At 66.9% G+C, this 901332-nt stretch carries 844 protein-coding genes, 8 tRNA genes, 4 pseudogenes and 3 riboswitches (2 of these 859 cut by a window edge); of the genes and pseudogenes, 406 read left to right on the top strand and 450 right to left on the bottom strand.

Annotation, left to right across the window (positions count from 1 at the left end; translation table 11 throughout):
• From slmA to ACUTAG_RS12970, 3 genes are all read left to right on the top strand, one after another.
• A protein-coding gene (gene slmA / locus ACUTAG_RS12960) for a nucleoid occlusion factor SlmA (RefSeq protein ID WP_006389862.1) crosses the window boundary here: on the top strand, nt 1–377 show its 3' portion. 199 nt of this gene lie to the left of the window's left edge; only the last 377 of its 576 coding nucleotides appear in the window; its start codon lies off the left edge, out of view; the stop codon is at nt 375–377.
• A 286-nt stretch (nt 378–663) separates the two neighbouring features.
• Nucleotides 664–2157 (top strand): DASS family sodium-coupled anion symporter, encoded by a 1494-nt coding sequence (locus ACUTAG_RS12965; protein ID WP_148317399.1) that lies wholly within the window; start codon nt 664–666, stop codon nt 2155–2157.
• A gap of 12 nt (nt 2158–2169) precedes the next feature.
• Nucleotides 2170–3219 carry an Ldh family oxidoreductase gene (locus ACUTAG_RS12970; protein ID WP_148317401.1) on the top strand — a complete coding sequence of 350 codons (1050 nt, stop codon included), beginning with the start codon at nt 2170–2172 and terminating at the stop codon, nt 3217–3219.
• 828 nt (nt 3220–4047) lie between these two features.
• Here ACUTAG_RS12970 and rodA read toward each other — a convergent pair.
• From rodA to ACUTAG_RS12995, 5 genes are all read right to left on the bottom strand, one after another.
• Nucleotides 4048–5184 (bottom strand): rod shape-determining protein RodA, encoded by a 1137-nt coding sequence (gene rodA / locus ACUTAG_RS12975; protein WP_006389859.1) that lies wholly within the window; start codon nt 5182–5184, stop codon nt 4048–4050.
• A complete protein-coding gene (mrdA, locus tag ACUTAG_RS12980) occupies nt 5181–7109 on the bottom strand; it encodes a penicillin-binding protein 2 (protein WP_006389858.1) in 1929 nt (642 codons plus the stop codon). The genes rodA and mrdA overlap by 4 nt, the downstream gene beginning before the upstream one ends.
• A gap of 17 nt (nt 7110–7126) precedes the next feature.
• Complete coding sequence (gene mreD / locus ACUTAG_RS12985; protein ID WP_020925967.1) at nt 7127–7696, bottom strand: rod shape-determining protein MreD; 570 nt, start codon at nt 7694–7696, stop codon at nt 7127–7129.
• A complete protein-coding gene (gene mreC, locus ACUTAG_RS12990) occupies nt 7683–8567 on the bottom strand; it encodes a rod shape-determining protein MreC (protein ID WP_006389856.1) in 885 nt (294 codons plus the stop codon). The genes mreD and mreC overlap by 14 nt, the downstream gene beginning before the upstream one ends.
• An 84-nt stretch (nt 8568–8651) precedes the next feature.
• Nucleotides 8652–9695, bottom strand: a complete 1044-nt coding sequence (locus ACUTAG_RS12995; protein ID WP_006216320.1) for a rod shape-determining protein — start codon at nt 9693–9695, stop codon at nt 8652–8654.
• A gap of 228 nt (nt 9696–9923) precedes the next feature.
• On the opposite strand from ACUTAG_RS12995, the gene gatC reads away from it, so the two are divergent.
• The 5 genes from gatC to ACUTAG_RS13020 all read left to right on the top strand — a co-directional run bounded on the left by gatC (nt 9924) and on the right by ACUTAG_RS13020 (nt 14190).
• On the top strand, nt 9924–10232 hold the full coding sequence (gene gatC / locus ACUTAG_RS13000; RefSeq protein WP_006389855.1) for an Asp-tRNA(Asn)/Glu-tRNA(Gln) amidotransferase subunit GatC: 309 nt from the start codon (nt 9924–9926) through the stop codon (nt 10230–10232).
• A gap of 3 nt (nt 10233–10235) precedes the next feature.
• Nucleotides 10236–11777 carry an Asp-tRNA(Asn)/Glu-tRNA(Gln) amidotransferase subunit GatA gene (gene gatA / locus ACUTAG_RS13005; RefSeq protein WP_020925965.1) on the top strand — a complete coding sequence of 514 codons (1542 nt, stop codon included), beginning with the start codon at nt 10236–10238 and terminating at the stop codon, nt 11775–11777.
• A gap of 2 nt (nt 11778–11779) precedes the next feature.
• Nucleotides 11780–13237, top strand: coding sequence for an Asp-tRNA(Asn)/Glu-tRNA(Gln) amidotransferase subunit GatB (gene gatB / locus ACUTAG_RS13010; RefSeq protein WP_148317403.1), 1458 nt, complete (start codon nt 11780–11782; stop codon nt 13235–13237).
• A 126-nt stretch (nt 13238–13363) separates the two neighbouring features.
• A complete protein-coding gene (locus ACUTAG_RS13015) occupies nt 13364–13615 on the top strand; it encodes a hypothetical protein (protein WP_047992086.1) in 252 nt (83 codons plus the stop codon).
• Nucleotides 13612–14190, top strand: a complete 579-nt coding sequence (locus ACUTAG_RS13020; RefSeq protein WP_148317405.1) for a type II toxin-antitoxin system VapC family toxin — start codon at nt 13612–13614, stop codon at nt 14188–14190. The genes ACUTAG_RS13015 and ACUTAG_RS13020 overlap by 4 nt, the downstream gene beginning before the upstream one ends.
• Here ACUTAG_RS13020 and pyrE read toward each other — a convergent pair.
• Nucleotides 14105–14794, bottom strand: a complete 690-nt coding sequence (gene pyrE, locus ACUTAG_RS13025) for an orotate phosphoribosyltransferase (RefSeq protein WP_026382116.1) — start codon at nt 14792–14794, stop codon at nt 14105–14107. The two genes, ACUTAG_RS13020 and pyrE, sit on opposite strands and share 86 nt — an antisense overlap.
• 134 nt (nt 14795–14928) lie before the next feature.
• Here pyrE and ACUTAG_RS13030 point away from each other — a divergent pair, with 134 nt between their 5' ends.
• Nucleotides 14929–15717 carry an exodeoxyribonuclease III gene (locus ACUTAG_RS13030; protein WP_006389848.1) on the top strand — a complete coding sequence of 263 codons (789 nt, stop codon included), beginning with the start codon at nt 14929–14931 and terminating at the stop codon, nt 15715–15717.
• A 450-nt stretch (nt 15718–16167) separates the two neighbouring features.
• Nucleotides 16168–17514, top strand: coding sequence for an NADP-specific glutamate dehydrogenase (gdhA, locus tag ACUTAG_RS13035; protein WP_020925963.1), 1347 nt, complete (start codon nt 16168–16170; stop codon nt 17512–17514).
• Between the two features lie 106 nt (nt 17515–17620).
• Here gdhA and ACUTAG_RS13040 read toward each other — a convergent pair whose 3' ends face one another.
• The gene (locus tag ACUTAG_RS13040) at nt 17621–18112 is read right to left on the bottom strand and encodes a copper chaperone PCu(A)C (protein ID WP_020925962.1); all 492 of its coding nucleotides are present in this window, start codon (nt 18110–18112) and stop codon (nt 17621–17623) included.
• 19 nt (nt 18113–18131) lie between these two features.
• Complete coding sequence (locus ACUTAG_RS13045) at nt 18132–19031, bottom strand: LysR family transcriptional regulator ArgP (protein ID WP_006389845.1); 900 nt, start codon at nt 19029–19031, stop codon at nt 18132–18134.
• A 149-nt stretch (nt 19032–19180) separates the two neighbouring features.
• Here ACUTAG_RS13045 and ACUTAG_RS13050 point away from each other — a divergent pair, with 149 nt between their 5' ends.
• From ACUTAG_RS13050 to ACUTAG_RS13075, 6 genes are all read left to right on the top strand, one after another.
• Nucleotides 19181–19813, top strand: coding sequence for a LysE/ArgO family amino acid transporter (locus ACUTAG_RS13050; RefSeq protein ID WP_006389844.1), 633 nt, complete (start codon nt 19181–19183; stop codon nt 19811–19813).
• 150 nt (nt 19814–19963) lie between these two features.
• The gene (locus tag ACUTAG_RS13055) at nt 19964–20905 is read left to right on the top strand and encodes a LysR substrate-binding domain-containing protein (RefSeq protein ID WP_054485432.1); all 942 of its coding nucleotides are present in this window, start codon (nt 19964–19966) and stop codon (nt 20903–20905) included.
• Between the two features lie 330 nt (nt 20906–21235).
• Entirely contained in the window at nt 21236–22399 is a 1164-nt protein-coding gene (locus tag ACUTAG_RS13060) for an ABC transporter substrate-binding protein (RefSeq protein WP_006389842.1), read from the top strand.
• Nucleotides 22400–22541: 142 nt separating this feature from the next.
• Nucleotides 22542–23414 (top strand): branched-chain amino acid ABC transporter permease, encoded by an 873-nt coding sequence (locus tag ACUTAG_RS13065; RefSeq protein ID WP_006389841.1) that lies wholly within the window; start codon nt 22542–22544, stop codon nt 23412–23414.
• 3 nt (nt 23415–23417) lie between these two features.
• Nucleotides 23418–25340: a branched-chain amino acid ABC transporter ATP-binding protein/permease gene (locus ACUTAG_RS13070; RefSeq protein WP_006389840.1), complete on the top strand. Its 1923-nt coding sequence runs from the start codon at nt 23418–23420 to the stop codon at nt 25338–25340.
• A 16-nt stretch (nt 25341–25356) separates the two neighbouring features.
• Nucleotides 25357–26079, top strand: a complete 723-nt coding sequence (locus tag ACUTAG_RS13075; RefSeq protein ID WP_006389839.1) for an ABC transporter ATP-binding protein — start codon at nt 25357–25359, stop codon at nt 26077–26079.
• A gap of 477 nt (nt 26080–26556) precedes the next feature.
• Here ACUTAG_RS13075 and ACUTAG_RS13080 read toward each other — a convergent pair whose 3' ends face one another.
• The 3 genes from ACUTAG_RS13080 to ACUTAG_RS13090 all read right to left on the bottom strand — a co-directional run bounded on the left by ACUTAG_RS13080 (nt 26557) and on the right by ACUTAG_RS13090 (nt 28386).
• Nucleotides 26557–26985, bottom strand: a complete 429-nt coding sequence (locus ACUTAG_RS13080) for an organic hydroperoxide resistance protein (RefSeq protein ID WP_006389838.1) — start codon at nt 26983–26985, stop codon at nt 26557–26559.
• Nucleotides 26986–27137: 152 nt separating this feature from the next.
• Nucleotides 27138–27599 carry a MarR family winged helix-turn-helix transcriptional regulator gene (locus ACUTAG_RS13085; protein ID WP_006389837.1) on the bottom strand — a complete coding sequence of 154 codons (462 nt, stop codon included), beginning with the start codon at nt 27597–27599 and terminating at the stop codon, nt 27138–27140.
• A gap of 79 nt (nt 27600–27678) precedes the next feature.
• Entirely contained in the window at nt 27679–28386 is a 708-nt protein-coding gene (locus ACUTAG_RS13090; RefSeq protein WP_006389836.1) for a Crp/Fnr family transcriptional regulator, read from the bottom strand.
• A gap of 169 nt (nt 28387–28555) precedes the next feature.
• On the opposite strand from ACUTAG_RS13090, the gene ACUTAG_RS13095 reads away from it, so the two are divergent.
• The 7 genes from ACUTAG_RS13095 (at nt 28556) to ACUTAG_RS13125 (ending at nt 37185) form a co-directional block, all read left to right on the top strand.
• Nucleotides 28556–30532 carry an AMP-dependent synthetase/ligase gene (locus ACUTAG_RS13095; protein ID WP_054514327.1) on the top strand — a complete coding sequence of 659 codons (1977 nt, stop codon included), beginning with the start codon at nt 28556–28558 and terminating at the stop codon, nt 30530–30532.
• A gap of 5 nt (nt 30533–30537) precedes the next feature.
• Complete coding sequence (locus tag ACUTAG_RS13100; RefSeq protein WP_076407765.1) at nt 30538–31335, top strand: ABC transporter ATP-binding protein; 798 nt, start codon at nt 30538–30540, stop codon at nt 31333–31335.
• Between the two features lie 12 nt (nt 31336–31347).
• Nucleotides 31348–32277: a branched-chain amino acid ABC transporter permease gene (locus ACUTAG_RS13105; protein ID WP_054497936.1), complete on the top strand. Its 930-nt coding sequence runs from the start codon at nt 31348–31350 to the stop codon at nt 32275–32277.
• 24 nt (nt 32278–32301) lie between these two features.
• A complete protein-coding gene (locus tag ACUTAG_RS13110) occupies nt 32302–33366 on the top strand; it encodes a branched-chain amino acid ABC transporter permease (protein WP_006389832.1) in 1065 nt (354 codons plus the stop codon).
• Between the two features lie 226 nt (nt 33367–33592).
• Nucleotides 33593–34933 (top strand): ABC transporter substrate-binding protein, encoded by a 1341-nt coding sequence (locus tag ACUTAG_RS13115; protein ID WP_006389831.1) that lies wholly within the window; start codon nt 33593–33595, stop codon nt 34931–34933.
• Between the two features lie 58 nt (nt 34934–34991).
• Complete coding sequence (locus ACUTAG_RS13120) at nt 34992–35834, top strand: ABC transporter ATP-binding protein (RefSeq protein WP_024070679.1); 843 nt, start codon at nt 34992–34994, stop codon at nt 35832–35834.
• An 82-nt stretch (nt 35835–35916) separates the two neighbouring features.
• Nucleotides 35917–37185: a phenylacetate--CoA ligase family protein gene (locus ACUTAG_RS13125; protein ID WP_024070680.1), complete on the top strand. Its 1269-nt coding sequence runs from the start codon at nt 35917–35919 to the stop codon at nt 37183–37185.
• 82 nt (nt 37186–37267) lie between these two features.
• On the opposite strand, the gene ACUTAG_RS13130 is transcribed toward ACUTAG_RS13125, so the two are convergent.
• From ACUTAG_RS13130 to ACUTAG_RS13145, 4 genes are read right to left on the bottom strand one after another with little or no spacing between them, the layout of a single operon-like run.
• Nucleotides 37268–38506, bottom strand: a complete 1239-nt coding sequence (locus ACUTAG_RS13130) for an NAD(P)/FAD-dependent oxidoreductase (RefSeq protein ID WP_054443603.1) — start codon at nt 38504–38506, stop codon at nt 37268–37270.
• A gap of 13 nt (nt 38507–38519) precedes the next feature.
• Nucleotides 38520–38957 (bottom strand): DUF6691 family protein, encoded by a 438-nt coding sequence (locus ACUTAG_RS13135; RefSeq protein WP_006389827.1) that lies wholly within the window; start codon nt 38955–38957, stop codon nt 38520–38522.
• Nucleotide 38958: 1 nt separating this feature from the next.
• Nucleotides 38959–39387 (bottom strand): YeeE/YedE family protein, encoded by a 429-nt coding sequence (locus ACUTAG_RS13140; protein ID WP_020925950.1) that lies wholly within the window; start codon nt 39385–39387, stop codon nt 38959–38961.
• On the bottom strand, nt 39384–39722 hold the full coding sequence (locus tag ACUTAG_RS13145) for an ArsR/SmtB family transcription factor (RefSeq protein WP_024070682.1): 339 nt from the start codon (nt 39720–39722) through the stop codon (nt 39384–39386). The genes ACUTAG_RS13140 and ACUTAG_RS13145 overlap by 4 nt, the downstream gene beginning before the upstream one ends.
• A 121-nt stretch (nt 39723–39843) precedes the next feature.
• Between ACUTAG_RS13145 and ACUTAG_RS13150 the strand changes: the two genes are divergently transcribed.
• The 6 genes from ACUTAG_RS13150 to ACUTAG_RS13175 all read left to right on the top strand — a co-directional run bounded on the left by ACUTAG_RS13150 (nt 39844) and on the right by ACUTAG_RS13175 (nt 45038).
• Nucleotides 39844–40707 carry an MBL fold metallo-hydrolase gene (locus ACUTAG_RS13150; RefSeq protein WP_020925948.1) on the top strand — a complete coding sequence of 288 codons (864 nt, stop codon included), beginning with the start codon at nt 39844–39846 and terminating at the stop codon, nt 40705–40707.
• A 100-nt stretch (nt 40708–40807) separates the two neighbouring features.
• The gene (gene pap / locus ACUTAG_RS13155; RefSeq protein ID WP_006389823.1) at nt 40808–42274 is read left to right on the top strand and encodes a polyphosphate:AMP phosphotransferase; all 1467 of its coding nucleotides are present in this window, start codon (nt 40808–40810) and stop codon (nt 42272–42274) included.
• Nucleotides 42275–42294: 20 nt separating this feature from the next.
• Nucleotides 42295–42744 (top strand): GNAT family N-acetyltransferase, encoded by a 450-nt coding sequence (locus tag ACUTAG_RS13160; protein WP_024070684.1) that lies wholly within the window; start codon nt 42295–42297, stop codon nt 42742–42744.
• Nucleotides 42741–43205, top strand: a complete 465-nt coding sequence (locus tag ACUTAG_RS13165; protein WP_024070685.1) for an HIT family protein — start codon at nt 42741–42743, stop codon at nt 43203–43205. The genes ACUTAG_RS13160 and ACUTAG_RS13165 overlap by 4 nt, the downstream gene beginning before the upstream one ends.
• A gap of 158 nt (nt 43206–43363) precedes the next feature.
• A complete protein-coding gene (gene nhaA, locus ACUTAG_RS13170) occupies nt 43364–44608 on the top strand; it encodes a Na+/H+ antiporter NhaA (protein ID WP_026382099.1) in 1245 nt (414 codons plus the stop codon).
• Between the two features lie 28 nt (nt 44609–44636).
• Nucleotides 44637–45038 (top strand): DUF488 domain-containing protein, encoded by a 402-nt coding sequence (locus ACUTAG_RS13175; RefSeq protein ID WP_054499576.1) that lies wholly within the window; start codon nt 44637–44639, stop codon nt 45036–45038.
• Nucleotides 45039–45104: 66 nt separating this feature from the next.
• On the opposite strand, the gene ACUTAG_RS13180 is transcribed toward ACUTAG_RS13175, so the two are convergent.
• The 3 genes from ACUTAG_RS13180 to ACUTAG_RS13190 form a co-directional block, all read right to left on the bottom strand.
• A complete protein-coding gene (locus ACUTAG_RS13180; protein ID WP_054499577.1) occupies nt 45105–45953 on the bottom strand; it encodes a lysozyme inhibitor LprI family protein in 849 nt (282 codons plus the stop codon).
• Between the two features lie 29 nt (nt 45954–45982).
• On the bottom strand, nt 45983–47188 hold the full coding sequence (locus tag ACUTAG_RS13185) for a hypothetical protein (RefSeq protein WP_446650209.1): 1206 nt from the start codon (nt 47186–47188) through the stop codon (nt 45983–45985).
• 171 nt (nt 47189–47359) lie between these two features.
• Nucleotides 47360–48046 carry an N-acetylmuramoyl-L-alanine amidase family protein gene (locus tag ACUTAG_RS13190; RefSeq protein WP_446650210.1) on the bottom strand — a complete coding sequence of 229 codons (687 nt, stop codon included), beginning with the start codon at nt 48044–48046 and terminating at the stop codon, nt 47360–47362.
• A 383-nt stretch (nt 48047–48429) separates the two neighbouring features.
• On the opposite strand from ACUTAG_RS13190, the gene ACUTAG_RS13195 reads away from it, so the two are divergent.
• The gene (locus ACUTAG_RS13195) at nt 48430–49215 is read left to right on the top strand and encodes a 3-hydroxybutyrate dehydrogenase (protein ID WP_020925942.1); all 786 of its coding nucleotides are present in this window, start codon (nt 48430–48432) and stop codon (nt 49213–49215) included.
• A gap of 90 nt (nt 49216–49305) precedes the next feature.
• Nucleotides 49306–49968, top strand: coding sequence for a thiaminase II (gene tenA / locus ACUTAG_RS13200; protein ID WP_026382094.1), 663 nt, complete (start codon nt 49306–49308; stop codon nt 49966–49968).
• 41 nt (nt 49969–50009) lie between these two features.
• On the opposite strand, the gene ACUTAG_RS13205 is transcribed toward tenA, so the two are convergent.
• From ACUTAG_RS13205 to ACUTAG_RS13255, 11 genes and pseudogenes are all read right to left on the bottom strand, one after another.
• Nucleotides 50010–50357, bottom strand: coding sequence for a CZB domain-containing protein (locus ACUTAG_RS13205; protein ID WP_006389811.1), 348 nt, complete (start codon nt 50355–50357; stop codon nt 50010–50012).
• Between the two features lie 157 nt (nt 50358–50514).
• Nucleotides 50515–50715, bottom strand: a pseudogene (locus ACUTAG_RS13210) (Hsp70 family protein); the annotation flags it as partial.
• Nucleotides 50716–51064: 349 nt separating this feature from the next.
• Nucleotides 51065–51268, bottom strand: coding sequence for a hypothetical protein (locus ACUTAG_RS13215; protein WP_080564321.1), 204 nt, complete (start codon nt 51266–51268; stop codon nt 51065–51067).
• Nucleotides 51269–51633: 365 nt separating this feature from the next.
• Nucleotides 51634–51894, bottom strand: coding sequence for a deaminase domain-containing protein (locus ACUTAG_RS13220; RefSeq protein ID WP_108914025.1), 261 nt, complete (start codon nt 51892–51894; stop codon nt 51634–51636).
• Nucleotides 51895–51957: 63 nt separating this feature from the next.
• Nucleotides 51958–52509 carry a hypothetical protein gene (locus ACUTAG_RS13225; protein ID WP_131727064.1) on the bottom strand — a complete coding sequence of 184 codons (552 nt, stop codon included), beginning with the start codon at nt 52507–52509 and terminating at the stop codon, nt 51958–51960.
• Nucleotides 52506–53162 carry a hypothetical protein gene (locus tag ACUTAG_RS13230; RefSeq protein WP_173010588.1) on the bottom strand — a complete coding sequence of 219 codons (657 nt, stop codon included), beginning with the start codon at nt 53160–53162 and terminating at the stop codon, nt 52506–52508. The genes ACUTAG_RS13225 and ACUTAG_RS13230 overlap by 4 nt, the downstream gene beginning before the upstream one ends.
• A gap of 51 nt (nt 53163–53213) precedes the next feature.
• The gene (locus ACUTAG_RS13235) at nt 53214–54161 is read right to left on the bottom strand and encodes a hypothetical protein (protein WP_159070199.1); all 948 of its coding nucleotides are present in this window, start codon (nt 54159–54161) and stop codon (nt 53214–53216) included.
• Between the two features lie 1353 nt (nt 54162–55514).
• Nucleotides 55515–55961, bottom strand: coding sequence for a hypothetical protein (locus tag ACUTAG_RS13240; RefSeq protein ID WP_131727704.1), 447 nt, complete (start codon nt 55959–55961; stop codon nt 55515–55517).
• 554 nt (nt 55962–56515) lie between these two features.
• Nucleotides 56516–56902: a hypothetical protein gene (locus tag ACUTAG_RS13245; protein ID WP_131727705.1), complete on the bottom strand. Its 387-nt coding sequence runs from the start codon at nt 56900–56902 to the stop codon at nt 56516–56518.
• 2 nt (nt 56903–56904) lie between these two features.
• Entirely contained in the window at nt 56905–65181 is an 8277-nt protein-coding gene (locus ACUTAG_RS13250) for a hemagglutinin repeat-containing protein (RefSeq protein WP_446650211.1), read from the bottom strand.
• A 69-nt stretch (nt 65182–65250) separates the two neighbouring features.
• On the bottom strand, nt 65251–66990 hold the full coding sequence (locus ACUTAG_RS13255) for a ShlB/FhaC/HecB family hemolysin secretion/activation protein (protein ID WP_446650212.1): 1740 nt from the start codon (nt 66988–66990) through the stop codon (nt 65251–65253).
• A 273-nt stretch (nt 66991–67263) separates the two neighbouring features.
• Here ACUTAG_RS13255 and ACUTAG_RS13260 point away from each other — a divergent pair, with 273 nt between their 5' ends.
• From ACUTAG_RS13260 to ACUTAG_RS13270, 3 genes are all read left to right on the top strand, one after another.
• Nucleotides 67264–68025, top strand: a complete 762-nt coding sequence (locus tag ACUTAG_RS13260; RefSeq protein WP_049054922.1) for a uracil-DNA glycosylase — start codon at nt 67264–67266, stop codon at nt 68023–68025.
• 277 nt (nt 68026–68302) lie between these two features.
• Nucleotides 68303–70078, top strand: coding sequence for a DEAD/DEAH box helicase (locus ACUTAG_RS13265; RefSeq protein ID WP_446650213.1), 1776 nt, complete (start codon nt 68303–68305; stop codon nt 70076–70078).
• An 88-nt stretch (nt 70079–70166) separates the two neighbouring features.
• On the top strand, nt 70167–71348 hold the full coding sequence (locus ACUTAG_RS13270; RefSeq protein WP_054482024.1) for a class I SAM-dependent methyltransferase: 1182 nt from the start codon (nt 70167–70169) through the stop codon (nt 71346–71348).
• 12 nt (nt 71349–71360) lie between these two features.
• On the opposite strand, the gene ACUTAG_RS13275 is transcribed toward ACUTAG_RS13270, so the two are convergent.
• The 3 genes from ACUTAG_RS13275 to ACUTAG_RS13285 all read right to left on the bottom strand — a co-directional run bounded on the left by ACUTAG_RS13275 (nt 71361) and on the right by ACUTAG_RS13285 (nt 74778).
• Nucleotides 71361–72464: a tRNA CCA-pyrophosphorylase gene (locus tag ACUTAG_RS13275; protein ID WP_006389803.1), complete on the bottom strand. Its 1104-nt coding sequence runs from the start codon at nt 72462–72464 to the stop codon at nt 71361–71363.
• Nucleotides 72461–74551 carry a transglycosylase SLT domain-containing protein gene (locus ACUTAG_RS13280; protein ID WP_446650214.1) on the bottom strand — a complete coding sequence of 697 codons (2091 nt, stop codon included), beginning with the start codon at nt 74549–74551 and terminating at the stop codon, nt 72461–72463. Before ACUTAG_RS13280 ends, ACUTAG_RS13275 begins: the two co-directional genes overlap by 4 nt.
• Nucleotides 74552–74616: 65 nt before the next feature.
• On the bottom strand, nt 74617–74778 hold the full coding sequence (locus ACUTAG_RS13285; protein WP_153228310.1) for a hypothetical protein: 162 nt from the start codon (nt 74776–74778) through the stop codon (nt 74617–74619).
• A gap of 25 nt (nt 74779–74803) precedes the next feature.
• Here ACUTAG_RS13285 and ACUTAG_RS13290 point away from each other — a divergent pair, with 25 nt between their 5' ends.
• The 7 genes from ACUTAG_RS13290 (at nt 74804) to ACUTAG_RS13320 (ending at nt 82201) form a co-directional block, all read left to right on the top strand.
• A complete protein-coding gene (locus ACUTAG_RS13290; protein ID WP_035184374.1) occupies nt 74804–75478 on the top strand; it encodes a 5-formyltetrahydrofolate cyclo-ligase in 675 nt (224 codons plus the stop codon).
• Nucleotides 75479–75883: 405 nt separating this feature from the next.
• Entirely contained in the window at nt 75884–77314 is a 1431-nt protein-coding gene (locus tag ACUTAG_RS13295) for a circularly permuted type 2 ATP-grasp protein (RefSeq protein WP_446650215.1), read from the top strand.
• Nucleotides 77315–77316: 2 nt separating this feature from the next.
• Entirely contained in the window at nt 77317–78303 is a 987-nt protein-coding gene (locus ACUTAG_RS13300) for an alpha-E domain-containing protein (protein ID WP_049055700.1), read from the top strand.
• A 13-nt stretch (nt 78304–78316) separates the two neighbouring features.
• The gene (locus tag ACUTAG_RS13305) at nt 78317–79120 is read left to right on the top strand and encodes a transglutaminase family protein (RefSeq protein WP_024070704.1); all 804 of its coding nucleotides are present in this window, start codon (nt 78317–78319) and stop codon (nt 79118–79120) included.
• A 55-nt stretch (nt 79121–79175) separates the two neighbouring features.
• Nucleotides 79176–80039 (top strand): proteasome-type protease, encoded by an 864-nt coding sequence (locus ACUTAG_RS13310; RefSeq protein ID WP_026382086.1) that lies wholly within the window; start codon nt 79176–79178, stop codon nt 80037–80039.
• Nucleotides 80040–80277: 238 nt separating this feature from the next.
• On the top strand, nt 80278–81054 hold the full coding sequence (locus ACUTAG_RS13315) for a DUF3800 domain-containing protein (RefSeq protein WP_054485583.1): 777 nt from the start codon (nt 80278–80280) through the stop codon (nt 81052–81054).
• 148 nt (nt 81055–81202) lie between these two features.
• Nucleotides 81203–82201, top strand: coding sequence for a tripartite tricarboxylate transporter substrate-binding protein (locus ACUTAG_RS13320; RefSeq protein ID WP_148317433.1), 999 nt, complete (start codon nt 81203–81205; stop codon nt 82199–82201).
• A gap of 167 nt (nt 82202–82368) precedes the next feature.
• Here ACUTAG_RS13320 and metF read toward each other — a convergent pair whose 3' ends face one another.
• The 9 genes from metF to ACUTAG_RS13365 all read right to left on the bottom strand — a co-directional run bounded on the left by metF (nt 82369) and on the right by ACUTAG_RS13365 (nt 91011).
• A complete protein-coding gene (metF, locus tag ACUTAG_RS13325) occupies nt 82369–83211 on the bottom strand; it encodes a methylenetetrahydrofolate reductase [NAD(P)H] (protein ID WP_020925929.1) in 843 nt (280 codons plus the stop codon).
• A gap of 135 nt (nt 83212–83346) precedes the next feature.
• Entirely contained in the window at nt 83347–83682 is a 336-nt protein-coding gene (locus ACUTAG_RS13330; protein ID WP_006389784.1) for a phage holin family protein, read from the bottom strand.
• Nucleotides 83683–83802: 120 nt separating this feature from the next.
• On the bottom strand, nt 83803–85221 hold the full coding sequence (gene ahcY, locus ACUTAG_RS13335) for an adenosylhomocysteinase (RefSeq protein WP_006389783.1): 1419 nt from the start codon (nt 85219–85221) through the stop codon (nt 83803–83805).
• A 100-nt stretch (nt 85222–85321) separates the two neighbouring features.
• Nucleotides 85322–85457, bottom strand: a riboswitch (S-adenosyl-L-homocysteine riboswitch).
• A gap of 67 nt (nt 85458–85524) precedes the next feature.
• Nucleotides 85525–86565, bottom strand: a complete 1041-nt coding sequence (locus ACUTAG_RS13340) for a glycosyltransferase family 4 protein (protein ID WP_054485600.1) — start codon at nt 86563–86565, stop codon at nt 85525–85527.
• 79 nt (nt 86566–86644) lie between these two features.
• Nucleotides 86645–86881: a DUF1289 domain-containing protein gene (locus tag ACUTAG_RS13345; RefSeq protein WP_006389781.1), complete on the bottom strand. Its 237-nt coding sequence runs from the start codon at nt 86879–86881 to the stop codon at nt 86645–86647.
• Between the two features lie 106 nt (nt 86882–86987).
• Entirely contained in the window at nt 86988–87881 is an 894-nt protein-coding gene (locus tag ACUTAG_RS13350; RefSeq protein WP_006389780.1) for an alpha/beta fold hydrolase, read from the bottom strand.
• Between the two features lie 29 nt (nt 87882–87910).
• Nucleotides 87911–88549 (bottom strand): 3-isopropylmalate dehydratase small subunit, encoded by a 639-nt coding sequence (leuD, locus tag ACUTAG_RS13355; RefSeq protein ID WP_054482019.1) that lies wholly within the window; start codon nt 88547–88549, stop codon nt 87911–87913.
• On the bottom strand, nt 88546–89967 hold the full coding sequence (gene leuC / locus ACUTAG_RS13360; protein ID WP_446650216.1) for a 3-isopropylmalate dehydratase large subunit: 1422 nt from the start codon (nt 89965–89967) through the stop codon (nt 88546–88548). The genes leuD and leuC overlap by 4 nt, the downstream gene beginning before the upstream one ends.
• A gap of 60 nt (nt 89968–90027) precedes the next feature.
• A complete protein-coding gene (locus ACUTAG_RS13365) occupies nt 90028–91011 on the bottom strand; it encodes a Bug family tripartite tricarboxylate transporter substrate binding protein (RefSeq protein ID WP_446650217.1) in 984 nt (327 codons plus the stop codon).
• A 131-nt stretch (nt 91012–91142) separates the two neighbouring features.
• Here ACUTAG_RS13365 and ACUTAG_RS13370 point away from each other — a divergent pair, with 131 nt between their 5' ends.
• Entirely contained in the window at nt 91143–92066 is a 924-nt protein-coding gene (locus ACUTAG_RS13370) for a LysR family transcriptional regulator (protein ID WP_054440753.1), read from the top strand.
• Between the two features lie 12 nt (nt 92067–92078).
• On the opposite strand, the gene ACUTAG_RS13375 is transcribed toward ACUTAG_RS13370, so the two are convergent.
• On the bottom strand, nt 92079–93053 hold the full coding sequence (locus ACUTAG_RS13375) for an Lrp/AsnC family transcriptional regulator (protein WP_241071195.1): 975 nt from the start codon (nt 93051–93053) through the stop codon (nt 92079–92081).
• A 111-nt stretch (nt 93054–93164) separates the two neighbouring features.
• Between ACUTAG_RS13375 and ACUTAG_RS13380 the strand changes: the two genes are divergently transcribed.
• Nucleotides 93165–94469, top strand: a complete 1305-nt coding sequence (locus ACUTAG_RS13380) for an MFS transporter (protein ID WP_006389768.1) — start codon at nt 93165–93167, stop codon at nt 94467–94469.
• A gap of 93 nt (nt 94470–94562) precedes the next feature.
• On the top strand, nt 94563–95990 hold the full coding sequence (locus ACUTAG_RS13385; protein WP_054472660.1) for an amidase: 1428 nt from the start codon (nt 94563–94565) through the stop codon (nt 95988–95990).
• A gap of 62 nt (nt 95991–96052) precedes the next feature.
• Here ACUTAG_RS13385 and metK read toward each other — a convergent pair whose 3' ends face one another.
• Nucleotides 96053–97216, bottom strand: coding sequence for a methionine adenosyltransferase (gene metK, locus ACUTAG_RS13390; protein WP_006389765.1), 1164 nt, complete (start codon nt 97214–97216; stop codon nt 96053–96055).
• 276 nt (nt 97217–97492) lie between these two features.
• Here metK and ACUTAG_RS13395 point away from each other — a divergent pair, with 276 nt between their 5' ends.
• From ACUTAG_RS13395 to xerC, 5 genes are read left to right on the top strand one after another with little or no spacing between them, the layout of a single operon-like run.
• The gene (locus ACUTAG_RS13395) at nt 97493–98359 is read left to right on the top strand and encodes a lysophospholipid acyltransferase family protein (RefSeq protein WP_006389764.1); all 867 of its coding nucleotides are present in this window, start codon (nt 97493–97495) and stop codon (nt 98357–98359) included.
• A gap of 49 nt (nt 98360–98408) precedes the next feature.
• Nucleotides 98409–99299, top strand: coding sequence for a lysophospholipid acyltransferase family protein (locus ACUTAG_RS13400; protein WP_020925911.1), 891 nt, complete (start codon nt 98409–98411; stop codon nt 99297–99299).
• A 48-nt stretch (nt 99300–99347) separates the two neighbouring features.
• Entirely contained in the window at nt 99348–100259 is a 912-nt protein-coding gene (dapF, locus tag ACUTAG_RS13405; RefSeq protein WP_035184234.1) for a diaminopimelate epimerase, read from the top strand.
• A 4-nt stretch (nt 100260–100263) separates the two neighbouring features.
• On the top strand, nt 100264–100941 hold the full coding sequence (locus ACUTAG_RS13410) for a DUF484 family protein (RefSeq protein ID WP_024070714.1): 678 nt from the start codon (nt 100264–100266) through the stop codon (nt 100939–100941).
• A 34-nt stretch (nt 100942–100975) separates the two neighbouring features.
• Nucleotides 100976–101950 (top strand): tyrosine recombinase XerC, encoded by a 975-nt coding sequence (xerC, locus tag ACUTAG_RS13415; protein WP_070780598.1) that lies wholly within the window; start codon nt 100976–100978, stop codon nt 101948–101950.
• 13 nt (nt 101951–101963) lie between these two features.
• Here xerC and ACUTAG_RS13420 read toward each other — a convergent pair whose 3' ends face one another.
• The 5 genes from ACUTAG_RS13420 to ACUTAG_RS13440 are packed head-to-tail and all read right to left on the bottom strand — an operon-like array spanning nt 101964 to nt 106344.
• Nucleotides 101964–103094, bottom strand: a complete 1131-nt coding sequence (locus ACUTAG_RS13420; protein ID WP_070780599.1) for a nickel/cobalt transporter — start codon at nt 103092–103094, stop codon at nt 101964–101966.
• Complete coding sequence (locus ACUTAG_RS13425) at nt 103085–103678, bottom strand: DUF1007 family protein (RefSeq protein ID WP_230846565.1); 594 nt, start codon at nt 103676–103678, stop codon at nt 103085–103087. The genes ACUTAG_RS13420 and ACUTAG_RS13425 overlap by 10 nt, the downstream gene beginning before the upstream one ends.
• A 50-nt stretch (nt 103679–103728) precedes the next feature.
• Nucleotides 103729–104739: a metal ABC transporter substrate-binding protein gene (locus tag ACUTAG_RS13430; RefSeq protein ID WP_241122238.1), complete on the bottom strand. Its 1011-nt coding sequence runs from the start codon at nt 104737–104739 to the stop codon at nt 103729–103731.
• Nucleotides 104740–104758: 19 nt separating this feature from the next.
• The gene (locus ACUTAG_RS13435) at nt 104759–105625 is read right to left on the bottom strand and encodes a metal ABC transporter permease (RefSeq protein ID WP_006389756.1); all 867 of its coding nucleotides are present in this window, start codon (nt 105623–105625) and stop codon (nt 104759–104761) included.
• Complete coding sequence (locus tag ACUTAG_RS13440; protein WP_035184230.1) at nt 105622–106344, bottom strand: metal ABC transporter ATP-binding protein; 723 nt, start codon at nt 106342–106344, stop codon at nt 105622–105624. Before ACUTAG_RS13440 ends, ACUTAG_RS13435 begins: the two co-directional genes overlap by 4 nt.
• Nucleotides 106345–106658: 314 nt before the next feature.
• Between ACUTAG_RS13440 and ACUTAG_RS13445 the strand changes: the two genes are divergently transcribed.
• The 5 genes from ACUTAG_RS13445 (at nt 106659) to hslU (ending at nt 111401) form a co-directional block, all read left to right on the top strand.
• A complete protein-coding gene (locus tag ACUTAG_RS13445) occupies nt 106659–107162 on the top strand; it encodes a Fur family transcriptional regulator (protein ID WP_006389754.1) in 504 nt (167 codons plus the stop codon).
• Nucleotides 107163–107521: 359 nt separating this feature from the next.
• Entirely contained in the window at nt 107522–108652 is a 1131-nt protein-coding gene (locus tag ACUTAG_RS13450; RefSeq protein ID WP_024070720.1) for a CobW family GTP-binding protein, read from the top strand.
• A 127-nt stretch (nt 108653–108779) separates the two neighbouring features.
• Nucleotides 108780–109244 (top strand): RNA polymerase-binding protein DksA, encoded by a 465-nt coding sequence (gene dksA / locus ACUTAG_RS13455; RefSeq protein ID WP_006389752.1) that lies wholly within the window; start codon nt 108780–108782, stop codon nt 109242–109244.
• 207 nt (nt 109245–109451) lie between these two features.
• The gene (hslV, locus tag ACUTAG_RS13460; protein WP_006389751.1) at nt 109452–109991 is read left to right on the top strand and encodes an ATP-dependent protease subunit HslV; all 540 of its coding nucleotides are present in this window, start codon (nt 109452–109454) and stop codon (nt 109989–109991) included.
• A gap of 75 nt (nt 109992–110066) precedes the next feature.
• Nucleotides 110067–111401: an ATP-dependent protease ATPase subunit HslU gene (gene hslU, locus ACUTAG_RS13465; RefSeq protein ID WP_446650218.1), complete on the top strand. Its 1335-nt coding sequence runs from the start codon at nt 110067–110069 to the stop codon at nt 111399–111401.
• 154 nt (nt 111402–111555) lie between these two features.
• Here hslU and ACUTAG_RS13470 read toward each other — a convergent pair whose 3' ends face one another.
• Nucleotides 111556–111861 carry a copper-binding protein gene (locus tag ACUTAG_RS13470; RefSeq protein ID WP_006389749.1) on the bottom strand — a complete coding sequence of 102 codons (306 nt, stop codon included), beginning with the start codon at nt 111859–111861 and terminating at the stop codon, nt 111556–111558.
• Nucleotides 111862–112004: 143 nt separating this feature from the next.
• Between ACUTAG_RS13470 and ACUTAG_RS13475 the strand changes: the two genes are divergently transcribed.
• Nucleotides 112005–112568: a cob(I)yrinic acid a,c-diamide adenosyltransferase gene (locus tag ACUTAG_RS13475; RefSeq protein WP_054514314.1), complete on the top strand. Its 564-nt coding sequence runs from the start codon at nt 112005–112007 to the stop codon at nt 112566–112568.
• A gap of 52 nt (nt 112569–112620) precedes the next feature.
• Here ACUTAG_RS13475 and lipA read toward each other — a convergent pair whose 3' ends face one another.
• A complete protein-coding gene (gene lipA, locus ACUTAG_RS13480; protein ID WP_006391921.1) occupies nt 112621–113628 on the bottom strand; it encodes a lipoyl synthase in 1008 nt (335 codons plus the stop codon).
• Between the two features lie 149 nt (nt 113629–113777).
• Between lipA and ACUTAG_RS13485 the strand changes: the two genes are divergently transcribed.
• Nucleotides 113778–114590, top strand: coding sequence for a substrate-binding domain-containing protein (locus tag ACUTAG_RS13485; protein ID WP_054443615.1), 813 nt, complete (start codon nt 113778–113780; stop codon nt 114588–114590).
• 64 nt (nt 114591–114654) lie between these two features.
• On the opposite strand, the gene ACUTAG_RS13490 is transcribed toward ACUTAG_RS13485, so the two are convergent.
• From ACUTAG_RS13490 to ACUTAG_RS13535, 10 genes are all read right to left on the bottom strand, one after another.
• Entirely contained in the window at nt 114655–115383 is a 729-nt protein-coding gene (locus ACUTAG_RS13490; protein WP_049052006.1) for a tetratricopeptide repeat protein, read from the bottom strand.
• Nucleotides 115380–116024 (bottom strand): lipoyl(octanoyl) transferase LipB, encoded by a 645-nt coding sequence (gene lipB, locus ACUTAG_RS13495; protein ID WP_006389744.1) that lies wholly within the window; start codon nt 116022–116024, stop codon nt 115380–115382. Before lipB ends, ACUTAG_RS13490 begins: the two co-directional genes overlap by 4 nt.
• 11 nt (nt 116025–116035) lie before the next feature.
• The gene (locus tag ACUTAG_RS13500) at nt 116036–116308 is read right to left on the bottom strand and encodes a DUF493 family protein (RefSeq protein WP_006389743.1); all 273 of its coding nucleotides are present in this window, start codon (nt 116306–116308) and stop codon (nt 116036–116038) included.
• A 110-nt stretch (nt 116309–116418) separates the two neighbouring features.
• Nucleotides 116419–117285: a D-amino acid aminotransferase gene (locus ACUTAG_RS13505; RefSeq protein WP_006389742.1), complete on the bottom strand. Its 867-nt coding sequence runs from the start codon at nt 117283–117285 to the stop codon at nt 116419–116421.
• A 132-nt stretch (nt 117286–117417) separates the two neighbouring features.
• Nucleotides 117418–118680, bottom strand: coding sequence for a D-alanyl-D-alanine carboxypeptidase family protein (locus ACUTAG_RS13510; protein ID WP_109421475.1), 1263 nt, complete (start codon nt 118678–118680; stop codon nt 117418–117420).
• 153 nt (nt 118681–118833) lie between these two features.
• Entirely contained in the window at nt 118834–119487 is a 654-nt protein-coding gene (locus tag ACUTAG_RS13515; protein WP_070543044.1) for an alpha/beta hydrolase, read from the bottom strand.
• A gap of 32 nt (nt 119488–119519) precedes the next feature.
• Nucleotides 119520–120131, bottom strand: coding sequence for an ABC-type transport auxiliary lipoprotein family protein (locus tag ACUTAG_RS13520; RefSeq protein WP_070543041.1), 612 nt, complete (start codon nt 120129–120131; stop codon nt 119520–119522).
• Nucleotides 120128–121084 carry an MlaD family protein gene (locus tag ACUTAG_RS13525; RefSeq protein WP_026382054.1) on the bottom strand — a complete coding sequence of 319 codons (957 nt, stop codon included), beginning with the start codon at nt 121082–121084 and terminating at the stop codon, nt 120128–120130. The genes ACUTAG_RS13520 and ACUTAG_RS13525 overlap by 4 nt, the downstream gene beginning before the upstream one ends.
• Nucleotides 121071–121910: an ABC transporter ATP-binding protein gene (locus tag ACUTAG_RS13530; protein WP_006389737.1), complete on the bottom strand. Its 840-nt coding sequence runs from the start codon at nt 121908–121910 to the stop codon at nt 121071–121073. Before ACUTAG_RS13530 ends, ACUTAG_RS13525 begins: the two co-directional genes overlap by 14 nt.
• On the bottom strand, nt 121910–123043 hold the full coding sequence (locus ACUTAG_RS13535) for an MlaE family ABC transporter permease (RefSeq protein ID WP_054497986.1): 1134 nt from the start codon (nt 123041–123043) through the stop codon (nt 121910–121912). Before ACUTAG_RS13535 ends, ACUTAG_RS13530 begins: the two co-directional genes overlap by 1 nt.
• Before the next feature lie 94 nt (nt 123044–123137).
• Between ACUTAG_RS13535 and ACUTAG_RS13540 the strand changes: the two genes are divergently transcribed.
• Genes ACUTAG_RS13540 through ACUTAG_RS13550 form a run of 3 tightly spaced genes read left to right on the top strand, consistent with a single transcriptional unit; the run spans nt 123138 to nt 124975 of the window.
• Nucleotides 123138–123992, top strand: a complete 855-nt coding sequence (locus ACUTAG_RS13540) for a biotin--[acetyl-CoA-carboxylase] ligase (protein WP_148317443.1) — start codon at nt 123138–123140, stop codon at nt 123990–123992.
• On the top strand, nt 123989–124795 hold the full coding sequence (locus ACUTAG_RS13545) for a type III pantothenate kinase (RefSeq protein WP_006389734.1): 807 nt from the start codon (nt 123989–123991) through the stop codon (nt 124793–124795). Before ACUTAG_RS13540 ends, ACUTAG_RS13545 begins: the two co-directional genes overlap by 4 nt.
• Nucleotides 124796–124810: 15 nt before the next feature.
• Nucleotides 124811–124975 carry a hypothetical protein gene (locus ACUTAG_RS13550; protein ID WP_006389733.1) on the top strand — a complete coding sequence of 55 codons (165 nt, stop codon included), beginning with the start codon at nt 124811–124813 and terminating at the stop codon, nt 124973–124975.
• Between the two features lie 30 nt (nt 124976–125005).
• Here ACUTAG_RS13550 and ACUTAG_RS13555 read toward each other — a convergent pair whose 3' ends face one another.
• The gene (locus ACUTAG_RS13555; RefSeq protein WP_054440689.1) at nt 125006–126304 is read right to left on the bottom strand and encodes a 3-deoxy-D-manno-octulosonic acid transferase; all 1299 of its coding nucleotides are present in this window, start codon (nt 126302–126304) and stop codon (nt 125006–125008) included.
• Nucleotides 126304–127350: a lipopolysaccharide heptosyltransferase I gene (waaC, locus tag ACUTAG_RS13560; RefSeq protein WP_148317445.1), complete on the bottom strand. Its 1047-nt coding sequence runs from the start codon at nt 127348–127350 to the stop codon at nt 126304–126306. Before waaC ends, ACUTAG_RS13555 begins: the two co-directional genes overlap by 1 nt.
• Before the next feature lie 119 nt (nt 127351–127469).
• On the opposite strand from waaC, the gene ACUTAG_RS13565 reads away from it, so the two are divergent.
• The 16 genes from ACUTAG_RS13565 (at nt 127470) to ACUTAG_RS13640 (ending at nt 144743) form a co-directional block, all read left to right on the top strand.
• The gene (locus ACUTAG_RS13565; RefSeq protein WP_054446400.1) at nt 127470–128522 is read left to right on the top strand and encodes a Gfo/Idh/MocA family protein; all 1053 of its coding nucleotides are present in this window, start codon (nt 127470–127472) and stop codon (nt 128520–128522) included.
• Nucleotides 128523–128527: 5 nt separating this feature from the next.
• Nucleotides 128528–129097, top strand: a complete 570-nt coding sequence (locus ACUTAG_RS13570) for an acyltransferase (RefSeq protein WP_054446402.1) — start codon at nt 128528–128530, stop codon at nt 129095–129097.
• Between the two features lie 7 nt (nt 129098–129104).
• Complete coding sequence (locus ACUTAG_RS13575) at nt 129105–130208, top strand: DegT/DnrJ/EryC1/StrS family aminotransferase (RefSeq protein ID WP_054446404.1); 1104 nt, start codon at nt 129105–129107, stop codon at nt 130206–130208.
• Nucleotides 130209–130218: 10 nt separating this feature from the next.
• Nucleotides 130219–131310, top strand: a complete 1092-nt coding sequence (gene wecB / locus ACUTAG_RS13580) for a non-hydrolyzing UDP-N-acetylglucosamine 2-epimerase (protein WP_054446406.1) — start codon at nt 130219–130221, stop codon at nt 131308–131310.
• Nucleotides 131307–132542, top strand: a complete 1236-nt coding sequence (locus tag ACUTAG_RS13585) for a glycosyltransferase family 4 protein (RefSeq protein ID WP_081322448.1) — start codon at nt 131307–131309, stop codon at nt 132540–132542. The genes wecB and ACUTAG_RS13585 overlap by 4 nt, the downstream gene beginning before the upstream one ends.
• A gap of 102 nt (nt 132543–132644) precedes the next feature.
• Nucleotides 132645–133799, top strand: coding sequence for a glycosyltransferase (locus ACUTAG_RS13590; protein WP_058665549.1), 1155 nt, complete (start codon nt 132645–132647; stop codon nt 133797–133799).
• The gene (locus tag ACUTAG_RS13595; RefSeq protein WP_275253761.1) at nt 133799–134494 is read left to right on the top strand and encodes a lipid II flippase family protein; all 696 of its coding nucleotides are present in this window, start codon (nt 133799–133801) and stop codon (nt 134492–134494) included. Before ACUTAG_RS13590 ends, ACUTAG_RS13595 begins: the two co-directional genes overlap by 1 nt.
• The gene (locus ACUTAG_RS13600) at nt 134469–135677 is read left to right on the top strand and encodes a hypothetical protein (RefSeq protein ID WP_054446414.1); all 1209 of its coding nucleotides are present in this window, start codon (nt 134469–134471) and stop codon (nt 135675–135677) included. The genes ACUTAG_RS13595 and ACUTAG_RS13600 overlap by 26 nt, the downstream gene beginning before the upstream one ends.
• A 106-nt stretch (nt 135678–135783) precedes the next feature.
• Nucleotides 135784–136926, top strand: a complete 1143-nt coding sequence (locus tag ACUTAG_RS13605; protein ID WP_054446416.1) for a glycosyltransferase — start codon at nt 135784–135786, stop codon at nt 136924–136926.
• A 172-nt stretch (nt 136927–137098) separates the two neighbouring features.
• Nucleotides 137099–138247, top strand: a complete 1149-nt coding sequence (locus ACUTAG_RS13610) for an N-acetyl sugar amidotransferase (RefSeq protein WP_054446418.1) — start codon at nt 137099–137101, stop codon at nt 138245–138247.
• 18 nt (nt 138248–138265) lie between these two features.
• Nucleotides 138266–138874, top strand: coding sequence for an imidazole glycerol phosphate synthase subunit HisH (gene hisH / locus ACUTAG_RS13615; protein WP_054446420.1), 609 nt, complete (start codon nt 138266–138268; stop codon nt 138872–138874).
• 1 nt (nt 138875) lies between these two features.
• The gene (locus ACUTAG_RS13620; RefSeq protein ID WP_054446421.1) at nt 138876–139640 is read left to right on the top strand and encodes an AglZ/HisF2 family acetamidino modification protein; all 765 of its coding nucleotides are present in this window, start codon (nt 138876–138878) and stop codon (nt 139638–139640) included.
• Between the two features lie 36 nt (nt 139641–139676).
• Nucleotides 139677–140831, top strand: a complete 1155-nt coding sequence (locus ACUTAG_RS13625) for a glycosyltransferase (protein ID WP_082385386.1) — start codon at nt 139677–139679, stop codon at nt 140829–140831.
• 169 nt (nt 140832–141000) lie between these two features.
• Nucleotides 141001–142206 (top strand): DegT/DnrJ/EryC1/StrS family aminotransferase, encoded by a 1206-nt coding sequence (locus ACUTAG_RS13630; protein ID WP_148317447.1) that lies wholly within the window; start codon nt 141001–141003, stop codon nt 142204–142206.
• Nucleotides 142203–142796, top strand: a complete 594-nt coding sequence (locus ACUTAG_RS13635) for a sugar transferase (RefSeq protein ID WP_058665547.1) — start codon at nt 142203–142205, stop codon at nt 142794–142796. The genes ACUTAG_RS13630 and ACUTAG_RS13635 overlap by 4 nt, the downstream gene beginning before the upstream one ends.
• Nucleotides 142797–142853: 57 nt before the next feature.
• Complete coding sequence (locus ACUTAG_RS13640; RefSeq protein WP_081322446.1) at nt 142854–144743, top strand: polysaccharide biosynthesis protein; 1890 nt, start codon at nt 142854–142856, stop codon at nt 144741–144743.
• Between the two features lie 4 nt (nt 144744–144747).
• On the opposite strand, the gene ACUTAG_RS13645 is transcribed toward ACUTAG_RS13640, so the two are convergent.
• The 10 genes from ACUTAG_RS13645 to ACUTAG_RS13690 form a co-directional block, all read right to left on the bottom strand.
• Nucleotides 144748–146220 (bottom strand): hypothetical protein, encoded by a 1473-nt coding sequence (locus ACUTAG_RS13645; RefSeq protein WP_127481540.1) that lies wholly within the window; start codon nt 146218–146220, stop codon nt 144748–144750.
• Complete coding sequence (locus tag ACUTAG_RS13650) at nt 146199–147452, bottom strand: lipopolysaccharide biosynthesis protein (protein WP_054446433.1); 1254 nt, start codon at nt 147450–147452, stop codon at nt 146199–146201. The genes ACUTAG_RS13645 and ACUTAG_RS13650 overlap by 22 nt, the downstream gene beginning before the upstream one ends.
• Nucleotides 147449–148507, bottom strand: a complete 1059-nt coding sequence (pseI, locus tag ACUTAG_RS13655; protein ID WP_054446435.1) for a pseudaminic acid synthase — start codon at nt 148505–148507, stop codon at nt 147449–147451. Before pseI ends, ACUTAG_RS13650 begins: the two co-directional genes overlap by 4 nt.
• Nucleotides 148500–150032, bottom strand: a complete 1533-nt coding sequence (gene pseG, locus ACUTAG_RS13660; RefSeq protein ID WP_148317449.1) for a UDP-2,4-diacetamido-2,4,6-trideoxy-beta-L-altropyranose hydrolase — start codon at nt 150030–150032, stop codon at nt 148500–148502. The genes pseI and pseG overlap by 8 nt, the downstream gene beginning before the upstream one ends.
• Nucleotides 150033–150034: 2 nt before the next feature.
• Nucleotides 150035–151324 (bottom strand): aminotransferase class III-fold pyridoxal phosphate-dependent enzyme, encoded by a 1290-nt coding sequence (locus tag ACUTAG_RS13665; protein ID WP_058665546.1) that lies wholly within the window; start codon nt 151322–151324, stop codon nt 150035–150037.
• Nucleotides 151317–152102, bottom strand: a complete 786-nt coding sequence (locus tag ACUTAG_RS13670) for a cytidylyltransferase domain-containing protein (RefSeq protein ID WP_054485558.1) — start codon at nt 152100–152102, stop codon at nt 151317–151319. The genes ACUTAG_RS13665 and ACUTAG_RS13670 overlap by 8 nt, the downstream gene beginning before the upstream one ends.
• Nucleotides 152099–152995, bottom strand: a complete 897-nt coding sequence (locus ACUTAG_RS13675) for an aldo/keto reductase (RefSeq protein ID WP_148317451.1) — start codon at nt 152993–152995, stop codon at nt 152099–152101. The genes ACUTAG_RS13670 and ACUTAG_RS13675 overlap by 4 nt, the downstream gene beginning before the upstream one ends.
• Entirely contained in the window at nt 152992–154146 is a 1155-nt protein-coding gene (gene pseC, locus ACUTAG_RS13680) for a UDP-4-amino-4,6-dideoxy-N-acetyl-beta-L-altrosamine transaminase (RefSeq protein ID WP_058665545.1), read from the bottom strand. The genes ACUTAG_RS13675 and pseC overlap by 4 nt, the downstream gene beginning before the upstream one ends.
• A gap of 3 nt (nt 154147–154149) precedes the next feature.
• Complete coding sequence (pseB, locus tag ACUTAG_RS13685; RefSeq protein WP_054446448.1) at nt 154150–155145, bottom strand: UDP-N-acetylglucosamine 4,6-dehydratase (inverting); 996 nt, start codon at nt 155143–155145, stop codon at nt 154150–154152.
• 293 nt (nt 155146–155438) lie between these two features.
• Nucleotides 155439–157337 (bottom strand): hypothetical protein, encoded by a 1899-nt coding sequence (locus ACUTAG_RS13690; RefSeq protein WP_127481538.1) that lies wholly within the window; start codon nt 157335–157337, stop codon nt 155439–155441.
• 101 nt (nt 157338–157438) lie between these two features.
• Here ACUTAG_RS13690 and rfbA point away from each other — a divergent pair, with 101 nt between their 5' ends.
• The 3 genes from rfbA to rffA are packed head-to-tail and all read left to right on the top strand — an operon-like array spanning nt 157439 to nt 159825.
• Nucleotides 157439–158314: a glucose-1-phosphate thymidylyltransferase RfbA gene (gene rfbA, locus ACUTAG_RS13695; RefSeq protein WP_054485555.1), complete on the top strand. Its 876-nt coding sequence runs from the start codon at nt 157439–157441 to the stop codon at nt 158312–158314.
• Nucleotides 158311–158688, top strand: a complete 378-nt coding sequence (locus ACUTAG_RS13700) for an EamA family transporter (protein WP_054446454.1) — start codon at nt 158311–158313, stop codon at nt 158686–158688. Before rfbA ends, ACUTAG_RS13700 begins: the two co-directional genes overlap by 4 nt.
• Nucleotides 158689–158694: 6 nt before the next feature.
• Complete coding sequence (gene rffA, locus ACUTAG_RS13705; protein ID WP_054485554.1) at nt 158695–159825, top strand: dTDP-4-amino-4,6-dideoxygalactose transaminase; 1131 nt, start codon at nt 158695–158697, stop codon at nt 159823–159825.
• On the opposite strand, the gene ACUTAG_RS13710 is transcribed toward rffA, so the two are convergent.
• Nucleotides 159822–160700, bottom strand: coding sequence for a class I SAM-dependent methyltransferase (locus tag ACUTAG_RS13710; RefSeq protein ID WP_054446457.1), 879 nt, complete (start codon nt 160698–160700; stop codon nt 159822–159824). The two genes, rffA and ACUTAG_RS13710, sit on opposite strands and share 4 nt — an antisense overlap.
• A gap of 359 nt (nt 160701–161059) precedes the next feature.
• Between ACUTAG_RS13710 and ACUTAG_RS13715 the strand changes: the two genes are divergently transcribed.
• The 5 genes from ACUTAG_RS13715 to ACUTAG_RS13735 are packed head-to-tail and all read left to right on the top strand — an operon-like array spanning nt 161060 to nt 165031.
• A complete protein-coding gene (locus ACUTAG_RS13715) occupies nt 161060–161701 on the top strand; it encodes a class I SAM-dependent methyltransferase (protein ID WP_054446459.1) in 642 nt (213 codons plus the stop codon).
• Nucleotides 161698–162363, top strand: a complete 666-nt coding sequence (locus ACUTAG_RS13720; RefSeq protein WP_054446461.1) for an acetyltransferase — start codon at nt 161698–161700, stop codon at nt 162361–162363. The genes ACUTAG_RS13715 and ACUTAG_RS13720 overlap by 4 nt, the downstream gene beginning before the upstream one ends.
• A gap of 7 nt (nt 162364–162370) precedes the next feature.
• The gene (locus tag ACUTAG_RS13725; protein ID WP_054446464.1) at nt 162371–163117 is read left to right on the top strand and encodes a WbqC family protein; all 747 of its coding nucleotides are present in this window, start codon (nt 162371–162373) and stop codon (nt 163115–163117) included.
• Nucleotides 163114–164082 carry a glycosyltransferase family 2 protein gene (locus ACUTAG_RS13730; RefSeq protein ID WP_054446465.1) on the top strand — a complete coding sequence of 323 codons (969 nt, stop codon included), beginning with the start codon at nt 163114–163116 and terminating at the stop codon, nt 164080–164082. Before ACUTAG_RS13725 ends, ACUTAG_RS13730 begins: the two co-directional genes overlap by 4 nt.
• Nucleotides 164063–165031, top strand: a complete 969-nt coding sequence (locus ACUTAG_RS13735) for a hypothetical protein (protein WP_222850761.1) — start codon at nt 164063–164065, stop codon at nt 165029–165031. Before ACUTAG_RS13730 ends, ACUTAG_RS13735 begins: the two co-directional genes overlap by 20 nt.
• 13 nt (nt 165032–165044) lie before the next feature.
• On the opposite strand, the gene ACUTAG_RS13740 is transcribed toward ACUTAG_RS13735, so the two are convergent.
• From ACUTAG_RS13740 to ACUTAG_RS13755, 4 genes are all read right to left on the bottom strand, one after another.
• Nucleotides 165045–165908, bottom strand: coding sequence for a phytanoyl-CoA dioxygenase family protein (locus tag ACUTAG_RS13740; protein WP_238866077.1), 864 nt, complete (start codon nt 165906–165908; stop codon nt 165045–165047).
• Between the two features lie 46 nt (nt 165909–165954).
• Complete coding sequence (locus ACUTAG_RS13745) at nt 165955–168459, bottom strand: thiol-disulfide oxidoreductase DCC family protein (protein WP_148317455.1); 2505 nt, start codon at nt 168457–168459, stop codon at nt 165955–165957.
• 18 nt (nt 168460–168477) lie between these two features.
• Nucleotides 168478–169278, bottom strand: a complete 801-nt coding sequence (locus tag ACUTAG_RS13750) for a class I SAM-dependent methyltransferase (RefSeq protein WP_165595775.1) — start codon at nt 169276–169278, stop codon at nt 168478–168480.
• A gap of 390 nt (nt 169279–169668) precedes the next feature.
• Complete coding sequence (locus ACUTAG_RS13755; protein ID WP_131728088.1) at nt 169669–171441, bottom strand: hypothetical protein; 1773 nt, start codon at nt 171439–171441, stop codon at nt 169669–169671.
• A 275-nt stretch (nt 171442–171716) separates the two neighbouring features.
• On the opposite strand from ACUTAG_RS13755, the gene ACUTAG_RS13760 reads away from it, so the two are divergent.
• The 3 genes from ACUTAG_RS13760 to ACUTAG_RS13770 are packed head-to-tail and all read left to right on the top strand — an operon-like array spanning nt 171717 to nt 174623.
• A complete protein-coding gene (locus tag ACUTAG_RS13760) occupies nt 171717–172286 on the top strand; it encodes an SRPBCC family protein (protein ID WP_054446475.1) in 570 nt (189 codons plus the stop codon).
• 39 nt (nt 172287–172325) lie between these two features.
• Nucleotides 172326–173744: an MFS transporter gene (locus tag ACUTAG_RS13765; RefSeq protein WP_102965002.1), complete on the top strand. Its 1419-nt coding sequence runs from the start codon at nt 172326–172328 to the stop codon at nt 173742–173744.
• 12 nt (nt 173745–173756) lie between these two features.
• Nucleotides 173757–174623, top strand: a complete 867-nt coding sequence (locus ACUTAG_RS13770; protein ID WP_054446551.1) for a DMT family transporter — start codon at nt 173757–173759, stop codon at nt 174621–174623.
• On the opposite strand, the gene rfbC is transcribed toward ACUTAG_RS13770, so the two are convergent.
• From rfbC to ACUTAG_RS13840, 14 genes are all read right to left on the bottom strand, one after another.
• On the bottom strand, nt 174620–175165 hold the full coding sequence (gene rfbC, locus ACUTAG_RS13775; protein WP_054446481.1) for a dTDP-4-dehydrorhamnose 3,5-epimerase: 546 nt from the start codon (nt 175163–175165) through the stop codon (nt 174620–174622). The genes ACUTAG_RS13770 and rfbC overlap by 4 nt on opposite strands.
• Nucleotides 175166–175192: 27 nt before the next feature.
• Entirely contained in the window at nt 175193–176254 is a 1062-nt protein-coding gene (rfbB, locus tag ACUTAG_RS13780; RefSeq protein WP_054446485.1) for a dTDP-glucose 4,6-dehydratase, read from the bottom strand.
• Nucleotides 176255–176321: 67 nt separating this feature from the next.
• Complete coding sequence (clsB, locus tag ACUTAG_RS13785) at nt 176322–177533, bottom strand: cardiolipin synthase ClsB (RefSeq protein WP_026382036.1); 1212 nt, start codon at nt 177531–177533, stop codon at nt 176322–176324.
• Entirely contained in the window at nt 177530–178396 is an 867-nt protein-coding gene (locus ACUTAG_RS13790) for an endonuclease/exonuclease/phosphatase family protein (RefSeq protein ID WP_006389688.1), read from the bottom strand. The genes clsB and ACUTAG_RS13790 overlap by 4 nt, the downstream gene beginning before the upstream one ends.
• A 358-nt stretch (nt 178397–178754) precedes the next feature.
• Nucleotides 178755–180542, bottom strand: coding sequence for an aspartate--tRNA ligase (aspS, locus tag ACUTAG_RS13795; protein WP_049077151.1), 1788 nt, complete (start codon nt 180540–180542; stop codon nt 178755–178757).
• A 40-nt stretch (nt 180543–180582) separates the two neighbouring features.
• Nucleotides 180583–181245, bottom strand: a complete 663-nt coding sequence (locus ACUTAG_RS13800; protein WP_020925858.1) for a DUF502 domain-containing protein — start codon at nt 181243–181245, stop codon at nt 180583–180585.
• A 17-nt stretch (nt 181246–181262) separates the two neighbouring features.
• Complete coding sequence (locus tag ACUTAG_RS13805) at nt 181263–181577, bottom strand: FmdB family zinc ribbon protein (RefSeq protein ID WP_020925857.1); 315 nt, start codon at nt 181575–181577, stop codon at nt 181263–181265.
• Between the two features lie 247 nt (nt 181578–181824).
• Nucleotides 181825–183108: a putative Na+/H+ antiporter gene (locus ACUTAG_RS13810; protein WP_006389685.1), complete on the bottom strand. Its 1284-nt coding sequence runs from the start codon at nt 183106–183108 to the stop codon at nt 181825–181827.
• A gap of 127 nt (nt 183109–183235) precedes the next feature.
• Complete coding sequence (locus tag ACUTAG_RS13815; RefSeq protein ID WP_020925856.1) at nt 183236–184132, bottom strand: DUF6999 family protein; 897 nt, start codon at nt 184130–184132, stop codon at nt 183236–183238.
• Nucleotides 184129–186060 (bottom strand): StlD/DarB family beta-ketosynthase, encoded by a 1932-nt coding sequence (locus tag ACUTAG_RS13820; protein WP_054446488.1) that lies wholly within the window; start codon nt 186058–186060, stop codon nt 184129–184131. Before ACUTAG_RS13820 ends, ACUTAG_RS13815 begins: the two co-directional genes overlap by 4 nt.
• 35 nt (nt 186061–186095) lie before the next feature.
• Nucleotides 186096–187004: a fatty acid desaturase family protein gene (locus ACUTAG_RS13825; protein WP_148317457.1), complete on the bottom strand. Its 909-nt coding sequence runs from the start codon at nt 187002–187004 to the stop codon at nt 186096–186098.
• Entirely contained in the window at nt 186988–187764 is a 777-nt protein-coding gene (locus ACUTAG_RS13830) for a sterol desaturase family protein (RefSeq protein WP_024070755.1), read from the bottom strand. Before ACUTAG_RS13830 ends, ACUTAG_RS13825 begins: the two co-directional genes overlap by 17 nt.
• Nucleotides 187765–187886: 122 nt before the next feature.
• Nucleotides 187887–188780, bottom strand: coding sequence for a 4-hydroxy-tetrahydrodipicolinate synthase (gene dapA / locus ACUTAG_RS13835; RefSeq protein WP_020925853.1), 894 nt, complete (start codon nt 188778–188780; stop codon nt 187887–187889).
• A gap of 307 nt (nt 188781–189087) precedes the next feature.
• Complete coding sequence (locus tag ACUTAG_RS13840; RefSeq protein ID WP_148317459.1) at nt 189088–189573, bottom strand: GAF domain-containing protein; 486 nt, start codon at nt 189571–189573, stop codon at nt 189088–189090.
• A gap of 168 nt (nt 189574–189741) precedes the next feature.
• On the opposite strand from ACUTAG_RS13840, the gene ACUTAG_RS13845 reads away from it, so the two are divergent.
• From ACUTAG_RS13845 to ACUTAG_RS13865, 5 genes are all read left to right on the top strand, one after another.
• Entirely contained in the window at nt 189742–190944 is a 1203-nt protein-coding gene (locus ACUTAG_RS13845; RefSeq protein ID WP_049051967.1) for an aminotransferase-like domain-containing protein, read from the top strand.
• A gap of 100 nt (nt 190945–191044) precedes the next feature.
• A complete protein-coding gene (gene ubiA, locus ACUTAG_RS13850; RefSeq protein WP_020925851.1) occupies nt 191045–191971 on the top strand; it encodes a 4-hydroxybenzoate octaprenyltransferase in 927 nt (308 codons plus the stop codon).
• A 70-nt stretch (nt 191972–192041) separates the two neighbouring features.
• Nucleotides 192042–192452 (top strand): DUF1090 domain-containing protein, encoded by a 411-nt coding sequence (locus tag ACUTAG_RS13855; protein WP_148317461.1) that lies wholly within the window; start codon nt 192042–192044, stop codon nt 192450–192452.
• Nucleotides 192453–192833: 381 nt separating this feature from the next.
• Nucleotides 192834–193223 carry a DUF4148 domain-containing protein gene (locus ACUTAG_RS13860; protein ID WP_006389675.1) on the top strand — a complete coding sequence of 130 codons (390 nt, stop codon included), beginning with the start codon at nt 192834–192836 and terminating at the stop codon, nt 193221–193223.
• A 205-nt stretch (nt 193224–193428) separates the two neighbouring features.
• Nucleotides 193429–194547 carry a saccharopine dehydrogenase family protein gene (locus ACUTAG_RS13865; protein WP_058665530.1) on the top strand — a complete coding sequence of 373 codons (1119 nt, stop codon included), beginning with the start codon at nt 193429–193431 and terminating at the stop codon, nt 194545–194547.
• 79 nt (nt 194548–194626) lie between these two features.
• On the opposite strand, the gene glcC is transcribed toward ACUTAG_RS13865, so the two are convergent.
• Nucleotides 194627–195385, bottom strand: coding sequence for a transcriptional regulator GlcC (gene glcC / locus ACUTAG_RS13870; RefSeq protein ID WP_006389673.1), 759 nt, complete (start codon nt 195383–195385; stop codon nt 194627–194629).
• A 236-nt stretch (nt 195386–195621) separates the two neighbouring features.
• On the opposite strand from glcC, the gene ACUTAG_RS13875 reads away from it, so the two are divergent.
• From ACUTAG_RS13875 to ACUTAG_RS13885, 3 genes are all read left to right on the top strand, one after another.
• Nucleotides 195622–197796 (top strand): malate synthase G, encoded by a 2175-nt coding sequence (locus ACUTAG_RS13875; protein ID WP_047993121.1) that lies wholly within the window; start codon nt 195622–195624, stop codon nt 197794–197796.
• A 114-nt stretch (nt 197797–197910) separates the two neighbouring features.
• Complete coding sequence (locus ACUTAG_RS13880; RefSeq protein ID WP_020925847.1) at nt 197911–198528, top strand: TetR/AcrR family transcriptional regulator; 618 nt, start codon at nt 197911–197913, stop codon at nt 198526–198528.
• Nucleotides 198529–198833: 305 nt separating this feature from the next.
• The gene (locus tag ACUTAG_RS13885) at nt 198834–199691 is read left to right on the top strand and encodes a hypothetical protein (RefSeq protein WP_058665528.1); all 858 of its coding nucleotides are present in this window, start codon (nt 198834–198836) and stop codon (nt 199689–199691) included.
• 134 nt (nt 199692–199825) lie between these two features.
• Here the strand turns inward: ACUTAG_RS13885 and ACUTAG_RS13890 are convergent, their stop codons facing one another.
• The 6 genes from ACUTAG_RS13890 to ACUTAG_RS13915 all read right to left on the bottom strand — a co-directional run bounded on the left by ACUTAG_RS13890 (nt 199826) and on the right by ACUTAG_RS13915 (nt 204705).
• A complete protein-coding gene (locus tag ACUTAG_RS13890) occupies nt 199826–200416 on the bottom strand; it encodes a TetR/AcrR family transcriptional regulator (RefSeq protein ID WP_006389668.1) in 591 nt (196 codons plus the stop codon).
• 131 nt (nt 200417–200547) lie between these two features.
• A complete protein-coding gene (locus ACUTAG_RS13895; RefSeq protein WP_020925844.1) occupies nt 200548–200853 on the bottom strand; it encodes a DUF4148 domain-containing protein in 306 nt (101 codons plus the stop codon).
• 80 nt (nt 200854–200933) lie between these two features.
• Entirely contained in the window at nt 200934–201239 is a 306-nt protein-coding gene (locus ACUTAG_RS13900) for a DUF4148 domain-containing protein (protein WP_006389666.1), read from the bottom strand.
• A gap of 264 nt (nt 201240–201503) precedes the next feature.
• A complete protein-coding gene (locus ACUTAG_RS13905; protein ID WP_148317463.1) occupies nt 201504–202232 on the bottom strand; it encodes a class I SAM-dependent methyltransferase in 729 nt (242 codons plus the stop codon).
• 484 nt (nt 202233–202716) lie between these two features.
• Nucleotides 202717–203238 carry a single-stranded DNA-binding protein gene (ssb, locus tag ACUTAG_RS13910; protein ID WP_026382027.1) on the bottom strand — a complete coding sequence of 174 codons (522 nt, stop codon included), beginning with the start codon at nt 203236–203238 and terminating at the stop codon, nt 202717–202719.
• Between the two features lie 282 nt (nt 203239–203520).
• A complete protein-coding gene (locus tag ACUTAG_RS13915; protein ID WP_148317465.1) occupies nt 203521–204705 on the bottom strand; it encodes an MFS transporter in 1185 nt (394 codons plus the stop codon).
• 134 nt (nt 204706–204839) lie between these two features.
• On the opposite strand from ACUTAG_RS13915, the gene uvrA reads away from it, so the two are divergent.
• Together uvrA and ACUTAG_RS13925 are read left to right on the top strand one after the other, a co-directional pair.
• A complete protein-coding gene (gene uvrA, locus ACUTAG_RS13920; protein ID WP_020925836.1) occupies nt 204840–207695 on the top strand; it encodes an excinuclease ABC subunit UvrA in 2856 nt (951 codons plus the stop codon).
• Between the two features lie 29 nt (nt 207696–207724).
• On the top strand, nt 207725–208387 hold the full coding sequence (locus ACUTAG_RS13925; protein ID WP_148317467.1) for a glutathione S-transferase family protein: 663 nt from the start codon (nt 207725–207727) through the stop codon (nt 208385–208387).
• A gap of 86 nt (nt 208388–208473) precedes the next feature.
• Here the strand turns inward: ACUTAG_RS13925 and ACUTAG_RS13930 are convergent, their stop codons facing one another.
• Genes ACUTAG_RS13930 through ACUTAG_RS13940 form a run of 3 tightly spaced genes read right to left on the bottom strand, consistent with a single transcriptional unit; the run spans nt 208474 to nt 211342 of the window.
• On the bottom strand, nt 208474–209601 hold the full coding sequence (locus tag ACUTAG_RS13930; RefSeq protein WP_006389660.1) for a deoxyguanosinetriphosphate triphosphohydrolase: 1128 nt from the start codon (nt 209599–209601) through the stop codon (nt 208474–208476).
• 26 nt (nt 209602–209627) lie between these two features.
• Complete coding sequence (aroB, locus tag ACUTAG_RS13935; RefSeq protein ID WP_148317469.1) at nt 209628–210704, bottom strand: 3-dehydroquinate synthase; 1077 nt, start codon at nt 210702–210704, stop codon at nt 209628–209630.
• Nucleotides 210701–211342 (bottom strand): shikimate kinase, encoded by a 642-nt coding sequence (locus ACUTAG_RS13940; protein WP_006389658.1) that lies wholly within the window; start codon nt 211340–211342, stop codon nt 210701–210703. The genes aroB and ACUTAG_RS13940 overlap by 4 nt, the downstream gene beginning before the upstream one ends.
• Before the next feature lie 115 nt (nt 211343–211457).
• Between ACUTAG_RS13940 and ACUTAG_RS13945 the strand changes: the two genes are divergently transcribed.
• Entirely contained in the window at nt 211458–213905 is a 2448-nt protein-coding gene (locus ACUTAG_RS13945) for a penicillin-binding protein 1A (RefSeq protein WP_006389657.1), read from the top strand.
• Nucleotides 213906–213954: 49 nt separating this feature from the next.
• Here the strand turns inward: ACUTAG_RS13945 and cyaY are convergent, their stop codons facing one another.
• On the bottom strand, nt 213955–214284 hold the full coding sequence (gene cyaY, locus ACUTAG_RS13950; RefSeq protein WP_006389656.1) for an iron donor protein CyaY: 330 nt from the start codon (nt 214282–214284) through the stop codon (nt 213955–213957).
• Between the two features lie 55 nt (nt 214285–214339).
• Between cyaY and lptM the strand changes: the two genes are divergently transcribed.
• Nucleotides 214340–214507, top strand: a complete 168-nt coding sequence (lptM, locus tag ACUTAG_RS13955) for an LPS translocon maturation chaperone LptM (protein ID WP_076408786.1) — start codon at nt 214340–214342, stop codon at nt 214505–214507.
• The gene (lysA, locus tag ACUTAG_RS13960; protein WP_026382021.1) at nt 214504–215796 is read left to right on the top strand and encodes a diaminopimelate decarboxylase; all 1293 of its coding nucleotides are present in this window, start codon (nt 214504–214506) and stop codon (nt 215794–215796) included. The genes lptM and lysA overlap by 4 nt, the downstream gene beginning before the upstream one ends.
• A gap of 60 nt (nt 215797–215856) precedes the next feature.
• On the opposite strand, the gene ccsB is transcribed toward lysA, so the two are convergent.
• The 3 genes from ccsB to ACUTAG_RS13975 form a co-directional block, all read right to left on the bottom strand.
• A complete protein-coding gene (gene ccsB / locus ACUTAG_RS13965) occupies nt 215857–217203 on the bottom strand; it encodes a c-type cytochrome biogenesis protein CcsB (RefSeq protein ID WP_006389653.1) in 1347 nt (448 codons plus the stop codon).
• An 8-nt stretch (nt 217204–217211) separates the two neighbouring features.
• Nucleotides 217212–219290: a cytochrome c biogenesis protein ResB gene (locus tag ACUTAG_RS13970; protein ID WP_006389652.1), complete on the bottom strand. Its 2079-nt coding sequence runs from the start codon at nt 219288–219290 to the stop codon at nt 217212–217214.
• 120 nt (nt 219291–219410) lie between these two features.
• Entirely contained in the window at nt 219411–220112 is a 702-nt protein-coding gene (locus ACUTAG_RS13975; protein WP_026382019.1) for a c-type cytochrome, read from the bottom strand.
• 255 nt (nt 220113–220367) lie between these two features.
• Between ACUTAG_RS13975 and yihA the strand changes: the two genes are divergently transcribed.
• A complete protein-coding gene (gene yihA / locus ACUTAG_RS13980; protein WP_006389648.1) occupies nt 220368–220991 on the top strand; it encodes a ribosome biogenesis GTP-binding protein YihA/YsxC in 624 nt (207 codons plus the stop codon).
• The gene (hemB, locus tag ACUTAG_RS13985) at nt 220988–222004 is read left to right on the top strand and encodes a porphobilinogen synthase (protein ID WP_026382018.1); all 1017 of its coding nucleotides are present in this window, start codon (nt 220988–220990) and stop codon (nt 222002–222004) included. Before yihA ends, hemB begins: the two co-directional genes overlap by 4 nt.
• A gap of 128 nt (nt 222005–222132) precedes the next feature.
• Here the strand turns inward: hemB and ACUTAG_RS13990 are convergent, their stop codons facing one another.
• From ACUTAG_RS13990 to cutA, 3 genes are all read right to left on the bottom strand, one after another.
• Nucleotides 222133–222996: a DMT family transporter gene (locus ACUTAG_RS13990; RefSeq protein WP_045952927.1), complete on the bottom strand. Its 864-nt coding sequence runs from the start codon at nt 222994–222996 to the stop codon at nt 222133–222135.
• A gap of 131 nt (nt 222997–223127) precedes the next feature.
• Nucleotides 223128–224969 carry a protein-disulfide reductase DsbD gene (gene dsbD, locus ACUTAG_RS13995; RefSeq protein WP_392388248.1) on the bottom strand — a complete coding sequence of 614 codons (1842 nt, stop codon included), beginning with the start codon at nt 224967–224969 and terminating at the stop codon, nt 223128–223130.
• Between the two features lie 32 nt (nt 224970–225001).
• On the bottom strand, nt 225002–225349 hold the full coding sequence (cutA, locus tag ACUTAG_RS14000; RefSeq protein WP_148317472.1) for a divalent-cation tolerance protein CutA: 348 nt from the start codon (nt 225347–225349) through the stop codon (nt 225002–225004).
• A 120-nt stretch (nt 225350–225469) separates the two neighbouring features.
• On the opposite strand from cutA, the gene ACUTAG_RS14005 reads away from it, so the two are divergent.
• On the top strand, nt 225470–225907 hold the full coding sequence (locus ACUTAG_RS14005) for an HIT family protein (RefSeq protein WP_006389638.1): 438 nt from the start codon (nt 225470–225472) through the stop codon (nt 225905–225907).
• Between the two features lie 102 nt (nt 225908–226009).
• Here ACUTAG_RS14005 and rplQ read toward each other — a convergent pair whose 3' ends face one another.
• The 20 genes from rplQ to ACUTAG_RS14105 form a co-directional block, all read right to left on the bottom strand.
• Nucleotides 226010–226402 carry a 50S ribosomal protein L17 gene (gene rplQ, locus ACUTAG_RS14010; protein ID WP_006389635.1) on the bottom strand — a complete coding sequence of 131 codons (393 nt, stop codon included), beginning with the start codon at nt 226400–226402 and terminating at the stop codon, nt 226010–226012.
• Between the two features lie 187 nt (nt 226403–226589).
• Nucleotides 226590–227576: a DNA-directed RNA polymerase subunit alpha gene (locus tag ACUTAG_RS14015; RefSeq protein ID WP_006216514.1), complete on the bottom strand. Its 987-nt coding sequence runs from the start codon at nt 227574–227576 to the stop codon at nt 226590–226592.
• Between the two features lie 212 nt (nt 227577–227788).
• Nucleotides 227789–228412, bottom strand: coding sequence for a 30S ribosomal protein S4 (gene rpsD, locus ACUTAG_RS14020; protein ID WP_006389633.1), 624 nt, complete (start codon nt 228410–228412; stop codon nt 227789–227791).
• Between the two features lie 11 nt (nt 228413–228423).
• Nucleotides 228424–228825: a 30S ribosomal protein S11 gene (gene rpsK, locus ACUTAG_RS14025; protein ID WP_006216516.1), complete on the bottom strand. Its 402-nt coding sequence runs from the start codon at nt 228823–228825 to the stop codon at nt 228424–228426.
• Between the two features lie 15 nt (nt 228826–228840).
• A complete protein-coding gene (rpsM, locus tag ACUTAG_RS14030; protein ID WP_006389632.1) occupies nt 228841–229206 on the bottom strand; it encodes a 30S ribosomal protein S13 in 366 nt (121 codons plus the stop codon).
• A gap of 43 nt (nt 229207–229249) precedes the next feature.
• The gene (gene rpmJ, locus ACUTAG_RS14035) at nt 229250–229363 is read right to left on the bottom strand and encodes a 50S ribosomal protein L36 (RefSeq protein WP_003806928.1); all 114 of its coding nucleotides are present in this window, start codon (nt 229361–229363) and stop codon (nt 229250–229252) included.
• Between the two features lie 34 nt (nt 229364–229397).
• A complete protein-coding gene (gene infA, locus ACUTAG_RS14040) occupies nt 229398–229616 on the bottom strand; it encodes a translation initiation factor IF-1 (RefSeq protein ID WP_006389631.1) in 219 nt (72 codons plus the stop codon).
• 6 nt (nt 229617–229622) lie between these two features.
• On the bottom strand, nt 229623–230948 hold the full coding sequence (gene secY, locus ACUTAG_RS14045; RefSeq protein ID WP_006389630.1) for a preprotein translocase subunit SecY: 1326 nt from the start codon (nt 230946–230948) through the stop codon (nt 229623–229625).
• A gap of 14 nt (nt 230949–230962) precedes the next feature.
• Nucleotides 230963–231403, bottom strand: a complete 441-nt coding sequence (gene rplO / locus ACUTAG_RS14050) for a 50S ribosomal protein L15 (protein ID WP_020925824.1) — start codon at nt 231401–231403, stop codon at nt 230963–230965.
• 9 nt (nt 231404–231412) lie between these two features.
• Nucleotides 231413–231598, bottom strand: coding sequence for a 50S ribosomal protein L30 (gene rpmD, locus ACUTAG_RS14055; RefSeq protein WP_006216520.1), 186 nt, complete (start codon nt 231596–231598; stop codon nt 231413–231415).
• 3 nt (nt 231599–231601) lie between these two features.
• Nucleotides 231602–232123 carry a 30S ribosomal protein S5 gene (gene rpsE / locus ACUTAG_RS14060; protein ID WP_006389628.1) on the bottom strand — a complete coding sequence of 174 codons (522 nt, stop codon included), beginning with the start codon at nt 232121–232123 and terminating at the stop codon, nt 231602–231604.
• A 15-nt stretch (nt 232124–232138) separates the two neighbouring features.
• Nucleotides 232139–232504, bottom strand: a complete 366-nt coding sequence (gene rplR, locus ACUTAG_RS14065) for a 50S ribosomal protein L18 (protein ID WP_006389627.1) — start codon at nt 232502–232504, stop codon at nt 232139–232141.
• Nucleotides 232505–232525: 21 nt separating this feature from the next.
• Nucleotides 232526–233059 carry a 50S ribosomal protein L6 gene (rplF, locus tag ACUTAG_RS14070; protein ID WP_006389626.1) on the bottom strand — a complete coding sequence of 178 codons (534 nt, stop codon included), beginning with the start codon at nt 233057–233059 and terminating at the stop codon, nt 232526–232528.
• Between the two features lie 12 nt (nt 233060–233071).
• Nucleotides 233072–233467, bottom strand: a complete 396-nt coding sequence (gene rpsH, locus ACUTAG_RS14075; RefSeq protein ID WP_006216525.1) for a 30S ribosomal protein S8 — start codon at nt 233465–233467, stop codon at nt 233072–233074.
• Between the two features lie 10 nt (nt 233468–233477).
• The gene (rpsN, locus tag ACUTAG_RS14080) at nt 233478–233783 is read right to left on the bottom strand and encodes a 30S ribosomal protein S14 (RefSeq protein ID WP_006227037.1); all 306 of its coding nucleotides are present in this window, start codon (nt 233781–233783) and stop codon (nt 233478–233480) included.
• A gap of 12 nt (nt 233784–233795) precedes the next feature.
• Entirely contained in the window at nt 233796–234335 is a 540-nt protein-coding gene (gene rplE / locus ACUTAG_RS14085) for a 50S ribosomal protein L5 (protein ID WP_006389624.1), read from the bottom strand.
• 12 nt (nt 234336–234347) lie between these two features.
• The gene (gene rplX, locus ACUTAG_RS14090) at nt 234348–234668 is read right to left on the bottom strand and encodes a 50S ribosomal protein L24 (RefSeq protein ID WP_006389623.1); all 321 of its coding nucleotides are present in this window, start codon (nt 234666–234668) and stop codon (nt 234348–234350) included.
• Nucleotides 234669–234679: 11 nt separating this feature from the next.
• On the bottom strand, nt 234680–235048 hold the full coding sequence (rplN, locus tag ACUTAG_RS14095) for a 50S ribosomal protein L14 (protein WP_006216531.1): 369 nt from the start codon (nt 235046–235048) through the stop codon (nt 234680–234682).
• 352 nt (nt 235049–235400) lie between these two features.
• Nucleotides 235401–235910: an aspartyl/asparaginyl beta-hydroxylase domain-containing protein gene (locus ACUTAG_RS14100; RefSeq protein WP_446650219.1), complete on the bottom strand. Its 510-nt coding sequence runs from the start codon at nt 235908–235910 to the stop codon at nt 235401–235403.
• Nucleotides 235911–235929: 19 nt separating this feature from the next.
• Nucleotides 235930–236166 (bottom strand): hypothetical protein, encoded by a 237-nt coding sequence (locus ACUTAG_RS14105; RefSeq protein WP_446650220.1) that lies wholly within the window; start codon nt 236164–236166, stop codon nt 235930–235932.
• Between the two features lie 186 nt (nt 236167–236352).
• Here ACUTAG_RS14105 and ACUTAG_RS14110 point away from each other — a divergent pair, with 186 nt between their 5' ends.
• Entirely contained in the window at nt 236353–237780 is a 1428-nt protein-coding gene (locus ACUTAG_RS14110) for an NAD-dependent succinate-semialdehyde dehydrogenase (RefSeq protein ID WP_006389621.1), read from the top strand.
• A gap of 63 nt (nt 237781–237843) precedes the next feature.
• Here ACUTAG_RS14110 and ACUTAG_RS14115 read toward each other — a convergent pair whose 3' ends face one another.
• Nucleotides 237844–238761 carry an AraC family transcriptional regulator gene (locus tag ACUTAG_RS14115; RefSeq protein WP_197541479.1) on the bottom strand — a complete coding sequence of 306 codons (918 nt, stop codon included), beginning with the start codon at nt 238759–238761 and terminating at the stop codon, nt 237844–237846.
• Nucleotides 238762–238766: 5 nt separating this feature from the next.
• On the opposite strand from ACUTAG_RS14115, the gene ACUTAG_RS14120 reads away from it, so the two are divergent.
• Complete coding sequence (locus tag ACUTAG_RS14120) at nt 238767–239948, top strand: trans-sulfuration enzyme family protein (protein WP_047993110.1); 1182 nt, start codon at nt 238767–238769, stop codon at nt 239946–239948.
• Between the two features lie 8 nt (nt 239949–239956).
• Here the strand turns inward: ACUTAG_RS14120 and ACUTAG_RS14125 are convergent, their stop codons facing one another.
• The gene (locus tag ACUTAG_RS14125; protein ID WP_006389618.1) at nt 239957–240916 is read right to left on the bottom strand and encodes an AraC-like ligand-binding domain-containing protein; all 960 of its coding nucleotides are present in this window, start codon (nt 240914–240916) and stop codon (nt 239957–239959) included.
• Between the two features lie 163 nt (nt 240917–241079).
• Here ACUTAG_RS14125 and ACUTAG_RS14130 point away from each other — a divergent pair, with 163 nt between their 5' ends.
• The 6 genes from ACUTAG_RS14130 to ACUTAG_RS14155 are packed head-to-tail and all read left to right on the top strand — an operon-like array spanning nt 241080 to nt 246781.
• Nucleotides 241080–241976, top strand: coding sequence for an alpha/beta fold hydrolase (locus tag ACUTAG_RS14130; RefSeq protein WP_076468054.1), 897 nt, complete (start codon nt 241080–241082; stop codon nt 241974–241976).
• Nucleotides 241977–241992: 16 nt separating this feature from the next.
• Complete coding sequence (locus tag ACUTAG_RS14135; RefSeq protein ID WP_076468052.1) at nt 241993–243165, top strand: substrate-binding domain-containing protein; 1173 nt, start codon at nt 241993–241995, stop codon at nt 243163–243165.
• 11 nt (nt 243166–243176) lie between these two features.
• On the top strand, nt 243177–243947 hold the full coding sequence (locus ACUTAG_RS14140) for an ABC transporter ATP-binding protein (protein WP_148317474.1): 771 nt from the start codon (nt 243177–243179) through the stop codon (nt 243945–243947).
• The gene (locus tag ACUTAG_RS14145; RefSeq protein WP_006389614.1) at nt 243944–244696 is read left to right on the top strand and encodes an ABC transporter ATP-binding protein; all 753 of its coding nucleotides are present in this window, start codon (nt 243944–243946) and stop codon (nt 244694–244696) included. Before ACUTAG_RS14140 ends, ACUTAG_RS14145 begins: the two co-directional genes overlap by 4 nt.
• Complete coding sequence (locus tag ACUTAG_RS14150; protein ID WP_054507837.1) at nt 244693–245703, top strand: branched-chain amino acid ABC transporter permease; 1011 nt, start codon at nt 244693–244695, stop codon at nt 245701–245703. The genes ACUTAG_RS14145 and ACUTAG_RS14150 overlap by 4 nt, the downstream gene beginning before the upstream one ends.
• Nucleotides 245704–245713: 10 nt before the next feature.
• Nucleotides 245714–246781, top strand: coding sequence for a branched-chain amino acid ABC transporter permease (locus ACUTAG_RS14155; protein WP_187378282.1), 1068 nt, complete (start codon nt 245714–245716; stop codon nt 246779–246781).
• Between the two features lie 48 nt (nt 246782–246829).
• Here the strand turns inward: ACUTAG_RS14155 and ACUTAG_RS14160 are convergent, their stop codons facing one another.
• The 17 genes from ACUTAG_RS14160 to ACUTAG_RS14240 form a co-directional block, all read right to left on the bottom strand.
• The gene (locus tag ACUTAG_RS14160; RefSeq protein ID WP_238866060.1) at nt 246830–247396 is read right to left on the bottom strand and encodes a hypothetical protein; all 567 of its coding nucleotides are present in this window, start codon (nt 247394–247396) and stop codon (nt 246830–246832) included.
• Nucleotides 247397–247507: 111 nt separating this feature from the next.
• Nucleotides 247508–247789 carry a 30S ribosomal protein S17 gene (gene rpsQ / locus ACUTAG_RS14165; protein WP_006216549.1) on the bottom strand — a complete coding sequence of 94 codons (282 nt, stop codon included), beginning with the start codon at nt 247787–247789 and terminating at the stop codon, nt 247508–247510.
• Nucleotides 247790–247791: 2 nt separating this feature from the next.
• The gene (rpmC, locus tag ACUTAG_RS14170) at nt 247792–247983 is read right to left on the bottom strand and encodes a 50S ribosomal protein L29 (protein WP_003806912.1); all 192 of its coding nucleotides are present in this window, start codon (nt 247981–247983) and stop codon (nt 247792–247794) included.
• 13 nt (nt 247984–247996) lie between these two features.
• Nucleotides 247997–248413: a 50S ribosomal protein L16 gene (rplP, locus tag ACUTAG_RS14175; RefSeq protein ID WP_006389610.1), complete on the bottom strand. Its 417-nt coding sequence runs from the start codon at nt 248411–248413 to the stop codon at nt 247997–247999.
• Nucleotides 248414–248415: 2 nt separating this feature from the next.
• Nucleotides 248416–249207, bottom strand: a complete 792-nt coding sequence (rpsC, locus tag ACUTAG_RS14180) for a 30S ribosomal protein S3 (protein ID WP_006389609.1) — start codon at nt 249205–249207, stop codon at nt 248416–248418.
• Nucleotides 249208–249216: 9 nt separating this feature from the next.
• The gene (rplV, locus tag ACUTAG_RS14185) at nt 249217–249546 is read right to left on the bottom strand and encodes a 50S ribosomal protein L22 (protein WP_006389608.1); all 330 of its coding nucleotides are present in this window, start codon (nt 249544–249546) and stop codon (nt 249217–249219) included.
• 3 nt (nt 249547–249549) lie between these two features.
• Nucleotides 249550–249825: a 30S ribosomal protein S19 gene (rpsS, locus tag ACUTAG_RS14190; protein WP_006216555.1), complete on the bottom strand. Its 276-nt coding sequence runs from the start codon at nt 249823–249825 to the stop codon at nt 249550–249552.
• A 12-nt stretch (nt 249826–249837) separates the two neighbouring features.
• A complete protein-coding gene (gene rplB / locus ACUTAG_RS14195) occupies nt 249838–250665 on the bottom strand; it encodes a 50S ribosomal protein L2 (RefSeq protein WP_006389607.1) in 828 nt (275 codons plus the stop codon).
• A complete protein-coding gene (rplW, locus tag ACUTAG_RS14200; protein ID WP_006389606.1) occupies nt 250666–250962 on the bottom strand; it encodes a 50S ribosomal protein L23 in 297 nt (98 codons plus the stop codon).
• Nucleotides 250959–251576: a 50S ribosomal protein L4 gene (gene rplD / locus ACUTAG_RS14205; RefSeq protein ID WP_006389605.1), complete on the bottom strand. Its 618-nt coding sequence runs from the start codon at nt 251574–251576 to the stop codon at nt 250959–250961. The genes rplW and rplD overlap by 4 nt, the downstream gene beginning before the upstream one ends.
• 4 nt (nt 251577–251580) lie before the next feature.
• Complete coding sequence (gene rplC, locus ACUTAG_RS14210) at nt 251581–252270, bottom strand: 50S ribosomal protein L3 (protein ID WP_006389604.1); 690 nt, start codon at nt 252268–252270, stop codon at nt 251581–251583.
• 331 nt (nt 252271–252601) lie between these two features.
• On the bottom strand, nt 252602–252913 hold the full coding sequence (rpsJ, locus tag ACUTAG_RS14215; RefSeq protein WP_003806903.1) for a 30S ribosomal protein S10: 312 nt from the start codon (nt 252911–252913) through the stop codon (nt 252602–252604).
• 74 nt (nt 252914–252987) lie between these two features.
• The gene (gene tuf / locus ACUTAG_RS14220) at nt 252988–254178 is read right to left on the bottom strand and encodes an elongation factor Tu (RefSeq protein WP_020925806.1); all 1191 of its coding nucleotides are present in this window, start codon (nt 254176–254178) and stop codon (nt 252988–252990) included.
• 76 nt (nt 254179–254254) lie between these two features.
• Entirely contained in the window at nt 254255–256357 is a 2103-nt protein-coding gene (gene fusA / locus ACUTAG_RS14225; protein ID WP_020925816.1) for an elongation factor G, read from the bottom strand.
• Nucleotides 256358–256375: 18 nt separating this feature from the next.
• Nucleotides 256376–256846 (bottom strand): 30S ribosomal protein S7, encoded by a 471-nt coding sequence (rpsG, locus tag ACUTAG_RS14230; RefSeq protein WP_006389600.1) that lies wholly within the window; start codon nt 256844–256846, stop codon nt 256376–256378.
• 175 nt (nt 256847–257021) lie between these two features.
• On the bottom strand, nt 257022–257399 hold the full coding sequence (rpsL, locus tag ACUTAG_RS14235; RefSeq protein WP_005017264.1) for a 30S ribosomal protein S12: 378 nt from the start codon (nt 257397–257399) through the stop codon (nt 257022–257024).
• A gap of 661 nt (nt 257400–258060) precedes the next feature.
• On the bottom strand, nt 258061–258762 hold the full coding sequence (locus tag ACUTAG_RS14240) for a response regulator transcription factor (RefSeq protein WP_006389599.1): 702 nt from the start codon (nt 258760–258762) through the stop codon (nt 258061–258063).
• A gap of 254 nt (nt 258763–259016) precedes the next feature.
• On the opposite strand from ACUTAG_RS14240, the gene ACUTAG_RS14245 reads away from it, so the two are divergent.
• Genes ACUTAG_RS14245 through ACUTAG_RS14255 form a run of 3 tightly spaced genes read left to right on the top strand, consistent with a single transcriptional unit; the run spans nt 259017 to nt 263206 of the window.
• Entirely contained in the window at nt 259017–259733 is a 717-nt protein-coding gene (locus ACUTAG_RS14245; RefSeq protein WP_006389598.1) for a response regulator transcription factor, read from the top strand.
• A gap of 33 nt (nt 259734–259766) precedes the next feature.
• A complete protein-coding gene (locus ACUTAG_RS14250) occupies nt 259767–260876 on the top strand; it encodes a FecR domain-containing protein (RefSeq protein WP_148319528.1) in 1110 nt (369 codons plus the stop codon).
• Nucleotides 260877–260881: 5 nt separating this feature from the next.
• Nucleotides 260882–263206, top strand: coding sequence for a CHASE2 domain-containing protein (locus tag ACUTAG_RS14255; protein ID WP_020925812.1), 2325 nt, complete (start codon nt 260882–260884; stop codon nt 263204–263206).
• Nucleotides 263207–263232: 26 nt separating this feature from the next.
• Here the strand turns inward: ACUTAG_RS14255 and ACUTAG_RS14260 are convergent, their stop codons facing one another.
• A complete protein-coding gene (locus tag ACUTAG_RS14260) occupies nt 263233–264561 on the bottom strand; it encodes a serine/threonine protein kinase (RefSeq protein WP_148319526.1) in 1329 nt (442 codons plus the stop codon).
• A gap of 156 nt (nt 264562–264717) precedes the next feature.
• Between ACUTAG_RS14260 and ACUTAG_RS14265 the strand changes: the two genes are divergently transcribed.
• The gene (locus ACUTAG_RS14265) at nt 264718–265113 is read left to right on the top strand and encodes a TssQ family T6SS-associated lipoprotein (RefSeq protein WP_026385095.1); all 396 of its coding nucleotides are present in this window, start codon (nt 264718–264720) and stop codon (nt 265111–265113) included.
• A gap of 111 nt (nt 265114–265224) precedes the next feature.
• On the opposite strand, the gene rpoC is transcribed toward ACUTAG_RS14265, so the two are convergent.
• From rpoC to hisN, 17 genes are all read right to left on the bottom strand, one after another.
• On the bottom strand, nt 265225–269469 hold the full coding sequence (gene rpoC / locus ACUTAG_RS14270; RefSeq protein ID WP_006389592.1) for a DNA-directed RNA polymerase subunit beta': 4245 nt from the start codon (nt 269467–269469) through the stop codon (nt 265225–265227).
• Entirely contained in the window at nt 269469–273581 is a 4113-nt protein-coding gene (gene rpoB / locus ACUTAG_RS14275) for a DNA-directed RNA polymerase subunit beta (protein ID WP_020925808.1), read from the bottom strand. The genes rpoC and rpoB overlap by 1 nt, the downstream gene beginning before the upstream one ends.
• A gap of 163 nt (nt 273582–273744) precedes the next feature.
• Nucleotides 273745–274125 carry a 50S ribosomal protein L7/L12 gene (gene rplL, locus ACUTAG_RS14280; protein ID WP_006389590.1) on the bottom strand — a complete coding sequence of 127 codons (381 nt, stop codon included), beginning with the start codon at nt 274123–274125 and terminating at the stop codon, nt 273745–273747.
• A gap of 81 nt (nt 274126–274206) precedes the next feature.
• Nucleotides 274207–274731, bottom strand: coding sequence for a 50S ribosomal protein L10 (gene rplJ, locus ACUTAG_RS14285; protein ID WP_006389589.1), 525 nt, complete (start codon nt 274729–274731; stop codon nt 274207–274209).
• A 249-nt stretch (nt 274732–274980) separates the two neighbouring features.
• The gene (rplA, locus tag ACUTAG_RS14290) at nt 274981–275682 is read right to left on the bottom strand and encodes a 50S ribosomal protein L1 (RefSeq protein WP_024070788.1); all 702 of its coding nucleotides are present in this window, start codon (nt 275680–275682) and stop codon (nt 274981–274983) included.
• 2 nt (nt 275683–275684) lie between these two features.
• Nucleotides 275685–276116 carry a 50S ribosomal protein L11 gene (rplK, locus tag ACUTAG_RS14295; RefSeq protein WP_006389587.1) on the bottom strand — a complete coding sequence of 144 codons (432 nt, stop codon included), beginning with the start codon at nt 276114–276116 and terminating at the stop codon, nt 275685–275687.
• A 62-nt stretch (nt 276117–276178) separates the two neighbouring features.
• Nucleotides 276179–276712: a transcription termination/antitermination protein NusG gene (gene nusG / locus ACUTAG_RS14300; RefSeq protein WP_006389586.1), complete on the bottom strand. Its 534-nt coding sequence runs from the start codon at nt 276710–276712 to the stop codon at nt 276179–276181.
• A gap of 9 nt (nt 276713–276721) precedes the next feature.
• A complete protein-coding gene (gene secE, locus ACUTAG_RS14305; protein ID WP_006389585.1) occupies nt 276722–277102 on the bottom strand; it encodes a preprotein translocase subunit SecE in 381 nt (126 codons plus the stop codon).
• A 64-nt stretch (nt 277103–277166) separates the two neighbouring features.
• Nucleotides 277167–277242 (bottom strand) — tRNA-Trp (locus ACUTAG_RS14310).
• 151 nt (nt 277243–277393) lie between these two features.
• A complete protein-coding gene (tuf, locus tag ACUTAG_RS14315; protein WP_020925806.1) occupies nt 277394–278584 on the bottom strand; it encodes an elongation factor Tu in 1191 nt (396 codons plus the stop codon).
• Between the two features lie 68 nt (nt 278585–278652).
• Nucleotides 278653–278727: transfer RNA gene (locus ACUTAG_RS14320), tRNA-Thr, on the bottom strand.
• A gap of 12 nt (nt 278728–278739) precedes the next feature.
• Nucleotides 278740–278813 (bottom strand) — tRNA-Gly (locus ACUTAG_RS14325).
• A 150-nt stretch (nt 278814–278963) separates the two neighbouring features.
• A tRNA-Tyr gene (locus ACUTAG_RS14330) sits at nt 278964–279050 on the bottom strand.
• Between the two features lie 113 nt (nt 279051–279163).
• Nucleotides 279164–280327, bottom strand: a complete 1164-nt coding sequence (locus tag ACUTAG_RS14335; protein ID WP_054446137.1) for an iron-containing alcohol dehydrogenase — start codon at nt 280325–280327, stop codon at nt 279164–279166.
• Between the two features lie 20 nt (nt 280328–280347).
• Nucleotides 280348–281739 carry an aldehyde dehydrogenase family protein gene (locus ACUTAG_RS14340; protein ID WP_054485530.1) on the bottom strand — a complete coding sequence of 464 codons (1392 nt, stop codon included), beginning with the start codon at nt 281737–281739 and terminating at the stop codon, nt 280348–280350.
• 43 nt (nt 281740–281782) lie between these two features.
• Entirely contained in the window at nt 281783–283168 is a 1386-nt protein-coding gene (locus ACUTAG_RS14345; protein WP_026382446.1) for a glutamine synthetase family protein, read from the bottom strand.
• A gap of 64 nt (nt 283169–283232) precedes the next feature.
• A complete protein-coding gene (hisN, locus tag ACUTAG_RS14350; protein WP_026382445.1) occupies nt 283233–284039 on the bottom strand; it encodes a histidinol-phosphatase in 807 nt (268 codons plus the stop codon).
• A 214-nt stretch (nt 284040–284253) separates the two neighbouring features.
• Here hisN and ACUTAG_RS14355 point away from each other — a divergent pair, with 214 nt between their 5' ends.
• From ACUTAG_RS14355 to ACUTAG_RS14370, 4 genes are read left to right on the top strand one after another with little or no spacing between them, the layout of a single operon-like run.
• Nucleotides 284254–285264 carry an ABC transporter substrate-binding protein gene (locus tag ACUTAG_RS14355; protein WP_020925801.1) on the top strand — a complete coding sequence of 337 codons (1011 nt, stop codon included), beginning with the start codon at nt 284254–284256 and terminating at the stop codon, nt 285262–285264.
• A gap of 49 nt (nt 285265–285313) precedes the next feature.
• Nucleotides 285314–286321, top strand: coding sequence for an ABC transporter ATP-binding protein (locus tag ACUTAG_RS14360; protein WP_026382444.1), 1008 nt, complete (start codon nt 285314–285316; stop codon nt 286319–286321).
• 37 nt (nt 286322–286358) lie between these two features.
• A complete protein-coding gene (locus ACUTAG_RS14365; protein WP_026382443.1) occupies nt 286359–288041 on the top strand; it encodes an ABC transporter permease subunit in 1683 nt (560 codons plus the stop codon).
• 19 nt (nt 288042–288060) lie between these two features.
• A complete protein-coding gene (locus ACUTAG_RS14370; RefSeq protein WP_054485529.1) occupies nt 288061–288822 on the top strand; it encodes a DeoR/GlpR family DNA-binding transcription regulator in 762 nt (253 codons plus the stop codon).
• Between the two features lie 8 nt (nt 288823–288830).
• On the opposite strand, the gene ACUTAG_RS14375 is transcribed toward ACUTAG_RS14370, so the two are convergent.
• The 4 genes from ACUTAG_RS14375 to ACUTAG_RS14390 form a co-directional block, all read right to left on the bottom strand.
• Nucleotides 288831–289832, bottom strand: a complete 1002-nt coding sequence (locus ACUTAG_RS14375) for a Bug family tripartite tricarboxylate transporter substrate binding protein (protein WP_020925797.1) — start codon at nt 289830–289832, stop codon at nt 288831–288833.
• Nucleotides 289833–289984: 152 nt separating this feature from the next.
• Complete coding sequence (locus tag ACUTAG_RS14380; protein ID WP_148319370.1) at nt 289985–291580, bottom strand: rhodanese-like domain-containing protein; 1596 nt, start codon at nt 291578–291580, stop codon at nt 289985–289987.
• 2 nt (nt 291581–291582) lie between these two features.
• A complete protein-coding gene (gene metC, locus ACUTAG_RS14385; protein ID WP_054449008.1) occupies nt 291583–292794 on the bottom strand; it encodes a cystathionine beta-lyase in 1212 nt (403 codons plus the stop codon).
• 5 nt (nt 292795–292799) lie between these two features.
• Entirely contained in the window at nt 292800–293387 is a 588-nt protein-coding gene (locus ACUTAG_RS14390; protein ID WP_026382438.1) for a cysteine dioxygenase family protein, read from the bottom strand.
• A gap of 121 nt (nt 293388–293508) precedes the next feature.
• Here ACUTAG_RS14390 and ACUTAG_RS14395 point away from each other — a divergent pair, with 121 nt between their 5' ends.
• Nucleotides 293509–294390, top strand: a complete 882-nt coding sequence (locus tag ACUTAG_RS14395) for a LysR substrate-binding domain-containing protein (RefSeq protein WP_026382437.1) — start codon at nt 293509–293511, stop codon at nt 294388–294390.
• Between the two features lie 47 nt (nt 294391–294437).
• Here the strand turns inward: ACUTAG_RS14395 and ACUTAG_RS14400 are convergent, their stop codons facing one another.
• The 8 genes from ACUTAG_RS14400 to ACUTAG_RS14435 all read right to left on the bottom strand — a co-directional run bounded on the left by ACUTAG_RS14400 (nt 294438) and on the right by ACUTAG_RS14435 (nt 304604).
• Nucleotides 294438–295442, bottom strand: a complete 1005-nt coding sequence (locus ACUTAG_RS14400; RefSeq protein ID WP_054446132.1) for an asparaginase — start codon at nt 295440–295442, stop codon at nt 294438–294440.
• The gene (locus tag ACUTAG_RS14405) at nt 295435–296352 is read right to left on the bottom strand and encodes a ParB/RepB/Spo0J family partition protein (RefSeq protein WP_026382435.1); all 918 of its coding nucleotides are present in this window, start codon (nt 296350–296352) and stop codon (nt 295435–295437) included. Before ACUTAG_RS14405 ends, ACUTAG_RS14400 begins: the two co-directional genes overlap by 8 nt.
• A gap of 44 nt (nt 296353–296396) precedes the next feature.
• Nucleotides 296397–297209 (bottom strand): GNAT family N-acetyltransferase, encoded by an 813-nt coding sequence (locus tag ACUTAG_RS14410; protein ID WP_026382434.1) that lies wholly within the window; start codon nt 297207–297209, stop codon nt 296397–296399.
• An 8-nt stretch (nt 297210–297217) separates the two neighbouring features.
• Nucleotides 297218–298015: a ParA family protein gene (locus ACUTAG_RS14415; RefSeq protein ID WP_006389564.1), complete on the bottom strand. Its 798-nt coding sequence runs from the start codon at nt 298013–298015 to the stop codon at nt 297218–297220.
• A complete protein-coding gene (gene rsmG, locus ACUTAG_RS14420) occupies nt 298012–298701 on the bottom strand; it encodes a 16S rRNA (guanine(527)-N(7))-methyltransferase RsmG (protein WP_020925789.1) in 690 nt (229 codons plus the stop codon). Before rsmG ends, ACUTAG_RS14415 begins: the two co-directional genes overlap by 4 nt.
• Nucleotides 298698–300617, bottom strand: coding sequence for a tRNA uridine-5-carboxymethylaminomethyl(34) synthesis enzyme MnmG (mnmG, locus tag ACUTAG_RS14425; protein ID WP_148319372.1), 1920 nt, complete (start codon nt 300615–300617; stop codon nt 298698–298700). Before mnmG ends, rsmG begins: the two co-directional genes overlap by 4 nt.
• A 2514-nt stretch (nt 300618–303131) precedes the next feature.
• The gene (locus tag ACUTAG_RS14430; RefSeq protein WP_006389561.1) at nt 303132–303338 is read right to left on the bottom strand and encodes a cold-shock protein; all 207 of its coding nucleotides are present in this window, start codon (nt 303336–303338) and stop codon (nt 303132–303134) included.
• Nucleotides 303339–303569: 231 nt separating this feature from the next.
• The gene (locus ACUTAG_RS14435; RefSeq protein ID WP_035184325.1) at nt 303570–304604 is read right to left on the bottom strand and encodes an AbrB family transcriptional regulator; all 1035 of its coding nucleotides are present in this window, start codon (nt 304602–304604) and stop codon (nt 303570–303572) included.
• Between the two features lie 114 nt (nt 304605–304718).
• Between ACUTAG_RS14435 and ACUTAG_RS14440 the strand changes: the two genes are divergently transcribed.
• A complete protein-coding gene (locus ACUTAG_RS14440) occupies nt 304719–305885 on the top strand; it encodes a pyridoxal phosphate-dependent aminotransferase (protein WP_006389559.1) in 1167 nt (388 codons plus the stop codon).
• A gap of 165 nt (nt 305886–306050) precedes the next feature.
• Here ACUTAG_RS14440 and ACUTAG_RS14445 read toward each other — a convergent pair whose 3' ends face one another.
• The 5 genes from ACUTAG_RS14445 to ACUTAG_RS14465 all read right to left on the bottom strand — a co-directional run bounded on the left by ACUTAG_RS14445 (nt 306051) and on the right by ACUTAG_RS14465 (nt 311393).
• Nucleotides 306051–307577 carry a tripartite tricarboxylate transporter permease gene (locus ACUTAG_RS14445; protein ID WP_006389558.1) on the bottom strand — a complete coding sequence of 509 codons (1527 nt, stop codon included), beginning with the start codon at nt 307575–307577 and terminating at the stop codon, nt 306051–306053.
• A complete protein-coding gene (locus ACUTAG_RS14450) occupies nt 307574–308011 on the bottom strand; it encodes a tripartite tricarboxylate transporter TctB family protein (protein WP_006389557.1) in 438 nt (145 codons plus the stop codon). The genes ACUTAG_RS14445 and ACUTAG_RS14450 overlap by 4 nt, the downstream gene beginning before the upstream one ends.
• 119 nt (nt 308012–308130) lie before the next feature.
• On the bottom strand, nt 308131–309129 hold the full coding sequence (locus tag ACUTAG_RS14455) for a Bug family tripartite tricarboxylate transporter substrate binding protein (RefSeq protein WP_006389556.1): 999 nt from the start codon (nt 309127–309129) through the stop codon (nt 308131–308133).
• Between the two features lie 112 nt (nt 309130–309241).
• Nucleotides 309242–310618, bottom strand: a complete 1377-nt coding sequence (locus ACUTAG_RS14460; RefSeq protein ID WP_047992496.1) for a sensor histidine kinase — start codon at nt 310616–310618, stop codon at nt 309242–309244.
• A 97-nt stretch (nt 310619–310715) separates the two neighbouring features.
• Nucleotides 310716–311393: a response regulator gene (locus tag ACUTAG_RS14465; RefSeq protein WP_006389554.1), complete on the bottom strand. Its 678-nt coding sequence runs from the start codon at nt 311391–311393 to the stop codon at nt 310716–310718.
• 491 nt (nt 311394–311884) lie between these two features.
• Between ACUTAG_RS14465 and ACUTAG_RS14470 the strand changes: the two genes are divergently transcribed.
• Nucleotides 311885–313276, top strand: a complete 1392-nt coding sequence (locus ACUTAG_RS14470; protein WP_148319374.1) for a ClcB-like voltage-gated chloride channel protein — start codon at nt 311885–311887, stop codon at nt 313274–313276.
• A gap of 172 nt (nt 313277–313448) precedes the next feature.
• Here the strand turns inward: ACUTAG_RS14470 and ACUTAG_RS14475 are convergent, their stop codons facing one another.
• A complete protein-coding gene (locus ACUTAG_RS14475) occupies nt 313449–313919 on the bottom strand; it encodes a GNAT family N-acetyltransferase (protein WP_054446127.1) in 471 nt (156 codons plus the stop codon).
• Nucleotides 313920–313924: 5 nt separating this feature from the next.
• Nucleotides 313925–315277 carry a tRNA uridine-5-carboxymethylaminomethyl(34) synthesis GTPase MnmE gene (mnmE, locus tag ACUTAG_RS14480; RefSeq protein ID WP_148319376.1) on the bottom strand — a complete coding sequence of 451 codons (1353 nt, stop codon included), beginning with the start codon at nt 315275–315277 and terminating at the stop codon, nt 313925–313927.
• 115 nt (nt 315278–315392) lie between these two features.
• On the opposite strand from mnmE, the gene ACUTAG_RS14485 reads away from it, so the two are divergent.
• From ACUTAG_RS14485 to ACUTAG_RS14525, 9 genes are all read left to right on the top strand, one after another.
• The gene (locus tag ACUTAG_RS14485; protein ID WP_148319378.1) at nt 315393–316979 is read left to right on the top strand and encodes an ABC transporter substrate-binding protein; all 1587 of its coding nucleotides are present in this window, start codon (nt 315393–315395) and stop codon (nt 316977–316979) included.
• Between the two features lie 22 nt (nt 316980–317001).
• The gene (locus ACUTAG_RS14490; RefSeq protein WP_054442473.1) at nt 317002–317976 is read left to right on the top strand and encodes an ABC transporter permease; all 975 of its coding nucleotides are present in this window, start codon (nt 317002–317004) and stop codon (nt 317974–317976) included.
• The gene (locus tag ACUTAG_RS14495; RefSeq protein ID WP_006389547.1) at nt 317973–318890 is read left to right on the top strand and encodes an ABC transporter permease; all 918 of its coding nucleotides are present in this window, start codon (nt 317973–317975) and stop codon (nt 318888–318890) included. Before ACUTAG_RS14490 ends, ACUTAG_RS14495 begins: the two co-directional genes overlap by 4 nt.
• A gap of 11 nt (nt 318891–318901) precedes the next feature.
• Complete coding sequence (locus tag ACUTAG_RS14500) at nt 318902–319897, top strand: ABC transporter ATP-binding protein (protein WP_054485522.1); 996 nt, start codon at nt 318902–318904, stop codon at nt 319895–319897.
• Nucleotides 319894–320910, top strand: a complete 1017-nt coding sequence (locus ACUTAG_RS14505) for an ABC transporter ATP-binding protein (protein ID WP_006389545.1) — start codon at nt 319894–319896, stop codon at nt 320908–320910. The genes ACUTAG_RS14500 and ACUTAG_RS14505 overlap by 4 nt, the downstream gene beginning before the upstream one ends.
• 132 nt (nt 320911–321042) lie before the next feature.
• On the top strand, nt 321043–322245 hold the full coding sequence (locus tag ACUTAG_RS14510; protein ID WP_148319380.1) for a M20 aminoacylase family protein: 1203 nt from the start codon (nt 321043–321045) through the stop codon (nt 322243–322245).
• Between the two features lie 225 nt (nt 322246–322470).
• On the top strand, nt 322471–323385 hold the full coding sequence (locus ACUTAG_RS14515) for a TauD/TfdA dioxygenase family protein (RefSeq protein ID WP_054471459.1): 915 nt from the start codon (nt 322471–322473) through the stop codon (nt 323383–323385).
• 31 nt (nt 323386–323416) lie between these two features.
• Nucleotides 323417–323602: a hypothetical protein gene (locus ACUTAG_RS14520; RefSeq protein WP_262352309.1), complete on the top strand. Its 186-nt coding sequence runs from the start codon at nt 323417–323419 to the stop codon at nt 323600–323602.
• 112 nt (nt 323603–323714) lie between these two features.
• Nucleotides 323715–324641 (top strand): PLP-dependent cysteine synthase family protein, encoded by a 927-nt coding sequence (locus tag ACUTAG_RS14525; protein ID WP_148319384.1) that lies wholly within the window; start codon nt 323715–323717, stop codon nt 324639–324641.
• Nucleotides 324642–324934: 293 nt separating this feature from the next.
• Here the strand turns inward: ACUTAG_RS14525 and ACUTAG_RS14530 are convergent, their stop codons facing one another.
• From ACUTAG_RS14530 to rpmH, 5 genes are all read right to left on the bottom strand, one after another.
• Nucleotides 324935–326380: a catalase gene (locus ACUTAG_RS14530; protein ID WP_020925775.1), complete on the bottom strand. Its 1446-nt coding sequence runs from the start codon at nt 326378–326380 to the stop codon at nt 324935–324937.
• Nucleotides 326381–326650: 270 nt separating this feature from the next.
• Nucleotides 326651–328336, bottom strand: a complete 1686-nt coding sequence (gene yidC, locus ACUTAG_RS14535) for a membrane protein insertase YidC (RefSeq protein WP_006389539.1) — start codon at nt 328334–328336, stop codon at nt 326651–326653.
• Nucleotides 328337–328384: 48 nt separating this feature from the next.
• Nucleotides 328385–328708, bottom strand: a complete 324-nt coding sequence (gene yidD, locus ACUTAG_RS14540) for a membrane protein insertion efficiency factor YidD (RefSeq protein WP_281438831.1) — start codon at nt 328706–328708, stop codon at nt 328385–328387.
• Nucleotides 328705–329076, bottom strand: coding sequence for a ribonuclease P protein component (locus tag ACUTAG_RS14545; protein ID WP_026382422.1), 372 nt, complete (start codon nt 329074–329076; stop codon nt 328705–328707). Before ACUTAG_RS14545 ends, yidD begins: the two co-directional genes overlap by 4 nt.
• Before the next feature lie 44 nt (nt 329077–329120).
• Complete coding sequence (gene rpmH, locus ACUTAG_RS14550; RefSeq protein ID WP_003816025.1) at nt 329121–329255, bottom strand: 50S ribosomal protein L34; 135 nt, start codon at nt 329253–329255, stop codon at nt 329121–329123.
• Nucleotides 329256–329668: 413 nt separating this feature from the next.
• On the opposite strand from rpmH, the pseudogene dnaA reads away from it, so the two are divergent.
• The 3 genes and pseudogenes from dnaA (at nt 329669) to gyrB (ending at nt 334785) form a co-directional block, all read left to right on the top strand.
• A pseudogene (gene dnaA, locus ACUTAG_RS14555) lies at nt 329669–331130 on the top strand (chromosomal replication initiator protein DnaA).
• A gap of 2 nt (nt 331131–331132) precedes the next feature.
• A complete protein-coding gene (dnaN, locus tag ACUTAG_RS14560; protein WP_045953395.1) occupies nt 331133–332242 on the top strand; it encodes a DNA polymerase III subunit beta in 1110 nt (369 codons plus the stop codon).
• A gap of 95 nt (nt 332243–332337) precedes the next feature.
• Entirely contained in the window at nt 332338–334785 is a 2448-nt protein-coding gene (gene gyrB / locus ACUTAG_RS14565; protein WP_006389534.1) for a DNA topoisomerase (ATP-hydrolyzing) subunit B, read from the top strand.
• 121 nt (nt 334786–334906) lie between these two features.
• On the opposite strand, the gene ACUTAG_RS14570 is transcribed toward gyrB, so the two are convergent.
• Complete coding sequence (locus ACUTAG_RS14570) at nt 334907–335830, bottom strand: LysR family transcriptional regulator (protein WP_006389533.1); 924 nt, start codon at nt 335828–335830, stop codon at nt 334907–334909.
• Nucleotides 335831–336146: 316 nt separating this feature from the next.
• On the opposite strand from ACUTAG_RS14570, the gene ACUTAG_RS14575 reads away from it, so the two are divergent.
• The 7 genes from ACUTAG_RS14575 (at nt 336147) to ACUTAG_RS14605 (ending at nt 345297) form a co-directional block, all read left to right on the top strand.
• Nucleotides 336147–336833, top strand: a complete 687-nt coding sequence (locus ACUTAG_RS14575; protein WP_020925768.1) for a hydrolase — start codon at nt 336147–336149, stop codon at nt 336831–336833.
• A 117-nt stretch (nt 336834–336950) separates the two neighbouring features.
• Nucleotides 336951–338543 (top strand): MFS transporter, encoded by a 1593-nt coding sequence (locus ACUTAG_RS14580; RefSeq protein ID WP_148319386.1) that lies wholly within the window; start codon nt 336951–336953, stop codon nt 338541–338543.
• Nucleotides 338544–338584: 41 nt separating this feature from the next.
• Nucleotides 338585–339289, top strand: coding sequence for a pirin family protein (locus tag ACUTAG_RS14585; RefSeq protein WP_148319388.1), 705 nt, complete (start codon nt 338585–338587; stop codon nt 339287–339289).
• A gap of 26 nt (nt 339290–339315) precedes the next feature.
• The gene (locus ACUTAG_RS14590) at nt 339316–339576 is read left to right on the top strand and encodes a XapX domain-containing protein (protein ID WP_047992357.1); all 261 of its coding nucleotides are present in this window, start codon (nt 339316–339318) and stop codon (nt 339574–339576) included.
• 129 nt (nt 339577–339705) lie between these two features.
• Nucleotides 339706–341601, top strand: coding sequence for an amidohydrolase (locus ACUTAG_RS14595; protein WP_222850779.1), 1896 nt, complete (start codon nt 339706–339708; stop codon nt 341599–341601).
• 11 nt (nt 341602–341612) lie between these two features.
• Nucleotides 341613–342068, top strand: a complete 456-nt coding sequence (locus ACUTAG_RS14600; RefSeq protein ID WP_446650221.1) for a DoxX family protein — start codon at nt 341613–341615, stop codon at nt 342066–342068.
• A 61-nt stretch (nt 342069–342129) separates the two neighbouring features.
• Nucleotides 342130–345297 (top strand): autotransporter domain-containing protein, encoded by a 3168-nt coding sequence (locus tag ACUTAG_RS14605; RefSeq protein ID WP_446650222.1) that lies wholly within the window; start codon nt 342130–342132, stop codon nt 345295–345297.
• 48 nt (nt 345298–345345) lie between these two features.
• Here ACUTAG_RS14605 and ACUTAG_RS14610 read toward each other — a convergent pair whose 3' ends face one another.
• Nucleotides 345346–346278 (bottom strand): LysR substrate-binding domain-containing protein, encoded by a 933-nt coding sequence (locus ACUTAG_RS14610; protein ID WP_006389526.1) that lies wholly within the window; start codon nt 346276–346278, stop codon nt 345346–345348.
• A gap of 171 nt (nt 346279–346449) precedes the next feature.
• Here ACUTAG_RS14610 and ACUTAG_RS14615 point away from each other — a divergent pair, with 171 nt between their 5' ends.
• The 6 genes from ACUTAG_RS14615 to ACUTAG_RS14640 all read left to right on the top strand — a co-directional run bounded on the left by ACUTAG_RS14615 (nt 346450) and on the right by ACUTAG_RS14640 (nt 351709).
• A complete protein-coding gene (locus tag ACUTAG_RS14615; protein ID WP_006389525.1) occupies nt 346450–347358 on the top strand; it encodes an amino acid ABC transporter substrate-binding protein in 909 nt (302 codons plus the stop codon).
• A 104-nt stretch (nt 347359–347462) separates the two neighbouring features.
• A complete protein-coding gene (locus ACUTAG_RS14620) occupies nt 347463–348215 on the top strand; it encodes an amino acid ABC transporter permease (protein WP_024067312.1) in 753 nt (250 codons plus the stop codon).
• Nucleotides 348216–348223: 8 nt separating this feature from the next.
• On the top strand, nt 348224–348913 hold the full coding sequence (locus ACUTAG_RS14625; RefSeq protein WP_006389523.1) for an amino acid ABC transporter permease: 690 nt from the start codon (nt 348224–348226) through the stop codon (nt 348911–348913).
• Nucleotides 348914–348964: 51 nt separating this feature from the next.
• A complete protein-coding gene (locus ACUTAG_RS14630) occupies nt 348965–349699 on the top strand; it encodes an amino acid ABC transporter ATP-binding protein (protein ID WP_006389522.1) in 735 nt (244 codons plus the stop codon).
• 5 nt (nt 349700–349704) lie between these two features.
• Nucleotides 349705–350763, top strand: coding sequence for a threonine aldolase family protein (locus ACUTAG_RS14635; RefSeq protein WP_006389521.1), 1059 nt, complete (start codon nt 349705–349707; stop codon nt 350761–350763).
• Nucleotides 350764–350803: 40 nt separating this feature from the next.
• Complete coding sequence (locus ACUTAG_RS14640; RefSeq protein ID WP_006389520.1) at nt 350804–351709, top strand: EamA family transporter; 906 nt, start codon at nt 350804–350806, stop codon at nt 351707–351709.
• A gap of 96 nt (nt 351710–351805) precedes the next feature.
• Here ACUTAG_RS14640 and ACUTAG_RS14645 read toward each other — a convergent pair whose 3' ends face one another.
• The gene (locus tag ACUTAG_RS14645; RefSeq protein ID WP_006389519.1) at nt 351806–352090 is read right to left on the bottom strand and encodes an acylphosphatase; all 285 of its coding nucleotides are present in this window, start codon (nt 352088–352090) and stop codon (nt 351806–351808) included.
• A gap of 161 nt (nt 352091–352251) precedes the next feature.
• Between ACUTAG_RS14645 and ACUTAG_RS14650 the strand changes: the two genes are divergently transcribed.
• Nucleotides 352252–353148 carry a phytanoyl-CoA dioxygenase family protein gene (locus ACUTAG_RS14650; RefSeq protein WP_047992363.1) on the top strand — a complete coding sequence of 299 codons (897 nt, stop codon included), beginning with the start codon at nt 352252–352254 and terminating at the stop codon, nt 353146–353148.
• A gap of 209 nt (nt 353149–353357) precedes the next feature.
• Entirely contained in the window at nt 353358–354521 is a 1164-nt protein-coding gene (locus ACUTAG_RS14655) for an alpha-hydroxy acid oxidase (RefSeq protein ID WP_058665493.1), read from the top strand.
• Nucleotides 354522–354976: 455 nt separating this feature from the next.
• On the opposite strand, the gene ACUTAG_RS14660 is transcribed toward ACUTAG_RS14655, so the two are convergent.
• Nucleotides 354977–355819 carry an IclR family transcriptional regulator gene (locus ACUTAG_RS14660; protein ID WP_020925758.1) on the bottom strand — a complete coding sequence of 281 codons (843 nt, stop codon included), beginning with the start codon at nt 355817–355819 and terminating at the stop codon, nt 354977–354979.
• Nucleotides 355820–356017: 198 nt separating this feature from the next.
• On the opposite strand from ACUTAG_RS14660, the gene ACUTAG_RS14665 reads away from it, so the two are divergent.
• From ACUTAG_RS14665 to ACUTAG_RS14705, 9 genes are all read left to right on the top strand, one after another.
• Nucleotides 356018–357088, top strand: coding sequence for an ABC transporter ATP-binding protein (locus ACUTAG_RS14665; RefSeq protein ID WP_024067314.1), 1071 nt, complete (start codon nt 356018–356020; stop codon nt 357086–357088).
• Between the two features lies 1 nt (nt 357089).
• Complete coding sequence (locus ACUTAG_RS14670; protein ID WP_006389514.1) at nt 357090–357977, top strand: ABC transporter permease; 888 nt, start codon at nt 357090–357092, stop codon at nt 357975–357977.
• Nucleotides 357978–357992: 15 nt separating this feature from the next.
• A complete protein-coding gene (locus tag ACUTAG_RS14675; RefSeq protein WP_054448993.1) occupies nt 357993–358787 on the top strand; it encodes an ABC transporter permease in 795 nt (264 codons plus the stop codon).
• Between the two features lie 37 nt (nt 358788–358824).
• Nucleotides 358825–359154: a (2Fe-2S)-binding protein gene (locus tag ACUTAG_RS14680; protein ID WP_006389512.1), complete on the top strand. Its 330-nt coding sequence runs from the start codon at nt 358825–358827 to the stop codon at nt 359152–359154.
• Nucleotides 359151–360530 carry an FAD/NAD(P)-dependent oxidoreductase gene (locus ACUTAG_RS14685; RefSeq protein WP_148319394.1) on the top strand — a complete coding sequence of 460 codons (1380 nt, stop codon included), beginning with the start codon at nt 359151–359153 and terminating at the stop codon, nt 360528–360530. Before ACUTAG_RS14680 ends, ACUTAG_RS14685 begins: the two co-directional genes overlap by 4 nt.
• The gene (locus tag ACUTAG_RS14690) at nt 360527–361699 is read left to right on the top strand and encodes an NAD(P)/FAD-dependent oxidoreductase (RefSeq protein ID WP_148319395.1); all 1173 of its coding nucleotides are present in this window, start codon (nt 360527–360529) and stop codon (nt 361697–361699) included. Before ACUTAG_RS14685 ends, ACUTAG_RS14690 begins: the two co-directional genes overlap by 4 nt.
• Complete coding sequence (locus ACUTAG_RS14695; RefSeq protein WP_054485421.1) at nt 361696–362763, top strand: ABC transporter substrate-binding protein; 1068 nt, start codon at nt 361696–361698, stop codon at nt 362761–362763. The genes ACUTAG_RS14690 and ACUTAG_RS14695 overlap by 4 nt, the downstream gene beginning before the upstream one ends.
• Nucleotides 362764–362853: 90 nt before the next feature.
• Entirely contained in the window at nt 362854–363792 is a 939-nt protein-coding gene (locus ACUTAG_RS14700) for a 2-hydroxyacid dehydrogenase (protein ID WP_148319397.1), read from the top strand.
• 368 nt (nt 363793–364160) lie between these two features.
• On the top strand, nt 364161–364994 hold the full coding sequence (locus ACUTAG_RS14705; protein WP_148319399.1) for an AraC family transcriptional regulator: 834 nt from the start codon (nt 364161–364163) through the stop codon (nt 364992–364994).
• 73 nt (nt 364995–365067) lie between these two features.
• Here ACUTAG_RS14705 and ACUTAG_RS14710 read toward each other — a convergent pair whose 3' ends face one another.
• Nucleotides 365068–365964 carry a LysR family transcriptional regulator gene (locus ACUTAG_RS14710; RefSeq protein ID WP_006389505.1) on the bottom strand — a complete coding sequence of 299 codons (897 nt, stop codon included), beginning with the start codon at nt 365962–365964 and terminating at the stop codon, nt 365068–365070.
• 169 nt (nt 365965–366133) lie between these two features.
• Between ACUTAG_RS14710 and ACUTAG_RS14715 the strand changes: the two genes are divergently transcribed.
• The 3 genes from ACUTAG_RS14715 to ACUTAG_RS14725 are packed head-to-tail and all read left to right on the top strand — an operon-like array spanning nt 366134 to nt 370935.
• Complete coding sequence (locus ACUTAG_RS14715; protein WP_262352310.1) at nt 366134–367114, top strand: Bug family tripartite tricarboxylate transporter substrate binding protein; 981 nt, start codon at nt 366134–366136, stop codon at nt 367112–367114.
• Between the two features lie 40 nt (nt 367115–367154).
• Complete coding sequence (locus tag ACUTAG_RS14720) at nt 367155–369212, top strand: hydantoinase/oxoprolinase family protein (RefSeq protein ID WP_148319403.1); 2058 nt, start codon at nt 367155–367157, stop codon at nt 369210–369212.
• The gene (locus ACUTAG_RS14725) at nt 369205–370935 is read left to right on the top strand and encodes a hydantoinase B/oxoprolinase family protein (RefSeq protein ID WP_148319405.1); all 1731 of its coding nucleotides are present in this window, start codon (nt 369205–369207) and stop codon (nt 370933–370935) included. The genes ACUTAG_RS14720 and ACUTAG_RS14725 overlap by 8 nt, the downstream gene beginning before the upstream one ends.
• On the opposite strand, the gene ACUTAG_RS14730 is transcribed toward ACUTAG_RS14725, so the two are convergent.
• The gene (locus ACUTAG_RS14730; RefSeq protein ID WP_006389501.1) at nt 370922–371719 is read right to left on the bottom strand and encodes a GntR family transcriptional regulator; all 798 of its coding nucleotides are present in this window, start codon (nt 371717–371719) and stop codon (nt 370922–370924) included. The two genes, ACUTAG_RS14725 and ACUTAG_RS14730, sit on opposite strands and share 14 nt — an antisense overlap.
• 231 nt (nt 371720–371950) lie before the next feature.
• Between ACUTAG_RS14730 and ACUTAG_RS14735 the strand changes: the two genes are divergently transcribed.
• The 9 genes from ACUTAG_RS14735 to ACUTAG_RS14775 are packed head-to-tail and all read left to right on the top strand — an operon-like array spanning nt 371951 to nt 380206.
• Nucleotides 371951–372982, top strand: a complete 1032-nt coding sequence (locus tag ACUTAG_RS14735; RefSeq protein WP_148319407.1) for an ABC transporter substrate-binding protein — start codon at nt 371951–371953, stop codon at nt 372980–372982.
• A gap of 56 nt (nt 372983–373038) precedes the next feature.
• Complete coding sequence (locus tag ACUTAG_RS14740; protein WP_107316866.1) at nt 373039–374094, top strand: ABC transporter ATP-binding protein; 1056 nt, start codon at nt 373039–373041, stop codon at nt 374092–374094.
• Nucleotides 374091–374957, top strand: coding sequence for an ABC transporter permease (locus tag ACUTAG_RS14745; protein ID WP_006389498.1), 867 nt, complete (start codon nt 374091–374093; stop codon nt 374955–374957). Before ACUTAG_RS14740 ends, ACUTAG_RS14745 begins: the two co-directional genes overlap by 4 nt.
• Before the next feature lies 1 nt (nt 374958).
• Nucleotides 374959–375759: an ABC transporter permease gene (locus ACUTAG_RS14750; protein WP_006389497.1), complete on the top strand. Its 801-nt coding sequence runs from the start codon at nt 374959–374961 to the stop codon at nt 375757–375759.
• Complete coding sequence (locus ACUTAG_RS14755) at nt 375759–376916, top strand: NAD(P)/FAD-dependent oxidoreductase (RefSeq protein ID WP_148319409.1); 1158 nt, start codon at nt 375759–375761, stop codon at nt 376914–376916. The genes ACUTAG_RS14750 and ACUTAG_RS14755 overlap by 1 nt, the downstream gene beginning before the upstream one ends.
• Complete coding sequence (locus ACUTAG_RS14760; RefSeq protein WP_148319411.1) at nt 376900–377208, top strand: (2Fe-2S)-binding protein; 309 nt, start codon at nt 376900–376902, stop codon at nt 377206–377208. The genes ACUTAG_RS14755 and ACUTAG_RS14760 overlap by 17 nt, the downstream gene beginning before the upstream one ends.
• Nucleotides 377205–378650 carry an FAD/NAD(P)-dependent oxidoreductase gene (locus ACUTAG_RS14765; protein ID WP_026382404.1) on the top strand — a complete coding sequence of 482 codons (1446 nt, stop codon included), beginning with the start codon at nt 377205–377207 and terminating at the stop codon, nt 378648–378650. The genes ACUTAG_RS14760 and ACUTAG_RS14765 overlap by 4 nt, the downstream gene beginning before the upstream one ends.
• Nucleotides 378651–378659: 9 nt before the next feature.
• The gene (locus tag ACUTAG_RS14770) at nt 378660–379823 is read left to right on the top strand and encodes an NAD(P)/FAD-dependent oxidoreductase (protein ID WP_148319413.1); all 1164 of its coding nucleotides are present in this window, start codon (nt 378660–378662) and stop codon (nt 379821–379823) included.
• Complete coding sequence (locus ACUTAG_RS14775) at nt 379820–380206, top strand: RidA family protein (protein WP_148319415.1); 387 nt, start codon at nt 379820–379822, stop codon at nt 380204–380206. Before ACUTAG_RS14770 ends, ACUTAG_RS14775 begins: the two co-directional genes overlap by 4 nt.
• A gap of 14 nt (nt 380207–380220) precedes the next feature.
• Here ACUTAG_RS14775 and ACUTAG_RS14780 read toward each other — a convergent pair whose 3' ends face one another.
• The 5 genes from ACUTAG_RS14780 to ACUTAG_RS14800 are packed head-to-tail and all read right to left on the bottom strand — an operon-like array spanning nt 380221 to nt 386141.
• Nucleotides 380221–381501, bottom strand: a complete 1281-nt coding sequence (locus ACUTAG_RS14780; protein ID WP_446650223.1) for an amidohydrolase family protein — start codon at nt 381499–381501, stop codon at nt 380221–380223.
• A 16-nt stretch (nt 381502–381517) separates the two neighbouring features.
• Nucleotides 381518–382468, bottom strand: coding sequence for an ABC transporter permease (locus ACUTAG_RS14785; protein WP_006389489.1), 951 nt, complete (start codon nt 382466–382468; stop codon nt 381518–381520).
• Nucleotides 382469–382478: 10 nt separating this feature from the next.
• Nucleotides 382479–383552, bottom strand: coding sequence for an ABC transporter permease (locus ACUTAG_RS14790; protein ID WP_006389488.1), 1074 nt, complete (start codon nt 383550–383552; stop codon nt 382479–382481).
• A 31-nt stretch (nt 383553–383583) separates the two neighbouring features.
• A complete protein-coding gene (locus tag ACUTAG_RS14795) occupies nt 383584–385113 on the bottom strand; it encodes an ABC transporter ATP-binding protein (RefSeq protein ID WP_024067332.1) in 1530 nt (509 codons plus the stop codon).
• On the bottom strand, nt 385110–386141 hold the full coding sequence (locus ACUTAG_RS14800) for a BMP family protein (protein WP_024067333.1): 1032 nt from the start codon (nt 386139–386141) through the stop codon (nt 385110–385112). The genes ACUTAG_RS14795 and ACUTAG_RS14800 overlap by 4 nt, the downstream gene beginning before the upstream one ends.
• Nucleotides 386142–386592: 451 nt before the next feature.
• On the opposite strand from ACUTAG_RS14800, the gene ACUTAG_RS14805 reads away from it, so the two are divergent.
• The 6 genes from ACUTAG_RS14805 (at nt 386593) to ACUTAG_RS14830 (ending at nt 391031) form a co-directional block, all read left to right on the top strand.
• A complete protein-coding gene (locus ACUTAG_RS14805; protein WP_148319417.1) occupies nt 386593–387507 on the top strand; it encodes a rhodanese-like domain-containing protein in 915 nt (304 codons plus the stop codon).
• Between the two features lie 125 nt (nt 387508–387632).
• Complete coding sequence (gene panE, locus ACUTAG_RS14810) at nt 387633–388559, top strand: 2-dehydropantoate 2-reductase (RefSeq protein ID WP_148319419.1); 927 nt, start codon at nt 387633–387635, stop codon at nt 388557–388559.
• A gap of 166 nt (nt 388560–388725) precedes the next feature.
• Nucleotides 388726–389337 carry an NAD(P)-dependent oxidoreductase gene (locus tag ACUTAG_RS14815; protein WP_006389483.1) on the top strand — a complete coding sequence of 204 codons (612 nt, stop codon included), beginning with the start codon at nt 388726–388728 and terminating at the stop codon, nt 389335–389337.
• Between the two features lie 157 nt (nt 389338–389494).
• Nucleotides 389495–389947 (top strand): nuclear transport factor 2 family protein, encoded by a 453-nt coding sequence (locus ACUTAG_RS14820; RefSeq protein ID WP_020925729.1) that lies wholly within the window; start codon nt 389495–389497, stop codon nt 389945–389947.
• A gap of 12 nt (nt 389948–389959) precedes the next feature.
• Complete coding sequence (locus ACUTAG_RS14825; RefSeq protein ID WP_054499257.1) at nt 389960–390529, top strand: flavin reductase family protein; 570 nt, start codon at nt 389960–389962, stop codon at nt 390527–390529.
• Between the two features lie 4 nt (nt 390530–390533).
• Complete coding sequence (locus ACUTAG_RS14830) at nt 390534–391031, top strand: nucleoside 2-deoxyribosyltransferase (RefSeq protein ID WP_148319421.1); 498 nt, start codon at nt 390534–390536, stop codon at nt 391029–391031.
• Between the two features lie 43 nt (nt 391032–391074).
• Here the strand turns inward: ACUTAG_RS14830 and ACUTAG_RS14835 are convergent, their stop codons facing one another.
• Nucleotides 391075–391752, bottom strand: coding sequence for a TetR/AcrR family transcriptional regulator (locus tag ACUTAG_RS14835; RefSeq protein WP_148319423.1), 678 nt, complete (start codon nt 391750–391752; stop codon nt 391075–391077).
• Nucleotides 391753–391903: 151 nt separating this feature from the next.
• Between ACUTAG_RS14835 and ACUTAG_RS14840 the strand changes: the two genes are divergently transcribed.
• Complete coding sequence (locus ACUTAG_RS14840) at nt 391904–393112, top strand: MFS transporter (RefSeq protein ID WP_006389478.1); 1209 nt, start codon at nt 391904–391906, stop codon at nt 393110–393112.
• A gap of 57 nt (nt 393113–393169) precedes the next feature.
• On the opposite strand, the gene ribB is transcribed toward ACUTAG_RS14840, so the two are convergent.
• From ribB to ACUTAG_RS14855, 3 genes are all read right to left on the bottom strand, one after another.
• Nucleotides 393170–393889, bottom strand: a complete 720-nt coding sequence (gene ribB / locus ACUTAG_RS14845; RefSeq protein WP_020925723.1) for a 3,4-dihydroxy-2-butanone-4-phosphate synthase — start codon at nt 393887–393889, stop codon at nt 393170–393172.
• A 108-nt stretch (nt 393890–393997) separates the two neighbouring features.
• Nucleotides 393998–394152: riboswitch (FMN riboswitch) on the bottom strand.
• A 234-nt stretch (nt 394153–394386) separates the two neighbouring features.
• Complete coding sequence (locus ACUTAG_RS14850) at nt 394387–395742, bottom strand: IS110 family transposase (RefSeq protein WP_148316867.1); 1356 nt, start codon at nt 395740–395742, stop codon at nt 394387–394389.
• A gap of 550 nt (nt 395743–396292) precedes the next feature.
• Nucleotides 396293–396820 (bottom strand): SET domain-containing protein, encoded by a 528-nt coding sequence (locus ACUTAG_RS14855; RefSeq protein WP_006389476.1) that lies wholly within the window; start codon nt 396818–396820, stop codon nt 396293–396295.
• A gap of 109 nt (nt 396821–396929) precedes the next feature.
• Between ACUTAG_RS14855 and ACUTAG_RS14860 the strand changes: the two genes are divergently transcribed.
• On the top strand, nt 396930–397850 hold the full coding sequence (locus ACUTAG_RS14860) for a bestrophin family protein (protein WP_020925721.1): 921 nt from the start codon (nt 396930–396932) through the stop codon (nt 397848–397850).
• A 133-nt stretch (nt 397851–397983) separates the two neighbouring features.
• On the opposite strand, the gene ACUTAG_RS14865 is transcribed toward ACUTAG_RS14860, so the two are convergent.
• Nucleotides 397984–398454, bottom strand: a complete 471-nt coding sequence (locus ACUTAG_RS14865; protein WP_148317879.1) for an Lrp/AsnC family transcriptional regulator — start codon at nt 398452–398454, stop codon at nt 397984–397986.
• Between the two features lie 93 nt (nt 398455–398547).
• Between ACUTAG_RS14865 and ilvB the strand changes: the two genes are divergently transcribed.
• Nucleotides 398548–400368, top strand: coding sequence for a biosynthetic-type acetolactate synthase large subunit (gene ilvB, locus ACUTAG_RS14870; RefSeq protein ID WP_148317877.1), 1821 nt, complete (start codon nt 398548–398550; stop codon nt 400366–400368).
• A gap of 105 nt (nt 400369–400473) precedes the next feature.
• On the opposite strand, the gene ACUTAG_RS14875 is transcribed toward ilvB, so the two are convergent.
• The 5 genes from ACUTAG_RS14875 to ACUTAG_RS14895 form a co-directional block, all read right to left on the bottom strand.
• A complete protein-coding gene (locus ACUTAG_RS14875) occupies nt 400474–401256 on the bottom strand; it encodes an SDR family oxidoreductase (protein WP_083325192.1) in 783 nt (260 codons plus the stop codon).
• 14 nt (nt 401257–401270) lie between these two features.
• The gene (locus ACUTAG_RS14880; RefSeq protein WP_020925718.1) at nt 401271–402125 is read right to left on the bottom strand and encodes an ABC transporter permease; all 855 of its coding nucleotides are present in this window, start codon (nt 402123–402125) and stop codon (nt 401271–401273) included.
• A gap of 7 nt (nt 402126–402132) precedes the next feature.
• The gene (locus ACUTAG_RS14885) at nt 402133–402903 is read right to left on the bottom strand and encodes an ABC transporter ATP-binding protein (RefSeq protein ID WP_024067344.1); all 771 of its coding nucleotides are present in this window, start codon (nt 402901–402903) and stop codon (nt 402133–402135) included.
• Nucleotides 402903–403961 (bottom strand): ABC transporter substrate-binding protein, encoded by a 1059-nt coding sequence (locus ACUTAG_RS14890; protein WP_148317875.1) that lies wholly within the window; start codon nt 403959–403961, stop codon nt 402903–402905. Before ACUTAG_RS14890 ends, ACUTAG_RS14885 begins: the two co-directional genes overlap by 1 nt.
• A 133-nt stretch (nt 403962–404094) precedes the next feature.
• Nucleotides 404095–406710: a DNA topoisomerase III gene (locus tag ACUTAG_RS14895; protein WP_148317873.1), complete on the bottom strand. Its 2616-nt coding sequence runs from the start codon at nt 406708–406710 to the stop codon at nt 404095–404097.
• A gap of 62 nt (nt 406711–406772) precedes the next feature.
• Between ACUTAG_RS14895 and ACUTAG_RS14900 the strand changes: the two genes are divergently transcribed.
• Nucleotides 406773–409430, top strand: a complete 2658-nt coding sequence (locus ACUTAG_RS14900) for a GDYXXLXY domain-containing protein (RefSeq protein ID WP_024067347.1) — start codon at nt 406773–406775, stop codon at nt 409428–409430.
• A 21-nt stretch (nt 409431–409451) separates the two neighbouring features.
• Here ACUTAG_RS14900 and gluQRS read toward each other — a convergent pair whose 3' ends face one another.
• From gluQRS to ACUTAG_RS14920, 4 genes are all read right to left on the bottom strand, one after another.
• On the bottom strand, nt 409452–410333 hold the full coding sequence (gene gluQRS, locus ACUTAG_RS14905) for a tRNA glutamyl-Q(34) synthetase GluQRS (protein WP_148317907.1): 882 nt from the start codon (nt 410331–410333) through the stop codon (nt 409452–409454).
• 99 nt (nt 410334–410432) lie between these two features.
• Nucleotides 410433–410891 (bottom strand): DUF494 family protein, encoded by a 459-nt coding sequence (locus tag ACUTAG_RS14910; RefSeq protein WP_006389464.1) that lies wholly within the window; start codon nt 410889–410891, stop codon nt 410433–410435.
• 235 nt (nt 410892–411126) lie between these two features.
• Nucleotides 411127–413151 (bottom strand): TRAP transporter permease, encoded by a 2025-nt coding sequence (locus tag ACUTAG_RS14915; protein ID WP_020925712.1) that lies wholly within the window; start codon nt 413149–413151, stop codon nt 411127–411129.
• 102 nt (nt 413152–413253) lie between these two features.
• Entirely contained in the window at nt 413254–414216 is a 963-nt protein-coding gene (locus ACUTAG_RS14920; RefSeq protein WP_020925711.1) for a TAXI family TRAP transporter solute-binding subunit, read from the bottom strand.
• 198 nt (nt 414217–414414) lie between these two features.
• Here ACUTAG_RS14920 and ACUTAG_RS14925 point away from each other — a divergent pair, with 198 nt between their 5' ends.
• Together ACUTAG_RS14925 and ACUTAG_RS14930 are read left to right on the top strand one after the other, a co-directional pair.
• Nucleotides 414415–415554, top strand: coding sequence for a DSD1 family PLP-dependent enzyme (locus ACUTAG_RS14925; protein ID WP_054515645.1), 1140 nt, complete (start codon nt 414415–414417; stop codon nt 415552–415554).
• Entirely contained in the window at nt 415554–416945 is a 1392-nt protein-coding gene (locus ACUTAG_RS14930; protein WP_148317871.1) for a DUF6630 family protein, read from the top strand. The genes ACUTAG_RS14925 and ACUTAG_RS14930 overlap by 1 nt, the downstream gene beginning before the upstream one ends.
• 43 nt (nt 416946–416988) lie before the next feature.
• Here ACUTAG_RS14930 and ACUTAG_RS14935 read toward each other — a convergent pair whose 3' ends face one another.
• The 5 genes from ACUTAG_RS14935 to ACUTAG_RS14955 all read right to left on the bottom strand — a co-directional run bounded on the left by ACUTAG_RS14935 (nt 416989) and on the right by ACUTAG_RS14955 (nt 421052).
• Nucleotides 416989–417726 carry an amino acid ABC transporter ATP-binding protein gene (locus tag ACUTAG_RS14935; RefSeq protein WP_020925708.1) on the bottom strand — a complete coding sequence of 246 codons (738 nt, stop codon included), beginning with the start codon at nt 417724–417726 and terminating at the stop codon, nt 416989–416991.
• Nucleotides 417707–418363, bottom strand: coding sequence for an amino acid ABC transporter permease (locus ACUTAG_RS14940; RefSeq protein WP_446650224.1), 657 nt, complete (start codon nt 418361–418363; stop codon nt 417707–417709). The genes ACUTAG_RS14935 and ACUTAG_RS14940 overlap by 20 nt, the downstream gene beginning before the upstream one ends.
• Nucleotides 418360–419028 (bottom strand): amino acid ABC transporter permease, encoded by a 669-nt coding sequence (locus ACUTAG_RS14945; RefSeq protein WP_251200795.1) that lies wholly within the window; start codon nt 419026–419028, stop codon nt 418360–418362. The genes ACUTAG_RS14940 and ACUTAG_RS14945 overlap by 4 nt, the downstream gene beginning before the upstream one ends.
• A 28-nt stretch (nt 419029–419056) precedes the next feature.
• Nucleotides 419057–419839 carry a transporter substrate-binding domain-containing protein gene (locus ACUTAG_RS14950; RefSeq protein ID WP_269875350.1) on the bottom strand — a complete coding sequence of 261 codons (783 nt, stop codon included), beginning with the start codon at nt 419837–419839 and terminating at the stop codon, nt 419057–419059.
• A 247-nt stretch (nt 419840–420086) separates the two neighbouring features.
• The gene (locus ACUTAG_RS14955) at nt 420087–421052 is read right to left on the bottom strand and encodes a Bug family tripartite tricarboxylate transporter substrate binding protein (protein WP_446650225.1); all 966 of its coding nucleotides are present in this window, start codon (nt 421050–421052) and stop codon (nt 420087–420089) included.
• A 212-nt stretch (nt 421053–421264) separates the two neighbouring features.
• Between ACUTAG_RS14955 and ACUTAG_RS14960 the strand changes: the two genes are divergently transcribed.
• Entirely contained in the window at nt 421265–422458 is a 1194-nt protein-coding gene (locus ACUTAG_RS14960) for an acetylornithine transaminase (RefSeq protein WP_054470801.1), read from the top strand.
• A gap of 90 nt (nt 422459–422548) precedes the next feature.
• On the opposite strand, the gene ACUTAG_RS14965 is transcribed toward ACUTAG_RS14960, so the two are convergent.
• The gene (locus ACUTAG_RS14965) at nt 422549–422884 is read right to left on the bottom strand and encodes a TonB-dependent receptor domain-containing protein (protein WP_278044440.1); all 336 of its coding nucleotides are present in this window, start codon (nt 422882–422884) and stop codon (nt 422549–422551) included.
• 87 nt (nt 422885–422971) lie between these two features.
• On the bottom strand, nt 422972–424375 hold the full coding sequence (locus tag ACUTAG_RS14970) for a hypothetical protein (protein ID WP_131727033.1): 1404 nt from the start codon (nt 424373–424375) through the stop codon (nt 422972–422974).
• 580 nt (nt 424376–424955) lie between these two features.
• Here ACUTAG_RS14970 and ACUTAG_RS14975 point away from each other — a divergent pair.
• From ACUTAG_RS14975 to ACUTAG_RS14990, 4 genes are all read left to right on the top strand, one after another.
• Nucleotides 424956–426206 (top strand): hypothetical protein, encoded by a 1251-nt coding sequence (locus tag ACUTAG_RS14975; RefSeq protein ID WP_446650226.1) that lies wholly within the window; start codon nt 424956–424958, stop codon nt 426204–426206.
• Nucleotides 426203–427057, top strand: a complete 855-nt coding sequence (locus ACUTAG_RS14980; RefSeq protein WP_446650227.1) for a DNA adenine methylase — start codon at nt 426203–426205, stop codon at nt 427055–427057. The genes ACUTAG_RS14975 and ACUTAG_RS14980 overlap by 4 nt, the downstream gene beginning before the upstream one ends.
• A gap of 146 nt (nt 427058–427203) precedes the next feature.
• A complete protein-coding gene (locus ACUTAG_RS14985; RefSeq protein WP_131727034.1) occupies nt 427204–428304 on the top strand; it encodes a hypothetical protein in 1101 nt (366 codons plus the stop codon).
• A gap of 673 nt (nt 428305–428977) precedes the next feature.
• Nucleotides 428978–429310, top strand: a complete 333-nt coding sequence (locus tag ACUTAG_RS14990; RefSeq protein WP_446650228.1) for a hypothetical protein — start codon at nt 428978–428980, stop codon at nt 429308–429310.
• Between the two features lie 94 nt (nt 429311–429404).
• Here the strand turns inward: ACUTAG_RS14990 and ACUTAG_RS14995 are convergent, their stop codons facing one another.
• Nucleotides 429405–430361: a GlxA family transcriptional regulator gene (locus ACUTAG_RS14995; protein ID WP_446650229.1), complete on the bottom strand. Its 957-nt coding sequence runs from the start codon at nt 430359–430361 to the stop codon at nt 429405–429407.
• Between the two features lie 138 nt (nt 430362–430499).
• Between ACUTAG_RS14995 and ACUTAG_RS15000 the strand changes: the two genes are divergently transcribed.
• The 5 genes from ACUTAG_RS15000 to ACUTAG_RS15020 all read left to right on the top strand — a co-directional run bounded on the left by ACUTAG_RS15000 (nt 430500) and on the right by ACUTAG_RS15020 (nt 432427).
• The gene (locus tag ACUTAG_RS15000) at nt 430500–430811 is read left to right on the top strand and encodes a DUF3817 domain-containing protein (RefSeq protein WP_049070432.1); all 312 of its coding nucleotides are present in this window, start codon (nt 430500–430502) and stop codon (nt 430809–430811) included.
• Between the two features lie 3 nt (nt 430812–430814).
• Complete coding sequence (locus ACUTAG_RS15005; RefSeq protein ID WP_058665486.1) at nt 430815–431243, top strand: CopD family protein; 429 nt, start codon at nt 430815–430817, stop codon at nt 431241–431243.
• A 7-nt stretch (nt 431244–431250) separates the two neighbouring features.
• Nucleotides 431251–431550, top strand: coding sequence for a hypothetical protein (locus ACUTAG_RS15010; RefSeq protein ID WP_446650230.1), 300 nt, complete (start codon nt 431251–431253; stop codon nt 431548–431550).
• Nucleotides 431547–431864, top strand: coding sequence for a helix-turn-helix domain-containing protein (locus ACUTAG_RS15015; RefSeq protein WP_026383998.1), 318 nt, complete (start codon nt 431547–431549; stop codon nt 431862–431864). Before ACUTAG_RS15010 ends, ACUTAG_RS15015 begins: the two co-directional genes overlap by 4 nt.
• A gap of 137 nt (nt 431865–432001) precedes the next feature.
• The gene (locus ACUTAG_RS15020; protein WP_446650231.1) at nt 432002–432427 is read left to right on the top strand and encodes a toxin; all 426 of its coding nucleotides are present in this window, start codon (nt 432002–432004) and stop codon (nt 432425–432427) included.
• Between the two features lie 30 nt (nt 432428–432457).
• Here the strand turns inward: ACUTAG_RS15020 and ACUTAG_RS15025 are convergent, their stop codons facing one another.
• The gene (locus ACUTAG_RS15025; protein WP_446650232.1) at nt 432458–432886 is read right to left on the bottom strand and encodes a VOC family protein; all 429 of its coding nucleotides are present in this window, start codon (nt 432884–432886) and stop codon (nt 432458–432460) included.
• Nucleotides 432887–432916: 30 nt separating this feature from the next.
• Here ACUTAG_RS15025 and ACUTAG_RS15030 point away from each other — a divergent pair, with 30 nt between their 5' ends.
• On the top strand, nt 432917–433303 hold the full coding sequence (locus tag ACUTAG_RS15030) for a YkvA family protein (protein WP_446650233.1): 387 nt from the start codon (nt 432917–432919) through the stop codon (nt 433301–433303).
• Nucleotides 433304–433316: 13 nt separating this feature from the next.
• Here ACUTAG_RS15030 and ACUTAG_RS15035 read toward each other — a convergent pair whose 3' ends face one another.
• From ACUTAG_RS15035 to ACUTAG_RS15060, 6 genes are all read right to left on the bottom strand, one after another.
• Nucleotides 433317–434018 carry a hypothetical protein gene (locus ACUTAG_RS15035; protein ID WP_446650234.1) on the bottom strand — a complete coding sequence of 234 codons (702 nt, stop codon included), beginning with the start codon at nt 434016–434018 and terminating at the stop codon, nt 433317–433319.
• A 12-nt stretch (nt 434019–434030) separates the two neighbouring features.
• Nucleotides 434031–434663, bottom strand: coding sequence for a LysE family translocator (locus tag ACUTAG_RS15040; protein ID WP_006389443.1), 633 nt, complete (start codon nt 434661–434663; stop codon nt 434031–434033).
• Nucleotides 434664–434695: 32 nt separating this feature from the next.
• The gene (locus ACUTAG_RS15045; protein WP_006389442.1) at nt 434696–435220 is read right to left on the bottom strand and encodes a DUF4189 domain-containing protein; all 525 of its coding nucleotides are present in this window, start codon (nt 435218–435220) and stop codon (nt 434696–434698) included.
• Nucleotides 435221–435228: 8 nt separating this feature from the next.
• Complete coding sequence (locus ACUTAG_RS15050) at nt 435229–435819, bottom strand: isochorismatase family cysteine hydrolase (protein ID WP_446650235.1); 591 nt, start codon at nt 435817–435819, stop codon at nt 435229–435231.
• A 118-nt stretch (nt 435820–435937) separates the two neighbouring features.
• Entirely contained in the window at nt 435938–436852 is a 915-nt protein-coding gene (locus tag ACUTAG_RS15055; protein ID WP_172965870.1) for a hypothetical protein, read from the bottom strand.
• 130 nt (nt 436853–436982) lie between these two features.
• Nucleotides 436983–437714, bottom strand: coding sequence for a FadR/GntR family transcriptional regulator (locus ACUTAG_RS15060; RefSeq protein ID WP_446650236.1), 732 nt, complete (start codon nt 437712–437714; stop codon nt 436983–436985).
• A gap of 222 nt (nt 437715–437936) precedes the next feature.
• On the opposite strand from ACUTAG_RS15060, the gene ACUTAG_RS15065 reads away from it, so the two are divergent.
• Complete coding sequence (locus ACUTAG_RS15065) at nt 437937–439328, top strand: MFS transporter (RefSeq protein ID WP_054482369.1); 1392 nt, start codon at nt 437937–437939, stop codon at nt 439326–439328.
• Between the two features lie 191 nt (nt 439329–439519).
• Here ACUTAG_RS15065 and ACUTAG_RS15070 read toward each other — a convergent pair whose 3' ends face one another.
• The 13 genes from ACUTAG_RS15070 to ACUTAG_RS15130 form a co-directional block, all read right to left on the bottom strand.
• The gene (locus tag ACUTAG_RS15070) at nt 439520–441949 is read right to left on the bottom strand and encodes a TonB-dependent siderophore receptor (RefSeq protein WP_446650237.1); all 2430 of its coding nucleotides are present in this window, start codon (nt 441947–441949) and stop codon (nt 439520–439522) included.
• 97 nt (nt 441950–442046) lie between these two features.
• On the bottom strand, nt 442047–443072 hold the full coding sequence (locus tag ACUTAG_RS15075) for a FecR family protein (RefSeq protein WP_446650238.1): 1026 nt from the start codon (nt 443070–443072) through the stop codon (nt 442047–442049).
• Nucleotides 443069–443614 (bottom strand): RNA polymerase sigma factor, encoded by a 546-nt coding sequence (locus ACUTAG_RS15080; protein ID WP_327761137.1) that lies wholly within the window; start codon nt 443612–443614, stop codon nt 443069–443071. The genes ACUTAG_RS15075 and ACUTAG_RS15080 overlap by 4 nt, the downstream gene beginning before the upstream one ends.
• 171 nt (nt 443615–443785) lie before the next feature.
• A complete protein-coding gene (locus tag ACUTAG_RS15085) occupies nt 443786–445438 on the bottom strand; it encodes an acyl-CoA synthetase (protein WP_446650239.1) in 1653 nt (550 codons plus the stop codon).
• Between the two features lie 9 nt (nt 445439–445447).
• Complete coding sequence (locus tag ACUTAG_RS15090; protein ID WP_054506123.1) at nt 445448–446512, bottom strand: phosphotransferase family protein; 1065 nt, start codon at nt 446510–446512, stop codon at nt 445448–445450.
• Nucleotides 446509–447735 carry an acyl-CoA dehydrogenase family protein gene (locus tag ACUTAG_RS15095; protein ID WP_446650240.1) on the bottom strand — a complete coding sequence of 409 codons (1227 nt, stop codon included), beginning with the start codon at nt 447733–447735 and terminating at the stop codon, nt 446509–446511. Before ACUTAG_RS15095 ends, ACUTAG_RS15090 begins: the two co-directional genes overlap by 4 nt.
• A 28-nt stretch (nt 447736–447763) precedes the next feature.
• Nucleotides 447764–448525, bottom strand: a complete 762-nt coding sequence (locus ACUTAG_RS15100) for an SDR family NAD(P)-dependent oxidoreductase (protein ID WP_446650241.1) — start codon at nt 448523–448525, stop codon at nt 447764–447766.
• 33 nt (nt 448526–448558) lie between these two features.
• On the bottom strand, nt 448559–450706 hold the full coding sequence (locus tag ACUTAG_RS15105; protein WP_446650242.1) for an acetate--CoA ligase family protein: 2148 nt from the start codon (nt 450704–450706) through the stop codon (nt 448559–448561).
• A 36-nt stretch (nt 450707–450742) separates the two neighbouring features.
• Nucleotides 450743–451714, bottom strand: coding sequence for a tripartite tricarboxylate transporter substrate binding protein (locus ACUTAG_RS15110; RefSeq protein WP_446650243.1), 972 nt, complete (start codon nt 451712–451714; stop codon nt 450743–450745).
• A 61-nt stretch (nt 451715–451775) separates the two neighbouring features.
• On the bottom strand, nt 451776–452117 hold the full coding sequence (locus ACUTAG_RS15115) for a Zn-ribbon domain-containing OB-fold protein (RefSeq protein ID WP_006386950.1): 342 nt from the start codon (nt 452115–452117) through the stop codon (nt 451776–451778).
• A complete protein-coding gene (locus ACUTAG_RS15120) occupies nt 452114–453262 on the bottom strand; it encodes a thiolase family protein (protein ID WP_446650244.1) in 1149 nt (382 codons plus the stop codon). The genes ACUTAG_RS15115 and ACUTAG_RS15120 overlap by 4 nt, the downstream gene beginning before the upstream one ends.
• Nucleotides 453255–454025, bottom strand: a complete 771-nt coding sequence (locus ACUTAG_RS15125) for an IclR family transcriptional regulator (RefSeq protein ID WP_006386952.1) — start codon at nt 454023–454025, stop codon at nt 453255–453257. Before ACUTAG_RS15125 ends, ACUTAG_RS15120 begins: the two co-directional genes overlap by 8 nt.
• Before the next feature lie 125 nt (nt 454026–454150).
• Nucleotides 454151–455383 (bottom strand): MFS transporter, encoded by a 1233-nt coding sequence (locus ACUTAG_RS15130; RefSeq protein WP_006386953.1) that lies wholly within the window; start codon nt 455381–455383, stop codon nt 454151–454153.
• Between the two features lie 219 nt (nt 455384–455602).
• Between ACUTAG_RS15130 and capB the strand changes: the two genes are divergently transcribed.
• From capB to ACUTAG_RS15145, 3 genes are all read left to right on the top strand, one after another.
• A complete protein-coding gene (capB, locus tag ACUTAG_RS15135) occupies nt 455603–457372 on the top strand; it encodes a caprolactamase subunit beta (RefSeq protein WP_020925675.1) in 1770 nt (589 codons plus the stop codon).
• A 10-nt stretch (nt 457373–457382) separates the two neighbouring features.
• Nucleotides 457383–459467 carry a caprolactamase subunit alpha gene (gene capA / locus ACUTAG_RS15140; protein ID WP_054446066.1) on the top strand — a complete coding sequence of 695 codons (2085 nt, stop codon included), beginning with the start codon at nt 457383–457385 and terminating at the stop codon, nt 459465–459467.
• Between the two features lie 72 nt (nt 459468–459539).
• A complete protein-coding gene (locus tag ACUTAG_RS15145) occupies nt 459540–460487 on the top strand; it encodes an AraC-like ligand-binding domain-containing protein (protein WP_020925673.1) in 948 nt (315 codons plus the stop codon).
• A gap of 54 nt (nt 460488–460541) precedes the next feature.
• On the opposite strand, the gene ACUTAG_RS15150 is transcribed toward ACUTAG_RS15145, so the two are convergent.
• From ACUTAG_RS15150 to ACUTAG_RS15180, 7 genes are all read right to left on the bottom strand, one after another.
• Nucleotides 460542–460952 (bottom strand): VOC family protein, encoded by a 411-nt coding sequence (locus ACUTAG_RS15150; RefSeq protein ID WP_148317823.1) that lies wholly within the window; start codon nt 460950–460952, stop codon nt 460542–460544.
• A 70-nt stretch (nt 460953–461022) separates the two neighbouring features.
• Nucleotides 461023–461820, bottom strand: coding sequence for a helix-turn-helix domain-containing protein (locus ACUTAG_RS15155; RefSeq protein ID WP_148317821.1), 798 nt, complete (start codon nt 461818–461820; stop codon nt 461023–461025).
• A gap of 58 nt (nt 461821–461878) precedes the next feature.
• Nucleotides 461879–463894 (bottom strand): acetyl/propionyl/methylcrotonyl-CoA carboxylase subunit alpha, encoded by a 2016-nt coding sequence (locus ACUTAG_RS15160; RefSeq protein WP_148317819.1) that lies wholly within the window; start codon nt 463892–463894, stop codon nt 461879–461881.
• Between the two features lie 180 nt (nt 463895–464074).
• Complete coding sequence (locus ACUTAG_RS15165) at nt 464075–465682, bottom strand: carboxyl transferase domain-containing protein (protein ID WP_148317817.1); 1608 nt, start codon at nt 465680–465682, stop codon at nt 464075–464077.
• A 287-nt stretch (nt 465683–465969) separates the two neighbouring features.
• Nucleotides 465970–467151 carry an acetyl-CoA C-acetyltransferase gene (locus ACUTAG_RS15170; protein ID WP_049070457.1) on the bottom strand — a complete coding sequence of 394 codons (1182 nt, stop codon included), beginning with the start codon at nt 467149–467151 and terminating at the stop codon, nt 465970–465972.
• Between the two features lie 33 nt (nt 467152–467184).
• The gene (gene aceK / locus ACUTAG_RS15175) at nt 467185–469077 is read right to left on the bottom strand and encodes a bifunctional isocitrate dehydrogenase kinase/phosphatase (protein ID WP_058665467.1); all 1893 of its coding nucleotides are present in this window, start codon (nt 469075–469077) and stop codon (nt 467185–467187) included.
• 23 nt (nt 469078–469100) lie between these two features.
• Complete coding sequence (locus ACUTAG_RS15180; protein WP_058665466.1) at nt 469101–470279, bottom strand: isovaleryl-CoA dehydrogenase; 1179 nt, start codon at nt 470277–470279, stop codon at nt 469101–469103.
• A gap of 245 nt (nt 470280–470524) precedes the next feature.
• Between ACUTAG_RS15180 and ACUTAG_RS15185 the strand changes: the two genes are divergently transcribed.
• Complete coding sequence (locus ACUTAG_RS15185) at nt 470525–471703, top strand: M20 aminoacylase family protein (RefSeq protein ID WP_058665465.1); 1179 nt, start codon at nt 470525–470527, stop codon at nt 471701–471703.
• A 132-nt stretch (nt 471704–471835) separates the two neighbouring features.
• The gene (locus ACUTAG_RS15190; protein WP_148317815.1) at nt 471836–472807 is read left to right on the top strand and encodes a Bug family tripartite tricarboxylate transporter substrate binding protein; all 972 of its coding nucleotides are present in this window, start codon (nt 471836–471838) and stop codon (nt 472805–472807) included.
• Between the two features lie 169 nt (nt 472808–472976).
• Here the strand turns inward: ACUTAG_RS15190 and ACUTAG_RS15195 are convergent, their stop codons facing one another.
• Nucleotides 472977–473309: a YnfA family protein gene (locus ACUTAG_RS15195; protein ID WP_148317813.1), complete on the bottom strand. Its 333-nt coding sequence runs from the start codon at nt 473307–473309 to the stop codon at nt 472977–472979.
• Nucleotides 473310–473319: 10 nt separating this feature from the next.
• Nucleotides 473320–473703 carry a MerR family transcriptional regulator gene (locus tag ACUTAG_RS15200; protein WP_006386965.1) on the bottom strand — a complete coding sequence of 128 codons (384 nt, stop codon included), beginning with the start codon at nt 473701–473703 and terminating at the stop codon, nt 473320–473322.
• 73 nt (nt 473704–473776) lie between these two features.
• On the opposite strand from ACUTAG_RS15200, the gene ACUTAG_RS15205 reads away from it, so the two are divergent.
• A complete protein-coding gene (locus ACUTAG_RS15205) occupies nt 473777–474844 on the top strand; it encodes an MBL fold metallo-hydrolase (RefSeq protein ID WP_148317811.1) in 1068 nt (355 codons plus the stop codon).
• A gap of 102 nt (nt 474845–474946) precedes the next feature.
• Here ACUTAG_RS15205 and ACUTAG_RS15210 read toward each other — a convergent pair whose 3' ends face one another.
• Nucleotides 474947–475573, bottom strand: coding sequence for a LysE family translocator (locus ACUTAG_RS15210; RefSeq protein ID WP_020925662.1), 627 nt, complete (start codon nt 475571–475573; stop codon nt 474947–474949).
• Nucleotides 475574–475650: 77 nt separating this feature from the next.
• On the opposite strand from ACUTAG_RS15210, the gene ACUTAG_RS15215 reads away from it, so the two are divergent.
• Both ACUTAG_RS15215 and metC (ACUTAG_RS15220) read left to right on the top strand, forming a co-directional pair.
• On the top strand, nt 475651–476349 hold the full coding sequence (locus ACUTAG_RS15215) for a nitroreductase (RefSeq protein ID WP_148317809.1): 699 nt from the start codon (nt 475651–475653) through the stop codon (nt 476347–476349).
• An 83-nt stretch (nt 476350–476432) separates the two neighbouring features.
• A complete protein-coding gene (gene metC, locus ACUTAG_RS15220; RefSeq protein WP_054446142.1) occupies nt 476433–477626 on the top strand; it encodes a cystathionine beta-lyase in 1194 nt (397 codons plus the stop codon).
• A 4-nt stretch (nt 477627–477630) separates the two neighbouring features.
• Here metC (ACUTAG_RS15220) and ACUTAG_RS15225 read toward each other — a convergent pair whose 3' ends face one another.
• The 5 genes from ACUTAG_RS15225 to argS form a co-directional block, all read right to left on the bottom strand.
• The gene (locus tag ACUTAG_RS15225) at nt 477631–478590 is read right to left on the bottom strand and encodes a hypothetical protein (RefSeq protein WP_148317807.1); all 960 of its coding nucleotides are present in this window, start codon (nt 478588–478590) and stop codon (nt 477631–477633) included.
• Complete coding sequence (locus ACUTAG_RS15230) at nt 478569–479780, bottom strand: ABC transporter substrate-binding protein (protein WP_054440126.1); 1212 nt, start codon at nt 479778–479780, stop codon at nt 478569–478571. Before ACUTAG_RS15230 ends, ACUTAG_RS15225 begins: the two co-directional genes overlap by 22 nt.
• Before the next feature lie 162 nt (nt 479781–479942).
• A complete protein-coding gene (locus ACUTAG_RS15235; protein ID WP_006386972.1) occupies nt 479943–480575 on the bottom strand; it encodes a thiol:disulfide interchange protein DsbA/DsbL in 633 nt (210 codons plus the stop codon).
• 86 nt (nt 480576–480661) lie between these two features.
• On the bottom strand, nt 480662–481378 hold the full coding sequence (locus ACUTAG_RS15240) for an SPOR domain-containing protein (protein WP_148317805.1): 717 nt from the start codon (nt 481376–481378) through the stop codon (nt 480662–480664).
• A 9-nt stretch (nt 481379–481387) separates the two neighbouring features.
• Nucleotides 481388–483088 carry an arginine--tRNA ligase gene (argS, locus tag ACUTAG_RS15245; protein ID WP_148317803.1) on the bottom strand — a complete coding sequence of 567 codons (1701 nt, stop codon included), beginning with the start codon at nt 483086–483088 and terminating at the stop codon, nt 481388–481390.
• A 317-nt stretch (nt 483089–483405) separates the two neighbouring features.
• On the opposite strand from argS, the gene ACUTAG_RS15250 reads away from it, so the two are divergent.
• Together ACUTAG_RS15250 and ACUTAG_RS15255 are read left to right on the top strand one after the other, a co-directional pair.
• Nucleotides 483406–483750 (top strand): DUF1840 domain-containing protein, encoded by a 345-nt coding sequence (locus ACUTAG_RS15250; protein WP_020925654.1) that lies wholly within the window; start codon nt 483406–483408, stop codon nt 483748–483750.
• A gap of 80 nt (nt 483751–483830) precedes the next feature.
• On the top strand, nt 483831–484148 hold the full coding sequence (locus tag ACUTAG_RS15255; RefSeq protein WP_006386976.1) for a hypothetical protein: 318 nt from the start codon (nt 483831–483833) through the stop codon (nt 484146–484148).
• A gap of 64 nt (nt 484149–484212) precedes the next feature.
• Here the strand turns inward: ACUTAG_RS15255 and ACUTAG_RS15260 are convergent, their stop codons facing one another.
• The 6 genes from ACUTAG_RS15260 to ACUTAG_RS15285 all read right to left on the bottom strand — a co-directional run bounded on the left by ACUTAG_RS15260 (nt 484213) and on the right by ACUTAG_RS15285 (nt 490254).
• Complete coding sequence (locus ACUTAG_RS15260) at nt 484213–485013, bottom strand: carbohydrate ABC transporter permease (RefSeq protein ID WP_006386977.1); 801 nt, start codon at nt 485011–485013, stop codon at nt 484213–484215.
• Nucleotides 485010–485885 carry a carbohydrate ABC transporter permease gene (locus ACUTAG_RS15265; RefSeq protein ID WP_026384938.1) on the bottom strand — a complete coding sequence of 292 codons (876 nt, stop codon included), beginning with the start codon at nt 485883–485885 and terminating at the stop codon, nt 485010–485012. The genes ACUTAG_RS15260 and ACUTAG_RS15265 overlap by 4 nt, the downstream gene beginning before the upstream one ends.
• A gap of 13 nt (nt 485886–485898) precedes the next feature.
• Nucleotides 485899–487194 (bottom strand): ABC transporter substrate-binding protein, encoded by a 1296-nt coding sequence (locus ACUTAG_RS15270; protein WP_024067394.1) that lies wholly within the window; start codon nt 487192–487194, stop codon nt 485899–485901.
• A 33-nt stretch (nt 487195–487227) separates the two neighbouring features.
• Complete coding sequence (locus ACUTAG_RS15275) at nt 487228–488283, bottom strand: ABC transporter ATP-binding protein (RefSeq protein WP_006386980.1); 1056 nt, start codon at nt 488281–488283, stop codon at nt 487228–487230.
• Nucleotides 488284–488405: 122 nt separating this feature from the next.
• On the bottom strand, nt 488406–489203 hold the full coding sequence (locus tag ACUTAG_RS15280; RefSeq protein WP_054506109.1) for a phosphodiesterase: 798 nt from the start codon (nt 489201–489203) through the stop codon (nt 488406–488408).
• Nucleotides 489204–489240: 37 nt separating this feature from the next.
• The gene (locus ACUTAG_RS15285) at nt 489241–490254 is read right to left on the bottom strand and encodes a LacI family DNA-binding transcriptional regulator (protein ID WP_006386982.1); all 1014 of its coding nucleotides are present in this window, start codon (nt 490252–490254) and stop codon (nt 489241–489243) included.
• 317 nt (nt 490255–490571) lie between these two features.
• Here ACUTAG_RS15285 and ACUTAG_RS15290 point away from each other — a divergent pair, with 317 nt between their 5' ends.
• Nucleotides 490572–491900 carry an amidase gene (locus ACUTAG_RS15290; protein ID WP_026384935.1) on the top strand — a complete coding sequence of 443 codons (1329 nt, stop codon included), beginning with the start codon at nt 490572–490574 and terminating at the stop codon, nt 491898–491900.
• 164 nt (nt 491901–492064) lie between these two features.
• On the opposite strand, the gene leuA is transcribed toward ACUTAG_RS15290, so the two are convergent.
• The 3 genes from leuA to ACUTAG_RS15305 form a co-directional block, all read right to left on the bottom strand.
• Complete coding sequence (gene leuA / locus ACUTAG_RS15295; protein ID WP_054482354.1) at nt 492065–493774, bottom strand: 2-isopropylmalate synthase; 1710 nt, start codon at nt 493772–493774, stop codon at nt 492065–492067.
• A gap of 390 nt (nt 493775–494164) precedes the next feature.
• A complete protein-coding gene (locus tag ACUTAG_RS15300) occupies nt 494165–495142 on the bottom strand; it encodes a tripartite tricarboxylate transporter substrate binding protein (protein WP_006386985.1) in 978 nt (325 codons plus the stop codon).
• A gap of 192 nt (nt 495143–495334) precedes the next feature.
• On the bottom strand, nt 495335–495985 hold the full coding sequence (locus tag ACUTAG_RS15305) for a hypothetical protein (protein WP_024067398.1): 651 nt from the start codon (nt 495983–495985) through the stop codon (nt 495335–495337).
• A 16-nt stretch (nt 495986–496001) separates the two neighbouring features.
• Here ACUTAG_RS15305 and rpoN point away from each other — a divergent pair, with 16 nt between their 5' ends.
• From rpoN to ACUTAG_RS15325, 4 genes are all read left to right on the top strand, one after another.
• Nucleotides 496002–497429 (top strand): RNA polymerase factor sigma-54, encoded by a 1428-nt coding sequence (gene rpoN / locus ACUTAG_RS15310; RefSeq protein ID WP_020925647.1) that lies wholly within the window; start codon nt 496002–496004, stop codon nt 497427–497429.
• 93 nt (nt 497430–497522) lie between these two features.
• Complete coding sequence (relB, locus tag ACUTAG_RS15315) at nt 497523–497729, top strand: type II toxin-antitoxin system RelB family antitoxin (protein WP_020925646.1); 207 nt, start codon at nt 497523–497525, stop codon at nt 497727–497729.
• A gap of 69 nt (nt 497730–497798) precedes the next feature.
• Nucleotides 497799–498077, top strand: coding sequence for a type II toxin-antitoxin system RelE/ParE family toxin (locus tag ACUTAG_RS15320; protein WP_148317801.1), 279 nt, complete (start codon nt 497799–497801; stop codon nt 498075–498077).
• Between the two features lie 178 nt (nt 498078–498255).
• On the top strand, nt 498256–498555 hold the full coding sequence (locus ACUTAG_RS15325) for a (2Fe-2S)-binding protein (protein ID WP_006386990.1): 300 nt from the start codon (nt 498256–498258) through the stop codon (nt 498553–498555).
• Here ACUTAG_RS15325 and ACUTAG_RS15330 read toward each other — a convergent pair.
• Nucleotides 498525–499445 carry a LysR substrate-binding domain-containing protein gene (locus ACUTAG_RS15330; protein WP_241122024.1) on the bottom strand — a complete coding sequence of 307 codons (921 nt, stop codon included), beginning with the start codon at nt 499443–499445 and terminating at the stop codon, nt 498525–498527. The two genes, ACUTAG_RS15325 and ACUTAG_RS15330, sit on opposite strands and share 31 nt — an antisense overlap.
• A 113-nt stretch (nt 499446–499558) precedes the next feature.
• On the opposite strand from ACUTAG_RS15330, the gene ACUTAG_RS15335 reads away from it, so the two are divergent.
• Nucleotides 499559–500473: a DMT family transporter gene (locus ACUTAG_RS15335; RefSeq protein ID WP_024067401.1), complete on the top strand. Its 915-nt coding sequence runs from the start codon at nt 499559–499561 to the stop codon at nt 500471–500473.
• Between the two features lie 424 nt (nt 500474–500897).
• Nucleotides 500898–501374, top strand: a complete 477-nt coding sequence (bfr, locus tag ACUTAG_RS15340) for a bacterioferritin (RefSeq protein ID WP_006386993.1) — start codon at nt 500898–500900, stop codon at nt 501372–501374.
• Between the two features lie 84 nt (nt 501375–501458).
• On the opposite strand, the gene ACUTAG_RS15345 is transcribed toward bfr, so the two are convergent.
• The 4 genes from ACUTAG_RS15345 to ACUTAG_RS15360 form a co-directional block, all read right to left on the bottom strand.
• Nucleotides 501459–502145 (bottom strand): hypothetical protein, encoded by a 687-nt coding sequence (locus ACUTAG_RS15345; RefSeq protein ID WP_006386994.1) that lies wholly within the window; start codon nt 502143–502145, stop codon nt 501459–501461.
• A gap of 37 nt (nt 502146–502182) precedes the next feature.
• Nucleotides 502183–503790, bottom strand: coding sequence for a peptide chain release factor 3 (locus tag ACUTAG_RS15350; RefSeq protein WP_020925644.1), 1608 nt, complete (start codon nt 503788–503790; stop codon nt 502183–502185).
• A gap of 111 nt (nt 503791–503901) precedes the next feature.
• Nucleotides 503902–504531 carry a LysE family translocator gene (locus ACUTAG_RS15355; RefSeq protein ID WP_006386996.1) on the bottom strand — a complete coding sequence of 210 codons (630 nt, stop codon included), beginning with the start codon at nt 504529–504531 and terminating at the stop codon, nt 503902–503904.
• A 45-nt stretch (nt 504532–504576) separates the two neighbouring features.
• The gene (locus tag ACUTAG_RS15360) at nt 504577–506091 is read right to left on the bottom strand and encodes a DEAD/DEAH box helicase (protein ID WP_187378290.1); all 1515 of its coding nucleotides are present in this window, start codon (nt 506089–506091) and stop codon (nt 504577–504579) included.
• 301 nt (nt 506092–506392) lie between these two features.
• Here ACUTAG_RS15360 and ACUTAG_RS15365 point away from each other — a divergent pair, with 301 nt between their 5' ends.
• Nucleotides 506393–507865: a YdgA family protein gene (locus ACUTAG_RS15365; RefSeq protein ID WP_006386998.1), complete on the top strand. Its 1473-nt coding sequence runs from the start codon at nt 506393–506395 to the stop codon at nt 507863–507865.
• Between the two features lie 154 nt (nt 507866–508019).
• Nucleotides 508020–509456, top strand: a complete 1437-nt coding sequence (locus ACUTAG_RS15370; protein ID WP_262352244.1) for a YdgA family protein — start codon at nt 508020–508022, stop codon at nt 509454–509456.
• Nucleotides 509457–509488: 32 nt separating this feature from the next.
• Here the strand turns inward: ACUTAG_RS15370 and ACUTAG_RS15375 are convergent, their stop codons facing one another.
• The 8 genes from ACUTAG_RS15375 to ACUTAG_RS15410 form a co-directional block, all read right to left on the bottom strand.
• A complete protein-coding gene (locus ACUTAG_RS15375; RefSeq protein WP_054473092.1) occupies nt 509489–510697 on the bottom strand; it encodes a metal-dependent hydrolase family protein in 1209 nt (402 codons plus the stop codon).
• Between the two features lie 28 nt (nt 510698–510725).
• On the bottom strand, nt 510726–512453 hold the full coding sequence (locus ACUTAG_RS15380; RefSeq protein WP_006387003.1) for a dipeptide ABC transporter ATP-binding protein: 1728 nt from the start codon (nt 512451–512453) through the stop codon (nt 510726–510728).
• Nucleotides 512454–512460: 7 nt separating this feature from the next.
• Entirely contained in the window at nt 512461–513387 is a 927-nt protein-coding gene (locus ACUTAG_RS15385) for an ABC transporter permease (RefSeq protein ID WP_054418367.1), read from the bottom strand.
• Nucleotides 513388–513399: 12 nt separating this feature from the next.
• On the bottom strand, nt 513400–514371 hold the full coding sequence (locus ACUTAG_RS15390) for an ABC transporter permease (RefSeq protein ID WP_024067408.1): 972 nt from the start codon (nt 514369–514371) through the stop codon (nt 513400–513402).
• Between the two features lie 156 nt (nt 514372–514527).
• The gene (locus ACUTAG_RS15395) at nt 514528–516135 is read right to left on the bottom strand and encodes an ABC transporter substrate-binding protein (protein WP_024067409.1); all 1608 of its coding nucleotides are present in this window, start codon (nt 516133–516135) and stop codon (nt 514528–514530) included.
• Between the two features lie 210 nt (nt 516136–516345).
• A complete protein-coding gene (locus tag ACUTAG_RS15400; protein ID WP_148317797.1) occupies nt 516346–517716 on the bottom strand; it encodes a GTPase/DUF3482 domain-containing protein in 1371 nt (456 codons plus the stop codon).
• Nucleotides 517709–519139, bottom strand: a complete 1431-nt coding sequence (locus ACUTAG_RS15405; RefSeq protein ID WP_148317795.1) for a DUF2868 domain-containing protein — start codon at nt 519137–519139, stop codon at nt 517709–517711. The genes ACUTAG_RS15400 and ACUTAG_RS15405 overlap by 8 nt, the downstream gene beginning before the upstream one ends.
• Nucleotides 519140–519205: 66 nt before the next feature.
• Entirely contained in the window at nt 519206–520093 is an 888-nt protein-coding gene (locus tag ACUTAG_RS15410) for a helix-turn-helix domain-containing protein (protein ID WP_054514244.1), read from the bottom strand.
• A 169-nt stretch (nt 520094–520262) separates the two neighbouring features.
• On the opposite strand from ACUTAG_RS15410, the gene ACUTAG_RS15415 reads away from it, so the two are divergent.
• Entirely contained in the window at nt 520263–521156 is an 894-nt protein-coding gene (locus ACUTAG_RS15415) for a DMT family transporter (protein ID WP_024067413.1), read from the top strand.
• Between the two features lie 27 nt (nt 521157–521183).
• Here ACUTAG_RS15415 and ACUTAG_RS15420 read toward each other — a convergent pair whose 3' ends face one another.
• The 5 genes from ACUTAG_RS15420 to ACUTAG_RS15440 all read right to left on the bottom strand — a co-directional run bounded on the left by ACUTAG_RS15420 (nt 521184) and on the right by ACUTAG_RS15440 (nt 524655).
• Nucleotides 521184–522392, bottom strand: coding sequence for an aminotransferase class V-fold PLP-dependent enzyme (locus ACUTAG_RS15420; protein WP_054498182.1), 1209 nt, complete (start codon nt 522390–522392; stop codon nt 521184–521186).
• A 47-nt stretch (nt 522393–522439) separates the two neighbouring features.
• Nucleotides 522440–522913 carry a RidA family protein gene (locus ACUTAG_RS15425; RefSeq protein WP_020925631.1) on the bottom strand — a complete coding sequence of 158 codons (474 nt, stop codon included), beginning with the start codon at nt 522911–522913 and terminating at the stop codon, nt 522440–522442.
• Nucleotides 522914–523021: 108 nt separating this feature from the next.
• On the bottom strand, nt 523022–523924 hold the full coding sequence (gcvA, locus tag ACUTAG_RS15430) for a transcriptional regulator GcvA (RefSeq protein WP_049053478.1): 903 nt from the start codon (nt 523922–523924) through the stop codon (nt 523022–523024).
• Nucleotides 523925–523984: 60 nt separating this feature from the next.
• Nucleotides 523985–524398: a hypothetical protein gene (locus ACUTAG_RS15435; RefSeq protein ID WP_148317793.1), complete on the bottom strand. Its 414-nt coding sequence runs from the start codon at nt 524396–524398 to the stop codon at nt 523985–523987.
• Nucleotides 524399–524579: 181 nt separating this feature from the next.
• Nucleotides 524580–524655, bottom strand: a tRNA-Asn gene (locus tag ACUTAG_RS15440).
• A gap of 153 nt (nt 524656–524808) precedes the next feature.
• Here ACUTAG_RS15440 and ACUTAG_RS15445 point away from each other — a divergent pair.
• The gene (locus tag ACUTAG_RS15445; RefSeq protein WP_006388036.1) at nt 524809–526197 is read left to right on the top strand and encodes a GntP family permease; all 1389 of its coding nucleotides are present in this window, start codon (nt 524809–524811) and stop codon (nt 526195–526197) included.
• A 122-nt stretch (nt 526198–526319) separates the two neighbouring features.
• Here ACUTAG_RS15445 and ACUTAG_RS15450 read toward each other — a convergent pair.
• From ACUTAG_RS15450 to petA, 7 genes are all read right to left on the bottom strand, one after another.
• A tRNA-Thr gene (locus ACUTAG_RS15450) sits at nt 526320–526395 on the bottom strand.
• Between the two features lie 96 nt (nt 526396–526491).
• A complete protein-coding gene (locus ACUTAG_RS15455) occupies nt 526492–527136 on the bottom strand; it encodes an imm11 family protein (RefSeq protein WP_262352243.1) in 645 nt (214 codons plus the stop codon).
• Between the two features lie 312 nt (nt 527137–527448).
• Nucleotides 527449–527892 carry a ClpXP protease specificity-enhancing factor gene (locus ACUTAG_RS15460; RefSeq protein ID WP_006388038.1) on the bottom strand — a complete coding sequence of 148 codons (444 nt, stop codon included), beginning with the start codon at nt 527890–527892 and terminating at the stop codon, nt 527449–527451.
• Nucleotides 527893–527904: 12 nt separating this feature from the next.
• Nucleotides 527905–528516: a glutathione S-transferase N-terminal domain-containing protein gene (locus ACUTAG_RS15465; protein ID WP_006388039.1), complete on the bottom strand. Its 612-nt coding sequence runs from the start codon at nt 528514–528516 to the stop codon at nt 527905–527907.
• A gap of 153 nt (nt 528517–528669) precedes the next feature.
• Nucleotides 528670–529524 (bottom strand): cytochrome c1, encoded by an 855-nt coding sequence (locus tag ACUTAG_RS15470; RefSeq protein ID WP_006388040.1) that lies wholly within the window; start codon nt 529522–529524, stop codon nt 528670–528672.
• A 24-nt stretch (nt 529525–529548) separates the two neighbouring features.
• Nucleotides 529549–530937 (bottom strand): cytochrome b, encoded by a 1389-nt coding sequence (locus tag ACUTAG_RS15475; protein WP_006388041.1) that lies wholly within the window; start codon nt 530935–530937, stop codon nt 529549–529551.
• 74 nt (nt 530938–531011) lie between these two features.
• Nucleotides 531012–531653, bottom strand: coding sequence for a ubiquinol-cytochrome c reductase iron-sulfur subunit (petA, locus tag ACUTAG_RS15480; protein WP_006388042.1), 642 nt, complete (start codon nt 531651–531653; stop codon nt 531012–531014).
• Between the two features lie 140 nt (nt 531654–531793).
• Between petA and mscL the strand changes: the two genes are divergently transcribed.
• Entirely contained in the window at nt 531794–532246 is a 453-nt protein-coding gene (gene mscL / locus ACUTAG_RS15485) for a large conductance mechanosensitive channel protein MscL (protein WP_006388043.1), read from the top strand.
• A 487-nt stretch (nt 532247–532733) separates the two neighbouring features.
• Here mscL and ACUTAG_RS15490 read toward each other — a convergent pair whose 3' ends face one another.
• Nucleotides 532734–533510, bottom strand: a complete 777-nt coding sequence (locus tag ACUTAG_RS15490; RefSeq protein ID WP_148317787.1) for a Nif3-like dinuclear metal center hexameric protein — start codon at nt 533508–533510, stop codon at nt 532734–532736.
• A 19-nt stretch (nt 533511–533529) separates the two neighbouring features.
• Between ACUTAG_RS15490 and ACUTAG_RS15495 the strand changes: the two genes are divergently transcribed.
• Nucleotides 533530–534690, top strand: coding sequence for a trypsin-like peptidase domain-containing protein (locus ACUTAG_RS15495; RefSeq protein WP_006388045.1), 1161 nt, complete (start codon nt 533530–533532; stop codon nt 534688–534690).
• A gap of 35 nt (nt 534691–534725) precedes the next feature.
• On the opposite strand, the gene ACUTAG_RS15500 is transcribed toward ACUTAG_RS15495, so the two are convergent.
• The 26 genes from ACUTAG_RS15500 to ACUTAG_RS15625 form a co-directional block, all read right to left on the bottom strand.
• Nucleotides 534726–535115: a helix-turn-helix domain-containing protein gene (locus ACUTAG_RS15500; protein WP_006388046.1), complete on the bottom strand. Its 390-nt coding sequence runs from the start codon at nt 535113–535115 to the stop codon at nt 534726–534728.
• A gap of 104 nt (nt 535116–535219) precedes the next feature.
• Nucleotides 535220–536011, bottom strand: a complete 792-nt coding sequence (gene tatC / locus ACUTAG_RS15505) for a twin-arginine translocase subunit TatC (protein WP_006388047.1) — start codon at nt 536009–536011, stop codon at nt 535220–535222.
• Complete coding sequence (gene tatB / locus ACUTAG_RS15510; RefSeq protein ID WP_148317785.1) at nt 536008–536607, bottom strand: Sec-independent protein translocase protein TatB; 600 nt, start codon at nt 536605–536607, stop codon at nt 536008–536010. Before tatB ends, tatC begins: the two co-directional genes overlap by 4 nt.
• A 71-nt stretch (nt 536608–536678) precedes the next feature.
• Nucleotides 536679–536906: a Sec-independent protein translocase subunit TatA gene (gene tatA, locus ACUTAG_RS15515; protein WP_006388049.1), complete on the bottom strand. Its 228-nt coding sequence runs from the start codon at nt 536904–536906 to the stop codon at nt 536679–536681.
• A 14-nt stretch (nt 536907–536920) separates the two neighbouring features.
• Entirely contained in the window at nt 536921–537289 is a 369-nt protein-coding gene (locus ACUTAG_RS15520) for a histidine triad nucleotide-binding protein (RefSeq protein WP_020925620.1), read from the bottom strand.
• A gap of 15 nt (nt 537290–537304) precedes the next feature.
• Nucleotides 537305–537655, bottom strand: a complete 351-nt coding sequence (locus ACUTAG_RS15525) for a phosphoribosyl-ATP diphosphatase (protein ID WP_006388051.1) — start codon at nt 537653–537655, stop codon at nt 537305–537307.
• Nucleotides 537652–538056, bottom strand: a complete 405-nt coding sequence (gene hisI, locus ACUTAG_RS15530; RefSeq protein WP_006388052.1) for a phosphoribosyl-AMP cyclohydrolase — start codon at nt 538054–538056, stop codon at nt 537652–537654. The genes ACUTAG_RS15525 and hisI overlap by 4 nt, the downstream gene beginning before the upstream one ends.
• A gap of 2 nt (nt 538057–538058) precedes the next feature.
• Nucleotides 538059–538877 carry an imidazole glycerol phosphate synthase subunit HisF gene (hisF, locus tag ACUTAG_RS15535; RefSeq protein WP_006388053.1) on the bottom strand — a complete coding sequence of 273 codons (819 nt, stop codon included), beginning with the start codon at nt 538875–538877 and terminating at the stop codon, nt 538059–538061.
• The gene (gene hisA / locus ACUTAG_RS15540) at nt 538874–539614 is read right to left on the bottom strand and encodes a 1-(5-phosphoribosyl)-5-[(5-phosphoribosylamino)methylideneamino]imidazole-4-carboxamide isomerase (protein WP_006388054.1); all 741 of its coding nucleotides are present in this window, start codon (nt 539612–539614) and stop codon (nt 538874–538876) included. Before hisA ends, hisF begins: the two co-directional genes overlap by 4 nt.
• Nucleotides 539615–539682: 68 nt before the next feature.
• Nucleotides 539683–540381 carry an imidazole glycerol phosphate synthase subunit HisH gene (gene hisH / locus ACUTAG_RS15545; RefSeq protein WP_020925619.1) on the bottom strand — a complete coding sequence of 233 codons (699 nt, stop codon included), beginning with the start codon at nt 540379–540381 and terminating at the stop codon, nt 539683–539685.
• Between the two features lie 37 nt (nt 540382–540418).
• A complete protein-coding gene (gene hisB / locus ACUTAG_RS15550; protein ID WP_006388056.1) occupies nt 540419–541006 on the bottom strand; it encodes an imidazoleglycerol-phosphate dehydratase HisB in 588 nt (195 codons plus the stop codon).
• A 13-nt stretch (nt 541007–541019) separates the two neighbouring features.
• On the bottom strand, nt 541020–542111 hold the full coding sequence (hisC, locus tag ACUTAG_RS15555; RefSeq protein WP_107316304.1) for a histidinol-phosphate transaminase: 1092 nt from the start codon (nt 542109–542111) through the stop codon (nt 541020–541022).
• Nucleotides 542108–543412: a histidinol dehydrogenase gene (hisD, locus tag ACUTAG_RS15560; protein WP_020925617.1), complete on the bottom strand. Its 1305-nt coding sequence runs from the start codon at nt 543410–543412 to the stop codon at nt 542108–542110. The genes hisC and hisD overlap by 4 nt, the downstream gene beginning before the upstream one ends.
• 45 nt (nt 543413–543457) lie before the next feature.
• Nucleotides 543458–544132: an ATP phosphoribosyltransferase gene (gene hisG / locus ACUTAG_RS15565; RefSeq protein ID WP_006388059.1), complete on the bottom strand. Its 675-nt coding sequence runs from the start codon at nt 544130–544132 to the stop codon at nt 543458–543460.
• Entirely contained in the window at nt 544129–545409 is a 1281-nt protein-coding gene (murA, locus tag ACUTAG_RS15570; protein WP_053497790.1) for a UDP-N-acetylglucosamine 1-carboxyvinyltransferase, read from the bottom strand. The genes hisG and murA overlap by 4 nt, the downstream gene beginning before the upstream one ends.
• A gap of 2 nt (nt 545410–545411) precedes the next feature.
• Nucleotides 545412–545657, bottom strand: a complete 246-nt coding sequence (locus ACUTAG_RS15575; RefSeq protein WP_006388061.1) for a BolA family protein — start codon at nt 545655–545657, stop codon at nt 545412–545414.
• A gap of 5 nt (nt 545658–545662) precedes the next feature.
• On the bottom strand, nt 545663–546475 hold the full coding sequence (locus ACUTAG_RS15580; RefSeq protein WP_020925614.1) for an ABC transporter permease: 813 nt from the start codon (nt 546473–546475) through the stop codon (nt 545663–545665).
• Nucleotides 546472–547269: an ABC transporter ATP-binding protein gene (locus ACUTAG_RS15585; RefSeq protein ID WP_020925613.1), complete on the bottom strand. Its 798-nt coding sequence runs from the start codon at nt 547267–547269 to the stop codon at nt 546472–546474. Before ACUTAG_RS15585 ends, ACUTAG_RS15580 begins: the two co-directional genes overlap by 4 nt.
• 175 nt (nt 547270–547444) lie before the next feature.
• Nucleotides 547445–548074, bottom strand: coding sequence for an MlaC/ttg2D family ABC transporter substrate-binding protein (locus ACUTAG_RS15590; protein WP_024067426.1), 630 nt, complete (start codon nt 548072–548074; stop codon nt 547445–547447).
• A 38-nt stretch (nt 548075–548112) separates the two neighbouring features.
• Nucleotides 548113–548922: an MlaA family lipoprotein gene (locus ACUTAG_RS15595; RefSeq protein ID WP_148317783.1), complete on the bottom strand. Its 810-nt coding sequence runs from the start codon at nt 548920–548922 to the stop codon at nt 548113–548115.
• Between the two features lie 84 nt (nt 548923–549006).
• Nucleotides 549007–549507, bottom strand: coding sequence for an outer membrane lipid asymmetry maintenance protein MlaD (mlaD, locus tag ACUTAG_RS15600; RefSeq protein WP_006388067.1), 501 nt, complete (start codon nt 549505–549507; stop codon nt 549007–549009).
• 13 nt (nt 549508–549520) lie between these two features.
• The gene (gene mlaE, locus ACUTAG_RS15605; RefSeq protein ID WP_020925611.1) at nt 549521–550309 is read right to left on the bottom strand and encodes a lipid asymmetry maintenance ABC transporter permease subunit MlaE; all 789 of its coding nucleotides are present in this window, start codon (nt 550307–550309) and stop codon (nt 549521–549523) included.
• Nucleotides 550306–551142, bottom strand: coding sequence for an ABC transporter ATP-binding protein (locus ACUTAG_RS15610; protein WP_006388069.1), 837 nt, complete (start codon nt 551140–551142; stop codon nt 550306–550308). Before ACUTAG_RS15610 ends, mlaE begins: the two co-directional genes overlap by 4 nt.
• A gap of 285 nt (nt 551143–551427) precedes the next feature.
• On the bottom strand, nt 551428–552489 hold the full coding sequence (locus ACUTAG_RS15615) for an NAD(P)H-dependent flavin oxidoreductase (RefSeq protein WP_054446033.1): 1062 nt from the start codon (nt 552487–552489) through the stop codon (nt 551428–551430).
• A 19-nt stretch (nt 552490–552508) separates the two neighbouring features.
• On the bottom strand, nt 552509–553486 hold the full coding sequence (locus tag ACUTAG_RS15620) for a Bug family tripartite tricarboxylate transporter substrate binding protein (RefSeq protein WP_026383371.1): 978 nt from the start codon (nt 553484–553486) through the stop codon (nt 552509–552511).
• Between the two features lie 13 nt (nt 553487–553499).
• The gene (locus tag ACUTAG_RS15625) at nt 553500–554726 is read right to left on the bottom strand and encodes a YbfB/YjiJ family MFS transporter (protein ID WP_148317782.1); all 1227 of its coding nucleotides are present in this window, start codon (nt 554724–554726) and stop codon (nt 553500–553502) included.
• Between the two features lie 65 nt (nt 554727–554791).
• Between ACUTAG_RS15625 and ACUTAG_RS15630 the strand changes: the two genes are divergently transcribed.
• On the top strand, nt 554792–555664 hold the full coding sequence (locus tag ACUTAG_RS15630; RefSeq protein WP_045952912.1) for a LysR family transcriptional regulator: 873 nt from the start codon (nt 554792–554794) through the stop codon (nt 555662–555664).
• Nucleotides 555665–555681: 17 nt separating this feature from the next.
• Here ACUTAG_RS15630 and ACUTAG_RS15635 read toward each other — a convergent pair whose 3' ends face one another.
• The gene (locus tag ACUTAG_RS15635) at nt 555682–556323 is read right to left on the bottom strand and encodes an OmpW/AlkL family protein (RefSeq protein WP_006388075.1); all 642 of its coding nucleotides are present in this window, start codon (nt 556321–556323) and stop codon (nt 555682–555684) included.
• Between the two features lie 128 nt (nt 556324–556451).
• The gene (locus ACUTAG_RS15640; RefSeq protein ID WP_006388076.1) at nt 556452–557369 is read right to left on the bottom strand and encodes a LysR family transcriptional regulator; all 918 of its coding nucleotides are present in this window, start codon (nt 557367–557369) and stop codon (nt 556452–556454) included.
• A 258-nt stretch (nt 557370–557627) separates the two neighbouring features.
• Here ACUTAG_RS15640 and ACUTAG_RS15645 point away from each other — a divergent pair, with 258 nt between their 5' ends.
• The 6 genes from ACUTAG_RS15645 to ACUTAG_RS15670 all read left to right on the top strand — a co-directional run bounded on the left by ACUTAG_RS15645 (nt 557628) and on the right by ACUTAG_RS15670 (nt 563414).
• Complete coding sequence (locus ACUTAG_RS15645) at nt 557628–558398, top strand: 5-oxoprolinase subunit PxpA (protein ID WP_006388077.1); 771 nt, start codon at nt 557628–557630, stop codon at nt 558396–558398.
• Nucleotides 558399–558437: 39 nt separating this feature from the next.
• The gene (locus ACUTAG_RS15650) at nt 558438–558680 is read left to right on the top strand and encodes an acetyl-CoA carboxylase (RefSeq protein ID WP_006388078.1); all 243 of its coding nucleotides are present in this window, start codon (nt 558438–558440) and stop codon (nt 558678–558680) included.
• Nucleotides 558681–558683: 3 nt separating this feature from the next.
• Nucleotides 558684–560072: an acetyl-CoA carboxylase biotin carboxylase subunit gene (locus ACUTAG_RS15655; protein WP_148317780.1), complete on the top strand. Its 1389-nt coding sequence runs from the start codon at nt 558684–558686 to the stop codon at nt 560070–560072.
• Nucleotides 560069–560944: a 5-oxoprolinase subunit B family protein gene (locus tag ACUTAG_RS15660; RefSeq protein WP_148317778.1), complete on the top strand. Its 876-nt coding sequence runs from the start codon at nt 560069–560071 to the stop codon at nt 560942–560944. The genes ACUTAG_RS15655 and ACUTAG_RS15660 overlap by 4 nt, the downstream gene beginning before the upstream one ends.
• Complete coding sequence (locus ACUTAG_RS15665; RefSeq protein ID WP_446650245.1) at nt 560934–561923, top strand: 5-oxoprolinase subunit C family protein; 990 nt, start codon at nt 560934–560936, stop codon at nt 561921–561923. The genes ACUTAG_RS15660 and ACUTAG_RS15665 overlap by 11 nt, the downstream gene beginning before the upstream one ends.
• A gap of 153 nt (nt 561924–562076) precedes the next feature.
• A complete protein-coding gene (locus ACUTAG_RS15670; RefSeq protein WP_020925601.1) occupies nt 562077–563414 on the top strand; it encodes a purine-cytosine permease family protein in 1338 nt (445 codons plus the stop codon).
• A 130-nt stretch (nt 563415–563544) separates the two neighbouring features.
• Here ACUTAG_RS15670 and ACUTAG_RS15675 read toward each other — a convergent pair whose 3' ends face one another.
• From ACUTAG_RS15675 to ACUTAG_RS15685, 3 genes are all read right to left on the bottom strand, one after another.
• Nucleotides 563545–565011 (bottom strand): glutamate synthase subunit beta, encoded by a 1467-nt coding sequence (locus tag ACUTAG_RS15675; RefSeq protein ID WP_020925600.1) that lies wholly within the window; start codon nt 565009–565011, stop codon nt 563545–563547.
• Nucleotides 565012–565019: 8 nt separating this feature from the next.
• Nucleotides 565020–569759 (bottom strand): glutamate synthase-related protein, encoded by a 4740-nt coding sequence (locus tag ACUTAG_RS15680; RefSeq protein WP_006388084.1) that lies wholly within the window; start codon nt 569757–569759, stop codon nt 565020–565022.
• Nucleotides 569760–570112: 353 nt separating this feature from the next.
• Nucleotides 570113–570916, bottom strand: a complete 804-nt coding sequence (locus ACUTAG_RS15685; protein ID WP_026383366.1) for a hypothetical protein — start codon at nt 570914–570916, stop codon at nt 570113–570115.
• A gap of 235 nt (nt 570917–571151) precedes the next feature.
• Between ACUTAG_RS15685 and fghA the strand changes: the two genes are divergently transcribed.
• The 3 genes from fghA to rpoH all read left to right on the top strand — a co-directional run bounded on the left by fghA (nt 571152) and on the right by rpoH (nt 573891).
• Nucleotides 571152–572015, top strand: a complete 864-nt coding sequence (gene fghA, locus ACUTAG_RS15690; protein ID WP_148317774.1) for an S-formylglutathione hydrolase — start codon at nt 571152–571154, stop codon at nt 572013–572015.
• Nucleotides 572016–572113: 98 nt separating this feature from the next.
• Nucleotides 572114–572803 (top strand): hypothetical protein, encoded by a 690-nt coding sequence (locus tag ACUTAG_RS15695; RefSeq protein ID WP_148317772.1) that lies wholly within the window; start codon nt 572114–572116, stop codon nt 572801–572803.
• Between the two features lie 203 nt (nt 572804–573006).
• The gene (rpoH, locus tag ACUTAG_RS15700; RefSeq protein WP_006388088.1) at nt 573007–573891 is read left to right on the top strand and encodes an RNA polymerase sigma factor RpoH; all 885 of its coding nucleotides are present in this window, start codon (nt 573007–573009) and stop codon (nt 573889–573891) included.
• 387 nt (nt 573892–574278) lie between these two features.
• On the opposite strand, the gene ACUTAG_RS15705 is transcribed toward rpoH, so the two are convergent.
• Nucleotides 574279–575121, bottom strand: a complete 843-nt coding sequence (locus ACUTAG_RS15705) for a phosphodiesterase (protein ID WP_148317769.1) — start codon at nt 575119–575121, stop codon at nt 574279–574281.
• A 188-nt stretch (nt 575122–575309) separates the two neighbouring features.
• Between ACUTAG_RS15705 and ACUTAG_RS15710 the strand changes: the two genes are divergently transcribed.
• Nucleotides 575310–578081 (top strand): cation:proton antiporter, encoded by a 2772-nt coding sequence (locus ACUTAG_RS15710; protein WP_020925594.1) that lies wholly within the window; start codon nt 575310–575312, stop codon nt 578079–578081.
• Between the two features lie 21 nt (nt 578082–578102).
• Here the strand turns inward: ACUTAG_RS15710 and ACUTAG_RS15715 are convergent, their stop codons facing one another.
• Nucleotides 578103–578909, bottom strand: coding sequence for an NUDIX hydrolase (locus ACUTAG_RS15715; RefSeq protein WP_446650246.1), 807 nt, complete (start codon nt 578907–578909; stop codon nt 578103–578105).
• Between the two features lie 292 nt (nt 578910–579201).
• Between ACUTAG_RS15715 and coxB the strand changes: the two genes are divergently transcribed.
• The 5 genes from coxB to ACUTAG_RS15740 all read left to right on the top strand — a co-directional run bounded on the left by coxB (nt 579202) and on the right by ACUTAG_RS15740 (nt 583381).
• A complete protein-coding gene (gene coxB, locus ACUTAG_RS15720; protein WP_006388092.1) occupies nt 579202–580359 on the top strand; it encodes a cytochrome c oxidase subunit II in 1158 nt (385 codons plus the stop codon).
• A 100-nt stretch (nt 580360–580459) separates the two neighbouring features.
• Nucleotides 580460–582067: a cytochrome c oxidase subunit I gene (gene ctaD / locus ACUTAG_RS15725; protein WP_006388093.1), complete on the top strand. Its 1608-nt coding sequence runs from the start codon at nt 580460–580462 to the stop codon at nt 582065–582067.
• A 35-nt stretch (nt 582068–582102) separates the two neighbouring features.
• Nucleotides 582103–582231 (top strand): cytochrome oxidase small assembly protein, encoded by a 129-nt coding sequence (locus ACUTAG_RS15730; RefSeq protein ID WP_020925592.1) that lies wholly within the window; start codon nt 582103–582105, stop codon nt 582229–582231.
• Between the two features lie 11 nt (nt 582232–582242).
• Nucleotides 582243–582467 carry a DUF2970 domain-containing protein gene (locus ACUTAG_RS15735; protein WP_006388094.1) on the top strand — a complete coding sequence of 75 codons (225 nt, stop codon included), beginning with the start codon at nt 582243–582245 and terminating at the stop codon, nt 582465–582467.
• A 38-nt stretch (nt 582468–582505) separates the two neighbouring features.
• The gene (locus ACUTAG_RS15740; RefSeq protein ID WP_006388095.1) at nt 582506–583381 is read left to right on the top strand and encodes a cytochrome c oxidase subunit 3; all 876 of its coding nucleotides are present in this window, start codon (nt 582506–582508) and stop codon (nt 583379–583381) included.
• A gap of 154 nt (nt 583382–583535) precedes the next feature.
• Here ACUTAG_RS15740 and ACUTAG_RS15745 read toward each other — a convergent pair whose 3' ends face one another.
• Nucleotides 583536–583736: a twin transmembrane helix small protein gene (locus ACUTAG_RS15745; RefSeq protein ID WP_006388096.1), complete on the bottom strand. Its 201-nt coding sequence runs from the start codon at nt 583734–583736 to the stop codon at nt 583536–583538.
• 36 nt (nt 583737–583772) lie between these two features.
• Here ACUTAG_RS15745 and ACUTAG_RS15750 point away from each other — a divergent pair, with 36 nt between their 5' ends.
• Genes ACUTAG_RS15750 through ACUTAG_RS15770 form a run of 5 tightly spaced genes read left to right on the top strand, consistent with a single transcriptional unit; the run spans nt 583773 to nt 587812 of the window.
• Nucleotides 583773–584570, top strand: coding sequence for an SURF1 family protein (locus ACUTAG_RS15750; protein ID WP_058665436.1), 798 nt, complete (start codon nt 583773–583775; stop codon nt 584568–584570).
• Between the two features lie 45 nt (nt 584571–584615).
• On the top strand, nt 584616–585230 hold the full coding sequence (locus tag ACUTAG_RS15755; protein ID WP_223203271.1) for an SCO family protein: 615 nt from the start codon (nt 584616–584618) through the stop codon (nt 585228–585230).
• 21 nt (nt 585231–585251) lie between these two features.
• Entirely contained in the window at nt 585252–586286 is a 1035-nt protein-coding gene (locus ACUTAG_RS15760) for a COX15/CtaA family protein (RefSeq protein ID WP_006388099.1), read from the top strand.
• Between the two features lie 13 nt (nt 586287–586299).
• A complete protein-coding gene (cyoE, locus tag ACUTAG_RS15765) occupies nt 586300–587190 on the top strand; it encodes a heme o synthase (protein WP_026383355.1) in 891 nt (296 codons plus the stop codon).
• 16 nt (nt 587191–587206) lie between these two features.
• Nucleotides 587207–587812, top strand: coding sequence for an SCO family protein (locus ACUTAG_RS15770; protein ID WP_006388101.1), 606 nt, complete (start codon nt 587207–587209; stop codon nt 587810–587812).
• Nucleotides 587813–587887: 75 nt separating this feature from the next.
• Here the strand turns inward: ACUTAG_RS15770 and ACUTAG_RS15775 are convergent, their stop codons facing one another.
• Nucleotides 587888–588109, bottom strand: a complete 222-nt coding sequence (locus ACUTAG_RS15775; RefSeq protein WP_006388102.1) for a DUF3717 domain-containing protein — start codon at nt 588107–588109, stop codon at nt 587888–587890.
• A gap of 131 nt (nt 588110–588240) precedes the next feature.
• Here ACUTAG_RS15775 and ACUTAG_RS15780 point away from each other — a divergent pair, with 131 nt between their 5' ends.
• The 6 genes from ACUTAG_RS15780 (at nt 588241) to ACUTAG_RS15805 (ending at nt 595073) form a co-directional block, all read left to right on the top strand.
• Nucleotides 588241–588912 carry a glycine zipper 2TM domain-containing protein gene (locus ACUTAG_RS15780; RefSeq protein WP_054442549.1) on the top strand — a complete coding sequence of 224 codons (672 nt, stop codon included), beginning with the start codon at nt 588241–588243 and terminating at the stop codon, nt 588910–588912.
• Nucleotides 588913–588955: 43 nt separating this feature from the next.
• On the top strand, nt 588956–589747 hold the full coding sequence (locus ACUTAG_RS15785; RefSeq protein ID WP_024067447.1) for a PhaM family polyhydroxyalkanoate granule multifunctional regulatory protein: 792 nt from the start codon (nt 588956–588958) through the stop codon (nt 589745–589747).
• Nucleotides 589748–589810: 63 nt separating this feature from the next.
• A complete protein-coding gene (gene glmU / locus ACUTAG_RS15790; protein ID WP_006388103.1) occupies nt 589811–591184 on the top strand; it encodes a bifunctional UDP-N-acetylglucosamine diphosphorylase/glucosamine-1-phosphate N-acetyltransferase GlmU in 1374 nt (457 codons plus the stop codon).
• Nucleotides 591181–592572 carry an MFS transporter gene (locus ACUTAG_RS15795; RefSeq protein WP_006388104.1) on the top strand — a complete coding sequence of 464 codons (1392 nt, stop codon included), beginning with the start codon at nt 591181–591183 and terminating at the stop codon, nt 592570–592572. The genes glmU and ACUTAG_RS15795 overlap by 4 nt, the downstream gene beginning before the upstream one ends.
• Nucleotides 592573–592692: 120 nt before the next feature.
• Nucleotides 592693–594015 carry a UDP-glucose dehydrogenase family protein gene (locus ACUTAG_RS15800; RefSeq protein ID WP_006388105.1) on the top strand — a complete coding sequence of 441 codons (1323 nt, stop codon included), beginning with the start codon at nt 592693–592695 and terminating at the stop codon, nt 594013–594015.
• Nucleotides 594012–595073 (top strand): glycosyltransferase family 4 protein, encoded by a 1062-nt coding sequence (locus ACUTAG_RS15805; RefSeq protein ID WP_049052877.1) that lies wholly within the window; start codon nt 594012–594014, stop codon nt 595071–595073. The genes ACUTAG_RS15800 and ACUTAG_RS15805 overlap by 4 nt, the downstream gene beginning before the upstream one ends.
• Nucleotides 595074–595100: 27 nt before the next feature.
• On the opposite strand, the gene ACUTAG_RS15810 is transcribed toward ACUTAG_RS15805, so the two are convergent.
• A complete protein-coding gene (locus tag ACUTAG_RS15810) occupies nt 595101–595589 on the bottom strand; it encodes an Lrp/AsnC family transcriptional regulator (protein WP_054498164.1) in 489 nt (162 codons plus the stop codon).
• A 151-nt stretch (nt 595590–595740) separates the two neighbouring features.
• Here ACUTAG_RS15810 and glmS point away from each other — a divergent pair, with 151 nt between their 5' ends.
• On the top strand, nt 595741–597573 hold the full coding sequence (glmS, locus tag ACUTAG_RS15815; RefSeq protein ID WP_020925581.1) for a glutamine--fructose-6-phosphate transaminase (isomerizing): 1833 nt from the start codon (nt 595741–595743) through the stop codon (nt 597571–597573).
• Nucleotides 597574–597714: 141 nt separating this feature from the next.
• On the opposite strand, the gene ACUTAG_RS15820 is transcribed toward glmS, so the two are convergent.
• Together ACUTAG_RS15820 and ACUTAG_RS15825 are read right to left on the bottom strand one after the other, a co-directional pair.
• A complete protein-coding gene (locus tag ACUTAG_RS15820) occupies nt 597715–598734 on the bottom strand; it encodes a zinc-dependent alcohol dehydrogenase family protein (protein ID WP_054506092.1) in 1020 nt (339 codons plus the stop codon).
• Nucleotides 598735–598914: 180 nt separating this feature from the next.
• Nucleotides 598915–599757, bottom strand: coding sequence for a class I SAM-dependent methyltransferase (locus ACUTAG_RS15825; protein ID WP_148317765.1), 843 nt, complete (start codon nt 599755–599757; stop codon nt 598915–598917).
• A gap of 199 nt (nt 599758–599956) precedes the next feature.
• Here ACUTAG_RS15825 and ACUTAG_RS15830 point away from each other — a divergent pair, with 199 nt between their 5' ends.
• The 10 genes from ACUTAG_RS15830 (at nt 599957) to ACUTAG_RS15875 (ending at nt 610410) form a co-directional block, all read left to right on the top strand.
• Nucleotides 599957–600436, top strand: a complete 480-nt coding sequence (locus tag ACUTAG_RS15830; protein WP_006388111.1) for an RrF2 family transcriptional regulator — start codon at nt 599957–599959, stop codon at nt 600434–600436.
• A gap of 69 nt (nt 600437–600505) precedes the next feature.
• On the top strand, nt 600506–601699 hold the full coding sequence (locus ACUTAG_RS15835) for an MFS transporter (protein ID WP_262352242.1): 1194 nt from the start codon (nt 600506–600508) through the stop codon (nt 601697–601699).
• Nucleotides 601700–601797: 98 nt separating this feature from the next.
• A complete protein-coding gene (locus ACUTAG_RS15840; protein WP_157140538.1) occupies nt 601798–602037 on the top strand; it encodes a hypothetical protein in 240 nt (79 codons plus the stop codon).
• A gap of 53 nt (nt 602038–602090) precedes the next feature.
• Nucleotides 602091–602843 (top strand): helix-turn-helix domain-containing protein, encoded by a 753-nt coding sequence (locus ACUTAG_RS15845; RefSeq protein WP_049055328.1) that lies wholly within the window; start codon nt 602091–602093, stop codon nt 602841–602843.
• A 187-nt stretch (nt 602844–603030) separates the two neighbouring features.
• Nucleotides 603031–605187: a TonB-dependent siderophore receptor gene (locus tag ACUTAG_RS15850; protein WP_054517896.1), complete on the top strand. Its 2157-nt coding sequence runs from the start codon at nt 603031–603033 to the stop codon at nt 605185–605187.
• Nucleotides 605115–606134, top strand: coding sequence for a Fe2+-enterobactin ABC transporter substrate-binding protein (gene fepB / locus ACUTAG_RS15855; protein ID WP_262352241.1), 1020 nt, complete (start codon nt 605115–605117; stop codon nt 606132–606134). The genes ACUTAG_RS15850 and fepB overlap by 73 nt, the downstream gene beginning before the upstream one ends.
• Complete coding sequence (locus tag ACUTAG_RS15860; protein ID WP_006388116.1) at nt 606131–607156, top strand: FecCD family ABC transporter permease; 1026 nt, start codon at nt 606131–606133, stop codon at nt 607154–607156. The genes fepB and ACUTAG_RS15860 overlap by 4 nt, the downstream gene beginning before the upstream one ends.
• 1 nt (nt 607157) lies before the next feature.
• A complete protein-coding gene (locus ACUTAG_RS15865) occupies nt 607158–608201 on the top strand; it encodes a FecCD family ABC transporter permease (RefSeq protein ID WP_148317762.1) in 1044 nt (347 codons plus the stop codon).
• A gap of 23 nt (nt 608202–608224) precedes the next feature.
• Entirely contained in the window at nt 608225–609046 is an 822-nt protein-coding gene (locus ACUTAG_RS15870; protein ID WP_050807753.1) for an ABC transporter ATP-binding protein, read from the top strand.
• A 26-nt stretch (nt 609047–609072) separates the two neighbouring features.
• Nucleotides 609073–610410 (top strand): NtaA/DmoA family FMN-dependent monooxygenase, encoded by a 1338-nt coding sequence (locus ACUTAG_RS15875; RefSeq protein ID WP_148317760.1) that lies wholly within the window; start codon nt 609073–609075, stop codon nt 610408–610410.
• Here ACUTAG_RS15875 and ACUTAG_RS15880 read toward each other — a convergent pair.
• Nucleotides 610407–610898 (bottom strand): hypothetical protein, encoded by a 492-nt coding sequence (locus ACUTAG_RS15880; protein WP_233638905.1) that lies wholly within the window; start codon nt 610896–610898, stop codon nt 610407–610409. The two genes, ACUTAG_RS15875 and ACUTAG_RS15880, sit on opposite strands and share 4 nt — an antisense overlap.
• A 110-nt stretch (nt 610899–611008) precedes the next feature.
• Complete coding sequence (locus ACUTAG_RS15885) at nt 611009–612025, bottom strand: hypothetical protein (RefSeq protein WP_020925564.1); 1017 nt, start codon at nt 612023–612025, stop codon at nt 611009–611011.
• Nucleotides 612026–612197: 172 nt separating this feature from the next.
• Between ACUTAG_RS15885 and ACUTAG_RS15890 the strand changes: the two genes are divergently transcribed.
• The 5 genes from ACUTAG_RS15890 to ACUTAG_RS15910 all read left to right on the top strand — a co-directional run bounded on the left by ACUTAG_RS15890 (nt 612198) and on the right by ACUTAG_RS15910 (nt 616179).
• Complete coding sequence (locus ACUTAG_RS15890; protein ID WP_187378289.1) at nt 612198–612995, top strand: fused MFS/spermidine synthase; 798 nt, start codon at nt 612198–612200, stop codon at nt 612993–612995.
• 130 nt (nt 612996–613125) lie between these two features.
• On the top strand, nt 613126–614034 hold the full coding sequence (locus tag ACUTAG_RS15895) for a DUF4261 domain-containing protein (RefSeq protein ID WP_148317758.1): 909 nt from the start codon (nt 613126–613128) through the stop codon (nt 614032–614034).
• A gap of 291 nt (nt 614035–614325) precedes the next feature.
• The gene (locus ACUTAG_RS15900; RefSeq protein WP_020925561.1) at nt 614326–615003 is read left to right on the top strand and encodes a CsgG/HfaB family protein; all 678 of its coding nucleotides are present in this window, start codon (nt 614326–614328) and stop codon (nt 615001–615003) included.
• Nucleotides 615004–615014: 11 nt separating this feature from the next.
• A complete protein-coding gene (locus tag ACUTAG_RS15905; RefSeq protein WP_058665431.1) occupies nt 615015–615527 on the top strand; it encodes a DUF4810 domain-containing protein in 513 nt (170 codons plus the stop codon).
• Nucleotide 615528: 1 nt separating this feature from the next.
• Nucleotides 615529–616179, top strand: coding sequence for a DUF799 domain-containing protein (locus ACUTAG_RS15910; protein ID WP_006388126.1), 651 nt, complete (start codon nt 615529–615531; stop codon nt 616177–616179).
• 66 nt (nt 616180–616245) lie between these two features.
• Here ACUTAG_RS15910 and nadB read toward each other — a convergent pair whose 3' ends face one another.
• The 3 genes from nadB to ACUTAG_RS15925 form a co-directional block, all read right to left on the bottom strand.
• Nucleotides 616246–617802, bottom strand: coding sequence for an L-aspartate oxidase (gene nadB, locus ACUTAG_RS15915; protein WP_148317756.1), 1557 nt, complete (start codon nt 617800–617802; stop codon nt 616246–616248).
• A gap of 37 nt (nt 617803–617839) precedes the next feature.
• Nucleotides 617840–618976 (bottom strand): quinolinate synthase NadA, encoded by a 1137-nt coding sequence (nadA, locus tag ACUTAG_RS15920; protein ID WP_148317754.1) that lies wholly within the window; start codon nt 618974–618976, stop codon nt 617840–617842.
• 185 nt (nt 618977–619161) lie between these two features.
• Nucleotides 619162–620400 (bottom strand): MFS transporter, encoded by a 1239-nt coding sequence (locus ACUTAG_RS15925; protein WP_446650247.1) that lies wholly within the window; start codon nt 620398–620400, stop codon nt 619162–619164.
• A gap of 113 nt (nt 620401–620513) precedes the next feature.
• Between ACUTAG_RS15925 and ACUTAG_RS15930 the strand changes: the two genes are divergently transcribed.
• The gene (locus ACUTAG_RS15930) at nt 620514–621461 is read left to right on the top strand and encodes a LysR family transcriptional regulator (RefSeq protein WP_049055319.1); all 948 of its coding nucleotides are present in this window, start codon (nt 620514–620516) and stop codon (nt 621459–621461) included.
• An 18-nt stretch (nt 621462–621479) separates the two neighbouring features.
• Here ACUTAG_RS15930 and ACUTAG_RS15935 read toward each other — a convergent pair whose 3' ends face one another.
• Nucleotides 621480–622412, bottom strand: coding sequence for an N-carbamoyl-D-amino-acid hydrolase (locus tag ACUTAG_RS15935; RefSeq protein WP_172561415.1), 933 nt, complete (start codon nt 622410–622412; stop codon nt 621480–621482).
• A 471-nt stretch (nt 622413–622883) separates the two neighbouring features.
• Here ACUTAG_RS15935 and ACUTAG_RS15940 point away from each other — a divergent pair, with 471 nt between their 5' ends.
• On the top strand, nt 622884–623951 hold the full coding sequence (locus ACUTAG_RS15940) for an ornithine cyclodeaminase (protein ID WP_148317751.1): 1068 nt from the start codon (nt 622884–622886) through the stop codon (nt 623949–623951).
• Nucleotides 623952–623981: 30 nt separating this feature from the next.
• On the opposite strand, the gene ACUTAG_RS15945 is transcribed toward ACUTAG_RS15940, so the two are convergent.
• The 3 genes from ACUTAG_RS15945 to ACUTAG_RS15955 form a co-directional block, all read right to left on the bottom strand.
• Entirely contained in the window at nt 623982–625091 is a 1110-nt protein-coding gene (locus ACUTAG_RS15945) for a YcjF family protein (RefSeq protein ID WP_006387245.1), read from the bottom strand.
• Nucleotides 625092–625156: 65 nt separating this feature from the next.
• Nucleotides 625157–625987 carry a 3-methyl-2-oxobutanoate hydroxymethyltransferase gene (gene panB, locus ACUTAG_RS15950; protein WP_020925550.1) on the bottom strand — a complete coding sequence of 277 codons (831 nt, stop codon included), beginning with the start codon at nt 625985–625987 and terminating at the stop codon, nt 625157–625159.
• 62 nt (nt 625988–626049) lie between these two features.
• On the bottom strand, nt 626050–626967 hold the full coding sequence (locus ACUTAG_RS15955; RefSeq protein ID WP_006387247.1) for a LysR family transcriptional regulator: 918 nt from the start codon (nt 626965–626967) through the stop codon (nt 626050–626052).
• A 250-nt stretch (nt 626968–627217) separates the two neighbouring features.
• On the opposite strand from ACUTAG_RS15955, the gene ACUTAG_RS15960 reads away from it, so the two are divergent.
• Together ACUTAG_RS15960 and speB are read left to right on the top strand one after the other, a co-directional pair.
• Nucleotides 627218–628618, top strand: coding sequence for a sodium:solute symporter (locus ACUTAG_RS15960; protein ID WP_148317749.1), 1401 nt, complete (start codon nt 627218–627220; stop codon nt 628616–628618).
• Nucleotides 628615–629661, top strand: coding sequence for an agmatinase (gene speB / locus ACUTAG_RS15965; protein WP_006387249.1), 1047 nt, complete (start codon nt 628615–628617; stop codon nt 629659–629661). The genes ACUTAG_RS15960 and speB overlap by 4 nt, the downstream gene beginning before the upstream one ends.
• A gap of 12 nt (nt 629662–629673) precedes the next feature.
• Here speB and ACUTAG_RS15970 read toward each other — a convergent pair whose 3' ends face one another.
• The 5 genes from ACUTAG_RS15970 to ACUTAG_RS15990 all read right to left on the bottom strand — a co-directional run bounded on the left by ACUTAG_RS15970 (nt 629674) and on the right by ACUTAG_RS15990 (nt 637967).
• Nucleotides 629674–631119 carry an ArnT family glycosyltransferase gene (locus ACUTAG_RS15970; RefSeq protein WP_148317747.1) on the bottom strand — a complete coding sequence of 482 codons (1446 nt, stop codon included), beginning with the start codon at nt 631117–631119 and terminating at the stop codon, nt 629674–629676.
• The gene (locus tag ACUTAG_RS15975) at nt 631103–632134 is read right to left on the bottom strand and encodes a glycosyltransferase family 2 protein (RefSeq protein ID WP_148317745.1); all 1032 of its coding nucleotides are present in this window, start codon (nt 632132–632134) and stop codon (nt 631103–631105) included. Before ACUTAG_RS15975 ends, ACUTAG_RS15970 begins: the two co-directional genes overlap by 17 nt.
• A 148-nt stretch (nt 632135–632282) precedes the next feature.
• The gene (locus tag ACUTAG_RS15980) at nt 632283–635468 is read right to left on the bottom strand and encodes a CusA/CzcA family heavy metal efflux RND transporter (RefSeq protein WP_026383687.1); all 3186 of its coding nucleotides are present in this window, start codon (nt 635466–635468) and stop codon (nt 632283–632285) included.
• Between the two features lie 16 nt (nt 635469–635484).
• On the bottom strand, nt 635485–636699 hold the full coding sequence (locus ACUTAG_RS15985) for an efflux RND transporter periplasmic adaptor subunit (RefSeq protein ID WP_102964932.1): 1215 nt from the start codon (nt 636697–636699) through the stop codon (nt 635485–635487).
• A gap of 14 nt (nt 636700–636713) precedes the next feature.
• Nucleotides 636714–637967, bottom strand: a complete 1254-nt coding sequence (locus tag ACUTAG_RS15990; RefSeq protein ID WP_058665423.1) for a TolC family protein — start codon at nt 637965–637967, stop codon at nt 636714–636716.
• A gap of 252 nt (nt 637968–638219) precedes the next feature.
• Here ACUTAG_RS15990 and ACUTAG_RS15995 point away from each other — a divergent pair, with 252 nt between their 5' ends.
• From ACUTAG_RS15995 to ACUTAG_RS16020, 6 genes are all read left to right on the top strand, one after another.
• Nucleotides 638220–638561 carry a DUF4148 domain-containing protein gene (locus ACUTAG_RS15995; protein ID WP_006387256.1) on the top strand — a complete coding sequence of 114 codons (342 nt, stop codon included), beginning with the start codon at nt 638220–638222 and terminating at the stop codon, nt 638559–638561.
• A gap of 176 nt (nt 638562–638737) precedes the next feature.
• Nucleotides 638738–639427 (top strand): heavy metal response regulator transcription factor, encoded by a 690-nt coding sequence (locus tag ACUTAG_RS16000; RefSeq protein WP_020925543.1) that lies wholly within the window; start codon nt 638738–638740, stop codon nt 639425–639427.
• The gene (locus ACUTAG_RS16005) at nt 639427–640767 is read left to right on the top strand and encodes a heavy metal sensor histidine kinase (protein WP_446650248.1); all 1341 of its coding nucleotides are present in this window, start codon (nt 639427–639429) and stop codon (nt 640765–640767) included. Before ACUTAG_RS16000 ends, ACUTAG_RS16005 begins: the two co-directional genes overlap by 1 nt.
• Nucleotides 640768–640863: 96 nt before the next feature.
• Complete coding sequence (locus ACUTAG_RS16010) at nt 640864–641232, top strand: hypothetical protein (protein ID WP_232066976.1); 369 nt, start codon at nt 640864–640866, stop codon at nt 641230–641232.
• A 30-nt stretch (nt 641233–641262) separates the two neighbouring features.
• Nucleotides 641263–642264, top strand: a complete 1002-nt coding sequence (locus ACUTAG_RS16015; RefSeq protein ID WP_020925540.1) for a glycosyl transferase — start codon at nt 641263–641265, stop codon at nt 642262–642264.
• Nucleotides 642261–643463 carry a glycosyltransferase family 4 protein gene (locus ACUTAG_RS16020; protein WP_148317741.1) on the top strand — a complete coding sequence of 401 codons (1203 nt, stop codon included), beginning with the start codon at nt 642261–642263 and terminating at the stop codon, nt 643461–643463. The genes ACUTAG_RS16015 and ACUTAG_RS16020 overlap by 4 nt, the downstream gene beginning before the upstream one ends.
• A gap of 127 nt (nt 643464–643590) precedes the next feature.
• Here the strand turns inward: ACUTAG_RS16020 and ACUTAG_RS16025 are convergent, their stop codons facing one another.
• The 3 genes from ACUTAG_RS16025 to ACUTAG_RS16035 form a co-directional block, all read right to left on the bottom strand.
• On the bottom strand, nt 643591–645516 hold the full coding sequence (locus tag ACUTAG_RS16025; RefSeq protein WP_148317739.1) for a bifunctional metallophosphatase/5'-nucleotidase: 1926 nt from the start codon (nt 645514–645516) through the stop codon (nt 643591–643593).
• Nucleotides 645517–645669: 153 nt separating this feature from the next.
• Complete coding sequence (locus ACUTAG_RS16030) at nt 645670–646779, bottom strand: S-(hydroxymethyl)glutathione dehydrogenase/class III alcohol dehydrogenase (protein ID WP_148317738.1); 1110 nt, start codon at nt 646777–646779, stop codon at nt 645670–645672.
• 26 nt (nt 646780–646805) lie between these two features.
• The gene (locus ACUTAG_RS16035) at nt 646806–647096 is read right to left on the bottom strand and encodes a metal/formaldehyde-sensitive transcriptional repressor (protein WP_006387264.1); all 291 of its coding nucleotides are present in this window, start codon (nt 647094–647096) and stop codon (nt 646806–646808) included.
• A 131-nt stretch (nt 647097–647227) separates the two neighbouring features.
• On the opposite strand from ACUTAG_RS16035, the gene hutC reads away from it, so the two are divergent.
• From hutC to hutI, 6 genes are all read left to right on the top strand, one after another.
• Nucleotides 647228–647971: a histidine utilization repressor gene (gene hutC / locus ACUTAG_RS16040; protein WP_172965872.1), complete on the top strand. Its 744-nt coding sequence runs from the start codon at nt 647228–647230 to the stop codon at nt 647969–647971.
• Nucleotides 647968–648588: a HutD/Ves family protein gene (locus ACUTAG_RS16045; protein ID WP_047992483.1), complete on the top strand. Its 621-nt coding sequence runs from the start codon at nt 647968–647970 to the stop codon at nt 648586–648588. Before hutC ends, ACUTAG_RS16045 begins: the two co-directional genes overlap by 4 nt.
• A gap of 143 nt (nt 648589–648731) precedes the next feature.
• Nucleotides 648732–650423, top strand: a complete 1692-nt coding sequence (hutU, locus tag ACUTAG_RS16050) for a urocanate hydratase (RefSeq protein WP_006387267.1) — start codon at nt 648732–648734, stop codon at nt 650421–650423.
• Between the two features lie 69 nt (nt 650424–650492).
• On the top strand, nt 650493–651917 hold the full coding sequence (locus ACUTAG_RS16055; RefSeq protein ID WP_058665419.1) for a purine-cytosine permease family protein: 1425 nt from the start codon (nt 650493–650495) through the stop codon (nt 651915–651917).
• Nucleotides 651918–651946: 29 nt separating this feature from the next.
• Nucleotides 651947–653476: a histidine ammonia-lyase gene (gene hutH / locus ACUTAG_RS16060; protein ID WP_148317736.1), complete on the top strand. Its 1530-nt coding sequence runs from the start codon at nt 651947–651949 to the stop codon at nt 653474–653476.
• A gap of 25 nt (nt 653477–653501) precedes the next feature.
• On the top strand, nt 653502–654719 hold the full coding sequence (gene hutI, locus ACUTAG_RS16065; RefSeq protein WP_148317734.1) for an imidazolonepropionase: 1218 nt from the start codon (nt 653502–653504) through the stop codon (nt 654717–654719).
• A 41-nt stretch (nt 654720–654760) separates the two neighbouring features.
• On the opposite strand, the gene ACUTAG_RS16070 is transcribed toward hutI, so the two are convergent.
• The 5 genes from ACUTAG_RS16070 to sorA form a co-directional block, all read right to left on the bottom strand.
• On the bottom strand, nt 654761–656383 hold the full coding sequence (locus ACUTAG_RS16070) for a methyl-accepting chemotaxis protein (protein WP_148317732.1): 1623 nt from the start codon (nt 656381–656383) through the stop codon (nt 654761–654763).
• Nucleotides 656384–656523: 140 nt separating this feature from the next.
• On the bottom strand, nt 656524–657933 hold the full coding sequence (locus tag ACUTAG_RS16075) for an MFS transporter (protein WP_026383700.1): 1410 nt from the start codon (nt 657931–657933) through the stop codon (nt 656524–656526).
• Between the two features lie 219 nt (nt 657934–658152).
• Nucleotides 658153–659856 carry an MFS transporter gene (locus ACUTAG_RS16080; RefSeq protein ID WP_026383706.1) on the bottom strand — a complete coding sequence of 568 codons (1704 nt, stop codon included), beginning with the start codon at nt 659854–659856 and terminating at the stop codon, nt 658153–658155.
• Between the two features lie 133 nt (nt 659857–659989).
• Nucleotides 659990–660313 carry a SorB family sulfite dehydrogenase c-type cytochrome subunit gene (gene sorB / locus ACUTAG_RS16085; RefSeq protein ID WP_148317730.1) on the bottom strand — a complete coding sequence of 108 codons (324 nt, stop codon included), beginning with the start codon at nt 660311–660313 and terminating at the stop codon, nt 659990–659992.
• A 10-nt stretch (nt 660314–660323) separates the two neighbouring features.
• The gene (sorA, locus tag ACUTAG_RS16090; protein ID WP_020925524.1) at nt 660324–661559 is read right to left on the bottom strand and encodes a SorA family sulfite dehydrogenase catalytic subunit; all 1236 of its coding nucleotides are present in this window, start codon (nt 661557–661559) and stop codon (nt 660324–660326) included.
• A gap of 142 nt (nt 661560–661701) precedes the next feature.
• Between sorA and ACUTAG_RS16095 the strand changes: the two genes are divergently transcribed.
• Nucleotides 661702–662106 (top strand): DUF2809 domain-containing protein, encoded by a 405-nt coding sequence (locus ACUTAG_RS16095; RefSeq protein WP_020925522.1) that lies wholly within the window; start codon nt 661702–661704, stop codon nt 662104–662106.
• A gap of 87 nt (nt 662107–662193) precedes the next feature.
• Here the strand turns inward: ACUTAG_RS16095 and ACUTAG_RS16100 are convergent, their stop codons facing one another.
• The gene (locus tag ACUTAG_RS16100; RefSeq protein ID WP_006387283.1) at nt 662194–662403 is read right to left on the bottom strand and encodes a hypothetical protein; all 210 of its coding nucleotides are present in this window, start codon (nt 662401–662403) and stop codon (nt 662194–662196) included.
• A gap of 222 nt (nt 662404–662625) precedes the next feature.
• Here ACUTAG_RS16100 and ACUTAG_RS16105 point away from each other — a divergent pair, with 222 nt between their 5' ends.
• The 4 genes from ACUTAG_RS16105 to ACUTAG_RS16120 all read left to right on the top strand — a co-directional run bounded on the left by ACUTAG_RS16105 (nt 662626) and on the right by ACUTAG_RS16120 (nt 664537).
• Nucleotides 662626–663357: a TenA family transcriptional regulator gene (locus ACUTAG_RS16105; RefSeq protein ID WP_006387284.1), complete on the top strand. Its 732-nt coding sequence runs from the start codon at nt 662626–662628 to the stop codon at nt 663355–663357.
• Nucleotides 663358–663436: 79 nt separating this feature from the next.
• The gene (locus ACUTAG_RS16110; RefSeq protein WP_026383710.1) at nt 663437–663775 is read left to right on the top strand and encodes a 2Fe-2S iron-sulfur cluster-binding protein; all 339 of its coding nucleotides are present in this window, start codon (nt 663437–663439) and stop codon (nt 663773–663775) included.
• 73 nt (nt 663776–663848) lie between these two features.
• On the top strand, nt 663849–664190 hold the full coding sequence (locus tag ACUTAG_RS16115) for a hypothetical protein (RefSeq protein WP_006387286.1): 342 nt from the start codon (nt 663849–663851) through the stop codon (nt 664188–664190).
• On the top strand, nt 664187–664537 hold the full coding sequence (locus tag ACUTAG_RS16120; RefSeq protein WP_026383712.1) for a 2Fe-2S iron-sulfur cluster-binding protein: 351 nt from the start codon (nt 664187–664189) through the stop codon (nt 664535–664537). Before ACUTAG_RS16115 ends, ACUTAG_RS16120 begins: the two co-directional genes overlap by 4 nt.
• A gap of 27 nt (nt 664538–664564) precedes the next feature.
• On the opposite strand, the gene ACUTAG_RS16125 is transcribed toward ACUTAG_RS16120, so the two are convergent.
• The gene (locus ACUTAG_RS16125; RefSeq protein WP_026383713.1) at nt 664565–665281 is read right to left on the bottom strand and encodes a GntR family transcriptional regulator; all 717 of its coding nucleotides are present in this window, start codon (nt 665279–665281) and stop codon (nt 664565–664567) included.
• A gap of 74 nt (nt 665282–665355) precedes the next feature.
• Nucleotides 665356–666093: a sulfite exporter TauE/SafE family protein gene (locus tag ACUTAG_RS16130; RefSeq protein WP_054442568.1), complete on the bottom strand. Its 738-nt coding sequence runs from the start codon at nt 666091–666093 to the stop codon at nt 665356–665358.
• 225 nt (nt 666094–666318) lie between these two features.
• Here ACUTAG_RS16130 and ACUTAG_RS16135 point away from each other — a divergent pair, with 225 nt between their 5' ends.
• The 4 genes from ACUTAG_RS16135 (at nt 666319) to ACUTAG_RS16150 (ending at nt 670959) form a co-directional block, all read left to right on the top strand.
• On the top strand, nt 666319–667851 hold the full coding sequence (locus tag ACUTAG_RS16135) for a hypothetical protein (protein WP_148317728.1): 1533 nt from the start codon (nt 666319–666321) through the stop codon (nt 667849–667851).
• Nucleotides 667852–667969: 118 nt separating this feature from the next.
• Nucleotides 667970–669430 (top strand): aldehyde dehydrogenase family protein, encoded by a 1461-nt coding sequence (locus tag ACUTAG_RS16140; protein WP_054441346.1) that lies wholly within the window; start codon nt 667970–667972, stop codon nt 669428–669430.
• A 21-nt stretch (nt 669431–669451) separates the two neighbouring features.
• The gene (locus ACUTAG_RS16145; protein WP_006387292.1) at nt 669452–669931 is read left to right on the top strand and encodes a GlcG/HbpS family heme-binding protein; all 480 of its coding nucleotides are present in this window, start codon (nt 669452–669454) and stop codon (nt 669929–669931) included.
• Nucleotides 669932–669942: 11 nt separating this feature from the next.
• Nucleotides 669943–670959 carry a 2Fe-2S iron-sulfur cluster-binding protein gene (locus ACUTAG_RS16150; protein ID WP_049052168.1) on the top strand — a complete coding sequence of 339 codons (1017 nt, stop codon included), beginning with the start codon at nt 669943–669945 and terminating at the stop codon, nt 670957–670959.
• A gap of 21 nt (nt 670960–670980) precedes the next feature.
• Here ACUTAG_RS16150 and ACUTAG_RS16155 read toward each other — a convergent pair whose 3' ends face one another.
• The 6 genes from ACUTAG_RS16155 to ACUTAG_RS16180 form a co-directional block, all read right to left on the bottom strand.
• Nucleotides 670981–671418, bottom strand: a complete 438-nt coding sequence (locus ACUTAG_RS16155; protein ID WP_024067497.1) for a universal stress protein — start codon at nt 671416–671418, stop codon at nt 670981–670983.
• Nucleotides 671419–671537: 119 nt separating this feature from the next.
• Nucleotides 671538–673247, bottom strand: a complete 1710-nt coding sequence (locus ACUTAG_RS16160; RefSeq protein ID WP_054508005.1) for an ABC transporter ATP-binding protein — start codon at nt 673245–673247, stop codon at nt 671538–671540.
• On the bottom strand, nt 673244–674128 hold the full coding sequence (locus tag ACUTAG_RS16165) for an ABC transporter permease (protein ID WP_006387296.1): 885 nt from the start codon (nt 674126–674128) through the stop codon (nt 673244–673246). The genes ACUTAG_RS16160 and ACUTAG_RS16165 overlap by 4 nt, the downstream gene beginning before the upstream one ends.
• A complete protein-coding gene (locus tag ACUTAG_RS16170; protein WP_006387297.1) occupies nt 674125–675102 on the bottom strand; it encodes an ABC transporter permease in 978 nt (325 codons plus the stop codon). Before ACUTAG_RS16170 ends, ACUTAG_RS16165 begins: the two co-directional genes overlap by 4 nt.
• A gap of 12 nt (nt 675103–675114) precedes the next feature.
• On the bottom strand, nt 675115–676803 hold the full coding sequence (locus ACUTAG_RS16175; RefSeq protein ID WP_020925508.1) for an ABC transporter substrate-binding protein: 1689 nt from the start codon (nt 676801–676803) through the stop codon (nt 675115–675117).
• Nucleotides 676804–676838: 35 nt separating this feature from the next.
• Nucleotides 676839–677687 (bottom strand): hypothetical protein, encoded by an 849-nt coding sequence (locus ACUTAG_RS16180; protein WP_020925507.1) that lies wholly within the window; start codon nt 677685–677687, stop codon nt 676839–676841.
• A 206-nt stretch (nt 677688–677893) separates the two neighbouring features.
• On the opposite strand from ACUTAG_RS16180, the gene ACUTAG_RS16185 reads away from it, so the two are divergent.
• The 19 genes from ACUTAG_RS16185 to ACUTAG_RS16275 all read left to right on the top strand — a co-directional run bounded on the left by ACUTAG_RS16185 (nt 677894) and on the right by ACUTAG_RS16275 (nt 697088).
• Complete coding sequence (locus ACUTAG_RS16185; RefSeq protein ID WP_148317726.1) at nt 677894–679135, top strand: SfnB family sulfur acquisition oxidoreductase; 1242 nt, start codon at nt 677894–677896, stop codon at nt 679133–679135.
• A 3-nt stretch (nt 679136–679138) separates the two neighbouring features.
• The gene (locus ACUTAG_RS16190) at nt 679139–680353 is read left to right on the top strand and encodes an SfnB family sulfur acquisition oxidoreductase (protein WP_054498139.1); all 1215 of its coding nucleotides are present in this window, start codon (nt 679139–679141) and stop codon (nt 680351–680353) included.
• A 20-nt stretch (nt 680354–680373) separates the two neighbouring features.
• Nucleotides 680374–681744, top strand: a complete 1371-nt coding sequence (locus ACUTAG_RS16195) for an LLM class flavin-dependent oxidoreductase (RefSeq protein WP_054442573.1) — start codon at nt 680374–680376, stop codon at nt 681742–681744.
• Nucleotides 681745–682570: 826 nt separating this feature from the next.
• Entirely contained in the window at nt 682571–683377 is an 807-nt protein-coding gene (locus tag ACUTAG_RS16200) for a MetQ/NlpA family ABC transporter substrate-binding protein (RefSeq protein WP_006387303.1), read from the top strand.
• A 49-nt stretch (nt 683378–683426) separates the two neighbouring features.
• Nucleotides 683427–684020, top strand: a complete 594-nt coding sequence (gene ssuE, locus ACUTAG_RS16205) for an NADPH-dependent FMN reductase (RefSeq protein WP_006387304.1) — start codon at nt 683427–683429, stop codon at nt 684018–684020.
• Nucleotides 684021–684037: 17 nt separating this feature from the next.
• The gene (locus ACUTAG_RS16210; RefSeq protein ID WP_054443731.1) at nt 684038–685003 is read left to right on the top strand and encodes a sulfonate ABC transporter substrate-binding protein; all 966 of its coding nucleotides are present in this window, start codon (nt 684038–684040) and stop codon (nt 685001–685003) included.
• Between the two features lie 17 nt (nt 685004–685020).
• Nucleotides 685021–686193, top strand: coding sequence for an FMNH2-dependent alkanesulfonate monooxygenase (gene ssuD, locus ACUTAG_RS16215; protein WP_024067506.1), 1173 nt, complete (start codon nt 685021–685023; stop codon nt 686191–686193).
• The gene (ssuC, locus tag ACUTAG_RS16220; protein ID WP_026385227.1) at nt 686193–686975 is read left to right on the top strand and encodes an aliphatic sulfonate ABC transporter permease SsuC; all 783 of its coding nucleotides are present in this window, start codon (nt 686193–686195) and stop codon (nt 686973–686975) included. Before ssuD ends, ssuC begins: the two co-directional genes overlap by 1 nt.
• 25 nt (nt 686976–687000) lie before the next feature.
• The gene (locus ACUTAG_RS16225; protein ID WP_148317724.1) at nt 687001–688230 is read left to right on the top strand and encodes an acyl-CoA dehydrogenase family protein; all 1230 of its coding nucleotides are present in this window, start codon (nt 687001–687003) and stop codon (nt 688228–688230) included.
• A 28-nt stretch (nt 688231–688258) separates the two neighbouring features.
• A complete protein-coding gene (locus ACUTAG_RS16230) occupies nt 688259–689068 on the top strand; it encodes a methionine ABC transporter ATP-binding protein (RefSeq protein WP_006387309.1) in 810 nt (269 codons plus the stop codon).
• Nucleotides 689068–689730, top strand: a complete 663-nt coding sequence (locus ACUTAG_RS16235; protein ID WP_006387310.1) for a methionine ABC transporter permease — start codon at nt 689068–689070, stop codon at nt 689728–689730. Before ACUTAG_RS16230 ends, ACUTAG_RS16235 begins: the two co-directional genes overlap by 1 nt.
• A gap of 16 nt (nt 689731–689746) precedes the next feature.
• Complete coding sequence (locus tag ACUTAG_RS16240) at nt 689747–690580, top strand: MetQ/NlpA family ABC transporter substrate-binding protein (protein ID WP_053499988.1); 834 nt, start codon at nt 689747–689749, stop codon at nt 690578–690580.
• 25 nt (nt 690581–690605) lie between these two features.
• Nucleotides 690606–691511 carry an ATP-binding cassette domain-containing protein gene (locus ACUTAG_RS16245; protein ID WP_053499990.1) on the top strand — a complete coding sequence of 302 codons (906 nt, stop codon included), beginning with the start codon at nt 690606–690608 and terminating at the stop codon, nt 691509–691511.
• A 91-nt stretch (nt 691512–691602) separates the two neighbouring features.
• On the top strand, nt 691603–691818 hold the full coding sequence (locus tag ACUTAG_RS16250) for a TOBE domain-containing protein (protein WP_006227327.1): 216 nt from the start codon (nt 691603–691605) through the stop codon (nt 691816–691818).
• Nucleotides 691819–691938: 120 nt separating this feature from the next.
• A complete protein-coding gene (locus tag ACUTAG_RS16255; RefSeq protein ID WP_446650249.1) occupies nt 691939–693240 on the top strand; it encodes a DUF3300 domain-containing protein in 1302 nt (433 codons plus the stop codon).
• Nucleotides 693241–693263: 23 nt separating this feature from the next.
• Nucleotides 693264–694139, top strand: a complete 876-nt coding sequence (locus ACUTAG_RS16260; RefSeq protein WP_053499994.1) for a DUF2950 family protein — start codon at nt 693264–693266, stop codon at nt 694137–694139.
• 210 nt (nt 694140–694349) lie between these two features.
• Nucleotides 694350–695294 carry a YVTN family beta-propeller repeat protein gene (locus ACUTAG_RS16265; protein ID WP_047993088.1) on the top strand — a complete coding sequence of 315 codons (945 nt, stop codon included), beginning with the start codon at nt 694350–694352 and terminating at the stop codon, nt 695292–695294.
• Nucleotides 695278–696072, top strand: a complete 795-nt coding sequence (locus ACUTAG_RS16270) for a polysaccharide deacetylase family protein (RefSeq protein WP_020925491.1) — start codon at nt 695278–695280, stop codon at nt 696070–696072. The genes ACUTAG_RS16265 and ACUTAG_RS16270 overlap by 17 nt, the downstream gene beginning before the upstream one ends.
• Before the next feature lie 2 nt (nt 696073–696074).
• On the top strand, nt 696075–697088 hold the full coding sequence (locus ACUTAG_RS16275; protein WP_006387318.1) for a sterol desaturase family protein: 1014 nt from the start codon (nt 696075–696077) through the stop codon (nt 697086–697088).
• 533 nt (nt 697089–697621) lie between these two features.
• On the opposite strand, the gene ACUTAG_RS16280 is transcribed toward ACUTAG_RS16275, so the two are convergent.
• Nucleotides 697622–698119 (bottom strand): acyl-CoA thioesterase, encoded by a 498-nt coding sequence (locus tag ACUTAG_RS16280; RefSeq protein WP_006387319.1) that lies wholly within the window; start codon nt 698117–698119, stop codon nt 697622–697624.
• A gap of 77 nt (nt 698120–698196) precedes the next feature.
• Nucleotides 698197–699744 carry a DUF1254 domain-containing protein gene (locus tag ACUTAG_RS16285; RefSeq protein ID WP_148317722.1) on the bottom strand — a complete coding sequence of 516 codons (1548 nt, stop codon included), beginning with the start codon at nt 699742–699744 and terminating at the stop codon, nt 698197–698199.
• A gap of 271 nt (nt 699745–700015) precedes the next feature.
• Here ACUTAG_RS16285 and fdnG point away from each other — a divergent pair.
• The 8 genes and pseudogenes from fdnG (at nt 700016) to ACUTAG_RS16325 (ending at nt 710416) form a co-directional block, all read left to right on the top strand.
• Nucleotides 700016–703085 (top strand): annotated as a pseudogene (fdnG, locus tag ACUTAG_RS16290) (formate dehydrogenase-N subunit alpha).
• A gap of 10 nt (nt 703086–703095) precedes the next feature.
• The gene (gene fdxH / locus ACUTAG_RS16295; protein ID WP_006387323.1) at nt 703096–703995 is read left to right on the top strand and encodes a formate dehydrogenase subunit beta; all 900 of its coding nucleotides are present in this window, start codon (nt 703096–703098) and stop codon (nt 703993–703995) included.
• Nucleotides 703988–704635, top strand: a complete 648-nt coding sequence (locus ACUTAG_RS16300; protein WP_020925487.1) for a formate dehydrogenase subunit gamma — start codon at nt 703988–703990, stop codon at nt 704633–704635. Before fdxH ends, ACUTAG_RS16300 begins: the two co-directional genes overlap by 8 nt.
• A 126-nt stretch (nt 704636–704761) precedes the next feature.
• Nucleotides 704762–705697 carry a formate dehydrogenase accessory protein FdhE gene (fdhE, locus tag ACUTAG_RS16305; RefSeq protein ID WP_035182973.1) on the top strand — a complete coding sequence of 312 codons (936 nt, stop codon included), beginning with the start codon at nt 704762–704764 and terminating at the stop codon, nt 705695–705697.
• A 2-nt stretch (nt 705698–705699) separates the two neighbouring features.
• The gene (gene selA / locus ACUTAG_RS16310) at nt 705700–707133 is read left to right on the top strand and encodes an L-seryl-tRNA(Sec) selenium transferase (RefSeq protein ID WP_148317718.1); all 1434 of its coding nucleotides are present in this window, start codon (nt 705700–705702) and stop codon (nt 707131–707133) included.
• Complete coding sequence (selB, locus tag ACUTAG_RS16315) at nt 707130–709067, top strand: selenocysteine-specific translation elongation factor (protein ID WP_148317716.1); 1938 nt, start codon at nt 707130–707132, stop codon at nt 709065–709067. The genes selA and selB overlap by 4 nt, the downstream gene beginning before the upstream one ends.
• A 26-nt stretch (nt 709068–709093) precedes the next feature.
• Nucleotides 709094–709189 (top strand) — tRNA-Sec (locus ACUTAG_RS16320).
• A gap of 192 nt (nt 709190–709381) precedes the next feature.
• Nucleotides 709382–710416, top strand: a complete 1035-nt coding sequence (locus tag ACUTAG_RS16325; RefSeq protein WP_148317714.1) for a glycosyltransferase — start codon at nt 709382–709384, stop codon at nt 710414–710416.
• Between the two features lie 17 nt (nt 710417–710433).
• Here the strand turns inward: ACUTAG_RS16325 and ACUTAG_RS16330 are convergent, their stop codons facing one another.
• Nucleotides 710434–710976 carry a TlpA disulfide reductase family protein gene (locus ACUTAG_RS16330; RefSeq protein ID WP_148317712.1) on the bottom strand — a complete coding sequence of 181 codons (543 nt, stop codon included), beginning with the start codon at nt 710974–710976 and terminating at the stop codon, nt 710434–710436.
• Between the two features lie 12 nt (nt 710977–710988).
• Nucleotides 710989–712092: a transglutaminase-like domain-containing protein gene (locus ACUTAG_RS16335; protein ID WP_148317710.1), complete on the bottom strand. Its 1104-nt coding sequence runs from the start codon at nt 712090–712092 to the stop codon at nt 710989–710991.
• A 142-nt stretch (nt 712093–712234) separates the two neighbouring features.
• Between ACUTAG_RS16335 and selD the strand changes: the two genes are divergently transcribed.
• Nucleotides 712235–713296, top strand: coding sequence for a selenide, water dikinase SelD (gene selD, locus ACUTAG_RS16340; RefSeq protein ID WP_020925481.1), 1062 nt, complete (start codon nt 712235–712237; stop codon nt 713294–713296).
• A gap of 39 nt (nt 713297–713335) precedes the next feature.
• Here the strand turns inward: selD and ACUTAG_RS16345 are convergent, their stop codons facing one another.
• Complete coding sequence (locus ACUTAG_RS16345) at nt 713336–715408, bottom strand: LTA synthase family protein (RefSeq protein ID WP_242608464.1); 2073 nt, start codon at nt 715406–715408, stop codon at nt 713336–713338.
• Between the two features lie 243 nt (nt 715409–715651).
• Entirely contained in the window at nt 715652–716572 is a 921-nt protein-coding gene (locus ACUTAG_RS16350; RefSeq protein WP_047993076.1) for a LysR substrate-binding domain-containing protein, read from the bottom strand.
• Between the two features lie 172 nt (nt 716573–716744).
• Between ACUTAG_RS16350 and ACUTAG_RS16355 the strand changes: the two genes are divergently transcribed.
• Entirely contained in the window at nt 716745–716984 is a 240-nt protein-coding gene (locus tag ACUTAG_RS16355) for a DUF2917 domain-containing protein (protein WP_080564186.1), read from the top strand.
• Nucleotides 716981–717625: a 2-hydroxychromene-2-carboxylate isomerase gene (locus ACUTAG_RS16360; protein WP_006384404.1), complete on the top strand. Its 645-nt coding sequence runs from the start codon at nt 716981–716983 to the stop codon at nt 717623–717625. Before ACUTAG_RS16355 ends, ACUTAG_RS16360 begins: the two co-directional genes overlap by 4 nt.
• Before the next feature lie 283 nt (nt 717626–717908).
• Here ACUTAG_RS16360 and ACUTAG_RS16365 read toward each other — a convergent pair whose 3' ends face one another.
• Nucleotides 717909–718286 carry a DUF779 domain-containing protein gene (locus ACUTAG_RS16365; protein WP_024067524.1) on the bottom strand — a complete coding sequence of 126 codons (378 nt, stop codon included), beginning with the start codon at nt 718284–718286 and terminating at the stop codon, nt 717909–717911.
• An 89-nt stretch (nt 718287–718375) separates the two neighbouring features.
• On the bottom strand, nt 718376–719905 hold the full coding sequence (gene adh / locus ACUTAG_RS16370; protein WP_006384406.1) for an aldehyde dehydrogenase: 1530 nt from the start codon (nt 719903–719905) through the stop codon (nt 718376–718378).
• Between the two features lie 228 nt (nt 719906–720133).
• Here adh and ACUTAG_RS16375 point away from each other — a divergent pair, with 228 nt between their 5' ends.
• A complete protein-coding gene (locus ACUTAG_RS16375) occupies nt 720134–722017 on the top strand; it encodes a sigma-54-dependent Fis family transcriptional regulator (RefSeq protein ID WP_148317708.1) in 1884 nt (627 codons plus the stop codon).
• Between the two features lie 22 nt (nt 722018–722039).
• Here ACUTAG_RS16375 and trpC read toward each other — a convergent pair whose 3' ends face one another.
• The 6 genes from trpC to rpe all read right to left on the bottom strand — a co-directional run bounded on the left by trpC (nt 722040) and on the right by rpe (nt 727727).
• Complete coding sequence (gene trpC, locus ACUTAG_RS16380; protein WP_020925475.1) at nt 722040–722828, bottom strand: indole-3-glycerol phosphate synthase TrpC; 789 nt, start codon at nt 722826–722828, stop codon at nt 722040–722042.
• Nucleotides 722825–723856 carry an anthranilate phosphoribosyltransferase gene (trpD, locus tag ACUTAG_RS16385; protein WP_006386729.1) on the bottom strand — a complete coding sequence of 344 codons (1032 nt, stop codon included), beginning with the start codon at nt 723854–723856 and terminating at the stop codon, nt 722825–722827. Before trpD ends, trpC begins: the two co-directional genes overlap by 4 nt.
• A 12-nt stretch (nt 723857–723868) precedes the next feature.
• Complete coding sequence (locus ACUTAG_RS16390) at nt 723869–724435, bottom strand: aminodeoxychorismate/anthranilate synthase component II (RefSeq protein ID WP_006392505.1); 567 nt, start codon at nt 724433–724435, stop codon at nt 723869–723871.
• A gap of 59 nt (nt 724436–724494) precedes the next feature.
• Nucleotides 724495–726015 (bottom strand): anthranilate synthase component I, encoded by a 1521-nt coding sequence (gene trpE, locus ACUTAG_RS16395; protein WP_024067527.1) that lies wholly within the window; start codon nt 726013–726015, stop codon nt 724495–724497.
• A gap of 273 nt (nt 726016–726288) precedes the next feature.
• Nucleotides 726289–726996: a phosphoglycolate phosphatase gene (locus ACUTAG_RS16400; protein WP_020925473.1), complete on the bottom strand. Its 708-nt coding sequence runs from the start codon at nt 726994–726996 to the stop codon at nt 726289–726291.
• A gap of 11 nt (nt 726997–727007) precedes the next feature.
• Nucleotides 727008–727727, bottom strand: a complete 720-nt coding sequence (gene rpe / locus ACUTAG_RS16405) for a ribulose-phosphate 3-epimerase (protein ID WP_006386733.1) — start codon at nt 727725–727727, stop codon at nt 727008–727010.
• A 45-nt stretch (nt 727728–727772) separates the two neighbouring features.
• Here rpe and apaG point away from each other — a divergent pair, with 45 nt between their 5' ends.
• The 5 genes from apaG (at nt 727773) to ACUTAG_RS16430 (ending at nt 732648) form a co-directional block, all read left to right on the top strand.
• A complete protein-coding gene (apaG, locus tag ACUTAG_RS16410; RefSeq protein ID WP_006386734.1) occupies nt 727773–728147 on the top strand; it encodes a Co2+/Mg2+ efflux protein ApaG in 375 nt (124 codons plus the stop codon).
• Between the two features lie 41 nt (nt 728148–728188).
• Nucleotides 728189–729490: a murein transglycosylase A gene (gene mltA / locus ACUTAG_RS16415; protein ID WP_026385138.1), complete on the top strand. Its 1302-nt coding sequence runs from the start codon at nt 728189–728191 to the stop codon at nt 729488–729490.
• Nucleotides 729487–730656, top strand: coding sequence for a UbiH/UbiF family hydroxylase (locus ACUTAG_RS16420; protein ID WP_026385139.1), 1170 nt, complete (start codon nt 729487–729489; stop codon nt 730654–730656). The genes mltA and ACUTAG_RS16420 overlap by 4 nt, the downstream gene beginning before the upstream one ends.
• Nucleotides 730657–730863: 207 nt before the next feature.
• Nucleotides 730864–731628, top strand: coding sequence for a DsbC family protein (locus tag ACUTAG_RS16425; RefSeq protein ID WP_370445593.1), 765 nt, complete (start codon nt 730864–730866; stop codon nt 731626–731628).
• A 63-nt stretch (nt 731629–731691) separates the two neighbouring features.
• Nucleotides 731692–732648, top strand: coding sequence for a D-2-hydroxyacid dehydrogenase family protein (locus ACUTAG_RS16430; protein ID WP_026385140.1), 957 nt, complete (start codon nt 731692–731694; stop codon nt 732646–732648).
• A 121-nt stretch (nt 732649–732769) separates the two neighbouring features.
• Here ACUTAG_RS16430 and ttcA read toward each other — a convergent pair whose 3' ends face one another.
• Nucleotides 732770–733786: a tRNA 2-thiocytidine(32) synthetase TtcA gene (ttcA, locus tag ACUTAG_RS16435; RefSeq protein WP_054446277.1), complete on the bottom strand. Its 1017-nt coding sequence runs from the start codon at nt 733784–733786 to the stop codon at nt 732770–732772.
• Between the two features lie 2 nt (nt 733787–733788).
• Nucleotides 733789–734148 (bottom strand): dihydroneopterin aldolase, encoded by a 360-nt coding sequence (folB, locus tag ACUTAG_RS16440; protein ID WP_006386740.1) that lies wholly within the window; start codon nt 734146–734148, stop codon nt 733789–733791.
• 122 nt (nt 734149–734270) lie between these two features.
• Here folB and ACUTAG_RS16445 point away from each other — a divergent pair, with 122 nt between their 5' ends.
• A complete protein-coding gene (locus tag ACUTAG_RS16445; RefSeq protein WP_058665400.1) occupies nt 734271–735173 on the top strand; it encodes an NAD(P)/FAD-dependent oxidoreductase in 903 nt (300 codons plus the stop codon).
• 78 nt (nt 735174–735251) lie between these two features.
• Here ACUTAG_RS16445 and pcaD read toward each other — a convergent pair whose 3' ends face one another.
• Complete coding sequence (gene pcaD / locus ACUTAG_RS16450) at nt 735252–736052, bottom strand: 3-oxoadipate enol-lactonase (protein WP_054446279.1); 801 nt, start codon at nt 736050–736052, stop codon at nt 735252–735254.
• Nucleotides 736053–736205: 153 nt separating this feature from the next.
• Between pcaD and ACUTAG_RS16455 the strand changes: the two genes are divergently transcribed.
• A complete protein-coding gene (locus ACUTAG_RS16455; RefSeq protein ID WP_148317706.1) occupies nt 736206–737132 on the top strand; it encodes a LysR family transcriptional regulator in 927 nt (308 codons plus the stop codon).
• Between the two features lie 55 nt (nt 737133–737187).
• Here the strand turns inward: ACUTAG_RS16455 and ACUTAG_RS16460 are convergent, their stop codons facing one another.
• Complete coding sequence (locus ACUTAG_RS16460) at nt 737188–737949, bottom strand: maleate cis-trans isomerase family protein (RefSeq protein ID WP_006392519.1); 762 nt, start codon at nt 737947–737949, stop codon at nt 737188–737190.
• Nucleotides 737950–738075: 126 nt separating this feature from the next.
• Here ACUTAG_RS16460 and ACUTAG_RS16465 point away from each other — a divergent pair, with 126 nt between their 5' ends.
• The 5 genes from ACUTAG_RS16465 (at nt 738076) to ACUTAG_RS16485 (ending at nt 742461) form a co-directional block, all read left to right on the top strand.
• Entirely contained in the window at nt 738076–738957 is an 882-nt protein-coding gene (locus ACUTAG_RS16465; protein ID WP_020925464.1) for a LysR substrate-binding domain-containing protein, read from the top strand.
• 133 nt (nt 738958–739090) lie between these two features.
• Nucleotides 739091–740059 (top strand): Bug family tripartite tricarboxylate transporter substrate binding protein, encoded by a 969-nt coding sequence (locus ACUTAG_RS16470; RefSeq protein WP_020925463.1) that lies wholly within the window; start codon nt 739091–739093, stop codon nt 740057–740059.
• Complete coding sequence (locus ACUTAG_RS16475; RefSeq protein ID WP_148317704.1) at nt 740060–740725, top strand: 3-oxoacid CoA-transferase subunit A; 666 nt, start codon at nt 740060–740062, stop codon at nt 740723–740725.
• A 1-nt stretch (nt 740726) separates the two neighbouring features.
• On the top strand, nt 740727–741431 hold the full coding sequence (locus tag ACUTAG_RS16480) for a 3-oxoacid CoA-transferase subunit B (RefSeq protein ID WP_006386758.1): 705 nt from the start codon (nt 740727–740729) through the stop codon (nt 741429–741431).
• A gap of 37 nt (nt 741432–741468) precedes the next feature.
• A complete protein-coding gene (locus ACUTAG_RS16485; protein ID WP_148317702.1) occupies nt 741469–742461 on the top strand; it encodes a tripartite tricarboxylate transporter substrate binding protein in 993 nt (330 codons plus the stop codon).
• Between the two features lie 237 nt (nt 742462–742698).
• On the opposite strand, the gene ACUTAG_RS16490 is transcribed toward ACUTAG_RS16485, so the two are convergent.
• Entirely contained in the window at nt 742699–744474 is a 1776-nt protein-coding gene (locus ACUTAG_RS16490) for a M61 family metallopeptidase (RefSeq protein WP_148317700.1), read from the bottom strand.
• A 39-nt stretch (nt 744475–744513) separates the two neighbouring features.
• Here ACUTAG_RS16490 and ACUTAG_RS16495 point away from each other — a divergent pair, with 39 nt between their 5' ends.
• The 16 genes from ACUTAG_RS16495 to ACUTAG_RS16570 all read left to right on the top strand — a co-directional run bounded on the left by ACUTAG_RS16495 (nt 744514) and on the right by ACUTAG_RS16570 (nt 762734).
• Nucleotides 744514–745290 carry an enoyl-CoA hydratase gene (locus ACUTAG_RS16495; protein ID WP_006386761.1) on the top strand — a complete coding sequence of 259 codons (777 nt, stop codon included), beginning with the start codon at nt 744514–744516 and terminating at the stop codon, nt 745288–745290.
• A 292-nt stretch (nt 745291–745582) separates the two neighbouring features.
• On the top strand, nt 745583–747133 hold the full coding sequence (locus ACUTAG_RS16500) for a DUF1254 domain-containing protein (RefSeq protein WP_026385147.1): 1551 nt from the start codon (nt 745583–745585) through the stop codon (nt 747131–747133).
• 542 nt (nt 747134–747675) lie between these two features.
• Complete coding sequence (locus ACUTAG_RS16505) at nt 747676–748089, top strand: ATP synthase subunit I (protein ID WP_392388250.1); 414 nt, start codon at nt 747676–747678, stop codon at nt 748087–748089.
• Nucleotides 748090–748176: 87 nt separating this feature from the next.
• Nucleotides 748177–749058, top strand: a complete 882-nt coding sequence (atpB, locus tag ACUTAG_RS16510; protein ID WP_006386764.1) for a F0F1 ATP synthase subunit A — start codon at nt 748177–748179, stop codon at nt 749056–749058.
• A 118-nt stretch (nt 749059–749176) separates the two neighbouring features.
• Entirely contained in the window at nt 749177–749419 is a 243-nt protein-coding gene (gene atpE, locus ACUTAG_RS16515; RefSeq protein WP_003815363.1) for a F0F1 ATP synthase subunit C, read from the top strand.
• Nucleotides 749420–749561: 142 nt separating this feature from the next.
• Nucleotides 749562–750032 (top strand): F0F1 ATP synthase subunit B, encoded by a 471-nt coding sequence (locus ACUTAG_RS16520; RefSeq protein WP_006227275.1) that lies wholly within the window; start codon nt 749562–749564, stop codon nt 750030–750032.
• A gap of 12 nt (nt 750033–750044) precedes the next feature.
• Nucleotides 750045–750584 carry a F0F1 ATP synthase subunit delta gene (locus ACUTAG_RS16525; RefSeq protein WP_006386765.1) on the top strand — a complete coding sequence of 180 codons (540 nt, stop codon included), beginning with the start codon at nt 750045–750047 and terminating at the stop codon, nt 750582–750584.
• 31 nt (nt 750585–750615) lie between these two features.
• Complete coding sequence (gene atpA / locus ACUTAG_RS16530; RefSeq protein WP_006386766.1) at nt 750616–752157, top strand: F0F1 ATP synthase subunit alpha; 1542 nt, start codon at nt 750616–750618, stop codon at nt 752155–752157.
• Nucleotides 752158–752256: 99 nt separating this feature from the next.
• A complete protein-coding gene (gene atpG, locus ACUTAG_RS16535) occupies nt 752257–753162 on the top strand; it encodes a F0F1 ATP synthase subunit gamma (RefSeq protein WP_006386767.1) in 906 nt (301 codons plus the stop codon).
• Nucleotides 753163–753205: 43 nt separating this feature from the next.
• Nucleotides 753206–754606 (top strand): F0F1 ATP synthase subunit beta, encoded by a 1401-nt coding sequence (gene atpD, locus ACUTAG_RS16540; RefSeq protein WP_024067547.1) that lies wholly within the window; start codon nt 753206–753208, stop codon nt 754604–754606.
• 9 nt (nt 754607–754615) lie between these two features.
• Nucleotides 754616–755041, top strand: coding sequence for a F0F1 ATP synthase subunit epsilon (locus ACUTAG_RS16545; protein WP_020925456.1), 426 nt, complete (start codon nt 754616–754618; stop codon nt 755039–755041).
• A gap of 186 nt (nt 755042–755227) precedes the next feature.
• The gene (locus ACUTAG_RS16550; RefSeq protein WP_026385149.1) at nt 755228–756004 is read left to right on the top strand and encodes a hypothetical protein; all 777 of its coding nucleotides are present in this window, start codon (nt 755228–755230) and stop codon (nt 756002–756004) included.
• A gap of 169 nt (nt 756005–756173) precedes the next feature.
• Nucleotides 756174–757247 (top strand): uroporphyrinogen decarboxylase, encoded by a 1074-nt coding sequence (gene hemE, locus ACUTAG_RS16555; RefSeq protein ID WP_006386771.1) that lies wholly within the window; start codon nt 756174–756176, stop codon nt 757245–757247.
• A 362-nt stretch (nt 757248–757609) separates the two neighbouring features.
• Complete coding sequence (locus tag ACUTAG_RS16560; protein WP_054439367.1) at nt 757610–759715, top strand: primosomal protein N'; 2106 nt, start codon at nt 757610–757612, stop codon at nt 759713–759715.
• Nucleotides 759716–759770: 55 nt separating this feature from the next.
• Nucleotides 759771–761834 (top strand): UvrD-helicase domain-containing protein, encoded by a 2064-nt coding sequence (locus tag ACUTAG_RS16565; protein WP_026385150.1) that lies wholly within the window; start codon nt 759771–759773, stop codon nt 761832–761834.
• Between the two features lie 72 nt (nt 761835–761906).
• A complete protein-coding gene (locus tag ACUTAG_RS16570; RefSeq protein ID WP_006386774.1) occupies nt 761907–762734 on the top strand; it encodes an AraC family transcriptional regulator in 828 nt (275 codons plus the stop codon).
• Between the two features lie 24 nt (nt 762735–762758).
• On the opposite strand, the gene ACUTAG_RS16575 is transcribed toward ACUTAG_RS16570, so the two are convergent.
• Nucleotides 762759–763814, bottom strand: a complete 1056-nt coding sequence (locus tag ACUTAG_RS16575; protein WP_020925451.1) for a threonine aldolase family protein — start codon at nt 763812–763814, stop codon at nt 762759–762761.
• 138 nt (nt 763815–763952) lie between these two features.
• Between ACUTAG_RS16575 and ACUTAG_RS16580 the strand changes: the two genes are divergently transcribed.
• Nucleotides 763953–764792, top strand: a complete 840-nt coding sequence (locus ACUTAG_RS16580) for a class II glutamine amidotransferase (RefSeq protein ID WP_006386776.1) — start codon at nt 763953–763955, stop codon at nt 764790–764792.
• Here ACUTAG_RS16580 and ACUTAG_RS16585 read toward each other — a convergent pair.
• On the bottom strand, nt 764759–765595 hold the full coding sequence (locus ACUTAG_RS16585; RefSeq protein ID WP_020925449.1) for an SDR family NAD(P)-dependent oxidoreductase: 837 nt from the start codon (nt 765593–765595) through the stop codon (nt 764759–764761). The genes ACUTAG_RS16580 and ACUTAG_RS16585 overlap by 34 nt on opposite strands.
• 128 nt (nt 765596–765723) lie before the next feature.
• Here ACUTAG_RS16585 and ACUTAG_RS16590 point away from each other — a divergent pair, with 128 nt between their 5' ends.
• Nucleotides 765724–766656, top strand: a complete 933-nt coding sequence (locus tag ACUTAG_RS16590; RefSeq protein ID WP_148317696.1) for a GlxA family transcriptional regulator — start codon at nt 765724–765726, stop codon at nt 766654–766656.
• Nucleotides 766657–766687: 31 nt separating this feature from the next.
• Here the strand turns inward: ACUTAG_RS16590 and dapD are convergent, their stop codons facing one another.
• The gene (gene dapD / locus ACUTAG_RS16595; RefSeq protein WP_006386779.1) at nt 766688–767668 is read right to left on the bottom strand and encodes a 2,3,4,5-tetrahydropyridine-2,6-dicarboxylate N-succinyltransferase; all 981 of its coding nucleotides are present in this window, start codon (nt 767666–767668) and stop codon (nt 766688–766690) included.
• Between the two features lie 157 nt (nt 767669–767825).
• Here dapD and ppk2 point away from each other — a divergent pair, with 157 nt between their 5' ends.
• On the top strand, nt 767826–768746 hold the full coding sequence (gene ppk2 / locus ACUTAG_RS16600; RefSeq protein WP_148317694.1) for a polyphosphate kinase 2: 921 nt from the start codon (nt 767826–767828) through the stop codon (nt 768744–768746).
• 84 nt (nt 768747–768830) lie between these two features.
• Here the strand turns inward: ppk2 and ACUTAG_RS16605 are convergent, their stop codons facing one another.
• The 9 genes from ACUTAG_RS16605 to ACUTAG_RS16645 all read right to left on the bottom strand — a co-directional run bounded on the left by ACUTAG_RS16605 (nt 768831) and on the right by ACUTAG_RS16645 (nt 779144).
• The gene (locus ACUTAG_RS16605) at nt 768831–769961 is read right to left on the bottom strand and encodes a M20 family metallopeptidase (protein ID WP_006386781.1); all 1131 of its coding nucleotides are present in this window, start codon (nt 769959–769961) and stop codon (nt 768831–768833) included.
• 33 nt (nt 769962–769994) lie between these two features.
• Nucleotides 769995–770900 (bottom strand): prolyl oligopeptidase family serine peptidase, encoded by a 906-nt coding sequence (locus ACUTAG_RS16610; RefSeq protein WP_026385153.1) that lies wholly within the window; start codon nt 770898–770900, stop codon nt 769995–769997.
• 5 nt (nt 770901–770905) lie between these two features.
• Complete coding sequence (locus tag ACUTAG_RS16615; RefSeq protein ID WP_020925445.1) at nt 770906–771916, bottom strand: ABC transporter ATP-binding protein; 1011 nt, start codon at nt 771914–771916, stop codon at nt 770906–770908.
• Nucleotides 771913–772896 carry an ABC transporter ATP-binding protein gene (locus tag ACUTAG_RS16620; RefSeq protein ID WP_006386784.1) on the bottom strand — a complete coding sequence of 328 codons (984 nt, stop codon included), beginning with the start codon at nt 772894–772896 and terminating at the stop codon, nt 771913–771915. The genes ACUTAG_RS16615 and ACUTAG_RS16620 overlap by 4 nt, the downstream gene beginning before the upstream one ends.
• Nucleotides 772897–773026: 130 nt before the next feature.
• Nucleotides 773027–773944, bottom strand: coding sequence for an ABC transporter permease (locus tag ACUTAG_RS16625; protein WP_006386785.1), 918 nt, complete (start codon nt 773942–773944; stop codon nt 773027–773029).
• Nucleotides 773945–773949: 5 nt separating this feature from the next.
• Complete coding sequence (locus tag ACUTAG_RS16630; RefSeq protein WP_006392551.1) at nt 773950–774927, bottom strand: ABC transporter permease; 978 nt, start codon at nt 774925–774927, stop codon at nt 773950–773952.
• Between the two features lie 50 nt (nt 774928–774977).
• The gene (locus ACUTAG_RS16635) at nt 774978–776618 is read right to left on the bottom strand and encodes an ABC transporter substrate-binding protein (RefSeq protein ID WP_054446289.1); all 1641 of its coding nucleotides are present in this window, start codon (nt 776616–776618) and stop codon (nt 774978–774980) included.
• A gap of 64 nt (nt 776619–776682) precedes the next feature.
• Entirely contained in the window at nt 776683–777654 is a 972-nt protein-coding gene (locus tag ACUTAG_RS16640) for a succinylglutamate desuccinylase/aspartoacylase domain-containing protein (protein ID WP_058665390.1), read from the bottom strand.
• Between the two features lie 53 nt (nt 777655–777707).
• Nucleotides 777708–779144 (bottom strand): M20 family metallopeptidase, encoded by a 1437-nt coding sequence (locus ACUTAG_RS16645; protein ID WP_148317692.1) that lies wholly within the window; start codon nt 779142–779144, stop codon nt 777708–777710.
• A gap of 165 nt (nt 779145–779309) precedes the next feature.
• Here ACUTAG_RS16645 and ACUTAG_RS16650 point away from each other — a divergent pair, with 165 nt between their 5' ends.
• A complete protein-coding gene (locus tag ACUTAG_RS16650; protein ID WP_006386790.1) occupies nt 779310–780224 on the top strand; it encodes a LysR family transcriptional regulator in 915 nt (304 codons plus the stop codon).
• 72 nt (nt 780225–780296) lie between these two features.
• On the opposite strand, the gene ACUTAG_RS16655 is transcribed toward ACUTAG_RS16650, so the two are convergent.
• The 3 genes from ACUTAG_RS16655 to ACUTAG_RS16665 all read right to left on the bottom strand — a co-directional run bounded on the left by ACUTAG_RS16655 (nt 780297) and on the right by ACUTAG_RS16665 (nt 783627).
• Nucleotides 780297–781910, bottom strand: coding sequence for an ABC transporter substrate-binding protein (locus ACUTAG_RS16655; protein WP_006386791.1), 1614 nt, complete (start codon nt 781908–781910; stop codon nt 780297–780299).
• Between the two features lie 492 nt (nt 781911–782402).
• A complete protein-coding gene (locus ACUTAG_RS16660; RefSeq protein WP_020925440.1) occupies nt 782403–782636 on the bottom strand; it encodes a hypothetical protein in 234 nt (77 codons plus the stop codon).
• Between the two features lie 121 nt (nt 782637–782757).
• Nucleotides 782758–783627 (bottom strand): NAD(P)H-hydrate dehydratase, encoded by an 870-nt coding sequence (locus tag ACUTAG_RS16665; protein WP_020925439.1) that lies wholly within the window; start codon nt 783625–783627, stop codon nt 782758–782760.
• A 90-nt stretch (nt 783628–783717) separates the two neighbouring features.
• Between ACUTAG_RS16665 and ACUTAG_RS16670 the strand changes: the two genes are divergently transcribed.
• Nucleotides 783718–784551 (top strand): enoyl-CoA hydratase/isomerase family protein, encoded by an 834-nt coding sequence (locus tag ACUTAG_RS16670; protein ID WP_020925438.1) that lies wholly within the window; start codon nt 783718–783720, stop codon nt 784549–784551.
• A gap of 115 nt (nt 784552–784666) precedes the next feature.
• Here the strand turns inward: ACUTAG_RS16670 and ACUTAG_RS16675 are convergent, their stop codons facing one another.
• Both ACUTAG_RS16675 and ACUTAG_RS16680 read right to left on the bottom strand, forming a co-directional pair.
• Nucleotides 784667–785407 carry an enoyl-CoA hydratase-related protein gene (locus ACUTAG_RS16675; RefSeq protein WP_047993049.1) on the bottom strand — a complete coding sequence of 247 codons (741 nt, stop codon included), beginning with the start codon at nt 785405–785407 and terminating at the stop codon, nt 784667–784669.
• The gene (locus ACUTAG_RS16680) at nt 785404–786375 is read right to left on the bottom strand and encodes an NAD(P)H-dependent flavin oxidoreductase (protein ID WP_054508058.1); all 972 of its coding nucleotides are present in this window, start codon (nt 786373–786375) and stop codon (nt 785404–785406) included. The genes ACUTAG_RS16675 and ACUTAG_RS16680 overlap by 4 nt, the downstream gene beginning before the upstream one ends.
• Nucleotides 786376–786574: 199 nt before the next feature.
• On the opposite strand from ACUTAG_RS16680, the gene ACUTAG_RS16685 reads away from it, so the two are divergent.
• The 4 genes and pseudogenes from ACUTAG_RS16685 to ACUTAG_RS16700 form a co-directional block, all read left to right on the top strand.
• Nucleotides 786575–787198 carry a TetR/AcrR family transcriptional regulator gene (locus tag ACUTAG_RS16685; RefSeq protein WP_006386796.1) on the top strand — a complete coding sequence of 208 codons (624 nt, stop codon included), beginning with the start codon at nt 786575–786577 and terminating at the stop codon, nt 787196–787198.
• A 35-nt stretch (nt 787199–787233) separates the two neighbouring features.
• Complete coding sequence (locus tag ACUTAG_RS16690; protein ID WP_006386797.1) at nt 787234–788382, top strand: acyl-CoA dehydrogenase family protein; 1149 nt, start codon at nt 787234–787236, stop codon at nt 788380–788382.
• Between the two features lie 446 nt (nt 788383–788828).
• The gene (locus ACUTAG_RS16695) at nt 788829–790058 is read left to right on the top strand and encodes a CaiB/BaiF CoA transferase family protein (protein WP_148317690.1); all 1230 of its coding nucleotides are present in this window, start codon (nt 788829–788831) and stop codon (nt 790056–790058) included.
• 43 nt (nt 790059–790101) lie between these two features.
• Nucleotides 790102–791637 (top strand): annotated as a pseudogene (locus ACUTAG_RS16700) (3-hydroxyacyl-CoA dehydrogenase); the annotation flags it as partial.
• A gap of 98 nt (nt 791638–791735) precedes the next feature.
• On the opposite strand, the gene ACUTAG_RS16705 reads toward ACUTAG_RS16700, so the two are convergent.
• Complete coding sequence (locus tag ACUTAG_RS16705; RefSeq protein ID WP_024067561.1) at nt 791736–792659, bottom strand: c-type cytochrome; 924 nt, start codon at nt 792657–792659, stop codon at nt 791736–791738.
• A 229-nt stretch (nt 792660–792888) separates the two neighbouring features.
• Here ACUTAG_RS16705 and ACUTAG_RS16710 point away from each other — a divergent pair.
• Nucleotides 792889–792963 (top strand) — tRNA-Arg (locus ACUTAG_RS16710).
• 23 nt (nt 792964–792986) lie between these two features.
• Here ACUTAG_RS16710 and ACUTAG_RS16715 read toward each other — a convergent pair.
• Nucleotides 792987–794165 (bottom strand): MFS transporter, encoded by a 1179-nt coding sequence (locus tag ACUTAG_RS16715; protein ID WP_148317688.1) that lies wholly within the window; start codon nt 794163–794165, stop codon nt 792987–792989.
• 390 nt (nt 794166–794555) lie between these two features.
• Between ACUTAG_RS16715 and ACUTAG_RS16720 the strand changes: the two genes are divergently transcribed.
• Genes ACUTAG_RS16720 through ACUTAG_RS16730 form a run of 3 tightly spaced genes read left to right on the top strand, consistent with a single transcriptional unit; the run spans nt 794556 to nt 796316 of the window.
• Nucleotides 794556–795035 carry a carboxymuconolactone decarboxylase family protein gene (locus tag ACUTAG_RS16720; protein WP_148317687.1) on the top strand — a complete coding sequence of 160 codons (480 nt, stop codon included), beginning with the start codon at nt 794556–794558 and terminating at the stop codon, nt 795033–795035.
• Between the two features lie 10 nt (nt 795036–795045).
• Entirely contained in the window at nt 795046–795801 is a 756-nt protein-coding gene (locus tag ACUTAG_RS16725; protein ID WP_020925415.1) for an SDR family oxidoreductase, read from the top strand.
• Between the two features lie 20 nt (nt 795802–795821).
• Nucleotides 795822–796316 (top strand): Ohr family peroxiredoxin, encoded by a 495-nt coding sequence (locus tag ACUTAG_RS16730; RefSeq protein ID WP_446650250.1) that lies wholly within the window; start codon nt 795822–795824, stop codon nt 796314–796316.
• A 4-nt stretch (nt 796317–796320) separates the two neighbouring features.
• Here ACUTAG_RS16730 and ACUTAG_RS16735 read toward each other — a convergent pair whose 3' ends face one another.
• The 3 genes from ACUTAG_RS16735 to ACUTAG_RS16745 all read right to left on the bottom strand — a co-directional run bounded on the left by ACUTAG_RS16735 (nt 796321) and on the right by ACUTAG_RS16745 (nt 798915).
• Nucleotides 796321–797325, bottom strand: coding sequence for a LysR family transcriptional regulator (locus ACUTAG_RS16735; protein WP_024067564.1), 1005 nt, complete (start codon nt 797323–797325; stop codon nt 796321–796323).
• A gap of 152 nt (nt 797326–797477) precedes the next feature.
• A complete protein-coding gene (locus ACUTAG_RS16740; RefSeq protein ID WP_104413783.1) occupies nt 797478–797909 on the bottom strand; it encodes a cupin domain-containing protein in 432 nt (143 codons plus the stop codon).
• Nucleotides 797910–798036: 127 nt separating this feature from the next.
• Nucleotides 798037–798915 carry an RNA polymerase sigma-70 factor gene (locus tag ACUTAG_RS16745; RefSeq protein ID WP_148317685.1) on the bottom strand — a complete coding sequence of 293 codons (879 nt, stop codon included), beginning with the start codon at nt 798913–798915 and terminating at the stop codon, nt 798037–798039.
• A 297-nt stretch (nt 798916–799212) separates the two neighbouring features.
• On the opposite strand from ACUTAG_RS16745, the gene ACUTAG_RS16750 reads away from it, so the two are divergent.
• Both ACUTAG_RS16750 and ACUTAG_RS16755 read left to right on the top strand, forming a co-directional pair.
• Nucleotides 799213–800148, top strand: coding sequence for an MBL fold metallo-hydrolase (locus tag ACUTAG_RS16750; protein WP_020925411.1), 936 nt, complete (start codon nt 799213–799215; stop codon nt 800146–800148).
• Between the two features lie 260 nt (nt 800149–800408).
• Nucleotides 800409–801557 carry a porin gene (locus ACUTAG_RS16755; protein WP_006386810.1) on the top strand — a complete coding sequence of 383 codons (1149 nt, stop codon included), beginning with the start codon at nt 800409–800411 and terminating at the stop codon, nt 801555–801557.
• 242 nt (nt 801558–801799) lie between these two features.
• Here ACUTAG_RS16755 and ACUTAG_RS16760 read toward each other — a convergent pair whose 3' ends face one another.
• Nucleotides 801800–802060, bottom strand: coding sequence for a hypothetical protein (locus ACUTAG_RS16760; protein ID WP_006386811.1), 261 nt, complete (start codon nt 802058–802060; stop codon nt 801800–801802).
• A 206-nt stretch (nt 802061–802266) separates the two neighbouring features.
• Between ACUTAG_RS16760 and ACUTAG_RS16765 the strand changes: the two genes are divergently transcribed.
• From ACUTAG_RS16765 to ACUTAG_RS16825, 13 genes are all read left to right on the top strand, one after another.
• Entirely contained in the window at nt 802267–803391 is a 1125-nt protein-coding gene (locus ACUTAG_RS16765) for a cupin domain-containing protein (protein ID WP_006386812.1), read from the top strand.
• An 89-nt stretch (nt 803392–803480) separates the two neighbouring features.
• Complete coding sequence (locus ACUTAG_RS16770) at nt 803481–804392, top strand: fumarylacetoacetate hydrolase family protein (RefSeq protein WP_020925409.1); 912 nt, start codon at nt 803481–803483, stop codon at nt 804390–804392.
• Nucleotides 804393–804450: 58 nt separating this feature from the next.
• A complete protein-coding gene (locus ACUTAG_RS16775; RefSeq protein ID WP_148317683.1) occupies nt 804451–805620 on the top strand; it encodes an ABC transporter substrate-binding protein in 1170 nt (389 codons plus the stop codon).
• A complete protein-coding gene (locus tag ACUTAG_RS16780; RefSeq protein WP_006386815.1) occupies nt 805617–806531 on the top strand; it encodes a branched-chain amino acid ABC transporter permease in 915 nt (304 codons plus the stop codon). Before ACUTAG_RS16775 ends, ACUTAG_RS16780 begins: the two co-directional genes overlap by 4 nt.
• The gene (locus ACUTAG_RS16785) at nt 806528–807514 is read left to right on the top strand and encodes a branched-chain amino acid ABC transporter permease (protein ID WP_024067573.1); all 987 of its coding nucleotides are present in this window, start codon (nt 806528–806530) and stop codon (nt 807512–807514) included. Before ACUTAG_RS16780 ends, ACUTAG_RS16785 begins: the two co-directional genes overlap by 4 nt.
• Before the next feature lie 94 nt (nt 807515–807608).
• On the top strand, nt 807609–808364 hold the full coding sequence (locus ACUTAG_RS16790; protein ID WP_006386817.1) for an ABC transporter ATP-binding protein: 756 nt from the start codon (nt 807609–807611) through the stop codon (nt 808362–808364).
• Entirely contained in the window at nt 808351–809043 is a 693-nt protein-coding gene (locus tag ACUTAG_RS16795) for an ABC transporter ATP-binding protein (RefSeq protein ID WP_006386818.1), read from the top strand. Before ACUTAG_RS16790 ends, ACUTAG_RS16795 begins: the two co-directional genes overlap by 14 nt.
• A 19-nt stretch (nt 809044–809062) precedes the next feature.
• On the top strand, nt 809063–810100 hold the full coding sequence (locus tag ACUTAG_RS16800; RefSeq protein ID WP_020925407.1) for a carbon-nitrogen hydrolase family protein: 1038 nt from the start codon (nt 809063–809065) through the stop codon (nt 810098–810100).
• Nucleotides 810101–810184: 84 nt separating this feature from the next.
• The gene (locus ACUTAG_RS16805; RefSeq protein ID WP_020925406.1) at nt 810185–810946 is read left to right on the top strand and encodes a GntR family transcriptional regulator; all 762 of its coding nucleotides are present in this window, start codon (nt 810185–810187) and stop codon (nt 810944–810946) included.
• Nucleotides 810939–811823, top strand: a complete 885-nt coding sequence (locus tag ACUTAG_RS16810; RefSeq protein ID WP_148317681.1) for an alpha/beta hydrolase — start codon at nt 810939–810941, stop codon at nt 811821–811823. Before ACUTAG_RS16805 ends, ACUTAG_RS16810 begins: the two co-directional genes overlap by 8 nt.
• A gap of 25 nt (nt 811824–811848) precedes the next feature.
• Complete coding sequence (locus tag ACUTAG_RS16815; protein ID WP_006386825.1) at nt 811849–812763, top strand: LysR family transcriptional regulator; 915 nt, start codon at nt 811849–811851, stop codon at nt 812761–812763.
• 174 nt (nt 812764–812937) lie between these two features.
• Entirely contained in the window at nt 812938–813930 is a 993-nt protein-coding gene (locus tag ACUTAG_RS16820; protein ID WP_006386826.1) for a Bug family tripartite tricarboxylate transporter substrate binding protein, read from the top strand.
• A gap of 85 nt (nt 813931–814015) precedes the next feature.
• Nucleotides 814016–814960: a succinylglutamate desuccinylase/aspartoacylase domain-containing protein gene (locus ACUTAG_RS16825; RefSeq protein WP_148317679.1), complete on the top strand. Its 945-nt coding sequence runs from the start codon at nt 814016–814018 to the stop codon at nt 814958–814960.
• Between the two features lie 127 nt (nt 814961–815087).
• On the opposite strand, the gene ACUTAG_RS16830 is transcribed toward ACUTAG_RS16825, so the two are convergent.
• Genes ACUTAG_RS16830 through ACUTAG_RS16840 form a run of 3 tightly spaced genes read right to left on the bottom strand, consistent with a single transcriptional unit; the run spans nt 815088 to nt 818145 of the window.
• Nucleotides 815088–815609 carry a lipocalin family protein gene (locus ACUTAG_RS16830; RefSeq protein ID WP_049054230.1) on the bottom strand — a complete coding sequence of 174 codons (522 nt, stop codon included), beginning with the start codon at nt 815607–815609 and terminating at the stop codon, nt 815088–815090.
• Nucleotides 815610–815647: 38 nt separating this feature from the next.
• Entirely contained in the window at nt 815648–817219 is a 1572-nt protein-coding gene (gene gshA, locus ACUTAG_RS16835; protein WP_054439335.1) for a glutamate--cysteine ligase, read from the bottom strand.
• Nucleotides 817220–817251: 32 nt separating this feature from the next.
• Nucleotides 817252–818145 carry an alpha/beta hydrolase gene (locus ACUTAG_RS16840; RefSeq protein ID WP_045952884.1) on the bottom strand — a complete coding sequence of 298 codons (894 nt, stop codon included), beginning with the start codon at nt 818143–818145 and terminating at the stop codon, nt 817252–817254.
• Nucleotides 818146–818206: 61 nt separating this feature from the next.
• Here ACUTAG_RS16840 and ACUTAG_RS16845 point away from each other — a divergent pair, with 61 nt between their 5' ends.
• On the top strand, nt 818207–818746 hold the full coding sequence (locus tag ACUTAG_RS16845) for a hypothetical protein (protein WP_006386831.1): 540 nt from the start codon (nt 818207–818209) through the stop codon (nt 818744–818746).
• Here ACUTAG_RS16845 and ACUTAG_RS16850 read toward each other — a convergent pair.
• Nucleotides 818736–818987, bottom strand: a complete 252-nt coding sequence (locus ACUTAG_RS16850) for a helix-turn-helix domain-containing protein (protein ID WP_006386832.1) — start codon at nt 818985–818987, stop codon at nt 818736–818738. The two genes, ACUTAG_RS16845 and ACUTAG_RS16850, sit on opposite strands and share 11 nt — an antisense overlap.
• Nucleotides 818988–819105: 118 nt before the next feature.
• Here ACUTAG_RS16850 and ACUTAG_RS16855 point away from each other — a divergent pair, with 118 nt between their 5' ends.
• Nucleotides 819106–820005, top strand: a complete 900-nt coding sequence (locus ACUTAG_RS16855) for an AEC family transporter (protein ID WP_006386833.1) — start codon at nt 819106–819108, stop codon at nt 820003–820005.
• Nucleotides 820006–820026: 21 nt separating this feature from the next.
• Here ACUTAG_RS16855 and ACUTAG_RS16860 read toward each other — a convergent pair whose 3' ends face one another.
• The 6 genes from ACUTAG_RS16860 to ACUTAG_RS16885 all read right to left on the bottom strand — a co-directional run bounded on the left by ACUTAG_RS16860 (nt 820027) and on the right by ACUTAG_RS16885 (nt 825450).
• The gene (locus tag ACUTAG_RS16860) at nt 820027–820635 is read right to left on the bottom strand and encodes an SUKH-4 family immunity protein (RefSeq protein ID WP_148317677.1); all 609 of its coding nucleotides are present in this window, start codon (nt 820633–820635) and stop codon (nt 820027–820029) included.
• A gap of 75 nt (nt 820636–820710) precedes the next feature.
• On the bottom strand, nt 820711–821718 hold the full coding sequence (locus tag ACUTAG_RS16865; RefSeq protein ID WP_006386835.1) for an Ldh family oxidoreductase: 1008 nt from the start codon (nt 821716–821718) through the stop codon (nt 820711–820713).
• 30 nt (nt 821719–821748) lie between these two features.
• The gene (locus ACUTAG_RS16870; protein WP_148317675.1) at nt 821749–822684 is read right to left on the bottom strand and encodes a hydroxyacid dehydrogenase; all 936 of its coding nucleotides are present in this window, start codon (nt 822682–822684) and stop codon (nt 821749–821751) included.
• A gap of 13 nt (nt 822685–822697) precedes the next feature.
• On the bottom strand, nt 822698–823711 hold the full coding sequence (locus ACUTAG_RS16875; RefSeq protein WP_148317673.1) for a Bug family tripartite tricarboxylate transporter substrate binding protein: 1014 nt from the start codon (nt 823709–823711) through the stop codon (nt 822698–822700).
• 251 nt (nt 823712–823962) lie between these two features.
• Nucleotides 823963–825138, bottom strand: a complete 1176-nt coding sequence (locus ACUTAG_RS16880) for a UxaA family hydrolase (RefSeq protein WP_006386837.1) — start codon at nt 825136–825138, stop codon at nt 823963–823965.
• A gap of 30 nt (nt 825139–825168) precedes the next feature.
• Nucleotides 825169–825450: a UxaA family hydrolase gene (locus tag ACUTAG_RS16885; RefSeq protein ID WP_026385179.1), complete on the bottom strand. Its 282-nt coding sequence runs from the start codon at nt 825448–825450 to the stop codon at nt 825169–825171.
• Nucleotides 825451–825632: 182 nt separating this feature from the next.
• On the opposite strand from ACUTAG_RS16885, the gene ACUTAG_RS16890 reads away from it, so the two are divergent.
• The 4 genes from ACUTAG_RS16890 to ACUTAG_RS16905 all read left to right on the top strand — a co-directional run bounded on the left by ACUTAG_RS16890 (nt 825633) and on the right by ACUTAG_RS16905 (nt 829839).
• On the top strand, nt 825633–826388 hold the full coding sequence (locus tag ACUTAG_RS16890) for a GntR family transcriptional regulator (protein ID WP_053497973.1): 756 nt from the start codon (nt 825633–825635) through the stop codon (nt 826386–826388).
• Nucleotides 826389–826535: 147 nt separating this feature from the next.
• Nucleotides 826536–826617: riboswitch (SAM riboswitch) on the top strand.
• Nucleotides 826607–827878, top strand: coding sequence for a homoserine O-succinyltransferase MetX (gene metX / locus ACUTAG_RS16895; protein ID WP_054515510.1), 1272 nt, complete (start codon nt 826607–826609; stop codon nt 827876–827878). It overlaps the preceding riboswitch by 11 nt.
• Entirely contained in the window at nt 827875–828489 is a 615-nt protein-coding gene (metW, locus tag ACUTAG_RS16900; RefSeq protein WP_006386841.1) for a methionine biosynthesis protein MetW, read from the top strand. Before metX ends, metW begins: the two co-directional genes overlap by 4 nt.
• 69 nt (nt 828490–828558) lie before the next feature.
• Nucleotides 828559–829839: a muropeptide transporter gene (locus ACUTAG_RS16905; protein ID WP_024067587.1), complete on the top strand. Its 1281-nt coding sequence runs from the start codon at nt 828559–828561 to the stop codon at nt 829837–829839.
• 38 nt (nt 829840–829877) lie between these two features.
• On the opposite strand, the gene ACUTAG_RS16910 is transcribed toward ACUTAG_RS16905, so the two are convergent.
• Nucleotides 829878–830747: a universal stress protein gene (locus tag ACUTAG_RS16910; protein ID WP_006386843.1), complete on the bottom strand. Its 870-nt coding sequence runs from the start codon at nt 830745–830747 to the stop codon at nt 829878–829880.
• A 259-nt stretch (nt 830748–831006) separates the two neighbouring features.
• Between ACUTAG_RS16910 and ACUTAG_RS16915 the strand changes: the two genes are divergently transcribed.
• Both ACUTAG_RS16915 and ACUTAG_RS16920 read left to right on the top strand, forming a co-directional pair.
• The gene (locus ACUTAG_RS16915) at nt 831007–831645 is read left to right on the top strand and encodes a trimeric intracellular cation channel family protein (RefSeq protein WP_006386844.1); all 639 of its coding nucleotides are present in this window, start codon (nt 831007–831009) and stop codon (nt 831643–831645) included.
• A gap of 110 nt (nt 831646–831755) precedes the next feature.
• Complete coding sequence (locus ACUTAG_RS16920) at nt 831756–832457, top strand: GntR family transcriptional regulator (protein WP_024067588.1); 702 nt, start codon at nt 831756–831758, stop codon at nt 832455–832457.
• An 88-nt stretch (nt 832458–832545) separates the two neighbouring features.
• Here the strand turns inward: ACUTAG_RS16920 and ACUTAG_RS16925 are convergent, their stop codons facing one another.
• The 4 genes from ACUTAG_RS16925 to ACUTAG_RS16940 are packed head-to-tail and all read right to left on the bottom strand — an operon-like array spanning nt 832546 to nt 835560.
• The gene (locus ACUTAG_RS16925; protein ID WP_148317671.1) at nt 832546–833316 is read right to left on the bottom strand and encodes a LamB/YcsF family protein; all 771 of its coding nucleotides are present in this window, start codon (nt 833314–833316) and stop codon (nt 832546–832548) included.
• A gap of 55 nt (nt 833317–833371) precedes the next feature.
• Complete coding sequence (locus ACUTAG_RS16930) at nt 833372–834373, bottom strand: 5-oxoprolinase subunit C family protein (protein WP_104413794.1); 1002 nt, start codon at nt 834371–834373, stop codon at nt 833372–833374.
• Complete coding sequence (gene pxpB / locus ACUTAG_RS16935; RefSeq protein ID WP_026385183.1) at nt 834370–835104, bottom strand: 5-oxoprolinase subunit PxpB; 735 nt, start codon at nt 835102–835104, stop codon at nt 834370–834372. The genes ACUTAG_RS16930 and pxpB overlap by 4 nt, the downstream gene beginning before the upstream one ends.
• A 24-nt stretch (nt 835105–835128) precedes the next feature.
• A complete protein-coding gene (locus ACUTAG_RS16940; RefSeq protein WP_006386852.1) occupies nt 835129–835560 on the bottom strand; it encodes a VOC family protein in 432 nt (143 codons plus the stop codon).
• Nucleotides 835561–835701: 141 nt separating this feature from the next.
• Between ACUTAG_RS16940 and ACUTAG_RS16945 the strand changes: the two genes are divergently transcribed.
• Both ACUTAG_RS16945 and ACUTAG_RS16950 read left to right on the top strand, forming a co-directional pair.
• A complete protein-coding gene (locus ACUTAG_RS16945) occupies nt 835702–836577 on the top strand; it encodes a LysR substrate-binding domain-containing protein (RefSeq protein WP_187378288.1) in 876 nt (291 codons plus the stop codon).
• Nucleotides 836578–836649: 72 nt separating this feature from the next.
• Nucleotides 836650–837234, top strand: coding sequence for an HD domain-containing protein (locus ACUTAG_RS16950; RefSeq protein WP_148317667.1), 585 nt, complete (start codon nt 836650–836652; stop codon nt 837232–837234).
• Nucleotides 837235–837357: 123 nt separating this feature from the next.
• Here the strand turns inward: ACUTAG_RS16950 and serA are convergent, their stop codons facing one another.
• From serA to phoB, 9 genes are all read right to left on the bottom strand, one after another.
• A complete protein-coding gene (gene serA, locus ACUTAG_RS16955; protein WP_006386855.1) occupies nt 837358–838557 on the bottom strand; it encodes a phosphoglycerate dehydrogenase in 1200 nt (399 codons plus the stop codon).
• Nucleotides 838558–838703: 146 nt separating this feature from the next.
• On the bottom strand, nt 838704–839180 hold the full coding sequence (locus ACUTAG_RS16960; RefSeq protein ID WP_148317665.1) for a DUF411 domain-containing protein: 477 nt from the start codon (nt 839178–839180) through the stop codon (nt 838704–838706).
• 18 nt (nt 839181–839198) lie between these two features.
• On the bottom strand, nt 839199–840200 hold the full coding sequence (locus ACUTAG_RS16965; RefSeq protein ID WP_148317663.1) for a copper resistance protein B: 1002 nt from the start codon (nt 840198–840200) through the stop codon (nt 839199–839201).
• A gap of 18 nt (nt 840201–840218) precedes the next feature.
• Complete coding sequence (locus tag ACUTAG_RS16970; RefSeq protein ID WP_148317662.1) at nt 840219–842012, bottom strand: copper resistance system multicopper oxidase; 1794 nt, start codon at nt 842010–842012, stop codon at nt 840219–840221.
• Between the two features lie 18 nt (nt 842013–842030).
• Nucleotides 842031–842525: a cupredoxin domain-containing protein gene (locus ACUTAG_RS16975; protein WP_020925380.1), complete on the bottom strand. Its 495-nt coding sequence runs from the start codon at nt 842523–842525 to the stop codon at nt 842031–842033.
• A gap of 74 nt (nt 842526–842599) precedes the next feature.
• On the bottom strand, nt 842600–844000 hold the full coding sequence (locus tag ACUTAG_RS16980; protein WP_148317660.1) for a heavy metal sensor histidine kinase: 1401 nt from the start codon (nt 843998–844000) through the stop codon (nt 842600–842602).
• A complete protein-coding gene (locus ACUTAG_RS16985) occupies nt 843997–844683 on the bottom strand; it encodes a heavy metal response regulator transcription factor (protein ID WP_006386860.1) in 687 nt (228 codons plus the stop codon). The genes ACUTAG_RS16980 and ACUTAG_RS16985 overlap by 4 nt, the downstream gene beginning before the upstream one ends.
• Nucleotides 844684–844747: 64 nt before the next feature.
• Nucleotides 844748–846055 (bottom strand): phosphate regulon sensor histidine kinase PhoR, encoded by a 1308-nt coding sequence (gene phoR, locus ACUTAG_RS16990; protein WP_006386861.1) that lies wholly within the window; start codon nt 846053–846055, stop codon nt 844748–844750.
• A gap of 12 nt (nt 846056–846067) precedes the next feature.
• The gene (gene phoB / locus ACUTAG_RS16995; protein WP_006386862.1) at nt 846068–846766 is read right to left on the bottom strand and encodes a phosphate regulon transcriptional regulator PhoB; all 699 of its coding nucleotides are present in this window, start codon (nt 846764–846766) and stop codon (nt 846068–846070) included.
• 161 nt (nt 846767–846927) lie between these two features.
• Between phoB and ubiE the strand changes: the two genes are divergently transcribed.
• The 6 genes from ubiE (at nt 846928) to ACUTAG_RS17025 (ending at nt 852912) form a co-directional block, all read left to right on the top strand.
• Complete coding sequence (ubiE, locus tag ACUTAG_RS17000) at nt 846928–847704, top strand: bifunctional demethylmenaquinone methyltransferase/2-methoxy-6-polyprenyl-1,4-benzoquinol methylase UbiE (protein ID WP_006386863.1); 777 nt, start codon at nt 846928–846930, stop codon at nt 847702–847704.
• 177 nt (nt 847705–847881) lie between these two features.
• Nucleotides 847882–848883: a Tim44 domain-containing protein gene (locus ACUTAG_RS17005; RefSeq protein ID WP_038502736.1), complete on the top strand. Its 1002-nt coding sequence runs from the start codon at nt 847882–847884 to the stop codon at nt 848881–848883.
• A gap of 195 nt (nt 848884–849078) precedes the next feature.
• Nucleotides 849079–849717: a ubiquinone biosynthesis accessory factor UbiJ gene (locus tag ACUTAG_RS17010; protein WP_148317658.1), complete on the top strand. Its 639-nt coding sequence runs from the start codon at nt 849079–849081 to the stop codon at nt 849715–849717.
• A gap of 3 nt (nt 849718–849720) precedes the next feature.
• Nucleotides 849721–851274, top strand: coding sequence for a ubiquinone biosynthesis regulatory protein kinase UbiB (gene ubiB / locus ACUTAG_RS17015; protein ID WP_006386866.1), 1554 nt, complete (start codon nt 849721–849723; stop codon nt 851272–851274).
• Between the two features lie 181 nt (nt 851275–851455).
• A complete protein-coding gene (locus ACUTAG_RS17020; RefSeq protein ID WP_006386867.1) occupies nt 851456–852334 on the top strand; it encodes a ferritin in 879 nt (292 codons plus the stop codon).
• A gap of 89 nt (nt 852335–852423) precedes the next feature.
• A complete protein-coding gene (locus tag ACUTAG_RS17025) occupies nt 852424–852912 on the top strand; it encodes an adenylyltransferase/cytidyltransferase family protein (protein ID WP_020925374.1) in 489 nt (162 codons plus the stop codon).
• Nucleotides 852913–852927: 15 nt separating this feature from the next.
• Here ACUTAG_RS17025 and ACUTAG_RS17030 read toward each other — a convergent pair whose 3' ends face one another.
• From ACUTAG_RS17030 to ACUTAG_RS17055, 6 genes are all read right to left on the bottom strand, one after another.
• Nucleotides 852928–854259 (bottom strand): TolC family outer membrane protein, encoded by a 1332-nt coding sequence (locus ACUTAG_RS17030; RefSeq protein ID WP_148317656.1) that lies wholly within the window; start codon nt 854257–854259, stop codon nt 852928–852930.
• Nucleotides 854260–854358: 99 nt separating this feature from the next.
• Complete coding sequence (locus ACUTAG_RS17035; RefSeq protein ID WP_026383599.1) at nt 854359–855039, bottom strand: protein-L-isoaspartate O-methyltransferase family protein; 681 nt, start codon at nt 855037–855039, stop codon at nt 854359–854361.
• Nucleotides 855040–855180: 141 nt separating this feature from the next.
• Nucleotides 855181–856023 carry a bifunctional hydroxymethylpyrimidine kinase/phosphomethylpyrimidine kinase gene (gene thiD / locus ACUTAG_RS17040; RefSeq protein ID WP_020925371.1) on the bottom strand — a complete coding sequence of 281 codons (843 nt, stop codon included), beginning with the start codon at nt 856021–856023 and terminating at the stop codon, nt 855181–855183.
• The gene (locus ACUTAG_RS17045) at nt 856020–856829 is read right to left on the bottom strand and encodes a thiazole synthase (protein ID WP_020925370.1); all 810 of its coding nucleotides are present in this window, start codon (nt 856827–856829) and stop codon (nt 856020–856022) included. The genes thiD and ACUTAG_RS17045 overlap by 4 nt, the downstream gene beginning before the upstream one ends.
• A gap of 246 nt (nt 856830–857075) precedes the next feature.
• Nucleotides 857076–857984: a cobalamin-binding protein gene (locus ACUTAG_RS17050; RefSeq protein ID WP_148317654.1), complete on the bottom strand. Its 909-nt coding sequence runs from the start codon at nt 857982–857984 to the stop codon at nt 857076–857078.
• Between the two features lie 54 nt (nt 857985–858038).
• Complete coding sequence (locus ACUTAG_RS17055; protein WP_024067605.1) at nt 858039–860075, bottom strand: TonB-dependent receptor; 2037 nt, start codon at nt 860073–860075, stop codon at nt 858039–858041.
• A gap of 449 nt (nt 860076–860524) precedes the next feature.
• Here ACUTAG_RS17055 and metH point away from each other — a divergent pair, with 449 nt between their 5' ends.
• From metH to ACUTAG_RS17105, 10 genes are all read left to right on the top strand, one after another.
• On the top strand, nt 860525–864298 hold the full coding sequence (gene metH / locus ACUTAG_RS17060) for a methionine synthase (RefSeq protein WP_148317652.1): 3774 nt from the start codon (nt 860525–860527) through the stop codon (nt 864296–864298).
• 178 nt (nt 864299–864476) lie between these two features.
• A complete protein-coding gene (locus ACUTAG_RS17065; RefSeq protein ID WP_020925365.1) occupies nt 864477–865205 on the top strand; it encodes a FadR/GntR family transcriptional regulator in 729 nt (242 codons plus the stop codon).
• Nucleotides 865206–865288: 83 nt separating this feature from the next.
• Complete coding sequence (locus ACUTAG_RS17070) at nt 865289–866155, top strand: substrate-binding periplasmic protein (protein WP_054443771.1); 867 nt, start codon at nt 865289–865291, stop codon at nt 866153–866155.
• Nucleotides 866156–866285: 130 nt separating this feature from the next.
• Complete coding sequence (locus ACUTAG_RS17075; RefSeq protein ID WP_148317650.1) at nt 866286–867119, top strand: substrate-binding periplasmic protein; 834 nt, start codon at nt 866286–866288, stop codon at nt 867117–867119.
• 12 nt (nt 867120–867131) lie between these two features.
• A complete protein-coding gene (locus ACUTAG_RS17080; protein WP_020925362.1) occupies nt 867132–868169 on the top strand; it encodes an L-idonate 5-dehydrogenase in 1038 nt (345 codons plus the stop codon).
• A 31-nt stretch (nt 868170–868200) separates the two neighbouring features.
• Nucleotides 868201–868866: an amino acid ABC transporter permease gene (locus ACUTAG_RS17085; protein WP_006392647.1), complete on the top strand. Its 666-nt coding sequence runs from the start codon at nt 868201–868203 to the stop codon at nt 868864–868866.
• The gene (locus ACUTAG_RS17090) at nt 868863–869522 is read left to right on the top strand and encodes an amino acid ABC transporter permease (RefSeq protein ID WP_006392648.1); all 660 of its coding nucleotides are present in this window, start codon (nt 868863–868865) and stop codon (nt 869520–869522) included. The genes ACUTAG_RS17085 and ACUTAG_RS17090 overlap by 4 nt, the downstream gene beginning before the upstream one ends.
• Before the next feature lie 125 nt (nt 869523–869647).
• Nucleotides 869648–870379, top strand: a complete 732-nt coding sequence (locus ACUTAG_RS17095; RefSeq protein WP_035182674.1) for an amino acid ABC transporter ATP-binding protein — start codon at nt 869648–869650, stop codon at nt 870377–870379.
• Between the two features lie 28 nt (nt 870380–870407).
• Nucleotides 870408–871619 (top strand): D-mannonate dehydratase ManD, encoded by a 1212-nt coding sequence (gene manD / locus ACUTAG_RS17100; protein ID WP_006386881.1) that lies wholly within the window; start codon nt 870408–870410, stop codon nt 871617–871619.
• On the top strand, nt 871607–873169 hold the full coding sequence (locus ACUTAG_RS17105; RefSeq protein WP_054443772.1) for a mannitol dehydrogenase family protein: 1563 nt from the start codon (nt 871607–871609) through the stop codon (nt 873167–873169). The genes manD and ACUTAG_RS17105 overlap by 13 nt, the downstream gene beginning before the upstream one ends.
• A gap of 31 nt (nt 873170–873200) precedes the next feature.
• On the opposite strand, the gene iaaH is transcribed toward ACUTAG_RS17105, so the two are convergent.
• Entirely contained in the window at nt 873201–874646 is a 1446-nt protein-coding gene (iaaH, locus tag ACUTAG_RS17110; protein WP_148317648.1) for an indoleacetamide hydrolase, read from the bottom strand.
• A 201-nt stretch (nt 874647–874847) separates the two neighbouring features.
• Here iaaH and ACUTAG_RS17115 point away from each other — a divergent pair, with 201 nt between their 5' ends.
• On the top strand, nt 874848–875666 hold the full coding sequence (locus ACUTAG_RS17115) for a helix-turn-helix transcriptional regulator (RefSeq protein ID WP_020925358.1): 819 nt from the start codon (nt 874848–874850) through the stop codon (nt 875664–875666).
• 198 nt (nt 875667–875864) lie between these two features.
• On the opposite strand, the gene mutY is transcribed toward ACUTAG_RS17115, so the two are convergent.
• Complete coding sequence (mutY, locus tag ACUTAG_RS17120) at nt 875865–876941, bottom strand: A/G-specific adenine glycosylase (protein ID WP_020925357.1); 1077 nt, start codon at nt 876939–876941, stop codon at nt 875865–875867.
• A gap of 170 nt (nt 876942–877111) precedes the next feature.
• Between mutY and ACUTAG_RS17125 the strand changes: the two genes are divergently transcribed.
• On the top strand, nt 877112–880723 hold the full coding sequence (locus ACUTAG_RS17125) for an indolepyruvate ferredoxin oxidoreductase family protein (protein ID WP_148317646.1): 3612 nt from the start codon (nt 877112–877114) through the stop codon (nt 880721–880723).
• A 109-nt stretch (nt 880724–880832) separates the two neighbouring features.
• On the opposite strand, the gene ACUTAG_RS17130 is transcribed toward ACUTAG_RS17125, so the two are convergent.
• Nucleotides 880833–881522 carry a M24 family metallopeptidase gene (locus ACUTAG_RS17130; RefSeq protein ID WP_049055611.1) on the bottom strand — a complete coding sequence of 230 codons (690 nt, stop codon included), beginning with the start codon at nt 881520–881522 and terminating at the stop codon, nt 880833–880835.
• Between the two features lie 293 nt (nt 881523–881815).
• Here ACUTAG_RS17130 and ACUTAG_RS17135 point away from each other — a divergent pair, with 293 nt between their 5' ends.
• On the top strand, nt 881816–882787 hold the full coding sequence (locus ACUTAG_RS17135) for a GlxA family transcriptional regulator (RefSeq protein WP_020925353.1): 972 nt from the start codon (nt 881816–881818) through the stop codon (nt 882785–882787).
• Between the two features lie 12 nt (nt 882788–882799).
• On the opposite strand, the gene cheD is transcribed toward ACUTAG_RS17135, so the two are convergent.
• The 3 genes from cheD to ACUTAG_RS17150 all read right to left on the bottom strand — a co-directional run bounded on the left by cheD (nt 882800) and on the right by ACUTAG_RS17150 (nt 885611).
• Nucleotides 882800–883576, bottom strand: coding sequence for a chemoreceptor glutamine deamidase CheD (cheD, locus tag ACUTAG_RS17140; protein WP_006386899.1), 777 nt, complete (start codon nt 883574–883576; stop codon nt 882800–882802).
• Nucleotides 883577–883992: 416 nt separating this feature from the next.
• Nucleotides 883993–884901 carry a cell division protein FtsX gene (locus tag ACUTAG_RS17145; RefSeq protein ID WP_054498455.1) on the bottom strand — a complete coding sequence of 303 codons (909 nt, stop codon included), beginning with the start codon at nt 884899–884901 and terminating at the stop codon, nt 883993–883995.
• On the bottom strand, nt 884898–885611 hold the full coding sequence (locus ACUTAG_RS17150) for a cell division ATP-binding protein FtsE (protein ID WP_006386903.1): 714 nt from the start codon (nt 885609–885611) through the stop codon (nt 884898–884900). The genes ACUTAG_RS17145 and ACUTAG_RS17150 overlap by 4 nt, the downstream gene beginning before the upstream one ends.
• Before the next feature lie 315 nt (nt 885612–885926).
• On the opposite strand from ACUTAG_RS17150, the gene ACUTAG_RS17155 reads away from it, so the two are divergent.
• The 5 genes from ACUTAG_RS17155 to ACUTAG_RS17175 all read left to right on the top strand — a co-directional run bounded on the left by ACUTAG_RS17155 (nt 885927) and on the right by ACUTAG_RS17175 (nt 891452).
• On the top strand, nt 885927–886943 hold the full coding sequence (locus ACUTAG_RS17155; RefSeq protein WP_020925350.1) for an amino acid ABC transporter substrate-binding protein: 1017 nt from the start codon (nt 885927–885929) through the stop codon (nt 886941–886943).
• A gap of 127 nt (nt 886944–887070) precedes the next feature.
• Nucleotides 887071–888261 carry an amino acid ABC transporter permease gene (locus tag ACUTAG_RS17160; RefSeq protein WP_053497546.1) on the top strand — a complete coding sequence of 397 codons (1191 nt, stop codon included), beginning with the start codon at nt 887071–887073 and terminating at the stop codon, nt 888259–888261.
• A 1-nt stretch (nt 888262) separates the two neighbouring features.
• Nucleotides 888263–889366 carry an amino acid ABC transporter permease gene (locus tag ACUTAG_RS17165; RefSeq protein WP_006386909.1) on the top strand — a complete coding sequence of 368 codons (1104 nt, stop codon included), beginning with the start codon at nt 888263–888265 and terminating at the stop codon, nt 889364–889366.
• 60 nt (nt 889367–889426) lie between these two features.
• Nucleotides 889427–890167 carry an amino acid ABC transporter ATP-binding protein gene (locus tag ACUTAG_RS17170; protein ID WP_006386910.1) on the top strand — a complete coding sequence of 247 codons (741 nt, stop codon included), beginning with the start codon at nt 889427–889429 and terminating at the stop codon, nt 890165–890167.
• Between the two features lie 268 nt (nt 890168–890435).
• Nucleotides 890436–891452: a Bug family tripartite tricarboxylate transporter substrate binding protein gene (locus tag ACUTAG_RS17175; RefSeq protein ID WP_006386911.1), complete on the top strand. Its 1017-nt coding sequence runs from the start codon at nt 890436–890438 to the stop codon at nt 891450–891452.
• Nucleotides 891453–891586: 134 nt separating this feature from the next.
• Here ACUTAG_RS17175 and ACUTAG_RS17180 read toward each other — a convergent pair whose 3' ends face one another.
• A complete protein-coding gene (locus ACUTAG_RS17180; RefSeq protein ID WP_148317644.1) occupies nt 891587–891946 on the bottom strand; it encodes a hypothetical protein in 360 nt (119 codons plus the stop codon).
• Between the two features lie 85 nt (nt 891947–892031).
• Here ACUTAG_RS17180 and ACUTAG_RS17185 point away from each other — a divergent pair, with 85 nt between their 5' ends.
• Nucleotides 892032–892394, top strand: coding sequence for a glyoxalase superfamily protein (locus ACUTAG_RS17185; protein ID WP_006386913.1), 363 nt, complete (start codon nt 892032–892034; stop codon nt 892392–892394).
• A gap of 32 nt (nt 892395–892426) precedes the next feature.
• Here the strand turns inward: ACUTAG_RS17185 and ACUTAG_RS17190 are convergent, their stop codons facing one another.
• The 10 genes from ACUTAG_RS17190 to maiA all read right to left on the bottom strand — a co-directional run.
• Nucleotides 892427–893119 (bottom strand): ABC transporter ATP-binding protein, encoded by a 693-nt coding sequence (locus ACUTAG_RS17190; RefSeq protein ID WP_006386914.1) that lies wholly within the window; start codon nt 893117–893119, stop codon nt 892427–892429.
• Complete coding sequence (locus tag ACUTAG_RS17195; protein ID WP_020925347.1) at nt 893119–893874, bottom strand: ABC transporter ATP-binding protein; 756 nt, start codon at nt 893872–893874, stop codon at nt 893119–893121. Before ACUTAG_RS17195 ends, ACUTAG_RS17190 begins: the two co-directional genes overlap by 1 nt.
• Nucleotides 893867–894835, bottom strand: coding sequence for a branched-chain amino acid ABC transporter permease (locus tag ACUTAG_RS17200; RefSeq protein WP_446650251.1), 969 nt, complete (start codon nt 894833–894835; stop codon nt 893867–893869). Before ACUTAG_RS17200 ends, ACUTAG_RS17195 begins: the two co-directional genes overlap by 8 nt.
• Nucleotides 894836–894842: 7 nt before the next feature.
• Complete coding sequence (locus ACUTAG_RS17205; protein ID WP_020925345.1) at nt 894843–895757, bottom strand: branched-chain amino acid ABC transporter permease; 915 nt, start codon at nt 895755–895757, stop codon at nt 894843–894845.
• A gap of 15 nt (nt 895758–895772) precedes the next feature.
• A complete protein-coding gene (locus ACUTAG_RS17210) occupies nt 895773–896948 on the bottom strand; it encodes an ABC transporter substrate-binding protein (RefSeq protein ID WP_148317642.1) in 1176 nt (391 codons plus the stop codon).
• Between the two features lie 26 nt (nt 896949–896974).
• Complete coding sequence (locus ACUTAG_RS17215; protein WP_053497538.1) at nt 896975–898195, bottom strand: 3-hydroxybenzoate 6-monooxygenase; 1221 nt, start codon at nt 898193–898195, stop codon at nt 896975–896977.
• Nucleotides 898196–898214: 19 nt separating this feature from the next.
• Nucleotides 898215–899567 carry an FAD-dependent oxidoreductase gene (locus tag ACUTAG_RS17220; RefSeq protein WP_148317640.1) on the bottom strand — a complete coding sequence of 451 codons (1353 nt, stop codon included), beginning with the start codon at nt 899565–899567 and terminating at the stop codon, nt 898215–898217.
• A gap of 82 nt (nt 899568–899649) precedes the next feature.
• Nucleotides 899650–900654: a Bug family tripartite tricarboxylate transporter substrate binding protein gene (locus ACUTAG_RS17225; protein WP_148317638.1), complete on the bottom strand. Its 1005-nt coding sequence runs from the start codon at nt 900652–900654 to the stop codon at nt 899650–899652.
• Nucleotides 900647–901045: a chorismate mutase gene (locus ACUTAG_RS17230; RefSeq protein WP_047993005.1), complete on the bottom strand. Its 399-nt coding sequence runs from the start codon at nt 901043–901045 to the stop codon at nt 900647–900649. The genes ACUTAG_RS17225 and ACUTAG_RS17230 overlap by 8 nt, the downstream gene beginning before the upstream one ends.
• Nucleotides 901042–901332: the 3' end of a maleylacetoacetate isomerase gene (maiA, locus tag ACUTAG_RS17235; RefSeq protein ID WP_006386926.1), read on the bottom strand. 348 nt of this gene lie beyond the right edge of the window; 291 of the gene's 639 nt are visible here — the last part of the coding sequence; its start codon lies beyond the right edge, outside the window; the stop codon is at nt 901042–901044. The genes ACUTAG_RS17230 and maiA overlap by 4 nt, the downstream gene beginning before the upstream one ends.

A 901332-nucleotide genomic window follows, 5' to 3' on the forward strand; every position in this document is an offset into this window, starting at 1 on the left:
TCACGCTGGTGAACCAGATCGCCATCGCCGAGCCCTATGGCCTGTCGCAGGCGCACCAGACGGTGTCGATGCTGCTGACGTTCTCGGAACGCAATCGAGGCATGACGCGGGTGCTGACGGGTGACGCCCTGGTCACCGAGGACAATCGCCTGCAGGAACGGATCAACCACATCAACGACCGCATCGAGGCGTCGTTGAAGCAATCGCTGCGTATCGCCGTGACCGACGGCGGCCTGCCGCCCGAGGCCAACGTGGCCGCGCATGCCAGCCTGCTGACGCATCTGGTGCTGGGGCGGTGGCTGCGCTATGCCCAGAGCGGCTGGCGCGTGGCGCCCACACTGCACCTGGACGAGCAATTGCGCCTGGCGTTGGGCTGATCTCATTCGCGCCATAACACGAACGAATTAACTACCTCGCGCCGGTGGTGTTGCAGTATTTGTTTGTTTTTATGCAACATTCGCAGGGTTGCGATTTTTGCCGGCCGACGAGCATAATCTCCGGAGCGGGTTTCCGACAAGCACGATTGTCCGTCGAATTGATACGTATCAATACGGGTTTTCCTTAATGCCGTCACGATCATTCTGTAGCGTCGACACTTCGCTTTGATCCAGCCCAAGGCTTGGCAACGGGGTGTCGTCAGTTTGACCTCAACCGGAGATGGATATGACTGCGGAAACCGCTGTCCCTGCCTCGCAAGCCCCCAAGAAAACCAAAATCCCGATCGGCCTGGTCGCCGGCTTCATCGTCATGATCGGCGTGCTGATGCTGCCCTTGCCGGCCGACCTGCCCGTTGCCGGCCATCGCATGCTGGCGATCCTGGCGTTCGCGGTGGTGGTGTGGATCACGGAAGCCGTGTCCTACGAAGCCAGCGCGATCATGATCACGACGCTGATGGCCTTCCTGCTGGGCACCGCGCCCACCATCAAGGATCCGCAGGTGGTCTACGGCACGTCGGCCGCCATCAGCATGGCGCTGACCGGCTTCGCCAACTCGGCGCTGGCGCTGGTCACCGGCGCCCTGTTCATCGCCGCGGCCATGACCTTCACCGGACTGGATCGGCGCATCGCGCTGGTGACGCTGTCCAAGGTCGGAACCAGCACGCGGCGCATCCTGATCGGATGTATCGCCGTGACCATCGTGCTGAGCCTGGTGGTGCCCAGCGCGACCGCCCGCAGCGCGGCCGTGGTGCCCATCATGATGGGCGTGATCGCGGCCTTTGGCGTGGACAAGCGCTCGAACATCGCCGCCGGCATCATGATCATCGTGGCGCAGGCCACCAGCATCTGGAACGTCGGCATCCAGACCGCGGCCGCGCAGAACCTGCTGACCGTCGGCTTCATGGAAAAGATGCTGGGCCAGCGCGTGGCCTGGTCGGACTGGCTGATCGCCGGCGCGCCGTGGTCGCTGATCATGTCGGCGGTGCTGATCATAATCGTGCTCAAGCTGCTGCCGCCGGAAAGCGACAGCATCGCGGGGGGCAAGGAAGCTGTCGAGAAATCGCTGCTTGAATTGGGCCCCATGACGGGCGCGCAAAAGCGCCTGATGGCCGTGTCGGTCATGCTGCTGCTGTTCTGGTCGACCGAAGGCAAGCTGCACAAGTTCGACACCACCTCCACCACCTACTTCGGCCTGGTGCTGCTGCTGTTGCCGCGCTTTGGCGTGATGACCTGGAAAGACGTGCAATCACGCATTCCATGGGGCACTGTGATCGTGTTCGGGGTCGGCATCAGCCTGGGCACCGCGTTGCTGACCACGCAGGCCGGCCAATGGCTGGGCAACCAGGTGGTGGCGCACACGGGTCTGGACCACCTCGGCCCGCTGGCCATCTTCGCGATCCTGTCGGCCTTCCTGATTGTCATCCACCTGGGGTTCGCCAGCGCCACCGCGCTGACCTCGGCGATGCTGCCGATCCTGATCTCGGTGCTGGCCACGCTGCCGGGCGACTTCAGCCGCCTGGGCATGACCATGCTGCTGGGCTTTGTGGTCAGCTATGGCTTCATCCTGCCGATCAACGCGCCGCAGAACATGGTGTGCCTGGGCACGGAAACCTTCAACGCCAAGCAGTTCGCCAAGGTCGGCATCCTGGTCACCGTCATCGGCTATGCGCTGATGATGCTGATGGGCATGACCTACTGGCGCTGGCTGGGCTGGCTGTAAGGAGATCAGGTCATGAAAATCTCCATTGCCCAAGCCAATGAATACGGCCGTCGCGTGCTGATGGCGCAAGGCGTGCCGGAAGATATCGCGCGCGACGTGGCCGAGCACCTGGTGGAGTCCGACCGCGTCGGCTACACCAGCCACGGCCTGTCGATCCTGACCAACTATCGGCGTGTGCTGGCCGAAGGCCTGGCGCAGGCCGACGGCCGCCCCGAACTGCTCAACGACCGTGGCGCCATGCTGGCCTACGACGGCCACAACGGCCTGGGCCAGTACGTGGGCAAGACCGTGATCGAGCAAGCCATCGAGCGCACGCAGGCGCACGGCCAGTGCATCCTGACACTGCGCCGCAGCCACCACCTGGGCCGCATGGGCCACTACGGCGAGATGGTGGCGGCCAAGGGTCTGATCCTGCTGGCCTTCACCAACGTGATCAACCGCGCCCCCACCGTGGCGCCGTTCGGCGGCGCGCGCGCCTGCCTGACGACCAATCCGCTGTGCTTTGCCGGCCCGTTGCCGGGCGGCCGCCCGCCGTTCATCGTCGACATGGCGACCAGTTCGATCGCGGTGAACAAGGCCCGCGTGCTGGCGGCCAAGGGCGAGCAGGCGCCGCCGGGCTCGCTGATCGATGCGCAAGGCAATCCGACCACGGATCCGGGCGCGCTGTTCACCGATCCGCCGGGCGCGCTGCTGCCGTTCGGCGGCCACAAGGGTTACGCGATGGGCCTGGTGGCCGAGCTGCTGGCGGGCGTGCTGTCCGGCGGCGGCACGATCCAGCCGGAACACCCGCGCAACGGAGTGGCCACGAACAATATGTTCGCGCTGCTGCTGGATCCGCAGGTGGACTTCAATACGGACTGGCGCTCGATGGAAGTGGGCGCGTTCATCGACTACCTGCATGCCTGCCCGCCCCAACCGGGCGTGGATGGGGTTCAGTACCCGGGCGAGTACGAAGCCCGCAACCGCGAGCTGAACGCGGAGTCGCTGGAATTCGCGCCCCCAATCTGGGATGGATTGAAGAAGCTGGCCGCGGACTTAGGGGTGCCTGAAGCGTTGCCTTGAGGGTTTGTGTTTACGGTTGTTTTTGCGGGCGGCTCAGGGGTTCTTGAGCCGCCCGTTGCGTTGGCGGGCGGGGCGGCGGGGCTACGATTGCGGTCCGGAGCGTTCGCTCCGGACTGCCCCGTTGTCAACCTCGTACGCCTTCGGCTCCCTACGGTTTCCCTCGGGCGCATCTACACGCCCCGCCGCCCCGCCCGCCAACGCAACGGGCTCACGTCGTCTCGGGCTCAACATCGCAGGGGCGAATGGGGTGCTTGGCGTTTTTGCCAGCGACTGGGGGAGAGAGGAGGATCTTGCGGGGCCCGCCCAAAGCCGGCCGCGCGGGCGGCCTTTTTGGGCTTACGCGATGAGGGACGTCGAAGGGGTGGCGGCGGCGCCGCTGGTGAGGGACGTGTGATGTTCATCGGCGTGGTCGGCGCGAGAGGTCCGTCACGCGCAATACGTTCTACGCCGCGCCGACCACCACCGCCCCTCCCCTGACCATGCGGAGTTATCAGAACCCCACTCGTCACCCACGCGCAGCGAACCCCGCCCCGACGCCAGACACCATGTATGCCGTTGATGGCCGCCCGCGCGGCCGTCAACGGCGGGCGACGCAAGACTCTCTCCTTACCCCACGCTGCAGCAGCGTCACATTCCTCGACACCGGTAGCCCGGGGCGGTGGGCGCACGGGTGGGCGCGCCGTTCAGATGCGCCCGACGGAAACCGTAGGGAGCCGAAGGCGGACGAGGTTGAGTATGGGGCAGTCCGGAGCGAAGGCTCCGGACCGCAATCGTAGGCGCGCCCACCCGTGCGCCCACCGCCCCGGGCGGCCCACGAAGAAAAAAAGCTCAGCTCTTGACCGACCGATGCCGACTGATGCTCATCATGATCCCAAACGCGATCCCCATGGTGAACAACGCCGTGCCGCCGTAACTCATGAACGGCAGGGGCACCCCGACCACAGGCAGAATCCCCGTCACCATGCCCACGTTCACAAATACATAAATGAACAGCATCATCGTCAACGCGCCGGACAGCAACCGCCCGAACTGCGATGACGCGCGCGAAGCGATGGTCAGGCCGCGGGCCATCATCAGGCCATACAGAACCAGGATGGCGATACCGCCGTACAGGCCGAATTCCTCGGCGTAGACGGCGAAGATGAAGTCGGTGGTGCGTTCGGGGATGAAATCCAGGTGCGTCTGCGTGCCCTTCATGTAGCCCTTGCCGTAGACCCCGCCCGAGCCCACCGCGATCATCGACTGGATGGTGTGGAAACCCTTGCCGAGCGGATCGGAGCTGGGGTTGAGCAGCGTGCAGACGCGGTGCTTCTGGTAATCGTGCAGCACCACCCAGTTGACGTCCGGTTCGCACAGCTGGTCTTCGTAGTACACCAGCGTGCCGATGGCGATGATGCCCGCCAGCATGACCGGCACCAGCAGCTTGAACGACAGTCCGGCGAAGTAGATGACGAAGAAGCCGGCGCCGAACACCAGCAGCGCGGTGCCCAGGTCGGGTTGCAGCACGATCAGCCCGAAGGGCGCGGCCAGCATCGCGGCGGCGGCCAGGAAGTCGCGGATGCGCACCGCGCCCTCGTGGCGCTGGAAATACCAGGCCAGCATCATGGGCACGGCGATCTTCATCATTTCGGACGGCTGGATACGGGTCACGCCCAGGTTGAGCCAGCGCGTCGCGCCCTTGCTGGTCTCGCCGAAGAATTCCACCCCCAGCAGCAGCACCACGCCGATCACATAGAACGGCAGCGCCAGCTTCATCAGCCATTTGGGCGGGATCAGCGCCATGGTCCACATGGCGAAAAAGGCGATGATGAAATTGCGCGACTGTTCGGCGAAGCGCCAGTCGGTGCCGCCCACCGCCGAATGCATGACCGTCAGGCCGAGCGCCGCGAACATGAGCAGGATCGCCAGCAGCGGCCAGTCGAAGGCCGTGAAGACGCGCAGCAGGATCAGGCCGAGACGCTTCATTGTTGGCGCACCAGATCGGAGGTGATGTTTTCGACCGAGGCCGTCGACGCGTTGCGCTCGGGGCGCTGGATCTTGTCCTGGCGATCCTTGGCCAGCCAGTAGTCGAACACCTTGCGCGCCACCGGCGCGGCGACGCTGGCGCCCCAGCCGGCGTTTTCGACGATCAGCGCGACGGCGATGCGCGGGTGTTCCAGCGGCGCGAAGCCCATGAAGAGCGCGTGGTCGCGCAGGCGTTCGTCGATGGCGCTGGCGCGGTAGTGGCCGCCACGCAGGCTGAACACCTGGGCCGTGCCGGTCTTGCCGGCGGCCTGATAGGGCGCGTTGGCGAAGGCGCGGCGCGCGGTGCCGGCGCGGACCACGTCGGCCATGGCGTTCTTGATGACGTCGACATTGGCCTGCTTGAGAGGGATGCGGTAGTCGGGCGCGGATTCCGTAGGCTTGGCCACGCCCGAACGCGGGTCGCGCACCGCGTGCACCAGGTGCGGACGGCGGTACAGCCCGTTATTGGCCAGGGTCGAGGTGCCCTGCGCCAGTTGCAGCAGGGTGAAGGCGTTGTAGCCCTGCCCCACCGCCACCGAAATCGTCTCGCCGGCGTACCAGCGCTGGCGGTCCTTGTCCTTGTAGGCCGAACGCTTCCACTCGGTCGAGGGCAGCACGCCGCGCTTCTCGCCTTCGAGATCGATGCCGGTGATCTGGCCAAAGCCGAACTGCTTGGTGAAATCGTGCAGCGCGTTCACGCCGATCTCGGGGCCGAGCGAATAGAAGTACGTGTCCGACGACACCACGATGGCCTTGTGCATGTCGGTCATGCCATAGGCGGCGCCGCCGGCATTGCGGAATTTCTGGCCGCCGAACTCGTAGTAGCCGGGGTCCGAGATGCGGTCGGTGGCGCGGCGCTTGCCCAGTTCCAGCGCCGCCAGGCCGACGAAAGGCTTGTAGGTGGAACCGATCGGGTAGGTGCCGTACAGCGGGCGGTTGATCAGCGGGTGGTCCGGCGACTCGTTCAGCATGCGCCAGTTGTCCACGTCGATGCCGTCGACGAACAGGTTCGGGTCGAACGAGGGCTGCGAGACGAAGGCCAGCACCTCGCCGGTGTCGGGATCGATCGCCACCAGCGCGCCGCGCTGGCCCTCGAAGGCTTCCTCGGCCACCTTCTGCAGGCCCAGGTCGATCGACAGCATGATGTCCGAGCCCGGCACCGGGTCGATGCGGCGCAGCGTGCGCATGGGACGGCCGCCCGCGGTCACTTCGACCTCTTCCAGGCCGGTGCGGCCATGCAGGGCTTCTTCCCAGGTCTTCTCGATGCCCTTCTTGCCGATAACGTCGGTACCGCGATAGTTGCCCAGCAGGCCGGCGCGTTCGAGTTCCTCGTTGTCGTTTTCGGCGATGCGGCCGATGTAGCCCACCACGTGGGCGGCGGACTGCCCCTGCGGATACTCGCGCACCCAGCGGGCGCGCAGCTCGACGCCGGGGAACTGGAAGGCGTGGGCCGCGAACCAGGCCGCTTCGGTCTCGTTGAGGTTATTGCGCAGCTGCAGGCTGGCGTAGCGGCTGGATTCGGCGGCGCGGCGCTTGAAGCGGCGTTGATCGGCCGGGCTGATGTAGACCACCTCGGTCAGGCGCTCGAACAGCGCATTCATGTTGCCGGCCTGGGCCGGCACCACTTCGAGGGTGTAGGTGCGGTAGTTGCGCGCCAGCACTTCGCCATTGCGGTCGAGGATCTCGCCGCGGCGCGGCGGGATCGGCACGACCGCGATGCGGTTGCGGTCGGCGCGTTCGGACAGGCCTTCGTAACGGTCGACCTGCAAGTACCAGAACCGGCCTATCAGCACGCCGAAGCAGACCAGCGCAAAGATGCCGCCGACCCAGGCGCGCAGGCGGAAGCGCTGCTTCTGCTGCTGGCCGGTTTTCTTGAATTCAAACATGAGACGCGGCGCCGCCGTCAGGCGGAGGAGGATTCGGCGTCGTCGGCACCGCGCTGCGGCAAGTGCAGCACCCAGCCCGCCAGCGGCCACAACGCGGCGGTGATGGCCACGCTGATGCTCCAGTCCCAGCCCGGCCACTTGCCGGCCAGCCAGGCATGGATGATCTGGGTGATGAAGCGCGCGATCAGGAACACCGGCAACATGTGCATCGCCTGGCTCCAGAGGTCGAACCGTTGCAGGCGGCGGTGCAGCACCACGGCGCCGTAGGCGACCAGGGTGTAGGACAGCGCGTGCTCGCCGAGCAGGCCCGCGTCATGCACGTCCATCAGCAGGCCGAAGCAGAAGGCGGTGAACAGGCCGACGCGGCGCGGCTCATGGACGCACCAGAAAGCGATGATCAGGATCAGCACGTCGGGCGCGCCCTGCCACAACCGCCACGGCAGCAGCGACACCAGCCACACCAGCAGGATGGTGCCCCACACGAAGAGGCCGTGCGCCGGCCCCGACAGGCGGTCAGGCTGCACGTTGCTGGGCGTGCCCAGGCGGCGTCGGGGCTGGCCGGATGATGGTTGGTTAGTCCGATCCACCGGAATCGACCTCCTGACGGTTGGACTCGGCACGTTCCACATCCACCTGCAGGACCAGGAAGTGGCGATAGCGCTCAGGGTGGGCCAGCGGCTCGCAGACAGCGCGGGCGAAGCCGGAAGCGGTGTCGCGCTCGACCGAGGTCACCTTGGCCACCGGCAGGCCGGCGGGAAACAGGCCGCCGACGCCGCTGGTGACGATGGTATCGCCTTCCTTGATGTCGGCATTGGCCGCGAGGTAGCGGACCTCCATCTTGCCGGGAGAGTTCCCGCCAAAGGCGATCAGGCGCAGGCCGTTGCGCAGCAATTGCACCGGGATCGATACCTGTTCGTCGGTGACCAGGGCAGCCTCGGCCGTCATGGGCGTGACGCGCACGATCTGGCCGACCACGCCGCCTTCATCGATCACCGGCATGCCCGGCGCCAGGCCGGCCTTGCTGCCCTTGTTGAACACCAGCCGCTGGTTGAAGGCGTTGGTGGGTTCGTACAGCACTTCGACCACCACGGCCGACTGGGCCACGGTGTCGGTCACGCCGAGCAGGCGGCGCAATTGGGCGTTTTCGGCGGCCAGCTGCGCCGCGTGCGTGGCCACCTGGGCCAGTTCGATGCGCTGGCGCTGCAGGGCTTCGTTTTCGCTGCGGATGAGGTTGGCCGCGTTGACCCATTCATTGACCTGCTGGACCAGGTCGCGCGGCGCCATGACGGCGCGCTGGAAGGGATACAGCGCCACGGACATCGCCCGGCGCGCCGGTTCCAGCATGCGCCACTGCGAATCCATGATGATCAGAGCCAGTGCCAGGACGACCAGGATGACCAGCCGCACCTCCGCGGGAGGGCCGCGCCTGAATAGGGGGGGAGTCCCTTGTCGTTGCATGAATCTCAGCCCGGGCGCCCGCGCCCGCAGCCCCCGCAGCGGCCGGAGCCGTGGAAAAGCGGGGCTCCGGGCTGGCGGGCGGTATTAGTCGTTGATGAAGATCGCGCCCAGTTTCTCAAGATGTTCCAGCGCCTCGCCGCAGCCGCGCACGACGCAGGTCAGGGGATCATCGGCAACCACCACCGGCAGGCCGGTCTCTTCCTGCAGCAGGCGGTCGAGGTCGCGCAGCAGCGCGCCACCGCCGGTCAGGGCGATGCCCTTGTCGGTGATGTCGGCGCCGAGTTCGGGCGGGGTCTGTTCCAGGGCGATCTTGACGGCCGATACGATCTGGTTGAGCGGATCGGTCAGCGATTCCAGGATCTCGTTGGACGAGACCGTGAAGCTGCGCGGCACGCCTTCGGCCAGGTTGCGGCCCTTGACTTCGATTTCGCGGACTTCGGAACCCGGGAACGCCGAGCCGATTTCCTTCTTGATGAGTTCGGCGGTGGGTTCGCCGATCAGCATGCCGTAGTTGCGGCGGATGTAGTTGACGATGGCCTCGTCGAACTTGTCGCCGCCGACGCGCACCGAACCCTTGTAGACCATGCCGCCCAGCGAGATGACCGCCACTTCGGTGGTGCCGCCGCCGATGTCGACGACCATGGAGCCGCTGGCGTCGGAGACGGCCAGGCCGGCGCCGATGGCCGCGGCCATGGGTTCTTCGATCAGGAACACGTGCGAGGCGCCGGCGCCGAGGGCCGATTCGCGGATGGCGCGGCGTTCAACCTGGGTGGAGCCGCAGGGCACGCAGACGATGATGCGCGGGCTGGGCGCCAGCATGTTGCGCGGGTGCACCATGCGGATGAACTGCTTGAGCATCTGCTCGGTGACCGTGAAGTCGGCGATGACGCCGTCCTTCATGGGCCGGATGGCCTCGATGTTGCCGGGCACGCGGCCGAGCATCTGCTTGGCTTCGTGGCCGACGGCCTGGATGATCTTCTTGCCGTGAGGCCCGCCTTCATGACGGATCGCGACCACGGAGGGCTCGTCGAGCACGATGCCCTTGCCGCGGACGTAGATCAGCGTATTGGCGGTACCGAGGTCGATCGCCATATCGCTGGAAAAATAACTGCGCAGGAATCCGAACATGGGAGCTCAGCTAAATTCTGGGGGGAATTGGGGTCATGCCGCGGGGCGTACCACCCGGGAAAGCCTGGGTGCGCCTGTCATCACGGCGATTAAACCGTGAATCATAACTTATAATTTCCCCGGAAATAGCGCATAAATGCAGGCTATTCAAGCTTTGTAACGGGTTTGGCATGTGCATACTGCCCAGTCCCGCCCCTCGGCCTTCGCTTCTCGATATTCGCAATCCCCATGGCGCTCAATGACACAGATGTGGCCCGCATTGCCAGGCTGGCCAGAATCGAACTGACCCCGGACCAGCGCGGCCACGCGCAAGCCGAGCTCAATGGCATCCTCCACCTGATCGAACGGCTGCAGGCCGTCGACACCCAAGGCGTCGAACCCCTGGCCCACCCGCTGTCGGCCCACGAGGACATCGTGCTGCGCCTGCGCCAGGACGCGGTCACCGAAACCGCTTCGGAGGCCCGCCGCGCCGAACTGCTGGCCAACGCCCCCGATGCCCAGGACGGCCTTTTCCTGGTCCCCAAGGTTCTCGACTAAGCCATGACCCAACCCGCCCTGCACACCCAATTCGAGGGGATCGCCGCCCTGCGCGCGGCCCTCGCCCAACGCCAGGTCAGCGCCGTCGAGCTGGCGCAAAGCTCGCTGGCGGCCGCCGACGCGGCCAGCGGCCTGAACGCCTTCTTACATATTGACGCCGAATTGACGCTGGCCCAGGCCCGCGCCGCCGACGCCGCGCTGGCCGCCGGCAACGCCGGCCCCCTGGCCGGCGTGCCCATCGCCCACAAGGACGCCTTCGTCACCCGCGGCTGGCGCACCACCGCCGGCAGCAAGATGCTGGACGGCTACGTCAGTCCGTTCGACGCCACCGTGGTCGAGCGCCTGCAGGCCGCCGGCGCCGTGTCGCTGGGCAAGCTCAACTGCGACGAGTTCGCCATGGGCTCGGGCAACGAGAATTCGGCCTACGGCGTGGTCCGCAATCCGTGGGATCCGGCGGCCGTGCCCGGCGGCTCCTCGGGCGGCTCGGCCGCCGCGGTCGCCGCCCGCCTGGTGGCCGCCACCACCGGCACCGACACCGGCGGTTCGGTGCGCCAGCCCGCCGCGCTGTGCGGCGTCAGCGGCATCAAGCCGACCTACGGCACCGTCTCGCGCTACGGGATGGTGGCCTTCGGCTCCAGCCTGGACCAGGCCGGCCCGCTGGCCCCCAGCAGCCGCGACCTGCTCGAACTGCTGGACGTCATCAGCGGCTTCGACCCGCGCGACGCCACCAGCCTGGAAAAATGCGATGCCGCCGCCAACGAACCGGGCCGCGTGCGGCGCGATTTCGATGCCGCGCAAGGCAGGTTCGACGCGGCCGGCAGCCAGCCCCTGAAGGGCCTGCGCATTGGCGTGCCCGAGGAATACTTCGGTGCCGGCCTGGCCCCGGACGTGGCCGCCGCGGTACAGGCCGCGCTGGCCCAGTTCGAAACGCTGGGCGCGGTGCGCGTGCCAGTGTCGCTGCCGCGCACCGAGCTGGCCATCCCCGCCTACTACGTCATCGCCCCCGCCGAAGCGTCGAGCAACCTGGCGCGCTACGACGGCGTGCGCTACGGCCATCGCGCCGCACAGTACGGCGACCTGAACGAGATGATCAGCCGCTCGCGCGCCGAAGGCTTCGGCGACGAGGTCAAGCGCCGCATCCTGATCGGCACCTACGTGCTGTCGCATGGCTATTACGACGCCTATTACCTGCAGGCCCAGCGCCTGCGCCGCATGATCGCCCAGGACTTCCAGCGCGCCTTCGCCGGCCAGTGCGACGTCATCATGGGCCCGGTGACCCCCACGGTCGCCAAGAACATCGGCGACAACCGCGACGACCCCACCGCCGACTGGCTGGCCGACGTCTACACGCTGGGCGTCAGCCTGGCGGGCCTGCCGGCCATGTCGATCCCTTGCGGTTTCGGCACCGGCGCCGGCGCCAAGCGCCCCGTCGGCCTGCAGATCATCGGCAACTACTTCGACGAAGGCCGCCTCCTGGCCATCGCCGACCGCTACCAACAAGTCACGACGTGGCACAAGGCCACGCCGGCCCAGCAGGACGCCTAAGCATGAACTGGGAAATCGTCATCGGCCTGGAAACGCATACCCAGCTTTCCACCGACTCCAAGATCTTTTCGGGCAGCAGCACCGAGTTCGGCGCCGCGCCCAACACCCACGCCAACGAAGTCGACCTGGCCTTGCCGGGCAGCCTGCCGGTCATGAACCGCGGCGCCGCCGAACGCGCCATCCGCTTCGGCCTGGCGGTCGGCGCCGAGATCGCGCCGCGCTCGGTGTTCGCGCGCAAGAACTACTTCTACCCCGACCTGCCCAAGGGCTACCAGATCAGCCAGTACGAGTTGCCGGTGGTGGTGGGCGGTTCGCTGTCGTTCTTCGTCGGCGAGGAAGAAAAGACCGTCAACCTGACGCGCGCGCACCTGGAAGAAGACGCGGGCAAATCCTCGCACGACAATTTCACCCTGGCCAACGGCTCGCCGGCCAGCGGCATCGACCTGAACCGCGCCGGCACGCCGTTGCTGGAAATCGTCACGGAACCGGAGATGCGCTCGGCCGCCGAGGCCGTGGCCTACGCCCGCGCCCTGCACAGCCTGGTGGTGTGGCTCGGCATCTGCGACGGCAATATGCAGGAAGGCTCGTTCCGCTGCGACGCCAACGTCTCGGTGCGCCCGGTCGGCCAGAAGGAATTCGGCACCCGCACCGAGATCAAGAACGTCAACTCGTTCCGCTTCCTGGAACGCGCCATCACCTATGAAGCGCGGCGCCAGATCGAGCTGATCGAGGATGGCGGCACCGTGGTCCAGGAAACCCGCCTGTACGACGCCGACCACGACGTAACCCGCAGCATGCGCAGCAAGGAAGACGCGCACGACTACCGCTACTTCCCTGATCCCGACCTGCCCACGCTCGTGATCTCGCGCGAATGGGTCGACGAGGTCCGCGCCGCCATGCCGGAGCTGCCGGCCGCCCAGCGCGCCCGCTTCGAATCCGAGTACGGCCTGCCGGCCTACGACGCCGCGCAACTGACCGTCAGCCGCGACCTGGCCGCCTATTTCGAGGCCGTGGCGCACGCGCTGCCGGCCGGCCAGGCCAAGCTGGCCGCCAACTGGATCATGGGCGAAGTGGCCGCCACCCTGAACAAGGAAGAAAAGGCCATCGCCGACGCGCCGGTGCAGGCGCCGGCCCTGGCCGCGCTGATCAACCGCATCATCGACGGCACGATCTCCAACAAGATCGCGCGCGAAGTGTTCGGCGCCATGTGGGCCGGCGAGAACGGCGGCCAGCCCGACGCCATCATCGAAGCCCGCGGCCTCAAGCAGATCAGCGACACCGGCGCCATCGGCGCCATGATCGACGAGGTGCTGGCGGCCAATCCGGCCATCGTCGAGGAATACCGCGCCGGCAAGCAGAAGGCGTTCAACTCGCTGGTCGGCCAGATCATGAAGGCCGCGCGCGGCAAGGCCAACCCGCAGCAGGTCAACGACCTGCTCAAGCAGAAGCTGGACAACTGATCCCCGGCCGGCCCGCTTTCATGGGGGCCGGCGCAGTATCAGACCGAACCTAAGGCCGCGGCATCTTGCCGCGGCTTTTTGTTTGGCCAAGAATGGTTCGGTCGATTTCGCGCCGGAGACTTGGCCATGACCACCCCCTATCTATCCGTTCCGCAAGAACAGGTCGCCGAGCGACTGGATGAACTCATTGAAGCGGCCCATACCGGGACCCGCGTCGTCATCACCCGGGACGGCATGGCGTATGCTCAGTTCTGGAGAGTCAACCCGCTGCTGACCGAAGAGGCGCACCGCGCGATCGAGGAACTCAAGCAACTCAAGGGCATCCCGTATGTGGACGACGCCACCTGGTGGTACGCCGTGAAGGGGATACGCGAATGAAGCTCGTGCTCGATGCGTCGGTTGCCTTGAGCTGGCTGCAATTGCCCAGCCAGACCCACAGTGGGCAAGCGCTCACGATACTGGAAGGCCTGATTGACAAGCCCGCGCTTGTCCCATTGATCTGGAAGCTGGAAGTCGCCCAGGGAACCTTACGCATCGAACGGTTGCGGCAAGCCACGCCAGACATGCTGAAAAAATTTTCGACGCGGTTGAAGATGGCGCCAGTGGTCAACGAGAACCGCCCTGCCACCACCTGGCTGCCGCGCTGTGTCGCGCTTGCCCGGGAACACGCCCTCACGGTGTACGACGCGTCGTACCTGGAACTTGCGCTTTGGCACGATGCCGCACTGGCCACCTTCGACAAGCGCCTGGCGCAAGCGGCATGTGCCTGCGATGTCGTCGTCATCGGCCCTGAAGCGCCGGCCAGCAGGCTGGAGTCCCCGGCGACCCGATACGGCAGCCGGCAGGCCAAGTCCCACCGGCCCGGATTTACTTCACCCCGTACTTCGTCCGGTACGCCTGCACCGCATCGCGGTGCTCGGCAAACGCGGCGTCGTCCTGCAGCAGCGCCATGATGTCCGCCAGCGATGCAATCGCCACCACCGGGATGCCATAGGTCTTGGCCACGTCCTGCACCGCCGAGTGCGCCGACAGCGCATCGTCGGCACCCGCGCGCTCCATGCGGTCCATGGCGATCAGCACGGCGGCCGGCTCGGCGCCGGCGTTGCGGATGATCTCCACCGACTCGCGCACCGAGGTGCCCGCGGTGATCACGTCGTCGATGATGACGACCTTGCCCTTGAGCGGCGCGCCCACCAGGGTGCCGCCTTCGCCGTGGTCCTTGGCTTCCTTGCGGTTGTAGGCGAACGGCACGTCGCCGCGGCCCTGCATCGCCGGGTGGCTGGCCAGCGCGACGGCGGTGGCCGTGGCCAGCGGGATGCCCTTGTAGGCCGGGCCGAACAGCATGTCGAAGGCCACGCCCGAATCCAGCAGCGCCTGCGCATAGAAGCCCGCCAGCTTGCCGACCGACCCACCGCTGTTGAACAGGCCCGCATTGAAGAAATAGGGACTGATACGGCCGGACTTGACCTTGAAGCTGCCGAAGCGCAGCACGCCTTCGTTCAGGGCGAAGCGGACAAAATCAAGCGAGGTGGCGGAGGCGGCGTGGGCGGCAGACATGCGAGGAGGATCCGAGAGGTGGCAAACCCCGGCATTTTATCCGTTGTCGGGGCCTTTCCCGGACAACGTCGCCCAGTCGGTTAAATTCCTGGCATTGTTCCGGCCGTTCCCGGCCGCTCTACAGGAGTCCCGCTTTGCTGCGCATCACGTCGATCAACCTCAATGGCATCCGGTCCGCCTTCCGCAAGGGCCTGCAACCCTGGATGGAGAAGCACGCCGCCGACGTGCTGTGCCTGCAGGAAATCAAGGTGTCGGACGAGGATCTGACCGAGGATCTGCGCCACCCGCCCGGCTACACCGGCCACTTCCACCATGCCGTCAAGAAAGGCTACAGCGGCGTCGGCATCTATTTGCGTGATGCGGCCGAGCGCGTCAGCATCGGCCTGGGCTGCGAAGAATTCGATCCCGAGGGCCGCATCATCCGCGCCGACTGGAAGAACCTGTCGGTCATCAGCGCCTACCTGCCCTCGGGCTCCAGCGGCGACGAGCGCCAGCAGGCCAAGTACCGCTTCCTGGACCGCTTCGGTCCGTGGATCGACGAACTGATGCACGAGCACAAGAAGACCGGCCGCGAATTCGTCATCTGCGGCGACTGGAACATCGCCCACAAGGAAATCGACCTGAAGAACTGGAAGGGCAACCTGAAGAATTCCGGTTTCCTGCCCGAGGAACGCGCCTGGCTGACCGACGTGTTCGACAAGCGCGGCTTCGTCGACGTGTTCCGCACCATCGACGAGCGGCCGGACCAGTACACCTGGTGGAGCAACCGCGGCCAGGCCTGGGCCAAGAACGTCGGGTGGCGTATCGATTACCAGATCGCCACGCCCGGCATCGCCGCCCGCGCCCGCAGCGTCGCGATCTATAAGGACGAACGCTTTTCCGACCACGCGCCGCTGACGATCGACTACGACGCCACGCTGTAGCAACCGGGCGGTGGGACGTCCGTTCCACCGCCTCGCGCATGATCTGGCGCAAAAAATAATTAGGGACATATTAAGGGAAATCCGGCCGGCAAATATAGGACTCTGCCCTAGCTGCCGGGTGAATTCCCCTATGTAGCGGCCATCCCTTTCCTTCAGAGAGCTCTGCTAATTATTAGGGACGCATTAATTTTCCCTGTGAATTCAAGGCCTCCCCCTTCTCTCTATGGAACCCAGGGTGATCTCCCAGCCCGTCAAAATACGATGCGACCCCAATAATTAAAGAAAAAAGCGCTTTGATATCAAGGTGATGAAGCAGCCCGCGGCTTTGCGCAGGGCAACAAATTGGCCCTACAATTCCGCACCAAGCCGGTGCAATCCGCACCAAAACGGAGATTCGACGCCCCGAAACAGCGCATCTCCGCACTCATTCGAAGCGCCCCCAAGGAGATCATGTTGAAAGTGCAGCGTCTGGACGACTTCCTGCGTAGCGTCGCCGTGCGCGATCCGCAGCAACCGGAATTCATGCAAGCCGTCCAGGAGGTGATGCTGAGTCTGTGGCCTTTCATCGAAAAGCACCCCCACTACGCCGAGCACGCTTTGCTCGAGCGCCTGGTGGAACCGGAACGCGTGATCCAGTTCCGCGTGTGCTGGACCGACGACAAGGGCCAGGCGCAGGTCAACCGCGCTTTCCGCATCCAGCACAGTTCGGCCATCGGCCCGTTCAAGGGCGGCATGCGTTTCCACCCCTCGGTGAACCTGTCGATCCTGAAGTTCCTGGCGTTCGAGCAGACCCTGAAGAACTCGCTGACCACGCTGCCCATGGGCGGCGGCAAGGGCGGCTCCGACTTCGACCCCAAGGGCAAGTCCGACGCCGAAGTCATGCGCTTCTGCCAGGCCCTGATGATCGAGCTGTACCGCCACCTGGGCCCGGACACCGACGTGCCGGCCGGCGATATCGGCGTGGGCGCGCGTGAAGTCGGCTTCATGGCCGGCATGATGAAAAAACTGTCGAACTCCACCGCCAGCGTCTTCACCGGCAAGGGCCTGACCTTCGGCGGCAGCCTGATCCGCCCCGAAGCCACCGGCTACGGCACCGTCTACTTCGCCGAGGAGATGCTCAAGCGCGTCGGCAAGTCGTTCGACGGCCTGCGCGTGTCGGTCTCGGGCTCGGGCAACGTGGCCCAGTACGCCATCGAAAAGGCCATGGCGCTGGGCGCCAAGGTGGTGACGGTGTCCGACTCGAACGGCACGGTGGTCGACGAAGCCGGCTTCAACCACGAAAAGCTGGTGGCGCTGATGCACGTCAAGAACGACCTGCGCGGCCGCCTGGACACCTATGCCCGCCAGTTCGGTCTGGCCTATGAAGCCGGCAAGCGTCCCTGGCACGTGCCGGTGGACGTGGCCCTGCCCTGCGCCACCCAGAACGAGCTGGAGCTGGCCGATGCCGAAACGCTGATCAAGAACGGCGTGCAATGCGTGGCCGAAGGCGCCAACATGCCCGCCACCCTGGACGCCGCCAAGGCCTTCATCGCCGCCCGCGTGCTGTACGCGCCGGGCAAGGCCAGCAACGCCGGCGGCGTGGCCGTGTCGGGCCTGGAAATGGCCCAGAACTCGGCCCGCCTGGCATGGACCCGCGAGGAAGTGGACGCGCGCCTGCACGCCATCATGCGCGATATCCACGAGAATTGCGTGCGCCACGGCCACAGCGAGCGCGAATACGTGAACTACCTGGACGGCGCCAACATCGCCGGCTTCGTCAAGGTCGCCGACGCGATGCGCCAGCAAGGGCTGTACTGATCGACAGGCCGGCGCCCCATTTTGGGGGGTACCGGCCAGCGACAAAAAAGGCGGCAGGCTGTTCGAGCCTGCCGCCTTTTTTTGTTCTGTGCCGCGCGCGGCGGGATCAGTGCTTCATCGCGCCGTGATCGTGGCTCATGCCGGGGTTGTGCGAGGCCGGCTTGACCTTGAACTGCACCGCCACCTCGCCCGCCTTCTCGAACTTCAACGTGGCGGGCACCGTGGCGCCTTCGGCGAACGGCGCCTTCAGCTTGATGAACATGACGTGGTAACCCCCGGGGGCCAGCTTGACCTCGCCGTCGGCCGGCAGCGCGATGCCGCCCTCGACCTGGCGCATCTTGGCCACGCCGTTGGTGGTCTCGACCGTGTGCAGCTCGACCCGCTCGGCGGCGTCGGACGAGATCGACAGCAGGCGATCGGGGGTCTTTGCATCGTTGTCGATGTCCATGTAGCCGGCGCCGTTGGACTGGCCCGGGGCGGACGCGCGCACCCAGAGATCGTCGATCTCGACCTGGCCGACCTTGTAGTCCTTGGCCCAGGCCGAACCGGCCGCGCACAGGCCCAGGACGGCAACAGCGGCGAACTTGCGGATGTTCATGGGGGTGTTCTCCTATGGGTTAACGCCGCCGGACCAGGCTGCGGGCGGCTGACAGAACCGAGTCGGTCAAAGCTTCCATCGCTTCGGAGTTTACCCGCCAATGCTGCCAGTACAGCGGCACGTCCTCCCAGGCGCGGCCCCGCAGCAGCATCAGATGACCTGCATCAAGGTGTTCCTGCACCAGTGGCAGCGGATTCATGGTCCAGCCCAGGCCCCCCAGGGTGGCCTGCACGAAGGCGCGGGTCGACGGCACCCACCAGACCGGCGGTTGCCATGGCGCCGGGTCCGAGATCTTGTGGGCGAAACGGGCCTGCAACGCATCCTTGCGGTTGAACACCAGCACCGGCGCCTGCGCCAGTGTCTGCGCATTCACGCCCTGCGCGAAATAGCGCTTGTGGAAGGCCGGGGTACACGTCGCCACATAGCGCATGCTGCCCAGCGCATGGATGCGGCAGCCTTGCACCGGATCGGCCAGCGTCGTCACCGCGCCCAGCACCGACCCGTTGCGCAGCAGCGCGGCGGTGTGGTCCTGGTCCTCGGACTGCATGTCGAGCGTGGCGCGGGTACGGCTGGAGAACTGCAGCGCCGCCTCGACGAACCAGGTCTCAAGGCTGTCGTGGTTGACCGCGATGGGGATGCTGGCGTGCGGCACGTCGTCGTCCGCCACGCCCAGCCGGTTCAGCGCGTCGTGTTCCAGCAGCGCGGTCTGCTCGGCCAGCTGCACCAGCACCTGGCCATCGCCGGTGGCCGCGGCGGGCACGGTGCGCTGGACCAGCAGCCTTCCCATGCGGTCTTCGAGCGCCTTGATCCGCTGCGACACCGCCGACGGCGTCACGCTCAACGCCAACGCGGCGCGTTCGAAACTGCCTTCGCGCACCACCGCCGCCAGGGCGCGCAGGTTGCCGTGATCGATTTTCATAGAATTAGTTTTGCTTAAGATAATGAAGGAAAATTAGCTGTATTTCATACCAGTGACAAGCGAAAATGATGCATTGTCGGCATGCGCAACGCTGCCGGCCCGGTATTCCAAGCGCCGCCACAAGGCGTTGCAGTCAAAAGGTTCGCGTCATGTTCGCCACGTTGTCATCTCCCCTCTTTCTCACCGCCTGGGCCAGCGGCACGGCCACGGGGCTGGGCCTGTTCGCCGTCGTCGGCGCGCAAAGCGCATTCATCCTGCGCCAGGGATTGATGCGCGCGCACCTGCTGTCGGTGGTTGCCATCTGCGCGTTGATCGACGCCGTCTTCATCTTCGCCAGCGTGTCGGGCCTGCAGGCCTTGACGGCCTGGTTCCCCTGGCTGACCACGGCGGTGCTGTGGTTCGGCGTGGCCTTCCTGTCCTGGTACGCGCTGCAATCGGCGCGCCGCGCCTGGAACGCCACCGGCGGGCTGGCCGCCGCGCGCGACGTGGTGCCCTCGCGCCGCGCCGCGATGCTGGGCGCGCTGGGCTTTTCGTTGCTGAACCCGCATTTCTGGCTCGACATGGTGGTGGTGGGCTCGCTGGCCCACGGTTTCGAGGATGCCCGCATGGCGTTCGCCGCCGGCGCCTTCACCGCCAGCCTGCTGTGGCTGGCCGTGCTGGGCATCGGCTCGCGCCTGTTCGCGCGCTTCTTCGCCAGCGCCTCGGCCTGGCGCGTGCTCGACGGCGTCATCGCCGTGGTCATGGCGGGCCTGGCGATCAGCCTGGCGGTCAAGGGCGTCTGAGGGTTGGCGCAGTCGCGCTGGCTGGACGGCTACGGGACGGGTCGTTGCGCAGGCGGTGGAAATACGGGGACGGGCTAGCCAGCCAGGCACTTTTATAATCGCCGCGTTGCCACTCTTTCGTCGGGCGCATGGCCGGCCCGCCAGACGATCATGCGCGGACCCTCCCCTTCCAAAGACGTGCGCCTGCCGCCGCTGGCCGCCATCCAGGCCTTCGAGGCCGCCGCCCGGCTCGGTTCGTTCGAGCGCGCCAGCGAAGAACTGTTCGTCACCGCCAGCGCCATCGGCAAGCGCATCGCCGCGCTCGAGGCGCAGCTAGACGTCACCCTGTTCATCCGCAGCAGCCGCGGCGCCACCCTGAGCGCCGCCGGGCGCGAATACCTGGAACAAGTGCGCACCGCGCTGGACCTGCTGTCCGATGCCTCGCTGCACAAGCGCGGCGAGCCCAAGCTCGAACCCCTGCGGGTGGTGTCCACCCCGACCTTTGCCCGCCAGGTGCTGATCCCCGCCCTGCCTGGCTTCACCGCCGCGCACCCGGACGTCGAGCTGGAAATCATGCTGTCCATTCCCTACCTGGACATCATGCCGCCGAACGCGGACGTCTGGATCCGCTTCGGCAGCGGCAAATATCCCGGCCTGCACGCGCGGCCGCTGACCACAGATCCGGTGTTTGCGGTCTGCTCGCCCGCCTACCGCGATGCGCACGGGCCGTTCGAACGCCCGCAGGACCTGTCGCGCGCCGCCCTGCTGCGCTGCCCGATGGAGCCATGGCGTCCCTGGCTGGCGGCGGCCGGGCTCGACTGGCCCGAACCCGCGCGCGGCGTCTGGCTGGTCGACCTGGGCATGATGCTGGCGGCGGCCCGAGCCGGCCAGGGCATCGCGCTGACCCGCCGCACGCTGGCGGCCGAGTGGCTGGACGAGGGCAAATTGCTGCGGGTGCTCGACATCGAGACGGCGGGTGAATCCCAGTACTACCTGTGTACTGAAATCTCGCGCCCTCCGGGCGGCGTGGCCCAAGCGTTTTCCCTATGGCTGGCCGCCGTCTGTGAACGCGCGGCCCAATGGCCACGGGCTTCTTCGGCCAAGCCGGAATAAATTTCCAGCCCCGGGCGGAAGGAAATTCCGCGCACCGCCGCGCATCGCTGGCTAGCATGCGCCCAACATGGCCTGCGCGCGCAAACCGGCTCCGCGCGCCGGGCCTGCCCCGATCTTTGGCCGTCCCATGCTGCGTCGCAATGCCGGGCCGTCGGCGGGTGCGACGGTACTAGGTATTTACGCGGAAAAACCCCGCCGGGTCAGATTCGCGTAAGCGATTAAGCAGACAGTCACAACACGCAACAGGAGTGCGCCACCCACCTTCTTCACGCCGCCTGGCGCCGGCACACGGTTTTCCACGCAGTTCTACCAATTACAACGGAGACATCCATGGATTTTCGTTTGAAGCTGCTTGCAGGAACCCTTGCTTTTGCCGTATCGGCCGCGGGCTACGCCGCCGACCCCATCAAGATCGGCGTGGCCGGCCCCTATACGGGCGGCTCTTCCTCCATGGGGGTGAGCATGCGCGACGGCGTGCGCCTGGCCATCGAGGAAATCAACAAGAATGGCGGCGTGCTCGGCCGGCAACTGGTCGCGGTGGAACGCGACGACGAAGCCAAGAACGAGCGCGGCGTGCAGATCGCCCAGGAGCTGATTAACAAGGAACAGGTCACGGCCACGGTCGGCTACATCAACACCGGCGTGGCGCTGGCCTCGCAACGCTTCTACCAGGACGCCAAGATCCCGGTGTTCAACAACGTGGCCACCGGCAGCGTCATCACGCACCAGTTCAAGGCGCCCGAATACCCGGACAACTACGTATTCCGCAACGCGGCGCACGACAGCATCCAGGCGCCGATGATCGTCGAAGAGGCCATCACCCGCCGCGGCTTCAAGAAGGTCGCGATCCTGGCCGACTCCACCAACTACGGCCAGCTCGGCCGCGAGGACCTGGAAAAGGCCCTGGACGCCAAGGGCATCAAGCCTGTGGCCGTCGAGAAGTTCAACATCAAGGACGTCGACATGACGGCCCAGCTGCTCAAGGCCAAGGCCGCGGGCGCCGAAGCCGTGCTGACCTACGGCATCGGCCCCGAGCTGGCGCAGATCGCCAACGGCATGGCCAAGCTGGGCTGGAAGGTGCCGATCATCGGCAGCTGGACGCTGTCGATGGCCAACTACATCGACAACTCCGGCGCCAACGGCGAAGGCGCGCGCATGCCGCAGACCTTCATCCAGGATCCGGATACGCCCAAGCGCAAGGCCTTCATCGATGCCTACCTGGCCAAGTTCAAGCCCAAGAACAATCGCATCGACTCGCCGGTGTCGGCGGCCCAGGGCTATGACTCGATCTTCCTGCTGGCTGCCGCCATCAAGCAGGCCAACTCCACCGAAGGCCCGAAGATCCGTGAAGCGCTCGAGAACCTGCAGACGCCGGTCGAGGGCGTGGTGATGACCTACAACAAGCCCTTCACCCACGACAACCACGACGCCATCGGCGCCAAGGAAGTGGTCATCGGCGAGGTCAAGGGCGGCCGCGTGGTCAAGGCCAACTAAGTTCGTCCGAAGCAGTGCGGCGGCGGCTGCCCAGCCGCCGCCGCCGGCGTTCCCGCGCGCGGGGCGCCGGCATGCAGTCGCCTGACAACAGCGTTCTGCCCAAGGGGGTTGGGACGGAACACAGCGCCTCACGACACACACCATGATTCTTCTACAGCTTATCTATAGCGGTATCGCGCTGGGCATGATCTATGCCGTCATCGCGTTCGGGTACCAGCTCACTTTCGCCACATCCGGCACCCTGAACTTCGGCCAGGGCGAAGCCCTGATGCTGGGCGCGCTGGTCGGGCTCACGCTGGTCGGCCTGGGCGTGAACTATTGGGTCATGATCCCCATCGTCTGCATCTTCGGCTTCGCGCAAGGCGCGCTGGTCGAGCGGGTCGGCGTGCGGCCGGCCATCAAGACGCGATCCGAATTCGGCTGGATCATGGCCACCATCGCCCTGGGCATCATCTTCAAGAACGTGGCCGAGAACATCTGGGGCCGCGACGACCTGCGATTCCCCTCGCCGCTGCCCGAGGCGCCGATCGAGGTGCTGGGCGCGAACGTGCTGCCGATGGAACTGCTGGTGGTGTTCGGCGCGCTGGCCATGATGCTGCTGGTGGAACTGTTCAACCGCAAGTCCATCTACGGCAAGGCTTTCGTCGCCACGTCCAACGACCGCGACGCCGCCGGGCTGATGGGCATCAACACCGGCATGGTAATCACGTTTTCGTATGCCCTGTCGTCGCTGACGGCCGCCTTCGCGGGCGTGCTGGTGGCGCCGCTGACGCTGACCGGCGCCACCATGGGCGCGGTGCTGGGCCTGAAGGCCTTCGCGGTCGCCATCATCGGCGGCCTGTCCAGCGGCATGGGCGTGGTGGTGGGCGGCCTGATCCTGGGGATCGCCGAGACCACCACCGGTTTCTATCTTTCGACGGGGTACAAAGACGTGCCGGGACTGGTCCTGCTGCTGCTCGTACTGACCTTCAAACCCGCCGGCCTGTTCGGCAAGACCGCGATCAAGAAGGTGTAAGCGATGAAACCCCTGCACCTGCTGCTTTCCATCGTGGCGGTGGCCTGCCTGGCCGCCGTGCCCCTGGGCGTGACCAACACGTACTACCTGCACCTGATCGAAACCATCATGATCTATTCGATCCTGCTGTTCGGGCTCGATATCGTGGTGGGCTACACCGGCCAGGTGTCGCTGGGCCATGCCGGCCTGTTCGGCATCGGCTCGTATGTCGCCGGCGTGCTGTTCTTCCATCTGCAGATGCCGATATGGGTGATCCTGCCGGCCGCCATCCTGATCGCGGCGGCTTTCGGCGCGGTGCTGGCGTTGCCGGCGCTGCGGGTCACCGGACCCTACCTGGCGATGGTGACGCTGGCCTTCGGCACCATCATCCAGATCCTGATCAACGAGATGACCTTCCTGACCGAAGGCCCGCTCGGCATCAAGATCCCCAAGCCGTCGATCGGCGGCCACATCCTGACCAAGAGCGAGTACTTCTGGCTGGTGGCGGCGTTGCTGGTGCTGTCGCTGATCGTGGTGCACCGGATCCTCAAATCGCACCTGGGCCGCTCGTTCGAGGCCCTGCGCGACAGCCCGATCGCCTCGGACTGCATGGGCGTGTCGGTCTATCGCCACAAGGTGTTCGCCTTCGTCATCAGCGCCGGCTTCGCCGGCCTGGCGGGCGCGCTGTATTCGTACTCCGAGCAGTACATCTCGCCCAACACCTACAACTTCGAACTCACCATCCTGTTCCTGCTGGCCATCATCATGGGCGGGCGCAAGAGCCGCACCGGGGCGCTGCTGGGCGCATCGATCATCGTGCTGCTGCCCAAGATGCTGGACGACATCGCCACCTTCCGCCTGATCGCGCTGGGCGTGGCGATCCTGGTGACGGTGGGCAGCGCGATCGCCATCTCCAAGGGCCGCACCGAGGCCCGCCGGGTGGCGGTGCCGGTGGTCGGCACCATCCTGCTGGCGGTGTTCTCGTATTGGCTGGAGGCGGTGACCGACTGGCGCCTGACGATCTTCGGCGCCATGATCCTGTTCGTCGTGTACTACCTGCCCGACGGCATCGTCGGCTTCGTGCGCAACCTGTTCTTCTCGACCCGCCGCGCGGCGCTGTCGGTCAAGAAGGACCTGGTCAAGGAACAGGAAGCGGTGCCCGACGCGGCGCGGGGCCATGGCGAAACGCTGTTGGCGGCCAAGCAGGTGCTGATGCAGTTCGGCGGCCTGAAGGCGCTGAACCAGGTCGACCTGACGGTCAAGCGCGGCACCATCCATGGGCTGATCGGACCGAACGGTTCGGGCAAGAGCACCATGATGAATGTGCTGACAGGCATCTATGTGCCCACGGCGGGCGCGGTGGAATTCGGCGGCAAGTCACTGGTGGGCCTGGCGCCGGCCGACATCGCCGCCACGGGCATCGCCCGCACCTTCCAGAACGTGCAGCTGTTCGGCGAGATGACGGCGCTGGAGAACGTGCTGGTGGGCCTGCACCACACCTTCACGACGGGACTGGCGGGCATCGCGCTGCGCACGCCGAAGTGGAAGGGCGAGGAACAAGGCGCGCGCGCCCGCGCCCTGGCGCTGCTGGAATTCGTGGGGTTGGAGGACCTGGCCAGCGAAGAGGCCCGCAACCTGCCCTATGGCAAGCAACGCCTGCTGGAAATCGCCCGCGCGCTGGCGCTGGACCCGCAATTGCTGCTGCTGGACGAGCCGGCTGCCGGCCTGACGGCGCCGGATATCGCCGAGCTGCTGACGATCATCCGCAAGGTGCGCGACCACGGCATTACGCTGATCCTGATCGAGCACCACATGGATGTGGTGATGGGGGTGTGCGACACCGTGTCGGTGCTGGACTTCGGCCAGAAGATCGCCGAGGGGCTGCCCAATGAAGTGCAGAGCAACGCCAAGGTTATCGAGGCGTATCTGGGCGGCGCGCCCGCCTGACGCCAAGGACGACAACATGCTATCGATCAAGAATCTGGAAGCGGGCTACGGGAAGGTGAAGGTGCTGCACGGCATCAGCATGGAGGTCCCGAAGGCCAAGGTGGTGACGTTGATCGGCTCGAACGGGGCCGGCAAGACGACGACGATGCGGGCGCTGTCGGGGATGATCCGGCCGACCGCGGGCGAGGTCACGCTGGGCGGCAAGCGCATCGACGGACTGGAATCGCATCGGATCGCGCGGCTGGGGCTGGCGCATTCGCCGGAAGGACGGCGGGTGTTTCCGACACTGTCCGTCACGGACAACCTGCTGCTGGGCGCGTTTCCGCGCCTGACGGGGAGCCGGCCCAAGGGTGACGTGCAGGCGGACCTCGGACGGGCGATGGATCTGTTTCCTCGGCTGAAGGAGCGGCGCGAGCAACTGGCGGGGACGCTGTCTGGCGGCGAGCAGCAGATGCTGGCGATGGCGCGGGCGGTGATGCTGAATCCGGAATTGGTGCTGCTGGATGAGCCGTCGATGGGGTTGGCGCCGATCCTGGTGGAAGAGGTGTTCCGGATCATTGCGCGGCTCAAGGATGAAGGGGTGACGATGTTGCTGGTCGAGCAGTTTGCGGCGGCGGCGCTCAATGTCGCGGATTATGGGTATGTGTTGGAGAACGGGCGGATTTCTGTGCATGGGAGCGCGGAGAAGTTGAAGCATGATCCGGCTGTGGTGGCGGCTTATCTTGGGGGGTCGCATTAGTTTTTTGCTGGCGTGGGATTGAGTTCTTGAGACGCACGGCGGGGCGGCGGGCGGTGGCGGACGGGGCTACGATTGCGGTCCGGAGCGTTCGCTCCGGACTGCCCCGTTGTCAACCTCGTACGCCTTCGGCTCCCTACGGTTTCCCTCGGGCGCATCTACACGCCCCGCCCGCCACCGCCCGCCGCCCCGCCGTGCTCGCGATTGCTTTGGTTCCGGCGTTGCTGGGGTGAGCCGTGTGCTTGGCGTTCTTTTGCCGTGGGTGTTCTCGCTGAAGATCTTGCAGGGCCCGCCCAAAGGCGGCCGCGCGGGCGGCCTTTTTGGGCTTACGCGACTTGGTGTGTTGGCGGATGACGCTGCGCGCTGGGGGGAAGCGGCTTGGCGGGTCGCCTGCTCTTGGAGTGGGGCGGATGAAAAAAGGCAGGATTGCGCTTGGTGCAATCCTGCCTTTGCTTTTGGCGCGCGGGACGCGCGCTTTGCTTAGACGTTGATGGTCAGGGTGACGTCGATGTTGCCGCGGGTGGCGTTCGAGTAGGGGCAGACGATGTGGGCGGCGGCGACGAGCTTTTCGGCTTCGGCGCGGTCCATGCCGGGCAGCGAGATCTTCAGCTCGGCTTCGATGCCGAAACCGGTGGGGATGGGGCCGATGCCGACCGAGCCGTCGATGGTGGCGTTGGCGGGCATGGCGATCTTGTCGCGGCCGGCGACGAACTTCATGGCGCCCATGAAGCAGGCCGAATAGCCGACGGCGAACAGTTGCTCGGGGTTGGTGCCCGCGGCGCCGGCGCCACCCAGTTCCTTCGGGGTGGTCAGCTTGACGTTCAGGTTGCCGTCGCTGGAGACGCCGGTGCCTTCACGGCCGCCGGTGACGTGGGCGTGGGCGCGGTACAGGACTTTTTCGATCGACATGGTGCGTTCCTTTTGGATGAAGGTTGGACTGCCAGGCTGGCGGGACCCTTCCCGCTTCGGCCTTTACTAATTAAATAGCACACAATTTCATAGCGCACTATTTTTAATCGGGGATGACAGCACCTGCCATCATCCGCCTCGAACACTAACAATCAAAGACTGCTGACCAGCTTTTCCCGCAATTCGTGCAACGCGCGCATGGTGCCCTGCGCCTCTTCCAGCGAGCACTGGGCCGCGGCGGCGACGGCGTGAGGCACCGCTTCGGCCTGGTTGCGCAGGTCGCGCCCTTGTTTCGTCAAGGTGACGATCACCTGGCGTTCATCGTCCTGCGCGCGGGTCCGGGTAACCAGGCCCGCCGCTTCCAGCCGCTTGAGTAGCGGCGTCAGGGTGGCCGAGTCCAGGAACAGGCGTTCGCCGATGTCGGTGACCGTGATTTCGTCGCGTTCCCACAGCACCAGCATGACCAGGTACTGCGGGTACGTCAGATCCAGGCCGCGCAGCAGCTTGCGGTACACCTTGTTCATCGCCAGCGAGGTCGAGTACAGGGCGAAACACAGCTGGCTGTCTAGCAGCAGCGGGTTGAATGCGCTTTTGGGCTGGGATCTGGATTTCATTGCGCAATATTAAATAGCGCGCTATTTATCGTCAAGCACTTTTTCATCCGACTTTTGTAACCGCAGCGAATCACACGACTCAGGCGGCGTGTTCGCCTTCCAGCGCGCCGCGGTCGGAGCCGTACAGCTTCAGGCCATCCAGGTCCAGCACCCGCACGGCGCCATACTCGACGTTCAGCAGCCCGGCCTCTTCCAGCTTGCGCAGCGCCTGGTTGGCGCGCTGGCGCGAGACCCGCGCCAGGTAGCCGACCTCTTCCTGCGTGATGGTCAGGCGCATGCCCATGCCCGGGTACAGCAGCGGATTGAACAGTTCCGCCAGGCAGCGCGCCACCCGGGCGTCCGGATCCAGCAGGCGATCGTATTCGGCCTTGCCGATGAACTGGGCGACGCGCTCGTTCAACTGGTGCAGCAGGTAGCGGTTGAAGGGGATGCTTGTGTCCAGCAGCCAGTCGAAGGTGGCGGCCGGCAGGCGGGCGACGACGGAATCGCGCAGCGCCACGATGTCGTACTTGCGGACTTCACGCTTGAGCAGCGAGCCTTCGCCGATCCAGCCGCCGGCGGGCACGCCGGTCAGCGACGCAACCTTGCCTTCGGCATTTCCCACCGACACCTTCACCAGGCCGGCCAGCACGCCGATCCAAGCCTGGGCGAGTTCGCCTTTGCGCTCTATGATCGACCCGGCGGCAACCTGCTGCACGGACAGGTCTCGCTCGACGCGCGCTTGCTGCTCGGCGTCGAGTACGCGAAACCAGGCCGCGGCCAGTTGCAGGGAGTCGGATAGCTGCATCGGGAATACCCTAAAAGTTCCTTGAATGTCGCGATGGTGACAGTTGGTAGCAACCCAACCTTATACCTTAACTCCTGCCGTAAATCTAAAACCAACTGGTCAAGCGCAACCTCTCGCGCGCCGCGTCTCGCGGCAGCGGGCGCGATGCGCCCAAACCGGAGGAGACAACGTGGCACATTCATCGCCCGCATCCGCACAGATGCCGGCGGCGCTGGACACCTTTCCAGCGCTGCTGTTCGCGCATGCCGACGTACGCGGGTCGCGGCCCGCCATACGTGAGAAAGACCTGGGTATCTGGCAAACCCTTACCTGGTCGCAAGTGGCGGAGCACGTGCGCCAGGTCGCCCACGGACTCGCGTCGCTGGGCATCCAGCCCGGCATGCACGTGGCCGTGATCGGCGAGAACCGCCCGCGCCTGTACATGGCCATGATGGCCGCGCAATCGCTCGGCGCCATCCCCGTGCCGCTCTACCAGGATGCCGTGGCCCAGGAAATGGTCTACGTGCTGCAGGACGCCGAGATCAGCGTCGCGGTGGTCGAGGACCAGGAACAGGTCGACAAGATGCTGGAAGTGCGCGAGCAATGCCCCGCGCTCAAGCACGTGGTCTATGACGATCCGCGCGGCCTGCGCCACTACACCGATGCGATGCTGCTGTCCTATGACCGGCTCGAGGAGATCGGCCGCGACTACGCCGCGCAGCATCCCGACTTCTTCGCCCGCGCGGTGGCCGCGGTGCAGCCGCAAGACGCGGCGGCGATGTTCTATACCTCCGGCACCACCGGCAAGCCCAAGGGGGTGGTGCTGACGCACCATGCGCTGATCGACCGCGCCCGCGCCGTGTCCGAAATGGAAAACCTGACCGACCGCGAGGACGTGCTGGCCTACCTGCCGCCGGCCTGGATCGGGCAGAACATGTTCTCGTACACGCAGTTGCTGGTCACGGGCTTCACGGTGAATCATCCGGAGTCGCCCGACACGGTCTCGATCGACATGCGCGACATCGGGCCCACCTACTACTTCGCGCCGCCGCGCGTGCTGGAAGGCCTGCTGACCCATGTGATGATCCGCATGGAGGACGCCGGCTACCTCAAGCGCAAGCTGTTCCATGCCTGCATGAAACTGGCGCGCCGCGTCGGCACCCGCATCCTGGACGGCGAATCCGTCAACGCCTGGGACCGCCTGCGCTACGCGCTGGGCAACGTGCTGATCTACGGCCCGCTGCGCAATGCGCTGGGCATGAGCCGCGTGCGCGTGGCCTACACCGCCGGCGAGGCGATTGGCCCCGACCTGTTCGTGTTCTACCGCTCCATCGGCATCAACCTCAAGCAGCTGTACGGCTCCACCGAAACGTCGGTGTTCGTCTGCGTGCAGCCGGACGGCCAGGTGCGCGACGACACCGTCGGCCCGCCGGTGGCCGGCGTGGAGATCCGCGTGGCCGACAACGGCGAGATCCTGGTCAAGAGCCCCGGCCTGTTCAAGGAGTACTACCGCAACCCGGACGCCACGCAGGAAGCGCGCAGCGCCGACGGCTGGTTCCACACGGGCGACGCGGGCTACCTGGACACCGACGGCCAGCTCAAGATCATCGACCGCGCCAAGGACGTCGGCAAGCTGGCCGACGGCAGCCTGTTCGCGCCCAAGTACCTGGAGAACAAGCTCAAGTTCTTCCCGCACATCAAGGAGGCGGTGGCGTTCGGCGCCGGCCGCCAGGACGTGTGCGCCTTCATCAACATCGACCTGGAAGCCGTGGGCAACTGGGCCGAGCGCCGCGGCCTGCCCTACGCCGGCTATACCGACCTGGCGGGCAAGGACGAGGTCTACCAGCTCATCGCCGATTGCGTCGAACAGGTCAATGCCGACCTGGCCACCGATCCGAAGCTGTCGGCCTCGCAGATCAGCCGCTTCCTGATCCTGCACAAGGAACTGGATCCGGATGACGACGAACTGACGCGCACCCGCAAGGTGCGGCGCGCCTTCATCGCGCAGAAGTATGGCGTGCTGATCGACGCCCTGTTCGAAGGCAAGCAGTCCCAGTACATCGAAACCGAAGTGAAGTTCGAGGACGGCCGCAGCGGCAAGATCGCCGCCGACCTGAAGATCCGCCCGGTCAAGACGTTCCCCGCCATCACCGCCCGAGCCGCGTAGAGACCATGAGCAACAACGACCGCGACCAGCGCATCGGCGACGTGATGCTGGACATGCAGAACATCTCGCTGTCCTTCGGCGGCGTCAAGGCGCTGACGGACATTTCCTTCAACGTGCGCGAGCACGAGATCCGCGCCATCATCGGCCCCAACGGCGCGGGCAAGAGTTCGATGCTGAACGTCATCAACGGCGTCTACACGCCGCAGCAGGGCGGCATCGAGTTTCGCGGCGAGCGCTTCTCGCGCATGAATCCGCGCCGCGCCGCCGAAATGGGCATCGCCCGCACTTTCCAGAACCTGGCCCTGTTCAAGGGCATGAGCGTGCTGGACAACATCATGACCGGCCGCAACCTGCGCATGAAGTGCGGGCTGCTGGCGCAGGCCTTCCGCCTGGGCGCCGCCGAGCGCGAAGAGATCGAGCACCGCCAGTTCGTCGAGAACATCATCGACTTCCTCGAGATCCAGGCGTATCGCAAGACGCCCGTGGGGCGCCTGCCCTACGGCCTGCAAAAGCGCGTCGACCTGGGCCGCGCGCTCGCCATGGAGCCGCGCCTGCTGCTGCTGGACGAGCCGATGGCCGGCATGAACATCGAGGAGAAGCAGGACATGAGCCGCTTCATCCTCGACGTGAACGACGAATTCGGCACCACCATCGTGCTGATCGAGCACGACATGGGCGTGGTCATGGACATCTCCGACCGCGTGGTGGTGCTGGACTACGGCAAGAAGATCGGCGACGGCAAGCCCGATGAGGTGCGCGCCAACGAAGACGTAATCAGAGCCTATCTGGGCGTGTCGCACTAAGGCGGACGAGACATGGGATTTTTTCTGGAAACCTTATTCGGCGGCCTGATGAGCGGCATGCTGTACGCCCTGATCGGCCTGGGCTTCGTGCTGATCTTCAAGGCGTCGGGCGTGTTCAACTTCGCGCAGGGCGCCATGGTGCTGGTGGCGGCGCTGTCGATGGCGCGCTTCTCGGAGTGGATACCGCGCTGGTTCGGCTTCGAAAACATGATCCTGGCCAACGTGCTGGCGTTCATCGTCAGCGCCATCGTGATGTTCCTGCTGGCGGTGGCGATCGAGCGTTTCGTGCTGCGCCACCTGGTCAACCAGGAAGCCACCACCCTGCTCATGGCCACGCTGGGCATCAGTTATTTCCTTGACGGCCTGGGCCAGATCGCGTTCGGCAGCTCGGTCTATTCCATCAACGTCGGCATGCCGAAAGACCCGTTGATGATCCTGGACTCGGTGTTCGAAGGCGGCCTGCTCATCAACCTCGAAGACCTCACCGCCGCCGTCATCGCCGCACTGCTGGTAGCGGCGCTGGCGCTGTTCTTCCAGTTCACCTCCACCGGCCGCGCCCTGCGCGCGGTGGCGGACGACCACCAGGCGGCGCAGTCCATCGGCATTCCGCTGAACCGCATCTGGGTCATCGTCTGGAGCGTCGCCGGCCTAGTGGCGCTGGTGGCCGGCATCATCTGGGGCTCCAAGTTCGGCGTGCAGTTCACGCTCTCGACCGCGGCGCTGCGGGCGCTGCCGGTGGTGATCCTGGGCGGCCTGACCTCGGTGCCGGGCGCCATTCTCGGCGGCCTGATCATCGGCGTGGGCGAAAAGCTGTCCGAGGTCTACCTGGGGTCGCTGGTGGGCGGCGGCATCGAAATCTGGTTCGCCTATGTGCTGGCGCTGGTGTTCCTGCTGTTCCGTCCGCAAGGGCTGTTCGGCGAGAAGATCATCGACCGCGTCTGACCACAGGCACTCTGGGATAAAAACATGTTCTATCGCGAAAACGGCCAATTCAAGACCAGCTATCGCGCCGACCAGCAGATCTTCCCGATCCGCCAGGACCGCGTCTTCATCTGGCTGCTGCTGGCGGTGGCGTTCATCGCCATCCCGGCGCTGTCCAGCGACTACCTGCTGCGCGCCATCCTGATCCCGTTCCTGATCCTGTCGCTGGCCGCCGTCGGCCTGAACATCCTGGTGGGCTATTGCGGCCAGATCTCGCTGGGCACGGGCGCCTTCATGGCGGTGGGCGCGTATGCCGCCTGGAACTTCGGCGTGCGCTTCCCGGGCATGCCGCTGATCGTCCAGATCCTGCTGGGCGGGTGCTTCGCCACCATCGTCGGCGTCATCTTCGGCATTCCCAGCCTGCGCATCCGCGGCCTGTACCTGGCCGTGGCCACGCTGGCGGCGCAGTTCTTCGTCGACTGGGCGTTCCTGCGCATCCCGTTCTTCACCAACTACTCATCGTCGGGCAACGTCTCGGTGCCGCCGCTGACCGCCTTCGGCCTGCCGGTACAGAGCGCGCTGGAAAAGTACCTGTTCGTGCTGATCCTGGTGGTGGTCTTCAGCCTGCTGGCCAAGAACCTGGTGCGCGGCGCCATCGGCCGCCAGTGGATGGCGATCCGCGACATGGACGTGGCCGCCTCGGTCATCGGCATCCGCCCGATGTACGCCAAGCTCACCGCGTTCGCGGTCAGCTCGTTCATCGTCGGCGTGGCCGGCGCGCTGTGGGGCTACATCCACCTGGGCTCGTGGGAGCCGCTGGCCTTCGACCTGACGCGTTCGTTCCAGCTGCTGTTCATGGTCATCATCGGCGGCCTGGGTTCCATCATCGGCAGCTTCTTCGGCGCGGCCTTCATCGTGCTGGTGCCGGTGGCGCTGACCAACGTGCCGCACATGCTGGGCCTGTCGCTGTCGGTGGACACCGCCGCGCACGTCGAACACATGGTGTTCGGCGCGCTGATCGTGTTCTTCCTGATCGCCGAGCCGCACGGGCTGGCGCGGTTGTGGAGCATCGGCAAGGAGAAACTTCGCATCTGGCCCTTCCCCCACTAATGATGGGCCCACCCCCGAAAGCGCCTGCGGCGCTTCCCCCCTCAAGGGGCGCCGCTGGGGACCGGAAAAGCCGGATCCGCCGCGGCCCGGATGGTGCGGCTCCCGTTGTGATCATCGTCGGTAGTAGCGGTATGCGCGCCACGACCGACATCCTGAATACCCGGCTCCAGACCGGGCCAACCCCGGTGTCCGAGGGTTTATGACCCAAACACCACGCAGGAGGTAAATGGAGATGAAGCGTCTTAACCTGAAGTTGGCGGCAGCCTTGGTGGCCGCAGCCGGCGCCATCGGCGCCGTGGCCACGCCGGCAATGGCGGCGGAAGAGCAGTTCGTTCCGTTGCTGGTGTACCGGACCGGGTCGTTCGCGCCGCTGGGCATTCCCTGGGCCGATGGCAAGCTGGACTACCTGAAGCTGGTCAATGAGCGCGACGGCGGCGTCAACGGCGTCAAGATCACCTACGAGGAATGCGAAACCGCCTACGCCACCGATCGCGGCGTCGAGTGCTACGAGCGCCTGAAGGGCAAGGGCACCGGCGCATCGGGCTTCGACACGCAATCGACCGGCATCACCTTCGCCGTCAGCGACAAGGCCATGGTCGACAAGGTGCCGGTCGAGACGATGGGCTACGGCCTGTCGCAATCGGTCGACGGCAGCGTGTTCGAGTGGAACTTCCCGCTGCTGGGCACCTACTGGACCGCCGCCGACGTGATGATCCAGGACATTGCCAAGAAAGAAGGCGGCATGGATAAGCTCAAGGGCAAGAAGATCGCCCTGGTCTACCACGACTCGCCCTACGGCAAGGAACCGATCCCGCTGCTGCAGAAGCGCGCCGCCAAGGAAGGCTTCGAACTGCTGCTGTATCCGGTGACCGCCCCCGGCGTGGAACAGAAGTCCACCTGGCTGCAGATCCGCCAGGCGCGTCCGGCCTACGTGCTGCTGTGGAGCGCCGGCATCATGACGCCCACCGCCATCCGCGAAGCCCAGGCCAGCGGCTACCCGCGCGACAAGATGTACGCGATCTGGTGGGCCGGCTCCGAAGGCGACGTCAAGGACCTGGGCGATGTCGCCAAGGGCTACAACGCCATCACCATCCACAACAGCGGCGCCGACCACGACAAGGTCTATGACGATCTGAAGAAGTACGTCTACGACAAGGGCCAGGGTTCGGACAAGACGGGCAAGACCACGCTCGGCACCATCGCCCACACCCGCGGCATGATGATCTCGATGCTGCAGGTCGAGGCGATCCGCACCGCGCAGGAGAAGTTCGGCAAGGGCAAGGCGCTCACGCCCGACCAGGTGCGCTGGGGCTTCGAGAACCTGAACCTGACGCAGGAACGCCTGAACCAGCTCGGCTTCGGCCAGATCATGCGTCCGGTCAAGACCTCTTGCAGCAACCACAAGGGTGACGACTGGGCCCGCATCGTGCAGTGGGACGGCGCCAAGTTCAAGGTCGTCTCGGACTGGTACCAGGCCGACAAGGCCCTGCTGGACCCGATGGTGAAGGAAGCCGCGGCGAAGTACGCCAAGGAAAAGAACATCACGCCCCGCACTTGCGAGAACTGATGTGAACCGGCGGCCGGCGCCCCAGGGCGTCGGCCGCCACCAAGCCGCAGGAACCGCCATGACCGCAGCAACCACTACCGCTACTACCGCCGACACCCCCAAGGTGCTGCTCGATGTGAACGGCATCGAGGTGATCTACAACCACGTCATCCTGGTGCTCAAGGGCGTGTCCCTGCAGGTGCCGGAAGGCAAGATCGTGGCCCTGCTGGGCGCCAACGGCGCCGGCAAGACCACCACGTTGCGCGCCATCTCGAACCTGCTCAAGGGCGAGCGCGGCGACGTCACCAAGGGCCACATCCAGTACCGCGACCAGCGCATCGAAAAGCTGTCGCCGGCCGAACTGGTCAAGCGCGGCGTGGTTCAGGTGATGGAGGGCCGCCATTGCTTCGCCCACCTCACCATCGAAGAGAACCTGCTGACGGGCGCCTACACCCGCGACCTCGGCCGCGGCGACACCAGCGCGGCGCTGGACCGCGTCTACCAGTATTTCCCGCGCCTGAAGCAGCGCCGATCCAGCCAGGCCGGCTACACCTCGGGCGGCGAACAACAGATGACCGCCATCGGCCGCGCGTTGATGGCCAACCCCAACATGATCCTGCTGGACGAGCCGTCCATGGGACTGGCGCCGCAGATCGTCGAGGAGATCTTCGAGATCGTGCGCGACCTGAACCAGCGCGAGCGCGTCAGCTTCCTGCTGGCCGAACAGAACACCAACATCGCGCTGCGCTACGCCGACTACGGCTACATCCTGGAGAACGGCCGCGTGATGATGGACGGCGCGGCGCAGGACCTGGCCCAGAACGAGGACGTGAAAGAGTTCTACCTGGGCATTTCCAGCGGCGAGCGCAAGAGTTTCCGCGACAACAAGTTCTACCGCCGCCGCAAACGCTGGCTGGCCTGATCCCTGGAGCGGCGACGCCGGCGCGGTCCGGCTCGCCGCCGGCAACGACACCGCAGTACGGCACACGAGAGGGTGCTATCCCATGTCCGAGTTTTTCGATGTCCTGGAAACCCGAGCGCCCGAGCAACGCGAGCGCGACCTGATGGCGGCCCTGCCCGGCGCCATCGCCCGCGCCATCGCCCGCGCGCCGGCCATTGCCGAGCAGCTGCGCGGCATCGACCCCGCCACGGTCACCTCGCGCGCCGCGCTGGCGCGCCTGCCGGTGCTGCGCAAGCACGAGCTGCTGGAACGCCAGCAGCACTGCCGCGAACAGGCCGCGCAACCGGCCGGACCGCAAAAGGCCTTCGGCGGCTTCTCGGCCATCGGCTGGGGCGAAGCCATGCGCGTGTTCGCCTCGCCCGGCCCGATCTACGAACCCGAAAGCGCCCGCGCCGACTACTGGCGCTTTGCCCGCGCGCTGTACGCCGCGGGCTTTCGCGCCGGCGAGCTGGCCTACAACTGCTTCTCCTACCACTTCACGCCGGCCGGCTCGATGATGGAAACCGCCGCCCATGCCGTCGGCTGCACCGTGTTTCCTGGCGGCACGGGCCAGACCGAACAGCAGGTGCGCGCCATCCAGGACCTGGCGCCCAGCGGCTACACCGGCACCCCCAGCTTCCTGAAGATCATCCTGGAAAAGGCCGACGAGCTCGGCGTGAAACTGGATTCGCTGCGCCGCGCCCTGGTGTCCGGCGAAGCCTTCCCGCCGTCGCTGCGCGACTGGCTGGCCGCGCGCGGCATCGAGGGCTACCAGGCCTACGGCAGCGCCGACCTGGGCATGATCGCTTTCGAGACGCCGGCGCGCCAGGGCCTGGTGCTGGGCGAGGACATCATCGTCGAGATCGTGCGCCCCGGCACCGGCGAACCGGTGCCCGATGGCGAAGTGGGCGAAGTCGTGGTCACCACGCTGAACCCCGACTACCCGCTGGTGCGCTTCGGCACCGGCGACCTGTCGGCGGTGATGCCGGGCATCTCGCCCTGCGGCCGCACCAACACCCGCATCAAGGGCTGGATGGGACGCGCCGACCAGACGACGAAGGTGCGCGGCATGTTCGTGCATCCCTCGCAGGTGGCCGACGTGGTGCGCCGCCATCCGGAAATCCTGCGGGCACGCCTGGTGATCAGCGGCACCACCGGTTCGGACAAAATGGTGCTGCGCGTGGAATCACGCGTGCGCGGCGAAGACCTGGGCGCCCGCATCGCCGAATCGGTGCGCGACGTGACCAAGCTGCGCAGCGACGTCGAATGGGCCGAGGCCGGCTCCCTGCCAAACGACGGCAAGGTCATCGACGACATCCGCACCTACGAATAACAAGGATAAGAAGAAGAAAGGCGCGCGCCCGGGACCGGCAAAGCCCGGGCGCGGCACCGCCTCTTTCGATGCCGCGGCGGATTCAATTGCCCAGCGGGCGGGCCAGCCACTCGCGGCCCTTGAGCATGCCGTTCCAGTAGATCCACGGCAGCATCGTCGCCTTCAGGAACCAGGCGCTCTTGCGCGGCACGGTCGGGTCCAGCGGGAACGTGGGCAGCAGCTTGCCGCCATAGCCGAACTCGGCCAGCACGATGCGGCCGCGCTCGACCGTCAGCGGGCACGAGCCGTAGCCGTCGTACGTGACCGGCAGCGCATGCCCTTCGCGCACCGCCAGCAGGTTCTCGGCCACCGTGACGATCTGCTTGCGCGCCGCCGCCGCGGTCTTGGCGTTGGTGGTGCTGATGCCATCGCCCAGCCCGAAGATATTGTCGTAGCGCACATGGCGCAGCGTGGCCGGGTCGACCTCGCACCAGCCCGCCGCATCCGCCAGCGCGCTGTGGCGCAGAAATTCGTGCGGCACCTGCGGCGGCACCGCGTGCAGCATGTCGAATGACTTCTCGACACGGGTCACCGCCCCCTCGGCGTCCTTGACGTCGAACCAGGCCTTGCGCGCCGGGCCGTCCACCGCCACCAGCGCCGAATTGAACGCCAGCGAAATGCCGTAGCTTTCCACATAGCGCATCAGCGGCGGCACGAAGGTCGGCACGCCGAACAGCACCGCGCCGGCCAGGTCGAATTCGACATCGATGCGATCCAGCACGCCGCTGCGGCGCCAGTGGTCGCACGCCAGGTACATCGCCTTCTGCGGCGCGCCGGCGCACTTGATCGGCATGGCCGGCTGCGTGAACAGCGCCTTGCCGCCTTTCAGGCCGCGCACCAGTTCCCAGGTGTAGGGCGCCAGGTCGAAGCGGTAGTTGGAACTGACGCCATTGCGGCCCAGCGTTTCCGACAGGCCCTCGACCTTGTCCCAGGCCAGGCGCAGGCCCGGACACACGATCAATTGCTGATAGCTGACGGCGCTTCCATCCGCCAGCCGGACCTGATTGGCCTCGGGTTCGAAACCGGCCGCCGCGGCCTGCAGCCAGGTGGCGCGGCCCGGCATCACCGCCCTTGTCGGCCGCACGGTCTTGGCCACATCGAACGCGCCACCGCCGACCAGCGTCCAGGCCGGCTGATAGTAGTGCTTGTCGCTGGGCTCGATGACCGCGATGCGCAGGTCCGGGCGCCGCCGCAGCAGGCTGGCGGTCACGCCGATGCCCGCTGAACCGCCCCCGACCACCACCACATCGAAATCGCGCCGCGCCTGTGCTGCCATCTGCATGCTTGTCTCCCTGCTATCGACCGGTCCGGGGTGGCCGGTTCGTCATGTATTGAATTGCCGAGTACAGCGCCATGCCGGCCACCATGGCCGCCACGAAGATCAGGGCCTCCAGCACGCCGGCCGCCGCCGCCACCAGCGCCGGGCCGGGGCAGAAACCCGCCAGCCCCCAGCCCGCGCCGAACGCCAGGCTGCCGAACGCCAGCCGCGGATCGATACGCGTGGCCGTGGGCCAATGCAGCGGCTCGCCGGACAGGCTGGCACGACGACGGCGCAACCAGGCAAAGCCCGCTGCCGTCACGGCCAGCGCACCGCCCATCACCAACGCCAGCGAAGGGTCCCAGCTTCCCGCCAGGTCCAGGAAGCCCAACACCTTGGCGGGATTGGCCATGCCGGAAACGAGCAATCCCAGCCCGAACACCAATCCCGAGAGAAACGCGAACAAGGCCACCATGTCAGCCTCCCATCAGGTGCCGCGCGACATACACGGTGGCAAACCCCGCCGCCATGAAGAGCGCCGTCGCCGCCAGGGAACGGCGCGAGCCGCGCGCCAGCCCGCAGACGCCGTGGCCGCTGGTGCACCCCGACGCGTAACGCGTGCCGATGCCGACCAACAGGCCAGCCGCGATCAGCCGCGCATTGCCCGCCTCCACCACGATCGGCGGCAGCGCGCTGCCCAACCGATACAGCCAGGGCGACAGGCACAGGCCCAGCAGGAACGCCAGGCGCCAGCCGGCATTTCGATCAGGCGGCAACAGCCCGCCGAGGATGCCGCTGATGCCTGCGATGCGGCCCGCGCCCAGCATCATGAGAACGGCGGCCACGCCAATGACCACGCCGCCGGCAAGCGCGCTTGCGGGAGTAAAGGCGGACAGGTCGATCATGACGTGAGCGCCGCCATGGTCCGACCGCAATACAGGCTCGACAGCGTCTTCATGACCTGGTTGACCTCGAAGCTGGCCAGTTGGTAATACACGTACTTGCCCTGGCGCCGCGTGCTCACCAGGCCTTCGTCGCGCAGCACGCCCAACTGCTGCGACAGCGTCGGCTGGCGGATGCCGGTCAGGGATTCCAGTTCACCGACGTTGCGCTCGCCCTGCACCAGTTGGCACAGCAGCAGCAGCCGGTCTTCGTTGGCCAGCGCCTTGAGCAGCGCGCAGGCCTGGGAGGCGGATTCGCGCAGCGCGGCGACTTCGCAATCGTTCAGGGCAGTCAGCATTTGATGGGGATCAATCGGCGGGAAAGAGTTTGATCATTATATTGACGGATAAACTATCCAACAATATTATTGAAAAATATATATTGTTCTGCGCCCCTCCTTTGCTCCCGGCCCCCCTCTCATGAACCCGCATATCCAGGCCTTCTTCGACCCGGTCACCGCCACCGTCACCTACGTGGTCCACGAGCCCGTGGCGGGCGGCGCCTGTGCCATCATCGATTCGGTGCTGGACTACGACCCCAAGTCCGGCCGCACCACCACCGCCAGCGCCGACCGCGTCATCGCCTATGTGCGCGAACACGGACTGCGCACCGAATGGCTGCTGGAAACCCACGCCCATGCCGACCACCTGTCGGCCGCCCCCTATCTGCAGCGCGAGCTGGGCGGCGTCATCGCCATCGGCCAGAGCATCCGCACCGTGCAGGGCGTGTTCAAGAAGATCTTCAACCTCGAACCCCAATTCCAACTCGACGGTTCGCAGTTCGGCCGCCTGTTCGCCGATGGCGAAACCTTCCGGATCGGCGCCCTCACCGCCAGCGCCATGCACGTACCCGGCCACACGCCGGCCGACATGGCCTACCGCATCGGCGACGCCGTCTTCGTCGGCGACACGCTGTTCATGCCGGACGTCGGCACCGCGCGCTGCGACTTCCCCGGCGGCGATGCCCATCAGTTGTACCGTTCCATCCGGCGCCTGCTGGACCTGCCCGGCGACACCCGCCTATACATGTGCCATGACTATCCGCCCGCCGGGCGCGAGGCCGCCTGGCAGACCACGGTGGCCGAGCAGCGCCGCGCCAACATCCACGTGCACGACGGCATCGGCGAAGACGACTTCGTCGCCATGCGCACCCGGCGCGACGCCACCCTGTCCATGCCGACCCTGATCCTGCCCGCCATCCAGGTCAATATCCGCGCGGGCCATTTCCCGCCGGCCGAGGACAACGGCGTGCGCTACCTCAAGATCCCCGTCGACGCGCTCTAGCCGACGTCCGCGGCGGCACGGCCGGGCGCGCACTTGCGCGCCGCCGGGATATCCCGCAAGATCGGCCGGTCACAAGATTGCCGATCCGACGGAACCTCCCATGTTCGCCGAAGCCGAAGCCGACCCCGTCCTGTCCAAGGAAGCCTTCAAACCGCTGGAGGCCAAGCTGCGCGTCGCGCTGCTGAATGCGCAGTACCAGCGCCTGCAGAAGGCCGAGAAATCCCTGCTGGTGGTGGTGGCCGGCATCGATGGCGCCGGCAAGGGCGCTACGGTCAACCTGCTCAACGAGTGGATGGACCCGCGCCACATCAGGACGCTGGCCTATGGTCCGCCGGAAGGCGATGAACTGGAACGCCCGCCGATGTGGCGCTACTGGAAAGACCTGCCGCCCAAGGGCAGCACGGGCATCGTCTTCGGTTCCTGGTACACGCCGCTGATCCGCGAAGCCGCGCGCAAGAAACCCAACCAGGACAACATCGAGGCGCAATCGGTCGCCATCCGGCGCTTCGAGGCCATGCTGGCGGCCGAGGGCGTGCAAATACTCAAGCTCTGGTTCCACCTGTCGTCCGACGCCCAGCGGGCGCGCGCCAAGCGCCTGCTGGCCAGTCCCGAGACCTCGTGGCAGGTCAGCCCGGTCGATCTCAAGGTGTACAAGAAGTACGACCGCATCCGCAACAGCGGCCAGGTCGTCATCAATCACACCGACAGCGGCCATGCGCCATGGGTGGTGATTCCCAGCGCCGACGAGAACATGCGCGCCGCGCGCACCGCCGAGGCGGTCCTGGCCGCCATGCGCCAGCAGACCGTGCCGCGCATTCCGCCAACGTTCGTGGCCCATACCGGCCCGGCCCGCATTCTCGACCGGCTCGGCCAGCTGGACTATGACGCCAAGCTCGACCGTGAAGACTACGAGTCCGAGCTTGGCCTGCTGCAAGGCCGGCTGGCGCGCGCGGCGCGCTCGAAGAAGTTCCAGGAACGCTCGCTGGTATTGGTGTTCGAGGGCCAGGACGCGGCCGGCAAGGGCGGCGCCATCCGCCGCATCACCCATGCGCTGGACGCGCGCCAGTTCGACATCACGCCGGTGGCCGCGCCCAACAGCTACGAGCTGTCGCGCCCCTACCTGTGGCGCTTCTGGCGCCACGTGCCGCGGCGTGGCCGCATCGCCATCTTCGACCGCTCCTGGTATGGCCGGGTGCTGGTCGAACGGGTCGAGAAGATCACCCCGCCGGCGCACTGGCGCCGCGCCTACGCCGAAATCAACGACTTCGAGGCGCAACTGGCGGGCAGCGGCGCGCTGGTGCTGAAGTTCTGGCTGGCGATCACCGCCGACGTGCAGCTCGAACGCTTCAAGGACCGCGAGAAATCGCCGTTCAAGAACTTCAAGATCACCCCCGACGACTGGCGCAACCGCGACAAGTGGAAGGAATACGCGGCCGCCACCAACGAGATGCTGGCCCGCACCGACGTCAAGCATGCCCCGTGGCATCTGGTGTCGGCCAACGACAAGCGCTACGCTCGCCTGCAGGTGCTGCGGCACATCGTCGAAACCCTGGAAAACCAACTCTGACCCCAAGGAGGCCACGCGCCATGAGCTCCGCCGAAATCCGCCCCGTCGTCGCCGCCGATTTTGACGTCTGGCTGCCCCTGTGGAAGGGTTACCAGGACTTCTACCGCGTCGACATCGCCGACGCCGTCACCCGCAACACCTGGGCCCGCTTCCTCGACCCGGCCGAACCGGTGCACGCCGCCCTGGCCTACGACAGCGGCAAGGCCGTCGGCATGGTGCACTGGATTTTCCACCGCTCCACCTGGACCGCGGGCGACTACTGCTATCTGCAGGACCTGTACGTGGAACCGGACACCCGCGGCACCGGCGCCGGTCGCAAGCTCATCGAACACGTCTATGCGCAGGCCACCGCCGCCAACTGCGCCCGCGTGTACTGGCTGACCCACGAGACCAACGCCACCGCCATGCAGCTGTACGACCGCATTGCCGACCGCTCCGGCTTCGTCCAATACCGCAAGGTGCTGCCGTGAGCGCGCGCGATCCGGACTGTCCGCTGTGCCAGACCGATGGCGGCACACTGCTGTGGCGTGGACCGCACCTGCGCCTGATCGAAGTCGATGATCCCGACTACCCAGGCTTCACCCGCGTGGTCTGGAATGCGCATCTGGCGGAAATGACCAGCCTGTCGACCCATGGCCGCGATCTGCTGATGCGCGCCGTGTACGTGGTGGAGGAAACACAGCAAGCGATCCTGGCGCCCGACAAAATCAACCTGGCATCGCTCGGCAACATGGTGCCGCACCTGCACTGGCACGTCATTCCGCGCTGGCGTGGCGACCGCCACTTTCCGGATCCGATCTGGGCGGCCCCGCGTATCGCGGCCGGCGCCGAGCCGGCCGGATGGGCCGAACGCCAGGCCCGCGTCCAGGCGCTGCTGCCGCGTTACCGCAATCGGCTGGTCGAAGCCATGAACGCGCTGCTGTGGCATTGAGACGGGCGGCCGCGGTGCAGAACGGTCAGGCCGGCGGCCATCGAATCCATCCAAATCCTATGTAAATCAAGGCCTTCTTCCTCAGAGAACAAACGTAATTCAGGTAATATTCAACTTTCCCAGCGTTACGCTGCACCGCAGCAATCAAGGAGCGAATATTGACCCTGCAGGCCCCGCCCCCGTCCCGGCCCGTTTCTTTCCTGCAGGCGTTCCTCCGCTCCGAAGCCCTTGGCGGCTATGTCCTGATGCTGGCCGCCGTGGTCGCCCTGGTCATCGCCAATAGTCCGCTCGCCCCTTACTATTTCGAAGCGCTCGGGGCCAAGCTGGGCTTCCAGGCCGGCCCGGTGATACTCAAGGAATCGGTGCTGCACTGGATCAACGACGGCCTGATGGCCGTGTTCTTCCTGCTGGTCGGGCTGGAGATCAAGCGCGAAGTGCTGGACGGCCAGTTGCGCGGGGCGGCCCGCATCGTGCTGCCGGGCATCGCCGCCCTGGGCGGCATGGCGATGCCCGCCCTCATCTACGTCCTGGTCAACCTGGGCAGCCCCGACACGCTGCGCGGCTGGGCCATTCCAGCCGCCACCGACATCGCCTTCGCCCTCGGCATCCTGGCCCTGCTCGGCAGCCGCGTGCCGACCTCCCTGAAGGTGTTCCTGACGGCGCTGGCGATCCTGGACGACCTGGGCGCCATCGTCATCATCGCGCTGTTCTACACGTCCGAACTGAACCTGTTCGCGCTGGCCATGGCCGGCGCGTTGCTGGCCTGCCTGGTCTGCCTGAACCGGGCGGGCGTGCTGCGCCTGGCGCCCTATCTGCTGATCGGCGTGGTGCTCTGGTATTTCGTGCTGAAGTCCGGCGTGCACGCCACGCTGGCCGGCGTCGCGTTGGCCCTGACCATCCCGCTGCGTCCGCAGAACCAGGGCCACGCGGGCGCGCATTCGCCGCTGCACGCGCTGGAACACGCGCTGCACAAGCCCGTGGCCCTGCTGATCGTGCCGCTGTTCGGCTTCGCCAATGCCGGCGTGTCATTCGCGGGCATGGGCCTGTCCAGCCTGGCGCAACCCGTGCCGCTGGGCGTGGCGCTGGGCCTGTTCCTGGGCAAGCAGCTGGGCGTGTTCGGTTTCGCCTGGCTGGCCATCCGGTCCGGCATCGCCAGCCTGCCGCGCCATGCCAGTTTCACGCAGCTGTATGGCGTGGCCCTGCTGTGCGGCATCGGCTTCACGATGAGCCTGTTCATCGGCGCGCTGGCGTTCACCGATCCGGCCGCGGTCGATGCCACCAAGATCGGCGTGCTGACCGGTTCACTGGCCTCGGCGGTGGTGGGCTTCCTGCTGCTGCGCGCCAGCGGCGCCACGGAAAGCGAGGCCAAGGCCACGGCCTGGCTCGGTACGCCGCGGAAGTAGACTGGTGGCATCCCCGACAGGAGCCGCCATGAAGCCGTCCGCCATCTCCGTGCAGCGCGTTTATGAAGGTATCGGCCCCGATGGGCACTACCGGGCCCTGGTGGACCGCATGTGGCCCCGCGGCCTGCGCCGCGCCGACCTGGCGCTGGACGAATGGGCCAAGGACCTCGCACCCAGCAGCGAACTGCGCAAGTGGTTTTGCCACGTCGACAAGCGCTGGGACACCTTCCGCGAGAAATACCTGGCCGAACTGGCCGAACCCGAGCAGCAGGCCCGCATGGACGCCCTGCTGCAGGCCGCCGGCGCGCGCCCGGTGACCCTGTTGTATGGCGCCCGCGATACCGAGCACAACCAGGCGGTGGTATTGCGCGACGCGCTGCAAGAATACGCCCGGCATCACCGCAAGCGCCTGGCGCGGGCCCCGGGCTAGGCCCATCGACATGCCAATGCTGCCCGCAAGGGGCGCGTCGACCCGCCGACGCGCTTCGCGTGCAGCCTAGCCGCCCGCCTTCGTCGGGTTGGACAAAGGGAAGCCGCTGTCGGTCAGGCAGGCCTTGATCCAGGCATGGTCGTCGCTGTCGTCGACCTCGCCATCGAGCTGGGGCAAGGGCTTGGACGAATACGTCGGCGCCTTCACCTTGGGGCCGGTATTCCAGCGCGCGTCGTCATCAATGCTGCCCGGGCAACTCGCATCGTTGCCGTTGTACGAGCAGGACGCGACCGGCACCGGCTTGTTGTCGACCACCTTGGCCACATAGCGCTGTACGTACACCGAGCCGGTGGCCCAATACTCTTCCGTGCTGCAGACGCGATCATCGTTCTGGTAATGCCGGGTCGAAAAGCAGGCGTAGTACTTGTAGTCGGGCGGCAAGACATCGCATGACGTCTCATAGCCCGAGTAAGGGCCGCCCGTGAACTGCTTGCGGAACTCGCGCTGGCTCAACGCCACGCGGATCAACCTGGGAAGACTGTCGCCCTTCCCGCGCTCCTTGAACTCGCTGGCGCGGGAGCGGATCAGGTCGGCCGCGACGGCGCCCGGCGTCTTCTCGTCGGGCAGCGATTCGGGGTCGGACACCAACCCCTCCAGGCGCATGTTGCGGGCCTCGATCCAGCGGCGCTGGCTGTCCACCAGCATCGCGCGGATCTGCGCATCCGGCGCCTGCTTGAGCAAGGCGGCGTAGGCCCGGTTCAACTCGGCGTCGGCGGCCACCGCGCCGCGATCCGAGCAGATCAGCTTCTCGGCGGGCGTGCCGGCCTTGTGGCAATCGATCGCCCACGCCGGCGCCGACAGGGCGCCCAGCCCGGCCAGGCACAGCAGCCGCGCCGCGCGATTCGTGAAACCCATGGTGCTTCTCCCTGGCGCCTGGCCGCTGGTCAGCGGCTGACGACCTCGCTGTCTTCCATGACGATGCGGTAGCGGTTGCGCAGGTCAAGGACGTAAGTGAAATTGGAGGTGCCGGTCGCGGTCTTGCCGCGCTCCGGACTCGACACCTTGAAATCGTAGAGCCCCTTGACCATGCACATCTGGTCCTGGCACTTGGCCTTCAGCGAATTCTGGTCGACCACGAAGCGCCGCACCGGCCAACGGGCGAAGTAGGCCGTCTTGTCCGCCAGGATCTCCGACTTCGGGCGCGACTTCTTGAAGTAGTCGACCGTATCCGCGTAGAACTCGCGCGTGAAATTCATCGCCTCTTCATTGGTCCCGCTGCCCGCCTGGATCATCAGCGTCGCGGCGTTGATCGCGCGCTGCTCGTCCGAGAGCGGCGCCGGCGCGGGAGGATTCTTGGTCATGTACGGATTGGTCACCGACGGCGGGCCGGATGGCGCTGGCGCGGCATTGGGCGCGGCCGGCTTGCGCGGCGGCAGCCGGGTATCGTCGTCCGGCGCCTGGGCCTGCGGCGCGGTCGCGGTGGCGGGTCCGGCCGTCGGCGCCGTGCGCTGGGCGCCGCCCTGCTGCGGTTCGCTGGAAGCCGTCTTCACATTGCCCGTGCGGTTGATGCCGTACTTGGCGATTTCCTGCGGCGAAAAGAAATACATGTCCTTGGACGGCGTGCTGAACATGATGCCCAGCACGTCCGCCGACACCCCGTACTTGGGCAGGGTGGTGACGATATCCGACACGCCGAACTGGGCCTGCTCGCCCGTCATTTCGGGCGCGGTGATCTGGTGCACGCCAAGACGGCCTTCGGCCAGCCGCTGGCGACCCGCGAAGAACACGAACGCGCATGCCGAGGCACAGTAGCTGTCCTTGGGGATGTAGGTATTGAGCCCGCGCTCGTAGACCTCCTCGGCCACCACCAGCCCGATGTGCACCAGGCCACCGCCATTGTTCTGCAGGATCAGGGTGGAGATGGTCGGATGCTCGCGCAGCGCCTTCTTCATGTGCAGCAGGTCGTTGGCGCTGACCGCGCCGACGTAGATCAGCAGGTTCGGCTCGCTGGGCAGGTAGAAGAACGGGCCATAGCGCTCGGGCTCTTCCTTTTGCTGCGCGGGCGCCTGGGCCTGGGCGGGCGACATGGAAACACCCATCAGGGTGAGCGCCAGGCTCATGCCCAGCGCCGTCAGTTTTCTTTTCAGCATTCTCAGTCCTTGTCCTCGCAACGCATGCCACGGGCCGGATCGCCTCCGGGGTCGTTTTCGCTTCGCGCCGCCACATCCGCGAGATGGCGCGGCCCCCTCGAAACCGGGATTTTATCCATCTCGCCGGACATCGCCATTTTTCCGGCCCGTTGCCCCGCCCCGCGCGCCAGGCTAGCGCGCCTGGCAAGCCTGCACGCCATCGGCAATCGCGCGAGCCAGCCGCTGGATGGTCTCGGGCTTGGCCAGCCGGGCTTCCTCATCCGGATTCACGATCACCCCCGCCTCCACCAGCACCGCCGGCATCGTGGCGGTCTTGAGCACCGCCAGCCCATCGTAGCGATGCACACCCAGGCGCGGGTCCAGCAACGGCCGGTTTTCACCGGCGATGGGTTCGGCGTGATACAGCGACGGCTTCTCGCCCGCCGCCAGCAGCGCTTCGCCGATCGCCTTGGCGCAGCGCAGGCTGTCCTCATAACGGGGATTGAGCCGCGACACGAAAATAGAAAACCCCGCGAATTCGCGCTGGCGGCCGGCGTCGATGTAGTGCTGCTGCATCGAGTCGTGGTGGATCGAGATGAAGAAATCCGCACCCGGCGCGATCCGGGTACGGCGACCCAGCGGCACCTCGGCGCCGTCGGCCGACACCCGCGTCACGCGATCACCCGATGCCTGCAGGTCGGCCGCCACCGCGCCGCTCAGGTCCAGGTTGTACAGGTACTCCACCCGCCCGCTGGCGCCTGTCGCGCCCGGCAGCCGGGGCGTATGACCGGTGTCGACCACGACATGGGCGGCCTGCGCCAAGCCCGCCGCCAACCCCAGCACGGACGCCGCGATGCGGCGCGCCCATCTGCCCGCCATTTTCCCGCCCACTCGACCATCCATGACTGCTGGCACGTTTGTCTTCGCCCTGTAAAGAACCCGGGTAGCCACCCCTGTGGCGGCACCGACTGCCGCGGATTCTCGCGCAGCCGGCCGCGGCCGGCAATGGCAGCTTGCAGCGCTGCGGGGCGGATTCGTAACAACCCACGCATTGCCCGTCGCCTGTCGTCCACGATTGCCTCTCACCCGCGAATCGCCGCATGAACATCGGCGCAATGCCCGCGCGGAAGCAAATGACATGGATGGTTACCGGCGCGTGGCGTTCAGGCCGCTCTCATTTTGGCGCGCTACCATCAAAGCCATGCCCCTCGCATCCGCGGGCGCATCCCGGCTCGCGGCATCCTTACCCGGAGGTCCCCAGCATGAGCAATCTGAACGGAAAAGTCGCCGTCGTCACCGGCGCCGCCAGCGGCATCGGCAAGGAAATCGCGCTGACCCTGTCGCGCGCCGGCGCCGCGGTCGCCATTGCCGACTTGAACCAGGCCGGCGCCGACGCCGTCGCCCGCGAAATCGAACAGGCCGGCGGCAAGGCCATGGGCGTTGCCATGGACGTCACCAACGAAGACGCCGTCAACCAGGGCATCGACCGCGTCGCCGCCGCCTATGGCAGCATCGACATCCTGATCTCGAACGCCGGCATCCAGATCGTCAACCCCATCGAGAACTTCGCCTTCGCCGACTGGAAGAAAATGCAGGCCATCCACGTCGACGGCGCCTTCCTCACCACCAAGGCCGCGCTCAAGCACATGTACAAGGACGATCGCGGCGGCGTGGTCATCTACATGGGCTCGGTGCATTCGCACGAAGCCTCGCCGCTCAAGTCCGCCTACGTCGCCGCCAAGCACGCGCTGCTGGGCCTGGCGCGGGTACTGGCCAAGGAAGGCGCCAAGCACAACGTGCGCTCGCACGTCATCTGCCCCGGCTTCGTGCGCACGCCCCTGGTCGAAAAGCAGATTCCCGAGCAAGCCAAGGAACTGGGCATCAGCGAAGAAGACGTGGTCAAGAAGGTGATGCTGGGCGATACCGTCGACGGCGTCTTCACCACCGTCGAAGACGTGGCGCAGACGGCGCTGTTCCTGTCGACCTTCCCCAGCGCGGCGTTCACGGGACAGTCGTTCGTGGTGAGCCATGGGTGGTACATGCAGTAAGTCTTGATATCCTTGGGTCGCGGTCACGGCGCGCTTGCTTCCCGCGCTTGCTTCCTTTACGCGCCGTCCGATTTCGACTCAAGGATTGCCATGTCTTTCAGCACCGACGCCTGGGCGCGCAACGCCGCGCTGTACGAAAAAACGCGCACCATGCCGTTCAACCAGGAACTGGCCAGCGGCCAACTCAGCGAACAGGCGTTCCGCCACTACATGATCCAGGACGCCCACTACCTGCTGGCCTTCGGCCGCGCCCTGGCGGTCGCCGCCGCCAAGGCCGACCATGCCGACGGCGTGGTGCAGTTCGCCGACGCGGCCAAGAACGCCGTGGTGGTCGAACGCAGCCTGCATGAAGGCTTCATGAAGCAGTTCGGCATCGACGCCGAGACCTTCGCCAGCACCCCGCTATCGCCGGCCAGCCATCACTACACCAGCTTCCTCATCGCCACGGCATGGAGCGCCCCGTATCCGGTGGCGCTGGCCGCGTTGCTGCCGTGCTTCTGGATCTATGCCGAGATCGGGCGCGACATTCACTCGCGCGCGACCCGTCCGAATCCGTATGGGGCATGGATCGATACATACGCCGGGGAGGAATTCCACGCGCTGGTGCGTGAAGTGATTGCGTCAGTGGACCAGGCAGCCGAGAAGGCCTCGCCCCAGACGCGGGACGAGATGCACCGGGCGTATACGCATGCGGCGCAGTTGGAGTGGATGTTCTGGGATTCGGCGTATCGGCTGGGAGAATGGGCGGTGTGAGGGACGCGGCGGCGCCTGTCGCGTGACAGGCGCGCCTTCCCTTACAGGTGTCGCTTGAAAGCGATGATGGCCGCGCCAACCGCGCTGGAGGCCTGCGAATAGGGCGTGCCGGTGCCCATCTCCTTCTCCGCCTGCTCGTACTGATTGCTGTTGATCAGACGGGCGATCTTGCCTGCCTCGGCATGAAACGCCTTGTGCTTCTGGACGATCGCGCCAAACTCGGGCTTCGCGCTGTACTTCAGCTTCCCTTCCCCATATAGCCAGACCCCGAGCTGGCAACAATTGTCCTTGCCAATGGTTTCCGCATCCATCTGCTCCTTTCTGCTGATGGCGGAGCGGAACTTCAGTTTCCACTCGGCGTGTTTTTGAATCGATTCATCCAGGTTCATGCTTGGCTCCTTCAACTGAGGCGGCAACGATTGATTTGCCCCACTTGGAAAGAGTAGAGAATCGAGACCGGGCACGACTTGTTTGGCGTCATGGACCTGGGTTGCGGGCAGCCGGAAAGGGGCGGGGCGGGAGAATATCAGACTAAAGGTGGATGCGCGCGATGGAGCGAACCTCCATCACACCCTCGTATAGTTCCAGTACCGACACATCGAAGGTGCCACCGCCCAGATCGAAGACTAGGAATTGGGTCTCGTCTTCACGTTGATGCAGACCATACGCCAGCGCCGCCGCGGTCGGCTCGTGGATGAAACGCTCGACCTTCAGGCCAGCCAATTCGCCTGCATCGCGGCTCGCCTCTATATATGTGTGCTTATCGAGTATCGAGCATAATTTTGGATGCGACTATCGAGATATTTTTGACTCTTTATGGGCACATCACGCTCGAGATATCTTAACAATGCCTTCAATAAACGTCTGCATAGAGCGGAGGGCATCTGACGCCCTTTTCGCAAATGCTGGTTTATGCGAATCTTGACTCCTGATAGCTCAGACTTCGCAGTACGCCATTGCATTAATCGAGGCCACAATCGCCTCATGCAATCTGCAGTTCATTCAACTACAACTCTCGGAAACAACTCCACTGCCGATGGCTGCTATTGTTCCATTTTCTACCAAAGCAAACTAAAAATTGGTCCAATAAAATATACTAACCTATCCATTTAACCTCAAAATCAGCTAGCTGGGTTTGAAGTTCTGCCTCACGCTCGAACCAGCAATCAAACCCCTCAGTATCACTTCTCTTCAAGTAAAGATAATATCCGCCAGTGTCGCCATCACGATCATCAGCAACAAGGATTTTCCAGCCAGAATATTCGCCACTTACAACAACACCCCTTCGAACAATAGACATATTTACACCTCAGTCCTTATAGGGAACATGATTGTTAGAAACATATTTCCCAATCACAGGGTCTTTAACTCCAAAATCTACGCGCTGCGCGGCACCTGCCTCCAGTTGAATCTGCTTTCCAGCATTAACGAAGGATTTCCAGCTTCCCGTAGGATCAGCAGCGAGATCACCCACGCGAAGACGGCGCGATCGATAAAGAAACGCGCCATGGCGGTTTACATTTTTTCGTTATTTCCCGCGGTCGCTACGGGCGCGCTTGGCGCGGCCCGCTCGACCGGTTCGATTGCCACGTTTAGACAGTTTGCGCAAGCTGCTTTCTCCGTTAGAATACTTACAGTCCCTCTTGCGGAGATATTGCCTCCCAATTAATCAGCAATATTGTCTAGGATTTTGTATTCCGTATCTATTCCCCGATAAACCATATCTCCGGCCTTGTTGGGTACAGATTGAGCCACAAAATTTCCACTTCCAGAGCCAATAAGCCCTTTACCGGCATCAAAGATTTGGCTGTGCGCAGCCATCTGTCTAGGTATTCTGGGAATATCTATTTCTGCGATTACTACATTACCACTGCGCCGTAAATTAGACGGCAATCCAACTCGAACACCCATGACCCGCTGGGCCATCGGAGCGGTATCGATCAGCGTCGCAGTCGCTTTTGCACCGAGTGAGGAAACAGCCCCCCCGGCTTAAGCGCCGAGGGGGGCTGGACGATCTGGGATTTCCAGATAAAACGATTCCGCATGAATTTCCCAAAACATCCATCCAGGCCCAGGAGGAACGTCAAGAACACCTTCCAAGAAATACTCTTTTATGTTCGAAACCGTGGTTTTCGGTAGATCAAAATTCTCTATAAGCTCGCCGCCTCCCGGCTCTTTGCCGCCCTCTATATATTTGCCTATCTTTCTGAGCGAAAAAGAAACACCTTCAAAAACAAACCAACAATTTCCAACGTATTCATATTTTAGGACTTCCGCGCTTATTGTCTTGTCCTCATAACCCACCCATTCTCCGGAGTTTTCCAGGCGCCCAACAAGAAGCCCATCGACTTTTCTGGTCTCACTATATTTATTCCCGTTCCATGGGTCATAGAAATACTTTCGAGGAAATATATCTCTTAAGCCCGAAGACACGCCGAGCCCATCTTTCAAATAAACCTTCAGCACATTTCCCGAAAAAACATGCGCCCCATATACAGACATATATACATCCAGTGAACCAAAGTCAGTATCCAGCCTCATTTGATTCGCTCCAAAATAATCGTCCTCATGCTTGAAACGTCTTTGACCGGCGTCACTCCATCCGATTGCATAAACGTCTGACCAGCAAATCGTGAATCTAAACCCCCATTATTCTGTACAACCCTTAACCCTAGAGAGTCCAGCTCCGCCTGGCTAGGCAATTTCCCGTAAGGATTCGCAGCATTCGCGTTGATATAAATTTTCCCTCCGGGCTCCACTACGCGAGTAGCCTCCGGTAGAAAACTCATCATCTTTCCGCCAGGACCCATATATGGGTTTGTAGCGATTACCTCGCCTAGCGATCCGTCTTTGAAAGGCAATTTCGTCGCATCGGCACGGATGCCCGATTGAATATCGGCGCGGATATCTACGTTTATTGCGCCGGGAGTCTGCGCATTCTTCCCGCCGAACAGCTCAACGGTGGGCTTCCCGCCTGTTGCTTTTGCACCGCCAAGGGCCGACGCCTTGGCCTCCTCAGCTACCGATTGTATTCTCCGGCCCGCGGCCGATCCACCACCTTTCACCCCCGCCGCCAGCGCCGGCGGTACAAACGCCGCCGCGAACGTCTCGCGCCGCATCGCTTGCAGGTCCTGGGCCTCTTGCTGCGTCAGATGGCCGCTTTCATACAGCTCTTGCCCGGACATCGAGGCCAACCAAGAGCCTTTGCCTGCCGCTTCGAGTTCTTGCTGGGCGGCATACGCCCGTCACTCCAGGTTCGAGTAGTACTGTTTGCGTGCCTGCAGTAAGTTATTCGCAGCTGTAGCCGCTTCCGTGCGATCCAGGCTGTTGGCCTGTACTTCCAAGGCCGTGATATCGGCGCGCAATTCTTGCGCCGCCGCCGCGCAGGCACCTGGGTTCTCAAGGCACGCACTGTCCGCTGCATAGTTGCGTTCCGTACTAATAGCCTGCAGCCGGCGCACCTCCTTCTTGGCTTGCGCGCACACATCCCCCGAGCATTCCTTCCATGCTTGAAGGGCCGCGAGGTACGACTTGAGCTCGTCTGGCTTGAGATAGTTGTTTTCGGTCTCGTTGGTAGCCGCGAAAACCGCCTCGGCGCCAGACACGCCTGACGCTTGCGCGATTCCCGCTACCAGCGAGCCGACCAGGTTGCGACGTACCTCCTTCTCTTCCGGGGTCATCTTTGATGCATCACCACTCAGCAACGCATTAATCACAGCCCCGGAACCCGCACCAAGTGCTCCCGCGCTGCAATCGCTGCCCTTGCCGGCGGCCCCCGCACATCCCACAATCGCGTGCATTGCGGCGCGAGCGGCTTCCGCCTGCGGCCCGTCTCCCAGTGCCGAGACAATCTCCTTTACCTGGGACGCCGCCAACCCTTGCAAATAGTTGACCGCGACAGCCTGTATCGCGTCACCGGTGGCGCCGGTCACATTGCCGCTCACCGCCCCCAGGATCGCGGTCAGCCAACGACGGCTCTCGCCACCCGGCCCCCACGTCTTCGCATCCTCAAGGGCTTGCCGCAACTGATCTCGACGCGGTCCTTCAGACTCATTCTTCAGCGCATCTTCCAGCGCTTTGGCTTCCTTGGCCCGATTCGTCAAGAACTGCCCCACCTGTCGGCTAGCTGCCGATGCGATCTCGAACCCCGCTTCGATCTTCTTCTTGTCGAAAATCGGCTTCAGCGTGTTCAACGCATCCGAGGTATCCCGGTCCAACGACGCGATCGTCTCCGCGACAGTCTTGCCAGTCAGTGCCCTCTGCCCTTCCTCATTACGGATGATGATGGTGCGCCGCTGACAGCGCTTCGCGTGGGGGAGCTGCTCTTGCCGCTAGCAGCAACAACTGTCGGGAAGCCTGCGGAAAACCCTCCGCTCGACGCCATCGACGTGCTCGCATCCTTGCTTGCGTCGTCAGCCCCCTGATTACCCTTGGTGATACCCAAACCAGCGGGCTTTCGCCACCCGCCGAAGCACTATCGCCGAACGCGAAATCTCCGCCCACGGCGATTTGAGTGGCGCTATAAGTTATCACCCGATAAGTATCGGTTATCTATCGTCTTTTTCGATATTTGAAAACTGCCTTTAGAATTCTGGCGCGACCGTGGTGCAGTAACCCAAGCGCGTGCGCAACCGCAACTGCCAATGGCCCAACAATGGAATCAATATGCTCAATGTCATATCATCAACGCGCTGGGCAGATCATCGGCGATCAAATATCACTTTTCTCGCCAAAAAAAATATCGCTCGACGTGTTTAGCCAATCCATATAAATCTCTATAAGCAACAGGTCCAAAAGAAGGAATTTTTTGAGAAATATTCATTTATATTGAACAGATCATCACCGAAAGATTTCTTTTTCAAAAAAACCTAGGCGGGCATTATTGACCAAATAACACCCGACATACCCTCTCGCTTACGAGACTGCAACGTCCACTGCAATTCTCCATCATAACCATGGACTGCTGTTTTTAGATTTTCAACAACATTATTCGATTCATCTTTGAATCTGAATGAAATGCAGGGTGGGTAGCTAGAATGATCGTGAATTTCGGCGTGATCAACGACCCATATTTCTGGAAATCGACGTTGAAATCGCCTCCAAGCCAGGGGCGCCAGCCTTTCAATAAGATTTAATAGCGCCCCCTCTTGCGCCAGTATATTCTGAGCACTCATTGCATTCCCCCCCAGCTTCGTCGATATCGACACTCCGTCCGGATTCATTCCTCGCACATGCATTTCCCAATCACCTTTTGGAACAGGAGAATTTGATAGCCTCGGATCGTGTACACATCTACCGTCTGTATAGAGCAATCAGACTAATCGGGGGGTAGTGCGCGGGCGCAAGGAAATCTGCCCCTGCAAATATCAAACTTAACCTGGAAGTCATGCTTACCCGTGGTCACAGTAGCGTTTATCGCCAGCACACTGCAACACAACCGCGTTTTTTATTGCTAGAAGTCGGGAGGTTATATGGCCGTGGGCTGCATTTTCGACACACATACCCGCTCCAAATCGAAATCACATCGCTGAGTCAGATTCAGCACCTCATTTTATATTTTTCTTAAAATGCATCACCAAACCATCAAGATCTAGATACGCCACCGGCCCGAAGAGCGGATACTCTTTCGCAAAAAACTCATATACCGTAATTGAATTATTTTTCAAAGCTGGTCTCATCGCAATAACATCCCCGGGCGCGATCAACCAATTCGTTCCAGGCAAATTCTCTCTAAAATGCGGTTCCAGCACCCACCGCAACTCTCCTTCATAAGTGGAAATCAAATTTCTCAAGGTCGCTATAACTCCTGCCTGTTCCTTTTGAAACCGAAAGGATATGTACGGAGGGAAGCTGGATCTATCTTCTATCTCAGAATGATCCTTCACCCACACATGAGGATATCTTTGCTGATATTTTCGCCATGCCAAAGGTCCCATTTTTTCTATGAAATTGAGAATAATTCCTTCCCTGGCGGATATTTCATTTGAAATCACTGAAGCCTCTTTAGCTACGTGGTGAAACTACTCTTGCCTAGCGACGACCCGATCAGCAAGCAGCAAGAACGCCCCGCCTTACGAAATGGGGCAGCATTACCCGCTTCCCAGTTCCCGCCACCTCATTACCCTAGGTGGCGCGGCGACCAGGCCCGACGCACCTTCGCTACCCGCAAACGTACTCCCACCGACTCCAGCCCAAACTGCGGACCGGCCTGCTCAGCGTACCACCTGCAGTTTTCAGGGGGCCACTGGCGAAGATGCGGCTCTTGCCGTTGACTATGTCGCCCGACAAGGTGGGCATTACCGCCGACGATGATCGTGCCAGCATCTCTCTGGCGATGCGTGTCTCACGCCTGATCTGACTCACTTAGTAGAAGTGACATCCCAACGTAAATCAGCGAAAGCTGTATCGCACGAATGCAACTCAATCCCGCTCAACGGGAAGATATATATTTAAACCAACAATCACCGTTTAAATTCACAGAAAGAATCTTGCCTGACATGACTTCTCGCCCGTTTAAACAGGAAGGATTATGGGGAAATCATAAAAATCACCACCACTTAGCAAAAGAATCAAATGAACTCTTAATTGCAGAAATATCATCACTATCCAATGATGATTCATATTTCATTTCCGCGACCGCGCCGAAGACACTTTCTTTGCGTCGAAACCATCGAAGAACATATCGACCAGATCCTTGCACAATTTCCAGAGAAAAAAGGCCATCCAAACTGGTCAAATGGCACGAAGTGCGGCCCAGACTGTAGTTGAATATATCGAAATCCTTACATGCGATCCATACCTCCCCGCGATACAGGAAAGACTCGGAAAACGCATTTGATTCGACCTCGAATTTAAACTTCACAGATGGAAGGCGCTCATCGGTTTCGACGACATCAAGCGAAATTCTTATAGGCCGAAAGAACTCAATATCCATTTTTACATCTTTGGAAGAGCATGAATAAGAACTGGATATCCTCCAGCATCCCGTGTCGGAGAGAATTTTAATTCCCAACCACCAATATTTATGACCTTATCGTATGGAACTCCGGATTTCGTCGCGGTATTGACCGCAGCCTGTAGGCTGGCCAATTGCTGTTGGGATGCTAGGCGGACCGCCTCTGGAGTGTAGTTTACGGCCTTCATCTTGGCATACTCAGCAATGTGTTCTGTCGCATTTCCGTGCACCCACACTGTCTGACCATTTGACAAGGACAGTTCAAAAGACTTCGGAATTACTGACCCAGGATAATTCGGCTGGGTAGACTTAATAAAGTCCCAAACGGTACCGGTTTCCCTAACAGGCGGTGCAGGCAGAAATGATCCGGCTGGCTCGTATTTTCCGGTAATCGGATTTTGCCTTGCCAACACAGTCTTACCATCCGATGCCAACACCTCAGCATTCCGTACCGACCACGAAGCACCATCGGCATAGGCCATCTTAGCCGTAGCCATCTCCAACGATCCACCTGCCGCCCGTGTGGCACTGAGCCGAATAGCGTCTAGGACGGGCCCCTTCACCACCCCTACGATCCCGCTCGTCGCAAGATCGAAGACCAACAATGCAGCATCGACCTTGGGAGTCAATTCACTCTGTGTCTTGTACTGAACTAACAAGCTATCGAGTTCTTTGATTGACCTCGTCAGTTGCAACGCGCACGCCGGAACCTGACCGCAAGCAGACCCCGTCCCCAGCATGGACTCCAACTGATCCCGCGTCTCCTTTAACTCCTCCGGCCCGAAGACACTCTTCATCTGATCCAGAGCGGTCTGTGTACCCTTCGCGTGCGCGGCCTTGAGTCGCTGCAGCAATTCGACCTGTTCTTCCGGCTCCAGCTTCTCCATCTGCGCCAAGCGCCCAATAAGAGCTTGATCATGCAGGGGATTGAGGGAATTGTTGTCCAGCTCCGCAATCGCTGCGCTTGTGATGGTCGCGAGGCCCTCGGCACCCGCGACAGCGGCCGCACCCGCAATTAGCGACGCCACAAGATTGCGACGGGCCTCCGCATCCTCGTTGCTTTTGCCCTTCGAGCTGTCCAGCAATGCACTTATTACTACGGCAGCAGCGGCGCCAGCGGCGCCTGCAGCACAACTCTGGCCACTCGCCCCCGCCCCCGCACAACCTACGATCGCTTGCAACGCTGCATGCTCCGCGGAACCGCCGCGAATGATGCCTTCCCCTACCCATTTCCCGATTTGGGCCGCGCCTTGCTGCTGCAGATAGCTAACCACTGCGTTTTGCGCGATAGTGCTAGCCGCACCGGTCACATTGCTTCCCGTCGCAGCCAAGATTGCGTTGGCAACTTGCCGATATGTGCCACCTGGCAGCCATTGCTTGGCATTCTCGTATTGACGCTCGAGCTCCACATACCGAGTCGGGTCGTTCTCGGTACTCATCGCCTTCTTCAGTTCATCAGCCTCCTTCGCCCGATTGGTCAAGTACTGACCCATCTGACGACTGGCCTCCGAAGCGATCGCAAATCCCGCCTCAATCTTCTCCTTATCAAAAATCGGCTTCAGCGCATTCAGCGTGTCTGACGATGTGTCGCGATTCAACGAAGCAATGGTTTCCGCGGCCGTCTTTCCCGTCAGCGCCAACTGACCTGCCTCATCGCGAATCTCAATCTTCCCGCCGCTGATGGCGCTGTTGGTCGTCGAATTGGCTCTACCCGACGCACCCAGCGCGACGGGCACTCCCATGCCAACGCCACCGCTGGTCGTTGGCACCTTCGTCCCTGCTTCGGCTTTCGAGCCTCCGGCCACCTCCCCCTTGGAGGTGGTGCCCATGCCAACGCCGGTCTTCGAATCGCCCCAGCCATAGCCCCCACCCACCGCCACCTGGCTGGCCTTGTAGTCGGCTGTGTTCTTCAGATCCTGGACAACCAGGGTGCCGGTACTGACTCGGTTCAAGCCATCGATGACGGCTTGGTCCCCGCTGGCTATGACTCCGCCAATCAATGTCGTGTTGTTCTTGACGTCGACGATGAAACCGCCATTGCCCGCCTTCAACCCCGCCTGCTCGGTGGCGGACTTGAAGTCGCTGTTCATCTTGCCCTGCGAGACATTGGCGGACACGCTGCTGCTGCAATAGCCATATACGCAGATACTGGCGTTGATGCCCGCGCTTTGCTGCTTGGACTTATAGGTGCTGGTGTCCTGCAGCGTCTCGATGCGCAAGTTGTTGCCCACAGAAGCAATGATCTGGTCGGCCTGCCCCACCGCTCCGATAAGCGATGTGTCTCCACCAGACTGCAACGCCAGCGTATTCCCGGCGGTAACGGTTGTGTAGGTCCAACTGGTGTCCTTGCCATCCGCATAGCCGCGCGCGCCTCCTGCAGCAAGATTGACCACAAGGCCAAAGCCGTTGTTGCCCGCAGTCACCCCCACGCCGATGCTGGAATTCGAACTCTTGTTGGTTGTGTGCTGCTCGAAAGAGTTCTGGGCGGCCTGCAGCAAGATATCGCCATCAGCCTTGAGGACCGCGTTATTCCCGGCGGACAGACGCGAACCCGTCACGGTGATGTCGGAATCCTTGCCACCGCCTTTGGCGACGATGGTCAAGTCCTTGCCTGCCGCAACATTCGAGCCAGATACGGAAGTCGATTCCCGCTTGATGGTCGTTTGGCTCTTACTGCTGCCAAAATCGATACTGGCGTTGAAGCCGCCCGCCTTGTCCTTGGCCCCCATCACGGCATCGTAGGCATTGATGCCTGCCAGCCCGGTAGTCGCCAATGCAAGCCCCTGCATGACCTTGTTATCCGTCTTGCCGGCGGCCTCACCCATTCTTCCGGCAGTCTGCATCGCACTGACGACAGGGGTACTGGCGTTGATGCTGAAGCCAGACTGCTTGACCTCATGCACCTCGCGCTGGCGCATGGTGTCGGCCCCGCCAATGATGTTGACATCGCGCCCAATCATCGTGATGTCGCCACGACGCGCCAGAATGTCGCTGCCCAGTACGTTCAACGACCCCGCCGCGTTGATCAACACGTCGCCTGTGACACTGCCTATCGTGCTACCGGCGGCCAGTCCCCGCTCGGTGTCCGTCCAGTCCGTGGTTTGACGAGATCCATAGCTCAGGCCGCCCATCGCCCCAAAACCCGATTTCTTGACCTTTTCGTACTGGTACTCCTCCGACGTGTTCTGCGCTGCCACGATGTTGACGTTACGGTCAGCCGACATGACAAGGTCGTTCTGGGCTGCCACATTGGAGCCAACGACGTTCAGGTCGCGTCCGGCCATCAGCACTGCACTGTCGCCCGTGAAAGTCGAGGAAGCCGATGTTGTCCAGTCCGACTCGGTCTTGCGGTGTTCGCTCTTGCTCGACAGGAACCCACGCTTCTTGTAATAGGTCTCGCTGTAGGCGTAATTGCTGTCGGTGCCGGCGACGACATTGATGTCGCGTCCCGCCCCCACGGCCAGCTGCTTGTCCGAGGTGACTTCGGCCGCGCGAGCGTTCACGTCCTGTCCGGCAATCAGCGTGAGATTGCCGCCAGCGACGATGCGCGATCCCACTTCGGTGGCAGACCGCATCTCGGAGCGATTCTTCTTGCCGTAGTCGTATGACTCGGCATACCGCTCCTGCTCGGTGGTCAGGTTGATATCGTTGCCCGCCTGGATACGCGCGTCACCGGTCGCGGCAATACCCGCGGCCTGCGCGTTGACGTCGCGCCCGGCTTGCACATTCAAGTCACCGGCGTCGATACGCGCCACGCCGTCGACCCGCGTGCTGCTGACCCCGCCGCTGGCGTTCGATTGCGTCGAGGCTTTCAGATTGACATCGCGCCCGGCGCTCAACGCGACCTTGTCGCCCTTGAGCAACCCCGCCAGATTCTCGATATCGTTGCGCGCCGCCAGGTTTACCGTCTTGCCCTGCATCGAGCCAACAGTATTGCGTACGTTCTCGGCCTCGACGACCAACGCGTTGCGCGCGCCGATGGTGCCGCTGTTATTGACGTCGCCCGAGGTGTTTATGCGCGTGTCGCGCCCCGCGATCAACGTACCGTCGCCACGCAGGTCGCCCGGCTTGACGGCAAGATATACCTGCGGCGTAAGCACCGTCTGCTGGCTTCCATCAGGCAGCGTGACCGTCTGTTCCACCAGCCACACAATGTCGCTGGTCAGGTGCCGCATCTGCTCTTCGGACAGGGCCGTCCCCACCGTCAGCCCGTATTGAGTGGCGAAGTCCGCACCCGCGGCCAGCAGGGCCTTGTACTGGGATTCATTGTCGGTATAGTCGCCGACGAAGCGTTGCCCGGTGGCCAGCATGATCTGCTCGGCGACCAGCTTCTGCTCATAGAAGCCGTCGCCCAGACGCTTGAGAATGTGGCCGCTGTCCTGGTTGATTTTCTGCAGCAGAAAGTCGCTTGATACGGGTTGGCGCTGGCCCAGGAACCGGCTGTCGGTGGCGATCAGGTACGGCGCTTCCGGCGCCGTCATGACGCGATACAGGGTGTTGGTGGGAACCGTGGGCGGCAGGGTCACGACCCGAATGACCCCCTTGCCAGGCAGGCCGACCTCCAGGACCCGCGCGGGCGCCTGAATATTGGCGATGGCGCTGGCGCCTGGCGACCGATTGCCGGTCTGGGGCGGCGCGGTATTGCCGTCCGAGCTGGCCACGGCCAGTTCGATGCGCTGGGGCGCCACGACGTCCTTGTAGTCGGAGGTGCTTTCATTGCGATCCTGCCCTTTGCCGACCGTGCGCACTTCGATGCCTGTCCGCTCGATTGAACGGACACCTTCGGCGCCCACGTTGTTGATCGCGGGCCCCGCCACCGACAAGGTGCCACCGGCGACAATGCGGCTCTTGTCATTGGTGACCGTACCGGTGAATGTGGCGGCGCCGCCGACAATGATCTTGGCGGGATCTGTCGACAAGGTGCGGCTTTCCATGACGACTTCCTCGACCTTGTAGTAGAAGAAGTTCTTGACCAACCTGCTGTTGAAGTCCGCGTTGAAGGCGTAGATCTTTCCCGCGAGTTCATCGTGGCGGGCCTTGTTCAGGGCCAGCGCCTGCTCGCGTTCCGGCGTCGATACGAGGCAAATCTGATTGCCGTTGCATTTCTGTTCCACCATGGGAGGAACAGCCACGGGTTCGGCGACATCGAACACGCTCCAGATGCGTTCGCCCGCCTTGTAGCGCGGCCCTCCTGGCTGGGTGGCGCAAGACCCGCCGGCGTCGCCGCCGGGTCCGTCGCAGACATATTGGTCGGGCAGCCACGCGGGCGGAATGGGCGCGCTGACGCCGGCCTTGCCCCGCTGTCCCTTGAAATAGTCGAAGGGCGGCCCGTAGCGCGACTCGGGGTATTTTGTGGACGGCAGCAACAGGCGCCGCTCCGAATCATCCTCCAGGAACGTCACGGGATCACGGCCGCACAGTTCCGTCACGGCATCGCAGAGCCACAGCTTGGAGCCGTCCAGGAACTCGGTGGAATTCTCCAGGCGGTAATACAGCTTGGGACCGCGGCCGACCTCCACCGTTTCGCTGGCAAAGTGCAGATTGCGGTTCTGGATACTGGCCGCGGCGATGTCTGCGTTGCGCTCGGCCTCGATGGTGGCCGATTCGTTGGCCAGCAGCGTCGCCTGCCCCGCCGCCTTGCCGGCGCCGTCCAGCGCGCCGCCGATCCGCAGGTCGCCTGCCGCATAGATCAGCGCATGCTCGCGGTTGGTCAGCGTGCCCACGCCCAGGTCCATGTCGCCACGAGAGGCGATGACGGCGTTGGGCTCGTTCTGCAGCAACGGCGTCTGGATGCCGATGCGGTCGCCATAAATGCGTCCGGTGTTGACCAGGTTGCCGGCGGTGATGCGGGTGTAGCCGCCGTCGATCAGGCCGGCGTTGGCCAGCAGGCCGCCGATGACCAGTTCGTTGTTGCGCACGGCAATCAATTCACCGCCCGCGCGGTTGGTGAGCGTATCCGCCGTTATCTTCAGGTCCTGGCCCGAGTGGATCTTGCCATCGTTGTCCAGGCTGCCGGTCACGAGTTCCAGCGATGCTCCCGCGGTCAGCGCGCCACCCGTGTTGGCCAGGCGGGTGAAAGCCAGCGTGGCCTTGGCATCGGACGACACGTTGCCACGCGCGTTCTCGAGCGTGCCGGTGGTCAGCGCCAGGTCCTGTCCGGCGCCGATGCGACCGGCCTGATTGTCGACCGAACCGGTGTTCAAGGTGACCTGCTTGCCCATCAACCCGAGGGCCCCGGCAGCGGTGCCGCCAGCGCCCGCGATACCGTTGGCGAGCGTGTCGCGGTTGTTCACGCTGCCCGCGTCCAGGGCCAGGCCATTGTCGGCCTGGATCAGGCCGCCGCTGTTGTCGAGCACCCCCTGTGTCTTGAGCGTCAGGCCGCTCGCGGCGACGATGCCGCGGGTATTGGCCAGGCGCTGCGCATTCAGCGTCGCCTGGCCCTGCGCGGCGATGGTGCCGCCGATATTGTCGACGGCGCCGTCCGCATTCAGATCGAGCGCGCCGCCGGTCGCGATGCGCCCGCCCGCGTTCTCCAGGCTGCCCGTCTTCAAGTCGGCCGAACCGCCATACAGACCGCCGCCCTGGTTGCGCAGCGCGCCGGTGTTGGCAATGGCCAGCTTGCCATCCGCCTGCGCCACGCCAGCGCGGTTGTCCAGGCTGGCCGCCTGGATCTCGGCGCTGCCGCCCAACAGCTTGCCGCCCCGATTGTCCAACGCACCCGCCGTTTCGACACGCAGCGCGCCATTGGCCTGGACCGATCCGCCCTGATTGTCGATGCCGGCGTTGCCGCGCAACGCCACGCTGTCGCCCGAAACCACTCCCCCCGCTGCGTTGACCAAGGATTTGCCGCTGATGTCGACGGCGCCCGCGCCTGCCAGCGTGCCGCCGGTGTTGTCGACCATGCCTGCCACGCGGCCCTCGAGCGCGCCGCCGCTGGTGAGTTTGCCCGCGGTGTTGTCGAGGTTGGCGGCGCGCAGCGCCACCGAGCCGCCATAAACGGCGCCGCCGCGATTGCTGATCGCGCCGCTGGCGTCCAGCGTCAGTAGCCCGCCGGCGACGAACTTGCCGCCGGACAGGCCCAGCACGCCGGCGGTTACCGTGGCATCGCCGCCTGCCACGAGCGAGCCGGGGTTGAGCAGCTGGTCGACCCGCACGCTCAACGCGCCCAGCGGACTGATGGTGCCGTCGCTGCGCAGGCCTGCCGTGAATGCGCCCCGGTTCTCCATTTGACGCGCCACGATGCTGGCGCCCGCGCCTGAAGACATGGCGTTGTTGTTGGCGAACTTGCCGGCCGCGTTCAATGCCAGCGCGCCGCCCGCGGCGGCCGTGCCATCGTTGATGATGTCGCGTCCGCTTCGGACCGACAGGTCGGTGGCGGCCTGCAGGCGGCCCGACGGCAGGATCCTGACGTCGCCATTGGCGCTGACGCTAAGGGTGCCGGTCAGGGCCGCCAGGTTGCCGCCCACGTTCACGCCCACGCCGGCCTCGGTGCCGATCAAGCGGATGCTGTTGGCGTACATACCGCCCAGGGCCGCCACATCCAGCGCGACGCCCGTGCCGGCGCCATCGCCGGCCAATGCCGACACATCGATGCCGTCGTAGCCCACGCGCGCGGAGCCCGCCACCACGTTCAGACGATCAGCCCACACCTGCGCGTTCAGCTCCAGTGTTCGAGCCAGCAGGTCGACTTGACTGAGGTTCGCGCCATACAGGCCCGCGCCCTCGATGGCGAGACGACCGCTGGCAATGTCAAAGCCCAGGGTGCCGTCCGGACCGATCATCGGCTTGCCGGTGGTCAGCGTGGCGCGGTTGGCATTCAGGAAGCCGCAGCCGTTGCAGGTAATGCCGGCCGGATTGGCGACAATGACGTTGGCGCGGTTGCCCGCGACTTCCAACATGCCCATCAAGCGCGACGGATTGTTTGCCGTGACCTGGTTCAGGATGGTGGCGGCGCGCTGGTTGCCCAGCATCGGATTGCCCGCCACCTGGCCTGCCAGTTGCGTCTGGCTCGCCGCCCCACTGTTGTTCAGCACGACGCCCGAGGGACCGACGTTGAACTGGGTGAAGCGGTTGTTCGAGACGCCGCCGGCCGAGGGCGGCGCAATGTTGACCACCGGCACGCCGTTGGCTGTGCCCACCACGGGCCGTTGGCCCGCCACGTTCTTGTCCACGGAGATGGGCAGTGTCTGTGCCAGCACGGGCGTCCAGACCTGCGTATACAGCACCAACCAGACGACTACGGAACGAAGCTTGGACATGGCGAGGCGACTCTCGGTAAGCGTGAAGCAACAGATCGAACGGCGGACCGGGCCCAGGGCCCGCCCGGTCTAGAACTCGAACATCAGCGTGGCGGCGAAGACCGTGCTCTGGGTCTTCAAGTTGTCGGGTTTTTTCAGGGGCCAGCCGGCCGACAGGTCGTAGCTGGCGTTGACATAGGGCATGGCGATGCGCCCTCGCAAGCCGGCCACCGCGCCGACCAGCGTGCGGCTGGCCAGGTACTCGGCCGAAGGGCCGCCAACGCGGCCGGCATCCAGGCCCGTGTAAAGTTGCTGGCCCAGGTTGCCCAGGTTCAGCGACAGGTCATTGCGCAGGGTCCAGCCGTCTTCCGCGGCCAGCGTCATCTGGCCATCGAAGCCGCGCACCGCATAGCGGTTGCCGATGGTGAAGTAATCCGCGGGCACGATGGGCGTCTTGGCGTGCTGGATCTGCCAATTGGCCTGGTAGGCCATTTGCTGGCCGGCCACCTTGAAGGGCAGGTAAAGGCCGGCGTTGGCCGTCAGGATGGTGCTGCGGCCGTTCCAGTCGGGATCGCCGTAGACGTAGCCGGGCTGGTCGGAGAACTGCGGCAACGTGCCGCGCACGCCGCCGCCAAGATCCAGCACCATCTGGTCGATGTATTGGCGGTGGCCGTAGCTGAACTCGTAGCCGACCACGTCGCGCCGCTGCACCTCGATGTCGATGTCGTTGAGGGTGCTGTTGGCACGCTTGCGCAGGAACTTCAACATGGCGGTGCCCTTGTAGCTGGCGCCGCGGTACGGCACCACCGACACGCCCGCCTCGATCTGCTTGCTGGTGCCGCCGTAGACGATGGGCTCTTCGAAACCGGCCACCGTCTGGCGATAGCGCGACTTGCTGGCGCCGGCGAACAGGGTCCAGTAGCCGAACGGAATGCTGTAGTTGACCGACGCGGCGCGCGAGCCGGCGTCGTTGTTGCGCAGGTCGGCGTTGCTGTTCCAGGACACCGACAACTGGTCGTACAGGAACAGCGGCGAATCGAGCGTGAGTCCGGCGTTCACCTGGTTCTTGCCGGTCGATTCCATGCCGGCGTTGTCGCCACCCACGTAGGCATGCCAGCGCTTGCCGGTGCCGGGCTTGATGATGATGTCGGAATCGCCCAGCTCGGGACCGGGCGCGACGTCGATCGACGCGTCCGCCTGGCCGGCCAGGCGGCGGATATTTTCGAGCGCCTGGTCCAGGTCACGCTGATTGACCTCGCCGCCCGGCCAAGTGGGCAGCGCGGTGCGCCACCAGCCGGGCGCGCCGTCGCTCTTGACCCCGGAGATGCGGCCGGGCACGTAGCGCAGGGTCAGGGTGCCGCTGGCCAGCGATTGCTCCGGCACCAGCACGCGGGCGGTGATCAGGCCGCGGTCGATCAGGCGCGCCATCAGGTGGGCCTGCAGGGCTTGCAGGCCTTGCCCACCCACGCACTGGCTTAGTACCCCTTCGCTGGCCCGGCGCACCGTGGCAGGCGGCGCGGGGCCATCCCAAGCCACCTTGGCAACGGTAAAGCAAGGCGATTCCGTCGGCAGCACCAGGACACCGTCGGCCGCTGCTGGCGCAGCGGGGGCCGACAGCACGTCCGGCCGCTCGGCGGCGCGGGCGCGCTGGGCGTCCAGTTCCTGTTCCTGGCGGCGCTGGATGTCGCTGGCGCGCGCGGCCGCTTCCGCGGGCGAAAGCTGCGCAGCGGCGGGAGGCAAAATGGCGAAAATGGCGACGAACGAAATGGACAGCGCCAAACTGGGAAGACGCCTCTGCCGGAGGCGTCTTCGCATGAAGACGGTATGCACTTGTTTCTTATTGAAATTGCCGGTTTCCATCCATAACGGAAGATTCCGAGATTAATTAAGCGCACATTTCAATTTATGCCTTGTTTTCACAGACGTTCAGGCATGAACCAAAAAAATGCGAGTGGCGCACATCTTCGAACCAGTAGCATGCGATTACGCCGCAAATTAGCCGGGAGGCTGGCCGGCTGGCTATGAGATAAGTCTGAATTCGCTGCGCAAGAGGCATTTACCGGGCAAGCGCTGCCATGCCCGCGCTGTGCCAAAATCGCGCCCATGCCGATCGATAACCGCCTGATTCCCTCCGCCCTCGCCGCCCAGACGGCACAATTGCCCGCCGCCTGGCAGGCCGCCCTGCAGGCCCCACGCGTCGCCACGGCGCTACAGGCCGTGACCGCCCATGTGGAAAAGCGCCTTGCCGAAGGCGCGGTGATCTATCCGGCCACGCCCTTTCGCGCCCTGCACGGCCTGGCGCCCTCGGACGTGCGAGTGGTGATCCTGGGCCAGGACCCGTATCACGGCCCTGGACAGGCACAAGGGCTGGCATTCTCGGTGCCGGACGACTGCAAGCGCCCGCCCAGCCTGCGCAACATCTTCAATGAAATCGCGCAGGAATATCCCGGCACGCCGCTGCCGGCCGGCAATGACCTGACGCCGTGGGCCGCTCAAGGCGTGTTGCTGCTCAACACCGCCCTCACGGTGGAGGACGGGCAACCCGCGTCCCACGCCAAGCGGGGTTGGGAAACCGTGACGGATGCGCTCATCGCCCTGGTGGCGCAGGACCCGTCTCCGAAGGTTTTCATGCTGTGGGGCGCCCACGCCCAGGCCAAGCAGGCGTTGCTTCCGCACGACAGTGGCCATCTGGTGCTGATGGCCAATCATCCTTCTCCCCTGTCCGCCCGGCGCCCGCCCGTGCCGTTCCTGGGCTGCGGCCATTTCCTGGCGACCAACCGTTGGTTGAGCGACCAAGGGAAAAACCCTATTGATTGGAAGCTGGACAAAAAAATAATTCCCGCACAAGGCGAATTCGGGTTATGATCGCCGCACTGCACCAAACGAGTTCGGCATTTACCGCCTTGATTTAGCGGAAATTTCAGCAGTCTGCCGGGCAACCAAGCCCGGCCCATGCCGAACATCATCGATTCCTGACCTCCTTTCCTTTCGCCCTGCGTTCCAAGCAGCATCACGGGAACGCGCCACGCGCACGGTTGATTCGGTCGGCACGATGCTCCATCAACCGTCGCCTGGATCCGGCCGCCTAATCCCCTGGCCCGACCAAGCACTGCGCCGCATTTGATCGCGGCAAGGGAAAGTAATGTCTTTCGAAAACCTGGGCCTGGCGCCCGCCCTGCTGTCGGCCCTGCAAGACGCTGGCTTCACCACCCCCACCACCGTTCAAGCCTCGGCCATTCCGCAGGCGCTGGCCGGCCACGACCTGATGGTGTCGTCGCAGACCGGTAGCGGCAAGACCGCCGCCTTCATGCTGCCGGCGCTGCACCGCATCGCCCAGACGCCCGCCAACAAGGGCGTCGGCGTGCAAGTGCTGGTGCTGGCCCCGACGCGCGAACTGGCCCTGCAGGTCACCGACGCCACCGCCACCTACGGCCGCAAGCTGGCCGACCTGCGCACCGCCACCGTCGTCGGCGGCATGCCCTACGGCGCTCAGCTGAAGGCGCTGTCGCGCCGCGTCGATGTGCTGGTGGCCACGCCCGGCCGCCTGATCGACCACCTGAACTCGGGTCGCGTCAAACTGAACACCGTGCACACCCTGGTGCTGGACGAAGCCGACCGCATGCTGGACATGGGCTTCATCGAGGACATCGAAACCATCGTTGGCCGCCTGCCGGCCGAACGCCAGACGCTGCTGTTCTCGGCCACGCTGGACGGCACCGTTGCCAAGCTGGCCGCGCGCATGATGCGCGACCCGCGGCGCATCGAAGTCGCCGGCGCCAAGGAAAAGCACACCAACATCACGCAGAGCCTGCTGTACGCGGACGACGCCAGCCACAAGATGCAGCTGCTGGACCACGTCCTGCGCGACGCTTCGCTGGACCAGGCCATCGTCTTTACGTCGACCAAGCGCGGCGCCGACGATCTGGCCGACCACCTGGCCGACCAGGGCTTTGCCGCCGCCGCCCTGCACGGCGACATGAACCAGCGCCAACGCACCCGCACGCTGTCGCAGCTGCAGCGCGGCCAACTGCGCATCCTGGTCGCCACCGACGTGGCCGCCCGCGGCATCGACGTGCAAGGCATCAGCCACGCCGTCAACTTCGACCTGCCGATGCAGGCCGAGGACTACGTGCACCGTATCGGCCGTACCGGCCGCGCCGGTCGCAACGGCCTGGCGTTCACGCTGGCCACGCATTCCGAGCGCCACAAGGTGCGCCGTATCGAACACTACATTGGCCAGTCCATCACGCCCGAAGTGATCGCCGGCCTGGAACCCAAGCGCACCCCGCGTCCGTCGACCGGCGGCGCGCCGCGCGGCGGCAAGCCTTTCGGCAAGCGTCCGGGCGGCTTCGGCGGCGGCTACCAGGGCCACCGTGACGGCGGTTCGCGTGAAGGCCGCTCGTTCGGCGGTCCGCGTGGTGAATTCAAGCCGCGCGAAGGCGGCTACCAGGGCGCCCGCGAAGGCGGCGGCTACCAAGGCAACCGCCCGTTCGGCGACCGCCCGGCCCGTTCGTTCGGCGATCGTCCCAGCTTCGGTGATCGTCCCCAGCGCGAAGGCGGCTACCAGGGCAATCGCCCCTTTGGCGACCGCCCCCCGCGTGAAGGCGGTTTCCGTGGCGGCGACCGTGATTCGCGCCCGAGCTTCAGCGACCGCCCCAGCTTCGGCGATCGCCCGCAGCGTGATCCGCGTCCGTTCAACGAGCGCGGCCCGCGTGAAGGCGGCTTCCGTGGCGGCGACCGCGACTCGCGTCCGAGCTTCAGCGATCGCCCCAGCTTTGGCGACCGGCCGCAGCGCGAAGGCGGCTTCCGCGGCGGCGACCGCTCGGAAGGCGGTTTCCGTGACCGTCCCAGCTTCGACAAGCGCCCCGGCGGCCCCGCCAAGCGCTTCAACAAGCCGGCCGGCGCCCGCCGCGGCTAAGCCCTGATCGGCACCCAACAAACCCCGCGCCTGTCGCGGGGTTTGTTTTTTGGGAAAATGCCCTATTCAAGACGCCTTTCCTTCCGCCATGCAACGCCCCGCTCCCGCCAACCTGCCCCCGCTGTCTCCCGCCGCCCAGGCCCATAGCGAAGCCGCCGCCGCGCATCTGCGCGCCGCCATCGCCGCCGCTTCGGGCTGGCTGCCGTTCGATCACTGGATGGCCGAGGCGCTGTATGCGCCGGGGCTGGGCTACTACGCGGCCGGCAACGTCAAGCTGGCCGAAGCCGATGCGCGCGCGCCCGCGGGCGATTTCGTCACCGCACCGCAACTGACGCCGCTGTTCGCCCGTACCCTGGCGCGCCAGGTCGCCCAGGTGCTACGCCAGACCGATACCCAGACGGTGCTGGAGTTCGGCGCCGGCACCGGCGCGCTGGCCGAAGGCGTGCTGCGCGAGCTGGATGCGCAGGGGCTGCAGGATACGCAGTACCTGATTCTCGAAGTGTCGGCCGACCTGCGCGCGCGCCAGGCCGAGCGGCTGGCGCCGTTCGGCGAGCGGGTGCGCTGGCTGGATGCGCTGCCCGAACGTTTCCGCGGTTGCGTGCTGGCCAACGAGGTGCTGGACGCGATGCCGGTGTCGCTATTCCGCTGGAGCGACGACGGCGTGGTGCTGGAACGCGGCGTGACGCTGGACCCGGCCCAGGGCTTCGTCTGGGAAGACCGGCCGGCTCCGCGGCGCCTGGCAGAGGCGGTGGCAGCGCGCATGCCGGCGTTGCCGGGGTATGTGTCCGAGATCAACCTGCAGGCCGAAGCCTGGATCGACGCCATGAGCGACTGGCTGGAACAAGGCGCGGCGCTGCTGGTCGACTATGGCTTTCCGCAGGGCGAGTACTACCACCCGCAACGCGCCGGCGGCACGCTGATGTGCCATCTGCGCCACCACGCGCATGGCGATCCGTTCACCGCGCCGGGGCTGCAGGACATCACGGCGCACGTCGACTTCACCGCCATGGCGGATGCGGCGCAGGCAGCGGGTCTGCAGGTGCTGGGATATACCTCGCAGGCGCGCTTCCTGATGAACGCCGGCTTGATGGAATTGCTGGCGCAACTGGATCCGACCGATGCGCGCGCTTACGCGCAGGCGGTGGCGCCGGTGCAGAAGCTGCTGTCGGAAGCCGAGATGGGCGAACTGTTCAAGGTGCTGGCGGTGGGCCGCGGCATCACGCAGCCGCTGATCGGCTTTGCGCGCGGCGACCGCCTCGGCAAGCTGTAGGAAGGGGCGGCGTCAGGCGGCGCGCAGCCGCTGCAGGCGCGCCTCGCGCAGGCTCTGCTTGATGCGCGCCGGATCGCCCGCGCAGGAGCGAGCGATGGCGCCGGCATCCACGCCGCGCACGGCTTCGGCCCGATCGCGCCAGGCATTGCCATCCACCGGGCGCAGCACCGCCGCCGCCGCCAGCAGATCAAGGAAGCGCTCAGGCTTGCGCAACGCATCCACCCGCTCCATCAGCGCAAGCTGCGCATCGGCCGGGTCGGCGCCAGCCGCCTGCGCGGCATCCAGACCCGTCAACATGTCGGGCAGCAGACGCGCGTAGTCGTTGCACTCGGTAGGCACGCGCAAGCGCCGGCCCAGGGCCTCGCGTCCGGGCGACAGCCGGCACAGCAGCGCATAGCGGCCCGGCAGCGACAGCTTGCGCGCGGCCGCGCGATCGACGTCGCCACCGGTCTCCTCGGACCCTGTCAATTCGGGCATGACGCGCTCCAGCGCCCCCGACTGCCGCAACACGTCCAGCATGCGCGACGGCGCGGCCGCCATCAAGCCGCGCGACACTTCTTTCCAGACGCGCTCGGGCACCAGGGCGTCGGCCTCGCCGGCCTCGACCATCTGGCGGCACAGGGCCATGGTCTCGGGCGCGACGCTGAAGTCGGCGAAACGCGCGGCGAAGCGGGCCAGGCGCAGGATGCGCACGGGATCTTCCTGGAATGCCTCGCCCACATGGCGGAACACGCGGGCCCGCACGTCGGCGGCGCCGCCGAGCGGATCGACCAGTTCGCCGTCCTGCTTCTGCGCAATGGCGTTGACCGTCAGATCGCGGCGGCGCAGGTCCTCTTCAAGCGTGACGTCGGTGCCCGTGTAGAACGTGAAACCCTTGTAGCCGCGGCCCGACTTGCGTTCGGTGCGCGCCAGCGCGTATTCCTCTTTGGTGACCGGGTGCAGGAACACCGGGAAATCGCCACCCACCGGAATGAAGCCGCGCCGCGCCATGTCCTCGGGCGTGGCGCCGACCACCACCCAGTCGTGATCGCCGGGCGTCAGGCCGAGCAGCGCGTCGCGCACCGCGCCGCCCACGATGTAGGCCTGCAAGCCCTGCGTCGCCACATCCGCCGTCATGGCAGGGTGGTGCTTTCCGCGCCCAGCGGCACGACGTTGCCCAGCCGCTCTTTCAGCGACTGCGGCTGGCCGCTGAACATGGCGGCGTAGTAGACCGAGTTGGACATCACGTTCTTGACGTAGGTGCGCGTCTCGTTGAACGGGATGGTTTCGGCGAAGATCGCGCCTTCGACGGGGTGATTGAAGGTCGAGCGCCAGTTGTGCGGGCGGCGCGGACCGGCGTTGTAGCCGGCGCTGGCCAGCATCTGCGAGCCGTTCAGATCGCGCAGCACCATGTTCAGGTAGTTGGTGCCCAGCTCGGTGTTGGTGTCGAAGTCGTTGACGCTGTCGGGCGTGAAGTTGCTCATGCCGATCTTGCCCGCGACCCATTTGGCCGTGGCCGGCATCAGCTGCATCAGGCCGGAGGCGCCGACGTGCGAGCGCGCGTCCATGATGAAGCGCGATTCCTGGCGGATCAGGCCGTAGACCCAGGCGGGGTCGAGCGCGATGGCGTTGGCCTTGGCGGTGACGCGGCCCTCGAACGGCGCGATGAAGCGCTGGCTGAAGTCGAATTCCTTCTCGGTGCGGTCGGACGTATTGACCACGCGGTCGTAGATGTTCTCGGCGCGTGCCAGTTCGGCGGCGGCAAGCAGTTGGCGGTCGCTCATGCCGCGCAACGCGAAGTTCCATTCGGGCACGGCTTCCTGGCGCCAGCCCAGGCGGAACAGCTGCACCGCGCGGCGCAGGCCCGGGTTGGCACGAGCCTCGGCGATCTCGCTGTCGCTGATGGGCGCCGGGCGCGGCGGCACGGTGATGCGCCGGCCCAGTTCCTCGGCGGCCAACTGGCCGTAGAAGTCGAAGCGGTCGGCGATGGAGGCGTAGGCCGCATTGGCCTGGTCGCGGCGGCCGGTGGCGGCCATGCCGCGCGCCTTCCAGTAGATCCAGGATGGATCCTGCTGTTGTGCTGCAGGCATCTGGTCGATGGACTCGATGACCCACTTCCAGTCGATCTTGGGCTGGCGCAGCGCGGCCCGCACCTTCCAGCCGGCGTTGTATTCCGTCATGCGGATATGGCCGGCCTCGTGGTACCAATCGTCGGCGCGGCTGTCCAGGTTGAGCGCGGCCACCAGCGCGTACTGGCCGCGGATCCAGGCCAGGTTCGACTTGGCCATGGACTTGGCCCATTCGCGCCGCAGGTAGGAATCGGCCACGTTGATGTCGGAACGGGCCAGGCGCGCCAGGGCGATGGTGACCAGTTCTTTTTCGTTGCGGCCCACCGGCAGGCGGTCCTGCCGCGTCAGCCAGCGCATCGGGTCCTTGATGAGGACGTCGTAGGTCTTCTGGTCGCGCGGCTCGAACATGTACTGCACGAACTTGCGCGCGTCGGTGGTCTTGTTGGCCTCGATGGCGTCGCGCAACTGCGGTTCAAGCTGGTCCCAGCCCAGGACGTTGTCGGCCACCAGCTGGTCGTAAAGCGTCCAGCAGGCGCTGCCCGGCGCGAACACCGCCATGGCCTGCGCGGCCGTGGCACGCTGGCCGGTCATGTGCTTGGCGTTGAGGATGGCGCATTCGACCTGGGCGTTGCTGTTCTTGACCGGAGCCAGCTTGCGCACGGTCTCGAAGTCGCCGCTGCGCGCGGCGGCCAGCAGCCAGTCGGCGCGCAGCCGGTCGGCCAGGTAAGCGTCGCCATTGCCGTTGATGAACTTCTGCAACTCGGCGTTGGGGCGCCCGCCCGCGGGCGGGCTCCACAACTGGTAGCGCAACAGCCAGTATTCGGGATACATGCCGAGCGGATCGGACTTGGCCTGGGGCACCAGGGCGCCCAGGATCGACCACTGCTTGCGATTCATGGCTTCGCGCGCGGCCACCACGGCGGCCAGCGCGGGCGTTTCGGCGGTGGGCGGCAAGCCCGCCAGCACGGCCGGCGGCACGGCCGGCGGCACGGCGATGGCCGGTTGCGGCGCTTGCGCGGCGGGTTGCGGCTGGGTATTGACGGATGCGGTGCGCTGCTGGGCGTCGACGGGCGCGCACGCCGCCGTGAACAGCGCCAGCAAGGGCAGCCAGCGGCGCAGGCCGGCGCGGGCGTCGGCGGTGCGTGGGGATTTCATGGCGGTTTTCTGATACCGTCCGGATTGCGGGCCGTGGACCGCGGCCATGGGATTGCGCGCGGGCTTCATGCGCGGACCTTGAGGGCAGCTTGCGGATCCGCGCAGTGATAGGCGCAGAGGCAGGCGCGGCGATGCGCGTGATCGTTGGCGCGGCCGCCGACGCGGTTGCCCGCGCGCAGGTTCGCGCCGTTAGACGTGTTATCGCTGACCCGCATTGTCGCCTTCATTTTCCACCCCTGTTACAGCTACCGCATGACTACGCAAAATACTCCAGAGGATACCGCAAGCCAGCTACGCACGCGATTGCGGAAACTGCGCGCCGAACTGCCTGAAGACCAACGCAGCCGCGGCGGTCTGCTGATGCGCGCGCGGCTGTTCACCTGGCTCAATGTGGCCCGCGACGAAGCCGTGCGGGCCGGCCGCCGCGCGCCCGCCGTCGTGGCGGCCTTCTGGCCCATGGAAGACGAGCCGGACCTGCGGCCGCTGCTGGAGCAATGGACCGAAAATGGTGTCACGGTGGCGCTGCCGGTGGTGCGCGAACGCAACGCGCCGCTGGCCTTCCTGCCCTGGACGCCCGACGCCGAACTGCGCGCCGGCCCCTATGGCATCCAGGAACCGGCGCGAGGGGCCGAGGTGCTGCCCGACGTGCTGCTGGTGCCCACCCTGGGTTACACCGAATCCGCCGACCGCCTCGGTTACGGCGGCGGCTACTACGACCGCACGCTGGCGGCGCTGCGCGAGCGCGGCCACGCCTTCACCACCATCGGCGTGGCCTGGAGCTGCGGCGAACTGGACCCCGGCTATGAACCCGCCGCCCACGACTTCCGCCTCGACGCCGTCATCACGCCGGACGGCTGGGTGCCGCATGCCCCGCAGGAACAACCCGGCCAGGGCGGCACCACGGTGCAACGCTACACGCTGCGCTGACGCACCAGTTTTGCCCCGGGGCTTGCACCAGAACGGTGCAAGCCCTATGATCTGACCCTGATATCCCCGATTGCCGCTTGCCGCGGCATCCCTCGCGGGCACCACCCCGCTCCGCCTGCGCGCGCCGTCCGCGCCGACGCCATGCCGTCGCGCAGCCCCACATTCGGACCCGTTCCGCCCCGCCCACCCGGCAGCGGAAGCCGTCGTCCCGCCCACGCCATCGCTGCCTCCGTACATCCGGAGGGTAGCCAGCCGCCGCCGACCAGAGGATATTTACCTCCAGGCGGCCCCCCGTCGGCGCCAGCCCAAGCTGGCACACGGGTTGCTTATTCATTCAGACCGGCCACGCATGGCCGGACAACGGCCGCGCCCAAGCCGGCCGTCAGCATCTGCAACGGAGGAGCCATGAAGGACAGATCATCCCGTCCCGCCGCCTATGACGAAATGCGCGACAGCGCCGGCGGCATACGCTCCCACTACCAGGCCTTCGAGCGCTGGCACCAGGAGCAATCGGCCGAAGCCATGGCGGCGCGCCGCCTGGAGGCCGACCTGAGTTTCCGGCGGGTCGGCATCACTTTTTCGGTGGCGGGCGACGCCGCCGGCACCGAGCGCCTGATCCCGTTCGACATGATCCCGCGCATCATTCCCGCCGACGAATGGCGCCGCCTGGAGGCCGGCCTGAAACAGCGCGTGCGGGCGCTCAACATGTTCATCCACGACATCTATCACGGCCATGAGATCGTGCGCGCCGGCGTGGTGCCGGCCGGGCAGGTGTTCCTGAACGCCCAGTACCGCCCCGAAATGCAGGACGTGGACGTGGCCGAGGACATCTACTGCCACATCGCCGGGGTCGACATCGTGCGCGCCGGCGCCGGCGAGTTCTACGTGCTGGAGGACAACCTGCGGGTGCCGTCCGGCGTGTCGTACATGCTGGAGAACCGCAAGATGTCGATGCGGCTGATGCCCGACGCGTTCAGCCGCATCAAGGTCGAACCGGTGGCGCACTACCCCGACCTGCTGCTGGACAACCTGCGCGAAGTGGCGCCGCACGGCGGCGATGATCCCACGGTGGTGGTGCTGACGCCCGGCATGTACAACTCGGCCTATTTCGAGCACGCCTTCCTGGCGCAGCAGATGGGCGTGGAACTGGTGGAGGGCCAGGATCTTTTTGTCGAGCAGAACACGGTCTACATGCGCACCACGCAGGGGCCGCGCAAGGTGGACGTGATCTACCGCCGGCTGGATGACGACTTCCTGGATCCGTTGTCGTTCCGCGCCGACTCGGCGCTGGGCGTGCCGGGGCTGCTGTCGGTGTACCGCGCCGGCCGCGTGACGCTGGCCAATGCGATCGGCACCGGCATCGCCGACGACAAGTCCACCTATCTCTACGTGCCCGACATGATCCGCTTTTATCTGGGCGAGGAGCCGATCCTGTCGAACGTGCCGACCTGGCGCTGCGGCCGTCCCGACGAGCTGTCGCACGTGCTGGCCAACATGCACGACCTGGTGGTCAAGGAAGTGCATGGCGCTGGCGGCTACGGCATGCTGGTGGGTCCGTCCGCCTCGCGCGCCGAGGTCGAGTCGTTCAAGGAGCGCGTGCGCGCGAACCCCGCCAACTACATCGCGCAGCCCACGCTGGCCCTGTCCACGGTGCCGACCTACGTTGAATCCGGCGTGGCGCCGCGCCACGTCGACCTGCGCCCCTACGTGCTGTGCGGCAAGGACATCCGCACGGTGCCGGGCGGCCTGTGCCGCGTGGCGCTGACCGAAGGCTCGCTGGTGGTCAACAGCAGCCAGGGCGGCGGCACCAAGGACACCTGGGTTCTGGAGGAATAACGATGCTGAGCCGAACCGCCGACAATCTGTTCTGGATGTGCCGCTACACCGAGCGCGCCGAGAACACCGCCCGCATGCTGGACGTGAACCTGCAGATGTCGCTGCTGCCGCAGGACGCGCAGACCCGCGAAGGCTCGTGGAACGCCGTGCTGCGCATCTCCGAATTGCACCGCCTCTATCACGCCAAGCACGCCGCGATATCGCCGCAGGACGTGCTGCAGTACATGGTGCGCGACGCCGAGAACCCCTCGTCCATCTACAGCTGCATGCGCGCCGCGCGCGAAAACGCCCGCGCGGTGCGCGGCAGCCTCACCACCGAAGTCTGGGAGACCTACAACACCACCTGGCTGGAACTGCTCAAGCACCTGCACACCGGCCTGCTGGAACGCAACCCGGGCGAGTTCTTCGAATGGGTCAAGTTCCGCTCGCACCTGGCGCGCGGCGTCACCATCGGCACCATGCTCGAAGACGAGGCGCTGTACTTCCTGCGCATCGGCATGCACCTGGAGCGGGCGGACAACACCGCGCGGATGCTGGATGTGAAGTTCCACGAGCGCGACGGCGACGGCGCGCCGCAACAGCAACAGGAAGGCCGCGGCGAAGGCAGCCCTTCGGGCGCGCTGCAAAGCGAGTTCTACCGCTGGTCGGCGCTGCTCAGCTCGGTGTCCGGGCTGGAGATCTATCGCAAAGTGTACCGCGACGTCATCACGCCGGACCGCGTCGCCGAGCTGCTGATCCTGCATCCCGACATGCCGCGCTCGCTGCTGGCGGCCATGCGGGCGGTATCCGAGGATCTGGCCCGTGTGTCCAACCAGCGTTCGACCGAAACCCAGCGACGCGCCGGCATGCTGTGCGCCGAACTGCAATTCGGCCGCGTCGAGGACATCCTGCGCAGCGGCCTGCACCAGTACCTGGAGCACTTCCTGGACCGCATCAACGACCTGGGCAACCGGATCAGCCAGGACTTCCTGGTGCCGTTGTCGGCATGACAAGGAGACAGGCATGAAACAGATCATCACGCACGTCACGCACTACCGCTATACGGCGCCCGTCACCTACAGCATCCAGACCCTGCGGCTGACGCCGCGCGACGACGAACACCAGCGCGTGCTGCGCTGGCACATCGAGGCGCCCGGCGCGCTCGAGCAGCAGGTGGACGCCTACGGCAACATCACCCACACGCTGACGTTGAACCGCCCGCACACCGAGATCGAGCTGCGCGTGGTCGGGCAGGTATTGGTCGGCTCGCTGACGCAGGGCGCGCTGGGCGGCGAGGACAGCCGCCTGCCGGTGCACGCCTATTGCGTGCAGACGCCGCTGACGCAGGCTGATGACACCATCCTCGCCTTCGCCCACGCCGTGCTGCCCGACGGCCTGAACACGCCCGCCGACGTGCTGACACTGGCCACCGCGATCCACGACCGGGTCGCCTACGAGCCCGGCACCACTGACGTCACCACCGCCGCCGGCCAGGTGCTGGCGCTGGGCCATGGCGTCTGCCAGGACCATGCCCACCTGTTCCTGGCCTGCGTGCGCGGCCTGGGCGTGCCGGCCCGCTACGTCAGCGGCTACCTGTACACCACCGCCCAGCACGCCGCCAGCCATGCCTGGGCCGACGTCTGGCTGGCAGGCGCCGGCTGGACCAGCGTGGACGTGACCAACCGCCAGTTCGCCTCCGATTGCCACTGCCGCCTGGCGGTGGGGCGCGACTACGACTCGGCCTCGCCGGTGCGCGGCGTGCGCAGCGGCGGCGGCGAGGAATCCATGGAGGTCAACGTGCAGGTCCAGACCGCGGCCCAGCAATAACCCCGTCCGGCCACGCCGCAATACAATGCGGTGTGGCTTTCCCCTTTTTTCGATCATGACCTACTGCGTAGCCGCCCGCTTAGACGCCGGCCTGGTTTTCCTGTCTGATTCCCGCACCAATGCCGGGGTCGACCAGATCAGCGTATTCCGCAAGATGACCGTCTTCGAGCGTCCCGGCGAACGCATGATGGTGCTGATGACCTCCGGCAACCTGGCCGTCAGCCAGGCGGTGCTGAACGCGCTGGCGCGACAGCACGACGAGGGCGGCGAAACCGTCTGGAACGCGCCCGACATGTTCGAGGCCACCCGCCGCGTCGGCGCGGCGGTGCGCGCGGTCTACCACCGCGAGGCCGCGGCCCTGCACGAACAGGGCGTGGACTTCAACGTCAGCCTGATCTTCGGCGGCCAGATCGGCAGCGAGCGCTGCCGCCTGTTCCAAGTGTATTCGGCCGGCAACTTCATCGAGGCCGGCTCGGAATGCCCGTACTTCCAGATCGGCGAGGCCAAGTACGGCAAGCCCATCCTGGACCGCGTGCTGCGTCCCGACACCTCGCTGGACGAGGCCGCCAAGTGCGCGCTGATCTCCATGGATTCGACGCTGCGCTCGAACATCTCGGTAGGCCTGCCGCTGGACCTGCTGGTCTACGACGCCGACGCGCTGCGCGTCACCCATTTCGCCAGCATCGACGAACACAACGAATATTTCCGCATGATCCGCGGCACCTGGGGCGAGCGCCTGCGCCAGGTGTTCGCCGAGATCCCCGATCCGCTCTGGACCCGTCCGGAAGACCCCGGCTCGCTGGTGCCCGCCAGCCGCATCCACCAGCCGCTGCGCGCCGAACCGGTGGACATGACGCCGCCGGCCTATCCGACGCCGCAGGTGCTGGCGCAAGACCCGGGGAAGGACCAGCCAAACTAGGGTCTGGCAACGCATTGTCATACCCTTGAGGATGAGTCCTGCTTTTTCGAGAAGCCATGCCTGCAATCGAAGTTTTCCGCCATGATGCTTGCGGGCGCTCTCGAGCCGACTTACACTGATACCAACGCATGTGAATTCTCATATGCCCACCTTCCGAAGCCCGCACGCAAACCATTGCTGCGGGCTTTCGTGTTTCTGCGGACGAGGGCCTTGGACATCTCCCCCAAGGACTCGGAACGTGCATTACGTTGTCTATCTCGATGAATTCGGCCATGTCGGCCCTTTCCTTTCCCGCGACCACGCGCAATACAAGACAAGCCCGGTTTTCGGTTTCGGCGGCTTTCTGTTGCCGGTCGACGCCGTACGCGAATTCGCCATCTACTTCTACAGACTCAAATGCCATTTGCTGAGCTTTGAACTGGAGCGGCAAGATCAGCCCGCTTATCGCTGGGAAAAAAAGGGCGCCCAGCTCTACACCGTCAAGAACGTGCTCACATACAAGGCGTTGCGGGTGTCGACGGGGCGACTACTGAACCAGATTCGCAAGGTGGGAGGCTATGTCATTTATGCCGGGGAATGTAAATCGGCCGATGCGGGCGCGCATCGAGCCGCGGATCTCTTCCAGCGTCAACTGCTGCGCCTGATCCGGATCGCAGACCAATTCTGCAGAGCTCGAAACGCCACCTTCCTGTTGATGCTGGATGAACAGCAAGCCGGCAATGACTGGCGTGAGCGCAACATGGAAGCATGCACCCAGGCCATGTTCGAGGACGCAAGCGAGAAATGCAGAGCGTTGATCGAGCCGCCTATTCAAGGTGAGAGCTATTTGTTCCAGACACTGCAGTGCGCGGACTGGATCTGCGGCTTGGTCGGCCGATTGTGCGCCTACCAAAGCGCACCGGATCAATACGGAGACTGGGCGATTTTTCACCGGTATTTTGACGGCCGGATACGCGATGCCACGTTTCCCGCCTGCGGCCTGAGCCACCCCGGCGGGACGACATGGCGCGGCTGACACTGTCTCACCGTACAAACCCGGCTTTCCGCTTCCCTAAGCCGGGCTTGTAAAACCGCAAATTCTCATCTTCCGGCTGGCGCGCCACACTGGCGCCAGCCCGCCATGCATCGTCTTGCGGGTCGCCATAACACCACAAGGACGAGACATGACCCCATATTTCCCGCGCGCCCTGCGGCGCCTGGCCGTGCCGTTGCTGGCGCTGGGCTGCCTGGCCGGCGGCCCAGCCATGGCCCAGAGCAACTATCCCAACCATCCCATTTCCCTGGTCGTGCCGTTCGCGGCGGGTGGTCCCACCGACGTAGTGGCCCGCAGCCTGGGCGCCGCCATGTCCAAGACGCTGGGTCAGAGCATCGTGGTCGAGAATCGTCCGGGTGCGGGCGGCACGCTGGCGGCTACGCACGTGGCGCGGGCAGCGCCGGACGGCTATACCTTCCTGATCCACCACAACGGCATGGCCACGGCGCCCGCGTTGTATCGCAAGCTGCCGTTCAACCCGCTCACCGACTTCGCCTACGTCGGCCAGGTGGCCGACGTCCCCATGACGCTGCTGGGCCGCAAGGATCTGCCGCCGGGCGACATGGTCGAATTCATCAAGTACGCGCGTGCCAACGGCAACAAGATCAACCTGGCCAACGCCGGCCTGGGCGCGGTCTCGCAGTTGTGCGGCATGCTGCTGCAGGAAGCGCTGGGCACGCAGTTCACCACCATTCCGTATGCCGGCACCGCGCCCGCGCTGACGGCGTTGCTGGGCGGCCAGGTGGATGTGCTGTGCGACCAGACCACGCAGACCATTCCGCACATCAAGGCGCAGCGGGTGAAGCTGTACGGGGTCACCACGCTCGACCGCATCAGAACGCTGCCGGACTCGCCGACCCTGCAGGAAAGTGGCGTGAAGGGCTTCGAGGTCAAGGTCTGGCACGGCGTCTATGCGCCCAAGGGCACGCCACCGGAAGTGGTGGCAAAGTTCAACGAGTCGCTGCGCGCGGCGCTGAAGGACCCCGCCTTCACGCAGAAGATGGCCGAACTGGGCGCGGAAATCGTGCCCGAGGCCAAGCAGACGCCGGCCGGCCTGCAAAGCTGGCTGCAGTCGGAAGTGGACAAGTGGGGGCCGATCATCCGCAAGGCGGGCGTGTACGCGGACTGAAGCACCGGGCTCGCCCCGGACGTGCGCCTGCCGCCACCGCCCTGCCGACAGGTGGCGGCGGCAAGAGACGCATGCCGGCAGGCCCGCGACGTGGCTGTGACACGTCGAAAAAAAGGCCGGCAATGATTGCCGGCCTTTCCGTTGCCGCCTGACGAGCAGCCTGGCTGCTACACGCTCAGTTCCTTCCACACCGCCAGCGGCGCTTCGGCATGGTTGAGGGTGTAGAAGTGCAGGCCGGGCGCGCCGTTGTCCAGCAGGTTCTGGCACAGCTCGGTGACCACATCCACGCCGAAGGCGCGGATCGAGGCCTTGTCGTCGCCGAGTTCGGCCAGGCGCAGGCGGATCCAGCGCGGCACTTCGGCGCCGCACATTTCCGAGAAGCGCAGCAGCTGGGTGTGGTTGGTGATGGGCATGATGCCCGGCACGATCGGCACCCGCACACCCTTGGCCTGGGCCCGGTCGACGAAGTCGAAGTAGGCGTCGGCGTTGAAGAAGTACTGGGTGATGGCGGCATTGGCGCCCGCCTTGACCTTGGCCACGAAGTGATCCAGATCCGCCGACGGATTGGCGGCCTGCGGGTGCATTTCGGGATAGGCCGCCACTTCGATGTGGAACCAATCGCCCGTTTCCTCGCGGATGAACGACACCAGTTCGTTGGCGTAGCGCAGTTCGCCGGCGTCGCCGCCCATGCCCGAGGGCAGGTCGCCGCGCAGGGCGACCACGCGCCGCACGCCTTCGTTCTTGTAGGCCTGCAGGATGTCCCGCAGGTCCTGGCGCGAGGCGCCGACGCACGACAGGTGCGGCGCCGCATCGCAGCCCAGGTTACGCAGCGTGCGCACCGCGTCGGCCGTGCCGGCGCGGGTGGAGCCGCCGGCGCCGAACGTCACGCTGACGTACTTGGGCTGGATCGCCAGCATCTGCTTGGCCGCGCGGACCAGCCGCTCCTGGCCAGCCAGGTCACGAGGCGGAAAGAATTCCAGGCTGAACGCCGGAGAAGTCGAGTCGGACATATCGGATCAGTTATCCATAGCGCCACGCGCATCGCATGAAACAGGTGCCGCCCCCTCGGGGTGCCGCGGAGCCGGCTTTGCCGGCCCGCTGGCACGCCCCCTTGAGGGGAGCGCGTGGCGCTCGGGGGTGGGAATTCAGGGGATCAGTTTGGTAAGCAGGCCCGAGATGATGCTGTACAGGATCGCACCGCCCACGGCCCACCAGAACCCGTTGACCTGGAAGCCCTTCAGCACGGAGCCGACGAACCAGAACAACAAGGCGTTGATGACGATGAGGAAGAGACCGAGCGTGACGATCGTGATGGGCAGTGTCAGCAGCACCAGCACCGGCTTGACCAGCATATTGACCAGACCCAGCACCAGCGCGGCAATGAGCGCCGAACCGAAGCTGGCCACGGTGATGCCGGGCAGCAGGTAGGCAACGGCCAACAGGGCCACCGCGTTCAGGATCCAGACGAGTATCAATGCCATTGTTCGACCTCCTGTATTGACGCTCCGCGGCCCCGTCGTCGCCAGGCGAGACGGGCGAGCCCCGCGGACCGGAAAGCCCGCGCCGACATGGCGCGGCACTTCCCTATTTTGCTACAAGCATCAGTAGCGGTAGTGATTCGGCTTGTAAGGACCCTCGACCGGCACGCTGATGTAGTCGGCCTGGTCCTTGCGCAGCGTGGTCAGGTTCACGCCCAGCTTCTTCAGGTGCAGGCGCGCGACCTTCTCGTCCAGGTGCTTGGGCAGCACGTAGACTTCGCCCGACTTGTAGGCTTCGTTGCGCGTGAACAGCTCGATCTGGGCGATGGTCTGGTTGGCGAACGACGACGACATCACGAACGAGGGGTGGCCGGTGGCGCAGCCCAGGTTCACCAGGCGGCCTTGGGCCAGCAGGATGATGCGCTTGCCGTCCGGGAAGATGACGTGGTCGACTTGCGGCTTGATCTCTTCCCACTTGCAGTCGGCCAGGCTGGCGACGTCGATTTCGTTGTCGAAGTGGCCGATGTTGCAGACGATCGCCTGGTCCTTCATGGCGTTCATGTGCTCACGCGTGATGACGTGGTAGTTGCCGGTGGCGGTGACGAAGATGTCGCCATGGGCGGCGGCTTCTTCCATGGTCACGACCTTGAAGCCTTCCATGGCGGCCTGCAGGGCGCAGATCGGGTCGATTTCGGTGACCCACACCTGGGCGCGCAGGGCGACCAGCGCCTGGGCGCAACCCTTGCCCACGTCGCCATAGCCGGCGACCACGGCGATCTTGCCGGCGACCATCACGTCGGTGGCGCGCTTGATGCCGTCGACCAGCGATTCGCGGCAGCCGTACAGGTTGTCGAACTTGGACTTGGTGACCGAGTCGTTGACGTTGATGGCCGCGAAGGCCAGCTCGCCCTTCTGCGACATCTGGTACAGGCGGTGCACGCCGGTGGTGGTTTCCTCGGTCACGCCCTTGATCAGGGCCAGGCGCGTCGAGTACCACTTCGGATCACGCTCGAGCGTTTTCTTGATGGCGGCGAACAGCACGCGCTCTTCTTCGCTGCCGGGGTTGGCCAGCACCGAGATGTCCTTCTCGGCCTTGGTGCCCAGGTGCAGCATCAACGTGGCGTCGCCGCCGTCGTCGAGGATCATGTTGGCGTTCTGGCCATTGGGCCATTCGAAGATCTTGTGGGTGTACTGCCAGTACTCTTCCAGCGTTTCGCCCTTGACGGCGAAGACCGGCGTGCCCGACGCGGCGATGGCGGCGGCGGCGTGGTCCTGGGTCGAGAAGATGTTGCACGAGGCCCAGCGCACTTCGGCGCCCAGCGCCACCAGCGTTTCGATCAGAACGCCGGTCTGGATGGTCATGTGCAGGCTGCCGGCGATGCGGGCGCCCTTGAGCGGCTGCTTGGCGGCGAACTCTTCGCGGATGGCCATCAGGCCGGGCATTTCGGTTTCGGCGATGGCCAGCTCGCGGCGGCCCCAGCCTGCCAGCGACAGGTCGGCGACGATGTAGTCGGAGAAGGATTTATCGGTGACAGCGTTCATGGTGTGTAGGCTCCACGTGAATGACGAACGGCGCACGATACGGCCGGACAACGCGAAACCACCACGACAATCGAGTGCTCGCCTTTTCCGCCGTACGCGACAAAGGTGAGCGCCGTTGCTGTAACGCCGTGCAAGGCACGGCGCTTGAACAAGGATTCCTGAGCCTGGCGAACCGGGTTCCGCGGGCCATGGGACATGGCGGGAACCGCAAGGTCGTCGCAACGCTCCTCAGGATTGACGGGCATTGTACCGGTTTGGCCCGGGCAGTGGAAAGCCCGGCATGCAATGTCGGATCGGCGGCGGTCAGCCTGCCGGGGCCAAGGGCCCGGCCAGCTCCGCGCCGGGGGTCAGCGGCACCAGCGATGCCAGCAGATCCGTGGCCACGGCGTCCCAGCTGCGCGTCAGGGCGTGCTCGCGCACGGCGTGCCGGTCCAGCGGCAAGGCGGCGCGGCAGGCATGGACCAGGTCGTCATCCAAGAAACCGGTGACGCCTTGCGTCACCACCGCCAGCGGCGCTTCGCTGCGGAACGCCGCCACCGGCGTGCCGCAGGCCATGGCCTCCAGCATCACCAGGCCGAACGTGTCCGTCAGGCTGGGAAACACGAAGACATCCGCCGCGCCGTAGAACGCCGGCAGGGCCTCGTCGTTCTGCATGCCCAGGAACACCGCCTGGGGAAAGCGCTTTTTCAGACGCGCCTCGTCGGGCCCCGCGCCCACCACCACCTTGCTGCCGGGCAGGTCCAGTGACAGGAAAGCATCCAGGTTCTTCTCGCGCGCCACGCGGCCGACCGACAGGAAGACGGGCCGCGGCAGGTCCTGGAACGCCTGGCCGGGGGTGGGCTGGAATTTGCGGGGATCGACACCGCGCGACCAGATGCGCAGATTGGCGAAGCCGCGCCGCACCAGGATGTCGCGCACCGTCGGCGTGGGCACCAGCACGCATTGCGACGGCCGGTGAAACCAGCGCAGGAAGCGCCACGGCAGCGCGGCCGGAATGCCCATGCGCGCCTGCAGGTAGTCGGGGAACATCGTGTGGAACGAAGTGGTGAAGCGCCAGCCGCGCGACAGCGCCATGCGGCGCGCCGCCAGGCCCAGCGGGCCTTCGGTGGCGATGTGGAGCGCGTCGGGCACGGTATCGCCCAGGATGCGGCGCAGTTGCCGTCCCGGCTGCAGGCACAGCCGCAGGTCCGGCTCGGACGGGGCCGGCACGGTGCGGCTGCCCTGGGGATTCACCACGATCAGTTCGTGGCCCCATTCGGTGAGGATCTGCTGCATGGTCGTCCAGGTGCGGACGACGCCATTGACTTGCGGATGCCAGGCATCCGTAACCAGGACGATGCGCATGATGGGGCCGGAAATGGGCAATAGCGCGATTTAGCCCGCGCCATGTGACACCCTCAAGACCGCGCCCGGCGCGGCCGGCCTAGTTGTTGCGGCGGGGATACCCTTGCGCCTTGATGCGGGTCCAGACCTCGCGCTTTTCCTCTTCCGTCATGAAGACCCAGTTGGCCACTTCCATGGCCGTGCGGCCGCAGCCCCGGCAGATATCGTCGAACAGCGTGGAACAAACGGCAACGCAGGGGGAATCCGAGGTGCGGAAGGCACGCTGCGCGTCCTCGGGCTCGGGCAACTCGGTCAGATCGGCAAAAGACGGATTCATGGCCGAAAGGTTAACACCAGCGGTGCGTCCCTTTTTGGATAGCCCTATCGCCCGCCGTGGCTTGATTGACAACGCGGGAAGGGGTCAATCCGGGCCGCATTTGCCCCTACTTCCGCTCCCAGCCGAAGAAGGCGGATACCTCGCGCAGCAACGCGTCCGGGGTTTCTTCGGCCAGATAGTGGGCGCCGGGCAACGGCCCGCCGTCGACCTCGTCGGCCACCGCCCGCCACAACCCCAGCACGTCGAAATTGCGCCCGACCGCGCCGCGCTCGCCCCACAGCACGCGCAGCGGCATGCGCAGGCGCTCGCCGGCCGCGCGGCCCTGGCGGTCATGCTCCAGGTCCAGCGTGGCGGAGGCGCGGTAGTCTTCGCAGATACCGGTGGCCCAGCCCGGCAGGCGCGCCGTGCGCTCGTACTCGGCCATCGCCTCGTCGGAAAAATGCGCCAGCCCGCCGGGGCGGCCGCCCATCACCGAACGCAGGTAGAACACCGGATCGCGCTCGATCATGGTCTCGGGCATGGGCGCGGGCTGGATCAGCCAGAACCAGTGATAGTAGGCCTGGGCGAAGGCGCGGGTGGTGTTTTCGTACATGTCCAGCGTCGGCGCGATATCCAGCAGCATCATGCGTCCGACCGCCTCCGCGTGGTCCAGGCCCAGCCGGTGCGCCACGCGGGCGCCGCGGTCGTGGGCCAGGATGTCGAAGCGCTCGTGCCCCAGGGCGCGCATCAGCGCCACCATGTCGGCCGCCATGACGCGCTTGGAATGCGCGGCGTGGTCCGGCGTGGCCGCGGGCTTGTCGCTGTCGCCATAGCCGCGCAGGTCGGCGGCCACGCAGGTGTGGCGGCGCGTCAGTTCGGGCCAGACGCGGTGCCAGATGGCGTGGGTCTGCGGATGGCCGTGCAACAGCAGCAAGGGCGGTCCCGAGCCATCGACGCGGGCGGCGATGTGGATGCCATTGACCTCGCGGCGGCGCACGGGCAGATTGAAGAATGCGGTCATTGCGGTCTGTGCCTCTCAGTCTGTGGCGTTCATTGGCCGAGCCGGTCGCGCACGCGGCGCGCCACGTCTTTCATCCAGGGATGCCGGGCCCAGTGGCCGGCCTCGAAGTGTTCCACATCCGCCAATTGCTGTAACGAGGCACCCACCATGTCCTGCCCCTGCGAAAACATGCGGCGGTGCCGCGCCGGCAGGTCGAAATGCCCGCTCCAGCCGTCCGCGGCCCGCACCGTGCCCGCCAGCGCATCGATCTCGACGCGGTTGCCGGCGGGATCGGACACCCGCGCCAGCAGCGCGTCAACGTCGGCCGGCGGCAGGCTCACCAGCAGCAGGCCGTTGTTGAGCGCGTTGAAGTAGAAAATCTCGCCGAAGCTGGCGGCCACGACCGCGCGGATGCCGTACTGCATGAGGCCCCAGACCGCGTGCTCGCGGCTGGAGCCGCAACCGAAATTGGGCCCCGCCACCAGCACCGAGGCGCCGGCGTAGGCGGGCTGGTTCAGCACGCAGTCCGGACGCGGCGCACCGTCGGCGTCAAAGCGCAGGTCATAGAGCAGGCCGCGGTCCAGCCCGGCCTTGTCGATGATGCGCAGAAACTGCTTGGGCATGATCTGGTCAGTGTCCAGATTGGAGTACGGCAGGGGCGCGGCGACGCCGCTGATGATCTGGTTCATGACAGGTTCTCCAGGTCGCGCACGTCGACGATGCGGCCGGCCAGCGCCGCCGCGGCGGCCATGGCGGGACTCATCAAGTGGGTACGGCCGGCTCGCCCCTGGCGGCCTTCGAAGTTGCGGTTGGTGGTGGATGCGCAGCGCTCGCCCGGCCGCAGCACGTCGTCGTTCATGGCCAGGCACATGGAACAGCCCGGCTGGCGCCATTCGAAGCCGGCATCGACCAGCGCGGCCGCGATGCCTTCGGCCTCGGCCTGGGCGCGCACCGCGCCCGAGCCGGGCACCACCATCGCGCGCACGCCGCCGGCCACCTTGCGCCCGCGCACGACATCGGCCACCACACGCAGGTCCTCGATGCGGCCGTTGGTGCACGAGCCGATGAAGACCCGGTCGATGGGCACGCCGGCGATCGGCGCGCCCGGTTGCAAGCCGATGTATTCCACGGCCTTTTCCAGCGCCAGGCGCGCCAGCGCGTCCGGCTCGGACTGGGGATCGGGGACCGTGCCGGTGATCGGCATGGCCTGGTCGGGGCTGGTGCCCCAGGTCACGAAGGGCGCGATTTTCCTGGCGTCGAAGACATGCTCGGCGTCGAACACCGCATTGGCGTCCGAGCGCAGGGTCGCCCAATAGGCGCGCGCCTGCGCCAGTTCCGCGGCGTCCAGGTGCCGGGCACGGGCGGCGACATAGGCGTCGGTGGTGGCGTCGGGCGCGATCAGCGCGGCGCGGGCGCCGGCTTCCACCGTCATGTTGCACAGGGTCATGCGGGCCTCTGCCGACAGGCCATCGATGGCGCTGCCGCAGTATTCCACCGCGTGGCCGCGCGCGCCCTGCGCGCCGATGCGATGCACCACGTAGATCACCAAATCCTTGGCCGACACGCCGGCGGGCAGATGACCGTCGACGCGGATGCGCATGTTGCGCGCGACCCGGTACACCAGGGTCTGGGTGGCAAGGATGTGTTCGACTTCCGAGGTGCCGATGCCAAAGCCCAGCGCCCCCAGCGCGCCATAGGTGGTGGTGTGGCTGTCGCCGCACAGCACCACCATGCCCGGCAGGATCATGCCGTGCTCGGGCGCGATCACGTGCTCGATGCCTTGCAGCGGATCGGTGGTGTCGAACAGCGCGATGCGCTGCTCGTCGCAATTGCGCTTGAGATTGCGGGCCTGGCGCGACGAAGCATCGTCGGGAATCACGCGCAGCGCGGCCGGCACCGGATGGGTGGGAATGATGTGATCCACCACCGCCATCTGCTGGCCAGGCCGCAGCGCCTGGCGGCCGCGCGCGGCCAGGCCGCTGAAGGCCTGCGGACTGGTGTACTCGTTCATGATGTGCAGGTCGACGTACAGCAGGATGTGTTCATCGTCGATGCGGGCCACCTCATGGCTGGCCACCAGCTTGTCGTATAGCGTCATGCCGGGCATGTCGGTGCTTCCTTGCAAAAAACGCGCCCGCGCGGGGCGCGATGAAACCTGTGTCGCCGCTCAGTTCGCCTCGATGCCGGCGTCCTTGACGATGCCGGCCCAGCGCGTCATCTCGCCCTTGACCATGGCATCGGTCTCTGCGGGCGTGGAGACCAGCGGATCGAAGCCCTCGCGGCGCATGCGTTCGGACAGCTCGGCCGATTGCAGCGCCTGCGCCAGCCTGACGTTGAGCGTGTCCACCACCGCCTGCGGCGTGCCGGCGGGCGCGCTGATCACGAACCAGGTGGTGAAGGCGTAGCCGGGCAGGCCGGACTCGGCGATGGTGGGCACGTCCGGCAGCAGCGGCGAACGCGTGGTGCCGGTGACGCCCAGCGCCTTGAGCTTCTTGCCGTCCACCTGCGGCTTGGCCGCGGACAGCACGGGGAAGCTCATCTGCACCTGGCCGCTGATGGTGTCCACCATGGCCGGACCGCCGCCCTTGTAGGGCACGTGCAGGATCTGCGTGCCGGACACCGACTTGAACAGTTCGGCGGCCATATGGAAGGTGCTGCCGGTGCCGGCCGAACCGAAGCTCAGTTCATTGGCGGGACGCGCGCGGATATAGTCGAGCAGTTCCTTGACATTGTTCACCGGCAGCGACGGCGACACCGTCAGCACATGCTGCGAGGTGCCCACCGTGCCGACCGAACGCAGGTCGCGCGCGGTGTCGAACGGCATGTTGCGAAACAGCGCCGGATTGATCGCCAGCGACATGGTGTTGATGGCCAGCGTGTAGCCGTTCGGCTCGGCGCGGGCCGCGGCGGCCATGCCGATGTTGCCGGACGCGCCGGCGCGGTTCTCGACGATCACGCTCTGGCCCAGGGCCTTGCCCCAGGCGTCGGAAATCAGGCGGGCGGCGATATCGACGCTGCCGCCGGGCGCGAACGGCACGATCAAGGTGACCGGACGCTGCGGGAAGGCGTCGGCGGCAGTGGCTGGCGTCATCCAACAGGACGCCGCGGCGGCCAACGCGCACACCGTGCGCAACAGATGGGGGGGTTTCATGAGTCGGGTCTCCTCATGGGTGGCCGCGTCAGGCGGCTCTGCTATCGGTCAGCCCAGTGTATAAGCCCGTTCCATTCTTATAATTGGTGAAATAAATAAATCTTTATTAAATATGATTTATAAATAAAGCCATGGATGCGCTCTCCGATCTCGCCTTCTTCTCGCTACTGGTCAAGCACGGCAACCTGTCGGCGGCCGCGCGCGAACTGGGTCTGACGCCGCCCGCCGTCAGCACGCGGCTGGCCAAGCTTGAGCAGCGCCTGGGCGTGCGGCTGCTCAATCGCAGCACGCGACGCGTCAGCGTCACGCAGGAGGGTGAGCTGTACCTGGCCGAGGGCAGCCGTATCCTGGCCGATCTGCAGGCACTGGAACGATCCGTGTCCAGCAGCCGCGCCCAGCCGCAGGGCTTGCTGCGCCTGAACGCCACCTTCGGTTTCGGCCGTGCCCACGTGGCGCCCGCCATCTCCGATTTTGCGCGGCAATACCCTGAAGTCGAAGTGCAGCTGCGCCTGACCGACAGGCCCCTGAACCTGATCGAAGAAGGCTTCGATGCCGCGGTGCGCTTCGGCGACCTGCCCGACGCCCGCCTGACCGCGCGCAAGATCGCCTCCAATCGGCGCCTGCTGTGCGCGTCGCCGCGCTACCTGGACACCTTTGGCGAGCCGCGCGCGCCGGGCGATCTGCAACGGCATCGCTGCATCGTGGTGCGCGAGAACGACGTCGCCTACGGCACCTGGCGGCTCGAATCCGGCGCGCGCACGGAAACCGTGAAAGTGCGCGGCCCGGTCAGTTCGAATGACGGCCAGAGCGCGCTGGAATGGGCCCTGGACGGCCACGGCATCGTCATGCGTTCGGAATGGGAGACCGCCGCGCTGCTGCGCGCCGGCCGCCTCCGCCAGGTGCTGACCGACTGGGCGACGCCGCCGGCGGACATCCATGTGCTGTACCCGGAGCGGCTGAACCTGCCTGCCAAGACATTGGCCTTCGTCGATTTCCTGGCGCAGCGCTTCGCCCGCCATCTGCGCGCGCCGGGTTCGCAGGCCGCCGTGTGGTGATTGCGCGGCCGCTCAGGCGGCGTCAGCGCCCAGCCGCGCGCCCTCGCGCACGATGCCGCAGCGCTTGTAGGCGCGCATCACCACGCCCACTTCACTGGCCAACACGCCATCGAGTTCACCCAGCCTGCGCGTGACCACGTCCCACAGGTGCAGGCTGTCGCGGCACAGCACGTGCCAGAACAGTTGCGAGGCGCCGCTGGTGCCGAACAGGCAGCGCGTATTCGGATCCAGCGCCAGGTGCGCGGCCAGGGCATCGACCGCCTGCGGCCGCACCTGCACCGAGATCACCGCCTCGACCGGAAAGCCCACCAGGGCGGGCTCGACTTCCACGCGAAAGCTCAGCGCGCGCCGCTCCACCAGATGCTGCAGCAGGCGATGGGCAGTGGGCTCGCTGACGTCGGCATGCGCGGCCAGCTCGGCCAGGCTGGCGCGGCCGTCGCGCATCAGGTGCGCGACGATGCGCTGTTCGGACTCGGTCAGCGCTGCGGGCGGCTGCGTAACGGCGGACTCCGGCCCCTCGGGCGGGGCGTCGCCGGCCTGGATGCGCCATTGACCAGCGCGGCGGAATGGCCGCAGCACCAATCGCGCCTCCACATGCTCGACGCCATCGATCGACGGCAGCACCCGCGTCACCACGTCGGGCATGTCGGCCGCGTCCGCCAGCGTCAGTTCCGCCATCAAATCGGCCGTGCCGGCCAGCGTCACCACGAGCTGAGTGATGTCAAGCTGCGCCAGGGCGTCGGCCGCCTCGGCCACGCGTCCCGACCGGCAGCGCACCCAGGCATGCAGCACCACGCCACGACCCGTGACCAGCGGATCGGCTTCGGCGATGACCCGCAGGGCGTCGGCGTCCATCAGCCGCTTGATGCGCCGCGCCACGGTGCGTTCGGCGATACCGGTGGCCGCGCCCAGCTCGCGCCAGGACGCGCGCGGGTCGGCCTGCAGGGCGATCAGGCAGGCGAGATCGGTGTCATCGAGCGCCGGCATTAGGGGCTTACCCTTACTTGACGTGACTATATTCATTAATCTAACGTTCGCGCATTGATAAAAACACAAAATTTAACGGTCTATTTGACCAAAAATAAAACAGAGGACGTTATGAGTACCCCTTCCGCAACCCTGCGCGCCACGCAGGGGGCAAACGCCGCGCCCGTGTCGCGCGCCCGCACGATTCTGGCCGGTAGTGTAGGCAATGCGGTGGAATGGTTCGATTGGACCATCTATGCGTCGTTCGCCATCTTCTTTTCGAAGCAGTTTTTCCCCGAGGGCAACGAAACCGCCGCATTGCTGGCGACCTTCGGCATTTTTGCCGTCGGCTTCTTCATGCGGCCCGTCGGCGGCTGGGTGCTCGGCATCTTCTCGGACCGCTATGGCCGCAAGGCCGCGCTGGGCCTGACCATCCTGATGATGGCCGGCGGCTCGCTGATCATCGCCGTCACCCCGACCTACGCCACCATCGGCCTGGCCGCCCCGCTGCTGCTGACCGCCGCGCGCCTGCTGCAAGGCCTGTCGCTGGGCGGAGAGTATGCCTCGGCCACGACCTTCCTGGCGGAAATGGCGCCGCCCAACAAGCGCGGCTTCTATTCCAGCTTCGTCTTCTTCAGCGCCGCGGTGGGCATCCTGGCCGCGTCCGCCGTGGGCTGGCTGCTGACCTCGACCCTGAGCAAGGCCGAAATGGCCGACTGGGGCTGGCGCATTCCGTTCTTCCTGGGCGCGCTGGGTGGCCTGGCCGGCATGTGGATCCGCCGCGCGATCCCGGAAACCGAGGCGTTCTCGCACGCCAAGAAGGCCGGCGTCGAAAAGCAGCCGCTGCGCACCCTGATGCGCGAACATCCGCGTGAAGTGCTGCGCATCGTCGGCTTCTCGATCCTGACCACGTTCGCGTTCTACATCTTCGTGGCCTATGTGCCGACCTACGCCATCCGCCAGGTCAAGGCCGATCCGCAGGTCGCGTTCGCCGCCAACACCGTCGCGCTGATCGTGTTCATGCTGGTGCAGCCCGTGTTCGGCATGCTGTCGGACCGCATCGGCCGCAAGCCGCAGCTGATCTTCTTCGCCGCCGGCTATCTGGTGTTCTTCTACCCGTTGATGACCACGCTGGGCCCGTCGTTCGGCTCGATCCTCGCCGTCGAACTATTCGGCCTGGTGCTGTACGCCATGTACACCTCGATCGCGCCGGCCATCATGTCCGAGCAGTTCCCCACCAGCGTGCGCGCCGTCGGTATCGGCACGCCCTACAACCTGGTCGTGGCGCTGCTGGGCGGCACCACCCCGTACCTGCTGACCTGGCTGCAAAGCAAGGGCATGGAGCGTTGGTTCTTCTATTACGTGCTGGCCGGCGCCGTCATCACGCTGATCACCTTCATCCGCATGCCGGAGACCCGCGGGCAGTCACTGAAGTAATCCCCGACGCGTGCGCAACCGCGCCCCGACGCCTCCCCACAGCGCTTTCCGGCTCCGCCAGGGCCGGAAAGCTTTTCCATTTCCGTGAGCGCCATGCCCGACCAAGACACTCCCCTGCATTTCCGCGAAGCCCGCGAACTCGCGCGCGCCATCCGTGACGGCGCAATCAGCTCCCGCCAGGTCACCGTCCACTTTCTCGACCGCATCGAGCGCGCGCCGGCGCTGGCCGCCTACAGCCAGGTCACGGCCGAGCGCGCGCTGGCCCAGGCGGAAGCCGCCGACCGGCTGTTGGCAGCCGGCATCTCGATGGGGCCCCTGCACGGCGTGCCGGTGGCGGTGAAGGACAGCCTGCACTGGGCCGGCACGGTCGCCAGCGGCGGCTCGCAAACCCGCAGCGGCGTCATCAGCGACGAAACCGCGGCCGCCGCGCGCGCCCTGGCCGCGCAGGGCATGGTGATCCTGGGCAAGACCCGCATGACTGAATTCGCGTTCGGCCTGTCGGGCCAGAACCCGACACAGGGCACGGCCCGCAACCCGTGGGATGCCGCCACCGCGCGCGCGCCCGGCGGTTCGTCCAGCGGGGCCGGCGTGGCGGTGGCGGCCGGCCTGGCGCCCCTGGCGGTGGGCGGCGACACCGGCGGCTCAGTGCGCGCGCCAGCGGCGCTCAATGGCGTGGTCGGCTACAAGCCGTCCTCTGGCGTGATCAGCCGCGCTGGCTGCCTGCCCTTGTCCGAAACGCTGGACGTGCTGGGGCCGATCTGCCGCAGCGTGGCCGACGCCCGCCTGCTGACGCAATTGCTGGCCGGCCCCGACATCGATGATGTCGCCACGCTGGCCCTGCCCGCTGCCAGCATCGCCGCCCTGCGGCGTCCGGCCGCCCGCCGTGGCGGCGCCGTGGCCGTGCTGGCGCCACAGGCCTGGCCCGCGACACTGGCCGACGAAGGCCTGCGGATCTGGCACGAAGCGCAGGAACGGCTGGACCAGGCCGGCATCACGCCCGAGGCCTGGCATCCGCCGGCGTCGTTGTCGTTCGCGCGCATGGCGGACGACAACTCGCTAGTATTGGCCTACGAGGCCTACCGCCATTTCGGCCACCTGGCCGACGACCCTGATCAACCGCTGTGGGAAGTGGTGCGCACGCGCATCGCCGCCGGCGGCCGCATCGCGCCGGCCGACTACGCCGCCGCGTTGCAACGGCGGCATGCGGACATGGCCACGTTCGCCGCCGCCATGCAGGGCATCGATGCCTTGCTGATGCCGGCCTGCGACCAGGCCGCGCAGGCGCTGGACCCTGCCGACACGCGCCACACCGGCCTGGGCAAGCTGCTGCGTCCGGCCAACTTCCTGGGCGCGGCGGCCATCGCATTACCGGCCGGCCATGACGTCGACGGCATGCCGATGGCGGTGCAGTTGCTGGCGCCCGCCGGCGCGGATGCCGCGCTGCTGGACTGCGCCGCCGCGCTGGAACGCATCCTGGCGCCGGCCTTGCGCACGCCCGACCTGTCAGCCTGGGGTCTCTGATCCCAACCAGGCCGTAAAAAAAAGCCCCTGCATGCAGGGGCATTTTTGCGAAGGCGCGACGCTCAGGCCGACTTCTTCAGTTCCTGCACCTTGTCCGTGGCTTCCCACGAGAATTCCGGCTCGGAACGGCCGAAGTGGCCATACGCGGCGGTCTTGGTGTAGATCGGACGCAGCAGGTCCAGCATATTGACGATGCCCTTCGGACGCAGGTCGAAGTGCTCGCGCACCAGCTTGGCGATCTGGTCGTCGGGGATGACGCCGGTGCCTTCGGTGTAGACGGTGATGTTGATCGGCTCGGCCACGCCGATGGCGTAGCTGACCTGCACCTGGCACTGGCGCGCCAGGCCGGCGGCCACGATGTTCTTGGCCACGTAGCGGGCGGCGTAGGCGGCCGAACGGTCGACCTTGGACGGATCCTTGCCCGAGAACGCGCCGCCACCGTGCGGGCATGCGCCGCCGTAGGTGTCGACGATGATCTTGCGGCCGGTCAGGCCGCAATCGCCTTGCGGGCCGCCGATGACGAAGCGGCCGGTCGGGTTGACCAGGAACTTGGTCTTGGGCGTGATCAGGCCTTCGGGGAAGCTGGGCTTGATGATGTCTTCGATGACCGCTTCGCGGATGGTCTCTTGCGTGACTTCCGGCGCGTGCTGGGTCGACAGCACCACCGTATCGACTTCCGCCGGGCGGCCGTCGATGTAGCGGAAGGTCACTTGCGACTTGGCGTCGGGGCGCAGCCACGGCAGGCGGCCGTCCTTGCGCAGTTCGCTCTGGCGCTGCACCAGGCGGTGCGCGTACCAGATCGGGGCCGGCATCAGGTCGGGTGTTTCGTCGCAGGCGTAGCCGAACATCAGGCCCTGGTCGCCCGCGCCCTGGTTCAGGTAGTCTTCCGAGCTGCGGTCCACGCCCTGGGCGATGTCGGGCGATTGCTTGTCGTAGGCGACCAGCACCGCGCAACCCTTGTAGTCGATGCCGTACTCGGTGTTGTCGTAGCCGATGCGACGGATCGTGTCGCGCGCGACCTGGATGTAGTCGACGTTGGCGGTGGTGGTGATTTCACCGGCCAGCACGACCAGGCCCGTGTTGCACAGGGTTTCCGCCGCCACGCGGGCGTTGGGGTCCTGGGTGAAGATGGCGTCCAGAATCGCGTCGGAAACCTGGTCGGCTACCTTGTCGGGGTGCCCTTCGGAAACGGATTCGGAAGTGAAGAGAAAGTCGTTATTGGCCACAGATGCATCCTTTCGTGTCCGGTACAACCGGAACATGGGTTCACGAGGCGCGTTGCACCCCGGACTGCATGGCATATGCTGATCTGGGCGCGACGCTTTAGCGGATTTGGCAAGCGATGCATGACGCATCGGTATCCTGCCGTCGCCCCGCAAGTTGTCGGTTAACTCGGCGACGGGTCGATTTTAAGCGAAAATGTCGGTCTTATGCTTGTGCCGGGGGTGGGGTCTTTCCCGCGAGCACCGGCGTCACCATGCCCGATATCGCTCATTTGCCGCATGCTGCTCGTCCTATTTCGCCTGTTCGCCTCCTTGCCCCTGCCCGTCGCGCACGCGCTGGGACGCCTGCTTGGCCGCGCCGCGTATGCGTTTCCGGGCAAGTACCGGCGCCGCCTGCAGGCCAATGCGGCGCAGGCGGGCTATCCCGAGCCGGCCTTTGCCCGGCGGGCGGCGGGCGAGGCCGGCGCCATGATCCTGGAAATGCCGCGGGTCTGGTTTCGCAACGAGCAAAGCCTGGCCCAGGTCGTTTCCGATGACAACGACGTGGTCAGCGCCGCCCGCGCCGAAAACCGCGGCATCCTGTTCCTGACCCCGCACCTGGGCTGTTTCGAGATCACCGCGCGCTACCTGGCCCGCCTGATGCCCATGACCGTGATGTTCCGCCCGCCGCGCAAGGACATCCTGGCGCCGCTGCTGGAAACCGCGCGCAACAGCTCGGCCGTCAATGCCGTGCCGGCGACCATGCAGGGCGTGCGCGAATTCGTGCGCGCCCTGCGACGCGGCGAATCCGTCGGCATGCTGCCGGACCAGGCTCCGGGCGTCGGCGACGGCGTCTGGGCGCCTTTTTTCGGACGCATGGCCTACACCATGACGCTGCCGGGCAAGCTAGCCACCCAGACCGGCGTGCCGATCATCCTGACCGCGGGCGAGCGCCTGCCAGGCGGGCGCGGCTGGCGCATCCACTACGTGCGGGTGCCGGAACCGCTGCCGGCCGATCCCCAGGCCCAGGCGGCGTTGCTCAACGCCGCCATGGAAACCCTGATCCGCCGCTGCCCGCAGCAGTATCTCTGGAGCTACAACCGCTACAAGACCCCTCGCGGCGCGCCCCCGGCGCCAGCCGACGACACCGCCGCCGCCTCCGGCTGAGGCCGTCGCCCCATTCCGTCCCGCCGCCCTGGTCCCACGCTTTTTACCCATGAACGATTCGAAAACGCGCACGTTGGTCTCCCTGCTGAAGTGGTTTGGCCGCATGCGGCCCGCCAACCGGCAACGCATCGGCGCCGCGCTCGGCTGGCTCGCCATGCGGCTGGCCAGATCGCGCACCCGCATCGTGCGCCGCAACCTCGAGCTGTGCTTCCCCGAACAGCCCGCGCAGGTGCGCGAACGCTGGGTGCGCGAACACTTCAGGGCGCTGGCGCAGTCCATCGTCGACCGCGGCGTGTTGTGGTACGGCACGCCCGAGGCGATCCAGGACATGGTCACGCAAAGCGGCGCCGAGCGCATCAACGAGCTGACCGCCCAGGGCCGTTCGGTCATCCTGCTGGCGCCGCACTTCATCGGCCTGGATGCCGCCGCCACCCGCCTCACCATGGAAGTGCCGAGCGCGGCCACCATGTACACGCCGCAAAGCGATCCGCACATCGACGCGGTCGTCGCGGCGGGACGCGCCCGCTTCAACGAGGTCTTCCTGGTCAGCCGCAAGGACGGCGTGCGCGAACTGCTGCGCCATCTGCGCGCACCGCGGCCGGTGTACTACCTGCCAGACATGGATTTCGGCCGCCAGGGCTCGGTATTCGTGCCGTTCTTCGGCATTCCCGCGGCGACCCTGCTGGCGACCGCCCAACTGGCCAAGAAATGGAATGCGGCGGTGCTGCCCATCCTGGATTTCTGGAACCCGGAAACGGGCCGCTACCATGCCGAAGTGCTGCCGCCGCTCGAGAACTTCCCCGGCGACGATACGCTGGAGGAGGCCACCGCGCGCCTGAACCGGGAACTGGAAGCCTGGGTGCGCCGCTGTCCCAGCCAGTATTACTGGGTGCATCGCCGCTTCAAGACGCGGCCGCCGGGCGAGCCCAAGATCTACTAGCGCGCGTTCGGACATGCGCCGTGCGGCGGCGCGGTTTTCAGGGCCAGAATGGGCGATAATCCCCCCATGAACTGGAATTTCACCAAAATGCATGGCGCGGGCAACGATTTCGTCGTCCTGGACGGTGTCCGCCAGGCCATCGAAATGACGCCCGAGCGCGCCCGCGCCCTCGGCGACCGCCATTTCGGCATCGGCGCCGACCAGATCCTGCTGGTCGAACGCGCCACCCGGCCCGATGCCGACTTCCGCTACCGCATCTTCAATGCCGACGGCAGCGAGGTCGAGCATTGCGGCAATGGCGCCCGCTGTTTCGTGCGCTTCGTGCATGAACAAGGCCTGTCCGACCGTAACCCGCTGCGCGCCGAAATCGCCACCGGCATCCTGGTGCTGGACGAGGGCGACGACGAACAGGTCACGGTCGACATGGGCAGCACCCGTTTCGACCCGGCCGCGTTGCCGTTCGACACCGCCGGCCTGGCCTCGCGCACCGAAGGCCAGGACACGCTCTGGCAGCTGGAACTCGACGTGCCCGCCGGCCTGCCGCGCAGCGTGGCCCTGTCGGCCGTGGCCATTTCCAATCCGCACGCCGTGCAGGTGGTGGACAACGTCGACACCGCGCCGGTCGCCATCGTCGGCCCGCTGATCGAAACCCACCCGCGCTTCGCCCGCCGCGTCAACGCCGGCTTCATGCAGATCGTCGATCGCCACAGCATCCGCCTGCGCGTGCATGAGCGCGGCGCCGGCGAGACGCTGGCCTGCGGCACCGGCGCCTGCGCCGCCGTCGCTGCCGGCATCCGCCGCGGTCTGCTCGACTCCCCGGTGCGCGTGCAGACGCGCGGCGGCGTGCTGACCATCGCCTGGAATGGCGAACAACTGCGCTTGACCGGCCCTGCCGAATCCGTCTTCACGGGCCAGGTCGATATCGACAAGCTCGTCTTCTCCATGGCGCTGAACCGCTGACCCCATGACCGATACCGCTTTCACCGCCCAGGACATCGCCGCTTTCCTGCAGGAACATCCCGGCTTCTTCGACGAGCACGCCGACGTCTTCGCCACGCTGCAGGTGCCGCATCCGCACGGCTCGCGCGCCATCTCGCTGGGCGAACGCCAGATCCTCACGCTGCGCGAACGCAACCGCGAACTCGAATGGCGCCTGAACGAACTGGTGCGCAACGCCACCGCCAACGAAACCATCGGCAGCCACATCTCCAAATGGTGCTGCCGACTGTTGTCTGAACCGGATCCGCAGCTGGTGCCTGGCGAGATCGCCCTGGGGCTGGCCGAACAGTTCGAACTGAACCACGTGGCGCTGCGCCTGTGGAACCTGCCCGACCTGCCCGAAACCGGCTACGGCGAACCCGTCAGCCAGGACGTGCGCACCTTCACCGACAGCCTGAAGGCGCCGTACTGCGGCACTGACACGGCCTTCGAGGCGGTCGCCTGGCTGGACGCCAAGCCCAAGTCGCTGGCGCTGGTGCCCCTGCGCCTGGAGGCCGAAGGCGCCAGCGTGGGCCTGTTGGTGCTGGGTTCGGACGACGCCGAGCGTTTCACGCCCGACATGGGCACCGCGTTCCTCGAGTCCATCGGCCAGTTGGCCTCGGCCGCGCTGCACCGGTTGAACCCGGCCGCCCCCAAGGCGTGATCCAGCCATGAGCGCGGGAGCCCCGGAACACGCCATGCAGGACCCGGCGCCGGACGCTCCCCTGCCCGATCCGATGGCCGCATGGCTGCGCCATCTGGAAAGCAACCGCCGCTATTCCCCCCACACGCTGGACGGCTACCGGCGCGAGCTGGGTTTCCTGCACGCACTTGCCGAACGCGCCAAACTGCCCCTCGAGCGGCTCGGCACCGGTCATATCCGCCAGTTCGTCGCGCGGCTGCATGCCCAGGGCCGCGGTCCGCGCAGCCTGGCCCGCACGCTGGCGGCCTGGCGCGGCTTCTACCAGTGGTGGGCGCCCGCCATCGGCCTGGCCGGCAATCCGGTCGCCGGCGTGCGCGCGCCGAAGGCGCCGCGCAGCCTGCCCAAGGCCCTGTCGGTGGAACAGACGCAGGCCCTGCTGGACCGCGCACCTGCCAAAGTGGCGACCGAACCGGCCGCGCTGCGCGACCAGGCCATGTTCGAATTGTTGTATTCCAGCGGCTTGCGCCTGTCGGAACTGGTCGGGCTCGACCTGCGCTACGCGCGCTCGGCCGACTATGAATCGCGCGGCTGGCTCAATCTGGATGAAGCGGAAGTGATCGTGCTGGGCAAAGGCGGCAAGCGCCGCTCCGTACCCGTGGGCCAGGCGGCCGTGGCGGCGCTGCAACGCTGGATCGAAGCCCGGCCGCAACTGGCCCCGCCCGCCGCATCGCCGTCAGATGCCGCCGCGCTGTTCCTGGGCGCGCGCGGACGCCGCATCTCGCCGCGCGTGGTGCAACTGCAATTGGCGCACGTCGCGCAGGCCGCGGGCCTGCCGACCCACGTGCATCCGCACGTGCTGCGCCACAGCTTCGCCAGCCATGTGCTGCAATCGGCGCAGGATCTGCGCGCCGTGCAGGAAATGCTCGGCCACGCCAACATCTCCACGACCCAGATCTATACCCGGCTGGATTTCCAACACCTGGCGCGCGCCTACGACCAGGCGCATCCACGCGCCGGCCGCAAATCCTGAGCACCGGGCGCGCTCATCCGCCGCCGGCCAGCATGCCGCCCAACAGCAACACGCCCAATGCCAGCACGGCCAGGGCGGCCAACGCCTCCACGCCGTAGCGCAACCGCGCCGCCGCCACGCCCGACAGGCGGGATCCCAGTGTCGTGGCGGCGCCGCCGGCCGCGACCGCCAGGCAGGCCAGCGCGGCCACGGTCAGGCCGGTGCCCAGCCCCATCGCCAGCGCCGACGCCACCCCCGCCAGGAAGAATCCCTGGGACAACGCGAACACCAGCACGATCAACGCGCCGCTGCAGGGCCGCAGGCCCACCGCGAAGATCGCGGACCAGGCGCGACGCCAATTCAACGGCCCCGCCACCTGGTCGGGCGGCGGCACATGCGCGTGGCCGCAGCCGCAATCGTCGTAATGCGCATGGCCATGGGCATGGTCATGCGGTTGGGCAGGTGCCGCCGCATCCCCATGCGGCGCCGAGGCCCGTACGGCGATGGCTCGCAAGGCCGCGGCGCCCTTCAAGGCCGGGGCGGACGCCACGGGTGTCGGCGCTGCGACCGTGGCCATTGCCGCGGCCCGCCGACGGCGCAACAACGGCCGGATCGCCTTGATCCAGACCAGCCAGGCCCCCAGCAACGTCACCAACGCATACGATGCCAGCTCCAGCCAACGCGTCGCCTGATTCATCACCGCCGCCGTGGCGTTGAACACCAACGCCAGCGCCGCCACCATCGCGATGGCCACCAGGGCCTGCACCAACGACGACAGCAACGCCAGCAGCGCGCCATTGCGGGCCGTCTGGCGATTGGCGAGCACATAAGAGGAAATCACCGCTTTGCCGTGTCCCGGCCCAAGCGCGTGGAACACGCCGTACGCAAAAGACAGGCCGATCAGCGTCCAGGCAGCGCCGCCGTCGGCCTGCCAGGCACGCACGGCGGCAGTGAGCTGGCGATAGAAATGCGTCTGCCATACCGACACCTGGCCGAAAAACGCGGACAACCAACCGGGACCGCCCGCGAGCCCCGCGCCGCTTTCCGGCACGCCGAAAGGATGGGCGCCCTGCGCCGCGGCCATGCCGGTCCAGGCCAGCGCGCCCAGGGCCAGCAGCCACGCGCACACGGCCGCCACGATGGGCCGCCCCCGCGTCAGGAGCATTGCACCTCGATGCGGTGCGTCAGCCCCTTGGTGATGGCGAAAAGCTCTTCCGGCAGGGCATCCGGATCGGCCGGGATCGCGGCCAGTTGCTGCATGGTGTTCCAATCCAGTTCCTTGGGCTTGCGGTAAGCCTGCTTGCAGGCCGCCGCGCCGGGTCCGCCCAACGCGACCGCCCCTTTTTCTTCGAAGGCGTACGCCACGAAATAGGTCGGGTCATAGATATCGACCTGGGCGCCGGCGGAGTCCAGCGCGGCAGGCTCGGCCAGCGGCAAGGTGAACGCCAACGCCAATCGACCGGTCTTGGGGTTCCAGGTCACGCGCGCATCGCGCGGCGCGGCGAACACCGCGCTCTTGCCGGCCACGGTGACACGCGTGAAGTAATGCGACACCGGCTCGCCCAGCGCCTTCATCCAATCCTGCGCCATGGTCTTCAAGGTGTCGTCGGGCAGGGCGCCGCCCTTGCCCTTCTTGAGACCCTGGGTGGCATAGGCGCCGAACATTTCGTCGAACAGCCAGACCTGCCTCACGGCCGTGACCCGATGTTGCTCGTCCAGGTCGATCACGGCGCGGGCATCGATCCACATGTGCGGATGGGCGCCGGCGGTGCTGGCCGCCAGTGCGCCCGTGACAGCGATCAGGGCCGCAATGCGGCGGTGAGCTGACGTACGTTCCATTCAAACATTTCCAGGTAGGTGGCGCCGGGCTGTCCAGGCTTGGACAGCGCATCGGAATACAGCGTACCACCCACCTTGGCGCCCGTTTCACGCGCGATCTGCTGCACCAGGCGCGGGCTGGTGATGTTCTCGACGAACACCGCCGGCACCTTGTCGCGCTTGACCTGCTCGATGATGCGCGCCACGTCGCCGGCGGACGGTTCGGCCGCGGTCGATACGCCCATTGCCGCAATGAAATCCACGCCATACGCATCGCCGAAATAGCCAAAGGCGTCGTGCGAGGTGACTACCTTGCGGCGTTCGGCCGGGATCGCGGCGAAGGCCTTGCGCGCGGCGGCATCGGCGGCCTGAAGGCGGGCGATGTAGGCATCGGCGCGCTTGCGATAGGCGTCAGCGTGCTCGGGATCGGCGGCGGCCAGGCCCTCGGCCACATTGCGCGCATAGGTCACGCCGTTGGCCAGGTTCTGCCAGGCGTGCGGGTCGGCGTCGCCATGATGGTGATGCTGGCCCTCGCCAGCGCCATGATCATGATCATGGTCGTGGTCGTGGTCGTGGTCCTTGCCGCCATGGCCGTGATCGTGCGTGCCGTGCTCATGGCCGGCGAACTTGCGCGGCGTCACTCCCTTGGAGGCGACGACGGTCGGACCCGTGAAGCCCGCGGCCTTCACCAGCCGCGGCAACCACGCTTCGAAGTCCAGGCCGTTGACGAACAGTATCCTGGCGGCCGCCAGTTTCTTGGCATCGCCTGGCGTTGGCTCGTATTCATGGGCGTCGCCGTCCGGGCCCACCAGCGTGCCCAGCTTGATATCGTCGCCGCCCACCTCGCGCACGATGTCGCCCAGGATCGAAAAGCTTGCCACGACCGGCAGCGGTTCGGCGGCATGCGCCGCGCCGAAGGCCGTGGACAGCCACAGGCCGGCGGCGGCCAGCAAGGCGCGGCGGCGCGGGAACGCCGGCAGAATGGAACTCATAGCGAATCTCCTTGAGGGTTCAGGCCCGGCGCGATGCGCGCGACGCCCGCAGCAGCCCGCCATACGGGCCGCAGACGATGGAAAACAGATAGCAACCGCCGGCCGCCAGGATGATCGCGGGCGAGGCCGGCACGTTGAAGTGATACGACACCAGCAGGCCCGTCACCGAAGCGGCCACGCCAACGCCGCCGGCCAGCGGGATCTGGCCGGCAGCCGAACGCATCCAGAAGCGGGCGGCCGCGGCCGGCAGCATCATGATGCCGACCACCATCAGCGTGCCGAGCACCTGGAAGCCGGCCACCAGGTTCACCACCACCAGCACCAGAAAGCCCATGTGGACCCAGCCGCCCTGGCCGCCGCTGGCGCGCAGGAAGCCCGGATCGAGACATTCCGCCACCAGCATGCGATAAAGCGCGGCCAATGCCAGCAGCGTGATGCTGGCCGTTGCCGTCACCAGCAGCAGCGCCGCGTCGTCCAGCCCCAGCACGGTGCCGAACAGCACGTGCAGCAGATCCATGTTCGACCCGCGCAGCGACACCAGCAGCACCCCCAGGCCCAGCGATATCAGGTAGAAGGCGGCGAAGCTGGCGTCTTCCCGCAGCGGCGTCAGGCGCGCGACCAGGCCGGCCAGGAGCGCCACGGCCAGCCCGGTGGCGATGCCGCCCAGCATCATCGCGCCCAACGACAGGCCGGCCAGCAGGAAGCCCGCCGCCACGCCCGGCAGGATCGCGTGCGACATGGCATCCCCCATCAGGCTCATGCGCCGCAGCACCAGGAAGACGCCCAGCGGCGCGGCCCCCAGGGACAGGGCGCTGGCGCCAGCCAGCGCGCGCCGCATGAAGCCGTAGTCGAGAAAGGGGCCGATCAACCATTGCGACACGCTCATGCGAAGGCCCTCGCGTGCCATTGGCGCGCCGTCTTCAGATTCGCCTCGGTCAACGTCTCGGCGGTATCGCCCCACGCCACCACCGAACCGGACAGCAGCAGGCACTGTGGAAAGTGGTCACGCACCAGGTCCATGTCGTGCAGCACCGCGATCACCGTACGCCCCTGGCCGTGCAGGCCGCAGAGCAACGCCATCAGTTCATCGGCGGTATGGCTGTCGACAGCGGTAAAGGGTTCGTCGAGCAGCAACACCGGCGCATCCTGCACCAGCATGCGCGCGAACAGCGTGCGCTGCAGCTGTCCGCCGGACAGCGTATCGATCCCCCGGCCAGCCATGTCGGCCAGGCCAACGGTTTGCAACGCCTGCATGCAGCGGTCGATCTCTTCGCCGCCATAGCGCCGCCAACCGCCGACCCGGCGCCAGGCTCCCATCGCGACCAGGTCCAGCACCGTCACGGGAAAGGAGCGATCCAGCTCCGCGGCCTGCGGCAACCACGCCAATTCGGAACGGCCGACGCCGCCGACGCTGACCCTGCCGGACAGGGGCCGCAATACGCCCATGATGCCTTTGATCAAGGTGGATTTGCCGGCCCCGTTCGGACCGACCACGGCGGTCATCGCGCCCGCCTCGAAGCGGCCCGACACGCCGCGCAAGGCGGCATGGCCATGCCAACCGAAGGAGGCGTTGCACAACTCGATGGCCACCGGCGCAACGCTCATCGCGCCCACCAGTCCAGCGCCCAGCCGGTCAACGCCCACAACGCCGCCGCCGCGGCCAGCGCGGCAGCCATGCGGCGCCAGGCGGAGGCGAGGAAAGCGGAGCGCAAGGAGGCGCCCGGACCCGGCGCGGCGCCGGACCGCGGGGGCAAAAGCGAAAAATGGGACATGACGAAGAGAAACAGCGGAATATTATTATGTTATATCATAACTACACCCGCTTGAATGGGAGGGTTTCGCCCGCACCTGGAGGTTTTCTGCTACCTTCCAGGCATCTCGCGCGCTCGCGCGCGTTCCCTTTCCAGATGAAACCCGCCATGCCCGCTCCGCCCCGCTCTCCCCGCAGCGACACCGTAGGCGCCCAACTCAGCGTCGCCGAGGCGCTGTGCGAACAACGCGGCCGCCGCCTGACCCCCATCCGCCGCAAGGTGTTGGAACTGCTGCTGCGCCATGGCCGCAGCCTGAAAGCCTACGAGTTGCTCGACGCCATGCGTGAAGTGCATCCGGGCGCCGCGCCCCCGACGGTGTACCGCGCTCTCGACTTCCTGATGGACGAAGGCCTGATCCACCGACTGGACGCCGTCAACGCCTGGAGCGCCTGCCACGACGCTGGCGGCGCTCCCCACGATCTGCTGGTGGTCTGTACCAGTTGTGGCGCGGTGGCCGAGGTGTCCGATCCCGCCATGAGCCGGCAATTGGCCGAGCGCGTCGCCCAGACCGGCTACACGCTGGCCACCCACGAGACCGAAATCCGCGCGCTGTGCCCGCAGTGCCAGAAGCAGCAACCCGCCGATGGCGGGCACCATCACCATCATCATTGAAGGCATCGGGCACGGCCGCCGGCGCCCGACGGGCTCACCGGTCGCCCGTCCCATCGGGTGCGCCTCGATCCGGCCCTTGAAATCCGGAAAATCGCCCCAAAATAGTGATATCGCCCGATACTTGACGGCGTACAGCCGCGATCTGGGCGGCTACGCCCCCGGGTTGGCCCGGGGTTTGCCCCCCGCCCCCGACTGTGCTGTAATCCTGCGTCCGGCCGCTAACGGCGGCCCTCGCAGCCTGTGGCAGTAACATCGGTCGAGCGATGTCTGGCAGGCAATCGGCACCCGCTGCCGCCCGCCAGACCCCAGCGCCTGACCGCCGTGTCTAACCGCCTTTACTTCACGCAAGCAGCTTCGCCATGAACACCCCGCGCAGTTTGGACAAAATGGTTCCCGTCACCATCCTCACCGGCTTTCTCGGTGCGGGCAAGACCACCCTGCTCAAGCGCATCCTGACCGAATTCCACGGCCGCCGCGTCGCCGTCATCGAAAACGAATTCGGGCCGGAAAGCATCGACAACGACCTGCTGGTGCAGGACAGCGACGAGGAAATCATCGAACTGTCCAACGGCTGCGTCTGCTGCACGGTGCGTGGCGACCTGATGCGCACCCTGTCCGACCTGCGCGCCAAGCGCGAGGCCGGCACCCTGAATTTCGAACGCGTCATCCTGGAAACCACCGGCATGGCCAATCCCGGCCCGGTGTGCCAGACGTTCTTCATGGACGACGACATCGCCGAGTACTACCGCCTGGACGCGGTGGTCACGGTGGTCGACGCCAAGCACGGCATGGCGACGCTGGATGAACAGCCCGAAGCCCAGAAGCAGGTTGGCTTCGCGGACCGCATCCTGATCTCCAAGAAAGACCTGGTCAACGACGTCGACTACGAAGCCCTGCGCAACCGCCTGCTGCGCATGAATCCGCGCGCGCCCATCACCGCGGTCAACTTCGGCGACGCCGACCTGAAGTCGATCATCGACATCAGCGGCTTCAACCTGAATTCCATTCTGGACATCGACCCGGACTTCCTGGCCGATGAGCATCCCGATGCCGCCCACAGCCATGCCCACGGGCACGGCCACGATCATGATCACGGCCACGACCACCACGGTCACGACCATGACCACGATCACGACGGCGAATGCGGGGCGCACTGCAATCACGCGCATCATCACCACCCCAAGCACGACGACGAGATCGGCGCCTTCGTGTTCCGCTCCAACAAGCCGTTCGATCCTGCCCGCCTCGAGGAATTCCTGGGCGGCGTGGTGCAGGTCTATGGCCCGGACCTGTTGCGTTACAAGGGCATCCTGTACATGAAGGGCATCAACCGCCGCATGTTGTTCCAGGGTGTGCACATGATGATGGGCGCCGAACCCGGCAAACCGTGGACCGCGGCCGAAAAGCCGTCCACCAAGATGGTCTTCATTGGCCGCAAGCTGCCCCAGGAGATTTTTACCCGGGGCTTGGAGCAGTGCCTGGCGGGGTGATCCCCTTTTTGGATACGTGACGCGGTGCGACGAAGGCAGTACTGTGAGGTACGAATAGCGTAGGCAGCAAGCACACGGACCGGGAAGACAAGCCCGCGCCAGGATCGATTCATAGTGGAGTGTTTTCATGGCTACCAAGGCAGCAACCAAAAAATCAAGCAAGTCGACGAGCGATACGGCGATTGATCTGCCCAGCGAGAAGGAATTGCTGGCCATGCCCGAGTCCGACTATATGAACGAACGCCAGCTGGCGTTCTTCAAGGAACGGCTCAAACAACTCGAACAGGACATCCTGGCCAACGCCGGCGAAACCACCGAGCACCTGCGTGAAACGCAATTCGTGCCGGATCCCGCCGACCGCGCCACCATCGAGGAAGAACACGCCCTGGAGCTGCGCACCCGCGACCGCGAGCGCAAGCTGCTGAAGAAGGTGCAACAGTCCATCGCCCGCATCGACAGCGGCGAATACGGCTGGTGCGAGGAAACCGGCGAACCCATCGGCATCCCGCGCCTGCTGGCCCGTCCCACCGCCACCCTCTCGCTGGAAGCGCAGGAACGGCGCGAAATGCGGCAGAAGCTGTACGGCGACTGATCCGTCCCGTTATTCAAGCGCCACACCAAAAGGCTATGCTGGTTTCCAGCATGGCCTTTTTTCATTGCCGCACCGCCTCGGGGCGAAAGCGCCCGCAATCTGCGCCAGCAAAGCCGAAGGCGCGACGCGCGGATCGATTTTCATCGACCCGCAAGGCTTGATTTCGTCCGCATCGCCCCCAGCTAGTCCTTTCAAAGGAAGGAACGCATGGAACAATTTCACGCCACCACCATCGTGTGCGTGCGTCGCGGTAACCGCGTCGCGCTCGGCGGCGATGGCCAGGTCACCCTGGGCAACATCGTCATCAAAGGCACGGCGCGCAAGATCCGCCGCCTGTATCACGACAAGATCCTGGCCGGCTTCGCCGGCGCCACCGCCGACGCGTTCACGCTGCAGGAGCGTTTCGAAGCCAAGCTCGAGAAACACCAGGGCAACCTGATGCGCGCGGCGGTCGAACTGACCCGCGACTGGCGCACCGACCGCGTCCTGCGCCGGCTCGAAGCCATGCTGATCGTGGCCGACGCCGAGCACACGCTGGTGCTGACCGGCAACGGCGACGTGCTCGAACCCGAGCACGGCCTGGCCGCCATCGGCTCGGGCGGCGCCTATGCCCAGTCCGCCGCGCTGGCGCTGCTGCGCAATACCGAGCTGGCGCCCGAGACCATCGTCAAGCAATCGCTCGAGATCGCCGGCGACCTCTGCATCTACACCAACCAGAACCACGTCATCGAGACGCTGGGCGACTGACGCCAACCTCGCGGCGCCCGTCCGGGGCGCCGCGGCCCGTCTCCCAGCCCAGCCCTGCTTCAAGGATCCGCCCTCATGTCCGCATCCAACATGACGCCCGGAGAGATCGTCTCCGAACTCGACAAGTACATCGTCGGCCAGAACCGCGCCAAGCGCGCGGTGGCGGTGGCCCTGCGCAACCGCTCGCGCCGCCAGCAGGTGGCCGAGCCGCTGCGCCACGAGATCCACCCCAAGAACATCCTGATGATCGGCCCCACCGGCGTGGGCAAGACCGAGATCGCGCGCCGCCTGGCCAAGCTGGCCAACGCGCCGTTCATCAAGATCGAGGCCACCAAGTTCACCGAGGTGGGCTACGTCGGCCGCGACGTCGACACCATCATCCGCGACCTGACCGAATACTCGATCAAGCAGACCCGCGAACTGGAAATGCGCCGCGTGCGCACCCAGGCCGAGGACGCCGCCGAAGACCGCATCCTCGACGCCCTGGTGCCGCCGCCCCGCGGCACCTCGGGCGAGCCCGAGCGCGGCGAGGACAACAGCGCCCGCCAGACGTTCCGCAAGCGCCTGCGCGAGGGCAAGATCGACGATCTGGAAATCGAGATCGAAGTGGCCCAGACCGCGCCGCACATGGACGTCATGACGCCCCCCGGCATGGAAGAAATGGCCGAGCAGCTGCGCGGCATGTTCGCCGGGATGGCGCGCGACAAGAAGAAATCCAAGAAGATGAAGGTGCGCGAAGCCTTCAAGCTGATCGTCGACGAGGAAGCCGCCAAGCGCGTCAACGAGGAAGACCTGCGCACCGCCGCGATCAACAACGTCGAGCAGAACGGCATCGTGTTCCTGGACGAGATCGACAAGATCGCTGCGCGCCAGGAAAGCGGCGGCGCCGACGTCTCGCGCCAGGGCGTGCAGCGCGACCTGTTGCCGCTGGTCGAGGGCACCACCGTCAACACGCGCTACGGCATGGTCCGCACCGACCACATCCTGTTCATCGCCTCGGGCGCCTTCCACCTGGCGCGTCCGTCGGACCTGATTCCCGAACTGCAGGGCCGCTTCCCGATCCGCGTCGAACTGGAATCGCTGACCGCCGAGGACTTCGTGCGCATCCTGTCCGATACGGACGCCTCGCTGACCAAGCAGTACACCGCGCTGATGGCCACCGAGGACGTGCAGCTGGAATTCACCGAAGAAGGCGTGCGCCGGCTGGCCGAACTGGCTTACGAGGTCAACGAAACCACCGAGAACATCGGGGCCCGCCGCCTCTACACCGTGATGGAAAAGCTGCTGGACGAACTGTCGTTCGACGCGACCTCCAGCACCGACAAGACGGTCAAGATCGATGCCGCCTACGTGAACGCGCAACTGGCGGAAGCCGCCAGCAGCCAGGACCTGGCCCGCTACGTGCTCTAAGCCTCGCGTCCCGGCCTGGCCGGCGGCACGAATACAAAGGCCCGCCGCAAGCAATTGCGGCGGGCCTTTTTCGTGCGAAGGCCACCTCCACCGAAACCACCGGCAGCGGAATCTGTCGCCGGGCGGACGCGCCAGCGGCGCCCGGCCAGGCAGTTCAGTTGGTGATCGCGGTCACCACGTATTTGCCATCCTTGCGCTCCGCGGTGAAACGCACCTTGTCGCCGGCCTTGATCTTGGCCAGCAACGCCGGATCGGCGTCGTACACCAGCGTCATGGCCGGCAGGTCCAGCGCCTTGATGGCGTCGTGCTTGATGGTGACCTTGCCCGCGCCCGGGTCCACGCGCCGCACCTCGCCGCTGGCCTCGGCCTGCTGCGCGAACGCCAGCGGCGTGGCCAGCGACACGACGGCCATCGCGGTGGCGACAGCCATGGGCGTTGCGTACTTGCGGTTGAAAGCCATGCTTTATCCTCCGATTGCGACGAAAGCGCCATACCGGCCTTGCGGCCCGCGCACGCTTTCCACAATGCTAGGATACCGTCCTCGTGCAATAGTTTCCCCGCAATAACGCAACAATTCTGACGGTTGTTTGCAAAGGACGTTTCATGGCCAATCGCCTTTCAGTCATCGCCACCCGCACCGGAGACGACGGCAGCACCGGACTGGGGGACGGGTCGCGCGTGCCCAAGGACGCGGCCCGCATCACCGCGCTGGGCGACGTGGACGAATTGAACAGCGTCATCGGCCTGCTGCTGACCGAGCCCATGCCGGCCGACGTGGCCGCCGATCTGCTGATGATCCAACACGATTTGTTCGATATGGGTGCCGAATTGTGCATTCCCGGCCATGTCGCGCTGGAAGACGCCCAGGTGGCGCACCTGGATGCGCGGCTGGCGCATTACAACGCGGCCCTGCCGCCGCTGCGCGAATTCATCCTGCCGGGCGGCTCGCGCGCGGCGGCGCAGGCACACCTGGCGCGCACCGCCTGCCGCCGCGCCGAACGCGCCGTGGTGGCGCTGGCGCGCGACGAGGCTGTGAACGCCCCTGTGCGGCAATACCTGAACCGGCTGTCGGACCTGATGTTCGTGCTGGCGCGTTACCTGAACCGCGAGGCCGGCAGGCCTGACGTGTTCTGGACCAGCCGGGTGTCGCGCCAGGCCACGGAATGAAAAATGCCCCTCGCGGGGCATTTTTCATTCTGGCGTGGCGATGATGCGGCCCTCAGTTGGGCACGCCCGCCGCATGCGCCTGCTCGTCGGCGTGGTACGACGAACGCACCATGGCGCCCACCGCCGCGTGCGAGAAGCCCATCGCATAGGCTTCGCGCTCGAACATCGCGAAGGTGTCGGGATGCACGTAGCGCAGCACTGGCAGGTGGTGTTCCGACGGCTGCAGGTACTGGCCGATGGTGAGCATGTCGACGTTGTGCTCGCGCATGTCGCGCATCACCTGCAGGATTTCCTCGTCGGTCTCGCCCAGGCCGAGCATCAGGCCCGACTTGGTCGGCACGTCGGGGTGCAGCTTCTTGAACTCGGCCAGCAACTTGAGCGAGTGCATGTAATCCGAACCCGGGCGGGCCTGCTTGTACAGGCGCGGCACGGTTTCCAGGTTGTGGTTCATGACGTCCGGAGGGCCGGCGTTCAGGATGGTCAGGGCGCGATCCAGGCGGCCGCGGAAATCGGGCACCAGCACCTCGATGCGCGTGCTGGGCGACAGTTCGCGGATGTGGGTGATGCAGTCGACGAAATGGCCGGCGCCGCCATCGCGCAGGTCGTCGCGGTCGACCGAGGTGATCACCACGTACGACAGCTTCATCGCGGCGATGGTGCGCGCGAGGTTTTCCGGTTCCTTGGTGTCGAGCGGGTCGGGGCGGCCATGGCCCACGTCACAGAACGGGCAGCGGCGGGTGCACTTGTCGCCCATGATCATGAACGTGGCCGTGCCCTTGCCGAAGCATTCGCCGATGTTCGGGCAGGACGCTTCCTCGCACACCGTGTGCAGATTGTGCTCGCGCAGGATGCGCTTGATGTCGTAGAAGCGCGACCCCGGCTGGGCCGCCTTGACGCGGATCCATTCCGGCTTCTTCAGGCGCTCGGCGGGAATGATCTTGATCGGGATGCGCGCCGTCTTGGCCTGGGATTTCTGTTTCTGCGTCGGATCGTACGCCGTTTCCGCGGGCGCGGCGGCGGCTTCGTTCGAGGGCACAGACGACTCGGCAAGCGTGGACATGGAACACCTTCACGACCGGCGCGCAGGGCGTTGCGGTCTGAGACAAAAGAGGACATTTTACCCCCTGTGCCCGAATCCACCCCGAAAGACCCGGCACCGGGTCGCGCCGGGTTATCGTCACGCCTGACGAATTCGCGCCGCCTCCCCTCATGTCCACCCTGTCCCCGCTCCGCCCTATCGTCCTGATCGCCCCCCGGCTGGATCTTGCGCCAGCCACCCGTGCCGTGCAGGCATGCGCCGAACGGCTGGCGCCCGCCGGCTACTACCTGGCCGCCGGCCCGTGGCGTGATGCGTCCCTGCTACCGCTACTGGCCCAACTGGCCCCGGCCGCGGCGCTGGTCATCGGCCCGCTCGACGACCCGCAACTGCGCGCCGCCGTAACGGCGCTGGAAATCCCGGTGGTGGAGACCTGGAGCCTGCCCGCCACCCCGCTGGACAGCCTGGTGACGATCGACAATACCGAGGCGGGCCGCCTGGCCGCCCGCCATCTGGCCGAAAAGGACCATGCCCGTGTCGCCTGTGTCAGCGCCGACACCCCGTGGGAACGGGCCCGCCGCGAAGGCTTCCTCGGCAGCGCGGCCGCGCTGGGGCTGGCCGTGGTCGCCGACATCGTGCAACCCGAGGCACAGCAGCTGAACGACGGCCGCATGGCGTTCCTGCGCCTGCTGGCCACTAATACGATCTTCGATGCGGTGTTCTGTACCTCGGACTTGCTGGCCGCCGCCACGGTGTCGGAGGCCCACAACCGCGACCTCCACGTGCCGCAGGACCTGGCGGTGCTGGGCTTCACCGAGGACGGCAGCGCGCCGCAATGGGTCCAGGGGCTGACGACGCTGGGCGTGGACGCGGCCGAGCTGGGCCGGCGTGCGGGGCAACTGCTGCTGGACCGGCTCGATGGCGAGCAGCCGGCCGGCACGCGGCTGACGCTGGATACGGTGTTCGAGGCACGCTTGAGTACCTGACCGGCGCGCGCGGCCGGGCCAGGAATCGATGGGGTCGGGCGTGCGGCGCGGCCCCGGACGCCGCTCAGGCGCCAGTCTCGTACAACGCTGGAAAGCCGCAGTCGCGCAGCATGGCGTCAGCCTCGCGCAGGAAAGCCGGCGTGGACGTCTCCGGCACGCGCACCAGCCATTGCACTGCCTCTTCCTTGCGGCCGCGCAGCAACAGCATGCGGCCCAGGTGGAACATGCCGCGGAAATCGCCGCCTTCGGCGCAGCGCCGGTAGCAGTCGAACGCGCGTTCCAGATCCTGCTCGACCACGTCGCCCGTTTCGTAGAAGCGACCGACCACACCGATGGATTTGACGTGACCGCCCTGCGCGGCCTGCTGGTACAGCGCCAGCGCCGCCGCGCGGTTCTGCGTCACGCCGCCGCGGCCGCTCTTGAGCATGTGGGCGTAGTTGTACATGCCCCAGTCCAACCCACGGTCGGCGGCCAGCCGGAACCAGTACGCCGCCACGGTATCGTCCGCGGGCACGCCCCAGCCGTTTTCATAGCAGCGGCCGATCATGTTGATGGCCATGAGATGGTCGGCATTGGCGGCGCGCTTGAACCAGGCCAACCCTTCGGCCTGATCCTGTGGCACGCCAACGCCATCGAGCAGCATCTGGCCGAAGATGGTCTGCGCCTCGACCAGGCCCATTTCGGCCGCCGCGCGGATCCAGGCGGCATACTGCGGCGCCGGCCCGGCGCGCAGGGCGGCCAGTTGCTCGGGCGTGGTCGCGGCCACTTCGGCCGGCGTAAAGCTTGTCTTCATGCGGGTGTTGTCCTTGCCTGGCGCCACAAGCGGGCCAGGTTGCGGGCCAGCGCGTCGCCCACCTCGGTGGGATCGCGCCGCACGCTACAGGACGCCATGTCGACCGTGCGCAGGCCGGCATAGCCGCAGGGATTGATGCCCAGGAACGGCGCCAGGTCCATCGCCACGTTGAGCGACACGCCGTGATAGGCGCGGCCATTGCGGATCTTGATGCCCAGCGCGGCGATCTTGGCCAATTCGCGGCCGCCGTCGGGGTCGGGCACATAGACGCCCGGCGCGCCGGGCTTGCGGCAGGCGCCGGCCACGCCCATCGCATCGAGCGTATCGATCACCGCCGTTTCCAGCAGGGCCACGTATTCCTTCACGTACATGTCGACGCGGCGCAGGTCGAACAGCGCATACGCCATCACCTGGCCCGGGCCATGATAGGTGACCTGGCCGCCGCGATCGCACTGGACCAGGGGGATGGCGCCCGGGTTGAGCACGTGCTCGGGCAGGCCCGCCTGCCCCAGGGTATAGACCGGCGCATGCTCGCACAGCCAGATTTCATCGGGCGTCTCGGCCGACCGCTGGTCGGTGTACGCCTGCATCTCCCGCCACACGGACAGGTAGTCCGCCGGCCGCGCGAGCCACTTGATCACAACCGCTGGCCTTACAGGACGATCGACACCATCGGGTGGCCATGCAGGGCCTGGTAAAGGCCGTCGAGCTGTTCGCGCGAGGTGGCGCGCACGGTGAAGGTCAGGCCCATGTAGTTGCCGCCCTTGCTGGGCCGCATCTCGACCGTGGCGGCATCGAAGCCCGGGTCGAAGCGCAGCACGACTTCGGTCAGCGTCTGCGCGAAGTCGGGATGATGCTTGCCCATGACCTTGATGGGGAAGTCGCTGGGATACTCGATGAGGGATTCTTCGGGCGGAATATGCATGATGGATGGCCTGGGGCGTCAATACATCTATATGGGGGCAGGCATCGAGCAGGCAAGGCCCGCCGCCGGGGCGCGCGGCGCGGGCGGCCGCCAGGGCCGCCCCGCGGGGCCTAGAGCGCGGCGATGCGGGCATCATAACCCGCACGCAATTGCTCATAAACGGGGCCGGGCTTGCCGGCTCCCACCGGACGGCCGTCCAGCGAAACGATCGGCAGCACTTCCTTGGTGGCCGAGGACAGCATCAGCTCGTCGGCCTGCGCCACCTCGTCCTGGGTCAGGCGGCGCGCCTCGAACGCAATGCCGGCCTCGGCCGCCAATTCGCCCATCAGGCCGTAGCGGATGCCTTCCAGGATCAGGTTGTTCTTGGGCGGCGCCAGCAGCTTGCCACCGGAGACCACCCAGATGTTGGTGGACGAACCCTCGGTGAGGAAGCCGTCGCGGAACTGCAACACCTCGTCGACATGGGCGTCAACCGCCTGCTGCTTGGCCAGCACGTTGCCCAGCAGCGACACCGACTTGATCTCGCAGTGCAGCCAGCGTTCGTCGGGGATAGAAATGGCGGACAGCCCCTGCGCGCGCACCGCGGCCCCGGGCGGCGCCCATGCCGAGATCATGCCGAACACCGTCGGCTTGACCGGCTCGGCCGGGAACTGGTGGTCACGCTTGGCCACGCCGCGCGTCACCTGGAGATAGACGATGCAGGTGTCCAGGTTGGTCCGCTCCAGCAATTGCTGGATCAGGTTGATCCAGCCGCTGCGGTCGAACGGTTGCGCGATGCGCAAGGCGGCCAGGCTGCGATCGAGGCGGTCGAGGTGTTCGGCCATGCGGAAGGCATTGCCCTGGTACACCGGGACGACTTCGTAGATGCCGTCGCCGAAAATGAAGCCGCGATCCAGCACGGAGACCTTGGCCTCGTCCACGCGCAGAAACTCACCGTTGAGATACACCTGGCTTTCGCCCGGCACGCCCGGAATCATGACGCACTCCTGAATTTGAAATGGAACAGGGGCGCGCCGCCGGCCCGCCCCGGAAGAATGCAAAACGGGCGTTTCGCGCACGAAACGCCCGTTGCTAGCTTACACCCGCGGCCGCGCCCGCGGCGGGTCCGCTTACTGGAACCAGCGCTTGACGGTGTCGACCATGCGACCGAAGAAGCCGGCGCGTTCGACGGCGTCCTGCACCACCAGCGGCTCGGTGCGCAGCACCTTGCCGTCGAGCGTGAACTGCAGCGTGCCGACCTGCTGGCCCTTGGTCAGCGGGGCGATCAGGGGATCGGTGCGCTGCGCCACCGGCTTGAGGTCGCCGGCCTTGCCACGCGGCACCGCGATCGAGACCGGGTTGGGCGGGCCGAGCTTGACGTTCTCGGCGGTGCCTTCCCAGACGCGGGCGTCGATGCCGGGCTGGCTCTTGTCGAACAGCTTGACCGTGTCGAAGTTCTGGAAGCTCCAGTTCAGCAGCTTCAGGCTTTCCTCGGCGCGGGTGGCTTCGCTGTCGGTGCCCACCACCACCACCAGGATGCGGCGGTCGCCGCGCACCGCGGTCGACACCAGGCAGTAGCCGGCCGAATCGGTGTGGCCCGTCTTCATGCCGTCGACCGACGGGTCGGCCCACAGCAGGCGGTTGCGGTTGGGCTGGGTGATCTTGTTGTAGGTGAAGCTCTTCTGCTTGTAGTAGTGGAAGAACTGCGGATGATCGGTGATCAGGTGCGCCGACAGCGTGGCCAGGTCGCGCGTGGACGTCATGTGCTGCGGATCGGGCAGCCCGGTGGCGTTCATGAAGTGGGTGTTGCGCATGCCCAGGCGCTCGGCCTCCTGGTTCATGAGCGTGGCGAACGCGGCTTCGCTGCCGCCGACCGCTTCGGCCAGCGCCACCGAGGCGTCGTTGCCCGACTGCACGATCATGCCCTGGTTCAGCTCATCGACAGTGACCGGCTTGCGCGGCTCGATGAACATGCGCGAACCGCCGGTGCGCCAGGCGTGCTCGGACACGGGCACGGTCTGCTCCAGCGTCAGGCGCTTTTCCTCGAGCGCATTGAACACGACGTAGGCCGTCATGATCTTGGTGAGCGAGGCCGGCTCGACCTTCATGTCGGGGTTCGACGCCGCCAGGGTCTGGCCGCTGTTCACGTCGATCACGATCCAGGCCTTGGCCGCGATGGTCGGCGCGGGCACCGCCGACACGTCGCCCACCGGCACCACGCCCGCCGCCGTCGGCGCGGGGGCCGTGGCGCCCGCGGCTGCCGGCGCCGCGGCGGGCGCCTGCTGGGCCCAGGCCGGCAGCGAGGCCGCGAGCATCGCCGACAGCACCGCGCCGGCGAGGGCGCGACGAGCAAAGACAACGGGGGAGTGAACGGAGTGAGGCAAATTCTTCATCGGCAACGTGGGTCCAGGAAAGACGCCCGCTGGCGCGGGGCAAGTGGCTGACAATTATAGGCAGTCGATGAGACCCGTCCGGCCCGCGATGGGTTCCTCGGGCAGCTAAAACATGCAACCTGATGCAACGCGCCGCATTGCGCGGCGCGCCATTCAGTCAAACTTGACCTTCAGGTGCGCCTGCACCAGCTGGCGCAGCACCAGCAGCTTGCCGTGGAAAAAATGCGAGGCGCCGGGGATCACCACCACCGGGATCGAACGCGGACGGGCCCAGTCCATGGCCTCGGACAGTGGCACCACCTCGTCCTCTTCGCCGTGCACCATCAGCGTGTCGCCGGGCACCTGGACCTCATGCGACTGGAAGCGGTTGACGGCCGGCCCCATCAGCATCAGCGCGCTGGGCAGTACCGTGTCGCCCTGGTCGGCCAGCGCGGCGTAGGTCTGCGCGGCAACCGCGGTGCCGAAGGAAAAGCCGGCCAGCACCCACGGCGCGTCCGTCAGTTCCGGATGACGCTCGCGCATTTGCGCGACCACCGCCAGCATGTCCTGGGTCTCGCCCACGGACTTGTCGAATTCGCCTTCGGACAGCCCGACGCCGCGGAAATTGGGGCGCACCGCCACCAGGCCGTGCTGGACGCAGGCGCGCGACAGCGTGGTCACCACCTTGTTCTCGCGCGCGCCGCCCTGCAACGGGTGCGGATGCAGCACCAGGGCCCAGCCCCGCGGCGTGCCGTCAGGCCAATCCACGGCGCAGTCGATGCGGCCGGCGGCTCCGGTAAAGGCGTGGGTTTCTGTGCTTGCGGGCATATCGGACTCGTGCTGCTTGAAAAGGAAGAATGTTAACCGCCGGCCCGGGCCGCGGCCTTGGGCTGGCTGGCCAGCCATTGCGCCAGCTGGTCGGCGGCATCGTCGGTGGCCTGGCGCAACGCGGCCACGCCGCCGGCGGCGTCCTGCGTGGGCGCCGGCGCCTGTGTCGCGATGCGCACCTGGCCAACCACGTTGCGGCCATTCAGCAATACCGCCTGCAGCAGCACGCGGCCTTCGCTGGCGGAACCATCCGGCGTGAACACCTGCTCGAACTGCGACAGGTAGACCTGCAACTGCGGCGTCTGGCCGCTGGCGCGCTCGGCCAGCACCGGCCCCTGGCGCGACAGCCGCTCGATCAGGCGCTGGCGCACCAGGTCGGACGGCGACGAGGCCCAGCGATAAGTGGCATAGGATTGCGGCGCGGCGCTGTCGCCAACGCGCCAGATGACGCCGGTGCCGGACAACGCCGGCACCGCCGAGAACACCAGCGCCATCGGCTCGCGGGCCGGCAGTTGCGGCGCCGGGCGGGCATCCAGCCCCAGGTCGAACACGGCGGGTGGCGCGCCCACGCGGCCCACGCCGCAGCCGGTCAACGCCAGCGTCAAAGCCAGGGCCAGGGCCTGAATCGCACTGCGCATCTTCATTTCTGCTGTCTCCCAAATCCGGCGAACCCGGCCTCGCCGGGACCGGGCGCGGCCGGCGGCGGTCCGAACAATAGCGATTGTGGCGTGTTGTCCACGCGACGCAATGTGAAGGTGGCCCCGCGCGCGGCCTCGCTGACGCTGGCCGCCATGCTGGTGACGGCCGGCAACGTCTCGCCATCCAGGCGCGAGGCGGCAAAGGCAATGTCGTTCAAGCTGCGCGTGGCCGCGGCCAGCGCGCCGTCCGGCGCATTCAGGCGCGCCAGCGACTGGCGCGCCTGCTGGGCCAGGTCGGCCACCTCGCGCGCCGCGCGATCCGCCTGCCGCGAGGTGCTGCCCAGCGAATCGACCAGGGGCCCCAGCTTGGCCAGCGCCGGCCCGAGGTCGCGGCTGGCTTCCTTGAGCGAGTGGGTGATGTCGGTGGCGTTCTGCAGGCTGGCGGTCAGCGCCTGCACGTTCTGCTCGCTCAAGAGGCGCCGCAGCTGCTCGGTGGCGTCCTCGACATTGGAAATGAGACGCCCGCCGCGCTGCTCGATGCGGTCCAGGAAACCCGGGCGCAGCGGGATCGCGGCCGGGTTGGCGGCGCTCGACGCCAGCCGCTTGAACGAACTGCCATCGTCGCGCAGTTCCACGTTGGCCATGCCCGTGACGCCCTGCACACCCAGCTCGGCCCAGGTCGACTCGGTGATGGGCGTGTTCGGCGCGACACCGATGCGGATACGCACCTGGCCGGGCTTGTCGGGGTTCAGCGCCAGCGACTGCACCTTGCCCACCGGCACGCCCTGGTAGCGCACGGTCGACTGCGGATTGAGCCCACTGACGGCCGTTGCCGAGATGATTTCATAGGTTTGCAGTTTGGTCCGGTCGCGGCCGATCCAGACGGCCACCAGCGCAGCGGCGGCCAGCAGCACCAGCGTGAAGATGCCGGCCATGAGCGCGTGACTACGGTTTTCCATGATGCGTTCCCTTCGGCGCCATGTCCCCGAGCGCGCGCAAGCCGCGCTCGCCCAGGAAGAATGTATGAATGAACGGGTGATCGACCTTCAGCACTTCCGGCACCGTGTCGCACACGATCACCCGCTTGTCCGCCAGCACGGCGACACGCGTGGCCAGCGCAAGCAGCGTGTCCAGATCGTGCGTCACCATGACAACGGTAAATCCCAACTGCCGGTGCAGGCTGCGCACCAGGTCCACGAATTCATCCGAACGCAGCGGGTCCAGCCCTGCCGTGGGTTCGTCCAGGAACACCAGCTCCGGGTCCAGCGACAGCGCGCGCGCCAGCGCCACGCGCTTGACCATACCGCCGGAAAGATCCGACGGCCGCTTGCCGGCATCCTGCGCCGACAGGCCGACCATGGCCAGGCGGCACATCACCACGTCGTGCACCAGGTCCTCCGGCACCGTGCGCAACTCCCGCAGCGGCAGCGCGACGTTGTCGTACACCGACAGCGCCGAGAACAACGCGCCCGCCTGGAACAGCATGCCCCAGCGGTAGGACAGGCGCCGGCGCTCGCCTGGCGTCAGTTCGGACAAGGTATTGCCCAACACCTGGATGGTACCGGCGGCCGGCTGGTCCAGCCCGATGATCTGCCGCAACAGCACCGTCTTGCCCGTGCCCGAGCCGCCTACCAGCACCAGGATCTCGCCGGGAAAGACGGTCAGGTCCAGGTTGTCGTGCACCACGTGGTCGCCGAAGGCCGTGCGCAGCCCGCGCACGGTGATCACGGGCGCGACCGTGATGTTCTCCTCGGTAAACAGGCGATGCTGTGCGGCGCCGGCCATCAGATGCCCACCGAACTGAAAATGACGGCGTACAGCGCGTCCAGCAGGATCACGCCGGTGATCGAAGTGACCACGGAGGTCGTGGTGCCGCGCCCCAGGCTTTCCGTGTTGGGCTGGATGCGCAGGCCGAAATGGCAGGCGATCAGCGCGATCAGGATGCCGAAGGTCACGCCCTTGAGGATGCCGATCCAGTAATTGGTCAGGGAAATGGCGTCCGGCAGGGACTGCAGGAACCACTGCGCCGACACGCCCAGCTGCACCTGCGCCGCCAGCATCCCGCCCAGGATCGCCATGGCGTCGGTCCACAGCACCAGCAGCGGCATGGTCACGGCCAGCGCCACCACCCGCGGCAGGATCAACCGCTGGCCGTGCGAGATACCCATCACCAACATCGCATCCAGTTCCTGCGTGACTCGCATGACGCCGATCTGCGCAGTGATGGCCGACCCGGAGCGCCCGGCCACCAGGATGGCGGCGAGCACCGGCCCCAGCTCGCGCACGATCGACACGCCCAGCAGCCGGACGATGAAGCGGTCGGCGCCGATCATCTGCAATTGCTGCGCGGACAGGTACGACAGCACGACGCCGATCAGAAAGCCCACCAGCGCCGTAATGCCCAGCGCCTGCGCGCCGGTGCGGTAGACCTGGGCCGAGATCTCGCGCCACGGCCCGCGCGACGGCCGGCTCAACATGCCAAAGAGATCCAGGACCAGCTGCCCCAGCATGGTCAGCAGGGCGCGGCCGTTCTCGCCCGCCTGCAGCACGGCGCCGCCCAGGGCGCGCAGCCAGCCCCAGGCCGGCTCGGGACGCGGCGGCGCCTGCTTGCCGCCCTTGTTCGTCGCCAGGGCGGTGAACACGTCCTGCTGGCCGGCGGACCACCGCACGCGTTCGGGCAATTTCTCGCCCCAGGCCTGCCAGATCAGCAGCGCGCCGATGGTATCGAGCCGGCTGATGCCCTGCAGGTCCCAGCGCGCCCCGGCGTCGGTGGCCTTCGCCATTGCGGCGCGGCGGCGCTCGACTTCGCCCGGCTCGGCCAGCGCCAGCACGCTCCAGTCGCCCCCGACATGGCACACGCCGGCTTCCTGGCGGAAGGGCGGCGCGGCGCGGGGTGCGGACGGAGCGGAATGCGGCATGTAGCGGAATACCGATGCAAAATGTATCCACAATCATATACGCTGGGGACGACAGGCCGCGAGCGCGGCCCGCGCGTGCCCTACAATCGCCGCCATGCCCGTTCACGTCCGCCCCACCGACCTGCCCGCGCCAGACGATCTGGCCCGGATGCTGGGTTCGCGCCTGCCCGCCTTCCAAGACATCGCCTGGACCGTCAGCACCGGCTCGACCAATGCCGACCTGCTGGCGCGCGCCCGCACGGGCGCCAGCGTCGGCAAACCCTGGCTGCTGGGCACCCATCTGCAGGAAACCGGGCGCGGCCGCGCCGGCCGTCCCTGGCAGAATCGCGTGGGCGCGGCGCTGATGTTCTCGTGCGCATTCGATGTGCACCTGCCGGCCGCGCAATTGCCGGCCCTGTCGCCGCTGGCTGGCCTGGCCGCCTGCGAGGCGCTGCGCGCCGTGGCCGGGCCCGGCGCCGACGGCCTGTGCATGAAATGGCCCAACGACGTGCAGTGGCACGACGCCAAGCTGGCCGGCGTGCTGGTCGAGACCACCCGCAACCCCGGAAGCCGCGAAACCGGCTACACCGTCGTCATCGGCATGGGCGTCAACCTGGTCGACGCCGACGCCTTGTCGCAGGCGCTGGGCCGCCAGGTCGCCGACTGGACCTGTGTCACGGGCCACGCCCCCGGCCACGCCGCCACCGCCGCCGACCTGGTCTGCGCCGCGGCAACGGCCTGGCATGAAGCCGTCCGCACCCTCGAACGCGACGGCTTCGACGCCTTCGCGCGGCGCTTCGACAAGGTCGACGCGCTCGCCGGCCGCGCGATCAACGTGCTCGACAAGGGCGACGTGATCCTCAGCGGCACCGCCTGTGGCGTCGACGGCCAGGGCCGCCTGCTGGTGCAAACGCCCCAGGGCGCCATGCCGATCTCGGTCGGTGAAATCTCGATTCGACGCCAAGCATGATCATCCTCATCGACTCAGGCAACAGCCGTCTCAAAGTGGGTTGGCTGGATCCCGGCAGCCCCGACATGCCGCGCGAACCGGCCGCGGTCGCCTTCGATGGCCTGGACCTGGACGCGCTGGACCGCTGGCTCGGCGCCCTGCCGCGACGGCCGTCACGGGCGCTGGGCGTGAACGTGGCGGGTGCAGAACGCGGCGCCGCCATCGCCGCCGTGCTGCAACGCCATGGCTGCCCGGTCACCTGGGCCACGTCGCAGGCAACCACGCTGGGATTGGTCAACCGCTACAAAACACCGTCGCAACTGGGCGCGGACCGCTGGGCTTCGTTGTTGGGCGTGCTGTCGCATCTGCCTGGCGCCCATCCGCCCTTCCTGCTGGCCAGCTTCGGCACCGCCACCACCATCGACACCGTGGGGCCGGACAACGTTTTTGCCGGCGGCCTGATCCTGCCGGGCCCGGCCATGATGCGCAACGCGTTGGCGCACGGCACCGCCAACCTGCCGATCGCGGAAGGCCAGGTCGTGCCCTATCCCACCGATACCCACGAAGCCATCGCCTCCGGCATCGCCGCCGCCCAGGCCGGCGCGGTGGTGCGCCAGTGGCTCGCCGGCCGGCAACGCTATGGCCAGGTGCCGCAAATCTTCGCCGCGGGCGGCGGTTGGCCGGAAGTCCACCAGGAAATCGAACGCCTGCTGGCGGATGCCGGCGGCGCATTCGGCGCCGCGCCGGTGCCGACCTACCTGAACCATCCCGTCCTCGACGGATTGGCGGCCATGGCGCGCGCCAACCCGGCCACGGGCGCCTGATCCAAAGGCCACGGCATGCGCGTGCTCTTCATCCTGATCCTGCTGGCCAATCTCGGCGTCTATGCGCTGGGCCAGGGGTGGCTGGGCGCTCGGCCCGAAGACGAAGGGCGCGACACGCGGCGTTTCAGCCAGGAATTGAACCCGGGCGCGGTTACGCTGGTGCCGCGCAATCCTGCCTGACGGCCTTGACGACCTGAAGGACGGCGCGCCTCAGCGCAACCAGGGCGACAGCGCCTCCATCGTGCGCGCCGTGGCGCCGGCATGGCTGGCAAACCACGCGCGCGCCGCGCCCCCGGCCGCCTGTCTGGCAACGGGATCGGCCACCAGTGCCAGCGCGGCCGCCACGGCCTGCTCCGGATCGGGCTGGCGCTGTGCCGCGCCGGCGTCTATGGCGTCGCTGGCGGCCTGCTGGAAGTTGAAAGTGTGCGGCCCGACGATGACGGGCACGCCGGCGGCGCAGGCTTCGATGAGGTTCTGGCCCCCCAACGGCGCAAAACTGCCGGCCACCACAGCGACATCGGCCGCCGCGTAATAAAACGCCATTTCGCCGAGCGTGTCGCCCAGCAACACCGTGGTGCGCAATGCCGGCTCCTGGCCCGTCGACCGCCGGACGTAGTCCAGGCCGGCCTGTTCCAACAGCGCGGCGGCCTCGTCGAAGCGCTGTGGATGGCGTGGAATCAACAGAAACAGCGGCCCGCCGGGCGTGGCGGCGTGGCGCCTGAGGGCATCGATAAACGGCGCATCCTCGCCTTCGCGCGTGCTTGCCAGCGCGATCACGGGACGACCCAGCCGGGCGCGCCAGCCCTGTCCAGCCTCGACCTGGGCCGCGGGCAGGGTCAGGTCGAACTTCAGATTGCCGGACACCACCGGACGCGGCGCGCCGGCCCGAGCCAGCCGCTCGGCATCCGGCGCCGTCTGTGCCAGCACCAGGTCCAGCCCCGCCAGCGCCTCGCGCATGACCCCCCCCAGACGACCAGCCTGCCGCAGCGACGATTCCGAGAACCGAGCGCTCACCAGCGCCATCGGCAGCTTCGCGCGCCGCGCCGCCGCCAGCAGGTTGGGCCAGATCTCACGCTCGATCAGGATGCCGCAGCGCGGCGTAGCGCCATCCAGGAAGCGTCGCGTGGCGCCGGGGAAATCGTAGGGCAGCCAGGCTTGCCGCAATTGACCTCGGGCGATTGCGTCCGCGAACAGCCGCGCGCCCTCGGCCCGGCCGGTGGCGGTAATGTGGGTCAGCAGCACCGGCAGGCCACGGTCCAGCAGGGCCTGCAGCAACGGCACCGCGGCCCGCGTCTCACCCAGGCTGACGGCATGGACCCAGACCGGGGCCGCATTCGCCCCGGCGGTCCCGGCTTTATCCGGGGTAGTCTCGCCCGAGACGGCCTGGCCGAATCGCTCGGGAGAAAAAATGCCCCATTCACCTCCGGCCCGCCTGGCGCGATGCGCCATCCACAACCACACCAGGGGCGCCAGCGCCCGCAACCCGAGGGTATAGACGGCGCGGTTCATCAGCGCGCGGCCAGCGCCTGCTCCACCGAAGCCATGACGGCCTCGCGCGACGGCGAGGCGCCACGATCGCCCAGGCTGGCGGTGTAGTTCGAGCCGACCAGCGGCGTGCGCACGGGGGTGGACGCGCGGTAGATGCCGATGGTGGGGCGGCCCAGCGCCGCCGACAAGTGGGTCAGGCCGCTGTCCAGGCCGACCATCAGGCGCGAGCCGGCCAGCAGCCGGGCGACCGAGGTCAGGTCCATGCGCGGCATGACTTCTACGTCCTCCATACCGGCGACCAGCAGACGCGCGCGCTCGGCCTCCTGCTCGTTGCCGGCCAGCAGCTTGAGCGCACAGCCGGCGTCGCGCAGCCGGCGGAAGACGGCGCGCCAATCATCCTCGGGCCACAGTTTGTCGTCGCGGCTGGCCGACGGCATGATCACCGCGTAGCCGCGGTCGGTATCCAGATGGTGCAGGCGTGGCAATTCCGTCGCATCCAGGCCTTCGCTGGAGATTTCGTGGACGGCGTCGGCGTTGTCGCGCCCCTGGCCGGACGCGCGGGAAAACGCCTGCAGCCCGAAATCGGGTTGACCACCATATTGGTATCCAAAGGTCAGCGACGCCAGTTTGCGCTGACGAATGACCGCGGGCTGCCAGAACTCCACCCGATGGCGGACGTTGTAGAACAGCGATGCCAGCGGTTCCCGCGCGGAACGCCAATCCAGGCCATGGCGCACGCCTTGCGCCTGGCGCACCAGCCAGGCGGATTTCAGCAAAGCCTGCATATCCAGCACGATGTCGTACCGCTTCGAGCGCAGGCGCTCTTTCAGCGCCTGGCGTTCGGCCCGCACCTGGCTCGACCACCAGGCCTTGCGCCACCGTCGGTGGGCCACCTTGATGACCTCGTTGACAGCGGGGTGCCACGCGGGGATTTCAGCGAAGGCTTCTTCGGCGATCCAGTCGATTTCAGCGTCCGGCACGTGGCGGGCGATGTCGGAAATGGCGGGCAGCATGTGCACCAGATCGCCTAATGACGACGTACGGACAATGAGAATGCGAGTTGGCATCAATAAGATCTGGGGTGTTCTCGAGCCAGAGCCCGGCGAGGATTCACGGTATTATTGCCGCTTAGGCCTGTAATGGCCGAACGATTATTCCCGGGAATTTACAACAAACCCAAGCGCCGATGAGCCTCACCTCCATTACCGACCGAAAAATCCGCTTCGCCCTGGTTGGGTGCGGGCGCATATCGAAAAATCACATCGGCGCCATTTCGCAACACAGCGACCGAGCAGAACTGGTAGAGGTCTGCGATACAAATCCCGCCTCGCTGCAAGCCACAGTGGAAGCAACCGGCGCCCAAGGCTACAGCTCATTGACCGAGATGCTGAAAAAGGGCAGCGCCGACGCAGTCATCTTGGCAACGCCCTCGGGCCTGCATCCCTGGCAGGCGATCGAAGTCGCCCAATCAGGGCGCCACGTTATCAGCGAAAAGCCGATGGCGACCCGCTGGGAAGACGGCAAGAATATGGTCAAGGCCTGTGACGAAGCGGGCGTACGCCTGTTCGTCGTGAAGCAAAACCGCCGCAACGCCACCCTGCAACTACTCAAGAAAGCCATCGATAGCGGCCGCTTCGGCCGTATCTACATGGTGACCGTGAATGTCTTCTGGACACGCCCCCAGGAGTATTACGACGCGGCCCGCTGGCGTGGAAAATGGGAATGGGATGGCGGCGCCTTCATGAATCAGGCGAGCCACTACGTCGATCTGCTCGACTGGCTCATCGGCCCTGTCGAAAGCGTGTATTCGTACACGGCCACGCTTGCCCGACGTATCGAAGCCGAAGACACTGGCGTCGCCGCGTTGCGGTGGCGCCACGGGGCCATGGGCTCCATCAACGTCACTATGCTGACTTACCCGCAGAACCTCGAAGGATCCATCACGATCCTCGGTGAAAGGGGAACCGTGCGTGTCGGCGGCGTCGCCGTCAACCGCATCGACGAATGGAAATTCGCGGACGAGCACCCAGACGATGCCAAGATCCGGGAGGCAAACTACGAAACGACCTCGGTCTACGGCTTCGGCCACCCACTGTATTACGACAACGTGATCCGCACGTTGCGTGGCGAATGCGAGCCGGAAACCGACGGCCGCGAAGGCCTCCAATCGCTGGCGCTGCTGACGGCAATCTACCGTTCGGCACGCGATGGTGTGCGCGTCCCGCTGCCTCTGGATTGAGAATCATGAGCATCCACCCTAGCGCGATTATCGACGATGGCGCGCAAATCGGCGCGGGCACGCGCATCTGGCATTGGGTTCACGTATCTCCTCGCGCAGTGATCGGCGAAGGCTGTTCACTGGGCCAGAATGTCTACGTTGGCAACCAGGTCAGAATCGGCAACCGCGTCAAAATCCAGAACAACGTCTCGGTCTATGACAACGTCACTCTAGAAGACGATGTGTTCTGCGGCCCAAGCATGGTGTTCACCAATGTCTACAACCCGCGTTCCGCGATCGAACGCAAGAGTGAATACCGCGACACCCTGATCCGGCAGGGCGCGACACTCGGCGCCAATTGCACCATCGTCTGTGGCACGACCGTCGGCCGTTACGCCTTCGTGGGCGCTGGCGCAGTCGTCAACCGGGATGTGCCCGACTACGCACTGGTGGTCGGCGTTCCTGCACGGCAGATAGGCTGGATGAGCCGCCATGGTGAACAGTTGAACTTGCCCCTTACGGGCGACGCGGAAACGCGCTGCCCACATACCGGCGAGCGATACGTCTTGAGGAATGGCATCTGCCAACAGGATTGAATCCGACATGCAATTCATCGATCTGAAAAAGCAATACCAGGCACTGCGCGACCCGATCAACAACCGTATTCAGGCCGTGCTGGATCACGGCCAATACATCATGGGTCCCGAGGTCAAGGAACTGGAAAGCGCGCTGAGCGCATACACCGGCGCCAAGCACTGTGTCACCGTTGCCTCGGGCACCGAGGCGCTCCTGATCGCGTTGATGGCGCTCGGAGTGAAAGCTGGCGATGAAGTTATTACCACCTCCTTCACCTTTGTGGCCACTGCGGAGGTGATCGTGCTGCTCGGCGCCGTGCCTGTCTTCGTCGATGTTGAACCAGATACCTGCAATATCAAGGTGTCGGAGATCGAGGCCAAGATAACCTCTCGCACCAAGGCCATTATTCCCGTGTCTCTGTATGGCCAATGCGGCGACATGGACGAGGTAAACGCCATCGCCGACAAACACGGCGTGGCTGTCATCGAGGACGCCGCGCAGAGCTTCGGCGCTACCTACAAAGGCAAGAAAAGTGGCAATCTGTCCAAGATTGGCTGCACCAGCTTTTTCCCCAGCAAGCCGCTGGGCTGCTACGGCGACGGCGGCGCCCTGTTCACCAATGACGACGAACTGGCCCAGGCTTTCCGTGAGATCCGCGTACATGGCCAGTCGGCCCGCTACTACCACACTCGCATCGGCGTGGGCGGACGTATGGACACCCTGCAATGCGCTGTCGTGCTGGGCAAGCTGGAACGGTTCGACTGGGAAATCGAGCAACGCCTGAAAATCGGCGCGCGCTATCAGCAATTGCTGGCGGACTTGCCGGGCAGCGCCCGCACCGTCACGGTACGTCCGGATCGCGACAGCGTATGGGCCCAGTTCACGGTGATCACGCCGGACCGCGACGCAGTGGTCGCCAAATTGAAGGACGCCGGTATTCCAACGGCGATCCACTACCCACGCCCCATCCACGCTCAGCCCGCATACGCCGCGTATTCGGCCGGTGAAGGCGCCACCCCGGTTTCCGACGTCCTGGCCGCACAAGTCATGAGTCTGCCCATGCATCCGGATCTGGATACGGAAACACAGGACTACATCGTTCGGGCGCTGCACGCCGCGCTGCAAAAGTAGGCCGACCCCGATGAAGAGGATTCTGACCGTCTTGGGAGCTCGCCCCCAATTCATCAAGGCCAGTGTCGTATCGGCCGCGCTGGCGCAACAGGTCGGACTTGCCGAAATAGTGGTCCATACCGGCCAGCACTTCGACGCCAATATGTCGGACGTATTCTTCGCCGAGCTTGGCATGGGCGCGCCACAGCATCATCTCGGTATCCACGGAGGCACTCATGCCCACATGACCAGTCGCATGCTGGCGGCGCTGGAAGACATCATGCTGTCCGAGAAGCCTGACATCGTCATGGTGTATGGCGACACCAACTCCACTCTGGCGGGCGCCCTGGCCGCGGCCAAGCTCAACATCCCGATCGCACACGTCGAGGCGGGGCTGCGCTCGCACAATATGAGGATGCCAGAAGAGGTCAACCGCATTCTCGCCGATCGCATCTCGCGTTGGCTCTTCACGCCCACCAACAGCGCCACTCGCAACCTGCGGCAGGAAGGCGTGCCGGCAGAACGGATCGTGCAGACTGGTGACGTCATGTTCGACGTCGCGCTGCAGCATGGCGCGCGCTCGGCGTGCATGTCCTCCCAATTGGCACGGCTCGGGCTGGCCGACAAGGGCTATGTATTGGCCACCATCCATCGCCAGGAAAACACGGACGACCCACAGCGGCTCGGTGCAATCGTCGATGGCCTGATCGCCGCCGCCGCCCGCCGGCCGGTGGTCTGGCCGCTGCATCCGCGCACCCGCCAGATCCTATCGAACAGCGACCAACTCGCCCGCCTGCAGGCGTCCCGGGTGGTGCTGATCGACCCGGTTGGCTATCTGGACATGGTACAGCTGGAAAAACACGCGGCCTTGATTGCCACCGATTCGGGCGGCGTGCAGAAGGAGGCATTCTTTCATCAGGTACCTTGCGTCACGCTGCGTGATGAAACCGAATGGACGGAACTGGTCGACTCTGGATGGAACCGGCTGGCCGACACCCGCTCGAGCCAAGCGATCACGGCCGCGCTGGATGAGGCGCTGAACTTCGTGCCGCAGCCGGTGATGCCCTACGGCCAAGGCGATGCCGCGACGCGCATCGCCGCGGCGCTCGCCGACGCTGCATGAACATACTGATCGTTTCGCACTTCGCCGGCTCTCAGGAACACGGTATGGTGTTCCGCAACTACGCTATGGCGCGTGAGTGGGTCCGTCAAGGCCATCAGGTGACCATTGTCGCTTGCGCCTATTCGCATTTCCGCCAGAAGCAGCCCGTCATGCGCGGCCGCGTGCAGCAGGAGATGCTGGACGGTATCCGCTATGTCTGGGTCTGGGGTCCACGCTACTCGCAGGCCAGCTCACTCGGCCGGGTGACGAGCATGGCCGCTTTCACGCTGCAATGCCTTGTGCTGCCCCTACCGCTGGACGAGCACTGCGATGTCGTCGTCTGTTCATCGCCCCACCCTTTCGCCATTTATCCGGCCGCCCGTCTGGCACGCCGTTTCGGCGCCCGACTGATCTATGACATACGAGATCTCTGGCCGCTAACTCCAGTCCTGCTGGGCAACTATTCGCCGCGCCATCCCTTCATCCGGCTGCTCCAGGCGGCCGAAGACTATGCCTGCCGACACGCCGACTTGGTGACGGCGGTGCCCCGCAACGCCGAAGCCTATCTGCGCGGGCGCGGACTGGCAGCCGGCCGTTTCCTGCCAGTATCGAACGGTGCCTTCCTCGATGACGCGCCGGCCGATCCACTACCCCACGCGCACGTGGAGCTGCTGCGAGGCCTGCGGCAAGCGGGCGGCTTTGTGATCGGCTACGCTGGCACGCTAGGCGTGGCTAACGCGATGGACGGCGCGATCACGGCAATCAGCCGATGCCCAGCCAATATCCATCTCGTCATGCTCGGTGATGGCGGCTCCCGCGCCGCGCTGGCCGAGCAGGCGCGAGCCCTGGGCTGCCTTGACCGCGTCCATTTCCTGGCACCCGTCGGCCGCAGACAGGTCAAGGAATTCCTCGCGAATGTCGATGTCGGCTATGTCGGCGGCCGCCGCTCGCCGTTGTACGAATACGGTGCAAGCGTTACAAAACTTAACGATTACATGCTGGCCCGGCTACCCATCCTGTATGCGGTAGGCGATCCGGAAAACGCGGTGGAGCTAAGCGGCGCCGGCTTCAGTTGCGCGCCAGACGACCTCGACCAGCAAGCCGCTCTGATGCAGCGCCTGGCGCAAATGACGCCATCCGAGTTGTCAACCCTCGGCACAACGGGATACCGCTGGTGTGTGGAAAACCAACTGGTATCCACCCAGGCGTCGCTCGTATTGACAACGCTACAAGCCACCCCGCGCCGTCACTGACTACCGGCCGATGCCGGAAATTTCTCGAAACCACCGGACATGCCCAAGATACGTTGACTACGTAACCTTGGTGCCATTCAATGATTTCCAGTCTCAACAGCCTTGCAGCAGAACAACGACTCCAACGACGGGCGGGTACCGACCTGCGTCGCGCTCCTCGCCGCAGCTAATAGCATTCATACCGTCAAATGGGCGAATGGATTGGCGGAAAAAGGCCTTACAGTCCATCTCTGGACCCTCCATCCGCCCAGCCCGAACATTTCCAGCCTCGTCCACATCCACAGGCTCCCGTGGGGCACTCCCGCGGGATATCTCGCTGCGGGCCGGCAGCTGCGCCAGGAGCTTGACCAGATCAAGCCACAGTTGTTGAATGCGCACTACGCAACCGGCTATGGCCTGCTCGCGCGCCTGTCCGGTTATTCACCGACCCTGCTTTCCGTTTGGGGCAGCGACATCTATGACTTTCCCAACAAGTCTGCGTTGCACCGCAAGATCGTGATGCGCAATCTGAAATTCGCCACCCTGGTGGGATCGACCAGTCACGCCATGGCGCAAGAGATCGGCAAGCTCACGGACGGCCCGATTGCCATCACGCCCTTTGGTGTGGACCCGGCCCAATTTCCCGCACGCGCACGCGATGCCGATACGCAGGCCATCGTTCTAGGCACAATTAAGGCACTGGAAACGCAGTACGGGATCGACACGTTCCTGCGTGCCGTGCAGATCGTGCTGGCGCAACTGCGCCGCACCCATCCGGACATTGCCGATCGCATCAAGGTCCGCATTTACGGCAAGGGCCAGGAGCATGCCAAGCTGGAGGCCCTGACGCGCGAACTCGGGATTGCCGAGCAAGTGACGTTCGCCGGCTTCATCTCGCACGAAAAAGTGCCCGATGCGCTCAACGAGTTGGACGTCTATGTTGCCCTGAGCCGGCGGGACAGCTTTGGCGTCGCCATCCTCGAGGCCTGTTCCTGTAGTGTGCCCGTCGTCGTATCAAGCGCCGATGGGCCGGCCGAAATTGTCAACGATCAGGAATCCGGGTTTATCGTACCCGTCGACGACCCAGGCTTCGCCGCGGCGCGCATTCTTGATCTGGTGTTGGATCCGGCGCTGCGGACCAAACTGGGCCGCGGTGGCCGGCAGCGCGTGCTCGACGAGTACACCTGGGAACACAGCCTGCAGACCATGCTGGATGCTTATCGGCAAACCCTGGCGCTCGCGCAGCGCGACAGCGACAACCGGATCACCACGCCGTGATGACGCTTAGCATCTTGGTGGTTGTGAGCTTTTCCGCTATCCATCTGCTGGAGTTCCTGAGCTATTACGCCCGGGTCGCCGGTAGCCTCTCAGGCAAGGCCGTGACAGGCTACGCCATCCAGAATGCAACCACAACCATTACTCGCTTCTTCTATCTCGCGCTGATGCCCATGCTGGGATTTCTCATCGACCGCAACGTACCCCGCAATCACTATGCGGTGATGGGCCTGGCCGCTATGGGCGGGGCGGCCCTGCTATCGTTGTGCGCCTACCAGGCGCGCTATTACTGGATCGCGGTGCTGGTCAATTTCATCAACCGTGGCAGTAGTCACCCAAAAGTGCACGCCGCAACCCTGCGCGTCGACTTGCGCCCCGACCGGCCTGCGCCGCGCCGCATCACGCCGCTGGCCGCGGCAGTCTTTCTTTGCTACGCCCTCGGCGTGTTGCTGTCGTACTTCTTCGCACTCGTTTTCCACGACTATCGCAGCACCATTTCGCAGTTGTCCGGCATCATCAACGGGGCGGCCACCGTCCTGCTGACATTTGCGCTGGAGCCGCGAATCGCCCGCATCGTCGATGACCATGCGCCTCCCCACGTTTTCGCCGCGGTGCAGGCGATGCTGCGCGGCCGTCTGATCGGTGTCGGCTTGGCCGCGCCCGCGATTTTCTATGGCATCTGTTCGCAATTCCTGTGACCTGCTGAGCGACAGGCACGCCAGATATCTGCTCATCCTGGCGTTCGTGCTGGCCTTTCTCGGTTCGTCCATCTACCTGGCCGCCCCGCTGCGTCCGTTCCATTGGGGCCTGATGCTCATGGCCGTCGCCTTCGCCGCCAATCGTACGACGCGGCGCATCCTGGCGGAAGGTCCTCACTGGAAATTGGCCGCTATAGCCGTGGCCCTGATCCTGATGCAGGCGACCTATGCCTCGCAGACGCAACGCTACCTGCAGTTCAGCGTCATACTGACCATCGGCTTGGCGCATCTACTGCTGGCGCAACAACTGGCCGCGCGCAACGTCGATCTGACGCCGTTTCTGCGCGTCCTGGTCGCCTGGTGGCTGATATTGGCCTGGTTCCCGGTGTTCGACGGCTGGACCCATTCCGGCCGCTTCCGGCCAGAATATCCTCTGACTGGCGGCTCCTGGGATAACGTCAATGACATGGGTACGGTGCTCATCTTCGTAGCTTTGCTATGGTTCCTGACCAAGCGTAGATTGCCCCCGTTGCTGTTCGCGATTGCTTGGACCTATTGCCTGCTCCTGAATCGCCGCGCCGACGTAGTGGCGCTGGCGCTGTTCGGCGTGGCCTACCTTCTATGCTTCATGCCTGGAGGATGGCGCAAACGAGCAGGGTGGGCCGCCGGCTGGGCGATATTGACTGCCGCCCTGATCGGCGCCATGCATTATGAAGGCATGCAGACGCGCGCCATGCCACAATTGACCGTAACGCACGGCGAACTGGCGCTAGCACAGACACCCGGTGACGCTTCCACCGACTACCGCCGCACCATGGTCATGGACATGCTGCAGCAAGCGCAAAATATGCCGTGGTGGCAATGGATCACAGGCATGGGCGTAGGCCAGCTCAATGTCACCTGGCCGGTTCCCGGCGCCATCGCCCCCTGGGCCTCGCCCCACCTGTTCTGGCTCGAAATGACGTTCTATCTGGGCTTGTCCTGGCCACTCGCCCTGCTCTGGCTGCTGTGGCGGTCAGACTGGCGTGGCCGGACCTGTCTGGTTGTAGCCGGTGTCGCGGGCTTGGCGCCGAGCTCCATGGTCTATCTGCAGCCGTTCTGGTTTCTGCTTGGATGGCTGTTCGCAAACATGCCGGGCAACGCCCGGCCGTCGGCGCAGTCGAACGGTCTCGCCTGCTCCTAGAGCCCCGCGCCGACACGCTGGCACAAAGATGGCTGTAGTGCCGTTAAAATCGGCCTCCTTCTTGCGCCGTCGAGGCCAGTCAGTTCGAAGAATCCGTTAACAGCCTATGACCCTTTCCGAAACTGCCTCAAAACCTCGCGTCGCACACATTTCCAGTGCCCACCAGCGGAATGACATCCGCATTTTCGTCAAGGAATGCTCGAGCCTGGCGCGCGCCGGCTACGACGTGCGCCTCTATGTCGGCGATGGCAAGGGTGAAGCGATGGCCAATGGCGTGAACATCCATGACGTCGGAGCCAGCGCGCCTGGCCGGTTCCGGCGCATGATCATCAAACCCTGGAAAATCTGGTTGGCGCTGCGGCGCAACAAAGAAAAGGTCGTGCACTTCCACGACCCGGAGCTGATCCCGATCACGCTGCTCCTGCACTGGGCCGGTATCTCCGTCGTCTATGACGCCCACGAGGACGTGCCCAGGCAGATTCTTAGCAAACCGTGGTTGCCCAACGGAACACGGCGCGCCATCGCCGGCCTCTTCGAAGCGGTCGAGAACTTCGCCGCGCGCCGCTATACGGCGGTCGTGACGGCAACACCGCACATTGCAGCACGCTTCGCTCGCATCGGCGCCCGCACGCTCGACATCAACAACTATCCCCTGCCCAATGAATTGGTGGCAATGCCCAGGCCAGATCGGCAGGAGGCTACACAGGCCAAGTCGCGCAACATTTGCTATATCGGCGGCATTAGCGCCATCCGCGGCGTACGCGAAATCATCACCGCACTGCCGGCGGCCAACGCCACCCTGCTGTTGGCGGGTCCCTTCGAAAACGCCTCGCTGGAAGCCGAACTACGTGCCCTGCCAGGCTGGCAATACGTCCAATACAAGGGCGTGGTCTCCCGCGAGGGCGTGCGCGACATTCTTGCCCAGGCCTCGATCGGACTGGTGCTGTTCCACCCCATGCCCAATCACATACACGCCTTGCCCAACAAGATGTTCGAGTACATGTCAGCCAGTGTCCCGGTCATGGCATCGAACTTTGCGATGTGGCTCGATATCATCGAGCGCTCGGGCGCGGGCCGGTGTGCCAACCCCGAAGACCCCTCCGACATCGCACGCGTGCTGCGGGAAATGCTGGATGACCCCGAGTCCCTGCAACGCCATGCGCAGGCTGGCCGCCACGCGGTGGAAACCGAATTCAACTGGATCAGCGAAGAACGCAAGCTGCTCGGTCTGTACGCGGATCTCGTCTGAGCGGACCGACGCCGATGCATAACTCGAACCGCACATGAAATAATTAGATACATTTAATACGTGGCGGAGCCGACCGCCGGTCTGCTGGATTTCCCTGGCGCGCTCCCGCCATCGCGGACAACGAACCCGCTAAAATGACGAGTTATCCGCCCTCTTTCCGGTTCCAAAATACATGCCAAATCCCGACTATCGGATCTGCAATCGCTGTGTCATGGACACTTCCGATCCGCTCATTACGTTCGACGACCAGGGCGTGTGTTCCCACTGCTTCACCTTTGACGCTTCCACGTCAAAGTACTGGTACCCCAACGAGCAGGGCGCACAACTTTTCCAGCAACGCATCGAAGCCATCCGGACCGAACGGCGCAATCATGAATATGACTGTATCATCGGCCTGAGCGGTGGCATCGACAGCTCGTATCTGGCGTTGAAGATCAAGGAATATGACTTGCGCCCGCTGATCGTGCACGTAGATGCAGGCTGGAACAGCGAGCTGGCAGTCCATAACATCGAACGCATCGTCAAACACTGCAATTACGACCTGCACACGCATGTGATCGATTGGGAAGTCATGCGCGACCTGCAGGCCGCCTACCTGCGTGCCGGCGTCGCCAACCAGGACGTGCCCCAGGACCACGCCTTCTTTGGCGCGCTCTATCACTTCGCAGTCAAGAACAATATCCGTCACGTCATCAGTGGTGGCAATATCGCCACGGAATCGGTGCTACCGCGCGCCTGGGGCCACAATGCCATGGACGCCATCAACCTGAAGGCGATTCACCGCAAGCACGGCACCCGATCGCTTGGCAGCTTCCCGGTCATCAACTTCTTCCAGTACTATTTCTACTATCCGTTCATCCGGAAGATGGATGTTATTCGCCCGTTGAACTACCTGCCGTACCGCAAGGACGAAGCGCTGAAGTACCTGCAGGAAACGGTCGGCTACCGCGACTACGGCCGCAAGCACGGCGAGTCGGTCTTCACCCGCTTTTTCCAGAACCACTACCTGCCCTACAAGTTCGGCTACGACAAGCGTCGCGCGCACCTTTCGAGCCGAATCCTGTCGGGCGACATCGACCGGCCCACCGCACTGGCCGCGCTGGAAGAACCGCTGTACGACGAGCAGGAACTGCGCCAGGACAAGGCCTACATCGCCAAGAAACTGGGTTTCAGCGCGGAAGAGTTCGAGCAACTGCTGCAGCCGCCCGGGCGCGTCTACACCGACTACGCCAACCAGGATGGCCTGTACGCCGCCGTACGCGCCGGCATGCGCGCCGTCTCGGCACTGACCGGCGGCCGCAAGGTCCGGGTCTATAGCTAACGGGAAAGGCCGTCGCAGATGATCTCAGTCATCGATTATGGAGTGGGCAATCTCGGCTCGATCCTGAACATGTTCCGCAAGATCGGCGTGCCGGCCCAACTGGTCACCACGCCCGAGCAGGTACTTCAGGCCGAGAAACTTCTGTTGCCTGGAGTCGGCGCGTTTGACCACGCCATACGCGAACTCGCAACCCGCGGGCTTATCGCCCCCATCAAGCAACAAGCGCTGGAACGGCGCACCCCCGTGCTAGGCATCTGCCTTGGCATGCAATTGCTGGGTACCGGAAGCGACGAAGGGGAGCTTCCTGGCTTGAACCTCATCCCCGCCCACAGCCGGCTATTCAAGTTCGCTCAGCCGAACCTGAAAGTGCCGCACATGGGATGGAATCTCATCTATCCGCAAAAGCCCAGCCCGCTGCTCGATAACCTTACCCACGATGCGCGCTTCTACTTCGTGCACAGCTATCGCGTCGAATGCGCGCACGCTGAGGACAGCCTGGCGGAAACCGACTACGGTGGACGCTTCAGCAGCATGATCCAGCGCGGCAACATCATGGGTTCGCAGTTCCACCCCGAAAAAAGCCATCGTTTCGGCATGACGCTCCTCAAGAATTTCGCCGGAATCTGACATGCTACGGACTCGAGTCATCCCCTGCCTGTTGCTCAAGAACGGCGGACTGGTCAAAACCCGCAAGTTCAAGAATCCGACCTATATCGGCGACCCGATCAACGCGGTCCGTATCTTCAACGAAAAGGAAGTCGACGAACTCGTCTTCCTGGACATCAGCGCCACAGCCGCCGGCCGCGAACCCGACTATGAACTGCTGGGTGATATCGCGAGCGAGGCTTTCATGCCGTTCGCGTATGGCGGCGGCATCAGCACACTCGAACACGCCAGGAAGCTGTTCAAGCTAGGCGTCGAAAAAGTCATCCTGAACACCAGCATCGCCCAAAGCCCCGCGCTTATCAGCCAGATCGCGGCGGAGGCCGGTAGCCAGAGCGTAGTCGTCTCGATCGACGTCAAGCGCAACCTGTTCGGCAAATACACGGTGCACTCGCAGGGCGGCACGGTCAGCCTGGATACGGACCCCGTCAGTCACGCCCGTTCGATGGAACGCGCCGGCGCCGGCGAAATCCTGCTGACCGCGATCGACCGCGACGGCTGCATGAACGGCTACGACCTGCCCTTGATTACCGCCGTCAGCAACGCGGTCGATATTCCCGTCGTCGCGAGCGGTGGCGCCAGCTCGCTGCATGACTTCGCGCAAGCCAAACAGGCCGGTGCTTCCGCGGTCAGCGCGGGCAGCATGTTCGTATTCCACGGCAAACACCGCGCAGTCCTGATTACCTATCCGGCATACAGCCAATTGGAGGCCCTGCTTGCCGAAGCCTGAGCCGACCACTCGTGCCATCGCCGTTCGGACGCCACGATGAGTCCTCTCAATGTGCACCTGTTCGGCACGGACTTCAAGTTCGAGTCGCGCACCTTCAAGGAAACTGACGCACTGTTGGCGTCCGGCCTGATTGGCCAGGTGGAAATCGCCGCATTCGGTGATCCGGACGCGCCCGAGCGCGAGCCGCTGGGTACGCCGGCCCGGATCTTGTGGCGGGTACCCCTGGTCACTCGACAACGCTTGCCCAGGAATCTTGCCTCACAGCTGGTCAAATACATCGAATGGTCCTGGCGCATTTTGCGCGAGTACCGGCGGCGTCCCGTGGCGGTGATCCACTGCCACAGTCTGCTACCCCTGCTCCTGGCGCGTCTTATGAAGACCGCCACCGGCGCGCGACTGGTTTACGATGCCCACGAACTCGAAACGGAAACCAATGGCCTGCGCGGCCTGCGGCAGAGGCTGGCGCGGTGGATGGAACGCACGCTGATCCGCTACGTCGACGCCACACTGGTCGTGAGTCCGTCCATCCAGGCATGGTACGAGACCGCCTACCCGGGCCTGCGTGTCGAACTGGTGCGGAACGTGCCGTATGACCCGCCCGAGATCAAACCGTATCCCTGGAAAGAGATATTGGGGATTCCGGACACCAGTGTGCTATTTCTGTACTTGGGGGGCCTCGTGGAAGGACGAGGTATCCGTGCGATGCTGGACGCCTTCGCCCGACCCGGCTGCGCGCAGCACATCCTTTTCCTTGGCAGCGGCCCCCTGGCCAACGACATCAAGCAGGTGGCCGCAACGGCGCCCAACATCCATCTGCACGCGTCGGTGCCCATGGACCAGGTGGTCCACCGCGCTGCCGGCGCCGATGTAGGCATGTGCCTGATCGAGGACATCTGCCTGAGCTACCGCTATTCGCTGCCCAACAAACTGTTCGAGACCATCAAGGCAGGCGTGCCGGTCATCACGGCAGACCTGCCCGACCAAGCCGCATTGCTGGCCGGCCACAATGCCGGCTGGACCTGCGCCGTGGACGCTGACGCCATCCACGCGACCATCGCGACGATCACGCCGCAGGACGTGGCCACCCGGCGCGGTGGCGCATTGGCGTTGAAGCGGCAACTGAGCTGGCCAGCGGAAGCGACAAGGCTGGTTTCGCTATACGAAGATTTGTTACGCCCGCATCCGCCTTGAAGCGGACCGGGCCATGCCGATCGAAACCTGCGGCCGGTCCGGCCGCCGGAGGCCCCACACGCCGCATGGGTTCTGGCGGATAATGCGGGGTACCAGCGAGACGCGTGACCAGACACCTTTTCCTTATCATTCACGGCGCTGCGCGCCCTCTCTCACATTCGCCCTGACCATGAGCCAAGCACCCTTCATTCCCTTTGCCTTGCCCGACATCGGGGACGCGGAAATCGAGGCGGTCGTCCAGACCATGCGCTCTGGCTGGCTGACGACCGGCCCCAATGCGAAGGAATTCGAACTCGAATTCGCGCGCTATCTGGGCGACGAATCACTGCAGGCGGTGGCGGTCAACTCCGCCACCGCCGGGCTGCATCTGGCGCTGGAAGCCATTGGTGTCGGCCCCGGCGATGAGGTCATCACCACCACCCACACATTCACCGCCAGCGCCGAGGTGGCACGCTACCTCGGCGCTGAACCTGTACTGGTGGATATCGACCCGTTCACCTTGTGCATTTCCCCACAGGCTATCGAACGCGCGATCACCCCCCGCACCAAGGCAATCGTCCCCGTACACTACGCTGGGCTGTCGTGCGACATGACCGCCATCCTTTCCATCGCCCAAAAACATGGATTGAAAGTCATCGAGGATGCCGCGCACTCACTGCCTGCCACCTGGCACGGGGAGAAGATAGGCACGCTTGCCAGCGATGCCACCGTATACAGTTTCTACGCCACCAAGACGCTCGCCACCGGCGAGGGCGGCATGGTGGTCACCCGTGATCCGGCAATCGCCAAACGCTGCCGCGTCATGCGCCTGCACGGCATCGATCGCGATGCGTTCGACCGCTTCACGTCGAAGAAGCCGGCCTGGTTTTACGAAATCGTCGCGCCCGGCTACAAGTACAACATGCCTGACTTGAGCGCTGCACTCGGCCGTGTGCAGCTGGGCCGCATTCACCAGATGCGCGACCGCCGCAGCGCCATCGCCGAGCAACTGGATGCAGCGCTTGCCGGGGCGCCCGTGATATTACCTCCGCGCCCAGGAGCCGCCGCCCCAGGCAATCTGTCGGCCACGCCCCATGCCCCCGACGACCTGCACGCTTGGCATCTCTACGTCCTGCGCCTGACCACCGACTGCGCCGTGGACCGCGACGCCTTCATCGCCCGAATGGCCGAACAGGGCATCGGTTGCAGCGTACATTACGTCCCCTTGCACCTGCAGCCTTATTGGCGCGACCGCTACCACCTGGCGCCCGAGATGTTCCCGCATTCGCAACATGCCTATGAAAACATGGTGAGCCTGCCAATCTACTCGAGCATGACCGACGAGAACGTGCAGCGCGTCTGTGCCACCGCCCTGGATATCCTGGCGCAGCAATGAAACGCGCTTTCGACCTTCTGTGCGCGGTGGTGGGGCTGCTGCTCTGCCTGCCGCTGTTCGCCATCATCGCGCTGGCGATCAAGCTGGACTCATCCGGTCCGGTATTTTTTCGCCAGCAGCGGGTCGGAAGGCACGGACGCTTGTTCGCGATCCACAAGTTCCGCAGCATGCACCTGCGGTCGCATGAATCGGGCAGCGAGATCACGGTCAACAACGACTCGCGCATCACGCGCGTTGGCCGGTGGCTGCGTCAATGGAAGCTGGACGAACTGCCCCAATTGCTGGACGTGCTGTATGGTGACATGAGTTTGGTCGGCCCGCGTCCGGAAGTACCAAAATATGTGGCCGTGTATCCAGACGACGTGCGCGACGTGGTGCTGTCGGTCAGGCCCGGAATCACCGATCTAGCCTCGATCCGGTTCCGGGACGAAAACGCGATGCTGGACTCGTCCAACGATCCAGACACGATCTATCGAGAACAGATTCTGCCCGAAAAGCTGAAGCTGCAAATGGAATATGTCACCGAACAATCGTTCGCGACCGATATGAAAATCCTGCTGCAGACCGCCTCTCGGGTGGTACGCCCCTGAAAGATTGAACCCTTCGTCACCGGATGCGAGTTCATCCTCAAAAGCTACATCGCCTTGATGCCTCCTCTTCCCTACGCCGTGCGTCGCGTATTCGTCACCCTTCCTCGACCTTACAAGCAAGGGTTGGCGATTGCATTCGACGCCTTTATCCTGCTGCTGTCGTTCCAACTGGCGTTGTGGTTCCGGTTCGAACTTTTTTTCTTCGACCACTACTACCTGCTGCTGTCGGTCTCGGCCTGCATCGGCGGCCTGGCGGCGTTCGGCGCCCTGGGCCTGTACCGTTACGTGCTGCGGTACATGAATGAGAGGGTGGTCTTTTCGATCGCCGGCGGTGTCCTGGTGTCGGTCATGGTCACCACCGCCATGACCATTTTTCTGCAGATGCCCACGGGGCTGTCCCGCGGCGTGCTCGTCATCTACGCCCTGCTCGCCGTAGTCAGCCTACTCAGCGCGCGTGTTCTCGCGCGCCGCGCTCTTTTCCCCGGCACTTACCATGCGGCCGACGTGCGCGTGCCAGTCGCCATCTATGGCGCCGGCGCCGCCGGTTCACAACTGCTCACGGCCTTGCGCGCCGGCCCGCATTACACACCGGTGGCCCTCGTCGACGACGACCGACGCAAGCGCAAACTGGTCATCGCCGGCCTGCGAGTGCATGCGCCCAGCGACCTGCCCCGACTGATCGAGCGCCATCAGATCCAGCAGTTGCTGATCGCCATCCCGTCCGCCACGCCCACCCAGATCCGTAACATAGTCGAACAAGTGGAAGGCTATCGCCTGCGCATCCGTCTGGTGCCCAGCCTCCAGGAACTGGTCGACTCCAAAGGCCCCAGGCTGCGCGACGTGCAGGTCGAGGACTTGCTAGGCCGCGACCCCGTGGCGCCGGTTCCCGAGCTCCTGGAGCGCTGCGTACGTGGCAAATCGGTGTTCGTCAGTGGCGCGGGAGGATCCATCGGTTCCGAACTGTGCCGTCAGATTCTGACATTGCAACCCCGCCGCCTGGTTCTGTTCGAAATGTCGGAGGTCGCCTTATACGCCATCGATCACAATCTGCGCCAGCTCAACGGCGACAACGTCGTCGAGATCATTTCGGTGCTGGGCTCGGTGCGGGACTATGACCGATGCCTGGCCCAGTTGCGACACTTCGAGATCCAGACCATCTACCATGCGGCTGCTTACAAGCACGTGCCCATCGTCGAGGCCAACGTCCATGAGGGCATACGCACCAACACATTCGGCACGCTGGCCCTGGCCAGGGCCGCAGTGGATGCGCGCACCTCGGATTTCGTGCTCATTTCCACCGACAAGGCGGTACGGCCGACCAATGTCATGGGTGCCTCCAAACGCCTGGCCGAACTGGTGCTGCAAGCACATGCGCAGCTGCCTGACGGTCCGCGCTTTTCCATGGTGCGATTCGGCAACGTTCTGGGCAGTTCGGGCAGCGTCGTCCCGCTGTTCCATCGCCAGATCCTGGCAGGCGGCCCGATCACGCTGACGCATCCCGACATCACGCGCTACTTCATGACCATACCTGAAGCCGCCCAGTTGGTGCTGCAAGCCGGCGCAATGGGGGAGTCCGGCTCGGTGTTCGTGCTGGACATGGGCGAGCCTGTGCGCATCCGCGATCTGGCGGTGCGCATGATCAACATGTATGGCCTGACCTTGCGCGACGCGGACCAACCCGACGGCGATATCGAGATCCGCACGATCGGGTTGCGCCCGGGCGAAAAACTCTACGAAGAACTGTTGATCGACGCCCAGGCGTTGCCGACGCAGCATCCGCGCATCATGCGCGCCGAAGAGCATGCCCTGGCCTATGATGCCCTGATGGTGCGCCTGGCCCAACTGGACGACGCCATGATGCACGACGACCAAGACCAGGTCATGGCTATCCTGAAAGAGATGGTGCCGGGCTTTTGCAGGCAGTCGCCCGCCACCATCGCTGCGTGACCGTTCAGAGAAAGCGTCCAACGAAGGCACGATAACGCGCCTTCCAGTCGCTCGCCCAGATCGACTCCGATGCTAGCTGGGTCGCGCCGCAACCATGCGGTGCGGCCATCAACGCCACGATTTCACCTGCGATCGTCCGATCGTCCAGGAACTGGAACAAATCCGCAGACATCCGTTCGCGCGTCGCCTCGGTATCGATGATGCGCACGGAACGGCCCAATCCCAGGGCTTCGTACATCAACGTCGAAAGATCACCTACCACCAGCATGGACTGGGCAATGCTGCGATAGACATCCGGCGTATCGTCCAGGCGCACACGCGGCCGACTCAGCAGGGCCTGGTAGCGCGTTGCCGCGACCGCGCGCTCGCTCGGGTGCGGCCGGAAGACAACCGAGCCAGCCTCAGGCATCGAGCGCAATAACGCATCCACGGTCGCGGTGTACACCTCCACACCCAGGCCGGTCGATGCCAGCAGGATATCGGCGCCCGGCCTCACGGAGGCCAGCTTCGCCTTGCCCTCGGCCATGCGGGGACTGCCCACGACCTCGATCTGGCTGGAGATGCTGATCTGCCGCGCCCAGTACGAACCATACGCCAGGAAATAATCTGGCAAATCCTCGCAGAACGACGAAGCCATCAGCGCCGGCGCGTAGTTGTACGCGTAATGATCCCGGCCGATGTACCCGTGCTGGAACTCGGCCACCACGGCGCCAGCGGCCCGAGCCGAACGCATGACGAAGGGCCAGGCGCCGCCATAACAGGCTCCCTCGATCTGCACCAGGCGTGGCTGCCGCCGCTGGAAATAGCAGTCGTACAAGCGCATCCATATGCCCGCGCGGCGCGCCACCGTCATGAGCGTATGCCGCATCGAGGAGAAATCGGCATCCGTCAGATACTCGCCGAATGCGTCTCGCAAGGCTAGAAGAAAGCGCTCGATGGTCCGCTGGTCTCTCGGCTCGACACCGTGCAGCCGCTGACGCAATTTCGCTTGCAACTGCACCCAATCATGGAACGTCGACACGTCCGGGTACGCGCGCGGCCATGGATATCGCCAACGATCGCTCAACTCGACAATTTGCGTCCGGCAATCCAGACTGCAGGCTGCGTAGTCCGTCAACCAGTTGAACTGCTCCCCCGTCGGCGCTTGCGCAATGTTCCCGACCGCGCTGCCGAAGATGATGACGTCGGATCGTCCACCCGCGCCAGAAGCGCCGTGACGGCGCCGCCAGGAATCGGCTACATACTTCAATGTCGGCGTCGCCCCGCTGGCGCTAGCCCCCTCGAAATCCGTATTCGACAAGATGTCGTAGAGCCGCACCCCCAAGTAGGCGCGCACCTGGCTCCACAGATGCACGCCACCATGTGTGAAGGTGTAGGCACCGTGATCGAGCCCGACGTCGAAATCGAGAATCTTGGCAAGATGCGCTGGCGCCCGCTGCATGGATCGCCTCTTCATCACTTGCGAAGGAGGTTCCATGGCATCGGCTCCACGCGCGCCGCCATGACCCAGGTGCAGATGAACATCACGAAATTGGCCGCGCACACCGCTTGCGCGGCGCCGACCGCGCCGTTGAGCTTAATCAGCAACACCGACAACGGAATGCTCAGCCCGCCCACGATCAACGTCAAGGCCGCCAGGCGTCCGGTCTTCCGATTGTGAAACAGATAATTGGTCACCATGTAGTACATGCCAGTGAACGCGGCCGAGTACGCCAACCAGGGAACGAAGCGGAACGCCTCCGAATAACCGGGTCCGAGATAGAAATCAATCGCCCAGGCCCCGATCCAGGAAAACACGGCCGCGCCCAGCGCCGCGATCACGAAGTAGGCATAGGTCGCCGCGACGATGCGCCGGCGCGGGCAGGCCTCGCCCTCCGACAACCGCTTGAACAACCAGGGCGCATATGCCTGGTTGAATGCAGTGGCGATCAGGGCAATGATGAACGTCAGCTGCGACGCCACCGTATACAGGCCGACGTCGTGCAACCCTGCCATGGTGTTCAATACAACACGTCCCGCAAACACGATCGCGACGGCGCCCAGCCCATGCGGAATCAACGGCAGGCCGAATGCCAGGATTTCACGCGCGTAGACGGCATTCCAGCGAATCTTCACGTCACCGCGTGCCAACAGAAACAGGCAGATACCGATGCCGAGGACCGCCGTGGCCAGGAACTGACCCATGGCCCGGCCTTCCCAGCCAAACGCCATTACGACCACCAGCAGGACCGACACCGCCATGATCGCCAACGTATAGCCGTTCTGCAAGAGCGCGTAATTGCCGACCCGGCCTTCCATCTGCCAAACCCGCAAGCGCAACTGGATTCCCACGGCCCACATCGCCGAGAAAATCGCGATCAGCACCCAATGCAGCGGTAGGCCGGTGTATTCCTCCAACCAGGGCGCGACCAGCAAGGCGAACAGTGAACAAAGGACAGTGGAAGCCGCGACCAGGACCCAGCCGGTGCCGGTGTAAACCGGCAGGTCTATTCCTTCGCGGTTGAAATAGCGCACGCTTACCGCACTGGGCAGCGACAGCTCTACAATGATTGCAAAGATATTCAACGTGCTTTGGTACATCGCCACCACCCCCATGTCCGAGGGCGTGAGATAGCGCGTGAAGACCGGCATCAACAGAAACGGGACCGCACTGTTCAGGCCACTGCTGATGACATAGGATCCGGCCTTGGCCAAAAGCCCCTTGCTCATAGGTCGATCGATTCCCAGCCTATGCGATCGCCCTTCTTGATGGCTTGCCTGGCGTGTTTGCCCAATATCGTCGGGTAGTACTTCGGCGCGAGGCCAAATCCCGGTCGAATGACGCGTATGTTGTCCGCGGTGAACGCTTCCCCTTGGGAAATATCACGGCACGCATAGATCGAGCGACGGAACGCACGGCTCTTTTCCTCGGCCGGCGTTGCCCCGTAGTTGACGCGTCCCAACCCCTGCCACGCACGTTCGGACTCGTCGACCAGCAGCCGCATTTCGTGCGGCTCCATCGAGAAGGCCGAGTCCACGCCCCCCTCGGCCCGCGCCAGCGTGAAGTGCTTCTCGATCACCGTGGCGCCCAATGCCACACTGGCCACGGCGACGCCAATTCCCAGAGTGTGATCGGACAGGCCCACCTGGCAGCCGAGCATCTGCCGCATGTGCGGAATGGTCAGGATGTTGGTGTTTTCGGGGTTGGCCGGATAGGTACTGGTGCACTTGAGCAGCACCAGGTCGCGGCATCCCGCCTCCCTGGCCGTGCTCACCATGTCCTCGAGTTCACCGAGGCTGGCCATGCCGGTCGAGATGATCATCGGTTTGCCGGTCTGAGCCACCCTGCGGATCAGGGGCAAATCGGTGTTCTCGAACGACGCGATCTTGTAGAAATCAACCTCCAGACTCTCGAGAAAATCCACCGAGCTGTCATCGAACGGCGTGCTGAAGGGAATCATGCCGAACGCACGCGCGCGGTCAAAAATGGGCTTGTGCCATTCCCACGGGGTATGCGCCTCTTCGTACAACTTGTACAGCGACTTGCCCTTCCATAGGCTACCTGGATCGGAAATGAAGAAATCACCCGAATCGATGTCCAGCGTCATGGTGTCGGCCGTATACGTCTGGATTTTCAACGCATGCGCGCCGGCCTTGGCCGCTGCATCGACAATCTCCAGAGCGCGGTCGAGCGACTGATTATGGTTGCCGGACATTTCGGCAATGATGAAGGGCGGGGCATCCGGCCCGACCCGACGCGATCCGATCGTGAAACTGCTAGTCATATGAAGTCCGCCTCAGGACAAAAGTCTGGTATTGCAGCGCATAGCCTGCCTCGCCGAATGCTTGCGCCGAGGCCTGGTTTTCAGGCCTCACTTCCGCCAGGATGCGCTCGACCTCGGGGCGCTCACCCAACAGCCAGGCCGAAGCCTGACGAATCACGGCGGGCCCCAGCGCCCTGCCGTGCATCGCAGGCACCAGATAGATGGAAAGAGTTGCGCTGGATCCAGCGCAATCGAAACGCACCACTGCGGCGGGTTCCGTCCCGGCTGCGGCGATCAGCATCACGCGGTCCGGATCCGCCAGCACGGCCTCGAACCAGCGCGCATGGCTGGAGAACACCAGTGGCGACGAATCGTGGGAATGCGCCCGCGCCCGCGGGTCATTGCGCCATTCGAATATGGCGCGGCAGTCCTGCGCCGCCGCGGGGCGCAATGTGATTTCCGGCGTCAGCATCCGGCGCAGAACCCGTGCCATGCCCTTGCCGTCAACCATCCGCAGACCTTTTTCCGCCAATCCGCGCAGCAAGGCGGGCTGATGCCTCGCGTACTCAAACAGCCGCAGACAATCACCAATGGCATCCGGCGTTTCCAGCGAAACGCCCAGTAGCGCCCCTTCCAGCATCAGATCGTGCAGCAACGACGCCTGGTTCTCCGCCACAGCCACGGCAATGCTCGGTACGCCGATGCAGAAACGCTCCCAGTTGCTCGTGCCGCTCGCACCCACGGCCAGATCCGCCGCCTGCATTAGTTCGGCCATGCGTGTGGACTGCACGTGCAATGTCATGTTCGGCCGCGCGTCGCAAAAGGCGCTCAACGCCGCGCGTCGCGGATGGCTGGCGCCAATCACCACGTCGAATGTCAGCTTATCTGTCGACGCGGGCAGGCCCGCCAAGAACCGGCTCGTATAGTCGTCGCGATCCATGCCTCCGAAGGCCACCAGGACGCGCCGCACCCGGCCATCACGGCTTCGCGGCGTGGCGCGCTCGGTGGAGAATTCCTGCCGCAACAACGCATAGCGCGGGCCCAGCAATTGCGTACACAGGGACGAAACATGAGCGCTGTAACGCTGGCCGGCATCCTGGTAGAAATTCTGGTCCAGCAGGATGTCGCAGTCGTGATCGCGGTCCGCCAGGTCATCGATGACGAGGATCCGGCGAGCCCATTGCCGCAGTGGCTTCTGCCAGGATGCGTCTAGCCCATAGTGGTCCACAATCAACCACTCGGGCCGCAGGCGGTTCAATATGTCGCCACTGGCTTCGCAATCGCCCGCTGGCGTATCGCCCAGCCAGGCACCATACGTTCCGGCGTCGGGCGCAACGCTCCCCGGCGCAGGCAGCAGATGCAGCACGTGCCCGCGCCGCTCGATCAGGTCACCCAGATGCCCCGCATGCGGCCGGCACAGAAAATGCACAGTCGCGCCCGCCGCCGCCAGGCCGTCCGCGAGGGTCAGACAACGCATGACATGACCCGCGCCGATCTCGACCGAAGCGTCGACACGAATCGCGACGATCATAGGCGCCAGCAGCATGATCAGCGCACTTTGAACAGCGGCTCGAGCGGCTTGCAATGCAGGAGGTCCTGCAGCGTGCCGTGGCGGACCGCATCCACCAGCTTGGGCAGTGTCGCGCGGTAGGCGGAGAACAACCTTTCAAGGTCCTGATCCGAGTGCGCATAGCTCATGTTGTGCGTGCCAAACGTGAGAATCCCATTGGCAAGCATCTCCTGCATGAACAACGTTTTGAGTTCCCAGGTGCTATAACGCTCGGTATCCTTGATCAGCAGGAAACTCCAGGTCGGATTGCCGGACAGCGACAGGAAATCGTCCGCGCCAAGTTCGCCGATATACCCGCGCAGAAAGGTCAGTACCTTCTCGCCCTGGCGATACAACGTCTCCACCACTGGCTCGGCCTGCAGCTTGTTCATCGTGGCGAGCGCGGCCGCCAGCGACAGCGTCTCACCACCGAAAGTGAACGAGAAAAACACTTCTTCCATCAGACGCATGACGTCCGCGCGCCCCGCGACCGCGGAGACGGGATAGCCGTTGGCCAGTCCCTTGCCGAAGGTAGCCAGATCCGGCGTCACGCCAAACAAGGCCTGGGCACCGCCGTTGTGATAGCGGAAGCCCGTAATGGTCTCGTCGAAGACCAGCAGCGCGCCATGCTCATGCGCCAACGCCTTGACTGCCTCCAGGAAGCCCGGCTGCGGTTCAGCGACGTTCATCGGCTCCATGATGACTGCGGCGAATTGGCCAGGGAATTCCTTGAACAGCTTGTCCAGGCTCTGGATGTCGTTATAGGCCCAACCATGGGTCAGGGCGCTGACCGCCTTGGGCACGCCGCGATTCCGGGCGGTCGACCCGATATACCAGTCCTGCCAGCCGTGATAACCGCAGACCGCAACGCGGTCACGACCGGTGAACGCGCGCGCCACGCGCACCGCGCCGGCCGTGGCGTCCGATCCATTCTTGCCAAAGCGGACCATCTCGGCGCAAGGCACCATCTCGACCAACTTTTCCGCCACCAACATTTCCAACGGATGCGGCAGGGAAAAGATCACGCCATCGTCCAGTTGCTCCCGCACGGCCTGGTTGACCTGGGGGTCGCCATGTCCCAGGGTAAGTGACGCCAGGCTGCTGATGAAGTCGACATACTCGTTGCCATCCACATCCCACACATGACTGCCCTTGCCACGCGCGATGAAATAGGGTGACACGCCGAACGGATACTGGGTCCGGCTCTTGCTGAAAGTTTGCGAACCCAGAGGGACGGTTTTCAGTGCCCGCTCGAGCAGGGATTCGGATTGTTGATAGCGGCTACTCATGGTCGTTTCCTTTCGCTGCCAGCCACTGCTGGTCCGCGGTCTGCGATTTCGCAAGACCGGCATTGCGCACAATGCCGGTGTTCAATGTTGCCAATTCCGGTTCGCGATCAATCAAGCCAAGCACATCCGCGGTCGAGAAGGCGGCGTTGGCGGGATACAGCGCCTGGTAGACACGTTCTACCAGCATGAAATCCCTGGGTTCATCCACGGTCCAGCGCAGCGCCGACAAATCCTGCGCCTGCCGATAGTGGCCGATCCGAAAGCGCGCCGGCTGCTGGTTGATGAAGGGCGTCACATGCTCCCGGTGAGAAGGCAGCGTCGCTTCATGCCAGGCCTGCTCCAGGCATTCGAATCGGAACACCTCGACATCAAGTCCGTCTGGAAACGTCGCCTCGATCGCATTGGTCGCATAATCGAAATTGCCCTGCAGGTAGAAATCGAGCACGGCATCAATGACGCTCGGGTCGGTCAATGGACAGTCGGCCGTCAGCCGAACGACGTGCTCGGGCTGATGCCGCTGCGCCGCTTGGTAAAAGCGGTCCAACACGTCGGCCAGGCTGCCCCGATAGACTGAAGCGCCTGCCTGCGCCAGCACGGATGCCAACGCATCGTCGCTGGCATCCGTGCTGGTCACGACCTCGAGTTGATCGATCAGGCGACTGCGCTTCAGGCGTTCCAGCTGGCGCAGGATCATGGGGGTACCAAGCAATGGCTTCAGCACTTTGCCTGGCAACCGGGTAGAACTGGTGCGCGCTTGCAACAAGGCTAGGAATTTCATTCGTTCAAACGCTCCACCACAGGCCAGTTGGTCGGGTTCAGCATCTTCTCTGGTGCCATGTTACAGCCGCTGAAATCGGGTAGGGAACGGCCCTCCAGCCCCTCCCAGGCGTCCAGGATCTGTCGCAACTGTGCCGAGTCTTCCACTCCGACCACGCCGTAGGAAACCTGTTCGCAGGTTTTCAGATATGCCAGGCACCCCTGCAACGGCGTAAGGCCGGCCCGTGCGCAGCACTCCCGGAACCGCGACCAGCCGGGATCAAGCGCTTGCAACGCGCGCGGCAAACGCTCGGCAAGCAGAATGCCCTGCAGGAAAAGCGAACGCACGTGCACCTGGACGCCGCGCTGCACCAACCGATCCAGCGTTCCAGTCTGCAAGAACGCCTGGTCCAGCACATTCATGGGCAACTGCACAATCTCGAGCGGATAACGCTCAAGCAACGCTAACAGCTGATCGACGGTATAGACCGATGCGCCCAATCGGCGCACCAATCCTTCCGCGCGCAGGGACTGTAAGGCATCGTAGAGCCGGTCGCCACCCGTCACCAGCAGATCAGGCGCATGATGTGCCAGCAACCCGTCGAGCGCAGCAACGCGCAGTCGCCGAGCGCTCTGCCGTACGCCATTCACGACGCGCTCGACGGCCGCCGCGTCGATGGCGTCCGTGCGCAACGGCAGCGTCTTGGTGACGATGCCGAAACCGGATCCCGCCTCGCCGGACGCGCCCAACACATCTTCACTGGTTCCGTATGCCGCCGCCGTATCCAACAGATCGATCCCGGCCGAGCGAGCCCGGGCGAGAATCCGTTCGATCTCGTCAGTACCTACCTGTCCTCGCTTGTTGGTCGCGCCGTACGGCAATCCGAACTGCACGGTCCCCAGGGCCAGCTTCATGGCAGGCAGTCACGCAAGGCTTGAACCACCTGTTCCTGCTCAGCATCGGTCAACCCGTAGTACAGCGGCAGACTGATCGCGCGGCGATAGTAGTTTTCGGCCACCGGAAACATGCCGCTGGTGAATCCGAGATCCCGGTAGTAAGGCTGCAGATGTACGGGAATATAGTGGACGTTCACGCCCACGCCTCGTTCGCGCATGCCCGCGAACACGTCGCGACGCGACGCCCCCGCGGCATCGGTGAGTTGAATCGGATACAGGTGAAAAGACGAGCGGCCATACGTGGCCTGCACGGGGGCCACCACCGGCAGATCGGCCAGCAACGCATCGTAGCGCCGCGCCAGAGCGCGACGCCGCTCCAGGAAGATGTCCAGCCGACGCAGCTGGCTACTGCCCAGTGCGGCCTGAATATCGGTGATCCGGTAGTTGAAGCCAAGACCGTGCTGTTCGTAGTACCAGGCTCCTTCGATTTCGCCCGACATCAATGCGGGATCGCGGGTAATGCCGTGGCTGCGCAATCCCCGTAGCCTGGCCGCCAACTGCGGATCGTTGGTCAGGACCGCACCGCCTTCCGCGGTCGTCATGATTTTGACGGGATGGAAGCTGAACACCGTCATGTCGCTATGCACGCCGCAGCCGACCTTCTGGCCGGCATAATCCGCGCCCACCGCATGCGAGGCGTCCTCGATGACGCGAAAGCCATATTGCCCGGCCAAAGCGGCGATCTGGACCATATCGCACGACTGCCCGGCGAAATGAACGGGTATCACCACCTTGGGCAACCGCCCCCCGGCGGCGGCCTGCTCCAGCTTACTCCGCAGCGCGTCGATGGACATATTGTAGGTATGCGGATCAATATCGACAAAGTCGACGGATGCCCCGCAATAACGCCCACAATTGGCAGACGCGACAAACGTGTTCGGCACAGTCCATAGCCAGTCGCCAGGGCCAAGACCGACGGCCAGGCAGGCGATGTGCAGCGCTGCCGTGGCATTGCTGACCGCCACGGCTTGCGACGCGCCGCAGTATGCCGCCAGCGACTTCTCGAACGCTTCGATATCCGGGCCTTGCGTCAACCAGTCGGAACGCAGAATGCGTTCGACCTCGGCGATGTCGTCATCGCTGATGGACTGTTTGCCATAGGGGATCATGGTTCACGCCACCTTGTTGAAGTCCGTCTTGGAAATCCAATTCTTGAGCGTATCCACATCCATCCATTCTTCGTTGGAGTCAGATGAATAGACAAACCCTTCGGGGCAACGCACGCCGTCCTTGATCCGTTTGAAATCGGTATTCCAGTTATGGATCATCGGCAGGATCTTGTAGTAACCCTCGTACGCATACGTGAACATCGCATCCTCGGCGGAAATCATCTGCTCATGCAGCTTCTCGCCCGGACGCATGCCAACGATGTCCAGTTCAGCCGCGGGATTGATGGCCTTGGCCACGTCGACAATCTTCATGGAAGGGATACGCTTGACGTATATTTCACCACCTTCCATGTCCTCGAACGCCCGCCAGACCAGGTCCACGCCTTGCTCCAGCGTGATCATGAAACGTGTCATGCGCGTATCGGTAATCGGGAACTTTCCCTGGTCCGCGATCGACAGGAAAAAGGGAATGACCGAGCCGCGCGAGCCCATGACATTGCCGTATCGGACTACGGCAAAACGCGTGTCGTGCTGAGCTGCATAGGAGTTGCCGGCCACGAACAGCTTGTCCGACGCCAGCTTGGTGGCGCCATACAGGTTGATGGGATTGCAGGCCTTGTCGGTGCTCAGGGCAACCACGCGCTTGACCTTGCGGTCAATACACGCGTCGATCAGGTTCATCGCGCCATGGATATTGGTCTTGATGCACTCGAACGGGTTGTACTCGGCCGTGGGCACGATCTTGGTTGCGGCGGCATGCACGACATAGTCGACGCCGTCCAACGCGCGATACAGCCTATCCTTGTCGCGCACATCACCGATGAAGAAACGAACACGCGGATCGTCCTTGTAGAGCTTCGCCATTTCCCATTGCTTCATCTCGTCGCGAGAATAAATGATGAGTTTGCGAGGCTGGTATTTTTCAAGCGTCCGCGACACGAAGACGTGCCCAAACGAACCGGTTCCACCGGTGATCAGGATGACTGAGTCTTTCAGCATATGCGTTGTTATCTAGGCAGTACACATTCGAGGAATCGCTCACCATTCCTGGATTGCGGACGGCGAACCACGCCTGCGGGACTGACTTGGACAGAAGGGCGGACATCGCCTTTTCTGCGGGTCAGCACGACGGCTTTCCCCGCACAAGGCAGCAAGATGCCTGTATGGGCAGAATAGCCAGATATTGTAGACCAATCACCGCCACGCCAGAGGGTGGAAACAGCCCGATAGCGGCCCGATTGAACATGGCGCAAGCACCAGTTCCAACGCCTGCGCCACAACCGAATTAATTCTTATTTCGTATCCGCTGCGATACCGTGCCCGGTCCGCTCGGCCGCGGGATCGGACTCTGGCGCCCAGATCTGCAGCCTCGGATAGCCGGGCAGAATCCGGAATGCGCCCACCAGCGTGTACCGCCCGGGAAATCCGAGCTGGAAGTCATTGAGAAAAGCCGGGGGCAACTCGCCCTCGACGGGGGTTTCCCATTTGGCAATCCACGCTTGGCGCAACACGTCGGGGGCGATGATTCCCAATGCCAGCGCCGTCGCCGCCAAGGCATCCCGTTCGGGCGTGACCGACGAATACCAACCATGCGCGATCGGCTTGGCCCCCAGATAGAACAACACCCCTTTGCTGATTCCGGTCAGATCCAGGATGTAGGTCCCCGGCCGCCAATTTGCCGAAGACGCGGCTTCCTTCATGGCCACCATGTCTGCGGCGACTTGCGGCAAGAGGTAGACGGAGCCCTGGTCCGGGAAGGGAATCGGCACCCAGCCCGCCAGGGACCGGGGCTTGAAAGGTGTGCCGGTCATCGCGTTGAGTCGGGCGTAGCCGTGCGCCGTCGCCAGCAACAGACCGACAACGCATAGCGCGGCCAGCGTACGCAATGCTGGCCGGCTACAGCGCCAGCCGCCATAGATCAGGAAACTGGCGGCCAGCAACATCCAGCCCAGCATCGAGCGAAAGATATTCAGCTCAAATCCGAAGGTTGAACTGGTGCCGACCGGCATGAACACCGCGGCTCCCATCAACGTGGCACAGACCAGGAACAGGCTGGCGTCGGTCTCACCGGACTCGCGCGCCTCCCAGACCAGCGCGCCGCCCAGCTGACCCAGCACATAGAAGATCGAAACCGCCAACAGCATCGCGAAGGGCGGACTGATCGCATAGATCAAGGCCGTGCTATTGCGTGCCTGGGCCACATCCCGCCCGGTTTCCAGAAACAGCGGCGACCAGAAGGCCGCGGCCGTCAACACAACACCCAGAACCGGCAACCATTTGCCGAATGGCGACTGGGGCGCCCGCTGTTTGCGTTTCCACGCAATGGCCCCGAGCAGGAATACCACCAGAAAGGCGAGGAAATTAAGCACATCGCGGGTGATAAGACGCTCATGCAGGCCGAGAGCGGCGATATATTCCTGGACGAACGCCGTCGCCTCCAGATAGAGCTGCATTTCGATAATGGTGATGGCGATCAGGATACCGACCAGCACAAACATCCATACCGGCGTCACGATTCCGCTTTTTTTTCGGTATACCAGAAACATACCAACAAAAACGATTATCGCGACCAGGACATATGCCATGGCGGAGTATTTTGAGTACATCATCAAAGTACTCGCAACGCAGATCATCCCTCCACCCAACAATGCCGACGAAAATCGTATCGGATTTTTCGACAAGGGAATGAACAGCAAGACAATGCCATACGCGCCGATTATTGTGGCAATCGAGGCAATCTGGTTGTAGCCAGTGGAAATAAATCCCAGGAAATGAGCGCTGGTCCAGGCGAACACCCCCAGAAGAAACGCAACGCCATAACGCTCGCGTGCCGCCTTTAGTCCTGTGTGGCGCAACAACGCACAGGCCAGGGCCCCCGCAGCCAGCGAGCCGGCCACGAGAGTGAGGCGGCGGTATCCGACGATGCTTTTCCCCGACAGCACCCATAGCGAATGCATGATTTCGCCGAAGTGATAGGGCGCCACCTGCTGAACCAGCCCGGGTTCGGCAACCGTGGCCAATATGTAACCTTCATCGCCCGTGACGAAGGTGCCCGCAGTTGCACCAATCCAGATAAGGTAGAAGCCAAATGCGACCAAAAAAAACAACGGCGACGCAATATGCCAACGGAATTTTATGCGTCCAATTGTTACCGAAAAGAGTGGCACTAGTTTGTGACCGGAAACCTTCATGAAATAATTTCGTACACAAAAAGATCTGACCTCAAAGGAATTTCCAAGCTACCCCCCTGTATTACACTCCAGCGTACCCCTTAACCTATGATTCTCGCCATATGCGCAAAGCGATCGTACTCGCGGGTGGCCACGGCACCCGGCTTTACCCGATGACCCGCAGCATGAGCAAGCAGTTGTTGCCGGTTTTCGATAAACCGATGATCTACTACCCATTGTCGGTCGTCATGCTGGCCGGCATCCGGGACATCCTGCTGATTTCCACGACCGAGGATCTACCACGCTTCCAGAACCTGCTCGGCACGGGCGCCGAGCTGGGAATCAATCTTTCCTATGCCGCGCAATCGGCGCCGCGCGGGCTGGCAGACGCCTTCCTGGTGGGCGCCGATTTCATCGGCAACGACAGCGTCGCCATGGTACTGGGCGACAACATCTTCTACGGCGTCGGCCTGTCAACCTCGCTGGAAAATGCCAACCAGCGCGAGCAGGGTGCCACCATCTTCAGCTATCAAGTGCTGGATGCGCGGCCCTTCGGCGTCGTGTCTTTCGACCAGAACGGCAAGGCCGTGACCCTCGAGGAAAAGCCGGCGCAACCGAAATCCAACCACGCGGTGACCGGCCTCTACTTCTACGACAACCAGGTCATCGACCTCGCGCGCTCGCTCAAGCCTTCGGTCCGCAACGAGCTCGAGATCACGGACCTGAACCGCCTGTACATGGAACTGGGCCAACTGCACGTGGAACGACTCGGCCGCGGCTTTGCGTGGCTGGACACGGGCACAGCGGACGGGCTGCTCGACGCCGCCAACTTGGTAGCCACGGTTGAGCGTCGGCAGGGCATGAAAATTGCCTGCCTGGAAGAAATCGCCTGGCGCCAACGCTGGATCGATACGCCGGCCCTGCTCGAACTCAGCGCCCGTTATGGCAAGAATAATTATGGCGACTATCTTCAACGCCTCGCGCAGGAGCATCAATGAGCAAGTTTTCAGCCTATGGCATGCTGGCGGCCATGGTCGTCTTGTCGGCAATCTCGGTACTGCTTTTTCGTACACAGATCAACCGCATGCCACCTCTGCCGTCGGGGTTGTTCAATCGCTTGCTATTCGTCGCCCAAACGCTCATGTCGCCGCTCGTCGCCCTGGCGGCGGTCAGCTTCGGCATCGCCTTCATCTGCTGGACGCTTGCCAGCACGCGCCTGCCGCTTAGCGTCGCTTATCCCATCACGAGCGTGATCTATCCGTTGGTCGTTGTCGGTTCCGCCATTGCCTTCCACGAACCGATCGGCTGGACCAAGATCGCCGGCCTGGCCCTCATCATGGGCGGTCTGACGTTGGTCAACCTTAACCCTTAAGCGGCTATGAAGAACGTCCCATTCAATGCGGTACACCTGACCAACCGGGAACTGGAGCATATCGCTGCCGCCATCCGGAGCGGCAAGCTGGCCGGCGATGGCCCTTACACCCACAAGTGTCAGGAATGGCTCCAGCGCGTCACCGGTGCCCGCCGGGCCCTGCTCACGCACTCCTGCACCGCTGCGCTGGAAATGGCCGCACTGCTGAGCAATGTCGGCCCGGGTGATGAAGTCATCATGCCGTCGTTCACCTTCGTCAGCACCGCCAACGCCTTTGCCCTTCGCGGTGCCACGCCAGTGTTCGTCGACATCCGTCCGGACACGTTGAACCTGGACGAACGCCTGCTCGAAAGCGCGATCACGCCAAAGACCAAAGTCATCGTCCCGGTACACTATGCTGGCGTCGCCTGCAACATGACCGCCATCATGGACATCGCGCGTGCTTACAAGTTGCTGGTCGTTGAAGACGCCGCGCAAGGCGCAGACGCCTACTGGCACGGCCAACCGCTGGGTACCATCGGGGATATGGGCGCCTTGAGTTTCCATGCCACCAAGAACGTCATCGCTGGCGAAGGCGGCGCGTTGCTGACCAACGACTCTGCGCTGGCCCAACGCGCCGAGATTTTGCGCGAAAAGGGCACCGACCGTTCACAGTTCCTGCGCGGGGAAGTCGACCGCTACACTTGGCAAGATGTCGGCTCGTCCTTCCTGCCCTCGGAATTGATTGCCGCGTTCCTGTGGTCGCAGTTGGAAGACTCGCGCGCCATCACCGCCGCCCGCCTGGCAGCCTGGAACCGCTACCATGAAGCCTTCCGAGACGCGGAACGGCAAGGCAAGCTGACTCTCCCAACAGTGCCGGACGGCGCCCAGGCAAACGGCCATATCTACTATCTGCTGCTGGACAGCGCGGAAAAACGTGAGGCACTCCGGCAAAAGTTACTGGAAGCCGGAGTCGGCGCCACGACGCACTACGTTTCGCTGCACAACTCGCCAGCAGGTTCACGTATCGCGCGTTGCGCAAGCGCGCTACCCATAACGGAACGCATCAGCGAGACACTGCTGCGCCTGCCCATGTTCGCGGGCCTGGACACTCAGGCCCAGGACCACGTCATCAACGTGCTCTTGAGCGCTATCTAGTCTGGCAGGCCGCAAGTGAAGGTCATGGGGGTGGAAATCGACGCAGGCATATGCTTTATCAATTTCAACCCCCCTGTGACCTCCAATACCCGCTTCACAGCCGACAGCCACCCTGGCTGACGCGCCCGGAACGCGTCGTCGGTGCCGAGACGCTGGAATGCCTCGTACAGTGCGCCGGACTCGAATGAGCAAGTCAGGCCATGCTGCTTGCACAGCCGCTTGACCTGTCCGACCGTCACGAAATTCAGCGATTCCCAGACCTCATCGTTACGCAGCGACGGCTTGAACCAAGCGGTCGCCCGGGGCAGGAACGGCACGAGAAAAATGCCATAGTGAGGGTCATAGGGCAGCAGATAGTTGGCGCAGGTGTGGCGCATCTTGCCGCGCGGCGCCAATACGGAGCGCATGCCTGCGAAAGCGCTGGTCAGGTCGGGAATGTGCTCAAGCACATTGACCGAAAAGATCAGATCGAATTTTCCATGCACGGCAGGATCCAGATCCTGCACACCGATGTCGAGCACCTTCAGGTCAGCCGCGTCGACGCGCTCCCGTAGCAAACGACCAGCAGTGGCGTTGAAGCCAAACCCGCCGCTGCCCGGCTCAATCGGCACGATGTCGACGCCTGCGCTGCGCAGGATCAAGCTGAGCAATCCGGTGCCCGCCCCAACTTCGAGCACCCGGGCGCCGGAAGGGATCTCCCTGAGCACACGCAACCCGGTGCTCACCTCATTATGGCAGTCGACCAACCGCAGCCGTGCGCGCTCCACGGGCGTATTGCACGCTTTCGCGCAAGCCTGCACGAACTCATCCGACAACACCACAGCGGTAAGGCGAGCAAGCTCTGTTTCAAAAAACGCGGGAGTCAATATCGTCATTTTTAAGTTGCAGAGTTGAACCCAGCCGTTTCTCGGGAAAGCGCTAGTCTAGCAAGAGCGCGAATGAAAGAGGTCAAGCTCGGCCAAAAATGACGACAGAAAGCCGGCTGAGCACAGAATCGACCACAAGTTGTCATACAAAGTAACCACACTGTCCGGCCCTGAGTTTTCAATGGCCACGTCTGCGTATAGCAACATTGACATGCGCAATGAATTTGCTACAGTCATAGCGCTTGGCATAGCATCGGCTGACTTTTGTACTGCACAGATGATGGCGGCAAGGGAACGCCGTGTCAGCCTGAAAAACCGGTTTTGCAGACCTTATCAGGTCTGCCCTTCATTTTTCCAACTAGAACCAGATGGCCAACGCCCTAGACTCGAATCTTCTTTCGTCTGTCGCCTCCTACTACTCGGCAAAACTGGCAGAACATGGCACCCAACCCCGCGGCGTGGACTGGAACAGTGAAGCGAGCCAGAACTTGCGGTTTGCCCAATTGGCGAAGGTCCTACCGAATGATGGCTCGCCTTACTCAGTGAATGATCTCGGCTGTGGCTACGGCGCGTTCTTTGACTTCCTGACCCAGGAATCACGGAATTTTCGTTATGCCGGCTTTGACATTTCCGGCGAGATGATCGAGGCCTGTCGTAACCGTCACGGTGACGCTGACAACGCCCGCTACGTCACGACATCCGAGCCGGACGAACCTGCGGACTTCGGTATCGCCAGCGGGATATTCAACGTCCGCCTCGACCATGACCCAGGCAAGTGGCAGCAGTACATCGAAGACGCGCTGGAAATCCTTGCTCGGACCAGCGAACGCGGCTTCGCCTTCAACTGCCTGACGTCGTACTCCGACGCGGACAGGATGCGGGCTGACCTTCATTACGCCGACCCGCTCGCGTTGTTCGATCTTTGCAAGACCAGGTATTCGCGCAATGTCGCGCTACTGCACGACTACGACCTGTACGAGTTCACGATCCTGGTAAGGAAGTCGGCATGAAGAAACCTCTCGTCATATTCGGCACCGGCGACATCGCGCAACTTGCACACTATTACTTCAGTCATGACAGCGACTACGAAGTGGTGGCGTTCACCGTTGATGCCGCCTACGTGAAAGAGCCGACGTTCCTCGGCCTGCCGGTGGTGCCCTTCGAATCGGTAACGCAGGCCCATGCCCCCGAATCGCACCACATGTTCATTGCGGTCAGCTACGCCAAGCTGAACCGTGTCCGCAAGGAAAAGTACTTGGCCGCGCGCGAGCTCGGCTACCCGCTGGCCAGCTATGTCAGCTCCCGCATCAGTTGCCTGGAACCTCCGGCCGTTGGGGAGAACTGTTTCATTCTGGAAGACAACACCATCCAGCCCTTCGCCAGCGTCGGCAACAATGTTACGTTATGGAGCGGCAACCATATCGGCCATCATTCCACGATCGGCGACCACTGCTTCATCGCCTCGCACGTCGTCGTTTCCGGCGGCGTGGCACTGGGCGAAGAGTGCTTTGTCGGGGTCAACGCCACGCTGCGAGACCATGTGAAGATTGGCGCCCGCTGCGTCATTGGTGCTGGCGCGCTGATCAACGCCGACGCCGAAGCGGAAGGCGTCTACCCAGGTCCGTCGAGCGAACGCTCACGCGTTCCCAGTTCCCGCCTCAAGTCGCTCTGACATCGCCATGCCGCATACTTCCGCCCTGGCGACCCGGCCCGCCAAGACGCTGGCCGCCATTCAATCCTGCTATATCCCCTGGAAAGGTTTCTTCGATCTTCTGAACCGTTGCGACGAATACGTCATCCTCGATGGCGCTCAGTACGTCAAGCGCCACTGGCACAACCGCAACAAGATCAAGACCGCCAACGGCCTGCAATGGCTGACAATTCCAGTGGTTACCAAATCACGCTACGAACAGCCCATCGATGAGGTGGAAATCTCGGAACCGGACTGGGCCGAACAACACTGGCGTTCGATCGAGCAGGCCTATCGCAAGGCACCGCATTTCACTACCTACGGACCCATACTGCGGCAACTGTATGAAACCGTCGCCAAGGAAAAACTGCTGACCTTGGTCAACGAGCGATTCCTTCGCGAATTGTCCGCCCTGCTCGGCCTTCAGGTCCGCATCACGCGCGACGGTGACTACGCACCGCAGGGTAAGCGCAGTGAACGTCTGGTTGATGTCTGCCGCCGGGCCCATGCCACCCACTACGTGTCCGGCCCCTCCGCCAAGGAATACCTGGAGGAGAACCTGTTCACCGATATCGGGACCTCGGTCGAATGGATGTCGTACGGCCCATATCCGACCTATCCCCAGTTGCATGGTGACTTCGAGCACGCGGTCTCTGTGCTAGACCTGCTGTTCATGACCGGCGACCAGGCGCCGCGGTACTTTCTTTCCGGCGCGGCGGACACCTCCCCGTCATGAAGCTCTCAGTCGTCACCACCATCTACAAAACCTCGGGCCAGATCCATGAGTTCTTCGCTCGCGCCGTGGCGGCGGCGGACCTGATAGGCGCCACGGCGGAGGTCATTTTCGTCAATGACGGCAGCCCGGACAATGGGCTAGAGGTCGGTCGCGAGCTGGCCCTGGCCGATCACCGCGCCGTCGTCGTGGACCTAGCAGCCAATGTCGGACAACACCGGGCGCTGTGGACAGGCATGCGCTTCGCCACCGGCGACTATATCGGCATTATGGACGGCGATCTCGAGGAGGATCCACTCTGGCTGGTGGACTTCTTCCTCCTGATGACGAGCAGTGGCAGCGACGTCGCCTACGGCGTACAGAAAGCAAAAAAGGGGGGTCTACTGTATCGGGCCTGCCGCCACATCTTCTATTCCGCCATCAAGCTATTCACGTCCGCATCGTTCCCGCGCAACGTCGTGACGGCCCGGCTGATGACACGTCAATATCTGACAGCGCTACTGGAATACGACGAGCGCGAGATCTTCCTCGTCGGCATGATGCACATGGTCGGATTCAAGCAGATGCCCGTGGAGGTTGACAAGATCGCCTTGTCGCCCACCAGCTACTCATTGGGCAAGCTCATTCGCATTTTCATCACGCACACCACCAGCTTTTCCATCACTCCCTTGCTGGGTGTCTTCATCGCCGGCATGGTCATACTCGGACTCAGCATATTGAGCGTACTGGTATTGCTGGTGCTACACCTGACTGGCAGCATCACCGTACCCGGCTGGGCCTCGACGATGACCACATTCGCGCTCTTCAGCGGCATCAGTATTTTCTTCAACGGCATCATCGCCATCTATATCGGCACCATCTTCCTAGAGGTCAAACGGCGCCCGCTCGCTACAGTGCGCGCACTGTACAAGCAATCGCCGCCCACGCCTCACGCATCCGCCAATGATCATGGCCAACAAGCAGAATAAAACGCAGGTCTGGCGACCCTTGGGCCAGGTGCTGGATGGACCTTCCGGATTGAGTTGGGCGGCCAGCCATGCTTCCTATCCAACCGCCCGGGTACTCGATGACGACGTCGTGCGAGTCTACTTTTCATGTCGAGATGCCGACAACAGGTCCCACCTTGCCTGCGTTGACCTCAGCGTACGAGACGACAAAGTCGATCACTTGGGCCCACCGCAAGGACCTCTGCTTTCGCCCGGCCCGCGAGGCGCCTTTGACGCTGACGGCGTGACCGCTTCCTGCGTAATCGAAATCGACGGACGCCTACTTGCGTACTACCTCGGCTGGACCGTCGGCCGCTCAGTTCCTTTCACCAACTTCATCGGTCTGGCGACAGCGCCGGCCAACACCGCCGCCAAAGAGACATTCACGCGATACGGCGCAGCGCCTATCGTCGGCCGATCGGAAATCAATCCCTACACACTCGGCTACCCCTGGGTTTCGGCTGGCGCTGGCGATTGGCGTATGTGGTTCGGATCACATGTCTTCTGGGGAGCGACGGGCCTGGAGATGGAGCACATCGTACGAGAGGCCCGGTCCCCCAATGGCCTTGCGTGGAACCCTCTGCCGGGCGTGGCCGTCGATCTGGCGCGCGCTGCCGATCCCGAGGAATTTGCGATATCACGACCGGTGGTGCTGACATTGAAGCCGCGGAAATTGATGTGGTACGCACGGAGGAACCCCGGCTATCAACTCGGCTTCGCGTTCAGCGATGACGACGGGCAATCGTGGCAGCGCGACGATTCGCGCATATCGTTCGAATCCCCGGCCGCCGATTGGGAGTCCCAGGAAAGGACCTACCCCTGTGTCTTCCGTTGCGGTAGTCACTACTACATGCTCTACAACGGCAACGGCTACGGCCGTACGGGATTCGGCATTGCGCGCCTACTAAATCCCGAAAGCCTGCTGACCTGACGCAAAGCCCGAGCTACATGGCGGCGCGGCTGCCTTGTACTCGTTGCTCCCGGCCCAGGTAGTACTCCTCGACGCTTCGCGGCACCTCCAGCCCATAGCCCAACAGACTGCGCACCGAGGAATCCTCTTTCCGGTAATCTGCGCCCAACACGGCCGGCAGATCTATTTGCTGGCGGATCATCGGGATCGTATAAACGTGATTGACCGCGCGGCGATCCCAGGGCGAGCGGTTCACCGCCCCGGAATGGAAAGTCATGGCATCGAGGATGATGAAATGGCCTGCAGGCGCGACTGCCTGCAACGCAGTCTGCCGCAAAAGTTCATCGGACGGGAAGGCTTCCATCTTGTGCGACGCAGGCGCAACCAGGGTGGCGCCATTGTCATGGGTGAACTCGTCCACGCAGAATAACGCATTGATGGCCAGAGGACGCGATGAGACGAAATGTTGGTAGGGCAGATCCCGGTGCCACTTGCCCTGGTTGTATTCGCGACCGTTACCTGGATTGATCACGCCATTCTGCTGGTTGAGAACGATGTAGTCGCCCACCAGTTGGCGTACGATGGCGAGGATGTCCGGATGCCGGGCCAATTCGAGGAAGCTGGCATCGTGCGCCAGCATGGCGCGCAAGGTGTGCTGCTCGTCGATCCGGGTCAGGCGATCCCTGCCGCCCCCCTGCTGGTAGACCATTTCACGCACAGCGTCGAAACGTTCACGTAAAGCCACCATCTCGCTGGGCGAAAAACCCGCGTCATAAATAGCATAGCCAAAGGTACGAAGCGACTCGATCGCGCGCTCCACCGGCCCGCCGGAAGGCGTCTGCTCACGCACACCGTAGCGTTCAACAGGAACAAAACCCGCACTGGACTGGATTGCCATTTGTGATAACTTTGAAAATTGACCCGGCAGCCGACGTGATCGCGTATCAGGAGGCGAACGCCGTCATCCGCTTCCACCACAACCCACGCGCCTTGAGCACGACGGAGGTGCATTCGGCCATATTGTTGGAATGCCAAGCGGCCGAAGCCGCCGCTTCATACTGTACCAAATGGGCATGCAGGTCATCCGGAACTCCACGTGGCACGGCAACCAGTGCGCGGACCAGAGCCAACCCGCTTTCGCAAACTTGCTCGCTTGGAACGATCAAACGTTCTTTTAGCAGCTTGGGCCAGCGGGTCGATAGCCTGTGGATCAGGACTAGATGATCCAACGCAAACCGCCCCCTGGTATCGGCGCCCGCTTCCACGATGGCGGCGCGCAGCGCATTGTCCGAATTCAGCTTTGCGTGCGCAGCTGCCAGGATTCTCAGGAAAATACCATCCGAAAGGAAGGGATAGAGAATAGCGCCCTCCGCCATATCCGGGGCCAACGGCAATTCGTAACCAAGCTGAATCAATTGCCGGTTCACGCCCTCCTGCTCGAACTGAAATTTGCGCAAGGCGCCGGTCTCCACGTCGATATCAACAGTGCAAAGCGGCGCGCCGGCGTCCTGACGCACCCTCTCATATGTTCTCAAGCTGGTCGGGCTTGGCCACGGATATTTGATGATGCTGACCGTCATGATGTCACCCGACACGAAATAATCCCGTCGGCGTGCAGCGGCAAGCACAGGCGCAATCTGCTCCCAGCCATCCCTGTCGCATCCCAGGTTCATCCGCGCCATCCTGCGCCTTTGCGCAATAATCGAATAGCGTTCGGCGTCGTTCAAGTCATAGATGACATCGTCAGCGACACTCGCATCTCCTTCCCGGGACCGTTCGATGTCCTCCTTCTCCAACACCGCCATGCCATAGGAAAACAAAGACAGATCTTCCGCATTGAATACATTGATCTTGCCTATGCCGAAACCCAGCGGCGCCGCCCCGAACAGGCTGCGAGAGGCGCTGGCCAAGGGCCCATCGACACTATGCTCGCCCTTGACCGGCAGCCGGACCAGGAAACTTGCGGCCATCAGCAGCACCGCCAACGACACCCCCAGTGGAAATGCGTCACCACGGAACTGCCGGCCCGCGTTCCCGACTTCCACATCCAAATGCACGTCCCGGCCCAATCGGGTGTAGCGGTTAGGCAGGCTCGAGATTTCGCAAACGCCAAACAGACGCGTACGGCGATCAGCCACCCAGCGATAGGCGCGTGGTCCCAGGCCGGTCCATTTACCCAGCAGTAGGATCGGATAGAACACCCATAGGATCAGCAGTCGCCTGCTCAACAAAAGGTAAAGCTCATAGCCGGCATGACGCCCGGCTTCACTGGCGTCCGTATCGATACCGATCAGGTCGGTGAGGCCTTGCTCCAGCGAAACGCCGTGGCGGTGTGCGAAGTCCAGATTGCGGCGGATGGGTAAAAACTCGCATCTGCCAAAAATATCCAGCCGCGCAAGCAATCGCACCGTCCGATCACAAAGGTTGCAGCGATCATCAAACAACACCGCGATGGCCCCTGGCCGGGCGCCGGTGACCCCGCCAGCAGCGAACAGCGCAAACCAGAACAACAACTCGTACAGACCAAGATAGCTCAGCGACAGACCGAAGGTACTGACCAAGAAGAAGCACAGCCCCCAATAGATGGCGTATATCCGCAACCATTTGCCCATGAAGAGGCCTGGCAGCACAAGCACGTACCAAGCGAACATGCCAATGCAAATCAGACGAGTCAAATTGACATATAGCCAAGGCGACCACTCATAAATGGCCCAGCCGGTACCCGCCAGTGCCGGCATGGCCATCGGCGAAAGCATGACCCAGGCCAACACCATTCCGGAGGTCCAGGCCTCATCGTTCAGGTGCCAAGTGATCGAATACAGGCAAACGCAGAAATACGCCAGCAAGCTGACAAACTTCGCCCAGAGCAAACGGTTGTTGGAACAGGCACCGCTGATGCTCAATTGCCAACTGACGAGAGTGGCCAGCAGCGGTATGTCGCATTTGATCAGCCAGCGGTCGGCAGACAAAGTTCTTCCAGCGGGCGCCAGCAGACACAACAGCAGGACGATGGAGAACACCATCGTGCCCAATGTGGACGCGCCAAGGAAGTTATCCGCTAGGAGATTGGCGCCCCCCATCAGGAAAAAGACGGCAAACGGCGTAAAAAGACCGACCATGACCAACAGCGATAGCAGGGTCCCGATCGCCGCCCACACCAATTGGAATTGTTCGCCGCCATCGATCGCCGACAGACAAATAGCGCCATATCTGAGGCAACCCAACAGACCGGCGACTATCCTCACCAAGTCAATACGGCGTAGATCCGCTTCCAATGAGAGCTCGGATATTGCGCCACGCCTTCGAGAAAAGTTGAGAAACCGATCAATAAGGACCGTCACGCGACGTCGGATATGGGAAATGGAACAGAATCCGACCCAAAACAACACCACTGCGAGAAACAAAAAAAACTCGCGCCAAGGTGAAATTTCACTGAACGAAAATTTCACTTCCCCCCCCCAACCCAATCATTTTGTAAATTCCGCGTATAGCGTCAAGCTGTTTTTCTTGTTTCTATTAATTTTTTGCAAAAGATGGAACGGATAAAGTGCATATTTATTGAGCAATATCCGCGTCCATAGGGGAAATTCCGTTTTCCCCCAAACTTGCCTCCGCCCAGAGAGCTTCGTGCGTTCGACTTGGGACAAATTCAAAAACCTTGCCGCTGATCTCCTGACTAGAAAATCTGACAATGGCAATAACATATTTGATAATGGATAAGTCAAGCCCGCAATCGAATTCACGGTAAACCCGGCAGATTCCAGGCGGGAGCGTAGCAATTCCGGTGTATATCTGCGCAAATGCCCAGCAACATCGTCCTCAGCGCCCCAATGCGCAGGCGAACCGGGAACCAGCAAGATTCCAAGTCCGCCAGGCTTCATGCATGCGCGAGCTTTGTGCAGATACTCGGTTTCGGCAGCTTCTTCCAGATGCTCCAGCACCATGCACGACACGACCAGATCAGCCGGCTCGTCATCTTGATACTCCAGCCAATTACCCTGCCGCAACTCTAGCGCGCCGTTGTCGACATATCTTTTATTGATCTTTGCAGCATCCTCCAGGGCCTTCTCGCCAAGATCAAATCCCGTGCCGGTCCACCCCATATCGAGAAGCATTCTGGACAAATGGCCCCGTCCAATGCCAATTTCTATGAATCTGCCCGGAGCGTGATTTTTCAAGCGTTCTTCCACATAGAGATTCTGCAGAATTATTCCAGGAGCTAAGATCGGGGACTCCGTTTGATGTTTTTCCCTGCGCAGCATACTCATATCAGCTCTTTTTATCCATTCCCAAAAATGGCAATGCGATATGCACAAGGAATTCGCGCTCAACCCGCACGCAGACGCATCCGACATCGGAGTTATGGCCCCGCATAGTATTACTCACGCATTGGAAACAACGCAGGCCGCAGTAAAGTGGCATCACAGTTGGCACAAGAAGGTTTCCTTAAGATTTCCATAAGAATCATGCACCTTCGCGGCTTAAATGACGTTTTCTCATCATAACTCTTCACCCCTTGATTAGCTTCACCCGCTAAATTCAGAAAATTATTCGTTTCGTGATTTGCACTCAGGATTATTCTGTTAATGTATTTTATGTAATTTCTATGATTATTCTCTATTTGACCACCATGATTCGGTAATCAGAATCGTCGACAATCAGTCAGATTTTTCGAGATCGAAAACCGCCCATGAAAAGTCAAAAGGCCCTGAATGGAAAGAGCCGGCCGCAGCCTCGGTTGCCTTAAGGTCGGCAGCCGACAATTTTTCCAGCATTTCATGACGGCGATCGACATCTGTCCACAAGATGACCACTGCAGTCTTCTTGAACAAACCCAGCATCTTATAGGGCACAGTAGAATCCAGCTTTTGCGACACATCGGTCAACAGCATGCTCCGGTCCCATAGATAGACCCCGGCTATCGTGTCGAAGATGTTAAAGAAACTGCGTCGACCGTCAAATACGAAATCCCATCTATCATTACGCACAGGGTACTCAGGCCCCAATACGTAGTCTCCCCGATTGTATGCAAATAACATTGGCTGCGTCGGACCCGTATACCGCCTTGCTATCTGCATCGCCCACTTGGCGACCTCGATGGCCGGCGCTCCCGACACGTCTGGCGCATGGACCGACAGGCCATATCGAGTCAGACCCGCGGCAGTGCCCGCAACCAAGACCAGAGTAGCCGATAGGCAGGCCTGGATCGCCATTCTTTTAGTAACCATCTGGCCCAAGCCTGCGACCCCCAGCAGGACGGCGGCCATCGAAAGCAGAACCAACATGCTAAGTCCCAGGTCCAACCCCACCAGAACCGCGGCCTGCAATGCCAGATACGCGGAGACCGACGCCACCAGCATCAATAGCGGACGCCGTTCAAACAGGCCAGCCTGCGCCACTAACAACCCCAGCTGCAAGGCAGCCACACCATAGATGAACACTTGGTAGAAGGCGTACTGCATCACAACGGCTCGGAACGCCAAATCCCAGAGCAGCAGCCAGATCAGCGGTGCCAGGTAGAGCAGGTGAACCAAGCGATACTCGCGCTCGACCCGTGACCAGCGCCAGCCGCTGCGGGCAAGGCTGACGACCACGGCCAGGATCGCCGCGGCGAAATAAATGTACGCCCCGCCGTCCAGCAGGAACGCGTCGAACGACTTGCTAAACCAGTTTCCCTGCCCACTGAGGACGGAATACTTGGTAGTCGCCCACATAGTCGAAAGCACTTCGCTCGAAAGGGAATAATACACACGAAACACGGCCAGGCTGATAGGCAACATCACCAATCCGCCCACGACCATTGCCACTTGTCCCATCACCAAGCGCCCTAAACGCTGCGTTCGCCTGTGCATCAGAAGCATCACCAGATAAATCGGCGCGCCAGCCACCGCGACAAAGGGATGAGTCATCACCGCGAGCCCGTACAACAAACCCGCCACGAAAGGCAATGCAACGGCATCACGCCTCCAGCTCCGGATGCTCAGGGCTCCTGCCAAAAAAAATAAGGCCGCGGCGGCCACGCTCGGATACCCGGCCACGGTGGTCTGGGCGACCTGCAAATTGCAGGCGGCCAGAATGCCGGCCAGAGCCGCCGCCGCGGGTGCCATGAAACAACGCGCAAAGGCATAGGTGCTGAGAGCGATCAGGGAGAGAATGCAATAAGTGAATACGGCACTCGCCACTGCCGGCGGGAAGATCTCGAAAACCGTCGCACCGAACAGGATCCACGGCCACCGACCTGCGAAATAGATCGCGCCAAAGCGCTGAATCTGTTCGGCCTTATTCAGGAAAAGTGAGTAGTAAATAGAAGAATCCACCCATCCCGCGGCTAAGTCGGTCCGAATCTGAATCGCGGCCATGAATGCCGCAACCGCAACCAGGATGATTAGAATGTGAGCTAGGCTTTGTTGCCAGCGATTATTTGTTTTCATCTTATGAATTGGGCACGAACAACGTCAGGAAGGCCTACGGGCTTGGCGGCCAGTTCGATCGGCAGGGAGCGAAGAGGATTGCCCGGCTACATCCCAGGCATGCGCACGATACCAGCCCTTGAGACCCGGTTCAATTCACATCCCCTTCACCGTTGCATGCCTACGGGCTCTCTACCGCGATATCGGTCACTTTCCCCCCGTGCCTCCACGCCCCCATAGTGCTTTTTGCCGTTTGGTATCACAATAGAACTACAACAGGAAGTAAGGAGACAGCCATGCGCATAGCAGATGCCCAGTGGATTCCTTCGACCCAGCACCAGACCTGGGACGCCTTGACGGACGCCGCAGTCCTCCAGCAGTGCATTCCGGGTTGTATAAAGGTCGTGCAGAAGAGCCTGACCGAGTACGAGGTCACGCTACGAGCCAAGATCGGCGGCCTGGATACTGACTACGAGGGCGAGATCCTGCTCTCGGACGTCGATCCCCACAATAGCTGCACGCTGGTATTTGAGGGCAAGGGCAAAGCCGCCTGCCTCGCCATCGGCACCGCTCAAATCAATCTGACGACCAAAGACCAAGGCACGCGAGTCGCCTATACCGTTGCCGGCATGACGGGGGGTCGCCTGGCGGAATATGGCGAATCCGTGCTCCTGAAAGCGGGCGAGAAGATCATCGATAAGTTCTTCACTGCCTTCATCGACTACATGGCCAAGCAGCCGAGAGTCGCCCCGCCACCGCCACCGCCCGAACCCGCCCCCCGCGGCCTGTCCAATTCGCGCTGGTCATGGGCCATCGTGGTGCTGGTGATCGCGGTTTTCTGGGGCTACCACGCGTTTTATAAGTAATTGCCCTGATGTGCGAATGATATGCTTGGCGGCATGACCATGCCGCCGCCATCGCCGCCCCCCGACCCGGACCCCTATCTCTCTCGCCGAGATCTGTTGATGGCCATGGCCGGGGTGGCCGCCACGGTCGTTTTGGCGGCGCTGGACTCCACCATCATCAGCACCACGTTGCCACGCGTCGCCGAGGCGCTCAATGGCATGGCGTTGTACGCCTGGGTGGGCACCGGCTATCTGCTGGCAACCGCCGCATCCATCATGATCTTTGGCCGCCTGGGCGACATGTTCGGGCGCAAACCGCTCATGCTGGTATCGGTGCTGATCATCGCATTGGGCTCAATCGCCTGTGGCCTCTCCCAAAGCATGGGGCAGTTGATCGCTTTCCGTTCTCTGCAGGGCATCGGTGGCGGCATGATGATCGCCACCGCCTTCGCGGCCCCTGCGGACCTGCTGCCCGACGCCAAACGGCGCGTCCGCTGGATGGCCCTGGTCTCGGCCGCCTTCGCAATGGCCAGCGGCGTCGGCCCTGTGCTGGGCGGCGCCGTCACGCAGGCGCTCGGCTGGCGCGCGGCGTTCTTCATTTCCCCCATCGCAGCGGCGGTGGCGCTCTTCCTGCTGGCACGCTACTTTCCACGGATCCGGCCGATGCATGCCGGAGAAAGGCGCATCGACTGGCTTGGCGCCGTCCTGCTGGTACTGGCGGTGGGCGCGCCGCTGGCCGCATTGGAGCTTGGCTTCGCCACCGGCGAGCACGCCCATCCCATGATGGGCCTGGCGCTGGCTGTCGTGGGCGTGGCAGCCATCGCGCTGCTGATTCCCATCGAGCGCCGCATCGCATCCCCGATCTTTCCCTTGCGCGTCCTGACCGGCCGGGAACCCCAACTGCTGAACCTGGCGGCAATGACGGTCGGCGCGGTCATGTTTGTCCTGATTTTCTACAGCCCGCTGCTGCTACAGCAGGTACTCGGCTATACGCCGAGCGAAGCCGGCCTGCTGATGACGCCGTTAGTGGCAGCCATTTCCGTAGGCAGCATCATCAACGGGCGGCTGTTCCCCAAACAGACGGAACCGCAGCGGCTGATGGTGTTTGGCGGCCTGCTGATGGCCATTGGTGCACTGATGGTGCTGCTGATCACGCCGGGCACTTCGGTATGGTGGATCCTGGCGGCGTTTTTCCTAAACGGGTGCGCGCTGGGCTTCCTGCTTCCGAACCTGACGCTCTTCATGCAAATGCTGAGCGAACGCCGCGATGTCGGCGTGGCCTCGGCGCTTGTACAGACCACCCGCGCCATCGGCAGCGCCCTGGGCACGGCAATCGTCGGCATCCTGATCTCGCACAGTACGGTACTAAACGGAGTGCGCACGGGACTGGTGCTCTGTATCGTCCTATCCGTGGTATGCGCCATCCTGGCGCATCGGGTCAAGATGAAGAATCTGGTGACCCAACGGAAGCAAGGCTGATTTTCCATGACGATGCGTCGACAAGATCTTTGGGAATTGCTATTCCTTGCCGCGGTGTGGGGAGGCTCGTTCCTGTGCATGCGGATTGCCGTACCGGAATTCGGTCCCATAGCGCTGATCGAGTTGCGCGTGGGCTTGGCCGCGTTGTTTCTGCTGCCTGCCGCCGCCTGGCGTGGCAAACTGCCGGCGATTCGTCGCCATTGGAAGACGATCCTGGTGGTGGGCGTCTTGAACGCCGCGGTGCCATTCCTGCTTTACGCCTATGCGGCGCAGTCGCTGGGCGCGGGTTTCCTGTCCGTCGCCAATGCCGTCACGCCAGTATGGGGCGCCGTGATCGGCTGGCTCTGGCTCAAGGACAAGTTGCCATGGACACGATCAGTGGGCCTGCTGATAGGATTTGGCGGCATCATCGTGCTCGTCTGGGACCGGCTCGACTTCCAGGTCGGAGGCACTGGCCCGGCCGTACTGGCCGCCATTTCCGCTCCGGTTTTCTACGGCGTCGCCGCCAACTGGACCAAACGCTACCTGACGGGCGTGGATGCCCTGGCCAATGCCACGGGCAGCATGATCGCAGCCTCCTTGGTGCTGTTGCCGCTAGCGATATCGGCGTGGCCAGTGCATCCCGTGTCGTTCGAAGCCTGGCGCGCCACTGTTCTACTGGCGGTCGTCTGTACGGGCGCGGCCTACATCGTGTTCTTCAGGTTGATCGCCAATATCGGCCCAACGGCTGCGGTAAGCGTTACCTTCCTCGTGCCGGTCTTCGGCGTGCTCTGGGGCGCCTGGTTCCTCGACGAAGCCATCACGGCCTCGATTGCGACGGGCGCCGGTATCATTCTGGGGGGGACAGCCTTGGCCCTTGGCCTGGTAAAACGTGCCTAGCTGAACATTTCTGCATCGGCGAACGCAACCCCGTTACAGTCCTTGGGTGACAGGATCGGGCGACGCGCCAGTGGCCACTCGACACCCACGACGGGATCATCCCATTGCAGGCAACGCTCGCACTCTGGGGCATAGTAATCGGTCGACTTGTAGACCGAACTGGCGAACTCCGACAACACCACAAATCCATGCGCGAAGCCCTCCGGCACCCATAGCTGGCGTTGATTCTGGGCCGAGAGAATGGCGCCAACCCACTTTCCGAAGGTCGGCGAAGACTTGCGCAAGTCGACTGCCACGTCGAAAACCTCGCCTTCGACGACACGCACCAGCTTTCCCTGCGGGCGGCCGATCTGATAATGCAGACCGCGCAAAACGTGGCGCGCCGAACGCGAATGGTTGTCCTGAACGAAATCTACCGATCGCCCCACGGCGGCGTCCAGGGCGTGCTTGCGATAGGTTTCCATGAAAAATCCCCGCTCGTCGCCGAACACGGTGGGTTCGACGAGCAACACATCGGAGATCTGCAGCGGTGTCATCTTCATCGCGCTACCGGGCGGAAAACAGGGCCCTTACGAAGCATACTGTTTGGCGACCCAGTCGCGATATGCACCGCTGGTGACATTCGCCACCCACTGCGGATTATCGATATACCACTGCACCGTTTTACGGATACCGGATTCGAAGGTTTCCGCCGGCTTCCAGCCGAGCTCCTGCGCAAGCTTGGTGGCGTCGATGGCATAGCGCCTGTCATGGCCGGGACGATCTTTCACGAAGGTGATCTGCTCCCGGTACGAGCGGCCGTCGGCCCGCGGCCGCAATTCGTTCAGCAACTCGCAGACCGTGGCCACCACGTCCAAGTTCGGCATTTCGTTCCAGCCACCAACGTTATAGGTTTCGCCGGGCCGGCCAGCCTCCAGCACGCGTCGGATCGCGGCGCAGTGGTCCTTGACATACAGCCAATCACGCACCTGCTGGCCGTCGCCATAGATCGGCAATGGCTTCCCTGCAAGAGCATTGTGGATGATCAACGGGATGAGTTTTTCCGGAAAGTGATAAGGACCGTAGTTGTTGGAACAATTGGTCGTGAGCACCGGCAGGCCATAGGTATGGTGATACGCGCGAACCAGATGGTCGCTGGCCGCCTTGGTGGCGGAATACGGACTGTTGGGCTGGTACCCGTTAGTTTCCTTGAAGGCAGGGTCCTGTGCGTCCAGCGAGCCGTAAACCTCGTCGGTCGACACATGGAGAAAGCGGAAAGCCTGGCGCGCCCGACCTTCCAGGCCGGTCCAGTAGGCCCGCACGGCTTCCAGCAGATGGAAGGTGCCGACGACGTTGGTCTGGACGAAAGCGTCCGGGCCATGGATGGAGCGGTCGACGTGCGATTCGGCGGCAAAATTCAACACCGCTCGCGGCTGGTGTTTGCACAGCAATGCATCCAGCAATGCGCGATCCCCGATATCACCCACGACCAACTTGTGCCGTGCATCACCGTCCAACCTTTCCAGGTTGCCTGGATTGCCCGCATAGGTCAGTTTGTCCAGATTGATGACCATTTCGTCATCATGTTCAAGCCAATCCAGAACAAAATTCGAGCCAATAAAACCTGCACCACCGGTAACAATTATGCTCATGACGATAGGCCCCACAGCATATAAGTGACTATTCCGTAGCCACGCAGTTTAACCTTCGCCGGTAGGTTCAGTACTTATCCGACGTCCCCGTCAGCGCCACCCCGATCCGCAACAACGTATAAGACACCGCGTCCACCCAGCGCCGCACCCATCCACGCCGCTGGTAATCCAGGGGCCGGATGAAACGCCCGCCTTCCTGGATCGCCGTCTCCAGGCGCTCCTGCAGGTCCCAGGCGAACGGCTGGTCATCGATCACCACGTTGGCCTCCCGCGCCAGCAGCAGGCTGAAGGGGTCCAGGTTGGACGAACCCACCGTGGCGACATTGTCGATCACCGCCACCTTGGCGTGCAGGTAGCTCGGCATGTATTCGTAGATCTCGATGCCGTCGCGCAGCAGCTGGTCGTAGAGCGAGCGGGTAGCGTGGTACTGCATGCGGTATTCGATCTTGCCCTGCAACAGCAGGCGCACGCGCACGCCGCGCGCGGCGGCCTTGGCCAGGGCGCGGCGGAACTGGCGGCCGGGGAAAAAATAGGCGTTGGCGATGAGGATGTCGCGGCGTGCCTGGGTGATGCCGTAGAGATAGGCGCGTTCGAAGGTCTGGCGGAAACGCAGATTGTCGCGCAGCACCAGCGCGGCGCGCAGCGTGCCACAGGGCGCCACCGGCGCATGGCTGGGCTTGGTCAGCCGCATGCGGCTCCAATCGCGCGGATGGCGCCGCAGGCGGGCCCAGTTCAGGCGCACCCACAACAGATCCTGCGCGTAGGCCGCCTCGGTCACCAACGGGCCGCGCACCTGCACCGCGAAATCGAAGCGCGGCGCCGAAATGCCATCGGTGGGATCGAGATCGTCGTAGTCGTCGATGATGTTGATGCCGCCGATGAAGGCGACGTTGCCATCAACGATGGTGACCTTGCGGTGCAGGCGCCGCAGGCGGCTACGCGAGGGAATGAACTTCGCGAACCAGCGCGGCTCGGGGCGGAAGATGCGGCATTGCGCGCCGGCGCCGGTCAGGCGTTCGCGCAGGGTCTCGGCGGTCTCGGCCGCGCCGAAGCCATCGAGCACCACGCGCACCTTGACGCCGCGCGCGGCCGCCGCCATCAGGCAATCCAGCACCTTCACGCCGGTGCGGTCCAGCATGAAGATATAGGTTTCCAGATGCACGCTGGATTGCGCCGCGTCGATCGCCTGGCACAGCGCCGGAAAGAAGTCGGTGCCGTTCTGCAGCAGCCGGATGTCGTTGCCGTCGGTCCACTCCAGCCTGACCTGCTCGGCCTTCACGGGAGTTCCAGCTCGGCCAGCAAGGGGGAATGATCGGACAGCCGCGCCCATTCGCGGCCGCGCAGCACGCGCGCGCTGCGCACGGCGAAGCCGCGCTGGTAGATGCGGTCCAGGCGGAACCAGGGGAACACGGCCGGAAAGGTGCGCGGCGGCGGCAGCAACAGGCGCGAGCTGCCGTCCATGCCGAGCTGGTTGGTGCGCTCCAGCACCGAAACGCCGCTGTTGGGCAGGCCACGCAGGGCGTTGCTCAGGCGCTTGACCGAATCGCGCAGGCGCGGCAGTTCGCCGCCATGGCTGCGCGGCGCGTGCGAGAACACCTCGTACAGGCCCAGCTGCTGCACGAACAGCGGCGCCAGGCGGTCGCCCCAGTCGTTGAAATCACCGGCGATCAGTATCGGTTCGCCGTCGGGCACCATGCGCCGGATGCGCTCGGTCAGCGCCAGGATCTGGCGGCTGCGGCTGCCGGCGAACAGACCCAGGTGCACCACGAAGCAATGCACCGATCGGCCATCGAGCTCGATGGTCGCGTGCAGCAGGCCGCGCTGCTCCAGGCGATGGTCGGAGATGTCCTGGTTTTCATGATCGAGGATGGGAAAGCGCGACAACAGCGCGTTGCCGTGGTCGGTTTCGTGGCGAATCGCATTGCGGCCATAGGCCACGTCCAGCTTGAGCGCGGCGGCCAGCGATTCATGCTGGGCGTCGAGCAGCGATTTCTGCTCGTTGCGGCCCTGCACTTCCTGCAGGAAGACCAGGTCGGGGCGCAGGCCATACAGGCCCAGGCGCAGTTCGTTCAACGAGTCGCGGCGGCCCAACGCCGAGCGACCTTTATGGATGTTGTAGCTGACGACACGGATGAGCGACATGGAGGAGATGGCGCCTTCTCAAGACAGTGAAACCGCCAACCGAGGCCCACAAAAAAGAAGAGCCCCGGCAAGCACCGCCAACCCAGGCGGCGTTTGCCAGATTACTCCAATTCCGTGAACCCTTCCCACCTCGGAGACACCCTGAAACGCAGCGAACGGGCCCGGCGGCGGCTCAGAGGCGCATCCGCTCAGGCAAAGCCCCGCACCCGGGACGCCCCCAAGCCGAGCACACACAAGGCAAGCAGAAAAACGCCACAAACCCGAGACACCATCCCTAGCCAGGCCGCCGGGATCCGGCTCCGCCGGTCCCGCGCGGCGCCCCCTTGAGGGGGAGCGCCGCAGACGCTCGGGGGTGGGCCTACTTCGGCTCAGCGTTGCGCAGGCGGATGTGCAGCTCGCGCAGCTGCTTCTCGTCGACTTCCGACGGCGCCTGGGTCAGCAGATCCTGGGCGCGCTGGGTCTTCGGGAAAGCGATCACGTCACGGATCGATTCGGCGCCGGTCATCATCGTGACGATGCGGTCCAGGCCGAAGGCGATGCCGCCGTGCGGAGGCGCGCCGTACTGCAGCGCGTCCAGCAGGTAGCCGAACTTCTCGCGGGCTTCCTCGGCGCCGATCTTGAGCGCGCGGAACACCTTGCTCTGCACTTCCTCGCGGTGGATACGGACCGAGCCGCCGCCGATTTCCCAGCCGTTCAGGACCATGTCGTAGGCCTTGGCGAACGCCTTGCTGGGATCGGTCTCGAGGAAGTCCTCGTGGCCGTCCTTGGGGCTGGTGAAGGGGTGATGCGCGGCGGTGTAACGGCCGTCTTCCTCGTCGTATTCGAACATCGGGAAGTCGACCACCCACAGCGGCATCCAGCCGGCGGTGAACAGGCCGGTCTTCTTGCCGAATTCGCTGTGGCCGATCTTCACGCGCAGTGCGCCGATGGCGTCGTTGACGACCTTCTCGCGGTCGGCGCCGAAGAAGATGATGTCGCCGTCCTGCGCGCCGGTGCGCTTGACCAGTTCGGCCAGGGCGGCGTCATGCAGGTTCTTGACGATGGGCGATTGCAGGCCGTCGCGGCCCTTGGCCACTTCGTTGACCTTGATGTAGGCCAGGCCCTTGGCGCCGTAGATGCCGACGAACTGGGTGTAGGCGTCGATCTCGCTGCGCGACATCTCGGCGCCGCCGGGCACGCGCAGGGCGACCACGCGGCTGCCGGGCGCCGTGGCGGCGGCGGCGAACACCTTGAAGTCCACGTCGCGCATGACGTCGGTCATGTCGGTGAATTCGAGCTGCACGCGCAGGTCGGGCTTGTCCGAACCGTAGCGACGCATCGCTTCGGTCCAGGTCATGATGGGGAACGGGTTGGCCAGGTCGACCCCCTGCACCACCTTGAACACGTGGCGGATCATGTTCTCGAAGATCTCGCGGATCTCGAGCTCGTTCAGGAACGAGGTTTCGCAGTCGATCTGGGTGAATTCAGGCTGGCGGTCGGCGCGCAGATCTTCGTCGCGGAAGCACTTGGTGATCTGGTAGTAGCGGTCAAAGCCCGACACCATCAGCATCTGCTTGAACAGCTGCGGCGACTGCGGCAGCGCGAAGAAGTGGCCGGCGTTGACGCGCGAGGGCACCAGGTAGTCGCGCGCGCCTTCGGGCGTGCTCTTGGCCAGCATCGGGGTTTCGATGTCGATGAAGCCCAACTGGTCCAGGAACTTGCGGGTTTCGATCGAGACGCGGTAGCGCAGCATCAGGTTGCGCTGCATCTGCGGGCGGCGCAGGTCCAGCACGCGGTGCGTCAGGCGGGTGGTTTCCGACAGGTTGTCGTCGTCCAGCTGGAACGGCGGCGTAACCGACGCGTTCAGGATCTCGACTTCCTTGCACAGCACTTCGATTTCGCCCGAGGCCAGCTCGGCATTGGCGGTGCCCGCCGGACGCTCGCGCACCAGGCCGGTGACGCGGATGCAAAACTCGTTGCGCAGGCGCTCGGCGGTGGCGAAGGCGGCGTTATCCGGATCGAACACGATCTGCGCCAGGCCCGCGCGGTCGCGCAAGTCGATGAAGATGACCCCGCCGTGGTCGCGGCGGCGGTTCACCCAGCCATACAGGGTGACGGTCTGGCCGAGATGGTCGCGGCAAACCTGGCCGGTGTAGCAGGTACGCATCGGGATAACTCCGTTGTGTGCTTGGTAGTAGCGTAAAGGGTTACAGGTCGACGCCCGGCGCGCGCTGCGCGTCCGGCGTCGGGGAGGACGGCGCCGGCCGGGCGCCCGGCGCGGCCGGACCCGGGGCGACGACGCCCATGGAAACGATGTACTTCAAGGCCGCGTCCACGCTCATCTGCAGGTCCACCGTGTCGGCACGGGGCACCATCAGGAAGAAGCCGGACGTGGGATTCGGCGTGGTCGGCACGTACACGCTGATGTGGTCGCCGGGCAGCCGTTCGGCCACTTCGCCGCTGGGCGTGCCGGTGACGAACGCGATGGTCCAGCTGCCGGCGCGCGGATACTGCACCAGCACGGCGCGGCGAAACGCCTGGCCGTTGGGCGCCAGCACGGTATCGCTGACCTGCTTGACCGAGTTGTAGATCGAGCGCACCAGGGGAATGCGGCCCAGCAGGTTTTCCCACTGGTCCACCATGGTACGGCCGATCAGGTTGGCCGCGAAAATGCCCGTCAGCAGCACCACCACGATGACCAGAACGAAGCGGAAGCCGGGGATGTCGACGCCGAACAGCGATTCGGACGACAGGAAGCCAGGCACGAACCCTTCGAGGGTGGCGACCAGCAGACCCAGCACCCACACCGTGATGACCAGGGGAACCCAGATCAGCAGGCCGGTGATGAAGTACTTTTTGATGACGCGCATACGCATCGCGCGGGTACTCAGGAGGCGCTGGCCGGTCCCGCGGCGGGCGCGGGGGCAGCGGCCGGAGCCGGTGCGCTGGCGGCCGGCGCGGCGCTGTCAGCGGGCGCCGACGGGGCGCTGGCGCCGGTGGCCTGCTGGCCGCCGCTGCCGTTGCCGCGGAAATCGGTGACGTACCAGCCCGAGCCCTTGAGCTGGAAGCCAGCCGCGGTCACTTGCTTGGAAAACGTGCTCTGGCCGCATTCGGGGCAAACCGAAAGCGGCGCGTCGGAAATCTTCTGCAGAACGTCTTTGGCATGGCCACAGGCGCTGCACTTGTAGGCGTAGATGGGCATCGAGGGCTCCCAGGCGCGGGCCCGGTGTATCAGTGACCGTCGGCCGGACGTGGCGCAAAACCAGGGGCGCGAGGAGTCCTCCAAGAGGAGGCCCCGGGGCCGGAGCTGGCGCTGGACCGAACAACGGCCGGGCACGGCCGGAAAAATACGGGAAAGTCTTGAATTTTAGCGGTTTTTCGTGAAAGGCCGGCGGCACCCTCACGGCGGGGCGCCCGGGGGCTCCGTCAGAGGTGCGCGCCCCGCTCCGTCAGACGGGCAGCAGGAACATCAGGGCAGCCACCGCCGTCGGCCCCAGGGCAGACAAAAACAGCCGCCCGGACGAAATGCTGCCATCGGGGAAATGGTTCTTCAGGATGGCGAAACCGGCCGGGTTCGGCGCGTTGGCGATCACGGTCAGGCCGCCTCCGGTCACGGCGCCCGCCACCAGCATGTAGCGCCAGGCTTCGCTGGTGCCTTCCACCAGCGAACCGAGGTAGGTCAGCGCGGCGTTGTCGGTGATGGCCGTCAGCGCGGTGGCGCCCCAGAACAGCACGAACGGCTCCAGCCCGCCCAGCAGGTCCTGCAGCCACCACTTCTGCAGCCCGCCCAGCACCACCAGGCCCGCCAGGAAGAAGCCCACCATCAGCCCCTCCTTGATCAGCAGGCGGTTCTGGTGGCGCTTGTAGGCCTCGGCAAAGCCGATGAACATCATCAACAGGCCCAGGAAGATCGCCGGGTGGTGCGCGCTCAGCACCACCGCCACCAGGAACACCAGGTGGATCAGCATCACCAGCGCCGGCACCGGCGGGCGGTTGTCCTTGCCTTCCGGCGCATCGACGCCGCCGCCCGTGCCCACCGAACGTTCCAGCAGCGCCTTGCGGCAGATGAAGGTCAAGAGGCCCGCGTTCAGGCACACCGCCACCGCCGCGCGCCAGCCGAAATGCTGCGCCATGAAAGTCGAATCCCAGCCGAAGGTGGACGCCACCATCAATACCGGCGGCGCCGCGTAGGAGGTCAACACGCCGCCGATCGACACGTTGACGAACAGCACGCCCAGCGTCAGGTACTTGAAGCCGGCGCGGCCGCTGCTGCGGAAATAGGCATCGCGCAGCAGGATCGCCGCCAGCGTCATGGCCGCCGGCTCGGTGATGAACGAACCGCCGAGCGGCACCAGCGACATCACCACGAAGAACGTGGCCAGTTCACGCGGCAGCGGCAACACGCGCGCCGTGGCGCGCACCAGCAGTCCCACCAGTTCCAGGATCGGCCGGCTGGCCGCCACCACCATGATGGTGAAGACGAACAGCGGCTCGGTGAAATTGCGCGTGTCCATGTAGCCGATGGCCGATGACGGCCCGGTCAGCGCCGCCATCGCCACGATCAGGGCAAACGCCCACACGCCGAACACCGCCTCGACCTCGGCCAGCAGGTGCCAGAAACCGGCATGGGGCCCGCCGCGATGGGCCAGGCGGGCGAACATGGGAACGGAGAAGGTATGCAGCACCGCCACGCCGAACAGGACGGTGGCGATGAGTTCTATGGGCTGAGGCATCTGAAGCGCTTCCGGTATGAAGGCCCGGGCCGCGCGCACGCGACCCGGAATCGGCGGACAAGGGTCGCACTATAGCGTAGCGAACCCGCCCCGCCCTACAGGGACAACGCTAGGATTCGCCCACTTTTCAGGCGATCGGCGCGGGCGGCTCGCCGCCCTGCTGCGCGTCGCGCATCTCCATTAGCAGGCTGTGCAGCATCTCGGTCGACAGGCCGTGCAGCACCAGGCGATAGCCGGCGCGCAGGGTCGACATCGGCACCAGCGGATGGCTGTTGTTGACCAGGATCAGGTGCTGCGGCGCGCCCAGCAGCTTGGCCGCGTAGATGCCGATGGTCTCGTCCAGCTGCAGCGAATTGGCTGCGCGCCAGAAGTCGTTGTCGGTCAGCATCAATTGATACAGCGGCGTGAATAGCTCGATGGCGCTCTGCAGGTCGAGGAAATTCAGTTTGCCCTGCGGCATATCCTCAAGCTTCAGATCAGGATCGCGGATCATCGAGAAGTCGACGCGCTCGGGCGCATGCATCTCCACGCCGGCATCGCGCAGGGCCTGGTTCAGGCGGATCACGAAGTTGAACAGGTTCAGGTCGTGCTTGACGAACAGCTCGTCCTTGAGATCGTCGATCTCCATCGGCTCGAGCGGCGTGGTGGCCACGCGCACGGGCGAATTGGCGGCGATGAACGCCAGGATCTGCGCGCCCAGATGGAAATGCCGCAGGATCAGCCAGTTGGCCTCGGGCGACACGAAGCGCTTCAGGCCCCACGCCAGGATGCGATGCAGCAGCCGCGAATGCGACCAGCGGCGCGGCAGGAAGGTCTTGATGACCTGGATCAGGATGATGCAGGCGCGCGCCAGCGGCCGCAGGAACGGCAGCAGGTACTGGCGCGAGCCGCAGCTCGAATCGGTCAGCCAGGCCTTCTTGACCTTGTCCGGCAGGGGCGTGCTGCGATCCAGGTACAGCGCCAGCCACGGGCTCGGATCGGCGGGATCGTGCCCCTTGGCAAGGAATTCGGGTTCCCTGTTCATGCGGCCTCGTCCTCCATCACATGATGAAACTGCATCAGGTACAGCGCGGCGGTGCGGCGCGCGGTGTCGACGATGCGCCGCTCGGCGCGGCCGTCTTCGTCGCAGTCCAGCGCCAGTTCCACCGCGGTCAGCCAGCGCGCCAGGTGGTTCTCGTCGTTGTGGCCATGGTATTCCAGGAAGCGGAAGGCGTCCGGCGGCAGCTTCAGGCTGGCCTTGAGCAGCGGCAGCAGGGCCGGCACGATGCGCTGGCCCGTGCCCTCGATGATGTAGATGGCGCCCAGGAGGCCGATCGGATCGCGCGTGGCGGCCAGGCTGTGCAGATAGGCGTTGAGCGCCTCGCCGCCGGGATTGCGGCGCAGCGCATCGATGTTGTCGATGCTGCCGCCGGCCGTGCGGTAGTCCTGGAACAGGATCTGGAAGTCGTTCTGCTCCTCGCCGGCGTGCATGTCGATCAGCGCGGCCAGCGGCTGGTATTGCTCGGTCAGCGAAGCCGCGCCTTCGCGCATCCACTTGCTGCCCTCGCGCACCTGCGGAATCCAGTTCTCCATCCAGTTCAGGTAATCGGCGGTCTGGAAGCGGCGGTTGCGCAGGCGCCGCACCACCGGCGTGCGCCAGACGCGCGAGCGGTAGTCGTGCCAGATCGCCGCCAGTTCGGTCAGCAACTGGCCCAGCCCCTGCGGCGCCATGTCCGGATCGTGCGGCGGCGCGATGGCGTCGGCATCGGCGCTGTGGGCGTCCTCGCGCCCGGCCCCGGCCGGCGTGGCGCCCACGGCCACCGAGGGCGCGGCGTCATGCGCGGCCTCGGCCTCCAGCAGCATGTAGGCCGCCATGAACCGGCCCGACTCGGGGATGTAGCAGAAGATCTGCTCGCCCGGCTTGATCTCACGGGTTTCGAGGAACTCGGCCAGCATGATCAGGATCGACGCCGCGCCGGTGTTGCCGCGCCAGGCCAGGTTGCTGAACCAGCGCTCGCGCGGAATCACCAGGCCGGCCTTCTCCATCAGGTCCTCGACCACCGGAATGAATTTCTCGGAGGAGTAATGGCACAGGAAATGATCGACCTGGTCCGGATCCAGCCAGCCGTCGCGCACCAGCTTGGCGTACTCGTGGATGCCGATGTCGAACAGGTGCGGCAGCAGGCGGATGTCCTGGCGCAGCGACAGCGCGCCGTCGGCCTCGGCCTCGTTCCAAGACGGATAGTCCAAGTGGCCCTTCTGCCGGTCGGCCGACAGGCCCAGCTGCATGCACACCGGATAGTCGCCCGAGAACGAACGCTGGTGCACCCACTTCAGGCGCAGCCGCACGCCCTTGGACGCGCCGGGCAGCGGCCGGCCGCCGCGTCCCAGCAGCAACGCGCCGGCGCCATCGGACAGCATCCAGCGCAGGAAATGCGCGTCGAAGTCGGCGTCGTAGCCGCGCGCGGCAAAGCGCGAACGCTTGAACAGGCGCGACGGCAGCTCGGCCGCGACCGCCAGCGCGCTGGCATGGCCGCCCATCTCGACACCCTGCGCCGCCACCTGGATCGCCGACACGCCCGCGGCGCAGATGCCGTGCACCGACAGCGTCTCCATCGGATGCGCGGCCAGCTCGCCCTGGATCATGTTGGCAAAGCCCGGCATCAGCGCGTCGCCCCCGGACGACCCGCTGGTCAGCAGCGACACGTCCGCCAGGTCGCCGTCATTGCGCCGCAGGCAATCGCGGATGGCGTTGGCGGCCAGCTGCGCGTTGGTGAAGACGGTGGCGCCCTCGGCATCGATCGCGTAGTAGCGCTGCTTGATGCCGTTCTCGGCCAGGATGCGGCTCTTGATGCGGCTGGACATGCGGTTCAGCGGCGCGATGTAGCTGTCCATGGCCTCGTTGGACACGGGTTCGCCCGGCATGAAATAGCCGGCGCTTTCCAGGTAGACACGATTGAACGCGATAGGCATGGCGGGTCTCTAGTGGCAGGTATGGGGTTGCGGCGCTAGCGCACGTGCTCGGGCGCCATACACGAACGGCTGCGAAAGCGCGGCAGGAAGGTGCCCAGCACGAACACGCGGAACATGTACGGCGTCAGGCCGCCTTCGTTCAGCGCGGGTGTCACGCGGGCCCGGTAGTAGTCGCGATGCAGCGTGGTCAGTTCCGACCAGTGCGCGCGCGGGTTCTCGTGGTGCGCGGTATGCAGGCCGATGTTGAACAGCAGCGGATTGACCAGTCCTTCGAAATTGCGGGCGTAGTTCAAGCCGGCGACGGCGCGCGGCCCGCCATCGGCGTGCGCGTGTTGCAGGTAGTTGGTGGCCAGCAGCCAGTGCAGGCCGTGCAGTTGCGGAACGATGACGAACACCAGCGCCTTGACCGGATTGATGGCCAGCAGGCCGCCCCACAGCCCCAGCCAGGCGCCGTACTGGCACATGCAGTAGCGCCACGCGCCCGGCCAGTGCCGGCGCAGCCGTCCCAGCCAGGCAAAGAACAGCGGATACAGCACCCACACGGCCTGCACCGGATGGATCAGGTAGCCCCATAGATGATTGGTGTCGCCGCCAAAGCGATAGGTGCGCGCCACGTCGCGCGCGCCATGCTTGTAGCGATGATGGTTGGCCACGTGCGCCGGATAGAACACGAAGGTCGGATGCCCCTGCAGCAGCGTGATCCAGAAATCGGTGGCGCGGTTGGCCCAGCGGCCATGCCACATGCGGATGTGCGTGTGGTTGTGATGAATCACGCCAATGCCCAGCGTCAGGAACAGCATCAGCGCGTACAACGGCCACCAGAAGCCGTGCAGCCACTGCCACGCCGCCAGGGCGGGCAGCGCGCCCAGGTAGGCCAGGCTCTGCCAATCGCGCCGGTTGCGCAGCGCTGGCAGCCGGCGCGTCTTGCTAAGCCCGTCCGCCAAGCGATTCTCGCTGCCGGAAAGCCTCCAGCTGGGGCGCGGCCGCCTCGGCCTTCAGCCGGGTGCGGAACAGGCGGTCCATGAACGTGAACTGGAAACCAAAATTGCCGTTGTAGCAGGCGTGGTGCAGGTGATGCCGGCGGCTCGCCGCAAACCAGTGCGCATACGACACGTTGGGAAAGAAGTCGTAGTTGGCGTGGCCGATGCAATTGAAGAACAGGCTGAACAGCGGCACCGACGCCAGCGACCAGAAGCTGAAATCATGCAGCACCATCGGCAGCATGATGACGTTGCCCAGCATCAGCGCCTCGATCGGATGGAAGCTGTAGGTCGAGAACGGGGTGGTCACCACCGAACGGTGGTGCGGCAGGTGGAAACGGCGCAGCAGCTTGGTGTGCAGCAGCCGGTGATTGATCCAGAAATGCACGTCGTTCCAGGCCACCAGCGCCAGGATCTCCAGCGTGATCTTCTGCCAGCTGGCGTCGGGGTCCAGGTGCGCCCAACCCAATTGCAGCAGGCCCCAGGGAAAGATCATGCCGGTGCCGAACAGCAGGATCGACACGCCCGACTGCGTGAACTCACGGCGCAACTGGCCCGGCGCCAGCGGCCGCGGATCGAGCGGCCGGCCGATGCCCAGCGCCGGCAGGATGCGCTGGGTCAGCAGCCAGGTGGCCGCGCCGAACAGCAGGTAGATGCCGCCGAAGAACAGCAGGCCCGCCAGCATGACCTGCCAGGCGGACAACGCGACAAAAGCTTGGGCCATGAACGTTTTGTTTCACCCCGGAGAATGGCCGCATCATAAGCAATCCGCCAGCCTCGCGGGGAGACATTTATTACCAAATGAATCCGGGCGCCACAAAGAAGCAGTCCATGCCGCGCTTGCCGCTATTGGCAGGGAAACTGCCGGTTCAGGCCCGCGACCACCGCATCCATGCGCCGGGCCAGGGCCGCGCTGGCCGCCGGCATGGGCTCTCGCAGCTCGTCGCTGAGCAGTCCCTGGCGCCCCAGTTGCGCCTTCACCGGCCCCGGATTGGGTTCGGCGAACGCCAGCTGGATCACCGGCGCCAGCGCCTGGAACAGCTTGCGCGCCAGGTCCAGCTGCTGCGCCCGCACCGCCTGGTACATGGCCACGAACAGGTCGGGCCGGATGTGCGCCGCCGCCGCGATCAGGCCGCTGCCGCCCAGGCACAGCAGCGACAGCGATTGCAGGTCCTCGCCCGCCAGCACGTTCATGTTGCCGTCGGCGATCAGCGCCAGGGTCTTGTCGAGCGAACCGCCGCAGTCCTTGATGGCCGCGATGTTCGGATGCGCGGCCAGCGATAACAGGGTCGAGGTTTCCAGCGTCGTTCCTGTGCGGTATGGAATGTCGTACAGCACCAGGGGAAAGCGCGAGGCATCGGCCAGGCTGCGGAAGTAGGCGGCGGCGCCTTCCTGGCCGGGCCGCACGTAGTACGGCGCCGGCGCCAGGATGCCGGCCAACGGCCGGGTGCCGAACGCGGCCAGGCGTTGCAGCACGTGGCCCTGGTGGTTGCCGGCCAGGCCCATCACCACCGGCATGGCGCCGGCCTCGGCGAGCACGGCATCCAGCACCGCCAGTTGCTCGGCGTCATCGAGCGCCGCGGCTTCGCCGGTGCTGCCGCACACGACCAGCCCGTCGACGCCCGCCGCCGCGAAATGGCGCACCAGGCGGCGCAGAGCCCCGCCATCGACAGCGCCGCCGGAGAACGGCGTCACCAGGGGAATCCAGACGCCTTGGAACGGGGATTGATGAGTTTGCATGAACACTCCTTCGGTGTAAGCGGACCGCGGTTGGACCGTACAGAAGTGCTCGGGATACTGGGGGTGCGCGCGAAGGCGCCGTGGCGCCGCCGTGAGGCCGCTGTTCCGTCGCCCATCTGACGGAACAGCATGCTCCGGTCAGATGAGCGGCTGTTTTTTGGATTTCAGGCCGGCGCAAACCGTCGCCACGCCAAGGGCGCGGAACAGCAAAGCGGACGAGATGGCCTGAGGAATCATGAATGGAATAAGAGGTTGAAACCGGCCGCAGGCGGCCGATGCGCAAATCTACCGGGCCGCCGCCATGCTGTCAACGCAGGCTGGCCAGGAAGACCGCGCACAACGCTTCCATGCCCTGGCGATCGTCTTCGTCGAAACGGTCCGGCACCGGGCTGTCCACGTCCCACACGCCGATCAACTCGCCCTGGTGCACCAGCGGCACCACGATCTCGGAACGCGAGGCCGCGTCGCAGGCGATGTGGCCGGGGAAGGCATGCACGTCGGGCACGAGCTGCGTCTGGCGCTGGCTGGCGGCCGCGCCGCACACGCCGCGATCGAGTGGAATGCGCACGCAGGCCGGCTTGCCCTGGAACGGCCCCAGCACCAGTTCCGTGCCGTCAAATAGGTAGAAGCCCACCCAGTTCAGGTCGGGCAGCGCCTGGTAGGCGAGCGCGCTCAGGTTGGCGGCGTTGGCGATGCGGTCGTGCTCGCCGTCGAGCAGGGCGCGGGCCTGTTTGGTCAGTTCGGCGTACAGCGCGGCCTTGGACTCGGCGGCGATCGGGGCGGCTTCAAACATATGTATAAATGTAACTGTACAGGCGATTATCGATGCAAGTGATTTTAGGGGCAGCCTGCGATAAAGGGGCCGCCTTGCTACGCTGTGGGACAATAGTTTACGCAGCAACGTCTTTACCGCTCCGTTGTCATCACCCCGTCACCCCCCTTCTTGATTAAGAAGCAAGCCATGGACAAGCCTCTCGAACCGACGTTCGCCTTTTCCGAACGCGCCCAGCAACTCACCAGCTCCGCCATCCGCGAGATCCTCAAGGTCACCGAGCGTCCCGAAGTCATTTCGTTCGCAGGCGGCCTGCCGGCGCCCGGCGGCTTCCCGGTGGAAGTAGTGCGTGCGGCATTCGACAAGGTACTGTCCACCAACGGCCGCGCGGCCCTGCAATACGGCCCCACCGAAGGCTATGCGCCGCTGCGCCAATGGGTCGCCGACGACCTGAACCGCGCCGGCGCCAACATCGCCGCCGACCAGACCCTGATCGTGTCCGGCTCGCAGCAGGCCCTGGACCTGCTGGGCAAGGTGCTGATCGACAAGGACAGCAAGGTGCTGGTCGAAGACCCCAGCTACCTCGGCGCGCTGCAATCGTTCAGCCTGTACCAGCCCAAGTTCGTGCCGGTGCCCACCGACGATGGCGGCCTGATCCCCGAAGCCATCACCCCCGAACTGGCCGCCGGCGCGCGCTTCCTGTACGCGCTGCCCAACTTCCAGAATCCCACCGGCCGCACCCTCAGCCTGGAACGCCGCATCGCGCTGGTCAAGCGCGCCGCCGAACTGGGCCTGACCATCATCGAGGACGATCCCTACGGTGAACTGCGCTACGCCGGCGAACCGCAACCGGGCCTGATCGCGCTGGCCGCCGAGTATGGCGCCAACGTGGTGCGCCTGGGCACGTTCTCCAAGGTGCTGGCCCCCGGCCTGCGCCTGGGCTACATCGCCGCCGCCCGCCCGCTGATCAACAAGCTGGTGCAAGCCAAGCAGGCCACCGACCTGCACACGCCCACGCTGACCCAGATGGCCGTGTACGAAATCGTCAAGGACGGCTTCCTGGAAGAACACCTGCCCAACGTGCGCGAAATCTACCGCGCCCAGGGCAGCTGCATGCTCGAAGCCATCGCCCGTGAATTCCCGTCCACCGTCAGCTGGACCAAGCCCGAAGGCGGCATGTTCATCTGGCTCACGCTGCCCGAACACATCGACAGCACCAAGCTGCTGGAAAAGGCCATCGCCCAGAACGTCGCCTTCGTGCCGGGCGCGCCGTTCTATTGCGGCGCCGGCCGCGCCAACACGCTGCGCCTGAGCTTCGCCACCGTGCCGGAGGACAAGATCCGCACCGGCATCGCCATCCTGGGCAAGCTGCTCAAGGAATACACGGCCTGAAAACCGGGTCCTGAACACCCTTGACGGTTCCGCGGCCGGGCGCATTGCCCGGCCGTTGTTTTATGCTGTCGGCTTTCCTCCCATTTCTTTCGCCGTGACAGTGAGCGCTCCGCAATCCTCTCCCGTCGACCTCAGCGACATTGTTTTCACCGACTGGGTCGAACGTTGGCTGCCCAAATCGTGGCGGCCCTACGCCCGGCTATGCCGGCTCGACCGCCCCATCGGCACCTGGCTGACGCTGCTGCCCTGTATCGCCGCCCTGGTCCAGGCCGCCGGCGGACTGCCAGACCTGCAACGCCTGGTGGTGTTCTCGCTGGGCGCGCTGCTCATGCGCGGTATCGGCTGCACCGTCAACGACATGTGCGACCGCAACTTCGACAAGCACGTCGAACGCACCCGCTTCCGTCCGCTCACCAGCGGCCAGCTCAGCATGCGTAATGCGGTCTGGTTCTTGATCGGCCAATTGCTGGTCTGCGGCTCGCTGCTTTTCTTCCTGAATGGCATGAGCCGCTGGCTCGCCGTGGCCGTCTTGCCGTTCGTTTTCATCTATCCGCTGTGCAAGCGCGTCACCTACTGGCCGCAGGTCGTCCTGGGCATCTGCTTCAACTGGGGCATGCTGATGGCCTGGTCGGATACGCAGAACCACGTGCCCCTGGCCGCCATCGCGATGTGGTTCGGCGCAGTGCTGTGGCAGGTGGGTTACGACAGCATCTACGCCTACGTCGATGTGCGCGACGACCGCAGCCTGGGCCTGCATTCCACGGCCATGCGCTTCGGTGACCAGGGCAAGCTGTGGATCGGCGGCTTCTATCTGGCCACCGTGATCCTGTGGGCCTGGGGCGGCCATGCCATCGGCATGTCATGGGCCTATTACGTCGGCATGGCGGCCATCGCCGCGCACCTGGCATGGCAGTTGAAGGTGTTCGACATCCAGCGTCCGGATCGCAATTTCATGCTGTTCCGCGCCAATCTCTGGCTGGGCGCGATCCTGGTCGCGGCGGCGCTTGCCGGCACCCTGATCGCCTGATCCGGCGCATTGCGGACACCCCCCGCTTGGGGGATGATGGCCGCTCCGACACGCTTTACGGAGACCACGCATGTCCGCATTGACCAAAACCCTGCTGGCCCTGGCTTCGGCCAGCGCCTTGCTCGGCGCCCTGCCCGCCCACGCCCAGGCCACCACCGATTGCTCCGCCCAGCGTGGCTGCGCCGCGAAGTTCTGCCATCTGGAAAACGAAATCACCTATGCGCGCGCCCACGGCAACACGCACCGGGTGGCCGGCTTGCAGAAGGCGCTGGCCGAAGCCAAGGCGTACTGCACCGACAGCCGCCTGCAATCGCGGCGCGAAGCCGACGTGCGCGACAAGCAGAACAAGGTTTCCGAGCGCGAAGACGAGCTCAAGGCCGCCCGCGCCAAAGGCAAGCAGGAAAAGATCGACAAGGCCCAGCGCAAGCTGGATGAAGCCCGCGCCGAATACGACGCCGCGCTGGCCGACCTGAACCGCTGACCTGGTTTCCCCTTACCCGCCCCGTGGCCTCGACCTCGGGGCGGCGTATCCCGCCTCGCCCCCCCACTTCGTCACTCGCCCGCCGCCGACCGCCGGCGCGCCTTGCCGCCCCCACAACGGCCGGACGCACGGCGCCGATGGGGGGCGCTCGTCCGCCAACCACTACCTATTGCGTCATCAAATGGAAATATCGCCACCTATGGTGCCATTTGGTAAGTTGCCAGGCGATTAGTACTTATTTTGGAAAGATGTTTTCAGAGAATAAGGGTTTATCCCAGGGTTATTTAGGCCGAGAATGCATCTCATCGGGACACAGCAAGCGACCCCCGGCAATCAGGCCAGAGGATCGGATCCCAAGCTCAAGACATATGGAGGTCTGCTATGAAAACCCTTGCTACCGCTTTGATGCTGTCCATGTCCGTTCTGGCCGCCGGCGCCCAAGCCGCTGAAGCCGACCAAGGCGCCACCCGCGCCCAGGTCCAGGCCGAACTGCAACAAGCCAAGGTTTCGGGCCAATACACCTTCGGCGAAGAAGGCTACCCCGCCGCCATCGCCCAGAAGTCCAGCCTGACCTCGCAGCAAGTGCAGGAACAGCTGGCCCAGGCCAAGAATGCCGGTGAAGTCACCTTCGGCAACATGGACTACCCGCCCGCCCCGCACGCGGCTGCCACGTCGCTGAGCCGCAGCCAGGTGCAAACCGAACTGGCCCAGGCCAAGGCGGAAGGCCTGGTCACCTTCGGCAATATGGACTACCCCCCCATGGGCAGCTGATTGCACGGCCTGGTCTCCAGGCCCCGCAATCCACCCGAAAAGCCCTCCGGCCTCACCCGGAGGGCTTTTCTTTTGACGATTCGACATTCAATTAAGTCATAACGACGCCACTCATAGCCGTTACGACGCTTTGCTATCTACAAATCGACAGCGCCCGCGCATAGGATGAGGCCAATTCCCTCCCCCTCTATGCAGGAGTCGCACCATGTCCACCTCCACCAAGCCCGTCCTCCTCCTGGGCGCCGGCAAAATCGGGTTCGCCATTGCCCTGATGCTCGAACGCAGCGGCGACTATTCGGTCCTGGTTGCCGACCAGGACTCGGCACGGCTGAACCTCGTCGCGGAACTGGGCTGCGACACCCGCCAGATCTCGGACGACGCGTCCCTGGCCCGCTGCATCGAGGGCCGCTATGCGGTCGTCAACGCCCTGCCGTTCCACCGCGCCATCGCCGTCGCGCAGATGTGCGCGCAGGCCGGCGTGCATTATTTCGACCTGACTGAAGACGTCGCCAGCACCCATGCCATCCAGGCGCTGGCCGCAGACGCCCGCGCCGTGCTGATGCCGCAGTGCGGCCTGGCTCCGGGCTTCATCGGTATCGTCGGCAATGCGCTGGCGCGACGCTTCGACACGCTGCTGGACCTGCGCATGCGCGTGGGCGCGCTGCCGCGCTATCCGTCCAACAGCCTGCGCTACAACCTGACGTGGAGCACCGAGGGGCTCATCAACGAATACTGCAACCCATGCGAGGCCATCGTCGACGGCCAATTGACCAGCGTGCCGGCGCTGGAGGGCTACGAGACCTTCGCGCTGGACGGCGTCGAGTACGAAGCCTTCAACACCTCGGGCGGCCTGGGCACGCTGCCTGCAACGCTGGTGGGCCGCGCGCGCAATGTCGATTACAAGTCGGTGCGCTATCCCGGCCACTGCAACCTGATGAAGCTGCTGCTCAACGATCTGCGGTTGCGCGATCGCCGCGACCTGCTAAAGGACATTTTCGAAACCGCCATTCCCACCACCGAGCAGGACGTGATCGTGATCCAGGCGCAGGCCTCGGGCCATCGCCACGGCCGGCTGGAAGAAGAGTCATACCCCATCCGCGTATTCGGCGCGGACGTCGACGGCCACCGACTCAGCGCCATCCAGCTGTCCACGGCCGCCGGCATCTGCGCGGCGCTGGACCTGGTGGCGCAGGGCACGCTGCCGCAACGCGGTTTCGTGGGCCAGGAACAGATCCCGCTGGAAGCCTTGCTGGGCAATCGCTTTGGCCGCGTCTATGCCGGCAAGCCGCTGGCATTGGCGGGCGCCATGACCGAGGACCGCTGAGGGCGGCGATGGTCGCTGACGGTAGGCCGCGAGCCGTCGCAACGCGCGGCCGTCGTTACCGTTGGCGCGCGCAACGCGGCTAGGCCCAGCCTTCCAGGCGCAGTGTCGCCCGCACCAGCCGCTGTTCTTCCTGCTCGATTTCCGCCAGGTTCTGCCGCACGCTGTCGACATGGTCGGCCGCGGCGCGGCGCGCCTGCTCCGGCTGGCGCGCGATCACGGCATTGAACAGCCGCGCGTGCTGCTTGTCGATCTGGCGCTTCGCGGGTTCACGGTGATACAGGTTGTTGACACAGGCGAACACCGACCCGAGCATCAGGTCGTTGAGCGACTGCAGCGTATGCACCAGCACCGGGTTGTGCGAGGCCTCGCAGATGGCCAGGTGGAACGCGTGATCCAGGTGCGCATGGGTGGCGGTGTCGGCCGATTGCGCGTTCACCATTTCGTCGTAACGGCGGCGGATCATGATGAAGTCGGCCTGCGTGCCACGCAGGGCCGCCAGCCGTGCCGAATCGGCCTCCAGCAGGGAGCGCACTTCGAGCAGGTCGTACAGCGTGCGCGGTTGCGAATTGAACAGGTGCATCAGCGGCCCGGCGTCGACCTTCGAGATGCGCGCCACGAACGAACCCTTGCCCTGCGAAGTGTGGATGATTTCACGCGCGCGCAGCAGTTTCAGGCCTTCGCGCAGCGCGGTGCGCGACACGCCCAGCTTTTCCGTCAGCCGCCGCTCCGACGGCAGCGCCTGGCCAGCCTTCAGGACGCCGTCCAGGATCAGGCGCTCGATGCGCTCCGCCACTTCATCCGCCACCTGGCGGGGTTTCGCTTCAGTTTCCGCGTGCATGCGTTCTCCGGACCAGTGGTATGACCAAGCGCCAACAGCAAACCGCCTGCCACCTACCACCTGCGTAAGTAACTGATATAAAACCATAAAAAAACGATGTTTGCCGAGCCGGGCGCAAACAAACTGGTATGACCAGCAGGTTTTGATATGGACTTTGCAGCGGGCGCGAACGATGATGTGTGGACAGATTCGCCCGGCGCGCGCGCCGTCCAGACCTCCTACCGTCAGAGATCCGCATGACTCAACGCATCCAGCACCACGGCCTGCAAGTGGCGGCCAATCTCAGCCAGTTCATCGACCAAGAGGCGCTGCCCGGCTCCGGGCTGGCCGCTGACGCGTTCTGGAAGGGGTTCGCCGCCCTGGTGCATGACCTGGCGCCCAAGAACCGCGCCCTGCTGGCCGAACGCGATCGCCTGCAGGCCGAACTCGACGCCTGGCATCGCGCCCATCCCGGCCCCATCGCCGATCCGGCCGCCTACCGCCAGTTTCTGGAAGGCATCGGCTACCTGTTGCCCCAACCGGCCAGCGTGCGCGCCACCACCGACAATGTCGACACCGAGATTTCGCAGCAGGCCGGCCCGCAACTGGTGGTGCCGGTGTCCAACTCCCGCTACGCCCTGAATGCCGCCAACGCGCGCTGGGGCAGCCTGTACGACGCGCTGTACGGCACTGACGCGATTCCCGCCACGCCCGGCGACGGCGGCGCCGGCTACAACCCCGAACGCGGTCGCGCCGTCATCGCCCGCGCCCGCGCCTTCCTGGATGAGGCCGCGCCGCTGGCGCAGGGCTCGCACACCGACGCCCGCGGCTACACGGTCGAGAATGGCCAGCTCAAGGTGGCGCTGGCCAATGGCGCCACCACGCTCAAGAACCCGGCCCAGTTCACCGGCTACCAGGGCGACGCGGCGGCTCCCGGCGCCATCCTGCTCAAGAACAACGGCCTGCATTTCGAGATCCAGATCGACCGCGCCCATACCATCGGCGCCACCGACGCGGCCGGCGTCAAGGACGTGCTGGTCGAGGCCGCGCTGACCACCATCATGGATTGCGAGGACTCGGTCGCCGCGGTCGACGCCGACGACAAGGTCCACATCTACCGCAACTGGCTCGGCCTGATGAAGGGCGACCTGACCGAAGCCGTCACCAAGGGCGGCAAGACCTTCACCCGCAAGCTCAATCCCGACCGCCAGTACACGCGTCCGGACGGCTCGGCCCTGACGCTGCACGGCCGTTCGCTGATGTTCGTGCGCAACGTCGGCCACCTCATGACCAACCCGGCCGTGCTCGACCGCGACGGCCAGGAGATCCCGGAGGGTATCCTCGACGCCGTGGTCACCAGCCTGGCGGCGCTGCAGGACCGCAATCGCAAGCTGAACTCGCGCACCGGTTCGGTCTACATCGTCAAACCCAAGATGCACGGCCCCGCGGAGGCCGCATTCGCCAGCGAGCTGTTCGACCGCGTCGAAGACCTGCTGGGCCTGCCGCGCAATACCCTGAAAATGGGCATCATGGATGAAGAGCGCCGCACCAGCGTCAACCTCAAGGCCTGCATCGCGGCCGCGGCGTCGCGCGTGGCGTTCATCAACACCGGGTTCCTCGATCGCACGGGCGACGAAATGCATTCCAGCATGGAGGCCGGCCCCATGCTGCGCAAGGGCGACATGAAGTCCACCGCCTGGATCACCGCCTACGAACGCAACAACGTGCTGGTCGGCCTGGACGCCGGCCTGCGCGGCCGCGCCCAGATCGGCAAGGGCATGTGGGCCATGCCCGACCTGATGGCAGCCATGCTCGAACAGAAGATCGGACATCCCAAAGCCGGCGCCAACACTGCGTGGGTGCCTTCGCCGACCGCGGCGACGCTGCACGCGCTGCACTACCACCAGGTGGACGTGCAGGCGGTCCAGCAGGAACTCGAACGTACCCGGCTCGACAGCGTGCGCGACGAGTTGCTGGCGGGCCTGCTGACGGTGCCCGTGGGTGATCGCTCCAAGTGGTCCGCCGCCGACATCCAGCAGGAACTGGACAACAACGTCCAGGGCATCCTGGGCTACGTGGTGCGCTGGATCGACCAGGGCGTGGGCTGCTCCAAGGTGCCGGACATCCACAACGTCGGTCTGATGGAAGACCGCGCCACGCTGCGCATCTCCAGCCAGCACATCGCCAACTGGCTGCGCCACGGCGTCACCAACCGCGACCAGGTCATGGAAACCTTCCAGCGCATGGCCAAGGTGGTGGACGGCCAGAACGCCGGCGATCCCCATTACCTGCCGATGGCCGGCAACTTCGACGGCTCGCTGGCGTTCAAGGCGGCTTGCGCGCTGGTGTTCGAAGGCCTGACCCAGCCCAACGGCTACACCGAGCCACTGCTGCACAAGTTCCGCCTGGAGTTCAAGGCCGCCCGGGCCTGATTGCCGCCGGCCACGGCGACGCATACCCCTACCGGACAGCCTCGGCTGTCCTTTTTTTGGCCGGCATCTGCAAGAGGTCGCCATTTTTCGCACAGTCGTGCTAAATTCGATCGCATGACTGCCAAGACCGAAAAAAGCGAGCTGACTTTCGCGGCCATCGTGGACGCGGCCCTGGACATGGCCGCCGCCCAGGGGCTCGAGAGCCTGTCGCTCGGCCAGGTGGCCAAACGCCTGGACATCAGCAAGAGCGGCGTGTTTTCGCGGGTCGGATCGCGCGAGGCCTTGCAGCAGGCCGTTCTGGACGAGTACGAGCGCCGCTTCGTCGCCGCGGTCTTCACGCCCGCGATGGCCCGGCCTCGCGGCCTGCCGCGCCTGAACGCGTTGATGAACCTGTGGATCGAGCGTGCGTGCAATGTCGAGCTGCTGACCGGCTGTATCTACATCGCCGGCGCCTTCGAGTTCGACGATGTCGAATCCCCTCTGCGCGAGATCCTGGAAAACAACCTGCGCCGCTGGCGTGGAGTGATGGTGCGCACGGTGCGACAGGCGCTGGACGAAGGCCATCTGCGCCCGGATACCGATCCCGAACAGCTCGTGTTCGAGGTCTACAGCCTGATGATCGGGCTGATGCACGATGCCCGCTTCCTGCGCGATCCGAAGGCGCGCGAACGGGTGCGGGCCGCCTACGAGCGCCTGATTTCGACCTATCGCAGTTTCAAGTACATCGAGTAGTCGTCACCACGGGAGCCGGCGCCAGCCGGCATTGTTTTCGACAAATTTCGCACGATCGTGCGATTTTAGGGGCATGGAGCGGATCATGGTTTTCTACATCGGCGCAGCACTGGCAGTGGCGGGGCTGGCCCGCATATGGTTCCTGTGGCGCGCGCTGCTGCGCCAGTTACCTGATCTGTCGTGCCACCTCGTGCTGTTCTGAAAAAAGCGCGCGCCGAGGCAGGCGCGGACGGATGCCGGCAAGATGCTCGCGTGGAGCGCACGTCCCAGTCTATATTTCGTACTCACTCCCCGCCCGTGCCTCCATGTCGCGTTCCGTTCATCTCCTGATCATCGATCCGCAGAATGATTTCTGCGACCTGCCCGCCAGCCACCTGCCCGCCGATCCCCTGACCGGCCAGGCCATCGCACCCGCGCTGCCGGTGCCCGGCGCGCACGCCGACATGCAGCGACTGGCGCGCTTCATCGACGCCGCCGCGCCGGCTCTTTCGGCCATTACCGTCACGCTGGATTCGCACCACCGGCTGGACATCGCCCATCCGACGTTCTGGCGCACCGGCGATGACCGTGCGGTCGCTCCCTTCACCCCTATCACCGCTGGCCAGGTACGCTCGGGCGCCTTCCTGCCGCGCCATGCCGACGACCTGCCGCGCACGCTGACCTACCTGGACGAACTGGAAGCGCGTGGCCGCTACACCCTGATGGTATGGCCGGTGCATTGCGAGATCGGCACCTGGGGCCACAACGTCCACGCCGACGTGCGCGCGGCTTATGCCAGGTGGGAAGACGAACGCCAGTTCATCGTGCGCAAGGTGCCCAAGGGCGCCAACCCCTGGACGGAACACTACAGCGCGCTCATGGCCGAGGTGCCCGACGCCGACGATCCACGCAGCCAGCTCAACCGCCGGCTGCTCGATTCCCTGGACCGCGCCGATCTCATCATCGTGGCCGGCGAAGCCGGCAGCCACTGCGTCAAGGCTACGGTCGAACACATCGCCGAATACCTGCCGGGCGGCAACCTGTCGCGCGTGGTGTTGCTGACGGATTGCATCAGTCCGGTCACGGGTTTTGGCGATGCCCAGGCCAGTTTCCTGCAACGCATGCGCGACCTGGGTATGCAGGCACGGACCAGCGTCGACATGGCGCGCGCACTGACCGTCTGACGCGGAAGGCCAGACGCTCCCTTGAGCAACGACGGTGGCAGGCGATTCGCGAGGCTCCCTTGATCAATGCCGCAAACACAACGGCCGCAAGCTGACGCGTTGCGGCCGAGTTGGTGGACGACAGAGAAAGCGGGTCAGGCGGCGGGCTTGTCCTGGCATTCGACGTACAAGGCGCTGATCGCCTCGCACAACGCCGGCGGCGCCTGGAACAGGCGCGACACCAGCATGCAGCCCTGCACCGTGGCGAACACCGCCCGGCCGGCCGCTTCGGCGCTGCCCGAGAACTTCAGGGTGCCTTCTTCGGCGCCTTGCGCCAGCACACGGGCCAACCAGGCTTCGTGCGCGCGGAAAAATCCCTGCAACGCGCCGCGCACGCGGTCGGGCAAGCTCATCATTTCGGCGGCCAGCATGCCGCCCAGGCACAGTTCGCCGTGGCCACAGGCCTTCGATTCCATCATCGACAGATAGGCGTCGAGCTGGGCGTGGGCCGGCTGCGCGGTATCGATGCTGCGCACCGAAGCCAGGGCGCGGGCGCTATAGGCTTCGACGGCCTCGTAGAGCAGGTCGTCCTTGCCGGGAAAGTAGTAGTGGATGCTGGACGTCTTCACGCCCACGTGCTCGGCCAGGTCACGATAGCTGAAGCCGTTGCAGCCGCGGGTACGGATCAGCTTCTCGGCATGGGCCAGCAGCTGGTCGCGGGTGGTGTTGGGGGTCGGAGTGTCCATGGCTGAATATTACCTACTAATAGGTCGATACGTCATCGGCGGTAATCCCTATGCGGCGCTCCGGTGCAACCGTGCGAACCCCGGCCGGGAATGTTCCCGCCCCCCGGGGTTCGCAGTGGCCGGCATCGGACTCAGCCTTGCACGGGCGGGTAGTCCAGTTCGCCGCTGTCGGTCAGGCCCTGGGCGCGGGCGGCGGCCAGTTCCTGCTTGACCTGGGCGCGGCTCTTGTCGCCGGCGCTGGCGAAAGCGGTGGCGGCGGAGCCGTCTTCGGTGCTGACCAGTTCACCGTTGGCACGGGCGGCGGCCAGTTCTTGCTGCACCTGGGCGCGGGTCACCGTGCTGTGGGTGTCGGCGGCGGGCGGATAGTCCAGTTCGCCGGCATGGGCGGCGCCGAGGAACGAAGCGGTCAGGATCAGGGCGGATACGAGGGTCTTCATGGTTGATCTCCAGTAAGGATCAGTACTGCACGATGGGAAAGATGCTATCTATCTGTAGATAGGTTTGATGCCGAGAAAAATCAGCCTTGGACGGGCGGATAGTCCAGTTCACCGCTGTCGGTCAGGCCTTGGGCGCGGGCGGCAGCCAGCTCCTGCTTGACCTGGGCGCGGCTCTTGTCGCCGGCGCTGGCAAAGGCGGTGGCGGCCGAACCCTCTTCGGTGCTGACCAGTTCACCGTTGGCGCGGGCGGCGGCCAGTTCTTGCTGCACCTGGGCACGGGTCACGGTGCTGTGGGTGTCCAGAGCGGGCGGGTAGTCGAGCTCGCCGGCTTGGGCGGCACCGATGAAGGAAGCGGACAGGATCAGGGCGGATACGAGGGTCTTCATGATGGATCTCCAGATAACGATGGTGAGGTTGTTTCGGTTAAACTATCTACTTATAGGTAGATAACAAGGCAAATAAAAAGGGGTGCTACTGTATTTCTGGTTTGGGGCGGCGCCGCGTTGTTGTCTGAGTGCTGCGTCGATGGATGAATCTTACCTACTACTAGATAGATAGCGCAAGTGGGTTTTGTGAAACTAAATATTTCATAGCGCCATTCCACGCTTTCTCCATGTTTTTCCTCGTGGCCAGCCGCCGTTGAGGCTCCCTCACCGGTTGGCCGAGACCAACAGCATCATGGGCCGATCCTGTTCCTCCGCCAGCGCTGGCTGGCGGGCAAGCTGGGTTGGACTCGGCGCCCATTCATCCAGGTGTGCCAGCGTGAATCCGGCGCCTATCAGCAGGTTCACGTAATCCGCCACGGTGCGATGCTGCTTGATCACCCCTTTGGCCAGCCAATCTGTGCGCCGCTCGCCGCGCACGGCGTATTGATTCAACGGCCAGATCCGGCGTCCATCGTCATCCTGGATGAAGCCGGGCTGCGCCGGCGCGGTGTAGATGGGATGTTCACAGGAAAACACGAAGCGGCCGCCGGGCCGGAGCGCCTGGCGCACAGTGGCGATCAGGGCTGGCAGGCGCTCAAGGTAATGCAGGGTCAATGAACTGTAGGCCAGGTCGACGCTTTGCGGCGGCAACTGCAGACGTTCCAGGTCCGAACGTTCGTAGCGGATGGTGGCACTGATGGTGGTGGCGCGTGCCCGCGCCAGCATGTTCCGGGACACGTCCAGCCCCAGGACACTGGCCGCGCCCTGCTCATCGGCCCAACGGCAGAACCAGCCGAAACCGCAGCCCAGGTCGACCACGTCGCAGCCCCTGACATCGGCCAGCAACGCCCGCAGCGCGGGCCATTCCGGCGCCCCGTCCAGGCCATGCACCGAGCGGGCCAGGCGGCTGTAGCCGTCGAAGAATTCAGGCGTGTCGTAGATGTTCTGGGTCATGGATGGCTCCTGGGTTGCCGGTGGATATGGCCACGGCGTACGGACAGCGATCATCCTAACGCGAGTCGGGGGGCCTCTTCGACCCTGTTGAAAAGCTGTGGAAAAGCCCCGGATAGCGGTGTACAAGCTGTGAAGATGCTGTGCGCAGCCTGTGGATAGATGGCCCCGGGATACGCGTGGATCGAGTCTGCATGCGGCTCCGGGACAGGCAGCGGTTTGAAGAATGCGATCCCGGCAGGTGGTTGCACCCTATCGCCGCCAGGGCGACTCAAAGCCGTCCTGGAAGGGGACTTGTGTACAAGCTGTGGAAAAGGCCCGAATATCGGTGGGCAAGCTGTTGACATGCTGTGCACAGCCTGTGGACAGCCTCGGCGATTCCCCAGGGAAACCGGGCTGGATCGAGCCAAGACAGGGCCCAGACGGCACAAAGCCCGGCAAGCGCAAGGCTTGCCGGGCTTTGTTGTTGACTGCCGCGAACGCGCGATCAGAACGGAATGTCGTCGTCCATGTCGGCCAGGTTGGCGCCGCCACCGGCGGGCGCGGCCTGCGGTGCCGGACGCTGCTGCGGCGCCGGGCGCTGGGCCGGGGCGCGTTGCTGCGGCTGGCGTGCCGGCGCGTCGTCGTAACCGCCGCCACCGCCGTAGCTGCCGCCACCGCCGCCGCCATCTTCGCGGCCGCCCAGCATCTGCATCTGATCCGCGACGATTTCGGTGCTGTAGCGGTCAGCGCCGGTGTCCTTGTCCTGCCACTTGCGGGTCTTCAGGCGGCCTTCGATGTAGACCGAGCGGCCCTTCTTCAGGTATTCGCCGGCGATCTCGGCCAGGCGGTTGTACATGACCACGCGGTGCCATTCGGTTTCTTCGCGGCGCTCGCCCGAGGCCTTGTCCTTCCAGGTGGAGGTGGTGGCGATGGACATGTTGCAGATTGCGGCCCCGTCGGGGCTGTAGCGGACTTCCGGGTCGCGACCCAGGTTGCCCACGAGAATGACTTTGTTAACCGATGCCATGCCGTTGTCCCTCTGTTGTTGACAGCCTGTGCCACGCGTTGCCGCGAGCGCGCCGGCAACAACATAAATAGCGATGTTGAAGACCGGCTTCATGAAACTCGCCGGTCACCGCCATGATGACCGGCGACGCCGGTGAAGCCCTAGTTTGCCTTCTATTATCGACGAAAAGCGCTTGCCACGCCAAACAGGAATGGTGACAAAGCCGTCCACCCAGGGAAACGATTTCACCGCTGTTGGACACCGTTGGCGACGCGATCCGCGACTTTCGCCGATCGCGCCAGATCAGGCCAGCGGCTTGAGGGCCCAGGTCACGGCCAGCCACACGGCGGCCAGCACGGCGGCGCCGATGAACACCGCGCCAGCGCCGGAATGCGACGCCACCCAGCCGCCCAGCGCGCCGCCCGTGAACAGGCCCGCGGCCTGGGCAGTGTTATAGAACCCCAACGCCAGCCCCTTGTAGGCCTGCGGCGCCACGCGCGACACCAGCGAAGGCTGCAATGCCTCGAGCACGTTGAAGGCCACGAAGAAGCCGGTCAGGGCCACCGCCAGCGTGTAGAAACCGTGGCTGGCCACCGGCAACAACGCGCACACCAGCACCAGCCCGGCCACGGCGGCGCGCAGGGCGCCCCGATGGGCGCGGCGCTTTTCGGCGACGAACACCACCGGCACCATCAGCACGAACGACACCAGGATCACCGGCAGGTAGACCTTCCACAACTCGCGCGCATCCAGGCCGCCGACCTTGGCCAGCAGCGCCGGCACCACCACGAACAGCGACACCTGGATCATGTGCAGAACGAACACGCCGAAATTCAGTCGCAGCAGGTCGGTGTGGGTCAGCACCTGGCGCGGACTGGCGGCCTGCATGCTGCGGGCCTGCGTGCGCGGCACCACCGGCACCACCCAGCGCGCCACCGCCAGGCAGACCACGCCCAGGCAGGCGATGGTCCAGAACAGGCCCGACAGCCCCCACCAGCCCACCAGCACCGGCGACAGCACCAGCGAAGCGGCAAACGACAGGCCGATCGACCCGCCCACCATGGCCATGGCGCGGGTGCGCACTTCGTCCCGCGTGGCGTCGGCCAGCCAGGCGGTCACGGCGGCCGAAATGGCCCCGGCGCCCTGGATGGCGCGGCCGATGGTGATCCAGAACACGTCGTCGGCCTGCGCACAGACCACGCTGCCCGCCACGAACAGCAGCAGGCCGAACAGCACCACCGGCCGGCGGCCCCAGCGATCGGAGGCCAGCCCGAAGGGAATCTGCATGAACGCCTGGGTCAAGCCGTACATGCCCAGCGCCAAGCCGACGCGGGCGGGATCGTCCCCCCCGGGCAGGCCACGGGCGGCCACGGCAAACACCGGCAGCAACAGGAACAACCCCAGCATCCGGGCGGCGAACAAACCGGCCAGCGCCACGCTGGCGCGGCGCTCGGAGGGGGTCAATTTCAGTTTCGTGTCTGCCGGCATGCGGAATGTTCAACGATGACGTGGGCCGTCCGCGCGTGATTGTCATGCGCTTACGGTCTGATCTATGGCCTGAGGACTCGGCGCGCTATAGTACCAAGTTGGCCTTTGCAACCGCTTAAAAGAGCCCGATAGACGTGACCATACGCATTCGGGGTGCCCGCACCCACAATCTCAAGAACGTCTCGCTGGACCTGCCGCGCCACAAGCTGGTGGTGGTCACGGGCCTGTCCGGCTCGGGCAAGTCGTCGCTGGCGTTCGATACGCTTTATGCGGAAGGGCAGCGGCGCTACGTCGAAAGCCTGTCCGCGTATGCCCGCCAGTTCCTGCAACTGATGGACAAGCCCGACGTCGACCTGATCGAGGGCCTGTCGCCGGCCATCTCGATCGAGCAAAAGGCGGCGGGCCACAACCCCCGCTCCACCGTCGGCACCATCACCGAAATCCACGATTACCTGCGCCTTTTGTATGCGCGGGTCGGCACGCCCTATTGTCCGGACCATGGCCTGCCGCTGCAGGCGCAGAGCGTCAGCCAGATGGTGGACGCGGTGCTGTCCTGGCCGGCCGAAACACGGCTGGCGGTGCTGGCCCCCATCGCCCGCGGCAAGAAGGGCAGCTTCGAGGACGAATGCGCCAGCCTGCAGGCACAGGGCTATGTGCGCCTGCGCGTGGACGGCCAGATGGTCGAAATCGACGGCATGGCGCCGCTGAAGAAAACCGAGAAGCACGACATCGACGTGGTCATCGACCGCCTGCGCATCAAGCCCGAAAGCAAGCAGCGCCTGGCCGAGAGCTTCGAGACGGCGTTGCAGCTGGCCGATGGCCGCGCCCTGGCGCTGGACATGGACGGCGGCCGCGAACAGGTGTTCTCCAGCCGCTACGCCTGCCCCGTTTGCAGCCACAGCCTGCCGGAACTGGAGCCACGCCTGTTCAGCTTCAACAATCCGATGGGCGCCTGCCCCAGTTGCGACGGCATCGGCCAGGTCGGTTTCTTCGATCCCAAGCGCGTGGTCGCCTTCCCCGAGCTGAGCCTGGCGGCCGGCGCCATCCGCGGCTGGGACCGCCGCAACGCCTTCACCCATTCGCTGCTGACCAGCCTGGCGGCGCACTACGAATTCGACATCGAGGCGCCCTTCGAGGACCTGCCAGAGGCGCTGCGCGACAAGGTGCTGTACGGCTCGGGCGACGAGGAAATCTCGTTCCTCTACCTGAACGAAAAAGGCCGCAGCACCGTCAAGCGCCACACCTTCGAAGGCGTGATCCCGAACCTCGAACGCCGTTGGCGCGAGACCGATTCGGCCACCGTGCGCGAAGAATTGGGCAAGTACCGCAACATCAAGACCTGCCCCGACTGCGGCGGCTCGCGCCTGCGGCCGGAAGCGCGCAACGTGTTGATCGGCCAGGACCCGCGTGGCGGCGAACGCCATGGCCAGGCCATCTATGAAGTCGAGGCGATGCCGCTGTCGACCTGCCTGGCGTGGTTTCGCGACCTGACGCTGGCCGGCGCCAAGCAGGAGATCGCGCAGCGCATCGTGCGCGAGATCGAGGCACGCCTGAGCTTCCTGAACAACGTCGGCCTGAACTACCTGTCGCTGGACCGCAGCGCCGACACCATCTCCGGTGGCGAAGCCCAGCGCATCCGCCTGGCCAGCCAGATCGGCTCCGGCCTGACGGGCGTGATGTACGTGCTGGACGAACCCTCCATCGGCCTGCACCAACGCGACAACGACCGCCTCATCGGCACGCTGCAGCACCTGCGCGACCTGGGCAACAGCGTCATCGTGGTCGAGCACGACGAAGACATGATCCGCATGGCCGACTGGGTCGTGGACATGGGGCCGGGCGCGGGCGAGCATGGCGGCGAAGTGGTGGCGCAGGGCGATCCCGAGACCGTGCAGCGCGACCCCAACTCGCTCACCGGCCAGTACCTGAGCGGCCAGCGCGCCATCGCCATCCCCAAGCGCCGGCCGGTCACCGACGACCTGCCCTGGCTGACGCTCACGGGCGCCAGCGGCAACAACCTCAAGAACGTCGACCTGCGCCTGCCCGCCGGCCGGCTGATCTGCGTCACCGGCGTGTCCGGCTCGGGCAAATCGACCCTGGTCAACGACACCCTGGCGGTGGCGGTGTCGCGCCAGCTGCATCATGCGCAGAGCGAGCCGGCGCCCTACGTTGCGATGCAGGGCCTGGAGAACTTCGACAAGATCATCAGCGTCGACCAGAGCCCGATCGGTCGCACCCCGCGCAGCAATCCGGCCACCTACACCGGCCTGTTCACGCCGATCCGCGAGCTGTTCGCGGGCGTGCCCGAGGCCCGCACCCGCGGCTACGACCCCGGCCGCTTCAGCTTCAACGTCAAGGGCGGGCGCTGCGAGGCCTGCCAGGGCGACGGCGTGGTCAAGGTCGAGATGCACTTCCTGCCCGACATGTACGTGCCCTGCGACGTGTGCCACGGCAAGCGCTACAACCGCGAAACGCTCGAGATCCGCTATCGCGGCCGCAACATCAGCGAAGTGCTAGACCTGACGGTCGAGCAGGCGCTGGAGTATTTCGAATCGGTGCCGGCGATCGCGCGCAAGCTGCACACGCTGATCGACGTGGGCCTGTCGTACATCCGGCTGGGCCAAAGCGCCACCACGCTGTCGGGCGGCGAAGCGCAACGCGTGAAGCTGTCGCAGGAACTGTCGCGGCGCAGCACCGGGCGCACCCTGTACATCCTGGACGAACCCACCACCGGCCTGCATTTCCGCGACATCGAGCTGCTGCTGCAGGTGCTCAACCAGTTGGTCGACAGCGGCAACACGGTGCTCATCATCGAACACAACCTGGACGTCATCAAGACCGCGGACTGGCTCGTCGACATGGGCCCGGAAGGCGGCGACGGCGGCGGGCGCGTGGTGGCGCAAGGCACGCCGGAAGACGTGGCGGCCGCGCCGGAAAGCCATACCGGACACTATCTCGGCAAACTGCTGCGCCGCACGCCAGGCGGATAGGCGACGCGGCGTCACTTTAGGGGATCGGCATGTACACCTTGATCATCGGCAACAAGAACTACTCCTCCTGGTCGCTGCGCCCCTGGCTCGCGCTGCGCGCCACCGGCGTCGCCTTTACCGAACAGAAGCTCGGCCTGTTCACCGAGGCCTTCGCCCGCCACCTGGCGACGATCACGCCCGCCGGCCTGGTGCCGGTGCTGCTGGACGGCGACCTGGCGGTCTGGGATTCGCTGGCGATCTGCGAATACGTGGCCGAGCAGCGTCCCGAAGCCGGCCTGTGGCCGCAGGATGCGCGCGCCCGTGCCCGCGCCCGCTCGCTGGCCGCGCAGATGCACAGCGGTTTCGGCGCATTGCGCCAGGCGTTGCCGATGAACATCGAGGCGCACCTGCCCGGCCTCGACATCCCCGAGGCCGCGCGCCAGGACATTTCCCGCATGCATGCCATCTGGCAGGACACGCGCGCCGAGTTCGGCAAGGGCGGCCCGTTCCTGTTCGGCGCCTTCTCGATCGCCGATGGGTTCTTCGCGCCGGTGGTGTCGCGCTTCGTCACCTACGGCATTGCCGCGGCCGGCCCGGTGCGCGACTACATGGACGCGGTCCTGGCCTTGCCGGCGATGCAGGAATGGATGCGCGACGCGCGCGCCGAAGCCACCTTCGTCGAGGCCGACGAGCCTTACCGCAAGCACCGCTGACGCCGATGTCATCGCGTGGGACCGTCAGCGGCCGGCCGGCTCGCGGGCCGGGGCCTGTGCGAGGCTCCTTTTAACGTCAACAGGCCCTACACCATGTCGAACAAGCGTTTGTGTTCGCGGATGGCATAGCGGTCGGTCATGCCGGCGATGTAGTCGGCGATGGCACGCGCCTGGTCATTGAATGTCGCGCGGCGATAGTCGGGCGGCAGCAGGCGCGGATCGTCCAGGAACGCGGCGAACAGCTCTCGCACGATACGGCGCGCCTTGGTGGTCATGCGCAGCACGCGGTAATGCCGATAAAGATTGTCGAACAGGAATTTCTTCAGTTCATCGGCCTCGCGCCGTATGCCGTCCGAAAACCCGGCCAGCGGCGGCGCGCGGCGCACGTCGTCGGCGCTGGCCGGCGCCGCGTCGCGAATGCGCGCCAGCGACGTGCGCGTCAGGTCGCCGATCAGCGTGTTGATCATGCGACGGATGGTCTCGGCCACCGCGCGGCGCGAAGCCAGGTCGGGATAACGCGCCAGCACCTCGGCGTAATGGCGCTGGAAGATGGACACGCCCTGCAGCTGCTCCAGCGTGATCAACCCGGAGCGCAGGCCATCGTCGATATCGTGATTGTTGTAGGCCACTTCGTCCGCCAGGTTGGCGATCTGCGCCTCCAACGAAGGCTGGGTGCGCGCCAGGAAGCGCTCGCCCACCGCGCCCAGCTGCCGCGCATGGGCCGCCGAGCAGTGCTTGAGGATGCCCTCGCGGGTCTCGAAGCACAGGTTCAGTCCGTTGAAGTCGGCATAGCGTTCTTCAAGCTCGTCGACCACCCGCAGGCTCTGCAGGTTGTGCTCAAAGCCGCCAGCCTCGGGCGCCAGCTCGCGCATGCAGGCGTTGAGCTCGTCCTGGCCGGCATGGCCGAACGGCGTGTGGCCCAGGTCGTGCGCCAGCGAAATGGCTTCGGTCAGGTCTTCGGACAGCCCCAGGCTGCGCGCCAGGGTGCGCGCGATCTGCGCCACTTCCAGGCTGTGTGTCAGCCGAGTGCGGAACAGATCCCCTTCGTGGTTCACGAAGACCTGCGTCTTGTACTCCAATCGCCGGAATGCGCTCGAGTGGACGATACGGTCGCGGTCGCGCTGGAATTCGCTGCGGTTCTCCGGCGCGGGTTCAGCATAGGTCCGGCCGCGCGATCGGGACGGGTCGGATGCATAGGAAGCCAGTTCTTTCATCTGCGACACCGTCTCTCCTGCGGTATTTACTGCGTGGTTCGGGCCAATACGGCGCGCACGGCATCGGCCGGCGCCGCCCGCATCATCGCTGCCCCGATGCGGCTCATGAGCACATAGCGGATCTCGCCGCCCTCGGTCTTCTTGTCGACCTGCATCAGGTCCAGCCAGCGGTCGGCCCCAAGGTCGGGCGCGACCACGGGGCAGCCGATGGCCTCGACCAGGCCGCGCACACGGGCCACGTCGGCGCGCGGGAAGTCCGCCACGTCCGCCGACAATTCCGCAGCCTGCACCATGCCACAGCCCACCGCCTCGCCATGCAGCCAGGCGCCATAGCCCAGGCCGGCCTCGATGGCGTGGCCGAAGGTATGGCCCAGATTGAGGATGGCGCGCAGGCCGGATTCGCGTTCGTCCTTGCCCACCACCTGCGCCTTCAGCTCGCAGGAGCGGCGGATGGCGTAGGCAACGGCCTGCGGATCCAGGCTGCGCAATTTCTGCGCATTCTGTTCGCACCACTCCCAGAACACCGGGTCTAGGATCAGGCCGTACTTGATGACCTCGGCCAGGCCCGCTGATACCTCGCGCGCCGGCAGCGTGGCCAGCACGGCGGTGTCGATCTCGACCGCCAGCGGCTGGTAAAACGCGCCGATCATGTTCTTGCCCAGCGGATGGTTGACGGCGGTCTTGCCGCCTACCGACGAGTCGACCTGGGCCAGCAGGGTGGTCGGCACCTGCACGAAACGCACGCCGCGCATGTACACCGCGGCGGCAAAGCCGCTCATGTCGCCGATCACGCCGCCGCCCAGCGCCACCAGCACGCAGCGGCGGTCCAGGCGATTGCCCAGCAGCGCGTCGAAGATCAGGTTGAGGGACTGCCAATCCTTGTACGACTCGCCGTCGGGCAATTCGATGCGCAGCACCCGCTTGCCGGTGCGCGCCAGGGCGGCTTCGGCGCGTTCGCCGTACAGCGCCGCCACGGTCGGATTGGTCACCACCGCGATGGCGGTGGCGTCGGCGGGAATGCTCTCGTCCAGGGCATCCAGACGCCCCGGCGCGATGCGGATGGGGTACTGTCCGCCCGGGGTGTCGACCTCAACAACGTTCATATCTGCTTCTCGAAGGCTTGTAATTGCGGCAACAGCGCCTTGACCAGGGTGTGGATGGGCATGGAGCCGGTTTCCACCACCAGATCGGCGACTTCCTTGTAGAGGGGTTCGCGCAGGGTCATCAGGTCGCGCAGCGTGCCGCGCGGATCGGCGGTGGCCAGCAGGGGCCGGTTGCGATCGCGGCAGGTGCGGCGGAACAATTCGTCCACGCTGGCCCGCAAATAGACCACGATGCCACGCTCGCGCAGGCGCGCCCGGTTCTCGGCCGCCAGGATGGCGCCGCCACCGGTGGCGAGAATTATGTTGCGCCGTTGGGTACACTCTTCCAGGGCTGCGGATTCCCGGCGACGGAAACCGGTCTCGCCCTCGATTTCGAAGATTACCGGCACCCGCACGCCACAACGCGCCTCGAGCTCATGATCCAGATCGATAAAATCGCGCCCCAGGGCACGCGCCAGGCCACGGCCGATCGTGGTCTTGCCCGCCCCCATCATGCCCACCAGGAAAATGGGCAGGTCGTGCGGCAACGACACGGCCCTGCCTGCGCACTCCGAAGCGCAGGGCGGGTTTTCGGGCGCCTCGCCAGTGGGCGCCAGGTCCGGATCGGCCTCCGGACATGAGTGAGCGGAAAAGTTCATGACGGCATTATCACATCTGCCGCCAAGTTGCCCGCGCGCCACACTGAACTATCTTGTTACAGAAACCGATCCGCCACGCTGAGGTGGGGCCGGAGATACCCGTAAAATCGCCGCGATGAGCAAGCCGCAGAATTCCTCCAAAAAAGACAAGCCCGCCAATAACGGTTCCCCGATATTGCGTTTTTTCGTCAAGACCGGCATTTTGTTCGCCGGCCTGTTCCTGTGCGGCGTACTGCTGGCGGGCATGGCGCTGGCGCTGGCCTGGCCCAACCTGCCCGACCTGCACGCCATGACGGACTACCGCCCCCGGGTGCCGCTGCGCGTCTACACAGCGGACAAGGTGCTGATCGGCGAGTTCGGCGAAGAACGCCGCAACGTGCTGCGCTTCAATGAAATCCCGGACGTGATGAAGTCCGCGGTGCTGGCGGCCGAAGACGACCGCTTCTACCAGCACGGCGGGATCGACTGGACCGGCGTGGTGCGCGCCGGCCTGACCAACCTGATCAACATGTCCAAGACGCAGGGCGCGAGCACGATCACCATGCAGGTGGCGCGCAATTTCTACCTGTCGTCCGAAAAGACCTACTCGCGCAAGTTCTACGAGCTGCTGCTGACGTTCAAGATCGAATCGGAGCTCACCAAGGACCAGATCCTCGAGCTCTACATGAACCAGATCTACCTGGGCCACCGCGCCTACGGCTTCGCCGCCGCCTCGCGCACCTACTTCGGCAAGCCGCTGTCGGAAGTGACGCCGGCCGAAGCCGCGATGCTGGCCGGCATCCCCAAGGCGCCTTCGCGTTTCAACCCGATCTCCAACCGCCCCCGCGCCGAGCTGCGCCAGCGCTACGTGCTGGGCCGCATGCTGTCGCTGGGCTACCTGACCGAGCCCGAGTACAAGACGGCGATGGCGCAGCAGATCGTCATGAAGTCCGCCGAAGGCACGCCCGCCGGCGGCTACAGCATCCACGGCGAGTACGTGGCCGAACTGGCGCGCCAGCTGCTGTTCAACGTGTACCAGGACAACGTCTATTCGCGCGGCATCAACATCTACACCACGGTCCAGTCCAAGGACCAGGAAGCGGCCTACCGCGCCGTGCGCGAAGGCGTGCTCGAATACACCCGCCGCGCGCCCTACCCCGGCCCCGAAGAACAACTCGACCTGCCCGCGGGCACCGAGAACAACCCCCAGGCCCTGGACGAATTCCTGGATGGCGTGTTCGACAAGTTCAGCGACAGCGGCGACCTGCTGACCGCGGTGGTGTTGTCGGCCAGCCCCACCGAAGTGAAGCTGGCGCGCAGCTCGCGCGAGATCATCACCGTCACCGACAAGAAGGTGCTGGGCGTGGTGGCGCGCGCGCTCAACGACAAGGCCAAGCCCGAGCAGCGCATCAAGCGCGGCTCCGTGGTCTATATCCGCAAGCTGGGCGACAACTGGGAAATCATCAACCTGCCGTCGGTGCAGGCGGCCTTCGTCGCGCTGTCGCCGCAGGACGGCGCGATCCGCGCCATGGTCGGCGGCTTCGACTTCTATCGCGGCAACTTCAACCGCGTGACGCAGGCCTGGCGCCAGCCGGGCTCGAACATCAAGCCATTCATCTACGCCGCGTCGCTCGAGCGCGGCCTGACGCCGGCCACGCAGATCTCCGACCAGCCGTTCGAGCTGACCGCGGCGCAGACCGGCTCCAAGGCCTGGAACCCGAAGAACTACGGCAACCAGTACGAGCCCATGCTGACGCTGCGCCAGGGCCTGTACAAGTCCAAGAACATGGTCTCGATCCGCATCCTGCAGGCCATCGGCCCGCAGTACGCGCAGGACTACCTGACCCGCTTCGGCTTTGACAAGGCGCGCCAGCCCGCGGTGCTGCCGCTGGCGCTGGGCGCCGGCTCGGTGACCCCGCTGCAACTGGCCGGCGCGTTCTCGGTGTTCGCCAACGGCGGCTATCGCGTCACGCCCTACCTGATCGACCGCGTCACCGACAGCAGCGGCAAGATCGTGATGCAGGCCAAGCCCACCGTGGCCGGCGACGCCGCGGCCCGCGCCATCGACCCGCGCACCGCCTGGATCATGGACGACGTGCTGCGCGGCGTGGCCACCTACGGCACCGCCGCCCGCGCCCGCGTGCTGCTCAAGCGCAACGACATCGCCGGCAAGACCGGCACCACCAACGAATCCGTGGACGCCTGGTTCTCGGGCTACACGCCCTCGCTGGTGGCCACCGCCTGGCTCGGCTTCGACCAGCCCAAGTCGCTGGGTTCGCGCGAAACCGGCGGCGGCGTGGCCATGCCGATCTGGGTCGACTACATGCAGGACGTGCTCAAGGGCGTGCCGGAAGAAAAACCGCGCCCCCGTCCCGACGGCATCATCGTCGAGAACGGCGAGTATTACTTCTCGGAATTCCCGCCCGGCCAGGCGGTGGCGCGGCTGGGCCTGCCGCAGGCTGACACGCTGGGTGAGTTCCTGAACGGCCTGAACAGCGACAGCGGCGAGGACAACCGCATCCGGGTCGCGCCGGGCGTGGGCACGCAGAACGCGCAGCCCTGGTCGCAGAAGATCCCGTTCTGAACGGAAAGAAAAAAGAAGGCCGGCGATTCGCCGGCCTTTTCGTTGGAGACTACAGGCGGATCGTGACGGGCACGCCCGCCGCCGCCGAACAGATCTGCGATAGCGCGTCCGGCAGATTCGGCCCGCCTCGGGTATCGTTCCAGTTCTGGCCGTCGTAGCGGTAATGGAAGCCGCCGCTGCGCGCGGCCACCCACAGTTCCTGCATGGCGGCCTGGCTGTTCACCACCACGTGGGTATTGTCCTCGAACACCATGGTCAGCACATTGCCGCTGCGGCTGGTTTCGACGTCGACGTCGAGCGAAGCCGCCCAGTCATCGGCCTGGCTTTCGATGCTGTCCAGCACCTGGTCGATCAACGCAAGAAATTCGGATTCGGTCATAATCGAGCCTGCAAGAATTACGGAGTTCCCAGTGTTCCAATTGGCATTCAGCCGCATGTCTCTTCGCATTGTAGCCACGCTCGTGGCGACCGGCATGGTTGCGGCCTGCGGCTACAAGGGTCCTTTGTACATGCCCACGCCTGATGGCAAGCCGCCCCCACCCGGGCAGCGCCAGTCCACGCCCCAGGTACCTCAGATACCGGCCACCCCCACACTGCCATGACCGCCGCGTTCCCGGTTCCGCCCGAACTGGCCGGGCACCCCTACTTCCAGTACCGCAACAACGTGCTGTACGCCGAAGACGTGCCGCTGGACCATCTGGCCGGACAACTGGGAACGCCCCTGTACGTATACTCGCGCGCCGCGCTACGCGCCGCCTGGGACACCTATCGCAGCGCCGTTGGCCAGCGCCCCGTCCTGGTCTGCTACGGCATGAAGGCCAATTCCAACCTGGCCATCCTGAAGGAATTCGCCCGCCTGGGCGCGGGGTTCGACATTGTGTCCGGCGGCGAACTCAAGCGCGCCCTGGCCGCGGGCGCGGATCCCGCCAAAATCGTCTTTTCCGGCGTCGGCAAGCAGGTCTGGGAAATGCGCGCCGCCCTGGCTGCCGGCGTCATGTGCTTCAACGTCGAATCCGAGGCCGAACTGCAGCGGCTGTCCGACGTGGCCCAGGAAGCCGGGCAGCGTGCCCGGGTATCGCTGCGCGTCAACCCGGACGTCGATGCGCAGACCCACCCCTACATTTCCACCGGCCTGAAGGAAAACAAGTTCGGCATTCCCATCGGCGCGGCGCTGGACGCATATCGCAGCGCCCGCCTGCTGCCTGGCCTGGAAATCACGGGCCTGGATTGCCATATCGGTTCGCAGCTGACCGACATCAGTCCCTATTTCGACGCATTGGAAAAACTCCTCGATCTGGTCGCCGACCTCGAGGGCATCGGCATCCGCCTGTCGCACCTGGACCTGGGCGGCGGCCTGGGCATCCGCTACAACGACGAAATGCCGCCTTCGCCCAAGGCGCTGCTGGATCATGTGTTCCAACGCCTGCAGGCCCGCGGCCAGGATCATTTGCGGCTGGTACTGGAACCGGGCCGCTCGCTGGTCGGCAACGCCGGCGTGTTGTTGACCACGGTTCAGTACCTCAAGCACGGCGAGGCGCGCAATTTTGCCGTCGTCGACGCGGCCATGAACGACCTGCTGCGGCCGGCGCTGTATGACGCCTGGCATGGCCTGCAGCCCCTGCGCCCGCGCGCCGGCGACACGATCGACTACGACGTCGTCGGCCCGGTCTGCGAAAGCGCCGACTGGCTGGCACGCCAACGCGCGTTGGTGCTCGAGCAAGGTGACGTGCTGGCGCTGGAATCGGCCGGCGCCTATGGCATGACGATGGCAGGCAACTACAACACGCGCCCCCGTGCGGCCGAAATCATGGTCGACGGCGGCCACTACCATGTGGTGCGCCAGCGCGAGACCCTCGACGACCTGCTGCGCGGCGAGTCGACGTTGCCCTGATCCCTGCCCTGCGCCATGTGAAAAGGCCCCGAATGGGGCCTTTTCACATGGATGGAACAATCAGAGCTGGCCGTACGAGTGCAGCCCGGACAGGAACATGTTCACTCCCAGGAAGGCGAAGCCGGTGATCAGCAGCCCCGTCAGCGCCCAGTAGGCCGCCATCGTGCCGCGCAGGCCCTTGATCAGCCGCATGTGCAGCCAGGCCGCGTAGTTTAGCCAGACGATCAGCGCCCAGGTTTCCTTGGGGTCCCACTGCCAGTAGGCGCCCCAGGCGTCCGCGGCCCACAGCGCGCCCAGGATGGTCGCCACGGTGAAGAAGGCGAAGCCGATGGCGATGGCGCGGTACATGATGTCGTCCAGCACCTCCAGCGGCGGCAGCGCGGCGGCGATGCGGCGCCGGCCCAGCAGGATGGCGCCGACGATCACCGCGCCGATGCCGAAATACAGCATCCAGGTGGCCGACAGGCCGTCGGTGCGGAACACCATGGGCTCGGCGCACAGCAGCACGCCCAGCACGAACAGCGGCGCCAGCTTGAGCCACGACGAGGTCTGGCCGTGCTGCTTGATCAGGTAGGCGAAGCCGACCATGGCCGCCAGCGAGAAGGTGCCGTAGCCGATGAAGTTGGCGGGCACGTGCAGCTTCATCCACCAGCTCTTGAGCGCCGGCACCAGCGGCTGGATCTGCCCGGCATCGCGCGTGAACGAATACCACAGCAGGAATACGACCGCCGACGTCACCACCAGCAGCACGAATCCACCCAGCGCGCGCGTGGCGTACTTGCGTTCGTAGTACAGGTAGAACAACGCCGTGATCAGCGCGAACAGCACGAACACTTCGTACAGGTTGCTGACCGGAATGTGGCCCAGGTCGGGGCCCATGAGGTGGCCTTCGCGCCAGCGCACCAGCAGGCCGGTCACGCCCGCGAACACCGCGCCCCAGGTCAGGGCGGTACCCAGCCAGGCCGCGGTCGGGCTGAAAAAACCAATCCAGTAGCAGACCATGGCCAGCGCGAACAGCGCGCTCATCCACAGGATGGCCGACTGCGATGAGAACAGGTATTTCAGGAAGAACACCTGCTCGGCCCGCGCCAGGTCGTTGCCGTAAAGCATCAGCGCCAGGCCGGCCGCGATGGCACAGGCCACCATCAGGCGGCGCAACGGGCGCCAGAGCCAGCCCATCCAGGCCAGCACGGGCACCGTGCCGCAAAGGATGATCTTCTCGTAATAGTCCATGGCGCCGCTGAAGCGCGTCAGCGCGAAACCGGCGCCCGCCGCCAACAGCAGGAAGAAGACGATGTCGGTCCAGTCGGGCCGGCCGCGTTGCGCGCGGCCGTCGCCGGTTTCCGACAGGCTTTCCTGCCAGAGGTTTTCAGGCGTGGGGGAATGCGTAGTGGTCGTCGTGGACATAGGAAACCTTAAGACCCTTTCTGGCGCAGCAGCGCCTGCTTGAAGCGATCGAACTCCTGGTTGAAGTCGAGTGTACGCTTCTGCGACGTCATCGCCGCCAGGATGCCGCTGCCGCCTTCCTGCGGCTTGATCCAGATCCAGACGCGGCGATCCCGAATATAGAACATCGAAAACACCCCCAGGACCAGCAACAGGCTGCCCAGGTAGACCGTATTCTTGCCCGGCGTGCGGCTGACCTGGAACACGCTGGCCTGCACGTGGTTGAAATCAGCCAGAGAGAAGAACACCGGCGCCGGATAGACGGTCAGGTCGGACAGCGCCGCCACCGCGAGGCGCGACCACACTGCCGCACGCTCGGCCTCGGGGCCCTCGGTCGGGACCGGCGGCAATCCGGCGCGCTCGCGCTCGACCGCCCGCAATTCGTTCATGCTGGCGCCGATCAGTCGGATGACCACGTCCGCGGCGCGCTCCAGGTCGGCGGCCGGCGTGTTGGCCTGCAGGAACGCGGCGACGGCCTGCAGGCCGCCGGAAGCATAGGTTTCCAGGGCGCGCTCGGCGGCCGTCTGCAAGGGCTGGCGGTCCGCGCCGCTCGGGCTGTTGCGTTCGGCGAAGCGGCGCGCCGCCTCCTGCCGCGCCGCCGGATCGGCCAGCGTGGCGCGCAAACGCATGAACTCCGCCACCGAACTGTCGTCGTCGGCCGGGATCCGCAGGTACCGGAAGGGCTCGGACGCGTTGTTGCGCACACCAGCCAGGAACACGCTGGCGCCGTCCAGCTGCACCGGCAGCATGTAATTCTGGAATTCATGCGCCTGGCCCGCGTCGTCGATCAGCTTGTATTCGACGCTGGGGCCCACGTTGCGCAGGTTTTCGTTCTTCTTGCCCGCCGCGCTGCCGGCCACCGAGGCGACGTGCTCGGCGAAGCTCTGGTTGCCCCCCTTGGGCTCGCCACCGGTCAGGTCCTCGACGTTGATCGGACGCAGGGCCGTGATTTCCACGTTCATGCTGCGCGGGCCGCGCGCAGTGTGAGCGGTTACTTCGGCGGTCTTGCCCACCGTGCCGTCGACATTGAACGTGGCGCTGTCCGCGCCCACCAGCGGGTAGCCCTTGAGCACCACCGTGCTGCCGCCGTCGTCGAAGCTGGACTGGTAGACCGTCATGCCCTTGAAGCGCAGCGGCTCATTGACTTCGATGGTCGAGTCGAACGACTTGCCGGTATCGGGATCCGTCACTTCCACTTCGCTGGCGAAGCGGCTGGGCATACCGGTCGAGTAGTAATCGACGATGAATTTCTTCAACTTCAACGTGAAGGGCATGGGCTGCACCAGGGCGCCGTCGCCCACCATCACCACCGCCGTGCTGGCCTGGCCGTTCTCCGGGACCAGCACGCTGGCGCGGAAGCTGGGATTGTTGACCGACAGGCGGCCGCTTTCCGGCACTTCCGAGATCAGCATGTTCTCGACGATCGGCTTCTTGCCGCCGAACATGACCTGCAGGCGCACCGGCAGCTCGCTGTCGAGCAGGCCGCCGACACAGATGATGACCATGGCGGCGTGGGCGAATACGTAGCCCAGCCGGTTTGCGCTGCCCTTCTTGGCCGCCAGCAGCACGCCGGTGCTGTCCTGGCGCTCGCGCACCGCATAGCCCATGCGCTTGAGCAGCGCCGTCAGGCCGGCCGCGGTCTGCGGCACGTCGCTGGGCGCGTCGGTCTCGACGCGGTGCGGGAAGGCCCGCAGGCTGCCGCCGCGCACATGTTCGCGGAACGAACGCGCATCACGCAGCATCTTGGGCGCGTTGCGGATCAGGCAGACCGAAGTCGAGATCACCAGGAACGCCATGATCAGCAGGAACCACCAGCTGTTGTAGACGTGCCAGATCGAGAACTTGTCGAACACCTCGAACCAGAACGGGCCGAACTGGTCGATGTAGTTATTGGACGACCGGTTCTGCTGCAGGACCGTCCCCACCAGGCTGGCCACGCAGATGAACATCAGCAGGCTGACGGCGAACCGCATCGAGCCCAGCAATTCGAACAGATCGCGGGGCAGGCTGCGCAGGGAGGGACGGGAGTGTGTCTGAGTCGAATTCATGAAAAAAGGGGGGCCGCGCAATCGGCTACCCCCCTCGTAGACAGCGCGTGGCGGGACCAGGTTCCGCCATGCTCAGGTTTGCGTGAACGCGGACCAGCCGCGCGCATTGCCGGCAGGTGGTTACCGCAAGCCGGCCGCGTAGTCCGCCACGGCCTTGATGTCGGCATCCGACATCCGGTCGGCCACGGCGTGCATCACGTCGTTGGCGCGATCGCCGCTGCGGAACAGCTTGAGCTGCTCTTCGATGTACATGGGAAACTGACCCGACAGCCGGGGGTACTGGCCCGGAATGCCCGCGCCATTGGCAGAATGGCATGCAGCACAAGCCGGAACATTGCGCTCGGGCAAACCACCGCGCCAGATCTTTTGACCCAGATCAACCAACTTCTCCTGGCCGGCGGTGGCCGGCTCTTTCAGCGGCTGCTGCGCCAGGTACAGCGCGATGTTCTGCATGTCGGCCGGCGTCAGGTTCTGCGCCATGGCGGTCATGGGAGTGGGATTGCCGCCGGGCCCGTTGCGCACAGGCAGCTTGGCGCCCTGCTTGACCTGGAAGTCGGTCAGCTGCTTGACCAGGTATTCGTGGGGTTGCGCGGCCAGGTTGGGATTCACCGGGATGGTGCTGTTACCCGCCGCGCCATGACAGGACGCACAGGCGATGATGCCGCGCGAGGCGTCGCCCTGGTCAAACAGCTGCCCGCCCTTGGCGGCATCTGGCTTGGCCGGACCCGCGGCGCCTTCGGCGGCGAGACTCGTAGTAGAAAAGGCGGAGGCGCCGAGCAACAGCCCGCTCGCAACCAACATCCGGGACAGCACACGCTTCATGAAGACCTCGACGATCACATCGATCAAGGCGCAAAAAGGCGCCCACGCCTGCCCGCACATCTGGAAAACCGTATCGAACCTGATTTGCCCGATTGCCTGCTCGTCAAAGGCGCAAGTACCTGGGAAACCGGATGTCCGGCTGGTACGAAATACCCTCAACGGTAAGCAAAAGAGACGGCTCCGCGCACGGGGACCACTGTTGCAAACGCCGGATTATACAATAGGGCTCGAAACCAACCGTATCCAAAGCCACCCGTGTCCCTCCTACATCGCGCCTCTTTCCTTACGTCGGCCGCTCGCCTCGACCAGTTGCCGCCTCCTGACGCGCCGGAGGTTTGCTTCGTCGGCCGCTCCAACGCCGGCAAGTCCACGGCCATCAACGTGCTGTGCAACCAGCGCCGTCTCGCCTTCTCGAGCAAGACGCCGGGCCGCACGCGGCTCATCAACATGTTCGGCCTGCCCGACCCGCTGGATCCGGAAGGCCACATCGGCTACCTCGTCGACCTGCCCGGCTACGGCTACGCGTCCGTGGCCCGCGACGAAAAGGAAAAGTGGGCCGACATCCTGGGCGGCTACCTGCGCGACCGCGAATCGCTGGCCGGCATCGTGCTGCTCATCGACATCCGCCGCGGCGTCACCGAACTGGACCGCCGCCTGGCCAATTTCATCGCCCCCACCGGACGCCCGGTGCTGGCGCTGCTCACCAAAGCCGACAAGCTGCCCTACGGCCAGCGCGTGCGCACCGTGTTCTCGGTGCGCAAAGACCTGGCGGACATCGGCGCCCTGCACACCATCCCCTTCTCGGCGCCGGAGCGCATCGGCCTGGAAGAAGCTGGCGCGCACATAGAAAACTGGATTTCTCCCAAGGTCGTACCATGAACCCGCAGATCATCACCCCCGACTTCCCGGTTTCCCGCCCCCGCCGCCTGCGCCGCGACGACTACACCCGCCGCCTGGTGCGCGAGAACGCTCTCACCGTCAACGACCTGATCTATCCGGTCTTCGTGGCCGAGGGCAATGGCCTGAAGCAGCCTGTTGCGTCGCTGCCGGGCGTGGTGCGCTATTCGCTGGACACGCTGCTGCCGGTGGCCGAGGAATGCGTGGCCCTGGGCATCCCGGTGCTGTCGCTGTTTCCCGCCATCGACCCGGCGCTCAAGACGCCCGACGGCATCGAGGCCACCAACCCCGACGGCCTGATCCCGCGCGTGGTGCGCGAACTCAAGAAGCACTTCCCCGACCTCGGCGTGCTGTGCGACGTAGCGCTGGACCCGTACACCAGCCACGGCCAGGACGGCGTCATCGATGAAAACGGCTACGTCGTCAACGAGCCGACCGTCGAGATCCTCGTCAAGCAGGCCCTGACGCAGGCCGCGGCCGGCGTCGACATGGTCGCCCCCAGCGACATGATGGACGGCCGCATCGGCGCCGTGCGCCGCGCGCTCGAGGCCAACGGCTACATCCACACCCAGATCATGGCCTACTCGGCCAAGTACGCCAGCGCCTTCTACGGCCCGTTCCGCGATGCCGTCGGTTCCGCCACCAACCTGGGCAAGTCCAACAAGATGGCCTACCAGATGGACCCGGGCAACCTGGACGAAGCGCTGCGTGAAGTGGCCGCCGACCTGCAGGAAGGCGCCGACATGGTCATGGTCAAGCCCGGCATGCCCTACCTGGACGTGCTGCGCCGCGTCAAGGACGCCTTCCGCGTGCCGACCTTCGCCTACCAGGTGAGCGGTGAATACGCGATGATCAAGGCGGCCTCGGCCAATGGCTGGCTGGATCATGACAAGGTCATGATGGAAGCGCTGCTGGCATTCAAGCGCGCCGGCGCCGACGGCATCCTGACGTACTTCGCAATCGAAGCGGCGCGGCTGCTCAAGCAGCAGCGCTGATCGCGGCCGGCAGGGCCTGCTCGGCCCTGCCCCGCTCGTCATCCGCGCGCCCCGGCATGAAACGCGCATACGAAACGCGCCCATGCAACGCGCCAACTACCGGCGGGCCCTTGCGGCCCGCCGCGGTTTCAACGCGACGCCGGCGCGCCGCGGCGCAGGCCCAGCCAGGTGCCGCTGAGAATACAGGCCAGCCCCGCCACGTGCACCAGCGTGACGTGCTCGTCCAGGAACAGCGCGGCGAACAGCAGGCCGAAGATCGGCAGCCAGTTCACGAACAGCGCGGCGCGGCTGATCCCCAGCCTGGCAATGCCCGCGTTCCACAGGATGTTGCTGACGCCCGAGGCGATCACCGCCGAGAACAGCAGCACCAGCCACGGCCACCACGTCATGCTCCAGTTGTCCGCGTCATACGACGACGGCGTCATGGCCGCATGCGCCATCAACATCAGGCCGCCGGCCAGGTACATGTACCAGAGCATCGCCAGCGGATCGAGCGTGCGCGAGATGCGCTGGATCACCAGCCCGCCGAACACGAACACCGCCACCGCCAGGAACACGATGGCGTCGCCCCAACCGGTCAGGCCGATCTGCGCGCCGCTGCCCACCACCACCATGGCCACGCCCGCCAGCCCCAGCAAGGCGCCGGCGATCCGCAGCCATGTCAGCCGCTCGCGATAGAACAGCGCCGCCAGCAGCGCCGACAGTAAGGGACTGGTGGCCATCAGCAGCGTGCCGTTGGCGGCCGACGAGAACTGCAGCCCGTACACCAGCGCGGTCTGGTGCGCATACACCACCAGGAAGCCGGCCAGCGCGACCCAGGCCAGTTCCACGCGCCCCAACCTCGGAATGCGGCCGCGACGCGCCTTGACGATGAGGGTGACGGCAACGAACGCCACGGCGATCCGCAAGGCCGCCAGGGCGCGGATATCCATGTGCTGCGTCAGGTACTTGATGGAGACGATGTTCAGGCCCCAGGTGGCCATGACGAACATCAGTTGCAGATAGATCAGACCGGTGCGGTCCTGGCTTGCATCGACTGTCGAAGACGTCACGGGCGCCGGCCTGAGGGGTTGGAGGCGCCGCCCACGCGGCGCGAACCCTCATGGTAGCGGCCGGCCGCCGCTCAACGCAATAGCACGCGATCCAGCGATTCGGTGAAACGCTTGGCGTCCTGGAAACCCACGACACGGGCGTCCGGCAGCTCCTTGCCGCCGGGCGCGAAGAACATGATCCCCGGCGGGCCGAACAGGCGGAAACGCTTGAGCAGCGCACGGTCGTCGGCGTTGTTGGCAGTGACGTCGGCCTGCACCAGCAGCATGCCAGCCATGCGCTGCGCCACGCCCGGATCGGTGAAGGTGAAGCGTTCCATCTCGCGGCACGACACGCACCAGTCGGCGTAGAAGTCCAGCATCACCGGCTGCGTGCTCGCGGCCAGCAGCGCGTCCAGCTCGGCGTTGTTGCGCACGCGCTTGAATTGCACCTCGCCGGCATGGGCAGCGGTGCCGGCTACGGCCGGGCCACCGGAAGCAAAGTGCGACAGCGGCTGCAGCACGTCGCGGCCGCCGCTGGCCGCGCCGACCAGCCACGCGGCCGCGGCCAGGGCCAGCAACAGGCCGACGCCCTTGCCGAACATGCGCGCCGAGCCGGCGCCCGCCGGCAGGGCGTCAAACGCGCGCAGCATCACCGCGCCGACGATCGCCAGGAAGGCCCAGCCGGTCATCTGCACCCAGGTCGGCACCACCGGAATCAGCATCCACCACGCGGTCGCCAGCAGCAGCATGCCGAACAGCCGCTTGACGCCATCCATCCACGGCCCGGCCTTGGGCAGCAACGCGCCCGACGAGGCGCCGACGATCAGCAGCGGCACGCCCATGCCCCACGCCATCGCGAACAGGGCCGAGCCCCCCAGCACCACGTCGCCGGTCTGCGAGATGTACAGCAACGCGCCGGCCAGCGGCGCGGCCACGCACGGCCCGACGATCAGCGCCGACAGCGCGCCCATCAGCAACGCGCCGGTGTAACGGCCGCCGGGAATGCGCGACGAGCGCTCGGCCAGCCGCGCCTGGATGCCGGACGGCATCTGGAAGGTGAAGGCATCGAACATCGCCAGCGCCAGCACCGCCAGCAGGATCGCGAACAGCGTCAGGATCCACGGCGTCTGCAGCCATGCGGCCAGGCCCGCGCCGCTCAAGCCCGCGGCCACGCCCAGCGCGGTGTAGACCACCGACATGCCCAGCACGTAGGTCGCCGCCAACGCCAGGCCACGGCCGCGCGTCGGGCGTTCCTGGCTGGCGCCGCCCAGCACGATCGACGACAGGATGGGAATCATGGGCAGCACGCAGGGCGTGAACGCCAGCAGCAGGCCCAGCACCAGGAACACGCCGGCCGTCTTGATCCAGCCCAGCCCGCCCAGGGCATCGGCCAGGCCGGTATCGCCCGCGTTCACCAGCGCGCTCAGGCCGCCGCCCGATGCCGCCGGCGCGGCCGAGGCGCCACCGCCGCCCGCCAGCGCGTAGCCGCCCGCCACCGGCGTCAGCTTCACACTGCTGTCCATCGGCGGATAGCACAGACCGGCATCGGCGCAGCCCTGCCCGGTCAGCGTCAGCGTGAACGGCTGGCCACCAGCCGTCACCGGCACCCGGATCACCACGTCCTGGTGATAGACCTCCATGTCCTTCTCGAAGGTCGGGTCGTACTTGACCTCGCCCTTGGGGTATACCGGCTCGCCCAGGGTAACCGCGCCCAGGGGGCTGATGCTGATGCCGAAGCGCTCGCGGTACATGTAATAACCCGGCGCCACCCGGAAGCGCAGCTCGACGGTATCCGGCGTGGCCATCGCCGCGCTGAAGACGAAGGCCTTTTCCGGCTCGAGGAACTCGGCCTCGGCGCGCGCCGGCGCGTTCCAGGCCAGCCACAGCAGCGCCATGGCCAGCGCCGCCAGCAACTTGGGGAAAAAGGCACGCATCGGCGCGTGGAGCCGGACCGCGGGTTGCAACATCAGTCTCTCTTGTTCTGCACGGCGGCCGTCTGCTGGCGCACCCAGTCGAGATAGGGCGCGGCGCCGCCGATGACCGGCAGCACGATGATTTCGGGCACGTCGTAGGAATGCATCTGCGCCAGGGCCTGGACCACGGCCTGGTGGCGCGCGTAGGTGGTCTTGATGTGGATGGGGATTTCCTCGGCCCCTTCCACCTCGCCTTGCCACTGGTAGATGGACAGGCCCGGCGCGCCAAGGTTCACGCAGGCCGCCAGGCCATCTTCGACCAGCACGTGGGCGATACGCTTGGCCAGCAACAGATCCGGCGCGTTGCTGATGACCAGCACGACGTCGTCATCGCGCAACATGGAGCCTCCTGGGAATACCCGTGTCGGATGTAACTCGGGGTATTTTATCGATATTGCCGCCCGCGTCCGCCCACAATCGGACCCGCGGCCACCGCGCACCCATCCCCCTCCGAGGCAAGCATGTCCGATAACTGCCTGTTCTGCCGCATCGCCCGCCACGAGATACCGGCCCACATCATCCACGAAGACGACCGCCTGATGGCGTTCCTGGACATCCAGCCGGTGCGCCCCGGACACACGCTCATCATCCCCAAGCAGCACTATCCGTACTACGAAGACATGCCCGCCGACCTGGCCGGACACATCGTCAACCTGGGGCAGAAGCTGGGCCGCCACATGAAGCGGCTGTATGGCGTGGATCGCGTCGGCTTCGCCTTCACCGGCATCCACGTCGCGCATACCCATGCGCACGTGATCCCCATGCACCATCCGCAGGACGTGACCTCGACGCAGTACATCGAGCAGCAGGACCTGACCTTCCGCATGCCGCCCCAGGCGCCCCAGGAGGCGCTGGCGGCCACCGCCGCGCAGTTGCGGGGCGAACTGCACGCTTCGTAGCGATCGGCGCGCCTGCGCCGCCGGGGCGCCCCGCGCGCGCCGCGCAAAAAAACAAGGGCGGGTCCGAAGACCCGCCCTTGTCGCTTATCTAGACACCGAAACTTATTCGGCGCTGTCCTCAGCGGCCTCATCGACTTCCGGACGGTCGACCAGCTCCATGAAAGCCATGGGAGCATTGTCGCCTTGACGGAAACCCATCTTCAGCACGCGGGTGTAGCCGCCGTTGCGGGCCGCGTAGCGCGGGCCGATTTCGGCGAACAGCTTCACCACGGCGTCGCGATCGCGCAGACGGGCAAAAGCCAGACGCTTGTTCGCGAGGGTGGGTTCTTTACCCAGCGTGATCAGGGGTTCGATGACGCGGCGCAGTTCTTTCGCCTTGGGCAGCGTGGTCTTGATGGCTTCGTGGGTGATCAACGAAACGGCCATGTTGCGGAACATGGCAAGACGGTGACTGCTGGTGCGGTTGAGCTTACGCAAGCCATTACCGTGACGCATGATAAGTATCCTTTGAATCTAGTGAAGGCGTTTCCGCCATCGGGTTATCCGGCTCTTCTATCGACCTGCAACCAGGCCGCGGTCCGGTGGAAATCGGTGCATTTTACGACGGTTTCGCAAACCGCCCGGCGGCAAGGCCGGGCGCCGCGGGAAGCGCCCCCGCGACAGGGGCGCCACCCTTCAAGACTTACGGACGCTCCAGGCCCAGCGGGGGCCAGTTTTCGAGCTTCATGCCCAGCGTCAGGCCGCGTGCGGCCAGCACTTCCTTGATCTCGTTGAGCGACTTGCGACCCAGGTTCGGGGTCTTGAGCAGTTCGTTCTCGGTACGCTGGATCAGGTCGCCGATGTAGTAGATGTTTTCGGCCTTCAGGCAGTTGGCCGAACGCACGGTCAGTTCCAGGTCGTCGACCGGACGCAGCAGGACCGGGTCGATCTGCGGCGTGCCGCGGACCGGGGCTTCGTACGAATCGCCGGCGCCTTCCAGGGCGGCGAAGACCGAGATCTGGTCCATCAGGATGCGGGCCGACTGGCGCACCGCTTCCTCGGGCGAGATGACGCCGTTGGTTTCGATGTCCAGCACCAGCTTGTCCAGGTCGGTGCGCTGTTCCACGCGGGCGCTTTCAACCGCGTAGCTGACGCGGCGGACCGGGCTGAACGAGGCGTCCAGGACGATGCGGCCGATGGTGTGGGTGCGGTCTTCCGACAGCGCGCGCACGTTGCCCGGCACGTAGCCACGGCCCTTTTCGACCTTGATCTGCATTTCCAGCTTGCCCGCGTCCGTCAGGTTGCAGATGGCGTGGCCGGGGTTGATGATCTCGACGTCGTGCGGCAGCTCGATGTCGCTGGCCAGCACGGTGCCGGCGCCGGTCTTGCGCAGGACCAGGGTGACTTCGTCACGGTTGTGCAGCTTGAAGACCACGCCCTTCAGGTTCAGCAGGATGTCGACGACATCTTCGCGAACGCCCGGGATGGTCGAGTATTCGTGCACCACGCCCGTCATCTGGACTTCGGTCGGCGCGTAGCCGGTCATCGAAGACAGCAGGATGCGGCGCAGGGCGTTGCCCAGCGTATGGCCGTAGCCGCGCTCGAACGGCTCCATCACGATCTTGGCATGGTGGGTGCCGACCGGTTCGACTTCAATGGAGCGCGGCTTCAGGAAACCTTGAGTGGACATGTACTGTGTTCCTTTTCAATACCCTCGGCTCGTTACACCGATAAGGCTGATGGACAGGTTGAAACGTGAAACGCGGGCGACGAAAAAGCCGCCCGATACTTACCGCAAAGCCCGCCCCGCCAAACGGCGGAAAGCGGGCTGCTGCGAGACTTGCAAACCGGTCGCGAAACCAGCGTCCCAGCACCTTGCGAAGGAGGCGCCGGCAGGCGTGATTAACGCGAGTACAGTTCGACGACCATCGATTCGTTGATGTCGCGAGCGACGTCAGCGCGATCGGGGGCCGACTTGAACGTGCCGGTCAGCTTGGTCGTGTCGACTTCCACCCACTGGGGGATGCCGATGCTGGTGGCCAGGTCGAGCGATTCCTTGATGCGGCCTTGCTTCTTGGCCTTTTCGCGGATCGAGATGACGTCGCCAGCCTTTACCAGCATCGAAGCGATGTCGGCGGTGTGGCCGTTCAGTTCGATGGCGCGGTGGCTCACCAGCTGGCGAGCTTCGGCGCGGGTCGAGCCGAAGCCCATGCGGTAGACGACGTTGTCCAGGCGCGATTCCAGCAGCTGGATCAGCGTTTCGCCGGTGTTGCCACGGCGACGCTCGGCTTCAGCGAAGTACTTGCGGAATTGCTTTTCCAGCACGCCGTACATGCGCTTGAGCTTTTGCTTTTCGCGCAGCTGCAGGCCGTAGTCGGAAGTGCGGGCACCCGAAGTGCGGCCGTGTTGGCCAGGCTTGGAATCCAGCTTGCACTTGGAATCCAGCGAGCGGCGGGCGCTCTTCAGGAACAGGTCAGTACCCTCGCGGCGCGAGAGCTTGCATTTGGGTCCAATATAACGTGCCATGTGGATTCCCTTTAGATACGACGACGCTTCGGCGGACGGCAGCCGTTGTGCGGAACGGGCGTGATGTCGGCGATGGACGAGATCTTGATGCCCAGCGCGTTCAGCGCGCGGACCGACGATTCACGGCCGGGGCCGGGGCCCTTGATACGCACTTCCAGCGTCTTGATGCCGTATTCCAGCGCAACGCGGCCAGCCGTTTCGGCGGCAACCTGCGCGGCGAACGGAGTCGACTTGCGCGAACCCTTGAAGCCGGCACCGCCCGACGTGGCCCACGACAAAGCGTTGCCCTGACGGTCGGTGATGGTGATGATGGTGTTGTTGAACGAAGCGTGAACGTGCGCGATGCCGTCCGAGACGTTCTTCTTGACCTTTTTGCGCACGCGCGAAGCGCCGCTGGTGGAAGCTTTCGCCATAATCCAGTTCCTCGATTATTTCTTCAGGGACGCAGCAGCACGACGCGGGCCCTTGCGGGTGCGAGCGTTGGTGCGAGTGCGCTGGCCGCGCACGGGCAGGCCGCGCTTGTGGCGCATGCCGCGGTAGGTTCCCAGGTCGATCAAACGCTTGATCGAGAGCTGCACTTCACGACGCAGGTCACCTTCGACCGTGAACACACCAACGTGTTCACGGACGCGTTCCAGCTCAGCGTCGCTCAGATCCTTGACCTTTTTGTCAAACGGGACGTTAGCCGCTTCGCAGATCTTGCGAGCGCGCGTACGACCGATGCCAAAAATGGCGGTCAGGCCGATCTCGGCGTGCTGATGCGGCGGAATGTTAATGCCAGCAATACGGGCCATGACTGTTCCTTGAATAAATCCGTTGCGTAGTCGCTAACCCGAGTTAGCCTTGACGCTGCTTGTGACGCGGGTCGGTGCAGATAACGCGCACCACGCCGTGACGTTTGATAACTTTGCAGTTGCGGCAGATCCGCTTAACCGATGCCATTACTTTCATGGTTGACTCCTAATTTTCCGTAATCCGGTTCCGCTCATTTGGAGCGGAAAACTATCCTGGCTCGCGTCAGGTCATAGGGCGTGAGCTCCACTTTGACCTTGTCACCCGGCAGGATCCGGATGTAATGCATACGCATCTTGCCGGAAATATGGCCCAACACCACGTGGCCGCTTTCAAGCTTGACGCGAAATGTCGCGTTCGGGAGGTTCTCAAGAACCTCGCCTTCCATCGGAATGACTTCGTCCTTGGGCATTTTCTCTTACCGCATCGGCAAACCCGCGCCCTTGAAGTTCGCCTTCTTGAGCAGCGAGTCGTACTGGTGAGACATCATGTAGGCCTGGACCTGCGCCATGAAATCCATCGTCACCACCACAATAATCAACAGAGACGTACCACCGAAGTAGAAGGGAACGTTCCAGCGCATCACCAAGAATTCCGGCAACAGGCACACCAACGTGATGTAGATGGCACCTGCGAGCGTCAAACGCATCAGGATCTTGTCGATGTAGCGCGCCGTTTGTTCGCCCGGACGGATGCCCGGAACAAACGCACCACTCTTCTTCAGGTTGTCCGCCGTTTCGCGGCTGTTGAACACCAGAGCCGTGTAGAAAAAGCAGAAGAAAATGATCGCGACCGAGTACAGCGTGATGTAGAGCGGTTGACGAGGCGACAGGGCCGCGGCCAGGTCGCTGAGCCAACGCATGTTCTCACTGCTGGAGAACCAGCTCGTGATCGTTGCCGGGAACAGGATGATCGACGACGCGAAGATCGGCGGAATCACCCCGGCCATGTTCAGCTTCAGCGGCAGGTGCGAGCTCTGACCACCGTAGACCTTGTTGCCGACCTGACGCTTGGCGTAGTTCACCGTGATCTTGCGCTGTCCGCGTTCCACGAACACCACAAAAGCGGTAACCAGCACCACCAGAGCCACGATGAACAGTGCCGACAGCACGGACATCGCGTTGGTGCGGACCAGGTCCAACAATGCAGCCAGCGCCGCGGGCAGACCCGCCACGATACCTGCGAAGATCAGGATGGAAATCCCGTTGCCGAGACCGCGTTCCGTGATCTGCTCACCCAGCCACATGACGAACATGGTGCCGGTGACCAGGGTCACGACGGTCGTGAAGCGAAACAGCATGCCCGGATCGATCACCAGTCCCTGCTGGGACTCAAGCGCCACCGAAATGCCCACAGCCTGCACCAGCGCCAGCACGACCGTGCCATAGCGGGTGTATTGGGTAATCTTCCGACGACCGGCCTCGCCCTCTTTCTTGAGCGCTTCCAGCGACGGCACCACCACCGACATCAACTGCATGATGATGGATGCCGAAATGTACGGCATGATCCCCAGGGCAAAAATCGAGAAGCGCGAGAGCGCCCCGCCCGAGAACATGTTGAACAGGCCCAGGATCCCGCCCTGGTTCTGGCGGAACAGGTCCGCCAGCGCGTCCGGGTTGATACCCGGAACGGGGATGTGTGTACCCAAACGGTAAACCACCAGGGCGAGCACCAGGAACACGAGGCGGCGCTTGAGGTCGCCGTACCGCGTTCCGGTTTTACCCAATGCCTGCGCGTTAGCCACTCGTCACCTCGTGATCAAGCAAGCGAGCCGCCCGCGGCTTCGATGGCGGCGCGAGCGCCAGCCGTCGCGGTAATGCCCTTGAGCACGACCTTGCGCGAGAGTTCACCCGACTTGATGACCTTGGCGTAACGAACCGCCTGGCCAATCACGCCAGCCGCCTTCAGCACTTGCACGTCGATTTCGTCGACGGGCACGGCTTGCAGGTCCGACAGACGGACTTCGGCGTACAGGTGCTGACCCAGCGGGGTGAAGCCACGCTTGGGCAGGCGACGCTGCAGCGGCATTTGACCGCCTTCGAAGCCAACCTTATGGAAACCGCCCGAGCGCGACTTCTGACCCTTGTGACCACGGCCGGCGGTCTTACCCAGACCCGAACCGATGCCACGGCCGACGCGGCGCTTGGCGTGCTTGCTGCCCTCGGCGGGCTTCAGCGTATTAAGTTGCATATCCGACATGGTGATTCCTTAGGCTTCCGAGACGGAAACGAGATAATCCACCTTACGGATCATCCCACGCACCTCGGGCGTATCGACCAGCACGCGGCTGCTGTTGATACGGCCCAAGCCCAGACCGCGAACCGTGTCACGGTGCGATTGCTTGGTACCGATCACGGAGCGCACGAGGGTCACTTTGATCTGCTTCTGAGCCATGATTTACCCCAGGATCTCTTCGACGGTCTTGCCGCGCTTGGCAGCAACATCCGCCGGGGTCAGGGAGGCGCGCAGGCCATTCAACGTGGCGCGAACCATGTTGTAGGGGTTGCTCGAGCCCAGGCTCTTGGCAACCACGTTACGCACACCCATCACTTCGAAAATAGCGCGCATCGGGCCGCCGGCGATGACGCCGGTACCTTCAGCAGCGGGCGAAATCAGCACGGTGGCGGCGCCATGCTTGCCGACCACGGTGTGGTGCAGCGTGCCGTTCTTCAGGGCCACCTTGAACATGCCGCGACGGGCCTGTTCCATAGCCTTCTGAACCGACACCGGCACTTCACGCGCCTTGCCCTTGCCCATACCGACGCGGCCATCGCCATCGCCAACCACGGTCAGCGCGGCAAAGCTCATGGTGCGACCACCCTTGACCACTTTGCTCACGCGGTTGACCGCGATCATCTTTTCGCGGAGGCCGTCATCGTTCTCTTTTTCCGCGGCGTTCTTGCCTTGTACTTTAGCCATTTGACAGATCCTCGCTTAGAACTTCAGGCCGGCTTCACGCGCGGCGTCGGCCAGCGCTTTCACGCGGCCATGGTAACGAAAGCCCGAGCGATCGAAAGCGACCAGTTCGATACCGGCAGCCTTGGCCTTTTCGGCCACGCGCTTGCCAACCAGCGAAGCGGCGGCCTTGTTGCCACCTTGGCCGGTCTGGCCAGCCAGCTGGGCGCGCACTTCGGCTTCCACCGTCGAGGCGCTGACCAGAACGCGATCGCCTTCCGGCGAAATGATATTGGCGTAGATGTGCTGGTTCGAGCGGAAAACCGAGAGGCGATGAACGCGCAGCTCGTTGATCTTCCGGCGGGTCGGAACCGCACGACGCAAACGGGAAACTTTTTTGTCCATGATTCGTCCTTGCGTGCGCCGTTATTTCTTCTTGGTTTCTTTGATGACGACGCGTTCGTCCGAGTAACGCACGCCCTTGCCCTTGTAGGGTTCGGGTTCGCGGTACGCGCGGATTTCAGCGGCCACCTGGCCGACGACTTGCTTGTTGGAGCCCTTGATGACGATTTCCGTCTGGGTGGGGCATTCGGCCTTGATGCCGGCCGGCAACTTGTGCAAAACGTCGTGCGAGAAACCGAGCTGCAGCTTAACGGCGTCGCCTTGAACCGAGGCGCGGTAACCCACGCCAACCAGGTTCAGCTTGCGCTCGAAACCCTTGCTCACGCCGTTGACCATGTTGGCCACCAGCGCGCGCACGGTACCCGACATGGCGTTGGCGTGACGGGTTTCGTTGGCGGCGACAAACGTCAGCTTGCCGTTGTCCAACTGAACCGTGACGTCGCCAGTCAGGGCCTGGGTCAGGGAACCCAGCGGGCCCTTGACGGTGATCTGATCCTGCTTGATGTCGGCTTCGACACCCTTGGGCAGGTCGACCGGATACTTAGCGATACGTGACATTCGAATTTCTCCTTAGGCCACGTAGCACAGCACTTCGCCGCCGACGCCGTTGGCGCGAGCCTTACGGTCGGTCATGACGCCGCGCGAGGTCGACACGATAGCCACGCCCAGGCCGTTCATGACCTGAGGAATGCTGGTACGGCCCTTGTAGATACGCAGACCGGGGCGCGAAACGCGTTCGATGCGCTCGATGACCGGACGACCAGCGTAGTACTTCAGGGTGATCTCGAGCTCAGGCTTGGCCTGGGTGCCCTTGATTTCAAAGCTGTCGATGTAGCCTTCGTCCTTCAGCACGGCGGCAATGGCCGCCTTCAGCTTCGAGGAGGGCATGCTCACCGTAACTTTGTCCACTTGCTGCGCATTGCGAATGCGGGTCAGCATATCGGCGATGGGATCGCTCATGCTCATATTCTTTCTCCTACCAGCTGGCCTTGGTGATGCCGGGGATTTCACCCTTCATCGCCATTTCACGCAGTTTGTGGCGCGTCAGGCCGAACTTGCGGAACACACCGCGCGGACGACCGGTGACCACGCAACGGTTACGTTGACGCGTCGGGTTGGCATTGCGCGGCAGCTGTTGCAGCTTGAGCCGAGCTTGGTAACGTTCTTCGTCGGTCTTCGACTGGTCGTCGATGATCGACTTCAACTCAGCGCGCTTGGCGGCGAACTTGTCAGCCAGCTTGGCGCGCTTGATGTCGCGATTGATGAGGGAAAGTTTAGCCACGTCATCAGCCCCTTAGTTACGGAACGGGAAGCTGAAGGCCGTCAACAGCGCCTTGGCTTCTTCGTCGGTCTTCGCGGTGGTGGTGATGCTGATGTTCAGCCCACGCAGCGCGTCGATCTTGTCGTACTCGATTTCGGGGAAAATGATCTGCTCTTTCACCCCGATGTTGTAGTTGCCACGGCCGTCGAAAGCACGACCCGAGATGCCGCGGAAGTCGCGCACGCGAGGCAGCGCAACCGCCACCAGGCGATCCAGGAATTCGTACATGCGTTGACCACGCAGCGTGACCATGCAACCGATCGGGTAGTTTTCGCGGATCTTGAAACCGGCGATAGCCTTCTTGGTCTTGGTCACGACAGGCTTTTGGCCAGCGATCTTGGTCAGGTCCGAGACAGCGTGCTCGATGACCTTCTTGTCGGCGACGGCTTCCGAGACACCCATGTTCAGGGTGATCTTGGTGATGCGCGGCACTTCCATGGCGCTCTTGTAGCCGAACTTGGCCTGCAGGTCGCCAGCGACCTTGCTCTTGTAGAAATCTTGCAAACGAGACATGTCTATCGCCCCTTACGCCTTGGCGCCGACAACGGCACCATTGGAACGGAACACGCGAACCTTGCGGCCTTCGACTTCTTGCACGCCGACGCGGTCGCCACGACCGGTGGCGGGGTTGAAGAGCGCCACATTCGAGATGTGGATCGGCATGGTCTTTTCGACGATGCCACCCGGGTTGTTGGCCATCGGGTTGGCTTTCACGTGCTTCTTGACGACGTTGACGCCTTCGACCAGGACGTGGTCGGCATCGACGCGCGCCAGCACGGTACCGCGACGCTTCTTGTCGCGGCCGGTCAGGACGATGACTTCGTCGCCTTTACGAATGTTGTTCATCGTAGGGCTCCTTACAGCACTTCCGGGGCCAGCGACACGATCTTCATGAACTTCTCGGTACGCAGTTCACGCGTAACGGGTCCGAAGATGCGGGTGCCGATGGGCTCCAGCTTGGCATTGAGCAACACGGCGGCATTGCCACCGAAACGAATCAGCGAACCGTCCTTACGGCGCACGCCCTTGGCGGTACGAACCACCACGGCATTGTAAATTTCGCCTTTCTTGACGCGTCCGCGCGGAGCCGCATCTTTGACGCTCACCTTGATGATGTCGCCGATACCGGCATAACGGCGCTTGGAGCCACCGAGCACCTTAATGCACATGACATGACGCGCACCAGTGTTATCGGCCACGTCCAGCGTGGTCTGCATTTGGATCATGATTTTTCCTGTTCCAACTTAACTGGAAATACGGTTTTCCCCAAAAAAGGGAACACTGCAATTCCTGCCAGTTTTGGTCCCGTCAGGTCAGCCGCCCTGCTTTGTTGCTGGCTGGTCTTGAGCTTTCGCCCTGAAACCATCAGCTGGTGGCAACGCAACGACCCTGGGTTGAAATCCTGCGGGTATTCCCCCAACACGTTGGCCCGGCTAGTTCCAGGCCAATCGACAATCTGGGAAAGCTGACCATTCTATCCTGGTTAGATTTTGAGCGCAAGCCCTTTGTGAAAGAGAGAGCAAATACACGACAGTGCCTGTGGACAACTGCCACTTGGCCGCGGTTCGGTAGGTCCGCTTAATCCGACCCCGTTTTATTCCGATAGTAGTTGCGTTCCCAGGCGTCGTGGTTGGCCTTGCCGCGCCGGATCTCGTCGGTGAAGGGCGCCGCCATCAGCACCAGCCGGTTCAGCCAACGGATCGGCGCCCGACAGGGACGCTCGAAGTCGATGAACAGCACCGCGCGGGTGCCGTCCGTGTCGTTATGCACCTGGTGCGGATAGAGGTCGTCGAACACCACGGCCTCGCCCTCCTTCCAGTGGTAGCGCTCGCCGCCCACCTCGATCCAGCAGCGCTCGGCCGGCTCGGGCACCACGAGGCCCAGGTGCAGGCGCAGCACCCCATTGTAGGGGCCGGTGTGCAGGGGAATGCGCTTGCCCGGCTCCAGGATCGAATAGAAGGCGGTGCGCAGGCCCGGAATCTCGCGCAGCGCCCGGGCGGTGGCCGGGCAGCGCGCCAGGTTGCGGTCCGAGCGCAGGCCGTAGCCCATGAAGACGAAAGTCTTCCACTGGTCGTCGGAAGTGATCATCCCGACATCCGGGGACAGTTCATGGAAGGAAAGGCAGCCGCTCGCGCTCGGCCAGCAATGCCATCAGTTCGGCGCGGATGGCCGGCGCCTGCGCCTCCAGGCGCGCCACCCACGGGAACTGGTCGTTCCGGAAGATGGGATGGTCGCCCACGAGGGACGCCTGCGCGATGCGGTGGCGCAGCCAGTCGATGAAACGGAAGAAGAAGCGGGAATAGGCACTGGGCTGGCTGGGCGGACGCGTATCGACGGGTTGCACAATAGGGATCTATATAGACAGCCAAAGATGCACCATTTTGTCCACGCGCCCCCGCGCGTGCAAGTGCCCGCCATTGGCTCCTAGGCGCCGGCGGAGATTGGCCCTCCCCGTGGCGGACAAGCTGGTTTAGACTGGCATGGGCGATTGCGATCGCTACCCACTCCTATTTCGCAAGGAAAGACAGGCATGTATGAACAGTTGGCGCTGTATATCGACGGCGAATTCGTCGCCGGCGAGGGCAGGCGCACCCAGGACGTCATCAACCCGGCCACGCTGGAAGTGCTCGGCCAGCTGCCTCACGCCACCGAAGCGGATCTGGACCGTGCGCTAGCCGCCGCCCAGCGCGCGTTCGAATCCTGGAAGAAGTCTTCTCCCATGGATCGTTCGGCCATCCTGCGCAAGGTCGCCACCCTGTCGCGCGAGCGCGCCAAGGAAATCGGCCGCAACATGACGCTGGACCAGGGCAAGCCGCTGGCCGAGGCCATCGGCGAAGTCACCTCCTGCGCCGAGCACGCCGACTGGCACGCCGAGGAATGCCGCCGCATCTACGGCCGCGTGATCCCGCCGCGCAACCCGGACGTGCGCCAGATCGTGGTGCGCGAGCCGATCGGCGTCTGCGCCGCCTTCACGCCCTGGAACTTCCCTTACAACCAGGCCATCCGCAAGATCGCCGCCGCCCTCGGCGCCGGCTGCACGGTAGTGCTGAAGGGTCCGGAAGACTCGCCCAGCGCCGTCATGGCGATCGCCCGCATGTTTCACGACGCCGGCCTGCCCAAGGGCTGCCTGAACATCGTCTGGGGCGAACCGGCCAAGATTTCCGACTACCTGATCCGTTCGCCGATCGTGCGCAAGGTGTCGTTCACCGGTTCCGTGCCGGTGGGCAAGCAGCTGGCCGCGCTGGCCGGCGCGCACATGAAGCGCGTCACCATGGAACTGGGCGGCCATTCGCCGGTGCTGGTGTTCGACGACGCCGACATCGATCGCGCCGCGACCATGCTGGCCAAGTTCAAGGTCCGCAACGCCGGCCAGGTGTGCGTCTCGCCGACCCGCTTCTACGTGCAGAACGGCGCCTACGAGCAATTCCTGGCGCGTTTCTCCGACGTGCTCAAGAACATCAAGGTCGGCGACGGCCTGGAAGCCGGCACCGACATGGGCCCGCTGGCGCACGAGCGCCGCGTGCCCGCCATGAGCGCCTTCATCGACGACGCCAAGAAGCATGGCGGCAAGGTGGTGGTCGGCGGCGGCCCGCTGGACCGCAAGGGCTTCTTCTTTGCCCCCACGGTGGTGACCGACCTGCCCGACAACTCCATGCTGATGACCGAAGAGCCCTTCGGCCCGGTGGCGCCGGTGGTCCGCTTCACCGACACCGATGAAGTGCTGGCGCGCGCCAACAGCCTGCCGTTCGGCCTGTCTTCCTACGTCTTCACCAATTCGCTGCAAACCGCCACCAAGGTCTCCAACGGCCTGGAAGCCGGCATGGTCAACATCAACCATTTCGGCAGCGCGCTGGCCGAGACGCCGTTCGGCGGCATCAAGGACAGCGGCATCGGCAGCGAAGGCGGCCTCGAAACCTTCGACGGCTACCTGGTGACGAAATTCATCACGCACATTTGACCGCCATACGGCGATGATGAACGGGCTCCCCAAGGGGAGCCCTTTTTCTTGCCTCGCGCCTTCTCAACGGCCCGACAGATCGCGACGCACGTCGCGTTGGTACGAGGCGGGCGATGCGCCAACCAGACTCTTGAACCGTTTCGAAAAGTGGGCCTGGTCCGCGAAGCCGACGCTCAACGCCACGTGGGCAGGCGCCTCCCCCCTGGCCAGGAGATGCCGCGCGCGCTCTATCCGGACCTGCAGCTGATACGCATGCATGGGCATCCCCACCTGCCTGCGGAATTGCCGCATCAGATGGTATGGACTCAGCGCGACCTCCTGCGCGATCGAAGCGATCGACAGCGCGTCGGCATAGCGATCCTCGATCAATGCCCTTGCCCGCCCGATCTCGGGCCGGGCGGCGCCCGTCCGGTCGCCGGTGGCCACGCCGCCATGGCGCGACGCCAGCAAGCCCAGCGCGCCCAGGACCAGGCTGTCCCGGGCCAGGCGCGTTCCGCCGCCTACCAGCGCGTCATGTGCATGCACCATCGCGCGAAAAACGCCGGCATCCTCGATCACGCCCGACTGGAACCCGACGGCCGTCGCCATGCCGACCGCATCCGACAGGGTCTGCGCCGGCACGTACAGCGCGCGGTATCGCAGTTCTTCCCCGGCCGCCCGCTGCCCAGTGTGCAGGTCGCCGGGATTGACCACCGATACCGAATACGGCGCGGCGAGATACGTGGCCCGTTCGCGCTGGAACGTCTTGGCGCCACGTTCGATGAGACCGAACATGAACGTATCGTGGGTATGCGGCCGGAACGCGTGCCGCACGAAACGCGCCGCGGTCGCCACGGCGCCGCAGCCGTCCAGGCGCCACACGCGCACACCGTCGCGCAGGCCGGCATAGAGGCTGCCACCCTCGACCGCAGCAGGATCAGACAAGACAGCTGCGTTGCCGTCACTAAGATCGTAGGACCTGAAATCACCCGACGAGGTCATTGACGATGTCTCCCTACTCCGACTCCTACACCCGCTTGGCGCAGGCGGCCGTTTCGCCGCCGGAAAGTTCGTATCCCGTGGCCCCGCCGCTGTACCAGACGGCCAGCTTCGCCACGGACGAGGCCAGCGTCTTCCTCGACATGGCGACGCGGCCCCTGCATTCGGGATTCTATACACGCTACGGCAACCCGACGACCCGCGCGTTCGAGTCCGCGGTGGCCGACCTGGAAGGCGGCGAGTGCGCGCTGGCGACCGCCTCGGGCATGGGCGCCATCACAGCGGCGCTCTTCGCGTTCGCGGCGCGGGGCGACCATGTGGTCGCGCAGCGCGTGCTATACGGTGGCACCACAGGACTATTGCAGAACATCGCCCCGCAGCTGGGAATCGACGTGACTTTCGTGGACCAGGCGGACGTGGCCGGGTTCGCGGCGGCCGTGCGGCCCAATACCCGCCTTTTCATGCTGGAAAGCCCGTCCAATCCAATGCTGCGACTGACCGACCTGGCGCGGCTGGCGGAAATCGCGCGGGCACGCGGCATCACGACGCTGGTGGACAATACGATCGCGTCGCCCATCAACCAGCGCCCCCTTGAATTCGGCATCGACCTCGTCATGCACAGCGCCACCAAATACCTGTGCGGCCACGGCGACGTGTCGGCAGGCGTGCTCGTTGGAGACGAGAGGCGCATCAAGGCCGTCTGGGAAAAGGCTTACCTGCTCGGCGCCACGCTGGACCCGTTCGCGGCCTGGCTGGTGCTGCGGGGCCTGCGTACGCTGCCCATGCGGGTCGCGCGCCAGAATGAAACGGCGCTGAAGGTGGCGCGGCACCTGGAAGCACACGCGTCGGTCTGCGCGGTTCACTACCCCGGCCTGGAAAGCCACCCGCAGCGGGCGCTGGCACAAACGCAGATGAGCGGTCACGGCGGCGTTCTCAGTTTCGAGGTGGCTGGAGGCATGGCTCAGGCCGAGCGAGTCGTGGGCGCGCTTGCGCTGGCCCATCGTTCGGCAAGCTTCGGGTCGTTCTCGACGCTGGTGGTGCATCCGGCGGCGATGTGGGCCGGCATGATGACACCGGAACAGTTGGCGGCCTCCGGGCTGCCGCCAGGTCTGATCCGGCTGGGAGTGGGTTTCGAGAGCCCTGCCGCAATCATCGACGATCTGGATACCGCGCTCGCGGCAGCCGACTGACGCCCCCGCTACGTCCGCGCGCGCAACTCGCGCGCGGATACGCCGAAGCGTCGCTTGAACAAGCGGCTGAAATGGGCCGGATGCGAAAACCCGACCTGATAGGCCAGCTCGGCGATACCGCGATGCCGATGGCGCGGATCCAGCAGTAGAACCCGGCAGCGCTCCAGCCGCTCGTCAAAGATGAACGATTCGACCGACATGCCGCCCCCGCGCATGATGCGATGCAGATAGGCCACGGACACGCCGCAGCCTTGCGCCACCCGTGCCGGGGACAGCGCCGGATCCGCCAGGTGCTGACGGATGTATGCGAGCACCCGCTGGCGGTGCGCCAGCGTCACACTGCTGTCCGCTTCCGAGGCGTGCCCCTGCCCCGGCTGCACCAGGAACAGCACGATCAGATCGATCAGCCGTTCGCCCAGCTCCGCTGTCTCGGCCGGCGACCAGCCGTCCAATCCCTTGAACAGATGATCCATGTAGCTGGCCAGCATCGCGCCGCGTGGCGAGCCGTCGTCGACGCGCAACTTGTAGAAGGGACCGATGCGCGAATCCCGCTGCGACAACGCGCTGCGCGGAAACGACACGCTCAGGCTGCGATAGCCGCCGGCGCCGAGCGCGGTGGCCTGGTACGGCAGGCTCTGGTTCATCAGATAGACGCAACCGGGCTCGACCTGGAATTCGCGCCCCTGCTGCACCACGGCCAGCGGCCCTGCCAACGGCAGGCCGAAGGTGTAGAACTCCTGGTCCAGCCGCGAGACGTTGCCGGCGGTGCGTTCGAGCTTCTGTCCCTGGTAATGCAGGTCGTTGAATTGCAGGCTGGCGCGTCGCACGTAGCGCACGTGGCCGGCGAACTGGCCGGCCTGGCCGTGATGCACCTCGAACGGCCCGAAGGCGTCCGACAGCGCCGCGCGCCATTGCTCGTACCGATCGGCGCCGGCGATGGCCGAAGTGGCGAATTCCGTATCGGGCATGGCGCGGTCTCCTGGTTCGCGGGGGTCGGGGTGCTCGTGACCCTGCGTCTACATATTCTTGACTCACCCTGCCGCGGGCGGTCCGGCGCATTGTGGCCGCGCCTGGCGCAAGTCTATAGTCAGCGCCACAAGCATACAACCTGGACCACCCGGGAGGAGACCCATGGCCAACGCGCCCGCACAGGCCGCTCGCCACACGCCGGCTTCGCGCTATCTGCGCTGCGAGGGCCGCGAGCTGCATTACACCGAATGGGGCCGTCCGGACGCCCCCGCGCTCATCATGTGGCACGGCCTGGCCCGCACCGGCCGCGACTTCGACGAGCTGGCGCAGGCGCTGGCCGGCGACTACCGCATCATCTGCCCGGACACGATCGGCCGTGGCCTGTCGCAATGGAGTCCCGATCCGGTGGCCGAGTACCGGCTGGATTTCTACGCCCGGCTGGCGCGCGCCCTGCTCGACGGCCTGGGGCTGGACCGCGTGCGCTGGGTCGGCACCTCGATGGGCGGCGCCACCGGCATGTACGCCGCCGCCACCACGCTCAAGGATCGGATCTCGCACCTGGTGGTCAATGACATCGGGCCGTCGCTGCCGCAGCCGGCGATTGACCGCATCCTGGCCTATGCCGGCAACCCGCCGGCCTTCGACACCGTCACCGCACTGGAAACCTGGCTGCGCGCCGCCTACAAGCCATATGGCTGGCAGAGCGACGAGCAATGGCGCCGCATGGCAGAGACTTCGATGCGGCGCCTGCCCGACGGCCGGGTCACGGCGCACTACGATCCGGCCATCGTCGGCCAGTTCCACCACCACCCGGCGGACTATGAACGCTGGGCGGAATACGACACGCTGCGCATGCCGCTGCTACTGCTGCGCGGCGCCGATTCCGACCTGCTGCTGCCCGAGGTCGCCGACGCCATGACCCGCCGCGGCCCGCGCGCGCAGCGCATCGACTTCCCGGGCTGCGGCCACGCGCCGGCGCTGAACGTCGCGCCGCAGATCGAGGCCGTCCGCCAGTTTCTCGCCACGCCGGCCGCCGCCGCAGCCGCCGGCGCCCTCTAAGACCAAGGAGACTCCCATGAAACGCATCCTGCTCGCCACGCTGGCCGGCCTGTGCCTGAGTTCCGCCGCCATGGCCAAGGACTTCGTCGTGGCGCACGTCTACGACAAGACCGGGCCGCTGGAGGCCTATGCCAAGCAGACCCACAACGGCCTGATGCTGGGCCTGGAATACGCCACGCAAGGCACCATGACGGTGGCCGGCCGCAAGATCCGCGTGATCGAGAAGGACAACCAGGGCAAGCCCGACGTCGCCCGCGCCCAGCTCGCCTCGGCCTATGCCGACGACGACGCCGACATCGCGGTGGGCCCGACCTCATCGGGCGTGGCGCTGGCCATGCTGCCGATCGCCGAGGAGTACGAGAAGATCCTGTTGGTGGAACCGGCGGTGGCCGATTCGATCACCGGCGACAAGTGGAACAAGTACATCTTCCGCACCGGCCGCAATTCATCGCAGGACGCCATCGCCAACGCCCTCGCCTTCGACCAGCCGGATACCTCCATCGCCATGCTGGCGCAGGACTACGCGTTCGGCCGCGACGGCGTCAAGGCCTTCAAGGGCGCGCTCAAGCAGGCCAGGATCGTGCACGAGGAATACCTGCCGGCCAACGCCACCGACTTCACCGCCGGCGCGCAGCGCCTGTTCGACGCGCTCAAGGACAAGCCGGGCCGCAAGATCATCTTCATCCTGTGGGCCGGCGCCGGCAATCCGTTCAAGATCGCCGACCTGGATCCGAAGCGCTTCGGCATCGAGATCGCCACCGGCGGCAACACGCTGGCCGCGATGACGCCGCTCAAGTCGCTGGCCGGCATGGAAGGCGCGACCTATTACTACTACGGCATCCCAAGGAACCCGATCAACGACTGGCTGGTGGCCGAGCACCAGAAGCGCTACGGCCAGCCGCCGGACTTCTTCACCGCCGGCGGCATGTCCGCCGCCATCGCCATCGTCACCGCGCTGAACAAGAGCGCCGGCAAGAGCGACACCGACACGCTCATCAAGACCATGGAAGGCATGAGCTTCGACACGCCCAAGGGCAAGATGACCTTCCGCCCGGAAGACCACCAGGCCATGCAGTCGATGTACCACTTCCGCATCAAGAACGACGCCTCGGTGCCGTGGGCGGTGCAGGACCTGGTCAAGGAAATCACGCCCGACCAGATGGCGGTGCCGATCCAGAACAAACGCTGAGCCGCGCCTTCATGCTGGAAACCCAATCGCTCACGATCCGCTTCGGCGGCCACGTGGCCGTCAACGCGGTGAGCTGCCGCTTCGCGCCGGGCAGCCTGACGGCCATCGTCGGGCCCAACGGCGCGGGCAAGACCACCTATTTCAACCTGATCTCGGGACAGCTGCGCGCCAGCGCCGGCTCGGTGCACCTGAATGGCCGCGACCTGACCGGGCTGTCGGCGCCAGCGCGCATGCACGCCGGCCTGGGACGCGCCTTCCAGCTGACGCAGCTGTTCCCGCGCCTGACGGTGCGCGAGAACGTGCGGCTGGCGCTGCAGTCGCGCCAGCAGGGCCTGGGCTGGCGCCAGATCCGCTTCTGGCGCACCTGGGACGATGACCACGCGCTGCTGGCGCGCGCCGACGCACTGCTCGAACGCACCCGCCTGACGGCCCGCCGCGACCAGGCGGCGGCCGACCTGCCGCACGGCGACCAGCGCAAGCTCGAGATCGCCATGCTGATCGCGCTGGAGCCGCAGGTGTTCATGTTCGACGAGCCCACCGCCGGCATGAGCGTGGACGACGTGCCCGTGGTGCTGGACCTGATCCGCGAAATCAAGGCTGACGCATCCAAGACGATCCTGCTGGTGGAACACAAGATGGACGTGGTTCGCGAGCTGGCGGACCGCATCGTGGTGCTGCACAACGGCGCGTTGATGGCGGACGGCGAGCCGGCCGAGGTGATTGCCTCGCCGATCGTGCAGCAGGCCTACCTGGGCGCCCCTCTGCCGGAGAAGACGACATGATCGCGGCAACCTTGCTGGAACTGAAGGACGTGCACACGCACATCGGCGCGTACCACATCCTGCACGGCGTGGACCTGGCGGTGCCAGCCGCGGGCGTCACCATGCTGCTGGGCCGCAACGGCGCCGGCAAGACCACCACGCTGCGCACCATCATGGGCCTGTGGAAGGCGACGCGGGGCCACATCGGCTTTGACGGCACCGCGGTCGGCGGCCCTGGCGTGCGCACCTCGCCGCCCGACATGGCGCGCCAGGGCATCGCCTACGTGCCGGAGAACATGGGCATCTTCGCCGACCTGTCGGTGAAAGAGAACATCCTGCTGGCCGCGCGCCAGGCGCGCAGCGCCGCCCAACTGGACACCGCGCGGCTGGAATGGATCTTCGGCTTCTTCCCCGCGCTACGCAAATTCTGGCTGTACCCCGCTGGCAAGCTGTCAGGCGGCCAGAAGCAGATGCTGGCGGTCGCACGCGCCATCATCGAGCCGCGCCGCCTGCTGCTGGTCGACGAGCCCAGCAAGGGCCTGGCGCCCGCCATCATCCAGAACATGATCGACGCCTTCATCGAACTCAAGCAGGCCTCCACCACCATCCTGCTGGTGGAGCAGAACTTCAATTTCGCGCGCCAGGTGGGCGACCACGTCGCCGTCATGGACAACGGCCGCGTGGTGCACGCCGGCGGCATGGCCGAGCTGGCGCAGGACGACGCGTTGCAGACCCGGCTACTGGGCCTGTCGCTGGGAGCGCATCAGTGAGCGCCGCCGATATCGATACACCCCTGCCCCAGACCCGCGCCGACCTGCGCCCGGTGCTGCTGGTGCTGGCGCTGGCCGCCATCGCGCTGCCGCTGGTCGGTTCGTTCTCGACCTGGGTGACGCTGACCTTCGCCGGGCTGGCGATGGGCATGATCATCTTCATCGTGGCCTCCGGCATGACGCTGGTGTTCGGCCTGATGGACGTGCTGAATTTCGGCCACGGCCTGTTCATTGCCATCGGCGCCTACATGGCGGCCACGGTGCTCGGCGCGATGTCCGACTGGACCCAGTCCGGCAGCCTGTGGCTGAACCTGGCCGCGGTGCTGCCCGCCATGATCGTCGGCATGCTGGTGGCCGGCGCGGTGGGCGTGGCGTTCGAGCGCGTGATCGTGCGGCCGGTCTATGGCCAGCACCTCAAACAGATCCTCATCACCATGGGCGGCATGATCATCGGCGAAGAGATCATCAAGATGCTGTGGGGGCCACAAACGCTGTCGCTGCCGTTGCCGGACGCGTTGCGCGGCGCGCTGCTGGTCGGCGACGCCGCCATCGAGAAATTCCGCCTCGTCGCGCTGGCAGTCGGCGTGGCGGTGCTGGGCGGCATGCTGTGGCTGCTCAACCGCACCAAGCTCGGCCTGTTGATCCGCGCCGGGGTCGAGGACCGCGAGATGGTCGAAAGCCTGGGCTACCGCATCCGCCATCTGTTCGTCGGCGTGTTCGTGGCCGGCTCGATGCTGGCCGGCCTGGGCGGCGTGCTGTGGGGGCTGTACCAGCAGTCCATCGTGCCGCAACTGGGCGCGCAGGTGAACGTGCTGATCTTCATCGTCATCATGATCGGCGGATTGGGCTCGACCGTGGGCTGCCTGATCGGCGCGCTGCTGGTCGGGTTGATGGCCAACTACACCGGTTTCCTGATGCCCAAGGCGGCGCTGTTCTCGAACATCGCGCTGATGGTCGCCATCCTCCTGTGGCGACCGCAGGGCGTGTACCCGGTCACGAATCGCTAGGAATCGCCCCATGCCCATCCGCCTGCTATCCGGCGATCCTCCGCGCAGCGCGCTGCTGGCGGTCATGCTGGTCGCCATCGTCCTCACGCTCGCCGCCGCGCCCTTCCTGTTTCCCGGCCCCAAGTCGCTGGCCGTGGCGGCCAAGATCCTGGTGTTCGTGATCCTGGTCGCCAGCTACGACCTGCTGCTGGGTTACACCGGCATCGTCAGCTTCGCCCACACCATGTTCTTTGGCATCGGCGCCTACGGCGTGGCCATCGCCAGCGTGCGCATGGAGGCCGGCTGGCTGGCGGTGCTGACGGGCACCGCCGCGGGCCTGGCGGTATCGCTGGTGTTCGCGCTCATCATCGGCCTGGCCAGCCTGCGGGTTCGCGCCATCTTCTACGCCATGATCACACTGGCGGTGGCGGCGGCGTTCCAGACGCTGGTGTCACAGCTGTCCGACCTGACCGGCGGCGAGGACGGACTGAACTTCAAGGTGCCGCAGGCATTGCGCCCAGCTTTCCGGCCCCTGTCCGAGCCGCTGTTCGGCGTCACCGTCGACGGTCGCATCATCACCTACTACCTCATTGCCGCGGCCTGCGTCGTGCTGTTCCTGATGTTGCTGCGCATCGTCAATTCGCCGTTCGGCCGCGTGCTGCAGGCGATCCGCGAGAATCCCTTCCGCGCCGAAGCCATCGGCTTTCGCACGGTGCTGTACCGCAGCCTCTCGAACCTGCTGGCGGCGGCATTCGCCACGCTCGCCGGCGCGCTGTATGCGCTCTGGCTGCGCTACAACGGCCCGGATACCTCGCTGTCGTTCGAGATCATGCTGAACATCCTGCTGATGGTGGTGATCGGTGGCATGGGCACGATGTATGGCGCGGTCATCGGCGCCAGCCTGTTCGTGTTCGCACAGAGCTACCTGCAGGACGGCCTGCACGTGATCCACGATGCCGTCGGCAGCATTGCGCCGTTGGCCTTGCTGTTCGAGCCGGACCGCTGGCTGCTGTGGCTGGGCATCCTGTTCGTGCTGTCGGTGTATTACTTTCCCACCGGGGTCGCCGGACGGTTGCGGGAAGTGGCCAGGCGCCGTTGAACCCGTTCCGGCCCGGACACGTCGATTGCCTACGACGTCATGCCGCGCTCAGCGCGGCGCTTGTCTCAAGGCCTCGCCGCCGCGTCGCATCTCATTGACCCGCCGCTGCATCTGGTCCACGCCGCGCTGGGCCTCGCCGCCGCTCAATTGCGAGCCAGACGGCGTTGGCGCGAGGGGCGCCATATTCATGGGCGTACCGGGTTTCAAGGGAATCGTGGCCGGTGGAAACGGATCCTGGGCGGCCGGCTTCTGCGTCAGCAGGCGCTCGAGAATGTGCAGTTGCTCTTGCTGCGCCTGCAGCGCGCGTTCGTTATCCAGCAGTGCCTGTTCATCTTCGTCCTGTGTGCCGAAGATGGCGGCATGATCACGCGACAAGCCATCGAGGCGTACGCGCGGATCGGGTCCCGCGTTCAGCACATTGCGGCCGATGGCGGCGGGATCGGTGCTGGGCACCACCACGCCCGGGGATCTGGCTTGGGTCCCCACGGCGGGAACCGTCGCTGGCGCTGCCGGGCGGCCCTGCCCGGACTCCGCCGATTGCGCCCGTGCGACCACGGCGGGCAATGCCGCGGCAATCAACCATCCGAACAAAATCGCTTTCCTGAAAGCGCGCATGACGTTCCCGGATTCCCGAAACAAAGAAAAGCCGCAAGACGAAAAAAAACGGCAAGGGCCTGAACCCTTGCCGTTTTACCTCAGAACGGCGAACCGTTCCGAAACCTTCACTTAGATGATACGTGCGGCTTCAACCAGACGCACCACGCGCCACGACTTCGAGCGCGAGATGGGACGGCCTTCAGCGATTTCAACCGTATCGCCTTCGTTGTACTGGTTCGACTCATCGTGCGCCTTGTACTTCGCGGAACGCATGATGATCTTGCCGAAGATGGGGTGCTTGACGCGGCGCTCAACCAGAACGACGACAGTCTTGTCCATCTTGTTGCTGACGACCTTGCCGACCAGCGTACGCTGGCGCTTGGCCACTTGGGTGTTTTGGGTTTCGCTCATCTTTATTTCCCTGCCTTCTCGGTCAGCAAGGTACGCACGCGCGCGATGTCGCGGCGCACGTTACGCAGCTGGCTGGTGTTGGCAAGCTGCTGCGTGGCCTTCTGCATACGCAGACCGAATTGCGCCTTCAGCAGGCTTTCGAGCTCTTTGCCGAGCTCGGCGGCGTCTTTCGAACGGAGTTCGCTGGCTTTCATGTCTTAGTACTCCTTAAGCACCGATATGACGCGCGACGAACGTGGTCGAAATCGGCAGCTTGGCAGCGGCCAGGCGGAAAGCTTCACGCGCGAGCTCTTCGCTAACCCCTTCCATTTCGTAGAGCACCTTGCCGGGCTGAATCTCGGCGACCCAGTACTCCGGGTTGCCCTTACCGTTACCCATACGGACTTCGGCAGGCTTTTGCGAGATGGGCTTGTCCGGGAAAATGCGAATCCAGATGCGGCCGCCGCGCTTGATGTGACGGTTGATGGCACGACGAGCGGCTTCGATCTGGCGAGCGGTCAGACGGCCACGGCCGGTGGCCTTCAGACCGAATTCGCCGAACGACACGTGGGTGCCACGGGTCGCCAGACCGGTGTTGCGGCCCTTCTGCTCTTTGCGATACTTTCTGCGAGAGGGTTGCAGCATGGTTATTCTCCTTCAGGCGCCGGAGCAGCGTCCGCCTTGCGGGGACCACGGCCACGACCACCCGGACGACCGGTGCGAGCACCGTCCGGACGATCACCACGCGGAGCGCGGCGCGGACGACGTTCTTCTTCACGCGGGGCGGCGGTTTCCGGCGGCAGTTCGCCGTTGGCCAGCATGTCGCCCTTGTAGACCCAGACCTTGATGCCGATCACGCCGTACGTGGTGTGGGCTTCGGAGGTGCCGTAGTCGATGTTGGCCTTGAGGGTGTGCAGCGGCACACGGCCTTCGCGATACCACTCGGTACGAGCAATTTCGATACCGTTCAGACGGCCCGAGCTCATGATCTTGATGCCTTGGGCACCCAGACGCATGGCGTTCTGCATCGCGCGCTTCATGGCGCGGCGGAACATGATGCGCTTCTCGAGCTGTTGCGAGATCGAGTCGGCGATCAGTTGAGCATCGGTTTCCGGCTTGCGGATTTCTTCGATGTTGACGTGCACGGGCACGCCCATCAGGCGCTGCAGATCAGCCTTCAGGCTTTCGATGTCTTCGCCGCGCTTGCCGATCACCACGCCCGGACGAGCCGAGTAGACGGTGATGCGGGCATTCTTGGCGGGACGCTCGATGATCACGCGACCAACGGAGGCGCTCTTGAGCTTCTTCTTCAGGTACTCGCGGACGCGGATGTCTTCGGCCAGCATGCTGCCGAAGGCCTTGTCGTCGGCGAACCAACGCGAGGACCAATTACGGGTGACCGCGAGACGGAACCCAGTGGGGTGAATTTTCTGACCCATCGTGACTCCTTAAGCTCCGACCTTGACCGTGATGTGGCAGGTCTGCTTCTCGATACGGTTGCCGCGGCCCTTGGCGCGAGCGGAGAAGCGCTTCATCGACTGAGCCTTGTCCACGAAGATCGTGGTGACTTTCAGTTCGTCGATATCGGCGCCGTCGTTGTGCTCGGCGTTGGCGATGGCGGACTCGACAGCCTTCTTCAGGATGGCGGCGGCCTTCTTCGGCGAGAAGGTGAGGATCTCGAGCGCACGGCCGACCTTCTGGCCGCGGATCAGATCCGCAACCAGACGCGTCTTTTGAGCGGAGATGTGAACCCCACGGATAATGGCAGTAGTTTCCATCGCTTACCTCTTCGCCTTCTTGTCCGCGGCGTGACCCTTGAACGTACGGGTCAGCGCGAACTCGCCCAGCTTGTGACCGACCATGTTCTCGTTGATGTAAACGGGAACATGCTGCTTGCCGTTGTGCACAGCGATCGTCAGACCGATGAACTCGGGCAGGATCGTCGAGCGACGCGACCAGGTCTTGATCGGCTTCTTGTCTTTGCCCGCGACGGCCGTGTCCACCTTTTTGATCAGGTGAGCATCGACAAACGGGCCTTTCTTGATCGAACGTGACATAGTGTTCGCCTCTTACTTGCGCTTGCGCCGTTGGACGATCATATTGTTCGTCCGCTTGTTGCGACGGGTCTTGTAACCCTTCGCCGGGGTGCCCCACGGGCTGACCGGTTCGCGTGCTTCACCGGTACGGCCTTCGCCGCCACCGTGCGGGTGGTCGACCGGGTTCATGGCCACGCCACGAACCGTCGGGCGGACACCGCGCCAACGCATTGCACCGGCCTTGCCGATTTGGCGCAGGCTGTGTTCTTCGTTACCGACTTCACCGATGGTGGCACGGCATTCGATGTGCACACGGCGGACTTCACCCGAGCGCAGACGCACTTGAGCGTAGGTGCCTTCGCGGGCCAGCAGGACGGCGGAAGCGCCGGCCGAACGGACCATCTGGGCACCCTTGCCGGGCAGCATTTCGACGCAGTGAATCGTCGTACCCACCGGGATGTTGCGGATCGGCAGCGTGTTGCCGGCGCGGATCGGGGCCTCGATGCCCGAGATCAGCGTGGCGCCCACTTCCAGGCCGCGCGGAGCGATGATGTAGCGACGCTCGCCGTCGGCGTAGCACAGCAGAGCGATGTGCGCCGTACGGTTCGGGTCGTATTCCAGACGCTCGACCTTCGCGGGGATGCCATCCTTGTCGCGACGGAAGTCGACGACACGGTAGTGTTGCTTGTGACCGCCGCCACGGTGGCGGATCGTGATGTGACCGTTGTTGTTACGGCCCGAACCACGGGTCTTCTTTTCCAGCAGCGGCGCGTAGGGCTCGCCCTTGTGCAGGTTCGGGCTGACGACCTTCACCATGCCACGGCGGCCAGCCGAAGTCGGCTTAACTTTCACGAGGGCCATTTACTTCACCTCCGCAAAGTCGATTTCCTGGCCGTCCTTGAGCGAAACGTAGGCCTTGCGCTCGTCGCGACGACGGCCAACGAATCGGCCAAAGCGCTTGACTTTGCCCTTACGGTTGAGGACCTGCACGGACTCGACCTGCACCTTGAAGAGCAGTTCGACGGCAGCCTTGATTTCCGGCTTGGTAGCGTCAGCCACGACACGGAAAGCGACTTGCTGATTCTTCTCAGCGACGAACGTGGCCTTTTCGGTCACGATCGGAGCCAGAATGACTTGCATCAAGCGTTCAGCGTTCATCCCAGCATCTCCTCGAGTTGAGCGATGGCCGGCTTGGTGATCAGCACTTTCTTGTAGTGGACCAGCGACAACGGATCGGCATAACGGGGCTCGACAACGGCAACGTGCGGCAGGTTGCGGGTGGCGAGGTAAACATTTTCATCAACGTTGTCGGTGATGATCAGGACCGAGTCCAGGCCCAGGCTCTTCAGCTTTGCAGCGGCGGCCTTGGTCTTGGGCGATTCCAGATCGAACGATTCGACGACGGCGATGCGGTCTTCGCGAGCCAGCTGCGACAGGATCGAGCGGATCCCGGCGCGGTACATCTTCTTGTTGACCTTCTGGCTGAAGTTCTCTTCCGGCGAGTTCGGGAAAATCCGACCACCGCCACGCCACAGCGGCGACGAGGTCATACCGGCGCGAGCGCGGCCGGTACCCTTCTGGCGCCAGGGCTTCTTGGTCGAGTGCTTGACTTCCGAGCGATCCTTCTGAGCGCGGTTGCCGGCACGGGCGTTGGCTTGGAAAGCCACCACGATCTGGTGAATCAGCGCTTCGTTGAAGTCACGGCCGAAGATCGTGTCGGGCGCGCTGAAAGTCGCGGCCTGACCTTGGTCGTTCAGGAGCTTGAGATCCATTTACTTACGCTCCCTTCTTGGCCGGGGCCTTGATGGCCGGACGCACGACGATATCGGCGCCAGCGTGGCCGGGGACAGCGCCCTTGACCAGCAGCAGGCCGCGCTCCACGTCAACGCGAACGACGTCGAGGTTTTGAACGGTGCGGGTGACATCACCCAGGTGACCCGCCATGCGCTTACCCGGGAAAATACGGCCCGGATCCTGAGCTTGACCGATCGAGCCGGGAACGCGGTGCGAACGGGAGTTACCGTGCGAGGCGCGTTGCGAGCCGAAGTTGTGGCGCTTGATGGTACCGGCAAAGCCCTTACCAATCGTGGTGCCCGTGACGTCGACCTGTTGGCCGGCTTCGAACACCGATTCCACGGCGATCACGGCACCGGCCGAAAATTCGGCGGCGCGGGCGGGATCGAGGCGGAATTCCTTGAGGATGCTACCGGCTTCAGCGCCGGCCTTGGCGTAGTGGCCCGTCTGTGCTTGCGGCACGCGCGAGGCACGACGAGTGCCATAAGCCACCTGGATCGCGGCGTAGCCGTCGGTTTCCAGCGACTTAACTTGGGTCACGCGGTTGTTCGACACGTCCAGCACGGTCACCGGGATGGATTCACCTTCCTCGGTAAAAATGCGGGTCATGCCGACCTTGCGACCCACCAGCCCCAGCCGGTGAGCGGCGGGCGTGGGTGTCGAATTCGACATCGTTTTCTCCATTCCCGACTGCGATTGGTCGGGGCTAATCAGGCAAAAGGTAACGGCCTTTGCCCTACGACTATGTTCAACCTGGCTCGGGGTTGCACACCCCCGGAATCCGGGTTTGCACGCGCCTTCACCATAGTTAGACCTGCCACAAAATGGCAAGCTTGGCATATTAGCACGTTTTTTTCAGGCAGCACAAGCACTTAGCGTAAAAGGGCCCCTGCCCGCTGCTAGCGCGCCAAGCTGTGGCGCAAAAACAAAATGGCCGCAGTCCCGAGGGATTGCGGCCATTCTTCACGAGTCCACCGGCGAAGGTAGCGGACCCGGCAGCGCCTTACTGCAGCGCGATTTCGACGTCGACGCCGGCCGGCAGGTCCAGACGCATCAGGGCGTCAACGGTCTTGTCGGTGGGATCAACGATGTCCATCAGGCGCTGATGGGTACGGATTTCGAACTGGTCACGCGACGTCTTGTTGACGTGCGGCGAACGCAGCACGTCGTAACGGCGGATACGCGTGGGCAGCGGCACCGGGCCGCGGACAACGGCGCCCGTACGCTTGGCGGTGTCGACGATTTCAGCGGCCGATTGATCGATCAGCTTGTAATCGAAAGCCTTCAAGCGGATACGGATCTTTTGGTTTTTCATGGCGTTTCCTAAAGAACGAGAGGCGAGGGCTTTGATGGGCCCTCGCTGGTTGTGTGCTGCTTAAGTGATCCGGATTACTTCAGGATCTTGGCGACGACGCCGGCGCCGACGGTACGACCGCCTTCACGGATGGCGAAACGCAGGCCTTCTTCCATGGCGATCGGGGCCAGCAGCTTGACGGTCATCGTCACGTTGTCGCCCGGCAGGACCATTTCCTTGTCGGCCGGCAGGTCGATCGTGCCGGTCACGTCCGTCGTGCGGAAGTAGAACTGGGGACGATAGCCGTTGAAGAACGGGGTGTGGCGGCCGCCTTCTTCCTTGGACAGGATGTACACCTCGGAGGTGAAGTCCGTGTGCGGGGTGATCGAGCCCGGCTTGGCCAGAACCTGGCCGCGCTGGACGTCTTCACGCTTGGTGCCGCGCAGCAGGATGCCCACGTTGTCGCCGGCTTGACCTTGGTCCAGCAGCTTGCGGAACATTTCCACGCCGGTGCAGGTCGTCTTGACCGTCGGGGTGATACCGACGATTTCGATTTCTTCGCCGACCTTGATCACGCCGCGCTCGATACGGCCGGTCACCACGGTGCCGCGACCCGAGATCGAGAACACGTCTTCGACCGGCATCAGGAACGCGCCGTCAACGGCACGCTCGGGCGTCGGGATGTAGGTGTCCAGGGCTTGGGCCAGCGACAGGATCGCTTGCTCGCCCAGTTCGCCCTTGTCGCCTTCCAGCGCCAGCTTGGCCGAACCCTTCACGATCGGGGTGTCGTCGCCCGGGAAGTCGTACTTGCTCAGCAGTTCGCGAACTTCCATTTCCACCAGCTCGAGCAGCTCGGCGTCGTCAACCATGTCGGCCTTGTTCAGGAAGACGATGATGTACGGCACGCCAACCTGGCGGCTCAGCAGGATGTGTTCACGCGTTTGCGGCATCGGGCCGTCAGCGGCCGACACGACCAGGATCGCGCCGTCCATCTGGGCGGCACCCGTGATCATGTTCTTGACGTAGTCAGCGTGGCCCGGGCAGTCAACGTGCGCGTAGTGGCGCGTTTCCGTTTCGTACTCGACGTGGGCCGTGTTGATCGTGATGCCGCGAGCCTTTTCTTCAGGAGCCGCGTCGATCTGGTCGTAGCCCTTGGCTTCGCCGCCGAATTTGGTCGACAGAACGGTCGTGATCGCCGCCGTCAGGGTGGTCTTGCCGTGGTCGACGTGACCGATGGTGCCGACGTTCACGTGCGGCTTGGTGCGTTCAAACTTGCCTTTTGCCATGATCTCTATCCTTTGACTTTCAAGGAAATTTCGATATTTGCCGCGCCGCCTTGTGGGCGGTCGCGGCGAGGGTTATTTACTTGGCCCGAGCGGCGATGACTTCGTCAGCGACGTTCTTGGGGGCCTCGGAGTAATGCTTGAATTCCATCGTGTACGTGGCACGACCTTGCGTCAGCGAACGCAGGTTCGTGGCGTAACCGAACATCTCGGCCAGCGGAACTTCAGCCTTGATGGTCTTGCCACCACCGACCATGTCGTCCATGCCCTGGACCATGCCGCGACGCGAGGACAGATCGCCCATCACGGTACCGGCGTAGTCTTCGGGCGTTTCGACTTCAACGGCCATCATCGGTTCGAGCAGCACGGGGCTGGCCTTGCGCATGCCTTCCTTGAACGCCATCGAGCCGGCCATCTTGAACGCGTTTTCGTTCGAGTCCACATCGTGGTACGAACCGAAGAACAGCGTGACCTTGACGTCCACGACCGGGTAACCGGCCAGGATGCCGGCAGGCAGCGTTTCCTGGATGCCCTTGTCCACCGCGGGGATGAATTCGCGAGGAACCACACCGCCCTTGATGGCGTCCACGAACTCGTAGCCGCCGCCCGGCTGGAGCGGTTCGACCTTCAGGACCACGTGACCGTACTGACCACGACCGCCCGACTGCTTGACGAACTTGCCTTCGACTTCTTCGCAGGTCTTGCGGATGGTTTCGCGGTAGGCCACCTGGGGCTTGCCGACGTTCGCTTCCACGCCGAATTCGCGCTTCATGCGGTCGACCAGAATTTCCAGGTGCAGCTCGCCCATGCCGGAAATGATGGTCTGGCCGGATTCTTCGTCGCTGCGCACGCGGAACGACGGATCTTCCTGCGCCAGGCGCGACAGCGCCAGGCCCATCTTTTCCTGGTCGGCCTTCGACTTGGGTTCGACGGCCTGCGAAATCACGGGCTCGGGGAACTCCATGCGCTCCAGCAGGATGTGCGAATCGACATCGCACAGCGTTTCGCCGGTCGTCACGTCCTTCAGGCCCACCACGGCGGCGATGTCGCCGGCCAGAACTTCCTTGATTTCCTCGCGGTTGTTCGCGTGCATCTGCAGGATGCGGCCGATACGTTCCTTCTTGCCCTTGATGGGGTTGTAGACCGTATCGCCCGACTTCAGGACGCCCGAGTAGACGCGCACGAAGGTCAACTGACCCACGAACGGATCGCTCATCAGCTTGAACGCCAGCGCCGAGAACTTCTCGTTGTCGTCAGCCTTGCGGTTGATGGCGTTGCCATCGTCGTCCTGGCCGTCGACCGGGGGAATGTCCACGGGCGAAGGCAGGTAGTCGATGACCGCGTCCAGCATGCGCTGCACGCCCTTGTTCTTGAAGGCGGTGCCGCACAGCATCGGCTGGATTTCGCCAGCGATGGTGCGTTGACGGATGGCCAGGTTGATTTCGGCTTCGTCCAAGGAACCCGTTTCCAGGTACTTGTTCATCAGCTCTTCCGACGACTCGGCGGCGGCTTCAACCAGCTTTTCACGCCATTCGGCAGCGGTACCTTCCAGCTCGGCCGGAATGTCCTTGTAGTCGAACTTGGTGCCTTGGCTGGCTTCGTCCCAGATGATCGCCTTCATCTTGACCAGGTCGATCACGCCTTGGAACGTGTCTTCGGCGCCGATGGGGATCACGATGGGCACGGGGTTCGCGCGCAGACGCGTCTTCAACTGGTCATAGACCTTGAAGAAGTTCGCGCCGGTACGGTCCATCTTGTTGACGAACGCCAGACGCGGCACGCCGTACTTGTTGGCTTGGCGCCACACGGTTTCGGACTGGGGCTGAACACCACCCACCGCGCAGTAGACCATGCAGGCACCGTCCAGGACGCGCATGGAACGTTCCACCTCGATGGTGAAGTCCACGTGCCCCGGGGTGTCGATGATGTTGATGCGATGCTCGGGGTAGTTGCCGGCCATGCCACGCCAAAACGCCGTCGTAGCAGCCGACGTAATGGTGATGCCACGCTCTTGCTCTTGTTCCATCCAGTCCATGGTGGCGGCGCCATCATGCACTTCGCCAATCTTGTGATTGACGCCGGTGTAGAACAGGATACGTTCGGTCGTGGTGGTTTTCCCTGCATCGATGTGCGCAGAGATGCCAATGTTGCGATAGCGCTCGATCGGGGTTTTGCGGGCCATGGTGGGTTAGTCCTTAAATTACCAGCGGAAATGGCTGAAGGCCTTGTTGGCCTCGGCCATCTTGTGCGTGTCTTCGCGCTTCTTCATCGCGGCGCCACGACCTTCGGAGGCGTCGATCAGTTCGCCAGCAAGGCGCAGATCCATCGACTTCTCGCCACGCTTCTTGGCGGCTTCACGGAGCCAACGCATAGCCAGGGCCAGGCGGCGCACGGGGCGCACTTCAACCGGCACTTGGTAGTTGGCACCGCCAACGCGGCGGCTCTTGACTTCGACGATCGGCTTGATGTTGTTGATCGCCAGGCTGAACACCTCGATCGGCTCCTTGCCGGTCTTGGTGGCGACTTGCTCGAGGGCACCGTAGACGATGCGCTCGGCGACGGCCTTCTTGCCGTCCAGCATGACGACGTTCATGAACTTGGCGAGTTCGACGCTGCCGAACTTGGGATCGGGCAGAATCTCGCGCTTGGGTACTTCGCGACGACGGGGCATTGTTGCTTCCTTGTGTCTGTTCAGTTGAACCGTGTTTCATTACACGGCCATGGCCGTCCAATAAGACGACCCCTTACGTGCCGCGCACCTTCCTGTATTGCGGTTGGCGCGGTTGCACTTCCCTGATGACGGATGGCCGTCACTCGGGGGTACTGCTGACTCGCGTTGCGAGCCCTTAGGCCTTCTTCGGGCGCTTGGCGCCGTACTTCGAGCGGGCTTGCTTGCGATCCTTGACGCCTTGCAGGTCGAGGGAACCGCGCACGATGTGATAACGCACACCGGGCAAGTCCTTCACACGACCGCCACGCACCAGAACCACCGAGTGCTCTTGCAGGTTGTGGCCTTCACCACCGATGTACGAAATGACTTCGTAACCGTTGGTCAGACGCACTTTGGCAACCTTACGCAGAGCGGAGTTCGGCTTCTTGGGGGTGGTGGTGTACACGCGAGTGCACACGCCGCGGCGTTGCGGGCAGTTTTCGAGCGCGGGGCTCTTGCTTTTGATGATGCTGACTTCGCGCGGCTTGCGCACGAGTTGGCTAATGGTAGGCATGACCTTTGAAATCCCTTTTACGTACCACTGGGTAAGTACTTACGTACTCGTCTCCTCGAGCAATGGACTCTTGGAGAAGGCGGCTCGCGCAAAACCGCCTCAAACGTTCAAATACGTAAAAGAGCGGGCTTGCCAACAAACCATGACAAACGCACAAACCTGATGTTCGGGAGACGGCAGCGTCGGTTGACGGAGGCTCGTGACGCACCCCTTTGGCCTTGGGCGCTTCGCTAGCACGAAGGGCCGGACCTGTCTTCCTGGCGCTTTGACCACACGTCTTTGACCACACATGGTCGCCGCCCTGGCATCAAACTTTGCGCGCGAATAAAGCAGTAAGCCCTTTAGCATAGCTTAGAACTTGGCGCACTGTCAAAAACTTTTGCGCGCATGGCGCGTGGGCGTGTTGCCGGCAAAAGACGGCCAGATAGGCGCAACTCGCGCCCAGGTCGGCAAAAATGGGGCCAAATTACCAACCGCCGACGGGAACGGCCGGTGCGGGATAGCACGGGGTCGCGAACCGCACGCGACGCGTGGCGCGAGCGCGGGGTCCAGGGGTCCAGGGGTCCAGGGGTCCAGGAGTCCAGGGAGCCAGGGAGCCAGGGAGCCAGGGAGCCAGGGAGCCAGGCGGCAATGGTAGCCGGTGGCGGGCGATGCGGACGGCTTACTGATCGGCGAACAGATATCCGCTGCCGTAGACCGTGCGGATCGGCAACATCACACCCGCCAGCTCGGCCTTGCGGCGCAGGCGGCTGACGATGACGTCGATGCTGCGCGTGCCGCTGGAGCGCGAACCGCCCCCTTCCACCCGCAGCTCGTCACCCAGCTCGTTGCGGCCCACCGCCCTGCCCGCCACTTCCAGCAGCGAACGCACGATCAGCCGCTCGTTGGCGGACAGGGAAATCGTGGTGCCGGAGGGCGCCGCCAGGGTCCAGCCCTGATCGCGCAGCTCCCATTGGCCAGGCAGGGGTTCATCGGCCGCGGCGGCGTCCTGGCCGGCCGGCAGGCGGCGGGCCAGCGCCAGCAGGATGCAGGCCAGCTCTCTTGGGTCATGCGGCGGCGGCAGGCAGGCGTCGGCGCCGCTCTGCAGACAGCGCAGGCGGGTTTCCAGGGACAGATTGTTCCCCATCACCACGATACCCAGGGACGAGGAGCCGTGCAGGCGGGCGACCAGGGCATAGCCGATCTCGCCAAGCGTCCCCACATTCAGCACCACGGCATCATAGGTGCCATTGCTGAGCAGGCCGAACAATTCCAGAGAAGTCGAGCAGCCACGGGCCGAAATTCCAGCTTGAAGCAGTGCGGACACAGCGGTGTTACGTGCGGCCTCGTCCGGCGACATCATCAGTACGCGCAATTGATTCATAGGTTCTTTCCATCCCTTCTGCCTCCCCTTGCCCGGCAGACCGCGCCGGTTGGAGGAAGGTTGAGGACAGTTTGACCCGTTGTTGTGCAACAACTCCAGTCAAGATTCGTCAAGTTTGCAATGTTTGACAGTTCTTGGCACAACGTAGCCAACAGTGACGCGAGTTATCATTCCATTACACAATCCTTTCTTCTTCTTGCAGTAGGGCGCCACAGGGCGCGCTTGCGCAGCCAACCTTCGCGAGACCACGTCTGATGAAAATCGCGTCGCTGGAAGACGACCTGGACCAGGCGAAACGTATCCAGCAAGTCCTGACTGCCGCCGGATACACCTGCACCAGTTATCAGCAAAGCCGTGACCTGCTTGCCGCTTTGCGCAATGAAACGTTTGACCTGGTGCTGCTGGACTGGCACCTGCCCGATATCGACGGCGACGATGTGGTGCGCTGGTTGCGCGCCAACATCGGCCCGCGCGTTCCCGTCATCTTCCTGACCAACCGGTCCAGCGAGGACGACCTGGTGGAAGGCCTGCGCGCCGGCGCCGACGACTACATCGTCAAGCCGCTGCGGCCGCTGGAACTGCTGGCCCGCGTCGCGGCGTTGCTGCGCCGCAGCCAGATCGCCGAGCCTGCCGACGAACCGTTCGACGTCGCCAGCTATCGCGTCGACCCCGCTGCGCGCGCGATCTCGCTCGATGGCGCGCAGGTCGCGCTGGCGCCCAAGGAGTTCGAGCTCGCGTTGCTGTTCTTTCGCAACCTGGGCCGGCTCATGTCGCGCGATGTGCTGGCCGAATGCGTCTGGAATCGCGAGATTCCAGCCACCTCCCGCACGCTCGACACCCACCTGTCGAACATCCGGCAAAAGCTCCAGCTGCGCCCGGAACATGGCGTGCGCCTGAGTTCTTCCTACGCGCTCGGCTACCGGCTGGAGTTGCTGAGTCCGCCTGAAGATAGCCCGCCCCCCACGCGTTAGCGCCTGGCGGCATTACCTGGAGATTTGAAAGTCATGAGCCGCTGCCGCGCGCTTTCTTTGCTTGCCCTGCTTTCCGGCCTGCTGCTCGCCACTTCCTCGCATGGCCAGCCCGCTGGCGCGCTGGGAGACAATTTCATCTATCGCGTGCGCCAAGGCGACACGCTGATCGACATCGCTTCCACCTACACGCGCAATCAGGCCAACTGGAGTCCGCTGCAGACGCTCAACAGCGTCACCACGCCCGAGCGCCTGCCCATCGGCCTGGAGCTGCGCATCCCGTTGTCGATGATCCCCGAACGCGCCGCCGACGCGCGCGTGGTGCATGTCAGTGGCCAGGCGAACATCGACGGACAGTCGCTCAAACCCGGCGCGAGCGTGAGCGAAGGCAGCAAGGTCGTGACCGCGCCCAATGGTTTCGTGACGCTGGAATTGGCCGACGGCTCCAAGCTCACGCTGCCGGCCGACGGCGCGGTCGAGTTGACGCGCCTGCGCCAGTTCGAAGGCACCAACCTGACCGATTCAGTCATCCATGTCGAGCGCGGCAGCGTCGAATCGAGTGTCGCGCCGGCCGGCCAGGGTGTAGGCCGTTTCGAAGTTCGCACGCCGGTCGCCGTCACGGGAGTGCGCGGCACGCGTTTCCGCGTGCAAAGCGGCAGCCATGGTGTCCACAGCGAAGTGCTGGAAGGCAGCGTGCGGCTGCAGCCGCACGCGCCCGGCGCCGCGCCGGCGCAACCCGTGTCGGTGGCCAAGGGCTATGGCGCAGCCATCGGCGCGGACGGCAACGTCTCGGGCGTGCGGCAGTTGCTGGCCGCGCCGCAACTCGGCCAACCCGTGCGTGCCGGCGGCGGCGCCTGGACCAGCGCATTCGAACCGGTGCCCGGCGCGCGAAGCTACCTGGTGCGCGTCGCGCGCGATGCCGATGGCACGCAGCTGGTGTCCTCGACCCGCTTTCCCACTGCCGACATCCGCTTCAGCGCCCCCGGTCCGGGCACCTTCTACGTGACGGTGCGCGCGGTCGATGAACTGGGCCTGGGCGGCCGCGACGCCATGGCCACTTTCACCGGGGTGAACCAGCTCATGACCAGCAGCGGCCTCGGGGTCGCCACCGGCACCGGCGGACTGGTGACCCTGACCGAGTACTAGGGCCCATGCCAGACGCCACCGATCCCATCGACCGGACCTCGCGATCAGGCCTGTGGTTGACGGTGGCGCTGGCGCTGCTGGCGGCGTTGCTCGGCTGGTTCAATGGACTGGGGCGCGTCGACCAGATCCTGTATGACCGCGCCGTCGCCTTGACGGGGCGCGATATCTCGCCCGACATCGTAATCGTGGCGATCGACGACAGCAGCATCGACGCGCTGGGGCGCTGGCCCTGGCGCCGGGCGGTGCATGCGGCGCTGCTGGACCGGCTGCAAGGCGCGCGCGCGGTGGGACTGGACCTGATCTTCGCCGAACCCGACACCACCTACCCCGGTGACGACGTCATCCTTGCCGACAGTATCCGGCGCAATGGCCGCACGGTGCTGCCGGTGGTACTGGACCGGCTGATCTATCCCACGTCGATCAGCGCCCCCATCCCCGCCCTGGCCCAGGCGGCAGCCGGCAGCGGCTTCATCAACGCCAACCTCGATGCCGATGGCGTGCTGCGATCAGCGGTCCTGACGGCGCGTTTCGCCGGCCAGCGCTGGCAGCATTTCGCGCTGACCATGCTGGACGTGGGCGGGCAGGCGGACCTGGCGCAACGCCTGCTACGGCGCGCCCGGGCGGACGGCAGCATCCTGATTCCGTATGCGGGCCCGGCGGCGCATACCCGCGCCGTGTCCTATCTATCGGTCCTGCGCGGCGACGTGCCAGCGGAGCAGCTGCGCGGCAAATACGTGCTGGTGGGCGCTTGGGCCACCGGCCTGGGCGACGCGTACACCACGCCGGTATCCCACGAGGTCAGTGGCATGCCGGGCGTGGAGATCATCGCCAATTTGCTGCAGGCGGCCAACGACGACATCGCCTTCCAGCCGCCCGCCCCGTGGCTGAACGCGCTGTATTCGGCCCTGCCCGTGCTGCTGGCGTGCCTGGCGCTATGGCGCTTGTCGCCCAACCTGGCGCTGTTGGTGAACATCGCCCTGCTCGCCCTGGTGCTGCTCGTCAGCCTGTTGCTGCTGGGCCACACCTATCTGTGGTTCGCGCCCACCGCCGCGCTGGTGGGCGTGGCGTTGTGCTACCCGCTGTGGAGCTGGCGCAGCCAGGAAGCCGCGCTGCGCTACATGGACAACGAACTGCGCCGGCTGCAGCGCGAATACCCGCCGGTGCTTAACGAAGCGCGGGCGCAATCCGGCGGCCCCAGCGCATCGCTCGAAAGCCGGGTCGGTGAATTGCGGCGCGCGCTCGCGCGCGTGCGCAACCTGCGGCGGTTCCTGGCCGACGGCCTGGACGGCATGCCCGACGCCACGCTGGTGTTCGACCAGGATGGCCGCATGCAATTCCGCAACCAGGCAGCGGTGATGTATTTCCAGCGGCTGGGCATGCGGCCACCGCGGGTCGGGCACCCGGCGGTCCACCTGCTCGAGAAGACCATCGGCGACGAATCGACACGCCAGCGCGTCGCCCAAGTACTGAGCGGCCAGGGACCGATCGCCGAGCAATCCCCCTGGACTGCCGATCTGGAGGTGCGCGATCACGCCGGCCGCGACCTGATCCTGAAATGCGCGCCGATCCATACGGCCGAAGGCAATTTCGCCGGCACCGTCGCCACGTTGACCGATATCTCCGGCATCCGCCAGGCCGAGCGCCAGCGCGAGGAAACGCTGCGCTTCATCTCGCATGACATGCGGGCGCCGCAGAGTTCGATCCTGGCGCTGGTGGAGATGAAGCAGGACGGCGGGACAACGGATGGCGGGGATGAAACGCTTACCCGGATCGCCGCGCTGGCCAACCGCACGCTGCACCTGGTCGATGATTTCGTGCATTTGACGCGGGCCGAGTCGATGGCCATCAACGCGGTGGAGCTGGACCTGGGCAGCCTGCTGCAGGACGGCGTCGACGAGTTCTGGGCGGCGGCGCACAAGCGCGGCATCCGGCTGGAGGTGGCTGCGCCGCTGCCCGCCGCCTATGCGCGCGGCGACCAGACACTGCTGATGCGGGCCCTGTGCAACCTGATCGACAACGCCATCAAGTACAGCCCGGCCGGGACGCGCATCGAATGCGCCATCGACCAGGCGGCGGGATTCTGGCGGATCCACGTGCGCGACCAGGGGCAAGGCATCGCGGCACACGACCTGGCGCGATTGTTCGAGCCGTTTTCACGCGTGGGGGTGGCCTCGCGTGGCGACGTCGGCGGAGCGGGCCTGGGACTGGCCTTCGTGCGCACGGTGGCGCAACGCCATGGCGGCGAAGTCGAAGTCACCAGCGAAGCCGGCAAAGGTTCGGTGTTCACGCTGCGGTTGCCCGTTGCGCCCGAGGACGCGCCGGCGACTTGAGGCCAAGGGCGCCCCGCCCCGGGGCGCTATTCAAAGACGTGGGAAATGACGGCAGGCTTGCCCGGCCTGACCTCCAGCGTGGTCCGGTATGGCGGCAGATCGGCATTGCGCAGCACCACCTGATACTTGCCGGGAATCAATCGCAGTTCCTTGACCGGCGGACTGATGCCGCGGGCCACGCCATTGATCCATACCTCGCCCCAGGGCCGGATATTGAGGCGGACCAGCACGGGAACCGGCTTGGGCTTGGGTGCTTCGTCCTGCGCCGGCGCGGCGGCTTCCGGGATCGGCGCCGTGGCGGCGGATGCTGGCTCGGTGGGCATGGCGGAACTGGCCGGGGCTGGCGGAGCTGAGCCAACGGGCGCCTCGGCGGGCGTCGCGGCCGCGGCCCCACGTTCGCCTGTGGGGGCCTCCTCCGGCGCGCTGCCCTGCGCCGTGCCTGCCACCGGGACAGGCGGCGCGGGCTGGGGCGCCGGCGTCGAAGTTGGCGCCGCCGTTGAAGCCGGCGGGTCGGCTGGCGCCGTGGTCGGCACGGGCGGCACGGCAGGCGGATTGGGCTGTACCACTTCGGACCGGGTGATGAGCGAATTCGTCGTTCCGATACCCAGGCGGACCCAGGCATAGATACCCACCCCGATCAGCGCCACCAAGAGCAACAGCACCAGCAACGGCCGGCCGGCATTGCGCGGCTTGCGCACCTCTTGTGCCGCAAGCGCGACCGGCGCGGCGACATCGGCCCGGGACGCTTCGCGGGCGACGGGCGCGGCCTCGGCATAGGCCGGGATGTCGAGCATGGCGGCCAGCTCGGCCAGGGTCTGCGGCCGGTCAGCCGGCAGCATGGCCAGGCCGCGATCGATCGCGCCAAGAAAGGCCGGGCTGTACTTCGTCAGGCCAAGGGACAGCAACGGCTCATAACTGTCGGTGGCGCGGCGTTCCGGCGCGGGTGGTGGCCGCAGGCCGATCACCAGCGCGTGCATCACCGCACAGAGCGCATAGACGTCGGTCCAGGGACCGCGCGGCCATTCGGCGGAGTCCGTATACAGCTCGAACGGCGCGAAGCCCGGGATCGGCGTCAACCCGGTCCGGCGCGATCGCGGCAATGCCAATTCCGGCAGCAGGTGAGCACGCGCGCCTTCGTCCATGCCGACGGTATCGAGCGAAATGTCGCCACATATTTCGCCCTGCGCATGCAGGCCCATCAGGGAGGGCAGCAGGTCCGACAGCAGCCGCTTGATGCGCGCCTCCGGCACCCCGCCCGCCGCGCTGGCGGCGATGGCGCTCAAGGGGCGCAAGGCAAGCGGCGCGGCGCCTGAGAAAGGGCTGCGCGGCGTATGCAGGCCGGCGGATGAAGACATATTCAAAATACTGCGCAACGGGCGCGAAAACGGGTTAACGGCTGATAGGCGGAATATTATCCAATCCGTTACGCAAGGACATTGCCGAAAATGTCCGAGCGCATCAGGCTGTGGCACGATAGCGTATCGCCAAATTCCTCCCTTCGCTGAAAGCCTATGAAAATTCGCCTTCTTTGCAATCTGCTCGGATCCTCGTTTGTGCTGGCCGGCTGTGCCGGCCTGCCCGCCAGCGCCCCCGACCGCGCGCCCACGCCGCAAGCGCTGGAGCAGCTACAACAGGTGCGCGACCAGTACAGCGCCGGCCACTACGGTGAAGTGATCCGCGGCGTCGCCCGTTCCGATGAGCTGGCCGCGTCCAGCAAGGCCGTACGCATCGAGGCCTACAAACTGCAGGCGTTCAGCTATTGCGTCAGCCGCTACGCGCAGTTGTGCGAGGACAGCTTCAGCCGCATCCTGCAGATCGACCCCAACTTCGAACTGGCGCCCAACGAGGCCGGCCATCCGGTCTGGGGCCCGGTGTTCCAGCGCGCCAAGAGCCAGGCCGCCAAATAGCGCCGCCATGCCCCGCGCGGGCAAAAAAAAGGCCGCTGATGCGAATCAGCGGCCTTTTTGCTTCTGGCCTCCCCCGCCGGACCTGCGCGGGGGGTGCACCGGACGTCGCCCTTATTCGGCGGCGTCCTCGCTGCCCAGGTCGGACGACGGGACATCGGCGTCCGAGCCCACCGTGACCGGCGAGTCTTCGAACGGGTTGGCCAGCTGGCGGGCGGCTTCGCGTTCCGCGGCCTCCAGGGCTTCCTTGTCCTTGCGGGCATGGTGGTACGCCAGGCCGGTACCGGCCGGGATCAGGCGGCCGACGATGACGTTTTCCTTCAGGCCACGCAGGTCGTCGCGCTTGCCCATGATGGCGGCTTCGGTCAGGACACGCGTGGTTTCCTGGAACGAGGCGGCCGAGATGAACGAGTCGGTCGACAGCGAGGCCTTGGTGATACCCAGCAGCACGTTTTCGTACGTGGCCGGACGCTTGTCTTCAGCGTTGACGCGGTCGTTCTCGTTCAACAGCTCGGAGCGCTCGACCTGCTCGCCCGGGATGAACTCGGTATCGCCCGCATCGACGATGTTCACACGGCGCAGCATCTGACGAACAATCACTTCGATGTGCTTGTCGTTGATCTTCACGCCCTGCAGACGGTACACGTCCTGCACTTCGTCGACGATGTAGGTCGCCAGCTTCTCGATGCCTTGCAGGCGCAGGATGTCGTGGGGATCGGCCGGGCCGTCCACGATCATTTCGCCCTTGTTCACCACCTGGCCGTCGTGCACCAGCACCTGCTTTTCCTTCGGAATCAGGAACTCGTGGCTGACGCCTTCCAGGTCGGTGATGACCAGGCGCTGCTTGCCCTTGGTGTCCTTGCCGAACGAGACCGTGCCGGTGACGTCGGCGAGCATGCCGGCATCCTTGGGCGAACGGGCTTCGAACAGCTCGGCCACGCGCGGCAGACCGCCGGTAATGTCGCGGGTCTTTTGCGATTCCTGCGGAATACGCGCCAGGACTTCACCCACGGCAACCTGCTGGCCGTCACGCACGGTGATCAGCGCGCCGACCGGGAACGAGATGTTCACCGAGTGATCGGTTCCGGCGATCTTGACGTCTTCGCCGTTCTCGTTGACCAGCTTGATCTGCGGACGCATGACGATCTTGCCGCCACGGGTCTTGGGCGTGATGACGACGAGCGTCGACAGGCCGGTGACTTCGTCCACCTGCTTGGCCACGGTCACGCCTTCTTCGATGTTCTCGAAGCGGACAGCGCCACCGTATTCCGACACGATCGGACGGGTCAGCGGATCCCACGTCGCCAGGCGCGCGCCGGCCTTCACGGCCTCGCCGTCGCCCACCAGCACGGTCGCGCCGTACGGGATCTTGTGGCGTTCGCGTTCGCGGCCGTTGTCGTCGAAGATCGCCAGTTCGCCCGAGCGCGAGATCGCGACGCGTTCGCCCTTGGCGTTGGTGACGTAGCGCATGGTGCTGGCAAAGCCGACCACGCCGCTGGACTTGGTTTCCACCGCGCTGGCCAGGGCCGAACGCGACGCCGCGCCACCGATGTGGAACGTACGCATCGTCAGCTGCGTGCCCGGTTCACCGATGGACTGGGCGGCGATGACGCCGACCGCTTCGCCCTGGTTCACCGAAGTGCCACGGCCGAGGTCACGGCCATAGCAGTGCGCGCACAGGCCGTGGCGCGTTTCGCAGGTCAGCGGCGTGCGGACCTTGACTTCATCCACGCCGATGCGGTCGATCATGTCGACCATGTCTTCGTCCAGCAGGGTGCCGGCGGTGATGGCCGTTTCCTGCGTGTCCGGGTTGACGATGTCGATGGCAGCCACGCGGCCCAGGATACGGTCGCGCAGCGGCTCGATGACTTCACCGCCTTCCACCAGGGCCTTCATGTTGTAGCCCTGCGAGGTGCCGCAATCGTCCTCGGTGATCACCAAGTCCTGCGTCACGTCGACCAGACGACGGGTCAGGTAGCCCGAGTTCGCGGTCTTCAGTGCCGTGTCGGCCAGACCCTTACGCGCGCCGTGAGTCGAGATGAAGTACTGAAGCACGTTCAGGCCTTCACGGAAGTTCGCGGTAATGGGCGTCTCGATGATCGAGCCGTCCGGCTTGGCCATCAGGCCGCGCATGCCGGCCAGCTGGCGGATCTGGGCGGCCGAACCGCGGGCGCCCGAGTCAGCCATCATGTAGATGGAGTTGAACGACTCCTGGCGCACTTCCTCGCCGTGACGGTTGATCACGGGTTCGGTGGCCAGCTGTTCCATCATCGCCTTGCCGACCTTGTCGCCGGCCTTGCCCCAGATGTCCACCACGTTGTTGTAGCGTTCCTGGGACGTGACCAGACCCGACGAGTACTGCTTGTCGATTTCCTTCACTTCACGGCTGGCTTCGGCCAGGATGCCTTCCTTGGCCGACGGGATCAGCATGTCGCCCATGGCGATCGAGATACCGCCGCGGGTGGCCAGGCGGAAGCCCGACTGCATCAGCTTGTCGGCGAAGATCACCGTGTCGCGCAGGCCGCAACGGCGGAACGACTGGTTGATCAGGCGCGAGATTTCCTTCTTCTTCAGCGCCTTGTTCAGGACGGTGAAGGGCAGGCCCTTGGGCAGGATCTCGGACAGCAGCGCGCGGCCGACGGTGGTTTCGTGGCGGCGGATCACCGGCTGCCATTCGCCATTCTCGTCACGCTCGTGTTCCTTCAGGCGCACGGTGATGCGGCTTTGCAGCTCCACTTCGCCGTTGTCGTAGGCGCGTTGCACTTCAGCGACGTCGGTGAAGAAGATGCCTTCGCCCTTGCCGTTGATGCGCTCGCGCGTCGTGTAGTACAGACCCAGCACGATGTCCTGGGACGGCACGATCGACGGTTCGCCGTTGGCCGGGAACAGCACGTTGTTCGAAGCCAGCATCAGCGTGCGCGCTTCGAGCTGGGCTTCCAGCGACAGCGGCACGTGGACGGCCATCTGGTCACCGTCGAAGTCGGCGTTGAACGCCGCGCAGACCAGCGGGTGCAGCTGGATGGCCTTGCCTTCGATCAGGACCGGCTCGAACGCCTGGATGCCCAAACGGTGCAGCGTGGGCGCACGGTTCAGCATGACCGGGTGTTCGCGGATGACTTCTTCCAGGATGTCCCAGACCACCGGTTCCTGGCTTTCCACCAGCTTCTTGGCGGCCTTGATGGTCGTGGCCAGGCCCATCATCTCCAGGCGATTGAAGATGAACGGCTTGAACAGTTCCAGGGCCATCAGCTTGGGCAGGCCGCACTGGTGCAGCTTGAGCTGCGGACCCACCACGATGACCGAACGGCCCGAGTAGTCGACGCGCTTGCCCAGCAGGTTCTGACGGAAACGACCGCTCTTGCCCTTGATCATGTCGGCCAGGGACTTGAGCTGGCGCTTGTTGGCGCCGGTCATGGCCTTGCCGCGGCGACCGTTGTCCAGCAGCGAGTCGACCGCTTCCTGCAGCATGCGCTTTTCATTGCGCAGGATGATTTCAGGAGCCTTCAGCTCCAGCAGGCGCTTCAGACGGTTGTTGCGGTTGATGACGCGGCGGTACAGGTCGTTCAGGTCGGAGGTCGCGAAACGGCCGCCGTCCAGCGGCACCAGCGGACGCAGGTCCGGCGGCAGCACGGGCAGCACTTCCATGACCATCCACTCGGCCTTGATGCCGGATTTCTGGAAGCCTTCCAGCACCTTCAGGCGCTTGGAGATCTTCTTGATCTTGGCTTCCGAGCTGGTGGCCTTCAGTTCGCCGCGCAGCGTTTCCACTTCGCGGTCGATGTCGATGGTGCGCAGCAGTTCGCGCACGGCTTCGGCGCCCATCAGGGCACGGAAGTCGTCGCCGTATTCCTCGGTCTTGGCCAGGAAATCGTCATCCGACATGATCTGGCCGCGCTTGAGCGGCGTCATGCCGGGTTCGATCACGCACCAGGCTTCGAAGTACAGGACGCGTTCGATGTCGCGCAGGGTCATGTCGAGCACCATGCCCAGACGCGACGGCAGGCTCTTCAGGAACCAGATGTGCGCGACGGGGCTGGCCAGCTCGATGTGGCCCATGCGCTCACGGCGAACCTTGGCAACGGTAACTTCAACGCCGCACTTCTCGCAGATCACGCCACGGTGCTTCAGGCGCTTGTACTTGCCGCACAGGCACTCGTAGTCCTTGATCGGGCCGAAGATCTTGGAGCAGAACAGACCGTCACGCTCGGGCTTGAACGTGCGGTAGTTGATGGTCTCGGGCTTGCGAACTTCGCCGTAGGACCACGAACGGATCTTCTCGGGCGAGGCGATGCCGATCTTGATGGCATCGAATTGCTCGTCTTGCGAGACTTGCTTAAAGAGGTCGAGTAGCGCTTTCATTAGTTACGCTCCAAATCCATGTCCAGGGCCAACGAGCGGATTTCCTTGACCAGCACGTTGAACGATTCCGGCATGCCGGCATCGATGACGTGATCGCCCTTGACGATGTTTTCGTATACCTTGGTGCGGCCGGTGATGTCGTCGGACTTCACCGTCAGCATTTCCTGCAGGGTGTAGGCGGCGCCGTAGGCTTCCAGCGCCCACACTTCCATTTCCCCGAAACGCTGGCCACCGAACTGCGCCTTGCCGCCCAGCGGCTGCTGGGTCACGAGCGAGTACGGGCCGGTCGAACGCGCGTGCATCTTGTCGTCGACCAAGTGGTGCAGCTTCAGGTAGTGCATGTAGCCGACGGTGACCGGACGCTCGAACTTCTCGCCGGTGCGGCCGTCGTACAGCCACGCCTGCGTGCGCGAGGGCGTCAGCGCCATGCGCTTGGCGACGTCGTCCGGATAGGCCAGTTCCAGCATCTTGGTGATTTCCTCTTCGGTCGCGCCGTCGAAGACGGGCGTCGCGAACGGCACGCCGTTCTTGAGGTTCTGGGCCATTTCCATGACTTCTTCGTCGGTCAGCTCGTCGATGCGCGCGCCGGTGCCGGTCGTGTTGTAGACCTTGTCCAGGTAAGCGCGGACGTTCTTGACCTGCGCGGTGCGCTCGTCGCGCAGCATGTCGGCGATGCGGTGACCCACGCCCTTGGCAGCCCAGCCCAAGTGCACTTCCAGCACCTGGCCCACGTTCATCCGCGAGGGCACGCCCAGCGGGTTCAGAACGATGTCGGCCGGCGTGCCGTCAGCCATGTGCGGCATGTCTTCCACCGGGGTGATGCGCGAGACCACGCCCTTGTTGCCGTGACGGCCTGCCATCTTGTCGCCAGGCTGCAGACGACGCTTCACGGCCAGGTAGACCTTGATCATCTTCAGCACGCCCGGGGGCAGCTCGTCGCCCTGCGTCAGCTTCTTGCGCTTCTCTTCGAAGGCCAGGTCGAACTGGTGACGCTTCTGCTCGAGCGATTCCTTGGCCTGCTCCAGCACCACGGCGTGGGGCTCGTCGGCCAGGCGGATGTCGAACCACTGCCAGCGATCCAGGTCGGCCAGGTAGGCCTTGGTGATCGTCGCGCCCTTGGCCAGCTTGCGCGGGCCGCCGTTGACGGTCTTGCCGACCAGCATCTTCTCGATACGGTCGAACTGGTCGTTTTCAACGATGCGCAGCTGGTCGTTCAGGTCCTGGCGATAGCGGCGCAGTTCATCGTCGATGATGGACTGGGCGCGCTTGTCGCGCACGATGCCTTCGCGCGTGAACACCTGCACGTCGATCACGGTGCCGGTCATGCCCGAAGGCACGCGCAGCGACGTGTCCTTAACGTCGGACGCCTTTTCACCGAAGATGGCGCGCAGCAGCTTTTCTTCCGGCGTCAGCTGGGTCTCGCCCTTGGGCGTGACCTTGCCGACCAGCACGTCGTCGGCGCTGACTTCGGCGCCGATGTAGGTGATGCCGGAATCGTCCAGGCGGTTCAGTTGCGTCTCGGCCAGGTTGCTGATGTCGCGCGTGATTTCTTCCGGACCCAGCTTGGTGTCACGGGCAACGACCGTCAGTTCCTCGATGTGCACCGAGGTGTAGCGGTCATCGGCCACGACCTTTTCGGAGATCAGGATCGAGTCTTCGAAGTTGTAGCCGTTCCAGGGCATGAACGCGATCAGCATGTTCTGGCCCAGGGCGAGTTCGCCCAGGTCCGTCGATGCGCCATCGGCCAGCACGTCACCCTTGGCGACACGGTCGCCACGCTTGACGATGGGACGCTGGTTGATGTTCGTGTTCTGGTTGGAACGCGTGTACTTGATCAGGTTGTAGATGTCGACACCGACTTCGCCGGCGACGTTTTCTTCGTCGTTCACGCGGATCACCACGCGCTCGGCGTCGACGTGGTCGACCAGGCCGCCACGCAGCGCCTGCACGGTGGTGCCCGAGTCAACGGCCACGGTGCGCTCGATACCCGTGCCCACGACCGGCTTTTCCGGACGCAGGCAAGGCACGGCCTGACGTTGCATGTTGGCGCCCATCAGCGCGCGGTTCGCGTCGTCGTGCTCCAGGAACGGAATCAGCGAGGCGGCGACCGACACGATCTGCGACGGGGCCACGTCCATGTAGTGCACGTTGGCCGGGGCGGTCAGCATGGTTTCGCCGGCTTCACGGCAAGCCACCAGGTCGTCCACGAACTTGCCTTCGTCATCGAGCGCGGCGTTGGCCTGCGCGATGACGTAGTGGCTTTCTTCGATGGCGGACAGGTAGTCGATCTGGTCGCTGACGCGGCCGTCGACGATCTTGCGGTAAGGCGTTTCCAGGAAGCCGTACTCGTTCAAGCGAGCGTACAGCGCCATGGAGTTGATCAGACCGATGTTCGGGCCTTCCGGCGTTTCGATCGGGCAGACGCGGCCGTAGTGGGTCGGGTGCACGTCACGGACTTCGAAGCCGGCGCGCTCGCGGGTCAGACCGCCCGGGCCCAGTGCCGAAACACGACGCTTGTGCGTGATTTCCGACAGCGGGTTGGTCTGGTCCATGAACTGCGACAGCTGGCTCGAACCGAAGAACTCCTTGATGGCGGCCGAGATCGGCTTGGAGTTGATCAGGTCGTGCGGCATCAGGTTTTCGGTCTCGGCTTGGCCCAGACGTTCCTTGACGGCGCGTTCGACGCGCACGAGGCCGGCGCGGAACTGGTTCTCGGCCAGTTCGCCGACGCAACGCACGCGGCGGTTGCCCAGGTGATCGATGTCGTCGATCTGGCCACGGCCGTTACGCAGCTCGACCAGCACCTTGATGGTTTCAAGGATGTCTTCGTTGGTCAGCGTCATCGGGCCGGTGATGTCTTCACCACGGCCCAGGCGGCTGTTGACCTTCATGCGGCCGACGCGCGACAGATCGTACGTTTCTTCGCTGTAGAACAGGCGCTGGAACAGCGCTTCCACCGCTTCTTCGGTGGGCGGTTCGCCAGGACGCATCATGCGGTAGATGGCAACGCGCGCGGCCATCTGGTCGGCGGTTTCATCGGTGCGCAGCGTCTGCGAGATGTACGGGCCGCGATCCAGGTCGTTCGTGTAGAGCGTCTGGATGTCGTGCACGTTGGCGGCGCGCAGGGCGCCCAGCACGCTTTCGGTGATCTCGTCGTTGGCGTTGGCGATGACCTCGCCGGTATCGGCGTCAACGATGTTCTTGGCCAGCACGCGGCCGTACAGGAAGTCTTCCGGCACGGAGATGCGCTGGATGCCGCCGGCAGCCAGGTCGCGCAGGTGCTTGGCGTTGATACGCTTGTCTTTCTCGACGATGACCTTGCCCGAACGGTCCGCGATGTCGAAGCGGGCCATTTCGCCCTTCCAACGCTCGGGCACGAATTCCATCATGGCGCCTTCGCTCTTCAACTCGAAGTTGTCGAAGTCGAAGAAGTTGGCCAGGATCGATTCCGGCGTCATGCCGATGGCCTTGCACAGGATGGTGACAGGCATCTTGCGGCGACGGTCGACGCGGAAGAACAGGATGTCCTTGGGGTCGAATTCGAAGTCCAGCCACGAACCGCGGTAGGGAATCACGCGGGCCGAGAACAGCAGCTTGCCCGAGCTGTGCGTCTTGCCGCGGTCGTGCTCGAAGAACACGCCAGGCGAGCGGTGCAGCTGCGAGACGATGACACGCTCGGTGCCGTTGATGACGAACGAACCGGTGCCGGTCATGAGCGGAATCTCGCCCATGTAGACTTCCTGTTCCTTCACTTCCTTGACGGTGGGCTTGCTGACTTCGCGGTCAAGCAGCACCAGGCGGACCTTGGCTCGCAGGGGCGAGGCATAGGTCAGGCCACGTTGCTGACATTCCTTGACATCGAACACCGGTTCGCCGAGCACATAGCTCACGAACTCCAAGCGCGCCATACCGTTGTGACTAACGATCGGGAAAATCGACGAAAACGCCGCCTGCAAACCGTCGGCTACGCGATCGGACGGGGCGGTATCCGCCTGCAGGAAAGTTAGGTAGGATTGAAGCTGAGTCGCCAAAAGGAAGGGAACGTTTTGAACGTCTTCACGCTTGGCGAAGCTTTTGCGGATGCGCTTTTTTTCGGTGTACGAGTAAGGCATGAGCACTCCGACTCGAGGTTGCATGGGCCGTCAACCACGGCCCCAGGTGATACGACTCCAGGAAACCCCTCTGGAAAGGGCATGACCCCAGCAGGGGTTTCCTGGAAACGCAAAAGCCCGGGGACGGCAAATTGCGCTGTCCCCGGGCAAGTTGACGCAGGTCTTACTTGACTTCGACCTTGGCGCCAGCTTCTTCCAGCTTCTTCTTGGCGGCTTCGGCGTCAGCCTTGGCAACGCCTTCCTTGACGGGCTTCGGAGCGCCGTCGACCAGGTCCTTGGCTTCCTTCAGGCCCAGACCGGTCAGCTCGCGCACGGCCTTGATGACGGAAACCTTGTTGGCGCCGGCTTCAGCCAGGACAACGGTGAACTCGGTCTGCTCTTCAGCAGCGGCGGCGGCGCCACCAGCGGCGGGAGCAGCGACAGCGACAGCGGCGGCAGCAGCCGACACGCCGAACTTCTCTTCCATTTCCTTGATCAGCTCGGACAGTTCGAGCACGGTCATGCCAGCGATGGCGTCAAGGATTTCAGCTTTGTTAAGTGCCATTTTTAAGAACTCCAAATATTGGGTAATGCCAGGGTTTGGGTGTCGCTCGGTCGTTCAGCGAATTTCCGTGAAGGGCGGGGATTAAGCCGCGGCCTTCTGGTCGCGCACGGCGGCGAGGCCACGGGCGAACTTGGTCGGAACTTCGTTGAGCGTACGCACGAATTGCGCGATGGGGGCTTGCATGGTGCCCAGCAGTTTCGACAGCAACTCTTCGCGCGAGGGCATGGTGGCCAGGGCCTTCACGCCTTCTTGGTTCAGCAGGCTGTTGGGCAGAGCGCCCGCCTTGATGACCAGCTTGTCGTTGCTTTTCGCGAAACCTGCGAGGACCTTGGCCGCCGTAACCGGATCAGCGCTGATGCCATAGATCAGCGGACCGGTCAGTTGCTCGGCCAACGGCTCGAAAGCCGTGCCGGCAACAGCACGACGGGCCAGCGAGTTCTTCAGAACACGCAGATACACGCCCGATTCACGCGCAGTTTTGCGCAGTACGGTGACAGAGGCGACGTCCAGACCACGGTACTCGGCGATAACAATCGATTGCGCCTTGGCCACTTCGGCCGAGACTTCCTCGATTACCACCGCTTTCTCTTGACGATTGAGACTCACGGTTTGAACACTCCATCAAAAGACGCCTGGGGCCGGAGCCTTGCGCGTCAACCGAATGCGGCGCCTGGTCGAGTTCTTCGGGTAAAGAAATCTTCCTGGGGACGCCGTCTACGCTGGATCCGAACTTTGCGAGCTTCGGGATTAAGCGGGGCGGCGGGATAGTGCTTCCACCGACCCGCTCCAGCGGTCTTTGACAGCAGCATCCGGAGGAATCCGGATGCGGCCCAAAGTACGTTTACAGCTGTTGGCTTAGTTGGTAGCCGACAGCGAGGCAATTTCCACGCGCGCACCGCCGCCCATCGTGGACGAAACGGCCAGCTTGCGCAGGTAGATGCCCTTGGCAGCGGCGGGACGAGCCTTTTGCAGGGCGTCGACCAGAGCGGCCAAGTTGGTTTGCAGCTGTTCCACGCCGAACGACGCGCGGCCGATCGTGGCGTGGATGATGCCGGCCTTGTCGGTGCGGTACTGAACCTGACCGGCCTTGGCGTTCTTGACAGCGGTGGCGACGTCGGGGGTCACGGTGCCGACCTTCGGGTTCGGCATCAGGCCACGCGGGCCCAGGATCTGACCCAGGGCGCCGACGACACGCATCGTGTCGGGCGAGGCGATGACCACGTCGAAGTCCATCTGACCGGCCTTGATCTGGTCAGCCAGGTCGTCCAGGCCGACGATGTCGGCGCCGGCGGCCTTGGCGGCCTCGGCCTTGTCGCCTTGGGCGAACACGGCGACACGGACCGTCTTGCCGGTGCCGGCGGGCAGCACGACCGAGCCGCGGACCAGTTGGTCCGACTTCTTCGGGTCGATGCCCAGTTGCACGGCCACGTCAATCGATTCGTTGAACTTGGCGACAGCGGTTTCCTTGACCAGGGTCAGGGCCTCGGCGACCGGGTACAGCTTGGTGCGGTCGATCTTTTGCGCAATGGCGGCGGCGCGCTTGCTCAGTTTTGCCATGATTAGATCCCCTCAACCGTGATGCCCATGCTGCGGGCGCTGCCAGCGATCGTGCGGACGGCGGCGTCCAGATCGGCGGCGGTCAGATCGGGGCCCTTGGCCTTGGCGATTTCTTCAGCTTGCGCGCGGGTCAGCGTGCCGACCTTGTCGGTATGCGGCTTGGACGAACCCTTTTGCACGCCGGCGGCCTTCTTGATGAGGACCGTCGCGGGCGGGGTCTTCATGATGAAGGTGAAGCTCTTGTCGGCGAAAGCGGTGATCACCACCGGAATCGGCAGACCAGGCTCCATGCCTTGGGTCTTGGCGTTGAACGCCTTGCAGAATTCCATGATGTTCAGGCCACGCTGACCCAGGGCCGGGCCAATCGGGGGGGAGGGGTTAGCCTTACCAGCCGGCACTTGCAGCTTGATAAAGCCGACGATCTTCTTCGCCATGCTTTGCTCCTTGCGGGTTATATCGCCCTAGCGCGCGGCCAGGGCTCCCCGGGGGGTTGAAATCAGGTCTTTTCGACCTGGCTGAAATCCAGTTCGACGGGGGTGGCACGACCGAAGATCGTGACAGACACGCGAACCTTGCTCTTTTCGTAGTTGACTTCTTCGACGTTGCCGTTGAAGTCCGCAAACGGACCTTCCTTGACCCGAACCATCTCGCCCACTTCGAACAGGATCTTGGGGCGGGGTTTCTCGACGCCCTCTTCCATCTGGGAGAGGATCTTTTCGACTTCCTTTTCGGAAATCGGGGTCGGACGATTGCCCGAGCCACCCAAAAAGCCGGTGACGCGGTTGGTGTTCTTGACCAAGTGCCACGTTTCGTCGGTCAGGTCCATTTCAACCAGGACATAACCGGGGAAAATGCGGCGCTCGGTGATCGACTTCTGGCCACCCTTGACCTCGACGACTTCCTCGGAGGGCACAAGAATGCGGCCGAAAGACGTTTGCAGGCCCGCGCGCTCGATGCGCTCGTTCAGGGCCTTGTGTACGCTTTTTTCCATGCCGGAGTACACATGGACGACATACCAACGCTTACTCATTCGCCGTCCTTATTTCCAGCCCAACAACAGGCCGTAGAGAATCCATTCGATGCCCTTGTCGAGCACCCACATGAAAATGCCCATGACCGCCACGAACGCGAAAACGATGCCCGTCATCTGGGTCGTTTCCTTGCGGGTCGGCCACGACACACGCTTGACTTCGTTGTAGGACTCGCTGGCAAAGCTCAGGGTGCGACGGCCGGGTTCGCTGAACCAGGCGATCACGGCTGCGATCACGAGGCCGCCGACAAAGACGCCGATACGGGCAGGCATCGGTTGCGCGCTGAGCACGGAAAACCCGACGATGCCAGCAATAACGACAAGAACCGCCAGCCCGAGCTTGACCCGGTCGGCGGTACTGGTTACGGTTTCTACGCTGGTATTAGACATATTGCGACGCGAGCCGCCGTGAATGCGTAACTCGCGATGATCTCCCGCGGGTTTATCCTGGCGGTGGCAGGGGCAGTAGGAATCGAACCTACAACCTTCGGTTTTGGAGACCGACGCTCTGCCAATTGAGCTATGCCCCTAAAACTCACACATCACTACACGTGCACTACACTTTCGCCGCTCCAGCCAGGCCGCCACGCGTAGCGGCTTGCGGAACCAAACATCATACTACTTTTACAGCAAAGATGGATAGAGGGGCTTGAGAGCCCACTCTACCCATCCGGGTATTGCTTACTTCAGGATCTTGGCGACGACGCCGGCGCCGACGGTACGACCGCCTTCACGGATGGCGAAACGCAGGCCTTCTTCCATGGCGATCGGGGCCAGCAGCTTGACGGTCATCGTCACGTTGTCGCCCGGCAGGACCATTTCCTTGTCGGCCGGCAGGTCGATCGTGCCGGTCACGTCCGTCGTGCGGAAGTAGAACTGGGGACGATAGCCGTTGAAGAACGGGGTGTGGCGGCCGCCTTCTTCCTTGGACAGGATGTACACCTCGGAGGTGAAGTCCGTGTGCGGGGTGATCGAGCCCGGCTTGGCCAGAACCTGGCCGCGCTGGACGTCTTCACGCTTGGTGCCGCGCAGCAGGATGCCCACGTTGTCGCCGGCTTGACCTTGGTCCAGCAGCTTGCGGAACATTTCCACGCCGGTGCAGGTCGTCTTGACCGTCGGGGTGATACCGACGATTTCGATTTCTTCGCCGACCTTGATCACGCCGCGCTCGATACGGCCGGTCACCACGGTGCCGCGACCCGAGATCGAGAACACGTCTTCGACCGGCATCAGGAACGCGCCGTCAACGGCACGCTCGGGCGTCGGGATGTAGGTGTCCAGGGCTTGGGCCAGCGACAGGATCGCTTGCTCGCCCAGTTCGCCCTTGTCGCCTTCCAGCGCCAGCTTGGCCGAACCCTTCACGATCGGGGTGTCGTCGCCCGGGAAGTCGTACTTGCTCAGCAGTTCGCGAACTTCCATTTCCACCAGCTCGAGCAGCTCGGCGTCGTCAACCATGTCGGCCTTGTTCAGGAAGACGATGATGTACGGCACGCCAACCTGGCGGCTCAGCAGGATGTGTTCACGCGTTTGCGGCATCGGGCCGTCAGCGGCCGACACGACCAGGATCGCGCCGTCCATCTGGGCGGCACCCGTGATCATGTTCTTGACGTAGTCAGCGTGGCCCGGGCAGTCAACGTGCGCGTAGTGGCGCGTTTCCGTTTCGTACTCGACGTGGGCCGTGTTGATCGTGATGCCGCGAGCCTTTTCTTCAGGAGCCGCGTCGATCTGGTCGTAGCCCTTGGCTTCGCCGCCGAACTTGGTCGACAGAACGGTCGTGATCGCCGCCGTCAACGTCGTTTTGCCGTGGTCAACGTGACCAATCGTACCCACGTTCACGTGCGGCTTGGTACGTTCAAACTTGCCTTTTGCCATGGCTGACTCCTGACCTGGATTGCGCTTTTGACTGAAGCTGCTGACTGAAGAAAAGACTTTGGAATTTGTGGTGCCCATGGCGCGGATCGAACGCGCGACCTCTCCCTTACCAAGGGAGTGCTCTACCACTGAGCCACATGGGCATGTGTACTGCTTGGAGCGGGTGAAGGGAATCGAACCCTCGTCGTAAGCTTGGAAGGCTTCTGCTCTACCATTGAGCTACACCCGCGGCTGTCCTTTCACCACCTCACTATCTATCCCAGACTTTCAAAACTAAGGCCTTGGAGAACCAGCCACCTTCGTTGCGAAGGCCGCCCAGTTCCCTAGGCCTACATTTTAAAATCCAGGCAAACATCGCCTGGATTCAGGTTTGGGTCTCTGGTGGAGGAGGTTGGATTCGAACCAACGTAGGCGCAAGGCCAACAGATTTACAGTCTGCCCCCTTTAACCACTCGGGCACCCCTCCAGCGGAGAACTTGAGATTATGAACACTTTCAAATCCGCTGTCAAACGCCTGGGACGAAAAATATTCAAAGCTTTCGTTCTGCCTGCCGCGTTTCCGCGCAGAGGGGGCGAAGCTTACAAGATTCCGCGAACGGCTGCACGAAAAAGTTCGGCGTACTGGTCTGGCGTGTAGGCGACGGGGTTGGTGCCGCCCGATGGATCCTCGCTGGCCATGCGCCCTACCCGCTCGGCTTGCGCGTCGTCGATGCCGATGTCGGCCAGGGTGTGCGGGATGCCGACGGTCTCGCGCAACGCCAGGACCCAGTCGAGCACGGCGCCGGGGCCGTCATCCGGCAATGCCAGATAGCGCGCCAGTGCCTGCAGCCGCGGCGCCACCGCGTGCAGGTTGGCCTTGAGCACGTAGGGCATGAGGATGGCGTTGAGCATGCCATGATGGGCGTCGTACAACGCCCCCAGCGGATGCGCCAGCGCGTGCATCGCGCCGAGCCCGCGCTGGAATGCGGTGGCGCCCATGCTGGAGGCCACCAGCATCTGCTGGCGCGCCTGCAGGTCGGCGCCATCGGCCACGGCCTGCGGCAGGTATTCCTTGATCATTCGCATGCCTTCCAGCGCGATGCCGGCGGCCATCGGATGGAAGAAGGGCGAACAGTAGGCCTCGAGGTTGTGCGACAGCGCATCCATGCCGGTCGCGGCAGTGATGCGCGGCGGCAGGCCGACGGTGAGCTCGGGATCGAGGATGACGATGGCGGGCAGCATGCGCGCGTGGAAGATGATGCGCTTGACCTGCGCCGCCTCGTCGGTGATGACGGAGGCGCGCCCCACTTCCGAGCCCGTGCCCGCGGTGGTCGGCACCGCGACGACTGGCGCCATGCCGGCCACGTTCACGCGCAGGTAGTTGTCGCCCACGTCTTCGAAGTCCCACAGCGGACGCTTCTGGCCGGCCATCAACGCGATGGCCTTGGCCGCGTCCAGCGCCGAGCCGCCGCCGAACGCGATGACGCCATCGTGGCGGCCTTCGCGATAGCGCGCCACGCCGTCGTCCACGTTCCTGCCGGTGGGGTTGCCCTTCACTTCGTGGAACAGGCCGCATTCGAGTCCGGCCTGGCGGCAGCCGCGCACCGCGTCGGCGATCATGGGCAGCGCGGCCAGGCCGGGATCGGTGACCAACAAGGGGCGCGCCATGCCGAGTTCGCGGCACCAGTCGGGCAACTCCTTGATGCGGCCGGGGCCCGCCTTGATGGCGGTGGGATAGTTCCAGTTGACGCTGGGGACGGTCATGTCGGCTCCTGGTCGCGCGCTCAGGCGTGGCGGCGCAGATGGAAGGATTTGGCTTGGGTGAGCTGTTCGTAGCCGACGCGCGACAGCGAAACGCCACGGCCGGTTTGCTTGACGCCGGTCCACGCCAGCGCGGGATCGAGGTAGTCGCAGCGGTTCATGAAGACGGTGCCCGTGCACAACTGGCGGCCAAGATGCAATGCGGCCTCTTCATCCTGCGTGAAGATGGCGGCGGTCAGGCCATAGGGGCTGTCGTTCATCAAGGCGACGGCCTCTTCGTCGCTGTCGACCGGCATCACGCCGACCACGGGGCCGAAGCATTCATCGTTCATCACGCGCATGCGGTGATCCACCTGCGTCAGCAGCGCCGGCGCCACGTACGGCGTGCCGGCGCGCGCGGCGGCGAAACGCGTGGCATCGACCAGGTTGCGGGCGCCGCGCGCTTCGGCTTCGGCGATCACTTCGCGCACCTCGTCGGCCGCGCGCGTGCGCACCACCGGGCCGAGCGTGGTGTCCGGCTGCAGGGGATCGCCCAGCACGTACTCCTGGGTCAGCGCCGCGGCGCGATCGATGAAATCCTGGTAGCGGTCGCGCGCCACGTAGATGCGCTGGATGCCGCAGCAGGACTGGCCGGAATTGAAGAAGGCGCCGTCCACCAGCGTCTCGATCGCGTGCGCCAGGTTGGCGTCGGCGCGCACATACGCGGGGTCGTTGCCGCCCAGCTCCAGGCCCACGCCGATGAAGCGGCCGGCGGCGGCCTGCTCCACGCTCTGGCCGCCGCGCACCGAACCGGTGAAGGAGACATAGCCGATCTCGGGCGCGCGGATCAGCCGCTGCGCGATGTCGTGGTTCGCGTGCAGGTACTGGAACACGCCATGCGGCACGCCGGCCTCGCTGAAGGCGCGGCCGATAAGCTCGGCGCACAGCGGCGTCTGGTCCGAGTGCTTGAGGATCACGGTGTTGCCAGCCATCAGCGCCGGCACGATGCTGTTCACCGCCGTCAGCAAGGGATAGTTCCACGGCGCGATGGTGAGCGCCACGCCGATCGGCTCGCGGCTGATGAAACGCGTGAAGCCCGCGATCTCCGGCACCTGGATCGGCGCCAGCGCCTCGGCGGCGATGCCGATCATGTGGCGCGCTCGCGCCTCGAAGCCATCGACTTCACCCGGCGTATAGCGCAAGGGGCGGCCCATCTGGATCGTGATGGCGCGCGCGATCTCGGCCTTGCCGGCGACGAAGCGCGTCACCGCATCCGACAGGATGCGGCCGCGCTGCTCGATGCCGAGCGCGTGCCACGCGCCCTGCGCGGCCTGCGCGTCGGCCAGCGCCTGCGCGACCTGCGCCTCGCTGGCGTAGGGGCGGCGCACGACTTCGCGGCCGTCGATGGGACTGATGGTGATGAGTTCCTGCGTCATGGCGACCCTGTGCATGCGTGGTGAAAAGATGAAGCGGCGGCGTTCAGATGATCTCGAAATAGCGAGCCAGCTCCCAATCGGTGACGTGGCGCCGGAACTGGCGCTCTTCCCATTCGCGCGTGGCGGCGTAATGCTCGACGAAGGCATCGCCGAACAGCTCGCGCGCGGCTTCGGACTGGCGCAGGCGCTGCGCCGCTTCCCACAACGTGGTGGGCAGGTGCAGGCGGTCGGGAAACTGCTGCGTGTAGGCGTTGCCCTGCACCATTGGTTCGGGTTGCAGGCCCTGTTCGATGCCGCGCAGGCCCGACGCCAGCGCGGCCGACAGCGCCAGATACGGATTGGCGTCGGCCGAGCCGATGCGCACTTCGACACGCTGCGACTTGTCGCTGCCCGGAATGAGACGCAGCGCGGTGGTGCGGTTCTCCATGCCCCAGGTCGCGTCCAGCGGCGCCCAGTAACCCGGCACCAGGCGCGAATAACTGTTGATGGTCTGCGCGTACAGCGCCATGAATTCGGGCAGGTAGCGTTGCACGCCAGCCATGAAGGCCGCCTGCGTCGCGCTCATGCCGTGCGGACGCGACTCGTCGTAGAAGGCCGAGCGGCCGCTGGTGCGGTCGCGCAGCGACAGGTGGATGTGGCCGCTCTGGCCGGGATGATCGTGCGACCACTTCGCCATGAAGGTGGCCATCAGGCCGTTCTGCTGCGCCAGCGCCTTGGTGAAGGTCTTGAAGAGGAAGGCCTTGTCGCCGGCGGCGGCGGCCTGATCGACCGCGATGGCCGCCTCCAGCACGCCGGGACCGGTCTCGGTATGCAGGCCTTCGATCGGCATGTCCATGCGCTCGCACATGTCGAGCAGCTTGCGATAGAAATCGCCCTGCACGGTGCTGCGCAGCACCGAGTAGCCGAAGTTGCCGGGGGTCCAGTTCTCCATGTCGCGGTAGTGCTTGGCGCGCACCGAGTGCGGCGTCTCGCGGAACATGAAAAACTCGTATTCGAGCGCGGCGTAGACCTCGAAGCCCATGCCGGCGGCGCGGTCCAGCGTGCGGTGCAGCAGGCGGCGCGGGCAGATGTCGGCCGCGGGGCCTTCGAACTCGGCCAGGAACAGCAACATGTCCTCGCCCCCGGGGCCCTGCTCCAGCGGCAGCCGGCGGCAGGTGCTGGGCACGATGCGCAGCTTGGCATCGGGATAGGCCGTGTGCCAGCCGGTGTACTTGGTGTTGTCGTAGAGCTGGTCGTCCAGGTCCCAGCCGAACACCACGTCGCAGAAAGCCAGCCCGCCGCGCAGCGCGGCCAGGAATTTGTCGCGCCTGACGTACTTGCCCAGCATGACGCCATCGACGTCGGACAGGCCGATCTTGATATGCGAGAGCGTGCTGGCCTGGACCAGCCGCTCCGCGTCTTCCACCGTTGCTACCCCTAGTGCATGCATGGCTCGTTCACCTTGTCGTGGCTGAAGCGTTGCGTTGACGTGCGGGGTCGCGGGGCGCGGTGTTTCAGGTCACGGCCGCCCCCAGCATCCGCATCGCCTCGCGATGCAGCTGCGGCGTGGCGGCCGCGATCACGCGGCCCTGCGACGCGAGGCCTAACGGCTGCCCCGACCAATCGGTAATGACGCCGCCCGCGCCTTCGATCACGGGCATCAGCGCCAGATAGTCATACGGCTGCAGGCCGGCCTCGACCACCAGGTCGACGTGGCCGCTGGCCAGCAGGCCATAGCTGTAGCAGTCGCCGCCGTAGCGGCGCATGCGCACCGAGCGCGCCAGCGCGTCGAATGCGGCCAGATCGGCGCCTTCGAAGATGTCGGGCGAGGTGGCGTAGAGAATCGCCTGGTCCAGTTCGGTGCATTGACGGGTGCGGCAGGGCTCGCCATTCAGGCGCGCGGGCGAACCGGCGGCGCCGAGCCAGCGCTCGGCCATCATGGGAATGTCGATCAGGCCCAGCACCGGGCGGCCGCGGTGCAGCAGGCCCAGCAGCGTGCCCCACAGGGGATTGCCGGAAATGAACGCGCGGGTGCCGTCGATGGGGTCGAGCGACCACACCCACTCGGCCTCGGCATGGCTGGCGCCGTATTCCTCGCCGAAGATGCCGTGATCCGGATACTGGCGGGCGATGGCTTCGCGCAGCGCTTGCTCGACCTCGCGGTCGGCGCGGGTGACGGGACTTTCATCCGCCTTGGTCTCCACCATCAGGGGGTGGCGGAACCACTGGCGCGACAGGGGCCGGACCTGGTCCGCCAGCGTCTGGGCGAACGAGGAAAACGCGGCCAATTGCTGCGCGGCGGGCAGCGGCGAAGTTTGCATGACGAGCTCCGAGGCGTAACGCGGCGCGGAAAGACCCATGCGATTCGGGTTTCTCCAGTCTAGACACGTTGCCACAAATTTGCAAATATACCTAAAAACGCAACCCGGGAAACGCAACGTTTCCTCGCGCAACCCTACCGCCTCGCCCGCAGGTCGCCGTCCGCAGAAAAGCAGCTCATCGCCGTTGCCGTGTATTCCTTTCCGGAGTCCCATCATGCAATGTAAGAAGAAGCTTGGTCTTGTGGTTGCAGTAATTTCCCTAGGTTTTGCCCAGGCCGTCCACGCCGGCGCGATCACCGTCTACACGGCGCTGGAGGAAGACGAGATCGCCGCCTACCTGAAGGCCGCCAACGCCGCCCTGCCCGACGTGAAGGTCAATGTGCTGCGCCTGTCCACCGGCGACCTGGGCGCTCGCCTGATCGCCGAGGCCGGCAATCCGCAGCAGGACGTGATCTGGGGCTTCGCGGTCAGCAACATGCTGGATCCGCGCCTGCAGAAGCTGCTGGAACCGTATGCGGCCAAGGGCATCGAAGCCCTGCCCGCGCAATACAAGGCCGCCGACAACAAATGGTTCGCCGCCACCGGCTACGTGGCCGCGTTCTGTGTCAACACCGACCGGCTCAAGTCCAGGAACCTGCCGATGCCGACCTCGTGGGAAGACCTGACCAAGCCGGTCTACAAGGGCGAGATCGTCATCCCCAGTCCGGCGGCATCCGGCACCGGTTATCTGCAGATCGTCGCGCTGCTGCAGGGCCTGGGCGCCGAGAAAGGCTGGGCGCTGCTCAAGGACCTGGACAAGAACGTGGCGCAGTACACGCCGTCGGGATCGCGCCCCTGCAAGATGGCGCGCGCCGGCGAGTATGCGATCGGCGTGTCGTTCGCGTTCCCGGCGATGCAATCGATCGAGGAAGGCTTTCCGGTGAAGATGGTGATCCCGTCGAAATGGGTGGGCTACGAACTCGAAGCCTCCGGCCTGATGAAGACGGCGAAGAATCCCGCGGACGCCAAGCGCTTCCTCGACTGGACGCTGTCGGCGCAGGCAGGCGGGCTGTACAGCAAGTACAAGGAACTGGTGACGATTCCCGGCGCCGCCCCAAACAAGGCGGCCGAGGCCGCCGGGCTGCCCAAGGACCTGACCGCCGTGCTGTATCCGGTGGACTTCCAGAAATCGGCGGCGGAACGCGACGCCACCATCAAGACCTGGCAGGACACCATCAAACGCTGACGGCGTGGCGGCCGGCGCGCCGGCCGCCACGCCACCGCCTGGAGCGGCCATGTACCTGGAATTGCGCGGGATCCGCAAGACCTTCGACGGCGCGGTGGCGCTGGAAGGCATCGACCTGTCAGTGGGCGAACATGAATTCGTCTGCCTGCTGGGACCCAGCGGCTGCGGCAAGACCACCCTGCTGCGCATCGTCGCCGGCCTGCTGCCATTCGACAGCGGCACCATCACGCTGGGCGGACGCGACCTGTCGGCGCTGCCAGCGCGCAAGCGCGGCTTCGGCATCGTGTTCCAGTCGTATTCGCTGTTTCCCAACATGACGGTGGCCGAGAACGTCGGCTACGGGTTGCGCATCCGCGGCGAGACGCGCGAGCGCATCGACGCACGGGTGCGCGAATTGCTCGCGCTGATCAAGCTGCCGGATTATGCACAGCGTTATCCCCACCAATTGTCCGGCGGCCAGCAGCAGCGCGTGGCATTGGCGCGCGCGCTGGCGGTGGACCCCGCGCTGATCCTGCTTGATGAACCCCTGTCGGCGCTGGATGCGCGCGTGCGCACCGACATGCGCGCCGAGATCCACGAGGTGCAGCGACGCCTGCGGATCCCGACCATCATGGTGACGCACGACCAGGAGGAAGCGCTCACGCTGGCCGATAAGATCGTGTGCATGAATGACGGCCGCGTCGAGCAGGTGGGATCGCCTTCCGACCTGTATCTGCGGCCGAGCACACGCTTCGTCGCCAACTTCGTCGGCCTGAGCAACCTGCTGCCGACCGACTGGGTGCGCGAGGCCATGCCGGCGTTGCTGGCGACCCGGCCGGACGGCGCCAGCGAGCGTTTCGAGGCCTGCCTGCGGCCGGAAAGCCTGCGCATCGCCGCCGACGAGCGCGGGCCGGGCCGGGTGCGCGAAATGACCTTCATGGGCAACCTGACGCGCGTGCGGGTGGACTGGCGAGGCCGCGAGTTGCTGGTCGAACAACAGGGCGCGGCGGGCTTGTCGCAGGGCGCGCCCGTGCGGCTGGACCTGGCGCCGGAACAATGCGCCTGGGTTCGCGTATGACTGCGTCCGCCACGCCGGCACGCGCGGGAGTCATGGCATGAACACGGTTCGTATCGGCGCCGCCACTTCGCCGCGGGCCAATCGCTCGTCGGCATCCCTGGATCGACTGCTGCTATGGACCTGCGTCGGCATCCCGATGGCGGGCCTGGCGCTGTTCTTCCTGTATCCATTGGCCACGGTCGGCTGGCGCAGTCTGGTGGAAAAGGACGGCGCTATCGGCCTGGGCAATTACGCCGACGTGTTCGCCACCCGCGGCATCCTGACCGCCACCGCCAACAGCCTGACGATGAGCGCGGCCACCACCGCCGTCAGCCTGCTGCTGGGCTTTGCCATCGCTTTCGGGCTGGACCGCAGCCGCATGCGCGGAAAGGCGCTGGTGAAGCTGGCGCTGGTGCTGCCGCTGCTGGCACCGTCGCTGGTGCAGGGGCTGGGGCTGATCTTCATCCTTGGACGCAACGGCCTGGTGCATCGCTGGACCGGGTGGGAGTTCGATATCTACGGGTTCTGGGGCCTGCTGATCTCCAACGTGTTCTACGCCCTGCCCCAGGCCGTGCTGATCCTGCAGGCGGCGCTGCGCAACACCGATGCGCGCTATTACGACGCGGCCGAGGTGATGGGCGCGTCGAGCGCGCGGCAGTTCTTCGACATCACGCTGCCCAACTGCAAGTTCGGGCTGCTGAGCGCCGCGTTCGTGGTGTTCGTCATCACCATCACCGACTTCGGCAACGCCGCGGTGATCGGCGGCAACTACCGCGTGCTGGCCACCGAGATCTACAGCCAGGTGTCGGGGCAGATGAATTTCGGCATGGGCTCGGTGGTGGGCATTTTGCTGCTGCTGCCGTCGCTGATCTCGGTGCAGATCGAACGGGTGGCCTCGCAACGCCAGTTCGGCGCCGCCTCGCCCAGCGGACTGCGCGTCACGCCGCAGCCGGCGCGCGGCCGCGACCTGGCGTTCACGGCCGGCGTATTGCTGTGCGCCAGCGCCATCGTGGTGACGGTGGGCACGGTGGTGTTCGCCAGCTTCATGCGGCTGTGGCCCTATCGCATGGAATGGACCCTGAAGCACTACGACATCACCGTCAGCGGCGGCTATGCGCCGCTGTGGACTTCGCTGTACCTGTCGCTGGCGGCCGCGGGCGGCGGCGTGTTGCTGTTGTTCTTCCTGACCTTCGGCGTATGCCGTATCCCCCGCGCGTGGGCCAAGCTGGTCTACCTGGTGTCGGTGCTGCCGGTGGGCGTGCCGGGGCTGGTATTGGGGCTGTCCTACATCTTCGCCTTCAACTCGCCTTCCACGCCGCTGTACGCGCTATACGGCAGCGCCGCGCTGATCGCGCTGTGCAACTTCTACCACTATCACACGCAAGGCTTCCTGACGATGATGACCGGCATGCGCGCGGTGCCGCAGGCGCTGGAGGAGGCGGTGAGCTGCCTGGGCGGCGGCACGTTGCACATCGTGCGCGATGCGGTGCTGCCGCAGATCGCCCCAACGGTGCTGGGCGTGTTCTTTTTCCTGTTCATGCGTTCCATGGTGACGCTGTCGGCGGTGATCTTCCTGGTCACGCCGTCGGTCAGTGTCGCGCCGGTTTCCGTACTGCGGCTGGACGAAGCCGGGTTCGTCTCGCAGGCCGCGGCCTATTCGACGCTTATCATGCTGGTCGTGGGTGGTTCGCTGCTGGCGATGCGCGCGTTGATCGCGCTGCCGGCGCGACGCCGCAAATAGAGATTAGGAAGCATCCGATATGTGGCAAGAAGAGCGGTATCAGAGAATCCGCGCCCTGCTGTCTTCCCTGCAGCAGGTATCGACCGACCGTATCGTCGGCGAACTGGGGGTATCGCGGGAGACCGTCCGGCGCGATCTGCTGGAGCTGGAGGCGATGGGCGAATTGCGCCGCGTGCATGGCGGTGCCGTGCCGGTGCACAGCGAGCCGCCCATCACGGAACGCGTGCATACCCGCGTCAAGTACAAGCGCGCCATCGCGCGCGCCGCGGCCGGTTTGGTGACGAGCGGGCAGACGCTGTTCCTGGACGCCGGCAGCACCACCAGCATGCTGGCGGACGAGCTGGCCAAGCTGAGCGGCCTGACCCTCATCACCAATTCGTTCGACGTGGCGCTCAAGGTCGGCGCCGCCGGCAACGGCGCCAATGAACTCATCATGCTGGGCGGATCGGTGGGCGGGCCGGTGTGCGCCACCGCCGGCGACATCACCATCGCCGAGATCCACCGCTACCGCGCCGACGTGGCGTTGCTGTCGCCGGTGGGCGTGGATGCCGAATGCGGCGCCACCAGCTACGACCTGCGAGAGGCCGAAGTGGCGCGCGCCATGGCGGCCAACGCCAAGCAGCGCATCCTGCTGGCCGACTTCAGCAAGATCGGCCTGTGCAGCCGGGTGTCGTACTGCGAGGTGAACCGCATCGATCACCTCGTCACCAACACCAATGCGCAGAAGCAGCCGGCCTTCGCGGCCCTGAAGGCCGCGGTCGGCAAGGTTCTGGTGGCTTAGCCGCCGCTTCAATCCACCGACACGCCCGCAACCTTCACCATGTCGGCCCAGTACGTGGTGTCCTGTTGCAGGCGCTTGCCGAACGCATCGGGCGCGCTGCCGACGGGCTGGCTGCCGCCGGCCTGGATCTTGGCGATCACGTTGGGCGATTTCATGGCCTGCGCCACCGCTTGCGCCAGGTAGGCGATGCGCTCGGGCGGCGTGCCGGCCGGCGCGAACAACCCGTACCAGTCGTCGGCCGTGATGCCGTCCATGCCGGACTGCCCGAGCGTGGGCGCGCCCTTGAAGATGCCAATGCCGTTTTCATGGCTCAGCGCCAGGATGCGCAGCTTGCCGGCCGCCACCATCGGCTCGGCCGAGGCCGGCGAGGTGATCAGCATGTCGACGGTGCCACCCATCAGGTCGGTGATGGCGGGCGCGGCGCCGCGATACGGCACGTGCACCAGCTTGACGTTGGCCTTCTGCGACAGCAGCGCCCCCATCAGATGGCTCATGGTGCCGTTGCCGGGCGTGGCGTAGGTGATGACGCCGGGCTGCTTGCGCGCGGCGTCCAGGTAGTCGCCCAGCGACTTGTAGGCGCTTTCGCTGCGCGCCACCAGCACCAGCGGCGCCGAGGTGATCTGCGAGATCGGCACGAAGTCCTTGAGCGGATCGAAGCCCACGTTCTTGTACAGGCGCGGGTTGACCGCCATCACGCTGGTCTGCGACATCACCAGCGTATAGCCGTCGGGCTTGGCGCGCGACACCTGCGAAGTGCCGACGTTGCCCCCCGCGCCGGAACGGTTTTCCACCACCACACTCTGGCCGGTGATCGCCCCGAGTTCCTGCGCGATCAGGCGCGCCACGCCATCGTTGCCGCCCCCGGGCGGGAACGGCGAGACCACGGTGATGGCCTGCCTGGGGTAGTCGGCCAGGGGCGCGGGCGCCTGGGCGTGGGCGTTCAGCCCCCACGCCAGGCAGGCCAGGGCGGCGGCGGTCTTGCAGGCATGTTGCAGCTGGTACTTGTTCATCGATATTTCCCCTTGTGATTGGCGGCCGGATGCTCGGCCGTCCATTGCATTTCGGTTCGCCATGAACCGTCCGCGCCCCGTCGGCGAAGCGCCGGGGCGTGCTGATCGGATGAAGCATGTGGCGCGGCCACGGGGGCAGTCAGCCCCGGTGGTCACCCCGCCGGGAAGCGATACGCGGCGCGTTCGCGCGCGTCGATCTGCTTGACCAGATTGGTTTCCCAGGCGAGGTACTGACGCGCCGCGGCCTTGTTGCCGTCGTGGCGGTCGTGCACGAAAAACAGGTAATCGATGCAATCGCGGTCGGCGGGCGTGGACGGCGTGGATTCCAGCGCGATGCCCGCGGCCGACCAGCCGGCCGCCGTGCCCAGGTTGGCCGCAACGTCCCGCGCGCCGCGCGCCCGCAGGTCCGCCGCGGCCCAGGCGGCCACCGCGAGTTCCTCGGCCAGCAGCACCAACGGACGTGCCGGGTCCAGCGCCAAGCTGGCGAAGCGCGGCCGGATGGCCCATTGCGCCCCCGCGATGTGTTGGGCGCGATAGCGCATGCTGGGGCGGATGTCGATGAGTTGCGCGCCTGCGGCCAGCGCGGCGGCCAGCGCCGCGTCATCCAATACCTTGACCGGCGGTTCGGCGATCGGGGCGACAGCCGCTTGCAGGTCGGCGCCCACGCCCTCCTGCAGCACGCTCGCGTCCCAGCCCATCTGGCGCAACCAGCTGGCCACCACCGGCGCGCGCACGCCTTCGCCATCGAACACCACGATGCGCGCGCCACGCACGGCCACGTACTGGTCGGTGGCCTGGATCAACTGGCCGCCGGGCGTGTGCTGCGCGCCGCGCAACGAGCCTTGCGCGTACTCCTCGGCACTGCGCACGTCGCACAGGAAGGTGCTGCGGCCCGTGTCGGCCAGCCAGCTGCGCACCTGCGCGGCGTTCACCCACGGCACGCCATGGCGTTCGGCCAGGCCGGCCGAGCGTTGCGCCAGCGCCGGTATATCGGCCGCGGCAACGGCATCCTCATATCGAAGGCTGGCGCCATGATCGAGCTTGAAATCCGCCAGGTACCAGCCCTGGGTGCCGTTCTCCAGCGCGTAGACGGGATTGGGCACGCCCAGGTTGATGAGGGTCTGCGCGCCGATGATGCTGCGGGTACGGCCGGCGCAGTTGACCACGATGGTGGTCTTCGGATCGGGCGCCAGGCCGTGCGCGTGCAGCGCCAGCTCGCCGTTGGGGCAGCAGATGCCGCCGGGGATGCTCATCTTCTGGTATTCGGCGTAGGGCCGGCCGTCGAGCACGATCAGGTCGTCGCCACGACGCTGGCGCTCGGCCAGTTCGGCCGCGCTGATGCGCGGCGTGTGGAAGACTTCTTCGGCGAGCTCGCCGAAAGTCTTGCTTGGGACATTGACCCCGGCGAAAGCGGCGTAGCCATCGCGTTGCCATTGCGCGATGCCGCCTGCGAGGCGATGGACCTGCGTGTAGCCCACGGCCCGCAAGGCCGCTGCTGCGCGCGCCGCGACGTCATCGTCATCCCCCGCGTCGTAGACCACCACGCGCGCATCGCGCCGCGGCGCCAGGCGCGCGATATCGGCCTCGAGCCGACTGAACGGCACCGGCGCCGCATAGAACAGGTGGGACTCGCCGTATTGGCCATGCTCGCGCACGTCCAGCAGCGCAATCTCGCCGCCGTCATGCAGCCAGCCCTTGAGGGTGTGCGAGTCGATATCGGCCAGTTTCAGGTCGGAATGGGAATGCATCGTTAAATCCGCAGGGAATCAGGGGAATGGGAATTCAGGGCCGCCAGGACGGGCCGCAATTGGCCGAATGCCTGTTCGAGATCGGCGATCAGGTCGTCCGGATCCTCCAGCCCGATATGCAGGCGCAGCATGGCGCCGTGCGGGGCCACGGGCAGGGATCGCGCCTTGGCCAGATTGACGGGTATCACCAGGCTCTCGAATCCGCCCCAGGATGCGCCGATGCCGAACAGGCGCAGCGCGTCGATGACGCGTTCCATGTCGGCATCGGCGATGCCGGCGGCGAACTCCAGCGTCAGCAGGCCGTTGGTGCCGGTACACTCGCGACGCCAGACCGCGTGCGCGGGGTCGTCAGGCAGGGCCGGGCACAGCACGCGCGCCACTTCCGCCCTGCCCTGCAACCACTGCGCCACGCGCAATGCGCTGCGGGCATGTTGCGCCAGGCGCAACGGGAGCGAACGCATGCCGCGCAGCACCAGATAGGCATCGTCGGCGCCAACGGTCTGGCCGAAATCGATGCTGGCGCGTTCCAGCGCGCGCCAGGCGCGCGCATTGGTCACGACCGCGCCCATCATCACGTCGGCGTGACCGCCCAGGTATTTGGTGGCGGCGAGAATCGAGATGTCCGCGCCCAGCGCCAATGGCTGGCACAGCAAGCCGGACGCCCAGGTGTTGTCCACAGCCAGCCAGCAATCATGGCGTTGCGCCAACTCAGCCAACTGCCGCAGGTCCGGCATTTCGTAGGTGAGCGAACCCGGCGACTCGGCATAGATCATGCGCGTGTTGGGACGCAGCAGCTGCGCCAGGCCGGCGCCGTCCGGCGGATAGAAAGTGAATTCGATGCCCAGCCGCGACAGGTGCTCGGCGCAGAAGCGGCGCACCGGTTCGTAGACCGCATCGGTCACCAGCACGTGGTCGCCGGCGCGCAGATAGGCCAGCAACACGATGGCGATGGCGGCCTGCCCGGTGGGGTACAGCTGGGCGCGATGCCCCTGCTCCAGCTCGACCAGCGCGTCTTCCAGCGCGTGCGTGCTGTCGGTGCCGCGCGCGCCGTACGACGGCAGGCGTTCCTGTTCGCGGCGGGCGCGGGTGTCACGCCAGGCCGCGACGCTGTCGAACACATAGGTGCTGGCACGCGTGACCGGGGTGTTGACCCAGCCGGCATGGGGACGCCCGGCGCGCAGCAGGCGCGTCGCGGACCGCAGGGGCTTGTTCATGATGATCAGCGGCGGGTCTGCACGCCGATCGGCATGACCTTGCAGGTGCCGGCGGCCAGGTCGAAGGCCAGCCGCTCGGTCAGCGTTTCGAGGGCGCGGCCGTACATGTGCAGGTGGCGGATGACGCTGTCGCCCTGGATCTCGACGGCATGGATATCGTCGGGCATCAGCGCGATGCCGGTGCCCGGCCCCACCACCACGGTCCCGGTCTTTTCCAGGCGGCCCACGCCGGGCACGGAGCCATCGTCGGTGCGGTCGTAGACGTAGTTGTATTCCACGCCTTCCACGGCGGCGATACAGGCCCAGGTGGTGTGGTTGTGCGGCACGATCTGCTTGCCGGGACGCATCACGTTCAGGTAGAGCGCGTAGCTCTTGTCGGCGTCCTCGCCGATCAGGTAGCGCGCCTGGCGTTCTCCCTCTTCCGGCGCCGGGTAGCGGTCCTGGGCCCACCAGTCGGTATGGCCGGCCAGGCCGATCAACTCGTCCAGCACGACCTTCAGGCTGTCGCGGTTCAGGCCCTTATTTCCTAAAGTGTTTTTAATATTTCCGATGGCGGTGTCGATACCTTGCTGGTGGGGGTGCGTGGAGCTCACTATGACTTTCCCTCTTGTTTCATGAGTTATTGCAGTCACTGTATCGCCGCGCGCGAGCGCCAACAATTTAAATTGCCTTAATATTCCATAAGCATCTCTAATATTTTGACTCGCTGCTCCCATGCGCAATCTCGACCTGGACCTGCTGCGCACGCTGACCGCGATCGCGCGCTACGAAACGTTTTCCGAAGCGGCCAACCGGTTGCACAAGACGCAATCGGCGGTGACGCAGCAGATGCAGCGGCTGGAAGCGACCATCGGTTTGCCGCTGTTCGAGAAACAGGGGCGCAACAAGGCCTTATCCACGCATGGACGGCGCCTGGTCGAATACGCGCGCCACATGCTGGCCATCAACGATGAAGCGCTGCGCGCGCTGCAGGATGCCCCGCTGGAAGGCGACCTGCGGCTGGGCGCGCCGCTGGACGTGGCCGACACCATCCTGCCGACCCTGCTGACCCATATCGCGCGCTCGGCGCCGCGCGTGAAACTGGAGATCCGCACCGATCGCAGCCCGTTCCTGATGGACGCATTGCGCGCCGGAGAACTGGACCTGACCATCTCGACCCGCTTCGACCAGGAGTTCGAGGGCGTGGCGCTGCGCACCTCGCCCACCGTGTGGCTGGCCTCGGCCGACTATGTGCATGACCTCAACGCGCCGGTGCCGTTGGTGCTGGCCGACGAACCCAGCATCTTCCGCCGCCTGGCGCTGACCGCGCTGGAACAGGCGCAGGTGCGCTGGCACACCAACTACGTGGCGCCCAACCTGGTGAGCATCAAGGCCGCCTTGCGCGCAGGCCTGGGCGTGACCGCGCGCAGCGTCGAACTGCTGGCCCCGGAAATGCGGGTGCTCGGGGAAAAGGAAGGCCTGCCACCGCTACCGGACGTGACGTACTTCCTGTGGATAAGGCGTGACCTGATCAATCCGCTGACACGGCAGGTCTACGACATGCTGCGCGGCAACCTGGGATTGGCGCGTGGCGCGGATGCGCCACCCAATCCATGAGGCGGCAGGCAGCGCGGCGGCCCGAGACAGGCCGCCGTGCGCATCGCTCAATAACGATCGAAGCAGCGCTGCAGCGCCGCGGGTTCACGCGTGACGCACAGCGCCAGCATCAGCAGGATGCGGGCCTTCTGCGGATTCAGGTCGCCGGCGGCGATGAAACCCAGCACCGCGTCATCCAGTTCGACGTCGCGCGCGACGAAACCGCTGCCGGTGCGGCTGGAGCGCAGCACCGCGACGCCATCGGCGGCGGCGCGGGCCAGGGCGTCGATGGCCAGGTCCGTGGCATTGCCGTCGCCCACGCCCGCCAGCACGATGCCATCGGCCTGGCGGGCGATGAAATCGATGACGTCGCCTTGCAGGTCGGCATGCGCATAGATGATGTCCACGCGCGGCCAACCGGCCTTCTCCAGTAATGCGAGTGAAAACTCGCTTTGCGTGCCGTGCGTGGTGGTGTTGCGCGAATAGAAGCACGGCGTGCCGCCATGCATCACGCCGGCGCGGCCGCGGTTGGGCGAGGCAAAGGCGTTGATGCCTGCGCTGGCGATCTTCTGGATCTCGCGAGCGTAGTGCACGTCTTCGTTCATGACGACCAGCGGCCCGCGGCCGCGGGCGTCGGGATGGCGCGCCAGCGCCACTGCGTTGTACAGGTTCGCCGGGCCTTCGGCGCCCAGCGCGGTGGCCGGACGCATCGCGCCCACCAGCACCACGGGCTTGTCGTGGCGGATCACCAGGCTGAGGAAGTAGGCGGTTTCCTCAAGCGTGTCGGTGCCGTGCGTGATGACGATGCCGGCAACGGAAGGATCCGCGCACAAGGCTTCGACACGCTGCGCCAGCGCGCGCCACACGTCGTGTGTCATGTTCTGGCTGCCGACGTTGGCAACCTGCTCGGCGCGGATCTCGGCCAGGCCCGCCAATTGCGGCACCGCGGCCAACAGGTCGCCCACCGAGAACGAACCCGCCTTGTAGCCCGCGGAAGTGGCATCGGCCTGGGCCCCGGCGATGGTGCCGCCGGTAGCCAGCACCGCGATGACGGGGAGCGCCTGCTCAGGCATCGACCACTCCGGACAGGCCTTGGCGCTCGAGCAGCGAATTCAGGTGTTCCCAACCGTGGAAGTCGATGACGATCTGGCCCTTTTCCTTGGCTCCGACCTTGAGCGCCACGCGCGTGCCCAGGTGATCGGACAGGGCTTCTTCCAGGCGCGTCAGGTCGCGCGATACGCCGTTGGCCTTTTTCTTGGGCGACGCGGCGCTCTCGGCTTCCTTGGCGGTCTTGGCGACCAGTTTTTCGGCTTCGCGCACCGACAGGCGGCGCGCGATGATCTGGTTGGCCAGCTGGATCTGGGTGGCGGCATCCACCGCCAGCAGCGCGCGCGCATGGCCCATGTCGACGTCGCCGGCCAGCAGCATGGTCTGCACCGCCGACGCCAGGTTCAACAGGCGCAACAGATTGCTGGTGGCAGAACGCGAACGACCGATGGCCTGGGCGGCCTGCTCGTGGGTCAGGCCGAATTCGTCCAGCAGGCGGCGCACGCCATGCGCCTCTTCGAGCGGATTCAGGTCTTCGCGCTGGATGTTTTCGATCAGCGCCATGACCGCCGCGTTTTCGTCGGCGACCTCGCGCACCAGCACCGGCACTTCCTTCAGGCCGGCCAGCTGGGCGGCGCGGAAACGGCGTTCGCCCGCGATGATTTCGTAATGGCCGGGCGCGTCGCTGAGCGCGCGCACCAGAATGGGCTGCATGATGCCTTGCGTGCGGATCGACTCGGCCAGCTCGCCCAACGCGCCCTCGTCCATGCGAGTGCGCGGCTGGTACTTGCCGGCTCGCATCTTCGAAACAGGCAAGGTGGACGGCAGACCCTCGGGCTTGGCCGGAGCCTTGCCGATATTGTCGATCGCAGGCGCGTCGGCGCCCAGCAAGGCGTCGAGTCCGCGACCCAATCCCTTGGGTTTCTTGGTGGCCATAGTTAAATCCTCTTTCCTTCTGTTTTTGGTATCCCGAGCCGGGCTCAGGCGGCCGACTGCTCGGCGGGCAGGCGGTACCAATACGCGTAACAGTCTTTGAAACCGTAGCGGCCATACAAAGCGCGCGCGGCGGTGTTTTGCGGTTCCACCTGCAGATAGGCCGTGGTGGCGCCGTCCTCGACGCACAACGCCAGCAGATGGTCCACCAGCGTCGCGGCATGTCCCTTGCGCCGCTGGCCGGGATCCGTCACCACGTCGAACAGGCCGGCCAGTTCGCCGTCGCGCACGGCCATGCCGCCGGCCACGCACGCGCCGGCGGTATCGAATGCCAGCACCGGCAGGATATCCACAGCCAGGCCCTCCAGGCGCGCCTGGTGCTCGGCGATGTGCTCGGGCCGGGACTCGCGCATGCGACCGACCGCCGCCGCAAAGCGCGCGGCGTCCACTGTCCTGAAAACCAGATCGCCCCGGGCGGCCAGCCTGGGAGCGAGCGGCATGCTCATGACTCGGGTCTCTTCGCCAAGGAGGTAGCCCCGCGACGCCAGTTCGGCATCCAGGGTGAAATCCGGACCAATGGAGGTCAGGCGCAACACCATGGGCAGGCCATGGCGCGCGTACAACGTTGAACAATACGCCAGCCGCTCATCCAGCGGACGTGTGGATAACCCCAGCACGTTGATGCTGCGTACCCGTTTGGCCGACGATGGCGCGTAGCGCACCAGCCAGCCGTCGTACAGCACCTGCGCGCGCACCGCCGTGGCGTTGAGCGCGGCCTCTTCCAGCCGCACGCGCAGCGCGTCGCGCGCATCGGCGGGCGGCGTGCGGGCGTTTGGGGACAGGTGCATGACGGCGGACATACAGCGCTTCAGCTCAGCTCGCGCACGCGCTCGATCATTTCGGCGCCGAACGAGATGTAGGCCTGCGCGCCCCGCGAAGCGCGGTCGTAGACCACGCCAGGCATGCCGTAGCTGGGCGCTTCGGCCAAGCGCACGTTGCGCGGCACGACGGTCTTGAAGACCTTGTCGCCGAAGTGCGATTCGAGTTGCGCCGACACCTGCTGCTGCAGCGTCATGCGGGGGTCGAACATCACGCGCAGCAGGCCGATGACACGCAGGTCGTCGTTGATATTGCGATGCACGCGCTTGATGGTATTGACCAGGTCGGACAGGCCCTCGAGCGCGAAGTACTCGCACTGCATCGGGATGATGACGCCGTGGGCCGCGGCCAGACCGTTCAGCGTCAGCAGCGACAACGTGGGCGGGCAATCGATCAGCACGAAGTCGTACTGGCCGGACACGGTGTCGATGGCGGTCTTGAGCTGGCGCTCGCGCTCGTCCATTTGCACCAGGTCGATCTCGGCGCCGGACAGCTCGCGGTTGGCGGGCAACACGTCGTAGCCGCCCGACTCCGAACGCACGCGGGCCTGTTCGATGGTGGCTTCGCCGATCAGCACCTGGTACAGGTTGGACTCGAGCGAATTCTTGTCGATGCCGCTGCCCATGGTGGCGTTGCCTTGGGGATCCAGGTCCACCAGCAGCACGCGTTGCTTGTGCGTGGCCAGCCCGGCCGCCAGGTTGATGGCGGTCGTCGTCTTGCCGACACCGCCCTTCTGGTTGGCGATGCAGAAAACGCGGGCGGTCGAGCTGGGGGGTAGGTTCTTCATAGGGTTCCTTGACTGCGGCGCATCCAGATCAGGCAGCGTTCCGCTTGCAGCTCCGGCACCTGGAGCGGCTGTATGTGGTCGACTTGCCATTCCCCACGCGCGTGCAGCGCCTGGATTTCATCATCCGGGACCTTGCCCTTCATGGCGACGAGGGTACCATCGTTGTCCACATGTCTGCCTGCGAGCATCGCAAAATCCTCCAAGGATGCGAATGCCCGCGACGTCACAATGTTGCAACCGGCGGGTTCCAGCGTCTCGATGCGCGCATGACGCGCCTGCAGATTGGGCAGCGCCAGGGCGCCGCTCATCTGCCGGACGAATGCGGTTTTCTTTTCAACGGCGTCGATGCAGGTCACCGACCATTCGGGCCGCATGACGGCCAGGACCACGCCGGGCAGGCCGCCGCCCGACCCGACGTCGTAGACCTTTGCCGGCGTGCCGGGCGCGCCCAGCGCTTCGCTGAACGGCCCTACGGCGGCCAGGCTGTCGAACAGGTGCTGCACCAGCATCTGTTGTGGATCGCGGATGGCGGTCAGGTTATAGGTGCGGTTCCAGCGCTGCATTTGCGCCAGGTAGTCCAGCAGCTTGGCGGCCGCGGCGGCGTCGGCCTGCAGCCCGAGCTGCCCGAAGGCATGGGACAGGCGGCCGGCCATGTCCGCGCCGGCCGGGTTGGCGTGGGCGCTCATGCGGCTTGCTTGCGCGAGCCGTAGTGCAGGCGCTTCAGGTGGATGAGCAGCAGCGAGATCGCCGCCGGTGTCACGCCCGAGATGCGGCCGGCCTGGCCGATGGTCTCGGGACGGTGCGTCTTGAGCTTCTGGCGCACCTCGAACGACAGACTGGTGACGGCGTCGTAATCGACGTCCGCCGGAATCGGCTGTTGCTCGTGGGCAATCTGCTTTTGGACTTCGTCCTGCTGGCGGGCGATGTAGCCGGCGTATTTCACCTGGATCTCTACCTGTTCGGCCAGCACCTCATCGGCGGCCACACCCGGGCCCGCCAGTAGCGTACCGTCGGTATTGCGGGCGGCCATCAAGGCTTCATAGGAAACATTGGGCCGTTTCAGCAGGTCCGCTAGTGAGTACTCACGTTCAATTGCCTTGCCCAGCAGCGGCTCGGCCACTTCCTGCGGCAACACGCGAGGATTGACCCACGACGATTTCAAGCGTTCAACCTCGGCCGCGACGGCGTCGCGCTTGCGGTTGAAAGCATCCCAGCGGGCATCGTCGACGATGCCGAGCTGGCGGCCGATTTCGGTCAGGCGCAGATCGGCATTGTCTTCGCGCAGACTCAGGCGATATTCGGCGCGCGAGGTGAACATGCGGTACGGTTCGGTCACGCCACGCGTGACCAGGTCGTCCACCAACACGCCCAGGTAGGCTTCGTCACGACGCGGCGTCCACTGCTCGCGGTCCAGTGCCGACAAGGCGGCGTTGACCCCGGCAAGCAAGCCTTGGGCGGCGGCTTCTTCGTAGCCGGTCGTGCCGTTGATCTGGCCGGCGAAATACAGGCCGGCGATCGCCTTGGTTTCCAGCGTGCTCTTCAATCCACGTGGATCGAAGTAGTCGTACTCGATGGCGTAGCCGGGACGCAGGATGTGCGCGTTCTCCAGGCCGGGCAAGGAATGGATCAGCGCGAGCTGCACGTCGAATGGCAGGCTGGTGGAGACGCCGTTGGGATAGACCTCGTGCGTGTCCAGACCTTCCGGTTCCAGGAAGACCTGGTGCGATTCCTTGTCCGCGAAGCGATGGATCTTGTCTTCGATCGAGGGGCAGTAACGCGGGCCGACGCCTTCGATCACGCCGCTGTACATCGGGGAACGATCCAGGCCGCCGCGGATGATGTCATGGGTCCGGGCATTGGTATGCGTGATCCAGCACGGCAGTTGCCGCGGGTGCATGGCCACGTTGCCCATGTAAGAGAACACTGGGATCGGATCCAGGTCGCCCGGCTGTTCTTCCAGGATGCTGTAGTTGATGCTGCGACCGGCGATGCGCGGCGGCGTGCCGGTCTTCAAGCGGCCTTGCGGCAGTTGCAATTCCTTCAAACGCTGGCCCAGGGAAATCGCAGGCGGGTCACCGGCTCGGCCGCCCGAATAGTTCTGTAGCCCCACATGGATCAGGCCGTTCAGGAACGTACCGGCGGTCAGCACCACCGTCTTTGCCCGGAACTTCAGCCCGACCTGGGTCACGGCGCCAGCCACGCGATCGCCCTCCACCATCAGGTCTTCCACCGCTTGCTGGAACAACCAGAGGTTCGGCTGGTTTTCCAGACGGCCACGGATGGCCTTGCGGTACAGCACCCGGTCGGCCTGGGCGCGGGTAGCGCGCACGGCCGGCCCCTTCGAGCCGTTCAAGATACGGAATTGAATCCCCGCCTCGTCCGTCGCCAACGCCATAGCACCGCCAAGGGCATCGACTTCTTTGACGAGATGACCCTTGCCGATCCCGCCGATGGAGGGATTGCAGGACATTTGGCCTAGGGTCTCGATGTTGTGGGTCAGCAGCAGCGTCTGGGCACCAGTACGCGCCGCCGCCAGCGCCGCTTCGGTACCGGCGTGACCGCCACCGACGACGATGACATCGAATTCGCGGGGATAATCCATGATGGGGAGATAAGAGAGCGTTCGGTGCTCATTATAGAGGCAGGGTGGGCATGTTTCACGTGAAACATGGTCGGACTGGACAAAGCCAACCGCGAAGGGACTGGGTTTTGCAAATTGGCAACGCGCCTAAGGCTGACGGCGTTTGAATATGTCGGCATTTGCCGGTGTTTCGGTTCGATGTTTCACGTGAAACAGCACACCTGGGAGAGCAGGCTATGCCTCACATGAAGGGCGAATAGAAGATTGGCGTGCAGTGTCCAATACACTTCACCTTTCCGGTCATACCCCTAGGAACTCACTCTGAGGTCCGTCTACGGTCAAACTCACCGGTCGTCTCCATGCCGTGAGGATGTTTCACGTGGAACATTGCATGCTCCACATCTGCAAACACACGTGCGAAAGCCCCTTCACCGCGGCCCTTCCATCGGCACGTCGTATCGACCCCTGCCATGCCTTCGGCCTTACTGTTTCACGTGGAACATCGAGCTCCGCAGCTGGAACGCTACTATGAGGCGGCTGTCGTCCCTTTCCTGAAGTCATTGACGCCTGTTCTTTGCACCTACCCGCCGCACAACATGCGGAGAGCATGGGCAAACCGCCATCTTTTCTACTGTGCGTCGCATCTATAGAGAGCCAAATTATGCTTTCCGTCTGCGGGTGTTCCACGTGAAACATCAAAAGCCACTTGCCTAATGCGCCCTGGAACACCGGCATCGCCTGCCCACCCGGTCGACCGGCGACTTCCGACGCCTGCAGCTGGATGCATCGATATCCACCGATGACAGCCTGACTTCGGTTTCACGTGAAACCAAATCAGCAAAAAAAGTGATTTACTAGCCCTTACCCTACCCCTACCCCCGGAAAACAGAATTTTTCCGTTTCACGTGAAGTCCTTTGCCGGCGGCAAGTGTAGGAGCATCAAGCCGTGCCTCCCCAAAACGTGCCCCCGTGTACCATCAAATGAATGTCACCCGTCATTCAGCTGAAACATAGAAGTCCTAGGACCAACTTGTCACATCGGCTCGGCAATACATACGGGGCACCGGGCAGCGACAAAGTGTATGGCACGCTTCGCAGCGGCATCAGAAACAAACACTCGAGGCGAGGAGATCCTGTCGCCGCGATCAATGCGTGTTTGCGTCGCCGAAATCCATATCGAGTAGATCGTCGCGAACTCAATGCAGAAAAAGCGATGGCGGCGGAGTTCCAGGCTCTCATACGGCGACTTATCCACCAAGCCATCCACATCAGCGCGGCGGTTTCACGTGGAACAACTGTGGGGATAAGTCGCCTGCAAAGTCGGCGGAAAGATGCGGGAGGGGTGCCATGCGACTGCGCACTCTTGCGTTGGAGAACAAATACCCATAATCGGGAAAACGCACAAATCCGCAATGAAAGCGAGGAAAACCGCGCTTCAGGCATCGCCCTTCCGTTCCCATAAGAGCTGGCTTCGCCTACCAGATCCAAACCATGTGCGACATGCGCATTCCGGTGGACAAAAATGTGGATAAGCTTCGACTATCGATCCGATAAGCAAGCCTCGCAGCCAGGTCACGACATTCCAGATCGGCCGGCCCAGGCAGTCAAACCGGCCCACCTCCCGGCCGCAAGCGCGGGAACTTCGATTCTCTTCGCCAGTCCAACCGCCGCGCCTGACCATCACCTTGTCCACAGACTCTTCCGTGTCGGTCGGCCACCGCCTTTTGTGCATAACTCGCAAAGCCAATGGATGGGCGGGACAATCATCTTGCTCCTCGCCGGTCCTTTGCGCCATCATCCTTTCGGCCGAGGCACGGACACCTGCCGGCAATGCGGACCGCTGGTTGTGGAAAAGTCGCTTGCCGATTCGCGCCGTGAAATTCCTTCACATGAAGTCCGCCGCGGTCCTTCAAAACGCGCGGCAATCCAGTGTCCATGACATCAGAGGTCGCTCGGCGGGCGCCTTCCCCCTTCGGCAAAGAGCCGCTATCCCCATTTCTATCCACAGGTTGAACGCTCGCCTTTTGGCTAATCCAGGCATCATTCTGTGCATAACCGGGATGGGGATATCTTTGTGAACAACCGCGCCTGGAAACGGCAAAAATGCCGTTTCTGGTGAAAAGCCGTCTCGTCCGGCTGCAGGCGAATGGCCGGCGGCGGCATTGAAAAAAAGGCGTAAATGCCTGGTTTTCCTGGGGAAATGCGTTATTTCCCCCAGCATGCCCTTGGGGCAAGAGTGCTGCCAGCCCGCGGCCGACGGCGGTGGGACAACACCGTGGATTCAACACAAAAATGTGCAAAACCATTATTCCGAACGCGCCGTTGCTTCATTACTGCGCAACGAATTGCTCATGCCGGAAAATAATTATCCACAAACTTATCCAAAGGCCGAGAATATGTTAGTGATTACTAACTGTCTCTATGCAGCGCGTGAGAATGCGCCGCGGCCCCAAAGAAACAACGCCCCAGACCGCGAGGTTCTGGGGCGTTGTAGCCAGGCCTGGCCTGGCACACGGGAAATTGGGATTTCCCGATTTAGAGCGGGCGAATTTCGGCCGCTTGAGGTCCTTTCGGACCATCCTTGACTTCGAATTCGACTTCCTGGCCTTCGTTCAGGCTGCGATAGCCGCGGCCCTGGATGGCGGAAAAGTGTGCGAAAACATCGGTACCGCCGGCGTCCGGCGTAATGAAACCGTAACCCTTGTCAGCGTTGAACCACTTAACTTTGCCCTTCTGAGCCATTTTCCTAGCGTCCTGTAATTAACGAGATGCAATGAATCAAGGACGCCGTGAGAACTGAACGACCGGTAGGGATACCTGCGTTGCTGCTGCGTTCTCGCTTGCCGCAAAAGCGGCAGACAAGTCCGCGCGCTGCTTGAATCAACTGCGGAAACCAGCATACTCATCCAGCATTACAGACTCATATAGTTGTTTTCCCCAATGTCGTATTTTTCTGACTGGAACCCAATACCGCTACGCGGAATTTGCGTTGCGACGCGCCAGGAACGCGTACATCGGGCCGGTGACCAGCACGACGAACACCATGCGGGTCACATGGAACGCAGTCACCACGGGCACGCCCAGCTGCAGCACCTTGGCCGTGATCGCCATCTCGGCGATTCCCCCCGGCGTGGTGCCCAGGATGAGCGTCGGTATCGGCGCCGCCGACCATAGCGACAACAAGGCGCCCAGGCCGAACGCCAAGGCCAGCGCCACCACGGTGAAAGCCGCCACCACCGCGATGAAGCGCGGCGCGGCACGAAAGAAGTCCGGCCGATAACGATCACCCAGCGACCAACCGATAAGCAACTGGCCGACCTTCGGCACGTAATCGGGCAAGGCGGAAAGCTCGATGCCGCATGCAGTCAGAGTCATCGCCGCCAGCATCGGTCCCAATACCCAGGGATTGGGCCAGCGCAGTTTCATGAAGCACAGGCCCCCCACGCAGGTCAGCGCAACCAGCGCGGCCAGCCCGCCAGCGTGCACCGTACGCGGACCCGGCACCGTCGGATCCAGGCCCGCCACGCCCCACCACTGGAAGATGAACGGCACGGTCACCACCACCAGCAGCACGCGCACACTGTGCGCGGTCGCCACGCGGTCGATACGGGCACCGTGGCGTTCGGCCAGGCTGGCCATTTCGCTGGCGCCGCCGATAGCCGAAGCAAACCACGCGGTCTTGAAATCGACGTCGGTATAGCGCCGCAACAGCGCGGTGCCGATGAATGCCAGCCCCAATGCGAACAGCATGCCCACGACGATGGGACCGGCATTGGCGCCGATATGGCCGATCACCTGCGGCGTGAAATACAGGCCCAGCGAAGTGCCGATCACCCATTGGCCGGCATTGCGCGCCGGCCGCGGGCACACCGTTGCCCCGCCGGCGATCCGCACCGCCGCGGTAAGCAGCAACGCGCCCAGCATCCACGGCAGCGGCAGATGGGCCCACACCGCCAGCAATGCGCCGGCCAGTGCAATCGCCAAACCGCCCGCGACCCTCCACAACATGTTCCGAACCACGATACCGCCCACGCCATAAGCTCATGAGAATCCCGAATTATGAGTTAGTGGGATACTTACGAAAACTCTTGCGCACACCCAGCGTTCCTTTTCGCGTCCACCATGATCCGATCCAAACTTCCCGACGTCGGCACCACCATCTTCACCGTCATGAGCCGCCTGGCCATCGAGCACAAGGCCATCAACCTGGGCCAGGGCTTTCCGGACTTCGATCCCGATCCCGCGCTTTGCGCGCTGGTCAGCAAGGCCATGGCCGACGGCCACAACCAGTACCCCTACATGCCCGGCGTGGCGCCGCTGCGCGAGGCCATCGCCGCCAAGACGCAGTCGCTGTACGGCCGCGCCTACGATCCCGAAACCGAGATCACCGTCACCAGCGGCGCCACCGAAGCGCTGATGGCCACCGTGCTTGCCGCCGTCGGCAGCGGTGATGAAGTGGTCGTCATCGAGCCCTGCTACGACTCCTACCTGCCGGCCATCCGCCTTGCCGGCGGCACCGCGGTGCCGGTGCCGCTGCGCGCGCCCACCTCGGACGACCCGTACTACCGCATCGATTGGCAACGCGTGCGCGACGCCATCACTTCCAAGACCCGCCTGCTGATGCTGAACTTCCCGCACAACCCCACCGGGGCGGTGCTGGACGACAGCGACCTGGACGCGCTCGAAGCCATCGTGCGCGATACCGGCGTGCTGCTGGTGTCGGACGAGGTCTACGAACACATCGTGTTCGACGGCAAGCCGCATGCGAGCATTGCGCGCCGTCCGCTGCTGGCCGAACACGCTTTCGTTATCTCGTCGTTCGGCAAGACCTACCACACCACCGGCTGGAAAATCGGCTACTGCTGCGCGCCCCGCCAACTCAGCGCGGAGCTGCGCAAGGTGCACCAGTTCATGGTGTTCACCGTGCCGTCGCCGATGCAGTTCGCGCTGGCCGAGTTCATGCGCGATCCCAAGCCCTACCTGGATTTGCCAGCCTTCTACCAGGCCAAGCGCGATCGCCTCTCGCAAGGCCTGGCCAAGACGCGCTTCAAGCCGCTGCCCAGCCCGGGCACGTTCTTCCTGCTGGCGGACTACAGCGAGATATCCAAACAGAACGAAGCGGACTTCGCGCGCGATCTGACAGTGCGGCATGGCGTGACGGTGATCCCGGTTTCCGCCTTCTATCAACGGCCCGACGCCGCCGACTCCAACCACCGCATCGTGCGCTTCTGCTTCGCCAAGAAAGACGCGACGCTGGACGCGGCGCTGGAGCGCTTGGCGCAAGTCTGACGCCACGCGACACACGCCGACTGGAAACGCCCCGCCGGGGCGTTTTTCTTTTCATCTGCTCCGCATGCCGCCCACGAAAAAGGAGCGCCGCGGCGCTCCCTTGCAATGACCGGTGTCTCGATCGCGCCGGCCGGCCTTCGCGGACAGGCCGGCGCGCGGGATCCATCACACCGGTTCGGCGACTGCCTTCCTGGCCTTGCGCATACGGCGCAGGAGCTGCGGGACAATCACCACGGCGATGGCCGCGGTCCACAAGGCGATCGCCACCGGGCTGGCGAACAGCACCGACACATTGCCGTCGGTCATCGACAAGGCGCGGCGCAGGTTCTGTTCCATCATGTCGCCCAGCACCACGCCGAGCACCAGCGGCGCCATCGGCACGCCGAACTTGCGCAGGAAATAACCCAACGTGCCGATGCCGGCCACCAGCAGCAGATCGAAGGTGCCCGCGTTGATCGCATACACGCCGATGTAGCTGATGCACAGGATGCCCGGCACCATCAGCCAGCCCGGTACCGACAGCACTTTCGAGAACAGGCGCACCATCGGCACGTTCATGACGAACAGCAGCACGTTGGCCACGAACAGCGAGGCGATCAGGCCCCACACCAGCTCCGGCTTGGAGTCGAACAGCACTGGACCTGGCGTGATGTTGTAGAGCGTCAGCGCCCCCATCATCACCGCGGTGGTGCCCGAGCCCGGCACGCCCAGCGTCAGCATGGGCACGAACGAACCGATGGCCGACGAGGTGGCGGCGGCTTCGGGCGCCACCAGGCCGCGCATGTCGCCCTTGCCGAACTTGGCATCCGGGTCCTTGGCTTCGATGATGCGTTTTTCCTGCGAGTACGCCACGGCCGCGGCCACGCTGGCACCGGCGCCCGGCAACACGCCGACACCGAAGCCCACCAATGCGCTGCGCACCACGCTCCACCAGGTGAACGCCAGCTCCTTCAGATTGAATAGCTTGCGGCCGCTGGGCTTGACCTCGACGCTGTGGCCCGCCATCACCTTCTCGAGCATTTCCAGCATCTCGCTGACCGCGAACAAGGCGATCACCACGACCACGAAGTCGATGCCATCGGCCAGGTGCACGGAGTCGAAGGTATAGCGGTATACGCCCGAGTTCGCATCCACGCCGATGACCGAGATCGACAGGCCGATCATTGCCGCCAGCACGCCCTTGATGGGTTGCTTGCCGAGCAGGCTGGTGAGGCAGCAGAAGGCGAAGATCATCAGCACGAAATACTCGGCCGGACCGAACGCCAATGCCCATTTGGCCAGCAGCGGCGCCAGCAGGATGATGCCCACCACCGACACGATCGCGCCGAAGAAGGCGGACCACGCCGACAGCGACAACGCGACGTTGGCCAAGCCCTGGCGCGCCAATGGATAACCGTCCAGCGTCGTCATGATGGCGCTGGCCTCGCCCGGCACGTTGAGCAGGATCGAGGTGATGCGGCCGCCGTATTCCGCGCCCACGTACACCGCCGCCAGCAGGATCAGCGCGGTCTCGGGCGGCAGGTTCATGGCGAAGGCAATCGGGATCAGCATTGCCACGCCGTTGATCGGCCCCAGGCCCGGCAGCACGCCCACCATGGTGCCGAAGAACGAACCGATCGCGGCCACCAGAATGTTGGTCCACGAGAACGCCACGCCAAAGCCGATCGACAGATGATCGAGGATTCCGCTCATATCAGGTTCTCCAGCAGCCCGCCGGGCAGGACCACGTCCAGCACCTTGTCGAACAGCACGTAGAAGAAAGCGCTCATGACGATGCCGCCAATCGCGCACTTGACCCAGCCGCCGCCGAACAGGCGGCCGACGAAGACCGTCATCAACGCGGTGGCGATGATGAAACCCAGCCACTGGAACAGGAACGCATACGCCGCGGCGAACACCACCATCAACGCGATGCGGCCGTTGGCGCCGGCGGGATTCGGTTCGACCGCGTTGCCGCCCTTATAGGCCAGGCGCAGACCGCACAGGCCGATGATCAGCGCCAGCAGCAACGGGAAGGCGCGCGGGCCCACGGGTTCATAGGCGAACGGCGCTTCGATGCCCCACCCCGCCCAGGTCATGAAGGCCGCCAGCGCAAGCGCCGCGATGCCCAGGATTCGATCGTTCATGATCAGCTTTCCGTTGGTAGAAGGACCGCGCGGCGCAAGCCCGCCCCGGCCTCCGACTGGGAGCCGGTGGCGCAAGGTGCGCGTTCACCCGCGCGCGGTCGGTAGGCAAGCCTTGCGGCTTATTTCTTGACCAGGCCGAAAGAGTCGGCCAGTTCGGCGTATTGCTTGACCTGCTGCTTCACGTAGGCATCGAGGTCGGCGCCGGTCTTGTTGAAGGGGAACAGTCCCTGCTGTTCGCGCAGCTTGGCGAACTCGGGCGCCGCGGCGACGCGATTGAAGGCGTTGACCCAGAACTGGTAGTCGGCATCGGACACCTTGGGACCGACGTAGAAGCCGCGGATGATGGGCCAGACGATGTCATAGCCCTGCTCTTTCGCGGTGGGTACCGTGCCCAGCTTGCCCGGCAGGCGCTGGTCGTTGAAGACCGCCAGCACGCGGATGGGAGCGCCGCCTTCGAGCATGGTGAACGCCTCGGCGGCATCACCCATGTAGGCCTGGATATGGCCCCCGCGCAGCGCCGTCACGGCCTCGCCGCCGCCTTCAAAGGCCACGAAGCGCATCTTCTTGAAATCGACACCGGCCGCCTTGGCGGTCAGCGCGGCTTTCATCCAGTCCTGGCTGCCGACGGTGCCGCCGGCGCCCAGCACGATCTTGGTCGGATCCTGCTTGAACGCTTCCATCAGGCCCTTCAGGTCGGTGTACGGCGAATCGTTGCGCACCACGGCCACGCCGTAGTCGGTGCCGATGGCCGCCAGCCAGCGCACGTCGTCGACGTTGTACTTGCCGAACTTGCCTTGCGCCAGGTTCAGCAGCGAACCGCCCGAGAACGCCACGATGGTGCCGGGCTCGTTGGGGTGTTGGGCGACGATGTTGTTGTAGGCCACCGCGCCGATGCCGCCCGGCATGTAGACGATGCGCATGGCGCTCTTGAGCGCCCCGCTCTGCTTCAGGCCCTCGGTGGCCAGGCGGCAGGTCAGGTCGAAGCCGCCGCCGGGTTGGGCCGGCGCGATGCATTCCGGCCGGCGTGGTTCGTCGGCGGCGTGGGCGGTGCCCAGGGACAGGGTGATCGCGCCGAGCGCCGCGACGGCGGCCAGGCGCAGCTTGAGGCTGGTCTGCATTCTTGCGTCTCCGAATTTATAGGTCTAGTCAGGGCTGGCGATCGAGGCGGTCTGTCGCCTGATCGGACTCCAGCGGATGCAACCGTACAAAATCGAAGCTTTCCAGAACCTTTCAAAAATCGCCATTTTCCTGGTGCGGCGCAACATACGGGGCCGTTTCCAGGGAAAACACCAGCGCCGCGCGCAGGCCGGCCAACGGCGTCCGGTTCTCCAGCACCAGGCGGGCACCCAGCAATCCGGCGATGGTATCGACGATGGCCAGCCCCAATCCCGCGCCGGGCTTGTTCTTGCCGGCCGCGCCCCGGCGGAACCGGATGCCGGCGCGGGCAATGTCCTCGGCCGACATGCCCGGGCCGCTGTCCTCCACCGCCAGGCTGGCCTGACCGGCTTGACGGCGCACCACCACGGTCACCACGCCACCCGGGGCGGTGTAGCGGATGGCGTTGTCGACCAGGTTGCTGGCGGCCTCGCGCAGCAGCCAGTCCACGCCCTGCACCACCAGCGGGTCGTCGCCGGCATCGAGCCCGATGTCGATCTGGCGGGCCCGGGCGGTCGGCAACAGGGTCCGGATGACCCCGTGGGCCAGCGCGGCCAGATCCACCGGTTCGGCCGCCAGGCCGCCTTCGGCCAGCGAGGCGTCTTTAGCGCGCGCCAGGGCCAGCATCTGGTTGGTGGTGCGTACCGCCCTGTCCAACCCCTCCTGCATCGCCAGAAGGGCTGTACGGACCTCCTGGGGGCATGTTTCACGCAGGGCGTAGGCGGTCTGGGTCCGTAGGACCGACAGCGGCGTGCGCAATTGGTGCGAGGCGTCGTCCAGGAACTGGCTCTGGACCCTCGCCTGGGCCGCGTAGCGGGCCATGTGGAGGTTTACGGCGGCGACCAGGGGTAGGACCTCCCCTGGCATCTCCGACGCGCTGACGGGGCTTAAATCGTCCGCGGAGCGCCTTTCCACTTCCTGGCGCAGGCGCTCCAGGGGGCGCAGGGCCATGAAAACCCCCAGGACGATCACCAGCACGCTGATCAGGATCACGGCCAGGTCGCGTTCGACCGAACGCACCAGCACCTGGTGCAGGAAGGCCTGGCGGCTTTCCAGCCCTTCGGCGACCTGGACGATAACCCGTCCCCCTTTGTTTGCGTACAGCGGCGGATCCATGGCCCGCGCCAGCGCGGCCACGCGTACGGGAGCCCCCTGGTAGGTGGCGTAGAAGAACTGCGGTTCGCCCGAAACCAGCGGCTGGGCCGGCATCGGCAGCCCGGGATGGCCGATCTCGGCCAGGCCATCCTCGGTGGCCACGCGGTAGAACACGCTGCCATTGGCCGTCAGCTCGAAAAATTCCAGCATCAGATACGGCTGCTCCATGGCTAATCCACCGCTGGCTGTGGATATGTTGTGGTCGATCGCGCGCAGCGCGCCGGCGAGCGAACGGTCGTAGGCAATGTCGACCTGGTTGCGCAGCTGGTGATTGGACAGCCACAGCGCGCCCATCATCACCAGCACCAGGGTCGGGATCAACCACCAGAGCAACTGCGTTTTCAGGGTGCGATTGCGGTTTTTTTTCCTGGAAACCGGGGTTTTTTCCGGAAAACTAGTTGTCAACAGCGTTCTCCAGGCAGTAGCCCATGCCCCGCATGGTGGTGATCTGTACGCCGGTTTCCGCCAATTTTTTGCGCAGGCGGTGCACCAGCACCTCGATGGCTTCGAGGTTGATGTCGGCGTCGTCGGTCACGATGCGGTCGAGGATCTGCTGCTTGTTGATGGGTTCGCCGCTTTTCTGGATCAACACCCGCAGTACGGCGTGTTCACGTGGGGATAACTGCAAAGCCTGTCCCGAGACCGTGAACTTTTGCCCCGAAGTCTCGAAAACCAGGTTTCCCAGGGTGAGTCGCGGGTGTTCACGGCCACGGCTGCGACGCACCAGGGCGATCAGGCGCGCTTCCAACTCTTCCACAACAAACGGTTTCGGCAGGAAATCGTCCGCGCCTTCGTGAAGTGTCCCGATTTTTTCGGCCAATGAATCGCGCGCGGTCAGGACCAGCACCGGCGTGCGGTCGTCCCGCGCGCGGATCTTCGCCAGCAAGGTATGGCCATCCATGCCGGGAAGTCCCAAGTCGAGGATGACCGCATCGAATTCTTCGACGGCCAACCTTCTTTCGGCGACCAATCCGTCGTCAGCCCATTCGACAACGAAGCCCGCATGTCGGGCCAGGCTTCTGGACAGCCAGCGGGCAAGTTCCGCTTCGTCTTCTATCAGGAGGATGCGCATGGACGGAGTCCGGGGGGGCGTGGCTGGGGGATAGGAGAAAGCATGTTTGTCTTTTCCCTGTATTTCTCTTTATATAAAGACTAATGATTAATAAGACCTGTGGATAACTACCTTAACCTTGGAAACCCGTTTTTTTTCATCGACTTGCGGGCGTTTTTGGCTGTGCAAGAACTCTGTGTGGAAAAAGAGCCGAAGTTGGACAAGATTTCGGACCTCGTCCAAAACCCCTGCTTGTTCAACTCGCCTCCACACAATGTGCACAACCTGCCGCCTTAGGAGTTATCCACAGCCCTCTTCTGCCAAACCGGGTCGGGCAGCGGCACTTTTACCCCGAAAAAACGCTGGTTGCCTACCCTGGTTTTCGCCTCTTTGCAGGCCTGTAAAGGCCCCTGGAGGCGTTGCCCGAATCGGCCATGTGAGGGGTGGCGTCCCGCCGTGGTTGACGTCCGGCTGAACAAAAAGTGAGCAGGTTTCCGCCGTAGAATCCGCCCATGGCAAGACAACTCAGAATCAAGAAACCGGCCTGGGCGACCTGGCTGAGAGGCCGTTTGCTGGCCGACAATCTTCCTGCGACGCTGTGCGCGGCAGCCCTGATGGGACTGGCCGGCGCGCTGGCAACGGTGATCTTTCGGGAACTGCTGGGCTGGATCCAGATGCTGCTGGGCGGGGTCGATTCGCCGCACGGCATGGTGTCGCTGGCGCGCGGCATGTCATCCTGGGAACGGCTGCTGCTGCCGGCGGCTGGGGGCGCGATCGCCGGGTTGATCCTGCAGGTGGCCGCTCGCCGCCTGCCGCCGCGCGGGGCCGCCGACTATATGGAGGCCATTGCCATCGGCCGCGGCGTGATCGGCTTTCGCCAGACCGTGGCGCGCAGCATTTCTTCTTTGTTTTCAATCGGTTCCGGGGCTTCGATTGGCCGCGAAGGGCCGATGGTGCAGTTGGCGGCGATGTTCTCGTCGTTGTCGGGCCGCTACCTGGTGCTGCCGCCGCGGCATCTGCGGCTGCTGGTGGCGTGCGGCGCCACCGCCGGGATCACCGCCGCCTATAACGCGCCGATTGCCGGCGCGCTGTTCATTTCCGAGATTGTCTATGGCGCCATAGCGTCGGCCACCCTGGTGCCGCTGGTGGTGTCATCGGTGGTCGCCAACATCGTGACGCGCCAGATCCTGCACTATGACGCGGTGTTCCATATGCCGCCGTTCGATTTCGTGTCGGGCTGGGAAGTGGCCAATTACCTGGGGCTGGGCCTCATCGCAGGGATGGTGGCGCCGCAATTCCTGCGGTTCCTGGATGCGTCCAAGGCGCTGTTTCGCCGGCTGACGCTGCCGTTGTGGGCCAAGATGGCGCTCGGCGGACTGGTGGTGGGCGCCCTGTCGGTGTTCAAGCCCGAGGTCTGGGGCAATGGCTACAGCGTGGTCAACAGCATGCTGCATACCGAATGGGCCTGGGAGGCGGTGGCGGCGATCCTGCTGTTCAAGATCGTGGCCACCGGCGCCAGCGTCGGTTCCGGCGCGATCGGCGGGGTCTTCACGCCGACGCTGTTCGTGGGGGCTGCGGTGGGCGCGTTGTATGGGTCCGGCCTGCATGCGCTGTTTCCCGCCAGCGATCTGTCGGCCGTGTCCAGCTACGCGGTGGTGGGAATGGGGGCGCTGCTGGCGGCCACGACCTACGCGCCGCTGATGTCGATATTGATGATTTTCGAGATGACACTGAGCTATGAAGTGATGTTGCCGTTGATGCTGGCGTGCATCACGGGTTTTGTCATTGCGCAGCGCATTCGACCGGATTCTGTGTACGCGAAATCGCTGGCGAGCAATCGCATTGCGCGCGAGACGTTGAAGGCGGCGCCGGTGCTTCCGACGGATAGGCCGCGGGATTCTTGATCTGGAATTTCCGCCAAAAACCTCTTGAAAATAGGGGGGGGGGAGCAAAAGCTCATATTTTTCCCGAGGTGTTTTTCAATAGTGTGCCGATTGGTGTTCCTTGAAGGAAGCTGGCTTTCCTGGCTGTCACTGAAATCGAAAAGTGAGCTGTTGCTCATTTATTGTGAATCGGTCAATCCAGGTTTTTCGTCATGAACACGCGCTTCAGGCCGATCTCTTCGGCGCGATGCGTCTCGACATAACCATAGCGCTGATAGATGGCGATGTTCTCGCTCATCGCTTCCTGCGTGTACAGCCGGATGCGCGGATAGCCCGCCTGCCGCGCGATGGTTTCCGCCCATTGCATCAACGCGCGGCCATAGCCGCGCCCTTGCGCGCCGGGTGACACCGCCACATTGTCGAGCAGCAGGCAATCCGCTTCACGCACCAGGACCAGCACGGCCTGGATACCGGTGTCGTCCTCCAGCACCTGCGCCTGTCCCTGCGCGATGCGCACGCGGTAATCGTCGCGCATCGGTCCCGGCGTGGCGCCGATGCGCGCCACGTAATGACGGTAGGCGTCGTGGACGATACGTTCGACCGCCGCCAGGTCATCGACCGTCGCCAGGCGGATCCGGTGAGGTGTGCTGGCGGGAGCGGCCATGAGCGCTACTTCCCAATGCAAAAGCTGGAAAAGATCTCGCCCAACAAATCATCGCTGGTGAACTTCCCGGTGATGCTCGACAGGCTGTCATGCGCCAGCCGCAGTTCCTCGGCGAACAGGTCCAGCACGCGGTCGTCCTGTTCGGCGTGTTCCGCGGCCAGCGCCAGGTGGTCGGCGGCATCCTGCAGCGCATGCAGGTGCCGTTCGCGCGCCAGCCAGGGCGACTCGGCGCCGGGATTCCAGCCGGCGATGCGTAGCAGTTCGGCGCGCAGCGCGTCCAGGCCGGCGCCGCGCTTGGCCGAGATGCCGAGTTCGCCGGGCCCGGCTGCAAAGGCTGTGGATAACAGGTCCACCTTGTTGAAAACCTTCAGCACTGGCGTGCGCGGCGGCAGGCGCGCGGTGATCTGCGCGTCCAGTTCGTCGCCGGGCTGCGTGGCGTCCTGCAGGTGCAGGATGACGTCGGCGCGCTCGATTTCCTGCCAGCTGCGGGCGATGCCGATGCTTTCCACGGTGTCCTCGGTTTCGCGCAGGCCGGCGGTGTCGACGATGTGCAGCGGCACGCCGTCGATATGGATCTGCTGCACCACTTTGTCGCGCGTGGTGCCGGCGATCGGTGTGACGATGGCGACGTCGTCGCCGGCCAGCGCGTTCAGCAGGCTGGACTTGCCGACGTTGGGCTGGCCGGCCAGCACCACATGCAGGCCTTCGCGCAGGATCACGCCCTGACGCGCCTGGGCGATGAGATGACCGAGGTCGCCGGCCAGCTTTTCCAGCGTGGGGCGCGCCTGGTATTTCTCGAGAAAGTCGATTTCCTCTTCGGGGAAATCGAGCGTGGCCTCGACCAGCATGCGCAGGTGAATGATGCGGTCGGACAGGTCGTTGACGCGCGCCGAGAAGTCGCCCGACAGCGAGGCCATGGCGCCGCGCGCGGCCGCCACCGAAGAGGCTTCGATCAGGTCGGCGACCGCTTCGGCCTGCGCCAGATCCATGCGGTCATTGAGGAACGCGCGGCGGGTGAATTCACCCGGCTCGGCCAGGCGCAGGCCCAGGTCGCGGCCCGCCGCCACGCAGCTGTCGAGCACGCGGCGCAGGACCGCGGGTCCGCCATGGCCCTGCAGTTCCAGCACGTCTTCGCCGGTGTAGGAATGCGGCCCCTTGAAGTACAGCGCGATGCCTTCGTCGAGCAGTTCGCCATCGACCGCCTTGAACGGCAGGTAGTGCGCGTGGCGCGGCGTGAGTTCGCGCTGGAACAGGCGACGCACCAATTCGGACAGGTCCGCACCAGAAACGCGCACGACACCGATGCCACCTCTTCCGGGGGCGGTGGCAATGGCGGCAATGGGGGCATGGACGGACATATCGGGGACAACGCGAGGCAAGGACAATAGGGGAATATAACTGTTGCGCGGGGCCTTGTTTGCTGGTTAAGGTGCGCCAGAGGTTTAAAACCCGAAACAACCCTGGGAGATCATGATGGCATCTCGGTTTTCGCGTGTGTTGGCCTGTGGTTCGGTAGCGGTTCTGCTGGCCTTCGGCACCCTCAATTCGGCGCTGGCGCGCGACCTGGTGATCGGGCTGAAGACCGAACCATCATCGATGGATCCGCAGTACCACGCGTTGACGCCGAACACCCAGATCTCCCAGACCATTTTCGACACGCTGGTGGCCACCGACGCGCAGCTCAAGCCGGTGCCAGCGCTGGCCGAGTCCTGGACCGTCGATGGCAAGGTGTGGACCTTCAAGCTGCGGCCCGGCGTGAAGTTCTCCGATGGGTCGCCGTTCACCGCCGAGGACGTGGTCTTCACCTATGACCGCGTGCCCAAGGTGCCGAACAGCCCGTCGCCGTTCACGCTGTACCTGGGCTCGGTGGCCAAGGCCGAAGCGGTGGATCCGATGACCCTGCGCATCACCACCAAGGAAGTGGCGCCGAACCTGCTGGTGAACCTGGCGCAGTTGCCCATCATGTCGAAGAAGGCCGCCTCCGGCCCCGCGGCCGAAGGCAAGACCACCACCGAATTGAACAGCGGCGACGGCCTCATCGGTACCGGCCCGTACAAGTTCGTGTCGTGGAAGCGCGGCGCCGAATTCGTGCTGGCGCGCAATGAAAACTACTGGGGCAAGAAGCCCGTGTGGGACAAGGTGATCTATCGCCCGATCAGCAATGCCGCGGCGCGCGTGGCGGCCCTGCTGGCCGGCGACGTCGACATGATCGAGGATCCCCCGACCGATGACCTGCCCAAGCTCAAGGGCGACAAGAAGTTGTATGTCGAAGAGACCCCGTCGGTGCGCGTGGTGTACGTGGCGCTGGACCAGTACGCCGAGCCCTCGCCCGGCATCCAGGGCACCGACAAGAATCCGTTGAAAGACAAGCGCGTGCGCGAAGCGCTGTCGCTGGCGCTCAACCGCGATGCGCTGGTCGAGCGCGTGATGGGGGGCGTGGCGCTGCCCGCCGGCAACCTGCTGCCCTACCCCATGTTCGGTTCCAGCAAGGAACATTCCAAGGCGCCCAAGGCCGATGTCGAAAAGGCCAAGGCGCTGTTGAAGGAAGCGGGCTATCCCAACGGTTTCTCGATCACGCTGGGCTCGCCCTCGGGCCGCTACGTCAACGACTCCAAGGTGGCGCAGGCCATCGCCTCGATGTGGACGCGCGTCGGCGTCAAGACCAGCGTCGACGCCATGGCGCCGCCGGTGTTCTTCAAGAACCGCGACAGCTATGCGTTCTCGGCCTATCTGGCCGGCTGGTCGGTGACCAGCGGCGAGATGTCGAACGCGCTGACTTCGCTCCTGGTGACGCGCAATCCGGAAGCCGGCCTGGGCACCACCAACCGCAGCCGCTACTCCAATCCCAAGATGGACGAGCTGGTGAAGGAAGCCTCGTCCACCATGGATAACGCCAAGCGCGCCGAGCTGCTGTCCAAGGCCAGCAACATCGCCATGGATGACTACGCCATGCTGCCGGTGCACTTCGAGTTGTCGGTGTGGGCGATGAAGAACGACATCCGCTACCAGGGCCGTCCCGACCAGGTCACGCTGGCGCAGTTCGCTACGCTGAAGAAGTGACGCGCGTCGCGGGCGGTATCCTGTGCTAGCGACAATCGTACGAAGGCTGCTGCAAACCATCGTCGTCATGCTGGTCATGTCGGCGCTGGTCTTCGCCGGCATCTACATGGTCGGCGATCCGGTGTCGATGCTGGCCAGTCCGGAGGCCACCGAGGCGCAGCGCGCCGCCATCCGCGCCTCGCTGGGCCTGGACCTGCCGCTGTGGCGGCAGTACCTGATCTTCATGGGCCAGGCGGTGCGCGGTGATTTCGGCAACAGCTTCCTGACCGGCGAACCAGCCATGCGCCTGATCCTGGAGCGCATGCCGGCCACCGTCGAGCTGGCCTGTGTGGCCATGCTGCTGTCGGTGCTGATCGGCGTGCCGCTGGGCATCATCGCGGGCCTCAAGCCCAAGGCGGCCGGCTCGCGCGCCATCATGACGGGATCGGTGCTGGGGTTCTCGCTGCCCAATTTCTGGGTGGGCCTGATGCTCATCATGGTGTTCGCGGTGATGCTGGGCTGGGTGCCGGCCGGCGGACGCGGCCAGACCGTCAGCATCGGTTCGCTGCAGTTGAGCGTGCTGACGCTGGATGGCTGGCTCAGCCTGGCCTTGCCGGCCGCCACCATCGCCTTCGCCAAGTGTGCCATGATCATCCGCGTGACCCGTGCCGCCACGCGCGAGGCGCTGCCGATGGACTACATCAAGTTCGCGCGCGCCAAGGGCCTGTCGGAAAAGCGCGTGCTGGGCGTGCACCTGCTCAAGAACATCCTGATCCCCGTGGTGACAGTGGCGGGCCTGGAGTTCGGCCAGGTGATGGCCTTCGCGGTGGTGACCGAGACGGTGTTCTCGTGGCCCGGCATGGGCAAGCTGCTGATCGATTCCATCATCAACCTGGACCGGCCGGTGGTGGTGGCGTACCTGCTGCTGATCGTGTTCTTCCTTGTGATGCTGAACCTCGTGGTGGACATCATCTATACGATGCTGGATCCCCGCGTACGCCTGGATAGCCGCCGATGACCGCCCCCGTGACTGCAGCCGTACCCGCCGCCGCCAGGGAACAGACGCCGTGGCGCCGTTTCGTGGGCGATTTCTTCGCCAGCAAGCTGGCCACGCTGGGCCTGGTGATGCTTGTGCTGATCGTCGGCGCCGCTTTGTTGGCGCCGTGGATCGCGCCGCAGAATCCGTATGACCTGGCATCGCTGGACATCATGGATTCCAAGCTCAAGCCCGGCAGCGAAAGCGGCGACGGCAGCATGCATTACTGGCTGGGCACCGATGGCCAGGCGCGCGACCTGCTGTCGGCGATCCTGTACGGCATGCGCACCAGCCTGCTGGTGGCCACTGTGTCGGTACTGGCGGCGTTCGGCATCGGCGCCACCGTGGGCCTGATCGCGGCGTACTTCGGCGGGCGCATCGACGCGCTGCTGATGCGCATTGTGGATATCCAGTTGTCGTTCCCGGCGATCCTGGTGGCGCTGATGCTGCTGGCGATCCTGGGCAAGGGTGTGGATAAGGTGATCATCGCGCTGATCGTGGTGCAGTGGGCCTATTTCGCCCGCGCCGCGCGCGGCGCCGCATTGGTCGAACGCGGCAAGGAATACGTCGAGGCGGCGCGCTGCATGTCGCTGTCGTGGGGGCGGGTATTGTTCCGCCATGTGTTGCCCAACTGCATGCCGCCGCTGATCGTGATCGCCACCATCGACCTGGCGCACGCCATCGCGCTGGAAGCCACGCTGTCGTTCCTGGGCGTGGGCGTGCCGGTGACCGAGCCGTCGCTCGGCATGCTGATCTACAACGGCTTCGAGTATTTGCTGTCGGGCCAGTACTGGATCTCGTTCTTCCCCGGCATCGCGCTGGCGCTGGCCATCATCGCCATCAACCTGGTGGGCGACCACCTGCGCGATGTGCTCAACCCGCGCCACGCGAACTGAGGGCGGACGCGATGCAGATACAAGCTGTGGAAAAGTCGCCGGTCCTCGATGTGCGCGGACTGAAGACGCATTTCTTCACCCGCAACGGCGTGGTCAAGGCAGTCGATGGCGTCGACCTGACGGTGGCCGAGGGCGAGATCCTGGGGCTGGTGGGCGAATCGGGTTCGGGCAAGAGCATCACCGGTTTCTCGCTGATGGGCCTGCTGGACGAGCCCGGCCGCATCGTCGAGGGCGAACTGCGCCTGAACGGCGAGGACCTGCGCGGCGCGTCGCCGGCGCGTTGGCGGCAACTGCGGGGCCAGGAGATCGCCATGATCTTCCAGGACCCGATGATGACGCTGAACCCGGTGCTGCGCGTCGATACGCAGATGGTCGAAGCGGTGCAGGCGCATCACAAGGTGTCGCGCGAACAGGCGCGTGAACGCGCCCTGCAGACGCTGACGATGGTCGGCATCCCGTCGCCGCAGGAACGCCTGCGCGCCTATCCGCATCAGTTGTCCGGCGGCATGCGGCAACGCGTGGCGATCGCGATTGCATTGCTGAATTCGCCGCGCGTCATCATCGCCGATGAACCCACCACGGCGCTGGACGTGACCATCCAGGGGCAGATCCTGTTCGAAGTGCAGAAGCTGTGCCGCGAGACCGGCACCGGCCTGGTGTGGATCACGCACGACCTGGCCGTGGTGGCGGGCCTGGCCGACCGCGTGTCGGTGATGTACGCCGGCCGCGTGGTCGAGACCGGCAGCACGCGCGATGTCATCAGCCATCCGATGCATCCGTACACGCACGGCCTGATCGCCTCGATTCCGACGCCGGAATCGCGCGGCCGGCCGCTGGTGCCGATTCCCGGCATGACGCCGTCGTTGCTCAACCTGCCGCAGGGCTGTGCGTTCCGCGGGCGTTGCCCGCGCGCCAGCGAGGCCTGTCTGACCGAACCGCAGCCCGTGGAGGTGCGCCCGTCGCAATGGGTGCGCTGCTGGCATGCCGGCGCGCCGGAGGTCCAATGAACGCCGCCGATCGCAACGCCGCCCCCATCCTGTCGCTGCGCGGCGTGGAGCTGCGCTTCACGCAACACGTGGACCTGGCCGGCCGCATCGCCAACCTGCTGGGCGCGGGTTTGAAGACGCAGGTGGTGCACGCCGTGGCCGGCGTGGACCTGGACGTGCAGCCGGGCGAGGTCATCGGCATTGTCGGCGAATCCGGCTGCGGCAAATCGACGCTGGGTCGCATCGTCTCGGGCATCCTGCCGCCCTCTTCCGGTGAGGTGCACTACCAGGGCCAGGCGGTGAAGGCCATGGCGGGCCCGCAGCGGCGCGCCTACGAGCTGGGCGTGCAGATGATCTTCCAGGACCCTTACGCCTCACTAAATCCGCGCATGCGGGTGCGCGAGATCATCGGCGAGGCGCCGGTGGCGCACGGCCTGATCCGCGCGCGCGACAAGGCCGAGTACGTCGCCGGCCTGATGCGCCAGGTGGGGCTGGACCCGGCCTTCGCGCAGCGTTATCCACACCAGTTCTCGGGCGGCCAGCGCCAGCGCATCGGCATCGCGCGCGCGCTGGCGCTGAAACCCTCGGTGATCGTGTGCGACGAGGCCGTGGCGGCGCTGGACGTTTCGATCCAGGCGCAGGTGCTGAACCTGTTCGAGCAACTGCGCGACGAACTGGACCTGACGTACCTGTTCATCAGCCACAACCTGAGCGTGGTCAGCCACATCTCGGATCGCGTCGCCATCATGTACCTGGGCCGCGTGGTCGAACTGGCGCCGACCGACACCGTGTTCCAGCGCGCCAACCATCCGTACACGCAGGCGCTGCTCAAGGAACTGCCGACGCTCACACCGGGGCGCCGCAGCTACCAGCCGATCAAGGGCGAGCTGCCGTCGCCGCTGGATCCGCCCGGGGGCTGCGCTTTCCATCCGCGCTGTCCACACGCCATGCCGCGCTGCAAGACCGAACGGCCGTTGCTGCGCGAGGTGGCGCCGATGCAGTTCAGCGCCTGCCACCTGAACGACGCGCGCTAGCGCCAATCCGTAACAACGCTGGACGCGGCCGGCGACGGGCGCGAGAATTTTCCGATACGCTGTCATACGACATCCGTTCTCTCGTTTGCGTCCTGCCCTTTCCTCCCTATTCCCTTCCGCCTATCCACCGCCATGAAAACCCTAGCCGAAATCGAACGCGCCCACGGTGAGCTGACCGAACTGCGCCGTGACATCCACGCCCATCCCGAGCTGGCCTTCCAGGAAACGCGCACCTCCAACCTGGTGGCCGAGCGCCTGCGCCAATGGGGGCTGGAAGTCCACACGGGGTTGGGGAAAACCGGCGTGGTCGGCGTGCTGCGCGGCGGCAGCGGCGGCAAGACCATCGGCCTGCGCGCCGACATGGACGCGCTGCCCATGCCCGAGCACAACCGCTTCGCGCACAAGTCCACCATCAGCGGCCGCATGCACGGCTGTGGCCACGACGGCCACACCACGATGCTGCTGGGCGCGGCGCAATACCTGTCCACGCATCGCGATTTCGACGGCACCGTGGTGTTCATCTTCCAGCCGGCCGAGGAAGGCGGCAACGCCGGCGCGCGCGCCATGATGCAGGATGGACTGTTCGAGAAATTCCCCTGTGACGCGGTGTTCGGCATCCACAACATGCCCGGCATGCCGGTCAACCAGTTCGGCTTTCGCGCCGGCCCCACCATGGCGTCGAGCAACCGCTGGGACATCGTCATCAAGGGCGTGGGCGGCCACGCCGCGCAGCCGCATGCGTCGGTCGACCCGATCATCGTCGCGGCCGACATGGTGCACGCGCTGCAGACGGTGATTTCGCGCAGCAAGAATCCGCTGGAGCAGGCGGTGCTGTCGATCACGCAGATCCACGCCGGCGACGCCTACAACGTGATTCCCGGCGAAGCGGTGCTGCGCGGCACGGTGCGCACCTATTCGGTGGAGGTGCTCGACAAGATCGAGGAAGACATGCGCCGCATCGCCACCACGCTGCCGCAGGTGTACGGCGGCACCGGCATGTTGGACTTCGTGCGCGCCTATCCGCCGCTGGTGAACTGGGAAAAGGAAACCGCGTTTGCCGCGCAGGTGGCCGAGGACACCTTCGGCGCCGAGAACGTGGTGCGCGACATGCCGCCCTTCATGGGCGCCGAGGACTTTTCCTTCTTCCTGGAGGCGCTGCCCGGCACCTACCTGTTCCTGGGCAACGGCGATGGCGACCATCGCATGGAGAGCTATCACGGCATGGGGCCCTGCCAGCTGCACAATCCGAACTACGACTTCAATGACGCGCTGCTGCCGGTCGGCGCGACGTATTGGGTCAAGCTGGTCGAGGCCTACCTGCCCAAGCACAGGTAGCGTGCCACGGCGCTTCAAGCTTTGCGGTTATTTGCTTATGCGCCATGCCGCCACAAACCGCCCGCTTGCCCCGGGCGGTTTTTCTATATGACGCCAGGCTTTGTTCAAACGCCGATAACTTCGTTTGAGATACAAGGCGCGCTTTCCATAATCGATCATTCCTGATCCATCCGCGGATGGATCTCAGCGCCGGCGGCAACGCCGCCACGCCAACCGGAGTGACCGATGTCCCAGAGCAACGCCGTGCGGCGCGAAGAGTCCGCCCCCGTCCCGCCGCGCTCGGCCGCGCAGGCGTTCGAGCTGCGGCCGCTGCCGGGCCCGGTGGGCGCCGAACTGATCGGCCTGGACCTGGGACAAGAACTGTCGCCCGCCGACTTCAAGCGCGTGCACCAGGCGCATCTGGACCACCACCTGCTGGTGTTCCGCGACCAGCGCATCACGCCGCAGCAGCACATTGACTTCAGCCGCCGCTTCGGGCCGCTGATGATCCACGTGCTGCACCAGTTCCACCTGGCCAATCATCCCGAGATCCTGATCGTCTCCAACATCGTCGAGAACGGCAAGCCGGTCGGCCTGGGCGATGCGGGCAAGTACTGGCATTCGGACATCTCGTACAAGGAACTGCCCAGCCTGGGCTCGCTGCTGCATGCGCAGGAATTGCCGGCGCAAGGCGGCGACACGCTGTTCGCCAACATGCACCTGGCCTATGACACCTTGCCCGCCGCGCTGCGCAACGCCGTCCAAGGCAGGCGCGCGGTGCATTCGTACCTGGCCAAGTACGGCCAGCTGCAGAAGGAAGGCAACTGGCGGCCCAACCTGAGCGCGCAGCAGGTGGCGCAGGTGCAGGCGGTGTCGCATCCGGTGGTGCGCACCCATCCCGAGAATGGCCGCCGCGCCCTGTTCGTGAGCGAAGGCTTCACCACCCACATCGAAGGCCTGCCGGAAGACGAGAGCCGGCAACTGCTGGACGAACTGTTCGCGCACAGCGTGCGGCCCGAACACATCTACCGCCACCGCTGGCAGCCGCACGACCTGGTGTTCTGGGACAACCGCTCGCTCATCCACCTGGCGGGCGGCACGCCCGACCACCTGCGCCGCAAGCTGTACCGCACCACGATCGAGGGCGACGTGCCGTTCTAGGCCGATGCGCGACTTATCCACAAGGAACACCATGAATCTGTCACCTGACCTGCGCGAACGACTGGTTCGCACCGCCACCGCGGCCGGCGTGGCATTGGCGTTGGCCCTGGTGGCCCTGGCCTCGCCCACGCCCGCGCTGGCGGCCGGCGGCGTCCATGCCGCGCCGTCGCAGCCCGCGGCTGTCGCGCCGTCCGACATCGCGCCCCGCCGCGGCTGATCGGCGCGCGCGCCGACCTGTGGATATCCCAGCATCCCTAAAATAGTCCGGTACGCGGCAACCACGCCCCCGGCATCCGCCGGATGCGCGCGGGGCATCCACCGGACTCGACATGCTGGCAACCTCTTCGATTGAACTCATCGGCAACACCCCCCTGATCGCGCTGAGCCGCGCGCACGATGGCCCTGGCCGCATCGTGGCCAAGGCCGAATTCCTGCAGCCGGGCGGCAGCGTCAAGGATCGCGCCGCCAAGGCCATCCTGCTGGCCGCCCGCGCCGATGGCCGGCTCCGGCCCGGCATGCCGGTGATCGAGATGACCAGCGGCAACATGGGGGCGGGCCTGGCGGTGGCCTGCGCCGCGCTGGGGCATCCGCTGGTCGTCACCATGTCGGCGGGCAACAGTCCCGCCCGTGCCCGCATGCTGGAAGGACTGGGCGCCGAGGTGGTGCTGGTGCCGCAGGTCGATGGCGCCGCGGGGCAGGTCACTGGCGCCGACGTCGAGGCGGCGGCCCGTGTCGCCGCCGAGTTGGCGCGCGAGCGCGGCGGCTTCTACGTCGACCAGTTCAACGCGGTTGAATGCATCACCGCGCACGAGACCGGCACCGGCCGCGAAATCCTCGAACAATTCGGCGCCCCCTTGGATGGCTGGGCCGCGGCCGTCGGCACCGGCTGCACCTTCATGGGCGTGGCGCGCGCGCTCAAGGCGGCCAGCGCCGCCACCGTTTGCGCGGCGGTCGAGCCGCTGGGCTGCGAAGTGCTGGCCGGCGCGCCGGTGACCAAGGCGCGCCACCTGATCCAGGGCACCAGCTATGGCGCGGTGCCGCCGCACTGGGATCCGTCCCTGATGGACCTGAGCATTGCGGTCACCGATGACGAGGCGCAGGAATGGCGGCGCCTGCTGGCCGTGCGCGAGGGGCTGTACGTGGGTTATTCCGCTGCCGCCAACGTGTGCGCGGCGGCCAAGCTGTTGCGTTCGGGACGGCTGCGCCCGGATGCGGCGGTGGCCACGGTGCTGTGCGATACCGGCCTGAAATACTAGGAAAGCGGGTTTTCCACAGCCTTCACGGGGAAAGCTATCCCCAGCGCCTGTGGAATTCCTGTGGATTGCCTGTGAATTGGCTGTGGACGAATGGGGATAACTTTTCGCCGCCCAGTTGTGGAGAAGTCGCTTGCGGTGGTTTTCGGAGCAAAACGCAGGCGAAAACCGCGGGCGCGGCCACCAAGAATGGGCGCGGAAGCGGGCGAAAAACGCACGGCAGGCAAGAAAACGGGCGGCCCGCGGGCCGCCCGATGCGTGTTGCGCGGCGCGTTGGCCGCGCCGGGGCGCCGCCCTTACAGCTTCAGGCCCAGTGCCTTGGCCACGCCCGCCGCGTAGGCCGGATCGGCCTTGCGGAAGTGTTCCAGCTGACGGCGCTGGATTTCCTCGGGCACGCCGGCCATGTGGCGGCCGATGTTGCCGAACAGCAATTCCTGCTGTGCCGGCGTCATCAGGCGGAACAAGGCGCCCGGCTGCGAGTAGTAGTCATCGTCGACGCGGTGGTTCCAGCGGGCGGCGGCCTGGCCGTCCAGCGGCAGCGGCGGCTCGCCGGCCGACGGGGTTTCCTTCCATTCGCCGGCGCTGTTGGGCTCGTAGTTGAGCGTGCCGCCGGCATTGCCATCCACGCGCGCCGCGCCGTCGCGGTGATAGCTGTGGAACGGGCAGCGCGGCGCGTTCACCGGGATCTGGTGATGGTTGATGCCCAGGCGGTAGCGGTGCGTGTCGCCGTACGAGAACAGGCGGCCCTGCAGCATCTTGTCCGGCGAGAAGTCGATGCCGGGCACCACGTTGGCGGGCGTGAAGGCGGCCTGCTCGACCTCGGCGAAGTAGTTTTCCGGGTTCTTGTTCAGTTCCAGCACGCCCACTTCGATCAGCGGGTAATCGCCGTGCGGCCACACCTTGGTCAGGTCGAACGGATTGATGTGATAGGTCTCGGCTTCGGCCGCGGGCATGATCTGCACCTTCAGCGTCCACTTCGGGAAGTTGCCCTGCTCGATGTTGTCGAACAGGTCGCGTTGCGAGCTTTCGCGGTCGTGCGCCACGACCTGCGCGGCTTCCTCGTCCGTCAGACAGGCAATGCCCTGCTGCGACTTGAAGTGGAACTTCACGTAGAAGCGTTCGCCTTCGGCATTGACGAAGCTGAAGGTGTGCGAGCCGAAGCCATGCTGCTGGCGCAGGTTGGCCGGAATGCCGCGGTCGCTCATCAGGATGGTGACCTGGTGCAGCGATTCGGGGCTGAGCGACCAGAAATCCCAGGCCGCCGTGGCGCTGCGCAGGTTGGTCTTGGGGTCGCGCTTCTGGGTGTGGATGAAGTCGGGGAACTTGAGCGGGTCGCGGATGAAGAACACCGGGGTGTTGTTGCCGACCAGGTCCCAGTTGCCTTCGTCGGTGTAGAACTTGATGGCGAAGCCGCGCACGTCGCGCTCGGCGTCGGCCGCGCCGCGCTCGCCGGCCACGGTCGAGAAGCGCAGGAACAGCGGTGTCTGCTTGCCGACCTTGGAGAAGATGCTGGCGCGGGTGTACTTGGTGATGTCGTGGGTGACGGTGAAGGTGCCATAGGCGCCCGAGCCCTTGGCATGCACCACGCGTTCGGGGATGCGTTCACGGTCGAAATGGGCAAGCTTTTCTATCAGCCAGAAGTCCTGCAACAACGCCGGGCCGCGCGGGCCGGCGGTCAGGGTGTTGTTGTTGTCGGCCACCGGGGCGCCAGAGGCGGTGGTCAGATGCTTCTTGTCGGTCATGGCACACACTCCCTACGTAATTCCTGGAATGCGCGGCGCCGGGGCCGCGCAACGTGATCGGATACCGTCCCGGAACATTGCCGGCCGGGGGATATCTCCGACACATCATAGGGGTCATTGTTTGCAGTGTGAAGTTGATTGATCCATCAAATTTGATTGAAAATAACTATCACTGGCGTGAGCTGACGCGCATCGCCGCCAAACCCGCGTGCAACCTGGACGAAAAAAAACCGGCCCCTGGGGGCCGGCTTTTCATGGCGCGAGCGGGAATCAGCGATTCGCCGCGGCTTCCGTCTTGCGCTGCATGGCGCGGGTGATCGACCACTGCTGCGCGATCGACAGCGTGTTGTTGACGCACCAGTAGAGCACCAGGCCGGCCGGGAAGAAGAACATCATCCCGCCGAACACCAGCGGCATGATCATCATGACCTTGGCCTGGACGGGGTCCGGGGGCGTCGGGTTCAGCTTGATCTGCAGGAACATGGTGGCCATCATGATGGCGGGCAGGATGAAGTACGGGTCGCGGATCGACAGGTCGTGCACCCACAGGATCCACGGCGCGCCGCGCATTTCCACGCTGGCCAGCAGCACCCAGTACAGCGAGATGAACACCGGGATCTGCACCACCATCGGCAGGCAGCCGCCCAGCGGGTTGATCTTCTCGGTGCGGTACATCTCCATCATGGCCGCATTGAGCTTCTGCTTGTCGTCGCCGTACTTTTCCTTCAGGGCCTGCAGGCGCGGGGCGACCTGCTTCATGCGGGCCATGGAGCGGTAGCTGGCGGCGGCCAGGGGGTAGAACAGCGCCTTGATCAGCACGGTCAGGGCGACGATGGTCCAGCCCCAGTTGCCCAGGATGGAATGCAGCCAGGTCATCAGCGTGAACAGCGGCTTGGCGATGATGGTCAGCCAGCCGTAGTCGACCACCAGTTCCAGGCCGGGGGCGAGCGCCGCCATGGCCTTCTGGTCCTGCGGGCCGACCCACAGGTGCGAATCGACGCGGGCGGCGGCGCCCGGGGCGATCTCGCCGACGGCTTCGATGGTGCGGGCGGCGTACAGGTTCTTCTGCACTTCCAGCACTTCGTTGTTGCGCGGCTTGCCTTGCGGCGGCACCCAGGCGGTGGCGAAGTAGTGCTGCACCACGGCGATCCAGCCGTTGTCCGCCTGCTTGATGTAGTTGGCCTTCTTCTTCTCGATGTCGGCGAAGGTCATCTTCTGGAACTTGTCCTGTTCCGAGTAGACGGCCATGCCGGTGAAGGTGTGATAGAAGCTGGAGGTGTCGGCCGGGTCGTTGCCGTCGCGCTCGAGCTGCAGGTACAGCGCCGGCGTCACGGGGGCGGCGCCGACGTTGGCCAGGTCGTGGCGCACGTCGATGTCATAGCGGCCGCGGTGCAGCGTGAAGGTCTTGGTGACCTTCACGCCACCCGATTCGGCTTCGAACGCCACCGCCAGGCTGTCGCCCGTCATCTGGCGGTCGGTCGAGACCACACGGAACGGCGTCTGGTGGGTGGGGAAGTTCTGGCCATTGGCGGCGCCGACGACGCCGGTCTGGGCCACGTAGTTCAGGCCCGCGGTGCGGTCGAGCAGCACGGTGGGCTTGTCGGCCTGGCCGGTGGCCGGGTACTTCAGCAGCTCGGCGCGCACCAGTTGGGCGCCCAGCGTGTCGAAGGTCAGGCGCAGCACGTCGGTGGTGATGACGACTTCTTCCGAGCGCGTCGGCACCGGCGCGGCGGCGCCCGGCACGGCCGAGGGCGCGGCGGCGGTCGCCGGCGGCGCATTGGGCACCGAGGGCGTCGCGTTGTTCGCGGCGGCCGGCGTGCCGTTGGCGTTCGTGCTGGCCGTGGGCGTGGGCGCCCCGAACAACGACGGTTTGCCGTTATGGATCTGCCAGTTGTTCCACAGGAGCAACAGCGAGAAGGAGAAAATCATCCAGAGGACGGTTCGTCGGATATCCATGGTGCCTACTGAAGTGAATACGGGCCAGCAAAGCCCGCCAGTTTAGCGTCAATCATGCTCGGTGCGGTGGCCATGGGAACAGCAGGCACCGCCATTGGTTCCCTTGCCCGGGGGAACCGGGTCCCAGCCGCCGGGCGACCAGGGGTGGCAGCGGCCGATGCGTCGCAGCATCAGCCAGAAGCCGCGCCAGGGCCCGTGGCGTTCGATCGCCTCGATCGCGTACGCCGAGCAGGTCGGAGTGAAGCGGCATTGCCGGCCGATCCAGGGGCTCAGGAAAAACCTGTAGAACCGGATCGGGGCAATGAGTATTGCGGCCCCCACGGAACGCCCGCGCTGCGCGTGGCCTGCCTGCCGGGGGGATGGCCCGTTCATCGCGCGATCCGCTCGAAGTGAGCGTCCGCTTCGGCCCGGGCCGCCTGTTTCAGCGCGGTGAGCGTGGCGGGCGTCACCTTGCTGTGCAGCCGGACGACGTAGTCTTTCGCCGGCAATCCGAGCCGCCGGTGGCGGAACGCTTCGCGGATGACCCGCTTGAGGGCGTTGCGCGTGGTGGCGTGGGCGGCGAAGCGCTTGGCGATCACCAGGCCCAGCCGGGCACAGGGAGCCTGGCCGGGAGGCAGATCGTTGGAAGCGGCGCTCACAACGAAAAACGCCCCTCGGGCCAGACGCCGGCCTTTGAGGGCGGCGGCGAACTCGGAGGGGCGATGCAGCCGCGCCTCCGGCGGAAGCGTGGCGCGCGGCATGGACTGCGGGTCAGCGGGTCGGGTGTCTGCGCAGAAAGCGAGACTTAGACGGCCAGACGCTTGCGGCCCTTGGCGCGGCGAGCGTTCAGGATGGCGCGGCCAGCGCGGGTCTTCATGCGCACGCGGAAACCATGGGTGCGCTTGCGGCGGGTAACGGAAGGTTGGTAGGTGCGTTTCATGGACGATCCACAAAAAGAACAAAAGTCAGAAGGGACCTGCCCGGAGGGTTCCTGGTCGCAAATCCGGTAGCGGGTATCTAGTAAGCGTTTCGCTGCGAATCGCATGTGATATGCGCATTCACCGGCAAAGACAGGCTTGTAGACGGGGCTCTGGTCCGGGTAATCCCCGGGCGACCTATTCAGCAAGGCACAGTGCCGGGGACGGGGTAAGTGTAACCATTACCCTATTACCCGTGCGAATCTGGGCCTTCTGCGAAACCTTCTGACAGACAGAATTCGGAAAAGCCCACCATTTCAGCAAGTTTTCCCTGTCTTGTCAAACAGTTAAGGGGGCGGATTGTGCACGTCCATGCCCTACCCTGTGGATAACCCGTGCCCAGGCAAGGTAGAATCGAGGTTTGAATAAGAGCGACATGAAAGAATTCTGGCAGACCTGCGTCAGTCGTCTTGAGCAGGAACTCCCCCCCCCAACAAATCAGCGCGTGGATACGACCGCTGGTCCCGCTTGCGTATGACGAGACGCAGGCGGTGCTGCGCGTTGCCGCCCCCAACCGGTTCAAGCTGGACTGGGTGCGCAAGAACTTCTCCCACCAGATCGAAGCGTTGGCCGCGGAGTGGTTCGAGCGTCCGGTACAAGTTTTGTTCGAATTGCCCACGCAAGGCACCACCCCGCGCATGCCGGTGGCGCCGGTGCGCGCGCAGCCGCCCGTGCAGACCGCGCCTTCGGCCGCCGCGCCCCTGGGCGGCGCGCCGCCACCCGGCATGCCGGCGCAGCCCGCCGCGCCCGCTCCCGTCGCGACCACCGCGGCGGCCGCGGCCGTGAACGCGGACGCCGCCAACATCGTGTACGAGCGCTCGCGCCTGAACACCGACCTGACGTTCGAGAACTTCGTGACGGGTAAGGCCAACCAGCTGGCGCGCGCCGCCGCGCTGCAGGTGGCCGAGAACCCGGGCACGTCGTACAACCCGCTGTTCCTGTACGGCGGCGTGGGCCTGGGCAAGACCCACCTGATCCACGCCATCGGCAACGCCATGGTGGCGGCGGGCACCGGGGTGCGCGTGCGCTACGTGCATGCCGACCAGTACGTGTCCGACGTGGTCAAGGCGTACCAGCGCAAGGCGTTCGATGACTTCAAGCGCTACTACCATTCGCTCGACCTGCTGCTGATCGACGATATCCAGTTCTTCTCCGGCAAGAACCGCACGCAGGAAGAATTCTTCTATGCGTTCGAAGCGATGGTGGCGCAGCGCAAGCAGATCATCATCACCAGCGATACCTATCCGAAGGAACTGTCGGGCATCGACAGCCGCCTGATCTCGCGCTTCGATTCCGGCCTGACGGTCGCGATCGAGCCGCCCGAACTCGAGATGCGCGTGGCGATCCTGCTGCGCAAGGCCGAGTCCGAAGGCGTGCCGATGCCCGAGGAAGTGGCGTTCTTCATCGCCAAGCACCTGCGCAGCAACGTGCGCGAACTCGAAGGCGCGTTGCGCAAGGTGCTGGCCTACGCCCGTTTCCACGGCCGCGACGTGCTGACCGTGGACGTCTGCAAGGAAGCCTTGAAGGACCTGCTGTCCGTGTCCAACGGCCAGATCACCGTCGAGAACATCCAGAAGACGGTGGCGGATTTCTACAAGATCAAGGTCGCCGACATGTATTCGAAACGCCGGCCGGCCAATATCGCTTTGCCGCGCCAGGTCGCCATGTACCTGGCCAAGGAGCTGACCCAGAAAAGCCTGCCGGAAATCGGCGATCTGTTCGGTGGCCGTGACCACACCACCGTGCTGCACGCCGTGCGCAAGATTTCCGACGCCCGCGCCAAGCAAGCGGAGCTCAACCATACCCTGCACGTGTTGGAACAAACTCTAAAAGGATGACCATGCAACTCGTACAAACCACACGCGATGCATTGCTGAAACCGCTGTCGACCGTGGCGGGCATCGTCGAAAGACGCCATACCCTGCCCATCCTGGCGAACATCCTGATGCGCAAGGAAGGCAACAAGGTCGCCTTCATTGCGACCGACCTCGAAGTGCAGATCACCACGCACGCCGACTTCGGCGTGGGTCACGACAACGAGTCCACCACGGTCGCGGCGCGCAAGCTGCTGGACATCCTGAAAGCCCTGCCGGACACCGGCGACGTGCGCCTGGCGCTGGCCAGCAACAAGCTGTCGGTGCAGTCGGCCAAGAGCCGCTTCGCGCTGCAGACGCTGGCCGCCAGCGAATTCCCCACCGTGGCCCAGCCCGAGCAGTGGGACGTGTCGCTGAGCATGCCGCAACGCACGCTGCGCCACCTGTTCAACATGGTGCACTTCGCCATGGCGCAACAGGACATCCGCTACTACCTGAACGGCATGCTGCTGGTGTTCGAACCGGGCCGCGTGCGCGCGGTCGCCACCGACGGCCACCGCCTGGCGCACTGCTCCACCGAAGCCGACGGCATCAGCGAGCGCCACGAAGTGATCGTGCCGCGCAAGACCGTGCTGGAAATGCAGCGCCTGCTGGAAGACTCCGACGAACCCGTCTCGATCGACGTGGCGCCGGGCCAGATCCGTTTCCGCTTCGGCGACGTCGAGCTGGTGTCCAAGCTGGTCGAAGGCAAGTTCCCCGACTTCACCCGCGTCATCCCGACCAACTACACGCGCCACTTCCTGGTGGGCCGCGAAGCCCTGCAGGGCAGCCTGCAGCGCGCCGCCATCCTGACCACCGACAAGTTCAAGGGCGTGCGCCTGCAACTGGCGCAGAACCAGATGAAGATTTCTTCTTCCAACGCCGAGCAGGAAGAGGCGCAGGAAGAAATCGACATCGACTACGGCCACGAGCCGCTGGACGTGGGCTTCAACGTCGGCTACCTGCTCGACGTGCTGTCCAACGTCAAGGTGGACAACATCCAGTGGTCGGTCATGCCCGATGCCAACGCGTCGGCGCTCATCACCCTGCCCGAAGACGACCAGTTCAAGTACGTCGTCATGCCCATGCGGATCTGAGTCCGCGCAGCTGTGGGTTTGTGCCGCCCGCGGGCCCGATGGCCCGCCGGCGGTCCGGCCGCCAGGCCGTTCTTTAAAGCGTTATCGATACAGACATGTCAGATCAGCAGAACACCACTCCCGAGAACGGCGGCTACGGCGCCGACTCGATCAAGATGCTCAAGGGGCTGGAGGCCGTGCGCAAGCGCCCCGGCATGTACATCGGCGACACATCGGACGGCACCGGTCTGCACCACATGGTGTTCGAAGTCGTCGACAACGCCATTGACGAAGCGCTGGCCGGCTACTGCGACGACATCGTCGTCACGATCCACACCGACAACTCGATCTCGGTCACCGACAACGGCCGCGGCATTCCCACGGATATCCACAAGGACGACGAATTCCACCGCAGCGCGGCGGAAATCGTCATGACCGAACTGCACGCCGGCGGCAAGTTCGACCAGAACTCGTACAAGGTGTCCGGCGGCCTGCACGGCGTGGGCGTGTCGTGCGTGAACGCGCTGTCCGAGTGGCTGCGCCTGACCATCCGCCGCAACGGCGAAGTGCACCAGATGGAATTCCGCCAGGGCGAGCGCGTCGCGCCCCTGGCCGTGACCGGCACGACCGACAAGCGCGGCACCGAAGTGCGCTTCCTGGCCGACCCGATCATCTTCACCAACGTCGAATATCACTACGAGATCCTCTCCAAGCGCCTGCGCGAGCTCTCGTTCCTGAACAACGGCGTCAAGATCCGCCTGATCGACCAGCGCCAGGGCAAGGAAGAGAACTTCGCCTTCTCCGGCGGCGTGAAGGGCTTTGTCGAATACATCAACCGCGCCAAGACGGTGCTGCACCCGAACGTGTTCTCGGTCACCACCGAGTCCACCGCCGGCGGCGTGCCGGTGGGCGTGGAAGTGGCGATGCAGTGGAACGACAGCTACAGCGAAAGCGTGCTGTGCTTCACCAACAACATCCCGCAGCGCGACGGCGGCTCGCACCTGACCGGCCTGCGCGCGGCGATGACCCGCATCATCAACAAGTACATCACCGACAACGAACTGGCCAAGAAGGCCAAGGTCGAGACCTCCGGCGACGATATGCGCGAAGGCCTGGCCTGCGTGCTGTCGGTGAAGGTGCCCGAGCCCAAGTTCAGCAGCCAGACCAAGGACAAGCTGGTCTCGAGCGAAGTGCGTCCCGCGGTCGAAGAGGCCGTGGCCCGCACGCTGGAAACGTGGCTGCTGGAGCATCCGAACGACGCCAAGGCGCTGTGCGGCAAGATCGTCGAAGCCGCCCGCGCGCGCGAAGCGGCCCGCAAGGCGCGCGAAATGACGCGCCGCAAGAGCGTGCTGGAAGGCGCCGGCCTGCCCGGCAAGCTGGCCGACTGCCAGGAGAAAGACCCGGCGCTTTGCGAGCTGTACATCGTCGAGGGTGACTCCGCAGGCGGCTCGGCCAAGCAGGGCCGCGACCGCAAGTTCCAGGCCATCCTGCCGCTGCGCGGCAAGGTGCTGAACGTCGAGAAGGCGCGCTTTGACCGCCTGATCGCCAGCGAGCAGATCGCCACGCTGATCACCGCGCTGGGCACCAGCATCGGCCCGGACTTCAACGTCGACAAGCTGCGCTACCACCGCCTCATCATCATGACCGACGCGGACGTGGACGGCGCGCATATCCGCACGCTGCTGCTGACGCTGCTGTACCGCCAGATGCCCGAGCTGGTGCAGCGCGGTTATGTGTACATCGCCCAGCCGCCGCTCTATAAGGTCAAGGTCGGCCGCGAAGAGCGCTACCTGAAGGATGACCAGGAAGAAGCGCAGTTCATGCTGCAACTGGCCCTGAAGGATGCCGAGATCATCGCGGGCGGCAACATCATCCGCGGCGATGAGCTCAACGAACTGGCGCGCCAGTACGTGGCCGCCGACGGCGTCATCGCGCGCCTGTCGCGCGTGTTCGACGTGGCCGCGCTGTCGGCCATGGCCGAGGGCGTCGAGATCAACCTGGACACGGCCGAGGCCGCCGCCGATTCGGCCAAGCGCCTGGCCGATGCCATGCGCGATCCGATCAGCGGCAACGGCGTGGAAGTGGTGCCCGAGTTCGACGCCGCCACCGAACGCCATCGCCTGTCGATCCAGCGCATGCATCACGGCAACGTGCGCGTCAGCATCATCGACGCCGACTTCATTGGCGGTTCGGATTACGCCATCCTGTCCAAGGCCGCCAAGAGCTTCTCCGGCAAGGTCGGCCCGCAGTCGCTGGTGGCGCGTGGCGAAGGCGACAAGCGCAAGGAACAGACCGTGTCCGACTTCCGCGAAGCCATGCAGTGGCTGCGCAGCGAAGCCGACCGCGGCATCTCCAAGCAGCGCTACAAAGGCCTGGGCGAAATGAACCCGGACCAGTTGTGGGAAACCACCATGGATCCGAAGGTGCGCCGCTTGCTGCGCGTGCAGATCGAGGACGCCATCGCGGCCGACGAGGTCTTCACCACGCTGATGGGCGACGACGTGGAACCGCGCCGCAACTTCATCGAGGCGCATGCGCTGTCGGCGGGGAACATCGACGTTTGATCGGCATGGTTGCCCGCAAGCCCGACGGGGCTTCGCGGCATGCATGAAATAGGGGCTGCCTTGCGCAGCCCCTTTTTTATTTGCCGGCGCCTTTGCATGGGGCGCCTGCCCAGCCCGTTGCCTATCCCTGCACGTCACTCGCCCAAGGCTCCGCCGTCAACCGTTCCGCCAGGTATTCGATCAGCGCCTGCACCCGCGCCGGCCGCCTGCGGCCCGGCGGCGTGACGATGTGCAGCGCGATCGGGTCGACCTGCCAGTCGTCCATGGCGGTTTCCAGCGCGCCCGATTGCAGGTCTTCCCAGGCCAGGAACTCCGGTTGCAGCGCCAGGCCCAGGCCGGCCTGCAGCGCGGGTGACAGGGCTTCTGCGTTGTTGACGTTCAACTGCACCGGCAGCGACTGCGAGAACTCGCCGTGCTTGTCGTGGCGAAAGCGCCAGCTCGAGCCGTTGCGCGCATACATGTATTGCAGCGCGGTGTGCTGGGCCAGGTCGCGCGGGTGCTTGGGCCGGCCGGCGCGCTTGAAGTAGCTGGGCGCGCCCACCAGCAGGATGCGCACCGAGCACAGGCGCCGCGCCAGCAGCGTCGAGTCCACCAGGTTGGAGATACGCAGGGCCAGGTCGAAGCGCTCGGACACCAGGTCCGACTGCTTGTCGTTGAATTCGATTTCCAGGTCGACATCGGGATGCGCCTGCATGAAAGGCGGCAGCATGGGCGCCAGGTGCGTGACGCCGAAGGACATGGGCGCGGCCAGGCGGATCTTGCCGCGCAGGCTGGTGGATTTTTCCGTGACCTCGGCCTCGACCGCCTCGCCCTCTTCGAGGATGCGGGCGGCGCGCTCCAGCGCCGCGTAGCCGGACTCCGTCAGCGACATGCTGCGCGAGGTGCGGTGGAACAGCATGGTCTTCATCTTGGTTTCCAGGCGCGTGATGGTCTTGGAGACCGTGGCCTGGGACAGAGACAGTTCGGCCGCCGCCTTGGCGAACGAGCCCGTGTCGGCGACCTTGGCGAAGATCGCCCAGCCTTCCAGATCCGGCAGTTTGTTCATGTCGTGCGCTCTTGAAAAAAGTCGCGTCGATCATAGCGGCTGCCCCCGTGACAAACAAGAAAACCCGGGTGCCCCCGCAGGGAAAGCGGGGGCGTTGCGGGGATCATGCAAAAAACGGAAAGGATGCAATTCCCGGTTGCGGATTCTCAGGCGAAGGGCGGATCCCTAATATGCCCATACCGACAGACGATGTGAACGAAACCCCTCAAGCGGCATTCGGACACGACGGCAGCGGGGCAGGCCGGAACGGTTTGCGCAGTGCCCGAATTCACCTAGCCGCATTTCCTTGAACGATTCCTTGAAAGAGAGAGCCACCATGTCCGCCAACAAATACCTCGAAGTCCTGACCCCGCAGAACAGCCAGATCATCTTCATCGACCAGCAGCCGCAGATGGCCTTCGGCGTGCAGTCGATCGATCGCCAGACGCTCAAGAACAACGTGGTGGGCCTGGCCAAGGCCGCGCGCACCTTCAACATCCCGACCACCATCACCACGGTTGAAACCGACGGCTTCTCGGGCAACACCTTTCCCGAACTGCTGGCCGTGTTCCCCGACAACAAGATCCTGGAGCGCACCTCGATGAACTCGTGGGACGACCAGAACGTGCGCGACGCGCTGGCGGCCAACGGCCGCAAGAAGATCGTGGTGGCGGGCCTGTGGACCGAAGTCTGCAACACCACCTTCGCCCTGTGCGCCATGCTGGAAGGCGACTACGAGATCTACATGGTGGCCGACGCCTCGGGCGGCACCTCGGCCGACGCGCACAAGTATGCGATGGACCGCATGATCCAGGCCGGCGTGGTGCCGGTGACCTGGCAGCAGGTGATGCTGGAGTGGCAGCGCGATTGGGCTCGCAAGGAAACCTATGACGCCGTGACCGGCATCGCCAAGGAACACTCGGGCGCCTACGGCATGGGTATCGACTACGCCGTCACCCACGTGCACAAGCTGGCCGAGCGCGTGACGCACGGCGAACGCATCGGCCCCAACCCGGCCAAGTAAGCCGCGTGCCGGGCCGGCGGCGGTAGCGCCCCGGCCGGCCCGGCGTGATTCTCTTTCGAACACGGCAGGCGGCATGATGAACGCCCCTGGCGACCCCGAGCGATCCAGGAGCGTTCCATGCCGAACAACAACACCCGTTCTCCGGGCAGCGGCTTCGCGCCGCTGCGCCAACCCGTCTTTGCCGTGCTGTGGGCGGCCACCGTGCTGGGCAACGTCGGCAGCTTCATGCGCGACGTCGCCAGCTCCTGGCTGGTGACCGACCTGTCGGCCAGCCCGGCGGCGGTGGCGCTGATCCAGACGGCGGCGACGCTGCCCATCTTCCTGCTGGCGATTCCCGCCGGCGTGCTGTCGGATATCCTGGACCGCCGGCGTTTCCTGATTTTCGTGCAGTTGCTGTTGGCGTCGGTCAGCGGCACGTTGCTGCTGCTGTCGCACTTTGGCGCGTTGACGGTGGACTACCTGATCGCCCTGACGTTCGTCGGCGGCATCGGCGCGGCGCTGATGGGGCCGACCTGGCAATCGATCGTGCCCGAGCTGGTGCCGCGCGAGGACCTCAAGGGCGCGGTGGCGCTCAATTCCCTGGGCATCAATATCGCACGGGCCATCGGTCCGGCGGCGGGCGGCCTGATCCTGGCCAGCTTCGGCGCGGCGGTGACCTACGGCATGGACGTTTTGAGCTATGTGTTCGTGATCGCGGCCCTGCTGTGGTGGAAGCGGCCGGCCAAGGTCGATAGCGCCCTGTCGGAGAATTTCTTCGGCGCGTTCCGGGCCGGCCTGCGCTACACGCGGGCCAGCAAGGAACTGCATCGCGTGCTGCTGCGCGCCGCCGTGTTCTTCCTGTTCGCCAGCGCGGTCTGGGCCCTGCTGCCGCTGGTGGCGCGGCAGATGCTGGGCGGCTCCTCGGGCTTCTATGGCGTGCTGCTGGGCGCCGTGGGCGCGGGGGCCATCATCGGCGCGCTGGTCATGCCCAAGCTGGGCGCCAAGCTCAATGCGGACGGCCTGGTGTTGCTGGCCTCGGTCGTCAGCGCGGTGGTGATGGGCGTGCTGGTGTTCGCGCCGCCCAAGTGGCTGGCGGTGCTGATGCTGGTGCTGCTGGGCATGGGCTGGATCACCGCGTTGACCACGTTCAATGGCGTGGCCCAGGCGATCCTGCCCAACTGGGTGCGCGGCCGCGGCCTGGCGGTGTACCTGATGGTGTTCAACGGCGCGATGGCGGCCGGCAGCCTGGGCTGGGGCCTGGTGGCGCGGGAGATCGGCGTGCCGTATGCGCTGGTGGTCAGCGCGGTCGGCCTGGTGGCCGTGGCGCTGCTGTTTCACCGGGCGCGGCTGCCGGTGGGCGAGGCCGACCTGCAGGCGTCGAACCACTGGCCCGAGCCGCTGGTGTCCGCGCCGGTGGCCAATGACCGCGGTCCGGTGCTGATTCAGGTCGAGTATCGCGTTCGGCAGGAGGATCGTCCCGCCTTCCTGGAAGCGATGCAGCGCCTGTCGCAGGAGCGGCTGCGCGACGGCGCCTACGCCTGGGGCGTGGTTGAGCATACCGGCGATCCGGAGCGCGTGATGGAGTGGTTCTTCGTGGAGTCGTGGGCCGAGCATCTGCGCCAGCATCATCGCGTATCGCACGCCGATGCCGACCTGCAAGCCGAGGCGCTGCGCTTTCACATCGGCCCCGACAAGCCCGAAGTGCATCACTTCCTGGCGTTGAAACGCTGACCGCATCGCGCGGCACCATTCACCCGACCTGGAGTCTCGTCATGATCGAGCGCCGTCCCCTTACTACCCTGGGCCATGCCCGCCGTGGCTGGCTCGACGTGAAGCACCATTTCTCCTTTGCCAATTACCAGGATCCCGCGCGCATGCGCTGGGGGGCGCTACGAGCCTGGAACGACGAGACCATCGCGCCGGGCGCGGGCTTTCCGCCGCTGCTGCATACCGATGTGGAAATCATTACCTGCGTGCGCGAAGGCGCGCTGACGCACGAGGATGACCTGGGCAACCGCGGCCGCACGCGCGCCGGCGACGTGCAGGTCATGAGCGCGGGCAAGGGCTTGACGCACGCGGAATTCAATATGGAAGGCGGGCCCGCACGGGTGTTCCAGATCTGGCTGGAGCCGGACCGCCGCGGCGTGCCGCCCAGCTGGGGCCGCAAGTCGTTCGCCCGCGACGCCTGCAACGGCCGCTTCGTCACGCTGGCCAGCGGCATCGAGGGCGACGACGACGCCCTGCCGATCCGCAGCGACGCGCGCGTGCTGGCGGTGGCACTCAAGGCCGGCGAAGCCGCCACATATCGCTTTGCGCACGGACGGCGCCGTGGCTACCTGGTGTCTTCCAAGGGACGGCTGACCGTCAACGAGGTCGAGATCGGCAGCGGCGACGGCGCCGCGATCCTGGACGAAATCGACCTGCGCATCACCGCGCTGGATGATGCCGAGCTGCTGTTGGCCGATACCCATGCATGACCCCATGCACACACACGAGGACGCACATGAAGATCTATCTACTTTCCATGGGCGCCGGCCTGCTGGTCGGCGTGGTGTACAGCCTGCTGCAGGTGCGTTCGCCCGCGCCGCCGCTGGTGGCGCTGATCGGCCTGCTCGGCATCCTGGTCGGCGAACAGATCGTGCCGGTGGGCAAGCAACTATTGAACGGCACCGCCTTCGCCGCCGCCTGCGACAAGGAGAAGGCGGTCAGCCACGTGTTCGGCCAGCTGCCCGGCCGCCAGGCGCAGGGCAAAGACCAAAGCTGATTCCTTCCCGTCACCAAAGGAGATAATCGCATGCCGACTCGCCGCGACCTCATCGGTGCTGCTTCCACGCTTGCGCTGAGCAGCCTCTTGGGCGGATGCGCCCCAGCCCGTTCCAAAGGAGAACCCCCCATGTCAAATGCCTCGAACGCCACTCCCGATGTCATCTTCCACAACGGCCGCATCACCACGCTGGATCGCGCCAAGCCGCTGGCCAGCGCCGTGGCCATCAAGGACGGCCGCTTCGTCGCCGTCGGCACCGACGCCGAGGTCATGGCGCTGGCCGGGCCCGGCACCCGGCGCGTCGACCTCAAGCAGCGCAGCGCCCTGCCCGGCCTGTTCGACAACCACACGCATGTGGTGCGCGGCGGCCTGAACTACAACATGGAACTGCGCTGGGACGGCGTGCGCTCGCTGGCCGACGCCATGGCGATGCTCAAGCGCCAGGTCGCCATCACGCCGGCGCCGCAATGGGTGCGGGTGGTGGGCGGGTTCACCGAGCACCAGTTCGCCGAGAAGCGCCTGCCGACGATCGAGGAGATCAACGCCATCGCGCCCGACACGCCGGTGTTCCTGCTGCACCTGTACGACCGCGCCCTGCTCAACGGCGCCGCGCTGCGCGCGGTGGGCTACACCAAGACCACGCCCAACCCGCCGGGCGGCGAGATCATCCGCGACGCGCAGGGCAACCCCACCGGGCTGCTCCTGGCCAAGCCGAACGCGACCATCCTGTACGCCACGCTGGCCAAGGGCCCCAAGCTGCCGTTCGACTACCAGGTCAATTCCACGCGCCATTTCATGCGCGAGCTGAACCGCCTGGGCGTGACCGGCGTGATCGACGCGGGGGGCGGTTTCCAGAACTACCCCGACGACTATGCCGTGATCCAGAAGCTGGCCGACGAAGGCCAGATGACGGTGCGGCTGGCCTACAACCTGTTCACGCAGAAGCCCAAGCAGGAGAAGGAAGACTTCCTCAAGTGGACTTCGAGCGTGAAGTACAAGCAGGGCACCGACTACTTCCGCCACAACGGCGCCGGCGAGATGCTGGTGTTCTCGGCCGCCGACTTCGAGGACTTCCGCGTCGAGCGCCCGGACATGCCGCCCGAGATGGAAGGCGAGCTGGAGGAAGTGGTGCGCGTGCTGGTGCAGAACAAGTGGCCGTGGCGCCTGCACGCCACCTATGACGAGACCATTTCGCGCGCGCTGGACGTGTTCGAGAAGGTCAACCAGGACACGCCGCTGACCGGCCTGAACTGGTTCTTCGACCACGCCGAGACCATTTCCGACAAGTCGATCGACCGCATCGCCGCGCTGGGCGGCGGCATCGCCGTGCAGCACCGCATGGCCTACCAGGGCGAGTATTTCATCGAGCGCTACGGCGCGGCGGCGGCCGAGGCTACCCCGCCGATCGCCAAGATGCTGGATCGCGGCGTGAAGGTCTCGGCCGGCACCGACGCCACCCGGGTCGCGTCCTACAACCCGTGGGTGTCGCTGTCGTGGATGGTGACGGGCAAGACCGTGGGCGGCACCCGCCTCTACCCGGCGCGCAACTGCCTGGACCGCGAGACCGCGCTGCGCATGTGGACCGAGAACGTGGCCTGGTTCGCCAACGAGGAAGGTAAGCGCGGCCGCATCCAGCCGGGCCAGCTGGCCGACTTCGTCGTGCCGAGCAAGGACTACTTCCGCTGCAGCGAGGACGAGATCTCGTTCCTGACCTCGGACCTGACGGTGGTCGGCGGCCGCGTGGTCTACGGCGCGGGCGAATTCGGGGCCGAGGACGACAACGCGCTGCCGCCGGCCATGCCGGACTGGTCGCCCACGCGCCTGTTCGGCGGCTATGCCGCCTGGGGCGACCCCGACGGCGCCGGCCGCAATTCGCTGGGCTACCGCAACATGGCGGCCTGCGCGTGCGCCAGCAGCTGCGGGCTGCACGGGCATGACCATGCCAAGGCCTGGGCCTCGAACGCGCCCAGTTCCGACCTCCAGGGCTTCTTCGGCGCCCTGGGTTGTTCCTGCTGGGCAGTCTGAGGAGACCGGCCATGAACGCGACCTTCCAATGGGAACAGCGGCTGGCCGGCCTGGCCCGGCCGTTGTTCGGTTCCCCCGCCGTGCGGTTCCTGGCCTATCTGGGCCTGTGCGCCGCATATCTACAGGGCGGGCTGGTCAAGCTGACCGACTTTCCCGGCGCGCTGGCGGAGATGGCGCATTTCGGGCTGGCGCCCGGGCCGTTGTTCGCGGTGCTGGTGATCGTATTGGAACTGCTGGCATCCGCCATGATCCTGGTGGGGCGGTTGCGCTGGCTGGGGGCGCTGGCGCTGGCCGCCTTCACGCTGGTGGCCACGGGCATTGCGCTGCGCTATTGGGAAATGGCGCCCGGGCAGGAGCGCTTCATGGCCGCCAATGCGTTCTATGAGCATCTGGGGCTGGCGGGGGGATTGCTGCTGGTGGCGTGGCTGGATTTGCGCGAGCCGCATACGGACGACTCGCTGCATTGAGCCGGCAGCAGACTGATATCGGAAATCCTATAACGCCCTCGTCTCGAGGGCGTATTCATTTATGGACCGTGCATCTGCGGTAGCATTCGTTCGCTCGTTAAATACCGACCATCTTTCTGAACGCCTCGCCGGGAATCCCAAGGGGATATTCGGCCCTGCCCTCAACAAAGACATGATAACGATGAAAAGAACGGCGCAATTCCCCGGATTCACTTTTACGACATCACGCGTTTTGCGCTCGTCACGCGCGATACCGGCCAAGCTGCGTCAGTTGACCGCGGCCTTGTTCGCCTGCGGCATTGGCGGCGCATTATTGCTCAACCCCCTGCCGGCGAGCGCGATCATTATCGGACCCAGCGGCGCGACGATTGCCGTCCCCGATCCGGCGTCCTTTGGCCCGGGGAATATCGAGTTTCAAGGCGGCACGCTCGAGGTTACGGCCGACTCCGCCTTCATGCCTTCCTATGATGATCAGCAGTTGTTGGTGGGATCTGCCGGCGGCACGTTGGCGGTCGCGAACGGCAAGACGCTGGAATTGAATACGGGCATTCGCGTGCAGGATGGTGTTTTCCGCTTTGGCAATGCTGCCAATGCCGGAACGATTGTGGTGGGTAACCTGCCTTGGGCCCAAGTATCTCGCACATCGGAAATCCATTTCGACGCCGGCACGGTGAGAAATACCGCCGGCACATATGGCATAGGCCCGCTCCTGTACGGCGCCCAGACGGTTTCGATTGCCGCGGGGGCCACGCTGGATCTGAACGGTGGTTCAGCGACATTCCGGAATCTGCAGGGCGCCGGCCAACTCGAGATGGGCTCGGGAGCTCTGTCTGTCATGGTGCTCGAGGGCAATTTCTCTGGCGCGATTGGCGGCTCCCGGCAGTTGGAGAAAACCGGCACTGGCACGCTGGTGCTCAGCGGAATCAATACCTATACGGGGGGTACGCGCATCGATCAGGGCGGCGTGCTGAGCGTTTCCCGTGATGCCAATCTGGGGAATGCCAGCGGCAGTGTCTACATCAACGGGGAAACGTCAAAACTCCAGGTAACCGGGACGACTTTTACGCAGACCGGGCGCAGCATTCAGCTGGGCCCCCTTGGGGGCGTTATTGAGATAGTGGATGCCGCCAATCGCCTTGCTCTTACCGGCGCCGTCAGCGGGACTGGGAGTCTGGCCAAGACCGGCGCGGGCACGCTCGTGCTTGCCAACAGTGGCAATAGCTATCGCGATACGTACGTCTGGGGCGGCACGCTGGAGGGCAGTACCGAGACGCTCCGTGGCGATATCCTGAATACCGCGACGGTGGTGTTCGACCAACATGGCGACGGAACCTTCGCTGGCAATATCACCGGCTCCGGAAGGATCGTCAAAACGGGCGCCGGCATGTTGCGCTTGAGCAACCAGAACTCCGCGCAACAGTGGAAGATACAGCAAGGGGGGGTCATCTTCTCGGCCAATTACATTGGCTTGTTGCCGATAGAGATCGACGCTGGCGCGACCATGGTCTATGACACCAATGACCTGGGTGCCTATCACGGCCCATTGAGCGGCAGCGGCCTGTTCAGCAAGCGGGGATCCGGAGAGGTGCTGCTGTATGGCGACAGCTCCGCCTTCGCGGGCCACACACGCGTGGAGGCCGGCAGACTGGTGGTCATGCGGGAAGCCTTTCTGGGCGGCACGCTCGAGATCGCCAACGGCGCCACGCTGGAAGGACAGGGCACCGTGGGCACGACAACCATCGCCGCGGGTGGTGCGGTTGAAACGGGTTGGCAATATCGCACCCTGACCGTGCAAGGCGACCTGACCATGCAGCCCGGTTCGATATTTCGCGTGAAGGCCTATCCGGCGCCCACATCCATCACCAGCGACCGTATCGTAGTTCGAGGAACCGCCAATCTCGGCGGTTCGGTGGTGCACGTCGGGCCCGCAGGCAATTTCTCGCCGGCCCAGGTCTACACGATCCTGACCGCTGACAGAATCAATGGCACCTTCGAGCAGGCGACTTCGGATTACGCGTATCTCGATCCGACGCTGGGCTACACGGACAAGGCCGTAACGCTTCGCCTGGAGCGGCGCGCCGGCGGTTTCGCCAGTGCGGCCCAGACTGGCAACCAGCGCAATGTCGCTGAAGCGCTGGAGCTGCTGCCGGACGCCAATCCGTTGCGTCAGTACGTATTGACCTTGCCGACCGGCGCGCCGGCCGGGGTCTTCGACAATCTGTCGGGCGAGGCCCATGCCAGCGTGGTGTCCAGCCTGGCAGCTTCCGGCACCGGAGTGCGCAACGTCTCGTTCAAGCATCTGCGCGCCAATATGGGCGCGGGCCTGCTGCCCGGGGCACCGACGGCGCAGGCAGGGTCGGATCTGCCTATGTCGGCCTTGCCGTCATCAGCCGCCCGGCCCGCCTGGGCGGAGGTGGTCGGCAGTTGGCAAACCTTCAACGGCGATGGCAATGCAAGCCGGGTCACGCAGAATACGGGTGGTGTCTTCGTCGGCGCGGATGGCGCCGTCGGTGGCGGATGGCGGGTGGGGGGCGCACTGGGCTTCACCGATGGCCGCATCAAGGTGGACGACCGTGCATCCAAGGCCAGTGTAAGCGGTTACACCGCCCTGCTCTACGGCGGGCGTAGCGTGGCCGCCGGCGCTGGAAAACTGAACCTGCTGCTGGGCGCTGCGTATACGTGGAACGATATCGGCACGGAACGCCAGGTCGTCGTGGCCGGCGCCGGCCAGAAGCTTACCGCCGACTATGGCGCGGGCAATAGCCAATTGTTTACCGAACTGGGCTATGCCATGGCCGCCGGTCAACGCAGCCAGATCGAACCGTTCGTGGGGCTGGCGTGGAGCAATCTGCGCACGAAAGGCTTTACGGAGTCCGGCGGGTCGGCTGCCCTGACCGGGCAGAAGGACAGCACCACGTTGACCACAAGCTCTCTCGGGCTACGTGGCATGACGGATTTTTCGCTGGGCAAGGCCGAGGGCAGGTTGGTGGCGGCCGGCGGATGGCGCCGCGCCTTCGGCGATCTGAACCCCGATGCTCGTCTGGCGTTCGATGGTGGCCAGGTTTTCACCGTGGCCGGCACGCCGATTGCCCGTAACGTCGGATTTGGCGAGGTGAGCCTGGATCTGGCCGTTTCGCGGTCGGCGAGCGTGACGCTCGCCTACAGCGGCCAATTCGGCGCGGGCAACCGCGATCACAGCGGCTCCCTGGGCGTGCGCTGGCGCTACTGACCGGGTCGTGGCAAGGCAGGGGGGCCCCCCTCTGCCTTGCCAGCCTCTTTACCGTCCCGGCCGCGCTTTCAGGTCCGCCATTTCCTCCTGCATCAGCTGGTGCGCATAGCGCGAGAACACGCTCACCAGCCGGGTGCGGGTATGGTACGGCGGGTACAGCAGCGCCACCGTGACCGGCACCGCCGGGCTGAAGGGGCGGACCTCGACGCCGTTGGCCTCGTATTCCTCGCGCGCGGCCAGCGGATTGATCAGCGCCACGCCCAGGCCGGCGCCGACCAGAGCACAGACGGATGAACCCAGGCCGGCCTCGGCCACCGTCTGGCGCTCGACCTTGGCGGCCTTGAAGACCGCGTCGATCTTTTCGCGCAGCGGCGTGGCGCTGGGGAAGGCGATGAAGGGTTCGCCGGCGAAATCGGCGGGCTTGAGCTTTTTCAGCTTGGTCAGCCGGTGGCCCTTGGGCAGCACCGCCACGCAGTTCATGGTCAGCACCGGCTCGACCTGGATGCCGGGGCTGTCGCCCGACAGCATGGCCAGGCCGGTGTCGCAGAAGCCCGAGCTGATCCAGTTGTGCACGGCGCTGGCGTTGCCGGAATGGATCGAGACCATGACGTCCGGGTATTCGGTCTTGAACGCGGCCACGATGCGCGCCAGCAGGCCGCCGGCCAGGCGCGGCATGGCCGCCACGCTCAGGCGGCTGGCGCTGAACGAGCGGATGCTGGCCGCCGCCGATTCCAGGCCGGCCAGGCCGATGAAGGTTTTTTCAACCTCTTGAAAGAAGCGCGACCCATCCTGCGTGGGGGTCAGGCGGCTGCCATTGCGATCGAACAGGGGAAACTGGGTGATTGCTTCCAATTGCGCGATTAAGCGGCTAACGTGCGGCTGCGAGGTATGCACTCGGCGCGCCGCCGCCGTCATGGATCCGGTCATCATGACGGCCCGGAAAGCTTCGATGTGTCGCAAGCCCATTCGTGTAATGGCCATATCAAATCCGTATAGAGGAATACCCGATTGGAACTGGATAAAACCATAACGCTAGTTGATACTTTTTGCCAGCCGCGGGGCTCATCGCGGGACGCGGCGGGCCGCCTGCAATCCGGCACCGCTGTTCGTGAACATAAACACGCGCCGCACGATCGGCGCCAAGGGAATACGATGAAAGCACTTGCCGCGATTTCGGTCGCCGCTGCCCTGTTCGGCAGCGCCGCCGCCCACGCCGAAGGCCCCAGCCGCCTGGACAAGATCCGCGATACCGGCGTGATCACCATCGGCCATCCCGAGACCTCGGTCCCGTTCGCCTACCTGGACGGCAACCAGAAGCCGATCGGCTACACCGTCGAGATCTGCCAGGAAATCGCCCAGCACATCAAGACCGCCCTCAAGCTGCCCAAGCTGGACGTGCGCTACAACCCGACCACGTCGGCCACGCGCATCCCGCTGCTGGCCAACGGCACCATCGACCTGGAGTGCGGCAACACCACCAACAACCTGGAACGCCACAAGCTGGTGTCGTTCGCGCCCACCACGTTCGTGGCGCAGGTGGTGCTGGTGGCGCGCAAGGATGGCGGCGTCGATCCCAACAACCTGGCGTCGTTCCGTGGCAAGACCATCGCCGCGCAGGCCGGCGGCCAGACCTTCAAGCTGATTTCGCGCCTGAACGCCGAGGGCAACCTGGGCATCAGCATGGCACCCACCAAGGATACGGCGGAAACGCTGCTGATGGTGGAATCCGGCCGCGCCGCCGGGTCGGCCAACGATGACGGCATCGCCTATGGCGTGGTGGCCTCGTCCAAGAATCCGGACGTGTTCGTGATCGGCACCAAGGGCCTGGAGCTGGCGCCCTACGGCATCATGCAGCCCAAGGACGACCCGGCCTTCAAGAAGGTGGTGGACGACGCCGTGCTCGACATGATGAAGAGCGGCCGCGTCGCAGCGATCTACGACAAGTACTTCAATTCGCCGATCCCGCCCAAGCAGATCAACCTGAAGTACCCGATGAGCGACGCGCTCAAGCGCGCGCTGGCGCATCCGACCGACTCCGGCGATCCCAAGGCCTACGAGTAAGCCGGCATGCCGCGGCGCTCCATGACGGGGCCGCCGCGGCGCCGCGCGATCCAGGGCGCCGCCCGCCGGCGCCTTTTTCTTTCGTTGTCCACAGGTCCTGAAGCATGAACTACAACTGGAGCTGGAGCATCTTCCTGGAGATGTCGCCCGACGGCGTGCATACCTTCCTGGAGACGATCCTGATCGGCGTGGGCTGGACCCTGGCGCTGGCCCTGACGGCATGGGTGTTTTCGCTGTTGCTGGGGTCGTGCCTGGGCGTGATGCGCACCGCCTCGTCGCGCCTGGCCAATGCCATCGGCGCGACCTATGTCGAGATTTTCCGCAACGTGCCGCTGTTGGTGCAGATGTTCCTGTGGTATTTCGTGCTGCCCGAGCTGTTGCCGCACGCCTGGGGGCTGGCCATGAAGCAGATGCCGCAGCCCTGGGGCCAATTCCTGCCGGCGGTGTTGTGCCTGGGCTTCTATGGCTCGGCGCGGGTGGCCGAGCAGCTGCGCGCGGGCATCCAGTCACTGCCGCGCGGCCAGTTCCAGGCGGGCACGGCGCTGGGGCTGACCGAGACGCAGGTGTACCGCTACATCATCCTGCCCGAGGCCTATCGCATCGTGCTGCCGCCCCTGACTTCGGAGTTCATGGGCACGATCAAGTATTCGTCGGTGGCGCTGACCATCGGTCTGCTGGAACTGACCGGCCAGACGCGCTCGATGGCGGAGTTCAGCTTCCATATCTTCGAGGCCTTCACCGCCGCGACCGTGATCTACCTGATCCTGAACGGCATCGTGGTGCTGGGCATGCGCCTGCTTGAACGCCATGTGGCGGTCCCCGGCCTGATCGGCGCGGCGGCCAGGAACGGGCGCTAGGAATCGACATGGGCAAATTCGATTTCGACGTCATCGGCAGCGCGCTGCCGTACCTGTTCCAGACCGGCATGACGTTCACGCTGACCCTGACGCTGCTGGCGGCGGTGATGGGGCTGGCGCTGGGCACGGTGCTGGCCATGATGCGGCTGTCGCGCTTCCGGATCCTGTCGGTGCCGGCGGGCATCTACGTGAACGTGATGCGTTCGGTGCCGCTGCTGCTGGTGATCTTCTGGTTCTATTTCCTGGTGCCCTACATCGCCGCCTGGATCGTGGGTTCGCCCACGCCGCTGCGGGTGGGCGCGTTCAACTCGGCGGTGGTCACGTTCACGCTGTTCGAGGCCGCGTACTTCTGCGAGATCATGCGCGCCGGCATCCAGTCGATCGCGCGCGGCCAGGTATCGGCCAGCATGGCGCTGGGCCTGAACCACTGGCAGGGCATGCGCTACGTGATCCTGCCGCAGGCGATTCGCAACATGGTGCCGGCGCTGCTGACGCGGGTCATCATCCTGTTCCAGGACACCTCGCTGGTGTATGTGCTGTCGCTGACCGACTTCCTGGGCGCGGCCGCCAAGATCGGCCAGCGCGATGGCCGGCTGGTGGAACTCTATCTCTTCGTGGCGGTGGTGTATTTCGTGATCTGCTTCACGGCATCCCGTCTGGTCAAACGGCTGGAAAAGCGCGTGCGGGTGCTGCGCTAGGCGCCCAGGTTATCCACAGGTCCAACGATGCAACTCTCTTCGAAACCCCCGATGATCGAGATCAAGCAGGTCAGCAAATGGTATGGCGATTTCCAGGTACTGGATGATTGCAGCACCACCGTTGGCCGCGGCGAGGTGGTGGTGGTGTGCGGCCCCTCCGGCTCGGGCAAGTCGACGCTGATCAAGACCGTGAACGCGCTCGAACCCTTCCAGAAGGGCGAGATCGTGGTCAACGGCATCCAGGTGGGCGATCCGCGCACCAACCTGCCCAAGCTGCGTTCGGTGGCCGGCATGGTGTTCCAGCACTTCGAGCTGTTCCCGCACCTGTCGGTGACCGAGAACCTGTGCCTGGGCCAGGTCAAGGTGCTCAAGCGCGGCAAGGACGAGGCCCGCGCCCGCGCGCTGGCGCTGCTGGAGCGGGTCGGCCTGTCGGCGCACAAGGACAAGCATCCGGGCGAGCTGTCCGGCGGCCAGCAGCAGCGCGTGGCGATCGCCCGCGCCCTGTCGATGGACCCGGTGGTGATGCTGTTCGACGAGCCGACCTCGGCGCTGGACCCGGAGATGGTCAACGAAGTGCTGGACGTGATGACCGACCTGGCCGGCGAAGGCATGACCATGATGGTGGTGACCCATGAAATGGGATTCGCCCGCCGCGTCGCCGACCGGGTGATTTTCATGGACGGCGGCAAGATCGTCGAGGACTGCCCGAAAGCGGCCTTCTTCGACGATGTCGAGGCGCGCGCGCCGCGCACGCGCCAGTTTCTTTCCAAAATTCTGCAGCACTGATCGTTATGACCCAGCGGATTTCCGTCGACTCCTCCAGCGCACTCGTCGACCTGCGCAGCGACACGGTGACCCACCCCACCGCCGCCATGTACGAGCGCATGCGCACCGCCCCGATCGGTGACGACGGGCTCGACGGCGACCCCAGCGTGCGCGCGCTGGAGGCCCACGTGGCGGCGCGCCTGGGCAAGGAAGCCGGACTGTTCGTGCCCAGTTGCACCATGGCCAACCTGCTGGCCGTGCTGGCGCAGACCCAGCGCAACGAGCAGGTGGTGCTGGAGTCCGCCGCGCACATGTACACGTCCGAGCGCGGCGCCGCCACTTTCACCGGCCTGTTCTACCAGGGCGTGCCGGGCACCGATGGCGCCATGGACCTGAACCGCCTGGAAGACGCGATGCAATCCGGCGGCCACAAGCTCAAGACCGCGCTGGTGGCGATGGAAACCTCGCACAACAACGCTGGTGGCGCGGTGCTGCCGCTGGACCACATGCAGGCGGTCCATGGCATGGCGCAGGCCTGCGGCGTGCCGGTACACCTGGACGGCGCGCGTCTGTTCAACGCCGCCGTCGCGCTGGGCGTGGCGCCGGCCGAGATCACGCGCCACGCCGACACGGTGTCGCTGTGCCTGTCCAAAGGGCTGAGCGCGCCGGTGGGCGCGGTGCTGACCGGCACGCGCCCGGTGATGGCGCGCGCCCGCATGCTGCGCCGCATGTTGGGCGGTACCCAGCGGCAGGCCGGCATCATGGCCGCGGCCGGGCTGGAAGGCGTGCAGACCATGGGCGACCGGCTGGTCGAAGACCACGCGCGCGCCCGTCGCCTGAGCGACGGCCTGAACCGCCTGGACCCGTCCTTGTCGGCGACGGTGCCGCAGACCAACATCGTGCAGGTCGAAACCGCCGATACCGGCATGACCAATGCCCATTGGGTCACGGCGCTGGAAAGCGCGGGGCTGCTGACGCGTCCGTGGGGCCGCACGCGGTTGCGCTGCGTGACGCACCGCCATATCGACGACGAGGATATCGACCGCGCCATCGAGGCCTTCAAAAAGGTGCTGGCAAGCCGCTGAATCGGCGTTTTTCGGGGGCGGGCGATGCGATAATGCAGGGATGTCCGCTACCCACCTCTCCAAGAAAGATTATCTCTGCGCGCTGGCGGTAGTGGTGATCTGGGGCCTGAACTTCGTCGTCATGAAGATCGGCCTCAAAGGCCTCTCGCCCATGATGCTGGGGGCCTTGCGATTCGCCCTGGCGGCGTTCCCCCTCATCCTCTTCGTACGGCCGCCGCGCCTGCCGTGGCGCTGGATCGCGGCCTACGGGCTGGTGCAGGGCCTGGGCCAGTTCGGCCTGCTGTTCACGGCCCTCAAGTTCGGCATGCCGGCGGGCATGGCCTCGCTGGTGATCCAGACCCAGGCGTTCTTCACCTTGTTGCTGGCCGCGCCGATGCTGCGCGAGCGCGCCCGGCCGCATCACTGGGCCGGGTTGGCGGTGGCCGCGCTGGGCCTGGCGGTGATTGCCGCCGGCCGGGGCGAAGGGCCGGGGCAGATGACCATGGTGGGTTTCGTGCTGACGCTGGGCGCCGCGTTCATGTGGGCGGTGTCCAATATCATCGTGCGGCTGGCCAGCCGCAAGGCGCCCGGCTACGATCCATTCGCCTTCATCGCCTGGAGCAGCGCCGCGCCGGTGCTGCCCTTCCTGGCGCTGGCGGTGATGGCCGACGGCTGGGACGCGGTGGCGGCCATGATCCTGGGCATCGGCTGGGGCGAGGCGCTGTCGGTGCTGTACCTGGCGGTGCTGGCGACCTTGCTGGCCTATACGCTGTGGACGCAGCTGCTGACGCGCCATCCGGCCGCCAAGATCGCGCCGTTCTCGCTGCTGGTGCCGGTGGTGGGCCTGTGGGCCGCGTCCGCGGCCTTCGACGAGCATCTGCGGCCGCTGCAATGGGCGGGCGCGGGCTGCGTGCTGGCGGGCCTGGTCATCAACCAGGTCGGCGGGCGCTGGCTGCGCAACCGCTGACGGCGTTGCGCGGGTCCCCTGCCGCGCCGCTCACGCGGCGGCCCTCATTCTTTCTCGCTCCGTCATTTGGATGAGCGGCGCGTCCGTCGCGGCGCGCTACAGCTGTTCGAAATGCGCGTAGCGCTTGTCGGTGTATTCGCGGCGCGTGACCATTTCGGTGACCTCGGCCCCTGGCGGGCCGCGCCGCAACCATTCCAGCATGTGGTCCACCTGGTCGGGCGTGCCCTGCACCAGGGCTTCGACCGTGCCATCCAGCATGTTCTGCACCCAGCCGCGCGCGCCCAGCAGATGCGCGCGCCTGACGGCCGCGTGGCGATAGCCCACGCCTTGCACGGTGCCGCTGACGGTGACATGGACGGTTTCGATATGGGTGTCTTGCATTGAAAATCCTTCGGATGATGCGCCGCGGCGCGCCGGTGCATTAGACGCTTCCGGCTACAGCGGATGATCGATAGGCCCCCCGGGCATCGAAGCGATACGTTAGAGCACATGTCAAAACGTGCCAACGGGAACGCCCGCAAGCAAAGCTTGGAGAAGCCATTATGGAAGAGACCAGTTTGTTGTCGGAAGCAGAAACAGCGCGCTACAGGGAACAGGGCTACCTGGCCCTGCAAGATATGTGCCCACAGGACGAGGTGGGCTATATCCGGCGCACGCTGCTGGAATTGTTCGCGAACAAGACCGGCTACAACGAGGGGGCGCAATACGACTTCATCAGCCGCGACGACCCGTCCAAGCCGGCCAAGTTTCCCAGTCTGCACGATCCGCGCCATTATGCCCCGGGCCTGCTGAAGACCGCCTATCACGAGCGCACGCTGGAGCTGGCGCGCCAGCTGCTGGGCGAGGACGCCGCGCTGTATGGCGAGCACGCGCTGCTCAAGCCGGCGTTGGTCGGACCCGAGACGCCGTGGCACCAGGACGAGGCATTCCGTTCGCCGGACTTCGTCTACAACGAGTTGAGCATCTGGCTGGCGCTGCAACCGGCGACGCTGGAGAACGGCTGCATGCAGTTCATTCCGGGATCGAACAAGGGCGAGGTGCTGGAGCACCGCTCGCCCGGCGGCGACAAGACGCTGCATCCGCTGGAATGCTGCGCTGACTTTCCGCGCGACCAGGCGGTGCCCGAGCCGCTGCAACCCGGCGGCTGCACCGTGCACGATGCGCGCACGCTGCATTTCACCGGCGCAAACACCTCGCCGCAGCCGCGCCTGGCGTACATCCTGATCTACAACACGCCGCCGGTCTACAAGCCGGGGCGGCGCGAATTTCCGTGGCTCGAAGGCCGCTGGACCGACAGCCAGACCCGCAAGAAGGAATGGCATCGCCGCGGCGGCCTGGCGGTGGACGTGATGCGGCGCCTGCCGGGGGCGCGCCTGACCAGCCCGCGCTGGGTGGCGTGGGCCACGATACGGGCGGTCAGCAAGGTCTGGCCGAGGTAGCGGTCGGCACACAGTGGCCGTGAAAGCGGTCGCGACGAATGGGGGACACGGGGCCGGCAAGGGACGCTTGCCGGCCCCGGCGCGTATACTGGGCGGCGCCGCGGGGCCTTGCCGCCCGGCGTGGACGGCGGGCGCCCTGGTCGGCGCAGCGGGTTCGCGCGGGGCCGGTCGCCGCGCAATCGCGTTCCACTTTCCCCAGAAAAACAACCATGACCGCTGACCTCTCCACGATCACCTGCATCGAAGACCTGCGCGCGATTGCGCGCAAGCGCGTGCCGCGCATGTTCTACGACTACGCCGATTCGGGCGCCTGGACGGAAGGCACCTACCGCGCCAACGAAAGCGATTTTCAGAAGATCAAGCTGCGCCAGCGCGTGGCGGTGAACATGGAAGGCCGCTCGCTGCGCACCACACTGGTGGGCCAGGAGGCGGTGATGCCGCTGGCGATTTCGCCGACGGGCCTGACCGGCATGCAGCATGCCGATGGCGAGATCCTGGCGGCCAAGGCGGCGGCCGATTTCGGCGTGCCGTTCACGCTGTCGACCATGAGCATCTGCTCGCTGGAAGACGTGGCCGCGGCCACCGGCAAGCCGTTCTGGTTCCAGCTCTACGTGATGCGCGACCGTGAGTTCGTCGGCGACCTGATCGACCGCGCCAAGGCCGCCGGCTGCTCGGCGCTGGTGCTGACGCTGGACCTGCAGATCCTGGGTCAGCGCCACAAGGACATCAAGAACGGGCTGTCGACGCCGCCCAAGCCGACGATCCGCAATCTCATCAACCTGGCGACCAAGCCGCGCTGGTGCCTGGGCATGCTGGGCACCAAGCGCCGCACCTTCGGCAACATCGTCGGCCACGCCAAGGGCGTGAGCGACCTGTCGTCGCTGTCGTCGTGGACGGCCGAGCAGTTCGATCCGCGGTTGAGCTGGGACGATGTGGAATGGATCAAGCAGCGCTGGGGCGGCAAGCTGATCATCAAGGGCATCCTGGATGTCGAGGATGCGCAGCTGGCGGCCAATAGCGGCGCGGATGCGCTGATCGTCAGCAACCACGGCGGGCGCCAGCTCGATGGCGCGATGTCCTCGATCGCGGCGCTGCCGTCGATCGCGGATGCGGTGGGGTCGAAGATCGAAGTGTGGATGGATGGGGGCGTGCGCTCGGGGCAGGACATCCTCAAGGCGGTGGCGCTGGGCGCGCGCGGCGCGATGATCGGGCGGGCGTTCCTTTACGGCCTGGGCGCATATGGGCAGGCGGGCGTCAAGCGCGTGCTGGAGATCCTGTACAAGGAAATGGATACGACGATGGCGCTTTGCGGAAGGCGCAGTATCGAAGTCGGGGATCGGAGTATCTTGTTGCCGGGGACTTATCCCGTTTGAGCGTTTCTCTGATCGGCTGGAAGCCGGTGGGTCGCTGTTGCGGCTTGCCGGCTTTTTGTTTTTTGCTTGCGGGGGTTGTGCTTCGTAGGTCGGCCGGCGCGGCGAGGGGCGGGCGGGGCGCGCCTACGATTGCGGTCCGGAGCGTTCGCTCCGGACTGCCCCTGCGTCATCCTCGTTGCCGCCTGCGGCGGCTGCCTACGGATTCCCTCGGGCGCATCTACACGGCGCGCCCCGCCCGCCCCTCGCCGCGCCGGCCTGCGTGCGTCGAGAGTTGAGGCGTTGTTGGAGCGGAGGGGGCATGAAGAGTGTGTGTTGCCTGTCATGGTCGGCTGCGCGGGCAGCCAGCCATGACTTACGCGGTGTCTTGTGGTGGCGCGATGTGCGCTGCGCGACGTTGACGCGGGGCTGGGTTGGCCCGGCCTTGGGTGGGAAGAGGGGCGGTGTGGCTGGTCGTTTCAGTCGCGGTTGCCGGTTCCAAGGAATTGGCTGGGGCGCCTTAGCGCCGGGTCGAAGGGGTTGAGTTGGGCGCTGATGCCGGCGGCTTCGCGGCGCAGGATTTCGACGATCAGGGGGAGGCGTTCGTCGCTGATGCGTTCGACGGGAGCGGCGATGCTGAGGGCGGCGACGGTGACGCCGTTGGGGTCATGCACGGGAACGGCCAGGCCGGCGATGTTGGGGAAGATGCCCTGGCCCTTGCTGCGGGCGTATTGGAGTTCCTGGCATTCCTTGATGCCGGCGCGCATGGTGATTTCGTCGACGAAACCGAGGTGGTGCAGGCGCGGGATGTTGAAGCGCAGGACTTCCTCGCGTTCGGCTTCGGGCAGGTTGGCCAGCAGCAGCAGGCCGCCCTGGCCCAGGCCGAGCGGGACGCGGCCGCCGATGTCGCCGGTGTGCGAGCGGACCGGGAAGGCGCCGTCGATGCGGTCCAGGCAGACGGCGTCGAAGCCGCTGCGCACCAGCAGGAAGATGGTGTCGTTGAGCATGCCGCTCAGGCGCAGCATGGCGGGGCGGTAGATCGCGCGCAGGGTCGATTGGTGGTTGCCGGCGTTGGCGGCGAGCGAGAAGAAGGCGACGCTGAGCTGATAGCCCTTGCTCTGCGCGGGCTGTTCGACCATGCCTTCCTGCACCAGGCCTTGCAATACGCGGTGGACGGTGGCCTGGGCCTGGCCGGTGCGGGCGGCGATGTCGGTCAGGCGCAGTTTTTCGCCCTTGGCGTCGGACAGGACGCGCAGCACGGCGAAGGCGCGTTGCAGGACGCCCTGGGCGCCGGCGTCGTCGGCGGCTTCTGATTTCTTCATTGTTCAATTCCGATAATCAAAATATACGGCTGTATTTTTATCAGGAAATTCAGCTATGTGGAAATAATAAATAGAAAATTCGATTATTCGGAAAACCCTAATTGACCGGCCTTTTCGGCCCCTCCTAGACTGCCCTGCATCGATTGCATCGCGGGCGGGTCCCGCGCACCGCTCCTCACCGGGCACGGGGTTTGGAATATGTCATTTCTGCGGCTGGACAACGTCTCCAAGAATTACGGCGACCTGCGGGTGGTCTCGGATCTGAGCCTGGCGGTCGAGAAAGGGGAATTCGTGTCCTTGCTGGGGCCGTCGGGCTGCGGCAAGACCACCACGCTGCAGATGATCGCGGGCTTTGCCGATGTGACGCGCGGCAGCATCACGCTCGATGGCCGCGACATCACCCATGCCAAGCCGAACACGCGCGGGCTGGGCATCGTGTTCCAGAGCTATGCGCTGTTTCCGCACCTGACGGTGGCGGACAACGTCGCATTTGGCCTGAAGATGCGCAAGGTCGAGCGCGCCGAGCGCCAGGCGCGGGTGCGCGAGGCGCTGGCGCTGGTGAAGCTGGACAAGCATGCCGACCGCTTTCCGCGTGAACTGTCGGGCGGGCAGCGCCAGCGGGTGGCGCTGGCGCGCGCGCTGGTGATCCGGCCGCCGGTGCTGCTGCTGGACGAACCGCTGTCGAACCTGGACGCCAAGCTGCGCGAGGACATGCAGTTCGAGCTGCGCAGCATCCAGAAGCAGATCGGCACCACCACCGTGATGGTGACGCACGACCAGGCCGAGGCGCTGTCGATCAGCGACCGCGTGGTGGTGATGCAGGACGGCCGCGCCACGCAGGTGGATGCGCCCTACCGCATGTACGAGCATCCGCAGAGCGAGTTCATCTCGCGTTTCGTCGGCAAGACCAACCTGCTGCCGGGCCGCGTGACGCGCTGCGGCACGCAGGCCGAGGTGGAGACCGGTGCGCTGCGCGTGCTGGTCGACGGCGCGGGCCTGCGCCACGGCGACAGTGTGCAGTTGTCGCTGCGACCGGAGAAGCTGGTGCCGGTGCCGGCGGGCCAGGGCAAGCTGTCCTGTGTGGTCAGCACCCGCTACTTCCTGGGCAGCCAGTGGATGTACGGGCTGGATTCGCCGGTGGGGGCGCTGACGGTGCTCACGCCCAACGACGGCCGCCGGCCGCACGACGATGGCGAACAGATCGGCCTGGACTGGGCCGAGGGCGTGCTGCGCGTGCTGCCCGTCGCGGCCGTTGCCGAAGAGGCCTGACATGGCGACGCTGACCCAACCCGGCGCCGCCAGCGCACCCAAGCCGCGCACCGACGGGCTGCTGGCCATCCTCGGTTCGATTCCGCTGGCGATCGTGTTCCTGACGCTGGTGCTGACGCCGCTGGCGTTGACGCTGGTGCTGTCGTTCCGCCCGTTCGACTACAGCGCGGGCATCCTGCCCGGGCACACCTTCGAACACTACCTGGCGGTGGTGACCGACAGCTATTTCCTGGAGATCTTCTGGCGCACGTTCTGGATCGCGGGCGTGACCACGCTGATCTGCGTGCTGATCGGCGCGCCCGAGGCCTACATCCTGTCGCGCATGGGCAAGCCGTGGCGTTCGATCTTCCTGCTGGTGGTGCTGTCGCCGCTCTTGATCTCGCTGGTGGTGCGCGCCTTCGGCTGGAGCATGCTGCTGGGGCCGGGCGGGGCCATCGGCCGCGCGGCCGCGGCGCTGGGCCTGGGGCCGCTGCTGTACACGCCCACCGCGGTCATCATCGGCCTGGTGCACGTGATGCTGCCGTTCATGGTGATCCCGGTGTGGACCTCGCTGCAGAAGCTGGACCCGACCGTGGAGCATGCGGCGCTGTCGCTCAATGCGTCGCGCTTGCAGACGCTGCTGCGCATCGTGCTGCCGCAGGCCATGCCGGGCATCCTGTCGGGCAGCCTGATCGTGTTCGGGCTGTCGGCCAGTTCGTTCGCGATTCCCGCGCTGCTGGGCGGACGCCGCCTGAAGATGGTGGCCACGGTGGTCTACGACGAATTCCTGACCGAACTGAACTGGCCGCTGGGCGCGGCCATCGCCATCGTGCTGCTGGTGGTCAACGTCGTCATCATGATGGCGTACAACCGCGTGGTGGAACGTTCCTACCGGCGCAGCCTGGGTTGAGCGAGGACAGCGATCATGCAGAAAAACGGTCCCTTCGCCCTGCTCTTCAATGCCCTGGTGGTGCTGTTCGTGCTGGCGCCGCTGGCCATCGTGTGCCTGGTGGCGTTCACCCCCGAGTCGACGCTGACGGTGCCGACCACGCAGTTTTCGCTGCGCTGGTTCCACGCGGTGTTCGAGCATCCCAATTTCATGCAGGCGTTCAAGAACAGCCTGTGGCTGGCGTTCCTGTCGGCCAGCATCGCCGTGTGCCTGGCGTTGCCGGCGGCCATCGCCATTACGCGCTACCGCTTTCCGGGGCGCGATGCGCTCAACGGCCTGTTTCTGTCGCCGCTGATGATCCCGCACCTGGTGCTGGGCGTGGCGCTGCTGCGCTTTTTCGCGCTGCTGGGCACCACCGGCAGCTTCGGCTGGCTGGTGTTCAGCCACGTGGTGGTGATCACGCCGTATGTGATGCGGCTGGTGATCGGCGCGCTGGTGGGCTTTGACCGCTCGGTCGAGCACGCCGCGCTGTCGCTGGGCGCGAGCCGCGCCACGGTGTTTTTCCAGGTGACGCTGCCACTCATCATTCCGGGCGTGTCGGGCGGCTGGCTGCTGGCCTTCATCAACAGTTTCGACGAGTTGACCATGTCGGTGTTCATCACCGCGCCCTCGACCATCACGCTGCCGGTGCGCATGTACATGTACGCCACCGAGTCGATCGATCCGATGATGGCCGCCGTGTCGGCGCTGGTGATCGGCCTGACCGCGGTGACCATGCTGCTGCTGGACCGCGTCTACGGCCTGGACCGCGTGCTGGTGGGACAGAAATGACGATCAAGCCGGGTACGCAACGGGAGACCCCGCCATCATGGCAATACTGAAACGCCTGGCCGAAACGGCCCGGCCCGCCGTCGCCTTCACGCTGGACGGCAAACCCTGCACCGCGCTGGCCGGCGATACCGTGCTGACGGCGGTGCTGACGCAGGCCGAACGCCTGCGCGTGTCGGAATTCGGCGGCGGCCCGCGCGCCGGTTTCTGCATGATGGGCGCCTGCCAGGACTGCTGGATGCAGCGCGAGGATGGCACGCGGCTGCGCGCCTGTTCCACCTACATCGAAGCCGGCATGCGCCTGCGCAGCGCGCCGCTGCGCGCGGAACACGTGCCGGGCACGCTGGCGGCGGAGGGCGACGCATCATGATCCTGCCCGTGATCGTGGGGGCCGGTCCGGCCGGCATCCGCGCCGCGCAGACGCTGGCGGCGCAGGGCCTGCGGCCGGTGGTGCTGGACGAGGCGCCGCGCGCCGGCGGCCAGATCTACCGCCAGCCGCCGCCGGGCTTCGCGCGGCCCAAGGCGGCGTTGTACGGCTTCGAGCATCGCAAGGCCGACGCGCTGCATCGCAAGATGGACGAGCTGGCGCCGCAGCTGGACTATCGCCCCGGCAGCCTGGTGTGGAACGCCGAGGGCAAGACGCTGGACGTGCTGCGCGACGGCAAGAGCGAGCCCGTGCCCTACACCCACTTGATCCTGGCCACCGGCGCCACCGACCGCGTGCTGCCTTTCCCGGGCTGGCTGACGCCGGGCGTGTACACGCTGGGTGGTTCGCAGGTGGCGTTGAAGCACCAGGGTTGCGCCATCGGCGAGCGGGTCGCGTTCCTGGGCACCGGCCCCCTGCTCTATCTGGTCGCCTACCAGTACGCCAAGGCCGGCGCCCGTGTTGTGGCGGTGCTGGATACCTCGCGCTTCGCCAATCGCCTTGCCGCCTTGCCCGCCATGCTGCGCGCGCCGGGCCTGCTGGCCAAGGGGCTGTACTACATGGCCTGGCTGCGCGCGCATGGCGTGCCGATGGCCAGCGGCGTGCGGCCGGTGCGGGCCGAGGGCGAGGCGCGCGTCACCGGGCTGGTCTACCGTCAGGGATCGCGCCAGCGGCGGGTGGATTGCGATGCCTTGGGCTACGGCCTGTCGCTGCGCTCCGAAACGCAACTGGCCAGCCTGGCGGGCTGCCAGTTCATTTTCAACGCGCGTGACCGTGCCTGGACGCCGCGCCTGGACGCGGCCGGACGCAGCAGCGTGGCCGGCGTGTACGTGGCCGGCGATGGCGCCGGCATCGGTGGCGCCGACGCGGCCGAGCTGGCCGGCGAGCGCGCCGCGCTCGCCTTGCTGGAAGACGCGGGTCATGCCGTGTCCGTGGCACGGGCGCGCGAACTCGAAGCGCGCCTGGCCGCCAATGGCCGCGTGCGCGATGCGCTGGAGCGCGCCTTCCCGTTTCCCGAGGATTGGGCCGCCGCCATCGCTGACAACACCGTGGTATGCCGCTGCGAGGAAGTCACCGCCGGCACACTGCGCGCCGTGATCCATGGCACCGGCGCGCGCGAACTGAACCGCCTGAAGGCGCTGACGCGTGTCGGCATGGGACGCTGCCAGGGCCGCATGTGCGGCGCTGGCGCGGCCGAAGTGCTGGCGCAGGCCTGCGGCGCCGGGCCGGACGGCGTCGGCCGCCTGCGCGGCCAGCCGCCGGTCAAGCCGATCCCTGTGGATATCGTCTGTCTCGACCGCACGGAGAAGGCCGCGCCATGACCGAACGCATCGACACCGAAGTCGCCATTCTCGGCGGCGGCATCGTCGGCGGCAGCGCCGCGCTGTTCCTGCGCCGGCTGGGCGTGCCGGTGGTGCTGCTGGAGGCCGCGCTGTGCGGCGCCCGCGCCAGCGGCGTCAACTACGGCGGCGTGCGTCGCCAGGGCCGTGGCCTGGAGCAGATGCCGCTGGCGCGCCGCGCGCACGAATTGTGGGGCCAGCTGCCGCAACTGATCGGCATCGACGGCGAATACGTGCGCTCGGGCCACTTGAAGCTGGCGTGCTCGGATGCGGACCTGGACGCCTTGCACGCCTATCGCGCGCAGACCCGTGGCTTCGGCATGAACCTGGAAATGCTGGACCGCGCCGCGCTGGCGCGGCGCTTCGGCTGGCTGGGCGCGCACGTGGTGGGCGGCTCGTTCTGTCCCGAGGACGGCCACGCCAACCCGCGCCTCGTGTCGCCCGCCTTTGGCCGCGCGGCCCGCGCGCTGGGCGCAGACGTGCGCGAATCGACCCGCGTCACCGAAGCGGTCCATGACGGCGAGCGCTTCATCCTGCGCGCCGGCGACGCGCTGGAGGTGCGTTCGCGCTTCCTGCTCAATTGCGCCGGCGCCTGGGCCGGACGCTTCGCGCAGGATTTCGGCGAAACCGTGCCCGAGACCGCGATCCATCCGCTGATGATGGTGACCGAGCCGCTGCCGCTGTTCATGGATGTCAGCCTCGGCATGCAGGGCGGCGGCATCTACGCGCGCCAGGTGGCGCGCGGCAACTGCGTCATCGGCGGCGGCCGCGCCGTGTCCGCCGGCCCCGATTACGCCCGTCCCGGCCGCGAGGCGCTGGGCCCGCTGATGGCCAACGCCGCGCGCCTGCTGCCGCCGTTGCGCGGGGCGCAGGTCATCCGCTTCTGGACCGGGGTGGAGGGCAACATGCCCGACCACAACCCGGTGCTGGGCCCCAGCGCCACCGTGCCGGGTCTGTTCCATGCTTTCGGCCTGTCCGGCGCGGGCTTCCAGATCGGCCCCGCCGTGGGCGAAGTGCTTTCCGAACTGGTCGTTAACGGCCGGTCTTCCATTCCCATCGACGCCTTCGGCATCGGACGATACACGGGGGCCGCTCACGGCGCCGTGGCTCGGTTGGGGCCTGTTCGTGAGCAAACGCTGGAGTCACCATGAAGCACAACAAACAGGGCGTTCGCCGCCCGTCCAAGGGGAAGTGGCTGCTGGGCCTGGCGCTGGCCGCGCTGTCGGCGGGCGCCATGGCGCAGCAGAAGACGCTGTACGTCGGCATGAACGGCGGCGACATGGAGCGCGCCTTCACGCAGTACGTGTTCCCGGATTTCGAGAAGGCCAACAACGTCAAGATCGTGGTGGTGCCCGGCACTTCCACCGACGTGCTGGCCAAGGCCCAGGCGTTCAAGGACAAGCCGCAGATGCACGTCATGTTCCTGGACGACGGCATCATGGCGCGCGCCATCTCCATGGGCCTGTGCGAGCCGCTCAACGACGATCCGGTGCTCAAGGACCTGTACCCCACCGCCGTCATGAAGGACCGCATGGCCGCCGGCATCGACATCGGCATGACCGGCCTGGGCTACAACACCCGCCTGTTCAAGGAGAAAGGCTGGGCCGCGCCGACCTCGTGGATGGACCTGGCCGATCCCAAGTTCAAGGGCAAGGTGGTGTTCCAGTCGGCCTCGGGTAGCACCTTCGGCCTGCACGGCTTCCTGATGTTCAACCGCATCCAGGGCGGCAACGACCAGAACACCGAGCCCGGCTTCAAGCAGTGGCCGTCCACCATCGGCCCCAACGTGCTGGAATACATTCCCAACTCGGCCAAGCTGGCCGAGATGATCCAGTCCAACGAAGCCGCCATCTTCCCGCTCACGCCCACCGCCATCGCCCGCCTGAAAAAGCGCGACATCCCGGTGGAATACGCCCAGCCCAAGGAAGGCTCGGTGATCCTGATGGTGGCCGAATGCGTCATCGCCAAGAACAGCGAGCCGGAACTGGCGCAGAAGCTGGCGCTGTACCTGCTGTCGCCGCAGGCGCAGGCCAAGGCACTGGAAATGGGCGGCCATTTCCCGTCCAATAAGAACGTTCAACCGCCGGCCGGCACCGAAGAGGCGCTCAAGCGCTTCCAGGGCTACATGGCCAACGCCAAGATCCTGGACTGGGACCAGATCAACGCCACCCGTCCCGCCTTCAACGCGCGCTGGAACCGCACGGTCGAACGCTGACGTCAGGCGCGCCGCGCCGTCCGTGCATCGCGGGCGGCTCGGCGCCGATCACACCCAGGGCGCGCGCGCCCGCAACGCAGGAGGCCAGGCATGCGGCTCATCATCAGGTCCGGCGGCGAATTGGCCATGGAAGAATGGCGCGAGCAGTTCAAGCGCCACGCGCCCGATCTGGAGATCGTCAGCTGGTTCGACGACGTCGACCCCGCCTCGATCGACTACGCCCTGGTCTGGGCCCCCGACCCCGGCCGCCTGGCCACCTTCCCCAACCTCAAGCTCATCATTAGCGCCGGCGCCGGCGTCGACCACATCGTCTCCGACCCCGCCTGGCCGCGCCACCTGCGCATCGCCCGCATGGTCACGCCGCGCACCGAAACCGAGATGGCCGAGTTCGTGCTGACCAGCGCCCTGATGCTGACCCGCGACCTCAAGCGCGCCATCGACCAGCAGGCCCGCCGCCACTGGGAACTGTACGACTCGCTGCGCGTGGCCGCCGACATGCGCGTCGGCATCATGGGCCTGGGCCACCTCGGCATCGCCGCCGCCCGCCTGCTGGCCAAGGTCGGTTTCCCCGTCAGCGGCTGGTCGCGCGGCGCGACCACCTTGCCCGACGGCCTGCCTTCCTACGCCGGCCCCGACCAGTTCCCCGAATTCCTGTCCCGCACCGACCTGCTGGTCTGCCTGCTGCCCGCCACCGAAGCCACCCGCGGCATCCTCAACCGCGACACCTTCGCCCACCTCCCCCGCGGCGCCAGCGTCATCAACGCCGGCCGCGGCAGCCACATGGTCACGCAGGACCTTCTCGACGCCCTGGACAGCGGTCATCTGCACCAGGCCTTGCTGGACGTCTTCGACCCCGAACCCCTGCCGCCCGAGTCCCCCCTCTGGACCCACCCCAACATCATCATCACCCCCCACTGCGCCGCCATCCCCGACCGCCAGGAACGCGCCCGCCACACCGCCTGGCTCATCGCCGCCAACGAACGCGGCGAGGCCTTGCCCAACATCTACGACCCCGTTCGCGGCTACTGAAAACACCGCCAAGCAGTTGTCCACAGCTTGCGCTTTGCGCCAAAATCCCAAGGCCTGTGGAAAACTCGATTTCGTCCCCAGCATCCGCGAAGTGAAATCAATCGCAGCCCGGGGCGTCGTGGCATGGCGGTGCGGGGCGTGTAGATGCGCCCGACGGAAACCGAAGGGAGCCGAAGGCGGACGAGGTTGAGTATGGGGCAGTCCGGAGCGAACGCTCCGGACCGCAATCGTAGCCCCGCACCGCCATGCCACGGCGCCCCGGGCGTCTAAAGAACCCCGTTCCCCGCCAGCAAAAAACGGTTCAACAAAAAAACCGCAAAATCTGCAAACCAAGGCCGCCTACATTTGCTCCCCAAGGAGCCACGCAATTGAAACCCCAAACTCGCGCCACCTACGCCCACCGCCTGGACCCCGTCCTGCGCTGGCTGGCAAGCCACCCCGACGCCGACCCCGACCTCTACCAGTTGGCCGACCTGGCTTGCCTCTCGCCCTATCACTTCCACCGCGTCTACCGCGCCGTGATGGGCGAAACCGTGAACGCCACCGTGCAACGCATCCGCATGCATCGCGCGGCCGTCTCGCTGGGCAGCACCGGGGATTCCTTGCGTGACGTGGCGCAGCGCGCCGGCTATGAGTCGGACGCCGCCTTCAACCGCGCGTTCGGCGCGACCTTCGGCATCCCGCCGGGGCGCTACCGCGCGACCCGCTCCCGACCCTTCGACCCCAAGGAGCTAGGCATGTATCCCATCACCATCGAAACCTTCCCCGGCGCCGTGCTGGCCGCCCTGCCGCACCATGGCAGCTACCAGGAAATCGGCCCGGTCTTCACCCGCGCCTTCATGCTCGCGGCCAGCCGCGGCCTGGCGCGTCCCGAGGCCATCGGCTTCGGCGTCTACTTCGACGACCCCGAGCAGGTGCCGCCGGCCCAGTTGCGCTCAATGGCAGGCGTATCGGTCGCGCCCGACGCCGAGCTGGGCGACGAACTGGAACGCTTCGAGATCCCCGCCACCCGTTGTGCGATGCTGACCTATACCGGCCCGTACAACGAGATGGACAAGCCCTACAACTGGATGTTCTCGGAATGGCTGCCCGCCAGCGGCATGGTGCCGGCGGACTTCCCCATGTTCGAGCAGTACCTGAATGATCCGCGCACCACGCCGCCCGCGCAATTGCAGACGCGCATCTGCATGCCGTTGAAGTAAGCGTCGCAAGCCGCGCGATGGCCCGCGTTGACGTGGCCGTCGCGCGCGGCACGGGCGTGGCTTCGCGCCGCCGCTACCCCAGCACGCCCGCCAGGTACTGCCGCAGCCATGCGTGCGCCGGATCGTCCTGGTAGCGCTCGTGCCAGTACAGCGACACGGTGATCGCCGGCAGGCTCAGCGGCGCCTTGAGCGTGACGATGCGCGCGCTGCCCGACATGGCCTTGGCGATGCTCACCGGCATCGTCGCGATGAGGTCCGAGGCTTCGACGATGAACGGGCACACCATGTAGCTCGACAGCGTCGCCACGATGCGGCGGCTGCGGTTCTGTCCCATCAGGATGCGATCGATGGCCTTGCTGAAGTAGCGCGTGTGGGCCGCCAGGTCCAGGTGGCCGTAGCTCAGGTAGGCGTCCAGGTTCCAGCGCTTGCGCAGACAGGGATGGCCTTCGCGCACGATGCACACCGCCGGCTCCTGGTACAGGAAGCGCGTGCGCAGGTCCGGCGCCGGGTCCGGAAAGTAGCCGGCGATCAGCTCCACATGATTGGTGTCCAGCATGCTCAGGCCATGCTGCGGCCGCGCCGGCACGATCAGCAATTGGAAGTGCGGCGCATCCACCGCCAGGCGCGGGATCAGCTTGGGCAGCAGCGTGTACTGCACGTAATCGGTGGCGTAGAACGACAGGCTGCGCGCCGAGTGCGCCGGGTCGAACACCTCGCGCGTGCGGGTGGCGCGGCGCCAACCTTCCAATAGCGGCAGAAAGCCCTGGTGCAGTTCATGCGCGCGCTGTGTCGGCTGCCACGCGCCGCCTTCGCGCACCAGCAGCGGATCGCCGAACAGTTGCCGCAGACGGTTCATCGCGGCGCTCATGGCGGGCTGGCTGATGCCCAGCTGCTCGGCCGCGCGCGACACATTGCGGCAGGTCATCAACGCGTCGAAATGCACAAGCAGATTCAGGTCCGGATGCTTCACCGCCGCCCACCTATAAATGGCATCTATATCAATATAAACCGCAAGGACTGCTGGCGCGTGCCGGCCAGGCCTAGGATGTTCCCGTTGTTGCAGTGAACCCGGGGCAATGCCTCTCAGGTCCGGCATCCATGATCGGGCCGCAAGGAAGTTCTATCAACAAGGGGAAGTCATGAACGCAGCGTTCATTCGCAGTTGCTGTCTTGCATTGGGGGCGGCCGCGCTGGCCGCCACCGCGCTACCGGCCCGCGCCGAGTGGCCCGACAAGGTGATCCGCATCGTGGTGCCGTTCGCGGCGGGCGGGTCCACCGACCTGATCGCGCGCAAGATCGCGGAGGGCCTGGGCCAGCGCCTGTCGGCCAATGTCATTGTCGAGAACCGGCCCGGCGCCGGCGGCACCGTCGGCACCGAGTACGTGGCGCGCCAGCCGGCCGACGGCTACACCATCCTGATGGGTTCGGTCAGCACGCACGGCAGCGCGCCCTGCGTGTATTCGAAGCTGCCGTACGACGCGCTCAAGGATTTCACGCCGCTGACCGTCGTTGCCACCATTCCCAACGTCATGTCCGTGAACCAGTCGGTGCCGGCCAACAACCTGCGGGAGTTCGTGGCGCTGCTCAAGAAAGAGCCCGAGAAATACTCGTTCGCCTCCAACGGCCAGGGCACCTCCAACCACCTGGCCGCCGAGCTGTTCAAGAGCACGGCCGGCGTGTCGATGGTGCACGTGCCCTACCGCGGTTCGGGTCCGGCGTTGATCGACCTGGTGGGTGGCCAGATCAACATGATGATGGACGTGGTGATGACGTCCTATCCATACATCAAGGACGGCAAGATCAAGGCGCTGGCGGTGACGTCGCCGCAGCGCTCGCCGATGCTGCCCGACGTGCCGACGGTGGCCGAGTCCGGCTATCCCGGTTACGAAGCGATGGTGTGGTTCGGCATGCTGGCCCCGGCCAAACTGCCCGAGCCGTTGCGCGTCAAGTTGACCGATGCGCTGGCGCAGACGCTGCACGCGCCCGCCATGAAGACCTATCTGGAACAACAGGGCGCGCAGGTCTCGGACGTGGCCGGGCCGGCCTTCGGCGCCATGATCAAGAGCGAAATCGACAAGTGGTGCGGCGTGGTCAAGCAGGCCGGCATCAAGCTGGACTGAGCGCGGCCGCGCCCTTCTTTTCTTTCAGGGAAGCACAAGCATGTATCGCATAGGGATAGACGTCGGAGGCACGTTTACCGACTTCACGATGATCGACGAAGATCAAGGCATCGTGCACTTTCACAAGGTGCCGTCGACGCCGTCGGACCCATCGGAAGCCATCGCCACCGGCATCGGGCAGATGCTCAAGGACCATGGCGTGGCGCCGTCGCAGGTGTCGCACGTGGGCCATGGCACTACGGTGGCGACCAACCTCATCATCGAGCGCAAGGGCGCGCGCGTCGGCCTGATCACCACGCAGGGGTTTCGCGACGTGCTGGAGATCGGCCGGCAGACGCGGCCGCACCTGTACGACTACAGCGTCGGCAAGCCGCCGGTGGCGGTGCCGCGCGAGTTCCGCGCCGAGGTCAATGAACGCGTCAATGCGCAGGGCGAGGTGCTGACATCGCTGGATGGGGACGCGGTGCGGTCGGCGGCGCGGCGCTTTGCCGCCGCCGGCATCGACGCCGTGACCATCTGCTTTCTGCATGCCTACCGCAACCCGGCGCACGAGCAACAGGCCGCGCGCATCGTGGCCGAGGAAATGCCCGATGCGTATATCAGCCTGTCGTCTGACGTGCTGCCGGAATTCCGCGAATACGAGCGCCTGTCGACCACGGTGCTGAACGCGGCGGTGGGGCCGAAGATGGCGCGTTACCTGGAACGCTTCCTGCAGCGCGTGCGCGAGCTGGATATCGGCCACGAGCCGCACACCATCCATTCCAACGGCGGCCTGATGTCGATCGCCACGGTGCGCCAGTATCCGGTGCGCACCTGCCTGTCGGGGCCGGCCGCCGGCGTGGTGGGCGCGGCCGCGGTGGGCCGCGCCATCGGCAGCCTGAACCTGGTGACGTTCGACGTCGGCGGCACCAGCACCGACGTGTCGCTGATCTGCGATGGCCGGCCGCTGTTCACCTCGCACCGCCAGGTGGCGGGCTATCCGGTGAAGACGCCGATGGTGGACATCCACGTGATCGGCGCGGGCGGCGGCAGCATCGCCTGGCTCGACGACGCGGGCGCGCTGAAGGTCGGGCCGCACAGCGCCGGCGCGGTGCCGGGGCCGGTGGGCTACGGCCGCGGCGGCACCGAGCCGACCATCACCGATGCCGAGATAGCCTTGCAGCGCCTGAATCCGGTGGCGCTGCTGAATGGCCGCATGCCGGTGCACGCCGAGGCCGCGCGCCAAGTGATCGACGAACGCGTGGCGCGGCCGCTGGGGCTGACGCGCGAGGCGGCGGCCGAAGGCATCCTGCGCATCGCGGCGGCCAACATGAGCCGCGCCATCCGCGCCGTGTCGACCGAGCGCGGCTACGACCTGTCGCAATTCGCCCTGTATGCCTATGGCGGCGCGGGGCCGCTGCACGCGGTCGAGGTGGCCGAGGAATGCGGCATCCCCACGGTGATCGTGCCGCAGGAGCCGGGCACCATGTGCGCGCGCGGCATCCTGCTCAGCGACATCTCGTTCGACTTCGTGCGCAGCGAGATCGCGCTGGCCAGCGCGGAAAGCTGGGACGGCGTATCGACGATCTTCGACGGGCTGCGCGATCAGGCCGAACGCTGGCTGGAAGAAGAACGCGTGGAACCGGCGCTGCGCCTGTACCGCAGCGCCATCGACGCGCGCTACGAGGGCCAGAACTTCGAAGTGCAGGTGGCGCTGGACGATACCGGCGCCGGCGGCTACGCCGAGTTCGCGCGCCGCTTCGCCGAGGCGCACGAGCGCGAATACGGCTACACCGTCGACGACCGCAAGGTGCAGATCATCAACTGCCGCATGCAGGCGGTGGGCCAGGTGGTGAAGGCGCCGCTGGCGCCGCGCCAGGTCGATGGAACGCTGGATGGCGCCCGCATCGGCGAACGCCGCGCCTACTTCGGCGAGCGCCACGGCTGGCTGGATACGCCGGTCTATGACCGCGACCGCGTGCCCACCGGCACGCGGTTCAGCGGCCCGGCGCTGCTGGAGGAAATGAGCTCGACCACCGTGGTCGGCGCGGGCCAGGACGTCGAGGTCGACGCGTACGGCAACCTGATCATCCGTTTGCAAGGAGGCTCCCATGCGTGAAGCCCATCAAGCCCAGCAAGACAGCGGCGTTGCCCTGGCCGATCCGGTCGGCATGGAGGTGTTCTGCAACCGCCTGCTGTCGATCACCGAAGACATGAACAACACGCTGGTGCGGGCCTCGTTCTCGACCAACATCAAGGAACGCAAGGACTGCTCGGTGGCGCTGTTCGACGCCGCCGGCCGGCTGGTGGCGCAGGGCACGCAGATTCCGCTGCACCTGGGCTCGCTGGACGGCGCCATGGGCGCGATCCTGCGCACCTTTGGGGCCGACCAGATCCGCGACGGCGATGTGTTCATCTGCAACGACCCCTACCTGGCCGATGGCAGCCACCTGCCCGACATCAACATCGTCACACCGGTGTTCTGGGAAGGCACGCTGCGCTTTTTCGCCGCCAACATCGCCCACCATTCGGACGTGGGCGGCGCGGTGCCCGGCTCGATCGCCGGCGGCCTGAAGTCGATCTTCGAGGAGGGCATCCGCATTCCCGCCAGCCGCATCGCGCGCGCCGGCGAGGTGGACGAGGACCTGTTGCGCCTGATCTGCGCCAACACCCGCGACCCCGAGGAACGGGTGCTGGACCTGCGCGTGCAGATGGCCACCAACCGCCGCGGCGCGGCCGCCGTGCAGGGCCTGATCCGGCAGATGGGGCTGGAAGCGGTGCTGCGCTCGGTCGAGGACGTCATCACCTACACCCGCCGCCGCCTGCTCAACCGCATCGGCGAGCTGGCGCAGGGCAGCTACACCTTCCGCAGCGATCTGGACGACGACGGCATGGGCGGCGATCCGGTGCCGATCCAGGTGACGCTGACGGTCAGCCGCGACCGCCTGCATTTCGATTTCGAGGGCTCCGGCAAGCAGGCCCGCGGCGCCATGAACCTGCCGTTCAACGCGCTGCGAGCCTGCGTGTATTACGCGGTCAAGGCGCTGCTGGATCCGGACCTGGCGCCCAACGCCGGCCTGTTCGATCCGATCAGCGTGTCGGCGCCGGTGGGCACCATCACCAACCCCGAGCATCCGGCGGCGGTGGGCGCGCGCTCGATCACCGCGCAGAAAGTGGCGGGCGCGATCTTCGGTGCGTTCCGCGGCCTGCTGCCAGCGGAAAAGACCATGGCGTCCAGCAACGACTGCTGCCCGGCCATCGTGTTCTCGGGCCGCTGGCGTGAGCGCGCCGGCCACTTTGTGTACCTGGAAACGCTGGGCGGCGGCGCCGGCGCGCGCTTCGATGCCGACGGCATGGACGCGGTGCACGTGCACATGACCAACACGTCCAACCTGCCGGTGGAGGCGCTGGAAAACGAGTATCCGCTGCTGATGGACGAGTACGCCATGATCCCGGATTCCGGTGGCGCCGGCCGCACCCGCGGCGGCATGGGCATCGCCAAGCAGATCCGCGCGGTCGGACCCGGCATCGTGTTCTCGGCGCGCTCGGACAGCCACACGGTGGGGGTGGCCGCCGGTGTCGATGGCGGCGCCGACGGCCGCCGAGCGCGGCTGGTGCGCAATTTCGGCACGCCCGCCCAAGAGGAACTGTTCTCCAAGACCGCCAACATCACGCTGGCGCCGGGCGAGAGCGTGCGCATCGAGACCCCGGGCGCGGGCGGCTATGGCGCGCCGGTCGAGCGTTCGCGCTCCCGCATCGAGCGCGACCTGGCCGACGGCAAGATCAGCCCGGAAGCCGCGCGCACGGCCTATGGCTACGAAGCCCCCGCTACGCGACGTTGAGCGACATCGAGTACTTCATCTTGTCATGCGGAAAAGTGGTGATCGTGGCCAGCAGCAGCACCCCGCCGCTGCCGTAGTAGCGGCGGGTGATGACGAAGCCCGCCGTCTGCGGTTCGACCTGGAGCTGTCTGGCGATCCCCGCCGCGATGGGCGTGGCCGAGAACTCCTGGTTGACCTCGTGGATGCGGTTGCCGAAATGATCTTCGATCAGCCGCAGCAGCGAAATGCGCGGTTGGATGTCGGCGCGCAGGTCGGAATGCGCCGGATCGGCGTAGATCAGCGTGCACGCCACCGGCGTGTCCTGGTCGCCCAGCGTCTTGATGGAGTTGATGTGCAGCCACGGCTGGCCGGGCTCGGCGCCCAGGCTCTCGGCCAGCCGCTTGGTGAGCTTGATGGTGCGCACGTCCTGCACCAGCAGCGCGGCGTTGCGCGCGTATTGCAGCAGGTCAGGGAACTGCGAGATGCGTTGGGTGAAGCGGGTGCTGGCGTGGGCGGTCTCGACGCGCGTGCCGACGCCGGGGCGGCGCGACACCATGCCGGCCACCGTCAGCATGCGGATGGCCTCGCGGATGGTGTGGCGGCTGGCGCCGAATTGTTCGCACAGTTCGTGTTCGGTCGGCAGCAGCGTCATGACCGGATAGCGGCCGCTGCCGATGTCGCGCGCCAGCTGCTGGTAGATGCTCTTGTAGCGCGGGCCGCCAGCCTCGTCGTCCGGCCCCGTGGCCTGGCCGCGGGCCTCGCGCGCGGCGGCCGGGTCGGACGCGCGTTCGGAGGATCGGGTCATGGGGGTGGCTCCTTTTCTCGTTCTATCGGGGTTTGTACGGACAATAACCCATTGACAGGGCCTGCCCCGCGGATCCATTATTTGTCCGGACATTCATGTACGGACAAATTGTACGGCGGACATGAGGTCGCGGGGCAAGCGGGTCCGCATTTTTTTCTGCGGCGAGTCCATCCCCGGATTCAGGCAGCACCGGCAGTTCTTGCAGTTCTCTTCCAATAAACGGGGGTTTTCATGGGCAAGGTACTCGCAGTCCTGGCGGCGGCCACGGTGGCCGTCGGCGTATGCGCCACGGCGCAGGCGCAGCAGAAGTTGGTGGTGGCCGGCTACGGCGGCTCGTTCGAAGACATCATGCGCAAGGACATCTTCCCGCCCTTCGCCAAGCAGCACGGCGTCGAGCTGGATTACGTGGCCGGCAACTCCACCAATACGGTGGCGCGCCTGCAGGCGCAGAAAAGCAACCAGCAGATCGACGTCGCCATCATCGACGACGGCCCGATGTATCAGGCTATCGCGCTGGGCTTCTGCGCGCCGATCCAGGGCCTGCCGGCCGACGATATCTACGGCACCGCGCGCTACAAGGACGACAAGGCGGTGGCCATCGGCATCGTCGCCACCGGCATCATGTACAACAAGAAGGTCTTCGACGAGCGCAAGTGGGCCGCGCCCACCTCGTGGAAGGACCTGAAGGATCCCAAGTACAAGAAGCAGCTGGTGGTGCCGCCGCTGAACAACACCTACGGCCTGCACACGCTGGTGGAATACGCCCGCGAGGGCGGCGGTGGCGAGAAGAAGATCGACGCCGGCTTCAAGACCTTCAAGGACGAGGTCGGCCCCAACGTGCTGGTGTACGAACCGTCGCCGGGCAAGATGACCGAGCTGTTCTCCAGCGGCCAGGCCACCATCGCCGTGTGGGGCAGCGGCCGCGTCAAAGCCTTCGCCGACACCGGCTTCCCGGTGGGCTTCGTCTATCCGCAGGAAGGCGCCTACGCGCTGCTGTCGTCGGTGTGCCCGGTGGCCAAGGCCAATTCCAATCCGCTGGCGCAGGCCTTCGTCAATTACCTGGTCAGTCCCAAGGTGCAGGAGCAGCTGGCCAGCGCCTACGGCTACGGCCCCGTCAACAAGCAGGCCAAGGTGGCGGACGATCCGCGCGTGCCGCTGCCGATCGGCAAGCGCGCCACCGACCTGATCGTGATCGACTGGGACACCGTCAACCAGAACCGGGACAACTGGAACAAGCGCTGGACGCGTGAAATCGAGCGCTGAGGTTTCGTACACCAGCACGCAACGGCGGCGCGGGCGCGCCGCCAGCGGGAGCATCCATGAGTTATCTCGTATTGAACCGCCTGTCCAAGCGCTACGGCGACCTGACGGCGGTCGAGGACCTGAGTCTGTCGGTCGAACGCGGCGAGTTCATCTCGCTGCTGGGGCCGTCCGGCTGCGGCAAGACCACCACGCTGCAGATGATCGCCGGGTTCGTCGAGCCCAGCGGCGGCAGCATCGTGCTGGACGGCAAGGACGTCAGCCGCACGCCCGCGAACAAGCGCGGGCTGGGCATGGTGTTCCAGAACTACGCGCTGTTCCCGCACATGACCGCGGCCGAGAATGTGTCGTTCGGCCTGGAGATGCAGCGGGTCGGCAAGGACGAGCGGCAGGCGCGGGTGGCTGAGGCGCTCAAGCTGGTGGGCCTGTCGCATCTGGCCGACCGCCATCCGGCGCGCATGTCGGGCGGCCAGCAGCAGCGCGTGGCGCTGGCGCGCGCGCTGGTGATTCGCCCCAGCGTGCTGCTGCTGGACGAGCCGCTGTCGAACCTGGACGCCAAGCTGCGCGAGGAAATGCAGCTGGAACTACGCAGCATCCAGCGCACCGTCGGCACCACCACCATCCTGGTGACGCACGACCAGTCCGAAGCGCTGGCGCTGTCCGACCGCATCGTGGTGATGAACCAGGGCCGGGTCGAGCAGGTGGCCGAGCCGTTTGCCGCGTATGAAGGGCCGTCGAACCGCTTCGTCGGCGGCTTCCTGGGCAAGGCCAATGTATTCACGCCCTCGCCGCAGTCTTATGACGGCGAGGTGCGGGCGCGCATCGGCGAGGCCCACATCGCCATGGACGGGCAGCCCGTGCCGCAGGGTGCGGTGATCGTGCGGCCGGAAAAAATCCTGTTTGCCGAGGCCGGCGCCTGTGCCCTGCCCGGCCGCATGAAGACGCGCGTGTTCCAGGGCAACCACTGGCTGTGCCAGGTCGAGACCTCGGTGGGCGAAGTCATGGTGATCCGCCAGAACGATGGCGTGCCGGTGCCTGCCGAAGGCGCGACCGTACACCTGCGCTGGCGCGCGCAGGACATGTGCGCGGTGGCCGGCCAGGAGCCGGCAAAATGAGCGCGCGCGCCAACCCCTGGCTGCTGAGCGCGCCAGCGCTGGCGGTGTACGCCACCTTCCTGGTGGTGCCGATGGCGCTGGTGCTGCTGATCAGCTTCTTCGACTTCCAGTTCTACGGCGGCATGCAGGCCACCTTCACCTGGAAGAACTACATCGAGATTTTCAGCGACGGCTATTACTACGAGATCTACGCCCGCACCTTCGGCGTGGCGGCGTTGGTGACGCTGGCATGCCTGGTGCTCGGCACGGCCGAGGCCTACGTGCTGTCGCGCATGGCCAATCCGTGGAAGGGCCTGTTCCTGATGGTGGTGCTGGGGCCGCTGCTGATCTCGGTGGTGGTGCGCACGCTGGGCTGGGCGCTGCTGTTCGGGTCCACCGGTCTCATCAACAAGGCGCTGATGGGCATCGGCCTGGTGTCCACGCCGATCGACCTGATGTACAGCAACCTGGGCGTGGGCATCGCGCTGACGCATGTGCTGGTGCCGTTCATGGTGATCGCGGTGTGGGCGTCGTTGCAGCGGATCAATCCGTCGACCGAGGCCGCCGCGCTGTCGCTGGGCGCCAGCCAGTTCACCGTGATCCGTCGCGTGATCGTGCCGCAGGTCATGCCGGGCATCCTGTCGGGTTCGATCATGGTGTTCGCGATGGCCGCCAGTTCCTTCGCCACGCCGGCCATCATCGGCGGCCGGCGCCTGAAGAACGTGGCCACCGCCGCCTACGACGAGTTCCTCAACACGCTCAACTGGCCGCTGGGCGCGGCGCTGGCGGTGGTGCTGCTGGTGGCGACCGTGGTGGTGCTGCTGTCGGCCAACCGGCTGATCGAGCGCCGCTATGGCGCGGTCTTCAATCCGTCGGGGGCCTGACATGAACTTTCGCAACGGCCCCATCGGCCTGCTGTTCCACACCCTCTTCATCCTGTTCATCCTGGCGCCGATCGTGATGGTGTGCGCGGTGGCATTCACCTCTGAGGGCTTCATCTCGCTGCCCAGCGGGGGGCTGTCGTTGCGCTGGTTCCGCGCCATTCTCGACAACCCGCGCTTCATCGAGGCGTTCTGGTTCAGCCTGGGGCTGGGCACGCTGTCGGCGACGCTGGCGATCGCGCTGGCGGTGCCCAGCGCGCTGGCGCTGGCGCGCAACCGCTTCCGCGGCCGCGAGGCGCTGGTGGCGTTCTTCCTGTCGCCGCTGATGATTCCGCACGTGGTTCTTGGGCTGGCCTTCCTGAAATTCTTCACCACGGTGGACCTGGCCGGCACCTACGTGGGACTGGTGGTGGCGCACGTGATCCTGGTGATGCCCTACGCGCTGCGGCTGGTGCTGGCCTCGGCCACCGGTATCGATCCGGCGCTGGAACGCGCGGCGCAGTCGCTGGGCGCCTCACACTGGACGGCATTCCGGCGCGTGGTGCTGCCGTTGCTGCTGCCGGGCGTGGTCAGCGGCTGGGTGATCGCCTTCATCACCAGCTTCGACGAGCTGACCATGTCGATCTTCATCGCCTCGCCCTCCACCACCACGCTGCCGGTGCGCATCTTCCTGCACATCGAGGACACCATCGACCCGCTGGTGACGGCGGTGTCGGCCGTGCTGATCTATGTGACCATCATCGCCATCTTCATCCTGGACCGCCTGGTCGGCCTGGAAAAGCTGTTTGTCGGAAAGGGACGCTAATGACGGACGAAATACAACAGGCGCCGCGCGCGCCGGCGCATCGCGGGGTCTACGACGCCGTGGTGATCGGCGGCGGCCTGGTCGGCTCGGCCGTGGCCTACGGGCTGCGGCGCGAACTGGACCACGTCGCGGTATTGGACGAAGGCGACGTGGCCTACCGCGCCTCGCGTGGCAACTTCGGCCTGGTCTGGGTGCAGAGCAAGGGCATGGGCCTGCCGCGCTACGGCGTGTGGACCATGACCTCGGCCGGCGCCTGGCCGCAACTGGCGGCCGAGCTGCGGGAGCAGACCGGCGTGGACGTGCACCTGGAACAGCGCGGCGGCCTGCACGCGCTGTTGAGCGACGAAGAGATGGAAGCGCGCGCCACCTTCATGCGCACGCTGCTGGCGCAGCCCGGCATGGCGCAGTACGACTGGAAAATGCTGGACCGCCACCAGCTTGCCGACATGGTGCCCGGCATCGGCCCCGAGGTGCGCGGCGCCACCTGGACGCCGGTCGACGGCATCGCCAATCCGCTCAAGCTGCTGCGGGCGCTGCACATGAGTTTTGCACAGCGGGTTGTGGATTACCTGCCGCGCTGTCCGGCGCAACAGATCCGCCAGCGCGACGGCGTGTTCGAGGTGACCACGCCCACCGGCACGGTGCGGGCGCGCAAGCTGGTGCTGGCCAGCGGCCTGTCGAACAAGGCGCTGGGCGAACAGGTCGGCCTGACGGTGCCGGTGCGGCCGCAGCGCGGCCAGATCGTGGTGCTGGAACGCACCCGCCGCCTGCTGGAAACGCCACTGTCCACGCTGCGCCAGACCGACGAAGGCACCTGGCTGATCGGCGATTCGCAGGAAGAGGCCGGCTATGTGGACAACCAGGTGGGCCTGCCGATCCTGGGCACGCTGGCCGACCGCGCCGTGCGCACCCTGCCCGCCCTGCGCGAGGTGCGCGTGGTGCGCAGCTGGGCCGCGCTGCGCGTGATGTCCAAGGACGGTTTCCCCATCTATCAACAATCCGAGACGTGCCCCGGCGCCTTCGTCGCCACCTGTCACAGCGGCGTCACCCTGGCGGCCGCGCACGCGCTCAAACTGGCGCCCATGATCGCCGCCGGCCAGCTGGCCGACGACATGGTGCCCTTCTCGACCCGGAGGTTCCATGTTCAAGAGGCTTGACGAGGCGCAGCGCCAGGCGCAGGGCGCGCCGGTGCGGGTGACGGTGAACGGCACCGAACTGCAGTGCCGCGCCGGCGACAGCGTGGCCGCGGCGCTCTTTGCCGGCGGCATGCTGGCCTGTCGCGACACCGCGGTCGGTGAAGTGCCGCGCGGCCCCTATTGCATGATGGGTGTGTGCTACGACTGCCTGGTCACGATCGATGGCCAGGCCAACCAGCAGGGCTGCATGACGGCCGTGCGTGACGGCATGAAGATCGAGCGCCAGCTTGGCGCGCGCAAGGTGCAGGCATGATCGAGACGACGCAATGCGATTTGCTGGTGGTGGGCGCGGGCCCCGCCGGGTTGGCCGCCGCCACCACCGCCGCCCGGCTGGGGGTGGACACGGTGCTGCTGGATGAGCAACCCGCGCCGGGCGGACAGATCTACCGCGCCATCACCACCACGCCGGTCACCGACCGTGCCGTGCTGGGGCCGGACTACTGGCATGGCGCTTCACTGGTCGAGCCGTTCCGGCAGTCAGGCGCGCTTTATGTGCCTGGCGCGACCGTGTGGGCAGTGGCCGAGCGCACCGCGCCCGAGCCGCAGCGCGGTTTCGAGGTGGCGTATTCGGTGGCGGGCGAAGCGCGCATCCTGCATGCGCGGCGCCTGCTGCTGGCCACCGGCGCGCAGGAACGGCCGTTCCCGATTCCCGGCTGGACGCTGCCCGGCGTCATCACCGCCGGCGCGGCGCAGATCTTGCTGAAGTCCGCCGGCGTGGTGCCGGCCGACCGTACCGTGCTGGCCGGCTGCGGCCCGCTGCTGTACCTGGTGGCCTGGCAATACCTGAACGCCGGCGTCAAGGTCGACGCGCTGCTCGAAACCACGCCGCCGGGCCGCCTGCGTCAGGCCTTGCCAAAGGTGTGGGATTTCCTGCGCTCGCCGTATCTGGGCAAAGGGCTGTCGCTGTTGCGCGCCGTCAAGGCGGCGATTCCCATCATCAAGGGCGTGACGGCGCTGGAAGCGCTGGGGCAGGACAAGCTGGAAAGCGTGCGCTACACCACCGCGGCGGGAGAAACCAAGACGCTGCCTGCACAGCAGCTGATGCTGCACCAGGGTGTGGTGCCCAACGTCAACCTGTCGCGCGCCATCGGCGCCGAGCATCGCTGGAACACGGCGCTGGACTGTTGGGAGCCAGACGTGGACGAGTGGGGCCTGACCTCGGTGGACGGCGTAGGCATGGCGGGCGATGGCGCCGGCATCGCCGGCGCGCTGGCGGCTGAACAGCGCGGCCGGCTGGCGGCGTTGCAGGCCGCGCACCTGCTGGGCCGCATCGACGCGGGGCGGCGCGACAACGAGGCCGCCGCGCCGCGTGCCGCGCTGGCGCGGTCGGTGCGCGGACGCGAGTTCTTCGATGCCCTGTACAAGGCGCCCGAGACCTTCCGCCGCCCCACCGGCGACACCATCGTCTGCCGTTGCGAGGAAGTGACGGCGGCGCAGGTGCGCGACACCGTCAAGCTCGGTTGCAGCGGCCCGAACCAGATGAAGGCCTTCCTGCGCTGCGGCATGGGGCCGTGCCAGGGGCGCTTCTGCGGCCTGACGGTGTCGGAGATCATCGCCGAGGAACGCGGCGTGCCGGTGCCGGAAGTGGGCTACTACCGCCTGCGCTTTCCGACCAAGCCGCTAACGCTGGGCGAGCTGGCGTCGCTGCCGCAGACCGACGAGTCGCGCCAGGCGGTGGTGCGGTTGAAGAAATAGGAGCCCGTCATGACGGACGCTTCGCGCTCGGCCGCCGTCATCATCATCGGCGGCGGCCTGCACGGCAGTTCGGCGGCGCTGCACCTGGCGCGCGCCGGCGTGCCGGCGCTGGTGATCGAGAAGAACTACGTCGGCCGCCATGCCTCGGGCGTGAACGCCGGCGGCGTGCGCACCCTGGCGCGACACCTGGCCGAAGTGCCGCTGGCGCTGGCCTCGCGCGAGCTCTGGTACCGCATCGGCGAACTGGTCGATGACGATTGCGGTTTCGAGCAGCACGGGCAGGTGCGCGTGGCCGAGAACGAGGCCGACGTGGCGGCGCTGCGCGCGCGGCTGGCGACCATGCGGCAGCATGGCTACACGCACGAGCAATGGATCGACCGCGATGAACTGCTGGCGATGATTCCCGCGCTGGCGCCCACGGTGCGCGGCGGCCTGATCGCGCGCGAGGACGCCGCCGCCGACCCTTACCGCACCACGCTGGCGTTCCGGCGCAAGGCCGCCAGCCTGGGCGCGCGCTTCCTGGAAGGCGTGCGGGTGCTGCGCACCGCGCACGAAAATGGCCAGTGGCGCATCGAGACCGACGCCGGCACCTACACCGCGCCGCAGGTGCTCAACTGCGCCGGCGCCTGGGCCGACCGCATCGCCGCCGAGTGGGGCGAACCCGTGCCGCTGACCGCCATCAGCCCGATGATGCTGGTGACGCTGCGCATGGATCATTTCCTGGACGCGGTGGTGCTGGGCACCGGCCGGCCGCTATCGTTCAAGCAGCGCGCCAACGGCACCGTGCTGATCGGCGGCGGCCGCCGCGCCTGGGTCGATCGCGACGCGGAATGGACCGAACTGGATTTCCGCTCGCTGGCCGAGGGCGCGCGCACGGTGTGCGACCTGTTTCCGCATATGCGGCACGCCATCGTGAACCGCGGCTGGGCCGGCATCGAGGCCGCCATGCCCGACGAGATCCCCGTGATCGGCCGCAGCCGGCGCCATGACAGCGCCTTCCACGCCTTCGGCTTCTCAGCCCACGGCTTCGAGCTGGGCCCGATCGTCGGCCGTATCATGGCCGATCTGCTCACCACCGGCGCGACCGACCTGCCGATCGCGCCGTTCGCCATCGACCGTTTCACCGGCGCCACGGGCGCGCCGGCATCCACCCCCAAGGAGCAGCACCCATGACTGATATCGTGCGCAAGGATTCCAACGAACGCCTGAGCCGCATCGTGATCCACGGCAATACCGTGTACGTGGCGGGCGTGACCTCGTCGGCTGAAGGCGGCATCACCGCGCAGACGCGCGACGTGCTGGCCAAGATCGACGGCTACCTGAAGCGGGCCGACACCGACAAGACGCGCCTGCTGTCGGTGCAGATCTGGCTCAAGGACATCGAACGCGACTTCGCCGGCATGAACGCGGTGTGGGCCGAGTGGGCGCCGGCCAATGCGCTGCCGACGCGCGCGACCTGCGAGGCCAAGCTGGCCTCGCCCGATCTGTTGGTCGAGATCATCGTCACGGCCGCCAGGCGGCCGGGATACGTCGGCGGGCCGGTGTCGGAAGCCTGATCCCGCCGGGCGAGTCAGCGGGCCGGTGTCTGGAAGCTGACCTGACCCGGCCGCCCCGGCAGGTTCAACGTCGCCGTGGCCGGCGGCGTCGTCGCCACCACCTGCCCGGCGCGCAACACCATCAGGCGCGTGGCGCGCAGGCGCAGCGCTTCGACCGGGTCGCGCGCCTGCAGCAGCACCAGGTCGGCGCGCTTGCCCACTTCCAGCCCGGTCTCGTCCAGGCCCAGGATCTTCGCCGGCGTGGCCGTGACGGCCTGGAAACAGGCGCGCATGGCGTCCTGCCCGGTCATCTGCGCCACGTGCAGGCCCATGTGCGCCACTTCCAGCATGTCGCCCGAACCCAGGCTGTACCAGGGGTCCATCACGCAGTCGTGGCCGAACGCCACCGGCACGCCGGCGGCCAGCAGCTCGGGCACGCGGGTCATGCCGCGGCGCTTCGGGTAGGTGTCGTGACGGCCCTGCAGCGTGATGTTGATGAGCGGGTTGGCGATGGCCGACACGCCGGCCTCGCGCATCAGCGGGATCAGCTTGGACACGTAGTAGTTGTCCATCGAGTGCATCGAGGTCAGGTGCGAACCCGTGACGCGGCCCTGCAGGCCCAGGCGTTGCGTGTGATAGGCCAGCGTCTCGATGTGGCGCGACAGCGGGTCGTCGCTTTCATCGCAGTGCATGTCCACGCGCAGGCCGCGCTCGGCGGCCAGTTCGCACAGGATGCGCACCGATTCGGCGCCGTCCTGCATGGTGCGCTCGAAGTGCGGAATGCCGCCGACCACGTCCACGCCCATGTCCAGCGCGCGTTTCAGGTTGTCGAGCGCGCCCGGCGTGCGCAGCACGCCGTCCTGCGGGAAGGCGACCAGTTGCAGGTCCAGGTACGGCTTGACCTTCTCGCGCACGTGCAGCAGCGCTTCCACCGCCAGCAGGCGCGGATCGCAAACGTCGACGTGCGAGCGGATCGCCAGCAGGCCGCGCGCCACCGCCCAGTCGCAATAGGCCAGCGCGCGCTCGACCAGCGCTTCCTGCGTCAGCAGCGGCTTGAGTTCGCCCCACAGCGCGATGCCTTCGAGCAACGTGCCCGACTGGTTCACGCGCGGCAGGCCGAACGACAGGGTCGAGTCCATGTGGAAGTGGGCGTCGACGAACGGCGAAGTCACCAGCTGGCCGGCGGCGTCGATGGTCTGCGCGGCCTCGGCCTTCAGCGCCGGTTCGAGCGCCGCGATGCGGCCCTGGGCCACGCCGATGTCGATGTGCTGGCGGCCGTCCGGCAGCGTGCAGTTCTTGAGGATCAGATCGAGCATAGTCAAACCTTGTGGATTACCGTTCGCCCTTGCGGTAGGGCTTCATCAGGGCCTGCGGGTAGGCGGCGCGGCGCGCCATCACCACCAGGGCCAGGATGGACAGAATATAGGGCAGCATCAGGTAGACCTGATAGGGCAGCTCGGGCAGGCCCGGCAGCGCCGCCCCGCCCTGCTGCAGCCGCAGTTGCAGCGCGTCGAAGAAAGCGAAGATCAAGGCGCCCAGCAGCGCCTTGCCGGGCCGCCACGAGGCGAACACCACCAGCGCCACGCAGACCCAGCCGCGGCCGTTGACCATGTTGAAGAAGAAGGCGTTGAAGGCCGCCAGCGTGAGGAAGCTGCCGGCCACGCCCATCAGCGCCGAGCCGGCGACGATGGCGCCCATGCGCAGCCTGGTCACCGACAGGCCCTGGCCCTCGGCGGCGGCGGGGTTCTCGCCCACCATGCGGATCGCCAGGCCGACCGGGGTGCGGTTCAGCACCCACGCCAGGATTGGCACCGCGGCCAGCGCCAGCAGCGTCATCGGCGTCTGCCCGGCCAGCACCGGGCCGATCAGCGGAATGCCGTCCAGGAACTTCATCTCGGCGAACGGCGTGATCGTCGGTGGCGTGTTCACGCTGGGGAAGGTGACGCGGTAGGCGAAGTAGCTCAGGCTGGTGGCCAGCAGTGTCACGCCCAGCCCCGAGACGTGCTGCGACAGGCCCAGCGGCACCGTCAGCACCGCGTGCAGCAGGCCGAACACGGCGCCCGCCAGCGCGGCCGCCAGCACGCCCACGTACAGCGGCGCGCCCAGGTACACCACCAGCCAGCCGGTGAAGGCGCCGGCGGCCATGATGCCTTCGATGCCCAGGTTCAGCACGCCGGCGCGCTCGCACAGCAGCACGCCCAGCGTGCCCAGGATCAGCGGCGTCGCCAGCCGCAACACCGCGACCCAGAAGGCCGCGGAACTCAACAGGTCCATCCATTCCATGGCGTGCTCCTCAAGCCCGGTTGCGGCGCAGGCGGTACTGCGCGAACAGCGTCGCGACCAGCATGGCGAGCAACGACGTGGCGACGATGACGTCGGCGATGTAGTTCGGCACCGCGATGGCGCGGCTCATGCTGTCCGCGCCCACCAGCATGCCGGCCACGAAAATGCTGGCCAGGATCACGCCCAGCGGATGCAGGCCGGCCAGCATGGCCACCACCACGCCGGTGTAGCCGTAGCCCGGCGACATGTCGAGCGTGACGTAGCCGGTGCGGCCGGCCACCTCGATGGCGCCGGCCAGTCCGGCCAGCGCGCCCGACAGCATGGCCGTGCCCAGCATCACGCGATTGACCGGCAGGCCCAGGAAGCGCGAGGCGTGCGCGTTGGCGCCGACCGCGCGCATCTGGAAGCCGAACACGGTGTAGCGGTTCAGCAGCCACAGGCCCAGCGCCAGGCCGGCGGCCCACAGCAGCCCGGTGTGGGCGCGGGTGCGCTCGATCAGCTTGCCCAGCTCCAGGTCGGGGTTGAGCGCCACCGATTGCGGCCAGCCCATCGCCATCGGGTCCTTCATGGGGCCGTCCAGCATCATCGAGACGAACAGCAGCACGATGAAGTTACCCAGCAGCGTGGTCACCACCTCGTCCACGCCCAGGCGCGTCTTGAGCAGCGCCGGGATCAGCAGCAGCAAAGCGCCGGCCAGCGCCGCCGCCAGCATCATGCCGCCGAACAGCGCCGGCAGGGGCAGGTCGAAGCCGGTGCCGTCGTGCAGGCCGCCCACCGCCACGGCGGCCAGCGCGCCCAGGTACAGCTGGCCTTCGGCGCCGATGTTGTAGAAGCGCGCGCGAAAGGCCACGGCACAGGCCAGGCCGGTCAGCATCAGCGGCGTGGCGCGCGTCAGGGTCTCGGACAGCGCGAACTTGGAGCCGAACGCGCCTTCGAACAGCAGCGCGTAGGTGCGGCCCACCGGCGCGCCGGCCCAGGCCACCAGCAGCGTGCACACCGCCAGCGTAAAGAGGATGGCCGCGATCGGGGCCAGGGCCAGCGCGGCGCGGCTGGGCTCGGGACGGCGTTCCAGGATCAGTTTCATTCGAGAAATGCTCAGTAGAGGGGGCGCGGCGTCAGGCGCGCGTGCCCGTCATGGCCAGCCCGACGGTGGCGGGCGTCCATTGCGCGACCGGCTTGTCGGCGACCAGCTTGCCGCCGCACAGCACCGCGATGCGGTCGGCCAGCGCGAAGATCTCTTCCAGGTCTTCCGACACCAGCAGGATGCCGGCGCCGCGCCGGCGCGCGGCCAGCAACTGCTCGCGCACGTAGGCCACCGCGCCGATGTCCAGACCCCAGGTGGGCTGGTCGGCGACGATGAAGCGCGGTTCGCGCGCCAGGGTGCGGCCCAGGATCAGCTTCTGCATGTTGCCGCCCGACAGGCTGCGGGTGCGCACGTCGAGCGAGGCGGCGCGCACGTCGAACTGCCTGGCCAGCGCCGCCGCATAGGCGCGGCCGGCCTTGGCGCGGATCAGCCCGAAGCGCGAGAAGCGCGGGTCCTTCAGATCTTCGACGATGGCGTTTTCCCACAGCGGGCTGTCGCCGATCATGCCTTCGCCGTGGCGGTCCTCGGGGATGCGGCCCACGTGCGCGGCGGTCCAGCCGGCCGGCGTGGTGGGCGCGGCGGCGTGTTCGGGGCCCAGGCGGATGGTGCCGTCGGCCGGCTGGCGCAGGCCGGTCAGCACCGACACCAGCGCCTGCTGGCCGTTGCCGGCGACGCCGGCGATGGCGACGATTTCATGCTTGTGCACCACCAGGTCCAGGCTGTCCAGGCGCGGCGCGCCGCCGCGCGGGTCGCGCACGGTGACCTGCGACAGCGTCACCACCGGCGCGGCCTGACCGGCCGCCGCCATGGCTTCGGCGTGCGGCATGGCGACCTTGCGGCCCACCATCAGCTCGGCCAGCTCGGCCGGCGTGGTGGCGGCGGTCTCGCGCTCGGCCACCAGCTTGCCCTGGCGCAGCACCGCGACGCGGCGCGACACGGCCATGACCTCGTCCAGCTTGTGCGAAATGAAGATGACGGCCAGGCCCTCGTCGACGAAGCCGCGCAGCGTGGCGAACAGGTCCTGCACCTCCTGCGGCGTGAGGACGGCGGTGGGTTCGTCCAGGATCAGCACCTTGGCGCCGCGGTACAGCGCCTTGAGGATCTCGACGCGCTGCTTCTCGCCCACCGACAGGCTGCCGACGCGCGCGTCCGGATCCACCCCCAGGCCAAAGCGCTGGCCCAGTTCCACCAGGCGGCGGCGCGCCGGGCCGCGGCCCGAGGCCAGCTTCCACAGCGACTCGGTGCCGACCATGATGTTGTCCAGCACGGTCAGGTTGTCGGCCAGCGTGAAGTGCTGGTGCACCATGCCGACCCCCGCCGCCAGCGCGGCGTCGGGCCGGCCCGGCGGCAAGGGTTGGCCGAAGACTTCGATGCTGCCGGCGTCGGCCACGTAGTGGCCGAACAGGATCGACACCAGGGTCGATTTGCCGGCGCCGTTCTCGCCCAGCAGGGCCAGCACTTCGCCTTGCGCCAGCGTCAGCGAGACATCGTCATTGGCCGTCAGGCTGCCGAAGCGTTTGGTGATCCCTGCCAGCCGCAGGGCGAGAGGCGCTTGATTCATCGTGCCGACGACTTGGGTTCTTTGTCGTTGACCTGCACGCTGAAGCTGCCGTCCAGGATGGCCTTCTGCCTGGCCTGCACCTTGGCGATCAGGTCAGCGGGGATCTTGCTTTCGAAGGTGCCCAGCGGCGCCAGCGACGAACCCTTGTATTTCATCAGCGAGTACTGGCCGAAGTCGGCGGCCTTGAAGGTGCCGGCCTTGACCTGCTTGAGCGCCTCGTCGATGGTCGGCTCCATGCTCCACAGCGCCGAGGCCACCACGGTCTCGGGGTATTGAGGCTGGGTGTCGATGACGTTGCCGATGGCCAGCTTGCCGCGTTCCTTGGCGGCGTCCGACACGCCGAAGCGCTCGGCGTACAGCACGTCCGCGCCCTTGTCGATCATGGCGAAAGCGGCTTCCTTGGCCTTCGGGGGATCGAACCACGAACCGATGAAGGTCACGGTGAATTCGGTCTTGGGGTTGATTTCCTTGGCGCCCTCGATGAAGGCCTGCATCAGGCGGTTCACTTCGGGGATGGGGTAGCCGCCCACCAGGCCGATCTTGCCGGTCTTGCTCATGCCGGCGGCGATCATGCCGGTCAGGTAGGCCGGTTCCTGGATGTAGTTGTCGAACACCGAGAAGTTGGGCTGCTGCGGCTTGCCCGAGGAACCCATCAGGAAGGCGGTCTGCGGGTAGTCCTTGGCAACCTTGCGGGCGGCGGCCTCGACCGCGAAGGCCTCGCCCACCACCAGCTTGTTGCCCTGCTCGGCGTACTGGCGCATGACGCGCTCGTAGTCGGCGTTGGTGACGTTTTCCGAGAACGTGTATTCGATTTCACCCCGGTCGCGCGCGGCGGTCAGCGCCTTGTGGATGCGCGACACCCATTGCTGTTCCACCGGCACCGTGTAGATGGCGGCAACCTTGGTCTTGGCGGGCGCCTGGGCCTGGGCGCCGGCCGACAGCAGCAGCGCGCCAGCGGCGGCCGCGGCCAGCTTCAGCAGGCCACGGCGGGCGATGCCGCCGGCGGCCGGGAGGGAAAGGGATTTCATGCGCAAGTCTCCTTCGCGGGGATGGAAAGGGAATGGGAGGGATGGCGGCGATGTCCGGGCGTCGCGGTGCGGCACGCGTGGGCGGGCGGGGTCGAAGGCGTGGGATCGGTCATCGGATGGGGGGAGCGCCGGGGCGGCGCGCCCCATCCGAATGGGCGGGTTCGCGGCCAGTCCTGGCGAAGCAAGTTGTATGCCATGGGGCAATCCCGCGACAAGTCGGGGGAATCCTGATGGCCGGGCGGAATTATAGGCACCCCGGCGGGGAAACGTGGCACCAGGATGGTGCGCACCGTCGCGGTGCGTGGACACTTTTCGGCGTGGAACAGCCTGTTGCGGCTGAAATGGGCCCGAAAGGCCCTGGAAGCCTATCGCCATGCGGCCATCGGCGCGGCCGCGGGCCTAAAATTCCCTGCATAGCGCCGCGTCCTTGCGCGGCAAGCCGGAATCCATCATGCAAGACATTCAATTGCTGCTCGAGCAGTACGGCGGCTGGCTCGTCTTCGCCAACGTGCTGGTCGAGCAGGCGGGCCTGCCCGTGCCCGCCTATCCCATGCTGATCGCCGCTGGCGCCCTGGCCGGCGCAGCCGGCTGGCTGGTGCCGTGGCTGGCGGCCACCGTCGCCTGTCTGCTGGCCGACTCGCTCTGGTACGCGGCCGGCCAGCGCTACGGCTCGCGCCTGCTGGGCGTGATCTGCAAGATGTCGCTATCGCAGGATTCCTGCATCCGCCAGACCCAGCGGCTGTATCTGCGCATCGGCGTGCGCGCCCTGCTGGTGTGCAAGTTCCTGCCCGGCGCCGGCGCCCTGTCCACCGTGATGGCCGGCCTGACCGGCACGTCGTACCGCCGCTTCCTGGCGTATGACCTGGTGGGTGCCATGATCTGGGCCGGTTCGGCGCTGCTGCTGGGCGGGCTGTTCCACAGCGTGGTCAACGACGTGCTGGACGTGCTGGGCACCTACGGGCCGATGGGCCTGGCCCTGCTGGCCGCGGTGCTGGCGCTGTACATCATTGCGCGCGCCCTGCGGCGCTGGATCCTCAAGCGCAACCTGCGCGTGATTCCGCGGCTGTCGGTGGACGAGCTGATGCAGTGGCGCCAGGACGGCCGCCAGGCGCTGGTGTTCGACGTGCGCCCCGAGGCGGTGCGCGAGGAAGACCGCATTCCCGGCGCCATCGCCGTCGACCTGCGCGCGCCGCTGCCGGCCCTGGAAGCGGGCAGCGAGGAGGCCGACATCGTGGTCTATTGCGCTTGCCCCAACGAGGTCTCGGCCGCGATGCTGGCCGCGCGCCTGCGCGCCGCCGGCTATCCCAACACCTGGGCCCTGCGCGGCGGCTACGAGGCCTGGGCGCGGCACGCGCATCCGGCCTGACGACGTGCCGCGGCGGCGTCTGTCCGAGCCATGGGCGCCCGCGCGGTTGCGGCCCGCGCCCGGCGCCGCCACGGGCGCATAATGGCTCCATCGGCCCGCGCCTTTGACGGGCCAGGGAGACAGGCATGAAATTGTTGTTCTTGGGCGCCGGCGGTACCGGCGGCTATTTCGGCGGCCGCGCCGCCCAGGCGGGCGCGGACGTGACCTTCCTGGTGCGCGAGGCCCGCGCCGCGCGCCTGCGCGAGCAGGGGCTGCGCATCGAAAGCCCGTTCGGCGACGCCACGCTGCAACCGCAACTGGCCACCGCCGACACGCTGAAGGGCTTCTACGACGTGGTGGTGCTCAGCTGCAAGGCCTATGACCTGCAAAGCGCCATCGACGCCATCCGCCCCGCCGTGGGTCCCGACACCGCGGTGCTGCCCATCATGAACGGCGTGCTGCAGTACGACGTGCTGGACCGCGAATTCGAGCCGCACCGCGTGCTGGGCGGCCTGTGCCAGATCAACGCCACGCTCGGCCCCGAAGGCCAGGTGATCCATCTGGGCAAGCACGCCAGCATCGTCTTCGGTGAGCGCGCCGGCCCGGCCCGCAGCGCCCGCTGCGAGGCGCTGGCCGAGGCCCTGGCCGGCGGCGAATACGTCAGCCGCCTGAGCGAAGACATCTACCAGGACATCTGGGAAAAATACGTATTCCTGACGACGCTGGCCGCCGCCACCTGCCTGATGCGCGGCACGGTCGGCCAGATCGCCGCCACCGACGACGGCGCCGATATCGTGCGCGGCCTGCTGCGCGAATCGCAGGCGGTTGCCGCCGCCAGCGGCCACGCGGTGCGGCCCGAGGCCGATGCCAATGCGCTCAAGATCCTGACCGACCCGTCCCAGGCCATGACCGCCTCGATGTTCCGCGACCTGCGCCAGGGTCTGCCGGTCGAGGCCGACCACATCGTCGGCGACATGGTGCGGCGCGCGCGCACGCTGGGGGTGGATGCCACCACGCTGCGCACGGCCTACGCGCATTTGCAGGTCTACCTGGCGCAGCGCGCGGCGGCCTGATGGCGGTGACCCGGGCCCATTGGTGCATGGATTGCAAAAAACTCTTCCACGCCCGTGGGTTCCTGGATCCGATCCGGCCGAATAGTATGGGTTTGCCTGCGCTCCGGACCGCACAGCGCCGCACGTCGTGGCCACCGTCCGGGGCCCACCTTCCAGGAGCAAGACCATGAAAATCGCATTGATCGGAATCACGGGCCGTGTCGGCTCGCGCGTGGCGGACGAGCTGCTCAAGCGCGGCCACCAGGTCACGGGCATCGCCCGTAACCTGGGTGACGTCAACGCCCAGCCCGGCCTGACCATCGAACAGGGCGATGCCACCGATCCGCAGGCGCTGACGCCGCTGCTCAAGGGCCATGACGCCGTGGTCAGCGCCTCGCGCTTCGTGTCGGCCGACGCCAAGCCGCTGCTGGCCGCCGTCAAGGACGCCGGCGTGCCGCGCCTGCTGGTGGTCGGCGGTGCCGGCAGCCTGGAAGTGGCCCCCGGCAAGATGCTGATCGACACGCCGGAATTCCCCGATGCCTACAAGCCCGAGGCGCGCGCCGGCGTAGTATTCCTGGACGTGTTGCGTCAGGAAAAGGTGCTGAACTGGACCTTCCTGTCGCCGTCGGCACTGTTCGAGCCGGGCGAACGCACAGGCGCCTTCCGCCTCGGCGACGACAGCCTGCTGGTCGATGCCGGCGGCAAGAGCTGGATCTCGATGGAAGACTACGCCATCGCCCTGGCCGACGAGATCGAGACCCCCAAGCACTCGCGCCGCCGCTTTACCGTGGGCTACTGATCCCGCCCGCTCCGGATCGCCCGACGCGGCTCCTTGGACACAAGGGGCCGCGTCATTTTTCAGGCGAAAGCCGCAATGGCGGCAGGGTCGAATCGGCCGGTTTTGTTTGTAAACTGGCAAACCGCCAGCCGGCGTCACGATCCCCCGAGTAGTCAGTATGAGCATGAAGTTCAAATCGTTGGCCCTTTGCCTGCTGCTGGCCGCCAGCTGTGTGGCGCCGGCCCAGGCCGCCGCGCCGCAGTCCAACAAGGACATCGTGATGGCGTTTTTCCGCATGATGTTCCAGGACCGCGACATCGACGAGGCGGTGCGCCTGTATGTCGGCAAGAACTACATCCAGCACAACCCCTACATGCGCGATGGCGTCGAGCCGATGGTGGACTTCTTCCCCCATTACTTCGAGCAGCATCCGCAGGCCAGCGTCGACATCAAGCGTGTCATTGCCGAGGGCGACCTGGTGATGATCCACAACCTGTGGCGCGAATCCCCCGAAGACCGCGGCCAGGCCGTGGTCGACATCTTCCGGGTCGAGAACGGCAAGATCGTCGAGCACTGGGACGTCAGCCAGGAAATCCCGGAAAACCCCGCCAACAAGAACGGCATGTTCTGAGACCGGTAAATCATGTCCGCCATCGAACCCGTCGACCTGCCACGCGCCTACCTGCTGCTGAACCACGGCCCCACCGTGCTGGTCACCAGCGCCCACGGCACCGAGCGCAACGTCATGGCCGCGGCCTGGGCCATGCCGCTGGATTTCAGCCCGCCCAAGATGTTGGTGGTGGTGGACAAGAACACCTACACCCGCGCGCTGATCGAGGCCTCCGGCGAATTCGCGCTGTGCATCCCGTCGCGCGCGCAGGCCCAGGCCACCTTGCAGGTTGGCTCGCACTCGGGGCGCGACGAAGACAAGTTCCAGGCCAGCGGCCTGGCCACCTTCCCCGCCCGCAGGATCGGCGCGCCGCTGATCGAAGGCTGCCTCGGCTGGCTCGAATGCAAGGTGGTGCCCGAGCCGCATAACCAGCAGGCCTACGACCTGTTCATCGGCGAGGTGGTGGCCGCCTGGGCCGCGCCCGACGTGTTCTCCGGCAATCGCTGGCATTTCAACGACGACGCGCGCCGCTCGGTGCACTACGTCGCGGGCGGCTCGTTCTTCGCCACCGGCGAAGCGTTTTCAGTCGCCGATCCGGAGTAAGCCCATGCGCCGCGTCTACCTTGCCGGCTTCGACGTGTTCCTGCCCGACGCGGGGGCGCATGGCGAGCAGCTCAAGGCGCTGGCGGCCGCGCACGGTTTCGAGGGACTCTACCCGCTGGACAACACGCCGCCGGCCGGCCTGTCCGGCGTGGCGCTGGCGCAATGGATCTACCAGGCCAACGTGGCGATGATCCAGCGCGCCGACCTGGTGATGGCGAATCTCAATCCATTCCGTGGCGCCGAGCCCGATTCGGGCACGGCCTTCGAGGTCGGCTACGCCATCGCGTCGGGCAAGCCGGTGTGGGGCTATACGTCGCAGGCCGGCAGCGTGCGCGAGCAGGTCGCCGTGGGCGTGGCCGCCGACGATGCGGCGCGCGCGGTGGATGCGCTGGGCTACACGGTCGAGGACTTCGGCTTGAACCTGAACCTGATGCTGGCCTGCAGCGCCCGCATCGTGGTGGGCGACGCGGCCGACTGTCTGGCCCGCATGGCGCGCGGCTAGGCCGCCAGCGGCGCCCCGTCGGCGCTGGCCGTCGTCCCGGGCCTCAGGCCGCGCCGGCGCGGCCGGGCTTGCGCGCCGTGGCGCGGGGCCGGGCCTTGACGCTGGCGGTCGGCGTGCCCAGGTATCCCATCACCGCATCCACCACCGCCCCTTCCAGTTGCCGTGGATCGAACCCGGCTGGCGGTTCCAGCGCCACCGCGTGTACCAGCGACTCCATGATGCGCAACACCACGTAGGTCGCCAGCTCGCGATCCTGCTGCGCGATCTCTTCGCGATGCAGCTCCAGCAGGTGGCGCATGCGGCGGTGGATGTCCTGGTCGGCGCGGCTGTGGTCGCGCGGCTGGTCGAACAGCGGGAATTCGCGTTCCAGCACGCGGTGCAGCGCCGGCTCCAGCAGGTGCGCGCGCAGCGAGGCGGCGACGATGGCCGCGACCCGCTCGCGCAGCGTGGCCGCGGGGTTGCCGTCCAGCACCTCGTCGATCAGCGCCAGCATCTGCTTGTCGTGGCGGTCGTGCAGCGCCGCGATCAGTGCGTTCTTGTTCGGGAAGTACTGGTACAGCGAACCGACGCTGACCCCGGCTGTCTCGGCGATCCGGTTGGTGTTGGTGCCGGCGTAGCCGTGCTCGGCCAGAACGCGAGCTGTGGCCTGCAGAATGGTGTCCACGGTCTGTTGCGAACGTTGCTGGCGCGGCGATTTACGGGGCTGCGGGATGGATGTCATTGGGTTCGGGGAAAGCGAGTTTCAAACCTGAGCACCGGCTCATAAAATTTCGATACGCAACTTGAATTGCGTCGAGCACCGGCCGATTATGCCATCGTCGATTACGGCGAGCCGGCCATGCGGTGCCGCTTCCCCCTTTCAAGGAACTCTCATGTCGAATGCATCGACGGCCACGGCGCTGCCCGCGGCCGGCGGGACCGCGCGTCCCGTTTTCATGCAGATATTGCCCCTGGCGCTGGCGGTCTTCGTCGGCTTTTTCATGGTCGGCCTGCCCATGCCGGTGCTGCCGCTGTACGTCGACGGCGTGTTGGCGCAGGGCGCGCTGGTGGTCGGCATCGTGGCCGGCCTGCAGTTCGCGGCGGCGCTGCTGTCGCGCGCCTGGTCCGGTTCGCTGGCCGATCGTCGCGGCGCCAGGCGCGCGGTGGTCACCGGCTTTCTGCTGGGGTCGGTGGCCGGCCTGTTCTACCTGCTGGCCGACGCGCAGGCGGAGCAACCGCGCGCGGCGCTGGCCGCGTTGATGGCCGGCCGCGCCCTCATGGGCTGCGCCGAAAGCCTGATCGTCACCGGCGCGCTGAGCTGGGGCGTGGGCCGCGTCGGACCGCAGAACGCGGGCCGCGTGATGGCCTGGATCGGCGTGGCGATCTACGCCGCCTTCGGGCTGGGCGCGCCCGCCGGCATGCGTCTCTACGGCGCAGCCGGTTTCGAAGGCATCGCCTGGGCCACGGTGTTCATCCCGGTGCTGGCGTTGGCGCTGGTGCTGCCGCAGCGCGGCGTGCCGGCGGCCGGCGGCGTGCGCACGCCGTTCTACCGCGTGCTGGGCATGGTGATGCTGCCGGGTTTGGGGCTGGCGCTGACCAGCGTGGGTTTCGGCGTCATTACCGCCTTCATCAGCCTGCTGTTCGCGCAGCGCGGCTGGGACGGCGCGGCGTGGATGTTCAGCCTGTTTGGGGTCGGCTTCATCGTGGCGCGGCTGTTCTTCGCGGGGCTGCCCGACAAGCTGGGCGGCGCGCGGGTGGCGCTGGTGTGCGTGTTGATCGAGGCGGCCGGCCAGTGGCTGATCTGGATGGGCCCGACGCCGGCGTGGGCCTTTGCCGGCGCGCTGTTGAGCGGCGCGGGCTATTCACTGGCGTTCCCGGCGTTCGGCGTGGAGGCGGTGCGGCGCGTGCCGCCGGCCAGCCGCGGCGCGGCCATGGGGGCGTATGTGGCGTTCCTGGACGTGGCGCTGGGCATCGCCAGTCCCGCGGCCGGCTGGTTGGCCGGGATGCGGGGCTATGGGGCGGTCTATGCGCTGGGCGGCGCGTGCGCGCTGGGCGCGGTGTTCGTGGCGATGGCGCTGCGGGGCCGGGTGGCCGCCGCCTAAGCGTCCGAAGACTGGTTTGACGATCGAGGCGCCCGCTATTGCGGGCGCCTTTTTCGTTCAGACCGTGGCCGCCATTTCCAGCACTTCGTCATCGACCGGCTGGGCCTGGCCGTCGCGCAGTTGCTGCAGGTGGTCGGCCAGTTCGGCGATGGTCAGGGCGACCAGGCCGTGCTGGGCGGCATAGCGCTCCAGCGCGGCGCCGCGCATCATGGTGCCGTCGGCGTTCATCAGTTCGCACAGCACGCCGGCCGGACGCAGGCCGGCCAGCGTGGCCAGGTCGACCGAGCCTTCGGTGTGGCCGCGGCGGGTCAGCACGCCGCCGGGCTGGGCCCGCAGCGGGAAGACGTGGCCGGGGCTGACGATGTCCTCGGCCTGGGCGGTGGGCGAGATGGCGGCGCGGATGGTGGTGACGCGATCCACGGCCGACACGCCGGTGCTGACGCCTTCGCGCGCTTCGATCGAGACGGTGAAGGCGGTGGCGAAGCGGCTCTGGTTGCGCTGGACCATGGGGGCCAGGTCGAGACGGTCGAGGGTTTCGCCGGGCAGGCACAGGCAGACGATGCCACTACCGTCGCGGATCAACTGGGCCATGACGGGCACGGTCAGCTTGTCGGCGGCGACGATGAGGTCGGCTTCGTTTTCGCGGTCGAAGTCATCCATGAGGATGACGGGACGGCCCAGGCGCAGGTGATGCAGGGCGCGTTGCAGGCGCGCGGCGAAGGGCTGGGCGGCCAGGCTGGGGATGGGGGATTGCGGGGTAAGGGTAACGTTGGACATTGAAACGCTCTCGCGAAAAAGTGGGCGAAAAACGTTTCAGGGCTAATCGACAGCCGAACGCAAACCGATTGCCCGCGCGTATGGGGCGCGGACAGGGGGCGTGTGACGGCACATCTTCTCTCATCCGGACTGTGACCGTCGGCCCTGGCATCTCACCAGATCTGCTGACCCCGGTGTCCGTAAAGGACGCCGGGCGCTCGCGGGCTCGCCAAGTTGCTTGGCATACCGCCGGTGGGGAATTTCGCCCCGCCCTGAAGACGTACTGCTTGTTTGTCGTGTTAACGACATCGGGGATTTTACGCTGGTCTTGGGAGGGGCGCTGAATATGCTTATTGCGGGTGGGGTTTTGGGTGGGGGTGGGGGTGGGTTCTTAAGACGCCGGGGGTGGCGGGGCTTGGGGGGAGCGGGGCTACGATTGCGGTCCGGAGCGTTCGCTCCGGACTGCCCCTTCGTCATCTTCGTCACAGCCTTCGGCTGTTCCTCTCAAGAAACTCCACTTAAGTCATTGATACCTCGTTGGTTTCTCCTGAGGCGGTTAACGGAACCAAGCTGTAGCCCATGGTCTCTGCACGTTTTGTCAGGTGATGCAGGACGCGTTGGCGGTGGCGTTCTTTGTAGTACAGCTCACCTTGGTCCACGTATTCGGACCCTTTGGTCAGTAGGGTGTAAATCAGTCGAGCCAGTTTGTGCGCGGCTGCGGTGATGGCGCGCCGCTTGTCCAGGCGAGCGCACAGCCTTCGGTAGTAGGCGCCCAAAGCGGACTGGCTGTGGCGTAGCGCCATTGCCGCCAGACGCAGGGCCTGTGCGGCGCGGTTGGGTGAGCGTTTGGTGGCGCCGTTCAGAACCTTGCCTCCGGAGATGCGTGTGCCCGGGCACAAGCCTAACCACGAAGCGAAGTGCTTGGCCGAAGGGAAGCGGTTCATGTCCGGACCGACCTCGGCCAGGACGGTAAAGGCAGTCATCTCGTCGATGCCGTTGATGCGGGTCAGGTCCACGCCGCACATGGCAAATAGATGCGTGCGCAGATCGAAGGCCATGGCCTTTTTGGGCCAGCGGCGCTGCGACTTGCCCGGATCGCCGTCATGGCGGTGCAGTTTGTGCAGTTCGGCTTGGATGTGCTGATCGCAATCGTTGAGCAGTTGTTGATAGGTGTCGTACAGGGCCAGCGCTTGCCGCAGCGCGAACAAGTGCTCGTGACGCCAGTTGCCTTGCAGCGCGGCAGCGATATCGTCCTCGCTGGCTTTGACCTGGCGCTTCTTCAGGCGGGCCAGTGCATGCGGGTCGCGCTCGCCGCCGACGATGGCGCGGATGATGGCCTGACCGGTGACCCCGACGATGTCGGACAGCACTTGCGTGAGCTGAATGTTCATCTGGGCAAGTGCCTTCTGCATGTGCTGCACGTGGCGCACCTGCGAGGCAAGCAGCATCTCGCGCTGGCGCGAGAACTCGCGCAAGACGCAAATCTCGTCAGAGGGACGGAAGGCGCCGGCCAACAGGCCATAGCTCATGAGCTGTTGCAGCCACTGGCAGTCCAGGACATCGGACTTGCGGCCCGAGACGTTCTTCACGTGACGGGCGTTGACCAGGTAAACGTTGAAACCCTGGCTATCGAGCAGCTCGTAAAGCGGGATCCAGTAAACGCCGGTGGACTCCATGGCCACGGCGGTAACGCCGCAGTCCTTGAGCCATTGCGCTAGGCGATACAAATCGGCCGTAAAGCTCTTGAACTCGCGGACAGGTTGGTCGTCGCGGTCATGAGGCACGGCGACGAAGTGGCTGGCCGACCCGATGTCGATGCCCGCGGCATCGGGATGGGCCAGGCTTAGGGTTGCATCGGACTTGCGAGGTGACATGGCTTGCTCCATCATCGCTAACGGAATGCCGCCAGGCATGGGTACGTCGTTGTACTCACTCTCTCAAACGGGATGCACGCGCTAAGCGTGTGCTCACCAATGTCGGTGACGTCACCCGGGGCCATGCTTCAGTACGGGCGTGGGCAAACACGCACCATTGGAAGGTCGGTCTTTACCTGAGCGGCATTCCACCTTGCCACAGGTGCAGCCACGAAGACAGTTTCTTCGTCACGGGCGTCGTGAATGACGACTATTGGGCTTCAGATTCCCTCGGGCGCATCTACACGCCCCGCTCCCCCCAAGCCCCGCCACCCCCGGCTCGGCCGGTTGTCACTTCACGGGCGTGGGGCGGGTGGCTTGCTTGGCGTTTTGGCCAAGAGCCGGGCTGGGTCGGAGGGGCTTGCGGGGTCGCCAAAGGCGGCCGCGCGGGCGGCCTTCTTTGGCGTTTGGGTGTCTTGCGGCGGGGCGATGCCGGGCTGGCGTGGCTGGCGGCCGGGTGTTGGGCGAGCGCGGCCGTTGTGGCTGCGCTGTCGGCGCCCTCGCCGCTTGCTTACTTCGTGGTTTCCGGTTCCGCTGGCGCTTCGGCCTTTTTCTTTTTCTTCTTCTTTTCGGGCAGCGCCAGCATGGTGCCGCGGCACGGCGGGGTGCCGCAGAGGCATTTGTAGCCTTCTTTCAGGGCCTTGGTGATGCGGCCGTCCAGGACCAGGCCGTAGTCGTAGGAGAGTTCCGTGCCGCGCGGGATGTCCTGCAGCGCGACGATGTAGACGCGCTTGCCGTGCTTGCCTTCCTGGGCCTCGCAGTTGGGCTCACAGGAGTGGTTGATCCAGCGGGCGTCGTTGCCCTGGTCGCCGCCGTCGATGACGCGGCCGGAGCTGAGGGCGAAGAAGAAGGTGTGGAAGGGATCGTCGGGGTTGGTGGGGTGGCGACGGTCGGCTTCCTTGGCGCTGATGCGGGCGCCGCCGTACTCGATGATGCGGGTGCCCGCGGGAATCTTGCGGGCGGCGAAGACGCCGTTGCCATGCAGCTTGGAGCGGCGCACGACGTACCAGGGCTTGATGGGGGTGTCTTCGGAGGTCATTGAGTGGCGGCAGTGTGGCGGTGAGACGAAACAGAATTATATCGGCGCGCTTGTGACACGATGACAGGCGTATAGTGGGCGCCGCCTCGTTTCTTTGTTTACCCGCACCATGATTGTCCGTCCGCGTCCTTCCGCGCTGGGTTTGTTCTTTGTTTTGCGCGGTTCGATCATTCCCCGCATCTTCAGCCGCATCCTGGTCATTACGCTGCTGTCGTGCGTGGTGGTGTGGATGTACCACCGCCAATGGTTCTCGCCCACGCACCTGTCGGCGGTGCCATTCTCGCTGTTCGGGCTGGCGCTGTCGGTGTTCATGGGGTTTCGCAACAACGTCTGCTACGACCGCTGGTGGGAAGCGCGCAAGCAATGGGGCGACCTGATCGTGCAGGCGCGCAGCCTGGCACGCGAGAGCGCGGTGCTGCTGGCGGCCAGTACCGCCAATCCGGTGCAGGAAAGGCTGGTGCGGCGCTGCATCGGCTTCGGTTATGCGCTGGCGGCGCGGCTGCGCGACCAGGATGTACTGGCGGCCGTGCGGCCCTGGGTGCAGCCGGAGGAACTGGATACGCTGGCGGGCAATCGCAACGTGCCGGACGCGCTGCTGCTGGCGATCAACCGCGACCTGGCGGCCTGCCTGCGGCGCGGGGAATTGACCGACATCCTCTATCAGGCGCTGACCCAGCGCGTGGCGCAGTGCGCGGCAATCCAGGCGGCCTGTGAGCGCATCAAGTACACGCCGACGCCGTTTGCCTATTCGCTGCTGCTGCATCGCACGGCCTGGCTGTTCTGCCTGCTGCTGCCGTTCGGGCTGGTGGGCACGCTGGAATACCTGATGCCGGTGGCGGTCACCATCATCGCCTATACCTTCTTCGGGCTGGACGCGCTGGGCGACGAGCTGGAAGACCCGTTCGGCCTGGAGGAAAACGACCTGCCGCTGTCGGCGCTGGCGCGGGTGATCGAGATCGACCTGCTGGACGGGCTGGGCGTGCGGCCGTTGCCCGAGGCGCCGCAGCCGGTGGACTTCGTGCTGCGCTGACATCGCCACGGCGCCGCGCATGTGGCGCGCCTGGCGCGTGTCCGGGGCGCGGGATGCTTTGCCTTGGCTGGCCCCGGCGCGCCTGCGCGCCCACGGTTCGTTCGCGCCGGCTCCGCCGCCCGGCCGCGCCCGTTCAGGTCGTCGGCCCATTCAGCGGCAGCATGGTTTCCTTCAGGCGGCGCAATACGAAGCAGGATTTGCTGTGGCGGATGCCGGGGATGCGGTACAACTGCTCGCGCAGCAGCCGCTCGTAGTCGCGGGTGTCGCGCACGGCGATGCGGATGTAGTAGTCGTAGTCGCCCGACACCAGGAAGGCTTCCAGCACTTCCGGGATCTGCGCCAGCGCCCGCCCGAATTCATACAGCGTTTCTTCGCTGTGGCTTTCCAGCGTGACGTGGACGATGACCGTGTCCATGAACCCCAGGCTGGCCGGGTCGATGTCGACCGTGTAGCCACGGATCACGCCGGCCGTCTCCATGCGCTTGATCCGGTTCCAGCAGGGCGTGGACGACAGGCCGACCGCCGCGCCGATGTCGTTGAGGCTGGCGCGGGCGTTCTCTTGCAGCACGCGCAAAATCGCCAAGTCAAACTTGTCCAGGTTCATTTTCTTTGATTCCTCCGATCCAAAGATAAATTTACTGCGTTTGCCGGCAATGCGTGGAAAAGAAGATAAATATTCTCCCGGATTCCCAATAAGATGGATAGCATGAACGATCGCCTGCACCCCTCCGTCGCCGCCGCGCTTGCCGCCCCTGAAACTCCCCCCGCCAATGGGGCCAGGATTCTGCTGGAAACGCTGATTGCGCACGGCGTGGACACCGTGTTCGGCTATCCCGGCGGCGCCGTGCTGCCGCTGTACGACGCGCTCTATGCCGAGCCGCGCCTGCGCCACGTGCTGGTGCGCCACGAGCAGGCCGCGGTGCATGCCGCCGAGGGCTACGCCCGCACCACCGGCCGCACCGGCGTGGTGTTCGTGACCTCCGGCCCGGGCATGGCCAACACCACCTCGGGCCTGCTGGACGCCATGTGCGACTCGATCCCGGTGCTGTGCATCAGCGGCCAGGTCGCCACCAGCGCCATCGGCACCGACGCCTTCCAGGAATGCGACGCCATCGGCATCTCGCGCTCCGTGACCAAGTGGAACACCCAGGTGCGGTCGGTGGACGACGTCGCCGCCGTCACCGCCCGCGCCTTCGAACTGACGTGCCAGGGCCGGCCCGGCCCGGTGCTGCTGGACTTCCCCAAGGACGTGCAGCTGGCCGTGCCGCGCGACGCGGACGGCGACGACTACACCCCGTCGCAGCAGAAGCTGGCGGCGCTGCGCGCGCGGCGCCAGTCGGGCAAGCTGGCGCCCAAGCTGCCGCAGTCGGCGGTGCGCCGCGCCGCCGCGCTGATCGCCCAGGCCAAGCGCCCCATCTTCTACGGCGGCGGCGGGCTGGTGAACGCGGGCCCCGAGGCCTGCGCCGCCTTCACCGAGCTGGTGCGCGCCAGCGGCGCGCCCTGCACCCTGACGCTGATGGGCCTGGGGGCGTTCCCCGCCTCCGACCCGCAATTCGTCGGCATGCTCGGCATGCACGGCACCGTCGAGGCCAACCTGGCCATGCACAACGCCGACCTGGTGGTCTGCATCGGCGCCCGCTTCGACGACCGCATCACCGGCAAGCTGTCCGAGTTCTGCCCGCATGCGCGGAAGATCCACATCGACATCGACCCCGCTTCCATCAACAAGGTGGTGCGGGTGGACGTGGCCCTGGTGGGCGACTGCCTGCCGCTGGTGCGCGCCCTGCAGGCCGAGCTGACCGAGCCGCTGGACCCGGCGCGGCTGGCGCCGTGGTGGGCGCGGGTGCAGGCCTGGCGTGCCCAGGACTGCCTGGGCTACACCCCGGCGGCCGATGCCATTCTGCCGCAGCACCTGATGTCGCGCCTGAACGCGGCGCTGGCCGGGCGCGACGCCATCGTCTCGACCGACGTCGGCCAGCACCAGATGTGGGCCGCGCAGTACCTGCGCTTCGACCAGCCGTACCGCTGGCTGACGTCCGGCGGCGCCGGCACCATGGGCTACGGCGTGCCGGCCGCCATCGGCGCGCAGGTCGCGCATCCGGACAAGACCGTGGTGTGCGTCAGCGGCGACGCCTCGGTGCTGATGAACATCCAGGAACTGTCCACCGCCATGCAGCACCAGGCGCCGGTCAAGGTCGTGCTGTGCAACAACGGCTACATGGGCATGGTGCGCCAGTGGCAGGAACTGATCCACGGCGGCCGCTACAGCCACAGCTACAACGCCTCGCTGCCCGACTTCGTGGCGCTGGCGCGGGCCTTTGGCTGGGGCGCGGCGCGGGTCGAGGACCCGGCGCAACTGGACGCGGCGCTGGCCGAATGCCTGGCGCACGACGGCCCCTACTTCCTCGACGTGGCGGTGACGGCGCAGGAGAACTGCTTTCCCATGATGCCGGCCGGCCATGGCCACCACAAGATGATGCTGGCCGAAGGCGTCTGGTACCAGGACGAGACGACCTGAGCCGGCGGCGATTGCCGGGCAGGCGGACATCCCTGCCGGGACCGCCGGAGTGATGAAGGGGCCCTTTGCGGGCCCCTTCGTTTTTGCCGCACGGCCAGCGCGCCGTCAGAACTGGATCGACAGGCCGCCGTCCACCACCAGCACGTGTCCGTTCACGTACGACGCCGCCTTCGACGCCAGGAACACCGCCGCGCCGGCGATCTCCTCCGGCTCGCCCCAGCGCCCGGTCGGGTTGCGCGCCGCGATGCGCGGGCCGACGGCGGGGTCGGCCACCATCTCGGCATTGGTCTCGGTGGCAAAGGTGCCCGGCGCGATGGCGTTGCTGGTGATGCCGCGCCCGCCGAACTCCGCCGCCAGCGCCCGCACCATGCCGGTCAGGCCCTGCTTGGCGGCCGGATAGACCGCGTCGCCAGCACGCGCCAGCTCGCCCACCACGGAGGTGATGGCGATCAGGCGGCCGCCGCCCTGGCGCGCCATGCGTTCGGCGGCATGCTTGGCCAGCAGGATGCCTGCCACCAGGTCGGTGTCGATCAGCTCGCGGATCTCGGCGGCGCTGGTGTCGGCCAGCGTCTTGCGGTTGCGCGCGCCGACGTTGTTCACCAGGATGTCCAGGCGGCCGTGTTCGGTGTCGATGCGTGCGAACGCCCGCGACATGGCGGCATCGTCGCTGACGTCGAAGGCCAGCGCGTGCGCGTCCAGGCCGTCGCCGCGCAACGCGGCGGCGGTGCTTTCCGCGGCCTGCTCGTTGCGGCCGTTGATCAGCACGCGCGCGCCGCTGCCGGCCAGCGCGCGGGCGATACAGAAGCCCAGCCCGCGGGCCGAGCCGGTCACCAGCGCGACCTGGCCGCTCAGGTCGAAGTTGCGCAGATAGGGCAAGGAAGTCGTCATGGTTGCGGCTCGGTTCATTCGCGGAATTCGGGCGCCCAGTGCAGCAGCCGCCGTTCCAGCCAGGTGACGCAGTACACCAGCGCGATGCCGACGATGGACAGCAGCGTGACCGCCGCGAACATGTCGGTGGCGTTCAGTGTAGCCAGCGCGGTGATCATCAGGTAGCCCATGCCGGTGGTGGAGCCGACGAACTCGGCCAGCACCACGCCGATCAGCGCGAAGCTGATGGCGTTGGGCAGCGCGGCGAAGGTCCAGGCGGCGGCGGTCGGGATGCGCACGCGCCACAGGATCTGGCGCGGCGACCCGCCCAGCGTGCGGCAGAAGTCCACCAACTCGCGCTCGACGCTGCGCCCGCCCTTGTAGGTGTTGAAGAACACCAGGAAGAACACCACGAACCATGACGTCACCACTTTGGACGCCAGCCCCAGCCCGAAGAACATGGTGATGAGCGGCACGAAGGCGATGCGCGGCATCGAGTTGAAGGCCACGATGAACGGGTTGAACACGTCCGCCAGGAAGCGGCTGCGGCTGAGCGTCATGCCCACCAGGAAGCCGCTGCCCACGCCCACCACCAGCCCGACCAGCGTGGCCTGCAGCGTCAGCCACAGATGCGGCCAGACCGAACGCGGCCCGGGCTGCAGCCATTCCCATAGCCGCACCGCCACGCGCGACGGCTGGCTGATGAAGAACGGGTCGAACAGCGTGTTCTGGGTGAACCACGGGATGCGCGTCAGCGTTTCCCAGGAGCCGAGGATGAGGGCCAGGATCAGCACCTGCCACAAGGTGATGCGCAGGCGACGCCGCGCGCTGGCGCGCCGGTCCAGCCGCAGCTGGTCCTGCAGGGTATCGGTCAATTCGGGAGCGGTCATGGCGGAATCAGGCGGCGGCGCGGAACTGCTGGCCCAGCACGCTCCAGAGGCTTTGCACGTGGGTGACGAACTGCGGCGTCTCGCGCAGGGTGAAGACGTCGCGCGGATGCGGGATGGCGATGCGCTCGTCCAGCAGCACGCGGCTGGGCGGGCCCGACAGCACCACCACGCGATCCGACAGCAGGATGGCCTCGTCCAGGTCGTGCGTGACCAGCACCACGGTCTGGCCCAGCTTGCGCCAGATCTCCATCAGCTCGCGGTGCAGGTGGGTCTTGGTGTGCGTGTCCAGCGCGCCGAACGGCTCGTCCAGCAACAGGATGCGCGGCTCCACCGCCAGGCTCATCAGCAGCGCCACGCGCCGCCGCATGCCGCCCGAGAGCTGGTGCGGAAAGGCGTCGGCAAAGGCCGTCAGGTGGCCCAGCTCCAGCAGCTCGGCCACCCGGCTGGCGATGCGCGCGGCCGGCACGCCCTGGAACTTCAGGCCCAGCGCCACGTTCTTCCTGACGCTGAACCACGGCAGCAGCGTGTCCTTCTGGAAGATGTAGCCCAGCGCCGGCGGCACCTGGCCGTCGACCCCCCGTCCGTCCACCACGATGCGGCCGGTGGTGGGCGGCAGGAAGCCGGCGATCATGTTCAGCAGCGTGCTCTTGCCGCAGCCCGAGGGGCCGACGATCGACACGAACTCGCCCGCCGCGATCTCCAGGCTGACCTCGCCCACCGCGTGGGTGGCGCCCTGGCGCGTCTGGTAGGCCTTGCCCACTCGGTCCAGCGTGATCATCACAGCCCTCGCGCTTTGCGCACGAAGCTCATGTCGACGCACTTGGCGTAGGGCACCGTCTTGATCTCGTCGTTCGAGAACTGGCGGCCGTCGCCCATGATCGCGGTCATGCGGTCGTAGGCGTCCTGGGTGATGAGGTTGTCCTCCAGGAACACGGTTTCCTTGTACACGCCCAGCGTCTTCTCGATGGCGGCGCGCGGGAAGGCGTTCAGGTAATCGTCGTAGATCGCGTCGGCGATCTCGGCGGCGCTGTGGGCCGTGATGAAGTCCTGTGCCTTCACCAGGCCGGTGACGAAGGCCTGCACGGTCTCCGGCCGCTTCTCGATGGTGTCTTGCAGCGTCAACGCGGCGATGCCCGGCACGTCGCCGCCCATGAATTCGTTCCACGAGGCCTCGGTGGTGGCGTCGAAGATCGGCACGCCCCAGCCTTCCTGCCGGGCCTGCTCCATCATCGACATGGTGGCCATGCTGGCGGCCACCGAGCCGGTCTTGAGCGCGCCCAGCATGGTGGCCAGGTCGCTCAGGGGGCGGATGTCGACCTTGTCGGCCACGCCGGCCTTCTGCATCAGGTACAGCGCCATCAGCCAGGTGCTGGACTGCGGCTGGGTCGCGCCCACGCGCTTGCCGGCCAGGTCCTTGAGCGACTTGATCTTGCCGCTGTCGAAATCCTCGCGCCGCACGATGACGTTGGCGTAGGTCAGCTTGCGGTCGAAGCCGAACACCAGGGTGGCCGGCTTGCCGGCCAGCGTCAGGGCCGGCGCGGCGGTGGCCGCGGTGGCGCCGAAGGCGATCTGGCCGGCCGCCAGCAACTGGTTGGTGCGCGGGCCGCTCTGCGAATTCAGGTATTCGACCTCCAGCCCCGCTTCGCCGAAATAGCCCTTTTTGAGCGCCACGTAGCCGGCCGCGAAGAACGGGTCGATGCTGCCCTGCCCGTAGACCACGCGGCCCAGCTTGGGCTGCGCGAAGGCGACACGGCCGCCGATCAGGGTGACGCCGGCCAGCGCCCCGGTAGCGGCCAGCATGCGGCGGCGGGTGGTGAAGTGGGGGCTCGTGCTCATGTCTTCCTCGGTCTCGATCGGGTGTGGTTGTTTGGCGTCAACAATACCGCAGCGGCGCCTGCCGTCCAACAATGGAAAACGCCCGGTTGCCCGGGCGTTCTCGTCGTGCCACGCAAGTGTAGACCGTGGCGGCTTATGCCGCGGTCTTCTTGGGCGCGGCCTTCTTCACGGCTTTCTTGGCGGCGGTCTTGGTGGCGGTCTTCTTCACCGCGGCCTTCTTGGCCGGCGCCTTCTTCGCCGCCGTCTTGGTGGCGGCGCCGGCGGTCTTGGCCGGGGCGCGGCCGCGGCCGGGTTTCTCCGGACGCGGTTCGAACTCGAAGCCGATCTTGCCGTCGGGCTGGCGCACCAGGAAAGCCTTGAACTTGCGGTTGGTGCGGCTGGACACGAAGCCGTCGAGCAGGTCGGTGCGGCCGTCGGTCAGCAGCTTTTCCATCTGCTCGCGCGAGATTTCCTGCTGCAGGATGACCTTGCCCGAGCGGAAGTCGCAGCTCTTTTCAGGGCCCACCGACTTCTCGCAGACGTAGCTCATGCCGTGTTCGAACACGCGCGACTGGCACTTGGGGCAGGTGCCCACCGGCGTGTGGCCGGAGAAGTCCACCGCCTCGTTGTCGTCCTCGTCGTTCTGGCCGAAGTCGAATTCCAGCTTGTACTCGTCGCTGATGCGCAGGATGGCGGCGAACGGCCGGCCCATCTTGCTGATGAAGCCCTGCAGCGGACCGATCTCGCGCTTGGCCAGCAGTTCCTCGACTTCCGGCAGCTCGAAGGTGCGGCCGCCCGGATGCTTGCCGATCGAGAAGTCGCAGTTGGTGCAGGCGTAGCGGCGGTAGTTTTCCTTGACCACCCCGCCGCACTTGGGGCACGGCGTCTGCAGCGTGGCGTAGTCGCCGGGCACCGTGTCGCGCTCGTATTCCTTGGCGCGCTTGACGATCACCTGCGTCATCTGGGCGATCTCGCGCATGAAGGCCTGGCGGTCCAGCGCGCCCTGCTCGATCTGCTTGAGCTTGTGTTCCCATTCGCCGGTCAGCTCGGGCGAGGTCAGTTCCGACACGTCCAGGCCCGACAGCAGCGTCATCAGCTGGCGCGCCTTGGCGGTCGGCACCAGGTCGCGGCCCTCGCGGCGCAGGTAGACCTCGTTGAGCAGGCCTTCGATGATGGCCGCGCGCGTGGCCGGCGTGCCCAGGCCGCGCTCGGACATGGCCTCGCGCAGTTCCTCGTCGTCCACCAGCTTGCCGGCGCCTTCCATGGCCGACAGCAGCGTGCCTTCGTTAAAGCGCGCCGGCGGCTTGGTGGTCAGGCCCACGGCTTCGACGTCCTCGGTGCGGACGGTCTCGCCGTCGCCCACCGGCACCAGGTTGGCGTCCTCGCCCTGGGCCTCCTTGCCGTACACGGCCAGCCAGCCCGGATTGACCAGCACCTTGCCGTCGGTGCGGAAGCGATGCCCCTGCACCTCGGTCATGCGGGTGGTGACGCGGTATTCGGCGGCCGGGAAGAACACGGCCAGGAAGCGCTTGAGCACCAGGTCGTAGAGCTTGGCCTCGGCCTCGCTCAGGTCATGCGGGATCTGCAGCGTCGGGATGATGGCAAAGTGGTCCGACACCTTCTTGTTGTCGAAGATGCGGCGGTTCGGCTTGACCCAGTGCTGGCTGACCACGGTCTCGGCATGGCGCGACAGCCCGCCGACGGCGTTCGAGCCGCCCTTGGCCAGCGCGCGCATGGTTTCCTGCACCGTGCCGATGTAGTCCTCGGGCAGGTAGCGCGAGTCGGTACGCGGATAGGTCAGCGCCTTGTGGCGTTCGTACAGGGTCTGGGCCAGGGCCAGGGTGGTCTTGGCCGAGAAGCCGAAGCGGCCGTTGGCCTCGCGCTGCAGCGAGGTCAGGTCGTACAGGGCCGGCGACATCTGGGTCGACGGCTTGGATTCCTCGGTCACGCTGCCCGGCTGGTCGCGGCAGGCGGCCACCACGCTCTGGGCGGCGGCCTGCGACCACAGGCGCGATTCGCGCTTCTCGGGGTCGCGCTCGTCCTTCTTGAAGTCCGGGTCGATCCAGCGGCCTTCGTACAGGCCGGCGGCGGCCACGAACGTGGCGCGCACTTCCCAGTAGTCGCGCGGCACGAAGCGGCGGATGCGTTCCTCGCGCTCGGCCACGATGGCCAGCGTGGGGGTCTGCACCCGGCCCACCGGCGTCTTGAAGAAGCCGCCGTCCTTGCTGTTGAAGGCGGTCATGGCGCGGGTGCCGTTGATGCCCACCAGCCAGTCGGCCTCGGCGCGCGAGCGGGCGGCGGCCTCCAGCGGCTTGAGCTGGCTGTCGTCGCGCAGGTTGGCGAAGGCCTCGCGGATGGCGGCCTGGGTCATGGATTGCAGCCACAGGCGCTGGATCGGCTTTTTCACGCCCGCATACTGAATGATGTAGCGGAAGATCAGTTCGCCCTCGCGCCCCGCGTCACAGGCGTTGATGATGGCATCGACGTCCTTGCGCTTGGCCAGGCGCACCAGCAGCTTGAGGCGCTCGGCGGATTTCTTGTCGGTCGGCCCCAGCTCGAATTCAGGCGGAATTACGGGCAGGTGCGTGAAGCTCCATTTCCCCTTGACCGGATCGTTGGGCGCGACCAAGCTAAGCAAATGCCCGATGCTGGACGCCAGTACGTAACGTTCGCTTTCAAAATAGTCGCCCTCGCGCGCAAAGCCTCCCAAGGCGCGTGATATATCAAGGGCCACCGAGGGCTTCTCGGCAATAATCAGCGTTTTATTCATGTGTATCCAGTGGCGGCAGTCCCGCCGTAGTAGCGCGGATAATAAGATCGGAGTTTCGCGAGATGCAAGTCGGCATTGAACGGCAAGTGGGATCGGAACTTCACGCATGGCGTCAATTCCTGGCGCGCAGCACCCTCTGGCTGGGGGTCCTGCTGCTCGGCAGCGCCGCCATCTGCTGGGTCGCGGCGAACTGGCAGGACATGACAAAAATCCAGCGTTTCGCCGGCACGCAGGGCCTGCTGGCCCTGACCGCGCTGGCGGCCGCCTGGACCGGTTTGCGCCTGCGCGCCACCCCTGGCGTGCGCCGCAGCATTCCCGGCGCGCTGCTGGCCCTGGCCGGCATCCTGCTCGGCGCCCTGCTCGCGTTATTAGGCCAAACTTACCAGACTGGCGCCGATACCTGGGAATTGTTCGCCTGGTGGGCGGTCCTGCTGCTGCCGTGGGCATTGGTGGCGGCCAGCCAGGCCGTCTGGCTGCTGTGGGCGCTGGTGACCAACGTCGCTCTGGTCCTGTGGCTGGGCGAGCGCGCCTTCACCTGGTGGCTGATCTTCGGCGGCCCCCAGGTCGCCAGCCTGATCGTGGCCGCCTGGAACCTGCTGTTGTTGCTGGGCTGGGAACTGGCGGCGCGCCGCTGGCGCGCCAGCACCTTGGTCGGACCGCGGGTCCTGGCGGCGCTGGTGATCAGCCCGCTGGTGACGGCGCTGGTGTTCGGCCCGATGGTGACGGTGCTGGTGATCGGCGACGCCATGTCGCGCGGCCTGGGCTCCATCAACAGCCTGGCCTGGATCGCGGTGACGCTGGGCCTGGGTTTCTATTACCAGCGCGGCCGCCGCGACCTGGTCATCCTGGCGATGCTGGTGGCCGGCGTCATCTGCGTGTCGCTGCGGATAGTAGGCGAATGGCTGCTGCGGCTGGAACCCGGCATCTGGGCGGCCCTGCCGCTGGCGGCGCTGCTGATGGCCGAGGCCGTCTGGGCCGCGCGCTGGCTGCGCGGACTGGCCGCGGGGCCGAAGGCGGCCGTCGCGGCCCCGGCCGATGCCGAGCCGGCCGCCGCCTCGGCCGGCAACGCGGTCGATCCCGGCGAGGCCGGCGAACCCGTGGCGCAACTGGCGCCGCCCGCCGTGCCGCACACCGAGCCGCCCTGGTACGTGCAGTGCATCCTCGCGCTGAGCGCCTGGCTGTCGACGCTGTTGCTGCTGGCGTTCGTGGCTTTCTCCGGCATGATCAATTCAGAGGAAGGCGCGCTGGTGGCCGGCCTGGTGCTGTGCGCCGCCGGCGTGGCGGTGCTGCGCAGCGACGCCGGCCCGTTCTGGCGCCAGTGCGGCACGGCCATGGCCTTCGCCGGCCAGATCCTCATCATCTACGGCATGTCCAGTTCGACCTCGTTCGCCAGCGCCTGCCTGTTCGTGCTGCTGATGGCCACGGCGGTCTACGTGCTGGGGCCGGACGTGATCCTGCGCTTCCTGAGCGGCGGCCTGATCGCCCTGGCCGGCGCCGGCCTGATCTGGCGCGTCCTGGCGCCTGAGCTGCTGCGCGACGATCTGCTGGACGCCCTGCTGGACTTCGACATGGCCCGCGCCGCCTTCGTCTGGCTGCCGATCGCGGTGACCGGCGCGTGGGCCACGGCGGTGATCCTGACCCTGGCGCACCGGTGGGGCGGCAAGCGCGGCCATGCGCTGCAACCGCTGGCCTGGGCCTTCCTGCTGTCGGTGCAGGGCATGGTGTGGCTGGCCAGCGGACTGTCGGTGCTGCAACTGCCGGCCATGTGGCAACTGCACGCGCAGACCGCCGTGCTGGTATGCGCGGGCGCGTTGCTGCCAGCGGCGGCGGCGATGGCGGTGCTGTGGCCGCGCCGCCATGTGCTGACGGGCGGCGTCACCTGGGGCGTGCCCATCGCCCTGCTGTTGCTGGCGCTGTTCTGGCTGCCCAGCCCCGGGGTCGGTTTCGCGCTGGCCTGGCTGCTGCTGGGCTTCGGCCTGAACCAGTTGGGCGTGACCTTGTTCGGCGTGCTGAGCCTGCTGGCCTATCTGGGCGTCTATTACTACCAGCTCGACGTGCCGCTGTTGCAGAAGGCGCTGTGGCTGGGCGGCGGCGCCGTGCTGCTGTTCGTGCTGCGGGTGCTGGTGTGGCTGGTGCCGCGCTTGATGCGCACCCAGGACCCGTCGCGCCGCGCGCCGCTGCCGCCGGTCTCGCCGGCCCTGCGCTGGCGCACCCTGGCGATCCTGGGCGGCCTGGCACTGGTGCTGGTGGTGGCCAACGGCAGTATCTGGCAGCGCGAAAAGCTGCTGGCCAGCGGCAAGCCGGTGATCCTGGAACTGGCGCCGGTCGACCCGCGTTCCCTGATGCAGGGCGACTACATGGCGCTCAACTTCGCCGCCGGGCGCGAGGTCACGCGGCTGCGGCTGGGCGGCGAGCGCCCGGACACGGAGGATTCCGTCATGGGCGAAGCATCCGATGGCTACGTGATGCTGACGGTCGATTCGCGCGGCGTGTACCAGCCCGTGCGCATCCAGACCGACGCCACGCCGCATGCCGACGACGAAGTGCCGCTGCGCTACCGAGTGCGCGACAACCAGGTGCGCATCGTCACCAACGCCTATTTCTTCCCCGAGGGCCAGGCCAAGCGCTATGAAGTCGCCAAGTTCGGTGAACTGCGCGTGGCCGAGAACGGCGAGGCCCTGTTGGTGCGCATGCTGGGCGAGGATTTGCAGCCGTTATAGGAATGGGAATGGCAGGCCGGCTCAGGGCAGCGGAAAGCGCGCGGCCCAGCGCGCGGTCGCCTCGCGCAGGAAGGCCGCCGGGTCCGGCGCGTCCAGCGGCGCGAAGCCCAATGCCCGCCAGGCGCCTTGCAGCGACGCCAGCGGCGCGCCCGTGTCGATGGCGGGGGCGCCATTCTGCTTGGACAGTTTCAGGCCGCTGGCGGGGTCCAGGATCAGCGGCACGTGCAGGTAGCGCACCGGCGGCAGACCCAGCAGCCGGCCCAGCACGCGCTGGCGCGCGGTCGAACTGAGCAGGTCGGCGCCGCGCACCACGTCGGTCACGCCCTGCGCGCCATCGTCCACCACCACCGCCAGTTGATAGGCCCACAGGCCATCCGCGCGCTTCACGGCGATGTCGCCCACCGCCCGCGCCACGTCCTGCTCCTGCGGCCCGAGCCAGCGGTCCTCGAAGCGTTCCACCCCTTCCGGCATGACCACGCGCCAGGCGCGCGCCTCGCGCCCCGGCGCCAGGCCGTGGCGGCAGGTGCCGGGGTATGGGCGTTCGCCGTCCGCGCCCGGCGCCGCCTGGCCGCGCAGCGCCGAATCGGCGATCTCGCGGCGGGTGCAGCCGCAGCCATAGACCAGCCCGCGCGCGGCCAGCGCGTCGAAGGCGGCCTGATAGGCCTCGCCGCGTTGTGATTGCCAGACGATGTCGCCGTCCCAGCGCAGGCCCAGGGCCTCCAGTTGGCCCATGATGGTCTCGGCCGCGCCGGGCACCGTGCGGGGCGTGTCCACGTCCTCGATGCGCAGCAGCCAGCGGCCGCGGTTGGCGCGCGCGTCCAGCCAGCTGGCCAGCGCGGCCACCAGCGAGCCCGCGTGCAACGGGCCGCTGGGGCTGGGGGCGAAGCGGCCGGTGTAGGTCACGGGATGGAGCAGCAAAGCAGCGGGGTTACGGCGAAACGGCGCCGCGCGCTCGATGCGCGCGGGTCGCGGGGAAACGGGCGTCGGCCGGAGCCGGCGCCGTCAGTGCAGCAAGCGCGTGCCGTCTTCGTCCAGCAGCTCTTCCAGGACCAGGTTGTCGATCTCGGCTTCCTGGCTCCAGAGAACCATGAGGGCGATGATCTTGATCTTGGACAGCGGCACGGGCGATTCCGGCGCCGCCAGGCCCCGGTCGATAACGATCTCGCGCAAGGGCGCGGGCAGCACGCCGGCCGATTCCAGGAAGGCGATGAAGCCGATGGATTCGGAGCCGAGTTGCTGGTATTCGTTATCGGTGTAGATCCGGGTACCGGTGGTGGGCGCCTGGGCGAGATCGACGCAGCGTTCGGTGGTTTCGGCCAGGCCGTAGAGCCAGCCGAGCGCGTCGTCGATGTCCTCGTGCTCGAACCCGGCGGCGGCCAGCCGTTTGGCCAGCACGTCAGCGGCGGGACAGGCTTGCGGCGTGTAGTAATTCTCGTACAGATAAACCAGGATATCGAACATATGGCGCAGTTTTGTGCCTGTTTGCACAGTCGGCCCGCATATCGGCAGACCAGCAAACATGAATTTTACTTTACGCTGATTTATTTGCCCGGGCAACCGACCGCAAGGCGGAGTGTGGCGGGGCGTCGTCGCCTTGCGACAGTCATGAAATCGACGCCCATATGCTGCCAGAATAAGGGGCTTTCCAGGCGGGGCGGCCCTTTTGGGGTCCGCCCCTCTTTAATACCCCCACGGTTCATGCGGTCTTCGGCGCCGACTCCAGCTTGAGCTGCGCCAGCTGGCGGATGAACACCGGAATGCAGATGGCCAGTCCGATCAGCCCGCTGGTCAGCCCCGGCAGGATGGTCAGCAGCGCGCCCAGCGTGCACAGCCAGCGTTCCCAGCTTTTCATGCCCACCAGCATGTAGCGCGAGAACGCCGCCGACAGCAGCACCAGCCCCACCATGCAGCCGAACAGCGTCACGAAGAAGTCGTACCACGTGAAGCCCTGCACCGAGATCAGCAGCGACGGCGAGAACACGAACACGAACGGCACGATCAGCTTGGTGATGCCCAGCCGGAACGCGGTATTGCCGGTCTTGAAGGGATCGCTGCCGGCCATGCCCGCCGCCGCGTAGGCCGCCAGCGCCACCGGCGGCGTGATGTCGGCCAGGATGCCGAAATAGAACACGAAGAAGTGCGCCGCGATCGGCTGCACCCCCAGCTGCACCAGCGTCGGCGCGGCCACCGCCACCATGATCAGGTAGTTGGCGGTGGTGGGAATGCCGCAACCCATCAGGATGCAGACGACGCCCGTCATGATCAGCGCCGCGACCAGCGTCAGCGACTGGGCATTGGCGATAGTCTCGGGAATGATCGCGCCCGCCACGCCGGCGATCGATTGCGCCGCCGAGATCACGATGTACGAGATCTTGAAGCCCACCCCCGTCAGCGTCACCACGCCGATCACGATGCCCACCGTGCCGGCCGCCGCGCCCACCGCCAGCGCGTACTTGGCGCCGGTCTCGAAGGCTTCGTACAGATCGCGCCAATGCAGCCGCTGGAACGGATTGAGCAGGCCCACGATGATGCAGCCGGTGATGCCGGCAAACGCCGCCAGGTACGGCGTGCGGCCGCTGGCCAGCACGCCGATCAGCAGAATCAGCGGAATCAGCGTTGGCCAGCGCATCTTGAACGACTGCTTCAGCTTGGGCATTTCCTCGGCCGTCAGGCCGCGCAGGCCCTCGCGCTTGGCCTCGAAGTGCACCTGCATGAACATGCCGAAGAAATACAGAAAGGCCGGGAAGATGCCCGCGATCGCGATCTGCTGGTACGGAATGCCCAGGAACTCGATCATCAGGAACGCCGCCGCGCCCATGATCGGCGGCGTGATCTGTCCGCCCGTGCTGCTGGCCGCCTCCACCCCCGCCGCGAAATGTCGCGGATAGCCAATGCGGATCATCGCCGGAATGGTCAGTGAGCCCACCGTCACGGCGTTGGCCACCGACGAACCCGACAGCATGCCGAACATGGCCGAGCCGAACACCGACACCTTGGCCGGGCCGCCCGCATAGCGTCCGGCGATGGTGGACGCCACGTCCAGGAACAACTGGCCCAGGCCGATGCGCGTGGCCAGCACGCCGAACAGCACGAAGTGGAACACGTAGGTGGCCACCACGCCCACCGCCACGCCGTACACGCCCTGGCTGGTCAGGTACATGTGGTTGACGATCTGCGACCACGTATTGCCTGCGTGCTGCAGCAGCCCGGGGAAATACGGCCCGAAGGCGGCGTAGGCCATGAACACCAGCGCGATGATCGGCAGCGGCCAGCCCATGGCGCGGCGCGTGGCTTCCAGCAGCCCGATCAGCAGGATCGAGCCCATCAGCACGTCGATCGGCAGCGGATTGCCGACGCGGAACGCCAGGTCCTCGAAAATGTAGGGGATGTACAGCACCGACAGCGCCAGCGCGATGGCGATGATCCAGTCATACAGCGGCACGCCGCCCGGCGCGTACCAGGTGGACTTCGGCTCGCGCTGGTAATGCGACTTGGAAAAGCCGAACACCAGGAAGATCAGGCTCAGCACGAAGGCCAGGTGCACGCCGCGGTGCGTGGCTTCGCGCAGCAGGCCGAAGCCGGCGGTGTAGTAGTGGAACAGCGACAGCGCCACCAGCAGGCCCGAGACGATCCAGGTGGCGCTCTTGTGCAGCGGCCGGAAGCGGATCTCGGAATCGTACTTTTCCGCCAGCTGCTGTGTTTTCTCGTGGTCTATTTCCATAGCCAGGTTTCTCAGGTGATTGCGCGAACAGGGCCGCCCGAGGCGGCCCTGCGCTGGCGCGGCGATGGGCGCCGCGCTTCCCCGGAAGGGACGGGTCGGCGCTTACTTCAGCAGGCCGATTTCCTTGTAGAACTTCTCGGCGCCCGGGTGGAACGGGATGCCCGCGCCCTTGACCGCGTTGTCGCGGGTGATGAGCTTGCCCTTGGCGTGGCCGTTGTCCAGCGTCTTGCGGGTGGCGTCGCTGTACAGCGCCTTGGTGACGTCGTACACCACCTGTTCGGACAGCTTGGCCGACGTCACCATCTGCGCGTTGACCGAGATGGTCTTGACCTCGCCCACGTTCTGGTAGGTGTTGGCGGCAATGGTGTCGGGCGTGAAGAACTCCTGCTTGGCGCGCAGCGCGTCGATCTCGGGGCCGACCAGCGGCACGATTTCGATGCCGCCGCCGCTGGAGGCCAGCTCGGCGATGGCGCCGGCGGGGGCGCCGCCCACGAAGAAGAACGCGTCCAGGCCGCCGTCCTTGAGCTTGTCGCCGGCCTGGTTGGGCTTGAGGTATTCGGCCTTGACGTCCTTGTCGGTCATGCCATAGGCGCCCAGGATCAGGCGCACGTCCACCAGCGTGCCGGAACCCGGCTCGTCCATCGACACGCGCTTGCCCTTCAGGTCGGCCACGCTCTTGATGCCCGCGCCCTTGCGCGTCACCAGGTGGATGCTTTCCGGATACAGCGTGGCGATCAGGCGCAGGTCCTGCGCCTTGGGCTTGCCTTCGAAGGTGCCGGTGCCGCTGTAGGCCCAGAAGGCCACGTCCGACTGCGTGAAGCCGGCTTCGAACGAACCGCCCATGATGCCGTTGATGTTGGCCACCGAACCGTTGGAGGCGACCGCGGTGGCGATCAGCTTGCCGGGTTGGGACACGGCGTTGGCGATGATGCCGCCGATGGGGTAGTAGGTGCCGGCGGTGCCGCCGGTGCCGATACGGAAGAACTGCTGGGCTTGCGCGGCCCCGGTCGCGCCGACAGCGGCGGCGGCCATGGCCAGGGTGGCGATCCAATTCCTGAGTTTCATGCGAGCTTCTCCGTTATGAGTGGAAGTAACCTATTGTTGTGTTGAAATTCTGGCACGCCACCCGCCCTGCGCCAATGGCCTGGAAGCTATCGTTTACCAGGGGTTGCCGCAGTGCGGAAACGTCAACGGTCCGGCGTGGGCCATCGCGCGCGGCGGCGGTTCACGGTTACGCCGCAGGTTTGATCACGGAGCTATTCGATGTCCCAAGAAGTCATCCGCGGCATAGTGCTGCCCCCGCCCGCCCAGGCCGGCGATCCCCTGGCCAGCGTCGACACGCCCAGCCTGGTGCTGGACCTGGCCGCGTTCGAGGCCAACCTGCGCGCCATGCAGGCCTGGGCCGACCGCCACGAGGTCGCGCTGCGGCCGCACGCCAAGGCCCACAAATGCCCCGAGATCGCGCGCCGCCAACTGGCGCTGGGCGCGCGCGGCATCTGTTGCCAGAAGGTCAGCGAAGCCGTGCCGTTCGTGGCCGCCGGCATCACCGACATCCACATCAGCAACGAAGTGGTCGGCCCGGCCAAGCTGCGCCTCTTGGCCCAACTGGCGCGCGCCGCCAAGCTCAGCGTCTGTGTCGACAATGCCGCCAACCTGGCGCGGATCTCGCAGGCCATGGCCGCGGCCGGCGCCGAGATCGACGTGCTGGTGGAAGTGGACGTGGGCCAGGGCCGCTGCGGCGTGTCCGACGACGCCACCGTGCTGGCGCTGGCGCAGCAGGCGCGCGACCTGCCGGGCGTGACCTTCGTCGGCCTGCAGGCCTATCACGGCTCGGTGCAGCACTTGCGCACCCGCGAGGAACGCGCCGCCGTCTGCCGCCAGGCCGCGCGCATCGCCGCGTCGTATCAACTGCTGCTGCGCGAGAGCGGCATCGCCTGCGACATCATCACCGGCGGCGGCACCGGCAGCGCCGAATTCGATGCCGCCAGCGGCGTCTACACCGAACTGCAGGCCGGTTCCTACGCCTTCATGGACGGCGACTACGGCGCCAACGAATGGGACGGCCCGCTCGCCTTCCAGAACAGCCTGTTCGTGCTGTCCACCGTGATGAGCACGCCGGCGCCCGACCGCGTCATCCTCGACGCCGGCCTGAAATCCACCACCGCCGAATGCGGCCCGCCCGCGATCCACGGCGCCCAGGGCCTGCAATACGCCGCCATCAACGACGAACACGGCGTGGTGCGCGTGGCGCCCGACGCGCAGCCGCCGGCGCTGGGCGACACGCTGCTGCTGGTGCCCTCGCACGTCGATCCCACCTTCAACCTGCACGACGGGCTGGTGGTCTATCGCGACGGCATCGTGCAGGACATCTGGGAGATCTCGGCGCGCGGGTTCTCGCGCTGATGGCGGCCGCGCCGATCGCGATGGAGCCGTTGTCCTTCGATTGGAAGACGCCGCTGCCGGAACTGCTGGACGCGTTGCGGCAGGCGTATGCGGCGCGCTACCCGGCCCTGGCCGCCGCGCGGCTCGATGCGCTGCGCGCGGCGTTGCGCGATGACCGCGCCGACGACTTCCTGCCGCCGCTGGGCCAGGAACTGGAAGCGCAGGGGCTGGCGTTGATCGAGCAGGACGAAGACGACGACGCCATCCATCTGCTGATCGTGCCTCTGGCCGATGCTGGCGACGCGCTGGCACAGATCGGGGCACGGGGCCAACAAGGTACGCGGCATCGGCAGGACGGCGCCCCGCAAGGCGCGCCGGCGGCATTGCCGCGCCCTGCTTCCGGTCCGCTGGCGCAGCCTGGCGATTATCTGGACATGGCGCAGTGCGTCCCGCTGGCGCCGGGCTGGGCATGCATGGCCAACCGTGACACGGCGGCGCCGCAACTGGTGGACCTGCATGATTGGCCGGCCCTGCGCGAGGTTGGCGGCAAGTTCCAGCCGCATCGCGGCCTGCTGGCATCGGCCGTCGCCGCCAACGGCGTCCATGCCTGGATCGAGCAAGGCCCAGACGGCATCGCCGGCACGCCCTATGCCCATCTGCTGCGCGCGCCCCGGGTCGAGGCCGCGCCGCTCAACCGCCCCGGCCTTGCGCTGCCGCCGCGCGCGGCGCAGGCGCAGCGCCGCACGCCCGAATTCAGCCTGGGCTTCGCGGGCGACGACCTGCTGCTGGTGGATCGCGGCATGGTGTTCGTGTACTGGGGCTTTGCCGCGCAGGACGAAGCGGCCGCCATCGAGCCGGCACTGCTGTACACCGCGCCGCCGCAACGCCGCCCCGTCAGCGACCGCTCGGCGGTGATCCAGACGCCCGACGGCCGCGCCTGCGTGCTGTGCCGTGGCCAGCTTCTGCGGTGGCGCGGCGGCCAGTTGCATCCCCTGGCATTGCGCTATCCCGAGGCGGCATCGGGGGATCTCTCGCATCCCGTCGCCTGCGGCAGCGGCGCCATCGCCTGGCTGGAAGACGACGCGCTTTGCCACGCGGACCTGGACGCCCTTGCCGTCAGCCGCCATGCGCCGCAACAGATGCCCGCCGGCGGCATGATCCTGCAGTCCCTGCCGCAAGGCTGGCTGCTGCTGGGCCACTGGCATGCGCCGCACCGCAGCCTGGACCTGGGCCAGTTGTGGCATCCCGATTCCGGCCAGGTCCTGCGCATCCGCCACGGCGCGCTCGATCTGGATAGCGGCATCCAGCGCGCGTGGATTTTGCCGGATGGCGGGGTGATGGTCGGGGGACAACTGCGTCACGTGCGCCTGGGTCGCTTCGACGCATTGTTGGGCCGATTGCCAGCCGCTTGACCCTCGGCGGCCGGGCCATGGCCGCCGCCAGGATCCACGCGCCCTATCCGGCCAGGTCCGTCATCCCCAGGAACTGCCGCAGCTCGGGCGTGGCCGGCGCGGTGAACAATTCCTCCGGCGGCCCGATCTCGTGCACGCGCCCCTGGTGCATGAACACCACGCGGTCGCACACCTCGCGCGCAAAGCGCATCTCGTGCGTCACCATCAGCAGCGTCATGCCGTCGGCGGCCAGCTCGCGCACCACCGCCAGCACCTCGTTGACCAGCTCCGGGTCCAGCGCCGACGTGATCTCGTCGCATAGCAGCGCCAGCGGCTGCATCGCCAACGCGCGCGCGATCGCCACGCGCTGCTGCTGCCCGCCCGACAATTCCTCGGGCCAGGCGTCGAACTTGTGTTCCAGTCCCACCCGCGTCAGCATCGCCCGCGCCAGGTCGGCGGCCTGGTCCTGCGGCATGCGCTTGGCCACCATCGGCGACAGCATCACGTTGCGCCCCACCGTCAGGTGCGGGAACAGGTTGAACTGCTGGAAGATCATGCCCACCTTCAACCGCAGCGCGCGCAACCGCAGCTCGTCGTCGCCCAGCTGCGCGTCCGCCACCATGATGGCGCCGCTGTCGATCTGCTCCAGGCCGTTCACGCAGCGCAACAGCGTGCTCTTGCCGGAACCGCTTTTGCCGATGATGGCGATCACCTCGCCAGGCTCGACGCGCAACGTCACCCCTTTCAGGACTTCGTTGTCGCCGAACTTCTTGCGGACGTCTTCAAGAGCGATGAGGGGCATGCAACTTCCTTTCCAGCAGCAGGCTGAGGCGCGACAGGGGCCAGCACAGCGCGAAATAGATCAGCGCGGCGCAGGCATAGACGGTGAAGGGGCTGAAGGTGGCGTTGGTGATCACCGTGCTGGCCTGGGACAGCTCGGTGAAACCGATGATGGAGGTCAGCGCCGTGCTCTTGACGATCTGCACCGCGAAGCCGACGGTCGGCGCCACCGCGATGCGCAGCGCCTGTGGCAGCACCACGTAGCGCATCTGCTGCACGTAGCCCAGCGCCAGGCTGGCCGAGGCTTCCCACTGGCCTTTCGGAATCGCTTCCACGCAGCCGCGCCAGATCTCGGCCAGGAACGCGCCCGACCACAGCGTCAGCGCCGCGCCCGCGGCCAGCCACGGCGGCACCTCGACCCCGGCCAGCGACAAGCCGAAGAACGCCAGGAACAACTGCATCAGCAGCGGCGTGCCCTGGAACAGTTCGATATACGCCCAGCTCACGCGCCGCAGCAGCGCCACGCGCGAGGTCCGCATCATCAGCGCCAGCATGCCCATCAGCGCGCCGCCGGCAAACGCCACCAGCGACAGCACGACGGTCCAGCGCGCCGCCAGCAGCAGGTTGCGGACAATGTCCCAGGTGGTGAACTCGATCATCGCGCCGCCTTGCGGAACACCCGCCTGCCCGTCATGCGCAGCAACTGGCGCAACAACACCGCCAGCACCAGATAGATGCCGGTGGTCACGAAATACACCTCGAACGCGCGGAAATTGCGCGACTGGATGAAATTGGCCGCGAACGTCAGGTCCTCGGCCGCGATCTGCGAGCACACCGCGGACCCCAGCATCACGATCACGATCTGCGACGACAGCGCCGGCCAGATGCGCGCCAGCGCGGGTTTCAGCACCACATGGCGGAACACCTGCAAGCGCGTCATCGCCAGGCTGGCGCCGGCCTCGTACTGGCCCTTGGGCGTGGCGTCGATGCCGGCGCGGATGATCTCGGCGCTGTAGGCGCCCAGGTTCAGCGCCATCGCCAGGCAGGCCGCCTGCATCTCGCTGAACTGCACGCCCAGCGACGGCAGCCCGAAGAACACGAAAAACAACTGGATCAGGAACGGCGTGTTGCGCACCACCTCCACATAGGCGGTGACCGGCGCGCGCAGCCAGCGCGGCCCCTGCGTGCGGGCCCAGGCGCAGGCGATGCCCAGCGCCACGCCCGCCACCGCGCCAAACGCGATCAGCTCGACCGTCACGCCAATGCCCTTGATGAGCACCGGCGTGTAGTCGAACACGGAAGCGAAGTCGAATTGATAAGCCATGAACAGCGCTCCGGCGCGCGCGCCTGCCTTACAGATCCTTGGGCAGATCGGCGCCCAGCCACTTCTTGGAGATCGCCGTCAGCGAGCCGTCGCGCTTGGCGTTGGCCAGGATCTCGTTGACCTTGGCGCGCAGCTTCGGCTCGTCCTTGTTCAGGCCGATGTAGCAGGGCGAATCCTTGATCAGGAACTTGGTCTCCGGCTTCTTCGGCGGGTTGCGCGCCAGGATCGCGGCCGCCACCACGTTGCCCGTGGCGATCAGCGGCACCTGGCCCGACAGAAAGGCGGTGATGGTGCCGTTGTTGTCTTCATAGCGCTTGAGCGTGGCCGTGGGCGGCGCGATCTTGGTCAGCTCGATGTCCTCGACCGCGCCGCGCGTCACGCCGATGGTCTTGCCCGCCAGGTCGGCGGCCGACGCCACCTTCAGGTCGGCCGGGCCGAACACGCCATTGAAGAACGGCGCATACGCGTCGGAGAAATCGATCGCCTTCTCGCGCTCCGGATTCTTGCCCAGGCTGGAGATCACCAGATCCACCTTGCGGGTCTGCAGGTACGGCACGCGGTTGGCGCTGGTCACCGGCACCAGCTCCAGCTTCACGCCCAGTTGCTTGGCGATCAGCGCGGCCGTGTCGATGTCATAGCCCAGCGGCTTCATGTCGGCGCCGACCGAGCCGAACGGCGGGAAGTCCTGCGGCACCGCGACCTTGAGGGTGCCGCGCTTGACGATATCGTCCAGGGTGTCGGCATGCGTGAGCGGCGCGGCCAGCAGCGTGGCGGCGGTGCAGAGGGACAGCAACAGGGTTCTACGGTTCATGAGGAACTCTCCAGGGCGCGCCGCCCCGGGAGCGGGGTCGAGCGTTGCACACCAATTCGGTATACAAAACTGGAAAAGCAAGTTCCGTGCCATTTTGGGCACGCCGTGGCGCGCGCCTATTGCTCCTCGCCCATCGCACCAGGGTGGTGCATCGTGCGCCGTTGCGGCGCATGCGTGGCACCGGATCGGCACCACGGCGAGCGCCGGGGCGGGAACCGCCCCGCCACCGGCTCCTGCGGGACAGTCGTCAGTCCACCTGCGCGCCCGACTGCTTGACCGCCTTGCCCCACTTGTCGACCTCGCCGGCGATGAACGCGCCGGTGGCCTCGGGCTTCATCGGCATCGGCTCCGCGCCGCGATCACGGAAGAACTTCTGCATCTCGGGCGTGCCCAGCACGTGGCCGATCTGCTGGCTCAGGTAGTTGGTCACAGCCGGCGGCGTATCACGCGGCGCCAGCACCGCCGCCCAGCCGATCGCCTCGAAACCCGGATGACCGCTCTCGGCCACCGTCGGCACGTCCGGCAGTTGCGGCAGGCGCTTGGCCGTCGTCACCGCCAGCGCCACCGCCTTCTTGCTCTGCACGTGCGGCAGCCCCGCCGTCACCGAATCCACCATCAGCGGCACCTGGTGCCCCAGGAAATCCGCCTGCGCCGGGCCGCTGCCCTTGTACGGAATATGGCGGATGTCGATATCGGCCGCCGCCTTGAACATCTCGGCCGACAGATGCTGCGTGCCGCCGATGCCGGCGCTGGCATACGCCAGCTCGCCCGGATTGGCGCGCGCCTGCTTGACCAACTGCTGCAGCGACGTAATGCCCGAAGCCGGCGTCGCCAGGAACATCAGCGGCACCGAGAATACCCCCGACACCGGCGCGAAATCCTTGGTCAGGCTGTAGTTGATGGTCTTGTACAGCGTCTGGTTCACCGCCGCGGCCGAGCCCGCGATCACCAGCGTGTAACCGTCCGGCGTCGCGCGCGCGGCCTGCTCCATGCCGATATTGCTGCCGGCGCCGGCGCGGTTCTCCACCACGATCGGTTGTTTGACGGCAGTGCCCAGCTTCTCGGCCAGCGCGCGGGCGAAGATATCGGTGGCCTGCCCCGGCGGGAACGGCACGATCAGGCGGATGGGACGGTCGGGATATTCGGCATGCGCGGCCGTCGCGGCCGCCGCCAGCACCAGGCCGGCGGCAAGACTGGAAAGAATTCGTGTCATGATCGGTCAGTAAAAAGCGACAAAGAGCGGCGTCCGGCGCCGGCCCTGTTGCATAAAATAGAGAGCCCCGCGCAAGCGGCCCTTTTGGGGCGGCCGTGGGGCGGATCGGCTGGGGGTGCGTCACGATAGCATTCCCCCGCCGGTGCTAAATTCGGCATTTAGCGTTTCCCTTCTTTTTCAACCCCTGTTCTCTCCTTTCAGCAGGAACCGCCATGGAATTCAGCCAGTACAACGTCAACGCCCTCATGGAGATCACCTCCCGTCCGGACCTCGTGTTCGTGCGCGGCCAGGGGTCCTGGCTGGAGGATCACGCGGGCAAGCGATACCTGGACTTCGTCCAGGGCTGGGCCGTCAACACCCTGGGCCACAGCGCCCCGGAAATGCAGAAGGCCCTGCTGGACCAGTCCAAGCTGCTGATGAACCCGTCGCCGGCGTTCTACAACCTGCCCTCCATCGAACTGGCCACCCGCCTGACCGGCGCCTCGGTCTTCGACCGCGTCTTCTTCGCCAACAGCGGCGGCGAAGCCAACGAAGGCGCCATCAAGCTGGCGCGCAAATGGGGCCAGGTCAACAAGAAGGGCGCCTACAAGATCATCACCATGAACCACGGCTTCCACGGCCGCACCCTGGCCACGATGTCCGCGTCCGGCAAGCCGGGCTGGGACAAGATGTTCGCGCCGCAGGTGGAAGGTTTCCCGAAGGCCGAGATCAATGATCTGGAATCGGTGCGCAAGCTGATCGATGACCAGACCGTGGCGATCATGCTCGAACCTGTTCAGGGCGAAGCTGGCGTCATCCCGGCGACGAAGGAATTCATGCAAGGCCTGCGCAAGCTGGCGGATGAGCACAAGCTGCTGTTTATTGTGGATGAAGTGCAGACGGGGATGGGCCGTACCGGCACCCTGTTCGCCTACCAGCAATCCGACGTGGTGCCGGACATCATGACGCTGGCCAAGGGGATTGGTGGTGGGGTGCCGTTGGCTGCTCTCTTGGCGCGTCAGGAAGTTTGCGTGTTCTCGCATGGGGACCAGGGTGGTACGTATAACGGGAATCCGTTGATGGCAGCTGTGGGGGTGGCGGTGTTTGATGCGCTGGCTGCGCCGGGCTTTATCGAAGCGGTCAATGCGCGTGCCAAGCAGCTGTCCGAAGGGCTGCTGGCTTTGTCGGCCAAGTATGGGATGAAGGGTGAGCGCGGGATGGGGTTGCTGCGTGCGCTGATCATGGATCGGGATGATGGCCCCGCCATCGTCGAGGCCGCGCGGAATTTGACGCCGAATGGGCTGCTGCTGAATGCGCCGCGGGGGAATTTGCTGCGGTTTATGCCGGCGTTGAATGTGACGGCTGAAGAAATCGATACGATGCTTACGCAGTTGGATGGGTTGATTGCGCAGGTGCGCAAGGGTTGATCCGAGCCATCGGGCACTAATGAACAAAGGCCGCATATCCGCGGCCTTTGTTCATTTTGAGCGCACGCATGCGCTATCGCAGCCGCCTCACTAGAACTTGTGGGACAGCGCCACCATGAAGTTGCGGGGATCGCCGTAGTTCCGGGTGCTGTAGAAGTTCACCTGCGAATAGTATTTCTTGTCGAACAGATTGTTGATGTTGAGCTGCAAGGCGGTCTGCTGCGTGAACGCATAGCGCGCCATCAGATTGGCGATCGCGTAGCTGGGGAGGTCCGCGCGGCGCTGCACGAACGGGCCGCTGCCATTCGCACCCCACACCGTTGCCCACGAACCGCTCTGCCACCGCACGCCGCCGCCTACCGTCAGGTTCCGCAAAGCGCCGGAAAAGGCGCATGTCGTAAACAGGTTGAAGGTATTCCGAGGCAAGGCGGTATTCGGTTTTGCGTGTCGCGCAGAAACGGGGTTTCTGTTTTTTTAAGAGTCATAAGCGCCATTAAATCCGCACGCGCAATATTAAAAAAGTTTGTTGTTAATATCACTTGCTAAGTTCTTGCCGGTACGATGATCGCTACTAGTTTTTGAGAAAGAAAAAGTGTAGCGCCCATCACCTTGAAAAACGGCTTTATAGTGCTTTCCGTCGTCAGTGAGATCAAAGCCGAGGCGACCCAGCGCGTTCCGGGTTTTCGCATCCATTTCTTGGTAAGTTTTGAGTAGAGTCTTGATCTCGTTTCCTAGCGCCTGGCCTGCGCCAGACGTAAGGTTGGCCGCAATTAAGTCGTGTAGTACATGTTGACGACGACTGCCCTCGCGAGCAATGCGGCTCGCCTCCCTGAGGGCTTCTATGATGATATCCGCGATCTCGTGTTGATACAGATCTTGTTCATTGCCGCGTTGGATTAGCCCGTCTGCTGAGGACTGGCTCGCCACAGAAAGTCGACGATTTTCAGAGGAAAGCCGAGATACCTCCTCCTCCGCCTCTTTGGCGCGAGCTTCTTTCGCTGCAAGGTCTGCGTCAAAGGCCTCAATATATGCGCGAAGTTCAGTGGATCCTGCGGACTTAAGTTGATCAAGCCGATTGCGAGCCACAGCCTCCTTGAGGTTAGACCACGTACACGGGGTTGCCAGGCGTCGGTTAGACAAGGCAATGCGGATATCCCTTGCGACCTCGAATTGCAGCGCTCGTGGATCGGGGGTTTCGTCATCTAAAAAGTATGCTTTTCTAGATTGAGAATTCGGCCAGTACACACCGACGGTGCCGCCAAACACATTTCTTGCACCGGTTAAACCTTTCACTTTTATGGAAAAGGTTCTGGATGGTTCCACTACAACGTGGGCTGTACCAGAAACTGATTTTGCCAACTCATCAGGGTCAATTAGATGTCCACCCCGGAAACCCGTGCTTATATAAACGATGGGAAGAGAATTGTTTGCGGTACCGAGAATAAGATCTGCGGCAACTTGTGCCTCGTCCTCTCCTAGTCGAAAGGGACAGTCCGTAACTGGAATCTCGCCATCTGTACCTCCGCCAAGTTGATTAAGTGCTTGGCGAATAAAGTACGGCTTTTTGGGTGGAGGTAGCCTAGCAGCAGTGCTCAAAGCTTCACAGACGGTTCGAATGCTGAGGGTTTGTTTTTCATGTGTCTTAAACGTAACTATGGCAGTTGTCCATTGAAGTCCCTCTTCCGTTCGGACGTAGTGCAAACCACCAATCTCGAAATCTCTTCCGCCAGCTCTCGCAAGAATTACTTGTTCATCCCCGATGGTGACGATACGTTCACCCTCTTTGGGTAGATCCAAAAGGTCAGACCGTTGGGTTTTGGTATGTGGACTTCCCGCTATCCACTCACACGCAAGGCGCATGACTTCTTCGACAGTGTTCTTTGAATCGATGGGAAATTCTGTGGAAAAGTGAGCCATGTATGCGCGTAGAAAGTAGATAATTAATATTAATTGGTGTTGACCGCCATAACAGTCCGTACTAACGCTCGAATTTTGTGGGCGACGATATGTCGATCAGGCACATGTGGGAGATCCCCAACACTGCTAAGACTGGGCACTTACGGGAACGTCGCTAATAACGAAATATTAGTTATTTATGACGCCGGTTGAATAGCGATAAAAGTGACCGGTACGTTGCTGGATTCTAGAACGAATTTGTTTCAATTGGTAGGTTGGAGATTCCTCTAAGGGAAGCCGTGTACGTGATCGGGTACAGGTCCTCGTGATGGGCCAAGATCCAATGCTAGGTGTGCATCGAGACCAAATCGGGTCTGTGTCCGTCCCTGTTAAGTCCGTTCCGCGAGCAACCGCGGCGGCAGTTTCTTGCGTGCCGATGGTGAGGTTAAGGGTTTACCCTCTCTTTTTCTTCAATTATGATAAAAATTATTTAATTTGCACTATTCTTGTTACTCAAGTCATACTTCGTGCTGGAGCGCCGGTTCGTACGATCACCTACACGGTGAATAAATACTTTTTTTAAATTCGCTAAGGAGAGGCCGTGAGTCAAAAGGTTACAACGTTCCATCTTAAAGATTTAAGGCTGTGGACGGAAAACCCTCGTGATGCGATCGACGCTCGAGCGAGCGATCAAACGATTGTTGATAGAGCAATTGCTGATCAACGGGGAAAATGGACCCTTCCTAAGTTGGCTCTAGAAATGGGGAAGTATTACGATTTCAGTGAGTTGCCCACGGTAGTTTTGCATGGACAGACTCCTATCGTTTATGACGGAAATAGGAGAATGATCCTAGGGAAAATAAAGCATGGACATGTGAAGGCCGATGGTATTGACATTGCCGCTATCCCCGATTTCCCAGAAAAAATTCCCTGCAATTTGTGTTCGCGAGAGATAGCTCTTGCAAATATTTTTAGAAAACACGCTGATACAGGTTCATGGCAACCGTTGGAGCGTGACATTTTCCTTCATAAGTTCATGGGGAAACCAAAAACTCCATTTTTAATGATGGAAGAGAATACGGGGTTAATCAGCAAGAACCCACATCTGAATCAACGTTTCGTGAAGGAGGAGATCTTTCGTCCGGATATGCTGGAAGAACTAGGAATTTTCTTGGAAGACGGGAAGTTGCTCAGTAAATTCGACTCCAAGGAAACGAGAGAAATACTCGAGGATATTTCCAAGAAAATTAAAAACAAGACAATTTCGACGCGAAAAAATAGAGGGGATGTGCTCGGCGTATTGGACCCTGATAATAGACGTGTTATTGACTCCGGCAAAAAAAAATCGGCTAAAGAAGTTGATCTAAATAGTGTCACAGAATCGACTCCTCCCAGCAATTACGGGCTGCGGCAAACCAGGCGTGTAAGGGGAAAGGGGCATGAAATATTCGGAGGTCCTCTGTACTTAAATGCCGGAGATGTCAGCAACCTGTATCGCGACATCGCTGACCTGCATAGATACTACAGAGAAAATAAAAAGAATCTGTCCGCGATGTTTCCTTGCTTGATCCGAATGGCACTTAGGTTGCTCGCCGAAACAGCAGCAAAAGATAAGGGACAAGATTTAAAATCTTATGTAAATTCACATTTTCAGGTCGCAAAAAGTACACTTGATACTGACGCGAAGACTACACTTTCTAACCAGAACGTGAATGAGGGTAGTTTGGTGCAGCTATTGCATACTGGCGCTCACAATTATTCTGCCGCCGCAAGTGTGGATCAAACTATTGCAGTGTCCGTTATAATTGGGGCAATACTAACTGATTCACATGGTAAGGTAGCCAAGTCGTGAGCCGCTATTGCTCCCCGTTGCGATATCCTGGTGGGAAAAATTGCATTTTTCCATTTGTCTCCAATCTCTTTTATGAAAACGACCTTGTCGGCGTCGCATATGCGGAGCCTTATGCGGGGGGGGGCGGACTTGCATTGCGCTTATTGTTCGAGGAGTACGTGGATAGAATATATATTAATGACCTGGATCCTGCGATTTACGCGTTCTGGAAGGCTGTTCTCGAAAGATCGGATGAGTTGTGCGATTGGATAGACCAAGTAGAGGTCTCGATGCACAATTGGCATTACTTTAAGAAACTGCAAGGCCAAGATTTAGATTTCTTTGAGACTGCGAAAACAACATTTTTTCTCAACAGAACTAATGTTTCTGGGGTGCTAAAGGGGGGGGTTATTGGTGGTTATGAGCAAAAAGGAAAATTTAAAATAGATGCTCGTTTCAATAAAAGCGACTTGATAGCAAGGATAAAAAAAATTGCGCGATTTAGGGATAGAATAAACGTATCAAATTTGGATGGGCTGTCCTTTGTAAGAAAAATGGATGCCATGCGGGAAGAGGTATTTATATATCTGGATCCTCCTTATTTTCAAAAGGGATCTGATTTGTATATGAATTTCTACTCTAAAGCTGATCACAAGAAGTTGTCTAGCTATGTTGGCAGAATAAAAAATAAATGGATGGTGTCTTATGATAATCACGAATTTATTTTGAATCTTTACGCCAATCGAAAGAAAGTTATGTATAAACTTTCTCAGAGTGCCTCCAATCGTGTCGGAGATGAGGTTCTAATATTTTCGGAGAAGATATCGTTCGATCAGGCGGTTTCTTCGTTAAGTCATCCTGTATACATTTAGCAAAGCGAAGCGGCTATTTGGTGCAGAATTGATAATAGTAAAAGTCATACCTGATAGTATAAAAACTTTGTAGTGAAACGAAGTTCGGAGGTGCCGGACGAGATGTATTGTTCTATTATTTTTCTCTTTGATCCCGGCAGGAAAAAATGGTTGCTTCAGAAAAAACAGAGGCCTCAAATTCTAATAACAGGTGGTGGGAGTCTTATCTCGTTAGATATTTCCTGGGATTCGTAGTCGGCGCTATATGCATAGCAGCCATTGTGATATACAGTGGCCTGGTGCCAGGGGCATTATTTGTAGCAAATGAGGCGTCACGGGTAGTCTCCAATGAGCCTAAGTACGGGATGACATCAATTGTCGTAGCGGTTGCTGTGCTGGGATTAGCATATTGTTATGTAGCTAGTACTCCCATTACCGTTTTGCATGCAGGGCGATATAGCAAGGGGGCGGCCGACAGGCTATCGCGGTTCTTTTGGTTCGGCTGGGTCCTTGTGCTAAGCATTTTGATGTTCATCCCACAGCTGGCGAAATTTCGATTCTCATGTGGATTGGTTTTCTATGCGGCCGCATTTGTAATTTCCGGCGTATTCATTGCCTTGTGGCGATTTGATAACGGCGAAGGAGCTACTGGCGCAGGTAATGCGGTTGTCGGTAGGTCGAAAGCAATAGTGCCTGAATCGGGCGCCGTTGATTACAGAAATCGTGATTACGTACTGATTTTTCCATTTTTCTGCGCAATCTGGTCTTTCTCTCAGTTCATTCCCCTTTATTTTGGGGTTGATCCGAAAATATCCGATATCAGGCTTCTTGTGATCGGGGCGCCTGTTGTTTGGATTGGTCTCGCGCAGTATTTCGTGCTTTTTAAAATTTTCAATGGCTCGAAGGATAACTACGAATTCTATAAGAAGCTTTTTGCTGCAAGGCGAAAGGCCGGGGCGAGAGATGTGCGCGATACCTATTCCCACCTTCGCGAGCATTCGAACGCTATCTTCATTGTGGCCGTTGAAATTAGCATGCTTGCACTAGTGCTCGGCGGTATGAGGATAGACCGAGCTGGTGCTCGAACCTCTCATTGGGATAGTGTGACTTTTTGGCTATCGGCATTGGGAATTTGGATCGTACCCACTATATTCATGTGGTCGCGAGCAAATGCGATGGAGCGATATTTTTCAGAGAATTCCGAACAGTTTCTCGCTGAGGACAATCAAGCGACACGAAGCGATCCGCATGAGGTGAGTGGCATCTAGTCTTTAATCGCGCTATTTTATTAATATGCCGATATTGTCTATGGAAATTCTCGCTCGGCAAGTGTTAACTCCGGCACTCCACGAATGGCTTCTAATAAAGTAGTGCCATTCGTTCGGCCTTGGATGGAGAAAGCTGCTGAAGTGCCGGGTTGACATACGATCGGGTGGGTCTGTACTTATAACCAAGCACTGATCGATCTACTCGGGATGACTTTCGCAAGTCGGGCAAGTTAGGAATTTAGCTTGCTAAATTGATGATGCGGGGGCGGCGAGGGTCGACCTACATGCTTGGTTGACCGTTACTACAGAGCGAGCTCGTTGACGTCACATCTCAATCGCTACTGTTAGCGAGATAGTGGCGTTTCTGATGGATAGACCGCCCGTATTCCATACTATCATCCCCCACCCGTACAGCCTCTTTTACGGTCTATACTTTCTCGGCTACTACACCAACGGTAGCCCGGTTTGGAAGCCGGCAATGTCTTTGGCGGACCGCCGCCGCTTGGCGGCTTTTTCACGTCCATCCGCCTCTGCACGTCCCTATGGGCGGGCCCTGGCGAGGGTGCGTTCGCGCACGCCGGTTTCCAAAGACGCCGGTCTTCCAACCTTGCCTTGCGCCCGCCCACCCCATTTGGAAGTGGGGAGCGGGCTTCATCAGTCTTTGGAGCCTGTCATGCAATCCCACCCCCTCACCCCAAACCCCTGGCTGGTCGAAACCGACCCCGAGCACGCCCCGGTCGCCCTCTCCCATCTCTACAACATCGAACGCGCCCGCTACGCCATCCAGACCATCGCCCGCTTGGTCGGCAACAGCGCCTCGGAACCCGCCGCTACCGGCAGCCAGCCGCTGGACGCATGGACGGTGGCCGCGTTGATGGGTGGTGTGGAAGGCCTGTGCGATCACCTCGGTACCCTGACCGACGCCATGCTGGAATCGGCCCGCGCCTACGCCGATGACGCCGCGTTCGACGCCGCCACGCACAACGCGCCGCGCTCGATCCAGTAACCCGAAAAGGACCAACGGCCTGTCGCGTAATGCGTCAGGCCAGTTCCAGGCCACCAAGCGTCAGGCCTCTCCATCCCCAAGCATCAGGCAGCCCTCACGCCGCCCGCCGGAACGCCCTTCGATACCCCATCGGGCTCGTCCCCACGATCCCCGTGAAATGCTCCCGCAGCGACACCGCTGACCCGAACCCCACCTCCATTGCCACCCGCTCCACCGGCAGGTCCGTCGTCTCCAGCATCCCGCGAGCACGATTCACGCGGGCCTGGATCACCCATTGCAGCGGACTCACCCCCAGTAGTTCCTGAAACCGCCGGTTCAAGGTGCGCACGCTGACCGCGGCCTGGGCGGCCAGCGCGGCGACGGTCAGGTTCTCGGCCAGTCGGTGTTCGATCCAGTGCAGCAGCGGCGTCAGGTCGGTGTGCGAGGCCGGCGTGGGCCTGACGATGAATTGCGCCTGGCCGCCGGCGCGTTCCAGCGGCACGACGGCCAGGCGGGCGCTGTTGGCGGCAACGGCGGCGCCGTGGTCGCGCTTGATCATGTGCAGGCACAGGTCCATGCCGGCGGCGGCGCCGGCGGAGGTCAGAATCTGGCCGTTGTCGACGAACAGGACGTTGGGGTTGACGTCGATGGCGGGGTAGCGGCGCGCGAGCAGGCCGGCGGCTTTCCAGTGGGTGGTGGCCTTGAGGCCGTCGAGGATGCCGCTGGCGGCCAGGACGAAGGCGCCGGTGCAGATGGAGGCGATGCGGGCGCCTCGGGCGTGGGCGTGGCGGATCAGGTCGAGGATGTCGTCCGAGACGCTGTCGGCCGGGTCGGCCAAGCCGGGGATGACGAGGGTGTCGGCGCCGCGCGCGGCGTCCAGGCGGTGGCGGATGTGCAGGTCGTAGGCGTGGGCGCGGACGCGGGGTTTGCCGGCGTGGACCTGCACGGCGTAGGGGCGGCGGCCGTCCAGGGTTTCGGCGAGCTGGAAGATCTCGCAGGGGATGGACAGGTCGCCCGCGACGAGGCCGTCGAAGGCGAGCACGGCGACGCGGTGCGGGGTGGGCGGGGGCATGGGGCTAGGGCCTTGGGACGGGTCGGGCGGACGGCGGCGCACGGTTGGCGGATTTCTTTCGAAGATTGGCATTTTGGCCAATGGCTGGCGATTGCGCCAGCCCGGACAATGCCGCTCATCCTGTTGCGAGACGCTGCCATGCCCCTGAAAGACGCCGATGCTTCGACCCCTGCTCTCTTCAAGTGGGCGGCCATGCTGGAAGGCGTGACGCTGCTGGCGCTGCTGGGCGTCGCGGTGCCGTTGAAGCATCTGGCCGGGATGCCGCAAGGGGTGTCGTGGGTGGGGCCGGTGCATGGGGTGGCGTTCATGGTCTATATCGCGCTGGCGTGCAATGTGGCGTCGGCGCAGGGCTGGCCGCGCCAGCGGCTGGTGTGGACGTTGGTGGCGACGCTGGTGCCGTTTGGCGGCTTCGTGATCGCGCGTTCGCTGCGCCGCGCGCGGGAGGCATGAGCGATGGCGTATCTGCTGATCAAGTCGCTGCACCTGGCGTTGGTGCTGTTCTGGGTGGCGGGGATGGTGGTGCAGGCCTTCGTGCTGGCGGCGGCCGACAAGCTGCCGGGGCCGGCTTTGCCGCAGGAGCTGGCGCGCCTGCGGCTGCTGCGCAAGTGGGAACGGCTGCTGACCACGCCGGCGATGGTGGGCGCGTTGGCCAGCGGCGTGTATCTGGCGACGAGCGCGGGCTGGTTTGGCAGCGGGTGGCTGTCGGTGAAGCTGGCGTTGGTGCTGTTGCTGGCGGCGGTGCACGGGATGCAGGCGGGACGGCTGCGGCGGCTGGCGGAGGCGGCGGGTGACGGCACCGAGGCGGGGCGTGCGCGACTGGTGCCGGTGGTGCTGGCCGCGCCGGTGCTGATCATTCTGCTGGTGGTGATGAAGCCGTTCTGAGGGCGGCATGCCGCTCGATGGCCTCGATGGCGGCTTGCATCTTCAAGCGCGTCGACGCGTTGGCGGAATGCACACGGATCTTCGGCGGCGTCCGGCCGTGCAGGACGACCTGTTCTTCAAGCCACAACAACAAAGGGGCGCGGGCGCGCCGTTCTGTCGGTCGGATATCAGCGGTTGCAAACGTTGCGGGGCAGGCAGCCCCGTCAGAATGGCCTTTCTGACGGTCGCCGGAATCAGCGATCCGAACGCCCGGGAAAAGAGGATGCTCAAGGGCATGTTGGACGCGGAACGTGAGGCACGGCGATGAAAAAAAAGCGAAACCTGTATGCGGAAATCGCCGAAGGCTTTGATGCGCTTGCGGCTGAGCGTGAGGGAAAACAAACGCTGCGTACGCACAAAGTGGAAATTAATCCTGCTCCTGATCTGACCGCCGAGGAACTCCTGGCCATACGCGAGCGTTTGCACCTGTCACGGCAGGTGTTCGCGCACTATCTGCGCACCAACCCCCGAACCCTCGAAAAATGGGAACAGGGTCGCGCCAAGCCAAATGCGCAGGCCGCTTTGCTGATTCGGCTGGTCGAGAAGTTTCCCGACACCGTGGAGCGATTGGCGGCGGTGTAACGAACGCGCACGCGGTAGCGTATCGAAGCGCAGCCATTCGCTTCGTCCGAAACCCTTGGCCCGTACGCGCATGGGGACGTTGAAGCCCGTCAAAATGGGTTTCAGTCGATCCCCAGACGCGATACGCGTGCGTTGCCATGAATGCCCTGTTTGTCGAGTTGCCCGAATTCTCTCGCCATCGCGAGGAATTCCTGGCCGACGACGAATTTCGCGCGCTGCAATGCCTGATGTTGAAACTGCCCGAGGCCGGCGCCGTCATCGAAGGCACCGGCGGGCTGCGCAAGCTGCGTTACGTCGACCCGCAGCGCAGCCGGGGCAAGCGTAGCGGCTTGCGAGTCATCTATTACTGGTGCGACGCCGAGCGGCAATTCTGGCTGTTCCGGTTGTATGGCAAACAGGATGTGAACGACAGCAATTCCGCCATCCGCAAGATGTTCGCCAAGTTGCTGGCGCAGGCGCTGGCGGCGCCGAGAGGCGCGCCAGCGGCCATCACGCGCAGGGTGCCGAAGGCCCCGACGCATTACCGGGCGCCGAAGCATTCGGTGAAGGCCAGGGCTGAATAAGCCGTCGGTCTGATTTGCCACGGGTCTTCGTCAAACCCTCTGCACAAACGCCAGCGTATATCCGTTGCCATCCACCAGCCCAAACTCATGGGAGCCATAGGCCATGCGTTGCAACGGCCAGGCGATGGGTGTCTTGTCCTTGACCTGCCGGTAGAACGCTTCGACATCGGGAAGCGAGAAATACAGGGTGCCGCTGAATCCCGGCGCCCGCTTCCACAGATCGAGCGTGGTGAAGATCAGCCGGCCCCCGTGTTGCTCCACCGTGAGCGTGCCTTCGGCGGAGTCGGTGACGGTGAAGCCAAGCACAGACCCGTAAAAGTCGCGGGTTGCGGCGAGATCGGTGGTGTGCAGCAAGGCGGAAAGCGGCATGGCGATGTCCTGCGCGATGGGGGGCCACACGATTCTTTCATGGATCGCCTGATCACGTTTTATCCTTCGGGTTAGCAATCTGGAATTCATCGCCGTTCCCCGAGCCGCAGAGCCGATCCCATGCCAACCCGCGACCGCCTAAAAACCTGGGCCCGGCGCATCAAGCGCGATGGCCTGACCCTCTGGTTCGCCGGCAAGCACCCCCGCACGCCCTGGCACGCCAAGGCGCTGGGCGTGTTCGTGGTGGCCTACGCCCTCAGCCCCATCGATCTGATTCCCGACTTCATCCCGGTGCTGGGCTATCTGGATGATGTGCTGTTGCTGCCGGGCCTGATCTGGCTGGCCATCAGGCTGTTGCCGCCCGATGTTCTGCAGGAATGCCGCAACCAGGCGGACGCGTGGATCCAGGCCAAGCGCGAAAAGCCGCGCAGCCGGGTGGGCGCGGTGGTGATCGTGCTGTTGTGGGTGGCGGTGGTGACGGTAGTCGGCTACTGGCTATGGCGCTGACGCGGCGCGCGGTTCAATCTTCCAGGAACCCCAGCGTGCGCAATTCCGCGATCGCGCCCAGTTCCTCGTCGCGCCGTTTCTTGGGCGCGCCCAGCGATGCGGCCAGCAGCATGGCAGGCTTGTCGGATTCATCGAAGCCGCGCAGCACGCTGTCGGCGACGGGAAAGGCCTTGGCGAAGCTCGCATCCAGCGCCTGTTGGCCACGATAGCGGCCGCGCTTGTCCAGGATCACCTGCGTTTGCGGATCGCGCCGGATCAGGTGCAGCGGCACGCCTTCGCAGCGCAGCCCCAGCAGCCTGGCTTCGCTGATGTCCAGCGCCCAATCGGTCTCGGCATAGAACGCGGCGCGGGCGGTCTCGAATTGCTGGAGCCGGTCCGCATCCGTGCAGAACGCTTCGGGCGTCCGGTTCAAGTTGATCTTGCCGATCTTGCCCTTCAACGTGACCCGGCGAAGGAACGCGGCCCACACCAGCAGGATGGGGTTGGTGGACAGGTCTTCGACCACCACGTCCTCGAACATGCACGGCTTGATCTCCGAATTCACGACGCGGCATTGCGACAGCGTTACGTTCCGCACGAGCGACATGCGTTGCGGATACTTGACCATCGACAGGCCGCAGTTGTCGAAGGCGCAGTCGTGCAGTTGCAGGTCGTGGAAATGCGCGTTGCCCTTGTCCAGGGCCATGCGGAATTCCTGGCCTTCGATCTTTTGCATGGAGCGCGCGCGTCAGTTGCGGCTGGCGGTGGCCAGGCGCAGCGCCAGCGCCAGGAACACCGATCCCAGCACGTACTGCGGCCAGCGCGACACGCGTTGGCGGCCGGCCCAGCGCCGGCTGAGCTGGTGCGCGGCCAGGATGACGGCGCCGTTGATGAACAGGCCGATGACGTTGAGGATGGTGGCCAGCACCAGGATCTGCAGGGCCACCGAGCCGTCCTGCGGCCGCACGAACTGCGGGAACAGCGCCAGCACGAACAGCGCCATCTTGGGGTTGAGCAGGTTGGTCAGCAGGCCTTGCAGGAAGACTTCGCGCACGGGTGAGCGGGCCCGGCCCGCATCGGGCATGTGCGACACGGGGCGCGAGCGGAAGGTGCGCACGGCCAGGTACAGCAGGTAGAGCGCGCCGGCGAAGCGGACCACGTCGTAGGCCATGGGCACCGCCACGAACAGCTGCGACAGGCCGAAGGCCGCCAGCAGCGCGTGGCAGTAGGTGCCGGCCTGGATGCCGGCCAGCGAGGCGAAGCCGGCGGCCCTGCCCTGCGCGGCGCTGCGCGAGGCGATCAGCAGCATGTCGGGGCCGGGCGTCATGGCCAGGGCGACGCAGGCGCCGCCAAAGAGCACGAGGGTGGCGGGGTCGAGCATGGCGAGTCCTTGGGGCGGCCGGTGGCGGTCGATTATTGGGCCGGCACGGGCAGGCTGCAACCGGTGTAGAACGCCTGGCAACTGGCGCCGGTGTCCTTCTCGCAGGTTTCCAGCGCGCGCATGCGGGCCAGCTCTTCGCCGGCGGCGGTGACGGAATTGACCAGCACGCCGCTGCCCTTGGGCGACGGGCCGTAGGCGACCGCCACGCACTGGTCGTGGTAGGTGGTGTTGATGACGCAGCGGGCGCCGCCCTTGGTGGCGCATTGGGCCAGCGCGTCTTTTTCCGCGCGGGCCTTGCTGGCGCGGTCGGCCGAGATGCCGATCGAACCGGACAGCGCGTCATAGGCCACGGCGCCCCAACGCTGGGCGTCGCGCGACGAGGCGGTGGACGCGCCGCCCGCGGCAGGCGCAATCTCCACGGGGATCGGCACGCATTGCTGGCCGGGCGTGCCGACGCTGGGCGCGTAGCCGTCGGGGCAGCCTTGTTCGGCTTGCGCCACGGCGGCGTGGGAAAAGTTCAGGGCGATGGCAAGGGAGGCAATGATCAGGGTACGCATGGGTCAACTCACTGGTTCGATAGGCCGCCCAGCAGGGACAGGGCGGCGTCCAGCGACAGCACGGTCGTGCGGGACTCGAAAGCGGTCGCGAACAGGTGGTCGTGCACGACCGGGTCGGGGTCGTAGCAACAGTCCTTGACGGTCAGCAGGCGGTAGTCGGCGTCGCTGGCGTGGGCGATGGACGACAGCATGACGCCGGTGGACGCGACGCCCACCATGATCAGGGTGTCGATGCCCTGGGCCGACAGCCGCGGTTGCAGGTCGGTGCCGAAGAACACGCTGGCGCGATGGGCGAGGATGATGGGTTCGTCGTCGCGCCGGCCGAGTTCGGGCGAGACGCGGTCATGCACGAAGCGGCTCAGCTGGCGGATGCCCTGCCCGTTCTTGTTGAGCGGGCTGACTTCCGGATAGCCGGGACTGAAGTGGATCTTGGCGAAGTAGACGCTCGCACCGGCGCGGCGGGCGGCATCGCATAGCTGCCGCGTGTTGGCCAGCAGCGTGGGGGCGACCGACGGGAACAGGTCCATGATGTCGGTCTGGTAGTGCATGACCAGCAAGGCGGTGCGCGCGGGGGTGATGGCCGGGGGCGGGGAGGTCATGGTCGCTCCGTGAAGACGTTCTTCATGACCAGTCAGTTTAGCGGCAGTCGCGGGACGGGGCACGGGCCGGGTTGCCGGACGTCGCGCCCCGGTTTTTTCGTGTTCGCCGCGTTGTCGTCTACTTTTCGGCGTACTTCTTGCCGGCTTCGTCGTAGACGTAGCTGACCGCGTCGGCGGGGCCCAGTTTGCGCGTCTTGCCCGGGCCGGAGATTTCGGTGCCGCTGGGGGTGACGGTCAGGCGCGGCATGTCGCTGCCGTTCTGCGCGGTGAAAGTCAGCTTGCCGGTCTTGGCGACGCAGGGCATGACATCGCCGTCGGCGCAGGCGGCGCTGTTGTCGTCGCCGGTGAGGATGCTGCCGACGTAGGTCCAGACCTTGTCCTTGAGCTCGTCGCGCGGGCCGGGATTGAAGACGAACAGGGCGTAGCCTTCGAAGCTGGTGCCGTTGTCAAAGCCCTGGGTCGGCACGGCCAGCAGCAGCTTGCCTTCCGGGGTGCGGTAGTCGAGCGGCTTGCGGCCGGTGTCGACGGCTTCGGCCCGTTCGTAGGCGCCGAACATGCCTATGGTGTGCTCCATGCCGCGGAACTTCCAGGGGCGCTCGGCGGTGGAGCCGGTCAGCGTGAAGGTGGCTTCGGCCAGGTTGACCTGGGTTTCGGGGCCGGCTTCGTCTTCGCCGGGCTTGCCGTATTTTTCGCGGGTGTCCCAGGTGAAGCCGGTGAAGTATTGCGTGCCGCCCAGTTCGAAGGCGTGGCCGAACCAGTAGGTGGCGACGCTGCCGTTGGCCACTTCGTACGAGTCGGCGCCCTTGCCGTCGATCTGGTAGATGGCGTACATCACCGTGGGGGCATCGGGCGGAGCGACCTTGGCGGCGGCCGGTTGCGTGTCCTGGACGGCGTCCAGGCGCGGCTTGGACGCGGGTTCGGCCGCGCTGGCGGGGTTGAACAGGGTGGCCAGGGCGACGGCGCACAGGCCGGCGACGGTGGCGCGCAGCGGCGGACGGCGCGGGAACGGGCGGGTTTGCAGACGCGTATTCATGTCGGATTTGTTCTCGTCGGTCTTCGATAAGCGCACCGAGGCGCATTGTGCGGCGCCATCTTAGAGGGTAGATGGGGCGGGCGTCGGACAGCGATTTGCCAATTGTGTCCGACTGCAAGTGGTGGCGTACTCAGGGACGGTCGGGATGCGCCATGCGTTCGAGCTTCTGCACGTCCAGCCCCATGCGCCGGCCCGAGGCCAGCAGGTGCGCGGCGGCGGCCTGGCGGGCGGCGTCGGGGTCCTTGGCCTGGATGGCGTCGAACAGGCGCAGGTGTTCCTGCTGCGCGAGGCGCGGCCCGCCGGCCAGCCGGGCCGAATTCTGCCAGCCCATTTCGCGCGCCTTGAGAAGCTGGCCTTCGATGAAGCCGCTGAAGGCCACCAGGTAGGCGTTCTGGGTCGAGCCGGCGATGGCGGCGTGGAAGTCGACGTCGGCCTTGGACGCGGCGGGATAGTCGCCTGCGTGCCGCTCCATGCGCTTGAGCGCATCGCGCATGCGTGCCAGGTCGGCGGTCTTGCGGCGCAGGGCGGCGGCTTCGGCGGCGGCGGTTTCCATCCAGAAGCGCAGTTCGAACAACTGCGCCAGGTCCTTGGCCGAGGTGTCGCCGCGCGGCAGGCGGAACACGCTGCCGGCGGGGTTGGCGGCGACGTAGGCGCCCACGCCCTTGGTGGTGACAAGGACGCCGTCGGCCTTCAGTTGCGAGACGGCTTCGCGGATGACCGGGCGGCTGCAGCCCAGCGTGCGTGCCAGTTCCTGTTCGGCCGGCAGGCGCGAGGCGGGCGCGAAGCGGCCTTCGGCGATCTCCTTGCGCAGGGCCGCGATGACCTGGTCCACCAGCGTCAGCGGACGCTCGATAACTTGCATGTCTGCTTCCTATCCAATGGCGAAGACAAAGGCTGCGCGATGCCGGCCGGCGCCGCCCCTGGCGCCATGATATCGCTTCGCCCAAAGCCCGGCGCAGGCCCGTTGCATGGTGGATTATGCCTTGCTATGCTGTCTTACAGCCTGACAGCTATCCGCCTTTCCCGCGCCCCGCCATGGCCGTATCCGCCGTGCGCCACGGACGCCGCCCAGGAGCCGTCCCGCATGCCGTCCTCCTCAGAAAGCACCCTGGCTTTGCCACAGATCGGCGACGGCCTGCCGGGCCGGCAAAGGCTCTGGGCGGTCTCCACGCTCATCCTGGGCAGCGCGATCGCCACGCTCGATACCTCCATCGCCAACACCGCCCTGCCGACCATCGCGGCGGATCTGCGCACCACGCCGGACGCTTCGATCTGGATCATCAATGCCTACCAGATCGCCATGGTGGCCACGCTGCTGCCGTTCGCCGCGCTGGGCGACATCGTCGGCCATCGCCGCGTCTATCTGTATGGCCTGCTGGTGTTCACGCTCGCGTCGCTGGCCTGTGGCGTGGCCGACTCGCTGGCGCTGCTGACGGCGGCGCGCGTGCTGCAGGGCGTGGGCGCGTCGGGCATCCTGGGGGTCGGCACCGCGCTGATCCGGCTGACGTTTCCCAGCAGCCAGATCGGCCGCGCGCAGGGCATCAATGCCTTCACCGTGGCGGTGTTCTACGTGGTGGGGCCGTCGGTGGCGTCGGCGGTGCTGGCGGTCAGCACCTGGCACTGGCTGTTCCTGATCAACATTCCGCTGGGAGCCGTGGCAATGGCGATGGCGTGGCGCACGCTGCCGCGCAATCCGCCGCGCAAGGCGCCGCCGCGTTTCGACGGCGTGGCGGCGTTGCTGCTGGGCGCGACCTTCGCGCTGGCGGTGCTGGCGCTGGGCGATGCGGCCCATCATGCCGGCTGGACGCGCATCCTGCCCGAGGCCGCCGCCGCGGCGCTGTGCTGCGCCCTGCTGCTGCGCCGCCAGCGCGCGCATCCCGCGCCGATGCTGCCGGTCGACCTGTTCCGGCGGCCGCTGTTCGCGATGTCGGTGGCCACGTCGGTGCTGTCTTACGCGGCGCAGGGGCTGGCGCTGGTGGCGTTGCCGTTCCTGTTTCAGATGAGCCTGGGGCGTTCCGATGTGCAGACGGGCCTGCTGCTGACCGCCTGGCCGGTGGTGGTGGCGGTGGCCGCGCCGCTGGCGGGGTTTCTGTCGGAACGCCATTCGGTCGCGCTGCTGGGCGGCGGCGGGCTGCTGGTGCTGTGCGTCGGCATGGTGCTGGTGGCGCTGCTGCCGGCGCAGGCGTCGGATGCCGACATCATCTGGCGGCTGGCGGTGTGCGGGGCCGGCTTCGGTTTTTTCCAGTCACCCAATCTCAAGGCCTTGACGACCAGCGCGCCGGCCGAACGCAGCGGCGCGGCCAGCGGCATCATTCCCACCGCCCGGCTGATCGGCCAGGCTTCGGGAGCGGCGCTGGTGGCGGCATGTTTCACGCTGGTGGGCGCCGGGGGCGCGCAAGTGGCGCTGTGGATCGGCGCGCTGCTGGCCGGTGTCGCGTGTGTCGTGAGTTTTCTACGGATTCTTGCGCAGGAATGACGGCGCGCGCGGACGCGCGGCAACGCGACTTGCGCATGCCTACGCAGCCAGGCGCCAGCTATGTGCTGATGCGCGAGCGGGATATCGCGGCGCGCCGCTTCGATCTGGCGCGCGTCACCTATCAATGCGACTGGCGTCTTGCCATTGAATGGTCGGCCGGGCGCGCTTGCGGCGGCGCGTCCGGCCCAGGCTCAATACGTCGCCTTCAGGTTCAGCATCACGCTGCGCGGCTCGCCGTAGTAGTTCGAGCCATACGCCGCCCACACGCGCTGGTAGTAGACCTTGTCGAACAGGTTGTTCACCGTCAGGGTCGCTTCCAGGTGCTTGTTGAAGCGGTAGCCGGCCTGCGCCGATACCGTGGTGTACGGGCGTTGTTCGAACTTCACCGGGCCGTTCAGGCGATACATGCTGCTGACGCTGCGCAATCCGGCGCCCAGCGACAACCCTTCCAGCGTGCCGGTGGCGAAGCTGTACTTGGTCCACAGGTTGAAGGTGTGGCGCGGCGTGATGAAGACGTATTGCTGCGACTTCTGGTCTTCCGTGCCTTTCAGCGTCTTGGTGGTGGTGTAGGCATAGCCGGCGGTGATGTCCCAGCCGGGCGCCGGACTGCCGCTGATCTCGGCCTCGAAGCCCTGATTGCGCATCTTGCCCGCCGCCATCGAGAACAGCGGATTGTCCGGGTCCGTCATGGCGCGGTTCTCGTCTTCCATGCGGAACAGCGCCACGTGGCCGTTCAGGCGCTTGTCCAGGAATTCGCCCTTCAGGCCGATCTCGACCTGTTTGCCGGTGCGCGGATCCAGCAGCTGGCCGTTGGCGTCGGTGGTGGTCTGCGGCGTGAAGATGCTGGTGTAGCTGGCGTAGGCCGACAACTGCTCGTTCAGGTCCACCACCAGGCCCAGGTACGGCGTGAACTTGCCGTTGATGTTGCTCTTGGTGTTGGTGAACTGGTTGAAGTAGGCGTTGCGGTTCTGCGTGCGGTTTTCCCACCAGGTCAGGCGGCTGCCGGCGATGACGGTGGCGGCGTCGGTGACGCGCAGGTTGGCGCGCGCGTACAGGCCGTATTGGTCGGTCTTGCTGTCGTTGCCGTTGGTGTATTCGTAGTCCGGCCTGGGGACGTTGTTGTCGGGGTGGAACAGGTTGATGTCGGCGTTGTCGCCGCCGCCGTAGCGGAAATTCTTGTGCACGTTGCGGTAGTCGGCGCCCACGGTCAGCTCGTGCTCGCGGCCGAAGGCCTGGAATGGCGTGGCGACGAAGGCGTCCAGGCCGTAGGTCTTCCAGTGGCTGCGGTATTTCCAGGTGACCAGGCAGGTGTCGCCAGTGACTGGATCGACCGCGCAGTCCGACCAGCCGAACTGGCGGCTGGGCTCGTCCTGTTCGCGGTAGACGCCGCTGACCTTGATGCGGCCGCCGTTGGACAGGCGGTGGTCGATGTCGGCGAAGTACTCGGTGATTTCTTCGGTGATGTGGTTCCAGCTGGGGTCCAGGTTGGTGGAGCGGCGCACGTCGAGCAGGCGCCCGTCGGTGTAGCCGGGCAGGCCAAAGAAGGGTCGGCCCTTGTATTGCTGGTAGGTGGCGCCGGCGGTCAGCGTGGTATCCGGGGTGAGGTCGAAGCTGAGGGTGCCGTAGAACAGGGGCTTCCTGGTGTAGACGCCGTCGACGAACGAGCCGCGGTCGTCATAGGACGCCACGACGCGGCCGCGCAGGCGGCCGTCGCTGTCGAGCGGGCCGGTCAGGTCGGCCTCGGTGTAGTAGCGGTCCCACGAGCCGGTCATGACCTGGCCGCTGAAACCGAATTCCTTTTGCGCGCGCTTGCGCACCAGATTGACGGTGCCGCCGGGATCGCCCGCGCCCTGATACAGGCCCGATGGGCCGCGCAGCACCTCGATGCGGTCGTAGATGGCCAGGCCGAAGCCGGCGCTCAGGTCGTTGCCGGTGCTGGCCGGCGTGTTCACGCCATCGACCTGGATGGTGTCGAGCGCGTAGCCGCGCGAATAGAAATTGCCGTGGTTGCCGCCGATGCTGCCGGCTTCCACCGTGATGCCGGTGACGGTGCGCATGGCGTCGTCCAGGTTCACCAGGTTCTGGTCGTCGAGCAACTGGCGCGTCACCACCGAGACCGATTGCGGGATCTGGCGCAGGCTTTGCGCGTTCTTGCCCAGGGTGACGGCGGCGGGGGTGTAGGAACCGGTGCCCTCGGTGGTGGCGAGGTCGCGGCCGGTAACCGTGACGGGCGCGAGCGTGGTGGCGTCGCTGGCGGACGCGCCGGCGGGCGAGCGCACCATGAAGCCGTTGCCGCTGGGCACGGCCACCAGGCCGCTGCGGGCCAGCAGACGGTCGAGCGCGGCTTGCGGGGTCATGCTGCCGGACACGGCGGGCGCGCGCAGGCCGGCGACGCTGTCCGGGCTGAACAGGACCTGCACCTGCGCCTGGCGGCCCAGCGCCACCAGCGCGTCGGCCAGGTTGCCGGCCGGCAGGTCGAAGGCCTGCGCGGCGGCGCGGCCCTGGGCGTGGGCCGCGGACGGCGCCAGGGCCTGTGCCGCCAGCGCGGCGCCCATCGACAGCGCGCACAGCAGCGCGTAACGGCCGGCGCTTTGCCGGCGGCGGAAGTGGCGTTGCGCCATGGTCGTTCCTCGGTGTGGAAGTGGATCTACACGGGGGAAGACGCGCGACTTGCCATAACCCGTACCTGCTGAATGAAAATAATTTCGCCTGGCCGCTTCAGCGGCTGGCGATCACCGCGGTGCCGTCGGGCCGGCGGGTCAGCGTGACCGGCAGCAGGCCGGGCAGCGTGTCGAGGAAAGCCTCGGGGTGGCGCAGGTCCAGCGTGCCGGACAGCCGCAGGCGGCGGGCGCGGTCGTCGGCGAAACGCAGCGGCGCGTCGCGGTACAGGGCCAGGTAGCCGGCCAGCTGTTGCAGGGTGGCGTCGTGCACCACCGCCACGCCGTCCTGCCAGGCGCCGACTTCGCCGGGCGGCACCTGCGCGCGCGCCAGCAGCCGGGCGTCGGCGCGCGCGAGCAGCACCGTGTCGCCGGCGTGAAGCATCTGCGGGCCGGGGCTGGCGGCGCCGTCGGCATCCAGCCGCACCTGGCCGCTGCGCACGCCGACCTGCAGCAGGTCGGGCAGCAGCAGCACATTGAATTCGGTGCCGATGTCGCGCAGTCGCGCGCCGCCGGCGGATACCAGCAGCGGCCGGCGGTCGGGCGCGGCGTCGATGTAGACCTCGCCGCCTTCGATGTCGATGCGGCGTTCGGCCAGGGTGTAGCGCACGTTGACGCGGGTGCCCACGTTGGCGTGGATGCGGGTGCCGTCGGCCAGGTCCAGGCTGCGTGTCTGGGTGGAGGCGTTGGCCACCGATTCGTAATTGACCGGCAGGTATTGGTAGGCGGCGCCCGCCAGCAGGACCAGCGCGGCCAGCGCGCCGCCCCAGCGCAGGAAGGCGGGCCGCGGCTGCCGCGCGGCTGCGGGCCGTCGGGTGGCGACGCCGATGGGCTGGGCGGCGTCGGCGGGAACAATGTGGGCGGCGCCGGCCGATGCGCGATCCGGCGCGCTGGCCGGACGCGGCAGCGCGGCCAGGTCATCCCACACCTGCGCGAGCTTGTCGTATTCCTGCCGGTGCAGCGGCGATTGCGCCAGCCAGGCCTGGAACGCCTGTTCGGCATTGGCATCGGACGCGCCTTCCCGGCGGCGCATGAACCATGCGCTCGCGGCCTCTTCGACTGCGGATAGGGAACGGGACGGGGTCATGACGATTCGCCGTGGACGCGGCGCTTGCAGTGCGCCAGGGCCAGTTGCAGGTGCTTTTCGACGGCGCGCACGGAGATGCCCATGCGCGCGGCGATGTCCTCGCAACGCAGCTCATCATACCGATAAAGCAGGAAGGCCTCGCGCTGGCGCGGCGGCATGTCGTCAATGGCGGCCTGCAGCAGGCGCAGGCGCTGGTTGGCGTCGGCGCGCGCGTCGGGCTGCCAGCCGGCCGCGGTTGCCAGGCTACCGGACGGCGGTGTGTAGGCCTGGTCGTCCAGGCTGGCCACCATGTGCTCGTCGCGCACGGCTTCGCGGCGCCAGTGGTCGCGCAGCAGGTTGCGGGCGATTTCATAGAGATAGGCGCGCGGCTTTTCGGGCGGCTCGGCGCCGCGGCTGGCGGCCAGCCAGCGCGCGAAGGTTTCCTGCGCCAGATCCTGGGCGGCGTCGGGCGAGCGCTTGAGCTGGCGGTTCAGGAAACCGACCAGCTCCGCGTTCCATGCCTTGTATGCCTCGGCGATCGCGCCGAAGAACCGCTCCCCCATGGTGCCCCTAAGTCCGATGTCCGTCGCGCGGCCAGCGAACCCGGCGCGTTGTCTTGGCGTCGATAGAATGATAATGATTCGTATTGTATCAACATTACCAGGCGGCGCGAGACGTCATGGTCGGAGCCTGGAGAAGGCGGCCCGGTGTCGGGCTGTCGGCCGGCTGGCGCTTCAATTGTCGGCAGCCTTGTCCGCCAACGCCGCCGCCTGCTCGCGCAGCACGAACTTCTGGATCTTTCCGGTCGAGGTCTTGGGCAGGGCGCCGAACACCACGGTGCGCGGCGTCTTGAAGCGCGCCAGGTGTTCGCGGCAGTAGGCGATCAGGTCATCGGCGCTGCGCGACGCGCCCTCTTTCAGCGTGACGAAGGCGCACGGCGTTTCGCCCCACACCGCGTCGGGCCGCGCCACCACGGCGGCTTCCAGGACGTCGGGGTGGCGGTACAGCACGCTTTCGATTTCCACGGTCGAGATATTTTCGCCGCCCGAGATGATGATGTCCTTGGCGCGGTCCTTGATCTCGATGTAGCCGTCGGGATGCACCACGGCCAGGTCGCCGGAATGGAACCAGCCGCCGGCGAAGGCGTCGGCGGTGGCGTCGGGGTTGTGCAGATAGCCCTTCATTAACGTATTGCCGCGCAGCATGATCTCGCCCAGCGTGGCGCCGTCGGCGGGCACCGGCCGCATGGCGGCGTCCATCACCTGCACCGCTTCGACGTTGAGCTTGCGCACGCCGATGCGGGCCTTGAGCGCGGCGCGCTCGGCCAGGGGGCGGTCGTCCCATTCGTCGTGCCAGGCGCAGCTGATCGACGGGCCGTAGGTTTCGGTCAGGCCGTACAGGTGGGTGACGCCCACGCCCAGTTGCTCCATCGCTTCGATGATGGCGGCGGGCGGCGCGGCGCCGCCGGTCATGGCCTGCACGCGGTGCGTGGCGCGGTGGCGCGCGTCCGCGGGGGCGTTGACCAGCATGTTCAGCACCACCGGGGCGGCGCAGAAGAAGCCGACCCGGTGGCGGCGGATGGCCTCGAAGATGGCGGCCGGCTCCACGCGCCGCAGGCAGACGTTGGTGCCCGCCAGCGCCGCCATGGTCCACGGGAAGCACCAGCCGTTGCAGTGGAACATGGGCAGCGTCCACAGATAGACCGCGTGCGGCGGCATGCCGCAGGCCAGCACGTTGCCGGTGGCGTTTAGGTACGCGCCGCGATGGTGATAGAGCACGCCCTTGGGGTTGCCGGTGGTGCCCGAGGTGTAGTTCAGGCAGAGGTTGTCCCATTCGTCCCGCGGCCCCTCCCAGGGCGCGTCGGCCGGTTGCGCGGCGAGCCAGGCTTCGTACTCCGCATCGCCCAGGTCGCCGTGCGAGCCGGTGTATTCGCTGTCTTCGATGCGCACGGTGCGCGGCGGCGCGCGCAGGTGGCCCAGCACTTCGCGCACCAGCGGCGCGTACTCGCTGTCGTACAGCAGCACGGTGGCGCCGCCGTGCTCCAGGATGAACGCCAGCGTGCGCGCGTCGAGCCGGGTGTTGAGCGCGTTCAGCACCGCGCCGGCCATCGGCACGCCGAAGTGCGCTTCGTACAGGGCCGGCGTGTTGGGCGCGAGCACCGCCACCACGTCGCCACGGCGCACGCCCCAGGCGGCCAGCGCCGCGGCCATCTGGCGGCAACGGTCGTAGGTGGCGCGCCAGCTCTGGCTACGGTCGCCGTGCAGCAGCGCGGCGCGTTCCGGGTAGACGGCCGCCGCCCACGCCAGGAAACCCAGCGGCGTCAGGGGCTGGTGGTTGGCGGCGTTGCGGGGCAGTGTTTCGTCGGACGCGGATGGCGATGCGGTCATGATGCGCTCCTAGTGGCCTGCGGTGGCCAGGCGTGCGGATTCGCGTTGCGCGGCCTGCCAGCCGAGCGCGGCCAGCGGTTCGACGCGCGCGCCCATCTCCAGCGCATCGGTGGCGGCGGCGTTGCCGGCGCGGGCGCGCGCGTACACGCCCTGCAGGATGGCGGCGATGCGAAAGAAGCTGTAGGCCAGGTAGAAATCCCAGTTGGGCGGCGGCGCGATGCCGCGCGCCTCGCAATAGGCGCGCACGAACTGCGCTTCGTCGGGAATGCCCAGCGCCGCCAGGTCCAGGCCGGCGATGCCGCGCCACAGGGCCGGCGGGATGCGCCAGCACATGCAGTGATAGGCCAGGTCCGCCAGCGGATGGCCCAGGGTCGACAGCTCCCAGTCCAGCAGCGCGATGGCGCGCGGCGCGTCGGGCGCGAACACCAGGTTGTCGATGCGATAGTCGCCGTGCACCAGGCGGGTCTGGTCGTCATGCGGCAGATGTTGCGGCAGCCAGTCGATCAGCGCGTCCATGGCGGCGATGGATGTGGTCTCGGTGTCGCGATATTGGCGGGTCCAGCGCGCCACCTGGCGCGCGAAGTAGTCGCCGGCCTTGCCGTAGTCCGCGAGCCCGACGGCGGCCGGTTCCACCGCGTGCAGCGCGGCCAGCACGCGGCCGGTCTCGGCATACAGCGCGGCGCGCTCGGCGGGCGCCAGGCCCGGCAGCGCCGGGTCCATGAAGACGCGGCCGCGCGCATAGCTCATCAGGTAGAACGGCGTGCCGACGATGGAAGGGTCGGCGCAGTAGTGCAGCATGGCCGGCACGGGCACGGCGGTGCCGGCCAGCGCGGCCATGACGCGGTATTCGCGATCGATGGCGTGGGCCGAGGGCAGCAGCGTGCCGGGCGGCTGCTTGCGCAGCACGCGCGCGCCGCTGGCGTCTTCCAGCAGGTAGGTCGGGTTGGATTGGCCGCCCGTCAATGCCCGGGCGCGCAGGCCGCTGGCGTTGCCCAGGCCCTGCGCCGACAGGTAGGCGGCCAGCGCGGGCAGCCAGTCGGCGGCGGCGTTGGTGGCGTGATCGGGCGCGCTCATACCAGCGCCTTGCGCGGCGCGTCCGCGTCGTCCCACCGCCAGAACGCATCGCCCTGGTCCATCAGGTAACGCGCCAGCACCATCTTGTGCACTTCGGAGGCGCCGTCCACCAGCCGCGCCTGGCGCGCGTAGCGGTAGATCCATTCCAGCGGCGTGTCCTTGGAATAGCCGCGCGCGCCGTTCAGCTGCAGCGCGGTGTCGACCACCTTGTGCAGGGTTTCCGACACCACGATCTTGGCCATGGAGATTTCCTTGCGCGCGAAGTCGCCCTGGTCCAGCCGCGCGGCGGCGCGCATGGTGAGCAGTCGGCCGATCTCGATCTGCATGGCGGCGTCGCCCAGCAGCCATTGCACGCCCTCGCGGTCGGCCAGCTTCTGGCCGAAGCTGCTGCGTTCGCCGACGTAGTCCACCGCCACCGCCATGGCGCGCCGCGCCAGGCCCAGCCAGCGCATGCAGTGCGTCAGGCGCGCCGGACCCAGGCGTATCTGCGTCAGCTTGAGGCCGTCGCCCACTTCCATCAGGCGGTTCTCGTCGGGAATCTCGAGGCCGTCGAATTCCAGCTCGCAATGGCCGCCGTGTTCTTCCGGACCCATGATGGGGATGCGGCGCACGATGCGCCAGCCGGGCTGGTCGGCGTCGAACAGGAAGGCCGACAGGCCCTTGCGGGCGTCGTCCGAAGTGCGCGCAATCAGGATGAAATGCTGCGCGGCGCGGGCGCCGGTGATGAACCACTTGCGGCCGTGGATCAGCCACTTGTCGCCCTGGCGGGTAGCGGTGGTGCGCATCATCGACGGGTCCGAGCCGCTGCCGGGGCTGGGTTCGGTCATGACGAAGGACGAGCGCACCTTGCCGTCGATGATGGGCTGCAGCCAGCGGTCCTGCTGGTCGGGCCGCGCCACCTGCGCCAGCACCCGCATGTTGCCGTCGTCGGGTGCGGCGGCGTTGAAGGCGGCCGGGCCGAAGATGGAGCGGTTCATTTCTTCATAGCAGGCGGCCAGGCCCACCATCGGCAGGCCCTGGCCGCCGCGCTTGCGCGGCATCTGCAGGGCCCACAGGCCGGCCTCGCGGGCCTTGGCGCGCACGCGGTCCAGCAGGGCTGCGTCGATGTTCTCGTGGTCGTCGTAGTTGGCGCGGTCGGCTTCCAGCGGAATCAACTCGCGGTCGACGAAGGCGCGCACGCGCTGGCGGTAGTCTTCCAGTTCGGGGGGCAGCGAAAAATCCATGGCGGGGTCTCCGGATGGGGATGCGGGTTCAGAGCGAGCTGGCCAGGTGGCCGCCATCGACGTCGATGACGGCGCCCGTCATGTAGGCCGAGGCATCGGAGGCCAGCAGCAGCAAGGGGCCGTCCAGGTCCTGCGGCGTGCCCAGGCGACGCTGCGGGATGCGCTTGACGAGGGCCTGGCCGGCGGGCGTGGCGAAGAATTCTCGGTTCAGGTCGGTGCCGATGTAGCCGGGCGCCAGCGCGTTCACGCGGATGCCGTGGCGCGCCCATTCCAGCGCCAGGGCGCGGGTCAGGTGCAGCAGGCCGGCCTTGGCGGCGATGTAGGCGGCCACGTGCGAGGCCACGCGCTGGCCCAGGATCGAGGCGATGTTGACGATGGCGCCGGGCCGGCCGTGGCGCTGGAAGTGGCGCGCGGCGCATTGCGCCACCCGCCACGCGCCGTTCAGGTTGACGTCGATCAGGCCGGTCCACTCGTCTTCGCTGATCTCCAGCGCGGGGCGCGTCATGGCGATGCCGGCGTTGTTGACGACGATGTCGACCGGGCCGAGCGCCTGCTCGACCTGGGCGAAGGCCGCCTGCACGCTGTCGGGTTGGGTGACGTCCATGCCCGCGACGCAGGCCTGGCCGCCCTGCGCGCGGATCTCCGTTGCCAGGGCTTCGCCCAGTTCGGTCCGGCGCCCGCACAACGCCACGCGCGCGCCGGCTTCGGCCAGGCGCAGCGCGAAGTGGCGGCCCAGTCCGCTGTAGGCGCCGGTGACCAGCGCGGTCTTGGATTTCAGGTCTTCAAACATCGGTGTGTCTCCTTTGTTTGTGTGCCGGCGGCCTCAGGCCGTCATCCTTGCGGCGGGCTGGCTGGCGGCATGAAGTTCCACCAGCGCGTCCACCGCCACCGCGCCCTGCCCCACGGCGCCGACCATCACCGGGTTGATGTCGACCGACGCCAGCCGCGGGCCGGCCGCCAGCGCGTAGTTGCCGAGCGCCACCGCCTGTTGCGCCAGGGCGGCGACGTCAGCGGGCGGATCGCCCCGCACGCCTTGCAGCAACGCGCCGATGCGCAGGCGGCGCAGCTTCTCGACCACCTGCGCGGCATCGAACGGCGGCATCAGCACCGCCACGTCGCGCAATGCCTCGACGTACTTGCCGCCGCTGCCGATCATCACGACCGGCCCCAGCACCGGATCGACGCGCGCGCCCAGCGCGCATTCGTGCAGGCCGCGCTGCATCCGCGCCACCAGCCAGGCGTCGTCGCGAACGTTCAGCTTACCCAAGGTTTGGGCTTGATGGGAAAACGCGGCGCGCAGCGCGGTTTCATCGTCCAGGCCCAGCGCGACCAGTCCGTGTTCGGACTTGTGCGGCAACTGCGCCGAGCAAGCCTTCAACGCCACCGGCGCGCCGATGCGGCGCCACGCGGCAATGGCCTCGTCGGCCGTGCGGCAGACGGCGTGTTCGATCACCGCCAGTCCGTTGCCGGCCAGCAGCGCCAGGCTGTCCGCTTCGGACAGGAAGCCAGCGGCGTCGTTCGGCGCCGGCTCCGCCGTCACAATGCCTTGCGATGCTGGCGGCGACGCCATGCGGCCGCGTTCGCGCAACCGCCGCAGGCGCAACAGCGCCGACAAGGCATCCATCGCCTGGATCTCGTCGGCGTAAACGGGCAGGCCGTGCGCGCGGAACGTGGCGGCGACGTTGTCCTGCCACGCCACCACCACCACCGGCCTGGATGCCGCCTGCGCAAAGCCGGCCGCGTCCGTTGCGAACGAATCCACGTCGTAGCCGCGCCCCGCCACTGGAATATCGAGCAGGAACATGTCGGCCGCCGGGTCGGCGCCGATTACGGGCAGCACTTGCCCGAACAGGCCGTTGTTCGACAGCAGCGCGGCGGTGATGTCCACGGGGTTGACGGTGGTGGCATAGCCGGGCAGACGCTCGGCCAGCGCCTGCTGGGTGGCGTCGGCCAGCGGCGCGATCTCCAGGCCGCGCTCGGCGGCCGCGTCCGAGGCCAGCACGCAGCTGGCGCCGGAGTTGCTGACCACCACCACGCGCGGCCCTTGCGGCAAGGGGCTGCGCAGGGCCAGCTCGGCGTAGCGCACCAGTTCCTGCGGGTCGCGCGCGCGCAGGATGCCGTGGTGTTCGAAGAACGCATCGACCGCGCGGTCTTCGTTGGCCAGCGCGCCGGTGTGCGAGGCCGCGGCGCGCGCGCCTGCCTCGGAGCGGCCCGACTTGACCACGATCAGCGGCACGCCGCGCGCCCGCGCCAGCGCCGCCGCCTCGGCCAGCGGCCCTGCCTCGCGCAGCGATTCCAGGTACAGCAGCACGCAGCCGACTTCCGGATCGCGCAGCGTCGCGCAGGCCAGTTCGGCGACCGACACGTCGGCCTCGTTGCCGGTGGCATGCACGTGGCGCACGCCGATGCCGCGCTGGCGCAATAGGCCGTAGACCATGGCGCACATGCCGCCGCTCTGGCTGATGACCGCCACCGGCCCGTCGCCCGGCGCCACCTCCAGGAACATGGTGGAGAAGCTGGCGATGGCGCCGTTGCCGAAGTTGGCCAGGCCCTGCGAGTTGGGGCCGACGATGCGCATGCCGGCGGCGCGGGCGCGCGCTGTCATCGCCTCCTGCAGGGCGCGGCCGGCCTCGCCGGTTTCCGAGAAGCCGGCCGAGATGACGATGGCCGCCGCCACGCCCAGCGCGGCGCAGTCATCCACCGCCCGCACCGCCTGCTCGCCGGCCACCGCCACGATCGCCAGGTCCGGCGCCGCGGGCAACGCGGCCAGGCTGGGCCAGGCGCGTTCGCCCTGGACTTCGGCGCGTTGCGGGTTGATCGGGTACAGCGCGCCCGCATAGCCGTGGCGCCGCATGTAGTGGATGGGTCGGCCGCCGATCTTGTCGGGATTGTCGGAGGCGCCGACGATCGCGATCGAGGCCGGATCGAGCAGGCGCGCGAGGCTGGCGTCGCCGGTGGGTACAGAAGCCATGAAACTCCCCAAGGTAGGATGAAGGCGGGCGCGGGGTCAGTTGACCGTGGCGCCGGAAGTCTTGACCACGCCGGCCCATTTCTCGACCTCGGTGTCGAGGAAGCGCGCCGTGTCGGCGGGCGTCTTCCATTCCGAGGCGAAGCCCTGGGCGGCGAATTTCTGCTGGATGTCGGCGCGGCCCAGCACCTTCTGCAAGGCGCCGTTCAATCGGTCCACCACCGATGCCGGCGTGCCGGCCGGGGCCAGCAGCCCGTTCCAGGCGGTGGCTTCGTAGCCCGGCAGCCCGGCCTCGGCCACGGTGGGCACGTTGGGCGCGGCGGGCGAGCGCGCCGCGCCCGTCACGGCCAGCGCCTTGAGCTTGCCGCCGTTCACATACGGCATCGACGACAGCATGGTGTCGAACATCAGGTCGGCCTGGCCGCCCATGACGTCGGTGAGCGCCGGCGCGCTGCCGCGATAAGGCACGTGCACCATGCGCACGCCGGCCATGGCGTCGAACAGCTCCGCCGCCAGGTGGGTGGATTGGCCGTTGCCCGACGAGGCGAAGGTCAGCTTGCCCGGCGTGGACTTGGCCAGCGCGATCAGCTCACGCACGTTGCTGGCGGGCAGGTCGGGGCGTGTCACGATCACCAGCGGGCCGGCGGTCAGTAGCGACACCGGCGCGAAGCTCTTGCGGGTGTCGTAGTTCAGGTTCTTGAACAGCGACATGTTGATGGCGTGGGCCGTGGTCGCCAGCAGCAGCGTGTAGCCGTCGGGCGTGCTCTTGGCCACCATGTCGGCGCCGATGTTGCCGCCGGCGCCGGAGCGGTTGTCGACGATGATGGTCTGTTTGAGTTCGTCGCCCAGGCCCTGCGCGACCACGCGGGCCACGATGTCGGTGGGGCCGCCCGGCGGGTAGGGCACCACCAGGGTGATGGGTTTGGTCGGCCAGTCCTGGGCGGCCGAGGCGGCGGCTGCCACCAGGGAAAGCGCGGCCAGGGCCGTGCGGCATGCTGCGATTGCGCGCATGATTGTCTCCTCCGTCGTGCGGATATGTTGTTTTGCTTGGGATGGTGTTGCCGGCGGCGCTTCAAGGCGGCCGGCGCGCCTCGAAACCGAGCAATGCGCGGCCGTCGATCGTGATCGCGCGGCCCATGACCTGCTGGCCGATGGCGATGCCGGCATCGGCATGCCCCATCAGCACGGCGCCCTCTTCCAGGCGCACCAGCACCAGCACGTAGGGCACGTGCGCGCGCCAGAAGGCGTCGGGCGCGCGGTGGATCTCGGTGCGCGCCAGCACTACGCCCGCGCCGCTGCTGCGCCGCCATGGCAGATGGGTGCCGCCGCAATGGGCGCAGGCGTAGGGACGCAGCGCCCACCACGCGCCGCAATCCTCGCAGCGTTGCAGTTCCAGCGGATCGCGGGCGTTCATCGACGGCCCTCCGCCTGCAGCACCAGGCTGACGTGGGCGGACAGCACGCCGCCGTCCGCATGCACCAGCGCGCAGCGCGGCGCGCCCGCCTGCCGCGATCCGGCCCGGCCCGCCAGCTGGGTCCAGGCCTCGGCCACGTGCGCCATGCCGCCCGCCACGCCGGAATGCCCGAACGACAGCAGGCCCCCGTGGGTGTTGAGCGGCAGCGGTCCGGCGGCGTCGAAGTCGCCGCGCCGCGCGCGATCCGCCGCGCCGCCGCGCGGCGCGAAGCCCAGTTCTTCCAGCAGCATGGCCAGCGTGATGGTGAAGGAGTCGTAGATGCCCAGGTAGTCGACCTGGTCCGGGCCGATGCCGGCGTCGGCATAGGCCTGCCCGAGCGCGCGCGCCGCGCCGGTGTCGAGGATATCGCGCAGCGCGGACAGGTGCTGGTGGCGATGCGCCTGCCCGGCGCCGCTGATGCGCACGCGCCCGTCGTCCGCGCCGACCACCAGCGCCACCGCGCCGTCGGAGATCGGGCAGCAGTCCAGCAAGTGCAGCGGCGTGGCGATGGGCCGGGACGCCAGCACCTGGTCCACGCCGATGGCTTCGCTCAGGTGCGCATGCGGGTGGCTGGCGGCGTGGCGCCGCATCAACGCGGCGAGCTCGGCCAGGTCTTCGCGGCGGGTGCCGGTCTGGTGCATGTAGGCTGAAGCCAGCAGCGCGTAATAGGCCGGCACCGACGCGCCGTTGGGCACCTCGGTGTCGGCTTCGCCGACTTGCGCCAGCGTCTGGATGGAGGCATCGACGGCCTGGCCGGTCAGGCGGTTTTCGCCCGCCACCACCAGCACGCGGCGGCAGCGGCCGGCGCGCACCAGTTCGCGCGCCAGCATCACCATGGCCGCGCCGGTGGCGCCGCCCATCTGCATGCCGTGGGCGTAGTGCGGGTCCAGGCCCAGCTTTTCGCTGAGCAGCGTGGCCAGCATCAGGTGCGGAAAGGTGGTGGCGTAGCCGCACAGCACGCCGTCGATATCGGCGCGCCGCAGGCCGGACTGCGCCAGCGCGGCGTTGGCGGCCTCGGCCATCAGGTCCAGGGCCGAGCGGCCCTCGTGGCGGCCGAAGCGCGTGGTGGCCGCGGCCAGCAGGTAGGCGTGGTGGAGATCAGGCATGGGGCATCCAGGCGCGTTCGATGGCGCGGGCTTCGGCGGCCAGCGCCTGGGCCAGTTCCTGTTCGCGCGATTCGACGCGCTCGCTCAATGCCGCCACGCTGAGCGCGGCGATGGCGCGGCCGCTGGGACCGCGCACGGCCACGCCCAGGCCGCCCATCTTTTCCACCACCACGTCCAGCAGCATGGCGTGGCCGAGCTTGCGGGCGCGCGCCGTCATCTGTTCCAGCAGCCGCACCGGATAGCGCGGGTAGCGTTCCTGCAACCGCTGGTGCACCGGCGGCAGCACCGCCTGGGTTTCGTTCTCGTCCATGGCCGCCAGCAGCGCCAGGCTGCCGGCGCCGATGCCGAGCGGACGGCGGCTGCCGATCTCCAGGTAGTTGGCGCGGATCGGGTAGTCGCCGAAGCACAGATCCAGGCAGACCGATTCCCAGCCGGTCGGCATCGACAGGATGACGGTGTCGCCGAACTTGCGCGCCAGGCGGATCAGCGCCGGCCGCGCCAGGGCGCGCAGATCGAGGCCGTCGACCATGGCGTGGTGCATGGCATAGACCTGCGGACCGAGCATGTAGTGCTTGCTGACCGGGTCTCGCTCCACGAAACCCTCGGCTTCTAGGTCCTTCAGGATGCGCAGCGCGGTGGACACATCCAGCTGCGCTGCCTGGGCGATGTCGGTCAGTCGCTGGACGCGCCGGTTCGACAGGCTGGCGAGGACGCGGCAGACCTTTTTCGTCGCAGAAACAAGGCTTGTATCCGGTGTGGACATGGCAGCGGCAGAGCCCGATGGCTGAACATGGTCACAAGATAGGCAGGCCCGCGACGAGGGTAAAGTTGCGTCGCAACAAAATTTCGCCCAGCAACAATCGTGGTTGCCGGGCGATGCGGCCAGGGTCAGGCCGGTTCGGTTTCGGGATGCAGCGAACGCAGTCTGCGCAGCTCGGGGAACCAGCGCATCCACAGCCCCGCCACCGCAATCGTGCCCAGGCCGCCCACCACCACGGCCGGCACCGCGCCCAGCAGCGCCGCCATCACGCCGGACTCGAATTCCCCCAGCTGGTTCGAGGCGCCGACGAACAGCGTATTCACCGCGCTGACGCGGCCCAGCATGTGGTCGGGCGTGTTCAACTGCACCAGCGACGAACGCACCACCACGCTGATGGCGTCGGCCGCGCCCAGCACCACCAGCGCGCCCACCGACAGCGGAATCGAGGTCGACAGGCCGAACACGGTGGTGGCCAGGCCGAACAGGATCAGCGCGCCGAACAGCAGGCGGCCGACGTGCTCGCCCAGGCTCAGGCGCGCCAGCGTCAGCGACATCAGCATGGCGCCACAGGCCGGCGCGGCGCGCAGCGCGCCCAGCGCCCAGGGACCGGCGTGCAGAATATCCTTGGCGAAGATCGGCAGCAGCGCGGTGGCCCCGCCCAGCAGCACCGCGAACAGGTCCAGCGATAGCGTGCCCAGCAGGATGCGGCGCTGGAAGATGAAGGTGATGCCGGCGAACAGCGTGCGCCAGGTGGTGGGCTCCCTGCGCGGCGGGGCGCGGTCGATCGACATGCTGGCGATGCAGGCGAAGCCGCACAGGTACAGCGCCGCCGCCACGCAGTAGACCCACCCGGCCCCCAGCCCGTAGCCGATGCCGCCCAGCGCCGGGCCGGCGATCTGCGCGATCTGGCCGCCGGAGGACGACAGCGCGGTGGCGCGCGGCAGCCACTCGCGCGGCACGATGGCGGGGATCAGCGTGGTCAGCGTGGGCGCCTCGAAGGCACGCGCCGAGCTCATGATGATGAGGGTGGCATAGATCAGCGTCTTGCCGCCGACGCCATGCAGCGCCGCGATGGCCAACAGCAGCGTGGCCAGGGTCTCGACCGCCATGCAGATGGCGACGATCTTGCGGCGGTCGTAGCGGTCGGCCACGTGGCCGACCACCAGCGTCAGCGCCGCCATCGGCAGGAACTGCGCCAGCCCGATCAGGCCAAGGTCGAGCGCGCTGCCCGACAGCGCATAGACCTGCCAGCCCACCGCCACCGAGACGATCTGGAAGGCCAGCGACGCGCCGATGCGCGCGAACAGGAAGTGCAGGAAGGCGGGACGGTAAAGCGGACTGGGGGAGTCTGGGGCGGGCATCGGGACGGGGGCGCGCGGCGTATGCGCGGGCGGGGATCGGAATCCCGCATTCTAGGGAAAACCGCCTGACGGGAAACTAAGAGCATGCGGCAAAGCACCGGGCCGTTGTGCTTTCACAGGCAAGTTTTCGTGCGCTCTGGTACAAGCCAGCCGCCGTGGCGCTGATTAACGTTGCTCCTGCAGCCATCCGGAAGGTGGCGACCATACAAGGGGAACATGATGGGCAAGCCATTTGCCGCCGCCGGGCAGGTAGACCCGATCACGCTGGCCGTGGTGCGCGGCGCGCTCGAGACCGCGCAGCGTGAAATGACAATGACACTGGAGAAAACGGGCCGCTCCAGCGTCTTCAACCTGGCCCACGACTACAGCAACGCGCTGTTCGACCACTATCCGGAAATGATCCTGCAGGGCCAGGATATCCCCATCCACCTCGGATCGCTGATCCCCGCCATGAAGGCCGTGGCCGACTTCTTCGGCGACGATATCCACGAAGGCGACATCATCTATCACAACGATCCGGTCTACCAGGGCAGCCATATTCTCGATTGCTGCATGTACAAGCCGGTATTCCATGAGGGCCAGCTGGTTTTCTGGGCGGTGTGCAAGGGCCACCTGACCGACATCGGCGGGCCGGTTCCGGCGGGCTACAACCCGGACGCGCGCGATCTCTATGCCGAAGGCCTGCGGATCCCGCCGGTGAAGCTCTGGGACCGGGGCGTGCGGCGTGACGACGTCGTCAACCTGCTGCTGTGCAACATGCGATCGCGGCGCGACCAGGAGGGCGATCTCAACGCCCAGTTCGGCGCCTGCCGGGTCGGCGAGCGCCATTTGCGCGCCCTGCTCGCCAAGTACGGCCTGGCCACCGTGCAGGCCGCCATCGCCGAGCTCAAGGACATGGCGGACCGGCATATGCGATCGTTGATCGCCTCGATTCCCGACGGGCGCTATGAAGGCCGGGCGCGCCTGGAGGATGCCGGCCATGGCCATGGCGACATGACCATCACGGCCAGCGTGCAGGTGACCGGCGACCAGGTCCACATCCGCATCGACAGCCCGCCCCAGGTGCCGTACTTCATCAATTCCTATGCCGGCAACTCGCTGTCGGGCATCTACCTGGGATTGATGATGTTCGCGCAGGTGCCTCCGCCCTACAACGCGGGGCTGTACCGCTGCGTCACCGTGGACCTGGGCCCGCAGGGCACGTTGTGCAATGCGCGCGAGCCGGCGCCGCACGTCAACTGTACAACCACGCCCATGGAGACGCTGACCGACGCGGTGCGCCAGGCCTTCGAGGCGGCGGCGCCGGAACGGGTGACCGCCTCCTGGGGGCACGCCAGCGGCGTCAACATTGCGGGCGTCAATCCCAGGACGGGGGAACAGTACGTGACCATGGTGCTGGCTTCCATCATCTCGGGCGCGGGCGCCACGCGCCAGATGGACGGCTGGCACGCCTGCGGCCCGCTGTGCTGTTTCGGCGCGCTCAGTTCGGGCGACATCGAATTGCTGGAGTACGCCTATCCCATCATCATCCACCGCTATGGCCTGCAGGAAGACAGCGGCGGCGCCGGGCAGCGCCGCGGCGGCAGCGGCACGGTGTGGGAAGTGGAACCCATCGGCCATGAGATGACGGTGGTCGCGTTTGGCGAGGGGCGCCAGATCCCGACCGGCGGCGCGGCGGGCGCGTACAACACGCTACCCGAGCGCAAGCTGGGACGGCTGGAACAGCATCACGCCGACGGCCAGGTCACCGTGCACCGCAAGAACACCATCCTGACGTTGAAGCCCGGGGAGCGGGCCCGCAACGTCAATCCGGGCGGCGGCGGTTATGGCGACCCGTATTGCCGCGCACCGGAGGAAGTGGCGCGCGACATCCGCAATGGGCTGGTCTCTGCCGAGGCTGCCCGCGCCGAGTACGGCGTGGTGGTCGGCAACGACGGCAATGTCGACTTCGTCGCGACCCGCACGCAACGCATCCGCGATCCCCGCTGAGGAGCACACCATGCAAGGACAATATCGCCTCGGCGTAGACGCTGGCGGCACGTTCACCGATTTCGTCCTGGCCGGACGCGATGGCGCAATCCGCCTTTTCAAGAGCGCATCGACGCCGCAGGACGGCACCAAGGCCATTGCCGCCGGCCTGGCGCAGATGTCGGAGGCGCTCGGCAGACCGGTGCAAGAGATCGTGCGCGATTGCGATCTGTGCATCAACGGCACCACCGTGGCGCTGAACGCGTTGATCGAATTGAAGGGCGTCAAGGTCGGCCTGCTGTGCACCGCGGGCCACGAGGACAGCATCGAAATCCGCCTGGGCCACAAGGAGGAAGGCTATCGCTACGATGCCGACTATCCCCCCGCCCCGCAACTGGTGCCGCGCCACCTGCGCAGGCCGGTGCGTGAACGCGTGCTGGCCGACGGTTCGGTGCACGCGCCGTTGAACGAAGACGATGTGCGCGCCGCGATCGAGGTCTTCAAGCGCGAGGGCGTGCAGGCTGTGGCGGTGTCGTTCGTCTGGGCCCCGGCCAATCCCGCCCATGAACGGCGCGCGCGCGACATGGTGGCGGCCGCCATGCCGGAAGCATTTGTCTGCGCCGGCCATGAGGTCTATCCGCAGGTGCGGGAGTACACGCGCACCTCCACCACCATCGTCAATGCCTATCTGAGCCCCGTCATGGGGCGCTACGTGGCGCGCATCGATGATTACTTCCGCGGCCTCGGGGCGCGTGGCGCGGTGCGCTATTTCCAGTCCAACGGCGGCCTGGCGGTGGGTGACGTCATGCGGCGGCGGGCGGTCAACGCCATCAATTCGGGCCCGGCGTCGGCGCCCCAGGCCGGCCTGTACGTGGCGGCGCCGTTCGGCATCGACAACATCATCACGGTGGACATGGGCGGCACGTCCTTCGACATCACCATGGCCCGCGCGGGCCAGACCAACCTCAACCGCAATATCGACTTTCTACGCCATCGCATCGGCGTGCCGATGATCCATGTGGAAACCCTGGGCGCGGGTGGGGGATCCATCGCCCACCTGAACGCCTTCGGCATGCTGGAAGTGGGGCCGCAAAGCGCCGGCTCGATGCCGGGGCCGGCCTGCTACGGCCTGGGCGGCGAAGCGCCCACCGTCACCGATGCCAACATGGTGCTGGGCTATCTGCGCCCGGATGCGGTGCTGGGCGGCACCATCCGCCTGGATCGCGAACTGGCCCGCGAGGCCGTGCGGCGGCATGTGGCTGAACCTCTCGGCCTGGGCCTGGCGCGCGCGGCCCATGGCATCGGCACGCTGGTGAATCTGAACATGGCGCACGGCATTCGCGGAATCTCGATCGAGAACGGCTACGATCCGCGCGACTTCGCGCTGGTCTGCGCGGGTGGCGCGGCCGGCATGCACATCGTCGCCCTGGCCGAGGAGATCGGCAGCCGTACCGTCCTCGTGCCCAAGATCGCCTCTTGCCTGTGCGCTTTCGGCCAGGTGATCTCCGACGTCAAATACCATTTCCTGGCCAGTGCAGTGATGCGGCTGGACGAGCACGCCGACATTGCGCGGCTGGATGGATTGTTCCGCGACATGGAGCGGCGCGGTCATGAATTGCTTGCGGCCGATGGCTTCGCGCCATCGCGGATCTCCCTGTCCCGCAAGGTGGAGATGCGCTATCAGGGCCAGATCCACGAGTGCCAGGTCGACGTGCCCGCGGGGAGCTTCACCCGCGAGACCCTGCAGACCGTGCTCGCGGATTTCCATGCCCGCCACGAGCAGCTCTACACCTACGCCGAGCCGCATAACCTGGTGGAGCTGGTGAACCTGGAAGTCATGGCGGTGGGCGAGGTGGACAAGCCCGCGCTGCCGAGCCTGCCGCCCGGCAACGGCCATCCCGAGGCCGCGCTCGAAAGCCGGCGCGAGATGTTGTTCGAGGCTGATGGCGCCTGGGTCGACACGCCGGTGTACGACGGGTCACGCCTGCTTGCGGATGATCGGATCGAGGGGCCCGCCGTGATCGAGGAGCCCACGACGACCATCGTGGTGCGTCCTGGCTGGAATGCCGTCCTGCACGGCTCGGGTACTTACTTATTGACCCGCGATGGCGGCTGATCCAGATTAGGGCCTGTTGAGACCAGAGGGCCTGGCACAGGGAGCGCCAGGCTCTGTACGAGGAATAGCACCGTGGATGCCCGCTACGATACCGCTTCCCTGGCTGCTGTCGACCGCGCCCGCTACTGGAGCACCGCGGTTGGCCGCACCTATTTCAGCCTGCAATTGCAATTCCAGGATGAAGGGCGTTTCGACGGAGCGCTGCATTCGTGGAACCTGGGCGAGCTTTCACTGTCGCGGCTGGCATCCTCGCCGCTGTGCTATCGCCGGTTGGCGACGCATCTGCGGGATGGCTCCGACGAACACTATCTGATTACGGTGCCGCGCCAGAGCGACATCCGCTTCCTGCAGGCCGGGCGCGAGACGCTTTGCCATCCGGGCGCGTTCCTGCTCGAGCATGGCCACAGCCCGTATGAATTCTCGTATGGGCGCGACAACGCCTTGTGGGTGCTCAAGGTGCCGGGCGCGATGATGCGCGGGCACCTGCGTGAACCTGGCCGCTATTGTGCGCTATCGTTCGACGCGACGCAGGGGCCGGGCTGGCTGTTCGCGTCCTACGTCGACCTGATCGGCCGCCAGCTCGACCGTGGCGAAGACACGATGCGCGAGCTGCTGGCGCAGCAACTGGTGGATCTGCTGGTCTGTTCCGTGCAGCAGGATGCGCGGGCGCTGGACCCGGGAGACTCCGCCGTGCGGGCGGCGCACCTGTGCCGCATCGAGGCCTATGCGCGGCGCCACCTGGCCGACTGCGACCTGGGGCCGGAGCAAGTGGCGCGGGCCTGTGGCATCTCCGTGCGCTATCTGCACGCGCTGTACCGCGACGTAGGCCAGACCTTCATGCAATGGCTGCATGAACAGCGCTTGGACCGGGCGGAGCAGACGCTGCGTGGCCCGGCGCGGCCGGTGTCGGTGGCCGGGGTGGCGCAGCAATGGGGGTTCTCGGATCAGTCGCATTTCTCGCGACTGTTCAAGCGGCGTTTCGGCTATACCCCCGGCCAGGCCCGTCGCATGGCCGGGTAGGTCGGGCCGCGCATCGAGGCGGAAGACGCGGCGCGTGCGCGGGATGGGCGAGCGCTAGGCCTTGGGCCAGTAGGTGCCGAAATACCAGAGATTGCCCTCGGGGTCGCGGCAGGCGAAATCACGGCTGCCGTGCGGCGAGTCATAGGGCTCGGCCACGATGGTCGTGCCGCCAGCTTTCAGCCTGGCGTGCAGGGCGTCGGGATCGTCCACCGCCAGATACAGCGCGTCGGTGCGGTGGCCTTGAGGGTCGCCGACCTGTTTGCCGTACTCATCGTCGCGATGCTGTCCCAGCATCAGGATGGAACTTCCACAGGCCATTTCGGCGTGTTGCACGACGGCGCCGTCGCGGTAGACGGCCAGTTCCGTGAAGCCCAGCATGGCGGTCAGCCAGCGCATCATGGCGTCCGGGTCCTGGCAGCGCAGCGTGGGAAACAGGCGGGGCGGTTCTTTGGAGGTCGGGTTCATCGGCAAGCTCCTGGGGCAAGAGGGAGCCTTCATGATGAACCGATGCGCGGGCCGCGGTCTTGAAGATTTGTTACCCGGCTTGGCGCCGCGCCCAGGCCTGCGGCGATTCGCCCGCCAGGTCGATGAATTCCCGCGCTAGGTGCGCCTGGTCGGCATAGCCGCCGGCGGCCGCTACCTGGGCCCATTCGCTGCCGGGTTGCTGCGCCAGCCGGCAGGCCTGGTGAAAGCGCAGCATGCGCGCCAGGGCTTTCGGGCCCAGGCCCATTTCGGCCCGGAAACGGTGCAGCAGGTGCTTGCGGCTCCAGCCGATTTCGGCGGCCAGCGCGCCGATGCGCAACGCGCCGTGGTCGCGCAGCAGTAGCCGGTAGGCATGCGTCACCGGTTCCGATGGGGCGCGGCCGAGGCGGCGGAGGATGAATGCCTCGACCAGGGCGAAGCGCCGCGGCCAGTCCGGCAGGTGGCCCAGCCGCTCGCGCAGCGCCGGGCCATCGCGGCCCAGCGCGTCGCCCAGGTCGACCAGGCGGTTCGCCAGGTCCGCGACCATGCCGCCGAAGAAGCGGTACGCGCCGGGCAGCGTGAAGTCGACCTGCAGGCATTCGGCGGCGCCGTCGGAGGCGACGAACACCGGGCCGGCATACAGGCCGGACGCGAAGCTGGACCAGGGCGCCGTGGCGTCCGCGCGGCCCAGTCCGATGCCGAAAGGGCTGCCGAAGCTGATCACCAGCGGCACGGTCAGCGGGGCGCCTTCGAGCCACTGCATACCGGCGCCTTGCCCGCTTTCGCGGTAGCCGGTCAGGTGCGACACGATGCCGGCCAGCCGTGCCGACGGCGGGACCTGGATCAACGCGCAGGACGTCTGGCTGGCCATGCGTGCCCCTTGTGGAAAGACACGCCATCGCCGCGGAGGCCGGCGATGGCGCGCGCGTTCAGGCGCCGATCGCCACCAGTTCGGCGCCTTCCGTCACCTGGTCGCCCACGGCGTAGAACAGTTCCTCGACCTTGCCGTCGGCCGGCGCGGAGATGGTGTGCTCCATCTTCATGGCCTCCATCACCAGTAGCGGCTGGCCCTTGGTGACGCTGTCGCCGGCCTTGACGGCAATGGAGATGATCTTGCCCGGCATGGGGGCGGTCAGGCCGCCGCCGTGGTCGCCCTGGGTGTCCTGGGCATGCGCCAGCGGGTCGTACAGGTCCAGCACGCGCGCGCCGCCGTCGCCAAAGACGTGGGCCTTGTCGGCGTGCAGCACCACCGTGCCGGCGCGCTCGCGGCCGTCCAGCGTGATGCGCAGCACGCGCGCCGGGCCATTGACGTTCTCGGCGCGCCAGGCGAAGGGCCGGGCGCCGTCGCCGCCGTCCAGCGTCCAGTCGGCGCCCTGGCGCGTGACGGTGACGTGACGGGTTTCGCCGTTGTCGATCCATTGCAAGGCGCGCTGGTAGCGGCCGCCCAGGCGCCAGCCGTCGCGCGTGTCCCACGGATCGGCCGGCGCGGCGGCATGCGGCGCCGATTGCGCCTGGCCCTGGCTGGCCAGCACCGCGGCCGTGGCCAGCGCCAGCGTGCCGGCGTCGGTCGGCGTGGGTTCCGGCAGCAGCGTGGCGCGCTGGCGCTCGATCAGGCCGGTGTCGAGGTCCGCCGCGGCGAAGGCGCTGTCGCGCATCAGGCGCGACAGGAAGGCGACGTTGGTCTGCACCCCCACCGCCTGGGTCTGCGCCAGCGCTTGCAGCATACGGGCGCGGGCCTGGTCGCGGTCGGCGCCGTGCACGATCAGCTTGGCGATCATGGGGTCGTAGAACGGCGTGATGGTGTCGCCGGTGCGCACCCCGCCATCGACGCGGATGTCGCCGTTGGCGAAGGCGACGTGGGCCGGCAGGCCCAGGTAGGCCAGCGTGCCGATCGACGGCAGGAAGCCTTTCTCGGGGTTCTCGGCGTAGATGCGGGCCTCGATGGCGTGGCCGTGGATGCGCAGGTCTTCCTGGCGCGCCGGCAGCGGCTGGCCGGCGGCCACGCGCAGCTGCCATTCGACCAGGTCATGGCCGGTGATCATCTCGGTGACCGGGTGCTCGACCTGCAGGCGCGTGTTCATTTCCATGAAGTAGAAGCGGCCGTCGGGCTCGGCGATGAATTCCACCGTGCCGGCGCCCACGTAGCCCACCGCGCGCGCGGCGGCCACCGCGGCCTCGCCCATGGCGCGGCGGCGTTCCTCGGTCATGCCGGGCGCGGGCGCTTCCTCGATCACTTTCTGGTGGCGGCGCTGCACCGAGCAGTCGCGCTCGAACAGGTAGACGCAGTTGCCGTGGGTGTCGGCGAACACCTGGATCTCGATATGGCGCGGCTTCTGCAGATAGCGTTCGATCAGCACGCGGTCGTCGCCGAAGCTGGAGGCGGCCTCGCGCTGGCACGAGGCCAGAGCATCGAGGAACGCGCCCGTCGATTCGACCACGCGCATGCCCTTGCCGCCGCCGCCGGCGCTGGCCTTGATCAGCACCGGGTAGCCGATGGCGTCGGCCTGTTCCTTCAGGAATTGCGGGTCCTGGTTGTCGCCGTGGTAGCCGGGCACCAGCGGCACGCCGGCCTTCTCCATCAGCGACTTGGCCGCGGACTTGCTGCCCATGGCGGCGATGGCCGATGCCGGCGGACCGACGAAGGCGATGCCGGCCTGTTCGGCGGCTTCGGCGAAGGCTTCGTTTTCCGACAGGAAGCCGTAGCCGGGGTGGATGGCTTGGGCGCCGGTGTCGCGCGCGGCCTGCAGGATGGCGTCGGCGCGCAGGTAGCTGGCGCGCGGTTCGGGGCCGCCAATGTGCACCGCGACGTCGCAGGCGGCGACGTGCCGGGCGTTGGCGTCGGCGTCGGAATAGACGGCGACGGTGCGGATGCCCAGGCGGCGGGCGGTGGCGGCGACGCGGCAGGCGATTTCGCCGCGGTTGGCAATCAGCAGGGTATCGAACATGGCGTTATCCAGACTGGAATCATTCGTTGACTACGTGCAGCGGCGAGCGCGTTGCATCCAAAACCCTCACACCTCGCATCACGCCGACCTTATCGGGGACACCGCGGATCCGGCTTCGCCGGTCCGCCGGTGTCGCCCCCTTGAGGGGGCGCGCGCAGCGCGTAGGGGGTGGGCTTTCTTCTACATCCGGAAGACGCCGAAGCGCGTGTCTTCGATCGGCGCGTTCAGCGCCGCCGATAGCGCCAGCCCCAGCACGCGGCGCGTGTCGGCCGGCGCGATGATGCCGTCGTCCCACAGCCGCGCGGTGGCGTAGTACGGATGGCCCTCGCGTTCGTATTGCTCGCGGATCGGCGCCTTGAAGGCGTCTTCCTCGGCCGCCGACCACTGGCCGCCGCGCGCCTCGATGCCGTCGCGCTTGACGGTGGCCAGCACGCTGGCGGCCTGCTCGCCGCCCATCACCGAGATGCGCGCGTTGGGCCACATGAACAGCAGGCGCGGCGAGTAGGCGCGGCCGCACATGCCGTAGTTGCCGGCGCCGAACGAGCCACCGATCAGCACGGTGAACTTGGGCACGTTGGCGGTGGCCACCGCCGTCACCATCTTGGCGCCGTGGCGCGCGATGCCTTCGTTTTCGTACTTGCGGCCGACCATGAAGCCGGTGATGTTCTGCAGGAACACCAGCGGGATCTTGCGCTGCGCGCACAGTTCGATGAAGTGTGCGCCCTTCTGCGCCGATTCCGAGAACAGGATGCCGTTGTTGGCGACGATGCCCACCGGCATGCCGTGGATGTGGGCAAAGCCCGTCACCAGCGTGGGGCCGAAGCGCGCCTTGAATTCGTCGAACTCGGAGCCGTCGACGATGCGCGCGATGACCTCGCGCACGTCGTACGGCTTGCGCGTGTCGGCGGGGATGATGCCGTTCAGTTCGGCCGGGTCGTAGCGCGGTTCGCGCACCGGCACCGTGGCCAGCGGCGCGGGCTTCTTGCGGTTCAGGCGCGCCACGGCGCCGCGCGCCAGTTGCAGCGCGTGCATGTCGTTGGCGGCCAGATGGTCGGCCACGCCCGACAGGCGCGTATGCACGTCGCCGCCGCCCAGGTCCTCGGCGCTGACTTCCTCGCCGGTGGCGGCCTTCACCAAGGGCGGGCCGCCCAGGAAGATGGTGCCCTGGTTCTTGACGATGATGGACTCGTCGCTCATGGCGGGCACGTAGGCGCCGCCGGCGGTGCAGGACCCCATCACTACCGCGATCTGCGCGATGCCCTGCGCCGACATCTGCGCCTGGTTGTAGAAGATGCGGCCGAAGTGGTCGCGGTCGGGAAAGACCTCTTCCTGCTGCGGCAGGTTGGCGCCGCCGGAATCGACCAGGTAGACGCACGGCAGGCGGTTCTGCGCGGCGATCTCCTGCGCCCGCAGGTGCTTCTTGACCGTCATCGGGTAGTAGGTGCCGCCCTTGACGGTGGCGTCGTTGCAGACGATCACGCATTCGGTGCCGGCGATGCGGCCGATGCCGGTGATGACGCCCGCGCCCGGCGCGTCGCCGTCGTACATGCCGTGCGCCGCCATCGGCGACAGTTCCAGGAACGGCGAACCCGGATCGATCAGTTGTTCGACGCGGTCGCGCGGCAGCAGCTTGCCGCGCGCCACGTGCTTGGCGCGCGACGATTCGCTGCCGCCCAGCGCGGTCCGCGCCAGTTGCTGGCTCAGGTCGTCCAGTTGCGCCTGCATGGCGCGCGCGTTGTCGGTGTAGTCCTGCGACCGCGGATTGATGCGGGATTCGATGATGGGCATGGGGTACCACCCGTCCTGCTTAATGGGATGTTGAAGGCGCTCGGGGTCGAGCGGTTTGTCTCGCTGCCCGCTGAGCCGGGCGTTCTTGTCATGGATTAACTCAGCTGCATTTCGTTGCGCCTCTCCCGCACGGCCCGCGACCGACCCGTCGCGGACTTCGCCTTGCGGAAAAGGCGCAGCGAAATGATGCCCCTCGGTGTGCCCGCTACGCGGGCTTGCGGCCTCCCGAGGCGGCGCTTTTCCCAGGGATATCCAGGGAAAAAGTGCGCCTCGGGAGAAATACCGCCTTAGACCATCTCGATCGCCATCGCCACGGCTTCGCCGCCGCCGATGCACAGCGTGGCCACGCCGCGCTTGCCGCCGGTCTTGCGCAGCGCGCCGATCAGCGTGGTCATCAGGCGCGCGCCGGAGGCGCCGATGGGATGGCCCAGGGCGGTGGCGCCGCCGTGGATGTTGACCTTTTCATGCGGCAGCTTGAAGTCGGTCATGGCGGCCATGGTGACCACGGCGAACGCTTCGTTGATCTCGTACAGGTCCACGTCCTCGGCCTTCCAGCCGGTCTTGGCGAACAGGTTCTTCAAGGCGCCGACCGGGGCGGTGGTGAACCAGTTCGGTTCCTGCGAGTGCTGGCTGTGCGCCACGATGCGGGCCAGCGGCTTGACGCCGAGCTTCTCGGCGGTGGAGGCGCGCATCAGCACCATGGCGGCGGCGCCGTCGGAGATCGACGACGAGTTGGCGGCGGTGACGGTGCCGTCCTTCTTGAACGCCGGCTTGAGCGTGGGGATCTTTTCCGGCATGGCCTTGGTGGGGGCCTCGTCGGTGTCGATGACGGTGTCGCCCTTGCGGCCGGCGACCGTGACCGGGGTGATTTCCCACTTGAAGCTGCCGTCTTCGGTGGCGGCGCGGGCGCGGCGCAGCGATTCCAGCGAGAACGCATCCTGCTGCTCGCGCGTGAACGAATACTTGGCGGCGCAATCCTCGGCGAACACGCCCATGGCCTTGCCCTTGTCGTAGGCGTCTTCCAGGCCGTCCAGGGCCATGTGGTCATAGATGGTGCTGTGGCCGTAGCGATAGCCCTGGCGGCCCTTGAGCATCAGGTAGGGGGCGTTGCTCATGCTTTCCTGGCCGCCGGCGACGACGATGTTGGCCGAACCCGCGGCCAGCAGGTCGTGGCCGAACATGGCGGCCTTCAGGCCCGAACCGCACACCTTGTGGATGGTGGTGCACGCCACGCCCAGCGGCAGGCCCGCGCCCAGCGCGGCCTGGCGCGCCGGGGCCTGGCCCTGGCCGGCCTGCAGCACGTTGCCCATGATGACTTCTTCGATCTGCTCGGGCTTGAGGCCGGCGCGTTCGACGGCCGCCTTGATGGCGACCGAGCCCAGCTCGTGCGCGGCCAGGCCGGACAGGCTGCCGAGCATGCCGCCCATGGGCGTGCGGGCGACGGAAACGATAACGATGGGATCTGACATGACTAGCTCCTGTGAGGGTCGGGACAGCGTGTTTTATGCGGTGGCGCCAGCGGGTGCCGGACGCAGCCGTCTGTCCGTATCGTAAGGGAAAAATTCTTCGATCCGGCCTTGCGCCACGTGGGCGCGACAGGCCTGCCACCACTCCGGTTCCAGCAGATCGGCATGGTGGCGCAGGAAGGCGCCGCGCACACGCGCGTCGCCCAGCAGGAAGCGGCCGAATTCCTCCGGAAAGACGTCGTTCGGTCCGACGGCATACCAGGGTTCGGAGGCCATTTCCGCTTCCTCGTTGGGGGCGGGAGGAATCCGTCGGAAATTCATCTCGGTCATGCGCTGGATTTCGTCGTAGTCGTAGAACACGACCCGGCCCAGCCGCGTCACGCCGAAGTTCTTGTAGAGCATGTCGCCGGGGAAGATGTTGGCGGCGGCCAGCTGGCGGATCGCGTCGCCATATTCGCGCACGGCCGGCTCCAGCAGCGCGTCCGGCGCCTGGCTCAGGTACAGGTTCAGCGGCGTCATGCGCCGTTCGATGTAGACGTGGCGGATGACCACCGTGTCGCCGGTTTCCTCGATCAGGCTGGGCACCAGGCGCCGCAGTTCGTCCAGCAGCTGCGGCGCGAAGCGGGCGCGCGGCAGCGCCACCTGCGAATATTCCCAGGTGTCGGCCATGCGGCCGACGCGATCGTGCAGCTTGACCATCTGGTACTTGCGCCGCACGGTGGCATGGTCCATGCCGTCCTTGTCGATGCGGTCCTTGATCAGCTTGAACACATAGGGATAGGACGGCAGCGTGAACACGCACATCACCATGCCCTTGATGCCGGGCGCGATGTCGAAGGCGTCGCGCGAATGCGCCAGGTGGTGCAGGAAGTCGCGGTAGAACAGCGTCTTGCCCTGCTTCTGCAGCCCGATCATGGTGTACAGCTCGGCCTTGGGCTTGCGCGGCAAGAGGCTGGCCAGGAAGTTGACCACCGCGGCGGGCGTCTCCATGTCCACCAGGAAATACGCGCGCGTGAAGCTGAACAGCGTGCTCAGGTCGTCCGCGCCCAGCAGCAGCGCGTCCAGGTTCACCTGCCCGGCCGGGTTGCGCGTCAACGCCACGGCGAAGGGATAGACGGTGCCCTGGTTGATCAGGCGGCCGACGATGTAGGCGCCCTTGTTGCGAAAGAACAGCGAACCGAGCGCATGCACCTGGCAGTCGCTGGCGATGCGGCGGCCGACGTGGCGCGGCAACTGCCGTCGCAGCTGGCCGATGGCAGCGCGCGCCAGCAGGCGGGTGTCGCGCGGCAGGTCCTCGAACGGCAGCGCCAGGCCGAAGTCGGCCACCATGCGGATCAGGCTTTTGTGCAGGCCCTCGGTCACCGGGTAGTAGACCCGGTACGACGGCATGCGGCTGTCCAGGTAGTCGGTGGCCACGGCCGGCCGCACGAACAGGAAATCGTTGTGGAAGTAGTCGCGGTGCAGCAGCCGGCACGACACCGAGTTGAAGAAGGTCTCGGCGCATTCGGGCTGGCGATGCTCGCCCAGCAGGCCGACGAATTCCTGCTTGATCTGCTGCCAGTAGGCGGTCTGCGTTTCAGTCAGCGCGGCGCCCGCGGCGCCGTTCGCGCCGTTGGTGCCATGGGCGCCGTTCGCGCCGTTGGTGCCATGGGCGCCGACCGCGCCCTCGGGCCGGCCGCGCAGCACGCCTTCGAGCTGGCTGGCGCATTCGCGCACCCGCATGTCGTAGTACTCGATGCGCTCGCGCGACAGGTGCTGGATGCCATGCCAGTCGCCCGATTCGAACAGCGCCTTGGCGCGCTGCGCGCTGTAGCGGAACAGCGCGTAGTGGCGGTCGAAGCCGGCCAGGATGCGATGCGCGACGTCCAGCGGCGAGGGGCCCCGGGCGGGCGCCTGCTCGATGTGCTGGACGTCGGACGTGCGGATCATGGCAAACGACTTCCGGGTGGGACTCAGGCCGTCTCGGCGAACAGCTCGCGGCCGATCAGCATGCGCCGGATCTCGCTGGTGCCGGCGCCGATTTCGTACAGCTTGGCGTCGCGCCACAGGCGGCCCACCGGGTATTCGTTGATGTAGCCGTTGCCGCCCAGGATCTGCACGCCCTCGCCGGCCATCCAGGTTGCCTTCTCGGCGGTGTACAGGATCAGCGCGGCGCAGTCCTTGCGCACCTGGCGCACGTGCTCGGCGCCGAGGCGGTCGAGGTTCTTGCCGACCTGGTAGCAGAAGGCGCGGCTGGCCTGCAGCGTGGTGTACAGGTCCGCCACCTTGCCCTGGATCAACTGGAATTCGCCGATGGCCTGGCCGAACTGCTTGCGGTCATGGATGTACGGCACCACCACGTCCATCACGGCCTGCATGATGCCGACCGGGCCGCCCGACAGCACGGCGCGCTCGTAGTCCAGGCCGCTCATCAGCACCTTGACGCCGCCGTTGACCTGGCCCAGCACGTTTTCCTCGGGGATCTCGCAGTCCTGGAACACCAGTTCGCCGGTGTGGCTGCCGCGCATGCCGAGCTTGTCCAGCTTCTGCGCCACCGAGAAACCCTTGAAGCCCTTTTCCACCAGGAACGCGGTGATGCCGCGCTGGTGCGCCTCGGGGTCGGTCTTGGCATAGACCACCAGGGTGTCGGCGTCGGGGCCGTTGGTGATCCACATCTTGGAGCCGTTGAGCACGTAGCGGTCGCCCTTCTTGTCGGCGCGCAGCTTCATGCTGACCACGTCCGAGCCGGCGCCCGGTTCGCTCATGGCCAGCGCGCCGATGTGTTCGCCGGAAATCAGCTTGGGCAGGTACTTGGCCTTCTGGGCGGGGGTGCCGTTGCGGTTGATCTGGTTGACGCACAGGTTGGAGTGCGCGCCATACGACAGGCCGATGGAGGCGCTGGCGCGGGAGATTTCCTCCATCGCCACCATGTGGGCTAGGTAGCCCATGTCGGCGCCGCCGTATTCCTCGCTGGCCGTCATGCCCAGCACGCCCAGGTCGCCGAACTTGCGCCACAGGTCCATGGGGAACTGGTCGCTGCGGTCGACTTCGGCGGCGCGCGGCGCGATCTCGGCCTGCGCGAAAGTGCGCACGGCGTCGCGCAGCATGTCCAGGTCTTCGCCCAGATCGAAGTTCAGGCCAGGAAGGTTCATCGCTGTCTCCGTGATAGTGGGTACTTACATTTTTATGGGCGCCTGCGATCGCGCCGGATCTCGCCGCGTGGCCCCATGATGCGCTGATCGACGCTGGCTACGCAATGATGCACCGCAAATATTACGTTTACGTAAACGTAAATAAGAGTCGGGTTTTCCCTAGGCAAATGTTTGCGTCCCGGGCGGCGCCCCTGGGTACTATTCCCCGGATCCTTGAAACTTGAAATTTTGTTACGGAGTCAGCGGTGTCCGACCTGGCCAATCTCGACGATATTGTGGCGCTGCGGCGCGACCTGCACGCCCATCCCGAGCTCTGCTACGAGGAGCACCGCACCGCCAAGGTGGTGGCCGACGCCCTGCGCGGCTGGGGCATCGAGACCCACACCGGCATCGCCAAGACCGGCGTGGTCGGCGTCATCAAGCGCGGCACTTCCGACCGCGCCATCATGTTGCGCGCCGACATGGACGCCCTGCCGATGCAGGAAGAGAACCAGTTCGAACACCGTTCGCGCCACGACGGCAAGATGCATGGCTGCGGCCATGACGGCCACACCGCCATGCTGCTGGCCGCCGCGCGCCACTTGCAACAGCAAGGCGATTTCGACGGCACGGTCTATTTCTGCTTCCAGCCGGCCGAGGAAGGCGGCGCCGGCGGCCGCGCCATGATCCAGGACGGCCTGTTCGACCGCTTCCCCTGCGAGGCCGTGTTCGGCATGCACAACTGGCCCGGTCTGGATGCCGGCTCTTTCGGCGTCTGCGCCGGCCCGATGATGGCGTCCGCCAACGGCTTCAAGATCACCGTGCGCGGCAAGGGCGGCCACGCCGCCGCGCCGCACGATTGCGCCGACCCGGTGCCGGCGCTGTTCGCCATCGGCCAGTCGCTGCAGACCATCCTGACCCGCAGCAAGCGCCCGCTGGACGCCGCCGTGCTGTCCATCACCCAGGTGCAGGCCGGCGGCAGCGTCATCAACGTGATCCCGGGCAGCGCCTGGCTGGGCGGTTCGGTGCGCGCCTACAGCACCGACGTGATCGACCTGATCGAGCGCCGCATGCATGAGATCGCCGGCAGCATCGCCGCCGCCCATGGCTGCGAGGCCGAGGTCTATTTCGAGCGCCGCTATCCGGCGCTGATCAACACGCCGGCCGAAACCGAGTTCTGCATGGAGGTCATGCGCGAGGTGGCCGGCGCCGACCACGCCCGCGTGATCGAGCCGGTGATGGCCTCGGAGGACTTCGCCTTTCTGTTGCAGGCCAAGCCCGGCTGCTACGTGTTCCTGGGCAACGGCGACGGCGACCACCGCATGGCCGGCCACGGCCTGGGCCCGTGCATGCTGCACAACACCAGCTACGACTTCAACGACGCCCTGATCGCGCCGGGCGCGAGCTACTGGGTGCGGCTGACGCAGCGCTACCTGGCTGGCTGATTCACGCGCGGCCGTCGCGACGCGCGTGTCGCCTTCGCGGTCACTGCCTTTGTCGCCACCACAAGTTTTCCTTTTGCCTTACCCGTTTCACGCATTACCTCACGCAGTGCTACGCAACACCACAAGGAAGCTATGAAAAAGAAGATGCTGTTCACGGCCGCGGGGGCGGCCCTGGCGATCATGACGGGCGGCGCCGCGCTGGCGCAGGGCTGGCCCGCCAAGCCCATCACCCTGGTCGTGCCCTACACCGCCGGCGGCAGCGCCGACGCGATCGGGCGCCGCCTGGGCGACGTGCTGCGCAAGGAGGCCAACGCCACCGTCATCGTCGAAAACAAGCCCGGCGCGGGCGCCTCGGTGGGCACCGACTTCGTGGCGCGCGCCCAGCCGGACGGCGCCACCCTGCTGCTGGCTTCCACCAGCCCGCTGACCATCTTCCCGCACCTGGCCAAGACCAACTACGACCCGATGAAGGACCTGACGCCGGTGGCCAGCGTGGCCGTGGCGCCCGTGGCCATCGTCGCCACCAAGGCCCTGCCGGTGAAGGACTTCGCCGGCCTGATCGAGTACGCCAAGTCGCACCCGGACGGCGTGCGCTACGGCACGCCGGGCCAGGGCACCGTGGCCCACATCGGCATGGCGGCGCTGACCACGCAGACCGGCACCAGGATGCTGCACGTGCCCTACCGCGGCAACAGCCAGGCGCTGACGGACGGCCTGGGCGGCGTGGTCGAACTGCTGGTGGTCAACACCGACGTGGTGCTGCCGCACGTGGCCAGCGGCGCGCTCAAGCCGCTGGCGGTGATGGCGCCCGAGCGCCTGGCCGCCTGGCCCGACGTGCCCACCATGGCCGAACTGAAGCTGCCGCAGGCGCAGTACTACTCGAACTTCGGCATCTTCGCGCCGGCCAACCTGCCGCCGGCCGTGTCGGGTCCGCTGCAGGCCGCGCTGGCCAAGGCCGTGGCCAGCCCCGAGTTCAAGGACCTGCTGGCCAAGTCCTACCTGCAGCCCGGCACCGCGTCCGGCGACGCTTTCGCCAAGCAGGTGCAGGCCGAGTTCGCCAACAACGCCCGCATCATCAAGGAAGGCAACATCAAGGCGGAATGACGCCGGGGCGCGCGTCCCCGCCGGGACGCCGCGCGAGCAATGCAAAGCGCGCTCCACGGGGAGCGCGCTTTTTCATTTTCGGAGAGGCGGACCGGCGTCGCGCCGCGTCATTGGGACGGGCCGGCGCGTGCTGGCCCGTCGTGTGCCCACGCGCCTTCGCGGCAATCGGTCAGGCCGTCTTCGGCCCGAACATGATCACCAGCATGCCGGCCAGGCACAGCCCCACGCCGACATAATCGCTGACGCTGGGCCGCACGCCATCGACCGTCCACAGCCACAGCAGCGCCATGCCGATGTACACGCCGCCATAGGCCGCATACACGCGCCCCGACGCGGTCGGATGCAGCGTCAGCAGCCAGGCGAACAGCGCCAGGCTGACGGCGGCCGGCGCCAGCAGCCAGATGGAATGGCCGCGGCGCAGCCACAGGTACGGCAGGTAGCAGCCGATGATCTCGGCCAGCGCGGTCAGGACGAACAGCGCGAAGGTTTGCAGCATCGCCATGGCAGGCGCTTCAGGATCGTTGCTGCGCCAGCAGCTCATGGCACTGGCGTTCCTGCACGGCGATCTCCTGCAGCGTATCCTCGATGTCGCGGCGCTGCTGTTCCAGCGTGGCGCGGTGCTGGGCCAGCACCGCCAGGTACTGGCGCAACTGCACCTCGGTGTCGCCGGGGCCGTCGTACATGTCGATCAGCGTCAGGATCTCCGACAACTGCAGGCCCAGGCGCTTGCCGCGCAGGGCCAGCTTCAGGCGTGTGCGGTCGCGCGGCCCGAAGATGCGGTTGCGGCCCTCGCGCGCCGGGCTGACGATCCCCTGGTCTTCATAGAAGCGGATCGTGCGGGGCGTGACGTCGAACTCGCGGGCGAGCTCGGAGATGGTCCAGGTTGACGGGGACATGCGACGTGTGGCAGTTTACGTAAACGTAAATTATGATGACTTGACGCGATCGTCAAGCGTGGAGAGCGAGGCAATGAACCCCAACGAACAGAAGCTGCAGTATCCCTGGGCCGATTTCCAGCCCGAAGCCGGCCGCGCCCACCAGGTGGCCGAGGGCGTCAAGTGGATCCGCATGCCGCTGCCGTTCGCGCTGGATCATATCAATCTCTGGCTGCTGCGCGACCGCATCGACGGCCGCGAGGGCTGGACCATCGTCGACTGCGGCATCTCGCGCGACGAGGTCAAGACGCTGTGGGAACAGGTGTTCGAGAACGAACTGGAAGGCCTGCCGGTGCTGCGCGTCATCGTCACCCACATGCACCCCGACCACATCGGCCTGGCCTACTGGCTCTGTGAACGCTGGGACGCGCGGCTGTGGATGACCATGACCGACTTCATGGTCGCGTCGCTGTGGTCGTCGCGCCGCAATGACGCCGGCGCCGGGCCTGGCGGCCAGTCGGCGGTCGACCATTTCGCCCGCCACGGCCTGACCGATCCGGACGCGCAGGAACAGATCCGCCAGCGCGCCAACTACTTTCCCAACCTGGTGCCGGCCGTGCCGTCGCGCTACACCCGCATCATGCATGGCGACGCGGTGCGCATCGGCGCGCACGACTGGCGCGTCATCGTCGGCTACGGCCACGCGCCCGAGCACGCCTCGCTGCATTCGCCCGGCCTGGGCGTGCTGATCTCCGGCGACATGGTGCTGCCGCGCATCTCCACCAACGTCAGTGTGTTCGACTACGAGCCCGACGCCAACCCGCTGCCGCTGTACCTGCGCTCGCTCGACGGCTACGCCGACGTGCCGCGCGACACGCTGGTGCTGCCGTCGCATGGCCGGCCGTTCAAGGGCCTGCACGAACGCATCGCGCAGCAGCACGAGCACCATCGCGACCGCCTGGCCGAGGTGCTGGAAGCCTGTAAGACCGGACCGCAATCGACCTCGGACATCGTGCCGGTGCTGTTCAAGCGCAAGCTCGACCTGCACCAGCTCACCTTTGCCATGGGCGAGGCGCTGGCGCACCTGCATGCGCTGTACTTCGAAGGCAAGCTGACGCGCAGCACAGGCGCGGACGGCATCGTGCGCTTCAAGGCAGCCTGACGCCGCTCCCAGCCACGTTGCGCGGTGGCGTCCCGCGGGCGCGAACCGGCGCGCGTGGCTTCGCCGGGCCGGCCTTCGCCAGGCTCGCGCCGGCCGGCGGTTTCAGCGCGTGGCCGTCGCCAGCCGCACGGCGAGCCCCACGAACACCAGCGCCGCGACGCGGTTGAGCCAGCGCTTGGCCGTGACCGAGCGCTGCAGCAGTTCGCCGAACGCGCCCGAAAAGAAGGCGATGGCGCCGAACACCAGCAGCGTGGCCAGCATGAACACCGCGCCCAGCTGCACCGTCTGCCAGCCCACCGAACCCAGTTTGGGCGAGGTGAACTGCGGCAGGAAGGCGAAGAAGAACAGCAGCACCTTGGGATTGGTCAGGTTCATGACGATGCCGCGCCGGTACAGCGCGGAGGTCTTCATCGGCTCGGGCCGCTGGCCGTCCTCGGCATGCACCGGCGCCCGCAGGATCTGCCACGCCAGGTAGGCCAGATACGCCGCGCCCGCCAGTTTCAGCACCGTGAAGGCCACAGGGGAAGCCGCGAACACGGCGGCCAGCCCGAGCGCCACGGCGGCGGTGTGGCCCAGCAGCCCGGTGCACAGCCCCAGCACCACGAACAGCCCGGCCTTGCGGCCCCAGATGGCCGATTGCATCAGCACGAACAGGTTGTCGGGCCCGGGCGTGAGGGCCAGCAATACGGCAATGCCGAAGAACGCGATCAGGGAATCGAGGGGCAACATGGGGTCTCGCCAGGGTCGGGCGGCGCCTTGCGCGCCGGCAATCAAGTGGCATCATACGAGGAAACCAAGGAGACACCATGTCCGCCGTACCCGAATCCGCCGCCGCGCGTCCCGACGCCGCGCTCGAAGACTGGCTGCGCGCGCGCCACAGTTGCCGCGCCTTCCTGCCCGAGCCGGTGCCGCGCGCCACCATCGAACGCATCCTGACGCTGGCGCAGCGCACCGCGTCCTGGTGCAACTGCCAGCCGTGGCAGGTGACGGTGGCCTCGGGCGATGGCGCGCGACGTCTCAGCCGGGCCCTGGTGGAACGCGCCGGGCAAGCGGGCTTCACGCCCGATTTCCCGTTCCCGCGCGAGTACCAGGGCGACTACCTGGCGCGGCGCCGCGAGTCGGGCTTCCAGCTGTATGGGGCCGTGGGCGTGGCGCGCGGCGACCGCGAGGCCTACCGCCGCCAGGAACTGCGCAACTTCCAGTTGTTCGATGCGCCGCACGTGGCCATCATCACCACCGACGAGGCGCTGGGCGAATACGGCGCTATCGACTGCGGCGGCTATGTCGCCAATTTCCTGCTGGCGGCGCAGGCCAACGGCGTGGCCACGGTGGCGCAGGCCTCGCTGGCGATGTATCCCGAGGTGCTGCGCGAACAGCTGGGCATCGGCGCCGACCGCCGCGTGGTCTGCGCCATCTCGTTCGGCTATGCCGACGCCGCGCACCCGGCCAACAGCTACCGCACCGGCCGCGCCGACCTGGACGCGGCGGTGCGCTGGATCGACTGACACCGGACCCCGGGGGCGCGACATCCGCGCGCGTTCCTGCTACGGTTCGGGTTCTCCCAATACGCAAGCATTCCCTCTTGAAGATGGCTACCAAACACATCGATACGGTTCTGCAGCACGCGGGCACCGCCCCGTTCAACCCCGAGACGGGCACGGCGCCGGTGCCGCTGCCGCCGATGCGGGCCAGCACGGTGCGTTTCGAGAACCTGGCGGCCCTGGAAAAGGCCCAGCGCAACAAGGCCGCCGGCGGCCGCGCCACCACCTATGGCCGCATGGGCATGGACACGCACGCGGCGCTGGAGCAGGTTTTCGCCCAGCTCGAAGGCGGCACGCACGCGTATCTGGCGCCGTCGGGCCTGTCGGCCATGACCATGGTGATGCTGGCGCTGTGCTCGGCCGGCGACCACGCCCTGATCTCCGATTGCGTCTACGGCCCGATGCGCGAGCTGGACGATGCCGTGCTCAAGCGCATGAACATCGCCGTCACCTACTTCGCCGCCGGCGAGGACCTGGACGCGCTGGTGCAGCCCAACACCAGGCTGCTGTACGTGGAATCGCCCGGCTCGCTGCTGTTCGAGATGCTCGACATGGGCGCCATGGCCGCCATCGCGCAGCGCCACGGCCTGGTGCTGGCCACCGACAACACCTGGGGCTCGGGCTACATCTACCGGCCGCTGACGCTGGGCGCGCAGGTGTCGGTCATCGCCGGCACCAAGTACGTGGGCGGCCATTCCGACCTGATGCTGGGTGCGGTCGTCACCAATGACGAGGCGATTGCCAAGAAGCTGAACCGCACCCAGTACGCGATGGGTTATTCCATCAGCGCCGACGACGCCTGGCTGGCGCTGCGCGGCGTGCGCACCATGCCGATCCGCATGGCGCAACACGCCCGCCACGCGCTGCAAGTGTGCGAGTTCTTCAAGAGCCGTCCCGAGACCGTGCGCCTGTTCCACCCCGCCTGGCCGCAGGATCCGGGCCATGCACTGTGGCAGCGCGACTGCACGGGCTCCAACGGCATGCTGTCGGTCGAACTGCGCCTGTCGCCGGCCGCCGCGCGCGTGTTCGTGGACGAACTGGAACTGTTCGGCATCGGCTTCTCGTGGGGCGGCTACGAAAGCCTGGTGCAGCTGGTGTCGCCCAAGGACCTGTCGCACCATCGCTATTGGGGCGAGGGCGAGAACGCGCTGGTGCGCCTGCACATCGGCCTGGAGTCGCCGCAGGACATCATTGCCGACCTGACGCAGGCGCTGGAGAAGGCCGCGGCGGTCAAGGGCTGACGCCTCAGGCGTTGGCGCGGATCCACGCGCCGATGCGCGCGGCGATGTCGTCGCTGTTGTCGTCCATCATCGGCATGTGCGAATTGCCGCGGATGCCCATGTCGGCCAGGCGCCAGCCGGTGACGCGGCCGCCCTGCGCCGCCAACTGGTCGGCGTAGGCCTGCCCGGCCGCATCCAGCCTGGCCCATAGCGGCGTGGCGTCGAGATAGTCGCCATAGACGAACAGGAACGGCTTGCCCGCCACCGCGGCCGGGTCCACCTCCTGCGAGAAGCCAGACGGTTCGATGCCGATGACGCCGCGCACCAGATCCGGCCGCGCCTGCAGCGCGCGGTAGGCCACTTCGCCGCCATGGCTGTGCGCCAGCACCAGGCACGGGCCGATGCGCTCCAGCGCGGCGCACAAGCCCGCCAGCGCCGCATCGTTGTTGCCCAGCCAGCGCGGCACGGCGTGGCGGATGAAATCGTCGAAGGCCGCCAGCGGAAAGCGCTGGCCGTCGAAGGCGCGGCGCTGCGCGTAGTCCTCGGCGCGGCCCAGGCGGAACAGCGACCAGCTTTCCTCGGCGTTGCGCACGATGGGCGCATCCGGCCAGACCTCCTCGAACGGCGTCCAGCCGGCGCGGCCGCGCTCGACGTTGTCGACCACGTAGACCGCGTGGCCCTGCCGCAGGAAATGCTGCAGCCAGCCATGCCGGCCGTCCGGCGTCTGTTCCCACATCGCGCCGGTCATGCCGCCGCCGTGCAGCAGCACCAGCGGCAGCGGATGGCGGCGTTCGGCCGGGATGAAGTACTGCACGTACGCCTGTTCGACGTGGTACAGCCCGTTAGGGTCGTACATCAGCGAGGCGGTCTTGGTGAAGGCGATCTCGCGCACCGGGCGGCCGCTGATATGCGCCTGCCGCCCGCCCGCGTAGAAGCTGCCGAAATCGGCCAGCGCCAGGGGGCCTACTTCTTGACCAGCGGACATTGGCTTTCCGACAGGGGCCAGGCGAGCGAGTCGCCGGGAATGGTGCGCACGATGTTGTAGTAGTCCCAGGGCGCCTTGGACTGGTCGGGCGATTTCACCTGCGCCAGCATCATGTCGCGCACCACCAGGCCGTCTTCGCGAATGTGCGCGTTCAGGCTGAACGGGTCGTCGATCGGCATCGACTTCATCTTCGCCATCACCGCGTCCGAATCGGTGGTGCCGGCCGCCTGCACCGCGCGCAGGTAGTGGCGCACCGAGCTGTACACGCCGGCCTGCAGGAAGGTGGGCGGGCGGCCCAGGCGGGCTTCGAACTTCTTGCTGAAGGCGCGCGTGCCGTCGTTCATGTCCCAATAGGACGGCACCGTCAGGTAGGTGTGCTGCGCGGCCTGCAAGCCCAGGCTGTGCACGTCGGTCAGCAGCAATAGCATCGCCGCCAGCTTCTGGCCGCCGCTGGCGATGCCGAATTCGGCCGCCTGCTTGATCGCCGCGATGGTGTCGCCGCCTGCGTTGGCGACGGCGATGATCTGTGCCTTGGAGGCCTGCGCCTGCAGCAGGAACGAGGCGAAGTCCGAGGCGTTGAGCGGATGGAACACCGTGCCCACGACCTCGCCGCCGTTGGCCTTGACCACGGTCTCGGTGTCGGCGGCCAATTGCTTGCCGAAGGCGTAATCGGACGCCAGGATGAACCAGCGCTTGTTGCCTTCCTTGACCACGGCGGTGGCGGTGCCGCGCGACAGCGCGTAGGTGGTGTAGGTCCATTGCACGCCATACGGCGAGCACTGGGCCTGCGTCAGCGCGGTGGTGCCGGGGCTGGAGAACAGCACCAGCTTTTTCTTTTCGCGCGCGATGCCCTGCACCGCCAGCGCCACCGACGAATTGGGCACGTCCACCACCACGTCGACGCCATCGGTGTCGTACCACTTGCGCACCATGCCGCTGCCGATGTCGGGCCGGTGCTGGTGGTCGCCGGACACCAGCGCCACGGGCTTGCCGAGCACGCTGCCGCCCAGTTCCTCGATCGCCAGGCGGGCCGCTTCGACCGAGCCGCGCCCGGTGGCGTCGGCGGTGACGCCGGCCATATCCGTCAGGACGCCGATCTTCACGCCGTCGGCGTCATTGGCTTGCGCCGCAAGGCCGGCCAGCGCCAGACTCACGCCCAGCGCCGCGCGGCGCAGGAATTGCTGTCTCATCTTCCACCCCTTGTAGGCCGCGCGTGGCGGCGAATAATTATGGGAGGAAGTGTAGCTCGCGGCGGGCGCTTTGCCGCCTGCGCCCGCCTTGGGGATGACCCCATGAAAAACGCCCCGGCCGGTCGGCGCGGGGCGTCGTCATGAACGCGGTTCAGGCGCGGATCACTTGCCGCGGGCCATCGGGATCAGCTTGTTCACTTCCTGCAGGGCGCCTTCGTAGCTGTTGCCCGCCATGACCGGCGAGGTCATGAACTTGCCGCCGACGGCGAACGACGGCGTGCCTTCGATGCGATAGGCTTCGGCCAGCTGGTTGGCGCGCTGCACCTGGGTCTGCACGCTGAACGAATCGAACACCGAGTCGAACTTGGCGCGGTCCACGCCCTGCGCGGCGGCCCACTCGCCCATGGCCTTCTTGTCGATCAGGCGCTTGTGCTCGCCGTGGATGGCGGTGAAGACCTTGGCATGCAGGTCCGGCCGATCCAGGGCCACCAGGGTGTAGTAGAGCTGTTGCAGCGGCTTCATGCCGGCGTTGAAGGCGATCGGCACCTGCTTGAGCACGACGTCTTCGGGCTTGGTCTTGGCCCAGTCCTCGACCATGGGTTCCATGGCGGCGCAGTGCGGGCAGGTGTAGGCGAAGAATTCCAGGACCTCGATCTTGCCCGGGGTATCCGACGGCAGCGGCGGATTGATCGGCACATAGGCCTGGGTGCCCTGGGCGTGGCTGGCCGGGCTGAAGAACGCGGTGGCGGTCAGCGCGGCGGCTGCCAGGATGCGGATGAGCTTGGGGGACAGCATGATGGGGTGAGGTTCCTGAACAAAGAGGTTACAGACAGGGCCGGGCCTGGATTAGTTCAATCAAAAACCATGATGGGCGCGCCATGTTACTGGCGCACCACTGCCGTTTCGATCTTGTTCTCGCCCAGCCGGCCACGGGCGCGGTTCATGTCGTCCAGGCGGGCGAACGGACCGACGCGCACGCGGTTGATCGGCTTGCCGTTGACTTCGGCCTTCTGCACCGCCACCGGCAGGCCCAGCAGGATGATGCGAGCCTTGAGCGATTCGGCGTCGTCCTGGCCGCGGAAGGCGCCGGCCTGCAGGTAGTACGAACCATTGGCCGACGCGGTCGGGGCGGCGCTGGCGACCGGCGCCTTGGCCGCGGGGGCCGGGGTCGGCGCCACCTTGGCGATGGGCGTGGGCGGCGCGCTGGCGGCCGGCGCGGGGGCGGCCGCGGGCGTGTTGTTGGAGGTCGGCAGGGTGGCGATCAGCGCGCCCAGGTCGTCCGACTTGTCCGCCGGCGCGGTGCCGCCCGCGCCCGGCAGCGGCGCGGGCGCCGTGGCGGTCGGGCCGGTGGGCGGGGAACCCGCCGCGCCGTCGCGGCCGTACAGGCCGGCGTTGGGATCCGGCGCCTGGCGCGGATCGGGCAGCTTGCCGGCGTCGCCCTGGCGGGTGGCGCGATCGACAAAGGGCACGGGCGCCTTGGTGACGTAGAACGCCACGACGGCGGCGACGATCAAGCCGAGGAGCAGACCGGCCAGCGCCCCGTACAGGGTGCTGCCGCTTTCGCCTGACCGGCGGGTGGATTTGCGCTTGGTGGCCATGTACCGATGTTACATCCGCTCGGGGGCGGACACGCCCAACAGCGCCAGGCCGTTGGCCAGCACCTGGCGCGTGGTCGCGGCCAGGCGCAGGCGCGCCAGCTTGAGCGCGGGGTCGCCGACCAGCACGCGCTCGGCGTTGTACCAGCCGTGGAAGTCGGCGGCGCAGTCGCGCAGCCAGAAGGCGATGTGGTGCGGCGCCAGTTCCTGGGCGGCCAGCGCCACCACGTGGGGGAACTCGGCCAGGCGTTGCATCAGCGCGAATTCGCTGGGGGCGGTCAGCAGGGACGCGTCGGCAGCGGCCACGTCGGCCGCCGGCATGCCGGCGTTGTTGATGACCGAGCAGATGCGCGCGTGGGCGTACTGGATGTAGTAGACCGGGTTCTCGTCGCTCTTGGACAGGGCCAGGTCGACGTCGAACACGAATTCGGTGTCGGCGCGGCGCTGGATCAGGAAGTAGCGCACGGCGTCGCGGCCGACCCAGTCGATCAGGTCGCGCATGGTGACGTAGCTGCCGGCGCGCTTGGAGATCTTGACCTCCTGGCCGCCGCGCATCACCTTGACCATCTTGTGCAGCACGTACGACGGGTAGTCCTTGGGAATGCCCTCTTCCAGCGCCTGCAGGCCGGCGCGCACGCGCGCCACGGTGCCGTGGTGGTCGCTGCCCTGGATGTTCACGGCGCGGTGGAAGCCGCGTTCCCACTTGGCCTTGTGGTAGGCCACGTCCGGCACGAAATAGGTGTAGCCGCCCTCGCTCTTGCGCATGACGCGGTCTTTGTCGTCGCCCGTGCCCAGTTCGGTGGTGCGCAGCCACAGCGCGCCGCCTTCCTCATAGGTGTGGCCGCCGGCGATCAGTGCCTTGACGGTGGCCTCGACCCGGCCCGAGGTGTACAGCGAGCTTTCCAGGTAGTAGTTGTCGAACTTCAGCCCGAACGCCTGCAGGTCCAGGTCCTGCTCGCGGCGCAGGTAGGCCACGGCGAAGGCGCGGATGTCTTCCAGGCTGTCGATGTTGCCGGTGGCTGTGACGGGCTCGCCGTCCGAGGCCTGCAGCGTCTTGCCGGCCTGGAAGTCACGGGCGATGTCGACGATGTAGTCGCCCTTGTAGCCGTCGGCGGGCCACTCGGGCGAGTCGGTCGTCAGGCCGCGGGCGCGCGCCTGCACGCTGATGGCCAGGTTCTCGATCTGGTTGCCGGCGTCGTTGTAGTAGAACTCGCGGGTCACGTCCCAGCCGATGGCGTCGTACAGGCGGCACAGGGCATCGCCCAGGGCGGCCTGGCGGGCGTGGCCGACGTGCAGCGGGCCGGTCGGGTTGGCGGACACGAATTCCACCAGGATCTTCTCGCCGCTGCGGGCGGCGCGGCCAAAGGCCTCGCCCTGTTCGGCCACGGCCGCGATGACGGCCTGGCGGGCGGCGGCGGTGACGCGCAGGTTGATGAAGCCGGGACCGGCGATTTCCGCGCTTTCGACCAGGTCGCGGGCGCCCGGCAGGGCCAGCAGGGCCTCGACGATGGCCTGGGCCAGTTCACGCGGATTGCGCTTGGCCGGCTTGGCCAGCTGCATGGCCACGTTGGTGGCGACGTCGCCGTGGGCGGCGACCTTGGGGCGCTCCAGCAGCACGTTGGCTCGGGCCGTATCGGCCTGGGCGTCGGGCAGGCTCTGCGCGACGGCGGCCTGGATCAGGGAGATAAGCTGTTTTTGTTGCTCGGGGAGCATGGGCGTCTGGAGAAGTTCGGGTGGGTGACGAGGGCGGCTGCGGGCGCGGCCGGGCCGCGGGCCCGCGCGCTGGCCCACCGGCGGTGCCGGGGGCGGGGATCGGCCGGCCGGCGCGCCAGGGGAGGCGCGGCCGCGCGGGCGCCGGCAACCTGGGCCGCCGCGGATCCTGCCGTCACGGGAATCTCCTGAATCATAGCTTGATTTGGCGGCCGCCACCGGCCGCGGGCCGCCCTGGCGGGTCGGCCGGAGCGCCAGTTGGCATCCCCAGGGCGTTGCGGTAGTGTATTGAAGGTATTCAATCCGTAGGAGACCGGAATATGCTGATTACATTTCACTCCAAGGTCGTGGCCGAAGTCCTGATGCTTACCGACCATGCCGGCGCCCTGCTGCAGGCCGCGGGCAAGTCCTTCGGCGACAAGATCCCCGAGCGCGGCGTGTTCACCGTCGACCAGCTCGGTCCGGCCATCCAGGGCATCGAACGGGCCATCGAAGAGGCCCAGGGCACCCACGACGAGGACGAGGAAGACGAGGACAAGCCGCCGGTGGCGCCCATGGCGCGCGCGGTCGGCCTGAAGGAACGCGCCTTCCCGCTGCTGGACATGATGCGCCAGTCGCAGGCCGCCGGCGCCGAGGTCACCTGGGAAGTCTCCCGCGGCTGGTAGGCAATGTCGCCGGACGGACAATCTGCCCGGCGATTTTTCCCTACCCTTTGCGGTTGACGCCATTTCAAGGAATCCCTGCCATGCGCAGCGACATCACCATCGTTTTCGACACCCGGCGCTCGCTGGACCTGTCGGCCAACGTCGAACCCAGCCCGCAACGCCAGAACGACGCTCGCGACTGGTTTGACGGCGCCTGGGAAACCCTGGGCTGCGAGCCCCTGCGCCCCAGCGGCAAGGTGCTGCTGCTGGACAAGGTGCTGGGCGTGGCCGACGCGCTGGGCTACGACATCCTGTCCACCGACGCCAAGGAGGCCCGCGAGTTCGCCGAGCACCTGGCGCTGGCGCTGGAACGCCCGCGCATCACGGTGGACCTGCCCGGCCTGACGGTCGGTTACTGACCGACTGGCCGCGCCAACGAAAAGACCCCGCCTGGCGCGGGGTCTTTTGCTTTCCAGGGTAGGCTCAGCGGATGCCGGCCCGCATGAACGACTGCACGAACTGGCGCTGGAACAGCAGGAAGGCGATCAGCAGCGGCGCCGCCGACATCAGCGTGGCGGCGGTGATCACCGACCAGTCGATGCCCTGGTCGGTCGACGAGAACACCTGCAGGCCCACCGTCAGCGGCCGCGATTCCACCGAGTTGGTGATGATCAGCGGCCACAGGAAGTTGTTCCAGTGGTGGCTGACCGACACCAGCCCGTAGGCCACGTAGATCGGCTTGGCCAGCGGCACGTAGACCTTCCACAGCACCTGCAGCGCGTTGGCGCCTTCCATGCGCGCGGCCTCCTCCAATTCGCGCGGCACCGTCTTGAAGGTCTGGCGCAGCAGGAAGATGCCGAAGGCCGATGCGAAGTACGGCAGGCCGATGGCGAACACCGTGTCGCGGATGCCGAGCTGGCTCATGGAGCGGTAGTTCTCCACCAGCAGCACGTCCGGCATGATCATCAGCTGCAGCAGCACCAGCATGAAGACGAAGTCGCGGCCGCGGAACTCGAAGCGCGCGAAGGCGTAGCCGGCCAGGGTCGACAGCACCAGCTGCGCCGCCAGCACCATCGTCACCAGCAGGAAGGTGTTGGCGAAGTAGCGCGGGAACGGCGCGGCCTGCCAGGCCCGCGCGAAGTTGTCGAGCGTGAGCGGCGCGAACAGGTCGAAGCGGGTGGCGTAGGCCGGCGGGTGAAACGCCGCCCAGACGGCATACGCCAGCGGCAGGATCCACAACAGGCCAAGCGCCCACGCGCCCAGGGTATCGAGCTTGTCTTTCATTGGTAGTGCGTCCTGCGGTCCAGCCAGCGGAACTTGACCAGCGCCGTCAGCGCCAGCACCACCAGCAGCACGACGGTCAGCGTCGCGGCGTAGGCGGTGTCCCAGAAACTGAAGCCGACCTGGTAGATGTAGTACAGCAGCAGCGTGCTGGCGTTGTCGGGCCCGCCGCGGGTCATGACCACCACGTGGTCCACCAGCCGGAAGGCATTGATCAGCGCATTGATCAGCACGAACAGCGTGGTCGGCATCAGCAGCGGCCACAGCACGCGCCGGAAGTACTGCCAGCGCGAGGCCCCTTCCAGCATCGCCGCCTCGCGCAGCGACGGCGACACCGTCTGCAACGCGGCCAGGTAGAAGATCATGAAGAAACCGGATTCCTTCCACACCGTCACCAGCATCAACGCCGGCAGCGCGGTTTCGCGGTTGCCGAGCCAGTTGGGGCCGGGCGAGCCGAACAGCTGCATCACCTGCGCGATCAGGCCGTACTGCGGGGTGTAGAAGAACAGCCAGATATTGGCCACCGCCACCATCGGCAGCACCGTCGGCGTGAAGTACGCCATGCGCAGGAAACCGCGCCCGCGCAGGTTGCGATTGACCCACAGCGCCATGACCAGCGCGATGCCGATCGAGGTCGGGATGGTGCCCAGGGCGAACCACAGGTTGTTCCAGAGCGATTGCCAGAACACCGGGTCGTCGCGCATGACGGCGTAGTTGTCCAGCCCGACAAAACGGGCCGGGCGCGCGCCCTTGGGGGTGGAATAGAAGCTGTGCCAGAGCGTCGCCAGCGCCGGGTAATGCGTGAACGCGGCGAGCAGCACGATGGCTGGCAGCAACAGCAGCCAGCCATAAAGCGCATTCAAGGAGCGGCTCATCGTGCTTGCGGATTTACTTGTAGGAACGCAGTATGCGGTCGGCTTCGCGCTGGGCGTCGGTCAGCGCCTGCTGCGGCGTCTTCGACCCCGTCAGCGCCGCCTGCAGGGCGTCGTTCAGGGTCTTGGTGACGCGCTGGTTCTCGTGGGTCGAGAATTCAGCCACGCTCACCTGCAACTGGTCGCGCGCCACGGCGGCGGCCGGCACATCCTGCGCGTACTTCTTCATCTTCTCGGTCTGCCAGGCGGCCGGCGTCACGGCCACGTAGCCGGTGGCGATGCTCCAGTCGGCGGCGCGCTCGGGCGTGGTGGCCCACTGCGCGAACTTGAGCGCGGCCTGCTGTTGTTCAGGCGTGCCGCTCTTGAAGATGTAGAAGTTGCCGCCGCCGGTGGGGCTGCCGCCGCGCTTTTGCTGCGGCATCATCGCCACGCCGAACGGGAAGTCGGCGTTCTTGCGGATGTTGGTCAGGTTGCCGGTGGTGGTCCAGATGATGGCGGCCTTCTTTTCCAGGAAGTCCTTGGGCGTGGTGCCCCAGTCGATCGTGCCGGTGGGCATGACCTTGTGCTTGGCCGACAGGTCGCGCCAGTACTGCGCGGCCTCGACCACGGCGGGCTTGTCCAGGTAGACCTCGTTGCCGGCCTCGTTCATCAGGATCGCGCCGTTGGGCGTGGTCAGGGCCTGGAACAGCCAGTAGGCGAAGGCGCCGCCCGACGGGATCTCGATGCCCCACTGGGTGGTGTTGCCGCTGGCGTCCTGCTTGGTCAGCTTCTTGCCGTACTCGACCAGCTCGGCCCAGGTGGCGGGCGCGCGCTCGGGGTCCAGGCCGGCGGCCTTGAACAGATCCTTGTTGTAGTACATCACGATGGTCGAACGCTGGAACGGCACGCCCCAGGTGTGGCCGCCGGTGCGGCTGTTCTGCATGAAGGCGTCGTAGAAGCCGCCCAGCCACTTCTTGTCGGCGTCGCTCTTGGCCAGCGAGTCGATCGGCACGATGGCGTCTTCGTCGATCAGCGTGAACATGTCGGTCGACAGCAGCACGGCCAGCTGCGGCGGCGTGCCACCCTTCAGGGCGGTCAGCGCCTTGGCGATCGAATCCTGATACGAGCCGGCGTAGATCGGCTTGATCTTGATGCCGGGGTTTTCCTTCTCGAAGTCCGTCACCATGTCATCGACGATCTTGGTGATCGGGCCGCCCACGGCGACCGGATAGTAGAACTCCACTTCGACGGGCTTTTGCTGCGCTTGCGCGGGCAGCGACAGGCAGGCGGCGGCAAGGCTGGCGGCCAGGGTCTTGAGTACGATGCGTCGCATGATTGCGTTTCCTTTCCTGTGGATTGGGCGTCTTCAGCGCCCGACGGTGTTGATGACCGCCGAATCGGCGGCAAAGAAATGCTGTTGTTCGGCCGGCCACGACAGGCGTAGCGCTTCGCCGGCGCGGGCGCGCAGGTGGCCACCCACGCGCACCGCGATCCCGCCGCTGTCGCCGATGCGGCAGACCACGATGGAATCGGCGCCGAAGTACTCCACGCTTTCCACCGTGGCGGCGATGCCGTCGCTGTCGATGCGGATGTGTTCAGGGCGCACGCCCAGCTTGGCGGCGCCCTCCGGCGCGCCGGCGATGGCCGGACCATGGGTGCCGGCGATCACCGTGGCGCCTTGCAGCGGCATCAGCTTGATCAGGTTCATGGGCGGCGTGCCGATGAAGCGCGCCGCGAATTCGCTGGCCGGACGGGCATACAGGCCGTCGGGCGTGTCGTGCTGTTCGATCTGGCCGCCGCGCAGCAGCACCACCTGGTCGGCCATGCTCATGGCCTCGGTCTGGTCGTGCGTGACGTACACCATGGTGATGCCCAGGTCCTGCTGCAAGGCGCGGATCTCGCGCCGCATCTCGTGGCGAAGCTGCGCGTCCAGGTTGGACAGCGGCTCGTCCATCAGGCACACCGGCGCTTCGGAAATTACCGCACGTCCCAGCGCCACGCGCTGCTGCTGGCCGCCCGACAGTTGCGACGGCTTGCGGTCCAGCAGATGGCCCAGGCCCAGCAGCGAAGCCACGCGTTGCAGGCGGCGGTCGTAGTCGCGCGCGGGCTCCTTGCGCACCTTCAGGCCGAACAGGATGTTCTCGCGCACCGACAGGTGCGGGAACAGCGCGTACGACTGGAACACCATGGAAATGCGGCGCTTGGCCGGCGGCAACTGGGTGACGTCGCGGTCGCCGATGCGGATGGTGCCGGACGTGGGCGTGTCCAGGCCGGCGATCATGCGCAGCGTGGTCGATTTGCCGCAACCCGATGGGCCCAGCAGCACGGTGAAGCTGCCCGCCGGCACGGTGAAGCTGACGCCGTGGATCGCGGCCGCGCCGCCGTATTGCTTGGTGAGATTATCCAGAACGATGGATGACATGCTGTCTCTTGGATCTAGTTTTCTGATCCGTCTGCGGCGCGTGCGATGAAAACCTTTTCATTGTGCAGCGCAAACATGACGGAGATATGGCAGGGCATAGTGTTTGTAATCGAGATCGGGGCTCAGGCGAAGGGATATGGCCCGGGGTATTCCCCAATCACGGCGTGGTGCGTGACCAGCGCGCCGTCGTGCCACCAGTGCAACTGGTAGCCCGGCGGCTCCATGATGTATTGCAGGGTCGGGCGCGGCCCCAGCTCCAGCGCCAGCTGGTGCGCGGTGCCCGGACAGGTCGAGGCAATGGTGCCGCCGAAGCGGCGGAAGATGGTGCGGTGCAGGTGGCCGCACAGCACGCGCTCGACGCGCGGATAGCGCGCCACGATGCTTTCAAGTTCCGGGCCGCCGGCCAGCAGGCCGATGTCGTCCATGTGCTCGATGCCGGTCTGGAATGGCGGATGATGCATCAGCACCAGCGTCGGTCGGTCGGGCTGTTCGGCCAGGCGCGCGGCCAGCCAGCCCAGGCGTTCGTCGCACAGCTCGCCGTGGCTTTTCATCGGCACCACCGTGTCCAGCGCCAGCAGGCGCAGCGGATAGGTTTCGACGGCATACTGGATGAACGGCCCCTGTCCTTGCAGATAGCCATGGTCCGGGAAGGCGGCGCGCAATTGCGCGCGGTCGTCATGGTTGCCGGGCAGCAGGAAATAAGGGATTTCAAGCGTCTGCAACTGCTCGCGCAGCGCCTGGTATTCATGCGGACGGCCCAGGTCGGTCAGGTCGCCCGTGATCAGCACGCAGTCGGGCCGCGGCGTCAGCGCGTTGAGCGCGCGCACCGCCGGGCCGAGGAAGGCGGCAGGGTCGATGATGCCGTAGGCCTTGTCGCCCGGGGTGCGCATGTGCAGGTCGGTAATCTGTGCGATGAGCATGACACGTGTCTCGATCGGTATTTATTCTGGAAGGGGTTCAGCGGCGCACCGGCGCCGCGGTGCCGCCCACCACGATGCAGTGCGGCAGGCGGTTCGATTGCGGCGGCTGGCCATGGATCTGCGCCAGCAGGTTGGAGCAGGCCGCCTGGCCGATGCCGTCACTGGGTTGCGCCACCGTGGTCAGCGGCGGCGTCAGCAAGGCGCCGAAGCGCATGCCGTCGAAGCCGCAGACGGAAATATCGGACGGAACCGACAGGCCCAGCGCCACCAGGTCGGCAATCACGGCCGTGGCCAGCAGGTCGTTGGAGCAGAACAGCGCCGTCGGCGCCTGTTTGCCGCGCAATGCGGACTTGATCGCCTCGGCGTCGCTGCCGGTGTGCGAATTCATGGCGATGTGCTGGATCGGTTCCAGGCCCAGCTTCTTGGCGCAGGCGCGCGCGCCCGACAGGCGGCGGCGAGCGCGATCGGAGGCCGTCAGCGGGCCGGTCACGATGGCGATGCGCCGATGCCCCAGCGCCGCCAGGTGCGAGACCATGTCAATGGCGGCCGCGCGATTGTCGACCGAGGCATAGGGATGGTCGGCGGATTCGTTGTAGACCAGCACGTAGGGCATGCCGGCGCTGTCCAGGTCGTCCAGCGTGGCGCTGCGGGCCGCGTCCGCCACCGTCAGGATCAGGCCGTCGACCTGGTGGTCGATCAGGCCCTGCACCGCGGCCGATTCCACCGCCGGGTCATAGCCGGTGGCGGTCAGCATCACGCTGTAGCCGGACTCGCGGGCGCGCCGTTCGGCGCCTTCAAAGCACTCGGCGAATACCGGATTGGACAGCGTCGGCAGAATCAATCCGATCGTGCGGGTGCTGCCGGAACGCAGGCTGCGGCCGACGCGATTGGGCCGGAAGCCCGCGCGCTTGGCGATGGCGCGGATGTGCGCCAGCGTATCCGGATGGACGATTTCGGGCTGGTTGAACGCGCGCGAAACCGTGGCGGGGGAAACCCCCGCCTTGCGGGCCACTTCGATGATGGAAAAGCGGGGCGATGCGCGCGACGCCATGGCTACATTGCTGCCGGTTTGCTGAAAACGTTTTCATCTTACAAGACAAATATGACCTTTGTGTTGCACCCGTTTGCGCTATGCTGATAACAACGCAACAACATAAGGCCAAGGCGCGGCGTGGCGCGAAAATCCCTGCGAAAACACGGTTTTTTCAGTGGTTTTCCCAATTGACGCGACGCGCACAATGGCTGGGTTTGTCATGAAGGGCACGCATCATGCCGCGTGCCGTATCGGGACAAACCCCAGGTCAAGGGGACCGGGTGCGGAAGTCAGTACCGCGCATATCGCGCGGCACCGGGATAGAGGAAAGGATCATGTCTACTGCCTTAAACAGACTTGGCGCGCTTGAAGCGGCGCGCAAGCTGCAACGGCGCGAATTGACCGCGGTGCAATTGGTGCGAGCCTGCTTTGCGCGCATCGAGCAACGCGAAAACACCATCCATGCCTGGACGGCGCTGCAGAAGCAGGCCGCCCTGGATCACGCGGAAGCCCTGGATCGCGGCCCCCTGCGCGGCCCGCTGCATGGCCTGCCGATCGGCGTCAAGGACCTGTTCGACACGGTCGATCTGCCCACCCGCTACGGTTCCCCCATCTACGAACGCCACCATCCCGGGCTGGACGCCGCCGCCGTGGCGTTGTGCCGCCATGCCGGCGCCATCGTGATCGGCAAGACCGTCACCACCGAATTCGCCACCTACCAGGCCGGCCCCACGCGCAATCCCCGCAACGAGGCCTACACGCCCGGCGGCTCCTCCAGCGGCTCGGCCGCCGCGGTCGCCGACGACATGGTTCCGTTCGCGCTGGGTTCGCAGACCGCAGGCTCCATCATCCGCCCTGCGTCGTACTGCGGCATCGTCGGCTACAAGCCTACGTTCGGCGCCATTCCGCGGGCCGGGGTCAAGAGCCTGGCCGAATCGCTCGACACGGTCGGCGGCTTCGCCCGCTCGGTGCCGGACGCGGCCCTGTTCGCCTCCGTCATGATGCGCGATCCGCGGCTGCTGGACCTGGCCTACGACGCCAAGCCGCGCATCGGCATGTACCGCAGCCTGCAATGGCGCCATGCCCAGTCCGAGACCAAGGAAGCCTTTGCCCAGGCCGCCGCCACGTTGTCGCGCGCCGGCGCCCACGTCGAGGAAGTGCCGTTGCCGCCCGAGCACTGCATGCTGGTGCAGCTGCATGCCGACATCATGGCGTTCGAGTCGTCGCAGGCGCTGGCCTACGAACGGCTGGAACACGCCGCGCAGCTCAGCCCCAAGATCCAGGCGATCCTCGAGGCCGGGGCCCAGATCAGCGCCGAGGAACACATCAAGAATCTGGCGCGCGCCGCGGAATCGCGCGCGCGCGTGGACGGCTGGTTCGACAAGTACGACGTGCTGCTCGCGCCCGCCGCCAGCGGCGAGGCGCCGTTCGCCGACCTCGGCACGGGCGACCCGCAGTTCTCGCGCGCGTGGACGCTGTTCGGCCTGCCGTGCCTGAACCTGCCGTTCGCCACCGGCCCGCAGGGCCTGCCGGTCGGCCTGCAACTGATCGGCAAGCGCCACGATGACCACCGCACCCTGGCGATCGCCGCCTGGGTCCACGAGCGGCTGCTGGCCGCGCGCGAGCCCGACATCGGCGCATCCGATATGTGGCCGCGCGGTTGACGGGGCGCGCCGCGCGCCCGTCGCGGCGCGGTCGAACGTATCACGCAAGAAGAAAGCCCGCCGGATAAAGGCGGGCTATTTTTTTTGTGCGGCGCGGCTTCACCGTAAGAAGCGCGCGAGGAACGCGGCGGCGGTAACCGCCGCGCCCGCGGCCTGGCGGCGGATCACGCGGCCTGGGCGGCTTCCTGTTCGGTGATGACGGCGCCGGCGTTGATGTGGCGGTTCACCGCGCTCAGCACGGCCTGGAACGAGGCCGTCACGATGTCGCGGTCGATGCCCACGCCGAAGCCCGTGCTCGAATCTCCGACGCGCAGTTCCACGTAGGAGGCGGCGCGGGTGTCGGTGCCGGTGCCGATGGCGTGCTCGTGGTAGTCCATGATGCGCACCGGCACGTCCAGCGCGGCCACGAAGGCCGAGATGGCGCCATCGCCCTTGCCCGTCACGATGCGGCGCTCGCCGTTGTATTCGAGCTCGGCCTCGATGCTGAAGTGCTGGCCTTCGCCGGCGGCCGGATTGCCGTCGATGCGGTGACGCACCAGCTTCCACGGGGCCTTCTGTTCCAGGTATTCGCGGTTGAAGATGGTGTGCACGTCGTCGGCCGTGACTTCGCGGCCGGTCTCGTCGGTGACGCGCTGGATGGCGCGGCTGAATTCGATCTGCAGGCGGCGCGGCAACACCAGGCCGTGTTCCTGTTCGAGCAGGTACGACACGCCGCCCTTGCCCGACTGGCTGTTGACGCGGATCACGGCGTCGTAGCTGCGGCCGAGATCGGCCGGGTCGATCGGCAGGTACGGCACTTCCCACACGGCGTCGGGCTGCTGTTGCGCAAAGCCCTTCTTGATGGCGTCCTGGTGCGAACCGGAGAAGGCCGTGAAGACCAGGTCGCCCGCATACGGGTGGCGCGGGTGCACGGGCAACTGGTTGCAGTACTCGGCGCAGCGGCGCACTTCGTCGATGTCCGAGAAGTCCAGGCCCGGGTGCACGCCCTGGGTGTAGAGGTTCAGGGCCAGCGTGACCAGGTCGACGTTGCCGGTGCGCTCGCCGCTGCCGAACAGGCAGCCTTCGATGCGGTCGGCGCCGGCCATCACGGCGAATTCGGCGGCGGCCACGGCGGTGCCGCGGTCATTGTGCGGGTGCACGCTCAGCACGATGCTGTCGCGGCGCGCCAGGTTCTTGTGCATCCACTCGATCTGGTCGGCGTACATGTTCGGCGTGGTGGCCTCGATGGTGGCGGGCAGGTTCAGCACCATCTTGCAGTCCGGCGTGGGCTCCCATACGTCGGCCACGGCGTTCGAGACTTCCAGCGCGAATTCGGGTTCGGTCGTGCTGAAGACTTCGGGCGAGTACTGGTAGCGCCACTTGGTTTCCGGGTGCTTGGCCATGTACTGCTTGACCAGGCGCGTGCCGGTCGTGGCGATGTTCTTGATCTCGTCCTTGGTCATGTTGAACACGACCTTGCGGAACGCCGGGGCGCAGGCGTTGTACAAGTGGACGATGGCCTGCTTGGCGCCGGCCGCGGATTCCACGGTGCGGCTGATCAGGTCTTCACGCGACTGTGTCAGCACGATGATGGTGACGTCGTCGGGAATGCGCTTTTCGTCGATGAGCTTGCGCACGAAATCGAAGTCGGTCTGCGAGGCCGACGGGAAACCCACCTCGATTTCCTTGAAGCCGATCTTGACCAGTTGCTCGAAGAAGCGGAGCTTGCGCTCGACGCTCATCGGCTCGATCAGGGCCTGGTTGCCGTCGCGCAGGTCGGTGCTCATCCAGATCGGCGGCTGCGTGATGCGGCGGCTGGGCCAGGTGCGCTCGGAAAAGTCGCGGGCGAACGGCGTGAAGGGGACGTATTTGGTGGCGGGGTTGGCAAGCATCATCACTACACCTCGATCGGTTTCTTGTGAATCCCGGGATCGGTTTCCTCGGCCGGCATGCGGCCGGATGGCGGCCTGGTGCCAGGATTGGCCGCATTCGCGCGGCGCAAGATTCAGTTTTGAAAAGGGGAAATCGCGTGTGGCAAGCGTGGCTGCCGAGCTACCACGGGGACACTAGGCCCGGCAACCGATCGGTAGGTATAGCGATAGCGCGATGAAGGCGGTACGAGCGCGCAGGCCGGCAACCGGAGCGGCAAAGCGTCCGGTGGCAATCGCGAGGGAGGTGCGGTAAGCGGCCATAGGTTGCTAGTCAAACATACTTTTGCGGGCAGCGCAATCGGGAAGGCGATAAAAAAGCCGGGGACAGATCGTCCCCGGCTGGCGTCACACGCGTTATTGCATTTGCATGTGGCCGTTCTTGACCACCTGGCCCAGGCGCTCGCGCTCGCTCCTGGCGAACTCGACGAAGCTGGCGCGCGAACCGCCGCCTGGCTCGATGCTGCTCTGGCGCAGCGCGTCCTGCACTTCCTTGGTCTGCAGCGACTTCTCGACGGCGGCGTTCATCTTGTCGAGCACGTCGGCGGGCGTGCCGGCCGGCGCGTACAGGCCCGCCCAGTGGCCGATGCGGATGGCCGGGAAGCCTTGCTCGGCGGTGGTGGGAATGTCGGGCGCGCTGGCCATGCGCTTGTCCCAGGTGGTCGCCAGCGCCTTGAGCTTGCCGCTCTGCACCAGCGGCAGCGTGACGATGCTGGCTTCCGAGGTGGCGTCGACCTGCTTGCCGATCACCGCGGTCACGCCTTCCGAGCCGCTCTTGTAGGCGATGGGCTCGACCGGCAGTCCGGTGGCCTCCTTGACCATCTCGGCCACGAAGTGCGGCGTGCTGCCGTTGCCGGCGGTCGAGAACGTGATACGGTCGGTCTTGGCCTGCTTGGCGCGTTCGACGAAGTCCTTCAGGTCCTTGGCGGGGTTCGACGGATTGGCCACGATCACCGACGGCGTGATCGACAGCAGCGCGACCGGGGTCAGTTCTTCGTCCTTGTAGGGCTGGTCCGAGCGGATCAGGCTGTTGGTGACGGTGCCGTTGCTGCCCACCAGATAGGTGTAGCCGTCGGCCGCGCTGCGCGCGACGTGCGCGGCGCCGACCACGCCGCCGGCGCCGGGGCGGTTTTCGACGATGACGGGCTGGTTCAGGGTCGTGCCCACCGCCTTGGCGATGATGCGGGCGACCAGATCGTTGGCGCCGCCGGCGCTGAAGGGCGCGACGAAGGTGATGGGCTTGTCGGGCCAGGCGGCGGCTGCCGGGGCGGCGACGAAAGCGGCCGAGCAGGCCAGCAGAAGGCCGGCGGCATACCGGACGGGGGTACGGAACATGTAAAGCAACTCCAGGGGGGCTGGCCGCGCATCCGACTGGTCTCTGCAATCGGCTTGGTCTGGTTTTAAAGTGCGCGGCCGCGGTTGCGCGAGCCTGGAGGGCCAGTATAGGGGAGCCCGGCTGGCAGGGGACTGAAACAAGCAGGCCGCCTTGCGGCGGCCTGGGTCGTCGAACGGTGGGGGGCGCGCCGCTCAGCGGGCCGGGCCACCGATGCGCGGTTCGACGTAGCGCGGTTCGCGGGCGTCGCGAATGTCACGGGAATCGCGCGCATCGCGGCGGCCGTCGTCGCGTCCGTCGCGCGGCGGGCGGGCGGTGGCGCCGTCGAGGATCTCGGCCTGCTCGGCCACCATGGCGATCTTGCCGATGCGGTTGTGGCGGATTTCCGACAGCGAGCGATGCAGGTCGCCGACAGTGAACGGTTCTTCACGGCCGCCCCAGGTCCAGCGCAGCACGCCCAGGGACTCCTCGGACAACTGGGGCGCCAGGTCGGCCAGCACGCCGGTGCCGACCGGGGTGGCGCGGCCGGAGGCCAGGCTGGCCGACAGCCAGGCGCGCAGGATGAAGAAGACGATCAGGGTCCAGATGCCGGCCACGACCCACCAGATGTACGGGTTGACCTTTTGCACCATGTCCATGGTGGGTTGGCCCAGGGTATGCAGGAAGTCGTAGTTGATGCGCTTGCCGAAATCCAGGATCCAGGAAGCGGCGAGATACCAGACGATCACGGCCACTGCGATCACGATCGCGCGCACGAGAAGTCGGGGAAGCGCCAGTTTGAGCAGGGTCTGGCCGATAAGTCGGCAATCCTGGCGAACGCGTGCGGGCGAAGTCTGATTCATCATGCAAAATATTGTACCTATGACCCGTCCTATTTTAGAACTGCGGCCCGGCCAGCATCTGACGCTGACCCCTCAACTGCAGCAATCGATCCGGTTGCTGCAGCTGTCCACGCTCGAGCTCGAGGCGGAAATCTCGCAAGTGCTCGCCGACAATCCGTTGCTGGAACGCGACGATGAGCCTGCCTCCGTCGAGACGCAGGCCGAATCCGAGCGCGAGTCGTCGGTGCAGGACGACGAACCCGCGCCCGAGCGCGACACCCCGGTCGAGGAAATGCCGGGTTCGGGCGGGGTCTACCCCGATGATGATTCCAGCCTGCCCGAGGCCGCCCGGCCCGATACCCTGCGCGAGCACCTGCTCGGGCAACTGGTGCTGACCCGCGCCGCGCCGCGCGACGCCGCGCTGGCGGCGCTGCTGATCGACGAACTGGACGAGAACGGCTACCTGGGCTCGCCCCTGGAGGAAATCCTGGGCTGGCTGCCGGCCGAGATGGAGCCGGACCTGGACGAGCTGCGCGCCGCGCTGTCGCTGCTGCAATCGTTCGACCCGGCCGGCATCGGCGCGCGCGACATGTCCGAGTGCCTGCTGTTGCAATTGCGCAGTCCCGACACGGCCCGGTTGCCCGAGGCCGCGGATCCCAAGGCGCTGGCCTGCGCCCGCCTGGTCTGCGCCCAGCATCTGGCGCTGTTGGCCACCGGCAACCATGCCAGGCTGTGCGCCGCGGTCGGTTGTGACGAGGCCACGCTGCGCGCGGCGCACGCCCTGATCCTGCGTCTGGAGCCCCGTCCGGGCCGCGCCTGGACGGTCCCGGCGGCCGATTACGCCGTACCCGACGTCATCGTGCGCAAGACGCGCCGCGGCTGGCAGGTGACGCTCAACAGCGCCGCCGTGCCGCGACTGCAGATCAATGGCCTGTACGCCCAAATGCTGGCCAACCAGAAGGAGTCGGCCCACGCCGGCTTGCAGTCTCAGCTGCAACAGGCGAAATGGATGATCCGCAACGTGGAGCAGCGCTTCGACACCATCCTGCGAGTGGCCCAGGCCATTGTCGACCGCCAGACCGCCTTCTTCAGCCAGGGGCCGGCGGCCATGCGCCCGCTCATCCTCAAGGACATTGCCGGCGAGCTGGGCCTGCATGAGTCCACCATTTCACGCGCCACGACACAGAAGTACATGCTCACTCCCTTCGGTACGCTGGAGCTCAAGCGCTTCTTCGGGGCGGGGGTGTCGACCGATGGCGGCGACGCCACATCCGCCACGGCGGTGCAGACCTTCATCCGCCAGATGGTGGCCGAGGAGAACCGGGCCAAGCCGCTGTCCGACAGCCAGATCATGGAAAAACTGGCCGACCAGGGCATCGTCATCGCCCGCAGGACGGTCGCGAAATACCGCGAGGCACTGCGGATCGCGCCGGCCGCGCTGCGCAAGGCGCAGGCCGCGGCGCGGTGAAATAAGGGACGTTTTTGCGGCGAAGCATCGCGGCGCGCGGTGCCTCGACGAGCGTCCGTTACCGTACACTGGGCCTTCATCAGGAGCTTTTCCATGGGCCCAATCCCTTCCTCCATCCTCTCGGAATTCGAGACCGAAGAACAGGCGGTCAGCTACGACCGCTGGTTCCGCGCGAAGGTGCAGGCCAGCCTGGACGATCCGCGTCCCGCCGTTTCGCATCAAAGGGTGATGGCCCGCATCGATGCCATTATCGAAACGGCGTGCCGTCGTCAGCAGGATCCGCAAGGCGGAGAAAGCTGAAAAAAGCTTGAAGCAAGTCATGGGGGGGGCATCAATCGCGCCCGGCCCCGGACGCGGCCCGGCTTTCCCATGCTCGATGTATCCTGGCTTCAAACCGCCGCAGACGATCTGGCGGGAATCATCTCCTACATCGCCGAGCGTAGTTCGCAGGCGGCACGCAACCTCCGGCAACGCATCGACAATGCCGTGCTGTCCCTGGCGCGGCACCCTTGCCGATATCGAGCCGGCCGCGTCTCTGGCACGCGCGAATGCGTCGTACACCCAAATTACGTGGTGGTCTACCGGGTGACCGCGTTGGCGATCGAGGTCGTCAACATCGTGCACGCCCGCCGGGAATATCCCCCCTAGCGACGGCCCTGGCGCCGCGCTGCGGCCGCTTGCCCGGCGTCGCATCGGACGCCCGGCGAGGCATGAACCGCCTCGCCCCGCCTGAAACGGTTCTGATAAAACGTCCCTTATTTCAATAGGTTAGATGACCACGTGGTTGCAAATTATTTACGCTGAGTACTTGCCATTGCATGAACAAATGCCGATAATTATTCTCATGTACATTTGCGTATGTAATGCCATCACCGAACGCCAAGTCCGCGCCAGCGTGGACGCGGGCGCGACGTCGCTTTCCGACCTGCAGTTCGAGCTGGGCGTGGCCACGTGCTGCGGCTGCTGCGCGGCCACCGCCGCCGAATACCTGCCGGGCGGCCGCTGTTCCAGCGTGTGCGATGTGCGCTCGATCGCCGTTCCGGTCAACCCGCCGGCCACCATGGCCGAACCGGGCACGTCCGCGGCGAACAGCAGCTATCCGGTCATCCAGGTCGCCGTCGCCTGAGCGGCGCCGCCACCTGCCACGGCTTGCAGGCCCAGCCCTGCAAGCCGTTGTGTTTCCGTTTCACAAAAATCCCTGATCATTCCCGCCAACTGGCGCACTGGCTCGCGCGCTGGTTCGGACAGGCATAGCGCCAGCTCGGACGGCGGCACCGCGGGCAGCGCGTCGTCGACCAGCCGATGCCCCGCGGCGATGCAGCGGCGCTCCAGCAATGCCACCCCCAGTCCTCCCGCCAGCGCGGCCTGTATTCCCATCAGATTGGGGCTTTCGTAAGCGATGCGCCAGCGGCGTGCAGCGCGTTCGAGCGCGTGAATCGCGCGGTTGCGGTAGATGCAGCCCTGCGGAAAGGCCACCAAGGGCACCGGTTCGGTGCTGGCGGGCAGCGCTGGTGCGCCCGCGATCCAGTGCAAATGTTCCCGCCAGGTCGCCAGGGCCGGCCCGGTGCCGGGTTCGCGCTTGAGCAGCGCCAGATCCAGGTCGCCCCGTTCCAGGCCGCGGGTCAGGGCCACGGTCAGGTCGCAGCGCACCGACAGCCGGACGCTCGGCCGGGCGCGGGCGAACTGCGCCACGATGGCCGTGAGCGTGTCGGCGGCGAAATCGTCGGGAATGCCCAGCCGGATCACCTCGACCCGCTTGCGGCCGCTGACCGCCTCACGCACTTCGGTGGACAGCGCCAGCATGCGGCGCGCATAGCCGAGCAGGCGTTCGCCGTCCTCGGTCAGGTGGACCTGGCGGCCTTCGCGCACGAACAGCGTGCATTCGAGGGTCTCCTCGAGTTTGCGGATCTGCTGGCTCACGGTGGACTGGCTGCGGTGCACCCGTTCGCCGGCGCGGGTGAAGCCGCCCGCGTCGACGACGGAGACAAAGCTGTGCAATAGATCGAGATCGAGCATGGGAGGCGCCTTTGCATCGGTTTTTCAAATACTTTTGATCCAAATAAAGCGTTTGTCAATGGATAGGGCCGCGCCCAGAATGGGCTCATCTTCCTTTGCCCGGACCTGCTGCCATGAAGGCTTCATCGACTTTGCCCGCCACCGCCCTGCCCGCCGACGCGCCGATGGGGGTGGCCTGGGCGCCCATCGCGGCATTCTGTTTCCTGTGGAGCTCGGCGTTCGCGGCGGCCAAGATCGCGGTGCGCGACTGTCCGCCGCTGACCCTGTTGACCATTCGCTTCCTGATCGCTGGCGCCCTGATGCTCGGCGTGGCCGCGGCCAGCGGCCGGTGGTCGCGGCCCGGCGCCCGCGATCTGGCGGCGCTGGTGCTTCTGGGGGTCTTGAACAACGCGGCCTACCTTGGCCTGAGCTGGAGTGGCATGACGACGGTGTCGTCCGCGTTCACGGCGGTGCTGATCAGCACCAATCCGCTGCTGATCGGGGTGCTGGCCGGGCCCGTGTTGGGTGAGCGGCTGGGTTGGCGCAAGATGTTCGGGCTGTGCCTGGGCCTGGCGGGCGTGGCGCTGGTGCTGCGCTCGCGGCTGTCGGGCATGCAGGAGGATCTGCATGGCACCCTGCTGGTGACAGGCGGCCTGGTGGCGCTGGTGGCGGGCACGCTGCTCTACAAACGCCTCAAGCCGTCGACGGGACTGTGGATGGCGACGGGCATCCAGTCGCTGGCCGGGGCGGTGGCGCTGATGCCGGTGGCGCTGCTGCACGAGAGCCTCGGCGACGCGCGCATGACGGCCAGCCTGTTCTGGAGCATGGCCTACATGATCGTGGCGGTGTCCATTGGCGGTTATTACCTGTGGTTCATGATCCTCGGACGCGCCAGCGCCACCGCGGCCAGCGCGCTGCATTTCCTGATGCCGCCGCTGGGCCTGCTGTTCGGCTGGGTGGTATTGCGCGAGTCGGTGTCGTGGCTCGACCTGCTGGGCATCGTGCCGATCGCGTTCGGCATCTGGCTGGCGACGCGGCGCGCCGCCTAGGCGCGGGCAGCGCGCGCGTCAAGCTGGCCGAGGCTGGGGCGTGCGCGTGGCGCGGCACCCCGCGCAGCGCGCCAGGGTTGGGTTTGCACAACGTGGCGTGCGGTCGGAACGGTCTGATAGATTCATGGCGTCATCACGCCATTCACGCGGTGCGGCGCGCTTGAAATGCCGCGGCAAATGGGACGCCCGTGTCCGCCCAGCCCGCGAAACCGCGATGCATTGCCCGCAGGACATCGCGCATGCATACTCATTCTCATTCGTCTGTCGCTTTCTTGTAGCGCTCGTAAAGCGGTTTACCAAATGCGCGCCAAGGCTAGGCGCGGCCCCGCGGCCGATGTTAGTCTGCCGGGGTTGCGTACTCGCGGCATCGTGCGCTTCTTGTCGCGATGCAGTGCGCGTCGCGCCTGACTGCAAGGAGTCCATCATGAAAGGCGATAAAACCGTCATCCAGTTCCTGAACAAGCAACTGACCAACGAGCTGACGGCGATCAACCAGTATTTCCTGCATGCGCGCATGTTGAACCACTGGGGTTTCGACAAGCTGGGCAAGCACGAGTACGAAGAATCCATCGGCGAAATGAAGCATGCGGATCGCCTGATCGCGCGCATCTTCATGCTCGACGGCCTGCCCAACCTGCAGGACCTGCACAAGCTGCTGATCGGCGAGGACGTGCCGGAACTGCTGGCCTGTGACCTGAAGCTGGAGCAAGGCGCCCAGGCCACCGTGAAGGAAGCCATCGCCTATTGCGAATCGGTGCGTGACTACGTTTCGCGCGACCTGTTCCAGGACATCCTGGACGATACCGAAGAGCACATCGACTATCTGGAAACCCAGATCGACCTGATCGACAAGGTGGGCCTGCAGAACTACCTGCAAAGCCAGATGTCCGTGCCCGACTGATCGATCAGCCCGGCATGAAAATGGCGCCCCTCGGGGCGCCATTTTTTTGCGTGATCGCGCGTGGCGCGATCTGGACGATGCGGCTTACTGCGGGCGCGCCGGGCACTCGGCCATCGTGCCCCAGGCCCGGTTGGGACCGCAGTATTTGTTGCGGGCCGCCCACGAGCACGAGGGGCGCTCGAAGAAGCCCTGCGTGGCACAGTGGGCCAGTTCGCGCTTGAGCGCATCCTGCCATCCGGGCGCGCCGGGGGCGGGCGACGAATTGGGCGGGGGCGGCGCCTGCACCATCTGCGTATTGCCGTAGCCAGCCGCCTGCTGCCCCGGGGCCTGGCCCTGCCCGCCATTGACGGCGGTGCCGGTGCCGGGCGCCTGCAGGTCGAGCGTGCTGACGTCTGATGTGCCTTGCGGCAGCGGCACTTGCGAGGCGGCGGCGATTTCGCGGGCCTGGTCCTGGCTGATGCGCTCGCGCGAGATCTTCACGGCGGGATCGCTGACGGTGTCGAACAGCGAGACGGTATTGATGGCCCACTCGCGGTCGGCCGGTTTGTCGGGCACGCCGAGCGTGCCATCGATGCGCGGCTGCGGCGGCTGCGCCACGTAGGGGCGCCCGTTGGCATCGAGCACGGGCTGCTGCGACGCGGCCGCATCCTGGCCGGGCGCGGGCGCGGCCTGCGGCGCATGCGCCACCAGCCAGTCACCCAATTGAATACCGCCCCACGCCGACGCGCCAAGCGCCAGCAGGAGCGTTGCGAATAATAAACGCCAAGACATTGCTACCCTCAATCTGCCGTGCGGTACCCGAACGGGTCTACGCCTTGTCTCCGAAAACCTTGCCGCCGTGCTCCCGCATGGCGTGGAATTTCACATCCGGATACAGTTCCTCGGCCACGCGCAACTGCGCGGGGGAACTGATCAAAAACGCCGCCGCATCGACCACATCATAGGCGATATGGGCGGCATTGGCATCCATGAACTTGCGCAGCGCCTTGGGGTTATCAGAGGTAATCCAACGTGCCATTGTGTAGCGCGAAGGCATCATCCGGGCGTCCACGCCGTACTCGGTCTTGAGGCGGTGGGCCACCACTTCGAACTGCAGCTGTCCGACCGCGCCCAGCAGCAGCGAGCCGCCGGCGGCCTCGGGCCGGAACACCTGGATGGCGCCCTCTTCGCCCAGCTGCGTCAGGCCGGTGCGCAACTGCTTGGTGCGCAGCGGGTCCTTCACTTCGACGGCCTGGAACAGCTCGGGCGCGAAGAACGGCAGGCCGGTGAATTGCAGCGTTTCGCCTTCGGTCAGCACGTCGCCCAGTTGCAGCACGCCGTGGTTGGGGATGCCGATGACGTCGCCGGCATAGGCCTCGTCCAGCAGTTCGCGGCGTTGCGACAGGAACGACACCACGTTGTTGGGGCGCATTTCCTTGTTGGTGCGCGCGACCTTCAGGCGCATGCCGCGCTCGAAGCGGCCGGAGCTGACGCGCACGAAGGCGACGCGGTCGCGGTGAGCCGGATCCATGTTGGCCTGCACCTTGAACACGACGCCGGTGAACTTGGGTTCCTCGGGCTGCACTTCGCGTTGCAGCGCGACGCGCGGGCCGGGAGGCGGGGCCTGCTCGACCAGCGCGTCCAGCACTTCCTGCACGCCGAAGTTGTTGATGGCCGAGCCGAAGAACACCGGGGTCTGCTTGCCGGCCAGGAACTGGTCGCGGTCGAAGGCGGGCGCGGCTTCATTGATCAGCTCGATCTCGCCGCTGGCCTGGTCGAAGGCCGAACCGAAGCGGCGCGCGATCTCGGGGTTGCTCAGGCCTTCGATGAAGTCGTCGTTGTCCGAACGGCGCTCCTGTCCGGGGCGGAACACGCGCATGCGGTCGCGGCGGATATCGAACACGCCGCCGAAGGCCTTGCCCATGCCCACCGGCCACGAGAACGGCACGGCGTCCATGCCCAGATGGCCTTCGATTTCCGACAGCAGCTCGAGCGGTTCGCGCACTTCACGGTCCATCTTGTTGATGAACGTGATGATGGGCGTGTTGCGCGCGCGGCAGACCTGCAGCAGGCGGATGGTCTGCGGTTCGACGCCGTTGGCCGCGTCGATCACCATCAGCGCGGCGTCGACCGCCGTCAGCACGCGGTAGGTGTCTTCCGAGAAGTCCTGGTGGCCCGGGGTGTCGAGCAGGTTGATGACGCAGTCGCGGTATTCCATCTGCATCACCGACGAGGCCACCGAAATGCCGCGCTGCTTTTCGATTTCCATCCAGTCGGAGGACGCGTGGCGCGAGGCCTTGCGCGCCTTGACGCTGCCGGCGATCTGGATCGCGCCTGCGAACAGCAGCAGCTTTTCGGTCAGCGTGGTCTTGCCCGCGTCAGGGTGGGAAATGATGGCGAAGGTACGGCGCCGCGCTACTTCTTGTGGGATGTTCATGATCGGAGGATTCAACCTGACGCCGCGGCTTCAGCCCGGCGCGGTCCGGTATCGTGCATCGAAACAAGCGGGGCACGCGCCGTTGCCGGCGCGTGCCCCGCGCGTGGAAATTCAGGAATGGCGGCGGAACGAAGCCAGGAACACGCCGGCCAGGATGAACAGCGAACCGAAGGTGCGGTTCATCCAGCGGATGTGCTTGGCGTCGCGCAGCAGGCGCAGCACGCGCGCCGCCAGCAGCGTGTACACGCCCATCGCCACCAGGTCGGTGAACGCCAGCGTGCCGGCCAGCGCCGCGTACTGCGGCGTCAGCGGCAAGGCGGTGTCGACGAACTGCGGCACCACCGCCAGCAGGAACACCGTGCCCTTGGGGTTCATGGTGTTGATCAGGAAGCCGCGCATCACCAGCTCGCGGATCGAGGCCTGCTTGGGATCGCCGGCATCGACCGCGACCGGCGCGGCGTCGGTGCGGATCTGGCGCACCCCCAGGTAGATCAGGTAGGCCACACCCAGGTACTTGACCACGTTGAAGGCCATCTCGGAGGTGGCCAGCACCGCGCCCAGGCCGACCGCGACCACCACGAACTGGAACAGGATGCCCATGATCAGGCCGGCCGTGTTCCAGTAGCCGCGGGCAAAGCCGTACTTCAGTCCGGAGGACATCGCGGAGATGGCCCCCGCGCCGGGCGAGAACGAAATGGCCCAGGAGGCCAGGAAGAACGTCAACCAGGTGGAAAGAGGCATGATGGCGCGGGTCCGTGGGTCGCAGTTACAGGTATGCCGCTGATATTACTTGGAGAGCAGCGCCGCGCGCGGGCCGCCGGCCGGGCGGCCGCCGTTGCCGTTGCCGGCCGGACGGGCGCTGCCTTCGGGACGGCGATGGTTCTGCTGCGGGCGGGCGTCGCCGCGGCCGGCGTGGGCCGGACGGTCGGATGGCTTGCCGTCGCGCTGGCCCTGGCCGCCGCGGTTGTCGCCGCCGGCGCGGGCCGGCGCCGGGGCGCGGCCGCCGTTGGCGTTGCGCGGCGCGGCATTGGCCGGGCGCGAACGGGGCGCGCCGGCGTTGCCGCCGCGGCCGCCGTTACGGCCGCCACCGCCACGCGGCTGGCGCGAGTCTTCGTCGCGTTCCTGGCGTTCGAAGGCGGCGGCGCTGGTGGCGGGCGGGGTCCAGTCGGCCACCGGCTTGCGCTCGATGGTCTTCTTGATCAGGCGTTCGATGTCCTTGAGCAGCTTGATCTCGCTGTTGTCCACCAGCGAGACCGCGGCGCCGGTGGCGCCGGCGCGGCCGGTGCGGCCGATGCGGTGCACGTAGTCTTCCGGCACGTTGGGCAGTTCGAAGTTCACCACCTGGGGCAGCTGGTCGATGTCCAGGCCGCGCGCGGCGATGTCGGTGGCCACCAGCACCGTCACGGTGCCGTCCTTGAAGCCGGCCAGCGCGCGGGTGCGGGCCGACTGGCTCTTGTTGCCGTGGATCGCGGCGGCGGTCAGGCCGTCCTTGACCAGCTTTTCGGCCAGGCGGTTGGCGCCGTGCTTGGTGCGCGTGAACACCAGCACCTGGTGCCAGCCGCTTTCGCGGATGATGTGGCTGATCAGGTCGCGCTTGTGGTGCTGTTCGACCAGGTGCACCGTCTGGGTGACCAGTTCGGTGGCGGTGTTGCGCGGAGTGACCGAGACTTCGCCCGGATCGTTCAGCACGCCGCGCGCCAGCGCGCGGATCTCATCGGAGAAGGTGGCCGAGAACAGCAGGTTCTGGCGCTGCTTGGGCAGCAGGGCCAGGATCTTGCGGATGTCGCGGATGAAGCCCATGTCCAGCATGCGGTCGGCTTCGTCCAGCACCAGGATCTCGACGTCGGACAGGTCGACCGTCTTCTGGCCGCAGTGGTCCAGCAGGCGGCCGGGGGTGGCCACCAGGATGTCCAGCGGCTTGCGCAGGGCGGAGATCTGGGGGTTGATGTTGACGCCGCCGAACATCACCATGGACGTCAGCGAGGTGTGCTTGCCGTAGGTCTGCACCGATTCGGCCACCTGCGCGGTCAGTTCACGCGTCGGGGTCAGGATCAGGCAGCGCGGGCGGCCGGCCTTGCGGACTTCCGGCTTGCGCTGCATCAGCAGATGCAGGATAGGCAGCGTGAAGCCGGCGGTCTTGCCGGTGCCGGTCTGGGCGGCGGCCAGCAGGTCGCCGCCCTTGAGGACCTGCGGAATCGCCTGGGCCTGGATGGGGGTGGGCGCGGTGTAGCCGGTATCGGCAATGGCGCGCAACAGGGAATCAGCCAGCCCGAGGTCGGCGAAAGAGGAAGAGGTAGTCAAAACAACTCCAGCGGCAGCCCGTCGCTCAAGTTGAGAGACTCCAATCCAGGCGGACGAATAAGGAGAAAAGGGAAGCGCCCTTGAGGGCGAAGCTTGGCGGCGAAGTGCCTAGCGGACGCGTGCGGATTGGCAAAGCACGCCTGGCGATTGTAGCCGATGCCGCGCTGCCGCATAAGGGACGCGCGCTATCGGTATAGCGAAGTAACATTTTGCACATAAAAAGCACGAAATTAGTGTAATCCCTAGTCCACGCTCCCTATAATCCGTCGGCTTACCTCCACCAAAAGAATTAAGGGTTGCTATGAAAAAGGCGGCAATAGCGGGTCTGGTCGTTGCACTGGGCGCAATCTGGACCGGCACGGCCTGGTACACCGGCCAGAAGGCCGAGGCGTTCGTCAAGCAGTCGATCGAAGACGGCAACGTCGAACTGCGCAAGCTCGGCGAAAAATGGGGCGTGACGCCCGTGATCGAACTGATGTCGTTCGAGCGCGGCGTGTTCTCGTCCACCGAGCGCTACCGCGTCAAGTTCGCCCTGCCCGCCAAGGATGGCAAGCCGGCCGAGGAACGCGAGATCCAGTTCGTCGAGCACCTGTCGCACGGCCCCTTCCCGTTCTCGAACCTGGCTTCGGGCAAGCTCGCGCCGGCGATGGTCGCCAGCCGCTTCCAGATCGAGGAAACGCCGGCGATCAAGGGCTGGTTCACCGCCACCAAGGGCGCCACGCCGCTGTCCGGCGCCTATAGCGTCAGCTACGGCAAGAACGTCACCGGCACCTTCAATCTGGCGCCGGCCGAAGCCTCGACCGACAAGACCAAGCTGACCTTCTCCGGCATGACCGGCGACGTCGACTTCGATACCAAGAGCAAGCACGGCGTCCTGGCGCTCAAGAGCGACAGCCTGACGCTGGCCGGTCCGGCCGGCGAGAGCGATATCGTCGGCATGGCGGTCAAGGGCATTACGCTCAACAGCGACCTGGCGCCGGGCAAGAACGACATGGCCATGGGCAGCCAGAAGCTGGTCCTCAAGGAATGGACCATCACGTCCAAGACCCAGCCGCCGGTGCTGCTCAAGGACACCAGCATCGCGGTGGACCTGGCCGAGGCCGATGCCGGCGTGAATGCCAAGATGGTGCTGGACTTCGGCATGATCAATGTCAAGGAAAAGGACATGGCGGGTCTGCAGCTGGCCATCGGCATGAAGAACATGGATCCCAAGGCGCTCAAGGCCCTGAACGACGTCTATGAAGCGTCGTCGCGCCGCATGATGCAAAGCGGCGACGACGAGGCCAAGCCCGAGTTCACGCCCGAAGAGCAGCAGATCCTGAAGACCAACGTCGAACTGCTGCTGGCCGGCAACCCCAGCCTGTCGGTGTCGCCGCTGCAGGTGCGCACCGCCAACGGCACCTCGACCTTCAACCTGGACGTGGACCTGGCCAAGCCGGCCTCGACCGACAAGCCGGCCAGCGACCTGGCCATGGAAGCCATCCGCAAGCTCAACGCCAAGCTGGTGCTGTCCAAGGCCAACGTGGCCGACCTGATGGCGATCGAGCCGCAGATGCGCGGCGTGCCGGCCGACCGCGCCGCCCAGACCGCCAAGGGCCAGGCCGAAATGGTCGGCACCATGGCGGTGGCGATGGGCGTGGCCAAGGCGGAAAACGACAACATCGTTTCCTACCTGAACTACGCCGACGGCCAGGTCGACTTCAATGGCAAGAAGATGCCGCTGCAGCAGTTCGTGATGATGGTCATGAGCGGCGCGATGGGCGGCATGCGCTGAGGCGCGAACACGACTTCGGCGTCGGTATGATGCCGGCGCCCCATGCGGGCTGCGGCGCCATCGGGCGCGGCAGCCCGTTTTTCATGCGCGGCGTATGCTGTCACGGATCCGGTCCGCGAGGCCGGATGGCATCGACGAACGCTGGAAGGACACCATGAGGAAATTTGCAGCCGTGGGTTGCGCCGTGCTGGCGCTGGGCGCGATCTGGACGGGCACGGCCTGGTACACCGGCAAGCAACTGGAGACCGGCATGGCGCAACTGGCCGACAGCGCCGATCAGTTGGCGCGGCAGATCGGCGTGAAGACGGGCGAACCGTTGTCGTTCGAGCCGTTGTCGTATGAACGAGGCGTGTTCACGTCGCAGGCGCGCTATCGGCTGAAGACGGGGCCTTCGCCGGAGGACGACGCGGCCGCGGCAGGACGCGAGTACGAGATGGTGGTGCGCCTGGACCATGGGCCGTTCCCCCTGTACCGCCTGGCGCGCGGGCACCTGCTCCCGGCCATGGCGGCCGCGCGAGCCGACCTGGCGCAGACGCCTTCGGTCGACACCTGGTTCGCGGCTGCCGGAGGCGCCGTGCCCGTGACGGCCGAGGCCGTGGCGGGCTATGGCCGCGACATCAGCGGCACGCTGGAGCTGGCGCCGGTCGAGCGCGTGCGCGACGAGTCGCGCTTCAGCTTCTCGGGCCTGAAGATCCAGGCCGACGTGGCCGCCGGCGGCAAGCACACCACGGTGGACATCCACTCGGGCCGCGCCGAGCTGTTCGAGCCCTACACCAAGGACGGTGATCGACATACGCGCCGCCTGGCCATGCGCGACCTGGCGATCAGGTACGACGCAAGCCGCGCCGCCGATGAGGCGGGTACTGCGGCCACCCGCGTGAACCTCAAGCAATGGACCATCGAGATCGACGGCGAACCGGTCACGCTGCGCGACGTCGCCGTGAGCACCGATGCCACGGGCGCCGAGAGCGCGATGAACGCCAAGCTGGCCGTGCAGGTCGCGGGCATCGACACGCGAGCCGGACAGGCGGCCAATCTGCGCCTGGCCGCCGAGGCGCGCAACTTCGACATGGCGTCGTTCCGCGCATTCCAGGCGTCGGTGGAGGCGGCCCGCGGCGGCGCCAGCCTGGGCGACAAGATGGTGGGCGCGGGCCACCTGATGAAGTTCCTGCTGGCCCAGCCGGGCTTTTCGCTGTCGCCGCTGCAGATCGATACCGCCAACGGTTCCGCGACGCTGCGGCTGGACCTCGATCTGAGCGCGCCCACGCTGTGGAACCACTCGCCGGGCGCAGTGGTCAAGGAAACCGTGCGCAAGCTCGATGCGCGGATGTCGGTGCCGGTCGTCAGCCTGGCCGACCTGATCGCGGTGCGGATGCGGGCCGAAGGCATGCCCGAGGCCGCCGCGCGCGAGGCGGCTGGCCGTCGGGCCGACGAGATGCGCGACCGCTTCCTGCGCGGCCAGTGGGGGCGCCTGGAGGATGGCAAGCTGGTCGCGAGCCTGAACTACGAGGGCGGCCAGGTGGACGTCAATGGCGAACGCATGCCGGTCGAGAGTTTCCTGGGTTGGCTGATGGCGCGCGGCGTGAAGTAAGGCGCGCCAGCGCCGGCTTCCCGCCTTGCCTGTCAGGACGGCAACGCGCCCGACATGACTTCGCCGTTGCGCAGCACCGCCACGTGGAAGCGCTTGTCCGCGGCTTGCATGATGTCCTCGGTCGGGTCGCCGCGCACCAGCAGCAGGTCGGCCGCGCAGCCCGGTTCCACCACGCCGTGGCCGGCCATGCCCATCAGGTCATGGCCGCGCGAGGTGGCCGCGACCAGGGCGTCCACCGGGGTCATGCCGAACTCCACCATGTAGGCCAGTTCCATCGCGTTGTCGCCATGCAGGTTGAAGGGCGTGCCGGCATCCGTGCCCAGCGCGATGCGCCCGCCCGCCTTGTAGTACATCTGGATGGATTCGCGATGGCGCTGTTCCACCGCGCGCGCCTTCTCCACGGCATAGGCGGGAATGCCATTGTCGGCGTTGGCGACGATGTTGCGCACCGCGGCGATGGTCGGCACCAGGTAGGTCTCGGCCGCCAGCATTTCTTCCAGGCACTGCGCGTCCATGAAGATGCCGTGCTCGATCGAGTCGATGCCGGCGCGCACCGCGTTCAGGATGCCCTGCGTGCCCTGGGCGTGGCTGGCGGTGCTCTTGCGAAAGCGCTTGGCCTCGTGCACGCCCGCCTTCATCTCGTCGAAGCTGTAGTGCGCGTCCATCGGGCTCACGCCCGGCGTCATGACGCCGCCGGTGGCCATGATCTTGACCAGGTCGCAGCCGGCGTGGACTTGCTCGCGCACCGCCTTGACCACTTCTTCGCAGCCGTCGGCGACGCGGCCGATGCGATTGCCGTGGCCGCCCGTCATGCAGATGATGCGGCCCGAGGCCTTGATGGTCGGGCCGGGGAACACGCCGCGCGCGATGGCGTCGCGCACGCCGAATTCCAGGTAGTCCTTGCCGCCGCAATCGCGCAGGGCCGTGAAGCCGCCGCGCAGCGCGGCCTGCGCGTTCTCCAGCGCGGTCAGGGTGATCTGCGCCGGGCCCTGTTTCGACATCTGCGTCTGCGGGTCGGCGCCGCCGGTGTAGACCAGGTGCACGTGGCAGTCGGCCATGCCGGGCATCAGCGTCATGCCGCTGGTATCGACGCGTCGTCCGGCAAAGCCGTTGAATTCGGCCGCCGGCGCCACCCGCGTGATCTGCTTGCCCTCGACCAGCACGCCGTGGCCCGGCAGGATCCCGCCACGTCCATCGAACACCTTGCCGCCGATGAACAGAGTCTGTGGCAACGCACTCATGTCTCGCTCCTTGTCGTGTGGGTGGGGGTCAGCCGGCCACCTCCAGGCCCTCGCGGGACATGGACTGCAAGCGGGGCATCAGCCCCAGCAGGTGCTGGCTGTAGGGATGCTGCGGATGCTCGAACAACGCTTCGGTGTCCGCCACTTCCAGCAATTCGCCGTAGCGCATCACGCCGACGCGGTCGCACATCTGGCGGATGACGGGCAGGTCGTGGCTGATGAACAGCATGGTCAGGCCCAGTTGTTCCTGCAGGTCCTTGAGCAGGTTCAGGATCTGCGCCTGGATCGATACGTCCAGCGCCGAAGTGGGTTCGTCGCAGATCAGGAAGCGCGGCCGCGTGGCCAACGCCCGGGCGATGCAGATGCGCTGGCGCTGGCCGCCGGAGAACTCGTGCGGGAAGCGCTCGGCGGCGCGCTCGCCCAGTCCGACCACGTCGAGCAGGTCGGCCACCACGCGGCGCGTTTCGGCCTCGCTGGCCGCCAGTTTGTGGAAACGGATCGGCTCGGCCACGATGTCCAGCACCCGCATTCGCGGGTTGAGCGACGAGAACGGATCCTGGAAGATCATCTGGATCTGGCGCCGGAACGGGTTGAGCTGTTTCTCGCCCTTGAGCGCGGTCAGGTCGGTGCCGCCGAACGTGACCGAGCCGGCGCTGGGCGTATACAGGCCCGAGATCAGCCGCGCCACGGTCGACTTGCCCGAGCCGGATTCGCCCACCAGGCCGAACACCTCGCCTTCGCCGATCGTGAAATTGACGCGCTTGACCGCGTCCAGCGTGCGCTGGTTGCGCTTGAGGAAGGCGCTCTTGAGCACGAAGCGCATGCTCAGGTCCCGGACCTGCACCAACGGCCCTTCGCCGCGCGCCCCGAAGTCGCGCCGCTGGCCCAGCCAGTGGGTGGCCAGGTCGAGTGGTTTGGTGGGGGTCCTGACGTCCTCGATGTAGGTGACCAGCGGAAAGCGCTTGAGCTTGATGTCCGGGCGCGGCACGGCCGAGATCAGGCTGCGGGTGTAGGGATGGTCGGGGTCGCCCAGGATCTTGGCGGTGGGCCCCTGCTCGACCAGCTTGCCGTGGTACAGCACCGCGACGCGGTCGGTGACGTCGGCGATCACGCCCATGTCGTGGGTGATGATGATCATGCCGACCTGTTCCTGGCGGCAGAGCTTTTTCAGCAGTTCCAGGATCTGCGCCTGGATCGACACGTCGAGCGCGGTGGTGGGTTCATCGGCGATGATGACTTCGGGCTCGCAGCACAGCGCCAGCGCGATCACCACGCGCTGCCGCATGCCGCCCGAGAACTGGTGCGGATACTGCTGCACGCGCAGCTCGGGCTGGTCGATGCCGACCTGCGCCAGCAATTGCACCGCGCGCTTCCTGGCCTGGTCGTGGGTCAGGTCCAGGTGCACCAGCATGGTCTCGACCAGCTGGCTTTCCACGGTCTGCAACGGGTCGAGCGAGGTCAGCGGATCCTGGAAGATCATGCCGATGCGGCGTCCGCGCACCTTGCGCTTCTGCGCCGGGGTAAGGGTGTCGATGCGTTCGCCGTCGAGCAGCACCGCGCCGCCGGCCAGGCGGCCGGGCGCTTCGAGCAGGCCGATCACGGCGTTGCCGATGGTCGACTTGCCGGCGCCGGACTCGCCGACCACGCCCAGGATCTCGCCTTTCTCCAGCGACAGCGACACGCCGTCCACCGCCACCAGCGTGCCGCGGCGGCTGGGGAATTCAATGCGGATGTCTTCGATGTTCAAGAGGGCCATGGCATCCTCAGCGCAGCTTGGGGTTGAGCGCGTCGCGCAGCCAGTCGCCCAGCAGGTTGACCGACAGCACCAGCGCGACCAGCGCGATGCCGGGGAAGATCGAGATCCACCACATGCCTGAGAACAGGTAGCTGTTGCCGATGCGGATCAGCGTGCCCAGCGACGGCGCGGTCGGCGGCACGCCCACGCCCAGGAACGACAGCGTGGCTTCGGTGATGATGGCGATGGCCAGGTGGATGGTGGCGATCACCAGTACCGGTCCCATCACGTTGGGCAGGATGTGGCGGCGCAGGATGGTGACCGGGCCGATGCCGATCAGGCGCGCCGCCTGCACGTATTCCTTGTTGCGTTCCACCAGCGTCGAGCCGCGCACCGTGCGCGCGTACTGCACCCAGCCCGATATGCCGATGGCGAAGATCAGCACGTACAGCGCCAGCTGGTCGTGCATGTCGCGCGGCAGCAGTCCGCGCGCCACGCCGTCGATCAGCAGCGCCACCAGAATGGCGGGAAACGACAGCTGCACGTCGGCGATGCGCATGATGAAGCTGTCGACGCGGCCGCCGGCGTAGCCGCTGATGAGGCCCAGCGTCACGCCCAGCACCATCGAGAACAGCACCGAGGCGAAGCCCACCAGCAGCGACACGCGCGAGCCATACAGCACGGCCGAGAGGATGTCGCGGCCCTGGTCGTCGGTGCCGAGCAGGAAGTCGGGGCTGCCGCCCTCCTGCCACGCGGGCGGGGTGTTGGCGTCCATGATGTTCAGGGAAGCCAGGTCGAACGGATTGTGCGGCGCGATCACCGGCGCGAACAGCGCGCCCAGCAGGATGGCCAATGTGACCACGGCGGCGATGATGGCGCCGGGCGAGCGCTTGAAGCTGTGCCAGAGGTCGCTGTCGGCGGCGCGCGCGAAGAAGGGAGCGATGCGGGCGTTCATGAGGCGGTTCCCTTATTTGCTCTGCACGCGCAGGCGCGGGTCGACGGCGAAATACAGCAGATCGACCACCAGGTTGATGACGACGAACATGAAGGCGATCAGCACCAGGTAGGCGGCCATCACCGGGATGTCCACCATGCTGATGGCCTGGATGAACAGCAGGCCCATGCCGGGCCACTGGAACACCGTCTCGGTGATGATGGCGAAGGCGATGATGGAGCCCAGTTGCAGGCCGGTGATGGTGATGACCGGCACCATGGTGTTCTTGAGCGCATGGCGGAAATTGATCAGGCGTTCCGGCAGGCCGCGGGCCCGGGCGAACTTGATGAAGTCGGCGCGCAGCACTTCCAGCATCTCGGCGCGCACCAGCCGCATGATCAGGGTCATCTGGAACAGCGCCAGCGTGATGGCCGGCATGATCAGCGCCAGCAGGCCGGATTTGGTCAAAAAGCCCGTGGTCCACCAGCCCAGCCCGACCACGTCGCCGCGCCCGAAGCTGGGCAGCCATCGCAACTGCACGCCGAAGAACAGGATCAGCAGGATGCCGATCAGGAAGGTGGGCAGCGAGATGCCGGCCAGCGAGATCGCCATGAAGGTCTTGGACAGCACGCCGTGGCGCTTGAGCGCGGTGTAGATGCCCATGGGGATGCCGAGCGCCAGCGCCATCACGGCGGAGACGAACGACAGCTCCAGCGTGGCTGGCAGGCGCTCTTCGAGCAGCTCGCTGACCGGCCGCCGGTGGCGGTAGGAAATGCCGAAGTCGCCACGCACCGCGTTGGCGACGAAATGCGCGTACTGCACCACGAACGGATCGTTCAATCCCAACTGTTCGCGCAGCTGCTCGCGCTGTTCGGGCGTGGTGTCCTGCCCGACCATGCTGGCGATCGGATCGCCGACATAGCGGAACATGGAGAACGCGATCAGCGCCACCGTCAACATCACCAGCACCGACTGGATCAGCCGCTGCGCAATAAAGGAAAGCATGGTTGGATGCCCTCTTGGTCGGATAACGCCGGGCCGCGCGTTGCCGGTCGTGGCAAGCGGGGCTGGGCCGGGCGCGCCCGGACGGCGGGCGCCGTCGCGGGGGTCGCATCAACACGGCGCCGCGCACGCCCTGCGGCGTGGCGCGGCGCCCGGGGACTACGGCAGGACCACGTCGCGCAGGTCGAGCACGTCGTCGGCGCGCTGGATGACCTTGATGTTGTCCTTCACGCCCCACGACATCGGCTGCTGGTGCAGCGGCAGGTAGCCGAAATCGCTGCGCACGATGCCGAAGGCTTCCTTGATCATCGCGTTGCGCTTGGCCTGGTCGGTCTCGACGCCGATCTTGGCGGTGAGTTCGTCGACCTTCTTGTTGCAGTAGCCGCCCAGGTTGAACTGGCCCGCCGCCGTCTTGGCGTCGCGGCACGCGGCCAGGTTCAGCAGCGTGTTGTGCGCGTCGGTGGAGCTGGGCGTCCAGCCCAGCATGTACATGCTGGTCTGGTTGCCGGCCTGCAGCAGGATCTTGCCGAAGTACTTGGACTTGGTCTGCGCCAGCAGGTTGATCTTGATGCCGACGCGCGCCAGCATGCCGGCCACCGCCTGGCAGACCTTCTCGTCATTGACGTAGCGGTCGTTGGGGCAGTCCATGGTGACGGTGAAGCCCTTCGGATAGCCGGCCTCGGCCAGCAGCTTTTTGGCGCGTTCCGGATCCGGCTTGTAGGGCGCGCCGAACGATTCGTCGTAGCCGTTGATGGCGGTGGCGATCAGCGAACCCAGCGGCTTGGCCGCGTTGCGCATGATCTTCTCGTTGATGGCCTTGGTGTCCACGGCCAGCACCACCGCTTCGCGCACCTTCGGGTCCTTGAAGGGGTTCTTGCCCTTCACGTCCGAGAACAGCAGTTCGTCGCGATCCTGGTCCATGCCGATGAAGATGGCGCGGGCTTCGGGCGCGGTCAGCGGCTTGACGCCCTTGGCGTCTTCCAGGCGCTTCCAGTCCTGCACCGGCACCGGCTGCACCAGGTCCATCTCGCCCGAGATCAGCGCGGCCACGCGCGTGGCTTCCTGCGTGATCGGCTGGAAGATGACCTCGTCGACGTTGGTCTTGATGTTCTTGTTCCAGTAGCCGTCGTAGCGTTTGAGCACGGTCTTCACGTCGGGCTGGCGCGACACCAGCATGAAGGGGCCGGTGCCGTTGGCGTTGAGGTTGGCGTAGTTGCCCTGGTTGTCGCCCTTGACGTTGGTGGCCTCGGTGGTCTTGTTCTTCTCCGACCACGTCTTGCTCATGATGTAGAGGAACACCCATTCGCGCGGCAGGATCGGGTTGGGCGTTGGGGTGGTGACCTCGATGGTGTAGTCGTCGACCTTCTTGATGTCGGAGGCCTTGGCGCCGTAGCCCTTCATGTCGGAGCCCGGCGTGAGGCTGCGCTTCCAGGAGAAGATCACGTCATCGGCGGTGAAGGGCGAGCCGTCGTGGAACTTCACGCCCTTGCGCAGCTTGAAGACCCATTTTGTGGGCTCCGGGTTTTCCCAGCTCTCGGCCAGCAGCGGCGTCAGTTTCAGGTTGCCGTCATAACCGGCCAGCGTTTCGTAGATGTTGCCCTGGAAGCCCAGCGTGAAGGTCTCGTTCAACGCCATCGGGTCCATCGACGTGGCGTCGCCTTGATAAGACCAGTGGAAAGTCTTGGCGGCCGCGCCGGCGCTGAACGCCAACGAGGCCGTCAGTGCAGCCGCCAGCGCCGCTTGTTTCAGGTGGGGGAAAGTACGCATAGCCCTCATGCTCCGTAATGCGCGGATAGCGCGACAGAAGTGATAGGGCCCTGGCCCCACGGGGAGCCGGGGCATGGCGTTGCTGCTACGAGGAAAGGCGGTTCACGGTAGATCCAACCCCTTGTGATTGTCATGGCGGGATGGACCGCACCGATGCAGAACGAATCTTATAGAGCGATTCGTTTAAGCGTCAATCGGTTTGGATTGGGGTTAGTACTTGCTTGCTTTCGCCAATTCACGCACCGCCTGCTTGCGCCGTTCGCTGTCTTCATGGCCCTTGGCCAGGGCCGACCACTCCGGCCGGCTGCGGGCTTCCTTCAGCGCCTCCGGCAAGGGGCCACGGCGCAGCGTCTCATCGCCGGGGTGGTCCAGCCGCAGCGGCGCGCGGGCTGCGTGGCCACGACGTTCGAGCGCGTCGATCAGTTGTCTTTGGCGCAGCGCCAGCAGGCGCAGCACCGCGTCGTCGACGCTGATCTCGCGCCAGCCGCGCAGCTTGCCGGCAACGCGCTTTCCGAGCTTCTCCACGCCCTGCCACAGTCCGCCGGCGGCGGCGCCGATCAGCATGCCCGTGCCCAGGCTCAGCCCCGCGCTGAGCAGGTCCACCGCCGCGCCGGCCATGGCGCCCGCGGCGGCGCCCATGCCGACCTGCACGCCCATGTCCTTGAGCGCCTGCGGGTGGAACAGGTCCATGCCCCAGCGCTCACCTTGCAGCGGCAGCGCGTCGTCATCGAAATCGGACGCACGGAAGTTGTAGAGCGCCAGCAAGGCGGTGACGCAGGCCTGTTCGCGCTGGCGTACCTGCTGACGCAACTGCTGGGCGGCGGCCGCCAATGCGGCTTCGTCGCTGGGACTGGTGATGCGCAACGCGGCCACGTCGATCAGCAGGTCGGCCAGCAGTTCGAAGGCCGCGGCGTGGCGTTCGCGCCGTTGGCGCGCCAGCGTATCGGCCAGGCGCGCCAGGGTGTCGGCGTGGCGATCCAGCAGCACGCCCAGCTTGGCGTACAGCTGTTGCTCGCCATCGAGCGGCGGCGCCACGGTGTCGAATTCCACCGCCGCGTGCAGGCCCAGCCGCGCCAGCGCGTCGCGCCATTCGGCGGCGCGATGCGCGGGCGCATTGACGAAATTGAGCACCGGCAGCAGGGGCCGGCCGCAGGCGGCCAGGATGGCGAGTTCGTCGCGATGCTTGCCCAGCACCGGGTCGCGCGCATCGATCACATACAGCGCCGCATCGCATTCCAGCATCTTCTTGAGCACGCGCGCTTCCTGCTCGTAGCGCCCGTGCGCTTCCGGCGTGTCGAGAAAGCGCCGCACGCGCGCCGGCCCGTCCAGCCGTTCGCCGGGCTGGCCCAGGCGCTCCAGGTATTCGAGCAGGGCGATGCTGTCTTCCATGCCGGGCGTGTCGAACCACTCCAGCACCGCGCGTCCATCCAGGCGCAGGCGCGCGCCTTCCACGTGGCGGGTGGTGCCGGGCTGGTCGGCGACGTCGCCGAAGGTGGTGTCGCGGGTCAGCGTGCGCAGCAGCGAGGTCTTGCCGGTGTTGGTGTGTCCCACCACCGCGACGTTGATGACGCGCTCAGTCATGGCCCTGCTCCAGCCAGGCCAGCGCCGCGGCGCCGGGCCCGAAGACGGCGCCGGCCGCCAGCCCCAGGGCGGCCAGGCGTTCGCGCCACAGCGCTTCGCGGGTGTCGGCCGCGGCCGGCGCCAGCAGCCAGACGCGGGTCTGGCCGGCGTGCGCAGCCAGCTCGGCGATCAAGGCCAGCGTGCCGCGGTCGGGCGTCTGGCGCGCATCGCAGGCGATCAGCAGGCGCGAGGCGGCGGCCTGAGACAAGGCATCCAGCAGGTGGTTGCGCTGCTCGCGCGTGTCCAGGTTGCCCGCCTGGCGGATGGACGCGGCCGGGACGGCGGGGGGCCAGTGCAGGTCGGCGGGCAGTTCCAGTCCCATCAGCACCGGCTGGCCGCCCAGCGCGGCGGGCAGCGGCGCCGCCACGCGCGGCTGGTGCAAGGGGTCGACCGGCCGGTCGATGCCAGTGGACTGGGCCGGCGGTTCGAGCCGGTCGCGCAGCGCGGCGTAGCCCGCCAGCGCGGGGTCGATGGCCAGGCCGCGCAGGGCGCGCCGGGTGACCAGCAGGCAGGCCAGCCAGGCCAGCAGGCGCGGCACGATGCCGTAGGTCACGAACACGCCGATCAGCCACCACGACCATTGCACCTGGGCATCGGCGCCCAACGCCTGGACGCCGTCGCTGGCGCGCACCATGGCGGCGTCCGGCAGCGGAAAGCCCAGTTGCGACGGCAGCCAGCCGACGACCTGGGTCAACCAAACGAAAGTGTCCGGCGCCAGCAAGGTGGTGGCCCAGATGAAGCGGTAGCTGGCGGTGGACAACAGCGCCAGCAGGGTCGCCAGCGCCGCGCCCAGGCCCGCCAGCCAGAGCCCGTGGCTGACCGCGCCGAACACGCCGCGCAGGGCGCCGGCGCGGGCCAGCAGGTTGAGGAAGGCCTGCGGCACCAGCGCGCTGTCGGGGCCGCGCGCCAGCTTGCGGGTGGCCCAGAGCCACAACCGCCCGAGCGGCGTCATGGCCGCGGGCCGCAGCAGGAAGCTGGCCAGCCACAGGACGAAGGTCAGCAGGTGCAGGCCGAGCAAGGCGGCCAGCGCCCACAGCACGTTGACGGCGCGGCCGCCATCGCCCAGGGCGCCCGCCGCCACGCCGGCGCCGGACAGCAACGCCAGCAGCAACAGCAGCGCCAGCACCGCGAATGCGCTGCGGCGCCAGCCGTCCACCAGCGGAACCAGGTTTTCGCGCTGCGCCAGTGCTTGCGCGCGCGCCAGGATGCGGGCCGGCAGCGGGATGTCGAGTTGTCGTACCCGGCGCACCACGGCGGCGTCTTCCAGCGGGCCCCAGTGCGCTTCGCGCAGCCGGATCAGTTCGGCCAGCCAATGGGCGCGCAGCGGCGCCGGGTCGAAGGCCTCGGGGGAGGTGGAAATGTCGCGGGAAGTCGGCGATGGCATCGCGGGCGGGGCAGGCGATCAGGCCGCGAAGGGCGATGCGCCATTGTAGACCGCGCGGCGGCCGGCTCAGTGCTTGCGGTGGGCGGCGCGGTATTGGCCCGGGGTGACGCCGACGGCGTCGCGGAACACGCGCGACAGATGGCTGGCGTTGCCGAAACCGGCCGCCTGCGCGATGCCGGCCAGGTCGCCCTTGCCGGCCGCCAGCAGGCGGCGCGCGTGAGCCAGGCGGCGGGCGCGCACCCAGGAATGCGGCGGCTCGCCGAACGAGGTGTGGAACATGCGCGCGAAGTGATAGGTGGACAGCGCGGCCACGCCGGCCAGTTGCTCCAGCGTCAGCGGCTCGGCGAGGTGCGCATCGACATAGTCCATGACCCGCCGCCGCACCGCCGGCGCCAGCCCGCCGCGCGCCGGCGCCACGGCCTTGCGCGACACGCCCTGGTTCAGCAGGTGATGCAGCACGGTCTCGGCCGCGCTGCTGGCAGCCAGGCGCTCGGCGGGCGCGGTCCAGTCGCTATCGAGCAGCGCCCGGCATACGTCGGTCAGCGACTCGTCGTGGATGTAGGTGCGGTCGCGCAGTTCCAGCGCGCGCGGTTCGCAGTCGAGCCGCATCACGGCCTCGCGCGCCAGCCGTTCCGGCGCGATGTACAGGTGCAGGAAATGCACCGTGTCGTTCATGCACCAGCGCGAATAGTGCTCGGCCGGCAGCACGCAGAATTTGCCCGCGCCGCCGTGCAGCGGATTGCCGACCCGGAACGACTTCTCGCCGCCGTGCAGGTACAGCGACAGCGTGTGGTGTCCAGGCATGTCGTAGCCCAGCGTTTCGTGGGCGCTGCGGCCCCATTGCGAAATGGCGATGCCCTCGCCCAGCGAGGCGGCACGCGCCAGTGTCGCGCTGGAGGCGGACAGCGTGCGAAAGACGGAGAAGTCGGACGGTGCCGAAGCGGTAGTGCCCATGGAACTGAAATGCTACTGCGATCGCCGCGCGCGTGGCACGCGCGGGTGCGGAAAAACCGCAAGAACCGGCAATTTTTTCGTCCGCCGCGGGCGCAGACTGGGCGTCGGAGCCCGCGATTTTCGCGGTGCCGGATGTCATGTCCTTTTTGGCCCTGCCGAGCGTCCCAAAGTGAATCTATTCCTGTATTTCCTGACCGTCGTCATCTGGGGCACCACCTGGATCGCCATCAAGCTGCAGCTTGGGGTGGTGGCGATTCCCGTGTCCATCTTCTACCGCTTTGCGCTGGCCGGCCTGGTGCTGTTCGCCGCGTTGCTGCTGACCCGCAAATTGCAACGCCTGGATCGCCGCGGGCATGCGTTGTGCCTGGGCCAGGGGCTGTGCCTGTTCTGCCTGAACTTCCTGTGCTTCTACACGGCCACGCAGTGGATTCCGAGCGGCCTGGTGTCGGTGGTGTTCTCGGCCGCCACGCTGTGGAACGCATTGAATGCGCGGCTGTGGTTCGGCACCCGCATCGCGCCGCGCGTGATGGTGGCGGGGGTGATCGGCTTCACCGGCCTGGTGCTGCTGTTCTGGCCCGAGCTCGCGGGCCAGGAGGCCAGCCGCGAGACGCTGCTCGGACTGGGCTTCGCGCTGCTGGGCACGTTCTGCTTTTCCACCGGCAACATGCTGTCGTCGCTGCAGCAGCGCGCCGGCATCCGTCCGCTCACCGGCAACGCCTACAGCATGCTGTACGGCGCCGCCGTGTTGCTGGCCGGCTGCCTGGCCGCGGGCGTGCCGTTCCGTTTCGACACCTCCGCGGCCTATGTCGGCGCCCTGCTCTACCTGGCGATTCCGGGGTCGGTGATCGGCTTCACCGCCTACCTGACACTGGTGGGACGCATGGGCCCGGCGCGCGCCGCCTATTGCACCGTGTTGTTCCCGGTGGTGGCGCTGAGCGTGTCGACCTTCGTCGAGGGCTACCAGTGGACGCCCGCCGCCCTGCTCGGGCTGGCGCTGGTGATGTTCGGCAACCTGCTGGTCTTCACCAGGTGGTCGCCGTTCTCGCGCCGCGTGGCGGCTTGATCGACATGGGCGCGCGGCGCAAGTGTGCTAGGCGCCCTGGCGCGACAACGCGCGCAGCGCGTCGAGCAGGCGGTCGATCTCCTCGTCGCGGGTCAGGTAGCTGACCGAGGCGCGCGCGATGTGCGCCAGGCCGCGCGCGTTCATGTCCAGCGGCGTGTACGGCACGCCGTTGCTGCCGATGGTGATGCCTTGCGCGGCCAGCGTCCGCTGCACGGCGGCAGGGTCGTGCCCGGCGAGATTGAACGACACCAGGCCGGACAGTTCGCGGCCCTGGTCCAGCACCTCGATGCCGGCAATGGCGCGCAGCTCCGCCCGCAAGGCCTGGGCGACCAGGTCGATGCGGGCGCGGATGGCTTCCAGGCCGATATCGAGCGCTTCCTGCAACGCATTGGCCAGGCCTGCGCGCAACGCCATCGAAGCTTCGGCGGATTCGAAGCGCGTGGCATCGTCGCGCAGTTGCGGCTCGCCGTCGGCGCCCAGCGGCGCCGAATGGGTGTCGACGAACGCGGGCGCCAGGCGCGGCAGGAATTCGCGCCGCACATACAGCAGGCCGGTGCCGCGCGGGCCGCGCAGGGCCTTGCGGCCAGCGCCGCTGAGGACGTCGCAACCGACCTCGGCCACGTCGATCGGCACCTGTCCCACCGCCTGCGCCGCATCGATGAAGTACGGCACGCCTGCGGCGCGCGTGACGCGGCCGATGGCGGCCGCCGGGTTGATCAGGCCGCCGTTGGCCGGCAACCAGGTCAGCGCGACCAGGCGCACCCGTTCGTCCAGCATGGCGCGCAGCGCATCGGCGTCGACGCAGCCGCTGTCATCGGATGGAATCGTCTCGATGCTCGCGCCCGCGCGTTGTGCCGCCAGCCGCATGGCGGCAAGGTTGCCGCCCCATTCATGGCGGCCCACCAGGATGCGGTCGCCGGGGCGCCAGGGTCCCAGCGCGGCGAATGCGGCGCCCCACCCTGGGGAATTGCCGCCGGTCAGGGCGATCTCGCCTGGCTGGGCATTGAGCAGTTGCGCGGCCAACTGGCGCGCCTGCTCGGTGTGGGCGCGCGCGGCCACGCCCGCCTCCATCGGCCCGTGTTCGGCTTCGCGCCGCAGGTGGGCCTGGATGGCATCGAGCGTGGCCGCCGACGGCAACGATGCGCCGGCATGGTTGAAGTGGACGGTGGTGCGCGTGCCGGGCGTGGCGGCGCGCAACGCTTCGAGGGTGGCGGCGGTGAGGACGGCGGCGGGCATGAGGGTTCCAGGAAAAACGCGCCGGGCTTGCGTCCGGCGCCGGGGCATCAGGCGGGCGTCAGTGCGACGACGGCTTCCACCTCGACCGCCACGCCCTGCGGCAGCGAGGCCACGCCCACCGCGCTGCGCGCGTGGCGGCCGGCATCGCCGAACACTTCCACCATCAGGTCCGAGGCGCCGTTGGCGACCGCGCTCTGGCGATTGAAGTCCGGCGTGCTGGCGACGAACACGCCCAGGCGCACCACGCGCGCCACGCGATCGAGCCGGTCGCCGGTGGCGGCCGCGATCTGCGCCAGGATCCCCAGGGCCGACAGGCGCGCCGCGCTGACGCCGTCCGCTTCGGAAATCTGGTTGCCCAACTGGCCCAGGAACGCCGCCTTGCCGCCTTCGCGCGAGATCTGGCCGGAGATGTACAGCAGATTGCCCTCCTGCACGAAGGGCACGTAATTGGCGGCGGGCGCGGCGGCGGCTTCGAGCACAAGGCCGAGTTCGGCCACGCGGCCGGAGATCGTACGGGTCATGGAATCACCTGTGAGACGGAAAAGGGAAAAGACGATCCCCATGCTATCGGCGCGCGCCGTGCCTGACCAATCAATTATTGCGAACCACGTATGAGTAAAAGTAATGCATCAACCGTCGGCCGCCGCCTGCGCCAGCCACGCCTGGAATGCCACGGCGGCGGGTGCGGCCTGGCCGCGCGGACTGACGAACCACCAGCCGATACGCGGATCGTCCAGCGCGGTGCCCGGCAGCGCCTCGACCAGCGCGCCGCTGGCCAGTTGCGCGGCGATCAGGCGATGCCGGCCCATGGCCATGCCCTGTCCGGCCAGCGCCGCTTCCACCACGATGTTGTAGTCATGCAGATGCACGGTCTGGGCGCGGCCCAGGTCCAGGTCATGTTGCCGGGCCCAGGCATCCCACTCGAACGGCAATTGCGCGTGCGAGACCAGCAGGGGATAGCGCAGCAGGTCGGCCGGCGCGCGTGGCCGTCGCCGTCCCGCCACCAATGACGGCGCGCACACCACCGACAGCCGTTCCGGCATCAGGCGTCGCGCCCGCAGGCCGGGCCAGGTGCCGCGGCCATAGCGGATCGCGACGTCCACTTCACCGGCCGCCACGTCGGCCAGGCCGATGGCGGGCAGCAATTGCAGGTCAATGTCCGGATGGGCGCTGGCGAAGCCCGGCAGGCGCGGCGCCAGCCAGCGGGTGGCGAACGAGGCCAGCAGCCCGACCTTGAGCGTGTGGCGGGCGGCGGCGGGCGCGCGCGCTTCGTCGGTGCCTTGGCGCAGCAGTTCGAACGCCGCGTGGACCCGCTCGTAATAGGCCTGTCCCGCCGGCGTGAGGGCCACGGCGCGGGTGCGACGCTCGAACAGCGTCACGCCCAGTTCCGCCTCCAGCCGCTGGATGTGGTGACTGATGGCGCTTTGCGTGACGAACAGTTCTTCGCCCGCCAGGCTGAAGCTCAGGCGCCGGGCGGCCGCCTCGAAGGCGCGCAGCGAGACCAGGGCGGGCAGGGAACGGTTGGAACGCATGGGACGGCGAAGAGGGTGGGCCGGAGAGGGAGTACCCGGTTCACGCCTCATTCTCGCAGATCAACGGCGGGCGCGGAATCGGGTCAGGTTGGCCGCGGTGATCGGCCTGCTGCGCAGCACTTCATGGCGCACGATCTGCAACGCTTGCAGGCGCGCCGGCTGGTCCGCCGGGACTTCCCAGCGGCTCCCGGAAAGCGGCGAGGCTGGATCGAGAAGCCTGAAGGTCAGATCCGTCAACAGGTAGGAGGCCGTCGCCTGGGTGTCCTGGTGCGTTTTCGCGGGCCAGCCCGCCAGGTCGCCGGTTTCACAGATCCAGAGGATCACATTCACGGCTTCGGCCTGGTGCGCCTTCATGACCGCGATGTCCGGCAGCGCGGCGGATGCGTCGCGAACGATCCAGGGAATCTTCTGTAACAGGTCGAACACGAGTTCAAAGGCGGCCTTTGAATCGACGGATTTTGTCTGGGTGGGCATGGGGAGGTAGGGCCAGGGTGTTACGGATGACTCGACGTCAATCGTAAAACCATTCCGGCCCGCCGCCCGGCGCGCAGCGCCACTTTGAAGGGGGATAGCGTCCGAGTTTGGGCGGGGGCCGGACAAGCGCCCATGCAAAAGGCCCGCAACCAGGTTGCGGGCCTTTCAGTACTGCATTCTTTGGCTCCCCGAGCTGGGCTCGAACCAGCGACCTGCGGATTAACAGTCCGTCGCTCTACCGACTGAGCTATCGGGGAACAGGTAGAGGGGGCGAATTATGCACAAATTTTGCGGGGAATGCAAAACGGCCCCTCCGGGCGCGCTGGCGATGACGGTTGGGCGTCAGGGCGATCCCTTATCATGGCAACCAGAAGGTTCGCGACCTCCCACGTTTTTTCCGGATTTCATACATGTCTTCGTTCGACATCCAATTGTTGCTCACCGCCCTGGTGAGCGTCCTGGTGCTGGTCGCTCTCATCGTTTCGCGCATCCGCATGCATCCGCTGCTGGCGCTCCTGATCGTGTCGATCGGGGTCGGGTTCGCCACCGGCATGCAACCGACCGCCATCGTCAAGAGCCTGACCGACGGCGCCGGCAAGACCCTGGGCGCAGTGGGCGTGGTGATCGCGCTGGGCGCCATGCTGGGCAAGATCCTGGCGGATTCGGGCACCACCGAGCGCCTGGCCAACGCCATCCTGAACCGCACCTCGCCGCGCATGATCCCCTGGACCATGACGCTGGTGGCGTTCATCATCGGCATCCCGATGTTCTTCGAAGTGGGCCTGGTGGTGATGCTGCCGCTGATATTCAGCGTGGCCCGCAAGCTGGAAGGCCAGGAGCGCTTCAAGGGCTCGGCCTACGTCTACGTGGGCGTGCCGGTGATCGCGGCGCTGGCGGCCATGCACGGCATGGTGCCGCCGCATCCCGGCCCGCTGACGGCGATCGCCAGCCTCAAGACCACGGTCGGCCCGACCATGATCTATGGCTTTCTCGCGGCGCTGCCCGCCATGATCCTGGGTGGCCCGCTGTATGGCGCCTTCATCGCGCCGCGCATGAGCACGCGCCCCGACGAGGCCTTGCTTGAGCAGTTCACCGCCACCCGGGCGGCCGATGCCGGCCATGGCCAGCCCGGCGTCGGCCTGGGCGTGGTGGCCGCGTTGCTGCCCGCCCTGTTGATGCTGCTGCACGCCGTGGCCGAAATGCTGCTGCCCAAGACCTCGCCCCTGATGCATGCGGCGGCTTTCCTGGGAAATCCGCTGGTCGCCATGCTGCTGGGCGTGCTGTTTGCGGCCGTGACGCTGGTGCTGGCGCGCGGCGGCGACGCCGAGAAACTGCGCGACGCGCTGGGCAAGAGCCTCAAGCCGATCGCGGGCATCATGCTGATCATCGCGGGCGGCGGCGCCTTCCAGCAGGTGCTGACCAGCGCCAAGGTCGGCGACGCCATCGTCCACCTGACCCACCAGTTCGCGTTTCCGCCGCTGGTGCTGGGCTGGCTGATCGCCATGCTGCTGTCGGTGTCCACCGGCTCGGCCACGGTCGGCATCGTCGGCGCGGCCGGCCTGCTGGCGCCGCTGGCCGGCGCCGACCCCTCGCTGAACCTGCCGTTGCTGGCGCTGTCGATCGGCTGCGGTTCGCTGTTCTTCAACTACGCCAATCACGCCGGGTTCTGGATGGTGAAGGAATCCTTCGGCATGACGATGGGCGAGGCGACCAAGACGATTTCGGTGGTGCAGTCCATCGTGTCGGTGGTCGGCCTGGTGATGGTGTTGCTGTTCGATATGTTGCCCGCGCTGGGGTGACAACGAAACGGCGCGGGGGGTGTTTGCGGCAAGACGCGTCAGCCCCCAGGAAATGCCGCGAACCTTTGGCGCCAGAAGACAAAAGCCCGGCTGTTCGGCCGGGCTTTTTCATTGGGTGCTATTGGTGCCGGTGAAAGGAATCGAACCCTCGACCTTCTCATTACAAGTGAGCTGCTCTACCAACTGAGCTACACCGGCGTGGCGTGCCTGGGGCACGCGCAGGGACTGCATTGTAATGAAAAAAGGAGATTCTTTCCGGCATCCGGCGCGCTTGCAGGACGGGGCGCGGGTGGGTCATGCCGGCCGCGGGGCCGTTGCGCAGCGCCGCTTGGCTTCCCAGCCTTGCAGCCGTTCGGCGCGCAGGGCCCGCCAGAGTTCGTCGGAGCAGAAATAGCCGCTGATGCCACTGTGCGGATACGCCGGCCGGACACCGAATTGGCGCGGCAGCCGCCAGAAGCAGCGGTTCGCGATGGCGGCCTGGTCCAGCACCAGCGGCGTGCCTTTCAGGAAGGAAAAGCCGCAGCTGGCTTCGTAACCGGCCTGGCCCATGCCTTTGGAGAATTCGGTCTTTTCGATGATCACGGCATCGACCCGGGGCGGGCACAGCAGCAGGTGGTAGGTGCGGAAAGGCCGGCTCTTGCGGCCGGGCATCATGGTCTCGACGTCGATTGGCAGGAAGCGGTGCGTGTCGGGCTCCAGCGTTTGCATCAGGTCTCGCACCCGCGCGCTGACCACGAACGGCCCGCCTTCCCATCCCAGGATCGCCGGTACGCGGCCGGGACCGCGCAGAGTCAGGCGGATCTGTCGCGGCACCTGCGCGAGGTCGTCGGCGGACACGTCGTCGAACAGGCACAGCTTGGCAAGCAACTGGCGGTCGATCTGCGGCACGAATTGCGTCGACGGTCCGCGGGCGGGCGGCATTCCGATCAGGTACGGCATGGTCTGTGGCGGCTCCTGGCGGGCCGGGCCGCGCATTGCGCGACGCGCAGGAAAAGGCCCGGTTCAGGCGTATGAGACGCGATTCCGGCGATGTTTGCAAATGATACGCACTATCGTTCCAGGTTTCAGCGTCGATTGATGTGGCTGGCCGCGTGCCGGCGCGTCCGCGCAAGGCAGCGCACGCGCCCCGTCAACTTCTTGCGGGGTGCGGCGCATAAGGGGGGTAATGCGAATCGGCTTCCGCACCGGATCGGCGGGCCGGGCGCCACGGCAGGGGGGCGGTCCAAGCCAGCCCCCCGCCTGTTTGGCGCGTTACTTGACGATCGTCAGGCGCGGGCGCTTGGGTTCGTCGTCGCCGCCATCGTCGCCGGGCGCGGTATCGGCGTCGGCTTCGGGAGAGGCGGTGTCGGACGCGCCCGGCGTGCCGGGCGCCGGCGGTTCGTAGGGCTGCACTTCGAAGCCCATGCCGGCGCCGGTTTCGCGCGCATAGATGGCGCTGACGGCGCCCACCGGCACGTAGACATTTTCGGTCACGCCGCTGAAGCGGGCCTGGAATTCGATGAATTCGTTGCCCAGCACCAGGCGGTTGGTGGCCAGCGTGCCGACGTTCAGGGTGATCTGTCCGTCGCGCACGTGGGCGACGGGCACCATGGTGTGCTCGTCGACCTGCACGGTGATGTACGGCGTGTAGCCGTTATCGGTGCACCATTCGTGCAGCGCGCGGATCAGATACGGTTTGGTCGAAGTTTCACCCATCACGCAACAGCCTTAGCGACGCATCACTTTTTCCGAAGGCGTCAGCGCTTCGATGTAGGCCGGGCGCGAGAAGATGCGTTCGGCGTACTTTTGCAGCGGAGCCGCGTTCTTGGGCAGCTCGATGCCGTAGTGGTCCAGGCGCCACAGCAGCGGGGCCACGGCCACGTCGAGCATGGAGAATTCCTCGCCCAGCATGTACTTGTTCTTGAGCAGCATCGGGGCCAGCTGGGCCAGGCGGTCGCGGATGTTCTGGCGGGCGTTGGCCAGCTTCTTCTCGTCGGGCTTGGCGCTGCGGTCTTCCAGCGTCGAGACGTGGACGAACAGCTCTTTCTCGAAGTTGTACAGGAACAGGCGGGTGCGGGCGCGCATGACCGGATCGGCCGGCATGAGCTGCGGGTGCGGGAAGCGCTCGTCGATGTACTCGTTGATGATGTTCGACTCGTACAGGACCAGGTCGCGCTCGACCAGAATGGGCACTTGACCGTACGGGTTCATCACCGAGATGTCTTCGGGCTTGTTGTACAGGTCGATGTCGCGGATCTCGAAATCCATGCCCTTTTCGAACAACACGAAGCGGCAGCGTTGCGAAAACGGACACGTGGTTCCGGAATAGAGCACCATCATGGCGAAAAATCCTTTATGAAAAACGAAAGGCCAGCGCCCTAATCTAGCAGGCGCTGGCCCCGATTGCCAGGCGGGGGGTAGGCATACAGCCCTAACCCGCCATTATCCACCCTGGAGAAAATGGGGGCGGATAAGCCTGGCGGGGCGTTGCGGTTAGCGCACGTGTTTCCAGTAAGAGGCGTTCAGGCGCCACATCACCAGGAAGAACAAGAGCAGGAACAACATGACACCGACGCCCAGCTGCACGCGGAACGTCTGGACGGGCTCGGCCATCCAGGACATGAACGCGGTCAGGTCGGCGACGTCGTTGTCGTATGTTGCGGTTTGGGCCGGATTGGCGGCCTTGAATTTGGCCTCGAAGGTGGCATGGCCGTGGTAGCTGGCTACCGGCTCGGCCTTGACCGTGGCAAAACCTTGCGCATCGTACACCGTCGTGACCCGTTCCCACGACTTCGGCGCGCCGTCCTTGCCTTCGACCTCGTGCATCGCCACCGTCGTCAGCTCGCGCGGACCCTGGCGTTCCCACAGCGCGTGCGGCATGCCGACGGCCGGGAAGACCAGGTTGTTCCAGCCCGTGGCACGCGAGGTGTCGCGGTAGAACGTGCGCAGGTAGGTGTAGATGTAGTCGGAACCCGAGGGGCCGGCGTTGACGGATTTGGCGCGGGCGATCACGGACAGGTCCGGGGGCGTGGTGCCAAACCACTTCTTGGCGTCCTTGGGCGTCATGGCGACATTCATCATGTCGCCGACCTTCTCGCCGGTGAACAGCAGGCTTTCCTTGATTTGCTGGTCGGTCAGGCCGATGTCCTTGAGCTTGTTGTAGCGCATCGACGATGCGCTATGGCAGTTCAGACAGTAGTTGACGAACAGCTTGGCGCCGTTTTGCAGCGACGCCATGTCGTTGACGCGGTAAGGCGCCTTGTCCAGCGGAAAGCCGCCTTCGGCGGCGAAAGTGGCGGCGGTACACGTGAGCATCAAGGCCACGGCACCAATCAGCTTCTTGATCATGGTCAGTCCGTTATTCTCGTTGGCTCAGTGGGCGTGGAACGTCACGCGGTCAGGCACTTGCTTGAAGGTGCCCAGGCGGCTCCAGACCGGCATCAGGAAGAAGAATGCCAGGTACAGCAGCGTGCCGATCTGCGACGTGATGTTCAACGGCGGACTGGGCGGCTGCGTACCGATGTAGCCGAGCACCAGGAAGTTGACCATGAAGATGCCGTAGATCCACTTGTGCCACGTGGGGCGGTAGCGGATCGACTTGACCGGCGAATGGTCCAGCCACGGCAGGAAGAACAGGATGACCACGGTGCCGCCCATCGCGACCACGCCCCAGAACTTGGCGTCGATCACGCGCAGCAGCACGGCCACGACGATCAGGATGCCGGGCACGGCGATGCGCATGAAGCCCTTCAGGTTGCTCTTGACGAGCAGCGCGATGGCGCCCAGCACCGAGGCGCCGGCCAGCACCCACGTGAACTCGTCGGTGGTGGCGCGCAGCATCGAGTAGAACGGCGTGAAGTACCACACCGGGGCGATGTGCGGCGGCGTCTTGAGCGAGTCGGCCGGGATGAAGTTGTTGAACTCCAGGAAGTACCCGCCCATTTCCGGCGCGAAGAACACGATGAAGGCGAACACCAGCAGGAAGCCCGCGACGCCGACCAGGTCGTGCACCGTGTAGAACGGGTGGAACGGGATGCCGTCCTTGGGGCGACCGTACTTGTCCTTCGGGCCCTGCTTGATCTCGATGCCGTCCGGGTTGTTCGAGCCGACTTCGTGCAGCGCCACCAGGTGCGCCGCCACCAGGCCCACCAGCACCAGCGGAATGGCGATGACGTGGAAGGCGAAGAAGCGGTTCAGCGTGGCGTCGGACACGACGTAGTCGCCGCGGATCCAGATCGACAGCTCGGGGCCGATGAACGGGATGGCCGCGAACAGGTTCACGATCACCTGTGCGCCCCAGTAGGACATCTGGCCCCACGGCAGGAGGTAGCCGAAGAATGCTTCGGCCATCAGACAGAGGAAGATCGCGACGCCGAAGATCCAGACCAGCTCACGCGGCTTGCGGTACGAGCCATAGAGCAGGCCGCGCAGCATGTGCAGGTAGACGACGACGAAGAACATCGAGGCGCCGGTCGAGTGCATGTAGCGCACCAGCCAGCCCCACGGGACTTCGCGCATGATGTATTCGACGGATTGGAACGCGCGCTCGGCGTCCGGCTTGTAGTGCATGACCAGGAAGATGCCGGTCACGATCTGCAGCACCAGCACCAGGAGTGCCAGCGAGCCGAAGAAATACCAGAAGTTGAAGTTTTTCGGTGCGTAGTATTCGGACAGATGCGCTTTCCAGGTGGAGGTCACCGGGAAGCGCCGGTCCAGCCAGCCCAACAGGCCTGTCGTCTCGACGGTTTTCTCGCCAGCCATGTAACGGCTCCTTCTCTAATACGTGGCGTATTTGTTTTACTTACGTAATTCGGGAAAAAAGCGCGACGCGAGCGTCAGGCCTTGTTGTCTTCATCGACGCCCACGATGATGCGGGAGTCGGTGAGATACTGGTACGGCGGAACTTCGAGATTGTCGGGAGCGGGCTTGTTCTTGTAGACCCGGCCTGCCAGGTCGAACGTGGAGCCATGGCACGGACAGAGGAATCCGCCTTGCCAGGAGGCGCCCATGCCGCCACCGCCGCCCGTTTCGAAGTGCGAGGTGGGCGAGCAGCCCAGATGGGTACAGATGCCAACACAGACGAAGATCTCGGGCTTGCGCGAGCGACCTTCGTTTTCCGCGTATTTGGGCGTGAAACCGGGCCGCTTGGACTGGGGGTCCGCCAGGAGGGCGTCCTGGGTCTTGAGGCCGGCGATCTGTTCAGGAGACCGGTGGATGATCCAGACCGGCTTGCCCCGCCATTCCACCGTTTTCATGGTGCCCACGGGAATGTCGCCGATGTCGACCTCCACGGGGGCGCCGGCGGCGCGGGCTTTTTCAGAAGGGGAAAACGTGCTCACAAGCGGTATTGCCGTTGCGACACCTGCTACGCCACCCACAGCACAGGCGGTGGTTACCCAGAAACGTCGCGAAGGATCGGGCGGCAGATTTGGATCAACCGCACCGTCATCATCATGCACCAGCGTATCCTGACTCATCTTCCTATCCTTGTTGATGCGCCCGCTCTACGAGTAGCATCACTTCTGCGGCATCGGCTTCGCGGGAATATGTAACAACATAGCAACCGCGTATTATAGCGCCAGCCTACTGGTGGGCGTATCACGAAGGGAGTGCTTTTATGAGCAAAGCGACTGGTTTCGTCAAAGAATTCCGAGATTTCGCTGTCAAAGGCAATGCGGTTGATTTGGCGGTTGGTGTGATCATTGGGGCGGCTTTCGGCAGAATCGTCGACTCACTGGTCAAGGATATCGTCATGCCGCTGGTGAACTTCGTGCTGGGCGGATCCGTCGATTTTTCGAACAAGTTCCTGGTGCTGTCGATGCCGGCCGGTTACAACGGGCCGATGACATATGCGGACCTGACCAAGGCGGGCGCCAACGTTTTCGCCTGGGGGAACTTCATCACGATCATCATCAACTTCGTGTTGCTGGCGTTTGTGATCTTCTGGATGGTGAAGGCGATCTACAAGGCGCGCACCAAGGCCGAGGAAGCGCCGGCGGCACCTGCCGCGACGCCCGAGGATGTGGCGTTGTTGCGTGAGATTCGGGATTTGTTGAAGAAGCAGCCTTGAAGTGAATGGAAGAGCGCCCTGCGGGGCGCTTTTTTATTGGTTCAGTGGTTGTTTGCTTGCGGGGGGGGCTTCGTAGGCCGCCCGGCGCGGGTGGTCGCGGGCGGGGCGCGCCTGCGATTGCGGTCCGGAGCGTTCGCTCCGGACTGCCCCGTGCTCAACCTCGTTGCCGCCTGTCGGCGGCTGCCTTCGGTTTCCGCCGGGCGCATCTGACGGCGCGCCCCGCCCGCGACCACCCGCGCCGGGCTACCGGTTTCGAGGTTTCATGCGCTGCTGGACCGAGGCGGCATGGGAGGGGCTTGTGTTGCCCGCCAAAACCGGCTGCGCGGGCAGCCGGTTTTGGCATACGTGCTTCTGGGGAGCGAGGCGGGGTGCGCTGCGCGCTGGCGGTGGGTATTGTGGGTGGCCGCCGTGGGCGTTCAGGCGGCGCGCGTCGGCGGGCAAGGGTTCGCCTGGGATCAGTGTTGCGGCCATGCCCTGTTTTCTGCTGTCACACCGGGTTGTCCAGGTCCACGAATTCGACCTTGATGCCGAAGCGCTCGGCCACGGCCTGGCCCAGGGCCTGGATGCCGTAGCGTTCGGTGGCGTGGTGGCCGGCGCCCAGGAAGGCGACGCCGGTTTCCTGGGCCAGGTGGAAGGTGGATTCGGAGGCTTCGCCGGTGATGTAGGCGGTGGCGCCAGCGTCGATGGCGTCGGCGAGCATGCCCTGGGCGCCGCCGGTGCACCAGGCGATGCGGGCGACGGGCCGGTCGGGGTTGCCGACGACCAGCGGCTGGCGGCCCAGGCGTTGCTGGATGCGGGCGGCGAGCTGGTCCAGGGTGGGGAGATCGGGGGCGGCGCCGAGCCAGACCAGGTTGTCGGGGCCACAGGTGCGTGGGCTGCCGTCGTCGCGCCGTTCGGGTTCCAGGCCGAGGACGCGGGCCAGTTGGGCGTTGTTGCCCAGGGTGGGGTGGGCGTCCAGGGGCAGGTGGTAGGCGTAGAGGTTGAGGTCGTTCTTCAGCGCCAGCGCCATGCGGGTGCGGCGGGTGCCGATGACGCGGCGGTCTTCGTTGCGCCACATCCAGCCGTGGTGGACCAGCACCGCGTCGGCGCCGCGCTCGACGGCGATGCGCAACAGGGCTTCGCTGGCGGTGACACCGGTGATAATGTGCCTGACTTCGGATCGGCCTTCCACCTGCAGACCGTTGGGGCAGTAGTCCTTGAAGCGGGCGGCTTGCAGGGTGTCGTCCAGCCACGCGGCCAGGACGTGGGAGTCCACTTTACTCATTGCTAGTCCTATCAGAATCATGCGCCGATATTGGCTGATCTTCGCTCAGGCCGTCACGGTCTGCCTGGGTATTCTATTCGTCGTCACCACCTTGCGGCCGGATCTGTTGCGCCTGGCCGGGTCGGAGGCGATGCCCGCGGCCGTGCCGCAACCGGTCATGGCACCGGGGCGGCCGGCCATGGGGCCCGTGTCCTATGCCGACGGGGTCGCGCGGGCCGCGCCCTCGGTGGTGAATGTCTACACCACCAAGCACGTGAATGTGCCGCTGGTGCCATTGCCCGATGATCCCATCCTGCGCCAGCTGTTCGGACAGGTGCCGGGGGTGAGCCGCCGCCAGGCCAGCACCAGCCTGGGGTCGGGCGTGGTGGTCAACCACGACGGCTACGTGCTGACCAACTACCACGTGGTGCAGGCGGCCGACGCGATCGAGGTGGCGCTGGCCGATGGACGCAAGGACACGGCCAAGGTAGTGGGCGCGGATCCCGACACCGATCTGGCGGTGCTGAAGCTGGCCACCCTGCGCAATCTGCCGGCGGCCACGCTGGCGCCGGATCGCGGCCTGCGGGTGGGCGACGTGGTGCTGGCGATCGGCAATCCGTTCGGCGTGGGACAGACCACCACGCAGGGGATCGTGTCGGCGCTGGGCCGCAACGGACTGGGCCTGAATACCTACGAGAATTTCATCCAGACCGATGCCGCCATCAATCCGGGCAATTCGGGCGGCGCGCTGGTGGACGCGCAGGGCAATCTGGTGGGCATCAACACCGCGATCTATTCGGAGTCGGGCGGATCAATGGGCATCGGATTCGCCACGCCGATCGACATCGCGCGCAAGGTGATGGACGAGATCGTCAAGACCGGTGGCGTCAAGCGCGGCTGGCTGGGGGTCGAGCCGCAGGACCTGACGCCCGAACTGGCGCGGGCGTTCCAGATGGAACGCGACGCCCGCGGCGTGATCATCGCCGGCGTGTTGCGCGACGGCCCGGCCGCCAAGGGCGGCCTGCGGGTGGGCGACATCGTGCAGACGGTGAACGGCAAGCCGATGATGGATACGTCGGGGTTGCTGGCCGCCATTGCGCAGTTGACGCCGGGCCAGCGCGCGACGCTGGGCGTGTTGCGTGGCGGCAAGGTGGCCGAGGTGACGGTGGTGGTCGGGACCCGGCCCGGATTGCCGCGCTAGGGCCTGTGCGAGGCTCTTTTCAGTGTGAACAGGCCCTAGACGGGCGGCGGGCGGCCGGATGCCCGCCGCGGCCGGCACGGCGTGTCGAGCACCAGGCGCACGACCTGCAGCACACGCTTGCGCGTGGCCTCGGGCTGGTGGCGCAACAGCGCGCAGATCTCGGCGCAGTAGGCGTCGGATTGTTCTTCTTCGCGCGGCTGGGCGGCGGCGGCCTGCGCGACCATGCCGTCGGCCAGCCACGGCACCTGCGTATCCAGGGCCCGGGCCAGCCGCTGCAGGGTGGCGCGGGTGGGCGCATAGCGTTCTTCGCGGGTGAGGATGCGGTGGATGCAGGACTGCGGCACGCCGGAGATGCGGGCGAGCTGGTTCTGGCTTTTGATGCCGCGCCACCGCATCAGGGTGCGCAGGCGTAGGGCGAGCGACATGGCTGCAATGTATGTTTGCAGCGGATGCGCGACAAGCGGAAACCGTCCGTTTATGGAATGACAAAGGGGCCCGCATCGGGGCCCCTTCATGTCCGGGCGCTGGCTCAGTGGCGTTCGGTCAGCGAGCCGTCGTTGACGGCTTCGTCGGCGCCGGGCTTGGGCGTGACCATGCGCGCGCAGATCAACCCCAGTTCGTACAGCAGGCACAGCGGCACCGCCAGCATGAACTGGCTGACCACGTCGGGCGGCGTCACCACGGCGGCGATGATGAAGGCGCCGACCACCACGTAGCCGCGCGCGCTCTTGAGCTTGGACAGCTCCACCACGCCCATGCGCACCAGCAGCACCACGGCCACGGGCACTTCGAACGTGATGCCGAATGCCATGAACATGGTCATGACGAAGCTCAGGTAGGCCTCGATGTCCGGCGCCGGCGTGATCGACTGCGGCGCGAAGGTGGCGATGAAATGGAAGACGGTGCGGAACACCACGAAATAGCAGAACGCCATGCCTGCGATGAACAGCAGCGTGCTGGAGATGATCAGCGGCAGCGCCAGGCGCTTTTCGTGCTTGTAGAGGCCCGGCGCGACGAAGGCCCAGGCCTGGTACAGCACCACCGGCAGCGCGACGATGAAGGCGGCCATCATGGTGACCTTGACCGGCACCATGAAGGGTGTGATGACGCCGGTGGCGATCATGCGGGTGCCTTCGGGCAGCGAGGCCAGCATGGGCTGGGCCAGCACGTCGTAGATGGCGGACGCGCCGGGATAGATGAACAGGATGATGAACACGCCCACCACCGCGCCGACGGCGCGCAGCAGGCGGGTGCGCAGTTCGACCAGGTGGGAGATGAAGCTTTCCTGCTGGCCGTCTTCTTGGGAGGCGTCCTGGGTCACGTTGTCGTTCCGGAGGGCGTGGCGGGCTTGGTGGCCGGCGGGGGCTCGCTGGCGGCCGGGGCGTGGGGCGCCGGCGCGGATTGCGGGGCGGGAGCGGGCTGGGCGACCGGCGCGGCGGCGGGCGAATCCAGGTCCAGGCTCAGGTTCGGGTTGGGCGGCGCGATGCTGCGCGGCGCTTCGGCCGGCTGGCCGGCCTGCGGCGTCATCAGCGGGTCGGCCGGCGCGGCGGCGCGCGGGTCGGCGGAAGCCGTGGCGGTCTCGGCGCCGGCCGTGATGGCGGGCTTGCCGCTGGCTTCGCGGGCCACTTCGTCGAGCTCGGCGCGGAATTGCTGCACCGGCTCCTGCAGCGCGTTGTGGGTGTCGTTCAGCGATTGCTGCACGTCCTGCGCCGCGGTTTCCATTTCGCTCTTGAACTTGCGCAGCTCGTCCAGCTCGATCTCGCGCTGGATATCGGATTTCACGTCGTTGACGTAACGCTGCGCGCGGCCCAGCAGGTGGCCGACCGTGCGGGCGACCTTGGGCAGGCGTTCGGGGCCAATGACGATCAGCGCGACGACGCCGATCACCATCAGTTCAGTGAGGCTGACATCAAACATTCGACGGCCGCTCGGGAATTGAGGCAATGAGGGCCGGCCGGATCAGGCCGGGCCCGGGGGCGCGCAGGCGCTCAGGAGTTGGACTTTTCCTTGGCCTGCACGTCGATGGTGTCGCCGGCCACGCGTTGCTGGGCGATGGGTTCGGCCGGCTTGTCGCCGTTGGCGTCCTTCATGCCTTCCTTGAAGCCCTTGACGGCGCCGCCCAGGTCCGAGCCGATGTTACGCAGTTTCTTGGTGCCGAAGATCAGCGCCACGATGACCAGAACGACCAACCAATGCCAAATGCTAAAGCTACCCATGATGGTTCTCCGTATTACGCAGTGGGGGCCACGCGCCCTTTCCAGGGTCGCTGACCGCCGATGATGTGGAAATGCAGATGCGGGACTTCCTGGCCGCCTTCGACGCCAGAATTGATCATGATGCGAAACCCGCCATCAGGGCCCGGGGTGCAACCGTTTTCAGCGGCAAGCCGCGGCGCCAATGCCATCATTCTACCCAACCAACCTGCGTCCTCGGCCGTAATATCCTGCATGGATATGACATGACGTCGAGGGATCAGCAATAAATGCACCGGCGCGGCCGGGTTGATATCGTGGAATGCAACAAAGTCCTCGTCCTCGTAGACCTTCTTGGACGGGATCTCGCCGGCGGCGATCTTGCAGAAAATACAGTTGGCGCTCATTTTTGCGGTTCCGTGTCAGTCCTGGGGACGGCTGGCCTTCTCGGCCAGGCCCGACAGCCCTTCGCGGCGGGCCAGTTCGGCCAGCACGTCGTCGGGCCGCAGATTGAAGTGCGTCAGCGCGACCAGGCAATGAAACCACAGGTCGGCGGTTTCGCTGACGATGCGCTCGGGCACGCCGTCCTTGGCCGCCATGACCAGCTCGGTGGCTTCCTCGCCAATCTTCTTGAGGAAGGCGTCGGGGCCCTTGGACAGCAGCTTGGCCGCGTAGGAAGCCTTGGGATCGCCGCCGTTCTCGGGGCGGCGGGTTTCCAGGGTGGCGGCAATACGGGCCAGCACGTCGTGGGCGCTCAGGGGCGAATCGGTCATTTGTAGATCAGTTCGGGGTCTTTCAGCACCGGGTCCACCGTGACCCAGCTGGCCTGGTCGGTCTGGCCTTCCAGGCGGCGGTAGAAGCAGCTGGCGCGGCCCGTGTGGCAGGCGATGCCGCCTTCCTGGTGCACCTTGAGCAGCACCACGTCGCCGTCGCAGTCCAGGCGCAGCTCGTGCACCTGCTGCACGTGGCCGGATTCCTCGCCCTTGCGCCACAGGCGCTGGCGCGAGCGCGACCAGTATACGGCGCGGCCGGTGGCGGCGGTTTCGGCCAGCGATTCGCGGTTCATCCAGGCCACCATCATGATCTGGCCGTTGTCGGCGTCCTGCGCGATGGCCGGGATCAGGCCGTTCTCGTCGAAGACGACGTCGGCCATCCAGCTCGGTTCGTTGCTCATCGTCATATCCTCACTTCAATGCCCTGCTCGGCCATGAAGCGCTTGCATTCACCGACCGTGTGCTGGCCGAAGTGGAAGATGCTGGCGGCCAGCACCGCGCTGGCGCGGCCGGTGGTGACGCCGTCGGCCAGGTGCTGCAGGGTGCCGACGCCGCCGGAGGCGATGACCGGCACCGGCACGGCATCCGACACCGTGCGGGTCAGCTCCAGGTCGAAGCCCGACTTGGTGCCATCGCGGTCCATGCTGGTCAGCAGGATCTCGCCGGCGCCGTAGGCGGCCATGCGGCGGGCCCAGGCCACGGCGTCCAGGCCGGTGGCCTTGCGGCCGCCGTGGGTGAAGACTTCCCAGCGCGGCGCTTCGCCCGCGGCCGAGACCCGGCGCGCGTCGATCGCCACCACCACGCACTGCGAGCCGTGGTAGTCGGAGGCCGCGCGCACCAGTTCCGGATTGGCCACGGCGGCGCTGTTGATGCTGATCTTGTCGGCGCCGGCGTTGAGCAGGCGCTGGATGTCGGACACCTGGCGCACGCCGCCGCCCACCGTCAGCGGAATGAAGACCTGCGAGGCGACCTGCTCGATGATGGGCAGGATCAGGTCGCGGCCATCGCTGGTGGCGGTGATGTCCAGGAAGGTGAGTTCGTCGGCGCCCTGCTCGTTGTAGCGGCGGGCGATCTCGACGGGGTCGCCGGCGTCGGCGAGGTTGACGAAGTTCACGCCCTTGACGACTCGGCCAGCGGTGACGTCAAGGCAGGGAATGATGCGGCGGGTCAGCGCGCTCTGGGCGGGCGCGCCCGCCCCGGAGGTACTGCTGGAGGTGGTCATTTGGCCAATTCGTCGGCGCGGGCCTGTGCCGCTTGGAAGTTGAGCGTGCCTTCGTAGATGCTGCGGCCCAGGATGGCGCCTTCGACGCCCTCTTCCTCGACGGCGCACAGCGCCTCGATGTCCTGGATGCCGGCGATGCCGCCCGAGGCGAACACGGGAATGCGCACGTGTTGCGCCAGGCGCACGGTAGCCTCGACGTTCACGCCCGACAGCATGCCGTCGCGGCCGATGTCGGTGTAGATGATGGCTTCGCAGCCGTAGTCCTCGAACTTCTTGGCCAGGTCGAGCACGTCGTGGCGGGTCAGCTTGCTCCAGCCGTCGGTGGCGATCTTGCCGTCACGGGCATCCAGGCCGACGATGATCTGGCCGGGGAAGGCGCCGCAGGCGTCCTGCAGGAAGCCGGGGTTCTTGACCGCGGCGGTGCCGATGATGACGTAGGAGATGCCAGCGTCGAGATAGCGTTCGATGGTGTCGAGATCGCGGATGCCGCCGCCGATCTGGACCGGGATATCGTCGCCGACGGCGTCCAGGATGGCCTTGATGGGTGCTTCGTTCTTCGGTTTGCCGGCGACGGCGCCGTTCAGGTCGACCAGATGCAGGCGGCGGGCGCCCTGGTCGAGCCATTGCGAGGCCATGGAGGCGGGGTCTTCGGAGAACACCGTTGCATCGTCCAGGTCGCCCTGGCGCAGACGCACGCAGCGTCCGTCTTTGAGATCGATGGCGGGGATCAGCAGCATGGTGGGCAGCGGGAAAATATGGGGTTGAATGGGCTGGAGCGCGTGGGCCAGGGCGGTGTGCCCGTGGCTTACGGCTGCCAGTCTACAAAATTGCGATACAGGCGCAAACCGTGCTCGGCGCTCTTCTCGGGGTGGAACTGCACCGCGAAAATGTTAGCTGCCGCCACCGCGCAGGTAAAGGCAACGCCATAATCGGTTTCACCAACGGTCAGGCTCGTATCGGCCGGGTCGGCGTAATAACTATGGACGAAATAGAAATGCGTGTCGTCCGGAATGCCGTCCCAGATAGGGTGAGAGCGCGTCTGGCGCACTTTGTTCCATCCCATGTGCGGGACTTTCAACCGCTCCGGGCGGACATCGACCGGGCCGGCCGTGCCGGTGTCGGCCTCGCAGGCCGCGTCGTCGGCCGCGACCGGGTCGGCGAAGCGCGGGCCGGCAAAGCGCCGCACCACGCCGGGGAACAGCCCCAGGCACGGGGTCGCGCCCTCTTCGCTGGACTCGAACAGCATCTGTTCGCCGACGCAGACGCCCAGCAGCGGCTTGGCGCGGGCGGCCTTGACGACCGCTTCGCGCAGGCCGGATTCATTCAGGGTGCGCATGCAGTCCGCCATGGCGCCCTGGCCGGGAAACACCACGCGGTCGGCCGCGTCGATTTCATGGGGCTGGTTGCAGATGCGGATGTCCGCGTCGGGGGCGGCGTACTTGAGCGCGCGCGCGACGGAATGGAAGTTGCCCATTCCGTAGTCGACGATGGCGATAGTGGTCACTTCGGTTTACCTGGTGCGTGGCGGGAGGTCGCGCAGCTTACAGCACGCCCTTGGTCGAGGGCACGACGTCGCCCATGCGCGGGTCGACTTCGATGGCCATGCGCAGCGCGCGGCCACAGGCCTTGAAGACCGTTTCGCATTGGTGGTGGGCGTTGGTGCCGCGCAGGTTGTCGATGTGCAGGGTGATCAGCGCGTGGTTGACCAGGCCCTGGAAGAATTCGCGCGTCAGGTCGACGTCGAAGGCGCCGATGTGCGAGCGGGTGAAGGGGATGTGGTATTCCAGGCCGGGACGGCCGGAGAAATCGACCACCACGCGCGACAGCGCCTCGTCCAGCGGCACGTAGGCGTGGCCGTAGCGGCGCAGGCCGGCCTTGGTGCCGACCGCCTTGGCGATGGCCATGCCCAGCGTGATGCCCACGTCTTCCACCGTGTGATGCGCATCGATGTGCAGGTCGCCCTCGGCCTTGATGTCGAGGTCGATCAGGCCGTGGCGCGCGATCTGGTCCAGCATGTGGTCCAGGAAGGGCACGCCCGTGTCGATCGTCTGCTTGCCGGTGCCATCCAGGTTGATGGCCACGCGGATGCGGGTTTCGTTGGTGTTGCGGGTGATCTCTGCGGTACGCATGTCAGGGACTCGATTAGGCACTCAGGATTTCTTGCAGTGCCGATAGCAAAGCGGCGTTCTCGGACGGCGCGCCCACCGAGATGCGGAGGCAGCCGGCCAGGAGCGGATGGGCGTTGGAGAAGTTACGAACCAATATTTTGCGCTGTTTCAGGGCAAGATGCACGGCGTTGCCATCCAGCTTGCCGGAAAAGCGCGCGAGTACGAAGTTGGCCGCGGAAGGGAATACCCTGACGCCGGGCAGCGCCGCCAGCGCCGCGGCCAGCGGTTCGCGGTCGGCGCGCAGGCGGGCGGCCTGTTGGTCCAGCACCGGCTTGTGGCGCAGCACTGTCAGCAGCGCTGCCTGGGTCAGCACGTCCAGGTTGTAGGGCGGGCGCACCTTGTCGAACTCGGCGATCCAGTCGGGGTGGCCGGCCAGATAGCCAAAACGCAGGCCCGCCAGGCCGATCTTGGACACGGTGCGCATCACCACCACGTTGGGCGCGTCCAGCAGGCGCGGCATCCAGCTGCGGTCGGTGAAGGGCTGGTAGGCCTCGTCCACCACCACCAGGCCGGGGGCGGCGGCGATGATGGCGGCCATGTCCGCGTCCGACCAGACGCCGCCGGTGGGATTGTTGGGCACGGCCAGGAACACCACCTTGGGCTGGTGTTCGCGGATCGCGGCCAGCATGGCGGGAATATCAAGGGACAGATCGTCGGTCAGCGGCACGCCGACGAAGCGGGCGTGGTCGAAGCGGGCCGCCATGTCGAAATAGACGAACGACGGCCACGGCGCCAGCACCACCTCGCCGGGATTGCAGCAGGCCTGCACCACGATGTGGATCAGTTCGTCCGAGCCGTTGCCGAACAGCACGCCGGCGTCGGCGGGCACGCCGAAGGCCGTCTTCACGGCCTGGCGCAGTTCGGACAGGTCGGCCGCCGGGTAGCGGTTCAGCGGCGTATCGCGCAGCACCCGGGCGAGGTCGTCGCGCACCGCCTCGGGCAGTTCGTATGGCGATTCCATCGCGTCCAGCTTGATGCAGCCTTCGGCGTGCGCCACTGGATACGCGCTCAGTTCACGGATATCGGGCCGGATGGTGCCGGCGATGCGGCCGGCGACCTCGCTCATGGCTGGTCGATCCGGTATTGGGCGCTGGCGGCGTGGGCCTGCAGGCCTTCGCCCAGCGCCAGTTCGGCGGCGATGCGGCCAAGCGTCTGGGCGCCCTGGTGCGAGACCTGGATCAGGCTGGAACGCTTCTGGAAGTCGTACACGCCCAGCGGCGACGAGAAGCGCGCCGTGCGGGAAGTGGGCAGCACGTGGTTCGGGCCGGCGCAGTAGTCGCCCAGGGCTTCCGAGCTGAAGCGGCCCATGAAGATGGCGCCCGCGTGGCGGATCCTGGCGGTCCAGATTTCCGGTTGCTCGGTGGAGATCTCCAGGTGCTCCGGGGCGATGTCGTTGGCGATGCGGCAGGCTTCGTCCAGGTCGCGCACCTGGATCAGCGCGCCGCGGTTGGCCAGGCTGGTGCGCAGGATGTCGGCGCGCGGCATGGTCGGCAGCAGGCGGGCGATGGCGGCCTCGACCTCGGCGATGAAGGCGGCGTCCGGGCACAGCAGGATGGATTGGGCCAGTTCGTCGTGTTCGGCCTGCGAGAACAGGTCCATGGCGATCCAGTCGGCCGGTGTCTTGCCGTCGCAGATCACCAGGATTTCGCTGGGGCCGGCGATCATGTCGATGCCGACCACGCCGAACACGCGACGCTTGGCGGCGGCCACGTAGGCGTTGCCCGGGCCGACGATCTTGTCCACGGCCGGCACGGTGGCGGTGCCGTAGGCCAGCGCGCCCACGGCCTGCGCGCCGCCGATGGCGAACACGCGGTCGACGCCGCTGATGGCGGCGGCGGCCAGCACGATGGGGTTGCGCGCGCCGTCCGGCGTGGGCGTGACCATGACCAGTTCCTGCACGCCCGCGACCTTGGCCGGGATGGCGTTCATCAGCACCGACGACGGATACGCGGCCTTGCCGCCCGGCACGTACAGGCCGACGCGGTCCAGCGGCGTGACCTGCTGGCCCAGCACCGTGCCGTCGGCCTCGGTGTAGGTCCAGGTCTCGGCGCGCTGGCGCTCGTGGTAGCGGCGCACGCGCTCGGCGGCCGCCTGCAGCGCGTCGCGCTGGGCGGCGGGCAGCGCGGCCAGGGCCGCATGCCAGTCGGCCTTGGGGATTTCGAGCGTGTCCGCGGACGCGTGCGGCATGCGGTCGAAGCGCTGGGTGTATTCCACCAGCGCGGCGTCGCCGCGGGCGCGCACGTCGGCCAGGATGCCGGCGGCGGCGCGGTCGATGGACTCGTCCTCGGTGGCCTCGAAGGCCAGCAGCTTGGACAGGGCGGACGCGAATCCGGGATCGCGGGAGTCGAGACGATTGATCAGGGCCATGGCGTTCAGGCGGGTGGCGGCCGCCGCGTGGGGCGGCGGCCTGGGTCAGGCGTTGCGGGAAGCGGCGCGCTCGAAGGCGTCCAGCAGCGGTTGCAGGCGTTCGCCGCGGGTCTTGAGCGCGGCCTGGTTGACGATCAGGCGCGAGGAGATCGGCATGATGTCCTCGACCGCGACCAGGTCGTTGGCGCGCAGCGTGCCGCCGGTGGACACCAGGTCCACGATGCAGTCGGCCAGGCCCACCAGCGGTGCCAGTTCCATCGAACCATACAGCTTGATGATGTCCACGTACACACCCTTGGACGCAAAGTGTTCACGGGCTGACTGCACGTACTTGGTGGCCACGCGCAGGCGCGCGCCCTGGTGCACCGCGGCTTCGTAGTCGAAGCCGTTGCGCACCGCCACGGCCAGGCGGCATTTGGCGATGTTCAGGTCGATCGGCTGGTACAGGCCGCCGGGCTGCTGCGCGGCGTGCTCGATCAGCACGTCCTTGCCGGCGATGCCGAGGTCGGCCGCGCCGTACTGCACGTAGGTCGGCACGTCCGAGGCGCGCACGATGATCAGGCGCAGGCCGGGGTCGCTGGTCGGCAGGATCAGCTTGCGCGAGCTTTCGGGGTTCTCGGGCACCTCGATGCCGGCTTCCGCCAGCAAAGGCATGGTTTCTTCGAAGATCCGCCCCTTGGACAGAGCCAGGGTCAGGGGCGCGAGAGGGGCATCGCTCATGCCGATTCCTTGCCGCTAGTGCGTTCAACAACGCGTTGGATATTGGCGCCCAGGGCGCGCAGCTTGACTTCCATCCGGTCGTAGCCGCGGTCCAGGTGGTAAATGCGGTCGACCAGCGTGTCGCCATCGGCGGCCAGGCCGGCGATGACCAGGCTGGCCGAGGCCCGCAGGTCGGTGGCCATGACCGTCGCGCCCGACAGGCGGGCAATGCCGCGGACGATGGCGGTGTGGCCGTCGATGTCGATGTCCGCGCCCATGCGGCGCAGTTCCTGCACGTGCATGTAGCGGTTCTCGAAGATGTTCTCGACGATCACCGAGGTGCCTTCGGCCACCGTGTTCAGCGTCATCAACTGGGCCTGCATGTCGGTGGCGAAACCGGGGTATTCATGGGTGCGGAAGCCCACCGCCTTGGGGCGCGCGGACATGGCGCCGCGAATCCAGTCGGGGCCGGTCTCGATAGCCAGGCCGGCCTCGGCCAGCTTGTCGAGCGTGGCGCCGAGGATGCCGGCGTCGGTGTTGCGCAGCACGATGTCGCCGCCGGCCGCGCCGACGGCGCACAGGAACGTGCCGGCCTCGATGCGGTCGGAGATCACGCGGTGCTCGGCGCCGTGCAGGCGCTCGACGCCGTCGATCACGATGCGGTCGGTGCCGTGGCCCTGGATGCGAGCGCCCATCTTGATGAGCAGCTCGGCCAGGTCCACCACCTCGGGTTCGCGCGCGGCGTTTTCCAGCACGGTCTGGCCTTCGGCCAGCACCGCCGCCATCAGCAGGTTCTCGGTGCCGGTGACGGTGACCATGTCGGTGCGGATCGAGGCGCCCTTCAGGCGCTTGGCGCGCGCCACCACGAAGCCGTGCTCGATGCTGATTTCGGCGCCAAGCGCCGCCAGGCCCTTGATGTGCTGGTCCACCGGCCGCTGGCCGATGGTGCAGCCGCCGGGCAGGCTGACGCGGGCCTCGCCGAAGCGCGCCACCAGCGGGCCCAGCACCAGGATGGAGGCGCGCATGGTCTTGACCAGGTCGTACGGCGCTTCGAGGCTGTCGACGCGGTCGGCCTGCAGGGTCACGATGCCGTCGCTGCCGCGCTCGGCGCGCACGCCCATGCGGCCCAGCAGGCGCAGCATGGTGGCGGTGTCGTTCAGGTGCGGCACGTTGGCGATGGTCAGCGGATCGGCCGTCAGCAGGCCGGCGCACAGGATCGGCAGGGCCGAATTCTTGGCGCCGGAAATGGTGACTTCGCCGTGCAGGCGCGCGCCGCCGGTAATGCGGAGTTTGTCCATGGTTACTTGCCCGCCTGGGCGTATTCGGCGGGGGTCAGGGTGCGCATCGACAAGGCGTGGATCTCGGCCTTCATGCGGTCGCCCAGCGCCGCGTAGACCAGTTGATGGCGCTGGATCAGGCGCTTGCCTTCGAAGGCGGCGCTGACGATGACCGCGTCGAAATGCGAGCCGTCGCCCTGTACGTCGAGGTGTTCACAGGGCAGGCCGTCCGCGATGTATTGGCGGACTTGCGCGGGAGTGGGAAGCATGGACGTCAGTTCCTGAGTTTGTAGCCGCTGGCCAGGAGCCGCAGCGCATAGATCGAAAGCGCGAGGAACACCCCCGTCACCACCGCCAGGCTGCGCCAGGGGGAGACGTCCGACACCGAGAAGAAGCCGTAGCGGAAACCGTCGATGGTGTAGAAGATGGGGTTCCAGTGCGACACGCCCTGCCAGAAGGGCGGGAGCGTATGGATGGAATAGAACACGCCGGACAGGAAGGTGGCCGGCATGATGAGGAAATTCTGGAACGCCGCCAGCTGGTCGAATTTCTCCGACCACAGACCGGCGATCAGGCCCAGCGTGCCCATGATGCCGCAGGCCAGCACCGCGAACACCAGCAGCCACAGCGGGTTGGACGGCACCAGCGAGACGAAGAACAGCGCCACCACCCATACGCACAGGCCCACGGCCAGGCCGCGCACCACGGCCGCCAGCACGTAGGCGGCGAAGATGTCGCGGTGCGACAGCGGCGGCAGCAGCATGAACACCAGGTTGCCGGTGATGCGGCTCTGGATCAGCGACGACGACGGGTTGGCGAAGGCGTTCTGCAGCATGCTCATCATCATGAGCCCGGGGATCAGGAACGCGGTGTACGGCACGCTGCCGTAGACCATGACGCGCCCTTCCAGCACGTGGGCGAACACCAGCAGGTACAGCAGCGCGGTGATGACCGGCGCGGCGATGGTCTGGAAGCTGACCTTCCAGAAGCGCAGCAATTCCTTGCGCAGCAGGGTCGGAAAGCCCGAACCCGCGTCCAGGCGGGGCTGCACCAGCGGCTGGCTGGCATTGGCGGCGGGCTGCGTCATTGCGAAATCTCTTCGGGTTGCAAGGCGTCGTCCTGGTGCATGATGCGCACGAAGGCGTCTTCGAGGTCAACGCCGCCGACGCGCGCCAACAGTGCCTGGGTGGTGTCCAGCGCCACGATGCGGCCGCCCTTGAGCATGGCGATGCGGCCGCACAGGGCCTCCGCTTCTTCCAGGTAGTGGGTGGTCAGCATGATGGTGTGGCCGGCCTTGTTCAGGCGCGAGATGAACTCCCACAGGGTGCGGCGCAGGTCCACGTCCACGCCCGCGGTGGGCTCGTCCAGCACGATCACGGGCGGGCGGTGCACCAGCGCCTGCGCCACCAGCACCCGGCGCTTCATGCCGCCGGACAGCGCGCGCATGTTCGAGTTGGCCTTGTCGGCCAGGCCCAGGTTGAACAGGATCTCGTCGATCCAGTCGTCGTTCTTGCGCAGGCCGAAATAGCCGGACTGGATGCGCAGCGTTTCGCGCACGGTGAAGAACGGGTCGTAGACCAGTTCCTGCGGCACCACGCCCAGCGCCCGCCGCGCCGACTTGTAGTCGGCCACGACGTCGTAGCCACAGACGGTGGCGCGGCCGCTGGTGGCGTGCGCCAGCCCGGCCAGGATGGAAATCAGGGTGGTCTTGCCGGCGCCATTGGGACCGAGCAGGCCGAAGAACTCGCCGTGCTCGATATTCAGGCTGACGTCGTTGAGCGCCTGGAAACCGGCGCCGGACGCGCGCCCGGTGAGCTTGCTCCAGCCGCTGCGGCGCGGCGAGTAGATTTTGGAGACGTTCTCAAGACTGACGGCAGACATGACGGCGGCGAGGGGTGCCCGGAAAAGAGCGAATTGATCATTATATAAGCGCCCCGCTACGCAAGGCGCCGATAGCCCCGGGGCGCGTGGGGGCGCTGCGGCCCGATTTGTCCCCAAAACAATCGGCCCGGCGGGCCGCAAGGGCGCGCCGGGCCGAGGCGGATCGGACGGAATCCTACTGATTGCGCTGGTTCAGCGCCTTGATCAGGCCGTCGATGCCGTTCTGGTTGATCTGCTGGGCGAACTGGTTGCGGTAGTTCTCGATCAGCCAGATGCCTTCGACGTTCATGTCGTAGATCTTCCAGCCCTGGGGCGTTTTTTCCAGGCGGTAGTCGACACCCGTGGGTTGGCCGTTGGCCTGGCTGATGAGCGTGCGCACGACCACGTCGTCGGCCTTGGGGTCGCCGCGGAACGGCAGCGCCGTGACCTTGGTGCCGGACGTGACGCGGGTCAGCGCGCCGCTGTAGGTGCGCACCAGGGTGCCGCGGAAGGCGTCGGCCAGGGCGGTCTTCTGTTGCTCCGTGGCCTGGCGCCAGTAGCGGCCGGCGGCCAGGCGCGTGGTCTTCTGGAAGTTGACGTACGGCAGGATGTGCTCGTTGACGACCTGGTTGATGCGCGCGGTGTTGCCGGCCTTGACGGCGCCGTCGGCCTTCAGGACGTCCAGCGCTTCGTTGGCCGCGCCCAGCACGAACTGGTCAGGCGCGCCGTGCGCGTCCGGTTGCGCCTGGGCGGCGGCTGATGCCGCCAGGCCCAGCAGGCCGGAGAAGGCGACGCGCCGGAGCAGGGAAAAAAAGGAAAACCGCATGAAAACTCCTTGCTGTACTGATAACGCAATCCAACAGCTTACTTGGTTGCGGGAACCGGCGCTGGCGCCGCGGCGCCCTTGCCCTTGCTGGCGGCGCCTTCGTCCTCGTCGTCTTCGTAGTTCGGCAGGCTGGATTCGTCGTCCACGCGCTGGCCGGCCACCATGGCGGCGCGCCGCTGCAGGTAGGCGTCGCGCACGAAGCTGTACGGATCGAGCGCCACGCGGTCGACGGTGTCGGTGGCGTTGAGCAGGCTGGCGCGGGTATCGACCACTTCCAGGCCCCACAGCGAATTGCGCAGCGCCACGTTGTCGATGGCGCTCACGCCCATGTAGCCGTGCATGCGGCCCTGCCAGTCGCCGACCAGGCCGACGCCGTCGCGCACGCTGGCCGAACCGAAGAACGGCAGCACCAGGTACGGACCCTGGCCGAAGCCCCACACGCCCAGCGTGGTGCCGAAGTCGTTGGGGATCTTGCGCGCGCCGTTGGCCGAGGCGACGTCGAAGCAGCCGCCCACGCCCATGGTGGTGTTGAACAGGAAGCGGCCGAGCGTGTTGACGAAGTCGTGGCCGCGGCCCTGCAGGAAGCTGTTGGTACCCGACCAGAGGTCGCCGACGTTGCTGAAGATGTTGTGCACGCAGCTGCGCACCGGCTCCGGCGTGACGTAGGTGTAGGCCTGCGCCACCGGCTTGAAGACGGCGCGGTCGACGGTGTCGTTGAACTTGTAGACGCCGCGGTTGAAGCCTTCCCAGGGATCGCGCGGATCCGGCTGCTGCGGCGCGGCGCAACCGGCCATCAGTGCGCCGGCGGCGGCGATGGTGGCGATTCGGGAAAGAGCTTTCTTGTTCATGATCAGGGCATCCCTATCAACAGATATCTATTCTTATTGCAGCGTGCGCCGCGCGCGGATGTGGCCGCGCGTGACGGATCCTCTTTAATTCGGGGCTTTCGCTTCCGGCGAGCCACCCGCGTTCGAGCCTTCCTTCTCGGCCGTGCCGTACAGGAACTTGCTGATCAGCTGTTCCAGCACGACGGCGCTTTGGGTATAGCGGATTTTGCCGCCATCGGCAAAGTTGTCCTCTTCGCTGCCCGGGGTCAGGCCCAGGTACTGTTCACCCAGCAGGCCGGACGTCAGGATGGCCGCGGATGAGTCCTTGGGGAACTGGTAGGCGGTTTCCAGGTTCATCGACACGACGGCCTGGAAAGTCTTGTCGTCAAAGGAGATTCCGGCGACCCGGCCCACCACCACACCGGCGCTTTTCACGGGGGCGCGCACCTTGAGGCCGCCTACGTTATCGAAATTGGCCGTCAGCGTATAGGTGGGGGCAAAAGAAAAGGTGCTCAAGTTGCCGGCGCGCAACGCCAGGAACGCCAGCGCGGCCGCGCCCAGCAAGACGAACAGGCCTACCCAGAAATCGGTTTTTTCGCGAGACATGATCGATCCGTAATCAGTTTCCAAACATCAAGGCGGTCAGCAGGAAGTCCAGCCCCAGCACCGCCAGCGACCCCACCACGACCGTGCGGGTGGTGGCGCGGGCGACGCCTTCCGGGGTGGGCTTGGCCTGCCAGCCTTCGTAAAGCGCCACCAGCGTCACCGTGACGCCGAATACCAGGCTCTTGATGACGCCGTTGACGACGTCGTTCCAGACGTCCACGCCGCCCTGCATCTGCGACCAGAAGGCGCCGGCGTCGACGCCGATCATCAGCACCCCGACCACCCAGCCGCCCAGGATGCCCACCATGGAGAACACGGCGGCCAGGATCGGCATGGCGATGATGCCGCCCCACAGGCGCGGCACCAGCACCCGGCGCATCGGGTCGACCGCCATCACTTCCATGGCCGACAGTTGCTCGCCGGCCTTCATCAGGCCGATCTCGGCGGTCAGCGAGGTGCCGGCGCGGCCGGCGAACAGCAGCGCGGTCACCACCGGGCCCAGCTCACGCACCAGCGACAGCGCCACCAGCAGGCCGAGCGATTCCTCGGCGCCGTAGCGGTTCAGCGTGTAGTAGCCCTGCAGGCCCAGCACGAAGCCCACGAACATGCCGGACACGGCGATGATCAGCAGCGAGTAGTTGCCGATGAAATGAATTTGCTGCGACACCAGCCGCGGCCGCGACAGCGCGATGCCGCTGCGCGCCAGCATGGCGCCGAAGAAACGGGTGAAGTAGCCGATGCCGGCGATGCGGGTGCGCACCCAGCCGCCCAGCGCGCCGATGGCGTTGTTGGATCCGCTCATGCCTTGCGCCCTTGTTGTTGCGAAAGCCACTTCTGGAAAGCCGGCGTTTCGGGGTACTGGAACGCGACCGGGCCGTCGGGTTCGCCCTTCAGGAATTGCTGCACGTAGGGGTCCGGCGAGGCCGACAGGCTGTCGGGGCTGCCGGCCGCCTTGAGCTGGCCCTGGCCGACCAGGTACACCTGGTCGGCGATCGCGAACGATTCGTGCACGTCGTGGGTGATCAGCACCGAGGCGCAGCCCAGGCGGTCGGCCAGGCTGCGGATCAGGCGGGCGGTGATGCCCAGCGAGATCGGGTCGAGGCCGGCGAAGGGTTCGTCGTACAGGATCAGTTCGGGTTCCAGCACCACCGCGCGGGCCAGCGCCACCCGGCGGGCCATGCCACCGGAGATTTCGGCCACCTTCAGGTGGGCGGCGGCGCGCAGGCCGACGGCGTCGAGCTTGTCCAGCACGCGGGCGGTGATCTCGGGTTCGGCCAGCCGGGTGTGCTCGCGCAGCGGGAAGGCGACGTTCTCGAACACGTTCAGGTCGGTGAACAGCGCGCCCTGCTGGAACAGCACGCCCATGCGCTTGCGCAGCGACTGCAGTTCGGCCCGAGTGGCCCGGGCGATGTCCTGGCCGAACGCCAGCACGGTGCCTTGTTGCGCGACGAGCTGGCCGGTGGCCGCCCGCAGCAGCGTGGTCTTGCCGGAGCCGGAGCCGCCCATGATGGCGACCACCTGGCCCGAGCGCACTTCCATGGAAATGCCGCGCAAGACGGTGAAATCACCGTAGCCTAGCGCCACATCCTGCAGGCGCAGGGCGAATTCCGGGGTGCTGCGGGTTTGATCGGGCATGGGCAACAAGCGGGTGTTTCGGTGGCGGATGCCCTGCCGCCGCGCTCATGCGCGGGCGGGGAGCCGGCCGGCGCGAGCGAGGCGGGCTGCGTCGGGAAGCGCCCTGTTACTCATATGCCGGGGACGGGGAAAGTCCGGTCGCACCCGGCGGCGAGGGGCCATTGTAGCCCGACGAATTGTCACCGCAGTGGGATATGACTGTCCGTGGAACAGTGTTTTCGCCCACGGGAACAATCCGGGGACGCCTTGGAGCGTCCTCGGCTTGCGCCCGGCGTTCGGATGGCGTCAGCCGCGACCGCGGGCGGCGGCGGTCTCGCGCGCCAGCCGCGCCACCAGCGCGGCCGTGCTTTCGCGCCGGGCGAGGGGCGCGCCCTGGCCCGCCCACAGCGACAGCACGGCGATATTGCCGGCCTTGCCGCCGGCCGTGCGCATGGGACGCGTCAGCGCGTTCTGCAACGGGTACGGCAGGATGTCGTCCGATAGTTCGTCGGCGTCGCGCATGAAAGAATTGACGATGCCGCGCGCCGGCCGTCCGGAAAACGCCCGGGTGACGCGCGACTGTTCCGACCGGGAGGCCGGCAGCACCGCCTTGTAGGCGTCGCCGATCCCCGCTTCGTCGGTGGTCAGGAAAGCTGTCCCCATTTGTGCGGCGCTGGCGCCCAGGGCCAGCGCGGCGGCGATGCCGCGCCCGTCCATGATGCCGCCGGAGGCGATCACGGGGATCGACACCGCGTCGGCCACCTGCGGCACCAGCGCCATGGTGCCGATCAGCGAATCCTCGAAATCGTCCAGGAAGGTGCCGCGGTGCCCGCCCGCCTCGGCACCCTGGGCCACGACGGCATCCACCCCGTCCTGTTCCAGGGCCACGGCCTCGCGCACGGTGGTGGCGGTGCCGACCGTCAGGATGCCCAGTTCGCGGCAGCGCGCCAGGGCGTCGGCCGGCATGCGGCCGAAGGTGAAGCTGAAGACCGCGGGCCGCAGGCGCAGCACCGCCTCGATCTGGCCGGGCAGCGGATCGGGCTGCGGCCCGGGCGCCACGGGCGCCGGCAGGCCCAGCTGGGCGTGGTAGCGCGCCAGCAGGTCCAGCATGCGGCTGGCATCGCCATCGAAGGGTTGCTCGGGCACGGAGGCGAACAGGTTGATGGCGAATGGCCGGTCGGTGCGCTCGCGGATGGCGCCGGCGGCCGCCTCGATCTGTTCCGGGCTCAGGTAGGCCGCCCCGAGCGACCCCAGGACGCCCGCCTTCGAGGCCTCCGACACCAGCTCCACCGTCGTCGCGCCGCCGGCCATGGGCGCCTGGATGATGGGGTGGTCGAGCTTGAGCAGGTCGAGAAGGCGGGATGTCATGGGAATACTCCTGGTTGGCTTACTGGAGCTGGATGTTTCCAGCCTTGATGACTTGCGCCCACTTGGCCGTTTCGCTCTTGATGAACGCGCCGAATTCCTCGGGCGTGCCGCCGCCGGCCTGGCTGCCGGTGTCGGCAATGGCCTTCTGCACGTCGGGTTCCTTCAGGATGCGGTTGAACTCGGCATTGAGCTTGGCGATGATGGGCGCGGGGGTGCCGGCGGGGGCGACGATGCCCTGCCAGTTGTACGACTCGAAGCCCGGCAGGCCGGATTCGGCCATGGTCGGCACGTCCGGCAGCACCGCGAGGCGCTGGGCGGAGGTCACCGCGATCGGGTGGATCTTCTGGCCCTGGATGGCCGGCAGCGCCGAGTAGCCCATCTCGAACATCATCGAGATATGGCCGCCCATCAGGTCGGTCGCGGCCAGGCTGCCGCCCTTGTAGGGCACGTGCACGATGTCGATTTTGGCCTGCTCGCGGAACATCTCGCCGGACAGGTGGTGCGCGCCGCCCACGCCCGACGAGCCGAACGACAGCTTGCCCGGCTGCTTCTTGGCCATGGCGATCAGGTCGGCCAGGGTCTTGACCGGCAGTTCGTTGTTCACGCTCAGCACCAGCGGGCTGTTCTCGATCAGGATGACCGGCGCCAGGTCCTTCTGCGGGTTGTACGGCATGTCCTTCATCAGCGACGGGTTGACCGCCATCGGCGCCAGGTTGCCCGTGCCGATGGTGTAGCCGTCGGGCGCCGCCTTGGCGATCAGGTTGGTGCCGACCACGCCGCCCGCGCCCGCCTTGTTCTCGACCACGATCGGCTGGCCCAGCGATTCGCCCAGCTTGCGCGCCAGCAGGCGCACGCGGGTATCGGCAAAGCCGCCCGGCGCGTAGGGCACGATCATGGTGATGGGCTTGGCGGGCCAGTCGGTGGCCTGGGCGTGGGCGGTACCGCCCAGGGCGGCAAAGGCGGCCAGGGCGGCGACCAGGGGACGTAGCGATTTCATGCTGGGTGACTCCTCATTCTTGATGTGACGGTTCCTGGGAACCGATCGCATTATGCCCAGCGTTCGTGCCCGCGGTGCTGATTTTTCCCAAGCGCCAGGCCGACAGCGCCAGCAGCGCCGCGCCTGCCGCCAGCACCTGCGGCAGCGTCGCGCCCCAGCGCGCGGCGCCGGAAGCCAGCAGCGGCCCCACGATCTGGCCGGCGGCGAAGGCCGAGGTCATGACGGCCGCGGCGCGTGGCGCGGCACTGCCGGCCAGCCGCTGCGCCACCAGCATGCCCGACTGCGTGATGACCATGAACGTGCCACCGACCAGCAGCGCGGCGACGATGACCGCGGCGATGTCGTGCCACAGCGCCACCGCCAGCATGCCCAGCGCCATCAGCGCCTGCGCGCCGCGCCACACCGTCTTGTCGTCGCGTGCCTGCGCCACGCGCGGGGCCAGCAGGCACGACAGCGCCGCCGCCAGGCCGAATAGCGGCCAGGCCCAGCCGAACACCGCCGGATCGGGGATGATCTCGCGCGCCATGGCGGGCAGGAACGTGGCCGGGATGATGTAGCCCGCACCGAAAATGCCATAGTGCAGCGCCAGCCGGCCGATGCCGGGCGGCAGGCGGGCGGGCGCGGGCGCCGAGGCCAGGTGGCGGGCCGGCCGGGGGCGATTCAGCCCCGGCCAGGCCAGTACCGCCAGCGCCAGGGTCAGCGCGCCCAGCGCGGTCCAGTTGGCATTGGCGTCCGCGCCCGCGGCCATCAATACCAGGCACGCCAGCCCGGTCAGCGCGATGCCGGCGCCGACGCCCGCGTAGGTAATGGCCGACACCGCCGGCGCGCGGGGATCGCCCGGTCCGACGGCGCGTGAAGCGGCCACGCAGATGAAGGCGCTGGCGCTGCCGTACCCCGCCGCCAGCCGCAGCAGGCTCCAGGCCAGGACGTCGTGGAACCACGGCATCGCCAGCGTCAGCAGCGCCACGGCGAGCAGGCTCACGGCCAGCATGGCGCGCGGATGGCGCGGCGGCCGCAGGGCCGCGGCCAACGCGCCCAGCAGGTAGCCGGCGTAATTGGCCGAGGCCAGCCAACTGCCCTGCGCCAGCGACAGCCCGGCCTCCTGCGCCATCAACGGCCACACGGGCGTGAAGGCGAAGCGGCCGATGCCCATCGCCGCGGCCAGCGCCAGCGCGGCCGGCAGGGCCAGGCCGAGGGCGCCGCGGGGACGGGCGGTATCGGGGTGGGTGGCTATTGACATGGCTCCCACTCTACGGCTGTACTAATATCTTGAATAGTGAATTATTAAGAATACGAGTTCTTGAAATGAGAAACTTGGATCTCGATGCGCTGCAGATCTTCAAGGCGGTGGCGGACCATGGCGGCGTGGCGCGCGCGGCGGCCCACCTGAACCGGGTGCAGTCCAATGTCTCGACGCGCCTGAAGCAGCTGGAAGCCACGCTGGAGGCGCCGTTGTTCCGGCGCCAGAACCGCCGCCTGGTGCTGTCCGAGCAGGGACGCGTGCTGTTGTCGTATGCGGACCGGTTGCTGCGCCTGTCGGCCGAGGCCCAGGCGGCCGTGCGCGATGGCGCGCCGCAAGGCCTGCTGCGTATCGGCACCATGGAAAGCACGGCCGCGGCGCGGCTGCCGCCGATCCTGGCGGCGTATCACGCGGCCTGGCCGCAGGTGCGCATCGAACTGGTGACGGGCACGTCCGGCGCGCTGGCCGCCAAGGTGCGCAACTATGAGATCGAGGCCGCTTTCGTGGCGCAGCCTTTCGAGGCCCAGGGGCTGGCGCAGCAGCCGGCGTTTGATGAAGAGCTGGCGCTGATCTCGCCGCTGGCCTGGCCGGAAATCCACGGCCCCAAGGACGTCGGCGATCGCAGCGTCATTGCGTTCGCGGCGGGCTGCTCGTACCGCCGCATCCTGGAGGCCTGGTTCGGCCAGGAAGGCGTGGCCCCGGACAAGGTGATGGAATTCGCGTCGTACCACGCCATCGTCGCGTGCGTGGCCGCGGGGTCGGGCGTGGCGATCGTGCCGCGTTCGGTGCTGGCGCTGCTGGGGGCGGAGCCGTCGTTGCGCGTGACGCCGCTGTCCGGCAAGCATGGCCGGGCGCAGACGCGATTGGTCTGGCGCGCGGACGACGAAACGCCTGCATTGCAGGCGTTGCAGCAGCTACTGGCGCAGCGGCGCCAGTAGCCGGTGGCGCGGCAAGATCAGAAGCGGTAGCCGACGCCCAGCGTGGCGACCCAGGGATTGATGCGCGCGGTGCCGATGTGTTCGCCGTTCAGCTTCACCTTGGACTTGATGTCGATGTAGCGGATGTCGGCGTTCATGAACCAGCGTTCGCTGATCTTGATGTCCGCGCCCAGTTGCGCGGCCACGCCCCAGGAATCGCCCAGCTTCAGGTCGGAACCCTTGAGCGCGCCCTCGGCCTTGGTGTCGAAGAACTTGGTGTAGTTGATGCCGACGCCGATGTAGGGCTGCACCATGCTGTCGGGCAGGATGTGCCATTGCAGGCTGAGCGTGGGCGGCAATTGCTTGCTGGAGCCGATCTTGCCCAGGCCGCTGCCGCGCACGTCGTGCTCGAAGGGCCAGGCGCCCAGCAGTTCGATGCCGATGTTGCGCGTGGCCATGTACGCCAGCGTGAAGCTGGGACGCACGTTGTTGTTGACGTCGAGCTTGACGCTGCCATCGAGCACGGAGCCGTTGTTGGACGAGGGGCGAACCTGCGTCGCGCCGACGCGGAACAGGATGTCGCCGGCTTCGTGGGCCTGCGCGGGGGCGGCAAGCATCAGGGTGGCGCCGCAGGCCGAGGCCAGGGCAAGAGCGCGGGTGCGCCGATACATCGCGAACATTTCCTCTCTCCGTGTATTGCGTGAATGTAGGCATTCAGGTTCGCAGAGGCGGGAAAAGCCGGTCTTGACGTGTATCAAGCCGCGACACGGCGCGTGGTTGCGGCGCCACAGTTACGCGTCAATCGGACTCAACGCAAGGTATCGGTGCCACGCGGCACCGCATAGGCGTGGCGGAAATAGTCGCGCACCGCGCGCATCGGACCCGTGATGTCCGCGCCCTTGCGCCACGCCAGTCCCACGTTCATCGGCGGGATCGGATCCTTCAGCTGGATGGTCTCGATGCGGCGCCCTTCCAGCGACCACGGGCGATAGACCATGTCCGACAGCACCGCCACGCCGCCGCCATTGGCCACCATGCTGCGCACCGCCTCCACAGACGAGGTGCGCAGGCGCACGTCGGGACGGAATGGCGTTTCGCTCCAGTAGCGCAGCGCGGTGTGCGCGGCCTCGTCGACCGTGAGCATGATGAACGGCTCGTGCGCCACGTCTTCCAGCGTGACGGTATCGCGCGCCAGCAGCGGATGCCGCGCCGGCACCCACAGCCGACGTGGCGAACCGAAGAAGTGTTCGACCGCCAGTTCCGGGTTCACCACGTTCGAGGTCAGCAGCACCGCCATGTCATAGCGGTGCGCGATCAGGCCTTCCTCGATGGCGTTGCGGTTGAGCTCGTGCAGCTGGATGTCCAGGTTGGGATAGAGCTGCGACAGGCGCTGCAGGTGGTAGGGCAGGAAGTAGCCGATCACGGTGTACGACGCCGCCAGCAGCAGGCGGCCGCTCTCTCGCCCGTCGGCGCTGGGCATGCGCAGCGCCTCGTCGACCGACGACAGGATGTTGTAGGCGTGGTTGAGAAAGCCGCGTCCGGTTTCGGTCAGCGCCACGCCGCTGGCGCTGCGCTGGAACAGCGGCGAGCCGACGATCTCTTCGAGTTCACGGATGGCGGTGGTGACCGCCGACTGCGAGATCGCCAACTGGATCGCCGCCTGCGAGATCTGTCCGAGTTCGGCGGCCGCGACGAAATATTTGAGCTGCCGGAGGGTGAGCGACATGGCGGCAATATCTGATTAATTGATAGTAAGCCACCAGAATATCTGTTTATCCGCGCCATAGGGGTGCGCGGAATCTCAGGGAAATCCCTGAAATTTCATGGGAATTCAGCAGCCGCCCTGATTTGGTGCGCAATGCGGGGCATCAAAAATTCAGATAACCATTGATCCAAAAAAAGAACTTTTTATCCCTTGGACGCTTCGCTACTGTGCAGGCAGTGCGCGGGCCACCGGCCCGCGAATGGAAGGAGATCCTGTTTCATGAGCAAGGCGACGATAGACCTGAACTCCGACATGGGCGAAGGCTTTGGTTCCTGGAAAATCGGCGATGACGTGGACGACGCCATCATGCCGCTGATCAGCTCGGCCAACATCGCCACCGGCTTTCATGCCGGCGACCCCAACATCATGAACCGCACCGTGGTCATGGCGCGCGAGCACGGCATCGGCATCGGCGCCCATCCCGGCTTTCGCGACCTGGTCGGCTTCGGCCGCCGCGACCTGAACGAGAACGCCGAAGGCCTGGTCAACGACATCGTCTACCAGGTCGGCGCGCTGCGCGAATTCGCCCGCCTCTATGGCCTGCGCCTGCAGCATGTCAAGCCGCATGGCGCGCTGTACATGCGCGCCGCGCGCGACGAAACCCTGTCGCGCCGGCTGGTGCAGACGCTGCGCGACCTGGAGCCGACGCTGATGCTGTACTGCATGGAGAACTCGCTGACGTGCAAGGTGGCGCGCGAGCTGGGCCTGCCGGTGGTGCGCGAGTTCTATGCCGACCGCGACTACGACGCCAGCGGCTCGATCGTGTTCACGCGCTACACCCAGGCCCTGGATCCGGAGCAGGTGGCCGACAAGGTGCTGCGGGCGTGTACCGACGGCAAGGTGCGCACCGTCGACGGCCGCGACATCCCGATCGGCTTCGATTCCGTCTGCATCCACAGCGATACGCCCGGCGCGCTCGGCCTGGTGCAGGCCACCCGCGCCCGCCTGGAGGCGCACGGCATCCGCATCGCGCCGCCGCAGTTGTCCTGATCCGCCCATCATTCCCATACATTCCAAGGAGAAAACCCCATGTCGCAGCAAGAGATCCAGAGCCCCCTGCCCGGCACCTTCTACCGCCGTCCCAGTCCTGATGCGGCGCCGTTCGTCGAAGTGGGCGCCACCATCAAGCCCGGCGACGTGGTCGGCATCGTCGAGGTGATGAAGCAGTTCAACCAGATCGAGGCCGAGGTCGGCGGCGTGGTCGCCGAGATCCTGGTGGCCGATGGCGACCCGGTCGAACCCGGCCAGGCCCTGCTGCGGATCGAGGGCTGAGGCATGGGCGTGCATTCCTTCTACCGGCCGCGACGCATCCACACCCTGCTGGTCGCCAACCGCGGCGAGATCGCGCTGCGCGTGATCCGCGCCGCGCGCGAGCTGGGCATGCGCACGGTGGCGGTCTACAGCGACGCCGATCGCGATGCCCTGGCGGTGCGCCTGGCGGACTCGGCGGTGCATATCGGTCCGGCCCACGCCACCCGCAGCTATCTCAATGCCGACGCCCTGCTGGCGGCGGCGCGCGACAGCGGCGCCCACGCGATCCATCCCGGCTATGGCTTCCTGGCCGAGAACGCCGACTTCTCGCAGGCCGTGACCGACGCCGGCCTGGTGTTCGTCGGGCCCGACGCCCAAACCATCCGCAGCATGGGCGACAAGGCCGCGGCGCGCGCCTGCGCCAAGGCGGCGGGCGTGCCCACCGTGCCGGGCAGCGAGGGCGTGGTCGGGTCGCTGGACGAGGTCCTGAGCCACGCGGCGCAGATCGGCTATCCGTTGATGATCAAGGCGTCCGCCGGTGGCGGCGGCCGCGGCATCCGCGTGGCGGCCGACGAGGCGCAGTTGCGCGAGGCCATACCGATGGCGCAGGCCGAGGCGCGCGCCGCATTCGGCGACGGCGGCGTCTACCTGGAACGCTACCTGCCGCGCGCCCGCCATATCGAGGTGCAGGTATTGGGCGACGGCGAACGCGCGGTGCATTTGTTCGAGCGCGAGTGCTCGCTGCAGCGCCGCCGCCAGAAGGTGTTCGAGGAAGCGCCGTCACCGGCGCTGAGCCCCGCGCTACGCCAGGCGCTGTGCGAATCCGCGCTGCGCCTGACCGAATCGGTGGGCTATCGCGGCGCCGGCACGCTGGAATACCTGTACGACGAGACCCGCGGCGAGTTCTACTTCATCGAGATGAACACGCGCATCCAGGTCGAACATCCGATCACCGAGGCGATCACCGGCATCGACCTGGTGCGCGAGATGCTGCGCATCGCCGACGGCGAACCGCTGCGCTTGAAGCAATCCGACATCGTCATGCGCGGCGCCGCGATCGAGTGCCGCCTGAACGCCGAAGATCCGGCGCGCAACTTCGCGCCCGGTCCCGGCACCGTGTCGCACGTGCGCTGGCCGGCCGGGCCGGGCGTGCGCATCGACTCGATGGTGTATGCCGGCAGCGTGGTGCCCCCCTACTACGATTCGCTGCTGGCCAAGCTGATCGTGTGGGACGAGAGCCGCGACGCCGCGCTGGCGCGCATGGCGCGCGCGCTGGACGAAACCGAATTCGAAGGCGTGCCGTCGACGCTGGCCCTGCATCGCGCCCTGGTGGCCGATGCGGGCGTGCTGGCAGGCGACTATCACACCAACTATCTGGAAAGCTGGATGCAGCAGCGGGAGGGGACCCAATGACGGTGCGCTACACCCATGGCGGCGATGAATTCATCTTCGCCGAGATCAGCGAATCGATGTCGCTGGCCGCGTTCTTCAAGGGCATGGCGATCACGCGCGCGCTGCGCGAACGCGCCGTGCCCGGCGTCACCGAGATCTGCCCGGCCAACGCCTCGTACCAGATCCGCTACGACCCCGAGCAGGTCGCGCCCGAATCCATGCTGGCCATCCTGCGCGAGATCGAGGCCGGCATCGACCTGGACAACCTGCGGCTCGACACCCGCGTCATCGAGGTGCCGGTGCTCTACAACGATCCCTGGACCCACGAGACGCTGATGCGCTTTCGCGAGCGCCACCAGGACCCGGAATCGACCGACCTGGAATACGCCGCGCGCATCAACGGCTTTGCCGATACCGATGCATTCATCGCCGCGCATTCCAGCGCGCCGTGGTTCGTGTCGATGGTCGGCTTCGTGGCCGGGCTGCCGTTCATGTTCCAGATGGTCGAGCGCGAACGCCAGCTCGAAGTGCCCAAGTACCTGCGGCCGCGCACCGACACGCCCAGGCACACGGTGGGACATGGCGGTTGCTTCGCCTGCATCTATTCCGTGCGCGGCGCGGGCGGCTACCAGATGTTCGGCGTGACGCCCGCGCCGATCTTCGAGCCCGCGCAGCGCCAGGCGCACCTGCGCGACTCGATGGTGTTCTTCCGTCCCGGGGACATCGTCAAGTTCAAGCCGATCAGCCGCGCCGAGTACGACGCCGCGGTGGCCGAGGTCGAGGCCGGCACCTTCCAGCTCGACATCCGTCCCGTGTCGTTCTCGCTGTCCGAATTCATGGCGGCGCCCGAACAGTACAACGCCCGCCTTCTGGAGACGCTCCATGTCGCATGACGAACCGCTCATCGAAGTGATCAAGCCCGGGCTGGCGACGTCGGTCCAGGATCGTGGCCGCCAGAGCTACTACCACCTGGGCATTCCGCCTTCGGGCGCGCTGGACCAGTACGCGCTGGCCGCGGCCAACCTGCTGGTGGGCAACCCCGAGGACGCGGCGGTGCTGGAATGCACGCTGATGGGGCCCGAACTGCGCTTCACGCGCGCGGCGGTGATCGCCGTCACCGGCGCCGCCATGACGCCCAAGATCGATGGCCAGGCACAGGCCTGCAACACCGCGCTGGCGGTGCCGGCCGGCGCCAGGCTGTCGTTTGATTTCGTGCAGGCCGGCGCGCGCGCCTGCCTGGCGATCGCCGGCGGCATCGACGTGCCCGAGGTGCTGGGCAGCCGCTCGACCTACACGCTGGGCGCCATCGGCGGCTTCGAGGGCCGCCGCCTGCAGGCCGGCGACCGCCTGCGCGTGGGCGCGCCGCGCCCCGGGACGCGGGTCGGCCGCGCGCTACCGGCGGCGCTCGCCGGCGAGTGTCCCAAGGAACAGGTGCTGCGCGTGGTGCCGGGCCTGTACGACCATCGCCTGATGCCGGAATCGGCCGCCTCGTTCTACGAGGACGCCTGGAGCGTGACCTCGGAGGCCGACCGCATCGGCTACCGCTACAAGAAAGGCCGCGCCCTGAAGTTCCGGCCGCGCGAGCAACCGTTCGGCGCGGGCGCCGATCCGTCCAACATCGTCGACGCCTGCTATCCCATCGGATCGATCCAGGTGCCGGCCGGGGTCGAGCCCATCATCCTGCACCGCGACGCCGTGTCCGGCGGCGGCTACGCCATGATCGGCACCGTGATCAGCGCCGACCTCGACAAGGTCGGCCAGATGCAGCCCAACCAGCAGGCCCGCTTCGAGCGGGTCACGCTGGAGACGGCCTTGCAGGCCCGCAAGGACTACCGCGCCCGCCTCGAGCGGCTGCGCGCCGCCCTGGGCTGATCCGCGCCGCGCTTTCCCCTTGATTGCTGCTTTCCCTCCGGCCCGTTCCGACGGGCCGGACGGGCGCGCTCGCGCCTGTGCATTCGAGTTTCACACGCTGCACGCCGTACCCGTCCGCATTCCGCGGTTCTTCAGCACGTCAGGAGAGCCTCCATGGCCAACCTTGCTTCCAGCTCCACGTCCTCAGACCGGGACACTTCCCTCGCCACCGTGGCCGATGCCGACCGCATGGGCCGATTCCCGCTCACCATGGCCTGGTGGGCCGTTTGCAGCGCAATTTTCTATATCGTGGTCGGCGCCACGCTGGCGCTCAACTACGGCGCCCGCAACGCCATCATCGGCATGGTGCTGTCGGTGATTTCCTATGGCCTGATCAACGCCGTGATCTCGCGCTACGCCATCCGCACCGGCCAATCGGTGGCGCTGTTCTCGCGCGCGGTGTTCGGCACCTCGGGCGCGGCGCTGGCCACCCTGATCTTCTTCGCCACCGCCATCTACTACGCCGTGTTCGAGGGTTCGGTGATGGCGGTCGCCGCGCACCACATGTTCCCGTCCGTGCCCTATTGGGCCTTCGCGCTGCTGGTGGTCGTCTACAGCGTGCTGCTGATCTTCGGCAGCGTGCAGCGCTGGCTCGACAAGTTCAACGGCGTGCTGTTGCCGTTCTACCTGGGCGGCCTGCTGCTGGCCGTGGCGCTGGCCACGCGCGAATACGGCTACAGCGACGCCTGGCTGGCGTTCGGCCCGGCCGGCGGGCCGGTGGCGGGCGGCTGGTGGGACGCCTACGTGTACTACATGGGCGTGTGGATCCTGATGATGTTCACCTTCGACTACGCGCGCTTCGGCCGCCGCGAGGACGCGCGCTACCACGGCCGCTACAACTTCGGCATGCCGTTCTACCTGGTCACCTTCCTGCTCAACGGCGTGGCCGGCATCTACCTGGTTGCGATCATTCCCGGCGACGGCGCCTTGAGCGAGGTGTCGGTGGTGCTGGCGCTGCTCAAGCTGATGGGCCTGGGCGGCCTGTTCTTCGTGTGGGTGACGCAGACCCGCATCAACACCGCCAATTACTATCTGGCCACCATCAACATGCAGGCCTTCTTCGCGCGCTTCGGCCTGGGCCGCTGGCCGAAGGCGGCATGGGCGGTGGTGGTGGGCCTGGTGTCGTACGCGCTGATGCTGTTCGACGTGTTCGCCTATCTGCTGCAGGCGCTGGCCTACCAGGGCATCTTCGTGGTGGCGTGGGTCGCGGTGGCGCTGGTGCACATCCTGGCGGTGGGCGAGACCGCGCCGGCGCCGGGCGGCGGCAGCGCCTACAACCGGCGCGGGCTGGGCGCCTGGTTCGCGGGCGCGGCCAGCGGGCTGGTGCTGATGCACATGAGCGGCCTGGCCGCGAGCTTCGCCGCGCCGGCCAGTTTCGTGGTGGCGGCCGCGGCCTACTGGCTGGGGCAGGCGGCGGTATCGGGCCCGCGCATGCAGCGCGGCGGTGCCTAGGGCGTACCGCGTTCAAAGGCGTGTCGCGCCGGGGCGTCGGCGACCGCGCGGTCGCTGCGGCCGGCGCGACAAGAAGCAAAACGGCCGGCTCCCGCAAGGAAGCCGGCCATTGCCGTCTGGCGGGCGCCGGTCAGCGCGGCAGTTCGGAACTGCCCATCAGGTAGGCATCGACCGAGCGGGCGCACTGGCGGCCTTCGCGGATGGCCCAGACCACCAGCGACTGGCCGCGGCGCATGTCGCCGGCGGTGAAGACCTTTTCAACGTTGGTGCGGTAGTCGTCGGTGTTGGCGCGCACGTTGCCGCGCGCGTCGCGGTCCACGCCAAAGGCGTCCAGCACGGTCTGCACCGGCGACACGAAGCCCATGGCCAGCAGCACCAGGTCGGCCTTGATCTCGAATTCCGAGCCTTCGACCTCACGCATCTTCATCTGGCCCGTCGACTCGTCCTTGAACCACTCGACACGCGAGCCGACCAGTTTTTCGACCTTGCCGTTGCTGCCCTTGAGCAGCTTGGTGGTCACCGACCAGTCGCGTTGGCAGCCTTCCTCGTGCGAGGACGAGGTGCGCATCTTCAGCGGCCAATAGGGCCAGGTCATGGCCTTGTTCTCGGACTCGGGCGGCTGCGGCAGCAGCTCGAACTGCGTGACCGAGGCGGCGCCGTGGCGGTTGCTGGTGCCGACGCAGTCGGAACCGGTGTCGCCGCCGCCGATCACCACCACGTGCTTGCCCTTGGCCAGCGTCTGGTCGGTTAGGCGGTCGCCGGCCACGGCCTTGTTCTGCTGGCGCAGGAAGTCCATGGCGAAGTACACGCCCGACAGCTCGCGGCCCGGCACCGGCAGGTCGCGCGGGGTTTCCGAGCCGCCGCTCATCACCACGGCGTCGAATTCGGCCAGCAGCGATTCCGGCGTGCGCACGGTCAGGCCGTCGGCCACCGGGTCGGACGGGTTGCCGATGTAGGTCGAGGGCGCGAACTCCACGCCTTCGGCTTCCATCTGGGAAATGCGGCGGTCGATCTGGTGCTTTTCCAGCTTGAAGTCGGGAATGCCGTAGCGCAGCAGGCCGCCGATGCGGTCGCTCTTCTCGAACAGCGTGACCGAGTGGCCGGCGCGCGCCAACTGCTGCGAGCAGGCCAGGCCGGCCGGGCCGGAGCCCACCACGGCGACCTTCTTGCCGGTCTTGCGCGCCGGCACTTGCGGCGCGACCCAGCCCTCGGCCCAGCCCTTGTCGATGATGGCGTGCTCGATGGACTTGATGCCCACGGCGTCGCTGTTGATGTTCAAGGTACAGGCGGCCTCGCACGGCGCCGGGCAGATGCGGCCGGTGAATTCCGGGAAGTTGTTGGTGGAATGCAGCACATCCAGCGCGCGGCGCCAGTCCTGCTTGTACACCAGGTCATTCCAGTCGGGGATGATGTTGTTGACCGGGCAGCCGTTGTTGCAGAACGGGATGCCGCAGTCCATGCAGCGCGCCGCCTGCTGCTTGGCCTGGTCGTCGGTCAGGTGCAGCACGAATTCGCGCCAGTTCTTCAGCCGCTTCTGCGGGGCCTCGGAGGCCTCCTGCAGGCGCTGGTATTCCATAAAGCCGGTAATCTTTCCCATGGTATCCCTCACGCAGCCAGTTGTTGCGGGTTGGCTGCACGCCACATTTCACCCAATGCGCGGCGGTAGTCCGTCGGCATGACCTTTACGAATTTGCCGCGCGAGGCTTCCCAGTCGCCCAGGATCTCGCGGGCGCGGAAGCTGCCGGTGTAGCGGAAGTGGTCTTCCACCAGGCGGCGCAGGATGGCTTCATCCGTTTCGCGTTCGCCGCCGCGCTGCGCGCTGTGCCAGACGTCGATGTTGTTCTGCGCCTGCTGCTCGGCATGCGGCAGCACGGCTTCGAGTTCGACCATCGACAGGTTGGCGCGATGCTTGAGCGTGCGCTCCGGATCCCACACGTACGCCACGCCGCCCGACATGCCGGCGGCGAAGTTGCGGCCGGTGGCGCCCAGCACCACCACGGTGCCGCCCGTCATGTATTCGCAGCCGTGGTCGCCGGTGCCTTCCACGACCGTGGCGGCGCCCGAGTTGCGCACCGCGAAGCGTTCGCCGGCCACGCCGTTGAAGAAGGCTTCGCCGGCCAGCGCGCCGTACAGGACGGTGTTGCCGGCGATGATGTGGTCGGGGCCGAAGCCGCGGAAGTCATTGGGCGAGCGCACGATGATGCGACCGCCCGACAGGCCCTTGCCGACATAGTCGTTGCCTTCGCCCACCAGGTCCATGGTGATGCCATGGGCCAGGAACGCACCGAAGCTCTGGCCGGCGGTGCCGTTGCACTGGATGTGGATGGTGTCGTCCGGCAGGCCGTCGTGGCCGTAGCGCGCCGCCACCGCGCCGGACAGCATGGCGCCGATGGTGCGGTTGCGGTTGCGCACCGGCACGATGAACGAGACCTTCTCGCCGCGCTCCAGCGCGGGCTTGCTGCGCTCGATCAGCTGGTGGTCCAGCGCGCCGGCCAGGCCGTGGTCCTGCTCTTCGGTCTGGCGCACGTCGGCGTCGGATTGGGTCTGGTGGAACACGCGGGCGAAGTCCAGGCCCTGCGCCTTCCAGTGCTCGACACCCGAGCGCATGTCCAGCAGGTCGGCGCGGCCGATCAGGTCGTCGAACTTGCGGATGCCCAGCTGGGCCATGATCTCGCGCACTTCCTCGGCGATGAAGAAGAAGAAGTTGACGACGTGCTCGGGCTTGCCCTGGAACTTCTTGCGCAGCTCCGGATCCTGCGTGGCCACGCCCACCGGGCAGGTGTTCAGGTGGCACTTGCGCATCATGATGCAGCCTTCCACGACCAGCGGAGCCGTGGCGAAGCCGAATTCATCGGCGCCCAGCAGCGCGCCGATGACGACGTCGCGGCCGGTCTTCATCTGGCCGTCGGCCTGCACGCGGATGCGGCTGCGCAGGCGATTCAGGACCAGCGTCTGCTGGGTTTCGGCCAGGCCGAGTTCCCACGGCGTGCCGACGTGCTTGATGGACGACACCGGCGAGGCGCCCGTGCCGCCGTCATGGCCGGCGATCACGACGTGGTCGGCCTTGGCCTTGGCCACGCCGGCGGCGACCGTGCCGACGCCGACTTCCGACACCAGCTTGACCGAGATCGAGGCCTTGGTGTTGACGTTCTTCAGGTCGTGGATCAGCTGCGCCAGGTCCTCGATCGAGTAGATGTCGTGGTGCGGCGGCGGCGAGATCAGGCCCACGCCCGGCACCGAGTAGCGCAGCTTGGCGATGTACTCGGACACCTTGTGGCCGGGCAGCTGGCCGCCTTCGCCGGGCTTGGCGCCCTGCGCCATCTTGATCTGGATCTGGTCGGCCGACGACAGGTACTCGGCGGTGACGCCGAAGCGGCCGGAGGCGACCTGCTTGATCTTCGAACGCAGCGAATCGCCCTTCTTGAGCGCGACGTCGGCTTCGATGCGGTCGGAGCCGAGCAGCGAGGCCAGCGTGTCGCCGTCCTTGATGGTGCTCTTGCCCTGGCGCATTTCGGCGCGATAGCGCAGCTCGTCCTCGCCGCCTTCGCCGGTGTTGGACTTGCCGCCGATGCGGTTCATGGCCACGGCCAGCACCGAGTGGGCCTCGGTCGAGATCGAGCCCAGCGACATGGCGCCGGTGGCGAAGCGCTTGACGATTTCCTTGGCCGGCTCGACGTCATCGAGCGGAATGGCGCGCGACGGGTCGAAGCGGAACTCGAACAGGCCGCGCAGCGTCATGTGGCGGCGGCTCTGGTCGTTGATGATCTGCGCGTATTCCTTGTACGTGCGGTAGTTGTTGGCGCGCGAGGCGTGCTGCAGCTTGGCGATGGAATCGGGCGTCCACATATGCTCTTCGCCGCGCACGCGATAGGCGTACTCGCCGCCCGCGTCGAGGTCGTTGGCCAGGACCGGATCGGTGCTGAACGCGGCCCGGTGCTGGCGCAGCGCCTCTTCGGCCACCTGGAAGATGCCGATGCCTTCGATGTTGGAGGCGGTGCCGGTGAAGTACTTGTTCACCAGGCTGCTCTGCAGGCCCACGGCTTCGAAGATCTGGGCGCCGGTATAGGACATGTAGGTGGAGATGCCCATCTTGGACATCACCTTGTTCAGGCCCTTGCCGATTGCCTTGATGAAGTTCTTGACGGCCTTTTCCGGGTCGCTCATCTTGCCCAGCGATTCCAGCGCCAGGTAGGGATGGATGGCTTCGGCGCCGTAGCCGCCCAGCAGCGCGAAGTGATGCACTTCGCGGGCCGAGCCGGTTTCCACCACCAGGCCGGTGTTGGTGCGCAGGCCGGCGCGGATCAGGTGCTGGTGCACCGCCGAGGTGGCCAGCAGGGCGGGGATGGCCACGCGCTCGCTGTCGACCAGGCGGTCCGACACGATCAGGATGTTGTAGCCGCTCTGCACCGCGTCCACGGCGCGCGCGCACAGCGCGGCCACGCGGGCTTCGATGCCCTCGGGACCCCAGGCGGCCGGGTAGGTGATGTCCAGCTCGAAGCTGCGGAACTTCTTGCCGGTGACCTGCTCGATGTCGCGGATCTGCGCCATGGCGGCGAAGTCCAGCACCGGTTGCGACACTTCCAGGCGCAGCGGCGGATTGACGTTGTTGATATCCAGCAGATTGGGCTTGGGGCCGATGAACGACACCAGCGACATCACCATCTGCTCGCGGATCGGGTCGATCGGCGGGTTGGTGACCTGGGCGAACAACTGGCGGAAGTAGTTGTAGAACGGCTTGGCGCGGTCGGACAGCACGGCCAGCGGGGCGTCGTTGCCCATCGAGCCGATCACTTCCTCGCCGGTCGAGGCCATGGGCTCGAGGATGAACTTGTAGTCTTCCTGGGTCCAGCCGAAGGCCTGCTGGCGATCCAGCAGCGACACCGACGATTGCGCCGGCACGCCGGCCTGGCGCGGGGCAGGCAGCGATTCCAGCTTGATCTGCAGCCGCTCGATCCACTGGCGGTACGGACGGCTGTTGGCCAATTGCAGCTTGATCTCGGCGTCGTCGATGATGCGACCTTGCTCCAGGTCGATCAGGAACATCTTGCCCGGCTGCAGGCGCCACTTCTTGATGATGCGGTTCTCGGGGATCGACAGGGTGCCGGCTTCCGAGGCCAGGATGACCATATCGTCGTCGGTCACCAGGTAGCGCGCCGGGCGCAGGCCGTTGCGGTCGAGCGTGGCGCCGATCTGGCGGCCGTCGGTGAAGGCGACCGCGGCGGGGCCGTCCCACGGCTCCATCATGGCGGCGTGGTACTCATAGAAAGCGCGGCGGCTTTCGTCCATCTGCGTGTGCTGTTCCCAGGCTTCCGGGATCATCATCATCATGGCGTGGGCCAGCGAGTAGCCCGAGTTCACCAGCAGTTCCAGGCAGTTGTCGAACGTGGCGGTGTCCGACTGGCCTTCGTAGACGATGGGATAGAGCTTTTTCAGGTCGTCGCCCAGCACGGCCGACTGCATCATGCCTTCGCGGGCGCGCAGCCAGTTGAAGTTGCCCTTGACCGTGTTGATTTCGCCGTTGTGGGCGATCATGCGGTACGGGTGGGCCAGCGGCCAGGCCGGGAAGGTGTTGGTCGAGAAGCGTTGGTGCACCAGCGCCAGCGCCGACACGGTGCGCGGGTCGGCCAGATCGCGGTAGTAGCGGCCGACCTGGTCGGCCAGCAGCAGGCCCTTGTAGACCACGGTGCGCACCGAGGCCGAGGGCACGAAGTATTCCTTGCCATGCGCCAGGTGCATGTTCTGGATGGCGTGGCTGGCGGTCTTGCGGATCACGTACAGCTTGCGTTCCAGCGCGTCGGGCACCATCACGTCGGCGCCGCGGCCGATGAACAGCTGGCGGATCACGGGTTCGCAGTCGCGCACGGTGGGCGACATCGGCATGTCGACGTCCACGGGCACGTTGCGCCAGCCCAGCACGACCTGGCCTTCGGCGCGCACCGAGCGCTCCAGTTCCTGTTCGCAGGCCAGGCGCGAGGCGGTTTCCTTGGGCAGGAACACCATGGCCACGCCGTATTCGCCGGGCGGCGGCAGGGTGATGCCATGCTGGGCGAACTCGTCGCGGTAGAGCGTGTCGGGAATCTGGATCAGGATGCCGGCGCCGTCGCCCATCAGCTTGTCCGCGCCCACCGCGCCGCGGTGATCGAGGTTCTCCAGGATCTTCAGGCCCTGCTGGATGATGGCGTGGCTTTTCTTGCCCTTGATGTGCGCCACGAAGCCCACGCCACAGGCGTCATGTTCGTTCTTGGGGTGGTACAGGCCCTGGGCGGGCGGCAGACCGATGCGGCTGGCATCGATCGGGGTCGCCTTGGGGGTGGGACAGGAATCGTTCGGGGTGGTGTGGGGCATGGCGCGCTCCGCAGTAAAGACTGCGTTCCAATGTTGCAGTGCAGGAACGGACAATACCCCCGCGCGTAGTAGGGTGCAATAAGAATATAAGGGGTGTGACCCTAATTAAAGCAATGCACCGCCGTAGGGCATTAATATGGTGACGCATCAACAGGCGCGTCAGACAAGGCTTCCCAGGGTGCACCTTTCGCAAGGGGTGGCGCCAGGGTGGATTACCCCCTGTTTTCGTGATGGTGTGTCCCCGTTTATTGTGATGTTTTTTGGCCGCGCACCAACCGGCGGCCGGCAAGCGCAGGCCGCTGTCGGTCGGTGCGTCCCGAAACGGCCATGAAAAAGCGCCCGAAGGCGCTGTGTCAGGAAGTGGAACCGCCGCCGTTGCCGGAACCCGGTCCGTGGCCGTTGGCAGTCGGCGGCGAGGCCGGTGGCGTGGACGCGGCCGGGTCGGCATCGACGGCGGCCGGCGCGGCCGGCTTCTTGCGCGGGCGTCCGCGCTGGCCTGGCGCCACGCGGCGGCTGGCGGTATGCGCCAGGCTGGCGATGAAACTCGGGCCGCCCAGCGCCCATTGGCCGGAGACCGCCTGGTCGATGCGCTGGGTTTCCTCGCGCGACAGGCCGTCCTGCAGACGTTTGCGGTAATTGGCCTGGCGGTCGAACGGCGTGTTGCCGCAGGCCCAGTAGTCGGCATGATCGGACTGCCACTGCGCCGGGGCGGCGGTGGTGTTGCCGGTGTGGCTGGAAGCCGACGACCACGGCCAGGAATCGGGATCTTGCGAGGCGCCGCTGCGCACCGGATAGGTTTCCAGCCACACCAGCGCCGGCAGCACCCAGGCGCCGGGCTCGAGCAGGGCCGAGCGGTAGCGGCCGGCGAACACCCGGCCGCCGCGCAGGCGCGCGGCCAGGTTGCGGCCCAGCGTCTGCATCAGGCGCGGCAGGCCTTCCTCGTCGGCGGGCGTGGCCAGCAGCAGGATGCGATCGTTGGCAAGCAGCCAGCCGTGCACCGACACACGATGACGCTGGGCGGATTCGCCCAGCCACGCGGCAAGCTGGTTGAGGATATCGGCCGGGGCGGGCTGGGACGGCGCCGCCAATGGCTGAATGAAGTTGGCCTGCACCAGTTGGGGCAGCCCAGGGGCGTACAGACGGGGCAGACGGGCCATAGTGTCAGGGCTTGCGCTTCCAGAAGAACGGGTTGTCTTCTCTCACGTATATAAATAGTGCCACGGTGGTCGCTGGTCAAGTCCCGCGATCACAATATGGGCACGGAATCGATACTTTTTGTGGGAAGGACTCCGTGTTTCGGGCAGGTTAACATTCGGCGACGGATCGTCGTACCGTGGATATACCCTAATCCCGCCCGAATTTTGTTCAGCCTCAGACCCGGAGACCGCTGCCATGCCCGCCGCCCTGGAACTCATTTCCCAGCATCGCTGTTTTGGCGGTTCGCAGCGCTATTACCGCCATGAGTCGGCCGAGATCGGCCTGCCGATGCGTTTTTCCGTGTTCGTCCCGCCCCAGGCCGAGCAGGGGCCGGTGCCGGTGCTGTTCTACCTGGCCGGCCTGACCTGCACCGAGGAAACCTTCATGATCAAGGCCGGCGCCCAGCGCCTGGCCGCCGAGCTGGGCGTGATGCTGGTGGCGCCCGATACCAGCCCGCGGGGCGCCAACGTGCCCGGCGAGGACGAAAGCTGGGACCTGGGCACCGGCGCCGGCTTCTATCTGGACGCCACCACCGGCCCCTGGCGCGCCCATTACCGCATGGACAGCTACCTGACGCGTGAATTGCACGCCATCGTCACCAGCGCGCTGCCCGGCGACGCCGCGCGCGTCGGCATCTTCGGGCACTCGATGGGCGGCCATGGCGCCCTGGTGCTGGCGCTGCACAACCCTGGCCAGTTCCGTTCGGTCTCGGCCTTTGCCCCGATCGCGGCGCCCAGCTTGTGCCCCTGGGGCAAGAAGGCATTCGGCGCCTACTTGGGCGAGAATCCCGACGACTGGGCCGCCTACGATGCCTCGGCGCTGATGCGCGGCTTGCGCCAGCCGTTTCCCGCGGGCATCCTGATCGATCAGGGCACGGCCGACCAGTTCCTGGCCGAGCAGTTGTATCCCGAGGTATTCGAGGCCGCCTGCGCCACCGCCGGCCAGCCGCTGGAACTGCGCCGCCAGGAAGGTTACGACCACGGCTATTACTTCATCTCCACGTTCATCGAGGATCACATCCGGTTTCACGTCGAGCGGCTTGGAAAACCGGCGGCCTGACGCCCCGCTTCTATATACTGGGCGGCCTGCCGAGACAGGCCCGGGGCGCCCGGCATCCGACGCCCGGCCGCGGCGCTCTATGCATAGGATCGCCTGATTTGATCAACGGAATCGCTCCCTTCGTCTGGATCCTGCTGGCCGCGGTGGTCCTTTTCCTGCCGGGTATGGCGATGCTGCTGGGCCGGGGCGGTCCGCGCGACGAGCGCGGCAGGCGCACCTTCCAGTTCCGGCCCGTGCGCCGCCTGTTTGGCCTGATGCTGCTGTTGCTGGGTGGCGTCTCGGGGCTGCTGGCCCTGTCGCTGGTGCAGTTCTTCCGCCTGACCACCGACGAGCCGGTGGCGCGCATCGAGGTGCGCCAGCAGGCCGAGGGCCAGTTCCAGGTCAGTGCCACCGCGCCGGGCGTGGGCGCCAAGCGGTATGTGCTCTATGGCGACCAGTGGCAGATCGACGCCCGCGTGGTGCGCTGGAAACTGCCGGCGCTGATGGCTGGCATGCCGCCGTTGTATCGCCTCGAACGCCTGTCCGGCCGATATAGCGATGCGGCGCGCGAGGCCTCGGCCACCCGCTCGGTCCACGCCCTGGACGACTGGCCTGCGCCGGACCTGGGTTCGCTCAAGCAGAGCTTCCCGAACTGGTTTCCCTTCGTCGATGTCCAATTCGGCAGCGCGGCCTACATGCCGTTGTTCGACGGCGCGACCTACCAGGTCTACATGGATCCGCGCGGCGCCTTGTTCGTGCGGCCGGACGGCGAGGCCACCGCCGCCGGCTTGAAGCGCCTGGGCTGGTAGGCGTCCGACTCTGCGGCCGCGACCCGCCGGCCGGGCTTGAGGGCGCAAGGCACGCTGCCATCGAGGGCCGGCAATTTAAAATTGGGGACGCACTATAAAAGGGAAACTTTGACGCGCCGCAATAGTCGAATTAGCACTCCCTTTACTAGAGTGCTAACATCGAATCCATGTCTTTACCCCTTTGCATTCCGGAGACTGCCGCAATGAAGCAACCCAGTACCTCGTTGGCCACGTCCGGCAACGCCCTGGCGTTGGCCATCGCCAATCCGGGCGCACTCGGCACGATCGATGCCTACATCTCGGCCGTGAACCGCCTGCCGGTCCTGTCGGCCGAACGCGAAACCGAACTCGGCCGTCGCCTGCGCGACAGCGAAGACCTGGGCGCCGCGCGCGAGCTGGTGCTGTCGCACCTGCGCCTGGTGGTGTCGGTGGCGCGCCAGTACCTGGGTTATGGCTTGCCCCACGCCGACCTGATCCAGGAAGGCAATGTCGGCCTGATGAAGGCCGTCAAGCGTTTCGACCCCGAGCGCGGCGTGCGCCTGGTGTCGTTCGCCGTGCACTGGATCAAGGCCGAGATCCACGAATACATCATCCGCAACTGGCGCCTGGTAAAGGTGGCCACCACCAAGGCCCAGCGCAAGCTGTTCTTCAACCTGCGCAGCATGCGCCCGGACGGACAGACGCTGGATCCCGAGCAGGTCGATCACATCGCCCGCGAACTGAACGTGCGCCGCGAGGACGTCAGCGAAATGGAAGTGCGCCTGTCGGGCCGCGACATGTCGCTCGAGAACCAGGACGACGATGACGACAGCTACGCGCCCATCGCCTACCTGTCCGACGAAGGCCGCCAGGAGCCGACCCGTGTGCTGGAACGCGCCGCTCGCGACCAGTTGCAGAGCTCGGGGCTGTCCAGCGCGCTGGAAGCGCTGGATCCGCGTTCGCGTCGTATTGTCGAAGCCCGCTGGCTGCAGGACGACGGCGGCGCCACGTTGCACGAACTGGCGCAGGAATTCGGCGTGTCGGCCGAACGCATCCGCCAGATCGAGGCCGCGGCGTTGAAGAAGATGCGCGGCAATCTGGCCGCCTGATTACTGACTGCTTCCCCGCCGTACCCATGCAAAGGGCCGCGATTCGCGGCCCTTTTGCTTTGCGCCGACGGCCGTGCGCGCCGGCGGGAGGGGTGTGCCGCGGCGATGGTCGCGGCGCACCAATAAATTGATACAAATTCGCTGCGAAATAACGGGCGATTTCAGAAACTTAATGAAGCTCGCCCCGCCTAACTTCACGTAGACCGCGAACTTTGGTTGGCAGTCTTGTCATCCGTCTCGGCTTCTCCTCTTTCCCCTCCCCTATGAGACGGATGCTTGCGGGGCACCACGCATATGGTGCCCCGTTTTTTATTGCGCGCGCCAAACGCGTGACGTAGCAGGCGGCCGCGCTGCCAAAGCGTTGTGGGGTTGTCAGGCCGCCGGCTCTCAGGCCGCCCGCGCGCTGTCCGGACCGGGCTCGGCGCCCGTGTGCCACAGCGCGTCCTGCACGCGCCGCACGCCGGTGGCCATGGAGCCGTCCTGGTAGAGCTTGATCCAGCGGTAGCCGGGCGCGAGGTTGTCGACCACGTGCTTGCCATCGCGGATGCTGAACTGGAAGCAGGTGGAAGGCGTGGCCAGCATGCGCAGGTTGTGGCGGCGGCGGTCGAACTCGTGATGCACATGGCCCCACAGCAGTACCCGCACCTGCGGCCAGCGCGTCAGCAACTTGAACAGCGCCTGGGGATTGTCGATCATCATCGAGTCGTGCCAGTGGCTGTCGATCTGCATCGGGTTGTGGTGCATGGCCAGTAGTGTGTGGCGCCCGGGCGCCTCGGCCAGCGCGGCCTCCAGCAGATCCAGTTGGCTGTCGGGCAAGTGGCCGGCGTTCGAGCCCGGCACGGTGGTGTCCAGCGAGATCACGCGCCATGCGCCGACGTCGGTCACCGGCGTCGACCATTCGGGCAGTTCCTGGCGCAGCGCGGATGGCAGGTCGTGGTTGCCGGGCAGGCAACGGATGCGGACGCCATCCAGCGCCGGGGCGGCGCCGAGCATGGCGGCCAGGCGTCGATAGGCGGCGGGCTCGCCGTCCTGGGACAAATCGCCGGTGGCCAGCAGCAGGTCGGGGCGTTTGCCGTCGGCCTCGATCTGCCGCAGCACGGCGCGCAGGCTGGCGTCGGTATTGACGCCAAGCATCACGGTTTCCGGCTCGCCGAAAAGATGGCAATCCGTCAATTGGACCAGCATGGCGGGCGCGTCATTGCGCCGTGCCAGGGAGTGGACGCGTACCAAGTACGGCTCCTGCGAAGTTTCTGCACGGCCCCTACCTTACCGAAAAAACACGCCCGGGCGCGTATCGCCCGCGCCGGCCAGGGTAACGAAACGTGCGGCCGAACGATCTGTTCGCCGGAATCGACAGGAAAACCCGCTATTCTTGTGAAACTTCTCACAAGCTTCACGATCGGAACGCGGCGCTATCCATGGATGTAGGTTTTCTCGTATTCGGCCTGGCCGGGCTGTTGACCCTGGTGTGCTTCATGCCGCCGCTGGCCGGGCGCCTCAAGCTGCCCTATTCGGTGCTGCTGGCGATCGTCGGCTGCCTGCTGGGCATCATCGTGCACGTCCATGGCTGGGCGCCGAGCTGGATCGGCGACTTCCTGGATTCGCTGGAACGCTTCGAGATTTCCTCCGAGACTTTCCTGATGGTGTTCCTGCCGGTGCTGCTGTTCGAGACCGCCCTGTCGATGAACGTGCGGCGCCTGATGGACGATATCGGCCCGATCCTGATGATGGCGATCGTGGCGGTGGTGGTGTGTACCGTGGTGGTGGGCGTGACGCTGGACGCGATCTCGCCCTATGGCCTGGTGGTGTGCCTGCTGCTGGGGGCCATCGTGGCGACCACCGACCCGGTGGCGGTGGTGGGCATCTTTCGCGAAGTGGGCGCGCCCAAGCGCCTGACCACGCTGGTGGAAGGCGAAAGCCTGTTCAACGACGCCGCGTCCATTGCCTTGTACTCGGTGCTGCTGGCCGTGCTGGGCGGGCACGGCGAGCTGACCGCCAGCGGCATCTTCAATGACTTCATCGTGCACTTCATCGGCGGCGGCATCGCCGGTTTCGCCATGGGGCGCCTGGCCTGTTTCCTGTTTGCCTGGCTGCGCGGCTTTCCCACGGCCGAGATCACGCTGACGCTGACGCTGGCCTACCTGTCCTTCTTCATCTCCGAACATTACCTGAACGTGTCGGGCGTGGTCGCCACGGTGATCGCCGGCCTGGTGGTGGGGTCGACCGGTCGCACCCGCATGTCGCCGACGACCTTCGAATACCTGTCGAGCGCGTGGGAACAATTCGGCTTCTGGGCCAATTCCCTCATCTTCCTGTTCGCCGCCATGCTGATTCCCAAGCTGATGGCGGCAGCCGACTGGCAGGAACTGGTGCTGGTGGCGGTGGTGTTCGTGGCGACGCTGGTGGCGCGGGCCATCGTGGTGTTCGGCCTGCTGCCGTTGCTGGGGCTGACCAAACTGGGCACCAAGGTCAGCAATCCCTACAAGGTGGTGATGCTGTGGGGCGGACTGCGCGGCGCGGTGTCGCTGGCCCTGGCCCTGGCCGTGACCGAGCAGACCGGCGTGCCCGAGGAGGCGCGCCAGTTCATCGCCGTGGCCACCACCGGTTTCGTGCTGTTGACGCTGTTCGTCAACGGCATCAGCCTGCGGCCGCTGATCCGCATGCTGGGGCTGAACCAGCTGTCGCCGGTCGAGCGCACCATCCGCAACCAGGCGCTGGCGGTGGCGTTGGAGGACCTGCAGGGCAAGACCGACGAGGTTGCCAAGACCGAGCATATCGGCACGGAAGTGCGCGACCGCATCCGCGCCGTGTTCGACGCCAGCCTGACCAGCGTGCACGACGGCCAGGTCAGCCAGATGAGCGACGAGCAGCGGGTGGCGGTGGGCCTGGCGATCGTGGCGCAGCGCGAGGAGGAAATGTTCTTCGACATCCTCAAGGCGCAGATCGTCGACTGGCGCATGGCGGAAACGCTGCTGGCGCGGGCCGAACGGCTGGAGGACGCGATCCGCATGGGCGGGGTGCCGGGCTTCGAGCGCGCCATCATCGCCGACGTGCGCTATTCCACCGGTTTCCGGCTGGCCCTGCGGCTGCACTACCTGTTCGGCTTCCAGGGCTGGCTGGCGCGCGAACTGGGCCAGCGTTTCGCCAATCTCATGAGCAAGCGATCGGTGGCCCAGCGCCTGATCGTGTTCGCGCGCGAGCAGATCACGCCGCTGCTGGGCGAGACCGCCACGCAGCGCATCGTGGCGCTGCACCAGCGCCGCCTGGACCTGATCGAAAACGCGATGCAGGCGCTGAACCTGCAATATCCGTCGTACGCGCAGTGGCTGCAGGAGAGCTACCTCGGCCGGGTGGCGCGCGAGCTGGAACGGATCCGCTATCGCGACATGCTGGAGCAGTTCCTGATCAGCGGCGAGGTCTATGCCGACCTGATGGCGCAATTGAAGAGCCGCTGGGCGCACATCGATACGCACCCGCCGCTGGACATCGAAATGAGCGCGGCCGACCTGATCAAGCGCGTGCCGTTGTTCGAGGGGCTGTCGGCCGATTCGCTGCGCGCGATCAGCAAGCTGCTCAAGCCGCGCCTGTCGCTGCCCGACCAGCGGGTGCTGACCAAGGGCCGGCATGGCGAGGAGATGTGCTTCGTGGCGTCGGGGGCGGTGGCGGTGCACCTGCCGGACAACACCATGATCGAACTGGGCAGCGGCGAGTTCTTCGGCGAACTTGGCCTGCTGGGTGAGCAGCAGATCGCGCCCGAGGTGACGTCACTGGGCTACAGCAAGCTGCTGATGCTGTCGTCGCGCGATTTCCATGCCCTGCTGGCGCGCGACGAGCACCTGCGTGAACGCATCCAGGTGGTGGCCAAGCAACGCCTGCGCGCCATCGAGGTCTGGAAGCAGTTCTCGCAGGCCAACGCGACGGCGGCTCCCGCGCCCGCGCAGGCGCCCGTGCCTTCGCCGGCCCAGGCCGCGGCGGCCGCCGAAGCTGCCGGGGTGGCTGCCGGCGACGAACTCGACGCGCGCGCGGTGCAGGCGCTGCGGGCGGCCGAGCCGGGCGCGCCGGCCGCGCCCACGGCTACGCCGGTGGCGCCGCAACAGGTGGAGACGCGCCGGGTCGAAAACCCGCCGGTCGAAACGGATGAAATCCAGGCGCGTGAATCGGGCGCGGCGCCGGGCGGCGCCAGCGCCTGACCCCCGGCCCGCGTCGCCGGCTCAGATCTCGCCGGCGGCGCGGCGCTGCATGATGTCTTCGATGATCACCAGCGCGGCTTCCAACGTGAATTCGCCCTCCGCCACGCGGCGGACCACCGTGTCGACGTCGGCCGCGGCAATCTCCATCACTTCTCCGTCACGGTTGGCGGGCCTGGCGTCGGCCGCCAGCACACAGGTGCTGGTGAGTACGTCCTCGACCTGGTAGCCCTCGGGCAGGCGGCGGTGGATGCGCAGGATGGTGCGTAGCGGCGAGCGCCGCGTCAGGTCGGGCGCGTCCAGCCCGGCTTCTTCGCCGCATTCGCGCACCAGCGCCGATTCAAGCGGTTCGCCGCTGCCGGCCAGGCCGCCAACCAGGGTGTCCCACATGCCGGGGTCGGTGGACTTGCTGAGCGCGCGGCGGGCGATCCAGATGCGGCCGTCCGGGGTCCAGGCGTTCAGGTGCACCGCCTTGGTCAACAGACCCAGTGGCCGCACCGCCGCGCGTTCGATCACGCCCAGCGCAATGTCGCTGTCCAGGACGTCGAGCAATTCATCGCGCCAGCCCCTCAGGCAGTTGGCTTGGCGCAACAGTCGCGCGGTCTGTTCGAGCACGCCATCGAGCGCCGGGCCGGGGGGCAACGCCGCGCCGATGCGCAGCGCGTCGGTATCCACGTCGATGTGTGCGGCTCCCTGGAGGGCGTCGCAGGCGGCATGCGTGGCCCAGCCGCAGCGTCGTCCCGCTATATAGAGAGCGTGCGCGCCCGCGGGAGCGGGCTCCTGGGCGCGAGCGCGCAAGGCGGCATACAGATCGGACAGCTGCTTGGGCATTGGGAGGCCGTTGTGATTGGACTGCCGGGATTTTATGCCACCCGGTTTATCCGGCGCGTCAAGGGGGCGCGGGCAGATGGGGGCGGGCCGCATGAATTCAAGGGCACAAACTTACATCTGTTTGCGCGTCCGCTATAATCCGCCAGTTTCTTTGTGATTTCGAGTGGGAATGCGGGGGCCGCTCTATCTCCCCCTGCCTAGCCCTGCCATCTAATAATTGCGCGTAGTCCTGTTGCAGTGACATCCGTGCCACTAGGCGACAAGGGCCTTCGCGCCGTGTTTCGAGGTAAGCATGAAGAAGTGGAGAGGGATACTGGGCGCTTGTGCGCTGCTGATTGGCAGCGCGGCCATCGCTCAGGTGCAAGACATGCCCGGCGGCCCGAAGGTCAATCAGCTGAACCTGCATGAAGGCGTCACACAGATCACGCGTGATGTCATGTGGCTGCACTGGCTGCTGCTCACGATCTGTATTGTGATTTTCGTGGGCGTCTTCGGAGTGATGTTCTACTCCATCTGGGCGCACCGGAAATCCCGCGGACACAAGGCCGCGACCTTCCACGAACACCTCGGCGTGGAAGTGGCCTGGACGGTCATCCCCTTCATCATCGTCATCGCCATGGCGCTGCCGGCCACCAAGACGGTCGTGGCCATGAAAGACACTTCCAGCGCCGACCTGACCATCAAGGTCACCGGCTATCAATGGAAGTGGGGCTACGAGTATCTCGACGGCCCCGCCGCCGGCGTCAAATTCCTCTCCACCCTGTCGACCCCGCGCGCCCAGATCGAAGGCCGCGAGGCCAAGGGCCAGTTCTACCTGATGGAAACGGACAACCACATGGTGGTGCCCGTGGACAAGAAGGTACGCGTCGTCCTGACCGCCGCCGACGTCATCCACTCGTGGATGATTCCCGACTTCGGCGTCAAGCAGGATGCGATCCCCGGTTTCCTGCGCGACGCCTGGTTCCGCGCCGAAAAACCCGGTATCTACCGTGGCCAGTGCGCCGAATTGTGCGGCAAGGACCACGCCTTCATGCCCATCGTCGTGGAAGTCCTGGCGCAAGCGGACTACGATAAGTGGGTTGAAGACCAAAAGAAGAAGATGGCGGCAAACGCCGACGATCCCAATAAAGAGTGGACGGAAGCCGAACTGGTTGCCCGTGGCGAGAAGGTCTTCGCCGCCAATTGCGTGGCCTGTCATCAGGCCAACGGCAAGGGCATCCCGGGCAGCTTCCCGGCCCTCGATGGAGACAAGGTTGTTCTGGGCCCGAAAGCGGAACAGATCAACACCGTGCTCAAGGGCAAGCCGAACACCGCCATGGCGGCATTCGGCCCGCAGCTCAATGATGTCGAGATCGCCGCGGTCATCAGCTATACGCGCCATGCCTGGAGCAACGCCGGCAAGGGGCAGGACCCGACAGTGATGCCGAAGGATGTCGCGGCCGCGCGTTGATCGCGCCCCGCTTTCCCATCGCAGAGCTGGTTCCGTTTAGTCAGAGATACCCTGCCGGTTCCGTGGAACGGAGCCGGCACTCAGCAGGAAGGAGTCCATCATGAGCAGCGTCACTGTAGACCACGTGTCGCCGGGCCACGGCCACGGTCACGATGACCACCACCACGCCACCCCCACCGGCTGGCGCCGCTGGCTTTTCGCCACCAACCACAAAGACATCGGGACGATGTATCTCATCTTCTCGTTCGTCATGCTGCTCGAAGGCGGCACGCTGGCGCTGCTGCTGCGTACCGAGCTGTTCGAGCCGGGCCTGCAGTTCTTCCGCCCCGAACTGTTCAACCAGTTCACCACCATGCACGGCCTGATCATGGTGTTCGGCGCCATCATGCCGGCGTTCGTGGGTTTCGCGAACTGGATGATCCCGATGCAGATCGGCGCGTCCGACATGGCCTTCGCCCGCATGAACAACTTCAGCTTCTGGCTGCTGCCGGTGGCCGCGATCATGCTGACGGCCTCGTTCTTCGTGCCGGGCGGCGCCACCGCCGCCGGCTGGACGCTGTATGCGCCGCTGTCGCTGCAGATGGGCCCGGGCATGGACCTGGCCATCTTCGCGATGCACATCATGGGCGCGTCCTCGATCATGGGCGCCATCAACATCATCGTGACCGTGCTGAACATGCGCGCGCCCGGCATGACGCTGATGAAGATGCCGCTGTTCTGCTGGACCTGGCTGATCACCGCGTTCCTGCTGCTGGCCGTGATGCCGGTGCTGGCCGCCGCCATCACCATGGTGCTGACCGACCGCCACTTCGGCACCGGCTTCTTCAACGCCGCCGCCGGCGGCGACCCGGTGCTGTACCAGCACGTGTTCTGGTTCTTCGGGCACCCCGAGGTCTACATCATGATCCTGCCGGCGTTCGGTATCGTGTCGGCCATCGTGCCCGCGTTCGCCCGCAAGAAGCTGTTCGGCTACGCCTCGATGGTGTACGCGACCGCCTCGATCGCCGTGCTGTCGTTCATCGTGTGGGCGCACCACATGTTCACCACGGGCATGCCGGTGACCGGCCAGCTGTACTTCATGTACGCCACCATGCTCATCTCCATCCCGACCGGGGTGAAGGTGTTCAACTGGGTCGCCACCATGTGGCGCGGCTCGATGACGTTCGAGACGCCGATGCTGTTCTCGATCGGCTTCATCTTCGTGTTCACGATGGGCGGCTTCACCGGCCTGATCCTGTCGGTGGCGCCGATCGACATCCAGGTGCATGACACGTATTACGTGGTGGCCCACTTCCACTACGTGCTGGTGGCCGGCTCGCTGTTCGCGCTGTTCGCCGGCACCTACTACTGGCTGCCCAAGTGGACCGGCCGCATGTACAGCGAAAAGCTGGGCAAGCTGCACTTCTGGTCGACGCTGATCTCGTTCAACGTGACCTTCTTCCCGATGCACTTCCTGGGCCTGGCCGGCATGCCGCGCCGCTATGCCGACTACGCCGCGCAGTTCACGACGTTCCACCAGATCGCCACCATCGGCGCCTTCTGGTTCGGCCTGTCGCAGCTGATCTTCCTGTGGGCGGTGCTGCGCTGCTACATGGGCAAGGGCGAGCAGGCCGCGGCCAAGCCGTGGGAAGGCGCCGAAGGCCTGGAATGGACCGTGCCGTCGCCCGCCCCGTTCCACACCTTCGAGACGCCGCCCGAAGTCAAGTGAGCGCCGATCCGAAACCCGCAACAGGCAGCATGGCCATGACCCCCGAGCAGCGCCGACGCAACAAGATCGCAGGACTGGTTCTGCTGGTATTCGTCATCGCCGTGTTCGCCTGGACCGTGTTCCGCGGTTCGGCGCTGCTGGCGGGCAAGGCCATCGGCGGCTAGCGGGCCACGAGATGAGCGACGACCTGCGCGAATCCGCCCAGCGCAAGCTGAGCTTCTTCCAGACGATGAAGGCGGTGGCGTGGGGATTTTTCGGCGTCCGCAAGGGCGCGGGCTATCGCGAGGACAGCGCCAGGCTCAATCCCGTCCATGTGATCGTGGCGGGGCTGCTGGCGGCGGCGATCTTCGTGGCCGTGCTGGTGTTAATTGTGCGTTGGGCGGTATCCAGCCTGACTTGAATCACTTAATTCTATAAATCAGTACCAGGGAGAAAGCCATGAGTGCAAGCCACTCGGTTCAAGGTAAAGAGGCACCCTATTACTACGTGCCCGCCGATTCGGGGCATCCCGTGCGCACGGCCGTGGCGCTGCTGCTCATGGGCCTGGGCGCCGCGGGCTGGATCAACGGCGTGAGCTGGGCCAAGTGGTCGGTGCTGATCGGCTTCATCGCGCTGATCGTGGTGCTGTACTACTGGTTCGGCGACGCCATCCAGGAATCCGAGGCCGGCATGAACAGCAAGCGCATCGACGGGTCGTACCGTTGGGGCATGAGCTGGTTCATCTTCTCGGAAGTGATGTTCTTCGCGGCGTTCTTCGGCGCGCTCTGGTACGTGCGCACCATCACCACGCCGTGGCTGGGCGACATGGACCACCGCCTGATGCTGTGGCCCGACTTCCAGGCGGTGTGGCCCAACTTCGGCCCGGCCGGCGTGGTCGAGCACTTCCAGACCGTGGGCCCCTTCTGGCTGCCGACCATCAACACCGCGTTGCTGCTGAGCTCGGGCGTGACGCTGACCATCGCCCACCATGCGCTGCGCGAGAACCATCGCGGCAAGACCATGTTCTGGCTGGCCGCCACGGTCATCCTGGGTTTCATCTTCGTGGCCTGCCAGGCCGCTGAATACCACCACGCGTACACCGAGCTGAACCTCAAATTCAATTCGGGCGCCTACGGTTCGCTGTTCTACATGCTGACGGGCTTTCACGGCTTCCACGTGATCCTGGGCGCCACCATGCTGACGGTCATCCTGATCCGCCTGATGCGCGGCCATTTCCGGCCCGACCACCACTTCGGCTTCGAGGGCGCCGCCTGGTACTGGCACTTCGTGGACGTGGTGTGGCTGGGCCTGTACCTGTTCGTCTACTGGTTCTGAGGCGTGGGCCCGGCGCTGCCGGGCCGATCGGCTGGACGGGGCGAGGCTGGCGGGCCGCCGGGAAACCGGCGCCGCCGGCCTCGCCCTTCGCTTGATGGCGGTCCGTGTTCCAATAGGGCTGGTCGCGTGGCCGGGGAACCGGCCGGACGCGGGTTTATCTAAAACCGGTGCTTTCGATCCAGCCCATGTGATGGGCGAACAGCACGAACAGGAACAGGGCAACCGACAGGCCGATGCGCACCGTCAGCGCGTTGACCGTGCGGTTGGTGCTGCCTTTGTCCCGCATCAGGTAGACCAGGGCGGATGCCAGGCTGGCCAGGATACCGATGAAGGCCAGAACGACGAAAACGCGCATGATGGTCTCCGGACAAAATCGATTGATTCAATACAGATGGCTCGACCGCATTCAACCCGCTACACGGTAGCCGCCTTGCTCCTGCTGGGGATCGCCGTGGTGATCCTGGCGTCGCTGGGCCAATGGCAATTGCGGCGGGCCGACGAGCGACGCGACATTCTGGCGGCTATCGAGGCCGGCCGCAAGCAAGCGCCGCTGGTGCTGGCGCCGTCGACCGCGCCGGCCGACATGAAGCCGTGGCGCGTGGCGCAGGCCAGCGGCACTTGGCTGCCCGAATTCAGTGTACTGCTGGACAACCGCAACCATGAAGGCAAGCCGGGCTACTGGCTGGCCACGCCGCTGCTGCTGGATGCCGGCAGCCGCCACGCGGTGCTGGTGCTGCGCGGCTGGCTGCCGCGGGTGATCCAGGGCCAGGGCGCGCCGGCGCTGCCGGCCACGCCCGACGGCGCGCAGACCATCAAGGGCGAGCTGTCACCGCGCGTGCCGCGCATGTTCGAGCTGTGGTCGCTGGGGGGCCAGGACGCCTCCAGCCTGCCGGAGCGCCTGCCGCTCGCCGGCGGCGCCGTGCCACAGGTGCAGAACCTGCCGCTGGAGGCCTACGCAAAGGCCACCGGACTGACGCTGCTGCCCGCCGTGGTGAGCCAGTTCGGCACCGGCGAGGACGACGGCCTGGTGCACGACTGGCCGCAGCCGTCGGTGAATTTCCAGCAGAACACGGTCTATGCCGTCGAATGGTTTTCCTTCGCCTTGTTTGCCGCCATTGCGTGGCTGGTGGTGCTGGGGGGCGCCATCAAGCGCATGCGCCAACGCGCGGCCAACGACCCGGCGGCCTGACCGCCCTTTCCGACAACAGAATCCATGACCCACGCGGCTCGCGACATGACTGCTTCCAAACCCGTACGGCGCTCGCTGACACCGATGGTGCTGGTGTTCCTGTGCACGCTGGCGCCGATCGTGGCGGCCTTCGTGGTCTACATGAATCCGCAGTGGTGGCCGGCGGACGCCAGCAACTATGGCCAGTTGGTCGAGCCGCAGCGGCCGATGCCCGCGCCGGAGGCGCTCAAGCTGACCACGCTGGATGGCAAGCCGTTCGACCTGCAGAGCCTGAAGGGCAAGTGGCTGCTGGTGGCGGCCGACGGCGCGGCCTGCCCGGAAAGCTGCGCCCGCAAGCTCTACATCACCCGCAACACCCATGCCAGCCAGGGCAAGAACGTCGACCGCCTGGCGCGCGTCTGGTTCATCACCGACGACGGCCCGGTGCCGGACAAGGTGCTGCAGGCCTACCAGGGCACGATCATGCTGCGCGCCGATCCGGACCAGTTGGCGCGCTTCCTGCTGGCGCGCGAGGCCGCGGCCGGCCAGCCCGGCCTGGCGCAGCCGATCTGGGTGATCGATCCCCTGGGCAACCTGATGATGCAGTATCCCGCCGACGCCGACGGCGTGAAGGTGCGCAAGGACATCAGCAAGCTGGTCTATAACTCGCGCATCGGTTGAATCGGTATTCAGTTGGTTTCCATGGAACGCATCAAAGCGCGGTATCGCAAACTCGTCTTCTTCACCTGGTTCCTGACGCTGGACCTGATCATGTTCGGCGCCTTCGTGCGCCTGACGGACTCGGGCCTGGGCTGCCCGGACTGGCCCGGCTGCTACGGCAGCGTCACGCCGCTGGGCGCGATGGGCGACATCCACGAGGCCTCGCAGGCCATGCCGTTCGGCCCGGTGACCTTGTCCAAGGCCTGGATCGAGATGATCCACCGCTATGTCGGCTCGATCCTGGGCATGCTGATCATCGGCATCGTCTACATGGCCTGGCGCTACCGCCGCGAACTGGGCCGCTCGCCGGCCCTGGCGGTGACCACGCTGGTGGCGGTGTGCGTGCAGGGCGCGTTCGGCGCCTGGACCGTGACGCACAAGCTGATGCCCGCCGTGGTCACGGCGCACCTGGTGTTCGGCCTGTCGGTGCTGGCGCTGATGACCTGGTTGTCGGCGCGTGAACGCCCGCACCATGCGGTGGCCGCCGCGGCGCGGCGTTTCAGGCCCTGGGTGGTCGGCGGCTTCATCCTGCTGCTGATCCAGGTGACGCTGGGCGGCTGGGTCAGCACCAATTACGCGGCTCTTGCCTGCATGGATTTCCCCATGTGCCACGGCAAATGGGTGCCTGACATGGATTTCCATGGCGGCTATTCGATCATCCGCGCGCTGGGCGAGCTGCCGTCCGGCGAAATGATCTCGCAACCGGCGCTGACGGCGATCCACTGGGTGCACCGCAATTTCGCCTTCGTCGTGTTCGCGTACCTGGGCGTGCTGGCCTGGCGCCTGCGGGCCGACCGGGGGCTGCGCGGCCCCGCCACGCTGATGCTGGCGCTGCTGGGCGCCCAGCTGCTGACCGGGCTGACGACCATTTTCTTCCAGTGGCCATTATTGATCGCCGTGCTGCACAATGGCGGGGCGGCCGGCCTGACGCTGGCCGCCGTCGTCCTCATGGTGCGCCTGTCCACGGCGGGCGGCGCGCCGGCCGGGGGCTACGGCCCCAATTCGGTGCGCGTTTAAAATAGGGTGCATGATGACCAGTCTTGCCGCTCCCCAATCCGGATTGCTCCGCCAATATTTCGTGCTCACCAAGCCGCGCGTCACCCAGTTGGCGGTGTTCTGCGCGGTGATCGGCATGTTCCTGGCCGTGCCGGGCGTACCCGACATGCGCCGCGTGCTGTTCGGCACCCTGGGCATCTGGTTGCTGGCCGCGGCCGCCTTCGCCATCAATTGCCTGATCGAGCAGGAAGTCGACGCCCGCATGCTGCGCACGGCGCGGCGCGCCACCGCGCGCGGCACCATTTCCGCGTACCAGGTGCTGGGCCTGTCGGGCCTGCTGGGCGGGGCCGGCATGTTCGTGCTGTACACGCTGGTCAACCCGTTGACCATGTGGCTGACCTTTGCCACCTTCGTCGGCTACGCGGTGATCTACACCGTCATCCTCAAGCCGCGCACGCCGCAGAATATCGTCATCGGCGGCCTGTCGGGCGCCATGCCGCCGGCGCTGGGCTGGGCGGCGGTGGCCGATTCGGTGCCGGCCGAGGCCTGGCTGCTGGTGCTGATCATCTTCATCTGGACGCCGCCGCATTTCTGGGCGCTGGCGCTGTATCGCAACCATGACTACGTCAAGGCCGGCCTGCCCATGCTGCCGGTGACGCACGGCCAGCAGTTCACGCGTCTGCAGATCCTGCTCTACAGCATCGCGCTGGTCGCCACCACGCTGCTGCCCACCGCGATCCGCATGAGCGGCGCGCTGTACCTGGCGTCGGCGCTGGTGCTGGGCGGCATGTTCGTGTCGTATGCCTGGCGCCTGTACCGCAACTACAGCGACGAGCTGGCGCGCAGCATGTTCCGTTTTTCCATTCTCTACCTGGCGCTGTTGTTCGGCGCCCTGCTGGTGGACCACTGGGTCGCGCTGATCTGACCCCCTGGAGATGTCGATGTCCGTATTTTCCGCCAGTCGGCGCCTGGCCCTGCGCCTGGCCACGGCCGCCGCTTTCACCGTCGCCCTGGCCGCCTGCGGCGACAACGCGCCGCAGTTCAAGGGCAGCGACATCAGCGGCACCCAGCTGGGCCGCGGGTTGGAGCTGTCGGACTACAACGGCAAGACGCGCACGCTGCAGGACTTCGCTGGCAAGGCGGTGGTGGTGTTCTTCGGCTTCACGCAGTGCCCGGATGTCTGCCCGACCTCGCTGGCCGAGCTGACGGAGGTCATGAAAAAGCTGGGCCCGGACGCCGAGCGCGTCCAGGTGCTGCTGATCACGGTGGATCCCGAGCGCGACACGCCGGAAGTGCTCAAGCAATACGTAACCGCGTTCGACCCGCGTTTTCTGGGTTTGACCGGCACGCCCGACCAGGTGAAGAAGGCGGCGGCCTCGTTCAAGGCCTATTACGCCAAGGCGCCGACCAAGGACGGCAACTACACCATGGACCACACCGCGGCCTTCTACCTGCTCGACGGCAAGGGTGAATCGCGCGTGCTGGCCAACAACAACATCGGGGTCGATGCCCTGGTGCACGACATCCAGGCCCTGCTCAAGGGTTGATGCCGCCGCCGCGGTCGGCCAGCCGGGCAGGCATCGGCAGGCGCTGCCGCGCGATCGGGTGTGCGGCCTATGGCGTCATTCGCCGCCCGCGGCCCGCCAGCGGGCCAGCGCATCGCGCGCCTTGTCGCCGATATCCGCCATGGGCAGTTCGCGGCGGTGCGACATGATCATCAGGGCATAGGGGGTGGCCAGCGCGGCCGCCTCCGGGCACAGGCGCGATTCGTCGCCGGTGGACGGCGAGACATTGCGCCAATAGTTGATGGCCGCTTCGATCTGAGGCAAGGTGATGGCATTCATGGTCCTATTTTCCACGAATGCCGCGGGCTGTCCAACCGCTTCGGCGCAGCAATGAAGCGTCACCATCGCAACATGCCGAAACCGCATCCGGGTGCTATACCACTGCCGGTTAGTAACGATGGAGCATCGTCATGAATTATCCCGCCCCAACCGAATCTCCCCGCCGCGGCCTGCATCCGCTGGTCGCGGCCGCCGCCATCGCGGTGATCGTCATGTGCTCGGTCGGCGTGGCCGCCGTGATGGGCTGGCTGCCGACGCCGTCGGCCACCCCGCACGCCGAGGACCCGGCGCTGGCCCAGCCCGGGCCCGAGGCCGCCAATCTGGCGCCGGCCCAGCCCGCGACGCCTGGCCAGCCGCAAGCGCCGGCCGCGCGGCCGCCAGCCCAGGCGCAGGCCCAGCAGCCCCAGGCGCAAGGCCGCCCTGCGCCGGCCCCAGCCCCGGCGGCGCAGGCCTGCCGCAATTGCGGCGTGGTTGAATCGATCCGCCAGGTGCAGGTGCCGGTCAAGGACAATAGCGACCACCTGGTCGGCACCATTGCTGGCGGCGTGGCCGGCGGCGTGGTCGGCAACCAGTTCGGCGGCGGCAGCGGCAAGACCGCGCTGACCGTGCTGGGCGCGGTGGGCGGCGCTTTGGCAGGCCGTGAAGTTGAGCGTAATATCAGGCAGCAACAAACGGTGACGCACTATGAGCTCACGGTACGCATGAACGACGGCAGCTCGCGCCAATTCCGCAGCGCGCAGCCGTTCGCCTTCGCGTCCGGCGACCACGTGCGGGTGGAGAATAATCAGCTGCTGCCGGGATGACCACGCCGGCCGGCAGCGTTTTGCGATCTATGGGAAGACAGGAATGAGCGACCAACACAGCAACCCGTTCGTCCTGCCCGGCATGGGCCAGAATTCCGACCTGTCGGGCAACCCCCTGCTGGCCAGCATGGAAATGATGCGCCAGGCCTGGGCTGGCCTGACCGGCCCAGGCGGGTTGGCGAGCAGCCTGCCGATGGCGCCGCCCATGAACCTGGAAGACCTGGACCGCCGTATCGCCGAACTGCGTTCGGTGGAAAATTGGCTGCGCATGAACCTGTCGATGCTGTCCAGCACGATCCAGGGCATGGAAGTGCAGCGCTCCACCATCAGCACGCTGCGCGCCTTTGTCGATTCGGCCGCCAACCTGGACCTGGGCGCGGTGCGCGAAAGCGGCGCGGCGTCGCCGCTGGAAGTGGTGCTGGGCCTGAAGCCGGCCCCTGCCGCCAAGCGCGCGCCGCAAGGCGCGTCGCAAGAGGCCGCGGGCGCCGCGAAGGCTGAGGCCAAGGCTCCCGAGTCCGACGGCGGCGCGGCCGGCGCCCAGCCCGCCATGAGCGAGCAGATGGGCGCGGCGGCGCAGTCGGCCTCCAAGGCCTGGTGGGACCTGCTGCAACAGCAATTCAACCAGATCGCGGCGGCCACGGCCGCATCGATGCCCGGCAGCCAGCCGGCGCCCGAGGCCGACAAGTCCAAGGCCAAGCCGGGCGGCCCGCAGGCCGCGGCCGCCCCGGCGGCCAAGGCTGCCAAGACGGTCGCCAAGCCCGCCCGCAAGACCGCGCGCAAACCGGCCGCCAAGGCGGCCACCAAGAACAGCGGGCCTGCCGACGGCAAGCCCTGATTTTTTCAATCCCGTCCCGGACCGCCGCATGGCGGTAGCGGGCGCATTCAAATACCGGAACTTATGCTCAATGTAGTGATTCTCGCCGCCGGACTCGGCAAGCGCATGCAGTCCGACCTGCCCAAGGTGCTGCACACCCTGGCCGGCAAACCGATGCTGGCCCACGTGCTGGATAGCGCCCGCCAGCTCGAGCCGGCCCGCGTCATCGTGGTGGTCGGCCATGGCGCCGACCGCGTCAAGCAGGCTTTCGCGGGGCAGGACGATCTGCAATTCGCGCTGCAGCAGCCGCAGCAAGGCACCGGCCACGCGGTCCAGCAGGCCGTGCCGCTGCTGCGCGAAGGCGACGGCAAGGACGACGTGACCCTGGTGCTGTACGGCGACGTGCCGTTGGTGCAGCCCGAGACGCTGCGCCGCCTGCTGCAGGCGCGCGGCAACGGCGCCGCGGTGCTGACCGAAGTGCTGGCCGACTCGACCGGCTACGGCCGCATCGTGCGTGACGCCGCCGGCAACGTCTGCCGCATCGTCGAGCACAAGGATGCCTCCGAGGCCGAGCGCGCCATCAAGGAAGTCAACACCGGCATCCTGGCCGCGCCCACCGCGCAGCTCAAGGACTGGCTCTCGCGCATCGACAACAACAACGCCCAGGGCGAGTACTACCTGACCGATGTGGTCGGGCTGGCCGTGGCCGACGGCGTGCCGGTGGGCGCGGCCCAGCCGGACGCATCGTGGGAGACGCTGGGCGTGAACAGCCGCGTGCAGCAGGCCGAACTGGAGCGCCGCTATCAGGGCGAGCAGGCGCGTCGCCAGCTCGAGGCCGGCGTGACGCTGGCCGACCCCGCCCGTTTCGACGTGCGCGGCACGCTGACTTGCGGCCGTGATGTGTTCATCGACGTGGGCTGCGTGTTCGAGGGCCAGGTGACGCTGGCCGACGGCGTGCGCGTGGGCCCGCACTGCGTGCTGCGCGACGTCAGCATCGGCGCGGGCACGCAGATCGAGGCTTTCAGCCATCTGCAGCAGGCCCAGGTCGGCGGCGACGCGCGCATTGGTCCGTACGCCCGCCTGCGTCCGGGCGCCGAACTCGGCGATCGCACCCATGTCGGCAACTTCGTCGAGATCAAGAAGAGCGTGCTGGGCGCCGACAGCAAGGCCAACCACCTGGCCTACATCGGCGATGCCGACATCGGCGCGCGCGTGAACGTGGGCGCGGGCACCATCACCTGCAACTACGACGGCGTCAACAAACACCGCACCGTCATCGAGGACGACGCCTTCATCGGCTCGGACACGCAACTGGTGGCGCCGGTGCGCGTCGGTCGCGGCGCCACGCTGGGCGCCGGCACCACCCTGACCCGTGATGCGCCGGCCGACAAGCTGACGGTATCGCGCGGCAAGCAGGTCACCGTCGACGGTTGGCAACGGCCGGTCAAGAAGTCGTGACCGCGCCGGCGTCCCCGGCGCCGGCGGGCAAGTCCAAGCCTGCCGCGCCGGACGGTTTGCCGGCGCCGCGCCGCTACTGGGCGGCGGCGACCGTGATGACGGGCATCAGCCTGTCGGTGCTGGATACCACCATCGCCAACGTCGCGCTGCCGACCATCGCGGCCGACTTGAATGCCTCGCCGGCGCAGGCGGTGTGGGTGGTCAATGCCTACAACCTGGCGGTGGTGATGATGCTGCTGCCGTTGTCGGCCCTGGCCGAGCGCATCGGTTTCCGGCGCATGTTCACCTTCGGGCTGGTGCTTTTCACCCTGGCCTCGCTGGGCTGCGCGCTGGCCGGCACGCTGGCGCAACTGACGGCGGCGCGCGTGTTCCAGGGCGTGGGCGCGGCGACGCTGATGTGCCTGTTCGGCGGCCTGGTGCGCAACATCTATCCGCTCAAGATGCTGGGGCGCGGCATCAGCATCAACGCCACCACGGTGGCGGTGATGTCGGTGCTGGGGCCGACGATCGGCTCGGCGATCCTGTCGGTGGCGCCCTGGCCGTGGATCTTCGCCGTCAACCTGCCCATCTGCGTGTTGGCCATGTTCGGCCTGCGCCACCTGCCGGAAGTGCCGCGCAACGACGTGCGGCTGGACTGGATCAGCGCGCTGCTGTGCATGGCGACGCTGGGCGTGTTCATTTCCGGCATCGACATGATGGGCGAGGACCTGCTGCGCGGGATCGGCCTGGTGGCGATTGCCGCCGTGGCGGGCCTGGTACTGGTGCGCCGCGCCAGCCGCCAGCCCGCGCCGCTGGTGCCGGTGGACCTGCTGCGCATCCGGCCGCTGGCGTTCGCGGTGGGGGCGTCGGCCTGCACCTTTGCGGCGCAGATGGCCTCGTATGTGTCGCTGCCTTTCTATTTCCAGCAGGTGCTGGGACGGCCGTATCTCGAGGTGGGCATGCTGATGGGCGCCTGGCCGGTGGGCACGGCGTTGATCGCGCCGCTGGCCGGCCGCCTGTCGGACCGCTACTCCGCCGCCACCCTGAGCGGCGTGGGCGCGGCGACCATGGTGATCGGCATGCTGTGGCTGGCGGCGCTGCCCGCCTCCGTCGGCAACGTGCCCATCATCGCCGGCATGTTCGTGGCGGGCGTGGGCTTTGGTTTCTTCCAGACGCCGAACAACCGCGCCATGCTGTCGGCCGCGCCGCGCGTGCGCAGCGGCGCGGCCGGCGGCCTGCAGGCGACCACCCGGGTGTTCGGGCAGAGCTTCGGCACGGCGCTGGTGGCGATCGCTTTCAGTGTCAGCGCGGCGCACGGACCGGGGCTGGCCCTGGTGCTGGGCACGATCTGCGCGGCGCTGGCGGTGGTCGTGAACACGGTGCGCTTCAGCAAGCTGCGGGCGCCCTAGCGCCAGCCGATCGCCGCGGGCGCCGCGTTCCGGGCGGGCTGGCGGCCCTTCTATAATGGCGACCGGCGCTGGGGCAGGATGCCCGGGCGCGACGATTACCTATTTTTAAGGCGTTCAGGCATGAAGATCACGGTCGTGGGTACCGGTTACGTAGGGTTGGTGTCGGGGGCATGCCTGGCCGACATGGGCAACGACGTTATGTGCCTGGACGTGGATGCGGCGAAGATCGCCCTGCTGCGCCAGGGGGGTATCCCCATCTACGAGCCGGGCCTGGAAGACCTGGTGCGGCGCAACGTGCAGGCCGGCCGCCTGCATTTCACCGACGACGTGGCCCAGAGCGTGGCGTTCGGCGACGTGCAGTTCATCGCGGTGGGCACGCCGCCCGGCGAGGACGGCTCGGCCGACCTGAAATACGTGCTGGCCGCCGCCCGCAACATTGCCCGGCATATGACCAGCCGCAAGCTGATCGTGGACAAGTCCACCGTCCCGGTCGGCACCGCCGACAAGGTGCGGGCCGCGGTGGCCGAGGAATTGGCCAAGCGCGGTGTCGAGGTGCCGTTCAGCGTCGCCTCGAATCCGGAATTCCTGAAGGAAGGCGCCGCGATCAACGATTTCATGAGCCCGGACCGCGTCATCGTCGGCGCCGACGACGACTACACCATCGGCGTCATGCGCCGCATCTACGAGCCGTTCCAGCGCACCCACGACCGCCTGATGGTGATGGACGTGCGCTCGGCCGAGCTGACCAAATACGCCGCCAACGCCATGCTGGCGACCCGCATCTCGTTCATGAACGAGATGGCCAACCTGGCCGAAGCGCTGGGCGCCGACATCGAGCAGGTGCGCCGCGGCATCGGCGCCGATCCGCGCATCGGCTACCACTTCCTGTATCCGGGCGCCGGCTACGGCGGCTCGTGCTTCCCCAAGGACGTGCAGGCGCTGGTCAACACCGCCGCCGAGAATGCGCTGCCGATGCGTGTCATCGAGGCCGCCGAGGCCGCCAATCATGCGCAGAAGTTCCGCCTGTCGGAAAAGCTGGTGGCGCGCTACGGCGAGGACCTTAGCGGCCGCAAGATCGCGCTGTGGGGCCTGTCGTTCAAGCCCAATACCGACGACATGCGCGAGGCCCCCAGCCTGACCGTGATCGACGAGCTGACGCGCCGCGGCGCCACCGTGCGCGCCTACGATCCGGTGGCCATGCACGAGGCCGGCCGGATTCTGGATGGCAAGCCGGGCGTGAGTTTTGCCACCGACATGTACGATGCGCTCGACGGCGCCGACGCGCTGCTGATCGCCACCGAATGGAAGGTCTTCCGCGCGCCCGACTTCGACCGCGTCAAGGCCTTGCTCAAGACGCCGCTGATCATCGACGGCCGCAATCTCTACACGCCGGCCGACGTGCGCGCCCAGGGCTTCGAGTATTCGGGCATCGGCCGCGCATGAAGATCCTGCAGCTCAACTTCGAGAAGGGGTGGCGCGGCGGCGAACGCCAGACGCTGTACTGCATGCGCGCGTTCCGCAATGCCGGCCACCAGGTCGAAGTGCTGTGCCGCGAGGGCGGCCCGCTGGCCGAACGCGTGCGCCAGGAAGGTTTCGTGGCGCACCCCGTCCGCAACGTGCCGGCGCAGCTGGCATTCCTGGCGCGCGCGGGCAGCGGCTACGACATCATCCACGCCCAGACCGCCAACACCATCACCTGGGCGGTGCTGACCAAGTGGCTGCACCGCCGCCCGGTGGCGTTCTCGCGCCGCACTTCGTTCGTGGTCAAGCCCAACGAGGAATGGAAGACCGGCTACAAGTGGCGCCACACCGACCTGTTCGTGGCCATCAGCGACATGGCCGCGAGCGAACCGCGCCGCCTGGGGCTGGATCCGGTCATCATCCGCAGCGCGGTCGAGCCGCACCGGATCAACCAGGAAAACGTCGCCGCGCTGGTGCGCGAATTTGGCCTGGAAGGCAAGAAGGTCATGGCCACGTCGGCCGCGCTGATCCGCGACAAGGATCCGGTGACGCTGGTGCGGGCGGTGGCCGAACTGGCGAAGACGCGGCGCGATTTCGTCTTCCTGCACTTCGGCGCCGGCGGCGATCGCGAGCAGCAGGCGCGCGACGAGGCGCGGGCGCTGGGGGTCGAGGACGTCTACCGTTTCGCGGGCTTTCGCAAGGGCGTCGAGGATTTCTACAGCATCCTCGATGTGTTCGTCATGAGCTCCGAGGAAGAGGCGCTGGGCAGCAGCGTGCTGGACGCCTTCCTGCAACGCGTGCCGGTGGTGTCCACCGACGCTGGCGGCTTGAAGGAAAGCCTGGCCGACGGGCGCGGCGTGCTGTGCGCGGTGGCCGATTTCCATGCCATGGCCCAGGGCATGGCGCGTTGCCTGGATGATGCCGCGTTCCGCCAGGAGATCACCGAGCGCGCGTATCAGTACGTGCGCGACGAGCACGACGTGCAGAAGATGGGCAATCGTTATCTGGCGCAGTTCGAGCGGCTGCTGGCGGCGCGCTAGCCGCGTCGTGCGCTCCGGCCGCGGTGCTTACCCGCGCACGTCGATGCGGGTCTCGAACTTGGCGCGGTGCACCGAGAAGAACGTGCGCACGTTGCGCACGTTGGCGTGCGCGGTGAAGGCGCGGTGCGCCAGCGCGTGATAGGCCGGCATGTCCTTGACCTGCGCGATCACCACGAAATCCGGTCCCGGCGACACGCGGTAGCACTGCAGCACCGCCGGTTCGGCCAGCATGATCCGTTCGAAGGCATCCAGGCTTTCGGCCGCCTGCACGTCCAGCGTGATCTCGACGATGGCCGTCAGCGTGCTGCCCAGCTTGTCGGGCGCCAGGATGGCCACCTGGCGCGCAATCACGCCTTCTTCCACCAGGCGCCGCACCCGTCGCAGGCAGGTCGGCGGCGAGGCGTGCACGCGCGCGGCCAGTTCCTGGTTGGTCAGCGAGTTGTCGTCTTGCAACTGTTCCAGGATGCGCAGGTCCAGATCGTCCAACTCAGGCAGGGTGACCGGCTGGTTTTGCATGATTAATTCATGAATGCATGATTAGTGAAATATTATTTAATCACAAATATGTAAGCGAATAAACTGTCAAATATGACCAGATAAAGAAATCAAATTTCTTGGCGGGACGCGCACAATGCGTTCCGTACTCGAACTTTCAGGAGTCTCTCCTATGTGCGGCATTGTTGGCGCCGTCGCCCAGCGCGACATCACCCCGATCCTGGTCGAAGGCCTGAAGCGGCTGGAATACCGCGGCTATGACTCCTGCGGCGTCGCCGTCTACGCCGACGGCCACCTGCGCCGCACGCGCAGCACCCAGCGCGTGGCCGAGCTGGCCGAACAGGTCGCGCAGGACAAGGTGCAAGGTTTCACCGGCATCGCCCACACCCGCTGGGCCACGCACGGCGTGCCGGCCACGCACAATGCCCACCCGCATTTCTCGCACCTGGGCAACGACGAGCCGCGCATCGCGCTGGTGCACAACGGCATCATCGAGAACCACGACGAACTGCGCGCCGAGCTGCAGGCCGTGGGCTACGTCTTCGAAAGCCAGACCGACACCGAAGTGATCGCGCACCTGGTCAACCACCTGTATGCCGGCGACCTGTTCGAGGCCGTGCAGAACGCCGTGCGCCGCCTGCATGGCGCCTACGCCATCGCCGTGTTCTGCCGCGACGAGCCGCACCGCGTGGTCGGCGCGCGCCAGGGTTCGCCGCTGGTGGTGGGCGTGGGCCAGAACGAGAACTTCCTGGCCTCGGACGCGCTGGCGCTGGCCGGCACCACCGACCAGATCATCTACCTGGAAGACGGCGACGTCGTCGACCTGCAGTTGGCGCGCGTCTGGATCGTGGACGCCAACGGCAAGAATGTGGAACGCCAGGTGCATACCGTGCAGGTGCACACCGGCGCGGCTGAACTCGGCCCCTACCGCCACTACATGCAGAAGGAGATCTTCGAGCAGCCGCGCGCCGTCGGCGACACGCTGCAGGACATCGAGGCCATCACGCCCGAACTGTTCGGCGACGACGCCTACAAGATCTTCAAGGACATCGACTCGCTGCTGATCCTGGCCTGCGGCACCAGCTACTACGCCGGCCTGACCGCCAAGTACTGGATCGAATCGATCGCCAAGATCCCCGTGGCGGTCGAAATCGCCAGCGAATATCGCTACCGCGACAGCGTGCCGAACCCGCGCTCGCTGGTCGTCACGATCTCGCAGTCGGGCGAAACCGCCGACACGCTGGCCGCGCTCAAGCACGCCCGCTCGCTGGGCATGGAAAACACGCTGACCATCTGCAACGTGTCCACCAGCGCCATGGTGCGCGAATGCAAGCTGTCGTACATCACCCGCGCCGGCGTCGAAATCGGCGTGGCCTCGACCAAGGCCTTCACCACGCAGCTGACCGCGCTGTTCCTGCTGACGCTGGCGCTGGCGCAAGTGCGCGGCCGCCTGACAGACGAGCAGGAGGCCGAGCACCTGAAGGCGCTGCGCCACCTGCCCGTGGCCATCGGCTCGGTGCTGGCGCTGGAACCGCAGATCATGGCCTGGGCCGACCGTTTCGCCTCGAAGGAAAACGCGCTGTTCCTGGGCCGCGGCATGCACTACCCGATCGCGCTGGAAGGCGCGCTCAAGCTCAAGGAAATCAGCTACATCCACGCCGAAGCCTATCCGGCCGGCGAACTCAAGCATGGCCCGCTGGCCCTGGTGACCGAGCACATGCCCGTGGTCACCATCGCGCCCAAGGACGAGCTGCTGGAAAAGCTGAAGTCCAACATGCAGGAAGTGCGCGCGCGCGGCGGCGAGCTGTACGTGTTCGCCGACGCCGACAGCAAGATCCAGAGCGCCGAAGGCATGCATGTGATCCGCATGCCCGAGCACTACGGCAAGCTGTCGCCGATCCTGCACACGGTGCCGCTGCAGCTGCTGTCGTACCACACGGCCTGCGCCCGTGGCACCGACGTGGACAAGCCGCGCAATCTGGCCAAGAGCGTGACGGTGGAGTGATGCCTCGGGGCGTGGCCCCGATGTTGAAAACGAGAAATAAGGTCGGTGTCTCAACAACGCCCGACGCGACTTTCCGCATTTGAAGAGCGTTGTCTCTCGACACCTGGGCCGCCATCAAGGCGGCCTTTTTCTTTGTGCCGTTCAGCGGTCGACGCGGATCACGATCTTGCCGAAGTGACGGCCCGAGGCCAGGCGCTCGAACGCGGCCGGCGCCTCGTCGAAACCGTAGACCCGGTCTATCACCGGCGCGATGCCGGCGCTGTCGACCAGCCGCGTCACATCTTCCAGCATCTTGCGGCTGCCCACCAGAATGCCCTCCAGGCGCTTGTGGCCGGCGATCAACGCCAAGGGCGAGACTGGCACCGAGTCAAAACCGCTGACACCGCCGATGATGCCGACCGCGCCGCCGTGCCGGACCGCCGCGACCGAGCGTTCCAGCGTGCCCTCGCCGCCGACTTCCAGCACCACGTGGGCGCCTTCGCCGCCGGTGACGCGCAGCACTTCGTCCTGCCATTCGGGGTTGTCGCGGTAGTTGATCACGTGGTCCGCGCCCAACTCGCGCGCCCGCGCCAGTTTCTCGTTGCTGGACGAGGTGATGATGGCGCGCAGGCCCGCTGCCTTGGCCAGTTGCAGGCCCCAGATCGATACCCCGCCGGTGCCCAGCAGCAAGGCGGTCTGGCCGGCTTTGGCGCGTCCCGCGACGAACAGGGCGCTCCAGGCGGTGACGGCGGCGCATGGCAAGGTCGCGGCCTGTTCATCCGAGAGCGAATCGGGAATGGCGACCAGGGAGTGCTCGGAGAAAATGACCTCGCTGGCCAGCACGCCGTCGCTGGCGGCGCCCGGCACCCGCGCGGTGTTGACGGGGTCGGACTCGCCATCGATCCAGTCCGGAAAGAAGGCGCCCATCACCCGGTCGCCCGGCCGGTAGCGTGTGACCCCGGCGCCGACGTCCACGACTTCACCAGCGGCGTCGGACGCTGGAATGACGGGGGCGTCCGCCGGTTTCAGGTAGCCGCCACGCGCGACCATCAGGTCGCGGAAGTTCAGCGAAACGGCCTTGACGCGCACGCGCACCTCATGGGGACCGGGTGCGCGCGCTGCCAGCGCCCCGCGTTGCAACGAGCCGATACCCTGGCCGGCGGTGATCCGATATGCCTGCATGGTGATGTCCTCTGTCTTGGTTCCAGAGAGCCGCACGGCGCGGCCCAGTGCACGTAAGATATCCGGGACCCGCGCTATCCAGTGACGTCATGTATTCCCTTCAATGTTGCCTGCAAGGAACCAGTGAGGTCGCTACGCCAACTCCCGCCAGGCCATTGCCACTTACATTGCCTCCATCCGCTACCGCGGCGTCGGGCGTGGATCGCGTTGAATGGTGTAGCGAAGGAGATGGTTCATGCGCCGGAGGACGGGGATCGCGAGCATGATGCCGATGGATATTCTCGACAGCAGGGAAAACCGCGCGACGTCATCGCGGCGATAGCAGTCGGCCTCTTCGGCCAGTTTCAGCGGCGGCGCAAGTGCCTCCAGCTCACGCGGGTCGTCGATTCCCCACTTCAACTGCGCGCCGGTGGCGCGCACCGACGGAATGCGCTGGACGAAGCGAACGCCCAGGGAACTGAGCGCGTCACAGATGAATTCCCCGTGTTGAAACCTGGAAACGATACCCCCGAGTAGCGCCCTGACGTCGTCTCGCGACAGGTACATCAGCAGGCCCTCCGCGATTACGAGCACCGGCAGGTCGGCGGGAACCTGCTCAAGCCACGCGACATCCTGGACAGCGGATGCGATCAGGAAATAGCCTTCCTGCATCGCGAAAAGCCGGCGCCGAAGGTCGACCACCTCGGGGTAGTCGACGTCGTACCAGCGCACGCCTGGCGCTGGGGCGATGCGGAAGTAGCGCGTATCCAGCCCGCAACCCAGGTGAAGTACGACGCATCGAGGATGGCGTTCGATGAAGCGGCGCGCCCATTCGTCAAGATGGTGGGCGCGCATCGCCAGACCGATCATCATGTCGCGGCCGACCTTGAGCCTGGCGAAGTCATAATCGATGCGCTTCAACGCTTCCGCGGCATAGCGGTCGTTCAGGAGCGAGTCGCCCAGTTCGGATTCGCCGGCCTTCGCGAACAGCGTGATCAGCAGGGTCTCCTTCTCCTGCGTCAGGTGCACTTTCTCTGGTTTCATTGCGCTACCCTCATTGATGTGCCGCGTCGTTGGTTGACGGTGCAATTTATCTAGATATAATTTATCCAAATTAAAGCGGCGAAGCTACCTGCCGGATGGTGCGCGAAACAGCCCGTCGTTGCGGATGTTGGCCTATCGATGGCAACAGCGCTGCATGCGTTGCGTAATTTCATATCGATCACTGGAAATTGTAAATAGCATGAAGATGAGCGAAGGTGTTGAATGGGCATTGCACTGTTGCCTGACCCTGGCGTGGGTCGGCAATGACGGGCCGGTGCCGACATCCAGGCTCGCCGCCGCATTCGAACTGCCTTCGCACTATCTGAACAAGTTTCTCCAGAGTCTGGTGCGTGCCGGAATTTTCACTTCTTCGGCGGGCGCCAAGGGGGGCTTTCAACTCGCGAAGGCTCCCGAGGCGATCTCCCTGTTGGATGTCGTGATGGCCATCGAGGGAGATGAGTGGGCATTCCGGTGCACCGAAATCAGGCAGCGTGGCGCGGGATGTCTTGCCAAGCCAAACGACTTCGCGCGTCCCTGTGGAATCGCCGCCGCCATGCAGCGAGCCGAGACCGCATGGAGAAAGGAACTGGCCGCGCAGACCATTGCCGATCTGATAAAGGCATCTCCGCCATCAGGGAGCCAGCGAATGAAGCAATGGTATGCGGGCTATTCAAGCTAGCCGTCGGAAAAGAGGGTTTCCCTCTTTTTTTGGTTCGTTAATCTAGATATAAAATATCCTGATATGAAAATGGAAAACGTCGAACAATCAAGGCGCTCCCTGGGCTCAACCCTGGTTTTGGCCCTGGGTACGTTTGCGGTCGGTATGGATGCATTCATCGTTTCCGCATTTCTGCCGGAGATGGCCGAAGACTTGTCTGTGAGCGCATCGATGGCCGGCTGGTCGGTCACTGCGTTCGCCCTTGCCTATGCATTGCTTGCCCCGATCATCGCGACGATGACTTCCACGGTGGCCCGGCGCCGGCTGCTTGTGTCGTCGCTGCTTTTGCTCGGCCTTGCCAACATCGCTTCCGCGGCATGTATGACATTGGGGCTTCTCATACTGACGCGGATAGCCGCCGCCGCATCGGCAGCGGCCTACACCCCGAACGCGGGGGCGACGGCTGCCGCCATGGTGCATCCCGGTCAGCGGGCGCGAGCGCTTTCCGTCGTGATCGGAGGGCTCACCGTTGCCACTGCATTGGGCGTTCCGCTTGGCCATGCGATCAGCGTGTTCATGAACTGGCGCGCCTCATTGGCTTTTGTCGGCGTTCTTGCGTTCGCGGCGGCGGCAACGGTCTTTCTCGTGATGAAACCCATGCCCGGAGGCGCCGCCATCGGTTTGCGGCAACGATTGTCGGTGCTTGCAAGACCAGGTGTCGTGGGCATACTGATGCTCACGGTTTTCGGGATGGCAGCGGCTTACTCGGCGTACGCCTTCGTCATCTCCATCCTGGAAGGCTTTCAGATCCCGCCCGCCAATTTCACCATGATGCTGTTCATGTATGGGCTTGGCGCCTTTTGCGGCAACTATCTTTCCGGGTGGGCTACGGACAGGCACGGGCCGATCATGACGCTTGCCTGCGCATACCTTGTCATGACCTTGGCCCTTGGCGGCCTGGGCCTCATGTCCGGCGGGAAAGGACTTGAAGCGATCTATCCGATTTCTTTCCTGATAGCGTGCTGGGGGGGCAGCAGCTGGGCCCAGTCACCCGCACAGCAGCAAAGGCTGATCAGCCTGGCTCCACAGGAAGCCAACCTGGTCATTGCGCTGAACTCTTCGGGAATCTATATCGGGATCGCTATCGGGACAATGATAGGCGGCCAGCTGATTGGCCTGGGCGGGTCGTATCCGTTATGGGCCGGGGCGGCACTGGCTGCAATTGCGATGTGCTACATCATGATGTCTGGAAGTACAGGGCGCCAAGGCTCCGATCGCGGATAGCGCTGGGCAGTCGAGCGGCGCCGGGTCGGGCCCCCGGCACGTAGCCGCGCCGGAATCGGGCACCTTGAGAACATAACCTGGGGCTGGCCGGGGATGCCGTGAGCCAGGCCGCGCGCTTCCATCGCGGTCAGCACAGCGACAACATTCTCACGCTGAAACTGGTTCTTGCCACACAGGACTGCAAAAAATATAATGAGAATCGTTTTCATAAACGTGTCGTGGCCATCCTCGTCCCGAACGGCGGCCGCTTTTTTTTATGGCAAGCACCCAGTCCGGTGCGCCTGGCTTGGCCAGCGCGCCGCCCTTGCGGAAATTCCATCGCCTGCGACCCGGCCTGAGCTTGCAGCTTGCTTGCGAGGCCGGTGGCGAGTCGTCGACGGGGTTGGCGACTGTGGACGATTCCCTGCGGATCGTACTGGTGCTCGACGGCAGGATCGACGTCAGCTACGGCCGGGCCGCGCTGAATCTGGTTCGTGGCCAGGGGGCCGACGCGGGTCTGGTGATGCTGCGCGAACCCGAGGAATGCCGGCGTGTGGTGCGAGGGGGAGAATCGTCGCGGCGTGTCAGCATCGGCGTGAGCCGGCAGTGGCTGGAACAGTCGCTCGGCGAGACCGCGGTGATTGCGCCGCATCTGGCGACGCGCTGCTGGAGCGCATCCACGCGGATCCGGCTGCTGGCCGAGCAGTTGCTGAGTCCTCCGCCTATGCCGCGACAGCTGGGCAGCCTCTACCTTGAATGCCGTGCCATCGAACTGGTCATCGAGGCGCTGTCGCATGGCAGGGCGGGCGATTGCCATGGCACCGATCCCATGCCGTTGCCCGCGGCGGTTCATCGTCGTATGGTCGATCTTACGCATTGGCTGCGCCGCCACGCCGACCAGCCCTTGAGCATCGACCAGATCGCGCGCCACATGAATACCACGGCCACCACGCTGCAACGCCATTTCCGGCAGGCGCTGGGGATCACGGTGTTCGACTTCCTGCAGCACGAGCGCCTGCGCCTGGCCCGCCACGCCCTGGAATCCGAGGGGGTGAGCGTGACGCAGGCCGCGGCCATGGCCGGCTATGCCAATCCGGGCAGTTTCTCCACGGCATTCCGCCGCCACTTCGGGCTGACGCCGAACCAGGTGCGCGCCCGCCTGTAAATCCCCGCGCGGCCGCGGCGATTGCCGTTTGCGCGAACGATTCCGCCGTTTCCACAAACGACGTGTGCCGCGCTCCCGTGCTCTACTTTTCTGAGAACGAATCTTATTTGCTTTCAGGAGAAGTCCCGTGCCCGCCGTCGTCCCGATGCGTCCTCATTCCCGCCGTGTCGCGCGTCCGACCGGGCGCTTGGCTTATCCCTTGTTGGCGGCGCTGCTCGTCCAGGCGGGAACCGCGCTGGCGGCCGACGATGCGATGAGCCTGGAAGCGGTGACGGTGAATGCCTACCGCCCGGCGGAGACGATCGGAGGGTCGACCAAGACCGATACGCCGTTGCGTGAAGTGCCGCAGTCGGTGTCGGTGATCGAGCGGCGCGAGATGGATCTGCGCGGCGTGAGGAATCTCAACGAAGCCACGCGCTACACCGCGGGCGTGCTGCCCGAGAGCCAGGGCATCGACAACCGCGTGGATGATCTCTACATCCGCGGTTTCGATGCCGGCAGCTTTGGCGCGAACGTGATGCTGGACGGCCTGCGCGCGCCGTCGGACACCAGCCTGAGCTGGAACCGGACGTCCTTCAACACCTGGAACCTGGAGCGCGTCGAGGTGCTGAAAGGCCCGTCCAGCGTGTTGTACGGCCAACTGGCCCCTGGCGGCATGGTGAACCAGGTCAGCAAGCTGCCGACGCCGGAGCAGGATCAGGTGGTGCAGTTGCAGCTGGATAGTCATGGGCGCGCGCAGACGGCGTTCGACCTGGGCGGGGCCAATGGGGACGAAAACGTGCTGTGGCGGCTGGTGGGCCTGTATGGCGATGGGTCCACCCAGATCAAGCACACCGACCACGAGCAGTGGTTCATCGCGCCCAGCGCCACCATGTACTTCAATGACCATGCCACGCGCCTGACGCTGCTGGGGATGTACCAACAGGATCGCGGCGGCAGCACCTTCCAGTTCCTGCCCTACGAGGGCACCGTCGTGCCGGCCGCCGAGGGCTACATCAAGAACACGACGTTCCTGGGCGAACCCGACTGGAACACTTACGACCGCAATATATGGACCGCCGGCTGGCAGCTCGAACACCAGTTCAACGACGCCTGGAAAGTCAGCCAGAACGCGCGCTACACGCATGTGGACTCGTTGTACCGCGCCACGGTTGGCAATGGCGTGCGCGGCGCCGCGCTTACCAACCTGAGCACGCTCATCGGCGGCCGCATCCTGAATCGTCGCGCGGTCCAGGGCGAGGGCGACTCCGATGCGCAGACCATCGATACACGCGTGGAGGGCAAGTTCGCGACCGGGCCGGTCGCCCATACCATGGTCGCCGGTTTCGACTGGCAGAAGACGCAGTGGACCTTCCTGCGCCAAGCGGCGGCGGTGTCGCCCGCTGCCATCGCCATCAATGTGTACGACCCCGTCTACACCCACTACGATTTCGAACCGACACTGGCGCCGCAGATGTCCACCCGCGAGACCGATTCGCAGTATGGCGTGTATCTGCAGGACCAGATCGCGCTGGACCGCTGGCGCTTCACGCTGGGCGGCCGACAGGACTGGACGCGCATGGATTCACTCAATCGCCTGACGGGGACGCGCCAGGTGACCCGCGACGAGGCCTTCACCGGCCGCGCCGGCGTCACGTATCTGTTCGACAATGGGCTGGCGCCCTACTTCAGCTATTCGGAGTCGTTCCAGCCGACCGGCGGAACGACGCGTTCGGGCAGCGCCTTCAAGCCCACCACCGGCAAGCAGTGGGAGGCGGGCATCAAGTACGAACCGCGCGCCATTGACGGCATGATCACGTTGTCGGCCTACGAGCTGTCGCAGCAGAACGTGCTGACGGCCGACCCGCTCAACGAAGCCGACGAGGCCTACCAGGTGCAGACCGGCAAGGTGCGGGTGCGCGGCATCGAGCTGGAAGGCCGTGTCACGCCGCTGCGCGGGCTGAGCCTCATCGGCGCCGTCACCCGCATGGATTCCAAGGTGGTGCGCAGCAACGATGGCAATACCGGCAACCGCATGATCCGCGTGCCCGACTGGATGGGCTCGATGTGGGTCGATTACACCTTCCATGGCGGTCCGCTGGCCGGCCTGGGCATGGGCGCGGGCGTGCGCTACGTCGGCCCGACTTATGGCGACCTGGCCAACTACCTGCATATTCCCGGCTACACGCTGTTCGACGCCGCGCTGCGCTATGACGCCGGCAAGATCGGCGGCATGAACCTGCAACTGGCGCTCAATGGCAGCAACCTGGCCGACAAGCGGTATGTGGCCACGTGCTCGGCCGCCACCTCGTGCTATTACGGCACGGGCCGCACGGTCATGGCGACCGCGAGGCTCACGTGGTGAGTGCGGGCTGGCCCATAACTGCGTGGCTGCTGCTGGTGTTGTCGCTGACGGTGGCGGTCTTCCTGCCGGCGTCCGCGCTGGCCGATGATGGGTGGCCGCGCCGTTTCGACAATGCCGACGGCACGCGGACAATGCTGGCTGCCGCCCCGCGGCGCGTCCTGTCGACGTCGGTCACGGTGACCGGCACGCTGCTGGCCATCGAAGCGCCGGTGATCGCCAGTGCCGGCAATGCCAACGGCCGTTTTTTCGACCAATGGGCGGCAGTGGCGCGCGCACGCGGTCTCAAGCCGTCATGGCCGGCCGGGCAGGTGGACCTGGAGGCCGCCTACGCGGCGCGGCCCGATCTGATCGTTGTTTCCGCCACGGGCGCGGATTCGGCGCGCGAGCAACTCGACGCCTTGCGCGCGATCGCGCCGGTCATCGTGGTGGACTACAGCCACCAGACCTGGCAGGAACCGGCCCTGCAGCTGGGCCGGGCGCTGGGCACGGAGGCCGCCGCGACGCGCGCCGTCGCCGGTTTCGATGCCCGGGTTGCCGCGGCGCGTGCCCGCTTGCGCGTACCGCAGGGCAAGGTGAACATCATCAGCTATAACGGCCCGGGCACCAACAATCCCATCGCCACGCCGGCCAGCCCGCATGCGCGGCTGCTGGCGGCCCTGGGGTTTCGGATCGAGGCGCCGGATCCGGCCTGGCACGTCGCGCTGGGCCGCCCCGGAGACTTCGTCTGGGCGCCGTATGAAGCGCTGACCCGCTTGACCGCGCAAACCACCTTCGTGTTGCGCGCGGATGCCGACGATGCCGAGGCGATGTTGCGCGATCCGGTGCTGGCCAACCTGCCTTCGGTACGCGCGCGCCAGGTCTATGGCCTGGGCCGGGACGCTTTTCGCATAGATGCGTACAGCGCGGGCCAGATCCTCGACGCGCTGCTCGAACGGTTCGGGACATGACGCCGATGCCAAGGGCGCGCACGCCGCTTGCGCGTCGCCATACCTGGTGCTTGTTGCTGGCCTGTGCCCTTGCGATTGCCTTGCTGGCGCCGCTGAGCCTGATGATGGGGGCGCGTCCGCTGTCGCTGACGACGGTGAGGCAGGCCTTGGCCGCCTTCGATCCGCTCGACAGCGCGCACCTCATGGTGCGTCACCTGCGCTTGCCGCGCACGCTACTGGCGCTGGCGGCCGGAGCGGCGCTGGGCGCCGCCGGGGCGTTGATGCAGACTTTGACCCGTAACCCGCTGGCCGATCCAGGGCTGCTGGGCGTCAATGCGGGCGCGGCGCTTGCCATCGCCGCGGCCACGGCACTGGGCGTCGTGCACGGCCCGGTCGCGCAACTGCTGGCCGGCCTGGGCGGAGCGGCGCTGGCGGGCGCGCTGGTCCATGCCATTGGCGGCCTGCATCGCGGGCGCGATCCCCTGCGGCTGGTGCTGGCGGGCGCGGCCATGTCGGCGATCCTGTTTGCCGCTACGCAGATCATCACTGTCAACAGCGACGATCGCGTCTTCGACCAATTCCGCCATTGGGTGGTCGGCTCGCTGCAAGGACGCTCTGGCGCCGTGCTGGCCGTGGTGCTGCCGGCAACCGTGACGGGCGTCGCCCTGGCGCTCGCATGGGGCCGAACCCTGGACGCATTGGCGTTGGGGCGTGACCTTGGCACGACCCTGGGCACGCGGCCGTACCTGGCCTGGTCAGGCACCGCGGCGGCTATCGTGTTGCTGGCCGGCGCGGCCACCGCCGCCGCCGGGCCGCTCGCCTTCATCGGGTTGGCCGCGCCGCACCTGGCCCGCCACGCCTGCGGGTCCGCGCATCGGCGCCTGATCCCCTGCGCCGCGCTGGTCGGAGCCTGCCTGCTGCTGGCTGCCGATACGCTGGGCCGGATGATCGTCCCGCCCGACGAGATCAGCGCCGGAATCATGGCGGCGCTGCTCGGAGGACCTCTTTTTGTCGCGCTGGCGCGCCGTGCCGGTGCTTGCTGACATGCGCGATTCCGTTCCCATGCCGCCGCGGCGGTACGTGCATCGCTTCGGCTTCCTGGCCCGGCGGCGGGTTTTACTCGGTGGCCTGGCGCTCGCCCTGTGCGCCGTCATCCTGGCATTGATTGCCCTGGGGATCGGCAGCGCGGAACTGTCGCTGGGCCGCATTCTCGACATCGCGATAGGAGGATCCTCCGCCACGCCCGGTGAGCGCCTGATCCTGGGCTTTCGCCTGCCGCGGGTGCTGACCGGCCTGTCCGTGGGGGCCGCGCTGGGGGTGTCGGGGGCCGTATTCCAGTCATTGTCGCGCAATCCGCTGGGCTCGCCGGATCTGATCGGGTTCACGACGGGCGCGGCCACCGGCGCGCTGTTGCATATCGTGGTTTACGGTCCGTCCACCGTCGGCGCGGCAATGGGCGCGGTCGCTGGCGGCGCCTTGACCGCGGTCGCCGTCTGGCTGCTTGCGCGGCGCCAGGGCGCGATGGGCACGCGGCGCCTGGTGTTGGTCGGCGTTGGCGTGGGCGCGATCCTGCACGCCGTCAATGGCCTGTTGCTGGTCAAGGGCGATCTCGATCACGCATTGCTGGCGAACCTGTGGTTGTCCGGTTCGCTCAATGCGCGCGCATGGGCGCATGCCTGGCTTGCCGGCGTGGCCGTCATCCTGTTCCTGCCGCCCGTCTGGTTGTCGGTGCGCCGCCTGGCGCTGCTGGAAATGGGCGACGACGTCGCCGGGCAGCTGGGCCTGCCGGTAACCCGGGTACGGCTGGCGATGCTGTTCTGCGCGGTGATGCTGGCATCCCTGGCCACCGGCGCGGCCGGGCCGATCGCCTTTATCGCGTTGGCCGCGCCGCAGCTCGCCCGGCGCCTGCTGCGCAGCACCGGACCGTCGGTGGGCGGGGCGGCCGCCATGGGCGCCTGTCTGGTGGTGGCGGCCGACCTGCTCGGCCAGCAGACGTTCTGGCCGTTGCACCTGCCCATCGGCAAGCTGACCGGTTTGCTGGGCGGCCTGTACCTGATCTGGCTGCTGCTGCGTCGGGGCGCCCGATGATTTCCTCTCGCGGACGATTACCCATGCAAGATTGCTCTGCATCCCCGCCTTGCGCGATGGCGCTGCGCGCGCGCGGGCTGACACTGGCGCATGACCTGGGCGCGGTGTGCCAGCAGTTGGACCTCGATATTCCGGCCGGACGCATTACGGTCATCCTCGGGCCGAATGGGTGCGGCAAGTCGACGCTGTTGCGGGGATTGGCGCGCCTGTTGGCGCCGCAGGCCGGCACGGTGCTGCTCGACGGCAAGGACCTGCGGCGCTTTGGAGCGCGCGAGCTGGCCGTTCGCCTGGGCTGCCTGCCGCAGGCGCCGCAAGCCCCCGACGGCATACGGGTGGCGGAGCTGGTGGCGCGTGGCCGCTATCCGCACCAGGCGTTCTGGCAGCCGTGGCGCGCGGAGGATGACGAGGCGGTACAACGCGCGCTGGAACAGACGCGCTTGACGGCCCTGGCCGATCGGCCCGTCGACACCTTGTCCGGAGGCCAGCGCCAGCGCGCCTGGCTGGCATTCGCGCTGGCGCAGAACGCGCCTGTGATGCTGCTCGACGAACCCACCACCTACCTGGATATCGCTCACCAGCTGGAAGTGCTGGATCTGTGCCGCAGTTTGAACCAGCGGCAGGGCAAGACCCTGGTGATGGTGCTGCACGACCTGAACCAGGCCGCCCGCTATGCCGATCACATCGTGGCGCTGCGCGACGGAAAGGTGCAGGCCAGCGGCCCGCCGGCCGAGGTCATCACGCCGGAGCGGGTGCGGCGCCTGTTCGGCATCCGCTGCGTCGTGATGGCGGATCCCGTGTCCGGGACGCCGCTGGTGGTGCCCGTTTCCAGCGCCGAAACCGACTGAACCGATACTCCAAGGAATATAGCCTCATGTCATCTTCCCCTTTGTGCATCGGCCTGTCGCTGGCCGCCACATGGTTGTCCGCCTCCGGCTGGCGACGCCCGGACAGCCGGGTCGAGCAACTGCACGGCGCGCCGTTCTACCGCGATGTGGCACGCCGCGCCGAGCAGGCGTGCCTGGACTTCGTGTTCCGGCCGGATGCCTTGTTCCTGGACGTGCCGGCGCTGGCGCGCGGGCCGGGCTTCAGCAGCCTGGATCCGACGCTGCTGATGGCGGCGCTGGCGCAGGATACGCGGCATATCGGCCTGGTGACGACAGCCGCGACCTCGTTCAATCCGCCCTACGTGGTGGCGCGCCAGCTGCAATCGCTGGACTGGATCAGCGAAGGACGCGCGGGTTGGAACATCGTCACCGCGTTGGACGGCAGCCGGAATTTCGGCGATGCGCCAATGCCGCCTTCGGCGCAGCGCTATCGCAAGGCGCTCGAGTTCACCGAAGTCGTGCGCGCGTTGTGGCGCAGTTATCCGCAGGAGGCGGTGCTGGCGGACCGCGAGTCCGGGCAGTACGCGGATGTCACGCGTATCGCGCCGATCGCGCATCGCGGCGAGTATTTCAGCGTCCAGGGACCCTTGAATGTGCCTGGTCGCGCCCACGGCCGCATTCCCCTGTTCCAGGCGGGCGCGTCCGATTGGGGGCGCGATTTCGCCGCCCGCGTGGCGGATGCGGTGTTCGCCGCTACGCCCGATATCGAATGCGGCGTGGCGTTGCGCCGGGACCTGCGGCAGCGGGCGCTCGACCATGGCCGCGAGCCCGCGGCCATACGGGTGCTGCCGGGGTTGAGCCTGTATCTGGCGGCGTCGCGGGCCCAGGCCCGGGATTTGCATCGCGCGGCCCACGCGGGCCAGGACCGGGCACGCCAGCGCCTGTACGTGGGAAGGGCGCTGGGCCTGGATCTTGAACGGCTTGATCCGGACCAGCCCATCACCGTGCGCATGCTGGGGCAACCCGGGCCCGACATGCGCAGCCCCACGCACGTGCAATTGCTGCGTCGGCTGGTCGAGCGCGAGCAACCCTGTCTGCGCGAGCTGCTGGCGCGGCCGGAGGCCGCGGCATCGGCGCATTGGACCGTGGTGGGAACGGTCGACGACGCGGTGGCCGAGATCCAGCGCCGGGCCGAGGCCGGCGCGGCGGACGGGTTCATTGCGCTGCCGGGTGGGGCGATGCAGTCGCTGGATCTGCTGCTGGACGGCGTGATGCCGCGGCTGGCGGCGATGGGATTGGCGCGGCGCGCCTACGCCGGCACCACGTTCGCGAGCAACCTGGGGCTGGCCGGGAGATGCTGCGAGCCAGGTCGCGCGGTTCCCTAGTCGATGACCTTGCCCTGCCGGTCGATGTCCTGCCACTTGCCGCCTGACCACCAGCGATGTTCACCGTCGCTTTCTTCCTTGCAGCCGAAACCGACGCTGGCCTTGCCGTCTTCGTAGGGAAAGGCGCAGTCATAGACCGGGGCGACGACGATGGCGCCGGTTTCCTCGTCCGCAAAGCCGATCTTGCCGTTCAGGCGGATGCGATAGCGGCCTTCCTGGGGGTAGTCGGGCCCGTTGTCGAACAGGTAGACCTGGTAAGGCTCCTGCAAATGCCGGTCGACCACGCGAAAGCTATACGTTTTGTCGAGGTAGATGCAGTAGCGAAACGGGTTGCCGGCCACGAAGCAGTCGTCGATCCACTCGGGTTCGATGGCGCGTTGTTTCAAGGTCTGCCGGGCTTGCTCGGCGTCGGGGTCGACGTGGGTTTGCGCGGTGGCCAGGAGCGGCAACAGCAGAAAAGCGAAGCAGAGCGGGTGAAGGCGAGGCATTGCGGTAGCCGCGTCATCCGGCGCGGCGGCTGGGAGGAAAGGGGCCATCATAAGCCGGCTGCGCAGGGGCGCGGGCGATGCCGCTCGGCATGCCCGCGCCGCCGCCTGGTTCAGGCCGCGGCGGTCGCGGCGTCGCCGCCTTCCATGCCGCCGACGCCAACTGCCGCGCCGCCGCCGTCGATGGCCTGGGCCGTTTTTTCGGCCTCGGCCAGGGCGTCGCGGACTTCGGCGACCTGCTTCTGGGCTTCCTTGTCGTGCTGCCGCAGCTTGCTCTTGAGCATGGCGAGCAGTTCCTTCATGGCCCGGATGGCATCGCGCACGGCCTGGGCGTCGTCCTGGCGGCGCTGGGCGGCCTGCGGCTCGTGGCGGGATTCGGTGGGGGCGCCGGCCTTGTCGTTCCGGTCGCCGGCCGTGTCGGTGTCGACGGACGCGGATGCGGCCTTGGCGGCGTCCGCCCGGGCCGCGGCGGCGGCGCCTTGCGCCGCGGTGTCGGCCGCGGGTGTGTCGGCCGTATCGGCGTCGCTGTCCAGCGCCGTGTCGCTGGCGGCGGCATAGGCCGCCAGGGCGCGGGAGGCGGCGGTCGTCGGCGTGGACGCGCCGGCGCCCGTGGCATCGGCGCCTTCGGCCGTGCCGGCCGGCGTGCCGTTGGCGTCACCCGTGGCCGGGGCGCCGCTCGCGCCATGCACCACGGGCGCGGCCGCCGCGCCCGGCGACGCGCCGGCCGCCTGCACGCCGCCGCTGTCCTTGAGGGCGCTGGCGGCCTGGCCGAGTTCGCCGGCCAGCTGGCGCAGTTCACGCAGGATGGCCTTGGCCGCGGCCTTGCCCAGGAACATCAGCATCTTCTTGAGCGTGTCGATGCGCTGCTTGATCTGCGCGACGCGGGCGCGTGCCAGGTCGTGGCGCGACTGGGCCGCGTCGGTGGCCATCTGGAAGGCGGCCTTGCGCGCCTTGGCCGCGCGCTCGAGCGCGTCGTCGCTGAGGATCACGCGGATTGAGACCGGTTTGTCCGCGGGCTGCGCGGCGTCCCGGTCCCGCGCCGCATCCGCGTCGCGCCTGGCGGCGGCAGGGGCGTCGTTGCTGGCGGTGGCTGTGGTCGGAAGGAGGGTGTCGGTGAGCAGGGACTGCATGGAGGATTCCGGTAAGGCGGGACACATGGCGTCGCGGCCGGCCGATGGCCGGCGCTGCGACGGCGAGGTGACACGACATGTACGGCAGGTCGATGCGCATTCTTTAACCGCGCCGGGCAGGAATCCGTCTGACACTGCCGCGCTGCCCTGCGGCGGTGGTATCTTCTGCCCCATGTCCGTCCGTGATTCCTCCCTGTCCCTGTCCAGCGCGCCGGTGGCGCAGGATGCCGCCAGCGCCGCCCTGCCCGCGGCCCAACCCTATGTGCACGTGGCGGGCACGACGCGCACCCTGCATTTTTCCGACAAGGTCATCCAAAGCCGCATGTCGACCCTCAGCCCCGATGCGCTCGACCTCGAGTACACGCGGATGATGATGGGTTTCGTGCTGTTCGCGCCGGCGCCCGCGGACATCCTGATGGTGGGGCTGGGAGGCGGGTCGCTGGCCAAGTTCTGCCATCGCTACCTGGCGCATTCGCGCATCGAGGTGGTCGAGATCGATGCGGGCGTCATCGCCTTGCGCGATGCATTCATGGTGCCGCCCGATGGCGAGCGTTTCAGGGTGGTTCAGGCCGATGCGGCCGACCATCTGCGCGGCCTGCGGGACGCCGCCGACGTGCTGCTGCTGGACGGCTTCGACGACGCCGGCATCCCTCCCGCCCTGTGCTCGGCGGACTTCTACGCGGATTGCCATCGCGCCCTGCGCGACAACGGCATCCTGGTGATCAACTTCCATGTGAACCATCCGCTGCACCACGCCTACCTGGACCGGGTGCGCGCCGCGTTCGGCGGCGCCATGTTCGAGGTGGTGGACGATGACATGACCAACAGCATCGTGTTCGCCTGCAAGGGCGACCTGCTGGATGATCCGGCGGCGGCCGACCTGAAGCGGCCGGCGGTCATTCCCAAGGACGCCTGGCGCCAGTTGATGCCCACCCTGCGCGTCATCGGCGCGACGCGCGAACTGAAGTGACGCGGCGCGGTTTTCCGGCGTCCGCTAACGTCCGGTAGCGCGCGGCGGGGGTTTGTTGCACATGGCGAGCCTGCGTCCGTAGCCGCCTTGCTAGCATCCACGCTTTTCCCGCACCGCCAGGATCCTTTCCATGAGCATCTTCTCCCGTTTTTTCGGTCGCGCCGAATCGTCCGCCGACACCGTCGCCCTGACGGCCAATCCCGACATGAAGGATGGCCCGAGCCTGCAGGTCGTGTTCGCCGCGCCGCTGGCGCCGCAGGCCGATGCGCTGGCGGCGGCGCTGCGCGCCTATCACCCCGAGATGCGCGAGGCGCGCGCGGAGATCGAACCGGACATGCCGGAATTGCTGGCCCTGGTCGGCTGGGGCAAGCACGTGGTTCGCCTGGTGGGTTTCAACGCGCCCTTCCCCCAGGATGCGCTGGAGGCGTGCGTGGCGCCGGCGCACTATCCCGCCGAGGTCAAGGAGCAGGTGCGCGGCCACGTCAGCCATGTGCTGCTCTACTACGCCGGCTTCGAGACGGACCCGCTGGAGCAGTACGTGGCGCTGGCGGCGGTGGCCGGGGCGCTGGCTGGATTGCAGGCCGTCGCGGTGTTGAACGAGGATGCCCATACGTCACTGCCGGCGGGGGTGTTCTCGCGCGAGTCGATGGGCGACGAAAGCCTGGAACTGCTGCGTTCGCTGCCCTTGAACATGCTGTACTGCGGCTTCGTGAAGTACGAGGTGGAAGGCGTGCAAGGCGTGTGGATGCGCACCTATGGCGCCGGCCGCTTCGGGCTGCCGGACTTCGCCGTGCTGGCCGAGGGCCATCACCAGGGCGAGCAGTATTCGAACATGTTCAACAACATCATGGCGTACGTGCTCGACAGCGGCGCCGAGCTGGCCGCCGGCCACACCATGCAGATCGGCGAGGACCGTTACATGAGGCTGCGCGAACCGCTGGAGGCCGAGTATTTCCTGCACGGCCCGCAGGCAGTGCTGGTGACGGAGATCATCGACGCCTCGCAGATCAACAAGCCGGCCGACGCCCAGGACGACTGACGGACGTACCGGCCGGCTCTTGGGGCAACGGTTCGAGAGGGGGCGCTCATGAGGGAGCGCGCCCCGGCAAAAAGAGGGCCGGCACGGTGCCAATGCCCGAAAAATCTGACTCATCCGTACGCGGAGCGTTGCAGATGGCCGAGGTTGGTGGTTTTTAGGACGAAATAACCTGCTTTTCTATATCAATTCTAATTATTACGACTGTATGTAATTGTATATACTCACTGCCCGATTCCATCATTTCACGCTTCGCCCGCCACGGATCGAGTGCCGGGTCTGCAGGAGTAAGGCATGTTGAGCAAGGCAGTAACGCTTGGCGCGGTGACGGTCCTGTCACTGCTGGTGGCCGGTTGCGCCACCGAACGTTCCCAGTCGGTCGCGGTACCCGCGGTCGCCGCGGCCAGCAAGCCCTACCAGGGCGTGCGCAGTCCGATCTCGGTTGGCAAGTTCGACAACCGCACCAACTACCTGCGTGGCGTGTTCTCCGACGGCGTAGACCGCCTCGGCGGCCAGGCCAAGACCATCCTGGTCAGCCATCTGCAGCGCAGCGGCCGGTTCCAGGTGATGGACCGCGACAACCTGTCCGAAATCGCCCAGGAAGCGGCGTTCAACAAAAAGGCCAGCCAGATCAAGGGCGCGCGTTACGTCGTGACGGGCGACGTGACGGCGTTCGGCCGCAAGGTGACGGGCGACCATCAGCTGTTCGGCATCCTCGGCCGAGGCAAGGAACAGGTGGCTTACGCCAAGGTCGACCTCAACGTGGTCGACGTGACGACCTCCGAGGTGGTCTATTCCGCGTCGGGGGCGGGCGAATACAGCCTGTCCAACCGCGAAGTCATCGGCTTCGGCGGCACCGCCGGCTATGACTCCACGCTGAACGGCAAGGTGCTGGACCTGGCGATCCGCGAGGCCGTGGATCGTCTGGTCGATGGCATCGAGCAAGGCGCCTGGCAACCGGTACAACCCTGATAGGTATTCCAATGTCGAACAATCTGGCGAAGGCGCGCCCGCGGGCGCTCGCGCGCATGGGGCGCGCCATGGCGGTGGTTGCCGTGGCGGGGTTGCTGGGCGCGTGCGCGCAGCAACCCAAGAGCATGTACAGCTGGCAGTCGTACCAACCTTCGGTCTACGCCTATCTCAAGGACGATGGCGCCGACTACGCGGCGCAGAGCCTGGCGATGGAAAAGAACATCGAAACCGCGCGGGCGAGCAACGCGCAATTGCCGCCGGGCTTCCGCGCGCATCTGGGCATGCTGTACCTGAAGCTGGGTGATGGCGCCAAGGGCCTGGAACAGCTGGAAGGCGAGAAGGCGGCCTTCCCCGAATCCAAGCCGTTCATGGATTTCCTGCTGCGCAATGCCAGCAAGATGGCGGACAACGCCGCGTCGGCCGCGCCGTCCGAGCCCGCGTCGGCCGCACCGTCGGCGGCGCCCGCCGCGCCCGCCGCCCCGCCCACGCCGGCCAACGCACAGCCGGCCAAGAAAGGAGCCTGAGATGAACACGATCATGCGTATTGCCGTGTTGGCGCTGGTCGCGCTGTTGGCGGGTTGCGCCGCGCCGCAGCGCAATGTGGACTATGCCGCCTTTCGCGAAAGCAAGCCGGCATCGATCCTGGTGCTGCCGCCGCTGAACACGTCCGTGGACGTGGCGGCGGGCGCGGCGGTGCTGGCGCAGGCGACCATGCCGCTGGCGGAATCGGGCTACTACGTCGTGCCCGTGGCCGTCATGGAAGAGACCTTCAAGCAGAATGGCCTGACCAACGCGGACGAAATCCACGAGTTGCCGGCCGCGCGCCTGCGCGAGATCTTTGGCGCGGATGCCGCCTTGTACATGACCGTCAAACAGTACGGATCGAGCTATGCGGTCCTGTCCAGCTCGATCACGGTTTCGATCGACGCCGCGCTGGTGGACCTGCGCACGGGCGCCAAGCTGTGGGATGGCAGCAAGGAGGTCGTGCAAGCCAGCAACAGCAGCGGCGGCCTGATCGGCATGCTGGTGCAGGCGGTGGTGGATCAGGTCGTCAATACGCTCTCCGATCGCAGCTATGGCGTCGCCGGCATGACGAACAACATGCTGCTCAGTGCCGGTACTTCCGGCGGCATTCTGTACGGCCCTCGCTCGCCGCGCTACGCCGCCCAACCCTGACCAGAGCTTGCCGGACCACGCTGCCCTCGCCCCGTTGACTACGGCGCGAGGGCAGTGTCGCAATCATCATGGCCGATAGTTGCGGCGTGGCATGGCACGGCTTGCCGGCGGGGTCGAACGGTCAGGCCAGTCCTGGTTGAAATGCGCGCCGCGGCTTTCGCGGCGATCGCGCGCGTCGCGCACCGTCAAATGGGCGACCAGGGCCAGATTGCGCAGTTCCAGTCCTTCCAGGCTGTCGTCGAGATGGTCGCGGGCATCGAGCGCGCGGCGCAAGGCGGTGATGTGGTCGGCGGCGCGCCGCAGCGAGGCATCGCTGCGCACGATCCCCGCTTCGAGGGTCATCAAGGCGCGCAGCGATTGCCGCAGCGGGGTGGCGAAGGCTGCCGCCGATGTGTCGCGGGCCGGCACCGCGCAGGCCGGGGTGTCGACCCGTATCCTTGCGGGGCGCGCCAGGATGTCGCGGGCCGCGGCGCGGCCCGTGACGACGCATTCCAGCAGTGAATTGCTGGCCAGTCGATTGGCGCCGTGCAGGCCGGTGCAGGCCGCTTCGCCCACCGCGTACAGGCCGGCCACGCTGCTGCGGCCGCGGGTGTCGGTGGCGATGCCGCCGCAGGTGTAGTGGGCGGTCGGCGCCACGGGAATGGGCGTGGTGGCGATGTCCAGTCCCAACGCCAGGCAATGCGCGTGGATGGCGGGAAAGTGCGCCAGCAGGAATGCGCGCGGGCGGTGGCTGATATCCAGGTAGACGCAATCGAGCGCGTGGCGCCGCATTTCGGCATGGATGGCGCGCGCGACGATGTCGCGCGGGGCCAGTTCGGCGCGGGGATCGTAGGCCGGCATGAAGCGGCTGCCGTCTGGCAGGCACAGCCGTCCGCCCTCGCCGCGCACGGCTTCGGAGACCAGGAAGCCGTCGGCGAGCGGGTGATGCAGGCCGGTGGGATGGAACTGCATGAACGCCAGGTTGGCGGTGCGGGCGCCGGCGCGCGCGGCGATGGCGATGCCGTCGCCGGTGGCGCCGGATGGCGCGGTGGTGGTGGCGTAGACCTGGCCGGCGCCGCCGCTGGCGATTACCACCTGGTCGGCGGAGACCTCGCGGCGCAGGCGCCGGTCCAGGTCCAGCAGGCGCACGCCGCGGCAGCGGCCGCCGGGCGGGTCCAGCAGCAGATCGACGGCGCAGTGGCGCTCCAGCACCGTGATGGCGGCAAGCCGGGTCACCTGCTCGCCCAGCGCCGTCATGATGGCGCGGCCGGTGGCGTCGGCCGCATGCGCGATGCGGCGTTGGCCGTGGCCGCCCTCGCGGGTCAGGTGCAGCGCCTGGCCCTCGGTCGTGAACGCCACGCCTTGCGCCTGCAACCAGGTGATGGCCGCGCGCGCCTGGTCGAGGATGGCGCGCGCGGCCGCCGCGTCGCACAGGCCGGCACCGGCATCCAGCGTGTCGCGCAGGTGCGCGGCCACGCTGTCGCCCGGCCCCAGCGGCGCGGCAATGCCGCCCTGCGCGTGCGGGCTGGCGCCGGCATGCAGCGCGCCCTTGCTGACCAGCGCAACCTGCCGGTGCGGCGCCAGTTCGAGCGCGGCGGCCATGCCGGCCAGACCGCTGCCGATGATGATGACGTCGAAATGCATGACGGGACCTCGCAGGAAAAGCCGATGGCCACGCGCTTCAGGCCGGGCCGACCCGCTGGAACAGCGCGCCATCGCGCGCCAGGTCGCCGCTGGCCCGCACCGCACGCTTGCGCGCCTGGGCAAAGTCCAGCATGCGATCGATCGGCGCTTTGGCGCGCCGGGCCAGCGCCGGGTCCAGCTCGATCTCGTTGATGCCGTGCTCCAGGACGTTCGCGACACCGGCCAGTCCGTTCATCGCCATCCAGGGACACTGGGCGCAGCTCTTGCAGGTGGCGCTGTCTCCCGCGGTGGGCGCCGCCAGGAAATGCTTGCCGGGCGCCCGTTGGCGCATCTTGTGCAGGATGCCCTGGTCGGTGGCGACGATCAGGCGCCGCGTATCCAGTGTCCGCGCGGCCTCGATCAGCTGGGTGGTGGAGCCGATCACGTCGGCCTGCGCCAATACCGGGGAAGGCGATTCGGGATGCGCCAGCACGCGCGCATCGGGGTACTGGGCGCGCATCAGCGCCAGCTCGGCGCCCTTGAATTCGTCGTGCACCAGGCATGCGCCCTGCCACAGCAACATGTCGGCGCCGGTCTGTTGCTGCACATAGTGGCCCAGGTGCCTGTCGGGCGCCCACAGGATCTTCTCGCCGCGCGCATGCAGGTCGGCGACCAGGTCCAGCGCGATCGACGAGGTGACGACCCAATCGGCGCGCGCTTTCACCGCGGCGCTGGTGTTGGCGTAGACCACCACGGTACGGTCGGGATGCGCGTCGCACCAGGCCGCGAAGTCCGGCGCGGGACAGCCCAGGTCGAGCGAGCAACTGGCCGCGAGATCCGGCATCAGCACGCGCTTGCCGGGGCTGAGGATCTTGGCGGTGTCGCCCATGAAGCGCACGCCCGCCACGACCAGCGTCCCGGCGGGGTGGTCGCGGCCGAAACGGGCCATTTCCAGCGAGTCGCCGACGCAGCCGCCGGTGGCTTCGGCCAGTTCCTGGATGTCGGCATCGACGTAGTAATGCGCCACCAGCACGGCGTTCTCGCGGGCCAGCAGCGCACCGATGCGGCTTGCCGCCTCGGCGCGTTCGGCGGCGGAAAGGGGGGCGGGCACCCGGGTCCAGGCCTGGCCGACGATGCCGGGCTGGCCGGCGCCGGGCAGGTCGAATTCGACGAAATGCGTGGGATCGGCGGTCATGGCGAAGGTCCATAGCGTATAAATGCTCAATATGAGCATTTATGGATTAAAAAAAAGGCGACTTATGTTTTTTTTGAGCATAAATCAGATCGCCAGGATTTTCACCCGTGTTTTCCCGAGGCGGCCTTCGCACGGCGGGGGGCGCGAGCGCGGCGGGCCGGACGACCCACCGCGCAGCGGCAACCTCAGGCCGGGCAACCGGCGCGGTCACGGCGCGGGCGCCGGGCGGACCACACGCGTAGCAGCAACGCGCCGACCGCCGCGGTCGTGGCGACCACCGTGACACCGATCCAGCCCCAGTGTGCCAGCGCCAGGCTGCCCAGCGCCCCGCCGGCGGCCATGCCGATGAACACGCTGACCATCAGCACCGCGTTGAGCCGGCTGCGGGCGCCGGGATCGATGCCGTAGACGATGCTCTGGTGCGCGATCAGCGCCACCTGGATGCCGAGGTCGAAGCCGATGGCGCTGGCGGCGATCAGCCACAGCGCGGCTTGCGTCGACAGCAGCGGCAGCAGTGCTATGGCCGCGAACGAAACCGCGGTGAGCGCGGCGCCCAGGCGGCTGACGGCGTTGGGGCCGCGCCGGTCGGCGTAGCGGCCTGCCAGGGGCGCGGCCAATGCGCCCGCCGCGCCCGCCAGGCCAAAGGCTCCGGCGGCGGCGGCGCCCAGGTGGAACGGCGCGCCGTGCAGCATCACCGCCAGGGTCGACCAGAAGGCGCTGAAGCCGAGCGACAGCAGTCCCTGCGCGAGCGCGGCGCGTCGCAGTTCGCCATGCTGGCGCCAGAGTCGGGGCAGCGAGCGCAGCAATTCGACGTAAGGCAGCGCGGTGGTCGGCGCGAACGTCGGCAGGCCGCGCCACAAGGCCGCGCCCAGCGCCAGGATCGAGAGCGCCGCGACCAGGAACATTGCGCGCCAACCGAACTGTTCGGCGACGAACCCGCTGACGACGCGCGACAGCAGGATGCCCAGCAGCAGTCCCGTCATCACCGTGCCCACGATGCGGCCGCGGTGGGCGGCCGGCGCCAGCGTGGCGGCCGCGGGGACGATGTCCTGCGCCAGGGTGGCGGACAGGCCGATGGCGAAGCTGGCGGCCAGCAGTACGCCGATGTCCTGCGCCAGCGCGGCCAGCAGCAAGGCGGTGCTGAGGGCGCCCGCCTTGATGAGGACGATGCGCTTGCGGTCATAGCGGTCTCCAAGCGGCGCCAGCGTCAATATGCCAAACGCATAACCGAGCTGAGTCAGCGTGGGAATCCAGCCCAGTTCGCCGGTGCCGGCGCGCAGGTCCGCGCCGAGGATGCCAAGCATCGGCTGGTTGTAATAGAGGGACGCGACCGCGAGGCCGGCGCCTATCGCCAGCAGCAGCACCAGCCGCGCGGAAAGCTCGTGGAAAGCGGGGGCGGCGTGCGCCCGGGTATCGGAGGTCATGGGGGGAATCCGTTCAGAATGGCGCACCGTCATGTGCGTATGGCGCAGATTCTGAGCGCACCGAGCCGCCTTGGGTAGCCGGCTTGGGGGTAGATCCGTTATACGATACGCGTATGAGCACCCCTGCCCTTGCCGTCGCGACCGGCACCGACCGCATGTTGTTGATCGAAACCTTCGTGCGCATCGTGGAGGCCGGCAGTCTGTCGGCCGCCGCGCTGCAGCTCGGCGGCACGCAACCGACCGTCAGTCGTCGGTTGCAGCTGCTGGAGCGCACCCTTGGGGTGCGGCTGTTGCAACGCTCGACCCACGCCATCCGCCTGACGGAGGATGGCCAGCGCTGCTACGAGCGTGCCCGGGAGCTGCTGGCGACCTGGCAGTCGTTCGAGAATGACGTGCGTGGGGCTGGCGAGGAACTGGCGGGCACGCTGCGGGTGGTGGCGCCGCACGCGTTCGGCCAGAACCAGTTCGTCGAGCCCTTGGCGCAATACCTGCGCCAGTATCCCCGCATGCGGGTCGAATGGCTGCTGCATGACCGCGTGCCGGATTTCATCGCGGAGAATATCGATTGCGCGATCAAGGTCGGGGCGGTGCAGGACCCTTCCGTGGTCGCGCTCAAGCTGGGCGAGGTGCCGCGCAGCGTGATGGCGGCGCCGTCATTGCTGGATGGCGGACCCGTGCCCGAGCATCCGTCGGAACTGGCGCGCCTGCCATGGCTGGCGCTGCGCACGTTCTACCGCAACGAGGTGAGCCTGACCCACGTGGAGACCGGCGAGGTGTCCCGCTTCGAGATCCAGCCGCGCCTGTCCACCGATGGGCTGTATGCCTTGCGCCGCGCGGCGCTGCTGGGCCTGGGCGTGGGCATCGCGTCGGCGTGGGCCTTGCGGGATGAACTGGCCAGCGGGCGGCTGGTGCAACTGGCGCCGGCCTGGCGCGCCGCGCCCCTGCCCGTCTACCTGATCTATGCGCCTTCGCGATTGCAGCCGGCCCGCCTGCGCCGCTTCATCGAGGTCATGCGCGAATACCTGCCGGCCGAACTGCGGTCCGGGACCGGGCAGGATTAGGGCCGGCCGCCACGGCGGTCAATCCGGCCGGGCGGTGGGCAGGGGATCGCCGGCGCCGGTGCGTTCGACGATCAGCCGGTAATGCTGCGGGCTGCGGTGCTTGGCGAAATTGAAGACGTGGTCGCGGAAGGCCTGGCCCAGGCCGAGGTCGATGCGGGCGGTAATGACTTCGTCTTCCTCGCTGCTGGCGCGCGCCACGATTTCACCGGACGGCGCCACGATCATGGAACTGCCGATCATGTGATGGCCGTCCTCGTGGCCGCACTTGGCCGCGGCGCCGATCCAGACCGCGTTCTGGTAAGCGCTGGCCTGCAGCACGATTTCGTGCGTGGTGGTGCGCAGGTGCGCGGGCTCGTCCCAATGGATATTGAGTGACGGCGTGTTGTAGCCCAGCACGATCAGCTCGGCGCTCTGCAGCGACATGACGCGGTAGGTTTCGGGCCAGCGGCGGTCGTTGCACAGGCACATGCCGATCCGGGTGCGGTCCATTTCCCAGACACCGAATCCCAGGTCGCCGACTTCGAAGAATTTCTTCTCCAGATGCTGGAAGGGGGCGTCGGGCTTGTGGTCGGAATGGCCTGGCAGGTGGATCTTGCGGTATTTGCCGATGATGCGGGCGTTGCGGTCGACCAGGATGGCGCTGTTGAACTGGCGGCCTTCGGGGGTGAGTTCGGCATAGCCCAGGTAAAAGCCCACGCCCAGTTCCCGGGCCGTGTCGAACAGCGGCTGCACGTCGGCGTTGGGCATGGATTTCTCGAAGAAACGCTCGACCGCCTCGGCGTCGTCCATCCAATAGCGCGGAAAGAACGTGGTCAGCGCCAGTTCGGGGAACACCACGAATTCGGCCTTGCGGCCGGCGGCCTCCCGCAGCATCTCGACCAGGCGCTTGACCACGGCCTGGCGGCTGTCGGCAAGATTGACGGCGCCCATCTGGGCGACGGCCAGGCCCATCTTGCGGGCGGGGGATGCATTGCTCACGATATCGATCTCCAGGTCCGCTCAAGGCATGCTGCATGCGGGCGGTGTGTGCGTTATGGGGCGCGCGGGCGCGCCGGAAGCCGTCCCGACGCGTCGCCGCAGGCTCAAGCATGCATGTGCGGGCGGGAAACGACAAACCCGGCGGCGGCGGCCGCGAAGCGGCTCGCGGGTGCCGCGGCATCGCGCCAAGCGCTTGATATGTCGACGTATTTGCCCCATTGCGGCAGGAAATCGCGTCCGCCATGCATAACGCGCAGGCATGAGCGCCATGCATATTTCTATATCCGGGCAGCCTGGATCCGGCGGCGCCGCGGCCGGATTGCGACAAGTGGCATCGGCCGTTGCCAGAATGGCAAGTTCGCCGCGTTTTGTGTGGAAAGTGGACGCTAGGCATTGACCGGCCCATCGGCCAGAATTTCCCTACCGATACATCAGGGGAAAATAATGACGACACTGCTCACCACCACCGACGTCGCGAAAATCGTGGCCGCGCAGGGCCCGCGCAAGGTATTCGAAGACCTGCTGGATTATCTGCTGGCCGATTTCCTGCGCTGGCAGGAGTTCGACAAGAGCGCGCGCGTCGCCAGCCACTCGGCGGCCGGCGTGATCGAACTGATGCCCACCGCCGACCACGAGCTCTACAGTTTCAAGTACGTCAACGGCCATCCGGGCAATCCGCTGGCCGGGCTGAGCACGGTGATGGCCTTTGGCGCGCTGGCGCGGGTCAGCACCGGCGAACCGCTGCTGATCAGCGAACTGACGTTGACCACCGCGCTGCGGACCGCCGCCACCTCCGCCCTGGCCGCGCGCGCCCTGGCGCGTCCGGGATCGCGCCGCATGGCCTTGATCGGCAATGGCGCGCAAAGCGAGTTCCAGGCCCTGGCATTCCATCACATCCTGGGTATCGACACCCTGCATCTGTATGACGTTGACGGCGCCGCCACCGACAAGCTGGCACGCAACCTGGCGGGCGTGGCGGGGCTGCGCCTGCGTCGTTTCGACAGCATTGCCGCGGCCGTCGCGGGAACCGATATCGTGACCACCGTCACGGCCGACAAGGCCTACGCCACCATCCTGACGGCCGATATGATCGAGCCGGGCATGCACATCAATGCGGTGGGTGGCGACTGCCCCGGCAAGACCGAGCTGCACGCGGATGTGCTGCGCGCTGGACCGGTGTTCGTCGAGTACGAGCCGCAGACCCGCATCGAAGGCGATCTGCAGCAGATGCCGGCGGACTTCGCCGTGACCGAACTGTGGCGCGTGCTGACGGGCCAGTGCGCCGGGCGTGGCGATGCCCGCGACGTCACCCTGTTCGACTCGGTCGGCTTTGCGCTGGAGGATTTTTCGGCGCTGCGCTGGCTGCGCGACAGCGCGCTCAAGCACGGCATCGGCACGCGCGTCGAAGTGGCGCCGCAACTGGCCGATCCGAAGGATCTGTTCGGATTGGTGCGTGCCCGCCAGACCACCGTCCGGGTGGTCCGCGACACGCAGGCGCTGCTCAGGGACTGACGCGGGACGTGGCGCGCCGCGCGCGGGCTGTCACGGTTTCATGCGCTGCTTCAAGGCCTGGGTGATCATCGGGATGTCGAGATCCTGGCCCGGATGCTTCTGGCAGAAGTCGTACAGCACCGCGACATAGGCGTTGCCCAGCAGTTTGGTGATGGCACCGGCGGTGGTGGCGGCGATGGTGCCGCCCACGGCGCTGCCGGCGCCGGGGATGAACTTGAGCAGGCCCGATACCACCGAACGCCCGACCAGCGTGGCCGCCGACGCGCCCAGCGAGGAAGTGACGAGCGTGCTGATGGCGGCGGTGTTCAGCTCCATGCCGAAGGTGATGCCGATCTTGGCGATCATGCCGACCTGGATCGGCACCAGCGCCACCGCATCGGAAAACGGAATCGGCGCGGCGGCGGCGGACGCGGCCAGTCCGGCCGCGATGTTCACTTCTATTTCAGCCCGCTTTTTTTTTACTTCCAGCGCTTTCTGGTTGCGGGTCGATAGCGCATTGGCATAAGCGCGCTGCTGTGATTCGGGGATGTACTGGGCGGTGGCTTCGATCAGCGCGTCCAGTCCCATCGGCGGCAGGTCCGCGTCCAGTTCCTCGATGCGTTCGGGCAGCGCGCGTACCGCCACCACCTGGCGCGCGCGCGGCAACAGGGCGCGCGCCTGTTCCAGGAAAGGACTGTTCTTGCGCGCCTTGGTGAGCACGACGATAACCGGGATGCCGGCGTCGGCCAGCAGGGCGCTCAGTTCGATTTCGGCGTCTTCGACGCGGTGGCCGCTGTCCTGGATGCACAGCCAGGCGGCGTGCAGGTGCCGGTCCTGGTCATCCGCGGCGGAGCGTTCGCGGATCAGGTCGGCCAATTGCTGGCGTGAGCGGGCGTAGTCGCCCACTTCCAGGCCACGGGTGTCGATGATGGTCAGGGGGTGGCCGGGCCGCGAGAATTCCTGCGTGGTCTGGGTGACCGGCTTGCCGGCGCCTGTCTTGGCCAGCTCGCCGCGGAACACGGCGTTGATGAGCGTGCTCTTGCCCACGCCGGTCTTGCCGGCCACCAGGATGTTGACGCGTCCCGCGCCGCGCGTGGCGGTGCTGATCGCATCGGCGATGGCGTCCTGCAATTGGGGCGTGTCGTGGCGGGGCGGATTCATGGCAGGCGGCGGGCGCGGGAAACAGGCATGGCTTGATTCTAGCGATAAAAGCGCGCGGGCCGGATTCAGCCGTACAGGTGCTGCGACTCGGGAAAGCGGCGCGCGCGCACGTCGGCGGCGTAATCGCGCGCGGCCGCCTGGATGCGGTCGGCCAGGGTGTCGTAGCGTTTGACGAAGCGGGCGGTGCGCTCGAACATGCCGAGCATGTCGTCCACCACCAGCACCTGGCCGTCGCAGCCGGCGGAGGCGCCGATGCCGATCGTGGGGCAGGCGATCGCCTCGGTGATGGCCAGCGCCAGCGGCTCGACCACGCCTTCGATCACCACGGCGAAGGCGCCGGCCTCGGCAACCGCCGTGGCGTCGGCGGCGATGCGGGCGTATTCGGCATCGCCCCGGCCGCGGGCGCCATAGCCGCCAAGGATGTTGACCGCCTGCGGCGTCAGGCCGATGTGCGCCATGACCGGAATGCCACGCGCCGACAGATAGGCGATCGCCGGCGCCATGGCCTGGCCGCCTTCCAGCTTGACGGCGCTGGCGCCGGTTTCCTTCAGGACGCGGGCGGCCGAACGGAAGGCCTGCTCCGGGCTTTCCTCGTAGCTGCCGAACGGCATGTCGACCACCACCAGGGCCTGGCGCGCGCCGCGCACCACCGCGGCGCCGTGCGCGATCATCATGTCCAGCGTGACGGGCACGGTGGACGGCAGGCCGTAGATGGTCTGCGCCAGGCTGTCGCCCACCAGCAGCGCGTCGCAGTGCGGATCCAGCAGTTCGGCCATGCGCGCGGTGTAGGCGGTGAGCATGACCAGGGGTTCGGCGCGCTTGCGGGCGCGAAATGCCGGGGCGGTCATGCGGCGCGGCGCGCCGGCGGCGGAATTCAGGGTGGCGGTAGTGGACATGCGGGCTCCTGGTATGCGGCGCGCAAGGCCCGTGGACGGGCGCCGCGCGCGGCACAGGTATATCACGGCGTGGCGTCCGGCGCTGCCAGCAGCGCCGCGCGCATGTCTTCCAGGAAGGCCGCGGCGATGTCATCCAGGTGGCTGCGCCGTTTGGCCACCATGCTGATCTCGACGTCGTAGTGATAGGCGTCGGCGTCCAGCGCGTGCAGCAGGCCGGCCGTCACGTAGGGCGCGGCGTAGTGCTCGGGCAGGTAGCCCAGGTGCGCGCCCGACAGGATCAGGATCAGCGCGGCCTCCATGTTGTCGGCTTCCGAGGTGATGTGGCGCGGGCGGCCGGCGAACGACGATTCCGGCAGTGGATAGGTGCGCCAGGTCCAGTCGGCGTCGGCGATGTCCGCTTCGGTGACGCGGCCGGCGCGCGCCGCCAGCGGATGGCTGGCGCCGCAGTAGGCGACCTGCCTTTCCTGGAACAGCGGCGTGTAGTCCAGCATCGGCACGCGGTGCAGGAAATAGCCGATGGCTACCTGCATTTCGTCTTTCAGGATCAGTTCCTCCAGTTCGCGCGGGCTGCGGATCAGCACCGACAGGCGCACCGCTTCGTCGCGCCGGCGGAATTTCTCGATGGCGTGGCCGATGCGCGCGTTCTGCGCCATGGTGGCGTTGCCGATCAGGCCAAGCGTGAGGTTGCCGACCAGTTGCCGGTGCATGTTGCGCGCCTGCGCGCTGAAGTCGTCCAGCGAGGCCAGCGCGCGCCGCGCCAGCTTGTCGAAGCGCTGCCCCTTGGCGCTCAGGCGAAAGCCGCCGCGGCCGCGTTCGCACAGGGTGAAACCCAGGCGGGTCTCCAGCGTGGCCAGTTGGCTGCTGATGGTGGACTGGCCCACCCCCAGCAGCGCCTGCGCGGCGGAGACGCCGCCGGCGTCGACGATGGTGAGGAAGACGCGGATCAGGCGCAGGTCGAGGTCGGAAACGTTCGAGAGCATAGGGTAATCACCGACAAAACATCGATGAGCATCGATGTGAATTTTCCGAACTAGGCATGGATGGAAAAAGCCCGGATTTCTATTATTCCACCCGGGTTGTCGATTCGATGCAAGGCCGGCGCTGGCGCCGGCAAGCGCGCGAACCGGGGTCTGGAAGGATGCTTTTTCCAGATTCACTTCTATTTCAATAGCTGTTTTGCCGGCGGCGCTCGATGGCCCATGCCGCACGTGACGAAACAAGGGGAAGAACATGGTTCTGGACATCGGTGTAGTCGTGGCCTACCTGGCCGCGATGCTGTTGCTGGGGTGGTATGGGATGCGGCGCGCCAGGACGCACGAGGATTTCCTGGTGGCGGGGCGCAATCTCGGACCGGCCTTCTACATGGGCACCATGGCGGCCACGGTGCTGGGCGGCGCCAGCACCGTCGGCACGGTGCGGCTGGGGTATGTGCATGGCATCTCGGGGTTCTGGCTGTGCGCCATGCTGGGCCTGGGCATCATCGTGCTGAACGTGTTCCTGGCCCGGCCGCTGCTGAAGCTGCGCATCTTCACCGTGACGCAGATCCTGGAGTTCCGCTACAGCGCGCGCACCCGGCATGTCAGCGCGCTGGTGATGATGGCCTACGCGCTGATGCTGGCCGCGACCTCGGTGATCGCGACCGGCACGGTGATGCAGGTGCTGTTCGACATGCCATTCTGGCTGGCGATCCTGGTGGGCGGCGGCGTGGTGGTGGTGTATTCGGCGGTGGGCGGCATGTGGTCGCTGACCCTGACCGACATCGTGCAGTTCCTGATCAAGACCGTTGGCCTGATGGCCGTGCTGCTGCCGATCTGTCTGTCGCGGGTCGGCGGGTGGGATCAGTTGGTGGCGAAGTTGCCGGCGGCCAGTTTCGAGCCGATCGCGATCGGCTGGCCCACCATCGTGACGTACTTCCTGATCTATTTCTTCGGCATCCTGATCGGCCAGGACATCTGGCAACGCGTCTTTACCGCCCGCAGCGAGCGGGTGGCGAGGCTGGCGGGGGCGGCGGCGGGGCTGTATTGCATCGTCTATGGCCTGGTGGGCGCGCTGATCGGCATGACCGCCAGGGTCTTGCTGCCCGACCTGGACAACGTCAACAACGCCTTTGCCGCCATCGTCCAGGCCGAGTTGCCCGCGGGCATCCGTGGCCTGGTGATCGCGGCGGCGCTGGCGGCAATGATGTCCACCGCCAGCGCGGCGATGCTGGCCTCTTCCACCGTGTTGGCCGAGGACCTGCTGCCGGCCTTGCGCGGCGGCCGCGGCTTTACCCACGTGCGCAGCCATCGCCTGATGACGCTGCTGGTCGGCCTGGCTACGCTCGGCATCGCGCTGGTGGTCGACGACGTGCTGGACGCGTTGACCTGCGCCTACAACCTGCTGGTCGGCGGCATGCTGGTGCCGATCCTGGGCGCCATCTGGTGGCGCCGTGGAACGACCGCCGGCGCGATCGCCAGCATGCTGCTGGGCTGCGCCACGGCGATCGGCTTCATGATCCGCGACGGCCTGGCGGCCAACACGCCGATCTACGCCAGCCTGGCCGTCAGCGCCGTCAGTTTCATCATCGTCAGCCTGATCGGACAGGCGGCGGCGCCGGTTCACGGCGATTCATCTTCCAGGAGCACCCCATGAGTTTCACCCCCGAGAAGCTGGCCGCGTTGCGCGCCCGGTTCGGCGGCGCCAACGAAGCCGTCATCCACGATCCGCACTTTCGCGCGGTGGCGGCCAACGTCATCGACGACAGCGGCACCCGCAGCGCGCCCTATGCCGGCATGCCGACATTGCTCGACGCGCCGGCGCGGCAGGTCGACTGGACCCAACCGGATTTCGGCGACCTGCAGGTGGCGCTGCTGGGCGTGCCGATGGACCTGGGCGCCAGCAACCGCAGCGGCTGTCGCTTCGGGCCGCGCGCATTGCGCGCCATCGAGCGGGTCGGCCCCTACAACCATGCGCTCAAGTGCGCGCCGGTGCGCGAGCTGCGCGTGGCCGACATCGGCGACGTGCCGATGCGCAGCCGCTACAGCCTGGAACAGTCGCACGAGGACATCCACGCGGCCTACGAGAAACTCGTGGCAGCCGGTGTCGCGCCGCTCTCGGTGGGCGGCGACCATTCCGTGACACTGCCCATCCTGCGGGCGCTGGGCGCCCGGCAGCCTGTGGCGCTGGTGCATTTCGATGCGCATTGCGACACCGGCGGTCCCTTCGACGGCAGCCGCTTCCATCACGGCGGGCCATTCCGCCAGGCGGTGCTGGAAGGCGTGCTCGACCCGACGCGCACGATCCAGATCGGCATCCGTGGATCGGCCGAATACCTGTGGGAGTTCTCGTATGAATCCGGCATGACCGTGATCCATGCGGAGGACATTCCGCGGCTTGGGGTGGACGCTATCATCGCCCAGGCGCGAGCCATCGTCGGCGACGCGCCCGTGTATGTGTCATTCGACATCGATTGCCTGGATCCCGCTTTCGCGCCCGGCACCGGCACGCCCGAGGTTGGCGGCGTGACGGTGCGCGAGGCCCAGGCCATGCTGCGGGGGCTGGCGGGCCTGGACATCGTTGGCGGCGACCTGGTGGAAGTGGCGCCGTCGTATGACGCCACCGCCAACACGGCGCATGCGGGGGCGCAGATCCTGTTCGAGATCCTCAGCCTGATGCGGCTGCGCGGCCCGCGCTGAGACGCTGGCGCTTCAGCGCGCAGTGGCGCCCGCCACCCGCAGCAAGGTGTAGCGCCGGCTCGAGTACAGGGGCGTTACCGTACCGTGCCAGCCCGCCAGCAAGCTGCCAGCCTCGTCCTTGGGGACCGCCAGGAAAACCCGCTGGCCGGGTTCCGGCAGCACGGCGGCCAGGTCGGCGGGCTCGATCAGACCGGCGGTATCGCGCGAATAGTAGCGGGCCGAGAACGGGCGGCTGTCGACGAAGTAAAGCCTGTCGCCTTCCCGCATGGCGGCTTCGGCCTGTTGCACCAGCTGCTTCTCCGTCTTGTAGTGAACCGGCCGGGCCCATGCCAGCAGCGCCAGCGCCAGCGCGGCGGCCGGCGCCAGCGCCATGCCCGCCAGCAGCAGCCTGCCCGGGCGCGCCGCGCGCCACTGGCTGGCCTGGTTGCCGAGCGCCAGCGCCACCGGCGGCAGCGCCGGCAGCACATAGGTCCACAGGATGTTGCCCGACAGCGTGAAGAAGGCCGGCGTGGCCAGCGCCCAGGCCAGCAGGTAGGTCGTGGCTGGGTCGCGCAAGGCCGTCGGCACGCGCTGGCGTAGCGGCGCTTGGCGACGCGGCCAAAGCAACAGGCCAAGCCAGACCAGGCCCCATGGCAGGGTCGCCAGCAGCCAGTCCAGCCAGATGGCGCCGTAAGGCCGTTGGTGGGCCGAGCCGTAGCGGTCGCCCTGCCAGCCCGGATCGACGAAGCGCAGGAAGTGTTCACCGATGATGAAGTAGCGCAGGAACCCTGGCGTCTTGAGTTCGGCGGCGATGTACCAGGGCAGCGCCAGCATCAGCGTCAGGGCGATGCCGCTGGCCCAGGGCAGGGCTTGCAGCTGTGCGCGTCCATTGCGGTGCCACAGCATCCACGGCACGATCGCGGCGGCCGTCAGCACCACCGCCAGCGGCCCCTTGGACAGCAGGCCGATCGTCAGGCCTGCAAAGAATCCATAACGCCACCATGGGCGGGGCTCGCGTGGCGCCAGCAGGAAGGAGACCATCGACAGCGTGATGCCCAGCGCCAGGAACGCGTCGGTCAGCACCGCGCCGGCGCTGGCGAACGGCAGCAGCATGGTGGCGAACAGCAGCGTGGCCCAGCGCGCCGCCTGTTCGCCGTGCAGGCGGCGGCCGCACGCATGCACCAGCGCCAGCACGCCCAGCATGGCCAGCCACGATGGCAGGCGCACCGCCAGTTCCGACAGGCCGAGCAGCCGGATCGACAGCGCCGGCGCCCAGAACGCGAGCGGCGGCTTGCCCCAGAACGGCACGCCCGGCTCGAACCACGGGGTGATCCAGTCGCCCGATTGCGCCATCAGCCGGGCGATTTCGGCATAGCGCGGTTCGGAGGTGTCGGCCAGCGGCATCAGCGTCATTGCCAGCAGCCGCAACGCCAGGATGAGGCCCAGACCCAGCAGCAGGCCCCTAGAAGTTAACCGCATGCGGACCCTTGCCGGTGTCGGCCAGCGGCAGGACCGCCGCGGCGCTGTGCTGCACCTCGCTCACAAGGTAGACGGGCCGCTGCTTGGCTTCCATGTAGGTCTTGCCCATGTATTCGCCCAGCAGGCCGATGGTGATCAGCTGAATGCCGCTCAGGAAAGTGATCATGGCCATCAGCGAGGGATAGCCCTCGACGGGATCGCCGAAGATGAGTGTCTTGAAGATGATGGCCAGGCCAAACAGCGCGCCGAGCAAGGCGGCCGTCACGCCGGCGGCCGTGGCCCAGCGCAGCGGCGCGGTGGAGAACGAGGTGATGCCTTCCATCGCCAGGCGCAGCAGCGCGAAATAGTTCCACTTGGTGGCGCCGGCGGCGCGGGGAGCGCGGTCGTAGTCGATGACGCGGGTGGGCATGCCGATCCAGGCGTACAGGCCCTTCATGTAGCGGCATCTCTCGGGCAGCCGCAGCAGCGCGTCGACCGCGCGCCGGCTCATCAGGCGGAAATCGCCGGTGTCCGGCGGGATCGCGGCCCGGCTCAGGCGGCTGAGCAGCCGGTAGTAGGCATAGGCCGAGGCGCGCTTGAGCCAGCTTTCGCCCGCGCGGCTGCGGCGCCGCATGCAGACCACGTCGGCGCCCTCGCGCCAGGCCCGCACCATGTCCGGGATCAGTTCCGGCGGGTCCTGCAGGTCGGCGTCCAGCAGGATAACAGCCGCGCCCATGGCATGCTCCAGGCCCGCCGTCATGGCGGCCTCTTTGCCGAAGTTGCGGCTCAGGCGCACCAGCTTCAGCCCGGGCTCGCGCGCCATGAGGCCCGCCAGGTATTCGGCGCTGCCGTCCTGGCTGCCGTCGTCGACGAACACGATTTCCCAGGGTTCGCCCAGGGCGTCCAGCACCTGCCGCAGCCGCGCGTGGCACAGGGGCAGTACCTCGCGTTCGTTCAGGAAGGGAATGATGATGGAGACCTGCACCGGACGCGGCGGGGTACGTGGCAAGGTCGGCAGATCAGGATAGGGACGCATTGTCTGGGTACTTTCAGGTGGAGCTGACGGGCCACGCCGGCCGTGAAGCGCCGGCGTTTCGCCACTTTATTGGGCCGTCTTCGACAGCTTCCGGACGGCGACATTACATTTGCGCAAGGGTCGAGGCCGTGGGCATGACCCCGTCGGTTCATCCGGCGGCGGGCCGTTCCTGGCGTTGCGCTTCGCTTTCCGCCAGCTCCGCCTCCTCGGCATCCTTGCGGTGCATCAGCCGGTACAGCGCCGGCAGCACCAGCAGCGTCAGGATGGTCGAGGAGATGATGCCGCCGATGACCACCGTGGCCAGCGGCCGCTGCACCTCGGCGCCCGTGCCGGTGGCGATCGCCATGGGCACGAAGCCGAGCGAGGCCACCAGCGCGGTCATCAGCACCGGCCGCAGGCGCGTCAGGGCGCCTTCGCGCACCGCCTGGTCGAGCGGCTTGCCAGACTCGCGCAGCGAGCTGATGAACGACAGCAGCACCAGGCCGTTCAGCACCGCCACGCCGCACAGCGCGATGAAGCCCACCGCCGCGGTGATCGACAGCGGAATGCCGCGCAGCCACAGCGAGATGACGCCGCCGGTCAGCGCGAAGGGAATGCCGGTGAACACGATCAGGCCGTCCTTGATGTTGCCGAACATGGCGAACAGCAAGCCGAACACCAGCAGCAGCGCCGCCGGCACCACGATTCGCAGGCGCTGCGCCGCGGACTGCAGCTGTTCGAAGGTGCCGCCCCAGGCGGTCCAGTAGCCGGCCGGGACCTTGATCTTCTCGGCCAGCGCCGCCTCGGCGTCGGCCACGAAGGAGCCCAGGTCGCGGCCGCGCACGTTGGCGCTGACGACGATGCGGCGCTTGCCGTCCTCGCGCGAGATCTGGTTGGGGCCGGGCGCCAGGTCGAAGCTGGCCACCTCGGACAGCGGGATGTAGGCGGTCTGCGCCTGTCCCTCGCTCCTGGGCAGGGCGATGGGCAGTTTGCGCAGCGCCGGGATGCTCTCGCGCACGGCTTCCGGCAGACGCACCACGATGTCGAAGCGGCGGTCGCCCTGGAAGAAGGTGCCGGCTTCGCGGCCGCCGATGGCAATGCCCAGGGTGTCCTGCACGTCGGCCAGGCTCAAGCCGTAGCGGGCGGCGCGGGCGCGGTCGATGTTGACCGTCAGCACCGGCAGGCCGGTGGTCTGCTCGATCTTGACTTCGGAGGCGCCGGGAATGGCCTGCAGTACCTGCGCGACCTCGGCGGCGGAGCGGTTGAGCACGTCGTTGTCGTCGCCGAAGATCTTGACGGCCACGTCGCTGCGCACGCCGGAGATCAATTCGTTGAAGCGCAGCTGGATCGGTTGCGAGAACTCATAGTTGTTGCCCGGCATCTGCGCCGCTTCTTCCTGGATCGCGCGCAGCAGCTCGGCCTGGGTCTTGCGCGGGGCGGGCCATTGATCCTTGGGCTTGAGCATGATGTAGCCGTCGGAGATGTTGGGCGGCATCGGGTCGGAGGCGATCTCGGCGGTGCCGGTGCGGGCGAAGACGCGCTCGATCTCGGGGAATTTCTGCTTCAGCCGGGTTTCCAGCTGCTTCTGCATCTCCAGCGACTGGCTCAGGCTGGTGCCGGGAATGCGCAGCGCCTGGATGGCGATGTCGCCTTCGTTCAGGTTGGGGATGAACTCGCTGCCCATGCGCGAGGCGATCACGCCGCACAGCGCCACGAACAGGGTGGCGCCGGCCAGCACCAGCGGCGTGCGGCGCAGCGCCAGGTCCAGCAGCGGCGCGTAGCGGCGCTTGGCCCACAGCATCAGGCGGTTCTCCTTTTCCGACACCTTCTTGCCGATGAACAGCGCCACCGCCGCCGGCACGAAGGTGACGGACAGGATCATCGCGCCCAGCAGCGCCAGCACCACGGTCAGCGCCATGGGGTGGAACATGCGTCCTTCGACCCCCGTCAACGCGAAGATCGGCAGGTACACCACCATGATGATGAGCTGGCCGAATAGCAGCGGCCGGCGAGCCTCGCGCGCGGCGGCGAACACCTCGTGAAAGCGCTCGCTGCGGCTCAGGGGCCGGCCCTGGTGTTCCTGCGCGTGGCTCAGGCGCCGCACGCAGTTCTCGACGATCACCACGGCGCCGTCGACGATGATGCCGAAGTCCAGCGCGCCCAGGCTCATCAGGTTGGCGCTGACCTTGTACGTGACCATGCCGGTGAAGGTGAACAGCATCGACAGCGGGATCACCATGGCGGTGATCAGCGCGGCGCGGATGTTGCCCAGGAACAGGAACAGAATCACGATCACCAGGGTCGCGCCTTCCAGCAGGTTTTTCTTGACCGTGGCGATGGCCTTGTCGATCAGGTTGCTGCGGTCGTACACGGTGACGGCCTTGATGCCGGGCGGCAGGGTCTTGTTGATGGCGTCGATGCGCGCCGACACCGCCTGCGACACCGAGCGGCTGTTTTCGCCGATCAGCATGAACACCGTGCCCAGCACCACTTCCTGGCCGTTGTCGGTGGCGGCGCCGGTGCGCAGTTCGCGGCCGATGCTGACGTCGGCCACGTCGCGGATGCGGATGGCCTGGCCGTCGACGGCGGTCAGCACCACGTCGCGGATGTCGTCGATGGAGCGCACCTGCCCCGGCGCGCGGATCAGGTACTGCTCGCCCTTGCGCTCGATATAGCCGGCGCCGACGTTGGCGTTGTTGCGGTCCAGCGCCGCCATGATGTCGGTCAGCGACAGGCCATAGGACGCGAGCCGCTCGGTGTTGGGCGCCACCTGGTATTCCTTGGCGAAGCCGCCGATCGAGTTGATCTCGGTGACGCCGGTGATGTTGCGCAGCTGCGGCTTGATGACCCAGTCCTGGATTTCGCGCAGGTCCGTGGGAGTGTAGGGGCTGCCGTCCTCCTTCTTCGCGCCTGGCTCGGCCTCCACTGTCCACAGGTAGATCTCGCCCAGGCCGGTGGAGATCGGGCCCATGGTCGGCGTGATGCCCTCGGGCAGGCTTTCCTTGGCCTCCTGCAGCCGCTGGTTGACCAGCTGGCGCGCGAAATAGATGTCGGTGCCGTCCTTGAAGATCACCGTCACCTGCGACAGGCCGTAGCGCGACAGCGAGCGTGTCTGCTGCAACCCGGGCAGGCCGGCCATGACGGTCTCGATCGGATAGGTGATCCGCTGTTCGGTTTCGAGCGGCGAATAGCCGGGCGCGCCAACGTTGATCTGCACCTGCACATTGGTGATGTCCGGCACGGCGTCGATGGCCAGCCGGGTGTAGTTGTAGACCCCGATGGCGGCAACGCCCAGGGTGACGAAAAGGACCAGCCACCGTTGTTCGATGGCGAAGCGGATCAGGCGTTCGAACATGTCTGGATGCTCCGGCTCAGTGCGCGTGGCTGGCGCTGGCCTTGCCCTGCTCGGCCTTCAGCACGAAGGCGTTGCGCGCGACATAGCGGGTGCCGGCGGCCAGGCCCGACAGCACTTCGACCTGCTCGCCGGAGGCGCGGCCGAGCTTGACCGGCTGCGCCAGGAAGCCGCCCGGCGCTTCGACGTACACCACCGATTCGTTCTCGACCGTCTGGACCGCGTCGGCCGCCACCGCCACCGGCACGTCGGCGCTGCTGGTGACCACGTTGACGGAGACGAACAGCCCCGGACGCCAGGCCATGTCGGGGTTGTCGAGCGTGACCCGGGCCGTGGCCGTGCGGGTCTGCTGGCCCAGCAGCGAGCCGATGTACGACACCTTGCCGCGGGCCTGGCCGGAGAAGGCCGCCGAGGCGACGCTGGCGGCTTCGCCCACGCGCACGTCCTGCAGGTCCTTGGGCGCGATCACGAACTCGGCCCAGACGGTGCGCAGGTCCGACAGCGTGAAGATGCTGGCGGTGTCGGCCAGCGCCTCGCCCAGGGCGATGTGTTTTTCGACCACCACGCCATCGAACGGCGCGCGGATCTCCAGCCGGCTCAGGTCCTTGGACTGCGGCGGCGCGCCAATGGCCGCCAGCTTCTGCGCGGCGTTCTGCACCGCGATCTGCGCCTCCTGCAGCGCGGTGCGGGCCTGCTGGTAGTCCTGCTCGGCGGACACTTTTTCGCGCCACAGCTTGAGTTCGCGCTGGTGCGTGGCGGCGGCCAGGTCGCGGCGCTTGCTGGCGGCCAGCCATTCGCTGCGCAGTTCCGACAGCGCGGTGCTCGACAGCGCCGCCAGCAGATCGTCCTTCTTTACCTGCTGGCCCAGGTCCGCCGACACTTCCTGCACCACGCCGGCCAGCCGCGGCACCACATGCGCGGTGCGGTCGGCGTTGAACTTGATCTCGCCGGGAAATTGCGCCGTCGTCTCCAGGCGCGCGGGACCGGCCGTTTCGATCCCGAGATCGGCGGCCTGGATCTGCTCGGGACTCAGCGTGATCTTGTCTTCATCATGGTCTTGCGGCGTGGCCGTGCTGTCGGCGGCAACGCGCGTATCGGAGCCGGCGGGGGCCTGGCCGTGCCCGGCATCGGCCAGGGCCGGCCCTGGCAGGGCCAGCGCCAGCAGGCAGGCGGCGGACAGGGCGACGGCCAGCGCCGGACGGGTAAAGGCGGAAAGCGCGGTATGCATGGTCATGGGGAAGGTAGGGTTCAACGTCCGAGAATGCGATCGATGTCCGCCGAAGCCTGATAGGCGCTGGCCAGGACGTTCAGGTAGCCGATGTTTCCTTGCGACAGGGTGCGTTGCGCGTCCAGCACTTCCAGGAAGCTCACCTTGCCGGCCTCGAAGCCTTTGCGGGCGCTGTCGTAGGCTTCGGCGGCGCCCGGCAGAACGGTGGCGCGGTACTCGCGCGCCGAGTTGGCGGCCAGGTCGAATTGCGATACGGATTGCAGCAGGTCGGCGGTCAGGCGCGATTCCAGCTCGCGGTACATGTCCTGCGCCTTGTACGACTGCATCGTGGCCGAGTAGACGTTGCCCTGGTTGCGGTCGAACAGCGGCAGCGGGATCGCCACGCCGAACTGCGCCTTGTTGCGGCCCTGCTCGTTGTCGCGGGCGACGCCGGCGCTCAGGGTGATGTCCGGATAGCGCTTGCTTTTCTCGACCTCCAGCTGCGCCCGGCCCATTTCGACCGAGAGGCGCCCTGCCTCCATGCGCGGCGACGTGGCCAGCGCGGCCCGCAGGTCGTCGATGGCCTCGCGCCGCGGCAGCGTGCCCAGGTCGGCGCCGACCTGCGCGAAATCCGGCTGCGGCGCGCCCCACAGTTGCCCCAGCTTGCGGCGCGCGGCCTGCAGCGCGCTGTCGGCCGCGCGCGCCTCGATGCGCGAGTTGGCCAGTTCGACGCGGGCCTTGCTGCTTTCCAGCGGCGGCGCCTTGCCGGCCGCGACGCGCCGTTCGGCCAGGCGCAGGGCGTTCTGCGCGATCTCCACGGTGCCCTGCGACACGCGCACGGTTTCCTGCGCCACCGCCACGTCGAAGAAGGCGGCGATGACGGCGGCGCGCAGGTCGGCGCGCGCGCTCGACAGGTCGCGCTGGGCAATGTCGCGCGCCAGGCCGGCGGCCTTGACGCGCGCGGCGCGCTTGCCGCCCAGTTCCACCGGCATGCTCAAGGTCGTGGTGGTGGTGCGCGTGGTGCGGCGGTTGTCGTCGATGCCGACCTCGATGCTGGGATTCGGAATGACGCCGGCCTGTGTGAGCTGGCCTTCGCTGGACGCGGCTTCGTTGCGGGCGGCCGCCAGCAGCGGGCTGCGTTCATAGGCGGTCGCCAGCGCCTGTTCCAGCGTCAACACCTGGCCCGCTGGTGTGGCGCGCGGGGAAGGCGTGGGACTGGCGGGGCCGGGCTGGGCCCAGGCCGGCGTGAGGCACAGGGCCGCCGCCAGGGCGAGCGGTATCGGGGATAAACGCATGAGGTCAACCAAGGGAGAGCGCCACGGACTCGGGCTGAGGCAGGCATTGGTGGGCACTCTATCCAACGGTCCTCGTCAGATCCTCGACAGAAAAATGACATTTCCGTAAGGTTCGCGCGCCTTACGAATTCGTAATCGGCGTGTTGGCGAATTGACGCGGTCGCGTCCTTAAAGTGTCTTCACCGCTTGACAGAAGCGTGCAGGCGCGGCGCTCCAGCCGCCCCGGCAAGTCACTGAAACTGGGAGACCCTCATGAAGCAACGCATTGTCACTACCCTCGCCCTGTGCGGCGCCCTGGCCGTGCCGGCCCTGGCCAGCGCCAACAGCACCTGGCACCAGACCAATACCGAGATCGGCTACAGCATCGCGCCGGATCACGCCACCGGTGGCAAGACCGGCGAACAGGTGGCCAACGAACTGGCCGCCGCCAAGGCCGACAAGCGGCAGTGGTTCTTCCTGACCTACAACAACCTGGCCAAGCCGGGCTGGGCCAAGCAGGGCACGTCGCGCACCCGCGCCGATGCGCTGGCGGAAGTCGAGGCGATGACGCCGGCCGAGCGCGCCCGCCTGGACGCGATCTACACGCCGGGTTGATCGGACCCTTGCCCTTGCCTGCCGCCATCGGCGGCAGAGCCGGCCAGGCGACCGCCGACCGCGACCCGCCGTCCCGCGCCCTGGCGCCAGGACGGCGGACGCCGTTGCCCGCCGTCGCGCACGTAGAATAGGGTGGCGACGCGTCGCGGTTCGTCCCTCTTTCCATTCGGGGCCCCATGAAAATACTGGTCATTGAAGACGAAAAAAAACTCGCTGAGTACCTGCGCCGCGCGCTGACCGAACACAGCTATGTGGTCGATGTGGCGATGGACGGCGTCAGCGGCCTGCACCTGGCGCGCGAAAGCCAGTACGACCTGATCCTGCTGGACGTGATGCTGCCGGGCATGGATGGCTTTTCCGTCCTGCACGAACTGCGCAAGACCGACCGCGTGCCGGTGCTGATGCTGACCGCGCGCGACAAGCTGGAGGACCGCGTCAAGGGCCTGCGTGACGGCGCCGACGATTACCTGGCCAAGCCGTTCGCCCTGTCCGAACTGCTGGCGCGGGTGCTGGCGCTGGGACGCCGCAGCGGCCACAACGTGGCCGAGGCGGGTGGCCAGAACGTGCTGCGCATCGGCGACCTGGAACTCGACCTGCTGCGCCGGCGCGCCTACCGCGCCGGCACGCGGCTGGACCTGACGGCCAAGGAATTCACCTTGCTGGCGCTGCTGATGCGCAAGCAGGGCGAAGTGCTGTCGCGGCTGGAACTGGCCGAGCAGGTCTGGGACATCAATTTCAACAGCAATACCAATGTGGTGGAAGTGGCGGTGCGGCGCCTGCGCGGCAAGGTCGACGACCCCTTCGAGAAGAAGCTGCTGCACACCGTGCGTGGCATGGGCTACGTGCTGGAAACGCGGGACGACTGATGCCGGCGCCGCGCCCCAGATCATTGCGCCGCTGGCTCACGCGCTGGTTGGCGATCCTGACGTTCGCCGGCCTGGGGCTGGTGTGCGTCGCGGTCTATTGGGCCACCAACCGCAACCTGTCGATCCGCCAGGAAGCGCTGCTGGCGCAGAAGATGGAGGTGATCAGGCACCTGGTCGAGGAGAACGCGGCCAAGGGCGATTCGGCCTCGCTGCGCCACAAGCTCGAGGATTTCTTCTACGGCCGGCCCGATTTTTCGCTGGCGCTGGAGATCGATGGCGCCAGGGTGGTCTATGGCGGGCCGGGCGATGGCGAGGCCGGCCATGGCCGCCATATCAATTTCGCGTTGCCGGTGCCCGGATCGCCGGGCGGTTCGACGAATGCCGAACTGGTGCTGGACATCACGTCGGACCTGCATCTGCGCGCGGCCCTGGCGTGGACGCTGCTCGCCTGCGCGTTGGCCGGCGCCATCGTCGTGTCGGCGATTGGCACGCGATTGGTGCGGCGGGCACTGGCGCCGATCGACGAGCTGGGCCGGCAGGCTGCCCGCCTTTCGCCCGACCGCATCGGCGAGCGGCTCGACGAAAGCCACCAGGCCGAAGAGATCCGGCCATTGGTGCACCAGTTCAACGCCGTGCTGCAGCGGCTGGAGCGGGCCTACGTGCAGATGGAGGGGTTCAACGCCGACGTCGCGCACGAATTGCGCACGCCGCTGGCCACGCTGATCGGCGAGACCGAGCTGGCGCTCAGCGGCAAGCGGCCGGAGGCGGTGCTGCGCGATATCCTGGGATCGAACCTGGAGGAATTGCAGCGCCTGTCGGGCATCGTCAACGACATGCTGTTCCTGTCGCAGGCGGACCGCGGCGCGCAGGCGCGCGGCAGCTGGACGGCAAGCCTGGCGCAGGTGCTGTCGGAAGTGGCGGACTACCACGAGGCCGAGGCCATGGATGCCGATCTGTCGTTCGCGGTATCGGGCGAAGCCGCGGCGCATGTCGACCGGCCGCTGCTGCAGCGGGCGGTATCCAACCTGGTGTGCAACGCCGTGCGCTATGCGCACCGCGGCACGCGCATCGACCTGCTGATCGATCGTGGTGATGAAGGCATCCGCATCGCGGTGCGCAATCACGGTGATCCCATCGGCCAGGAGCATCTGCCGCGGCTGTTCTACCGCTTCTATCGCATGGAAGCCGCGCGCGTGTTCGATGCCAACCACCATGGGTTGGGCCTGGCCATCGTTGCGGCCATCGCGCGCATGCATGGCGGCAGGCCGTTCGCGTGTTCCGAGGGTGGCGTCATCACCATCGGATTCTGGATCGCGGACCGCAACATTACAGAAAACTAATCTTCCCGTGCGGATTCTGTCGCAACGCGTTGCCTAGACTGCTCCTGTTCCCCGCCGCGCCGGTTGGCGGCGCCGGGTGGACGCCTGGGAGCGCTCATGCAGCGATCGAATCGGGCGGCGTGGGCCGCCATATTGGTGGCCGGCCTGGCGGTCGCGATGCCGGTGGCGGCGGCGCAGCCAGCGGCCAGCCCGCGCGCGCCGACGGCGCTGGCGGGCGAATGCGAACTGCCGGACTCGACGCGCGAGGCATACGCCGCGCGCCAGGCGCGGGGCGAGGTCACGCGCGCCCAGGTGCGGGCGCAGGTCGAGGTGTGGCGCGCGTCCGGCATGGCGCAGCTGTCTCGCGCGCGGCCGTTGCCCGACGTCTACAGCGAACGCTATCGCCAGCACTATGCGGCCTATGCGCGGATGCGAAACGGTCCGGCCTACGCGCAGGCGTTGTGCCAGGAGCTGGGCAATGAGTGAGCGCGGCCCTTGTCACGGCGCGCGCCGACCATGAAGCGCCCGCTGCTATCGCGACTGTTGTCGAGCCGGCCCCTGGCCAAGGGGTTGCGGATGCTCTATCGCCACACGCGGCCACCGGCCCAGCGCCACAACGCCGTGCTGTGGCCCTTTGTGCGGGTGCAACGCGATCCGGCCGGCCGCCTGTCGGGCTGCGCGTTGCGGGGCGCGACAGGTCCGGGCCTGTTGCCGCTGGCCATGGTGGCGCGGCGCATCACGGCCGCGGCGCACCTGATCCTCAGCGGCCCGTCGGTGGCCCGCATCGACTACGACCAATGCGTGCTGGAGACGGTGATGGGCGTGAATGGCTCGATTGCGCTGCGCCAGAGGCACCCCGGCTTGCGCTTCGACTACTACGCCATGCTGGATGCGGGATTCGTGCGCCGCCGCCGTGACCTGGTGGCGCAGGTGCTGTCGCAGGACCTGCTGTTGTTCGTCACCCCCGAGGTCTATCGCTGGATCGCGTTCCTGTTCGATGCGCGGCGGATACGGTGTTCCATCGCGCTTTTCGAGGAGGTGCACCAGCGGGCCCAACAACCGCGCGCCGACCCGGATGCGCTGGCGCGTGAACTGGAAGGCGATGCCGGGTTGGTGCTGTTCGATGCCCACCATCCGGAACATGCGCACGGCTTCAGCCTCGACCCGCCGCGCGGGCTGTTCGGCGGAGGCACGGTGGCGTACACCGCGCTGCAGCTGCTTGCCTGGCTGGGCGCGCCCACGGTGTATCTGCATGGCCTGGACCTGACGAGCGCGGCGGGGCCGCGCTTCTATGAGCATGGCGGCGCGGCGCTGGCGACGGCGCTGGACCGGCAATTCGACGGGCACATCGAGCCGGCATTTCGCCGCGCGGCCGCCCTGCTCGCGGCCCGCGGCGTCAAGGTCTACAACCTGTCCGAGGCCAGCCGCCTGGGGCCGGACGTATTCGAGAAGCGGCACTGGCGCTGCCTGCTGCCACCCGGGACGGCCACGGGAACGTTTGCGGAATCCGATCGATGAAGATCCTCTATACCAATTTCCACCAGGGCGACGGCGGCGGCCATACGACCTACGTCATTTCGCTGGCGCGCATGCTCAGCGGAAAGGCCGACGTCACCATTGCCGCGCCATGCGGCAGCCGCCTGCTGGATGAAGCCGGCGCCCTGCCCGGCGTGCGCGCGATCGCGCTGCAGTTCAAGGGCGCGCCCGCCCGGCAATGGCGCGCGCTGCGGCAGTTGCGCGCGCTGTTGCGGGCCGAGGCATTCGACGTGGTCCACGTCAATGGTTCGGCGGACCACCGCCTGTGCATGCTGGCTTCGATGGGCATGGGGCCGTTGCGTCCGTTCATGGTCTATACCCAGCACAACGGCCGCCATCCGCGCAGTCTTGGCACGCGGCTGCGGGCCGGGCTGGCGACCGACCGGGTCATCTGCGTCAGCCAGCATACCTTCGACGGCATGCGTCGTTCGGCGTTCCGGCCGGCGGACCTGCGGCTGGTGCGCAACGGCGTGGATACCCGGCGCTTTCGTCCCGCGTCGCCGCATGAGGCGGTCCTGGCGCGCGAGCAGTTGTTGCCGGCGGCGCTGAGGGACCGGCTGGTGGTGGGAAGCCAGGCGGGCACCGCCGCCTACAAGAATTGGCTGGATATGGTCGCCGCCGTGGCAATGCTGCCCGAGGCGCAGCGGCGCCAGATCGCCATTTTGATTGCCGGTCAGCCGCCCAGCGCGGCCGACCAGCAGCGAGTCGACGAGATGGGCATGCGCGACGCGGTGGTCTTCACGGGTTTGCTGCAGGACGTGCGGCCGCTGCTGGCGGCGACGGACCTGGGCTTCGTGCTGTCATCGAGTCTGGAGACGATCTCGTTTGCCTGCCGCGAAATGATGGCGGCCGGCAAGCCCGTCATCGTCAGCGACACGGGCGGGCTGGCCGAGAATGTCGTCAACGGCAGCAGCGGCTGGATCGTTCCGGCCGGCGCGGTGGCGCGCGTGGCGGAGATACTGGCCGATGTCCTGGAAAACCGGATTCTGCTGGACTGGATGGCGGCGGCGGCGCGGCGCAAGGCGGTCAGGGATTTCTCGCTGGAGACCTTCGTGCGCGGCACCGAGCAGGTCTACGCAGAAAGCGGGCGCGCCGCGCTGCCGCGCCTGCGGCACAAGCTGGTGTCGGCCGGAGTGATCGTCGGCACGGCCATGCAGAAGGGCACGACCTGCCTGGGCTAGGGCTTGCGCGACGCCTCTTTCAGCGTGAACAGGACCCGGGCGCCTTTCAGCGCGAACCGGCCCTGTCGGTATTCGCGCGCGCCGCGCCAGGGCCTGGCCCCCGCTTGGAGGGGCCAGGCCCGCGGGCTCATTCGCTGTAGGTCTTGGTGCTGTACAGGCTGATCGGCAGCAGGTTCAGCACCGGCAGGCCGGACACGGGGTCCTTGGCCTGCTTCTCGATGTAGGCCTGCAGCACGTCGGCATCCAGCACGCCGATGTCCTGGCGCCGCGCCGCCGGCACGTTGGCGAGAGTCTTGTAGCCGTCGCCGCCGGTGGCGTTGAAGCTCAGGACGAACAGCTTGTAGGTGCGGTTCGGGTCCAGCGGCAGCCAGTTGCCGCTGGCGTTGTCGCGCACCTCGATGTTCGACACGCGGCTGCCCTGGGCCTGGGCGGCATTCACATCCCAGCGCAGGCCGCCCGCGTACGGGTAGGGGCCGGTGGAGCCGCCGGGGCCGTAGACCGCCTGCATCCCGTCTTCCAGCATGCTCTTGACCTCGGCGCCGGTGACATCCAGGCGCCACAGCATGTTGCCGAAGGGAACCACCTCGATCACGTTGGCCGCGGTCACGTTGCCCAGCAGCGGCACGCGCACCCCGCCGCCGCTTTGCAGCGAGATATCGGCGCCGCCATAGTTGGCATTGGCCACTTCCAGGTAGGCCTGCGCGACGAGCTGCTGGATGTCGCCACCGTGCAGGCTGACGTTGCCGAGCGTGTTGCAGGCGACGCTGGAGCGGCCGTAGTCGCGCGAGCCGGGGCCGCCGGGGACGCGCCGCGAGCACAGCTCCTGCGGCACCGTCGCCACCAGGCTGGCGCTGAACGCGTCGACCTTGGCCTTGAAAGGCTGCAGCACGGCCGTGGCCTGCGCGTCCGGGGCCTGCACGCGCAGGAAACCGCTGGCGGCCACGTCGGCCACGATGGCGGCCTGGTCGGCCGAGGCGGGCGCGGCCCCACCGATCTTGAAGGTGTCGCCCATCAGCACGAGGGGCGTGCCGGCGCAGGCGGTCACATCGCCATTCGCGTCGAAGCTCACTTTCAGTTCGCCCACCACCTGCGAGTATTCCCAGGCCTGCACCAGGCAGACGAGCTTGCCGTCCTTGTTGCGCAGTTCGGTGGGGTACGCGCCGGCGGGCGAGCCGACGCCATAGGTGGACAGCGCGGCCGGGCCCAGCAGGGTGTGCGAGTCGCCGCCGACCACCACATCCACGCCGCTCAGGTTGGGAATGATCCGTTTGTCGTAGTCATAGCCGATGTGGCTCATCACCACGATCTTGTTGACGCCTTGCGCGCGCAGGGCGTCGATCTGCTGCTGCGCGGCGGCGGTTTCGTCGGAGAACAGCGTGCCGGGGTCGGGGCTGGACGACTGCTGCGTCTTGTTGGCGATGGTCAGGCCGACCAGGCCGATGGGCTGGCCGTCGCGTTGCAGCACGATGGATGGCTTGACCATGCCGGGCGCGCGCGACGGATTCAAGGCCGAGTTGGCGCCGAAGGTGACGTTGGCGCTGAGCACCGGCGTCTGGCAGGTGCCGGCGTGCAGCAGTTCGACGAAGCGCTTCAGGCCGCTGTCGCCTTTGTCGAACTCATGGTTGCCCAGCGTCATGGCATCGAAGCAGACCGTGTTCATCAGGGCGGCGTCGGCCTCGCCCGGTTCGCCGGCGCGATTGAAGTAGAGCGTGCCGGTGGTGGCGTCGCCGGCATGCAGCTTGAGCACATTGGGCGCCTGCGCGGACAGCGCCTGGAAGGCGGCCGTCACGCGCGGGAAGCCGCCGATCTCGGCGTTGACCGTGACGCGCGAACCCGCGGCGTTCAGCAGCTTCAGGTCTTTTTTCCTGCTGTCCAGGTTGGAATGATGATCGTTGATGTGCAGGATCGTCAGTTCCATCGGCCGGCTGGCGACCGGCGCGGGATTCGGCGCCGGGCTGGCCGGCGTGTCGTCATCGTCGCTGCCCCCGCAACCGGCCAGCAGCGCCACCAGGCTCAATGCGGCCGCGCCGGCCGTCCTCTTCCACGTGATCATTCGCGAGCATCCCTCTGTCTTCGGAGGGCGCATGGTCGCGGGCCGAGATGACGTGAAGATGAATGACAGGCCTGTCACATCGATCGTGGCGGCTGTCGCGGATCTGTCATGCAAAAGAAGCGGGCCGGGCCCGCGGGGACGTCGGTCGGCGCGTCAGTAGTGGATCACGGTACGGATCGACTTGCCTTCATGCATCAGGTCGAAGGCCTCGTTGATGCGGTCCAGCGGCAGCGTGTGCGTGACGAACGGGTCCAGGTCGATCTTGCCGCTCATCGCGTCCTCGACCATGCCGGGCAGCTGGGTGCGGCCCTTGACGCCGCCGAAGGCCGAACCGCGCCAGACGCGGCCGGTGACCAGCTGGAAGGGGCGCGTGCTGATTTCCTGGCCGGCGCCGGCCACGCCGATGATGATGCTCTCGCCCCAGCCCTTGTGGCAGCATTCGAGCGCGGCGCGCATCACGTGCACGTTGCCGATGCATTCGAACGAGAAGTCCACGCCGCCGTCGGTGAGTTCGACGATGACCTCCTGGATCGGCTTGTCGTGGTCCTTGGGGTTGATGCAGTCGGTGGCGCCCATGGCGCTGGCCAGCACGAACTTGTTGGGGTTGGTGTCGACCGCGATGATGCGGCCGGCCTTGGCCTGCACCGCGCCCTGGATCACCGCCAGGCCGATGCCGCCCAGGCCGAACACGGCCACGGTGTCGCCTTTCTTGACCTTGGCGGTGTTGTGCACCGCGCCCAGGCCGGTGGTGACGCCGCAGCCCAGCAGGCAGACCTTCTCGTGCGGCGCGGCCGGGTTGATCTTGGCCAGCGAGATCTCGTTGACCACGGTGTATTCGCTGAAGGTCGAGCAGCCCATGTAGTGGTAGAGCGGCTTGCCCTCGTAGCTGAAGCGCGAGGTGCCGTCGGGCATCACGCCCTTGCCCTGGGTGGCGCGCACCTTCTGGCACAGGTTGGTCTTGCCCGACAGGCAGAACTTGCACTCGCGGCATTCGGCCGTGTAGAGCGGAATGACGTGATCGCCCGGCTTGAGCGAGGTCACGCCTTCGCCGACCTCGACCACCACGCCGGCGCCTTCATGGCCCAGCACGGCGGGGAACAGGCCTTCGGGGTCGTCGCCGCTCAGGGTGAAGGCGTCGGTGTGACAGACGCCGGTGTGGGTGATCTGCACCAGCACTTCGCCGCGTTGGGGCGGCGCGACGTCGATTTCAACGATTTCCAGCGGCTTGCCAGGGCCGAATGCGACGGCGGCGCGTGATTTCATGGGAGGCTCCAGAAGGTCGGATGGGGTTATTTGAGGTAAGAGCGGACGATGCGCATGACCTGGTCGATTTCCGCTTCGGGTTCGAGCGTGGCGCCGGATCGTCCGCCCTGGGCGGATTGCAGGAAGGTTTCGCGCAGATGGCTTTCGAGCACTTCGGCCATCAGTCCCGTGGCCGCGCCGCGCAGGGCGGCCAGCTGTTGCAGCAGCGCGCCGCATTCCGTGCCTTCGTTGACGGCGCGCTCCAGCGCCAGCGCCTGGCCCTGGATGCGGCGCAGGCGCGTGGTGACGCGTTTTTTCTCTGCGGGGGAATGGGGCACGGCGGGCTCCGGTCGATACAGGGGGGGAGTATACGCAGACATTGCCAGGGCGTCCAGCGCGGGCCGCCTGTCTGTACATGTCTAGGGCCCTATAATCGCCATTCGTCCAACGGCACGACACAGGATTACACGTGGCCTCTCACCCGCCCCGCTTGCCGCCCCAGGCCAGCGCCCTGCCGGCGCCACTTTATGCGCAGCTCAAGCAGATGATCGCGCAGCAGATCCGTACCGGCGCGTGGCCGGCGCATTACCGCGTGCCGTCGGAAAGCGAGCTGGTGCAGGAACTGGGTTATTCCCGCATGACGGTCAACCGGGCGTTGCGCGAGCTGACGGCCGAAGGCCTGCTGGTGCGGATGCAGGGCGTGGGCACGTTCGTGGCCCAGCCCAAGGCCCGGTCGGCGCTGTTCTCCGTCAACAATATCGCCGACGAGATCACGGCGCGCGGCCATCGGCACCACAGCCGCGTGGTGCGCCTGGTCGAGGAGCCGGCGGGCAGCGAGCAGGCGGCGGCGCTCGACATCCGCGAAGGCCAGCCGGTGTTCCATTCGCTCATCGTGCACTTCGAAGACGATGTGCCGATCCAGCTCGAAGACCGTTACGTCAACGTGCGGCTGGCGCCCGACTATCTCAAGCAGGACTTCACCCAGCACACGCCCTATGAATACCTGACGCGGGTGGCGCCGCTGACCGAGGGCGAGCACGTGGTGGAAGCCATCGTCGCCAAGCCGCGCGAATGCCAGCTGCTGCAGATCGACCGCAGCGAACCCTGCCTGCTGATCCGCCGCCGCACCTGGTCGGGCGAGCGCGCGGTCACGCTGGCGCGCCTGATCCATCCCGGATCGCGCCACCGCCTCGAAGGAAAATTCACCACATGATTTCGCATGACGTGCGCCTGTACCGGGCACAAGACTATCCCCGCATGCCCTGGCGCAATGGCGGCGGCACCACCCAGGAAGTGGCCTGCAACGATGGCGGCAGCACGAGCGCGTTCGAATGGCGCCTGTCGATCGCCGACGTGGCGCAGGACGGCGGTTTTTCGCTGTTCAGCGGCCTGCAGCGCATCATCACGGTACTGGAAGGCGCCGGCATCGCGCTGACCGTCGACGGCCGCGCGCAGCCGCCGCTGCGGCCGCGCGAGGCCTACGCCTTTTCCGGCGATGCCGCCGTCGATTGCCGGCTGCTGGACGGCCCCATCCGCGATTTCAACCTGATCTACTCCCCGCGCCATTACCGCGCCCGCCTGCAATGGATCGGCGCTACGCGGCACTGGCGTTTCCACAGCGCGGCCAGCACCGTGCTGCTGCTGAACGCGGGCGGGCCGCTGACGGTGTGGCGCGACGGCCAGCCGCTGCCAGCGCCGGCGCGCTATGACTGCCTGCACATCGAGCGTACCGCGCTCGATGCGCAGCGCGACGGCCTGGCCGAATTCCGGCTGGAAGCCCCCGCCGCGCTGGACGCCTGCCTGATCGAACTGCAGCCGCGCCGGGGCTGAACGCTGCGGCCCGGTTTCGGCCGGGAATGCGGGAAATCCCTGATCGGTGAAACGGTCTTACAAGCTTGTATATACAAGCATAGGCATCCTATGATTCCGGCAACAGGCCGCGCGTCAATGCACGACGCGCCAGGCCCCGGATCATGGAGACTGCCTTGGAAAAATCGAACCGATACCGCGATGTCGAGATCCGCGCTCCGCGCGGCAACCAGCTGACGGCCAAGAGCTGGCTGACCGAGGCGCCGCTGCGCATGCTGATGAACAATCTCGACCCGGAGGTGGCCGAGAACCCGAAGGAATTGGTGGTGTATGGCGGCATTGGCCGCGCCGCGCGTGACTGGGACTGCTATGACCGCATCGTCGAGACGCTCAAGCGCCTGGAAGCGGACGAAACCCTGCTGGTGCAGTCGGGCAAGCCGGTGGGTGTGTTCAAGACCCACGCCAACGCGCCGCGCGTGCTGATCGCCAACTCCAACCTGGTGCCGCACTGGGCCACGTGGGAACACTTCAACGAACTCGACGCCAAGGGCCTGGCCATGTATGGCCAGATGACCGCCGGCAGCTGGATCTACATTGGCAGCCAGGGCATCGTGCAGGGTACCTACGAGACCTTCGTCGAGGCCGGCCGCCAGCACTACGGCGGCGATCTCGGCGGCCGCTGGGTGCTCACCGCCGGCCTGGGCGGCATGGGCGGCGCGCAACCGCTGGCCGCGACGCTGGCCGGCGCCTGCTCGCTGAACATCGAGTGCCAGCAGGCCAGCATCGACTTTCGCCTGCGCACCCGCTATGTGGACGAGCAGGCCACCGACCTGGATGACGCCCTGGCGCGCATCGCCCGCTACACCAGGGAAGGCCGCGCGGTATCGATCGCGTTGTGCGGCAACGCCGCCGAAGTGCTGCCCGAGCTGGTGCGCCGCGGGGTGCGTCCGGACATGGTCACCGACCAGACCAGCGCCCATGACCCGCTCAATGGCTATCTGCCCGCCGGCTGGACCTGGGCCGAGTACCGCGAGCGCGCCCGCAGCGAACCGGCCGCGGTGGTGAAGGCCGCCAAGCAGTCCATGGCCGTGCACGTCAAGGCCATGCTCGCGTTCCAGAAGCAGGGCATACCGACCTTCGACTACGGCAACAACATCCGCCAGATGGCCAAGGACGAGGGCGTGGCCAATGCCTTCGATTTTCCGGGGTTCGTGCCGGCCTACATCCGCCCGCTGTTCTGCCGCGGCGTGGGCCCGTTCCGCTGGGCCGCGCTGTCGGGCGATCCGCAGGACATCTACAAGACCGACGCCAAGGTCAAGGAACTGATTCCCGACGACGCGCACCTGCATCGCTGGCTCGACATGGCGCGCGAGCGCATCCGCTTCCAGGGCCTGCCGGCGCGGATCTGCTGGGTTGGCCTGGGCCAGCGTGCCCGCCTCGGGCTGGCGTTCAACGAGATGGTGCGCAGCGGCGAACTGTCGGCGCCCGTGGTGATCGGCCGCGATCACCTGGATTCCGGCTCGGTGGCCAGCCCCAACCGCGAGACGGAGGCCATGCGCGACGGTTCCGACGCGGTGTCCGACTGGCCGCTGCTCAATGCGCTCTTGAATACCGCCGGCGGCGCCACCTGGGTGTCGCTGCACCACGGCGGCGGCGTGGGCATGGGCTTCTCGCAGCACGCGGGCATGGTGATCGTGTGCGACGGCACCGACGCGGCGGCCGAGCGCATCGCGCGGGTGCTGACCAACGACCCGGGCACCGGCGTGATGCGCCATGCCGACGCCGGCTACGACATCGCCATCGACTGCGCCCGCGAGCAAGGGCTGGACCTGCCCATGGTCGATGCCGCGCGCTGAACCGCCCGCGGGCGGCCTCATCCAGAAGAACCAGGGCGCCGCATGGCGGCGCCCGCAAGGAGACAATGCATGGAGCAGGACAGCGCGGTGCCAAAGGGAACGCTGGTCGAGCGGCGCTCGATCGACTTCATCCCGGAAACGGAGCGCCACGGGCGGCTCTACAGCCAGTTCACGCTGTGGCTGGGCGCCAATCTGCAGATCACCGCCATCGTCACGGGCGCCTTGGCGGTGGTGCTGGGCGGCGACGTATTCTGGTCGCTGGTCGGCCTGTTCGTCGGCCAGGTGTTCGGCGGCGCGGTGATGGCGCTGCACGCGGCGCAGGGCCCCAAACTGGGCCTGCCGCAGATGATCTCGAGCCGGGTGCAGTTCGGCGTCTATGGCGCCGCCATCCCGATCGTGCTGGTGTGCCTGATGTACCTGGGCTTCACCGCCACCGGCACGGTGCTGTCGGGGCAGGCCATCGGCCAGTTGCTGGGGGTGAGCGACAGCGCCGGCATTCTGATATTCGCCGCGGTCATCGTGCTGGTGACGGTGTTCGGCTACCGCATGATCCACATCATCGGCCGCGTGGCCAGCGTGCTGGGCCTGATCGCCTTCGTCTACCTGTTCAGCCGCGTGATCGCGCTGGGCGACGTGGGGCAATTGCTGCAGATCCGTCATTTCAGCTGGGCCTCGTTCCTGCTCGCGGTGTCGCTGGCGGCGTCCTGGCAGATCGCCTATGGCCCGTATGTAGCGGACTACTCGCGCTATCTGCCCAGCCGGACCTCTTCGTTCGGGACCTTCCTGGCGGTCGGCCTGGGTTCCGTACTGGGTGCGCAGATCGCGATGACGCTGGGGGTGCTGGCGGCGGCCATGGCGGCGGGCCAGTTCGCCGGCCGCGAGGTGGCCTACATCGTCGGCCTGGGCGGCGCCGGCGCCACCGCGGCGGCGCTGTACTTCAGCATCGCGTTCGGCAAGGTCACCATCTCGACGCTGAACTCGTACGGCAGCTTCATGTGCATCGCCACCATCATCAGCGGCTTTCGGGGCCATGTGGATATCTCGCGGCGCCAGCGGCTGGTGTTCGTGCTGTTGATCGTGGGCGCGGCCACGCTGGTCGCCTGGCTGGGCCAGCATTCGTTCCTGAATGCCTTCAAGTCGTTCATCCTGTTCCTGCTGGCGTTCTTCACGCCCTGGAGCGCCGTGAACCTGGTCGACTATTACTTCATCAACCGCGAGCGCTACGATGTGGCGGCGCTGTCCGATCCCGATGGCCGCTACGGCCGCTGGAACTGGCCCGGCATCCTGGTGTATGTGTTCGGCGTGCTGGTGCAGATGCCGTTCATCTCGACCAGGCTCTATACGGGTCCGCTGGTCGCGCGCCTGGGCGGCGTCGATATCTCGTGGATCATCGGCCTGATCGTGCCCGGGCTGCTCTATTACGTTTTCGCCCGCCGCGATCCCCGGCCCGCGCCCTGCCCGGCCCCGGCGCGGCGTGGCGCCGATATCGCCTGACACCGCATCCCGTCCTGGAGAACAACAACATGGATCTGCACCTCAAACCCGGCCATCTGACGCTGGCGCAACTGCGCCAGGTTTACCAGCATCCGGGCCGCGTGACGCTGGACCCGGCCGCCTACGGGCCGATCGACGCCAGCGTCGCCTGCGTCGAGCGCATCGTTGCCGACGGCCGCACCGCCTATGGCATCAACACCGGCTTTGGCCTGCTGGCCTCCACCCGGATCGCGCGCGAGGATCTGGAGGCGCTGCAAAGCTCGCTGGTGCTGTCGCACGCGGCGGGCGTGGGCGAGCCGCTGGGCGACGACATGGTGCGGCTGATCATGGTGCTCAAGATAAACAGCCTGGCGCGTGGCCGTTCCGGCATCCGGCGCCAGGTCATCGACAGCCTGATCGCGCTGGTCAACGCGGGCGTCTATCCGCACATTCCGCTCAAGGGGTCGGTGGGGGCGTCGGGCGATCTGGCGCCGCTGGCGCACATGTCGCTGTTGCTGCTGGGCGAAAGCCGGGCGCGCTGTGACGGCGAATGGCTGCCCGCGAAGGCGGCGCTGGCGCGCGCCGGCCTGGAACCCCTGACGCTGGCGGCCAAGGAAGGCCTGGCGCTGCTGAACGGCACCCAGGTGTCGACCGCCTACGCGCTGCGCGGCCTGTTCGAAGCCGAAGACCTGTTGGCGGCCGGCCTGGTATGCGGCAGCCTCAGCGTCGAGGCCATGCTCGGCTCGCGCGTTCCCTTCGACGCCCGCATCCACGAAGCGCGCGGCCAGCCCGGCCAGATCGACGTGGCCGCGGTATACCGCGACCTGCTGACCGAAGACAGCGAAGTCGGCCATTCGCACGTCGATTGCGGCAAGGTCCAGGACCCCTATTCGCTGCGTTGCCAACCGCAGGTGATGGGCGCCTGCCTGACGCAGGTCCGCCATGTGGCGCAGGTGTTGCAGATCGAGGCCAACGCCGTCTCCGACAACCCCCTGGTGTTCGCCGAACAGGGCGACGTGCTGTCGGGCGGAAATTTCCATGCCGAGCCCGTGGCGCTGGTGGCCGACAACCTGGCCCTGGCGCTGGCCGAGATCGGGGCGCTGTCCGAGCGCCGCATTTCGCTGATGATGGACAAGCACATGTCGCAGTTGCCGCCATTCCTGGTGAGCAATGGCGGCGTCAACTCGGGCTTCATGATCGCGCAGGTCACCGCGGCCGCGCTGGCCAGCGACAACAAGGCCCTGGCCCATCCGGCCAGCGTCGACAGCCTGCCGACCTCGGCCAACCAGGAAGACCACGTATCGATGGCGCCCAACGCCGCCAAGCGGCTCTGGCCGATGGCCGACAATGTGCGCGACATCCTGGCGATCGAATGGCTGGGCGCGTGCCAGGGCCTGGATTTCCGCGCCGGCTTGAAGACATCGCCCAAGCTGGAACGCGCGCGCGGCCTGCTGCGCGGGAAGGTGGCGCACTACGAGAAGGACCGCTTCTTCGCGCCCGACATCGAGGCGGCCAGCCAATTGATCGCGGACCGCCACCTGAACGCGCTGATGCCGCCGGGCCTGTTGCCCAGCCTTTGACCATGTCGATGACGGGAGTGACGCGATGAAACAGGTCTGGCGCAATTGCCATGCCGCGACCATGGCGGGCGGGGAATACGCGACGATCGAACGGGCCGCGCTGGTGACCCGCGGCGATCGTATCGAATGGATCGGTCCCGAGGCGGCGCTGCCGCCGGACGGGGACGCGCCCGTGCACGACCTGGCTGGCGCCTGGGTGACGCCCGGCCTGATCGATTGCCATACCCACCTGGTGTTCGGCGGCGACCGCAGCCAGGAATTCGAGCAGCGCCTGCAGGGCGTGGACTACGCCGTGATCGCGGCGCAGGGCGGCGGCATCGCCAGCACCGTGCGGGCGACCCGCGCCGCTTCGGAGCAGCAGTTGTACGCCAGCGCGCGGCGCCGCGCGCTGCATCTGCTGCGCGATGGCGTGACCACGCTGGAGATCAAGTCGGGCTATGGCCTGGATCTACCCAACGAGCGCAAGATGCTGCGCGTGGCGCGGCACCTGGGACAGACGCTGCCGTTGACCGTGCGCGCCACCTGCCTGGCCGCGCATGCCCTGCCGCCGGAGTTCGCCGGACGCGCCGACGACTACATCGACGAGGTCGCGCGCCGCATGCTGCCGGTGCTGGCGGCCGAGGAGTTGGTGGACGCGGTCGATGCGTTCTGCGAGCACTTGGCATTCTCGCCCGCGCAAGTCGAACGCGTATTCCAGGCCGCGGTCCAGCTGGGCCTGCCGGTGAAGCTGCACGCAGAACAGTTGTCGTCGCTGCATGGCGCCAGCCTGGCCGCGCGCTACGGCGCGCTGTCGGCCGATCACCTGGAATACCTGACCGAGGCCGACGCGCGCGCCATGGCGGCAGCCGGCACGGTGGCGGTGCTGCTGCCCGGCGCGTTCTACGCGCTGCGCGAAACGCAATTGCCGCCGGTCGAACTGTTGCGCCGCCACGGGGTGCCGATCGCGATTTCCAGCGATCTCAACCCCGGCACCTCGCCGGCGCTGTCGTTGCGGCTGATGCTGAGCATGGCCTGCACATTGTTCCGCCTGACGCCGCAGGAGGCGCTGGCCGGCGCCACCGTGCATGCGGCCCGCGCCCTGGGCCTGCAGGCGACGCACGGCGTGCTGGCCGCCGGCATGATGGCGGATTTCGTCGCCTGGGACGTTGCCCATCCGGCCGAATTGGCCTATTGGATAGGCGGCGACCTGCCCAAGCGGGTCATCCGCCACGGCGTCGACGTCCACGCGGCCACGCTGCAATAGCGCGGCCGCGCGGTCGCCGGAGATCAACGGCCCGCGGCCGGTCAGGCCGGCAGGGCCAGCGTGTCGCGCACCGGCAACGCCAGCGGCGCCGGGTCCTGCTGGCCGGCGGGCAGGCGGAAGGTGCTGACCGAGTGCTGCAGGCGCTGGGCCTGTGATTCCAGCGAGGCGGCCGCGGCGGCGGCCTGTTCGACCAGCGCCGCGTTCTGCTGCGTGACGTGGTCCATCTGCGTGACCGCGGTATTGACCTGCCCGATGCCGGTGACCTGTTCACGCGAGGCGGCGGCGATGTCGCCCACCAGCACGGTCAGGCGCTCGATGGCGAGCTGGATCTCTTGCATGGTCCGGCCGGCGGTTTCCACCTGCGCCGCGCCGGCCTGCACGGTTGCGCCGGACGCGCCGAGCAGCTGTTTGATTTCCTTGGCGGCGCTGGCGCTGCGCTGTGCCAGCGAACGCACTTCGCCGGCAACCACGGCGAAGCCCTTGCCCTGCTCGCCGGCGCGGGCGGCTTCGACCGCGGCATTCAGCGCCAGTATGTTGGTCTGGAACGCGATTCCGTCGATGACGCCGACGATATCCTCGATACGTCCCGAATCCTGGGCGATCTCGCGCATGGTGGCGACCGCGCTCTGCACCGCCGCGCCGCCGCGACGAGCCACTTCCGAGGCCTCGGCGGCCATGGCGTTGGCCTGGCGCGCGTTGTCGGCGTTGCTGGTGACGGTGGACAGCAGTTCCTCCATGCTGGCGGCGGTCTCTTCGAGGGAGGCGGCCTGCTGTTCTGTGCGGCTGGAAAGGTCCTGGTTGCCGGCGGCGATTTCACTGGAGCCGGTGTTGATCTCGGCCACGCCGTCGCGCACCGCGTGCACCGTGCGCACCAGGCTGGCCTGCATTTCCTGCAGATAGGGAATCAGCTGGCCGACGCAGTTCCTGCCATAGGACGCGATGGGCGCGGTCAGGTCGCCGGCGGCGATGTGCTGGAAGTGGCGCTTGACCTGGTCCAGCGGCTGGCGCACGAAGCGCACCACGTAGCGGTCGCCCAGAACCAGCAGCAGCAGGCAGACGCCGAGCAGCACGCCAATGCCCGTGTAGGCCTGCTGGCGTTCCCGCTGCGCGCTGTTGCGCAGGGCGTCCTGGCGTTCCTGCGCATAGGCTTCGTAGTTCTCGATGGCCTTGCCGAAGGCGCGGCTGGCGGCGATGACCGGGCCGGCGGCGTGCGCGCGGGCCTTTTCGAGGTCCTCGGCCGCCAGGAAGCCGCGCTGGATCGCGATGCCATCATTGACCAGGGCGTTGAAGCCGCCCTGCAGCGGTTCGAGTATCGAGGCGGGCGCGCTGTCCTTGGCCGATTCGAGGAAAGCGGCCTGATTCTTGCGGGCGGCCTCCAACGCGGCGTCGATCGCGCGGCCTTCTTCCGCGGCGGGGGCGGCCAGACCGTCGCGGACGTATTCCATCTGGCGCGCCAACCGCAGGCGGGCGCGCATGATCTGGTCGTTGACGCGGGAGAGGGATGAGACTTCGTTCAGGAGTTCATAGCTGGCGGCGAGCGCTTCACCGGAGCTTTGCAACCCTTTTACGCTGATGGCCGACTGGCCGGCTAGCAGGACACTGATCGTGAGCAGCGTGCACAGGATCATGCGGCGGATGGTGATGTCTTTCAGGAACTGTGTCATACGCGTCATTCAGGGAGGTACGGGACTACACCCGGACAACGGCCCGCCCTGAACGAATATTTAGCGCGTGTTGCACATCTTACGTATGTGTCTGGCGATCACCGATATATAACGACATTAAACGCAATAAAACGGCGATTTCAACGCGCCGCCGGCGCATCGGCGGACTCGACCGCGCCGAAACGCAGCCGCGCGAAGCTGGCCAGGCTGGCCAGCGCGGCGCACAGGCCGCCCAGCCACAGCGCCATCACCGCGCCATGGGTGCTCGAGACATTGAAGCAGGCGGCCACCAGCGCGGCGCCGCTGGCCTGCCCCAGCAGGCGCACCGTTCCGATCATGCCGCTGGCGCCGCCCGCGCGCGATGGCGGCGCCGAGGTCATGATGGCGCGCAGGTTGGGCGACTGGAAAAACCCGAAGCCGGCGCCGCACAAGGCCATGCGCCACGAGATGTCCCATGCGGATGGCGCGGCCGGCAGCAAGGCCAGCGATGCCATGCCCAGGGCCAGCAAGGCCAGGCCGACGCCGCCCAGCATGCCGGCCGGATAGCGGTCCGACAGGCGGCCGGCGATGGGCGCCATGAAGGCCACCACGACCGGCCAGGGCGTGATGAGAAAGCCTGTGTGCACCTGCGTGTAGCCGAGCACGGTCTGGAACAGGAATGGCAGCGACACGAAGGCCAGCGCCTGCGCCGCGAACGCGCATACGGCGGTGGCGGCCGACAGCGCGAACAGCGGCCGGCGCAACAGGTCCACCGCCAGGATGGGCGCGGGATGGCCGGCCTGGCGCCGCATCAGCAGCCACAGGCTGGCGGCCGCCAGGCCCCATTCCAGCGTGACGCGCTGCCACGGCGCACCGTGCGCCAGTTCGTTCGACCCCAGCACGAACAGTCCCAGCGTCAACGCGCACAGCGCGGCGGCCAGCCCGTCGAAACCGTGCGGCGCGCGCGTCGTGGGGGGCAGGCCGCGCAGGCCCAGCACCATGGCCAGCAGGCCGATAGGCACGTTGACCAGGAACAGCCAATGCCATGATCCCAGCAGCAGGATGGTGGAGGCCGCCGTCGGGCCGGCCGCGAAGGACAGTCCCACCACCATGGCGTTCAGGCCCATGCCCCGTCCCAGCACCGGCGCGGGATAGATGAAGCGCAGCAGCGCCGCGTTCACGCTCATGACGCCGGCCGCGCCCAGCCCCTGCAGGATGCGCGCGGCCACCAGCACAGGCAGGGTGGGCGCCAGTCCACAGGCCAGCGACGCCAGCGTGAACACCACGATGCCGACCATGTAGACGCGGCGGTGCCCGAGGATCTCGCCGAGCGCGGCTGCCGGCAGCAGGCCGGCGACCATCGCCAGCTGGTAGCCGCTGATGACCCAGATCGAGCCCGCGTCGCTGGCCCGCAGGTCGCGCGCGATGGTGGGCAGCGCGGTGTTGGCGATGGCGGTGTCCAGGCTGGCCATGCAGACCGCCAGCATCACGGCCAGCAAGGCGCCCAGGCGTTCGGAGGCCGGCAGGCCCTGGCCTGCGGGGTGGATGGTGTTGCGTGAGAAGGAGAACATGAGATGCCGTGGCCTGGCGCCGGGGCAAGGGGGGCGCCGGCTGTGGGGAAGCGTCGATTCTAGTGCGACATGTCGATTCAACGCTTCGTCAGCCAGCTCTGCACGGATTTTCCGTCACGCGTGGCCTTGCGCGCCTGGCTGATAATCGGCCGCGCCCGGGGAAATACACCGACATCGTCACGGCCACCATCACATTCTGACAGCCGTCGGTGCCGGCCGCTACAAAGATTCCGGTTCGCGGCGCAGCGAAAATCCCTGCGCTTCGTTCATGGCCAGGTAGCTGACATTGCGCGACACCACCGGCGGTTTGTCGCCGGCATGCAGGGCGCGCAATTCGTCCAGCACCATCTTGTCGGCCAGGGTCATGCGGTCGATCATGCGCAGGTACTGCATCCAGCTTTCCACCAGGAAGACTTCGCGCCAGACGCCCTCGCGCTCCAGGTCGCGGAACAGCTGCCATTGCTGCGCGCCATTGCGCAGCCGCAGCAGGCGCAATGGCCGCGCCGCATCGATCAGGGCGGTCAGCTTTTCCTTGGGGATCAGGTATTCCACCGCCACCAGCACCGCGCCGTGCTGGGTGTTGAAGCCGGCCGCCGACAGCGCCGGTTCGGTGGCGTCGGCGCGCGCCAGCGATTGGGTGTTGACCTGTTCGGGCAGGCGTGAGCGGTACAGCAGCGCGACGGTGATGGCCAGCATCACGCCGGCCGCCGACAGCGCGCCGGACACGCCCATGGTGCCGGCGAAATGGCCCCACATGAACGAGCCGGCCGCCAGGCCGCCGAAGATCGCGGTCTGGTACAGCGCCAGCGAACGCGCCTTGACCCAGTCGGGCACCAGCATCTGCACCGTGGTGTTGTAGGTGGCCAGCACGCCGATCCAGCAGGCGCCGGACAGCAGCAGCGCCGGAAACGCCAGCCACAGCGTGTCGGTCAGCCCCAGCACCAGCAGGCAGGCGGCCAGCAGGCCGGCCGCGACGCTCACCAGGCCGCTGGCGCCCCAGGCTGCTTGCAGCCGCCGCACCACGGCGCTGCCCAGGATGGCGCCCACGCCCAGCGCGCCCAGCATGTAGCCGTACAGCAGCGCGTCGCCCTGTTCGTGGGCGTAGGCCAGCAGCGGCAGCAGCGCCCACAGCGCGCTGGCCGACAGGCCGAAGGCGAAGGCGCGCAGCATCACCACCCGCGTCACGGTGGAGTGCTGGGTATAGCGCAGCGCCGCCACCACGCCCTCGAACAGCCGCTCCGGCGGCAGCCGCCGCGCCGGCACGTCGCGGCGCCAGCGCCAGATGGCCCAGATCAGGCTGCCGTAGCAGACGCAGTTCAGCAGGAACACGGTGGGTGCGCCGGCGGCGCCCAGTAGCAGGCCGCCGATCGCCGGCCCGACTGCGCGCGCCACGTTGTAGTTGACGCTGTTGAGCAGCACCGCGCTGCCGATGTGCTCGCGCGGCACCTGCTCGCCCACTGCCGCCTGCCAGGCGGGCGTGACGATGGCGCTGCCGATGGCGATGCAGAAGACCGAGATGATCAGGGTGATCGGATGCAGCAGGCCGATATACGCCAGTATCGTGATGAAGATGCCGCCGGCCAGTTCCAGCAGCATGCCGACCAGCATGACCTTGCGGCGGTCGTAGTTGTCCGCCAGCACGCCGGTCAGGATCGACAGCGCCACCAGCGGAAAGGCCGCGGCCACCTGGATCATCGCGACCATCAGCGGGCTGCTTTGTTCGGTGGTGATGACCCAGGCGGCGGCCACCGATTGCGCCCAGGTGCCGAGGTTGGCGAACAGGTTGGCGATCCAGATGATGCGGAACGCCGGGAACGCGAAGGGGGAGAGCGTGCTGACCCGCAGGACGGGTTGAGGGGGCGCGGCGGGCGTGCCCGGCGATGTGGGGGGAAGATCGTTGTTGGCCGAAACGGGCTGGAGCATGGAGGCCTCTGTGATCACCCGGACATGGCGGGCGGGGGCCGTCCAATGGTACGCCTATTAGGGGTCCGGGTTAAGACGAGGCAGCCGCGGGACGAGGCAGCCGCGGCGCGCGGCCTGCGCGCCGCGGCGGGAACTAGGGCTTGGGCCGGGCCGGGGGCGGGTAGGCCTGGTTCAGGTACTCGACGATCAGCGGCACCTGTTCGGCCGGTATCGGCGCGCCGTAGGTGCCGACCATCTTCTTGACCTCGGCGTCCCAGAAGCCCGGCGGCATGGGCGGTTGCGACGAAATATAGTCGACCGAGTGGCACATCAGGCACAGCGTGGCGCCCTGGGCGCCGGGACCGGCGCCGGGGCGCAGGGTGGCGGTTTCCTGCGGCAGCTGGATGTCCAGGGCCAGCGCGGGAACGCAGGCGCCGGCGGCGGCCAGGGCCAGGACGAGGCGGGCGAGTCGGATCATGGCGCTCTCCTCAGGCGGCGTCGATGCGCACGGTTTCGACCACGTTGCGCATGTAGCCGGCCGGATTCCACTGCGCCTCCAGCGGTTGGGTGTCGCCGGCCATGTTGGTGGCGCGCGCCTTCAACTGATAGGCGCCGGCCTGCGCCGGGGTGAAGTCGGCGTGCCATTCGCGGAAGGAATAGCGGCCCAGGTCGCGGCCCAGCGTGGCGGCACGCCAGGTCTTGCCGCCGTCGGCCGAGAATTGCACGTCGCGGATGCCGCGGCCGCCATCGAAGGCGATGCCGCGCACCTGCACTCGCCGGCCCTTGGCCACGCGGGCGCCGTCGGCCAGGCTGGTGATGAAGCTTCGCACGTTGTAGCGTCCGATCGGACGGGTCTTTTCCGGCGCCTTGCCCGCCGGCGTGCAGGCGCAGTCGTTGTCGGGAATGCGGTAGGCCTTCTGCATCCAGAAGCCGTCGAACTCCTTGTCCAGCACCTTGATGTCGGCCAGGTGCTTGACCCAGTAGGTGCCGTAGTAGCCGGGCACCACCAGCCGCACCGGATAACCGTTGAGCATGGGCAGGTCGGCGCCGTTCATGGCGTACGCCAGCATCACCTCGCCATCGAGCGCGTGGGCCGCGTCCAGCGCCTTGACGAACTCCGGCGTGCCCTGCAGCACCGGCCGGTCCAGCCCCTCGAACGTCACCTGGCGCGCGCCGGCCTGGATGCCGGCCTTTTCCAGCACGCGCTTGAGCGGGATGCCGAGCCAGCGCGCGTTGCCCATGGCGCCGTTGCCCAGCTGGCCACCGCCCACCCGCGGCTCGAAGAAGCCGCGGCTGTTGCCGGAACATTGGGTCACCGCCACCAGTTCGACCGGCGCGCCGAATTGCTGCTTCAGGTCGGCCAGCGACAATTCCAGCGGCTTGGAGACCAGCCCGCCCACGCGCAGCCGGTAGGCGGCGGGGTCGATGGCCGTGGGGATGTTGCCCAGGTGGTAGCGCACGAAGAAGGCGTCGTTGGGCGTGATCAGGTCTTCGTTGAAAACCGCGAACGGGGTTTCCAGCTGCGGCGGCCGCGAGGTCTGGCGGATCAGCGGGCGCTTCTGCGGATAGGCGATCAGGTCGCGCTCGCCGTTGGCGAAAGGCAGGGTGACGGTGGCCGGGGCCGCCAGGCTGGTGAGGGCGTGGCCGGCCAGCGTGCCGGTCGCGCCCAGGGTACAGGCCTGGCGCAGGAAGCGTCGGCGCCCATCCGGATCGAATGCGCTCATGCTTGTCTCCTCTTGTTTTCTAGTACCCTCGCTTGCCGCGTGGTCGAATCAGGCTACGCCCGTCGACCTGACAAATGCGTTAACAGTTGCGTCGACCGTTCCAATAACCGTGTTTTCCGCGCCACGGGCGCATGACATCGCGATGAGACTGACTTTCAACCGGCCGGCCTTCGCCGCGCTGCTGGCCGTGACCGCCGTGGAGGCGCTGATCGCCACCCTGGGCAAGCCTTACCCGCTGTTGCGCGGCTTCGTGGGCGACGTGGTGGCGGTGGGCTGGGCCTATCTGGTGTACCGCAGCTTCATCCGCGCCGGCGTACTGCCATTGGCCATTGCGGCGTTGTTGACCGGCTACGCGGTCGAACTCGGCCAGTATCTGGCGCGCCACTACGGCTGGCGCCTGGAGCAACCGGTGCTGCGGGTGATCCTGGGCAGCGTGCCCGACTGGTGGGACATGCTGGCCTACACGCTGGGTTTCCTGCTGGTGCTGTTGTTGGCCGGCGCGCGCCGCATGCGGAGCCCGGGCGCGGGCCCCATTCAAAACACCTGAAAACGCGCGGCGCCCGGCCCATCATTGCGAGCGCCGCGGCTCTGTCGCGCGCCCGGCACGGCGCGCCGCAACGCGGCGCATGCCGATTCAGCCAGCCTGGCCGACCGGGGCACTGTCGCCGCCCTGCCCGGCGGGCTTGGCCTGCGGGCGCAGACGCGCGTTGCGGAACGGGGCCAGGCATTCGGCCCATGACGAAGGGAACAAGGGGGTGGCATGGCGCACCGCATCGCGGCGGGCGTAGTGCGCCAGCAGCTGCTGGCCGATCGGGGCGTCTCCCAGGGGGTGGCGGGTGTTCATGGTATTTCCGGATTGCATTGAAAGTGTATTCATTGTACCAGGGTAAACCCTGATCTCCAATCCGCCCGGGTTGATCCAAGTCGTTGATATCAGAGGGACAGTCCCTTTTGGTTTCGACGGCAACGGGAATACCCTAGTCGATGAAAACGGTAGACGGTATACAATGTTCTGCATCGGTCGAGGTTTTCGGCCGGCCCCTCCCTCACAGACCTGGAGCGCGTCATGGCAGAACTGATGAACCGAGATGAATTCCGCACCGCGTTGGAAAACGCGATCAAGGGCAAGAGCGCCAATGCCTCGCCTTTTTCCATTGCCTGGGCCGAAGGCAAGCTCAGCCGGGAGCACCTGTCGCGCTGGGCCGAGAACCACTATCACTACGTCGGCCCGTTCGCCGACTACCTGGGCTATCTGTACGCCCGCACGCCCGACACCTACACCGAGGCCAAGGACTTCCTGCTGGCCAACATGTACGAAGAGGAGATCGGCGGCGACCGCCATACCGACCTGCTGATCCGCTTCGCCGAGGCCTGCGGCACCACCCGCGAGCGGGTCACCAACCCCGACAACATGTCGCCCACCACCCGCGCCCTGCAAAGCTGGTGCTACGCGGTGGCCATGCGCGAAGACCCCATCGTGGCGGTGGCCGGCCTGGTGGTGGGCCTGGAATCGCAGGTGCCGTCGATCTATCGCAAGCAGACCCCGACCCTGCGCGAGAAATACGGCTTCACCGACGAGGAGGTCGAGTTCTTCGACCTACACATCGTGTCCGACGAAATCCATGGCGAACGCGGCTACCAGATCGTGCTGGAGCACGCCAACACGGTCGAGCTGCAGCAGCGCTGCCTGAAGATCTGCGAGATCGGCGCGCAGATGCGGCTGCTGTACACCACCGCGCTCTATACCGACTACGTGCAGCAGGAAATCGCGCTGCCCGAGCTGGGCCTGGCGGCCTGAGCGCCCGCGCCCGCGCTTGCGGCGCCACCCGCGCATGGCGCGGGCCGGCTGCCGCGGCGCTTCACTGGATGACCGATACATGCCTACCGTCACATTTCACAAAGGCGGCCAGACCTACACCGGCGAGGTGCCGGACAACGCCAACCTGGTGGTGCGCGCCGGCATCCGGCAGTTCCCGTTCCCGCACCTGCGCTACGAGTGCGGCATGGGCAAGTGCGCCAAGTGCGCCTGCCGCGTGCTGGCGGGGGCCGAGCACCTGCCGCCGGTGAACTGGAAGGAAAAGAAGCAGCTGGGCGAGCGCATCGACGCCGGCTACCGCCTGGCCTGCCAGTTGTGGCTCGGCCACGATATCGAGCTGGCGCAGGACGCCGAGGTGGCGCCAGCGCGCGAGCCCGCGGCCGCGCTCGAGCAACCCTGACGCCCGCGCCGGGCGTCCCGCGGCGCCGACACGCCCTGGCCCCGGCGCCCAACCCGATGCAAAGGAACCGCGCATGACCCGCGACGCGAATGACGCCGTGTTCGTGATCCTGACGTCCAAGCCCGGCGTGTACCGCACCGAGGTGGACGCGCAGGCCGAGATCGTCGAGACCTACGACTACGCCTGCGACGGCAGGACCCGCGCGGTGTTCAGCATCGCCCGCCTGCGAGGGCCGGCGCGACTGCTGGTCACCGAGGAAACCCCGCCCTACATCGTCAACCGCGTGCCGTCCAAGTTCCTGGAGTCGTTCGCCTCGCTGGCGGCGGCGCGCCGCGAGCTGGCGCACCTGAGCCGCTTCGGCAGCATGCAAACCACCCTGACGCGGCGTCCCGGCCCCGTCGCCGCGGAGCACTGAGCAGCATGGTCAACATCACGTTTCTATCGAATGGCGGCAAGGTGGCCAGCGCGCCCGAGAACAGCAATCTGCTGCGGGTGTCGCTGAAGGAACAGGGCGGCATTCCGTTCAAGTGCGGCGGCGGCCTGTGCGGCACCTGCAAATGCCGCATCGAACAGGGGCTGGAGAACACCGACGCCATCAAGCCCAAGGAACGCAAGCATCTGCGGCCAGAGGATTTCGAGGCCGGCTACCGCATGGCCTGCCAGACTTTCGTGCTGGGCGACGTGGCGGTGTCGTGGGTGGTGCGGGACGGCAAGGGCGTGGTGGTGGACGACGCCGGCCAGGCGACGCCCGTGGCGCCCTGAGCGGGTTGCGGCCGGGGGGGGGCGTGCTCAGGCGGCCGACGAATGCGCCTGGCGCGTCTCGGTGTAGGCCTTGGCGGCGTTGTGCACGTGCTGGCTCGCCAGCAGCGCGGCCAGGTCGCCATTGCCGGCGATGACGGCGTTCAGGATCTGCGAGTGCTCGTCCCAGTTCTGCTTGGCGCGGTGCATGTTGCTGGGCGCGAACAGCAGCGCCGTGCGGTCGCGCAGCGAGCGCATCAGGTCGGTCAGCACCACGTTGCCGCCGATGGTGGCCAGCATTTCGTGGAACTGCGAATTCAGCGCCAGGAACTTGTCCAGCTGCTCGCCGCGCGCGGCCTCGGTGCCTTCGCGCAGGAAGGCCTGCAGGCGCTCGACGGTCTTGTCGTCGCGCCGCTGCGCCGCCAGCTTGGCGTTCAGGCCTTCCAGCGTGGCGCGTACCTCGACCATGTCGTAAGCGACCGCGTCCGACAGCACCGACACCGAGGCGCCGCGGCGCGGCTCGATGGTGACCAGGCCTTCGGCGGCCAGCGCCCGCAGCGCTTCGCGCACCGGGATGCGCGACACGCCCATCTCTTCCGACAGGCGTCCTTCGACCAGGCGATCGCCGGGCGTGAATTCGCCGCTGAGGATGCGCTCGCGCAGCTTGTCGCGGATGACCGCGAACAACTGCGGATGCTGCTCGCCGATCTTCAGCGGGGCAGATTGCGGCGTGTCTACGGCTTGCGAGCTGACGGGCGTGGTGGTCATGGCGAGCAGGTCTGGCGGAATGGATACAGTCTGCATTGTATTACCGGGATGGGCGGTGGCGGACGCAAGCGGGTTCAACCGGCCCACAGCGCCTTGCCGATCACTCCCAGCGCGCCCGCGGCGCAGGCGCCCAGCAGCACGGCGCGCACCGCGCGTGGCGGCAACCGGTGGCGCAGGCGGCCCGACACGGCGAAGCCGGCCAGCAGGAACGGCGCCAGGCTGAGCGCCAGGCCGGCGTGGTAACCGGTGTAGCGCCGCGCCCAGGCCAGCATGGCCAGCGAAAAGAGCGACCCCAGGAACAGCACCATGCCCAGCGTGGCGCGTAGCCGCGGCGGTTCGGCGTGTTGCAGCACCAGGGCGATGGGCGGGGCGCCGACCGAGGTCATGGTGCCCATGATGCCGGACGCCACGCCGGCGCCCGAGACCCGGCCGGGCGTGGCCGCAAAGCGCAGCCCGGCCGCGCTGAGCCCGACCGCGGCCAGGATCAGCGCGGCGAACAGCAGGCCCAGCGTCTGCGGCGCGAAGCGGGCCATGGCGTAGATGGCGATCAGGGTGCCGGCGGCGCGCCCGGTCAGCGCATAGGCGACGGCCCGCCAGTCGATGGCGGCGCGTTCGCGCAGCGCGGTCAGCAGCGAGATGAAGCCGCCCAGCGTCAGCAGGGGGCCGGGGGCGAGCTGGGGAAAGCACAGCGCCGCCACCGGCGCGGCGAACATGGCGAAGCCGATGCCGCCCACGCCCTGCGCCAGCGCGGCGCCGAACACCACCGCCGCCATGGCGGCGTAATGCCAGAGATCGGGTAGGGAAGCCATCATGCCGAATTCGCTTTTTTTGTATACGGTAGTCTATTGAAATATCGGCGATGCACCAAACCGGGGCTTGCGCCCCAACTTAATGCACTGATTTTTCTCGAATATTCATGGAAATTTCAGGATTATCGCTTTCCCTAGGCGCTGCATATTTCGGTTGGTATAGCAGCAAACGAAATATAGTATACCGAAGTGGCGACCCAACAGCCACGTCGACAAGGGGAATAGCGCATGCAATCGGACGTCGTGCTCAACGCCGCTCACTGGATGTACCTGATCAGCGTCGCCGCGATCATCCTGACGATGATCCTGCGCGCCAACGTGGTGGTGCCGTCGGTGATCGGCACTTTCCTGGTGGTGCTGGCCATCACCGGCAACCCGATCAGCGCGCTGATCGGCATCTTCTCGGCCAGCTTCGTGGCCGCCAAAGAGCTTTTCAACATCTTCCTGGTCATCACCTTCATGACGGCCCTGCTCAACGCGCTCAAGACGCTGCAGGCGGACGTGCGCATGGTGCAGCCGTTCCGGCGGGTGATGCGCGGCGGGCACTCGTCGTTTCTCATCATCGCCCTCTGTACCTACGTGATCTCGCTGTTCTTCTGGCCAACGCCGGCAGTGCCGCTGGTGTCGGCGATCCTGCTGCCCGCGGCCATCGCGGCCGGACTGCCGCCGCTGGCCGGCGCCATGGCGATCGCCATCGCCGGCCAGGGCATGGCGCTGTCTTCGGATTACGTGATCGGCGTGGCGCCGGGCATCAGCGCCAAGGCCGCCGGCGCCGCCGTCAGCGCCGCGGTGGTGGCGGACCGGGCGCTGGTGCTGTCGCTGATCACCGGCGCTGTGGCGCTGACCGCCGCCTACCTGCTGATCCGCAAGCACATCGTGCCGGCCGATGCGGCGCTGCTGTCGGCCTGGCAGGCGCGGGCGCAGGACGGCAGCCTGGCCGAGATCGAGCATTCCGGCTCGTTCGACAAGGCCGAGCTGGCGCGCGGCACCATGGGCGCCAATCCGGCGCTGCCGCGCGGGCCGGGGCTGGACGAGGAGGAGCGGCGCCGGGTGCGCTGGTCGCGGGTGTTCGCGGTGGTGACGCCGCTGGCGTTCCTGGGCGTGATCGCGGTGATGGTGCTGCCGCGCCTGTTCCCGGCGCTGCCCGCGCTGCGCGGCGGCGACGCGGCCGCGCTGGTGGGCGGCGTGGTCTTCGTGGTGATGATGCTGGTGACGCTGGCCGCCGAAGGGCCGCGCAGGATGCTGGACGTGTGCCCCGAGCACGTGACCGACGGCTTCGTGTTCGCTTTCAAGGCAATGGGTTCGGTGCTGCCGATCGCCGGCTTCTTCTTCGTCGGCGCCAACGAGACCGCGGCGCAGATCCTGGGCGTGCCGCAGGCGCAGGCGCCGGGCCTGCTGTTCGAAGTGATCTCGGCGGGCCAGCACCTGATCCCCGAGAACCACTTCCTGGTGGCGTTCGGCGTGCTGCTGGTGGGGATGATCACCGGCATCGACGGCTCGGGCTTCGCCGGCCTGCCGCTGACCGGCACGCTGTCGGGCGCGCTGGGGCCGGTGGTGGGGGTGGATCCGGCGACGCTGGCGGCAGTGGGCCAGATGGGCGCGGTGTGGACCGGCGGCGGCACGCTGATCGCCTGGTCCTCGCTGATCGCGGTGGCCGGGTTCGCGCGGGTGCACGTGCTGTCGTTGGTGCGGGCGCTGCTGCTGCCGGTGGTGCTGGCGCTGTTCGTCTCCACCATCTGCGCCGTCCTGATCTGGCGGTGAGCCCGGCTTGGGGTTTACGCGCATCGCGCTATATTGATTAAAGTATACAATGTTCAGAAATTACCTAAGACGGCCGATTCCCGGGCATCCCGGCCAGCCCGGCAGAGGAAGGACTTCCGTGGACGATCTCTCGCAGCAGGTTTTTCTCAACTACATCGGCGGGGAATGGGTGGCCTGCGCTTCGGGCGTCACGGCGCCCAACCTGAACCCGGCCGACACGTCCGACGTGGTGGGGCGCTTCCAGCAATCGGACGCGGACGACGCCGCCCGCGCCGTGAAGGCCGCCGCGGATGCCTTCGCCGCCTGGCGCGACACGCCGATCTCCAAGCGGGCCGCCATCCTGTTCCGTGCCGCCCAGCACCTGGAAGACCACGCCGACGAGGTGGCGCGCGAGCTGACCCGCGAGGAAGGCAAGGGCCTGGCGCTGGCGCGCGACGAGGTCCTGCGTTCGGCCCAGACCATCCGCTTCTACGCGGTGGAGGGCCAGTCGTTCACCGGCGAGACCTTCGTCAACGACGATCCCGACATGGTGGTCTACAGCCAGCGCGAGCCGCTGGGGGTGGTGACGGTGATCTCGCCGTGGAATTTCCCGATCTCGATCCCGGCCCGCAAGATCGCGCCGGCGCTGATCACGGGCAACACGGTGGTGTTCAAGCCCTCGTCCGATGCGCCGCTGACCGGCTACCGGCTCACCGAGGCCTTCGTCGAGGCGGGCCTGCCGCCGGGCGTGCTGAATTTCGTGACCGGGCCGGCCTCGAAGGTGGGCCAGGCCATCACCACGGCGGCGGCGGTGCGCGCCATTTCCTTCACCGGCTCGACCGCGGCCGGCGAGCAGATCCATCGTGGCGCCGGCCTGACCACGCGCACGCAGATGGAGCTGGGCGGCAAGAACCCGCTGATCGTGCTGGCCGACGCCGACCTGGATCGCGCGGTGGACCTGGCGGTCAAGGGCGGCTTTTCGCTCAGCGGCCAGGCCTGCACCGGCACCAGCCGCCTGCTGGTCGATCGCAAGGTGCTGGCGGCGTTCACCGACAAACTGCTGGCGCGCATGCGCAAGCTGACCATCGGCAACGGCCTGGAGGGCAATTTCGACCTGGGACCGCTGGCCACGCGTAAACAACTCGACACGGTGCTGAGCTACATCGCGGTGGGCAAGCAGGAAGCCACCCACCTGATCGGCGGCGAGCGCCTGGACGGTCCGGGCTTCGAGCGCGGCTATTACGTGACGCCGGCCCTGTTCACGGACGTGACGCAGCAGATGCGGATCGCGCGCGAGGAAATCTTCGGCCCCGTGCTGGCGCTGATCGCGGTGGACGGCTACGACGAGGCCATCGCTTGCGCCAACGACACCGAATACGGCCTGTCCGCGGCCATCGCCACCAGCGACGCGCGCTACGCCCACCGCTTCGCCCGCGACATCCAGGCCGGCACCGTCAAGATCAACCGCACCACCACGGGCAATCTCATCAACGCGCCGTTCGGCGGCCTGAAAAGCTCCAGCACGTCGACGTTCCGTGAATCGGGCCGGGTCGGGCTGGAGTTCTACACGCAGATCAAGACCGTCTACCGCGCCGGCTGACGGCGCCTTCGGAGAACAGACATGAAGCAGATTTATCGCCTGGAACTGGAAGAAGCCCGCGCCATGGTGCGCGCGGCCATCGCCCGCTCGGAGCAGATCGGCGTGCTGGAATCGGTGTGCATCGTCGACGACGGCGGCTATCCGATCGCGCTGGAGCGCATGGACGGCGCCCGCATCACCGGCCCGCAGATCGCCTGGAACAAGGCCTTCACCGCATCCGGACACAAGCGCTCGACGCACCTGTTCACCACGCCGCCCAATGGGCCGGCGCTGCCCGGCAATGAGGCCTTCGGCATCCAGTGGAGCTTCGAGGGCAAGTTCGCCGCATTCGTGGGCGGCTTTCCCATCGTGGTCAACGACGAGGTCATCGGCGGCGTCGGCCTGAGCGGCGGCAACGGCGAGCAGGACACCCAGGCCGGCCTGGCCGCGTTGGGGGCGCTGGCCGAAATGCTGGAGCCGCGCGGCCTGAAGGTGCTGGTGCAGGCGGACATCAAGAAATAGGCGCTGTCGTCATGGCATACCGTGTCCAGATCCTCGAGACCGGGCAGGCTTTCATGGTCGCGCCGGATGAATCCGTATTGCAGGCGGCCGAGCGCGCCTCGGTGCGGCTGCCGCACGAATGTACCTTCGGAGGCTGCGGCACCTGCCGTATCAAGCTGGCCGAAGGGGCGGTCGACTACGAAGAATTCCCCATGGCGCTGACGCCGGAAGAGGCGGCCCAGGGCTATGCGCTGGCCTGCCAGGCGCGGCCGCGCAGCGATCTGTGCATCAGCGTCGCCAACCCGCGCCAATTCGCCGAGCCGCGGCGCCTGGACGCCACCGTGCACCGCATCGCCGCGCTGTGCGACGACGTCATCCACCTGACGCTGGCGCTGCCGCCGGACACGCCGCTGGACTACGCGCCGGGCCAGTACATGAACGTGGTGTTGCCCGACGGCGCCACCCGCAGCTTCTCGATGGCCTCGGCGCCCGCCGGCAACCTGGTGGATTTCCACGTGCGCCGCATTCCGGGCGGCCGCTACACCGACCAGTGGCTGGGGCAGGCGCGGCCGGGCGCGGCGCTGGAGATCGAGGCGCCGCTGGGCGTGTTCAGCTATCACGAGGAAGATTGGCGGCCGATGATCATGATGGCCACGGGCACCGGCATTGCGCCGATCAAGGCGATCCTGGAATCGCTGCTGGACAATGACGACTGCCCGCCGGTGACGCTCTACTGGGGCATGCGCACCGAGGCCGACCTGTATCTGCGCGAGCAGATCGAAGGCTGGGCTGGCCGGCTGTACGAGTTCAATTTCGTGCCGGTGCTGTCGCGCGCGGGCGCCGACTGGCAGGGCCGGCGCGGCCATGTGCAACAGGCTGTGCTGGCGGACCACGGCGACCTGTCCGAACACGCCTTCTACCTGTGCGGCGCGCCGGCGATGGTCAGCGAGGCGACCACGCTGCTGGCGGGGCGTGGCGCCAGCCTCGATCACGTCTACGCCGACAGCTTCACCTTCCAGCACGCGCCGGCCACGGCGGCGATGCCGTAGGGCGGGCTCGCGCGGCGATCCCTAGCGGAACACCAACACCGGCAGCCTGGTGCGCGCCAGCACGCGCTGGGTCTCGCTGCCCAGCAGGAAGCCCGTCATGCCGTGGCGGCCGTGCGACCCCATCACGATCAGGTCGCAGCCGCGTTGCTGCGCCGTGTCGACGATGGCTTCGTGCGGGTGGTCGTTGACCACCACGGCCGTCTCGCAAGGCACCAACGCGTGGCGCGCCTCGGTCTCCAGGCCTTCCAGGTAGCCGGTGGCGTTCTTGCGCGCCTGGTCGGTGTGCTGGGGTTGGTGGGCGCCCAGCATTTCCGCCTGGTAGACCGTCAGGTGGTCTTCCGGAATGGCGCGCAGCAGGGTGATGGCGGCGTTCATTTCCTTGGCGAAAACGAGCGCCTTTTTGAAGGCCGACTCGGACAGCAGGGAGCCGTCCACGGCGATGAGCAGATGCCTGTACATGTTGCGTCTCCTTTGAGAAAAGGAACGTCCAGCAAGGGCGAATCCAGTATAGGCCCGCCCCTGCCCGCAATCCAGTACCGCGTTCGGATGACTGTCCGGCGCCGCCCGCGCCCGCCCTGTCAGGCGCGGCGACGCAGGGTTTCCCCTTCCCCGTCCAGGCCGCGCGGCAGCGCTTCGATCAGACTGCGCGTGTAGGGATGGCGGGCCTCGCGCCACAGGGTGGCGTTGGGGCCTTCCTCGACGATGCGGCCGGCGTGCATCACCAGCACCCGGTCGGCCAGGTAGTGCACCACCGACAGGTCGTGCGAGATGAACAGGTACGACAGGTTGAACTCGGCCTTCAGGTCGACCAGCAGGTTCAGGATCTGCGCCTGCACCGATACGTCCAGCGCCGACACCGGTTCATCGCAGATCACCAGCGACGGCCGCAGCACCAGGGCGCGGGCGATGCCGATGCGCTGGCGCTGGCCGCCCGAGAACTCGCTGGGGTAGCGCGCCAGGGCGCTCTGCGGCAGGCCGACCGCGTCCAGCATGTGGGCGATGCGGCGGCGCCGTTCCTGGCGATCGGCCACGCGGTGGATGCGCAGCGCCGATTCCAGGATGTCGTTGACCGTGTGGCGCGGGTTGAGCGAGGCGTAGGGGTCCTGGAAGATCATCTGCACGCTCTGGCGGTAGGCGGCCAGGCCGCGCCGGTCCAGGCGCGACGTGTCCTGGCCGCGCAGCAGGATCTGTCCGGCGGCGGGCGTCAGCAGCCGCACCAGGGTGCGTGACAGGGTGGATTTGCCACAGCCCGATTCCCCCACCAGGCCCAGCGTTTCGCCAGGCGCGATCTGGAACGACACGCCGTCCACCGCGTGCTTGGCGCCCTGGGACGTGGCGTAGTCGACACGCAGGTCGCGCACCTGCATCAAGGGCAGGGGATGAGGATCGCCGGCGGTCGGGTCATTGGCCGCGGCCACGCGCGGGGGCGTCACCAGGCCGAATATGGGCCGGCCCGAGGCGGGATCGAGCCGCGAGCGGATTTCCGGCAGGCGTCGCTGGCGATAGTGGGTGGCGTCGTCCAGCCGCAGGGAGGCGCCCAGCAGGCCGCGGGTGTAGGGATGGCGCGGTCGCGACAGCAGCGTGGCGGCAGCGCCTTCCTCGACTTTCTCGCCGCCCACCATCACCGCCACGCGGTCGGCCCAGTCGCCCACCACCGCCAGGTCGTGAGTAATCAGCAGCAGGCCCATGCCGAGTTCCGATCGCAGGTCGTCCAGCAGCCGCAATATCTGCGCCTGCACCGTCACATCGAGGGCAGTGGTGGGTTCGTCGGCCACCAGCAGCGCGGGTTCGCAGGCGATGGCGGCGGCGATCATGGCGCGCTGGCGCTGGCCGCCCGACAGCAGGTGGGGGTAGTCGTCGACGCGCCGCTGCGGCTCGGGCACGCGCACCAGGTCCAGCAGTTCGATCGCGCGTTGCCGCGCGGCCCGGGCCGAGGCGCCGCGATGCAGGCGCAGGGCTTCGCCGATCTGCTGGCCCAGCGTCAGCACCGGGTTCAGGCTCGTCATCGGTTCCTGGAAGATCATGGCGATGCGGTCGCCGCGCAGGGCGCAGCGTTGGCGCTCGGACAGCGCCAGCAGGTCGCGGCCCTCGAACAGGATGCGGCCGCTGGCGCGGGCGTGGCGCGGCAGCAGGCCCAGCAGCGCCAACGCGGTGGTGGACTTGCCGCAACCGGATTCGCCCACCAGCGCCAGGGTCTCGCCGGCGGCGATGCGCAGGTCCAGCGCGCTGACGGCCTGATGGCCGGGGAAGGCCACGTTCAGCCCTTGGATGTCGATCAGTGTGCTCATGGGGAGGCGGTCGGTAGCGGGGCGGCGGGCGCCACGGCGGCGCGCCGCCGCAGCTTGGGATTGAGCGCGTCGTTGACGGCGTCGCTCAACAGGTTCAGGGCAAGCACGGCCGCCATGATGGTCAGGCCCGGTAGGGCGGTCATGTACCAGGCGGTGCGCAGCGCCTCGCGCCCGGCCCCGACCATGCTGCCCCAGCTGACCACGTTGGGGTCGCCCAGCCCCAGAAACGACAGGCCGGCCTCGGACAGGATGGCGTTGGCCACCAGAACGGCGGTGGTCACGATGATGGGCGGCAGGGCGTTGGGCAGGATTTCGCGGAAGATGATGCGGGCGTGGCCGGCGCCCAGCGCCTGCGCGGCGCGCACGAATTCGCGTTGGCGCAGGGTGATGAACTCGCCGCGGGTCAGGCGCGCGATGCCGGTCCAGGAGGTCACGCCCAGCGCGAAGATGATGGTCGACAGCGACGGCCCCAGGATCGCCACCAGCACGATCGCCAGCAGGAAAGACGGCACCGTCTGGAACAGTTCGGTCAGGCGCATCAGCACCGCGTCCACGCGCGGCCCGGCGTAGCCGGCAATGGCGCCCACCAGCAGCCCCAGCGCCAGCGCGATGGCGGCGGAGGCGCCGCCCACCAGCAGCGAGACTCGGGCGCCGTGGAACAGGCCGGCCAGGATGTCGCGGCCCATCAGGTCGGTGCCGGCCGGAAATTCCGCGTCGGTGCCGGGCCAGGTGAAGGGCGCGCCGACCATTTCCAGCGGGTCGCCCGGATACAGCCAGCCGGCCGTGGCGGCGGCGGCCACCAGCAACACCAGCACAGCCGCGCCGATGGCGGCGGAAGGCGCCCGCAACAGGCGCGCCAGAAACTTCAAGGCGTGCTTCATGCTTTCCTCACGCGCGGGTCGAGCAGGCCATAGCAGGCATCCACGGCGATGTTCATCACCGCCACCAGCGCCGCGCTCATCAGCAGGATGCCCAGCAGCAGGTTGACGTCGCGGCTGGCGATGGCCTCGAACGACAGTTGCCCCAGGCCGGGCCAGGCGAACACGGTCTCGACCACGATGCTGCCGCCCAGCAGCGCGCTGCTCTGCAGGCCGAGCATGGTGACCACCGGCAGGATGGCGTTGCGCAGCGCGTGGCGCCAGACCACCCGGCCCTCCCTGTTGCCGCGGGCGCGGGCGGTGCGGATGTAGTCTTCCTGCAGCGTCTCGATCATGGACGCGCGCGACAGCCGCGCGTAGATGGCGACGTAATAGATCGCCACCGTGGCCACCGGCAGCACCAGGTGCCGCGCGTAGTCCAGCCACAGCGCGCCGCCGGTATGGGCGGCGCCGACGTCGCGGATGCCGCCGACCGGCAGCCAGTCCAGGTGCACGCCAAAGCCGACGATCAGCATCAACGCCGTCCAGAACATCGGCGCCGAGTAACCCGCCGTGGCCAGGCCGGACAGCAGCGTGTCCAGCAGCCCGTGCGGCCGCCGCGCCGCCAGCACGCCCAGCAGCACGCCCAATGCCACCGACAAAGCCAGACCGGTGCCGATCAGCGCCAGGGTGGCCGGCAGACGGCCGAAGATCAGGTCGGCCACCGGTTCGCCATAGCGGAACGAATAGCCCAGGTCCAGTGAAGCCAGGCTCTTGAGGTAGTAGCCGAGCTGCGCCAGCAGGCCCCGGTCCAGGCCGTAGGCCTGGCGCAGCTCGGCCACGTGGGCGGGAGTGATGCCGCTGTTCTCGGCGGCGATCACGTCCACCAGGTCGCCCGGCACCAGCTTGAGCAGGAAGAAATTGGCGACGCCCGTGGCGGCCACCACGAACAGGATCTGCAGCAGGTAGCGGACGGGACGGGGCAGGCGCGCAAGCATATCGCCGGCCCCTCAGGCCTTGCCGAGCCAGACGTGGGCGAAGTTGTTGCGCGAGTGCGACGAAGCGTCGGTGACGTTGCGCAACTGCTTGTCCCACACGCCGAACCAGCGGAACTCGAACAGGCCGATCAGCGGCAGGTCGCGCTGCGCCAGCCGCTGCAGCTCGTTGTAGTGTTCGATGCGCTTCTGCGGATCGGTCTCGACCTGGGCCGCCTCGATGACGCGGTCCATTTCAGGATTGTTGTAGCCGGACACGTTGTACCAGGGCGTGCCACGCGCTTCCGCCTTGCTCCAGTAGCGCGTCTCCACGCCCAGTTGCGGGTCGATCAGCACCGTGCCCCACGAACTGATGAGCTGGAAGTTGTAGTCGGTGAAGACGTTGCGCGTCCAGGTGGCCAGGTCCAGGCCGCGCAGCGTCACGTCGATGCCGATCTTGCGCAGCGCCTGCCGCACGAACTCGCCGGTGCGGCGGTAGTCGTCGCCGAACGGAATGTAGTCGTGCGTCAGCGCGAAGCGCCAGCCGCCGGCGCCGCGCGGGTAGCCGGCTTCGTCCAGCAGTTTCTCGGCCAGCGCCGGGTCGTAGGGATACTGCTGCACGTTGGGGTTGTGATAGGGCTTGACCAGCGACGGCACCGGGCTGACGAAGGGCTCGGCGTAGCCGTTCCACACAGTCTTGACCAGCGCCTCTTTGTTGACGGCGTGGGCGATGGCCTGGCGTACCTTCAGGTTCGACAGGATCGGGTCGCGCAGGTTGGTCTCCAGCCACAGCCAGGCGGCAAAGCCGTTGTAGCCGGCGGTGTCCACCGCCAGCTTGGGCAGTTTGGCGAGCCGGGTGGCGTCGGTGAAGGCGACCGGATTACGCTCGCCATACGAGACCGCGCCCGTCTCCAGCGCGGTGGCGCGACCGGAGACGTCGGGCACGATCTTCCAGACGATGCGGTCCAGGAACGGGCGCTCGGGCTGCCAGTAGTGCTCATTGCGTTCGAGCACGATGTAGTTGCCGCGGTTCCATTCCTTGAAGACGAACGGCCCGGTTCCCACCGGTTTGTTGTTGTACGGATTGTTCTGGATGTCGGTGCCTTCGAACAGGTGGCGCGGCAGGATCGGCGCGCCCAGCGAGTCGATGGCGTTCAGCGCCACTGGCGTGGGCTGCGACAGGTGCAGCACCACGGTGTGGTCGTCGGGCGTCTCGATCCGCTGCAGGTACTGGAACACGCGGCGCGCGCTGGGCGCGTGCTTGAGCCAGACCTCTTCGGCCGACCATTTCACGTCGGCGGCGGTGAAGGGCTTGCCGTCGTGCCATAGCACGCCCTGGCGCAGCTTGAAGGTGAGGGTCTTGCCGTCTTCCGACACGCTCCAGCTTTCCGCCAGGACCGGCCGCGGCTTCAGGTCGGGGCCGTATTCCACCAGGCCGTCGAAGATCTTGCTCGCGACCGCGCCGGTAGGGGTGGAGGAGTTCAGGTAGAAAGCCAGCGTGGGCGGCTCGGGGTGCACCACCGCGTTCAGCACGCCGCCCTTGACCGCGCCGTCCAGCGTGTTCGGCAGGCTCTGCGTGTCGGCATGGGCGGGCGCCATGATCACGTTGGGAAAGAGGGCGCCGACGCCCATCAGCGCGCCGGCGCCCATCAGCCAGCGGCGCAGGGGGTTGACGGTATCCTGCGGCGCGTCGGTCTCGTGCGCCGGGGGCAAGGGCTGGGTCATGCGGATTCCTTCGGTCGTAAGGGGGAGCGGCCGCGTCAGGAGGCCAGGCTGGTCAGGGAAGGCAGGTCGTCGGGCGCCACGCGCAGCAGGGTGGCGAGCAGTTCGCGCCGCCAGGCGTCGTACAGCGCCACGTGGTTGCGCGTGTCCAGGCCGGTGGCGCGCAGGTTCAGTTGCCAGGAGTCGCGCAGGTAGGGGCCGAGCAGGCGCTGTACGTCCTCGTCGGCCTGGACCAGGCCCTGGGTCCATTCGTGGCGCTCGCTTTCGTCGGCGCCGGCCAGCTTGCGCAGCCACCATTGCGTGATGCGGATGCGGTGGGCTTCCTCGTCGGGCAGGATGCGGTTTTCGCCGAACTCGCGGTGGCCGAAGTCCAGCACCTTCGCGGTGCGGCGATTCACGAACAGCCGTGCCAGGATGTAGTGCTCGTAGTGGAACTGCCAGGCCAGGAAGTTCTGCCAGTTGCGCAGGGCGAAGCCGCCAACCAGGTCCCAGGCGTCGCGCACGCCCTGCTCGACCTCGGGCCTGGCATCGCGCTCCAGCAGCAGGCTGGCGCGCGCCAGCGAGAATTCGGCGTGGGCCGCGTCATCGCCCAGTTGGCGCGCCAGCGCGAACTGGAAATCGGTGTCGTCGCGGAACAGGCCGGCGATGGCATGTGCCGCCACCTGGGTGATGAACAGATCGTGCACGGTGTTCCAGATCGCGTATTCGCCGGCCGCCTGGCGCTCGGCGGCGGCGGCCAGGTCGCGAGGCGGATCGAGGCGCGCGGCGGGAATGTGCGGCGCGACCGCAAGGCGGATGTCGTCGAACAGGCGCGTTTCCAGCGCGCCGTCGTAATCCAGGGCAATGGGCAGATCCAGTACGGGCATGAAGGCGGCGCGGGTAGTCACGGAAAAGCTCGACTCTAAGCAAGCGCCAAAGCGCGCCGCAAACACTCTTTCGTGATTTGGATATGCCGGCGCCGGGGCTGCTAACAGTAGGGACGAAGGGGGCGCGGCGCATATACCGATTCCAAATATCCGCATGAGAAATCCGTCCTTCCGCGCGGCGTGGCGGGCCGATAGGCTGCTTCTTTCCCAACTGTCCGCATCCTCCCATGCCGCAAGCCGCGAGTTTCTCCCTCCCGATCGATGACGACGAGGCTCCGCGCGTGGTGCCCGCCGCCCGCATCCGCAGCGACGGCGAGGCTATCGAAGCCGCGCAGGCGTTGGCGGCGGATTTCGCCCAGGGCGCGGCGCACCGCGACCAGACGCGCAGCCTGCCGTGGCGCGAGATCGAGCGCTATTCGGCCAGTGGCTTGGGCGGCATCACCGTGCCGCGCGAGTACGGCGGCGCCCAGGTATCCCATGTGACACTGGCGGACGTGTTCCGCATCCTCAGCGCGGCCGACCCGTCGCTGGGCCAGATCCCGCAGAACCACTTCGGTTCGCTCAACCTGCTGCGGCAGGTCGGCACGCCGGCGCAGAAGCGGCGCTACTACGAGGGCGTGCTGGCCGGCCGCAGGCTGGGCAACGCCGGGCCCGAACGCCACACGCGTCATGCGCGCGATGTGCAGGCGCGGCTGGTGGCCGATGGCGACGGCTATCGCCTGTCCGGGCGCAAGTTCTATTCCACTGGCGCGCTGTATGCGCACTGGATCCCGACCAAGGCGCTGGATACCGAGGACCGGCTGGTGACGGTGCTGCTGGAACGCGGCGCCGCCGGCCTGACGGTGGTGGACGACTGGTCCAGCTTCGGCCAGCGCACCACCGCCAGCGGCACCGTGCTGCTGGACAACGTGCGGGTCGAGGCGGACAGTGTGTTGCCGGCCTGGAAACTGCAGGAGACTCCCGCCTTGCAGGGGCCGTTCGCGCAACTGATGCAGGCCGCCATCGACGCCGGCATCGCCGAAGCGGCCCTGAACGACACTGTGAAATTCCTGCGCGAGCGTGCCCGTCCCTGGGCCGAGGCCGGCGTCGAACGCGCCACGCAGGACCCCTATGTGATCGGCGACGTCGGCCGGCTGTTCATCGACCTGCACGCGGCGCAGGCGGTGCTGGCCGAGGCCGCGGCGCACCTGGATGAAGCCACGCCGCGCGCGCTCGGTGCCGACGACGTCGCCGCCGCCTCGATCGCGGTGGCGCGGGCCAAGGCGCTGACCACCGAGATCGCGCTGGCGGCCAGCGAAACGCTGTTCGAGCTGTCCGGCGCCCGCGCGTCGTTGGCGGAGTTCAACCTGGACCGCCATTGGCGCAACGCCCGCACGCATACCCTGCACGATCCGGTGCGCTGGAAGTACCACGCGGTCGGCGACTATCTGCTGAACGGCCGCCGTCCCAACCGTCATTCCTGGGTCTGAGCGATGACCGACACAGCCATTTCCACCCTGGCGCCGCGACGCGCCGCCATCATCGGCAGCGACGGCGAGGCAATCGCGGTGGCGCGCGAGCTTGCCGCCGACTTCGCCCGCGAAGCCGCGCAGCGCGACCGCGAGCGCCGCCTGCCGCTGCCGGAGCTGGAGCGCTATTCGCAATCGGGTCTGTGGGGCATCACCGTGCCGCGCGAGCACGGCGGCGCCGGCGTGTCGCGCGTGACGCTGGCCGAAGTGACGGCCATCATCTCCGGCGCCGACGGCTCGCTCGGGCAGATCCCGCAGAACCATTACTACGCGCTGGAAGTGCTGCGGGTGAACGGCAACGCCGACCAGCAGCGCCGCTTCTACGCCCGCGCCCTGGCCGGTGAACGCTTCGGCAATGCGCTGGCCGAAATCGGCACGCGCACGGCGGCCGAACGCCGCACCCGCCTGTCGGCCGACGGCGGCGGCTGGCGCATCAACGGCAGCAAGTTCTATTGCACCGGCGCGCTCTATGCGCAATGGATTCCCACCGCGACCGTGGGCGAGGACGGCCTGCAGCGGCTGGCCTTCGTGCGCCGCGACAGCCCCGGCGTGGAGGTGATCGACGACTGGTCGGGGTTCGGCCAGCGCGTGACCGGCAGCGGCACCGTGCTGTTCCAGGACGTGGCCGTGCCGGCCGAGGACGTGATGGTGCTGGTCGATCCGGCCGCGCCGCCGAACACCATCAAGCCGCTGGCGCAGATCATCCACGCCGCCATCGACCTGGGCATCGGCCAGGCCGCGCTGGCGGACGCGCTGGATTTCGTGCGCAACCGCTCGCGGCCGTGGATCGACGCCGGGGTCGAGCGCGCCGCCGATGATCCCTTGACCATCAGCGAGTTCGGCCGCTTGTCGATCCGCCTGGACGCGGCCCGCGCGCTGGTGGCGCGCGCCGGCCGCATCCTCGACGCCGCCACCGCCGACCCGCAACCTCACCTGGTGGCCGCCGCCGCCATCGCCGTGGCCGAGGCCCGCGCCCTGACCACCGAATCGGCGCTGGCCGCCGGCACCAAGCTGTTCGAACTGGCCGGCACGCAAGCCACGCTCGATCAGCTGAACCTGGACCGCCACTGGCGCAATGCGCGCACCCACACGCTGCACGATCCGGTGCGCTGGAAGCGCCACGCGGTCGGCAACTACTACCTGAACGACGCCGCGCCCGGTCGCGTCGGCACCACCTGATTCCCTCGGAACGGCACGCCATGGCGAAGAAGCAGATCCTCCTGAACGCGTTCAACATGAACTGCGTCGGCCACATCAACCACGGCCTGTGGACCCACCCGCGCGATACCTCGACGCAGTACAAGACGCTGGACTACTGGACCGACCTGGCGCGCCTGCTGGAGCGCGGCCTGTTCGACGGCCTGTTCCTGGCCGATATCGTCGGCGTCTACGACGTATACCAGGACTCGGCCGACCTGACGCTGCGCGAGTCGATCCAGCTGCCGGTCAACGACCCGCTGCTGACCGTATCCGCCATGGCCGCCGCGACCCGCCACCTGGGCTTCGGCGTGACGGTGAACCTGACCTACGAGTCGCCCTACCTGCTGGCGCGCCGCTTCTCGACGCTGGACCACCTGACCGACGGCCGCATCGGCTGGAACATCGTCACCGGCTACCTGGAAAGCGCGGCGCGCGCCATGGGGTTGTCGGAACAGATCGCGCACGACGAACGCTACGACCGCGCCGACGAGTTCCTGGAGGTGGCCTACAAGCTGTGGGAAGGTAGTTGGGACGACGACGCGGTGCGCGCCGACCGGCGCGCGCGTGTCTACGCGGACCCGGCCGCCGTGCGGCGCATCGATCACGAAGGCAAGTACTACAAGGTCCAGGGCTACCATCTTTCGGAGCCGTCGCGCCAGCGCACGCCGGTGCTGTACCAGGCGGGCTCCTCGGGCCGCGGCCAGGCCTTCGCGGCCCGCCACGCCGAATGCGTGTTCGTGTCGAGCCAGACCAAGGAAGGCCTGCGCAAACTGGTGGCGGGCGTGCGCGAGTCGGTGGCGCGCGAGGGCCGGGACCCGCGCGACATCAAGTTCTTCATGGGCGTGACGGCGGTGGTGGGACGCACGGAGGCCGAGGCGCGCGAGAAGCACGCGGAGTACCTGCGCTACGCCAATCCGGAAGCGGGCCTGGCCCACTACGCCAGCTCCACCGGCATCGACTTCTCGCGCTATGCGGCGGACGAGCCAATCCGCTACGTGAAGAACAACGCGATCGAGTCAGCGGTAAAGAACCTGACGGTGGCGCGCACCGACCGCACGGTGCGGGATCTGTTGGCCGACATGGCGCTGGGCGGACGCTATCCGGCGCTGGTGGGCAGCGCGTCGCAGGTGGCCGATGAGCTGGCATCGTGGGTCGAAGAGACGGACATCGATGGTTTCAACCTGGCGAGGACGGTGACGCCGGAGTGCTATGCGGATTTCGTGGATCTGGTGGTGCCGGAGTTGCAGGAGCGAGGCGTGTACAAGACGGCTTATGCGGAGGGGACGTTGCGGGAGAAGTTGTTCGGGGCGGGGCGGGCGTTGCTGGCGGGGGGGCATGCTGCTGGGGAGTATCGGCGGGTGGTGGCGTAGGTTTTTTTTGTTGGCGGGTGAGTTTGTGCTTCGTAGGTCGCCCCTCGGTCGGGCGGACCCGATGGCGGGCGCCCACGATTGCGGTCCGGAGCGTTCGCTCCGGACTGCCCCATCCTCATCCTCGTCCTCGCCTTCGGCGACTCCTTCGGATTCCGTCGGGCGCATCGAGGTTGCCCGCCATCGGGTCCGCCCGCCCGAGGGGCTGCGAGCGTCTAGGCTTGTCGCGCTGTTAGACCTGTGTGCGGGGAAGGGAATCTACAGGGCTGCCCATCGCGGCCGCGCGGGCGGCCACGATGGGCGTCTGTGCATTTGAGCGTGCTGCGGGTGCGCTGCGCGCTGGCGGTGGGCGGTTTTCTAATGGTTCCGCACGTCAGGGGGGAAGGGCGGTGGTGGTCGGCGCGGCATAAGGCATGTTGCGCGGGACGACCTCTCGCGCCGACCACAAACCGTCGTGATGCCAACGGGCTTTCACTAGCAAACGATTTGGTCTCTCCCACACGCGAGAGCGCCATCACCCCGACGCAAGACGCCGCGTAAGCCGCAAAAGGCCGCCCGCGCGGCCGGCTTGCGGCGGGCCCCGCAAGACCCTCCTCTCCAGCCCCGATGTGCGCCAAAACGCCAAGCACACCGCGCGCCTTAAGAACTCAAATCCCCCCGCTCCCCAAAAAACCAAAACCCCCAGCAATAACGTCATATTTCCAAAACGACAAAACAACCCCAACCATCAACCCACAACACATATCCTCATACCCACTAAGTATTTTTCCCAAGGATTTCGCAATGACAGAATCCAGTCATCCCATTCGAATCCCGTCGGAAAAACACGATGTCCTTCACCCGCCACCTGCTCACCGCCGCCACCCTCGCCCTGGCCCTGACCAGTACGGCCCACGCCGACGCGCAAGAGAAAAAGACCATCACCGTCGGCATCTCCGTCGGCACCACCGAAAAGATCTTCGACGTCGTCAAGCAGGTCGCCGCCCGTGAAGGCCTGGAGATCAAGCTGGTCAAGTTCAACGACTACCAACTTCCGAATGCCGCCCTCAACGCCGGCGACCTCGACGCCAATGCCTTCCAGCACAAGCCGTTCCTCGACAACCAGATCAAGGCGCGCGGCTTCGACATCGTTCCCGTCGGCCTGACCGTCACCGCGCCGCTGGGCTTCTACTCGCGCAAGATCAAGTCGCTCAACGACCTGCCCGAAGGCGCGTCGGTCGGCATCCAGAACGATCCGTCCAACGGCAACCGTGCCCTGCGCCTGCTGGCCGCCTACAAGCTCATCACCCTCAAGCCGGAGGCCGAGCAGAAGAACAACGCCACTCCGCTGGATGTGGTGTCCAACCCGCGCAAGCTCAAGCTGGTGGCGCTGGACGCCGCGCAGCTGCCGCGTTCGCTCGACGACCTGACGGCGGCGTCGATCAACAACGACTACGCCACCCAGGCCGGCCTGGTGCCGGCGCGCGACGCCATCGGCCGCGAGGCCGCCGACGGCCCGTATGCCAACGTGATCGCGGTGCGCACCAAGGACCGCGACCAGCCCTGGGTCAGGAAGCTGGTCGCCGCCTATCAATCGCCCGAAGTGCGCAGCTTCATCGAAAGCGAATTCAAGGGTTCGCTGATTCCCGCCTTCTGATCCGCGCAGGCGCCGCGCAAGACTCTCCAACGCAACACCGGCATCCAACATGAGCATCCTTACCCTGGCGGGCAGCCCGTCGCAGCGTTCCCGTTCCTCCGCCTTGCTGCGCCATGCCGCGCACCTGTTGCGCGCGCGCGGGCTGGCCATCGCCGAACTGGGACTGCGCGACCTGCCCGCCGAAGACCTGATCGAAGGTCATTACGCCGGTCCGGCCGCGAACGCCCTGCGGGCCCGCGTGGCGGCGGTCGACGCGGTGCTGATCTCGACGCCGGTCTACAAGGCGTCGTTTTCCGGAGGCTTGAAGGCGGTGCTGGACCTGCTGGATGAAAAGGCGCTGGCGGGCAAGGTGGTGCTGCCCATCGCCACCGGCGGCAGCCCGGCCCATCTGCTGGCGCTGGAGTACGGGCTCAAGCCGGTGCTGTCGGCGCTGGGCGCGCGCCACATCCTGGCCGGCGTCTACGCCACGGACAAGCAGGTGCGCGTCGATGATGACGGCGCCAGCCATATCGATGACGACGTGCGCACGCGGCTGGAGGACTCGGTGGAGCGCCTGGCCGAGCAGCTGCGGCCGCGCGGGGTGGTCGTCAATGAAGCCTTCGATCTCGGCCGGCTCGCGCTCGCGGGCGGCTTCAGCGTCTGAACCAAAAAGGGGTTTCCATGCGCAGCATCATCTGGATATCGCGTCTTTCCGTCTTCCGCTGGCTGGCGGCGCTGCTGTGCGCGGCGTTGCTGTGGCCCGCCGCGCAGGCGCAGGACGCCAAGACGTTGCGCATCGGCTTCCAGAAGTACGGCACGCTGACCATCGTGCGCGCCCTGGGCGACCTGGACAAGCGCCTGGCGGCGCAGGGCATCACGGTGAAATGGACCGAGTTTCCCGCCGGCCCGCAGCTGCTGGAAGGACTGAACGTCGGCTCGATCGACTTCGGCACGGTGGGCGAGGCGCCGCCGGTGTTCGCGCAGGCCGCCGGCGCTGCGTTGGTGTACGTCGGCAACGAACCGCCGTCGCCCACCAGCGAGGCGATCCTGGTGCCCAAGGATTCGCCGATCAAGCGCGTGGCCGACCTGAAGGGCAAGAAGGTCGCGTTGAACAAGGGCTCCAACGTGCACTACCTGCTGGTCAAGCAGCTCGAGCGCGCCGGCGTGCCCTATGCCGACGTGAACGTTGCCTACCTGACACCGGCCGACGCCCGCGCCGCCTTCGAGCGCGGATCGGTCGACGCCTGGGTGATCTGGGATCCGTTCCAGGCCGCGGCCGAGAAGCAATTGGGCGCGCGCGTGCTGGCCGATGGCACCGGCGTGGTCAAGAACTACCAGTTCTTCCTGGCCGCGCGGCCGTACCAGCAAGCGCATCCCGAAGTGATCCAGACCGTGCTGGAAGAGATCCGCAAGGGCGACCTGTGGGCGCGCGATCATCGCGCCGAGGCCGTGGCGCTGCTGCAGCCGGTGCTGGGACTGGACAAGGCGGTGGTCGAACTGGCGGCCGAGCGGCTGGCCTACGGCGTGCAGCCGATCACCCGGGAAGTGCTGCTGGAACAGCAGCAGGTGGCCGATGCATTCCACGCGCTCAAGCTGATTCCCAAACCCCTCAACGTGTTCGACGCCGCGCCGTCGGGCCTGAAATAGACAAGGGCAGGCATTCCATGGACGTCTTCTGGTTCATTCCCACCCACGGCGATTCGCGTTATCTCGGCACCAGCCGCGGCGCGCGCGCGGCGGGCTATGACTACTTCCGCCAGGTGGCGGTGGCCGCCGACACGCTGGGCTACGACGGCGTGCTGCTGCCCACCGGGCGCTCCTGCGAGGATGCGTGGGTGGTGGCCTCCAGCCTGATCGGCGCCACGCGCCGGCTCAAGTTCCTGGTGGCGATCCGCCCCGGCGTCAGCTCGCCGCAATTCTCGGCGCGCATGGCCGCCACTTTCGACCGCCTGTCCGAAGGGCGGCTGCTGGTCAACGTGGTGACCGGCGGCGACCCCGGCGAGCTGGAGGGCGATGGCGTCTTCGTCAGCCACGACGAACGCTACGCCATCACCGCCGACTACCTGCGCATCTGGCGCGGCATCCTGGCAAACAGCCATGAGGCCGAGGGCTACAGCTTCGAGGGCGAGCAACTGGTGTCCAAGGGCGGCAAGGTGATCTACCCGCCGGTGCAGAAGCCGTATCCGCCGCTGTATTTCGGCGGTTCGTCGGAGGCCGCGCACGAACTGGCCGCCGAACAGCTCGACGTGTACCTGACCTGGGGCGAACCACCCGAGGCCGTGGCGAAGAAGATCGCCGACATCAAGGCGCGCGCCGCGCGGCATGGCCGCACGGTGCGCTTCGGCATCCGCCTGCATGTCATCGTGCGCGAGACCGAAGCGGCCGCCTGGGCCGCCGCCGACGCCCTTATCAGCCACCTGAGCGAGGACGCCGTGCGCGCCGCGCAGACGGCGTTCTCGAAAATGGATTCCGAAGGCCAGCGCCGCATGGCGGCCTTGCACGGCGGCAAGCTCAACGACGAGCACGGTGGCCGCAAGCACCTGGAGATCTCGCCCAACCTGTGGGCCGGCGTGGGCCTGGTGCGCGGCGGCGCCGGCACCGCCCTGGTGGGCGACCCCGAGACCGTGGCCGCGCGCATCCAGGAATATGCCGACCTGGGCATCGAGACCTTCATCTTCTCCGGCTATCCGCACCTGGAGGAGTCGTACCGCTTTGCCGAGCTGGTGTTCCCGCTGCTGCCCGGCAAGGGCGGCAGGCAGGTCGGCAACACCGTGCTGACGGGACCCTTCGGCGAAGTCATGGCCACCGAACTGGTGCCCAAGGAAGCGGCCAGCTGATGGATGCCGTCCGCAAGCCCGGCTGGCGCGCGGCGCTGGCGCCCTGGCTGGTCCCGGCCCTGATCCTGGGCCTGTGGCAACTGGCCGCGCAGGCCGGCTGGCTGTCGTCGCGCATCCTGCCGGCGCCGTCGGCGGTGGCGGCGGCAGCCTGGTCGCTGGCGGTGTCGGGCGAGCTTTGGCAGCACGTGCGCATCAGCGCCCTGCGGGCCTTGTGGGGCCTGCTGCTGGGCGGCGGGCTGGGCCTGGTGCTGGGCTTGCTGAACGGTTCCTCGCGCACCGCCGAGACCCTGCTGGACACCACCTTGCAGATGATCCGCAACATCCCGGTGCTGGCGCTGATCCCGCTGGTCATCCTGTGGTTCGGCATCGAAGAGACCGCCAAGCTGGCGCTGCTGTCGCTGGGCGTGTTCTTCCCGGTCTACCTGAATACCTTCCACGGCATCCGTTCGGTCGATCCGGCGCTGATCGAAATGGGGCGCTCCTACGGCCTGACGGGCTGGCGCCTGTACCGCGATGTGATCCTGCCGGGCGCGTTGCCGTCGATCCTGGTCGGCCTGCGCTTCGCGCTGGGGCTGGTGTGGGTGATCCTGATCGTGACCGAGACCATCTCGGCGCAATCCGGCATCGGCTACATGACCATGAACGCGCGTGAGTTCCTGCAGACCGACGTGGTGCTGCTGGGCATCCTGCTGTATGCGCTGCTGGGCAAGGCCGCCGACACCCTGGCGCGGTTGCTGGAGCGCCGCCTGCTGCGCTGGAACCCGGCCTACCGGCCGGCCTGACCCGCCTTACCGACGAAGGGATTCCATGGCCAAGATCCAGACCGACCCCGATACCGCACGCGCGCCTGCCGCCGGCGCCGCGCCGGCGCGCGCGGCCGACGACATCCCGCGCGCCGTCCAGGCCCTGGCCGATCAACTGGCCGCCACCGCCGTCGAGCGCGACCGCCGGGGCGGCCACGCCGCGGCCGAGCGCGAACAGATCCGCGCCAGCGGCCTGCTGCGCCTGTCGGTGCCGACCCAATACGGCGGCGCGGGCGCGAACTGGTCGACCGTGCTGGCGGCGGTGCGCACGCTGGCCGAGGCCGACAGCGCGCTGGCGCACGTGTTCGGCTTCCATCATCTGCAAGTGGCGGGCGTGCTGCTCTATGGCACGCCTGAACAGCACGCGTATTTCCTGACGCCCACGGTCGAACGCAATCTGTTCTGGGGCAATGCGCTCAATCCGCTCGACCGCCGGGTGGTGGCGCGCGCCGAATTGGACGGCTACCGCATCGACGGCGTCAAGAACTTCAGCTCCGGCTCGGTCGGATCCGACCTGCTGACCTTCTCCGCCTGGCACAAGCCTTCGGGCACGGCGCTGATCGCCGCGCTGCCCACGCGCGCCGATGGCATCACCGTCAATCCCGACTGGGATGCCTTCGGCCAGCGCCAGACCGACAGCGGCACGGTGCGCTTCGATCACGTGTGGCTGGAGCCGGTGCAGGTGCTGCAGGCGCCTGGCGTCGCGCCCACGCCGCGCGCCACGCTGCGCTCTCAGGTGGCGCAGCTGATCATGACCAACCTGTACCTGGGCATCGCCCGCGGCGCCTTCCAGGAAGCGCGCCGCTATGTGCGCGAGGACGCCCGGCCCTGGTTCGCGTCGGGCGTGCAGCGCCATGCCGACGATCCCTACGTGCAGGAGCGCTTCGGCGAGTTCTGGCTGCGGGTGCAGGCGGCGCAGGCGCTGGCCGACCTGGCGGGCCAGCGGCTCGACGCGGCGCTGGCGCGCGGCCCGTCGTTGACCGCCGACGAACGTGGCGAGGTGGCGGTGGCCGGCGCCCAGGCCAAGGTGCTGGCGCACCGCGCCGCGCTGGAGGTGGGCAACGGCCTGTTCGACGTCACCGGTGCCTCGTCCACCGCGGCGCGCTACGGCTACGACCGCTACTGGCGCAACGCGCGCGTGCACACGCTGCACGACCCCGTGGCCTACAAGATCCGCGACCTGGGCCGCTACGCGCTGCTGGACCAGATTCCCGAACCCACCGCGTATTCCTGATGCGCATGACCTTCACCTAGATTCGCCGATGACCGATCTTTCTTCCCTTCCCGACCTGGCCTCGCTGCCGCAGCCGCTGATCCGGCTGGACGCGGTGAGCAAGTCGTTCGCCACGCGCGCCGGCCGCTTCGACGCGGTGCGCAACGTGTCGCTGTCGATCCGCGCCGGCGACACCTTCGGCATCATCGGCAAGAGCGGCGCGGGAAAATCGACCCTGCTGCGCCTGATCAACCTGCTCGAACGTCCCGACGAAGGCACGGTGCGGGTCGGCGGCACCGAGCTGACCGCGCTCGGCAAGCCCGCGCTGCGCGCCGCGCGCCAGAACATCGGCATGATCTTCCAGCAGTTCAACCTGCTGCAGAACGAGACCGTGTTCGAGAACGTGGCCTTCCCGCTGCGCGTGCATGGCGGCCGCGGCCGCGAGCAGATCGCGGCGCGGGTGCGTGAATGCCTGGAGATCGTCGGCCTGACCGACAAGACCGCCAGCCATCCGGCGCAGTTGTCCGGCGGCCAGAAGCAGCGCGTGGCGATCGCGCGCGCCCTGGCCAGCGAGCCGGCGGTGCTGCTGTGCGACGAGCCGACCTCGGCGCTCGACCCCGAGACCACGCGCTCGGTGCTGAGCGTGCTGCGCGACATCAACAAACGCCTGGGCGTGACCATCGTCATCGTCACGCACGAATTGGCGGTGGTGCGGGCGCTGTGCCGCCACGTGGCGGTGATGGAAAACGGCCAGGTGCTGGAGCAGGCCGAGATTTCCGGCGCCGGCGTGCACCTGACCTCCGCGCTCGGCCGCGAGCTGATCCGCGAAGCCACCCATCCCTATGAAGAGGTCGCCTGATGCTGGACACCTTTGTGCAATTGCTGCCCGAACTGGGCGTGGCGGTCGGCCAGACCTTCCTGATGCTGGGCATCGCGCTGGCCGCGTCGATCCTGCTGGGCGGGCCGCTCGGCGTGCTGGTGTTCCTGACCGGTCCGGGCCAGTCGCTGGACCGTCCGCTGGCGCACCGGTTGCTGAGCTGGACGGTCAATACCGTGCGCTCATTCCCCTTCATCATCCTGCTGGTGGCGCTGGTGCCGTTCACCCGCGTCATCGCCGGCACCTCGATCGGCCCGGTGGCGGCGGCGGTGCCGCTGTCGTTCGCGGCCATCCCGTATTTCGCGCGGCTGGTCGAGCAGTGCCTGCGCGAAGTGCCGCGCGGCGTCATCGAGGCCGCGCACGCCGCCGGCGCATCCGAACTGCAGATCGTGCGCCGGGTGCTGCTGGTGGAGGCGCGGTCCGGGCTGGTGCTGGCCCTGACCGTGCTGGCGGTGAGCTTCCTGTCGTATTCCGCGGTGGCCGGCGTGGTGGGCGGCGGCGGCATCGGCGACCTGGCCATCCGCTATGGCTATTACCGCTTCCAGACCGACGTGATGGTGCTGACCGTGGCGCTGCTCGTGGTGCTGGTGCAGATCATCCAGTTCGCCGGCAATACCGTCGCGCGACGCATCGACAAACGCTGATCCCGAGAGGAATCCCATGTCCGTCAAACGCAATCTCCTGAGCCTGGCGCTGGCCGCCACTCTCCTGTCGCTGTCCGGCGCCGCGCTGGCGGCCGATCCGGCCAAGAAGGAAATCGTCTTCGGCGCCACCGCCGGCCCCTACAGCGACCAGATCAAGCTCGGCATCAAGCCGATCCTGGAAAAACAGGGCTACACCGTGCGCATCGTCGAATTCAATGACTACGTGCAGCCGAACTTCGCCCTGGCGCAAGGCGCGCTGGACGCCAATGCGTTCCAGCACATCGTGTACCTGCAGAACTTCGCCGCCAAGAACAAGCTCGAACTGTCGGAACTGGTCAAGGTGCCGACCGCGCCCATCGCCATCTACAGCCGCAAGTACAAGAGCGTGGACGCCGCGCCCGAGGGCGTGAGCGTGGCGGTGCCCAACGATCCGACCAACCAGGCGCGCGCGCTGGTGGTGCTGCAGGAGCTGGGCTGGATCAAGCTGCGAGAAGGCTACGACCCGTTGCGGGTATCGGAGAAGGACGTGGCCGTGAACGCGAAGAAGATCAAGCTTATCCCGCTGGAGGCGGCGCAGTTGCCGCGCTCGCTGGAGGACACCGACTACTCGTTCGTGAACGGCAATTTCGCGCTGGCCTCGGGCCTGAAGCTGACCGAGGCGCTGGCGCTGGAGAAGACCACGCCCACCTACCAGAACCTGGTGGCGGTGCGCACGGCAGACCTGGACAAGCCCTTCGTCAAGGATATCGCCGCGGCCTATGCCTCGCCCGAGTTCCTGGCGGTGACCGAGAAATCGTTCGCCGGCTTCGTCAAGACCGACTATCAGCAGAAGCTGGCGGCGTCCCGCTGAGGACGCGGCGCGCGGAGGCCACGCCATGTTCATCAACCCCAACGAGTTCGAGCTGTTGCAGCACCTGGACGTGCCCGGGCGCGCCGATCGTGAACCGGCCGCCGACGAGGCGGTGCCGGCCCGGGCGGCGCTGCGCGTGACCCTGCGCCAGTTGTCCAAGCGCTATGGCGAGCGCCTGGTGCTCAAGGGGCTGGACCTGGACATCGCGCCCGGCGAGTTCGTGGCGGTGGTGGGGCAGAGCGGCTGCGGCAAGAGCACGCTGCTGCGCCTGCTGGCCGGGCTGGAGACGCCGAGCGGCGCGCAGGGCGGCGCGCCGGCGCGTTCGCCGGTGCTGTTCGACAATTTTCCGCAATGGTCGGCCGACAGCCGGGTGCGGATGATGTTCCAGGACGCGCGCCTGCTGCCGTGGAAAAGCGTGGTGCAGAACGTGGCCCTGGGCCTGCCCGGCCAGGCGCGGGCGCAGGCGGCCGAAGTGCTGCGGCAGGTGGGCCTGGGCGACCGTGGTGGCGACTGGCCGGCGCGCCTGTCGGGCGGCCAGCGTCAGCGCGTGGCGCTGGCCCGGGCGCTGGTGCACCGGCCGGGCCTGCTGTTGCTGGACGAGCCGCTGGGCGCGCTGGACGCGCTGACCCGCATCGGCATGCAGCAGCTGATCGAGGACATCTGGCGCCGCGACGGCTTCACCGCGGTGCTGGTGACGCACGACGTCAGCGAGGCTGTCGCGCTGGCCGACCGCATCCTGGTGATCGACGAGGGCCGCGTGGTGCTGGATGAGCGTGTAGAACTGGCGCGGCCGCGCGCGCGCGGCTCGGCGGCCTTCGCCGCGCTGGAGGCGCGGGTGCTGCGGGTGGTGATGAAGCAGGAGGCGCCAGCGGCGGCGGACAGGCCCCTGGCGCCGGTCATACAGATACGGCACCTGCGGCTCGCGGTCTAGGCCGCGGCCGCCGGTGCGGTTTTCCCGGCAAGTGCCATCCCGGCGCGAGCGGGATCCAACGGAAATCCTTTCTTTTTTCAGGAGCAGGACCATGAGCATTCAATCCATCAACGCCCGCAACCAGTTCCGCGGCAAGATCAAGGAAATCATCCTGGGCCCGGTGGTCTCGGAAGTCGACGTGGACACGCCCGCCGGCATCGTCACGTCGGTCATCACCACCCGCTCGGTCAAGGAGCTGGACCTGCAGGTGGGCACCGAGGTGCTGGCCTTCGTCAAGGCCACCGAGGTCTCGGTCGCCAAGCTCTAGGCGTCCGTCGCCCGAAACCGGCGCTTGTCCGGCGCCGGTTTCGGTATATATTGTCTGCGCGGTATCCGGCGGTTCACTCCAGGTTTGTGGCTTTTGCGTTGCGATCACGGAGAACGGGAAATGCGTCGACTGCAAGCGTGGTTCCTCGGCTGCCTGTGCCTCGGGTTGGCGATCTGCCTGCCCGCCGCGGCGCAGGCCAAGCTGGACAAGGGGCAGCTGGACCAGCTGCTGGCGCCGGTGGCGCTCTACCCCGACTCCCTTCTGTCACAGGTCCTCATGGGGGCCACCTATCCCGACGACATTGCCGCCGCGGCGCAATGGTCGGCCGCGCATGCCGGCCAGTCGGGCGACGCCGCCGTCAAGGCCGTCGAGAGCGAATCCTGGGATCCCAGCGTCAAGTCCCTGGTGGCCTTTCCATCGGTCATGGACATGATGGGGCGCCAGCCCGCGTGGGTGAAATCGGTGGGCGACGCCTTCCTGGCGCAGCCCGATGCCGTCATGGACTCGGTGCAGCGGCTGCGGGCGCAGGCCAAGCAGGCCGGCAACCTCAAGAGCACGCCACAGCAGAAGGTCACCTCGACCGACGCTGGCGGCAAGACCGTGGTGGTGATCGAGCCGGCCGATCCGCAGGTGGTCTACGTGCCCAGCTACAACCCCGCCGTGGTCTACGGCGCCTGGCCCTATCCCGCCTATCCCCCCGCCTATTACCCGCCGCCGCCGGGCTCGGTGTTCGCCACCTCGCTGGTGGCCGGCATCGGCTTCGGCCTGGGCGTGGCCGCGGTCGATTCCATGTGGGGTGGCTTCAACTGGGGCCACAACGACGTGGACATCAACGTCAACCGCTACAACAACATCAACGTCAACCAGCGCATCAACGCCGCCAACATCAACGGCAACCACGTCGCCTGGCAGCACAACCCGGCCAACCGCGGCAACGCGCCCTATGCCCATGCGGCCAGCCGGCAGAAATTCGACGGCCAGCGCCAGGCCGGGTTGCAGAACCGGGCGCAAGGGCGGACCCCGCCCGCGCCGGGCTCGCGCGACGCGGCCCGCGAGCGCGCCGCGCAATCCTTCCAGGGCCGCACCGGCCAGTCCATCGAAGGACACACCGGACCGCGCGGCGGCAACCTGGGGCAGGGCGGCGCGGGCACGCGGGCCCAGGGGCCAGGCCACCTTTCGGCGCAGGACCGGCAGGCGGCGGCGCAGCGGCAGCGCGCCGACGCGGCCGCCGCCCGCGACCGCGCCCGCGCCAACAACGGCGGCAGCGCCCTGCGCGACGCCGGCAATGGCGAACGCGTGCGGCAACAGGTGCAGCGCGGCGGCGAGTCCCGGGTCGCGCCACGCGGCGGGGGCGGAGGCTGGCATGGCGGAGGCGGCGGCCATATCGGCGGCGGTGGCGGACATTTCGGCGGACGGAGGTAGGCACCATGATCAGCGGAGTCTCGATGATGAATGCGCTCGTCCGTGCCCCCGGCCGGTGGTCGCGCCGGGCCGCCAGCGTCGCTTGGCTGGCGTTGGCGCTGCTGGCCATGCCCGCCGCGGCGCAAAGCGTCTATCCCACGCCCGAGGCCGCGGCCGATGCCTTTGGCGAGGCGCTGGCCACCAGCGACCCCGTGGCCCTGGCCAAGGTGCTGGGGCCGGACCATCGCCAGATCGTGCCGGGCGGGGTCGGGCAGGACGATGTCTATCGTTTCCTGGCGGCTTGGTCCCGCAAGCACGAGGTGCTGGCCGACGGCGAACGCCGCGCCTGGCTGAGCGTGGGCGATTCCGGCTGGACCATGCCGGTGCCGATCGTGCGCGTGGCGCAGGGCTGGCGGTTCGACCCGGCCGCCGGCAAGGCGGAAATCGCGCGCCGCGCCATCGGGCGCAACGAGCTCAACGCCATCGATACCCTGCGCGAACTGCACGCGGCCCAGATCCGCTACCGCGACGGGGTGGGCCAGGGCCGCTACGCCGACCGGCTGGTGAGCCGGCCCGGCGCGCTGGACGGACTGTACTGGCCCGAACTGCCCGGTTACCCGGCGCAGGCCTATGGCCCGGACGCGCTGGCAATGGGGCCGGAGGTGCCGGTGGCGGATGCCTATTACGGCTACCGTTACAAGGTGCTGCCGGCGCGCGGCGGCGACGGCTACTGGATCCTGGCCTGGCCGGCCCGCTACGGCCATACCGGCATCGGCAGCTTCGTCATCGACGCGCGTGGCGAGCTGCGCGAGGCTGACCTGGGGCCGGCCACGGCGCGCCGCGCGGCCACGCTCCAGGGCACCGATGTGTCGTTCGGAACCTGGAACAACATCACGCCGCAACCCATTGGCGCCAAATGATTTTTTACGATTGTTGCAGCTGTGGCGGCGCGAGCGTTGTAGCCGTGCCGCAACCTGGCTGTCGCATGGCCCGGACGGTCGGATTTACGGTTTTTTGACAGGCGGCTATGCCAAAATGGCGAGCGCTGGGATCGGTGCCCGATCCCCTTTTGTCGGACCTGGAAATTGAATCCCTTGCATTTTGTCCGCTGCGCCCTCCTGGGCGCAGGGATGGCGCTCAGCGCCGCCGCGGCGTCGGCCCCGATCTTCGTCCTGAACTCCCTGGACGCCAACGTCAGCATCGTCGATCCCGCCACGTACACGGAACTGCGGCGCGTCCCCACGGGCAAGGAACCGCACCACCTGTACCTCACGCCTGACAAGAAGTCGCTGATGGTGGCCAACGCCACGGGCGACTCGATCACGCTGATGGATCCCAAGACCGGCGAGGTGCAGCGCACCCTGACCGGCATCGTCGATCCCTACCAGTTGCAGTTCTCGCCGGACATGAAGTGGTTCGTCACGGCCGCCAACCGCCTGGACCACATCGACATCTACGCCTGGAAGCCGCTGGAAAAGGGCTTTGACCTGACGCTGGTCAAGCGCATCCCGGCCGGCAAGACGCCCAGCCACATCATGATCGACGCCAAGAGCACCACGGCGTACGTCACGCTGCAGGACAGCGACCAGCTCATCGCCATCGACCTGGCCACGCAGACGCCCAAGTGGACCGTCTCGGTCGGCAAGACCCCGGCCGACGTGTTCCTCACGCCCGACCAGAAAACGCTGCTGGTGGCGCTGACCGGCGATTCCTACGTCGAGGCCTATGACGTCAGCAAGGGCCCGGCCAAGCTGATCTCGCGCATCAAGACCGCCGCCGGCGCGCACGCCTTCCGCGCCCAGGGCGACCAGCGCCACCTGTTCGTCAGCAACCGCACCGCCAACTCCATCAGCCGCATCGACCTGCAGACGCTGGCCGTGGTCGACACCTTCCCGGTGCCGGGCGGCCCCGACTGCATGGACGTGCTGGCCGACGGCAAGACGCTGCTGGTCACCTCGCGCTGGGCCCGCAAGCTCACCGTGGTGGACCTGGAGCAGAAGAAAGTCGTCAAGCAGGTGACCGTCGGCAAGTCGCCGCACGGCGTCTGGACGCTGAACCATGCGTCGACCCGCTAAACGGCAACTGGCCGCCGCCATCTGCCTGGCGCTGGCGGCGCAGGCCGCCGGCGCGGCCCCGGCGACCTGTGACAAGCCGGTCTACCTGACCTTCGACACCGGCCACATGGGCGTGGCGCCGCTGATCGCCGACGTGCTGGCGCGCCACCACGTCAAGGTCACGTTCTTCCTGGCCAACGAGCGCACCCTGACCGACGGCAGCAGCCTGGACGACCAGTGGGCGCCGTGGTGGAAGGCGCGCGCCGCCGAGGGCCACGTGTTCGGCTCGCACACCTACGACCACGTCTATTGGCAGGGCGACCTGCCGGACGGCAAGTTCCGCGTCAAGCCCAGCGCCGGCCCCGACACGGGCAAGCGCCAGACCTGGACCGCCGAGCAGTACTGCGCCGAGATCAAGCGTTCCGCCACCCGCTTCACGCAGATGACCGGCAAGCCGATGCTGCCGCTGTACCGCGCGCCGGGCGGCAAGACCTCGCCGGCCCTGCTGCGCGCGGCCAAGGCCTGCGGCTTCGAGCACGTGGGCTGGGCGCCGGCCGGCTTCCTGGGCGACGAACTGCCCAGCGACAAGTACCCCAACGCCAAGCTGCTGGACCAGGCGCTGCGCACCATCAAGCCCGGCGACATCCTGCTGGCGCACCTGGGCATCTGGTCGCGCCAGGACCCCTGGGCCCCCGCCGTGCTGGAGCCGCTGATTGAAGGCCTGCAGCGCAAGGGCTATTGTTTTGCTACCTTGGATACGCATCCCGCCTACCGCGACTGGATCGCCACGCATCACTGATCATGGATACGCTTAGTCAATGGTTCGGGAACTGCCAGCAATGGCTGTTCGAAACCCTGGTGCAGCCGGCGCTGTTCCACCTGGGCCTGAGCAATTTCATCGAGGACGGCTACGACGCCACCATGTGGCTGCTGGTCGGCCTGTTGCAGGTGGCCGTGCTGCTGCTGGTGTTCGGCCCGCTGCAGCGCCTGCGCCCGGTCGAGCCGGTCACCGACCGCCGCCAGATCGGCATCGACGTGCTCTACACGCTGATCCACCGCCTGGGCGTGTTCCGCCTGGCGCTGTTCTTCACCATCGACCCGTTCTGGGACAGCGTCTTCGGGCAGTTGCACATCTGGGGGTTCGCGCCGTTCCAGCTCGACCAGTACTGGCCCGGCGTCACCGACCAGGCCTGGGTCAGCCTGATCATCTACCTGCTGCTGTTCGACCTGGTGGACTACCTGTACCACCGCGCCCAGCACCGTTTCGCCTGGCTCTGGGCGCTGCACGCGGTGCACCACAGCCAGCGCCAGATGACCATGTGGAGCGACGACCGCAACCACCTGCTGGACGACATGCTGCGCGACGTCGTGGTGGTGTTCGTGTCGCAACTGGTGGGCGTGCCGCCCGCGCAGTTCGTGGCGATCGTGGCCATCACGCAGCTGGCGCAGAGCTTCTCGCACGCCAACCTGCGCATGCACTTCGGCGCCATCGGCGAACGCCTGCTGGTCAGCCCGCGCTTTCACCGCCATCACCATTCCATCGCCTATGACGCCTCGACGCCGGGCCCGGCCGGCGGCTACAACTTCGCCGCGCTGTTCCCGGTCTGGGACGTGCTGTTCCGCTCGGCGCGCTTCGGCGTCGGCTATGGCCCCACCGGCATCCATGACCAGCAGCCGGAACTGGGCGGCCGCGACTACGGCCAGGGCTTCTGGTCGCAACAGTGGCTGGGCCTCAAGCGCATGGTCGGCCGCGACCGCGAACCGGCCGTGACGGCGCCGCCATCGCGCCCGCCGGGCGCGGCCGAAGGCGCGTGACGCGCAGCGTTGCGCCGTCGCCAAAAAGAACCGGGCCTCAAGGCCCGGTTTTCATGTCCGGTCACCTGTGACCTGGACGCCGTTCGTCGCAAGAATAGCCGCCCGCCCGCCGGGCCGCCCCAAGGGCGGGCAGCCCCCTTGGGGGGCAGCTAGCGCGCGAAGCGCGCGCGGCGTGGGGGCCCTTTCCTTCCGCCCGCCGGGCCGTCCCAAGGGCGGGCAGCCCCCCTTGGGGGGCAGCTAGCGCGCGAAGCGCGCGCGGCGTGGGGGTCCGTTCCTTCCGCCCGCCGGGCCGCCCCAAGGGCGGGCAGCCCCCTTGGGGGGCAGCTAGCGCGCGAAGCGCGCGCGGCGTGGGGGTCCTTTCCTACCGCCCGCCGGGCCGCCCCAAGGGCGGGCAGCCCCCTCGGGGGGCAGCTAGCGCGCGAAGCGCGCGCGGCGTGGGGGTCCTTTCCTACCGCCCGCCGGGCCGCCCCAAGGGCGGGCAGCCCCCCTCGGGGGGCAGCTAGCGCGCGAAGCGCGCGCGGCGTGGGGGCTCCTCACCCTTCATGGGTGGTTTCGCGCTTGATTTCGTCGTGGCGACGTTCCATTTCCTGGCGCAGCTCGCGGCGCAGGCGGGCGGCCTCGAAGCGCTGCGTTTCCTCGAGGTTGCGCGGCGCCAGCGGCGGCACGGCGGTGGGCGCGCCGTTGTCATCCACCGCCACCATCGTGAAATAACAGCTGTTGGTGTGGCGCACCAGCTTCCTGCGGATGTCCTCGGTGACCACCTTGATGCCGATTTCCATCGAGGTGCGGCCGGTGTAGTTCACCGCCGCCAGGAAGGTCACCAGCTCGCCGACGTGGATCGGTTCGCGGAACACGACCTGGTCGACCGACAGGGTCACGACGTACTGGCCGGCGTAGCGGCTGGCACAGGCGTAGGCGACCTGGTCCAGGTACTTGAGGATGGTTCCGCCGTGCACATTGCCTGAAAAGTTCGCCATATCGGGCGTCATCAGGATGGTCATCGACAGTTGGTGGCTAAAGGCTTCGTCCATGGCGGGCGTTCTACTCGGCGACAAAACGCCTATGGTAGTGGCGAAACCCTGTCATGGCGCCGTCGCCGGCGTCTTTGTCAGGGTTTCTTCGCGGGGCCTGGGGCCGTGGCCGGAGCGCCGGAAGGCGCCTTGGCGGGGGGCGTTGCGGCGGGCGCCGTCGCGGCCTGCGCCCGGGGTTCCGGCTCGGGCGCGGGTTCCGGCTCGGGCTGCGGGTCGTCGCGCACCGCGGGCGGCGGCGTCCACAGCCCGTCCAGCAAGGCCGGGCCCGGGGCGTAGACGCGCAGCAGCACGTACACCGGCCCGCCGGCCGCCACCGGCAGCCAGTTGGCCTGGGCGCCGGGCTCGGGGGCGGTGTGGCTGATCAGCAGGTCGAGCGAGCCGTCGGCGTTGTATTGCAGCGGATCGCGCTCGCCCAGCGTGTAGCGCTCGATCGGGTTGGCCACTGGCAGGCCCTGCGCGTCGTAGGCGGCCAGCGACCACAGCGCGCCGGCCGGCGGCAACTGGCCGCCGTCGAAATGCAGCGTATAGCGGTGGGCGCCATCCAGCGGCCGGCCCTGGCTGTCGGCGGCCAGCAGCAGCGCCGACAGGTCCTCGGGCAGCCCCGCGCCCGGCTGGGCCTGGGCGGACAGCGCGCGCCGCAGGTAGGCGTTGCCGTAGACGCCGACGCTGGCTGTCTCCCGCTGCCAGCCATTGACGCTGCTCAGGCTGACGCCGGCGGCGGCCTGCATGCGTTCGCGCGCTTCGCGCAGGCCGCGCCGCAGGCCCTGCTTGACCGGATGGTCGAGCTTGTCGAAGTCGAACGGGCGGCCGGGGATCAGCCCGACCCGGCGCAGCTTGGCCAGCACCGGTTGGTCGGTGGCGTGAGGCGGGTTGCGGCGCAGCAGCTCGGCGGCGTAGGTGAAGAAGGCGTCGGTCGGCATCGACTCGACCTGTTCGCGCACCGGCGTCTTCAGGTCCAGCGAGGGGTCGGCCTTGACCCGTTGCGACTGCGCCGGCAGGTTCCACTGCGCCAGCGGCGTCAGGGTGAAGCCGTCCTGCAGGGCGTGCACCGCCGGATAGTCGGCCGCACCGTCGGCCTGGATCAGGGCGCGGGCCCAGACGTACGCCGTGGGGGCGTCGATGCGCGGCATGCCCGAGGGCAAGGTGCCGGTCCAGCCCGGCGGCACGATCGCGGTATTGCCGCGGGCGGTGCCGGTACTGCGCTTGCCGATCGTGGCGAAGGCCTCGTTCCACAGGTCCAGCAGGGTCAGTGTATACAGGCGTCCCTGGCTGTCCGGCACCGACAGCACCACCGGGCCGGCGCTCAGGTCGAGCCAGGCGCTGCTGCGCAGCATGTCGGGATTGGCCCAGGGCGTGGCCGACCCGGGGCGGGGCAGGCCGCGGGTGTGCAGGAAGGCATTGACGGGCGCGCCCCGCTCGCTTTGCGACGGATGCGTGGACTGGCGCCGGGTCAGGTCCAGCGTGAGCAGCGGGTAGAAGTACAGGTAGCCTTCCATTGCCGCTTCGCGGGCGGACTCGGTGGCCGCCGCCGCCGGGGTCAGCGCCGGCGCGGCGATGGCCGGCGCCGGCGCCAGGCCGGGCGCGGCCAGCGACAGGGACAGGGCCAGGGGGGCAAAACGGCGCATCGGCGCTCCAACAGGCATGCGGGACGGGCGGAAAAACGGGTCGGAACCCGCCGCCGGCAATGGTAGCAGCCTCGCGATGATCCAAAATCCACGAAAAAGCCCGATCCTGGCCGTAAATCGTTCTCATTGCCGGGTTTCGCGTTCGGGGGACGCAAGGCATGGCAACTCGCCCGCGCTGCGCCTATACTTGCTTGCAAATCCTTGGAATTCGTAGGGCTTTTCCCCGGACCGGCCCGCGCTTTCCCCTTATTCACCCGGAGAGGAGTGCTTCATGGTCAACATGAACCGCCGCCAGTTCTTCAAGGTGACCGGTACCACGCTGGCTGGCTCGAGCCTGGCATTGCTGGGGGCAGCCCCCCGGCACGGCCATGGCCGAAGTGCGCCAGTACAAGCTTGCGCGCATGACGGAAACGCGCAACACCTGTCCCTACTGTTCGGTCGCCTGTGGTCTGCTGATGTATGGCCTGGGCGATGGCGCCAAGAATGCCCGCGCCAGCATCATGCACATCGAGGGCGACCCCGACCACCCGGTCAACCGCGGCACGCTCTGTCCCAAGGGCGCGGCCCTGATCGACTTCATCCACAGTCCCAACCGCCTGAAGTACCCGGAATACCGGGCGCCCGGTTCGGACAAGTGGGAACGTATTTCCTGGGACGACGCGCTCACGCGCATCACCAAGCTCATGAAGGCCGACCGTGACGCCAACTTCGTCGAAAAGACCGAAGACGGCAAGACGGTCAACCGGTGGCTGACCACCGGCATGCTGGCCGCCTCGGCAAGCAGCAACGAGGTCGGCTACATCACGCACAAGACCGTGCGCAGCATGGGGATGCTGGCGTTCGACAACCAAGCCCGTGTCTGACATGGCCCGACGGTGGCAGGTCTTGCCCCGACGTTTGGCCGTGGAGCGATGACGAACCATTGGGTCGACATCAAGAACGCGGACGTAGTACTGATCATGGGCGGCAATGCCGCCGAGGCCCACCCGTGCGGGTTCAAATGGGTCACGGAAGCGAAAGCCCATAACAAGGCGAAGCTGATCGTCGTGGATCCGCGCTTCACGCGCTCGGCATCCGTGGCGGACTTCTACGCGCCCATACGCACCGGCACCGACATCATCTTCCTGGGTGGCGTCATCAAGTACCTGTTGGATCACGACAAGATCCAGCACGAGTACGTGCGCAACTACACCGACTTTTCCTACATCGTGCGCGAGGACTTCGCGTTCGACGCGGGCCTGTACTCCGGCTACAACGCCGAGAAGCGGACCTACGACAAGGCCAGTTGGGACTACGAGCGCGGCGATGACGGCTACGTCAAGACCGACCCGACGCTGGCGCATCCGCGTTCGGTCTACCAGCTGCTCAAGAAGCACTACTCGCGCTATACCGAAGAGATGGTCGAACGCGTCTGCGGCACGCCGCGCGACAAGTTCCTGAAGGTCTGCGAGATGCTGGCGTCCACCGCCACCACCGACCGGGCCGCGACCATCCTGTACGCGCTGGGCTGGACGCAGCACTCGATCGGTTCGCAGATCATCCGCACCGGCGCCATGGTGCAGCTGCTGCTGGGCAATATCGGCATCGCCGGCGGCGGCATGAACGCGCTGCGCGGGCACTCGAACATCCAGGGCCTGACCGACCTGGGCCTGATGTCGAACCTGCTGCCCGGCTACATGACGCTGCCCAACGAGCCCGAGCAGGACTACGGCAAGTACATCGCCACGCGCGCGCTCAAGCCGCTGCGGCCCAACCAGCTCAGCTACTGGCAGAACTACGGCAAGTTCCACGTGAGCCTGATGAAGGCCTGGTGGGGCAAGGCCGCGACCGCCGAGAACAACTGGGCGTTCGACTACCTGCCCAAGCTGGACAAGCTCTACGACATGCTGCAGGTCTACGAGCTGATGAACCAGGGCAAGATGAACGGCTACCTGGCGCAGGGCTTCAACCCGCTGGCGGCCGCGCCCAACAAGGCCAAGCTGAACGCGGGCTTCGCCAAGCTCAAGTTCCTGGTCATCATGGACCCGCTGGTCACCGAGACCTCGGAATTCTGGCGCAACGCCGGCGAGGCCAATGACGTCGATCCCAAGCAGATCCAGACCGAGGTGTTCCGCCTGCCCACCACCTGCTTTGCCGAGGAAGATGGCGCGCTGGTGAACTCCGGGCGCTGGCTGCAATGGCACTGGAAGGGCGCCGAGCCTCCGGGCGAGGCCAAGAGCGACATCGAGATCATGTCGCTGATCTTCACGCGCCTGCGCAAGATGTACCAGGAAGAGGGCGGCAAGTACCCCGACCCCATCGTCAACCTGTCCTGGCCGTATTCCAACCCGCAGAGTCCGACCGCGGAAGAACTGGCCAAGGAATACTCGGGCAAGGCGCTGGTGGACCTGGTCGACCCCAAGGACCCGACCAAGGTCATGCGCAAGGGCGGCGAGCAGTTGGCCGGCTTTGCCGAACTGCGCGACGACGGTTCCACCGCCAGTGGCTGCTGGATCTTCGCCGGCGCCTGGGGGCCCGGCGGCAACCTGATGGCGCGCCGCGACAACAGCGACCCGACCGGCATCGGCCAGACCCTGAACTGGGCCTGGGCGTGGCCGGCCAACCGCCGCATCCTGTACAACCGCGCCTCCTGTGACGTCGCGGGCAAGCCCTTCAACCCGCGCCGCAGCCTGATCTCGTGGAACGGCAAGGCGTGGGTCGGCGCCGACATCCCCGACTTCAAGGGCGATGAAAACCCCGACGGCGGCATGGGCCCGTTCATCATGAACCCCGAGGGCGTGGCGCGCTTCTTCGCGCGCGCCGGCATGGCCGAAGGGCCGTTCCCGGAACACTACGAGCCGTTCGAGACGCCGCTGGGCTACAACCCGCTGTATCCGAAGGCCAAGGGCGTCACCAGCAATCCGGCGGCGCGCGTGTTCAAGGACGACCTGGCGGCGATGGGCACGGTGGACAAGTTCCCCTACGTGGCCACCACCTACCGCCTCACCGAGCACTTCCACTACTGGACCAAGAACGTCCGCATCAACGCGATCCTGCAACCCGAGCAGTTCGTCGAGATCAGCGAAGTCATGGCCAAGGAACTGGGCATCGCCAACGGTTCGCGCGTGAAGGTGTCGTCCAACCGCGGCTACATCAAGGCGGTGGCGCTGGTCACCAAGCGCCTGCGGCCGCTGACCATCGAGGGCAAGACCGTCTATCACGTCGGCATCCCGATCCACTGGGGCTTCGTCGGCATTGCCAAACCGGGCTTCCTGACCAACACCCTGACCCCGTTCGTGGGCGACGGCAATTCGCAGACACCGGAATTCAAGTCGTTCCTGGTGCAGGTCGAGAAGATCTAGGAGAGCGCTCATGTCTATGCAATCCCTCGACATCAAACGGCGCTCGGCCACCACCACGCCGCCGCCCGGCATCCGCGAGCCCGTCACCGGGTCCGTGGCCAAGCTGATCGACGTCTCCAAGTGCATCGGCTGCAAGGCCTGCCAGAGCGCGTGCATGGAGTGGAACGACCTGCGCGACGAGATCGGCACCAACGTCGGCGTCTACGACAACCCGGCCGACCTGACGGAGCATTCCTGGACCGTCATGCGCTTCTCGGAGTACGAGAACCCGCAAGGCGACCTGGAGTGGCTGATCCGCAAGGACGGCTGTATGCACTGCGAGGATCCGGGCTGCCTGAAGGCCTGTCCCTCGCCGGGCGCCATCATCCAGTACAACAACGGCATCGTCGATTTCCACGAAGAGAACTGCATCGGTTGCGGCTACTGCATCACCGGCTGCCCGTTCAACGTGCCGCGCATCAGCAAGAAGGACCACAAGGCGTACAAGTGCACCCTGTGTTCCGATCGCGTGGCCGTCGGCCAGGAGCCGGCCTGCGTCAAGGCCTGTCCCACCGGCGCCATCGTGTTCGGCACCAAGGACGACATGAAGCAGCACGCCGCCGAGCGCATCGAGGACCTGAAGTCGCGCGGTTTCGAGCAGGCGGGCCTGTATGACCCGCAAGGCGTGGGCGGCACCCATGTGATGTACGTGCTGCATCACGCCGACCAGCCCGGGCTGTACCACGGGCTGCCCAAGGAGCCGCAGATCAGCCCGATGGTATCGCTGTGGAAGGGCATCGCCAAGCCGCTGGGGGTGGCCGCCATGGCGCTGACGGCGCTGGCCGGCTTCTTCCACTACGCCCGAGTCGGCCGCAACGAGGTCGACGAGGAAGACGAACGCCGTGCCGAACAGGAGATCCGCCATGAGTGACGACCGCCATCACCGCCGGATCAAGCGCTATTCGCCCGGCGAGCGCACCAACCACTGGATCATCGCCTTCACCTTCATCCTGCTGGCGCTGTCCGGGCTGGCGCTGTTCCACCCGTCGATGTTCTGGCTCACCAACCTGTTCGGCGGCGGTCCCTGGACCCGCATCCTGCATCCGTTCATCGGACTGGTGATGTTCTTCTGCTTCGTGGTGTTCGCCGGCCACATGTGGCGCCACAACCTGATGACCAAGGCCGACCGCCAGTGGCTGAGCCAGCTCAACGACGTGGTCGAGAACCGCGAGGACAAGCTGCCCGAGGTCGGCAAGTACAACGCCGGCCAGAAGCTGCTGTTCTACGTGCTGATCCTGTGCATGCTGGGGCTGTTCGTCAGCGGCATCGTGATCTGGCGCGAGTTCTTCGCCTTCTACTTCCCGATCTGGGTGGTGCGCGCCGCCTCGGTGCTGCATGCCGTTTGTGCATTGGTGCTGATTTGCGCGATCATTGTGCATATTTATGCGGCGATCTGGGTCAAGGGCTCGCTCACGGCGATGCTGCGTGGCTACGTGACCGCGGGCTGGGCATGGAAGCACCACCGCGCCTGGTTCCGGGAACAAATCGGCAAGCAGTCCACGACGAAGTAAGCGGGCCCCGCGCGGCGGGCGCCACCTCGCGGTGGCGGCGCCGCCGGGTGGATCCCGCCCGATCCCACCGCACGGCTGCCTCCCCCTGTCGGGGCGGCAGCCGTGTTTGTTTATCTGGAGACGCAATTGCAGCGAATTCTTCCGCGCGGCGAGATCGAAGCGCTAGACCACAACACCATCCCCCGCATCCAGCTGCCGGCGCGCGATTCGGTTTTCGCGACGCGCGCGGCGCGGCTGCGGCAACTGGCCGTGGATAGCCCGGTGGCCGACTACCTGCTGCTGATGGCGCGGCTGGTCGACGCCCAGCAGAACGCCCTGCGCGGCTGCAACGCGCCGCCGGCCTCGGAAGACCGCATCGCCCTGGCGCAGGCCCATGGCATGCCGCCGCTGCAGGCGGTGGGCTGGCCGCGCGACCCGCTGTGGCGCGACATCCTGCGCCAGCTGGTCGACGAGGTCGCCGGCGGCCAGGACGTGCCGGCCGAGGCGCTGGAAGTCTGCTCGGCGCTGCGCCGCGCGCTCGACGAAGACACCGAATCGCTCGAAGACCTGGCCGAGGCGGTGCTGTCGGAACAGCATCGCGGCGTCGACGGCGCCGCCGCGCCGTTCGTCATGGCCGCCTTGCAGGTGTATTGGACCGACCTGGCCAGCCGCTTCGACGAAAAGCAGCTGCCGGTGGCCTCGCCGTTCGGCGTCTGCCCGGTCTGCGCCAGCCTGCCGGTGGCCAGCGTGGTGCGGGTGGGCGGACAGTTCGAAGGCTACCGCTACCTGTGCTGCAGCCTGTGCGCGACCCAGTGGCACATGGTGCGGGTCAAGTGCTCGCACTGCGAGGACGTCGAATCCGTGGCCTACCAGGCCATCGAGGGCCGCGCGCCCGCCATCAAGGCCGAGACCTGCGACCGCTGCCACACCTACCGCAAGATCTTCTATCAGGACAAGGACCTGCACGTGGAGCCGGTGGCCGACGACCTCGCCAGCCTGATGCTGGACGTGCTGGTGGGCGAGGCCGGCTATTCGCGCGCCAGCGGAAACCCGCTGCTGTGGCACGGCGCCGAGGAGGAATAGCCATGACCGGGCTTGCCGCCGCCGCCGACATCCCCGCGCTCGACCGGCTGCTGAACGCGCCGGCGCTGGCCGCGGCGCTGGACACGCATGGCCGCACGCAGGTGGTGGCGGCGCTGCGCCGGCACCTGGATGCCCTGCGCCAGCGCGCCCTGGCGGGTGAACTGCCGCGCGCGGAACTGGCGCAAGCCGCCGTGGCCGCCGCCGTCGACGGCGCCCTGGCGCGCGCCGCCGCGCCGCGCCTGCGCGCCGTCTACAACCTGACCGGCACCGTGCTGCACACCAACCTCGGCCGCGCGCTGCTGCCCGACGAGGCGGTGGCCTCGGTGCTGCGCGCATTGACCACGCCGGCCAATTTGGAGTTCGACCTGGACAGCGGCGGCCGCGGCGACCGCGACGACCTGATCGACGACCTGCTGTGCGAGTTGACCGGGGCCGAGGCCGCCACCGTGGTCAACAACAACGCCGCCGCCGTGCTGCTGATGCTGAACGCGCTGGCCGATCGCCGCGAGGTGGTGGTGTCGCGTGGCGAACTGGTCGAGATCGGCGGCGCCTTCCGCATCCCCGACATCATGAAGCGCGCCGGCGCCAGGCTGGTCGAGGTGGGCACCACCAACCGCACCCATGCCGCCGACTACGAGAACGCCATCGGCCCGCGCACCGCGATGCTGATGAAGGTCCATTGCAGCAACTACGCCGTCACCGGCTTCACCAAGAGCGTCGGCGTGGCCGAGGTGGCGGCGCTGGCGCATGCGCGCGGCCTGCCGGCCACGGTGGACCTGGGCAGCGGCACGCTGGTGGACCTGACCCAGTTCGGCCTGCCGCGCGAGGACACGGTGCGCGAGACCATCGCCGCCGGCGCCGACCTGGTCACCTTCAGCGGCGACAAGCTGCTGGGCGGCCCACAGGCCGGCCTGCTGGTGGGGCGCGCCGACCTGATCCGCAAGATCAAGAAGAACCCGCTCAAGCGCGCCCTGCGCGTGGGCAAGCTGACGCTGGCGGCCCTGGAACCGGTATTGCAGCTGTACCGCGCGCCGGAATTCCTGGCGCAGCGCCTGACCACGCTGCGCCTGCTGACCCGGCCGCAGCGCGAGATCCAGCCCATGGCCGAGCGCGTGCGCGGCGTGCTGGCGTACGCGGCGGGCGCCGACTACGAGGTCGAGGCGGTGCCGATGTTCAGCCAGATCGGCAGCGGCGCGTTGCCGGTGGACCAGTTGCCCAGCCACGGGCTGGCGGTGCGATATCGCGGCAAGGGCCGCCCCGGGCGCCATCTGGATCGCCTGGAGGCGCGCTTGCGCAACCTGCCGGTGCCGGTGATCGGCCGCATCGCCGATGACGCGCTGTGGCTCGACCTGCGCTGCCTGGAGGCGCGCGACGAGGCCGCCTTCACCGAGCAGCTCACCGGACTCGCGGCGCAATCCACGGAGCCGCGGGCATGATCGTCGGCACCGCCGGCCATATCGACCATGGCAAGACCACGCTGGTGCGGGCGCTGACGGGCGTCGATACCGACCGCCTCAAGGAAGAAAAGGCGCGCGGCATCTCGATCGAGCTGGGCTACGCCTATACGCCCCTGCCCAACGGCGACGTGCTGGGCTTCATCGACGTGCCGGGCCACGAAAAGCTGGTGCACACGATGGCGGCAGGCGCCAGCGGCATCGACTTCGGCCTGCTGGTGGTGGCGGCCGATGACGGCGTCATGCCACAGACCCGCGAACACCTGGCGATCCTGACGCTGCTGGGCGTGGCGCGCGGGGCGGTGGCGTTGACCAAGGCCGATCGCGCCGACGCCGCCCGGCTGGCGGCGGTGCGCGGCGAGATCGCGGCACTGGCGGCGGCGACGTTTCTGCAGGACGCGCCCCTGTTCGAGGTATGCGCGGCGCGCGCCGGCGACGCAGGCGTGGCGCGGCTCAAGCAGCATCTGGACGAGGCCGCGCAGGCGCTGGGCGCGCGCGATGGCGCCGGCCTGTTCCGGCTGGCGGTGGACCGAGTCTTCACGCTGGCCGGCCACGGCACCGTGGTGACCGGCACCGCGCATGGCGGCCGCGCGCGCGCCGGCGACGACGATGCCGACCTGCGCCTGATGCCGGCGGGCACGCGGGTGCGGGTGCGCGGCATCCACGCGCAGAACCAGCCCAGCGAGACCGGCGCGGCCGGCCAGCGCTGCGCCCTGAACCTGGCGGGGATCGACAAGAGCGCGATCACGCGCGGCGACTGGATCGCCGATGCGCGCTGCTTCCTGCCGTCGCGCCACGTCGATGTGGCCTTGACGCTGCTGCCTTCGGCCGATGCGCCGCTGCGGGCCTGGACGCCGCTGCACGTGCACATCGGCGCGGCGCGGCAGGTGGCGCACGTGGTGCCGCTGTCGGCCGACGCGCTGGCCCCGGGCCAGTCGGGCTGGGTGCAGCTGGTGTTCGATGAGCCGGTGTGCGCGATGCCGGGCGACCGATACATCGTGCGCAACGCCCAGGCCACGCGCACCGTGGGCGGCGGCCGGGTGCTCGATCCGAACGCGCCGGACCGCAAGCGCCGCGCGCCGGCGCGGATGCAGTGGCTGCAAGGCGTGGCGGACATGCTGGATGGCGGCGGGCTGCAACCGCTGCTGGCGCAGGCCGCGCTGGGCCTGGACGAAACGGCGCTGCAACGCCTGGCAGGCAGGCCGGTGCGCGACCTGACGGCGCCCGAGGGGGCGATCTGGATCGAGCCGCGCACGCCGCAGGGCGCGCGCACGCTGATCCTGGCCACGCACTGGGAAGCGCTGCGGACACGGGTGGAGCAGGCGCTGGCGACCTTCCACCAGGGCGCGCCGGACGAACCGGGCCCCGACGGCTCCCGCCTGCGCCGCATGGCCTTGCCGGCCGCCTCCGAGGCGCTGTGGCAGGGGTTGCTGGAAGATCTGCGGCAGCAGGGCCGGGTGCTGCGCAACGGACCCTGGCTGCATCTGCCAGGCCACACCGCGGCGCTGGCCGAGGCCGAGGCCCAACTCGCGCTGCGCCTGCTGCCGCTGCTGGCCGCCGGGGCCTACGATCCCCCCTGGGTGCGCGACCTGGCGCGCGCGCAGGGCGAGCCGGAGGAGCGGGTGCGGCAGGTGCTGCGCAAGCTGCTGCGGCGCGGCGAGGTGGCGCAGGTGGTGAAGGATCTGTTCTACCACCGCGAGCGGGTGGCCGAGCTGGTGGCGCTGGCGATCGATCTCGCGGCAAGGCCCGAAGGATTGAACGCGGCGGCCTTCAGGGATGCGACGGGGCTGGGCCGCAAGCGCGCGATCCAGATCCTGGAGTTCTTCGATCGGACCGGCTTGACGCGGCGGCTGCGCGATACCCACGTGCTGCGCAACGACAGCGCGTATCTCGGGGCGGGCCAGGCGGTATCATAGGCGGTCTTTCATCGGCGGTTTTCTCTGGAAGGCATCCGTGCCCGGTGGCACGGCCGGGCTTCAAACCCGGTTGGGGACGTCAGACGTTCCCAGGTAGGTTCGACTCCTGCTGCCTTCCGCCAATTCGTGGCTGCCGGATCGCAAGTATCCGGATCGGTCCTGCATTTGTCCGTCTTGTTCCCCGGCCCGCTGAATCCGGCGTAGCTTACCGATCCGCCCGCGCCCATCGGACAAGACATCCCTGCTCGTAAACCCATGCCACCGCATGGGGTTCAAGGCGCGGCGCTCCCGTAAAGCCCACGCCTGAACAGAACATGAGCCACGTCGAACCCACTGCGCCGCAGGTCAGCCTGATCGTGCCGGTATACAACTGCGAACGGTATCTGTCCGACCAACTGGACGCGCTATTGGCCGACGCCGCCTTGAGCCTGGAAGTGATCGCGGTCGATGACGGGTCCACCGATGGCAGCGTGGCGATCCTGCAGGCGCGTGGCGCCACGGACGCGCGCCTTCGCATCCTCAGGCAACCCCATCAGGGACTCGGCGCCGCGCGCAATGCGGGCCTGCGGGCCGCGCGCGGCGCCTGGGTCGCCTTCGCCGACGCCGACGATCTCCTGCCCTCGGCCGGACTCGCCCGGTGGCACGAACAGGCCGTTTCGCAGGGGCTGGAGCTGCTGATCGGAAACGCGTACCGGTTCACGCACGCGCCTGCTCCCTTGCCCCGGTCCCCCGTCCTCACCCGGCAACCGACTGCCGGCACCATGACGGGCGAGGATTGGATCGCGCACTGCGTCGCCATCGGTGAATGGCCGCACTATGTTTGCCTGCAATTGGTCAAGCGCGAACTCATCACCCGACACGGCCTGGCGTTCGATCCCTCGATATTTCACGAGGACATCCTGTGGACCACCCGACTCGCGCTGGTCGCCAGGCGCATGGGCTTCGCGTCCGAGCCGGTGTACGGCTATCGGCGCAACCCCGACTCGATAACCCTTTCGCCGTCAGCCCGGATACGCCAGTGGCGCGGCGTCAGCTACGTTCACATCATCGAGGCGCTGCTGGCGCTGTCCAGGCGGCAGGACCTCGGCCAGAGAACCCGCGTCTCGATCGTGCGTCACGTCCTGCATGAACTCCTGTGCTTTGTCGACCTGCTTCGCAAGGACGTCGAAAACCCGCAAGCGCGCGCCCAACTGGCGCGGTCGATGCTCGACCTGCGCGCCTGGCCGCGGCTGGTCCGCCATGCGCGCGGCGTCACCGACCTGCGGCGGGTGTTCAAGGCATACCGGCGCCTGAGACGAATGGCGCGAGGCAAGGGCGCTTTCACGCCGGACATGGCCGTCACGCGGTAGCAGCGCCGCACGCACAATCACGCCCGCAGCATCCTGGTGACGACGCCGTTGACGTTCGCGGCCTGCCAGTCCAGCGCGCCCAGGTGCCAGTGGCGGATGCGGCCGCCGCGGTCGACCAGGTAATTGGCGGGCAGGCCGACGGCATCCCATTGCCTGGCGGCGCTGCTGTTGCGATCATGCAGGACGGTGCCGGCGACCGGCCACTTGGCCAGGAAGGTGGTGATCTTGCCCAGCGCTTCGCCGACGTTCACGGCGACCAGGCGCAGGCCTTCTTCGCGGTGGCGCCTGGCCATGGCGGACATAAGCGGGAATTCGTCGCGGCAGGGGTCGCACCAGGTGGCCCAGAAGCTGACGATGACCACGCTGCCGCGCCAGGCGGCAAGTTTCTGCTCGCGGCCCGCAAGGTCGGGCAGGACCAGCGGCGGCGTCCCAGCGGTCCAGGCGGCCCAGTCGGGACCCGTGGCGGCCTTGAGGGCGCTGTCACTGGCGGCGGCGCGGGCCCAGCCCGGCAGCGCCACCAGCGACAGCGTGGATTGCAGCAGGTGGCGGCGGCTGACCATGGGCGCGCTGGTTCAGGTGGACAGCGAACGGGCGGTCAGGGTGTAGCGGAAACTGTCGGGGTCGAGGCTGTCCAGGCGGCCGTCGGCGGTTTCGCCGTTGGGGTACATCAGGAACGGCACGGCGCCGTGGGCGGAGCCGGGCAGGACGACGTCGTGGCCATGGTTGTAGGCAACCCAGTTCATTTCCCACGCGCCGAACAGCATGACACGGGCGCTGCGCACGCGGGCGTCGGCGGCGGGCAGGTCGCCGGGCGGCTCCTCCAGCATGACCTTGCGCACGTCGGCGGGGTCGACCGGGACCCAGCCGTAGCCGTCGGCGTAGAACTCGGCGCGGCAATGCTGCGCGCGGGTGACGTCGCCGGCCTTGCCAAGGCTCTTGAAGCCGAGCTGCGAATCGGCCACGCGCAGCCCGTAGGCGTCGCGGGCGGGAATGCCGGCGGCGCGCGCCAGGGCGACGAACAGCGCGTTGATGTCGGCGCATTTGCCGTTCAGGTCGTTGGCGGCAAGCATGTAGCGCACGTCGCCGGTGCCGCAGCCGCGGGTCGAGGCGGTGCGGCAGGTGTTGTCGACCACCCAGTCGTAGAGGGCCCGGGCCCGCGCCAGCGTGCCCTGGTGGCCGCGGGTGATGCGGTCCGCGGTGGTCTTGACGATGCCGTCGGTGGGCAAAAGCTCGGTGGGCTGGAGGTATTCGCGCAGGGTGGCGGCGCTTTCGCGCGAGGCGCTGGGGGCCGGCGGCTGAGTCAGGTCGACGCGGCGGTTGCGGGTCTGGAAGCGGCTGGTCACGGTGACTTCGCGCGGCGCCTGGGCGTCGGGCCATTGCACCGCCAGCATGCGCACGTCGTAGCCGGGCGCCTGCGCCAGCCGCGCGCTGCCGCCGCCGCTGACCAGCCAGGCGCTCTGCGCGCCGCGCTGATACCCGGTGTCGGCGGCGTAGGGCAGGGGGATCCAGAGGCGCGCCTGGGCGCCGGGGTCGCGGACCTGGATGTGGGTGGTCAGTTCGAAGCTGCGCCAGTCGGCGCTGACGGGCGCCTGGCCGGCGCGCGCGGCCAGGGGCAGGGCCGCGGCCTGGGTGGCGCACAGGGCGCCCGAGAAACGGAGGAAGTGTCGGCGATCCATATAGCCCTCACGCACGGTGAAGTTTGGCTGTCGGTGCGCCCGGTGGCGGGCGGCCGTCCGTTGCTGCCTGCTGCCGGATCATCATAGGACCATTCGGGGGCGCGATGCTATCCTTTTCCCCATCACCTACGGAGAGATTCACATGACCCAGGATGCAGCGTCCGCGGCGGTGCCGCGCTTGACCTCGCTGTCGCACGGCGGCGGCTGTGGCTGCAAGATCGCGCCCGGCGTGCTGTCGCAGCTGCTGGCGCGCTTCGGGCCGGCCGCCAGCTACCCCAACCTGCTGGTGGGCACCGAGACGGCCGACGATGCCGCCGTCTACCGGCTCAACGACGAGCAGGCGCTGATCGCGACCACCGACTTCTTCATGCCGATCGTCGACGATCCCTACGACTTCGGCCGCATCGCGGCCACCAATGCGCTGTCGGATGTGTACGCCATGGGCGGCACGCCGATCATGGCGCTGGCCATCGTCGGCATGCCGATCAACGTGCTGCCGCACGGCGTCATCGCCGACATCCTGCGCGGCGGCGAGTCGGTCTGCAAGGAGGCCGGCATTCCGGTGGCGGGCGGCCACAGCATCGACTCGGTCGAACCGATCTACGGCCTGGCGGCCATGGGACTGGTGCATCCGGACCGCATCAAGCGCAACGCCGATGCGCGTGCCGGCGACGTGCTGGTGCTGGGCAAGGGGCTGGGCGTGGGCATCCTGTCGGCGGCGCTGAAGAAGAACCGGCTGGACGCCGACGGGTACCGGGTGATGATCGACACCACCACCCGCCTGAACCGCCCCGGGGCGGCGCTGGCCGCGATGGACGGGGTCCATGCGATCACCGACGTCACCGGTTTCGGCCTGCTGGGACATACGCTGGAGATGGCTCGCGGCGCGGGGCTGACCGCCAGGCTGCGGCGCGAGGCCTTGCCCTGGCTGCCAGGCGTGCAGGCCTTCGCCGCCGAAGGCGTGGTCACCGGCGCGTCGGGCCGCAACTGGGCGTCGTATGGCGAATCGGTGCGGCTGGGCGCGGACGTATCCGATGTCGAACGGGCCTTGCTGACCGACCCGCAGACCGCTGGCGGCCTGTTGGTCGCCTGCGATCCCCAGGCGGCCCAGGCGGTGCTGGAACTGTTCCGCGAGCAGGGTTTCGCGGACGCCGCGGTGGTCGGCGACATGGTCGCGGGCGACGCGCTGGTGCGCGTCGACTAGCGCGCAGCGCGGTGTTGCGGCCAGGTCCGGCGGCGCGGCTCAGGGCCGCTCCGGGCGCGGTGGCAACTGGTGCTGCACCTGGTAATTGATCTGCCATTGCAGCAGCGGGGCATAGGCGTCGAGCCGGGCCTGCTCGGCCGCCTCGGCCGGCGTGGCTTCGCGTTCGGCCGCCAGCGCCAGGCCGGCGCTGCCGGCCCATGGCTGGATGCGGCCCGGACGGTCGCGCCGGTAGGCGCCGTCACGCGTGATCAGCAGGCGCGGATTGTTGAAGCCGAAGCACCATTGCGGATCGGGTCGCGCGGCCAGCAGATCGCAGCCGCTGCGAAAATAGGGCGTATCCGCCAGACTCAGGTGATACAGCGTCGGCAGGATATCCTTGTGGCTGCCGGGGCGCATGGAGTCGTAGGTCGACTGCCCGCGGTAATCGCGCGGCACGTACAGGTAGAACGGCACGGCGCGCGCCAGCACGGCATCGCTGTCGAGCGCGTAGTCGACGCCCAGGATATTGTGGTCGCCGGTGACGGCGACGATGGTGTTGGCGCCGTTGGGCGAGGCTTTCAGGCGGGTCAGGAAGCGGCCCAGTTGGTCGTTGGCGTAGCGCAGCGTGTCGAAGGCGTCCTCCAGGCCGGTCCAGCTGGCGTAGTAAGGCAGGCGCTCGATGTCGCGCAGATCGAGGCCGCCGCGCTGACCGCCCTCGGGCACCAAGAATGGCGGATGGTGGGTAGTGGACAGGGCCATGATGAACAGGCGCTCGCCGGCGCGGTCGGCCTGCGCCAGCCGTTCGCCGATGTAGCGGAACATGTATTCGTCCGGCACGCCCCAGACGCCCGGCTGCGCCTCGGGGTAGTGCTGCCGTAGTCCCAGCTGGTCGATGAATTCGTGCGCGCCCAGGTGGCTGGCGAAACGGCCCAGGTTACGCCAGGTGGCAGTGCCCGAGGTGACGAACACCACCCGATAGCCACGGGCGAGGAAGGGTGCGAAGGCGTTGCTGGCGAACGTGGCAGTGGCCGCCGAAGACTGACTGGTGGCCAGCACCGGGCTGCGCACCAGCAGGCGGCTGAGCGAATCGATGGTGCCGTTGCCTTCGGACAGGAAGCGATCGAAGCGCCAGTCCTCGCGCCAGTGCGGACGCAGCGCGCCCAGCAAGTCGCGGCCGGACCGGTCGAACGTATTCATGTGATGTCCCATGCTCTCCATCACCTGCAGCACTACGTGCGGCGGCCGGGCGTCGGCCTGCGGATTGGCGCCCGTGCTGGCCATGAAGGGCCGCAAGCCATGCCCGGGGTGTCCCAGGAATCGCTGGTAAAGCCGGGCGCCCTCGTCGTCGGTGACGGCCGCGAAGCGCTTGTCGTTGTCACGCTCGGACAATGCCCAGAAGAACGCCGAAATGCCGTTGGGCGCAATGTCGTTGAGCAATCGCAGCGAAGAAATGCCGGTGTCGTCCTTGTTCAAGGGGAAGGTGCCCAGCGAACCGCGGCAGGCCAGCACGGTCACGCTCAGGATCAGCGCCATCCGCAATGTGCTGGGCGCCAGCGGCCGCCGCGCCAGCCGCGCGCGCAGCACCCGGGCGCGCCAGCGGCACGCCAGCCAGCTGGTGGCGCCCAGCACCGCGGCCAGCAGCGTCAGCGCGCGCAACACCGGATAGCCGTGCCACAGCGTTGCCAGGATGGCGCGGGTGTCGTCGTCCATCAGGCCGAACACGAAGATGTCGATCGAACGCGAGAAAGTGGCGAAGTAGCACACGCTCACCACAGTGCTGGCGGCGAACAGTGTCGCCAGCACGGCGCCCAGGTAGGGCAGGCACCGCAGCCACAGCGCCTGCGCCGCCGGCCGCGCGGCCAGCAGCAAGGCGGCCAGCAGCGGCGCCGAAAACGCGATGGCAGCAACCTTCATGTCGAACAGCAGGCCGATCGTCAAGGTGCGGGTGATGTCCTGCGGTAGCGCCGCATAGGTCCCCGGCGGCGCATACGTCGCCAGCAGGTAGGCGCGTCCGGCGCCTTGCGCCAGCACCGACACCAGCCAGGGCGCCAGCAGGATCAGGAAGGAACGCTGGAAGTTGAGGAACCAGGCTTGCCAGGCGTCCGCGGAACGGAAGCGCTTCATCTGCGTCATGAAAGGAGTGCGGGTGCCGGAAAAATGGCGGCAACGGGCCGTGCTCGCCGTCGAGACGGCGGGCATGGGGTTCATTCGCAGGGGAGCTCGGAGCCGTGCGGGGATGCAGGCCGCAATCTACAGGAAGGCAAGCGCGAATCTATGAAGGTTTGTATAGAACTTGTAGCGTGCCGCCCAGCCCATCGGCCAGGGCTTTGGTCTGAAAATGCCGCCAGGCTCGCCGGTGTGCGGCATTTGCAGACCTTATTCCGGAGCCAGCAGGCGCGCCGTGGTGGCGGCCTGCTGCACCAGCCAGCGCGTCACGATCTCGGCGTCGGGGGTGCTGCGGCGCGCGTTGCGCACCAGCCAGTAGGCGTGCTCGGTGGCGTCCGCCGGCTGGCCGCCGACCGTCGCCAGGCGCTTGTCCGCCAGCATGGGCGCGATCAGCGCCAGCCGCCCCAGCGCGATGCCATGGCCGGCCAGCGCCGCGTGCACGATCTGGTCGTACTGGTTGAAGCGCAGCATGCCCTTGGGCCGCACTCGCCCCAGGCCGCGCGCGTTGAGCCACTCCGACCATTGCAGCCAGGGCCGGGTGGGGTCGTCGAACTCCAGCAGCACATGGCGCTGCAGTTCACGCGCATCCAGGGCGCGCGCCTGCAGCGAGGGATGGGCCACCGGCACCACCGACTCGCCGAACAGCCAGACGGCTCCGTCCGGCACGGTGTCGCGCAGGCTGTAGCGGATGGCGATGTCGACGCTTTCGCGGTCGATGTCGATGACCCGGTTGTCGGCCGCCACCCGCACGTCGATGTGCGGATGGGCGGCCTGGAAGTCGCCCAGGCGCGGCAGCAGCCACAGCGAGGCCACGCCGATGGTGGTGGTGACGGTGACTGGCGTGCGGCGTTCCGGGGCGCGCAATTGCTCGGTCAGGTCGCCCAACTGGCTCAGCCAGGTGTCGGCCATGCGGAACAGCTGCGCGCCTTCCGACGTGAACGACACGCTGCGAAAACCGCGCACCAGCAGCGGCACCCCCAGGTGGGCCTCCAGCGCCCGGATCTGGCGGCTGACCGCCGACTGCGTCACGTGCAGGTCCTGCGCCGCCAGCGTGATGCTCATGCGGCGGCCCACGGCGACGAAGCCTCGGACCAGATCAAGCGGGGGAAGTTTGGCCAGCGGGTATGACATTCGTAAAACTCATGCGTGTGCGGCGGAAATGTCGCTTGTGCAATATAACGCCTGCGGCGTCCAATATGACTCAGGCGACGGGTGATGCGGTGGCCAGCCGCCCACGCCCGCCACGATGGCCGCCGTTGCGGCGGGGGGATGCGCCATGATCCGGTTATGTTGCACTGCGGGAATGTCATTTCGCCTGGCCCGGGGTTCGACTATGCTGCTCAGACGGGCCTCCGGCCTGCGCATCGAGTGCCACGCCGGCGCGCTCTGGCTGTCCGAGTACCGCCGGCCGGACGACAGCGTATTGCAAGCCGGCCAGTCCATCATCGTGGGCAGCGATCGCGACGTCGTCCTCAGCGGCCTGCCGGATGCGCAGGTCGCCCTGGTTTCCCAGGTTCCCCAGCCGTTGGAGCTTTTGTCATGAATGCGTCCCTGCCCGCCACGCCCCGCCTCGAGATGTGGTTCGATTTCGCCAGCCCCTACAGCTACCTGGCGATCGAGCGCATCGGCGCCCTGGCGGCGCAGGCGGACGTGCGGGTCGACCTGCGGCCGTTCCTGCTCGGCCCCATCTTCCAGGCCCAGGGCTGGAACGACACGCCGTTCCGCCTGTTCCCCGGCAAGGGCGCCTACATGATGCGCGACATCGCCCGCCTGGCCGAAAAATACGGCGTGCCCTACAACCGGCCGCGCCTGTTTCCGCGCATGAGCGTGCTGCCCGCCCGGATCGCGCTGCTGGGGCAGGACGAGCCCTGGGGCCGTGATTTCTGCCTGTCGGTGTTCCGCGCCAATTTCCAGCACGACCAGGACATCCAGGCCGAGGACGTGGTGCACACGCTGCTGACCGACCTGTCGCTCGACGCCGACGCGCTGATCGCGCGCGGCAAGTCGGAAGCCGCCAAGGAGGCGCTGCGGCGCCGGGTCGACGAGGCCCGCCACCTGGGGCTGTTCGGCGCCCCGACCTTCCTGGTGGACGGCGAAATGTTCTGGGGCAACGACCGCCTCGAGGACGCCCTGGACTGGACCCGCCGCGCCCCTGTCGGCGCCTGGGCCGCCGCGGCCGGCTGAACCTGGCGCCCACTTTTCGATCATGGTTGCCGGCGCCGCGCGCCGGCAACGCAGAGTTTTTTCCGCCAACGCTTTTCCCGCAATGAAAAACAGCAGCAGCCCGCTACGCGGCGCGCCCATGCCGGGTGGCCGATCGTTCACGCAATTCCGCGCCGCGCGCATCCGCCGCGTGTCGTTTCAGTGGCGACAACAGGAGACCGCTGGCGCCGAGCCGGCCGCCAAGGGCGGCGGGCCGCGGCGTTCCTGACGCCCCGCCCGCGGCAGGCCGCGCGAAGCGCCGGTCTCAACCGCGCGTGACCGGCGCCACGGCGGCCCATTCCTCGTCCGAATACAGCCGCGAGCGCAGCAGGAAGCGCTTGCCCTCGGCGCTGTCGAGCGAGAACGCGCCGCCGCGTCCGGGCACGGCGTCGATGATGAGCTGGGTGTGCTCCCAATACGCGAACTGGTCTTCGCCCATGTAGAACGGGCAGCCCTCCAGTTCGCCCAGCAGCACGTCCGAGCCGCCGACCATGAACTCGCCCTGCGCGTAGCACATGGGCGAACTGCCGTCGCAGCAGCCGCCCGACTGGTGGAACATCAGCGGGCCATGCTTGGCGCGCAGGGTGTCGATCAGCGCGCGCGCCGCGTCGGTGGCGACCACGCGCGGGGTGGGTCCTGGCATGATGCAGCTCCCGCGACGCCACCCTGGCCCGCGACGGGCCGGCCCGGTATGGGCCGGCGCGACACGGACCGGCGGGCGCCGCCCGTGGGTCAGAAGAAACCCAGTTTCTTGGGCGAGTAGCTCACCAGCAGGTTCTTGGTCTGCTGGTAGTGGTTGAGCATCATCTTGTGGTTCTCGCGGCCGATGCCCGACTGCTTGTAGCCGCCGAACGCCGCATGCGCGGGATAGGCGTGGTAGCAGTTGGTCCAGACCCGGCCGGCCTTGATGGCGCGGCCCATGCGATAGCAGGTGTTGGCGTCGCGCGACCAGACGCCCGCGCCCAGGCCATAGAGCGTGTCGTTGGCCAGCGCCAGCGCGTCGTCGGCGTCCTTGAACGTGGTCACCGCCACCACCGGGCCGAAGATCTCTTCCTGGAACACGCGCATCTTGTTGTGGCCCTTGAAGACGGTGGGCTGCACGTAATAGCCGCCTTCGAGCGCGCCCGGCAACTGCGCGCGCGCGCCGCCGGCCAGCACCGCCGCGCCCTCCTGCTTGCCGATGTCCAGGTACGACAGGATCTTTTCCAACTGCTCGGTGGACGCCTGCGCGCCCAGCATGGTGTCGCCGTCCAGCGGGTTGCCCTGCTTGATCTCGGCCACGCGCTTGAGCGCGCGTTCCATGAACCTGTCGTAGAGCGATTCCTGGATCAGCGCGCGGCTGGGGCAGGTGCAGACCTCGCCCTGGTTCAGCGCGAACATGACGAAGCCCTCGATGGCCTTGTCGAGGAAGTCGTCGTCCTGCGCCGCCACGTCGGCAAAGAAGATGTTGGGCGACTTGCCGCCCAGTTCCAGCGTCACCGGGATGATGTTCTGCGAGGCGTACTGCATGATCAGGCGGCCGGTGGTGGTCTCGCCGGTGAAGGCGATCTTGGCGATGCGCTTGCTGGAGGCCAGCGGCTTGCCCGCTTCCAGGCCGAAGCCGGTGACCACGTTGACCACGCCCGGCGGCAGCAGGTCGCCGATCAGTTCCATCAGCAGCAGGATGCCCAGCGGCGTCTGCTCGGCCGGCTTGAGCACCACGCAGTTGCCCGCGGCCAGCGCCGGCGCCAGTTTCCATGCCGCCATCAGGATGGGGAAGTTCCACGGGATGATCTGGCCGACCACGCCCAGCGGTTCATTGAAGTGATACGCCACGGTGTCGTGGTCGATCTCCGACAGCCCGCCTTCCTGGCTGCGGATGCACGAGGCGAAGTAGCGGAAGTGGTCGATCGCCAGCGGGATGTCGGCGGCGCGGGCCTCGCGGATCGGTTTGCCGTTGTCCCAGGTTTCCGCGGTGGCCAGGCGTTCGAGATTGGCTTCCATCACGTCGGCGATGCGCATCAGGATCTGCGCGCGTTCGGCGGCGGGGGTCGCTCCCCATTTGGGCGCGGCGCGGTGCGCGGCGTCCAGCGCCAGCTCGATGTCGCGCTCTTTCGAGCGGGCGTTGCGGGTCAGCACCTGGCCGGTGACCGGCGTGACGTTGTCGAAGTATTCGCCGTCGGCGGGCGCCTGCCATTTGCCGTCGATGAAGTTGTCGTACTGCGTCCTGAGGTCCAGGCGCGTGCCATAGGATTCGGGGGTGACGCGGGTCGCGATGTCCATGCTTGTCTCCGTATAGGTCGGTGTAACGGCAGTCGGGTGCCTGTTCCAGATCAAGCAAACCGCGTGCCATGTGTGGGGACGCGGCTGGACAAGCGCGCTTGCCGCGTGCGAAAGTACCTTTCCACGCGCCGGCAAGGGGCGTGGGCGGCGGTTCGCCGCTACCGGGTGTCGCGTTTCGCGACACTGTCGCGGAACAGGTGTCGCAGAACACCGTCCAAGGAGACACGCATGGCCACTCAATCCCGTTGGCAGTCGCTGACGCACGCGCGCCAGCTGTTCAACCAGCAAGGCGTCGTGCCTGGCGGGCTGGTCGCCGAGCCCATCCTGCGCTCCTGGCGTCGCTGCGCCGACCTGGGTATCGACATGCGCGGCGCGCGCCGCGCGGAACCCATGACCGCCGCCGAATTGCGCGAGGCGCGCCAGCGCAATGAAGCCTTGCGGCGGATGTCCGAGCCGGCCATGTCCTTGCTGCGCCGCGAAGGCGGCAGCGACGGGCTGGTGATCCTGTCGGATGCGCAAGGCCTGGTGCTGGACAGCGACGGCGACATCGATTTCGCGCAGCGCGCCTCGCGGGTCGCCCTGATGCCCGGCGCGCCGTGGGACGAGGCGGCCGCCGGCACCAACGCCATCGGCACCGCGCTGGTGGAAGGCCGGCCCATCATCGTCGACGGCGCCGAACACTACTTCGAGCCGAATCGCATCCTGACCTGCGCCGCGGTGCCCATCACCGACAGCGAAGGCCGCATGCTGGGCGTGCTGGATCTGTCCAGCCCCGCGCGCGAAGTGCGGCCGGACGTGCTGGCGCTGGTGCGCGCGGCGGTCGACCTGATCGAACACCAGCTGTTCGATGCCGCCCATGAGCCCTGCGCCGTGCTGCGCCTGCACCCCGACCGGTCCGGGCTGGGCACGCCGGCCGAAGCCCTGCTGGCCTTTCATGGCGACCTGCTGGTGGGCGCCAACCGTCGCGCCATGCAGGCGTTGGGCCTGGCGGCCACGGCGCTGGGCGTCTATCGCTACGCCGACCTGTTCGACGGCGACCTGGACCATGCGCCCGACGCGGCCGGGCGCGTGCATGCCCGTGGCGGCGCCGCCTACCACGCCCGGCTGCGCCTGCCCCGTTCTCGCGCGCCGGTCGCGCCGCCGCCGTCGCTGCGCCTGCCGGCCCCGTCGGCGTTACCGGCGCCGATCGCGCGCGGTGATACCGCCAGCTTCGACGCCGCCACCTTGGGCGCGCTGGCGCGGGCGGTGCACCTGTCGGATGCGGGCGTGTCGATCCTGTTGCAGGGCGAGACCGGCGCCGGCAAGGAGGTCTTCGCGCGCCAGCTGCATGCGCGCAGCCGCCGCGCCGCCGGCCCGTTCGTGGCGGTCAATTGCGCCGCGCTGCCCGAAAGCCTGATCGAATCGGAATTGTTCGGCTACGAGGACGGCGCCTTCACCGGCGCGCGCCGCCAGGGCAGCAAGGGCCTGCTGCGGCAGGCGCACGGCGGCGTGCTGTTCCTGGACGAGATCGGCGACATGCCGCTGGCGCTGCAGTCGCGCCTGCTGCGCGTGCTGCAATCGCGCGAGGTGTCGCCGCTGGGCGCGGCCCGGCCGGTGCCGGTGGATTTCACCTTGGTGTGCGCCACCCATCGGCCGCTGGCGCATGAAGGCGTGGATGCCCCGGTACGCGCCGACCTGTATTTCCGCATTGCCGAATACACCGTGACCCTGGCGCCGCTGCGCCAACGCGCCGACCTGCGCGAATTGCTGCGCGCGCAATGGGCCGCGCAGGGCCCGGGCCCGGTGTTGCCGGCCGGGATCGAGGAAACGCTGGTGCGCTATGCCTGGCCGGGCAACTATCGGCAGCTGGCGGCGGTGCTGCGCACCTTGCATGTGCTGGCGGGCGCGTCAGGCGTGGTCGAACACGACATGCTGCCGGCGGACATCCGTGGCGCACCCGCACAGCCGTCCGCGCCGCCGGTGGCCAGCCTGCAGGCGATGGCCGACGACGCGATCCGCGCGGCGCTGGCCGCGCACGGGGGCAATGTCAGCGCCGCGGCGCGCGCGCTCGGCGTGCATCGCAGCACCTTGTACCGGCGCGCGGCGGCGCTGGGGCTGGCGCGTCCACACTGAACACGCCGCGCGGCGGTGCGGCTCAGCCGACCAGGCGCGCCAGTTCGGCGCCCGGGTCCGGGGCGCGCATGAAGGCCTCGCCCACCAGGAAGGCATCGACCTTGTGTTCGCGCATGCGCCGGACGTCCTGCGGCGTGAGGATGCCGCTTTCGGTGACGACGCGCTTGCCGGCTGGGATGCGCGGCAACAGGTCCAGCGTGTTCTGCAGGCTGGTCTCGAAGGTGCGCAGGTTGCGGTTGTTGATGCCCAGCAGCGGCGTCTTGAGCGTCAGCGCCACGTCCAGTTCCTGGGCGTCATGCACTTCCACCAGCACGTCCATGCCGAGTTCCATCGCCAGCGTTTCCATCTCGCGCAATTGCGTCGGCGTCAACGCGGCCACGATCAGCAGCACGCAGTCGGCGCCCATCGCGCGGGCGGCGATGATCTGGTAGGGATCGATCACGAAGTCCTTGCGCAGCACCGGCAGCGAGCACGCGGCGCGCGCCTGGCGCAGGTGGTCGTGCGAGCCCTGAAAGAACTGTACGTCGGTCAGCACCGACAGGCAGGCCGCGCCATGCACGGCATACGTGGAGGCGATTTCAGCGGGCTGAAAGGTCTCGCGCAACACGCCCTTGGACGGCGAGGCTTTCTTGATTTCGGCGATCACGCCGGCCTTGCCCTGCGAGATCTTGTCTTCGATGGCCTGGGCGAAGCCGCGCACGTCCTGGCGCGCCTGCGCTTCGCGCAGGACTTCGGCTTCGCTGCGCATCTGGCGCGCGGCGGCGACTTCCTCGACCTTGACGGCGAGGATTTTCGCGAGAATATCGTTCATTTCTGGAATTTCCGGGTATATGCGCAGAAATCTTCCAGCTTGGCTCGCGCCGCGCCGGTGGAAATCAGTTCAAATGCTAGCGCTAACGCTGCGGGAATGGAATCGGCTTTATTGCCGGCGTAGATGGCGAGGCCCGCATTGAGCGCGACGATGTCGCGGGCGGTGCCCTCGACATTGTCCAGCGCCTCTATGACAAGCTCGCGCGACTGTTCGCGATTGGACACCTTGATGCCGCGGTTGGACATCATGGATAGCCCGTAGTCCTCGGGGTGGATTTCGTACTCGCTGACCTTGCCGTCCTTGAGCTCGCCCACCATGGTGGCGCCGCCCAGCGAGGCTTCGTCCATGCCGTCCTTGCCATGCACCACCAGCACGTGGCGCGAGCCCAGGCGTTCCAGCACGCGCACCTGGATGCCGACCAAGTCGGGGTGGAACACGCCCATCAACTGGTTGGCGGCGCCGGCCGGGTTGGTCAGCGGGCCGAGGATGTTGAAGATGGTGCGCACCGCCAGTTCCTTGCGCACCGCGGCCACGTTCTTCATGGCGCCGTGGTGCGCCGGCGCGAACATGAAGCCGATGCCGGTGGCCTGGATGCATTCCGCCACCTGTTCGGGGGTCAGCACCAGGTTGGCGCCCAGCGCTTCCAGCACGTCGGCGCTGCCGCTCGACGAGGACGCGCTGCGGTTGCCGTGCTTGGCGATCGGCACGCCGGCCGCCGCCGCCACGAACATGGCGGTGGTGGAGATGTTGAAGGTGTGGCTGCCGTCGCCGCCGGTGCCGCACATGTCCAGCAGGTCTTCGGGGTTGGGGGTGACCACCGGCGTGGCGAATTCGCGCATGACCTGCGCGGCCGCGGTGATTTCACCCACCGTTTCCTTTTTCACGCGCAGGCCCATCAGCAAGGCGCTTGCGATCTGCGGCGACATTTCGCCGCGCATCAGCATGCGCATCAGATGCAGCATTTCGTCGTGGAAAATTTCGCGGTGTTCGATACAGCGCGTCAGCGCTTCGGAGGGGGAGATCGTCACGGTGCGTCCTTCTTAGGCGAGGTTCAGGAAATTGCGCAGCAGGGCGTGGCCGTGTTCGCTGAGCACGGATTCGGGGTGGAACTGTACTCCGTACAGGGGCAGCGTCTTGTGGCGCACGCCCATGATGTCGCCGTCCGGCGCCGTGGCGGTCACGGCCAGGCACTCGGGCAGCGTCGCCGGGTCGATGGTCAGCGAGTTGTAGCGGATGACAGTGTACGGCGTCGGCAGGCCGGTGAAGATGTCCGTCCCGGTATGCGAGATGCGCACGGTCTTGCCGTGCATGATCTGCTGGGCGCGGACGATGTTGCCGCCATAGGCGGCGCCGATGGCCTGGTGGCCCAGGCACACGCCCAGGATCGGCTTCTTGCCGGCGAAGGCCTGGATGACGGGCACCGAGATGCCGGCCTCGGCCGGCGAGCACGGGCCGGGCGACACGCAGATGCGGTCGGGGTTGAGCGCGGCGATCTCTTCCAGGGTGATCTGGTCGTTGCGCGCCACGCGCACATCCTCGCCCAGTTCACCGAAGTACTGGACCAGGTTGTAGGTAAACGAGTCGTAGTTGTCGATCATCAACAGCATTTTTTTCTCCAGGCGGGCCGATTCGCGGCCCGGGGCGGTCATGGGGGGCGGCGGGCGTCTCAGATGGGCTCGTCCAGGCCGTGCTGGACCTGCTCGGCGGCGCGCAGCACGGCGCGGGCCTTGGCCTCGGTCTCGGCCCATTCGGCTTCGGGGTTGGAGTCGGCGACGATGCCGGCGGCGGCCTGCACGTACAGCGTGCCGTCCTTGATGACGCCGGTGCGGATGGCGATGGCCACGTCCATTTCGCCGCCGTAGCTGAGGTAGCCGGCCGCGCCGCCGTAGATGCCGCGGCGCACGGGCTCGAGCTCGTCGATGATCTTCATGGCCTCGACCTTGGGCGCGCCGGTCAGTGTGCCGGCCGGGAACGAGGCGCGCAGCACGTCCATGCTGCTCATGCCCGGGTTGAGGTTGCCGGTGACGTTGGACACCAGGTGCATGACGTGCGAATAGCGCTCGATCACCATGGTGTCGCTGACCTTGACCGACCCCACCTCGGCGACGCGGCCGACGTCGTTGCGGGCCAGGTCGATCAGCATCACGTGCTCGGCCACTTCCTTGGGGTCGGCCTTGAGCTCGGCGGCCAGGGCGGCGTCCTCCTCGGGCGTGGCGCCGCGCTTGCGGGTGCCGGCCAGCGGGCGGATGGTGACCTGCGACTTGGGCGCCCCGTCCACCACCACGCGCTCCTGGCGCACCAGGATCTCGGGCGAGGCGCCCACCACCTGGAAGTCACCGAAGTTCCAGAAGTACATGTAGGGGGAGGGATTGAGCGACCGCAGGGCGCGGTAGAGGGAGAGGGGGGAGTCGCGGAAGGGCTTGGCGATGACCTGGCCGATCTGCACCTGCATCAGGTCGCCGGCGGCGATGTGTTCCTTGGCGCGGTGCACGGCCGCCAGGTAGTCTTCCTTCTTGAAGTCACGCCGCTCTTCGGTCTGCATGCTGGCGTGGCTGTAGGGGATTTCCACCGGGCGTCGCAGGCGCGCGCGCAGGTCGTGCAGGCGCTGCTGGGCGCGGCTGTAGCTTTCGGGCTGGCCCGGATCGGCGTAGACCATCAGGTAGATGCGGCCTGCCAGGTTGTCGACGATGACCAGTTCGTCCACGTGCATCAGCATCAGGTCGGGCGTGCCGCCTTCCATGCCGGCGGGGAACGGCTTGACGGCGGGGCCCAGGCACGGTTCGATGTGGCGCACGGTGTCGTAGCCGAAGTAGCCGGCCAGGCCGCCGCAGAAGCGCGGCATGCCGGGGCGCAGGGCCACCTTGAAACGGGCCTGGTACTGCTCGATGAAGGCCAGCGGGTCGCCGTCGTGGGTTTCCACCACCTTGCCGTCGTGCAGCACCTCGGTGCGGGTGCCGCTGGCGCGGATCACGGTACGGGCCGGCAGGCCGATGAAGGAATAGCGGCCGAAGCGCTCGCCGCCCACCACCGATTCCATCAGGCAGGTCATGCGGCCGGCCTGCGGGCCGGCATGGGCCAGCTTCAGGTAGATGCCCAGCGGGGTGTCCAGGTCGGCGTAGGTCTCGGCCACCAGCGGGATGCGGTTGTAGCCTTGGGCGGCGAGGGCTTTGAATTCGATTTCGGTCATGTCGGTCTCGGGGCGATGGGTATCTGCTGGGGACCGGGCACACAACAAAAAGCCCGGTCCAGGTTACTGGTTCCGGGCTTGGCTCTGTGTTCTACACAGTATCGGCGCTGGGAGGCGGGGACGCGTCCAGGGCCGGGAAGGGAATCATCGCCACCCGGAAGACAAACGCCACCAGCGCCACGAGGCGCCGAGCATTTGGTTCTGGATGGAAACGTTCATCAGGTGATAGCGGTTCGATGTTCAAGTGTGCCGTCAAGGGCGCGGACCCCGGCTTCAGGCCTGGGCTTTCGCGGCGTTCTGGTTTTGATTCCAGAGCTCCACCCACTGGGCGGCGTTGACGAGCGTGTCCACTATACCATCGACATCGAGCTCGCGCACGTCACGGCCTTCGTTGTAACCATACGGCACCACCAGCACCTGGGTGCCGGCGCTGCGGCCGGCCTGGGCGTCGTTGATGGAATCGCCGATGGTGACGGCCTCGGCCACCGTCACGCCCAGCAGTTCGCAGGCGTGCAGCACCTGGTCGGGGTCGGGTTTGCGGCGGGCGCAGGTGTCGCCGCACACCACCGCGTCGAAAAACCCGGCCAGGCCGGTGCGTTGCAGCAGCGGCAGGGTGAATTCGGTGGGCTTGTTGGTGACCACGGCCAGTTTCAGGCCCTGCTCGCGCATGTGCTTAAGGCCCTCGATGACGCCCGGGTAGACCTGGGCGCGTTCGCCGTTGACCAGGTGGTAGTGGCGGTAGAAGGCCTCGCGCGCCCGGGCAAAGTCCTCGGGCGACGGGTCGGCGGCGTCCAGGCTGCCAGCCAGGCTGCGGCGCACCAGGTTGTCCACCCCCTTGCCGACGAAGGTGGCCACGACATCCTCGCGCAGCGCGATCATGCCGAGTTCCACGCGCATGGCGTTGGCCGCGAAGGCCAGGTCGGGGATGGAGTCGAGCAGGGTGCCGTCCAGGTCCAGCAGCGCGGCGCGAAAGGGAGTCATGGCGGGGTTCCTCAGACGGCGGTGGTTTCGCCGATGGCGATCTGCTCGCGCATGGACTTGATGATGCCGGGGTAGTCGGGCTTGCCGAAGATGGCCGAGCCGGCCACGAAGGTGTCGGCGCCGGCGCGGCGGATTTCGGCGATGTTGTCGATCTTCACGCCGCCGTCCACCTGCAGCACGATTTCGTGGCCGCCGGCCTGGGTCCAGGCGTCGATGCGGGCGCGGGCCTCGCGCAGCTTGGCCAGCGCGCCGGGGATGAAGCTCTGGCCGCCGAAGCCGGGGTTGACCGACATGATCAGCACCAGGTCGACCTTGTCCATGACGTGGTCCAGGTACGACAGGGGCGTGGCGGGGTTGAACACCAGGCCGGCCTTACAGCCGTTCTCGCGGATCAGCGACAGGGTGCGGTCGACGTGGCGGCTGGCTTCGGGGTGGAAGCTGATGTAGTTGGCGCCGGCCTTGGCGAACATCGGCACCAGGGCGTCCACCGGCTCCACCATCAGGTGCACGTCGATCGGCACGGAAACATGGGGACGGATCGCCGCGCAGACCATCGGGCCGATAGTCAGGTTGGGCACGTAGTGGTTGTCCATCACATCGAAATGGATCCAGTCGGCGCCGGCGGCGACGACGTCACGCACTTCCTCGCCCAGGCGGGCGAAGTCGGCGGACAGGATGCTGGGGGTGATGCGGGTGGTGGTAGACATGGCGTTCGGGGTGGGTGAAGGCATAATGTGCCATTATTGCAGCTTGCTCGTGCCACACAGGAAAGGACTGTGAAACCCTACGACCTGAGCGTCTCTGTCACTCCGCGCTTCGTGCCTGAACAGTCCGATCCCGGCGAACAGCAATACGTGTTCGCCTATACCGTGCGCATCACCAATACCGGGGAGCATCCGGCCCAGGTGATCAGCCGCCACTGGATTATCACCGATGGCAACCAGCGCGTGCAGGAAGTGCGCGGGCTGGGCGTCGTGGGCCAGCAGCCCCTGCTGGCGCCCGGCGAGACCTTCGAATACACCAGCGGCTGCCCCCTGCCCACGCCGGTCGGCACGATGCGCGGCACCTATCATTGCGTCGGCGAGAACGGCATTCCGTTCGAAGTGCCGATATCCGAATTCGTCCTGGCCATGCCGCGCACCCTGCACTGACGCGGGGCGCGGCCATACGTTGTACGGTTTTCCATCTGCTCATGAAGCGCATTCTTAGCCTGTCCGTGCTGTCGGCCCTGCTGGCGGCATGTACCACCACCTCAGAGATCCCGCCCGAATCCGGTGAACCCGGCGTTTCCGGTGCCCGCCCCGCGGCCGTCGACGGTCCGCTGGTGGTGCCGGCGCTGTCGGCCCTGCCCGATACGCCGCCGCGCGCCCTGGCCGGCAAATACAAGGCCGGCACATGGGCCGAGATGCCGGGCTGGAGCAGCGATGACCTGGCCCAGTTCTGGCCCCTGTTCCTGCGCAACTGCAAGGGGCTGATGCGCCCGACCAGCGGCAACCTGGCCGCTCCCGCCCGCGCCACCCCGCGCGCCTGGCAGCCGGTCTGTGCCGCCGCGGCCGATCCGGCCCGGGCGCCCGCCGCCAACGACGCCGAGGGCGTGCGCCGCTTCCTGCAGACCTACCTGCAACCCTGGCGCCTGAACGCGGCCGACGGCAAGCCGGCCGCCAATACCGTCACCGGCTATTACGAGCCGCTGGTGCGCGGTTCGCGCCGCCAGGGCGGCAACTACCAATGGCCGCTGTACGCGGTGCCGGCCGACCTGCTGACCATCGACCTGGGCTCGGTCTATCCGGAACTGGCCGGCAAGCGCGTGCGCGGCAAGCTCGACGGCAAGCGCGTGGTGCCCTATGACACCCGCGCGGCCATCGAGTCGACCGGCCGCCGCCCGCCGGTGGTGGTGTGGGTCGACGACCCGGTCGACAACTTCTTCCTGCAGGTGCAGGGCTCGGGCCGCGTGCTGCTGACCGACGGCCCCGACAGCGGCAAGACCATCCGCGTGGCCTATGCCGACCACAACGGGCAGCCCTACGTGTCCATCGGCCGCTGGCTGGCGGACCGCGGCGAGCTGTCGGCCGACCAGGCCTCGATGCAGAACATCCGCGCCTGGGCGCAGCGCAATCCCAAGCGCGTGCCCGAGATGCTCAACGCCAACCCGGCCGTGGTGTTCTTCCGCGAAGAGCCGGTGATCGATCCCGAGCTCGGCCCCAAGGGCGCCTATGGCGTCAACCTGGCCCCGCGGCGGGCGATCGCGGTGGATGCCGGTTTCGTGCCGCTGGGCACGCCGGTGTTCCTGGCCACCACCTTCCCGGCCTCCGACCGGCCGTTGCAACGCCTGGTGTTCGCCCAGGACACGGGCACCGCCATCCGCGGCGCGGCGCGCGCCGACTTCTACTGGGGCTACGGCGACGAGGCCGGCCAGCAGGCCGGACGCATGAAGCAACGCGGCCAGATGTGGCTGCTGTGGCCGAAGCAGGCCGGGGAGCCGAGCGCAAGATGACACACCAGATCGTGGTTTGCGGGGCCGGCATCGTCGGCCTGTCCTCGGCCCTGGCGCTGGCCCGCCGCGGCCAGCGCGTGGCCCTGTTGGCGCCGCGCACGACCGTGCCACCGGCGGATCCCAACCATTACCACGCGCGCGTCTACGCCATCTCGCCCGCCAGCCAGCGTTTCCTGGCCGAGCTGGGCGTGTGGGACGCGCTGCCGTCGGCCCGCTTGACGCCGGTGCAGGCCATGGAGATCCATGGCGACGCCGATGGCCTGGTACACCTGAACGCCTGGCAGGCGGCCCTGCCGCAACTGGCCTGGATCGTCGAGTCCGGCGAGATCGAGCGGGTGCTGATCCAGGCGGTGCGCATGTTCGGCATCCCCTGGTTGGAAGACCGCTGCACCGGCTACCAGGCCGGCGCCATCGAAACCGAGAGCGGCGCCCGCATCCAGGCCGAGCTGTTCGTCGGCGCCGATGGCGCCGCTTCGCCGTTGCGCACCGCCGCCGGCCTCAAGCACGACGCCGTGTCCTACCACGACACCGGGCTGGTGGTGAACCTGGACGCCGAGCGCGCCCACCAGGGCACCGCCTTCCAGTGGTTCCGCGACGACGGCGTGCTGGCGCTGCTGCCGCTGCCGGACACGGCCGACGGCCCGCAGGTATCGATGGTCTGGTCGATGCGCGACGCGCAGGCGCGGGAATTGCTGGCCTTGCCCGCGGATGCGCAGGCGGCCCGCCTGGAATCGCTGTTGGAACATGCGGCCCAGGGCCGCCTGGGACGCCTGAAGGTGCGCAGCAAGCTGCATGGCTTTCCGCTGACGCTGGAGCGTGCCCAGATGGTGGCGCCCGGCATTGCGCTGGCCGGCGACGCCGCCCACCGGCTGCACCCGCTGGCCGGGCAGGGCCTGAACCTGGGGCTGGGCGACGTCGAGGCGCTGGCCCGCACCGTGGCCGGACGCGAACCCTACCGCCAGGCGGGCGACCTGCGGGTGCTGCATCGCTACCAGCGCGCCCGCGCCGAGCCGGTGCTGGCCTTGCGGCTGGCCACCGACGGGCTGCACAAGCTGTTCGGTTCGCATGCCACGCCGCTGGTGTGGTTGCGCAATGCCGGCATGCATTGGGTCGAGCGGGTCCCGCTGGTCAAGCGGCGCCTGATCGCCGGGGCCTCTACGAATTGAATCGCATCGGCCCGCGCCGGTCGATGCACTGACGCCGCCGGCCCGGCACGGAACCCGCAGGGCGCCGGGGGGTCTGATTCCGGCAAGCCCCCAGCCAGTCCCTTTCGTCGGATCGGTTACGCTTTCGGCCAACGAGGGCGATACGTCACGCTAAATACAGGAGTCCCCATGAATTTCCGTTTTTCCGCCACGCTGGCCGCCTGCTTCATGGCTGCGGGCCTGGGCCTGTCCGCCAGCGCTCAAGCGCAGGCAACGGGCGACAAGGCCGTTTCCACCAGCACGGTCGGCCAGGCGGGCAAGGGCAGCAAGAGCTATTCCACCACCCAGGTGGCGCCCGCCGATCCCGTGGCGGATGCGGTCAAGGAACGTTTCAGGCAGCGCTTCACCGGCATGGACGTGACCGCCGTGCGCCGCACGCCCTACGGGCTGTTCGAGGTGCAATTGGGCATGGACCTGATCTACACCGATGAAAAGGTGACCTGGGTGATGGAAGGCCCGCTGATCGACGCCATGACGCGCCGCGACGTCACCCGCGAGGCGCAGGAAAAGCTCGGTTCCATCCCGTTCGACCAGTTGCCGCTGGACCTGGCCATCAAGCAGGTCAAGGGCGACGGCTCGCGCAAGGTCGCGATCTTCGAGGACCCCAACTGCGGTTACTGCAAGCAGTTGCGCAAGACGCTCGAAGACGTCGACAACATCACCGTCTACACCTTCCTGTACCCGATCCTGTCGCCCGACTCCAACGTCAAGGTGCGTGACGTCTGGTGCTCGGCGGACCCGGGCAAGGCGTGGGATGACTGGATGCTGCGCGGCCAGAAGCCGGCCACCGCCAATTGCAGCGTGCCCGAGGACAAGTTGCTGGCGCTGGGCAAGCAACTGATGGTGCGCGGCACGCCCACGATGTTCTTTGCCGACGGCTCGCGCACCAGCGGCGCGTTGCCGCTGGACCAACTCAAGGCACGACTGAACTGACCGGCGCGGGTCGCGCCGGCCGGGCGGCTGGCGCAGCGAGCGCCACGCCACCCGGAGACTAACTTGAAAATCGCAATACTCGACGATTACCACGACGTCGCCAAGCGCTACGCGGACTGGGGATCCCTCGGCGGCGACGCCGAAGTGCGGATCTTCAACAACTTCATTCCCGACGAGCAGGTCGAGGCCACGCTCGCACCGTTCGAGGTGATCGTGGCCATGCGCGAACGCACGCCGTTTCCCGCCGAGCGCATCCGCGCGCTGCCGAACCTGCGCCTGCTGGTCACCACCGGCATGCGCAACAACGCCATCGACATGCAGGCCTGCGCCGCGCAGGGCATCGTGGTCAGCGGCGCGCCCGGCAGCGCCGATGCCAACACCGCCACCGCCGAACTGGCCTGGGCCCACATCCTGGGGCTGTTCAAGCACCTGCCCGCCGAAGACGCCGCCATGCGTCGGGGCATGTGGCAGACCGGCATGCCCGAGCCCCTGGCCGGCAAGCGGCTGGGCGTGCTGGGACTGGGCAAGCTGGGTGCGGCGGTGGCCAAGGTCGGGCTGGCGTTCGGCATGGACGTGGTGGCCTGGAGCCCCAACCTGACCGACGAGCGCGCCGCCGAGGCGGGCGTCACGCGGGTCGACAAGCACGAGTTGTTCGGGACGTCCGACGTCGTCAGCCTGCACCTGATCCTGTCCGATCGCAGCCGCCACATCGTCGACGCCGCGGCGCTGGCCGCGATGAAGCCGACGGCCTACCTGGTGAACACGTCGCGCGCCGGCCTGGTGGACCAGGCGGCGCTGATGGACGCGCTGGTGAAGTTCCGCATCGCCGGCGCCGGCCTGGACGTGTATCCGGACGAGCCGCTGTCGCCCACCGACAGCGTGCGCGACCTGGACAACGTCATCCTGACGCCGCACCTGGGCTACGTCAGCCGCGAGAATTTCGAGGCCTTCTACCGCAACGCGCTGGAGGCCGTGAAGGCCTGGCGCGATGGCCAGCCGGTGCGGGTGCTGAACGGCTGAGCGCCAGGGGGGAGGCCCCCACGCCGCGCCTTCGGCTTGCTGCCCCCCAAGGGGGCGTTTTCATCTTGAGGCGGCTCGGCGATGAAAAGGGCCCCCACGCCGCGCGCGGACGGGGCGGCGCTCAGCCGCGCGTGAAGGTCACTTTCTTCTCGACGATGCCGGCCGGGTCGGGCGTGGCCGGCGTGTCGCCACAGGCCTCGTCCGCGTCATCCGACGGATCGACCGCGTCAAAGGCGGTGTCGCCGTTGGCGTCCGGCACGCCGGTCGGCTTGAGGCCGACGAAGTCGAACAGGTCGCGGTCCATCAGGTGCGACGGCACCACGCGCGACAGGGCGTTGAAGACGTTCCACGAGCGGCCCGGGTGCTGCCTGTCCCATTCCTTGATCATGCGGCCTACTTCCTTGCGCTTCAGGTTTTCCTGGGAGCCGCACAGGTTGCAGGGAATGATCGGGAACTGCTTGAGTTCGGCGTAGGCGATCAGGTCGGTTTCCGGCACGTAGGCGAGCGGGCGGATGACCGTGTGGCGGCCGTCGTCGGACACCAGCTTGGGCGGCATGCCCTTGGCCTTGCCGCCGTAGAACAGGTTCAGGAAGAAGGTGCCCAGGATGTCGTCGCGGTGGTGGCCGAGCGCGATCTTGGTGGCGCCCAGCTCCGAGGCCACGCGGTACAGGATGCCGCGGCGCAGGCGCGAACAGAGCGAGCACATCGTCTTGCCCTCTTCGAGCACGCGCGTGACGATGGAATAGGTATCCTGCGTCTCGATGTGGAACGGCACGCCCAGTTCGGTCAGGTAGCGCGGCAGGATGTCGGCCGGGAAGCCGGGCTGCTTCTGGTCGAGGTTGACCGCGACCAGCTCGAACGGGAACGGCGCGCGCTTTTGCAGCTGGAGCAGAATGTCCAGCATGGCGTACGAGTCCTTGCCGCCCGACAGGCACACCATGACGCGGTCGCCCGACTCGATCATGTTGTAGTCGGAAATGGCGCGGGTGGTCTCGCGCGCCAGGCGCTTGGTGAGCTTGTTGCCTTCGTGGCGGGCCTTCTTGTCGTCGGGCCGGGTCACGGAGACGGCGCCGGTCGGCGCCACCGCATCAGTGGAGTCCGCCACGGCGCGGATGTCGGGGGAGGCGATATCGTTCATGGTCAACGCGAGATCTGGATTTCCACGCCCACCGCCGCACAGTCGGAGAAGGCCATGGGCTTGCTGATGCGCAGGCGCAGCGAGCGGATTTCATGGAAGTCGGCCAACAGGCGCGCGGCGACTTGTTCCACCAGGGTTTCGATCAGGTTCACGTGCGCCTGGGTGCATTCCTCGACGATGGCCTCGCGCAGGCGGCGATAGTCCAGCACGCTGTGGATATCGTGGTCGTCGACCGCGCGCTGGATGTCGACGTCGAACTCGGCGTCGACGTGCAGCGGCTGGGTGGCGCGGCGTTCGTGTTCGAGGATGCCGATGCGGGCGTCGAGCGCGAGCCCGGAAAGGATGATGCGGCGTGTGGGCATGATGAAAACCTGGGTGGAATCCCGGAATTGTAAGGCGGCGGCGGACCGGGCCGGCGCGCTGGCTACAATCCGGCCATGGCCGGGCGCCCGCGCGGGGGCGGCGACGGCAAACAAGGGATGAAATGCAACAGATGCACGATGCGGTCATTGTAGGCGGCGGCCCGGCCGGCGCCTCCTGCGCCCTCTGGCTGGCCCGTCTGGGCCTGGCGCCGCTGCTGGTCGAGGCCAGCGGCCGCCTGGGCGGCCTGAGCGTGGACAACCCCTTCGCCGACGACTGGATCGCGGTGTTGCCCGGCATGACCGGCCAGCAGGTGGCCGCCAATATCGATACCAGCGTGCGCGCCGCCGGCGTGCCGCTGCGCCTGGACACCCGCGTGACGGCGGTGCGGCCCTGCAAGGGCGGCATCGAGGCGACCCTTTCCGACGCCAATGGGGACGTATCGCTGGCGCGCGGTCGCACCCTGGTGATCGCCTCGGGCGTGCGCGCCAAGGGCTTTCCGGAACATCCGCCGGGCGCCAGCTGGCCCGGCGTGTTGATCGGGCCGGGTTCGCCCATCGTGGCGCAGGATTACTCCGGCCTGTCGGTGGCGGTGCTGGGTGGGGGCGACAACGCCTTCGAAAACTACGTCTACGTGCGCAACCGCGGCGCCCGCGCCGTGCACCTGTACGCCCGCAGCGTGCGGGCGCAGCAGCAATGGGTGCTGCGCGCCGGCAAGGAAGGCGTGCGCATCGGCCCGTACCAGGTGGATCCGGCCACCCGCAGCGTCGACGGCCAGCGCTACGACCTGATCCTGGTGTTCTACGGCTGGGAGCCGCAGGCCGCGTTTGCCGACGGCCTGCAACTGGCGCGCGACGAGCGCGGCTACATCCGCACCGATTTCGCCACCGCCGAGACCAGCGTGCCGGACATCTACGCCATCGGCGAGGTGGCCCATCGCATGCATCCCTGCGTGGTCACGTCGATGGCCGATGGCGTGGTGGCGGCCAAGGCGATCCAGCGGCGCTGGGAACGGGCGGGGGAGTAGCTTCGCGTTCCCCCGGCCCTTGCAGGCCAGCCCTCGGTCCCCGGCGCGTTTCGTCCCCGGCACCGATCTGTCTTTTTTTCAGCGCGACAGCAGGAAGCCCAGCACCGCCTCGCGGAATTCATCGGGCCGCTCGATGTTGGACAGGTGCACCGCGTCCAGCAGCAGCCATTGCGCGCCCGGCACGGTCGCGGCGATCTGCTCGCCATGGCTGGCGGCGGTGACGGTGTCGTCGCGGCCCGCGATCACCAGTGTCGGTCGCGGGATCAGCGCAATGGTCCGGCGCAGGTCGGTGTCGCGCACGGCCGCGAATGCGCCCGCCAGGCCGTGCCGGTCGGTATTGAGCAGCATGTCGCGGAAGGCGTCGATCACCGGCCCGCCGGCGCGCAGCATCTCGGCCGGGAACCAGTTGGCCAGAAACGTCTCGGCGGTGTCCTTCATGTCCGGCGCCCGCAGCGTGGTGGCGATACGCTCGTCCCATTGCGGCGCGGGGCCGAGATAGGGCGACGTGTTGGCCAGGATCAGGCGGTCGATGCGTTCTGGCGCATGCACGCCCAGCCACTGGCCCATGATGCCGCCCAGCGACAGGCCGAGGAAGTGGGCCCGCGCCACGCCCAGCGCGTCGAACAGTTCGAGCACGTCGCGGCCGAGTCGGTCCAGCGAGTAGGGGCCTGCCGGCACGCTGGAAGCGCCGTGGCCGCGGGTGTCAAAGCGCAGTACGCGGAAGTGGCGCGCGAGCGCCGGCACCAGGTCGTCCCACATGTGCAGCGTGGTGCCGATGGAATTGGACAAGGCCAGCACCGGCAGACCGGCGTCGCCGTCCCAGCGGTAGGCGATGCGGGCGCCGTCGCCCGTGGTGATGAAGGGAATGTTGTCTTGCATGATGAGCGTCCTGTGTGAGGGAGAGGGCCTCGGGGCGGATGTCGCGCTCATCTGCCGGGCCGGCTACGTTGGAACAACGTGAACGGGATCGTAGTTGCGGCCAGGCGCCAAAGAAATTACAAAGTTCGCACAGACATTGTAGGAATTTCCGACATGAGCGAATTTACCTTGCACGACCTGCAGTGCTTTGACGCGGTGGTGCGCGAGGGCGGCTTCCAGGCGGCGGCGGAAACACTGCATCGCTCGCATCCCGCGGTCTTCGCGGCGGTCGCCAAGCTGGAGCGGCAGCTCGACCTGCAACTGCTCGACCGGGGCGGCTACAGGGTGAAGCCCACCCCGGCGGGCCAATCGTTTCATCGGCGCGCCCAGGCCTTGCTGCGCGAACTGGCCGGCCTGCGCGCGCATGCCGAGCAGTTGTCCATGGGCCAGGAAAGCGAACTGAACGTGGTGATCGGCGACTTCTGCCCGCGCCCGCTGCTGCTGGGCCTGTTGGGAAAGTTCTTTGCGCAGTGGCCGGCCACGCGACTGAACCTGCATTTCGAAGCCGTGACCGGGCCTTGGGAACGATTGCTGGAAGGCGATGTTGACCTGATTCTGCATCGTATGGAAACGGGAGACGCGCGCGTCGAATGGCTTGACCTGGGCAGGGTGCCGTTCGTGCCCGTTGCCGCGCCCGGCTACCTGGCGCCGGCCAGGCGCGCCATGCGGCCCGAGGACCTGCGCGACTACACCCAGTGCGTGATGCGCGACACCGCGCGCCATGCGCCGGCGCGCGACTTCTTCATGATCGAGGGGGCGCGCCAGTGCACGGTCGCGGACCAGGTGATGAAGAAAGAAATCATCCTGCAAGGACTGGCATGGGGGCACATGCCGCGCTTCCTGGTGGAAGACGAATTGAGAGACGGCCGGCTGTGGTCGCTGGCGAATCGTCACCTGCCGGGCAGCACCGAGACGTTGGCGGCCGCGCGCCGCGCCGACCGGCCGCAGGGGCCGGTCATGACGCGCCTGTGGGACACGTTGCGCGCGCACGCGCCCGCCATCCGCCAGGCCGTGTCGCCGGCAAAAAAGCGCAAGCCCTGATCCCGCATCCGAAAGCCGCTTGCCCTGCCCGCTACACAGGGAGCGGCCGCACCGTTCAGTACTTGCCGGTCAGCAGTTCGCCGGCGTCGGGCACGCGCGTCTCCAGGTCCAGCACCTTGAGCATGCGGTAGACCGTGGCCGCGGCGGCCGTCACCACCGGCAGACCCAGGCGGTCCTGCACCGGCTGGATCGAAGCCAGCGACGGCATCTGCACGCAGGCCGACAGCACCACGGCGTCGACGCCGCGCGTATCCAGGCGCTCGACATGGCTGGCGGGCGCCATCGGATCCTGCGCGCCCACCTTCAGGTTGTCGGCGATCTCCAGCGACAGGCTGTCGTGCACTTCGATGCCTTCGTGCTCGATGTAGTCCACCACCAGCTTGGTCAGCGGCTTCATGTAGGGCGTCAGGATGGCGACCTTGCGCGCGCCGATGGCATGCAGGCCTTCGACCAGCGCGCCGGCGCTGGAGACGATGGGCGCGGGCGCGCCGTTGTCCACGGTGGCCTGATGCAGCCGTTCCTGCGAGGCGCGGTGGTAGCCCAGGCCCTGCGCCATGATGGCCACCAGGCAGGCATAGCCCAGCACGTCGACGCGGGCGTCCGACAGTTCCTGCGCGCAGCGGTCGGATTCGCGGTCCATCGAGGCCAGCTCGGCCGCCGTCACCTGCTTCATGCGCATGCGGCTGGAGTGGAAGGTGAAGCGTTCGGGCGCGATGGTCTCGCGCCGGCGCAGCATGGCGGGGATCTCCGTTTCCATGGTGGTGTTGGAACTGGGAACGATCTGGCCGATGCGCAGGACGCGGGGCGACTGGGTCATGGCGGGTCTCCGGTAGGCGTTGTCTGCGCCCGGGAGGGCGCGAGAAGCCGATTCTGCTCGCCGCGAACGATAGTTTCCAATATAGTTTTTGTCTGGTTTCATATATTTCGCAAATCATTGGCCGCCATGGAAATCCGCCAACTCCGTTATTTCGCCGTGCTGGCCGAAGAACTCAACTTCACCCGCGCTGCCGCCCGGCTGCATATTTCGCAGCCGCCGCTGAGCCTGCAGATCGCCCAGCTCGAACGCGAGCTGGAGGTCAAGCTGTTCGACCGCACCAACCGCCGGGTGGCCTTGACCGAGGCCGGCGCGGCGTTCCTGAATGACGTGCGCGCCACGCTCGCGGGCCTGAAGGACGCCACGGTGCGGGTGCGCGCGGTGGACCAGGGCAGGGCGGGGCGGGTCGAGATCGGCCTGTCCGGTTCGCATTTCATGGGGCCGGTGCCGGCGCTGATCGCGCGCCATGCCGCCAGCCATCCACAGGTCTCGGTGCTGCTCAACGAGATGAACCCGGCGGCGCAGCTGGAGGCGCTGCGCGGCCACCGCATCGACGTCAGCATCTCGCGCACAGCGGTCGACGACGACGAACTGCAATCGTTGGCGCTGTGGTCCGATCCGGTGGTGGCGGCGCTGCCCGCCGGTCATCGCCTGGCGAGACGCAAGCGCCTGGCCCTGGCCGACCTGGCGCGCGACGCATTCGTGATGCTGCGCACCGACACCTCGGCGTTCGCCCGCGAGCTGGCCGACACCTGCGCCCGCGCTGGCCTGGCGCAGTCGGTGGCGCAGCGCGTGGCCGAAGTGCCGGCGCAACTGGCGCTGGTGGCGGCAGGGCTGGGCGTGGCGCTGGTGCCGCAGTCGACCTGCGGTCACTTCGGCGCGCGCATCGCGGTGTGCGCGCTGCCGGCCGCGGTGGGCAGCGGCACGGTCTACGCGGTCACGCGGCGCGACGACGGCAACCGCGCGCTGCGGGCGTTCCTGCGCACGGCGGCGCAGATGGCGGCCCGCTGACACGGCGGGCGCGGCGCGCTCTTTTGCGCAGGCGAAGCCGCTCCTCCAGATTCCGGAATAGGCATTTCGCGGCATCGCGGCCACACTCCTTCGCACAAGTCGATCCGCACCAGGATCTCGCAGGGAGACAAGCATGCCGCACCCGCAACGCTGGCTGGCCGCCGGCGCGCTGTTGTTCGCCATGGCGGGGCCCGCCGTGGCGGCGTGGCCCGAACGGCCTCTCACCCTCATCGTGCCGGCATCTCCCGGCGGCACCACCGACATCGCGGCGCGCCTGATCGCCGACAAGCTGGCCGCGAAGCTGGGCCAGCAGGTCATCGTCGAGAACCGCGCCGGCGCCGCCGGCATCATCGGCGCGCAGACCCTGGCGCGCGCCAGGCCCGACGGCTACACGCTGCTGATGGGCAACATCGGCCCCAATGCCATCAACTACGCGCTCTACAAGACCTTGCCCTACAAGCCGGCCGACTTCGCGCCGGTGACGCGGGTGATTTCCGTGCCCAACGTGCTGGTGGTCAACGAAGCCTCGCCCGCGCGCAGCGTGGCCGACCTGCTGGCGCTGGCGAAGAAGGATCCGGGCCAGGTGTCGTTCGGCAGCTCGGGCAGCGGCCAGTCGCCGCACCTGTCGGCGGAACTGTTCAAGCAGCGCGCCGGCATCGGCGGCACTCACGTGCCCTACAAGGGCGCGGGCCCCGCGGTGGCCGCGCTGCTTGGGCAGCAGTTCACTTTCATGATCGACAACCTGCCCAGCTCCATGCCCTACATCCAGTCGGGCAAGCTGCGCGCATTGGCCGTCACCAGCGACCGGCGCCTGGCGGAATTGTCCGACGTGCCCACCATGGCCGAAGCTGGCGTGCCCGACATGGTGGTCACCGCCTGGTTCGGCCTGGTGGCGCCGGCCGGCACGCCCGCCGCCGTCATCGACGCGCTTTATGCCGCCACCCGCGATGTGGTGCGCAGCCCCGACGTCGCCGAGCGTTTTCGCGCCATGGGCGGGCAGGCCGGCGGCGACACGCCGGCCGAGTTCGCCGCCTTCATCGACCAGGAACGCGTCCGCTGGAAGCGGATCGTGGACGCCGCCGGCCTCGTCCAGGAGCAATAAGTGATCGACAAGATTCAGGCCTGCATGATGGACGCCGTGGCCATCATTCCCGATGGCGCCAGCGTGCTGGTGGGCGGCTTCGGCGAAGCCGGCGTGCCATGCGAGCTGCTGCACTGCCTGGCGGAACTGGGCCGGCGCGACCTGACCATCATTGCCAACAACGCCGGCACCTTTGACCGCGGCATCGCCGCGCTGCTCGATCGCCGCCAGGTGCGCAAGATCATCTGCTCGCATCCGCGCCCGCCCAATTCCGAGGCCTTCGCCCGCGCCTTCCGCGCCGGCGAGGTGGAACTGGAATGCGTGCCGCAAGGCACCCTGGCCGAACGCCTGCGCGCGGCCGGCGCGGGCCTGGGGCCGTTCTACACGCCCACCGGCTACGGCACCGAGCTGGCGCAAGGACGCCGCCAGGAAGTGATCGACGGCGTCGGCTACGTGCTGGAACAGCCGCTGCGCGGCGATTACGCGCTGATCCGCGCGCATCAGGGCGACCGCTGGGGCAACCTGATGTACCGCCACGCCGCGCGCAATTTCAACCCCGTGATGTGCATGGCCGCCGGCCATGCCATCGCCCAGGTCGACGAGGTCGTGCCGCTGGGCGCCTTCGCGCCCGAGCACATCATGACGCCCGGCCTGTTCGTGAAAACCGTGGTGCGGGTGGAGACCTGAAATGCCGACGATCACGCCCATGACCCGCCAGCAGGTCGCGCAATTGCTGGCCGGCGACATCCCGGATGGCTCGGTGGTCAACCTCGGCATCGGCATGCCGACCCTGGTCGGCGACTACCTGCCGCCCGACAAAGACATCCTCTTGCACAGCGAGAACGGCATCACCGGCATGGGGCCCGCCGCGGCCGGCGACGCCGTCGATCCGGACCTCATCAACGCCAGCCGCCAACCCATCACCCTGCTGCCGGGCGCGTCCATCACCGAACACACCGTGTCGTTCGCCATGATGCGCGGCGGCCACCTGGACTACGCCGTGCTCGGCGCCTTCCAGGTGTCGGAACGCGGCGACCTGGCCAACTGGAAAACCGATGCCGCCGACGCCATTCCCGCCGTGGGCGGCGCCATGGACCTGGCCGTCGGCGCGCGCCAGGTGCTGGCCATGATGGAACACCGCGGCCGCGACGGCGCGCCCAAGATCCTGCGCCAATGCCGCTACCCGCTTACCGGCGCCGGCGTGGTCACGCGCATCTACACCGACCTGGCCGTGATCGACGTCACGTCCGCCGGCCTGCGCGTGCACGCCATGCTGCAAGGCGTCAGCGCCGAGGCGCTGCAGGCCGCCACCGAAGCGCCCCTGCGGTTTACCGACACGCCATCGGTCATCGCGCTCGATGCCGCCGGCGCGCCGCGCTACGTCAGGGGCTGAGGCAACCCGCCCTGTCCGAGCCATCCCGGAGTCCGCCATGCACCGCCCCGTCCTAGCCGTCCTGGCAACCGCCAGCCTGTTGTTTGCCGCGGCGACCACCGTCCGCGCACAGCCCGCGGCGGCAGCACCCGCCGGCGCCTATCCCGACAAGCCGATTACGCTGCTGATCCCGTACCCGCCCGGCGGCAGCGCCGACATGCTGGCCCGCCCGCTGGGCGCGGCCTTGCAAAAGAAGTGGAACCAGCCCGTGGTGCTGGAGTACAAGCCGGGCGCCGGCGGCGCCATCGCCTCGGCCCAGTTGGCCCGCGCCAGGCCCGACGGCTACACCCTGCTGATGGTCCTGGCCGCCCACACCATCAACCCCAGCCTCTATCCCTCGCTGCCCTACGACACCCGGCGCGACTTCGCCCCGGTCTCGCTGGTCGCGACCCTGCCCATGCTGGTCTCGGCGCCGCTGTCCACGCCGGCGAACAGCATCTCCGAACTCATCGCCTACGCCAGGCAGCACCCCGGCAAGCTCAGCTTCGCCTCCGCCGGCAACGGCAACACCAGCCACCTGGCCGCCGAAATGTTCAAGCACCGCACCGGCACCGACATGCTGCACGTTCCCTACAAAGGCAGCGGCCCTGCTGTCGTCGCGTTGCTGGGCGGCGAGGTCTCGCTGATGTTCGACAGCATCTCCACCTCGCTCCCCCAAGTGCAGTCCGGCAAGCTCAAGGCCCTGGCCGTCACCGGCGAACACCGCTCCCCCTTGCTGCCCAACGTCCCCACCGTCGCCGAAGCCGTCCCCGGCTTCGTCGTCAACGGCTGGTACGGCATCCTGGCCCCCGCCAACACGCCGTCCGCCATCCTCGATACCCTCAGCACCGCCATCGCCGCCGCCATCAACACCCCCGACCTGAAGGCCCAACTGAATAGCTACGGCTACGAAACCGTAGGCTCCACCCCCGCCGCCTTCGCCGACCACATCAACAAGGAACTCGGCACCTGGAAACAAGCCGTCGAAGTCTCCGGCGCGAAGTTGAACTGACGCACACGCGAGAGCGTCATCACAAATCGCAAGACACCGCGTAAGCCGCAAAAGGCCGCCCGCGCGGCCGCCTTGCGGCGGGCCCCGCAAGACCCTCCCCACCCCACACCTAGACGGCAAAAACGCCAAGCAAACAGCCCACCCCAGCAACGGCAGTTAAGTCTCAACGCGCCTAAAGAACCCCACCGCCCCAATGCAAAAAGGGCCTTCCAATAAAGAAGGCCCTAAAAAAAATACTCACCCAACCGACAACACACAATCCAACGCCTCAGGCCCACTCAATCGAACCTGAAACACCCGCAATTCATCCCGCCTGAACACATGCACGCTCACGCGATCCCCCGCCCGGTACTGTCCCAGCAGCACCTCCACACCGGAGGCCCCTTCGACCTTCAAGCCATCGATCGCCACCAGCACATCCCCGGCCGACAGCCCGCCCCTGTGCCCGGCGCCGCCTTCCAGCACGGTCGCCAGCACCAGTGAATCCCCCTGCTTGCGCGTGCGCACATCCAGCGAAGGAATATTGACCGAGGCTTTCCATTGCAGCTTGACGCCTTGAGCGGCCAGCAGCTCCGCCAGCGGCACATCCGCCGTCCCATAGGCATGCCGCGCGATGAAGCGCCGCGCATCCACCCCGGTCGCCTCCTTGATCAGCGCCGGCAGGCCATCCTCCGCCAACCCCTGCGCCTTGCCGCGATAGAAATCGCGCCCATACCGCTGCCACAACAGCCGCATCACATCGTCCAGCGAATGCGCGCCCGCCGACTCCTGGCGGATCAGCAGGTCCAGCCCCAGCGCCACCAGCGCGCCCTTGGTGTAATAGCTGACCAGCGCATTGGGCGAATTCTCGTCCTGCTTGTAATAGCGCGTCCACGCGTCGAACGAACTTTCCGCCACCGACTGCTTGTGGCGACCCGGCGTGCGCGCCACGCTGGTGATGGTCTTGGCCAGCAGGCGCAGGTAATCGTTCTGCGTGATCACGTTGGAACGCAGCAGCAGCAGATCGTCGTAGTAGGACGTGAACCCCTCGAACACCCACAACAGCCGCGTCAGGTCCGGCTGCGCCAGGTCGTAGGGAACGAACGCCTGCGGCTTGATGCGCTTGACGTTCCAGGTGTGGAAATACTCGTGGCTGACCAGTCCCAGGAAACCGCGATAGCCTTCGCCCTGGCCCTGCTGGCCCAGCACCGGCAGGTCCTTGCGCGCCGTCATCAGCGCCGTGCTGGCGCGGTGCTCCAGGCCGCCGTAGCCGTCGCCCGTCACCATGGTCATGAAGACATAGCGATCGCTGCTGTCCAGGAACGGCGCGCGCCTGCCGCGCGGTTCGAAGAAGGCGATCTGCGTTTCGCAGATCCTGCGCACGTCGTCGGTGATGCGGGCCAGGTCCAGGTTGGGCGCCACGCCCGTGAACACCAGTTCATGCTCGGCGCCATGCGCCGTGAAGCTCGCCACCTGCGGCGTGCCCATTTCAACGGGATGATCGATCAGCGCGTCGTAGTCCGGCGCCAGGTACAGGCCGAAGCCATGGCGGCGCGCCGCGCCCTTGTGGCCGCGGGCCTCGGGCAGGCTGGTGTAGACCTTCCAGCCATCGATGCCGCGCGGCGGCGCCAGGTCCACCAGGCAGGGCAGGTGGTCCTGCCCATGCACCCGCAGGAACACGCTGGTGCCGTTGAAGAAGCCGTGGGTTTCGTCCAGGTGCGCGCCGCGCACCGACAGGTCCCAGGCATACACCGTGTACTCCACCCGCAACGGGCCGTCGCAAGGCGCGGCCTGCCAGGTGTGATTGTCTATTTTGTCGACAGGCACGCGGCGGCTGCCCGCATGGGCCGTCAGCGACTCGATCTGGCGCGAAAAATCGCGGATCAGGTAGCTGCCCGGAATCCAGGCCGGCAGCGACAGGCGCTGGCCGTCCGGCGAGGGCGCCTGGACGGTTAGGGTTATCCGGTAGCGGTGCCCCGCGGGGTCGTGGGGCGCGAGGCGGTAAAGTATGGGGAAAGCATCGGTTTTTTCCATGCGTATATCTTATTTCATCCCATCCTCTGGAGACAGGTAATGAGCGAGTCGTTTGTGCTGGTCGAAACCCGCGGCCGCGTCGGTCTGCTGACGCTGAACCGCCCCAAGGCGCTCAACGCGCTCAACGATCAACTGATGAACGAACTCGGGGCGGCGCTGCTGGCTTTCGAGGCGGACGCGGACATCGGCGCCGTGGTCATCACCGGCAGTGAAAAGGCCTTTGCCGCGGGCGCCGACATCGGCGCCATGAAAGACTGGTCGTACATGGACGTGTACGGCAGCGAATACATCACCCGCAACTGGGAAACCCTCAAGCGCATCCGCAAGCCCGTGATCGCCGCGGTCGCCGGCTACGCCCTGGGCGGCGGCTGCGAACTGGCCATGATGTGCGACATCATCATCGCCGCCGACACCGCCAAGTTCGGCCAGCCGGAAATCAAGCTGGGCGTCATCCCCGGCGCCGGCGGCACGCAGCGCCTGCCGCGCGCGGTGGGCAAGGCCAAGGCCATGGACCTGGCCCTGACCGCCCGCATGATGGGCGCCGAGGAAGCCGAGCGCGCCGGCCTGGTGTCGCGCGTCGTTGCGGCCGACAAGCTGATGGAAGAAGCCATGGACGCGGCCACCGTGATCGCGTCGATGTCGCTGCCGTCGGTCATGATGGCCAAGGAATGCGTCAACCGCGCCTTCGAGGGTTCGCTCAACGAAGGCCTGCTGTTCGAGCGCCGCGTGTTCCATTCCCTGTTCGCCACCGAGGACCAGAAGGAGGGCATGGCCGCCTTCACCGAAAAACGCAAACCCGACTTCAAACACCGTTAATTCCTGTTACGCCCGTTCCGGCCCCCCGGGCCGGGCATGCCAGGTTCAGGGCATCCGCGTTCGACGCCCTGTTTCCGACACGCGCCCACCCCGGGCGCGTTTTTCATGGCTGCGCGATTCCGCGCGGGCGTTGCGCCTTGAAACTTTTGGACAGCACCTTGTTGCAGGGATCGGCCCTATCCTGAAAAGGCGTCACTCTGAAAACGAGGTGCCGCGCCAGAGAGGCTTGCCCGAACTGGTAAGCCTCATGCGCGGCGGCTCGTCTGCAAACAATAGCAACAAGGAGCCTTGCATGCGTACTTCCCCCTTCAATCGCCGGTGGTCCGCCGCCGCGCTCGCGGGCGCGCTGAGCGTCTGCTTCGTGACCGCTACGCAAGCCCAAGCGCCGCGGTCGACGCTGCGGCTGGTGTCCGAAACGCCGTATCCCGCCGCCGCCGCGCCCGCGCCGCAGATGAGCGCGCAGGAATTGCGCGACACCGCGATCGATGCGTACGTCTACGCCTATCCCATGGTGCTGATGGAACTGGCGCGCCGCAAGGCCACCGCCGTGCAGTCGCCCCTGGATGGCAAGGCGCCGATGAACCAGTTCGGCCACAAGGCCGCGTTCCCCGACCCGCGCGCCGCCGATACGCCGTGGCCCAGCGCCGACGCGCTGTATTCCAGCCTGTGGTTCGACGTGTCGCGCGCGCCGCTGATCGTGCGCTTGCCGGATACCGGCAAGCGCTACACGGTGCTGTCGGCGCTGGACATGTGGAGCGACGTGTTCGCCTCGCGTGGCACGCGCACCAACGGCCCCGGCGCCCAGTCGTTCGCCATCGTCGGCCCGAACTGGCAGGGCGCGCTGCCGCCGGGCATGGACGTGATCCACAGCCCGACCTCGACCGGCTGGCTGATCGGCTGGACCCAGACCAGCGGTCCGCAGGACTACGCCGGGGTCAACCAGATCCAGGCCAACATGACGGCCAGTCCGATGGTGGCGGCGGCGGCGCCCGGCCGTCATCGTGGCGCCGGCAGCGCCTCGCCTTATCCGCAGACCGGCCCGGGCGTCGGCTCGGCCCCGATCGGCAGCGACGTGCCCATGCCGATGCCGGTGAACCTGCCAGAAGGTACGCCGGCCGAGCAGGCCGCCAGCATGGACGCCGCGTCGTTCTTCACCTTGTTCTTCGACGTGCTGCGCAACAACCCGCCGCATGCCAATGACACGCCCATGCTCGATCGCATGCGCCGCATCGGCCTGGATAGCCGCCAGCCGTTTTCGTATGGGCGCCTGAGCCCCACCGTGCAGCAGGCCCTGGCCGACGCGCAGCCGCTGGCCGGCCGCCGCATCGCCGACGGCGTGTCGCGCCTGGCCACGCCGATCAATGGCTGGAACACCGTGCTCACCGGCATCGGCACCTACGGCACCGACTACACGCGCCGCGCCGCCATCGCCTACGCCGGCCTGGGCGCGCCGACGCCGGAAGACGTGCTCTATCCGGTCACGGTGGCCGACAACAAGGGCCGCGCGCTCAACTCGAACGAAGACTACGTGCTGCACTTCGAGAAGGGCCAGCTGCCGCCGGCCAATGCCTTCTGGTCGCTGCATGTCTATAACGACAAGCACGGCTTCCCGGACAACCCCGCCAATCGCTACGCGCTGCGCAGTACCGACGACCTGAAGTACAACGCCGACGGTTCGCTCGACATCTACATCCAGCGCCGCGATCCGGGCGAGCGCAAGCGTTCCAACTGGCTGGCCACGCCGGCCGCCGATGGCCCGTTCCTGCTCAGCATGCGCCTGTACTGGCCGCAGGACGTGGCGCTGGACGGGCTGTGGGCGCCGCCGCCGGTCAAGGAAGACTGACGCGCTGCGCGCGGCCGGGCGGCGTGTGGGCGCCACCGGCCGGGCAGCTCCGCGCGGCTCCTGCGGGAGCCGCTTTTTCTTGTCCCGAGCGCCCGCGCTTTGGCGCGTTGGCCGGCGTCATTCACGTCCCCAATTTCCGTCGCGACGCGCGGTCCGGCCGGGCCTGTTGTCGCCTTACAAACCCCCTAAAGTTCATTTGCTCGGGTAAAAAAAAACACGCTATACTCTGCGGGTTTGACGCTTGCGGGATAAGAACACAGGGCGATGATTTCGCCGGTTCTGACAGGGGCAAGGCTCGTATGAAGGCTGTAGGACGGCTAGTGTGCGCGGCTGGTAATGCATGCGTGGCTGCTAGTGATCGTGGCTACTGAGACGGCTTTTAGTACGACGGCTTTAGGCGGGGAAGTTTGATGCAGCAGAACACAGTGCGGCACGAACCTGCGCGCGGTTGGGGTGGAAAGGCCCGGGACGAGTCCTGTGGAATGAACCAGCCCGTTGCGCAACAGGGCGAGGCACGCCAGGTTCTGGCGGGTCAGGATCCGGTGGACCGGGTGCTGGTTCTCAGTGACGCGGATCGCGCGGCGCTGAATGCTCAGGCGGGCCGCGGTCTCCTGTTGGCACTGGCGGCGCAAGGCGCCATGGGGCTCGCAGCAGCAGTAATAGCGGGGGTTGTCGGAGGGGCGGCGGCAGGTTGGTCGGCGCTGGCGGGGGCAGGAGCGTATTTCATACCCAATGCGTTGTTCGCATTGCGCCTGGCTGTCAGTGTTCGGGCCGGTAAAGCCAGTCCCTTTACCTTTCTCTCTGGTGAGTTGATCAAGCTGTTCGCAACGGCCTTGCTGTTGTGGCTGCTTTCGCGTGTGGCGCAGGGCAGCCTCGTCTGGCCCGCCGCGCTGCTGGGTCTGATACTCACCCTGAAGGGATATCTCCTGCTTTTGATGTTCCGCAAGTTGTCATAGCGCTGCCGGGTAGGTTACGGCAAACGGAATCGTGGAATCGTCCGGCTCGCAAGGGCTCGGGCATATAGCAAATAGGGTAGGATTCAAATGGCTGCTGCCAGCGACGTGTCGCCTCAGTCCGCTTATATTCAGCACCACCTGGTGCACCTGAACAATACGGGCGAAAAACAGACTGCAATTGCTCAGTTTGACATCATCAACTACGACTCGTTGTTCTGGTCCGGCCTGACGGGCCTGATCGTCATCTTCTTCCTGTGGCGCGCCGCCCGCCGCGCGACCGCCGGCGTTCCGGGCCGCTTCCAGGCCTTCGTGGAAATGATCGTCGACATGGTCGACGACCAGGCCAAGGGCATCGTCCACAATGCCAAGAGCCGCCTCTTCATCGCTCCGCTCGCCCTCACCGTGTTCCTCTGGATCATCCTGATGAACGCGCTGGACCTGCTGCCCGTCGACCTGATGCCGTCGATCTGGCGCCTGACCGGCCTGGGCGCGCACCACGGCGACCCCCTCTACTACCACCGCGTGCTGCCGACGGCCGACCTGAACGTGCCGATGGGCATGTCGCTGGGCGTGCTGCTGCTGATGTTCTACTACGGCATCAAGATCAAGCACCCGGGCGGCTTCGTCAAGGAACTGTTCACCGCGCCGTTCCATGCGCATGGCCTGGGCGCGCTCGTCCTGGCTCCGTTCAACCTGCTGCTGAACCTGATCGAATACGCCGCCAAGTCCGTGTCGCTGGGCATGCGGTTGTTCGGCAACATGTTCGCCGGCGAATTGATTTTCATGCTGATCGCCCTGCTGGGCGGTGCCTGGACCGGTTTCAACGGCGCCAGCATCGGCTTGGGAATCGGCCACGTGCTGGCCGGCTCGATCTGGGCCATCTTCCACATCCTGATCGTGTTGCTCCAGGCCTTCATCTTCATGATGCTGACCCTGGTGTACCTCGGCCAGGCGCACGAAGGCCACTGATCCCCCGAATTTCCGGCGCCGGCCACCCGGCCGGCGCTGGATAGCAAGATCATCTTGCATTGAGCAGTACCCCAATCTTTTTATTTTTTGACTTCAGATTTCTAACCAAGGAGTTGTCATGACCAACGTCGCTTTCGTTGCTCTCGCTTGCGGTCTTATCATCGGTCTGGGCGCTATCGGCGCTTGCATCGGCATCGCACTGATGGGCGGCAAATACCTGGAAGCTTCGGCTCGTCAGCCTGAACTGATGAACGCTCTGCAAACCAAGATGTTCCTGCTGGCTGGCCTGATCGACGCGGCATTCCTGATCGGCGTGGGTATCGCCATGCTGTTCGCCTTCGCCAACCCGTTCGTCGGCTAAGGCACGCCCGCCGGCGAAAAGGCGGGTCATGACGCTGGCGGCGATGCGGGCTTGAGCCCCGTCGCCGGCCGGCAAAGTATCGAGTGCTCCGCGTTGCCCGTCCCGGGCGCCGTCGGAGCCGCAAGGTGTTAAAGGAACGACCGTGAATCTGAACGCGACGATCATTTTCCAGATGCTCGTGTTCTTCGTTCTGGGCTGGTTCACGATGAAATTCGTGTGGCCTCCTCTGACGAAGGCGATGGACGAGCGCCGCCAAAAAATCGCCGACGGCCTTGCCGCCGCGGAGAAGGGCAAGGCCGATCTGGCCCAGGCCCAGGCGCGTGTCAGTCTGATCGAGGCTTCTGCCAAGTCCGAAAACCACGCCCGCATCATCGAGGCCGAGAAGCAAGCCGCCTCCCTGATCGAGCAGGCCCGCCGTGAAGCGGAAGCCGAGCGTGCCCGCATCGTGGCGCAAGCTGCACAGGATGCCGCGCAGGAAGTCCAGCGCGCCCGTGATTCGCTGCGCGACGACGTCGCCGCGCTGGCCGTCAAGGGTGCTGAGCAGATCCTCAAGCGCGAGGTTGACGCCCGCGCCCACGCCGAGCTGCTGAACCAGCTTCGCGCGCAGCTTTAATCCGGGACCGTCATGGCTGAACTTTCCACTGTTGCCAGGCCGTACGCCGAAGCCCTGTTCGCCGCCGCGCGCGACGACAAGGCGGGCCTGCAGGCTTGGGCCGACCTGGTCAGCGAGCTGTCGCAGGTCGCCTCCAACCCCGACGTGCGCGAGGCCATGGCCGATCCGCGTCTGGGTGACAAGCAGCGCGTCGAGCTGTTCACCGGCCTGGTGAAGGCCGAACTGCCCCAGGCCGCCCGCAATTTCATCGAGCTGCTGGTCGAAAACGACCGGTTGCTGCTGCTGCCCGAGATCGCCACGCAATTCGTGGTGCTGCGGAACCGTCACGACGGCACGGCGCAGGCGGAAATCACCAGCGCGTTCGAGCTGAGCGACGCCCAGGTCCAAGAACTGGTCGCCGCCCTCGAGAAGAAATTCGGCCTGAAGCTCAAGCCCGTCGTCACCGTCGACCAGTCGTTGATCGGCGGCGTGCGCGTGGCCGTCGGGGACCAGGTGCTCGATACTTCCGTACAAGCCCAATTGGCCCGCATGCGCGATACGCTCGCCGCTTAAAGGCAGCACTAACAGGATTCCAGGAGTCAATATGCAACTCAATCCCTCCGAGATCAGCGAACTGCTCAAGAGCCGCATCGAGGGCCTGGGCGCTTCGGCTGATGTCCGTACTCAGGGCACCGTCGTGTCCGTGACCGACGGTATTACCCGCATCCACGGCCTGTCCGACGTGATGCAGGGCGAAATGCTCGAATTCCCCAACAACGTCTTCGGTCTGGCGCTCAACCTCGAGCGTGATTCCGTCGGCGCCGTTATTCTCGGTGACTACACCGGCGTGTCCGAAGGCGACGCGGTCAAGACGACCGGCCGCATTCTGGAAGTGCCGGTCGGCCCCGAGCTGAAAGGCCGCGTGGTCAACACGCTGGGCGAGCCGATCGACGGCAAGGGCCCCGTGAACGCCAAGGCCACCGACATCATCGAAAAAGTGGCCCCCGGCGTTATCGCCCGCCGCTCGGTGTCGCAGCCGCTGCAAACCGGCATCAAGGCTATCGACTCGATGGTTCCCATCGGCCGCGGCCAGCGCGAACTGATCATTGGCGACCGCCAGACCGGCAAGACCGCCGTGGCCGTCGACACCATCATCAGCCAGAAGGGCAAGGGCGTCACCTGCGTGTACGTCGCCATCGGCCAGAAGGCTTCGACGATCAACAACGTGGTGCGCAAGCTGGAAGAGCACGGCGCGATGGAATACACCATCGTCGTGGCCGCCTCGGCTTCGGACTCCGCCGCCATGCAGTACCTGGCCGCCTACGCCGGCTGCACGATGGGCGAATACTTCCGCGATCGTGGCGAAGACGCCCTGATCGTCTATGACGACCTGACCAAGCAAGCCTGGGCCTACCGCCAGGTCTCGCTGCTGCTGCGCCGTCCGCCGGGCCGCGAAGCCTACCCGGGCGACGTGTTCTACCTGCACTCGCGCCTGCTGGAACGTGCCGCCCGCGTGAACGAAGACTACGTCGAGAAGTTCACCGATGGCGCCGTCAAGGGCAAGACCGGCTCGCTGACCGCGCTGCCGATCATCGAAACCCAGGCGGGCGACGTGTCGGCCTTCGTTCCGACCAACGTGATCTCGATCACCGACGGTCAGATCTTCCTGGAAACCGACCTGTTCAACGCTGGTGTGCGTCCCGCCATCAACGCCGGTATCTCGGTGTCGCGCGTGGGCGGCGCCGCCCAGACCAAGGTCGTCAAGAAGCTGTCCGGCGGTATCCGTACCGACCTGGCGCAGTACCGTGAACTGGCCGCCTTCGCGCAGTTCGCCTCGGACCTGGACGACGCCACCCGTCGCCAGCTCGAGCGCGGCAAGCGCGTGGTCGAACTGCTCAAGCAGCCGCAATACCAGCCGCTGCAGGTGTGGGAACTGGCCGTCACGCTGTACACGGTCAACAACGGCTACCTGGATGATGTGGACGTGGCCCAGGTGCTGTCGTTCGAAAAGGCGCTCAAGGACCAGCTCAAGGCCAAGCACGCCGCCCTGATCCAGCGCGTCGAAGACACCAAGGAACTGTCCAAGGACGACGAAGGCGAACTCGCCGCCGCCATCCAGGAATTCAAGAAGCACGGTGCTTTTTAAGAAAGTGATGGGTTAGGCGTCAGCTGCGCCTCACCCATCCTTATCGGATGGTTGAGGCGCAAGCGCCAACCCATCGGCCAGTCTTCACAGGAAAGCGCAATGCCCGGAATTAAGGAAATCCGAACCAAGATCAAGAGCGTGCAAAACACGCGCAAGATCACCAAGGCGATGGAAATGGTCGCCGCATCCAAGATGCGCAAGGCGCAGGAGCGGATGCGCGCGGGCCGTCCGTACGCCACCAAGGTGCGCGAGATCGCCGCGCACCTGATGCAGGCCAACCCCGAGTACAGCCACCCGTACCTGGTCGAGCGCGAAGTCAAGGCGGTCGGCGTGGTCATGGTGACGACGGACAAGGGTCTGTGCGGCGGCTTGAACACCAACATCACCCGCGTGGTGCTGTCGAAGCTGAAAGAGTTCGAGAAAAACGGCATCGCCGTTCAAGCGACCGCTTTCGGTAACAAGGGCGTGGGCGTGCTGTCCCGTATCGGCGCCAAGCTGGTTTCCCAGGAAGTGCAACTGGGCGACAAGCCGCAACTGGATCGCCTGCTGGGCGCGATCAAGGTGCAGCTGGACGCCTACCTGGAAGGCCGCATCGACGCGCTGTACGTGGCTTCGACCCGCTTCGTCAACACGATGAAGCAGGAGCCGCTGTTCCTGCGTCTGCTGCCCCTGGCCAGCGGTTTGGAAGATCCGTACCAGACGGGCGCCGAAAGCCTGGCCAAGACTTCGGAAGTGAAATCGGATTACAGCTGGGATTACATCTACGAACCCGACGCTCGTAGCGTGATCGACGACCTGCTGCAGCGTTACGTGGAAGGCCTGCTGTACCAAGCCGTGGCCGAGAACATGGCTTCGGAGCAGTCGGCCCGGATGGTCGCCATGAAGGCGGCGTCGGACAACGCCAAGAAGGTCATCGGCGATCTGCAGCTGGTCTACAACAAGACCCGCCAGGCCGCGATCACCAAGGAAATTTCGGAAATCGTAGGGGGCGCTGCCGCCGTCTGAGGCAGGCAGCATCCCGTCAAAAGCTATCAAGCAAGGAATCGACATGAGCAACGGAACCATCGTTCAGTGCATCGGCGCCGTGGTGGATATTCAGTTCCCCCGCGATCAAATGCCCAAGATCTACGAAGCGCTTACTCTGGTCGACGAGGGTTCCTCGTTCGCCGAAAAGGGTCTGACGCTGGAAGTGCAGCAACAGCTGGGTGACGGCGTGGTGCGTACCATCGCCCTGGGCTCCAGCGACGGCCTGCGCCGCGGCATGAAGGTCGCCGGCACCGGCGCCCCGATCTCGGTGCCGGTCGGCACCGGCACGCTCGGCCGCATCATGGACGTGCTGGGCCGCCCGATCGACGAAGCTGGCGAAATCCAGCACGACGAAAAGCGTGGCATCCACCAGCCGGCTCCCCGTTTCGACGAGCTCTCGCCGTCGGTGGAACTGCTGGAAACCGGCATCAAGGTTATCGACCTGGTGTGCCCGTTCGCCAAGGGCGGCAAGGTCGGCCTGTTCGGCGGCGCCGGCGTGGGCAAGACCGTCAACATGATGGAACTGATCAACAACATCGCCAAGCAGCACAGCGGCTTGTCGGTGTTCGCCGGCGTGGGTGAGCGTACCCGTGAAGGCAACGACTTCTACCACGAAATGGAAGAGTCGAACGTTCTGGACAAGGTCGCCATGGTGTTCGGTCAGATGAACGAACCCCCGGGCAACCGTCTGCGCGTGGCGCTGACCGGCCTGACCATGGCCGAGAAGTTCCGCGACGAAGGCCGCGACATCCTGTTCTTCGTGGACAACATCTACCGCTACACCCTGGCCGGTACCGAAGTGTCGGCACTGCTGGGCCGTATGCCGTCGGCGGTGGGCTACCAGCCCACGCTGGCCGAGGAAATGGGCAAGCTGCAAGAGCGCATCACGTCCACCAAGACCGGCTCGATCACCTCGATCCAGGCCGTGTACGTGCCCGCTGACGACTTGACCGACCCGTCGCCCGCCACCACCTTCCAGCACTTGGACTCGACCGTCGTGCTGTCGCGTGACATCGCCGCCCTGGGTATCTACCCGGCCGTGGACCCGCTGGATTCGTCCAGCCGCCAGCTCGACCCGCAAGTCGTCGGCGAAGAGCACTACGCCGTGGCCCGTGGCGTGCAGCAGACGCTGCAGCGCTACAAGGAACTGCGCGACATCATCGCGATTCTGGGCATGGACGAACTGTCGCCGGAAGACAAGCAGGCCGTGGCCCGCGCCCGCAAGATCCAGCGTTTCCTGTCGCAGCCGTTCCACGTGGCCGAAGTGTTCACCGGTTCGCCCGGCAAGTACGTGCCGCTGGCCGAAACCATCCGTGGTTTCAAGATGATCGTGAACGGCGAGTGCGATGCGCTGCCGGAACAGGCCTTCTACATGGTCGGCTCGATCGACGAGGCCTTCGAGAAGGCCAAGAAACTGCAATAAGGAACCGATATGGCTACCCTGCATGTGGATGTCGTCAGCGCAGAGGAAGCGATCTTCTCCGGTGAGGCGAAGTTCGTGGTGCTGCCTGGCGAGGCGGGTGAGCTGGGCATCCTGCCCGGCCACACCCCGCTGATCTCGCGCGTACGCCCCGGGACGGTCAAGATCGTCCGTGCCGACCAAGGCGAGGAGAACATCTTCGTCGCCGGGGGCATTCTGGAAGTGCAGCCGGGCAGCGTGACGGTCCTGGCCGACACGGCCATCCGCGCCGCCGACCTGGACGAGGCCCGTGCCCTGGAAGCGCGCAAGCGCGCCGAAGAGGCCCTGGCCAATGCCAAGGACAAGGCCGACATCGCGGTTGTCGAAGCCGAGCTGGCCATGCTGGCGGCGCAAGCCGTCGCGGCGCGCAAGCTGCGCCAAGGCGGCCGCTCGCACTGAGCGCACGACCTGCCGGGGTTCGCCCCGGATCCGGAAAAAGCGGCCATGGGCCGCTTTTTTCATTTGCGCGGCCCCTGCTGCGCGATCCCTCGGTCAACCGCAGGCCGGCTTGCGTTCGCTACGAATGGCGGCCCGGCTGGCGCGCCGGTAGCCTTCAGGCATTGCAATTCGAAGCTGGAGGGTGGCGTGCGAGAAACCATGGATTGCGGAGTGCTGCTGGCGCCCGGCCACGAAACCGCCATGGGCGACTGGGTCGCGCGCGACCAGCCGCGGCTGGCGCGGGTGCGTTTGCATCTGGTGCACCTGCGGCTGCCGGGCAGCGGTCCGGGCGGTCCGGATACGCACGCGCTGGCGGGGCTGGCGGTGGGGTTGCGCCGCTACGATCACTGCGTCCTGCCGGTCGCGCCGGCTTCGCTGGCGTGGACCCGCATGTCCTTGCAGCAGGCCCGCGGCACGCTTGCCACGCCCATCCTGCTGCTGGTGCACGACATGACCGCGCCCGCCATCGAAGACCTGCTGCGCCTGGGCGCCGCCGATTTCATCGCGTCGCCGTACTGCCTGGAAAGCCTGCGCGTGCGGCTCGGCCGGCTGGCGCGGCGCGCGCCCTTGCCGGGCGGCCTGGTGGAAGAACCCGGCGTGATATACGCCGCCGCCGCGCCACGCGCCGTTGGCGCGGCCGACGTCCGGCCGCGGGTGCCTCGGCAGGTGTTGCAACAGGGGCTGGCGGGGATGCGCTACCAGCCGGGCCGCGAAGCCCAGGAACCCTTCCGGCAGGCCAAGGCGCGCGTGGTCGATGGTTTCGAATCCGACTATATCCGCCTGGCGCTGTCCCGCCACCAGGGCAACGTGGCGCGCGCCGCGCGCGCCTCCAGCAAGCATCGGCGGGCTTTCTGGGCGCTGATGCGCAAGCATGGCATCGATGCCGGACCCTACCGCAGGCAGGCCGAGCAGGCGCGAGACTAGCGCCGGCGGCCTTGCCCGGCAGCGGTTGCGCGGCGGTTGCGGCGCCGCGTGTCGCCAACCCGTGACGAAAGCGCGGCGGCTTGCGTCACGGCAAGCCCGGATCGCGTGCGCGCCGCACCCTGTCAGCTTGGGGCAGTAAAATCACGGCTTCCGATCATCGAGGATAGTCGTGTCCGCTTCCGTCTTGAAGAACGATGTGTTCTTGCGCGCGCTGCTGCGCGAGCCCGTGCCCTACACCCCGATCTGGCTGATGCGCCAGGCGGGCCGCTACCTGCCCGAATACCGCGAGACGCGGGCCCGGGCCGGTTCCTTCATGGGCCTGGCTCAGAATCCGGACTACGCCTCGGAAGTCACGCTGCAGCCGCTGGAGCGTTTCGACCTGGACGCGGCCATCCTGTTTTCCGACATCCTGACCGTGCCGCACGCCATGGGCCTGGGCCTGGACTTCGCCGAAGGCGAGGGGCCGCGCTTTGCCCGTCCGGTGCGTACCGAGGACGACGTGGCGCGCCTGGCGGTGCCCGACATGGACAAGCTGCGCTATGTGTTCGATGCCGTCGGCACCATCCGCCGCGACCTGGACGGCAAGGTGCCGCTGATCGGCTTTGCCGGCAGTCCCTGGACCATCGCCTGCTACATGGTCGAAGGGCAGGGCAGCGACGATTACCGGCTGATCAAGACCATGCTGTATTCGCGTCCGGACCTGCTGCACCGCATCCTGGAAATCAACGCCGAAGCCACGCTGCAATACCTGAACGCCCAGATCGCGGCGGGCGCGCAGGCCGTCATGCTGTTCGACAGCTGGGGCGGTGTGCTGGCCGACGGTCTGTTCCAGCAGTTTTCGCTGGCCTACACCCGCAAGGTGGTGGCCGGCCTGACGCGCGAACACGAAGGCCGCCGCGTGCCGGCCATTGTCTTCACCAAGGGCGGCGGCCAGTGGCTGGAAGACATCGCCGCCTGCGGCTGCGACGCCGTGGGCCTGGACTGGACCGTCGACCTGGCGGCGGCGCGGCGCCGCACCGGCGACTGCGTCGCGTTCCAGGGCAACCTCGACCCGATGGCCCTGTTCGGCGGCGCCGACGCCATCCGCGCCGAGGCTCGCCGCGTGCTGGACGCTTTCGGGCCGGTGGGCAAAGGTGGGCATGTGTTCAACCTGGGGCATGGCATTTCGCGCTTCACTCCCCCAGACGCGGTAGCGGAATTGGTGGATGAAGTCCACCGTCACAGCCGTTCGCTCAGAGGGTAAGTGAGTGAACGCTTCGGCCCGCAGGGCCGGGCATCGAGGCCTCCCGAGCGCAGTTGTGCACAGCAAGATTGCGCTCGGGGAAAACCCTTTATAAGCTATTTTACAATCTTGGAAGTTTGTACAAGTCGTTGTTTTTAATGGAATAAAATAAGTTTTCAACAGGATTGCAAGACTTGATGCAATCTTGCCTTATTCCAATATTTAACGTTGCCCCGGCCTTTTCCCCAAAGTTATCCACAGGCTTCCCCTGGCGTTCTGGAAGGGGTTGAGGCGACAATCCCCTCTGGCCGGCCCGGCCCATTTTCCCGACACCGTTTTCCCGACTTGCGGGCCCGCACCGTCCATGTTCCGTTTTCTCCTCCATGTCTGAAGTCTTCGCGCTGGTCGAATCCACGCCGGCCGCGCCCGCGGCGGTCTGCTGGGTGCGCGTCGCGCTGGACGTGCCCTTGCCCGGCCCATTCGATTACCGCCACCACGAGCCGATCGCCGCCGGCCTGCGGGTGATCGTGCCGTTCGGCCGCCGCAAGCTGATCGGCGTGGTGGTGGACAACCCGGCCGAGCCGTCCTACGAGCCCAGGCAGATCAAGCCGATCGAGGAAGTGCTGCGCGACCTGCCGCCCTTTGACGAAGGCTGGCTGCGCCTGGCGCGCTTTGCCGCCGAGTACTACCAGCGGCCGCTGGGCGAGGTGATGCTGCCGACGCTGCCGCCGCCGCTGCGCAAGCCGACCGCCTACCAGGGCAAGCGCTCGGCCGGCGGCCCGGTGGCGCGGCTGGACGGACGCAAGCGCAAGGCGGTCCGCGCCCCGGCCACGGCCGACCAGCCGCCCGAACTGAACGATGCGCAGCGCCAAGCGGTGGACACCATCGCGGGGCTCGCCAGGTTCAAGCCCGTGCTGTTGTATGGCGTGACTGGCAGCGGCAAGACCGAGGTCTACCTGCGCGCCGCCGAAAAAGTGCTGGCCACGGGCCGCCAGGTGCTGCTGCTGGTGCCGGAAATCAACCTGACGCCGCAGCTGGAAGGCGCGTTGCGCGCCCGGCTGGAAGGCCTGCTGGGACCGGACGGCCTGGCGGTGCTGCACAGCGGCCTGTCCGATGGCGAACGGCTGCAGGCCTGGGCGCGCGCGCAGCGTGGCCAGGCGCGCATGCTGCTGGGCACGCGCATGGCGATCTTCGCGCCCATGAGCGAGCTGGGCCTGATCGTGGTCGACGAAGAGCACGACGCCTCGTACAAGCAGCAGGACGGCCTGCGCTATTCCGCGCGCGACCTGGCGGTGTGGCGCGCCCATGATCTCGACATTCCGGTGGTGCTGGGCTCGGCCACGCCGTCGCTGGAAACCTGGCAGCATGCCGAGCGCGGCCGCTACCTGCGGCTGGCGCTGCCGGCGCGCGCCCGCGCCAGTTCGCTGCCGGCCATGAAGCTGGTCGACACCCGCCGCCTGCAGATGAAGCACGGCATGTCGCCGCAGTTGCTGGAGGCCCTGGGCGAACGGCTGGCGCGCAAGGAACAGTCGCTGATCTTCCTGAACCGCCGCGGTTACGCGCCGGTGCTGCATTGCCAGTCCTGCGGCTGGGTCAGCAATTGCCCGCGCTGCACCGCCTTCACGGTGCTGCACCGCGCCGCCGGCCGCGGCCACCGCCTGCAATGCCACCACTGCGGCTACCAGGCGCCGGTGCCGCATGCCTGCCCCGAATGCGGCGACCAGGACCTGGCGCCGATGGGGCGCGGCACGCAGCGGGTCGAGGAACACTTGGCCGAACTGTTCCCCGCGGCGCGCATCCTGCGCATCGACGCCGACAGCACCCGCAAGAAGGGCAGCGCCGAGGCGTTGTTCGCATCGGTGCATGCGGGCGAGGTCGACATCCTGGTCGGCACGCAGATGGTGTCCAAGGGCCACGACTTCGCGCGGCTCGGGCTGGTCGGCGTGCTCAACCCCGATTCGGCATTGTTCGCGCACGACTTCCGCGCGCCCGAACGCCTGTTCGCCCAGTTGATGCAGGTGGCGGGCCGCGCCGGCCGCCACCAGGGCAACGGCCAGGTCATCATCCAGACCGGTTATCCCGAGCAGCCGGTGTACCAGGCGCTGCTGCGCCACGACTACGCGGGCTTTGCGCGCCATGCGCTGCAAGAGCGCGAAAGCACCGGCCTGCCGCCGTTCGCCTACCAGGCCCTGCTCACGGCCGAGGCGCGCGAGCTGGCGGTGGCGCAGGCTTTCCTGCAACAGGCGCGCGCCCTGCCCGAAGGCGAGTGGGCCGCCGATTTCCCGGGGCTGGACGCGATCATGCTGTACGACCCGGTGCCGTTGCGCGTGGTGCGGGTGGCCAATATCGAACGCGCCCAGCTGCTGGTGGAAAGCGCCAGCCGCCCGGCGTTGCAGGCCTTCCTGGCGTCGTGGTCGCACCACCTGCCGTACCTGGCCAACGAGGCCCGGGTGCGCTGGCAGCTGGAGGTCGACCCGCTGGAAATCTGACCCGCGCGTCGCGCCCGTCCGATTACTCTATGTCGTTCCCCTTTCCCCGAATCCCATGTCCGCACACGAACCCATCGGCCACGGCCTGAACCCCGCGCAGAAAGAGGCGGTGCTGTACCTGGACGGTCCCTGCCTGGTGCTGGCCGGCGCCGGCAGCGGCAAGACGCGCGTCATCACGCAGAAGATCGCCTACCTGCTGCGCGAATGCGGCTACATGGGCCGCAACGTGGTGGCGCTGACCTTCACCAACAAGGCAGCGCGCGAAATGGACGAGCGCGTCAGGACGCTGGTGGACCGCAAGCTGGGCAAGGGCCTGACCATCAGCACCTTCCACTCGCTGGGCGTGAAGCTCTTGCGCGAAGAGGCGCGCAACGCGGGTCTCAAGCCGACGTTCTCGATCCTCGACGCCGATGACGCCATGGCGATCATCCAGGAATTGCTGGCCACCACCGACAAGGGCCGCCTGCGCCATGTGCAGGGCATCATCTCGCTGTGGAAGAACGCGCTGATGGAGCCCGACGATGCCGCGCGCGAAGCCATCACGCCGGGCGACGTCGAGGCGGCCAACGTCTACCGCAGCTACGCCGCCACGCTGGCCGCCTACCAGGCGGTGGACTTCGACGACCTGATCCGCATCCCGGCCATCCTGCTGGCCAACAACGAAGAGGTGCGCACGCGCTGGCAGAACCGCGTGCGCTACCTGCTGGTCGACGAGTACCAGGACACCAACGTCTGCCAGTACCGCCTGGTGCAGCTGTTGACCGGTCCGCGCGCCATGTTCACCGCGGTGGGAGACGATGACCAGGCCATCTACGCCTGGCGCGGCGCCACCATCGAGAACCTGGCCAAGCTCACCACCGACTACCCCAATCTCAAGCTCATCAAGCTGGAGCAGAACTACCGGTCGGTGCAGCGCATCCTGGCTGCGGCCAACCAGGTGATCGAGAAGAACCCCAAGCTGTTCGAGAAGAAGCTGTGGTCGGACCTGGGCGTGGGCGAGCCGATCGTCGTTTCGGCGATGGACGGCGAGGAGCACGAGGCCGAGTCCATCGCCATGAAAATCTCGGCCTCGCGCTTCGAGCGCCAGGCGCAGTGGAAGGACTTCGCCATCCTGTATCGCGGCAACCACCAGTCGCGCATCCTGGAGCAGGCGCTGCGCAACCTGAAGATCCCGTACACGATCGCGGGCGGCCAGAGCTTTTTCGACAAGGCCGAGGTGCGCGACATCCTGGCCTATCTGCGGCTGCTGGCCAACGACGAGGACGATCCGGCCTTCATCCGCGCCGCCACCACGCCCAAGCGCGGCATCGGCCAGGCCACGCTGCAGACGCTGGGCCAGTATGCCGCCAGCCGCGAGCTGTCGCTGCTGGCGGCGGTCGACGAGACCGGGCTGGAAAGCCTGCTGGCGCCGCGCCAGCTCGAACCGCTGCGCACCTTCACCGAATTCATCCGCCGCATGCAGTGGCGCGCAGGCCGTGGCGCCACCGCCGGCGCCGATGGCGCGCCGGCCGAACCCGCCGGCGTGATCCTGGACGACCTGGTGCAGGCGATCCAGTACGAACGCCATCTGTTCGAGCTGTTCGACGAACGCCCGGCGCAGACCCGCTGGCAGAACGTGCTGGAACTGACCGGCTGGCTCAAGCGCAAGGCCGAAGAGGACAACATGTCGCTGTTCGAGCTGGTGCAGCACGTGGCGCTGGTGACCATGCTCGAGCGGGGCGAGGAAGAGGAACCGGACGCGGTCAAGATGTCGACGCTGCATGCCTCCAAGGGCCTGGAGTATCCGCACGTGTACCTGGCGGGCGTCGAAGAAGGCCTGCTGCCGCACCTGGGCAAGGACGACGAAGTCGGCGACCCGGCGCGCGCCGCCGAGAACCTGGCCACCCGCATCCAGGAAGAACGGCGGCTGATGTACGTGGGGATCACCCGCGCCCAGCGCAGCCTCAACCTGAGCTGGTGCAAGCGCCGCCGCCGCGCGCGCGAGGACCTGGTGCGCGAGCCGTCGCGTTTCATCGAGGAAATGGGCCTGGACGCCCCGGGCATCCAGGAAGACGAGGCCACCGCGGCCATGAATCCCAAGGAGCGCATGGCCATGCTCAAGGCCTTGCTGAAGAAATAGCGCCGCAATAAATTACATGACGGGAGGCGCGTCCAGGACCTATACCTGCCGCTTTGCATCATGGCGCCAACGATGAAGGACGATGTGCGTTACCAAGCGGTGTCCGGCACGCCCGGTCTGGTGCTGGGCGTGGCGCGCCTGGTCGACTTCCAGTTCGACCGGCACTACCACGTCGACTACCACGTCGGCCTGGTGACCCAGGGCGTGCAGCGCCAGACCTTCCGTGGCCGCAGCACGCTGCTCGGGCCGGGTGGTATCGCCCTGATGCCTCCCGGCGAGGTGCATGACGGTGCCGGTGTGGCCGACTATGGCCAGTCGTACACCCTGAAGACCTTCCGCATCGCGCCCGAGCTGATGCGCGATTTCATCGCCGAGGTATCGGGCGGCGCGCCGGACGAACGCTTCCTGGGCACCCTGATCGAGGATCGCGCGCTGGCGGCCCGCTTCGTGGCGCTGCATGCATCCTGGATGGCGCACGCGGCCGCCGGCCCGCTGGCGCACGAGGCCGCGTCGCTGGCATTGATGGGCGCGCTGTTCGCGCGCACCGGCACGGTGGCGCCGCAGGCGGTGCGCGGCGGCCTGTCGCTCGCGCACCAGCGGATGGTGCTGGACTACTGCCAGGGCCATCTGGGCGACAAGATCGGGCTGGAAGACCTGGCCCGGCTGTGCGGGCTGAGCCGCTACCAGTTCCTGCGCCGCTTCGCGCTGTCGGTGGGCCTGACGCCGCACGCCTGGCTGACGAGGTTGCGCCTGGAACGGGCCTGCGCCGCGCTGGCGCGCGCGCCAGCCACGATCGCGCAGGTCGCGGCCGATGTCGGCTTCTACGACCAAAGCCATTTCAATCGGGCCTTCCGCGCCGCCTATGGGGTGCCTCCCTCGGCCTACCGGCGCGCGGCTTGAGCGGGGCACAGCCCCGGGGCATTCCTACCGCGCCAGCGCCCGCAATGCCGCCAGGAAATGATCGACATCCTGCTCGCGGGTGCTGAACGAGGTGACCAGCCGCGCCACGCCCGGGCCCCAGCGGTCATGGTAGAAGCGAAAGCCCTGCGCCAGCAGGCCGTCGATGGCCGCGGCGGGCAGCTGGCAGAACAGGATGTTGGCCTGGACAGGTCCCTGCAAGGCCACGCCGGGCAGGCCGTCCATGCCGGCCGCCAACCGCGCCGCCATGGCGTTGGCCTGGCGCGCATTGTCCAGCCACAGGTCGTCCGCCAGATAGGCTTCCATCTGCGCCGACAGCAGCCGCATCTTCGAGAACAGGTGGCCGCCGCGCTTGCGCCGGTAGGCCAGTTCCGTGGCGCGCCCCGGCTCGAACAGCACGATGGCCTCGGCGCCCAGCACGCCGTTCTTGGTGGCGCCGAACGACAGCGCCGCGACGCCTGCCTTCCAGGTCATTTCCGCGGGCGTGCAGCCCAGGCTGACCAGCGCATTGGCGAAGCGCGCGCCATCCATGTGCAGGGGCAGCCCGGCGTCGCGGCAGATGGCGCCGATGGCCTGGATCTCGTCCAGCGAGTAGACGCTGCCTGTCTCGGTCGCCTGGGTGATGCTGACGCAGGCGGGCGGCATCGAATGCACGTCGCCGGCCTTGCGGTGCGCTTCATGCGCCAGCTGCCCGGGGTCGAGCTTGGAGGCGGCGCCATCGAGCAGCGCCAGGCGCGCGCCGCCGCTGTAGAACTGGGGCGCGCCGCATTCGTCGTTGGCGATGTGGCTGTGCGCATGGCACAGCACGCTGCCCCAGGGCGGCGTCAGCGCCGCCAGCGACAGCGAATTGGCGGCGGTGCCGGTGGGCACCAGCAGCACGTCGACCTCGTGCTCGAAGATCTCGGCCAGGCGGCGTTCAACGCGCAGGGTGATGTCGTCGGCGCCGTAGGCGGGGGCCTGTCCCTCATTGGCGCGCAGCAGCGCGGCCAGGATCTGGGGGCTGGCGCCGGCGGTGTTGTCGCTGGCGAAACCCTGTTGGGGCGAGGCGGCGGGGGTGTCCAATACGGGGCTCCGGTGAAGACAGGCAGGTCCTCACTATGCCCGCCGGCGCCGGGCCGGGCTTGTAGAAAATTGCGCCTCGCTCCTACACTGGGGCGGACCCGGCGAGCCCGCGCCGGGCCGGTTTTCAAGGAGCGCATCATGTGCCGCTGGCTGGCTTATACCGGGAGTCCCCTGCAAATGGAGAGCGTGCTGTTCAAGGCCACGCACTCGCTGATCGACCAGAGCCTGCATGCGCGCATGGGCGCCACCACCACCAACGGCGACGGTTTCGGCCTGGGCTGGTACGGCCGGCCGCCCGAACCGCCGTTCCGCTACCGCAGCGTGCACCCGGCCTGGAACGACCGTAATCTGCGCGAGGCCGCGCGCGCCATCCATTCGCCGCTGTTCGTGGCCCACATCCGCGCCGCCACCGACACGCCGGCGCAGGAAACCAATTGCCATCCGTTCCGCCATGGCAACTGGCTGTTCGTGCACAACGGCGTGATCCGCGACTATCCGCTGCTGCGGCGCGATCTGATGCTGATGATCGCGCCCGCGTATTTCGGTTCATTGGAGGGGTCGACCGATTCCGAGGTGATGTTCCTGCTGGCGCTGACCTTCGGCCTGGAAGAAGATCCGCTGCCGGCGCTGGCGCGCATGGTGGGGGCGGTCGAGGAAACCGGCCGGCGCCACGGCGTGGCGCGGCCGATCAACATGACGGTCTGCGCCCTGGACGGCGAGCGCCTGATCGCGGTGCGCTATTCCAGCGAGCGCGATTCGCGCACGCTGTTCCACAACACCTGCGTGCGGCACCTGCGCGAGCTTTATCCCGACGACCCGAAGGTCGCGGCGCTGGACGACGACGCCTTCCTGCTGCTGTCCGAGCCGCTGAGCGAAATGCCGGGCGCCTGGGAAGAGGTGCCCGAATCCACCGCCATCATCGCCGGCCGCGGCCGGGTGGATCACTATCCGTTCGTGCCGGTGCCGCCGGGCGCCTGAAGCCCGTAGCGCGGCGCTGGCGTGTTGCGTGACAGCTCCGGTCCCAGGGCCTGGCGCGCGGCTTCCAGGCGTTCCAGCAGGGTCGGATCGGTCAGCGAAGGAATGGTGATGAACTCACCTTGGTCCAGGCCCGCCAGGGCGCTGCGCACCATGTCGTCCGCGCTCATCACGATGGCGGCCGGCAACTCGCTGGCCGGCCTGCCTGCCAGGTCCCAGAACTCGGTGCCGGTGGCGCCGGGCAGCACCGCCTGGACGCGCAGGCCCTTGTCCGCCAGTTCGTGGCGCAGCGACTGCGAGTAGGCCAGCACATAGGCCTTGCTGGCGCCGTAGACGCCGTTCAGCAGCTCGGGGTGCAGACCGACGATCGACGCAATGTTGATGATGGTGCCGCCACCGCGCGCCACGAAGGCGGGCGCCGCGGCCATGGTCAGGTGAGTGAGGGCGCTGATGTTCAGGTCGATCATGGCCTGCATCTGGCCGGGCTCGGATTGCAGCAGCGGCGCCACCGCGCCGATGCCGGCGTTGTTCACCAGCAGGGTGAGCGTGTCGTCCTCGCGCAGCGCCTGCGCCACGCGTTGCACGCCGTCGGCCCGGGACAGGTCGGCCGGCAGCACGCGCACGTCGCGGCCGGTCTCGGCGCGCAGGCGCGCGGCCAGGGTTTCCAGGCGTTCGACGTTGCGCGCCACCAGCGTCAGGTCGTGGCCGCGCAGGGCCAGATGATGGGCGTAGCGCGCGCCGATGCCGGATGAGGCGCCAGTGACCAGGGCGCGGCCGGGAATGTTGCCAAGCGGGGTGTTGCTCATGAGATGTGCTCCGAAAAGAGGGACGGCGGGTTGTGCCGGTACGCTTGCAGAGTAGAGTCGGGATGGAATATCCTCAATGACATAGAAACGTCTTTTTCGGACATACGGCAAGAACGGACGGCGCAGCCATGAAAACCATCGCGATCCTGTTGCACCCTGGGTTCCAGCTCATGAGCCTGGCGGCCAGCGCCGTCTTCGAGATGGCCAACCGGCAGACCGGCGAGCCGGCCTATCAGGTCGTCCTGGTGTCCGAGCATGGCGGCCCCGTGGCCAGTTCGCTGGGGTTCGCGCATGACACCATCGGGCTGGGGCGACGCACCTTCGACACCTTGATCGTCGCAGGCGACAACACTGCCGAAGGCGCTTCCGACAGCCTGTTGCGCGCGCTGCGCGGCGCCAGCCGGCGGGTGCGCCGCTGCGCCTCGATGTGCACCGGCGCATTCGTGCTGGCGCAGGCCGGCCTGCTCGACGGCCGTCGCGCCACCACCCACTGGTTCTATGCGCGCCGCCTGCAACGCGAGTATCCGCGCGTCAAGGTGGACGAGGACCGCATCTTCGTGGCCGACGGCCCGATCTGGACGTCAGCGGGCATGAGCGCGGGCATCGACCTGGCGCTGGCCATGGTGGAAGCGGACCTGGGGGCGGAAATGGCGCGCGCCGTGGCGCGCAAGCTGGTGCTGACGCAACGCCGCGCGGGCGGGCAGTCGCAGTATTCGGCGTTGCTGGAGCTGGATGCCAAGTCCGACCGGGTGCAGACGGCGCTGGCCTACGCCAAGGCCAACCTGAAGGCGGAATTGTCGGTGGAGGAACTGGCCCGCGCCGCGCATTTGAGCCCGCGCCAGTTCAGCCGCGTGTTCCGCCAGGAAACGGGCCAGTCTCCGGCCAAGGCGGTGGAACACCTGCGGCTGGAAGCGGCGCAGGACATGATGCAGTCCGGCCGCCATGCCACGGAGGTGGTGGCGCGTGAAACCGGCTTTGGCGACCGCGATCGCATGCGTAAGGCGTTCCTGCGCGCGTTCGGCCAATCGCCGCAGGCGATGCGACGGCTGTTGCACGCCTGAGTGCGGGGCGCCGGCGCGGGCGCGAGGCCAGTCAGTGCCCCGTGTGCAACGCCGGGTTCAAGGTGCCCCAGGCCGCCGTGCGCACCAGCGTCTCGACCGCGCCGGTCTGCGAGTTGCGGCGGAACAGCAGCCCGTGCTGGCCGGCCAGCTCCACGGCCTTCACCACCGCGCCTTCCGGCGTCAGCACGCGCGTGCCGGCGGTGATGTAGCAGCCGGCTTCAACCACGCAGTCGTCGCCCAGCGAAATGCCGATGCCGGAGTTGGCGCCCAGCAGGCAGCGCTTGCCGATCGCCACCACCTGTTTGCCGCCACCGGACATGGTGCCCATGATGGAGGCGCCGCCGCCGATGTCGGTGCCGTCGTCGACGATGACGCCGGCGCTGATGCGGCCCTCGACCATCGACGCGCCCAGGGTGCCGGCGTTGAAGTTGCAGAAGCCTTCGTGCAGCACGGTGGTGCCGGCAGCCAGATGCGCGCCGAGCCGCACGCGGGCGGTGTCGGCGATGCGCACGCCGGCGGGCACGACGTAGTCGGTCATGCGCGGGATCTTGTCGACGCCGCGGATTTCCAGGACCTGCCCGGTGGCGCGCAGTTGCCAGCGCAGCGCCTCGACCTGGTCGACGGCGCACGGCCCGGCCGAAGTCCACGCGACGTTGGCGAGCACGTTGAACAGCCCGTCCAGGTTGACGCCATGCGGCCGGACCAGCCGATGGCTGAGCAGGTGCAGCCGCAGGTAGGCGTCATGCGCGTCGGCGGGCGGGGCGTCGAGCGAGGCGATGGCGGTGCGCACGGCGACGATGTCGACCTTGCGCCGCGTGTCGCGCCCGAGCGAGGTGGGCACGTACTCGCCCAGCGCGGCGCGGGCTTCCTCCGGCGTCAGGTGCCGGGTTCCGCCCGCCGGCGTGTGGTCGGCCAGGGACGGGCGGGGATACCAGGTGTCCAGGATGGCGCCGTCGGCGGCGATCGTGGCCAGGCCGTAGGCGATGGCGCTGCTTGCGGGGTTTTCTTGCATGGCGTGTTTTTCTGCTGGGCCTCTCTCGGCGAACATTTTAGGGCCAGTTGACCGCGGGCAGGGGCCTTGATCGCCTGTCACATTCGCCAGCCACCCTAGCGCAGATCCGGGCGCACGGCGCGTGCGCCGACGACTGAAACGACAATGGGAGGCCGCCATGGAGAATGGGCTCGAACGCGATACGGATGCGTTGCAGCGACATATGCGCCTGCAGGAAGACCTGATCGACAGCCTGGACGAAGAGCTGGAGATGGAGCTGGACGACTGGCGGGTGGGCAATGGCGCCGCCGGCGGCGACAGCTGGCACGCGCAGCGGCGGCTGTACTTTCGCGAGCTGTTGCGGCTGCAGGGCGAGTTGGTCAAGCTGCAGGATTGGGTGATGCATGGCGGCCACCGCCTGGTGGTGCTGTTCGAAGGGCGCGACGCGGCCGGCAAGGGCGGCGTCATCAAGCGCATCACGCAGCGCCTGAACCCCCGGGTGTGTCGGGTCGCCGCGCTGCCCGCGCCGACCTCGCGCGAACGCACGCAATGGTATTTCCAGCGCTATGCCGCGCACCTGCCCGCCGCCGGCGAGATCGTCCTGTTCGACCGCAGCTGGTACAACCGGGCCGGGGTGGAGCGCGTGATGGGGTTCTGCAGCGATGCCGAGTACGAGGAATTCTTCCGTTCGGTGCCCGAATTCGAGAAGATGCTGGTGCGCAGCGGGATCCAGATCATCAAGTACTGGTTCTCGGTGTCGGACAATGAACAGGAATCGCGCTTCCAGAGCCGCATCGACGATCCGCTCAAGCAATGGAAGCTCAGCCCGATGGACCTGGAAAGCCGGCGCCGCTGGGAGGCCTACACGCAGGCCAAGGAAGTCATGCTGGAGCGCTCGCACATTCCGGAATCCCCCTGGTGGGTGGTGCGCGCCGACGACAAGAAGAAGGCGCGGCTGAACTGCATCTGCCACCTGCTGGAACAGGTGCCCTACCAGTCGGTGTCGCGCGCGGACGTGGTGCTCCCCGAACGCGTCCATCACGAGGACTACCTGCGCCATCCGGTGCCCGAAGAAATGTTCGTGCCGGAGAAGTACTAGGCGGGCGCTGCCCGCGCTGCGCACCGCGCGGGCGCGTGATGCGGGCGGGCCGTGGCCACGGCCCGCCGCTTCATCGGACCGGTGTTACGCCAGTTCCTTCAGCAGCAGCTCCCAGAACTTCAGGCGCTGTTCCAGCGTCGACACCAGGATGTACTCGTTCAGCGTGTGCGCGCCGTCGCCATCGGCGCCCAGCCCGTCCAGCGTCGGAATCCCCATGGCCGAAGTGAAGTTGGCGTCGCTGCCGCCGCCGGTCATCGGCGCGTCTTCCAGCAGGAAGCCGGCGCGTTCCGCGTAGCCCTGCACCAGCGCCAGCAGCGCGGCGGCTTCCTCGGTCTTCACCATCGGTGGGCGATTCAGTTCCACGTCGATGTCCAGTTCCACGTCCGGGCCCACCGCGCACAGCTCGCGCATGCGGCGCAGCACGTCTTCGGCCGCGCCCATGTCGGGCACGCGGAAGTCCACCACGCAGCGGCACAGCGCCGGCACGGTGTTGGTCACGGTGCCGCCGGCGATGGTGCCCACGCTCACGGTGATGCCGCGCTCGTAGTCCGTCATCGCTTCCAGCGCCAGCACCTGGTGCGCCATTTCGCGGATCGCGCTGCGGCCTTTCTCGTGCTGCATGCCGGCGTGGGCCGGGCGGCCCTTGACGTTCAGGTTCAGCATGCCGGTGCCCTTGCGCGCGGTGACGCACTTGCCGCCGTTCGGGCGGGCCGGTTCGCACACCAGCGCGTACTTGGCGTTGGCGGCGAAACGTTCGATGTGCGCGCGCGATGCGTGGCTGCCAGTTTCCTCGTCGGGCACCACCAGGAAGTCCACCGGCAGTTGCGTCGCGCCGGGGCGGGCGACCCCGGCCAGGGCGGTCAGCGCCAGGTAGATGCCGGCCTTCATGTCATAGCTGCCGGGGCCGTAGAGGCGGTCGCCGTCGATGCGCACCGGGTTCTCCAGCAGCGTGCCGACCGGGTGCACCGTGTCCATGTGCGCCAGGATCAGGATGCCGGGGCGGGTGTCGCCAGCGGCGCGGTTGGTGGCGTACAGCAGCGGGCCGGTGGCGGGGCCGAGCGACGACAGTTCCACCGTCAGGCCGGCCGCGGCGGCGTAGTCGGCGATGATGCGGGCCATGGCGGCGATGCCGTCGGGGAAGTTCGAGGGCGATTCGCATTGCAGCCAGCTCTGGATGCCGGCGACGAGTTGTTCAGTGCGGGAAGTGGAGGACATGGCGATTCTGCTAGCGGGAATGAAAGGGAACGTTCAAGCAACCTGCTGGCCGGCCAGGCGCGCCAGCTCGGCGTCGCTCGGCATGCCGCCCTCGAACCACAGGCTGGCGCAGACCGCGGACATGGCGCGGCCGTCGTGGCCGATGCCGGGCACCACCTGCAGCGTCCAGTTGAACGGCACGCCGCGGCGCTCGGCTTCCTTGCGGCCGGCCTCGAAGTAGTTGTGGGCGCGGGCGAAGCGGTGCGGGCCCTGGCGCATGGCGGCCGGTTCCGACGGCAGGTTGGGGTCGTCGGTGGCGATGTCCTGGTCGCCGGCCAGGATGGTCATCGGATAGGCCAGCAGCTTGACCAGGTGGTCTTCGGTCAGGCCGACGCCGTCCATGCCTTCGGGGAAGGGGTAGTCGAATGTCGGCAGGGTGTACCAGCCGGGGTTGCCCGCGGTCACCGCCTTGAACGGCGCGTGCGACTGGCTGCTCATCAGGCGGTGCACGAACTGGCCGCCGGCCGAGTGGCCGAACAGGTAGACGTTCTCGCCATCGGTGATCTCGGCCGCGATCATGTCGCGGATCACGTTGCCGACCAGCGCATAGGTCCAGCCGTCGATGTGGCGCGGGTTGCCGCCGGCCGAGAACACGCGGCCGTTGTTGTAGCTTTCCACGCCCGGCCAGATCTCGTTGGAGAAGGTCAGCGCCACGATCAGCAGCTTGTGCTTGTCGGCGGCCTCGACCCAGAAGTCGCGGTATTCGTCGCCGTTGCGCAGCACGCCGTGCTGCACGATCACCACCGGGCGGTCCGGCGTGTAGCCGTAGGGGCGATAGGTCTGCAGCTTGAACGGGCGATCGGAATTGCGATCCTCGTCGATATAGGTGATGGCGTTGCGGCCGGCATGGCCCATTTCGATGGCGATGCGGTCCACGTTGGACATGTCAGAGGGTTTCATGGCGTTCAGGCGGTGGCTTCGTTCAGGTGGCAGGCCGACCAGTGGCCCGGAGAGATTTCCTTCAGCGTCGGCGCCTGCTCGCGGCAGCGCGGCATGGCGTGCGGGCAGCGCGGGTTGAAGGTACAGCCCGACGGCGGATTCAGCGGCGACGGGATCTCGCCCTTGATCGGCGTGAACTTGCGGCCGCGGCGCGCCACGTCCGGCACCTCGGCCATCAGGGCCTGGGTGTACGGATGGTTGGCGCGCGCGAAGATCTCGGCCGAGGTCGAGATCTCGACGATCTTGCCCAGGTACATGATAGCCACGCGATCCGAGATGTGGCGCACCACGCCCAGGTCGTGGCTGATGAAGAGGTACGTGAAACCGTGCTGCTCGCGCAGGTCCATGAACAGGTTGATCACCTGCGCCTGGATCGACACGTCCAGCGCCGCCACCGGTTCGTCGCACACCAGGAACTTGGGCGCCACCATCAGCGCGCGGGCGATGCCGATGCGCTGGCGCTGGCCGCCCGAAATCTGGTGCGGGAAGCGATCGCGGTATTCCGTGTCCAGGCCCACTTCCTTCAGGGCCTGGTCGATGCGCGCGGGAATCTCGGCCGGCGGCGCCAGCTTGTGCACCTTGAGCGATTCGCCCAGGATCTGGCGCAGGCGCTGGCGCGGATTGAGCGAGGCCTGCGGATCCTGGAAGATCATCTGCACGCCCAGCGTGTAGGCCAGCTTGTCGGCGCCGCGCAGGCGGCGGGCGTCCTGGCCCTGGTAGAGCAGGTCGCCTTCGGTCTGGCGGTGCAGGCCGGCGACGACGCGGCCCAGGGTGGACTTGCCGCAGCCGGACTCGCCCACCAGGCCGACGACTTCGCCGCGGCCGATGCGCAGGTCGACGCCGTTGACGGCATACACGGTGCGGCGGTCGATCGGGCGGCCGCCCAGGGCCAGGATGCGCTGGGCCAGGTCGGGACGCTGTTCGAAGCGCTTGTGGACGTTCCTGAGCTCGATGACGGGGGTATCGGCTTGACTCATGCTTGCTCGGCCTCGCGGGCGATCGGGACGTAACAGCGATAGCTGCGCGAACCTTCGGTGGTAACGGTGGGGGCTTGCTCGGTGCAGCGCGTGACCGCGTGCGTGCAGCGCGGCCGGAAGGCACAGCCCGACGGGCGGCCGGCCAGGCTGGGCGCCATGCCGTTGATCTGGTGCAGGCGCGCGCCCGGCGTGGTGGCGCCGGGCATCGAGTCCAGCAGGCCGCGGGTATAAGGATGGCGCGGCGCGTCCAGCACCTGTTCGACCGGGCCGCTCTCGACGATGCGGCCGGCGTACATGACCGCGACGCGGTCGGCCAGCTCGGCCACCACGCCCAGGTCGTGGGTGATCCAGATCAGCGCCGTGTTGTGCTCGCGGCAGATCTCCTGCATGCGGTACAGGATCTGGCCCTGGATGGTCACGTCCAGCGCCGTGGTCGGCTCGTCGCAGATGATCAGGTCGGGCTTGTTGAGCATGGCGATGGCGATCGCCACGCGCTGGCGCATGCCGCCCGAGAATTCGTGCGGGTAGCTCTTCAGGCGCTTTTCCGGCGACGGAATGCCGACCATGGCCAGCGCCTCGCGGCAGCGCTCCAGCGCTTCGGCGCGCGGCACGTCCTCGTGCGTCAGGATGGCCTCCATCATCTGCTCGCCGATGCGCAGCACCGGGTTGAGCGTCATCAGCGGGTCCTGGAAGATCATGGCGATGCGGTTGCCGCGCAACTGGCGCATCTGCTCTTCGGAGAGCTTGCGCAGGTCGTTGCCCTTGAACTTCACTTCGCCGTCGACGACTTCCCCGGGCGGATCGATCAGCCCCAGCAGCGAGAAGCCGGTGACCGACTTGCCCGAGCCGGACTCGCCGACCAGGCCCACGATCTCGCCGCGGCGCACGGTCAGGTCGACGCCGTCGACCGCCAGCCAGGCGCCGGCCTCGGTATGGAATGCGGTGCGCAGGCCGCGCACTTCTAGAAGCGTGTCATTCATATCATTTGTCCATTGCGCCAGCCGCCAAGCAGGCGAGAGGCCTTGCCCAATCGGGATGCCGCGGAGCCGGCTCCGCCGGTCCGCTGGCATGCCCCCTTGAGGGGGGAGCGCGAAGCGCTTCGGGGGTGGGTCATTTCCTCGGATCCAGGCTTTCGCGCAGGCGGTCGCCGACGATATTGATTGAAAGAATGAGCAACAGCAGCGCAATGCCCGGGAACAGGCTGATCCAATAGTCGCCCGACAGCAGGTACTGGAAGCCGTTGGAGATCAGCAGGCCCAGCGAGGGTTCGGTGATCGGCACGCCGACGCCCAGGAACGACAGCGTCGCTTCCAGCGCGATGGCGGTGGCGATCTGGATGGTCGCGAACACCATGACGGGGCCCAGGCAGTTGGGCAGCAGGTGGAACACCATGATGCGCCAGGCCGGGAAGCCCAGGTTGGCGGCGGCCTCGACGTATTCCTTGCGCCGTTCCTGCAGCGCGCGGCTGCGCATGATGCGGGCATAGTGGCCCCACTGCACCAGCACCAGCGCCAGGATCACCTTGTCGACTCCGCGCCCCAGCACCACCAGCAGCACCAGCGCCACCAGGATGGTCGGGAAACCCAGGATGAAGTCGACGATGCGCATCAGCACGGTGTCGACCAGGCCGCCGACGTAGGCAGCCACCAGGCCTACCGCGCCGCCCACGGCGGTGGCCAGCATCACGGCCGACAGGCCCACCATCAGGCTGATGCGCAGGCCGTACAGGATGGCGCTGAGCATGTCGCGGCCCTGGTCGTCGGTGCCGAGCCAGGCGATGCTGCCGTCCATCAGCGCCTGGCGCGGCGCCAGGCGGCCGTCCATCAGCGACAGGTTGGCCAGGTCATAGGGGTTCTGCGGCGCGAAGTAGGGCGCGAACACCACCAGCAGCACCAGGATGGCCAGCGCGATGACCGAGCCGCGCACGGTCGGGCGGGCCCGCAGTTTCTTCAGGATCGAGGCGCGCTTGGGCGTATCGGCCAGGGGCTGGACGGTACGGGTGCGGCCGGTATTGGGAGATTGAGCCATGGCGATTATTGAGCGGGGGTCACGAGCTGCACGCGCGGATCGAGCGCGGCGTACAGGATGTCCACAACCAGGTTGATGACCACGAAGATCAGGGTGACCAGCATCACGTACGCGACCACCACGGGCCGGTCGAGCTGGTAGACGCTGTCGATGAGCAGCTTGCCCATGCCGGGCCACGCGAACACGGTTTCGGTGATGGTGGAATAGGCGATCAGGCTGCCGAATTCCATGCCGATGACGGTGACCACCGGGATCAGGATGTTGCGCAGGATGTGGCGGCGCACGATGCGGCCGGGCTTGATGCCCTTGGCGCGCGCGAACTTCACGTAGTCCTGGCTGCGGGCCTCGACCACGCCTGAGGCGGTCAGGCGCAGCACCAGCGCGATGTTGGCCAGCGCCAGGTTGATGGCCGGCATGATCAGGTGCGACCAGCCGTCGGCCGTCAGGATCGACAGGCGCACGCCCAGCACCGTCACGGTGTCGCCGCGGCCGGTGGCGGGCAGCCAGCCGAGCCACACCGCGAACAGCAGGATCAGCATCATGCCCTGCCAGAAGTTGGGCAGCGAGAAGCCCAGCACCGACGAGGCCATGATGCCGCGGCCCAGGGGCTCATCGCGGTACAGGCCGGCCACCAGGCCCAGCGGAATGCCGATCACACAGGTCAGGCCGATGGCCACGATCACCAGTTCGAAGGTGGCGGGGATGCGCTGCACGATCAGCTCGATTGCCGGAATGCCGTGCACGAACGAGGTGCCCAGGTCGCCGTGCAGCGCGCGCCACAGGAACCCTGTGTATTGCTGCCACACGGGCAGGTCCAGGCCGAGGCGGGCGATCATCGCCTCGCGCGCCGCCTGGCTGGCTTCGGGGCTGACCAGCAGCTCGATCGGGTCGCCCACGGCATACACCGCGAAGAAGACCACGACCGAGACGGCCAGCAGCACGAACAGACTCTGGATCAGTCTGCGTAGGATGAAAAGGGCCACGTGATATTTCCTTGGTGGGCTCGGGGTTGCAGGCGCCGCAAACGGCGATCTTAATTGGCGGGCTTGGCCGACATGGCCAGGGTGTATTGGTCGGCGCGGCCTTCGTACGTCAGGCCCTTGCGGAATGCCCAGATGCTGCTTTCGAAATGCAGCGGAATGCTGGGCAGGTCGGCCAGCGCCAGCGTCAGGGATTCCTGCAGCAGCTTCTCACGCACCGCCGGATCGACGGTGGTCAGCGCGCGCTTGAAGACCTTGTCGAAGGCCGGATTGTCATAGCCGCCGTAGTTGCTGGTGCCCAGGCCGTGTTCCTTGTCGAAGGCGCTGACCCAGTACTGCAGGAACGACGAGGCTTCGCCGGTTTCCGACGACCAGCCGCCCATGGCGAAGCTGAACTCGCGCTTGGCGCGCTTGGGGAAGTAGACCGAGCGCGTCATGGCGTCCACGGTCGTCTTGATGCCCACGCGCGACAGGTACTGGGCCACGGCCTGCGAGATCTGCGCGTCGTTGATGTAGCGGTCGTTGGTGGACGAGATGGTCAGCTCGAAGCCGTCCGGGTAGCCGGCCTCGGCCAGCAGCTTCTTGGCGGCGGCCGGATCGTACTTCAGTTCTGGCGGCGGCTGCAGCGTGCCGAACATGCCGTCGGGCAGGAACTGGTTGGCCGGCGTGGCGGCGCCGTCCATGATGCGGGCGGCGATGGCCTTGCGGTCGATCGCCATCGAAATGGCGCGGCGCACGCGCACGTCCTGCAGCGGGTTCTTGCCGTCGGCGGCGCGCACCATCGGACTGGGGCTGCGCGCCACGTCGAACTGGAAGTACACCACCCGCACCGACGGCGTGATGACGTAGCCGAAGCCCGGCGTTTCCGAGATGCGCTTGACGTCGCGCGCGGCGGGGTTCTCGATCAGGTCGAAGTCGCCGGCCAGGAGGCCGGTCAGGCGCGGGCCGGCGGCCGGCACCGGAATCAGCCGCACGTTCGGCCAGGCCGGCTTGTCGCCCCAGTAGGCGTCGTTGCGCGCCAGCTCGATGGCGCTGCCCTTGACGTAGGACTTGAGCGTGTACGGGCCGGTGCCGATGGCGGACTTGCCGCTGTTGAAGTCGCTGATGGTGGGCCAGGGGCCGGTCACGCCGCAACCATTCTTGGGATCGAAGCGGATCGGGCCATGCTCGACGATACCGCTCCACAGCATGGCGTTGCGGGTCAGGTCGTTGGGCAGCAGCGGGTAGGGCAGGTGGGTCTTGATGACCAGCACGTTGCGGTCGCGCACGTCGATGCTGGCCAGCTTCTGCACCACGCTGGCATACGAGCCGCCGATCGATTGTTCGTTGTGCAGCGCGCGGCACAGCGTGAAGATCACGTCATCGGGCGTGAACGGCTGGCCGTTGGAGAACTTCACGCCGTCGCGCAGGGTGAATTCCCAGGTGGTGTCGTCCACCGCCTTCCAGGCGGTCGCCAGCCGCGGCACCAGGTTCATCTTGGCGTCCTGGCCGACCAGGGTCTCGAATATGTGCGAGGTCATCGCGTCGTTCGGCGTGACCTGGTGGTAGTGCGGGTCCATCGCCGTGGGTTCGGACGACAGGCCGATGCGCAGCGTCTGCGGGGCCGATTGGGCCTGGGCCATGGCGCCAGCGGCCAGGGCGGCCGCCAGCGTACAGGTCGATAACGCGCTGCGAATGAAAACGTTTGCGGACATGCTGCTTCCCTTGGTGGTTTTTTATATGAGGCGCCGCGCCATCGAGGGCGCGCCGCGCGATGCATCAGACGATGGGCTGGGCCAGCCGGACCACGGTGACGCCGGCCCGCAGGTTGGCGGTCGACGGCATGATCAGCACGCAGTCATCGTAGGGCGTGGTCACGGCCTCGCCCTCGGACCAGCCGATTACGCTGCCGGCGCGCGCCAGCGTCTCCAGGCCCTTCCAGGGCTCGGCGAAACGGAAGTCGGCGCTCTTGGCGGCGATCGCGTGGGTCACGCGCAGCGCGCGCTGGGCGCTGGCCTGGGGGGCGAACCAGGCGGCGGGCAGGTCGGCCTCGTCCACCGTGCCGGCCGCCACCAGGAAACGCGCCATCTGGTCGAGCGCCACGCCGCGCGCCTCGGGCGCGCCATGGAAGCCGCATTCGATCAGCAGCGAGCGGGTGCCGTTGTCGCCGGCCTCGCCGAAACGGCCGTAGTCGCGCATGCGCACGCCGGCGGCATGGCCGGCGTCGGCGATGATGGTGGCGGGGTTGCCCAGCGACAGGGCCAGATCGATGTTGCGCTGTTCCATGCCGGTCAGTTGCAGCGGCACGTCGGAATTGCTCATCGAGTGGAAGTCCAGCAGCCAGTCGGCCTGCGCCACCCACGGGCGCAGGGCGGCGGCGCGGCGGCGTTCCTGGCTGATGGGCTGGGCCAGCTTGTCGTCGCTCCAGACCCGGTTCATGTCTTCGTCGACGAAGCGCGCCGGCGCGTAGTTGGCCGGATCGAAGCGGTCGAACGCGGCCAGGTTGCAGAACGCCAGCGTCAGCGAACCACGGCGCGGGCGCAGGCCGGCGCCCAGCGCGTCCTTCAGGGCCCAGGCGCCGCACAGCTCGTTGCCGTGGACCAGGGCGCTGAGCATCACGCGCTTGCCCGGCACGCCGGAGTCGAAATGCCAGACGCCGGGGGTGTCCGTGTTGCCCACGCGCTCGGCCGCCAGATCCGGACAGGCGAGCAAAAAGGGACGCGGACGGGACGCGGTAGGGGACGAGGACATGGGAACTCCGATCAAGCGAGGGGGATTGTATAAGGGATGGCGCCCGAAGGCGGTCAGGTGGCGGTCAGGCGCTCGCGTTGCGCGGCCACGGCCGCGCCCTGTTCGCCCAGGTCCCAGAACAGGCCGGCCATCACCGCCGCGCCTTCGCGCGCCACGGAGGCGAGCAGGTGTTCGTCGGGGCCGTGCTGGCAACAGGCGGGATAGGAATGCGGCACCCAGATGGTGGGCAGCCCCAGCACTTCCGAGAAAGCGTCGTTGGGCACCGTGCCGCCCAGGTTGGGCAGCAGCGCCGGGGTTTTGCCGGTGGTGGCGGCCAGCGAGGCCACGGCCCAGCGCGCCCACGGATCGTCCGGGTCCAGCCGGGTGGCCGGCGTGCCGCGCCGCACGCGGACATTGACCTGCTGCAAGCCCCGCGCGTCCAGGTGCCGCCGCAGGATGCCCTCGGCCTGGCGCCAGTCGGTGCCGACCACGAAGCGCAGGTTGCAGGTGGCGCTGGCGCGTGGCGGGATCGCGCCCACCGGGTTGTCGGGGTTGCCGGTCTTGTAGGCCAGCACTTCCAGCGTGTTCCAGCCGAACAGGCGTTCGGCCAGCGACAGGCCGGGCTCGCCCCAGTCCGGGTCGACGTCGGGCGCGTCGTCGTCCTGGCCCACCTGGATGTCCGCCAGCGCCTGGCGCACCGCGGCCGGAATGGCCGGGGGGCGCAGGCCATCAACCAGCAAGCGGCCGCGCGCATCCACCAGGCTGGCCAGCGCGTGCGCCAGGATGGTGCCGGGATTGGGCAGCACGCCGCCCCAGTTGCCAGAGTGGTGGGCGTGGCCGCGCAGGTCCACCGTCAGGTCGAACAGCAGCGTGCCGCGCGACCCCAGGAACAGCGTCGGCAGGTCTGCCGCCAGCCGCGGTCCGTCGGAGGCGATGAAGACGTCCGCCGCCAGCGCTTCGCGCCAGGCGGCGCAGGCCTGGTGCAGGCCGGGCGAGCCGACTTCCTCGCCGCATTCCACCAGCATGCGCAGGTTGAAGCCCAGGCGCCCGCCGCGTTCGGCCCGCACCTGTTCCAGCGCGGTCATGTTGACGCAGTACTGTCCTTTGTTGTCGGCGGTGCCGCGGCCGTACCAGCGATCGCCCTCGGCCGTCAGGCGCCACGGCGCCAGACCGGCGCGCCACTGTTCGTCGTAGCCGCGCACCACGTCGCCGTGGGCGTACATCAGCACGGTGGGCAGGGCCGGGTCCTCGATGCGCTCGGCCAGCAGGAACGGCGGACCGCCGGCGACGGGGTTGTCCTCGACGCGCCAGACACAGCCCAGCGCTTCCAGGCGCGGCGCGATCGCCGCGCGCAGGTAGTCGTACAGCGCCTCGCGCTGGTCGGGGTTCTGGCTTTCGGTGCGATGGGCGACCAGCGTTGCCAGGTCGCGCTGCAAGGCGCCGCTCTCGGCATAGGCGGTCGCGCGGCCGACGGCCGCGGCGCGGCTGGCGCTCGGGATTGCTGCTGACACGGACTTCCCCTTTTCTGGCCGGACGCGTCAGGGGGCGTCCGGCTGGATCGTTGCGCAAATTCTAGGATCAGGGAAGCTTTCTCTACAATTAGAATATTTATCGGAAGCCTTGCAAAAAAGGCAAAGCTTCCTCCTTCATGGATTCACCCCCAACGAGGCGCGAACATGCACGGCATCGCCCTGCGGTACTTTGTCGAAGTGGCCCAGGCGGGCAGCCTGAGCGGCGCGTCCGAACGCCTGCACGTGGCGGTGTCGGCCATCAGCCGGCAGATCGCCAAGCTGGAGGAAGAGGCGGGCGCGGCCTTGTTCGAGCGCGCCGCGCGCGGCATGGTGCTGAGCGAGGCCGGCCGGCTGCTGCTGGCCCACGCGCGCCGCACATTGCTTGAATCGGACTCGGTGCTGCAGGAGATCGCCGCGCTCAAGGGCATGGCGCGCAACGAGATCCGCATGGCGGCGGTGGAGGGCGTGGCGCGCATTTTCCTGCCGTCGGCCATGGCGCGGTTCCGCCGTGATTGGCCCGATGTGCGTTTCGACCTGCACGTGGGCACGCCGGCCGACGTCGCGCGCCGCGTTGCCGAGGGCAGCGTCGAGCTGGGCATGACCTTCAACGTCGAGCGGCTCAGCGGCGTCAGCGTGCGTTATTCGCGGCGCGCGCCGGTACACGCTGTCATGGCCGCGGGCCATCCGCTGGCCGGCCGCAAAAGCGTCAGCCTGCAGGAACTGGGCCGCTACCCGCTGGCGCTGACCGGCCCGGGCACCACCACCCGGCATCTGTTCGAGATGGGCTGCCTGCTGGAGTCGGTGCAGCTTGAACCGACCTTCACCTGCAACGACTCGTCGCCGCTGCACGGCTTCGTGTTCGGGTCCGACGCCATCATGCTCAGCGGCTATATCTCGGTGGCCTGGAGCCTGAAGCGCGACGAACTGGTGGCGGTGCCGATCTCCAACGCGCAGTTGCAGTCGCGCACCTTGCAACTGCACGTCATGCAGGGCCGCCAGCTGCCGTCCAAGACGGAGGCCTTCATTGCCCTGCTGTCGCGCGAGCTGGACGTGCTGCTGGAGGACGGCCCGGGCGCCTGAGGCAAGACGTGCGCACTCTGGCAAAACAAAAACGGCTGCCCTGGGGCAGCCGTTTTCATGTCCCGCGCCGGATTACTTGGCGTCGGGCTTGACCGAGGTGGCCAGCGTGAACTGATCGCGGCGGCCTTCGTAGGAGATGCCCTTGCGGAAGGCCCAGATGCTGCTTTCGAAGTGCAGCGGGATCAGCGGCACGTTGTCCAGCGCGATCTGGGTGGCTTCCTGCAGCAGCTTCTCGCGCTTGGGCGCGTCGACCGTGACGATGGCCTGCTTGTAGACCTTGTCGAAATCGGCGTTGGTGAAGCCGCCGTAGTTGCTGGTGCCCAGGCTCTTGGGCGAGTCGAGCGAGGCGACCCACAGCTGGAACAGCGCCGAGGCTTCGCCCGTTTCCGCCGGCCAGCCGCCCATCGAGAAGCTGAACTCGCGCTTGGCGCGCTTGGGGAAGTAGATCGAGGCGGTCATGGCGTCGACGTTGGTCTTGATGCCGACGCGGGCCAGGTACTGGGCCACGGCCTGCGCCACCTGGCCGTCATTGACGTAGCGGTCGTTGGTGGACGAGAGGGTCAGCTCGAAGCCGTTGGGGTAGCCGGCTTCGGCCAGCAGCTTCTTGGCGCCTTCCGGGTCGTACTTGATTTCCGGGGCCTTGGGCAGCGCGCCGAACATGCCGTCGGGCATGAACTGGTAGGCCGGGGTGGCCATGCCGTCCATGATGCGGGCGGTGATGGTCTTGCGATCGATGGCCATCGAAATCGCCTTGCGCACGCGCAGATCCTGCAGCGGGTTCTTGCCGTCGGCGCTCTTGACGAACGGGCTCGGGTTGCGCGCCACGTCGGGCTGGAAGAACACCAGGCGGGTCGAGGGCGTGGCCACGAAACCGAACTTGGGGTTGTCCTTCAGGCGCTGCAGGTCGCGCGCGGCGGGGTTCTCGATCATGTCGAAGTCGCCCGACAGCAGGCCGGTCAGGCGCGGGCCGGCGGCCGGCACGGGCACGAACTTCACTTCCTTCCAGTAGGGCTTCGGGCCCCAGTAGTTCTCGTTGCGCACCAGTTCGATGCCGGTGCCCTTGACGTACGACTTCAGGGTGTACGGGCCGGTGCCGATGGCGTCCTTGCCGTTGTTGAAGTCGGCCACCGTGGGCCACGGGCCGGTCACGCCGCAACCCTTCTTCGGGTCGAAGGTCAGCTTGCCGTGCTCGACGATGCCGTTCCAGATGATCGGCAGCGAGCGCGCCATTTCGGCGGGCATCAGCGGGAAGGGGGCGCCGGTCTTGATGATGACGGTGTGGGCGTCCGGCGTCTGCACGTCGGTGATCAGCTTGGTCGTGTCCATGTAGGACTGCGACACGTTGGTCTCGTTGTTCAGCGTGCGGCAGATCGTGAACAGCACGTCTTCGGACGTGAACGGCTTGCCGTTGGAGAACTTGACGTCGTCGCGCAGCTTGAATTCCCAGGTCAGGTCGTCCAGATTCTTCCAGGATGTGGCCAGCGCGGGCACCAGCTTCATGTCGGCACTGCGGCCCACCAGCGAACTGTAGACGTGCGCGGAGAACGCGTCGTTCTGCGTCATCTTGTGGTAGTGGGGGTCGGCCGAGGTGGGTTCGGCGGACAGGCCGATCTTCAGCGTCTGGGCCTGGGCAGCGGCCAAGGGAATGGCGGCGGCCACGAGGGCCAGGGTGGTGCGCAACTTCATGGTGACAACTCCGGATGGGGAACGAACCGGATCGTGCTGGCGGCGCGGAACAGGGGCGGGCCTACCGGGGAAACGCAACGTCGGCCGGGGGGCTTGCGGTGTTTTTGGCGCCAGGCACGACGGCAAGGGGCCGATTATCGGTAGGGGCTTCGCGCGCTGTCAATGCGCGCCGGGCCGACGTCAGGGTAAACGCCGAGAGGGGGAATAGCGGGCGAAGCCGCGCGAAAAATGCCAATCGCCCCAGTTCGAGGCGGTCCCGCTTCGGGACGGCTTCGCACTGGGGCGACAGGGGAATTGCGTCGTGGAGGGCGACGCGGAGGCCCCGCAAGTGGGGCCGGCGCGGCGCGATGGCGCCCGGAGAGGGGAAAGGCCAAAGGCCCCGGACGCCGGGTCCGATGCAACGGGCGCCGCATCGGCGGCGGGCGTCACAGCGGCAGCGCGCCAGGCTGAATCGCGGGAGATCGGTCGCGACTCAGTCCGGCACGGCTGTTCTTACCACTGCGAACCGGAGAAGCGCGAGCTGGCGGCGCGGGCCTTGTTCATCGACTCGTTCACTTCGTCGATGAAGGCGAATACGGCGGCGACAGCGGCGGCGATCGCCTTGCCAGCCTTCTTCAGGTTGGTCAGCGGGTGGGAATTCGGTTGGTTCTCGAGGGCGCCGCGGAGCAGGTCGCGCTCCAGCGCGTCGGTCAGGCGGGCAGTGTGGTTCAGGGTCAGTTCGCTCATGGTTTTCTCCAGTCCGTTTCGTCTTGGGGTAAACCATTATAGGGATAACCCTAAATCAAAAGCAACGCGTTTTTAGGGGAAAACCCTAGTATGTTGTAAAAATGTATTTGCCGCCGGGGACTTAGGCTATCGGTCCACCGTTGCGCAGGCCCCGGGCGGCATCCGCCAGCTCGCCCGCGGTCAGCCCGATCGGCCCGATGCCCCGGGCCACCAGAGCGTCGGCGGCCGCGCCATGCAGCCAGACCGCGCCGGCCACGGCCTGCTCGAGGGGCAGGCGCTGAGCCAATAACGAGCCCAGCATGCCGGCCAGTACGTCCCCGGTTCCGGCCGTGGCCAGCCCCGGGTTGCCGCTGGTGTTGCGGTGCCAGGTGCCGTCGGGGGCGCAGACCAGCGTGCCGGCCCCCTTCAGGACCACCCAGGCGCCGAAGCGCCGCGCCAGCGCCTGGGCGGCGGCCGGGCGGTCGGCCTGGATGCGGGCGGTGTCCAGGCCGAGCAGTCGGCCCGCCTCGGCCGGATGCGGGGTCAGCACCACCGGTCCGTCGCCCCAGTTGGGCCGGATGCCGCCGTTGGCCAGCAGGTTCAGGCCGTCGGCATCCAGCACCAGCGGCGCGCCATGGCGCAGAACGAACAGCTCGGACAGGGCGTTGGCCGCGCTCGGGCCGGTGCCGATGCCGCACCCGGCAACCCAGGCGGTCACGCCCCAGTCCGTGTCGAGCAGCGAGCGCGCGTCGCGCAGCATCAGTTCCGGTTGCAGCGGGTCGCAGGGCAGCGGCGCCGCGTCCTGGGCGAAGCCCACCAGCACCTTGCCGGCGCCGGTCTTGAGCGCGGCGCGCGCGGCCAGCAGCGCCGCGCCTTCCATGCCGCGCCCGCCGCCCACGACGCCAACGGTGCCGAAACTGCCTTTGTGCGTGTCCGGGCCGCGCGCGGCGAACAGGGCGGGCAGATCGTCGCGGCGGATCTCGCCGGCAAAGAAGGAATCGGGGGTGTTCATGGGCTGAGGCTCCGGGATCGTCGGGGCAGGGGCTATCCACTATAGTGCCCCAAAACGCGCGGCCTTCCGCCCGCGCCACCGGAGACGACGATGACCGATATCACGCTGGAACACTATTCCGCCTACGAGTCCCTCAAGCTGCGCCGCCATCCCAACGGCGTGCTGGAGCTGATCATGGGCTCCAAGGACGGCAAGCCGGGCAAGCTGTCCACCGCCGACGACCGCATGCACCGCGAGCTGGCCGACATCTGGCGCGATATCGATACCGACCCGGACACCCGGGTGGTGGTGATCCGCGGCGAGGGCAAGGGTTTCTCGGGCGGCGGCGACCTGGACCTGGTGCAGCAGATGGCCGAGGACTTCGACGTGCGCACCCGCGTCTGGCGCGAGGCGCGCGACCTGGTCTACAACATCATCAACTGCAGCAAGCCGATCGTCTCGGCGATGCACGGCGCCGCCGTGGGCGCGGGGCTGGTGGCCGGCCTGCTGGCCGACATCTCGATCGCCGCGCGCGATGCCCGTATCATCGACGGCCACACCCGCCTGGGCGTTACCGCCGGTGACCATGCCGCCATCGTCTGGCCGCTGCTGTGCGGCATGGCGCGCGCCAAGTACTACCTGATGCTGTGCGAAACCGTGAGCGGCGAAGAGGCCGAGCGTATTGGCCTGGTGTCGCTGTGCGTGGACGAGGCCGAGTTGATCGGCCGCGCCTTCGAGGTCGCCAACCGTCTGGCGGCCGGCTCGCAGACCGCCATCCGCTGGACCAAGTATTCGCTGAACAACTGGCTGCGCATGGCCGGCCCGACCTTCGATACGTCGCTGGCGCTGGAATTCATGGGATTCGGCGGCCCGGACGTGCGCGAAGGCGTGCAGTCGCTGCGCGAGCGGCGGGCGCCGAACTTCCGGCCCGACTCGCCGTTCTGACAAGGGCGGTTGCCGGCCGCGTCCGGCCCCGCGCCGGGCGGGATCTGGCCAAGCGTCCCGGCCCAGGCGTCGCATGCGGCGCGGCGGGCGCGCAAGGCGCCCGGCCGTGCCGGATTCACTTCTTGAAGAACGCCGCGAAGGCGGCCTGCGCCTCTTCCGTCTGCAGGCGGGCGCGGAACTGCTGCGCCTCGTAATCGAGCGTGTCCTGGATCGCCTGCCGCTCCGGGCGCTTGAGCATGGCCTTGGTCAGCCGCAAGGCGGCCGGCGGTTGCTTGGCCAGGCTGGCGGCGGTGGCCTGCGCGGCAGCCAGGGCGCCGCCCTTGGCGGTGACCGCGGTGGCCAGGCCGGCCTCGCAGGCTTCCCGCGCCGAGAACGCCTTGCCCTGCAACAGCCATTCGGCGGCGCGGCGGGCGCCGGCCAGGCGCGGCATCAGCAGGCTGGACGCGCCCTCGGGGCACAGGCCCAGCGCCACGAACGGCATGCGCAGCGTGGCGCCTTCGCCGATGTAGACGAAGTCGCAATGCTGCAGCAGCGTCACGCCGATGCCGATGGCATAGCCCTCGACGGCGGCGATGACCGGCACGTCGGCCTGCGTCAACGCGCGCAGGAAGGTCAGGCCGGCGCTGTCGCCGGCGCCGCGCTCGGCCTGGAAGTCGCGCAGGTCATTGCCGGCGGTGAAGTGTTCGCCGGCGCCGGCCAGGATCACCGCCGACACGCCGGTGTCGGCGCTGGCCAGCGCGAGCTGTTCGGTCAGCGCGGCGTAGGTGGCCGTGTCGAGCGCGTTGCGGCGGTCCTGGCGGTCGATCACCAGCGTCAGCACCGCGCCGTCGCGCGTGACCCGCAGCCCGGCGCTCATGCGAAGGTCCTGGCGGCCAGCTGGGTCTTGGCCTCGGCGTACTCGCGGCGCAGCGTGTCGACGATCTGGCGCGTCGGCTGCACGCTGCCGATGTTGCCCACGCCCTGGCCCGCGCCCCAGATGTCCTTCCACGGCTTGACGCGGCTGGAGCCGAAGTTGGAGGCGCCGCTGTCCGGCTGCGGCAGGTTGGCCGGATCGAGACCGGCGGCGCTGATGCTGGCCTTCAGGTAGTTGCCGGGGATGCCGGTGAAGAACGGGGTGTAGAGGATGTCGGCCGCGCTGGCCTCGACGATGGCGGACTTGTAGCCTTCGCTGGCGTTGGCTTCCTCGCTGGCGATGAAGCGCGTGCCCATGTAGGCGAAGTCCACGCCCATGGCGAGCGCGGCCAGCACCTGGGCGCCCGAGGTGATGGCGCCCGACAGGATCAGCGGGCCGTCGTAGAAGCGGCGCACTTCGGACACCAGCGCGAACGGGCTGAGCGTGCCGGCATGGCCGCCCGCGCCCGCGCACACCAGGATCAGCCCGTCCACGCCCGCTTCCAGCGCCTTTTCGGCGTGGCGGATGGTGGTGACGTCGTGGAACACCTTGCCGCCCCAGTCGTGGATGCCTTTGACCAGGTCGCCGGGCGCGCGCAGGCTGGTGATGATCAGCGGCACGCGGTGGCTGGCGCACACCGCCAGATCCTGTTCGAGCCGGTCGTTGGACTGGTGGATGATCTGGTTGACGGCGTAGGGCGCGACGGCGGCGCCCGGATTGGCCTCGCGGTACGAGGCCAGCCCCGCCTGGATCTCGTCCAGCCAGTCGGTCAGCAGGCTCTGCGGACGCGCGTTGAGCGCCGGAAACGAACCGACGATGCCGCTCGTGCATTGGGCGACGACCAGCTTCGGGTTGGACACGATGAACATGGGGGCGCTGATGACCGGCAGGGACATCTGGCCATACAGATCTGTCACGAGGGAGTGGGGCATAACGGCGTCACGTGTGGTTTCGGGTTGAGCGCCCAAGCCGCGCTTGCATGGCGGAAAGGGATGTGCCTACAATTACCTACCGACCGTCCGGTAATTAATTAATCTTTATTTAACGGCAAGCGCCGAACCGCTGTCAATGGAACGGGACCGCCCGCGGTCCGGCATTGCCTGCCTCGACGCCGCCTCACCAGGTTCCCTCATGGCGACTTCCGCAGCCCCCGCCACCAAACGCGCCCGCGCCGGCCGCCCGCCGACCCTGGCGGCGCCGCGCGAACGCATCCTGGCCGAAGCCGCCAAGCTGTTCGCGCGCAGCGGCTACGACGGCAGTTCGGTGTCGGACCTGGCCGCCGCCATTGGCGTGTCCAAGGCCGCCATCTATCACTACTTCACCACCAAGCAGGACATCTACGACGCCATCATCCTGGCGGTGTTGAGCGGCCTGAACCAGAGCGTCGGCCAGGACGTGGCGCGCGCCGAGGGCGGCGCCGCCCGCCTGCGCGCCTTCATGGTCGGCCACGCCCGCTATTTCGAGCAGCACCACGCCGAGTTCGTCACCATGCTGATCGGCTATTCCGGCATGGCGCTGCCCGAGCGCGAGGACGCCGCCCGGCTGCGCGACGGCTACGAGAAGCGCCTGCGCGACCTGATCGCGCAGGGCGTGGCCGAAGGCGCGTTCCGGCCGCTGGACGTGCCCGCCACCGGCCGCGCCGTGCTGTCGATGCTGAACTGGATGGTGCGCTGGTACAAGCCCGGCCAGGGCGACAGCGCCGAGACCATCGCCGCCGGCTATTTCGATTTACTGGTTGGCGGCATGCGCCCCTGAGCGCCGCCGCCCCGCACTCCCGAGAGACTGACATCATGGCCCTGGACACCGAAACCCTGACCCTGTTGCTGGACGCCGTGCGCCGCTTCGTGCACGAACGCCTGATTCCCGCCGAGGACGAACTGGCCGCCAGCGGCCAGGTGCCGCCGGACATCGTCGCCGAAATGCGCGAGCTGGGCCTGTTCGGCCTGTCGATCTCGCCCGACCACGGCGGCCTGGGCCTGACGATGGAAGAAGAAGTGAAGGTGGTGTTCGAACTGGGCCAGACCTCGCCCGCGTTCCGTTCGCTGGCCGGCACCAACATCGGCATCGGCTCGCAGGCCATCGTGCTGGCCGGCACCGACGAACAGCGCGCCCGTTACCTGCCGCGCCTGGCCAGCGGCGAACTGATCGGCTCGTTCGCGCTGACCGAACCCGACGCCGGCTCCGACGCCATGGCGCTGCGCCTGTCGGCCGAACGCGACGGCGACCACTACGTGCTCAACGGCACCAAGCGCTACATCACCAACGCGCCCATCGCCGGCCTGTTCTCGGTGATGGCGCGCACCGCGCCCGAACGCCGCGCCAATTCCATTTCGTGCTTCCTGGTCGAAGCCGGCACGCCTGGCCTCATCATCGGCAAGCCCGACAAGAAAATGGGCCAGGCCGGCGCGCTCACCAGCGACGTGGTCTTCGACAACTGCCGCGTCCCCGCCTCGGCCCTGCTGGGCGGCGAGGAAGGCAACGGTTTCCGCACCTCGATGCGCGTGCTGGACAAGGGCCGCCTGCACATCTCGGCCCTGTGCGTCGGCATCGCCGACCGCCTGCTGCGCGACGCCGTCAAATACGCCACCGAACGCAAGCAGTTCGGCCAGCCCATCGCCGAGTTCCAGCTGATCCAGGCCATGATCGCCGACAGCCAGGCCGAACTCTACGCCGCCCGCTGCATGGTGCTGGACGCCGCCCGCCTGCGCGACCGCGGCGAGAACACCACCATGCAGGCCGCCTGCTGCAAGCTCTACGCCACCGAAATGGTCGGCCGCGTCGCCGACCGCGCCGTCCAGATCCACGGCGGCGCCGGCTACATGTCCGAATACGCCGTGGAACGCTTCTACCGCGACGTGCGCCTCTTCCGCATCTTCGAAGGCACCTCGCAAATCCAGCAACTGGTCATCGCCCGCGAGGTCATCAAGGCCAATAGCTAAGCCGTGCGAAGGCGTGGCGGGCATCCACCCGCCACCCCCCGATGCCGACACCTCAACACTGGAGCAATAGGGCAGGTCGCCATGCATCGTGAAGGTCCTCCACCCCCCCGATGGTCGTCACCAGAATGCCAAGCACACCGCCCATCCCAGCGCCCGTCATGAGCCTTCAGTGCAGCCCTTTGCTGTGGGGCGCGGGGTGCGGGGGGCGTGTAGATGCGCCCGACGGAATCCGAAGGAGTCGCCGCAGGCGAGGACGAGGATGAGTAAGGGGCAGTCCGGAGCGAACGCTCCGGACCGCAATCGTAGCCCCCCGCACCCCGCGCCCCACAGCAAAGGGCGTCTAAAGAACCCAATCGCGTCCACCCAAAACGACCACCCCAACACACCCAAGCCCCCACCGGCTAATATCCCCACTGACCCAATCCTCTCTGGCGAAAAGATAAAAGATGTCGCAACGTCCCGCTCCCCTGACAGGCATCCGCGTCCTGGACCTGACCCGCGTTCTCGCCGGCCCCTGGTGCACCCAGAACCTGGCCGACCTCGGCGCCGAAGTCATCAAGATCGAGCGCCCCGGCGCCGGTGACGACACCCGCGCCTGGGGCCCCCCGTACCTGAAGGACGCGGCCGGCAACGACACCACCGAGGCCGCCTACTACCTCTCGGCCAACCGCAACAAATTCTCCGTCGCCCTCGATATCGCCTCGCCGCGCGGCGCCGAACTGGTGCGTGAACTGGCCTTGCAGAGCGACATCCTGGTCGAGAACTTCAAGGTCGGCGGCCTGGCCAAGTACGGTCTGGACTACGCCAGCCTCAAGGAAGCGAACCCGCGCCTGATCTACTGCTCCATCACCGGCTTCGGCCAGACCGGCCCCTACGCCAGCCGCCCCGGCTACGACTTCATGATCCAGGGCATGGGCGGCCTGATGAGCATCACCGGCGAGCGCGACGACCTGCCCGGCGGCGGCCCGCAGAAAGCGGGCGTGGCCGTGGCCGACCTGATGACCGGCATGTACTCCACCGTCGGCATCCTGGCCGCGCTGCACGAGCGCTCGGTCAGCGGCCTGGGCCAGCACATCGACATGGCGCTGCTGGATTGCCAGGTCGCCATGCTGGCGAACCAGAACCTGAACTTCATGACCTCCGGCAACGCCCCGCGCCGCGCCGGCAACGCGCACCAGAACCTGGTGCCGTACCAGGTCTTCGCCGCCAGCGACGGCCACCTGATCGTCGCCGTGGGCAACGACAGCCAGTTCCGCAACTATTGCGGCGCCATCGGCCTGCCCGAACTCTCGGCCGACCCGCGTTTCTCCACCAACCCGCAGCGCGTCAAGAACCGCGAGGCGCTGGTGCCGCTGCTGGCCGAACGCATGGCCACCGGCGCGCGCGACCACTGGCTCGCCTCGCTCGAGGCCGTGGGCGTGCCGGCCGGCCCGATCAATACGCTCGACCAGGTCTACGAAGACCCGCAGGTGCTGGCGCGCGGCATGAAGCGCGAACTGCCGCATCCCACCGCGGGCACCGTGCCCATGGCGGCAAGTCCGCTGAAGTTCTCGGGCAGCCCGGTCGAATACCGTCGCGCCCCGCCCATGCTGGGCGAACACACCGCGCAGGTGCTGGCCGAAAAGCTCGGGCTGTCGGACGCGGAGATCCGGGCGCTGGCGCAAAGCCCGTCCTGATCCCCGCGGCGCGCGGCGCACACACCATTCCAATGACAGGCAGGAGAAGTTGATGACGGAGATTCAAACCATCGGCGTCGTGGGCGCCGGGGCCATGGGGCGTGGCATCGCCCAGATCGCGGCGCAGGCCGGCTTGCGGGTGCGCTTGTACGACACCAGCGCCGACGCCGTGGCCGCCGCGCGCGAGTCGCTGCGCCAGACCTGGGACAAGCTGGCCCAGAAGGGCAAGCTGACCGCCGCCGACGCGCAGGCCGCGCTGGAGCGGGTCGAGTCCGCCACCGCGCTGACCGACATGTCGCAATGCCAGCTGGTGGTCGAAGCCATCGTCGAGCGCCTGGACGTCAAGCGCGACCTGTTCGCGGCGCTCGAAGGCGTGGTGGCCGATGACTGCATCCTGGCCTCCAACACCTCGTCGCTGTCGATCACCGCCATCGCCGCCGCCTGCAAGCTGCCGCAGCGCGTCGCCGGCTATCACTTCTTCAACCCGGTGGCGCTGATGAAGGTGGTCGAGGTCATCGACGGCCTGCGCAGCGCGCCCGAGACCGGCGACGCGCTGGCCGAACTGGCGCGCCGCATGGGCCACACGCCGGTGCGCGCCAAGGACATGCCCGGCTTCATCGTCAACCACGCCGGTCGCGGCATGAATACCGAAGGCCTGCGCGTGGCGCAGGAATCGGTGGCAAGCTTCGCGCAGGTGGATGCCATCATGCGCGAGCAGGCCGGTTTCCGCATGGGGCCGTTCGAGCTGCTGGACCTGACCGCGCTGGACGTTTCGCATCCGGTGATGGAATCCATCTACCGCCAGTTCTTCGACGAGCCGCGCTTTCGCCCGTCGCCCATCACCACCGTGCGTCTGGCCGGCGGCCTGATCGGCCGCAAGGCCGGCGAGGGCTTCTACAAGTATGTCGACGGCCAGAAGCAAGTGCCCGCCGAGCCGCCCGTGCCGGCGCTGCCGCAAGGCCTGAAGGTCTGGGTCAGCCCGCGCCACGCGGAAGGTTACGCGCGCGCCACCGCGCTGCTGGAAAAGCTGGGCGCGCCGCTGGTGTCCGGTTCCACGCCGGCGGCCGATGCGCTCATCATCGTCACGCCGTTCGGTGAAGACGTGTCCACCACGGCGTCGGCGCAAGGGCTGGATCCGGCGCGCTGCGTCGGCCTCGATACCCTGCACGCGTTCGACAAGGCCAAGCGCCGCACCCTGATGGTGTCGCCGGCAACCGAGGCTAAATGGCGCGATGCCGCGCACGCGCTGCTGGCCGGCGACGGCGTGCCGGTGTCGGTGGTCGAGGATTCGCCGGGCTTCGTCGCGCAGCGCATCGTGGCCATGATCGTCAACATCGCCGCCGATATCGCGCAACAGCAGATCGCCACGCCGGAAGACATCGACCGCGCCGTGACCCTGGGCCTGGGATATCCGGTGGGCCCGCTGGCCCTGGGCGATGCGCTGGGCGCCGAACGCATCCTCGAGATCCTCAAGAGCATGCAGCGCGTCACGGGCGACCCGCGCTACCGTCCCAGCCTGTGGCTGCAGCGCCGCGTGCAGTTGGGCATGTCGCTGCTCAAGACCTCGGCCGCCGACTGACGCGAAGCGCCGCCGGAAACAAAAAAGCCCCTCGATGCATCGAGGGGCTTTTTTTCGGGCCCGCGGGACTCGCGGTCGCGCGGCGCGAAGGGTAGCGCTTACTTGGCCGCATCCACCATGTACTGGACCGCCGCGCGGATGTCGTCTTCCGAAGCGTTGGCCGCGCCGCCCTTGGGCGGCATGGGCGGCTTGCCCTGCATCGCGACCTTGACCATGGCGTCCATGCCGGTCTTGATGTAGGGCTCCCAGGCGGCCTTGTCGCCGAACTTGGGGGCGTTGGCCACGCCGGTGGCGTGACAGGCGAAACAGACGCTCTTATAGAGCTTTTCACCAGCGGGATTGACCGTGGCGGCCTGTTGCGGCGCGGCGGCCGGTGCCGGTGCGGCGGCAGGCGCGGCAGCAGCGGGGGCCGGGGCAGCAGCAGCGGGGGCGGCGGCGGCCGGGGCGGGCGCGGCAGCCGGAGCCGCAGCGGCCGGCGCGGCGTCGCCTTCCTTCTTGGCGCCTTCCTCAGCCGGCGCGGCCGGTTCCGGCAGCGAACCGCCCGACTTGTTGGCCATGTAGACCACGGCGCGCGCGACCTCGAAGTCGGACAGCGTCGGGTTGCCGCCCTTGGCGGGCATGCCACCCTTGCCATGCAGCGCGACGTTCATCATTGCGTCGAAACCGGACTTGATGAAGGGCGCCCAGGCGGCGTTGTCGCCCACCTTGGGAGCGCCGGCCACGCCGGCGGTATGACAGGCCGTACAGACGGCTTGGAAGACTTGTTCGCCGGTCTTGAAGACCTTGGGCGCGTTGGCGTCGACCAGCGCGAACCCGGCGACGGGGGCAATGCGTTTGGTGACGGCTTCGGTGGATAGCGTATCCGAGCCGGCGCCGACCTTGGAGCCCGAGGCGACCATGTTCACCAGTAGGATGATGATGGCGATAGGCACCACGAAGGCCAGTATGACCGTGACGATCAGTTGCTTCGGGGTCTTGATGGGGGAGGAGTGCTCTTCTATGTGTTCCTGCTCGTTGCTCATGACCAAATCCTGCTAACGGGTACCGGGGCGCCTGGCGGCGGCAACAGAAAATCAGTACTGCACAAAGGGCGGCAAAAGCAGACCGCCTTGCAAGCAAACGCTGGATTATATAACGGTGTCACGGACACGCGTCCAACGTCCGGACGGGGTTTTCACGCAGTTTGCCCGGCGAATTGATCCACTTCATGCAGATTGCGCAAAACTGGGTACAATACCGCCTCCTTGCGCTGCGCCCGTAGTTCAATGGATAGAATGAGAGTTTCCGAAGCTCTTGATACAGGTTCGATTCCTGTCGGGCGCGCCATCGACCAATTCGATGGCCCATCATCACGTTGCCGCAACGGCGTCGCGGATGGTCAATGCGATGCCGATGCCCAGGCCGGCCAACAGCACGCCGGCGGCCTGATTGGCTGTTCCAGACGCAAGCAACGGCGCCGCCAGCGGCACCAGCGACAGAATGGACACGTTGTTCAGCGTCTCCGCCGCGGCCAGCACCGCGCCCTTGTCCCGATCCGATCGTTTCGCCAATACGGCCGTGGATAGCGGCGCGCCCGCGCCCAGCGCGGCGCCCCACGCCGCCAGGCAGGCCAGCGCGCCGGGCAGTGGCAATGGCAGAAGATAGAACGCCGCAACGCAGCCACCGAGCAGCGTGGTGGTGATGACCAAAGCGCCTTCTTCTCCGCAGCCCAGCCGGCGCAGCGCACCGGTGGAAAGGTTGCCGACCCCCAGCCCGATGCCGAACGCCGTTGCGCTCAGGCCGACCTGAGCCACGTCCAACTGATAGCGCGCGCGCAGGATTTCCCCCGAAAGCAGAAAGGCGGCCACGCCCGCGCCGTTCCAGAGCCCTTTGGCCAACAGCGGACGCACGATGGCCCGCGCGCGCAGCCAATGTACTGCGCTGCGCTGGCGCGGCGCGCGCGCGGCGTGCCCACGCGGTATCGACATGCCGCTGACAACGCAGGCGACAAGGCAGCCCGCCGACGTCAGCAGGAACGGTGCGCGCCAGCCGATCCAGTCGGTCAGCAGGCCGGCCAGCGCGGGCCCCATCGCGATGCCCGCCGTCATGCCCAGCATGACGACGCCCATGGCCGCGGCCTGGCGGTCGCGCGGCATGCTTTCGGCGACCAGCGCGAACGCGTTCGGAATGATGACGGCGGAGGCGAGGCCGCCGAAAATCCGCAGCGCCAGCGCGACCTCCAGGGTTGGCGCCAACGCGACGCCGACGCCGTCGATCGCGAATGACAGCAGGCCGGCCAGCAACAGCCGGCGCCGATCGACGCGATCCGATAGGTGGCCAAGGATCGGCGCCGCGATGGCGTAGGCGAACGCGTAGCTGGAAATCAGCCACGCGGCCTGGGCCGGACTGGCGCGAAAGGCGTCGGCCAACGGGTTCAACATCGGCGCGAGCATGAACTCGCTCGCGCCGACGAAAAACACGGACAGGGAAAGTGCGGACAGCAAGTGGCGTCCGTTGCCGACGTCGGCAATGGTTCTGGAACAGGACATGCCTTCTCCCGTGCAGATGCGAGTGGAGGTAAATGGAAAGAAAACGGGGGAAAAACGGGGAAAAGTGGCGACGCTGGGGAATGCCGCGAGGAGGCGGGGCGTCGGAGTGCGCGAGGCGGGGGAACAGCCGCGGGGGGCTGGACAACAAGCAGCGCTGATCCGGGGATCAGACAACCGACGTCATGATACCGGCTTGGTTGTGCGCGTTCAACCGACCAAGCGAGGCCATGGCGTCCATCCGCTGATTGTTGTCGCCGAGGCAACACCATGATCCCCTGGCCGGGCCTTCTGCCGCGGTTCAGGCCGACCTACGATCCGGGTGTCGTTCCAGCGCGCGCACCGTCCCGCGCCACGCTGCCTGGACCTGCCCAACCCCCTGAAGGAGTCACCATGAGTCAACGCCTGAACGCTTTCGCCCAATCGCCCGAACTGTTCAAGAAATTCGTCGAGTTCGGCATGCTCTTGAAGTCCGGCGCGATCGAGCAGTCCATCCTGTCGCTGGTGGAGATCCGGGCATCGCAGCTCAATGGCTGCGGCTTCTGCCTGGACATGCACGTGAAGGAAGCCAAGATCCGTGGCGAGCGCGAGCTGCGCCTGCACCATGTGACGATCTGGCGCGAATCCACCGAGTTCTCGCCGCGGGAGCGCGCCTGCCTGGCCTGGACCGAGGCGCTGACCACGCTGGGCGCGCAGGGCGTGCCCGACGAGGTCTACGAGCGCGTGCGCACGCAACTGTCCGAAAAGGAGATCAGCGACCTCAGCTTCGCCATCATGTCCATCAACGGCTGGAATCGCCTGAACGTCGGCTTCCGGACCGTGCCCGGCTCGGCCGACAAGGCCTATGGCCTGGACAAGGCCAAGTTCAACTGAGGAGCGCGCCATGAAAATCCTGGTCATCGGCGGCACGGGCCTGATCGGCTCCAAGCTCGTCAAATTGCTCATCGAACGGGGCCATGACGCTGTCGCCGCGTCGCCCGCGACCGGCGTCGACACGATCACCGGCGCAGGCCTGGACGCGGCGCTGGTCGGGGTCGAGACCGTGGTCGACGTGGCCAACTCGCCGTCGTTCGAAGACAGGGCCGTGCTGGAATTCTTCCAGACCTCGGGGCGCAACCTGCTGGCCGCCGAGGCTCGCGCCGGCGTGCGCCACCATGTCGCGCTGTCGGTGGTGGGCACGCACCGGCTGGCCGAAAGCGGTTACTTCCGCGGCAAGATCGCGCAGGAACAATTGATCCGGGCGGCCGGCATTCCCTACACCATCGTTCACAGCACGCAGTTCTTCGAATTCCTGGGCGGCATCGTGCAGTCGGGCACCCAGGATGGCGAAGTGCGCCTGTCGCCCGCCTACGTCCAGCCGATCGCGTCCGACGACGTGGCGCTGGCCATGGCCGACGCCACGCTGGCGCCGCCGGTGAACGGCATCGTGGAAATCGCCGGGCCAGAGCGCCTGCGCCTGGCCGAACTGGCGCGGCGCTACATGGACAGGATCGGCGACTCACGCACGCTGCGGGCGGACGCGGGCGCGCGCTATTTCGGGGCGCTGCTCGACGATACGACACTGGTGCCCGGCCCCGGCCCGCGCCTGGGCGCGATCGATTTCGAAACGTGGTTCAGCCGTTCGGGTTCGGGCAAGTAGCGGCGCGCGCGGAGACTTCCATGAGCAGACCGCGGCCGCCTGCGCAGGCGCTCCTGGACAAGTACCGGGGCGGTGATTTCCAACCCCTGTACGCCACCAGCGTGACGGTGCGGGGCGGCGAGGCCGCGCATGGCCGCGCCTCCGGCATCGCCATGTCGGATGACGGCGCGTTGCAGGTCGAGCTGCGCCTGCCTGTCGAACTGGGCGGCCCGGGCGGAGGAACCAACCCCGAGCAACTGTTCGCCGCGGGCTATGCGGCTTGTTTTCACGGTGCGCTCAGCATGCTGGCCGAGCGCGCCGGCCTGGCCATTGCCGATGTCTCGGTGACGGCCATCATCGCCTTTGGCCGCGATCCCGTCGATGGCCTGTTCGCGCTGTCAGCGGACATCAACATCCACCTGCCTGGCGTGGCCAGGGCGGTGGCCGAGGAGCTGGTGCGCAATACGGAACGCCTGTGTCCTTACGCCAAGATGGCGCAGGGCGGTATCGAATGCGTGGTGGCGTTGACGCAATAGCGATTCAGGCCGGCGCCGACAGCAGGCTGTCGAGAATCTGCAGGTCCAGCGCGCGGATGCGCTCGGTCATGTAGTCGATGAAGACCCGCATGCGCGCCGGCAGGTGTTGGCGGCTCAGGAAACACAGGTAGTGTCCGCGGTCGTCGGGCGCGTATTGCGGCAGGCACGCCACCAGCGTGCCGGCGCGCAGGTGATCACAGACCTGATAGCCGGCCATCTGCGCGATGCCATGGCCGTCCAGCACCGCTTGCAATACCAGGTCGGCGTCATTGAAGGTGAGCATGGCGGGCGGAGCGACTTTGCGCAGCTGGCCGCCGACCTTGAATTCCCACTCATATACGCGTCCGGAGGCGAGCCGGAAGTTGACGCAGCGGTGGCCGGCGATGTCGTCGACGCTGTCCGGCAGGCCATGGCGGGCGACGTAGGCGGGGGCGGCGCACAGCATCATCTGCATGGGTATCACTTTCTTGGCGATTACCTGGCTGTCTTCCATGCGGCCGTTGCGGAACGAGAGGTCGACGCGGTCGGTGGTGAAGTCGGTGGGGCCGTCGTCCAGCAACAGTTCCACCGAAATATCAGGATTGGCGTGGCGGAACCCTTGCAGCAGCGGCGCGACGACCTTGCGGCCGAAACCCACGGTGGAACACACGCGCAATTGACCCGCGGGCGGGCCCTCGCGCAGTTCCCGCATGTCGTCCAGGGCCTGGACGATGCGTTCCACACCGGGATGGCATTGTTCGTAGAAGCGCTCGCCCTCGAGGGTCAGCGAGGTGCTGCGCGTGGTGCGGACGAACAGGCGGGTGCCCAACTGGTCTTCCAGTTTTTGCACGCTGCGGCTGACCGCCGAGCGACCGATGCCCAGGCGGTCGCCGGCCTTGGCGAAGTTGCCTTCCGCGGCGACGGCGATGAAGGCCACGACGCCCGCGTAGCTGGTTGCAAAGCTGTCGGCCAGGGAGTCCGGCGCGGTGGAGCGGGGCGCGGCCGACGAGGCGGATGAGAGTGTCGACATGGTGGTGGCTCGGTGAGTGGGTGGGTCCTACCCCTCAAGACGGCACACCGGGCAACTTTGTGACATCGTCCGCAAAAAGTACGGGCTTTCCCTAGAGGCAAGGCCCGCGTGCGCGTGGGCCCGCTCCGGGCCGCCTCCGAACCGCCGACCGCCTATTCGACGGGTGTCAGGGCGGGGGCGCCCTGCTTCTTGATCAGGACCACCAGGAACCTGGCCGGCCTGGTCTGGCTGGCGTTGCGGCCTACGGTGTGAATGTCGTCCGGCCCTTCGTAGAACGTCTGGCCGGCGGTCAGCGTCACTTCCCTGCCGCCCTTGACCTGCATGACGATGCTGCCCTCGAGCACATAGACGAAAGCATGGGCGTCGTGGCGATGGACCGGGTCGGCGCCGCCAGGAGGGTAGTCGACGAGCAGCATCAGGGCGTCCCTGCCGGGAATGTCCGGCAGGTTCCTGGCCATCAATTCCGTGACCACCGGATTGGCCGGCCCGGCGGTGGCTGCGTGGTGGGAGGCGGCGTGGGCCGGCGAGGCCAGCAATGCGCCGGCGGCAATAAGGGGGAGTGCGAACTTCGCGATTCTCGACATGGCCTGTCCTTGGTTGAAAGGTGACAGGTCGATCGTAGAAGTGCGGCAGGCCCGGCGGTAGGTCCGCGCAGGGGATCACCGTGTTGCCCGCGGCGCACCAACGCGGGCGGCGGGCGGCGGGCAGTGGTCAGCCCCGGGCCAGCGCCGCCGCGATGCGCGCCAGCTTGTCCGGGTTGCGTTGCACCAGCACCCGCGTCAGGCGTTCGCCATCGGTCTCATAGGACTGCACGGATTCCAGTTGGCCATCGATGAAGCGCAGCAGGGCCCATTGCCCGTTCACCAGGACCACCTCGGTGCGCAACGCATCGCGGAACCGGCGCTTGCCCGCGTAGAACAGCTGTGCCAGGCGCTTGCCTCCCACCAGGCTGGCAAAGCTGCCGACCTTGCCGCCGCCGTCGCCAATGAGTTCGGCATCGTCGCTGAGCAGCGCATGCAGGCCATGGAAATCGCTGCGCTGCATCGCGTCGGCGAAGGCTTGCAGCAGGCGCTGCAGCGTCGCCCTTGGCACGGCTTCGCGCGGGGTGCCCTGGCGCAACTGCTGCCGCGCCCTTCGGACGAGCTGGCGCACCGCCGCCTGGCTCTTGTCTAGCGTCTGCGCGATGTCTTCATAGTCGGCGTCGAACACGTCGCGCATCAGGAAGGCCGCGCGGGCGTCCGGCGACAGGCGCTCCAGCATGAACAGAAACGCCACCGACACGTTGTCGGCCAGTTCGTGCAGCTGCTCCGGCGTGGACGGCGCGGCCATCAACATGGGTTCGGGCAGCCAGACGCCCACGTAATGGGCGCGCTCGGCCTTGGCCAGGCGCAGGCGGTCGATGGACAGGCGGGTGGCGACGGTGACCAGCCATGCTTCGGGATTTTCGATGGCGCCGCGGTCGGCGCCATGCCAACGCAGCCATGCGTCCTGCACCACGTCTTCGGCCTCGGCCACTTCGCCCAGCATGCGGTACGCGATCGCATACAGGCGCGGGCGATGACTGTCGAACAGGGTCACCGAATCGGTCATGGCAGGGGTGGACGCGAAGGGAAGGGGATGTGGCAGGCGGCTATTTTGCCGCAGCGAGACGCGCCGCGACAAGCGGAAAACGCCGATGCGAACGCCTGGCGATGCGCAGTGGTGCGTCGCGCACAACAGCATGCTTCCCGCCGCGAGCCTACCGCCAGGGACGCGCCACCCCTAGGATGCCTCCATCGCCTTTCCGGCACGCCGCAAGGCCTTGCCGCCACCCCGCAGGATCGCGTCAATGCCGACCTGCCCGCGCTGTCGCGAGCCTGATCCAACCGCCTCTCTGGAGATCCCGTCATGCCATCCGCAACCCAAACCCTGCCGTTCAGCAGCCTGTCCGATCCGGGCGTCCGGCCTCCCCACGATCTGGTGCCCTCGCGTTATGCGCTGCGGGTGGGCGAGATCGATGCGCTGGTGATCAGCGATGGCGTGCTGCCGTTGCCCACCGCGACCATGGCCACCAATGCCGATCCCGCCGATCTGGCGCGGTGGCTGCAATACATGTTCATGCCGCCGGACGCCTTCGATTGGCCGCTGAACGTGATGGTGGCCCGCAGCGGCGACCAGACGATCCTGATCGACGCCGGCCTCGGCGGGCAGTTCCCGGGCTTTCCGCGCGCCGGCCAATTGCCCCAGCGCCTGGAGGACGCCGGCATCGCGCTGGAGTCGGTGACGGACGTGATCATCACGCACATGCACATGGACCATGTCGGCGGCCTGCTGGTCGATGGCGTGAAGGAACGCCTGCGGCCCGACGTGCGCATCCACGTGTCCGCGACCGAGGTCGCGTTCTGGACGTCGCCGGACTTCTCCCATACGGTCATGCCCAAGCCGGTGCCTGCCGTGCTCAGGTCGACCGCGACCAGTTTCTACAACGAATACCGCGACCGGCTGCGGATCTTCCAGGACCGGCACGAAGTGGCGCCCGGCGTGGTCGTGCGCATCACCGGCGGACATACCCCGGGACACAGCGTGGTCGACCTGATCGGCGGCGATGAGCGGCTGACCTTTGCCGGCGACGCGATATTCCCCGTGGGCTTCGATCATCCCGACTGGCACAACGGCTTCGAGCACGACCCTGAGGAATCCGCCCGCGTGCGGCTCCGTCTTTTCCAGGAACTGGCGCAGAACCGCGGGCTGCTGGTGGCCGCCCATCTGCCGTTCCCCTCCGTCGGCCGGGTGGCGATCGATGGCGAGGCCTTTCGCTGGGTGCCGGTCATATGGGACTACTGACGGGACTACTGACCGCGCCGGCGCTGCTCTTCAAATAGCACACCGTTGTGACACACCGGAGCGCAAGCCCCGATGTGGCTTGGGTGTCGGGCTCGCGCCACAAATTCGTCCGATTTTCATCGATGATGATCCGCGTGTGCCGAGGTCCCAAAAACTGACATACAGCGTTCCTAGAATTCGTTCCGGTCATGCGCGGAATCGCCGCTCGTGTTGCGTGCCGACCCGCATGCGCATGTCTGTTCAATCAACGGGAATCTGTAATGAAAAAGACTCTGTTCGTCACCGCTCTGTTCGCCGCGCTGTCCGGCGTGGCGCATGCTGAAACCTCGGTGACCCTGTACGGCCTGATCGACACCGGCGTGGGCTTCCAGCGCATCAAGGGCAACGACGGCTACAAGGAATCGAAGGTCGGCATGTCCAACGGCGTGTCCAGCGGTTCGCGCTGGGGCCTGCGCGGCGCCGAAGACCTGGGCGACGGCCTGAGCGCCGTGTTCACGCTGGAAAGCGGCTTCAACTCGGCCAACGGCCAGTCGGGCCAGAGCGGTCGCCTGTTCGGCCGCCAGGCCACCGTCGGCCTGAAGGGCGATTCGTGGGGCCTGCTGGAATTTGGCCGCCAGACCAACATCGCCTCGAAGTACATCGGCGCGATCGATCCGTTCGGCGCCAGCTACGGCCAGGCCAACGTTGGCGCCGCCTTCGGCGCCGCCAACACGGTCCGCCACGACAACATGGTCATGTACCAGACCCCGTCGTTCAGCGGCTTCCAGTTCGGCCTGGGCTACTCGTTCAGCGCCGATGACACCAAGGACGGTCGTATCAATCAGAGCACGGGTCGCCCGACGACCAGCCAAGTTGGCTTCCGCACCGCGGAGAACACCCGCGCCATCACCGCGGGCCTGCGCTACGTCAACGGCCCGCTGAACGTGGCCCTGACGTACGACCAGCTGAACATGGCCAACCAGCTCGGCACCGACGAGAAGCCGAAGCAGTGGATCATCGGCGGTTCGTACGACTTCGAAGTGATCAAGCTGGCGCTGGCCTACGGCCAGACGCGTGACGGCTGGTTCACCGGCCAGTCGCTCAACGCCTTCGGCAGCGGCAGCCCCGAAGGCAAGAGCCTGAGCAGCAACGCCGTGGCCAAGGACTTCAAGTCGAACTCGTACCTGGTCGGCCTGTCGGCCCCGGTTGGCGGCGCCGGCAATGTCCTGTTCTCGTGGCAGCGCGCCGACGCCAACAACACCTCGTTGACCGGCGGCGACGACACGATGAACATCTACAGCCTGGGCTACACCTACAACCTGTCCAAGCGCACCAACCTGTACGCGCTGGGTTCGTATGCCACGAACTTCGCGTTCATCGACGGCCTCAAGAGCACCGTCGGCATGGTGGGCGTGCGTCACCGCTTCTAAGCGGCGGCCAGCGATCCGGCTGCGCGCGCGGGTTGCGCGTCGCCGGACGCCGCGGTTGCATTGAGCGGACTGGGCGTCTTACCCGGCCACAGACGCGAAAAAAGCGGCCACCTCCCTAGCTCCACTCTCAGTCCGCTCACCCCAACTTCGGCGGGATGGGCACATGCTCAGCGGTCCATGCGCCGCCGGCACCGCGATGCGGCGCCGGCGGCGTTTGCATTGGCGCGGCGGTTGCGGCCAGGTCAGTCGTCGAGCGACGGCACGGTGCCGATCTGCGCCAGGATGCGCGGCGATTCCATGTCGCCGGTTTCCTTGTCGATCATGACCTCGTAGGCGGCGACGCCGGCGAACTTGCCGGCCATGGAGTTGGCGATGCGGATGGCGCCGAACTCGCTGCTGGCGGGCCGGATTTCGCCGGGGGCCACGCCATTGGCGGCGGTGCGGTAGGGAACGACGATGTACTGGACGACGTGAGTCTGGGCGATTTGAGCGGCTTCGGACACAGGAGTCTCCTGGAAGACGTTTTTCGGGCGAGCGCAATGTAGCACGTCGCACTGTGTTTTTGTACAGTATTTTCGGATTCGTCGCCGTTTTTTTTGAGGCGGGCAATGGCCCCAGGAAAACCCCTAGCGCGCAATCATTGCCCGATTCCTTTGCTGCATCTAATATTTTCGAAAATCTTTTGATTTTTATAAAAAAGAGGCAAGGGATGGAAGCGAACAGGTACGACGCCTATCGGGAAGACACCGCCGGCCGCGCCAACGTGGCGGACTCGCCGGAGCGCATCGCCTATTACCAGGACCTGGCGCGACTCGAGACCGGCGCGCTCTGGACGGTGGCCAACAAGATCGAGCCGTGGGCGCCGCGCTCGGCGTCGGTGCCGGTGGTCTGGCGCTACCAGGAACTGCGCGGCCACGTGCTGCGCTCGGCCGAGCTGGTTTCTCCGGAAGAGGCCGGCCGCCGCGTGATCTACCTGAACAACCCGGGCCGGCGCGACGTTGCCGCTGCGGTCGGCTGGCTGTATTCGGGCCTGCAGGTGATGCGGCCGGGCGAACTGGCATCGGCGCACAAGCATTCGCATTCGGCGCTGCGCTTCATCATGGAAGGCAAGGGCGCCTTCACGGTGGTGGACGGCCACAAGATGACGCTGGGCGCGAACGACTTCGTGCTCACGCCCAACGGCACCTGGCACGAGCACGGCGTGGCCGAGGACGGCACCACCTGCATCTGGCAGGACGGCCTGGACATCCCGCTGGTCAACGCGTTCGAGGCCGGCTTCTACGCCGTGCATCCCGACCTGAACCAGACCGTGACGCACCCGGTGGACGACACCAGCGCGCTGTGGGGCAGCGCGGCGCTGCGGCCGCAGACGGCGGGCTGGACCAAGCCGTATTCGCCGCTCTTCAAGTACGAATGGGAGCCCACCTACGAAGCGCTGCGCCGCCACGCGCGGGTATCGGCGGGCAGCCCCTACGACGGCATCCTGATGGAATACACCAACCCGGCCACCGGCGGTCCGGTCATGCCGACCATCGGCGCCAGCATGCAGCTGCTGCGTCCGGGCGAGCACACCAAGGCCCACCGCCACACCGGCAGCTTCCTTTACCAGGTGGCCAAGGGCAGCGGCTTTTCGGTCATCGACGGCAAGCGCTACGACTGGACCGAGCGCGACATCTTCTGTGTGCCGTCGTGGGCCGTGCACGAGCACGCCAACCTGTCGTCCAACGACGACGCGTGCCTGTTCTGCTTCAACGACCTGCCGGTGATGCGCGCGCTGGCGCTGTACCGCGAGGAAGCGGTCAAGGACAACGACGGCCACCAGAAACTGATCTAGCGGCTGCGCCAACCCCACTGAATTTTCATCCGCCGCCCGGCGCAAGCCGGGCGCCTGTCTCAACTCGTCTTGAATTTCCTGGAGTTCCTATGCGCTTGGTAACTTTTCGCGCCCATCCCACCGCCGCCGCCCGCCTGGGCGCGCTGGCCGAAGGCTATGTGATCGACCTGGCCCTGCTGGGGCAAGCCGGCGGCGTCGCGCTGCCGGACGACATGCTGGCCTTCATCGACCTGGGCCCGGTAGCCGTGGCGCAGGCCTCGAAGCTGATGGAGTCGTACCGCGGCGCCTGGCCCGTGGGCACCGCGCTGCCGCAGGAGAACGTCAAGCTGCTGGCGCCGATTCCGCGTCCGCGCAAGAACATCTTCGGTATCGGCCTGAACTACGTCGAGCACGTTGCCGAATCGAGCCGCACGCTCGATACCTCGGCCGACCTGCCCAAGCAGCCGGTGATCTTCTCCAAGCCGCCCACCACCGTGATCGGTCCGGGCGACGCCATCGAGCACAACGCCAAGATCACCCAGCAACTGGACTGGGAAGTCGAACTGGCGGTGATCATGGGCCGCCGCGCCACGCGCGTGGCCGAGGCCGACGCGCTGTCGTACGTGTTCGGCTACAGCGTGATGCTGGACATGAGCGCGCGCGACTGCCGCCGCGCCGGCCAGTGGATCTATTCCAAGGGCCAGGACACCTACGCGCCGTTCGGCCCCTGCATCGTCACGGCCGACGAGATCCCCGATCCGCAGGTGCTGGACCTGTGGCTGACGGTCAACGGCGAGAAGAAGCAGGGCTCGAACACGCGCCACATGCTGTTCAAGGTGCCGTTCCTGATTTCGGACATCAGCGCCGGCATCACGCTGGAGCCGGGCGACATCATCGCCACCGGCACGCCCGAGGGCGTGGGCGCGGGCCGCAAGCCGCAGGAGTGGCTGTGGCCGGGCGACGTGGTGGTGGCGTGCGTGGAAGGCATCGGCACGCTGCGCCATCCGGTGGTGGCGGTCTAGGTGAAATTCCGGCGCGCGTCGCGGGGCGGCGCGCGCGGCGGTCTCCAAGGGGAAAACAATGATCAAGCAAACAATGTTGGCGGCGGGCCTGGCCTGGACGCTGGGTGGCGTGGCGCATGCGGCCGAGCCGGTCAAGATCGGCTTCATCGCCACGCTGTCGACGCCGGCCGGCTACATCGGCGAGGATGAGCGCGACGCGTTCAACCTGGCGATCAAGCTGGGCGGCGGCAAGCTGGGCGGGGTGCCGGTGCAACTGGTGATCGAGGACGATGGCCTGAAACCGGCCAACGCCAAGCAGGCGGCCGACCGGATGCTGCAGTCGGGCATCAAGCTGTTCACCGGCGTGAACTTTTCGAATGTGCTGGCGGCGGTGGCGCCGGGCGTGGTCAAGTCGGGCGCGTTCTACGTCAGCCTGAACCCGGGCCCGTCGAGCTTCGCCGGCGAGAAGTGCGACCAGAATTATTTCGTCGCCTCGTACCAGAACGACGCCTTCCATACGGCGGGCGGCGTGGCCGCCAATGAACTGGGCTACAAGCGCGTGGCGCTGCTGGCACCCAACTACCAGGCCGGGCGCGACGCCATCGAGGGCTTCAAGCGCACCTACAAGGGCGAAGTGGTCGCCGAGATCTACACCAAGCTGGACCAGTCGGACTTCTCGGTCGAACTGGCGCGGGTGCGGTCGCTGGCGCCCGACGCCGTCTACCAGTTCCATCCGGGCGGCACGGGCATCAACTTCGTCAAGCAGTACGCCGCGGCGGGCCTGAACAAGACCGTACCGATGCTGATGCCGAGCTTCTCGATGGACGCGCGCATGATCAAGGCCACCGGCGACGCGGCGCTGGGCGCGTACACCACCGGCATCTGGTCGCAGGATTTCGACAACCCGCAGTCCAAGGCCTTCGTGCAGGCCTTCAAGGAGGCCTACGGCCGCGTGCCCACCGACTATGCCATGCAGGCCTACGACACGGCGCAGCTGATCGGCGCGGGCCTGAAGGCCACCGGCGGCGACCTGTCGCGCCAGGCCGAGTTCCGCGCCGCGCTGCGCAAGCCGGAGTTTGCCTCGCTGCGCGGCAAGTTCAGCATGAACACCAACCAGCATCCGGTGCAGGACCTGTACCTGATGCGCATCGACAAGGACGCCGACGGCGGCCTGTCGCCGCACCTGGTGCGCAAGCTGGTGTCCGATGACAAGGACGCCTACGCCCAATTCTGCAAGATGCCGTCATGACCTTGCTCTTCGAACAGTTGCTCAACGGGCTGCAGTTCGGCGCGATGCTGTTCCTGCTGGCCGCCGGACTGACCCTGATCTTCGGGATCATGGGCGTGGTGAACCTGACCCACGGCTCGTTCTACATGGTGGGCGCGTACTGCGCGGCCTACGCCATCGGCAGCACCGGCTCGTTCCTGGCGGGCGTGCTGGCGGCGCTGCTGGGGGCGGGGCTGTACGGGCTGTCGGTCGAGGTGGTGGTGATCCGCAAGCTGTACAAGCGCGACCACCTCTACCAGGTGCTGGCCACCTTCGGCCTGCTGCTGTTCTCGAACGAGGCCGTCAGCCTGATCTTCGGCCGGCGCCCGCCGCTGGTGGGCATTCCGTCCTTCCTGGAAGGCGCGGTGACGCTGGCGCCGGGGTTCCAGTATCCACTGATCCGGCTGTCGTTCATCGCCGTCGGCGCGCTGGTGGCGGTGGGGCTGTGGTGGCTGGTGAACCGCACCCGCATCGGCATGCTGATCCGCGCCGGCGCCGATGACCGCGAAATGGTCGACGCGCTGGGGATCGACATCAAGAAGCTCTACACCCTGGTGTTTGGTTTGGGCGCGCTGCTGTGCGGGCTGGCGGGCGTGATGGCGGCGCCGCTGCTGGCGGTGGAGATCGGCATGGGCGAGCGCATCCTCATCACTACCTTCGTGGTCATCGTGATCGGTGGCGTGGGCTCGGTGCGCGGCGCGCTGGCGGGGGCGCTGCTGGTCGGCATGGTCGACAGCATGGGGCGGGCCTTCCTGCCGCAGCTGCTGGGCGCGGTGTTCTCGCCGGCCACGGCGGATCCGCTGGCCGCGGGCCTGGCGTCGGCCAGTATCTATGTGTTGATGGCGATCGTGCTGATCGCCAAGCCGGGCGGGCTGTTCCCGGCGCGAGGATGATGATGGCAAAGACACTTTCGAATCGCGCGCGCTGGGGGCTGGCCGGGCTGATCCTGCTGCTGGCGTTGCCGGGCGCGGCGGCGGCCACCGACACGCCGTTCCTGATCGGCGTGGTGACGCGCTTCCTGATCTACGGCCTGGCCGCGGTCAGCCTGGACCTGGTGATCGGCTACGGCGCCATGGTCAGCTTCGGCCACGCGATGTTCTTCGGGCTGGGCGGCTATGCGGTGGGCATCATCGCCTTCCACACCACCGAAGCCGGACCGCTGTTCGGCTGGGCCGGCAGCAACGCCGCGCTGGTGGTGTGGCCGATCGCGCTGGCGGTGTGCGCGCTGGCGGGCTGGCTGTTCGGCTACCTGGCGCTGCGCACGCGCGGCGTGCAGTTCATCATGATCACGCTGGCGTTCGGGCAGATGGTGTATTTCATCCTGGTGTCGCTGCAGTTCTATGGCGGCGACGACGGGCTGATGATCTCGCAGCGCAATGTGCTGCCGGGCCTGAACCTGGAGAATCCGCTGACGTTCTACTACGTCTGCCTGGCGCTGCTGACGGTGTGGACGCTGCTGTGCATCCGCGTCACCAACTCGCGCTTCGGCATGGTGCTGCAGGCGCTGCGCCAGAGCGAGCGGCGCGCCATCAACCTGGGCGTGGCGCCCACGCCGTATCGCCTGAGCGCCTTCGTGCTGTCGGCGGTGGGCACGGGGCTGGCGGGCGTGCTGTGGGCCAACTATGCCGGGCTGGTGACGCCGGACATGGCGGCCTGGACCAAGTCGGGCGAGCTGATGGCCATCGTCATCCTCGGCGGCGTGGGCACGCTGCTGGGTCCGATCGCGGGCGCGGCGGTGTTCCTGGGACTGGAGCAGATGCTGTCGTCGCTGACCGAGCATTGGCTGCTGTACATGGGGCCGGTGCTGGTGCTGGTCGTGCTGTGGGGGCAGAAAGGGCTGTTCGGTCGCTTGCTGGAGACGCGCCATGCGGATTGAACCCACCCCCGAAGCGCTGCGCGCTCCCCCCTCAAGGGGGCATGCCGACGGCCCGGCGGAGCCGGCTCCGTGGCATCCCGATGAGGCATCGAACATGCAGACACTGTTGCGGCTATCCGGGCTGCGCAAGGCCTTCGACGCGGTCGTCGCCACCAACGGCGTGGACCTGGACGTGCGCGCCGGCGAAATCCACGCCATCATCGGCCCGAACGGCGCCGGCAAGTCGACGCTGATCGCGCAGATCTGCGGCGAGATCCGGCCGGACTCGGGCACCATCGAGCTGGACGGACGCGACGTGACGGCGCTGCGCGCCTTCGAGCGGGCCCGCCTGGGACTGGGCCGCTCGTTCCAGATCACCGAGCTGTGCCAGGAATACACCGCGCTGGAAAACGTCATCCTGTCCAGCATGCTCAAGGGCGGCCGCGCCTTTGGCGCATGGTCCGATCCGCGCCGCGATGCCGGCCTGAAGGCGCAGGCGATGCAATGGCTGACCCACGTCGGCCTGGCGGAGCGGCGCCACGTGCGCACCGCCGACCTGGCGCACGGCGAGAAGCGCCAGCTCGAACTGGCGGTGGCGCTGGCGCGTTCGCCGCGCCTGTTGCTGCTGGACGAGCCCATGGCCGGCATGGGGCCGGAAGAATCCGCGCGCATGACGCGCCTGCTGCTGGGCATGAAGGGCGACTACGGCATCCTGCTGGTGGAGCACGACATGGACGCCGTGTTCGCGCTGGCCGACCGCATCAGCGTGCTGGTCTACGGCAAGGTGGTGTTCAGCGGCGCGCCCGACGAGGTGCGGCGCCATCCGGAAGTGCGCGCCGCCTACCTGGGAGAAGAACATGTTGAAGGTTGAGGGCCTGACCGGCGGCTACGGGTCGAGCAAGGTGCTGTTCGGCATGGCCTTCGAGGCCGCCGAGGGCGAGGTGATCTCGTTGATCGGCCGCAACGGCATGGGCAAGACCACCACCATCAAGACGCTGATGGGCATGCTGCCGGCCACCGGCGGGCAGGTCCAGTTCCGCGGCCAGACGCTGGCGCGGCCCGCGCCCAGCGCGGTGGCGCGGCTGGGCGTGGGGCTGGTGCCGGAAGGGCGGCGCGTGTTCGGCTCGCTGACGGTGGAAGAAAACCTGGTGGCGACCTCGCGCGCCGCGCCAGGTGGCTGGGACCTGGCGCGCGTCTACGCGCTGTTCCCGCGCCTGAAGGAGCGCCGCGCGCAATCGTCGCGCACGCTGTCGGGCGGCGAGCAGCAGATGCTGGTGGTCGGCCGCGCGCTCATGACCAATCCCAAGCTGCTGATCCTGGACGAAGCCACCGAAGGGCTGGCGCCGCTGATCCGCCAGGAAATCTGGCGTTGCCTGCGGGCGCTGAAGGCCGAAGGCCAGACCATCCTGGTGATCGACAAGAACCTGCCCGAGATGGCGACGCTGGTGGACCGTCACTACATCGTCGACAAGGGCCGCGTGGCCTGGTCGGGCGCGCCCGCGGAACTGTCCGCGCAGCCCGAACTGGCGCAACGTTATCTCGGCATCTGACCGCAATAGGAGCACACGCATGTTGAACCTGCCCGTTTTCAAGGCCGCCGCCGTCCAGGCCGCCCCGGTGTTCCTGGACACCGACGCCACCGTCGACAAGACCTGCGCGCTGATCGCCGAGGCCGCCGGCAACGGCGCCAGCCTGGTGGCCTTTCCCGAAGTGTTCGTCTCGGCCTATCCCTACTGGAGCTGGGTGATGAACCCGGTGCAGGGCAGCCCGTGGTTCGAAAAGCTGTGCAAGAGCGCGATCGAACTGCCCGGCCCCGAGATCCGCCGTATTGCGCAGGCCGCGCGCCAGCACCGCGTCAATGTGGTGGTGGGCGTGAACGAGCGCAGCCGCCACGGCGTCGGCACGATCTACAACACCATGGTCTTCATCAACGACGAAGGCCGCATCCTGGGCCGCCATCGCAAGCTGGTGCCGACCTGGGCCGAAAAGCTGACCTGGGCCCATGGCGATGGCGAATCGCTGCGCGTGTATGACACGTCCGTCGGCAAGCTCGGCGGCCTGGCCTGCGGCGAGAACACCAACACGCTGGCGCGCTTCTCGCTGCTGGCGCAGGGCGAGATGGTGCACGTCGCCAGCTATATCTCGCTGCCGGTGGCGCCGCCCGATTACGACATGGCCGAGGCCATCCGGCTGCGGGCGGCGGCGCATTCGTTCGAGGGCAAGGTGTTCACGGTGGTGTCGTGCTCGACCATTTCCACCGAGATCCAGGACGCCATCAGCGCCAGCCATCCGGAGGCGCGCGAGATGCTGGCGCGTCGCAACAGCGCCTTTTCGGGAATATTGGGGCCGGACGGGCGCGTGATCGGCGAGCCGCTGATCGACGACGAAGGCATTGTCTACGCCGATATCGACCTGTCGCGCTGCATCCAGCCGCGCCAGATGCACGACATCGTGGGTCACTACAACCGTTTCGACGTGTTCGACCTGCGGGTGAACCGGCGCCCGCTGCAGGCGGCGCGCTACGACGACCTGGCCGAAGCGGGCGCCGCCGACCTGGATGGCGACTTCGAACCGCTGCCCGACTCGCCGCGCGAGGCACGGGGGTGAGGGCGGCCGCGCCGCGGGTAGAATGGGCCGCCTGAGCGCCCACCGGCCGCGCCGCCGAACGCCAGCTGACATCTGGAGAGCACGTTGAAGCCAAGAATCAAAGCGTCCCGCCAGGACGAGCCCGGCGCCGACGGGAGCGCCGAGGTAGAGGAAATCACGCTGTCCGAGCAGGTCTACCGCCTGCTCCGGCGCGACATCATGAGCGGCGCGTTCGCGCCGGGCCAGTCGCTGCGCCTGGAATTGCTCAAGCAACGCTACGGCAGCAGCTTTTCCCCGATTCGCGAGGCCCTGAACCGGCTGCGCAGCGAACGCATGGTGATCACCACCACCTCGCGCGGCTTTCGCATCGCGCCGCTGTCGGTCGAGGAAATGTGGGACGCCTGCGAAACCCGCATCCTGATCGACTGCGACGCGCTGCGGCGCTCGCTGGCCAATGCCGACGACGCCTGGGAGGCGCGCCTGGTCGGCGCCTACCACGCGCTGACGCTGGCCGCGCAGCGCGCCGGCGAGGCCGTGCCGCCCAGCCAGGAACTGGAGGAATCGCTCGAGGCGCGCCATCTGGACTTCCACCATGCGCTGATCGGCGCCTGCCGCTCGCACTGGCTGCTGGACCTGTCCACGCAACTGTACGCGCAGACCGAGCGCTACCGGCGCCCGGCGCGCGCCGGCGCCACCGCTTACGGCCCCGAACGCAATGTCGACGACGAACACCGCCAGCTGCTGGAGGCGGCGCTGTCGCGCGACGTCGAGCGGTCGGTGGCGATGCTGGCGGCGCATTACCGCAAGACGGCGCAATTCATCGAACACATCATTTCCCAGGAAGACAGGCAGGCCATTCATGCGTGACGCGGACATCGATCTCTTTTTCCCCACCATCGCCGAGCGCGAGGTGCAATACAACGCCCGTGAATCGGTGGCCGACTTCGACGCCTGCGTGCGCCGCTATGCCGAATCGGCCGCGGCGGTGAAGTCGCGCCGCCCCGGTCTGCTGAACCTGCGTTACGGCATGGGTCAGGACGAGCGGCTGGACCTGTTCCTGCCGGCGGCGAACCACGGCCCGGCGCCGCTGTTCGTGTTCATCCACGGCGGCTACTGGCGCGCGCAGCGCAAGGAAGACGCGCCGGTGATGGCCGAGGCCTTCAACGCGGCCGGCGCGGCGGTGGCGGTGCCGGAATACACCCTGGCGCCCGAAGCGACGCTGCCGGAAATCGTGCGCGAGATGCGCTCGGCGCTGGCCTGGCTGTACCACAACGCGGCGACGTACGGTGTCGATCCCGAGCGTATCTACGTCGGAGGCAGTTCGGCCGGGGGGCATCTGGCGGCGATGCTGGCCGCGCCCGCCTGGCCGGCGCGCTACGGCGTGCCGGACGACGTGATCAAGGGCACGCTGGCGCTGAGCGGCCTGTTCGACCTGCGGCCGCTGTGCGACGTCCTGCCCAATACCTGGCTGCAACTGACGCCGGAGCAGGCGGCGCGCCACAGCCCGATCTTCAACCTGCCCGAGCGCGCCGGCCCCATGTTGCTGGCCGTCGGCGGCCTGGAAACGCAGGGTTTCAAGAACCAGACCGAAGCCTTCGAGCGCGCCTGGACCGGCGCGGGCCTGCAGGCCACGCGCATCCCCACGGTCCATTGCAACCACTTCGACCTGGTGAACGAGCTGGAAAACCCGGCCAGCGAGTTGACCCGCGCCACCCTGGCGATGATGGGCCTGGCGCAAGCCTGAGCGGGTTGACGGAGACGGGCGCGCGATGGCCGACCTGAAACTGCTCGAAGACCTGATCGCGCTGGCGCAGAGCGGCAGTTTCGTGCGCGCCGCCGAGGCGCGGCACGTCACGCATCCCGCCTTCGGGCGCCGCATCCGCGCGCTCGAGGCCTGGGCCGGCGCGCCGCTGGTGGAGCGCCAGCGCGTGCCCGTGACGTTGACCGCCGAGGGCGAGGCGCTGCTCAAGACCGCCACCCAGGTGGTCGAGCAGATGGGCCTGGTGCGCCATCGCATCCGCAGTTCGGGCGCGGGCGGCGAGGCGGTGCTGCGCATCGCCACCGGCCGCAGCCTGTCGCGCACCGTGGTGGGCGACTGGATCGCGCGGCTGCGCCACCGCGCGCCAAAGGTCCTGGTCGAAGGCACGCAGCTGGAAATCTCCACCGGCAAGATGGAAGACATGGCGATGCGGCTGGAGCAGGGCAAGGTCGACCTGCTGTGCTGCTACGAACATCCGGCGCTGTCGATGCAACTGAATCCGGTGCGCTATCGCTACATGACGCTGGGCACCGACAAGCTGGTGCCGGTCAGCCAGGCCGACGGCCGCGGCCGCGCCCGCTACGCGTTGAGTGAAGGCGGCCAGGCGGCGCCGCTTATCACCTATGCCGGCGGCCTGTCGATGGAGCGCATCCTTGGCGACCGGCTCGAAGCCACGCCCTACGCGCTGACGCCGTTCGTGCGCATCGATTCGCTCGATGCCGCGCATGGGGCCGCGCTCAAGGGCCTGGGCGTGGCCTGGCTGCCGTGGTCGATGGTGGCGGCCGATTGCCGCCGCGGCACGTTGGTGTCGCTGGGCGGGCGCAGCGACGAGATCGCATTCGAAGTGCGGCTGTACCGCTCCCGCGCGCGCCTGGCGGACCTGGCCGAGGCCGCCTGGGAAGCCACGGCGAATCGCAAGGCCTAGGGGGCATCGCCCGCCAAGGGTGCCCGGCACCGGCGAGCCGGCCGCTTGCAACCAAATCAGCACGTAAATGTGCTGATTTGGCACGAAGTGGGCGCGATGCGCGCAGCAGAATGTCTCCCGATATTCCAAACGAGGCGGCGCCGCCGTCCACCACAGCACCCCAGGGAGAAACCCATGATTTCGATCACGCATCCGCTGCGCGGCGCGCTGGCCGCGCTCTGTGCCGCGTCCACGCTGGCCGTGGCCGCCCCGGCCATTGCCGCCGGCTACCCCGATCATCCCATTTCGCTGGTCGTCGGCTATCCCGCCGGCGGCAGCGTCGACCTGACCGCGCGCCTGTTCGGCGAGGAGCTGGCCAAGCGCATCGGCCAGAGCGTGGTGGTCGAGAATGCGGGCGGGGCCGGCGGCACCATCGGCGCGCAACGCGTGGCCCGCGCCACGCCGGACGGCTACACGCTGCTGCTGGGCTCGACCAACGAAATGGTGGTCGCCCGCATGATCAACAGCGCCGTCAAGTACGACGGCGCCAAGGACTTCACCGCGCTCGGCGTGATCGCCTCGCAGCCCATGGTGCTGGCGGCCAGCAAGAATTCCGGCGTGAAGACCGCTTCCGAATACCTGCAGAAGCTGCGCGCCACCGCGCCAGGCAGTTTCAACTACGGCTCGTCGGGCGTCGGCACCACGCTGCACCTGGCCGGCGAGATGATCAACCAGGAGACCAAGACGCGCGCCGAGCACGTGCCGTATCGCGGCGTCTCGCCGCTGGTGACCGACCTGATGAGCGGCCAGCTGGATTTCGGCATTCTGGTGCTGTCCTCGGGCCTGCCGCAGGTCCGCGCCGACAAGATCGTGGCGCTGGGGGTGACGCAGCCCAAGCGCTCGCCGGTGGCGCCGGAGATTCCCGCGCTGGCCGAGACGCCGGGATTCGAGGCGGTCGACCTCGGCATCACGTTCTCGCTGTACGGCCCGGCCGGCCTGCCCGAGCCGGTGGCCGCCAAGCTGCGCGAGGCGCTGGCCGATACGCTCAAGTCGGAACAGTTCCGCGCCAAGATGCTGGAAGCCGGCGGCGTGCTGGCGCAGCCGGGCGTGGATCCGGTGGCCTCGCAGGCGGCCGAGACGCGCAAGTATGGCGAGCTGGTCAAGGCGGCCAAGATCGAGGCGCAATAAGCGCGACCCGTTTCCATGCCGGCGGCCGCCCAGCGCGGCCGTCGGCGCATCCAGATCCCCACACCGCATCAACGCAGGCTATTTCATGGATTTCACCCTTCCCGTTCCCGACCTCGCCGCCGAGCGCCTGGGCAATACCGATACGCCGGGCGTCTGGCATTTCGACTCGGGCGTGCCCGGCCGGGCCCTCATGCTGTCCGCGCTGGTGCACGGCAACGAACTGTGCGGCGCCTGGGCGCTGAAGGATCTGCTGGCGGCGGGCCTGCGGCCGCGCCGCGGCAGCCTGACGCTGGCGTTCTGCAACCTGCCGGCCTTCGACCGTTTCGACCTGGCGCGGCACGACGCCTCGCGTTTCGTCGACGAGGACATGAACCGGGTCTGGAGTGCCGAGCGCCTGGACAATCCCATCAGCAGCGACCGCCGGCGCGCCGCCCAGTTGCGGCCGTGGGTCGAGCGCGCCGACTGGCTGCTGGACCTGCATTCGATGCACGAGCCGGGCGCGCCGCTGCTGCTGACAGGCGTGCTGCCGCGCAATATCGCGCTGGCGCGACGCTTGAAGGCGCCGCAGCATGTCATCGTGGATGCCGGCCACAAGGACGGCGTGCGCATGCGCGACTTCGCGCAGCTCGGCGATCCAGCGCGCGACACGGCCTGCGCGCTGCTGATCGAGTGCGGCTTTCACGGCGACCCGGCGGCGCGCGATGTTGCGCGCGACATGGTGGCGCGCATGCTGGTTGCGTCGGAGGTGATGGACGCGGCTGACATCCCGGCCGGCTGGCTGCAACCGGATGCCGTGGCGCAGCGCGTGCTGGAAGTGACCGACGCGGTGGTGGCGCCGTCGATGGACGTGAGCTTCGCGCAGCCCTGGCAGGGCCTGGAGACACTGGAGAAGGCGGGATCGGTGATCGGCTGGGCCGACGGTCGCGCGATCGTGTCGCCCTATGACCGCTGCACGCTGGTGATGCCGTCGCTGCGCCAGCTCAAGCCGGGCGTGACGGTGGTGCGATTGGCGCGCGATTACGCGGATTGAATGGCTCCGGCGCGATGACGGCGGTCGAATGACGAGGAGGGCGGACGTGGCGCGCGCGCCGCGTCCGCCCTCCGCCCCAGGGCCATGGCGCGCGAGGCGTCACGCCCCGGGGCGGTCCAGGCCGCCGTTACTTCTGCGGCGTGTAGCGCAGTTCGTCGAGCTGGTAGCCCTGCGCCGTGGCGGCCGCCAGCGCGCGGTCCAGGTCTTCCTTGGGCAGTTGCGGCGAGCGCGACAGGATCCACAGGTACTTGCGGTCGGGCGTGCCGACCACGGCCCAGCGGTAGTCCGGGTCCAGCCCGATGACCCAGTAGTCGCCCTTGATCGGCTTGAAGAACGAGACCTCGAGCTTGGCGTTGTTGCTGCCTTCGACCACCGTGGCGGTGCCCGAGGCCGAGTCGATGTCGCCGTCCTTGGTGCGGCAGCGGTTGTTGACGCCGACGGTGCCGTCGGGGTGCAGCGTGTACTCCGCGGTGGTGTCGCCAACGCAGTTGCGCTGGAAGAACATCGGGAAATTGGCGATCTCGTACCACATGCCGGCATAGCGCTTGAGGTCAACCGATTCCACGGTCTGCATGGGCGGCGGCGCGGCGTAGGAGATCCCGGCCGCGCTGGCGGCCAGGGCCAGCAGTAATGTTGCAATGCGGCGCATGGGGCAAGCCTCCTGATCCAAAACCTTAACGATACGCCTTATTTGCGAGGCGCTTTCAGCGCGGCGTGGTAGCGGGCGACGTAGGTGTCGAAATCGACGTCATCGGATTGCTCGATACGGCGCTGTTCGGCGCTGGAGTCGAGCGCGGCCTGGCGGTATTCGGCGGCGAGGTCCGCCGGCAGGGGCTCGGCGCGCAGGGCCTGGGCATGTTCGCGGCTCTGGCGCAGGGAATAGTCGTGGAACGATTCGCCGCTGTCGGTGAGCGCCGCGAGCAGGCGCGCGGAGGGCGTGTCGTCAGGGCGGCCCAGCTTGGCCCGTTGCGCGGCCAGGCTGTCGGCGTAGGCGCTGCCGCCCAGCGCGGCGTCGTACAGCGCGGCGTAGGGCGCGATCTGGTCCAGCAGTTCCCGGCCCCACTGCGCCAGCTCGACCGCCTTGCCTTCACGGTCCAGCTGCAGGCCGGGCTTGCGGCCTTCCTTGACCACGGTGGAAAAGTTGTCGGCGCTGCGCTGACAGTAGCCATTGGCGGGGAAGAACGGGCTGTCGGAGGCAGCGCAGAACAGCAGGAAGGCATCCACGAAACGGCTGGTGTCGGCGTCGATGCCCACCGGCGATTCGGGGTTGATGTCCAGGCAGCGCACTTCCACGTACTGCACGCCGCGTTCGGCGAGCGCGGTGATGGGACGTTCGCAGCGGCCGGTGGCGCGCTTGGGGCGGATGCTGGAGTAGTACTCGTTTTCGATCTGCAGCACGTTGGTGTTGAGCTGGATCCATTCGCCGTTGCGATGCGTGCCGAGCTTCTGGTAGTCGGGCCAGGGCTGGGTGACCGCGTCGTACAGGCGGCCGAGGAAGGTGTCGAGATCGTTGTAGCAGAGCTTGAGCTGCGACTGCGCCTTGTTCTGGTAGCCCAGGTCGCTCATGCGCAGGCTGGTGGCGTAGGGCAGGTACAGGGTATGGTCGCCCAGGCGCTGCAGGCCGTGCTCGCCATCGCGCAGGAAATCACGCGCCAGCGCCGGCGCGGCGCCGAACAGGTACATCAGCAGCCAGGAATAGCGCGTGAAGTTGCGGATCAGGCCGATGTAGCCGCGCGAACGCCGGTCCTGGTCGGTGCCGGGCTGGGTGTCGAGCACCGACCACAGCGCTTCGGGCAGCGAGAAGTTGTAGTGGACGCCGGCGATGCACTGCATGGTCTTGCCGTAGCGCTCGGCCAGGCCACGGCGGTAGACGTGCTTGAGCATGCCGGTATTGGACGTGCCGTACCAGGCGATGGGAATGTCGGCCTCGGCGGGCAGGGTGGCCGGCATCGACTGGTTCCAGATCAGCTCATGATCCAGCACGCTGTAGACGTGGCGGTGCGTGGCGGTCAGCTCGGCCAGCAGGGCGTCGACATTGGCGTGGGTGCCGGTGATCAGTTCGAGCAGCGATTCCGAATAGTCGGTGGTGACGTGTTCGTTGGTCAGCGCGGAGCCGAGCCCGGCCGGGTGCGGCGTGCGGGCCAGGATGCCCTGCTCGTCGACGCGCAGGCCTTCTTTTTCGATGCCTCGCAGGGTCTGGGCCAGTAGCGAGCGGTTGGCTTCCAGGCGGGAGAGGCGTTGGGCGGCGGTATCAGTCACGGAATCTTCTCGGTGGGGTCTGTCGCCGGATTTTACGGGGTGCTGGCCTCCTCTGCCGAGGGAGTCAATACCGGGGACAGGGACAATTGCGCGGCGGTGCGCGCCAGCCACTCGTCCAGGTCGGCATAGACCGGGTCGGCGATGGGGGCGGTTTCGTTGAAAATCTCGTGCCAGGCGCTGTCGTACCAGCGCAAGGTCAGCAGCTCGGCGGGCGCCCGCTGGGCGAACTGGCGGCTGCCCTCGGCGGCCACGATGGAGTCGTCGCCCGCCACCATCAGCAGGGTGCGGCATGGCAGCAGATGGGCTTCGCGCAGCGAATCGCGTCCGCCGTCATCGACGAAGCGCGCCAGCCGGCCGGTCATGCTGCGCCGCACCAGCGGGTCGGACCGATAGGCCTTGACCACCGCCCGGTCGTGCGAGATCCGCGCCGGCGCCAGCCCATGGGGCACCCGCAGGTCGGGCGCGTGCAGCGACATCCAGGTCAGGGTGCGGCGCACCCACAGCGGGACGTTGACCACGAAGGGCGGCGAACTGAGCACCAGGGCGTCGATCGGCGCCAGCCGTTGCAGTGCGATCCGCACCGCCACCAGGGCGCCCAGGCTGTGGCCCAGCAGGATCGGCGGGCGGCCCTGGGCGGCGGTCCAGTCGGCCAGGCGGGCCACGGCATCGGTCACCAGGTCTTGCTGGTGCGCCAGGGTGGCGGGGCGTCCTCCCGAGCGGCCATGGCCGCGGTGGTCATGGGCGCCCACCGTCCAGCCGCGGGCCGCCAGCCAGCGCGCCAGCCGGTCATAGCGCCCGGCGTGCTCGCTCAGCCCATGCAGCAGATAGATGCTGGGCGTGCCCGGGCCGACGATCGGCGAAGGCACATTCGGGGCGGCGGGCCAGGCATGATTGGCCAGGAGCGTGCCGTCGGGCGCTGGGGTCATGGAAATCGGCGACAATTTGGGGCTGTCCTCGAAATGAAAAGACCGTGGGGTCTTTACGGTAATGACGATTTCATCGCTGTTTCGTTTCATGTTCAAGAAAGCCGGCCTGATTCTTGTGGTGGCCCTGCTGGCCAGCGCCTGCTCGCCCCGTTACAACTGGCGCGAGGTCGACGTGGCCGATGGCCGCGTGCGGGCGGCTTTCCCGAACCGCGTGCAGACCGAGACCCGCCAGTTGCGGCTCGATACCCATACGCTGGATTTCACGCTGGCCAGCGCCACCGTGGGCGAGGCGGTGTTCGCCATCGGCTCGGCGCCGCTGCCGCGGGAGATCGCGGCCGATCCCGTGGCGCGGCAGGCGCTGGGCATGGCGCTGATGCGCTCGCTGTATGTCAACATGCAGGCGCCGCCGCCCACCGAGTGGCCGCCCTATGGGCAGGACATCGACGTGCAGGGCAAGGCCATGGGCAAGCCCGGCTGGCTGCGCGCGCGGGTGTGGGTGACCGACACCATGCTGATCGAGGCCGTGGCGGCGGGCACCGAAGCCAGCCTGCCCGAGGAGCGGGCGCGCGAATTCCTGAGGTCGGTCGTGGTCAAGCCGTGACCGTGTTCAGCAGTCCGCGCCGGATGGCCGTGGCCACCGCGGCGCGCCGGCCGCGCACCTGCAGCTTGCGGCAGGCGTTGCGCAGATGGAAATTGACGGTGCTTTCGCTGATGTCGAGGATGCGGGCGGTTTCCCAGCTGGTCTTGCCGATGGCGCTCCAGTGCAGCGAGGCGGATTCTCGAGGCGAAAGCCGGACGGGGGCGGGCGCCCGCGGGATGGCGGAAGCGGGTTTGGCGGACATGACGGATAGGGCGCTGATAGCCTGGAAAAAGACAACCCATGCTCCGACCCCCGATGGCCACCGGACAAGCGGCGATGCCGCCACGTATCTCACTTTGAATCTCTGACGGAATAAACGCATGCTGGCCATCGCGCAGTTCTATTTGTCGGCCATCGTGCTGATGTTGCCCCTGTTGTCGTGCGTGGGCATCGGCATCTTCTGGGGCAAGCGCGACCTGCCGTTCGGCGGCGCCTTCATCACCACCCTGGTCACCTCGGTGACCACCCCCGCGCTGGTGTTCCACACCTTCGTCACCACCCGCCTGGACGATCGGGCGCTGGCCGACGTGGCCGCCGCCACGCTGCTGGCGCTGCTGCTGTGCGCGCTGGCCTGCGCCTTGCTGCTCAAGCTGGGCCGGCTGCCGGTGCGCACGCTGCTGCCGACCGCCTTCCTGCCCAACGCCGGCAACCTCGGCCTGCCGATTTCGCAGCTGGCCTTCGGCGATGCCGGGCTGTCGGTGGCGGTGGCGTTCTTCGCCGTCAATTCCTTTGTCATGCACACCATCGCGGTGCGGCTGCTGCCGGGCGTCAACACCCGGGGCAGCTGGAAAAGCCCCATCCTGCTGGCTTCGGTGCTGGCCGTCGCGATGCGGCTGCTGAACGTTCCGGTGCCGGCCTGGCTGATCGAGACCACCCGCATGCTGGGCGCCGTGACGGTGCCGCTGATGCTGCTGAGCCTGGGCCACGCGCTGGCGCTGATCCCGGCCAACGGCCTGCGCGATGGCGCCAAGGTGGCGGCGATGCGCCTGGCGACCGGCCTGGCCGCGGGCCTGGCGATCGTCTGGGCGCTCGACCTGGAGCCGGTGCTGGCCGGCGCGCTGACATTGCAGATGGCCATGCCCTGCGCGGTGGTCAGCTACATGTATGCCAAGCGCTATACCGACATGGGCGATACCGCCGCCGGCGCGGTGCTGGTGTCGACCGTGGTGTTCCTGCTGCTGGCGCCGTTGATGCTGTGGTTCAGCCACGCGGGGACGTAGCGGGCGGGCCGGCGTCCGGCGCTACAGCAGACCGTCGCGCAGTTGTTCGCGGATCCGGCACCACCAGCCGCCGCGCCGCAGCGCCTTGGCATCGTGCTGCTGCCAGGTCCGATCGAGCTGGCGCAGCGCGGCGGGGCGATCGAACGACGGCGGCTCGGATCCCGCCGCAGGCTGATGCCGTCGCACGAATTCACCGCGTCGCAGGGCGTCGAGCCGGGCCTGCATTTCGGACTGGCTGTAGACGCGCGGGCCGGCATGGTGGCGGCTCGCCTCGGCCTGGAACCGTTGCAGGGCCGCGAGGAAATGCAGGAAGTGTTCGACTCGCGTGTTGACGAGCAGCGGGGCCGCATCCTCGCCAGCCGTCACCACCCGGCCATCGGCCGCGATTGCAAGCCATAGCGCATCGGCCCAGGGTTCGCGCGCGAACACCAGCATCGCGCCGCCCGGCGAGCGGTGTATGGCCGGCGGCACGAACTCGACCAATGCCGCGGCGGGGTCGGGACGCATCGGCAGACCGGGGTCGAGCAGCCAGGCGCAGGCGTGGGCGTCCAGCCCGGCGCCGGCCAATGTGTCGGGCGCCAGGCGGGTGGCGCCGCCGGCATAGAGGCCGGCCAGCTCGTCGTGGTTCATGTGATCGGGGCGCGCGCCCGTCGTCGGGGCGGGCGCGGTGGGTTTCGGTGGTTGAGCGGGCAAGGCGCGGCGGATTCAGGCCACGCCCGACATGGCGCGCAACTGCGCCATCAGCGCCTCGGGGATCTCCACGCCGTGCTTGAGCGCTTCGTCGCGCAGTTTGCGGCGGCGGTCGCCGGGCAGGCGCACGCCGTCGTCTTCCAGCATGGCCTCCACCAGCGTTTCGACGCGCTCCAGATAGGCCTCGTTGCCCGCCAGCGCGCCCGGGTCTATCGCCATGAAGGCCTGGCCCAGGCGCGCCGGGCCGCCCTCGTCGACGAAGAACGATTCGGTCTCGAAGCCGAAGTGCGAACCGGTCAGGGCGCAGGCCAGCAGTTCGATGATCAGCGCCAGCATCGCGCCCTTGACGCCGCCTGCCGGCAGCATGCTGCCGGCCAGGCCGGCCTTGGGATCGGTGGTGGGCTGGCCGTCGGCATCCAGCGCCCAGCCCAGCGGGATCGGCTGGTTGTCGCGCGCGGCGATCATGAGCTTGCCGCGCGCCACCTGCGACAAGGACAGGTCGATGACGATGCGGCCGCCGCCGCGGCGCGGGAACACGGCGGCGATGGGGTTGGTGCCGAACAAGGGGCGCTTGCCGCCCCAGGCCGGCATGGCGGCCGGCGAGTTGCTCAGCGCCAGGGCCACCAGGCCGGCGTCGGCCAGGGCTTCCAGGTGATAGCCGGCCTCGCCGAAGTGGTGGCTGTTGGCCACGCCGATAAAGGCCACGCCATGTTCACGGGCGCGGCGGGTGGCTTCCTCGACCGCCAGCGCGCAGGCGGGAAATGCCAGGCCCGAACCGGCATCGATCAGCGCCGCGCCGCCGCGCTCGTGCAGGATGCGCGGCACGGCGGCGCCGAGGGCGCGGCCGGTGCGCAGGTGGCCGGCGTAGAACGGCACGCGCGACAGGCCGTGGGAACTGAGTCCCTGGCTTTCGGCGAAGACCAGCGCGCGGGCGGTGCTGTCGGCCATGGCAGGGTTGGCGCCCGCGGCGGCCAGGCTGGCCGCGGCCAGGTGTTGGAGTTCGTCCAGATAGATGTGAGCCATATCCTTCCTGTCAGGGAGGCGCGCCGCGCTTCATCGGGCACCGCCGGTAAGCGCTATTGTCACACCGGCGGCCACCATGTCGGAAACGCGGGTGTTGGCTTCCCGCGTCAGGCCGGCGATGTGCGGGGTCAGGATCAGGTTGGGCGCGCCGGCCAGCGGGCCGCCGGCGGGCAGCGGTTCCTGTTCGAACACGTCCAGCGCCGCGCCGCCCAGGTGGCCGCCACGCAACGCCACCGCCAGCGCGGTTTCGTCGACGATGCCGCCGCGCGACGTGTTGATCAGCACCGCGCCCGGCCGCATGCGGGCGATGCGGGCGGCGTCCAGCAGGTGGCGGGTACCGGAGGTCAGCGGCACGTGCAGGGTGACGGCGTCGGCCTGGGCCAGCAGGTCGTCCAGTTCCAACCGCGTGGCGCCGGTTTCGGCCCAGGCGGGATGATCTGCCGGCAAGGCGGCGTCGCACGCCACGACGCGCATGCCCAGCCCGGCCGCGAGCCGCGCGGTCAACTGGCCGATGCCGCCGAAGCCGACCACGCCCAGGGTGCGGCCATGCGCCTCCAGGCCTTGCGACAAGGCCGCGCGCGGCCACTGTCCGCCCGCCACCTCGGCGCTGGCGGCATAGGCGCCGCGCAGCAGCGCCAGCAGCGTGCCGATGACGTATTCGGCCACCGCGCGCGCATTGGCGCCGGTGGCCGGCACCACCTGGATGCCGCGCGCCGCGCAGCCGGGCAGGTCGATGTTGTCCAGCCCCACGCCCAGCCGACCGACCGCCCGCAGCCGCGGCGCGGCCGCCAGCAGCGCCGCGTCCACCTGGCTGCGGTTGCGCACGATGAGGGCGTCGGCCTGGCCGGCCGCCTGCAGCAGGGCGTCGCGCTGCTCCACCAGGTCGGGGGCGTAGCGCACGTCGAAGCGCTGGCGCAGCGCGTCGACCGCGGGCGCGTCCATGAATTCCGAGATAAGCACGTGCATGGCGGCTCCGGCGTCAGGCGATCTGGATGTTGGCGTCGCGGATGATCCTGGCCCAGCGGTCGACCTCGGATCGCAGATAGCTGCCGAATTCCGCCGGCCCGCGCGGCTGCGGCACGAAGCCCAGTTGTTGCAGGGCCTGCTGCATGGCGGGCTGCGAAATCTGCTTGACGATGGCATCGCCGATGCGCTGCACCAGCTCCGGCGGCGTGTTGGCGGGCGCCATGACGCCGGTGAAATTCTCCACGATCAGGTCCGGCAGGCCGGCCTGCGCCACGGTGGGCACGTCGGGCAGGTCCCGGCTGCGTTCCCGGGTCGTGATGGCCAGCGCCCGCAATGAGCCGTTCTTCACGTGCGACAGCGATTCGGGGTAGTTCGAGAACACCACGTCCAGGTGGCCGCCGATGAGGTCGGTCAGCGACGGCGCGCCGCCCTTGTAGGGCACGTGCATCAGCGGCGTGCCGGTCAGCTTCTGGTACAGCGCCAGCGTCAGGTGCGGCGGCGTGCCGTTGCCGCTGGAGCCGGCCGCCAGCGGCTTGGCGGCGGCCGCGCGGGCCAGGTCGGCCATGCTCTTGATGGGACTCTTGGCATTGACCACCACCATGATGGGCGAGGACGCCAGGCCGGCCACCGGCGCCAGGTCGCGGGTCAGGTCGTAGCCGGCCTTGCCGGCGAACAAGGTGGCGTTGGCGGCATGCGACAGGGTGATGGCCAGCCACGTGTAGCCATCCGGCGCGGCGTGCGAAACATGCGCCGCGCCGATGTTGGCGCTGCCGCCGGGCTTGTTTTCCACGACCACGTTCCAGCGTTCGGCGTCGCCAAGCGCCTTGCCCACCTGGCGGGCGGCCACGTCGGTCAGGCCGCCGGGCGGGAAGGGCACGACGTAGTTGATGGGGCGATCGGGCCAGTTGCCCTTCTGCGCCAGCGCCTGCTGCCACGGCGCCAGCGCACAGAGGCCGGCGGCGCCCAGCGCGCCGAGCACGCGCCGGCGTTGCGCGTCGTCGATGGGGGGGTGTTGCTCGCGGTTCATCGGTCTTCCTCCTTGGGGGTTGGCGCCCGGGTAGGAATGCTTGCGCCTGTGCTGCCGTGGCGGCTTGCGCCCGGGTCTGCATGCATTTTTTGCGTGTGCTGCGAGGGACTGCGGGTGCTGCGCGAGAGCGAGGTGTTGCAAGGACTGCGGTTTGCGGTGGGGCGGCGACGCGGCGGCGACAGGGCCGCCGCCGTGTCGCTCCCGCCCGCGCGATGGCGCGGACGGCCGGCGCGCGCGGGATCGGAGCGCCGTCAGGCGCTTTCGAAGATGCGGGTCAGGACGAACTCGCGGTGGCCCAGGGCCTCGGCCGCGGTCCAGCGGCCGTTGGCGGTGGCCAGCATGCATTCGAGCAGCTTGTCGCCGGCCTGGTTCAGGTCGATCTCGCGCTGCAGCAGGCCGCTGGTGTCGACGTCGATGTGTTCCGACATGGTCCGCACCGTGCGCGGGTTGGCGCAGATCTTGATGACCGGCAGGATCGGGTTGCCGATGACGTTGCCCTGGCCGGTAGGAAAGAAATGCACCGCGTAGCCCGAGGCCGCGCACAGCGTCACCATCTCGGCCGCGGCCGAGGACGAGTCCATGAACCACAGGCCCGGGCCGTCGGGGATCTCGGCCTTGTCGATCACGCCGTCGACCCGGCACTGCTTGCCGATCTTCTGGATGTTGCCCAGCGCCTTTTCCTCGATGGTGGTCAGGCCGCCGGCGATGTTGCCCTTGGTGGGCTGCGATTCGGACAGGTCGCTGGTCTTCCAGCGGTCGATCATGGCCTGGTAGCGGTCGAACATGAACATGAAGCGTTCGCGCACGGCGTCGTTGGCGCAGCGCTCGGCCACGATGTGCTCGCCGCCGGTCAGTTCCGAGGTCTCGCCGAACACCAGCGTCGAGCCCAGCGCGTAGAGCTTGTCGAAGGCGTTGCCCACGGTGGGGTTGGCGCCACAGCCCGAGGTGGTGTCGGACTCGCCGCACTTGGTCGAGACCCACAGGTCGGAGATGGGACACGTGCTGCGGGTGAGCGCGGTGGCGTAATGCACGAATTCCTTGGCGCAGCGCGAGGCCCGCATGATGGTGTCGTGGTCGCCGTGCAGTTCGATGCTGAAGCCCATGACCGGCTTGCCGGTGGCGGCGATGCCGTCGACCACGCGCTTGGTCCAGCCTTCCTCGATGCCGATCACCACCACCGCCGCCACGTTCGGGTTGCAGCCGGTGCCGATGAGGGTGCGGAAGTGCAGTTCCAGGTCTTCGCCGAATTGCAGGCGGCCGTAGGGGTGGGGCAGGGCCAGCGTGCCCTTGATGTTGTTGGCGACGGCCTCGGCCGCGGCGTTGGAGATGTCGTCCACGGGCAGCACGATGACGTGGTTGCGCACGCCGACCCGGCCGTTGTCGCGGCGGTAGCCCTGGAAGGTGGTCTGAGCATTGATGACGGACATGATGGTTTCCTGTGTGGGCGAAGGATCGGCTTACCAGCGCTTGGTCTTGATGTTGTGCACGTGGGCGTGCTGGCCGGCCTGGATCGGCGCGACCACGCGGCCGATGTCCACGCCGTACTTGTAGACCGTGTCGCCCACGGCCATGTCCTTCATCGCGACCTTATGGCCGATGGGGATGTCCTGCGAGGCCCGCACATGGATGATCTTGTCCTCGTCCATGATCCAGGCATTGAGCTCCGTTCCGGCGGTCAGTCCTTCCACCACGGCGACCGCCACCGTGTCCTTGGCATCGTGCAATACGGCGTGAATCATCGTCTTTCCCTCCTGGGTGAGCGCCACGGCGGAGTGCCGCGGGCGCTTCGGATCACAACGTCCGGCAAATCTTATGGCTCGTTTTTCAGCATGTCAACTAAATCATATATATGAATTGTATGACTTGAGGAGGAGCGCCTCGCGCCGCTACACTGGAGCCCCGGATTTATTGCGATGCACCCATGAACACCAGCCTGTCATCGACTGTGCCTTTGGGCAGTCCCTTGTACGAGCAGGTCAAGCAGGCCGTGCTTGCCGCGCTGGCCCAAGGCGAATGGAAGCAGGGCGAGGCGATTCCGCCGGAAAAGCACCTGGCCGAGCGCTTCGGCGTGTCGATCGGCACGCTGCGCAAGGCGATCGACGAACTGGCGGCCGAAAACATCCTGGTGCGCCACCAGGGCCGCGGCACCTACGTCGCGGTGCACACCCGCAACCACCACTTCTTCAAGTTCTTCCGCATCCTGCGCCAGGACGGCCACAAGTCGTACCCGGCCACCGAGCTGCTGCGCTTTCGCCGCGTCAAGGCCTCGGCCGAGGCGCGCGAGAAGCTGGGGCTGCCGGCCGGCGCCCATGTGTTCGAGTTCCTCAACATGCTGTCGCTGAACGGCGACGTGGTCATGGTGGACGACATCTGCCTGCCGGAATCGCGCTTTCCGGGCATGACCGAGGCGCACCTGCGCGAGCGCGCCAGCACGCTGTATGCGCTGTACCAGGACGTGTTCGGCGTCAACGTCATCGCCACCGACGAACGCCTGCGCACCTGCCTGGCGGACCGCGCCCATGCGCGCTGGCTGGGCGTGGCCGAGGGCGCGGCGCTGCTGGAGATCCGCCGCGTGGCTTATTCGTACAACCGCCAGCCGGTGGAATGGCGCATCTCGCGCGTCAATACCGAACGCTACGAATACCTGGGCCATGAGCCCTGGGAGGCGGGGGCCTGAGGGCCAGCGCGTTCCGGGGCCGGCCCAGGCGGCAGGCAAGGGGCTGGCATGCCGGCGCCGGCCTCCATGTGATCGGGCGCCGACGGCCGCCGAGCCGCGCGCTTGCCGTCCCCGCCGCCAGCAGTGCTAGAATTCCTGCCGCACTATCCAATTTTCGGCGCCGATTTGCCTGATCCGCTTGCGGGCGCCTTCCAATAAATCCAGCTAAAGAGGTCCGTATGACCACTCCTGCCCAACATTTGGCCGGTGATTCGGCCAGTGCCGCGCTCGCGACCCTGCCCGCCGCCACCCTCACGCAGTCCGATGCCGCTGATCCCGGTTCCGTCGGACTGGTTGCTCCCGTCTTCCTGCGTTTCGACGAGCCGCTGCCGTTGCTCAGCGGCCAGTCGCTGGCCAGCTACGAGCTGGCGGTCGAGACCTATGGCACGCTCAACGCCACGCGCAGCAATGCGGTGCTGATCTGCCACGCCCTGAACGCCTCGCACCACGTGGCCGGCCAGGCCGCGGACAGCCCCAGCGACGTCGGCTGGTGGGACAACATGGTGGGACCCGGCAAGCCGGTCGACACCAACGTGTTCTTCGTCATCGGCGTCAACAACCTGGGCTCGTGCTTCGGCTCGACCGGCCCGGCCAGCATCAACCCCGAGACCGGCAAGCCCTGGGGCGCCGCCTTCCCGGTGCTGACGGTGGAGGACTGGGTGCAGGCGCAGGCGCGGGTCGCGGACCACTTCGGCATCGAGCGCTTCGCCGCCGTGATGGGCGGGTCGCTGGGCGGCATGCAGGCCCTGAGCTGGGCCATCACGCTGCCCGAGCGCGTGGCCCACTGCGTGGTCATCGCCAGCACGCCGCGCCTGTCGGCGCAGAACATCGGCTTCAACGAAGTGGCGCGGCGCGCCATCATCACCGATCCGGATTTCCATGGCGGCGACTACTACGCGCAGGAAACCGTGCCGCGCCGCGGCCTGTCGGTGGCGCGCATGATCGGCCACATTACCTACCTGTCCGACGACGACATGGCCGAGAAATTCGGCCGCGCCCAGCGCGAACCGGCCGCCAACGGCGCCTACCGTTACGGCTACGACGTCGAGTTCGAGGTCGAGTCGTACCTGCGTTACCAGGGCGAGAAGTTCACCCGCTATTTCGACGCCAATACCTACCTGCTGATCACCCGCGCGCTGGATTATTTCGATCCGGCGCGCAAGACCGGCGGCGACCTGGCGCGCGCGCTGGCGCCGGCCCAGGCGGATTTCCTGCTGGTGTCGTTCACCACCGACTGGCGCTTCCCGCCGGAACGCTCGCGCGAGATCGTGCGGGCCCTGCTCAAGAATTCCAGCCCCGTCACCTACGCCGAGATCGACGCGCCGCACGGGCACGATGCCTTCCTGCTGGACGACGCGCGCTACCATGCCGTGGTACGCGGCTATTACGAGCGCATCGCCCGCGAATTGGGACTGACCGACGCCGCTCAGACCGAAGGACGCTCCGCATGAATCCCGTGACTCCCCGTCCCGCCGTCAACACGCTGCGCCCCGACCTGGCGCGCATCGCCAGCTGGATCGAACCGGGCAGCCGGGTGCTGGACCTGGGTTGCGGCGACGGCGCGCTGCTGGCGCACCTGCGCGATCACCGCCAGGTGCGCGGCGCGGGCGTCGAGCTGGACGACACCTGCGTCATCGCCTGCGTGCGGCGCGGCGTCGAGGTGATCCAGCAGAACCTGGAAGACGGCCTGGCCCTGTTCGACGACAAGCAGTTCGACACCGTGGTGCTGTCGCAGACGCTGCAGTCCATGCACCGCACCGAGCACATCCTGCGCGAGATGGCGCGGGTGGCGCGCCATGGCGTGGTGTCGTTTCCCAACTTCGGCTACTGGCCGCACGGCTGGGCCATCCTGCGCGGGCGCATGCCGGTGACGGGCCAGATGCCCTACCAGTGGTACAACACGCCCAACATCCACCTGTGCACGCTGCGCGACTTCGAACAGCTGGCCGGCGAGCTGGGCCTGCGCATCCTGGAGCGCGCCACTTTCAACGAAGGGCGCGAGATCAAGACCTTCCCCAGCTGGCGCAGCACCCTGGCGGTGTACCGCTTCGCCTCGCCCTGACATTCTGAAACGCCGGCTGACGGCCCGGGCGCCAGCGCCTAAAATGCCGCAAGCCCGCCGCGCCCGTCCGTGCGCCCGGCCGGCCCGTTTCAGGAGACCGTCATTACCGCTGTATCCAACGTCTACACCAGTCCCCGCGTCGCGCCCCTGCTGGTCCTGGGGTTCGCCAGCGGATTGCCGCTGGCCCTGACCAGCGGCACCCTGCAGGCGTGGGCCACGGTGGCCGGCGTGCCCTTGCAGCAGATCGGTTTCCTGACCCTGGTGGGCACCGCCTACACGCTCAAGTTCCTGTGGGCGCCGCTGGTGGACCGCTATGCGCCGCCGCTGCTGGGCCGGCGCCGCGGCTGGATGCTGGTGACGCAGGTGCTGCTGGGGCTGGCGATCATGGTCATGGGCACGCTGTCGCCGTCGTCGGCCTTGCAGGCGCTGGCCCTGCTGGCGGTGCTGGTGGCCTTCCTGTCGGCCACCCAGGACATCGCCTTCGATGCCTATTGCACCGACGTGCTGCGCAAGGAAGAGCGCGGCGCGGGCGCGGCCATCAAGGTCATGGGCTACCGGGTGGCGATGATCGTCTCGGGCGGGCTGGCGCTGATCCTGGCCGACCAGTGGATCGGCTGGGGCAATACCTATGTGGTGATGGGCGGCCTGATGCTGCTGTGCGCGCTGGCGACACTGTGGGCGCCCGAGCCGGAGCACGTGGCCAAGCCGCCGCGCAGCCTGGGCGAGGCCGTGTCGGCGCCCCTGCAGGAATTCTTCACCCGGCGCGGCGCGTTGGCGGTGCTGCTGCTGATCGTGCTGTACAAGCTGGGCGACGCCTTTGCCGGCGCGCTTTCGACCACGTTCCTGATCCGCGGCGCGGGCTATACCCCTACCGAGGTGGGCGCGGTCAACAAGGTCATGGGCATGGCCGCGACCGTCGTCGGCGCCCTTGCCGGCGGCCTCGTCATGTCGCGCTGGACGCTGTACCGGTCGCTGATGGTGTTCGGGCTGCTGCAGGCGGTGTCCAACCTGGGCTACTGGGTGATCGCGGTCAGCCCCAAGAGCATCTGGCTCATGGGCGCCGCGGTCGGGCTGGAAAACCTGTGCGGCGGCCTGGGCACGGCGGCGTTCGTCGGGCTCTTGATGGCCCTGTGCCGCCAGCGCTTCTCGGCCACGCAGTTCGCGCTGCTGTCCGCGCTGTCGGCGGTGGGTCGCACCTACCTGGCCGGACCCTTGACGCCGCCGCTGGTCGAGCACCTGGGGTGGCCCGGGTTCTTCCTGGTGACGGTGGTGATCGCGCTGCCGGGCCTGGTGCTGTTGCACCTGCTGCGCGGCCGCATCGAAGCCATGATGCAGGACGGCGACGCCTGACGCCGGGGCCCGGGGGGCCCCGGCGTCAGCGCGGCGCGTCACTCCTCGCCGGCCAGGCGCACGATCAGCACGTCGCTGGGCAGCGCTTCGAGCAGCCGTTCGGCAACGCTGCCGATGGCCGTGCGCAACAGGCCGGTGCGGCCATGGGTGCCGGTGACGACCAGGTCGGAACGATGGTTGAAGGAATATTCCGACAGCACCGTTTCCGGCTGGCCGCATTCCATCACGACCTTGGGCGGCGCCACGTTGGCCAGTTCCGGCGTTTCGGCGATGAACTCGCGCGAACTCTGCTCGGCCGCGTGGTAGAAGCTGCGGGTCACGGCGTCGTCCGGCACGTTCTTGCCCTGGAACGGCACGTCATAGGCATGGAACAGCGTCAGGTCGGCGTTGGGCACCAGTTGCAGCGCGGCGCGCAGCGCCTGGCGCGAACCGGCCGAGAAGTCGGTGGCGACCAGCACGTCGCGGTACGGCTTGCGCGGACGGTTCTTGACCACCAGCACCGGCTGGCGCGCCTGGCGCACCAGTTTTTCCACCGTGGTGCCCAGCAGCAGGCGGCCCAGCGTCTCGTCGCGCGCGATGCCGGCGATGATCAGCGAGCAGCCGAAGCTGTCGGCGGTTTCCATGATGCGGACCAGGGGATCGCCCGTGACCACCACCACTTCGGTGGCCACGCCGGCGTTGGCCAGGTCCTCGGCCAGTTCGCGCTCGGCCACCGCCTTGTGGTCGGCGGCCAGCCGGCGCCAGACCGGCGTGGTCAGGCGCGCCGACACGCCGTGGTTTTCCATGACGTGCAGCACGACCAGCTTGGTATCGAGTTCCTTGGCCAGTTGCAGCGCGCGATCCAGGGCGCGATCACCGCGCGCGCTGAGATCCGTGGCCAGTAGGATGGGGCCAGGTTGTTGCGACATACGTTTCTCCCGAGATGGGGCCGGGCCGGTGGCTCCCGCTAGCCCGCCGTCCGGCCGATATCGCCCTTGCGGGCACACCCCCATTGTCCCGCCGGGGCGCGGACAGGGGCTTGACCGATATCAACGCACTTCCAGCGTAAGGGAGGATGGGGGGCGGCGGCAATGGCGGGGGGCGATGCCGTGTCAATACAATGGGGCCTGTCGCCCGTGCCGGGAAGCCGTCGCGTCCGCGGGTTTCGTCCCCCTCCCTTGCCGTTCCATGTTCTACGACCTTTCGCCCGCCCTGCTGCACACGCTCTACCTGGTCGCCATCGTGGCCGAAGCCATGACCGCGGCGCTGTCGGCCGGCCGGCGCGACATGGACTGGATGGGCGTCTGCATCATCGCCTGCGTCACCGCGCTGGGCGGCGGCTCGCTGCGCGACGTGCTGCTGGGGCACTATCCGCTGACCTGGGTGGTCCATCCCGAATACCTGTGGATGACGGCGGGCGCGGCGCTGCTGACCGCCCTGATCGCGCCTGTCATGCGGCGCCTGCGCAGCGTCTTCCTGCTGGCGGACGCGCTCGGCCTGGTGGCGTTCACGGTCATCGGCTGCCAGGTCGCGCAACTGATGCAGCTGCCGATCACGGTGGTGCTGATCAGCGGCATGATCACCGGCTGCGCCGGCGGGGTGCTGCGCGACGTGCTCTGCAACGAGGTGCCGCTGCTGTTCCGCAAGGAGCTGTACGCCAGCGTGTCGGTGGTGACCGGGGCGCTGTACCTGGGCGCGCAGGCCCTGGGGCTGCCGGCCAACGCTGCCGTGCCCATCGCGCTGGCGGTCGGCTTGGCGCTGCGCCTGCTGGCCCTGCGCTTCAATTGGCAGATGCCGAAGTTCGTGTACCGCGACGACTGGCATTGAGGTTCGCACCGGACCTCATTCCTGCAACAATTTTCCTATTTGTGTTTCAATAAATTTCTAGTATCTTGTCGCTGTCGCAATACTTGCATCAGCAGTACAAGGGGAGCCGATTGGACGTCAAAGCGCCCGCCACGATTCCGTACTTCCTACAGGAACAGATTCGTGAGTTGATAGTGGATGGCACTATCAGGCCCGGGCAGCCATTGCGGGAACAGGAACTGGAGCAGCGTTTCGGCACCAGCCGCAGTCCCATCCGGGAAGCGCTGCGTCTGCTGGAACTGAGCGGCCTGGTGACGCATGTCCAGCGCAAAGGCTTCCGGGTCACCCTGTATTCCGAAACCCAGATCCGCCACCTGTACAAGCTGCGCGCGGAGCTGGAAGCCTATTGCATCCGCCAGGTCGCCGAGATCGACGACATTTCGCCGCTGGTGGCCGAACTGCGCGCCTATGACGAGGCGATCGCCGCCGCCATGGCCAAGCGCGACGTGCGCGCCTATATCGCGGCGCTGCGCGAGTTCTACCTGGCCGGCGCCCGCTTCACCGGCAACGCCCCGCTGGCCGAGGTGCTGACCAAGCTGTACGAACAGGTCGAGCCGCTGCGCTACCTGCTGGCGCGGCAGACCATGGAATCGAACAGGCTGCAGACCTATACGCAGGGCATCACGCAGGCGCTCGCCAGCCGCGATTTCGACCGCGCCGCGGAACTGACCCGCGGCTACGTGCTGGATGTGCTGCCGGGTATCCTGCGGGCCTACCACGAGGCCTCGCTGCAGGACGCCGAGGAACCCGCGCCGCGCTACGGCCGCGCGTAACCGCGGGACCGCGTCCGGCGCCCGAGGCGCCGGCGCGTCCTTGCTGCGTCATCGAAACAGTGCCGCTCGTTGCCCGCGAATGGTGGCGTCAGGCGCGCGCGGACGGCGTGCGCACGGCGATGCCGGCCCGTTCCAGCGCCTCGCGGATGGCGCGCGCGAACACCAGCGCGTTGGGCTGGTCGCCGTGGATACAGAGCGTGTCGGCCTGCACCGGCACGTCCTTGCCGTCGACCGAGCGCACCTTGCCCTCGCGGACCATGCGCACCACCTGCGCCACGGCCTGGTCGACGTCTTCGATCATGGCGCCGGCGCGGGTGCGTGGCGTGAGCGAGCCGTCGTCCTGGTAGGAGCGGTCGGCGAAGACCTCGTTGGCCGCGGCCAGCCCGATGGCGCGCGCGGCGTCGATCAGCTTGCTGCCCGCCAGCCCGTAAAGCAGCAGAGTGGCATCCACATCCTTGACCGCCTGGCAGATGGCGCGCGCCAGGCCTTCGTCCCTGGCGGCCATGTTGTAGAGCGCGCCGTGCGCCTTGACGTGATGCAGCCGCGCGCCTTGCGAGGCGGCCACGCCGGCCAGCGCGCCGATCTGGTAGACCGTGATGTCGTACGCCTCGTCCGGCGTGATCGGAATCGCGCGGCGGCCGAAGCCCACCAGGTCCTGCAGGCTGGGATGCGCGCCCAGCGCCACGCCCTGCTTGAGGGCGGCGGCCACGGTCTTGCGCATGGTGGCGGGATCGCCGCCGTGGAAACCGCAGGCGATGTTGGCCGAGCTGACGAAGGCCAGCACCGCGGCGTCGTTGCCCATGCTCCAGGCGCCGTAGCTTTCGCCCATGTCGCAGTTCAGGTCGATGCTTGTGCTCATGATGGGGTTCCTGTGGAGGTTCGGGCGGTTATTCGGGGGCGCTTGCGAGCTGGCCTCAAGGGTGGCCAGGCCCGAGCAGCGCGCGCAGCGGCGCCAGCGCGTCCAGCAACTGGGCGAAGGCGCGTTCGCGCTCGCCGTCCAGGCGTTGCGCCTCGTCGAGTTCGATCATGGCGAACCGCAGCGCGCGTCCCGGCGCGTACTGCGCCAGCAAGGGCAGGTCGACGCTGGCGATCTGCGCGATCTTGGGATAGCCGCCGGTGGTCTGCCGGTCGGCCATGAGGATGATGGCCTCGCCGCCCGACGGCACCTGCACGGTGCCGAAGCAGGCCGCCTCGGACAGCATCTGGCGCGGCTGGCTCATGGACAGCGCCGGACCCTGCAGGCGGTAGCCCATGCGGTCGGACTGCGGGCTGATGCGGAATTCCGAGCCGCCGAAGGCGTGGCGGCTGGCTTCGGAGAATTCCTGCCACTGCATGCCGGGCAGGAAGCGGATGGCGTCGCGCCGCTTGTGGCCGAGCGTGCCGGGCAGGTAGATGCGCAGGTCCCACAGGGCCTTTTGCAGCGCGTCCAGGCCGTGGCCATCGAGCGCCTGGCGCAAGCCGACCTGGTCGCCCTTGGCCAGCGCGCGGCCCTCGAAGCCGCCGAAGCCGCTGCGCAGGTAGGTGGTTTCGCTGCCCATCACCGGCGCCAGCGCGAAGCCGCCGTGCACCGCCAGGTAGCCGCGCACGCCGTTGGCGGGCCGCGCGCCGAAGGCCAGCGTGTCGCCGGCGCGGGCCACCAGCGGCCGGTGCTGCGGGATCTCCTGGCCGTTGAGCGTGGCGCCCAGGTCGGCCCCGGCCACCGCGAAGCAGGCCGGCGCGTCGAAGCGCAGCGTCGGGCCGGTCAGGGTCATTTCGAGCGTGGCGGGGTCGCCGCTGTTGCCGGCGAGCGCGTTGGCCAGGCGGTGGGCGCGTTCGTCCATGGCGCCGGCGGCCGGGATGCCCTGGTGCTGGTAGCCCTCGCGGCCGCGGTCCTGGAAGCTGGACAGCATGCCCGGCTTGATGATGGTGATGCTCACGGCCGGTTCCCCCGCAGGCGCGCGAATTCGTCGGCGCTGATCGGCACGAAGCGCACCGAGTCGCCCGGCTGCAGGTAGGCGGCCGGCTCGCGCGCGGGGTCGAACATGGTCAGCGGCGTGGTGCCGATGATGTGCCAGCCGCCGGGCAGGCGGTTGGGGTAGATCACCGTCTGGCGGTTGGCGATGGCCACCGCGCCGGCCGGCACGGCGGTGCGCGGCGAGGGGCGCCGCGGCAGGTTCAGTTTTTCGTCGTGCACGCCCAGGTAGGCGTGGCCGGGGGCGAAGCCCAGCATGAACACCATGCTGCGCGGTCCGCTGTGCAGGGCGATGACTTCGTCGGGCGTCAGGCCGGCGGCGCGGGCGACCTCGTCGAGGTCGGGCCCGTGCTCGCCGCCGTAGCAGACCGGCACGTCGACCTCGCGGCCGGCGGCATTGTCGGCCGCGATGCCGTCGGCCAGCAGCGCTTCGATGCGCTCGGCCAGGTCGGCGTAGGTGGGGCCGTGGCCCAGGCCGTCGGGTCGGTAATGCACGGCCACCGCCACGAACGACGGCACCACGTCGGTCACCCCCGGCAGGCCGGCGTCGCGCAGCTTGCGCGCCGCCGCCAGACAGGTGCGGCCCACGGCGGCGTCGATCCGGTCGCCGAAAGAAACGATGAGGCAGCGGTCACCCTGGGGCTGGATGCGCCAGGTGGCTTCGGCCGAAGAAGATGGGTCTGATGTTGCGTTCAACGGCACGAAACCTGTAGAGACGGATTACTTGGCGAACAACGAATCCAGGTTCTTGAACGCCTTGAATTCCAGCGCGTTGCCCGACGGATCCAGGAAGAACATGGTGGCCTGTTCGCCGACTTCGCCCTTGAAGCGGATGTAGGGCTCGATGACGAACTCGGTGCCGGCATCGGTCAGGCGCTTGGCCATGGCTTCCCATTGTTCCATGGAAAGCACCGCGCCGAAATGGCGCACGGGCACATTGTGCGAATCGACCGCGCTGGTGGCCTTGTGGCCGCACTCGCTGGGGGCCAGGTGGGCGACGATCTGGTGGCCGTAGAAGTTGAAGTCGATCCATTCGGGCGAGCTGCGGCCCTCCGGACAGCCCAGCTTTTCGCCGTAGAAGGCGCGGGCTTCGGCCAGGTCGCGGACCGGGAAGGCCAGGTGGAACGGCGGCAGGTTGGTTTGAGCGGTCATGAAAAGCTCCGGATGAGGCGGAAAAGGTAATTCAGAATGCGGACGATCGCCATCGGGTCGTGTCCTGAGCTGCTAGTTTATGAATTGTTTTTTTGATTGAAAAACGATATTTTTTGTGTCTTAGCATCGAAAATATTGATCGTGATCAAAGAATTCAAGACCTTCATCGCCGTGGCGCGCGATGGCACCTTCACCGGGGCGGGCGCCCAGCTGGGCCTGACCCAGTCGGCCGTCAGCGCGCAGATCAAGCGCCTGGAGGACTACCTGGGCGTGGCGCTGTTCGACCGCAGTGCGCGCGCCGCCGTGCTCAACGACCATGGCCGCGAGATGCTGCCGCAGGCCGAGGAACTGGTGGCCATGGCCGAGCGCATGGCGTCCACGGCCGGCGCCGGCCACGTCAGCGGATCGCTGCGCATCGGCGCCATCGCCTCGGTGCAGCAGGACCTGCTGGTGCGGGCGCTGGGCGAGTTCCGCGCCGGCTACCCCGACGTGCGGGTGCGGATCGTGCCGGGGGTGTCGCTGTCGCTGCTGGGGCAGGTGGACGCCGGCGAGGTCGACATGGCGCTGCTGATCCGGCCGCCGTTCGCGCTGCCGCCGGAATTGGGCTGGCAGCCGTTGCTGCGCGAGGAAGTGGTGCTGGCCATGCCGGCCGCGATGGCGTTGGCGCCGTGGCGCGAGGTGCTGGCGGCGCAGCCCTTCATCCGCTACGACCGCGCGTCGTTTGGCGGGCGCGTGGTGGACCTGTTCCTGAAGAAGCAGCGCATCACGGTGCACGAGGCGGTGGAGCTGGACGAGATCGAGGCCATCGCCAACATGGTGCGCCACGGACTGGGCGTGGCGCTGCTGCCGCGCTTGCGCGGCCTGGATACGGATGGCCTGCGGCTGGTGCCGCTGGGCGATGCGGCGTTTCATCGCGAGATCGGCCTCATCGGGCGGTTGCCGTTCGACGCCGGCAGCGTCCGCGGCAAGATGGCCGAGTGCCTGGCGCGGGCGGCGGGGGCCACGTTGGCGCCTTGAGCCAGCCAGGGCGGTACAGTGTCGGGGAAGCGATCGGCATTCGCGCCAAGACCGCCACCCACGCAGGACACCATGGCATCGACCTCACTGGAAAAACAGCTGCAATTCCTCCGCGAAATCGACCGGCTCAAGACCGTCGTCCGGCAATCGCCGCTGCTGGACCGCAGCCGCAAGGAGAATTCCGCCGAGCATTCCTGGCACCTGGCGCTGTACGCGCTGGTGCTGAGCGAATACGCCAGCGGTCCGGTGGATACCCAGCGGGTCATGCGGATGCTGCTGCTGCACGACGTGGTCGAGATCGACGTCGGCGATTTCCCGATCCACGGCGGATCGTCGGCGGCCTGGCAGGCCGAGCAGGAGGACAAGGCGGCGCAGCGGCTGTTCGGCTTGCTGCCCTCGCCGCAGGGCGACGAGTTCATGGCGCTGTGGCGGGAATTCGAGCAGGCCGAGAGCGAGGACGCGCGTTTCGCCAAGGCGCTGGACCGCTTCCAGCCGCTGCTCATCAACGTGTTCACGGGCGGCGGCACCTGGACCGAGAATGGCGTGTCGCGCGAGCAGGTGCTGGCCCGCTACGGGCCGGTGATCCAGCGCGGGGCGCCGAAATTGTGGGACGTCTGTGAGCGCTGGGTGGCGGCGCATTTCGCGGGCCGGGCATGATGTGATCCGCGTCTGGGGGCTCACGTTCCCGTCCAGCCGCGGCCGTCCTGCGTCCGCATCCGCCCGTGCCACGCGCATGGAAAAGGCCCGCGCGAGCGGGCCTTTCTCTTGAGCGCCTTTCCTTTACAGCCGGTCGCAGCGAACCGTGATCGGATGATCGCGCAGCGTCGTCATGACCAAATCATCGACCTCGCCATCGACGTCGGTGATCACGTAGCCGATCTGGCCCTTGGTCTGCAGGGTCTGGCTGACGATGTTCAGGCCGTGCTGCGCCATCAGGTTGTCCAGCGTGCCCAGCGCGCCGGGGGCGTTGCGGTGCACGTGCAGGATGCGGGTGGCGCCGGCCTGTTCCAGGTAGGGCAGTTCGGGGAAGTTGACCGCGCCCTTGGTGGTGCCGGCCTGCAGGAAGCGCACCAGCTTCTCGGCCACTTCGCGGCCGATGTTCTCTTGCGATTCCTGCGTGCTGCCGCCGATGTGCGGGGTGAGGATGACGTTGGGCAGGCCGATCAGCGGGCTGGCCAGCGGTTCGTCGGCGCCCTTGGGCTCGGTGGGGAACACGTCGAGCGCGGCGCCCGCCAGGTGGCCGGACTTGAGCGCGGCGTGCAGGGCGTCGATGTCGACCACGGTGCCGCGCGAGGCGTTGATGAGGATGGCGCCGCGGCGCATGCGGGCAATGGTCTCCGCATTCATGATGTTCTCGGTGGACTTGCCGCCGGGCACGTGCAGGGTGACCACGTCGGCCTGCTCCAGCAGGTCGTTGAGCGAGCCGGCCGGGCGGGCGTTGCCCAGCGGCAGCTTGGCTTCGACGTCGTGGTAGATGACGCGCATGCCGAGGCCTTCGGCCAGGGTGCTGATCTGCGAGCCGATGTTGCCGTAGCCGACGATGCCGAGCGTCTTGCCGCGGGTCTCGAAGGCGCCGGCGGCGCTCTTGTCCCAGTGGCCGAGATGGACGCGGGCGTTCTTCTCGGGGATGCGGCGCAACAGCAGGATGGCTTCGCCCAGCACCAGCTCGGCGACCGAGCGGGTGTTGGAGAAGGGCGCATTGAACACCGGGATGCCGCGCTGCATGGCGGTGTCGAGGTCGACCTGGTTGGTGCCGATGCAGAAGCAGCCGACCACGCGCAGGTCGGGGTTGCCGGACAGCAGGGCGGCATCCAGGTGGGTACGAGAACGGATGCCCGCGACCTGGGCGCCGCGCAGGGCGTCCTGCAGCTGCGCCGGCGGCAGGGCCGCGGCGTGCGTGACGATGTCGGTGTAGCCGGCGGCTTCGAAGACGGCGCGGGCGCTCGGGTGGATGTTCTCGAACAGGACGATGTGTGCCATGACTGCCAGGGGTCGGGTGAGAAATGCGTTTTATTTATTGTGGCGCATTTTTGCTGCGGTGCAAGAGGTACCCATTGCCCGGGTGGGGATGAATTGTTTCAGAACGGCCGGGCGCCGCCCGGCCGGGAGCATCCCCGGGGCATCTCCTAACGATACGCCTGGAACACCTTGGCGCCGCCGCGCTTGTCCACCAGCAGGACATCATGTGGCGTCTTGCGGCCCCCGTATTCGGGGCCGTCCATGCCGGGCGAACCCAGCGGCATGCCAGGCGCGGCAAGGCCGGCGGCATCGGGCTTTTCGAGCAGCAGGCGGCGCACGTCGCTGGCCGGCACGTGGCCTTCGATGGCATAGCCGTCCACCACGGCCGTATGGCACGAGCCATAGTCGGCCATGCCGGCATTGCGGCGCACCGGGCCGGTGTCCTGGACGTCGTGGGTGGTGACCTCGAAGCCGTTGTCGCGCATGTGCGTGACCCAGTCCTCGCAGCAGCCGCAGGTGGGCGTCTTCCACACCTGGACCTTGGGGGCGAATTGGGCCTGCGCGAGGATCGGCGCGGCGTACAGGGGCAGGGACAGCGCGGCCGCCAGCAGCAGGCGACGGGCGGGGATGAGAGGTGTTTTCATGGGTCTCCGCGAGAAAGATCAGAACCAGAAGCTCACGCCGGCCAGCACGGCGGCCTGCGAGCGACCTTGGCCGGCGGCGGACGCATAGTCCGCGGTGCGGCCGAACTTACGTTCGAAGGATACCCCGACGTAGGGCGCGAACTGGCGCGTGATTTCGTAGCGCAGGCGCAGCGACAGCGAAGCGTCGGACAGGCCCGAGCCGATGCCGCGCTCCGGGTCGTTGCGGCCGTAGGCGCTGGCCTCGATCTCCGGCGTGAAAATCAGACGCTGGGTAAGCAGCAGATCGTACTCGGCCTTCAGGGCCAGCGCGGTGCGGCCCGATGGGCCGGCGTAGGCGGTGGTCTCGAACTCGATGTTGTAGGGCAGCACGCCCTCGAGGCCGAGCGCGGCCCAGTTGCGCTTGGGACCGGTGCCGAAGTCGCGCCGCGCGCCCAGTTGCAGGTCCCAGAAAGGCGAGATGGCGTGGCTCCAGAGGGCTTCGACCTTGGCGCCGGAACCGCCGCCGCTTTCGCGTTCGCCTTCGCTCTTGATCACCAGCCGGTCGGTGGCGGTGCCCCACCAGAAGCGGCCGTCCCATTCCAGCGCGTTCTGGCCGTCGCGGTTGCGCGACCAGCCGAACTTGTCGAACAGCAGCCGCGACGAGGCGTCCCTGTCCATCATGTGTGGGTGCAGGCCGTAGCTGTCATAGCCACGCTCGCCGGCGCCGTCGCTGGACGGCAGGCTGCCGACGGCCGGCGCGCCGTGGTCAATGCCGGGCATGGAGGAATGATCCATGACGGGCGGCATCGCTGGCTTTGGCTTGGCGCTGCCGTGGTTCATGCCGGGCATGGAGGAATGGTCCATGGCGGGCGGCATCGCGGGCTGTGGCTTGGCGGCGCCGTGGTTCATGCCCGGCATCGAACCATGATCCATGCCGGAATGGTCGTTCATGGCCTGGCCGAGGGCCGGCTGGCCGGCCAGGGCCGCCAGCAGGACGGTGGCCAGCGCGGCGTGGCGGAACGGGGAAAAGGAAGTGCGCATATTCCGGTTTCTCATCGCCTACTCCACCACGACCGCCCTGAACATGCCGGCCTCCATGTGGTACAGCAGGTGGCAGTGGTAGGCCCAGTTGCCGCGGGCATCGGCGCTGACGCGGTAGCTCAGGCGCTGCGCCGGATTGAGCGACAGGGTGTGCTTGCGGACCTGGAAGGCGCCGTCGGGCGATTCCAGGTCGCTCCACAGGCCGTGCAGGTGGATGGGGTGGGTCATCATGGTGTCGTTGACCAGCACGAAGCGCACGCGCTCGCCGTAGCGCAGCACGATGGGCTTGGCGTCGGAGAACTTCACGCCGTTGAACGACCACATGTAGCGTTCCATGTTGCCGGTCAGGTGCAGCTCGATCTCGCGGGTCGGCGCGCGGTTGTCGTCGGGTTCGCGGATCGAGCGCAGGTCGGCGTAGGTCAGCACCCGGCGGCCGTTGTCGCGCAGGCCGATGCCGGGGTCGTCCAGGCGGGTGGAGACCACGTCGGGCAGCATCGAATTGCCCGGGCCGCGCTCCTCGGGATAGGGGTGCCTGACCTCGACGATGCCGCCCTGGGCCGCGCCGCCGCCGTGGGAGCTGCCGTGGTCCATGCCGGGCATGGCGCCATGGTTCATGCCGGCCATCGCGCCGGCGGTCGCCTCAGGCGCGGCGCCATGATCCATGCCGCCCATGTCGTGCTTCATGCCCATGTCCATCATGCCGAGCAGCTGCACCCGATCGACCGCGGGCACCTCGGCCTGCATGCCGGGGCGCGGCGCCAGGGTGCCGCGGGCGTAGCCGGAACGGTCCATGGCCTGCGAGAAGATGGTGTAGGGGCGGTCTTCGGCGGGCTCGACGATCACGTCGTAGGTCTCGGCCACGGCGATGCGGAATTCTTCCACGTCGACCGGCCGCACGTCCTGGCCGTCGGCCGCCACCACCGTCATCTTCAGGCCGGGGATGCGCACGTCGAAGTAGGTCATGGCCGAGCCGTTGATGAAGCGCAGCCGCACGCGTTCGCCCGGCTTGAACAGGCCGGTCCAGTTGCCGGCCGGCGTCGCGCCGTTGGTCAGGAAGGTGTACGTGGCGCCGGAGACGTCCGCCAGGTCGGACGGGTTCATGCGCATCTGTTCCCACATCAGGCGCTCGGACAGCGCCGCCCGCCACCCCTTCTCGCCGGCCTCGCGGATCAGGCTCTCGACGCTGGGCTGGTTGCGGTTGTAGTAGTCGGGCATGGCCTTGAGCTTGTCGAAGACCCGCATCGGGTCTTCGTCCGTCCAGTCCGACAGCAGCACGGTGTAGTCACGGTCCGCGGCGACGGGATCGGGCCGCTTCGGGTCGATGACGATGGCCCCGTACAGGCCGGTCTGCTCCTGGAACCCCGAGTGGCTGTGATACCAGTAGGTGCCGCTCTGGCGCACGTCGAAGCGGTAGGTGAAGGTCTGGCCGGGATCGATGCCCGGGAAACTCAGGCCCGGCACGCCGTCCATTTCCGTGGGCAGCAGGATGCCGTGCCAGTGGATCGAGGTCTGTTCGCGCAGGCGGTTGGTCACGTGCAGCGTGACCGTGTCGCCCTCGTGCCAGCGCAGCAGCGGGGCTGGCACCTGGCCATTGACGGTGGTGGCGATGCGGGCGGCGCCGGTGTAGTTGACCGGGGTTTCGCCGATCTCCAGGTGGAATTCGGTGCCGCGCAGTTCGGCGGGCGCGGCCGCGGCCTGCGCCGCGCGCGGGCCCGCGCTGGCGGCGCGCCAGCCGCCCAGCGCCGCCAGCGCGCCACCGGCGGCCAGCCCCTGCACGAAGCGGCGGCGGGTGGGAATAGGGATGGGTTTCATGAGGGATCCGCGACGGCGTTATTGGACCGACACCGCGCCCTTCATGCCGGCGGTGTAGTGGCCGGGTTCCAGGCAGCCGAAAGAAACGGTGCCGGCGCGGTCGAACTTCCAGACGATCTGGCCGCTCTTGCCCCCCTCCAGCGAGATCGCGTTGGCCTCTTCGTGGCGCATGCCGGGGTCCTTCATCATCATGGCGTAGTGGGCCTGCAGGTCGGCGTCGGTGCCCAGCACCATTTCATGGCGGATGCGGCCCGAGTTGCGCACGTTGAAGCGCACGGTCTCGCCGGCCTTGACCTGCACCTGCGCCGGCGTGAAGCGCATGGCGTCGGTCATGTCGATGTCGATGCTGCGGGTGACGCGGGCGGCGTCGCCGGGCGTGCCGATGGGGGCGGAGGCCGCCGGCATGGCGTGGCCGGCGTGTTCGCCATGGGCGCCGGCGGCGAAGGCGGTGCCGGTGCCGAGCAGCGCGGCCAGGGCCGTGATCTGGGTGATGCGGAGCAAAGTGCCTTTCATGCTGTTCCCTTGATGGGGGTTGACCATGGGAGACACTTTAGGAAAACCGGGGTGACCCGGTTCTGTCGCGAAGATTACTTCTTTGTAATGTGGCCGCCGGCGGTGTCCGGACCCGACCCGCGCAGGGTGATGCCGACCACCGTGCCATCGGCGCCGGAGGCCGCGTCGACCTCGCCGCCATGCATGCGGGCGATGGCGCGCACGATCGCCAGGCCCAGGCCGTGGCCCTCGCTGCGCGGCGCGCGCGCCTGGGCGGAGCGGAAGAAGCGGTCGAAGATGCGCGGCAGGTCGGCCGCCGGGATCGGCGCGCCGGGGTTGCGCACTTCGACCCGCGCGCCGGCCGGGCGAGGCTGGCAGGCCAGCACGATCTCGCCACCGCGCGGCGTGGCCTTGATGGCGTTGGAAATCAGGTTCGCCAGCGCGCGGCGCACCAGTCCGGGGTTGGCGGCGACGATGGCGTCGCCGTCGCAGCGCAGCGTGACGCCGCGGTCTTCCAGCGCCGCCTCGTAGAAGTCGGCGACGCGCCGGGCCTCGGCGGCCAGCGACACCGGCGCCAGGTCGGCGGCGCGCTCGCCGCGGTCGGCGCGGGCCAGGAACAGCATGTCGTTGACCAGCGTCTTCAGGTCTTCCAGCGTCTCCAGGTTGGATTCGAGCGCGTCGCGCAGCTCGGCCGCGTCGCGGCCGCTGGACAGGGTCACCTGGGTGCCGTTGATCAGTGTGGCCAGCGGCGTGCGCAGTTCGTGCGCCACGTCGGCGTTGAATCCTTCCATCTGCTGGTAGGCGGCCTGCAGCCGTTCCAGCGTGCGGTTGAACGACAGCACCAGCTCATGCAGCTCGCGGTCGGTGTCGCGCAGCGGCAGGCGCACGGCCAGGTTGTCGGGCTGGATGCGGGCCGCCTGTTCCGACAGCCGCCGCGTGGGCGCCATGCTGCGGCGCACGGCCCAGGCCGCCAGCACCACGGTGGCGCCCACCCATAGCGCGCAGATCAGCGCCAGCGCGGTGCCGTAGGCGTAAAGGAACTGCGAACTGGTGCGGGTGCTGACCGCCACCGTCAACTGCGCGCCTGGCAGGATGCGGTCGTCGACCGCGACGCGCAGGCCGCGCAGGCGGCTGCCGTCGGCCTGCTGCAACAGCACCTGCCGGTCCGGCAGGACCTGCAGGGTTTCGGGGATGGCGCCGCCATAGACTGGATGGCCCTGCGCGTCGACGATCCAGATGCCGAGCTGACTCTGTCCGGCGCGCATGTCGTCGAAGGTGGCGGCCAGGTCGTGCAGGCCGCGCGCGTTGTTCTGCATGTCGATCAGGTGGTTGATCAGTTCCAGCTTGCCGCTGACCTCGGTGATCTCCTGGCGTTCGACTTCGCGCTTGAGGGCCCAGAACAGGGTGGCGCCGGCCAGGCTGGAAACCAGCAGCGCGATCGCGCCCAGCAGCAGGGTCAGGCGCGCCTGCATCGAGCGCACTCGCGGCGGCTTCATCCGCGCGCGGGCTCCGGCCGCGATTCGAGCACGTAGCCCATGCCGCGCACGGTGTGCAGCAGCTTGGCCTCGAACGGGTCGTCCAGCTTGCTGCGCAGGCGCCGCACGGCCACGTCGATGACGTTGGTGTCGCTGTCGAAATTCATGTCCCAGACCTGTTCGGCCAGGGTGGTGCGCGACAGCACCTGGCCCTGGCGCCGCAGCAGCAGGGCCAGCAGGTTGAATTCCTTGGCGGTCAGGTCCAGGCGGCGGCCGCCGCGCGCGACCTTGCGCCGCGCCAGGTCCAGTTCCAGGTCGGCCAGGCGGAACACGGTGGGTTCCTGCGAGCGGCCGCGCCGCAGCAGCGCCTGCACGCGGGCCAGCAGCTCGGAGAAGGCGAAGGGCTTGATCAGGTAATCGTCGGCGCCGCCTTCCAGCCCGCGCACGCGGTCTTCGACGGCATCGCGCGCGGTCAGCATAAGGATCGGCGTGTCCTTGTTGGCGCGCACCGCGGCCAGGATGCCGAAGCCATCCACGCCGGGCAGCATCACGTCCAGCACGATCAGGTCGTAGGCGCCTTCCAGCGCCAGGTGCAGGCCGTTGACGCCGTCGCGCGCCAGGTCGACCACATGGCTCTGCTCCGACAGGCCTTTCTTGAGGTAGTCGGCCAGCTTGGGTTCGTCTTCGATGACCAGGATGCGCATGGCCGGGAATTTACCATCCGCGCCGCGGTTGCGGCGCGGATCATGCGCGCGGCGCGCCGGCGCGTCAGGCGGATGGGTCGACCGCGATGCGATCCGGCGGGAAGCGCAGCGCGAACAGGCTGCCCTTGCCGGGCTCGCTGCTGATGAGCAGCTCGGCATCGTGGCGCATGGCGATGTGCTTGGTGATGGCCAGGCCCAGGCCGGTGCCGCCGACCGCGCGCGAGCGGCCGCGGTCGACGCGGTAGAAGCGTTCGGTCAGGCGCGGGATGTGGCGCGCGGGGATGCCGATGCCGGTGTCCTGCACGCTGTAGCGCCCGCCGCCGTCGGCCTCGCGTTCCCAGCGCACGGTGATGGTGCCGCCGTCGGGCGTGTAGCGCACGGCGTTGGTCAGCAGGTTCGACAGGGCCGAGGTCAGTTCGGTCTCGGCGCCGAGCACATCGACGGTTTCGTCGATGTGCCATTCGATCACATGGCGTCCGCCCGACAGCGCCTCGATCTGCTGGCGCGCCTTTTGCAGCAGCGCGCCCATGTTGACCGCGCGCGGGTCGCTGCCCGGCGACGATTCCAGCGTCGACAGCGTGAGCAGGTCCTCGACGATGGCCTGCATGCGCTGGGCCTGCTCGTGCATCATGTCCAGGTACTGCGCCCGCTGCTCGGGCGGCAGGGCGTCGGCGGGCATGTCGCGCAGCGTTTCCAGGAAACCCGCCAGCACCGTCAGCGGCGTCCGCAGTTCGTGCGAGACGTTGGCGACGAAATCGCGGCGCGTGGTTTCCAGGCGCTCGATCTGGGTCACGTCGCGGGTGATGAGCAGGCGCTGATTGCTGGCGTAGGCCGTCAGCTGCATCATCATCAGCCGCTCCTGGCCGTTCTGGCCCAGGCGCACCAGGATGGGATCGGGCCAGGAGGCGCGGTGCGCGTATTCGACGAATTCCGGCGCGCGCAGCAGGTTCAGCAAGTTGTGGCCGCGGTCGGCCGGCAGGCGCAGGCCCAGGTGCTGGCGCGCCATGCGGTTGCACCAGTCGATCTGGAAGTCTTCATTGAGCGTGACCGCGCCGTCGGGCAGGGCCTGAGCCGCCGCCAGCATGCCCTGCATGGTGTCGCGGGTTTCGGCCAGCTCGCGGGCCCGGGCCCGGGTGTAGCGGTACAACGGGGCGAGGATATCGTCCCAGGGGCCGACCGAGGCGGGCGGCGAGGTGTCGGGATGCCTGGCCCAGTGCGACACCAGGTGCAGGCGCCAGCTGCGCCACAGCAGCATGACGACCAGAGCGGCGCTGAACAGCACCCAGCCGGCGGGATCTCCAATGAGCCATTGCGCCAATAGCGCGATCGCCGCCCACAGGGCGACCAGGATAAGGGTGCGCAGCCAGATCATCGTGCGGGAGTTTTACCGCGCCGGGACCTGTGCCGTAAACCGGTAGCCGCTGCCGCGCACCGTTTCCACATGGGCGTCGTGGCCGCTGGGCTCCAGGGCCTTGCGCAGGCGGCGGATGTGCACGTCGACGGTGCGTTCCTCGACGAAGACGTGATCGCCCCAGACCTGGTCCAGCAGTTGCGAACGCGAGAACACGCGTTCCGGATGGGTCATGAAGAAATGCAGCAGGCGGAATTCGGTGGGGCCGATCTGCAGCGACTGGCTGTTGCCCGACAGGCGGTGCGTCACCGGATCGAGCTTGAGGCCGCCGACGTCGATCACGTCGTCGGTCAGTTGCGGCGCGCGGCGGCGCAGCACGGCCTTGATGCGGGCCATCAGCTCCTTGGGCGAGAAGGGCTTGGTGATGTAGTCGTCGGCCCCGGCTTCGAGGCCATCGACCTTGTCCTGCTCGGAACCCTTGGCGGTCAGCATGATGACCGGGACGGCGCGGGTGCGCTCGTCGTTGCGCAGCTTGCGCGCCATGGCCAGGCCGGAGGTGCCGGGCAGCATCCAGTCCAGCAGGATCAGGTCGGGCAGTTCGGCGCGGATCAGGGTCTGGGCCTGGTCGGCGTCGAAGGCGCGCAGCACCTTGTGGCCGGCGAAGGACAGGTTGACGGCGATCAGTTCCTGGATTGCGGGTTCGTCTTCGACGACGAGGATGGTGCTGGACATGGCGAATAGGGCACGCTTCGGAGCGCCGGCGCGGCGCGAACATTGCGATAGTATGGCCGCAATATTTCAGGTATGTGACCGCACGGAGCCTTCCCGCGCCCGCGGGCGGCATCCGGTGGGCCCCGATAGGCTACCATTGGACGATATATCGGGAATTCACCATGCAAAACCCCTCCGAATCGCAACATTCCGCGGATTCCGCGTCCCAATCGACGCATTTCGGCTTCCAATCGGTGCCGGAAAGCGAAAAAGCCCGCAAGGTCGCCGAAGTCTTCCACTCGGTGGCGCAGCGCTACGACATCATGAACGATTTCATGTCGGCCGGCCTGCACCGCGTCTGGAAGGCCTTCACCATCGGCCGCGCCGCCATCCGCCCCGGCATGAAGGTGCTGGACATCGCGGGCGGCACCGGCGACCTGGCCAAGGCTTTCGCCAAGCGCGCCGGCCCCACCGGCGAGGTCTGGCTGACCGATATCAACGATTCCATGCTGCGCGTCGGCCGCGACCGCCTGGCCGACGCCGGCCAGCTGGTGCCCACCGCCGTCTGTGACGCCGAGCGCCTGCCGTTCCCGACGGGCTATTTCGACCGCGTCAGCGTGGCTTTTGGGCTGCGCAACATGACCCACAAGGATCGCGCCCTGGCCGAGATGACCCGCGTGCTCAAGCCGGGCGGCAAGCTGCTGGTGCTGGAGTTCTCCCGCATCGCCAAGCCGCTGGCGCCGGCCTACGACTGGTATTCCTTCAACGTGCTGCCCTGGCTGGGCAAGACGGTGGCCAAGGACGAGGCCAGCTACCGCTACCTGGCCGAATCCATCCGCATGCATCCCGACCAGGAAACCCTGGCCGACATGCTGCGCACCGCCGGCCTGGAGCGGGTGCAGTACTTCAACCTGACGGCCGGCATCGCGGCCCTGCACGAGGGCGTGCGCCTGGCCTGATTGCGCTGGGTCCGATTCGGCTTTCCGTTGCCCCGGGGGAACTTGTGGGGCGGCGGCTTGTCCGTTATTCTTACGTCATTCAGATTACTGTAAGGAAGTCGCGCTGAAGGACCGCACGATCCGTGCGGCCTTCCGCTGCTCGGGGGCAGCGGGGCGCGGGTACGAGGGAGCACATCCATGACCAAATTCTGTTTCTCGCGGTTTGTCGCCGCGGCGCTCATCGCCATTTCCGGCGCTGCGCTGGTAACGGCGTCGTTCGACGCCGAAGCCCGCCGCGCCGGCGGCGGCAGCAGCGTCGGCCGCCAATCCTCCAATGTGACCCAGCAGCGCCAGGCCACCACGCCGCCGACCGCCGCCAGCAACACCGCGGGCGCCACCGCGGCGCCGGCGGCCGCCGGCGCGGCCACGGCCGGTGCCGCGGGCGCCGCCGCCAAGAGCGGCGCATCGCGCTGGCTGGGCCCCATCGCCGGCATCGCCGCCGGCCTGGGCATCGCCGCCTTGCTGTCGAGCATGGGCCTGTCGGGCGCTTTCGCCGAATTCCTGTCGTCCGCGCTGCTGATCGCCCTGGTCGTGTTTGCCGTGATGTTCATCATCCGCCGCCTGCGCGGCGCCGCGCCGCGTCCGGCCACCCAGGGTGCCTTCGGTGGCGCCAACAACGCGCCCGGCCAGCCGCAGCAACAGCCCATGTGGCGTGAAGCGCTGAAGCCGACCGCCCCGGCCGCGGCGCCGGTCGCAGCCGCCGCTGCCGCCCCGGCCGCCGTGCTGCCCAAGGCAGGCGACGACAACAACTGGTTCGTGCCCGGCGACTTCGATACGCCCAACTTCCTGAAGCAGGCCAAGGAACAGTTCGTGCGCATCCAGGCCGTGTGGGACAGCGGCAGCACCGATCGCCTGCGCGACTACCTGACCGACGACCTGATCACCGAGCTCAAGCCGCAGTTGGCCGAGCGCGGCGCCGCGCCCAACAAGACCGAAGTGGTGCTGCTGAACGCCGAGCTGCTGGGCATCGAAACGGTGTCCGACGGCCACCTGGCCAGCGTGCGTTTCTCGGGCATGCTGCGCGAGACCCCGGGCGCCGAAGCCTTCCGCTTCGAGGAAGTCTGGAACTTGTTCAAGCCCGCCAACGGCGGCTGGCTGCTGGCCGGCATCCAGCAGATCCCGGTGGAATACGCCAGCTGATCCGGCTGGCGCCAACCTTCTGCTATCGCGGCGGCCTCGCGGCCGTCCGCCACAACCGGCCCCTCAGGGCCGGTTTTTCCATGCGCGGGCGCAAACCGCGTCCCGACTGTCCGGAACACACCCCCATCCAACCCGTTACACTCCCGATTTACCCATCAACTTCGTCAGCCCCGTTGCGCGGGGTCGCGGACCGTCATGTTGCCCTTTTCGTTTCTGCCCACTCCTGCACGGCTGGCCGTCGGCGCGCTCAACGCCCTGTTGAAGCGTGAGGACTGGGCGCGCGAACGCCTGGCCCGCCACGCCGGCAAGACAGTGCGCTTCGCGCTGGGCGGCTTCACGCTGGGCCTGACCATCGACAGTGAGGGGCTGGCGGCCCAGGCCGATGCTGCCGTGGTGCCCGACGTGACCCTGACGGTGGCGCCCGAGAAGCTGCCGCTGCCGCGCCTGGGCGCGGGCGGCGCGGCGCCCGATTTCGCCGAAGCCACGCACATTTCCGGCGACGCCGCCCTGGCCCAGGTGGTGGCGGACCTGTCCAAGCAGTTGCGCTGGGACCCGGAAGACAGCCTGGCCCGGCTGGTGGGCGACATTCCCGCGCTGCGCATCGCCGGCGGGCTGCGCGCGGCCGCCGGCGGCGCGCGCCAGGCCGGCCAGCGCCTGGCCGAGAACGTGTCCGAATACCTGGCCGAGGAAAACGGCATGTTGCTGGGCCGGCCGGCGCTGGAGCAATGGCGCCTGGACCTGGCCGAGCTGAACGCCCGCGCCGACGCGCTGGCGCGCTCGGCCGCCGCCCTGCAATCGCGGTTGGCCACGGCCGCCGGCAAGCGGGGCGCCTGACCCATGTTCCCGTTGCTGCGCCTGTTCCGCATCATCCTGGTTTCGCTGCGCTATGGCCTGGACGAGCTGGTGCTCTCCAGCCTGAACCATCCGCTGGCCACCTGCCTGCTGCGCGTCATCCGCCTGGGCACCCGGCCGCGCAAGCCGCGCGGCCTGCGGCTGCGCCTGGCGCTGGAATCGCTGGGGCCGATCTTCGTGAAGTTCGGCCAGGTGCTGTCGACCCGCCGCGACCTGATCCCGGCCGACATCGCCAACGAACTGGCGCTGCTGCAGGACCGCGTGCCGCCGTTCCCGTCGGCCCAGGCCGCCGCCTGCATCGAGGCCGCGCTGGGCGCGCCGCCCGAAAAGCTGTTCGCGCAGTTCCAGGTCGACCCGGTGGCGTCGGCCTCCATCGCCCAGGTGCACTTCGCGGTGCTGCACGACGGCCGCGAGGTGGCGGTCAAGGTGCTGCGCCCGGGCATGCTCAGCATCATCGAGAAAGACCTGTCGCTGCTCAAGATCGTGGCCCGCATCATCGAGCGCCTGGGCGCCGATGGCCGCCGGCTCAAGCCGCGCGAGGTGGTGGCCGAGTTCGATAAGTACCTGCACGACGAACTCGACCTGGTGCGCGAGGCCTCCAATTGCAGCCAGCTGCGCCGCAATTTCGGCCCGGAATCCGGCCGCGGCGACATGCTGATGGTGCCCGAGGTGATCTGGGAATACACCGCGTCCACCGTGTTCACCATGCAGCGCATGTACGGCGTGCCGGTGGGCCAGGTCGAGCGCATGCGCGCCGCCGGCATCGACATCCCGACCCTGGCGCGCACCGGCGTCGAGATCTTCTTCACCCAGGTGTTCACCGACGGCTTCTTCCACGCCGACATGCACCCGGGCAACATCTACGTGTCTGACCGGCCCGAGACGCTGGGCAGCTACATCGCCCTGGACTTCGGCATCGTCGGCTCGCTGTCGGAATTCGACAAGAACTACCTGGCGCAGAACTTCCTGGCCTTCTTCCACCGCGACTACCGCCGCGTGGCGCAGTTGCACATCGAGTCCGGCTGGGTGCCGCCCGATACGCGCGAGGAAGAACTGGAGGGGGCGGTGCGCGCCGTCTGCGAACCCTATTTTGACCGGCCGTTGTCCGAGATTTCGCTGGGCCAGGTGCTGTTGCGCCTGTTCCAGACCTCGCGCCGGTTCAATGTGGAGATCCAGCCGCAGCTGGTGCTGCTGCAGAAGACGTTGCTGAACGTCGAAGGCCTGGGGCGGCAGCTCGACCCCAACCTGGATCTCTGGAAGACCGCCAAGCCCTACCTGGAACGCTGGATGCGCCAGCGTGTCGGAATCAAGGGCTTGCGGCAGAGCCTGGAGAAAGAAGCCGCGCAGTGGTCGCAGATGCTGCCCGCGCTTCCCAGGCTGGTCCACGACCACCTGAACCGCCCGAATCTCTCGCCGGCCCTGCTGGCCGAGATGGCGCAGTTGCGGCGGGCCCAGGAGCAGAGCAACCGGCTGGTCGCGGCGCTGGTTGGCGTGCTGGCCCTGGGGATCGGGGTGGCGTTGTGGGCATTGACCCGATAGGCGGCGCGATGGTGTAAGTGCGATCCCCTGTCATGTTTCATTCATGAAACTGTCATCATAGCTTCGCGGGAGACGGCGAAAAATAGCGCTGGGCAGACTTGTGCAGCGTCACGCCGGCAAGTGCGTGCGCCATTCATCAATTTCTATAGCCCCACTGGCGGGACGAAAACAAGGGCAGAACATGCTTTATCCTGAACTCTTCAAGACCATGGAAGCGGTGCGCTGGAACATGGCGCACGATATTCCCTGGGGCGACTTCGATCGCAGCAAGCTCTCGGACGAGCAGGCGCACACGATCAAGATGAACGCCATCACCGAATGGGCCGCGCTGCCGGCCACCGAGATGTTCCTGCGCGACAATCGCGGCGACAGCGATTTCTGCGCCTTCATGTCGGTGTGGTTCTTCGAAGAGCAGAAGCATTCCCTGGTGCTGATCGAATACCTGCGCCGCTTCCGTCCCGATCTGGTGCCCACGGAAGAAGAACTGCACAACGTGCGCTTCGAATTCGACGTCGCGCCCGAGCTGGAAACGCTGATGCTGCACTTCTGCGGCGAGGTGCGCCTGAACCACTGGTACCGCCGCGCCGCCGAATGGCACACCGAGCCGGTCATCAAGGCCATCTACAAGACCGTGGCGCAGGACGAGGCCCGCCATGCCGGCGCCTACCTGCAGTACATGCGCCGCGCGCTGCACAACCGCGGCGAGGACACCAGCGTCCAGGCGCGCCTGGCGTTCTCCAAGATCGGCGTGCTGATGGCCTCGGCCGGCCGCACCCAGCAGGCGCTGCACCCGACCAATCTGCACGTCAACAAGGACCTGTTCCCCAACGACACGGTGCAGTCGCGCCTGCCCGAGCCGGGCTGGCTGGAGCACTGGCTGGACAGCCAGATCCGCTTCGACGGCATCTGGGAGCAGAAGGTCGCCACCCGCATCCTGCACATCCTGTCCAAGCTGATGGACCGCAGTTTCGAGACGGTCAAGGACCTGAACCGCTATCGCAAGGAAATGACGGCGCTGGTGGTGCCCAAGGAAAAGGAAATCGTGCTGGCCGGCGCCTGATCGGACGCCACGGCGGCGCGCGCCGGCCCCGGCCGGGCGCGTTCGATGACCGATGACGGCGGCCGCGGCCGCCGTCGTACAATCGCGCCATGCCAGCCGCCCGTTTCGAATCCAAAGTCCTGTCCCGCGACGACTGCGTCGCCGCCGTTGCCGCCGGCCGCCTGCCGCGGCCGCTGGTGTTTACCAATGGCGTCTTCGACATCCTGCACCGGGGCCACGCCACCTACCTGGACCAGGCCGCCCAGCTGGGCGCGACGCTGGTCGTGGCGGTCAATACCGATGAATCGGTGCGCCGCCTGGGCAAGGGCGCCGAGCGCCCGCTGAACCGCATGGAAGACCGCGCCGCGCTGCTGGCGGCGCTGGGCTTCGTCACCGTAGTGACCTCGTTCCACGAGGACACGCCCGAGGCCCTGATCGGCCAGCTCAAGCCGGACCTGATCGTCAAGGGCGGCGACTACGACATGGAAAAGCTGCCCGAAACCGCCCTGGTCAAGTCCTGGGGCGGCCGCGCGGTGGCCATTCCGTTCGAGTTCGAGCGGTCCACCACGGCGCTGGTCAGGAAGATCCAGGGCGCCTGAGGCGGCGCCACGCGCTCAGCGCGGTTCGCGCAGCAATCGGTTGATGGCTTCCAGGTCGGACTCGGCCAGAATGCCGCTGGTGGCCTTCAGGCGCAGTCCCGACAGCACCGTGCTGTAGCGCGCCAGCGCCAGGTCGCGCTGGGTGGCATAGAGCTGCTGCTGGGCGTTGAGCACGTCCAGGTTGATGCGCACGCCTACCTCGTAGCCGGTGCGGTTGGCCTCGACCGCGGCGCGGCTGGACTTTTCGCCAGCTTCCAGCGCCTGGATGCGCGCCAGGCCGCTGGTGACGCCGGTGTAGTACTGGCGCGCGGCCTGCACCGCCTGGCGCCGCGCCGCCTCGAAATCGTGGCGCGCCTTCTGTTCCAGCTGCACTTTCTCCGTGACCTGCGAGGACACGCCACCCCCCGAATACAGCGGAATCGACAGCACCACGCCGATGGTGCTGTCGATCGGCTTGCCCGGCGCGGCGTTGCGCATCACCGCATCGCTGGCGCTGCCGCTGGTGGCGCGCAGGTTCAGGGTGGGGTAGTGGCCGCTCCTGGCGATCTGGACTTCGCGTCCGGCGATGCGGGTCAGCAGTTGCGCCCGCAGCACCTCCAGGCTGGAGGATTCAGCCTGGTTGCTCCAGTCCGCCACGCGAGCCGGCTGCGGCGCGGGCAGTTGCACCCCGGGCGGCAGTTCGGCCAGCGCGCCGGGGGCCGTGCCGATGATCCTGGCCAGTTCCTCGCGGCGCACGTCCAGGTCGTTCTGCAGGCGCAGTTCCTGCGCCACCACCAGGTCGTAGCGCGCCTGCGCTTCGTAGGTGTCGGTGATGGTGGCGTTGCCCAGCTCGAAATTGCGCTTGGCCGACTCCAGTTGGCCGGCCACGGCGGCTTTCTCGGCCTCGGTCGCGGTCAGGGCGTCCTGCGCGTACAGCACGTTGAAATAGGCGTCGGCCACGCGCAGCAGCAGGTCCTGGTAGGCCTGCTGCAATTGCACCTCGACATCGGCGACGATGAGCTTGGACTGTTCGTAGTTCTGCCAGCGGCCCCAGTCGAACAGCGGCTGGGTCAGCGCCAGGTCCCAGACGCCGCGGCCGCCGCTATAGGCCATGCTCAGGCCGCGGGTGCTGCGGGTTTCCTGGTAGGCGCCGCCGACGCCGGCCGAGACCTCGGGCAGCAGCAGGGCGCGCGCCTGCGGCTCTTTTTCGAGGCCGGCGCGGTAGCTGGCGCGCGCCGCGGCGTAGATCGGGTCATTGCCCAGGGCGGATTGCCATACCTGCAGCAGGTTCTGCGCGCACGCGACAGACGGGCCGACACTTGCGGCGGAGGTAAAAACCAGTAAAGCCGTAAGCAGTCGGACGCGCATGATCTGTCAGGGGGAGGGGTGCTGCTCCAGGGAATCCAGGGCGGGAGCCCGTGGCCGGGCGGGCCGACGTGGCGGGGCCGAACGGCCCCGCCTGGGAACTCAGAACTTGAACTGCGACACCGTGGCGCCGCGCAGGGGCTTGATGACCGTTTCGAACAGATTGACGGTCTCGAAGCTGGCGGCGGTGGTGCGGGTGATGCGACAGGCCGTCATGACGGGGGCCTGGCCGACGACGACGACCAGGCGGCCGCCGACGCGCAGCTGGTACTTGAGCGCGTCCGGCACGACCGGCACGGAACCCGTCACCAGGATCGCGTCGTATTCGGTGGAACCCCAGCCGTTGCGGCCGTCGCCGGTTTCGACCTTGACGTTGGTGACGTTGTTCATTTGCAGGTTCTGCTGCGCGAACGTGACCAGGCGGCTGTCGATCTCGACCGAGGTGACCTGCTGCGCCAGGTAGCCCAGCAGCGCGGCCTGGTAGCCGGAGCCGGTGCCGATTTCCAGCACGCAGTCGGATTTGCTCAGTTGCAGTTCCTGGGCCAGGCGGGCTTCGACCTTGGGGGCGAGCATGGTCTGGCGGGTGTTGACCGCGTTGATTTCCAGCGGCAGTTCCAGGTCGGAAAACGCCAGGGCGCGCAGGGCCGGCGGAACGAACTGTTCGCGGCGCACATCGAACAGCGCCTGCAGCACGTTGGCGTCCAGGACTTCCCAGGGGCGGATCTGCTGTTCCACCATGTTGAAGCGGGCTTGTTCTACGTCGGGCAGGGTCGAAGCGTTCATGACGGTCAGAAAAAACAGAGGAATCAACTGACCATTGTACCGATTCGTAGCGTCCTGTGACGCCGCCGGGGCCGCGGCCTGGTTACAGACAGGGGAAACCGTCAGCCGGGGCGGCGCTTTCGGACGCAATGACGGCCGGTATCACCACCAGGCGTGGAAGTGGTGCACCGGGCCATGGCCGGAACCGACCGACAGGCGCTCGGCGTGGCGGATGGCTTCGGTCAGGTAGGCCTTGGCGCGGCGCGCGGCCTCGGGCACGTCCTCGACCTGGGGCAGCAGCGCGGCCAGGGCGGCCGACAGGGTGCAGCCGGTGCCATGGGTGTTGGCGGTCTCGATGCGGTGGCCGGGCAGCTCGATCATGCGGTCGCCGTCGTGCAGCAGGTCGATGGTGTCGTTGCCGGGCAGGTGGCCGCCCTTGACCATGACCCAGCGCTGGCCCGAATGCGCCAGCTTGTTGCGCAGGCGTTCGGCCACCCGCCGCATTTCCTTGACCGTTTCCACCGGGCGCTCTTCCAGCAGCACGCCGGCCTCGGGCAGGTTGGGGGTGAGCAGCGTGGCCTGCGGCAGCAGCGCTTCGCGCATGGCGCCGACGGCGTCGCGTTCCAGCAGCAGGTCGCCGCTCTTGGCCACCATGACCGGGTCCAGCACCACATGCGCCGGGGTCCACTTGGCCAGCTTCTCGGCCACCACCTGGATCACCGGCTGCTGGCCCAGCATGCCGATCTTGACCGCGTCGATGCGCACGTCGGCGAACAGGGTGTCGATCTGCTGGCCGACGAAGGCCGGCGGCACCGGCGAGATGCCGCTGACGCCCTGGGTGTTCTGCGCGGTGAGCGCGGCGATGACGGCGCAGCCATAGGCGCCCAGGGCGCTCATGGCCTTGACGTCGGCCAGGATGCCGGCGCCGCCGGACGGGTCGACGCCGGCGATGGTCAGCGCGTTGGGGATCGGGCGGCCGTTGGCGGCCGGCTGGCGGCTGCTCATTTGGCGGCGCCGGGCGCGGCGGTGATCAGGCCCTCGGTGGGCGAGCTGGGCGCGCCGCTGTAGAGCTTTTTCGGCATGCGGCCGGCCAGGAAGGCCTCGCGGCCGGACTCGACGCCCTTCTTCATGGCGCTGGCCATCAGCACCGGGTCGCGCGCGGCGGCGATGGCGGTGTTCATCAGCACGGCGTCGCAACCCAGTTCCATGGCGATGGCGGCGTCCGAGGCGGTGCCCACGCCGGCGTCCACCACCACCGGCACGCGCGCCTGGTCGATGATCAGGCGCAGGTTCCAGGGATTCAGGATGCCCATGCCGGAGCCGATCAGCGAGGCCAGCGGCATCACGGCCACGGCGCCCATGTCTTCGAGCATGCGGCACTGGATGGGATCGTCGGTGCAATAGACCATGACCTGGAAGCCTTCGTCGACCAGGGTCTTGGTGGCCTTCAGGGTCTCGGGCATGTTGGGGAACAGCGTGTGCGGGTCGCCCAGCACTTCCAGCTTGACCAGGGCGTGGCCGTCCAGCAGTTCGCGCGCCAGGCGCAGCGTGCGCACGGCGTCGTCGGCCGAGTAGCAGCCGGCGGTGTTGGGCAGCAGCGTGAACCTGGACATCGGCACGTAGTCGAGCAGGTTGGGCTCGCCCGGGTTCTGGCCGATGTTGGTGCGGCGGATGGCGACCGTGACGATCTCGGTGCCGCTGGCGTCCAGCGCCGCGCGGGTCTGTTCGAAATCCTTGTACTTGCCGGTGCCGACGAGCAGGCGCGACGAATAGGCGCGGCCGGCGATGGTGAGAGTGTCTTGAGTGGTCATGGCGGTGCTTCAAAGAGCGGGCGCGCGCAGCGGGACCCGCGGGGGCTGGCTGATCATCGGGGATCAACGGGTTGATCACGGTTAGGCGAATCATAAAGCACGGCGCGGCGCGGCTGCGACCAAGGCCACGCTGGCGCGTTCCACAAATCGCGCTTGCCGCGCACGACGGGCGGGCGCGAATGACCGGGTCGCGGACAGGGGTATGCCGCCGGCCCCGCGCCGGGCGGGGGCTTCGCGCCGCCGGCCCTAGCGCGCCCGCAGGCCGTCCAGGTCCGCGCACAACTGCTCGGCCGCGTCGATCAGGCGCGGGCCGGGGCGGTACAGCGCGTCGGCGTCGATGCCGTAGACGTGGCCGGCCAGCGCCGCCGGCAGGCCCATGGCGCGCCAGGCCGCCAGGTTGCGGGCGGTGTCCGCGGGCGCGGAGACGCCGGCCAGCACCGCGTCGGGCCGCGCCGCCAACACGCTTTCCAGGCCGACCTGCGGGGCCACGACCGGCGCCTGCTCGAAGACGTTGACGCCACCGCACAGGCGCAGCGCGTCGCTGACGATGCTGGCGTGGTTCAGGGTGTAGATCGGGTCCAGGCCCGCCTGCACGAAGACGCGCACCGGTGCGCGGCCGGCGTAGCGCGCGGCCAGCGCGTCGAGCCGCGCGCGCAGGGCCTGGGCGGCGGGCGCCGCCTGGGCCTCGGTGCCGAACAGCACGCCCAGGCGTTCGACCGCGTCGGGGATGGCCGCCAGCGTCTGCGGGTCGCTGTAGTAGAGCGGCACGCCCAGCTTGTCCATCACGCGCGCCAGCGGCGCGGCGGCCGATGGTTGCCAGGCGATGACCAGGTCGGGACGGGCGGCGGCCACGCGCTCGGGATCGGGCTGGGTGCCGTCGCCGATGACCGGCAGGGCGCGAGCCGCGGGCGGATAGTCGCTGCCCCGGATAGTGGCGACCAGGTAGGCGCCGGCGCCGGCCGCGTAGACCAGCTCGGTGGCGTGCGGCGCGAGGGTCACCGCACGCCGCGCCGGGGCCGCCAGGGTCAGGTCGCGGCCGCGATCGTCGCGCGCGTGGATCGCCGCAGTGGGGCCGGCAGGGGTGTCGGCCGCCGCCGGACCGGGGCCGGACAGCAGCCCCAGGACGGCGAACGGAAGGGCGCGGACGAAGGTCATGCGAGGGATCGATACGGTCGGCGTGGAACAACGCCGACTATATCGGATCGCCGCTCAGTAGCGCAGCGTGAGGGAGGCGTAGAAGTTGCGGCCGGGCGCGGGGTACAGGTTGTACGGACCCGTTTCGCCCATGCTGCCGCTGCGGATGCCGTAGGTGGCGTACTTGCGGTCCAGGATGTTGTTCACGCCCACCGCGCCTTCGATATTGCGGGTGAATTTGTACGCGACCTTGGTGTTGAACAGCACGTAGGCGTCCAGCTGTTTGTCGAACTCGTTGGCCTGGTCGTTGTCCAGGCGCGACTTGCCGACGTATTGCGCGGCCACGTTCCACAGGAACGCATCGGTGGGACGCCAGGTCACACCGGCATTGGCCAGCCACTTCGGCGCCATCGGCACGGTCTTGCCGGCCAGGTCGACGCCGTTGTAGGTGCCCGAGCGGAATTGCGCCTCCATCCAGGTCACGTTGGCGTCCAGCGTCACGCCGCGGACGATTTCGTGATGGCCTTCCAGTTCGATGCCCTGGCGCCGGGTCGGGTCCAGGTTGACGTTGGCGCCGAACATGTCGGCCAGCGGGTTGTACTGGATTTCGTTGGTCAGGTCATAGCGGAACCACGACAGGCGGGCGCTGCTGCGCTCCGATTGCCAGGTCACGCCCAGTTCCTTGTCGGTGGAGGTCTGCGGCGCCAGCGGGTTCTGCACCCACAGCAATTCGTCGCTGTTGGCCAGGCGGAAGCTGCGGCCGACCTTGCCGTACACGCCGAAGCCGTCGCTCAGATCCTGGCGCACGCCCAACTGCCAGGCAGTCAGGTGGTGGCCGCTGTCCGAGGGGTTGCCGCCCGAGCCGGCCAGGATTTCCAGCTTGTCCGAGGCATACTGGCGCCGCACGCCCATGGTGACGTTGGTGCTCTCGGTGGCGCGGATCTGGCCTTCGGCGAACAGTCCGTACTGATGCTGGCGCGACTGCATCCTGGATTGGATCGGGTCGTAGTACGCGTCCTGCGTGACCGTGGTCCGGGACTCCAGCGCGTCGGCGCCGAAGACGACGCTGTGGCCGCCGCTGATCGGCAGGCGGTAGCGCAGGCTGGCGCTGTTTTCCACCAGCTTCTGGTCGCGCAGCGTGTCGCCGCCGCTGTCGAACATGCTCGGCGAGGCATAGGTCAGGCCGTGCAGCTTTTTGTTGCGGCTGGCCAGGTCGGCGTAGAGTGTGCCGACGCCCAGCGCCTGTTCGAGTTGCAGACCGATGGTGGTGGACGTGGACTTGATGAAGTCGGCGTCGTTCTTGGAGCCGCGGCGGTCGTCCTGGTACTGGTTCAGGCCGGTGAGCGGATTGATCTGGCGCGGGCCGGGCAGTTCCAGGCGCTGCGTGGTGGTGTTGCCGTACAGGCGGATCGAACCGTCGGCATGGCGGAAGGTGATGCCGCCGCCGCCGCCCTCGCGGGTTTCGGCGTTGTTGTCGCGGTAGCCATCGCTGTGCAGCGACTGCATGTAGGCGTCGACGCCGACCTTCTGGTTGTTCAGGGCCACGGCGGCGTCGTACTGGCGCAGGCCGTAGCTGCCGAAGGTGGCGGTGGCGCGAGCCGTGACCGGCTCCTTGGCGAAGTCCTTGCGGGTGATGATGTTGATCACGCCGCCGGTGGTGCCGCCGCCGTATTGCACCGAACCGCTGCCGCGCACGATCTCGACGCGCTCGACCTGGTCCAGCGGCACCACGCCCAGGTTGGGGGCGGACAGGTCGTTGGGGTTCTGCTTGACGCCGTCGATCATGATCAGCGTGTTGCTGGCGCCGGTCACGCCGAAGCCGCGCAGGTCGACCATGGCGCCGTCCGCCGAGCCGGAGCTGTTGATCAGGTGGATGCCGGCCTGCGTCGACAGCAGGTCCTGCATGGTGCGGGCGCTGCTGGCGGCGATGTCTTCGGCGGTGATGACCGAGATCGACACCGGCAAGGTGCGGCCGTCGCTGGGCACGCGCTGGGCGGTGACGGTGACGGTGTCGAGTTCGGGAGCGGGGGTGGCGGCTTGCTGGGCGGCCGACAGGGCCGGGGCGGAGCAGAGCAGGGCGCCGGCGTAGCGCCGGATGGAGCGGGATTTCATCTACAAGACCTCGATGCGACCCGCGACCCCGCAGGTCAATCACGATGGGGAGGATGCCCGGGGCCACGCCGCGTCCCTGGGGAGCGGGCGCCGGACGGGTGTCCTGGCGATCGAACTGGCCGGTATCGGGCTGCCATGGGCGCATCGCGCGCATGGGGACCGTTGCGGGGGCAGCACAGGCTGGATGCCCCGGCCGGCCAGCCTCGTGGGCGGCGCGGTGGGCGTCTTCCTGTTTCCCGTTTACCTTTCGCACGCGGACCGGCAAGTGTTGCGTTCTTGCCTGTCCCGATGCGCCGAAAGCACCGGTTCGGGGCCGAAACTGTATCACCGGAGGGCGAGACAGGGCCCGTTTTGTTACGATCAGGGGTTGATTTTTAGGCCTTTATCGCTTTTTAGCGACATTTGCCCGGCCGCCTTCGTTGCCCAACCTCCTCCTTTCGGACCTGAACGTGTCGTATCCCCGCCTGCCTTACCCGCCCGAGAGCTTCACCCGCGGCGGCGAATTCGCCCGCCAGCTGGGTCAGCGCATCCTGATCCTGGACGGCGCCATGGGCACGATGATCCAGCGCTACAAGCTGGGCGAGGCCGATTTCCGCGGCGAGCGCTTCGCCGGCCATGGCAAGGACCTCAAGGGCGACAACGAGCTGCTGTCGCTGGTGCGGCCGGAGGTGATCTCCGAGATCCACCGCCAGTACCTGGAGGCCGGCGCCGACGTCATCGAGACCAACACCTTCGGCGCCACCTCGATCGCGCAGGGCGACTACGACCTGCCGGAACTGGCCTACGAACTGAACCTGGTGTCCGCGCAACTGGCGCGCGAGGCCTGTGACCAGTACAGCACGCCGGACAAACCGCGCTTCGTGGCCGGCGCGCTCGGCCCGCAGCCCAAGACGGCGTCTATCTCGCCCGACGTGAACGACCCGGGCGCGCGCAACGTCACCTTCGAAGAGCTGCGCGTGGCCTACGTTGAACAGCTCAATGGCCTGCTGGACGGCGGCATCGACATCGTCCTGATCGAGACCATCTTCGACACGCTCAACGCCAAGGCGGCGATCTTCGCCACCGAGGAAGTGTTCGAGCAGCGCGGCATCCGCCTGCCGGTGATGATATCGGGCACGGTCACCGACGCCTCCGGCCGCATCCTGTCGGGCCAGACCGTCGAGGCCTTCTGGAACTCGGTGCGCCACGCGCGCCCGGTCACCATCGGCCTGAACTGCGCGCTGGGCGCGGCGCTGATGCGCCCGTACGTGGCCGAGCTGTCCAAGATCTGCGACACCTACGTCTGCGTCTACCCCAACGCCGGCCTGCCCAACCCGATGGCCGAGACCGGCTTCGACGAGACCCCGGCCGACACTTCCGCGCTGCTGGAGGAATTCGCCCGCGCCGGGCTGGTGAACATGTCGGGCGGCTGCTGCGGCACCACGCCCGACCACATCCGCGCCATCGCCGACAAGGTCGCGGCGCTGACGCCGCGGGTGGTGCCGGAGATCCCGGTCAAGACCCGCCTGTCGGGCCTGGAGCCGCTGAACATCGACGAGGACACGCTGTTCGTGAACGTGGGCGAACGCACCAACGTCACCGGCAGCAAGATGTTCGCGCGCCTGATCCGCGAAGAGAAATACGACGAGGCGCTGGCGGTGGCCCGCCAGCAGGTCGAGAACGGCGCGCAGATCATCGACATCAACATGGACGAGGCCATGCTGGATTCGGTGGCGTGCATGCACCGCTTCCTGAACCTGATCGCCTCCGAGCCCGACATCGCGCGCGTGCCGGTGATGATCGACAGCTCCAAGTGGGACGTGATCGAGACCGGCCTGAAGTGCGTGCAGGGTAAGCCGGTGGTCAACTCGATCTCCATGAAGGAAGGCCTGGAGCCGTTCCGCCACCACGCCCGCCTGTGCCGCCGCTACGGCGCGGCGGTGGTGGTGATGGCGTTCGACGAGCAGGGCCAGGCCGACACGCTGGAGCGCCGCAAGGAAATCTGCGGCCGCGCCTACAAGATCCTGGTCGAGGAAGAGGGCTTCCCGCCGGAAGACATCATTTTCGATCCCAACGTGTTCGCGGTCGCCACCGGCATCGACGAGCACAACCACTATGCCGTCGATTTCATCGAAGGCACGCGCTGGATCCGCGAGAACCTGCCGCACGCCCGCATTTCGGGCGGGGTGTCGAACGTGAGCTTCTCGTTCCGCGGCAACGAGCCGATGCGCGAGGCCATCCACACCGTGTTCCTGTATTACGCGGTCAAGGAAGGCATGACGATGGGCATCGTCAACGCCGGCCAGCTCGGCGTGTACGCCGACCTGGATCCCAAGCTGCGCGACCTGGTCGAGGACGTGGTGCTGGATCGCGCCGAGCCGGTCGGCAAGACCGACCCGGCCGACGAACGCACGCCGACCGAGCGCCTGGTGCAGTTCGCCGACAGCGTGAAAGGCTCGGGCGCCAAGAAGGAAGAAGACCTGGCCTGGCGCAATGCCGAAGTCGAGGCGCGCCTGTCGCACGCGCTGGTGCACGGCATTACCGCCTTCATCGTCGAGGACACCGAAGAGGTGCGCCAGAAGATCGCCGCGCGCGGCGGCCGTCCGATCGAGGTGATCGAAGGCCCGCTGATGGACGGCATGAACGTGGTCGGCGACCTGTTCGGCGCCGGCAAGATGTTCCTGCCGCAGGTGGTGAAGTCGGCGCGCGTGATGAAGCAGGCCGTGGCCCACCTGATCCCCTTCATCGAAGAGGAAAAGCGCCAGATCGCGGCCGCCGGCGGCGACGTGCGCGCCAAGGGCAAGATCGTCATCGCCACCGTCAAGGGCGACGTGCACGACATCGGCAAGAACATCGTGTCGGTGGTCCTGCAGTGCAACAACTTCGAAGTGGTGAACATGGGCGTGATGGTGCCCTGCGCCCAGATCCTGGAGAAAGCCAAGGAAGAGAACGCCGACATCGTCGGCCTGTCCGGCCTGATCACGCCCAGCCTGGAAGAGATGGCCTACGTCGCCTCGGAAATGCAGCGCGACGAGTATTTCCGCAGCCGCAAGGTGCCGCTGATGATCGGCGGCGCCACCACCAGCCGCGTGCACACGGCCGTGAAGATCGCGCCCAACTACGAAGGCCCGGTGATCTACGTGCCGGACGCCAGCCGTTCGGTGGGCGTGGCCACCAGCCTGATGTCCGACCAGGCGGACGCCTACCTGGCGGAGCTGGCCGAGGAATACGAGGACGTGCGCCGCCGCCACGCCAACCGCAAGGCCACGCCGATCCTGCCGCTGGCCGAGGCGCGCGCCTCGCGCCCGCGGATCGACTGGGACAGCTACACGCCGCCGCGCCCCAAGTTCATCGGCCGCCGCACCTTCAAGAGCTACGACCTGGCCGAGATCGCGAAGTACGTGGACTGGGGCCCGTTCTTCCAGACCTGGAGCCTGTTCGGCCCGTATCCGGCCATCCTGGAGGACAAGGTGGTGGGCGAACAGGCGCGCAAGGTCTACGCTGACGGCCAGGCCATGATGAAGCGCATCGTCGAGGGCCGCTGGCTGACCGCGAACGGCGTGGTCGGTTTCTACCCGGCCAACAGCGTCAACGACGAGGACATCGAGGTCTACAAGGACGAGAGCCGCAGCGAGGTGCTGTTCACCTACCGCAACCTGCGCCAGCAGGGCGCCAAGCGCGAGGGCGTCAGCAACAAGTCGCTGTCGGACTTCATCGCGCCCAAATCCAGCGGCAAGCTCGACTACATCGGCATGTTCGCGGTGACGGCCGGCATCGGCATCGAGAAAAAGGAAGCCGAGTTCGAGAAGGCGCTGGACGACTATTCCGGCATCATGCTCAAGTCGCTGGCCGACCGCCTGGCCGAGGCCTTCGCCGAATGCCTGCACGCCCGCGTGCGCCAGGACCTGTGGGGCTACGCGCCGGACGAGGCGCTGTCCAACGACGACATGATCGCCGAGAAGTACGTCGGCATCCGCCCGGCGCCGGGCTATCCGGCCTGCCCGGAACACGTGGTCAAGACCGACATGTTCCGCGTGCTGGACGGCGCCGACATCGGCATGATGCTGACCGACAGCTACGCCATGTTCCCGGCCTCGAGCGTGTCGGGCTTCTACTTCAGCCATCCGCAGTCGCAGTACTTCAACGTCGGCATCATCGGCGAAGACCAGTTGCAGGACTACGCCGCGCGCAGCGGCCGCAGCATCGAGGATCTGAAGCGCACGCTGGCGCCGAACCTGGGCTGAGGCGGTTTCCGTCGCCGCGCCGGGCCCGCCCGGCATCCCAGCGCCACCCCAGCGCCGCCCCGGCTCGTCCGGCGCGGCGCTTTGTTTTATTCGGACGGTTTACCAAATGGATAGTGGTAAACCATGATGTGCCAAATTGGTAAACCACATAATATTTGGTCCAACCACTTTCAACGCCATGACACTACAACTGATCCCCAAGCCCGAGGAACCCGCCAGCAAGCCGGTGGCCGACCGCGCCTACCTGCGGCTGGCCGCGCAGATCCAGGCCCTGGTCGCGCAGGGCGAGTTCGCGGTGGGCAAGCGCCTGCCGGCCGAGCGCGCACTGGCCGAGCGCTTCGACGTCAGCCGCACTTCGTTGCGCGAGGCCATCATCGCGCTGGAGCTGCAGGGCGTGGTGGAAGTGCGCGGCGGCTCGGGCATCTATGTCTGTGAACCGCGTCCGGGCGTGGCGCGGCTGCCGGCCGCGCAGGAGCCGGGCGCGGGGCCGTTCGAACTGCTGCGCGCGCGCTGCCTGGTCGAATCGGAAATCGCCGCGCTGGCGGCCAGCACCCGCAACGATGCCGACCTGGATCGCATCTTCGAGGCGCTGACCACCATGCGCGAGCAGATGATGCACAAGGAAGAAAACCAGGAGGCCGACCGCCGTTTCCACCTCTACATCGCGCAGTCCACCGGCAACAGCGTGCTGCTGGGCACGGTGACGGCGATGTGGGACCAGGCGCAAGGCCCCATCTGGGAAAAGATCGAACAGCATTTCCATACGCAGGAATTGCGCCAGGCCTCGCAGGAAGATCACCAGCGCATCTTCAGCGCGCTGGTGGCGCGCGATGCGGATGGGGCGCGGCAGGCGATGCGCAATCACCTCGAACGCGTGATCGGCGAGTTCGCGCAGGGGTGGCGGTGACGTAATACCGGCAGGCGGCCCCCGGCTGAGCGCGGAAGATACCGCGCCCCGGAACCGGGCGACATACATCAGGAGACAACAGGATGCAGCAAAGGAACAAGGGGAGCCGCGCCTGGCACAGGGCGGCGGCGATGCTGTCGGCGTGCGCGCTGGCGGCCTATGCGCTGGCGGCGCCGGCGATGGCGCAGGAAGCGCCCGCGGCGGGCCAGAGCGCGCGTATCGATGCCATCCGCAAGGCCGGCGAGCTGCGCGTCGGCGTGCTGCAGAACGCACCCTGGCTGCTGCAGGACGTATCCGGCAAGGGCGGCGAGGGCTGGAGCGGCCCGGCCTGGCTGCTGGCCAAGGAATACGCCCGCCTGCTGGGGGTGAAGCTGACGCCGGTGCAGGTCTCGCATGAAACCAAGGTGCCGGTGCTGGCGGCCAACCAGGTCGACATGACCATCAGCCCGCTGGCCGAAACGCCGGAACGCTTGAAGGTGGTGGACTTCGTGCTGTATTCCTCCACCAGCGTCTGCATGTTCGGCCTGGCTTCCAATCCCAAACTGGCCGCGGCCAGGTCGGTCGATGACCTGAACCGGCCCGGCGTCACCATCGCATACTTCACTGGCGGCGCCGAGGAAGCCTGGGTCAAGCAGCGCTTTCCCAACGCCACGCTGCGCGCCGTGGCCAACTCGGGCGCCACCGCGCCGATCGAGGAAATCATGGCCAAGCGCGCCGACGCGGCGCCGATCAATCGCGTGCCGTGGGTCGGCCTGAGCCGCAAGGTGCGCGGCCTGGCCGTGCTGCCCGCCGAGGCCAACTGCCAGCAGAGCACCGAAAAGGCCTCGCCGGTGGGCCTGGCGATCGACAAGAACCAACCCGAATACCTGGCCTGGCTGCGGCAGGTGGCCGCCGGCATGAAGACGCGCCTGGACGCCGACGAAATGCGCATCATCGAACAGACCCCGTAGGCCGCTCCGGCCTTTCCCCACCCCACTGGATTCACCGACCCGCGCAAGGCGCGCGGCCCGGGCGACTGCCCGCGGCCTCGCGCGCCCGCATCCGGCGTCCGCCGCCGGGCTTGCCTCCAAGGAGACCGCAATGCAACCGTCCTTCCTCACCCGTTTCGCCGCCACCGCTCTGCTGCTGGCCGGCGCCGCCACCGCCCAGGCGCAGACGCCGCCCGCGCCCGGCGAGAGCCCGCGCATCGACGCCATCCGCAAGGCTGGCGTGCTGCGCGTGGGCGTGGTCAACAACCCGCCGTGGCTGGTGCAGAACACCACCGGCTCGGGCGAACCCTGGATGGGCTCGTCGTGGCTGCTGGGCAAGGAGTTCGCGCGCCTGCTGGACGTGAAGATCGTGCCGGTGCAGGTCAGCCACGAAACCAAGGTGCCGGCGCTGATCGCCAACCAGATGGACATCATGATCGGGCCGCTGAACCAGAACGCCGAGCGCGCCAAGATCATCGACTTTGTCACCTTCTCGAACACCAGCGTCTGCATGTTCGGCCTGGCGTCCAACCCCAAGTTCACGAGCGCCACCAAGGTCGAGGACTTCAACCAGCCCGGCATCACCATGGCCTACTTCTCGGGCGCGGGCGAAGAGCCGCTGGTGCTGGAGAACTTTCCCAAGGCCAAGCTGCGCGGCGTGACCAACTCGGGTTCGGTGGCGCCGATCGAGGAAGTGCTGGCGGGCCGCTCGGACGTGGCGCCGCTGAACCGCATGCTGTGGCCCAACATCAGCAAGAAGGTCAAGGGCCTGGCCGTGTTCCCCAAGGAAAACGACTGCCAGGACAGCAAGATCTTCGCGATCGACGCGGGCATGGGCGTGGCCAAGAACCAGCCGGTGTACCTGGAGTGGCTGCGCAAGGTGGAAGCGCGCATGCATCCGGAACTGGTGGCCGAAGAGCGCCGCATGACCCAGACCCTGAAGTAAGGCGAACCCATCATGCTCAATTGCGCAATCCATGGTGCCGAAGACCTGCGGCTGGTCGAGCAGGCGCCCGAACCGCTGGGCCCGACGCAGGTGCGCGTCGGCGTCAAGGCGGTCGGCATCTGCGGTTCGGACCTGCATTACTACCGCCACGGCCGGGTCGGCGACTTCATCATCCGCGAACCGCTGACGCCGGGCCACGAGGCCTCGGGCCAGGTGCTGGAGGTCGGTTCGGCGGTCACCGCCGTCAAGCCCGGCGACCGCGTGGCGCTGGATCCGGCGCGCACCTGCGGCGTGTGCCGCTACTGCCGCCAGGGCGATTCCAATCACTGCGAGGCGGTGTTCTTCTTCGGCAGCGCCAGCCGCTATCCGCACATGCAGGGCGCGATGCGCGAGCAGGTGGTGGTGCAGGAAAAACAGTGCGTGCCGGTGCCGGACAGCCTGTCGTTCGAGCTGGCCGCCTTCGGCGAGCCGCTGGCCGTGGCGCTGCACGCGGTGCGCAGCGCCGGCACGCTGCTGGGCAAGACGGTGATGGTGGTGGGCGCCGGGCCGATCGGCGCGCTGGTGCTGATGGCGGCGCGCCTGGCCGGCGCCAGCCAGGTCATCGTGGTCGACATCGTCGACCAGACCCTGGCGACCTGCGCCAGGGTCGGCGCCACGCGCACCATCAACGCCGCCGCCGAGCCGGCCGCGCTGGACGAACTGGCGGCGGGCAAGGGCACGGTCGATGTGTGCTTCGAGGCCTCCGGCAACTACGCCGGGCTGGCCAACTGCATCCGCGCCACGCGGCCGCGCGGCACCATCGTCACGGTGGGCACGCTCAATGGCAGCAGCGAGCAGTGCCCGTTCAACCAGATCATGGTCAAGAGCCTGAACGTCATCGGCAGCTTCCGCTTCGTCGATGAATACGCCTGGGCGGTCGACTACCTGGGCCGCGGCCTGGTGGACGTGGCGCCGCTGCTGACGGCCGCCGTGCCGGCGCGCCAGGCGCACGAGGCCTTCGCGCTGGCGGCGGACCGGCGCCAGGCCATGAAAGTGATGGTGACGTTCTGAGCCCGGCGCTCGCGAATCGCACGGAGATTGCATGGACTTCGATTTTTCCCCCATCGTCGATAACTGGCGCTTCTTCGCCAGCGGCCTGGGCATCACGGTGGCGCTGAGCGCCGTCACGGCCGTCTCCAGCATCCTGCTGGGCCTGGTGATCGCGCTGCTGCGCCTGTACGGGCCGCGCTGGCTGCGGGTGCTGCTGGTGTTCTACATCGACAGCATGCGCGCCATCCCGGTGCTGGTGGTGCTGGTGTGGATCTACTTCGCCTTCCCGCTGCTGGCCGGGGTGACCTTCGCGCCGTTCTGGGCGGCGCTGGTGGCGTTGACGCTGCACATCGCGGCCTATTCGGCCGAGGTGATCCGCGCCGGCATCGAGTCGGTGCGGCCGGGGCAGATGCGCGCCGGCCTGGCGCTCGGCATGTCGCGGGCCCAGGCGCTGCGCAAGATCATCCTGCCGCAGGCCACCATCCGCATGCTGCCGGCCTTCGGCTCGGTGCTGACGGTGGCGATCAAGGACACCGCCATCGCCACGGTGATCGCGGTGCCCGAGCTGATGCACAAGGCCGAGACCATCGCCGGGCAGAGCTACCGGCCGATCGAGGTGTTCACCGCGGTGATCGTGGCGTACTTCGTGATCCTGTTTCCGGTGACGCGCGGCGTGGACCGGCTGTACCAACGCTACGCACACCTGGGGCGCTCATGAATCTGGACTGGGGAATTATCTGGGACTCGCGCCAGGTGCTGCTGCAGGGCGCGGCCATGACCGTGATGCTGACGGTGGTGACGATGGCGCTGGCGGTACCCGGCGGCATGGTGCTGGCACTGATGCGGCTGTCGTCGAACCGCGTGGCCAACGGCGTCGCGGTGGCGATCGTCGAGTTCTTCCGCAACCTGCCGCTGATCCTGGTGATCTATTGGGCGTTCTACGTCATGCCGATGGCGCTGGACGTGCAGTTCTCGGCGGTGACCACGGCGCTGGTGGCGCTGGTGCTGAACGTGTCGGCCTACAACTCCGAGACCTTCCGCGCCGGCATCAATTCGATCCGCAAGGGCCAGATGGAGGCGGCGCTGGCGATGGGCATGTCGCGCCGCCAGGCCATGTTCAAGGTGCTGGTGCCGCAGGCGGCGCGGCGCATCCTGCCGGTGCTGGCCAGCACCTGGATCTCGCTGTTCAAGGACACCTCGCTGGTGTCGGTGATCGCCGTCAGCGAGCTGGCCTATGCCTCGATGCAGGTGCGCGCGCAGAGCTTCCGCGTGCTGGAAATGCTGACCGCGATGGCGGTGATCTATTGGCTGATGGGCTATCCGCAGGCCAAGCTGGTCGACTGGATCCACCGCAAATACGGAGTCAAGGAGTGAACGAGATGATCCTGGAACAAACGGCCGACACGGCCGGCGCGGCGGTGGCCGCCGCAGCAACGCCTGCCGCAGCGACCGCTGCCGCGGCATCGGCCGCCACCCGCAAGGGCGCCGACCAGCCGCCGGTGCTGGTGTACGAGCACGTGCGCAAGGTCTTTGGCGACTTCGTGGCGTTGAACGACGTCTCGCTGCAGGTCAACAAGGGCGAGGTGATGTGCCTGATCGGCCCGTCCGGCTCGGGCAAGTCCACGCTCCTGCGCTGCACCAACGCATTGGAGAAGATCGACGGCGGCCGCGTGCTGCTGGACGGCGTGGCGGTGCCGGAGGCCGAGTCCGAGGTGCGCAAGGTGCGCCAGCGCATGGGCATGGTGTTCCAGAGCTTCGAGCTGTTCCCGCACAAGTCGGCGCTGGACAACGTCGCCATGGGGCCGATCACCGTGCTCGGCATGGCGCCGGAGCAGGCGCGGGCCCGCGCCATGGCGCTGCTGGAGAAGGTGGGCCTGGCCAACAAGGCCGGCAACTTCCCCGCCAACCTGTCCGGCGGCCAGCAGCAGCGCGTGGCGATCGCCCGCGCGCTGGCGATGGAGCCGGAAGTGATGCTGTTCGACGAGCCGACCTCGGCGCTCGATCCCGAGACCGTGGGCGAGGTGCTGAACGTCATGAAGAAGCTGGCGCAGGAAGGCATGACCATGATCGTGGTCACGCATGAAATGAGTTTCGCGCGGCGCGTGGCCAACTGGGTGGTGGTGTTCGAGAACGGCGCCATCCTGGAACAGGGCCCGCCCGCGCAGATTTTCGACAACCCGCAGGTCGCCCGTACCCGCGACTTCCTCAGCCACCTCGGCTGGGAAGGCTGAACACCCTCCCGTTTTCACGGAATCCATGATGAAAATTACGAACGCACGCGTCATTGTTTGTTCGCCGGGCCGCAATTTCGTGACCCTGAAGATCGAGACCGACCAGGGCCTGACCGGCATCGGCGATGCCACCCTGAACGGGCGCGAGCTGGCCGTGGCGGCCTACCTGACCGAACACGTGGTGCCTTGCCTGATCGGCCGCGACGCGCACCAGATCGAGGACATCTGGCAATACCTGTACAAGGGCGCCTACTGGCGCCGGGGCCCGGTCACCATGACAGCCATCGCCGCGGTCGACACCGCGCTGTGGGACCTGAAGGCCAAGGCCGCCGGCCTGCCGCTGTACCAGCTGCTGGGCGGCAAGAGCCGCACCGGGGTGATGGTCTACGGCCACGCCAACGGCAGCGACATCGAGCACACCGTCGACGAGGTGCTGCGCTACGCCGACATGGGCTACCGCGCGATCCGCGCGCAGAGCGGCGTGCCGGGGCTGGACAAGGTCTACGGCGTGGGCCGCGGCAACCTGTTCTACGAACCCGCCGACGCCGATCTGCCCAGCGAGCACGACTGGTCCACCGAGAAGTACCTGCGACATGCGCCCAAGCTGTTCGAGCGCATCCGCGAAAAGCTCGGCTTCGAGCATCACCTGCTGCACGACGTGCACCACCGCCTGACGCCGATCGAGGCCGGCCGCCTGGGCAAGTCGCTGGAGCCGTACAACCTGTTCTGGATGGAGGACGCCACGCCGGCCGAGAACCAGGAGGCCTTCCGCCTGATCCGCCAGCACACCACCACGCCGCTGGCGGTGGGCGAGATCTTCAACTCGATCTGGGACTGCAAGGACCTGGTGCAGAACCAGCTGATCGACTACATCCGGACCACCGTGGTGCACGCCGGCGGCATCACCCACCTGCGCCGCATCGCCGACCTGGCCTCGCTGTACCAGGTGCGCACCGGCTGCCATGGCGCCACCGACCTGTCGCCGGTGTGCATGGGCGCGGCGCTGCATTTCGACCTGTGGGTGCCGAACTTCGGCATCCAGGAATACATGCGCCACACCGAGGAGACGGACGCGGTGTTCCCGCACGCCTACACCTTCTCGCAGGGCATGCTGTATCCGGGCGATGTGCCGGGTCACGGCGTGGACATCGACGAGAAGCTGGCCGCCAAGTATCCGTACAAGCGCGCTTACCTGCCGGTGAACCGGCTGCAGCAGGACGGCACGTTATGGAACTGGTAGCCCCGGCGGCCGTCCGGCTGCATCCGGCGCGCCTGCAGGCGCTGCCGCCCGGCGTGGCGCGGCCGGCCTACGACCGCGGCGCCCTGCGCGCCGGCATCGTGCACCTGGGGCTGGGCGCGTTCGCGCGCGGCCACCTGGCGGCGGTGAATGAAGCGGCTCTGCATGCCAGCGGCGACCCGCGCTGGGGCATCTGCGGCGTGTCGCTGCGGCAGGCCGACACCCGCGACGCGCTGGCGCCCCAGGACGGGCTGTACACGCTGGCGCTGCGCAGCGCCGACGCCGAGGGCCGGCCGCAAGCGCGGTTGGCGGTGATCGGCTGCCTGCTGGAAACGCTGGTGGCGCCCGAGGATCCGCAGGCGGTGCTGGCGCGCATCGCCAGTCCGTATACGCGCATCGTCAGCCTGACCGTGACCGAAAAAGGCTATTGCCACGATCCGGCCAGCGGCGCGCTGAACCTGGCGCATCCCGACATCGTGCACGACCTGGGGCAGCCGCTGGCGCCGCGCAGCACCATCGGATTCCTGGTGTGGGGGCTGCAGCGCCGGCGCGCGGCGGGCCTGGGACCGGTGACGCTGCTGTCGCTGGACAACCTGCCCGGCAACGGTCACCTGCTGCGCGGCCTGGTGCTGGCCTTCGCCGCGCAGGTGGACGCGAGGCTGGCGGAATGGATCGACCAGGCCTGCGCCTTTCCCTGCTCGATGGTGGACCGCATCGTGCCGCGCACCACCGACGAGGACCGCGCGGCCGTGGTGCAGGCGCTGGGCATGATGGACGCCTGGCCGGTGCAGGCCGAACCGTTCCTGGAATGGGTGGTGGAAGATCGCTTTGCCGCCGGCCGGCCGGATTGGGCCGTGGGCGGCGCGCGCTTTGTCGACGAGGCGGCGCCGTTCGAGACCCTCAAGCTGCGCATGGTGAACGGCGCGCATTCGGCGCTGGCCTACCTGTCGGTGATGGCGGGGTGGGGCACGGTGGACCAGGCGGTGGCGCAGCCGGCGCTGCGGCGCTATCTGGCGGACCTGATGCGCATGGAAATCGCGCCGACCCTGCCGGTGCTGCCGGGCCTGGACCTGGCGGCTTACCAGGAGCGGCTGTTGCAACGCTACGCCAATCCGGCGCTAAGGCACCAGACGCGGCAGATCGCCATGGACGGGTCGCAGAAGATGCCGCAGCGCCTGCTGGGCACGGTGCGGGCGCGGCTGGCGGCGGACCGGCCGATCGCCGGGCTGGCGCTGGCGCTGGCCGGCTGGCTGCATTTCCTGCGCGGGGTGGATCAGGCAGGACGGCGTTATCCCATCGATGACCCGCTGGCCGAGACGCTGGCGCAGCGGTTGGCGCAGGCGGAGCAGGCGGCGCGCGAGGCGCCGCCGGGGCCGGCCGCCGCGCTGGCCTGGGCGCGCGAGATGACAGCCCTGGCCGCCGTGTTCGGCGACCTGGGCCGCGACGAGCGTTTCGTGCGCGAGGTGGCGCAGGCGGCGCAGTCGTTGCGCACGCTGGGCGTGGCCGGCGCGCTGGAGGCGACCCTGGCCGCGATGCTCGCGGGCCAGGACTGATACGCGGCCGCCGTCCGCGCCGAAAGGCGCATCAGGCTGGCGGCGGCGCCAGGCGGCCCAGCAACGGTTCCAGCGCCACGCCGACCGCGAGGATCTTGCGGTCCTCGCCCGGCAGGCCATCCACCTCCAATCCGATCGGCAGGCCGTCGTCCGACAGGCCGGCGGGCAGGCTCAGGCCGGGCAGGCCCGCGTTGCTGCCGGGGTCGACGTTGCGCGCCAGCCGCAGGAACGACTCCAGGCTGCTGGCCTCGGGCGCGGCGAGCGGCGGCGGCACCGGCACCGTGGGGAACAGCAGCCCGTGCAGCGCATGCTGCTCGAACGCGCGGCGGTAGACGTCGATGAGCGCGCCGCGATGGACCGCGATGGCGCTGTCGTACAGTGGCTGCAGCGGCAGCAGTTCGCCCGATGGCGTGGGCAGCACGCCCGGCACGACCAGGTCGTTGAAGATGGCCTTGACGTCGGGGCTGGAGATCCGCGCCACCAATTCCTCGAAGCTGACGCCGACCTCGTGGCGCGCCAGGTAGGCGGTGAGATCTGGCTTCTGTTCGTACAGGCACAGCGGCATGCCGGTCGCGGCGTTACTGGCCTCCAGGCCGGGCATGTCCAACGGCAGCAGCGTCACGCCGGCCGCGCGCAGGCGCTCAAGTGCGGCCTGGGCGACGGCTTGCACCTGCGGGTCCAGGTCCTGCCAGAAATAGCCGGGCAGTCCCAGCCGCAGGCTGGCGGCGTCCAGCGCTGGCAACGGCCTGTCGTCGCCAGTCAGCACGGCATCCAGAAGCGCGATGTCGGCCATGCCGTTGGCGATGGGCCCGGGCGTGTCGCGGGTATGCGAAATCGGCGTGATGCCCGAACCGTCATAGCGGCCCACCGAAGGCCGAAAGCCCACGGCGCCATTGAGCGCGGCAGGCAGGCGAACGGAGGCGCCCGTGTCGGTGCCGAGCGCGGCCGGCACCAGGCGCGCGCCCACCGCCGCGCCGCTGCCCGAGGACGAGCCCCCGGCGATGCGTTCGGGGTCATAGGCGTTGCGCGTACCCGCGCCCCGCGGGCCGGGATAGGCCGAGTTGTAGCCGGAAACGCCGAACGCCAGTTCATGCATGTGGGTCTTGCCGACGATGATGGCGCCGGCTTCGCGCAGGCGCCGCACGATCGGGGCGTCCTCGGCCGGGATGAAGTCACGCAGGGCCGGGGTGCCGGCGGTGTTGGGCAGCCCCGCGACGTGGATGTTGTCCTTGATCGCCACGGGCACGCCTTCCAGCGGCCGGGCGGTGTGTCCGCCGGCGCGCGCGGCATCGGCGGCCCGCGCCTGCGCCAGCGCGCCGTCCGCGTCCACCGTGATGAAGGCATTGAGGTCCTGGCGGGCCGCGATGCGGTCCAGGCAGGCCCGGGTGAGGGCTTCGCTGGTGACCAGGCCATCGCGAAAAAGCGCCGCGGCTTCGGTCACGGTCGGGCAGCTCGGGGACGTCTGGGGGACGGGCATGGGGGGTGTCTCCTTCGTGTTGATGCGGTGTCGTCGGTTCGATGCCGTTCTGTACAGGGTCGACCGTAGCGCGGCCCGGGCCGTTCGTCGATATGCCGGTCCGACCCATGGTCGCCTATCGGCGCAGCGGAACGCCATCGCTGCGGACAGGCGTAAGATAGGCGCAGCTTATACACGTACAAGTGCCTCTCTTATCCTGGTATGAACACTTCCCCCCAAGCCGGCGCCGCCGGCCACGAAGGCTCCCGCCTGCGCCGCCAGGCGCTGGGCGAGTTCGTGCGCAGCGCCCGCTCGCGCATCACGCCGCAGATGGCCGGCCTGCCCGAAGGCATGCGTCGCCGCACGCCCGGGCTGAGGCGCGAAGAGGTGGCGCAGCTGTGCGGCATCAGCGTCACCTGGTACACCTGGATCGAGCAGGGGCGCGAGGTGTCGGTATCGCCGTCGGTCTGGTCGCGCATCGCGGGGGTGCTGCAGCTGGCGCGGGCCGAGCGAGCCTATCTGTTCGACCTGGCCGACTGTGCCGACCCGCAGCATGCGCGCGATGACGCGCTGGGGGCGCCGGGTTCGCTGCGCGAGTGCGTGGACGCCATCACCGCGCCGGCCTACGTGCTGGACCGGGCCTGGAACGTGCTGGCCTGTAATGAACCGCTGCGCGAGCTGTTCGACGATTGGCCGACCCGGGATCCGGAGCCGAACCTGCTGCGCTACATCTTTCTCGATCCGGCGGCGCGCGAACTGGTGGTGGACTGGGAGCAGCGCGCGCGGCGCGTGGTGGCTGAGTTCCGGGCCGACGCGGGCGCGCATCTGGACGAGCCGGCGGTGCTGGCGCTGATCGATGCCCTGAACCGGCAGAGTCCCGTGTTCGCGCATTGGTGGAACCGGCACGCGGTGGTCGAGCGCGAGGGCGGCTTGCGTGAATTCGCGCATCCGCGGCGGGGGCGGATGGCGTTCCAGCAGATCACCTTTCGCCTGGCGACGCACCTGGACCTGAAGCTGGTGATGCTGCTGGGGGATGCGTGACGAGTGGGTTCTTGAGGCGCGAGTGACGGGGCAGGCGGTTGTTGGGGCGGGCCGTGTGCTTGGCGTTCTTGCCAGCAATCTTTGAGGCGGAAAGGGTTTGCGGGGTCGCCAAAGGCGGCCGCGCGGGCGGCCTTCTTTGGCGTTTGGGTGTCTGGCGTCGGGGCGGTGACGCTGCGCGTGGGGGGCGGTCGGAGGGCGCTACTTGCTGTTGGCCAGCAGGTCGCCGGGGAGGCCGGCTTCGATCAGGCCCAGCAGGAGTTTCTTGACGGGGGCGGGCAGGGCGGTGTCGGGGAGTTCGGCCTGGGTGACCCAGCGTTCGGGTTGCGTGGGTTGGCGCAGCGAGGCGCTGCGCACGGGCACGTACCAGGGGCGGATGTGCAGGCGGTAGTGGGTGAAGGTGTGGGCGAAGGCGGCGAGTTCGAAGCGCTGTTCGGGGTCCAGGCCGAGGGCGCGGGAGGCGGCCAGGGGGTCGCCGGCGGCGTCGAATTCGGGCAGGCTCCAGAGGCCGCCCCAGATACCGGGTTCGGGGCGTTGCTGCAGCAGGAACGCGCCCTGGTGCTGCAGCACCAGCATCGCGGTCTCGCGTTCCGGAATCGCCTTGCGCGCCTTGGGCGTGGGCAGTTCGGCCTGGCGGCCTTCGCGCCGGGCAACACAGGTATCGGCGACCGGGCAGCGCTCGCAGGCCGGCTTGCCGCGCGTACAGAGGGTGGCGCCCAGGTCCATCAGGCCCTGCGTGTAGGCGGCCATGTCCAGGCCGGGCGCGGCCTCGACCTGGGCGTCGGCCAGGGCCCACAGGCGCTGCTCGATCTCGCGCCTGGCGGGGTCGCCGGCGATGCCGAAGTGACGGGTGAAGACGCGCTTGACGTTGCCGTCCAGGATGGGCGAGCGCTCGCCATAGGCGAAGGCGGCGATGGCGGCGGCGGTGGAGCGGCCGATGCCGGGCAGGGTGGCGATGGCTTCGGCGCTGGGCGGGAAGCGGCCGTTCCAGTCGCGCGCGATCTCCTGGGCGCAGCGGTGCAGGTTGCGGGCGCGGGCGTAGTAGCCCAGGCCGGCCCAGTAGGGCATCACGTCTTCCTGGGCGGCGGCGGCCAGCGCGGCCACGTCGGGAAAGCGCTGCAGGAAGCGTTCGTAGTAGGGGATCACCGTGGCCACCTGCGTCTGCTGCAGCATGATCTCGGAAAGCCAGATGCGGTAGGGATCCCGGGTGTTCTGCCAGGGGAGATCGTGGCGGCCGTGCTGGCGCTGCCAGGCGACGATGCGAGGGGCGAAGTCCATGCCCGCAATTATCGCATCGCCCTATTGCCGGGGGTGGGGCGAGCGGTTACAACCGTAGGACAGAGGCGCATCGAGCGCCCGGAATTCACCTCCCGCCGCTTGCCCGCATGCGCTTCAAGAGGGCGTGGTGCGTTGGCCGCCGCGGGCGTTCCACGACCCTCGGAGTAGACATGAATGGCCCCCTCACGCCCGCGCTGCGCGCGGCGCTCGAATCCGTCCAGCTGGACGACAAATACACCCTGGAAAGCGGCCGCGCCTGGATGAGCGGCATCCATGCCCTGGTGCGCCTGCCGATGATGCAGCGGCTGCGCGACCTGCGCGCGGGGCTGAACACGGCCGGGTTCGTGTCGGGCTACCGGGGCTCGCCGCTGGGCGGAGTCGACCAGAACATGTGGAAGGCGGCCAAGTACCTGAAGGCGCACCATGTCGAGTTCCAGCCGGGTATCAACGAGGACCTGGCGGCCACCGCGGTGTGGGGCACCCAGCAGGTCAACCTGTTCCCCGGCGCCAAGTACGACGGTGTGTTCGGCATGTGGTACGGCAAGGGGCCGGGCGTGGACCGCTGCGGCGACGTGTTCAAGCACGCCAACGCCGCCGGCACCTCGCCGCACGGCGGCGTGCTGGTAGTGGCCGGCGACGACCATCCGGCCAAGTCGTCGACGCTGCCGCACCAGAGCGACCACATTCTCAAGGCCTGCATGATCCCGGCGCTGTTCCCCTCCAGCGTGCAGGAGGTGCTGGACTACGGCCTGCATGGCTGGGCCATGAGCCGCTATGCCGGCGTCTGGGTCGGCATGAAGTGCATCACCGACATCGTCGAGGTGTCGGCCTCGGTGGACGTGGATCCCTACCGCGTGCAGATCGTGCTGCCCGAGGATTTCCGGCTGCCGCCGGACGGCCTTAACATCCGCATCCCGGACACGCCCCTGCAGCAGGAGGCGCGGCTGCTGGACTACAAGCTGTACGCGGCGCTGGCCTACGCCCGCGCCAACAATCTGAACCGCGAGCTGTGGCAGGTGCCGGCGCGCGACGCGCGCTTCGGCATCATGACCTCGGGCAAGGCCTACCTGGATACGCGCCAGGCGCTGTCCGACCTGGGGCTGAGCGAGGCGGTGTGCCAGCGCATCGGCCTGCGGCTGTTCAAGGTTGGCATGGTGTGGCCGCTGGAGTCCACCGGCATGGCGCGCTTCGCCGATGGCCTGGACGAGATCCTGGTGGTCGAGGAAAAGCGCCAGGTGCTCGAATACCAGTTGAAGGAGGAACTGTTCAGCTGGATCGGCAGCGGCAAGAAGATCCCGCGCGTGGTCGGCAAGTTCGACGACAAGGATGGCGGCGAATGGGCGGTGCCGCAGGGCAACTGGTTGCTGCCGGCGCACTACGAGTTTTCGCCGGCGATGGTGGCCAAGGCCATCGCCGCGCGCCTGTTGCGCTTCGAATTGCCGGACGACGTGCGCGCCGGCATCGAGGCGCGGCTGGCCTTCATCGCCGATCGCGAACAGGCGCTGGCGCGCCCGCGCGTGGTGGAAGACCGCAAGCCGTGGTTCTGTTCGGGCTGTCCGCACAATACCTCGACGCGGGTGCCGGAAGGCTCGCGCGGCATGGCCGGCATCGGCTGCCACTACATGGTGACCTGGATGGGCCGCAACACGCAGGTGTACACGCAGATGGGCGGAGAGGGCGTGCCGTGGCTGGGGCAGGCGCCGTTCACCGAGGAAAAGCACGTGTTCGCCAACCTCGGCGACGGCACCTACTTCCATTCGGGCTTGCTGGCGATCCGCGCGGCGGTGGCGGCCAAGGCGCCGATCACCTACAAGATCCTGTTCAACGACGCGGTGGCCATGACCGGCGGGCAGCCGGTCGACGGCCCCATCAGCGTGCCGATGATCAGCCGCCAGGTGGCGGCCGAAGGCATCGACAAGATCGTGGTGGTGACCGACGAGCCGGAGAAATACCAGGGCATGGCCGGCATGGCGCCGGGCGTGCCGGTCAGGCATCGCGACGAGCTGGACGCGGTGATGCGCGAACTGCGCGAACACCCCGGCGTGTCGGTACTGATCTACGACCAGACCTGTGCCACCGAGAAGCGCCGCCGCCGCAAGCGCGGCGCCTATCCCGACCCGGCGCGGCGCGTGGTCATCAACGAACGCGTGTGCGAAGGCTGTGGCGATTGTTCGCAGAAATCGCATTGCCTGTCGGTGGAGCCGCTGGAGACCGAGTTCGGGCGCAAGCGCGCCATCAACCAGTCCAGCTGCAACAAGGACTTCTCCTGTCTGAAGGGCTTCTGCCCCAGCTTCGTCACGGTGGAGGGCGGCAAGCTGCGCAAGCCGCGCGCGCTGGCGCCGGAAGGCGCGGTCGACGACGACGTGCCGCAACCGGCGTTGCCGGCGCTGGCGCAGGCCTATGGCGTCTTCATCGCCGGCGTGGGCGGCACCGGCGTGGTCACCATCGGCCAGTTGCTGGGCATGGCCGCGCACCTGGAAGGCAAGGGCTGTTCGGTGCTGGACATGGCCGGCCTGGCGCAGAAGGGCGGCGCGGTGTATTCGCACGTGGTGCTGGCGCAGACGCCGGACCACCTGATGAACACCCGCGTGGCGATGGGCGAGGCCGACCTGATGCTGGCCGGCGACCTGGTGGTGGCCACCAGCGCCGACGCCATGGCGCGGCTGCGGCCGGGCCGCTCGCGCGCGCTGCTCAATAGCGACACCGCGCCTACCGCGGCGTTCGTGACCAACCCCGACTGGACGCTGCCGGGCGCCAACCTGACGGCCGACCTGCAGGCCGCCTGCGGCAAGGACAACCTGCACACGGTGGATGCGTCGGCGCTGGCGGTGGGGCTGCTGGGCGACGCCATCTATTCCAATCCCCTGATGATGGGCTACGCCTACCAGAAGGGCTGGCTGCCGCTGTCGCGCGAGTCGTTGCTGCGCGCCATCGAGCTGAACGGGCAGCAGGTGCCCAACAACCTGGCCGCCTTCGCCTGGGGGCGCCGCGCCGCGCATGACCTGGCCGGCGTCACGCGTCTTCTGGCCAATGGCGGCGTGCCGGCGCATCCGGACGGCATCATCGAGATCCGCCGTCCGCGCGCGGCCAGTCCGGTGGTGGAACTGAAGAAACCGGCCGGCGAACTGGAGCGCGTGGTCGAGGCGCGCCGCGCGTTCCTGACGCAGTACCAGGACGCCGCCTACGCCAGGCTGTACACCGACCTGGTGGACAAGGTGGCGCACGCCGAGCACGAGGCCACCGGCACCCAGCGCCTGGCGCTGGCGGTGGCGCGCTACTACTTCAAGCTGCTGGCCTACAAGGACGAATACGAGGTGGCGCGCCTGTACACGGACGGGGAATTCCTCAAGCGCATCGGCGAGCAGTTCGAGGGCGACTGGAAGCTGCGCTTCCATCTGGCGCCGCCGCTGTTCGCGCGTCGCGGCGCCGACGGCCACCTGGTCAAGAAGGCCTATGGCCCCGGCATGCTGCGGGTGTTCCGCCTGCTGGCGCGCATGAAGCGCCTGCGCGGCACGCGTTTCGATCCGTTCGGCTACACCCGCGAGCGCCGCGCCGAGCGCGAGCTGGCGCGCGAGTACCGCGAGACGTTGAGCGCCATCCTGTCCAAGCTCAATCGCGGCAACCTGGATCGCGCCGTGGCGCTGGCCAGCGTGCCGGAGGAGATCCGCGGCTATGGCCACGTGAAGGAGGCGGCGATGGAAAAGGCCGCGGCGCGGCGCGAGGCCCTGCTCAAGGATTTCACCGCCAGCGTGGTGTCGATCGGCGGCGCGCGGGCGGCGTAACGGGGTGGGACGGCGGGGGGGCGGGACGGCGGCCGGCGCGGCGCATGACGGCCGGTCGGGCCCGCCGCGCGGGTGCCGGGCGCATGCGCGCCGGTGCCCCGCGCGGCCTTCACGCGGGATAGTGGGCGTCGTCCAGCAGCATGTCCTCGAAGAATGCGCCATAGCGGCCCTGCGGATCGCGCAGGTGGATTTCCAGGATCCAGCGCATCTCCGACGGGCTGATGGCCAGGTCGGCGAGCGAGCCGGTGTGGATCGCCGCGTGCGGGAAGTCGGACACGCGGTGGCCGGGCAGGTCGAAGTTCAGTTCCCAGCCCATGGCGCGCGCCTGGCGGTCGGCGTAGGCGTACAGCGCCTGGCCGCTCAGCCGCTGGCGCAGCCAGACGCCGCGCACGTCATGGAACAGCGCCTCGGCGTCGCGGGCGCAGCGCGCCTGCCGCGCGTCGTCGCCCACCACATAGCTCTTGCCGCCATCGCCTTCCCAGGCGTCCAGGCGCGGCGCGATGTCGAGGAAGAAGATGTCGTGTTCGCCCAGCACCGCGCCGGGCGTGGAGGCCTGGCGCATGGCCTTCATGGTGTTGGCGCCGAAGCGCACGCGCGTGGGATGCCAGCTGAGCGCCATTCCGGCGTCGATCAACGTCTGTTTGGCGAGGGCGACGGCGTCTTCCTCGATCATGCCGGGCCGGATGCGGGCGGCGATGTCCTCGATGGCCTGGCGCGTCTTGTTGCGGGCCAGCAGCATGCCGTCGACCGAGAAGGCCGGGCCGACGCGTTCGCTGGGATCGGAATGAGGGGGGTGCATGAGGCGGTTTCCTTGCGTGGCAAGCCCGGGAAGGGCGGTACGGAAAGTCTGGGCGCGCCCGCGGTCACGGACCAGCGGCGGATGGGGCGGATTGCGGCCAGGGTGGCGCGCGCGGCGGCCAACCCGGGCGGTGGCGGCGGATGGCGGCCGCGCTGGCGCGGATTGCGGCCAAGGCAAGGACAGCGCGGTGGACACCGCTGTCGTTGCGCTAAGGTAGCGTGTGTTGGCGGCGCGCCGTCGCCATGCCTGCGCCGCGCGGCCGCGCGGCGTCGGCTTCCCGGTTATCCGATCCCATGAAATCCGTCGCCATTCTCGTTTTTCCCGGCGTGCAGTCGCTGGACGTCAGCGGGCCGCTGGACGTGTTCGCCGAGGCCAACCGCTTCCTGTTGCCCGCCAGCCAGTACCGGATGGAACTGATCGGCCTGACGCGTGGCGCGGTGCCCTGCTCCAACGGCATGCTGCTGGTCCCGCAGCGTCACTACGCGGAGGTCGACGAGGCGCCCGACCTGCTGCTGGTCGCGGGCGGGCCGGACCTGCCGGCGGCGCGCGAACCGGACGAAGGCCTGGCCTGGCTGCGCGCGGCCTGTGCGCGCGCCGGCCGTTACGGCGCGATCTGCAACGGTATCTTCCTGTTGGCTCGGGCAGGCCTGCCTGCCGGCGCCATCGTGACCACGCACTGGAACGATGCGCAGGCGCTGGCGGCGCGCTATCCGGAGCTGCGGGTCGAGCCCGACCGGCTCTACGTGCGGGATGGCCGGCTGCACACCTCGGCGGGCGTGACCGCCGGCATCGACCTGGCGCTGTCCCTGGTGGCGCAGGACCACGGGCCCGACGTGGCGCTGAACGTGGCCAAGCGGCTGGTGGTGTTCATGCAGCGCGCCGGCGGCCAGTCGCAGTTCAGCCCCTTCCTCACGCCGTTCGTCGAAGAGACGTCGGCGGTGGCGCAGGTGCAGCAGCACGTGCTGGGCCATCTGGCCGACGACCTGGGCGTGGCGGCGCTGGCAGCGGTGGCCAACATGAGCCGCCGCAATTTCGCGCGGGTGTTCCTGCGCGATGCCGGCGTCACGCCGGCGGAGTTCGTCGAGAGCGCGCGGCTGGATGCGGCCCGCGCGCGGCTGGAGCGCGAGTCCGCGCCGCTCAAGACCGTGGCCTTTCATTGCGGCTTTCGCGATGCCCGCCACCTGCGCGAGGTGTTCCAGCGGCGGCTGGGCGTGTCGCCCAGCCAATACCGCGCCAGCTTCGGCCGCCCGGGCGGCGCGGGCTGAGGCGGCGCGGCCTCAGCCGCCGGCGGTTTCCGGCTTGCGGCGGCGGGTGACGCCGGTGTCGAACCGTTCCACGCCGGGACGCGCGGCGGGACGATCGAAACGCTCCACGCCGGGACGATCGAAACGCTCCACGCCCGGGCGCGCCGCGGGCCGGTCGAAGCGTTCGACGCCGGGCCGCGCGAAGCGTTCAACGCGCGGCGGGCTGTGGGTCTTGGCCTGCACGCTCTCGGCGGCGGCCTGTTCGCGCTTGGCGATGATTTCTTCGGCGCGCTGGTGGTGCGGCGCCATCTTGCGCACCATCACGCGGCCGTCGCGCGGGAAATAGTTGATGCGGCGCGCATGCACGTCGCCCAGGTCCTGCGCCTTGACCGGGATGCCTTCGGTGCGCAGGTAGTTCAGCACGAACTGGCCGTTGCGCTCGCCGATGTTCATCTGCTGCATGGCCGACAGCACCGCGCCGCCGCCGAACACCTTGGCTTCGAGGCGGTCGCGCACCGCGCCGGCCTTGAGCAGTTCGTTGATCAGCACTTCCATGGCGAAGGCGCCGTAGCGCATGGTGGCCGAGGCCGGCGACTGCATGTCGCCTTCGGGCAGCATGAAATGGTTCATGCCGCCGACCCCGGTGACGGGGTCGTGGATGCAGGCGGCCACACACGACCCCAGCACGGTCGAGATCATGATGTCTTCGTCGGTGACGTAGTACTCGTTGGGGAGTACTTTCACCGCCTGGGACTGGAACGCGCTATCGAAATAATGGCGCGTCGCGCGGGCTTCAAGACGGGCGACCATGGGGCGTAATCAAGGGCAGGAACAACGATTGGGACACGAAGACAGGGCTCGGTGGAACAATAAACGTTTCAAAATATGTAGAAAAATGTCGCTTTATTCTTGCACATCTGGCCTGTAATGGGGGGAAAACCTGTGTAACCGCAACTTTGTTATGTCCCTGAAAAATATGGCCGTTTGTCCGCCGGCCTGGCGTTTCGGCGCCATTCCTGGCGCGGCCCCCCGGGGACCGCAGGGCGGCCCGTGACACGGGACAGACGCCATGCGAACACTGGCCAGAGAAGGCCGCGGAGAGCAGGTGATGCCATCGTACCCATGGCGGGCGCGGCCGTTCCCCGGATCACGGGGACGAAGGGGGGCTATACGTGGCTTTAGGCAGGCCGGTCTTCAGGAAAATCGGACGAAGACCGGTGCCCTTTTCAGAATCGCGTGCTGCGCGTCACGGACCAGCGCGCCGACAGCGCGCCCAGGGCGGCCGAGGCGACGATGGCCGCCAGCAGCACCGGCGCGCCGGGCAGATGCAGCGCGAATTCCGCCCCGTAGCTGCGCGCCAGGCCGAGCAGGGCGTTGTTCAGCGGCGACAGCGCCACCGCCGCCACGCCGATGGCCAACAGCGAGGCCAGGGCGCCGGACAGCGCGCCCAGGTACAGGAAGGGCCGCCGCACGAACGACTCGGTGGCGCCCACCAGGCGCGCCACGGCGATTTCCTCGCGCTGCGACAGGGCCTGCATGCGCACCGTGTTGAACACCGTGGCCAGCACCACCACCGCCACGCAGGCGGCCAGGAAGCCCAGGCCGATGCGGGCGAAGCGCAGGATGGCTTCGAGCCGTTGGACCCAGGCGCTGTCCAGCTGCACCAGGTCGACCTGATCCCATTGTTTCCAGGCCTGCGCCAGCTTGTCGGCGCGGCCGGCCAGGTCTTCGCCGTCGGCCAGCGTCACCACCACCGCGTCGGGCAGCGGATTGCCGGGCAGCACGGCCAGCGCCTGTTGCCAGGCAGGATTGGCGCGCAGGTCGGCCAGGGCGTCGTCGCGGCCGACCACGCGCACCGCGCGCACGTCGCTGGCGTATTCGCCCTGGATGCGCTTGGCGATGTCGGCGGCGGCGCCGGCGGGCGCATCGACCCGCATGAAGACGGTGACCTCGGGGGTGACGGACATCTGCCGCGCCACCGGCTGCACCGACACCAGGATGGCGCTGCCCAACAGCGGCAGGGCCAGCGCCAGCGCCATCACCAGCAGGTTGGCGAGCGACGAGAACGGCTGCTTGACCAGCCGGCGCAGGGTGACCATGAGGGCATAGCGATGCTGCCGCAGCCAGGCGTTCATGCCGGTTCTCCCGCGATGCCGTGGCCGGCGTCGGCCGGGGGCGTGGCGGCGCCGTGCGAGTCGGCGAACCGGCCCGGGTCGATGCGCAGGGTGCGGGTGGCGTAGCGCGCCATGAGTTCCTGGTCGTGCGAGGCGATCAGCGTGGTGACGCCGACGCGGTTGAAGTCGCGGAACACGTTCATGATGCGCTGCGCGTTGTCGTGGTCGAGGTTGGCGGTGGGTTCGTCGGCGATCAGGATGGCGGGCCGGTTGACGATGGCGCGCGCGATCGCCAGGCGCTGCTGCTCGCCGCCCGACAATTCGATGGGATTGAGGTCTTCCTTGCCCGACAGGCCGACCTTGTCCAGCGCCGCGCGGGCGCGCGCGGCGGCCGAATTCCAGGGATGGCCGGTGACCGCCAGCGGCAGCATCACGTTTTCAAAGGCGCTGCGGTCGAACAGCAGGTGGGTGTCCTGCAGGATCACGCCGACGGCGCGGCGCAGGTAGGGCCGGGCGCGGGCGGGCAGCTTGTCGAGCCGCTGGCCGTTGACCTGGATCGAACCGCGGCTGGCGGGCTCGAGGCCGCCGATCAGCTTGAGCAGGGTGGACTTGCCGGCGCCGGACGGCCCCGACACGAAAACGAACTCTCCCGCGCTCACGCGGAAGTTGATGTCGGCCAGGATATTGCGGCCGCGGCCATACGATTTGAAGACGTGCTGGAATTCGATCATGGCGGCTGTCGGATGAAGCCGCAATAGTAACTCGGGGACAGTAAGCTGGCCTAAAACGGCGTGGCGCCGGCGACGGAAAAAGTGTCCCGATGTGACGGAAATGAATCGGACGAAGTGACCGCCCGGACACGTTTATAGGGCAGGAATAGTGTCCCCGTTTTTATCTCAAAACCCCGTTTGATTTCATCCAGTGTCCCTATATTTCAAGGGAATTCCCGGATGCGGAGGCCGCTTTGCGGACGCTACCATCCGCCCCATGCGTAAAGCCCAACCCGGCCTTGCGTTCGGCTTCGCTACACCCCTACGGAGATCACGATGAAAGTACTGAAACTCGCTGCCATTGGCGCCGCCCTGTTCGCTGCATCCGCGGCTGCCAATGCGGGTGCGACCTTCGATAACGTCAAGAAAAAAGGGTTTGTCCAATGCGGCGTTTCGACCGGTATTCCGGGCTTCTCGATCGCGGACAGCAAGGGTGAATACAAGGGCCTGGACGTGGACCTGTGCCGCGCCATCGCCGCCACCATGTTCGGCGACGCCAGCAAGTTCAAGGTCACGCCGCTGAACACGCAGCAGCGCTTCACCGCCCTGCAATCGGGCGAAGTGGACGTGCTGACCCGCAACACCACCGTCACGCTGACGCGCGACACCACCCTGGGCCTGATCGGCGTGGGCGTGAACTACTACGACAGCCAGGGCGTCATGGTCTCCAAGGACCTGAACGTCAAGAGCGCCAAGGAACTGAACGGCGCCACCATCTGCGTGCAGCCGGGCACCACCACCGAGCTGAACCTGGCCGACTGGTTCCGTGGCCAGAAGATCGAATTCAAGCCCGTCGTGATCGACAAGTACGACGAAATCATCCGCGCCTTCTCGGCCGGCCGTTGCGATGCCTTCACGACCGACAAGTCGCAGCTGGCCTCGACCCGCACCACGCTGGAGAATCCGGACAAGTACATCATCCTGCCGGAAGACTTCTCCAAGGAGCCGCTGGGCCCCATGGTGCGCCAGGGCGACGAGCAGTGGTTCAACGTGGTCCGCTGGTCGCTGAACGCGATGCTGGAAGCCGAGGAATACGGCATCACGTCCAAGAACGTCGATGAAATGACCAAGAGCACCAACCCCAACATCCAGCGCATCCTGGGCGTGACCCCCGGCATGGGCAAGAACCTGGGCGTGGACGACAAGTGGGGCTATAACATCATCAAGCAGGTCGGCAACTACGGCGAAAGCTTCGAAGCCACGCTCGGCAAGAGCAGCGCGATGAAGCTGGACCGCGGCCTGAACGCCAGCTACAAGCAAGGTGGCTTGATGTACGGCTGGCCGGTGCGCTAACACACGGCTGCCCGGCATGGCGCGCGACGCGTGCCATGCCTAGCCCGCCTTCGAGCGGGCGGCAGGAGTGGACGGCGCGGGCCGCAAGGCCCCCGCTGCCCGGTGTCCGACTTCTGTAGATTCATTCATGACGACTTCAAATAAAAACGCCCCGATTTCGGCACCCCCCCGGCGTCTGAACTGGAACGATCCCGGCGTGCGCGCCGTGGTCTATCAAGTGATCGCACTGGCCGCCGTCGCCCTGGCGGTGTGGTTCCTGGTTTCAAACACGCTTCACAACCTGTCCGTGCGCAACATCGCCACGGGCTTCGGTTTCCTGCAACGCGAGGCCGGCTTCGCCATCGGCGAAACGCCCATCGCCTATACCCCCGCCGACACGTATGGCCGCGCCATCTGGGTGGGCCTGCTCAACACGCTGCGCGTGGCCGTGCTCGGCATCGTGCTGGCGACCATCCTCGGCACGCTGATCGGCGTCGGCCGGCTGTCCAAGAACTGGCTCGTCGCCAAGATCACCTCGGTCTACGTCGAAGTGATGCGCAACGTGCCGCTGCTGCTGCAGTTGTTCTTCTGGTATGCGCTGATCACCGAGAACATGCCCGGCCCGCGCCAGGCGCACAACCCGCTGCCGGGCGTGTTCATCTCCAACCGGGGCCTGAAGGTGCCGGCGCTGGAGGGCAACTCGCTCGACTGGATGCTGGCCGGCCTGGGCCTGGCCATCGTCGCCATCCTGTTCCTGGGCCACTGGGGCAAGAAGCGCCAGGAAGCCACCGGCCACGTGTTCCCGCTGGGCCGCGCCGCCATCGGCCTGCTGATCGGCTTGCCGATCGTCGGTTGGCTGGTCAGCGGCGCTTCGCTGACGCTGGACATGCCGGAACTGAAGGGCTTCAACTTCAGCGGAGGCCTGACGCTGTCGCCGGAGTTCGCCGCGCTGCTGGCGGGCCTGGTGATCTACACCTCGGCCTTCATCGCCGAAGTGGTGCGCTCGGGCATCCAGGCGGTCAACAATGGCCAATGGGAAGCCGCCGGGGCCCTGGGCCTGCGCCGCAAGCAGGTGCTGCGCCTGGTGGTGCTGCCGCAGGCGCTGCGCGTGATCATCCCGCCGATGACCAGCCAGTTCCTCAACCTCACCAAGAACAGCTCGCTGGCCGTGGCCATCGGTTACCCGGACATCGTGTCGGTGGTCAACACCACGCTGAACCAGACCGGGCAGGCCATCGAGGGCATTCTCATCATCATGGGCGCGTACCTCACGGTCAGCCTGTCGATCTCGATCTTCATGAACTGGTACAACAAGCGCATTGCGCTGGTGGAGCGTTGATATGAGCAGCACTACGCATACCCCCAGCGAAGGGCTGCCGCCGCCCAAGACCCATGTCGGCGCGTGGGCGTGGCTGCGCTCGCGCCTGTTTTCCTCGCCGCTGAACATCCTGATCACGGTGCTGCTGGCGTGGTTCCTGCTGATGTCGGTGCCGGCGCTGGTCGAGTGGGCCTTCATCAAGGCCAACTTCACCGCCGCCAACGCGCAGGAATGCCGCGCCTCGGTGGGCGGGGCCTGCTGGGCCTTCATCATCGAGAAGCACCGGCTGATCCTGTTCGGCACCTATCCGTACGACGAGCAATGGCGGCCGCTGATCGCGACCATCATCCTGGTCGCGGTGATCGTGTGCAGCGGCATCCGCCGTTTCTGGAACTGGAAGCTCGCCATCATCTGGACCGTCGGCCTGACCGCCGTGGCGATCCTGATGTGGGGCGGCGTGCTGGGCCTGACCTACGTCGAGAACGCGCGCTGGGGCGGCCTGCCGCTGACGCTGATCCTGTCGACGTTCGGCATCGCCTTCGCCTTCCCGATCGGCGTGCTGCTGGCCCTGGGCCGGCGCTCGAAGATGCCGGCCATCAAGGCGCTGTGCGTCGTGTACATCGAGCTGATCCGCGGCGTGCCGCTGATCAGCCTGCTGTTCATGTCGTCGGTGATGCTGCCGCTGTTCCTGCCCGAGGGTTTCTCCATCGACAAGCTGCTGCGCGCGCAGATCGCGATCATCATGTTCGCGGCCGCGTACATCGCCGAAACGGTGCGCGGCGGCCTGCAGGCGATCCCCAAGGGCCAGTACGAAGGCGCCGACTCGCTCGGCCTGAACTACTGGCAGCAGATGCGCAAGATCATCCTGCCGCAGGCGCTCAAGATCGTGATCCCGCCGCTGGTCAGCATCTTCATCGCGCTGTTCAAGGACACGTCGCTGGTGGTGATCATCGGCATCTTCGATCTGACGCTGGCGGCCAAGGCGGCCCTGTCCGACGCGGCATGGCGCGGATTCGGGGTGGAGGCGTATCTGTTCATCTCGCTGATCTACTTCGTCTTCTGCTTCTCCATGTCCAAATACAGCCAGGCGCTGGAAAAACGCCTGGCCACGGGCCACGCACGCTAGAACCTTGCCGCGGGTCCGCCACCGGCGGACCCGCAATGCGATATTTACGGGAGTACAGGCATGTCTGATGCCATCATTCGACTGCAGGACGTGAACAAGTGGTACGGCCAGTTCCACGTGCTGCGCAACATCAACCTGGACGTGGCGCCGGGTGAGCGCATCGTGGTGTGCGGGCCGTCGGGCTCCGGCAAGTCCACCATGATCCGCTGCATCAACCGGCTCGAAGAGCACCAGAAAGGCCACATCATCGTGGACGGCACGGAACTCACCAACGACCTCAAGCACATCGAGACCATCCGCAAGGACGTCGGCATGGTGTTCCAGCACTTCAACCTGTTCCCGCACCTGACGGTGCTGGAGAACCTGACGCTGGGCCCGATGTGGGTCTTGAAGAAGCCGCGCGCCGAAGCCGAGGCCACGGCCATGAAATACCTGGAGCGCGTGCGCATCCCGGACCAGGCCAAGAAATTCCCCGGCCAGCTCTCGGGCGGCCAGCAGCAGCGCGTGGCCATCGCCCGTTCGCTGTGCATGAGCCCCAAGATCATGCTGTTCGATGAGCCGACCTCGGCGCTGGACCCGGAAATGGTCAAGGAAGTGCTGGACGTGATGGTCAACCTGGCCCAGGAGAGCGGCATGACGATGCTGTGCGTGACCCATGAAATGGGCTTCGCGCGCAAGGTCGCCAACCGCGTCATCTTCATGGACCGCGGCGAGATCATCGAACAGAACAGCCCGGACGAGTTCTTCGACAATCCGCAGAACGAGCGCACCAAGCTGTTCCTGAGCCAGATCCTGCATTGAGGCTGGGCGGGCTCCGGCCCGCCGTGCCCGGATCCGAAGCCGCCTTCCCTGGAAGGCGGCTTTTCTTTGGGCGCCGGCCGTTGGCGAGGCGGCGCGAAAGGGAAGGCGCCGAGCACGCCGGGGTGGCCGGCGCACGTTGTTTCCAGTCGGCCGGGGCGCGCCGTTCACGGGAAAAGCGCTCGGTTCTCCTGGTATCCCTTTGTTACGCCGTTCACCCCGCTGCGGTATGCTACCGACCGCCATCGATGCAATGAGAGGAGCAAACCAGATGAAACAGACCCCCCGCGGCGCCATGCGCCGCGTCCTGCTGGGCGGCGCCGCGGCCCTGGCCGCCACGCTGACCCTGGGCGCGCCCGCGCTGGCCCAGACCACCGATTTCCCCACCAAGCCGCTGCGCTTCGTGGTGCCTTACCCGCCCGGCGGCCCGCTCGACACCATGGCCCGCATGCTGGCCGAGAAGGTGCGCGGCTCGCTCGGCCAACCCGTCGTGGTGGAAAACCGCTCGGGCGCCGGCGGCAACATTGGCGCCGACCTGGTGGCCAAGGCCCCGGCCGACGGCTACACGCTGGTGATGGGCGCCGTCGCGACCCACGCCATCAACCCCTGGCTGTTCGCCAACCTGCCCTATGACCCGGTGAAGGATTTCGCCCCGGTCACCATCGTGGCGTCGGTGCCGAACGTGCTGGTGATGAACGTCGAATTTGCCGCCAAGAACAAGATCGAGAAGCTGTCGGACCTGATCGAGTACGCCAAGAAGAATCCGGGCAAGCTGAACTACGGTTCGGGCGGCAACGGCAGCGCTGGCCACCTGTCGGGCGAGCTGCTCAAGGCGCGCGCCGGCATCAACGTCGAGCACATTCCCTACCAGGGCGCGGCCCCGGCGCAATTGGCGCTGCTGTCGGGCCAGTCGGACTTCATGTTCGACAACCTGGCGGCCTCGGCGCCGCTGATCAAGGACGGCAAGGTCAAGGCGCTGGCCGTGACCACCGCCAAGCGTTCGTCGCTGCTGGCCGACGTGCCGACGGTGGAAGAGTCGGGCATCAAGGGCTTCGACCTGGGCACCTGGTTCGGCGTCTTCACGACCGGCGGCACGCCGGCGCCGGTGGTGGCCAAGCTGAACAAGGCCTACTCGGAAGCGATGCAGCAGCCCGACGTCAAGCAGCGCCTGCTGACGATGGGTTCGGAAGCGCCTCCCATGACGCCCGAAGCCTTCGCCGAGTTCGTCAAGAACGAAAAGGCCAAGTACCAGGAGATCGTGAAGATCTCCGGCGCCAGCCTGAACTGAGGCCGGTACGCCTGGCGCGTCCCGTCGGGCACGCGCCGGGCCTGGCGCCGCCCCTGTCCGTCGGGCGGCGCATCCCCCAGCGTATCCTTTGGGCGGCGCGATGGCGGCATCCGCGCTTCATTCGCGCGGTTCGATCATTCGCGCGGCGCGGCCAGCAGGCCGTCCACCAGCCGCGCCAGCAGCTTGCGGTCGGTTTCCAGGTCGGTGCAGCCGTACTGGTCGGCCTCGCGGTTGACCCAGGCGTCATGCGCGCGCCATTGGTCGCCCGCGGCGTCCAGCCGCAGCGCGTAGATCCAGATGCCGGTCCAGCTGCGATGAAAGCGCAGCACGCTATCGTCGAGATAGATGAACCACTTGTCTTCCATTTCCCGTGGGATGCGGCCCTGCCGCAGACGGGCGTACTGGTCGGCCGTGTAGGTGGCCTCAAAGGGCAGCGCGGCGCGCTTCTTCGGCGCAGGCAGGTGTTTCCAGGATGCGGCTTGGGCGTCGGGCATGGCAACCGGTTTGATCTATGCTGGCGGGATGCGCGCACGCTCGGAAGTCCGCGGGCGCGACCCCTCGCATACTAAGGCCAGAATCATGCATTTGTCCCCCGCCATTCCCATCCTGCGCATCTTTTCGGTCGACAAGGCGCGCGAGTTCTACCTGGATTTCCTCGGCTTCGAGTGGGACTGGGAACACCGCTTCGAACCGGGCCTGCCGCTGTACGCGCAGGTGCATCGCGGCGAGCTGGTGCTGCACCTGAGCGAGCACTACGGCGATGCCACGCCGGGCGCGGCCATCTTCGTGCGCGCCACCGGCGTCGACGATTACCAGGCCGAGCTGATCGGCAAGCAATACGGCTACGCGCGGCCCGGCGTCGAGGACGCGCCCTGGGGCCGGCTGCTGAAGGTGACCGACCCGTTCGGCAACCGCCTGACCTTCTGCGAATCGAGCGACTGAGCCCGTCAACCCCGCGGCCAGGGCCGCGCGCCTCACACGCCCAGGTAGCGCTGGGCCAGTTCGGGTTGCGCGGCCAGTTCGGCGGGCGTGCCCTGCCAGGCCACCCGGCCTTTTTCCAGCACGTGGTGGCGGTCGACCAGCGTGGCCATTTCCTTCAGATTCTTGTCGATCACCAGGATGGTCTGGCCTTCGTCCTTCAGGCGCCGCAGGCAGTTCCAGATCTCGTGGCGGATCAGCGGCGCCAGGCCCTCGGTGGCTTCGTCCAGGATCAGCAGGCGTGGGTTGATCAACAGCGCGCGCCCCACCGCCAGCATCTGCTGTTCGCCGCCCGACAGGGTGCGGGCCGACTGGCCGCGCCGTTCCTTCAGGCGCGGAAACAGCTCGAACACGCGATCGATGTGCCAGCCGGGACGGGCCTGGCGCGCGGTGGCGACCAGGTTCTCCTCGACCGACAGCGAACCGAACACGCGCCGGCCCTCGGGCACCAGGCCGATGCCGAGCCGGGCGATGCGGTGCGGCGCCAGGCCCGTGATGGGCTGGCCGTCCAGCAGCACCTGGCCGCCCTGCGCCGGCAGCATGCCCATCAACGTCTTGACGGTGGTGGTCTTGCCCATGCCGTTGCGGCCGATCAGCGACACCACCTGGCGCGGCGCGATGTCCAGGTCGACGCCGAACAGCACCTTGCTGGCGCCGTAGCCGGCCTGCAGTTGCGCGACTTGCAGCATCAGTCTTCCTCCTCGCCCAGATAGGCGGCGCGCACGTCGGGGTGGCGGCGCACCTCGTCGGGCGTGCCGGTGAAGATGGTCTTGCCGTAGACCAGCACGGTGATGCGGTCGGCCAGCGCGAACACCGCGTCCATGTCGTGTTCGACCAGCAGGATGGCGTACTGGCCTTTCAGTTCGCGCAGCAGGTCGGTCATGCGCTGCGATTCCTCGGCGCCCATGCCCGCCATGGGTTCGTCCAGCAACAGCACGGAGGCGTCCAGCGATAGCGCCATGGCCAGTTCCAGCTGCCGTTTTTCGCCATGGGCCAGGGCCGACACGCGCACGCCGGCGCGGTCGGCCAGGCCCACGCGAGCCAAGGCCGCGCGCGCCGGCTCGCGCAGGCGCGCCATGCGGCGCGCATTGCGCCACAGGTTGAAGCCGCCGGGGCTGCGCGCCTGCACCGCCATGGCGACGTTGTCTTCGGCGGTGAACTGCGGGTACAGCTGGCTGATCTGGAACGAGCGCGCCAGCCCGGCCGCCGGCCGTTTGTGCGCGGGCAGGCGGGTGATGTCGCGGCCGTCGAGCAGGATGCGGCCGGCGTCGGGCAGGATCTCGCCGCTGATCTGCGACAGCAGCGTGGTCTTGCCGGCGCCGTTGGGGCCGATCAGTGCATGCAGTTCGCCGGGCCGCAGTTGCAGGTCGACGCCCTGGGTGGCGCGGACCGCGCCAAAGGCTTTGCGCAGGCCCTCGATGGCGAGCTTGGCCGGTTCAGTCATGGTGCGCGCCTCCCGTCAGCCAGCCATAGACCCCGCGCTTGCCGAACAGCACCACCAGCACCAGCACGGGGCCGAGGATCAGCATCCAGTGCTCGGTCCAGGCGGTGGCCAGTTGCTCCAGCCCCAGATAGACGGCCACGCCCAGCACCGGCCCGAAGATCGAGCCCATGCCGCCCAGGATCACCATGGCCATCAGCTCGCCGGACTTCTGCCAGCCGGCCATGTCGGGGCTGACGAACAGCGCGTAGTTGGCCCACAGGGCGCCGGCCAGGCCGGCGCCGGCGGCCGACAGCACGAAGGCGGTCAGGCGGTAGCGCAGCGGCGCCAGACCCAGCCCGGTGCTGCGGCGCGGATTCTGCCGCAGGCTCTGCAGCGCCATGCCGAAGGGCGAGTTGACGATGCGCCGGCACAGCAATACCCATGCCGCCAGCAGCGCCAGGCAGACGTAGTAGAACGTGACCGGTCCGTTCAGGTCCAGGCCGGGCAGCGTGTTGCGCGCGTCGATCGACAGGCCGTCGTCGCCGCCGTAGACCACCAGCCCCACCAGGATGAAGTACAGCATCTGGCCGAAGGCCAGCGTGATCATGATGAACTGCACGCCCGCGGTGCGCAGCGACAGGAAGCCCACCACCAGCCCGGCCAGCGCGGCGCAGGCCACGGCCAGCGGCCACATGACCAGCGCGGCCTGGCCGCCGCTCCAGCCGAACAGCGTATCGCCCTGCGCGAAGTGGTAGCCGGCGATGCCGATCACGTAGCCGCCCAGGCCGAAGAAGGCCGCGTGGCCGAAGCTGACCATGGCGCCGTAGCCCAGGATCAGGTCGAGGCTGACGGCGGCGATGGCGTAGATCAGGAAGCGGGTCATCAGGTTGACCAGGAAGGCTTCGCCGGTGGCCGAGGCCAGCGCCGGCACCAGCGCGAACAGCGCCAGCCCGGCCAGGTTTACGAGGGTTTTTCGGCTCATGGGTTTCCTAGCGAGTCGCCGGCACGAGGCCGCGCGGCTTGAACAGCAGCACGATGGCCATCAGGATGTAGATGCTGGCCGAGACCAGGCTGGAACTGGCCGAGTCCGACAGCTGCGGCGGCAGCAGGCGCGACATCCAGAAGGGGATGTAGGCGCGGCCCAGCGCGTCGGTCATGCCGATCATCAGCGAGCCGGCCAGCGCGCCGCGCACCGAGCCCACGCCGCCGACCACGATGACGACGAAAGTGGTGATGAGGATGCGTTCGCCCATGCCGATCTCCACCGCCAGCAGCGGCGCCGCCATGACGCCGGCGAAGCCGCACAGCAGCGCGCCGAGCGTGAAGATCAGGGTGAACAGGCGCTGGATGTTCACGCCTAGCGCGTCCACCATCTCGCCGTCGTCGGCGCCGGCGCGCACCAGCATGCCGACGCGGGTGCGCGAGATCAGCAGCCACAGGCCCAGCGCCACCAGCACGCCGGCGCCGATGAAGGCCAGCCGCATCACCGGATAGTTCAGGCCGGGCAGCAGCGCCACCGAGCCGGCCAGGAACGGCGGGATGTCCATGAACGGCGGGCTGCGGCCGAACAGCACCGTGACCAGCTCGTTGGTGAACAGCGTCAGCCCGAGCGTGGCCAGCACCTGGTCCAGGTGGTCGCGGCGGTAGAGATGGCGGATAACCAGCAGCTCCACCACCAGCCCGTACAGCGCGGCGCCGGCCAGCGCCGCCAGCACCGCCGCGAAGAACGAGCCGGTGGCTGCCGCCGCGCTGGCGGCGCAGAACGCGCCCACCATGTAGAACGAGCCGTGCGTCAGGTTGATGACGTTCATGATGCCGAACACCAGCGTCAGGCCGGCCGACAACAGGAACAGCAGCGCGCTGTACTGCAGGCCGTTCAGGACTTGCTCCAGGAACATCAGCATGGCGGGCTCCGGAGGCTACATCTTGCAGTCGGCGGCGTGCACGTCGGTATGGTCGCGGGCGATCGCCTTGAGGTTCTTGTAGACCAGCTTGCCATCGGGCCCGGATTCGATGTGCAGCAGGTACCAGTCCTGCACCGGGTGCTGGTTGGGGCCGAACTTGAACTTGCCGCGCACGCTGGGGAAATCGGCGCGGCGCAGCGCCTCGCGGAAGGCGTCGGCCTTGCCGGTGATATCGCCGCCCACGGCCTTCAGGCCCGAGCCGATCAGGTTGGCGGTGTCGTAGGCCTGGGCCGCATAGGCGGTGGGCGCGCGGTTGTAGGCCTTGGTGAAGGCTTCGACGAAGTGCCTGTTCTGCGGATTGTCCAGGTCGGCGCTCCAAAGCGAACTCAGGTAGAAGCCCTTGCCGGCGTTGCCGGTGGCGGCCAGCATGCGTTCGTCCATCGAGTAGATGGGCGTGATCATCTTGATCTTGTCGGCCAGGCCGGAGTTGGCGAACTGCTTGGTCAGGTTGATGCCGGCGCCGCCCGGGTGGAACTGGAAGATGGCGTCCGGGTTGAGCGAGCGGATGCGCGCCAGCTCGACCGAGAAGTCTGCCTGTTCGAGCTTGGTGTAGATCTCGTCGGCGATCTCGCCCTTGTAGGTGCGCTTGAAGCCGGCCACGGCGTCGCGCCCGGCCTGGTAGTTGGGCGCCATCACGACGATGCGCTTGGCGCCCAGTTCGTTGGCGGCGATGCCGGCGGTGTCGGCGTACGAGTCGTTCTGGAACGCCACCGAGAAATAGTTGGGGTTGCAGGCCTTGCCGGCATAGTTGGAGGGGCCGGCGTTCAGGCTGACGTAGAAGCCGCCGGCGTTGAGCACGGTCGGCCCGACCGCGGCCATGACGTTGGAGAAATTGATGCCGGTAAAGAGGCGCACGCCGCCCTGCACCATCTTGTCGGCGATCTGCTTGGCGTTGGCGGGCTTGAGCGCGTCGTCCTCGACCCGCACGTTGACCGGCACCCCGCCCAGCTTGCCGCCGCCTTCCTTGACCGCCAGCATGAAGGCGTCGCGTTCGTCCTCGCCGATGTAGCCAGCGGGGGTGGACAGCGTGCCGATGAAGCCGATGTCCACGGGTTTCTGCTGCGCCTGGACGCCGCCGGCGGCCAGTGCCAGCAGCAGCGCGGCGCCGCCGCGGGTGATGCGTGTCGTCATGGTTGTCTCCTGTGCCTTCTGTTTTCTTATGGCTGGATGGGGCCCGCGAGGCAGTTCTCCACCTTCCAGCCGTAGAGCCACTGCAACGCGTCATAGAACTGGGACTGGCCGCGGCCGGTCCACAGCATGTTGCGCACGGTGCGTTCGACGCCCCGCGCGTGATAAAGGCGGCCCATCTCGCGCGTCGACCAGACCACGCGCGCGCTGCGCGGGATGCGCACCGATTCGTACAGGCGGAAGGCGGCTTGCAGGTCGTGGTCGCAGCGCTTGACGGCCTCGCCCAGCGTCACCGCGTCTTCCAGCGCCATGCAGGCGCCCTGGGCCATGTACTGCGTCATGGGATGGGCGGCGTCGCCCAGGATCGTGACGCGCCCCTGGCCCCACTGTTCGACCGGCTCGCGGTCGGCGGTGGCCCAGCGCTTCCAGGAGGTGGGGCGGTCCAGCATCTGGTGCGGGCGCGGGTGGATGCCCTGGAAGTACGACAGCACCTCTTCCTTGCTGCCTTCGCGCACGCCCCATTGTTCCTGTTCGCGGCTGTGGAAGGTCACCACCAGGTTGTATTGCTGGCCGCCGCGCAACGGGTAGTGCACCAGGTGGCAGTGCGGGCCGGCCCACAGCACCGGCGCGTTGATGCGCAGTTCCTCGGGCATGTTGTCGCGCTCGACCACGGCGCGGTAGACCACGTGGCCGGTCACGCGCGGCGGATCGCCGATCAGGTGCTCGCGGATCACCGACTTGACGCCGTCGGCGCCGATCACCGCGTCGGCCTGGTAGCGGTTGCCTTCGGTGTCGGTGACCTCGACGCGTTTTTCGTCCTGCGTGACGCTGGCGATCTGCGTCGAGGTGCGAAAGCGGATCAGCGGGTTCTGCTGCACCGCTTCCAGGATGGACAGATGGATGTCGGCGCGGTGGATCACGGCGTAGGGGCCGCCGAAACGCTCGCGGAAGGCGGCGCCGGTGTCGATGCGCACCACTTCGCGCGCGTCGACCGCGTCCATCATGATGATGTGGTCGGTGAAGACCGCGCGCTGGCGCGCCGTGGCGCCTACGCCCAGCGCGTCGAGCGCGGCGAAGGCGTTGGGGCCGAGCTGGATGCCGGCGCCGATCTCGCCGATGTGCGCGGCCTGCTCCAGCAGTTGCACCGCGATGCCCTGGCGCGTCAGCGCCAGCGCCGCGGCCAGGCCGCCAATGCCGCCGCCCACGACGATGACGGATTGGGGCGGGTTCTTTGCGGGGGTTGCGTTCATTGCGTGGTTCCTTGCGTGTTCATTCCTGGCGGCCGAGGAAAGCGCCTTGCCGTTGCAGTTGCGCCTGCAGCGCCGCCACAGGCACGTCGGCAGGCGCGTGGCCGTCGCGCAGCGCCATGGCGGCCGCGGTGCCGGCGGCCTCGCCCATGACGAAGCAGCTGCCGCTGACGCGCGCGGCCGACTGGCCTTCGTGCGTCATCGACGCGCAGCGTCCGGCCACCAGCACGTTGGCGGCCACGCCCGGGCCGCGGCGCGGCACCATCATGCGGAACGGCAGCTGGTTGTAGCCGCGCGATTCGGGAATCGGCGGCCACAGCCATTGCACGTCCCCGGCGGTGTGCATTTCCAGCGGCCAGCCGTTCACGCCGATGCTGTCCTCGAAGTCGGCGCAGCCCAGCACGTCTTCCTTGGTCAGCATGGCCTCGCCGACGATGCGGCGGGTCTCGCGGATGCCGAGCTGCGGCGCGATGTCGAGCACATAGGCGTTTTCGAAGCCCGGCACCTTGGCGCGCAGGAACTTCAGGTATTCGGTGATCTGGCGGCGGCCTTCGAGCTCGCCGGCCGAGAGCGAGGCGGCGTCGGTGCCGTCGGCCGCGCTGCCGTCGGCGTTGGCCAGCTGGGTGACGTTGACGCGCCACTCGTAGTCATGCTTTTGCGGCCGCACGATGGCGCCGCGCCGCGGGAAGGTGAATTCGCCGCTGGCGGCGGCCTGGTCCATCAACTGCGGGATGGTCTTCCAGGCCTCCTGGGCGCGGGCGCCATCGACGTTGCCGACCTTGAACATCAGCGTGGGGTAGAGCATGTGGCCCTGCGCGTCGCCCTTTTCGAACGGCAGGCCGCCCCATTGCGCGATGTCGGCGTCGCCCGAGCAGTCGATGAAGACCTTGCCGCGCACCGCGCAGCGGCCGGACTTGGTCTCCAGGAACAGCGCGTCGACATTGCCGGCGGCGTCGCGCGCCAGGCCGGTGGCCAATGCGTGGAACAGGATTTGTGCGCCGCTGTCCTGCACCATGCCGTCGGCCGCGCACTTGAAGGCGGCGATGTCGTAGGCCTGGGCGTGGATCTTGCCCAGGATCAGGTGCGGGTCGTTCAGGCCGTCCAGCGCGCGCATGCGGTCCAGCAGCTCGTCCGTCATGCCGTGCACCACCTGGCGGATGGCGCCGCGCACGTTGGCGTGCAGGCCGCAGAAGTTGGAGACGCCCGCCGCCGTGCCCATGCCGCCGAGAAAGCCATAGCGTTCCACCAGCAGCACGCTGGCGCCGTTGCGGGCGGCGCTGACGGCCGCCAGGATGCCGGCGGGGCCGCCGCCCAGCACGACGACGTCGTATTCGCCGTAGAGCGGCACCTGGCGGGCGGGTTCGGTGAGGGTCATGCCTTGTCTCCTTGCTTGTCCTGCTTGACTGCGTGCTGTGTTGCGAAATGCCGGGCCGGCTGGCCCGTCTTGCGGTCCCGGCCTACTGGCCCTTGATGCCGAGCTTGGTGATCAGCGGCTCCCAGCGCTTGAGCTCATCGTCCATGTAGGCGCGGAACTCGGCAGGCGTGCCGCCGACCGGGTCCATGAACTGCGCCTGCAGACGCTTGACCACCTCGGGGTCGCGGATCGCCTGGATCAAGGCGTCCGACAGCTTCTTCTGGATGTCGGCGGGCACCTTGGACGAAATCACGAAACCGATCCAGGCCGAACCCTCGATGCCGGGCACGCCGACTTCGGCCAGCGTGGGGATCTCGGGCAGCAGTGTGGAACGCCTGGACGAGGTCACGGCCAGCGCCTTCAGGCGGCCGTCCTTGACCATGCTCATGACCGCGATCGGCGGCAGCGCGGCGAACTGCGTGTCGCCCGACAGCAGCGAGGTCAGCGCGGCCGGCGATGACGGATAGGGCACGTGCGTGGCGCGCGCGCCGATCCGCTGCAGCAGCAGTTCCACCGCCAGGTGCGAAACGGTGCCGGCGCCGGGCGAGGGGAAGTTGTACTTGTCGGGGTTCTTCTTCAGGGCCTCCAGCAACTGGCCGACGTTGTCGATGCCGGAGTTGGCCGGCACCACCAGCACGTTGGGCTGGTGCACCGCCAGCGTCAGCGGCGCCAGGTCGGTGGCGGGGGCGTAGGGCAGCTTGTCGAACAGCAGCGTGTTGTTCACCAGCGGGCCGGTGATCGAGACGCCGAAGGTGTAGCCGTCGGGCTTGGCGTTGGCGATGGCGAAGGTGCCGATGTTGCCGCTGGCGCCCGGCTTGTTCTCCACCACCACGGTCTGGCCGAGGATGGCGCCGGCCTTCTCGCCGACGATGCGCGCCACCTGGTCGGGGCTGGATCCCGGACCGAACGGCACCAGCGCCTTGAGCGGCTGCGACGGCCAGGCGTCGACGCCCTGCGCCGCGCCCAACGGCGCCAGCGCGATCAGCCCCAGCGCCAGCGCGCGCGCCGCGACGGTGCGCGCCCGCGCCAGGGTTGAGGACTTATGCATGCTTGTCTCCCGCGATCTTCATATTGTTGAAATAGGTCTGTTCATTGGCGATGAAGGCCGCCACCATGGCGCGGTAGGCCGCATCCACCACCTGGTCCAGGTTCTCGAAGCCCTGGTTGTGGCGCTCGGCCAGGCGCCGCACTTTCTCGAACACTTCGGCCTGGCGCGCCGGCGCGCTGACCTGGAAGGCGTCGCGCTTGAAGCGCGCGGCATCCTTCACGTACATGGCGCGTTCGGCCATCAGGCGCACGATCTGGTCGTCCAGGCGGTCGATGTTGGCGCGCACTTCGGCCAGGTTGGCGCACAGCGGGCGGTAGTCCGGATCGGTGTATTCGCGCAGCGGCGCGCCCTGGGTATCGGGCTCCTGGCCCGGGGATGCTTGCGAGGTCACTTGATGTAGTCCGGTTGGTTGCCGGGCGCGGCCTGCTGGAAGGCCGGCTGCGCAAGGCAGTGGTCGTACACGCCGAGCAGGCGCGGATAGGCCGACAGGTCGCAGCCCATGCGCTGGGCATTTGCCACCTGCGGCACCACGCAGCAGTCCGCCAGCGTCGGCGCGTCGCCGAAGCAATAGGCGCCGCCGCCATGGCGCGCCAGCAGCGCCTCGACCGCGGTCAGGCCTTCGCGGATCCAGTGGTGGTACCAGGCGTTCTTCTGCGCCTCGGTGGCGCCCAGTTCTTC

The sequence above is a fragment of the Achromobacter sp. CSND-B12 genome (genome assembly GCF_052906545.1).

Bases quoted from the DNA above. Each gene is read 5' to 3' on its own strand.
- hisG (WP_006388059.1), bottom strand. From the start codon at position 544,132: ATGAGCGATGCCCCTCTCGCGCCCCTGACCCTGGCTCTGTCCAAGGGG.
- atpE (WP_003815363.1), top strand. From the start codon at position 749,177: ATGACCAACGTCGCTTTCGTTGCTCTCGCTTGCGGTCTTATCATCGGT.
- ACUTAG_RS13595 (WP_275253761.1), top strand. From the start codon at position 133,799: ATGACGCTTAGCATCTTGGTGGTTGTGAGCTTTTCCGCTATCCATCTG.
- lysA (WP_026382021.1), top strand. From the start codon at position 214,504: ATGACCGCCGCGTTCCCGGTTCCGCCCGAACTGGCCGGGCACCCCTAC.
- hutI (WP_148317734.1), top strand. From the start codon at position 653,502: ATGAAACAGGTCTGGCGCAATTGCCATGCCGCGACCATGGCGGGCGGG.
- ACUTAG_RS17180 (WP_148317644.1), bottom strand. From the start codon at position 891,946: ATGCCCGACGCCCAAGCCGCATCCTGGAAACACCTGCCTGCGCCGAAG.
- panB (WP_020925550.1), bottom strand. From the start codon at position 625,987: ATGTCCACTACCGCCACCCTGAATTCCGCCGCCGGCGCGCCGCGCCGC.
- ACUTAG_RS16460 (WP_006392519.1), bottom strand. From the start codon at position 737,949: ATGACCCAGTCGCCCCGCGTCCTGCGCATCGGCCAGATCGTTCCCAGT.
- ACUTAG_RS15130 (WP_006386953.1), bottom strand. From the start codon at position 455,383: ATGCCCGCCCCAGACTCCCCCAGTCCGCTTTACCGTCCCGCCTTCCTG.
- ACUTAG_RS16865 (WP_006386835.1), bottom strand. From the start codon at position 821,718: ATGGCTCACATCTATCTGGACGAACTCCAACACCTGGCCGCGGCCAGC.
- atpA (WP_006386766.1), top strand. From the start codon at position 750,616: ATGCAACTCAATCCCTCCGAGATCAGCGAACTGCTCAAGAGCCGCATC.
- ACUTAG_RS14500 (WP_054485522.1), top strand. From the start codon at position 318,902: ATGCAGATACAAGCTGTGGAAAAGTCGCCGGTCCTCGATGTGCGCGGA.
- ACUTAG_RS16590 (WP_148317696.1), top strand. From the start codon at position 765,724: ATGAAAACCATCGCGATCCTGTTGCACCCTGGGTTCCAGCTCATGAGC.
- ACUTAG_RS16775 (WP_148317683.1), top strand. From the start codon at position 804,451: ATGATCAAGCAAACAATGTTGGCGGCGGGCCTGGCCTGGACGCTGGGT.
- mscL (WP_006388043.1), top strand. From the start codon at position 531,794: ATGAGCAAAGCGACTGGTTTCGTCAAAGAATTCCGAGATTTCGCTGTC.
- ACUTAG_RS13815 (WP_020925856.1), bottom strand. From the start codon at position 184,132: ATGAACAGGGAACCCGAATTCCTTGCCAAGGGGCACGATCCCGCCGAT.
- ACUTAG_RS15825 (WP_148317765.1), bottom strand. From the start codon at position 599,757: ATGAAACCAGAGAAAGTGCACCTGACGCAGGAGAAGGAGACCCTGCTG.
- ACUTAG_RS14470 (WP_148319374.1), top strand. From the start codon at position 311,885: ATGGCAAGACAACTCAGAATCAAGAAACCGGCCTGGGCGACCTGGCTG.
- ACUTAG_RS14890 (WP_148317875.1), bottom strand. From the start codon at position 403,961: ATGAGCACGAGCCCCCACTTCACCACCCGCCGCCGCATGCTGGCCGCT.
- mlaE (WP_020925611.1), bottom strand. From the start codon at position 550,309: ATGAGCGGATCCAACAACGCCATCGGCGCGCTGGGCGGCTGGGTGCGC.
- ACUTAG_RS15235 (WP_006386972.1), bottom strand. From the start codon at position 480,575: ATGCTGTCCCCCAAGCTCATCCGCATCCTGGCAGCCGCCGCGCTGACC.
- ACUTAG_RS17005 (WP_038502736.1), top strand. From the start codon at position 847,882: ATGACCAAATTCTGTTTCTCGCGGTTTGTCGCCGCGGCGCTCATCGCC.
- ACUTAG_RS14485 (WP_148319378.1), top strand. From the start codon at position 315,393: ATGGCATCTCGGTTTTCGCGTGTGTTGGCCTGTGGTTCGGTAGCGGTT.
- ACUTAG_RS13925 (WP_148317467.1), top strand. From the start codon at position 207,725: ATGTACACCTTGATCATCGGCAACAAGAACTACTCCTCCTGGTCGCTG.
- ACUTAG_RS16980 (WP_148317660.1), bottom strand. From the start codon at position 844,000: ATGAAGCCGCCGCGAGTGCGCTCGATGCAGGCGCGCCTGACCCTGCTG.
- ACUTAG_RS14995 (WP_446650229.1), bottom strand. From the start codon at position 430,361: ATGCCCCCGCCCACCCCGCACCGCGTCGCCGTGCTCGCCTTCGACGGC.
- ACUTAG_RS13395 (WP_006389764.1), top strand. From the start codon at position 97,493: ATGCTGCTCGTCCTATTTCGCCTGTTCGCCTCCTTGCCCCTGCCCGTC.
- ACUTAG_RS16355 (WP_080564186.1), top strand. From the start codon at position 716,745: ATGTCATTTCGCCTGGCCCGGGGTTCGACTATGCTGCTCAGACGGGCC.
- ACUTAG_RS14785 (WP_006389489.1), bottom strand. From the start codon at position 382,468: ATGGAATGGATGGACCTGTTGAGTTCCGCGGCCTTCTGGGTCGCGGTG.
- mlaD (WP_006388067.1), bottom strand. From the start codon at position 549,507: ATGTCTCGCGAAAAAACCGATTTCTGGGTAGGCCTGTTCGTCTTGCTG.
- ACUTAG_RS15345 (WP_006386994.1), bottom strand. From the start codon at position 502,145: ATGTCTTGGCGTTTATTATTCGCAACGCTCCTGCTGGCGCTTGGCGCG.
- ACUTAG_RS15270 (WP_024067394.1), bottom strand. From the start codon at position 487,194: ATGCGACGCATCGTACTCAAGACCCTGGCCGCCAGCCTTGCCGCCGCC.
- ACUTAG_RS14530 (WP_020925775.1), bottom strand. From the start codon at position 326,380: ATGACCGACAAGAAGCATCTGACCACCGCCTCTGGCGCCCCGGTGGCC.
- ACUTAG_RS13570 (WP_054446402.1), top strand. From the start codon at position 128,528: ATGAGCATCCACCCTAGCGCGATTATCGACGATGGCGCGCAAATCGGC.
- ACUTAG_RS15000 (WP_049070432.1), top strand. From the start codon at position 430,500: ATGCCCCTGAAAGACGCCGATGCTTCGACCCCTGCTCTCTTCAAGTGG.
- ACUTAG_RS13755 (WP_131728088.1), bottom strand. From the start codon at position 171,441: ATGAAAACAAATAATCGCTGGCAACAAAGCCTAGCTCACATTCTAATC.
- ACUTAG_RS14760 (WP_148319411.1), top strand. From the start codon at position 376,900: ATGTTCAAGAGGCTTGACGAGGCGCAGCGCCAGGCGCAGGGCGCGCCG.
- ACUTAG_RS15925 (WP_446650247.1), bottom strand. From the start codon at position 620,400: ATGACCTCCGATACCCGGGCGCACGCCGCCCCCGCTTTCCACGAGCTT.
- ACUTAG_RS16625 (WP_006386785.1), bottom strand. From the start codon at position 773,944: ATGGCTCAATCTCCCAATACCGGCCGCACCCGTACCGTCCAGCCCCTG.
- ACUTAG_RS15625 (WP_148317782.1), bottom strand. From the start codon at position 554,726: ATGTCAATAGCCACCCACCCCGATACCGCCCGTCCCCGCGGCGCCCTC.
- ACUTAG_RS13640 (WP_081322446.1), top strand. From the start codon at position 142,854: ATGCCTCCTCTTCCCTACGCCGTGCGTCGCGTATTCGTCACCCTTCCT.
- folB (WP_006386740.1), bottom strand. From the start codon at position 734,148: ATGCCCACACGCCGCATCATCCTTTCCGGGCTCGCGCTCGACGCCCGC.
- ACUTAG_RS14130 (WP_076468054.1), top strand. From the start codon at position 241,080: ATGGCCAACGCGCCCGCACAGGCCGCTCGCCACACGCCGGCTTCGCGC.
- ACUTAG_RS14240 (WP_006389599.1), bottom strand. From the start codon at position 258,762: ATGAATCAATTGCGCGTACTGATGATGTCGCCGGACGAGGCCGCACGT.
- ACUTAG_RS15110 (WP_446650243.1), bottom strand. From the start codon at position 451,714: ATGCGCGCAATCGCAGCATGCCGCACGGCCCTGGCCGCGCTTTCCCTG.
- dapF (WP_035184234.1), top strand. From the start codon at position 99,348: ATGGGCGATAATCCCCCCATGAACTGGAATTTCACCAAAATGCATGGC.
- ACUTAG_RS15785 (WP_024067447.1), top strand. From the start codon at position 588,956: ATGAGCGACCAACACAGCAACCCGTTCGTCCTGCCCGGCATGGGCCAG.
- ACUTAG_RS14660 (WP_020925758.1), bottom strand. From the start codon at position 355,819: ATGAAGAAATCAGAAGCCGCCGACGACGCCGGCGCCCAGGGCGTCCTG.
- sorB (WP_148317730.1), bottom strand. From the start codon at position 660,313: ATGATCCGACTCGCCCGCCTCGTCCTGGCCCTGGCCGCCGCCGGCGCC.
- ACUTAG_RS14595 (WP_222850779.1), top strand. From the start codon at position 339,706: ATGTCAAATGCCTCGAACGCCACTCCCGATGTCATCTTCCACAACGGC.
- tenA (WP_026382094.1), top strand. From the start codon at position 49,306: ATGTCTTTCAGCACCGACGCCTGGGCGCGCAACGCCGCGCTGTACGAA.
- gatC (WP_006389855.1), top strand. From the start codon at position 9,924: ATGGCGCTCAATGACACAGATGTGGCCCGCATTGCCAGGCTGGCCAGA.
- ACUTAG_RS14925 (WP_054515645.1), top strand. From the start codon at position 414,415: ATGTCCCAAGAAGTCATCCGCGGCATAGTGCTGCCCCCGCCCGCCCAG.
- rpsS (WP_006216555.1), bottom strand. From the start codon at position 249,825: ATGTCACGTTCGATCAAGAAAGGCCCGTTTGTCGATGCTCACCTGATC.
- ACUTAG_RS15900 (WP_020925561.1), top strand. From the start codon at position 614,326: ATGTTGAGCAAGGCAGTAACGCTTGGCGCGGTGACGGTCCTGTCACTG.
- ACUTAG_RS13080 (WP_006389838.1), bottom strand. From the start codon at position 26,985: ATGTCGATCGAAAAAGTCCTGTACCGCGCCCACGCCCACGTCACCGGC.
- ACUTAG_RS14690 (WP_148319395.1), top strand. From the start codon at position 360,527: ATGACCGAACGCATCGACACCGAAGTCGCCATTCTCGGCGGCGGCATC.
- ACUTAG_RS16445 (WP_058665400.1), top strand. From the start codon at position 734,271: ATGCAACAGATGCACGATGCGGTCATTGTAGGCGGCGGCCCGGCCGGC.
- ACUTAG_RS16130 (WP_054442568.1), bottom strand. From the start codon at position 666,093: ATGATGGCTTCCCTACCCGATCTCTGGCATTACGCCGCCATGGCGGCG.
- ACUTAG_RS16390 (WP_006392505.1), bottom strand. From the start codon at position 724,435: ATGCTGTTGATGATCGACAACTACGACTCGTTTACCTACAACCTGGTC.
- ACUTAG_RS12995 (WP_006216320.1), bottom strand. From the start codon at position 9,695: ATGTTCGGATTCCTGCGCAGTTATTTTTCCAGCGATATGGCGATCGAC.
- ACUTAG_RS14520 (WP_262352309.1), top strand. From the start codon at position 323,417: ATGAATCTGTCACCTGACCTGCGCGAACGACTGGTTCGCACCGCCACC.
- ACUTAG_RS17200 (WP_446650251.1), bottom strand. From the start codon at position 894,835: ATGAGCCGAAAAACCCTCGTAAACCTGGCCGGGCTGGCGCTGTTCGCG.
- ACUTAG_RS15835 (WP_262352242.1), top strand. From the start codon at position 600,506: ATGGAAAACGTCGAACAATCAAGGCGCTCCCTGGGCTCAACCCTGGTT.
- ACUTAG_RS13125 (WP_024070680.1), top strand. From the start codon at position 35,917: ATGTCCGAGTTTTTCGATGTCCTGGAAACCCGAGCGCCCGAGCAACGC.
- ACUTAG_RS13530 (WP_006389737.1), bottom strand. From the start codon at position 121,910: ATGGCCGGCGCCGCACAGCATCGCCTGTTTACCGAGGAGAACATCACG.
- ACUTAG_RS17210 (WP_148317642.1), bottom strand. From the start codon at position 896,948: ATGACGACACGCATCACCCGCGGCGGCGCCGCGCTGCTGCTGGCACTG.
- ACUTAG_RS13320 (WP_148317433.1), top strand. From the start codon at position 81,203: ATGACCCCATATTTCCCGCGCGCCCTGCGGCGCCTGGCCGTGCCGTTG.
- ACUTAG_RS13410 (WP_024070714.1), top strand. From the start codon at position 100,264: ATGACCGATACCGCTTTCACCGCCCAGGACATCGCCGCTTTCCTGCAG.
- ACUTAG_RS13160 (WP_024070684.1), top strand. From the start codon at position 42,295: ATGAGCTCCGCCGAAATCCGCCCCGTCGTCGCCGCCGATTTTGACGTC.
- ACUTAG_RS14685 (WP_148319394.1), top strand. From the start codon at position 359,151: ATGATCCTGCCCGTGATCGTGGGGGCCGGTCCGGCCGGCATCCGCGCC.
- ACUTAG_RS14430 (WP_006389561.1), bottom strand. From the start codon at position 303,338: ATGGCTCAGAAGGGCAAAGTTAAGTGGTTCAACGCTGACAAGGGTTAC.
- ACUTAG_RS15030 (WP_446650233.1), top strand. From the start codon at position 432,917: ATGCCAACCCGCGACCGCCTAAAAACCTGGGCCCGGCGCATCAAGCGC.
- rpsH (WP_006216525.1), bottom strand. From the start codon at position 233,467: ATGAGCATGAGCGATCCCATCGCCGATATGCTGACCCGCATTCGCAAT.
- ACUTAG_RS16975 (WP_020925380.1), bottom strand. From the start codon at position 842,525: ATGAAAGGCACTTTGCTCCGCATCACCCAGATCACGGCCCTGGCCGCG.
- ACUTAG_RS17170 (WP_006386910.1), top strand. From the start codon at position 889,427: ATGTCTGATGCCATCATTCGACTGCAGGACGTGAACAAGTGGTACGGC.
- ACUTAG_RS14475 (WP_054446127.1), bottom strand. From the start codon at position 313,919: ATGGCCGCTCCCGCCAGCACACCTCACCGGATCCGCCTGGCGACGGTC.
- ACUTAG_RS15105 (WP_446650242.1), bottom strand. From the start codon at position 450,706: ATGGCTTCTGTACCCACCGGCGACGCCAGCCTCGCGCGCCTGCTCGAT.
- ACUTAG_RS16005 (WP_446650248.1), top strand. From the start codon at position 639,427: ATGCCGGCGCCGCGCCCCAGATCATTGCGCCGCTGGCTCACGCGCTGG.
- ACUTAG_RS17055 (WP_024067605.1), bottom strand. From the start codon at position 860,075: ATGAAATCCCGCTCCATCCGGCGCTACGCCGGCGCCCTGCTCTGCTCC.
- ACUTAG_RS16045 (WP_047992483.1), top strand. From the start codon at position 647,968: ATGATTTCGCATGACGTGCGCCTGTACCGGGCACAAGACTATCCCCGC.
- ACUTAG_RS17025 (WP_020925374.1), top strand. From the start codon at position 852,424: ATGCCAGCCGCCCGTTTCGAATCCAAAGTCCTGTCCCGCGACGACTGC.
- ACUTAG_RS13805 (WP_020925857.1), bottom strand. From the start codon at position 181,577: ATGCCCATCTACGCCTACAAGTGCAGCGCCTGTGGCCATGCCAAAGAC.
- ACUTAG_RS13070 (WP_006389840.1), top strand. From the start codon at position 23,418: ATGAAACCCCTGCACCTGCTGCTTTCCATCGTGGCGGTGGCCTGCCTG.
- ACUTAG_RS15960 (WP_148317749.1), top strand. From the start codon at position 627,218: ATGGTTCTGGACATCGGTGTAGTCGTGGCCTACCTGGCCGCGATGCTG.
- ACUTAG_RS13645 (WP_127481540.1), bottom strand. From the start codon at position 146,220: ATGGAACCTCCTTCGCAAGTGATGAAGAGGCGATCCATGCAGCGGGCG.
- ACUTAG_RS14715 (WP_262352310.1), top strand. From the start codon at position 366,134: ATGAACGCAGCGTTCATTCGCAGTTGCTGTCTTGCATTGGGGGCGGCC.
- ACUTAG_RS15970 (WP_148317747.1), bottom strand. From the start codon at position 631,119: ATGCGGTTAACTTCTAGGGGCCTGCTGCTGGGTCTGGGCCTCATCCTG.
- ACUTAG_RS15405 (WP_148317795.1), bottom strand. From the start codon at position 519,139: ATGCCATCGCCGACTTCCCGCGACATTTCCACCTCCCCCGAGGCCTTC.
- rpmC (WP_003806912.1), bottom strand. From the start codon at position 247,983: ATGAAAGCCAGCGAACTCCGTTCGAAAGACGCCGCCGAGCTCGGCAAA.
- ACUTAG_RS13650 (WP_054446433.1), bottom strand. From the start codon at position 147,452: ATGAGCAAGGGGCTTTTGGCCAAGGCCGGATCCTATGTCATCAGCAGT.
- ACUTAG_RS14815 (WP_006389483.1), top strand. From the start codon at position 388,726: ATGAAAATCGCATTGATCGGAATCACGGGCCGTGTCGGCTCGCGCGTG.
- ACUTAG_RS17135 (WP_020925353.1), top strand. From the start codon at position 881,816: ATGAAATCCGTCGCCATTCTCGTTTTTCCCGGCGTGCAGTCGCTGGAC.
- ACUTAG_RS16190 (WP_054498139.1), top strand. From the start codon at position 679,139: ATGACCGACACAGCCATTTCCACCCTGGCGCCGCGACGCGCCGCCATC.
- yidD (WP_281438831.1), bottom strand. From the start codon at position 328,708: ATGAACGGGCCATCCCCCCGGCAGGCAGGCCACGCGCAGCGCGGGCGT.
- ACUTAG_RS13505 (WP_006389742.1), bottom strand. From the start codon at position 117,285: ATGATTCCGGGCGTGCCGGGCGAAAGCCAGGTGTATCTCAACGGTGAG.
- ACUTAG_RS13730 (WP_054446465.1), top strand. From the start codon at position 163,114: ATGAAGCTCTCAGTCGTCACCACCATCTACAAAACCTCGGGCCAGATC.
- ACUTAG_RS15455 (WP_262352243.1), bottom strand. From the start codon at position 527,136: ATGCCGTACCTGATCGGAATGCCGCCCGCCCGCGGACCGTCGACGCAA.
- hslU (WP_446650218.1), top strand. From the start codon at position 110,067: ATGTCCGCATCCAACATGACGCCCGGAGAGATCGTCTCCGAACTCGAC.
- ACUTAG_RS16225 (WP_148317724.1), top strand. From the start codon at position 687,001: ATGGCCAAGATCCAGACCGACCCCGATACCGCACGCGCGCCTGCCGCC.
- ACUTAG_RS13800 (WP_020925858.1), bottom strand. From the start codon at position 181,245: ATGCGCGTCATCAAAAAGTACTTCATCACCGGCCTGCTGATCTGGGTT.
- ACUTAG_RS14505 (WP_006389545.1), top strand. From the start codon at position 319,894: ATGAACGCCGCCGATCGCAACGCCGCCCCCATCCTGTCGCTGCGCGGC.
- ilvB (WP_148317877.1), top strand. From the start codon at position 398,548: ATGGATAGCATGAACGATCGCCTGCACCCCTCCGTCGCCGCCGCGCTT.
- ACUTAG_RS14945 (WP_251200795.1), bottom strand. From the start codon at position 419,028: ATGGCTTATCAATTCGACTTCGCTTCCGTGTTCGACTACACGCCGGTG.
- ACUTAG_RS13790 (WP_006389688.1), bottom strand. From the start codon at position 178,396: ATGTCGCTCATCCGTGTCGTCAGCTACAACATCCATAAAGGTCGCTCG.
- ACUTAG_RS15125 (WP_006386952.1), bottom strand. From the start codon at position 454,025: ATGTCCACACCGGATACAAGCCTTGTTTCTGCGACGAAAAAGGTCTGC.
- cyoE (WP_026383355.1), top strand. From the start codon at position 586,300: ATGACCAGTCTTGCCGCTCCCCAATCCGGATTGCTCCGCCAATATTTC.
- ACUTAG_RS13275 (WP_006389803.1), bottom strand. From the start codon at position 72,464: ATGACGGCGGATGTGGCGACGCAGGGCTTGCAGGCCTACATCGTGGGC.
- ACUTAG_RS14915 (WP_020925712.1), bottom strand. From the start codon at position 413,151: ATGGAAATAGACCACGAGAAAACACAGCAGCTGGCGGAAAAGTACGAT.
- ACUTAG_RS16485 (WP_148317702.1), top strand. From the start codon at position 741,469: ATGCACCGCCCCGTCCTAGCCGTCCTGGCAACCGCCAGCCTGTTGTTT.
- ACUTAG_RS15955 (WP_006387247.1), bottom strand. From the start codon at position 626,967: ATGCTCTCGAACGTTTCCGACCTCGACCTGCGCCTGATCCGCGTCTTC.
- ACUTAG_RS14250 (WP_148319528.1), top strand. From the start codon at position 259,767: ATGAGCCGCTGCCGCGCGCTTTCTTTGCTTGCCCTGCTTTCCGGCCTG.
- ACUTAG_RS15680 (WP_006388084.1), bottom strand. From the start codon at position 569,759: ATGCCCCACACCACCCCGAACGATTCCTGTCCCACCCCCAAGGCGACC.
- ACUTAG_RS15195 (WP_148317813.1), bottom strand. From the start codon at position 473,309: ATGGCGATGCTGCAAACCTTCGCGCTGTTCGTCCTGACCGCGCTGGCC.
- hisA (WP_006388054.1), bottom strand. From the start codon at position 539,614: ATGCTGCTGATCCCCGCCATCGATCTCAAAGACGGACGCTGCGTGCGT.
- ACUTAG_RS16335 (WP_148317710.1), bottom strand. From the start codon at position 712,092: ATGGATCGCCGACACTTCCTCCGTTTCTCGGGCGCCCTGTGCGCCACC.
- ACUTAG_RS15040 (WP_006389443.1), bottom strand. From the start codon at position 434,663: ATGCTCGACCCCGCCACCCTCGTGCTCTTTGGCGGCGCCTGCGTCGCC.
- ACUTAG_RS15585 (WP_020925613.1), bottom strand. From the start codon at position 547,269: ATGTCTGCCGTCAGTCTTGAGAACGTCTCCAAAATCTACTCGCCGCGC.
- ACUTAG_RS16650 (WP_006386790.1), top strand. From the start codon at position 779,310: ATGCACGGCATCGCCCTGCGGTACTTTGTCGAAGTGGCCCAGGCGGGC.
- pseG (WP_148317449.1), bottom strand. From the start codon at position 150,032: ATGCTGCTGGCGCCTATGATCGTCGCGATTCGTGTCGACGCTTCGGTC.
- ACUTAG_RS15385 (WP_054418367.1), bottom strand. From the start codon at position 513,387: ATGAACGCCCGCATCGCTCCCTTCTTCGCGCGCGCCGCCGACAGCGAC.
- ACUTAG_RS17175 (WP_006386911.1), top strand. From the start codon at position 890,436: ATGAAACAGACCCCCCGCGGCGCCATGCGCCGCGTCCTGCTGGGCGGC.
- ACUTAG_RS13055 (WP_054485432.1), top strand. From the start codon at position 19,964: ATGCGCGGACCCTCCCCTTCCAAAGACGTGCGCCTGCCGCCGCTGGCC.
- ACUTAG_RS13690 (WP_127481538.1), bottom strand. From the start codon at position 157,337: ATGAAGGTTTCCGGTCACAAACTAGTGCCACTCTTTTCGGTAACAATT.
- hisB (WP_006388056.1), bottom strand. From the start codon at position 541,006: ATGCGTACCGCAGAGATCACCCGCAACACCAACGAAACCCGCATCCGC.
- ACUTAG_RS14100 (WP_446650219.1), bottom strand. From the start codon at position 235,910: ATGATCACTTCCGACGACCAGTGGAAGACTTTCGTCTTCATGGGCTAC.
- ACUTAG_RS13350 (WP_006389780.1), bottom strand. From the start codon at position 87,881: ATGACCGCATTCTTCAATCTGCCCGTGCGCCGCCGCGAGGTCAATGGC.
- rplD (WP_006389605.1), bottom strand. From the start codon at position 251,576: ATGGATCTCAAGCTCCTGAACGACCAAGGTCAGGCCGCGACTTTCAGC.
- ACUTAG_RS14635 (WP_006389521.1), top strand. From the start codon at position 349,705: ATGACCCAGCGGATTTCCGTCGACTCCTCCAGCGCACTCGTCGACCTG.
- ACUTAG_RS13880 (WP_020925847.1), top strand. From the start codon at position 197,911: ATGACTGCCAAGACCGAAAAAAGCGAGCTGACTTTCGCGGCCATCGTG.
- ACUTAG_RS14750 (WP_006389497.1), top strand. From the start codon at position 374,959: ATGAACTTTCGCAACGGCCCCATCGGCCTGCTGTTCCACACCCTCTTC.
- petA (WP_006388042.1), bottom strand. From the start codon at position 531,653: ATGAGTCAGGATACGCTGGTGCATGATGATGACGGTGCGGTTGATCCA.
- rpoH (WP_006388088.1), top strand. From the start codon at position 573,007: ATGAAGCAACCCAGTACCTCGTTGGCCACGTCCGGCAACGCCCTGGCG.
- ACUTAG_RS13040 (WP_020925962.1), bottom strand. From the start codon at position 18,112: ATGAACATCCGCAAGTTCGCCGCTGTTGCCGTCCTGGGCCTGTGCGCG.
- ACUTAG_RS14805 (WP_148319417.1), top strand. From the start codon at position 386,593: ATGCAAGACATTCAATTGCTGCTCGAGCAGTACGGCGGCTGGCTCGTC.
- ACUTAG_RS16815 (WP_006386825.1), top strand. From the start codon at position 811,849: ATGGCCGACCTGAAACTGCTCGAAGACCTGATCGCGCTGGCGCAGAGC.
- ACUTAG_RS15210 (WP_020925662.1), bottom strand. From the start codon at position 475,573: ATGTTGCCCCTCGATTCCCTGATCGCGTTCTTCGGCATTGCCGTATTG.
- ACUTAG_RS13945 (WP_006389657.1), top strand. From the start codon at position 211,458: ATGAGCAAGCCGCAGAATTCCTCCAAAAAAGACAAGCCCGCCAATAAC.
- rplX (WP_006389623.1), bottom strand. From the start codon at position 234,668: ATGAACAACATTCGTAAAGGCGACGAAGTCATCGTCCTGACCGGCCGC.
- trpC (WP_020925475.1), bottom strand. From the start codon at position 722,828: ATGAACGATATTCTCGCGAAAATCCTCGCCGTCAAGGTCGAGGAAGTC.
- ACUTAG_RS15285 (WP_006386982.1), bottom strand. From the start codon at position 490,254: ATGGCGTCGCGCGCATCGCCCCGCTTTTCCATCATCGAAGTGGCCCGC.
- rplV (WP_006389608.1), bottom strand. From the start codon at position 249,546: ATGGAAACTACTGCCATTATCCGTGGGGTTCACATCTCCGCTCAAAAG.
- ACUTAG_RS13475 (WP_054514314.1), top strand. From the start codon at position 112,005: ATGGCCAATCGCCTTTCAGTCATCGCCACCCGCACCGGAGACGACGGC.
- rplW (WP_006389606.1), bottom strand. From the start codon at position 250,962: ATGAACGCTGAACGCTTGATGCAAGTCATTCTGGCTCCGATCGTGACC.
- hisD (WP_020925617.1), bottom strand. From the start codon at position 543,412: ATGGCCCTGATCAATCGTCTCGACTCCCGCGATCCCGGATTCGCGTCC.
- ACUTAG_RS13510 (WP_109421475.1), bottom strand. From the start codon at position 118,680: ATGAAGAATTTGCCTCACTCCGTTCACTCCCCCGTTGTCTTTGCTCGT.
- ACUTAG_RS13665 (WP_058665546.1), bottom strand. From the start codon at position 151,324: ATGAGTAGCCGCTATCAACAATCCGAATCCCTGCTCGAGCGGGCACTG.
- ACUTAG_RS14935 (WP_020925708.1), bottom strand. From the start codon at position 417,726: ATGCCCCTCATCGCTCTTGAAGACGTCCGCAAGAAGTTCGGCGACAAC.
- ACUTAG_RS16585 (WP_020925449.1), bottom strand. From the start codon at position 765,595: ATGAGCAACACCCCGCTTGGCAACATTCCCGGCCGCGCCCTGGTCACT.
- ACUTAG_RS14125 (WP_006389618.1), bottom strand. From the start codon at position 240,916: ATGCCCGATACGGAATTCGCCACTTCGGCCATCGCCGGCGCCGATCGG.
- ACUTAG_RS15395 (WP_024067409.1), bottom strand. From the start codon at position 516,135: ATGCGTACTTTCCCCCACCTGAAACAAGCGGCGCTGGCGGCTGCACTG.
- ACUTAG_RS15045 (WP_006389442.1), bottom strand. From the start codon at position 435,220: ATGCGTACCCTGATCATTGCCTCCCTTGCCATCGCCCTGAACTTTTCC.
- ACUTAG_RS16940 (WP_006386852.1), bottom strand. From the start codon at position 835,560: ATGACCGCTCAAACCAACCTGCCGCCGTTCCACCTGGCCTTCCCGGTC.
- ACUTAG_RS15330 (WP_241122024.1), bottom strand. From the start codon at position 499,445: ATGCTCGATCTCGATCTATTGCACAGCTTTGTCTCCGTCGTCGACGCG.
- ACUTAG_RS13250 (WP_446650211.1), bottom strand. From the start codon at position 65,181: ATGTCCAAGCTTCGTTCCGTAGTCGTCTGGTTGGTGCTGTATACGCAG.
- glmS (WP_020925581.1), top strand. From the start codon at position 595,741: ATGTGCGGCATTGTTGGCGCCGTCGCCCAGCGCGACATCACCCCGATC.
- gatB (WP_148317403.1), top strand. From the start codon at position 11,780: ATGAACTGGGAAATCGTCATCGGCCTGGAAACGCATACCCAGCTTTCC.
- ACUTAG_RS15115 (WP_006386950.1), bottom strand. From the start codon at position 452,117: ATGAACGCCCGCGATCCGCTGGAACTGCAACGCTGCGAGGATTGCGGC.
- ACUTAG_RS16825 (WP_148317679.1), top strand. From the start codon at position 814,016: ATGGATTTCACCCTTCCCGTTCCCGACCTCGCCGCCGAGCGCCTGGGC.
- pap (WP_006389823.1), top strand. From the start codon at position 40,808: ATGTTCGCCGAAGCCGAAGCCGACCCCGTCCTGTCCAAGGAAGCCTTC.
- gatA (WP_020925965.1), top strand. From the start codon at position 10,236: ATGACCCAACCCGCCCTGCACACCCAATTCGAGGGGATCGCCGCCCTG.
- ACUTAG_RS14680 (WP_006389512.1), top strand. From the start codon at position 358,825: ATGGCAATACTGAAACGCCTGGCCGAAACGGCCCGGCCCGCCGTCGCC.
- ACUTAG_RS15930 (WP_049055319.1), top strand. From the start codon at position 620,514: ATGAGCACCCCTGCCCTTGCCGTCGCGACCGGCACCGACCGCATGTTG.
- ACUTAG_RS14960 (WP_054470801.1), top strand. From the start codon at position 421,265: ATGGAATTCAGCCAGTACAACGTCAACGCCCTCATGGAGATCACCTCC.
- ACUTAG_RS13220 (WP_108914025.1), bottom strand. From the start codon at position 51,894: ATGGCCCAGCGGGTCATGGGTGTTCGAGTTGGATTGCCGTCTAATTTA.
- ACUTAG_RS15060 (WP_446650236.1), bottom strand. From the start codon at position 437,714: ATGCAAGTTATCGAGCGTCCGCTGACGCTGGTGGACCAGGTCATCGCG.
- ACUTAG_RS16970 (WP_148317662.1), bottom strand. From the start codon at position 842,012: ATGAAACCCATCCCTATTCCCACCCGCCGCCGCTTCGTGCAGGGGCTG.
- mutY (WP_020925357.1), bottom strand. From the start codon at position 876,941: ATGGACTTCGCCCCTCGCATCGTCGCCTGGCAGCGCCAGCACGGCCGC.
- ACUTAG_RS14835 (WP_148319423.1), bottom strand. From the start codon at position 391,752: ATGACATCCATCCCGCAGCCCCGTAAATCGCCGCGCCAGCAACGTTCG.
- ACUTAG_RS16725 (WP_020925415.1), top strand. From the start codon at position 795,046: ATGAAAATCCTGGTCATCGGCGGCACGGGCCTGATCGGCTCCAAGCTC.
- ACUTAG_RS16025 (WP_148317739.1), bottom strand. From the start codon at position 645,516: ATGATCACGTGGAAGAGGACGGCCGGCGCGGCCGCATTGAGCCTGGTG.
- ACUTAG_RS16870 (WP_148317675.1), bottom strand. From the start codon at position 822,684: ATGCACGTGCTTATCTCGGAATTCATGGACGCGCCCGCGGTCGACGCG.
- hisH (WP_054446420.1), top strand. From the start codon at position 138,266: ATGATCTCAGTCATCGATTATGGAGTGGGCAATCTCGGCTCGATCCTG.
- mreC (WP_006389856.1), bottom strand. From the start codon at position 8,567: ATGCAACGACAAGGGACTCCCCCCCTATTCAGGCGCGGCCCTCCCGCG.
- ACUTAG_RS16720 (WP_148317687.1), top strand. From the start codon at position 794,556: ATGAGTCAACGCCTGAACGCTTTCGCCCAATCGCCCGAACTGTTCAAG.
- ACUTAG_RS17080 (WP_020925362.1), top strand. From the start codon at position 867,132: ATGCTCAATTGCGCAATCCATGGTGCCGAAGACCTGCGGCTGGTCGAG.
- hslV (WP_006389751.1), top strand. From the start codon at position 109,452: ATGGAACAATTTCACGCCACCACCATCGTGTGCGTGCGTCGCGGTAAC.
- ACUTAG_RS15465 (WP_006388039.1), bottom strand. From the start codon at position 528,516: ATGATGGTGCTCTATTCCGGAACCACGTGTCCGTTTTCGCAACGCTGC.
- ACUTAG_RS15885 (WP_020925564.1), bottom strand. From the start codon at position 612,025: ATGCAGTCCCTGCTCACCGACACCCTCCTTCCGACCACAGCCACCGCC.
- ACUTAG_RS14545 (WP_026382422.1), bottom strand. From the start codon at position 329,076: ATGCCGCGCGCCACGCTTCCGCCGGAGGCGCGGCTGCATCGCCCCTCC.
- ACUTAG_RS15820 (WP_054506092.1), bottom strand. From the start codon at position 598,734: ATGCAGGCATATCGGATCACCGCCGGCCAGGGTATCGGCTCGTTGCAA.
- ACUTAG_RS14620 (WP_024067312.1), top strand. From the start codon at position 347,463: ATGAACTACAACTGGAGCTGGAGCATCTTCCTGGAGATGTCGCCCGAC.
- ACUTAG_RS15590 (WP_024067426.1), bottom strand. From the start codon at position 548,074: ATGCGGTTTTCCTTTTTTTCCCTGCTCCGGCGCGTCGCCTTCTCCGGC.
- ACUTAG_RS15860 (WP_006388116.1), top strand. From the start codon at position 606,131: ATGACGCCGATGCCAAGGGCGCGCACGCCGCTTGCGCGTCGCCATACC.
- ACUTAG_RS15260 (WP_006386977.1), bottom strand. From the start codon at position 485,013: ATGAAAGACAAGCTCGATACCCTGGGCGCGTGGGCGCTTGGCCTGTTG.
- ACUTAG_RS16665 (WP_020925439.1), bottom strand. From the start codon at position 783,627: ATGAACACCCCCGATTCCTTCTTTGCCGGCGAGATCCGCCGCGACGAT.
- ACUTAG_RS15650 (WP_006388078.1), top strand. From the start codon at position 558,438: ATGTCGCAGCAAGAGATCCAGAGCCCCCTGCCCGGCACCTTCTACCGC.
- ACUTAG_RS14780 (WP_446650223.1), bottom strand. From the start codon at position 381,501: ATGCTCGATCTGATCCTCAAGAACTGCACGCTGCCGGACGGCCGCCAG.
- ACUTAG_RS13015 (WP_047992086.1), top strand. From the start codon at position 13,364: ATGACCACCCCCTATCTATCCGTTCCGCAAGAACAGGTCGCCGAGCGA.
- ACUTAG_RS14590 (WP_047992357.1), top strand. From the start codon at position 339,316: ATGAAGATCTATCTACTTTCCATGGGCGCCGGCCTGCTGGTCGGCGTG.
- ACUTAG_RS15280 (WP_054506109.1), bottom strand. From the start codon at position 489,203: ATGCTCATCGCACAGATTACCGACCTGCACATGCGCACCCCGGGCGAC.
- ACUTAG_RS16790 (WP_006386817.1), top strand. From the start codon at position 807,609: ATGCAGACACTGTTGCGGCTATCCGGGCTGCGCAAGGCCTTCGACGCG.
- ACUTAG_RS13990 (WP_045952927.1), bottom strand. From the start codon at position 222,996: ATGTTCGTCATGGCCACCTGGGGCCTGAACATCGTCTCCATCAAGTAC.
- selB (WP_148317716.1), top strand. From the start codon at position 707,130: ATGATCGTCGGCACCGCCGGCCATATCGACCATGGCAAGACCACGCTG.
- capA (WP_054446066.1), top strand. From the start codon at position 457,383: ATGCAAGGACAATATCGCCTCGGCGTAGACGCTGGCGGCACGTTCACC.
- ACUTAG_RS15370 (WP_262352244.1), top strand. From the start codon at position 508,020: ATGAGGAAATTTGCAGCCGTGGGTTGCGCCGTGCTGGCGCTGGGCGCG.
- ACUTAG_RS13435 (WP_006389756.1), bottom strand. From the start codon at position 105,625: ATGAGCGTGTCGCAATGGTTGATCGGCCCCTTTCTCGACTACGGCTTC.
- ACUTAG_RS15055 (WP_172965870.1), bottom strand. From the start codon at position 436,852: ATGAATACGCGTCTGCAAACCCGCCCGTTCCCGCGCCGTCCGCCGCTG.
- rfbB (WP_054446485.1), bottom strand. From the start codon at position 176,254: ATGAGCATAATTGTTACCGGTGGTGCAGGTTTTATTGGCTCGAATTTT.
- ACUTAG_RS14455 (WP_006389556.1), bottom strand. From the start codon at position 309,129: ATGCAGACCAGCCTCAAGCTGCGCCTGGCCGCCGTCGCGGCGCTCGGC.
- ACUTAG_RS14950 (WP_269875350.1), bottom strand. From the start codon at position 419,839: ATGAACCGTAGAACCCTGTTGCTGTCCCTCTGCACCGCCGCCACGCTG.
- ACUTAG_RS17160 (WP_053497546.1), top strand. From the start codon at position 887,071: ATGACGACTTCAAATAAAAACGCCCCGATTTCGGCACCCCCCCGGCGT.
- ACUTAG_RS15475 (WP_006388041.1), bottom strand. From the start codon at position 530,937: ATGGCTGGCGAGAAAACCGTCGAGACGACAGGCCTGTTGGGCTGGCTG.
- ACUTAG_RS14860 (WP_020925721.1), top strand. From the start codon at position 396,930: ATGATTGTCCGTCCGCGTCCTTCCGCGCTGGGTTTGTTCTTTGTTTTG.
- xerC (WP_070780598.1), top strand. From the start codon at position 100,976: ATGCAGGACCCGGCGCCGGACGCTCCCCTGCCCGATCCGATGGCCGCA.
- ACUTAG_RS16350 (WP_047993076.1), bottom strand. From the start codon at position 716,572: ATGTCATACCCGCTGGCCAAACTTCCCCCGCTTGATCTGGTCCGAGGC.
- fghA (WP_148317774.1), top strand. From the start codon at position 571,152: ATGCCCGCCGCCCTGGAACTCATTTCCCAGCATCGCTGTTTTGGCGGT.
- tuf (WP_020925806.1), bottom strand. From the start codon at position 254,178: ATGGCAAAAGGCAAGTTTGAACGCACCAAGCCGCACGTGAACGTCGGC.
- ACUTAG_RS15380 (WP_006387003.1), bottom strand. From the start codon at position 512,453: ATGGCCCTCTTGAACATCGAAGACATCCGCATTGAATTCCCCAGCCGC.
- ACUTAG_RS15215 (WP_148317809.1), top strand. From the start codon at position 475,651: ATGTCCGCCGTACCCGAATCCGCCGCCGCGCGTCCCGACGCCGCGCTC.
- fdxH (WP_006387323.1), top strand. From the start codon at position 703,096: ATGTCTATGCAATCCCTCGACATCAAACGGCGCTCGGCCACCACCACG.
- ACUTAG_RS13115 (WP_006389831.1), top strand. From the start codon at position 33,593: ATGGAGATGAAGCGTCTTAACCTGAAGTTGGCGGCAGCCTTGGTGGCC.
- infA (WP_006389631.1), bottom strand. From the start codon at position 229,616: ATGCCCAAGGACGAAGTCATTCCGATGGAAGGCGAGGTTCTTGAGAAC.
- ACUTAG_RS15150 (WP_148317823.1), bottom strand. From the start codon at position 460,952: ATGAACCCGACCTCCAAAGAACCGCCCCGCCTGTTTCCCACGCTGCGC.
- sorA (WP_020925524.1), bottom strand. From the start codon at position 661,559: ATGAGCGCATTCGATCCGGATGGGCGCCGACGCTTCCTGCGCCAGGCC.
- ACUTAG_RS16465 (WP_020925464.1), top strand. From the start codon at position 738,076: ATGGAAATCCGCCAACTCCGTTATTTCGCCGTGCTGGCCGAAGAACTC.
- ACUTAG_RS16985 (WP_006386860.1), bottom strand. From the start codon at position 844,683: ATGCGCATCCTGGTCATCGAAGACGAACCCAAGCTGGCCGACTACCTC.
- ACUTAG_RS16095 (WP_020925522.1), top strand. From the start codon at position 661,702: ATGAGACTGACTTTCAACCGGCCGGCCTTCGCCGCGCTGCTGGCCGTG.
- argS (WP_148317803.1), bottom strand. From the start codon at position 483,088: ATGCTCCCCGAGCAACAAAAACAGCTTATCTCCCTGATCCAGGCCGCC.
- ACUTAG_RS15085 (WP_446650239.1), bottom strand. From the start codon at position 445,438: ATGACCGCATCGCCATCCGCGTCCGACGAAACACTGCCCCGCAACGCC.
- ACUTAG_RS13295 (WP_446650215.1), top strand. From the start codon at position 75,884: ATGAAGGACAGATCATCCCGTCCCGCCGCCTATGACGAAATGCGCGAC.
- iaaH (WP_148317648.1), bottom strand. From the start codon at position 874,646: ATGCCCGTCCCCCAGACGTCCCCGAGCTGCCCGACCGTGACCGAAGCC.
- mnmE (WP_148319376.1), bottom strand. From the start codon at position 315,277: ATGTCCGTCCATGCCCCCATTGCCGCCATTGCCACCGCCCCCGGAAGA.
- ACUTAG_RS14495 (WP_006389547.1), top strand. From the start codon at position 317,973: ATGACCGCCCCCGTGACTGCAGCCGTACCCGCCGCCGCCAGGGAACAG.
- ACUTAG_RS14460 (WP_047992496.1), bottom strand. From the start codon at position 310,618: ATGATGGGCGCGCTGTGGCTGTCCAATCACCAGCTGCGCAACCAGGTC.
- ACUTAG_RS14725 (WP_148319405.1), top strand. From the start codon at position 369,205: ATGCGTGAAGCCCATCAAGCCCAGCAAGACAGCGGCGTTGCCCTGGCC.
- ACUTAG_RS13300 (WP_049055700.1), top strand. From the start codon at position 77,317: ATGCTGAGCCGAACCGCCGACAATCTGTTCTGGATGTGCCGCTACACC.
- ACUTAG_RS16560 (WP_054439367.1), top strand. From the start codon at position 757,610: ATGTCTGAAGTCTTCGCGCTGGTCGAATCCACGCCGGCCGCGCCCGCG.
- ACUTAG_RS14605 (WP_446650222.1), top strand. From the start codon at position 342,130: ATGGACCGTGCATCTGCGGTAGCATTCGTTCGCTCGTTAAATACCGAC.
- rpsG (WP_006389600.1), bottom strand. From the start codon at position 256,846: ATGCCCCGTCGTCGCGAAGTACCCAAGCGCGAGATTCTGCCCGATCCC.
- ACUTAG_RS14515 (WP_054471459.1), top strand. From the start codon at position 322,471: ATGTCCCAGAGCAACGCCGTGCGGCGCGAAGAGTCCGCCCCCGTCCCG.
- tuf (WP_020925806.1), bottom strand. From the start codon at position 278,584: ATGGCAAAAGGCAAGTTTGAACGTACCAAGCCGCACGTGAACGTGGGT.
- atpG (WP_006386767.1), top strand. From the start codon at position 752,257: ATGCCCGGAATTAAGGAAATCCGAACCAAGATCAAGAGCGTGCAAAAC.
- ACUTAG_RS15250 (WP_020925654.1), top strand. From the start codon at position 483,406: ATGCTGATTACATTTCACTCCAAGGTCGTGGCCGAAGTCCTGATGCTT.
- ACUTAG_RS16655 (WP_006386791.1), bottom strand. From the start codon at position 781,910: ATGAAGTTGCGCACCACCCTGGCCCTCGTGGCCGCCGCCATTCCCTTG.
- ACUTAG_RS15100 (WP_446650241.1), bottom strand. From the start codon at position 448,525: ATGTTTGAAGACCTGAAATCCAAGACCGCGCTGGTCACCGGCGCCTAC.
- ACUTAG_RS14445 (WP_006389558.1), bottom strand. From the start codon at position 307,577: ATGAGCGGAATCCTCGATCATCTGTCGATCGGCTTTGGCGTGGCGTTC.
- rodA (WP_006389859.1), bottom strand. From the start codon at position 5,184: ATGAAGCGTCTCGGCCTGATCCTGCTGCGCGTCTTCACGGCCTTCGAC.
- ACUTAG_RS13915 (WP_148317465.1), bottom strand. From the start codon at position 204,705: ATGCCGGCAGACACGAAACTGAAATTGACCCCCTCCGAGCGCCGCGCC.
- ACUTAG_RS14380 (WP_148319370.1), bottom strand. From the start codon at position 291,580: ATGCATTCCCATTCCGACCTGAAACTGGCCGATATCGACTCGCACACC.
- ACUTAG_RS16750 (WP_020925411.1), top strand. From the start codon at position 799,213: ATGCCATCCGCAACCCAAACCCTGCCGTTCAGCAGCCTGTCCGATCCG.
- ACUTAG_RS16765 (WP_006386812.1), top strand. From the start codon at position 802,267: ATGGAAGCGAACAGGTACGACGCCTATCGGGAAGACACCGCCGGCCGC.
- cheD (WP_006386899.1), bottom strand. From the start codon at position 883,576: ATGGTCGCCCGTCTTGAAGCCCGCGCGACGCGCCATTATTTCGATAGC.
- ACUTAG_RS14600 (WP_446650221.1), top strand. From the start codon at position 341,613: ATGAACGCGACCTTCCAATGGGAACAGCGGCTGGCCGGCCTGGCCCGG.
- ACUTAG_RS16345 (WP_242608464.1), bottom strand. From the start codon at position 715,408: ATGACGCAGATGAAGCGCTTCCGTTCCGCGGACGCCTGGCAAGCCTGG.
- ACUTAG_RS16125 (WP_026383713.1), bottom strand. From the start codon at position 665,281: ATGACCACCACGCCCGTCAGCTCGCAAGCCGTAGACACGCCGCAATCT.
- ACUTAG_RS15190 (WP_148317815.1), top strand. From the start codon at position 471,836: ATGAAAAAGAAGATGCTGTTCACGGCCGCGGGGGCGGCCCTGGCGATC.
- ACUTAG_RS15005 (WP_058665486.1), top strand. From the start codon at position 430,815: ATGGCGTATCTGCTGATCAAGTCGCTGCACCTGGCGTTGGTGCTGTTC.
- ACUTAG_RS15745 (WP_006388096.1), bottom strand. From the start codon at position 583,736: ATGCGCGTTTTCGTCGTTCTGGCCTTCATCGGTATCCTGGCCAGCCTG.
- ACUTAG_RS13760 (WP_054446475.1), top strand. From the start codon at position 171,717: ATGCGCATAGCAGATGCCCAGTGGATTCCTTCGACCCAGCACCAGACC.
- ACUTAG_RS13900 (WP_006389666.1), bottom strand. From the start codon at position 201,239: ATGAAGACCCTCGTATCCGCCCTGATCCTGTCCGCTTCCTTCATCGGT.
- ACUTAG_RS13225 (WP_131727064.1), bottom strand. From the start codon at position 52,509: ATGAGGCTGGATACTGACTTTGGTTCACTGGATGTATATATGTCTGTA.
- ACUTAG_RS15065 (WP_054482369.1), top strand. From the start codon at position 437,937: ATGCCGTCCTCCTCAGAAAGCACCCTGGCTTTGCCACAGATCGGCGAC.
- ACUTAG_RS16855 (WP_006386833.1), top strand. From the start codon at position 819,106: ATGCTGGCCATCGCGCAGTTCTATTTGTCGGCCATCGTGCTGATGTTG.
- ACUTAG_RS16070 (WP_148317732.1), bottom strand. From the start codon at position 656,383: ATGACACAGTTCCTGAAAGACATCACCATCCGCCGCATGATCCTGTGC.
- ACUTAG_RS13525 (WP_026382054.1), bottom strand. From the start codon at position 121,084: ATGGAAAACCGTAGTCACGCGCTCATGGCCGGCATCTTCACGCTGGTG.
- cutA (WP_148317472.1), bottom strand. From the start codon at position 225,349: ATGTTGCGCGATGACGACGTCGTGCTGGTCATCAGCAACGCGCCGGAT.
- bfr (WP_006386993.1), top strand. From the start codon at position 500,898: ATGAAAGGCGATAAAACCGTCATCCAGTTCCTGAACAAGCAACTGACC.
- ACUTAG_RS15170 (WP_049070457.1), bottom strand. From the start codon at position 467,151: ATGTCAGATCCCATCGTTATCGTTTCCGTCGCCCGCACGCCCATGGGC.
- rplL (WP_006389590.1), bottom strand. From the start codon at position 274,125: ATGGCACTTAACAAAGCTGAAATCCTTGACGCCATCGCTGGCATGACC.
- ACUTAG_RS14650 (WP_047992363.1), top strand. From the start codon at position 352,252: ATGGAAGAGACCAGTTTGTTGTCGGAAGCAGAAACAGCGCGCTACAGG.
- ACUTAG_RS14740 (WP_107316866.1), top strand. From the start codon at position 373,039: ATGAGTTATCTCGTATTGAACCGCCTGTCCAAGCGCTACGGCGACCTG.
- ACUTAG_RS14395 (WP_026382437.1), top strand. From the start codon at position 293,509: ATGCGCAATCTCGACCTGGACCTGCTGCGCACGCTGACCGCGATCGCG.
- ACUTAG_RS13600 (WP_054446414.1), top strand. From the start codon at position 134,469: ATGGCATCTGTTCGCAATTCCTGTGACCTGCTGAGCGACAGGCACGCC.
- ACUTAG_RS13260 (WP_049054922.1), top strand. From the start codon at position 67,264: ATGCCGATCGATAACCGCCTGATTCCCTCCGCCCTCGCCGCCCAGACG.
- ACUTAG_RS16115 (WP_006387286.1), top strand. From the start codon at position 663,849: ATGACCCGCGACGCGAATGACGCCGTGTTCGTGATCCTGACGTCCAAG.
- ACUTAG_RS13855 (WP_148317461.1), top strand. From the start codon at position 192,042: ATGTCCGCATTGACCAAAACCCTGCTGGCCCTGGCTTCGGCCAGCGCC.
- rplF (WP_006389626.1), bottom strand. From the start codon at position 233,059: ATGTCACGTATCGCTAAGTATCCGGTCGACCTGCCCAAGGGTGTCGAA.
- ACUTAG_RS15300 (WP_006386985.1), bottom strand. From the start codon at position 495,142: ATGTTCCGTACCCCCGTCCGGTATGCCGCCGGCCTTCTGCTGGCCTGC.
- ACUTAG_RS13060 (WP_006389842.1), top strand. From the start codon at position 21,236: ATGGATTTTCGTTTGAAGCTGCTTGCAGGAACCCTTGCTTTTGCCGTA.
- ACUTAG_RS15200 (WP_006386965.1), bottom strand. From the start codon at position 473,703: ATGTCCCCGTCAACCTGGACCATCTCCGAGCTCGCCCGCGAGTTCGAC.
- ACUTAG_RS13270 (WP_054482024.1), top strand. From the start codon at position 70,167: ATGCAACGCCCCGCTCCCGCCAACCTGCCCCCGCTGTCTCCCGCCGCC.
- ACUTAG_RS16150 (WP_049052168.1), top strand. From the start codon at position 669,943: ATGGCATACCGTGTCCAGATCCTCGAGACCGGGCAGGCTTTCATGGTC.
- ACUTAG_RS14930 (WP_148317871.1), top strand. From the start codon at position 415,554: ATGGCGGCCGCGCCGATCGCGATGGAGCCGTTGTCCTTCGATTGGAAG.
- ssuE (WP_006387304.1), top strand. From the start codon at position 683,427: ATGAGCATCCTTACCCTGGCGGGCAGCCCGTCGCAGCGTTCCCGTTCC.
- ACUTAG_RS14670 (WP_006389514.1), top strand. From the start codon at position 357,090: ATGGCGACGCTGACCCAACCCGGCGCCGCCAGCGCACCCAAGCCGCGC.
- ACUTAG_RS14585 (WP_148319388.1), top strand. From the start codon at position 338,585: ATGATCGAGCGCCGTCCCCTTACTACCCTGGGCCATGCCCGCCGTGGC.
- ACUTAG_RS13490 (WP_049052006.1), bottom strand. From the start codon at position 115,383: ATGAAGACAAGCTTTACGCCGGCCGAAGTGGCCGCGACCACGCCCGAG.
- rplA (WP_024070788.1), bottom strand. From the start codon at position 275,682: ATGGCAAAACTGAGCAAGCGCGCCGCCGCCATTGCGCAAAAGATCGAC.
- ACUTAG_RS15805 (WP_049052877.1), top strand. From the start codon at position 594,012: ATGAAGATCCTGCAGCTCAACTTCGAGAAGGGGTGGCGCGGCGGCGAA.
- ACUTAG_RS13545 (WP_006389734.1), top strand. From the start codon at position 123,989: ATGATCATCCTCATCGACTCAGGCAACAGCCGTCTCAAAGTGGGTTGG.
- ACUTAG_RS14145 (WP_006389614.1), top strand. From the start codon at position 243,944: ATGATCGCGGCAACCTTGCTGGAACTGAAGGACGTGCACACGCACATC.
- ACUTAG_RS14850 (WP_148316867.1), bottom strand. From the start codon at position 395,742: ATGTCACCTCGCAAGTCCGATGCAACCCTAAGCCTGGCCCATCCCGAT.
- rplR (WP_006389627.1), bottom strand. From the start codon at position 232,504: ATGGACAAAAAAGTTTCCCGTTTGCGTCGTGCGGTTCCGACCCGCCGG.
- ACUTAG_RS13725 (WP_054446464.1), top strand. From the start codon at position 162,371: ATGCCGCATACTTCCGCCCTGGCGACCCGGCCCGCCAAGACGCTGGCC.
- rplN (WP_006216531.1), bottom strand. From the start codon at position 235,048: ATGATCCAAATGCAGACCACGCTGGACGTGGCCGATAACACTGGTGCG.
- ubiB (WP_006386866.1), top strand. From the start codon at position 849,721: ATGTTCCCGTTGCTGCGCCTGTTCCGCATCATCCTGGTTTCGCTGCGC.
- ACUTAG_RS13895 (WP_020925844.1), bottom strand. From the start codon at position 200,853: ATGAAGACCCTCGTATCCGCCCTGATCCTGACCGCTTCGTTCCTCGGC.
- aroB (WP_148317469.1), bottom strand. From the start codon at position 210,704: ATGAACGTTGTTGAGGTCGACACCCCGGGCGGACAGTACCCCATCCGC.
- ACUTAG_RS14410 (WP_026382434.1), bottom strand. From the start codon at position 297,209: ATGTCCGCCGTCATGCACCTGTCCCCAAACGCCCGCACGCCGCCCGCC.
- ACUTAG_RS14255 (WP_020925812.1), top strand. From the start codon at position 260,882: ATGCCAGACGCCACCGATCCCATCGACCGGACCTCGCGATCAGGCCTG.
- pcaD (WP_054446279.1), bottom strand. From the start codon at position 736,052: ATGCAAGACAACATTCCCTTCATCACCACGGGCGACGGCGCCCGCATC.
- ACUTAG_RS16820 (WP_006386826.1), top strand. From the start codon at position 812,938: ATGATTTCGATCACGCATCCGCTGCGCGGCGCGCTGGCCGCGCTCTGT.
- ACUTAG_RS17215 (WP_053497538.1), bottom strand. From the start codon at position 898,195: ATGAACGCAACCCCCGCAAAGAACCCGCCCCAATCCGTCATCGTCGTG.
- ACUTAG_RS15645 (WP_006388077.1), top strand. From the start codon at position 557,628: ATGAGCAAGGCGACGATAGACCTGAACTCCGACATGGGCGAAGGCTTT.
- ACUTAG_RS16110 (WP_026383710.1), top strand. From the start codon at position 663,437: ATGCCTACCGTCACATTTCACAAAGGCGGCCAGACCTACACCGGCGAG.
- ACUTAG_RS17045 (WP_020925370.1), bottom strand. From the start codon at position 856,829: ATGACCACTCAAGACACTCTCACCATCGCCGGCCGCGCCTATTCGTCG.
- ACUTAG_RS16015 (WP_020925540.1), top strand. From the start codon at position 641,263: ATGAAGCGCCCGCTGCTATCGCGACTGTTGTCGAGCCGGCCCCTGGCC.
- metC (WP_054446142.1), top strand. From the start codon at position 476,433: ATGGCTACCAAACACATCGATACGGTTCTGCAGCACGCGGGCACCGCC.
- ACUTAG_RS14720 (WP_148319403.1), top strand. From the start codon at position 367,155: ATGTATCGCATAGGGATAGACGTCGGAGGCACGTTTACCGACTTCACG.
- ACUTAG_RS16490 (WP_148317700.1), bottom strand. From the start codon at position 744,474: ATGGAAAAAACCGATGCTTTCCCCATACTTTACCGCCTCGCGCCCCAC.
- coxB (WP_006388092.1), top strand. From the start codon at position 579,202: ATGAAGAAGTGGAGAGGGATACTGGGCGCTTGTGCGCTGCTGATTGGC.
- ACUTAG_RS14405 (WP_026382435.1), bottom strand. From the start codon at position 296,352: ATGGCCACCAAGAAACCCAAGGGATTGGGTCGCGGACTCGACGCCTTG.
- ACUTAG_RS16195 (WP_054442573.1), top strand. From the start codon at position 680,374: ATGGCGAAGAAGCAGATCCTCCTGAACGCGTTCAACATGAACTGCGTC.
- ACUTAG_RS12970 (WP_148317401.1), top strand. From the start codon at position 2,170: ATGAAAATCTCCATTGCCCAAGCCAATGAATACGGCCGTCGCGTGCTG.
- ACUTAG_RS16795 (WP_006386818.1), top strand. From the start codon at position 808,351: ATGTTGAAGGTTGAGGGCCTGACCGGCGGCTACGGGTCGAGCAAGGTG.
- ACUTAG_RS16210 (WP_054443731.1), top strand. From the start codon at position 684,038: ATGCGCAGCATCATCTGGATATCGCGTCTTTCCGTCTTCCGCTGGCTG.
- ACUTAG_RS16770 (WP_020925409.1), top strand. From the start codon at position 803,481: ATGCGCTTGGTAACTTTTCGCGCCCATCCCACCGCCGCCGCCCGCCTG.
- ACUTAG_RS16570 (WP_006386774.1), top strand. From the start codon at position 761,907: ATGAAGGACGATGTGCGTTACCAAGCGGTGTCCGGCACGCCCGGTCTG.
- ACUTAG_RS15580 (WP_020925614.1), bottom strand. From the start codon at position 546,475: ATGACGCAGCCCGCCGCCAATGCCAGCCAGCCGCTGGTGCAGCCCCGC.
- ACUTAG_RS15985 (WP_102964932.1), bottom strand. From the start codon at position 636,699: ATGACCATGCATACCGCGCTTTCCGCCTTTACCCGTCCGGCGCTGGCC.
- rpsE (WP_006389628.1), bottom strand. From the start codon at position 232,123: ATGGCTAAAGTACAAGGCAAGAACGCCGCGGAAAAAGAGAACGATGAC.
- ACUTAG_RS14135 (WP_076468052.1), top strand. From the start codon at position 241,993: ATGAAACGCATCCTGCTCGCCACGCTGGCCGGCCTGTGCCTGAGTTCC.
- ACUTAG_RS13515 (WP_070543044.1), bottom strand. From the start codon at position 119,487: ATGCCCGCAAGCACAGAAACCCACGCCTTTACCGGAGCCGCCGGCCGC.
- ACUTAG_RS15075 (WP_446650238.1), bottom strand. From the start codon at position 443,072: ATGACCCCGTCCCGTTCCCTATCCGCAGTCGAAGAGGCCGCGAGCGCA.
- mltA (WP_026385138.1), top strand. From the start codon at position 728,189: ATGAAGCGCATTCTTAGCCTGTCCGTGCTGTCGGCCCTGCTGGCGGCA.
- ACUTAG_RS13715 (WP_054446459.1), top strand. From the start codon at position 161,060: ATGGCCAACGCCCTAGACTCGAATCTTCTTTCGTCTGTCGCCTCCTAC.
- ACUTAG_RS15610 (WP_006388069.1), bottom strand. From the start codon at position 551,142: ATGCCCGATCAAACCCGCAGCACCCCGGAATTCGCCCTGCGCCTGCAG.
- aceK (WP_058665467.1), bottom strand. From the start codon at position 469,077: ATGATCCGCACGTCCGACGTCCAGCACATCGAGCAGGCGCCCGCCCGG.
- ACUTAG_RS16105 (WP_006387284.1), top strand. From the start codon at position 662,626: ATGGCAGAACTGATGAACCGAGATGAATTCCGCACCGCGTTGGAAAAC.
- ACUTAG_RS16245 (WP_053499990.1), top strand. From the start codon at position 690,606: ATGTTCATCAACCCCAACGAGTTCGAGCTGTTGCAGCACCTGGACGTG.
- rpsD (WP_006389633.1), bottom strand. From the start codon at position 228,412: ATGGCACGTTATATTGGACCCAAATGCAAGCTCTCGCGCCGCGAGGGT.
- ACUTAG_RS17010 (WP_148317658.1), top strand. From the start codon at position 849,079: ATGTTGCCCTTTTCGTTTCTGCCCACTCCTGCACGGCTGGCCGTCGGC.
- ACUTAG_RS16620 (WP_006386784.1), bottom strand. From the start codon at position 772,896: ATGAATGACACGCTTCTAGAAGTGCGCGGCCTGCGCACCGCATTCCAT.
- ACUTAG_RS16715 (WP_148317688.1), bottom strand. From the start codon at position 794,165: ATGTCCTGTTCCAGAACCATTGCCGACGTCGGCAACGGACGCCACTTG.
- ACUTAG_RS16145 (WP_006387292.1), top strand. From the start codon at position 669,452: ATGAAGCAGATTTATCGCCTGGAACTGGAAGAAGCCCGCGCCATGGTG.
- ACUTAG_RS15365 (WP_006386998.1), top strand. From the start codon at position 506,393: ATGAAAAAGGCGGCAATAGCGGGTCTGGTCGTTGCACTGGGCGCAATC.
- ACUTAG_RS13445 (WP_006389754.1), top strand. From the start codon at position 106,659: ATGCCCGCTCCGCCCCGCTCTCCCCGCAGCGACACCGTAGGCGCCCAA.
- ttcA (WP_054446277.1), bottom strand. From the start codon at position 733,786: ATGAACGATATCGCCTCCCCCGACATCCGCGCCGTGGCGGACTCCACT.
- ACUTAG_RS14800 (WP_024067333.1), bottom strand. From the start codon at position 386,141: ATGAAATCCCTTTCCCTCCCGGCCGCCGGCGGCATCGCCCGCCGTGGC.
- ACUTAG_RS13845 (WP_049051967.1), top strand. From the start codon at position 189,742: ATGGACAAGCCTCTCGAACCGACGTTCGCCTTTTCCGAACGCGCCCAG.
- ACUTAG_RS17070 (WP_054443771.1), top strand. From the start codon at position 865,289: ATGCAGCAAAGGAACAAGGGGAGCCGCGCCTGGCACAGGGCGGCGGCG.
- ACUTAG_RS14360 (WP_026382444.1), top strand. From the start codon at position 285,314: ATGTACCTGGAATTGCGCGGGATCCGCAAGACCTTCGACGGCGCGGTG.
- ACUTAG_RS14865 (WP_148317879.1), bottom strand. From the start codon at position 398,454: ATGAACCTGGACAAGTTTGACTTGGCGATTTTGCGCGTGCTGCAAGAG.
- rpmH (WP_003816025.1), bottom strand. From the start codon at position 329,255: ATGAAACGCACCTACCAACCTTCCGTTACCCGCCGCAAGCGCACCCAT.
- ACUTAG_RS15905 (WP_058665431.1), top strand. From the start codon at position 615,015: ATGTCGAACAATCTGGCGAAGGCGCGCCCGCGGGCGCTCGCGCGCATG.
- ACUTAG_RS14465 (WP_006389554.1), bottom strand. From the start codon at position 311,393: ATGCGCATCCTCCTGATAGAAGACGAAGCGGAACTTGCCCGCTGGCTG.
- ACUTAG_RS15675 (WP_020925600.1), bottom strand. From the start codon at position 565,011: ATGGGAAAGATTACCGGCTTTATGGAATACCAGCGCCTGCAGGAGGCC.
- hisF (WP_006388053.1), bottom strand. From the start codon at position 538,877: ATGACCACCTCCAGCAGTACCTCCGGGGCGGGCGCGCCCGCCCAGAGC.
- rfbA (WP_054485555.1), top strand. From the start codon at position 157,439: ATGCGCAAAGCGATCGTACTCGCGGGTGGCCACGGCACCCGGCTTTAC.
- ACUTAG_RS14340 (WP_054485530.1), bottom strand. From the start codon at position 281,739: ATGACGCAGGAACTCATCACCATCAGTCCCATCGACGGCCGCGAAGTC.
- ACUTAG_RS15780 (WP_054442549.1), top strand. From the start codon at position 588,241: ATGAATTATCCCGCCCCAACCGAATCTCCCCGCCGCGGCCTGCATCCG.
- ACUTAG_RS14855 (WP_006389476.1), bottom strand. From the start codon at position 396,820: ATGACCTCCGAAGACACCCCCATCAAGCCCTGGTACGTCGTGCGCCGC.
- ACUTAG_RS13700 (WP_054446454.1), top strand. From the start codon at position 158,311: ATGAGCAAGTTTTCAGCCTATGGCATGCTGGCGGCCATGGTCGTCTTG.
- ACUTAG_RS17035 (WP_026383599.1), bottom strand. From the start codon at position 855,039: ATGAACGCTTCGACCCTGCCCGACGTAGAACAAGCCCGCTTCAACATG.
- rpoN (WP_020925647.1), top strand. From the start codon at position 496,002: ATGACCCGTCCTATTTTAGAACTGCGGCCCGGCCAGCATCTGACGCTG.
- ACUTAG_RS13535 (WP_054497986.1), bottom strand. From the start codon at position 123,043: ATGCCGCATTCCGCTCCGTCCGCACCCCGCGCCGCGCCGCCCTTCCGC.
- ACUTAG_RS13020 (WP_148317405.1), top strand. From the start codon at position 13,612: ATGAAGCTCGTGCTCGATGCGTCGGTTGCCTTGAGCTGGCTGCAATTG.
- ACUTAG_RS16780 (WP_006386815.1), top strand. From the start codon at position 805,617: ATGACCTTGCTCTTCGAACAGTTGCTCAACGGGCTGCAGTTCGGCGCG.
- pseC (WP_058665545.1), bottom strand. From the start codon at position 154,146: ATGATCCCCTATGGCAAACAGTCCATCAGCGATGACGACATCGCCGAG.
- ACUTAG_RS14830 (WP_148319421.1), top strand. From the start codon at position 390,534: ATGCGCCGCGTCTACCTTGCCGGCTTCGACGTGTTCCTGCCCGACGCG.
- ACUTAG_RS14920 (WP_020925711.1), bottom strand. From the start codon at position 414,216: ATGAAACTCAGGAATTGGATCGCCACCCTGGCCATGGCCGCCGCCGCT.
- ACUTAG_RS16705 (WP_024067561.1), bottom strand. From the start codon at position 792,659: ATGAGCAACGAGCAGGAACACATAGAAGAGCACTCCTCCCCCATCAAG.
- ACUTAG_RS15390 (WP_024067408.1), bottom strand. From the start codon at position 514,371: ATGCTTTCCTTTATTGCGCAGCGGCTGATCCAGTCGGTGCTGGTGATG.
- ACUTAG_RS15180 (WP_058665466.1), bottom strand. From the start codon at position 470,279: ATGAACCTTCCTGGCCTGAACTTCGATCTGGGCGAAGACCTGGACATG.
- ACUTAG_RS13930 (WP_006389660.1), bottom strand. From the start codon at position 209,601: ATGAAAGAACTGGCTTCCTATGCATCCGACCCGTCCCGATCGCGCGGC.
- ACUTAG_RS16615 (WP_020925445.1), bottom strand. From the start codon at position 771,916: ATGAGTCAAGCCGATACCCCCGTCATCGAGCTCAGGAACGTCCACAAG.
- ACUTAG_RS16950 (WP_148317667.1), top strand. From the start codon at position 836,650: ATGGCATCGACCTCACTGGAAAAACAGCTGCAATTCCTCCGCGAAATC.
- ribB (WP_020925723.1), bottom strand. From the start codon at position 393,889: ATGTCCAACGTTACCCTTACCCCGCAATCCCCCATCCCCAGCCTGGCC.
- ACUTAG_RS13065 (WP_006389841.1), top strand. From the start codon at position 22,542: ATGATTCTTCTACAGCTTATCTATAGCGGTATCGCGCTGGGCATGATC.
- ACUTAG_RS14570 (WP_006389533.1), bottom strand. From the start codon at position 335,830: ATGAACAAACTGCCGGATCTGGAAGGCTGGGCGATCTTCGCCAAGGTC.
- rplE (WP_006389624.1), bottom strand. From the start codon at position 234,335: ATGTCTCGTTTGCAAGATTTCTACAAGAGCAAGGTCGCTGGCGACCTG.
- ACUTAG_RS15090 (WP_054506123.1), bottom strand. From the start codon at position 446,512: ATGAGCGCGCCCGATCACGCCACCAACGCCGCCGCCGACTGGCTGCCC.
- ACUTAG_RS15015 (WP_026383998.1), top strand. From the start codon at position 431,547: ATGAAAAAAAAGCGAAACCTGTATGCGGAAATCGCCGAAGGCTTTGAT.
- rplQ (WP_006389635.1), bottom strand. From the start codon at position 226,402: ATGCGTCACGGTAATGGCTTGCGTAAGCTCAACCGCACCAGCAGTCAC.
- ACUTAG_RS14675 (WP_054448993.1), top strand. From the start codon at position 357,993: ATGCAGAAAAACGGTCCCTTCGCCCTGCTCTTCAATGCCCTGGTGGTG.
- rsmG (WP_020925789.1), bottom strand. From the start codon at position 298,701: ATGAGCGCCCACGCCAACCCGGCCGGCGCGGACATGGCCGGCCGCCTG.
- ACUTAG_RS15750 (WP_058665436.1), top strand. From the start codon at position 583,773: ATGGCTCGACCGCATTCAACCCGCTACACGGTAGCCGCCTTGCTCCTG.
- hisC (WP_107316304.1), bottom strand. From the start codon at position 542,111: ATGAGCGAGGTCGCCGGCCGCATCGCCGGCACCATCCGGCCCGATATC.
- thiD (WP_020925371.1), bottom strand. From the start codon at position 856,023: ATGAGCAGCCGCCAGCCGGCCGCCAACGGCCGCCCGATCCCCAACGCG.
- ACUTAG_RS15265 (WP_026384938.1), bottom strand. From the start codon at position 485,885: ATGAGCCGCTCCTTGAATGCGCTTTATGGCTGGCTGCTGTTGCTGCCA.
- ACUTAG_RS14525 (WP_148319384.1), top strand. From the start codon at position 323,715: ATGCTGGCAACCTCTTCGATTGAACTCATCGGCAACACCCCCCTGATC.
- ACUTAG_RS15865 (WP_148317762.1), top strand. From the start codon at position 607,158: ATGCGCGATTCCGTTCCCATGCCGCCGCGGCGGTACGTGCATCGCTTC.
- ACUTAG_RS15755 (WP_223203271.1), top strand. From the start codon at position 584,616: ATGACTGCTTCCAAACCCGTACGGCGCTCGCTGACACCGATGGTGCTG.
- murA (WP_053497790.1), bottom strand. From the start codon at position 545,409: ATGGACAAACTCCGCATTACCGGCGGCGCGCGCCTGCACGGCGAAGTC.
- ACUTAG_RS16300 (WP_020925487.1), top strand. From the start codon at position 703,988: ATGAGTGACGACCGCCATCACCGCCGGATCAAGCGCTATTCGCCCGGC.
- ACUTAG_RS13620 (WP_054446421.1), top strand. From the start codon at position 138,876: ATGCTACGGACTCGAGTCATCCCCTGCCTGTTGCTCAAGAACGGCGGA.
- ACUTAG_RS13365 (WP_446650217.1), bottom strand. From the start codon at position 91,011: ATGAAACCCCCCCATCTGTTGCGCACGGTGTGCGCGTTGGCCGCCGCG.
- ACUTAG_RS13975 (WP_026382019.1), bottom strand. From the start codon at position 220,112: ATGAAGCGTGTGCTGTCCCGGATGTTGGTTGCGAGCGGGCTGTTGCTC.
- ACUTAG_RS17130 (WP_049055611.1), bottom strand. From the start codon at position 881,522: ATGCACCCCCCTCATTCCGATCCCAGCGAACGCGTCGGCCCGGCCTTC.
- ACUTAG_RS13585 (WP_081322448.1), top strand. From the start codon at position 131,307: ATGAACATACTGATCGTTTCGCACTTCGCCGGCTCTCAGGAACACGGT.
- ACUTAG_RS16880 (WP_006386837.1), bottom strand. From the start codon at position 825,138: ATGTCCGTCATCAATGCTCAGACCACCTTCCAGGGCTACCGCCGCGAC.
- ACUTAG_RS17195 (WP_020925347.1), bottom strand. From the start codon at position 893,874: ATGACTGAACCGGCCAAGCTCGCCATCGAGGGCCTGCGCAAAGCCTTT.
- ACUTAG_RS14990 (WP_446650228.1), top strand. From the start codon at position 428,978: ATGCAATCCCACCCCCTCACCCCAAACCCCTGGCTGGTCGAAACCGAC.
- ACUTAG_RS16255 (WP_446650249.1), top strand. From the start codon at position 691,939: ATGCGTCGACTGCAAGCGTGGTTCCTCGGCTGCCTGTGCCTCGGGTTG.
- ACUTAG_RS13610 (WP_054446418.1), top strand. From the start codon at position 137,099: ATGCCAAATCCCGACTATCGGATCTGCAATCGCTGTGTCATGGACACT.
- ACUTAG_RS16545 (WP_020925456.1), top strand. From the start codon at position 754,616: ATGGCTACCCTGCATGTGGATGTCGTCAGCGCAGAGGAAGCGATCTTC.
- ACUTAG_RS16845 (WP_006386831.1), top strand. From the start codon at position 818,207: ATGACGATTTCATCGCTGTTTCGTTTCATGTTCAAGAAAGCCGGCCTG.
- ACUTAG_RS15630 (WP_045952912.1), top strand. From the start codon at position 554,792: ATGAGAAACTTGGATCTCGATGCGCTGCAGATCTTCAAGGCGGTGGCG.
- ACUTAG_RS15575 (WP_006388061.1), bottom strand. From the start codon at position 545,657: ATGCTTCCCACTCCCGCGCAAGTCCGCCAATACATCGCGGACGGCCTG.
- ACUTAG_RS14880 (WP_020925718.1), bottom strand. From the start codon at position 402,125: ATGACCGCTCCCGAATTGACCGATACCCTGCAGGACCAGCTGCGGCTG.
- ACUTAG_RS16690 (WP_006386797.1), top strand. From the start codon at position 787,234: ATGGCCCTGGACACCGAAACCCTGACCCTGTTGCTGGACGCCGTGCGC.
- ACUTAG_RS13675 (WP_148317451.1), bottom strand. From the start codon at position 152,995: ATGAAGCTGGCCCTGGGGACCGTGCAGTTCGGATTGCCGTACGGCGCG.
- ACUTAG_RS17205 (WP_020925345.1), bottom strand. From the start codon at position 895,757: ATGCTGATGTTCCTGGAGCAAGTCCTGAACGGCCTGCAGTACAGCGCG.
- ACUTAG_RS13420 (WP_070780599.1), bottom strand. From the start codon at position 103,094: ATGCTCCTGACGCGGGGGCGGCCCATCGTGGCGGCCGTGTGCGCGTGG.
- ACUTAG_RS14640 (WP_006389520.1), top strand. From the start codon at position 350,804: ATGTCCGCTACCCACCTCTCCAAGAAAGATTATCTCTGCGCGCTGGCG.
- ACUTAG_RS17185 (WP_006386913.1), top strand. From the start codon at position 892,032: ATGCATTTGTCCCCCGCCATTCCCATCCTGCGCATCTTTTCGGTCGAC.
- ACUTAG_RS14265 (WP_026385095.1), top strand. From the start codon at position 264,718: ATGAAAATTCGCCTTCTTTGCAATCTGCTCGGATCCTCGTTTGTGCTG.
- ACUTAG_RS16330 (WP_148317712.1), bottom strand. From the start codon at position 710,976: ATGGTCAGCCGCCGCCACCTGCTGCAATCCACGCTGTCGCTGGTGGCG.
- ACUTAG_RS15375 (WP_054473092.1), bottom strand. From the start codon at position 510,697: ATGAGTGCGTTGCCACAGACTCTGTTCATCGGCGGCAAGGTGTTCGAT.
- ACUTAG_RS16170 (WP_006387297.1), bottom strand. From the start codon at position 675,102: ATGCTTGCGCGCCTGCCCCGTCCCGTCCGCTACCTGCTGCAGATCCTG.
- ACUTAG_RS17090 (WP_006392648.1), top strand. From the start codon at position 868,863: ATGAATCTGGACTGGGGAATTATCTGGGACTCGCGCCAGGTGCTGCTG.
- ACUTAG_RS14665 (WP_024067314.1), top strand. From the start codon at position 356,018: ATGTCATTTCTGCGGCTGGACAACGTCTCCAAGAATTACGGCGACCTG.
- pseI (WP_054446435.1), bottom strand. From the start codon at position 148,507: ATGACTAGCAGTTTCACGATCGGATCGCGTCGGGTCGGGCCGGATGCC.
- ACUTAG_RS15615 (WP_054446033.1), bottom strand. From the start codon at position 552,489: ATGACATCCCGCCTTCTCGACCTGCTCAAGCTCGACCACCCCATCATC.
- rfbC (WP_054446481.1), bottom strand. From the start codon at position 175,165: ATGAAGATGACACCGCTGCAGATCTCCGATGTGTTGCTCGTCGAACCC.
- ACUTAG_RS14260 (WP_148319526.1), bottom strand. From the start codon at position 264,561: ATGTCTTCATCCGCCGGCCTGCATACGCCGCGCAGCCCTTTCTCAGGC.
- manD (WP_006386881.1), top strand. From the start codon at position 870,408: ATGAAAATTACGAACGCACGCGTCATTGTTTGTTCGCCGGGCCGCAAT.
- ACUTAG_RS14775 (WP_148319415.1), top strand. From the start codon at position 379,820: ATGACTGATATCGTGCGCAAGGATTCCAACGAACGCCTGAGCCGCATC.
- ACUTAG_RS14400 (WP_054446132.1), bottom strand. From the start codon at position 295,442: ATGCCTGAGCAGGCGCTCCCCGTCATCGCGGTGCTGGCTACCGGCGGC.
- ACUTAG_RS15160 (WP_148317819.1), bottom strand. From the start codon at position 463,894: ATGTTCGATACCCTGCTGATTGCCAACCGCGGCGAAATCGCCTGCCGC.
- ACUTAG_RS16420 (WP_026385139.1), top strand. From the start codon at position 729,487: ATGACACACCAGATCGTGGTTTGCGGGGCCGGCATCGTCGGCCTGTCC.
- ACUTAG_RS17155 (WP_020925350.1), top strand. From the start codon at position 885,927: ATGAAAGTACTGAAACTCGCTGCCATTGGCGCCGCCCTGTTCGCTGCA.
- ACUTAG_RS15025 (WP_446650232.1), bottom strand. From the start codon at position 432,886: ATGAATTCCAGATTGCTAACCCGAAGGATAAAACGTGATCAGGCGATC.
- ACUTAG_RS15520 (WP_020925620.1), bottom strand. From the start codon at position 537,289: ATGAGCGCCAACTGTATTTTCTGCAAGATCGCCGCCGGCGAGATCCCG.
- ACUTAG_RS14895 (WP_148317873.1), bottom strand. From the start codon at position 406,710: ATGAATAAAACGCTGATTATTGCCGAGAAGCCCTCGGTGGCCCTTGAT.
- ACUTAG_RS16325 (WP_148317714.1), top strand. From the start codon at position 709,382: ATGAGCCACGTCGAACCCACTGCGCCGCAGGTCAGCCTGATCGTGCCG.
- ACUTAG_RS15760 (WP_006388099.1), top strand. From the start codon at position 585,252: ATGGAACGCATCAAAGCGCGGTATCGCAAACTCGTCTTCTTCACCTGG.
- hutU (WP_006387267.1), top strand. From the start codon at position 648,732: ATGGAGACTGCCTTGGAAAAATCGAACCGATACCGCGATGTCGAGATC.
- ACUTAG_RS13605 (WP_054446416.1), top strand. From the start codon at position 135,784: ATGACCCTTTCCGAAACTGCCTCAAAACCTCGCGTCGCACACATTTCC.
- ACUTAG_RS13905 (WP_148317463.1), bottom strand. From the start codon at position 202,232: ATGACCCAGAACATCTACGACACGCCTGAATTCTTCGACGGCTACAGC.
- ACUTAG_RS13195 (WP_020925942.1), top strand. From the start codon at position 48,430: ATGAGCAATCTGAACGGAAAAGTCGCCGTCGTCACCGGCGCCGCCAGC.
- ACUTAG_RS15595 (WP_148317783.1), bottom strand. From the start codon at position 548,922: ATGAACAAGAAAGCTCTTTCCCGAATCGCCACCATCGCCGCCGCCGGC.
- ACUTAG_RS15010 (WP_446650230.1), top strand. From the start codon at position 431,251: ATGCCGCTCGATGGCCTCGATGGCGGCTTGCATCTTCAAGCGCGTCGA.
- ACUTAG_RS16425 (WP_370445593.1), top strand. From the start codon at position 730,864: ATGGCTGCGGGCCTGGGCCTGTCCGCCAGCGCTCAAGCGCAGGCAACG.
- ACUTAG_RS13285 (WP_153228310.1), bottom strand. From the start codon at position 74,778: ATGAAGGCGACAATGCGGGTCAGCGATAACACGTCTAACGGCGCGAAC.
- rpmD (WP_006216520.1), bottom strand. From the start codon at position 231,598: ATGGCTCAGAAGCAGATCAAAGTGACCCTCGTGCGCTCCGTGATCGGT.
- ACUTAG_RS16885 (WP_026385179.1), bottom strand. From the start codon at position 825,450: ATGATTCACGCCGTATTGCACGATGCCAAGGACACGGTGGCGGTCGCC.
- ACUTAG_RS15445 (WP_006388036.1), top strand. From the start codon at position 524,809: ATGTCTTCGTTCGACATCCAATTGTTGCTCACCGCCCTGGTGAGCGTC.
- ACUTAG_RS13215 (WP_080564321.1), bottom strand. From the start codon at position 51,268: ATGTCTATTGTTCGAAGGGGTGTTGTTGTAAGTGGCGAATATTCTGGC.
- capB (WP_020925675.1), top strand. From the start codon at position 455,603: ATGGGCAAGCCATTTGCCGCCGCCGGGCAGGTAGACCCGATCACGCTG.
- ACUTAG_RS14415 (WP_006389564.1), bottom strand. From the start codon at position 298,015: ATGAAGAACCTACCCCCCAGCTCGACCGCCCGCGTTTTCTGCATCGCC.
- ACUTAG_RS16850 (WP_006386832.1), bottom strand. From the start codon at position 818,987: ATGTCCGCCAAACCCGCTTCCGCCATCCCGCGGGCGCCCGCCCCCGTC.
- ACUTAG_RS14625 (WP_006389523.1), top strand. From the start codon at position 348,224: ATGGGCAAATTCGATTTCGACGTCATCGGCAGCGCGCTGCCGTACCTG.
- rpsK (WP_006216516.1), bottom strand. From the start codon at position 228,825: ATGGCGAAAGCTTCCACCAGCGGCGCTTCGCGCGTGCGCAAAAAGGTC.
- ACUTAG_RS16810 (WP_148317681.1), top strand. From the start codon at position 810,939: ATGCGTGACGCGGACATCGATCTCTTTTTCCCCACCATCGCCGAGCGC.
- ACUTAG_RS15435 (WP_148317793.1), bottom strand. From the start codon at position 524,398: ATGCCCACCCAGACAAAATCCGTCGATTCAAAGGCCGCCTTTGAACTC.
- ACUTAG_RS16075 (WP_026383700.1), bottom strand. From the start codon at position 657,933: ATGTTCTCCTTCTCACGCAACACCATCCACCCCGCAGGCCAGGGCCTG.
- ACUTAG_RS13765 (WP_102965002.1), top strand. From the start codon at position 172,326: ATGCCGCCGCCATCGCCGCCCCCCGACCCGGACCCCTATCTCTCTCGC.
- nusG (WP_006389586.1), bottom strand. From the start codon at position 276,712: ATGAGTAAGCGTTGGTATGTCGTCCATGTGTACTCCGGCATGGAAAAA.
- rpsJ (WP_003806903.1), bottom strand. From the start codon at position 252,913: ATGAAAAACCAAAAGATCCGTATCCGCTTGAAGGCTTTCGATTACAAG.
- ACUTAG_RS14695 (WP_054485421.1), top strand. From the start codon at position 361,696: ATGAAGCACAACAAACAGGGCGTTCGCCGCCCGTCCAAGGGGAAGTGG.
- ACUTAG_RS14355 (WP_020925801.1), top strand. From the start codon at position 284,254: ATGCAATGTAAGAAGAAGCTTGGTCTTGTGGTTGCAGTAATTTCCCTA.
- ACUTAG_RS13450 (WP_024070720.1), top strand. From the start codon at position 107,522: ATGAACACCCCGCGCAGTTTGGACAAAATGGTTCCCGTCACCATCCTC.
- ACUTAG_RS16745 (WP_148317685.1), bottom strand. From the start codon at position 798,915: ATGACCGATTCGGTGACCCTGTTCGACAGTCATCGCCCGCGCCTGTAT.
- panE (WP_148319419.1), top strand. From the start codon at position 387,633: ATGAAATTGTTGTTCTTGGGCGCCGGCGGTACCGGCGGCTATTTCGGC.
- ACUTAG_RS13770 (WP_054446551.1), top strand. From the start codon at position 173,757: ATGCGTCGACAAGATCTTTGGGAATTGCTATTCCTTGCCGCGGTGTGG.
- ctaD (WP_006388093.1), top strand. From the start codon at position 580,460: ATGAGCAGCGTCACTGTAGACCACGTGTCGCCGGGCCACGGCCACGGT.
- ACUTAG_RS14970 (WP_131727033.1), bottom strand. From the start codon at position 424,375: ATGGCTCACTTTTCCACAGAATTTCCCATCGATTCAAAGAACACTGTC.
- ssuC (WP_026385227.1), top strand. From the start codon at position 686,193: ATGGATGCCGTCCGCAAGCCCGGCTGGCGCGCGGCGCTGGCGCCCTGG.
- rpmJ (WP_003806928.1), bottom strand. From the start codon at position 229,363: ATGAAAGTAATGGCATCGGTTAAGCGGATCTGCCGCAACTGCAAAGTT.
- hutH (WP_148317736.1), top strand. From the start codon at position 651,947: ATGGATCTGCACCTCAAACCCGGCCATCTGACGCTGGCGCAACTGCGC.
- ccsB (WP_006389653.1), bottom strand. From the start codon at position 217,203: ATGTCCACGACGACCACTACGCATTCCCCCACGCCTGAAAACCTCTGG.
- ACUTAG_RS14435 (WP_035184325.1), bottom strand. From the start codon at position 304,604: ATGTTGTGGAGGGTCGCGGGCGGTTTGGCGATTGCACTGGCCGGCGCA.
- ACUTAG_RS14700 (WP_148319397.1), top strand. From the start codon at position 362,854: ATGCGGCTCATCATCAGGTCCGGCGGCGAATTGGCCATGGAAGAATGG.
- ACUTAG_RS13305 (WP_024070704.1), top strand. From the start codon at position 78,317: ATGAAACAGATCATCACGCACGTCACGCACTACCGCTATACGGCGCCC.
- ACUTAG_RS13810 (WP_006389685.1), bottom strand. From the start codon at position 183,108: ATGCCTCAGCCCATAGAACTCATCGCCACCGTCCTGTTCGGCGTGGCG.
- ACUTAG_RS14645 (WP_006389519.1), bottom strand. From the start codon at position 352,090: ATGCAAGACACCCATATCGAAACCGTCCATGTCACCGTCAGCGGCACC.
- ACUTAG_RS17150 (WP_006386903.1), bottom strand. From the start codon at position 885,611: ATGATCGAATTCCAGCACGTCTTCAAATCGTATGGCCGCGGCCGCAAT.
- ACUTAG_RS15080 (WP_327761137.1), bottom strand. From the start codon at position 443,614: ATGGGGGAGCGGTTCTTCGGCGCGATCGCCGAGGCATACAAGGCATGG.
- ACUTAG_RS14765 (WP_026382404.1), top strand. From the start codon at position 377,205: ATGATCGAGACGACGCAATGCGATTTGCTGGTGGTGGGCGCGGGCCCC.
- ACUTAG_RS13820 (WP_054446488.1), bottom strand. From the start codon at position 186,060: ATGCCTATCGCGTTCAATCGTGTCTACCTGGAAAGCGCCGGCTATTTC.
- ACUTAG_RS13425 (WP_230846565.1), bottom strand. From the start codon at position 103,678: ATGTGGATCGATGCCCGCGCCGTGATCGACCTGGACGAGCAACATCGG.
- secE (WP_006389585.1), bottom strand. From the start codon at position 277,102: ATGTCTAATACCAGCGTAGAAACCGTAACCAGTACCGCCGACCGGGTC.
- ACUTAG_RS15910 (WP_006388126.1), top strand. From the start codon at position 615,529: ATGAACACGATCATGCGTATTGCCGTGTTGGCGCTGGTCGCGCTGTTG.
- rplB (WP_006389607.1), bottom strand. From the start codon at position 250,665: ATGGCCCTCGTGAAAGTTAAGCCGACTTCGGCTGGCCGCCGTGGCATG.
- ACUTAG_RS13380 (WP_006389768.1), top strand. From the start codon at position 93,165: ATGAGTACCCCTTCCGCAACCCTGCGCGCCACGCAGGGGGCAAACGCC.
- ACUTAG_RS14155 (WP_187378282.1), top strand. From the start codon at position 245,714: ATGCCCATCCGCCTGCTATCCGGCGATCCTCCGCGCAGCGCGCTGCTG.
- ACUTAG_RS16740 (WP_104413783.1), bottom strand. From the start codon at position 797,909: ATGTCGAGAATCGCGAAGTTCGCACTCCCCCTTATTGCCGCCGGCGCA.
- ACUTAG_RS15810 (WP_054498164.1), bottom strand. From the start codon at position 595,589: ATGCAAAACCAGCCGGTCACCCTGCCTGAGTTGGACGATCTGGACCTG.
- ACUTAG_RS14825 (WP_054499257.1), top strand. From the start codon at position 389,960: ATGTCCGCCATCGAACCCGTCGACCTGCCACGCGCCTACCTGCTGCTG.
- ACUTAG_RS16890 (WP_053497973.1), top strand. From the start codon at position 825,633: ATGAACACCAGCCTGTCATCGACTGTGCCTTTGGGCAGTCCCTTGTAC.
- ACUTAG_RS13330 (WP_006389784.1), bottom strand. From the start codon at position 83,682: ATGGCATTGATACTCGTCTGGATCCTGAACGCGGTGGCCCTGTTGGCC.
- ACUTAG_RS16480 (WP_006386758.1), top strand. From the start codon at position 740,727: ATGCCGACGATCACGCCCATGACCCGCCAGCAGGTCGCGCAATTGCTG.
- nadA (WP_148317754.1), bottom strand. From the start codon at position 618,976: ATGACCGCCGATCCCACGCATTTCGTCGAATTCGACCTGCCCGGCGCC.
- ACUTAG_RS15165 (WP_148317817.1), bottom strand. From the start codon at position 465,682: ATGCCCATCATCGAATCCCGCATCAATCCGCGGTCGCAGGACTACACC.
- ACUTAG_RS14745 (WP_006389498.1), top strand. From the start codon at position 374,091: ATGAGCGCGCGCGCCAACCCCTGGCTGCTGAGCGCGCCAGCGCTGGCG.
- ACUTAG_RS14120 (WP_047993110.1), top strand. From the start codon at position 238,767: ATGTCTCCCTACTCCGACTCCTACACCCGCTTGGCGCAGGCGGCCGTT.
- ACUTAG_RS13205 (WP_006389811.1), bottom strand. From the start codon at position 50,357: ATGAACCTGGATGAATCGATTCAAAAACACGCCGAGTGGAAACTGAAG.
- hisI (WP_006388052.1), bottom strand. From the start codon at position 538,056: ATGAGCAACGAACCGAGCTGGATGGCCGACGTCGTCTTCGACGAGAAC.
- ppk2 (WP_148317694.1), top strand. From the start codon at position 767,826: ATGGAGAATGGGCTCGAACGCGATACGGATGCGTTGCAGCGACATATG.
- ACUTAG_RS13890 (WP_006389668.1), bottom strand. From the start codon at position 200,416: ATGGACACTCCGACCCCCAACACCACCCGCGACCAGCTGCTGGCCCAT.
- ACUTAG_RS15670 (WP_020925601.1), top strand. From the start codon at position 562,077: ATGGCCAACCTTGCTTCCAGCTCCACGTCCTCAGACCGGGACACTTCC.
- ACUTAG_RS13140 (WP_020925950.1), bottom strand. From the start codon at position 39,387: ATGATCGACCTGTCCGCCTTTACTCCCGCAAGCGCGCTTGCCGGCGGC.
- ACUTAG_RS16470 (WP_020925463.1), top strand. From the start codon at position 739,091: ATGCCGCACCCGCAACGCTGGCTGGCCGCCGGCGCGCTGTTGTTCGCC.
- adh (WP_006384406.1), bottom strand. From the start codon at position 719,905: ATGGACATCGCGACCCGCGTCACCCCCGAATCCTATGGCACGCGCCTG.
- ACUTAG_RS15050 (WP_446650235.1), bottom strand. From the start codon at position 435,819: ATGACCTCCCCGCCCCCGGCCATCACCCCCGCGCGCACCGCCTTGCTG.
- ACUTAG_RS13245 (WP_131727705.1), bottom strand. From the start codon at position 56,902: ATGGATATTGAGTTCTTTCGGCCTATAAGAATTTCGCTTGATGTCGTC.
- metF (WP_020925929.1), bottom strand. From the start codon at position 83,211: ATGTCCGACTCGACTTCTCCGGCGTTCAGCCTGGAATTCTTTCCGCCT.
- ACUTAG_RS16400 (WP_020925473.1), bottom strand. From the start codon at position 726,996: ATGACTCCCTTTCGCGCCGCGCTGCTGGACCTGGACGGCACCCTGCTC.
- ACUTAG_RS17220 (WP_148317640.1), bottom strand. From the start codon at position 899,567: ATGACCCTCACCGAACCCGCCCGCCAGGTGCCGCTCTACGGCGAATAC.
- ACUTAG_RS16915 (WP_006386844.1), top strand. From the start codon at position 831,007: ATGTTCTACGACCTTTCGCCCGCCCTGCTGCACACGCTCTACCTGGTC.
- mrdA (WP_006389858.1), bottom strand. From the start codon at position 7,109: ATGTTTGAATTCAAGAAAACCGGCCAGCAGCAGAAGCAGCGCTTCCGC.
- gcvA (WP_049053478.1), bottom strand. From the start codon at position 523,924: ATGCGTTCCAACCGTTCCCTGCCCGCCCTGGTCTCGCTGCGCGCCTTC.
- ACUTAG_RS15355 (WP_006386996.1), bottom strand. From the start codon at position 504,531: ATGCCTCTTTCCACCTGGTTGACGTTCTTCCTGGCCTCCTGGGCCATT.
- ACUTAG_RS15020 (WP_446650231.1), top strand. From the start codon at position 432,002: ATGAATGCCCTGTTTGTCGAGTTGCCCGAATTCTCTCGCCATCGCGAG.
- ACUTAG_RS15995 (WP_006387256.1), top strand. From the start codon at position 638,220: ATGAAGCAACGCATTGTCACTACCCTCGCCCTGTGCGGCGCCCTGGCC.
- mnmG (WP_148319372.1), bottom strand. From the start codon at position 300,617: ATGGATTATCCCCGCGAATTCGATGTCATCGTCGTCGGTGGCGGTCAC.
- ACUTAG_RS15730 (WP_020925592.1), top strand. From the start codon at position 582,103: ATGACCCCCGAGCAGCGCCGACGCAACAAGATCGCAGGACTGGTTCTG.
- ACUTAG_RS16860 (WP_148317677.1), bottom strand. From the start codon at position 820,635: ATGAACCACGACGAGCTGGCCGGCCTCTATGCCGGCGGCGCCACCCGC.
- ACUTAG_RS15880 (WP_233638905.1), bottom strand. From the start codon at position 610,898: ATGCCTCGCCTTCACCCGCTCTGCTTCGCTTTTCTGCTGTTGCCGCTC.
- ACUTAG_RS13375 (WP_241071195.1), bottom strand. From the start codon at position 93,053: ATGCCGGCGCTCGATGACACCGATCTCGCCTGCCTGATCGCCCTGCAG.
- ACUTAG_RS15290 (WP_026384935.1), top strand. From the start codon at position 490,572: ATGTCTACTGCCTTAAACAGACTTGGCGCGCTTGAAGCGGCGCGCAAG.
- ACUTAG_RS15665 (WP_446650245.1), top strand. From the start codon at position 560,934: ATGTCGCATGACGAACCGCTCATCGAAGTGATCAAGCCCGGGCTGGCG.
- ACUTAG_RS16270 (WP_020925491.1), top strand. From the start codon at position 695,278: ATGCGTCGACCCGCTAAACGGCAACTGGCCGCCGCCATCTGCCTGGCG.
- ACUTAG_RS13710 (WP_054446457.1), bottom strand. From the start codon at position 160,700: ATGACGATATTGACTCCCGCGTTTTTTGAAACAGAGCTTGCTCGCCTT.
- ACUTAG_RS13550 (WP_006389733.1), top strand. From the start codon at position 124,811: ATGCGCGTGCTCTTCATCCTGATCCTGCTGGCCAATCTCGGCGTCTAT.
- ACUTAG_RS15095 (WP_446650240.1), bottom strand. From the start codon at position 447,735: ATGGATTTTTCGCTGCCCCCCGAACTGGAAGACTACCGCCAGCGCGTG.
- ACUTAG_RS13085 (WP_006389837.1), bottom strand. From the start codon at position 27,599: ATGAAATCCAGATCCCAGCCCAAAAGCGCATTCAACCCGCTGCTGCTA.
- ACUTAG_RS15350 (WP_020925644.1), bottom strand. From the start codon at position 503,790: ATGAACATCCCACAAGAAGTAGCGCGGCGCCGTACCTTCGCCATCATT.
- ACUTAG_RS16830 (WP_049054230.1), bottom strand. From the start codon at position 815,609: ATGCGCCGCATTGCAACATTACTGCTGGCCCTGGCCGCCAGCGCGGCC.
- ACUTAG_RS16135 (WP_148317728.1), top strand. From the start codon at position 666,319: ATGCAATCGGACGTCGTGCTCAACGCCGCTCACTGGATGTACCTGATC.
- ACUTAG_RS16260 (WP_053499994.1), top strand. From the start codon at position 693,264: ATGATGAATGCGCTCGTCCGTGCCCCCGGCCGGTGGTCGCGCCGGGCC.
- ACUTAG_RS12965 (WP_148317399.1), top strand. From the start codon at position 664: ATGACTGCGGAAACCGCTGTCCCTGCCTCGCAAGCCCCCAAGAAAACC.
- ACUTAG_RS15770 (WP_006388101.1), top strand. From the start codon at position 587,207: ATGTCCGTATTTTCCGCCAGTCGGCGCCTGGCCCTGCGCCTGGCCACG.
- ACUTAG_RS14900 (WP_024067347.1), top strand. From the start codon at position 406,773: ATGCAAGTCGGCATTGAACGGCAAGTGGGATCGGAACTTCACGCATGG.
- rpoC (WP_006389592.1), bottom strand. From the start codon at position 269,469: ATGAAAGCGCTACTCGACCTCTTTAAGCAAGTCTCGCAAGACGAGCAA.
- ACUTAG_RS13345 (WP_006389781.1), bottom strand. From the start codon at position 86,881: ATGAATCCGTCTTTTGCCGATCTGACCGAGTTGCCCGAGCCCGAGGAC.
- ACUTAG_RS14735 (WP_148319407.1), top strand. From the start codon at position 371,951: ATGGGCAAGGTACTCGCAGTCCTGGCGGCGGCCACGGTGGCCGTCGGC.
- ACUTAG_RS15975 (WP_148317745.1), bottom strand. From the start codon at position 632,134: ATGCGTCCCTATCCTGATCTGCCGACCTTGCCACGTACCCCGCCGCGT.
- ACUTAG_RS14510 (WP_148319380.1), top strand. From the start codon at position 321,043: ATGAAAACCCTAGCCGAAATCGAACGCGCCCACGGTGAGCTGACCGAA.
- ACUTAG_RS15240 (WP_148317805.1), bottom strand. From the start codon at position 481,378: ATGGCCACCAAGCGCAAATCCACCCGCCGGTCAGGCGAAAGCGGCAGC.
- ACUTAG_RS16685 (WP_006386796.1), top strand. From the start codon at position 786,575: ATGGCGACTTCCGCAGCCCCCGCCACCAAACGCGCCCGCGCCGGCCGC.
- ACUTAG_RS15425 (WP_020925631.1), bottom strand. From the start codon at position 522,913: ATGACCCGTACGATCTCCGGCCGCGTGGCCGAACTCGGCCTTGTGCTC.
- ACUTAG_RS14335 (WP_054446137.1), bottom strand. From the start codon at position 280,327: ATGACCGTCCCCAGCGTCAACTGGAACTATCCCACCGCCATCAAGGCG.
- lipA (WP_006391921.1), bottom strand. From the start codon at position 113,628: ATGTCCACGCTTGCCGAGTCGTCTGTGCCCTCGAACGAAGCCGCCGCC.
- ACUTAG_RS14580 (WP_148319386.1), top strand. From the start codon at position 336,951: ATGCCGAACAACAACACCCGTTCTCCGGGCAGCGGCTTCGCGCCGCTG.
- ACUTAG_RS15620 (WP_026383371.1), bottom strand. From the start codon at position 553,486: ATGAAATCGCTACGTCCCCTGGTCGCCGCCCTGGCCGCCTTTGCCGCC.
- ACUTAG_RS15305 (WP_024067398.1), bottom strand. From the start codon at position 495,985: ATGATGAATCAGACTTCGCCCGCACGCGTTCGCCAGGATTGCCGACTT.
- ACUTAG_RS13860 (WP_006389675.1), top strand. From the start codon at position 192,834: ATGAAAACCCTTGCTACCGCTTTGATGCTGTCCATGTCCGTTCTGGCC.
- ACUTAG_RS16660 (WP_020925440.1), bottom strand. From the start codon at position 782,636: ATGAGCGAACTGACCCTGAACCACACTGCCCGCCTGACCGACGCGCTG.
- ACUTAG_RS15225 (WP_148317807.1), bottom strand. From the start codon at position 478,590: ATGTCCGCTGGTCAAGAAGTAGGCCCCCTGGCGCTGGCCGATTTCGGC.
- dapD (WP_006386779.1), bottom strand. From the start codon at position 767,668: ATGCAAGAAAACCCCGCAAGCAGCGCCATCGCCTACGGCCTGGCCACG.
- phoR (WP_006386861.1), bottom strand. From the start codon at position 846,055: ATGATCTGGCTGCGCACCCTTATCCTGGTCGCCCTGTGGGCGGCGATC.
- rpsL (WP_005017264.1), bottom strand. From the start codon at position 257,399: ATGCCTACCATTAGCCAACTCGTGCGCAAGCCGCGCGAAGTCAGCATC.
- ACUTAG_RS13885 (WP_058665528.1), top strand. From the start codon at position 198,834: ATGTCGCGTTCCGTTCATCTCCTGATCATCGATCCGCAGAATGATTTC.
- ACUTAG_RS16360 (WP_006384404.1), top strand. From the start codon at position 716,981: ATGAATGCGTCCCTGCCCGCCACGCCCCGCCTCGAGATGTGGTTCGAT.
- ACUTAG_RS14790 (WP_006389488.1), bottom strand. From the start codon at position 383,552: ATGAAACTGATCCTGGAACGCCGTCCCGAGCCCAGCCGCGCCGCGCTG.
- ACUTAG_RS14630 (WP_006389522.1), top strand. From the start codon at position 348,965: ATGATCGAGATCAAGCAGGTCAGCAAATGGTATGGCGATTTCCAGGTA.
- ACUTAG_RS15400 (WP_148317797.1), bottom strand. From the start codon at position 517,716: ATGACTGAGCGCGTCATCAACGTCGCGGTGGTGGGACACACCAACACC.
- ACUTAG_RS16285 (WP_148317722.1), bottom strand. From the start codon at position 699,744: ATGCGCCGTTTTGCCCCCCTGGCCCTGTCCCTGTCGCTGGCCGCGCCC.
- ACUTAG_RS13120 (WP_024070679.1), top strand. From the start codon at position 34,992: ATGACCGCAGCAACCACTACCGCTACTACCGCCGACACCCCCAAGGTG.
- ssuD (WP_024067506.1), top strand. From the start codon at position 685,021: ATGGACGTCTTCTGGTTCATTCCCACCCACGGCGATTCGCGTTATCTC.
- ACUTAG_RS16240 (WP_053499988.1), top strand. From the start codon at position 689,747: ATGTCCGTCAAACGCAATCTCCTGAGCCTGGCGCTGGCCGCCACTCTC.
- metX (WP_054515510.1), top strand. From the start codon at position 826,607: ATGACCACTCCTGCCCAACATTTGGCCGGTGATTCGGCCAGTGCCGCG.
- ACUTAG_RS14575 (WP_020925768.1), top strand. From the start codon at position 336,147: ATGTCCGCCAACAAATACCTCGAAGTCCTGACCCCGCAGAACAGCCAG.
- ACUTAG_RS14820 (WP_020925729.1), top strand. From the start codon at position 389,495: ATGAGCATGAAGTTCAAATCGTTGGCCCTTTGCCTGCTGCTGGCCGCC.
- rplO (WP_020925824.1), bottom strand. From the start codon at position 231,403: ATGTCGGATATGCAACTTAATACGCTGAAGCCCGCCGAGGGCAGCAAG.
- rpsC (WP_006389609.1), bottom strand. From the start codon at position 249,207: ATGGGTCAGAAAATTCACCCCACTGGGTTCCGTCTCGCGGTCACCCGT.
- ACUTAG_RS13135 (WP_006389827.1), bottom strand. From the start codon at position 38,957: ATGGTGGCCTTGTTCGCGTTTCTCTCGGGATTGGTGTTCGGGCTGGGA.
- ACUTAG_RS15775 (WP_006388102.1), bottom strand. From the start codon at position 588,109: ATGAATGCCATCACCTTGCCTCAGATCGAAGCGGCCATCAACTATTGG.
- ACUTAG_RS13100 (WP_076407765.1), top strand. From the start codon at position 30,538: ATGAGCAACAACGACCGCGACCAGCGCATCGGCGACGTGATGCTGGAC.
- ACUTAG_RS17065 (WP_020925365.1), top strand. From the start codon at position 864,477: ATGACACTACAACTGATCCCCAAGCCCGAGGAACCCGCCAGCAAGCCG.
- ACUTAG_RS13635 (WP_058665547.1), top strand. From the start codon at position 142,203: ATGAAACGCGCTTTCGACCTTCTGTGCGCGGTGGTGGGGCTGCTGCTC.
- ACUTAG_RS16605 (WP_006386781.1), bottom strand. From the start codon at position 769,961: ATGTCCTCCACTTCCCGCACTGAACAACTCGTCGCCGGCATCCAGAGC.
- ACUTAG_RS15230 (WP_054440126.1), bottom strand. From the start codon at position 479,780: ATGAGACAGCAATTCCTGCGCCGCGCGGCGCTGGGCGTGAGTCTGGCG.
- ACUTAG_RS17050 (WP_148317654.1), bottom strand. From the start codon at position 857,984: ATGACCTTCGTCCGCGCCCTTCCGTTCGCCGTCCTGGGGCTGCTGTCC.
- rplC (WP_006389604.1), bottom strand. From the start codon at position 252,270: ATGTCGAATTCGACACCCACGCCCGCCGCTCACCGGCTGGGGCTGGTG.
- phoB (WP_006386862.1), bottom strand. From the start codon at position 846,766: ATGTCCAGCACCATCCTCGTCGTCGAAGACGAACCCGCAATCCAGGAA.
- ACUTAG_RS15940 (WP_148317751.1), top strand. From the start codon at position 622,884: ATGACGACACTGCTCACCACCACCGACGTCGCGAAAATCGTGGCCGCG.
- wecB (WP_054446406.1), top strand. From the start codon at position 130,219: ATGAAGAGGATTCTGACCGTCTTGGGAGCTCGCCCCCAATTCATCAAG.
- ACUTAG_RS13150 (WP_020925948.1), top strand. From the start codon at position 39,844: ATGAACCCGCATATCCAGGCCTTCTTCGACCCGGTCACCGCCACCGTC.
- ACUTAG_RS15525 (WP_006388051.1), bottom strand. From the start codon at position 537,655: ATGACCGATTCGCCCCTGAGCGCCCACGACGTGCTGGCCCGTATTGCC.
- ACUTAG_RS16455 (WP_148317706.1), top strand. From the start codon at position 736,206: ATGAGCGAATTTACCTTGCACGACCTGCAGTGCTTTGACGCGGTGGTG.
- tatB (WP_148317785.1), bottom strand. From the start codon at position 536,607: ATGTTTGATGTCAGCCTCACTGAACTGATGGTGATCGGCGTCGTCGCG.
- ACUTAG_RS14655 (WP_058665493.1), top strand. From the start codon at position 353,358: ATGACCGCTGACCTCTCCACGATCACCTGCATCGAAGACCTGCGCGCG.
- atpB (WP_006386764.1), top strand. From the start codon at position 748,177: ATGGCTGCTGCCAGCGACGTGTCGCCTCAGTCCGCTTATATTCAGCAC.
- ACUTAG_RS13430 (WP_241122238.1), bottom strand. From the start codon at position 104,739: ATGAGTTCCATTCTGCCGGCGTTCCCGCGCCGCCGCGCCTTGCTGGCC.
- ACUTAG_RS16960 (WP_148317665.1), bottom strand. From the start codon at position 839,180: ATGAAAACACCTCTCATCCCCGCCCGTCGCCTGCTGCTGGCGGCCGCG.
- pseB (WP_054446448.1), bottom strand. From the start codon at position 155,145: ATGCTGAAAGACTCAGTCATCCTGATCACCGGTGGAACCGGTTCGTTT.
- ACUTAG_RS15205 (WP_148317811.1), top strand. From the start codon at position 473,777: ATGAACCCCAACGAACAGAAGCTGCAGTATCCCTGGGCCGATTTCCAG.
- ACUTAG_RS16500 (WP_026385147.1), top strand. From the start codon at position 745,583: ATGCGTACTTCCCCCTTCAATCGCCGGTGGTCCGCCGCCGCGCTCGCG.
- ACUTAG_RS13865 (WP_058665530.1), top strand. From the start codon at position 193,429: ATGTCCACCTCCACCAAGCCCGTCCTCCTCCTGGGCGCCGGCAAAATC.
- ACUTAG_RS13485 (WP_054443615.1), top strand. From the start codon at position 113,778: ATGTCCACCCTGTCCCCGCTCCGCCCTATCGTCCTGATCGCCCCCCGG.
- selD (WP_020925481.1), top strand. From the start codon at position 712,235: ATGACCCAGGATGCAGCGTCCGCGGCGGTGCCGCGCTTGACCTCGCTG.
- ACUTAG_RS15980 (WP_026383687.1), bottom strand. From the start codon at position 635,468: ATGTTCGAACGCCTGATCCGCTTCGCCATCGAACAACGGTGGCTGGTC.
- ACUTAG_RS16735 (WP_024067564.1), bottom strand. From the start codon at position 797,325: ATGTCGACACTCTCATCCGCCTCGTCGGCCGCGCCCCGCTCCACCGCG.
- ACUTAG_RS14955 (WP_446650225.1), bottom strand. From the start codon at position 421,052: ATGACACGAATTCTTTCCAGTCTTGCCGCCGGCCTGGTGCTGGCGGCG.
- ACUTAG_RS15325 (WP_006386990.1), top strand. From the start codon at position 498,256: ATGCCGATAATTATTCTCATGTACATTTGCGTATGTAATGCCATCACC.
- ACUTAG_RS16165 (WP_006387296.1), bottom strand. From the start codon at position 674,128: ATGAAGCACGCCTTGAAGTTTCTGGCGCGCCTGTTGCGGGCGCCTTCC.
- relB (WP_020925646.1), top strand. From the start codon at position 497,523: ATGGGCCCAATCCCTTCCTCCATCCTCTCGGAATTCGAGACCGAAGAA.
- ACUTAG_RS14840 (WP_006389478.1), top strand. From the start codon at position 391,904: ATGTCGAATGCATCGACGGCCACGGCGCTGCCCGCGGCCGGCGGGACC.
- ACUTAG_RS16680 (WP_054508058.1), bottom strand. From the start codon at position 786,375: ATGCCCCACTCCCTCGTGACAGATCTGTATGGCCAGATGTCCCTGCCG.
- ACUTAG_RS16100 (WP_006387283.1), bottom strand. From the start codon at position 662,403: ATGAACACCCGCCACCCCCTGGGAGACGCCCCGATCGGCCAGCAGCTG.
- ACUTAG_RS15740 (WP_006388095.1), top strand. From the start codon at position 582,506: ATGAGTGCAAGCCACTCGGTTCAAGGTAAAGAGGCACCCTATTACTAC.
- ACUTAG_RS15035 (WP_446650234.1), bottom strand. From the start codon at position 434,018: ATGCAAAAGATCGAAGGCCAGGAATTCCGCATGGCCCTGGACAAGGGC.
- aspS (WP_049077151.1), bottom strand. From the start codon at position 180,542: ATGCGTACCTGCTACACCGGCCAGGTTTGCCGCGACCATCTCGGCCAG.
- ACUTAG_RS16280 (WP_006387319.1), bottom strand. From the start codon at position 698,119: ATGGACGAAGCCTTTAGCCACCAACTGTCGATGACCATCCTGATGACG.
- ACUTAG_RS16800 (WP_020925407.1), top strand. From the start codon at position 809,063: ATGTTGAACCTGCCCGTTTTCAAGGCCGCCGCCGTCCAGGCCGCCCCG.
- ACUTAG_RS14985 (WP_131727034.1), top strand. From the start codon at position 427,204: ATGGTTGCTTCAGAAAAAACAGAGGCCTCAAATTCTAATAACAGGTGG.
- lptM (WP_076408786.1), top strand. From the start codon at position 214,340: ATGTCTCTTCGCATTGTAGCCACGCTCGTGGCGACCGGCATGGTTGCG.
- ACUTAG_RS13265 (WP_446650213.1), top strand. From the start codon at position 68,303: ATGTCTTTCGAAAACCTGGGCCTGGCGCCCGCCCTGCTGTCGGCCCTG.
- ACUTAG_RS15275 (WP_006386980.1), bottom strand. From the start codon at position 488,283: ATGTCATCCATCGTTCTGGATAATCTCACCAAGCAATACGGCGGCGCG.
- ACUTAG_RS16235 (WP_006387310.1), top strand. From the start codon at position 689,068: ATGCTGGACACCTTTGTGCAATTGCTGCCCGAACTGGGCGTGGCGGTC.
- ACUTAG_RS15460 (WP_006388038.1), bottom strand. From the start codon at position 527,892: ATGGGTGAAACTTCGACCAAACCGTATCTGATCCGCGCGCTGCACGAA.
- ACUTAG_RS14940 (WP_446650224.1), bottom strand. From the start codon at position 418,363: ATGATCGAGTTCACCACCTGGGACATTGTCCGCAACCTGCTGCTGGCG.
- tatA (WP_006388049.1), bottom strand. From the start codon at position 536,906: ATGGGTAGCTTTAGCATTTGGCATTGGTTGGTCGTTCTGGTCATCGTG.
- ACUTAG_RS14365 (WP_026382443.1), top strand. From the start codon at position 286,359: ATGAACACGGTTCGTATCGGCGCCGCCACTTCGCCGCGGGCCAATCGC.
- ACUTAG_RS14730 (WP_006389501.1), bottom strand. From the start codon at position 371,719: ATGACCCGATCCTCCGAACGCGCGTCCGACCCGGCCGCCGCGCGCGAG.
- ACUTAG_RS14110 (WP_006389621.1), top strand. From the start codon at position 236,353: ATGTATGAACAGTTGGCGCTGTATATCGACGGCGAATTCGTCGCCGGC.
- ACUTAG_RS15685 (WP_026383366.1), bottom strand. From the start codon at position 570,916: ATGGCCCGTCTGCCCCGTCTGTACGCCCCTGGGCTGCCCCAACTGGTG.
- ACUTAG_RS16055 (WP_058665419.1), top strand. From the start codon at position 650,493: ATGGAGCAGGACAGCGCGGTGCCAAAGGGAACGCTGGTCGAGCGGCGC.
- rpsQ (WP_006216549.1), bottom strand. From the start codon at position 247,789: ATGAGCGAAACCCAAAACACCCAAGTGGCCAAGCGCCAGCGTACGCTG.
- ACUTAG_RS15660 (WP_148317778.1), top strand. From the start codon at position 560,069: ATGACGGTGCGCTACACCCATGGCGGCGATGAATTCATCTTCGCCGAG.
- ACUTAG_RS16010 (WP_232066976.1), top strand. From the start codon at position 640,864: ATGCAGCGATCGAATCGGGCGGCGTGGGCCGCCATATTGGTGGCCGGC.
- ACUTAG_RS15800 (WP_006388105.1), top strand. From the start codon at position 592,693: ATGAAGATCACGGTCGTGGGTACCGGTTACGTAGGGTTGGTGTCGGGG.
- ACUTAG_RS16265 (WP_047993088.1), top strand. From the start codon at position 694,350: ATGGCGCTCAGCGCCGCCGCGGCGTCGGCCCCGATCTTCGTCCTGAAC.
- ACUTAG_RS16020 (WP_148317741.1), top strand. From the start codon at position 642,261: ATGAAGATCCTCTATACCAATTTCCACCAGGGCGACGGCGGCGGCCAT.
- ACUTAG_RS16375 (WP_148317708.1), top strand. From the start codon at position 720,134: ATGGCCACTCAATCCCGTTGGCAGTCGCTGACGCACGCGCGCCAGCTG.
- ACUTAG_RS13190 (WP_446650210.1), bottom strand. From the start codon at position 48,046: ATGGCGGGCAGATGGGCGCGCCGCATCGCGGCGTCCGTGCTGGGGTTG.
- ACUTAG_RS14160 (WP_238866060.1), bottom strand. From the start codon at position 247,396: ATGCGCGCTTTCAGGAAAGCGATTTTGTTCGGATGGTTGATTGCCGCG.
- ACUTAG_RS17075 (WP_148317650.1), top strand. From the start codon at position 866,286: ATGCAACCGTCCTTCCTCACCCGTTTCGCCGCCACCGCTCTGCTGCTG.
- ACUTAG_RS14770 (WP_148319413.1), top strand. From the start codon at position 378,660: ATGACGGACGCTTCGCGCTCGGCCGCCGTCATCATCATCGGCGGCGGC.
- ACUTAG_RS15120 (WP_446650244.1), bottom strand. From the start codon at position 453,262: ATGCCTGATCTCCACCACGCCTACCTGCTGGCCGCGGCCACCACGCGC.
- ACUTAG_RS14450 (WP_006389557.1), bottom strand. From the start codon at position 308,011: ATGAACGATCGAATCCTGGGCATCGCGGCGCTTGCGCTGGCGGCCTTC.
- ACUTAG_RS17145 (WP_054498455.1), bottom strand. From the start codon at position 884,901: ATGAACGCCTGGCTGCGGCAGCATCGCTATGCCCTCATGGTCACCCTG.
- ACUTAG_RS14005 (WP_006389638.1), top strand. From the start codon at position 225,470: ATGTCCGATAACTGCCTGTTCTGCCGCATCGCCCGCCACGAGATACCG.
- ACUTAG_RS13110 (WP_006389832.1), top strand. From the start codon at position 32,302: ATGTTCTATCGCGAAAACGGCCAATTCAAGACCAGCTATCGCGCCGAC.
- ACUTAG_RS13970 (WP_006389652.1), bottom strand. From the start codon at position 219,290: ATGAATTCGACTCAGACACACTCCCGTCCCTCCCTGCGCAGCCTGCCC.
- ACUTAG_RS13370 (WP_054440753.1), top strand. From the start codon at position 91,143: ATGGATGCGCTCTCCGATCTCGCCTTCTTCTCGCTACTGGTCAAGCAC.
- ahcY (WP_006389783.1), bottom strand. From the start codon at position 85,221: ATGAACGCTGTCACCGATAAATCCTTCTCCGACTACATCGTCGCCGAC.
- ACUTAG_RS13735 (WP_222850761.1), top strand. From the start codon at position 164,063: ATGGCCAACAAGCAGAATAAAACGCAGGTCTGGCGACCCTTGGGCCAG.
- pyrE (WP_026382116.1), bottom strand. From the start codon at position 14,794: ATGTCTGCCGCCCACGCCGCCTCCGCCACCTCGCTTGATTTTGTCCGC.
- ACUTAG_RS14615 (WP_006389525.1), top strand. From the start codon at position 346,450: ATGAAAGCACTTGCCGCGATTTCGGTCGCCGCTGCCCTGTTCGGCAGC.
- ACUTAG_RS16230 (WP_006387309.1), top strand. From the start codon at position 688,259: ATGACCGATCTTTCTTCCCTTCCCGACCTGGCCTCGCTGCCGCAGCCG.
- waaC (WP_148317445.1), bottom strand. From the start codon at position 127,350: ATGCCAACTCGCATTCTCATTGTCCGTACGTCGTCATTAGGCGATCTG.
- ACUTAG_RS15735 (WP_006388094.1), top strand. From the start codon at position 582,243: ATGAGCGACGACCTGCGCGAATCCGCCCAGCGCAAGCTGAGCTTCTTC.
- ACUTAG_RS17020 (WP_006386867.1), top strand. From the start codon at position 851,456: ATGCTTTATCCTGAACTCTTCAAGACCATGGAAGCGGTGCGCTGGAAC.
- ACUTAG_RS16185 (WP_148317726.1), top strand. From the start codon at position 677,894: ATGCCGCAAGCCGCGAGTTTCTCCCTCCCGATCGATGACGACGAGGCT.
- ACUTAG_RS15715 (WP_446650246.1), bottom strand. From the start codon at position 578,909: ATGCCCAAGCAGCTGTCCGATCTGTATGCCGCCTTGCGCGCTCGCGCC.
- ACUTAG_RS15410 (WP_054514244.1), bottom strand. From the start codon at position 520,093: ATGGGCACTACCGCTTCGGCACCGTCCGACTTCTCCGTCTTTCGCACG.
- ACUTAG_RS14440 (WP_006389559.1), top strand. From the start codon at position 304,719: ATGATCCGATCCAAACTTCCCGACGTCGGCACCACCATCTTCACCGTC.
- ACUTAG_RS16925 (WP_148317671.1), bottom strand. From the start codon at position 833,316: ATGAGCACAAGCATCGACCTGAACTGCGACATGGGCGAAAGCTACGGC.
- ACUTAG_RS13130 (WP_054443603.1), bottom strand. From the start codon at position 38,506: ATGCAGATGGCAGCACAGGCGCGGCGCGATTTCGATGTGGTGGTGGTC.
- ACUTAG_RS13670 (WP_054485558.1), bottom strand. From the start codon at position 152,102: ATGAAATTCCTAGCCTTGTTGCAAGCGCGCACCAGTTCTACCCGGTTG.
- ACUTAG_RS16755 (WP_006386810.1), top strand. From the start codon at position 800,409: ATGAAAAAGACTCTGTTCGTCACCGCTCTGTTCGCCGCGCTGTCCGGC.
- rpoB (WP_020925808.1), bottom strand. From the start codon at position 273,581: ATGCCTTACTCGTACACCGAAAAAAAGCGCATCCGCAAAAGCTTCGCC.
- ACUTAG_RS13520 (WP_070543041.1), bottom strand. From the start codon at position 120,131: ATGAAGATGCGCAGTGCGATTCAGGCCCTGGCCCTGGCTTTGACGCTG.
- ACUTAG_RS16640 (WP_058665390.1), bottom strand. From the start codon at position 777,654: ATGTCCTCGTCCCCTACCGCGTCCCGTCCGCGTCCCTTTTTGCTCGCC.
- ACUTAG_RS16525 (WP_006386765.1), top strand. From the start codon at position 750,045: ATGGCTGAACTTTCCACTGTTGCCAGGCCGTACGCCGAAGCCCTGTTC.
- ACUTAG_RS17030 (WP_148317656.1), bottom strand. From the start codon at position 854,259: ATGCGCGTCCGACTGCTTACGGCTTTACTGGTTTTTACCTCCGCCGCA.
- ACUTAG_RS13340 (WP_054485600.1), bottom strand. From the start codon at position 86,565: ATGCGCATCGTCCTGGTTACGGATGCCTGGCATCCGCAAGTCAATGGC.
- metC (WP_054449008.1), bottom strand. From the start codon at position 292,794: ATGAACAAGCCCCTGCGGTCCGCGACGCGCCTGCTGCGCGCCGGGCGT.
- ACUTAG_RS15495 (WP_006388045.1), top strand. From the start codon at position 533,530: ATGCGCCGATATTGGCTGATCTTCGCTCAGGCCGTCACGGTCTGCCTG.
- selA (WP_148317718.1), top strand. From the start codon at position 705,700: ATGACCGGGCTTGCCGCCGCCGCCGACATCCCCGCGCTCGACCGGCTG.
- ACUTAG_RS16080 (WP_026383706.1), bottom strand. From the start codon at position 659,856: ATGCTCCAGCCCGTTTCGGCCAACAACGATCTTCCCCCCACATCGCCG.
- rplK (WP_006389587.1), bottom strand. From the start codon at position 276,116: ATGGCGAAGAAGATCGTCGGCTTTATCAAGCTGCAAGTGCCGGCTGGT.
- ACUTAG_RS16910 (WP_006386843.1), bottom strand. From the start codon at position 830,747: ATGTCGCAACAACCTGGCCCCATCCTACTGGCCACGGATCTCAGCGCG.
- ACUTAG_RS15320 (WP_148317801.1), top strand. From the start codon at position 497,799: ATGCTCGATGTATCCTGGCTTCAAACCGCCGCAGACGATCTGGCGGGA.
- ACUTAG_RS13840 (WP_148317459.1), bottom strand. From the start codon at position 189,573: ATGTTTGAAGCCGCCCCGATCGCCGCCGAGTCCAAGGCCGCGCTGTAC.
- glmU (WP_006388103.1), top strand. From the start codon at position 589,811: ATGCTCAATGTAGTGATTCTCGCCGCCGGACTCGGCAAGCGCATGCAG.
- ACUTAG_RS13185 (WP_446650209.1), bottom strand. From the start codon at position 47,188: ATGCTGAAAAGAAAACTGACGGCGCTGGGCATGAGCCTGGCGCTCACC.
- dnaN (WP_045953395.1), top strand. From the start codon at position 331,133: ATGCAACTCGTACAAACCACACGCGATGCATTGCTGAAACCGCTGTCG.
- ACUTAG_RS17190 (WP_006386914.1), bottom strand. From the start codon at position 893,119: ATGCTGCAAGTCGCGCAACTGCAGGCCGGCTACGGCGCCAGCAAGGTG.
- ACUTAG_RS16155 (WP_024067497.1), bottom strand. From the start codon at position 671,418: ATGTACAGGCATCTGCTCATCGCCGTGGACGGCTCCCTGCTGTCCGAG.
- ACUTAG_RS13540 (WP_148317443.1), top strand. From the start codon at position 123,138: ATGCCCGTTCACGTCCGCCCCACCGACCTGCCCGCGCCAGACGATCTG.
- cyaY (WP_006389656.1), bottom strand. From the start codon at position 214,284: ATGACCGAATCCGAATTTCTTGCGTTGATCGACCAGGTGCTGGACAGC.
- ACUTAG_RS13740 (WP_238866077.1), bottom strand. From the start codon at position 165,908: ATGGCAATCCAGTCCAGTGCGGGTTTTGTTCCTGTTGAACGCTACGGT.
- leuC (WP_446650216.1), bottom strand. From the start codon at position 89,967: ATGCCCGGCATGACGCTATACGACAAGCTGGTGGCCAGCCATGAGGTG.
- ACUTAG_RS15500 (WP_006388046.1), bottom strand. From the start codon at position 535,115: ATGTCGCTCGCCCTACGCCTGCGCACCCTGATGCGGTGGCGCGGCATC.
- ACUTAG_RS14015 (WP_006216514.1), bottom strand. From the start codon at position 227,576: ATGTCCACTCAAGGTTTCCTGAAGCCGCGCTCCATTGAAGTCGAACCG.
- dksA (WP_006389752.1), top strand. From the start codon at position 108,780: ATGGCTACCAAGGCAGCAACCAAAAAATCAAGCAAGTCGACGAGCGAT.
- gyrB (WP_006389534.1), top strand. From the start codon at position 332,338: ATGTCAGATCAGCAGAACACCACTCCCGAGAACGGCGGCTACGGCGCC.
- ACUTAG_RS14875 (WP_083325192.1), bottom strand. From the start codon at position 401,256: ATGACGACTTCCTTGCCCTATCTGCGCAACTTCGACCTGAGCGGCCAG.
- ACUTAG_RS13500 (WP_006389743.1), bottom strand. From the start codon at position 116,308: ATGCATATTCCGCCCGAAGAATCCCTCATCGAGTATCCCAGCGACTTC.
- ACUTAG_RS15635 (WP_006388075.1), bottom strand. From the start codon at position 556,323: ATGTTCGCGATGTATCGGCGCACCCGCGCTCTTGCCCTGGCCTCGGCC.
- ACUTAG_RS13175 (WP_054499576.1), top strand. From the start codon at position 44,637: ATGAAGCCGTCCGCCATCTCCGTGCAGCGCGTTTATGAAGGTATCGGC.
- ACUTAG_RS15830 (WP_006388111.1), top strand. From the start codon at position 599,957: ATGAAGATGAGCGAAGGTGTTGAATGGGCATTGCACTGTTGCCTGACC.
- gdhA (WP_020925963.1), top strand. From the start codon at position 16,168: ATGTTGAAAGTGCAGCGTCTGGACGACTTCCTGCGTAGCGTCGCCGTG.
- ACUTAG_RS15945 (WP_006387245.1), bottom strand. From the start codon at position 625,091: ATGAATCCGCCCCGCCACGACACGCCCCAATTGCAGGACGCCATCGCC.
- rpsM (WP_006389632.1), bottom strand. From the start codon at position 229,206: ATGGCCCGTATTGCTGGCATTAACATTCCGCCGCATCAGCACGCCGAG.
- ACUTAG_RS15155 (WP_148317821.1), bottom strand. From the start codon at position 461,820: ATGGCCAGCCAGACGTCCTGCGCGTTGATCCAGGTCCCGCCGTCGGCA.
- ACUTAG_RS17125 (WP_148317646.1), top strand. From the start codon at position 877,112: ATGAATGGCCCCCTCACGCCCGCGCTGCGCGCGGCGCTCGAATCCGTC.
- ACUTAG_RS13875 (WP_047993121.1), top strand. From the start codon at position 195,622: ATGACTCAACGCATCCAGCACCACGGCCTGCAAGTGGCGGCCAATCTC.
- nadB (WP_148317756.1), bottom strand. From the start codon at position 617,802: ATGCATTTCGACGTCATCATCATCGGCAGCGGTCTGGCCGGCATGGCC.
- dsbD (WP_392388248.1), bottom strand. From the start codon at position 224,969: ATGCGTGCCTTTTTCCCCAAGTTGCTGGCGGCGCTGGCCATGGCGCTG.
- ACUTAG_RS13565 (WP_054446400.1), top strand. From the start codon at position 127,470: ATGAGCCTCACCTCCATTACCGACCGAAAAATCCGCTTCGCCCTGGTT.
- fusA (WP_020925816.1), bottom strand. From the start codon at position 256,357: ATGGCCCGCAAAACCCCGATCGAGCGCTATCGCAACATTGGCATCTCT.
- ACUTAG_RS16275 (WP_006387318.1), top strand. From the start codon at position 696,075: ATGGATACGCTTAGTCAATGGTTCGGGAACTGCCAGCAATGGCTGTTC.
- ACUTAG_RS14245 (WP_006389598.1), top strand. From the start codon at position 259,017: ATGAAAATCGCGTCGCTGGAAGACGACCTGGACCAGGCGAAACGTATC.
- ACUTAG_RS13720 (WP_054446461.1), top strand. From the start codon at position 161,698: ATGAAGAAACCTCTCGTCATATTCGGCACCGGCGACATCGCGCAACTT.
- ACUTAG_RS16875 (WP_148317673.1), bottom strand. From the start codon at position 823,711: ATGAACCGCGAGCAACACCCCCCCATCGACGACGCGCAACGCCGGCGC.
- ACUTAG_RS15640 (WP_006388076.1), bottom strand. From the start codon at position 557,369: ATGTCGCTCACCCTCCGGCAGCTCAAATATTTCGTCGCGGCCGCCGAA.
- ACUTAG_RS14115 (WP_197541479.1), bottom strand. From the start codon at position 238,761: ATGACCTCGTCGGGTGATTTCAGGTCCTACGATCTTAGTGACGGCAAC.
- ACUTAG_RS13470 (WP_006389749.1), bottom strand. From the start codon at position 111,861: ATGGCTTTCAACCGCAAGTACGCAACGCCCATGGCTGTCGCCACCGCG.
- ACUTAG_RS13625 (WP_082385386.1), top strand. From the start codon at position 139,677: ATGAGTCCTCTCAATGTGCACCTGTTCGGCACGGACTTCAAGTTCGAG.
- glcC (WP_006389673.1), bottom strand. From the start codon at position 195,385: ATGCACGCGGAAACTGAAGCGAAACCCCGCCAGGTGGCGGATGAAGTG.
- ACUTAG_RS15890 (WP_187378289.1), top strand. From the start codon at position 612,198: ATGTCCGTCCGTGATTCCTCCCTGTCCCTGTCCAGCGCGCCGGTGGCG.
- ACUTAG_RS13400 (WP_020925911.1), top strand. From the start codon at position 98,409: ATGAACGATTCGAAAACGCGCACGTTGGTCTCCCTGCTGAAGTGGTTT.
- ACUTAG_RS15655 (WP_148317780.1), top strand. From the start codon at position 558,684: ATGGGCGTGCATTCCTTCTACCGGCCGCGACGCATCCACACCCTGCTG.
- ACUTAG_RS13940 (WP_006389658.1), bottom strand. From the start codon at position 211,342: ATGAACTTTTCCGCTCACTCATGTCCGGAGGCCGATCCGGACCTGGCG.
- ACUTAG_RS16785 (WP_024067573.1), top strand. From the start codon at position 806,528: ATGATGATGGCAAAGACACTTTCGAATCGCGCGCGCTGGGGGCTGGCC.
- ACUTAG_RS13750 (WP_165595775.1), bottom strand. From the start codon at position 169,278: ATGAGTATGCTGCGCAGGGAAAAACATCAAACGGAGTCCCCGATCTTA.
- ACUTAG_RS16730 (WP_446650250.1), top strand. From the start codon at position 795,822: ATGAGCAGACCGCGGCCGCCTGCGCAGGCGCTCCTGGACAAGTACCGG.
- ACUTAG_RS13555 (WP_054440689.1), bottom strand. From the start codon at position 126,304: ATGAACCGCGCCGTCTATACCCTCGGGTTGCGGGCGCTGGCGCCCCTG.
- ACUTAG_RS16610 (WP_026385153.1), bottom strand. From the start codon at position 770,900: ATGAAACCCTCTGACATGTCCAACGTGGACCGCATCGCCATCGAAATG.
- ACUTAG_RS15335 (WP_024067401.1), top strand. From the start codon at position 499,559: ATGAAGGCTTCATCGACTTTGCCCGCCACCGCCCTGCCCGCCGACGCG.
- ACUTAG_RS13180 (WP_054499577.1), bottom strand. From the start codon at position 45,953: ATGGGTTTCACGAATCGCGCGGCGCGGCTGCTGTGCCTGGCCGGGCTG.
- ACUTAG_RS16695 (WP_148317690.1), top strand. From the start codon at position 788,829: ATGTCGCAACGTCCCGCTCCCCTGACAGGCATCCGCGTCCTGGACCTG.
- ACUTAG_RS16635 (WP_054446289.1), bottom strand. From the start codon at position 776,618: ATGTCCGCAAACGTTTTCATTCGCAGCGCGTTATCGACCTGTACGCTG.
- ACUTAG_RS17105 (WP_054443772.1), top strand. From the start codon at position 871,607: ATGGAACTGGTAGCCCCGGCGGCCGTCCGGCTGCATCCGGCGCGCCTG.
- ACUTAG_RS16250 (WP_006227327.1), top strand. From the start codon at position 691,603: ATGAGCATTCAATCCATCAACGCCCGCAACCAGTTCCGCGGCAAGATC.
- ACUTAG_RS14885 (WP_024067344.1), bottom strand. From the start codon at position 402,903: ATGATCACGCTGGACCGAGTGGGCAAGGCCTACCAGACGCGCCAGGGC.
- ACUTAG_RS13075 (WP_006389839.1), top strand. From the start codon at position 25,357: ATGCTATCGATCAAGAATCTGGAAGCGGGCTACGGGAAGGTGAAGGTG.
- ACUTAG_RS16580 (WP_006386776.1), top strand. From the start codon at position 763,953: ATGTGCCGCTGGCTGGCTTATACCGGGAGTCCCCTGCAAATGGAGAGC.
- ACUTAG_RS13090 (WP_006389836.1), bottom strand. From the start codon at position 28,386: ATGCAGCTATCCGACTCCCTGCAACTGGCCGCGGCCTGGTTTCGCGTA.
- ACUTAG_RS14140 (WP_148317474.1), top strand. From the start codon at position 243,177: ATGCTGGAAACCCAATCGCTCACGATCCGCTTCGGCGGCCACGTGGCC.
- ACUTAG_RS16565 (WP_026385150.1), top strand. From the start codon at position 759,771: ATGTCCGCACACGAACCCATCGGCCACGGCCTGAACCCCGCGCAGAAA.
- trpE (WP_024067527.1), bottom strand. From the start codon at position 726,015: ATGACCGAAATCGAATTCAAAGCCCTCGCCGCCCAAGGCTACAACCGC.
- ACUTAG_RS15870 (WP_050807753.1), top strand. From the start codon at position 608,225: ATGCAAGATTGCTCTGCATCCCCGCCTTGCGCGATGGCGCTGCGCGCG.
- ACUTAG_RS13385 (WP_054472660.1), top strand. From the start codon at position 94,563: ATGCCCGACCAAGACACTCCCCTGCATTTCCGCGAAGCCCGCGAACTC.
- ACUTAG_RS15420 (WP_054498182.1), bottom strand. From the start codon at position 522,392: ATGCCCGCCGCCGTCCTCACCGCCGCCACCCTCGAAGCGTTGCGCGCC.
- rplP (WP_006389610.1), bottom strand. From the start codon at position 248,413: ATGCTGCAACCCTCTCGCAGAAAGTATCGCAAAGAGCAGAAGGGCCGC.
- leuD (WP_054482019.1), bottom strand. From the start codon at position 88,549: ATGAACCAGATCATCAGCGGCGTCGCCGCGCCCCTGCCGTACTCCAAT.
- ACUTAG_RS15935 (WP_172561415.1), bottom strand. From the start codon at position 622,412: ATGGGCCTGGCCGTCGCCCAGATGGGCGCCGTCAATCTTGCCGACAGC.
- ACUTAG_RS15490 (WP_148317787.1), bottom strand. From the start codon at position 533,510: ATGAGTAAAGTGGACTCCCACGTCCTGGCCGCGTGGCTGGACGACACC.
- ACUTAG_RS13280 (WP_446650214.1), bottom strand. From the start codon at position 74,551: ATGAAATCCCCACGCACCGCCGACGCCCGCGCCGGCCTGCGCCGCTGG.
- ACUTAG_RS13630 (WP_148317447.1), top strand. From the start codon at position 141,001: ATGAGCCAAGCACCCTTCATTCCCTTTGCCTTGCCCGACATCGGGGAC.
- ACUTAG_RS15990 (WP_058665423.1), bottom strand. From the start codon at position 637,967: ATGCGTTTATCCCCGATACCGCTCGCCCTGGCGGCGGCCCTGTGCCTC.
- speB (WP_006387249.1), top strand. From the start codon at position 628,615: ATGAGTTTCACCCCCGAGAAGCTGGCCGCGTTGCGCGCCCGGTTCGGC.
- ACUTAG_RS14345 (WP_026382446.1), bottom strand. From the start codon at position 283,168: ATGCATGCACTAGGGGTAGCAACGGTGGAAGACGCGGAGCGGCTGGTC.
- leuA (WP_054482354.1), bottom strand. From the start codon at position 493,774: ATGATGCTTGCCAACCCCGCCACCAAATACGTCCCCTTCACGCCGTTC.
- ACUTAG_RS17115 (WP_020925358.1), top strand. From the start codon at position 874,848: ATGAACACTTCCCCCCAAGCCGGCGCCGCCGGCCACGAAGGCTCCCGC.
- ACUTAG_RS14375 (WP_020925797.1), bottom strand. From the start codon at position 289,832: ATGAACAAGTACCAGCTGCAACATGCCTGCAAGACCGCCGCCGCCCTG.
- ACUTAG_RS13290 (WP_035184374.1), top strand. From the start codon at position 74,804: ATGACTACGCAAAATACTCCAGAGGATACCGCAAGCCAGCTACGCACG.
- ACUTAG_RS16495 (WP_006386761.1), top strand. From the start codon at position 744,514: ATGAGCGAGTCGTTTGTGCTGGTCGAAACCCGCGGCCGCGTCGGTCTG.
- ACUTAG_RS13310 (WP_026382086.1), top strand. From the start codon at position 79,176: ATGACCTACTGCGTAGCCGCCCGCTTAGACGCCGGCCTGGTTTTCCTG.
- rffA (WP_054485554.1), top strand. From the start codon at position 158,695: ATGAAGAACGTCCCATTCAATGCGGTACACCTGACCAACCGGGAACTG.
- serA (WP_006386855.1), bottom strand. From the start codon at position 838,557: ATGGCACACATCGTCCTGTTCGAGAACATCCACCCGAGCGCCCGCGCC.
- ACUTAG_RS13830 (WP_024070755.1), bottom strand. From the start codon at position 187,764: ATGGCCCAAGCTTTTGTCGCGTTGTCCGCCTGGCAGGTCATGCTGGCG.
- ACUTAG_RS16160 (WP_054508005.1), bottom strand. From the start codon at position 673,247: ATGAGCACACTGATCGACATCCAAGGGCTGAACGTGGCCTTCCCCGGC.
- ACUTAG_RS17085 (WP_006392647.1), top strand. From the start codon at position 868,201: ATGGACTTCGATTTTTCCCCCATCGTCGATAACTGGCGCTTCTTCGCC.
- ACUTAG_RS15875 (WP_148317760.1), top strand. From the start codon at position 609,073: ATGTCATCTTCCCCTTTGTGCATCGGCCTGTCGCTGGCCGCCACATGG.
- ACUTAG_RS15710 (WP_020925594.1), top strand. From the start codon at position 575,310: ATGGATGTAGGTTTTCTCGTATTCGGCCTGGCCGGGCTGTTGACCCTG.
- ACUTAG_RS16670 (WP_020925438.1), top strand. From the start codon at position 783,718: ATGACCGATATCACGCTGGAACACTATTCCGCCTACGAGTCCCTCAAG.
- ACUTAG_RS14910 (WP_006389464.1), bottom strand. From the start codon at position 410,891: ATGTTCGATATCCTGGTTTATCTGTACGAGAATTACTACACGCCGCAA.
- yidC (WP_006389539.1), bottom strand. From the start codon at position 328,336: ATGGATATCCGACGAACCGTCCTCTGGATGATTTTCTCCTTCTCGCTG.
- ACUTAG_RS14610 (WP_006389526.1), bottom strand. From the start codon at position 346,278: ATGGCCATTACACGAATGGGCTTGCGACACATCGAAGCTTTCCGGGCC.
- ACUTAG_RS16965 (WP_148317663.1), bottom strand. From the start codon at position 840,200: ATGCGCACTTCCTTTTCCCCGTTCCGCCACGCCGCGCTGGCCACCGTC.
- ACUTAG_RS16675 (WP_047993049.1), bottom strand. From the start codon at position 785,407: ATGAGCGCCGGGCTGCGGGTCACGCGCGACGGCGCGGTGCTGACGCTG.
- ACUTAG_RS15070 (WP_446650237.1), bottom strand. From the start codon at position 441,949: ATGGCGCAACGCCACTTCCGCCGCCGGCAAAGCGCCGGCCGTTACGCG.
- ACUTAG_RS15895 (WP_148317758.1), top strand. From the start codon at position 613,126: ATGAGCATCTTCTCCCGTTTTTTCGGTCGCGCCGAATCGTCCGCCGAC.
- ACUTAG_RS14370 (WP_054485529.1), top strand. From the start codon at position 288,061: ATGTGGCAAGAAGAGCGGTATCAGAGAATCCGCGCCCTGCTGTCTTCC.
- dapA (WP_020925853.1), bottom strand. From the start codon at position 188,780: ATGCAAACTCATCAATCCCCGTTCCAAGGCGTCTGGATTCCCCTGGTG.
- ACUTAG_RS13045 (WP_006389845.1), bottom strand. From the start codon at position 19,031: ATGAAAATCGATCACGGCAACCTGCGCGCCCTGGCGGCGGTGGTGCGC.
- ACUTAG_RS13105 (WP_054497936.1), top strand. From the start codon at position 31,348: ATGGGATTTTTTCTGGAAACCTTATTCGGCGGCCTGATGAGCGGCATG.
- ACUTAG_RS15470 (WP_006388040.1), bottom strand. From the start codon at position 529,524: ATGATCAAGAAGCTGATTGGTGCCGTGGCCTTGATGCTCACGTGTACC.
- hemB (WP_026382018.1), top strand. From the start codon at position 220,988: ATGAACCCGCAGATCATCACCCCCGACTTCCCGGTTTCCCGCCCCCGC.
- ubiE (WP_006386863.1), top strand. From the start codon at position 846,928: ATGCAAAACCCCTCCGAATCGCAACATTCCGCGGATTCCGCGTCCCAA.
- ACUTAG_RS13145 (WP_024070682.1), bottom strand. From the start codon at position 39,722: ATGCTGACTGCCCTGAACGATTGCGAAGTCGCCGCGCTGCGCGAATCC.
- ACUTAG_RS16365 (WP_024067524.1), bottom strand. From the start codon at position 718,286: ATGCCAGGACCCACCCCGCGCGTGGTCGCCACCGACGCGGCGCGCGCG.
- ACUTAG_RS16175 (WP_020925508.1), bottom strand. From the start codon at position 676,803: ATGACCCAGCCCTTGCCCCCGGCGCACGAGACCGACGCGCCGCAGGAT.
- ACUTAG_RS17165 (WP_006386909.1), top strand. From the start codon at position 888,263: ATGAGCAGCACTACGCATACCCCCAGCGAAGGGCTGCCGCCGCCCAAG.
- atpD (WP_024067547.1), top strand. From the start codon at position 753,206: ATGAGCAACGGAACCATCGTTCAGTGCATCGGCGCCGTGGTGGATATT.
- rpe (WP_006386733.1), bottom strand. From the start codon at position 727,727: ATGCCTTCACCCACCCCGAACGCCATGTCTACCACCACCCGCATCACC.
- hisN (WP_026382445.1), bottom strand. From the start codon at position 284,039: ATGCAAACTTCGCCGCTGCCCGCCGCGCAGCAATTGGCCGCGTTTTCC.
- ACUTAG_RS14755 (WP_148319409.1), top strand. From the start codon at position 375,759: ATGACGGACGAAATACAACAGGCGCCGCGCGCGCCGGCGCATCGCGGG.
- ACUTAG_RS17225 (WP_148317638.1), bottom strand. From the start codon at position 900,654: ATGCATAAGTCCTCAACCCTGGCGCGGGCGCGCACCGTCGCGGCGCGC.
- ACUTAG_RS16000 (WP_020925543.1), top strand. From the start codon at position 638,738: ATGAAAATACTGGTCATTGAAGACGAAAAAAAACTCGCTGAGTACCTG.
- ACUTAG_RS13050 (WP_006389844.1), top strand. From the start codon at position 19,181: ATGTTCGCCACGTTGTCATCTCCCCTCTTTCTCACCGCCTGGGCCAGC.
- ACUTAG_RS13440 (WP_035184230.1), bottom strand. From the start codon at position 106,344: ATGAGCGTTGCGCCGGTGGCCATCGAGTTGTGCAACGCCTCCTTCGGT.
- ACUTAG_RS15255 (WP_006386976.1), top strand. From the start codon at position 483,831: ATGCGCAGCGACATCACCATCGTTTTCGACACCCGGCGCTCGCTGGAC.
- ACUTAG_RS16200 (WP_006387303.1), top strand. From the start codon at position 682,571: ATGTCCTTCACCCGCCACCTGCTCACCGCCGCCACCCTCGCCCTGGCC.
- ACUTAG_RS14795 (WP_024067332.1), bottom strand. From the start codon at position 385,113: ATGAATCAAGCGCCTCTCGCCCTGCGGCTGGCAGGGATCACCAAACGC.
- ACUTAG_RS16840 (WP_045952884.1), bottom strand. From the start codon at position 818,145: ATGACCCCAGCGCCCGACGGCACGCTCCTGGCCAATCATGCCTGGCCC.
- metW (WP_006386841.1), top strand. From the start codon at position 827,875: ATGAATCCCGTGACTCCCCGTCCCGCCGTCAACACGCTGCGCCCCGAC.
- ACUTAG_RS16030 (WP_148317738.1), bottom strand. From the start codon at position 646,779: ATGAAATCACGCGCCGCCGTCGCATTCGGCCCTGGCAAGCCGCTGGAA.
- ACUTAG_RS13575 (WP_054446404.1), top strand. From the start codon at position 129,105: ATGCAATTCATCGATCTGAAAAAGCAATACCAGGCACTGCGCGACCCG.
- ssb (WP_026382027.1), bottom strand. From the start codon at position 203,238: ATGGCATCGGTTAACAAAGTCATTCTCGTGGGCAACCTGGGTCGCGAC.